The sequence below is a fragment of the Streptomyces luteireticuli genome (genome assembly GCF_041519305.1).
Lineage (GTDB): Bacteria > Actinomycetota > Actinomycetes > Streptomycetales > Streptomycetaceae > Streptomyces > Streptomyces luteireticuli.
On sequence record NZ_CP167927.1, the window covers coordinates 2,516,854 to 3,416,948 of the forward strand.

The window sequence follows — 900,095 nt, forward strand, 5'->3', positions numbered from 1 at the left end:
CCTCCACAAGGCCGACCTGATCATCGTCGCCGGGCAGAACCCCGGCACCAACCACCCGCGCATGCTCAACGCCCTGGAGCAGGCCAAGCGCGGCGGCACGAAGATCATCTCGGTGAACCCGCTGCCCGAGGCCGGCCTGGAGCGGTTCAAGAACCCGCAGACGCCCCGCGGCGTGGCCGGCGGCGGCGTCGCCCTCACCGACCTCTTCCTCCAGATCCGGCTCGGCGGCGACCACGCCCTCTTCCGGATGCTCAACAAGCTGATCCTGGAGACCGAGGGCGCCACCGACACCGCCTTCATCGACGAACACACCCACGGCTTCGAGGAGTTCGCCGCCCTCGCCCGCACCGCCGACTGGGACGAGACCCTGCGCGCCACCGGCCTGACCCGCGCCGAGATCGAGCAGGCCCTGGAGATGGTGCTCGCCTCCCGGCGCACGGTGGTGTGCTGGGCCATGGGCCTCACCCAGCACAAGCACGCCGTCGTCACCATCAAGGAAGTCGTCAACTTCCTCCTGCTGCGCGGCGACATCGGCCGTCCCGGTGCCGGAGTCTGCCCCGTCCGCGGCCACAGCAACGTCCAGGGCGACCGCACCATGGGCATCTTCGAGCGCCCCGCGCCCGCCTTCCTGGACGCCCTGGAGAAGGAGTTCGGCTTCGCGCCGCCCCGCCACCACGGCCTCGACGTCGTCCGCGCCATCCGGGCCCTGCGCGACGGCGGGGCCAAGGTCTTCTTCGCCATGGGCGGCAACTTCGTCTCCGCCACACCCGACACGGACGTCACCGAGGCCGCCGTCCGCCGCGCCCGGCTCACCGTCCACGTCTCCACCAAGCTCAACCGCTCCCATGTCATCACCGGGGCACGGGCCCTGATCCTGCCCACCCTCGGCCGCACCGAGCGCGACCGGCAGCGCGGAGGCGACCAGTTCGTCACCGTCGAGGACTCGATGGGCATGGTCCACGCCTCGCGCGGCCGCCTGGCACCGGCGAGCGAACACCTGCTCTCCGAGCCCGCCATCGTCTGCCGGATGGCCCGCCGCGTCCTGGGCGACGGAAGCAGCACCCCCTGGGAGGAGTTCGAGGCCGACTACGCCACCGTCCGCGACCGCATCGCCAACGTCATCCCCGGTTTCGAGGACTTCAACGCCCGCGTCGCCAAGCCCGGCGGCTTCACCCTGCCCCACGCGCCACGCGACTCCCGCAGCTTCCCCACCGCCACCGGAAAGGCCAACTTCACCGCCTCCCCCGTGGAGTTCCCCGAGATCCCCGCCGGCCGCCTGCTCCTGCAGACCCTTCGCTCCCACGACCAGTACAACACCACCATCTACGGCCTCGACGACCGCTACCGCGGCATCAAGAACGGCCGTCGGGTCGTCATGATCCACCCCGACGACGCCCGCGAACTCCGGCTCGCCGACGGCGCCTACGCCGATCTGGTCAGCGAGTGGACCGACGGCACCGAGCGCCGCGCCCCCGGCTTCCGCGTCGTCCACTACCCCACCGCTCGCGGCTGCGCCGCCGCCTATTACCCCGAGACCAACGTCCTGATCCCGCTCGACCACACCGCCGACGCCAGCAACACCCCCGCCAGCAAGTCCGTCGTCGTCCGGCTGGAGGCGGCGACCTCCAACACGACGGATCCCGACGCGCCGGATCCCGACGCGGCGGCCCCCGGCGCGACACCCGGCGGAGCCGCCTGATAACAAACGTTCACGACAGACCATCGAGCACCACGAGCACCAGGGGAGCCGAGCCGCCATGGGCGAGCAGACCAGCACCGTCTTCACACCGGAGATCATCGACGCCTGGGCCGGCAGCGGCCTCGACCTCCCCACCCTCTTCTCGGCGGGACAACTCGGCGCGCGCATGGGCGTCCAGGTCCTCCAGGCCTCGCCCGAGCGCGTCGTCGGCACCCTGCCCGTCGAGGGCAACACCCAGCCGTACGGGCTGTTGCACGGGGGTGCGTCGGCCGTGCTCGCCGAGACCCTCGGCTCGGTGGGTGCCATGCTGCACGGCGGCCCCACCCGTATCGCCGTGGGCGTGGACCTCAACTGCACCCACCACCGCGGCGCCCGCTCCGGCCTCGTCACCGGCGTGGCCACCCCCGCGCACCGTGGGCGCACCAGTGCCACCTACGAGATCGTCATCACCGACGAGCAGGACAGGCGCGTCTGCACCGCCCGCCTCACCTGCGCCATCCGCGACACCGAGGGTCCCGTCTCCTGACAACTCCCGCCTCTTGCGGAGGAGTTGACTTTTCCCGCACACCGGCCGCGGCGCCCCCGCGGCCGGTGACGACGTTCCCGCCGACCACGGAAAGCGGAACGTGATCTGCGTCATAACAAGAGAGTCACAGCATCGGCCCCACCTCTGCCCCGGCACGTCGCACAGCCTTAGAGTCACGGCCATTCACCACCCCGCCGGGCGGTTCGCACCATCTCCGCACCTTTCCTCGTTGCCCGGCGAGCGACACGGCACCTCAGCGAAGCCGCCGCGCCAGGGAAAGGATTCACCGTGCGACACCGCTCCCTGCTCCTCCTCACCTCCGCAGTCACGGCCGGGGCCCTCGGCCTGAGCGCCTGCGGATCCCGCGACGACAAAGGAAGTGACAACGGCGACCAGGGCGGCAAGAAGGCCACCGTGGTCATCGGCCTGGACGCCCCGCTGACCGGCGACCTCTCCGCCCTCGGTCAGGGCATCAAGAACTCCGCCCACCTCGCCATCACCAACGCCAACAAGAACAACGAAGTACCCGGCGTCACCTTCCAGTTCACCCCGCTCGACGACCAGGCCCAGCCCACCTCCGGCCAGCAGAACGCCACCAAGATCGCCGGCGACAAGAAGGCCGTCGCCATCATCGGCCCCCTCAACTCCAGCGTCGCCCAGTCCATGCAGCAGGTGGCCCAGTCCAGCACCATCGCCCTCATCTCCCCCGCCAACACCACCCCCGACCTCACCCAGGGCAAGGACTGGAAACAGGACGACCGCAAGCGCCAGTTCACCACCTACTTCCGCACCTCGACCACCGACGAGGTCCAGGGCGCCTTCGGCGGCAAATACGCCCACGACCAGATCAAGGCCAAGACCGCCTACGTCATCGACGACCAGAAGACCTACGGCGTAGGCCTCGCCGCCTCCTTCTCCGCCAAGTTCACCTCCCTCGGCGGAAAGATCGTCGGCACCGAACACGTCAACCCCGAGGACCGCGACTTCAAGGCCATCGTCTCCAAGGCCAAGAGCGCCCATCCCGACCTGGTCTTCTACGGCGGCGAATACCCCGCCTCCGCGCCCCTGAGCCAGCAGCTCAAGGAGAGCGGCGTCACGGTCCCGCTCATGGGCGGCGACGGCATGTACAGCGGCGACTACATCACCCTCAACAAGAAGTCGGCCGGCGACTACGCCACCTCCGTCGGCAAACCCGTCGAACAGCTCGACTCCGCCAAGAAGTTCATCGCCGACTACAAGGCCGCCGGCTACAAGGACCGCTACGAGGCCTACGGCGGCTCCACCTACGACGCCACCTGGTCCGTCATCCAGGCCGTCAAGGCCGTCGTCGCCGACAACGGCGGCAAACTCCCCGACGACGCCCGCGCCAAGGTCGTCCAGGCCCTCAACAAGGTCTCCTTCGCCGGTGTCACCGGAAACGTCTCCTTCGACAAGTACGGCGACACCACCAACACGATGATCACCGCCTATCAGGTGGAGGGCACCACCTGGAAGGCCCGCTACAGCGCCGAATACAAGCGCTGACGCACCGGCAGAACCGGTTCGCCACGCCCTCGGCGCGGGCCCCGGCCCGCGCCGACCGCCCGCACCCCTTCCCACCCACGGAGGCCCGGCGGTGCACGAACTGCCGCAGCAGCTGGCCAACGGACTCATCCTCGGCGCGATGTACGGACTCATCGCGATCGGCTACACGATGGTCTACGGCATCGTCCAGCTCATCAACTTCGCCCACGGCGAGATCTTCATGGTCGGCGGCTTCGGCGCCCTGACCGCCTACCTCGCCCTCCCTGACGGCACCGCCCTCGCCCTCGCCCTCCCTCTCATGATCCTCGGCGGGATCCTCGCCTCCGTCGCCGTCGCCGTCGCCGCCGAACGCTTCGCCTACCGTCCGCTGCGCGGCGCACCCCGCCTCGCCCCCCTCATCACCGCCATCGGCCTGTCCATCGCCCTCCAGCAGGCCATCTGGAAGTGGTACCCCGACGCCAAGAAGGCCCGCGTCTTCCCCCAGTTCAAGGGCGAATCCCTGCACATCCTCGGCGCCACCGTCCAGCGCGGCGAGATCTTCCTGCTCGTCGCCGCACCCCTGTGCATGCTCGCCCTCGGCCTCTTCGTCGCCAAGACCCGCACCGGCCGCGGCATGCAGGCCACCGCCCAGGACCCCGACACCGCCAAGCTCATGGGCGTCAACACCGACCGCATCATCGTCATCGCCTTCGCCATCGGCGCCGCCTTCGCCGCCGTCGCCGCCGTCGCCCACGGTCTCAAGTACGGACAGGTGGACTTCCGGATGGGCTTCATCACCGGCCTCAAGGCCTTCACCGCCGCCGTCCTCGGCGGCATCGGCAACATCTACGGCGCCATGCTCGGCGGCGTCGTCCTCGGCGTCGCCGAAGCGCTCGCCACCGGCTACATCGAGGAGATCCCCGGCATGTCCCAGTTCGGCGGCGGCTCCTGGAAGGACGTCTGGGCCTTCGTCCTGCTCATCCTCGTCCTGCTGCTGCGGCCCCAGGGGCTGCTCGGCGAACGCGTCGCGGACCGGGCGTGACGGCCATGGACCACAGCCGCGCCCCGCTCGTCCCCCTGCCCGCCGGCCCCGCCCGGCTGATCACCGCCGTCGGCGCCGTCCTCACCCTCGTCTCCACCTTCCTCGCCTGGACCTGGACCACCGCCTTCCCCGGCAACCTCACCGTCACCGGCTACCCCGGCGGCCTCCAGAACATCACCCTCGCCGGCGCCGCCCTCACCCTCCTCCATGCCCTCGCCGGATACCGCCTCCGCGGGCTGCGCTGGCTCGCCCCCGCGGGCACCACCGCCCCCACCCTCCTCCTCGCCCTCGGCACCCTCGCCGCCACCTGGTACACCCTCGGCGCCATCACCCAGCAACTCGGCGGCCTCGTCAACCTCGAACCCGGCGGCTGGATCGCCGGAGCCGCCGTCCTCCTCACCCTCCTCGGCGCCCTCGCCCTGCCCGCCGATCGCCCCCTCTCCCCGGACTCGCCCACCGGCCCCTGGCACCGCTTCCGCCACAGCCTCACCACCGGCCGTCCGCGCCCCGCCGCGCCCCTGCCCTCCTGGGCCGAAATCCTCATCGTCGCCGCCGCGTTCGCCCTCGGCCTCCTCCTCTTCACCTACGGCGTCGACGCCGAATACGGCGAACTCTTCGTCGGCTACCTGCTCCTGGCCATCGCCGGACTCGCCGCCCTCTCCCGCTCCGGACTCACCGCGCGCCTCAGCACCCTCACCGCACGGCACCGCAACATCACCCTCACCGCCGCCTTCGTGGCAGCCGCCTGCTTCCCCCTCACCCTCACCAACGACACCTACACCAACCTCGCCACCAGCATCCTGATCTTCGCCACCGTCGCCCTCGGTCTCAACGTCGTCGTCGGCCTCGCCGGCCTCCTCGACCTCGGCTACGTCGCCTTCCTCGGCGTCGGCGCCTACGCCGCCGCCCTCGTCTCCGGCTCCCCCGAATCCGCCGCCGGCGTCCACTTCCCCTTCTGGGCCGCCGTCCTCACCGGCATCGGCGCCTCACTCGTCTTCGGCGTCCTCATCGGCGCCCCCACCCTCCGCCTGCGCGGCGACTACCTCGCCATCGTCACCCTCGGCTTCGGCGAGATCTTCCGCATCACCATGCTCAACCTCAACGGCAAGACCGGACCCGACATCACCAACGGCTCCATGGGCATCCCCAACATCCCCGACCTCGAAATCGGCGGATTCCGCTTCGGCGACTCCCATGACGTCCTCGGCTTCACCATCGGGCGATTCGGCAACTACTACCTCCTGATGCTCCTTGCCACCATCGCCGTCGTCCTCGTCTTCCGCCGCGCCGCCGACTCCCGCATCGGCCGCGCCTGGGTCGCCATCCGCGAGGACGAGACCGCCGCCACCGCCATGGGCATCAACGCCTTCCGCCTCAAACTCCTCGCCTTCGCCCTCGGCGCCGCCCTCGCCGGACTCGCCGGCACCGTCCAGTCCCACGTCATCACCACCGCCACACCCGACCAGTACCAGTTCGCCGGCACCGTCCCGCCCAACTCCGCCTTCCTGCTCGCCGCCGTCATCCTCGGCGGCATGGGCACCATCACCGGCCCCGTCGTCGGTGCCGCCCTCCTCTACCTCATCCCGAACAAAATGGACTTCATGCAGGACTACCAACTCCTGCTCTTCGGCGTCGCCCTCATCCTCCTGATGCGCTTCCGCCCCGAGGGCCTCGTCGCCGACCGCCGCAAACAACTCGAATTCCACGACGCCCCGCTGGAGGGAGCGTGACCACCGTGGCCGCCACCCCACCCCTCCTCACCGCCACCGGCGTCACCATGCGCTTCGGCGGACTCACCGCCGTACGCTCCTGCGACCTCACCGTCCACGAACGCCAGATCGTCGGCCTCATCGGCCCCAACGGGGCCGGAAAAACCACCCTCTTCAACTGCCTCACCGGCCTCTACACCCCCACCGAAGGCACCGTCACCTACCGCGGCACCCGACTCCCCGCCAAACCCCACCTCGTCACCCAGGCCGGCATCGCCCGCACCTTCCAGAACATCCGCCTCTTCCCCAGCATGACCGTCCTGGAAAACGTCCTCGTCGGCCGCCACACCCGCACCAAGGAAGGCCTCTTCTCCGCCCTCCTCCGCGGCCCCGGCTTCCGCCGCGCCGAAACCGCCTCCACCCAACGCGCCCACGAACTCCTCGACTTCACCGGCCTCCACGGCAAAGCCGACCACCTCGCCCGCAACCTCCCCTACGGCGAACAACGCAAACTCGAAATCGCCCGCGCCCTCGCCAGCGACCCCGGTCTCCTCCTCCTCGACGAACCCACCGCCGGCATGAACCCCCAGGAGACCCGCGCCACCGAACGCCTCGTCCTCGCCATCCGCGACCAAGGCGTCGCCGTCCTCGTCATCGAGCACGACATGCGCTTCATCTTCAACCTCTGCGACCACGTCGCCGTTCTCGTCCAGGGCGAAAAACTCGTCGAAGGCGACCCCCGGACCGTCCAGAGCGACGAACGCGTCATCGCCGCCTACCTCGGCACCCCCTACGAGGGCGCCCCCGGACAGGCCGAAGCCTCAGAAGTCGAAGCCGCGGAAGCCGAAGCTGCGGAAGCCGAAGCCGCCGAGGAGAACGAATCCCTATGACCCCCGCTCCCCTCCTCGAAGTCACCGACCTCCACGTCGCCTACGGCAAGATCGAAGCCGTCAAAGGCATCACCTTCACCGTCCGCACCGGTGAGATCGTCACCCTCATCGGCACCAACGGCGCAGGCAAAACCACCACCCTGCGCACCCTCTCCGGACTCCTCCGCCCCACCGCCGGCACCATCCGCTTCGACGGCCGGCCCCTCGCCGGCGTCCCCGCCCACCGGATCGTCGCCCACGGCCTCGCCCACTCCCCCGAAGGCCGCCACATCTTCCCCCGCCTCACCATCACCGAGAACCTCCAGCTCGGCGCCTTCCTCCGCAAGGACACCGACGGCATCGCCCACGACATCCGCCACGCCTACGAGCTCTTCCCCATCCTCGGCGAACGCGCCCGCCAACCCGCCGGCACCCTCTCCGGCGGCGAACAGCAGATGCTCGCCATGGCCCGCGCCCTGATGTCCCGTCCCAAACTCCTCATGCTCGACGAACCCTCCATGGGCCTCTCGCCGATCATGATGCAGAAGATCATGGCCACCATCCGCGAACTCAAGGCCGCCGGCACCACCATCCTCCTCGTCGAACAGAACGCCCAGGCCGCCCTCACCCTCGCCGACCACGGCCACGTCATGGAAACCGGACGCATCGCCCTCTCCGGCACCGGCCCCGAACTCCTCGGCAACACATCCGTCCGCAAGGCCTACCTCGGCGAGGACTGAACGCGGGGACCGAACGCGAGGACCTGGCGCAGGGGCCGAACACGAAAAGGGCCCGCATCCGAAGTCCGGACACGGGCCCCTGCCAACGCCTGTCGCCTACTGCTGCTGCTCCTTGGCCGCCTTCTTCTCCTTGGCGTCCTCGATCACAGCCTCGGCCACCTGCTGCATCGACATCCGGCGGTCCATCGACGTCTTCTGGATCCAGCGGAACGCGGCGGGCTCCGTCAGCCCGTACTGCGTCTGCAGAACGCTCTTCGCCCGGTCGACGAGCTTCCGCGTCTCCAGCCGCTGGGCGAGGTCCGCGACCTCCTGCTCCAACGCCTTCAGCTCCGTGAAGCGGGAGACGGCCATCTCGATCGCCGGCACGACGTCGCTCTTGCTGAACGGCTTGACCAGGTACGCCATCGCCCCGGCGTCCCGGGCCCGCTCGACGAGCTCGCGCTGCGAGAAGGCGGTGAGCATCAGCACGGGCGCGATCGACTCGGCGGCGATCCGCTCCGCGGCGGAGATCCCGTCCAGGACCGGCATCTTCACATCCAGAATCACCAGATCCGGCCGGTGCTCCCGCGCCAGCGCGACGGCCGTCTCCCCGTCCCCGGCCTCGCCCACGACGGAGTAGCCCTCCTCCTCGAGCATCTCCTTGAGGTCGAGACGGATCAGGGCCTCGTCCTCGGCGATCACGACGCGCGTGGTGTGCGGAGGGGTGTGCTGCGGCTCGTCGTCGACGGGCGGCTGGGGCTCGGCGGCGCTCACGGGTCTCCTCGGTCCAGGCAGGCGGTGCTATAGCAGCCTACCTAGCGGCGGAGCACGGCATGTACACGGTATGGTGTCTGACAGCAACCGGCCCGGTTGGTGGAACTGGTCAGACACGCGAGTCTCAAACACTCGTGCCCTAGCGGGCATGTGGGTTCGAATCCCACACCGGGCACCTCTAGCGCAAAACGGACGCTCACCTTCGCGTGGATTCCGCGAATCTTCACCGCTTGAGCACGCCCAGCCACCCAGAGTGCTGCGCATGCAGATGCACGGCACAGAAGTGCGCAAGCGAGCGATCGACCTGATCCGCTCCGGAGCCTCGAACGCCGAAACCGCCCGCAGGCTGGGCGTCCCCATCGGCACGGTCGGCTACTGGCTGCACATGGACCGATCCAAACGCGGGGAATGCCCTGGGCGTCACGACCCGAAGTGCCCGCGGTGCGATGGTCGGGAGCTGGACGAGGCCGCCTACTCATACCTGCTCGGCCTGTATCTGGGCGACGGCCACATCATCCAGTACTCACAGCACCGCGTGCCAAGCCTCATGATCACCTGTGGTGACGTCTGGCCCGGACTGATGGATGCGTGCGAGGACGCCATGCACGCGGTTTTCCCCGACAACTCCGTCTGCCGCGTCAAACGAACCGGTTGCCAGAACGTGAAGATCTACTCGAAGCACCTCTGGTGCATGTTCCCCCAGCACGGGCCGGGAAAGAAACACGAACGCAAGATCGCCCTGAAGCCCTGGCAACAACGAATCGTGGACGCACACCCCTGGGAGTTCATACGCGGACTTGTCCACTCCGACGGCTGCCGAATCACCAATTGGGCGGCCAGAGTTGTGGCAGGAGAACGCAAGCGCTACGAGTACACGCGCTACCTCTTCACCAACAAGTCCGACGACATCAGGCAGTTGTACACCGACACCCTCGACAAGGTCGGTGTCGACTGGAAAATGACCCGCCGCGGCACCGACCCCTTCAACATCTCCGTCGCCCGCCGCGACTCCGTGGCCCTCATGGATCTCATCATCGGCCCGAAGTACTAGTCCACGCCGATGTGATGCACCCGCACCAGATTCGTCGTCCCCGGCGTCCCCGGGGGCGAACCCGCCGTGATGATGACCATGTCGCCCTTCCGGCAGCGCCCGATCCGCAGCAGATACTCGTCCACCTGCCGGACCATCTCGTCCGTCGTCTGCACCATCGGCCCCAGGAACGTCTCCACACCCCAGGTAAGGTTGAGTTGGGACCGCGTCGCCGGCTCGGGGGTGAAGGCGAGGAGCGGGATCGGTGAGCGGTACCGCGACAACCTCCGTACCGTGTCACCGGATTGAGTGAAGGCCACCAGGAACTTCGCCCCGAGGAAGTCACCCATCTCGGCCGCCGCGCGGGCGACCGCGCCGCCCTGGGTGCGGGGCTTGCTGCGCTCGGTCAGCGGCGGAAGGCCCTTCGCCAGGACGTCCTCCTCGGCGGCGATGACGATGCGGCCCATGGTCCGGACCGTCTCGACGGGGTACTTCCCCACGCTGGTCTCGCCGGAGAGCATCACCGCGTCCGTGCCGTCGATGACGGCATTGGCGACGTCGGAGGCCTCGGCCCGGGTCGGCCGCGACGCGTCGATCATGGAGTCGAGCATCTGCGTCGCGACGATGACCGGCTTCGCATTACGCTTCGCCAGCTTGATCGCCCGCTTCTGCACGATCGGGACCGTTTCCAGCGGCATTTCGACGCCCAGGTCGCCACGGGCGACCATGAGTCCGTCGAAGGCGGCCACGATGCCGTCGAGGTTCTCGACGGCCTGCGGCTTCTCGACCTTGGCGATGACGGGGAGGCGGCGGCCCTCCTCGTCCATGACGCGGTGGACGTCGTCGATATCCCGCGCGCTGCGGACGAAGGAGAGGGCGACGATGTCGGCGCCGGTCCTGATGGCCCAGCGCAGGTCCTCGACGTCCTTCTCGGAGAGGGCGGGGACGGAGACGGCGACGCCGGGGAGGTTGAGGCCCTTGTGGTCGGAGACCATGCCGCCCTCCAGGACGACGGTCCGTACGCGCGGGCCGTCGACCTCGGTGACCTCCAGGGTGACGCGGCCGTCGTCGACGAGGATGCGCTCGCCCCGGGTGACGTCGGCGGCGAGGCCGTCGTAGGTGGTGCCGCAGCAGGTGCGGTCGCCGGGCACGTCCTCCACGGTGATCGTGAAGCGGTCGCCGCGTTCAAGGAGTACGGGCCCCTCCTCGAACCGGCCGAGGCGGATCTTCGGGCCTTGAAGGTCCGCGAGGACGCCCACGTTGCGGCCGGTTTCCTCGGCAGCCTTCCTGACCCGCCCGTACCGCGCCTCGTGATCCGCGTACGTGCCGTGGCTCAGGTTGAAGCGGGCGACGTCCATGCCGGCTTCGACGAGTGCCTTGATCTGCTCGTACGAGTCGGTGGCGGGCCCCAGGGTGCAGACGATTTTCGCTCGGCGCATGCCACGACCTTATGACCTACCCACGGGTAGAGAATTGGGCCGCCGCAACTCCCCAACGTCCGTTGGGTAAAAGCTTGTTGACAAGTAGTGAAACGTGCGCGGGGGTGCTCCGATGAGCGGTGGAGCACCCCTCGCGCGGGGGTGTCAGAGCACCGGCGGGGTCATCGTCAACCGTGCATTGACCTGGGCGTAGACGGTCTGGCGCTGGGGTTCGAGGTCGAGGGCGGCGGGCGCGGCGCCGCCGTAGCCGGCGGAGCGCATGGCGCCGACGGGGCGGGGCACGGGGCCGCCGGCGACGGCGTGTTCGGCTCCGGTGTCGGCGAGTTCGACGAGGGCGACGAGCCGGGAGCCGAGTGCCTCGGCGTACTCGCGGGCGCGCTGGACGGCGTCGTGGACGGCCTGGCGGCGGGCTTCGCGGTGGGCGGGCGAGTCGGTGCGGAGGTCCCACCAGGGTCCGTCGAGGCGGGTGAGGTCGAGGTCGGCGAGGCGGGTGGTGAGTTCGCCGAGGACGGTGAAGTCGCCGAGGGTGGCGGTGAGGTGGACGTGTCCGCGGTAGGCGCGGATGCGTTCGTGGCGTCCTTTGTCGTTGAGCTGGGGGGTGATGGTGACGGCGCCGGTCTCGATTTTCTCGACGGCGTCGCCATGGGTTTTGAGGAGATCGATGATGTGGTTGTTGCGGCGGGTGAGGTCGTCGAGGGTCTTGTGACGGTCGGTTCCCCGGGCGCTGACGGTGATACCGAGTCGGGCGATTTCGGGGTCGACTTCGAGGTGGGCCTCGCCGCGGACGGCGACGCGGGGGATGTCGGGCGTTCCGTAGGGCAACGGCTCGGGTGCGGTCATGGGGCAAGCGTCCCAGTCGTCGTTGGCTCTGGGGACCGGCGGGAGTCATCGGATCGCAACCTTGGGAGGGTGGTGAGGGGGTGGCCGGGGAGGTCAGAATCTACGCGCGTTGTACCGGAGGGTGACGTGGGTCGTCGCCCTCCGGTGTCGTGTTCGGATGTGTGGGCACCGTGGGGTGTCCGGCCAGAGATGGTCCAAGGATGGTCCAAGGGATGGGGAGTTCGATGCCGATCGACCGCAGGGGTTTTCTGGGCCGCACGGCCGCCACGGGTGCCGGGGTGGCTCTGACGGGGGCGGTGGGGGCCGTGCCCGCGGTGGCGTCCTCGCCGGAGCGGTCCGGTCAGGGGCACGGTCACGGCCGGACGAAGCGGTACTCGTTCACCGTGATGGGCACCACGGACCTGCACGGGAACGTCTTCAACTGGGACTACTTCACGGACGCGGAGTTCGACGACAAGGCGCACAACGACGTGGGCCTGGCGAAGATCTCCACGCTGGTGCGCCGGGTCCGCGCGGAGAAGGGGCGGCGGAACACCCTGCTGATCGACGCGGGTGACACCATCCAGGGCACGCAGTTGGCGTACTACTACGCGCGGGTGGAGCCGATCACAAAGGCGCACGGGCCGGTGCACCCGATGGCGCTGGCGATGAACGCGATGGGCTACGACGCGGCGGCGCTGGGGAATCACGAGTTCAATTACGGGATTCCGGTGCTGCGGAAGTTCGAGCGGCAGTGCGACTTCCCGTTGCTGGGCGCGAATGCGCTGGATGCGAAGACGATGCGGCCGGCGTTCCAGCCCTACGTCATCAAGCGGATGCGGACGCCGCACGGGCGGGACGTGCGGGTGGCGGTGCTGGGGTTGACGAATCCGGGGATCGCGATCTGGGACAAGGCGAATGTGCAGGGGAAGATGGTCTTCCCGGGGCTGGAGGAGCAGGCGGCGAAGTGGGTGCCGCGGCTGCGGTCGATGGGTGCGGACGTGGTGCTCGTCTCGGCGCACTCGGGCATGAGCGGGACGTCGTCGTACGGGGATGCGCTGCCGTATGTGGAGAACGCGGCGGCGTTGGTGGCGGAGCGGGTGCCGGGGATCGACGCGATTCTGGTGGGGCACGCGCATGTGGAGGTTCCCGAGTACCGGGTGGTGAACAAGGAGACGGGCCGGCCGGTGGTGCTGTCGGAGCCGCTCAAGTGGGGGCAGCGGCTCACGCTGTTCGACTTCGATCTGGTGTGGGAGCGGGGCGGCTGGCGTGTGGAGTCGGTGGCGTCGAAGGTGCTGAACTCCAACGAGGCGGAGGAGGATCCCGCGGTCACACGTCTGGTGCGGGGTCAGCACAAGAAGGTGGTGGCGTACGTCAATCAGCGGATCGGGACGTCCACGGCGGCGATGAGCGCCGCGGAGGCTCCGTTCAAGGACACGCCGGTCATCGACTTCATCAACCATGTGCAGGCGGAGACGGTGCGGGCGGCGTTGAAGGGCACGGCGTACGCCTCGCTGCCGGTGCTGTCGCAGGCGTCGTGCTTCTCGCGGACGGCGGCGGTGCCGGCGGGCGAGGTGTCGGTCCGGCAGGTGGCGGGGCTGTATCCGTTCGAGAACACCTTGGAGGCACGGCTGCTGACCGGTGCGCAGCTGCGGGAGTATCTGGAGTTCTCGGCCCGGTATTACGTGCGGACGCCGGCGGGTGGGCCGGTGGATCCGGCGAAGCTGACCAATGCCGAGAACATTCCGGACTACAACTATGACGCGGTGAGCGGTCTCTCCTATGAGATCGATGTGGCGAAGGCGCCGGGTGCGCGGATCGGGAAGCTGCTGTTCGACGGGAAGCCGCTGGAGGATTCCGCGCAGTTCGTGCTGGCGGTGAACAACTACCGGGCGAGCGGGGGCGGCAACTTCCCGCACGTGGCCAAGGCCAGGCAGGTATGGGCGAATTCGGAGGAGATCCGCAACACGATCATAGGCTGGGTGAGGGCGCAGAAGGTGATCGATGTGGCGCGGTTCTCGTCAGTGGACTGGAAGTTGACGCGGGATGGTGCGCCGGTTTTTTGAGTCGGTGACCGGGGCGGGTGTGCGGGGCCGTGACGTGGGTCGCGGCTCCAGCCCGAACGTGGTGAAGGCGGTGCGTTCGGGGAGGGGGTAGTGGGTGGTGCCGGTGATGGCGTTGAGGATGGTGGCGCTGCGCCAGGCGGCGAGGCCCAGGTCGGAGCTGCCGATGCCGTGGGTGTGGGTCTCGGCGTTCTGGACGTGGATGGAGCCCTTGACGAGGGGGTCGAGGACGAGGCGGTGGTGGCCGTCGACGCGGGCGCGGCCGGCGGAGTCGCGGCGGATGTAGGGGTCGAGGGCGGCGAGGAGCCGGTCGACGCGGCGTTCGCGGTAGCCGGTGGCGAGGACGACGGCGTCGGTGGTGAGGCGGGAGCGGGTGCCCTGCTCGGGGTGTTCGAGGTGGAGCTCGACACGGGTGGTGCCGACGCGCCCTGCGGTGCGGACGAAGACGCCGGGGGTGAGGGTGGTGTCGGGCCAGCCGCCGTGGAGGCTGCGGCGGTAGAGCTCGTCGTGGATGGCGGTGAGGGTGGCGGGGTCGATGCCGCCGTGGAGCTGCCACTGCTGGGGCAGGGCCTGGTCGCGGACGGGTTCGGGGAGGGTGTGGAAGTACTGGCTGTAGTCGGGGGTGAAGTGCTCCAGGCCGAGGCGGCTGTTCTCGGCGGGGGCGAAGGCGGGGGTGCGGGCGAGCCAGTGGAGGCGTTCGCGTCCGGCGGGGCGGTTGCGGAGGAGGTCGAGGAAGATCTCGGCGCCGGACTGGCCCGCGCCGACGACGGTGACGTGGTCGGCGGCGAGCAGCTCGGCGCGGTGGTCGAGGTAGTCGGCGGAGTGGTGGACGGGGACGCCGTGGGCTTCGGCGAGGGGGCGCAGGGGCTCGGGGACGTCGGGGGTGGTGCCGATGCCGAGGACGACGTTGCGGGCGTAGGTGCGGCCGAGGGCTTCGGCCTCGCCGTCGGGGTCGAGCTGGGTGTAGTCGATCTCGAAGAGGACGCGTTCGGGGTTCCAGCGGACGGCGTCGATGTGGTGGCCGAAGTGGAGTCCGGTGAGGTGTTCGCTGGCCCAGCGGCAGTAGGCGTCGTATTCGGCGCGCTGGATGTGGGTGCGCCCGGCGAAGTAGAAGGGGTAGAGGCGTTCGCGGGTCTTGAGGTAGTTCAGGAAGCTCCAGGGGCTGGTGGGGTCGGCGAGGCTGACGAGGTCGGCGAGGAAGGGAACCTGGATGCGGGTGCCGTCGATGAGCAGTCCGGGGTGCCAGCGGAAGGTGTGATTCTCGTCATAGAAGGCGGCCCTGAGGTCCGGGACGGGGTGGGCGAGGGCGGCGAGCGAGAGGTTGAAGGGGCCGATTCCGATGCCCGCGAGATCCAGGGGCGCGTCGGGAGTGTGGTCGGGGGACGGGGGGTTGGTCATGCGGGAGTGCGGCCTTCCCGTGGTCGGCGGTGGGCTCGGCCTCAAATTCCGGCCGTGCCCCTTCTGTTGAGCGGCCCAGGGCCTTGGTCGGGCGGCTCAAGGCCGGTTCAAGCTACCGGCTGTACCCGATCGGTGACGCCTTGTGGGGGATGTTTCCCTCGATGGTGGTACTGCCCAGGTTCACGGGCGAGGACGGGTGCGACGGGGGGCGCACGGTGCCGCGGCGGGGTGCGGGGCGCGGCGCGGGAGCGGCTTCGACTACCCTGCACCCCATGGCCATGATGAACCTCGCTATCGACATCGGACCGCTCAAGCCCGATCTCGCCCCGCTCGTCCTGGGGCTGGTGCTCTTCTTCCTCGTCTTCGCGGTGATCGCGAAGGGGATCCTGCCCCGGATCAACAAGGTCCTCGCCGAGCGCGAGCAGGCCACCGAGGGGCGCTTCGGCGAGGCCGAGGAGACGCGTTCCGAGGCGGAGCGGGTCCACGCCGAGTACCAGGAGCTGCTCGCGGAGGCCCGGCACGAGGCCGCGCGGCTGCGCCAGGAGGCGGTGGAGCAGGGCAACGCGATCATCGCCGAGCTGCGGGCCGAGGGCCAGCGCCAGCGCGACGAGATCGTCTCGGCCGGTCACGCCATGATCGACGCGGAGCGCGCGGTGGCCGAGGCCCAGCTGCGCGAGCAGGTCGGCGTGCTGGCCACGGAGCTGGCGGGCAAGATCGTCGGCGAGTCGGTCGAGGACTACGCACAGCAGAGCGGCATCGTGGACCGCTTCCTCGAGGAGCTCCGCACGGCGCAGCCGGCGGACGCCGTCGAGGACAAGCGCGGCTGACGACCGGCAGCGTTTTTCGGGCCTGGCGCCCGCACCCCGTCCGGGGTGCGGGCGCCTTTGTCATGTGCCTCGTTCCGCCTCCGACCTGCGGCGTCCCGGTTCCGGGACGCCGTTGTCAGTGGGCGGGTGTTTACTCTCCGTAGCGGATCGCCAGAGCCCGGCGGAGGTCGTCGAGCCGGTCCGTGAGCTGACGGCGCAGTGCGGGGGTGGGCTCGGTGCCCGCCAGGCAGCGCTCGCCGAGGCGCAGGGTCTCGTGGTCCACGAGGGGGCGGGGGAAGCCGTGGTTGCCCGCGGAGTTGGCGAGGGCGGTGCCGCGCCGGGCGGCGAGCGCCGTGACGGCCGGGTAGTAGCGGTCGCGGTAGGGGAGGACGAGGTCGCGCTGTTCGGACTGCCAGAAGCCCTGGGCGGTGGCGGTCCACAGGTAGGCGGAGAGGGCGTCGTCCTCGTACAGGGCCCGCCAGGCGGTCTCCTTGGCGGCGGCGTCCGGGAGGGCGGCGCGGCAGCGTGCGGCGCCCTCCTGTCCGGTGGCGCTGGGGTCGGCGGCGAGCGCGGCGTCGATGTCCGCGGGCGCGGTGGCGCCGAGGACGGCGAGGCGGGCCAGGATCCGCCAGCGCAGTCCGGGGTCGAGGGCGGGGCCGCCGGGGACGGTGCCGGCGCGGAGCCAGTCGTGCAGGGGCGCGGGGTCGGTGGTGCTGTCGATGAGGGTGCGCACGGCGGTGAGGCGCGGTCCGGGGGCGGTGCCGTCCTCGGTGCGGCGCAGGAGGTCGTGGCAGGTTGCGCGGAGGGTGGCGAGGGCGGCGTCGCGCTCCTCGGCGGGGAGGTAGAGGTCGGCGATCTGGGTCCGGGCGAAGGTGAGGACGCCCTGGACGACGGCGTTGTCCCGTTCGTGCGGGAGGTGGGCGCGGGTGGTCTCCAGGTGGGCGGCGGGGGCGAGTTCGCCGTCGCGGACCATGTCGCGGACGGCGTTCCAGACCACGGCGCGGGAGAGCGGGTCGGGGATGCCGGAGAGGGCGCGGACCGCCGTGTCGCGGGAGGCGGGGTCGAGACGGATCTTGGCGTAGGTGAGGTCGCCGTCGTTGAGGAGGACGAGGGCGGGGCGCGGTCCGGGGCCGGTGAGCGGTTCGCCGGGGATCTCGGCGGTGGGGCGGTCGCGGAGGACGAGCCGGTGGGGTGCGGCGGGGTCGGGGTCGTAGAGGCCGACGGCGAGGCGGTGGGGGCGGGAGCCCTCCTGGTCGACGGTCAGCCGCCAGCGGCCGTCCGCGGTGGTCCCGGCGCGGGGGGTGAGGGTGTCGACGCCGGTGGTGCGCAGCCAGTGGTCGGCCCAGGCGCGGACGTCACGGCCGGAGGCGCGGGCGAGGGAGTCGATGAAGTCGTCGAGGTCGGCGTTGCCGAAGCGGTGCCGGGCGAAGTGGTCGTTGATGCCGGCGAGGAAGTCCTTCTCGCCGAGCCAGGCGACGAGTTGGCGCAGGGCGCTGGCGCCCTTGGCGTAGGAGATGCCGTCGAAGTTGAGCAGGGCGGTGCCGGTGTCGCGGACGGCGCCGGGTGCGGGGGCCACGGGGTGGGTGGTGACGCGCTGGTCGGCCTCGTAGCCCCATGCCTTGCGGCCGATGCCGAATTCGGTCCAGGAGTCCTCGAAGCGGGTGGCGTCGGTGAGGACTTGGTATCCCATGTATTCGGCGAAGGACTCGTTGAGCCAGATGTCGTCCCACCACCGGAGGGTGACGAGGTTGCCGAACCACATATGGGCCATTTCGTGGGCCATGGTGAGGGCTCGGTTGTGGCGTTCGGTGTCGGTGGCGGCGGAGCGGAAGACCAACTCGTCGCGAAAGGTGACCAGTCCGGGGTTCTCCATGGCGCCGAAGTTGAATTCGGGGACGAATGCCTGGTCGTAGGAGTCGAAGGGGTAGGGCTCGTCGAAGATTTCGTGGAAGCGGTCGAAGCAGCGGCGGGTGATGTCGAAGAGGTCGTCCGCGTCGGTGTCCAGGTGGGGCGCGAGGGAGCGCCGGCAGTGCAGGGCGAAGGGCAGTCCGGCGTGTTCGGTGCGCACGGTGTGCCAGGGGCCGGCGGCGAAGGCGACGAAGTAGGTGCTCAGGGGCGGCGTCACGGGCAGGTGCCAGCGGCCCTCGGCAGGCGGTCCGACGGGGGTGGCGACGGTGTTGCCGAGTACGGTCCAGCCGGGGGGCGCGGTGACGGTCGCGGTGAACTCGGCCTTGAGGTCGGGCTGGTCGAAGGCGGCGAAGACCCGCTGGACGTCGTCCAGGAAGAGCTGGGTGTAGAGGTATGTCTCGCCGTCGGCCGGGTCGGTGAAGCGGTGCATGCCCTCGCCGGTGCGGGAGTAGGCCATGTCGGCCTCGACGCGCAGTTCGTGCTCGCCGGGGGTGAGCGCGGGGAGGGGGAGCCGGTTGTCGTCGAGGGCGGTGACGTCGAGCGGGTGCCCGTCGAGGGCGGCGGCCAGCAGGGTCCGGGGGCGGACCTCGGCGAAGGTGCCGCCCGGCTCGCGGGCGGTGAAGCGGATGACGGTGGTGGAGCGGAAGTGTTCCTCGCCGCGGGTGAGGTCGAGGTCGATCGTGTAGCGGTGGACGTCGAGGAGGGCGGCTCTGGCCTGCGCTTCGGCGTGGGTGAGGACGGGCATGGGTGCATGCTGCCGCACCGTGGGTGCGGCATGGCAAGGGGGTTTGCCCCCGGCCCGTCCTTCCGCCTCTCCCGGAGGGTGCCCCCATCCCGGGACCGGTCCCGCTCCGGGGGAGCCCCCCTACGCCCGGGCGATCGTCTCGTGGTGCCGGATCACCTCGGCGATGATGAAGTTCAGGAACTTCTCCGCGAACGCGGGGTCGAGCTTCGCGTTCTCCGCCAGATCCCGCAGCCGCGCGATCTGCCGTGCCTCGCGCGAGGGGTCCGCGGGCGGCATCTTGTGCTCGGCCTTGAGGTGGCCGACCTGCTGGGTGCACTTGAAGCGCTCGGCGAGCATGTGGATCACGGCGGCGTCGATGTTGTCGATGCTGTCGCGCAGCCGGGAGAGCTCGGCGAGCGCCTCGGGCTCGGGGTTGGTGCTGTCGTTCATGGTGTCCGAGCCTATGCGCAAGCGGCCTCCCCCGCAGACGGGGCGGCCGTGGGCGGGGCGGGCGCGGCCGTGGCGGGCCCGGAGGCACCGGTGACGGCGGCGGCCGCGATGGGCGACGATGTCCGCGGCCGCGCCGCGCGGGCGCGCGCCGGGAGGGCGGGTGGGGTCCGTGCCGCAGTTCACCGCCGACGACGACGGGTTCCGGATGGACGGCCGCCGGGTGCGGCTGCTGTCGGGCGCCCTGCACTACTTCCGGGTGCACGAGGGCCTTTGGGCGCACCGCCTGGGCATGCTGCGCGCGATGGGGCTCAACTGCGTGGAGACCTATGTGCCGTGGAACCGGCACGAGCCCGACGAGGGCGGGGTGCGCGGCCTGGCCGAGCTGGGCCGGTTCCTGGACGCGGCGGCCGCGGCGGGGCTGTACGCGATCGTGCGGCCGGGGCCGTACATCTGCGCGGAGTGGGAGAACGGGGGCCTGCCGCACTGGCTGACGGGCCGGCTGGGCCGCCGGGTGCGCACCCGCGACCCGGAGTTCCTGCGGGCCGCGGACGGCTGGCTGGGTGCCGTGGCGGACGAGGTGGCGGCCCGGCAGGCGGACCGCGGCGGCCCGGTGGTCCTGGTCCAGGTGGAGAACGAGTACGGCTCGTACGGCTCCGACCGCGCCTATCTGCGACACCTGGTGCAGCGGCTGCGCGCATCGGGGGTGACCGTCCCGCTGGTGACCTCCGACGGGCCGGAGGACCACATGCTGACGGGCGGGACGGTCCCGGGGACGATCGCGACGGTGAACTTCGGCTCGGACGCGCGCGGGGCGTTCGCCGCGCTGCGCCGCCACCGGCCGCGCGGGCCGCTGATGTGCATGGAGCTGTGGTGCGGCTGGTTCTCGCACTGGGGCGGCGAGGCGGCCGCGCGGGACGCGGGCGAGGCGGCGGGGGTGCTGCGCGAGGTCCTGGAGTGCGGGGCCTCGGTGAACGTCTACATGGCGCACGGCGGGACGAGCTTCGGCGGCTGGTCGGGCGCCAACCGGGCCGGCGAGGAGCACGCCGGGGCGCTCCGGCCGACGGTGACCTCGTACGACTACGACGCGCCGATCGACGAATACGGGCGGCCCACGGCCAAGTTCCACGCCTTCCGCGACGTGCTGGCCGGCTATGCGGCCGGTCCGCCGCCCCCGCTGCCGCCCGCTCCCCCGGCCCTGGGCGCCCCGGTGCGGGTGCGCCTCGACCGGTGGGCGCCGCTGGGCGAGGTGGTGGACGTGCTGGGCGGGGCGGAGGCGGAGGGGCCGGTGCCGCCCTCGTTCGAGGAGCTCGGGGTGGACCGGGGCGTGGTCCGCTACCGCTTCGCCCTGCCGGGCCCGCGCGGGCCGCGCCCGTTGCGGGTGCGGGGGCTGCGCGACCGGGCGGTGGCGTATGTGGACGGGGTGCGCGCGGCCGTGCTGGATGCCGAGGAGGGGCTCGTCGGCGAGGTGGCGGGCCCGGGGGAGGTGGAGTTGTGGGTGGAGTCGCTGGGCCGGGTCAACTACGGTCCGCGGCTGGGCGAGACGAAGGGGCTCACGGGCGGGCTCACGCACGGCGGCGCGTATGTGCACGGGGTCCGGGCGCGCGGTCTGCGGCTGGCGGCGCTGGAGGGGGACGGTGCGCTCGCGGCGGTGCCCTGGCGGGCCCCTGTCGGGAACGGGCCGGGCCTGTACCGCGGTTCCTTCCGGGTGCCGGAGCCGGGCGACGCGGCTCTTGAACTGCCGGGCTGGGAAAGGGGGTTCGTCTGGATCAACGGTTTCTGTCCGGGGCGTTACTGGTCGGCCGGACCGCAGGACACGCTGTACGTCCCCGGGCCGGTGCTGCACGAGGGGCGGAACGAGCTGGTGGTACTGGAGTTGGAGCGGGCGGGCGAGCCATTGGCGCGACTGGACGGGAACGTCCGCTGAGGGGCGTCCCCCGGGTCCGTGTCCCGCTGGTCACCGGCCGATGACGGTGACCGACGGACGGAACCCCGTTGGGAGGGTTGTTCCCTAGATCGTGCGACGTGAAGCCGTCCGGATGGAACCAAACGGGGGAGGTTCTCCCCAGGGTCTCCACGTTCCGTGCACCTCCCCCGTCCCCGGCTTCCGGCGTCGGCCCCCGCGCGTACCGGCGGCCCGCGCGTACCGACGTCCCGGGCGGCGGCCCCCCGTCCGCGGATCCGCCCGCCGGAACGTTGAATTGATAAATTCCATGCCGCGATAGAGAATTCCTTCGACCGGGCCGCGACCGGCGCTCCGCCCAAAGCCCTACTCCGGTCCTTTCGTTCGAGGGAACTCCCCCTATTTCGCCCTAGGTCGGACGGCCGGGGGAATTCGGTCTCCCGCCCCCTGCGCCTACTCGCACATTTCCCGTACGGTCTTCTTCCGACGGCGCGGAGCACAGAATTCCGAATGTTGCGGCAGGCAGACCCCGCAGCCCCTCGCGCAGCCCTCATGCAGCTCCTCGCCCGCCCTGTCATCACCCTTGCCTTTCCCAGGAGTTATCCGATGCGTGTCCCCCGCGTACTGACAGCCGCCCTGGTGCTGCTCGCATTCGTCACCCCGCTGGCCACGGACATGTATCTGCCCGCGTTCCCGCAGATGACGGACGACCTGCACACCGACGCCTCAGGGATCCAGCTGACGCTGACCTCCTTCCTGGTGGGCATGGGCCTGGGCCAGCTGATCCTGGGCCCGCTGTCGGACCGCTTCGGCCGCCGCGTCCCCCTGCTCGTCGGCGGGACCGTCTGTGTGGCGGCCACGGCGCTGTGCGCCCTGGCCCCGTCGCTCGGCTGGCTGGTCGTGCTGCGGTTCGTCCAGGGCTTCAGCGGTGCGGCCGGCGTCGTGATCGGGCGGGCCGTCATCTCCGACGTCGCCGAGGGCGAGACCGCCGCCCGGATGTTCGGCATCCTGATGACCCTGATGGGCATCGCGCCGATCGTCGCCCCCGTCGCGGGCGGCGCCGTCGTCGCCGGCACCGGCTGGCACGGCGTCTTCTGGGTGCTCGCCGCCTCCTCGCTGCTCGCCCTGCTGGGCGCCGTGTTCGCCGTCCCCGAGAGCCTGCCCGCCGCCGAGCGCCACAAGGGCGGTCTGGCCACCACTCTGAAGACGGCCCGCGAGGTCCTCGGCGACCGGCCGTACCTCGGCTACACCCTCACCTTCGGCTTCGCCCTCGCGGTGCTGTTCTGCTACGTCGGCGGAGCGTCCTTCCTCCTGCAGAACATCCTGGGCCTGGGCCTCGGGGAGACGTCCGCCGCCTTCGCCTCGGTCGGCATCGTCTCCACCGTGGCCAGCACGGTCATCACCAAGCTCGTCGGCCGCTTCCGCCCCGAGGCGATGCTGCGCACCGGCGTGACCGTGATGCTGCTGTCCTCCGCGGCCCTGTGCGCGGCCGCCGTGACGGACATGCTCGGCCTCCCCCTCGCGCTCGGCCTGCTCTACGTGGTCTTCGTCGCCATCTGCCTGGTGACCATCAACGCCGCCCCGCTCGCGCTCGGCCGCGTTCCCCGGGCCGCCGGCACCGGGTCCGCGGTGCTCGGCACCCTGCAGAGCGTGCTGAGCGCCGTGGCCGCGCCCCTGGTCGGCGTGGGCGGCGAGGACACGGCCGTCCCGATGTTCGTCTGCATGACCGTCTTCGCCGCCCTCTCCGTCGGCACGCTGCGCCTGGCCCGGGGAGGCGCAGCGCCCCGCGAGGCCACCGCCTGAGGGCGGCCCGGCCCCAACGCACCCCGGTCCCGACGCACCCCGGCCCCAACACACCTCGCCCCTAAGGCCGTTCGACCGGGAAGACCGCCGTCACCAGCCACCCGCCCTCCGGCGCCGGACCCGCCCGCAGCCGTCCGCCCATGGCCTTGGCCCGTTCCGCGAGGCCGACCAGGCCGAAGCCGCCGCCGCGGGCCTGGTCGGCGAGGCCGGCGGGGCGGCGGCCGTCGTCGGCGATGCGCAGTTCGACGCCCTCGGGGACACCGCGGACGCCGATGCGCACGGCGGTGGCGTCGGCGGCGTGCTTGCGGATGTTGGTCAACGCCTCGCGGACGACGCGGTGGACGGCGGCGGCGACGTCGCCGGGCAGCCAGGTCTCCATGCCCTGCTCGATGTAGAGGGCGACGGGCGGGCCGTTGCGGGCGAAGTCCTCGGTGAGGGCGCGGACCTCGGGCAGGCCCGCGACCGGTTCCGTCTCCGGCTCGGCGCCCTCGCGCAGCACGCCGACCAGGCGGCGCATGGCGCCGAGCGCCTCCCCCGCGGCGCTCTCGATGCGCGCGAACGCCCGGCCGGCCGCCTCGCCCTCCAGGGAGGTGAAGCGCGCGGCCTGGGCCTGCACGGCGATGCCGGTGATGTGGTGGGCGACGAGGTCGTGCAGCTCGCGGGCGAGTTCGAGGCGTTCGGCGGTGCGGACCGCGGCCATGTCCCGCACCCGCTGCACCCCCTGCCCGCGCAGCAGCAGCGAGTAGCCGCCCACGACGGCGGTCAGCAGGCCGAACACGACGGTGAACCGCCCCGGTCTGAGGTCGCGCATCGGCGCGGCGACGGCGGCCAGGGCGAGGGCCGGTCCGAGGACGGCGGCGACCCGGGCGGTGGACCGCTGGACGACGCCCGTCAGCAGGACGAGCAGGGCGACGTCCTCCCCCATGCCCCAGACGAGGCCGGGGTGCCGTCCGGCCATCAGGACGGCGGAGGTGGTCCCGGAGACGGCGACGGCGACGCACGCCCGCGCCTCCAGCGGGATCCAGCCGTAGGGCACGGCGCACAGGCAGACCACGACGCCCGAGGCGAGCACGATGGCGTGCGGCGGGCTGGGCTGCCGGGCCAGGACGAACCCCTCGAAGCCGACCAGCGCGAGCAGGGCGACCGCGAACGCGGCCTTGCCGGCGACGGCACGGCGGGGATGCCGGAGGCTCCACCCTGCGCGTCTGCTCACGAGGCGCCCCGTCCGCTCACGAACCGCTCGTGGCCAGTCCGCTCTCCCAGGCCCAGGCGGCGATCTCGACGCGGTTGCGGGCGTCGAGCTTCATCTGCACGTTGGCCAGGTGGGTCTTGACCGTGGACAGGGAGACGAACAGTTCGTCGGCGATCTCGGCGTTGGTGGCGCCGCGCGCCAGACAGCGCACGACGTCCGCCTCGCGCTCGGTGAGCGGTTCCGAGGGGGCCCTGACGGCGGGGGCCCCGCCGCCGACGGCCGGGGCCAGGTCGCGCAGCAGCCGGACGGTGATGGCGGGCGAGATCAGGGAGTCGCCGACGGCGGCGGCGTGCACGGCCTCGACGAGCATGGCGGGGCTGGCGTCCTTCAGGAGGAACCCGGAGGCGCCGTTGCGCAGCGCCGAGTGGACGTACTCGTCCAGGTCGAAGGTGGTGACGATGACGATCCGGGGGCGGCCGGCGCGCTCCGGCTCGGCGGCGGTGAGGGCGGACAGCCGGCGGGTGACCTCCAGGCCGTCGAGCTTGGGCATGCGGATGTCCAGGAGCAGGACGTCGGGCCGGTGCTCCTCGACGGCGGCCAGCGCGGCCTCGCCGTCCACGACGTCGGCGACGACGTCGATGTCGGGCTGGCTCTCCAGGATCATCCGGAAGCCGGTGCGGACCATCTCCTGGTCGTCCGCGATGACCACGGTGATCGCCATGTCATCCCCTCCGCGGGGTGGCCGGTACGGGTGCGTCGATACGGTCCGGCTCCATGTCACCGGGGGCGCCCCGGTGCCGCAACAGCAGGGCGCGGGCGAGGACCCGGGCGGGAGCGCTAGCCGTCCGCCCGCCCGGCGGCACGGCGCCGCCCGAGGAGCCGTACGCCGTACGCGCCGCCGCCGACGGCCAGCAGGGCGGCGGCGCCCGCGACGAGCGGCTTGCCCACCTCGTGGTGGCCCTTGACCGTCTGCCCGGCCTGGACCATGCGCCGTACGGGGTTGCTCGCCGCCTCGCGGTGCCTGACGGGCTGCTTGGCGGGGTGCTTCGCGGACCGCGCCGGAGCGGCCGGCCGCGACACGCCGCCGCGGTGCTCCCCGTGGGTGACGGACGGCTGCTGACGGACGGTCTTCGCCGGACGGTCCGGTGCCGTGACACCGGCCGGGTGGTCCTGGGGGAGGTGCGGCACGGCGGAGCGGTGGAGGGGGGTGACGGGCACCTCGTGGACGCGCTCCTGGACGCGCTCGTGGCGGATGCCGGGCCGGTGGCCGCCCGGGTGGTCCCGGTGTCCGCCCTCCGCGGCGAAGGCGCCGGTCACCGGCGCGAGCACCACGCCCGCTGCGGCGAGGAGGGTGACGGCGGCGGTGCGGGTCCTGGCGGGCACGTCGGGTGCCTTTCTGTCGGTCGTCCGGTGGTGCGGCGCGATGCTGCTGTTCCTGGGCCCGCGGCCTCAGGGCGTCCTCGCCGCCGGGGCCGCCGCGGCCCTGTGCATCACGTTACGGGTCTTCCCGCCGCGCACACTTCGACTGTCCGACCATTGCTCCCTCCGCCGAAAGGATGACGGCGGCCCGTCCGCGTCCTACCGCGGTCGCGCGGACGGGCCGCCACCCGGCGGGGCTGCCGGAAGCCCCGCCGGGGATCCGGTGCGGCACCGGACGGCGATCGGCCGGTGGCCGGCCGGTGGTTCAGCGGGCGGTCATCCGCCCAGGCCCGCGGCGCCCGCCGCGATGTCCTTGGCGAAGGTGCTCACCTTGGTGTAGACGCCGGGGTAGCCGGGCCGGGCGCAGCCCGTGCCCCAGCTGACGATGCCCACCTGGATCCAGGAACCGGAGTCGTCCTTGCGGAACATCGGCCCGCCGGAGTCGCCCTGGCAGGTGTCCACCCCGCCGGTGTCGAGCTTGCCGGCGCATATCTCCTCGGCGGGTATGGTGCCGCCGCCGTACGCCGAGTTGCAGGTGGCGTCGTCCACGTAGGGCACGTCGGCCTTGAGGAGGTAGCGCTGCTGCGCCCCGCCCTCCTTGTCGGCGCCCCAGCCCGCGACGGTGAAGGTGCCGGAGTTGTAGGCGGTGGTGTCGGCGATGGTGAGGGTGGGCTGGTTCACCGGCTCGGCGAGCTTGATCAGCGCCCAGTCCTTGCCGGAGCCGTTGTAGCCGGGGGCCTGGAGGACCTGGGTGGAGTTGACCTTGACCGCCTGGGAGGACTCCAGGTCGACGACGCCGGCGGTGGCGGTGATCGAGGTGTTGGGGCCGCTGCCGTTCACGCAGTGCGCGGCGGTGAGGACGATCTGCCGGGTGTAGAGGGCTCCGCCGCAGCCCATGGAGAGCCGGACCATCCAGGGGAACTCGCCCTGCTGGGCGCGGACGCCGCCGACCACGAAGGGGCCGGGTTCTTTCGCCGGGGCGGCCTGGGCGCCGCCGGGCTGGAGGCTGAAGGCCGCGAGTGCCACCGCGCCGACCGCGAGGCATCTCTTCAGAGCCGTGGTGTGGGTGCGCAAGGGACGTCCTTTCGTGGGAGGTTGCACACTTTCGCCAGGCTCATGACAAGCATTCCGATGGCTGAGCCCGGGTGGGTGCGGTGCGAGTATCGGAGCGCGCGGTTCCCTCGGCAAGGACGGTTCCGGCCAGTGCGTACGGACCGTTCGGTCGGGAGCGCCGGGCCCGTAGAGTGGGGAGGGACCGAAACGGGGCGGTGGTGGCCGGTGGGCACGGACGTCGAGATCGTGCACGGGTTCCCGCACCTGGCGACGGTGCGCTCCGCGGTCACCGCGCTGTACCGGCGGCTCTCCGCCGACGGCGTGCGCGACTTCGCCCTGAGCGTCCCGCCGTCGGACGTCGCGTTCTCCGACGACGAGGACCCCTATCTCGGTGTGCAGCGCGTCGCCGGGGCGATCGTGCGGCACCTGCGGCTGCCGGACGCGCGGATGATCGTCAGCTTCCATGGGATGCGGCACGCGGGCAGCGTCGAACTCGCCGCCGGGCCCGAGTACTTCGTCGAGCTCAACACGCGCTTCAAGGAGCACCGCCGGGACATCGGGGCGGCCCTCGCCCACGAGGTCACCCATGTCTTCCTGCACCGGCTGGGGCTCGCCTTCACCGGCACCCGCGACAACGAGATCCTCACCGACACGGTGGCCGCGTACCTCGGGGCGGGGTGGCTGCTGCTCGACGCGTACCGGGAGGACGCGCTCACCACGCAGAAGCTCGGCTATCTCACGCCGGAGGAGTTCGGCTACGTCCTCGCCCTGCGGGCCCGGGTGTTCGGGGAGGACCCCGCGGTGTGGTTCACCAGCCCGCAGGCGTACGACGCGTACACCGCCGGGGCGGAGCGGGTGCGGCGGGACTCCCGGCGGGCGCCGCTGGCGGGGGCGGGACGGACAGTGCGGCACCGGTATGCGCGGGACCGGCGGGCGGGGGTGTCGTCCCTGCCGGACGAATACGCCTTCGAGGGCGATCCGTTGCGGGTCAGCTTTCCCTGTCCGACGTGCTGGCAGCGGATCCGGGTGGGGGTCCGGGGGCGGGTCACGGTGCGGTGTGGGGTGTGCGGGGGTGTCGCGGAGTGCGACACGTAGGGGGTTTGCCCCTGGCCCTCCCCCAGAGGGGGCACCCCCATTTCACCGTTTCTTTGCGCTCCGCGCGGGTGTCCTCAAACGCCGGACGGGCTGAATAGCCCGCCCGCCTCAGCGGCCACCCCCTCCCCACCACTTCCGCAACACCCTCTCCGCCGGCTTCCCGTGCGGCGTGTACGCCAGTTTCCGCGGCGTCTCCCCCGCCCCCGGCCAGTCGTCCCACATCCACCAGCACACGCCCGCCCACCACGCCTTGCCCTCGAACGCGGCCAGCAACGCCTCGTAGCCCGCGGCCTGTTCCGCGTCGCCGTTCGCCTTGCTGACGGTCCAGGAGTACGGGGCGGTCGTCGTGCCGCGCTGGCTGGTGTACCCCGCCTCCGTGAAGAGGATCCGGCGGTGCGACTTCGCGGAGAACGCCGCCAGTTCCTCCACCACCGGCTGCCACGCCTGGCGCAGCGCCGCCGCGTCCGCGGTGGGCCGGTCGCCGAGCGGCCAGTAGGCGTCGATCCCGACGAGGTCGAGCTTCTGCCAGAAGGCGACGTGCCGGTACTCGTCGTAGTTGGCGGCGTAGGTCAACGGCCCTTTGTAGCGCGCCCGGACGGCGGAGACGACGTCCTCCCAGTGGTCCCCGTCCCCGGACGTCCCGGCCAGCTCCGTGCCGACCGCGAACTGCTCCGCCCCGGTGTCGTCGGCGAGCCCGGCGTAGTGGGTGATGAAGCGCCGGTAGGCCGCGAACCAGGCGTCGGCGTCGTCGGGGCGGATCCCGGCCCGGTCGCCGCCCTTCACCAGGTCGACATGCGGCTTGATCATGGTCTTGAGCCCGGCGTCATGGGCGAGCCGGACGATGTGCCGCAGGCTCGCGTCGCTCGCGGTCTCGTCCGTGGGGCGGAACTCCCCGTCGGTGACGCGGTCCTGGTACCAGGTGGGGGTGAAGGTCACCCAGCGGGCCCCGGTGGCGGCGATCTGCCGCAGATACGTTCCGGCCTCGGGGCTGTCGTAGTCGCCCTTGTTCCAGGAGGGGAGGGTGATGCCCTTCAGGCCCTTCATGCCCTTCAACGGGTCCTCCTTCCCCCCGTCCGGCCGCTTGGAGGCGCCGCGGCTCGCGGTGACGCCGGGGGACTCCCGGGGCTCCGAGGAGTCCGTGCCCGAGCAGCCCGCGAGGAAGAGGGCGGCCGCGGCCACCAGCGCGACGACGGCCGCCCCCTTCTTCGCGCTCACTGGTTCAGGTCCGCCGGTGCGACGAACGTGTACCCGAGGGCGCGGATGCCGTCCACCGTCTGCTGGAGCGCCGCCGTGCCGTAGTACGGGTGGTAGAAGAAGCTGGCCACCCCGTCACGGACGGCCAGGTTGGCCTTGGCCGCGGCGATCAGGTCGGCCGGGAGCCGGGCCGGGTGGTTGTTGTAGGGCTGCGGTTCGTAGTTGCCGAGGTCCTCCGGCAGAACCGTGGTCCCGTAGACGTCCTTGACCGCGTACGGGAAGAACTGGCCGATGTATCGGCCGGCGTCCACGGGGGCGCCGCTCAGCGTGCCTGCGAAGTACAAGGATCGCTCCAGCCGGGCGGAGAAGTTCTGTCCGAGGACACGGTAGTCGGTGGCCGAGGCCGCGTAGTGCGGTGTGGTCCACAGCGTCGGCTTCGGCAGCCCCGCCGCGGTGAACCCGGCGAGCGCGGAGGTGATCCGCGACTGCGCCCACACGGCCGAGTCCTCGGCGGGCGGCCCGTCGTAGACGACGTTGTTGGAAGCGTCCACGTGTGCCCGGAAGAACTCGAAGTCGTCGCCGGTCACCCCGGAGTACGGGTTGTTCACATTGCTGTACTGATGGGTGAAGCCGTGGTCCATCAGCACCGCTCCGTGCGCCAGCATGTACTGGAGGGCGGAGACGACTTGGGGCGCCTGGGCGAGTGTGACGGTCTCCGGAACACCGTTGTTGTAGGTGCCCTTGGGGTCCGTGTAGACGGGGATGACGTTGATCCCGTACGGGATCTTCTGCCCGTAGAGGTAGTCGGCCGCCTGCCGCAGGTCGTTCGGGCTGGACTTGGGGCTGATGTCCTCCAGCCGTACGAACGCCCGGTGCCGCTCGGCGGTGGCCGGCGCGAGGCCGTCGAAGAGCAGGTCCTCGAAGACGATCACGCGGTCCTGCTCGGAGACATAGGCGAAGGGCACCTCACCGACGTAGGTGAGATTGCCCGAGCGGATCGCCCAGGGGCTGGTGGCACCGGAGTTGGCGTCCGTGGCCTGGGCGAGCTGGGTCACCAGCGGATAGCCCGGCCCGCTCACCAGGGCCGGGTGCAGCACGCCGCCGTCGTATCCGGCGGGGATCGTGCGGGTCAGCTGCTGCCCCTTGTAGGAGACCCGGGTGATGTTGCCGACCGAACCGCCGGGCGCGAAGTAGGAGTTGGTCGGGTCCCAGCCGTAGTGCTGTTTGAAGGCGTCCACGCCCACGGCGTTGGCCATGCCCCAGATGTTGTCCCCGATCCAGGTCACCGGGTGGGCGGTGGCCAGGGCGTCCTGGTAGAAGGCCGCGGGCACGGCGTCCGGGACGCTCCCGCCGTAGTAGGTCGAGCCGATGTAGACCGTCGACGTGTACTGGTCGACCATCCCGGCGGTGTACGACGAGACGGGCTTGGCGGTCACGGTCCCGAAGTGCCCGGCGAGGTTGGCGACGGCCATCGCGTAGAGCTCGCCGAGGTAGCCGTACGGGCCCGTGGTGTCGTAGAGGACGAGCGCGGTGGACGAGGCCGTCGCCGCCTGCGGCCGGGCGACCGCGGGCACGGCGCTCCCGGCGCCCCGGCGGACGGCCGCCGGCTTCGCCGCGGCGCTCCCCTGCGCGGCGGCGCTCCCCTGCGGCGCCACGCGCCGGATGACGAGCTTGTGCTCGCTGCGGAGCCTGTCGTTGGACAGCCGGGCCGCCTCCCACGCCTTGAGGTCCCGGGTGCCGACGCCGGAGAGGGCCGTGGGCCCGGTGCCCTGCAGGGCGTGGGCCACATGTCCCTTGTCCCCGGGGGCCCCGGCCGCTCCCGCGCCCTCCTGGGAAAGCGCGAATCCGCCCACCAGGGCGGCGACTATCGAAAGCGCGACCGAGGCCCGGGTCATTGCTCGTCTCCGCCTGGAATGGCGCGCACGCATATGCGTTCCCCCCTGCTTCCTTCACTTGTGGAGCCTGCGGGATTCCCGCGGCTTCCCCCCGGAATCCGCCGGCACCGGCCCGCTTCAGGCCCGATAGTTGGCTGATTCTGATTGGGGTGGACGAGCGCTGTCAATACGCTCCGGGGAGCCGCCCGGAGCGCATTCCGAGCACGCTTTCGACTCCCCAATTGGTGCGGACCAGAGACCTCATGCGCCACAAACCCGCAATGAGCAGGCAGAACTACCGGCGGGTCACCAGAATTTACTTATCAGATTCAACAACTTCCCCGATGTACAGCTGAACGGACCGGCTGGTCTGGTACGTTCCCACCGCACGCCTCGAAGGAGGCGAAAAATGGGGGGAACCCATGTACGGAAAACCCGCTCTGGGCACCGTCGTGCCACTCGCCGGGTTGACGGCCGCCCCGCAGGTCGCCCCGGGAATGCCTTTCGCCGAGGATCTCCAGGAAGCGGCCGGCGCCGGATTCGTGCTCTACTGCGCGGTCGCCGCGGCACTGATCTCGCTCAAATTCTGGTACCGCATACGGAATTGGAGCGGCCGGTCGTGAACGACATCTCCACGTCCCTGATCTGGTCCAGCATCGCCATCATCGTGATGGCCGGCTGCTACAACACCGGCCTGTTCCTCATCTCCCGGCGCGGATTCCGCCGCACCAGAGGCCCCCGGGACCAGCGCTTCTACGTCTTCCTCCTCGCCTGCCTCAACGAGGAGAAGGTGCTCGCCGAGAGCCTGGCCCGCATCACGGCCCTGCCCGCCCGCAACACCCTGGCACTGGTCATCGACGACGCCTCCGAGGACCGCACCGCCGAGATCGCCGAGGCCGCCTGCCACGCGGCGCCCGGCAAGGTCCGCCTCCTGCGCCGCCACCTGCCCAACGCCCGCAAGGGCAAGGGCGCGGCGCTCAACGCCGGTATCAAACACCTGCGTTCGTCCGGTCTGCTCGACGGGCGCGACCCGCGCGACGTCATCGTCTGCGTCGTGGACGCCGACGGACGGCTCGATCCGCACTGCGTCCAGGCGGTCGACCCGTACTTCGACAACCCGCGCACCGGCGGCACCCAGATCGGGGTGCGCATGTACAACCGCCGGCAGGGACTGCTCGCCCGGCTCCAGGACATGGAGTTCGTCATCTACGGCGACATCTTCCAGAGCGCCCGGCGCACCATCGGCAGCGTCGGGATGGGCGGCAACGGCCAGTTCATGCGGCTGGCCGCGCTCGACACCCTGATGGGTCCGGACGGCTCCGGCCCCTGGAGCGACTCCCTGACCGAGGACCTCGACCTCGGCGTCCGCCTCATCGCCGGCGGCTGGACCAACCAGCACTGCACCTCGGCCGCCGTCTCCCAGCAGGCCGTGCTCGACGTACGGCGGCTGGTGCGCCAGCGCTCGCGCTGGTTCCAGGGCCACCTCCAGTCGGCGAGCCTGGTCCCGCTGATCGTCCGCGAGGTCCCCACCCGGCCCGCGCTGGACCTGCTCTACCACCTCTCCAGCCCGGTGCTCATCCTGCTCACCTCACTGCTGCCGCTGTCCTTCCTGGTCGCGGTCGGCGGCACGATCGTCGGCTCGTTCGAGGCCGGCTACCCCCTGGTCTCCCCGATGTGGGTGATCGGCCCGTACGTCCTGTCCTTCACCGCCGCCTACGTCTACGGCTGGGTCTACTCCCGGCGCGAACAGGGCCTCGGACTGGCCCGTGCGGTCCTGCTGTCGCACGTCTTCATCTTCTACGGCTACATCTGGTTCGCCGCCGGGTGGTGGGGGCTGTGGCGGATGCTGACCGGCAAGCAGACCTGGCTCAAGACCGCGCGCACATAAGGCCCTTCGTCCCGCAAGGCATTGCGCTCCGCAAGACACTGCGCTCCACAAGACACTGCGCTCCGCAGACCCTCCGCTTCCGCAAGGCACCCCATGACGCCCCAGGGAGAACCATGTCCTCGAACCTGATCGACGCACCGGTGCGGGCGATGCTCGTCCTCGGCACCCGCCCCGAAGCGATCAAGCTCGCGCCCGTGGCCCGCGCCATGGCCGCGTCCCCGCTCTTCGAGCCGGTCGTCGTCACCACCGGCCAGCACCGCGAGATGCTCCACCAGATGCTGGACCTGCTCCAGGTGCGCGAGCGCACCGAGCTCGACGTCATGCGCGAGCGCCAGGAGCTGTCCACCCTCACCGCCCGCCTCGTCGACGGCCTCGGCGAGATCATCCGGGCGCAGCGCCCCGACCTCGTGATCGTCCAGGGGGACACCACCACCGCGCTGACCGGCGCACTGGCCGCCTTCTACGAGCACGTCCCCGTCGCCCACGTCGAGGCGGGGCTGCGCACCGGCGTCCTGGACAACCCGTTCCCCGAGGAGCTCAACCGCCGGCTCATCGGCCGGGTGGCGCGCTGGCACTTCGCCCCGACGCCGCGCGCGGCCGCGCACCTGGTGGCCGAGGGCGTCGCCGCCTCGGAGGTCTTCACCACCGGCAACACCGTCATCGACAACCTCCTGTGGGTCCTCGACCGAGGCACCGGCCGCAGCCACTTCGGCTCCACCGCCCTGCGGCGCGTGCTGCTGACCCTGCACCGCCGGGAGAACCAGGGCGACACCATGCGTGGCATGGGCCGGGCCATACGGCGGCTGGCCGACCGGGGCGACGTGGAGATCCTGCTGCCCCTGCACAAGAGCCCGGCGGTGCGCGACGCGCTGCTGCCCGAGCTGACCGGCCATCCGCGCGTCCGCGTCGTCGAACCCCTCGGCTACCTGGACTTCTCGGCCACCCTCGCCGCCTGCGACCTGGTGCTCACCGACTCCGGCGGCATCCAGGAGGAGGCGCCGAGCCTCGGCAAGCCCGCCCTGGTGCTGCGGACCACCACCGAACGGCCGGAGGCGGTGGAGGCGGGCGCCGCACGGCTGGTGGGCACGATGCCCGACGTCATCCTGGCCGCCGTCGAACGCCTCCTCGACGACCCCGCGGAGTACGAGCGGATGGCCGGCGCCGGAAACCCGTTCGGCGACGGCAACGCGACCGAACGCATCATCGCCCAGCTCGCGGAGGACTTCGGCGCGGACGCGGACGCGCCCCCCGTGGAGGCCCGTCTCCCCGAAGGCCCGGGGTCATACTCGACGACATGACGAGAGTCCACCGGCTCCTCCTCGCCCTCGCCCTCATCGGCCTCGGGTTCGGGGCGTACGCGCTGTGGAGCGAGGAGAACGCGCCGGAGGGGCCGTGGACCGAGGGTTCGGTCCACGGCCCGTGGCGCACCGTCTTCACCGGCCACGGCACGGTCGCCGGCCACGACGACGTCCTGACCCTCTCCCCCGCCGCGGCCACGCGCCCCGACGAGACCCACGCCGCCCTGGTCGTCTCCACGGCGGCCTACGCGAACGTGGACTACGCCGCCCGCATGCGCACCGTCTCCCAGCTGCGCACCCCGGCCCCCAACCCCTGGGAAGTGCCCTGGCTCCTGTGGGCCTACTCCGACCCGGAGCACTTCTACTACCTCACCCTCAAGCCGAACGGCTGGGAGCTGGGCAAGCGGGATCCCGCCTACCCCGGCGGCCAGCGCTTCCTGGCCACGGGCCAGGGCTCGTTCCCCGTCGGCCGGACGTCCGCCGTCCGCATCGCCCAGCGCGGCGCGCGCATGGAGGTCGCCGTGGACGGCCGCGGCCTGGTCGCCTACCAGGACCAGGAACGCCCTTACGGGCGGGGGAACGTGGGGATGTACACGGAGGATGCGCGGGTGGAGTTCAGTGAGGTCTCGGTGCGGGCGGTTGGCGGGTGAGGGGTTTTGCCCCTGGCCCGCCCTTTCACCGTTTCTTTGCGCTCCGCGCGGGTGTCCTCAAGCGCCGGACGGGCTGAAATTCAGCCCGTCTGGGGGTTGCCCCCTCCGGGGAGCTTGAGGACTTCGCCCGAAGGGCGAATGGGGGCCCGGGGGTCTCCCCCGGAAGAAACGGTGAAAGGGCGGGCCAGGGGCAACAACCCCCCGACGTCACCCCAGATGCACCTCCAACGCCGCCCGCACCCCCGACTCCACCGCCCCCTCGATCCACGACGGCTTCACCGACGTGTGGTCGCCCGCGAACCGCAGCGGGCCCTCCGCCGCCCGGATCGACGGGAGCAGCTCCGTGTGCTGCCCGGGCAGCAGCACCGACGCCTCGCCGTACGCGTACGGGTCCCGCAGCCAGCTCTGGGTGCGTCCCGCGCCCGTGTAGAAGACCTCCACCCGCTGCCCGTACACCTGTTGAAGGCCGCGCAGGGCGTACGGATACCGCGCGTCGTCCTCGTGCGAGTCCCAGCGCGACGCGTCGTCGGCCCAGCTGTAGGAGGCGAGGACGACGCCGCCCTTGCTGCCGGGCACGGGGTGCGAGGGGTTGATCATGAAGCGGTTGGAGTTGTCGGAGACGGAGCCGCCGCCCACGATGCGCGCCGCCTCCGGCGCGTCGCGCCCGGCCCAGCGGTTGGCCGCGTAGTGGGCGCGCTGGGCGGGGGTGATGCGGCCGCGCGGGACGGAGGGGTGCGCGCCGAGGAGGCTGCCGTCGTCCGGCGCCTTGCCCTTGCGGTACTGCTCGTACAGTCCGGGGCGGATCCCGTCGAGCTCCCGCTTCCACTCCTCCTCCCCGAACTCCCACCAGCGGCGGCCGAATTCGAGGAGCACCTTGGTCGCGCTGTCGTAGTGCAGCTCGGTGACGGCCCGCCGCTTGCCGTAGGACATCAGCGGGGCGACCTGCACCTGGCGCAGGCCGGAGAACGGCACGGTGACGACGGCGAGGTCGGCGGTGAACTGTTCCCGCACCACCTTCCCGCCGCGGCCCTCGGAGACGGTGTCGACCCAGACGTGCGGGCCGTCGGCGCGGACGTGCCCGGTCTCGCCGGTCCGGTCCGGGTGCCAGTACTCGATGTGCGTCACCCGCCGGTCGAGGCGCAGGACGTCCTCGACCTTCTTCAGCAGCGCGTCCGGGAGCGTCGCCGTGCCGCCGACGAGCTCCCAGAACTCCGTGTCCGGGCTGATCAGGGACTGGCTGATGAAGCTGTGGACGAAGGAGAGGGGCAGCCGTGAGGTCAGGTTCTCCAGGGTCCCGACGAGGTCGAGCGTCCGCTCGTCGAAACCGGCCTCCTCGGTCAGGAAGCGGTACATCGACCAGTCGCCGTACTTCCGGATCACCCGGGCCCAGCCCCGCACCCGTTCGGGCATCGGCTTGTCGGTCCTCTTGCCGTCCGGGCCCGCGGTGCTGAACTCGTCGCGCACCGGATCCAGGGCGCGGCGCAGGATCGTCGACGACGGTACGTCGAGGTAGGCGTCGGGCACACCGAACGAGCGGTTGATCTTCCGCGGGGACCTGGCGTACTCGGAGCGGCGCACCCGGATGCCGTTGACATACAGCCAGGCGTTGTTGACGGGTTTGCCCTGGCCATCGACGTCCACCAGATAGAAGGGGCGTTTTTTGAGGCCGAGTTGGCCGATGAGGCCCATCACCAGCGGGTGGCTGCCGGGGATCCGCATGGCGCCGGCCTCCGCGTACTGCCGGGCGTCGGCGAACGGCTGCTCCGCCCGCTCGTGCCCGCCGGTGCGGAAGGTCTTGATGCGTCCGCCGACGCGGTTGCCGTTGGCCTCCAGCAGGGTGACGCGGTGCCCGGCGCGCTTGAGGAGCCAGGCGGCGACGAGGCCGCTCGGGCCGGCGCCGATCACGAGGACCTTCTTGGCTCCTCTGGCGCCGCCGCGCGGCAGGCCGTCGTCGAGGATCTTCCGGTAGGCGGGGGCCAGCGGCCGGTCCTTGTCGTCCACGAGGAGCAGCGCGCGGGCGACCTCCAGGCAGGTGTCCCAGTCGGCGGTGGACTTCGGCGTCCGGTCCGGCGCCGCAGGCAGGGCGGCCGCCGGGGCCGCCCCCACCGGGCCGAGGACGGTGGCCGCCGTGGCGGCGGTCGTGAACTGTCTGCGGGAGAAGCGGGATTGGCCCTGCGAGGTGCGGGATGCGTCCATGCCTCCTGGATAGGGCGCGGTGGCGTCCGTACGACGATCGGGCCACGGAACGCCACCTGAACGTGGGAGCGCTCCGGCGCGGAACGCGATCCTGCGCGCCCCCGGCGCCGCACCCGCCGGGGGTACGCCGAAGGTTTGCGCGGCAACTCACCCTTGATCGCGCCCTGTTGACGTACAGATCTCGCAAGGGGTCAATGGCGAATCCGTGATCGCGAGAGAGGATGAACATATCGCCGTCCGTCACGTCAGCGGTTTTTCGTACGCAAGACTTCCTCTTGCCAGAGCTTTTGCCCTGGCTCCCCCCAACCCATGGAGAGAGCTATGAGCAGCATGCGCAACGCCGCCGCCCTGACCGTGATGGCCGCCGCCGCCATCGGCGCCGGCGCGACCGCCGCCGACGCCAGCCAGGCCCACGGCGATGCCGCCAACTCCCCGGGCGTGGTCGCCGGGAACGTCGTCCAGGTCGCGCCCCGCGTCGCCCCGAACGTCGGCGGCAACGCGATCTCGGTGGTCGGCATCGGCAACCTCTCGCACGGCAACACCCTGGTCAACAAGTAATCACCAAGGAAACTGCCCTGGTTCCAGCCGCCAAGGGCAGGGCCGCGTGTCCCCCTCTCCCCGGGGGGCCACGCGGCCCGTGGATCACCAGGTGTGGGCCACGTCCACGATCAGCTTGTCCCCCGAGTGCTGCACCCGGAACGGCAGCTTGGCGCGGACGCCGACGGCCACCTGGGTCTGTCCCTCGAAGCTGGCTCCGAACCTGGTGTCCCTGAAGGTCCGGTAGCCGGTGACGTCCACGCCGGGAAGCGGCCTGCCCGCCTTCCCGGCGTACGTCGCGCGGCCCGTCGACGGGTCGTAGCTCGGGGCCGAGACATAGATCTGGAGGATCGCGCCGCCGGTCACCGGTATCTCGTCACCGGAGCCGTCCTGGTGGAACGCGTCCACATACCCCACGTGGTAGCCGAGCCGGCTCGGCGTGCCGCCCAGGTCGAACACGACGCGGTCGTAGCACTCGTGCGCACCGGTCCGGATGTCCTTGAGCGGCTTGTGCTCCGCTCCCGGGTCCGACTTGGTGGTGCTGCCCCAGCCCGAGGCGCAGGCCTCGGCCGCGGCCGGGACCGGGGCGGCCACCGCCGTGGCCGTCCCCGCGCCCGTCAGCACCATCAGTACCGCCGCCGCCGTCGTCAACCGTCGCATGTCGTTCCTTCCGCAACGCACTTACAGGTACGTGCGGTGGGACGGCCGGGTCCGCGAAGGAGTTGTACGGTACGGAGAAACCTGGCGTGATCACACCGCCAGCGCCCGGTCCGTCGGCCGGATCGGTGCGGGCAGCGTGCTCGCACCGGTCAGGAAGCGGTCCACGGAGCGGGCCGCCGAGCGGCCCTCGGCGATGGCCCAGACGATGAGCGACTGGCCGCGGCCCGCGTCGCCCGCGACGAAGACGCCCGGGACGTTCGTCGCGAAGTCCGCGTCCCGTGCGACGTTGCCCCGCGCGTCCAGCTCCAGGCCGAGCTGCTCGACCAGGCCGTTCTCCCGGTCGGTGCCGGTGAAGCCCATGGCCAGGGTGACCAGTTGGGCCGGGATGCGGCGCTCCGTGCCCGGCTTCTGCTCCAGCTTCCCGTCCTTGAACTCCACTTCCACCAGGTGCAGCCACTGCACGTTGCCGTCCTCGTCGCCCTCGAAGCGGGTCGTGGAGACGGAGTAGACGCGCTCGCCGCCCTCCTCGTGGGCCGAGGTGACCTTGTAGAGGAGCGGGAAGGTCGGCCAGGGCTGGCCCGCCGGGCGGGAGTCGGACGGCCTCGGCATGATCTCCAGCTGGGTGACGGACAGGGCGCCCTGCCGGTGCGCCGTGCCGACGCAGTCGGCGCCGGTGTCGCCGCCGCCGATGACGACGACGTGCTTGCCCTCGGCCGTGATCGTGGGCGCGACGTAGTCGCCCTCCTGCACCTTGTTGGCGACGGGCAGGTACTCCATGGCGAAGTGGACGCCCTTCAGCTCCCGCCCGGGGACCGGGAGATCGCGGGAGGTGGTGGCACCGGCGGCGATGACCACCGCGTCGTACCGCCGGCGCAGCTTCGCCCCGTCGATGTCGCGGCCGATCTCCACCTCGGTGCGGAACTTGGTGCCCTCCGCCCGCATCTGCTCGATGCGCCGGTTGATGTGCCGCTTCTCCATCTTGAACTCGGGGATGCCGTACCGCAGCAGGCCGCCGATGCGGTCGGCCCGCTCGTACACCGCGACGGTGTGACCGGCCCGGGTCAGCTGCTGGGCGGCGGCGAGGCCGGCCGGGCCGGAGCCGATGACGGCGACGGTGCGGCCGGAGAGCCGCTCGGGCGGCTGCGGGGTGACGTCCCCGGCCGCCCACGCCTTGTCGATGATGCCGACCTCGACGTTCTTGATGGTGACCGGCTGCTGGTTGATGCCCAGCACGCACGCCGACTCGCAGGGCGCCGGGCACAGCCGCCCGGTGAACTCGGGGAAGTTGTTGGTCGCGTGCAGCCGCTCGCTCGCCGCCCGCCAGTCGCCCCGGTACGCGTAGTCGTTCCACTCGGGGATGAGGTTCCCCAGCGGGCAGCCGTTGTGGCAGAAGGGGATGCCGCAGTCCATGCAGCGTCCGGCCTGCTTGCCGAGGATGGGCAGCAGCGCGCCGGGGACGGCCACCTCGTTCCAGTCGCGGACGCGCTCGGCGGCCGGGCGGGAGGGGGCGACCTCGCGGTCGGTGGTCAGAAAGCCCTTCGGGTCAGCCATGGGTCGCCGCCTCCATCATCTTCTCGTGGGTCTCGGTCTCGGAGAGACCGGCTCGCTCGGCGGCGTCCTTGGCGGCGAGCACTGCCTTGTACGTGGCGGGGACGACCTTGCGGAAGCGGTCCGCGGCCGCGTCCCAGTCGGCGAGGAGGGCCGCCGCGACGGTGGAGGCGGTCTCCTCGTGGTGGCGGCGCACCACGCCGTGCAGCCACCGCCGGTCGGCGTCGTCCAACGGCTCGACGGCTCCGGCCAGTTCCCGGTTGACGTTCCGCTCGTCCAGGTCGACGACGTAGGCGACGCCGCCGGACATGCCGGCCGCGAAGTTGCGCCCGGTCGGGCCGAGGACGACGGCACGGCCGCCGGTCATGTACTCGCAGCCGTGGTCGCCCGCGCCCTCGCAGACCACGGTGGCCCCGGAGTTGCGGACGCAGAACCGCTCGCCGACGCTGCCGCGCAGGAACATCTCGCCGCCGGTGGCACCGTAGGCGAGGGTGTTGCCGGCGATGGTGGAGTACTCGGCGAGGTGGTCGGCGGCCCGGTCGGGGCGGACGACGATCCGCCCGCCGGACAGGCCCTTGCCGACGTAGTCGTTGGCGTCGCCCTCCAGGCGCAGGGTGACGCCGCGGGGCAGGAAGGCGCCGAAGGACTGGCCCGCGGAGCCGGTGAAGGTGATGTCGACGGTGTCGTCCGGCAGCCCGGCGCCGCCGAACTTCCGGGTCACCTCGTGGCCGAGCATCGTGCCGACGGTCCGGTTGATGTTGCGGATCGGCACCTGGGCGCGGACGGGCTGGGGCTCCTCGGCGCCGACGGTGTCGAGGGCGTCGGCGGCCAGCTTGATCAGCTGGTTGTCGAGCGCCTTGGCCAGGCCGTGGTCCTGGGCGACGACCTGGTGGCGGACGGCGCCGTCGGGCAGCTCGGGAACGTGGAACAGCGGCGTCAGATCCAGGCCCTGGGCCTTCCAGTGCCCCACGGCCCGCTCGACGTCCAGGAGTTCGGCCCGGCCGACGGCCTCCTCAAGGGTACGGAAACCCAGCTCGGCCAGCAGCTCACGGACCTCCTGAGCGATGAACTCGAAGAAGTTCACCACGAATTCGGCCTTGCCGGCGAACCGCTCGCGCAGCACCGGGTTCTGGGTGGCGATGCCCACCGGGCAGGTGTCCAGGTGGCAGACGCGCATCATGACGCAGCCGGAGACGACGAGCGGCGCGGTCGCGAAGCCGAACTCCTCGGCGCCGAGCAGGGCGGCGATCAGCACGTCGCGGCCGGTCTTGAGCTGGCCGTCGGCCTGGACGACGATGCGGTCGCGCAACCCGTTGAGCAGCAGCGTCTGCTGGGTCTCGGCCAGGCCCAGCTCCCAGGGCCCGCCCGCGTGCTTGAGCGACGTGAGCGGCGAGGCGCCCGTACCCCCGTCGTGCCCGGAGATCAGCACGACGTCCGCGTGCGCCTTGGACACCCCGGCCGCGACCGTCCCGACGCCGACCTCCGACACCAGCTTCACATGGATGCGGGCGGCCGGGTTGGCGTTCTTGAGGTCGTGGATCAGCTGCGCCAGATCCTCGATGGAGTAGATGTCGTGGTGCGGCGGCGGGGAGATGAGCCCCACGCCGGGCGTCGAGTGCCGGGTCTTGGCGACCCATGGGTAGACCTTGTGGCCGGGCAGCTGGCCGCCCTCGCCGGGCTTGGCGCCCTGGGCCATCTTGATCTGGATGTCGTCGGCGTTGACGAGGTACTCGCTGGTGACGCCGAAGCGTCCGGACGCCACCTGCTTGATGCCGGAGCGGCGCGCCGGGTCGTAGAGCCGCTCCGGATCCTCGCCGCCCTCACCGGTGTTGGACTTGCCGCCCAGCCGGTTCATGGCGATGGCGAGGGTCTCGTGGGCCTCGCGGGAGATGGAGCCGTACGACATGGCGCCGGTGGAGAACCGCTTGACGATCTCGGCGACCGGCTCGACCTCGTCCAGCGGGACGGGCTCGCGGTCACCGGCGAAGGAGAACAGGCCTCGCAGCGTCATCAGCCGCTCGGACTGCTCGTTCACGCGCCGGGTGTACTGCTGGAAGATGTCGTAGCGCCGCTCGCGGGTGGCGTGCTGGAGCCGGAAGACGGTCTCGGGGTCGAACAGGTGCGGCTCGCCCTCGCGGCGCCACTGGTACTCGCCGCCGATCTCCAGCCTGCGGTGAGTGGCGGGGATGCCGGTGGCCGGGTACGCCTTGGCGTGCCGGGCGGCGACCTCCCGCGCGACGACCTCCAGGCCGATGCCGCCGATCTTGGTGGTGGTGCCGTGGAAGTAGGTGTCCACGAAGGAGGCGTCGAGGCCGACGGCCTCGAAGACCTGGGCTCCGCGGTAGGAGGCGACGGTGGAGATGCCCATCTTGGACATCACCTTGAGCACGCCCTTGCCGAGCGCCTTGATGAGGTTGCGGATCGCCTGCTCGGGCTCGATGCCCGGCAGGAACGTCCCGGCGCGGACGAGGTCCTCGACGGACTCCATCGCCAGATACGGGTTGACGGCCGCGGCTCCGTAGCCGATGAGCAGCGCGACGTGGTGCACCTCGCGGACGTCGCCGGCCTCGACCAGCAGGCCCACCCGGGTGCGCTGCTTGGTGCGGATGAGGTGGTGGTGGATGGCCGAGGTGAGCAACAGCGAGGGGACCGGGGCGTGTTCGGCGTCCGAGTGCCGGTCGGAGAGGACGATCAGCCGGGCGCCGTCCGCTATCGCCGCGTCGGCCTCGGCGCACATCGCGTCCAGCCGGGCGGCCAGCGCGGCGCCGCCGCCGGAGACCCGGTAGAGGCCGGAGAGCGTGACGGCCTTGAGGCCGGGCAGATCGCCGTCGGCGTTGATGTGGATGAGCTTGGCCAGCTCGTCGTTGTCGATGACGGGGAAGGGCAGGGTGACGCTGCGGCAGGACGCCGCCGTCGGCTCCAGCAGATTGCCCTGCGGGCCGAGCGAGGAGACCAGGGAGGTGACCAGCTCCTCCCGGATGGCGTCCAGCGGCGGATTGGTGACCTGCGCGAAGAGCTGGGTGAAGTAGTCGAAGAGCAGCCGGGGCCGCTCCGAGAGCGCGGCGATCGGCGAGTCCGTGCCCATCGAACCGATCGGCTCCGCACCGGACTTGGCCATCGGCGCGAGGACGACGCGCAGCTCCTCCTCGGTGTAGCCGAAGGTCTGCTGGCGGCGGGTGACCGAGGCATGGGTGTGCACGATGTGCTCGCGCTCGGGCAGGTCCTCCAGGTCGATGAGCCCGGCCTCCAGCCACTCCCGGTAGGGCTGTTCGGCGGCGAGGGACGCCTTGATCTCGTCGTCCTCGACGATGCGGTGCCCGGCGGTGTCGACCAGGAACATCTTCCCCGGCTGGAGGCGGCCCTTGCGGACGACCTTCGCCGGGTCGATGTCGAGGACGCCGACCTCGGAGGAGAGGACGACCAGTCCGTCGTCGGTCACCCAGTACCGGCCGGGACGCAGGCCGTTGCGGTCGAGAACGGCGCCGACGAGGGTGCCGTCGGTGAAGGTGACACAGGCGGGGCCGTCCCAGGGCTCCATCAGCGTGGAGTGGTACTGGTAGAAGGCGCGCCGCGCCGGGTCCATGGAGGCGTGGTTCTCCCAGGCCTCGGGGATCATCATCAGCACGCTGTGCGGCAGCGAACGCCCGCCCAGGTGCAGCAGCTCCAGCACCTCGTCGAAGGAGGCGGAGTCGGACGCGTCCGGGGTGCAGACCGGGAAGGTCCGCTCCAGCGGCGCGTCGCCGAACAGCCCGCTGGCGAGCTGCGACTCCCGCGCCCGCATCCAGTTGCGGTTGCCGCCCACGGTGTTGATCTCGCCGTTGTGCGCCACGAAGCGGTACGGGTGGGCGAGCGGCCAGCTCGGGAAGGTGTTGGTGGAGAAGCGGGAGTGGACCAGGGCGATGGCCGTGGCGAAGCGGCGGTCGGAGAGGTCCGGGAAGAAGGGCTCCAACTGGCCGGTGGTCAGCATGCCCTTGTAGACGAGGGTGCGCGCGGACAGCGACGGGAAGTAGACCCCGGCCTCGCGCTCGGCACGCTTGCGCAGCACGAACGCCTTGCGGTCGAGCGCGATCCCCGTGCTCTTCCCGTCCGCGACGAACAACTGCCGGAACTCCGGCATCGTGGCCCGCGCCGAGCTGCCCAGCAGCTCGGGGGCGACGGGGACGGCACGCCAGCCGAGGACGGTGAGCCCCTCCTCGGCCGCGATCGTCTCGACCCGGGGAACATCGTCCCCCGATCCGAGGAACGCGATACCGACCGCATACGCGCCCGGCTCCGGCAGCTCGAAGTCCACGACCTCGCGCAGGAACGCGTCCGGGACCTGGACGAGGATGCCCGCGCCGTCCCCCGAGTCCGGCTCCGAGCCGGTGGCGCCGCGGTGCTCCAGGTTGCGCAGGACAGTGAGCGCCCGGTCCACCAGGGCATGGCTCGCCTCGCCGGTGAGGGTCGCGACGAAGCCGACGCCACAGGCGTCGTGCTCGTGGCGAGGGTCGTACATCCCCTGCGGGGCGGGGTGGGATGCAGAACGCATCGGCGCTCCCGTCGTCGTCTGGCATTCATGTGCGATGCATGCGTACCGAGGGACGACGTTGGCCCTCCGCGAAATTTCGTGCAGGTTACACACCAGCTCCCGCTATGCGGAAGACATGTCCCAATATGTGGACGTTTGGTGGATTCACCCTGCCGAACAGGCTGCGCGGGCGGCACTGCCCGCGGGTTTGTTAGGTGTGCCCTGTTGGCGGAGGGTTGAAACAGGGCCGAAACCTGCACGTTATGCGGTGCCCCGCAAAAGCATCACCCGACAGCGGTGCCGAAGGCAAGACCCAGCAGATAAGTCACCCCGGCCGCGGCCCCGCCGAGCAGCAGCTGACGCAGCCCGCTGAACCACCACGACCGGGCCGTCACCCGCGCCACGACGGCACCGCAGGCGAAGAGCCCCAGCAGGGCCAGCAGCACGGCCGGCCAGAGCGCGGTGGCACCGAGGAGGAAGGGCAGCAGGGGCAGCAGGGCGCCCAGCGCGAAGGAACCGAACGAGGCGAGGGCGGCGGTCATCGGCGACGGCAGGTCGGAGGGGTCTATGCCCAGCTCCTCGCGGGCGTGGATCTCCAGCGCCTGCTCCGGGTCGCGGGACAGCTGCCGGGCGACCTCCCGCGCGAGGGCGGGCTCCACCCCGCGCGAGACATAGAGCTCGGCCAGCTCCTCCTGCTCGTCCACCGGGTGCCGGCGCAGCTCGCGGCGCTCCACGTCCAGCTCGGCGAGGACGAGTTCGCGCTGCGAGGCGACGGAGGTGTACTCGCCGACGGCCATCGAGAACGCGCCCGCCGCGAGGCCGGCGAGCCCGGTGATCACCATCGTCCGGGAGGACACATCACCACCGGCGACACCGGTGAGGAGAGCGAGGTTGGAGACCAGACCGTCCATCGCCCCGAAGACGGCGGGACGGAGCCAGCCGCCGTTGACGTCGCGGTGCGTGTGGTTGTCGCGGTGGGCGCTGTGTGTGGCCGCGACGTTGTCGAGGACAGCCATGGTTTTTGCGTGCTCCTTCGGGCGTGTTCGGCACGGGGCGCCGATGGGTTCGAAGGTACGCACGATTGCGGTGATCCGCTAGCAAGGAAGGCCGAACTTACCTCACTGACCAGGGGTTTTGCCCCGGCCCCGCCCTTTCACCGTTTCCTGCGCTCCCGCGCGGGGCAACGCGGCTGCGCCGCGTTCGTCCTCAAACGCCGGACGGGCTGATTTCCGCGCCCGGGCGCGAAATTCAGCCCGTCCGGCGTTTGAGGACTTCGCCCGAAGGGCGAACGGGGGCCCGGGGGTCTCCCCGGAAGAAACGGTGAAAGGGCGGGCCAGGGGCAAACAACCCCCCGGCTACTTAGCCGCCTTCGGCTCCGCCCCACCGGAGGACGCGCCGTCCCCGACGGCAGCGTCCTCGGAAGCCCCCGGCTCCACAACCGCCTCCCGCCCAGGCACCTTCCGCGAAGAAATCACGATGTACGCCACCGCCGCCACGAACACCAGAATCGACGTCCATCCATTGAGCCGCAGACCCAGCACATGATGCGCCTCGTCCACCCGCAGGTACTCCGTCCAGAAGCGCCCCACCGTGTACGCCGCCACATACAGCGCGAACGCCCGCCCGTGCCCCAGCTTGAACCGGCGGTCCGCCCAGATCACCAGGGCCGCGACGCCCAGGCACCACAGCGACTCGTACAGGAACGTGGGGTGGTACGTACCCGCCACCCGCCCGATCGCGGGATCGGCATCGATCTTCAGTGCCCACGGCACGTCCGTCCGCTTGCCGTAGAGCTCCTGGTTGAACCAGTTGCCCCAGCGGCCGATCGCCTGCGCGATCGCGAGTCCGGGGGCCACCGCGTCGGCCCAGGCCGGCAGCGGGATGCCCCGGCGGCGGCAGCCGATCCACGCGCCGACCGCGCCCAGCGCGACCGCACCCCAGATACCGAGGCCGCCCTCCCAGATCTTGAAGGAGTCGACCCAGTTCCGGCCCTCGCCGAAGTACAGCTCGTAGTCGGTGATCACGTGGTAGAGCCGGCCGCCGACGAGGCCGAAGGGCACGGCCCAGACGGCGATGTCGGCGACGGTCCCGGCCCGGCCGCCGCGCGCGATCCAGCGTCGGTTGCCGAGCCAGACGGCGACGAAGACGCCGATGATGATGCAGAACGCGTAGCCGCGCAGCGGGATCGGGCCCAGGTGAAGGACACCGGTCGACGGGCTGGGGATGTATGCGAGATTCATGGCACCACCGACGCTACCCTGCCGGGCTGTGTACGCGACAACCCACCTGTACAACGGCTGCGTAACGGGGGTAACGAGGAGCCTCAGTGCTCCTTTCCCGCCGCGACCGTCATCTCCCGCAGCTTCGCCGAGGTCAGCGGGTGGGCGGGATCACCGTAGATGCTCTTGCCGTTGAGCAGGACGGTCGGTGTGGCCTTCAGCTTGAGCTTGCGGAACGCCTCGTGGGACTGCTGGACCCAGCTGTCGTGCGTGCCGTCGTCCACGCACTTCTGGAAGCCGGGGGTGTTGAGCCCGGGCACCTGGCCGGCCAGTTCGTACAGGCGGGAGGTGGCCGCGAAGGCGTCGTTCGTCTCGGGCGGCTGGTTCTTGTAGAGCACGTCGTGGTACGCGGAGAACTTGCCCGCGTCCTGCGCGCAGGCGGCCGCGTTGGCCGCGGTGAGGGAGCCCTTGCCGCCCAGGTTCTTGTCGATGAGCGTGACGATGTGGTACTCGGTGCGCAGCTTGCCCTCGTCCTCGAGGTCGTGGATCGTCTCGCGGTAGGCGTTCTCGAACAGGGCGCACGCCGGGCAGCGGAAGTCCTCGTAGACCGTGAGGGTCGCCCTGGCGGCCGGCTTGCCGACCGGGATGGTCGAGCCGCCCTTGCCGAGGGCGCCCTGGGGCGGCACCGCCGGGCCGGCGGCCGTCTCCTTCTTCCCCCCGGAGTTCGCGACCAGCGCCGCGACGCCCGCGCCGGCGCCCAGCACCGCGAGCACCACCACGCCCGCGATCATGCCCCGCCTGCGTCTGTCCTTGGCCTCGTCCTTGAGGCGCTGTTCCTGCAGCCGCTCGCGGGCGGTGCGCTTCCCGTCGCTGTTCTTCTGGCTCACGTCCCCGTACAACGAACCGGGGGTGCGGCCCAGCGCACCCCCGGTCACAGGTTCCTTCGAACGGGTTACCCGCTAACCCCGCCGCACTCCCGCCGCGAGGTCCCCGGCGAGGGCGCGCACGGCCGCGAGACCGGACTCGGGGTCGGGCGCGTCCAGCAGCCGCTTGACGAAGGCGGAGCCGACGATGACACCGTCGGCGAAGCCGGCGACCTCGGCCGCCTGCACCGCGTCCGAGACGCCCAGGCCCACGCAGACCGGCAGTTCGGTGACCGCGCGGGTGCGGCGCACCAGGTCCTGGGCCTCGCGGCCGACGGACTCCCGGGTGCCGGTGACGCCCATGAGCGAGGCGGCGTAGACGAAGCCGGAGCCGGCCGCCGTGATCTTCGCGAGCCGCTCGTCGCGGCTGCTGGGGGCGACGACGAAGACCGTGGCCAGGCCGTGCTGTTCGGCGGCCTTGCGCCAGGCGTCGGACTCCTCGACCGGCAGGTCGGGCAGGATGCAGCCCGCTCCCCCGGCCGCGGCGAGGTCGGCGGCGAACCGCTCGGCGCCGTAGTGGTCGACCGGATTCCAGTAGGTCATGCAGAGGATCGGCGCGCCGGTGGCCCGGTGCACCTCGCCGACCGTGCGGATCACGTCGGCGATCCGGATCCCGCCGCGCAGGGCGATGTCGTCGGCGGTCTGGATGACGGGACCGTCGAGGACGGGGTCGCTGTGCGGCAGGCCCACCTCGACGATGTCGCAGCCGCCCTCGATCATGGCGGTCATGGCCCGGACGCCGCCGTCCACGGTGGGGAAGCCGGCCGGGAGGTAGCCGACGAGCGCGGCGCGGTTCTCCGTCCGGGCCTTGGCCAGGACGTCGTTCAACAGCCCGATGTTGCCGCTCACTTGGCGTCCCCCTCGTCCTTGGTGGAGTCGTAGAGCCCGAAGTAGCGGGCCGCCGTGTCCATGTCCTTGTCGCCGCGTCCGGAGAGGTTGACCAACAGCAGCCCGTCCGGGCCCAGTTCGCGGCCGACCTCCAGCGCCCCGGCGAGCGCGTGGGCGCTCTCGATGGCGGGGATGATGCCCTCGGTGCGGGAGAGCAGGCGCAGCGCCTGCATGGCCGCGTCGTCGGTGACGGCCCGGTATTCGGCCCGTCCGGTGTCCTTGAGGTACGAGTGCTCGGGGCCGATGCCGGGGTAGTCCAGTCCCGCCGAGATCGAGTAGGGCTCGGTGATCTGCCCGTCCTCGTCCTGGAGGACGTAGGAGCGGGAGCCGTGCAGGATGCCGGGGGTCCCGGCGGTGAGGGTGGCCGCGTGCTCGCCGGTGGCGACGCCGTGCCCGCCGGGCTCGCAGCCGATGAGGCGGACGCCGGTGTCGGGGAGGAAGGCGTGGAAGAGGCCGATAGCGTTGGAGCCGCCGCCGACGCAGGCCAGCGCGGCGTCCGGGAGGCGGCCGGCGCGCTGGAGGATCTGCCGGCGGGCCTCGACGCCGATGACCCGGTGGAAGTCGCGGACCAGCGCCGGGAAGGGGTGCGGTCCGGCGACGGTGCCGAAGAGGTAGTGGGTGCGGTCGACGTTGGCGACCCAGTCGCGGAACGCCTCGTTGATGGCGTCCTTCAGCGTGCGGCTGCCGGACTTCACGGCGATGACCTCGGCGCCGAGCATCCGCATCCGGGCGACGTTGAGCGCCTGGCGCTCGGTGTCGACCTCGCCCATGTAGATGGTGCAGTCGAGGCCGAAGAGGGCGCAGGCGGTGGCGGTGGCGACGCCGTGCTGGCCGGCGCCGGTCTCCGCGATGACGCGGGTCTTGCCCATCCGCTTGGTGAGGAGGGCCTGGCCCAGCACGTTGTTGATCTTGTGCGAGCCGGTGTGGTTGAGGTCCTCGCGCTTGAGGAACACCCGGGCGCCGCCTGCGTGTTCGGCGAAGCGCGGCACCTCGGTGAGGGCGCTGGGGCGCCCGGTGTAATTGACCATGAGGTCGTCGAGCTCGGCGGCGAAGGACGGGTCGGCCTTGGCCTTCTCGTACTCGGCGGCGACCTCGTCGACGGCGGCGACCAGCGCCTCGGGGATGAACTTGCCGCCGAAGGCGCCGAAATAGCCGTTGGCGGTGGGGACTTGGCCCTCGGGGTCGGGCAGGAAGAACTCGGAAGACACGGGTGTCACTCCTGTGAAAGGACAGCGAACAGTGGCCTGGGTTACGGCTGTGCCGTCCCGCGCCATCGCATCCCGTTGATCTGCCCGGGCTCGCACCCGATGTGGTACCGCACCCTGCGGCCCCGGACCCGCCGCGCGGGGGCGCGGCAGCCGCGCGGGCGGCAGCCGCGGCGCAGCCGCGCGTACGCGTCGCCGGCGGCCGGTCCGGCCGCCGGCCCTGCCGCGGGCACCACGGCGGACGCCGGGCGGTGACCCGGCTCCGTGCGGCGGACGCGGCGGTGGCTCATGGCGGGCTTCAGCCCCGCCCGTGCCGCAGCGCCGGGTGGGCCCCGGCGGCGACCAGGTCGGCCACGGCGCCCTTGGGATCGCGCCCGGTCACCAGGGACTCGCCGACCAGGACCGCGTCGGCCCCGTCGTTGGCGTAGGCGATCAGGTCGTGCGGCCCGCGGACGCCGGACTCGGCGATCTTGACGATGCCGTCGGGGATCTCCGGGGCGACCCGGGCGAAGGTGCCCCGGTCCACCTCCAGGGTCTTGAGGTTGCGCGCGTTGACGCCGATGATCCGGGCCCCAGCGGCGACCGCCCGCTCGACCTCCTCCTCGTCGTGCACCTCGACCAGCGGGGTCAGCCCGATGGACTCGGCGCGCTCGATCAGGGAGACCAGCGCCTCCTGCTCCAGCGCGGCGACGATCAGCAGGGCGAGGTCGGCGCCGTAGGCCCGGGCCTCCCACAGCTGGTAGGCCGTGACGATGAAGTCCTTGCGGAGGATGGGGATGTCGACCCGGGCCCGGACGGCCTCCAGGTCGGCGAGCGAGCCGCCGAAGCGCCGCTGCTCGGTCAGCACACTGATGACGGACGCGCCGCCCGCCTCGTAGTCGGCGGCGAGCCCGGCGGGGTCGGCGATGGCGGCCAGCGCGCCCTTGGACGGGCTGGAGCGCTTGACCTCGCAGATGACCGAGACGTTCTCACCGCGCAGGGCGGCGGCGCCGTCCTTCGCCTGTGGCGCCTTCGCCGCGCGCTCCTTGAGCTCGTCGAGGCTCACCCGCGCCTGCCGCTCCGCGAGGTCGGCACGGACTCCGTCGATGATCTCGTCGAGCACACTCACGCGAGCGGCCCCCTTCCGGGCTCGGATGATCCTCGCTGATGCGGTTCGTACTCACCCCACCAGCACACTGTGATGGTACTTGGCCTTGGGCTGAGCCCGCGCATCCGGTTGACGGAGGTCCCGCCCGAGGCGGAGCGAAAAGGACCTAAGGGGCCAGGAACGCCCCGCAGGGCAGGTTGCGCACCACCGTGAAGGCCAGCACCAGGGCCGCGACGGCCCACCGGCGCCGGGTCAGCATCCCGACGGGCATCCCGCCGCCGTGGCGCGCCGCGCGGACGCACCACACGGCCCAGAGCGGGAGGAAGGCGGCATATCCGGCGACGGCCAGGGCGTTGGCGCGCAGGGCGCCGGCCGGATCGCCGTGCAGCAGCGCGTGCAGCCCGCGCAGCCCGCCGCAGCCGGGGCAGAACACCCCGGTCCAGCGCAGCAGGGGGCAGCCGGGGTAGTGGCCGGGCTCGTGCGGGTCCACGGCCGCGACCAGGGCGGCGGCCGCGGCGAGCAGCGCGGCGACGCCCAGCGGGGCGGCGAGCCGGCGGACGGGGGCGGGGACGGCTTCCCTCACACCGCGAGTCCGGGCCACATCTCGAGTCCGGGCCACATCTCGAGTCTGGGCCGGAACGCGCGACGGCGCAGCCCCGGAGGCTCGTACGGACGACCGTACGGGCGGCGGGGCCGCGCCGTATGCGAGGGCGGGAGGGGGCGGCTCAGCCCTTGGTCTCCGCGCGCGGGGGACGCGAGCCCATGCCCATCAGGCTCATGGCGCCGCCGACGACGGCCCCGAGGAGGCAGAGGCCGACGCCGACCCAGAAGCCGGCCGGCTTGGCCATCACGCAGAACACGCTGGCGACGCAGAAGCCGACGAAGGCGATGGCGACGCCGGTCCAGGCGGCCGGGGTCTTCCCGTGGTGGGCCCGGGGGATGATGTCGTTGTGGGCGCTGGCCGACATGATGTGACTCCTCGTTGGTATGGGGCTCGCGTGACCCTCGCGGTCATTGTCCCTGACGGCCCGTGACCCGCTCGACGTGGGGTGGCCGTGTCCCGGCCGCGGCTCCCGACCGCGCGGACGGCCGGATGCTCAGCGGGGCGTCGCCTCGCCGGTGGGGTCCTCGCCCCGGTCGAACGCCTTCCACAGCTCCTCGGGGCGCTCCGGGTCGGCCGGCTTGCGGGTGCGGCGCGGGCGCGGGGTGCCGTCGCGCTCGTAGCGGCCGGACATCGCGGGCCAGTGCCGGCCGTGGCGCAGCGCGAGCAGCCCGGCGAGCAGGATCAGCACGCCACCGGCCAGCGTCACCCACGGCCAGGAGCTGTGGGTGACGTGCTCGACAGCGGTGCTCGCCAGCCCGGTGGAGCGGGACGCCCTCTCCTCCAGGGCCGCGGTGTCGTCGCGGTTCAGGAGGCACAGGACGGCGGTGCCCGCGCCGCACAGGGCCAGCAGGGCGGCGACGAGCATCCGGGCGACGCCGCGCACCGCGAAGACGGCGACGAGCGCCGCGAGGGCGACGATGGCCAGCGCGCCGGGCACGCCGCTGATGTCCTGGCCGGTGACGTGCTCGACGGTGGCGTTCTGCGCGCCCTCGGCGCTGCCGGTGAGCCAGGTGCGCCCGCCCGCGAGCAGGACGAGCGCGGAACCGGCGGCGGTGAGGACCAGCGCGGCGCCGACGCTGCGCCGGGCACTGCGGCCGGGGCGCGTCTCGTCGGGCTGCGGACGGGGGTGGGGTACGGCTGCGCTCACCCCTCCACTATCCCCTGCCGCCGAGGGGGTCGCGCAGCCGGGGTCACGCCGGTGCCCCCGGCCGGGTGAGCCGCTCCGCGGCGTGCACGGCGCGCAGCACGGCGGCGGCCTTGTTGCGGCACTCGGTGTCCTCGGCGACCGGGTCGGAGTCGGCGACGACGCCCGCGCCGGCCTGGACGTGGGCGGTGCCGTCGCGCAGCACGGCGGTGCGGATCGCGATGGCGGTGTCGGAGTCCCCGGCGAAGTCCAGATAGCCGACGCAGCCGCCGTACAGGCCGCGGCGGGCGGGTTCGAGCTCCTCGATGATCTGCATGGCGCGGGGTTTGGGGGCGCCGGAGAGGGTGCCCGCCGGGAAGCAGGCGGTGAGGACGTCGAAGGCGGTGCGGCTGGGGGCGAGGCGGCCGGTGACGGTGGAGACGATGTGCATGACGTGGCTGTAGCGCTCGATCGACATGAAGTCGACGACCTCGACGCTGCCGGGCTCGCAGACCCGGCCGAGGTCGTTGCGGCCGAGGTCGACGAGCATCAGGTGCTCGGCGCGCTCCTTGGGGTCGGCGAGCAGCTCCTCCGCGAGCGCCGCGTCGGCCTGCGGGGTGGCGCCGCGCGGCCGGGTGCCCGCGATGGGGTGCACCATGGCCCGGCCGTCCTCGACCTTGACCAGGGCCTCCGGGCTGGAGCCGACCACGTCGAACCCGTCGAAGCGGAGCAGGTACATGTACGGGCTGGGGTTGGTGGCCCGCAGGGTCCGGTAGACGTCCAGCGCCGAGGCCGTGCAGGGGGTCTCGAACCGCTGGGAGGGCACCACCTGGAACGCCTCGCCGGCCCGGATGCGCTCCTTGATGTCCTCGACGGCGGCCATATAGCCGGGGCCGCCCCAGCGGCGGGTGTACTCCGGGAGTTCGGCGGAGGGCAGCGGCGCGGGGTGGGAGGGCACGGAGCGGTGCAGGTCCGCGGTCATGGCGTCGAGGCGGCGGACGGCGTCCGCGTACGCCTCGTCGACACCGGTCTCCAGGTCGTTGTGGTTGATCGCGTTGGCGATCAGCAGGACGGTGCCGTCCCGGTGGTCGAGGACGGCCAGGTCCGAGGTGAGCAGCATGGTGAGCTCGGGCAGGCCGAGGTCGTCCCGCTCGCCCGGATGCTCGCCGATCTTCTCCAGCCGGCGCACCACCTCGTAGCCGAGGTAGCCGACCATGCCGCCGGTGAAGGGCGGCAGCCCGGCGTCCTCCATGAGGTCGCGCGGGGTGTGCAGCGCCTCGACGGTGGCGCGCAGCGCCTCCAGCGGGTCGCCGGCGGTGGGGACGCCGACGGGCGGGGTGCCCAGCCAGTGGGCGGCGCCGTCGCGGACGGTGAGGGCGGCGGCACTGCGGACGCCGACGAAGGAGTAACGGGACCAGGTGCAGCCGTTCTCGGCGGACTCCAGCAGGAAGGTGCCGGGCCGTTCGGCGGCGAGCTTGCGGTAGAGACCGACGGGGGTGTCCCCGTCGGCGAGGAAGCGGCGGGTGACGGGGATGACCCGGCGGTCCTTGGCCAGGGCGCGGAAGGTGGCGGCGTCGGGCACGACGTCGGTGGTGGCAGCCATGGCAGCGGAGCCTACTGGCCCAGGGGCAGCTCTCCTGCGTCGAAACAGGTACGCGTGCCCGTGTGACAGGCGGGGCCGACCTGGTCCACCTTGATGAGGAGGGTGTCCGCATCGCAGTCGAGGGCCACCGATTTCACGTGCTGGACGTGGCCGGACGTGTCGCCCTTGACCCAGTACTCCTGGCGGCTGCGGCTCCAGTACGTGCAGCGGCCGGTGGTGAGGGTGCGGTGCAGCGCCTCGTCGTCCATCCACCCGACCATCAGCACCTCGCCGGTGTCGTACTGCTGGGCGACGGCGGGCACCAGGCCGTGGGCGTCGCGCTTGAGGCGGGCGGCGATGGCGGGGTCGAGCGACGAGCGGGGCGTGGGGGAGGGGGTCGTGCCGGTCATGGGTTCATTGTGCCGCCCCGGCCGCGCCCTCCCCGAAGGGGGCAGGAACCGGCCAGGTACCGGTCGCACGGATGTCGGAGGGATGCGGCATGCTTCCGTCATGACCTCACCGCCTCCTCCGCCGCCGTCGAACCCGCCGCAACCGCCGGGCGGTGGCGGCGGCTTCGGCCCTCCGCAGGGATTCGGTCCGCCGCCGGGACAGCCGCCGGGCCCGATGCCGCCGGCGTACGGGCAGGGCTTCGGCGGGCCCGCCGGCCCCGGCAATCCCGGCGGGCCCTACGGTCCGTACGGGCAGATGCCCGCCCCGCCGCCCCCGCCGCCGCCCTCCGGGGGCGGGGCGAAGATCGCCGCGATCGTCGTGGGCGCGGTGCTGGTGGTCGGCCTGGTCGTCGGCGGCCTCGTGCTGGCCTTCAAGGACGGCAAGGGCGACGCCTCGGCCAAGTCCTCCCCGTCCCCGAGCACCCCGGCGAGCTCCGGCCCGTCGTCCCTGCCGTCCGCGCCGCCGACGGTGCCCACGCTGCCGCCGCTGCCGAAGATCCCGCTGCCCTCGGGCCCGTCCGCCTCGGCGTCCTCGCCGGTCGTGGTGCCCATGGTCGTCATCAAGCCGGGCGAGTGCTTCGACCACCCGGCGATGACCCCGTCGGTCACCCGGGTCGAGAAGAAGTCCTGCGGCGACAGCCACGACGGCGAGGCGATAACCAACCGGACGCTGGACAGCGGGCTGGTCACCGAGTCGGCGATCCGGGACAACGCCCAGCGGCTGTGCAAGCCGGACGCCGAGCGGCGGCTGAGGTCCATCAACGACGGCCGGCTGTACTACTACTTCGCGCTCTACCCCAACGAGCGGACGTATCTGCTCACCAGTGAGCGCCGGGTGACCTGCTGGATCGCCCGCAGCGACAAGCCGGGCGGCGCCAAGCTGACCGAGCCGCTGCCGGAGTGAGCGGGCGCGGCGGCGTGGCACGGCGACGGGGGCAACCGTAGGCTGACGCCATGTCAACCCATGCACAGCGCGAACGCCTGCTCCTCGCCGATCTGTTGGAGACCGCGGGCCCCAACGCCCCCACGCTCTGCCAGGGGTGGACCGCCCGCGATCTCGCGGCCCACGTCGTGGTGCGCGAGCGCCGTTCGGACGCGGCCGCGGGCGCCCTCATCAAGCCACTGGCCGCCCGTCTGGAGCGGGTGCAGGCCGAGTTCGCCGCCAAGCCGTACGAGGAACTGATCCAGCTCATCCGGACCGGGCCGCCGCGGACGTCGCCGTTCGCCCTCAAGCAGATCGACGAGGCGGCGAACACGGTGGAGTTCTTCGTCCACACCGAGGACGTGCGCCGGGCGCAGCCGGACTGGACGCCGAGGGAGATCGACCCCGTCTTCGCGGACGCGCTGTGGTCCCGCCTGGAGAAGATCGCCCGGATGCTGGGGCGCAAGGCGCCGGTGGGAATGGTGCTGCGGCGGCCGGACGGGCGGACGGTGGTGGGGAACCGGTCGGTCCCGGTGGTGACGGTCACCGGTGACCCGGCGGAGCTGCTGCTGTTCGCGTCCGGGCGGCAGGACGCGGCACGGGTTCGCCTGGAGGGCGATGAGGCGGCCCAGACGAAGCTGCTGGCTGCGCGCCTGGGGATTTAGACCCCACCCCGCCGGACGGGCTGATTTCCGCGCCCGGGCGCGAAATCCAGCCCGTCCGGCGTTTGAGGACTTCGCCCGAAGGGCGAATGGGGTCCGGGGTCTCCCCGGAAGAAACGGTGAAAGGGCGGGCCGGGGGCAAAACTCACCGCACCGGATGCCCCGCCTCCCGCAGCGCCCCCTTCACCTGCGGAATCCGCAGATCCCCGAAGTGGAAGACGGACGCCGCCAGAACCGCATCCGCCCCGGCCGCAACCGCCGGCGCGAAGTCGGCCAGCTTCCCGGCCCCCCCGGAAGCGATCACCGGCACGGTGACATGCCGCCGCACCGCCGCGATCATCTCCGTGTCGTACCCGTCCTTCGTCCCGTCCGCGTCCATCGAGTTGAGCAGGATCTCCCCCGCGCCCAGCTCCGCCGCCCGGTGCGCCCACTCGACCGCGTCGAGGCCCGTGCCCCGCCGCCCGCCGTGCGTGGTCACCTCGAACGAACCGGACGGCGTACGGCGCGCGTCGACCGACAGCACCAGCACCTGCCGCCCGAACCGCTCCGCGATCTCCCGCACCAGATCGGGTCGTTCGATCGCCGCCGTGTTGACGCCGACCTTGTCGGCACCGGCACGCAGCAGCTTGTCGACGTCATCCGCCGTGCGGACACCCCCGCCCACCGTCAGCGGGATGAAGACCTGCTCGGCGGTCCGCCGCACCACGTCGTACGTGGTCTCGCGGTTGCCGGAGGAGGCCGTGATGTCGAGGAAGGTGAGCTCGTCGGCGCCCTCCTGACCATAGATCCGGGCCATTTCCACCGGATCGCCCGCGTCGCGCAGGTTCTGGAAGTTGACGCCCTTGACGACCCGGCCGTTGTCCACGTCCAGGCAGGGGATGACTCTGACCGCGAGGGTCACGCGGATTCTCCTCCGAGATCTTCGGAAGCCCCGACAGCTCGGAAAGCTTCCACTTCTACTTCGACCAGCCAGCGCGAGTCGGCGAACCCCGAGACGACGACCAGGGTGGCCACGGGCCGCACCGCGTCGAAGAGTTCCTTGTGCGCCCGCCCGACCGCGTCCACGTCCCGGGCGTGGGTGATGTACATCCGGGTGCGGACGACCGCCTCCGGCCCGAGGCCGAAGCGCTTCAGCGCGTCCAGCGCGTTGCCGAAGGCGGCCTTCGTCTGCTCGTAGGGGTCCCCTTCGCCCTGCAGGACGCCGCGCACCACGGGTGTCGTCCCGGCGACGAGGACCCGGTCCCCCGCCGCCACGGCCCGTGCGAAACCGATCGTCTCCTCCCAGGAGCTGTCGCTCTGCACACGGCGCGGGGCGGCGGGGTTCGTGGTCATCGGGACACAGCCTCCAGGGCCTCTTCCAAGGTGAACGCCTTGGCGTAGAGGGCCTTTCCGACGATCGCGCCTTCGACGCCCTCCGGTACCAGAGTGGCGATCGCCCGCAGATCATCAAGGGAGGAGACGCCGCCGGAGGCGACGACCGGCCGGTCGGTGACGGCGCAGACGTTCTTCAGCAGTTCCAGGTTGGGGCCCTGGAGGGTGCCGTCCTTGGCGATGTCGGTGACGACGTAGCGGGCGCAGCCCTCGGCGTCGAGGCGGGCCAGCGTCTCGTAGAGGTCGCCGCCGTCGCGGGTCCAGCCGCGGCCGCGGAGCGTGGTGCCGCGGACATCGAGGCCGACGGCGACCTTGTCGCCGTGCTCGGCGATGACGCGGGCGACCCACTCGGGGGTCTCCAGGGCGGCGGTGCCCAGGTTGACCCGGGTGCAGCCGGTGGCGAGGGCGGCGGCCAGGGAGGCGTCGTCGCGGATGCCGCCGGAGAGTTCGACCTTGATGTCCATGGCGCGGACGACCTCGGCGATCTGCGCCCGGTTGTCCCCGGTGCCGAAGGCGGCGTCCAGGTCGACCAGGTGCAGCCACTCGGCGCCGGCCTGCTGCCACGCCCGCGCGGCGGCCAGCGGGTCGCCGTACGAGGTCTCGGAGCCGGACTCGCCGTGGACGAGGCGGACGGCCTGGCCGTCGCGGACGTCGACGGCGGGGAGGAGTTCAAGCTGGGGCATCAGAGCGTCTCGATCCAGTTGGTCAGCAGCTGGGCTCCGGCGTCGCCGGACTTCTCGGGGTGGAACTGGGTGGCCCACAGCGGCCCGTTCTCGACCGCGGCCACGAACGGCTCGCCGTGCTCGGCCCAGGTGACCTTGGGGGCGCGGATGGCCGCGTTGGTGACTTCGAGGTTCCACGCGCGGACGGCGTAGGAGTGGACGAAGTAGTAGCGGGCGTCCGCGTCCAGCCCGGCGAAGAGCTGCGAGCCCTCGGCGGGCGCGACGGTGTTCCAGCCCATGTGCGGGACGACGGGGGCCTTGAGGGGCTCGACCGCGCCGGGCCACTGGTCGAGGCCCTCGGTCTCGATGCCGTGCTCGATGCCGCGCTCGAAGAGGATCTGCATGCCGACGCAGATGCCCATCACCGGGCGCCCGCCGGACAGCCGCCGGCCGACGACCCAGTCGCCGCGGGCCGCGCGCAGCCCCTGCATGCAGGCGGCGAACGCGCCGACGCCGGGGACGAGCAGCCCGTCGGCGTTCATGGCGGCGTCGAAGTCGCCGGTGATCTCGACGTCCGCGCCGACGTGGGCGAGGGCCCGCTCGGCGGACCGGACGTTGCCGAACCCGTAGTCGAAGACGACGACCTTCTTGGGACTGCTGCTCATGACCACAGCCCCTCGATCCGGAGGATGCCCGCGGTCAGGCACATGGCGGCCCCGATGCCGAGCAGCACGATGACGCTCTTGCCCATGCCCTGCTTGACGAAGGAGATGACGCCGCCGATCAGGAACAGCCCGACGATGATCAGCGCGGCGGAGAGGCCGGTCACAGTGCACCCTTCGTGGACGGGAGGATTCCGGCCGCGCGCGGGTCGCGCTCGGACGCGTAACGCAGCGCCCGGGCCAGGGCCTTGAACTGGCACTCCACGATGTGGTGCGCGTTGCGCCCGTACGGCACGTGGACGTGCAGCGCGATCTGCGCCTGCGCGACGAAGGACTCCAGGATGTGCCGGGTCATCGTCGTGTCGTAGGTGCCGATCATCGGCGCGATGTTCTCGGGCTCGGTGTGCACCAGGTACGGGCGGCCGGAGAGGTCCACCGTCACCTGGGCCAGCGACTCGTCCAGCGGGACCGTGCAGTTGCCGAAGCGGTAGATCCCCACCTTGTCGCCGAGCGCCTGCTTGAAGGCGGCGCCCAGCGCGAGGGCGGTGTCCTCGATGGTGTGGTGGGTGTCGATGTGCAGGTCGCCGTCGGTCTTGACGGTCAGGTCGAACAGGCCGTGGCGGCCGAGCTGGTCGAGCATGTGGTCGTAGAAGCCGACGCCCGTCGACACATCGACCTGCCCGGTCCCGTCGAGGTCTATCTCGACCAGGACGGACGTCTCCTTGGTGGTCCGCTCGATGCGACCCACGCGGTGGTTCATCGGTTCTCCTTCATGACGGTGCGCACCGCGTCGAGGAACGCGTCGTTCTCCTCGCGGGTGCCGGCGGTGACCCGCAGCCGGCCCGGTACGCCGTTGTCGCGCACCAGGACGCCCCGGTCGAGGATCGCCTGCCAGGCGGCGTGGGCGTCCTCGAAGACCCCGAACTGCACGAAGTTGGCGTCGGATTCGGTCACTTCGCAGCCCATGGCGCGCAGCTCGGTGACGATGCGGTCGCGTTCGGCCTTGAGCTGCTCGACGTAGCCGAGCAGCGTGTCCGTGTGCTCCAGGGCCGCCAGCGCGGTGGCCTGGGTGACGGACGAGAGGTGGTAGGGCAGCCGGACGAGCTGCACGGCGTCCACCACCGCCGGGTCGGCGGCGAGGTAGCCCAGGCGCAGTCCGGCCGCGCCGAACGCCTTGGACATGGTGCGGGAGACGACCAGGTTCGGCCGTCCCGCCAGCAGCGGCAGCAGCGAGGGCCGGTGGCTGAACTCGCCGTACGCCTCGTCCACGATCACCATGGACGGGCCCGCCGCCTGCGCGGCCTCGTACAGCCGCAGCACGGTCTCCGCGTCGACGGCGGTGCCCGTGGGGTTGTTGGGCGAGCAGACGAAGACCACGTTGGGCCGCCGCTCGGCGATGACCCCGGTCGCCGCCTCGACGTCGATCGTGAAGTCGTCCCGGCGCGGCCCGGAGATCCAGCCGGTGCCGGTGCCGCGCGAGATCAGCGCGTGCATCGAGTACGAGGGCTCGAAGCCGAGGGCCGTGCGGCCGGGACCGCCGAAGGTCTGCAGCAGCTGCTGGAGGACCTCGTTGGAGCCGTTGGCCGCCCAGACGTTCTCGCGCGTGACCGCGTGACCGCCGGTGCGGGTGAGGTAGGCGGCGAGCTGTGTGCGCAGCTCGACCGCGTCCCGGTCGGGGTAGCGGTTCAGGTGCCGGGCGGCCTCGGCGACGCGCTCGGCGATACGGGCGACCAGCGCGTCCGGCAGCGGGTGCGGGTTCTCGTTGGTGTTCAGGCGGACGGGGACGTCCAACTGCGGTGCGCCGTAAGGGGACTTGCCGCGCAGTTCGTCCCGGATGGGGAGGTCGTCGATCCTGGTCACTTGCTCTGCCCCGGAACCTTCCATCCGAACCTCGCCTTGAGCGCCGCGCCGTGCGCCGGCAGGTCCTCCGCCTCCGCCAGCGTCACCACGTGGTGGGTGACCTCGGCGAGCGCGTCGCGGCTGTAGTCCACGACGTGGATGCCGCGCAGGAAGGACTGCACGGACAGGCCCGAGGAGTGGCAGGCGCAGCCGCCGGTGGGCAGGACGTGGTTGGAGCCGGCGCAGTAGTCGCCGAGGGAGACCGGCGCGTACGGGCCGACGAAGACCGCGCCCGCGTTGCGCACCCGGGCGGCGACGGCGGAGGCGTCCGCGGTCTGGATCTCCAGGTGCTCGGCGGCGTAGGCGTCCACGACGGCGAGACCCGCGTCGAGGTCGTCGACCAGCACGATCGCCGACTGCCGGCCCGCGAGCGCCGGGAGGATCCGCTCCTCGGCGTGCTTGGCCGCGGGGGCCTGGACCTTGAGCTCCTCCTCGACGGCGGCGGCCAGCGCCTCGGAGGGGGTGACGAGGACGGCCGCGGCCAGCGGGTCGTGCTCGGCCTGGCTGATCAGGTCGGCGGCGACATGCGCGGGGTCGGCGGTGTCGTCGGCGAGGACCGCGATCTCGGTGGGACCGGCCTCGGCGTCGATGCCGATGCGGCCCTTGAGCAGCCGCTTGGCGGCGGCGACCCAGATGTTGCCGGGGCCGGTGACCAGCTGGGCGGGGCGGCACTCCTCGGTGCCGTAGGCGAACATGGCGATCGCCTGGGCGCCGCCGGCCGCGTACACCTCGTCCACGCCGAGCAGGGCGCAGGCGGCGAGGATCGTCGGGTGCGGCAGACCTCCGAAGTCGGCCTGCGGCGGGGAGGAGACGGCCAGCGAGGAGACGCCCGCCTCCTGTGCGGGCACCACGTTCATGACCACGGACGACGGGTAGACGGCCCGGCCGCCCGGGACGTAGAGGCCGACGCGCTCGACGGGCACCCAGCGCTCGGTGACGGTACCGCCGGGGACGACGGTGACGGTGGTGTCGGTGCGGCGCTGCTCGCGGTGGACGAGGCGGGCGCGGCGGATGGACTCCTCCAGGGCGGCCCGGACCGCCGGGTCCAGCTCCGCCAGGGCGCGCTCGATCGCCTCGGGCGCGACGCGCACCCGCTCGATCGTCACGCCGTCGAACTTCTCCGCGTAGTCGATCAACGCCGCCGTGCCACGATGATGCACGTCCTCGCAGATGGGCCGCACCTTCTCCAGGGCGGCCTCGACGTCGAGTTCGGCTCGGGGCAGCAGGTCGCGGTCGAAGGTGCCGTCGGTGACGGCGCCGCCGCGCAGATCGATTCGGGAGATCACGCGACCAATTGTCTCAGACCCGTCCCGTCACACCGCTCTCCGTACCACCCTCTGATACGCCGCCTCTGATACGCCGCCCGGGCCGCTTGACGGAGTCGCGACAAAGTTCACGGCACCCTCGGTGTTCAAGCGGTGACCCACGGGGAATCGGGCCAGTACACACCGAGGTGCGGATGCCTGAACCCGTCAGGGAGGGAACCGTGACCGAGAGCGATGTCGGCGGACCCCCGCCCGGGCTCGGCCTCACCGACGCCGAGCAGGGCATGTGGCGGGCCTTCCGCACCGGCACCACCCACGACCTGCGCACCGACCGTCCCGAGCAGAACGACCCCAACGGCCCGCACACCTGGGGCCCGGAACGCAGCGTGCGCGCCCGGGTCATCGCCCTGCTCCTGCTCGACGGCCCCCCGCCGCTCCCCGGCCGGGTGGCCGCCCTCAAGCTCAACGGCGTACAGATCACCGGCCTGCTGGACCTGTCCGGCGGCACCGTCACCCCCTACGTCGAGATGCAGAACTGCCGCTTCGAGCAGCAGCTGCTGCTCCCGGAAAGCCGCTTCACCACACTGCGCCTGGTCGGCTGCGCCATCCCGCGGCTGGAGGCGGCCCGCCTGCACACCGAGGGCGACCTGCACCTGCCGCGCTGCGTGGTACGGCGCGGCATCCGGCTGACCGACGCGCGGATCGGCACCGACCTGCTGCTCAACCAGGCCGTCGTGCGCCGCGACCGGCGCGGGGTGGCCATCGCCGCCGACGGCCTCTCGGTCGGCCAGGACCTCCAGGCCGAGCTGACCCGCGCCTACGGGGAGCTGAGCATGCGCGGCGCGACCATAGGGGTCTCGCTCAGCCTGCGCGGCTCCACCCTGAGCAACCCCTTCGGCCGGCGGGCGCTCAACGCCCCGCAGCTCACCGTGGAACGCACCCTCTACCTCACGCCCGCCGCCGACTCCGGCCCCCTCCCGGCCGGCGCCACTCCCCCGTACGGCATCTCCGCCACCACCCCTCAACGCGGCACCCGCATGCGGCGCTTCACCTGCGAGGGCGGGATGCGGCTGGACGACGGCCGGTTCGGCGACGCGGTGGACCTCAGCGGCGCCCGGCTGGTGATGACCGGCGACCAGGAACTCTCGCTGCGCCGCGTCCAGACGCCCGAGCTGCGCTTCCTCGGGGAGCGGCCGGAGAGCGGACGGGTGGTCCTCTCCGGCGCCAAGGTCGTCAACCTGGTCGACCGCTGGGAGAGCTGGCCGGGACCCGGCGCCCTGGGGATGGCGGGCTTCTCCTACGAGACGCTGATACCGCTCGGCCGCTTCCCGCTCTCCAGACGCCTGGAGTGGGTGGCCGCGGCCACCCCCGAGTACGCCCCCGAGCCGTACGAGTGCCTGGCCGCGGCCCTGCGCGACAGCGGCGAGGACACCGACGCCCGCGCGGTGCTGCTGGCCAAGCAGCGCCGCCGCCGCGAGACGCTCCCGCTCGCCGGCAAGGCGTGGGGCTACCTCCAGGACTGGACCGTCGCCTATGGCTACCGCCCCGGCCGGGCCGCGTTATGGATGGTGATGCTGTGGGCGCTGGGCACCGCCTACTTCTCCCAGCACCCGATGCCCCGGATGAAACCGGAGGAGGGGCCCACCTGGAACGCCGCCCTCTACACGCTCGACCTGCTGCTCCCGGTGGTCGACCTGGGGCAGAGCAGGGCCTGGCGGAGCAGCGGGACCGGGCAGTGGCTGGCCGGCGCGCTCGTCCTGATCGGCTGGATGCTGGCCACGACCGTCACGGCGGGCGTGTCCCGGCTGCTGCGGCGCCAGTGAGGGCCGGGCGCGCACGCGGTTAGGCTTACCGGCTGTGACCTCCGCGCGCCTTCCGATCTTCCCGCTGAACTCGGTGCTGTTCCCGGGCCTCGTCCTCCCCCTGAACGTCTTCGAGCAGCGGTACCGCGCGATGATGCGCCACCTCGACGAACTGCCCGAGGACGAACCGCGCCGCTTCGGCGTCGTGGCCATCCGCGACGGGCTGGAGGTGGCGCACAGCGCCCCCGGGCTGCCCGCGGAGACCCGGCCGGAGCCCGGCCCCGCCACCGGCTTCGGGTCCGACCCGATCGCGGCGTTCCACACGGTGGGCTGCGTGGCCGAGGCCGCGACCATCCGCGGGCGCGAGGACGGCACGTACGAGGTGCTGGCGACCGGCACCACCCGCTTCCGGCTGCTGTCCGTCGACGCCTCCGGCCCCTATCTGACCGGCGAGGTGGAGGACCTGCCCGAGCGGCCCGGCGAGGGCCCGGGCGCGCTCGCCTCCGGCGTCCTGCGGGCCTTCCGCACCTACCAGAAGCGGCTGGCCGGGGCGACCGAACGCTCCCTGGCCGGCCGGCCGGACCTCCCCGACGAGCCGTCCGTCCTCTCCTACCTGGTCGCGGCCGCCGCCATGCTCGACGTCCCGGCCCGGCAACGGCTGCTGGAGGCGCCGGACACGGCCACCCGGCTCGCGACCGAACTGGAACTGCTGCGCGCCGAGGCGGCGTTGATCGCCAAGCTCCCGTCCGTACCGGCGGCGGACCTCACCCGGCGGCCCACGAGCCCCAACTGACCGAAGGCGGAAGCCCCTTGGGAAAGAAGTCCGGCAAGTCCGGTCCTGGCGCCACCCCGGCGATCGTGACCCTGGAGAAGGCGGGCGTCCCCTTCTCCGTCCACGCCTACGAGCACGACCCCGCCGCCCCGTCCTACGGCGAGGAAGCGGCCGAGGCCCTGGGCGTGGACCCTTCGCGCGTCTTCAAGACCCTGGTGGCCGAGGTCGACGGCGCCCTGACGGTGGCCGTCGTCCCCGTCGCCGGCACGCTGGACCTCAAGGCGCTGGCGGCGGCGGTGGGCGGCAAGCGGGCGGTCATGGCGGACCCGACGGCCGCGGAGCGGACGACGGGGTACGTACGCGGCGGCATCTCCCCTCTCGGCCAGCGCAAGCGCCTCCCGACGGCCCTGGACGACTCGGCCCTCGCCCACCCCACGATCTGCGTCTCGGCGGGCCGCCGGGGCCTGGAGGTGGAACTGGCACCGGGGGATCTGGCGGAGCTGACGGGGGCGGTGGTGGGGCCGATCGGGCGGGGGTGATGTTTCGCCCCGGTCCCGCCCTTTCACCGTTTCTTCCGGGGCTCCGCCCCGGACCCCGTATCGCGGCTCCGCCGCTCGTCCTCAAACGCCGGACGGGCTGAAATGGCGCGCCACCCCAGCCCGTCCGGCGTTTGAGGACTGGGGGTGCCCCCTCTGGGGGAGCCCGCAGGGCGCTTCGGGGGGCCAGGGAGCGAAGCCCCCGGTGGGGCGCAGGGGCGAAGCCCCGCCCACCCGCGCGCGGCAGCGCGCACGCGGGTTGCGAAGGGGCGCAGCCCCTGCGGAAACGGCGAAAGGGCGGGACAGGGGCAAACACACCCCCTCGACAACCCACCCCACCCGCGCTACGACACCCCCATGTCCAAACGAACCCGCAAGCGCAAATGGAGGCTCCGCAAGAACCGCGCCAACCACGGCCGCAGGCCGGCCTGACCCCCCGCGAGCGAGCGGGAGGTCACACCCCGGATCCGGGCCCCGGGACGACAACCTCGTCGCGGGGCCCGAACAGCGCCGTCACCCCCAGATGCACCGCCATCGCCGCCATCGGGAACGCCAGCAGCATCCCCTTCGCCCCCAGCCGCAGCGGCGCGTCGAAGACGACGCCCTTGCCGACCGCCCGCGCGTGCGCGACCACGTCCGACGTGGGCCCCAGCCACATCCCCAGCCGCCAGGCGACCAGCGACCCGAGCAGCGCGCCCACCGCGAGCCCGGTGACCACGCCCACTCCGCCCGCGCGGCGCAGCAGGAAGACGAGCGCGGCGGCCACCACCCCGAAGGCCAGGCCGAGCAGCGCGAACGTGCCGTCGGCACCGATCGCCTGCTCCCCCTCCGAGTTCCGCAGGAAGACCGCCTTGCCGTCCGAGATCAGCGGGATCCGGGGGGCCAGCCACACCCACAGGAATCCCATCAGCACCCCGGACACCGTCGTGACCGCCGCGACGACCGCGGCGGCCGGCAGCTCGGCCCGCAGCGCCTGGGAGAGGGTGGGCGCGGGCGGGAGGTCCTGCGGGGGGACGGGGACGGGCCGGTCGTGCGGGGAGGGCGTCAGCGGTGCGGTCACCCCGCCATCGTGCCAGGTCGCACCCGTGGGACGTCCACCGCGGCGCGTCACGCGCCTCACCGCACCGCGGCCCGGCGGTAGGCCCAGGTGGCGACGGCCAGCGACACCACGCCGACGGCCGCGCAGACGCCGAGGTCCGCGGCCGTCAGCAGCCAGTCGGGCCGCGCGTCGAAGGACCGGGCGAGCGCCTCGACCCCATAGGTCGAGGGCAGCAGATCACGCGCCCACACCACCGGCACGGGCAGGTGCGCGGCGGGCAGCACACCGAGCAGCAGTGCGGCCGACATGCCCAACTGGCCGCAGAGCGTGGCCAGTTCGGGCCGCGGCGCGAGCAGCCCGAGCGCGGCGCCGAGCCCGGACAGCGCGGCACCGGCCAGCGGGATCACCGCGGCCAGCACCCATAGGTGGGCGAGCGGCAGCTTGAACAGCACGCTGCCGACAACGGCCGTGACGACCGTTCCGGGCACGGTGAACGAGGCGTACGCCGCCGCCGCGCCCAGCACCACCGCCGCGGGCGGCACGGGCAGCGTCGCGTAGTGGTCGAGGCCGCCGCTGGCGCGCAGCTGCCCGAAGTACTGGGCCAGCAGGTTCAGCGCGACGAACGCGACGACCAGCACGCTGGACCCGGCCACCACGGCCCGCGCCTCGTCGCCCCCGTCCACCACGCCGCGCATCAGGACCATGATCCCGACGGACTGGAAGGTGGCGACGAACAGCAGCGGGATCCGCGCCACCCGGGCGCGGGACAGCTGCGCGCGGTAGACGGCCGACAGCGCGGGCAGCAGCCGGGCGCGCGGCGCGAGCGGGGCGGCGGCCCCGCCGTGCGGGGCCCGCGCCCGGACCACGCCCTGCGCCCGGACCACGCCCTGCGCCCGGACCTTCCCGGGCACCGCCTCGGATACAGCACTCACGCGGCACAACTCCCGTTCGATTCCAGGTGTCTCACCCCTTCACCAGGCCCTTCGCACGGCCGCCCAGCGCCAGGTAGACGTCCTCCAGGCTGGGTGTGGCGAGGGTGAAGTCGTCGAGCGCGGCGAAGGCCGGGCCACCGGTCACGGCCGCGACGGCGGCCCGCGCCCCGGCGGGGTCGAGCCGCAGCGACCAGCGGCGGCCGGTCTCGGTGGCCGCGGTGCGCAGGGCGGCCACCTCGGGGACGTCGAGCGGCGGCGCGTCACGCCAGACGAGCTCGACCCGCACCTCGTCGGCGACGAGCTCCTTGAGCCCGGCGGGAGTGTCGCAGGCGATGATCCGGCCGCTCTCCAGGACGGCGACCCGGTCGAGGACGGTCTCGGCCTCGATGACGTTGTGGGTGACGAGCAGCACCGTCGTCCCGCGCTCGGCGCGGCGCCGGTCCACGGCGGCCCACACGGCGCGACGGGCGACCGGGTCCATGCCGGTGGTCGGCTCGTCGAGGACGAGCACGGGGCGCTCGCCGACGAGGGCGGCGGCGAAGCAGGCCAGCCGGCGCTGGCCGCCGGAGAGCTTCTTCAGCGGCCGGCCGGCGATCGGGGCGAGACCCAGCTCGTCGAGGACGGCGTCCCGTTCGGCGCGGGCCGCGCGCAGCGTCAGCCCGCGCAGCCGCCCGGTGGTCTCGGCGGCGAGGGCCACGGTCAGCTCGTCGAGCGCACCGGACTCCTGGCCGAGATAGCCGACGAGGCGGGCGGCGCGGTCGGGGTGGCGTACGAGGTCGTGGCCGAGGAGGTCGACGGTCCCGGCGTCGGGCCGCAGCAGCCCGGTGAGCTGCCGCACGAGCGTGGTCTTCCCCGCCCCGTTGGGCCCGAGCAGCCCGAAGATCTCGCCGCGGCGGACGTCGAGGTCGACACCGTCGCTGGCGCGGACCGCGTCGGCACCGCGGGTGGGGGGGTAGGTCTTGACGAGCCCTCGCACCGTGCACACGGTGTCGTCCTGTTCCGCCTGTCTCGCGCCCGTCTCCACGAGCTATGAGGGTACGCGCAGGGACGCCGTCGGCTCGCGCCGGGGTGGGGCGGGTTTTTGTTGTGCCCCCGCCCCGCCCTTTCACCGTTTCCCAGGGAGACCCCGGACCCCCATCCGACCTCCGGTCGGAAGTCCTCAAGCTCCCCGGAGGGGGCAACCCCCGGACAGGCTGAACAGCCCGTCCGGCGTTTGAGGACGAGCGGCGGAGCCGCGACAAACGGGGGCCAGGGGCAGAGCCCCGGAAGCATGGGGCGCAGGGGGCGCAGCCCCCGCCGGGGAGCAGGGGCGCAGCCCCGGGGAAACGGCGAAAGGGCGGGCCAGGGGCACATCTCAATCCCCCGCCGGCGACGCATGCTCCGCCGCCGTCCGCGCGTCGATCTCCCGCCAGAACCCGGCCCGGATCGCATACCGGTCCCGCTCGTCGATCTGGTCGTCCTTGTGCGCGAGCAGCCCGAACCGTGCCGCGTACCGCAGCAGTTCCCCGTCGATCCGGTGCGGGATCCGCGGATACTCGGTCGACAGGTGCTGAAGCTGCGCGGAGTCCGTGATCCGCTCCGTCCACCGCCGGGCGAAGACCTGTCCGACCTCGAAGGGGTCACCGCCCACGGTGGTGATGTCCTCCTCCCGGTCGGCCCACCGCTGCTCGGCGCTGGTGAGCTGGGCGAGCGTCGGCAGCGCGGCGGCCTCCGGGGTCTCGCCGAGCCCGTTGGGGCCCGCGGCCCGGTCGACCAGCCCCTTGTCGGAGGACCAGCGCAGCGTCGCGTTGGGGGTCCCGACCGCCGGTGCGGGGACGGCCGCGGCGGGCCCGCCGGGCCCCTTGCCGAGGACCGCGAGGTCCTTGGGCGTGGGCACGGCCCGCGCCCCGGCCCCGTCGGACCGTTCACCGGCGGAGGCCGGCCGCGTCCCGTTGTGCGCGGGCTCCCCCGCCTCCGCCGGGGCCGGGGCGGCGGACCGCTCCGAGCCGGAGGTCTCCGGCAGCGGCGCGGACAGGATCGCGGCGATCTCGGGCTCGGGCGCCGGCGGCGGGGCGCAGGGCCCGGTGAGCTCCCGGGCCCGGACGGCCCGGGTGATCCAGGTGCGGTCCAGGACCCGTCGTTCGTCCGCCTCGGCGACGAGGTCCTCGGACTGGTTGTAGTCGCCGTCCGCGGCCTGGACGGCCCACAGATGGACGGCGACGCCGTGCTCCTTCGCGGACATCAGACCGGGCAGCAGGTCACCGTCGCCCGTCACCAGCACGATGTCCGAACAGGCCCGGTTCCGGGCGAGTTCGGTGAGTTCGGCGTGCATCGCCGCGTCCACGCCCTTCTGCGCCCAGCGGCCGTCGGCGCGGGTGAGGGCGCCGAGCCTGACGGTGACGCGGGGCATGACGCGGAGCCTGCGGTGCTCGGGCTGGGGTACCCGGTCGGGGGCGCCGTCGAACCAGTAGATGCGCAGCAGGGGCCGCTGGGTGTCGCCCTCGGCGCGCTCGCGCAGACCCTGGATGAGGGTCGTGTGGTCGACGGTGATGCGCGACCGGGCCGGTTCCCCGGCCAGCAGGCTCGCGGCGGCGCCCAGCAGATACCCGGCGTCCACCAGGACGACGCAGCGGTCCACGGTGCACCTTCTTCCGTATGTCCAGCTTGTCCAGATGTGCGGTCGCCCCCGGCACGACACCCGGCACGACAGCGCCCGGGATGTCACTGACTTTCCCAGGAGTCTGCCCGACCGCACGGGGGTTATCAGTCCGAACTGGATCATCGGCGTGGCGGATACGGGGTGAGACCGAGAAGCACCCCCATCACCCTTGGATATGCACCGAAATGCACGTTTCTTCAGACCGTGCAAGGGTGTGGAACGGGGAACACCCAGGGGGCATCCTTCACTGGAGGCACACCAGTCATGGCCAAGAACAAGAAGCAGGACCGGAGTCAGCAGAAGAGCAGCCCCGCGGAGCGCGGACAGCAGCAGGCACAGCAATCGGCCATGGAGGCCCAGGCGAAGAGCCAGGCGACCCCGTCCGACGTCGCACGGAAGCACCGCGAGAAGCGCTTCGGCCACAACTGACGATCACCACCGGCCGGCGCCCACAACTGACCGGCGCCCGGAAGCGCGTGAGGGCGCGCCCGCCACAAGCGGGCGCGCCCTCGGGCACGTACGGGGTGCTCAGCCCGCCAGACAGGACGGCCCGAGCAGCTGCTTCAGATCGCCGAAGAGCGCCGGGTCCGGGGTGACCCGGTGCCGGTCCAGGCGGAGCACCGTCGTCTTCCGCGGCCCCTGGAGCTTGATCCGCACCTCGGTGGAGCCCCGGTGGTGGGTGAGCACCTGCCCGAGCCGCTCCACCATCGGCGGGGTGACCTTGACCGTCGGGATGGTGATGACGACGGGCGCGTTGCTGCCCGCGTTGGACAGGTCGGGGACCATCAGCTCCATGGCGACCAGCCGCGGGATGTCCTCGCGCTTGTCGAGCCGGCCCTTGACGAAGACGACGGCGTCCTCGACGAGCTGGGTGGAGACCAGCTGGTAGGTGGCCGGGAAAAACATGCAGTCGATGGAGCCGGCCAGGTCCTCCACGGTGGCGATGGCCCAGGCGTTGCCCTGCTTGGTCATCTTGCGCTGGAGGCCGGAGATGATGCCGCCGATGGTGACGATCGCACCGTCGGAGTAGTCGCCGCCGGTGAGCTGGCTGATCCCGGCGTCGGCCTTGTCGTTGAGGACGTGCTCGATGCCGAAGAGCGGGTGGTCGGAGACGTAGAGGCCGAGCATCTCCCGCTCCTGGGCGAGCAGATACGACTTCTCCCACTCGATGTCGGAGAACTCCACGTCCAGCCCGAAGCCGGGCTCGTCGCTGTCCTCCTCGCCCATCCCGCCGAAGAGGTCGAACTGCCCCTCGGCCTCCTTGCGCTTGACCGCCACCACGTTGTCGATCATCGGCTCGTAGTGCGCGGTGAGGCCCTTGCGCGTGTGGCCCATCTCGTCGAACGCACCGGCCTTGATCAGCGATTCGACGGTGCGCTTGTTGCAGACGACCGCCTCGACCTTGTCGAGGAAGTCGGGGAAGGAGGTGTACTTCCCCTTGGACTTGCGGCACTTGATGATCGAGTCGACGACGTTCTGGCCGACGTTGCGGACGGCCGTCAGGCCGAAGAGGATCACGTCGTCGCCCTGCGCGGCGAAGTTCGACTCGGACTCGTTGACGTTCGGCGGGAGCACCTTGATGCCCATGCGCCGGCACTCGTTGAGGTACGTCGCCGACTTGTCCTTGTCGTCCTTGACGGAGGTCAGCAGAGCGGCCATGTACTCGGCCGGGTGGTTGGCCTTGAGGTAGGCGGTCCAGTAGGAGACGAGTCCGTACGCGGCGGAGTGCGCCTTGTTGAACGCGTAGCCGGCGAAGGGGACCAGCACGTCCCAGAGGGCCTGGATGGCCTCGTCGGTGTAGCCGTTCTTCCGGGCACCGGCCTGGAAGATGGTGAAGTTCTTCGCCAGCTCCTCGGGCTTCTTCTTGCCCATCACACGGCGGAGGATGTCGGCCTCGCCGAGCGAGTAACCCGCGATGATCTGGGCGGCCTTCTGGACCTGCTCCTGATAGACGATCAGGCCGTAGGTGACGGCCAGGACCTCCTCGAGGGGCTTCTCCAGCTCCGGGTGGATCGGGGTGATCTCCTGCTGGCCGTTCTTGCGCAGCGCGTAGTTGGTGTGCGAGTTCATGCCCATCGGGCCCGGCCGGTACAGGGCGGACACGGCGGAGATGTCTTCGAAGTTGTCGGGCTTCATCAGCCGCAGCAGGGACCGCATGGGCCCGCCGTCGAACTGGAAGACGCCGAGGGTGTCACCGCGCTGGAGCAGTTCGAAGGTCGTGGGGTCGTCGAGCGGGAGGGCCAGGAGGTCGATGTCGATCCCCTTGTTGGCCTTCACCATCTTGACGGCGTCGTCCATGATCGTGAGGTTGCGCAGGCCGAGGAAGTCCATCTTCAGCAGGCCGAGCGACTCACAGCTCGGATAGTCCCACTGCGTGATGGTCACGCCGTCGGAGTGCCTGACCCAGACCGGGACATGGTCGGTGATCGTCTCGCTGGACATGATCACGCCGGCCGCGTGCACACCCATCTGCCGGACCAGGCCCTCGACGCCCATGGCGGTGTCGATGACCTTCTTCACGTCCGGCTCGTTCTCGTACATCCCGCGCACCTCGCCCGCCTCGCTGTAGCGCGGGTGGTTGGGGTCGGTGATGCCGGAGAGCGGGATGCCCTTGCCGAGGACGTCGGCGGGCATCGCCTTGGTGATGCGGTCGCCCATGGCGTACGGATAGCCGAGGACGCGTGCGGAGTCCTTGATGGCGTTCTTGGCCTTGATGGTGCCGTACGTGCCGATCATGGCGACCTTGTCGGCGCCGTACTTCTCGGTGACGTACCGGATCACCTCGGCGCGCCGGCGCTCGTCGAAGTCGATGTCGACATCGGGCATCGAGATGCGCTCGGGGTTGAGGAACCGCTCGAAGATCAGGCCGTGCGGGATGGGGTCGAGGTCGGTGATGCCCATCGCGTAGGCGACGATCGAACCGGCCGCGGAGCCTCGCCCGGGGCCGACGGCGATGCCCTGCTTCTTGGCCCACATGATGAAGTCGGCGACCACGAGGAAGTAGCCCGGGAAGCCCATCGAGATGATGGTGTCCATCTCGTACTCGACCTGCTTCATGCGGTCCTCGGGGATGCCGCCCGGGAAGCGGCGGTGCATGCCCCGCATGGTCTCCTCGCGGAACCAGGTGACCTCGGTGTAGCCCTCGGGGATGTCGAACTTGGGCATCAGGTTCCGGAACTGGAACATGCCCTCGGTGTCGATCTGGTCGGCGACCAGCTGGGTGTTGGCGCAGCCCTCCTGCCAGGCGTCCGAGGAGTCGATGGCGTACATCTCCTCCGTGGACTTCAGGTAGTAGCCCGAGCCGTCGAAGCGGAAGCGGTCCGGGTCGGAGAGGTTCTTGCCGGTCTGGATGCACAGCAGGGCGTCGTGGGCGGCCGCCTCGTGCGCGTAGGTGTAGTGCGAGTCGTTGGTGACCAGGGGCGGGATGCCGAGCTTCTTGCCGATCTCCAGCAGTCCGTCGCGGACCCGGCGCTCGATCTCGATGCCGTGGTCCATCAGCTCCAGGAAGTAGCGGTCCTTGCCGAAGATGTCCTGGTACTCGGAGGCCGACTTCAGGGCCTCGTCGAACTGGCCGAGGCGCAGCCTGGTCTGCAGCTCGCCGGAGGGGCAGCCGGTGGAGGCGATCAGCCCCTCGGACCACTGGCTGATGGTCTCCTTGTCCATCCGGGGCCACTTGGTCAGCCAGCCCTCGGCGTAGGCGTCCGAGGACAGCCGGAAGAGGTTGTGCAGACCGGTGACGTTGGCCGCCCAGATCGTCTTGTGGGTGTAACCACCCGAACCGGAGACGTCGTCCCGCTTCTGGTGCGGCTGGCCCCACTGGATGCGCCGCTTGTTGCGCCGCGACTCGGGCGCCACGTACGCCTCGATGCCGATGATCGGCGTGATCTCGGCCTTCTTGGCCTGATGGAAGAAGTCGTACGCGCCGTGCAGGTTGCCGTGGTCGGACATGGCGATGTGTGTCATCCCCATCTCCTTGCAGGCGCTGAACATGTCCTTGAGCCGCGCGGCACCGTCCAGCAGGGAGTACTGCGTGTGGACGTGCAGGTGCGTGAAGGGCGGCTTGCTCACGGTGGACGACCTCCGGCGGGGCGGTTCGGGGACAGGGGGCGGCACGGCAGTCTTGAAGGTTACCGGCCTGCGGCGGGCGGTACGGCGGGCCCACTGGACGCGGACGGCACGAGGGATATCCCGAACGGGCATTCGACGACGTCGATGGCGAATCTCTCTTTAGCCGCCACTTACCTCAGAACGTGCCAGACTCGCATGCATGGACATATCAGCGGCACGGCCGAGGGCGCTCCGCGCGGCCCTCTTCACGGCGCTGTGCCTGCTGCTGTCCACCGCCTCCCATGTGCTGCTGTCCGGACGGCAGCTTCCCGTGCCCGTCGTCGGCGCGGCCGGTGCCGGGGTCTTCGCCCTGGCCTGGGCCCTGGCCGGCCGGGCCCCCGGCGCGTACCGCTACGGACCGGTCGCCGCCCTCCTCGTCCCGCTGGAGCTCGCCCTCGGCGCGGCCTTCGGCGCCGGCCAGGACACCTGCTACGACGCGGACGGGCACCCGCTGCCCGGCGCGCTCGGCGCGATCTGCGGCGGCAGCGGCGTCGGCACCCCGCTCGCCCGTCTGGCGGGCCCCGGCTGCGCCCCCTGGCTGCTGCTCGCCGGCCATGTCGCCATCGGCCTGCTGGCCGCCGGCTGGCTCGCCCGGGGCGAGCGGGCCCTGGTCCGGCTGCTGCTCGCGGCCGCGGCGGCCGCCTTCCGGCCGCTGCGCGCCGTCCGCGCCACCGTGCCCGCCCCCGCCCCGCGCGGCCGGGCCGTCCTCCCCGTCCGCCTCCCGGCGGCCCCGTCCGGGCCCTTGCTGCTCCACTCCGTCGTCAGACGCGGGCCGCCCGCCCCGCCCGTCCCCGCCTGACCCCACGACCTCACCACACGGAGCAGTACCACCATGAGCAAGCGCAACACCTGGGAGAACAAGCAGTCCGCCCGCGAGCGGCTGAAGGCCGAGCGCGAGCGCCAGGCCAAGAAGGACAAGACCAAGCGCCAGCTGATCGTCGGCGGCTCGCTCGTCGGCGTCCTGGCCGTCGCGGCCGGCATAGCCGTCGCCGTGACCCAGATGGGCGGCGGCAGCGGCAGCAACTCGGAGTGGTCGGCCGCCGCCAAGAAGACCCTCGTCAAGCCGGCCAACACCTCCGGCGAGAACGGCACCGAGATCGTCATCGGCGACAAGAACGCCAAGCACACCCTGGAGGTCTACCAGGACATGCGGTGCCCGATCTGCTCGGTCTTCGAGCAGAACGTCGGCCCGACGATCGACAAGGACGTCAAGGACGGCACGTTCAAGGTCTCGTACCACATCGGCGCCTTCCTCGACCGGAACCTCGGCGGCACCGGAGCCAAGAACGCCCTCAGCGCCGTGGGCGCCGCGCTCAACGTCAGCCCGGAGGCGTTCACCGAGTACAACAAGGCGCTCTACGCCAAGGAGAACCACCCCGAGGAGACCAAGGACGACTTCGCGAAGGACGACACCCTGCTGAAGATCGCCCAGCAGGTCCCGGCCCTCAAGGGCAACAAGGACTTCGAGAAGAACGTCAAGGACGGCACCTTCGACAAGTGGGCCCTGACGGTGTCCGACGCGTTCGACAAGAACAAGGACATCACCGGCACCCCCACCATCAAGCTGGACGGCAAGAAGCTGACCGCCGAGGGGAGCCAGAACCCCCCGATGACGGCCGACCAGTTCACCGCAGCGGTAAAGGCGCAGATCAAGTAGGCATCTGAGCCGTTCCCGGCCGGGCTCCCGCCCTCCCCGGATGATGCCGAATCTTGACACGACAATCACGGCGTGTCGTGGCACACTTCCCGGTTATGAGGGGGACGGGAGTTCGGTTGCGGGCGCTGCGCGCCGGGCTGTTCACCGCACTGTGCGTGACCCTGTCCGCCGCCTCCCACGTCCTGCTCACCCGGCTGCCGCTGCCGGTGTCCACCGTCGCCGTGCTGTCGGCCGCGTTCTTCACGGTCGCCTACGCGATGGCCGGCCGTGAGCGGGGCTTCTGGCACATATCCGCGCTGCTGGTCCCGCTGGAGCTGGCCGCGGACACCGTCTTCACCACCGGCCAGCACGCCTGTTACGGCGCGGCGGGCGGCCCGGTCGCCGGCCCGCTGCGCTCCATGGGCATCGACCTCGTCTGCCGTGGCGGCGAGGTCGGCACCCCTCTGGCCCGTATGGCCGCGGGCCGGGACACCGCGGGGACGCTGGACTCGGCGCTCCCCTGGCTGCTGCTCGCCGGCCATGTCGCCGTCGGCCTGCTGGCCGCCGCCTGGCTGCGCCGCGGCGAGGTGGCCCTGGCCCGGCTGCTGCGGGCGGTGGCCTCCTTCGCGTTCCGCCCGCTGCTGCTGGTGGCCGCCGCGCTCGGCGCGGCCCTGCGGCCCGGCGGGGCGATCGTGCGCCCCGCGCGCGACACCCTTCCCGCGCCCGCGCTCCCCCTGCTCGTGCACTCCGTCGTACGGCGGGGTCCTCCCCAGGCCCGCACCGCCTGAGCGAGAGGTCCCCGCACCATCCGTACGACCACCAGGAGAACACCATGAGCAACCGGAACAACCCCCAGAACAAGCAGGCCGCGCGCGAGCGGCTGCGCGCCGAGCGCGAGCGCCAGGCCAAGAAGGACAAGACCAAGCGCCAGCTGATGGTCGCCGGCTCCCTCGTCGTCGTCCTCGCCGTCGCGGGCGGCGTCGCCTACGCGGTGACGCAGATGAACAAGTCCGAGGACGGCCAGTGGAAGACCGCCGCGACCAAGACGCTCGTCAAACCGGCCAACACCTCGGGCGAGAACGGCACCGAGGTCGTCATCGGCGACAAGAACGCCAAGGAGACGCTCACGGTCTACGAGGACCCGCGCTGCCCGATCTGCTCCATCTTCGAGCAGAACTCGGGGAAGAAGCTCCGTGAGGACGTCAAGAACGGCCGCTACAAGGTCCGTTACATCCTGGCGAACTTCATCGACGACTCCCCCGCCAAGGGCACGGGCTCGAAGAACGCCGTCAGCGCGCTGGGCGCCGCGCTCAACGTCAGCCCGGAGGCGTTCGCGGACTACAAGGAAGCGCTGTACTCCAAGGGCAACCACCCCGACGAGACCGACGACGCCTACGCCGACGACAAGAAGCTCCTCGACATCGCCCAGCAGGTGCCCTCGCTCAAGGGCAACAAGGACTTCGAGAAGAACCTCAAGGACCACACCTTCGACCGCTGGGCGCTGGAGCTCGGCAAGCTCATGGGCAAGGACGGGGTGAAGGGCACCCCGGCCCTCGTCCACAACAAGAAGCAGCTGACCGCGCCGGGCACGGACAACCCCCCGATCATGGCCGACCAGTTCACCGCCACGATCGACGCGGAATTCGGCAAGAAGAAGTAACCGGGCGTCAGGGGAACGGCCCCGGGCGGCCGTTCCCCTGCCTTCCCCACCCACCCCGCATTACCCGGGCATTACCAAAGCGTTAAGGTAATCGCCCGTGAATCTCCCCATATCCCGCCGCACTCTCGTCACGTCCGCAGCAGCGACCGCCGCGCTGCTGGGCGTGTCCCCGGCCCGCGCGGCCGGCGGTGACCGGCCCGCGTTCCTCCACGGCGTCGCCTCCGGCGACCCGTTGCCCGACGGCGTCCTGCTGTGGACGCGCGTCACTCCCGTCCCCGACGCCACACCCGGCTCGGGCCGGGGCCCGGACACCGAGGTCACCTGGGAGGTGGCCGAGGACGCCGCCTTCGGCCGGATCGTCGCCACCGGAACCGTCACCGCGACCGCCGCCGCCGACCACACCGTCAAGGCCGACGTCCGCGGACTGCGCCCGGCCACCGGCTACTTCTACCGCTTCACGGCCGGCGGCACCGCCTCCCCCGCCGCCCGGACGCGCACCGCCCCCGCCCCCGACGCGGCGCCGGACGGCCTGCGCTTCGGCGTGGTCTCCTGCGCCAACTGGGAGTCGGGGCACTTCTCCGCCTACCGTCACCTCGCCGCCCGGCGCGACCTGGACGCCGTACTGCACCTGGGCGACTACATCTACGAGTACAAGTCCGGCGAGTACCCCGCCGCCAAATACGTCGTACGGAAGCACGAGCCCGAGCACGAGATCGTCACCCTCGCCGACTACCGCGTCCGGCACGGCCGTTACAAGACCGACCCCGACCTCCAGGCGCTGCACCACGCACTGCCGATGGTCGCCATCTGGGACGACCACGAGTTCGCCGACAACGCCTGGACGGGCGGGGCCACCAACCACACACCCGGGGCCGAGGGCGACTGGAAGACCCGCATGGCCGCCGCCAAGCAGGCCTACTTCGAGTGGATGCCCGTACGGCCGTCCGTCGCCGGCACCACCTACCGCCGGCTGCGCTTCGGCCGCCTCGCCGACCTGCACCTGCTGGACCTGCGATCCTTCCGCTCGCAGCAGGCCAAGCCCGGCAGCGGCACGGTGGACGACGCCTCCCGCACCCTGACCGGACGGGCCCAACTCGACTGGCTGAAGGAGGGGTTGGCCGCCTCCGACACGACCTGGCGGCTCGTCGGCAACCCCGTGATGATGTCCCCCGTCGCCTTCGGCGCCATGCCGGCCCATCTGCTGCGCCCCCTCGCCAAGCTGCTGGGCCTGCCCGCGGAGGGCATCACCGTCAACACCGACCAGTGGGACGGCTACACGCACGACCGGCACGAGCTGCTGGAGCACCTCACCGGCCGGGGCATCCGCAACACGGTCTTCCTGACCGGGGACATCCACATGGCCTGGGCCAACGACGTACCGGCGAAGGCCGCGACGTACCCCCTGCTCTCCCGCTCCGTCGCCACGGAGTTCGTCGTCACCTCCGTGACCGCCGACAACCTCGACGACACGCTGCACGTCCTGCCGCACACGGTCTCCCTCCCGGCGGTCGCCGCCGTCAAGGCCGCGAACCGGCACGTGAAGTGGGTCGACATGGACTCGCACGGGTACGGCGTGCTGGACGTGACGGCGGAACGGGCGCAGATGGACTACTACGTCCTCGCGGACAAGCGGGACCCCAAGTCCGGTGCGTCCTGGACACGTTCGTACCGGACGCGGTCCGGGACGCAGCGGGTGGAGCGGGTGAAGTCGCCAGTGCGATGAGCTTCCCTCAAGCGCCGGACGAGTTGACTGTTTGCGCCCGGGCGCGCAATCCAGCCCGTCCGGCGCTTGAGGACGAGCGGCGAAGCCGCGACAACGGGGTCCGGGGCGGAGCCCCGAAGCAGGGGCGCAGGGGGCGCAGCCCCCGCCCACCGCGCGGCAGCGCGGTGTGGGGCCCCGGGGCTCCGCCCCGGAAGAAACGGTGAAAGGGCGGGCCAGGGGCAAATCTCCCCCCAGAGCAACCCCCGCGCGCCTCAGCCCCCGGAAACCTCCTCCAAAAACCCCAGCGCCACCCGCCAGGCCCGCTCCGCCGCCGCCTCGTCGAAGTCCGGAAGCTCCGGATCCGTGAACAGATGCCCGGCACCGCCATACCGATGCACCTCCACCTCCGCCCCCGCCCGCCCCATCCGCAAATACCACGCATTGAGCCAGTCATGCGGCTCGAACGGATCCGGATCCGCGACATGCAGCTGCACCGGCAGCTCGTCCACCGCCGCGTCCTCCGCCAGGTCCGACGTCCCGTGGAAGAGCAGCAGGCCCCGCGCCCGCTCGTCCCCCAGCGCCAGGTTCTGCGCGATCGACCCGCCCAGCGAGAACCCGGCGTACACCAGCCCCCGCTCGGACAGCGGCGCCACCGCACCGATCGCCCGGCGGAGCAGCTCCTCCCGGCCGATCTCCTCCTTGATCGCCATCCCGTCCTCGACGGTCTCCGCCGTACGCCCCTCGTAGAGGTCGGGGACATGCACCTCGTAGCCGGCGCCACGCAGCCGCTCGGCCGCCGCATGGACGGCCGGCCGCAGGCCGTAGGCCGAATGGAACAGAACAATCGGGGGAGGAGACGGCACCGGAGTCACTGAGGAGTCACTTCCTTGCAGATGTGGCCACACGCCGGATCGGATCGCGTGGCCTCCATCGTGCCAGCTACGGTCGAAGGGGGCGCGCCCCGGCCTGTCCGGCGGAAGGCCGGCAGAAGGCCGGAAGGAGGCCGAGGCCCATGGCGGAGGACATACTGCGCCCCCTCGCGGTCGTCGTCGGCGCCGTACTCGTCACCCTGTTCGTCGGCCGGGTCGCCGACCGTACGGTGCGCACGATCGCCGAACACCACCCCGAGGCCCCGCTGTGGCGCCTGCTGCGCCGCTGCCGGACGCCCCTGCGCCTGGTGCTGTGCACGGCGCTGCTGCGCACCGGCCTCGGATCCGCCGGGCTCGCCGGCGAGTACCAGGAGCCGGCCGGCCGGCTGCTGAACCTCGTCCTCGTCGGCGCCTGCGCCTGGCTCGCGGCCCGCGTGGCCACCGCCGTCGTCGAGGCGGGGTACGCGCGCTACGCCGCCGGCGAACGCGACCCCGCCCGGACGCGCCGGGTGCGGACGCAGGTCACGCTGATCCGCAGAATCGTCACGGCGGTGATCTGCGTCGTCGCCCTGGCGGCGATGCTGCTGACGATCCCGGGCATGCGCGCCGCCGGCACGTCCGTCCTGGCCTCGGCCGGGCTGATCGGCGTCGTGGCCGGGGTGGCCGCCCAGTCCACCCTCGCCAACGTCTTCGCCGGACTGCAGATCGCCTTCGGCGACATGGTGCGCATCGGCGACACGGTCGTCGTGGGCGGCGAGTGGGGCACCGTCGAGGAGATCACGCTCACCTACCTCGTGGTGACCACCTGGGACGAACGCCGGATCACCATGCCGGTCTCGTACTTCACCGGCCGGCCCTTCGAGAACTGGTCGCGCGGCAACCCCCGGATGACGGGCACGGTCTTCCTCCACCTGGACCACTCCGCCCCGCTCGACCTGATGCGCGAGCGGCTGCACCAGATCGTGAAGGACGCCCCGGAGTGGGACGGCCGGGCCTGGAGCCTGGTCGTCACGGACACCACACCGTCCACGCTCCTGGTACGGGCCCTGGTGACGGCCCGGGACGCCGACGACATCTGGACCCTGCGCTGCCTGGTGCGCGAGCGGCTCGTGGAGTGGCTGCGCCGCGAGCACCCGTACGCGCTGCCGCGGATCAACACCGCGGCCGCGCCGGGTGCACAGGACGCGCCGGACCGCCGGCAGACCCCGCCGGCCTCGGACGACATCGGCCCGGGACCGGGCCCGGCGTGAGGCGCGGTCACATCCCCCGCAGCGACTTCACGTCCAGGTGCCGCAGCACCCGGTCCACCACCTCCGGATCCATCCACGGCTCGCTGCGCGCGTCGAGCACCGCGTGCCGCGCCGCCGAGAGCAGATCGGCCTGGATGCGCTGGATGGTGTGCAGCCGATGGACGCGCTGGGCGTGCGCCTCGCGCCGCTCGTCGTCGACCATCTCGGGGCTGATGCGGGCGCCGATGTCGTAGGCCCGCCGGTGCAGCATCTCCCTCAGGTCCTCGGAGAGCTCCTCCTCCTGCTCGATCTCCAGCAGCCGGTGCCGGGCCGCCTTGGCGGCGCGGACGGCCAGCTGCCGCTCCAGCTCCCGGGTCCAGTCGGAGTCGGAGCGCACCCCGAGCAGTGCGACCAGCCGCGGCAGCGTCAGTCCCTGGACGACGAGCGTGGCGATGATGACGGCGAAGGCGATGAAGAGGATCTCGCCCCGGGCCGGGAAGGGCGACTTGTCGTCCTTGGTCAGCGGGATGGCCAGGGCGAGCGCCACGGAGGCCACGCCGCGCATCCCGGACCACCACATCACGAGGGTCTCCCGCCAGTTCGTCAGGACCTCCTCGTCGATGTCGCCGCCCTTGTGCAGCCGCTTGGCCAGCCAGGCCGCGGGCAGCAGCCACAGCAGCCGCACGCCGACCACCACGGCGACGACGATGCCGCCGATGCCGAGCATCTCGGCCCAGCGGCCCGAGACGGTGGCGACGGCATTGTGCAGTTCGAGGCCGACGAGGCCGAAGGCGACGCCGGTGACGAGGGTGTCGACGATCTCCCAGAAGGTGTGTCCGGCCAGCCGTCCCAGGACGTCGTCGGCGTCGCTCGCGAACTCGGCGAGGTAGAGCGCGGTGGTCAGCACCGCGAGCACCCCGGAGCCCTTGAACGACTCGGCGAGGGCGTAGGAGACGAACGGCACCAGCAGGGTGAGCCCGATCTGGAGCGTCGCGTCGCCGAGGATGTCCATCAGCCGCTTGGCGACCCAGCCGAGCAGCAGACCGACGGCGACGGCCACGACGGCGGAGATCACGAACTCGACGACCGCCCTCGGCAGCGAGAAGCTGCCGCTGACGGCCGCCGCGATGGCCACGTGGTAGAGCACGATGGCGGTGACGTCGTTGAAGAGCCCCTCGCCCTCCAGGATGGAGACCAGCCGGCGCGGCAGCCCCAGCGAGCCCGCGACGGCCGTCGCGGCGACGGGGTCGGGCGGGGCGACGAGCGCGCCCAGCGCCACGGCCGCGGCGAGCGAGATCCCCGGCACGATCATGTTGGCGACGGCGGCGACCGCGGCGGTGGTGACGAAGACGAGCGCCACCGCCAGCAGGAAGATCGGCCGCCGGTTGGCCGCGAACTGCCGCCAGGAGGTGCGCTGGGCGGAGGCGTAGAGCAGCGGCGGCAGCACCAGCGGAAGGATGAACTCCGGCGGGATGTCCACATTGGGCACGAACGGCAGCAGGGCGAGGACGATCCCGCCCAGCGTCATCAGCACCGGCGGCGGGAGCCCCAGCCGGTCCCCCAGCGGCACCGTGACGAGTGCCCCGAGCAGCAGGACGAACAGCAGGGCCAGCTGGTCCACGAGTGCCCTCCGCGCCGCCTGGGGAACAGTCGTTCACCTCAGCGTGCCATGGAACGGGCGCTACAGCTTCTTGGTCATCGCCCGGTGCGGGATCCCGCTGCCCTCGTCGAACTCCGGCCCGTACGCCGCGTACCCCAGCCGCTCGTAGAAGCCCAGCGCGTGCGTCTGGGCCTCCAGGTAGACCCGCTCCAGCCCGCGCCGCCGCGCCTCGTCCTCGACGGACCGGACCAGGGCGGCGCCCACCCCCGTGCCCCGCGCGGCGCGCACCGTGGCCAGCCGTCCGAGGACGGCCGTGACGTCGTCGTCCACCCCGGCCCGGGCGTACTTGCGGCGCGCGGGCGCGCCGTACAGGAAGCGGACGGTGCCGAGCGGCCCGTCCTCCCCGCCGGCCAGCAGGTGGACGGCCTCGGCGTCGTAGGCGTCCATCTCCTCGGCCTCGGGGATCTCCTGCTCGACGACGAACACCTCACGCCGCACCGCGAAACAGTCCGCGAGGCCCTCCGGCCCGACGACCCGGATCACCGGGTCGCTCACGAGCTCTCCGCGCGCACCGTCTCCAGCGCGTGCCGCAGGTCCTCGGGGTACTCGCTCTCGAACTCCACCCAGCGGCCGTCCGAGGGGTGCTCGAAGCCGAGCCGCACGGCGTGCAGCCACTGGCGGGTCAGCCGCAGCCGCTTGGCCAGCGTCGGGTCGGCGCCGTACGTCAGGTCGCCGACGCACGGATGCCGGTGCGCGGACATGTGCACCCGGATCTGGTGCGTACGCCCGGTCTCCAGCTTGATGTCGAGGAGGCTGGCGGCCCGGAACGCCTCGACGAGGTCGTAGTGCGTGACGGACGCCTTGCCGTCGGCGATGACGGCCCACTTGTAGTCGTGGTTGGGGTGACGCCCGATGGGCGCGTCGATCGTCCCGCTCATCGGGTCCGGGTGGCCCTGGACGAGCGCGTGGTAGCGCTTGTCGGTGATCCGCTCGCGGAACTGGTGCTTCAGGTGGGAGTAGGCCCGCTCGGACTTGGCGACGACCATCAGGCCGGAGGTGCCGACGTCCAGCCGGTGCACGATGCCCTGGCGCTCGGCGGCGCCCGAGGTGGAGATCCGGTAGCCGGCGGCGGCCAGACCGCCGATCACGGTGGGACCGGTCCAGCCGGGGCTCGGATGCGCCGCCACCCCGACCGGCTTGACGATGACGACGATGTCCTCGTCGTCGTGGACGATCTCCATGCCCTCCACGGGCTCGGCCACGACCTGCACCGCCGCGGGCGGCGCCGGCATCTCGACCTCCAGCCAGGCCCCGCCGGTCACCCGGTCGGACTTCCCGGCCTCGGCCCCGTCGAGCTGGACCTTGCCCGCGGCCGCGAGCTCGGCCGCCTTGGTCCGGGAAAACCCGAACATACGGGCGATGGCGGCGTCGACGCGCTCGCCCTCCAGACCGTCGGGTACGGGCAGGGCGCGGATCTCGGGAATCGTGCTCACCCGTCGAGTATGCCGGACGGGTGACGACGGCCCGTAATCACGGTGATCAGTCCCGGTGGACCGAGCCGTCCGGGTCGAGGCCCCGGAAGGAGAGGATCACGATGAGGAAGCCGCCGCAGACGATCGCCGAGTCGGCGAGATTGAAGACCGGGAAGTGCCCGACGGCGATGAAGTCCACCACGCCGCCCTCGAAGCCGCCGGGCGCCCGGAAGAGCCGGTCGGTGAGGTTGCCCAGCGCGCCGCCCAGCAGCATGCCCAGGGCGATGGCCCACGGCAGGCTGTAGAGCTTGCGGGCGATGCGGGCGATCACCACGATCACCGCGGAGGCGATGACCGTGAAGATGATGGTCATCCCCTCGCCGATGCCGAAGGCGGCCCCGCGGTTGCGGATCACGTTGAACTGCAGCCAGCTGCCGATCAGCTCGACCGGGTCGTGGTGCTCCAGCCTGGCCACCACCGCCAGCTTGCTCGTCAGATCGATGAGGTAGGCGCAGACCGCGACGGTGAACAGCACGCCGATCCGGCGCCCGCCCCGGGGGCCGGGTGCGGCCGGCCCGCCGGTCTCCTCGACGTCCCCCGGCGCACCGGTGGACCTTCCGGTCTGCTCCGCCTCTGTCACGTGAGTCCTTCGCTCCTGCCCGTCGCCCGCGCACTGCTGTTTCCAGTGGGGCCCGGGTGCACTGCCCGACCGATGACGAGGGTACGGCACGCCACCCCTCCCGGGGTCAGCGACGTTCCTGCCGCTGCTTGCACTCGACACACAGCGTCGCCCGGGGAAACGCCTGCATACGGGCCTTGCCGATGGGCCGGCCGCAGCTCTCGCAGAGCCCGTACGTGCCCGTGTCCAGCCGGCCGAGCGCACGCTCGGTCTGGTCCAGCATCTCGCGGGCGTTGGCGGCGAGCGCCAGCTCGTGCTCCCGGGCGATGTTCTTCGTCCCGGTGTCCGCCTGATCGTCCCCCGCGCCGTCGCCCGAGTCCCGCATCAGCCCGCTGACCGCCTCCTCGGCGGTGTGGATCTCGCCGGTCAGCCGGCTCACCTCGCCCTCCAGGACGGCGCGGGCCTCGGCGACCTCGGCGGCCGTCCACGGCTCCTCCCCCGGCCGTACCGCCAGCCCGCCCTTCCCCCGCGCCGCGGGCACCTTGGCGAGCACGTCCTCGGCCTTCTCAGCAGCCACGGTTCCGACTCCCGTCTCCTCGGGGACCCCCGCCGCCCCGGCCCTGGATCCCGGGGCGGCAGCCTTCCTGACCGGCGCGGCCTTTCCGACCGGCGCAGCCTTCTTGGCCGCCGCCTTCTTCGCCGGAGCGGCAGCCGTGGCGGTCTTCGCCGCCGTCTTCCCGGCGGTCTTCTTCACGGTCTTCTTCGCGGTCTTCTTCACCGCAGCCGGCTTCTCGGCCGCAGCCTTCCCCGCACCGGCTCTCTTCACGGCAGCACCACCGGAAGCGGCGGCCTTCTTGGCCGGAGCAGCCGCCTTCGCGGCGGCCTTCTTCACAACGCTCTTCTTCGCGGCGGTCTTCTTCGCGGCAGTCGTCACCGCCGCCTTCTTCACCGCCGCCTTCTTCTGGGGTTTCTGGGCCTTCTTCGCACCCGCATCCGCGACCTTCTTGGTCACGGCCTTCTTCCCCGCGGCGGCCGCGGCCGCGCACACCTTCACCCCACTCCGCCCCACCGCCCCACCGGCCACGACGCCCGTCGAGGATTCCTGCGCCATGACCGCGACCCCTTCACATTTTATGATCTTGCGCGCGAATCGTGCGGGAACGATAAATCGCCCCAGGGCACGCGGCAACGGGGCACGCCGGTCCCCACCCTTGTGCCCCGCTCCCGGCCCCATAACCGAAAGGGCGCACCAGGACGTCAACCGGAGCCGATATCCGGTCGGCCGACCCGGGCCACGCCCCGTACACTGGGCGGAGCGAAAGGCGTGGAAGGGACGAGTAACGCCGTACGCAGCCATCAGCGACCCGGGGACGGTGCGAGCCCGGGGGTGTGCGCGGCGCGAAGATCAGCCCGGAGCCGCCGGAGGAACGCCCTGCCCCCAGGGTCAGTAGAACCGGCATCGCGACCCCAATGAGGGGGCCGGGGGCCGTACGGCCCGTGGCCAAGGAGGGTGGTACCGCGGGAGCGAGCAACGCGCCTCTCGTCCCTCCGACGGACAGCGCACAACCGTCCCGCCGGAGGAAGCCGATGACGCAGTACCGCCAGGTACCCGCTCAGGTCGACCTGCCCGCCCTGGAGCACGCCGTGCTCGAGTTCTGGCGCGAGCAGAAGATCTTCGCCCGTACCCTCGAACAGTCCGAGGGACGCCCCGAGTGGGTGTTCTACGAGGGCCCGCCCACGGCGAACGGCATGCCCGGCGCGCACCACATCGAGGCCCGCGTCTTCAAGGACGTCTTCCCGCGCTTCCGCACCATGCAGGGCTACCACGTGGGCCGCAAGGCCGGCTGGGACTGTCACGGCCTGCCGGTCGAGCTGGCCGTCGAGAAGGAGCTCGGCTTCTCCGGCAAGCAGGACATCGAGGCGTACGGCATCGCCGAGTTCAACGCCAAGTGCCGCGAGTCCGTGACCCGGCACACCGACGCGTTCACCGAGCTCACCACCCGCATGGGCTACTGGGTGGACCTGGACGACGCGTACCGCACCATGGACCCGGACTACGTCCAGTCCGTCTGGTGGTCGCTGAAGGAGATCTTCAGCAAGGGCCTCCTCGTCCAGGACCACCGCGTGGCCCCCTGGTGCCCCCGCTGCGGCACCGGCCTCTCGGACCACGAGCTGGCGCAGGGCTACGAGACGGTCGTGGACCCGTCCGTCTTCGTCCGCTTCCCGCTGACCTCCGGCCCGCTCGCCGGCGAGGCGTCCCTCCTCGTCTGGACGACGACGCCCTGGACCCTCGTCTCCAACACCGCCGCCGCGGCCCACCCCGACGTCACCTACGTCGTCGCCACCGACGGCACCGAGAAGCTGGTCGTCGCCGAGCCGCTGCTGGAGAAGGCCCTCGGCGAGGGCTGGACGGCCACGGGCCAGTCCTTCACCGGCCGCGAGATGGAACGCTGGGCGTACCAGCGCCCGTTCGCCCTGGTCGACCTCGAGGACGCCAACTACGTCGTCAACGCCGAGTACGTGACGACCGAGGACGGCACCGGCATCGTCCACCAGGCCCCGGCCTTCGGTGAGGACGACCTCCGCACCTGCCGCGCGTACGGCCTCCCGGTCGTCAACCCGGTCCGCGCCGACGGCACCTTCGAGGAGCAACTCCCCCTCGTCGGCGGCCAGTTCTTCAAGAAGGCCGACGAGGCGCTCACCGCCGACCTCGACGCCCGCGGCCTGCTGTTCAAGCACGTCGCGTACGAGCACAGCTACCCGCACTGCTGGCGCTGCCACACCGCGCTGCTCTACTACGCGCAGCCCTCCTGGTACATCCGCACCACGGCCATCAAGGACCGGCTGCTCCAGGAGAACGAGAAGACCAACTGGTTCCCGGACTCCGTCAAGCACGGCCGCTTCGGCGACTGGCTCAACAACAACATCGACTGGGCCCTCTCCCGCAACCGTTACTGGGGCACCCCGCTCCCCATCTGGCGCTGCGAGCAGAACCACCTCACCTGCGTCGGCTCCCTCGCCGAACTCTCCGAGCTCACCGGCACCGACCAGAGCAGCCTCGACCCGCACCGCCCGTACATCGACGACGTCACCTTCCCCTGCCCGACCTGCCAGGAGACGGCGACCCGCGTCCCCGAGGTCATCGACGCCTGGTACGACTCGGGTTCCATGCCGTTCGCGCAGTGGGGCTACCCGTACAAGAACAAGGAGCTCTTCGAGAAGCGCTACCCGGCGCAGTTCATCTCGGAGGCCATCGACCAGACCCGCGGCTGGTTCTACACCCTGATGGCCGTCGGCACCCTCGTCTTCGACAAGTCGTCGTACGAGAACGTCGTCTGCCTCGGCCACATCCTCGCCGAGGACGGCCGGAAGATGTCCAAGCACCTGGGCAACATCCTCCAGCCGATCCCGCTGATGGACCAGCACGGCGCCGACGCCGTCCGCTGGTTCATGGCCGCCGGCGGCTCCCCGTGGGCCGCGCGCCGCGTCGGCCACGGCACGATCCAGGAGGTGGTGAGGAAGACCCTCCTGACCTACTGGAACACCGTCGCCTTCCAGGCCCTCTACGCCCGCACCGCAGGCTGGTCCCCCTCGGCCGCCGACCCGTCCCCGGCCGACCGCCCCCTGCTGGACCGCTGGCTGCTGGGCGAACTCAACACCCTCACCGACCAGGTCACCCAGGCCATGGAGGCCTACGACACCCAGCGCGCCGGCAAGCTGCTGTCCGCGTTCGTCGACGACCTGTCCAACTGGTACGTCCGCCGCTCGCGCCGCCGCTTCTGGCAGGGCGACGCGGCCGCGCTGCGCACGCTGCACGAGGTCGTCGAGACGGTCACCCGCCTGATGGCCCCGCTCGTCCCCTTCATCACCGAGCGGGTCTGGCAGGACCTGATCGCCCCGGTCACCCCGGACGCCCCGGAATCGGTCCACCTCTCCACCTGGCCGACCGCCGACACGTCCCTCATCGACCCGGACCTGTCGCGCCAGATGACCCTGGTCCGCCGCCTTGTCGAGCTGGGCCGCGCCACCCGCGCCGAGTCCGGCGTGAAGACGCGTCAGCCGCTCTCCCGCGCCCTGGTCGCCGCGACCGGCTTCGAGTCCCTCTCCGCCGAACTGCGCACCCAGATCACCGAGGAGCTCAATGTCTCCTCCCTCGCCTCCCTCTCCGAGGTGGGCGGCTCCCTGGTCGACACCACCGCCAAGGCCAACTTCCGTGCCCTGGGCAAGCGTTTCGGCAAGGGCGTCCAGGCCGTGGCCAAGGCGGTCGCCGCAGCGGACGCGGCGTCCCTCTCCCTCGCCCTGCGCGAAGGCAACGCCTCGGTCGTCGTGGACGGCGAACAGGTCCCCCTCTCCCCCGACGAGGTCATCATCACCGAAACCCCCCGCGAGGGCTGGTCGGTGGCCTCCGACTCGGGTGCGACCGTCGCCCTCGACCTGGAGATCACCCCGGAACTGCGCCGCGCCGGCCTGGCCCGCGACGCGATCCGCCTCATCCAGGAGGCCCGCAAGAACAGTGGCCTCGACGTCGCCGACCGCATCGCCCTGCGCTGGCAGTCCACCGACGAGGAGGTCCGCACGGCCCTGGCCGACCACTCCTCCCTCATCGCGGACGAGGTCCTGGCGACGGACTTCGCGACGGGCGAGGCGGACGAGACGTTCGGCGCGCCGTTCGAGGACGAGCCCCTGTCCCTGACGTTCCGCCTCCGCAAGGCGTAACCCCTCAAGCGCCGGACGGGCTGAATATCAGCCCGTCCGGCGCTTGAGGACACCCGCGCGGAGCGCAAAGAAACGGTGAAAGGGCGGGCCAGGGGCAAACTCCCCCCACAGCAACCACCGTTGCCCCCGCACACACAAACGGGCCGGGCCCCTGGGAAACTCCCAGGGGCCCGGCCCGTAATTGCCCGACGACAAGCGCCCTAGAGGGCGCAGCCCGTCAGTTGTCGTCCTCGTCGATCAGGAACCCACGCATCGGCGAGGGAGCCTGCATCGGCTGCGGCCCCTGCGGCCGCACTGGCGCCATCGGCTGCGTCATCGCGGGCGACATCTGCTGCTGCCCGCCGTACGACGGGTTGCCCGACTGACCCGGACCGCCGCCCATGGACGAGTTGCCGCCCATGCTGCTGTGACCGCCCATGCCCGCACCGGCCGATGCCATGGACCCGCTCATCGAGGGGGCCGGCGGCAGCGACGGCGCGCCGGTGGCGCGCGGCGGGGCCAGCGAGTCGTCCGCCTGGTTCTCCAGCTGACGCAGCTGGCTCTCCAGGTAGGACTTCAGCCGCGTACGGTACTCGCGCTCGAAGCCGCGCAGGTCCTCGACCTTGCGCTCCAGCGTGGCGCGCGCGGACTCCAGCGAGCCCATCGCCACGCGGTGCTTCTCCTGCGCGTCCCGCTCCAGGGCGTCGGCCTTGGCGCGGGCGTCCCGCTCCAGACCCTCGGCACGGCTACGGGCCTCGCCGACGATCTTGTTGGCCTCGGAGCGGGCCTCCGCGATCGCCTGATCGGCCGTCTGCTGTGCGAGCGAGAGCACGCGGGCCGCGCTGTCGCCGCCCGGGCCCTGACCCGGCTGGGGCAGCTGGGGACCGGGGCCGCCCATCGGACCGCCCTGGCCCATCGGACCGGGACCGCCCTGACCCATGGGGCCGGGACCACCCTGACCCATCGGAACAGGACCGCCCATGGGGCCGCCCTGGCCCATCGGGCCGGGACCACCCTGACCCATCGGACCGCCCATCGGGCCACCCTGGCCCATGGGGTTCTGACCCATGGGACCCGCACCGTGCGGGCCCTGGGGACCGTGGCCGTGTCCGCCCGGCCCGGCCGGCAGCTGCGGGGCACCGCCCGGCAACTGCGGCGGGCCGCCCATCTGCTGCTGGTTCGGCGGCACCGGCTGCGGGCCGGATATGGCGGCGGGCACGGGAGCCCCGGGACCGGTCCGCTGGTCCTGCGGCTCCGGCTTGCGCATCCCCTGCTGCTGGTTCTGCGCCGCGGCACGGGTCGCCGCCGCCAGCTTGGCGCGCAGGTCCTCGTTCTCCCGGAGCAGGCGGGTCAGTTCGGCCTCGACCTCGTCGAGAAAGGCGTCGACCTCGTCCTCGTCATAGCCTTCTCGGAGACGGACGGTCGTGAACTGCTTGTTCCGCACGTCCTCGGGGCTCAGCGGCATCTCTTCTTCACCTCAACGTAGTCGTCGGCAATCGGCAAGACCGTATCGTTCACAGCCGCGTTCACAGCCGCTCCACGACGGTGATCAGGATGTAGACGATGATCATCAGTACGAAGAAGGACAGGTCGAGCGCCACGCCCCCGAGACGCAGCGGCGGGATGAACCGCCGCAGAAGCTTGAGTGGCGGATCGGTGACAGTGTAGGTGGCCTCAAGGACGACCACCATCGCCTTACCGGGTTGCCACGAGCGGGCGAACTGGAAGACGTAATCCATCACCAACCGGAAGATGAGCACGATCAGGAAGACGTACAGCGCGATGTAGACCACCTGCCGTGCGATGTCCATCCCGCGCTTCCCTCTCCCCTCACCGTGTCCGGTCCATTTGACCGTCACTCACCGGCATTGCCTGATTGTGCGTCTCTAGCTCTGGTTGAAGAACCCGCCCTCTGCGATACGGGCCTTGTCCTCCGCCGTGACATCGACGTTAGCAGGAGACAGCAGGAACACCTTCTGCGTCACCCGTTCGATGCTGCCGTGCAGACCGAAGACGAGACCGGCGGCGAAGTCGACAAGTCGCTTCGCATCGGTGTCGTCCATCTCGGTCAGATTCATGATCACCGGGGTGCCCTCGCGGAAGTGTTCCCCGATGGTACGGGCCTCGTTGTAGGTCCGGGGGTGCAATGTCGTGATGCGGTAGGGCTCCCGCTCGGACACAACTTTGGGCATGATCACCGGTGCGTTCTTCTCCAGGGAGTGGCGTTCGGGTGTGATGGACGACACGGGGGCGATTCGGGCGGGTCGTCCCGTTTCCGCTGTCAGCGGAGCGGGTTCGCGCTGCGCCGGGGGCTGGGCGACTCGAACCGGTTCGTCCGGTTGCGTCTGTTGGGCCTGGTGCTGCTGCCGGCGCCGGTCGGGCTCCGGCTCGGGCTCGAACTCGTCATCGGGGTCGAATCCCCGGCCGTCGTACCCATCGTCCTCCACGAGGCCGAGGTAGACCGCCATCTTGCGCATCGCGCCGGCCATTCTCTGCGTCCTCCGCTCTGTGGTGGATCGGCTCCTCTAACGGCGCTGGATCCACTTGGTCTGCCCGACTTCTGACGGGAATGACCATATTTTGTGCTGTGGTCCGACTCTTGGCGACGTTACCCGAGCCGTGGTCGGCTTCCGAGTACCGCTGTGCCGACGCGTACATGTGTCGCACCCGCCGCCACCGCGTCCTCCAGATCAGCGCTCATTCCTGCGGACACCATGTTCGCAGCAGGATGGGCCGCGCGCAGGTCCGTTGCGATTTCCCGCAGCCGCTCGAACGCCGCCCGCGGCCGCCCCGCGTACGGCCCGGCCAGCGGAGCCACCGTCATCAGCCCCGCCGGGCGCAGTCCCTGGGCCCCGGCGATCGCGTCCGCCAGGGCCGCGACCCCGTCGGGAGCGACCCCGCCCCGCCCTCCGGCCTCTCCCGTCTCCGCGTCCAGCGCGACCTGAATCAGGCAGTCCAGTTCTCTGCCCTGACGCACCGCCGCCGCGGAAAGTGCCGTGACCAATCGAACCCGGTCAATTGAGTGCACAACGTCGGCATAATTGACCACGGACTTTACTTTGTTGGTCTGCAATTGACCGACGAAGTGCCAGGTAAGGGGCAGGTCCGAGCATTCCGCAGCTTTTGGCGCCGCGTCCTGGTCGCGATTCTCCGCGACATGACGGACGCCCAGCTCGGCCAGGAGGCGGACATCACTTGCGGGATGCGTCTTGGTGACCACGATGAGGGTCACCTCTTCACGCTTTCGGCCCACCGCCGCACATGCTGCGGCGATACGTTCCTCCACCCGGGCGAGATTCTGGGCCAATTGGGTCCTGCGGTCCGTCATCGCCCGGACTCCCCTTCGAGCCATACATAGCTGGCGAGCCGTCCCGTGACGCGCTCGCGCCGGTACGAGAAGTGGTCCGCCGATTCCAGCGTGCACCTGTCCGATTGGGTGACGGCGCTGACGCCCATTCGGCCGAGCTGGGCCCGGACCCCGGCGGCCACATCCACCGCGGGGGTGCCGCCACGGGTGGTGGCCCATGCCTCCGGGACCACCGCGGCGACGTCGGCCCGCATTGTCTCCGGCACCTCGTAGCATCCGCCGCAGACCGAGGGGCCGAGGTGGGCGACGATCCGGGCGGGGTCGGCGCCGAGTCCGGTCATCGCCTCGACGACCGCCGGCACCGCACCGGCGACCAGTCCCGGCCGTCCGGCGTGGGCCGCACCCGCGATCCCGGCGACCGGGTCGGCGAGCAGGACCGGGGTGCAGTCGGCGGTGAGCACCGCGAGGGCCAGCCCCCGGCGGTCCGTCACCACCGCGTCCACGGACGGGACCGGCTCGCCGGAGCGCCACGGCCCGTCCACCACGGCCACGTCCTTGCCGTGCACCTGGTTCATCCAGACGACCATGGCCGGGTCGAGGCCGAGCGAGCGCGCGACCCGCTCCCGGTTGGTCCGGACCGCCGCGGGGTCGTCGCCGACCGCGCCGCCCAGGTTGAGCTCCGCATACGGAGCGGCGCTCACCCCGCCCCACCGGTCGGTGGAGGCGAAGTGCGCGCCGCTCACGTGTGCCACATCGGGCCGGCCCCTGGTGTGCGGGGCGGAATTTCCTATCACCGGGGTCACTTCGGACCGCGTCACTTCAAGCCGCGTCATTTCAAGAAGTCGGGAACGTCCAGTTCCTCGGCGGTCGAGTCCTGGTACGGACGGGCCGGCGGGACCTGGGGGGAGGCCGCCGGGGGCGGCGGGACCTCGGCGACCGGCACCGGGTCCGGAACCGGCTCCTCGGTGCGGGGGGTCACATTGCCCAGACCGCCGAAGGCCGGGCGGGCCGGCTCGGCCGGCGGGGCCTGCCGGCCGGCGGCCGAGGGCGCCGGGGCGCTGCTCTCCTCGCGGCCGTAGGACGAACCGAGCACCTTGTCCCGGTTCTTGGCCGGCGGCTGGCCGCCGTCGAAGCCGGCCGCGATGACGGTGACCCGGACCTCGTCGCCCAGGGCGTCGTCGATGACGGCACCGAAGATGATGTTGGCCTCGGGGTGGGCGGCCTCGCTCACCAGCTGGGCGGCCTCGTTGATCTCGAAGAGACCGAGGTCGCTGCCGCCGGAGATGGAGAGCAGCACACCGCGGGCGCCGTCGATGGACGCCTCCAGCAGCGGCGAGGAGATCGCCATCTCGGCCGCGGCCACCGCACGGTCGTCGCCGCGCGCCGAGCCGATGCCCATGAGGGCGGAACCGGCCTCGGACATCACGGACTTGACGTCGGCGAAGTCGAGGTTGATGAGACCCGGGGTGGTGATGAGGTCGGTGATGCCCTGGACACCCGACAGCAGCACCTGGTCCGCGGACTTGAACGCGTCGAGCACGCTCACCTGGCGGTCCGAGATGGACAGCAGCCGGTCGTTGGGGATGACGATGAGGGTGTCGACCTCGTCGCGCAGGCTGGCGATGCCGTCCTCGGCCTGGTTCGCGCGGCGGCGGCCCTCGAAGGTGAACGGCCGGGTGACCACACCGATCGTCAGGGCGCCCAGCGAGCGCGCGATGTTGGCCACGACGGGTGCGCCGCCGGTGCCGGTGCCACCGCCCTCGCCCGCGGTGACGAAGACCATGTCGGCCCCCTTGAGGACCTCCTCGATCTCCTCGCGGTGGTCCTCGGCGGCCTTGCGGCCGACGTCCGGGTTCGCGCCCGCGCCGAGGCCACGGGTGAGCTCCCGGCCGACGTCGAGCTTGACGTCGGCGTCGCTCATCAGCAGGGCCTGTGCATCGGTGTTGATCGCGATGAACTCGACGCCCTTGAGACCGACCTCGATCATCCGGTTGATGGCGTTGACGCCACCGCCGCCGATGCCGACGACCTTGATGACTGCGAGGTAGTTCTGCGGTGCTGCCACGTCGAAGGCCTCTCGCCTCGAGTTACGTATGCCTGGAGGACGGTTCGCAATGCCAACCCGAACCCTAACGTTGAAGTTTAGGGTTACCCGTGCCACTGTTCCCTGGGTTCCCGGGACAGGACACTAAGTCGACAAGTGGTGCGTGTTCAACGAACACGCCGAACCTCCCGTTTTTCTTTTCACCCTATGTGATCACCCATAGGCGTAGCCAACCAGGGTGCTGCCCGGCCCCACGGTGCGTCAACTCCCCGACGCCGCGGGGGAGCCCGGGGCGCTGACGTCGAAGCGCTTCGCACCGCCCGCCGCCTTCATCAGGGCAGTCAGCGTACGGGCCTTGGCGTCGCCCCGCTCGCCGCTGCCCCAGACCACGGTCCGACCCCCCGTCAACTCCACGGTGATGGAGTCGTACGAGCGTACGCGGATGACGAGGGTGTCCCGGCGCACGTCCGCGGGCAGGGCCGCCGAGGCGCGCACGCCCTCGCGCTCCAGGCGCGCGCGGCCGAAGTGGCGGACGCCCGGCGAGTCCTCCGGAGCCTCCATCACCAGCCGCGGCACCTTGGCGGGAGCGCGGTCGACTGTGGCGAACCGCACGCCCATACCGTCGATTTCGATGAACTTCCCGCCCTTTTCGAGGATCGCCCTCGGCTGACGTTCGGTCACTTCCAGCCGGATTCCGCGCGGCCAGGAGCGGCCGACGTCGACCGACTCGATCCGGGGCAGCCGCTTGCGCAGCCGGTCCGCGATGGCGTCGGTGTCCACGGACACCAGCGGCTCGCCGAGCGGCACGGCGGCGGCCTCGCGCACCTCCCCGGCCGTCAGTACCTCGGTGCCTGCGACCTCGACATGGGTGGCGCGCAGCCAGCTGGAGCCGTACAGGGCCCAGACCACGCCCGTGCCGAGGAGCACGGCCGCGACCGCCGCCAGGATCAGCCGGGTGCGCCGCGAGAACCCCGCGAACAGGCCGGTGCGGCCCGCACGGGACCGCGCGGCGCCCGCCCGGCCCCTGGGCCGGGCGGGCTTCTTCTGGGGGCCCTTGGGGGGCCGGGAGGAGCCGGCCGACGACTTCGGCCCCGGCTTACGGTTCCGTTCGCCGCCGCGCCGGGCGGTCGTCGGTCCGGCCACGCTGCTCAGCCTCCCTGCCTGCGGGCCGTCAGCCCGCCCTGCGTGCGGCGATCGCCTCGTACACCATGCCGACCAGCAGCTCGTCGGCGTCCCGGCGGCCGAACTCGGCGGCGGCGCGGGACATGTCGTACAGCCGGTGCGGGTCGGTGAGCACCGGGAGCACGTTGTGGTGGATCCACTCGGGGCTCAGCTCGGCGTCGTCGACCAGCAGTCCGCCGCCGGCCTTGACCACCGGCTGGGCGTTGAGCCGCTGTTCGCCGTTGCCGATGGGCAACGGGACGTAGGCGGCCGGGAGCCCGACGGCGGACAGTTCGGCGACGGTCATCGCGCCCGCGCGGCAGAGCATCATGTCGGCCGCGGCGTACGCGAGGTCCATGCGGTCCACATACGATACCGGGATGTAAGGCGGCATTCCGGGCATGTTGTCCGCGTGCGGCAGGTCGTTCTTCGGACCGACCGCGTGCAGGATCTGGACGCCGGAGCGCTGCAGCGAGGGGGCGACGGCCTGGACGACCTCGTTCAGCCGGCGGGCGCCCTGCGAACCGCCGGAGACCAGCAGCGTCGGCAGGTTGGGGTCCAGACCGAAGGCCATCCGCGCCTCGTGGCGCAGGGCCACCCGGTCCAGGGTGGCGATGGTGCGGCGCAGCGGGATGCCCACGTAGCGGGCGTTGCGCAGCTTGCTGTCGGGGGTGGACACGGCCACCGCGGCGGCGTAGCGCGAGCCGATCTTGTTGGCCAGGCCCGGGCGGGCGTTGGCCTCGTGGACGATGATCGGCACCCCGAGCCGCTTGGCGGCCAGGTAGCCGGGCAGCGCCACATAGCCGCCGAAGCCGACGACGCAGTCCGCCTTGGTGCGCTCCAGGATCTGCTCGGCCGCCTTGATGGTGCCGCGCAGCCGGCCGGGGACGGTGATCAGCTCCGGGGTGGGCTTGCGGGGCAGCGGTACGGCGGGAATGAGGCCGAGCTCATAGCCCCGCTCGGGCACGAGCCGGGTCTCCAGCCCGCGCTCCGTGCCGAGCGCCGTGATCCCCACGGTCGGGTCCTGCCTGCGCAGGGCGTCCGCGAGGGCGAGCGCGGGCTCGATGTGGCCGGCGGTCCCCCCGCCGGCGAGTACGACATGCACCGAAATTCACCGCTCTCCGGACGGCCGCTTCTTGACGCGCCGTCTCATCGTCTTCCATCTCACCCCAGGCTGCCGCATGGCCAGTGCCGCCCGCGCACCGGGCTCGTCGCGCGCGAAGGCGATGAGCAGACCGATGGCGAACATGGTCGGCAGCAGGGCGGACCCTCCGTAGGAGAACAGCGGCAGCGGTACTCCGGCGATCGGCAGCAGGCCGAGCACCGCACCGATGTTGACCACGGCCTGGGCCGTGATCCAGGTGGTCACCGCTCCCGCGGCGTACCTCACGAAGGGGTCCTCCGTGCGTCCGGCCACGCGGATACCCGCATAGCCTAGAGCCGCGAACAGGGCGAGAACCGACAGCGTCCCCGCCAGACCCAGCTCCTCACCGGTGATCGCGAAGATGAAGTCGGTGTGGGGCTCGGGCAGTTCGCCCCATTTTTCGACGCTCGCACCGAGTCCGGCGCCGAACCAGCCGCCGTTGGCCAGGGCGTAGATTCCGTGCACGGCCTGCCAGCACTGGTCGTTGGTGCCCGGGTCGGTGGCGCCGATGCAGGCCAGCCGGGACATGCGGTTGGCGCTGGTCTTGATGAACAGGAAGGCGAGCGCCGCCGTGACGCCGATCACTCCGGAGAACAGCCGGGTGGGGGCGCCGGCCACCCACAGCAGGCCGAGCAGGACGGCGGTGAGGACGACGGTGGTGCCCATGTCGCCGCCGATCATGATCAAGCCGAGCAGGACGAAGGTGACCGGGACCAGCGGCACCAGCAGGTGCTTCCACTGGGTGAGCAGCTTCTTGGACTGCTTGCGGGCCAGCAGGTCGGCGCCCCAGAGCACCACGGCGAGCTTGGCGAACTCGCTGGGCTGGGCCTGGAAGGGGCCGCCGAGGGAGATCCAGTTGGTGTTGCCGTTGATGGTCTCGCCGATGCCCGGGACCTGGACCAGGACGAGCAGGAAGGCCGTTCCGGCGAGCAGTGGATAGGCCAGCGCCCGCAGCAGTTTGACGGGGGTGCGGGCGGCCACCAGCAGCAGGACCGCGCCGATGGCGGCGGCCAGCAGCTGCTTGCGGAAGAAGTAGGTGGGGGCCAGCCCGCTCTGCAGCGCCTTGATCTGGGAGGCCGAGTAGACCATCACCAGACCCAGCACGAGGATCAGCAGCGAGCCGCCGAGGATGAGGTAGTAGGCCGTCAGCGGGCGGTCCCAGGCGCGTCTGGCGCGGATGTGCAGGGTGCGCAGCCCGCCCAGGACGGTGCCGCGCTGCGGGCCGCCGCGGCCGCCCCCGGAGGCGCCGCCGCGGGCGGCCGGGGGCCGGGAGGGGCGGACGGACCGGGAGCCCGCGGAGGGCCCGCGCAGGGCCGTCCACGGGCCGGACGGCCCCGGCCGTGGTGCGACGTGCTCGTGCATCCGGTCCCCTCCGCTGCTCCCGCGCCGTCCGGCCCGCGGCGGGCGCCGGGCGGCTACTCCTTGGTGGTGCGGCCGGAGGCCAGCTCCCGGACCGCGGCGGCGAACGCCTCGCCCCGCTCGCCGTAGTTGGTGAACATGTCCATCGACGCGCAGGCCGGGGCCATCAGGACGGTGTCGCCCTCGCCGGCGAGCCGGGCCGCCTCGCGGACGGCCTCGGCCATCGCCCCAGTGTCGGTCCGGTCGAGGTCCACCACCGGGACATCCGGGGCGTGTCGCGCCAGCGCCTCCTTGATCAGCGCGCGGTCCGCCCCGATCAGGACGGCGCCGCGCAGCCGCTTCGCGGACCGGGTGACGAGCTCGTCGAAGGTGGCTCCCTTGGCGAGGCCGCCCGCGATCCACACGATCGACTCGTAGGAGGCCAGCGACGCCTCGGCGGCGTGCGTGTTGGTGGCCTTGGAGTCGTCCACGTAGGCCACGCCCGCCACGTCGGCGACGTGGGCGATGCGGTGGGCGTCCGGCCGGAAGGCGCGCAGTCCGTCGCGGACGGCCTTCGGCTCCACGCCGAAGGCGCGGGCGAGGGCCGCGGCCGCCAGGGCGTTGGCGATGTTGTGCGGCGCGGGCGGGCGGATGTCGGAGACCTCGGCCAGCTCCTGGGCGTTGCGCTGCCGGTCGGCGACGAAGGCCCGGTCCACGAGGATGCCGTCCACCACGCCGAGCTCGGAGAGGCCGGGGGCGCCGAGGGTGAAGCCGATGGCGCGGCAGCCCTCCTCGACGTCGGCGTCGCGGACCAGCTGCTCGGTGCGCACGTCCGCGGTGTTGTAGACGCAGGCGACCTGGTTGCCCTCGTAGACGCGGCCCTTGTCGGCCGCGTAGGCGGCCATGGAGCCGTGCCAGTCGAGGTGGTCCGGGGCCAGGTTGAGCACGGCCGCGGAGTGGGCGCGCACGGAGGGCGCCCAGTGCAGCTGGTAGCTGGAGAGCTCGACGGCGAGGACGTCGTAGGGCTCCTGGGAGAGCACCACGTCGACGATCGGTGTGCCGATGTTGCCGACGGCGGCGGTGCGCAGCCCGGCGGCCTCCAGGATCGAGGCGAGCATCTGGACCGTCGTGGTCTTGCCGTTGGTGCCGGTGACCGCGAGCCAGGGCGGGGCGCCCTCGCCGCGGATCCGCCAGGCGATCTCGACGTCGCCGACGACCTCCACGCCCGCCGCGGCGGCGGCCGCGAAGAGCGGGCTGTCGGGGCGCCAGCCGGGCGAGGTGACGACGAGGTCGGTGCCCTCGGGGAGGGTCTCGGCGTCACCGAGGCGGACGGCGATGTCGTCGCCGATCCCGGCCGCGCGCTCGCGCAGGGCCACGCTGTCACCGCCGTCGACGACGGTGACGCGGGCGCCGAGGCCGGCCAGGGCGCGGGCGGCGCTGACGCCGCTCACGCCGAGGCCGGCGACGGTGATGTGCTTGCCGTTGAACTCCGAGGTGGTCACTTGATGGCCAGCCATCCCGCGTAGAAGATTCCGAGGCCGACGGCCACGCACAGGCCCTGGATGATCCAGAACCGGACCACCACAAGGACTTCGCTCCACCCCTTGAGTTCGAAGTGGTGCTGGAGCGGGGCCATCCGGAAGACCCGCTTCCCGGTCATGCGGAAGGAGCCGACCTGGATCACCACGGACATGGTGATGAGGACGAACAGGCCGCCGAGCAGGGCGATCAGCAGCTCGGTGCGGGAGCAGATGGCCAGACCCGCGAGCGCGCCGCCCAGGGCGAGCGAACCGGTGTCACCCATGAAGATCTTGGCGGGCGAGGTGTTCCACCACAGGAAGCCGAAGCACGAGCCCATCAGCGCCGAGGCGACGACGGCCAGGTCGAGCGGATCGCGCACCTCGTAACAGGCGGCGCCGGAGGTCAGCGGGTTGCCGCACCACTGGCCGTGCTGCCAGGTGCCGATGAAGACGTACGCGCCGAAGACCATCACCGAGGCGCCGGTGGCCAGGCCGTCGAGGCCGTCGGTGAGGTTCACGCCGTTCGACATCGCGAGGATCATGAACAGCGCCCAGACCACGAAGATCACCGGGCCGAGCGTCCAGCCGAAGTCCTGGGTGAACGACAGCCGGGTCGAGGCCGGCGTCTGCCCGCGGACGTCCGCGAACTGCAGCGCGAGCACCGCGAAGGCGATGCCGACGATCAGCTGGCCGGCCATCTTCGCCTTGGCGCGCAGACCGAGGCTCCGCTGCTTGACGATCTTGATGTAGTCGTCGAGGAAGCCCACCAGGCCCATGCCGGCCGTCAGGAACAGCACCAGCAGACCGGAGGTCGTCGGGTTGCTGCTGGTGATGACCTTGGTCAGCGCATAGGCGACGAGCGTGGCCAGGATGAAGGCGATGCCACCCATGGTGGGCGTGCCCTTCTTCCCGGCGTGGCCGCGCGGGCCGTCGTCGCGGATGAACTGGCCGTAGCCCTTGCGGGCCAGGAACTTGATCAGCAGCGGGGTGCCGATGAGGGTCAGGAAGAGACCGATGACACCCGCGACAAGGATCTGGTTCATCAGCCGGTGACCTCGCCCTCAGCGGCGAGCAGCTGCTCGGCCACCCGCTCCAGGCCCACCGACCTGGACCCCTTCACCAGTACGACGTCCCCCGGGCGCAGCTCGCTGCGCAACAGGTCGACCGCCGCCCGCACGTCGGACACGTGCACCGACTCCTCACCCCACGAACCCTCGTTGTAGGCACCCATGCACAGCCAGGCCGCTTCCCTGTCCCCGACTGCCACGAGCTTGCTGACGTTGAGCCGGACGGCGAGCCGTCCGACCGCGTCGTGCTCGGCGAGCGACTCCTCGCCCAGCTCGGCCATCTGTCCGAGCACCGCCCACGTGCGGCCCCCCCGCGCCTTGGCGGCGTCGCCCATGGCGGCCAGCGCGCGGAGCGCGGCTCGCATGGACTCGGGGTTCGCGTTGTAGGCGTCGTTGACGATCGTCACGCCGTCCGCGCGCTCGGTGACCTCCATCCGCCAGCGGGAGAGCTGGCCCGCCCCGGAGAGCGCCGAGGCGATCTCCTGCACGGGCATGCCCAGCTCATGGGCGACGGCGGCGGCGGCGAGCGCGTTCGACACGTGGTGCTCACCGTACAGCCGCATCGTCACGTCGGCGCACCCGGTGGGGGTGTGCAGCGTGAAGGAGGGCTGCCCGGCCGCGGTCAGCCGGACGTCCGCGGCGCGCACGTCGGCGTCGGCGGCCTCGCCGAACAGCACGACGCGGGCCTTGGTGCGGTCGGCCATGGCGCGCACCAGCGGGTCGTCGGCGTTGAGGACGGCGACGCCGCCCTCCGCGGCCGCCGGCAGGGCCTCGACGAGCTCGCCCTTGGCAACGGCGATCTGCTCCCGGCCGCCGAACTCCCCGATGTGCGCGGTGCCGACGTTGAGCACGAGGCCGATGCGCGGCGGGGTGAGCTCCGCGAGGTAGCGGATGTGCCCGACACCGCGGGCGCCCATCTCCAGGACGAGGTGGCGGGTGTCCTCGCCGGCGCGCAGCGCGGTCAGCGGGAGGCCGATCTCGTTGTTGAGGTTCCCGGCCGGGCAGACGGTCGGGCCGAGCCGCTCCAGCAGCTGGCCGATCAGGTCCTTGGTGCTGGTCTTGCCCGCCGAGCCGGTCAGCCCGACGACGGTGGCGCCCAGGCGCTCGGTGACGGCGCGGGCCAGCGCGCCGAGCGCGGCGACGACATCCGGGACGACGACGGCGGGTACGCCGACGGGGCGGGTGGCCAGTACGGCCACCGCACCGGCGGCGATGGCACGGTCGGCGTAGTCGTGCCCGTCGACATGCTCGCCGGCGAAGGCCGCGAACAGCCCGCCGGGGACCACCTCACGGGAGTCGATGACGACGGGGCCGGTGACCCGGGCGTCCGGGTCCGGTATGTCGTGCTGCTGCCCGCCGACGACGGCGGCGATCTCGGCGAGGGACAGAGGGATCACCGGTGGTCACCCCCGGCCGTTCGGGAGTGCTTCCGGGGGGAGGGTTCTGCGCGCATGGCGGTCTGTCATCCCTGGTCGTTCCGGTGCGTGGCCGCCTGGGTGCGCTCGATGGCCTCGCGCAGGACCAGACGGTCGTCGAAGGGGCGTACCACCCCGGCGATGTCCTGGCCCTGCTCGTGGCCCTTGCCCAGGACGAGGACGGTGTCGCCGGGTTCGGCACGGACTACGGCGGCCGCGATGGCCTGGGCGCGGTCCTCCATCAGCAGGACGGCGCCGCGCTCGCCCGCGGGCACCTCGGCGGCGCCCGTGAGCATGCTGGCGAGGATCGCGAGCGGATCCTCGGAGCGGGGGTTGTCGGAGGTCAGGACGGCGGTGTCGGCAAGGCGGGCCAGCGCGGCGCCCATCGGGGCGCGCTTGGTGGTGTCCCGGTCGCCGCCGCAGCCGAGGACGGCGTGGATGCGGCCCGGGGTGACCTTGCGCAGGGCGCGGAGAACCGATTCGACGGCGTCCGTCTTGTGGGCGTAGTCCACGACGGCCAGATAGGGCTGCCCGGCGTCGACCCGCTCCAGCCGGCCGGGGACGCCGGCCACGGCGGCGACGCCGTCGGCGGCGGCCTGCGGCTCGGTCCCGGCGGCGACCAGGGCGACGACGGCGGCCAGCGCGTTGGCCACGTTGAAGGGCCCGGCCAGCGGCGAACGGGCGGACACCCGGACCCCGTCGGGGCCCTCGACGGTGAACGAGGAGTCGAACGGGCCGGTGACGACGTCCACGGCGCGCCAGTCGGCCTCGGGGCGGCCCTCGGCGGAGAAGGTGACCACCGGCACCTCGGAGTCGCCGACGAGCCGGCGGCCGTACGCGTCGTCGAGGTTGACCACGCCGAGCCGGCTGCGCTCCTTGGTGAAGAGCTCGGCCTTGGCCCGGTAGTAGTCCTCCATGCCGGAGTGGAACTCCATGTGCTCCGGGCTGAGGTTGTTGAAGACCGCGACGTCGAAGACGCAGCCGTCGACCCGGCCCAGCACCAGCGCGTGGCTGGAGACCTCCATGGCGACCGAGCGGACGCCCCGCTCGCGCATGACGGCGAAGAGGGCCTGGAGGTCGGTGGCCTCGGGGGTGGTGCGCTCGGACTTGATCCGCTCGTCGCCGATGCGGGACTCGACGGTGCCGATCAGGCCCGTCAGCCCGCCGGCGGCGCGCAGCCCTCCCTCCCGTCGCCCACCACCGCCCTTGGTGGACTGCGCTGCGCGCAGGCCCCCCTCAATGAGATACGCGGTGGTGGTCTTCCCGGAGGTGCCGGTGATGCCGATCTGCAGCAGCTCCCGGCCGGGCTCCCCGTAGACCGTCGCCGCGAGGGCGCCCATCCGGGCCCGCGGGTCGTCCACGACGAGGACCGGGAGGCCGGTGGCGGCGGCGCGCTCGGCGCCCGCCGGGTCGGTCAGCACGGCGGCGGCGCCGAGACCGGCCGCCTGGGCGGCGAAGTCGGCGCCGTGGAAGCGGGCGCCGGGCAGGGCGGCGTAGAGGTCGCCGGGGCGGACGGCGCGCGAGTCATGGGTGATGCCGGAGACGGCGGCGTCCGAAGCGCCCTCGGGGACCCGGATGCCCAGCTGACCGACGAGGTCCGCGAGGGGCACGGGCCGGACCCGGGTGGGACGGGGCGCTCCCGGAGCGGTCGCTTCCGGGGGCGTGGCTGGGGACTGATCAGCGTGGGGCACGGCGGTGAGCGTACCGGGCGCACCCGGCCCGTCGCGAAGCGAGGGGCACGCGGGGGCCCGGTTCCCGGGGTGGACAGTGCCGTGCGTCACAGTCCCACGGCCCGGCGGCGTCGCACGGGGGCTCACCTAATATTCCACGGGCAGCCGGGGCGGCGGGCTGCCCGAGGGCGGCACCTGGAGGGTCTTCAGCGCGAAGGACATGACCTGCTGGAAGACCGGTCCGCAGATCTGGCCGCCGAAGTAGCTGCCCCGGGTGGGGTTCTGGATGGCGCAGTAGACCGTGATCCTCGGCTGGTCGGCGGGGGCGAAGCCGGCGAAGGACGCGGTGTAGCCGTGGTAGCGGCCGGTGGCCGGATCCACCCGGTTGGACGTGCCGGTCTTGCCCGCCACCCGGTAGCCGGGGATCTTCGCCTTGGTGCCGGTGCCGTCCCGGTCGTCGACCACGGATTCGAGCATCGTGGACAGCTGCTTGGCGGTCTTCTCGCTGATCACCCGGGTGCGCGGCGGGGTGGCCGCGGGGGTGAACCGCCCGTCGGGCCCCTTGCTGCCGCGCACCAGCGTCGGCCGCACCCGCTCGCCGCCGCCCGCGATGGTGGAGTAGACGGACGCCGCCTGCAGGGCGTTGAGGGACAGGCCCTGGCCGAACGGGATGGTGTACGCCTGCGACTGCTCCCACTTCTGCCACGGGGCGAGGATGCCGGGCGTCTCCCCGGGGAAGCCCAGCCCGGTGGGCTTCCCCATGCCGAACTTGCTCAGGTACGAGTGGAGGACCTGGTTGGCCTGCTCCCTCGTCTTCCCGAGCTGCTCGCTGGCGAGGATGGTGCCGATGTTGCTGGACTTGGCGAGCACCCCGTTGAGGGTCAGGTGCCAGATCCCGTGGTCGATGTCGTCGGCGAACGAACGGTCGGCGCGCGGCAGCCGGTTGGGGACCTCGACATGGGTGTCCGGGGTGGCCGCGCCCTCCTCCAGGACGGCGGCCATGGTCATCACCTTGCTGACGCTGCCGGGCTCGTAGGCGTCCTGGACGGCCGCGTTGCCCATGGCCGCGCGGTCGGCGTGGGCGAGGTCGTTGGGGTTGTAGCCGGGGGCGTTGGCCATGGCCAGGATCTCGCCGGTGCGGGAGTCCTGGACGACGACGTAGCCGCGGTCGGCCGCCGAGGCGCGCACCTGCTCGGCCACCGCGTTCTGGGCGGCCCACTGGATGTCCCGGTCGATGGTCAGCTCGACGTCCGAACCGGGCACCGCCGCCTGCTCCTTGAGGTCGCCGGTGGGCACCTGGCGGCCGCCGGACTGGGCGTAGACGCGCTTGCCGTCCTTGCCCGCGAGCTCGGTGTTCAGCTGGGCCTCCAGCCCGCCGCCGCCCCGGCCGTCGGCGTTGACGAAGCCCAGCATCCCGGCGGCCAGATCCCCGTTGGGGTACACACGCCTGCTGTGGGCCTCGCGGTTGAGGCCGGTGAGCAGGTTGACCCCGCCGCGCCCCTTGGGCGTGCGGGCCGCCTCCTTCTTCTTCAGCTCCCGGATCCGGTTCCACACCTGCGGGGTCTGCTGGCGGGCCAGCACCACGTACTTGGACCTCGGGTTGGCGGTGAGCTTCTCCTCGATGCCGTCCGCGCTCTCGCCGAGGACCGGGGCGAGCAGGGCGGCCGCCCTGCGCGGGGCGTCGGGGATCTTGATCCGCTCGGGGGTGAGCAGGTCGGGCGCGGCGGTGATGTCGTAGGCGTCGACGGTGGTGGCCAGGTCCACCCCGTTGCGGTCGGTGATGGTGCCGCGCTCGGCGGCCAGGGTGACGGGGATGTAGCGGTTGACGTTGGCCCGGGCCGCGTATGCGCTCGCGTCGACGGCCTGCACCTGGAGCAGCCGCATGGTGAACGCCAGCATGACCAGCGTGAGCGCGAACCCGATCAGGCGCAGCCGGGGTTTGGGACTGCCCAGGCGCAGGGGCTGCGCCGCGACGGCGGAGCGCGGCCGGGTGCCGGTCCGGGCCGCGGGACGGGCGGGCCCGGGAACCGGGCGGCGGGGCTGCCTGGGCGCCGTCACTTCGTCACCTGCCTGGGGATCCGGGGACGGTGGGGGTCTGCGGCGGGGTACCGGCCGGGCCGGCGGGCCGTGGGGGCTGCGGGTACGGCGGGAGCGCCGGGGTCTGCCCGTTCGCCGCGGGGCCGCTCGGCCGCTGGGGCTGGACTGCGGGCGGGTTCTGCCCGTTCGGCGCCGTGGCGGCGGGCAGTTGGTACGGCTGGTACGCCGGGTCCGGCACGGGGGGCGCGGCCGGCGGACGGGGTCCTCCCGGCACTCCCTGTACGCCCGGGGCGTTCGGTGCAGCGGCCCGGTCCGGGACGACGGCCGGATTCGGCGGCGTTCCGGGCGGGGTTCCCCCGGGACGCACGGCCCCCGGGACGTACGCCGCGGGGTCCGTCTCCGGCGTGCCGCCGGCCGGCGGGGCCGGGGCCGGGACGCCGTGGACCGTGCCGTCCGGGCCGAGGAAGGCGGGGCTGCCGCCGGGGACCAGGCCCAGCTCGCGGGCGCGCCGCTCCAGCGCGTCGGGGGCGGCGAGCTGGTCCACCTCCTGCTGGAGCGCCTGCTGTTCGTCGGTCAGCTCGGTGGTCTTGCGCTGGAGCTTGGTGAGCTCGAACGACCCTTGGTTGAGCGAGGAGTTGAGCAGCAGCAGGGCGATGAGGCCGGAGCCGAGGAGGAAGACGACCAGCAGGACGAAGGGGGTCCGCCGCATTCCGGCGGGCCCCAGGGGCAGCAGCCGGCCGAGGAGCGCGCCCCGGCCGCGGGCGGCGGCCGGTGTCACGGCGCGTCCCCGACGTCCTCGCGGATGCGCTCCGCGCCCCTCAGCCGCGCCGGGGCGGCCCGCCGGTTCTCGGCGATCTCCTCCTCGGTGGGCAGCTCGGCGCCGCGGGTGAGCAGCTTGAGGCGCGGCTGGTAGCGCTCGGGGACGACCGGCAGCCCGGGCGGGGCGGTGCTGGCGGCCCCGGCGGCGAAGACGCCCTTGACGATGCGGTCCTCCAGCGACTGGTAGGACAGCACCGCGATCCGGCCGCCCACCGCGAGCGCGGCGACGGCCGCCGGAATGGCTGCCTCCACACTGGCCAGTTCGGCGTTGACCTCGATGCGCAGCGCCTGGAAGGTGCGCTTGGCGGGGTTGCCGCCGGTGCGCTTGGCGGCCTGCGGGAGCGCGTCGCGGATGAGCTCGACGAGCCGGGCGCTGTTCGAGAAGGGCTCCTTCTCGCGCTCCCGGACGACGGCCGAGACGATCCGCTTGGCCTGCTTCTCCTCGCCGTACGCGCGCAGGATCCGCACCAGTTCGCCCGGCGGGTAGGTGTTGAGGACCTCGGCGGCGCTGATGCCCGTCGTCTGGTCCATGCGCATGTCCAGCGGCGCGTCCTGCGCGTAGGCGAAGCCGCGGTCCGCCTCGTCGAGCTGCATGGAGGAGACGCCGAGGTCGAAGAGGACGCCCTGCACCTTGGGGATGCCCAGGCGCTCCAGCACCTCGGGGAGCTCGTGGTAGACGGCCTGCACCAGGGTGGCGCGCTCGCCGAAGGGGGCGAGCCGCTCGCCGGCCAGCTTCAGGGCGGTGGGGTCCCGGTCGAGGGCGACGAGCCGCACTCCGGGGAAGGTCTTCAGCAGCGCCTCGCTGTGCCCGCCGGCGCCCAGGGTGCAGTCGACGACGACGGCGCCGGGCCCGGTGAGAGCGGGAGCGAGCATGTCCAGGCATCGCTGGAGCATGACGGGGACGTGTCGCGCGTTGCCGGCCATGGGCCCTTCTGGGAGTGGGGTACGGCGCGTCGCGCACGCACCGCCGGGTCCCCGCCCGCTCGAAGGGGATGCGGCACGCGGGGCGGCCGGGAGCGGGAGGAGGCCGAGAGGTACGGGAACGTCGCGCACGTGCGGGTTCTTCGAGTCAACGGATCCAAGGGGAGCGTCTCGCCTCCCACTTCGCGCCACTTTAGTCCACTCGTCCCTTCGGTCAATCAACTGGCCAGCGCGTCCCCCGGCGGACCGCCGGCCCCCTTCATTCGCACAGATATACGAAGATCACCCCTGTGGCTTACCTCACAGAAGCCCGGGTCGGGCAGGATTGCCCCTCCCTCGGGCGGGCCGACGGGCCCGTGGCCGACTACCGTCATGCGTATGTCGATATCCGCGACCCCGCCCCCCAGCCGGAACCCCGCGCCCGGCAGCAGCCGGCCGACGGTCACCGACCGCCTCGTCGAGGCCAACGCGGAGTACGCCGCCGCGTTCACCGATCCGGGCATGGACGCCCGGCCCGTCCTGAAGGTCGCGGTCGTCGCCTGCATGGACGCCCGTCTGGACCTGCACGCCGCGCTGGGCCTGGAGCTCGGCGACTGCCACACCATCCGCAACGCCGGCGGTGTGGTCACCGACGACATCATCCGCTCCCTCACCATCAGCCAGCGCGCCCTGGGCACGCGTTCGGTGGTGCTCATCCACCACACCGGCTGCGGCCTGCTCGACCTCACCGAGGACTTCCGGCACGACATCGAGGCCGAGGTCGGCCAGCGTCCCGCGTGGGCGGTCGAGGCGTTCAAGGACCTCGACCAGGACGTGCGCCAGTCCATGCAGCGCGTCCGCACCTCGCCGTTCCTGCCGTACACCGACGACGTGCGCGGCTTCGTCTTCGACGTGACCACGGGACGGCTGCGGGAGATCGATCCCCAGCGATAGCCGGCTGTGCCGGAACACGTCTGCACACAACACAGCCGCCTGCTGCCGCGTCCGCGGGAGCGGGCGGCCGCGACGGGCCGAGGAGGGCCGGGGTGACCACCTTTGACGAGCGGACGGGGCTCGGCGAACTGACCAGTACGGCGGAGCGGATCCGCGCCTCGGTGGAGGGCGTGATCGAGGGCAAGCCGGAGGTCGTGCGACTGGCGCTGACCGTGCTGCTCGCCGAGGGCCATCTGCTGATCGAGGACGTCCCGGGCGTGGGCAAGACCATGCTCGCCAAGGCGCTGGCCCGGTCCGTGGACTGCTCGGTGCGGCGCATCCAGTTCACCCCCGACCTGCTGCCCTCGGACGTCACCGGGGTGAGCGTCTTCGACCAGCGGGAGCGGGAGTTCGAGTTCAAGCCGGGCGCGATCTTCGCCCAGATCGTCATCGGCGACGAGATCAACCGCGCCTCCCCCAAGACCCAGTCGGCCCTGCTGGAGTCGATGGAGGAGCGGCAGGTCACCGTCGACGGGCACACCCATCCGCTGCCCTCCCCCTTCATGGTGGTGGCCACCCAGAACCCGGTCGAGATGGAGGGCACCTACCCGCTCCCGGAGGCACAGCGCGACCGGTTCATGGCCCGCGTCTCGATGGGCTACCCGAGCCCCGAGGCCGAGCTGCGGATGCTGGACGTGCACGGCGCCGCCTCGCCGCTCGACGACCTCCAGCCCGCCGCGCACGCGCACGACGTCGTCAAGCTCGTCGAGGCCGTCCGCGAGGTGCACGTGGCGGAGCCGGTGCGGCGGTACGCGGTGGAGGTGGTCTCCGCCACCCGCGGCCACCCCGAACTCGGCCTCGGCGCCTCGCCCCGGGCCACCCTGCACCTGCTGCGCGCGGCGAAGGCGGCCGCGGCGCTGGCGGGGCGGGAGTACGCGCTCCCCGACGACGTCCAGTCGCTGGCCGTGCCGGTCCTGGCGCACCGGCTGCTGCCCACCGCGCAGGCCCGGCTGAACCGGCGCACCGCCGAGCAGGTCGTCGGCGACATCCTGCGCCACGTCCCGGTGCCCGATCCCCGGGCACGGCGGCCGTGACGCCGGGGCCGCCGCAGGACGGGACCCCGGCCGGGGAGGAGCCGGGGGGCCGTCGCGGACTGCGGGCGACGTTCGGCGGGCTGACCACGCGCGGGCGGTCGTTCCTGGCGGCCGGGGCCGCCGCCGTCGGCTGCTCGTACGTCCTCGGCCAGGAGGACCTGCTCCGGGTCGGCCTGCTGCTGGCCGCGCTGCCGGTGGCCTGCGTCCTGGTGCTGCACCGCACGCGCCACCGGGTCACCGGCAGCCGCCGGCTGGCCCCGGAGCGGGTGTCCGTGGGCGAGGAGGCCCGGGTGCACCTGGCCGTCGAGAGCGTCTCCCGGCTGCCCACCGGTCCACTGCTGCTCCAGGACCGGGTCCCCTACGACCTGGGCCCGTGGCCCCGCTTCGTCCTGGACCGGCTGGAGCCGGGCGCACGGCGCGCGGTCTCCTACCGGGTCCGTGCCGAACTGCGCGGCCGGTATCCGCTGGGGCCGCTCCAGCTGCGGCTGACCGACCCGTTCGGCATGTGCGAGATCGACCGGGGCTTCAGCGTCCGGCAGACGCTGACGGTGGTGCCGCACTGCGCGCCGCTGCCGCCGGTGGCGCTGGGCGGCGAGGCGGCCGGCCACGGCGAGGGCCGGCACCGCGCCGTCGCGCTGGCCGGTGCGGACGACATCATTCCGCGCGGTTACCGGCACGGCGACGACCTGCGCCGGGTGCACTGGCGGGCGACCGCGCGCCACGGCGAGCTGATGGTCCGCCGCGAGGAACAGCCCCAACGGGCGCACGCGACGGTCCTGTTGGACACCCGTGGCATCGCGTACGCGGGCGCCGGACCGGGGTCGGCCTTCGAGTGGGCCGTGTCGGGGGCCGCCTCGGCCGCCGTCCATCTGCTCCAACGCGGCTTCTCCGTAAGGCTGCTGACCGACACCGGGGCCTCGGTCCCCGGCACCGACGGCCTCGCCGGCACCGGGCACGATCCCCTCGACGCGGCCGCGCCGCTGCTGGACGCCCTCGCCCTGATCGACCACTCGGAGGCGGAGGACCTGTCCGGCGCGCACGAGGCCCTGCGGGACGGGCGGACCGGGCTGCTGGTGGCCTTCCTCGGCGAACTGGCCGGGGAACAGGCCGCGTCGGCCGCCCGGCTGCGCGGACGCGGCGGCACGGCCCTCGCCTTCGTCCTCGACCCGGAGGTCTGGACGGGCGCGGCGGCCGGGTACGACGGCGGCGCGCGCCCCCTGCGGCTGCTGCGCGAGGCGGGCTGGACCGTGCTCCCGGTGGCTCCCGGCGACGCCCTGCCCGACCTGTGGCGGCTGGCCGGGATGGGTGGGGCCAAAGAAGACGACGGCATGGTGACGGGGGGACGGGCGTGAACGGAGCGACACGGCTGGCCGTCTGTGCCGTCCTGGCGACGGCCGGGGCCGCCAGCGCCCTGGTACCGCTGGTGGACGGCGCGTCCTGGCTGGCCGACGCCGTCCTGCTGCTGGCCGTCCAGAGCGCCGTCGGCGCGCTCGCCCGCCGGGTGCCCCTGCCGCGCACCGCGACGGTGGCGCTCCAGGCGCTCGCGACCCTGCTGCTGCTCACCGTGGTCTTCGTCCGCGACCGCGCGGTCGCCGGGCTGCTGCCCGGCCCGGACGCCTTCCGGCAGTTCGCGGAGCTGCTGCGGCAGGGCGGCGACGACATCGGGCGGTACGCGATCCCGGCCCCGGCGACCCCGGGCATCGAACTGATGCTGGTGGGCGGCGTCCTGGCGGTCGGACTGGCGGTGGACGCGCTGGCCGTCACCTTCCGGCACGCGGCGCCCGCCGGGATGCCGCTGCTGGCCCTCTACTCGGTCGGCGCGGGACTGACCCGGGACGCCACGGACTGGCTGTGGTTCCTGGCCGCCGCCGCGGGCTATCTGCTGCTGCTCCTCGCCGAGGGCCGGGAGCGGCTGACGCGCTGGGGCCGGGTCTTCGGCGAAGGGTCCGGCGCCTCCGCCCCCGCCCGCACCGGCCGCCGGATCGGCGTCCTCGCGCTGGGCACCGCCCTGGCCGTCCCCCTCGTGCTGCCCGCGATCGACGGCGGGCTGCTGTCCCCGCGCGGCCGGGGCGGCGACGGGCACGGCGAGGGCGGGACGATCTCCGCGGTCAACCCGGTGGTCTCCCTGCGGGACAGCCTCAACCAGCCCGAGAACCGCGAGGTGCTGCGCTACCGCACCTCGCTGGAGGCCCCGCGGGACCAGTACCTGCGCATCGTCGCGCTCGACCACTTCGACGGGCGGACCTGGCGGCCCTCCGAGCGGCAGATCACCGACCTCCCGGAGCGGCTGCCCGCCCCGGCCGGGCTCTCCCCCGAGGTGCGGACGCTCCGCGTGACCACCTCCGTGGCGGCCTCCGACACCTACGCGCAGACCTATCTGCCGCTCCCGTTCCCCGCGGACTCGGTCCGCGCCGACGGCCGGTGGCGCTACGAACCGGAGGGCCGGTCCCTGATCGGCGACCACGGACAGACCACCCGCGGCCTGCGCTACCAGGTCACAAGCCTGCTGCCGCAGCCGACGGCCGAGCAGCTCGCCCGGGCCCCCGAGCCGCCCGAGCGGATGCGCGGCGAGTACACCCAGGTGCCCGCCACGCTGCCCGAGGTGGTGGCACGGCGGGCCCGCGAGGTGACGGCGGGGGCCGGCAACGCGTACGAGCGGGCGGTGAAGCTCCAGGACTGGTTCGCGGTGAGCGGCGGCTTCCAGTACGACACCGGGGTGAGGTCGGGCGACGGCGACGACGCCATCGCCTCCTTCCTGGAGGCCAAGCGGGGCTTCTGCGTCCACTTCTCCTTCTCGATGGCCGCGATGGCCCGCACGCTGGGCATCCCCGCGCGGGTCGCGGTGGGCTTCACGGCCGGCAGCCCGCAGGGCGACGGGACGATGTCGGTGGGCAGCAAGGACGCGCACGCCTGGCCGGAGCTGTACTTCGAGGGGGCGGGCTGGACGCGCTTCGAGCCGACGCCGAGCCGGGGGGCGCCGCCGGAATACACGGTCACCCGCGATCCGTCCCGCGCCGGGGCGGGCGACCCGGGCGCCCCGGGGCCGGACCGCTCGCCGGGCACGCTGCCGGCGCCCTCCCGGGGCGGCACGGGCCCGACGCCGGGCGGGGCGGAGGCCGGGAGCGTCTCCCTCGACGGCTCGTCGTCCACCGGTTCCGCCCCCGTGGTGTGGGCCGCCGCGGCGGGCGCCCTGCTGCTCGTCCTGTTCCTCGCGGTGCCGGTGTGGCGCGTGGGGATCCGGGCCCGGCGGCTGGGCGAGGGCTCACCGGAAGAGCGCACGCTGGCCGCGTGGCGGGAGCTGACGGATTCGGCGTGGGACTACGGGATCGCGCCGGACCGGTCGCGGACGCCGCGGGGCTCCGTGGAGCGGATCGTTTCGGCCGGTGCGCTGGACGCCGCTGCGGCGGCGGCCGCGGGGCGGGTGGCGACGGCGGTGGAGGGCGCGTTGTACGCGCCGCGGCCGGTGCCTCCCGGTGATCTCGCCGGGGATGTCGCGCTGGTGCGGGCCGGTTTGCGCACTTCCGCGGGGCGGGTCGCCCGGGTGCGGGCGGTGCTCGCGCCGCCGTCGGCACGGCAGTTGGTCGCGCGGCTGCGGCGCCGTGGTTAGCGGGATTTGCCCCTGTCCCGCCCTTTCACCGTTTCTTGCGCGCTGCCGCGCGGGGCAACGCGGCTGCGCCGCGTTAGTCCTCAAACGCCGGACGGGCTGAAAATTCAGCCCGTCCGGCGCTTGAGGACACCCGCGCGGAGCGCAAGGAAACGGTGAAAGGGCGGGACAGGGGCAAACCAAAAAACGCCGAACGCCGGACGCCCGCACCTTCGGTGCGAACGCCCGGCGTTCAAAAGAAAAGCTAGCGCCCCTGCTCGTCGCGCCGCCGCTGCCACCGCTCCTCGATGCGGTTCATCATCGACCGCCGCTGCCGCGCAGAACCGCGCCGCCCGGGGGCACCCATCGCCCCCCGCGGAGAACCGTTCCGCGGCGCCTTGCGCCAGCCCGTGACCACGAGCACCGCGCAGCCGAGCATGACGAGGAACCCCACCACGCTGATCCAGATCCACTGGGCGACCATTCCGGCCATGAGGAGCGCGATGCCCACCAGAAAGCCCGCGATCGCCTGGTAGACCCGTCGCCGGGTGTACGTGCGCAGGCCGCTGCCCTCGAGCGCTGTGGCGAACTTGGGATCTTCGGCGTACAGCGCTCGCTCCATCTGCTCGAGCATGCGCTGCTCGTGCTCCGAGAGCGGCACGGAGTCCTCCTACTCGTCGGTCGCGGGGGTGCGACCGGGTGCGACCCTTTCAGGATAGGCAGGGAATCGCCCCCGTGAAACCCGCCCCTCTGCGCCAATTCGCCCACCGGCCCCAGGGGCGGCGACGGTGACGTCGGAACGTACATTCCCTGCCCGCCGACCCGTCATGCCGGACGGTGTCCCCCGATCATACGGGGCGAACGGCCTGATCGGGCGGGCTGTGCAGGCTGTGCGGGCTCGGCCGGGGTCAGCTCCGCGCGGCCAGCACGTGCAGCTGGGTGGCCACGGCGTGGAAGGCCGGCAGGGCGGCCGCGGCGGCCTCCAGCTCGAGGAGGGCGTCGCGGGCGCCCGGCTGGGCGTCGACGAGGACCCCGGGCACCAGGTCGGCGAAGACGCGGACGCCGTGCACCGCCGTGACGTCCAGCCCGGCCCCGGCGACCAGCTCCGAGAGCTGCTCGGCCGTGAAGCGCCGCGGGACCGGGTCGCCGGCGCCCCAGTGGCCGTCGGGGCCGGTCAGGGCCTGCCGGGCCTCGGCGAAGTGACCGGCGAGGGCACGGGCGAGCACCGCTCCGCCGAGGCCGGCGGCGAGCAGGCTGAGCACGCCGGACGGGCGGAGCGCCGCGGCGACGTTGCGCAGCCCGCCGGCCGGGTCCTCCAGGTACTCCAGGACGCCGTGGCACAGGACGGCGTCGTAGCTCTCGCGCCCGACGACCTCGAAGAGGTCCTGGGTGTCGCCCTGGACGCCGCGCACCCGGTCGGCCACCCCGGCCTCGGCGGCCCGGCGCTCCAGCGCGAAGAGGGCGTTGGGGCTGGGGTCGACCACGGTGACGCGGTGTCCGAGGCGGGCGGCCTCGACGGCGAACTTGCCGCTGCCGCCGCCGGCGTCGAGGACTTCCAGCTCCGCACCCCGGCGGTCGAGGGCGTCCCGGAGGGCCTCCCAGACCACGGCGGTACGCAGGGACGCGCGGGGGGTCTCCCCACCCAGGGAAGGCTCGGACACGGCGGGTGGCTCCTCGGCGGCGGCGACGGTACGACGGACTCCGGCCCAGCCTAGTGGGCACCGGTGCTACGGATGATCCCGGGCGGATCCCTCACCCGCGCAGGGGGACACGGTGCGTACAGGGAGAATCACTGCATGGACAGCAGCAGTACGCGCCGCAGGAACACCCGGCGGAAGCTCTTCGAGGCCGCGGTCACCCTCATCGCCGAACAGGGCTTCTCCTCCACCACGGTGGACGAGATCGCCGAACGCGCCGGGGTGGCGAAGGGCACCGTCTACTACAACTTCGCGAGCAAGACGGTGCTCTTCGAGGAGCTGCTGCGGGACGGCGTCGAGCTGCTGACCGTCTCCCTGCAACGGGCCGCGGACGACACGGCCGCGCGCGGCGGCGGCCGGGTGGACGCGCTGGACGCGATGGTCCGCGCCGGACTGGAGTTCATCGCCCGCCACCCGGCCCTGGCGCAGCTGTACGCAGCCGAGCTGTGGCGCACCAACCGGGCCTGGCAGCCGACGCTGACGCGGGTGCGGCAGAAGGCCGTCGCCGTGATCGAGTCGGTGCTGCGCCAGGCCGTCGCGGAGGACGAGCTGAGCCCGGAGGTCGACGTTCCGCTGACGGCGTCGGCGGCGTTCGGCATGGTGCTGGTGGCCGCACTGGACTGGCAGGCGTTCCAGCCGGAGCGGTCGGTCGACGACGTGCACGCGGCGCTGTCCCGGCTGCTGCGGAGCGGGGTCGGCCAGGGCGTCCGCTGAGGCCCCGGCCTCGTCGGGGCGCGGCCCGGATCCGCCGCCCCGTGCCGGCGGTTCCGGGCCGCGCTCCCTCCACGGGCCCACTCTTCCGTCCGCGGGGCCCGCGTCCCATCCGCCGCGCTACTCATCCCGTCTGAGTATCTGCGCTCGTTACGATCTTCTCCGTGTCCGTACTTCCGATGGTGTTCACGAGCGGCTGGGCGAGCGGGATCAACGCCTATGCCGTGGTCCTGCTGCTCGGCCTGTGCGGCCGGGCGGGCGTCGGCGGGGAGGTGCCCGAGCCGCTCCAGCGGCCCGAGGTGCTGATCGCGGCGGCCGTGCTGTTCCTCTGCGAGGCCGTCGCCGACAAGATCCCCTACGTCGACACCGTCTGGGACGCGGTGCACACCCTGATCCGCCCGGCCTGCGGCGCGATGATCGGCTCGATGCTGGCCGGGCAGAGCGGCGGCGACCTGTCGGAGGTCGCGTGCGGGGCGCTCGGCGGGACGACGGCGCTGGTGATGCATCTGGTGAAGATGAGCACGCGGATGGCGGTCAACAGCTCTCCGGAGCCGTTCAGCAACCTCGTGCTGAGCGTCGTGGAGGACCTGGGGGTCGCGGCGCTGGTGGTGTTCGCGCTGTTCCACCCGGTGGTGGCGGCGTGCATCGCCGGCGGCCTGCTCGTCCTGGGCATCGGGACCGTGGTTCTCCTGTGGCGCAAGGTGCGCGCGTTCCTCCGCCGGAGGCGTGAACGGCGCCTGGCGGCGGCCCGATAGAGTCCTGTCACATGGCAAGAATTGCGGTGATCGGCGCCGGCATGGCCGCCATGGCGGCCTCCGCCCGGCTCGCGATCGCGGGCCACAAGGTGACGGTGTACGAACGCGGGACGACCCACGGCGGCGCGCTCGGCCGCGTCGAGCGCGACGGCTTCGCCTTCGACACCGGTCCCCAGCTCCTGCACCTCCCCGCCGTCTACCGCGACCTGTTCTACAAGACGGGCAAGGAGTCCCTGGAGCAGAGCGTCGCCATGACCCAGGTGGACCCGGCGAGCGCCCATGTCTTCGCCGACGGCACCGCCGTCGCCCTGCCCAACGCCTCGCGGGCCGGCGTCGTCCGGGCCCTGGACACGGCCGTCGGCCCGGGTGCGGGAGAGCGCTGGAGCGATCTGATCAACCGGGGCCGCGAGGTCTGGGACGCCACGCGCCGCCCGCTCCTGGAGGAGCCGCTGGCCACCGGAGCGGCCCGGGAGGCGCTGGGCCACGACCCGTACCCGGCCGTCCGCCGGCGCGGGCTCTTCCGCCGTTCCGCCCCGCCCACCCTGGCGTCCGTGGCGGAACGGGAGTTGAAGGACCCCCGGCTGACCGCCCTGCTGGAGAGCCACGCCCTGGCGTACGGCCTCGACCCGCGCACCGCCCCGGCGAGCGCGACCGTCCTGCCGTACATGGAGCAGACCTTCGGCAGCTGGTATGTGGCCGGCGGCATGCGGGCCCTCGCCGACGCGCTGCACCGGCGCTGCACGGCCCGCCGGGTGGAGTTCCGCTTCGGCGCGGAGGTCGCCGAGGTCCTGGAGAAGGACGGCCGGGCCGCCGGGCTGCAGCTGGCCGACGGCACGGCCGTCGAGGCGGACCTGGTGGTCGCCGGGGTCTCCCCCGGCCGGCTGGCCGCGCTCGCCCCGGGGACGGCGGAGACCTCCCCCGTCCCGCCCGGCCGCTGCACCGTCCTCCTCGCCCTGCGCGGCGCGCGCCCCGAGGGCACGGCGCACCGCACGGTGGTCCACGCCCCGGACCGCGCCGCGGAGTTGACCGGGATCTTCGCCCCGTCCGGCGCCGCGGCGTATGTGCCGACGGTGACCGTGCTGCGCCCCGACGACCCGGCGGTCCGCCCCGACGCGGAGCACGAGGCGGTCACCCTCACGGCGACGGTCGCCCCGCAGGGGACGGTCGACTGGCGGGACGGGGCCGGGGAGTTCGCGGACCGGATGACGGCCGCCGCCGAGGCGGCCGTGCCGGGACTGCGCGAGCGGACGCTGTGGCGCGAGGTGTTGACCCCCGCGGACACCGAGGCGGCCACCGGCGCCGAGGGCGGCGGTGTCCCGGCCCCGGTCCTGGCCGGTGCGGACGGCGCGTACCTGCGCCCCGCCAACACCACCGGAATGCCCGGCTTCTACCGGGTGGGCGGCTTTGCCCACCCGGGCGGCGGGCTCGCCCACGCCGGGATGTCCGGAGCGCTGGTCGCCGGACTCGTCGTCGAGGGCGCGGACTTCCGCGGCTCGCAGTGAGCCGGCGCCGCGGCCGTCAGTAGCGGTACTGCTGCTCCTCGTGCCCCTGCTGCTGCGGCGGGTACGGAGGCTGCTGCTGGTCGGTGTGGCGCTGCTGCGGCACCCAGACGCCGCCGGGCGGGGTGTCCGTGTCGTACTGCCCGTACTGCCCCGCGCTCGTCGCCCAGGCGTCCGTGCCGTACGGCTGCTGCTGCCCGTATCCGTAAGGGGCGCCGGCCGACGGGTGGTTGCCGATGTAGGGGTCGGAGTACGCCGCGTACTGGCCCTGTTGCCCGTAGTCGAACTGACCCGAGTCGAACTGACCCGCGTAGGGGGACGCGGCGGTCGCGTCCTGCACGGGGACGTCCGCCGGGGCGCCGTAGGCGTCGTACGTGCCGCCGAAGACGGTGGTCTCCTCGGCCGCCAGGGCGTCGTCGTGGCGGCCGGGCTGCTGCGGGACGGCCGGCATCATGGCCGTCGCCGCGTTCGGGTCCGGGACGGCCGGGGGCCGCGGGGCGGGCGGCTCCGCCTTCGCGGCCGGGGCCTCCGGCGCGCTCCGGCCGGGCTTGCCGCGCCGCCGCCCGGAACGGGCGGGAGCCTCGTCACGCTCCTTGCGGTCCCCGCGGCGGAGCGCCCACCCGGCGGAGAAGCCCCGCCGGAAGGACACCGTCACATACACCTGCCCGACCGCGAACGCGACCGCGCCCACCGCGATGACCACGACGGACGGGACGAGCACGCCCGCCACCACGCCGAGGAAGCCGGTGAAGGCCAGCAGCCGCCAGCGCAGCCTGGCCTTGTACTGGAAGAGCACCTCGCCCAGCAGCCAGAGCCCGACGACGCCGAACGCCAGATAGAGGACCGTCCAGCCCATGAGTCGCCCCTCTCGTCCGGCCGCCGTGCCCGGCCGGCCGTCAGGGCCGCTGGTGCAGCCCCAGGTTCTCGTAGATTTCCAGGGTGGCCGTGGAGTGGTTCAGGGTAATGAAGTGCAACCCGGGAATCTCCTCGGCCATCAACCGGGCACACAGCTCCGTCGCGTACTCGATCCCGATCGAGCGTACAGCCGCCGGATCGTCCGCCACCGCCCGGATCCGCTCCTCCAGCTCCGTGGGGAAGTCCGCGTTGCTGAGCTGTGCGAAGCGTTCGATCTGGCGGACGTTGGTGACGGGCATGATCTCGGGGATGATCGGGGTGTCGCAGCCGGCCGCCACGACCCGGTCGCGCAGCCGCAGATAGTCCTCGGCGTGGAAGAACATCTGGGTGATCGCGAAGTCGGCGCCCGCCTTGCACTTGTTCACGAAGTGCTTGACGTCGGTGTCCCAGTCGGTGGAGCGCGGGTGCATCTCCGGGAACGCGGCGACGCCGACGCAGAAGTCGCCCGACTCCTTGATGAGCCGGACCAGTTCGACCGCGTGGTCCATGCCGTCCGGGTGGCGCACCCACTCGCCCATCGGGTCCCCGGGCGGGTCGCCGCGCAGGGCGAGCATGTTGCGGATGCCGACGTCCGCGTACTGTCCGATGACGTTGCGGAGTTCGGCCAGCGAGTGGTTGACGGCCGTGAGGTGGGCGACGGGGGTGAGGGTGGTGTCGGTCGCGATGCGCTCCGTCGCGCGCACCGTCCCCTCGCGGGACGAGCCGCCGGCGCCGTAGGTGACCGAGACGAAGGTGGGGGCCACGGCTTCGATGCGCCGGATGGCGTTCCACAGCGTCCGCTCCCCCTTCTCGGTCTTCGGGGCCGCGAACTCGAAGGAGTACGAACGCTCGCCGGAAGCGAGCAGGTCACGCACGGTACGGGCGTGATCCGTCCTGGTGGAGGCAGTGCCAAGGGCCATACCGGCCAAGTTAACCCGGCACGCGACGATCATGGCGGGCGCGGCCGGGTTCTGTCCGTTTCCTTACGCTGGCTGGCCGGTGCCGGTCAGTGAAGATCAACAGGCGTGGCGCGGGCGCGGATTCGCGCGGCGAGCCGGGCCGCCGCGGCGCCCGGGTCCGCCGCCTCCGTGATCGCCCGGACGACGACCACCCGGCGGGCACCGGCGTCCAGCACCTCGTCGAGGTTGGTCTCGTCGATGCCCCCGATCGCGAACCAGGGCTTCTCCTGCGGCAGTCGGGCCGCGTGGCGCACCAGGGAGAGGCCGGGGGCGGTGCGGCCCGGCTTGGTGGGGGTGGGCCAACAGGGGCCCGTGCAGAAGTAGTCCACGCCGGGCTCGGCGAGGGCGGCGTCGGCCTCGGCCTCGGCGTGCGTGGAACGCCCGACGATCACGTCGTCGCCGAGGATGGCGCGGGCCGCGGGGACGGGCAGGTCGCCCTGCCCCAGGTGCAGCACGTCCGAGCCGATGGCGTGCGCGACGTCGGCACGGTCGTTGACCGCGAGGAGCCGGCCGTGCCGGCGGGCCGCCTCGGCCATCACGGCGAGGTGCTCCAGCTCCTCGCCCGCCTCCATGCCCTTGTCACGGAGCTGGACGATGTCGACACCGGCGGCGAGGACCGCGTCCAGGAACTCCGGCAGGTCGCCCTGGCGCCTGCGCGCGTCGGTGCACAGGTAGAGCCGGGCGTCGGCGAGGCGGTCGCGAGTGGCGGACATATGTGGGGTTCCCCCTGGGCTGGTCCGGCGGTGTACGGGCGGAGGTGTGCCGCCGCCCGTACACCGCCTGCCATCCGCCGGGGACGGGGTCAGACGGCGAGCGCCTGGGCGCGGCGCTTCACCTCCGTCCCGCGATTCTCGCGCAGGGCCTGCACCGGGGTGCCCGGCAGGGTCGGGTCCGGAGTGAACAGCCACTCCAGCATTTCCTCGTCGCTGAAGCCATCGTCCTTCAGGAGCGTCAGGGTCCCTGCCAGGCCCTTGACGATCCTGTCCTCGCCGATGAACTCGGCGGGCACGTGGAGCGCTCGGTTCTCACCGCGGCGCACCGCGATCAGCTGGCCTTCCTTGACCAGCTGCCGCACGCGCGTCACCTCGACGCCGAACCTTTCGGCGATGTCGGGGAGGGTGAGCCAGGCGGGTACGAGAGCTTCAATCTTTGCGTCAATCTCGGTCACGGGGACAAGCCTGCCATCCGGGACTGACAGCCGGTAGCCGGGTTGACCCGGGCGAGCCGTCCGGCTGCCCTGGCGGGGCCCCTGGAGCGCCCTGTGGGCGCTGTCCTCAGGCGCCGGATGGGCTGGGTGTGTGCCCCGGTCCCGCCCTTTCACCGTTTCTTCCGGGGAGACCCCGGACCCCGTCCGCCCTCCGGGCGGAGTCCTCAAACGCCGGACGGGCTGGTTTGTGCGCCCGGGCGCGAATTTCAGCCCGTCCGGCGCTTGAGGACGAGCGGCGGAGCCGCGACAAACGGGGGCCAGGGGCGGAGCCCCGGAAGCAGGGGCGCAGCCCCCGCCCCACCGCGCGGCAGCGCGGTGCCGGGCCGAGGGGGCGGAGCCCCCGGAAGAAACGGTGAAAGGGCGGGCCAGGGGCAAACCCTCACACCACAGCCGCCTTCAGCGGCACCCCCGCATCCCCCACCCTCCCCCGATCCAGCACAGCCCCCCGCTCGATCAGCTTCCGCCCCTGCGCAAGATCCCGCGGCCGCCCCACCGCCAGCAACGCCACCAGCACACCACCCCGCAACCAGCACACCGTCCACGCCGCACCCGCCGGATCGCCGCGCCACACCAGCTCGTCATCGTCCGCATGGTGACCCGCGTACTGCACGAAACGGCCGAACTGCTCGGACCAGAAGTAAGGCACGGGGTCGTAGACGCCCTCGTCCGTCTCCGTCCCGGCGCCGACGATGTTCGCGGCCACCGCCTTCGGCCCCTGGAGCGCGTTGTCCCAGTGGTGGACGAGGAGCCGCTCCCCGTAGCGGGCGGACGGGAAGGAGGCGCAGTCGCCGACCGCGTAGACGTCGGGCAGGGACGTCCGCAGCCGGTCGTCCGTGGCGACGGAGCGGTCGGGCGCGAGTTCGATCCCCGAGCCGGCCAGCCAGCCGGTCGCCGGGCGGGCGCCGACGCCGACGACGATCGCGTCGGCGGACAGCCGCGTCCCGTCCTCCAGCACGACCGCGCCCTCCTCCAGCGCCGCCACCCGCGCCCCGGTGAGCAGCCGGGCGCCGGCGTCGGCGTACCAGCCGGTCATGTGCGCGGCGACCTCCGCGGGGACGGCGCCGGCCAGCGGGCGGTCCGCGGCCTCGACGACGGTCACCTCGCAGCCCGCCTCCCGTGCCGCGGTGGCGAGTTCCGCGCCGATCCAGCCGGCCCCGACGGCGACGATCCCGCGCTGTTCGACCAGCAGCGGGCGCAGCCGCTGCGCGTCGTCCAGGGTGCGCAGCAGATGGACGCCGGGCACGTCCTCGCTGCCGGGCAGCCGGACCGGCTCCGCGCCGGTGGCGACGACGAGCACGTCGTAGTCCACCGGGCCGCGCGCGGTGTCCAGTTGGTGGTCGGCGGCCCGCAGCCCGGTGGCCTCGACGCCGAGTTCGACCTCGACGCCGAGGGAGGCGAAGTCGACCTCGAAGGCGGAACCCTCCGCCTTGCCGAGCAGGACGGCCTTGGACAGCGGCGGCCGGTCGTACGGCTGGTGGGGCTCGGCGCCCAGCAGCCGGATGCGGCCGGCCCAGCCCTGTTCGCGCAGGGCGACGGCGGTCTGCACCCCGGCCATGCCGGCGCCGACGATAACGACGTTCATCTGGTGGTCATGGTCACTCACCCGATCACTGTGGCATCCCCGCTCCGTGGAAAGCGAGGGACTCCTCGTTCCACGATCACCCACCGTCTTCCGGCCGGTCGACGGCCCGTACTAGGGTGGCCGGTGCACAAGCACTCGCGGGAGCCCGGACGGACCGGGCTGAGAGGGAGGCTGGACGGCCTCCGACCGTACGAACCTGATCCGGGTCATGCCGGCGAAGGGAGGGGCTCGAACGCCCATGCATGTTTCTGCCCGAAGCAGTACGTACGACGTCCTGGTGATCGGCGGCGGTGTCATCGGCCTGGTCACGGCCTGGCGGGCGGCCCGACGCGGGCTGTCCGTCGCGGTCGCCGACCCGGCGCCCGGCGGCGGCGCCGCGCGGGTCGCGGCCGGGATGCTGGCCCCCGTCACCGAACTGCACCACGGCGAGCAGGAGCTGCTCGCCCTCAACCTGGCCTCGGCGCGCCGCTATCCGGCGTTCACCGCCGAGCTGGAGGAGGCCGCCGGCCGGGAGACCGGCTACCGCGCCTGCGGCACGCTGGCCGTCGCCTTCGACGCGGACGACCGGGCGCACCTGCGCGAGCTGCACCTGCTCCAGCAGCGCTGCGGCCTGGAAACGCAGTGGCTGACGGGACGTGAGTGCCGCCGTCTGGAGCCGATGCTGGCGCCCGGCGTCCAGGGCGGGCTGCGGGTGGACGGCGACCACCAGACCGACCCCCGGCGGCTGACCGGGGCGCTGCTGACGGCCTGTGAGCGGGCCGGGGCGGCCTTCCACCGCGCCGAGGCCGTACGGATCGTCCGGAACGGCGACCGGGTCACCGGGGCGGAGCTCTCCGACGGCGGCCGGGTGACGGCGGGCCAGACGGTGCTCGCCGCCGGGAGCTTCAGCGGCCGGCTGGCCGGGCTGCCGGAGGAGGTGCTGCCCCCGGTCCGGCCGGTCAAGGGCCAGATACTGCGGCTGCGCGTCCCGGCGGCGTACCGCCCGTTCCTCTCCCGCACCGTGCGGGCGGTGGTGCGCGGCGGGCAGGTCTACCTGGTGCCGCGCGAGAACGGCGAACTGGTCGTCGGCGCGACCACCGAGGAGCTCGGCTGGGACACCACCGTGACCGCGGGCGGGGTCTACGAGCTGCTGCGCGACGCGCACGAGCTGGTGCCCGGGATCACCGAGCTGCCGCTCGTCGAGACCACGGCCGGGCTGCGCCCCGGCTCCCCGGACAACGCGCCGCTGCTCGGCCCGACCGCCCTGCCCGGCCTGCACACCGCCACCGGCCACCACCGCAACGGCGTCCTGCTGGCGCCGCTGACCGGGGACGTCATGGCCGAGGTGCTGACCGGCGGGCGGCCGCCCGCCGAGGCCCTTCCCTTCTCCCCCCTGCGCTTCTCTCCGTCCCTCCAGGAGCAGTCCACATGACCGGCACCATGAGCCTCACCCTGTCCGTCACCGTCAACGGGGAGCAGCGTGCCGTCGCGCGCGGCACCACCCTGGACGCGCTGGTGGCCGGGTTCACCGACGCGCGCGGCGGAGTGGCCGCCGCCGTCAACGAGCACGTCGTCCCGCGCGGCCGGTGGACCGCCACCGAGCTCGGCGAGGGCGACCGCGTCGAGATCCTCACCGCCGTGCAGGGGGGCTGACGATGGCCGACGACATCCTCACCATCGCCGGGACCCCGTTCACCTCCCGGCTGATCATGGGCACGGGCGGGGCGCCCAGCCTGGACGTGCTGGAGCGGGCCCTGCTGGCCTCCGGCACCGAGCTGACCACGGTCGCGATGCGCCGCCTCGACCCCGCGGTGCGCGGCTCCGTGCTCTCCGTGCTGGAGCGGCACGGGATCCGGGTGCTGCCCAACACCGCCGGCTGCTACACCGCGGGCGAGGCCGTGCTCACCGCGCGGCTGGCCCGGGAGGCGCTGGGCACCGACTGGGTCAAGCTGGAGGTGATCGCCGACGAGCGCACCCTGCTGCCCGACCCGATAGAGCTGCTGGACGCGGCCGAGATCCTGGTGGACGACGGCTTCACGGTGCTCCCCTACACCAACGACGACCCGGTGCTGGCCCGCCGCCTGGAGGACACGGGCTGCGCCGCGATCATGCCCCTGGGCTCGCCCATCGGCTCCGGCCTGGGCATCCGCAACCCGCACAACTTCCAGCTCATCACGGAACGGGCCGGCGTCCCGGTGATCCTGGACGCGGGCGCCGGCACCGCCTCGGACGCGGCGCAGGCGATGGAGCTGGGCTGTTCGGCGGTGATGCTGGCCTCGGCGGTGACCCGGGCCCAGGAGCCGGTGCTGATGGCGGAGGCGATGCGGCACGCGGTGGAGGCGGGCCGGCTGGCCCACCGCGCGGGCCGCATCCCCCGCCGGCACTTCGCGGAGGCGTCGTCGCCGGTGTCCGGGCTGGCGGCCCTGGACCCGGAGCGCCCGGCGTTCAGCGCCCGCTGAGTTCCCGCAAAGACGGTGACAGCCCCGTACGGACGTACGGACGTACGGGGCGTCCTGGATGGCTCGTAGACTCGTTGACCGTGGATACGACCCTGCCGGACCCCCTCGTCGACCGGCTGCTCGACGGCCGCTACCGCATCGAGGCGCGGGTGGCCGCCGGCGGCATGGCCACGGTCTACCGCGCCCTGGACACCCGGCTGGACCGGGTGCTCGCCGTCAAGGTGATGCACCCCGCGCTCGCCGCGGACACGGCCTTCGTCGAGCGCTTCATCCGCGAGGCCAAGTCCGCCGCCCGCCTCGACCACCCCAATGTGGTGGGCGTCTACGACCAGGGCACCGACGGCGCGTACGTCTACCTCGCGATGGAGTACATCGCCGGCTGCACCCTGCGGGACGTGCTGCGCGAGCGGGGCGCCCTCCAGCCGCGGGCGGCGCTGGACATCATGGAGCCGGTGCTGGCCGCGCTGGGCGCCGCCCATCGCGCGGGTCTGGTGCACCGCGACATGAAGCCGGAGAATGTGCTGATCGGGGACGACGGCCGGGTCAAGGTCGCCGACTTCGGGCTGGTGCGGACGGTGGGCACCAACAGCGCGACCAACACCGGGTCGATCCTCGGCACCGTCTCCTACCTCGCCCCCGAGCAGATCGAGCACGGCACCGCCGACACCCGCACGGACGTCTACGCCTGCGGCGTCGTCCTCTACGAGATGCTCACCGGCACCAAGCCGCACAGCGGCGCCAGCCCCGCCCAGGTGCTCTACCAGCACCTGCACCGGGACGTGCCGTCGCCCTCCGAGGAGGTCCCGGGCCTGGCGCCCGAGCTCGACGACCTGGTGACGACCACCACGGCACGCGACCCGGGGCTGCGTCCGGACGACGCGGTGGGCATGCTGGGCCTGGTCCGCGCCGCCCGCAACGCGCTGACGCACGAACAGCTGGACGCCCGCCCGCCGCTGGCCGCCGCCGCCCGGGAGGAGGCCGCCGGTTCGGAGGACCGCACCAGCGTCCTGCCGCGCCCGGCCGCCGGGCAGCAGCCGGTACCCGCCCAGGCGACGGACCCGGTCGCCCCGTCCGACCTCACCGCCCGCTTCGAACACCCCCCGGTGCCCCCGGCCCCGCCCGCGTCCTCCGTGCGCTCCCGGCTCACCGCCGCCCTGCGCGGCCGCCCGCGGCGCGTGGCGCTGATCGTCGCCGCGGTGCTGCTGGCGCTGCTGGCCGGCACCGGCGTCTGGTACGTCAACTCCGGCCAGTTCACCTCCGTCCCCGCCGTGCTGGACCTGACGCAGGACAAGGCGGAGGAGAAGCTGGACGCGGCCGGCCTCGGCGTCCGGACGAAGCAGGCGTACAGCGACACCGTCGAGCGCGGCCATGTGATCGCCACCGACCCCCGGCCGGGCGAGCGCATCCGCAACACGGGCAGGGTGACGCTCACCGTCTCCCGCGGCCCCGAGCGGGCCGAGGTGCCCAATGTGGTGGGCATGCGGCTCGACGACGCGAAGAAGAAGATCGCCGAGGAGGGGCTGACGGTCGGCGACGTCGGCGCCCAGTTCAGCGACGAGACCCCGCAGGGTTCCGTCCTCGCGACCGACCCGCGGGCGGGCGAGGAGCGCCGGCCCGACACACCCGTGTCCCTGGTCGTCAGCAAGGGCGCTCCGCAGGAGGTGCCGGACGTCAGCGGTCTGTCGGTCGCGGACGCGACGGCGGCCCTGCGCGACGAGGGCTTCCAGATCAAGGTCTCGGACGCCCAGGTCTTCTCCCCGCGGGAGAAGGGCTCCGTCGCCGAGCAGTCCCCGGCGGCGGGTGCCAAGGCGGCCAAGGGCGACACGATCGCCGTCACCCTGTCCAAGGGCAAGGAGATGATCACCGTCCCGGATGTCACCGGGAAGAGTGAGTCCGAGGCCCGGAAGGCGTTGACGGACGCGGGGTTCCAGGTCCGGGTGGACAAGCCGTTCCTCTTCCCCCGGGACTCCGTGGAGAGCCAGTCGGTGCGGGCCGGCGACAAGGCGGCCCGGGGCGACACGATCACGATCAAGATGAAGGGTGCCTTCTGATGACGGCCGGGCGCGACCGGAATCCCGTGGGCGGGCACATCCCCGTGGCCGGCGGCCTGGCGCGGACCGGGCTGCCGTACGCGCGGTCGATCGGCGCCGAGGCCGTGCAGGTCTTCGTCGCCAATCCGCGGGGCTGGGCGACGCCGCCGGGGAATCCCGCGCAGGACGAGGAGTTCCGCGCGAGCGGCCTCCCCTCGTACGTCCACGCGCCGTACCTCATCAACTTCGGCTCGGACAACGGCGGAACGGTCGACCGGTCGGTCGTCTCCCTGCGGCACTCGCTCCGCCGGGGACGGGCGATCGGCGCCCGCGGCGTGGTCGTCCACACCGGCTCGGCCACCGGCGGCCGGGCGCGCGACACGGCCCTCGCCCAGGTCCACGAGCGGCTGCTGCCGCTCCTCGACGAGCTCACGCACGACGACGATCCGCGGCTGCTGCTGGAGCCGACGGCCGGGCAGGGCGCGTCCCTGTGCTCCTGGATCGCGGACCTCGGCCCCTACTTCGAAGCGCTGTCGGACCACCCGAAACTGGGCGTCTGCCTGGACACATGCCACCTCTTCGCGGCCGGCCACGACCTGTCCGCCCCCGGCGGGATGAAGCTGGCACTGGACGAACTGGTGTCGGTGGTCGGCCCCGGGCGTCTGGGCCTCATCCACGCGAACGACTCGAAGGACGTGGTGGGTGCGCACAAGGACCGCCACGAGAACATCGGCTCCGGCCATATCGGGGCGGAGCCGTTCGCCGGTCTCTTCACCCATCCGGAGACGGCGGGCGTCCCGCTGACGATCGAGACACCGGGCGGTGTGGAGGGCCACGCGACGGACGTGTCCCGCCTGAAGTCCCTGCGGGACGACTGATTTTCCCCTCTCCCCGGCCCTGATCCTCCCGGGGAGAGACCCCCTACAACTCCGGCCCGTCCCCCGGCTCCTCCTGGTACGAGTAGCGCTGCTCCCGCCAAGGATCCCCGAGGTTGTGGTAGCCCCGCTCCTCCCAGAAGCCCCGCCGGTCCGCCCTCATATACTCAACTCCCCGCACCCACTTGGGCCCCTTCCACGCATACAGATGCGGGACCACGAGCCGCACGGGGAACCCGTGCTCCGCGGTGAGGAGTTCGCCGTCCTTGTGCGTCGCGAAGATCGAGCGCTCCGAAGAGAAGTCGGACAGCCGGAGGTTGGAGCTGTAGCCGTACTCGGCCCAGACCATCACATGGGTGACGTCCGGCGCGGGCGGCGCGAGTTCGAGGATCGTCCGGGTGGCGACGCCGCCCCACTCCGCGCCCAGGACGCTGTACTTGGTGACGCAGTGCAGATCCGCGACGACCGTCGTGTACGGCAGGGCGGAGAACTCGTCGTGCGTCCAGCAGTGCTTGTCGCCGTCGGCGATCGCGCCGAAGACCCGGAACTCCCAGCGTTCCGGTCGGAACTTCGGCACCGGCCCATAGTGGGTGACCGGCCAGCCGCGCTGGAGACGCTGCCCCGGAGGCAGCTGGAGATGTTCCCCTTTGCGGCTTTCCGACTGACCCATACCTCCATGGTGTCAGACCTGGTGGGGTGGTGATGACCGGGGGTTCCCCCGGCTTCCCCCGCTATCCGCCCACTTTCCGGACAACTACCACTAAGTGTGCACTTACTGGACGGTTTCCGGGGCCGGTGCAAGGATGCGCGCTACCTGCCACCCACCTCAGGAAGGAGCCCGCTCGATGCAGGGCGACCCGGAGATCATCGAATTCCTCAACGAACAGCTCACGGGCGAGCTGACCGCCATCAACCAGTACTTCCTGCACGCGAAAGTGCAGGAGCACCACGGCTGGACGAAGATCGCACAGCACACCCGCGCCGAGTCCTTCGACGAGATGCGGCACGCGGAGACCCTCACGGACCGGATCATCTTCCTGGAGGGGCTGCCCAACTACCAGCGCCTCTTCCACCTCCGCATCGGCCAGACGATCACCGAGATGTTCCAGGCCGACCGGCAGGTGGAGGTGGAGGCGATCGACCGCCTCCGGCGCGGGGTGGAGGTCATGCGGGCCAAGGGCGACATCACCTCGGCGAACATCTTCGAGTCCATCCTCGCGGACGAGGAGGACCACATCGACTACCTCGACACCCAGCTCGAACTCATCGAGAAGCTGGGCGAGCCGCTCTACCTGGCGCAGTTCATCGAGCAGGAGAACGGCGGGGCCGACTAGGGGGTGTCCGACGGGTCGGTGCGGGCCCTGCGGCGTCCGGTGCTGGGGGCACCTCCCAGCGTTAGCTGGGGGAGGATCGCAAGGCGGAGCATCACCCGCGTACTGGGCGTACTCGGGTGATGCGACAACGCGGCGAGGTGCCGTACCGGGCGCCGCAGGGCCTGTGCCGACCCATCGGACACCCCCTGGCTACGCGGCGCGCGCCGTGCCGTCCTCGGCGAGCGACGGCCGCGGCAGCGTCGCCACCTCGGCGCTCAGCACCCCAGGCTCGCCCCGGTCCGCCAGCTCCCGGCGGGGGCAGGTGCCCCGCCCGAGCAGCGACTGGATCCGGCGCACACAGCTGCCGCAGTCCGTGCCGGCCTTACTGGCCGAGGCGATCTGGCGCGGGGTGCACCGGCCCTGCTCCGCGTGCTCACGCACCTGCTGCTCCGTGATGCCGAAGCACGAGCAGACGTACACGCGGTCACCGCCTCGCCGGGTCAGGGATCGAATCGATCGGAAATCGATCGGAATAAGATCAATTAGGAAGGTAACCCTTACCTTACCTGCCCGGGTCCGCCCCGCACAACGCCGAGGGGCGCGGATCACCGATCCGCGCCCCTCGGCCGTGCTCTCCGGGCCGGGACTACTGGTCCCGGTACATCTCCGCCACCAGGAACGCCAGGTCCAGCGACTGGCTGCGGTTGAGCCGGGGGTCGCACGCCGTCTCGTAGCGCTGGTGCAGATCGTCGACGAAGATCTCGTCGCCGCCGCCCACGCACTCCGTGACGTCGTCGCCGGTCAGCTCGACGTGGATGCCGCCCGGGTGGGTGCCGAGCGCCTTGTGGACCTCGAAGAAGCCCTTGACCTCGTCGAGCACGTCGTCGAAGCGTCGGGTCTTGTGGCCCGAGGCCGCCTCGAAGGTGTTGCCGTGCATCGGGTCGGAGACCCAGACCACCTGGGCACCGGACGCCGTGACCTTCTCCACCAGGGTGGGCAGCTTGTCGCGGATCTTGTCCGCGCCCATCCGGGTGATGAAGGTCAGCCGACCCGGCTCGCGCTCCGGGTCGAGGCGCTCGATGAGGGTGAGCGCCTCCTCGGGCGTGGTCGTCGGGCCGAGCTTGACGCCGATCGGGTTGCGGATCTTGGACGCGAACTCGATGTGCGCCCCGTCCAGCTGCCGGGTGCGCTCACCGATCCACACCATGTGGCCGGACACGTCGTAGAGATGGCCCGTACGGGAGTCCACCCGGGTCAGCGCCGATTCGTAGTCCAGAACCAGCGCCTCGTGGGAGGCGTAGAACTCCACCGTCTTGAATTCCTCCGGGTCCACCCCGCAGGCGTTCATGAAGTTCATCGCCCGGTCGATCTCGCGGGCCAGCTGCTCGTAGCGCTGGCCGGAGGGCGAGGAGCGGACGAAGTCCTGGTTCCAGGCGTGGACCTGGCGCAGGTCGGCGTAGCCGCCCGTGGTGAAGGCGCGGACCAGGTTCAGCGTGGAGGCCGACGCCTGGTACATCCGCTTCAGCCGCTGCGGGTCCGGGGTGCGGGCCTCGGGGGTGAAGGCGAAGCCGTTCACCGAGTCGCCGCGGTAGGTCGGCAGGGTCACGCCGTCGCGGGTCTCGGTGGGCTTCGAACGCGGCTTGCTGTACTGACCGGCGATCCGGCCGACCTTGACCACCGGCACCGAGCCGGCGTAGGTCAGCACGGCGCCCATCTGCAGCAGCGTCTTGAGCTTGTTGCGGATCTGGTCGGCGCCGACCGCGTCGAACGCCTCGGCGCAGTCACCGCCCTGGAGCAGGAACGCCTCGCCGCGCGCGACGGCTCCCAGACGCTGGCGCAGCTGGTCGCACTCACCGGCGAAGACGAGAGGCGGATAGGACTCGAGCTCGGCGATCACATCGCGCAGAGCCTGGGCATCCGGGTACTCGGGCTGCTGCGCCGCGGGCAGGGAGCGCCAGGTGTTTCCACCGGCGTGGATTTCAGCGTTCACGGTCACGCTTCCACATTACGTGGTCACCGACCGGGTCCGGCCTGCGGACCGGACTGTGAGACGGAAGCTGAGACACCGGCGCCGCCGTCCGGTACAGTGCGCGGCATGTACGTGCTCTCCAACCGCACCTGGTGGTGGACCGCTTCCGCGGCGGCCCACTGATCGCGTACATCCCGATCAACCGCGAAGGCCGCCCGAGGGGCGGCCTTCGGCGTATCTGCCCGGGCCGTTCCTCCCCCACCGGAAGGAACCCCCGTGCCCGACACCGCCGCCCTCCTCGCGCGGCTGGCCGCTCCCGGCCACCCGCCGTTCGCCCTGCTCCACCGCCGCGCCCCCGGCCGGCCCGACGACGTCGTCGAGCTGCTCACCGGCCCGGTGACCGAGGCCGCCGCCCTCGCGGACATCCCCCTCCCCGAGGGCCCGCCCGCGCCCGGCGGGCCGGTGCCCGACGCACTGGCCCTCGTCCCCTTCCGGCAGCTGCGCGAGCGCGGCTTCGACGTCCGCGACGACGGGACGCCGCTGCTCGTCCTGCACCCCGAGGAGGCGTACGACCTCCCGCTCGCCGAGGTCCTCGGCGCGCTCCCCGCGCACGACGTCCGGGTCGAGGGCGGGGCCTTCGCCACCGGCGACGAGGAGTACGCCCGGGTCGTCGAACGGGTCCTGCGGGACGAGATCGGCACCGGGGAGGGCGCCAACTTCGTGATCCGCCGCACCTTCGAGGGCGAGGTGCACGGGTTCGGGCCGGCGGACGCGCTCGCCCTCTTCCGCCGGCTGCTGGCCGGCGAGCGCGGCGCCTACTGGACGTACGTCGTGCACACCGGCGACCGGACCCTGGTGGGCGCCAGCCCCGAGGTCCACGTACGGATGTCCGGCGGCTCGGTGGTGATGAACCCCATCAGCGGCACCTACCGCTACCCGGACGGCGGGCCCACGCCCGAGGACCTGCTGGACTTCCTCCACGACCGCAAGGAGGTCGAGGAGCTGTCCATGGTCGTGGACGAGGAGCTCAAGATGATGTGCACGGTCGGCGACCGGGGCGGCGTCGTCGTCGGGCCGCGGCTGCGCGAGATGGCCCACCTCGCGCACACCGAGTACGAGCTGCGCGGGCGCTCCTCGCTGGACGTGCGCGAGGTGCTGAGGGAGACGATGTTCGCGGCCACGGTCACCGGGTCGCCCCTGGAGAACGCCTGCCGGGTCATCGGGCGGCACGAGCCGGACGGGCGCGGCTACTACGCGGGGGCGCTCGCGCTGATCGGGCGGGACGCGGGCGGGGCCCGGACGCTCGACTCGCCGATCCTCATCCGCACCGCGGACATCGACCGGCGCGGACGGCTGCGGGTCTCGGTCGGCGCCACCCTGGTGCGCGGCTCCGACCCGCACGGCGAGGTCGCGGAGACGCATGCGAAGGCGGCGGGCGTGCTGACGGCGCTCGGCGTCCGGCCCCCGGCCGGGCGCATCGCCGCCGTGCCGGCGGCGCGGCTGGCCGACGACCCCCGGGTGCGGGCCGCCCTCGACGCGCGGCGGGCGGACCTGGCGCCGTTCTGGCTGCGGATGCAGGAGGTCCCCGCCGCGGGGGCCGGGCACGCGCTGGTGATCGACGCGGAGGACACCTTCACCGCGATGCTCGCGCACCTGCTGCGCGCCTCCGGCCTGACGGTGACCGTCCGCCGCTACGACGAGCCCGGGCTGCGGGAGTCGGCGCTCGCGCACGAGGGCCCGGTCGTCCTCGGCCCCGGCCCGGGGAACCCGTCCGACGCCGCCGACCCCAGGATGCGGCTGCTGCGCGCCCTGACCGCCGGCCTGCTGGCCGGGCACCGGCACGGGGTGCTGGGCGTGTGCCTGGGGCACGAACTGATCGCGGCGGAGCTGGGGCTGGAGATCGTACGGAAGGCGGTGCCGTTCCAGGGGGCGCAGGAGCGGATCGACTTCTTCGGCCGGGCCGAGACGGTGGGGTTCTACAACACGTTCACGGCGCGGTGCGATGCGGCTGCGGCCGGGGAGCTGGCGATGCACGGGATCGAGGTGAGCCGTGATCCCGGGAGCGGGGATGTGCATGCGTTGCGCGGGGCGACGTTCGCGGGTGTGCAGTTCCATCCGGAGTCGGTGTTGACGGTGAACGGGGTGCGGATCGTGGGCGAGTTGCTGTCCGCGGTGGCGGTGGGATAGCCCCTGGCCCGCCCTTTCACCGTTTCCCGGGGAGACCCCGGACCCCATTCGCCCTTCGGGCGAAGTCCTCAAACTCCCCGGAGGGGGCAACCCCCGGACGGGCTGATATTCAGCCCGTCCGGCGCTTGAGGACGAACGCGGCGCAGCCGCGTTGCCCCGCGGGAGCGCAATGGGGGTACCCCCTCTGGGGGAGGTGAAAGGGCGGGGCGGGGAACAAACAGCCCGGCGCTCAGCCGAAGAACACCTTCACCTCCTCATACCGCTCCAGCGGCACCGTCTTCAGCCGGGCCGTCGCCTCCGCCAGAGGCACCCGCACCACATCCGTCCCCCGCAACGCGACCATCACCCCGTAATCCCCGTCCCGCACCGCATCGATCGCGTGCAGACCGAACCGCGTCGCCAGCCACCGGTCGAACGCACTCGGCGTCCCGCCCCGCTGCACATGCCCCAGCACCGTCGTCCGCGCCTCCTTCCCCGTCCTGCGCTCGATCTCCTTCGCGAGCCACTCCCCGACCCCGGAGAGGCGGACGTGGCCGAAGGAGTCGAGGGCCGCGGCGGCGTCCTTGAGCACCAGGTCCCCGTCCTGCGGCATCGCCCCCTCCGCCACCACCACGATCGGCGCGTAGCTGGCGCGGAAGCGGGACGTGACCCAGCCGCACACCTCGTCGAGGTCGAAGCGCTGCTCGGGAATGAGGATGACGTTGGCGCCCCCGGCCAGTCCGGAGTGGAGGGCGATCCAGCCCGCATGGCGGCCCATGACCTCGACGACCAGCACCCGCATGTGCGACTCGGCCGTGGTGTGCAGCCGGTCGATCGCCTCGGTCGCGATGCCGACGGCGGTGTCGAAGCCGAAGGTGTAGTCCGTGGCCGAGAGGTCGTTGTCGATGGTCTTGGGGACGCCGACGCAGGGGATGCCGTACTGCTCCCAGAGCCGGGCGGCGACGCCGAGCGTGTCCTCGCCGCCGATGGCGATCAGCGCGTCCACCTCGCTCCTGCCGAGGTTCTCCCGGATCCTGCGGACCCCGTCCCGCTCCTTGAAGGGGTTGGTCCGCGAGGATCCGAGCATGGTGCCGCCCCGGGGCAGGATGCCCCGGACCGCCGGGATGCCGAGCGGGACGGCGGCGCCGGTGAGCAGCCCGCGCCAGCCGTCCTTGAAGCCGGTGAACTCGTAGTGGTACTGCTGCACGCCCTTGCGGACGGCGGCGCGGATGACCGCGTTGAGCCCGGGGCAGTCACCGCCGCCGGTCAGCACTCCGACCCGCATGACAGACACCTTCCCTCCCTCGCGACGGCCGCCCGGCGGCCCCGCGGTGCGGGCTCAGGCGTCGTCGAGACCTCGCTCTATCGCGTAGCGGACGAGCTCCACCCGGTTGTGCAGCTGGAGCTTGCCCAAGGTGTTCTGCACATGGTTCTGCACCGTCCGGTGGGAAATAACCAGGCGTTCGGCGATCTGCTTGTACGAGAGTCCCTTGGCGACGAGGCGCAGCACCTCGGTCTCGCGGTCGGTGAGCCGCGGGGCGTCGGGGGTGTCGGGGGCCGGTGGCGCGGGCTCGGCGGCGAGGCGGCGGTACTCGCCGAGGACGAGTCCGGCCAGGCCGGGGGTGAAGACGGGGTCGCCGGCCGCAGTGCTGCGGACGGCGGCCAGCAGCTCCTCCGTACTGGCCGACTTGACCAGGTAGCCGGTCGCGCCGGACTTCACCGCCTCCAGGACGTCGGCGTGCTCGCCGCTGGCGGAGAGGACGAGGACGCGCAGGGCGGGATCGGCGGCGACGAGTTCCCGGCAGACCTCGACGCCGGGCAGCCCGGGCAGGTTGAGGTCCAGGACCAGGACGTCGGGGGCGGCGGCCCGGGCGCGGCGGACGGCCTGCGGCCCGTCGCCGGCCGTGGCCACCACCTCGTACCCGGCGGCGGCCAGGTCGCGGGCGACGGCGTCGCGCCACATCGGGTGGTCGTCGACCACCATCACCTTGAGTCCGGTCACTTGGTCCCCCGTGGTACTCGCAGTTCGACTTCCGTGCCCTGTCCCGGCACGGACACCAGCTCGGCGCGGCCGCCCAGGTCCCGCAGCCGGCCGCGGATGGAGAGGGCGACGCCCATCCGGCCCTCGCGCTCGGCGTCCGCGAGGCGGCCCTCGGGGATGCCGGGGCCGTCGTCCCGCACCGTGACGATCACCTCGTCCGGTTCGTCCTCCAGCAGGATCCAGGCCTTGGCGTCCTCGCCCGCGTGCTGCGCCACGTTGTCGAGGGCGGCGCCGACGGCGGCGGCCAGCTCCGCGGCGGCCGCGGCCTCCAGCAGCACGGGCGTGCCGGGCGCGGCGAACGAGACGGCCGCCCCGGCGTACGGGCCGAGGAGCGCCCGCAGGTCGCAGGGGCCCCGGGGCGCGGCGGGCGCGGGGACGGGGACCGGGACCGGGCCGGCGTCCGGCAGGGGTTCCGCCGGGCCCCGCCGGGGCAGCAGGCCGCCCGCGACCAGGGTGCGCAGCGCGATCTCCTGCTCCCCGGCCATCCGGCCCAGTTCGGCGGCCTCGCCGCCGAGCGCGGTGCCCCGGCGCTGGACCATGGCCAGCACCTGGAGGACGCTGTCGTGGATGTCGCGGGCCAGCCGCTCCCGCTCCCGGGTGGCCGCCTCGATCCGCAGGGCCTGGGCGAGGGTGCGCTCGCTGACCCGGGCGACCTCGACGATGTAGCCGATGGCGATGCTGGCGACCCAGACGAGCAGGACGTCGTGGAGGGTGTCCCGGGGCAGGCCCTCGCGCTCGACGGCGTTGGCCAGGGCCACCAGGGTGGCGGCGAGGGCGGCCCACCGCCAGCCGCCCTTGATCGCGCAGCCGAGGACGGCGCCGGCCGTCCAGATGGACGGGAGGGTGGCCGCCCCGTCCTCGATGCGGAAGCCGGAGTCCAGCACACCGGTGAGGAGGATGCCGCTCAGCGCGATGGTGAGATCGACGACGAGGAAGCGGCGGGTACAGCGTTCGGCGGAGGTGACGCGGTTCCAGGTGAGCAGCGTCCACAGGGTGAGTACGCCCATGTAGAGCGCGGCGCCGAGCGGATGGTCGTAGTCGCGGTAGTTGGGGATGAACAGGGCGAGCGCGTAGCAGAGCGTCACGAGCCGGTAGCCGGTCAGCGCGCGCCACAGCGGCAGCTCCACCGACATCCGTACGCGACGCGGGCGCCCGGTGCGCTCGGCCGTCATCCCCCCACCTCTCACACTCCCCGCCCGGGGAGCGCGCCTACTCCTCGCCCTTGCCGCTCTTGTCGCCCTTGTTCCAGAAGTGCTTCTTCTCGGGCTCCAGGCCGGCGGCCTTGGCGGCCTTCTCGGCCTCCCGCTCCTCCTCGGCCTGCTTCTTGGCCGCCTCGGCGATCTGCCGCTTGGCGGCCGTGGCGTAGATGTCCACGTACTCCTGGCCGGAGAGCTTCATGATCTCGTACATGACCTCGTCGGTCACCGAGCGCAGGATGAAGCGGTCGCCGTCCATGCCGTGGTAGCGGCTGAAGTCCAGCGGCTTGCCGATGCGGATGCCGGGCCGGATCATCTTCGGCACGACCTTCCCCGGCGGCTGGACCTTCTCCGTGTCGATCATCGCCACGGGGAGCACGGGGGCACCGGTGGCCAGCGCCACCCGGGCCAGACCGCCCGGCTTGCCGCGGTAGAGGCGGCCGTCCGGGGAGCGGGTGCCCTCCGGGTAGATGCCGAAGAGCTCACCGCGCTCCAGCACCTCGATGCCGCTCTTGATCGCCGCCTCGCCGGCGCCGCGGGCTCCCGAGCGGTCCACCGGGAGCTGGCCCACGCCCTTGAAGAACGCTGCCGTCAGCTTTCCCTTGACACCCGGAGAGGTGAAGTATTCCTGCTTCGCGATGAAGGTGATCTTGCGATCGAGCACCGCGGGAAGGAAGAAGGAGTCCGAGAACGAGAGGTGGTTGCTCGCCAGGATCGCGGGCCCCTCGGCGGGCACGTTCTCCAGGCCCTCCACCCACGGCCGGAAGGCAAGCTTCAGCGACCCGCCGATGGACAGCTTCATAGCGCCGTAGAACAACCGAGAACCTCCTGTGTGTGACGAGGAGACCTTAACCTGCCTACCCGCCGTGCGGCGCTCCGCGTAGGCTGAGGCACAGACCCTGTCCTTCCGCGGCCGCCGCACGTCGTGCCCGTCGTTGCCCGTCGTGCCCGCGGTCCCGCTCCACGATCGGAGATCCCGGTGCCGCTCCTCCCCGGCGCCGAGCCGTTCCGCCACGAAGGCGGAGAGGTCGGCGTCCTCGTCTGCCACGGCTTCACCGGTTCCCCGCAGTCCGTACGGCCCTGGGCCGACGATCTCGCCGCCCGCGGGTTCACGGTGTCGCTGCCCCTGCTGCCCGGCCACGGCACCCGCTGGCAGGACATGCAGATCACCGGCTGGCAGGACTGGTACGCCGAGGTGGACCGCGAACTGTGGGGACTGCGGGAGCGCTGCGACCGGGTCTTCGTCTGCGGGCTCTCCATGGGCGGGGCGCTGGCCCTGCGGCTCGCGGCCCGGCACGGGGACGCTGTCTCGGGCGTCGCCGTCGTCAACCCGGCCAACAAGGTGCACGGGCTGGCCGCCAAGGCGCTGCCGGTGCTCCGGCACCTCATTCCCACGACCGCCGGGATCGCCAGCGACATCGCCAAGCCCGGGGCGGAGGAGGCCGGTTACGACCGGGTGCCGCTGCACGCGGCGCACTCCTTCCGGCGCTTCCTCCAGCTCGTGGACCGCGAACTGCCCCAGGTGACCCAGCCGTTGCTGCTGATGCACAGCCCCGAGGACCATGTGGTGCCGCCCGCCGACTCCGCGCGCATCCTGGCCCGGGTCTCCTCCCGGGACGTCACCGAGCGGCTGCTGGAGCGCAGTTACCACGTGGCCACGCTCGACCACGACGCCCCGGCGATCTTCGAGGACACCTACGCGTTCATCTCCCGGCTCGCCGCGCAGCGGACGGCTCCCCGTGGCTGAGCGCGACGCCGACCACGACCGCGACCCCCTCGACGAGGACGCCGCTTGGGCGGAGCTGGTCGCCGCGTACGGGGAGCAGCCCGACCCCGAGAAGGGGCGCTGGCCGGCGACCGGCAGCGAGGAGGAGCCCCCTCCGGCCGCCGCCCCCGCGGTGGAGACCCCCACGGCGGAGGCCCCCAAACCGCCCGACCGCCCCGGCAGTTTCATCGTCTACGCGCCCGGGGTCGGCCCCCGCGACTGGTCCGCCGCGCCGCCGTCCCCGGACGCGGAGGACGACGATGACGAGGGCCACTTCGTCCCTCCGGAGCCGCCGCCGCTCCCGACCGGTGACGTCACGTCGCGCTTCGCCTGGCTGGCGGTGCTGGGCGGCCCCTTGCTGCTGCTGGTGATGGTCCTGCTCCAGCAGGAACTGACCTGGTGGATCACGACGCTGGGCATCGGCGGCTTCCTCGGCGGCTTCGCGACGCTGGTCCTGCGGATGCGGGACGGGGACGACGGGGACGAGGACGATCCGGGGCGCGGGGCGGTGGTGTGAGGGGTTTTGCCCCCGGCCCGCCCTTTCACCGTTTCTTCCGGGGAGACCCCGGACCCCATTCGCCCTTCGGGCGAAGTCCTCAAGCGCCGGACGGGCTGATATTCAGCCCGTCCGGCGTTTGAGGACGAACGCGGCGCAGCCGCGTTGCCCCGCGCGGGAGCGCAAGAAACGGTGAAAGGGCGGGCCGGGGGCAAAACCCCTCACCCACCCACCGGCACCCGCAGCGCCGCCAGCACGGGAAGGTGGTCCGTGGCCGCCCTCAAGTCGGTCTCGGACACCCCGGGCAACCCCATCGGCACCCCGCACCCCAGCACTTCCACCCCCCGCGTCGCAAAGACCGCATCGATCCGCTGCAACGGATCCCCCAGCCGCGTCGTATGCTCCCGCCCCCACGGCTTCACGGCCCAGCCGTCCTGCAACGCACCCGCCAGCAGCCCGAACGTCCGCCCGTCCGGCCGGTCGTTGAGGTCCCCGGCGACGACGCCGTGCGATACGCCGAGCGAAGCCAGCGCGTCCAGCACCAACCGTCCCTGGGCGTACCGCTCCTCGTCGCGGATGCTCAGATGGCAGCTGACGACACCCAGACGCACGGCCGGGCCGAAGCGGAGGACGGCCGTCGCCAGCCCGCGCTGGTGCAGTCCCGGCGTCCGGGGCAGCAACAGGGCCTCGGCACGCTCCACATGGGGGCGCAGCGTGGAGAGGATCATCGGGCCGGACGCCGTCGCCCCGCCCGTCACATACACCAGCCCGGCCGCCCGCGCGAGGCGCGCCACCGCCTTGCGCCAGCGGAAGAAGCGGGGGGCCTCCTGCACACAGACGACGTCGGGGGCGCAGGCCCGGATGACCCGGGCCAGCGCCCCCACATCGTCCCGCAGGGAACGGACGTTGTAACTCAGCACCCGCACGACGGCGGTGCCGTCGGCCTCGCTCCCCGAGGCCGGCAGATCAGGCAGCACGTCACCCATGCCACCATCATGATCCGGTTCAGCCCTGGCGCGCCAGGTCGGCCGCGCCGACGAGCCCCGCCTTGCCGCCGAGCTGCGCGGCGAGCACCTGCGCGTGCGGGCGCCACTGCCCGCCGACCAGCCAGCGGCGGAAGGACTTGCGGATCGGGTCGAGGACGAGGTCGCCCTCGTCGGAGAGCCCGCCGCCGACGATGAACGCCGACGGGTCGAACAGCGAGGCGAGGTCGGCGAGTCCGGAGCCGACCCAGCGGGCCAGCTCGCGGAAGGAGTCGATCGCCACCGGGTCGCCCTGCCTGGCGGCCTCGCTGATGTGCTTGCCCTCGATGCCCTCGGGGGTGCCGTCGCCCAGGCCCAGGAGGATCTCGGCGTTGCCCGGAGTGGCCTGGGCGCGCTGCTTGGCGTAGCGGACCAGGGCGCGGCCGGAGGCGTACTGCTCCCAGCAGCCCTGGCTGCCGCAGCCGCACAGCAGGCCGTCCGGCACGGTGCGGATGTGCCCGAACTCGGCGGCCACACCGAAGCGGCCGCGGCGCAGCTTGTTGCCGATGATGATGCCGCCGCCCAGGCCGGTGCCCAGGGTGATGCAGATGACGTCGTCGTGGCCCTGGCCGGCGCCGAAGCGGTACTCGCCCCAGGCGGCGGCGTTGGCGTCGTTCTCGACGACGACGGGCAGGCCGACGCGCTGCTCGACCTTGTCCTTGAGCGCCTCGTGGCGCCAGTTGATGTTCGGGGCGAAGAGGACCGTGGCCCGCTTGTCGTCCACGTAACCGGCGGCGCCGATGCCGACCGCCTCGACGTCGTGGTCGGCGCTGACGGTCCGCACCGCGTCGGCGATGGCGTCGATGACCCCTTCGGGCGTGTTCGGGGTCGGCACCTTGCACGTCGCGAGGATCGAACCCTCTTCGTCGACCACGCCGGCCGCGATCTTCGTGCCGCCGATGTCCACGCCGATGGTGAGTCCCATGTATCCCTCAGTTTTTCGCTCGAACCCCGCCGCGACCAACCGTACCGGAGGTGAGGGAGCTCCCCGGCCGGGCCTCAGTCGAGGTCGATGCGCTCGGTGCCGCCCGGGGCGTCCCCGCCGTCGCCGTCGTCCCGCCCGTCCCGGCCGCCGGACCCGCCCCGGACGTCCTCCGCGGCGCGGCGGGTCCACCGCTCCTCCTGTCCGCGCACCGCCGCGCGGTAGGCCGCGAGCAGTTCGGAGCCGGCGGAGGCGAGGTGGTCGAAGACCTCGGGGTTGCGCTCGACGACCGGCTCGACGACGGCCTTCGCGGCGTCGACGATCTGCTGCACGGCGCCCTGCGCCGCGGACACGGCCGGCGGCAGCTGGAGGCCGGACACCTTGTCGGTGACGGCGTCGATCAGCTTGCGCAGCTCCTCCGCGGCCGTGCCGGGGGCCGTGCTCCCGTCGCCCCGCCCGTACTGCTCGCGCCTGCGCTCGCGTTCCGCGGCGAGGTCCTCGGCGCAGGCCGCCTGCCATGCGTCGGGCTCGGATTCCCCGTGCGGGGCGGGGCGCTCGGTGGCATCGTTCACGGCGGACTCCAGAAGCGGGGCTTTCCCTGGGCTTTCCTCCGACGTTACCCGAACGAGGCAACGCCGTTCAGGGCGTCCGGGGCCACAGCCGGGGGTCGGGCACGAAGCGTACGCACAGCGCTCCGTCCCGCAGTCCGGCGCCGGCGACGGTGCAGCGGCGCAGCGCGGACGGCAGCGGCAGGACGCGCCGGAACGGTCCGACGGCGACGATGAGTTCGTCACCGCGACGCACCAGGCCGAGCCCGTCGCGCTCGGCCCCGGGCAGCGGCAGCCGCCAGACCAGCAGATTGTCGGTGGCGAGATGGTCCTCGACGGTGCGGGCGGGCCGCGGCGGGGCGTCGCCGGGCTTGCCGAGTCCGCCCCGCTCCGCGAGGTCGGCGAGGTCGGCGGTGCCGCGCGGGGCCCGGCCGAGGTGCGGCAGGCCGAGGACGGCGATGCCGTCGGCCGCGTACTCCTCGCGGAGCGCCTCGTGCGCGGCGCCCTGCTCGGCGGCGAGGCCGGCGAGCCAGGGGTCGGTGCCCCCGGGGAGCAGCCGGTTGGATATGAGGGCGTCGATGCGGACGTCCTGGAGGGCGAGTCCCGCGCGCACCGGCCGCAGCGCGTCCCCGGCCCAGGGGCCGGGCTCGGTGACCAGCCGGACGGTGGTGGAGTCCGCGTCGATCACGTCCTGGACGGCGGCCAGTTCGTCGTCCCAGCGCGCGGCGAGTTCGTAGAGCCGCTGGGCGGGCATGGGCACCCCGGCCAGCTGGGCGAGGACCGGGCGCAGGGCGCGGGCGGCCTGCCGCTCCGGGGGCAGCAGCCGGCGCAGGTAGCGGCGCAGCTGCTCGGGGAGGGCGAGCAGCCGGACGGTGTCGTGGGACGGGGGCATGTCGACGACGAGCAGGTCCCAGGAGGCGTCCTCGCGGTGCGCGGCGCGCAGGGCGGCGAGCAGCGCGAGGGGTTCGGCGCCGGGGAGCTCGGTGAGCTCCTCGGGGTCGAGGGGGGCGGCGCCCAGCAGGTCGAAGAGGGCGGCGCCGCGGTCCTGGAGGTCGCCCGCGAGGGCGGTGAAGTGCTCGTCGGCGGCGACCCGGGCGGCCCACAGCCCGGGGGCCGCCTCGACGGGCGTCCCCCACGGCCGGCGGGCGTCCGCGCCGGTGCGCGGCAGCGGGACGCCGAGCACGGCCTCCGGTACGGGGCCGCGCTCCCCGGTCAGCAGCAGGACGCGGTGTCCGGCGCGGGCCGCCGCGAGGGCGGTGGCCGCCGCGGCGGTGGTGCGGCCCGCGCCGCCGGGACCGGTGACGAGGACCGTGCGCAAGGAGGGCCTTTCCGGCAGGGTTGAACGGGGGTCAGGAGGCGACGAGGGTCTCGACGCGCTCCTTGAGCCCGGCGAGGGCGCGGTCGATGATGACCTTCTCCGCCTTGCGCTTGATCATCCCCAGCATCGGGATCTTCACATCGACGGTGAGGGAGTAGGTGACCTCGGTCCGGCGGCCGCCGTCCAGCGGGGCGAGGCTGTAGGAGCCGTCGAGCTGGCGCAGCATCTGCGACTTGACCAGCGACCAGGAGACCGTGAGCTCGTCGGGCCAGCTGTAGCCCAGCGTGTGGTCGTCCTTGATGGCGCCCGCGTCCAGCACCAGGCGGACCTTGGCCGCGCGGCCCTGCTCGTCCTTCTCCAGCACCTCGGCCTGCTTGACCTCCCCCGTCCACTCCGGATAGCGGTCGAAGTCGGCGATCACCGCCATGACCTCGGCGGGGGTCGCCTCGATCGTGATGCTCGAGCTGGTGTGTTCCGCCATCGCTGGGGCTCCTCCGTGCCGGCCGCCGCCTGTGTCGTGACTCGCCTGGGTCGTGCTGTCTGCTGCTGGGTCGTGCTGTCCGCTGCGTTCGCGCTGCGGTGTTCGCGCTGTCTGCCGGTGAAGGCTACCTCTCGCGGCGCGTCACCACTCCAGCGCCCATGGCGTACCGGTGGAGGCGAAGTGCCCGACGTTGACGCATTCGGTCACGCCGATGCGCATCCTTCGCGCCAGTGGCTGGTGGACGTGGCCGAAGAGCGCGTACTTGGGGCGGGTGGCCAGGATGGTCTCCAGCAGGGCCGAACTGCCGCGCTCGAAGCGGCGGGCGACCGTGTCGTAGCAGAGTTCCGGCACGTCGGGCGGGATGTGGGAGCACAGGACGTCCACCTCGCCGAGGGCGGCGAGCCGGGCGGCGTAGACCTCGTCGTCGATCTCGTAGGGGGTGCGCATGGGCGTCCGCAGGCCACCTCCGACAAAGCCGAAGATCCACCCCCCGATCTCGGCCCGCTCGCCATCGAGGACCGTCGTGCCCGGACGGGCGTACTCGGGCCACAGCGGGGGCACGTCGACATTGCCGTAGGTGGCGTAGGTCGGGGTGGGGAAGGCGGCGAAGAGTTCGGCGTACTGCTTGCGGACGGCCTTCTCGATCTCGGCGTCCTTGTCGAGGCCCGCCCACAGGGCGCGGGTCATCTCCCGGGCCTCGTCGAAGCGGCGGGCGGTGCGCAGCTCGACGAGGCGGCCGGCCGCCTCCGCCCCGAACAGCTCGGGGAAGATGCCGCGCGAGTGGTCGGCGTAGTCGAGGAAGAGGACGAGGTCCCCCAGACAGACCAGGGCGTCCGCGCCGTCCCCGGCCCGGGCCAGGTCCCGGACATTGCCGTGTACGTCGCTGATCACGTTGACCCGCATGCCTCTCATGGTTCAGCACCCTAGGCCGCCCGGTATGACCTTCGGAAGGGCTGCGACCTGCGGTTACTTCCCGGTCACCCGGAGGAGGGGCTAGGGTGCCGAGAGCGGTTCCGCGGCATGTGACGCACAGAACATCTGGGCGTGACCCTCTATTCGAAAGCTGTACTGGTGGGTAACGTCCGGGCCGTTCTCCTTCACCCTGCCTGAAACACCCTTCACCTGCCTGAAATACATGGACCGCAGCCGACGCAGCGCCCCTCGACGACGCGGCGGCGCCGGCGCCCGACGAGGAGCAGCAGTCTTGCGCGAGTTCAGCCTTCCGGCCCTCTATGAGGTCCCCGCGGACGGAAACCTGACGGATCTCATCCGCCGGAACGCTTCGCTCCACCCAGAGGTCGTCGTCATAGGACGCAAGACCGCGGGCGGCTGGCAGGACGTCACGGCGGTGGAGTTCCTCGCCGAGGTCCGCGCCGCGGCCAAGGGCCTGATGGCCTCGGGCGTCAAGCCCGGCGACCGGATCGGCCTGCTGTCGCGCACCCGCTACGAGTGGGCCCTGCTGGACTTCGCCATCTGGACCGCCGGCGCGGTCACCGTGCCGGTCTACGAGACCAGCTCCCCCGAGCAGATCGAGTGGATCCTCGGCGACTCCGGCGCCGTGGCCTGCCTGGTGGAGACCGGGGCGCACGAGGAGTCGGTGGCGTCGGTGCGGGAGCACCTGCCGGAGCTGAAGCATGTCTGGCAGATCGAGGACGGCGCGCTGGACTCCCTCCGTACCGCCGGCGAGGCCGTCACCGACGAGGAGGCCGACGAGCGCAGCTCGCTGGCCGACGCGGACTCGCCCGCGACGATCGTCTACACCTCCGGCACCACCGGCCGCCCCAAGGGCTGTGTGCTCACCCACCGCAGCTTCTTCGCCGAGTGCGGCAACGCGGTCGAGCGCCTCAAACCCCTGTTCAACACCGGCGATTCCTCCGTCCTCCTCTTCCTGCCCGCGGCCCATGTCTTCGGGCGGCTGGTGGAGATCGCCGCGCTCCTGGCCCCCATCCGGCTGGGCATGGTCAGCGACATCCGCAACCTCACCGACGACCTGGCCGGCTTCCGCCCGACGCTGATCCTGGGCGTGCCGCGGGTCTTCGAGAAGGTCTACAACGGGGCGCGGGCCAAGGCCCAGGCGGACGGCAAGGGCAAGATCTTCGACAAGGCCGCGGACACGGCCATCGCCTACAGCCGGGCGCTGGACACGGAATCGGGCCCCTCCTTCGGCCTGAAGCTCAAGCACAAGGTCTTCGACCGGCTCGTCTACGGCAAGCTGCGCGCCGTCCTCGGCGGGCGCGCCACCCACGCCATCTCCGGCGGCGCGCCGCTGGGCGAGCGGCTGGGCCACTTCTACCGGGGCATCGGCTTCACCGTCCTGGAGGGCTACGGCCTCACCGAGTCCTGCGCCGCGACCGCCTTCAACCCCTGGGACCGGCCCAAGATCGGCACCGTCGGCCAGCCGCTGCCCGGCTCCGTGATCCGGATCGCGGACGACGGCGAGGTGCTGCTGCACGGCGAGCACCTGTTCACCGGCTACTGGAACAACGAGAAGGCCACCGCCGAGGCGCTCGCCGACGGCTGGTTCCACACGGGCGACCTGGGCACCCTCGACGAGGACGGCTTCCTGCGGATCACCGGCCGGAAGAAGGAGATCCTCGTGACCGCGGGCGGCAAGAACGTCGCCCCCGCGGTCATCGAGGACCGCATCCGCGCCCACGCGATCGTCGCCGAGTGCATGGTCGTCGGCGACGGCCGCCCCTTCGTGGGCGCGCTCGTCACCCTCGACGAGGACTTCCTGCCGCGCTGGCTGGAGTCCCACGGCAAGCGGGCCGGCCTGACGGCCGCGGACCTGGTGGACGACGCGGATCTGCTGGCGGAGGTCCAGAAGGCGGTGGACGACGGGAACGCGGCCGTCTCCAAGGCGGAGTCGGTGCGGAAGTTCCGGGTCCTGGCGGCGCAGTTCACGGAGGAGTCCGGGCATGTGACGCCGTCGCTGAAGCTCAAGCGGAATGTTGTCGCGAAGGACTTCGCGCAGGAGATCGAGGCGATCTATCACGGGTGAGGGTTTGTTGCCCCGGTCCCGCCCTTTCACCGTTTCTTTGCGCTCCGCGCGGGTGTCCTCAAGCGCCGGACGGGCTGATTCAGCCCGTCCGGCGCTTGAGGACTAATGCGGCGCAGCCGCGTTGCCCCGCGCGGAGCGCGCGAGAAACGGTGAAAGGGCGGGCCAGGGGCAACTCCCCCTACAGCAACCCCTCCAACCGCCCCGCCAGCAGATCCCACCGCCACCGCTCCTCCACCCACTCCCGCCCCCGCGCCCCCATGCGCGCCCGCAGCCCGGGGTCGAGGAGCAGCTCGACGAGACGATCGGCGCAGGCGGACGCCGAACCGCCGCGCACGACAAACCCCGTCCCCCCCTCCAGCACCGCATCCGGCGCCCCGCCGGAATCCCCCGCCACCACCGGCAACCCCGTCGCCGACGCCTCCAGATAGACGATCCCCAGCCCCTCCACGTCCAGCCCGCCCCGCCGCGTCCGGCACGGCATCGCGAAGACGTCGCCCGCACCGTAGTGAGCGGGCAGTTCCTCCCACTCCACGGGACCGGTGAAGCGCACGGCGTCCGCGACGCCCGTCTCCGCCGCCAGCCGTCGCAGATCGGCCGCGTACGGCCCGCCCCCGACGATCAGCAGCACCGCGTCCGGCACCCGCGCCAGCACCGCCGGCATGGCCCGGATCAGCGTGTCCTGTCCCTTGCGCGGGACGAGCCGGGAGACGCAGACGACCACCGGCCGGTCCGTCAGTCCCAGCCGGGCCCGCACCGCGTCCCCTCCCGACCCGGGGTGGAAGGTCTTCTCGTCGACGCCGGGCGGCAGTTGGACCATGCGCGACGCCGCGTCACCCGTGAGGGCGGTCGCGATGCGGGACCGCGTGTACTCCCCCAGATAGGTGATGACATCGGTCCCTTCCCCGATGCGGCGCAGCAACTGCCGCGCCCCCGGCAGCTGCGCCCAGCCCGCCTCGTGGCCGTGCGTCGTGGCGACGATCCGCCGTGCCCCGGCCGCCCGGAGCGCCGGGGCCATCAGCCCCAGCGGGGCCGCGGCCCCGAACCAGACGGAGGAGCAGCCGTGTTCGCGCAGCAGCCCCACCGCCCGCCGGGTCACCCGCGGCGTGGGCAGCAGCATCGTGGTGCGGTCGCGCACGACGCGGAACGGCTGCTCGGCGTCGAAGCGGGCGGTGGCCGCCCGGCCCTCCGGACTCCGCTTCCAGGTGGAGGCGTAGACGACGACCCGCTCCGGGTCCAGGCGCAGCGCCATGTTGTGCAGGAAGGCCTGGATGCCGCCCGGGCGGGGCGGGAAGTCATTGGTGACGATCAGGGTCTTGTGCATCGCCGCCGACAGTACCCTCCGCCTGCGGACGGCGATCGGGCGGCAACCGCGCCCGTCCCCGCCACGTCACCGCGTACCGGCCCGGCTGCCAGGCATCATGCCTTCCAGTGACGGTGCACGTACGGCGAGCAGCCCCCGACCGGACGAGGTGGACGATGCGGAATCCGATCGCACGGAATCCGATCACACAGAACCCGATCACGGCGTGGGCCGTCACCCGCGCCTTCCTCCTGCTGTGCGTCTTCCGCGTGCTGCCCATGCCGGGCTCCGACGTCTCCGTCGACATCAAGGTGATCTACCAGGGCTGGTACGGCGTCCTGAGCACCGGTGTCTTCCCCTACGACGACGTGACCTGGCAGTACCCGCCCGCCGCCGCCCTCGCCGTGCTCGCCCCCGGCCTGCTGCCCTTCCTGAACTACGCGGCCGCGTTCTTCCTGGTGTGCTTCGCGGCGGACGCCGCGGTCCTCGCGCTGCTGCTGTACGCGGTCCGGGACGGGCGGCGCAGCCGGCGCGGGGTGTGGGTGTGGGTGGCCGGGGTGCCGCTGCTCGGGCCGATCGTCTACGCCCGTTACGACGTGATGGTGACGGCCGTCGCGGTCGCCGCGCTGCTGGCCCTGGGCAGCCGCCCGCGCGCGGCCGGGGCGCTCGCCGGTCTCGGCACGCTGCTGAAGGTCTGGCCCATGCTGCTGCTCATCGGGGTGGAGCGCGGCCCGCGCACCCGGTCCGCGTGGAGCTCGGCCCTGGTCACAACGGTGGTGGTGGCGATGCTGTTCGCCGCGGCGATGCCCGGGGCGCTGGCCTTCCTGACCTTCCAGCGCGACCGGGGCACGGAGGTGGAGTCCCTGGGGTCGCTGGTCTTCCACCTCGGCCGGCACTTCGGCTGGCACGGGCGGGCGCGGCTGCACTACGGCTCGGTGGAGTTCCTCGGCCGCCATGTGCACGCGGTCAGCGCGGTGGCGCTGGGGCTGAGCCTGCTGGCCTTCGGCTGGCTGCTGCTGTGGCGGCTGAAGGCGCGGACGTTCACGCCGTGCACACCGTCCGACGCGGCGTTCACGGCGGTGCTGCTGTTCACCACGACGAGCCGGGTGATCAGCCCGCAGTACGTGGTGTGGCTGATCGGGCTGGCGGCCGTGTGCGCGACGGCCCGGGCGTCCCGGCAGGCGGGCCTGCCGGTGGCGCTGGTGCTCCTGGTGGCGCCCCTGACGCAGCTGGAGTTCCCGATCTGGTTCTCGCACGTGGTCGCCAGCGACACGCTGGGGGTGGTAACGCTGACGCTGCGCAATGCGCTGCTGGTGGCGGCGACGGTGGTGGCGTGCCGGCGGCTCTGGCGGGCGACGGTCCCGGCCGGTACGGCCCGTCCGGCGCTCGATGACGGCGCGCGCAGCGTGCTGCTGCGGAAACGGTGAGCGGAAGCGGCTACCCCCGCAGCACCTCCCCCACGTACGCCCGCCACCGCTCCGTGAAGTCCCCCACGCCCACCCCGAGCACATCCTTCACCCCCTGCTCCACGCCCGTCTTCCCCACCGCCCGGTAGAAGGCGACCAGCTTCCCCTCCCCCCACTGCTCCGCCACCATCCGGCACGCCAGCCAGCCCCCCTCGTACGCCTGGGCCAGCCGCCCCGGCTCCCCCGTGAAGCCGAAGTCCGCGTCCGTGGGCAGCGCCCGGGGCGCCCCCGAGGAGGCGACGGACCGGGCGAGCTCCGGGGCGATCTGACGCGGCGTACGCCCGACGCCCCGGTACGCGACCCAGTCCGCGAACCCCTCCGAGAGCCACATCGGCGTGGCCGACGACGTGCTGTCCCGCGTCGCGACGTGCGTGGCCTCGTGCGTGAGCACGGTCCGCCGGCCGAAGTCCCCGAGCGCCCCGTACGCCTCGGGGTTGACGACGATCCGTGCGGGCGTCCCGGAGCCGTCCCCGGTGGTGACGGCCGCGATGCCCCGGTAGTCGGAGGCCGGCGCCCCGAGCAGGGCGCCCATCCGCTCCAGCGAGGCGGGCAGTTCCACCACGACCCGGCCGAAGGAGCCGTCCTTCCAGGCCGAGTCCACCACCGGCACCGCCGCGTCCGTGAGCGCGGCCACGGACCGCAGCAGCTCCGTCTGCTGGCCCGCCCCCAGGACGAGGCCGTGGGCGCCCCGCACCACCGTGACCCGGCCCTGCTCCCACAGCTGCCGGTCGCCCGACGCGGTGTCGTCGCCGGCCACGTACCACTCCCCGGCACGCCGCACCGCGGTCAGCCGCACGGGCACGGCGACCGCGGCCGCGTCGTACCCGGCGAGGCGGTAGCGGAGTTCGGCCTCGACGGCCACCCGGTGGCCGGACCCGGCGGCGGGGGCGAAGCCGTCGAGGCGCGCCACCCGGTAGTCCCAGGAGGCGAACGGGACGTCGGCGAGGTTCTCGTAGACCTGCCGCCGCCGGTCGCGGTAGGCGGTCGCCTCCGGGTCCACGGCGCCGAGGTAGGCCCGCTCGTCGTGCCCGCGGAGCGCCGTGGCCCAGCGGTCCAGCAGCCGTTGCACGGCGACTGTCTCGACCCGGCCGCCGTCGGGGGCGACGGTCCGGCAGCCGGCCAGCGCCTGGGACACGATCAGCAGGGCGGCCAGGCAGCACACCGCCCGGCGCCCGTTCCCCCGCATGCGGCCGTCCATGGCCCGCATCGTACGAGCCGGCCGGCCGGCCCCCGGTGATCAGGGCCGGTCAGGGCCGGGTGATGGAGGAGATCGGCATCATGTTGGCGGGGTCGTAGCGCACCCGCGCCCCGGGGTACGGGGCGTGCACGACCTGCCCGTTGCCCACGTACATGCCGACGTGGCTGGCGTCGTCCCGGTAGATGACCAGGTCCCCGGGCCGGGCCTCGGAGAGCGACACATGCCGGCCCGCGTTGCGCTGCTGCTGCGAGGTGCGCGGCAGGCCCACCCCGGCCCGCCCGTAGGCCCACTGCATCAGACCGGAGCAGTCGAAGGAGGACGGGCCGGTCGCCCCCCAGGCGTAGGGCGTGCCGACCGCCGAGCGGGCGGCCAGCGCGGCGGCCGCGCCGCGCGAGGACGAGGCCCCGGTGGCCTCCACGGCACGGGCGGCGGCGCCCGGGAGCGAGCCGGTGAGCCGGGAGAGCGGCGGCAGGGAGCCGGACCGCTCCGCCCCGCCGCCGGAGCGCGAGGCGCGGGCGTACTCCTCGCGCGCGTCGTCCGGCAGGGAGTTGAGCAGCCGGCGCGCCGCGGCGAGCTTGCCCTCGACCTCGCGCTTGTGCCGCTCGACGGCCCGGCGGCTCGCCTCCAGCTCGGCGAGGGTGCGGCCGGCCTCCAGCCGCTCCTGGTTCAGGGCCCGCTGGGCGGCCAGCAGGGCGTGCAGCTGCCCGGCCTGACGGCCCGTGACGCGGTCGAGGACGGAGGCCCGGTCGAGGTAGCGCTCGGGGTCGGAGGAGAGGAGCAGCCGCAGGGCCGGGTCCACCGCGCCGGCCCGGTACTGGGCGGAGGCGACCATACCGAGGGCGGTGCGCATCACATTGACCCTCTCCTGGCCGCGCGCCACCCGGTCGGCGGCCTGTTCCACCTTGCGCCGCAGGGCACCGGCCCGTTCGTCGGCGGCGTTGAACCTCTCGGTGGCCCGCTCGGCCTGCTCGTAGAGCCGGTCGATCTGCTCCTTGACCGTCCCGGTGGCGTCACCGACGGGCCCGGGACGGGCGCCGGCGGGCGCTGCCGAGAGGGCGGCCGCCGCGGTGGCCACGGCGGCGGACAGGACGGTGACCCGGACGGTCCGGTTGCGACCGGGGTGCGCGGGCCGGCGATGGGACGCCACGTGCTGCCGTACTCCCTTCACTGCGCGGGCCCCTGCCGTCCAGGCGAGTAACGAGTAAAGGGGAGGGCACCGCGCGGCAGACAGTAGCGGCGCGTTCACCCCCGGTTCAAAGACCTCGCGCGGGCGCCGGGTCCAGGTACGCCGGACGCCCCGCCCAAGACGCAGGTCATGGGCGGGGCGTCAAGTCGACCCGGGGACGCTCCGATTCGCCCGAACGGGCGGATGGGAGCGGACGGTGTGGTCGTCAGCCGATGCGCACGCCGAACTGGAACGGCATGTTGCTCATGGCCTCGTAGCGGACCACGGTGCCGGTGCGCGGGGCGTGCAGGACCTGGCCGTTGCCGGCGTAGAGGCCCACGTGGTGCTGGTCGCCGTAGAAGATCACCAGGTCGCCGGGCTGGAGCTGGCTCTGGTCGTAGATGCGGGTGCCGTCGTTGGCCTGGTCCTGCGAGGTGCGGTCCAGGGTCACGCCCGCCTGTGCGTACGCCCAGGAGGTCAGGCCGGAGCAGTCGAAGGAGCTCGGGCCGGTCGCGCCCCACACATACGGCGAACCGATCTTGGACGCGGCCGCGTTGAGCGCGGCGCCGGCGCGGCCGGAGGCCGGGACGTGCTTGCCGGTGGAGGGCGAGGAACTGTCGTCCCCGCTCTTGGAGTTGCCGTCCTGCGAAGAGCTGTCCTTGGACTGCTCCTTGGCCTTGGACGCGGACTTGGCGGCCTCGGCCTTCTCCTGCGCCTCCAGCTCCGCGCGCTCCTTCTCGGTGAGCTGGTTGAGGACGTCGCGGGCCTCGGCCAGCTTGCCCTGCACCGCGGACTTCTGCTCGGCGAGCGCCTTACGGGTGGACTCCAGGTCGGCGAGCTTGCCGGCGGCCTCCTCGCGCTGCTGCTTGAGGGCGCGCTGCTTGACGGATATCTGCTTGAGGGTCTCCGCCTGCTTGGCGCTGACCTGGTTGAGGGTGGACGCCTTCTCCAGGTAGCTCGCCGGGTCGGAGGAGAGCAGCAGTTGGAGCGAGGGGTCCACGGAGCCGGAGCGGTACTGGGCGGTGGCCACCGAACCGAGGCCGTCGCGCAGCTTGTTGAGGTCCTCCTGGCCGCGGGCGACGCGGTCCTGGAGCTCGCCGACCTCCTTCTCCAGCTTCGACTGCTTCTGCTTGGCCCCGTTGAACTTCTCGGTGGCCTGCTCGGCCTCCTCGTAGAACTTGTCGACCTTCTCCTTGGCCTCGCTCTTGGTCGGCTTGGCGCCGGGGTCGGCGTGGGCCGCCTGGGCGGAGAGGGCGACGGCAGCGGCGGCGGTCGCGGTGAGGACGGTCACCCGAGTACGGCCCGGCTGCTTGGGACGACGGTGGGACGCCACGAAGTCGAGCTCCATTCTTCCTCGGCCGCCCTCCACGAGAAGGGCTCGGCGGGACCTTCACCGTCACCCCGAATGGATGATCACTGGGCGAAGGTTCGAGGCTCGACCTTAGTGACCCTCATATGATCGGTTCAAATCCCCCTGCGAAAATTCTCCCCCGTCCGTCCATCCTTTACCGGGGGAAACGCAAGCTGTAACGGGCCTCTGACGCTCCGATACGTATCAGGTCCGCTCCGGCACGTATCAGGTCCGCGCCAGCCTCTTCAGCAACAGGGCCGATGCCACCGGCCGCGCCCCCGCCTTGGCGACCCCGTCGGCCACCTCGCGGTCCGTGGAGACCACCACCACCGGGCGGCCCGGCGGTTCCGCCCGCACCAGCTGGCGGATCAGCTCGTCCGCGGTGACGCCCGGTTTGCTGAACAGCACCCGCACCCCGCGCGGCGGCGCCAGCAGCACCGGCGCGGCCAGCTCCGCTCCGTCGAAGACGCACGTCATCTCGGCACCGGTCTGCGCGGCCAGCATCGCCAGCCCGCCCAGCAGCCGCAGCCGCTGCTTGTCCAACGGCATCGTCGGATAGCCGGTCTTGGTGACGTTGTAGCCGTCCACCACCAGGTGCGCCTGCGGCAGCGCCAGCAGTTGGTCGAGCAGCGCCGGGTCGGTCTCCGACAGGGCGCGCGCCGCGATGTCCTTGGGCGTCATCTGCCCCGGCTGCACGGCGTCCACCAGGTCCGCGGGGTGCACCGAGGCGGGCGGCAGGGCCAGTTCGCGGCGCAGCCCCTGGGCGGCGTCCAGCACCGTGTCCAGCAGCAGCCGCAGCCGCATGTCCTCCACGCTGCGCCCCTCGCGCACCGCCCGGCGGCTCGCCTCCAGCGCCGCCTCGGCCTCCGTGAGCCGGGCCTTGGCCCGCCGCGTCTCGCCCAGCGCCGCCGCCAGTTCGGCCGCGGACGCCTGGCGCAGCGCCTCCAGTTCGCCCTGGAGCTTGCGCAGCGCGGCCTCGCCGCGGCGCACGTCGCTCTGCGCGCTGCGCAGCTTGCGCTGGAGGGACTCGCCCTCCTTCCGCGCCGCGTCCAGCTCCGCGCGGGAGCGCTCGGCCTCCGCGCGCGCCTCGCCGCGCGCCTGCGCCAGCTCCTCGCGCAGCTTGCCCAGTTCGCGCTGGATCTCCTCGCCGGCCCGCTCGGCGCTGGCCCGCTGGGCCTCCTCGCCGGCCGCGGTCACCAGCTTGACCCAGCCCGGCGGGCGCAGCACGAAGGCCATCGCCGCCACGTCCTCCGGGTCGGCGGCGGCCGGCGGCGCTCCCGACTCCAGGGCCCGGGCCAGCTCCGAACCGCCCTCGCGCAGCCGGGCGGAGATCCGCTGCCGGAAGGCGGCGTCGCTCTCGACGGCGGCGGCCATCGCATTGCCCGCGAACCGGGCCCGACGTACCGGGGTGAAACGGGCGTACTGCCGCAGCTGCGGCGGGAGTTCGGTGAGGGTCAGCCCGCCGAAGGCCTCGGCCACCAGGCCGATGACCCGGCGCCGGATCCCCTCGGGCAACGGGCGGTCGAGCACCTCGTTGACGTCCTCGGCCCGGCCGTCCTCACCGGCCGTCCCCTCGTCGTCCGTGTGCTCCACCACCGCTGCGTCGCTCCGTTCCTCAGCCGCTCGTATCCGGCCTGTCCACCAAGGCGATCCGGTCCTCCGCGTTGCACCAGCGGCAACGCACGGACTCGATCGTCTCACTGACCACGTCCCGCTCCTCCACGGTGGGTTCTCCGGCCAGATCGAGGTGGACATATTCCACGGCCTTGACCGTGCGCGTCACATCGAACCGGGTGAGGTTTCCGCACAGGGTGCAGCGCCACCGGGTCGCGGCGGTCGGCCGGGGAACGCTCATGGTTGTCGTCCGTCCTACGCAGGTGTGGCCTTCGTCGTAACCCTACGGCCTGCCGGTCCCCCGACGGGGTGGCACCGGTACGCGCCGGACCGCCCGGCGGGGCACTCCATACGACTTGTCCCGGTACGCCATGATCTGGACATGATCGTAAGGCAAGCGCGACGGGACCCGGCCGCCCGCCGGCCCTGGGTCACCCGCACCCTCATCGCCGTCTGCTGCGCGGTCTTCCTCCTCGGCCCGGCCTCGGGCCTCGACCCCGCGTACGGCACCGGCGGCGGCCTGTTCGCCGCGCAGACCGCCTACTTCGAGCGCTGGGGCGTGGTCCCGGACGAGCTGTGGCACTCCCCGTCCGCGGTACTGCTCGCCCCACTGACGGCGCTGTTCGTGCACGGCAACTGGCTGCACCTGCTCGGCAACATGCTCTTCCTCCACGTCTTCGGGGCGATGGCCGAGGAACGGCTGGGCCGCCCGTCCTTCGCCCTGTGCTATCTGTCCACCGGCTACCTGGCCCTGCTCGGCTACGCGGCCGTGCACCCGCACTCCGGCCAGGCGCTCGTGGGCGCGTCCGGGGCCGTCTCCGGGGTGCTCGGCGCGTTCCTCCATCTCTTCCCGCGGGCGAGGGTCACCAGCCTCTTCCCGTTCCTCTTCTTCCTGCCGCTGCGCTTCCCCGCCTGGGCGGTGCTGCTGTTCTGGTTCGCCCTCCAATGGCCGGGCGCCGGCGCCCCGGACGACCGGCCCGGGGTGGCCTATCTGGCCCACGTCCTGGGCTTCGCCCTCGGCTTCGGCTTCGCATGGGTGAGCGGACGGCGTCCGGTTAGAGTGAAGGCCGACGCCGGGTCCACCGAAGGAGACAGAACGACGTGATCACCTCGATCGTGCTCATCAAGACGGATGTGGACCGCATCCCCGAGATCGCCGAGCGGATCGCGGCCCTGGAGGGCGTCAGCGAGGTCTTCTCCGTCACCGGCGCCTACGACCTGATCGCGATGGTGCGGGTGGCCCGCCACGACGACCTGGCGGACGTCATCCCGGGCCGGATCAGCAAGATCCCCGGCGTCGCCTCCACCGAGACCCACATCGCCTTCCGCACCTACTCCCAGCACGATCTGGAAGCGGCCTTCGCGATCGGCCTCGACAGCTAGACCCCCCGGGCCACCGGCCCCTCCGGCACGCAACGCCCGCCCTCCGTGCGGTAGCTCCACCGCGCACCGTCCCGCACCAGCTCCCCGGCCGCCCGTACGAAGCGGTCGATGTGCTCCTCCGGCGTCCCCACCCCGAAGCTCACCCGGATCGCGCTCGCCGCCGGCGCCTCGCCCGGCGCCCCGCACTCGCCCGCGGCACCACCGTTCTCCACCAGCAGCGCCCGCAGCAGCGGATGCGCGCAGAAGAGGCCGTCGCGGACCCCGATCCCGTACTCGGCGGACAGCGCCGCCGCGAAGTGCGAGCTGTTCCAGCCGTCCACGACGAAGGACACCACGCCCACCCGGGGCGCGTCGTCGCCGAACAGCGAGATCACCCTGATCCCCGGCACCCCGGCGAGACCCGCGCGCAGCCGTCCCAGCAGCACCCGCTCCCGCTCGGCCAGCCGCTCGAACCCGGCGGCGGTCAGCGCCCGGCAGGCGGAGGCGATGGCGTAGGCGCCGATCACGTTCGGCGAACCGGCCTCGTGCCGGGCCACGGTGTCGTGCCACTCGACCACCGGCTCGCCCGCCGCACCGCGCGCCACACTGCGGGTGGCACCGCCGCCGGCCAGGTACGGCTCGGCCCTGCGCAGCCAGTCCGCGCGCCCGGCCAGCACCCCGGCGCCGAACGGCGCGTACAGCTTGTGCCCGGAGAAGGCCACCCAGTCCACGTCCAACTCCGCGACGTCCACGGCCTGATGCGGCACCAGTTGCGCGGCATCGAGCACGATCCGCGCCCCGTGCGCATGCGCGGCCGCCGCCAACTCCCTGACGGGCCACAGCTCGCCCGTCACGTTCGACGCGCCCGTCACACAGACCAGGGCCGGGCCATGGGGTTCGCGCGCGGCGAGGGCGCGCTCCAGGGCGTCGACCGCCTGCTCCGGCGTACGGGGCGCGTCCAGCCAGGTCACCGCGGTGTCCGCGCGCCGCCCCCAGGGCAGCAGCGCGGCGTGGTGCTCGCTCTCGAACGCGAACACCCGTGTCCCGGGCGGGAGGGCGGCGGCGAGGAGGTTGAGCGAATCCGTCGTCGAGCGGGTGAAGACCACGTCGTCGCCCGGGCGGCAGCCGAGGAACTCCGCGACGGTGGCCCGGCTGTTCTCGAACAGGTCGGTGGACAGCTGCGAGAGGTGCCCCGCGCCGCGGTGCACGCTGCCGTAGTACGGCGCGTAGGCGGCGACGTCGTCCCACACCCGCTGCAGGGCGGGGGCGCTGGCCGCGTAGTCGAGGGCGGCGTAAGGGACTTCACCGCCGGTGACGAGGGGGACGCGGACCTCGTGGCCGAGGACGGGGAGAGGGGCATCGACGGTGACGGTTGCGGGCATGACGAACTCCCGTGGGACGCAAGCGAATTCGGGTGAAAGGCGAAGGGGTGCTCGGAGAAGGGGCCCTGGGCCCTAGCGCATTCGCTGCATCACGGAAGGATCTCCCTCGACGACCAGGATCCCTGGTAGGAGGGATCCGCGCTTGCCGCAGACCTCATTGCCTGCGACCCGGTCATCACCCGGGGCACCCCGCCACGGACGGAGGGTTGCCGGACAGCGGGCCGGGGCCGTGTCGCTGTCACTCGTGACCTGGAGGTGAGTATGGCACAGCGGGTCGTTGCGCCGGAAGGGATTTCCCCGCCCCGCCCTTTCACCGTTTCCCCCGGGGGCTCCGCCCCCTCGGCCCGGCACCGCGCCGCCGCGCGATGGGGCGGGGCTCCGCCCCCGCGCCCCGGCGGGGGCTGCGCCCCCTGCACCCCTGCTCCCGGGGCTCCGCCCCTGGCCCCCGTTTGTCGCGGCTCCGCCGCTCGTCCTCAAACGCCGGACGGGCTGAAGTGTGCGCCCCCGCCTGAAACCTCACGCCGGAAATCCTCACGCGGGAAATCCGGCCCGGGCGCACACTTCAGCCCGTCCGGCGCTTGAGGACTCCGCCCGAAGGGCGGACGGGGTCCGGGGTCTCCCCGGAAGAAACGGTGAAAGGGCGGGACCGGGGCAAACACCCAGCCCACCCGGCGCTTCGGGGGTCCAGGGGGCGAAGCCCCCAGGATGGGGCGCAGGGGCGAAGCCCCGCCCACCCGCGCGAAGCGCGGGCCCGGCCCCCGCGCGCGCCAGCGCGCGAGCGGGGTGGCGCAGGGGCGGCAGCCCCCTGCGGGAAACGGCGAAAGGGCGGGCCAGGGGCAAACAACCCCCGCACAAACGCTACGCGTTACTCGCCCCCACCCACCGCTCCAGAACCCCCCGCGCCGCCCCCGAATCGATCGACTCCGCCGCCCTCTCCATCGCCGCCCCGATCTGCGACGGCAGCGGCGCCGCCGAAGGCGCCAACGCCACCAGCGCCGCCGCCGAGTTGAGCAGCACCGCGTCCCGTACCGGCCCCCGCTCCCCGGCCAGCAGCCGCCGTGCGACGTCCGCGTTGTACGACGCGTCCGCACCCCGCAGCGCGTCCACCGGAACGATCTCGATCCCCACGTCCCGCGGGTCGAACGCCTCCTCGCGCACGGCACCGTCCCGCACGATCCACACCCGTGACGTGGCGGTCGTCGTCAGCTCGTCCATCCCGTCGTCGCCCCGGAAGACCAGCGCCGACGAGCCCCGGTCGGCGAGCACTCCGGCCAGGATGGGCGCCATCCGGGCGTCGGCGACGCCGGTGGCCTGGGCCCGGACCCGGGCGGGGTTGGTCAGCGGGCCGAGGACGTTGAACGTCGTCCGCACCCCCATCTCCCGCCGCGCCGCGGCCACATGCCGCAGCGCGGGGTGGAACTTGACCGCGAAGCAGAAGGTGATGCCCGCCTCGCGAGCCACCTCGACCACCCGCGCCGGGGACAGGTCAAGGTTGACGCCGAGCTTCTCCAGGACGTCGGACGCCCCGCTCGCGGAGGAGGCCGCCCGGTTGCCGTGCTTGACGACCTTCACCCCGGTGCCGGCCACCACGATCGAGGACATCGTGGAGATGTTCACCGTCTTGGCGCCGTCGCCGCCGGTGCCCACGATGTCCACGCTGGGGCCGGGCACCTCGATGAGGTTGGCGTGCCGGTACATCGCCCGGACCAGCCCGGAGATCTCGGCGACCGTCTCGCCCTTGGCCCGCAGGGCCACGGCGAAGGCGGCGATCTGGGCGTCGGTCGCCGCGCCGCGCATGATCTGGTCCATGGCCCAGGCGGTGTCGTCCGCGCTCAGGTCCCGCCCGCCGAGCAGTGCCTCCAGGACACCCGGCCAGGAGAGGGACACCGCACCGTCGCCGCCTGTCTGGGTCGCAACGTTCATGGGTCCACGCTCCTGGTGGTCGTCCGGCTCTCGGCTCCAGCCTAACCAGGTCCGGGAACGGCGAAGAGCCCCGTCCAGGGCCTGGACGGGGCTCTTCGCTGTGGCGATCAGTCAGCGGCGGTCAGGGATCAGTGGTGGCCGTGGCCGCTCGTGATCTCCTGGTACTCCTCGGCCGAGGCCTTGGGGACGTACCGGTCCTCGCCGTAGTAGCTCTTCGAGAGCCGGACCCGCAGCTTCTCCGTGGCCTTGGCCTTGCGGACGACACCGTTCTTGTCGACCTGGGGCTCCAGGGCCAGCGGCTTCGGGTGCTCGTGCGCGGTCAGCGTGTGCATCTGCTCCTGCGTCAGCGGCTCGTGGACCTCGACGAACTCACCGTGCGGCAGGCGCTTGATGATGCCGGACTCGCGGCCGTGCAGCACCTTGTCCTTGTCGCGGCGCTGGAGACCCATGCAGATCCGGCGCGTGGCGATGAAGGCCAGGACCGGGCCGACGAAGATGCCGATCCGGACGAACCAGGTCACGGCGTTGACCGACAGGTGGAAGTGGGTGGCCCACAGGTCGTTGCCACCGGCCACCAGGGCGATGCCGTACATCGTCAGCCACGCCACGCCGAAGGCGGTGCGCGTCGGGGCGTTGCGCGGGCGGTCCAGGATGTGGTGCTCGCGCTTGTCCCCGGTCACCCACGACTCGATGAAGGGGTAGACCGCCATGGAGGTCAGCACCGCGCCGAAGACCAGCAGCGGGATGAAGACGCCCAGGACGAGCGTGTGGCCCGCGAAGCTGATCTCCCAGCCCGGCATGGCCCGGAAGAGACCCTCGGACATGCCCAGGTACCAGTCCGGCTGGGCGTTGGTCGAGACCTGGTCCGGCCGGTACGGGCCGAGCTCCCAGACGGGGTTGATCGTCGCGATCGCGGACATCGCCGCGATGACACCGAAGACCAGGAAGAAGAAGCCTCCCGCCTTGGCCATGTAGACCGGCATCAGCGGCATGCCGACGACGTTCTTGTTGGTCCGGCCCGGGCCCGCGAACTGCGTGTGCTTGTGGTAGAAGACCAGGATCAGGTGGCCGACCACCAGGCCGAGCATGATGCCCGGCAGCAGCAGGATGTGGATCGAGTAGAACCGGCTCACGAAGTCCGTGCCCGGGAACTCCCCGCCGAACAGGTAGAACGAGATGTACGTACCGATCAGCGGGATGGACATCACCAGACCGTCGGCGATGCGGACACCGGTGCCCGAGAGCAGGTCGTCCGGCAGCGAGTAACCGGTGAAGCCGGTGAAGGTGCCGAGGACCAGCAGCAGGAAGCCGAACAGCCAGTTGATCTCGCGCGGCTTGCGGAACGCGCCCGTGAAGAAGACGCGCATCATGTGCACCATCATGCCCGCGATGAACACGAGGGCCGCCCAGTGGTGGATCTGCCGGATCAGCAGACCACCGCGCACGTCGAAGCTGATGTCCAGCGTCGACTTGAACGCCTCCGACATCCGCACGCCCTGCATCGGGACGTACGAGCCGTGGTAGACGACCTCGTTCATGCTCGGGTGGAAGAACAGCGTCAGATACACACCCGTGAGGATGATGATGATGAAGCTGTAGAGGCAGACCTCACCCAGCATGAAGGACCAGTGGTCCGGGAAGATCTTCCGCATGCCGCCCTTGGCCAGGGTGTAGATCCCCAGCCGACCGTCGGCCCAGTCGGCGACCCGCTCGCCCGCGGGTGCCTTGCGACCCTGCGCGTCCGCGCGGGCCGTCGTCGTCTCTGCAGTACTCATCCGCGCTCCCAGAAGGCAGGACCGACGGGCTCGGCGAAGTCGCCCATCGCCTCAAGGTAGCCCTTGTCATTGACCTTGATCCGCAGCTGCGGAAGGGCGTGGCCGGCCGGGCCGAACACCACGCGGCCGCCGTCCGAGAGGTCGAACGTCGACTGGTGGCAGGGGCACAGCACGTGGTGGGTCTGCTGCTCGTACAGGTTGATCGGGCAACCCACGTGCGTGCAGATCTTGGAGAAGGCGACGATGCCGTCGACCGACCAGTCGAGTTCCTTCTTGTCCTTGATGTTCTCCGGGCGGAGCCGGACGAGCATCAGGGCAGCCTTGGCGATCTCGTTCTGGAAGTCGTGGTCCTCCTCCTTCATGCCCTCGGGCATGGCGAAGGTGAGGGAGCCGACCTGGATGTCCTCGGGACGCAGCGGCTGGTTGGTGTTCTGGTTGATCAGCATCTTGCCCTTGGCCCAAGCCGTCTTGCGGAGCTTGGTGCCCGGGGCCTTGCTGAGCCCGCCCAGCAGGAACACGCCCGAGAGCGGCAGCAGCGAGAGCGCGCCGAACATCGAGTTGCGGATCAGCTTGCGACGGCCGAAGGCCGACTCGGCGGCGCCCTCGTGGAAGTCCGCGATGACCTTGGCCCGGACCTCCGGGGTCGCCTCGATGGCGTGCCGCTCGTCGATGTGCTCGACGTCGGACATCAGGGTGCGGGCCCAGTGGACCGCGCCCGCGCCGATCAGGAACAGCGCCACGCCCAGGGTCATGCCCAGGGTGAAGTTCATGGCGCTGATGTGGCCGATCGGGAACACGTAGATGTTCTTGTCGACCGGGATGGCCAGGTAGGCGGCGATGAAGCCGACCGTGGCCAGCATCGACAGCGCGAACATGAACGCCACGGCGCGCTCGGAGCGCTTGGCGGCCCGCTCGTCGATGTCCTGGATGCGGTGCTCGTGCGGGGGCAGGCCCGGGTCGGCGAACGGGTCGCCCGCGACCGCTACGGCGCCCTCGTGCGCTTCGCCCTGCTTGCTCGGCAGGGTCTCTTCTGGAATGTCTTGGCTACTCATGACTTCTTGGCCTTTGCGGTCCGGGCGGCGACCCAGATGGCGACGGCGATCAGCGCGCCCAGGCCGAAGACCCACGCGAACAGACCCTCGGAGACCGGGCCGAAACCGCCCAGTCCGAGGCCGCCCGGGCTCTCCGACTTGCTGGAGTTGACCTCGTCGAGGTACGCGACAATGTCCTTCTTGTTCTTCTGCGACAGAACGGTGTCGGGGAAGGACGGCATGTTCTGCGGGCCGGTCTGCATGGCCTCGTAGACGTGCTTCGGATCGACACCCTCGAGGTTCGGCGCGAACTTGCCGTTCGAGAGCGCACCGCCCTTGCCGGTGAAGTTGTGGCACTGCGAGCAGTTCAGCCGGAACAGCTCACCGCCCTTGGCGACGTCCGCGCCCTCCGGGCTGTACTGGTCCTTCGTCGGGGCCGCGGGGCCCGCGCCGAGGGAGGAGATGTACGCGGCCAGCTGGTCGATCTGGGCCTGCGTGTAGACCGGCTTCTTGCGGGGCGCCTGGGCGCCCTGCTGCTGCATCGGCATACGGCCGGTGGCGACCTGGAAGTCGACCGCCGCCGCGCCCACGCCGACCAGGCTCGGCCCGTCGGAGGTGCCCTGAGCGCCGGTGCCGTGACAGCTGGCACAGCCCACGGCGTAGAGCTTCTTGCCCTCCTCGATGGCGAGGGACTGCGCGGAGTCATCGGCCTTGGCCGACTCCGCCGGCGCGAACGCGGCGTACAGCCCCCCGGTGACCGCCAGCGCGAAGAGTAGGACGACGACCGCCGCCAGCGGATGGCGTCGTCGTGCGGAGAGCTTTTTCACGGATTACCCCGGTGTCAGGATCTTCTGCGTCGATGCGGACTGGTTGGTCCGGTGCGGGACAGGACCGATTACTTGATCAAGTAGATCGTGGCGAAGAGCCCGATCCAGACCACGTCGACGAAGTGCCAGTAGTAGGACACGACGATGGCCGCCGTCGCCTGGTGGTGAGTGAACCTCTTGGCCGCGTATGTCCGGCCCATCACCAGCAGGAAGGCGATCAGGCCACCCGTCACGTGCAGACCGTGGAAACCGGTCGTCAGGTAGAAGGCGGAGCCGTACGCGTCCGAGGAGAGCGAGAGCCCCTCCTCCTTGACCAGGTCGGTGTACTCGAAGATCTGGCCACCGATGAAGAAGGCGCCCATCACAAACGTGATCGCGAACCAGGTGCGCAGCTTCTTCACGTCACCGCGCTCGGCGGCGAAGACGCCGAGCTGGCAGGTGAGCGAGGAGAGCACGAGCACCGTGGTGTTCGACGCCGAGAACGGGATGTTCAGCGCCGATGCCTGATCCTTCCAATGCTCGGCACCGGTCACCGATCGGAGGGTGAAGTACATCGCGAAGAGGGCCGCGAAGAACATCAGCTCGGAACTCAGCCAGATGATGGTTCCGACGCTGGTGAGGTTCGGTCGGTTGACCGAGGGGTGCGCGTGCCCGGTATCTACTGCTGTTGCTGTCGCCACGACCGACATTATGTCGGTCGCTTATCTCGCGCTCACTCCGGGGGGTGCCGTTCGGTGTGTCAAGGGCGTATGCCCTGCTCCTCCGGCACGGTGAAGGCGTCGCCCGAACCGGTGATGACGCCCCGTCGGAGCGAACGGGGACCTCCGGACCCTCCTCCGGGCGGCCCGCCGGGCAGTAGCATCCGCGCAACCGGTCCTTTGGGTGAACTGGAGGAAACGCATGCAGCCTACGGCCACCGTGCTGGTCTACAGCGACGACGCGAACACCCGTGAACAGGTGCGGCTGGCGGGCGGGCGGCGCCCGGCGCCGGACGTGCCACCGGTGGAGTACGTGGAGTGCGCGACCCTTCCGGCGCTGCTGCGGATCCTCGGCGAACGGCGGATCGACGTGTGCGTCCTGGACGGCGAGACGGCTCCCGCGGGCGGCATGGGCGTCTGCCGGCAGCTCAAGGACGAGGTCTTCCAGTGCCCTCCGGTACTGCTGCTGATGGGCCGCCCGCAGGACGCCTGGCTGGCCACCTGGAGCCGGGCCGACGCGGCCGTCACGCACCCGGTGGACCCGGTGGCCTTCGCCGCCTCCCTGGCCGGGCTGGTGCGCGAGCGGGTGCCCGCCGCCTCCTGAGCCCGCTCAGGCCATCCGCGGCCGCAGCCGGGCCGTGTCGGCGGCGGTGGTGCCCTCCCGCTTCCCGGCGGCGAGGGCGCTGCCCTGGCGCCACTCCTCCCAGGGCATGTTCCAGTCGCCGAAGCCGTTGTCGAACGGCGTCATGGTGGCGCCCGCGCTGCCCACCACCTTGACGATGTCCCCGACCCGCACGGTGTCGAAGAACCACTTGGCGTTCTCGGTGGACATCCCGGTGCAGCCGTGGCTGACGTTCTCCATCCCCTGCGAGCCCACGGACCAGGGCGCGGCGTGCACATACTCCCCGCTCCAGGTGACCCGGGTGGCCCAGTGGACCGGCAGGTCGTAGGAGTCGGCGGTGCCCTCCGCGATGCCGATCGTCTCGCCGCGCATCCGTACGAAGGCTTCCTGTCCGAGGACCACCTTGACCCCGTTGCGGGTGTCGTAGCCGGGCTTGCCGGTGGTGACGGGGATGGAGCGGATCTCCTGGCCGTTCTTCAGGACGCTCATGTAGTGCCCGGCGGCGTCGGTGACGGCCTCCACCCGGTCCCCGGTGGTCAGACGCACCGGCCGGGACGGCCCGCCGTACATGCCGCCGCCGACCTTGATGCCGTCGAGCGAGGCGTGGACGTCGATCGTGGCGTGCGGCGGCCAGTACTCCTGCGGACGGTAGTGCAGGACCCGGTTGTTCACCCAGTGCCAGGCGCCCTGGACGGCGGGGACCGAGTCGACGTGCAGGGTCCGCTCGACGACGGCGCGGGCGGCGGGGGTCTGCACGGGGGTGCTCAGCTCGGCGGTGACGGGCTGTCCGACGCCGTAGGTGCCGCTCTTGGGCCCGAACGCGACGGTCAGCAGCCGGGTGGCCGGGCCGGTGTCGAAACCGATCGTACGGCGGCCCTGGGCACCGTTGTCGTCCTCGGTGCTCACCCGCACCGTGTAGTGCGCCCCGGCCGCCAGCGAGCCGGTGCTGCGCCAGCCGCTGCCGTCGGGGAGCAGTTCGCCGGCCACGTACCGCCCGGCCGCGTCCGTGGCGACGACGTCGGTGACCCGGTCGTCGCCGGTGGCCTCCACCTCCAGGGGCAGGGCGGGATCGGCCTTCTGGCCGTCCTCGGCGCCCTTCAGCCGGATGTCGGTGGCCTCGTAGGGCGCCTCGGCCAGCGGGTTGGCGGAGCTGCACGCGGAGCCCCCCAGCGCCAGCGGGACCAGCAGCAGCACGCCGCCGAGCACCCTGCGGCGTCGTGGAGTCGGACTCATGCCTCCCACCGTAGGAAGGTTCGCGCGCCACGGCCCGTGGGGCGCCTGCGAACGGGTGGTGCGGGTACGCGAACGACCGGGCCCCGCACACCGGATGGTGTGCGGGGCCCGGTCGTGGACGGGGAACCCTACTGGTTCTGGTTCTCGCCGCGGTAGAACTCGAACACCCAGCCGAAGAGGCCGATGAGGAGCAGCGGGGCCGAGAAGAACATCAGCCACCAGCCGACCGCGACGGACAGGAAGGCGAAGGCGCCACCGACGGCGAGGGACAGCGGCTGCCAGCTGTGCGGGGCGAAGAAGCCCAGCTCACCGGCGTCGTCCGCGACGTCCGCCTCCTTGTTGTCCTGCGCGCCGGCGTCCACCCGGCGCGCGGTGAACGCCAGGTAGTAGCCGACCATGATGCACAGGCCGAAGGAGAGGAACAGCGTGGTGGTGCCGACCGGCTCCTTGGACCACACGCCATAGACGATGGCCATGGCGAGGATGAAGACGGAGAGCCAGATGAACATCCGGCCTTGGATCTTCACTTGCCGGCCTCCTTGCCACCCGCGAGGGCCTTGTCCTTGTCAGCGAGATTGTGCTCGAGCTCGAGCGCGGCAATCTCGGGGTGGTGCAGGTCGAACGCCGGGGATTCCGAGCGGATGCGCGGCAGCGTGAGGAAGTTGTGCCGCGGCGGCGGGCAGGAGGTGGCCCACTCCAGCGAACGGCCGTAGCCCCAGGGGTCGTCGACCTCGACCTTCTTGCCGTACTTCGCCGTCTTCCAGACGTTGTACATGAACGGCAGTATCGACAGACCGAGCAGGAACGAGCTGATCGTCGAGATGGTGTTCAGCGTCGTCCAGCCGTCGGCCGCCAGGTAGTCGGCGTAACGGCGCGGCATGCCCTCGGCACCCAGCCAGTGCTGGACGAGGAACGTGCCGTGGAAGCCGATGAACAGCGTCCAGAAGGTGATCTTGCCGAGGCGCTCGTCCAGCATCTTGCCCGTGAACTTCGGCCACCAGAAGTGGAAGCCGGAGAACATCGCGAAGACCACGGTGCCGAAGATGACGTAGTGGAAGTGCGCGACGACGAAGTACGAGTCGGAGACGTGGAAGTCCATCGGGGGCGAGGCCAGGATGACGCCGGTCAGACCACCGAAGGTGAAGGTGATCAGGAAGCCGACGGCCCACAGCATCGGGGTCTCGAAGGACAGCGAGCCCTTCCACATGGTGCCGATCCAGTTGAAGAACTTCACACCGGTCGGGACCGCGATCAGGAAGGTCATGAAGGAGAAGAACGGCAGCAGTACGCCGCCGGTCACGTACATGTGGTGCGCCCACACCGTCACCGAGAGACCGGCGATGGAGATGGTCGCCGCGATCAGACCCCAGTAACCGAACATCGGCTTGCGGGAGAAGACCGGGATGACCTCGGAGATGATGCCGAAGAACGGCAGGGCGATGATGTACACCTCGGGGTGGCCGAAGAACCAGAAGAGGTGCTGCCACAGCAGCGCGCCGCCGTTGGCCGCGTCGAAGATGTGGGCCCCGAACTTACGGTCCGCCTCCAGGGCGAACAGCGCGGCGGCCAGCACCGGGAAGGCCAGCAGGACCAGCACACCGGTCAGCAGGACGTTCCAGGTGAAGATCGGCATCCGGAACATCGTCATGCCGGGGGCGCGCATGCAGATGATGGTCGTGATGAAGTTGACCGAGCCGAGGATCGTGCCGAAGCCGGAGAAGGCCAGACCCAGGATCCACAGGTCGGCGCCGAGGCCCGGCGAGTGGCTGGCGTCGGTCAGCGGCGAGTAGGCGAACCAGCCGAAGTCGGCGGCGCCCTGCGGGGTGAGGAAGCCACCGACCGCCATCAGCGAGCCGAACAGGTACAGCCAGTAGGCGAACATGTTCAGCCGCGGGAACGCCACGTCAGGCGCACCGATCTGCAGCGGCATGATCCAGTTCGCGAAACCGGCGAACAGCGGCGTCGCGAACATCAGCAGCATCACCGTGCCGTGCATGGTGAAGGCCTGGTTGAACTGCTCGTTCGACATGATCTGCGTGCCGGGACGGGCCAGCTCGGCGCGCATCAGCAGCGCCATCAGACCGCCGATGCAGAAGAACGCGAACGACGTGATCAGGTACATCGACCCGATCGTCTTGTGGTCCGTGGTGGTCAGCCACTTGACCACCTGGTTGCCTGGCGCCTTGGTGCGAACAGGCGGTGCTGCCGTGGCAGATGCGGCGGCACCCTGGGGTTCGTTGAGGATGCTCACTTGTTCTTGGTCTCCGCGTTCTTCGCGTGATCCGTCTGCGCGATGCCGGCCGGGATGTAGCCGGTCTGGCCCTTCTCGGCCAGCTCCTTGAGGTGCTTCTGGTAGCGCTCAGGAGAAACGACCTTGACGTTGAAGAGCATCCGCGAGTGGTCCTGCCCGCAGAGCTCGGCGCACTTGCCCCGGAAGGTGCCCTCCCGGTTGGGCGTCACCGTGAAGCTGTTGGTGTGGCCCGGGATGACGTCCTGCTTCATCAGGAACGGCACCACCCAGAAGGAGTGGATGACGTCGCGGGAGGTCAGCACGAACTCGACCGTCTCGCCCTTGGGCAGCCACAGCGTGGGACCGGGCATGCCGTTCTGCGGGTTCCGCGTGCCGGGGATGCCGACGTCGTAGACGCCCGCCGCGTTCGCCGGGGCCTTCTTCAGGAACCGGTCCGGGACGGCCTCGAGCTCGCCGACCTGGCGGAGTTCCTTGCCCGGCTTCTGGCCCTGGGCCGTCTCCAGGTAGTTGAAGCCCCAGCTCCACTGGAAGCCCACCACGTTCACGACGTGCTTGGGCTTGTCCGGGTTGGTCAGGAGCTTGTTCTCATCGCGGGCCGTGAAGTAGAAGAGCACCGACACGATGAGGATCGGGACCACGGTGTACAGCGTCTCCAGGGGGACGTTGTAGCGGGTCTGGGTGGGAACCTCGATCTTCGTCCGGCTGCGCCGGTGGAAGATGACGCTCCAGAGAATAAGCCCCCACACCAGGACGCCGACCGCGAGGGCGGCGGCCCACGAGCCCTGCCACAGGGAGAGGATCCGCGGCGCCTCCTCCGTGACGGGAGTGGGCATTCCGAGGCGGGGAAAGTCCTTCGATGTGCAACCGGTGGCGGTCGCCAGAACAGCGCCCGCGGCCAGCGCCTGCAGCAGCTTCCGCCGCACCGGGCGCCGCGACGAGCGGTCGGAGCCGTTGGGACTCACGTAGCGCCTTCCCGAGAGTCTCGCCCGCGCGGCCGGCTGCGGCCGTCTCGGTCGGTCGCCGGCCCGCTGCGGGCAGGGTTTGGATGTTTATGCGGACCAAACCCTACTGGACGCTATTTGGGGTCGCGCGGGGAGGGTGCCCAACGCGCCGGGCGGCTCCCCCAAGAGTCCCCGAAAGACTCCACGGGGACGTGACGGGGGGATCCCCGGCGGGAACTGGGGGCCCGTCAGGGCCCGGGCCGCGTGCCCCGGAAGCCCGCGCTAGGTTCGGTCACGTGCCCTACTTCGACGCCGCCTCCGCCGCTCCCCTGCACCCCGTCGCCCGGCAGGCCCTGCTCGCCGCCCTCGACGAGGGCTGGGCCGATCCCGCCCGCCTCTACCGGGAGGGCCGCCGGGCCCGGCTGCTGCTGGACGCGGCGCGCGAGGCCGCCGCCGCGGAGGTGGGCTGCCGCCCGGACGAGCTGGTGTTCACCCCTTCGGGTACCCGCGCCCTGCACGACGGCATCGCCGGCGCCCTCACCGGGCGCCGCCGGACCGGCCGCCATCTGGTGGTGTCCGCCGTCGAGCACTCCGCCGTCCTGCACGCGGGCGAGGCGCTGGAGGCGGACGGGGGGTCCGTCACCCGGGTGGCGGTGGACCGCACCGGCCGGGTGGCCGCCGGGGAGTACGCGGCCGCGCTGCGCCCGGACACCGCACTGGCCGCGCTGCAGTCGGCCAACCACGAGGTGGGCACCGAGCAGCCGGTGGCGGAGGTGGCCGGGGCCTGCCGGGCGGCCGGGGTGCCGCTGCTGGTGGACGCGGCCCAGTCGCTCGGCTGGGGCCCGGTGCCCGGGGGCTGGTCGCTGCTGACCGCCAGTGCGCACAAGTGGGGCGGGCCGCCCGGGGTGGGGCTGCTGGCGGTGCGCAAGGGCGTGCGGTTCGCGGCCCGCGGGCCGGTGGACGAGCGGGAGTCCGGCCGGGCGCCGGGCTTCCCCGATCTGCCCGCGGTCGTCGCGGCGGCGGCCTCGCTGCGGGCCGTGCGCGCGGAGGCCGCGGCGGAGGCGGCCCGGCTGCGCGAGCTGGTGGACCGGGTGCGGGCGCGGGTGCCGGAGCTCGTCCCGGACGTGGAGGTGGTCGGCGACCCGGTGCGGCGGCTGCCGCATCTGGTCACGTTCTCCTGTCTGTATGTCGACGGCGAGGCATTGCTGCACGCGCTGGACCGGGAGGGGTTTTCGGTCTCCTCCGGTTCGTCGTGCACCTCCAGCACGCTGGAGCCGAGCCATGTGCTGCGGGCGATGGGCGTGTTGTCGGAGGGGAACGTACGGGTGTCGCTGCCGTGGGGGACGGGGGAGGCGGATGTCGCGCGGTTCCTCGATGTGCTGCCGCGGGTGGTCGCGGAGGTGCGCGGGCATCTCGGGGCGCCTTCGGAGGCGCGTCCCGTCGTGACGGGTGACGAGCTCGTCGTCGACGCGCTGGGGAAGCGGTGTCCGATCCCGGTGATCGAGCTGGCGAAGGTGTTCGGGGACGTCCCGGTGGGGGGCCTGGTGACGGTGCTCTCCGACGACGAGGCGGCCCGTCTCGACATTCCCGCGTGGTGCGGGATGCGGGGGCAGGAGTATGTGGGGGAGCGTCCGGTGGAGGGCGGGGTGGCGTATACGGTGCGGCGCCGTTCGTAGCTCCTCCGCCGCCGGACGGGCCGGCCGGACGGGCTGGACAGCCCGTCCGGCGCTCCGGGATCCGTCAGACCAGCAGGTGCCGGTGGATGTCGGCCGCCGCCTCGTGGCCGTACGCCTTCGTGAAGCGCTCCATGAAGTGGCCGCGGCGGAGCTCGTACTCCTGGGTGCCCAGGGTCTCGATGACGAGCGTGGCCAGCATGCAGCCGAGCTGGGCCGCGCGCTCCAGCGGGAGCTCCCAGGTCAGGCCCGCGAGGAAGCCCGCGCGGAACGCGTCGCCGACGCCCGTCGGGTCGACCTTCGCCTGCTCCTCCGCGACGCCGACCTCGATGGCCGGCTCGCCCACCCGCTCGATGCGCACGCCGCGCGAGCCGAGGGTGGTGACACGGGTGCCGACCTTGGCGAGGATCTCGTCCTCGGTCCAGCCGGTCTTGGACTCGATGAGGGCCTTCTCGTACTCGTTGGTGAACAGGTACGCGGCGCCCTCGACGAGCTGGCGGATGTCGTCGCCCTCCATGCGGGCCAGCTGCTGGGAGGGGTCGGCGGCGAACGGGATGCCCCGCGTCCGGCACTCCTCCGTGTGGCGCAGCATCGCCTCGGGGTCGTCGGCGCCGATGAGGACCAGGTCCAGACCGCCGACGCGCTCGGCGACCGGCTGGAGCTCGATGAGGCGGGCCTCGCTCATGGCGCCGGTGTAGAAGGACGCGATCTGGTTGTGGTCGGTGTCCGTGGTGCACACGAAACGGGCGGTGTGCAGGACCTCGGAGATGTGCACCGACTCGGTGTCGACGCCGTGCCGGTCGAGCCAGGCGCGGTAGTCGGCGAAGTCCTCGCCGGCGGCGCCGACGAGGACCGGGCGCAGGCCCAGGACACCCATGCCGAAGCAGATGTTGGGGGCGACGCCGCCGCGGCGGACGTCGAGGTCGTCGACGAGGAAGGAAAGGGAGACCGTGTGCAGCTGGTCCGCCACGAGCTGGTCGGCGAAGCGGCCGGGGAACGTCATCAGGTGATCGGTGGCGATGGAACCAGTGACAGCGATACGCACGGCGGATCTGCTCCTTGCGGGGCGGAGAAGTGGGTGGAGGTCGTACCGGAGAGGCCATCCCAAGCTACCCGTTCCAGCCCCGGGCACCAGCAAGGATCTCGCCACGACTGGCCGAATCTACCTGATAGTAGGGCTTTCTCGGTCGCGCCCCCGGTGAGTACGGTGCGCCTATGCGGACCCATGTGAAGCACGTCACCCAGGCACCCGCCGAGCCGGACGGGCTCGCCGCGCTGCGCCGGGACTGCGCGGGGATGCTGCGGCACTGGAAGGTGCCCGCGAAGAGCGAGGAAGAAGTCGCCGGGAGCACCCCGGGGCCACGCGGGGTGTCCGTCCCCGAACGGGCGGCGCGGCTGCTCGACGGGATGTCGGACTACGGCGACTGACGCCCGCCGCACCCGCGCGGCGGACCGGTGGAACCGCCCGCTCCTGCGCTCCGTCCCACCGGCGCCCCCTTTCCCACGGGGGCGCCGACAGGACGCCGGCACGAGCGCAGTGAAGGAGCGATGTGGTGGGCACCGAGGACGGCACCTCCGGGAAGCGGCGGCGGAAGTACTCGCCTCCGGTGGTCGCGTCGGTCGCGGCGGCCGTGCTGCTGGCCGGGGGCGGCGGCGCGTACTGGGCCGTCGCGGCGGGCGGCGGTGACGACGACGGCGCCCCCGCGCCGGCCGCGGCACGGGGCACTCCCCCGCCGCTGGCGCTGGACGCGCCGGGCCCGGGCGGCGGCCCGGCGCCGGGCATCGCGGTGGGCGAGCCGGATCCCAACGGCACCCGCTACCGGGCCGCGGGCACCCTTCCGGACGGGCCGCGCAGCAGCCCGGTGTACCTCACCGGCGGCGAGGTGACGCGGGACGAAGTGGCGCGGCTGGCCGGGGCGTTGGGCGTCAAGGGCGAGCCGCGGCTCGCGGACGGCCTGTGGACGGCGGGCGCCACGGCACAGCCGACGGTGCAGGTGGCGCTGAAGGGGCCGGGCAACTGGTCGTACTCCCGCTACGGGATCGCGGGCGCGAAACCGTGCGTGCACCCGGGGAAGGACACCCCGGGCGAGGGCGCGCCGCCGTGCCCGTCCCACCGCGACCGCCCCGGCGGCTCGGATCCGGCGGCGTCGCGGCCGGTGTCGGAGGAGCGGGCGAAGGCGGCCGCGCTGCCGGTGCTCAAGGCGCTCGGGCAGCAGGACGCGAAGCTCGACGCGGGGCGGGTCTTCGGCGCCGTCCGCTCCGTGACCGCGGACCCGGTCGTGGGCTCGCTGTCCACGTACGGCTGGCAGACCGCGCTCCAGGTCGGCGCGGACGGCCGAGTGGCCGGGGGCAGCGGGCAGTTGCGGCTGCCGGCGAAGGGGCACGACTACCCGGTGGTGAGCGCCGCCCGGGCGCTGGAGGAGCTGAACCGGGCGGGCGGCCCGGCCAAACCCCTGCTCGGGGGCTGTGCGACACCGGTGCCGCTGGGGGCGGACGACGCGGCGCCGCCCTGCCCGGCCGCCCCGCCGCCGCGGGAGCCGGTGGTGATACGCGGGGCGACGTTCGCGCTGTCCGCGCAGTCGGTGGCCGGGAGGCCGGCGCTGGTGCCGTCGTGGCTGTTCGCCGCCGATGTGGGCGGGGGGACGACGGTGACGGTCGCCCAGCCGGCCGTGGACCCGAAGTACCTGGTGAAACAGGCGAGTTCGGCGGGGGCGAAGCCGTCGCCGACGTCGCCGATGCGGGTGACCTCGTACCGCGCCGACGGCAGGCAGCTCACCCTGCACTTCTGGGGCGGGATGTGCAGCGACTACGCGGCGTCGGCGGAGCAGTCGGCGGCGGCGGTGACGGTCAGGGTCACCGGGACCGAGAAGGAGCCCGGCCGGCCCTGTGTGCTGGCGGCGCGGGAGTTCGACCGGAACGTCCCGCTGGAGAAGCCGCTCGACGGACGGAAGGTCGTGGACATGGTCACCGGGGCGACCGTGCCCAGGAGCTGACCGCACGACGGAAGGCGGGTGCCCCCGGTGGGGGCACCCGCCTTCCGCGGGGCGTCAGTTGAAGGAGTCGCCGCAGGCGCAGGAGCCGGTGGCGTTGGGGTTGTCGATGGTGAAGCCCTGCTTCTCGATGGTGTCGACGAAGTCGATCGAGGCACCGCCCAGGTACGGGGCGCTCATGCGGTCGGTGACGACCTTGACGCCGCCGAAGTCCTTCACGACGTCGCCGTCGAGCGAGCGCTCGTCGAAGAAGAGCTGGTAGCGCAGACCGGAGCAGCCGCCGGGCTGGACGGCGACGCGCAGCGCGAGGTCGTCACGGCCTTCCTGCTCCAGCAGGCTCTTGACCTTCGCGGCCGCGGCATCGGACAGGAGGATGCCGTCGCTCACCGTGGTCTTCTCGTCCTGAACGGACATCTGCTTCACTCCCGGGTTTCGTGCGGACTGCTTGCCCTCGGCTGAACCGACGGAGCCCGGGATTCATTCCGGGTCCGGCCGTTGATTTCCGCCTTTCATGCTCGCACACATCGCGTGAGGACGGACCTCCGGCGAATGCGTCACATCGACGCAATGGGCATCGTCAAGCTGACGCGAAGCGGTTATGATAGATAACGTCAAATTGACGATTAAGTCGGCAGAACAGAAAGGGTGCGTGTCGTGACCACCGCCCAGCCCTTGGAATTCCAGGCCCCCACCCCGTCGCCCCTCGCCCTCCTGCTGCTCGGCCGCGAGTCCGACCCCCGCAGCGAGCGCGGCGTGGAGTGCCCCGGCGACCTGCCGGCACCGTCCGACCCGGACCTGGTGGAGCGGGCCCGTGCCGCCAAGGCCAAGCTCGGTGACAAGGTCTTCGTCCTCGGGCACCACTACCAGCGCGACGAGGTCATCGAGTTCGCGGACGTCACCGGCGACTCCTTCAAGCTCGCCCGGGACGCGGCGGCCCGGCCCGACGCGCAGTACATCGTCTTCTGCGGTGTGCACTTCATGGCGGAGTCCGCCGACATCCTCACCTCCGACGACCAGCAGGTCGTCCTGCCGGACCTGGCCGCCGGCTGCTCCATGGCCGACATGGCCACCGCCGAGCAGGTCGCCGAGTGCTGGGACGTGCTCACCGAGGCGGGCGTCGCGGACGTCACCGTGCCCGTCTCGTACATGAACTCCTCCGCCGACATCAAGGCGTTCACCGGCAAGCACGGCGGCACCATCTGCACCTCCTCCAACGCGGAGCGGGCGCTCGACTGGGCCTTCGAGCAGGGCGAGAAGGTCCTCTTCCTGCCCGACCAGCACCTGGGCCGCAACACCGCGGTGCGCGACCTGGGCCTGTCCCTCGACGACTGCGTCCTCTACAACCCGCACAAGCCGGGCGGCGGCCTCACCACGGAGCAGCTGCGCGCGGCGAAGATGATCCTGTGGCGCGGGCACTGCTCCGTGCACGGCCGCTTCTCGCTGGAGTCGGTGCGGGAGGTGCGCGAGCGCATACCGGGCGTCAATGTGCTGGTGCACCCCGAGTGCCGGCACGAGGTCGTGGCGGCGGCGGACTACGTGGGCTCCACGGAGTACATCATCAAGACCCTGGAGGCCGCCCCGGCCGGGTCGAAGTGGGCCATCGGGACCGAGCTCAACCTGGTGCGACGGCTGGCGAATCGTTTCGCGGCGGAGGGGAAGGAGATCGTCTTCCTCGACCGGACGGTGTGCTTCTGCTCGACCATGAACCGGATCGATCTGCCGCATCTGGTCTGGGCGTTGGAGTCGCTGGCGGAGGGGAAGGTCGTCAACCGGATCGAGGTGGATCCGGAGGTGGCGGCGTTCTCGAAGCTGGCGCTGGAGCGGATGCTGGCGCTGCCGTAGGGGTTTGCTCCCCGCCCCGCCCTTTCACCGTTTCCGCAGCAGCACGCTGCGCGCGCTGTCCTCAAGCGCCGGACGGGCTGAAATTCGGCCCGTCCGGCGCTCAATCCGCCCGTGGACGCGGCCGCACCAGCCCCGACTCGTACGCGAGCATCACCAACTGCGCGCGATCCCGCGCGCCCAGCTTCGCCATCGCCCGGTTCACATGCGTCTTCACCGTCAGCGGGCTGACCGCCAGCCGTTCGCCGATCTCGTCGTTCGACAGGCCGCCCGCGACGTGCACGAGCACCTCCCGCTCGCGGGCGGTCAGGGCGTCCAGGGAGGGCGAGGGGTCGGCCGGGACCGCGCCGCCCGAGGCCAGGAACGTCGCGATCAGTCCCTTCGTCGCCGCCGGCGACAGCAGCGCCTCCCCCGCCGCCGCGATCCGGATCGCCGCGAGGAGCTCCTCCGGCTCGGCGCCCTTGCCGAGGAAGCCGGACGCACCGGCCCGGAGCGACTGCACCACGTACTCGTCGACCTCGAAGGTCGTCAGCATCACCACCCGTACCCCGGCCAACTGGGGATCCGAGCAGATCTCCCGGGTCGCGGCGAGGCCGTCCATGCCGGGCATGCGGATGTCCATGAGCACCACGTCGGGGCGTTCGGCGCGGGCCAGCCGCACCGCTTCCGCGCCGTCGGCCGCCTCCCCCACCACCCGCATCCCCGGCTCGGAGTCGACCAGCACGCGGAAGGCACTGCGCAACAGCGCCTGGTCGTCGGCGAGGACGACGGTCAGTGTCATGGGGGTCAGGGTAGGGGCAGCCCGACCCGGACGCGGAAGCCGGGCGCGTCCGTCCGCCGCCCCGTCTCGATCGCGCCGCCGAGGGCCGCGACCCGCTCCCGCATGCCCACCAGCCCATGCCCGCCGCCCGGGGAACTCTCCCCCGCCGAGCCGTCGCCGTCGTCGAGGACGGTCAGCACCAGCCCGTCGGGCGCGCGCAGGACCGCCACCTCGGCGCGGGCCCCGGGCCCGGCGTGCTTGCGGACGTTGGTGAGCGCCTCCTGGACCACCCGGTAGGCGGTGAGGTCGACGGCCGCGGGCAGCGGGCCGACGACCTCGGCCACCCGGCCGGCACCGGTGCCCGCGCCGGCCGGCCCCGCGAGGGCGACGTCCACCGGCAGCCCGGCCCGGGCGAAGCCGTCCACCAGCCCGCCGAGCGCCGCGAGGCCGGGCGCCGGCTGGGTGGGCGCCTCGGGATCGCCGTACTGGCGCAACAGGCCGACGGTGGCGCGGAGTTCGCCCAGCGCCGAGCGGCTCGCCTCGCGGACGTGCGCCAGCGCCTCCTTGGCCTGGTCCGGACGGCTGTCCATGACGTGTGAGGCCACCCCGGCCTGGACGTTGACGAGCGCGATGTGGTGGGCGACGACGTCGTGCAGCTCCCGGGCGATGCGCATCCGCTCCTCGGCGACCCGGCGGCGGGCCTCGTCCTCGCGGGAGCGCTCGGCGCGCAGGGCGCGTTCCTCGATCGCGGTGACATAGGCGCGCCGGCTGCGGACCGCGTCGCCCGCCGCCGCGGCCATGCCCATCCAGGCGAAGAGCCCCAGGTTCTCCTCGGTGTACCAGGGCGGCGGGCCGGCCAGCATCACCGCGCCGGTGAGGGCGGTGACGGCCACGGCCGCGATGCGCCAGGCGGTGGAGCGCTCCGTGCGGGCGGCGACGGTGTACAGCGCGACCACGGCCGAGGTGGCGATCTGGGTGCGCGGGGCGCCGTCCCCGCTGGTCGCCGCGCCGGCGACGGAGAGCGCGGAGGTGACGGCCAGCACCAGGCGGGGCGAGCGGCGGCGGGCCACCAGGGCGGTGGCGGCGAGGAGGGCCAGCAGGACGTAGCCGGGGGCGAGCGGGCCGCGGCCGGCGTCCCGTCCCAGCAGGGCGCCGACCAGCATGGTGGCGAACACGCCCGCGGCCAGCAGGACGTCCGCGGCGGCCGGGTGGGCGCGCAGCCAGCGCTGCGGACGGGTGAGCCCGGAGACGGCGAGGGTGGTCATCGCATCCATCGGTCGTCGGACGTCCGCGCGCCCCGTCCCGGACGGCGGGCGGGGCGCGGCGGGACGGGTGTCAGCCGGGGATGAGGCCGTCGTCGCTGAGCATCTGCCGGACCTCTTCCAGAGTCGCCTCCGGCGCGGGCAGGATCAGCTCCGAGGGTTCCAGGGCGTCGTCGGGCAGCGGGCTGCCGAGCCGCCGGACCGCTTCGAGAAGGGCGCCCAGGGTGCGGCGGAAGCCGTCCTCGTCGCCGCTCTCCATCTCGTCGAGGAGCTCGTCGTCCAGCTTGTTGAGCTCGGTGAAGTGGCTGTCGGCCAGCTTCCACTGGCCTTCCCCCATGATGCGGACGATCATGACGCCTCCACCCGTTCCGTCAGCGCTTGTTGAAGTCCGGCCGGTCCTGCGGCTGCTGTGCCGCCTGCTGCTGGCCGCCCTCGATGGCGGGCTTGGCCGCGCCGCCGCCGGAGAGCTCGGCCTTCATCCGCTGGAGCTCCAGCTCGACGTCGTTGCCGCCGGAGAGGCGCTCCAGCTCGGCGGTGATGTCGTCCTTCGCCATGCCCGTCGGGTCGTCGAGCGCGCCCGAGGCGAGCAGCTCGTCGATCGCGCCGGCCCGGGCCTGGAGCTGGGCCGTCTTGTCCTCGGCACGCTGGATGGCCATGCCGACGTCGCCCATCTCCTCGGAGATGCCGGAGAACGCCTCGCCGATCCGGGTCTGGGCCTGGGCGGCGGTGTAGGTGGCCTTGATGGTCTCCTTCTTGGTGCGGAAGGCGTCGACCTTGGCCTGGAGGCGCTGGGAGGCGAGCGTGAGCTTCTCCTCCTCGCCCTGGAGGGTCTGGTGCTGCGTCTCCAGATCGCTGACCTGCTGCTGGAGGGCGGCGCGGCGGGTGAGCGCCTCGCGCGCCAGGTCCTCGCGGCCCAGCGCCAGCGCCTTGCGGCCCTGCTCCTCCAGCTTCGAGGACTGCCCCTGGAGCTGGCTGAGCTGGAGCTCCAGGCGCTTGCGGGAGGTGGCGACGTCGGCCACGCCCCGGCGCACCTTCTGCAGCAGCTCGACCTGCTTCTGGTACGAGTAGTCGAGGGTCTCGCGCGGATCCTCGGCCCGGTCCAGGGCCTTGTTGGCCTTCGCGCGGAAAATCATCCCCATACGCTTCATGACACCGCTCATGGGCCTCGCGCGCCCCCTTCTGACCGACTTGCTCGGGCTTCGGCTCCATCACATCCAACAGAACCCACAGTACGGGGCCCGTCCCCATTACCGCACTGTCCGGGCGCCGATGCGCTCCTCCTCCAGGACGATCAGGGGGCCGTGCTCCTCCGGCCGGAGGAGTAGACGGTCCCCCCGGGGGCGGCGGGGGACGCGGGGTGACGGCGGGCCCGCGAGGGGCCGTCACCGCATCGTTCCCCGAACCGCTGGGGCCCACCCCCCGGAACCCCGTACCCTTGGGTTCCGTGTTCCGAAGCCGTTCCAAGGAAGAGCAGTCCGCGAAGGCCACCGCCAAGGTGACCGCGGACGAGCCGCAGCCCCGTCACCCCGAGGCCCCCAAGGGCCGTCCCACGCCCAAGCGCAGCGAGGCCTCCTCGCAGCGCCGCAGCCTGGCCAGTACCTCCGCCGCCGGCAAGGGCAAGGACGCGTCCAAGCGCGCCCGCGAGGCCCGCCGGGCCGACCTCGCGCGCCAGCGCGAGGCGCTCGCCAACGGCGACGAGCGGTTCCTGCCGGTCCGCGACAAGGGCCCGGTGCGCCGTTTCGTACGCGACTTCGTGGACGCGCGGTACTCGTTCGCCGAGTTCTTCCTGCCGCTCGCGGTGGTCATCCTCGTCCTGAGCATGATCAACCGAGGGGTGTTCCAGCAGTACGTGCTGCTGCTGTGGATGGTCGTCATCCTGCTGATCGTCGTCAACTCGGTGTTTACGGCCGTCTCCCTGCGGAAGGCGCTCAAGCAGCGCTTCCCCGGCGAGAACACCCGTGGCGCCATCCCCTACGCGCTGATGCGCACCCTCCAGATGCGCCGGCTGCGGCTGCCCAAGCCGAAGGTCAAGCGCGGGGAGAAGCCCTGAGCGAGTCCGCGTGGGGCCCTTCCGGGTTCGACGGTTTACGGAACACGGTCCGCCACGAGCTCGTCGGCCGGCAGCTCGACGAGCAGATAGGCATCCGCTTCCCGGTCGGGCGGCGGCTGCGCGTCCTGGACGTGGGCCTCGCCCACGGCACCCAGGCCCTGCGGCTGGCCCGCGCCGGGCACGAGGTGACCGCGCTGGAGGCGGACGCCTCGACGGTCGCGGCGGTCCGCACGGCGCTGGCCGCCGAGCCGGCCGGCATCCGCGAACGGGTCCGGCTGATCGAGGGCGACGGGCGGGACACGGGGGTGCACTTCACCCCGGGCGCCTTCGACATCGTGCTGTGCCACGGCGTGCTGATGCACGTCGAGGAACCGGATCCGCTGGTGGCCGGCCTGGCCCGGGTGCTCGCGCCCGGCGGCCTGCTCTCGCTGGTCGTCCGCAACGCGGACGCGCTGGCGCTGCGGCCGGGGCTGGCCGGTGACTGGGACGCGGCGCTGGCCGCCTTCGACTCCCCGCACTCCGTCGACCCGTCGTCCGGTGCGCGGGTGCGCGCCGACCGGCGGGAGGCGCTGACGGCGACGCTGGCGGGGATCGGGGCACCGCTGCGGGCGTGGTACGGGGTGCGGGTCTTCACGGACCGGCCGGGGCCGGGCGTCCGGGACGCCGCCGCCCTGGACGCCACCCTGGACGCCGTCCTCGCGGCGGAGGAGCGTGCGGGGCGGACGGATCCGTACCGGGCGGTGGCGGGGCTGCTGCACCTGTGCGGGGTGCGGGGCGGGTGAATCGCCCGCCCCGGCCGGGCGGTCAGCCCGCGTCCGCCGCCTCGTGCAGGCTCATCGGCGCCGCGTAGATCTCCGTGGTGTCCTCGAAGAGGCGGACCTGGTCCACGCCTCCGTCGAGCAGCGCGCGCCACTCCTCCCCGATCCAGGACTCCGCGTCCCCCTGCGTCGTGAACTCCTCCGGCTCCACCGGCGGAGCCGTCTCCGTGCCGTCGGCCTTCTCGAACCGCCACACCCACGCCATGTACGACTCCTCAGGGCTCTCGTTCGCCGTTGTGCGCTGACCCGTCGCAGCCTAGGGGGCACGGCCCGGGCGAGAAAGGGTGATCCCGGCGCGCCCGCGGTCCGCGGACGCGAGACGATCGGGGCGTGGAACTGACACTGCTCGGCACCGGAGCCCCCGACGGGCTGCCGCGCCCCGGCTGCCCCTGCGCCGCCTGCGCCACCGCCGTGGGCGAGGACGCACGGGCCGCGACCGCCCTGCTCGTCGACGGCGCGCTGCTGTTCGACCTCACCCCCGGTCCGGCGTTCGCCGCCGCCCGCGCGGGCCGGTCGATCACCGGGGTGCGGCAGGTGCTGCTCTCCCATCCGCACGACGGCCCCGCCGTCGAGTTCCCGGCCGGACTGCCGGCGCCGGGGCGGGTGCCGGACGGCCGCGAGCTGTCGGTGATCAGCGGGCACCGGGTGCGGGCGGTGGCCCTGGACGCGCCCGGCACGGGCTACGAGGTGACGGGGCCGGACGGCGACCGGCTGCTCTACCTGCCCCCGGGCGGCGCCCCGGCCGGTCTCTCCGGCGCCCCCTCCCCGTACGACGTCGTCCTGCTGGACGTCGTGGGCCGGCCCGACGCGCTCGCCCGGCTGCGCGGGACGGGCGCGGTGACGGCGACGACGGACGTGCTCGCCGTCCACCTGGACCACGACGTGCCGCCCGGCCGCGAACTGCACCGCCGGCTGGCCGCGGCCGGGGCGCGCGCGGTGCCGGACGGCACCTCGGTGACGGTCGGCGACTACCACGCGGTGCCGGACGTGCCGCGGCGCACGCTGGTGCTCGGCGGGGCCCGCTCGGGCAAGTCCGTGGAGGCGGAGCGGCGGCTGGAGTCCTTCCCGGACGTCCTCTACGTCGCGACGGGCGGCACGCGGGAGGGGGACCGGGACTGGGCGTCCCGCATAGCGCTCCACCGCGAACGCCGCCCCACGTCCTGGCGCACGGCCGAGACCTGCGACCTCGTCCCCCTGCTGACGGCCGACGGCCCGCCCCTGCTGATCGACTGCCTGGCGCTGTGGCTCACCGACGCGATGGACTCCGTCGGGGCGTGGGACGACGAGCGGTGGGCGAACGGGGGCGCGGCGGCGCTCGCGGAACGGACGGCGGCGCTCGTCGCGGCCGTCCGTTCCGCTCGGCGCACGGTGGTGGCGGTGAGCAACGAGGTCGGCTCCGGGGTCGTGCCGGCGACGGCGTCGGGGCGGCGGTTCCGGGACGAGTTGGGGCGGTTGAACGCGGGGGTGGGTGGGGAGTGCGAGGAGGTTGTGATGGTGGTGGCGGGGCAGGTGGTGCGGTTGCGGGGGTAGTGCGGGGGTTTGCCCCTGGCCCGCCCTTTCACCGTTTCCCGCAGGGGCTGCGCCCCTGCGGCACCCCGCCCGCGCTGCCGCGCGGGTGGGCGGGGCTTCGCCCCTGCGCCCCACCGGGGGCTGCGCCCCCTGGACCCCGCTCGGGTTGCGCCCGCCGGGCTCCCGCTTGGGGCTGCGCCCGCTGGGCCCTGACCGGGGCTTGCGCCCCTGGCCCCCGAAGCGCCCTCCGGGCGCTGTCCTCAAGCGCCGGACGGGCTGGTTGCCCCTCCCCGCCCTTTCGCCGTTTCCCGGGGAGACCCCGGACCCCGTCCGCCCTCCGGGCGGAGTCCTCAAGCGCCGGACGGGCTGGGATGGCGCGCCGATCCAGCCCGTCCGGCGTTTGAGGACGAGCGGCGAAGCCGCGACAACGGGGGCCAGGGGCGAAGCCCCGGAAGCAGGGGCGCAGGGGGCGCAGCCCCCGCCGGGGAGCAGGGGCGCAGCCCCGCCCACCGCGGCGAGCCGCGGTACCGGGCCGAGGGGGCGGAGCCCCCGGAAGAAACGGTGAAAGGGCGGGCCAGGGGCAACCCCCCATCACCCACCCCCCACAGGGGTAGTGTGTCGCGGATGAGCGGTCTGAATCTTGATGACTTCGCCACGCTGATCGAGCGCCCCGACGCCGGCGTGCGCCGTGACGCCGAGGAGCGGCGCGAGCGGCTCGGGCCGCGCCCGGGAGCGTTCGGCCGCCTGGACGAGATCGGGGAGTGGCTCGCCGCCGCGCAGGGCGGCGTACCGGTGAAGCCCATCCAGCGACCGAGGGCGATCCTCTTCGCCGGCGACCACGGCGTCGCCTCCCTCGGCGTCTCCGCCGGCCCGGCCGACGGCGCGTACGAGCTGGTGCGCGCCGCGCTGGAGGGCGAGAGCCCCGCGGCGGTCCTCGCCCGGCGGGCGGGCGCCGGTCTGCGGGTCGTCGACATGGCCGTGGACTGCGATCCGGAGCTGCTGCCCGAGGAGGTCACCCGGCACCGGGTGCGCCGCGGTTCCGGCCGGATCGACGTCGAGGACGCGCTGACCGCGGAGGAGGCGGAGCGGGCCTTCCGGGCCGGGATGGCGGTCGCGGACGAGGAGGCGGACTCCGGCACGGACCTCGTCGTGCTCGGCGATCTGAGCGTCGGCGGGACGACCGCCGCCGGCACGCTGATCGGCGCGCTGTGCGGGACGGACGCCTCGGTCGTCACCGGCCGCGGCGGCTTCGGCATCGACGACCTGGCCTGGATGCGCAAGTGCGCCGCGATCCGCGACGCCCTGCGCCGGGCCCGGCCCGCGCTCGGCGACCAGCTGGAGCTGCTGGCCGCGTCCGGCGGCGCGGACCTGACCGCGATCACCGGCTTCCTGCTGCAGAGCGCGGTGCGCCGCACGCCCGTGATCCTGGACGGCGTGGTCTCCGCGGCCTGCGCCCTGGTCGCGCAGCGCGTCGCCTTCCGGGCCCCGGACTGGTGGCTCGCCGGTCAGAGCACAGGCGACCCGGCCCAGGCGAAGGCACTCGACCGGATCGCGCTCAACCCTCTGCTCGATCACGGCGTCACACTGGGCGAGGGAACGGGGGCGCTGCTCGCCCTGCCACTGGTGCAGGCGGCCGCGGCCCTGGCGGCGGAGCTCCCCGAGCGCCCCTGAGGTCACCGGCAGCAGGGTCCGGAGGCAGCCCCGTGCGCATCCCCAGACGATTCACTCTTCATGGGAACCGGGAGAACTCCGCTTGACTCCGGACGACGAGGCGCGCAGCGGCCCCTGGCCGCGGCGCGCCGCAGCTTTCGCGGTGTGGTACGTGCGCGCCGTCGCCTTCATCAATCTGCTCAGCGCGGTGTGGGTGTCCTTCGGGGCGAGCATCCGCCGGCACGCCGTGGACGACTACTTCACGCCGTACCTGCTGGAGGCGAGTTTCACCTCGGCGGTGGTGTCGCTGTTCCTGGCCGTGACGCTGCGCCGCCGCAAGCGGGCCGCCTGGATCCTCAACCTGGTCCTGGCCGGGGGGCTCCTGCTGCTGCTCTCCCTGCTGATGGGCTATCCGGAGTTCCGGGCGCACGGCCAGAACTGGTTCTCCGTGGTGCTCACGGCGCTGTTCGTGACGGCCCTGCTGGTGGGCCGCCGCGAGTTCTACGCGATCGGCGACCGCTCCAACCCCAAGCTGGCCGCCGCCGTCGCCGCCGTCGGCCTGCTGGTCTCCTCGCTGATCGCCGCGCTGCTGGTGACGCTCACCAACCAGGCGCACCCGTCGACGTTCTGGGAGCGCTGGCGCTACGGGGTGCGGCGGCTGGTCTTCCTGGTGGGCAACGACAGCCACTTCCCGGGCATCGACACCCCGGACTGGGTCAACGTCGTCATCAACGTGATGAGCACGGTGCTGCTGGTCCTGGTGGTGCTGGCCGCGTTCCGCTCCCGCCGCGCCACCGACCCGCTGACCGCCGAGGACGAGTCCCGGCTGCGCGCCCTGCTGGACCGCTTCGGCGACCGCGACTCGCTGGGCTACTTCGCGCTGCGCCGCGAGAAGAGCGTCGTATGGTCCCCGTCCGGCAAGGCCGCCGTCACCTACCGGGTGGTCGGCGGGGTCTCGCTGGCCTCGGGCGACCCGATCGGCGACGTCGAGGCCTGGCCCGGCGCCATCGAGCCCTGGCTGGCCGAGGCCCGCGCGCACGGCTGGATCCCCGCGGTGATGGGCGCGAGCGAGGAGGGCGGCACCGTCTACGCCCGGCACGGCCTGGACGCCCTCGAACTGGGCGACGAGGCCATCGTGGACACCGCCGAGTTCACCCTGGAGGGCCGTGCGATGCGCACCGTCCGCCAGGCCTACAACCGGGTGAAGCGCGCGGGGTACACGGTGCGGATCCGGCGCCACGAGGACATCCCCGAGGAGGAGATGGCCGAGCTGCTGCGGCGCGCCGACGACTGGCGGGACGGGGCGACCGAGCGCGGCTTCTCCATGGCGCTGGGCCGCCTCGGCGACCCGGACGACGGGCGCTGCGTGATGCTGGAGTGCCATGACGGCGAGGGCGAGCTGCGCGCCGTGCTGAGCTTCGTCCCGTGGGGTCCCAAGGGTCTGTCCCTGGACCTGATGCGCCGGGACCGGGACTCCGAGAACGGCCTGATGGAGTTCATGGTCATCGAGCTGCTCCAGCGGGCGAAGGAGCTGCGCGTCGCCACGGTCTCGCTGAACTTCGCGATGTTCCGCTCGGTCTTCGAGCGCGGCTCGCGGCTGGGTGCCGGTCCGGTGCTGCGGGCCTGGCGCTCGCTGCTGAGCTTCTTCTCCCGCTGGTGGCAGATCGAGTCGCTCTACCGTGCAAATGCGAAGTACCGGCCGATCTGGGAGCCTCGTTTCATGCTGTTCGAGAAGAGCAGTGACCTGCTGCGGATCGGCATCGCGAGCGCCCGCGCCGAGGGCTTCCTGGAGGCGCCCGGGCTGCCCAAGTGGCTGAACCGCAAGCACCTGGAGAGCAGACGATGAACCGCGCGGCGCTGCGACGCGCCGCGCGCACCGAGTGGGGCCCGCTCGCCGGGACCGTGCGGGACGCGATCGTCCGCGACCGGCTCCGTGCGATTCCGCTGACGCTGACGGCGGTCGTCCTCACGGCGGCCTTCCAGGTCGTGCAGAACCAGTCCTGGGGCTACCGCCCCGTCCAGCTGGTCGGCTCGGTACGGGCCGAACTGCCCTGGTGGCTCGCCCTGCTGCGGACCCCGCTGTCGCTCTTCGTCCCCGCCCTGGACCTGCCGGTGTGGGGCGCCCTGGCCCAGGTCCTGCTGGTCTTCGGCATCGCCGAGATCTGCCTGGGCCGGTGGCGGCTGCTGGCCGTGGCCTACCTCGCCACGCTCGCCGGGACGATGTACGCGCGCCTGGCCATCGCCCTGGGGCCCGGGGTGCTGGGGCTGCCGCCCGAGGCGGCCAAGGTGATCGACACCGGCCCGTCCGCGGCCGTCGTGGGGCTCGCGGTGTATGTGTGCTGGCGCTACCGCGCCTGGTGCACCTGTGCCGCGGTGGTCCTGGGGATGGTGGCCGAGGTGCTCGTCAAGCCCAATCTGGCGGGCAAGGAGCACATCGCCGCGGTGCTGGCGATGCTGGTGCTCAGCGTGTCGGAGGAGGCGTTCCGGCGGCGCGGGAAGCCGCGCGACGACCGGTTCCGCAGCGGCGGTCAGCGGTCGGGGGCGCCCGCCACCAGGTCGTGAAGGCGGTTGCGCACCGCGTTCCAGCGGGCGTCGTGCCGGTAGGCGCGCACCCGGGCGCGGCGGCGGGCCCGCGGCCGGTTCCGGTAGAAGCGCCGGGCCCAGGGCGAGCCCGGCCGCGCCAGCCGGATCGCGCCGATCAGCGCGACCAGCGGCACCACCGCGCCGATCAGGGCGATCCGCGGCTTCCCCTTCGCCAGGGCGAACAGCGCGATGAGGAAGTTGAGCAGGGTGTTGGTCACCACGACGCTGCGGTTCTGCAGTTCGTCCGGGGTCAGCTCGTTCACGCCGAACGGGGAGAAGCCCGCGAGGACCAGCCCGACCAGGGCGGCCGTCAGCACCACGATCTCGGCGCTCTTGCGGCCCTGCTCGGTCCAGTAGACGTCGTCGAGGTGGAGGATCAGCGCGAACTCGTCCAGCACCAGCCCCGCCCCCGTACCGAAGAGCACCGCGGCGACCACCGCGCCCACGCCGTGCCGGCCCGCCGCGACCGCGCCGAACCCGCCGACCACCATCAGCACGACGCCCGGCACCACATGGTGGACGTGCAGACCGCCGGGGCGGATGTTGCGGAAGGGGCCCTTGCCGGCCCGGATCAGCCGGGTGATGACCCGGGTGACCAGGAAGGTCAGCACGAACGCGGCCAGCGCCAGCAGCAGGGGCAGCTTGCCCGGCTCGACGATGTTGCGGTCAAGCCAGTGTTCCATCGGACTCCGCGCTCCCGAACTCCCGCCCGTGACGGGCTTGCTGACCACTCCTGCAGGCTCCCAAAGCGGCGGGATAGGCTCCCTGCGCCATGACCGACGCCCCCTCCCCCGCCACGCCCGCCGACGCCCTCCGGTTCGCCTTCGGCACCCTGACCGTACTGCCCGTGCGCCTGACGCGCTGGGACCGGGCCGCCGCCCGCGGCGGGATGCTCGCCGCCCCGCTCGCCGGGCTGACCGTCGGCGCCGCGGCCGGGGCGGCGGGCTGGCTGCTCCTGCTGCTCGGCGCGAGCCCCCTGTTCGCCGCCGTGGCCGCCGCCGCGCTGCCCGCCGTGCTCACCCGGGGGCTCCACCTCGACGGGCTCGCCGACGTCGCCGACGGCCTGGGCAGCGGGAAGCCCGCCGAGGACGCGCTGCGGATCATGAAGCGCTCGGATATCGGCCCGTTCGGTGTCGTCACCCTGGTGTTCGTCCTGCTCGGCCAGGTGGCCGTGCTCGCCGGCCAGTACGCCGCCGGCGGCGCCCGCGGCTTCCTCGCCGCCCTGGTCGCCGGCCTCGCCGCCCGCTGCGCCCTGACCCTCGCCGCCCGCAGGGGAGTTCCGGCCGCCCGCCCCGAGGGCCTCGGGGCCGCCGTGGCCGGTGCCGTGCCCGTGCGCGCCGCCGTCGCCGTCCTCGCCGTCGCGGTCTGCGCGGCCGCCGCGGCCGGGGCGGCGTACGGCCCGTACGGAGCGGTCCGTACCGCCGCCGCCGTCCTCGCCGCCCTCGGCGCCGCCGAACTGCTGCTGCGCCACTGCCGCCGCCGCTTCGGCGGGGTCACCGGGGACGTCTTCGGCGCGCTCGCCGAAACCGCCGCGACCAGCGCGCTGACCGTGCTGGCCCTGGGCTGACACGACCGCTCGGGGATAGGCTCCTGCCAGCCCCCGAGGCCCGAAACCGGCGGCGAGGTCCCGGCGCATACGATGCGCGGAGTGCGGCCGGCCCGGTCCCGCTGCGCTCTCACCGAGGAACATCGCAGGAAATCGACGGAAGTAGGGACACCCACCACCGTGACTGCTCTCACTCTCAGCACTTCCAGTGCGGCGACGCTGCGTGCGGACGCCCTCGTCGTCGGCGTCGCCAAGGGCCCCAAGGGCCCCGTCGTCGCGCCCGGCGCCGACGCCGTGGACCAGGCTTTCGACGGAAAGCTGGCCGCCGTACTGGAGACCCTCGGCGCCACCGGCGACGAGGGCGAAGTGACCAAGCTCCCGGCACCGGCCGGCATCAAGGCCCCCGTCGTGGTGGCGGTCGGCCTCGGCGGGGTGCCCGCCAAGGGCGACGGCTACGAGGGTGAGGCGCTGCGCCGCGCCGCGGGCTCCGCGGCCCGGGCGCTGTCCGGCACGAAGAAGGCCGCCTTCGCCCTGCCCGTGACGGGCGCGGAGGACGCCGCGGCGATCGGCGAGGGCGTGCTGCTCGGCGCGTACGCCTACACCGCGTACCGCACCGACGGCAACGGCAAGGCCGCCAAGGGCGGCAAGAGCGAGCCGCTGGCCGAGGCCGCGATCCTGGGCGCCAAGCCCCGCGACAAGGCCTTCAAGGCCGCCGCCGAGCGCGCCGCCACCGTCGCCGCCGAGGTCAACCGGGCCCGCGACCTGATCAACATGCCCTCCAACGACCTCTACCCGGCGTCCTTCGCCGCCCTCGCCCAGGAGGCCGCCAAGGAGTTCGGCCTCAAGGTCGAGGTGCTGGACGAGAAGGCGCTGCTCAAGGGCGGCTACGGCGGTCTGATGGGCGTCGGCCAGGGCTCCGCCAACCTGCCGCGGCTGGTCCGCCTCGCCTACACCCACCCCAAGGCCGAGAAGACCCTCGCCCTGGTCGGCAAGGGCATCACCTACGACTCGGGCGGCATCTCGCTCAAGCCGGCCGGCCACAACGAGACCATGAAGTGCGACATGAGCGGCGCCGCCGCCGTGTTCGCCGCCGTGGTGGCCGCGGCCCGCCTCGGCCTGAAGGTCAACGTCACGGGCTGGCTGGCCCTCGCGGAGAACATGCCCTCCGGCACCGCCACCCGTCCGGGCGATGTGCTGAAGATGTACAGCGGCAAGACCGTCGAGGTCCTCAACACCGACGCCGAGGGCCGGCTGGTGCTGGCCGACGCGCTGACCCGCGCCTCGGAGGAGGAGCCCGACGCGATCGTGGACGTGGCCACCCTCACCGGCGCCATGGTGCTCGCCCTGGGCGACCGCACCTTCGGCGTCATGGCCAACGACGACGCGTTCCGCACCGCGCTGTACGAGATCGCCGAGGAGGCCGGCGAGCAGGCCTGGCCCATGCCGATGCCCGCCGAGCTGCGCAAGACCATGGACTCGCCGGTCGCGGACCTCGCCAACATGGGCGTCCGCAACGGCGGCGGCCTGATCGCGGGGCTCTTCCTGCAGGAGTTCGTGGGCGAGGGCATCACCTGGGCCCACCTGGACATCGCGGGCCCGGCGTTCCACGAGAGCGCGCCGTTCGGCTACACCCCGAAGGGGGGCACGGGCTCGGCCGTCCGCACCCTGGTGCGGCTGGCCGAGCGCACGGCCGAGGGCGACCTGGGCTAGGGGTTTTCTCCCCGCCCCGCCCTTTCGCCGTATCCCGGGGCGGGGCCCCGGACCCCGGACCGCCCTCCGGGCGGTGGCGGGGCTTCGCCCCTGCACCCCACCGGGGGCTTCGCCCCCTGGCCCCCTGAAGCGCCCTCCGGGCGCTGTCCTCAAACGCCGGACGGGCTGAATTTCAGCCCGTCCGGCGTTTGAGGACAATGCGGCGCAGCCGCATTGCGGGGCCGAGGGGCGGAGCCCCGGGAGAAACGGAGAAAGGGCGGGACCGGGGCAAATCCACCCCACCTCACCCACCCCGTTCGCTCTCGACGAACGCCATTGCGGGAACCGCCAACAGCCTCCCGATACGCGCGAGTAACCCGCGAAGGTGACGCATCAGTCGTCCCCCAGCCCCGGCCCGGCGTCCCGCCCCCCGTCAACAAGTGCGAAGATGTTGTCTCGGCAGGACAGGGCCCCCGTAATCACAGGGCCGAAGCAACAAGCGGCCGAACGACAGCCGCCGCCCGGTCACCGACGACCGGCAACGGCGTACCCATGCATGGAGGACGTGACGTGGCGAACGACGCCAGCACCGTTTTCGACCTAGTGATCCTCGGAGGCGGTAGCGGTGGTTACGCCGCTGCCCTGCGGGGTGCCCAGCTGGGTCTCGACGTCGCTCTGATCGAGAAGGACAAGCTGGGCGGCACCTGCCTGCACCGCGGCTGCATCCCCACCAAGGCGCTGCTGCACGCCGGCGAGGTCGCCGACCAGGCGCGCGAGAGCGCCCAGTTCGGTGTCAAGGCCACCTTCGAGGGCATCGACATCGCGGGCGTCCACAAGTACAAGGACGATGTGATCTCGGGCCTGTACAAGGGCCTGCAGGGCCTGGTCGCCTCCCGCAAGGTCACCTACATCACCGGTGAGGGCCGTCTGTCCTCCCCCACCTCCGTCGACGTCAACGGCCAGCGCATCACCGGCCGCCACGTCCTGCTGGCGACCGGCTCCGTGCCGAAGTCGCTGCCGGGCCTGACCATCGACGGCGACCGCGTCATCTCCTCGGACCACGCGCTGGTCCTGGACCGCGTGCCGAAGTCCGCGATCGTGCTGGGCGGCGGCGTCATCGGCGTCGAGTTCGCCTCCGCGTGGAAGTCCTTCGGCGTCGACATCACCATCGTCGAGGCGCTCCCCCACCTCGTCCCGGTCGAGGACGAGAACAGCTCCAAGCTGCTGGAGCGCGCCTTCCGCAAGCGCGGCATCAACTTCTCCCTGGGCTCCCGCTTCTCCGGCGTGGAGTACACCGCGGACGGCGTGAAGGTCTCGCTGGAGAACGGCAAGACCTTCGAGGCCGAGCTGCTGCTCGTCGCCGTCGGCCGCGGCCCGGTCTCCCAGGGCCTGGGCTACGAGGAGGCCGGGGTCGCCATGGACCGCGGCTACGTCCTGGTGGACGAGTACATGCGCACCAACGTCGAGACCATCTCGGCCGTCGGTGACCTGGTCCCCACCCTCCAGCTCGCGCACGTCGGCTTCGCGGAGGGCATCCTGGTGGCGGAGCGGCTGGCCGGGCTCAAGCCCGTGCCGGTCGACTACGACGGCGTGCCGCGCGTCACGTACTGCCACCCGGAGGTCGCCTCCGTCGGCATCACCGAGGCGAAGGCCAAGGAGCTGTACGGCGCCGACAAGGTCGTCAGCCTGAAGTACAACCTCGCGGGCAACGGCAAGAGCAAGATCCTCAAGACCGCGGGCGAGATCAAGCTCGTCCAGGTCAAGGACGGTGCCGTCGTCGGCGTCCACATGGTCGGCGACCGCATGGGCGAGCAGGTCGGCGAAGCCCAGCTGATCTACAACTGGGAGGCGCTGCCCGCCGAGGTCGCGCAGCTGATCCACGCGCACCCGACGCAGAACGAGGCCCTCGGCGAGGCCCACCTGGCCCTGGCCGGCAAGCCGCTGCACTCGCACGACTGAGTCCCGAGCGCACCACCATCCGCACTACTCGTAAGGAGCAACCGCACCATGGCGGTTTCCGTAACCCTGCCGGCGCTCGGCGAGAGCGTGTCCGAGGGCACCGTCACCCGCTGGCTCAAGGCCGAAGGTGAGCGAGTGGAGGCCGACGAGCCGCTGCTCGAGGTCTCCACCGACAAGGTCGACACCGAGATCCCCGCCCCCGCGTCCGGCATCCTCGCCTCCATCAAGGTGGCCGAGGACGAGACGGTCGAGGTCGGCTCGGAGCTGGCGATCATCGACGACGGCACCGGTGCCCCCGCTGCCGCCCCGGCTCCGGCGGCCGCTGCCGCCGAGGCCGCCCCCGCCGCCCCGGCCCCCGTGGCCGAGGCCCCGGCCGCCCCGGCGCCCGTCGCCGAGGCCCCCTCCGCCGCTCCGGCCGCCGCTGCCGGCGCCACCGGCACCGACGTCGTCCTGCCCGCGCTGGGCGAGTCGGTCACCGAGGGCACCGTCACCCGCTGGCTGAAGGAGGTCGGTGAGGAGGTCGCCGAGGACGAGCCGCTGCTCGAGGTCTCGACCGACAAGGTCGACACCGAGATCCCGGCCCCGACCGCGGGCGTCCTGCTGGAGATCCTCGTCGGCGAGGACGAGGTCGCCGAGGTCGGCGCCAAGCTGGCCGTGATCGGTGCCGCCGGTGCCGCTCCGGCCGCCGCCGCTGCCCCGGCCGCTCCGGCCCCGGCCGCTGCCCCCGCGCCTGCCCCGGCTCCGGCCCCGGCCGCTGCCCCCGCGCCTGCCCCGGCTCCGGTCGCCGCCGCCCCGGCTCCGGCCGCTCCGGCTCCGGCCGCCCCGGCCCCGGCCCCGGCCGCGCCGAAGGCTCCGGTCGCCGCCCCGGTCACCCCGACCGCCCCGGCGACCGACGGCGCCTACGTCACCCCGCTGGTGCGCAAGCTGGCCGCCGAGTCCGGCGTCAACCTGTCCACGGTCGCGGGCACCGGTGTCGGTGGCCGCATCCGCAAGCAGGACGTCCTGGCCGCCGCCGAGGCCGCCAAGGCCGCCGCCGCTGCCCCGGCCGCTCCGGCCGCCGCCGCTGCGCCGAAGGCCGCCGCCCCGGCCCTGGCGGTCTCCCCGCTGCGCGGTCAGACCGTCAAGATGCCGCGCATGCGCAAGGTCATCGCCGACAACATGATGAAGGCGCTGCACGGCCAGGCCCAGCTCAGCTCCGTGATCGAGGTGGACATCACCAAGATCATGAAGATGCGCGGCAAGGCCAAGGACGCGTTCGCCGCCCGTGAGGGCGTCAAGCTGTCCCCGATGCCGTTCTTCGTCAAGGCCGCCGTCCAGGCGCTGAAGGCCCACCCGGTCATCAACGCCCGGATCAACGAGGACGAGGGCACCATCACCTACTTCGACTCCGAGAACGTCGGCATCGCCGTCGACTCGGAGAAGGGCCTGATGACCCCGGTCATCAAGGGTGCGGGTGACCTCAACATCGCGGGCATCGCCAAGAAGACGGCGGAGCTGGCGGGCAAGGTCCGCACGGGCAAGATCAGCCCGGACGAGATGTCCGGCGCGACCTTCACGATCAGCAACACCGGCTCGCGCGGTGCGCTGTTCGACACGGTCATCGTGCCCCCGAACCAGGTCGCGATCCTCGGCATCGGCGCCACCGTCAAGCGCCCGGTGGTCATCGAGACCGAGGAGGGCACCACCATCGGCGTCCGCGACATGACGTACGTGACGCTCTCCTACGACCACCGCCTGGTGGACGGTGCCGACGCGGCCCGTTACCTGACGGCGGTCAAGGGGATCCTGGAGGCCGCCGAGTTCGAGACCGAGATCGGTCTCTGACCGGCTCCCCTCCGCAGGGGCTCTTCCGGGGCGCGGCCCCGGTTCGTATCCGTACGAACCGGGGCCGCGCCCTTTGTGCCGTCCGCACACCGGTGCGCACCCCGCGTACCGGGATAATGGCTGCGATCCACCCGGCCGCCGAGGAGCGCCCCCATGTCACCACCCGTCGTCCACTCGCTGCGCGAACAGATCCGCGAGCACATCCTGGAGGGGATCGTCGGCGGTCGCTGGCAGCCGGGAGAGCGAATCGTGGAACGGCGGATCGCCTCGGAGCTGCTGGTCAGCCAGACGCCGGTGCGCGAGGCGCTGCGGGAGCTGGAGTCCCTGCGGCTGATCGAGTCGGCGCCCAACAAGGGCGTCCGGGTCCGCGAGCTGTCCGCCGCCGACCTCAAGGAGAGCTATCCGGTGCGGGCCGGCCTGGAGCAGGTCGCCGCCGAACTGGCCGCAGACGCCCTGGCCGAGGACGCCTCGGCGCTCGACCGGGAGGTGGCCCCGCTCTACGAGGCGGACCGGCTCGGCGACCGCGAGGCCCAGGTGCGGCACACCGTCGCCTTCCACCGCGAGATCGTCCTGGCCTCGGGGAACTCCGTCCTGCTGCACACCTGGGAGTCGCTGGGCATCGAGGTGTGGACCACGCTGTCCATCCGCTGGCTCAGCCCCGAGCCCCGGTCGCACGCGGAGGACCACGCGGAGCTCGTCGCCGCCTTCCGCCGCCGCGATCCGCGCATCGGGGAGCTGCTGCGCACCCACGTCCTGGGCTGCGCGCCACAACTGCCCGACTGATGCCAGTTGATCGATCATCGATCAGGGCGTATCGTCTCCGCGGAGCCGCGCCGCGCCGCCCTGTCCTGTGTCGCGGAGCGGCTCAGGGGTGACGACAGGTCCCGTACGTCGCCGTGCCCTGGCTGGGCGCACGGGTTCCTGTCGTCGGCCCCTGCCATGCTGGACGCATGCGTGCGGCCCGACTGATCAAGCTGGTGCTGATGCTCCAGTCCCGTCCCCTGATGACGGGCGCCGAGCTGGCGCGGCAGCTGGAGGTCTCCGAGCGCACCGTCGCCCGGGACGTCCTCGCCCTCTCCGAGGCGGGCGTCCCCGTCTACGCCGACCGCGGCCGCTCCGGCGGGTACCGTCTCGTCGGCGGCTACCGCACCCGGCTCACGGGTCTCCACCGCACCGAGGCCGAAGTCCTCTTCCTCTCCGGCGTCCCCTCCGCCCTGCGCGAGATGGGTCTCGCCGACGCGGCGTCCGCGGCCCGGCTCAAGGTCTCCGCGGCCCTCCTCCCCGAACTGCGGGACGCGCCCTCCAGCGCGTCCCAGCGCTTCCACCTCGACGCGCCCGGCTGGTGGCAGCCGGCCGATCCCCCGCCGCTGCTGCCCGCCGTCGCGGACGCGGTCTGGGACGACCGCCGGCTGACCGCCCGCTACCGGCGGCGCGACGGGACGGAGGTGGAGCGGAGTCTGGAGCCGTACGGTCTCGTGCTGAAGGCGGGCGTCTGGTACGCGATCGCGCGTGCGGGCGAGCAGTTCCGCTCCTACCGGGTGGACCGCTTCACGGCGGTGAGCGTGGCGGAGGAGCGTTTCCGCCGGGACGAGTCCTTCGACCTCCCCTCCTTCTGGGAGGAGCACGCGGCGGTGTTCGCGCGCTCGCTGCTGCGGGAGCGGGTGGTCCTGCGGCTGACGGCCGACGGCGTGCGGCGTCTGCCGCACGTGGTGGAGCGCCGCTCCGGCGAGGAGGCGGTGTCGGCCGCCTCCCCGCCGGACGAGGACGGCCGCGTCACGGTGACGCTGGCCGTCGAGGGGCTCGACGTGGCGTACGAGCAGCTGCTGGCGCTGGGGCCGGAGGCGGAGGTGCTGGAGCCGTCGGCCCTGCGGGAGCGGTTCGCGGGGGCGGCGGAGCGGACGGCCCGCCTGTACGGGCGCGACGGCCTATGAGGGCCGGCCCCCTCACCGATACGCGTCCGCCGACGCCTCTCTCCCCCCGAACACCACCTCCTCGAAGTACCGGAAGCAATCCGGCTGCGAACCGTCCGCATCCCTCACCCCGTACGCCTTCGCCAGCTCCCCGCTCGACACCGACCGCCCGTTCCACCGCCCCCGCTCCGGGTCGCCCGCCAGCGCCGCCACCGCCCGCCCGATGAAGGCGGGCGACTCCGCCACCGCGAAGTGCGGCTCCTTCGCGACCGCCTCCCGCCAGTTCTCCTCCGTCACCCCGAAGTGGTCGAGCATCTCCTCGGACCGCAGGAACCCCGGGGTGACGCAGACCGCCGTCCCCCCGTACCCCCGCAGTTCCTCGGCCAGCCCGGAGGCCATCCGGAACGGGCCATACTTCGCCACGTCGAGCACCAGGTGCTCCCGGTAGTGCGCCCGGCTGAACTCCTCCGTCCCGTCCGTGATCTCCACGACCAGGCCCCCGGGCCGCCGGATGAGCAGCGGCAGGGCGCAGTGGCTGGTGATGAGGTGCGCGTCGATCGACAACCGGAGCATCCGCAGCACCCGGTCGATGTCCAGCTCCCAGAGCTTCTTGCCGAACTCCAGCAGGTGGTCACCGCCCCAGACGTCGTTGACCAGCACGTCCAGCCGCCCCCGCTCCCGTCCGATCCGCTCGACGAGCGCCCTGACCTCGGAGGTCACCAGATGGTCGGTCGGCACGGCGATGCCCTCGCCGCCCGCCGCCGTCACCAGCTCCGCGGTCTCCTCGATCGTCTCGGCCCGGCCGACCTCGCTCCGCCGCGTCCGTGTCGTGCGCCCCGTCGCGTAGACGGTCGCCCCGGCGCGTCCCAGTTCCACTGCCATGGCCCGTCCCGCGCCCCGCGTCGCCCCTGCCACCAGCGCGACCTTGCCGTCCAGTGGTGCGTTCACAGCGTCCTCCCTGTTCTCTGCGGTACGGGAGGACCCTCGCAGCAATACCCGACACCTTCTGTCGGGTATTTCGGAGCGGCCGCTTCCGGCCCCCTCCGCGTGCGCCCCCGGAGGCCAGGGCGGATGCTGTTGCCGTGATGGACGAGACGGAGTTCTGGGAGATCGTCGACGAGACCCGGGCCGCCGCCGGCGGTGACGTCGAGGACCAGGCCGATCTGCTGGTCGAGCGGCTGATGCGGCTCGACCCGGACCGCGTGCTGGACTTCGCCCGGCACTTCGAGGTCCGTTACAACCGCGCCTACCTCTGGGACCTGTGGGGCGCGGCGTCCGTCATCCTCGGCGGCGCGAGCGACGACGCGTTCGACTACTTCCGCTGCTGGCTGATCGGCCAGGGCCGGGAGGTCTTCGAGGGCGCCCTGCACGACCCGGACCGGCTCGCCACGCTGCTCGACGACTTCGACGAGGAGGTGGACGGGGACGGCGAGGACCTGGGCTTCGCGGCGGACGAGGCGTACGAGCAGCTCACCGGCGCCCGGATGCCCGACCTGGCCCTGCCGCCGGCCCCGGCGGAGCCGCAGGGCACCTCGTTCGACCCGGAGGACGACGCCGTCCTGGAGGACCGTTTCCCCGCCCTGTGGGAGCGTTTCAGATCCTGACCCGGTCCTGACCTGCGAAGTGACAGGGTGACCCCATGCGCATCGCCATCACCGGCTCGTCCGGACTCATCGGCTCCGCCCTCGTCCGCTCCCTGGAGGCGGACGGCCACCGGGTGACACGGCTCGTCCGCCGCGCGCCCCGGAGCGCGGACGAGGTCCGGTGGGACCCCATGACCGGCCGGCTGGACCCGGGCGCGCTGGCCGGCTGCACGGCCGTCGTGCACCTGGCGGGCGCCGGCATCGGCGACCACCGCTGGACGGCCGCGTACCGCCGGGAGATCCGCGACAGCCGGGTGCTGGGCACCACGGCGGTGGCACAGGCGGTCGCGGCGCTGGACGCCCCGCCCTCCGTCCTGGTCAGCGCCAGCGCCATCGGCGTCTACGGCGACGGCGGGTCCGGGACCCTCGACGAGGACTCCCCGCCCGGCGAGGGCTTCCTCGCCGACGTCTGCCGGGAGTGGGAGGCCGCCACCGCCCCGGCCGCCGAAGCCGGCGTACGCACCGTGCTGGCGCGCACCGGGCTGGTCGTGAGCCGGCACGGAGGCGCCTGGAAGCGCCTCTTCCCGCTCTTCAAGCTGGGGCTGGGCGGCCCGCTGGGCAACGGCCGCCAGTACTGGAGCTTCATCGCCCTGCGGGACCACGTCGCCGCCCTGCGTCATGCGCTGGCCACACAGACACTCACGGGCCCCGTCAATCTCACCGCGCCCCTCCCCGTCACCAACCGCGAAGTCGCCCGGGTCATGGGGCGCGTGCTGCACCGTCCGGCGCTGCTGCCCGCACCGGCCCCGGCGCTCCGGCTCGCGCTGGGCGGCATGGCCGCGGAGGTGCTGGCCAGCCAACGGGTGCTGCCCGGACGGCTGTTGGGTTCCGGTTTCGAGTTCGCGCACCCCGACATCGAGAGCGCCGTTCGCGCGGCACTCGCCGACGAGGACCACGCTTCGACCCGATGATTACGGGGGCACGGCACCCCGATCGTGCGACCGCCGTGCGACCGTGCTCTTCCCGTGCGCGACTGTTATTGACCGGATTTCTCTCTACGGTCGAGGCGAACTCGCGCATCGTCGCAGCCCGTTGGGGGCATCACGCCCCCGAGCGAGCGGACCGACCCCGGGAGGGCACGTGGCCAGCAGCGCACGCCACACCGCACAGCACGCGGACGTCGTCATCGTCGGAGCCGGCCTCGCCGGTCTCTCCGCGGCACATCAGCTCACCAACGCCGGTGTCACCGTCACCGTGCTGGAAGCCGCTCCGCATCCGGGCGGGCGCATGACCACGGACCTGTTCGACGGCTTCCGTCTGGACCGCTCCGGGCAGTTGCTCAACACCGCGTTCCCCGATCTGCGCCGCACTCCCGGCCTCGGCGCGCTCGTCCTGCGCCCCTTCGTCCCCGGCGTCGTCGTCCACGCCGAGGGCCGCAACCACCGCATCGGCGAAACCCGGGGCGCCAAGCGGGCGTTGACCACCGCCCGGGCCCTGGCCAGCGCCGCCCGCACCTCCCGCACCACCGGCCTCGACCAGGCCCGCCTCGGCGCGGCGCTGACCCGGTTCGCGGCGCTGCCCGTCGAGCGGGTGCTCGCCCGCCCCGACCGTCCCACCGCCACCACCCTCGCCACCCGCGGGCTGCCGACGCGCACGGTCGAGGGCCTGCTGCGCCCGCTGCTGGCCTCCCTGCTGTCCGACCCGGACCTCACCACGTCCAGCCGCTGCGCCGACCTCGTCCTGCGCGGCTTCGCCCGCGGACGGCTCTGTCTGCCGGCCGGCGGCGCGGCCGCGGTCCCCGACCTGCTGGCGGCGATGCTGCCGCCCGGCACCGTACGCACCGGGGTCCGGGCCACGTCCGCCGGCATCACCTCCGTCACCACCGCCGGGCACGGCGAGATCAGCTGCCGCTCGGTGATCGTGGCCACCGGCGCCCGGGCCGCCGCGGAGCTGCTCCCCGGCCTGCGCCTGCCCGGGTTCCACCCCGTCACGGTGCTGCACCACACCACCCACGAGCCGCCGCCCGGCGACGCGGCCCTGGTGATCACCGGCGGCCGGGGCGGACCCCTCGCGCACACGGCGGTGACGAGCGGGGTGGACCCCGACCGGGCCCCCGCCGGCTGCACCCTGATCACCTCCACCGTGCTCGGCGCCGCCGCGGCCGCGCCGGTCGCCGAACTCGACCGGGCGGCCCGGGTCCAGCTGGCCCGGCTGCACGGCATGTCACCGGACGGCTTCGAGCTGCTGGCGGCCCATCACGACCCGGACGCCGTCCCGGCGATGCCCTCCCCGCACGACATGCGGCGCCCGGTGCGGCTGCTGTCGGGGCTGTACGTCTGCGGCGACCACCGCGACACGAGCACCGTCCAGGGCGCCCTCTTCTCGGGCCGCCGGGCGGCCCACGCCCTCCTCCGCGACCTGGGCATCCGCCCGGGGTACGGGGTGGAGGCGCTGCGGGCGGCGTAGGACGCCCCCGGGCGCCGGACCGGGTCGCAGTACGGCTCGCGCGCCCGCCCACCGTCAGGGTCCCGCCCCTGGGATGAGCCCCGGGGGCCAGGGCCCGCCCACAAGACGGCCCCGGACCGGGAACTCCCGGTCCGGGGCCGTCCGTTCGCGCCGACGAGGTCCGGCGTGCGGCCGGGGGCCGGCCGCCCGCCCTCAGAGCGCGGCGACCTTCTCCCGGTACGCCCGGACCGCCGCCGCGTCGCGGTACGGCTCCAGCCGGCGCTCGAACTCGCGCACATACTCCACGGCGCGCACCGAGCGCATCTCGCCCGCCGCCTGTGCCGCCTCCGCGCCCAGCTGGCACGCCTGCTCCAGCTCGCCGAGCCCGAGCCGGGCGCAGGCCAGCACCACGCGGCAGAACAGCCTGCTGCGCGCATACCCGGCCGGGCGCAGCTGGAGGGACCGCTCGGCGTGCTGGGCGGCGGCCCGCCACTGCTGGAGGTCGCGGTGGCAGTGGGCGAACTCGTCGGCCAGCTCCGCCTCGTCGAAGAAGCGGATCCAGTACGGCACGTCGTCCGTCGGCCGGGCCGTCTCCAGCGCCCGCTCGGCGCGGGCGAGCGACGCGGAGCAGGCCCGCACCTCGCCGAGCACCCCGTGCCCGCGCGCCTCGATGGCGTGCAGCAGGGCCTGGACGACCGGCGCGGCTCCGGAGCCGACGCCCTGCTGGGCCACCCGCGCGAGCTGCACCGCCTCGCGCCCGTGCCCCAGGTAGACCGCCTGACGGCTCATCGTCACCAGCACATAGCTGCCGTAGGCCCGGTCGCCCGCGGCCTGCGCCAGGCGGAGCGCCTGGACGTAGTACCGCTGGGCGAGGCCGTGCGCGGCGATGTCGTACGACGTCCACCCGGCGAGCCGGGTGAGGTCGGCGGCGGCGCCGAACAGCCGCCGCCCGGTGGCCTCGCCGTAGGTGCCGCGGAGCATCGGCTCGGCCTCGTGCTCCAGGTACCGGACGAGGGCCTGGCGGGCGTGGCCGCCGCCGTACGCGTGGTCCAGCGTGCGGAAGAGCTCGCCGACCGACCGCAGGGCCGCGATGTCGCCCATCGAGACCCGGCCGCCGGGCGCCCGCTCGGCCCGCTGGCGGGGCACGGCGGGACGCGGCCGGTCGGGCGGGCGGGGGCCGCCCTCCCCGCCGGCCGTGCCCGGCGCGGAACCGGCGGGCGGGGCCGTGCTGCGGGCCACCCGGTCGTCGGCCCGGCCGATCAGCCAGTCCCGGCTGGGGACCACCAGGCCCGCGGGGGTGAACGCGATCTTCCGCAGTTCGGTGTGGCTGCCGGAGTCCTTGCGCCACAACCCGCTGACGATGTCAATGGCCTCGGCCGGCGACGCGGCGAATTCCAGCCCCGCGTAGACCGGGGCGCAGGCGTCCAGTCCGAGGTCCTGTGCGGACAGCCGGCGGCCCAGCCGCCGGGTGAAGACCTCGGCGATCAGCGCCGGCGTGGTGCCGCGCGGCTGCTGGCCACGCAGCCAGCGGGTGACCGAGGTCTTGTCGTAGCGCAGGTCGAGGCCGTGCTCCAGCCCTAATTGATCGACGCGACGTGCGAGCCCCGCGTTGGAGAAGCCGGCCTCCGCGATGAGCGCGGCGAGCTGGCGGTTGGGAATGCGCTGTGGGGGTCGTTCCGTCATCAACCTGCCCGGTCTCCCTGATCGCCATTCTGGGAACGGCGTGAATTTAGCGGTCCCAGCCGCCCCGAACGCCACCTTCGCCCCGCATTCATCCGATCGTGTGAGGACAGATCAGAGACAGATCAAATAGGCACGGAAAAGCGCCCAGAGTCGATCTTGTCCGGGGCTCGTCCGCAGCCGTTTCGGAGGCCGCCGTACAGTGGCTGGGGCACCGGGTGCGACAGGACGTATCAGCCCAGGTGCCGCAAAGCGTTCGAAGAGGACTGGAAGAGGAGCTGCCGTGAGTGAGCTGCGCTTTGTCCGGCTGGGCTTCGGGGCGGACGCCGTCGAGTACCAGGAGGCGTGGCAGGAGCAGCGCCGGGTGCACGCGGCCCGCTTCGCGGACGAGATTCCGGACACCTGCCTGATGCTGGAGCACCCGGCGGTCTACACCGCGGGACGGCGCACGGAGGACAGCGAGCGCCCCCTGGACGGGACGCCCGTCATCGATGTGGACCGCGGGGGCAAGATCACCTGGCACGGCCCCGGCCAGCTCGTCGGCTACCCGATCCTCAAGCTCCCGCGCCCGGTGGACGTCATCGCGCACGTCCGCCGCCTGGAGGAGGCGCTGATCCGCGCCTGCGCCGAGTTCGGCCTGGAGACGACGCGGGTGGAGGGGCGCAGCGGCGTCTGGGTCCTCGGCGACGACCGGCAGCGGCCCGACACCGGCGGCCTGACCCTGGACCTGGCCCCCGCCCGCCCGGCGGACGAGGAGTTCGACCCGCGGCTCAGCGGCCCCGAGTACGCCCCCTCCAACGCCGGCCAGCGCGGCGAGGACCGCAAGCTCGCGGCCATCGGCATCCGGATCGCCAAGGGCGTCAGCATGCACGGCTTCTCGTTCAACTGTGACCCCGACAACACCTGGTTCGACCGGATCGTCCCCTGCGGCATCCGGGACGCCGGGGTGACCTCGCTCTCCAACGAGCTGGGCCGCCGGGTGACCGTCGAGGAGGCGTTGCCCGTGGTCGAAAAGCACCTCCTTGAGGTGCTGGAATCGGCCGAGCCCCTCCCCCGGGCCGTCTGAGCCCCGGCCGCCGCCCCCGGCCCGGGAATGCCACCGCGATCTCAGCGGTTGCCCGGGCGGAAGAACGTAAGAACGAACGGGCGTACCCTGGTGTCCGCCGAAGAATCGAAGCCAAAGGGAGCCGGAGTGTCCGCTGTCGCACCCGAGGGACGCAAGATGCTGCGTCTTGAGGTCCGGAACGCCCAGACCCCCATCGAGCGCAAGCCCGAGTGGATCAAGACCCGGGCGAAAATGGGCCCCGAGTACACCGAGCTCCAGGGTCTGGTGAAGCGCGAGGGCCTGCACACGGTGTGCCAGGAGGCGGGCTGCCCCAACATCTTCGAGTGCTGGGAGGACCGCGAGGCGACGTTCCTCATCGGCGGCGACCAGTGCACCCGGCGCTGCGACTTCTGCCAGATCGACACCGGCAAGCCGCAGGCCCTGGACCGCGACGAGCCGCGCCGCGTGGCCGAATCCGTGCAGACGATGGAGCTGAAGTACGCCACCATCACCGGCGTCGCCCGCGACGACCTGGAGGACGGCGGCGCCTGGCTCTACGCCGAGACCGTGCGCCAGATCCACGGCCTGATGCCGGACACCGGCGTCGAGCTGCTGATCCCCGACTTCAACGCCAAGCCGGACCAGCTGGCCGAGGTCTTCTCCTCCCGCCCCGAGGTCCTGGCGCACAACGTCGAGACCGTCCCCCGGATCTTCAAGCGCATCCGCCCCGGCTTCCGCTACGAGCGCTCGCTGGAGGTCATCACCAAGGCCCGCGAGGCGGGTCTGGTGACCAAGTCCAACCTGATCCTGGGCATGGGCGAGGAGCGGGAAGAGGTCAGCCAGGCGCTGCGCGACCTGTACGAGGCGGGCTGCGAGCTCATCACGATCACCCAGTACCTGCGCCCGTCGCCGCGTCACCACCCGGTGGAGCGCTGGGTCAAGCCGCAGGAGTTCGTCGAGCTGCAGCAGGAGGCCGAGGAGATCGGCTACGCGGGCGTCATGTCCGGCCCGCTGGTCCGCTCCTCGTACCGGGCCGGACGGCTGTACCGCCAGGCGATCGAGAAGCGCGGCGAAGCTGCAGCGTAGGTCGGGGGTCCGCCCGAGGCACGAGGGCGGGCACCCGGCCGCAGCGGAAGCGCCGCCGAGCTCGACCGGCAAAGGGGCGAAGCGCGGCGAAGCGGCCGCCTGATTCTCTGCGACCTCGTTGACGCGGGTCTGCTCTCCCCGGCCGGGGAGAGCAGACCCGCGTCAACGTTTCATAGGTTTTGACCAACCGGTCACGTATCGGTAACACCTTTCTGTGACGATACATGTACGCACAGCTGTACGCTCCCCGAACGCCGGCACCCCTCTCACCCCCCTCCCCCGCTCTGAGAGGACACAACATGCAGGCTGCGCCGCCCGCCCCCGCGACGACCGCTCGCGCCTTCTCCGCCCTCCCCTCCACCCTCGCCGTCCGCCCGCCCTCGCTCACCGGCGCGCTGCGGGCCCTGGAGGGGCTGCTGCTGCGCGGCGGGCAGCGCACCGCACGGCGCAACGCCTGGTCCGCGGTCCTGGAGGATCGCCGCCGGGCCCGGGCGCGGCGGGAGGCCCAGAGCCTCCTGGAGGCCGCGGCGGCCCCGGGCCCTCAGGCCACGTAAACTTCGCCATATGGCGAGGAAGGAAACATCCGAGAACCCCGGGCGACTGAAGCAGATCGCCCTGACCTACAGGATGACCAAGAAGGTCGATTCGAAGGTCGGTCTTGTCGTCGCGGCTGTGGGCATTGTCACCTTCGGTGTCCTTCTCGCCATCGGCTTCTGGATCGACCACCCGGTCTACCTGGGCATCCTGGGCTTCCTGCTGGCCTTCCTCGCGATGGCGATCGTCTTCGGACGCCGTGCCGAGCGCGCTGCCTTCGGGCAGATGGAAGGACAGCCGGGCGCCGCCGCCGCGGTCCTGGACAACATCGGACGCGGCTGGACCACCACGCCCGCGGTGGCGATGAACCGCAGCCAGGACGTGGTGCACCGGGCCGTGGGCAAGGCCGGCATCGTGCTCGTGGCCGAGGGCAACCCCAACCGGGTCAAGGGCCTGCTGGCCGCCGAGAAGAAGCGGATGGCGCGCATCGTCGCGGACGTTCCGGTCCACGACGTGATCGTGGGTGACGGCGAGGGCCAGGTGCCGCTGAAGAAGGTGCGCACCACCCTGCTGAAGCTGCCGCGCGTGCTGCCGGGCGCCCAGGTGACGGTCGTCAACGACCGCCTGCGGGCGCTCGGGGACCTCATGTCCAACATGCCGATCCCGAAGGGTCCCATGCCCAAGGGCATGCGGATGCCGAAGGGCCGCTGAGACCAAGGGAACGAGCGAGGGGCGGGACCGTTTCGACGGCCCCGCCCCTCGCTCGTTCCCGCACGCTCACATCCGGACCTGGACGGCCTTCGCCAGCCGGTCGTGCAGCCCCCGGGTGTCCCGGTCCCAGACCATCGCGGGGACGACCAGCGCCAGCAGCACGCTGCGCAGCACCGCCCGCGGGAAGGTCAGCCGCCCGCCGTTCTCGCCCACCACGCGCAGCCTCAGCAGCCGCTTGCCCGGTGTGCATCCGATCGTCCCCACCGTGAGCACGCTGAGCACCAGGAAGACGACGATCGCCCAGTTGCCTGCCCGGTGCGCGTTGCCCTGCGCGATGAGCCCGTTCGCGACGAGCAGGCACAGGGCCCAGTCGATGAAGATCGCTCCGAACCGCCGGCCGAGCGGGGCGACGGAGCCCGGCCCGGCCTCCGGCAGGCCGAGGCGCTCGCCCCGGTAACCAAAGTCGACACCCATGTCCTCCGCGGCCGCACGGGGGCCGGAGAGCCACGAGCCGATTGCTTGCCTCTTGTCCACCCGTCCACGGTACTGGGGTCGCATACGTTTCCCCCCGGCCGGGTGGTCCGTGGCACGACCGGACGGCTCCGCCGTCGTCGGCTTCCGGCCGCGCGTTCCGATCACGTTTCGGCCGCGACCCGGTTAACCTCGGCGAAACAAACGGGTCATGCCCGGGAAATCCGGTCTCTCTAGGGTCGGCCGCAGCACCACCGAAGCAATCCCCGACCGCTGGCGGCCGGGCTAGGAGGGTTGGATGTTCCAGAACGGCGACGACGCCAAGAAGTTCATCAAGGACGAGGACGTCAAGTTCGTCGATGTCCGTTTCTGCGACCTGCCGGGCGTGATGCAGCACTTCACGATCCCTGCGGAGGCGTTCGACCCGGCCGAGGAGCTGGCCTTCGACGGCTCGTCCATCCGCGGCTTCCAGGCCATCCACGAGTCCGACATGGCGCTCCGCGCGGACCTCTCCACCGCCCGCGTCGACCCCTTCCGCCGCGACAAGACCCTCAACATCAACTTCTTCATCCACGACCCGATCACCGGCGAGCAGTACAGCCGTGACCCGCGGAACGTGGCGAAGAAGGCCGAGGCGTACCTCGCCTCCACGGGCATCGCCGACACCGCGTACTTCGGCCCCGAGGCCGAGTTCTACATCTTCGACAACGTCCGTTTCGAGACGTCGGCGAACCAGTCCTTCTACCACATCGACTCCGAGGCCGGCGCCTGGAACACCGGCTCCGAGGTCAACAACCGCGGCTACAAGGTCCGTTACAAGGGCGGCTACTTCCCGGCCCCGCCGGTCGACCACTTCGCCGACCTGCGCGCGGAGATCTCCCTGGAGCTGGACAAGGCCGGCCTCAAGGTCGAGCGCCAGCACCACGAGGTGGGCACCGCCGGCCAGGCCGAGATCAACTACAAGTTCAACACGCTGCTCGCCGCCGCCGACGACCTGATGCTCTTCAAGTACATCGTGAAGAACGTCGCCTGGCGCAACGAGAAGACGGCCACCTTCATGCCGAAGCCGATCTTCGGCGACAACGGCTCGGGCATGCACGTCCACCAGTCCCTCTGGAACGGTGGCGAGCCGCTCTTCTACGACGAGCAGGGCTACGCGGGCCTCTCGGACATCGCCCGCTACTACATCGGCGGCATCCTCAAGCACGCCCCCTCGCTGCTCGCCTTCACCAACCCGACGGTGAACTCCTACCACCGCCTGGTCCCCGGCTTCGAGGCCCCGGTCAACATGGTCTACTCGCAGCGCAACCGCTCCGCCGCGATGCGCATCCCGATCACGGGCTCCAACCCGAAGGCCAAGCGCGTCGAGTTCCGCGCCCCGGACCCGTCCTCGAACCCCTACCTCGCCTTCTCGGCCCTCCTCCTGGCCGGCCTCGACGGCGTCAAGAACAAGATCGAGCCCGCCGAGCCGATCGACAAGGACCTCTACGAGCTCGCCCCCGACGAGCACGCGAACGTCCCCCAGGTCCCGACCTCCCTCCCGGCCGTCCTCGACGCCCTGGAGCAGGACAACGAGTACCTCCAGGCCGGCGGCGTCTTCACGTCCGACCTGATCGAGACGTGGATCGACTACAAGCGCACGAACGAGATCGCGCCGATGCAGCTGCGGCCGCACCCGCACGAGTTCGAGCTGTACTTCGACATCTAAGCCGTACTCATCTAAGCCGTACTCATCTAAGCCGTACTCCGCACGGAACCCGGGTCCCGTCACCGCCCATGGGGCGGCGGCGGGACCCGCTGTCGTCCGTCGGCCGTCAGCCGATCGACACCCCGTACGCCGCCAGCGGATCGGTCACCGGCTGGAAGAAGGCGGTGCCACCGGTGGTGCAGTCGCCGCTGCCGCCCACGGTCAGCCCCAGCGCCGTATCGCCGTCGAAGAGCGGACCGCCGCTGTCCCCGGGTCCGGCGCAGAGAGCGGCCTCGATCAGGCCGGTGACCGTGCCCTCCGGGTACTGGACGGCCACGTTCACCGCGGTGACCGTCCCCCCGTGCACTCCGCTGCCGCTGCCGCTGCTCCGCACCGCCTCTCCCACACGGGCCTCCGCCGCCCGGGAGACGGTCTGTGCCGTTCCGTCGTAGAGGTCGATCTCGCTCGGGTGCTCGATGCCCGGGTTGTACTTCACGATCGCGTAGTCCCCGCCGGGGAAAGTGCTCCCTGCCACCACCCCGATCGCTCGTCCACCGCCGTCGTACACCGTGGTGCCGACGGCGCCCACGCAGTGCCCGGAGGTCAGGAAGTACGGGGTGCCGTCGCCGGCGACCACGTTGAAACCCAGTGAGCAGCCTCTGCCCACGGCCTCGCCACCTCGCGCATACGGTCTGAACCGCCCTTTCGTACGCCGCACTTCCACCTTGTCGCCGAATGCCCGGGCCGCCGTGACGATCTCCCCGTACCGGGCGCGGCCGACCGTACGGTCCGCGGTCACCACCACCTTCCCGGCCCCACGATCCACCGCCCACGACGTGCCCGGCGCCCCGGCCGTCTCCCTCAGTACGTCGCGGACCGCCTCGAGCCGGACGTACGAGGCGGCCGCCGACGGCCGGGCCGGGGCCCCGGCCGCACCGGGCGGAGCGAGAACCGCCACCAGCCCGGCGACCACGACGGCCGCCGTCCGCATGATCGAACGCCGCTTGTCCACCTTGCCTCCCATGGGTGTAGGGGCGAGAGGGGTCGCCGGCCGGGCCGCCTGGAACGTCAGCGCACGAAGTCGAGCACCAACGGCCCGGCGACGGCCCGGAATTCGTCGAAGTACGCATGCCGCGCGCCCGGGATCATGTGCAGCCGCGCCCCCGGGATGCGGTCCGCCAGCAGAGGCGCGTTCTCCGCCGGGTTGAAGACGTCGTCCGTGCCGTGCAGGACCAGGGTGGGGGCCGTGATGCCGGGCAGGGCGTCCCACGCGTCGTGTTCCCGGCTCGCGGCGAGGTGCCGGCCGCGGGCGCGGGCGGACATGTGCGGGTCGCCGAGGGTGTGGTGGGGGCCGGGGTGGGCGGCGAGCCAGGACGGGGTGTACATCAGGCCGAGGAGGGCGCGGCGGGCCTCGTCGGGGTCGGGGGTCGCCAGGGAGCGGAGGACGGCAGGGTCGGGGGCGACGGCGTGGCGACCGCCGGGGGTGGTGCACCCGAGGACCAGACGGCGGACGCGGTCCGGCCGGCCGGCCGCCACCCACTGGGCCACCCGGCCGCCCATGGACGTGCCGTAGACATCCGCGCGGTCGATGCCGAGGGCGTCGAGAACGGCGATCACGTCGTCCGCGAACTGGCGTGTCGAGTACGGGGATTCGGGGGCGTCGCTGGCGCCCGTTCCCCGGTAGTCGAGGGTGAGGGTGCTGCGGCCGGCCTCGTGGAAGTCCTCGCGGACGCCGTCCCACCAGTGGTGGTCGTTGGCCTGCCCGGCGAGGAGGACGAGCGGGGGGCCGTCGCCGCGGAGTTGGTGGGCGATGCGGGCCCCGTCCGGGGCTTTGGCGTACGGCATGGTGGGGATTCTTCCTCCCCTAACGCCGGAAGGCCAGCACCGTGTTGTGCCCGCCGAAGCCGAAGGCGTGACTGACGGCCGCGTCCACGCGCTGCGCGCGGGCGGACCGCCCTCGAACAGTGCGAGAGTCGGGAACCGACAGTCACGACAGCCCACCACGGACCAAGCGCAGTTGCCGGGCCAGCATGTCCCAGCCACCGTTCATGAGCGTCCATAGAGCAGTCACTTCCCGGCTGAAGGACCAGATGCCGTCTTCCGGAGTGCGGCAGACGGTCACGCCGATGCCCAGGGCCCGGAAGGGTCTCTCGTCCAAGTACGTCATACCGCCGGTGCCGCACAGGTAGGTGCGGGCCGAGACGGCAGCGGCGAGATCGGCGAGCCGCTGTGAGCGATCCCGCCGGGCCGGCAGGTCGCTGCTGTGGACAACACGGCCCGACCAGCCCACTGACCGGAGAAGCGCCACGGTCGACAGCTCGGCGACAGCCGCGGTTCGATCGGTGGCGGAGAACAGGTCCAGGACCGGTGCCAGGTTCTCCTGGAGAACGGACCAATGGGGGCTCGCCCCGTAGTACTGCCGGAGTGTACGGAGAGTCCGATCACGAGACCGCACGGGGTCAACAAGCACCGCTTCCCGGATGGTTGTGCTTCGCCCGCCGGGCAAGTGGGTGGGAAGACTGAGCCAGCGCCGCCGCATGGGGTCGTCCATGGCTGCCAAGCGCGCTCGGTGCTGATAATCGCGACGAGCGAACTGGACATCGTCGAGGACGATCCAGCAGTCCGCCGCGAACAGCTTCGCCAAAGTGGTCAGCCGAGGAAGGAAGTTCGGCTGGTGGATGGCGCACAGTCCGACCGGCGGGTGGTCATGCCCTGAGAAGCCGACTGTCGAAGCCATCCTCGATGAGGGATTCGTAGGCGACACGTACGTCCTCCGGAACATCCTGTTCAATGGCGAAGTCGAGCTTCGGGTACTCGATCACCCGTTGGAGATCGCCGACGAGCTGGTGGACGACGAGTTGCTCGTCACCGATGGTCTTGAGGTAGTCGTCGAACTCCAGTGGCGCCGAGGCGCAGATGACATCGACCTCGGGCCAGACCTTTCGGGCGGTGGCGTAGGCACGTCGCTCCATATACGGCATGGATACCAGGAGTACGGTCCTCACATCCGTCCCGGCATCAGCCAGGACAGCGCGGGAGAAAGCGATGTTCTGGCCTGTGTTCCTCGCCTTGGGTTCCAGCAGCACTGCTTCGGCGGGGACGCCGAGAGCGAGCGCGTGCTCGCGGAAATGAACAGCCTCCCCCTCGGGGAATCGCTCGGGCGTGGTGGGATTGGGACCGCCGGAGAAAACCAGGGTCGAGAAGAGTCCGGCCCGGTAAAGCCGGGCGCAGTGGGCCGGGACACCGAGGTCGTGGCTGCCCAGTCCGATGGCGACGTCGCAAGGGCGCAGAGCGTGGTCCATCCGGTGGTAGTCCCAGATCAGCCTCGCCCGTCGGCACTGGTCGTCGGTAATGGCCCGCTGCATGTCCGTCGTCACCGGCATCTCTCCCTGGTCACCGCCGCCCTGGGACCGTCTGCCCCGGCGGTCGTGGTCCGGATGCCCTCGATGCTGCTCAGCTGGTGCCGCATGCCGTACTGTGCGGCCAGCTTCGCAGCCCGGTCGAGAGCGTGGAGCCCATCATCCCGGGTGACCGGGTCGGAGAGCAGGATGTGTCCGTGGGCCGTGTCCAGGCGGACCCGCTGCATCGGTGAGTCGGCACAGCCCGTGCGCCGGGCGATGGCGATGAAGTGCAGGGCTTTGGTCAGATCGCCGGCACCCCGGTGGGCGAGGGCGAGCTTCTGGTGGGCGACGGACCAGTCGTCGGGCTCGCCGAGCTCCTCGAAGTCGCGGGACGCGGCGAGCATGACGCGCGCGGCGTAGTCATGGTTGCCGTCCTTGCTCAGCGCCGTCCCCACCCACAGTCGGGCCCGCGCACGGTCACGGCGGCCAAGCCGGTCGTCAACGGCGAGTTGTTCATAGTGGCGAGCGGCCGTGTCCAGGCGACCGGACATCTCCGTGACCACGGCGAGAGAGAGGTCGAGCTGGGCCACCCGGCGTGGAATATCGAGCTGAGCGAAGATCGAGCGTGCTCCGGCATACGCGTGCTGCGCCGACAGTGGCCCTACCACCACACCTTGGTCGCGCTTGAGGTCACCGAGGAGAGCGGTGGAGCGGGCGAGGAGGTACATGCCCTTGTCGTCCAGCTCCGTCGGGCGGAAGCGGTTCAGCCAGCGTCCCAGCAGATGATCGGCGAAAGCGAAACCCTGGCGGCTCAAGGCGACGACGATCCGGTCCAGGTCGTCGGTCCAGGACTCGTATTCCCAAGTCCGGGGACAAGTCCGGGGACCCGCCGTGGTCACCCTGCGGCCCGGGGCCGGACGAGGGCCTCGGGCTTCCGACAGGAACGTCTCGAACCGCAGATGCACCGCCGCGTCCGCCCGCACAAGCGCGGTGTCCAGGATCGCCTGCGTGTCCACCCGGGGCTCGACCTCGGTGAGGAACTTGTCCCAGTTCGAGACGGTGCGGACGGCGACTCCGAGATGCTCGGCGAAGGCACGCACGCTCATCCGCAACGCGAGGCGCAGGGCCCGGGCCTCCAGGCCGGTCCAATGGTGCACAGTCGCCACGCGCCACTCCTTCCCGATGGGCCTCATGCAAGCACGGAACGCGCATGCGAGGGGACAGAAGTGCAACGCAAGTGCAACACCCCTTCATTTCCATGACGTTCACGCCGGAGGAGGCTTTCGGACCAAGGACGCGGCGCTGTTGTTGAGCGCCAACATCTGTTCTCCGAAACTTCTGGATGGACACGAGCGTGGAACCCATTTCCGAACACCGTCGGGTCAACGGACCAGTCGTGGTCTTCACCGAACATTTCCCCATGGCGGACCCGGCAACTTTCACCGGGCTCATGGGCGCACCGGCGCTGCCCGACGTCTACGGCGTCGCAGGGAAAGGGCGATGAACGTTCTTCCCGGCCGCCTCGTCAAGGACCTGCGCACGGGCCGCGTCGGAGTCGTCCAGCTCGACCAGGGCAAGTCCGTGCTCATGACCTGCCCCGGAACAGCCCTGCCCCCGTGGTCGTGTCCCAAAGAGCTTCTGACGCTCGCTTCTCCGGATGACCGGGCTGCCTTGCGGCTGAATCCGCACGGGAGCCGCCAGTGACTGCTCAGCGCCATGATCACGCGGAAAGGACGCCCGCCCAGTGACCGGATCGCCCACGCCCCCTGCCGCCCGCCCCGACCTCAACCACGCCTGGCGGTACGTCACCACCACCCCGCGCGCCTCCGGCCTCGCTGCCGCACCCCAGACGGACTGCCACCGCTGCCGGGCGCAGTACGCGGCCATCCGCGACGCCCGCCGACGCGGCGACACCCGCGCCGAAGAGCAGCACGCCACCGAGCTCACCACCCACTGGAGCGCCGGCCATCGGGCCGTCCAGTAACCGTCACGGGTGCACGGCAGACCACGGCGTGCGCTCAGGAGAGTTCGCCGGCGAGCGGATCCCGGGGCTCCGGAGAGCGTCGGAAGGCCAGCACCGTGTTGTGCCCGCCGAAGCCGAAGGCATGGCTGACGGCCGCGTCCACGCGCTGCTCGCGGGCGGCCTTCGTCACCAGGTCCAGGGGCGGGAGGTCGGGGTCGGTCGCGTCCATGTTGGCCGTGGGGGGAATGAGTTGGTGCTGGAGGGTCAGGACCGTGAGGGCCGCTTCGACGGCTCCGGCGGCGGCGAAGGAGTGGCCCAGGGCGCCCTTGGCCGAGGTGACGGCGGGGGCGTGGGGGAAGACGCGGGCGATCAGCAGGGCTTCGACGGCGTCTCCCCGGCGGGTGGCGGTGCCGTGGGCGTTGACGTGGTCGATGTCGTCGGGGGTCAGGCCGGCTTCGGTCAGGGCGGTGGTCAACGCCGCTTCGGCGACGCGGTGTTCGGGGTGCGGGGCGGTGGCGTGGAGGGCGTCGTTGGTGGAGGCGCAGCCCGCCAGGGTCGCGCGGGGCCCGGCGCCCCGGCGCAGGGCGTCGGCCGTGCGCTCCAGGACGAGTACGGCCGCGCCCTCGCCGAGGACGAAGCCGTCGCGGCCGGCGTCGAAGGGGCGCGAGGCCGCGGCCGGTTCGCCGCGGCGGCGGGAGAGGGCGCCCATGCGGTGGAAGGCGGAGGAGAGCAGGGGGGTGGTGGCGGAGTCGGTGCCGCCGACAACAGCCACGTCGCAGGCGCCGGAGGCGAGCAGGTCCCGGCCCAGGGCGATCGCATGGGCGCCGGAGGCGCAGGCGGAGGAGACGCCCAGGCTGGGGCCCCGGGCGCCCAGGGCCAGGGAGACCTCGGCGGCGGGCGTGTTGAAGAGCACCTTCGGGACGAGGGTGGGCGGGACCGCGTCCGGGCCCTCCCGGAGCATGTCCCGGTGGGCCTCCTCGCCCGAGCGGCGGCCGCTCCAGCAGGTGCCGACGATCACGGCCACCCGGGTGCCGTCCCAGGTCCCGGGGTCCAGGCCCGCGTCGCGTACGGCCTCGTGGGCGGCGACGACGGCGAGTTGGGCGCAGCGGTCCGTCCGCCAGAGGGCGCGGTCGCCGAGGTGCGCCTCGGGGCGGAAGTCCGGTACGCGGCAGGAGAAGTCGACGGGCAGACCGGCGAGGGCCGGGTCGGGCGCGGCCGTGCCGACGCCGTCCAGCACGCCCCGCCAGGTGGCCTCGGTGCCGGTTCCGGCGGGGGTCAGCATGCCGAGGCCGGTGACGGAGACGGCGGCGGCAGCGCGGTTCATGGGCGGCCGGCCTTCGCATCGGCCAGGGCGAGGAGTTCGCCGAACGTGCTCCAGGGGGTGATCTCGTCCTCGCCGATCTTGATGTCCAGGTCCCGGCCGACCGTGTAGATCAGCTCGACGACGTCCAGTGACTCCAGGCCGAGGGAGGACAGCGTCCGTTCCGGGTCGAGTGCTTCGGGGAGCACGTCGAACTTGCCGGTCAGGGCGGCCGTCACGGTCTCCCGTGCGGAGGCCGTCGAGGTCATGGGGTTCCTCCTGTTGTGCTCGGACGAGAAGCGAAGATGTGGTCGCCGGTCCTCGCCACGCCGTGCAGCACGTCCCGCAGGCCGTCCGCGAAGCCGGCGACCGAGGCCTCCGCGGTCTCCGTCTCGGGGTGGCGCGCGGTCAGCCGCAGGCCCTCGTGGCCGCGGTGGACCCAGATGTTCACCTTGCTGCCGCGGGTCCTCGACCGGACCAGGACCCGGGCGTTCCACTCGGGCCACTGCCGCGCCCCCGGGATCACCCGTGTGTCGATGAAGGACACGAACGGGAACACGTCGGGCATGCGGCGCTCCCAGTCCTCGGCGAGGCCGAGGAGTTCGGCGATCCGCACGATCGGTACGCGGCCGGTCCGCAGGGCCGTCCTCAGGGACCGGTGCGCGACCGGCACCAGTTCGCGGAAGCCGGCCGCCGCACCCAGGCCGATCTCGACCGGGGCGAGCCCGATGTACCACCCCATCGACCGCAGCAGCTCCGGCCGGGAGCGGGTGTGCACCGGCACCACCGTGCGGTAGACGGGCTCGCCCGTGAACCGGTGGGAGACGATCGCGGCGGCCGCGAGCAGCCCGGCGAAGAACCCGCCGCACGCATCGTGGCAGACCTCCTCGACCGCCTCGGCCCCGGGAGCGTCCAGCAGTTGGACGTCCAGCTTGCCGTGGGGCAGCAGTTCGCCGCCCGTGGGACCGGGGTCGAGCGGGAAGCGGAACACCCGGTCGCCGCCCGCCGCGAGGAAGCGCCGCCAGCGCCCGACGGCCGGATCACCGGCGCCGGTCCGCTGGGCCTCGGCCCGCTCGGCCAGACCGAAGTCACCGTAACTGCCGACCGGTTGGAGGGCGGACGGCCGTCCCCCGGCGCGGGCGGCGGCGTACAGCTGCTGCCACTCGGCGACGGCCGCCATGACGGAGTAGCCGTCGGCGTGCGCATGGTCCATCGCCACGAACACCGAGGTGGAGTCGGCCCGTTCGACGGTCTCCACGACATGGCTGGGCCTGCGGAACGCCCCGGCCGCCGCGTCGATGCGGGCCTGGAGCCGGCCCGGGATGTCGTCCCCGGCGGAGAGCTCCGCCACCACCGTGTCCCGCACGGACACCCCGGCGGGGGCGACCGTGAAGCGCTCCACCCCGGCGTCCGTCACGCGGAACGCGCTGCGCAGCGTCTCATGGCGTACGACCCAGGTCCGCAGCGTCTCGCGGAACGCCCCGGCGTCCAGCGGGCCGGGGAGCTCGAAGCCGAACCCGATCCACGGCGGGACGTCCTGCCCCCGCCCGGCGAGCCGGGAGACGGTCCTCAGGTGCCACTCCTGGTTGTACGAAGGAGGCACGGCTCCCCCGGTCCGCCGCGCCGCCTCGTCGAAGGGGGCCTCGTCCAGCCGCCATTCCCTCAGCAGTCCGGGTTCCACTCGGCACTCGGACAGCGTGGCGATCAGCATCCGTACTCCCCGGCCGGGTACGCGTCACGCCCACCCGGCCTCCTTGCCCGTCACATCATCGGTCTCCCTGCCGCGCCGGGGTCCGCTCCAAGGACGAGCGGGGGACTTTGCGCCCGGATCGGTGAGTTCACCGGGGAGCAATGGCGTGGCCGAATTCCCTGCGGAGGGGGAACGAGCGGGACCCGCCGTAGGTTCTGTTCCGACAGTTCCGACGGCGGGTCCTGGTGGTTCTGGTGGTCAGATGCGGTCGGCGGCGATGAGGAGGTAGTGGAAGCTGCCTTCGCGGTAGGCGGTGAGGAAGGGGTCTTCGACGCCGGTGGCGAGGGTGGATTGTGCGCGGAGTTCCCAGTAGGGGAGGGCGGTGGGGGTGAGGTCGACGACGTTCATGGGGACGAGGCCGTTGGCGGCCATGGCCTTGAAGTAGGCGCTGCGGGGGTGGATGTTGCAGGTGTAGTGCTCGTCGATACGGCTCACGGCCTTGGAGCGGCCGCCGGTGACGTCGTTGGAGCAGCCGGTGATGACGACGTAGCGGCCGCCGAAGGCGAGCTGGCGGGCGTGTTCGGCGAAGAGTTCGTCGAGGTCGACGTACATGGTCGACTCGTTGTTCCAGATGCCCTGGAACGCTCCGGTGGGCAGGCCGGTGTCGAGCATGTTGGCGAAGTGGTAGCGGACCCGGTCGTCCACGCCGCGCTTGCGGGCCTGGGCGTTGGCGAAGTCGACCTGCTGCTGGGAGATGGAGACCCCGTCGACGCGGCAGCCGAACCGGGCGTTGGCCATGATGCTGGAGCCGCCGCGTCCGCACCCGGCGTCCAGGAGGCGCTGGTCGGGGGTGACGGGGCCGAGGTGGTCGAGGAGGACATCGGCCTGGGCGGACTCCAGACGGTGGAGTTCCTCGATGATCCGCGCGTCCCGTGTCGCCTCGTCACCGTTCAGCACGGACGGGTCGTAGTCACCCAGCCCGTAGTGGTGGTGGTAGAGACCGTCGACATCACCCAGCCGCAGATTGACCGGGTCCTTCTCATTGTTCCAGTACTCGGCCACCGACTTCTGGTACGCAGTACGCAGAACAGGGGCGGTGCGGGGGGCGGGAACGGAGGTGGTGACGGTGGTCATGACTGTTGCTCCTCGAAACGTAGTTCAGGCGGTCTTGCGGTAGGGACGGCCGCCGTGCCGCTCACGGCCACGCGCGACCGTCGCTCTCACGCCGTCCGCGCGACCTGGACGTTCTCCAGGACGCCGAGTGCGTCGGGCACCAGGACGGCCGCCGAGAAGTAGGTGCTGACGAGGTAGGAGATGACGGCCTGGTCGTTGATGCCCATGAAACGGACGTTGAGACCGGGCTCGTACTCGTCCGGGATCCCCGTCTGCCGCAGACCGACCACGCCCTCGTCGTCGACACCGAGACGCATCGCGAGGATCGAGGTGGTGCCCTCGTCCGAGACCTGGAGCTTGCCGCACGCGAAGATCGGCACGCCCCGCCAGGAGAGCCCGCGGTGGCCGTTGTACTCGGTCTCGCCGATGTGGATCCCACGCTTGTTGCACTCGCGGCCGAAGGCGGCGATGGCCTTCGGGTGGGCGTAGATCGCGTTGGTCGAGCGCCGCATGCTCAGCAGCTCGTCCAGGTCGTCCGGGGTGGGCGCACCGGAGTGGGTGGAGATCCGCTGGCCGTGGTCGGCGTTGTGCAGCAGCCCGAACTCGCGGTTGTTGACCAGCTCGTTCTCCTGGCGCTCGCGCAACGCCTCGATGGTCAGCCGGAGCTGCTGCTCCACCTGGTTCATCGGGTCGTTGTAGAGATCCGCGACCCGGCTGTGCACGCGCAGCACCGTCTGCGCGACATTCAGCTGGTACTCCCGCGGCGAGAGGTCGTAGTCCACGAAGGTGCCCGGCAGTACGGGCTCGCCCGAGTGGCCGGAGGTTAGCGCGATGTCGGCCTCGCCGCGCCGGTTCTGCGGCAGGTCACCCTCGGCCTCGCGCCGCGCCACATGCGCCCGCAGCGGCTCGTGCTGCCCGGCGATCTCCTCGTACGCCCGGCGGGGCAGGGCGAGCAGGATGACGGAGGTGACGGTCCGGGCGGTGAAATCCCACTCGCCCGGTTCCTCCGCGACCACCTGACCACCGAGGAACCCGCCGTCGGCGACCTGGCCCAGCCGGGTCTCCTCGCCGTACGGGCCGGTGCCGATCCGCTCCACCTTGCCGTGGACGATCAGGTAGACGTGGTCGGCGGGCCGGCCCGCCTCCGCGATCACCTGGCCGGGTTCCACCTCGCGCTGCTCGAAGCGCCCGGCGAGCGCGCCGAGCACGTCGGGGTCCTCGAAGCCGTGCAGGAGCGGCAGTTCGCCCAGCTCGGCGGGGATGACACGGACGGTGGCGCCCTCCTGGACGAAGGTCACCCGGCCGTCCCCGACCGTGTACGTCAGACGTCGGTTGACCCGGTACGTACCACCGCTCACCTCCGCCCAGGGCAGGGTCCGCAGCAGCTTGCGCGAGCTGATGCCCTGCATCTGGGGAACGGTCTTGGTGGTCGTCGCCAGATTCCGTGCGGCGGCGATTCCAAGGCTCAACTGGGCCTGTCCTGCGGACTGTTCGGGCTGCTCAGGCGTCGCTGCGGTCATTCCGGGTCCTTTCCGGGAGGGCGTCGGCGGATACGCAGGGCACCATGGCTGCGGCGTACGGAGGCCCGGCCCCTGATGAGCGGCTGTACGGGACGTTCGGTGCGCAAGTGAAGCAGTGCGTAACGATGTTGGTCGAGAGCGGTGACGGGGCCAGGTGACACATTCCCGCCATTCGTACAAGTCCTTTTGGCCGTAGACCACTTACTCCTCATGCGCATCAGCCGCCCGAGGCGTTTGCGCCGCGGAGACGCATCGATCACCTCCGGCCGACGGGCCGGTGAATAAAATCGAACTGCGCCTTCTCCCCACCGGCGCGATCAATCAAAGGTTGGCGTGAAAGTCGCCTCGCGGCAGGCCGGGAGCGCCGGCCGCGGCCCGTCGGCAACCGCGGCGGACGACGGGGCCGACGCGTCCGGGCCGGGACACATTCCGAGGTCCGGCGCTGCCCTCTTCCGCGAAGAGCGCCTTTATCAGACTCACCTCGGCCCCGCGACACCCCACCACGCATTATCAGCCACCTCGACGACGGGCCACGAAGCCCCGGAACCTCCGCAGCACCCCGTCTTCCCGCCACCCAAATACCGCTCTTTTCTCACCAAAACGGGATTATTTCCACCTCTCGACCGGCCTCCGGCCCCTGCCTTCTCACGACGCAAAGACGATGGGTCTCCCCGCCTCATTTCGACCAACATCAACTGACGCTGCTTCACTTGCGCGTCCGGAGCCGGTGATCGGCTTCCACACACACCGAACAGCGCACGCCGGACGGACCAGACGGAGAGGACCGGGATGACCACCGCAGAGCAGCCGGAGGAGTCGGCGGCGGGACGGGCCCAGCTCAGTCTGGGCATCGCCGCCGCGCGGAACCTGGCGACGACCACCAAGAGCGTCCCGCAGATGCAGGGCATCAGCTCGCGGTGGCTGCTGCGGACGCTGCCCTGGGTGGAGGTCAAGGGCGGCACCTACCGGGTCAACCGGCGCCTGTCGTACACGGTCGGGGACGGCCGGGTGACCTTCGTCCAGGAGGGCGCCACCGTCCGTGTCATCCCCGCCGAGCTGGGCGAACTGCCGCTCCTGCACGGCTTCGAGGACGACGCGGCGCTGCGCGCGCTGGCCGGGCGCTTCGAGCAGCGGGAGTTCGCGCCGGGGCAGGTGATCGCCGAGCAGGGCCGGACCGTCGACCGCGTCCACCTGATCGTCCGCGGCAGGATCGAGAAGGCCGGCAGCGGGCAGTACGGCACCGAGACCCGGCGCGGGGTGCTCGCCGACGGCGCGTTCCTCGGTGGCGAGGTGCTGGCCGACGAGCCGGGCGCATGGAAGTTCACGGCGCGGGCGCTCACGGCGTGCACCATGCTCACCCTGACCCGGGACGCGTACGAGGAGATCGCGGCGCGGAGCGAGCAGCTGCGGGCCCACGTCCGGCGGCGCCTCGCGGAGAAGGACCTGCCGCGCAACAGGAAGGGCGAGGCCGAGATCGCCCTCGCCTCCGGCCACTCCGGCGAGCCCGTCATCCCCGGCACCTTCGTGGACTACGACCTCTCGCCGCGCGAGTACGAACTGAGCGTCGCGCAGACGGTGCTGCGCGTGCACAGCCGGGTTGCGGATCTCTACAACGACCCCATGGACCAGGTGGAGCAGCAGCTCCGGCTGACCATCGAGGCGTTGCGCGAGCGCCAGGAGAACGAGCTGGTCAACAACCGCGAGTTCGGCCTGCTGCACAACGCCGACCACAGCCAGCGGATCTCCACCCATTCCGGGCCGCCCACCCCGGACGACCTGGACGAGCTGCTGGCCATGCGGCGCAGCACCAAGGCGTTCTACGCCCACCCGAAGGCCATCGCCGCCCTCGGCCGCGAGTGCAACAAGCGGGGCCTGTCCCTCGGCAGCGCCGAGATCGACGGGCATTCGACGCTCGCCTGGCGGGGGGTGCCCATCCTGTCCTGCGGCAAGATCCCGGTCACCGAGGCGGGCACCTCCTCGATCCTCGCGATGCGGCTGGGCGAGGACGACGAGGGCGTGGTCGGTCTGCGGCAGACGGGGATCCCGGACGAGTACGAGCCCGGTCTCAACGTCCGTTTCATGGGCATCAACGACCAGGCCGTCATCTCCTACCTCGTCAGCACCTACTTCTCGGCGGCCGTCCTCGTGCCCGACGCACTCGGCGTCCTGGAGAACGTCGAGGTCTTCCACACGCCCTCCTGACACCCCGAGGAGACAGACCGGTGTCATTGCTGTCGCGCATGACCGCGCCCACGGCCGGGCACGATGTGGCACGGCTCGTGGCGGCGCTGCTCACCCGGCATCCGGACCACCGAGCCGCTCCCGCCGTCCCCGGCGGTCCCGCCACCCCTGCCGTTCCCGCCCTTCCCGCCGTCCCCGCCGTCCCCGCCGTCCTCAGGGGGCCGACGGGCCTGGGCACGTCCGCCGCCCGCATCGCCCCGCGGCGCGAGCCGTCCCCCGACGCCGTCCCGGAGCTGTACTGTCCGCCCGCGCTCCGGGACGACCCGGCGCTCGGCCGCGAGGTCAACGACCGGCTGGTGGACTGGGCCGACGAGACCGGCATCTACGAGGGCCGGCTCGACCGCGTCCGGGCCGCCGACTTCGGGCGGCTGATGATGCTGGCCCACCCGGACGGCGACGACCCCGACCGGCTCCTCGCGGCCGCCAAGTGCGCGCTGGCCGAGTGGGCCACCGACGACTACTACTGCGACGACGGGGCGGGCCCCGAACTGCTGGGCTCGCACCTGGGCCCGGCGTACGCGGCGGTCGACCCGGCCCACCTCCCCGTCCGCTACGCGGCCGCGTGGCAGCGGGAGATGCGCGAGGACCCGGTCCGCGTCGCCCTGCGCACCGCGCTGGAGCACCTGTCCCGGTATGCCGAGCCGTCCCAACTGGCGCGGCTGCGGCACGAGGTCGCCGTGCTCTTCGTCGGGTACGGACAGGAGGGCTCCTGGCGCTCCCGGGGATACATGCCCACCGTCCCCGAGTACCTGGCGCACCGCCAGACGAACAGCTTCCTGCCCTGCATCGCGCTGGCCGACGTGGTGGGCGGCTACGCGCTCACCGCGGCCGAGTACGGCGATCCGCGGGTGCGCCGCGCCGTCACCATGGCGGCCACCGCTGCCACGCTCGTCAACGACCTCTACTCCATGACCAAGGAACACGACGCCTCGGGCGTGGAGTTCAACCTGCCCACCGTGATCGCCGAGCGGGAGCGCTGCTCACCGCGCGAGGGGATCGAGCGGAGCGTGGAGATCCACGACGAGCTGGTGCGCACTTATGAGGCGGAGGCCGCGGCCCTCGCCCTCACCGGCTCGCCCCAACTGGGCCGGTTCCTCGCGGGGGTGTGGGCCTGGCTCGGCGGCAACCGCGCATGGCACAGCGGCAGCCCCCGCTACAACTCCGCTTGAACCAAAGCTCGCACCAAAGCTTGCACCAACGTTTTTTATAGGAGCACGACCATGACCCCTGTTCTGCGTACTGCGTACCAGAAGTCGGTGGCCGAGTACTGGAACAATGAGAAGGACCCGGTCAATCTGCGGCTGGGTGATGTCGACGGTCTCTACCACCACCACTACGGGCTGGGTGACTACGACCCGTCCGTGCTGAACGGTGACGAGGCGACACGGGACGCGCGGATCATCGAGGAACTCCACCGTCTGGAGTCCGCCCAGGCCGATGTCCTCCTCGACCACCTCGGCCCCGTCACCCCCGACCAGCGCCTCCTGGACGCCGGGTGCGGACGCGGCGGCTCCAGCATCATGGCCAACGCCCGGTTCGGCTGCCGCGTCGACGGGGTCTCCATCTCCCAGCAGCAGGTCGACTTCGCCAACGCCCAGGCCCGCAAGCGCGGCGTGGACGACCGGGTCCGCTACCACTTCGCCAACATGCTCGACACCGGCCTGCCCACCGGAGCGTTCCAGGGCATCTGGAACAACGAGTCGACCATGTACGTCGACCTCGACGAACTCTTCGCCGAACACGCCCGCCAGCTCGCCTTCGGCGGCCGCTACGTCGTCATCACCGGCTGCTCCAACGACGTCACCGGCGGCCGCTCCAAGGCCGTGAGCCGTATCGACGAGCACTACACCTGCAACATCCACCCCCGCAGCGCCTACTTCAAGGCCATGGCCGCCAACGGCCTCGTCCCCATGAACGTCGTCGACCTCACCCCCACCGCCCTCCCCTACTGGGAACTCCGCGCACAATCCACCCTCGCCACCGGCGTCGAAGACCCCTTCCTCACCGCCTACCGCGAAGGCAGCTTCCACTACCTCCTCATCGCCGCCGACCGCATCTGACCAACCGAACCACCAACGTCCAGTGACCGCAGCCGGTCGGTGTCCGCCAGGATGTCGACGGTCGTGATCCGTCCGTCCGTGACGGTGAACGCCATGACGGACACCGGCCGGCCGTTGGCGACGACGACCACACCGGCCGTGCCGTTGACGAGGGCGGGCCGGGCGAACGGGATGAGCCGGGCGAAGGTGAGGGCCCGCGAGGCCACCGTGCGGGCGCCGTTGAGAACGGTGGTGAAGCGGGAGCCCGCTCCGGCGTCGGCGCGGAGGACGACATCGGGGTCCAGGACGGCGACGAGGGCGTCGAAGTCACCGTCGTGGGCGGCCGCGAAGAAGGCGTCGACGGCTTCGCGCTGCCGCGTCAGGTCGGGGTCCGGGGCGGGAGCCCCGTCCCGGACGCGGCGGCGGGCCCGGCTGGCGAGCTGGCGCGTCGCGGCCGGGGTCCTGTCGATCAGCGGGGCTATCTCCTCGAAGGGCACGGCGAACAGGTCGTGCAGGACGAACGCGACGCGCTCGGCCGGGGACATGGTCTCCAGGACGACGAGCATCGCCAGGCCCACGGAGTCGGCCAGGAGGGCCTGTTGCTCCGGGTCGACGCCGGACGCCGGGCCGATCAGCGGGTCCGGGACATGGATCTCCCGGGCCTCCAGCGGTTCTTCCCGCCGGGTCTCGCGCGAGCGCAGCACGTTGAGGCACACCCGGGCCACCACCGTCGTCAGCCAGCCGCCGAGGTTCTCCACGCCGTCGGCGCCGGTGCGCTCCAGCCGCAGCCAGGTCTCCTGGACGGCGTCCTCCGCCTCGGCCACCGAGCCGAGCATCCGGTAGGCCACCGCCCTCAGCCGGGGCCGCTCCTCCTCGAACCGCTCGACGGCCGTAACTTGTTCGCGCACGGTGTCACATTCCTTCATTGCCGCGGGTCATGTCAGCAGAGGCCGATCGAGAACGGCCCGTGACGAACCCTAGGAGAAGCGATGTCGACAACCATCCTGGTCACCGGCGGTACGGGCACCCTGGGCCGGCATGTCGTCCCGCTCCTGCGCGCGGCCGGCCGCGAGGTGCGGGTGCTCAGCCGGCGCGGGGGCGCGGCCGCGGACGGCGTCGAGTACGTCGCCTGCGACCTGTTGGGGGGCGAGGGGATCGACGCGGCACTGGCCGGTGTGGACACCGTCCTGCACCTCGCGGGCGGGCCCAAGGGCGACGACGTCGCGACCCGCAACCTGGTGGCGGCCGCGGCGCGGGCGGGCGTGGCGCACCTGGTCTACATCTCGGTCATCGGCGCCGACCGGATCCCGCTGGGCTACTTCCGGGCCAAGTGGAACGCGGAGCGGGCCGTCGAGGAGTCGGGCGTGCCATGGACGACGCTGCGGGCGGCCCAGTTCCACGACCTGGCGCTGACCGTGGCCGGGAAGATGGCCGGACTGCCTCTCGTCCCGGCGCCGGGCGGGCTGCGGTGGCAGCCGGTGGACGCCCGGGACGTGGCGGCGCGGCTGGTGGAACTGGCCCTGGGCGAGCCGGCCGGCCGGGTCCGCGACCTGGCCGGGCCGACGCTGTACGGGCTGCACGAGCTGGCCCTGGACCACCGGCGGGCGAGCGGCAGGCGGAGCCGTCCGACGCTTCCGGTGCGGATGCCGGGCAAGGTCGGCCGGGCGTACCGTGCGGGCGCGAACCTGTCGTTGGACGACGTGGACACGGGCGGGCGGACGTGGGAGGCGTTCCTGGCGGAGCGGGTGGGCGGCGCCCGGTGAGGGGTGCGCCCCGGCCGCGCCCGGCCGCACCGGCGGGAGGCGGCCCTCAGGCCGTCGGCTCCTTCGCCGCGGGAGTCGGCTTCGCCCGGACGTGCATCCGCTCCCCCTGCCGGCCGAAGAGGCTGAGGAGTTCGACCGGGCCCTCTCCCGTGCTGCCGAACCAGTGCGGGAGGCGGGTGTCGAACTCGGCGGCCTCGCCCGGGCCGAGGACGATGTCGTGGTCGGCGAGGATCAGCCGGGCCTTGCCGGCGAGGACGAAGAACCACTCGTAGCCCTCGTGGGTGCACAGCTCGGGCGTGCTCAGCGCGGGCGGGATGATCACCTTGAAGGTCTGGAGGGGGCCGGGCTGGCGGGTGAGCGGGATGACCGTCTTGCCCGCGACGTGCTTGGAGGTCAGGCGGATGCGGGGGTCGCCGACCTCGGGGGCGCCGACCAGTTCGTCGAGGGGCACCTGGTGCGCCTGGGAGATCGGGAGCAGAAGTTCCAGGCTGGGCCGGCGCTGGCCGGACTCCAGGCGGGAGAGGGTGCTCTTGGAGATCCCGGTGGCCTCGGAGAGCGTCGAGAGCGTCACACCGCGCTGTATGCGCAGCCGCTTGAGACGGGGGCCGACCTCGGTCAGGGCGCGGGTGATGGCGTCGGAGATCTCCATGGCGCCATTGCACACCCCGTGTTCCCAAAACAGCAACAAAAATTGCCACCCCTGGGTGACGGTCGCAGGCTGACCTGCGGAGGTGATCGCAGTGAGCGACACGAGCAAGGACATCTACGACGTCGTGGTGATCGGCGGCGGCGCCGCGGGGCTGAACACCGCGCTGCTGCTGGGCCGCTCCCGCCGCAAGGTGGCCGTGGTCGACGGCGGCAAGCCGCGCAACGCCCCGGCCGAGCAGATGATGGGCTTCCTCTCCCGGGACGGGATGTCCCCCGCGGCCCTGCTGGAGGTGGGCCGCAAGGAGGTCGCCGGCTACGGCGTGGACCTGATCGACGCCCAGGTGGAGAGCGTCGAGAAGGGATTCGTCGTCCAGCTGGCCGGCGGCGCGGCGCTCAGGGCCCGGCACGTCGTCGTGGCCACCGGGCTGCGCGACGAGCTGCCGGAGATCCCGGGCGTGCGCGAGCGCTGGGGCAAGGACCTGCTGCACTGCCCGTACTGCCACGGCTACGAGGTGCGCGACCAGGCGTTCGGCGTGCTCGGCACCCACCCCAACGCGGTCAACCACGCCCTGCTGCTGCGCCAGTGGTCCGACGACGTGGTCTTCTTCCCGCACACCATGGAGATCACCGACGAGGACCGCGAGAAGCTCGCCGCGCGCCGCATCCGGATAGCCGAGGGCGAGGTCAAGTGGCTGGTCGTGGAGGACGACCGGCTGCGCGGCGTGGAGCTCTCCGAGGGCCGTGTGGTGCCCCGCGAGGCCGTCTTCGTCTTCCCGCGCATGGTGCCCAACGACGCCCTGCTGGACGGGCTGGGCTGCGACAAGGACGCCATGGGCTTCGTGACCACCGACGGCGTCGGCCGCACCAGCGTGCCCGGCCTGTGGGCGGTGGGCAACGTCGCCGACCCGCGCGCCCAGGTCGTCACCGCCGCGGGCCAGGGCTCCGCCGCCGGTTTCGCCCTCAACCACGACCTCCTCGCCGACGACATCGCCCGCGACCTGGAGGACTACCGCAACCCGGCCGAGCCGATCGTCCGCTAGCGCGTCCGCACCACCGCACCGACCACTGCACCACCTCCCCCGTACAACCCCCGTACAAGGAGAACGACCGATGGCCAAGCCCGTGGACGCCCTCACCGAGGACGCCTTCCCCACCCGCGTCCTTGAGGCCACCACGCCCGTCCTCATCCAGTTCTGGGCGCCCTGGTGCGCGCCCTGCCGGATGATGACCCCCATCATCGAGAAGCTCGCCGAGGAGCAGACGGGCCAGCTGGACGTCGTCAAGGTCAACGTCGACGACGAGCCCTCGCTCGCGATCCAGCACGGCGTCTCCTCGATCCCCGCGTTCATCGTCTACGCCGACGGCGAGCGCAAGGAGCAGTGGGTGGGTGCCTCCCCCAAGCCCGTCCTCGAACGGACCCTCGCCGCCTACCTCCGCTGATCCCCACCCGCCCCGCCCGGAACAGGAACAGCCATGAACCCTCACCACCCCGGGGACGTCGCCCACGACGCCCCGGCCGCCCAGCTGGAGCGCGAGGCCGAACTGCACGTGTCCTCCCTGGAGGAGACGGTGGAGTGGCTGCGGGGCCTGGTCTGCGCCGGGGACGGCGTGGACGAGGCGGTCGGCCGCGTCCTGGACGTCGGCTGCGGTCCGGGGGTGGGCACCTGTCTGCTCGCCCGGGCCTTCCCGCGGGCCGAGGTCGTGGCCGTGGACCGGGACCCCGCCGTGCTGGAGCGGGTCCGGCCGCGCGCCGCGCGCCGGCACCTGGCGAGCCGGGTGACCGTCCGGCAGGCCGAGCTGCCCGGCGGGTTCGAGGAGCTCGGCACGGCGGACGTGATCTGGGCGGGCCATGTCGTCCACCACCTGGGCGACCAGCAGGCGGCGCTGGACGCCCTCGCCTCCCGGCTGCGCCGCGGCGGGCTGCTGGCCGTCGCCGAGCGCGGGCTGCCCCCGCGCTTCCTGCCCCGCGACATCGGCATGGGCCGCCCGGGCCTGCAGGCCCGGCTGGAGGCCGCCGACGAGGACTGGTTCACCGCCATGCGCGGCGAACTGCCCGGCGCGTCCGCCACCGTCGAGGACTGGCCCGCGATGCTCGCGCGGGCCGGGCTCATCCCGACCGGGACCCGGACGTTCCTCACGGACCTGCCCACGCCGCTGGGCCTGCCGGCCCGTGAGCACCTGCACGGCTATCTGACGCGGCTGCGCGACCGGGCCGGCGACCGGCTGGACGCCGAGGACCGCGCGGTGCTGGAGCGTCTGGTGGACGGCGACGCCTGCACGGGCATCCTGTGGCGCCCGGACGCCTTCTATCTGAGCGCCACCACCGTCCACACCGCACGAGCCTGTTCCCGGGACTGACCGTCCCCCCGTCCGGCCAGTACCGGGAACACCGAGGGGCCCGGCACGCGATGAGCGTGCCGGGCCCTTTCACCTGTGTCGCACAAAGGCTCAGTCGGAGCCGGGGGCGGCCTCGCCCCAGCCCCAGAGCTTGATGGTGGTGCGGCTGCCGAGTTCGGCGTCCTTCTGCGAGTTGGCCATCGCACGCCGCGAGCCGAACTCGATGTAGGCGTTGAACGCGGAGCGGAACTCCGCGTCCTGGGGCAGCCCGACCTCGTCGGCGGCCTGCCGCATCAGATCGACCCAGCGGTTGCGCTGCTCCGGCTTGATCTGCCGGCCGATGTGCCGGGAGAGCATGCGCGGGTAACCGCCGTGCTCGTCCGTGTACTTGGCCGGGCCGCCGAAGACCTCGCCGAGGAACGTGGCCACGTGCTGCGGGTGGTCGTCGGCCATCCGCGCGAAGAGCGGGGCGAGGATCTCGTCCTTGCGCACCTTCGCGTAGAACGCCTCGGTGAGCTTCTCCAGGACCTCGGCGCCCCCCATCCACTCGTACATGGTCGGAACGGAGTCCGCCATCGTGCACCTCCTGAGTTCAAGTGTCGCGTCGGTCAGCCGAGTTCGAGGGTGGTGGTCGCGTACGCCTGGCCGGCGCGGCTCCAGGGGACCTCTCCGGTGTACATCCGCACGGTGCGGAAGCGTTCGGTGAGGCCCCGGGACCTGACCAGGTCGCCGCCCGCCTTCTGCGGCTCGGGCATGTCGAGGGAGACCCCCGCCCCCGGGCCGAGGTCCGCGGTGAGGGTGTCGAGGAGCGCCTCGGCGTCCTCGGGGGTGTCGGCGAAGAGCGGGCCGATCCGGTGGCCCTCCTGGGCCGGGCGGATCACCCCGTATCCGGTGACCGCGCCGTTGCGCACCCGCGCGTGGCCCACGTGCCCGGGGGCCGTCAGCCAGCGGCGGACGAAGTCGCCGCGGTCGGCGGGGCACCAGTCGCGGTCGTAGGCGGCGACCGCGTCCAGGTGGCCGGGCCCGATCCGTACGGTGCCCTCGGCCGGGCGTCCCGGCCGGGTGAGGACGCCGCCGTAGCGGACGGTGTCCCAGACGGCCCGGAAGCCGTGCTTCTCGTAGTTGGAGCGCTGGGGCAGCGCGGCGTCCAGGCCGATGACCCGGTTCCCCGCGTGGGGGAAGGCCGCCTCCCAGGTGGCCAGGCCCAGGCCCTGCCCGCGCAGGTCGGGATGGACCAGGTAGTGGCCCATGAAGGCGTAGGTGTCGGAGTAGTTGACGACCGAGATCGCCGCGACCGGGGTCGTGCCGAGGCGGGCGAGGAAGAAGCCGGCCGGGTCGGTGGCGTGGAAGCACGCCACGTCGCCGAGGCCGACGTTCCATCCTTCTCCGTTGGCCCACTCCTCCACGTGCCGCCATTCCTCCAGCGTGGCGACCGAGACGGTGAGCCCGTCGGTTCCCGCGCTCAGGGATTCGCCGGGGTGGTTCATGCGGGGGGTACGTCCCTTCCGTTGCTGATCACGTACCGAAGGAGCGCTCACAGCCCGAGCGAGCGGCCGATCAGTTCCTTCATGATTTCGGTGGTGCCGCCGTAGATCGTCTGCACCCGGCTGTTGGCCCACTCGCGGGAGATCGGGCTCTCCTTCAAGTAGCCGTAGCCGCCGTACAGTTGCAGACAGCGGTTGGCGACCTCGACCTGGAGCTCGGTGGTCCACCACTTGGCCTTGGCCGCGTCGGCCACCGTCAGGCGCCCGGCGTTGAGCTCGGTGATGCAGTGGTTGAGGAAGACCCGGGCGAGGGTGACCTCGGTGTCCATGGTGGCGAGCTGGAAGCGGTTGTGCTGGAAGCTCCCGATGGCCTGCCCGAACGCCTGCCGCCCGCGGGCGTACTCCAGGGTGTCGGCCAGCATCTTCTCGGCCGCGGCGACCGCCACCGTGGCGATGCTGAGCCGCTCGCGCGGGAGACCGGCCATCAAGTAGGCCATCCCCACGTTCTCCTTGCCGATCAGGTTGGAGGCCGGCACCCGGCAGTCGTCGAAGAACAGCTCGCAGGTGTCGCTGGCCGTCCAGCCCAGCTTCTCCATGCGCCGGCCGCGGGTGAAGCCGGGGGTGTCCCGCTCGACGACGATCAGGCTGATGCCCTGGCCGCCGCGCTGCGGCGCGGTCTTGGCCGCCACGACGATCACGTCGGCGTTCTCGCCGTTGGTGATGAAGGTCTTCTGCCCGTTGAGGACGTAGAAGTCCCCGTCGCGCACCGCGGTGGTGCGGATGTCGGCCACGTTGGACCCGGCGTCCGGCTCGCTCATCGCGATGGCCGCGATCAGCTCGCCGGCGCACAGCCCGGGCAGCCAGCGCTTCTTCTGCTCGGGCGTGGTCCGGCCGGACAGATAGGTGGCGATGACGTCGTTGTGGGCGACGAAGCCGGGCGCGGTGACCCGGGCCCGGATCAACTCCTCGGAGAACACGGCCGGGTAGCGGAAGTCGGTCTCCCCGCCCCCGCCGTACTCGGTGGGCACGCCCACGCCCAGCAGCCCCGCGGCCCCGGCCTTCGTCCACAGCTCACGGCTGACGATGCCGTCCCGCTCCCACTGGTCGTGGTACGGGATGGCCTCGCGGGCCAGGAACGTGCGGCACAGCTGCCGGAAGTCCTCGTGCTGCGCCTCGTACACGGTGGTCTGCATGTCTAGCGCTCCCCTTCGCCGATGACGCCGATGTCGCCGATACCGGCGATGTCCCCGCCCACGATCGCCATGACCGCCGCCGGGTCCTGCACGGCGGCGAAGTGGCCGCCGTCGATCTCCACCCGGCGGGCGTCGGCCGTGCTGTGCCCGCCCCACTGCCACATCTGCGCGGGCGTCACATAGGCGTCGTCCCGCGCCGCGATCAGCGTGAGGGGGAAGCCGACGCACAGCCCCCCGGCCTCTGCCGGGAACTGCCGCCGCACGACGTAGTCCTCGCGCATCAGCCGCACCAGGAAGGCGCTCATCGCACCGTTCGACAGCAGCTCGGGCGCCGTCCCGCCGTCCCCGGCGATCTTCTCCAGCAACTGCCCGTCGCTGAGCGCGTCCGTGTCGTCGGGCTTCTGCAGCCCCGGCGGGAGCGCCGCCGAGAGGAAGGCGCGCACCGGCGCCTCCCCCAGGGCCCGCTCCGCCGCGGCGGCCACCGCCAGGCTCAGCGTCGCGCCGAAGCTGTGCCCGAAGGTGGCCCAGCGCGCGCCCGGGTCGGTGGCCCGGGCACGGCGCAGGTCGTCGGCCACGAACGCGGCGGTGGACGCGACGAGTTCGCGGAAGTCGTCGGTCCGGGTCTCCCGCCTGCGGGTCCCGCGGCCCGGCTGGTCCACGGGGACGACCGTCAGCCGGTCGTTCTCCAGGGCCTTCCAGGGCCGGTACGCCACCGAGGTGGCGCCGGCGTGCGGGAAGCAGTAGAGCCGAGTGCTCATTACTTGGTGCTCCCGGAGATCCGCTCGGCCAGCATGATGGTGGTCATGTTGGTCGGCACGCTGGGCATCGACGGGAAGACGGACGCGTCGACGACCCGCAGGTTCTCCGTGCCGTGCACCCGGCCCTCCTGGTCCACGACCGCCATCGGGTCGCTCGCCGGGCCCATCCGGGACGAACCGGCGGCGTGCCAGCCGGGGTTCATGATGTTCCGGACCCCGCTGCGCAGGATGCGGTCGTTGGCCACCATCGTGTCGGTCCAGAACTGGGTCTCCTCGAAGCGGTCGGCGAGCGCCGGGCTCCGCAGGATGCTCCAGGCCTTGCGGACGCCGTGGCAGAGCCGGTCGACGTCCTCCTCGACGGTGCCCAGGCCGAGTTCGATGACGGGCTTGGCGTACGGGTCGGCGTCCTCCAGGAAGACCCGGCCGCGCGAGGCGGGGCGGAGCAGCATCACCGAGACGCCCACCACCAGGGGCCAGTCCAGCCGGTTCTCGAAGCCCGGCACCGTCGAGCTCTCGACGTTGTTGAGCAGGCCGACCTGGATGTCCGTGTCGTCGTCGAAGCCGCTGGACATGCGGGCCGCGACGGTCCGCCAGGGCAGACCGGCCGTGCAGACGCCCGGCTTGGGCTTGGACCAGATGACGACGGAGGGGTGGTCGACGAGGTTCTCGCCGACGCCCGGCAGGTCCACGACGGGCGCGACGCCCAGGGACTCGGTCAGTCCGGCGGCGGCGACGCCGGAGCGCATCAGGACGACGGGGGTGCCGATCGCGCCCGCGCTGAGGATCACATTGCCGGCGTGGACGGCCGACAGCCCGTTGTCGTCGAGGATTTCGACGCCGACGGCGCGGTTGCCCTCGAAGAGGACCCGGGTGACCTTGGTGCCAGTGCGGATCTCCAGGTTGGGCAGGTGGCGGGCGGTGGAGAGATAGGTGGTGGCGGTGTCCATCCGCTCGCCGTCCACGGCGTTGCTGGGGATGACGCCGATGCCGGTCTCCCGGCCGCCGTTGAGGTCGTCCAGCTCGGGCAGGCCGAGCCGGACGCACTCGTCCCAGAACGCCGTGTCGATCTCGTGCAGGTGCTCGCGCTCGACCCGGCGGATGGGCACCGGGCCGCTGTCGCCGTGGAGTTCGGCGGGCATGCCGGGGTCGGTCTCGATCTCCCGGTAGTACGGGAGGACGTGCTCCCACGACCACTCGGGGTTGCCGAGGCGCACCCACTCCTCGAAGTCGCGGGGCAGGCCGCGCAGGGCGATGGCGCCGTTGACGGCCGAGCCGCCGCCCATGACCTTGCCCAGCTGGTAGGGGAAGCGTCCCCACAGGGCCCGCGGGATCCTGGCCGCGGCGGCCTCGGCGACCCGGGCGCGGCCCTCGGGGCCGGCGGCCACCAGGTCCTCCAGGCGGCTGCTGCCGCGGAGGTTGGCGAGGTAGTCCCAGTTGTAGTCGCGCAGGATGAGCCGGCTGGCGTCCGCGAGCGGGTGGCTCTTCTCCCGGGGGGACGGCTGGTCGCCGCCGGCCTCCAGGAGGAGCACCCGCCGGTCGCCGTCGGCGGCGAGCCGGGTGGCGGTGACCGTGCCGGCGGAGCCGCCGCCGACGATCACGTAGTCCCAGGTGGCGTCGGTCATGCCCCGGCCTCCTTGAGAGAGACGATGATCTCGGCGAAGTCGGCGATGGTCGAGTTCATGAACAGGCCCTCGATGATCTCCTGTTCGGCGGAGGCATCGATGCCGAACTCGGTGCGGAGGTGGCCGATGATGCCGACGGCGTGCAGCGAGTCGCCGCCGACGTCGAAGAACCCGTCCTCGATGCCGAAGTCGCCGTGGCCCAGCTGCTCGGCCCATACGGTGAGGAGCCGCTCCTCGATGTCGTTGCGCGGCGAGACGCGGCCGTCCGCGCCCTCCGACTCCTGCCACGGCGAGGGCAGGGCTCCCTGGTCGACCTTGCCGTTGGGGGTCAACGGGACGGCGTCGAGGGGGATGTAGTGGGTGGGCACCATATAGCTGGGCAGCGCCCCCGCCAGGGTCTCGCGCAGCACGGCCGCGTCGATCCGCGCCCCGTCCGTGCCGTCGGCTCCGCCCGTCACGAGGTACGCGGCGAGCTGGCGCTGGCCGGTGCGCGGGTGGGCCGGGGCGGTCACCAGGGCCTGGCGGACGCCCTCCTGGCGCAGCAGGGTGGCTTCGATCTCGCCGAGTTCGACCCGGTAGCCGTTGATCTTCACCTGGAAGTCGGTGCGGCCGAGGATCTCGATGTCGCCGCCGGGCCGGTAGCGGCCCAGGTCGCCGGTGCGGTAGAGCCGTTCGCCGGTGGCGGGGTGGGTGATGAATCGTTCCGCCGTGCGGACCGGGTCGGCCCAGTAGCCCTGGGCGACGCCCGTGCCGCCGATGTAGAGCTCTCCGGTGACCCCGGCCGGGCAGGGTTCCAGCCACTCGTTGAGGACGTGGAAGGTCTGGTTGGCCAGCGGCTTGCCGTAGGGGATGCTCGACCAGTCGGCCGAGACCTCGCCGATCGGGTAGTGGATCGACCAGATCGAGCCCTCGGTGGCGCCGCCGAGGCTGATCGCCTTGAGGTTCGGGAGGTGCTCGCGGAGCCGGCCGGGCAGGTCCAGCGGGATCCAGTCGCCGCTGAGCAGGGCGAGCCGCAGGCTCGCACCGGTGCCGGGGGCGGCCTCGGTCAGCGTCTCGACCCACATGCGCATGGGCGCGGGCACGCTGTCCCAGATGGTGACCCCGTACCGGTCGATGAGCTCGGTCCAGTGCGCGGGGTCGTTGGCCCGCTTGGGCTCGGGGACGACGATCGCGCCGCCCGCGCCGAGGACGCCGAAGATGTCGTACACCGACAGGTCGAAGCCGGTGGGGGCCAGCGCCAGCACACGGTCCGAACCGGTCACGCCGAAGCGGCGGTTGATGTCCTGGACGGTGTTGGAGGCGTTCCGGTGGGAGATCATCACGCCCTTGGGCTCACCGGTGGAGCCGGAGGTGAAGATCACATAGGCGAGGTCGTCCACGCCCTGCACTCCGGTGACCGGCTCGGCCCCGTAGCCGCGGGTCTCCGGGTCGTCGGCGGTGACGACCTCCAGCCCGTCCGGCCACGCCAGCGTCCCGCGCAGCCCGGCCTCCGTGACGACGGCCTTCGCCTTGCACTGGCCCAGCAGCTTCAGCCGCCGCTGCTCGGGCAGTTCGGGGTCGATGGCGACATAGGCGGCGCCCGCGTGCTGGACGCCCAGCAGGGCGGAGATCTGGCCGGGGCCCGGCCGCATCGAGACCGCGATCATCGTGTTGGGCTCGGCGCCGCAGACGTCGCGCAGCCGCCGGGCGAGGCGGTGCGCGCCCTCGGTCAGCTCGCGGTAGGTGGTCTCGGTGCCGTCGGCGGTGATGACGGCCACCGCGTCGGGGCTGCGCCGGGCGGCCTCGCCGACGAGCTCGTGCAGCAGGGCCGGCGGGATGTCCTGGGCGGTGGCGTTGGCGCGTTCGCGCTCGGCGAGGTGCGCGGCCGGCAGCGGGACGACGCCGCCGGTGGCCGACCACACGGTCTCGTCCTCCACCAGCCGGTCGAGCAGCGTGGTGTAGGCGTCGAACATGGCGTCCAGCGCGCCCTCGGGGAACAGGCCGTCCACGGCGTTCCAGTTGAGGACGAGCTCGCCGTTCTCCTCGGTGACCTGGTTCTCCAGCCAGACCTGGGGGGTCTGGCTGATGCCGTACGCCACGTCGCCGAACAGCCGCAGGGCGTCGGCGGTCGCCGCGTCGCCGTCCGCGCCCAGCATGCTGGAGAAGACGACGGGCATCGAGACGTTGCGCCCGTCGCCCTGGCGGCGGGTGAGCTCGCGCAGGACGCGGATGCCGCCGAACGCCGAGTGGGCCAGATCCGCGAGGAGTTGGCGCTGCACACCGGCGGCGCGCTCGGCGAAGGTCTCCTCGGCGGTGCCGCCGACGGTGAGCAGGCCGGGCGAGAGGAAGTCGCCGACGATCTTCTGCGCCTGCGGGTGCAGCGGCAGCCGGTGCAGCTGGGTGAGGGTGAGCGTGAACTCCTGCCGCTTGGACCAGGTGCGCAGCACCTCCGCATAGGCGGCCAGCAGCAGGTTGTTGGGGGTCAGGCCGTGGCGGTGGGCCGCGTCCGACAGCGCGGCCCACCGCTCGGGCGCGAGGGCCGCGCGGCGCCGGGTGAACGCGGGCCGGCCCAGGCGCTCGGGGGCCGTGCCGATGGGCAGGTCGGGGCCGGGGGACAGCTCGTCCACGCGGGAGAGCCAGTAGTCGGCGGACCGCTTGCCGAGGGGCTCGGACTCCAGCGCCTGCTCGGCCAGGACGTAGTCCCTGAAGGTGAGTTCGAGCGGCTCGGGCGACCAGGAGGGGTCGTCGTAGAAGCGGCGCCACTCGTCGAGGACGACGAACAGGCTGCGGACGTCGACGAAGAGGAGGTCCATGCTCAGGTGCAGCCGGACGCGGTCCTCGTCGAGGAGCGAGGCGCGGATGTCGAACGGCGGCCACTCCTCGGTGGGCAGCACCTGGTCGGCGAGCTCGGCGCGGACGCGGTCGAGGGCCTCGGCCTGCTCGGCGGCGTCTCTGCCGCGGAGGTCCTCGGCGGCTATCCCGTACGGCGGGACCTGCTCCAGCACCCGCTGCTTTCCGCCGGGTTGGACCACCGCGCGGAGCATGTCGTGCCGGTCGACGACCTTCTGGAGAGCCGCCGAGAGGCGGGGCACGTCCAGGCCGGTGCCGTCGAACTCGAAGTAGTAGTGGCTGGACACCCCGCCGAGTTCGAGGCCCTTGGTGCGGCCGACGAGGTAGGCGTGCTGGATGTCGGTCAGCGGGAACGGGTCGTTGCGCAGGCCCGGTTCGGGCTCGGCGGCCGGGAGGTTCGCCGGGTGCGGCCTGCCTCGCAGAAGGGCGGCCAGCTGGTCGTGGTGCTCGGCGACGGCCGCGCGGAGCTCCGGCGTCAGGGCGTCGTCCGGGGCCTCGATGTCGAGGCGATCGCCGTTCGGGCGAAGGGTGACACGACGATTCCGTAACTCGACAAGAAGGTCTTCCATCAAAGGTCCCCGTGCCTCTCTAGTGCTTCGCAATGCGTGGTGGTTCACGTGACGTGCGTCGCAGGTCGGTCCCGGTGAAGGGCGGGTGCATGGATGCTCGGGCGGCTGCCCATGGAACGGCGCGCCGGGCGGAGAACGGCCCCCTGCGCCTTTGTCAAGCTCCCGCGGTGAACCAACCTGTGGGTCGGGCGAGATCACTTCATGTGTTCGTATCGTAGTTGCAACAAACCGCATTGACAAGATCACGCAGCGGGTTCGCCATGGCCAAAAAGGTGCCCCCAAGCCACCTTTTCAGTTGCCCCAAGTTTTGTTTATGGAGGGGCAGTTGGCGTGTGATCGACATGGCCGTCGAGGTGTTTCGGGAGCAGGTCCGGCGGGGTAGGTGCGCAACGGCGGAGGCGTCCGGCACCCGCTGTACGCGAGTGCCGGACGCCTCAACTGAAAGGCCCGGACAAAAGGTTGAACCGGATCCTGGCACCGTGCATCATTGCAGTTATGTTAAATGCGACTGACGTACCGTCAGGCGGTCCGCGCGTCCTCGTCGGCGCCACCGGATCCGTGGCCGTGACCGCGTTGCCCTCCTACCTCGACGCACTCCGCGCCCGGCTCGGCGGCACCTACACCGTGCTGATGTCCCACACCGCGACCTCGTTCATCCCCCCGGACACCGTGCGGCTCTCGGCCGAGCGCGTCGTCCACGGCGAGGCCCCGTCGGACTGGCCGACGGACAAGCCCTCCCGGCTCGTCGCCGACCACGACATCCTGGTCGTCCTGCCGGCCACCGCGAACATCCTCTCCGCCGCCGCCACGGGCGCGGCCCCCAATCGCATCGCGACGGTCATCCTCTCCTCGAATTTCCCGGTCGTCTTCTTCCCCTCCATGGGCGGGCCCATGTGGGACAAGGCGGCAACGCAGCGGAATGTGGCGCAGATCCGCGAGGACGGCCACCACATTCCCGAGCCGGACTGGCACGATTCCTTCGACATTCACTCGGGCCTGACCACGCATCATCCGACGATGCCGTCGCCCGAGAAAGTCGCGGAAATCGTCGCCGAATTGCTGGAGAAGGCGCGGACCGCGTAGCCGGATTTCATTCCGTCGTCAGAACCAGCTTTCCGGCGGTACGCCCGGTCTCCCCCGCCGCGTGCGCCCGCGCCGCGTCGGCGAGCGGAAAGGTGCCCGCGATCTCCGCGCGCAGTTCTCCGTCCGCGACGAGCCGGGCGACCGCGGCCATTCCCGCGTGGTCGGACTCGACGATCATCACCTCCGCGCGGACGCCGAACGGTCCGGCCTGTTCGGCCAGTTCACGTCGGCCGTACGGCTGGAGGGAGACCAGGGTGCCGCCGCGGCGCAGCGTGCGCAGGGAGCGTTCGCGGTAGTCGCCGCCGATGGTGTCGAGGACGACGTCCACGTCACGGACCGCCGTCGCGAAGTCCGTCGTGCGGTAGTCGATCGCGAGGTCGGCGCCGAGCCGGTGGAGGAACGCGTGCCGGGCGGCGCTCGCCGTGCCGATCACATGCGCCCCGCGCGCCTTGGCGATCTGCACGGCCAGATGGCCGACCCCACCGGCAGCGGCGTGGATCAACACCCGCTGCCCGGGGGCGAGTCGGGCCACGTCCACCAGGGCCTGCCAGGCGGTCAGGGCGGCGAGCGGCAGGGCGCCCGCCTGCACATGGCCGATGCCGTCCGGCTTGCGGACGAACGCCCGGGCGGGGCCGACGGCGTACTCGGCGTGCGCGCCCGCCCCGTACGGGTGCGGCAGCATCCCGAAGACCTCGTCGCCCGGCCGGTGCACGGTGACGCCGGGCCCCGTCTCCTCGACGACGCCGGAGACGTCCCAGCCCAGGACGAACGGCGGTTCGCCGAGGAAGGCGGGGCCCGCCCGGTGCTTCCAGTCGGTGGGGTTGAGACCGGCCGCGCGCACCCGGACCAGTACCTGGCCGGGGCCGGGCACGGGGACGGGCAGCCGGACCTCCTTGAGCACCTCCGGCCCGCCGAAGGCGTCCTGGCCGATCGCGCGCATCGTCCTGCCCCCGGATCCGTTCACGTTCACAGACCCAGGGGGGCCGAGCCCACGAGCCCGCCGTCGACGACCAGGTCCTGACCGGAGACGTACGCCGCGTCGTCCGAGGCGAGGAACGCCACCGCCGCGGCCACCTCCTCCGAGCTGCCCAGCCTGCCCAGCGGGATCTGGGCGGCGACGACCGCCTCCGTGGCGGGATCCGGGTTGACCTCCCGGTACATCGGGGTGTCGATATAGCCGGGGCTGACGGAGTTGACGCGGATGCGGCGGGGGGCCAGTTCGGTGCCCAGGGTGCGCGCCAGGTTGTGCACGGCGGCCTTGCTCGCCGCGTAGACGGACGCGGTCGCCAGTCCGCGGTGCAGCGTCCACGAGGCGTTGAGGACGACGGACCCGCCGTCGCGCAGTAGGGGCAGGGCCTTCTGGACGGTGTGGAAGACGCCCTTGAAGTTGACGGCGAGGATGCGGTCGACGTCCTCCTCGGTGAGCTCGGCGCCCGGCTTGAAGATCCCGACGCCGGCGTTGGCGAAGACGGTGTCCAGGCCGCCGCGCCAGTCCGCCACCCGCCGCATCAGCGCGTCGAGTTCGGCGGGGACGGCGGCGTCGGCACGGACGGTGAGGACCCGCTCCCCGCCCAGTTCCTTCGCGGCCGCCGCGAGCCGCGTCTCGTCCCGGCCGGTGATGGCCACGTGTGCGCCCTCGTCGAGGAGGCGGCGGGCGGTGGCGAGGCCCATGCCGCTGGTGCCGCCGGTGATCAGGGCTGTCTTGTCGGTGAATCGCTCCATGCCCATGATCTTCGGCCTGTCGTGGGCCCGTTGGCAGTGCGTGCTTAACCTGGGTCTGTCACCACCACTTTCAGCGGGTCGTGTACCCGCCGTTGATGAAGAGCGTCTGCCCGTTGAGCCACCAGCCGTCCGTCAGCAGGAACTTGACGTACGGGGCGATGTCCTCGATCTTCGTCAGCTCACCGTTCATCGCGGACGACTTGTGGTACGCGACGGAGTCGTCGGTCTCGGCCGGATAGAAGAACGGGGTGTCCATCGGCCCGGGGGCGATGTTGTTGACCGAGATCCGGCGGCCGAAGAGCTCCTTGGACAGGGCCCGGGTGAAGTGCTCGACGGGGGCCTTGCTGCCGGCGTAGACGGAATACAGACCCGTGTAGGCGGCGAGCAGCGAGGTGACGATGGTGACGATCTTCCCGCCGTCCTCCAGCCGCTTGGCGGCCTCGCGCATCATGAAGTACGCCGCCTTGGTGTTGACGGCGAACATCTTGTCGAACTCCTCCTCCGAGGTCTCGGTCATCGGCTTCTTGATGACCATGCCCGCGGTGTTCACCATGCAGTCGACCCTGCCGAACTCCCGTACCGCGGTGTCGAAGAGCTTCTCCACCTCGGCCGGCTTCGTCAGGTCGCCCTGGTGCGTGACCGCCTCGCCGCCCGCCTTCCGGACGTCGGCGGCGGTCTGCTCGGCCTTGTCCCGGGAGGAGTCGCTGTTGTAGTGGACGACGACCTTGGCCCCGTCCGCCGCGACCTCCTTGGCGATCAGACTGCCGAGGTTCTTCGACGCGCCCCCGATGACGACGACCTTGCCCTTGAGCGTATGCGTCTGCGCGGCCATGGCGGTGCCTCCAGAGACATGAGGGGATGCGCCTCTCCCACGCTAGGGGGCTCCCGCGCCCCCCGCATGCGCAGCGCCCGGGACCTCGCCCTGGGCGATCTCGATCCGCTGGTGGAGGCTGACCGCACCGGCTCCGGCGGCGGCCAGGGACAGACCCGCGCAGAGGGCGAGCAGGGCTCCGAGCAGCGGCGCAAGGCGGTGCGGGCGATGCGGCGGGCCGAGCAGGGCCGCGACGCGCTGCGGCACCGGGCCGGAGGTGGCGCCCGCGGCGCCGGCCGGCCGGGCGCTGTGCGCCGCGCTCGCGGCAAGGGCGGCACGGCCGATGGCCCGGGCGGTCAGCCGCCGGTCGCCGGTGGTGGCGGCGGCCGCCTCGTCGGCGGTGCGCTCGACGGCCAGCCGGACGGCGGGGCGCACGGCGCGCAGGCCCGGGTGGCAGTGGGCGGCGAGCTCGGCGACGAGGAGGTGGAGGTGGTGGCGCCCGGCGAGGTGGGCGCGCTCGTGGGCGAAGAGCGCCTCGCGCTCGGCGGGGGCGAGGCTGCGGAGCATCCCGGTGGTGACCACGATCCGGCCCGGCCGCCCGGGCAGCGCGTAGGCGTCCGGGCCGGGGCTGTCGATCACGCAGAGGTCGCCGACCGTCGGCCGGGCGGCCGCCCTGCGCCGGGCCGAGCGCAGCCCGCCGGCCTGGCGCAGCGCGGAGCGGACCAGTTTCCAGGCGCAGACGGCGAGCGCCCCGGCGGCCGGCGCGGCCAGCGGCAGCACCACGGGATTCGCGTTCAGCGGGTGGACGAGCTCCTCCAGCGCGGCGAAGAGCGGCAGGCGCAGCAGCCCGGCGAGGACGAGCGTGCCGAGGGCGGCCAGCGAGGAGCAGGCCAGCGCGAGGACGGTGAGGGTCAGCGCCCACAGGGCGGCGCCGGGGGCCAGGCGTGCGACGGCGTGCCGCGCCAGCAGGGGCAGGGCGCAGGGCGCCAGCAGCGGGACCAGCAGCAGACCGGTCACTGGTCACCGGCGTCGAGGAGTTCGCGCAGCAGGCGTTCGTCGTCCGCGCTGAGCTGGTCCACGAAGCGGGCCAGGACGGTTCCCCGGTCGCTGTCCCGCTCCAGTTCGCGGTGCATGCGGCGGGCGGTCAGACCCTGGGCGTCCTGGGCGTCCCGGACGGGGAAGTAGGCGTAGCCGCGGCCGGACCGTTCGCGCCCGACGAGGCCCTTCTCGTGCAGGCGGGACAGGATCGTGGCCACCGTGGTGCGGGCCGGCTCCGGATCCAGGGCGCGCCGCACCCGCTCGGGGGTCATCGCCTCCCCGGCGGCCCACAGCGCGGCCATGACGCCGGCCTCCAGCTCGCCCGCCGGCCGTCGGCCGTCCTGCTTGCCGATCACGGAACCTCCATCCCCCTGCGGTCGTCTACAGTGCCGTAGACCGTCTACACGATTGTAGTCGGCCATTGCGGGCGGCCTGAACGTGGACGCCCGCCCACCCCATGATGAAGGGACCGCTCACGTGACCGCCCCTCTCACCGTCCTCGCCTACGACGGTTCCGGCATCGACGGCTCCGTCTACACGGGCGTGGTCGGCCTGGCCCGCCGTTCCCCGGGCTGGCTGGACTCCCTCGTCACCGCGTGGTCGGCGTACGGGCTGGCGCTGTTCGCCGTCCTGATGGCGGTGGCGTGGTGGCGCGCCCGCGCCCGGGGCCCACGCGCTGCGGTACCGGCGCTGGCCGCCCCGCTGATCGTCGTCGCGGCCTTCGCCCTCGACGACCTGCTGAAGGCGGTGGTGCGCGAGGACCGCCCCTGCCGGACCCTGCACACCGTCACCCTGGAGGCCTGCCCGGCCCCCGGCGACTGGTCCTTCCCCAGCAACCACGCGACGCTGGCCGCCGCCGCGGCGGTCGCCGTCTGGTTCGTCTCCCGGCGGCTGGGCCTCCTCACGGCGGTCGCGGCCCTGGCGATGGCCGCGTCCCGGGTGTGGGTGGGCGTCCACTATCCGCACGACGTGGCCGCCGGTGTCGCGGTCGGCGCCCTGACCGCGGCCGTCCTCGCCGTACTGGTGCGCCGCTGCTCCGACGCGGTGGCGCGCCGACTGACGGCGACGCGGCTGCGGCCCCTGCTGACGTCCTCGTGAACTCCCGTGGCGCCGCACCCCTGTTGGCCCTGGCCGGGCCGCCCCGTGCCGCGGCTACAGCAGGTGCGGCGGCGGGACCACCAGAACGACGAAGATCGCCCGCGGTCGACGGCCCGGCAGAGCCTGCGTCTCGAACCACCCGCCACAGGGCAGATCATGTCGGCGAGCGGTACCGGTACCCATCTCCTCGCCCAGGGTGTTCGGGTCGACGCCCATGTTGGCGAGCTTGACGATCTCGTCGGCTATCGCCTTGACCTCGTCCCTGACGATCTTCGGATAGCTCAGCTCGTCCTCGGCGTGGAAAGCGCTGTCCCAGACCCAGTAGTCCTCATCGCTCACCGAGCGACCCCGGACCCGGCCCCGATGGCGGGAACACCCGCCTCGGCCGCCGCTGCGGCCCGGATCGAGCTGATCTCCACGGCGATGCGCCGCGCCTCTCCCGCGTCGCTGACCAGCTCGGCCCGCGCTTGCAGCTCACGCAGGCGTGCCGCATTCTCCGGGTGCCGCTCGACCGCCACCTCGATGGCCCACCGCTCGACGAACCGGCGCAGCGGATCGGAGCTGGTCTGCTCGCGTGCGCGGTCCGTCGAGCGCGCGCGGTCCGCATCGAAGGCGGCGAGGCGCCCCGGGGCGACCTGCGCCAGCGCCGCACGGAGCGCTTCCGGGGTCGCGGACGGCTGCGGGACGGCAGTGTGCCGGTGTAGGGGCTGTGCACTCACGGTGCCTCCCTCCTCAGGGGTGTCGGTTCGACCGTATCGCGTCGGCAGGGAGCGGGTCCTCGTCCTGCTCGATCTGTTGACGGCCTCGCGCGGCAGCGGGAACGCGCACGGCGGGCTCGCCTCCCACCACACCATGCCCATCCGATGACGCGCCTGTTCGCGTTCCATGACCAAACGATGAGAGCGCCCTTTTTCCGGCTTCTTCTCCGTTTCTCCATGTTTCGCTCTGGGAGCAGACAGGACCGGAACGAGAGGAGCGGCCGACGTGAAGGCATGGATTCCGCGAGGAACACGGCGGTGGGCGCGGCCCCTCGGAGCGACGGCCGCGGCCGGGGTCGCGATGGCGGCGCTGACCGGCACGGTCGTGTTCGCCGGCGGCGGGGCCGCGGGCGGGGGCAAGAGCGGCGGCACCACGGTCACCGACCCGTCCCTCCCGGCCCCCCGGGTGGACATGCGCATAGTCCGCGAGTCGGACCGGGACGGCAAGGCCGTCAACCTCACCCTCGACGACGGCCCCGACCCCACCTGGACCCCCAAGGCCCTGGAGATACTGGCCCGTTACGGCGCCAAGGCCACGTTCTGCATGACCGGCCCCAACGCCCGCGCCCACCCGGACCTGGTGAAGAAGGTCGTCGCCGCGGGACACCGGCTCTGCGACCACTCCATGAGCCACGACACCGCCATGGACAAGAAGCCCGTGGGCTACCAGAAGAAGGAGATCCTGGACGCGCAGAAGATGATCGAGGAGGCCGCGGGGGGCGAGCGGGTGCGCTACTACCGGGCGCCCGGCGGCGCGTTCACCCCGCAGAGCCGCCAGCTGGCCGCCGCGCACGGCATGGTGAACCTGGGCTGGAACGTGGACCCCGGGGACTACGAGCGGCCGGGGACCGACGCCATCGTCGCCAAGGTGAAGCGGCAGCTGCGCAACGGGCCGACGATCCTCCTCCACGACGGCGGCGGGGACCGCGCGCAGAGCATGGAGGCGCTGGAGCGGCTGCTGCCGTGGCTGAAGGAGCAGGGGTACGCGTTCGGGTTCCCGAAGATCCCCCAGGCGTAGGTACGGTCTGACGGGCCGCGGGTGTCGAGAGGCTTCCGCTGCGCTCGGCGGGGATCAGAGGCCGCGTTCGATCATGTCGATGACGTGTTGGCCGGCGTCGTGGGCCTGGGTGGGATGGAGGCCGCGCAGGGGGCCGTCGATGAGAAGGACGGCGAAGCCGTGGACGGCGGACCAGGCGAGGAACTCGGCGCCGGGGCGCCGGTCCTCGGGCAGCAAGCCGGTCTCGACCAGGCCGTCGAGGGCGGCGCCGAGGAGCTCGAAGGGGGTCCTGCCGGTGAGGCCCGCCGCATCGTCGTCCGCAGCGTGCGCCATGTCGCCGGGGACGTGGAAGGCCACGCGGAACAACCCGGGCTCCTCCTGCGCGAAGCGCAGATAGCCGGTGCCGACCGCGCGGAAGCGGGCCCGGGCGGCGGCCGCCGGGTCCTCGGTCGGCGGCAGCGCGGCCTGCTCGGCCTCCATGGTGCGGGCGACCTCGGCCATGGCGGCCTGCGAGACGGCGTGCAGCAGCGCGCCCCGGTCGGCGAAGTGCCGGTAGGCGGCGTTGGGGGCTACCCCGGCCTGCCGCGTGGCCGCGCGCAGCACGATGGCCTCGGGGCCGCCCTGGCGGGCGAGTGCGAGACCGGCTTCTATCAGCGCGTTGCGGAGGTCGCCATGACGGTAGGTGTCCCGCTTCGGCTTACCGGTCCTCTTCTCGCTGCCGCCCCTGTCCGCGTTCCTGCTGTCGTTCCCGGTCGCCGGCACGGCCACCCGCCTCCAATGTGGACAGCATCCACTTATTCCGTCTAGGCTCCTGTTCGAGCAGTCGGGGGGCGCGGATCACCATGCCGCCCGTATGTGAACATCGTACACAAGTGGCAGTCGCCGGCCGTTCGGCCGCTTCTTCTTCAGGGGGCCCGCTCCGCATGGGAAAGATCACGCACTTTGTGCACCAGTCGCTGGACGGCTTCATCGAGGGACCGAACGGGGAGTTCGACTGGCCCCGCATGGACGGCGAACTGTCCGCCCACTCGCAGGCCCTCACCGGCAGCGCCGACGTCTTCCTGTACGGCCGCAAGGTGTGGGACATGATGTCCGGCTTCTGGCCCCGCGCCGAGGAGTTCTCCACCCACGAGCACGACCTCGCCTTCGCGCCGGTCTGGCGCAAGGCGCCCAAGGTCGTCGTCTCATCGACGCTGACCGAGGCCGACTGGAACACCCGCGTCATCAACACCGACGTCATCGAGGAGCTCACCGCCCTCAAGGACAGCGGCGCGCACCTGCTGCTGTTCGGCGGCTCCACGCTGGCAGGCTTCCTCACCGAGCACCGACTGATCGACGAATACCAGATCTTCGTTCACCCCGTCGTGCTCGGCGGCGGCAAGCGCGTCTTCACGACTCCCACGCAGCGGTTCGACCTCACCCTGGCCGAGACCAGGACCTTCGACTCCCAAGTGGTCCTCCTCCGTCACGAACGGGCCGACTAGAGCGTGTCCGACGAGTCTCTCCGCGGTCAGCAGTCGGAGATCACGGTGGGTGCGCCGCGGCAGCCCGAATGAGCGAAGCGCACACCGGCCGCACCCTCACCCACCCGGACCCGAGATACCGAGGAACCCCAAGATGCGCACCCTGATAAGCACCGCGTTCATCTCGCTCGACGGCGTCGTGGAGGCACCGGGCGGCGAGCCCGGATACCGCAACTCCGGATGGACCTTCAAACACACCGAGTTCCTGCCCGAGGCGTTCGACATCAAGGGCCGCGAGCAGCAGGAAGCCACCGCGGTACTGATGGGCCGCACCAGCTACGAAGCGTTCAGCCCGGTGTGGCCGGACATGGCGGACTTCGCCGACTACAAGGTGATGCCGAAGTACGTCGTCTCCACCACTCTCACCGAGGACGACCTGGTCTCCGACTGGGGCGAGACCACGATCCTGCGCTCACTCGACGAGGTCGCCGCGCTGAAGGAGACCGAGGGCGGCCCGATCATCGTCCACGGCAGCGCCTCCCTCAACCAAGCCCTCTCGGACGCCGGCCTGATCGACCGCTACCACCTCCTCGTCTTCCCGCTCCTCCTCGGCGCCGGCAAGCGACTGTTCAGCGCCACGGACAAGGACACCCAGAAGCTGAAGCTCGTCGAGCACGCGGCCTACGCCAACGGCCTGCAGAAGAACGTCTTCGACGTCGTCCGCTGACAAACCTCCCGCACCCGCAGCACGCACACGGACAGAAGGACAGCACTCCGACATGACCGCCGCCGTGAAAGGCCCTGCCAGCTACTTCCCGTCGATCGAGGAGAAGTACGGCCGCCAGATCCCGGAGTGGAAAGACCTCATCCGCTCCTCCCCCCTGACCAAGCACATGGAGCTCGTCGCCTGGCTGAAGACGGAACACGGCCTGGGACACGGCCACGCCAACGCCCTGGTCGCCCATACCCTCGCCAAGGACACCGGCAGGTGAACCCCTCCCCCGAGAGCCCTTGAGCAGGGTCGCAGCGGTCAGGGACGGAGCGCGATCCGTGCACAAGCGGTCCGGCCGGGTCCACGGGCGGCCATGCGCCCCGGCCGTCACCGACCCATCGGACAGAGCCCGAACCGTACGACGGGTACCGGACCCTGTACGGACCGTCCGCTCCCCTCTCACCTGATGGACAGTCAGACATCGCCGCCCTCGCCCGGTATAGGAGTTCATCCCGCACCGCCAAAATGATCTTGAACTCGACAACTCCACAGGGAGACCCATGCCGCCGACAACGACGTCCACGGCACGCGGAGCCGTCGCGCTGACCGCGCTCCTCGCCACCCTGGCCCTGCCCTCGCCCGCCCGGGCGGCCACCCCTGCCCTCGACGTGCTCACCTACAACACGTTCCTCATGAGCACCAATCTCTACCCCAACTGGGGCCAGGAGCACCGCGCCCGGGCGATCACCGGCGCCGGATTCTTCCGGGGCCACGACGCCGTCGTCCTCACCGAGGCCTTCGACAACTCCGCCTCCGCGACCCTGAAGTCGCGGGCCGCCGGCCGCTACCCGCACCAGACGCCCGTCGTCGGACGCGGCCGGGACGGCTGGGACGCCACCGGCGGGAGCTACTCCGCCTCCACCCCGGAGGACGGCGGGGTGACCGTCCTCAGCAAGTGGCCCATCGTCCGCAAGGAACAGTTCGTCTTCAAGGAGGCGTGCGGCTCCGACAAGTGGTCCAACAAGGGCTTCGCCTACGCCGTCCTCGACGTCCGCGGCGCCCGGGTCCACCTCGTGGGCACGCACACCCAGTCCACCGACAGCGGCTGCGGCGCCGGTGAGGCGGTGGCGCTCCGCGCCCGCCAGTTCCGGCAGATCGACGCCTTCCTCAAGGAGAAGAAGATCCCGGCGGACGAGCAGGTCCTGCTCGCGGGCGACCTGAACGTGGACGCGCGCGGGCCGGAGTACGCGTCCATGCTCGCCAACTCCGGCTTCACCGGCGCCGATTCGCGCGCCGGACACCCGCGCTCCTTCGACACGAAGCAGAACTCCATCGCGGCGTACCGCTACCCCGACGACTCCAGCGAGGACCTCGACTACGTCCTCCACCGGGCGGGCCACGCGCGGCCCGCCTCCTGGCGGAACACGGTCGTGAAGGAGACGTCCGCACCGTGGACGGTCTCCAGCTGGTTCCGGACGTACACGTACACCGATCTCTCCGACCACTATCCGGTGGTCGGCGGCGGCGGATCGCGTTCCTGACGGCGGCCGCCCGCGCACGCGGATCAGCGTGCGCGGGCGGTCATGGTGCCGGTGCTCACGGCGGCGACGAATGCCGTCCAGGCGGGGGCGCTGGCCGCTATGGCCGGGCCGTCGGGAGCCTTGCTGTCCCTTATCGGGACGACGCCGGAGAATTGGTCGGCCACTTCGACGCAGGTGTCGTGGGCCGTACTGTACGAGCTCTTGCGCCACTCAACCGAGGTCGGGCGAAAGCGGACGGCGCTCATGAGTATCGCTCCCCAAGTACCTTCTCGATCAACTTCATTGAATCATCGGGGGACATGGCGCTCCGCCGGAGCCGCTCGTACAACGACAGGTACTGGGCAACGGCATCCCTGCGGGTGATGTACGTACCTTCGAAAGCCCCGCTCCGGTAGACGATGTCCTTACCGCTGGGGAGCTTCGAAATCGTCAGCATCCCGATGTCGGTCAGGAGCCCGCATCCCACGAAAGGAACGACCTGAATGCTGATATGCGGCTTGGCCGCCATGTCCGCCAGGTCCCGCAGCTGGCCGCGCATGACCTCGGCTCCGCCGACAACCCAGTGCAGGGCTGCTTCCTTGAGAACCCCGTAGAACTTCGGAGCACCGGGACGGTCCAGCAACGCCCGTCGCGCGGTGCGGTGCTGCATCTTCTGCTCGAGATCACCCCCGTAATGCTCCATGCTCTGCGCGAGGATCGCCCTTGCATACCCTTCGGACTGCAGAAGCGCGGGAATGACGTCGGTGAGGTGCCGGATCTCGACCGCCCTGTTCTCGATCTGGGCCAGCTTCTGAATCCATTTGGCATCAGGGTTGTCGTTAACCCTGTCCCACTCGCCCAGGAGCGCTCCGCCCGCGCCCAGAACGTCGTCCAGCGCTTCCGCCTGCCGCTTGGACGGAAGGCTCTGGCCCGCCTCGAACTGCGCGATCCTGGCGTGGGAGAGGAACACTTTCCTGCCCAGCTTCGCCTGCGACCAGCCGCGCCGCAGGCGATGCTCGCGCAATGCCGCCCCGTACCGCGCGACAAGCGATTGCGACGGGTCAAGTGGCTTTGCCACAGGCACAGTTGTTCGCCCCCATTCAAGTCTCCCGGGTCTTGAACCCGGAACCCTGGCCACCGTACTGCCGCGCCACCATCCTCGACACCGTGACGTACAGACCAGGCACGTTCGTCGTCGACGTGCGCCAGAACCGGCTCGCCCAAGTGATCAGTACCACCGACGACACCGCCCGGCTCCGTGAACCGGAGCCCGGTACCGGAACAGGCGACGCCCCCGAGTGGGAGGCCCACGCCTCCGCCCTCCGGCTGGCGACCCGCGACGAGCGCGCCGCGGCCGGGCTCGCCCCGTACCAGTCCGGCTGCGCCGAGTGCGTCGCGCTGGACAGCGCGCGGCGCGCGGCCGCCGGCGACCGGGCGACGGCGGGGCGCGCCACCGCCGCCGCGTACACGCACTGGATCACGGCGCACACCGGCCGCTGGGGAGGGAAGTGATGCACCGGGCCGTGGGGCGCCTCGTGCACCACTGCCCGCACCCTTCCGGCTGGGAGGCCGCGGGCGAGGGCGAGGAGGTCTGCGCGGAGTGCGGGACGCGCCGGTTCCACGGCTACGGCGCGCTCCGGCCGCCGGGGCTGCCGGAGGCGGTGGCCCCGCACCCGCCCCCGCACCCGCCCTCGCCCCCGCACACCCCGCCCCGGGGGGCTGCTGCCCGCCCACCCGCCATGCTTCAATAGGGCCATGGGCAGCCACCAGAACACCGTGACGGGTCGCAACGACCTTGAGCCTTTCTGGCCGTCCCGCCAGCATCACGACTTCGACCGAGTGTGTTGTCGCGCGTGTAGTCCCGCGCAGGCCCCTCTCTTCAGCTGACCCCTTACGTCGAAGTCAGCAGCCGGTACCGCTACCGGCCAACGGCCCGCGCAACCGCACGTCCTTTTCGGCGTTCCTCCGCGCGAAAGAGCTGAGCTCCCCATGACGAACCCCGTCCACACGCTGTCCCCGTCCGTCGCCGGTATCCCCGCCCAGCGCCAGCGGCTGCGAGCCGTCGCCCCGGACGAGGTGCCCCCGGTCGCCGACCTGCTGCACCCCGGGGCCACCTGGCTGCCCGCTCCGCAGCACTCCCTGCCGACCCTGCCCGGCCAGCCGCCGATGGTCGGCTACCTGGTCCTTGTACCGGCCGAGCAGCCGGCCCCGGACGGCGCGGGGCCCGCGCTGCACGGGGACGCGCTGGTGAGCATCGACCCCGAGCAGCGCACGGCCCGGGTCGCCGGGCGGCTGCTGGACCTGACGTACTTGGAGTTCGAACTGCTGGCGCATCTCGTGGCGCACCCGCACCGGGTGCACACCCGCGACCAGTTGGTGACCACCGTGTGGGGCTACGGTCACGTGGGCGACGGTCGGACCGTCGACGTCCATGTCGCCCGGCTGCGCCGCAAGATGGGCGCGGAGCACCGCAGGTCGATCGTGACCGTGCGCCGGGTCGGCTACAAGTACGCGCCCCCGGCCGGCGTCTGACCCCGCCGCCCGCGGTGGTGGTGTACCTACGTACACCCCCACCCCTCGGGCCACACCCCGTGACCTGGCCGGAAACAGCCGGGAGACTGAGGGGGAGGCCCGGGGGAACCGCTCCCGGGACGGAGCCCGGGAGAGCGCGCACGATGAAGATCCGCACAGCACTGCAGGCCGCCGCGAGGTCGCTGTGGCTCGCGCTCTCGGGTGCGATCTCCTCCATCGTCCTGTTCACCCTCGCGATCGTCTCGATCTGCCTCATCCCGGTGGGCATCGGCCTCTTCACCGCGCCCCACGCCCTCAAGGCCGTCCGGCGGTACGCCAACCAGCGCCGGCTGCACGCCATGGAGTGGTCCGGGGTCTCCATCCCCGTCCCCTACCGGACGCTGCCCCGGCGCGGCGGCTTCATCGGGCAGGTCGAGCTCTGCCAGGCGCTGCTGAAGGACAGGGCGACCTGGCGCGACGTGGAGTGGCTGCTGGTGGACGCGACCGCGGGCTTCGCGCTGGCCATGCTGGCGCCCGTGCTCTTCCTGTACTTCCCGTGGGGCATCGTGCTGGCCTGCGGCGTCTGGAAGCCGATCGTGGACGCCGGTGGCAACGAGTGGTTCGCGTTCATCCACATCACCGGCCAGACCAGCGCCAACCTCGCGGCCGGTCTGGGCGCGGTCTTCGCCCTCATCGGCGTCTTCGCCGCCCCGGCCCTGCTGCGCGCCCACTTCAACCTCGCCCGGCAGCTGCTGCACCCCGACCACGAGCGCGAGCTCGAACTGCGCGTCCAGCACCTGACGGAGACCCGGCACGACGCGGTGGACAGCTCCGCCGCCGAGCTGCGGCGCATCGAGCGGGACCTGCACGACGGCGCCCAGGCCCGGCTCGTCGCCATGGGCATGAGCCTGGGCACCATCGAGGCGCTGATCGAGAAGGACCCGGCGCAGGCCAAGCGGCTGCTGGCCGCCGCCCGCGCCGACTCCGCCGAGGCGCTGACCGAACTGCGGGACCTGGTGCGCGGCATCCACCCGCCGGTCCTCGCCGAGCGCGGCCTGGGCGACGCGGTGCGGGCGCTGGCGCTGCGCCTGCCACTGCCGGTCGAGGTGACGGTGGACCTGCCGGGCCGGGCCTCCGAACCCGTCGAGTCCGCGGCCTACTTCGCGGTCAGCGAGGTGCTCACCAACGCCGTCAAGCACGCGGAGGCGAGCCGGATCCGGGTGGACCTGTACCACGCGGACGGGATGCTGCGCGCGGCCGTCACCGACGACGGGCGCGGCGGCGCGGACACCTCGCGGGGCACGGGGCTGCTGGGCGTCGAGCGGCGGCTGGGCGCCTTCGACGGGGTGCTGGCGGTCAGCAGCCCGGCGGGCGGGCCGACGCTCGTCACGATCGAGATCCCGTGCGCCCTGGCCGCATCCGCCGCCGGATGAGACAGTCGGCGCATGGCCGACATTTCCCCTCTGGTCCCCCTCCTCGGGCTGGAACCGCACCCCGAGGGCGGGTGGTACCGCGAGACGTGGCGGACGTCCCGCAGCGCGACCCCGGACGGCTATCCGGGGCCGCGGGCGTTCGCGACCGGCATCCACTTCCTGCTGCATCCCGGTGAGCGCTCCCGCTGGCACCGGGTGCGCTCCGACGAGCTGTGGCTGTGGCACCGCGGCGGCCGGCTGCGGCTGCGCCTGGGCGGCAGCGGCAACGCGCCCGACGGGGCGGGGGCCCGGGAGGTCGTCCTCGGCCCGGGCGTCGAGGACGGCGACCGGCCTCAGCTGCTGGTCCCCGGCGGCGCCTGGCAGGACGCCGAACCCCTGGACGGCGAGCCGGTGTTGGTGAGCTGCGTGGTGGCCCCGGGCTTCGACTTCGCGGACTTCACCATGACCTGAGGCGGCGCGGCCCCGACGGCACAGGGACAATGGGGACACCGGGCCCGTGGGGGGCGCGGCCTTCCTCACCCTGGAGTCCTCAAGTTGCGTGTCGTGCTCGCCGAAGACCTGTTCCTGCTGCGCGACGGGCTGGTCCGGCTGCTGGAGGCCTATGGCTTCGAGGTCGTCGCGGCCGTGGAGAGCGGTCCCGAGCTGAGCCGGGCGCTGGCCGAGCTGAAGCCCGACGTCGCGGTGGTGGACGTCCGGCTGCCGCCGTCCTTCACCGACGAGGGCCTGCAGTGCGCCCTGGCGGCGCGGCGGGCCACGCCGGGGCTGCCCGTGCTGGTGCTCTCCCAGCATGTGGAGCAGCTCTACGCGCAGGAGCTGCTGGCCGACGGCAGCGGCGGCGTCGGCTATCTGCTCAAGGACCGGGTCTTCGACGCCGAGCAGTTCGTCGACGCCGTCCGGCGGGTGGCGGGCGGCGGTACGGCGATGGACCCGCAGGTCATCTCGCAGTTGCTGTCCCGGCGCTCGCAGGACGCGCCGATGGCCCGGCTCACCCCGCGGGAGCGGGAGGTCATCGAGCTGATGGCGGAGGGGCGTTCCAACGCGGCCATCGCGGACCGGCTCGTCGTCACCGAACGGGCCGTCGCCAAGCACACCTCCAACATCTTCGCCAAGCTGGGCCTCGCGCCCTCCGACGACGACAACCGCCGGGTCCTGGCCGTGCTCGCCTACCTCGACCGCGGCTGACACCACGCACAAAAGGGGCTGGCGCGGCCCCAACGGGCGTCCGATGATGGGCGGATGACGATCACCGCGCTCCCGGTCCGCCTCGCCCCGGCCTACGTCGGCACCGTCCAGCTCGGCGCCCTCGCGGCACGGCGGCTGCTGAACCCCGCCCGCCGCGCCCGGCTCCTGCGCCGCTGCTCGACCAACGTGGACAACCTGTCCGCCGGGCGCTGGGACACCCTCGTCACCAGCGCCCTGGTCGTCGAGGCGCCGATGGACCTGGGGTACGCGCTGCTGCTGCTCGCCGTCCTCGGGTACACGGAGTACGCCTACGGCGCGTGGTGGGCGGCGGGCGCCTTCGCCTGGGGGCACGTGGGCGCCTCGCTCCTCGTCTACGGAGGTCTGCGCGCCGTGCGGGCCGGGCAGCGGACCCGGTCCGCGACCGACGTCGGCACCAGTTACGGCCGCAACGCCGTCCTGGGGTTCCTCGCCGCCTCCCTGCCGGCCGGCCGATGGCGGACGGTGGCCTGTTCGGCGCTGCTGGCGCTGGCCGTCCGCCCGTTGGCGACCCGCCGGCCCGACTTCACCGACGCGGGGCACCTGACGGCCCTGCTCCTCGGCCTGGGCCTGGGCGCGGGCCGTGAACGGACCCTCGCCCTCCGGTGACATCGCGGCCTCGGCTACCGTTCTCCACAATAAAAGTGGAAAGCGGAAAAACCCGAGAGAACGCCCAGGGCCAGGGAGAAGCGCGCATGCCGCAGTTCGACGCCTCGACCATCATCAATCTCCGCGACCTCGGCGGCGTCGCGCTGGCCGGCAACTCCGCCGTGCGTCCGGGGCTGCTGCTGCGCTCCGGCCCCCTCGACCGGCACGACCCCGCGGCGGACCCGGCCGTCGCCGCGCTCGGCATCCGCACGGTGGTGGACCTGCGCGGCGAGCACGAGCGCCGCGAGCGCCCGGACCGGCTGCCGAAGGGGGCCCGGCTGATCGTCGCGGACGTGATGGCCGACGGCGCGGCGCCGGGCGGCGAGCCCGTACCCGCGAGCCTCGACTCCATCCTCGGCAGCCCGGCCGTGGCCGAGCAGCGCCTCGGCGGCGGCAAGGCGGAGAAGCTGATGGCCGACTCCTACCGGGCGTTCGTCACCTCCGACGCCGCCTGCCGCGCCTACGGACGGCTGCTGACCACCCTGGCCGAGCCCGACTGCGGCCCCCTGCTCTTCCACTGCACCGCCGGCAAGGACCGCACCGGCTGGGCCGCCACCGTCCTGTTGCTGCTGCTCGGCGCGGACGAGGCGACCGCCGAGGCGGAGTACCTCGCGGTGGCCCCCGCCGTACGGGCCGCCTTCGCCCCGGTCGTCGACCGCTTCACCGCCGCCGGCGGCGACCCCGCCCTCCCCGAAGCCCTCTTCGGCGTGCGCCCGGCCTATCTGGCGGCCGCCCTGGAGGAGCTCCGGCGGACGCACGGGTCCGTGGAGGGGTACGTCCGCGTGGGACTGGGCGTGCCGGATGCCGCGGTGAACCGGATCAGGGACCGTTACGTGGCGTAGCGAAGGGTACGTGGCGTAGCGAAGGGCCTGGCGACAGGGGCCGGCGACAGGGCCCGGCGACGCTCCTCCGGCGCCCCTCCGAGCGGATCCGAGCGGAGGTGACCATCGCACCATTCACTCGTTCTACGGACGTGGAGCAGCAAGCAACAGCCCCCCGTCCGCGCGCCGCCCTCGATGCCGCCGTCGGCCCCGCCCTCGACATCGACCGGGCCGAGGCCGCGCTCATCGAGCACTACCCCCGCCTCGTCCGCCTCGGCTACCTGGTGCTCCCCCCGGCCCTCGGCCGCCACCGCCGCGTCCTGGCCGCGCACGCCCTCGTCCAGCGCGCCCTGCCGCGCACCCGGCCGGAGGCCGGGGAGCCCGCCCCGGCCGGCGACCCCGGCTACGCCTACGTCCGTCTCCGCGTGCTGCGCGCCGCCCTCGACGCGGCCCGGCCGCGCGGCCGCTTCGCCCTGCCGCGGGCGGGCCAACTGCCGCCGCTCCTGCCGCAGGTGTGGGGCCTGCGGCTGTTCCCCCGCTCCGGCGGCGCCGACGAACTCGCCCTGGACCAGGCCCTCGGCCGGCTCTCCGCCCCCGCCCGGGCCGCCTTCGTGCTGCGCGCCCTGGAGCTGGGCGCCGACCGGGAGGTGCGGGCGCTCCTGGAGGCCGCCGGGGTCGAGGACCCGGGCGCGGCCGTCGCCGAGGCGACGGCGCTCCGCGTCCCGCCCGGCTCCCGGGAGGGCACCCTGCTCAAGTCCGTGGAGTTCGACCCCTGTTCGCTCCAGGCCCGGCCCACGGACCTGATGCACCGCCGCCGCCATCTGCGCGCGGCCGCGATCGGCGTCGCCGCGGCCGCCGTGTGCGGGGCGCTGCTGCTGTCGTTCACCGGCGGGAACCCGGACGGGGCCGCCGCCCCGCCCTACGCGCGCAACGCCGCGGCCGAACAGGCCCTGGACCCGGGCCTGTTGACCCGCGCCGAGCCCGGCGTCTGGAGGAGCGCCGACCGCCCCGGCTTCGCGTCCTGGCCCGCACGCGGCTCCCGGACCGACGACGAGGCGCTGCTCCGCCGGGCCCTGGCCGTCTGGGCCCGCCCGGGCGACGGGGTGCAGGTGACCGCCACCCCCGGCACCCCCTCCGGCCCCGCCGCCGGTCCCGCCCAGCTCCTCTACGCGGGCGACGTCGACTCCGCCGCGGTCGTCCTCCTCTACGACGGCCTGCGCGTCGTCCGCTACGCCGAGGCGCGGTCCGGCGACGGCACGGGGGCGGCCGCGCTGGACTTCGCCCGGGCCGACGCGGCCGACACCGACACGGCCGCCGCCGTCGTCGTCGGCCGCACCGACGGCAACGTCCGCTATCTGACCGCCCCTTGGGTGACCTCGGCCGCCGCCCGCGACCTGCTCGCACCGGGGCAGGCCGCGCGCCCGCTGCACCGGAACGCCGACGGGCTGACCGACCCCGTGGCCGGGCCCGCGGCGACGGGCGACTGCCGCGCCTGGCCCGCCCTGCAGCTGGGGCCGCGCCTGGTGACGGACCTGGGCGAGCTGGTCCCGGCCCGGCTGACCACCGGCGCCCCGGGCGCCACCGCCGCCTCCCCCGCCCCCTGGTCCCACACCGCCTGCCAGCTCCAGCCCCTGCGCTCCCAGGGCGTGCGCTCCGTCCACCTCTGGCACTTCGCCCACCAGCAACTCCCGGGCGGGGCCGGGGCGGCCGACTGGTACTGCACCCGCGCCGAGACCTGGCGCGGCACCGGCAGCCGCGCCGTCGCCCAGTTCCAGGCCCCCGGCGCCCGCCCCGCGGACCGGGCCGCGGTCGTCGGCCGCGCCGGCGACTCCCCCGCCTGCGGCCCCCGTTCCCCGCACGCCCTGGCGGGCGGCCTGTGGCGCTCCCCGGGCGGGACCTGGTACGCGCTGGCGGCGGGCAGCGAGGACGTGACGTCGCTCGCGGCCACCGGCGGCGTCCACGGCACCGAGCCCGGCCCGACGGCCTTCTGGCCCGCGTCGGCGGACGCCCGGGCGGAGTTGAGCGGACGGCTGCGGGACGGGGGGAAGGTGGCGCCGCTGCGGTGACCCTTCCGCGGCGAGCCGCTGCGGTGAGCTTTCGCCCGCCCACGGGCGACCGCTTAGGATGCCCGCATGACCACCGCGACCCGTAGCCGCCGCCGCATGGACGTGGCGCGGCGACGCGAGCAACTCATCGCCGTGGCCCTCGACCTGTTCAGCCGGCGCCCGCCCGAGCATGTCTCGCTCGACGACATCGCGGCCGCCGCCGGGATCTCCCGTCCGCTCGTCTACCACTACTTCGCGGGCAAGCAGAGCCTCTACGAGGCCGTACTGCACCGCGCCGCCGAGGACTTGGCGGGACTGTTCGCGGAGCCCCGCCAAGGCCCGCCCGGGGAGCGGCTGTTGGGCGTCGTCAGGCGCTTCTTCGACGTCGCGGAAGAGCCGGGCGCGGGATACGCCGTCCTGCTGCGCGAGAGCACCGACCTGACCGGCCGGGTACGCGAGGCCGCCTACGCGCACCTGCTCGACCAGTTGGCCGTCGGAGAGCCCGGTCCCCGTCTGGAAGTAGCCCTGCGGTCATGGGTCTCCCTGACGGAGACGACGGCCCGGCTGTGGCAGGAGGGCCAAGGGCCCGGCATTCCGCGTGCGGAGCTGGAGTCGCAGCTCGTGCACGCCTTCGTGGGACTGACGGCGGCGAGCGCGGCGCATGACGCCGGCATGGCCGCCGTGCTGCGGCGCATTCTGGAGAACGAGCCGGAGGACGGCCCCTTCGTGGGCGCGGTCAGCGCGGTGAGCACGCTCGTGACCCTGTGACCGCCCCTGTGACCGACCCTGCGGCGAGCAGGGCCAGCGCCGTGTCCGGGGCGACGGTCGCCGTGAACCGGCCGTCGGGGCCGACGCGCACCCACCGTCCACCCTGTACGTCGCAATGGTCGCCGGCCGGCAGTGAGGTGGTGAACTCCCTGACCAGGGGGGTCCGTCCATGATTGAGGACGACGTGGCCCCGGTCGCCGCGGCCGAAGGCCACGGCGTCGTGGCCGTCGTCCCACCAATGGGTGACGGGCGCGTCGCGTACGGCGTTCCGGAAGGCGACCATGCGGGCGATCTCGGGCCACCGGTGCTGGCAGGTCCAGCCGTCCTGCCAACAGGCCCGTACCGTCCCGCCGTCGGGCGGTCCCGCATCACGGTCGTCGAAGTCGTAGCCGGAGTGGACATCCGGTGAGCCGTACGGCCAGGCGAGCAGGAAGACGTTGGCCAGCGTGTAGGCGGCACCGGACCTGCGGCTGAGGGTGCTGCCGTCCCGCTCGGTGTCCCAGTTGTCGACGAAGACGGAGGCCCGGCGGCCGGGCAGGTAGCCCCGCCCCTCGCCGAAGTCCCGCAGTTCCGGGAGGTGTCCGGGCTCCAGGGCGCGCCGCAGATCGCGGGCGTAGCGGAATTCCTGGACGTCGCCGGTGTCCAGGTACTCCTCGGGGCGGACCGCCTCGTCCGCGCCGAAGATGACCTCCTGCTTCCAGTAGGACCTGGGGCGGGTGGTCCGCGCCTTGACCGCCGCGAGGTCGGCGCTCGCAATGTGCTTCGCGCCGTCGATGCGGAAGCCGTCGGCCCCCAGGGCGAGCAGGTCGTCGAGGTAGCGGGCCAGCCGCTCACGAACGTAGGGGCTGCCGGTGTCCAGGTCGGCCAGGCCGAGGAGTTCGCAGTTCTGGACGTCGTCGCGGTTGCGGTAGTCCGCGATCGGACGGCGGCAGCGATGGAAGTCGGCATCGCGGTAGGTGCCCGGGTAGTCGTACTTGGCGTACGCCGAGCCGCCGGTGCCGGTGCCCGACCCGGCAGTCATGTGGTTGATCACGGCGTCCACGACGACCTTGACCCCCGCCCGGTGGCAGGCGGAGGTCATCCGGGCGAAGGCCGCGCGGTTGCCGAGCCGTCCGGCGATCCGGTAGCCGACGGGCTGGTAGGAGGTCCACCACTGCGGGCCCGCGATGTGCTCCTGGGGCGGCGAGACCTGGACGTAGCCGTAGCCGGCGGGGCCGAGGGCGGTGGCGCACTCCCGGGCCACGGAGTCGTAGCGCCACTGGAACAGCACGGCGGTGACGTCCCGTTGACCCGGTGGAGCGGCCGTCGCCCGTGGGGACGACCACAGAAGGCAACCCACCAGCAGCAACAGAACCGCCGACAGCGCACGGCGTGCGGCTCCGGACACGTCACCACCCCCACACGGCCCTTGCGGACATCGGGCACCGGCGCAGTGCCCGAGACCGTACGTGCCGCTGCTGTGACGGTCAACCCCGGTCGGGGCGCGCCTCTCACATCGCTTGCCGACTCCCCGAAGCCCCCGGGCGCACCGGGGACTTCGGCTCACCCTGAGGCACCGGCAATTCCTTGCAACCTCTTTCGCAAGAGATTGCAGCCTGTTAACTTCCTCCTCAGCCCAGGGCCGCCCCGCCTCCCGGACCGGCCCTCGTGACGAGGAGATCCCTGTGCGAAGAGGCACATCGCGAAGAGGCATATCGATCGCCGCCGCCCTCGGCGTGCTGGCGCTCACCGCGACCGCCTGCGGCAACGGCGGCGGAAGCGACGGCGGCAGCGGCGAGAAGGCCGCCAAGGACCCGGGCAGTGTCAGCGGCACCGTCACCTGGTGGGACACCTCCGACGCCACCAACGAGGCCCCGGCCTTCCGGAAGCTGGTGAAGGAGTTCGAGGCCAAGTACCCGAAGATCAAGGTCGATTACGTCAACGTCCCCTTCGACCAGGCGCAGCAGAAGTTCAAGACCGCCGCGGCCGCCGGCCGGGGCGCACCCGACGTGCTGCGGGCGGACGTCGGCTGGACCCCCGGCTTCGCCCAGCTCGGGTACCTCAAGGACCTCACCGGGACACCGGCCCTCGACCGGCCGGAGGACTTCCTCCAGGGGCCGCTCAAGAGCGCCGCGTACGAGGGGAAGACATACGGGGTTCCGCAGGTGACGGACACGCTCGGGCTGCTCTACAACAAGGAGCTCCTGCGGAAGGCCGGGGTCGGCAGGCCGCCGGCGAACTGGGGGGAAGTGAAGGATGCGGCGCGGAAGATCAAGGAGAGGACCGGGGCGGGCGGCGTCGGGCTGAGCCCGGACAGCTACTACTCCCTCCCCTTCCTCTACGGCGAGAAGAGCGACATGCTCGACGTGCCGGGGAAGCGGATCACCATTGCCGACGACGCCTCGCGCAAGGGGATCGAGACCGCCGTCGACCTGGTCAGGTCCGGCGCGGCACCGAAGCCGGCCGGCACGGACGGCTACAACGCGCTGAAGACCGACTTCAAGAGCGGGAAGCTCGCGATGCTGCTCGACGGCCCCTGGGCGACCAAGGAGCTGTTCGGCGGGGACGCGTTCAAGCAGCGGGAGAACCTGGGCATCGCCCCGGTCCCGGCCGGTTCCACCGGGGTCGCGGGGGCCCCGGTGGGCGGCCACGACCTCGTCGTCTACGCGGGCTCGAAGAACTTCGACGCCTCGTACCTCTTCACCCGGTTCATGACGGACACCGAGCGGCAGCAGGAGGTGTCCACGGCGGTCGGGCTGCTGCCGACGCGAACGTCCGCCTATACGAAGGAGGTTCTGGCCGATCCGGTGCGCAAGTCCTTCCACGACGCGCTGGCCACCGCCCATCCGCGCCCGCCGATCCCGCAGGGCGGCGACCTGTTCACGGTCTGGCTCCAGCACTACACGAGGATCCTGACGCTGAAGGAGGAGCCGCAGGCGGGGCTGGACGCCACCGCGAAGGAGTGGAAGTCCGCGCTCCTCAAGGACTACGCGGTCGCGTCATGAGCGTCATGACGAGGCTCCGGCGCTCCCTCACCACCCACTGGTACGCGTGGGCGATGGTGTTGCCCGTGGTCGTCGTCCTGGGCGTCCTCGTCGGCTACCCGCTGGGCAAGGGCATCTACCTGTCGTTCACCGACGCGAACGAGGCCAACACGGCCCGGACGATCGGCGTCAACCACATTCCCTCGACGTACGGGTTCGTGGGACTCGACAACTACTGGCGGGTGCTGTCGGGACAGGAGGGCAACTTCTACGGCCGGCTGGGCTGGACGGTGGTGTGGACGGCGTCGTGCGTCGTCCTGCACTACGCACTCGGCCTGGGGCTGGCGCTGCTGCTCAACCGGCCGATGCGGCTGCGCGGGCTCTACCGCGTGCTGCTGGTCCTGCCGTGGGCGGTGCCCGCGTTCGTCGCCACGTTCTCGTGGCGGCTGATGTTCAACGAGAAGTACGGGGTGCTCAACGCGGTCCTCGACCGGCTGGGCGTGGGCGCCGTGGACTGGCTCGGCGACAGCACCCTCCAGAAGGCGGCGGCCGTCGCCGTCAACGTGTGGATGGGCGTGCCGTTCATGATGGTGGCCCTCCTCGGCGGGCTCCAGGCCATCCCGGCGGAGCTGCACGAGGCCGCCGAGATGGACGGCGCCTCGCCCTGGCAGCGGTTCCGGCACGTGACGCTGCCGGGCCTGCGGGCCGTGAGCGGGACGGTGGTCCTGCTGGGCACCATCTGGACGTTCAACATGTTCCAGGTCATCTACCTGTTGATCGGGCAGGGCGCGAGCTCGGAGAGCGAGATCCTGGTGACGTACGCCTACCGGCTGGCCTTCCAGGGCATCCGCGACTACGCGGGCTCGGCGACGTACGGGATCCTGATCCTGTCGCTGCTGCTGGTGTTCGCGACCTTCTACCGGCGGACGCTGGCGCGGCAGGAGGTGGCGGCGCGGTGAAGGCCCGTACGCGGGGCGTCCGTTCGCGGGGGGCATCTGCGGCGCTGCACGCCACTCTCGTCGTGGCGTCCCTGGTGTCGTTGTTCCCCGTCCTCTTCGTCGTCCTCGTCTCGCTGCACGGGCGGGACGGCTGGCAGGAGCCGACGCGGATCGGGGGCCTCGGCCTCTCCAACTACCGCTACATCCTGGGCGATACCGCGTTCCTGACGTGGTTCGGCAATTCGCTCGTCGTCGCGCTGGGGGCGACCCTGCTGGGCGTCCTCGTCGCGGCCAGCGCGGGGTACGCCGTCTCGCGCCTGCGCTTCCCCGGCCACCGGCCGCTGATGTGGACCTTCCTGGTCGCGCAGATGTTCCCGATGGCGGTGCTGATCGTGCCGCTGTACACGATCCTCGGGCAGTTGGGCCTGCTGGACTCGTACGCGGGGCTGATCCTCACGTACTGCTCGGTGTCCGTGCCGTTCTGCGCGTGGATGCTCAAGGGGTACTTCGACACGATACCGGCGGAGATCGACGAGGCCGGGCGGGTGGACGGGCTGACGCCGTTCGGGACGTTCTGGCGGCTGGTGCTGCCGCTGGCGCGGCCGGGGCTGGCGGTGACGGGGTTCTACTCGTTCATCACGGCGTGGGGCGAAGTGGCGTTCGCCAGTCAGTTCATGAGCAGTGAGGAGCACTACACGTTGGCGGTCGGGTTGCAGACGTTTGTGGGGCAGCAGAAGGCGGAGTGGGGATTGATGACGGCTGCGGCCGTCCTCATCACCGTCCCGGCCGGGGTGGTGTTCTTCCTGGCGCAGCGCCATCTGATATCCGGCCTGACGGCCGGGGGGACGAAGGGGTAGCCCTGGCGCGGCCGCGCTCCGCGCGGGGTTTTCGCCCCCGCCCCGCCCTTTCACCTCCCCCAGAGGGGGTGCCCCCATCCCGGGGCTCCGCCCCTCGGCCCCACAACGCGGCTGCGCCGCGTTCGTCCTCAAACGCCGGACGGGCTGAAAAATCAGCCCGTCCGGCGTTTGAGGACACCCGCGCGGAGCGCGCAAGAAACGGTGAAAGGGCGGGCCAGGGGCACAACTCCCCACCAACCACCCGCACCCACCCAACCACCTACACCAAGGACCCCCATGACCCAGAACACCACCCCCGTCACCACACAGGCAGCCCCCTCCACCCCGTCCGGCCAGGACAGTTGGTGGCGCCACGCCGTCATCTACCAGATCTACGTCCGCTCCTTCGCCGACAGCGACGGCGACGGCATCGGCGACCTCCGCGGCGCCCGCGAACGTCTGCCGTACCTCGCGGAGCTGGGCGTCGACGCCGTCTGGCTCACGCCGTTCTACGCCTCGCCGCAGGCGGACGGCGGATACGACGTCGCCGACTACCGCGCCGTCGACCCGCTGTTCGGCGATCTCCAGGACGCCGACGACCTCGTCCGGGAGGCGCACCGCCTCGGTCTGCGGGTCATCGTCGACATCGTGCCGAACCACACGTCCGACCGGCACGCCTGGTTCCGCGAGGCGCTCGGCGACCGCCCCGGCGGCGCGGCCCGCGCCCGCTACCACTTCCGCCCCGGCCGCGGGGCGCACGGCGAACTGCCGCCCAACGACTGGGAGTCGGTCTTCGGCGGACCGGCCTGGACGAGGACGGACGGCGGCGACGGCGAGTGGTACCTCCACCTCTTCGCCCCGGAGCAGCCGGACCTGAACTGGGAGAACCCCGAGGTCGCCGCCGAGTTCGCGTCCATTCTCCGGTTCTGGCTGGACCTCGGCGTGGACGGCTTCCGCGTCGATGTCGCGCACGGCATGGTCAAGGCCCCCGGGCTGCCCGACATCGGGCGAAAGGAACAGGCCAAACTCATCGGCGCCCAGGTGCTGCCGTTCTTCGACCAGGACGGCGTGCACGCGATCCACCGCTCGTGGCGGCGGCTGCTGGACTCCTACGACGGCGAGCGGATCGGCGTGGCCGAGGCGTGGGCGCCGACCGCCGAGCGGCTCGCCCTGTACGTGCGCCCGGACGAGCTGCACCAGGCGTTCAACTTCCACTTCCTGACGTGCCCCTGGGACGCGGCGGAGATGCGCGAGGTCATCGACGCGTCGCTGGAGTCCACCGGCTCGGTGGGCGCACCGGCCACCTGGGTGCTGTCCAACCACGACGTCGTACGGCACACCACCCGTTACGGCGGCGGGGAGCGGGGCGGCCGCCGGGCCAGGGCGGCGGCGCTGCTGATGCTGGCGCTGCCGGGCTCGGCCTACGTCTACCAGGGCGAGGAGCTGGGGCTGCCGGAGGTCGTGGACCTGCCGGACGCGGTGCGCCAGGACCCGGCGTTCTTCCGGGGGGACGGCCAGGACGGCACCCGGGACGGCTGCCGGGTGCCGATCCCGTGGGAGGGCGCCGAGGCGCCGTACGGCTTCGGCCCGGCCGGCAGCTGGCTGCCGCAGCCCGCGGAGTGGGGCGCGCTGTCGGTGGCGGCGCAGTCCGGCGACCCGCGCTCGACGCTGGAGCTCTACCGCTCCGCGCTCGCCCTGCGGCGGCGGCTGCCGGGGCTGGGCGACGGCCCGATGTCCTGGCGGACGGACGTGCCGGAGGGCGTGCTCGCCTTCTCCCGGCCGGGGTTCGTGTGCACCCTCAACACCCTCGGCGAGGAAGTGGAACTGCCTGTTCCAGGGCGGCCGGTACTCGCCACCGCCCCGCTGGAGTTCACCGGCGGCACCGTCCGGCTGCCCGCCGAGACCTGCGTCTGGTGGGAACTCCGATGACGGGACCGGTACAGTCACCTCCCGTGACCGCACGGCTGGCCGACATCGCAGCCCAGGCGGGTGTCAGCGAAGCAACCGTCAGCCGCGTCCTCAACGGGAAGCCGGGGGTGGCCGCGTCCACCCGCCAGTTGGTGCTGGCCGCGCTCGATGTGCTCGGCTACGAACGGCCGGTGCGGCTGCGGCAGCGCAGCGCGGGCCTGGTGGGCCTGATCACCCCCGAGCTGGAGAACCCCATATTCCCCGCCTTCGCCCAGGTGATAGGGCAGGCGCTGACCCGCCAGGGCTACACCCCCGTCCTGGCCACCCAGACCCCCGGCGGCTCCACCGAGGACGAGCTCACCGAGATGCTCGTGGAGCGCGGCGTCGCCGGCATCATCTTCGTCTCCGGCCTGCACGCGGACACCTCCGCCGACATGCAGCGCTACGAGCGGCTGCGCGCCCAGGGCGTCCCGTTCGTGCTCGTCAACGGCTTCTCGTCGAAGGTGCGGGCCCCCTTCGTCTCCCCCGACGACCGGGCCGCGATGCACCTCGCCGTCACCCATTTGGCGGAGCTGGGCCACCGCGGGATCGGCCTGGCCCTGGGCCCCCGGCGGTACGTGCCCGTCCAGCGGAAGATCGAGGGCTTCCTGCGGGCCATGAAGGACCAGCTCGGCGTGGGGGCGGACGACGCACAGGAGTTGATCGAGCACTCCCTGTTCACCCTGGAGGGTGGCGAGGCGGCGGCCGCCGCGCTCCTGGAACGGGGCTGTACGGCCGTGGTGTGCGCCAGCGACATGATGGCCCTGGGAGCGATCCGGGCGGCCCGCAGGGCCGGTCTGGAGGTCCCCCGGGACGTCTCCGTCGTCGGCTTCGACGACTCCCCGCTCATAGCGTTCACGGATCCGCCGCTGACCACGGTCCGCCAGCCCGTGCGCCCCATGGGGCAGGCGGCGGTGCGCGCGCTGCTGGAGGAGATCGGCGGGACCCCGCCGCCGCACAGCGAGTTCGTCTTCCTGCCGGAGCTGGTGGTGCGGGGTTCCACCGGTGCGGCGGTCGCGGCGAACCAGGCCGAAAGCCGCCAAGACCCACCCCAGGGATGATCTGCGCTCCTCCGGTCTCTGGCACACTGTGGGCCTATGGGTGAAGCGACAGCAAGGACCCTGGAAGGCCGTACGGCCGCCCCGCCGCCCAACGGGGAAGGCGCGGACAGGCCGCCCGCGGACCGTCGCCCGTCGGACCGCCGCCCTCCGCTGCGCGGACGGCGCTCCCCCCGCAGGCCCCGGCTCTGGTTCGAAGTGCTGCTCATCGCGGTCAGCTACTGGCTCTACTCCCTGGTGCGCAACGCCGTTCCCGAGCAGAAGGAACAGGCGCTGCGCAACGCGGACTGGATCTGGAGCGCGGAACGGACCCTGCACATCGCCGTCGAGGACACGGTCAACCGGGCCGTCGATTCGGTGACCTGGCTCGTCGTGGGGATGAACTACTACTACGCCACGCTCCACTTCGTCCTGACGATCGGGGTGCTGGTGTGGCTGTACCGCCGCCACCCCGGGCGGTACGCCGCCGCCCGCCTCGCCCTCTTCGCCACGACGGGTGTGGCCCTGCTCGGTTACTACCTGTTCCCGCTCGCGCCGCCGCGGTTGATGCCGGGCGGCGACTTCGTCGACACGGTCGTCGTCCACCACACGTGGGGGTCGATGGCGTCCGGCAACCTCGCCGACGTCTCCAACCAGTACGCCGCGATGCCGTCGATGCACATCGGGTGGTCGGTGTGGTGCGGCGTCATCATCGCGGTGATCGCGGGGCGGAGGTGGGTGAAGGTGCTGGGGGCGCTGTATCCCGTCGCGACGCTCGTCGTCATCGTGTCGACGGCGAACCACTTCTGGCTGGATGCGGTGGGGGGGGTGTTGTGCCTGGGGTTCGGGTTTGCGCTGTCGTATGTGTGGTACGGCGCGTTCCCGTACCGGCTGGCGAGGGAGGTACCGGCCGTCGGCCGGTAGGGGTTTTTCTCCCCGCCCCGCCCTTTCACCGTTTCTCGCCGCGCTCCGCGCGGGTGTCCTCAAGCGCCGGACGGGCTATTCAGCCCGTCCGGCGCTTGAGGACTGGGGGTGCCCCCTCTGGGGGAGCGCGCAGCGCGTTGCTGCGGAAACGGTGAAAGGGCGGGGCGGGGAGAAAAACCCCTACGCCCCATAGAACCGCTCCTCCACCACCGTCCGCGCCCTCCGCGTAGCCCTCCGGTAGTCGTCCAGCATGTCCCCGACATGACCGGGCCCGTACCCCAGATACCGCCCCACCGCCGCCAACTCCCGCGCGTCGCCGGGGAACGAATCCCCCGACCTCCCCCGCACCAGCATCACCGCGTTGCGCACGCTCGTCGCCAGCACCCACGCCTCGTCCAGGATGCGCGCCTCCTCCGCCGGCAGCAGGCCCGCCGTGCGCGCCGCGGCCAGCGCCTCGCGGGTGCGCGTCGTGCGCAGGCCGGGCTCGGCCCAGCCGTGCCGCAGTTGCAGCAGCTGGACCGTCCACTCCACGTCGGACAGGCCGCCGCGCCCGAGCTTGGTGTGGAGCGTGCGGTCCGCGCCGCGCGGCAGGCGTTCCGTCTCCATGCGGGCCTTCAGGCGGCGGATCTCGCGGACGGCGTCCTCGCCGAGGCCCTCGGGCGGGTACCGCAGCGGGTCGATGAGGTCGACGAAGCGGCGGCCCAGTTCCTCGTCGCCGGCCACCGGCTCGGCGCGCAGCAGCGCCTGGCTCTCCCAGACGAGCGACCAACGGCGGTAGTACGCCGCGTAGGAGCCGAGGGTGCGCACCAGCGGGCCGGACCTGCCCTCCGGGCGCAGGTCGGCGTCGATGGGCAACGGCGGGTCGGCGGTGGGCAGTTGCAGGAGGCGGCGCATCTCGTTGGCGACGGCGAAGGCGGCCTTGGCGGCCTCCTCCTCGCCGACGCCCTCGCGCGGCTCGTGCACGAACAGGACGTCGGCGTCGGATCCGTAACCCTGTTCGTGGCCGCCGAAGCGGCCCATGCCGATGACGGCGAAGCGGGTGGGCAGGGTGTCGCCCCACTGCGCGCGCACGGCGGCGCGCAGGGCGCCGGCGACGGCCGCGGCGTTGAGATCGGAGACGGCCTTGCCGACGATGTCGCAGCGGCTGCCGTGGTCGCTGCCGGCGGTCTCGGCGAAGCCGCGCGAGCCGGTGCCGTGTTCGCCGTTGACGTGCGCCTCGGCGCCCGAACCGGCGCGCCCGTAGGCGCCGATGATGTCCGCGGCGGCGGTGCGGAACAGCTCGCGGCGCCGCACCCCGCGCACCGCGACGATCGCGGCCTCCGCGTCCTCGGCGCGGCCGACGGCGGCGAGCGTCTCCTGCTCCAGGGCCTCGCGGTCGCGCGGGCGCAGCCCTTCGGGGGCGCCGAGGATGGCGACGGCCTCGGGGGCGCGCAGCAGCAGGTCGGGGGCGAGGCGGCCGGCGGAGAGGACCCGGGCGAGGTTCTCGGCGGCGGCGCCCTCGTCGCGCAGCAGCCGCAGATACCAGGGGGTTTTGCCCAACGCGTCGGAGACCTTGTGGAAGTTGAGCAGTCCGGCGTCGGGGTCGGCGGAATCGGCGAACCAGCCCAGCAGCACGGGCAGCAGCGTACGCTGAATCGCCGCCTTCCGGGTCACTCCCGAGGCAAGGGCCTCCAGATGGCGCAGTGCGGCGGCCGGGTCCGCGTAGCCGAGGGCTTCCAGGCGCTGTCCGGCGGCCTTGGGGCTGAGCCGGATCTCGCCGGGTTCGAGTTGTGCGACGGCGTCCAGCAGCGGCCGGTAGAAGAGCTTTTCGTGCAGCCGGCGCACTTCGCGGGCGTGCCGCCGCCATTCGCGGTCGAGTTCGGCGACCGGCTCCGTGCGGCTGGGCCAATTGAACTGCTTGGCCAGCGACCGGCCGAGGCGGCGCAGTCCGGCCTCGTCCTCGGGCACGAGGTGGGTGCGGCGCAGCCGGTGGAGCTGGATGCGGTGCTCCATGGCGCGCAGGAAGCGGTAGGCGGCGTCGAGGGCGGCGGCGTCGGCCCGCCCAACGTAGCCGCCGGCGGCGAGCGCGGCGAGCGCCTCCAGGGTGCTGCCGCTGCGCAGCGTCGCGTCGCTGCGGCCGTGCACCAGTTGGAGGAGCTGGACGGCGAACTCGACGTCGCGCAGGCCGCCGGGGCCGAGCTTGAGTTCGCGGTCGACGCGGTCGGCGGGGATGGAGGCGATGACGCGGCGGCGCATCTGCTGGACGTCGGGGACGAAGTTGTCGCGCTCGGCGGCCTGCCACACGAGCGGGGAGACGGCGTCGACGTACCGCCGCCCGAGCCCCGGGTCGCCGGCCACCGGCCGGGCCTTGAGGAGGGCCTGGAACTCCCAGGTCTTGGCCCAGCGCTGGTAGTAGGCGAGGTGGCTGCTCAACGTCCGTACCAGCGGCCCGTTGCGGCCCTCGGGGCGGAGATTGGCGTCGACGGGCCAGATGGTGCCCTCGGGGGTGACGTCGGAGCAGACCCGCATCATCCGGGAGGCGAGTCTCGTCGCGGCCTGGAGGGCGGGGCCCTCGGCGGCGGTGCCCCGCGCCTCCGCGACGAAGATGACGTCCACGTCCGAGACGTAATTGAGCTCGTGGCCACCGCACTTGCCCATCCCGATCACGGCGAGCCGGCAGGCGGCGGCGTCGTCCGGGTGCTCGTCCGCCGCGATCTCCAGTGCCGCCCGCAGCGTGGCCGTCGCCAGGTCGGCGAGCTCGGCGGCGGTCTGGGCGACGTCGGCGGTGCCGGTGACGTCCCGGGCGGCGATGGTGAGCAGACAGCGGCGGTAGGCGGCGCGCAGGGCGTTGGAGGGGGCGAGGCCCTGCTCCCGTCCGGCCGCGGCGCCCTCGGCCAGGGCCCGTTCGAAGACGGCGGTGTCCGGGTGGAGGTCGCCGGTGTCGAAGGCGTCGAGCGCGTGCCAGTCGCCGGGGTGGCGGGCGAGGTGGTCGCCGAGCGCCTCGGAGGCGCCGAGCACCCCCAGCAGCCGGTCGCGCAGCGGCTTGGCGGCGGCGAGGGTGTCCAGCAGCGTCCGCGCCCCGGCGTCGCCGAGCGCCTCGACGAGCCGGACCAGCCCCTGCAGCGCCAGATCGGGATCGGCGGTGGCCCCGAGCCCGTCGAGCAGGACGGGATCGTCCCGCACCGCCGCCAGCCCGTCCGCCTCCAACAGCCTTCCGGCGGCCGCGGGATCGGTGAACCCGTGCCGCACCAGCCGGCTGAAGGTGCTGCTCCTGCGCCCCGGCACCATCGCCCCGCCGCCTCCGGTCCGACCATGTTCGATCAAGTTCCCGACGGCCAGCCTAGCCGCCGGGCACCGCCGGGAGGGTCACAGCACCGGCAGCATCTTGCGCAGTTCGAAGGCCGTGACCTCGCTGCGGTACTCCTCCCACTCCTGCTTCTTGTTACGCAGGAAGAAGTCGAAGACGTGCTCGCCGAGGGTCTCGGCGACCAGTTCGCTGCGCTCCATCAGCTCGATGGCCTCGCCGAGGTTCTGCGGGAGGGGGGCGATGCCCATCGCGCGGCGCTCGGCGTCGGAGAGGGCCCAGACGTCGTCGTCGGCGCCGGGGGGGAGTTCGTAGCCCTCCTCGATGCCCTTGAGGCCGGCGGCGAGGAGGACGGCGTAGGTCAGATACGGGTTGGCGCCGGAGTCGATGGAGCGGACCTCGACGCGGGTGGAGCCGGTCTTGCCGGGCTTGTACATGGGGACGCGGATGAGGGCGGAGCGGTTGTTGTGGCCCCAGCAGATGTACGCGGGGGCCTCGCCGCCGGAGCCGGCGGTGCGGCCCGAGCCGCCCCAGATGCGCTTGTAGGAGTTGACCCACTGGTTGGTGACGGCGGAGATCTCGCCGGCGTGCCGCAGCAGTCCGGCGATGAAGGACTTGCCGACCTTGGAGAGCTGGTACTCGGCGCCCGACTCGTGGAACGCGTTGCGGTCGCCCTCGAAGAGGGAGAGGTGGGTGTGCATCCCGGAGCCGGGGTACTCGGAGAACGGCTTCGGCATGAAGGTGGCCTGCACGCCCTGCTCCAGCGCGACCTGCTTCATGATCAGCCGGAAGGTCATGACGTTGTCCGCGGTGGAGAGCGCGTCGGCGTAGCGCAGGTCGATCTCCTGCTGGCCGGGCGCGCCCTCGTGGTGGCTGAACTCGACCGAGATGCCCATGGATTCGAGCATGGTGATCGCCTGGCGGCGGAAGTCCAGGCCGACGCCGGTCGGGGTGTGGTCGAAGTAGCCGGAGGAGTCGGCGGGCACCGGGCGGGTGCCGTCCACCGGCTTGTCCTTGAGGAGGAAGAACTCGATCTCGGGGTGGGTGTAGAAGGTGAAGCCGAGGTCCGAGGTCTTGGCCAGAATGCGCTTGAGGACGTAGCGCGGGTCGGCGTACGAGGGCGAGCCGTCCGGCATCAGGATGTCGCAGAACATCCGGGCGGTGCCGGGGGCCTCGGCGCGCCAGGGCAGGATCTGGAAGGTCCCCGGGTCCGGCTTGGCGATCATGTCGGATTCGTACACCCGGGCGAATCCCTCGATCGCGGACCCGTCGAAGCCGATCCCCTCGTCGAAGGCCTGCTCGAGCTCGGCCGGAGCGACGGCGACCGACTTCAGATAGCCGAGCACGTCCGTGAACCACAGCCGCACGAAGCGGATGTCGCGCTCCTCGAGGGTACGGAGCACGAACTCCTGCTGCTTATCCATAGCTACCTATCCTCGCTGGTCAGGCCGTCCGTCCCCGGCCGCGGGGCAGGCCGGGGGCACATCAGCATCCCACCACACGATTTCGGACGCATTGCGCACGGGCGTCCGGACGCGTACGTCGCCGTGGGCGTCCGCCGTCCCCGCCCCCATCCTGGCCCCGCAGCCTCCATTGTGGAACACGCCTCCGGCGGCCGCAGGGCCCGGGCTAGCCCGCGGACGCCCCGGCGGACGCCCCGACGAGCCGCTCCGCGCCCTCCGTCTCCGCGAGGATCGCGGCCAGCCCCGTACGGCTCTCCTGGAGCCCGGCGATCTTCTCGTCCATCCCCCGCAGCTGGTCCCTGAGCCGGTCGCCCACGCAGGGATGGACGAACAGGCCGTCGCCCTCGACGCACGGCAGCACCTCGCGGATCACCCGCGTCGGCAGCCCCGCGTCCAGCAGCCCGCGGATGCGGCCGACGACCAGCGGGGCGTCTGCCGCGTAGGAGCGGTGACCGCCGGGGGTCCGCTCCGAGGCGAGCAGCCCCTGCTCCTCGTAGTAGCGCAGCAGCCGGACGCTCACGCCCGTGCGCCCGGCCAGCTCCCCGATCCTCAACGTGATCCCCCTCACAACCGCTTGAAGCTCACACCCGTGTGAGCTCCTAGCGTGGCCGCCATGGACGACGACAACGCACTTCTTGAAAGCAAGACTACTTTCGCCCTCGGCGGCGACCTGACGGTCCGCCGCATCGGCTACGGCTCGATGCGGCTCACCGGCGCCCCGGAGGACCGGCGCGGCCTCACCGGCACCATCTGGCGCACCGCCCGCGACCGGAGCGAACTGACCGCCCTGCTGCGCCGCGCGGTCGAACTCGGCGTCGACCTCTTCGACACGGCGGACGCCTATGCGCTCGGCGGCGGCGAGGAGTTGCTCGCCGAGGCGCTCCACCCGTACGAGGGGACGGTCACCGTCGCCACCAAGGCGGGCGTGGTCCGCCCCTCCCCCACCGAGTGGATCACCCACGGACACCCGGCCTACCTGCGCCAGCAGGCCGAACTCAGCCTGCGCCGGCTGCGCGTGGAGCGCCTGGACCTGCTCCAGCTGCACCGCGTGGACCCCGCGTACCCGCTGGCCGACCAGGTCGGCGCCCTCAAGCAGCTCCAGGAGGAGGGCAAGGTCCGTCACATCGGACTTTCCGAGGTCACGGTCGAGCAGATCGAGGAGGCGTCCCGCATCGCCCCGATCAGCAGCGTGCAGAACCTCTACAACCTGAGCAACCGCGCGAGCGAGGCGGTCGTGGACCACACGGCCGCGCACGGCATCGCGTTCCTGCCGTACTTCCCGGTGTCACTGGACGACGCCCACGCCGGACCGCTCGCCGCCGTGGCGGAGGAGACCGGCGCGGCCCCGTCCCAGGTGGCGCTGGCCTGGCTGCTCCACCGCTCCCCCACTGTGATCCCCATCCCGGGCACAGCCTCGGCCGGGCACCTCGCGGAGAACGCGGCGGCCCTGGAAGTCCGGCTCACGGACGCACAGTTCACGGCCCTGTCCGGGCTCACGACGCCCGGGGCGGCGGCGTGAGCAATGCGTTCAACCTCCGCGTCATCGAGGAGTTCCGCGCCAACCGGGGCGTGGTGGGCGGGGAGTTCGCGGGGACGGACCTGCTCCTGCTCACCACCGTGGGCGCCCGCAGCGGCGCACCCCGCACCACGCCCCTGGTGTACCTCCGCCACGGCGACCGCGGCCTGGCCGTCTTCGCCCTCAACGGCGGCGACCCCGCCGCGCCCGCCTGGTACCACAACCTCCGCGCGCACCCGGACCGGCTCACCGCCGAGGTGGGCGGCGGGACGTACCGGGTGCGGGCCGAGGAGGTCGCCGACGGGGAGGAGTACGAGGAGCTGTGGCGCCGGCAGATCGCGGTGGAGCCGGAGTTCGCGGCCTTCCGCGCCCGGGCGGGGCGCCGGGTCCCGGTGCTCCTGCTGCGTCAGGAGGCGTCCGATGCTCCCGATGCCTCCGCCGCCAACCCGGCGGCCAGTGCGGGCAGCAGGCCCATGGTGTGGGCCACGCGCATCCCGTCCATGTAGTCCCGTACCTGGGTGATCAGGCCGTCGCGCACCCGGATCACCATGAGGCCGGGGAAGGAGAACTCCTGGCCGGTGGGGGCGAGGGTCCCGTGGACGACGTGCTCGACGGTCAGCACATGGTCGCCGGTGCCATCGGCGGCCACGTGGACGGAGACCTCCTCCACCCGGTCCGGCCGGGCCGGGCTGGGGCCCCAGATCGCCCGGCAGCCCTCGCGGACCGCCTCGCGGCCCTCGAAGCGCTCGGGCATCCCGGGGAAGAAGAACGGGTACTCGTGCACGCCGTCGGGCGCGTACAGCTCGGCCAGGTCGTCGGCGGACTTGGCGAGGATCGCCTGGTTGTAGCGGTCGAGTATCGCGCGGGGGCCGGTCTCGGTCATACGGGCAACTCCTTCGTCGGCGAGTATGTCAAGTCTCTTTCGGGCCAATCGGCTTGGCGATCGATGATCACACTCTACGGAGGGAGGCGGGCCCTGACCAGGGAAAAGCCCCCGGGCCCCGGTTGACCCTCCCCCGACGTCAGGCTCCAGGGTGGACCCGACGAAAGGCAGCGCCCCCATGACGTACACCGCCGTGACGTACACCGTCGGACAGGTCTCCGGCTTCGCCGGCATCACCGTGCGCACCCTCCACCACTACGACCGCACCGGCCTCCTCACCCCCAGCGAGCGCAGCCCCGCCGGCTACCGCCTCTACAGCGAGGCCGACCTCGCCCGGCTCCAGCAGATCCTCTTCTACCGGGAGCTGGAGTTCTCCCTGGAGGAGATCCAGGTGATCCTGGAGGACCCGCAGGCCACCGCGGTCGACCAGCTGCGCGCCCGGCACAAGCGGCTCGGCGAGCAGATCGCCAAGCTGCAGCGGCTGGTCGAGGTCGCCGAACGCGCCATGGAGGTGCAGGAGACCGGCGTCGCCCTCACCCCGCACGAACGCTTCGACGTGTTCGGCGAGATCACCTTCGACCTCAGCTACGCCACCGAGGCGGCGGTCAAGTGGCACGACAGCGAGGGCCACCGGCAGGCCCTCGCCAGCGCCGCCGCGCACGGCAAGGAGGACTGGCGGCGGATCATGGCGGAGGCGGCGGAGTGGCGCGCCCGGGTGCTGGCCGCCTTCGAGGCGCGGCAACCCGCCGACGGCGAACGCGCCATGGACCTGGCCGAGGAGCACCGCGCCCACCTCGCCCGCTGGTTCACCCCGTGCCCGCCCGCCATGCACCTGCGCATCGCCGACGACTTCGCCGCCGATCCGAGGGCGTTCGCCCTGCTGGTCCCGCCGTCGGAGCAGCGGCCGGGCCTGGCGGAGTGGCTGCGGACGGCGGTCCGCGCGAACGCGGAGCGGACAGGGGAAGAAGGCCGATGAAGATACTGATCGCCGCCGCCGGTTCGCGCGGCGACGTCGCCCCCTACACCGGCCTCGGCGCCCGGCTGGCCGCCGCCGGCCACGAGGTCGCCCTCGCCACGGGAGAGGTCTTCGCCCCGCTCGTCCGGGAGGCCGGCCTGGAGTTCCGTCCCCTGCCGGCCGATCCGCGCGGCGCCGGACCCGCCGGCACCAAGCGCGAACTGATGGCCACCGCGGCCGCGTTCATGCGGCGGCTGGCCACCGGCATGAAGGGCGCGGCGGCGGACGGCACCGAGCTGATGCTCCTCTCCACCACCACGGCCCCGCTGGGCTGGCAGCTCGCCGAGGCCACCGGCGTCCCGGCCATCGGCGCCTACCTCGTGCCCACCGAGCCCACCGGCGCCTTCCCGCCCGTCGTCGGCGGCACCCGCTCACTGGGCCGCTTCGGCAACCGGGCCGTGGGACGGCTGTCGTTGCGCATCACCGACCGGCTCTTCGCCGATGCCGTACGGGACTTGCGGGCGGACCTCGGACTGCCGCAGGTCCCGCCCGGGGCGGTCCGCCGCCGGCAGGAGGCGGCGAACCGGCCGATCCTGTACGGGTTCAGCGAGGTCCTCGTCCCGCGCCCGGCCGACTGGCGCGAGGGCCTGACCGTCACCGGCAACTGGTGGCCGTACCACGACGACGACTTCCCGCTGCCGTCCGACGTCGAGGACTTCCTCGCCGCCGGGCCGCCGCCCGTCCTCGTCGGCTTCGGCAGCATGCCCGCGGACGACGCGGAGCGGCTGAGCGAGCTCGCGGTGGCGGCGCTGCGGCGCGCGGGCGTGCGCGGCATCCTGCAGAGCGGTCGCGCGGGCCTGGCCGCCTCCGGCGCCGATGTCCTGACCGTTGGCGACCTCCCGCACGCGGTGCTCTTCCCGCGGCTGGCCGCGGTGGTGCACCACGCGGGCGCCGGTACGGCGGCGGCGACGCTGCGCGCGGGCGTGCCCTCGGTCCCGGTCCCGGTCATGGCCGACCAGCCCTTCTGGGCCGCCCGGCTGACCGCGCTGGGCGCCGCGCCGCGCCCCGTCCCCTTCGCCGCCCTGACCGCGGAGCGGCTGGGGGGACGCGATCAAGTGCGTCGTGACCGGGCCCGTGACCGGACCGTCGTACGCGGATGCGGCGCGGGCTGCGGCTCGTCTGATGGCGGGGGAGGATGGGGCGGGGCGGGTGGTGGAGGCGGTCGAGGGGCTGGCCTGGGGGTAGGTTGCGGGGGATTTTGCCCCGGTCCCGCCCTTTCACCGTTTCTTCCGGGGCAAGCCCCGGGGCCCGCACCGCGGCTTCGCCGCGGTGAGCGGGGCTCCGCCCCTGCTCCCCGGCGGGGGCTGCGCCCCCTGCACCCCTGCTCCCGGGGCTCCGCCCCTGGCCCCGTTACCTTTTTCGTGGCCCCGCAACGGGGTTCCCGGCCTCTGGTCCCGGCATGACTTGCAGCCCCTGTCGATCATGATCGAAAAGGTGGTGTCACCGGGTACCGGAGGCATTGGCAGACCGCTGATTAGGGGCACGAGCGCCGATCCTGTTCCGGGTGAGGCAGTCTCTTCGTAACGTGGATGCCGGCACGCTGATGCCGCAGGTGAGGCCGGGGAGGGCGCGACCGCTGTGGAGAGTGCACGTGATCGACACGGGTGACATCGACGTCTACCTGGGCCTGGACGTGGGCAAGGGCGAGCACCATGCCACCGCCCTGACTCCGGTGGGCAAGCGGGTCTTCGACAAGCGGCTGCCCAACACCGAGCCGAAACTGCGTGAGGTGTTCGCCAAGCTCCAGGCCAAGCACGGCACTGTGCTGGTGGTGGTCGACCAGCCGGCTTCGATCGGAGCTCTGCCGCTGGCGGTGGCCCGTGACATGGGCTGCAGCGTCGCCTACTTGCCCGGCCTGACGATGCGACGGATCGCCGATCTGTACGCCGGTGAGGCCAAGACCGATGCCCGGGACGCGGCGATCATCGCCGATGCCGCGCGGACGATGCCGCACACGCTGCGAAACCTGGCGCCGTCCGACGAGACCATTGCCGAGCTGGAGATGATCGTCGGCTTCGACGACGACCTGGCTACCGAGTCCACGCGGATCAAGAACCGTCTGCGTGGCCTGCTCACCCAGATCCACCCGTCGTTGGAGCGGGTCCTCGGTCCCAGGCTGGATCATCCCGCCGTCCTGACACTCCTCGAACGTCACGGATCCCCGGCCCAGTTGAGGAAAGCCGGGCGACGCCGACTGGTGACCCTGCTCAGACCCAAGGCCCCGCGGCTGGCCGAGCGCCTGGTCGAGGACGTCTTCGACGCCCTCGACGAGCAGAGCGTCGTCGTGCCCGGCACCGACGCAGCCTCGCTGATCGTCCCCAGCCTCGCCGGCTCACTCACCTCCGTGCTCGACCAGCGCAAACTCCTCGCCGCCCGCATCGAGGAACTGCTGGAGGCCCACCCTCTTTCCCCGGTCCTGACCTCCATGCCCGGCATCGGGGTCAGGACCGGAGCCCGCATCCTCATCGACGTCGGCGACGCCAGCGCTTTCCCCACGGCCGGCCACCTGGCCGCCTACGCCGGACTGGCACCCGTGACCAGGAGCTCCGGCTCCTCCATACGCGGCGAGCATCCCTCCCGACGAGGCAACAAACAGCTCAAACGAGCCTTCTACCTCGCTGCGTTCGCATCGCTGTCCCAGCCCGAATCACGCACCTACTACGACAAGAAGCGACGGCAGGGAAAGCACCACGTCGCCGCCCTCGTCTGCCTCGCCCGGCGGCGCATCGACGTGCTCTTCGCCATGCTCCGCGACGGCACCTTCTACGCGCCCCCTACCGCCATCGCCGCTTGACGAAAACCATAGGGGCACCTTTTCGGGGCTCCGCCCCGGACCCCGTTTGTCGCGGCTCCGCCGCTCGTCCTCAAACGCCGGACGGGCTGGATTTCGCGCCCGGGCCGGAATCCAAAGCCCGGACGCGCGCTTCAGCCCGGACGCACGCTTCAGCCCAGGCGCGCACTTCAACCCGGGCGGGCACTTCAGCCGGGGTGCGCACTTCAACCCGGGCGGGCACTTCAGCCTGGGCGCACACTTCAGCCCGTCCGGCGCTTGAGGACTCCGCCCGAAGGGCGGACGGGGCCCGGGGTCTCCCCGGAAGAAACGGTGAAAGGGCGGGACAGGGGCACACACCCAGCCCGTCCGGCGCTTGAGGACAGCGCCCGCAGAGCGCTTCAAGGGGGCCAGGGGGCGCAGCCCCCGGTGGGGCGCAGGGGCGAAGCCCCGCCCACCGCGCGAAGCGCGGGCCCCCTGCCCCGCGCGCGGCAGCGCGCACGCAGGGTCCCGCAGGGGCGGCAGCCCCCGCGAAAACGGATTAGGGCGGGGCGGGGAGCAAACCCCTACGCCTGCACCACCCGCGAAGGCGACCCCGCCAACACCACCTCCGCCACCACCCCCGGCCGGTCATACATCACCAAATGCCCCGCCGGCGCCACCGCCTCAAAGCGCGCATCGAGCAACTCCGCCAGAGCACGCTGGCGTTGGAGCCGCCGCCGCTCCAGCCAGGAGCCGCTGCCGGTCGCCGCCGCGAGCACCGTGACGGGGACGGGCGGCAGGGGGCGGGACGAGCGGAGGGACTCGACCTCCGCGGCCACGTCCCAGTAGCGCGCGTTCTCCATCAGCAGGGCCCGGGCGACGCGGCCCGTGCCGTAGGTGCGGCGCACGAGGTCGTCGGGGACGGGGTCCGCGCCCCGGACCGAGGACGCGCGGACGGTCAGCCGCCGCAGCGTGGGGCCGAGCGCGCGCGGCAGGCCGGCGGCCGCGTAGGCCCGGCCGCGGGCCCGGGCGACGGCGGTGCGCAGGGCGGGCGCGGGCGCGGGGCGGGCGTTCTCCTCGACGCTGGCGTCGACGAGGACGAGCCCGGCGGTGCGCTCGGGGTGCAGCCGGGCGAACGCCTCCGCGTGGAACCCGGCCAGCGAGTGGCCGACGACCGTCGCGGGCCCGCCGAGGCCGAGCGCGTCGAGGACGCCCGCGATCCGCGCCGCCTCCGCGGCGGCGGTGGGCGGCTCGGCGGCGGGCGCGCTGAAGCCGAGCCCGGGCCGGTCGAAGCGGACGACCGTGCGGTACGGCGCGAGCAGCGGCACGACGGGCTCCCAGTCGAACCAGCCCATCCCGAGTCCGGGGCTCAGGACGCACACCGGCCCGGAGCCCTCGCACAGCACGTGCAACGGCACGCCACCGACGCGGAGCATCCGGCCCGGCGGTCGCTGTCCCGGCAGACGGAGCCCCGGCGGACGTTGTACGGCAGTCATGCGACCGACCGTACCCGGACGGACGGTTCAGCCGGAGTGCCGTTCCTGATCCGCACAGTCCGGAGCGGCCCAGTGCGGCTTGCGGAACTTCAGGAAGGCCAGCGGCGCGAGGAAGCCGAGCGTGAACAGCCCGCCGCCGACGATCAGCAGATAGCGCCACAGCGGCTGCCCGCCGAACTGCTCCGGCGGCACGAAGCCGATGCACATCGCCGCCAGCGAGGCCGTGAAGCCGACGCCCACGACGGCGCGCAGCGCCGGGACCCGGAAGCCGCCCTCCACCTCCGGCCGCAGCTTCCGCAGCCGCACCGCGGCGGCGAACATCAGCAGGTAGACCACCAGATAGATCTGCGTGGTGACGACGGAGAAGATCCAGTACGCGCTGGAGACGTCCGGCAGGAAGGCGTAGGCCAGCGCGATCAGCGTGGTGAGGACGCCCTGCGCGACCATGATGTTCCGCGGTACGCCGTTCTTGTTGAGCTTCTGCAGGACGGGCGGCAGATAGCCCTCCTGCCGGGCGACCATCAGCAGCCCGCGGGACGGACCGGCCAGCCAGGCGAGCATGCCGCCGAGCGCGGCGGTGACGAGCATGACGCCGACGACCTTGGTCAGCCAGCCCACGTGGAAGTGGTCGAAGAAGCCCTGGAAGGCCTGCATCACCCCGGCCGTGAGGCTCAGGTCCTCGCCCGGCATGACCCAGCTGATGGCCAGCGCGGGCAGGATGAAGATCAGCAGGACGAGCCCGGTGGCCAGGAAGACCGAGCGCGGGAACTGCCGTCCGGGCTCGCGCAGCGACGAGACGTGGACGCCGTTCATCTCCATGCCCGCGTAGGACAGGAAGTTGCCGACGATCAGCACGAGGCTGGCCGGGCCGGTCCACGGCGGCAGGACGTGGCCCGCGTCCATGGGCGCGGCGGAGGGGTTGCCCTGGGCAAGGAAGACCAGGCCGAGGACGACGAGCACGGCGCCGGGGATCAGCGTGCCGATCACCAGGCCCAGCCCGGCGAGCCCGGCCACCGCCTTGGTGCCGCGCGCGGAGATCAGCACGCCCGCCCAGTAGACGACGACGATCACCAGGGCGACGTAGAGCCCGTTGTCCGCGAGCCGGGGGTCGATGACATACGCGAACGTGCTCGCCACGTACGCCAGCAGGCTCGGGTAGTACGCGATGGTCATCGCGAACTGGCACCACACGGCGAGGAAGCCGAGCGGCTTGGACAGCCCCTCGCTGACCCACCGGTAGATCCCGCCGGGCCGGCCGGAGGCGAGTTCGGCGGAGACCAGGGCGGTCGGCAGGAGGAAGACGACCGCGGGGAGGAGGTAGAGGAAGACCGCGGCCAGGCCGTAGAGGGCCATGGACGGGGCGGGCCGCAGGTTCGCCACGGAGGCGGTGGTCATCAGGGCGAGCGCCGCCCAGGAGATGAACTGCTGCCGGGGTACGGCCTGTTGGGCGGCCGGAGTGGCCGGGGCGGCTTCCGAGGGGCGCGTGGCGGTGGGACGTTCGTCCCCGGTCTGTTCCGTGAGGGTCATGAGGGGGGAGAGCGTCCTTCGGGGCCAAGCAGTCGATCGGTACGCCCCATCATCGGGCAACGGCCCCCCGGTGCGCACATCCGCCGACCGGGGCCCGGGTGATGCGGATACCCCGAGGGGGTAAGGTGCGACGGAGGGACGGGAGGGCTACGGGAGGCTCGTGATGCGCGGACGGGGGAAGGCGGACGGCACGTGGTGCGGCCGTCTGCTGCTGTTCGCGGCGCTGCTGCTGGGCATCGTGACGATGCACACACTGGGGCACCCGACGGGCCATGACGCGCCGACGTCACCGGGTCACCCGGCTCACTCGGCTCACTCGGCTCGCTCGGTGCAGGCGCAGGCACACCCCGGAACGCCCGACGGCGACCGGGCCGCTCCCCCGCCCCACCACCGCCCCGGCCTGGACCCCATGTCCGTCTGCCTCGCCGTGCTCGGCGCGGGCTGGACGGTCGTCCTGCTGCTGGCCCTGCGGTTCCTGCGGCGCCCGGCCGGGGCCGCCGTCGCCGCCGCCGTGCGCGCCCGGTTCGCGCACGCGCTGTGGCCCATTCCCCCGCCGCCGCGGCACAAGGCCCTCGCCCGGTTGTCGGTGCTGCGCGTGTAGGAGCGCCCCCGCGCTCGTACCCGTACTCCACCGACACCACAGAGGTGCACCCACCCATGCGCACAACCACGCGCCGCGCCGTGCTCGGCGCCGGCCTCGCCACGGCCGCCGGCGGCCTGCTCACCGCCTGCTCGGACTCGTCCCCCTCTCCTTCTTCCTCCTCGCCCACGGCCTCGTACATCGAGCCGGACGGCAAGGAGGTCGCCGCGGCCGAGACCCGGCGGCGCGCCACCGGCCCCGTCCGCGAGGTGAGGCTGACCGCCGCCCGCACCGAGCTGGACCTCGGCGGCCGCAAGGTCACCACCTGGTCGTACGGCGACGCCCTGCCCGGCAAGGAGGTCCGCGTCACCGCGGGCGACACCCTCGCGCTCCGCCTCGCCAACCACCTGCCGCAGGCGACGTCCCTGCACTGGCACGGCCTCGCGCTCCGCAACGACATGGACGGCGTCCCGGGCGTCACCCAGCGGCCGATAGCCCCGGGCGCGGCCTTCGACTACCGCTTCGCGGTCACCCACCCCGGCACGTACTGGTTCCACCCGCACTCGGGCGTGCAGCAGGACCGCGGCCTGTACGCGCCGCTGATCGTCGAGGACCCGAAGGAGCCGCTGAAGTACGACAAGGAGTGGGTCGTCGTCCTGGACGACTGGGTGGACGGGGTGGAGGGCAGCACGCCGGACGCGGTGATGGCGGAGCTGGCCAAGGGGATGTCCCACGACATGGGCGGCATGCACCACATGTCGATGACGTCCGCGTCCTCCCCGTCCTCCGACGGCCCTTCGCGGATGCTGATGGGCGCCACCAGCCCCGTCCTCGGCGGGGACGCGGGCGACGTCGCCTACCCGTACTACCTGGTCAACGGCCGCACCCCCGACGCGCCGGAGACCTTCACGGCCAAGCCCGGCGACCGGATCCGCATCCGGTTCGTCAACGCGGGCGGCGACACGGCGTTCCGCGTGGCGCTGGGCGGTCACCGCATGACCGTCACGCACACCGACGGCTTCCCCGTGCGCCACATGGAGACGGACTCGCTGCTGCTGGGCATGGGCGAGCGGTACGACGTGCTGGTCACCGCCGGGGACGGCGTCTTCCCGCTCACCGCGCTCGCAGAGGGCAAGAAGCGGACGGCACTGGCACTGCTGCGCACCGGCGGCGGCTCCGCGCCGGACGCGGACGTCCGCCCGAAGGAACTGGAGGCCGCCCCGCTCACCGCGGACCGCCTGCGGGCGGACGGGGCGGTGGCGCTGCCGTCGCGACGCCCGGACCGGACGCTCACGTTCGAGCTGACCGGCTCGATGACGAAGTACGACTGGGCGATCAACGGGCGCCGGTACGCGTCGTCCGACCGGTATCCGGTGAGGGCGGGCGAACGGGTCCGCCTCGCGTTCGTCAACCGGACGGGGATGTGGCATCCGATGCACCTGCACGGCCACACGTTCGCCCTGCCGGGCGGGGGGCCGCGGAAGGACACGACGATCGTGCTGCCGGGGAGGCGGGTGGAGGTCGACTTCGATGCGGACAATCCGGGGGTGTGGATGCTCCACTGTCACAACGTGTATCACGCGGAGAGCGGGATGATGACGTTGGTCGGGTACCGGGGGTAGGGCTGCTGCCGGGGGGATTTGCCCCTGGCCCGCCCTTTCACCGTTTCCCGTAGGGGCTGCGCCCCTGCGGCACCCCACCGGGGGCTCCGCCCCCTGGACCCCTGAAGCGCCCTCCGGGCGCTGTCCTCAAGCGCCGGACAGGCTGAAATAGCCCGTCCGGCGCTTGAGGACGAGCGGCGGAGCCGCGACAACGGGGGCCAGGGGCGGAGCCCCGGAAGCAGGGGCGCAGGGGGCGCAGCCCCCGCTCCACCCCGGCGAAGCCGCGGTACCGGGCCCGGGGCTCCGCCCCGGAAGAAACGGTGAAATGGGGGTGCCCCCTCTGGGGGAGGGACCGGGGCAAGCTCCCCCCGACGCACCCCCATCGCGTCAAGGAGACGATTAAACTGACCCCGTGGCCCACCTACGTCTCGCCCTCAACCAGATCGACTCCACCGTCGGCGACATCACCGGGAACGCCGACGCGATCCTCCGCTGGACCCACCGCTCCGCCGAGCAGGGCGCCCACCTCGCCGTCTTCCCCGAGATGGTGCTCACCGGCTACCCCGTCGAGGACCTGGCCCTGCGCCGTTCCTTCGTCGAGGCCAGCAGGGCCGCCCTGCATGCGCTCGCGGCGCGCCTCCAGGAGGAGGGGCTCGGCGAACTGCCCGTCGTCGTCGGGTACTTGGACCGGTCCGAGCAGGCCGAGCCCCGGCTCGGGCGCCCGGCAGGGGCGCCGCTGAACGCCGCCGCCGTCCTGCACCGCGGCACGGTGGCGCTGACGTTCGCCAAGCACCACCTCCCGAACTACGGCGTCTTCGACGAGTTCCGGTACTTCGTGCCGGGCGACACGATGCCCGTGATCCGGGTGCGCGGCGTGGACGTGGCCCTCGCCATCTGCGAGGACCTGTGGCAGGAGGGCGGCCGGGTCCCCGCCGCCCGTTCCGCCGGCGCGGGGCTGCTGGTGTCGGTCAACGCCTCGCCGTACGAGCGGGAGAAGGACGACACCCGTCTGGAGCTGGTGCGCAAGCGCGCCCAGGAGGCCGGCTGCGCCACCGCGTACGTGGCCATGACCGGCGGCCAGGACGAGCTCGTCTTCGACGGCGACTCGATCGTCGTCGACCGCGACGGCCGGGTGATCGCCCGGGCCCCGCAGTTCGAGGAGCGCTGCCTCGTCCTCGACCTGGAGCTGCCGGCGGCCCCCGCCGAGGCGCCCTCCGGCACCGTGGACGACGGCCTGCGCATCGACCACGTCATGCTCTCCGCCGACCCGGTCACGGCCCCGGCCCGGGAGCCCGCCCTCCCGGGCACCGTCGCCGACCACCTCGACGACGACGCGGAGGTCTACCGGGCGCTGGTGACGGGGCTGCGCGCCTACGTCGCCAAGAACGGCTTCCGCAGCGTCCTGATCGGGCTGTCCGGGGGCATCGACTCGGCGCTCGTCGCCGCGATCGCCTGCGACGCGGTGGGCGCGGAGAACGTGTACGGCGTGGCCATGCCGTCCCGTTACTCCTCCGAGCACTCGATCGCCGACGCCGAGGAACTCGCCCGCCGCACCGGGCTGAACTTCCGCATCCGGCCCATCGCCCCGATGTTCGACGCCTATATGAACGCGCTCGGACTGACCGGCCTGGCGGAGGAGAACCTCCAGTCGCGGCTGCGCGGCACGATGCTGATGGCACTCTCCAACCAGGAGGGCCACATCGTCCTCGCCCCGGGCAACAAGTCCGAGCTGGCGTGCGGCTATTCGACCCTCTACGGCGACTCGGTCGGCGCGTACGGCCCGATCAAGGACGTCTACAAGACGGCCATCTTCCGCCTCGCGAAGTGGCGCAACCGCGCCGCGCAGGAGCAGGGCGGGACGGCGCCCATCCCCGAGAACTCCATCACCAAGCCGCCGAGCGCCGAGCTGCGCCCGGGCCAGGTGGACACGGACTCCCTCCCGGACTACGACGTCCTCGACCGGATCCTGGAGCTCTACGTGGACCGCGACCGCGGCCGCGCGGAGATCGTGGCGGAGGGCTTCGACCCGGAGCTGGTGGCCCGGGTGCTGCGCCTGGTGGACACGGCCGAGTACAAGCGCCGCCAGTACCCGCCGGGGACGAAGATCTCGGCGAAGGGCTTCGGCAAGGACCGCCGCCTGCCGATCACGAACCGGTGGCGGGAGCAGGCCTGAGCCGTCAGGGCGGCGGGACCGGCCCTTCGGGGACGGTGCCGGGAGGCGGCATCCACAGCGCCCCGCCGGGCAGGTCCTGGCGCGCGCCGAGGAAATAGTCCACGCCGTCCCGGAGCCCGGCACCGAGGGCCCGGGCCAGCTGTTCCCGCGCCTCGCCGGTGACGGGGTACTCGCCGTCGCGCAGCCATGCGTCACCGTCCGCGAGGAGGTGCCGGACCCGCACCACCTGCTCCCGGGGAACGGGAACGACGTCGCACAGCATGTCGTCGGCACCGTAGCCGCTCAGCGTCCACACGAGGTTGCGGCCGTCGGCGAAGGGGTAGTCGGCGTCCATCGGTGCAGGCTACCCGCCCCGCACCACCAACCCGTCCAGCAGCCTGGCCGTCGCCTCCGCCACCGCCCCGACCGCCTCGTCGAAGACGGCCCGGTTGTGCGCGGCGGGCACGCGGAACCCCGACACCTTGCGGACGTACTGGAGCGCGGCCGCCCGGATATCGTCCTCGGCTACCGTCTCGGTGACCGGCGGCCTCAACGTCTTGATACTGCGGCACATGCCCCCAGTGTGCGCCGACCCGGCGCGCCCGGGGTCAGAGCTTGACCCGCGCCGCCACCGGCAGGTGGTCGCTGCCGGTGTCCGGCAGGGTCCACGCCGCCACGGGGTCCATCCCCCGCACCATGATCTGGTCGATCCGCGCCATCGGGAAGCTCGCCGGCCAGCTGAAGCCGAAGCCGTCCCCCGCCGCTCCCTGTGCCGAGCGCAGCTGCGAGGTGACGGGCGCCAACGACCGGTCGTTCATCGTCCCGTTGAGGTCGCCGAGCAGGACGACCTTCTTCAACTGCTCCGCGGCGATGGCCCGTCCCAGCGCGGCCGCGCTGTTGTCCCGCTGTCCGGCCGTGAAGCCGGCGTTGAACTTGACGCGCACCGACGGCAGATGGGCGACGTACACGCCCACCGGGCCCTGCGGCGTGCCGACCGTGGCGCGCAGGGCGCGCGTCCAGCCCATCTTGATGTCGACAGGATGCGCGTCCGTGATCGGGTACTTGCTCCAGATGCCGACCGTGCCCTGCACGGAGTGGTAGGGGTACGAGGCGGCCATCCCCCGCTCGTACACCGGCACGGCCTCCGGCTTGAGCTCCTCCAGGGCCACCACGTCCGCCCCGGCCGCGGCGACGGAGCGGGCGGTGGCGGCGGGGTCGGGGTTCTCGGCGTTGACGTTGTGGCTGATGACGGTGAAGTTGCCGCCCGAGCCCGACTTGTCGGTCAGCAGCCCGCCGAAGAGGTTGAGCCAGGCGACCGCCGGCAGCAGCACGGCGATCAGCGCGGTCGCCGAGCGGCGCCAGAGGGCGAGGGCGAGCAGGACGGGAACGAGGAGCCCGAACCAGGGGAGGAAGGTTTCCGCGAGGCTGCCGAGGTTGCCGACCCGGTTGGGGATCTGGCCGTGCAGCAGCATCAGCAGGCCCAGCACGGCCGCGAGGATCGCGATCAGCAGTCCGCGCCGCCAGATCCCGGGGCCCCGCCACCGGTCCGCGAGGCGCCGGACCCCGGAGCCGGTCCGCTCCGGACCCGCTCCTCCGTGGCCCGTCTCCTGCACGTGCGCCTGCGGCATCCGTCGTCCTCACTCAGTCACTCGGTCTCGCTGCGGTCCCCCGACCCGACCATAGGTGATCAAGCGCGAGCCGTGATCATCACGGGCGGGGGCTTCCGTTCGGGAAGGAGGACGGCGCCCCGGCCCGGACGGGTTCCTCGGTCCGGGCCGGGGCGGCCTGCTGTGACACAACGGGCACAATCAGGGCACCGGACGAACACCTTGCGAAGGCCGGACACCTTGCGGACGAGCACCCTGCAGGACGGTGTCGACGATCCGCTCGGCCAGCCCCTCGGGCAGTTCCTTCCACTCGTGGAGCACGACCCGGGCCAGCATCGGGCCGACGAACAGATCGATGAGCAGCTCCGGGTCGGCGTCGCCGCGGATCTCCCCGGTGGACACTCCCCGTCGCAGCACCGCGAGGAACGCCTCGCGCCGGGCGGAGACGACGGTCTCGTGGTACTCCTTCCAGACCCTGGGCCGGGCCTGCACCTCGGCGACGACCGTGCGCATCACGGCGGAGGAGCGCTTGGCCAGGCCGCGCCGGCGCAGGAACTCCAGCAGCGCGACGAGGTCGTCGCGGACCGAGGTGCCGGGGAGCTCGGGGCTGCGCTCGTCCAGGGAGCGCAGCACGTCCAGCATGAGCGCCTCCTTGCCGGCCCAGCGCCGGTAGACGGTGGCCTTGCCGACGCCGGCCTCACGCGCGATGCGCTCCATCGACAGCTCGCTGACGGTGACGCCCTCCTCCAGCAGCCGCAGGACGCTCTCGATCACGGCGGTGCCGGCGGCGGCGCTGCGCGGGCGGCCGCGCGACGGGACCGGGGAGGCCGGGGGGCTCGTGGTGCTCATGCGTCGGCCCCCTCCTGCTGCCGCTGGGCCGCCCGTCCCGCGCCGGTCCCGCCGGCCGCGGCGCCCTTGCCGGGCAGGAAGATCCCGACGACGAGCGCGCCGAGCGCGGCGACGGCCGTGGCGCCCAGGGCGGTGACGTGCATGGCGTGCAGGAAGGCGTCGTTGGCGGGTCCGACGAGGGCCTTCCCGGCCGGGCCGAGCTTCTCGGCCACGGCGAGGGTGCCCTCGATGGACTCGCCGGCCGCGTGCCGGGCGGAGTCGGGCAGGCCGGGGACGGCGTCGAGCCGGGCGGCGATGCCGTCGCGGTAGGTCGTGGAGAGCAGCGAGCCGAGGACGGCGACGCCGAGCGCCCCGCCGACCTGGCGGAAGGTGTTGTTCACCGCCGAGCCGGAGCCCGCCTTCTCACGGGGCAGGGTCTGCATGATCGAGACCGTGGCGGGCGGCATGACGTGTGCCATCGCGGTGCCCTGGACGAAGAAGATCACCTCCAGCACCCAGATCGGGGTGTCCGCGTCCAGCAGCAGGAACCCGGCCATGGACAGGGCCACCAGCAGCATGCCGGTGCAGCACACCGCGCGGGCGCCGAACCGGGCCACGACGAGGCGGGCGCGCGGGGCGAAGAACATCTGCGCGGCGGCGAGCGGGAGCATCAGCAGACCGCTCTGCAGCGGGGAGTAGCCGCGCACGCTCTGGGTGTAGAAGACGCTGAAGAAGCTGACGCCCAGCAGCGCGAAGAAGACCAGCGAGATGGAGGAGACAGCCGCCGAGAACTGCGGCTTGCGGAAGTAGCGCACGTCCAGGGCCGGGTGCTCGGTGCGCCGCTCGTGGAGGACGAACGCGGCGATGACGGCCAGGCCGCCGCCGACCGTGCCGTAGACCTCAGGGTCGGAGAAGTCGGCGAGCTGGCCGCCCTTGATGATGCCGTACACCAGCAGCACCAGGCCGACGACCGACAGCAGCACGCCGACCGGGTCGAGCCGGCCGGGCCGGGGGTCCTTGGAGTCGGGGACGAGCGCCACCATGGCTATCAGGCCGCAGATGACGATCGGGACGTTGACGAGGAAGACCGAGCCCCACCAGAAGTGGTCGATCAGGATGCCGCCGGTGATCGGGCCGATGGCGATGGCCAGGCCGACCGCGCCCGCCCAGATGCCGACGGCCTTGGGCTGCTCGTCGCGCTCGAAGACGTTCATGATGATCGCCAGGGTCGCGGGCATCACGAACGCGCCGCCGAAGCCCATCACCGCGCGGAAGGCGATCAGTTCGCCGGGGGAGCCCGCCAGGGCCGAGAGCACCGAGCCGATGCCGAACACGGTCATGCCGAACAGCAGGACCTTCTTGCGCCCGAGCCGGTCGCCGAGGAGGCCGGCGGTGAAGAGGATGCCGGCGAAGACCAGGGTGTAGGAGTTGATCGCCCACTCCAGCTGGCTCTGGGTGGCGCCCAGGCCGGTCGGGGCGGGTGAGGCGATGGTCTTCATCGCCACGTTGAGGATCGAGTTGTCGAGGACGACGACGAGCAGGCTGAACAGCAGCACGGTGAGGATGACCCACCGCTTCCGGTGCACCGCCTCGGGGACCTGGCGCGCCGGTATCGCACCGGCAGGGATTGTCATACCCATACGGTAAGCCGCTTTCGATACGGCCCCGTTCCGTATTGAAAACTCTTTACGAAGCGATACCGATCCCACCCCAGGGCATCACCCCCCGTGACTTCCTCCCGGGAGATCGCCGTGTCAGCATGGAGACGATCCGGGGACGCCGTCAGGGCGCCTCGAGACGACAACATCACAGGAGTCATTGCCATGACGCATGCCGTGAAGACCCCCGACAGCAGCAAGGCGCTGTACGGCGGGACGAGCTCCCGGCGCATCACCGTCCGCGACATCGCCGCCGCGAAGGCGCGCGGCGAGAAGTGGCCCATGCTGACCGCCTACGACGCGATGACCGCCTCCGTCTTCGACGAGGCCGGCATCCCCGTCCTGCTGGTCGGCGACTCCATGGGCAACTGCCACCTCGGCTACGAGTCCACCGTTCCCGTCACCCTGGACGAGATCGCCGTCCTCGCCTCGGCCGTCGTCCGGGGCACCAAGCGCGCCCTGGTCGTCGGCGACCTGCCCTTCGGCTCGTACCAGGAGGGCCCGGTGCAGGCGCTGCGCAGCGCGACGCGGCTGGTCAAGGAGGCGGGTGTCCAGGCCGTCAAGCTGGAGGGCGGTGAGCGGTCCGCCCACCAGATCGAGATGCTGGTGCAGGCCGGCATCCCGGTCATGGCCCACGTGGGCCTGACCCCCCAGTCCGTCAACGCCTACGGCGGCTACCCCGTCCAGGGCCGCGGCGAGGAGGCGGCCGCGCAGCTCCTGCGCGACGCGAAGGCCGCGCAGGACGCCGGCGCCTTCTCCGTCGTCCTCGAACTCGTCCCCGCCGAGCTCGCGGCCGAGGTCACCCGCAGCCTGCACATCCCGACCGTCGGCATCGGCGCGGGCGCGGAGTGCGACGCGCAGGTGCTGGTGTGGACGGACATGGCGGGCATGACGAGTGGGCGGATGCCGCGCTTCGTGAAGCAGTACGCGCGGATGCGGGATGTCTTGGGCGACGCGGCACGGGAGTTCGCGGAGGAGGTTGTCGGCGGGGTTTATCCGGCGCCGGAGCACGCGTTCCACTAGCCGGTGGGGGCGCCCCCCCAGTCCTCAAGCGCCGGACAGGCTGAATTGTGCGCCCGGGCGCGAAAAACCAGCCCGTCCGGCGCTTGAGGACGAGCGGCGAAGCCGCGACAAACGGGGTCCGGGGCGGAGCCCCGGAAGAAACGGTGAAATGGGGGTGCCCCCTCTGGGGGAGGGACCGGGGCAAAACCCCCACACCCCCACCCCGTCGGCCCCCTGTCGGTACGCCGTCGGCCCGACATCGGAGCGATGTCAGTGCCCCCTGCCACGCTGACCGGCATGAAGCGAACCGACACCCCCGACGGCGGCGGAACCGCCGTCCAGGTCCGCGGCCTGGTCAAGCACTACGGCGAGACCAAGGCCCTGGACGGCGTCGACCTGGACGTCCGCGAGGGCACCGTCCTCGGCGTCCTGGGCCCGAACGGCGCGGGCAAGACCACCCTGGTCAGAATCCTCTCCACGCTGATCCGCCCGGACGCCGGCACGGCCCGCGTCGCCGGCTACGACGTCCTCGCCCAGCCCCGCCAGCTGCGCCGCACCATAGGCCTCACCGGCCAGTACGCCTCGGTCGACGAGAAGCTCTCCGGCTTCGAGAACCTGTACATGATCGGCCGCCTCCTCGACCTCTCCCGCAAGGACGCCCGCCGCCGCGCCGACGACCTCCTGGAGCGCTTCTCGCTCACCGAGGCCGCCAAGCGCCCCGCCGGGCAGTACTCGGGCGGCATGCGCCGCCGCCTCGACCTGGCCGCGTCCATGATCGGCCGGCCCGCCGTGCTCTACCTGGACGAGCCGACCACCGGCCTCGACCCGCGCACGCGCAACGAGGTCTGGACCGAGGTGCAGGGCATGGTGCGCGAGGGCGCGACCGTCCTGCTCACCACGCAGTACATGGAGGAGGCCGAGCAGCTCGCGAGCGAGCTGACGGTCATCGACCGCGGACGGGTGATCGCGGGCGGCCGGATCGACGAGCTGAAGGCGAAGGTCGGCGGCCGCACGCTCCAGATACGCCCGGCCGACCGCGCCGAACTGCCGCGCATCGTCGGGGCCGTGGCCCAGGCCGGGCTCGACGGGGTCGCCGGCGCCACCGCCGACACGGCCGAGGGCGTGGTCAACGTCCCGATCGTCAGCGACCAGCAACTGACCTCCGTCATCGGCCTGATGGGCGAGCGCGGCATCGCCCTCGCCGGCATCAACACCCATCTGCCCAGTCTCGACGAGGTGTTCCTGGCCATCACCGGTCAGAAGGCCTCCGTCAACAGCTCCAGCGACTCCCTCGAACTCCAGGAGGTCTCCGCATGAGCGCGGCGACGATCACCGCGCCGGTGAAGGCGCCCGCCGGGGACACCCGGATCCCCCTCCGCTCCCATCTGCGCCACATCGGCGCACTGACCCGCCGCAACCTGCTGGCGATCAGGCAGGACCCGGAGTCGATGTTCGACGCCGTGCTCATGCCGATCATCTTCACCCTGATGTTCGTGTACGTCTTCGGCGGCGCGATGTTCGGCAAGGGCCACCAGGAGGAGTACGTCAACTACCTGGTGCCCGGCCTGCTCGCCATGACGGGCCTCAACATCGCCATGGCCGTCGGCACCGGCATCAACGAGGACTTCCGCAAGGGCGTCATGGACCGCTTCCGGACCATGCCGATCGCCCGGTCGTCCGTCCTCATAGCGAAGATCGTCAGCGAGCTGTTCCGGCTGATGGTCGCGGTGGCCATCCAGCTCGGCATGGGCTTCGCCCTGGGACTGGAGATCAAGACCTCCGTCCTGCATCTGTTCGCCGCCATCGGGCTCAGCATCGTCTTCGGCGCCTCGCTGATGTGGATCTTCATCCTGCTGGGGCTCACCATGAAGACCGCGCAGGCCGTCCAGGGAGTGGCCATGCTCGTGATCATGCCGCTGCAGTTCGGCAGCTCCATCTTCGCGCCGACCCGGTCGATGCCCGGCTGGCTGGAGTCGTTCGCCAATTACAACCCGCTGGCCAACCTCGCGGACGCCTCCCGCGGCCTGATCCAGGGCGGTCCGGTGGCCCACTCCGCGTGGCTGACCCTGGCCTGGGCCGTGGGCATCACGGTCGTCACGGCACCGCTGGCCGTCGCCCGCTTCCGCAACAAGACGTGACGGGAAGCCCCGTGGGCGCTCACACGAGGGCGGCGGCCTCCTCCAGCGTGAGGCGGCCGCCTTCGGCGTATGTGCGCTCGTATGCCTCGTCGCCGAGCGCCGCGCGGAGGTTCGCCTCCGTGCGCCCGCGGGTGTCCCGCTCGGTGGTCCCCTCGTACAGCCCGGCGGGCCGCAGCGCGACGGCCGCTCCGAGCAGCCGGGCGCCCGTCGACGCGTGCTCCTCGCCGGGCAGTTCGGAGTGCGCGTAGGCGCCGTACAGCAGATGCATCACGGGCAGGTGGGAGGCGACGAGCAGGGCGAACGGGTCGTCCTTCACACCGAGCGAGCGGCGGACGAGGGGGAGGGCGGCGGCGGGGTTCCCGTCGAGGATCTCGATCCAGCCGTACAGCCCGTCCATCAGGGACAGGAAGAGCTTGATGGAGCGGTTCTTGAACTCCTCCATCAGACCGTCCAGGACCTCCCGCGCCTCGGCGGTCCGCCCGCGGCGGGCGAGCCGTACGCCCAGCGAGATCCGGATGAAGAACGTGGTGTCGGCGCTCGCGCCCTCGGCCTCCTCCAGCGCCTCGCGCAGCATCCGCTCACCCTCGGCGTCGTCCGCCCGTCCCGCCTCCGTGAGCACATCGGCGAGGCGGGCCCGCAGCATCGGCACCTGTGCGTTGGCGCCCAGGTCGCGGGCGTTGTCGATGGCCTCCCGGTAGTCGCGCTCGGCCTCGGCGAGGGCGCCGCGCCGCTCGTGGCTCTCGGCCCGGCCGGACAGCGCCTCGGCCACGCCCCAGTTGTCCCCGAGCCGCCGGAAGATCTCCAGGGACTCGTGCGCGTCCGACAGCCCCTGGTCGGCGCGGCCCGGCCGGTCGTTCAGCAGCTTGGCCCGCTGCTGGAGGTGGAAGGCGAGCTCCCACTCGTGGCCGGCCTCGCGGCAGCGCTCGACCAGGTCGTCGATGGACTCCCACAGGCCGTCGAAGTCGAAGGTGAGCAGCCGGGCGTAGAACCACATGACCCCCGGGTAGCGGAGGTTCTGCGGGCGGCCCGGGCGGTAGGCGACGACGACGTTGCGCAAGGTGCGCTGCATTTCGGGGGAGTTGAGGAGGCGCATGTCGGTGTCGTGGTTCACCAGCCACACCAGGCGCGCCTGCCGCCGGGCCTCGATCAGCAGCTCCGGACCCATCGGCGGCGGGGCGTCGATGCACCGCTCGGTCAACGGCGGCGCCGGCCGGACGGGTTCGGCGAACGGGTCGGGGCCCATGCCGACGGCGACGTCGGTCCAGGTCGCCGCGTCCGCGCGATGGTCGCGCAGCTGCCAGAACCAGCCGAGGGAGAGCACCATGCACAGCGTCTCCTGCTCGTCCCGCGCGGCCACCGCCCGGCGCAGGGCCGTGCGCAGGTTGTCGTGCTCGCGCTCCAGGACGTCCAGCAGCCTCCGCTGGCCGGGGCCGCGCAGCAACGGCTCGGCGGTGCGGGCGAGTTCACGGTAGTGGACGAGGTGCCGGCGCTCGACGGCGGTCCGCTCCCCCGCCTCGTCCAGCCGCTCCCCGGCGTACTCGCCGACGGTCTCCAGCAGCCGGTAGCGCATCTCGCCGTCGTCGGCGGGCGCGGCGACGACCAGGGACTTGTCGACGAGCGAACCGACGAGGGCGGGCACGTCCGGCCCGTGGACCTCCGTCCCGTCGGCGCACACCGCCTCGGCGGCGGCGAGGTCGCAGCCGCCGGCGAAGACGGACAGCCGCCGCAGGACGGCATGTTCGGGCGCGTCGAGCAGGTCCCAGGACCAGTCCACGACCGCCCGCAGGGTCTGCTGGCGGGGCAGGACCGTGCGGCTGCCCGAGGTGAGCAGGCGGAAGCGGTCGTCGAGGCGGTCCGCGAGACCGCGGGGGGTGAGCATCCGCAGCCGGGCGGCGGCGAGTTCGATTGCCAGCGGCAGGCCGTCGAGGCGGCGGCAGATCTCGGCGCAGGCCTCCGGGTCGTCCTCGGTCCGGAAGCCGGGCCGCGCGGCCGCGCCGCGGTCGGCGAGCAGCCGCAGCGCGACCGGGGTCGGCAGCGGCTCCACGGGCCGCAGCGACTCGCCCGGCACGGCGAGGGGTTCGCGGCTGGTGGCGAGCACGGTCACGCCCGGGCAGTGGGCGAGGAGCGCCTCGGCGACGCGGGCGGCGGCGTCGATGAGGTGCTCGCAGTTGTCGAGGACGAGCAGCATGCGGCGGGGCGCGCACAGTTCGGCGAGCCGGGCCAGGGGGTCGGCGGCCGCGCCGTCGGCCGCGGCCCGCAGGCCCTCCGCGGCGGCGCTGCCGCGGACGACGGTCTCGCGGGCGCCGAGGGCGGTGAGGACCGTCTCGGCGACGATGCCCGGGTCGTCCCCGTCGTCGACGGGGGCGAGCTCGGCGAGCCAGACGCCGTCCGGCCAGTCCTCGCGGGTACGGGCCGCGGCCTCGGCGGCCTCCTGCGAGAGGCGGGTCTTGCCGGCGCCGCCGGGGCCGAGGAGGGTCACGAGGCGGTGGTGGGCCAGGTCCTCGCCGATGCGGCGGAGGTCCTCGTCGCGGCCGACGAAGGAGGTGGCGCGGGCGCGGAGGTTGCCGCGGGGGCGGGTGGGTGTGCCCCGGTCCCGCCCTTTCACCGTTTCTTCCGGGGCTCCGCCCCGGGCCCGCAACGCGGCTGCGCCGCGTTCGTCCTCGGACGCCGGCCGAGCTGATCTGGGCGCCGCCAGCAGCTCCCCGTGCAACTCCCGCAACTCCGGCCCCGGATTCGCCCCCAGCCGCTCCGCCAGGTCCCGGCGGATCTCCTCGTACGCCGCCAGCGCCTCCGCCGGGCGGCCCGCCGCGCGCAGCGCGCGCAGGCGGAGGGCCTGGAGGGGCTCGTCCAGGGGGTGCTCGGCGCAGAGGCCGTCCAGGTCCGGGAGGACGGCGGGGGCGTCGCCCAGGGCGACCGCCGCGGACAGGCGGGCGCGGCGCGCAGCGAGGCGGCGGGCCGACAGGCGCGTCGCATAGGCCTCGTGGCCGGGGAGGTCGGCGAGGGCCGGGCCGCGCCACAGGGCCAGGGCGTCGTCCAGCAGGGCCGCCGCCTTCGCGGGGTCGCCGTCGGCGAGGGCCCGCTCGCCCTCCCCGGCGAGCCGCTCGAAGCGGTTCAGGTCGACGTCGTCCGGCTCGGCGCGCAGCCGGTAGCCGCCGGGCACGGACTCGACGGCCGCCGCGCCGAGCGCCCGCCGGAGCCGGCCGACGAGCGCCTGGAGGGCGCCCGCCGCGTCCGCGGGCGGTTCGCCGTCCCAGACGGCGTCGATCAGCGCCCCCGCGGTGTGCCCGCGCCCGGGGCTCAGGGCGAGCGCGGCCAGCAGGGCGCGCAGCCGCGCCCCGCCGGGGGTGGCGGGGGTGCCGTCGTCGGAGTGGGCCTGGGTGGTGCCGAGGATGCCGTAACGCACCGGGTCATTGTCCCCGCTCGTCCACGGAACGCGTTACGACTTTCCGACCGCGACCAAGTACCGTCGGCCGGTACCGACAACCGAAACGACACCGACCGACACCGGGAGCACATCGCCATGACATCCGGCGCGACTCACGCCGAACGCCGCGTGAGCCCCGTCTTCCTCGCCCTCGTCGCCGTCATGGCGGTCTCCATCTGGGCGGTGTGGACCGATTACGCGGCGAGCCCCGGCTTCGCCGTGTTCCTGTTCGTCGTCTCCAGCTGGGTCGTCTCGCTCTGCCTCCACGAGTACGCGCACGCGCGCACCGCGCTGCACGGCGGGGACATCACGGTCGGGGCCAAGGGCTACCTCACCCTCAATCCGCTGAAGTACACGCACGCCGTGCTGAGCGTCGTCCTCCCCGTGATCTTCGTGATCATGGGCGGGATCGGCCTGCCCGGCGGCGCGGTCTTCATCGAGCGGCACCGCATTCAGGGCCGGTGGAAGCACAGTCTGATCTCGGCCGCCGGCCCGCTCGCGAACGTCGTGTTCGCGGTGGTGTGCACCGCCCCGTTCTGGCTGGGGGCGCTCGACGGGGTGCCGGACAACTTCCGTTACGCGCTGGCCTTCCTGGCCCTGCTCCAGGTGTCGGCGGCGATCCTCAACCTGCTGCCGGTCCCGGGCATGGACGGCTACGGGATCATCGAGCCGTGGCTGTCGCTCTCGGTGCGGCGCCAGGTGGAGCCGTTCGCTCCGTTCGGCCTGCTGGCGGTCTTCGGGTTCCTGTGGATCCCGGAGGTCAACCACGCGTTCTTCGACCTGGTCTACGGGGTGCTGGACGCGCTGGGCGTGAAGGACTGGGACGCCTACTGGGGACGCGAGCTGTTCCGCTTCTGGAACGCGCCCGAACACGTCCCGTCGCCGGCGGAGATGTCCCAGTGGACCCTCATCCGCTGATGCCCGTCATTCGGTGATGCCCGCGGCCCGGTCGTTCTTCTGCTTGCGGATGTAGTACCAGGCCATGTTGGAGGCGACGCCCATCAGCAGCAGCCACACGACGCCGAGGAAGCTGCCGTGCACGAAGGACACCACGGCGGCCGCGGCGGCGAGGACGCAGACGGCGATGGCGTAGAGGGCGAGGCGGGGCATGGGGGCGGCTCCTGTCCGGGAAGCGGGGACGCGGACGCGTACGTGACGTTCCCGGATATTGTCCCCCATGCCTCCCGGCACTCGGACGGGGCTCTCGGACGTCCTCGGACCGGACGTCCTCAGACGTCGGTGACGCGCAGCCCCGCGTGCGCCTTGTAACGCCGGTTCGTCGAGATCAGATTGGCGACCAGCGACTCCACCTGGTGCGCGTTGCGCAGCCGGCCGGCGAAGACCCCGCGCATCCCGGGGATGCGGGCGGCCAGCGCCTGGACGAGGTCCGTGTCGGCCCGCTTCTCGCCGAGCACCATCACATCGGTGTCGATCTCCTCGACCTCCGGGTCGGAGAGCAGCACCGCGGACAGGTGGTGGAAGGCGGCCGTCACCCGCGACTCCGGCAGCAGCGCGGCGGCCTGCTGGGCGGCGCTCCCCTCCTCCGGCTTGAGCGCATAGGCGCCCTGCTTGTCGAAGCCGAGCGGGTTGACGCAGTCGACGACGAGCTTCCCGGTGAGCTCCTCGCGCAGCGCCTCCAGCGTCGCGCCGTGGCCCTCCCACGGAACGGCGACGATGACGATGTCGCTGCGCCGTGCGCACTCGGCGTTGTCGGCGCCCTCGACGCCCAGGCCCAGTTCGGCCGCGGCGGTCCGCGCGCGCTCGGCCGCGCGGGAGCCGATGATCACTTGCTGGCCCGCCCTGGCCAGCCGGTAGGCGAGGCCGCGGCCCTGGTCGCCGGTGCCGCCGAGCACACCGACCACCAGGCCGGAAACGTCGGGAAGGTCCCAAGGGTCCTTTGCGGGGGCCTTTGTTGTTCCCGTACCGGGGCCGGTGGATTCTGTGGAAGCTGTCATGACGGCGATACTGTCACGCGCCCCCGCGACACCCGCCACAACCCTTTGTGACACCCGCCGCACCCCGCACGCCGGTCACGCTCCCGCACACCCGTCGCGAACGGGTGAGACCGCCCCGGACGACGCTTCCGGCCCCGCCCGTCGCGGCAGGATCCGGCCATGGACGCTATAGAGGTCACGCTGCTGCGCGAAGTCCTCGCCGGGACCGAGTGGTTGCGGGAGACGCGCCGGTTCGCCGGGGCGCTGCGCCGCTCGGCCGTGACGCACGGCGGAGGGCTGCTGCTCGTGGGGACGGACGCGTACGAGCCGTGGCACCTGGCGGCGCACCTGGACGAGGAGGCGGCCCGGTGCGGGCTGCCGGAGCTGCGCCCCACCCTCGTCCGCCACCGGGTGCCGCCCGGCGCCCCGGACCGTCTGGCGGCCGGGCTCGACCGGTTGTCGGCGGCCGCGCGCGAGGGCACGCTGCTGGTGGTGGCGCCGCAGGGCGGGCCGCCGCCCGGGGACGGCCTGTTGGAGCGGGTGGCCGACGTCCGCCGCGGCGGGGCGACGGTCCTGGCCCTGGAGGGCGCGGGCACCGGTCCGCGGCTGGCCCCGCTCGCCCACGAGGTGCTGTCCCTGCCGTCCGCCGCGGAGCCGGACCTGGACGCGGTCCAGCATCTGATCAGCGCCGCCGCCGGGGAGGAAGCCCCGCGCGGGCAGCGCTTCCTCGACCGGCTCTCCCGCCTCGCGGAGCAGCTTCTGGCGCCGCCGCCGCACCGCTGGTGACCGGTCCCGCATCGTTCCTTAGGAAAATTGGTTTGCTCCCGACCATTCGGACACGGACCATGGTCCCCCGTGACCGAGCAAGACCATCCCCCCTCGCATCCCCCGGCGCCCCCCGCGCCGTCCCGTCTGCGTGCCCTCCTCCCGGACCTGACCCCCTGGCGTTCCTCCGCCGACTTCCGCCGGATGTGGCTGGCGGGCCTCGTCACGGTCTTCGGCAGCTTCCTGACCTTCGTCGCCCTGCCCGTGCAGCTCAAGGAGCTCACCGGCTCGGCCCTCGCCGTGGGCGCGATCGGTGCCGTCGAGCTCGTCCCGCTGATCGTCTTCGGCCTCTACGGCGGCGCCCTCGCCGACGCGATGGACCGCCGCAAGCTGATCCTGTGGACCGAGGCCGGCCTCGGCGTCCTCAGCGGCATGCTGCTGCTCAACACGGTGCTGCCGCACCCGATGATCTGGCCGCTGTATGTCGTCGCCGCCGTCGTCAGCGCGCTCACCGGCCTCCAGCGCCCGGCCCTCCAGGCGATTCTGCCGCGCATCGTCGCGCACGACCAGCTGCCCGCCGCCACCGCGCTCAACAGCATGCGCTGGCAGGTCGGCGCCATCGCCGGCCCCTCCGTGGCCGGCATGGTCATCGCCTTCGGCGGCCTCACCTGGGCCTACGCCCTGGACGTCGTCTCCTACGCGATCTCCGTCCTGCTCACCGTGGGCCTGGCCGCCTCCCCTCCCGCGCACGACGCCGAGAAGCCCTCGCTGCGCGGCATCCTGGAGGGCGCGCGCTACGCCTGGAGCCGCAAGGAGCTGCTCGGCACCTACGCGGTCGACCTGGCGGCGATGTTCTTCGCCTTCCCCAACGCGATCTTCCCCTTCCTCGCGGACGATCTCGGCGCGCCCTGGGCGCTGGGCCTGATGTACGCGGCCTCCGCGATCGGCTCGCTCCTGGTGAGCGCGACCAGCGGCTGGGTCTCCCGGGTCCACCGGCACGGCCGGATGGTCGTCGGGGCCGCGCTCGGCTGGGGCGCGGCGATGGCCCTGGCGGGCTGGATGGGCAACATCTGGCTGGTGCTGGTGATGCTGGCGCTGGCCGGGGCGTGCGACACGGTGAGCGGCCTGTTCCGCTCGGCGATGTGGGACCAGACCATCCCCGACGCCCTGCGCGGCCGCCTCGCCGGCATCGAGGTGCTCTCCTACACGGTGGGCCCGCAGCTGGGCCAGGTCCGGGCGGGCGGCATGGCCTCGCTGACGAACGTCCGCGCCTCGATCTGGGCGGGCGGCCTGGCGTGCGTGGCGTCGGTGGGCCTGCTGGCCGTGGCCCTGCCGAAGCTTCTCGCCTACGACCAGCGGACGGACGAGAACGCGGTGCGGATGCGGCGGCTGCGCGCGGGCGAGTCGGCGGAGGTGACGGAGGCGGCGTAGTCGCCTCCGGGGGTTACTCCCCGCCCCGCCCTTTCACCGTTTCCGCAGCAGCACGCTGCGCGCTCCCCCAGAGGGGGCACCCCCAGTCCTCAATCGCCGGACGGGCTCATTGAGCCCGTCCGGCGATTGAGGACAATGCGGCGAAGCCGCATTGCGGGGCCGAGGGGGCGCAGCCCCCGGAAGAAACGGTGAAAGGGCGGGCCAGGGGCAAAATCACTCGTCATCCCGCCACCGCGGATCCTCCCGCCACGCCTCGTCCCGCTCCCGCGCCGTCTCCATCGCCCGGGCCGCCTCCTCACGGGTCGCATACGGCCCCATCCGGTCCGCCGCCCGGCACTGCGGCCCCTCCTCCACCACCCGGTGCTCCAGGCAGTAGTACCACTCACCCGGCTTCCCGGCCGTGCGCCTCTTGAACAGTGCCATCAGGACCTCCTCGCCTCCGCGGCTCTCGTCCGCGCTCTCGTCCGCGCTCTCGCCCACATGGTCCCCGACCGGCCGTGACTACACTCGCTGACATGTCTGGCCAGTCGCTTCTCGTCCCGGGGACACTCTCCCCCACCCGCCCCGTCCCCGCCTCCATCCGGCGGCCCGAGTACGTGGGCAAGGACGCCCCCACCCCGTACACCGGCCCCGAGGTCCAGGACGCCGAAACGATCGAGCGCATGCGGACCGCGGGCCGCATCGCCGCGCAGGCGATGGAGGAGGCGGCCAAGCTCATCGCCCCCGGCGTGACGACGGACGAGCTCGACCGGGTCGCGCACGAGTTCATGTGCGACCACGGGGCCTACCCCTCCACCCTCGGCTACCGCGGCTTCCCCAAGTCGCTCTGCGCGTCGGTCAACGAGGTCATCTGCCACGGCATTCCGGACTCGACCGTGCTGCGCGACGGCGACATCGTCAACCTCGACGTGACCGCCTACATCGGCGGTGTGCACGGCGACAACAACGCCACCTACCTCTGCGGCGACGTGGACGAGGAGTCGCGTCTCCTCGTCGAGCGCACCCGGGAGGCCCTCAACCGCGCGATCAAGGCGGTCAAGCCCGGCCGCCGGATCAACATCATCGGCCGTGTCATCGAGTCGTACGCGAAGCGCTTCGGCTACGGCGTGGTCCGGGACTTCACCGGCCACGGCATCAACTCGTCCTTCCACTCGGGCCTGATCGTCCCGCACTACGACAGCCCCCACCACGACACCCTCATCCAGCCCGGCATGACGTTCACGATCGAGCCGATGCTGACGCTGGGGACGTACGAGTACGACATGTGGGAGGACGGCTGGACGGTCGTCACCAAGGACAGGAAGCGGACCGCACAGTTCGAGCACACACTGGTGGTGACCGACTCGGGGGCGGAGATCCTGACCCTGCCGTAGGGGGGACGCCGGGAGGGGCCGGGCGGTAGGGTTTTTACCGACAGAACGTCGGGAACCATTTGACTTAGGTAAACCTAAGTAGTTAGGTAAGCCTAACCGATCGAGCACTGGTGCACCCATCGCCCGCGCCCTCTCCCCTCGTCACCGGAGGTCCGCCTTGGACTCGCCCGCCACGACGCCGTTCTCCACGCTCATCCGCACCGCGTCGCACGAGCAGCACACAGAGGCCGAGAACTCGTCGTTCATGAGCAATATGCTCGGCGGCCGGCTCGCCGTCGCCGCCTACCGGCGGTACACCGAGCAGCTCTGGTTCGTCTACCAGGCCCTGGAGGCCGCCGCCCCCGCTCTCCTCGACGACCCGGTGGCCGGCCCGTTCATAAGGCCCGAACTCGCCCGCACCGCCCAGCTGGAGCGCGACCTCGTCCACCTCGGCGGCACCTCCTGGCGCGACGCCCTCACCCCTCTCCCCTCCACCACGGCGTACGCCGCCCGCATCGAGGAGTGCGCCCGCACCTGGCCCGCCGGCTACGTCGCCCACCACTACACCCGCTACCTCGGCGACCTCTCCGGCGGCCAGATCATCCGCGGCACCGCCGAGAAGACCTGGGGCTTCGCCCGCAAGGGGGACGGCGTCCGCTTCTACGTCTTCGAGGGCATCACCAACCCCGCCGCCTTCAAGCGCGAATACCGCGCCCTGCTGGACGAACTCCCGCTGGACGACCTGGAGAAGCAGCAGGTGATCGGCGAGTGCAAGCGCGCCTTCGCGCTGAACACCGCCGTCTTCAAGGAGTTGGCGGACGAGTTCCCGCTGAGCGCGTAGCGGACGCGCCGTCCGCCGGTCCGGATTCCGACGCTTGCGCGCTCCCACGGCAGGACAGACATCCCCCCTGTCCCGTCCGCATCCCGCGCAAGCCGAGGAGAGTCCGGTGGCCCATCCCTTACGCCTGATCGGCGACAAGGTCGTCGTCCGCGAGTTCCACCCCGACGATGTCGAGGACATGCAGCGCGTGTTCGGCGACGACCGGGTCACCGCATGGCTGTCCTTCGACAGCCGCGACCTCGACGAGACACGGGTCAGGATCGAGAAGGCCATCGAGAACGCCCGGGCCGTCCCGCGCACCGAGTTCTATCTGGCGGTGACGACCCTCGACGACGAGGCGCACCCCATCGGCTTCGTCCGCCTCGTCCGCTCCGGCTCCCGGGGCGAGGAGATCGGCTGCGCCATCGCCGCCGACGAATGGGGCCGCGGCTACGGCGACGACGCCCACCGCGTGCTCCTCGACTTCGCCTTCGGCGAGCTGGAGCTGGAGCGGGTCGCCGGCTGGATCCCCCTGGCCAACACGAAGAGGATGAAAGCCCTTGACGAGAACGGCGCGTTGGGGAGGCTGGGCTTCGTCCCGGACCGCGTCGCGCCCCGGTACGTCTTCATCAACGGCACCTGGTGGGACTGCATGCTCAACTCCGTTACCGCGGAGGAATGGCGCCGCCGCAGCCGCTAGACGACCGATTCCAGGGGGATTCGGCAGCGTACCGGCACAGGATCGGCCGCGCTGTCGGACCTGCCCGCTAGCCTGGCGCCATGCTCTTGATAAGCCACGCAGCGCCGGCCGCCCCGGAGTTCGCCGTCCCACGAGTGCCCGACTCCCCGCCGAACAGCCTTCGACTGCGGGCAACCGAGCCCGGGGACGGACCGGCCGAGGTGAGGACCCGATGAACACCGCATTCCACGCCCTGCATCACGCGGACCGGCCCCTGCTGCTGCCCAACGCCTGGGACTTCGCGTCGGCCGCGGCGCTGGCCGCCGCCGGGTTCGCCGCCATCGGCACGACCAGCCTCGGCGTGGCCTCGGCCAACGGCCTGCCCGACGCCGCGGGGTTGGCCCGCGACGAGACCGTCGCGCTGGCGAGAAGGCTGGTCCGGTTGCCGTGCCCGGTCACCGTCGACATCGAGGCGGGCTTCAGCACCGACCCGGGAGAAGTGGCCGACCTGGTATCCGAGCTGGCCGGCCTCGGGGTCGCCGGGATCAACATGGAGGACGCGCGGGGTGACCGACTGGCCGACCCCACGACGCAGGTGGCGTTGATCCGCGCGGTGAAACACCGTGCGCCCGAAATCTTCCTCAACGCCCGGGCGGACACCTACTGGCTGGGAGTCGACGCCACGGTGCCCGCGACTCTGGACCGCGCGCGACGGTACGTGGACGCGGGGGCCGACGGGATCTTCGTGCCGGGCCTGGCCGAGGAGAAGGACATCGCCGCCGTGACCGCCACCCTGCCGGTGCCGGTCAACGTTCTGCACCTGCCCGCTCTCGGCCTCGACCGGCTGGCGGATCTGGGCGTACGGCGGGTCAGCACCGGCTCCCTGCTCTTCCGCGCAGCCCTGCACGCCGCCGTCACCACGGCCCTCACGATCAGGGAGGACGAGCCGCTGCCCGCCGGTATCCCCGGCTACGCGGAGGTCGACGCGCTCAGCCGCCAGGTCGATTCCGTCTAGTCGACTCCGTCTAGTAGAGCACTTCGCCCATCGGGGAGCTGTCGCCGACGATATAGGCGCGGATCGACGCCAGGTACGCGTCGCGGCGAACCCTGCCGTCGCCATCGGTGTCGAGCGCGTCGAACGCGGCGGCGGCGTTCTCCGCCGAGTTGTTCAGCGCGGTGCGCAGCATCGTGAACTCGGCCTTGTCCAGGGCTCCGTCACCGTCGGCGTCGACGAGGTCGAACAACGAACCGAGCGCGAACCGGCAGACGTTGTCGAACTTGTCGGCGCCCACCCAGGCGTCGTACTCGTCGAACGTCAGCTTGTCGTCACCGTTGGCGTCCATCGCTCCCCAGGCCTTCAGCCCCTCCGTGCGGGCCGCGACGACGAGCGGGTCGTCCTCCGTGCGCCCCGCGGCCGACACGGCCCGGTCGATCCGGGAGAGGTAGTCGTGGCGCGTGATGACCTTGTCCCCGTCCGCGTCCATCATGGCGAAGACGCGCGCTCGGGCGACGGTGGCGGCGGCGGTCGTGGTCTCGGTCGTGGGGCTCACTCGGATCTCCTCCTGGGCGGGGACTCGTCCGGCGCTTCCTACCCGGCGCGTTCCGGTTTCCCCACACCCCGTCCCCCGGGGGAGAGACGCACGGGACGGCGCGCCGGACGGCCATGCGCCGTCTGTGCACCCCGAGGCGCCTGATCAGCAGACGCACCTCTGGGTAGCCAAGTGCTCATAAATCCGGAGAACTTGCGGGAGGGCACGTGGTGAGCAGGAACGGTATGGCAGTGACGTTGGGGGCCCTGGTGCTCATGGTGTCGTCGTTGGCATGGGCCCCGGCCGGCCACGCCGGGACGCCGGGCGAATACGAGGCGATCACCTGCACCGGCAACTCACACAGCCACTACGACCCACCGCTCACCCTCCAACCCCAACAGACCCACAACCACGCGCACGTGCGCTACACCTGCACCACCGCCCCCGGCCACACCGTCCCGGCCACCGGCTCCTTCGACTCGACCTCGCCGACGGCGTCCTGTCTCTCGCTGACCGACACGCGCGGCGTCGAGATCGTCCACTACGCCGACGGCACCCGGTCAGTGATCGTCATCGACGGCGCGACCACCGTCCGTGTCACCGGTGTCCTGGAATCCCTCCAGTCGGGCCGGGTCGTCGAAGGCCGCGGCAAGGACCACTTCGTCCGCCGGACCGTGTCCGCCCTCCCCAGCCAACTGCCCACGGACTGCCTCACCTCCGGCCTTCGGAGCACGGAGAGCGCGGTGCAGCTGGAGATCCTGCCGTAGCGCCGCGCCGCGGGCGCTAGCCCGCGAGCCGTTCCGCGGCCCGTTCGCCCCGCCGTCCGACCGGCTCGACCCCATAGGCCTCGCCGAGGCCGGTCGGCGGCATGCCGTGGTAGATCGTCTCGTACGAACCCGCCGGCACGATGTACGTCTCGTGCCAGATGCCGACGCTCCCCGCGCCGCTCCGCGCGCGGCGGTTGAAGGCCGCCCAGGCGGGGCGGTGCTGCCGGTCGGGGGCCACGGCGTAGGCGAGGAGCTTCTCGCGCGACTCCCAGTACTGGACGATCGTGATGCGACGGGGCCCGCTCATGTACCCCCGCTGTCCCAGCAGCCCGCCGCCCTCCTCGCGCGCAAGCTCCTTGAGCATGCGCGGCATGGCTGTGAAGACGGGCAGCCAATGGCGCACCGACCGCCACCGGTTGACCCGCATCCCGATGAGGAAGACCACCACCTCCCCCTCGGCCGCCGCCGTGACCCGCTCCGCTGTCGGTGCCGTGCTCATGCCTGCCCCCGTCGCCCTCATTGGATAGCGTCGCTATCCATGCTTGGATAGTGCCAGTATCCGAAGGAGGGTGCAAGAGGATGCGACTGGCCGAACTGAGCGGGCGCAGCGGGGTGTCCACCGCGACGATCAAGTACTACCTGCGGGAAGGGCTGCTCCAGCCCGGCCGGCGCGTCACCGCCACCCAGGCCGAGTACGGCGAGGAACACCTGCGCCGGCTGCGCCTGGTGCGGGCGCTGATCCAGATCGGCAAGGTGCCGGTGGCCGTCGCGCGGGAGGTGATCGCCGCCGCCGAGGACACGTCGCTCTCCCACCACACGCGGCTCGGCGCGGCCACCCGGGCGCTGCCGCACGACCCGGGGACCGCCGAGGACGACGAGGCGACCGGGACGGCGCGCCGCTCGGTGGCCGCGCTCCTGGAGCAACTGGGCTGGCACGACATGCACGACGAGCCCTCCCCCGCCCTCGGCACGCTCGTCGCCTCCGTCGCCGCGCTCGTCCGCCTCGGCTACCCCTGCGACACCGCGCACCTGCTGCCGTACGGCCGCCTCGCCGCCGAACTCGCCGTCGCCGACCTGGACACGGTGGAGGAACAGCCCACGGCGGACGGGCAGATCGAGGCGGCCGTCGCGCTGACCGTGCTGTACGAACCGGTGCTGCTCAGCCTGCGCAGGCTGGCCCACATCCAGGAATCGGCCCGGCGGTCCGGGGAGCGCTGAGTCCTGTCCGGCCGGGCGACGCCCGCCCCGGCGTCGCACTCAGACGCGCTGGAAGCGCCACTTCTGCGCGTCGGTGTCGTTCCAGGTGTACTGCTGGACGTTGGCCCGCTTCTCCTTCGAACCGCCCTCGACGTCCAGCATCCTGCCGCTGCGGACGCAGCCCAGCGCGTACACGTCGTTGCCCAGCGGGGTGATCCACCAGCGCTGGTTGGTGCCGTCGTTGCGGTCCCACTGCTGGACGTTGGCCGTGTCGTCCAGGGATGCGCCGGCCACGTCCAGCGCCTTGCCGCTCGCCTTGCTGACGATCTCGTACTCGCCAGTGACGTTCCAGACGGCGTTCCTGGAGGAGTAGTCACGGCGGACCGCGGTCACGGTCCACTGCTGGTTGGGGCCGCCGTGCCGGTCCCACTGGCCGACGTTCGCCCCGTTCTCGCTCTCCTTGCCCAGGACGTCCAGGGCCATCCCGCTGCCGACGTTGGTCAGGACGTACGTCCCCTCGGCGAACGGCAGCCTGATGACCTGCGCCGCGTCCGAGCCGAGCGCGAAGACCCGCACCGAGGCGGCGCGGTCGCCGAGCACGGGGCCCAGCTTGTTCCGGGACTCCCCGATGATGGACCCGAGGCCGTCGATCTCCCGAGTATCCCTGTCCGCCAGCGACTTGAGCTCTTCCCGCGGGCCCACCTGGGCCGCGAACCCCTTGAAGTCCGCCTCGACATGGAGGGCGATGCTCTGCTCGGTCCGGTTCACGGCCGACCGGATCCGGCCGTCGAAGCCGAACGCCCTGACATCGCCCAGCGACTGGTCCGATATCAGTACGCGGCCGCTCTCCTCGGAGTTGAACTCCTCGTGCTCGTACAGCGCGTACCAGCCCTTCGGGCAGATCTGCGTACCACTGCCCTCGACCATGCGGACCGTCATCTGCGGCGTTCTCCCCATCCCCGGCGGGCGCGCGCCACTCGCGCGCCCCCTGGCCGCGACCCTAGGCGGACCGGCCCCCGCGCCAACAGACGATCAATCGGCCATCCTTCGCACCCGGCCGCCGACCTCCACCCTCCCGTCCGGCAGCGGACGGGTGCGGATGCGGGACGCGGCGCCCTGGCGGATGTCCAGCGGGCGGGCCAGTTCGGCGGTCAGGGTCAGCGCCGCCGCGCCCGTCGCCTCGTCCTCCGCGATCCCGTCCCCGCGGCGCGGGAACCCGCGGGCGCGGACGCGGCCCGCCTCCTCGTCCTCCCACGCCCAGGCGTAGAGCCAGCCCTCGCCCGGCGGCGGGGCGGGCAGCGCGTCCACCTCGGCGACGGAGCCGTAGCGTTGGGTCCGGCGGCCGGAACCGGCCCATTCCGGGCGGGCCGTGATCCGGACGTCCTCTCCGTCCCGGTGCACGGGCACCTCCCCGGCCGGGGGACGGAGGACGTCCGCACCCAGCAGCCACGCCGTGCCGATCAGGGGGTGCCCGGCGAACGGCATCCGGACGCTCGGCGTCCAGATGTCGACCACACCGCGGGCCGCGTCGTCCACGAACACGGTCTCGCTGAAGCCGAGTTGCGCGGCGAGGGCCCGGCGCTGTCCGTCCCCGGGGACGGACGCGCCGTCCCGTACGACGCCGAGCGGGTTGCCGCCGCGTCCGTCCTCTCCGACGAAGACCCGTACCACTTCGACCATCGCGCCGTTCCCCCTGTGCTGTGCGCCTGTTCAGGCCGCCGACCATAGCGCGGCGTCTCTCAGCCCCCAACGGCTGATGTGCCACTTCGTGCGCGAGATCACGATCGCGGCGGCGCGGTCCGCGCGGCGGGCGTCGGCCGGGGGCGGAGTCACCGCCGGCGCCGGGCCCGGCGGGCGCAGCGCCCCGTAGTCCGTGAAGCGGCGCGTCCCGCAGTCGCGGCAGCGCTCCACGCCGTTCGCTTTGTCCCAACCGGACGCGTGGCGGCAGTCGTTGGCGAACATCAGCCGATTCCCTTCTTCTTGTTCTTGGCCTCTGCCACGAGGGCCAGTTTCTGGAGGTGTCCCCGGAGTTCGCGCGCCGACTGGGCGAGGCTGCGGGCGTATCCGAACGCGGACCGGAGTCCGTCGCCCGGGCCGACGCGCTCCACCCGGTGCAGCGCCTCGTCCACCGCCTTCTCGGCGGCGACGCGGCGCGGGTCGTCCCGCGGGAGCAGCTCCGCCGCACCGGCCCGGACGGCTCCGGAGGCCGTCAGGATGTAGCGGCGGAGGAGCACCGTCGCGGACGAGACCTTGCCCATGGGCGGCATGATGTGGGCGGGGGCGCCCAGGAGGGAATCGGCGAGGGCGACGATGTCGGCGTCGCACGCCGCTTCGGCGCGGCGTCCTCCGTGGGTCATCCCGGTACCGGGCCATACGGGCATGGGGGTTGGTCTCCTTGGGTGGGGTCACTCGGCCGAGTCGCCGATGAATGCGCCGATGTGCCAATGTGTGGGGCCCGAGAGGGCGGGCATCACGACATGGGGAATCGAACGCAGCGTCGAGGGACGGGAGTTGGCGATCCGGTTCCGGGAACCAGTATCGGGCGGCGCGCCTATGCTCGGCCACATCTGCGGTTTGACTCTTGAAGAGTCCAGTGAGGGATACACCTATGCCCGGTCCGAAGAGCCCCCGATCCGAGAAGCGGTTCGTCGATCCGCTCGGCGCCCTGATCCGCGAGTTGCGCCTGCGGCGGGGATGGACGCAGGCCGAGCTCGGCCGGGCAGTCGGCCTCTCGAACAGCGCGATTTCGAAGTTCGAGAACGGGCAGAAGGTGCCGCCGCGCGACATCGTGTTGAGGCTGGACGCAGCGCTCAGAGCCGCAGGGCGATTGATCGACGAGGCCGATCGCTTGGGGGGACGAGCCAAGAAGTACTCCAGCTACGAAGCCAGGGCATTGACATTCCGCCACCTCACGGAGTTCGTCCCAGCTCTTCTGCAGACTGAGGAGTTCATCAGGGAATCGCTGCGTCGCGGTATGAAGTTCTACGGCGGAGACCTCGAAGAGAATGTGCGATACCGACTGGCCAGGGCTTCACTGATGGATCATCCCGATGCTCCCCAATTCTCCGCCGTCATCGGGGAGAGCGCCCTCCACACACGGGTCGGCAACTCCCACATCATGCACGATCAGCTGTCCAGGCTGATCAGCGCAAGCATGAGGCCGAACGTCCAGATCAGAATTACCCCGTTCGACGGGGACGGGTTGCTCGCGAGGAACGCGAACCTCACGATCATGACGTTGCCCGGTGAGCAGACCATCGTGTATCGGGGTGACCCGATCCAGTCCACCTATGTGACGAAGCCGGACGGTGTGACCGCGTATATCGCCCTGTACGACCACCTCTTCTGCGACGCCCTATCCGAAGAGGCATCGATCGCATTGATTCGCAAAGTGATTGAGGAGAAATACGGTGAGCACCGAACGGACTGACCTAGCCCTCGCCGCATGGCGCAAGAGCACCTACAGCAACGCTGAGGACGAGGACTGCGTCGAGATCACCGACCAGTTCCCCGGCGAAGTCCCCATACGGGACAGCAAATCCCCCGACGGCCCAGCCATAGTCGTCAGAAGCGCCCCTTGGGCCGCCTTCGTCAACGCCCTCGCCACCGCGGCGATCCCGTCCGGCTGAAGCCGCGCCCGGGGGCGGCCACCCTGAGCGGTTTACGTGACACGCGCTCCGCCGCCCGCCCGCTTCGTCGTTGTGCGGACGAAAAGCAGCCGGCTGGGTGGGAGGTGGCGGGGGGCCGTCGCTCGGCGTCCGGTCCGTCGGGGCGGGGGTCCGCCGACGGATCGCATCCAGTGGAAGGTTCCAGCAGGAAACCTCCCCCTTGGGTGACTACAAGCCGCCCCTCGCCGCTTACGGACGGGCGGACGGCAGAGCAGCCGCCACGTAAACCGCCCACCGATGCCGCCCGACAGGCGACCAGTCCCCCTACTGCCGCACCAGGCAGAACGGATGCCCCGCCGGATCCGCGAAGACGCTCCAACCCCGCCCGTCGGGGCCACCGTCCAGCGCCGTCGCCCCCGCGGCCAGCACGGACTCCCGCGCCCGTTCCAAGTCCGCGACCCCGAAGTCGAGATGGAACTGCTGGGGCCGGGCGGGGTCCGGCCACTGCGGCGGCCGGTAGTCCTCGGCCCGTTGGAAGGCGAGCACGAGACCGGCCGCCGTGTGCAGCGTCGCCCAGTCCTCGTCGAGCGTCCACCGGGCGTCCTGCCGGTTCACGGTTCCGCCCAGCACCGAGCGGTAGAACTCGGCCAGCCGCATCGGGTCCGGACAATCCAGCACCACACACTGCAGGTCAGCGATCACCCGCACACCCTACGCCCGGCCTGTCCCGGTCCATCTCCCCAGCGCCGTCAGCGCTATTCGGCCGCACGCCGCCTGCGCCGCACGACGGAACCGGACGCGGGATACCCGGCGCGATCCGAACCGGTGCCGCTTGCCCTTACGCATGGATTCCCCCCGAAATCTCCTCCTCCTACGAGGAGATCATGCCATCCGTGGCGACGGACGGCCCCGCACCGCCGTGAACAGCGGTACGGGGCCGTCGTCGAGCGGTTCCCGGAGCGGCGGCCGTCAGCGCCCCGTCGCCGCGGACTTGCGCCGCGCGCCCCACACCGCCGCGCCGCCCGCGAGGACGAGCGCGGCCGCGCTGCCGGCCAGCGGGCCGGTCGGGGTGTCGGCGCCGGTGTGGGCGAGGGTGTCCTCCGTGCCGGTCACTCCGCCCTTGGCGGCGCCGGTGGTGGAGTCGCCGGTGCCGGTCGTACCGGTGCCGTCCGTGCTGGTGGAGGACGAGCCGGTCGGGTCAGAGGCGGACGAACCGTCGCCGAACGCCGGGAGCTTGACGTCCTTGTCGGTGCTGACGACGGCGCTCACCGGGTCGAGGGCGGCACCCTCCTTGTAGAAGCCGCTGAACGCCTTCGCACCGTCCGCGGTGAGCGTGGCCGCCGCGGCGTTGATGGTGACGAGCCCGCCCTTCGGCTTGAGGGAGTCGGCGGTCAGCTTCAGCTTCGCCACGGTGACGCCGTTGGCGTTGTAGTACGTGCCGCCCTTGCCGCGCTGGTTGGAGGAGACGTCGGCGATCAGCTCCCCGCCGCTCCCGCTGCCCTTGATGCGGAGGTTGGTGAGCTTGAGGTCGAGCTTGTCCTTGCCCTCGTTCTCGTGGCCGATGAACTGGAGAGTGCCATTGAAGGCCGCGTCCAGGGAGGGGGCGGTGGAGTCGAACTTGCCGTGACCCTTGGTGAAGTTGTAGCTGTCGCCCGCCTTCTCGGTGCCGCCGGTGGGGAGGATCCGGCCGTTGGCGATCGACCCGGTGACGTACTTCCGGAACGACTCCTTCACACCCCAGGTGAGCCGCCCGTCCGCGATGTCCCCCGATGTGGCGGCGGTGTTCAGCTCGCCGGACTTCGGCGCGGTGCCGTCCGCCTGCTGCGGTGCGCCCTCCGACGGCTTCGGGTCAGGGTTGCGCGGCAGCAGGCTCTCGTCCGTGGCCGCCTCGGGCTTCCCGGGCACGGAGGCCGGCTTCGGGGCGGTCACAGTGGACTTCGGCTTCGGCTGGGGCTTCGGCTGGGGAGCCGGTATCGCCTTGCCCTGCTTCACCGAGAGGGTGGCCGGGTCGAGGCCGTCGCCCGCCTTGTAGAACGAACTGCCGTGGTACGCGAACGCCTTCGCGCCGTCGGCCGTCAGCTTCGCCGGGATCTTCGGGAAGGTCATGGCCCCGCCCGTGCCACGGCCCGGCGTGACCTTGGAGAGGTCGAGGGAGGCGACGGTGACGTCGTTGCGGGTCTTGCCGTACGAGGTGACGTCGGCCGTGATGCGGCCGGTCTTGCCCTTGGTGACCAGCTTGAGGTCCGCGAACTTGAGGTCCAGCTCCCAGCCGCCGCCCTTCTTCGCGTGGCCGAGGAAGCGCACGCTGCCCTTGAAGGTGGTGGAGACGGCGTGCTGGGACAGGTCGTAGGTGCCCTTGCCGCCGGAGAAGGTGAACGCGCCGTTGCCCTTCGCCTGCTTGGCGCCGTCGGCGACCTGAACCTTGCCGCCGCTGATCGGGCCCGTGACGTAGTTGCGGAAGGACTCCTTCACGCCCCAGGTCAGCGTGCCGTCCTTGAGCTCGAACTTGGCCGGCGGCTTGGCCGCGGCGGCCGGGTCCTCGCCGGTGCCCGCCACCGCGTGGGCGGGCAGGGTGAGTACGGTGGCGCCGAGCGCAGCCGCCGTGGCGACTGCCGCGGCGAGCGCCAGCGGCCTGTGGGATACGGCCATGGTGTCGGTTCTCCTTCGAAGGAAGAGTTCAGCCGGTGCTGAACGGTAGTCAGGCGAAAGGGCGTGCGGGAAGGGGAGGTCCGGTCGGTCACGTGGAGCGCTTGCGGCGCAGGCGTACGACGGCGTAACCGGCGAGGGCCAGCAGGACCGCGCCGCCGGTGACGGCGGCGACGACGGTGGTCGGGGAGACGCCGCTGTCCTCGGAGGACGAGGAGGACGAAGAGGGCTCGGAGGACGGCCCGTGCCCCACGTCCGGCAGCGGCGGCAGCGCCGCCCCCGCGGCCAGCGGGACCGCGAGCGAGACCGGATCCATCGCCGCGCCCTCCGGGTAGAGGCCGCCGAACGCCTTGGCGCCCTGCGCGGTCAGCCTCGCCGGGGCCTCGGCGACGGACGCGAGCCCGCCCTTCTGCCGCAGTCCGGAGGCGTCGAAGGTGACGAGCGGTACGGCCTTCTCCCGCGCGGATCCGGCCCGGTCCACGTCCGCGGAGAGCGTGCCCTTGTGATCCTTCACCTCGACCTCGACGCCGCTCAGCGTCAGGTCGAGGTCCTTGCCGGTGAAGCGGAGGGTTCCGGCGAAGGAGGCGTCGAGCGCGGCGCCGCCGTCCTCGTAGCGGCCCTTGCCGTCGGCGAAGCGGAAGAGCGCGCCGCCCTCGCGGGCGCCGTCGGTCACCTTCCAGGAGCCGTGGGCGATGGAGCCGGTGACGTACTCGCGGAAGGTGCGCCGTACGCCCCAGTCGACGGCGGCGCCGGTGAACTCGCCCTGCTTCCGGGGCTCTCCGGAGGCCGTCGGCGCCTTCGACTCGTGGCGGGCAGTGCCCGTGACGATGTCGGCGGACAGGTTCACCGGGTCCAGCTGCGTACCGGCCGTGTAGTAGCCGGCGAACGCCTCCGCGCCCTCGGTGGTCAGCTTCGCCGGAACTCCGGCGAGGTTGACGGCCGTTCCGCCGCCGCGCAGGTCGACACCGGTGAGGTCGAGTGCGGCGAGCGGTACGCGTTCGCGGGCGGTGACCTTGCCCGTCCCCTTCGCCTTGCTGGTCATGTCGGCGAGGAGGGTGCCGTTCGCGCCCTCGATCCGGACGACGGGGTTGGCGATCGTCAGGTCGAGTTGGGACGAGCCGTCGGGCTTCCTGTGCCCGGTGAAGTGCACGCCGCCGGAGAAGCCGGCCTCGAAGGCGCCGGTGTCCGGCTCGTACGTGCCCTTCGCGGAGTGGAAGCGGAACTGATTGCTCCCGACCGTCGCGGCTCCGCCCCGGAGCTCCCAACTGCCCTGGGCGATCGGCCCGGTGACATAGCTCTGGAACGAGGACTTGACGGCCCAGTCCAGCCGGCCGCCGGACACCTCGCGGCTCTCCGTCGCCACCGCCGTGGTGGCCGGTAGCAGTGCAGCACAGAGCGCCGCGAGGACCGCGAGGGTTACGACGATGGGCGCACGGGCACATCTGTACGGCGACGGTGAGGGCGACGACGACATCGGAGACCTTTCCCGCGGGGCGGTCCGGAACCGGAAGCATCCCGGCGTGGCGACTTAGGTAAGGCTAACCTAAGCTATAGCCCGCAGTCCGTACACCCGTCCCCCGAGGAAAGGCAGGATCGTGCAGCAACGGCAGGCGCTGGACGCGCCGTTGGCCCCGTCACGCCACTCACGCCCCGCCGGTGCCCTCGCGGCCCTGCCGACCCCGGCCGTGGCCCTTGCAGTGCTCATGGCGCTCATGCTGCTGCTCACGGGCTGCGGGAAGGACGGTGGGAAGGATGGCGGCACATCCGCCGGACCGTCGTCCGCCGGGCCGTCGCAGACCGTGGCCGACCGGGTCGAACCCCTGGCGGGCACACCGCCGAAGCCCCAACTCCCGGTCACTGTGCGGTCCGCCGACGGGAGGGACGTGACCGTGCGCTCCGCGGACCGGATCGTCCCGCTCTCCGGGTCCGTCTCCGAGATCGTCTTCTCGCTCGGGCTCGGCGACCGGGTCGTGGCCCGGGACATCTCCGCCACCTTCGAGCAGGCGAGGAAACTGCCGGTCGTCACACGGGCGCACGACGTGTCGGCGGAGAGCGTCCTCTCGCTGAAGCCGGGCGTTGTCCTCGCCGACACCAGGACCGGGCCGGGCGAGGCGCTCGACCAGATCCGTGCCGCCGGGATCCCCGTCGTCCTGCTGGACCTCCCCGCCCAACTCTCCGACGTCGGGCCGCACATCGAGCGCATCGCGGCGGCGCTGGGCGTACGGGACGCGGGCGCGGCGCTGCGCAAGCGGACGGACGAGCGGGTCGGGAAGGCCCGGCAGGGCATTCCCCGCCAGGAGGGGAGGAAGCCCCGCGTCGCCTTCCTCTACATGCGCGGCTCGGCGTCGGTCTATCTGCTCGGCGGGGCCGGATCCGGTGCGTCGTCGCTCATCGAGGCGGCGGGCGGGGTGGACGCCGGCAAGGAGTCGGGGCTGACGAAGGACTTCACGCCCATCACGAGCGAGGCGCTCGCCAAGGCCGCGCCCGACGTCATCCTGGTGATGTCCAAGGGGCTGGAGTCGGTGGGCGGGATCGACGGGCTGTTGAAGATCCCGGGCGTCGCCGAGACGCCGGCCGGGATGGACCGCCGGGTGGCCTCCGTCGACGACGGGGTGCTGCTGAACTACGGGCCGCGGACGGACGCCGTGCTGCGGTCGCTGGTCGCACAGATCCACAAGGGTGACGCATGAGCGGCGCGGCGGCGGTGGAGCGGCGGCGGTCCCGCGCCGTCCGTACCGTGCCCGCCCTCCTCAGCGGCGGCATGACCGCCGCCCTCGTCCTCGCCTGTCTCGCGTCAGCGGGCATCGGCGCCTACGACATTCCGCTCGGTGACGTGGTGGGCTCGCTGCTCCACCGGGCCGGGCTGGGCGGGACGGAGCTGGACCGGGTCGGCGAGAGCGTGCTGTGGAACGTACGGCTGCCGCGGGTGGTGCTGGCGCTGCTCGTCGGTTCGTCGCTGGGGTGCGCGGGCGCGTTGATGCAGGGCGTCTTCGGCAATCCGCTGGCCGAACCGGCCGTCATCGGGGTCTCGATGGGCTCGGCGGTGGGCGCGGTCGCGTCCATCGCGCTGGGGCTGAGCTTCTTCGGCAACTGGACGATCACGACGTGTGCGTTCGCGAGCGGTCTGGTGACGGTGCTGGTGGTGTACGCGCTGTCGCGGTCCGGGGGGCGGGCGGAGGTGGTGACGCTGTTGCTGACGGGCATCGCGATGAACGCGCTGACGGGTGCGCTGATCGGGCTGGGCGTCTTCCTCGCCGACAACGCGCAGGTGTCGCAGATCGCGTTCTGGCAGCTGGGGTCGCTGGCACAGGCGACGTGGCCGAAGGTGCTGGCCGTGCTGCCGTGTGCGGTGGCGGGGCTTTCGGTCGCGCCGCTGTACGCGCGGAAGCTGGACCTCCTGGCGCTGGGCGAGCGCCCCGCGCGCCATCTCGGCGTGGATGTGGAGCGGTTGCGGCTGGTGCTGGTGCTGGTGGTCGCGCTGCTGACGGCGGCGGCGGTGGCGGTGGCGGGGGTGGTGTCGTTCGTGGGGCTGCTGGTGCCGCATCTGCTGCGGATGGCGGCCGGGCCGGGGCATCGGTTCCTGATTCCGGGGAGTGCGGTGGGTGGGGCGCTGGTGTTGGTGTCGGCGGATCTGGCGGCGCGGACGGCTGTGCAGCCGGCGGAGTTGCCGCTGGGGGTGCTGACGGCGTTGGTGGGGAGCCCGTTCTTCTTTGTGCTGTTGCGGAGGGGGCGGCGGGGGCGTGGGGGGTGGAATTGATCCCACGGAGGCGTCCCGCTTCGCGGGGAGTTGTGCCCCTCCCCGCCCTTTCACCGTTTCTTCCGGGGCAAGCCCCGGGACCCGACACCGCGCTCCGCGCGGTGGGCGGGGCTCCGCCCCTGCGCCCCACCGGGGGCTCCGCCCCCTGGACCCCCGTATCGCGGCTCCGCCGCTCGTCCTCAAGCGCCGGACGGGCTGAAATGGCGCGCCGATTCAGCCCGTCCGGCGTTTGAGGACGAACGCGGCGCAGCCGCGTTGCCCCCCGCGCGGCAGCGCGCAAGAAACGGTGAAAGGGCGGGTCCGGGGCACAACTCCCCACCCACCAACCCCCAGGAGACAACACATGCTCAGGCGACGCACCCGTCACCACCCCACCCCCGCACCCCCTCCCCCCGGCACCCCCCTCACCGAAGCCCGCGCCCTCCGCGTCGCCCTCGGAGGACGGCCCGTCCTCGACGGAGTCGACATCCGCATCGCCGCCGGCGAAGTCGTCGCCCTCGTCGGGCCCAACGGCGCCGGCAAGTCCACCCTCCTCGCCGCCCTCGCACGCGACCTCCCCGCCACCGCCGGGGAGGTCGCGATCGGCGGGCGGCCCGCCAGGAGCTGGACCGCGGGGGAACTCGCCCTGCGCCGGGCCGTCCTGCCGCAGAACGCCGAGCTGTCGTTCCCGTTCACGGTCGAGGAGGTCGTGCGGATGGGGCGCGCCCCCTGGGCCGGGACCGAGAAGGAGGAGGAAGACGACGACGTCGTCGACGAGGCGATGCGGCTGACCGAAGTGGCCGGATTTGCACCCCGCCCCTTCTCCGCCCTCTCCGGCGGCGAACGCGCCCGCGTCGCCCTCGCCCGCGTCCTCGCGCAGCGCACCCCGCTCCTCATGCTGGACGAGCCGACGGCCGCGCTCGACCTGCGGCATCAGGAACTCGTCCTGCGCATCTGCCGCGAGCGCGCCGCCGCCGGCACCGCCGTCGTGGTCGTGCTGCACGACCTCGGACTCGCGGGCGCGTACGCGGACCGCATCGCCGTGCTGCACGAAGGGCGCATCGCGGCCGACGGACCGCCTTCCCGGGTCCTCGAAGCGGAATTGATCAGTCACGTCTACGGCCAGGACGTTGAAGTGATCAAGCACCCGACCACCGGTGAACTCCTGGTGATCCCGGTACGGGATGGTCAAAACTTTGCCTCGTGAGAGCAGAATCACGCACCTTCATGGGAACAGGGAAGGCAAGGCTCAGATAAGTTAGGTCGGCCTAATTCGACAGTGCGTTTCGGCCACCGGCTTCGACCGGCCCACCCGCACCGCCGGAATCCGATTCTCCGAGCAAGCCTGGAGCCCGTATGCGAGCCCTCCGCTCCTCCGCCGTCACCGTCGTCGCCGCGGCGGCAGCGCTGGCCACCGTGTCCGGTTGTGCCGAGAAGTCCGACGCCAAGGATTCCGACGCGATACGCGTGACCGCGTCCGACGACAAGTGCGAGGTTTCGAAGACCTCGTTCCCGGCCGGACACGTCAAGATCAATGTGGAGAACAAGGGCTCCAAGATCACCGAGGTCTACGTCTACGCGGCCGACGACCGGATCGTCACCGAGCGGGAGAACATAGGCCCCGGCACCAAGACGGAGATCACCGCCACGATCAAAAAGGCGGGTTCGTACGAAATTGCCTGCAAGCCCGGCATGAAGGGCGACGGAATCCGGCAGAAGATCACCGTCACCGGCGGCGACGGCGCGGAGAAGAAGAGCGACCCGGCCCTCGACAAGGCGGTCGCCGAGTACCGCAAGTACGTCCAGCAGCAGGCCGACGAGACCCTCCCGGCGGCGCAGAAGTTCGCCGACGCGGTCAAGAAGGGCGACCTGGACGAGGCGAAGAAGAACTACGCCCCCTCCCGCACCGGCTGGGAGCGCACCGAGCCGGTCGCCGAGTCCTTCGGTGACATCGACCCGAAGGTCGATGTCCGCGAGGACGGCCTGGAGAAGGGCCAGAAGTGGACCGGCTGGCACAAGCTGGAGAAGTCCCTCTGGGACGACAAGAAGATCACGGATGAGGACAAGGGCCTCGCCGACCAGCTGATCAAGGACCTTGAGGACTGGAAGAAGCGGGTCGGCACCGCCGAGATCACCCCCACCAGCATGGCCAACGGCGCCAAGGAACTCCTCGACGAGGTCTACCGGAACAAGATCACCGGTGAGGAGGAGCGCTACAGCCACACCGACCTGGACGACTTCGAGGCCAACGTCGAGGGCGCCGAGAAGGCGTACGAGCTCCTCAAGCCGGTCGCCTCGAAGCACGACGCCCCGCTGGTGGCCGAGTTGGACAAGCAGTTCGCGTCCGTGAAGAAGGCGCTCGACGCCTACCGCGAGGGCGACGGCTTCAAGTCGTACGACTCCGTCGGCAAGGACGACCGCAAGAAGCTCTCCGACGTGGTCAACGCGCTCTCCGAGCCGCTGTCCAAGCTCGCCGCCGCCGTCGCGAAGTAACGACCAGCAGCGAAGTAATCGTCGGAAGCGACCGGGGGATTTCCCAAATGACTGAGATAACCGAAGAGAACAAGACCGTTCAGCGGCCCTCGCGCCGCACCCTGCTGGGCTGGGGCGGTGCCGGGCTCGCGCTCGGCGCCGCCGTGGCGGGCGGCACGGCCGCCGCGCTCAACGGCGGTGGCGGCAAGGACGCCGAGCCGGCCGCGTCGGCCGGTGACGCCGAGCAGTTCTACGGCGCCCACCAGGCCGGCATCGCCACGCCCGTCCAGGACCGGCTGCACTTCGCCGCGTTCGACGTCACGACGTCGGACCGCAAGCAGCTGATCGCCCTCCTCAAGGAGTGGAGCGCGGCCGCCGCGGCGATGACCGCCGGCCACGAGGTCGGCGAGGGCGCGATCAGCGACAACGAGGAGCTGCCGCCGGACGACACCGGCGAGGCCCTCGGCCTCAAGCCGTCCCGGCTGACGCTGACCTTCGGCATCGGCCCCGGCCTCTTCGAGAAGGACGGCAAGGACCGCTTCGGCCTCAAGTCCCGCCGCCCCGAGGCCCTGATCGACCTGCCCGCCTTCAAGGGCGACAACCTCGACCCGGCCCGCAGCGGCGGCGACCTGTGCGTCCAGGCGTGCGCGGACGACCCCCAGGTCGCGGTGCACGCGATCCGCAACCTGGCGCGCATCGGCATGGGCCGGGTCGCCATCCGCTGGTCGCAGCTGGGCTTCGGCAAGACGTCCTCGACGACGCCGGACGCCATGACCCCGCGCAACATGCTGGGCTTCAAGGACGGCACCCGCAACATCGCGGGCACCGAGACGGACCGGCTCGACAAGCACGTGTGGGTGAGCAAGAAGGACGGCCCCGACTGGATGGTCGGCGGCTCGTACCTCGTCGCCCGCCGCATCCGGATGCACATCGAGACCTGGGACCGCACCTCGCTCAAGGAGCAGGAGGACGTCTTCGGCCGCACCAAGGCCGAGGGCGCCCCGCAGGGCAAGCGGCGCGAGCGCGACGAGCCCAACCTCAAGGCGATGAAGGACGACGCGCACGTACGCCTCGCCCACCCGGACAGCAACAGCGGCGCGACGATCCTGCGCCGCGGCTACTCCTTCACGGACGGCACGGACGGCCTGGGGCGGCTCGACGCGGGCCTGTTCTTCATCGCGTACCAGCGCGACGTCCGCGACGGCTTCGTCCCGGTGCAGACGCGGCTGTCCCGCTCGGACGCGCTCAACGAGTACATCCAGCACGTGGGTTCGGCCGTCTTCGCCGTCCCGCCGGGCGTCCGGGACAAGGACGACTGGTGGGGCAAGGCCCTGTTCGCCTGACAGCCCCGTCCGCCTGACATCCCCCTGAACCGAGGAGAAGCCGCGTGTTCGGCAACTATCTGATCGGCCTGCGCGAGGGGCTGGAGGCCAGCCTGGTCGTCTGCATCCTCGTCGCCTACCTCGTCAAGAGCGAGCGGCGGGACGCGCTGCGCCCCGTCTGGCTCGGCATCTCCGCCGCCGTCCTGCTGGCCATGACCTTCGGCGCGGTGCTCCAGTACGGCTCGCAGACCATGACGTTCGAGGCGCAGGAGATGCTGGGCGGTTCGCTGTCCATCGTCGCCGTCGGCCTGGTGACATGGATGGTCTTCTGGATGCGGCGCACCGCGCGGCACCTGAAGAAGGAGCTGCACGGCAAGCTGGACGCGGCGCTCGCGATGGGCACCGGCGCGCTGGTGCTCACCGCGTTCCTGGCCGTGGGCCGGGAGGGGCTGGAGACCGCCCTGTTCATCTGGACCGCGGTGCAGGCCACGAACGACGGTGTACGGCCGCTGGTCGGCGCCCTGTTGGGGCTGCTGACCGCGGTCGTGCTGGGCTGGCTCTTCTACCGCGGCGCCCTGAAGATCAACCTGGCGAAGTTCTTCACCTGGACCGGCGGCATGCTGATCGTGGTCGCGGCGGGCGTGCTCGCGTACGGCGTCCACGACCTCCAGGAGGCGGACGTCATCCCGGGCCTGGGCAGCAAGGCGTTCGACATCAGCGAGCAGATCCCGGCCGACAGCTGGTACGGCACGCTGCTCAAGGGCGTCTTCAACTTCCAGCCGGACCCGACGTGGTTGCAGGTCGCGGTGTGGGCGCTGTACCTGGTCCCCACCCTCCTGTTCTTCTTCGGTCCCGGGCGGGCGGGTAAGGTTGCGCCGTCCCGAGCACCCCAGGAGGCCAAGGCCGATGCGACCGTTCCGGCTGCGGACCGTGTTGACGCTGCCGCTTCTTCTGCCGCTCCTTCTGCTGGCAACGGCGGGGTGCGTGACGGTGCACGGCGAACGGGCGAACATCCCGTCGGTGAGCAGGGCTGAGGCCGGCAAGGTCCTCGCCCGCTTCACGGCGGGCTACACCGAGGCGTACCGACGTCTCGACCCGGCGGTCCTCGACCGGGTCGAGACGGGCGCGCTCGCGGAGATCGGCCGCGGGGACCTCGCGGAACAGCGGGCCCGGCTGCCGAAGGGACGTTCCGGCAACCCCGGTTACCCCGCGCTGGAGCTCGACGACGCGCGGTTCACGATCCCCAAGGCCGTGGGGTGGCCGAAGTTCTTCCTGGCGGACACACGGAGCAACCGGGACGGGAACCGGTGGCTGGTGGTGTTCGCGCGGACGGGGGCGCACGACCCCTGGAAGGCGGCGTATCTGACGCTGCACGCGCCGGGCTCCGTACCGGAGTTCCGGACGGACAAGGACGGCTGGGCGGCCCCGGCCGACGGCGGCCTCGTCCTGGCGCCGGACGCGGTGAGCCGCGCGTACACGGACTATCTGCGGACGGGTGCGGGCGATGTCTTCGCCCCCTCGGGCGCAACGTCGCAGACCCGGGCGGACCGCGCGCGACTGGCCCGGACACCGTCGTTCCGGACGGACTGGATCGACACGGCGGAGGGCGCGCCCGGCTTCCCGCCGGTGGCCTTCCGGACGGCGGACGGCGGCGCGGTGGTGTTCTTCGCGGCGCACCACCGGGAGAAGCGGACGATGGCGCGGGGGGTGCGGCCCGGGGTGACGGATCCGCGCACGAAGGCGCTGCTGTCGGGGAACGGGAACCTGCGGACCGCGATCACGTATACGCGGGTGTCGGAGTCGGCGGTGCGGGTGCCCGCTCGGGCGGGCGTCGGCGGGTCCTCCGGGGGGCGGGTGTCGTTCCTCAACCGGATCGAGGCGTTGGTGGGGGCGCGGGGGGAGTGAGTGGGGGGTTGCCCCGGTCCCGCCCTTTCACCGTTTCTTCCGGGGGAGACCCCCGGACCCCCATTCGCCCTTCGGGCGAAGTCCTCAAGCGCCGGACGGGCTGAAATGGCGCGCCGATTCAGCCCGTCCAGCGCTTGAGGACGAGCGGCGGAGCCGCGACAACGGGGGTCCAGGGGGCGGAGCCCCCGGTGGGGTGCAGGGGCGAAGCCCCGCTCACCGCGCGGAGCGCGGTGTCGGGCCCCGGGGCTTGCCCCGGAAGAAACGGTGAAAGGGCGGGGCAGGGGCTCTCAACGCCCCAGCGGCCACGCCGCGTGGTGCTCATGGTCCGGACGCTCGCCCGCGTACTGGGCGCACGCATCCGTCAGCGTCTCCAGCAGCGTCAGCGGATCCGGAAGCGGCCGCTCGGGGCCCAGTTGCCAAGCCACGAACGCGTCGTCCCCCGGCAACCGCGACGGCGGAAGCAGAACGTAGCTGCCCCGGCAGTGCCACCGCAGCCCCGGATGCTCGTCCAGCGTCTCCGGATGGCAGTCCAGTTCGCAGGGCCACCACTCGTCCTCGTCGTCGGGAGTGCCCCGCGTGGCGGTGAAGAAGAGCATGCGGTCGGGGGCGACGGTGGCCACGGGGCCGACCTCGACGCCGGCGGACGTCAGCCGGTCCAGGGCGGCCCGCCCGGCCTCGACGGGGACGTCGAGCACGTCATGGGCCATCCCGGTGGCGGTGACGAAGTTCGCCTCCGGCTGGGCGCGCAGCCACTTCGTGACCTTCTCGGCGTCGGTCGTGGCGAGCGTCTGCCAGGCGAAGGAGACCGGGTGGCGGCCCGGCGTGGGACAGCCGATGCGTTCGCAGGAACAGCCGTAGCCGGAGGGGTGCGCGGCCGGGGCGACGGGGAATCCCGCGGCGGCCGCGGCCAGGAGCAGTTCCTCGCGGGCGGCCCCGGTGGCCGCCCCCGCAGCCGCATCGCCGCCCGACCCGCTTCTGGGGCGGCGCAGCCACTGGGAGAACCGGCTCTTGCGTTCCATCTATCCCCTCACTTCGACCGCGGTCTCCGGTCAATGCTGCCACCATCCTGCGCCCGGCGTGACCGCCGGGCGCATCCGGGGGTGTGACGCCCGGCTCACCGGGGGGTGATGCCGCGCAGCACGAGGTCGACGACCGCGTCGGCGTAGTCGTGCGTCAGCGGGAGGGTGCGGAGCATCCAGCGGTGGGCGAGCGGGCCGACGATCAGTTCCAGGGCAATGCGCGGGTCGGCGTCCGGGTCGGCCTGCCCGGCCTCCTGGGCGGCGCGGATCCGCCGGACGTAGAGCTGGAGCTGGGGCTCCAGGACGCGCTCGGTGAACTGGGCGCACAGCTCCGGGTTGACGACGCTCTCGGCGGCGAGGGCCCGCGAAGGGGCGTCGTAGCGGGGGCTGTTGAGCTCGTCGACGGTGGCGCGGACGACCGTCTTGAGGTCGGCCGCCAGGTCCCCGGTGTCGGGGAGCCCGGCCTCGCCCTCGGCGGCCTCCTCGCCGAGGGCGATGAAGGCGTCGAGCAGGACGGCGGCCTTGGAGGGCCACCAGCGGTAGATGGTCTGCTTGCCGACCCCGGCGCGGGCGGCGATGGCTTCGATGGTGAGCCGCTGGTAGCCGGACTCCCCGGTGAGTTCGAGGGCGGCGTCCAGGATCGCGCGGCGGGAGCGCTCGCTGCGGCGGGTGTGGTCGGGCTGCGCCTTGGGGGACTTGTTGGCCATGGGCAGCAGGGTAACCCCGGCCGAGGCGAGACGGTTCGTCTCATTAACCGTTGACAAGACGAACCGTCTCGTGTCGTAATGGGGCCTCACGACGAGACGAGGCGTCTCGCCGAAGGCGAAAGGAGACCCCTATGACCCGGGGAAACGGCCATCTGCTCGGCATCGGCGGCACCCGCAGCAACCTCTCCCGCGCCGCGCTCCGGGGCGGCGGCAAAGGCGACCCGGCGGGCGGCCGGGGCACCGACCCCCTCGCGCAGAAGCGCGCACTGCTGCGCGCCCTGCGGGAGGGCCGGAGCGGGTCACGGTAAACCACCCGTACGGTGCATGCGCGAAAGCCGCTCCGCGTGGACGATTTGGGCACGTACGCTCGGCGCGTACGTGCCCAACACCACCGTGAGGAGCGCGACTTGCGTACCGCAGCACCACGCACGGCGAGATCCCGCCGCTTCCTGATGTGCCCTCCGACCCACTTCAAGGTCACCTACTCGATCAACCCCTGGATGGACCCGGCCAAGCCCGTCGATCTGCCGCTCGCCCTCACGCAGTGGGAAGACCTCCGCGACCGCTACCGCGCCCTCGGCCACAGCGTCGAGGAGCTCGAACCCCGCCCGGATCTGCCCGACATGGTCTTCGCGGCCAACGGCGCGACCGTCGTCCAGGGGCGGGTGCTGGGCGCCCGCTTCGCCCACCCGCAGCGCGCCGCCGAGGCGGACGTGCACCGGGAGTGGTTCCGCTCCCACGGGTACGACGAGGTGCGCGAGCCCGAGCACATCAACGAGGGCGAGGGCGACTTCGCCGTCACCGACTCCTGGCTGCTGGCCGGCCGGGGCTTCCGCAGCAGCCCCCTCTCGCACCCCGAGGCCCAGGAGTACTTCGGCCGCCCGGTCATCGGCCTCGACCTCGTCGACCCCCGCTACTACCACCTCGACACGGCACTGTGCGTCCTCGACGGGGACGAGGTCATGTACTACCCCGGCGCCTTCTCCCCCGGCAGCCGGGCCGTGCTGGAACGGCTCTTCCCCGACGCGCTCGTCGCGAGCGAGGAGGACGCGGCGGCGCTGGGCCTCAACGCGGTCAGTGACGGCCGCCATGTGCTGCTGCCGCAGGCGGCGGTGGGGCTGTTCGCGCCGCTGCGGGAGCGGGGGTTCGAGCCGATCGGGATGGATCTGGGGGAGTTGTTGAAGGGGGGTGGGAGTGTGAAGTGCTGCACGCAGGAGTTGCGGTGAGGGGTTTGTCCCCCACGCAGGGGCTGCGCCCCTGCGGCACCCCGCGTGCGCGCAGCCGCGCGCGGGGCCCGCGCTTCGCGCGGAGGTGTTTGCCCCTGCCCCGCCCTTTCACCGTTTCTTCCGGGGAGACCCCGGACCCCGTCCGCCCTCCGGGCGGAGTCCTCAAGCGCCGGACGGGCTGGATTTCGCGCCCGGGCGCGCACTTCAGCCCGTCCGGCGTTTGAGGACGAGCGGCGAAGCCGCGACAACGGGGGCCAGGGGCGAAGCCCCGGTCAGGGGTGCAGGGGGCGCAGCCCCCGCCCCACCGCGGCGAAGCCGCGGTGGGGGCCCCGGGGCTTGCCCCGGAAGAAACGGTGAAAGGGCGGGCCAGGGGCAAACCAACCCCCCCTACACCCCCACCGGCGGCCACTCCTCCCCCCAGTCCACATCCCGCGCCGCCCGATACAACCCCCCATGCCGCTTCGTCACCGTCTCCCGCCGCAACCCCTCCCCCTCCGTGCACAGCTCCAACAGGACCTGGCCCTTACGGATCTGGGGGCGGCGGACGACGCGGGCGGGGGCGTCCCCCGGCACGTCGCCCCCCGGCACGTCGTCGGCCCGCACCGCCGCCACGTACGAGAACTTCTCGTCCTCGTACGCCAGCGACCCGCCCTTGACCTGCCGGTGCAGCGACGACCGGCTGACCCGGGCCGAGAAGTGGCACCAGTCCGTGCCCTGCACGATCGGGCAGGCCGCACTGTGCGGGCACGGCGCGACGACCGTGAAACCGGCCTCGATCAGCCTCTCCCGGGCCTCGATGATCCGCAGGTACCCCTCGGGCGTGCCCGGTTCGACGATCAGCGCGCCCCGGGCGCGGGCCGCCTGCGCGACGACCGCCGCGCGGTCGGCGGCGGTCAACTCGCCCAGTACATAGGAGACCGTGACCAGATCCGTGCCCTCGGGGATCGACAGGCCGGCGCCGATCGCCTGCCGCTGCCAGCGGGCGGCGCGCAGGGCCGGGGACGCGGCGGAGCGGGCCAGTTCGCCGCCGAGGGCGAGGGCGGGCTCCGCCCAGTCGAGGACGGTGGTCAAGCGCTCGGCGGACGGCCAGGCGGCGGCGACCGCCCAGGTCGCGGCGCCGGTGCCGCCGCCGATGTCCACATGCGTGGCGGGCGTCCACCCGGGGAGCCGGACGCGGAAGGCGGCGAGCGCGGAGCGCACCGCCTCGAAGGTGGCGGGCATGCGGTAGGCGGCGTACGCGGCCACGTCGGACCGGTCGCGCAGCACCGGCGCGTCGGTGGGGGTGCGCCCCCGGTAGTTGGCGATCAGCCGCTCGACGGCCTGGGCCGCCTGCTTGGGCGGCAGGCCGTCGAGCAGTCCGGCGAGCGCGGCGCGGAGGTTCTCGCCGGTCGGCGGGGGGTTCTCGGGGGCGTGCATTGGGTGGATTTTACGGGGCGGGCTCCGCCGCCGCGTCCGCCCGCCGCCCCGGCCGGCACATCAGCACGAAGCACAGCACCGCCGCCACCGCGCAGCCCAGCTGGACGACGGCCATCGGCACGGCCGTGTGCTCGCCGGCGATCCCGACGAGCGGCGAGGCGACCGCACCCAGCAGATAGGTGGACGTGCCCAGCAGCGCCGACGCGGAACCGGCCGCGTCGCGGGAGCGCATCAGGGCCTGGGCGTTGGTGTTGGGCATGGCCAGGCCCATGGCCGACATCAGGACGAAGAGGCCGGTCGCGACCGGCACCAGCCCGGGCTCGCCCAGCACGCCGGAGGTCAGCACCACCAGCACCACCGCGGCGACGGTGATCACCGCGAGGCCCCAGCCGAGGGCCTTGTCGAGGCTGAAGCGGCCGATCAGGACCTTGCCGTTGATCTGGCCGACGATCACCAGGCCGATGGAGTTCAGGCCGAACAGCAGGCTGAAGGTCTGCGGCGAGGCCCCGTAGATGTCCTGGATGACGAAGGGCGAGGCCGATATGTAGGCGAACAGCGCGGCGAACGCGAAGCCGCCGGAGAGCATGTAGCCGGTGAAGACCCGGTCCGCGAGCAGACCGCGCATCGCGCCCAGCGCCTCCCCCAGGCCGCCGTCCTTGCGGCGCTCGGGCGGCAGCGTCTCGTGCAGGCAGAACCGGACGAGGAGCGCGAGGACGGCGCCGATCACGGTGAGCACGACGAAGATTCCCCGCCAGTCGGTCATCCGCAGCAACTGGCCGCCGACGAGCGGGGCGACGACGGGGGCCACTCCGGAGATCAGCATCAGCGTGGAGAAGAAGCGGGCCATCGCCACACCGTCGTAGAGGTCGCGCACGACGGCCCGGGCGATGACGATGCCGGCCGCCCCGGCCAGGCCCTGGACCAGCCGGAAGACGATGAGCAGCCCGGTGGTGGGGGCCAGCGCGCACAGCGCGGTGGCGACGATGTAGACGAGCATGCCGACGAGCAGCGGACGGCGGCGTCCCCACTTGTCGCTCATCGGGCCCACCACGAGCTGCCCCAGCGCCATGCCCATGAGGCAGGCGGTGAGGGTGAGCTGGACGGTGGCGGCGGGACTTCCCAGCGAGTCCGTCACCTCGGGCAGCGCCGGGAGGTACATGTCCATCGACAGCGGCGCCATCGCGGTCAGGCCGCCGAGGGTGAGGGTGAGGAACAGGGCCGCGCGGCGGGCGGCGCCGCCGTGCGCGGAGGGGGGCGCGGACGGCGAGGGGGACGGTGATGTGGACGGGGTCGGGGCGGTCGTGGGGGACGACTCCTTCATGCATCGCTCCATGGTTAGTACAACTATCTACCAATGGTGGCATGCGCCGGACGGTGCTCCCGGCCGATGGGCGCACATGGCCGGATTCCTGCGCCCCCGCATGCGCCTCGTACGCCTCCCCGAATGGCCGATTCCAGGAGTAGCGTCCGGTCACGCCCACGCCCGGGGCACATGCCGGGACCACATCGAGGGGACGGCCATGCACCCAGGGGAACCGCCTGGTCCACCGATACCGCCCGGCACCCGGTTCTGGCCGCACATGCGGTTGTGGTGGGCGACCGCCGGTCTCGCCGGGGTCCTCGGCGTGGTGCTGCCCCTGATGCTCAAGTCGCCGGACCCGCCGCCGCCGACCCCTCCCCCGCCCTCGCCCACCCTCGCCGGACCGACGACTTCCGGCCCCTCGACGTCACCGCCCCCCGCGCCCCCGACGACGCGTCCGCCGACGGGTCCGCCGCCGACGAGCCCGAGGCCCTCGCCCCCGCGCGCTTCGGGCAGCGTCGTCAGCGTGCTCTCCCAGGGACAGCCGAGCCCGGGCTTCACCCAGGTCCAGGTGAACGTGACGCTCACCGGCCTCAAGGGCCGTACCGCTTACATCAGATGGCACACGTACAACGACGTCACAAGGCAGACCATCAGCGCCGACGGCATCGTCCGCTCCCCGGCCCTGGGCTGGGACGTCACCAACTGGCATCCGCTGATCACCGTCGCCAATCCCGCCGTCCACTGGCAGGTCCAGGTGACGGCCTACGGACCCGACGACGTCCAGCTCGCGACCAATCACTCCAACTTCACGTTCCCGTCCTGACCCCTGCCCCTCCTGTTGTCCGCCGTTGTCCGGCCATCTGGAAATCCGTTCGAACCGACTGCAACCGCTGTCGCCCTTTTCACGTGTTCCTCAATGAAGCCCCACAACGGGCTCACAAGGGAGGAATACGTAATGAACCGCGCATACCGCCTCGCCATATCCGGTGCCCTGACGGCCGGCCTCATCGCCGGCGGCGCCGCCGGCGCCTTTGCCGCAACCCCGGCCCCCGCCAAGGCCGTTGCCACCCAGAAGGCCGCTGCCAAGCCCGCGCCCAAGCCCGCCCTCACCGCCCAGGCGAGCACCAAGACCGTCAAGGCGTGGCAGGAGTTCCGCGTGACCGGCAAGGCCACCGGCATCAAGCCGGGCACCACGGTCGCCCTCCAGCAGCAGAAGGGCACCAAGTGGACGACCCTCCCGGCGAAGGTCACCGTCAACAAGAACGCCACGTACTCGATGCGCGTGAAGCTCGGCATCAAGGGCAAGAACAACCTCCGCGTGGCGGGCGGCGGCGCGGTGTCCGCACCGTTCACCGTCACCGTGCGCTGAACCGGGCCCCTCGCCCCCAACGGGCCCCGAAGGGCTCCGCCTTCGGGGCCCGTCCGGGCGGCAGGGAGGGGCCGGTGGTGTGGCCTCCGGCCGGCCGCCACACCCCTGTCACCCACCTACCCGCACCACCACCGCCCCCACCCGCCCCTCCTCCACCCGCCGGTGCGCCTCCGCCATCGACTCCAGCCCCTCGAAGACCCGGTCGACCACCGGGGACAGCGCCCCCGACCGCAGGCCCGCGTCGACGAACGCCACCGCCCGCCGCAACCGCGCCACGTCCCGCACCACGTCCCCCGGCCCGAACTCCTCGACGTGGAGCGGCCATCCGGCGGACCGCGGCTCGGACGGACCGTGGACGACGAGCGTCCCGCCCCGTCCCACCGCCCCCGCCAGTCTCGCCAGCCCGGGCCCGCCCTCCGTGTCGAACACCAGCCGCGCCCCCCGCCCGCCCGTCAACTCCCGTACCCGCTCGACGAGATCGCCCTCGTCCATGGCGATCGCCTGAGCCGCCCCGGCCCGCAGCAGCCGCTCCTTCTGCGCCCCCGACGGCGTTACCGCGATCGGGACCGCCCCGGCCAGCCGGGCCACCTGGACGGCCGCGACCCCCGTTCCCCCGGGGGCGGCCGTGATCAACACCGGGTCACCGGGCAGCAGTTGCCGGACCCCGCCCAGCGCCCCGTACGCCGTGAGGTACGGCAGCCACGCCGCCGCACCCGTGACCGCGTCCACCCCGCCCGGTCTGCGGAACACCGCCCCCGCCGGGACGTTGACATACTCCGCGTGCACCCCGCGCACCGGGAAGTCCCCGCCCACCAGGACGTTCACCGCGTCCCCCACGGCGAACCCCGTCACGTCCGCCCCCAGCGCCGCGACCACGCCCGCCGCCTCCGCGCCGATCCGGGACCCGGGCGGCACGGCCGGGCCGGGCGGCCGTCCGGCCCGGAAGCGGACGTCGGCCCGGCCCAGCCCCAGCGCCTCCGCCCGCACCTGGACCTCACCCGGCCCCGGCCCGCCGACCTCCAGCTCCGCCAGCCGCAGCACCTCCGGCGCGCCGGTCTCGTCGAACAGCACGGTCCTGGCCCTCATCCCCGCCCCCTGGCTCGGCCGTCATCTGACTGACCCGCACACTTGTCCGTGCGTCGGCCGGGTGTCAACGGGCGGATTCCGGCGCTCCGTTCGCCGTCCCGTCCGGCGCTCCGTCCGGTGCTCCGTCCGGAACGGCAGCCTTCCGCTTCGTGATCACCAGGCCCAGCAGGGCCGTGGCCACCCCGCCCGCCGCGAGAATCCACCAGGCGGGCCGCACCGCCGAGGCGAAAGCGGCCGCATCGGTCAACGGGGCGCCGTGCAGCCCGGCGTTGAGGACCGCGCCGAGGACGGCGACGCCCATCGCGAAGGCCGAACGGCCGAAGGTCGTGATCATTCCGGAGGCGAGCCCGGCCCGGTCCGGCGGCAGGCCCGAGACGCCCGCGCTGATGAACAGCGGGGTCGACAGGCCGACGCCGAGCCCGAAGAGGACGTACTCCACGGCGATCAGGACCCGCGAGGAGTCACCGGTGAACAGCGCGACCAGCGCCCCGCTCGCCGCGAGCGCGATCCCCGCCCCGACCAGCAACGGCCGCCTGCCGTACCGCTGGGCCAGCCGGCCCGCGTACACCGAGGACACCGCGAGGGCACCCGCGGGCAGCAGCATCCACAGGCCCGCCTCCGCGGCGGACATCCGCAGCGGCTTCTGCAGGTAGATCGCGGTGAGGAAGAAGAACCCCCCGAACGTCCCGAAGACGGCCGTCGCGGCGGCGATCGCCCCGCCGAACCGCGGGTCGCGGAAGAACCCCAGCTCGATCAGCGGTTCCGTGCGACGGCGCTCGTAGCCGAGCAGCGCGGCGCACGACGCGGCGGCGACGGCGAAGCAGGCGACCACGACGGGCGCCGTCCAGCCCGCCCGCGGCGCCTCGATCACCCCGTAGGCCAGCGGTCCCAGCAGGGCGACGACCAGCAGCTGCGCCACCGGGTCCGGGCGGCGCGGCCGTTCGGCCCTCGACTCCGGGACGGAGCGCAGCGCGATCAGGGACGAGACGATCCCGAAGGGGATGTTCAGCCAGAACACCGCCCGCCAGCTCACCGCGTCCACGAGTATCCCGCCGACCACCGGCCCGACGGCCAGCCCGAGGCCGTAGGCCGCCAGCCACAGGCCCATGGCCCGGACGCGTTCGCGCTCCGCGGGGAAGGCGTTGGCGACGATCGCCATGGAGACGGGACCCAGCCCCGCCGCCCCGATGCCCTGAAGGATCCGGAACCCGATCAGCACGGGCAGCGACGGCGCGAGCGCGCACAGCACCGAGGCGGCCGTGAAGACCGCGATGCCGGCCAGCAGCACCTTCCTCCGCCCGATCCGGTCGCCCGTCGATCCGGCGTAGAGCATCAGCGTGGCCATCGCCAGACTGTAGGAGGCGACGGCCCACTGCATCCCGGAGACCGAGGCGGCCAGCTCGTGCTCCATGGCGGGCAGGGCGACGTTCAGCGCGGTGACATCGATGCCGATCATGGCGATGGCGGCCGAGCAGACCGCCAGGACGAGACGGCGCCGGTGGGTGGTGAGCGCGGGCACGGCGGTGTCCTTTCCTGCGGGGGGTCTTCTCCTTCGACCCTCCGCCCGCGCGGACCCGGCCGCAATCGGACGCCCGGAGGACCGCCGGGACGTCCCCTATCCCCCGATCGAAGGACCCGATCCCGACCCGGTGCCGGCCCTCACTCCCGGAGCACCAGCCTCCCCGGCCGCGACACCGTCAGCCCGAACCGGTCGGCGTGGACCGGCCGTCGGCCCGCCGGCGCCGCCGCGGGGTCCGGCACGCGGAGCTCGTACTCCTCGACCAGGAGGCGGTATTCGGACGGCGGGAGCAGCTGCGGAACCGGGGGGACCAGGTCGCCGGACCAGGTGAAGGACCGGGCCGTGGGCACACAGGTGAGTTCGAGGACGGTGCCGGTGCCGGTCCAGTCGAGGTCGCCGCCGCCCGCCGCCCGGCGTTCGACCGTGGCGAGGACCCGGCGGCTCGCGGCCACCGCGGTGCGGCCCGCGCCGGGGACGTCGGAGGGGACCGGGCCGCCCAGTTCGAGACGGATCGCGCCGGCCGCCGTCATCGTGGCCGTGATCGTGCGGTCGGGGAGGAGCCGGAGGAAACCGGTGGTGGTGACCTCGGAGAGGTGGAGGGGGTCGAGGGAGTACGGCCGGTGGCGGGCCAGGGCCAGGCGGACGTACGGGAAGCGGGCCGGATCCGGGAGGAGCAGGCCGATGTCGCAGGCCCACAGGCGGAGTCCGGGGTCGAAGGACGGGGCGGAGAACGGGGCGAAGGCGGCGATCGCGGCGGAGGCCGGGGCGCCGTCCACCGGTTCGGCGAGGAGCACGGACGCGGTGCGCACCGCGTCCGGGAAGTTCGCGGGAGTCAGCGGGGGCGGGGGCGTCCCGTCCGTCCGGACCGGGTCCGCGGCACAGCGGGTGGCCAGGTCGTCGGGGAGGCCGGGGCCCAGGACGACGGCGAGGAGTGCACCGTCGCCGGAGCCGTCGCCGGATCCGTCACCGCAAGGGGGCCGGGGGCGGCGGAGGTGGACGCGGAAGCCGGACTGCCGGCGGGTGCGGGTGACCCGGTGCCGGGCACGGTCGACGGCGGTCTCCCGGCGGACGACGGGTACGAGGTGGCTGACGTCGGGCGGTTCGGGACGGCGGGAGCCGGGGAGGCGCCAGGCGCCGCAGCCGGCCAGCAGCAGGCCGGCGAACGCGACGTTCAGCTCCAGCAGACCGGTGCCGCGCGGTACGCGGATCGGCGCCGGAGTGCCCATGCCCCGCCCCCTCGCCTCGTCCTCCCCCTGGATACCGCCGGGAGAGGCCGCGGGTGTAGGCCCGAACAGGTGATACCGGACGGCGGGACTGCACCTAGGACACGTTCCGGCCCGTCGGACACGCCCTACAGCTCCGTCACCACCACGTCCAGCGCCCACGGCCGCCCGGCCCTCTCCGGAGCGCCGCCCTCGACCACATACCCCAAGTCCCGCAGGGCATCGGCCAGTTCGGCCGGGGAGGCGGGGTCCGCGCCGGCGGTCAGCAGGTCGCGCACCATGCGGCCCTTGGTCGCCTTGTTGAAGTGGCTGACGACGGACCGCTTCTCGACGCCGTCCACGGTCCGCGACTGGAGCACCCGCACGGTCGCCGTCCGCTCCGCGAGCTCGCCCTTCGGCTTCCACGCCGCCGCGTAGGCCGCCGAGCGGAGGTCCAGGACGAGCCCGTCGCCCGCCGCCCCGGGCATCGCCTCCGCCATCGGCCCGCGCCAGAAGGCGCCCAGCGCACCGGCGCCGGGCAGCTTGACCCCCATCGAACAGCGGTAGGAGGGGATGGCGTCGTCCACGCGCACCGCGCCCCACAGGCCGGAGAGGACCAGCAGCGACCGCCCGGCCGCGCGGCGGGCCGCCGGGGTCAGGGTCGCCAGGCCGAGCGCGTCGTAGAGGACGCCGGTGTAGACCTCCCCGGCGGGGCGGGTGCCCGCCGTCCGCAGGCCCGCGTTCTTGGAGACCTCGCCGCGCAGCCCCGGGCTCAGGCCCAGCACCCCGGCGGCCTTCTCCTCGTCGCCCGAGCACAGCTCCACCAGCTCCGTGAGCACCGTCTCCCGCGCGGCCGCGAGCCCCGGCAGGGCGAGCCGGGCGACGTCGACCGGCTCCCCCGTCCCTCCGGTGGCCTTCCCCTCGGACGGCGGCAACAGCACGAGCACGGTCGTTCTCCTCATCTGGACGAATCATCTGGACGAACCTGGATCCGATCGGCGGGACCGGGTCCGGCCGCCCCGGCGAGCCTAACGCCGTACGCCACGCCCACCGCGCCACGCCCGGCGACCGCCCCTACGCTCGATGGCATGCCCCGCCGCGACATACGGGTGACGGAGGACGAGGAACGCGCGCCCCTGCGCAAGGCGCTGCGCGAGCTGCGCGAACGGACGCACGCACCCTCCGCGTTCCCGACGGCGGCCCAGGCGGAGGCCGAGCGCGCCGCCCGGCGCAGACCGCGGCTTCCGGCGTACGACGCGACGGGGCTGCCGCTGTTCACCCTCGACCCGCCCGGGGTGCGGGAACTGGGCCGGGCCCTGCACCTGACCCGCCGCCCCGGCGGCGGCTACCGCGTCCACTACGCCGTGGCCGACATCGCCGCCTTCGTCACCCCCGGCGGCGCCCTGGACGCCGAGGCGCACCGGCGGGCGGTGACCGTCCACTACCCCGACGCACGCGCCCCCCTCCTCCCCCTCGTGCTGTGCGAGGACGCGGCGAGCCTGCTGCCGGACCACGACCGGCCGGCGCTGCTGTGGGAGCTCGACCTCGCCGCCGACGGCTCCGTCGTCCGCGCCGACCTGCGCCGCGCGCTGGTGCGCAGCCACGCCCGGCTGGACCACGCGGGCGCCCAGCGGGCGATCGACACCGGCACGGCGGAGGAGCCGCTGGTGCTGCTGAGGGAGGCCGGGCTGCTGCGGCGGGAGTTGGAGCGCGCCCTGGGCGGGGTGTCGCTGAACGCGCCCGTCCAGGAGGTCGTCCGGCGCGACGACCGCTACCTGCTGGAGTACCGCACACCGCCGCCGACGCAGGAGTGGAGCGCCCGGCTCGCCCTGATGACGGGGACGGCCGCGGCCGGGCTGATGCTCGCGTCGGGCACCGGCGTCCTGCGCACGCTCCCCTCCCTCCCCGGGGACGGCCCGCTCGCCACGCTGCGCCACACGGCCCGCGCCCTCGGGGTGAACTGGCCGGACACCCTGCCGTACCCGGCGATGCTGCGGGCCCTGGCCCCCTCCCACCCGCAGCACGCGGCCTTCCTCCAGCGCTGCACCGGCCTCCTCCACCGGGCCGGCTACACGGTCTTCGACCGCGAGCGCCCCACCCGGCGCCCCCGCCCCGCCGACCCCGTCCACGCCGCCGTCGCCGCCCCGTACGCCCACTGCACCGCGCCCCTGCGCCGCCTCGCGGACCGCTACGCCCTGGAGCTGTGCCTGGCCGCGGCGTCCGGGGCCGAGGCCCCGGAGTGGGTGCGGTCCGCCCTGGACGGCCTCCCCGGCGAGATGGCCGCCGGGGCCGCCCGCGCCGAGGAGGCGGAACGGGGGTGCGCGGCCCTGGTCGAGGCGGCCGTACTGCGCGACCGCATCGGCGAGATCTTCGACGCCCATGTCGTCGACGTCGTCCCCTCCCGCCCCACCGCCGGCACGGTCCACCTCCGCGACCCCGCCGTCCGCGGCCACATCGAGGGCGACGGCGACGGCCCCCCGCTCCCGCTGGGCCACCGCATGCGCGTCCGGCTGATCGAGGCGGCCCCGGGCCGCGCCGAGATCTGGTTCGCCCCGGCGTGAAACGCCTGCTGGAGGGCCCGGTACCATGGTCCTTACGGCGGACGAGCCGGCCGGGCGGCCGCGTGGGATCTTCGGATCCCCCGAGGAACGTCCGGGCTCCACACGGCAGGGTGGTGGGTAACGCCCACCCGGGGTGACCCGCGGGACAGTGCCACAGAAAACAGACCGCCGGGAGCTCTTCGGAGCGCTCGGTAAGGGTGAAACGGTGGTGTAAGAGACCACCAGTGCCCAGGGTGACCTGGGCAGCTAGGTAAACCCCACCCGGAGCAAGGTCAAGAGGAGCCGTTCACGGCTCTGCGCGGACGTTCGAGGGCTGCCCGCCCGAGTCCGCGGGTAGACCGCACGAGCCCGCCGGCAACGGCGGGCCTAGATGGATGGCCGCCTCCCCGCGGCCCGCAAGGGCCCGGGAGACAGAACCCGGCGTATAGGTCGACTCGTCCGCCGGCCATCTAGAGCAAGGCCCTCTGACCAGCGAAATCGCAGGTCAGAGGGCCTTTCACTCCCCACTGCGGCTGTAGTCGACTGCTCACCCTTCGCGTCTGGTGCGGCCTATTTCTGGGTGCTGTGTGGCGATTGTGTGGCGGTGAGAAGGCGGAAGCTGAGCGAGCACGCTTCCCTTTGTAGCGCTTCCTGCTTTACGCGCCGTTCCCGCGCATCCATGCGCCCCAGGGGCGATCCTGCACAGCGCTGAGCCCTGCACCTCAGCGGCCATCCGAGTAAGGGGATCGCTAGAGCCCAGGTCAGCGCCTATCAGGTGCCCATGCGGTACATGCCGCGCTGTCGGCGACTTTGCCTCACGGTGAGTCATTGTCGCAGGTCAGAGGCCCTATCAACCCGTTTACGGACCCGTTGGACGTGGCACCATGGCGTGGACGCCTCGCCAGAGCGGCGCCGTAGATAACCGGGCTACCGGCTTCGTAGACAGGGGTACACGTGCGTCCAGACGACCGAATCACCGTCAGCTTCCAGCTCCGCGACCTCATTGCAGGGGCTGGCAGCGCCAGCCTCTTCGTTGAGCTCATGGTCGGGCAACAGGTCGCGCCAATGCCGGCAGCCATTATCACCACCCTCGCATTCGCACTGTTCCAGCAGCACAAGCGTTAGCACCGCGACCCCGCCCCCTGGCGGGAGGCGATCTGCCAGACCTCATCCCTGTCCCCTCTGCGCAGAGGGGACAGCCGGGGTCCGGCGACGGTGCGCGATGGTCCTCGAACGCCTGCTCCGTGGGGCCGACTCCGGCCGGTCCCCGGATTGCAGGGCGGTGAGGATGCGAGCCCTGTGCTGAGGAGGCACTCCTCGAAGGGCAATCCAGACGGTGGCCGCACGGGCGGCGTGGGCGGCCATGACAACAACCCCATGAGTCAGGATGGCGATCATGACGGGTTCGGATGGGACGTTCACCGGGCCCTCCAGGCTCCTACGCTTCGAGTCCAGAAGACCGCGGCAGACCCTTGCCCGGACAGACGAGTGGTGGATTGCCGGTACTTGCCGGACAAGCAAGATGGTCGCTGGCTACCCTCAGCCCAGAGATCACCAGGGGGGAGGGGCCGATGGACATCAAGTCATTCGCCGAGTACCTGATCGCTCTGCGCGCCAACGCAGGCAAGCCGCCATACCGAGAGCTGGAAAAACGCACCCAATACAGCGACTCCACGATCAGTGCAGCCTTCCAAGGACGCGCTCTTCCCACCTGGCCCGTCACGGAGGCGATTGTCCGGGCGCTTGGCGCAGACGTAGAGGAGGCGCGCAAGCGGTGGGCTGCCGCCGGAGGCGGTTCGACGAGTGCAGTGCCGCTTCCGGACTGGGTAGTTCGAATCCCGTCGCACGTGCCCAAGTTGGTCACTGGCCTGGGGATGGTCCAGGCCGTGCAGCTGGCTGTGACAGAGCCATACGCTGCGATCGATGACGGGTGGGAGGTCGTTCGACTGTCAGGGGTCCAACTAGCTGGCGTCCTCTACAAGGATCTGCCCGGCCATTGGACCTCGAACATCGTGGCTAGTTTTCGCCGCGCTGAGGATGACGGCCGCTTGCCGAACGGGGTAAGCACCCTGGCCGCGTGCTTGCAATCCCTTCAGGTGAGCATGCGCATCCCGCCCTACCCGGCGATCACGCCCGAAGCTGCTGTTCAGTACGTAGTGCTGGCCTACCGCCTTGCTCACCTCGTGAACGTGACCCTCTACGGACCATCTGACGACCCTCCGATCGGCGTGTCTCCGCAAGTGCCACCTCCGCCGTTCCCTTCCTTCCCAGCAGGGGGGCCAGCCCCGTTCGAGCGATGACGCGTTTTGCGGGCGCCCGCTGGCCAGCGGCCTAGCCAGAAGGCAGCGGTGGAGGACTGTTTCCCGCCCAGGGTGGAGCCGTCGTGCGGCAGCAGCTCGGTGGGAGCCAGGTAGCCGTCACCCGGCTCCAAACGGATGCGTAGGCATTGCAGTGGCCGACCCTGGGTGACGTATCGCCGCACGTCGTCCGTGTGCGGATAGTGGTGTTCCGGGTCGGGGTGCACAAGCCGGTAGATCTCTTCGATGTCCCGGTCACCGAGGAGGAAGTATCGGGTTCCGGGGCCGAGGTTCAAGCAGAGCCTTCGGCGGCCGTCACCGCGCGCCCCGTACGGGAGGCGGTCCCAGTTATCGACGTGCAGGCCGAGCCGGCGCCCGGTGGCAGGGTCTTCGGTGGTGGTGCGCGCGTCCCCGGGGTTCGTCACGCAGCCGAGGAATTCGGCGGGCCAGCAGTCGGTGAACGGATAGAGGCCGGCGGCGTCTGCCTGGACGGCCAGCGCCTCTTCCACGCGGCTGTCCGGTAGAGGCTGGTGCACCAGCTCGATCAGTTCGGCGTCGGGGGTGCCGGGTTTGGCCTGGAGCCATTGAGCCTCACGCGGAGTCAGGGGCCGCCAGTCATCGACCGGCACAACGGCCCCCTCGTCGTAGTCGGCCTCGCCGTGACTCAGCCGTACGGACCCGATCTCGCACCGCTCCCGGAGGCTTCCGCCCTGGTCGAACACCAAGCTCACTGGCATAGCTGTCCCTTCTCGTCCGAGGTGGAGGGTCAGTCGTCGAGATCTTCGCCGTAGGTGACTTCCAGCTCGGTCGCCAATGCTTCGGCGAGCTGGGCGACCTGGGCGCGGTCGATGAGGATCTTCTTGAGGGCGACGGCGCCCCGCACGGTGGTCAGGTCGTTGCCGCGGAGATCGCAGTCTCGGTACTTGCCGCCTTCGAACTCGGCAAGCCGCAGGTCGCAGGCTTCGAAGACGACCGAGCTGAAGTCGGAGGCCCTGATCGTCGTCTCCCGCAAGGTGCACTTCGAGAAGATCACCGGGCCGCTGGCACGGACACGGTCGAGCGTGGCGTAGTCGAACTTGCAGTTCTCGAAGAGGACGTTCTCCAGGGCCACTTCTTCGAACAAGGCACCCATGAGCTTGCAGTTGCTGAAGGTGACGCGGGAGAGCTTGCTGTCCGACCACTTCAGCGAGGACAGGTCGCAGTCCGAGAACTGCACCGAGTCGGCCCGCACCTCGTGGAGCTTGGCGCGCTGGGTTTGCACACGCTGAATGCGACCGTCCAGGAGATGCGTGTCGGCGAGATCCAGCTCACGAAGGTCTTGGTCGGCGTACTGGAACTCCGTCACTCTGCCCCGGCCGCCTTCGAGCGACGTGACGTTCGACAGGTACAGGCCCGGCTCGTCCAGAGCAGGGAGGGTCACGCTCACGCGGCGTACCTTGCGGGGGTCCATGCGCTGTCCTTCACGGTGTCAGCCGGTGGCACGCCCGCGTCCGCGCAGGCGTGCCACCGGGAGGAGCGGTCTACTTCTTCTTGTTCTGTTTGTCCCAGTTATCCCAGGTCGGGCGGTTATCGAAGGTCACCGGGGGCTCCTTCGACCAGTTGTCCCAGGTGGGGCGGTTGTCGAACTTGGCGTGGATCGGCTCTTCCTGCGGCCGACCGAGCGCGGTGACCAGTTCGCGCACCACAGGTGCATCGGTAGTCGCTAGCTGCTCCAGTAAGGTCATGCGGATTTCTCCTTCTTCGCGGTGGTGGACAGGGCCATGACCAGGGCTTGCCGGGAGACGCGGCAGTAGTTCGTTTCGGTGGTGTCCAGGCTGCCGTTCTCGAAGTAGCGGTTGCCGGCCTGGGCCCCACGGCAGAAGTCGAAGAACTCGCACTCGGCCCGGCAGCGCTCCAAGCCGGTCAGGAAGTCGCGGACGTAGCGCAGGCGGGGCGCGTTCCTCAGCATCTGCCCGATCGTGCGTTCCCTTACGTTCCCGGCCAGGAAGTTGCCGTACACGGCGTCCGTGGTGTCCGCCAGTTCCGGCGATAACAACACGACGTCGCCGTTCCAGGTCACGGTGGGGATGGGGTCGAGGAGGCGGTTGTCCCAGTCGTTCTTGTGCCCGCTCCGGGCGAGGACGAGGTACTCGGAGATCCTTTCCAGTTCGCGGACCGACAGGCCGTCGTGTGTGCGCGTCCAGGCCAGGACCCGGCTCCAGAATTCCTCGGCCTGGTCGCGGCTGGGCGGTCGGCGCTCAGTGTTGACGCCCTCGGTCTCCTCGATGTTGAAGCCCACCGAGCGGCAGCCGAGAGTGGCGAGGAAGCCCAGCAGCTCTTCCGGGTGGTCGATGCTCTCCCGCCCCACCACCGTGATGACCGAGAACCTGATGCCGCGCTCGCGTAGGACAGCGACGCCCTGCATGGTCCGCTCGAAGGCAGGCCGGCCGCGGCGATCTATCCGCTGAGTGTTCAAGGCGGCCGGGCCGTCGATGCTCACCCCGATGCGGAACTCGTGCTCCTCCAGCAGATCGCACCAAGCGCCTGTGATCAAGGTGGCGTTGGTCTGAACGTAGTGCTGGAGACGGCCGTCCCGGCGCAGGGGTTCGAAGGGGGTGAGCAGAGCGGAGAACTTCTCCCTGCTCAGGGCCAGGGGCTCCCCGCCGTGCCAGACCAGGCCCAGCGGCTGACCGCTGTCGGCGAGGCCGACCAGGGACTCCGCCACGGCTACGGCGGTCTCGGGAAGCATGTCGTTCTTCACGCCCCGATCCCGCAGGTAGCAATAGGTGCAGTCCAGATTGCAGAAGCTCGTCGGCTGGATCACAACCGTCTGTGGTCTGGCCGTGAACCACTGGTCGTACCGGCTCTGTAACGCAGCACTGCAATGTTGATCCATGGAACCCTCCTCCTCATCTTGGGACGAGCGGGTGGGTGCTGGTCCTGCCCCTCCGAGGGGGGAAGCCGGGAGGGGCAGGAGTCTCTAGGGCTTGCCGAGCGTCGCCGTGCCGCGCGCTGGCTCCAGCGGGGGCCAGTTCGGCGGCCTGTCGGCTTCGGCCCGCTGGTGCTCCGCGGCGAGGGTGCTGGCGAGGACGGCGCCCGGGGGTGTGCCGACGACGATCGCGTGCCCGAAGGTCTGCCAGAAGTGGAGGTGGCCGGTGTCGCGGGTGTGGTGGAAGATCCACCTCTCGGCTTCCGCCTGGCCGTCCTTGATGATGAAACGTGCGCCACAGCCCTCTTCCGTGCAGAAGGCGGCGTACTCGGCGGCCGTGTTCGGGTCCTGGATCGTCGTCCAGTCCTCGAACCAGAGATGGCGGCTCATGATCTCCCCCTCCACCGAGCGGACGACTCCACACGGGAGAGGCGACGGACGGCCGTGGTGGTCGGGGTCTCGATCCTCCGACAGACACGCACGACGGTGTTCGGCTTCAACGCCACAGGCCCATGATCAGCGAAGTGTAAGAACCGGACTCGCGTCTCCTGGGCTGCTCTCATGTCCTTCACCGGACGCCACTCACCATCGATGCGGTAGAGATCGCCGACTCGAACCTGAGACGGTCCGATGATCCACATCCTCATGCCTTCGGGCGGCATGGCTTCCCGGGGAGTCTCACTCACCGCGGAGTCGGCTTCTGGCTCGTGGCCGGCTCCAGCTCCTGAACCCGAGCTCGAACCCACCGGGCGAAGGAGTACGCGTCCGACGAGCACAGAGTGATGTGGACGAAACCCTCTCCGTTGATCACCCCGCCAGTCGTCACGTCCCCGAGCACCCTCATCTCTTTGAGGGCTTCCTGAACCTCGGGTACGGCGTTCTTGGCGATGGTGCGAGCCGACTCCTCTCGGGTCGGCGCCTGCTGCTGAGTCGCAGTTCCCATCACTCATCCCCTTGATGTGACTGTCTGCTTACGACTAGTCAACGCCGGTCCACGCATACGAACTTGCACAGAAGTTGCACAGTGGAGGTGCGGGGAGGCGCAGATTGTTGGGAACATGGAAGCGACCCACCGCACCGAAGGGGATCTCATGGCCCATGAAGAGCGAACACCTGGTCCGGGCAGGAACGTTGCCGTCCTCCGCAAGGAGCACGGCTTGAGCCAAGTGCAGCTGGCTCGCCGTTCCGGTGTGTCGCTGTCGATGCTCAGCAAGATCGAGATCGGTGATCGGGCCCTGACGCAAGGGATGGCCGCTGCCATCGCGGCCGGGATGGGCATCACTCTCGATGAGGTCCTGGGCAAGGCTCCGGTGACCAGCGAGGACAACCTGAAGGCCCTGCGGGCGGCGATGCGTCGATTCGACCTTGCCGGGGAACCTCCGCGCTCCCTGATGGAGCTGGAGACAGACCTTACGAAGCTGACCGACCACCGCTTCAACACTGACCTTAACGACGTCCTCGAACTGCTTCCGGGCGTCTTGAGCCGCGCCCAGAACCACGCCCACGACACACAGACACCCGATGCCTGGGCAACGGTGGCTGACGTGTACAGCACCGTGTACTGGGTCGCGGCCCGGCACAGGTGGCTCGACCTGTGCGAGCTGGCTTCCCTCAAGCAGATGCTTGCCGCCGAACGGGCCACGCCGCTGGTTGGGATCGTGGCAGCCAGGGACAATGCGGGAATGTTCCTCAACAACGGCGACTTCGCGGGCGGCTTGGGGGTGATCGAGCAAGCCATCTCGAAGGCAGAGTCAACGCTCACCGGAGAGGATCGAGCATTCGGCTTGGGAGTCCTCCACCTCCGCGGCCTGACCCTGGCAGGCCGGCTGCGGGACAAGACGGCAGCAGACCAGCACATCGCGAAGGCGGAACAGTACGCCGCCGAGTTCTCCGCCGACATCATCAAGCATGAGATGCACTTCGGCCCACAGAACACAGCCGTCCACATCATCTCGACGTCCGGTGATCTTCGGAGGCACAGTAAGGCCCTTCAGGTCTCCCAAGAACTTCAGCGGCAGGACATCAAGCTCCCCGCGACACGGGTCGGTCCGATGCACCTGGACACTTCGCGGGCCCGGTTGGCCCTCGGCGACCGGGATGGCGCCCTGGACTCCCTTGAGCAGGCGTGGGAGGTGGCTCCGCAGCTCGCGAAGGTCCATCCAACATCCCAGGAGCTTTTCCGAGTCATGGTGTCGATGCACAAGCGGAGCAACCCGCGGCTCAACAAGATCGCGAAGAGGGTCAAGATCTCGATCTGACCACCGGCTATCACCCACCGGTCCCCTTCGCTGAGCGCTACGAAGGGGACCGGAAGCAGGTCGAATTACGCCTCGAAGTCAGCGTATCCGTCTACGTACTCGTGTCCGTTCAGGTGGGCGGCCAGCTTGCCGACTCCACGCTCGCACCGATATCGGACTGCCCGGTCGGTCACCCCTTGGAGCCCGCCAGCCTCCTCATCGGAAACGTCGGCCCCGTACCGGAGGACGAGGGCCTGACGCTCACCGATCGAGAGCGGAGCCGTCGCCCAGCCCTGCCGGATATCGGCGAGGTGGGCGAACAGCGCGCTGGCGGCCTTTGGGTCGGCAGTGCCCTTGGGCATATCCGCGTCCGGGGCCTGCAAGTTCCTTATGCCGTAGGCGGCTTCTTGGTCCCAGACGGCAGGGAGAAGATGCTCGACGAGGCGCCGGTCGTACATCACAGGCCGCTCGCTTCCGCCTGGCGCTGGACGGCCTCGTACGAGACGTGGCCGGACCGACGCTTCACTTCGGTCAGCCAGCGGTCCCGGAGTCGCTGCGACAGCCAGCGGTGAAGGAGGCCGGCTCCGCTCTCGGCCAGGAGCCCGTGAACGTACCCGGCCCGCTGGGCGGCGATGATGACGGCCTCCTGGTAGGCGTCCTCGTACTCCACGGTGGTGCCGTAGTCCCGGGCGATGCTGCGGGCGACCGCTCGGGCAACGCTCTCCACGCGGGGATCGTCGAGGACCGACCAGTCCGCAGGCTCGACGGCCAACGAGGAACCGAGATCGGAGAGTTGGAGGGTCATCGGACCGTCTCCTTCACCGGAACTTCGCCGCCCTTTGTGACCATGACCATCAGGCCGGGGGCGCCTCGGCTTCCGGTACGGTGCCGCCACCAGGTGGACTCGGATTCCATCGCAGGGACCTGCACGAAGGTCCGGCTCCCGTCCGTGTCGATGTGCTCGTGGTGCAGGTGGCCGGCCAGCAGGAGGTCCGCGGTGTGCATGGCCGAGGTCTTGTCGAACGCCTGCCCTCGCCACCACTCGAAGTGGCGTCCGGCCCTCCACTGATGGCCGTGAGCGTGCGCGACGACGGTTCCCGAGCAGTCGACAACCACGGTCAGTTCGTCGGTGTCCGGGACGTACACCTCGACGTGCGCGTACGCGTCGCCCGCCAGGGCCAGGGCTTCCCCGACCGAGACCAGGGCGTCGGTGTCGTGGCTGTCGTCGTAGCGAGTTACGCCCTTGCCGGACGGGCGGACTGCCTCCCCGTGGTTGCCCGGGACTGCGACGACGGTCAGCCGGGAAGCGAGTGGGGCGAACTGCATGACGGCGTAGGCCATCAGGCGCCGGGTCAGCCGTATCTGCTCCGTCAAGGTGAGCTGCGTCCGCCACGTGTTCGCGCCGCCCTGGGAGACGAACCCCTCGCAGTGGTCACCCAGCCAGGCAATGTGAACGTGGTCGATGGTGAAGCGCTGCCGGTATGCGCTGAGGAGGGTCACCGCGCGGTCGATGCACTGCATGGTTCGCCGGACCGTGCCTTCGGGCCCATCACCGTCGATCTTGCCGATCTGCATGTCGCCCAGGGCGACCACGTACGTCCACTCGCCCGCAGCGTCTTGCGTGACCCGAGCGACCGGGGTGTGCCGGTCGAATACCTCCAACACCTCGTCAATGCTCGGGCGTTCGACCGACTGACCCTTGCGGCGGCTGAAGCTGAAGCGGGCGCTGACGCCGGGTTCACCGCTGGCCATGGTCCACTCGCTCGACCGGAAGGCCGTGACCTCCCACTCGGCGGGATCGAGATGATGGGCACGGAGAACTTCGGCCGCGGAGGAATCGGCGTCCATCTGGGCGGGGCCCCGGACGGTGACTTCCGCGCCGTCCCCGTTGACCTCGATCCGACGGGTGAAGTCGGTCTCGTCGGGTGTGCGGTTCGGGAGGGAGGGGCCCACGGGGGTGGAGAGGAGGTCGTCGAGGAGGGAGTCGGTCACGCAGGCTCGCTTGCTTCCCGGCGCAGTCGTCGCCGATAGGTGCGGATGGTGGAGGCGGACACGCGGTGTCCGTACCGGCTGAGGATCCAGACGAGTTCTTCGGCCGGCGTCTCGCCGAGGAGGTGTCGCTCGAACGCGGCGCGCTCGTGGTCGTCGAGGGCGTCGCTGATGGCCTGGAGTCGTGTGCCGAGGCGGCCCGGCAAGGATTCGCTCACGGGGCCGCCTGGTCGATCTGCTCGGCGGCGGCCACGGCCAGTGCAGCGACTTCGATCAGGCCCGCCCGTGCCACTGTGGGGTCTGCGGCGCCGATCGCACGGTTCAGGGTGGCTAGAAGCTCGGCGTCCCACCCCGCCCGGTCGATGAGTGCACGAGCGGTGGCGATCTCTGCCCAGCGGTCAGCCTCGCGGTTGTAGTGCAGGCGGGCTCGCTCGGGGCGGAGTCCGCCGCCGAGGGGCCGCGGTTCGTCGCCCAGCGCCTTGCGTTCGATCTTGACGTCCGCCAGGACGGCCGTCGTCGGGTTGGCCTTGCGCGGTGACGGTTTCGTGGTGGCGGTCTCGGTCACTTCGACTTCTCCTCGTCGATCAGGTCGTAGAGGGACTGTGCGCCCCCGTGCAGGTAGGTCTCGGTCACGTCGCCGACGCGCAGGCGGACGCCCTTGGCCGAACGCAGGGCCCGACAGACCCGGTTGTTGAACTTCGCGCCCGCACCGTCGGGGTCAGCCCAGACCCACACGCGGGAGAACCCGGCGAGCATCCGGTGGTGCCGGGCGAAGAACATCTCCGCCCCCGGGGCGGCGACCGCGTGCCAGCCGATCTTGCGGAGGATCGCCCGGTCGAGCTCGCCCTCGGTCAGGTGGATCTCGTCCCCTGCGGCATGGATCGAGTCCACGCCGTACATCCGGGGCGAGTCCTCGGGGAGGGTGGCGTACTTGCCGTGCCCGTGGTCGCGGTGGTCGTGCTCCTGGAGGCAGCGGAAGCGGATGGTCAGAGGCTGCTGACGGTGATCGAGGTAGGGGATGGCGAGCATCCCCCGGTAGCGCTCGTGACCGGGGAAGGGATCAGTGACGACGCCAAGCCGGGACGTAGCCACCTCGGCCGGCCCCAGGCCGCGATCGGCCAGATACCGCGCGGCGTCCTCCGTAAGCGCTGCCTGATAGGCGGCTGTTGCCTCCTCCAGCGTCTCGCGTTGCGAAGGCGACAGAGGCCGCAAGGGCTCGCGCTCCGACAAAGTCTGTACCTTCCTTCTCCATGATCAGCGTGTAGCTGTCCCCGCCCCGCCCGCAGGAGTGGCACTTCCACACCTGACGGTCCGTGTTGTACGAGAGGCTGGGGGTGTTGTCCTCGTGCAGAGGACAGCGGGCCATACCCATGGCCCGGTGGGAGTCGACATCGACCCCGTAGTGGTCGAGTACGGCCTCCAGGGTCGGCTTCGGCTGTTCGGGGCGTTCGCCGTCGATGCGGAGGAGTCTCATCCGACCCTTCGCCCCTTGAAGGTGTCGGAGCCCGCGTCGAAGCCGAGCTCGGCCAGGCTCTGAGGCGCTGCGTCCTCGGCCAGGAGTCCGCTCAACTCGCGGGAGATGCGGAGGTGTTCCTCCAGCTCTTCGAGCAGCATCACCGTTCGGCCTCCAGTCCGAAGAAGCGCTCGACGGTGGTCAGGACGTAGGCCCGGCGCCAGCTCGCTCCCCGGCGGCGCACGATGACCACCGAGTCGACGGAGGCGCGGTCGAGTCCGCGGTGGCGGGCGAAGTTCTCCCGCTCGGCGTCGGCCTCGGCGACGAACTGTGCTGGTTCGAGACGGGCGTTCTTCGCCTCGATGACGAGGAACCGTCCGGTGTTCAGGCGGACAACGAGGTCACCCTCGTCGTTCTTGCCGGTCAGGCGGAGCCGTTCCACGTCCATGCCGACGCCTCGTAGCGCGTCCCGGAGTTCGGCCTCCCAGTCGGCACCGCGCCGTTTATTCCTGCGGGTGCGCGCCGCAACATCCATCAAAGTCTCGCATTCCTCTCTGCTAAGCGGCCTTGTTCAGCGCGTCGAGCGGTGACCAGGCGGTGTTCTGGGGTGAGAGCTTGGAGAACCGGGTGACCTCCGGGTGGCACCGCATGCTCGCGAACCGCTTCGCTGTCGGATCACAGGGGCCCATACGTTGTTTGATCACGGCGACCCGGTATTCGTGCGAGGTCGGGTCCAGCGCCACGGAGAGGCTCAGCTCCGGCTTTTCGCTCAGGCCGCCCTTGACCTGGTCCCGGGACGGCGGCGCCCACGGGTCCGACTTCGCTTCCCATGTCTTATCGCTCGCGTGGTGCAGGACGATCACGGTCGCGCCGGTCGCGCGGGCCAACTCGGTAAGGCCGCTCATGACGGCCATCTGCTCGGTGTAGTCGCTCCCGGCGTTCTCGAAGTCCATGAGGTTGTCGAAGACGATCACCTGCGGGTAGTCGTTCCACAGCTCGATCCATGCCTCCAGCTCCTCGTCCACGGCCCGCCAAGTGATCGGCGAGCCGAACGAGAAGGTGATGTTCAGGTGGGACACCGCGGCGAGGTACTCCTCGCGGTGCTGGCCACCGGCCGCCATGCCGGCCTCGACCATCTCGGTCGTGTCGCCGCTCATCATCGACGCGAGACGGCTGCTCGCGGTGAAGGCCGACATGTCGGCGGAGAAGTACAACGTCGGCAACGCCATCTGCGCCGCCCAGTACAGAGCGAAGCCGCTCTTCTGCGTGCCCGACCGGCCTGCGATCATCACGACTTCGCCGTGCCGGGGGCGGCACCCGAGGCTGTAGAGGGACTCGAACGCCTCCACGCGGGGCAGCTCGCGGCCAGATTCGGAGTGAAGGGCCAGGGACCGGCCTGGGGTGAGCAAGTCGCAGTTCCAATCGATGATGGGAGGGAGGCGGCGCGCTGGCCGCCCCCTGGTTCGTCCGGTGCGTTAGTCGAAGGACGGGGCCGGCGTTGTCGACGGGGCCGAGGCGTCGCGCTGCGCGGCGTAGGCGATCACCTGGTTGCGGATGCTGATGTCGGTGATCTGCCGCCAGACCCAGGCGGGATGAGCCCCCGGCTTCTTCGCGGGAACCTGCGTGACGGTCACCAGAACCGCATTGCCGACGACCGTCTCCAGGTCGCGGGCGAGGACCGTCTGCTCGATCCGCTGGCCCCGGGCGACTTCGGGAGTGAGGTTCTTGAGCTGGTCGGGGGTCTTGAACACGGTCACGTCGGCGACGGCCGAGTCCTTGGGGCCGTTGGGGGTGGGGCGCCGCCGGTCGTAGCCGGTCACCTCCAAGAGGATCGCGACCGCGTCCTTGGCCTCCAGCGGCTTGAACCAGCCGCCGGACGCGCTCGGGATGTCCATGAGGTTCAGCGTCACTACTTGTCTCCACTCTTTCGGTGAACGGGGTACGGGGGGTGTTGAGGGCGGTCGGGGATCTTGGTTCGGCTCGCGGCGAGGACGACGGCCAGGGCGGTGCCGAGGAGTCGACGGCCCATCAGGCGGCCAGAGCCCGGCCGCGGGCCTTCCAAGCGTCCAGCGCGGCCGGATCGCCGAAGGCGGCCTGATGGGCTGCCCAGAGCTCATGCAATTCCCGGACCGAGCTGCACTCTGCGATCCGGTCGAGCAGGCCGGCCGGTCCGTCGGCTGAGGCTGCGGGCAGTGCGGTGGGCTGTGCCACAACGTGGGCGTCCAGTCCTCGGGCGATGCAGGTGGCGCCCTGGGCGAGCGCGGTCGCCTCCACAACGAGCTCTCCCAGCGTCACGCCAGTCAAGGTCTCGCGATCGAGCCCAAAGAAGGCCGCGATGCCCTGGAAGACCTCGCGCTGACTGCCCTGGAAGGTCGCCTCGGAGTCGTGATGTCGCTTGCCGTACACGATGGTTACGGATATGCGGCTGTCGCTGGCCACGGGAGTCTCCTTCTTGAAATCCGGGCGTGCGCCGCCCTTCACTTGCTAAGGTTACGCAATCATTTGTGTTGAATCAACCTCAAACCTCCTCAAGGCTCCCTTACTTCCCCTCATGCGCCGTACCTCCCCGGCGAGCTGTGCTGCGGCCCAGCCCAGGCGAAGGTCTGCCCAGTACGCCGCGCATTCCCCGGATCCCGCAGGCAGGTGGAGGATGATCCCCCACTCCTGCGACACCTTCGGCAGCGGCGTGTACGCCTTCGCCGCTGCCGTGGCCGTCACGTCGGCCTTCCTCCAGGACCTCATCGCGCGCTCGTCGGTGACGTCCACGTGGAACTGCGTGTGGTCGTAGAGTTCGCCCCGCGAGTACACGGCGAGCTGGGCGCTCATCTTCAGCGCGCTGTACTGGACGGAGCCGCCGGTCTTCAAGTCCCCGATGAACAAGCCGTCGACGTGTCGTCCGTCCGGGCCGGGCCCGCTGTAGGACAGCAGGCGGTCGAGAGTGCCTCCGACGGCCAGCTCGTCCACCACGACGAACTGCTCGATCCCTCGGACGCGGAAGGCCCTCACGGTCTCCCGGTACGCGGCCATGTCGGCGAGATCGCTGGGCGAGGTGCTGGCCGGGAGGTCCACGCCCTGGTCGACGAGTTCGGACAGTGCGTGCAGGTGCGTCCCTTTCTCCCGGCGGTCGTGAGCCCCGGCGACGACCATGGCCCGGTCGGCGAGCCTGCCGAGCGCGGCCTTCCCGTCCGCGCTCGTCTCGTCGAGGTCTCGCGATCGATCCGCGAGCGCCGGGTCGCGGGACACTCCGACCATGACCATCCGTCTGCTCCAGGCGGCCAGCGCGGACTTGTCCTCTATCGCGTCGATGTGGGTGGTGGCCCTGGTCAAGGCCCTGGGCCGGCCGCCCGCCTTGGGGACAACCAGGGGGCGCCCCCGTCCGTCGCGGGGGATGCCCGAGAACACGGGCAGATCTACCAAGCGCAGCATGTCTTCTGGTCAGTCCTCATCGATGGGTTTCAAGTGGAGGCGGACCGATCCGTCCTCCAGGAAATGAGGCTCAAGCTCTTCGTCGTCGAGCAGGGCAAGGCCCTGGTTCTTCGCCATGGCGAGGGCCCGTTGCATGTCGCGCGTTTTATATCCGGGAGGTGCGGTGACATGAAAGTCGAAAGCCTCCCAGTCGGCGACGAACGTAATGGTGTCTTGCTCGGCGTCGGCGGTCGCACATCTCGACCGCCTCTTGGTGCCTGCGCCAAGCGTCATCTACTGCCCGCCTTCCCCTTGCTGATCCTGGATCACCATATGTACGCATGAGGTTTGCGTCAATAAATCGTCGGCAAGCATCAAAGGCTCGGCTATTTTTGGGGCCAAAGAAGGCCCTTATTTCACAGGGTGAAAAGCGAAACAAGATCGTTTTTCATCAGGCGAAAAATGGTCCGGGGCGGGGTGCTGGGCGGCCTAGAGTGCTGGGGTTGCTGTACGCGAGAGATGGAATGACATGCGCGCGATCTTGGTGGAAGAGCCCGGCCAGGAAGATCTCAATGTAGTTGAGATGCCTGACCCAGAACCCAGAGAGGGTCACGAACTCGTAACCGTTCTCCGGGCGGGTGTCACCTATGCAGACATTCGCATGCGGGAGAACACCTACGTCGCGCCCGTGACGTACCCCCACGTCCCCGGCAGGGATCTGGTGGGCGTCACCCAGGAGGGCCGTCGGGTTGTGGCACTCACCGAATCCGGCGCGTACGCGGAAAAGGCCCTGGTGAACCGCGGGCTGTGCTGGGAGATACCGGACGACATCACCGATGATCAAGCGATTGCTCTCGCGCTCCCCGGCCTGAGCGCGTGGCACATCCTGCACACCACGCTGGACATCAAGGACGGCGAGACGGTGCTGATACCGGGCGCCGTCAGCGCCTTCGGAAGCCTCGCCATCCAGCTCGCCAAGCGGGCCGGGGCCAACGTCGTGGCCATGACCCTTGGCGAGAGCAGGGCGGAGCTCGCCCGCACTCTCGGCGCCGATGCCGTGGTGGACCTCAACAATGCGGCAGTCGCATCCGACACCGTGATCCATTTCGACGACCTGCCGGGCAGCCCCGCAGACCGCGTGACCGGCCGGCATATCGACCCCCGGCTCCTCGCCGACCTCGTCCTCGACGCCGCCGGAGGCCCCGTTGACGCCGCCATGGACGCCCGGGGCGGCGACTACTTCACCGCCACCTTGACGGCTTTGGCTCCCCGGGGGCGTATGGCTGTGTTCGGCTGCCACGCCGGAAGAAGGTCGGAGGTGTCACAGGAAGCGCTCATCTTCGGCTCCAAGACCGTCTCCGGCTTCTGGCTTCCTGATCACTACGACAACCTTTACGCCCTGCGCAACACGATGAACGCGCTTTTCGCGGCTACCGCAATGGGCGTGATCAAGCCGCTGATAGGTCACCGTTACTCCCTGAAGCAGGCTGGTACTGCTCAGACGGTGCATGGCTGCGGAGCCACCGCGTGTACGCCCGACGGAAAAATCATGATCGATATGAGGCCCGTGTCTGAGTGGGCGTAAACGATCAACCTTCCGGCATAGTATCCTCTGCTGACACTTTGCCTCTCCTTTGCGAGGCTTTGAATGTCTTGAACGAGGAATCAACCGCATGACCAAGGGCACGAGCCACGGGCAACGCGTCTTCCGGGTTCAGGCGGCTTTCGTTGCACTGGGCGGAGACATCCTCGGTCCGACAGAGATAGCCGAGTCAACGGGACTCGACACAGCGACCGTCTACCGGGTACTCCAGGCCGGGCTTTATGACGAGACCTTCGAGCAGGTGAGCCGCGGGCAGTACCGGCTGGGGGCAGGCTCGGCCCGCCTGGGCATGCGCATCATGGCCCGGACCCCGGACCCTGAAGCCGCGCACGCAGTCCTGGAAGACCTGCATAACGCGACGGCCGGACTCGTCGGCTACTACACCGCCGTGGGATCTCGGAAATTGTGCGTGGATTTCGAGATCGGCGACTGTGACCTCGACCAGTTCGCTTTCAACCCGGCCGAGCTGATCGCAGTCAACCGCTGCCTGCGGGTGGGCGCCTCCGGTCGGGCGATCCTGGCCCACCAGTCGCCCGCCATCCTGGAGAAGGTGCTTGCGGAGCGCGTTCCCGACGGGGCCGGCTCTGGTGTGATCCGTGACAGGTCTCGGCTTCTCAGGTCCCTCGACGAGGTGCGCGTCGCAGGCTATGCGGTGGCCCACCAAGAGGCCATCGACGGCTGGGACTCGATTGCCGCCCCGGTGATGTGGGGGCGCTCCATCCAGGGCTCGGTGGGGGTCATGCTGCCGTCGGACCCCGCCTCAGACCTGGACCACCTGGCTGCCGCGACGGTGAAGGCCGCGGCGCGCATGACGAGCCTGCTCTCGGCGAAGTAGTCACAGAAAAACGAGCCGCCCCCTCGACAGGGTCAGCGGCTCGTCTTGCAGGGAGGATCAGGCGCTCACGGCTTCTTCGGTGCGCGGATGATGTCGGTGTCGCCCTCTTCGCGCGGGATACAGAAGAATCCCTCTTCGGTGTCGGGATCGTAGTAGACGACAGCGTTGTTCTCGTCAATCCATGTGCGCCACGACGTGTGGCGCTTCTGGTCCTCGTCACGGAGCTCGTAGCCCTGGCGCTTGCGGGCCTCCAGGCGGAGCATCGCCAGGTCATAGCGGAACTGGTGCTCTTCCTTGACCTTCCAGGGAATCAGCTCAGGGTCCCGGGCGATACGCGGTTTCAAACCCCGGCGAGAACGAAAAGAAGCCCACATGGACTGGCTCGTCTCGATGTTGTACTTCCGCTGGTATTCGGCGACGATCCAGTTGTAGGTCTTGCCTTCTTCGATCCACCGGATGACTTCCTGCACATCTTGGATCTTGGATTTGGCAGGCAATGTCGTCCCCTTCGGCGGCTACCACCCACAGCGGTCGCTCTTCCGTCACGCCGCAGACAACCCTTAGACTGACATGCGAGACTTTGACTCGTCAATTGCGAACGGTGCGTGCGAGACCTTGCAGATCACGGTATGCGACGTGTGCAAGCGCGTCGGCGTCGAAGCCCGCCGCTACACCATCACCGAAGGGGAGCGGTCGGGCCCGACGGACCGCTGCGCCGAACATGCCGCTGCGTTCGAAGAAGTCCTCGAAACGGGTGACCGCCAGGGCGCTGCCCCGGTAAGCCGCACTCCCGTCGCCGAGCCGGCCGGGGGGCCCGCGACCGCTGGGCAGGAGCCGCAGCCGAAGGTGCCAGTGCGCAGGCGCCGCGGAGCGGCACTGACGAGCATCACGGCGATCGAAGCGAAGAAGCGGACAAAGAAGTAGAAACGCGAAAAAGACCCCGCAGACCTTGAGGTCGGCGGGGTCTTTGCTTAGCGCTCTTCGGCCGGAGCGACGACTCCGAGCGCCGTGAGGATCTGCACGATCACGGCGATCTCCGGGGTGTCCGCGAGGGCGATGGACGCGATGCTGACCACTACGCCCAGCCCAGCGAAGACGGCGCCCGCACGGGAGCGGTACCGCACGGGCAGCGCCTCCAGGAGAGCCTTCGGCACGGCGCCGGTGGCGCGGAGTCTCATCTTGGTCATCGGCGACCGGCCTCCTTCTGGAGCTCGACCCAGCCGCGCTCACCGATCTCGGTGTCCCGGGAGACACCGGTCGTCTTCAGCTCCGGGTTCGCGTCGTGGAAGCGGGCGACGGCGTTCTGCGTGTTCACGCCGTAGTAGTCGGTGGTCGCGCCGGTGATCGGCCCGTAGCCCGCCGCGATCAGCAACCGCTGAAGCTCGCGCACCTGCGGGTGGCGAGCACCCGGCTCGACCGCCGGGTCCAGCGCGACGATGCCCTTGTCACCGCCGCCACCGCCGGGTGCGGGCATACCGGCCTTCACCCAGGTGTACAGGCGGCCACCGGGGCACTCGGTGGCGAAGCCGTCCTTGTGGCCTCGCTTGGCCAGGGTCCGGCCGGTCTTCCGGCACGCCTCGTCGTAGAGGGCGCGCGCCGCGCGCAGGGCTGCGTTCGAGGGCGTCTGGTCGCCGCCGACGGCGATCTGTACCCCGATGCCCGAGCGGTTGTGGTTCGGGCAGTGGGCACCCTGGAGGTTCCAGCCCCGGCCCTCGTAGACGGCCCCGGCCTGGTCAACAACGAAGTTGTAGCCGATGCCGGCCCAGTCGTTGGCACGGTGCTCGCGGTCGATGGCCTGCGGGACCGCGTTGCCGGTCCGGTTGACGGGGGTACCGCCGTCGTAGTGGATGAAGAACTCGGTGCGTTCGGACAGGCTGACGGCGTTCGGGGAGCCGTTCCACGGCTCGGCGCCCCAAGCGCTGCGGGAGATGATGTTGACGCTCAGAGTGTGCCTCCAGGCATAGCGACGCCCCCGGCGCCGAGCAGCGTCGAGGGCGGGGAAAGCCGCCGGTCCGCCGTAATCGGCGGCCGGCGGTGGTCAGTTGGGGTGGTGCAGGTGCGCGTCGAGTCGCTTCGCGACGGCGAGGCGCTCCGTCCGTTCGTGGGTGAGGTCCGTGCGCAGGGCGGCGATGTCCCGGCTGTGCTGGGCCTGGCCGTCGAGGACGCGGTCGAGTCCCCGGATGACGCGGTCCAGGTCGTCTCTCAGGTTGGTGCTGTGATCGTTGGAGACCTGCTCACGCGCCTCTTGCGCATGGTCGCGAACCTCGGCCAGCGCGGCGCCCTGGCGTCGTACGAGCTCGACGATCACACCGACGAGGGCCGCTGTGACGGCCCCGCCTGCCGAGACCAGGGCCACTTGTATTGAGGAATCAGGCACGGGACGTCTCCTCGACGAGGGCCTCCAGGCGCTCGATTCGCGTGGCCTGGTCCTGCACGACCGGCAGGAGCGCGACCCCCAGCAGGTCGTAGCGCAGGGCGTCGATACGGCCCTCCTCGTCGTACGTGACGATCTCGGGCAGCGTCTCCGCGACTTCCTCGGCGATCAGGCCGAACTCGTCCCGGCGAGCCTCCGGTTTCTCCTCGGTCGGCTTGCGGTCGTAGATCCGGGGGCGCAGTGCCAGGACGGCCGCCGGGTCCACGGTGATGTCGCGGACGTTCTCCTTGTAGCGGATTGAGCTGGTGTTGCGGCAGAAGGTGCCGTCCCCCTCGACCCAGACGGCATACCAAGTTCCGCTGCCCGACGCGGAGTTATGGTGGGGCTTCTTACTGCCGTTGGCCCACGCGATCGTGTCTCCGGCCTCCAGGTATCCAGAGTGGGAGTGGGACGAGGGCGGGAACGTGGACGGGCGGCCCGAGATCGACGACCACGAGTGCGCATGGGAGGACGGCGGATACGTGCCCGGAGTATCGGTGATGTCGGCCCACTTGTGCTTGTGGGCCGCTGGGGGAAGCGACGTCGGCGTGCCGGTGATGTCGGTCCACTTGTGCGAGTGCGGGGACGGCGAGAACGCGTTCGGCTTGCCGGTCAGGCTGGACCAGGACACCGAGGCGACCAGCGGGGTCCACGCCGCGCCGTCCCAGAACTCCCACGTGCTCGTGTCGCGGTTGAAGCCGATCTTGCCCAGGCGCGGCGACGCAGGCCGGGTCGATGTGCCCCAGGTGCCGACCGAGTGCCCTACGAAGGGCCGACTGGCCGTCACGGCTGCCGACGTGATCGCGGTGACGTTAGCCTCCACGGTGACGGTGGCGAGAGGCAGTTCGTACACCCCGGTGTCCGTCTGGGTGAGGGCGGGGACACCGCCCCCCGCAGCGCCCTGCAGGACGGCGAGTGTGATGCTGTTCACAGCTGGATCGAGGCGGAGGACCGCGCGGTCGTAGCGGGTGGCCGTGCCGGCCGCAGCGATCGGCAACGTCTCCACTGCGGTGGACAGCACCGCATGACCGCGCACAACGCCGAAGCCCGGCTGCACCCGGACCGACATGCCCGTACCGTCTGCGCTGATCTCAAACGCGTTGGAGGATGCGGAGGCGGCGACACCGGAGTCAGTGAACTCCCGGAAGAGCCGCGAAAAGTCGCTCTCGGTGACGGACTGGCCGTCGAAGGGGTAGGACGTGATCGCCACTGAGGGGCGGCTCCTTTCAGAGGGTGCGGTCCTCGGCGACGCGCAGGGTGGGGAGGATCGACTCCAGGTCGCGCGGCAGGGCGGCTCGGACCGCTGCAACAGCGGACTGGAGGATCGCCTCGCGCTCTTGTGGGGTCAGGTCGGGGTGTGCCGCGAAGGGCTCGCTGATCTGGATCTCCACCACGTGGGAAATCTTCTGGATCTCTCCCACGCGGTGGACCGGGATGCTGGCGGAGATCGTTTTCATGCCAGGCCGACCCAGAAGCGGTTGGCGCCGTTGATCATCGCGGCGATGGAGATGGACGACGGAGGGCTGGCAGGCCCGAAAGCGTAGTGGCCGAACCGTCGGATCCCGTTGAGGCCAAAGAAGTTGGGCGGGGACCCGGCCGACGACTCGGCGGCCAGGAGCATCGGGCCGTCCCCCGTCGTCGTGTTGTACTGCATCCGCCAGGCGATGTAATAGACACCGGCGGCCAGCGTGACGGGAGTTGTGAGAGGTGACGTGATGGCTGCACCGCCTCCGTTGTGGACCTCGACGGGCTCGTAGGCTGCGGTGGACATGTCCCCGGTGGCGCCTACGCGTTGGCCATCGGCATCGAAGATGGCTGCCCACGAGCCGGAGGTCAGGCCGCCCGCGTATCCGGTTGCGTGCCAGACGATCCGGCTGACCTGTGCTGGTTGGCGAAGTCGTACGGCCGTCACGCGGATGGGACCCGATCCGGGGTAGAGCCCGACGGAGTGCGTCAGCGCCGGGTCGAAGGCCCAGGCGTGAAGGCCGTGGTCCTCGGGCTGCCATTCGTTCGGCACGGCGCCGGGCGGACCGGCAGGTCCTGGTGGGCCGGTGGCCCCTTGCGGTCCGCTGGGCCCCGTTGCTCCGGTGTCCCCCTTGGACCCTGTCGGGCCGGAGGGACCGGTCGGACCGGTGTCACCCCGGGGGCCCTGCGGCCCCGTGGGTCCGGCTGGTCCTGCGAGGCCGGCCTCGCCTCTCGTACCCGGTGGCCCGGTGTCGCCCTTGGGGCCCTGGGCTCCGGGTGCCCCGGTGGGGCCGACGACTCCCTTGTCCTGCGGGGCAGGCCAGACGCTCAGACTCATCAGATCACCTCCACGCCGCTGATATGGGTATGGGCCTGTGCGCCTGTGCCCTGCACATCGATCGTGTCTCCCGCGGCGAGGACTTGGCGGACGTCGAGGGTGAGGACACCGCCCGGTGCGATGCCGACGCCGGACAGCAGGGGCACGCCCCCGATGTGGACGGTGACGCTGGCGGCCGTGCTCGACGACGGGTTGGTGGCCACGATGTTGGTGATGATCGCGACGCCCGAGTTCGGCACGGTGTAGGCGGTGGTCGGGGCGGTCGGCAGGGCCGCCCGGAAGAAGACCTTCGGCGTAGCCACTACCACGCTCCCATGAGGTTCATGACGGGGTTGGCCCCGCCTCCTTCTGCCGTTCGTTCCAGAGCGGAGAGACGGCGTTCGGCGGTCTGCGAACGGCGGGCGGAGGCGGCCCGAGGGTCGAATCCCACTGGGTCGCCGAGCAGGGCTCCGATCCGGAACCCCTGGTCGTCTGCCGTGATCAGCATCCCGGTGACGGGGGCCACCAGCTCTTGGCCGCCCGCGAGGACGCACACCCGGTCGCCGAGGCCCCAGTCGACGCCGATCTCCATTGCCGCGGAGTCTTCGCACGGGATGGCCTGCACGGCGACCTTGGTGAACCCCTGGTCGACCAGGACCTCGTGTCCGGCCTGCTTCAGCTCGTCGGGGTTGTTCGTGTTCCGCTGATCGACGAACCTCTCGATCCGGCGGCCCCAGTCGCCCTCGCTCTCCACGGAGGCCGGGTTGTCGACCGGGACGAAATTCCGCGCTTCCTGCTCTCCTTGACCTGCGACGATGACGCGGGTCGCGCCCGGCGCGGCGACGGAGACGCGTTGCCCGGCGAGGGTGCCGGCCCGTACGTCAAGCCGGATCTCCCGGGTACGGTCAGCGACTCGGACCGTCTCGAAGACGAGGTTCGAGCCCCTCTGGACAATGCGGAAGCCCAGGTCCGCGGTCGTCGCGATGCCGGTCAGCAGCTCTCCCAGCACCGGGAAGCGCGCGGACTTGGTGATCACCGGCCCTCTGCCGCCGTCCGGGCCCATGACCAGCCCGGCGCGGCGCCGCAAGGCGGGAGCGCCGGGGCCGCAGTTGGCATCGACGTACTGGTGCATCACCGATTCGGCGGGCCCCTTGCGTTCGTCGTGGCTGAGGCGCTGGCTGGTGACGTCCGCGTTGCTCGGCTCGGGCCAGGCGAGCATGTCGAGAAGGATCACCGAGTCCGAGACGCCCTCGAAGGTGATGCTCCCGAGGCGGTCCTCCGGAGTGGCCGCGTACTCGGCCTGGGTGACCGGCCCGGACAGGAGCACGTCTCCAGGGCCGGTGATGACCAGTCCTGCACCGGGCTTGCGTAGCTCGTCGGCGAGGGGATGCTCGCTGGGGAGCTGCAACTTCCAGGTGCCAACGTTGTTGAACTTGTCCTCCAGCTCCAGTGACAGGTCCTCGGGACGGATCAGCCCCACTCGGGTCAGGTTCCGGTCCCGCACTTCGACGGTGAGATCCGTGAGTTTCAGTCAGATCACCATCCAGCGGCGCGGACGCCAGGAGCAGACCACGGTGGAGGCCGCGGTGGTGTCGAGGAGTCGGACGGTCGCGGTGGAGATGCCGGGCGGCACGGTCCAGAACCGGGGTGCCGGGGCGAGCGAGGCGTAGCGGTTCGTCCCCTTGCCGTCCGTCACGGTGCCGTTGCGTGTGTCCACGACGAGCTTCTCCGTGGGCGACAGGGAGCCGGTCCAGCGCAGTGTCTCGCCCGTCGGGGACCGAACGATCAGGTCCCGGCCCGGTCCGTGCACCTCCCACGTGGGGTAGGCCGGGACGTCGCCGTGGTTGTCGAGCTGGATCTCGCCGATGGCCTGGCTGGCGGCGAGCGGCATCGACATCAGTGCCGACAGGAAGGGGGCTGCCCCGGGATCGCCCCCGACCCGCTGAGTGGAAACGGTGCTGGCCGTGAAGTAGGGGTCGGGGGCGCGGAAAGTCAGGACGGTCTGGACGTCGGTGGTGCTGGTGAACTCGATCTCGCCGCCCCCGGTCCGATACACGGGGGTGGACCAGCGGACCCCATCCTCGGCCACCAGGACGAGCGAGCACTCCTGCGCGACGGCCCGTGCGAGGCGCGAGATCAGCGACGTCAGGTGTGCCCGGTCGCGGCCCACGATGTCGAGGGGCAGGTCGAGGTCACGGGACAGCACACGCTGTCCCCGGAACCGGCTGCCGTCTCCTGCGCCCTCCAGCCACTGCGGGGACACGGACGGCAGGCCGAAGCCGGTCGCACCGGCCGTGGCCTGGAACCCGGTCCCCTGAGTTGCCACCTCGTTGAGGTCGAGCGAATCCCGCTCGGTCTCCAGCAGAAGCGCAGTCATGCACTCACCACCCCACCATTCGTGCGCGATGGGCCGCTGTGAACAGCTCCTCGTGAGAGGAGATCGAACCGCCCTGCGCTGCGTAGTAGTTGAGGACCCGGGTCACCCCGCCGCCTCCGGCAGGGCCGAGGCCGCGGGTCACGGCCGCCGAGGCTGACTGCGCCGCCTTGCCGTAGTCGGCGGGGGCCGGGCGCGAGGTGATGGCGTCGACCGCCTTGGCCACTCGACCGGACTCGGTCTCGATGCCCAGAGCGAAGCCTCTGCCGACGAACGAGCCGAGCCGAGCGAACACCCGCGAGGGAGACCTGATCTGGAGGCTCTTCTTGATCGCGTCCACCATGGACGTGGCGATCTTCAGCATCTGCGTCTCGATCGCCTTCTGCCGGGCCTCCAGGCCCTTGACGATGCCGTCGGCTACCGCGAGGCCACTCGCGTACATGGAGTCGGCGGCCGTACGCCCGGCCTGTTTGGCGTACTTCGCCAACTCGGCCTGGAGTTTGTTGATCTGGTCGATGCCGCCCTTACCGGCTGCCGCGATCGACTCCGCCGCCGCGAGTCCGGCCTCCGGGCCGGCACTGGCGATCTGGTCGATCGCCGTCTGGGACAGCCCCTTGGACTTCAGCACCGCGAGTGCCTTGGCGAATCGTTTCGCTTGATCGACGGCCTGCTTGAGGTTGGTGACGATGCCGCCGATGGAGCTGTCCTTCGGCTTGGTCACGTCGCCCGTGTCGATGATCCGGTCGGCCACCTGGCTCGCATAGTCGCGGGCCTGTTCGCGCATCCGGTCCAGCTTGTTGCGGGCCGCGTCCAGCCGCTTCGCCCCGGCGTCCCACGCGGCAGCCAGCTTCAGCAGCTGTGTGCGGTCCCGGTTGACCCGGTCCCTGAGCGCTCGGGACGCGTTCTTCGGGATCGTCGCCGTCAGGTCGGTGAGGGACTTCTTGACGGTGTTGTATTCGGACTCAAGGCCCCGGACGAGGCCCTTGATGATCAACCGGCCCGCGTCGTACAGGAGGATGCCGTCCTTCTTCGGCGGCCCCTTCCAGTCCTTGATCTTGTTCGTCAGGCCGGTGAGCGTGTCCTTGACCGAGCCGATCATGCTCTTGATGCCGTTGATCAGGCCGCTGATCAGCTTCTTGCCCGCGTCGACGAGGGTGCTGCCGATACTGCTCAGGGCGGCACGGGCCTTGCCGGGCAGTTCCCGGACGAAGTTCACGGTGCTTGCGACGCCGCTCTTCGCGGCGTCCTTGATGCCGTCCCAGGCCCGCGAGCAGATGGACTTGATGCCGGACCATGCGGCATCCCACAGACTTCTGAGGCCGCTCATGGCGGAACTGCCGAGCGACTTCAGCCAGTTGAGGAAGGAGGACCAGGAGCTCTTGATGAGGTCCCAGATGACGACGCCCGCCATCCGGATGCCGCCCCAGGCCGTCTTCCACAGTGCGGCGACCGCCTTGAGGATCTTGCCGGCCGTCCCGAGGATGCCGACGGTGAGGAAGACCTTGAGGGCGCCGACAATGACGTCCCAAATGCCCTTCAGGAAGCTCCAGATGCCGTTCCACAGGTCGACGAAGCCTTGCCGGAATGTGGACCAGTTGCCGGTGAAGATCCCCTCAAAGAGGCCCCAAAAGATCTCGAAGACGCCTTGCACCGCAGTCCAGACGCCCCGGAAGATCTCGACGAACCCGGTGAGGACCTGGGCCACTCCGTTGATCGCGCCGACCAGGGAATCGGCAAGGATCCGGACGATGAGCTCGATGACCGGCACCAGGACCGGCATCAGGACCTGGATGACCTGGAGAAGGACCTGAAGGAGCGGCTGTATCGCCGCGAACAGCCGCGTGACGGCATCGGCGAGGGGCGGCAGGACCGCCTCGACGATGGACTGGAGCATCGGGAGCAGCGGCGTGATGACCGCTGTCATGATCTGCATCAGCAGCGTCATCACGGGCGTGAGCGCCGTGAGGAGCTGCGCAACGGTCTGCGCGATGACCGGGAGGATCGGGGCCAGCGCGGAGACCAGCTGCTCGACCAGGGGGGCTACGGCGGTCGCGATCTGCGTGATCAGACCGGAGACGACAGGCAGGATCGCCGACAGTGCATCGAAGGCCGCGGCGAGCATCTCGCCGACGACCGGCACGAGTTGCGCGACGATCGGGGCGAGCTGCTCGATCGCCCCGGTCAGTGCGCCGCCAAGGAGCTGGATAAGCGGGATGATCGTCGGAGCCAGCGCCGTGAACGCCTCGCTGAGCGGGACCAGAGCGGCAGCCACCAGCGGGCCGAGCATCGCAGCGAAGGCCCCGATGATCTGCATGAGCTCGCCGAACGCCTGGCCTACCGGCGCCATTGCAGGGGCGAGGGCCTGAACAGCGGTCTGAATGCCGCTGAACATGGCCTGTACACCTGAGCTGACGGCAGGCTGGGACAGCGCGCTGGCGATGGCCTCGACGGCCGTGCCGATGATTGTGCCGACCTGCGGGAGAACCGTTTCCGCGAGCTGGCCGAGCTCGCTGAACAGGCCCTTCACCGCAGGGCCCGAGATGTCGGCGATCTGGCTCATGGCCGCGTGCGCGGCCATGAAGACGCCGGTCAGACCGTCCTGGAACCCCGGTGAATCCACCGTGTTGTGGATGCGCTCCAGGGTGTCGGCCATCATGCCGAGTGAGGAGCCGCCAGCGGCTTCGGCGGCGCGGGAGATGCCCGCGAAGATGCCGCCCAAATTACTCAGGACCCGGCCGAGGTCCTGCAAGTTCGTGATGCCCTCGTCGATCCAGCCCTTGAGGCGGCCGTCCGCCTCCGTGGCGCTCAGGAAGTCGGAGAAGCGCGTCGAGATGTCGACGAACCACTGGGCGAGCTGCGGGAGATACGAGGTGCCGACCTTGCCGAGGACGGCGATGATGTTTGCGAACGCGCCCGTGCCCGTCGTCGCGACGGTGATCGATGACGAGAGGTCGGTGAACATCTGGTTCAGGGCCGGATCGAGCGCGCCCTGAAGCGAGGTGGCGAGGCCGCCGAAGAATCCGCCGAGCTGGGTCGCGGTCTGGGCGACCCCGGCCGTGAACTCCGGTAGGAGTTCGTCGACCATCGTCTTGATGGGCGCCGCGGCCTTGGCCCAGAAGTTGTCGCTGATGGTGTCCTGGAGGCTGCTGAGCGCCGCCTTCGCCTCCGGGACGATCTTGTTGAAGTCTTTGAGGGCGGCAACGGTGGTGCCCAAACCGACCGCCATGCCGCCGAGCAGGCCCGGCAGCAGAAGGCCGGCCGCGCCGATCTTCGCCAGCGAGGCGGACAGGGCGGCCAGGTTGGAAGCCGCGGACAGGCCCCAGCCGGCCAGACCGGCGATAGCCAGGGAGAGGCTGCCGATGATCGGGACCGACTTGTCGAGGTTCTTGAGGGTGTTGCTGAGGCGCTCGAACATCCTGTCCAACACGCGAGCGCCAGAAAGAGCAGCCAGTGCAGTGCTGATCTTGGCAACGGCGGTGTTGTCCAGCTTCGGGATGATCGGCACCGTACGCGGACGCGTCAGCACCTGGAGCCGTGCTGAGATCCTGGCGCCCGCGCCGTTGGGGATGTCCAACTCGATCTTCACCTTGAGAGGCGAGACGTCGTCGGCCCAGTCCTTCAACTTCCGCTTTGCCCGGTCAGCGGACTCCCGGTCGAGCTCCAGCTCGACCTTCCCCGTGGCCTTCAGGTCGTCGGCCTTGAAGTCGATCTTCTGGTTGTTCGCCCGATGCTGGAGCTCGCGGACGGCGTTGCGGACGGCCGTTGCCATGCCGTCCGAGCTGATGGTCGTGTAGAAGCGGACCTTCCGCGCGTCCATCTGCTTGTTCCGGCGGTTGATCTTCCGGAGTTCCTCGACGAACTCGCGCGACGCTCCGGACATGTCGATCGTCGTCGACACCTTGAGCTTGTCGAGCTGCTGCTCGATGCGTTCAAGTTGCCGCTCCGCCGTCCTGCGGAACTCCCGGGTGTCGGGGGTGACCTTGACGGAGACGCGGCCGATGATCTGGCCCGCTGACAGGGGGGTTACCTCCGCTGGAAGTGCTGATAGAGGTCGGCCACGCTCACCCGGGCGGGCCGCTGGCCGGCCTGTGCCTTCTTCGGCTTGGCCTCGGGGCGCGGGAACGGGGGGATCGCCGGTGGCTTGCCCTTCCACTGGCCGGTGGCCCGCGTATTGGCGTTGATCGCGTCGTAGAGGTCGGCGGCCAGGTGTCGGTCCTGGCCCCACCCCATGTGCTGTCGGCCGCCGGACGCGAGGGCGACGGTCAAGGAGGTGTCGGGCAGCCTCTGCACCAGCAGGAGGACGAGCGCGGGCGAGGGCCCGCGGCCTGCGATCACGTCGGCGAGGTCAACGCCGTAGCAGTACCGCAGGTCCGCGTACAGGCCCTCGCCGTAGTCATCGATCAGGCGGCAGAGGCCGAGGCTTCCCCCACCTGGGTCCCCGCGCCGTACCGCTCGAAGATCTCGGCGAGCACGGCAAGATCGGTTCCCACCGCGTTCAGAAGCTGGTCGGCCGCCTCGGAGTTCTCCGCGACGAGACGAATCGCCTCCGACAGCAGCTCCTCCTGGTCCGCGTCGTCGGCACCGAGCCGGTCCTGAAGAGCGGACAGCGCGTCGCGCTTGGCCCGGGTGAGGCGGAGCGGGTTGAGCAGACGCACGACGTCATCGCCGACGGCGATGTCCGTGCTGCCGTACCGGGCGTCGGCAGCGGCGCGGATGTCGTCAAGGGTGTACGAAGCCAAGGGGGGTGACCTCCAAGTGGTCGGAGAAGAAAGGGGAGAACCAGGAAGCGGGATCAGGGAGCCTTGCCGGCCGCCCAGGCCGTGCCGTCCCAATGCGCAGTCGTGCTGTCACCGAGCACGATGTGCTGGCCCGTGCTCCACTTCGCCGTGGGCGTGGCGATCAGCGGGGTGAGCGCGGCCAGGCTGGACGGGGCAGCGGATCCCGCCGGGGTGAAGGCGCCAGGGGTGCCTGCGCTCGCACCGGTCGCGACGGTGCTGCCGAGCGGTGTCACCGCGTACGTCCAGGTGTTGGTGCCGTAGACCATGGGCTTGATGCCGAGCGGCAGGCCGGCCAGCGACTCCGTGTCGGCGATCGTCAGGTCGTCCGCCCGGTAGATCTCGGCGCGCGGCGCGTAGAAGGCGAAATGGGACTCGCCGTCAACGAAGACGGCGAGGAATGCCGACTGCGTGGGCTGCGGGTCCACGGGAACACCCACTGAACCGTCGGGCAACACCGGTGCGTTGGCGCCGAAGTACAGCTTGAGCGCTGCCACGTCGAACTGGTTCAACGTGACGGCCATGGTCTCGGACCTTGCCGAGTACCGGGTGCGCAGGGTCTTGTTCTGGAGGGTGCCGATCGTGGTGGCCTCGCCGCCGTCGGAGGAGATTCCGAAGACGTCCTCCAGGCTGGTGTGGCCGATGTTCGTCCACGGCGAGGTGGGGACCAGCAGGTCTTCGGGCATGGCGGTGCCGACCGGGGCAGTCAGGAAGGTACCGGCACCGACGACGAGGGTGGAATTGTCGTTGAGCGCCAAAGGGGCGCGACTCCTTACTGGGGGGATGCGGGGAGGGAGAAGGGCCGTTGCCGCGGCTTGCGGATCCGGATGTCGTAGATCGCCTCGTACCGCCAGATGCCGCTGGGCAGGTCCGCGTACTGGACGGGGCCGGAGCTCGTTGCCCAGTCGCTCGCCCGGCGGGGCGCGCTGTTCATGTCCACGCGGGTCAGGTGTCCGAGGCCGGGTACTACCTCGTTCCTCAGCCACGTGTCCCGGAGGACGACCCGCACGGCTTCCGCGAGGATCGCGGCGTCCTGATCGCCGTTGGGGTCCGGGGCGAACGCGTTGATCACGACGCGTGCCGCGTCGGTGAAGCGTGTGTCACCGCTCCATTGGCCGAAGGTCGGGTCCCGGCGGATCAGCACCAGGGGGAAGCGCTCGTGCTGGTCGATGAGGGACTTCACGCGGATTCCGGGAAGACCCTTGCGGAGCACGGCGAGGAGGAGGTCCTCGACGGGGGAGAGTTCGGCCAGGGCCTTGATGTGGTCGGGAACGCCGGCCATCAGTCCAGCTTCACCTTGCCCTTGCGCTTCTTGGGCAGATGCGCCGCAGTCGCGAGGACATAGAGGCCGTCCATCGCGGGGACCGTGACCTCGAACTCCCCTCCCTGGCGGGACGTGCGGGTCACCGTGTACTCCTGGCGGCCGTACTCGATGCTCAAGGCCGCCTTCTGGCCCCGCTCGTCCGACAGCACCACGTACCTGTCGACCCGGCCCTCTTCGACCTCGATCCGGGAGTGCCCCTCCGCGCGGTGCTGGACGAGGATCTCCTCCGCCCGGACCGCGATCTCGAAGGTCCGCGCGGTCAGCTCCGCCTGAACGCCGTCCTCCAGGGCGAGCATCTTCGCGAGCTTCCGCCCGCCGACACTGCGGTAGACGGTGGCCATCAGGGACGCTCCCTGATGTCGATGGACCAGTGGCGGGTGCGGCGGGTCCCGTGGTGGTAGGAGGGCGGGGAAACGACGTCCCACTGCCGGCCGTTGTACTCGACGCGCGACCAGAGGGAGACGCCTTCGAGGTGGGCGTCCACGATCATCCTCACGACGTTGATCTGCTGTTGGCCGGGGACCTCTGCGCGGGCACTGCGCTGGGGGATGAACGCGGCCTTCACCTCGACCGGGTCCCCCGGGTCGGGCAGCGTGACGGTGTTGCCCCGGTTGTCGACGACGTTCACGGTCCGCCAGACGCGGGCCAGTTGCCCGCGCCTGCGCTGCACGCTCACCAGGGCCCACGATCGTCGGAGAACAGCGGAAACTGATCGCCGCCCGGATAGCCGACGGGGACGGTGCCGGTCACCTCCGGCCGGACCTTAGAGCCCCAGGCCATGACGTCGGCACTGGCCAGGGTGGGCTTCCGGCCTCCGAGCTCGGTGAGGAGCCGGATCTCCTCGCGGGTGTAGTAGACGGTGCCCGCGTCCCGGCCGTGCGCCTCGGACCAGGCCAGGGTCTCGTCCCCGGCCCGGCTCTGCGTGTAGCCGTTGGGGTTGCGCATATACCGGCTCGTGGCCTTGAGCACGAGAGTCTTCACCAGGCGTGGCGCTGTGTCTTCGGGCCAGTCCCGGCCGTAGGAGGCGGCCAGCTCGGAGGCGTCCTCCAGGGCACTGGCCGCGATCCGCAGCTCGTGATCGTCGAGGGGCCAGTCCAGCCGAGCCCTCAACTCCTCTACCGTGGCGTATAGCAATTTACCTCCGCCAGCTGAAAATCCGACTGCGTCGCACCAAGGCAGGCTTTAGCCTTGCCTCATGCGTCGTCAGCAACTTGAGAGCTTGACCCTCCAGATCGTTGATCGCGTTCTACGCGGGTGCAGCAACGAAGACTCCTTTATCGAACTCAAGTCCGAGTGGCCTGATGTAGGTAAAGCTCGACAGCTCGCCGGGCATGCCAATAGTGCAAATGGGGAAGAAATAGTATGGATCATTGGGGTGGATGAGAAAAACCGCTGCCTGACGACGCCCGCTCGCCAGGACCCAGCTAAGTGGTGGTCTCAGGTGAGTAGTCGATTCGACGACAATGTCGCCCCCGAAATGATGGACCTGGTTGTTCCGGTAAGGCCCGGAATGTCGGTCACGGCTTTGGCTTTCAAGACCGATCGGGCACCGTATGTTGTCTCCGTGTCTAACGGCGGGACCACTGAGCGGGATGTCCCCATTCGCTCTGGTACGCGCACTCGTAGTGCAACTCGGCATGAACTGTTGAGATTTCTCGTCCCCGCCGCAACCGTCCCTGAATGCACTGCGGCCAGTTGCAGGATCCAGTTTGTCACGCTGAGAGGCAAAGATGATTGCTTCCTGTTTGGGTCCTGTGAGGTTTTGTTCGAGCTGTCGCCGAATCAGTCAGCATTCATCCCAGGATTCGGGATGGGGGCGATTCTTGAGATCTTCGACCAAGATGGCACGGCTGCCGATAGGGCCCCTCTCAAGGTTAAGCAGCCGGATCCCTATTCTCGTGAGACGGACACTACTGGTGTCGCCTGGAGTGGAGATGGCCTCCGTCTTCAAGGTCCAGCGGCTGTGAGCTTTACCCTTCGGGAAGCCGGTAGAGATGCTACAACGTGGATAGACGAGTGGATAGGCGAACGGGAGTCACTCGGGTCTGCGGAGCTAACGCTTACGCTCAAAGTGGCTGGAGCGCTGCGGAGAACTCAATTGCACTTTCCGCTGGAGCTTCATTGGAGTGCCAATATGTCTCGTCGCGGGTGGGATCTGACCGCAACCTATCGAAAGTCTTGAAAATGGGTCTTACGTGGTGATCCTGAGGAACTACAGGAGGTCTGGGGGTAAAAGGCCGAGTAGTTACAGTACGTGCTCGGGCTGGTGCTTCTGCGCTGGGCAGGGGGACACGTCCTCTGCCCAGCTGTAAGCAGGTCAGGAGTTGGCGGGGTCAGTCTCGGCCTTCATGCCGGACGGCGTCCACACCTTGGCGTCGGAGACCCCGGTGATCTTCGCGAGCTCGGATGCCGCCTCAGGGTAGTCGCTGCGGCCGTCGAGCGTGAGCCTGATTCCGCGGACGAAGTGCTCCCCGGAGGAGATGATCTCCTTCTCGTTCTTCTCGTCCCAGCCGACGAGAACGTCCGTCACGCTGCGGAAGCCGTTGTAGACGTTGACGACCGAGCGGTCCTGGAGATAGAGCGAGTCGTAGTCCCGGATCCAGCGAAGCGCCAGACCCTCAAAGGACGTTGTGGCGCCGTACGGGACGGACTGCGGTACGGCCGGGGCACCGGACAGGAAGATGAAGCCGGAGCTGGCGAAGGCATACGCGGAGTCCGAGGGGATCGTCTGGTCGACGACGATACGGAAACCGTATCGCTCGCCGATCGTCGCGGTCCGCAGGACGGAATCGGCAATGGAATCACCGACGTTGCTGGCGAGGTTCAGCTTGTCGTCGGCGAGAAGTGCCGACTCGAAGTCGGAACCGACCAGCAGATAGCGCGACTCGTCCGGCGCGTGGAACGCATTCAGCACACGACGGGCCTCGATCAGTGCACCGCGAAGGTTCTGCGCGGCCTTGCCGATGGTGACGTTGTACTGCTGGCTCGTGAGCGTCTTCACCGCGCGCCGCTGGAGACCGCGCCCTACGGCCCTGACCTGCGGACGAAGCAGTCTCGACCACTCCGTGATGTCGAAGTGGTTCTGCTCGTCCGTCAGCTTGACGGCGCTGTAGGAGTTGCCGCCGAAGGAGACGGCGATCTTGCGTTCGGCGTATTCGTCGAACTGGATGGGCGTCGAACGGTCGTTGCGCCACGCGTAGTCATGGAAGGGAAGAATTCCTTCCACACGCATACTGATGGTGTCGTTGTCGGCGCCCTTGAACTGGTCAATGCCGTGCCGCTGGAAAAGGGAGGGAACCAGGAGTTCCTGCTCCAGCATGCCGATCGCGGTGTTGACCAGCTTCTGAGGCTTTACAACCTGGTGCTGTGGAGTAGGCAAAGGGGAATGTGCTCCGGGGTAAAAATTCCCCGGACGCGGCCGGGGGAAGGTTCTTCGGGGTTACATGCCGGTCGGCGTCAGAGACGGATCGAGGTCCCGGTGCTCACGTCGTAGTAGGCGACTTGGCGGTCACGTCTCGCGGCTTTCCGCGCCGAGGCGGAATCCGGGTAGTGCCGCGAGAGATCGAGATAGACCCACGGGCCGTCGACCCATGCGCCGAAATAGAGGCGCTGGCTGTGCACGACGTCCGCGTAACGGGCCTGGTAGGCCCGGAGGTCGGCCTCGGTGAAATGTGCTGCGGGAAGGGTGAGTTCGGATCCGTGGACGGAGACCATGAAGCCTGCGGTCGGAGGGGGCCGTCCTGGTGCCCAGGTGGCGCCGCCCGCGTCGAGGATCTCCGGGGGGCCGGGGCAGGTCAGAGGCGCTTGCTCCTCCGGGCCAGGACGCGCGGGTCCATCTCGCCGTCGTCCTCGTCAGCGGGGTTCAGACCTCCGCCGAGGGACTGCGGTGTCGGTGGCGCGAGGAGGGCCTGAAGCGTCTTCGCGTCGGCCTCCAGTTCTTCAACGGTCGAACCGCGCAGCCGGGCGGACAGCGCCTCGGGCAGCTCGAACCGGCGGGCCACCTGGGAGACCACGAGGGAATGCTCCAGCTCGGCGTTCTGCGCCTTGACCTCGGCGAGCGCGGCCTCGAACTCCTCCGGACTCTTGGCCTCGGTCAGCCGCGTCTCAGCGTCACGCAGGCGTGTGCGGTACGACGCAGCCTCAGCACGAGCCTTCGACAACTCCTTACGGGCCCAGTGGGGGAGTTCACCCTCCGGGGATGCCTGCGGCGCCTCTTCGCGCGGTTCGTCGGCGGGCTTGGTCTCGTCGGTCGGGTCAGTGTTCTTCTCGGACAGGGTTACGCCTCCTGGGCTGTGGCCGTGGACTGCCGCGCCTCCTGGGCTGCGGCCTTGTGCGCTTCGCGCTGCTTGTGGCGGATGAAGCGCCGCCAGGCGCTGACAGCGGACTTGCCGCTCAGGCCCTTGGTGACCTGGGGCCACAGGGCCTCGTACTCGCGGGACAGGGCGGTCAACTCGGAGCCCTGGTACTGCTGCATGGAGAAGACCGGGGCCGCGTAGCAGTGACAGTGGTCGTGGTAGCGGTCGCCGTCCGCGAACGTGGCGGACTCGCGGGACTTGTAGACCGGGCCGCGGCTGATGAGCATGGCGCACCAGCCACACGGAGTGCCGGACCGAGAGAGCCGTACGTACCCCAGAGCCCGGCGGTCCCGCCGCATGTGGTTCCAGGTGGTCGACCGGCCGCCGTTCATGGCGACCCGGGATGCGGCCCCGGCCTGCTGGGCGCCCGCCTGACGGTGGGCGTCCTCGCGCTGCCGGTCGACGACCTCGGCGGCCTGCTGGCGGTCGATCTTGTTCAGGCGCTGGTCGAGGTTGCGGCGGCCGAGCGCGTCGAGGACCGTGCGGAGTTCCTCCTCGGCCTCCCGCTCGATCCGTTCCTCGTCCTCGCGGAGCCCTTCGAGCTCCTCGACGAGGATCTTCTCCCAGTCCTCCGCGTCGTCGTCGAGCCCGTGGTGTTCCTCGGGGTGCGGCGCCTCCTGGGCGTCGCCCTCGTCGGGACGGGGTTCGTCGGCGTCGCTGTCCGGCGGGGCTTCCGGCCGGCCTGTGGAAGACGACCGAGCCGAGTCCGCGGTGGGCGGCTCGTACGTACCGGCCAGTGCGGCGAACTCCCTCCGGAGATCGCCGAGCGTGATGTGGGACGGCTCGGGGTGGTACGGGTCGGCCACCGTCGTGCCGGTCTGGAGCGCGCGGGCCAGCCGGTAGTAGGCCCTGGCGAGATCACGCCCCATGCGCCTGCGGCTCATCACCAGCGTGATCGCCCTGCGGAGCCATCCCGACGCAGTGGCCGCGCGCTGGGCGGGCGGGACCTCCGACCACAGCGCGAGGGCCTCGGCCGTGGCCTCTGCTCCGATCTGGCTGAACGCGACGTGGAACGCCTGCGCAGCGCGATCAGCGTCGGCCTGGCGAGCTGTCCCCGTCATGCCGCCACCGCCGTCGAGGGGCTGGCCGGCTCAGGGGTCGCCCGCTGCAAGGCGGTGGCCAACTGACCGATGGAATCGTCCTCTTCGGCCTTCTGCTCCCAGTCCTCCAGCTCGGTCTGAGTCACGCCGGGCACGCGAGCCCACAACCCGCGGGCCGGGATGTCGAGTTGGGTGCGGAGCTTGCCCAGGGCATCGGCGGACTGGGCCAGGCTGCGGGACTCCATGTCGCGCCAGATGACCTCGCCCTGGTGGTCGTCCGCCGAGGAGGCGTGACCGGACAGCTCCGCCGCCAGCCGGAAGACCCTCTCCCAGCTTTCACCGAAACTGGTCCTGAATTCCAATATCTTGCGGTTCAGGGCGGTTTCCGCTGCAAGGAGGGCCTCCGCCGAGAGGTTGGCGATCTGCCCCAGCATGAAGTGCGGCGGGGTCTGGCTGACGGCGGCGAGCTGCCGGGTCGACATCTCCACCGACTCGATGAACCCCTGCAACGGGGTCTCGTCCAGAGACCCGAAGCGGACATCTGGATCTTCTGCGAACAGAAAACGTCGGTTGTTGTGGTTGATTCGCAATGGGACTGGATTGCCCAGTTCGTCGAGAACCGGCTCGCCGGTCTCCGGGTCGCGCTGGATCGGCGGACCCATGCCGGAGACCGTTCTGACCTTCGTGCTGCCGTAGGACTGCGCGAGCAGGAGATCAAACACCGTTTGATTGATGCGGTCCTGGAGGCGGATCATCGGCTCGACCACGCCGAGGGTGCGCCCTTCCAGGTCCACGCTCGCGGCGAACCTGGTCACGGGGCATGCGCTGGCGCCGTGCCGCCGTGCGTCGGAGACGACGACGCTCTTCGGATCGTCCAGCGACAGGAACCGGACCGTGTACTCGGCGCGCGCGTCCCACAGCCGGGCCCGGCCGGCACTGTCCGCCGACGGCCAGGTGGTGACCGACAGGGCGGCGTGCGGCGTGTCGTCGTTGGCCGCGTCCTCGAAGAGCGCGCTCGTCCGCAGCGCGGACAGGCCCTTCGTGCGGACGTGCCCTGTACGGGACTTCTCGGTGACGGTGAAGGAGTGCCCATAGCTGAGGGCACCCCGGTACACCGCGGCCTGCCGGGCGTCGAGCCGCGAGCGCTGCCAGTGCGACCACTCGGCCGTGGCGCTCTCGGTGGCGGGAAGGCCGCCGTCCGCGCCGCCGGGGCGGAACCCGTCGACGTAGAGGGCCTGGGCCGGAGCATCGACCAGCAGGGGTAGCCAGTTGGAGACCGAACGGCCTGCCAGCAGCCGGTACTCGTCGTCCGCCTGCGGCGGCATATAGGGGTCGTCGTGCTTGCCGTGGAGGTAGTCGTCGATCCGCTTCAACCGGCCGCCGTCCCGGGACAGGATGGCGAGGAGCTGCCGCGCGAGCGCGGTGGGCGACGGGGAGTCTGCCGAACTCAAACTTGCTAAGGTCTCGCAATCGGGTCAGAGGAAAAAGCCCCGGCCGGTGCGCTGGCGGACCTTCTTGCCGCGGGCCCGCAGGTCGACGAGGGCCTCGTGCGCGAGCATCAGCGCGGCGTAGATGTCCACCTTCCGGGGCGACTCGCGGCTCTCCTTGCCGAAGCTGATGCCGTGGTTGTTCGTGCGACGGCGCGCGTTGAGCACGTGGCGGCGCAGGGCGCGGTCGCCGTCGTGGACGAGCTTGCGGTCGAAGATCGACCGCATCAGCCGCTCGTGCGCGAGGGTCGACGACTTCAGCGACGCCCTCATGTCCCAGCCGATCGCGTCCCGGCCGTGCGGCGACCGCACCGCCAGGCCCTCGCCGTAGGCGTCGGACCACTCGGAGATGTACGACTCCCACAGCGCAACGTCCGCGTACATAGCGCGGACGTTGAAGTTCCGGAAGGCGTCGTGGACCGCGCTGTCGACCTCGACCCGAGGGACCTGCCAGCCGTCACCGCGCGGGCCGTCCGGCTTCTCCCACAGGCCCAGCACGCACGCGTACATATCGCTGACGCGCAGAGCGCACAAGGCTGTGCTGTCGTCCTTCAGGCCGCCATCGAAGCCCAGGACGATCTCGTCGCCAGGCTGCAAGGTCTTGGTGTCATCCCGCAGGACGTCCCACTCGGCTGGTCCATAGATCGCATCCTCTTCGGCGACGATCTGGTTCAGCCACATGCGGCGGCTGCGCGAGGGAGCGATCGTCGTGTCCAGGATGGACTGGAGGATCGTCTCCACCCTCAACCAGGTCGCGTCACCACGGATCTTCGGCAGGACGATGCGGATCGCCTCAGGCGTCAGGGGAGTTGCAGGGTGCGCCTCGATCGAGTCGTACAGGAAGCCCACGTCAGCCGCCCGGCCTTCGAGGATCTTCTCGTACGCCTCGCGCATTCGCTCGGCCACGGAATCTTCACTGGGAAGGTAGGCGTTCGTGATCGCCAGATACCGCGAGTCCTTCTTTGTCGCGTTACCGTCGATCGTCTCGTACATGCGGTCGCCGTTGTTACCGGTCACCCAGTGGTGCGTCTCGTTGAGCACTGTGAACGTGACTCGGCCGCCTTCCAGCGCGCGGAAGGAGCTGGTGACTGCTTCGAGCCTTTGCCGGCCGCCGTTCGCACGGATCAGCTCGGCCCCGGCCTTGATGCCGTATGTCTGGATGAGTTTGTCGCTCATGAGGCTCGGCATCAGCGTCATCGTGTTGCGGGTCTGGTCGCGACTGACGGCCGCGACCTGTACCCATGCCTGGGGGTGAGCGACGCCGACCGGCTGCTCGTCCGGTCCCCAGTGCGCGAAGCGGCTAGGGCCGACGAACTCGACGAGCGAGATCACCGCCAAGAGCGGGTCCTTGCCCCAGCCCTTGAGCCTCTGCAACACGCCCTTGCGGTAGATGAAACGGCCGCTCGCGTCAACCGCGTACCACCACAAGACGATGCGGAGCTGCTCGCGTGTGAAGCGCCAGGGCCCGCCACTCTCGGCGTTGAGGAACTCGGCACACCAGCCGGATATCTGCCAGCCGAGCGTGTGCTCGGGAAGCTTCCAGGAGCCGTCCTGCTCGCGCGCCCAGGTGGGGCCGAGGAGCGACGGTTCTAGGCCCTCGATCTCTTCAAGCGAGAGGGTAATGAAGTCCACCTCCCCCGGTTCTCAAGACAGGAGACGCCGAGGCCCGGTACTCTCAAATCGACCTGTAAAGCTGTGTAGTTGCCGCCTGAGATCGGGGGCGGGCCTGCAACGAGAGGGTTGTCTTCCGGAGAAGGGGTCCCGGGAGGCCCTCCTGGTGGCTCGCACCCCTCTCTTGAAAGGCGCTATATGGAACTAGCGGGTTGGGTGACTGTCGCCGTGGCCTCGGTTGCGGGAGGTGTTGCCGCTATTGGGCACCTCTTTGACCAGGTACCGGCGCTGTCACAGAAGATGATCACGGTAATTCGCTCTGTTCGCGCGGTGCGCGATGAAGTGAAGCGGGGCGGCACCAAGTGATCGCTGCCGCACCAGGCCGACCCCTACCGCCTGGTGCGGCCACGATCTTCAGTCCAGTCCAAGATCCCGCTTATAGTCCGCGATGGCGAGTACAGCCGCGGACTGCTCTTCCGCCTCGGGCTCGTGCAGCTCGATGCGCACCCGGCGCCGGTCGCCCTCGGCGACGAGGAGTCGCTCGAAGGCCGAATAGATGGTCTGGAGCATCTGGCCCGACCTTTTGGTGGATCGCTTGTAGTGCGAGAGGTCGTCACAGAGGCTGAACGCGAAGGCCCAGTCCGACTGTTGATAGAAATCGGACTGACCGGACGTCTCCAGGGAATCCCAGAGCCGCCGGGCAATCGGATGCCAATCTCCATCGGGGTCAGGGACGGTGACGTCGCGGGCGACGCCCTTCGTCACCGGCTGGACCTCGCGGCCTTTGCGTTCACGGGGGCGGGCGAGATCCGCCTCGCGGGCAGGCACGGGGCCGGGCACTCGCCCACCTCCTCGAAGTCAGGGGCCCCGAGGCCGAGAGAGGACCTCGGGGCCGGCGCGGCTCGACGAGCAACGGCTCGGAGCTCTGCGCGGTCACCGCAGACCGGGATGCGTCTCGGTCCGGCGGAACTTGGCGTCGTGACGGCGGCGAGCGGCTGCCCTTGCCCTCCCGCCCTCGCGGGAGGACTTGACCCGGTGATGCCACCCGCAGAGCGACGTCAGGTTGGCCTCTCGGTGGTCGTCACCGGGTCGTACGTGGTCCACGTCGGTGGCCGGCTCGGCACACCGCACGCCGTGTTGGTCTCTGGCTGTGCACTGGCGGCCGTCCCGGCGCAGGACACGGAGCCTGATCTGCAGCCAGTTCGACGGCAGGCGGAGGCGCCGGTCAGACGTAGTCCACGACATGAGCCTCCTACGCCAACCGCAACGGCGAAGGAGCTTCATCACGTGGCCCCCTACCGGGGGCCCAGGGGGCGATGAACGTAGTCCTTCAAGCCTTCTACCTATATGTACGGAGCGAGGGCCGGAATCCGGAAAGCAGGCTTGAGTGATGCCCGTCACCTCCGCGGGCGGGCTGAGGGGAGGTGATCAAGGTGGACACGAAGTCAAAGTATCGCGTAAGTTGCGCAACGCAGTGCAAACAAGTGACCCCGGCAGCGTTGGAGCGCTCCGGGGTCCGTCACCTAGTGTGATGCGCCAGAAATCAGAGGCGTAAGTGGCTAGGGTTTTCTCATGTCACCAGGGCCTCGTGCTGTTGAAATTGTGTTGTCCGCTGAGGAGTTCACGGAGCTGACGCGGTGGGCCGACGGGGCGGCAGGGGCGCGTCTGGCGGAACGGGCGCGGATTGTCCTGGCCTGCGCCGAGGGGCTGCCGACCGTGCGTGTGGCGGCGAAGCTCGGCGTGACGGCGGACACGGTCCGCAAGTGGCGAACACGGTTCGCTGAGCGGCGGATGGATGCTCTGACGGACGCGCCGCGGCCGGGCCGGCGCAAGGCGGGACTGGTCCTGACCGACGAGGAGCATGTCCAGCTGACGCGCTGGGCGAGGCGGGCGAAGACCGCGCAGTACCTCGCTCTGCGCGCGAAGATCGTGCTGCGGTGCGCGGAAGGCGGGACGAACAAGCAGGTCGCCGCCGAGCTGGGCATTGCCCATGCGACGGTGAACCGCTGGCGGTCCCGCTTCATCGCCCGCCGTCTGGACGGACTGGCGGACGAGCCGCGCGTGGGCCGTCCGCCGTCGATCCTGCTGGACCAGGTCGAGGACGTCCTCGTGGCGACGCTGGAGTCCACGCCCGGCCGGGACACGCACTGGTCGCGGGCCTCCATGGCGAAGCACTCGGGCCTGTCGAAGTCGACGGTCGGGCGGATCTGGAAGCGGTTCGATCTCAAGCCACACTTGCAGGACACCTTCAAGCTCTCCACCGACCCGCAGTTCGTCGCCAAGGTCGTCGACGTCGTCGGCCTGTACCACCACCCGCCCGAGAAGGCGGTAGTGCTGTGCGTGGACGAGAAGAGCCAGATCCAGGCTCTGGACCGTTCCCAGCCGGTCCTGCCGATGATGCCGGGGATGCCCGAGCGGCGTACCCACGACTACTTCCGGCACGGCATCACCAGCCTGTTCGCCGCCTTCAACATCGCCGACGGCACCGTCATATCGGAACTCCACCGCCGTCACCGGGCCATCGAGTTCAAGAAGTTCCTGGTCACGATCGACAAGGCAGTGCCGCGCGAACTCGATGTGCACCTGGTATGCGACAACTACGCCACCCACAACACCCCCGAGATCAGGACGTGGCTGGGCCGGCATCCCCGCTTCCACGTGCACTTCACCCCCACCGGTTCCTCCTGGCTCAACCAAGTGGAGCGGTGGTTCGGCCTGCTGACCGACAAACTCATCCGCCGCGGTGTCCACCGCTCTGTGAAGGCCCTGGAAGACGACATCAGGGCATGGATCGAGACGTGGAACGAGAACCCACGGCCCTTCACCTGGACCAAGACCGCCGACGAGATCCTCAACTCGCTCGCGGACTACCTCGCGAAGATCGCCCCGCCCGACACCAAGACTCCCTAGCCACTTACGCCTCTGATTTCTGGCGCATCACACTAGAGGAGCTGTCTCTAGATGCGAGTGCATCGTAACCGGCACGACCGTGCCTTCGTTGTCGTGCCCAACGCCGCAGCCCGGCACAGCCAGCTCTCCCTGGCCGCCGTCGGTCTCCTCGTGCGTCTCCTGTCCATGCCGGACGGCGCCAAGGCCACCATCGACAGCGTGACCGAGCAGGTAGAGGAAGGCCGGCGCGCCGTCTCCAAGGCGTTCGCAGCCCTGGAAACCGCGGGCTATCTGCGCCGCGAGCGCGCCCAGGACCCGGAGACCGGCCTGTGGGGCACCCAGACCCACATCTCCGATCTGCCGATGGACCGGATCCCGACGGTCGGTGCCCCGAAGGATCGGACCGTCGGTGCTCTTCCCCAGAGGGAAAAGAACCAGGAGAAGAACCTCCTCCGCCCCGAGCCTGTCTCTGGCGCCGATGGCGAGACCTTGACTCAGGCGGTCGAGGAGGAGGGGGAGATCCCCCAGGACAAGCAGAGCCAAGGCGCCTCCGACAAGACCGCAGTCGGCCGCGCCGCCGCGTGCCTGGGCAAGCTCGGCTCGACCGACCGGCGCCTCGGCCTCGGTACCGCCGATGTGCTCCGCCTCGCCCCCCTCGCCGCCGAATGGCTCACCGACGGCCACAGCGAGCTCAAGCTCCTCACCGTCCTGACCGCCCGCCTCCCCGAACAGGTCGACGCCCCGGCCGCCCTGATCTCCTACCGCCTGAAGAACCACCGCCCCAGCAAGCCGAAGCCCAAGCCGGCCCCGGCGCCGCGGTTCTTCTGCCAGGACTGCGCAGCCCCCTTCCCCGCCGGAGTCGCCGCCACGACCTGCAAGCAGTGCGCCTCGGCCACCGCGGAGCCGAGCTCCGCCGGAGAGCCCGCTCCGGTCAGCCCCGAGGCCGCCGAGCTGCTGGCCGCCATCAGGCAACGCCGCGCCACCGACACCTTCACGCACGGTGCCAAGTCGCGCTTTCGCGCCGCCGCCTGACCTGCCAGCGCTCGAACTCGGAGAAGCACCATGTCCAACCTGCAAATGCCCTGGTACGGGCGCCTCATGCTGACCGCTGGCAGCCCGTTCGTCCTCGTCGCTGTCCTCGTCATGTCCGTACCGGGCGAAGTCCGCATGGCAGAGATCGCCGGATGGCACGGCTGGGTCACCTGGCTCATGCCGGCCGGAGTCTCCGCCTACGCCGCGTGCGCCGCCGTCATCGCGGAACAACGCCGCCGCCTGAAGCTCCCCGGAGTCATCACTGCCACGATCGGCGCCGCAGCAGCTCTTGCCCTGGCACTGTCGATGCAGGTCGTGTCACACCTGATAGACCAGGGCTACGTGGCACCATCCGCCATCCTCGTGGCAACGGTCTCCGCCGTCCCGCCACTGGTCGTGGCGCACATGCTGCATATGGCAGCCATGCCTGCGGCCCAGATCACTGCCACCGAACAGATGCGACAGCTCGAAGAGATGGCCGTTGACCTGGCGGGCGAGCTGGCAGAGGCCCTCGACCTGGCAGGCCGACAGCTCGTGTCCATGAGCCACGGCATCGTCAACGAATATGGGCAGTTGGCGGGCGCCGCCGAGGAGTTGGCAACGGAGACCGGTGAGGGACTCGATGAGCGTGACGAGGAGCTGGCAGAGCCGAAGGCCCGGCGGCAGGGTGGCGCCAAGAAGGCCGTCCCCCTCGACGTTGTCAAGGAGACCGTCGCCGCCATGAAGGCCGAAGGTGCCAAGGTCACGGGCCAGACACTGGCAAAGCGCCTCGGCTGTTCAGTCCGCTCCGGGTACCGATACGTCAGTCAGGCCCAAGTGGCCTAGCAGCGAGGGATCTTTGGGCTGTCAGATGTCGTGACCGGACTGAAGTAGCGGCGTGGAACCCAGAGGTTGTAATTGGCGAGCCTCAGCCAGTCGTTTCCACTCGGGTCCTTGGCAAAGCATGAGAACTCGTAGCTGTTCGCCCCAAATAGTCGAACGCTGCTGAGTACCAAGGAAGGCCCGCCTGGTCGCCCTGCCGGACGGAGGCCCTGTGTTTCCTCCCCTTGAAGGAAGAGGGTGTACGTCTTTGGTGCGTTGGTAGCTGGGTCGAAACACATGTGGTACGCGTATGCGCCAACCGATATAAGCACAGAGAGCGTCATCCCGGCTGCGAGTAGGCGGGCCCTCGTCGCGTCACTGTCGGCGACGAGAGCCTTCTCTGCGATGACAACCAGAACCGCCACTGCGAGGCCGAGTAGGACCGCGACAGGGAGAGGGATGTCTGCGGCCCCACGGACGATGCCCGCTCCTGTGCCGATCAGTCCGAGACCAATGACCGCTGTATCGCGGCGGACTGGCGAAGAAAGAAAGCGCCTACCTGCTTCGACGACGCGATTCCAGATCGAGGTAGGAGACTGGCCTGGGGGAGGATCGCCCCCTGCAGTGCTCTGGTTTCCATTCACACTAGTTGCCACTTCCGCCTCCACGGCTTGTTTAGGGAACCCTGGTGTACCAGTCAGGGGAACGGAGGCGGGAATGATAACGTCATCTCGGTCAGCTCTAGGCAGGTTTGACGAAGTGCGGGCCAGTGCAGGCAGTCGCTCGTCAACTTTCATGGAAGATGTTGACTCGCGCGGGTGATGTGATGGCAAGTGACTGCCACCCCCAGCGCTACTAGTGCTTTAATCGGCCCCCGTGATGTCTGTGGCTACGGGTTGGTACGACTCTGGTTTCTGGAAGATCGCTGTGCCGGCGGCGTGCTCGCTTGCTTCAGCCGCTATTGGAGTGTGGGGCGGACGGCGCTTGGCGTATCCGAAGCGGCGCTTGATCTATTGCCGACGCAAGAACATCTCACTCCTGAATGCTTCCGACCAAGCAGCGAACGCGCTCAACGTAACGCATGGCGGTATTGCACTCCAGCGCCCCCGCATTGTAGAGGTCGAACTCAAGAACGTGGGCCGTCAGGACATCGCCGCAACAGCCTTTCATGACTCGGACCCGGTCACATTCGACCTAGGGGCGATGGCTGTCGCAGTCCTTGACGCGCAATCGTATCCACAGACAACTACGGCCCCGAAAGTGAATACCTCTGGCCAAGTGCTTGAGGTGCTTCCATGCCGCTTGGCGCGCAAGCAAGTTGTCGTCTACTCCGTCCTTGTGGATGGCCCACTAGCCGAACTCGGCTGCCGATCCTCGTTGATCGATATTGATGTAATCGAGGAAGCTGCGGTCGATGAGGAAGCCCGACACGCTCGCAGTGCGCGGCTGCTGCGAGTAAAGCTGGTGGCTGCTTTCGTGATATTCGCGTTCTCCTTCTCGGCGATCTACATTCAAGCCATCACGAGCAGCAATGAGAAGATCCTTGATCGGGAAAGCGTTATCAGGCAACTTGAGGACTGTCGACGACTTGAGAAGGAAAAACCAGGCATCGATTTCGGCTCCACCTGCCCCCCTATTCGGTACAGACGGTGACGCTTGCTCTGCGGCTACAAACCCTGGAACCGTGGCAACTTTCGAGCGGCTAAGACATGGCGGTCGGCTTCGCGTCGTACCGGGGGTCACCCCCCACACCCCCTAAGAGGAACCGCGCGCGTACGTCGCGCACCGACGCACACCCCCCGCACCCCCCAAGGCGGACAGACCGCGATTGCGAGACTTGCGCAAGGTCGCCGACCCGTGCCAAGATCGACCCCGTCGCCGAGACCGGCCAGCCGCAAGGCAGGCGGGACAAGACGACAGGCGGGAAGCGAGAGCGGACCGCCAGCCAGTCGAAGCGAACGCGAGACTTGCGCAAGACGGAGCCGATCAACTACGGTCGGAGCCACGCCGAACCGGACAGTCGAGACCGGGCCGCATGAAGCGGCGCCGCCAACTGTCCGCCAGGCGCCGCAAGTTCGAGCGAATGCGAGACCTTGGCGAAACGGTGAAGATCCGCTAGGGTCGGAACCGCCGCAAGGCAGACAAGCCGAGCGAACATGACCATCACGCCAGCATCCGAGCATCGGGTGCCCCACCTCGGGGGAGACCGGGGGCCGCCCCGCGAAGCGAGCTGTCGCAGGAAGATCGGCAAGGCCAGCGCGAGAAGCGAAGGCCGACGTGCTGCGAGCGCTCCGAGTGCGCTGAACTCGGGCCCGGCCATTCGGTATCGGCCGGGGGCAGCCGGACCAGGGCCACCCTGAGAGGGGTGGTACAGAAAGGCACTGCCCGATCCTTGAGAACTGAACAGTGCGAATGGTGCGGCGCCACCCTCGAATGCCCATATGGGGCGGGGTGGTTGGCTGCACCGGATCGAAGAGAAGCGACGGCGCAAATGCCGCCCGACACATTGCCTAGATCGAACGTGTTGCACCCGCCGGACCCTCGGGTCCGGTGGGGTGCTGCGACTCAAGCGAGCCCGTCTCGCTTGGGTGGCAGCACCCCATCAAGAGGTGGGGTGCACGAGCTGGCCGGCCTTGGGCCGAGCCTTGTCGAAAAGAGGACACATGTCTACGTTCAAGTCTGTTCACGTCAGCCTCGCGAAGAAGGCGGACGCGGCGTCTGGGCTGCCTCTCTTGGAGATGGTGCGCAATCTGGAGTCACGTCTCTTCGAGGTGGCCCGCGAGAAGGACCAATTGGCCCGCCATGCCCGGAGCCTCGAAGCGGCCATCCACTCGAAGTGCGCGGCGATCGACGGCCTGTTGGCTCAGCGAGACCTCCTGTCCAATGAACTGGGGCAGCTGAAAGGTGCCGTGCGCGACTGCATGCAGGAGGTGTTCGAAGACGGTGACATCGACCGTGATGCGGCGGACAGGATGCTGGAGAAGCTCGATCTCCGTCCGCTCGGTCACACGTACCGGACCGAGGTGACGTTCGGGGTGACCCTGGAGGGCCTCCGCCGGGAGGACGGCGAGCCGATTCACCGCAGCGATCTGCGCGAGTTGCTGGAGGCTCATGTGCGGGGGAAGGGCGTGGAGTTCGACTCCATGGAGTTCGACATCCAGGTAGATGACCACGACCTGAACGTGGTCTCTTTCTAGCCCCGATTGCGAGACCTTAGCTAAATGGCAGTGAGCGTCAAAGCTGCTGCCGACGTGGCGAAACACCCGGCTGCTGCACGCCAGCAGTCGGCCGGGTGTCGTGCCCGGAGTGGTGTCCGGGACCTGACGATGCCAGCCGCATTGATGCAGATAGGAGACACATGTCTGCCGCACAGAAGGTGCAGCTCGACGAGCTGGCCGACTACGTGGCCCCTCCGTTCGTCGGCCCGTGCACGGTCAGGGTGACCGTCTGGCACGGCGGAAGGACGTACACGGAAAACCCGTGGATCCGGGGAGGTTGGGAGACCTCTCCCGAGCTGCTCGCCGAGTTCGAAATGCGCAAGGTCGTGCGCTCCGTCGAGACGAACATCCGCCTTCGCCGACAGCCCGAGGTCCGTCATCCGATCTCGCTCGCCGTGTGGGGCGAGGACGGCGGGGCTGCCTCGTACCTCCGGGCCGTGCCGTCGGAGTTCGGCTCCTGCTACGTCTGGGAGCACAACGGGACGCGAGTCCTGGAATCCACCCAGCCCCGCAACCGGAGCGTGGGCGCATGACCGTGAGCGTCGTCGCGCCCAGCGAGGCCGCGTACTGCCTCTTCCTGATCGTCGGTAAGGGCGACCGCGTATCGGGGACAGAGACGGACTATGTCTGGCTCTACCTGACGGATGAGCCTGCCCATATCGGGGATTTCGTTCCAGCGGGTTGGTATCTGCTGGCGGACGAATCCACGTGGTTGGAGGGGCGCAATGTCTGAGTCCATCGTCCTCCCGAAGATGAGCCGACTTCCGAAGCGCCCATACCGATGGGACGACGCTCGCTCATCATCGCTAGCAGTGTGCGCTGAACAAGCCAAACCGGTACTTGCCCGGGACATCAAGGGCGCGTACTTGGTAATCGGCTACGCCACAGAGCCGTCGTCCCGACGACCCGATCCCTGGCGTGTTGGTCGCGTGCTGATCAGAACCAATAAGCCCGACTCGGGAACTCAGATCAAAGTCTTCTTCCCCGGCGAGTGCGTTATATGGGAAGGCGATCCGTCCACGCCTATCGCGGTGTACCGCGCATGACCGCCCGACCTTCCCTCTCTGAACTGCCGTCCCTCCCGAACCCCTCTGTGGGAGGGACGGCTCCCGAACGCGAACGGACGTCACATGCGAATTCCCTTCATCGGTGCTGCCCTTGAACGCCGCAGGGCCCGCCGAGAACTGATCAGATGCGCCCACCACGACTACTTCCGTCTTCTCTCCGAGAACGAGGGCCTTCGCGAAGAGCTGGCCGCCACCCGCAAGACCGCCCTTGAAGTCGCCGACCGTGCCACGGAGATCCAGGTCTACACGCTGGAGGTCGAGTCGGCCGCCAAGGACCTGGCCAATGCCTTGGGCGCCGTCGGGTCATCGAATGACCTGGCGGCCTCCCTGACCTGCCCAGAAGTGGATGCCCTTGCCAGGCTGCTGGCTGCCGTGGGCAGGCCCGATCTCGCGCTGAAGTGGCTGGAGGATCACGCCAACACCCAGGACGAGGAAGAGGACGGGCATGTCCACGGCCTCGACGACGAGGGCAAGCGCGTCGACCTGACCGCCTACCTCACGAACCTGACTGCATAACCCTGCTTGGCGAAACGCACACCCCTGCCCTCGGCCGGCGTGTGCGTCGTGAGGGAGTGGTGTCCCTCGCCTGACGATGCCAGCCGTCATCGCAATGGAAGTGAGTCACATGGATTCCCAGACCTTCGCGCTCAACTGCACGAAGCTGGTGGAGGTGTATGGCCGAGAGATCGACCGTGCACTTCGAATAGATGCGGAAAAGCACGAGAACCTTGTTATCAAAATGCGCAAGGTGCGCCGGGAGTTGGAGACCTGTCACGGTCCGCGCGTACATGGGTTGATCCAGTCTGCTTCCGAAGTCGCCACAGAACTGCGCAACGCCCGGCAGTGGCTCAAGGAAGGCAGAGCAACGAACAGCGGAGATATGCCGATCTGGTTCGTTGTCGTTTGCGCCGAGCCCGTAGTGAAGGCGCTCATCCGGCAGCGCAACCGGGATGAATTCAGCCTGGCAAACCTTCACGGGGAGCTCGCCGAGAGCTCTGGATACGCCCGTGAATACCTGATCTCCTGCGCCAAGTTCGCCCGGCATCAGATCGAATCCCTCGACGATGCCATGCATTGGCTGAAGTCCCTCCAGGAGACCAGCGTTGAGCGCCCTTCCGGGGCCGCGTGACGCTCGGCGAAACCCCTTCGGGGGTCGGGGCGGGGTGGTGCCCGTCCCCTGACGATGCCAGCCAGCATCAAGAACGGAATCAGGTGCACATGAACAGCGACGAGCAGTCCAAGATGCTCGCGAAGGTCCGCGCCATCCTGGCCAAGGCGGAAGACCCTGCCGCTTCCCCGCTGGAGGCTGAGGCGTACTTCGGGAAGGCCGCCAGCTTGATGGCGAAGTACGGCATCGAGCGCGCCATGCTCGCCGAGACGAAGCCGGAAACTGACAAGCTCACGAGCCGCATCGTGATCGTGAAGGGCTCGTACCTCCTCGACCGGACGGCCCTCCTCACGTCGATAACCCATGCCCTGGGCGGCAAGACCGTCCGGTGGCGGGCCTACGACTGGACGTCGGACAAGTACGTCCAGCAGGTCAAGCTCTACGGCTACGAGTCCATGCTCGACCGCGCGGAAATGTTGTACACCTCGCTCCTGCTCCAGGCGTTCAACGGGATGAAGCAGGCCAAGCCCGCGTGGGGTGAGTCCACCGCCTCGTTTCGCAAGTCCTGGCTCAGCGGCTTCCGCGTCGCTGTGGCCAACCGACTGACCGAGGCGGACCAGGCAGCTGTGGAGGAGGCCAATCGCGAGATCGGGCGTCGCCCCGCCGAACTCGTCCTCGCCACCCGCGAGAAGAAGGTCGAGGCCCTCTTCAAGGCGGAAAACCCGAAGACCCGCTCCGCCCCCAAGCGCCGACTGACCGGCACGGGCTGGTCTGAGGGCAACAAGGCGGGCAAGGCGGCCGACCTGGGCGGGGCACAGGTGGGCTCCGGCCGGCGTACGGCTCTGGCCGGGTGATCGCGTGATCAGCGAAGACTGGGCGGGCGAACGGGCCGTCATCAAGGCGGACATGCTCCACGCCGTGACGCTCGACTTCCGCGCGTACGTGGCCTACCTAGGCGCCTACGGAGCCAAGCTCCGCGCCCTGGCCGCCGGGCACCCGCACCCCGACGAGGCGTTCCACGCCTTCCGGGCCTACGCCGACAAGGCGCTGTCGAACGCCTACGGCTCCGGCGCCTGACCATCCCCTTTCTCTCTTCGGGCCGCCCTGCCGTCGGGCGGGGCGGCCCCCCTGCTCCGAAGGCATGACTCACATGCGTACCTACCACCCGCGCAACGTCCTGCGGCACTTCGCCGGACGCTCCGACATACCTGATCACGCCACGTCGATGGCCGACGCAAGGATCGCGCTCTGTATCGCCTCCGGGGTGGCCCTGGAGGACATCGATCCGGCCTCCGGCTACGACCGCTCCCGCCATTCGTACGACCGAGTGCGGTCCTCGTGGATCGACAGCATGAGGCAGCACGGCATCAGCCCGTACTACGACGTCCCGCGGATGGAAAAGGTGTACACCCGCTGGGCCGAGAAGCGACCGGAGTTCACCGCCGGGGACGACTGGCTCACGGCCGGCCGCGAAGCCCACGCGGAGTTCGTCAAGGGGCACGGGCATCCGTGTCGCGTCTCCGACTGCGTGGTCCATGCCCTGACCGACTACGAGGCACAGCTCGTCGACGAACTCCTCGAACTGCTCGGCATCGAGGGCACCAGCCGATGAACGACCGCAACACCGAGCCCTGCGTCGAGTGCGGGATCACCCCCGAGCTCCTGGACGAGGACCTGACGTGCGGCCCTTGCCGCATCCGTATCTACCGAGGAGCCGCAGCATGAAGTCCACCTTGGTGACCGTCTACTTCGAGGTTGAAGAGATCGCCACGTGCGCCGTCGAAGCAGAGGTGGAAGTGCCCGCCGACATCGCCGATGACGACGATGCACTCCAGGCGTGGTTGGAGGACAACGAACGCTCCTGGGTGGACCAGATCGACCCGATGTCTCAGGAAGTCTCCGAACGAACCGTGCTCGACGTGTACGGCACGGACGTCTGAGCACGGCCGACTGCTGAGGAGCCCGCCCCCTGGCCGGAGAGGGCCAAGGGGCGGGCGGACAAGACGGACCCCGGTGGTGAGCCGGAGCCGGGGCGGGACGAATCCCGCCCCCTGACGATGCCAGCCAGCATCAATCACCGGAAGGATACCCATGACCTGCATGACCAGCCCCGCCGGTGCTCTCGTCCGCGCGGACAAACAGCACCTCATGGCCGCCTACGACCGCGCCGCCACGCGCAGCAACACGGCCTGGCGCCTCTACTGCGAAGCCGAGGAGAACATGGCGCTCGTCGTGCTGCCTCTCATCGTGCAGGCCGTCCGTCGGGAACACCCCGATGCCGACGCGCTGGAGTTGCAGGAGGACCAGGACGACAACCGGCTCTACCCGGTAGCGGTCCACCTCTCCGATGGCACCACCGTAGACACGGACTGCTCCGACCCGACCGACGGGTGGGCGGGCCGCCTGCACACCGACTACAGCCGCGTGTGGCTCGGTCGCATGCACCGCATGCGGAACACCTCCACGGGTGTCGTCAGCTACGTCCTCGCTGTCGGCGGATTCCGCTCCGAGTGCTGCTGATGTCCACTGCCCTCCTCGAACGAAACGTCGCGGATGACCACCCCGTCGGCGACATCGAACTCGGCTCGATGTCCGCTGCGGAGCTCGAAGCGCTCGCCGCCCCCTGGCCCGTGCGCTGGCTCTTCCCGCCAGGCCCCGACGATGCCGACCGCGTCGTCTACCTCTTCAGCGGGCCTGGCGGCCTGGAGGTCGGCATCCGCGATGTACTCGGATGCGATCTCGATGTCATCGGCGTCGAAATCGACAAGGACGCCTCTGCGACAGCTACCGCGGCGGGCTTCCAGCGGATCGTCGCCGACGTCCGCAGCCTCGACCCGAACCACCGCGCGTTGCGGTGGACCCGTGGCCTGGTCGTCACGGCCCCATGCCAGCCCTGGACACCGGCGGGCAAGCGTGCCGGCCTCAACCCCCGCAACCAAGAGCTGTTCCTCGACATGCTCACCTGCGCGTGGGAGGCCACCGTCGGCGTCTGGGAGGAAGACTTCTGCGCCGAGGACTGCACCAGCGACTGCCCTGACTGCCCGTATGGCTGGTCCGGCCCCATCTACGGCATCGACGAAGTCCGGGCCATGGCCAAGGACTTGACCGACGAGCGGATTGGGCTCCTTGCCGAAGTCGTGATCTGGGGCCTCGCGCTGTCCGTGGCGTCGGACGGATTCTCGTGGGTCGCCATGGAACAGTCCTCGGCGCTCCCTGAAGTCGTCACCGAGGGCATACGTGCCGAGTTCCGGTGCGCCGACTGGCTGTCCGTGGACTTCCAGGTCCTCGACTCCGTGAACTACGGGCTCGCCAGCCGCCGGAAGCGCTCCTTCATGCTCGCGGCCCGAAACCGGTACCTCAACTGGGCGATGACGAAGCCCAAGACCGAAATCCCCAGCAGGACGGCCGCGCAGGCGCTCGGCTGGCCCGAAGGGATCCGGGTCAACACCCGGGGCGTGCGAAAGACGGCCGGAGGGAACTGCTGGTCGGCGGACCGGCCAGCCACCGCGATCACCTCGAAGATCCGAGGCTGGTACTGGGAGACGGCCCCGGACCGCCGCTTCTCCCTCGACGAGGCCGGTTTGCTGGTCGGCTTCGCGCCCGGCTACCCGTGGACCGGAACGCGATCCAGTTGCACCCGACAGATCGGCGACGTCGTGGCCCCGCCCATGGGAGCCCCGCTGATCGGCACGCTGCTCAACCAGCCGTGGGAAGAACAGCTCCGCGACTACCTGACCAAGATCTACGAGGAGACCAGAATGACCACCGAGACCGCCGTCGAAGTGGACACCGGATACGGGACCGTGGCTGTACGCCGCGTGGCGAGCGACGGCGTACCCGAGAACGAACGGGCCTGGACCGCCTCGTACGAGGTCACCGGATCACGCATCAAGGGACTCGTCCACATCAAACCGCAGCTGAGGAGAGGCGACGACTTCGAACTCCTGCCCACGCAGGTTGAGGTGACCATGAGCTCGGGCCGGTACTCCCGGACGCGAGGCGCCACGTTCTCCGTCAACGGGGTTGAGCTCGACGAGACATGGCTGTCCCGGATCAGCGAGCCGAGCGACGCCGACCGGTTCACTTTCTGGCGGCAGAACGACAGCCGCAACTTCCGCCGGACGGAGCTGTCCAGCGCCGGAAGTGCGCGAGCTCGCGCCGGACTCCGAGCGATCCTCCAGGTCCACTTCGCCGATGACCTGCTCGTGCACGAGCACACGGTCGCACTCGCCAAGGCCCGCAACCGCAGCCGCACCGCGGAGACGCTCCGCGAGCTGGAGCAGCGGATCGCTGAGGCCGAAGAGTTGGAGGCCGTGATCGAGGGGCTCCGTCACCGGCTCGGCGTCCTCGGCGACCTGGACGAGATGGCCGCCGCCCTCCGGCCGGCCACCCCGGAGGACCCGCGCACCGGAACAGTCAAGATCGGCCCCCGTGTGCCCGCCTCTCAGCTGGCGCAGGCGGCGTAACCGCACCTAGCAGAAACGGAAGTCACCATGACGCACATCATCGGCCTGGCGGGCGCCGCCCGCTCCGGGAAGGACACGGCCGCCCTGGCGCTGGTCGAGACAGGATGGCAGCGCAAGGCGTTCGCCGACGCCGTCCGGGAGTTCCTGTACGGGATGAACCCCTGGTTGCCCGAGGACCCCATCGACGGCTCGTACCTCCTCGCAGAGGAGGTGGACCGGTACGGGTGGGAGCAGGTGAAGAAGGACCACCCGGTGGTCCGGGAGTACCTCCAGCGCTGCGGCACAGAAGCCGGCCGCCGGGTGCTCGGTGAGGACGTCTGGGTCAACGCCCTCGTCCGGGACTACGAGACCTGGGACCAGCCGACCGTCATCACCGACGTACGGTTCCCCAACGAGGCCGAGGCGATCAAGCAGCGCGGCGGCCTGGTGGTGCAGATCGTCAGGCCGGGCCAAGCGCTCATCGACCGGTCCGACCACATCAGCGAGAACGCCCTCGCCGACTGGGAGTTCGACGCGACGATCCTCAACACCTCCGTGGAGGGCCTGCGGGCGAGCATCAAGGCCCTCACCGAGCCCCGAATGCGATAGTTGCGCACACTCCAATAATTGCGTAACTTTGACTTTGGAAAGGGAGAACCTCTTGAGCACCACCACGGACATGTCGGCCGAGAACCTCGTCGCCGAACTGCGCCGCATCGTCGACGACATCGAGAACCTCTACAAGAAGCAGGCCGCCGAGCTCGCCGAACGGTGGGGCGAGGACGGAGACGTCCCCGTCAAGGAGCTCCCCGACTACGACCAACTGCTCGACAGCCAGGTCGGCGAGGACTCCGGCAAGCTCAGCGAGGTTCATCGCCGCCTCGCCAAGCTGATCGAGCCCCCGGCGGCAACGTGAGGATCACTCCCCGCCGGGAGGAGATCGACGCCGTGAAGGCGATCTTGGAGGACCCCACCTTCGAGAGCGCCGACCAGATGGCCAAGGCCGTCATCAAGGAGGTCGCCGAGATCCTCCAGATGCGCGACTGGGTGGCCCTCGTCCACACCTGGGCGGACGGCCACCGCGGCCTCAACTTCGCACCGTTCGGGAACAGCGCGGAGGCCGAAGCCTTCGCCAAACGCATGGCCTTCGGCGGCACCGGACGCCTCGTCCGGCTCCACAGCCCCGGCGTGTTGCTCGCCAACACCACCGGCAAGAAGGGCTGGAAGGGCTACTGCCTGCACCCCGAGTGCGGCCACGCCCCCTTCACCCACTCCGCTGCCACGGCAGCACGAGGCGCCTGCCAGATACCCACCTGCCCGTGCAACGGGTTCCAGAAATAGCCCAGGAGAAACCATGTCGATCAAGGCTCTCGACTTCAGGACCTGCGAGTGCGGCGCCAAGCGCGCGTACGAAGACCACAGGGCAGCCGAAAGAGCCCTCGGCCGGGTCCAGGCCAAAAGGCACCGGGCTGGCGACCGCCGGGGCACCCGACGCGGCCTCGCCTGCGAGAACCGCATCTACCGGTGCGAGTTCGGCATGCATCACCTGACGTCGCAGAGCCGCGCCGACTACTCCGGGGCCGCCGCTTGAAGCTCCTCACCCTCGACGAAGTAGCTGCCCACCTCGACAAGCCGAGGAGCTGGGTCTACGGCAACTGGCGACGCGCCGAAATTCCCTTCCGTCGCATCGGAAACCAGCTCCGATGCCGTCCTACCGATCTCGAAAAGTGGATCGACCGGCAGATGCCCTGAACCTGCCGGGATCCCCCATTGACCTGTAACCGAGGAACGGAGCCACATGGCAGTCAGCAAGCGCTGCAAGTGCGCCTGTCTGTGTGCTGTGAAGTGCAGACACAAGAATCCATCGAAGTGCCCCTGCCGGGGACGATGCGAATGCGAGCGGGTCGGCTGCACTCACGGCTGGACCGCCCGGGTTCGGGACGCCAACGGCGATCCCGCCGATATGACCTTCGACAAGAAGGCCGATGCCGAGGCGTACGAGGACAAGGTCAAAGGCGCCAAAGCCAAAGGCCAGGTAGTACGGCCTCGCCACCTGAAGACCACGTATAAGCAGTGGTCGGACGAGTGGCTGAAGATGAAGCGTAAGAAGAGCACACAGGACTCGTACCAGCGGAACACCCGGAATCACATAGTCCCGTACTTCGGCGGTACGCTCCTGCACCGAATAGAACCGATGGACGTTCAGCGGTGGATCTGGGCCTTGGAGGTCAAGGGTCTGGCACCCCGGACGGTCCACCTCATCTATAAGACATTCAGGGCATGCATCAATCGCGCGGTCAAGAAGCGCATCTTGGCCGTCTCGCCCTGCGTCGACGTCGAACTCCCCGAGGTCCAGCGGCGGCGGGTCGTGCCCGCCACCCTGGAGCAGGTTCTCGGCCTGTACGAGAACCTGCCCGAGCACTACCGCGCGATCGTCTTCGTAGGAGCTCTGAGCGGGCTCCGGCTCGGCGAGGCGCTGGGCCTCTGTCGGGACGCGATCGACTTCGACGGTGGGTTCCTGACCGTCAAGCGTCAGGTGATCTTGGAGGACTACCGGGCCGTACTGGTGGACTACACCAAGACGGCGGCGAGCTTCGGCCGCGAGACGCCGTTCCCGGACCTCGCGAAGGCCGTGACCCTCCGGCATATCAGGGAGCACGTCCCCGCGGGGAGGAACCTCCTGTTCGTCTCCTCAAGAGGCAACGTCATACGTCGTTCGGTGTTCTACAAAGCGTGGAACAAAGCCCGGAAGGCGGTCGGGCTGCCCGACGACTTCCGGTTCCACGATCTGAGACACACCTTCGTCTCGACGGCCCTCAAGGAGGGCGCCCCTCTCTCCGAGGTCAGTCTCTGGGTCGGCCACGCGAGCCAGGAGGAGACGGAGGGGACCTACAAGCACCAGGTGGCCGGCTCGGCTTCCGAGGGCCGCCGATTCCTCGACAACGTCTTCTCGATCACGAAAACGCACTTCGTTCCGCCGCCTCCCGTCGTCGAGGTCGAGGGCGACCAGGAGGACTACAAGGTGGCGGCGTGAGTGGCGATCCCCCGCCCGTGTGGCGATTGCGTGGCGATCAAGCCCCTTGTGTCGAAGAAACCGCAGGTCAGTGCCCATGAGTGCACTGTTCCCGGCGTACAGGCCGACTCGTCCGCCGGCCTACCGGCACGGAGCCCCTCGAACTGGCGGAACGCCAGGTCGGTGGGGCTTTTGTGCAAGCCGCGGCACCCTACTTGCCGGAGCTCCCGCCGTCCGCGGGCCCGCCCGGAAACGGCGTGATGAGACCTTTGTCGAGGAGCACATCCACCGCACTCCCGTGGCCTGCCGCGTAAAGCGCCGAGGGGATCTGGGCCTGTTGGGCCCGCACTTCGGACTTGACGGCCTCGCCGGTGGCCTCGCCCGTGCTCTTGCCGAAGTAGAAGCCGATGATCGTGGTCAGCAGCGGGGACACGAAGGCGAGCAGGGCCAGGACGCGGGTGTTCGGATCGTAGGCACCCCTGGCCTGAGGGGGCAGAGAACCCTTCGGGCCGACCGGCCCGGGTGGAGCGGTGGGGGCCGGATCCGCGAGGCGGGGCGGGGACTCGGCGGTCCGCACCCCGAAGTAGACGAGGGCGCCGAAGAGGACGACGAGCGCCACGACCAGGCCCCACCTCGTGAGGGTTGGGAGGGCGCTTCGCAAGGAGTCCATGTCACCGCCGGGGGGAGAGCGCTGCACCTCACCGGCATTCCACAGCACAGTGCGGGCCTCTGCCCGAGGTGATGGGCCGATCGCGTGACCGGGGACCGCGGCTGCGGTCTCTCTCAGGCGTCGCCCTGTTCGGCCCGGCCGAGGAGCAGCAGGCTGCGTCGGAGGTCCTCCACGGCCGTCTTCGGGTCCGGCACCGCGCCGGCACGCTGCAGCCGTTCCCGCGCCCGGTGCATCTGCTCCAGCTCCTGCTTGACGGCGGCGAGCTCGCGGCGGGCGTCGTTCAGCTGGTCCAGCGCCTCCACGAGCCGTCGGCGGGCGTCGAGCAGCTGGTCCTGAAGTTCGGCCGATTCCACGGCGGTGTAGTGGTTGTTGGTGATGTGCACCGAGCCGTTGAAGGTCGCGTTCTGGATGTCGAACCTCCGGCTGCCGTCAAGGGCCTCCGCTTCCATGGCGGTCGGGCTCCCCTCCCCGTCCTCGGCGCTTCCTCCGGCGGTGGTCGTGGACGTCCGTCGCGCCTCGCCCCAGAGGCGCCGGGCGTGGGCCAGGGCCAGCGTGCGGCCCGGTGCGTCCGCCGTCGTGAGGTCTGCGACCGCTTCCACGAAGGCCCAGTCGTTCTCCAGCCCCGCGCCCGACAGCCTGCGGGCGATCGTCGACCGGCTGGGCACCTGGCCGGTGGGGAAGTATTCGGGGACGAGCCGGGCGTAGAGACCGTTGAGGGACATGCCGGCCGCGTCCAGCCAGTCGCGAAGCAGCCGTGCCAGGTCGTTCGTCGCGGTCGAGTCGCCCTGTAAGGCCCCCCAGGGGCGGCCACGGCGCCCCGCGCGCTGCGTCTCGACCATGCCCCCTCCGATTCCATGAGACAAAGACCAATGTCTCACGTTCGATACCCCGGTCCCGCCGATGTCCAACACCATCTCAGGACGGAAGAACTTTTGATGACGTGGGCGGTCGGCAGGCATAGCGTGGGTTTCTACGACACGAACCCGCCCCCAGGGGTCAACTGATGGGCGGGCCGCCGTGCTTGTGTCACCGCTCAGGGGGATCGTCACCGAGATCGACGTCGATCCCCTTGAAGCGGATGTACCACTTCAGGAGTTCGCGTGTCCCTCTGATCGCCAGCCTTCCCCCGGGGGAGGCCAGCCACCTGTCGGCGCCCTCGTAGGCCGCACGCAGGTGCTTTCCCACATCGCGGATCCTGGACCTGCGTATGCCGCCGGGTGGCGACGCCCGCTCGTCCAATCAACCCTCCCTGGTGGTGCGTTCGGCCCCGTCAGAGGCCGCGGGCCCCGGAGTGGAACCCGGCCGAGTGGGGAGGGGTTCTGCTGTCGAAAGCGTAGCGACTCGTCTCTCAATTGTCTCGTGGACAAAGGGAGTTGGGGTGGTTGTTGCTACGTTTGACTCCTGGGGCCTGTGCTTCGCGAGTCGGCGGTGGCCCGGCATACCCCGTTGCAGGATGCGCAACAGCCGTTGCCCGCTCCGCTCTCCCCCGGCACCATGCCCCCGTGACCGACATCCTCGACCTCGCCCCCGTCCTCCCCGTCGTCGTGCTGCACGACGCCGCCGACGCCGTGCCGTTGACGCGGGCGCTGGTCGCGGGAGGGCTGCGGGCGGTGGAGATCACGCTGCGGACGCACGGGGCGCTGGAGGCGATCGCCGAGGTGGCGGCCGAGGTGCCGGAGGCGGTGGTGGGGGCCGGGACGGTGCTGCGGCCCGCGCAGGTCGAGGCGGCGATCGGGGCCGGGGCGGGGTTCCTGGTGAGCCCGGGGTGGACGGTGCGGCTGCTGGACGCGATGCGCGCGTCCGGGGTGCCGTTCCTGCCCGGGGTCTCGACCGCCTCGGAGGTGATGACGCTGCTGGAACTGGGCGTGCGGGAGATGAAGTTCTTCCCGGCCGAGGCGGCCGGCGGGGCCGCGTACCTCCGGTCCCTCGCCGCGCCGCTGCCCACGGCCCGGTTCTGCCCCACCGGGGGGATAGGCGAGGAGTCCGCGCGGACGTATCTGGCGCTGCCCAATGTCGGCTGCGTCGGCGGCACCTGGATGCTGCCGCCGGACGCGGTGCGCGGCCGCGACTGGGCGCGGGTGGAGCGACTGGCCCGGGCCGCGTCCCGGCTGCGTCAACACGGCGGTGACACAGGTGATCCGGGCGGTGCATGAGGTCAACACGGCAGTGACGCCTGGGTGATCACCGGCGCCCGGCGGCGATAACCTGCCCCCGCCATGAACGAATTCGCTGACGAGGCACGTTCACGTGTCGCACATCTGCTCCGGATGGCCAACACCACGGACGAACAGGTGCGGGCACGGCTCATCGAGTACGCCGACGCCACCCCGGAACCGCCGATCATGGACCGGGCCGGGATCGTCACCACGGGGTGCCCCCGCTGCCGCGGCACGGCGTGGAGACGCCAGGACACCGAGGGTCCCGTCTGGGTGTGCGGATCGTGCGGTCACGTGGAGGGCGTGACGGTGGAGTGCCCGCACTGCGCGGTCGCGATGGAGCCGCCGCCGCCCGGCGCCCCGGACCTCTGGAGCTGCCCCGGCTGCCCGCGGACGGCGGCCACCGGCGAGAGCGCGCAGGACATCGAGGAGCGGGAGCGCCGGCGGCTGCGGGCGGGCGCGGGCTGTCTGCTGGGCAGGACGGTCGTCGGGACGGCGGTGATGGGCCGGCGGACGGACTGACGCCGGCCCGTCACCGCGTCAGCGCAGGTGCGACGTGTCGTTCAGCAGCCGCAGCGACGCGTTGCCGTCCGCGTAGTACGCCACCGCCGACAGCGAGGCGGCCGACAGCTCCATGCGGAACAGCGCCTCGGGCGGGGCTCCCAGGGCCAGCCGGACCAGGGTCTTGATCGGCGTCACATGGGTCACCAGCAGCACCGTGCGTCCCGCATAGCGGGCGAGGAGCTTGTCGCGGGAGAGGGCGACGCGCCGGGCGACGGCCGCGAAGCTCTCGCCGCCGCCGGTGGGGGCGGCCTTGGTGGAGCCGAGCCAGGCGTCGAGGTCGTCCGGGTACCGCTCGCGGACCTCGGCGAAGGTCAGCCCCTCCCAGGCGCCGAAGTCGGCCTCGCGCAGCCCCTCGTCGACGCGCACCTCGACGCCGAGCCGGGCGGCGACGGCCTCGGCCGTCTCGCGGCAGCGGCGCAGCGGGGAGCTGACGACGGCCTGGATGGTGCCGCGCGCGGCGAGCGCGGCGGCGACGGCGTCGGCCTGGCGGCGGCCGGCGGGCGAGAGCTCGGGGTCGGAACCGCCGCTGCCGGAGAAGCGCTTCTGCGGGGTGAGCGCGGTCTCGCCGTGGCGCAGCAGGACGAAGGTGGTGGGCGTGCCGAGGTCGGCGGGGGCGGCCCAGCCGACGGGGGCGGCCTTGGGCTCGGCGAGCGGTTCCTCGACGGGGGCCGGGACGGCGGCGAGGTCCGCGGAGGACTGCGAGGGCTCCCAGCGCTTGCCCTGCTTGCCGAGGTCCATGGCCTCGTTGGCGAGCCGGTCGGCGTGCTTGTTCTTCTCGCGGGGGATCCACCGGTAGGCGACCCGCCCGGCGGGGAAGACCCGCTTGGCCTCGGCGGCCAGCGGCTTCATGTCCGGGTGCTTGATCTTCCAGCGGCCGGACATCTGCTCGACGACGAGCTTGGAGTCCATGCGGACCTGGATCTCGGCGTCCGGGTCGATGGCCAGGGCGGCCTGGAGCCCGGCGATGAGCCCGCGGTACTCGGCGACGTTGTTGGTCGCGGTGCCGATGTACTCGGCGGCCTCGGCGAGAGTCTCGCCGGTGGCCGCGTCGAGGACGACGGCGCCGTAGCCGGCGGGGCCCGGGTTGCCCCGGGAGCCTCCGTCGGCCTCGACGACGAAGCGGTTGGGCATCGGGCCTACAGCCCCGATTCGGGCGTACGGACCAGGATGCGGCTGCAGTTCTCGCAGCGGACGACGGTGTCGGCGGCGGCCGCGCGCACCTCGTTGAGCTCGGTGATGTCGAGCTCCAGGCGGCAGCCCTCGCAGCGGCGCTGGTAGAGGCGGGCCGCGCCGACGCCGCCCTGCTTCTCGCGCAGCCTGTCGTAGAGCTTGAGCAGGTCGGCCGGGACGGAGCGGGCGACGAGCTCGCGCTCCTTGGTGACGGTGGCGGCCTCGGCGTCGATCTCCGCGAGGGCGGCGTCGCGGCGGGCGACGGCGGCGTCGACCTTGGCCCGGACGGCCTCGACGCGGCCGGTCAGCTCGGTGACGCGCTCGGCGGCGGACTCGCGGCGCTCCATGATCTCCAGGACCACGTCCTCCAGGTCGCCCTGGCGCTTGGCGAGGGAGGCGACCTCGTGCTGGAGGTTCTCCAGGTCCTTCGGGCTCATGCCGGCGCCGGAGTCCAGACGCTGTTGGTCGCGGGCGGCGCGCTGGCGGACCTGGTCGACGTCCTGCTCGGCCTTGGTCTGCTCACGGGAGGTGTCGCTCTCCTCGGTCTGCGCGGCGACGAGGAGGTCGCGGTGCTGGGCGAAGTCGCCCTCGAGGGACTGGATCTCGGCGTGCTCGGGCAGGCTCTTCCGCTTGTGGGCGAGCTGGCCGAGGCGGGTGTCGAGGGCCTGCAGATCGAGGAGGCGGATCTGGTCGGCGGGCGCGGCGTTCAGTTGGGGGCTCCTAGGAGTGGTGATCGGTGACGGGGGCGGCCGCGTGGGCGGTCCAGGGGTCGGTGACGAGGCGCGAGACGTGCGTGCGCAGGCCCCAGCCGTGCCGGTCGGAGATCTCGTCGAGCTGGGCGGCGGCCTGCTCGCACCAGGGCCACTCGGTGGCCCAGTGGGCCGCGTCGACCAGGGCGAGCGGGCTCCGCAGCCGGGCCTCGGAGGCGGGGTGGTGGCGCAGGTCGGCGGTGACGTAGGCGTCCACGCCCGCGGCCCGCACCTGGTCGAAGAGGGAGTCGCCGGAACCGCCGCAGACGGCGACGGTGCGGACGACCTGCTGCGGGTCGCCGGCGACGCGGATGCCCTGGGCGGTGGCGGGCAGCCGCTTGGCGCACAGCTCGCCGAACTCGGCGAGGGTCAGCGGGGTGACCGGCTCGCAGATGCGGCCGAGCCCGCGGCGGCCCGTCGGGTCGGTGGCGTCGGGCACCAGGGGGCCGATGACGCGCAGGTCCAGGGCGCCGGCGAGGGCGTCGGAGACACCGGGGTCGGCGCGGTCGGCGTTGGTGTGCGCGACGTGCAGCGCGATGTCGTTCTTGATCAGGGTGTGCACGGAACGGCCCTTGAAGGTGCCGGCCGAGACCGTCGTGGTGCCGCGCAGGTAGAGCGGGTGGTGGGCGACGACCAGGTCGGCGCCGAGCTCCACGGCCTCGTCGACGACCGCCTGGACGGGGTCGACGGCGAACAGGACCCGGGTGACGGAGGCGTCGGGGTCGCCGCAGACCGTGCCGACGGCGTCCCACTGCTCGGCCCGCTCCGGGGGCCACAGGGCGTCGAGGGCGGCGATGACTTCAGACAGTACGGGCACGGGGAAAGGCTACCTGCCTTCCCGTGCCCGTACGCCGCCGCTCGGAGAGCCCTACTTCTTGACCAGGCTGTACTACTTCTTCACAAGAAAGGCCCGGAGGTCGTCGAGGACGCTGTTCGCGGCCGTGACGCCCAGGCCCAGGTACCAGGTCTCGTCCTTGACGTTCTCGGCCCGGCCCTCCTTGACGGCCTTGAGGTTCTTCCACAGCGGGTTGTCCTCGGCCGCGGCGCGCTTGGTCTTGTCCGGGTTCCCGTAGACGCCGGTGAAGATCCAGTCGGCGTCGGCCTGGTCGATCTTCTCCGGGCCGATCTGCACGGCGAGGTCGTCCGCCTGCTGGTTCTTCGGGCGCGGCAGGCCGACGTCCTTGAGGACGGTGCCGATGAACGACTTCTGCGCGTACAGGCGGGTGAACTGCGGCATGTAGCGCAGCATCGTGATGGTCGGCTTCTTGTCGCCGAGGTCCTCGCCCAGCTTCTTCGCCTTGGCCTCGTAGTCCGCGAGGTTCTTCTTCGCCTTTGCGGTCTCGTCGAGGGCGGCGGCGTTGAGGAGGTAGTTCTCCTTCCAGGTGAAGCCGGGGCGGACGGAGAAGACGGTGGGGGCGATCTTCGACAGGTTCTTGTAGTGCTTCTCCGCGCGGAGCTTGCTGCCGAGGATCAGGTCGGGGTGGAGGTTGTTGATGGCCTCCAGGTTGAGCCCGTTGATGGTGCCGACGCTCTTGGGGTCGCCGGCGTCCTTCTTGAGGTAGCCGGGGATCTCGGCGTCGCCCTCGGAGGGGGCGTAGCCGACGGGCTTGATGCCGAGGGAGACGACGTTGTCGAGCTCGCCGACGTCGAGGACGACGACGCGCTTCGGCTTGGTCTTGATCTCGGTCTTGCCGAGGGCGTGGGTGACGGTCCGCGGGAACTGGCCCGGGGCCGCGTCCGTACCCATGTTCTTGGTCTGTTCGCCCGCCTTGCCGAAGTCCTTGCCGCCCTGGGCGACGGACTTGGAGCCCGCGCCGCCGTCCTTGCCCTTGTCGGAGGTCTCCGCGTCGCAGGCCGTCATGGCCAGGGCGGCGGAGAGCGCGAGGGCCGCGGCGGCCGTGCCGCGGCGGCGGAGCGATCGGCGCGATCGGCGGAGTGACATGGGCGTTCTCCCTCGGCGATGGGGACGGTGCGAGGGGCCGCACCGCCTACTTAGGTTCGCCTTACCCTAAACCACTTAGGGCCGCCTTACCCCAAAGGGGGCGGAATGTACCAAGCACACCCGCCACCCCGCCCTCCGGTGAATCGGAGAACCTCCACCCGTACGCGTGAACCAACCTCACTCGCAGGGTGCGGTTTAGCGCCCTAAAACTACGTTCTGTGCCGGAGGTGACGTTTCTCATGACGGTCTGTGCCCCCCAGAGCACCCCCGAGACCACTCCCCGACGTGCGCCGATGGACTCACGCCGGCCGTCCTTCACGATCACGGCCGACGGTTCGTACGCGGCCTGGCTGGCGCTCAGCCGCGCCACCGGCGGCTGGTTCCCCGAGCGCTGGACCCTCGGCGGCCCCGAGCCGTACGCGGTCCCGCTGCCGGGCAGCCAGCCCGAGGAGCCCGACAGCGAGGTGCTCCCGCTCGCCGACGGAAGGGTGCTCATCCGACGCCGCGTCGCCGAACGGTACGCGCTGTCGCTGCTCTACCCGACCGGGCCGGGCACGGGCGAGCTGCCGCTCGGCGCGATCGAGTGCCCCTACCTGTCGCTGCTCCCGCCCGCCCCCGACGGCGCCTCGGCCTACGCACTGGTGCACGGCGACCGCACGACCACGCTGTGGCGCGTGCACGGCACCACCGCCGGGCCCGAACTGCTCGCCCGGGTCAACGGCCGCTGCTCCGGCGGCGCCTGGCTGGACCGCGAGGGCCGGCTGCTCGCCCTCGACCGGGAGCTGGAGGGCATCACCAAGACCGTCGTCGTGGACCTGGGGCGGTGCGGCGAGACCAGCCCGCTGCTCCAGATCACCGACCGCAGCAACGACCGCCTCGTCCTCGCCGACCCGGACAGCGGCCTGCTCCTCGTCCGCTCCGACGCCCCCGGCCAGGAGCGCCTCGGCTGGGGCGTGCTGGGCTCCTCGCGCCCGGTGCGCTTCCCCGAGTGCCTGCGCCAGCAGGGCGCGGCGGTGACGCCGTTCGCCGCGCAGCCCGGGCAGACGCTGTCGCCCGAGGGGTGCGCGGTGGCCTTCCGGGTGGACCGCGAGTCGGGGACGTCGGTGGGCGTGTGGCGGCCCGCCGAGCGGCAGTTGCGGCAGTTCCCGGGTCCGCAGGGCTGGGTCGCCGGGGCCGGGCTGTGGACGGCCTGCGGGGAGCTGCGGCTGCCGTACGCGACGCCGCACGTCTCCTGCGGACTGGCCCGGGTGCGGATGCCCGACCCGGAGGAGGAGCAGGAGCCGGAGCCCCTGCCGGTGACGCCCCGGCCGGTGCCTCTGCAACAGGCGCCGCACGCCCGCCCTTCCCGTATGACGTAAGGACGGTGGAGCAAGGACAGGGCCCCGGTCCCGCCCCGGACCGGGGTGGCCCCCGCGATCAAGGTCCCGTTAGACTTCGGCGCGGGGGTTTTGCGCAGCTGTGTCCTGTGAACGGTCCTGCGCGGAGCGTGTGTTGACGGACACCCGGGCGTACCGCCCAGGCGTGTTGACAAACACCGCGGCCCCCGCGCGCACAGCACGCAATCCCCATCCCACGGAGTGACTCCCCACATGTCCGAAGCCCGAACCGACACGACCGAGGCGCGCCCCCTGGAGGCGTCCGCCCGGGCCGCAGCCGCCGGGGCCGGCAGGCACCGCGGTCCGGCGTCGTCCGACGAATCGCACACCACCACCCAGGGCAAGCACCGCCGCGTCGAGGCGAGCTGACGCAGCCTCCTCGGGCGCGGCCCTCTCAGGCGTGTTCGACGACGGTGTCGTCGAGCACGCCTGTGTCGTTCCGCTCGACGGCCGTCACCGCCACCCGGATCCGGCCCGGCCCCGGCTCGTCCCGCCACATCCGCACGCGCAGCGTCTCGCCGGGGAAGACCACGCCGGAGAAGCGCGTGGAGTACGAGCGCACCCGCGCGGGGTCCCCGTCCAGCAGCGTGTCGACGACGGCCTTGAGCGCCATGCCGTAGGTGCACAGCCCGTGCAGGATCGGCCGGTCGAAACCGGCCCGGGCGGCGAACGCCGGGTCGGCGTGCAGCGGGTTCCAGTCGCCGGACAGCCGGTAGAGCAGCGCCTGTTCCTCGCGGACGGGCCGCTCGACGATCACATCCGGCGCGCGGCCGGGCGGCGCCGGACGCTCGCCGCCGCCTCCGCGCTCGCCCCCGAACCCGCCCTCCCCGCGCACGAAGAGCCTCGACTCCCCGCTCCACAACGGCCCCTCGGCGTCGGCGACATCGGTGCGCAGCACGATCACGGCCGCCTTGCCCTTGTCGAGGACGGCGGCGATGCGGGACGTCTGGGCGGCCCCCTCCCCGCGGACCGGGATCGGCCGGTGCAGGGTGAGCGACTGCCCGCCGTGCAGGACGGCCGAGAGGTCGATGTCGATGCCGGGCGTGACCGGCCAGTCCGCCGCGATCATGCCGCCGCCGGCGACGGTGGCGAAGCTCGGCAGGACGCGGAGCCGGTCCTCCAGCACATAGCGGAGCTCGGCCGGGTCCGTGGCCGGGACGCCCGCGCCGACGCCCAGGTGGTAGAGGAGGACGTCCTTGTGGTCCCAGGAGAGCGGGACGGTCCGCGGCTCGGCGGCCAGGGCCTTGGCTGCGTCGATGGGCATGGAGCCCTGTATAACCGCTCCCGCGCGGCGCGGGAAGAACAGCGGAGGACAAATGTCACAGCAACTGGTGGACTTTTGCGTCTGCCCAGGTCAGGGCGGTGTTCCTTAGAGTTCGCAGCATGAGGAGCACCGCTGACGAGATCGAGCGGATGAAGCTGCCCCGCAAAGAGGCCTTCGTCCCGTGGCTGTTCGCCATCACCGGCGACACCGTCCACATGCTCCGGGGCGACATGCCCCTGCCCTGGCTCGCCGGCCTGGGCGAGCTGGCCTTCGCCGCGCTCTACGTCACGGCCGTCTTCACCGCCCTCGACGAGCGCCGACGGCGCACCCGCGTGCCGCTCGCGGCACTGGCCGGGCTCGTCGTCGTCACCTTCGCGCTCAACATCGGCTACCTCGACCACTGGCAGATGTGCTTCCCGCTGCTGTCCATCGCCACCGGCATCGTGCTGCGCGACCGCGGCCGGGCGATGGGCGCCGCGCTCGGCACGCTCGGCCTCACCTCCGGATCCCTATGGCTCCTGCGGCCCGAGGACGCCAGCACCGGCAGCGTCGTCGCCGTCGCCTGGGGCACCGCGCTGGGCGGGCTGGTCGCCGCGGCCGTCCTCAACCTCCACGAGGCGGTCACCAGGCTGCGCGACACCCGCGAGCAGCTCGCCCACGCCGCCGTCGAGCGCGAGCGGCTCCGCTTCTCGCGCGACCTGCACGACCTGCTCGGCCACACCCTGTCCGTGATCGTGGTCAAGGCGGAGGCGGTACGCCGCCTCGGCCCCAAGAACCTGGAGGCCGCGCTCGGCCAGGCCGCCGACATCGAGGCGGTCGGCCGCCAGGCGCTCACCGAGATCCGCGAGGCGGTCACCGGCTACCGCGAGGGCAGCCTCACCACCGAGCTGGACAACGCCCGTTCGCTGCTGGACGCCTCCGGCATCACCGCCGAGATCCGCCAGTCCGGCCCGCCACTGCCGCCGCAGACCGGCGCCCTGCTCGGCTGGGTCGTCCGTGAGGGCGTCACCAACGTCGTACGGCACAGCGGGGCTTCGCGCTGCGAGATCGAGGTGCGCGGCGAACCGGACCGCGTCCACCTGGAGATCGCCGACAACGGGCGCGGCGTAGGCTCGCCCGGTGGGAGCGGAAACGGAAACGGGGACGGGAACGGGCTGAAGGGGCTGACGGAACGCCTCGCCGCCGCCGGCGGATCCCTGACCTCCGGCCCCGACGGACGACGGGGGTTCCGGCTAGTGGCGGAACTCCCCGTGGACAACGAGGAGGAACGAGCCGCGTGATCAGGACACTGCTGGCCGAGGACCAGGGGATGATGCGGGGCGCGCTCGCCCTCCTGCTCGGCCTGGAGGACGACATCGAGGTCGTCGCCCAGGTCGGCGACGGGGACGCGATCGTCCCCACGGCGCTGGACGTCCGCCCCGACATCGCCCTCCTCGACATCGAACTCCCCGGCCGCAGCGGCCTGGACGCGGCGGCCGAACTGCGCACCGCGCTCCCCTCCTGCCGCGTCCTGATCCTGACCACCTTCGGCCGCCCCGGCTATCTGCGCCGCGCGATGGAGGCGGGCGCGTCCGGCTTCCTCGTCAAGGACGGCCCCGTCGAGGACCTCGCCGCGGCCATCCGCCGGGTGCTGGCCGGCGAACGCGTCATCGACCCGGCGCTCGCCGCCGCCGCCCTGAGCGCGGGCCCGAACCCGCTGACCCAGCGGGAACGGGACGTCCTGACGGCGGCGGTGGACGGGGCGACGGTGACCGACATCGCGGCGCGGGTGCATCTGTCCCCCGCGACGGTGCGCAATTACCTCTCGGCCGCGATCGGCAAGACGGGGACGCGCAATCGCATGGAGGCGGTGCGGGCGGCGCGCCAGAACGGCTGGCTGTGAGGGGATTTGGCCCCGGCCCCTCCCCCGGAGGGGCCAAGATCCCTCCGCCCCGGCCCCCATGGCAGCATGACCCCATGTCCCCGAGCCCCACCACCCTCGCCGCCTTCGAAGAAGCCAAGGGCTTCATGCCCCTGGACGAGGGCCTCGCCCTGCACCGTGCGGCGGAAACCGCGGCCGCCCTCGGCCTCCCGCTCCTCGAAGTCGGCACCTACTGCGGCCGTTCCACGCTCCTCCTCGCCGACGTGGCCCGTGCCGCCGGGACGACCGTCGTCACCGTCGACCACCACCGGGGCAGCGAGGAGCAGCAGCCCGGCTGGGAGTACCACGACACCTCCCTCGTCGACCCCGAGGTCGGGCGGATGGACACCCTGCCGACGTTCCGGCGCACGCTGCACAGAGCCGGGCTTGAGGAGCACGTCGTCGCGGTCGTGGGGCGCTCCCCGCAGATCGCCGCCCTGTGGCGGACGCCGCTGGGGCTGGTGTTCATCGACGGCGGGCACACCGACGAGCACGCGACCGCCGACTACGAGGGCTGGGCCCCGCACCTCGCCCCCGGCGGGCTGCTCGTCATCCACGACGTGTTCCCGGACCCGGCGGACGGCGGGCAGGCCCCGTACCGCATCTACCGGCGTGCCCTGGAATCGGGCGAGTTCAGCGAGGTCTCCGTCACGCGTTCCCTGCGCGTACTGCGCCGGGGCGAGGCGCGGCGCTAGCATCGCCCGGGTGTCTTACGGCAGTCATTCCCGCCCCCGCGTCCTGGCGGCGGCGCTCGTCACGCTGACGGCGCTGGCCGCCCTCACCGGCTGCGACGACAAGGACGTCGCCGGCCCGGCCGCCGAGGGCAGGGCGACCAGGCCGCCGCAGACGTCCGCCCCCACGGCGACGCGCGCACCGTCACCGTCCGCCCCGATGAAGCCGTCCGCCCCGGCGAAACCTTCCGTCCAGGCGAAACAGCAACAACCACCTGCACCCGACGGGTCCCTGCGCGGCAAAACCGTCGTCATCGACCCCGGGCACAACATCCGCAACCAGGACCACTCCACCGAGATCAACCGTTCCGTGGACATCGGTACGGGCCGCAAGGAGTGCGACACCACCGGTACCTCCACCAACTCCGGTTACGCGGAGGCCGAGTTCAGCCTGGACGTCGCCCACCGCATCCGGGACATCCTCACGGCGCAGGGCGCCACGGTCACCCTCACCCACGACGGCGACCGGCCCTACGGGCCCTGTGTGGACGAGCGGGCCGCGATCGGCAATCAAGCCCACGCCGACGCCGCCCTGTCGGTGCACGCGGACGGCGCGGCCGAGGGGCAGCGCGGCTTCCATGTGATCCTGCCCGCGAAGGTCAAGGGCGGGCGCGCGGACACCGCGCCGATCGTCGGCCCGTCCAAGGAGCTCGGCGAGCGCGTCGCCGGGAACTTCGTCCAGTCGACCGGGAGCGCTCCGTCCAACTACATCGGCCACGGCACCGGACTGGACGTCCGCGGCGACCTCGGCGGCCTCAACCTCTCCACCGTTCCCAAGGTGTTCGTCGAGTGCGGCAACATGCGCGACGCACAGGACGCCGCCCACCTCACCGACCCCGCATGGCGCGACAAGGCGGCGCAGGGGATCGCCCGGGGCATCGCCGACTTCGTCCGGGGCAGGTGACTCCGAATAACGCCAGGCCACGGGCGTGTCACGAGGACGAAACGATGAGGCGCCCGGGACGGAGGGACGATAGGTTCCCCCGTACCATGGGGGGCCGCGTTCGTCCGACGCCCCTCCACGTCTCGTGACAGCGAACGAAAACGACGGCACTGACAAAGGATTTCAGGTGAACATCCGCTCCCTCACTAGAGGCGACGGCGTGGTGATCGGAGCAGCGGTGTTGCTGTTCATCGCCTCGTTCCTCGACTATTACTCCGTCGACTGCAGCGGGCCGCTCTGCGACAGGTTGGACATGCCCAACCTCTGGTCGGGCAAGGTTTTCCCGGCACTGCCGTCGATCGTGCTCGCGGGTCTGATCGCCGCAGCCCTGATCGTCGCCTCCCGCTTCCAGCCCGAGGGCCGCAAGGCGCTCGGGCTCACGCTGGAGCAGTGGGGCACCGCCCTCGCGGTCTTCGCGACCTGGACCGTGCTGTGGACGATGTTCGACGGCCCTGTGGAGCACGGCAACGACAAGATCGGCGTCGGCATCGGCCGCATCCTCGCCTTCATCGCCACCCTGCTGATCGCCGCGACCGCCCTGTTCGCCGCGCGCATCCCGGCGCTGAAGGCCCCGCTGATGGGCGCCCCGCGCCCGCAGGTCCCGCAGCCCTACGGCACCGGTGCCCACCCGGGCTACGGCTACCCGGGCCCGGGCGGCCCCGGCGCCTCGTACGGCGGCCAGCCGGGACAGCCGGGCCAGGGCCAGCCCTACGGCGGCGCCCCGCAGCCCGACCCGGCGGCCGGCGCCCCGGCGCCGACGCCTTCCCCGGCCCAGGCCCAGGCCCCCGCTCCGGCCCCGGCGGCCGACTTCGCCCCCTTCTGGTTCGCGGTCCCGGTCAGCCGGCCGCTGTTCCCGGAGGACGGCTCCCCGACGCCGATCGCCGAGCTGGCGCCCGGCACCTGGTACCTCGCGGTGGACCAGCGCGGTCAGGCGCTCGTCGCCCAGACCCAGGACGGCCGCCGCGGCGTCCTCCAGGACACCTCGGGCATCCAGCGCGGCTGATGTCCGTGACCGAAAGGCCCGCCGGGGACTTCCCCGGCGGGCCTTTTCGCGCGCCCGTCAGCGGTGGTCCGGCTTGTCCGCCTTGAACAGCCAGGTGTCGAAGAGATCCCCGAGGTCCTTGCCCGACTTCCGCTCGCACAGCTTGATGAAGTCGTCGGTCCCCGCGTTCCCGTACCGGTGGTTCCGCGTCCAGGCCTTCAGGATGTCGAAGAAGACGGGATCGCCCACCGTCTCGCGCACCTTGTGCAGCACCATCGCGCCCCGCCCGTACACCGGGCGCCCGGATATCGTCTCGGCCGTCGGATAGGCGGGCGGGAAGGCCCAGATGTCGTTGCCCTCAGCGTCCTTCGACTCCGGATCCTTGCCGTCGTAGTAGTCGTCGAAGGTCTGCTTCTCGCTGCGGCCCTTCTCCTGCTGGGCCTCCCACATCCACTCCGTGTACTGCGCGAAGCCCTCGTTGAGCCACATGTCACGCCAGTTGCGTGGGGTGACGGAGTTGCCGAACCACTGGTGCGCCAGTTCATGGACGATGATCCGGTCGGTCTCGGGCTCGGGGAAGTACGGCTTGGTCTGGGTCTCCAGCGCGTAGTGGATGTACGGGTTGTCGTCGATGATGCCGCCGAACGACGAGAAGGGGTACGGGCCGAAGCGCTCGCGCGCCCAGGTCATCGCCTTGGGCAGCAGCTCCTTCATATGCCGGGCCGCGTCCTCATGCTTGGGCGCGTACGCGATGTAGGCGGGCACCCCGGCCGCGTCCGTCTCGGCCGTCTTGAAGTCGCCGACGGCGACGGTCGCCAGATAGCTGGCCATCGGTTCGCCGCTGTGCCAGGTGAAGACCGTCCAGTCGTCGCCGTCCTCGTCCTCGACCTGCTCCTTCTTCTTCAACTCGCCGTTGGCCACGGCGGTGTAGCCGTCCGGGACGGAGACGGTGAAGTCGTAGGACGCCTTGTCCGACGGGTGGTGGTTGCCGGGGAACCAGGCCATGGAGCCCTCGGGTTCGCCGAGTCCGACGGCCCCGTGGTCCGTCTCGATCCAGCCCTCCTTGGCGCCGTCGGGGTCCCGCATGGTCTTCGGCTTCCCCGAGTAGACGATCTCCGCCTTGAACGTCGCGCCCGTGCTCACCGGCTGCTCGGGAACCACCTTCAGCTTGTTCCCCTTGCGGGAGGTCTTCGCCGTCTTCCCGCCGACCTTGGCGTCCGTCACCTTCATCCCCGTGAAGTCGAAGGTGAAGGAGGACAGCTCCTCGGTGGCGCGGGCGGTGATGACGGCGGTGCCGTCCAGGTCGTTGCCCTCGGGCTCGTAGTCGAGCTCCAGGCCGTAATGCAGCACCTGATAGCCGCTGTTGCCAAGAGACGTGAAGACCGGGTCGCCCGCACCCGACCCGCCGGCGTGCGGGCCGGACTCCCCGCCGCCCGAGCAGCCGGCGAGGAGCGCGAGCGCGACGAGCGGCACGGCACGGCGCAGCAGGCGGCTGCGCACGGTGGACACGGATGCGGACTCGGTCTTCGCCATGAGAGACATGCTCCCATCGGCCACTGACAATCAGCAGGGCGCCGGCGCGTCAGCCCTTCTGCAACTCGCTCGCGGAGGGCTCCTTGTCGGTGACGGGGGCGCCGGCGCTCTTCCCCGCGTCCTTGACCTGGCCGATCACCTTGTCCACGGAGTTGACGTCGTTGTCGTTCGCCTCGCCCTTGCGGAGCTTGGTGCCCAGGCTCTTGAGGGAGTCGATCCCGGCGGTGACGGGGACGAGGGCCTTGGCGAGGGTCGGGTCCCCCTGGGCGTTCTTCGTCGCGGCCTTGAGCCGGTTGTAGGTGAACGCGCCTGCCAGGCCCGCCTTGACGAGGGCACCGGTGCGGCCGTCCGCGCCCTTCTTGAAGGAACCCGCGCGGTACGGCTTGACGATCCACTTGTAGGCGGCACCGGCCGCGAGGCCCGCGTTGGCGACGAAGCGGGTCTTGGCGAACTTCTGCTTCTCGGCCGAACTGGTCGGAGTGGCCTCGGCCTTCTCCTTCTTGCTGCCGCCGCCGCAGGCCGAGCCGGTCAGCAACAGGCCGCACACCAGCGGCAGGACGATGATGGTGCGGCGGACGCGGGCACGTTCGGACACGCTGGCCTCCACGGCGGGCGGACACGGTACCCGGCCAGCGTGACCGGCCCCGCGCCGGGCCGCATCCGGACGGCACCGTTCGGGGGAACGCCCCGGCGCGGGACCGTCAAAAACGGGCCACGGGCGGAAACGCGCCACGGGCGGTCAGGGGCAGCAGTCCGGTTCCAGCCCCCTCGGCAGCCTCTCGCCGCCGAAGACCGCGGCGGTCGCCTCGTCGCCGCCGAGCGCGGCCACGGCCAGCAGCAGGGAACCGGCCGTCCAGGTGGTGCGCTCCTCGGGCCAGATCGCGTCGTCCTCGAAGACGTAGCCCGTCCAGTACATGCCGTCGTCCGCGCGCAGGCGCTGGATCCAGCGCAGGATCTCCACCGCGCGGTCCGACTGGCCCACCGCCCAGAGGGCGAGGGCCAGTTCGCAGCTCTCGCCGCCGGTCACCCAGGGGTTGGGCACCACGCAGCGGACCCCGAGGCCCGGGACGACGAAGCGGTCCCAGTCCTCCTTCAGGCGCGCCGCGGCCTCCTCGCCGGTGAGGGCGCCGCCGAGGACCGGGTAGTACCAGTCCATCGAGTAGCGGCTCTTGTCGAGGAAGCGCTCGGGGTGGCGGCGTATCGCGTGCGCCAGCAGCCCGGCCGCGAGCTCCCAGTCGGGCTGGGGCTCCTCGCGGTGCTCGGCGATCGCCAGGGCGCAGCGCAGCGCCTGGTGGATGGAGGACGAGCCGGTGAGGAGCGCGTCGGTGACGTCGGTGCCGTCCGCCTCCCGCTTCCAGCCGATCTGCCCGCCGGGCTGCTGGAGTTGGAGGACGAACTCGACGGCCGCGTAGACGACGGGCCACATGCGGTCGAGGAAGGCGTCGTCGCCGGTGGAGAGGTAGTGGTGCCAGACGCCGACGGCGACGTAGGCGGTGAAGTTGGTCTCGCGGGCGCGGTCGGTGGGGGCGGTGTGGTCGCCGTCGGCGTAGGCCGCGTACCAGGAGCCGTCGGGGTTCTGGTGCTCGGCGAGCCAGCGGTAGGCGGCCCCGGCGCGCCCGTGCTCGCCGGCGGTGTCCAGGGCCATGGCGGCCTCGACGTGGTCCCAGGGGTCGAGGTGGTGGCCGCGGAACCACGGTATGGCCCCGTCCTCGCGCTGCCCGGCGGCGATGCCGGCGACGGTGGCGACGGTCTGCTCGGCGGTGAGGACGCCCGGGAGCGCGAGGCGCTCGATGCGCCGTTCCGACGTGGTCACGCGCGGTCCGCGGCGGGCTCGTGCGGCTTGGTGGCGTAGGCGACGAAGCTCTTGCCGATGACCGGGTTGAGGACCTGTTCGGCGATCCTCGTCGCCGCCGGCTTCTTCATGATGTCCCAGACCAGCAGCTTGTGGTAGGCGCGGACCGGCAGCGCCTTGTCGTTGTCCACGCCGAACGCGCACTTGAGCCACCAGTAGGGGCTGTGCAGTCCGTGCGCGTGGTGGGTGCCGTACGGCTTGAGCCCGGCCTCCTCCATCTTGCGCAGCAGTTCGTCCGCCTTGTAGATGCGGATGTGCCCGCCCTCGACCTCGTGGTAGGCGTCGCTGAGCGTCCAGCAGACCTTCTCCGGGCCGTAGCGGGGCACGGTCACGGCGATCCGGCCGCCGGGCTTCAACACCCGGACCATTTCGGCGAGTACACCCTTGTCGTCCGGTATGTGCTCCATGACCTCGGAGATGATGACGACGTCGAAGCTGTCGTCGGGGAAGGGCAGGGCCAGCGCGTCGCCCTCCATGGCGGTGGCGGTGGCGCCCGCGGGGGCCTCCCCGGCCTCCTTCATCGCGGCGAACCACTTGGCGACCTCGCGGATCTCCTCGCCGTTGCGGTCGAGGGCGACCACCTGTGCGCCGCGCCGGTAGCACTCGAAGGCGTGCCGGCCCGCGCCGCAGCCCAGGTCGAGGACGCGGTCGCCGGGGGCGAGCGGGAAGCGGGAGAAATCGACGGTCAGCACGGCGGAGGTCTGCTTTCGTCCGGCGGAGTGGGTGGGTGGCGGCGGTGCTAGGAGCGGACCGGCAGCGGACCGGCGCCCGCCCGGGCCAGGGCCCTCGCCCGCGCGGCGCGTTCGATCGAGGCGCGGTAGTGCTCGGCGGTGCCGATCGCCGCCTGCCGCCAGGTGAAGCGGGCGAGCACCCGCTCGCGGCCCGCCGCGCCGAGCCGGCGGCGCAGTTCCTCGTCCGCGAAGAGCCGCTTGAGCGCGCCGGCGAGGGCGTCCGCGTCGCCGGGCGGCACGGCCAGGCAGGTCTCGCCGTCGGGCCCGGAGACCTCGGGGATGGCCCCGCCGGTGGTGGCCACCAGCGGGGTGCCGGTGGCCATGGCCTCGGCGGCGGGCAGCGAGAAGCCCTCGTAGAGGGAGGGGACGCAGGCGATCTGGGCGCTGCGGACCAGGTCCACCAGCTCGGCGTCGGTGATGCCCTTGACGAACTCCACGGCGCCGTCGAGCCCGTACTGCTCGATGGCCCGGGCGACCGGCCCGTCGTCCGCCCGCTTGCCGACGACGACCAGGTGCGCGCCGGGGACCTCGGTACGGACCTTGGCGAGCGCCTCGACGAGGTGCACCAGGCCCTTGAGGGGAACGTCGGCGCTGGAGGTGGTGACGATCCGGCCGGGGACGACCGGGACGGACGGGTCGGGCGAGAAGAGGTCGGTGTCGGCGCCTATCGGCACCACGTGGACGCGGTCCGGGCGCACCGCGAGGTGGTCGACGATCTCCTGGCGCGAGGAGCCGGAGACGGTGAGGATCCGCGGCAGCCGGCGGGCCACCTTCTCCTGCATGCGCGTAAAGGCGTACCAGCGCCGGACGGACATCCTCCGCTTGCGGTCGTCCCCCGCGGCCTCCAGCTCCAGGCGCCGGTCCACGGTGACGGGGTGGTGGACGGTGGTGACCAGCGGGGCGCCCAGGTCGGCGAGGAGGCCGTAGCCCAGCGTCTGGTTGTCGTGCACCACGTCGAAGTCGCCGCGGCGGGCGGCGAGATGGCGCCGGGCGCGCAGCGAGAAGGTCAGCGGCTCGGGGAAGCCGCCGGTCCACATCGTGGCGACCTCCAGCGCGTCGACCCAGTCGCGGTACTCGTCGCGCTTCGGGGTGCGGAACGGGTCGGGCTGCCGGTAGAGGTCGAGGCTGGGCAGCTCGGTAAACGTAGCCCCACCATCCAGCACGGGATAGGGCTGGGCACCGATGACCTCGACGCGGTGGCCCAGCCGGGCCAGCTCGCGGGACAGGTGGCGGACGTAGACGCCCTGGCCGCCGCAGAACGGGTTGCCCTTGTAGGACAGCAGCGCGATGCGCAGCGGCCCGTCCGGCGCGGAGGCCGTCGCGGTGCGCGGACCCGGCCCGGCTGCCTGGGCGGTCTCAGCGGTCACTCGCGGCCCCCAATTCGTCCTGCTGGTTCGGCGGGAGCGTAACCGCTCCGGAATCTCTAGAACAAGTTCCACCACCCTCCCATCGCCGGAAATGGAGGGAAAGCACGACAAGTCACAAGGACCCCGGCATGCGGCGCGCGAAAGGGTCGCACAAGGGTGATGAGGCTGTGATGCGCGCCGACGCGTCCACCGGGCGCCGCGCGGGAAGGGATTCACGCCGACCTGACGTACCTGACGTAAACGACGACCTGGAGACGGGCATGAGCCTGCCGCTTCATCTGTCAGTCAAGCTCGGGAAGCACCTGATCCAGCAGAAGCTGCGGCGGCGGGAGAAGTTCCCGCTGCTGGTCGAGGTGGAGACGCTCTTCGCCTGCAACCTCAAGTGCGCCGGCTGCGGCAAGATCCAACACCCGGCGGGGACGCTCAAGCAGCGGATGCCCGTCCAGCAGGCGCTCGGCGCGGTCGAGGAGTGCGGGGCGCCGATGGTGGCGCTGTCCGGCGGGGAACCGCTCATGCACCCCCAGATGCATGTGATCGTCCGGGAGTTGCTGGCCCGGAAGAAGTTCGTGCTGCTCTGCACCAACGCGGTGCTGCTGCCCAAGCACCTCCACAAGTTCCGCCCCCACCGGAACTTCGTGTGGATGGTGCACATCGACGGGCTCAAGGAGCGGCACGACGAATCGGTCAGCAAGGACGGCGTCTTCGACCAGGCCGTGGAGGCCATCCGGCTGGCCAAGTCCAAGGGCTTCCAGGTCTATACGAACAGCACCTTCTTCAACACGGACACCCCGCAGGACATCATCGACGTCCTCGACTTCCTCAACGACGAGCTCAAGGTGGACCGGATGCAGATCTCGCCCGGTTACGCCTACGAGAAGGCGCCCGACCAGGACCGCTTCCTGGGCGTCCAGCAGACCCGCGAGACGTTCCGCAAGGCGTTCGCGGGCGGCAACCGGCGGAAATGGCGCTTCAACCACTCCGCCCTCTTCCTCGACTTCCTGGAGGGCAAGCGGGACTTCGCCTGCACGCCGTGGGGCATCCCGCTCTACAACCTCAAGGGCTGGCAGCGCCCCTGCTACCTGATGGAGGACGGGTACGCGAGCACGTACCAGGAACTGCTGGACACCACCGAGTGGGAGAAGTACGGCCGGGGCAAGGACCCGCGCTGCGACAACTGCATGGCGCACTGCGGGTACGAGCCGAGCGCGGTGCTGGCGACGGTGGGCTCCCTGCGGGAGAGCATCCGGGCGGCGACGTCCATGTGAGGCCGCCGCGAAGGCGGTTAACCTGAAACACGTTCCAGTGGCTTGCAGTGATTCGCATCACTGGCGCACGCCTGTCATGATGCCTGCCCGTCGACCGCCGCCGCCTGCAGAGGAACGCACCGAAGTGGGACAGAAGACCGCAGCCCCGAGACCCGCCCTCTGCCCTCCGCCCACCACGGAGCGCCAGGAGGCGCGGCGGCGCGGCATCCTGTCCGCCACGACGCGGCTGGCGAGCCGGGGCGGGTTCGACGCGGTGCAGATGCGGGCGGTGGCGGAGTCGTCGAACGTCGCGCTCGGCACGCTGTACCGCTACTTCCCCTCCAAGATCCATCTGCTGGTCGCGACCATGCAGGACCAGCTGGAGCAGCTCCACGACACCCTGCGCAAGCGCCCGCCGACGGAGGCGGACCCGTCGGCGCGCGTCGCGGGCACGCTGATGCGGGCCTTCCGCGCGATGCAGCGGGAACCGCATCTGGCCGACGCGATGGTGCGCGCGCTGACCTTCGCGGACCGCTCGGTCAGCGCGGAGGTCGACGCGGTGTCGCGGCTGACGACGACGATCATCCTCGATGCGATGGGGCTGGGTGGGCCGCCGACGGCTGAGCAGTTGTCGGTGGTGCGGGTGATTGAGCACACGTGGCACTCGGTGCTGATCACGTGGTTGTCGGGGAGGGCGTCGATTGCGCAGGTGCGGGTGGATATCGAGACGGTGTGCGGCCTGATTCGGCCGTGAGGGTTTGCTCCCCGCCCCGCCCTAAACCGTTTTCGCGGGGGCGGAGCCCCGCTCACCGCGGCGAAGCCGCGGTGCGGGCCCCGGGGCTTGCCCCGGAAGAAACGGTGAAATGGGGGTGCCCCCTCTGGGGGAGGGACCGGGGCACCCCTCCCCCCTCACCGACTAAAGTGGCAGAACCCCGCAAGAGCACCGCAAGAAGCACCGAGAGGCAACCCCCACCCCATGGCCCCCTCCCTCGACGCCCGCCGCCGCACCCGCGCGACCCGCGCTGCCGCGACCCGCGCCGCCGCGGCCCTCGCCGGCGCCGCCGTCCTGAGCACGGCCGTGATCCCCGCAGCGGCAGCCGACGGCGGCACCTCCGCCCCGGCGGCCCCAGGTCTCTACGGGTCCACCGACCCCAAGTTCGACGGGGTCTTCCGCCAGTCCCTCGCCTTCCTCGCCCAGCACGCCACCGGCGTCACCCCCGCCCCCAAGGCGGTCGACTGGCTGGCGGGCCAGCAGTGCAAGGACGGCGGCTTCCCCGGCTTCCGCGCCGACACCGGCAAGGCCTGCGACCCGGCGAAGGACGAGTTCCCCGACCAGACGGCCGCGGCCGTCCAGGCGCTGGCCGCGGTCGGCGGGCGCGGCGCCCAGGTCACCAAGGGCCTCGACTGGCTCAAGTCGCACCAGAACGAGGACGGCGGCTGGGGCATGAACCCCGGTGCCGCCAGCAACGCCAACTCCACCGCCGCCGCGATCGGCGCGTTCGCCGCCGCCGGGCAGGACCCGGCGAAGGTCGAGTCGAAGGGCGGCAGGACGCCCTTCGACTCCCTCCTCACCTTCCAGCTCGGCTGCGACGCCGCCGAGGCCGACCGCGGCGCCTTCGCCTGGCAGGCCCAGAACGGCAAGCTGAACGCCGACAACTTCGCCTCCGTCTCCGCCACGACCGCCGCCCTCGGCAAGGGCTACCTGGTCGACCCGGCGGACGCGAAGGAGAACAAGGACGTCCAGCCGCTGAACTGCCCCGGCGGCAAGCCCAAGGACGCCCCCGCCGCCGCCCGCGCCTCCGCCGCGTACCTGGCGAAGAAGCTCGCCGGCTCCGGCAACCACCTGGAGGCGTCCATGCCCGGCGCCCCCAAGGGCCCGGACTACGGCGTGACGGCCGACGCCGTCACCGCCCTCGCCGCCGGCGGCCACCGCGACGCCGCCGGCAAGGCGCTGGACTGGCTGTCCTCCAAGGACAGCAAGACCGCCGCCTGGGCCAAGGGCGACAACGGCAAGGGCGACCCCGGCCGCCTGGCCAAGCTCGTCCTCGCGGCCCGCGCGGCCGGCGCGGACCCGCGCGACTTCGGCGGCACCGACCTCGTCGAGGCCCTCAACGCGACCGGCCCCAAGCCCGCGGCCGTCGAGAAGGCCACGGAGGACGAGGAGAAGAAGGACGACAAGGGCTCGTTCGGCGGCTGGTGGTTCGCGGCCGTCGCCTTCGTCGCCGCCGTCGGCGTCGGCTTCCTCTTCAGCAACCGCAAGAAGAAGCAGTGACCCGGGCGCGGGCGACCGCGGTCCTCCTGCTCACCGGCCTGCTGGCGGTCCTGTTCGCCGCCGCGCCCGCGCAGGCCGCCGGCTACCGCTACTGGTCGTTCTGGCAGGGCGGCGGCGGCAAGGGATGGACCTACGCCACCCAGGGCCCGTCCCTCGCCCGCCCCGGCGACGGCGAGACCGTCGGCTTCCGCTTCGCGGTCAGCAAGGACTCCGCCGACGCCGCGAAGCCGCGCACGGCCCCGGACTTCGCGGCCGTGTGCGCCCGCACCCCCGCCGAGGAGGGCCGCAAGCGCGTGGCCGTCGTCCTCGACTTCGGCACCCCCGCCGACGCCCCCGGCGGCGAGCACCCGCCCGCCGCCCGCACGGCCTGCGCCCAACTGCCCGGCGACGCGAGCGCCGGTGACGCGCTGGCCGCCGTCGCAAAGCCGCTGCGCTACAACTCCTCCGCGCTGCTCTGCGCCATCGCGGGCTACCCGGAGTCCGGCTGCGGCGAGCAGGTGGACGCACAGGAGCACAGCGAGAAGGACAGCGACGGAGGCGGCCCCTCCGCCGGCCTGATCGGCGGCATCGCCGCCGTGGTCGTCCTCGGTGGCGCCGCCGCCTGGCAGGCCCGCCGCCGGCGCGCCCGGTGACCGGGGCGCTGCACGCCGGCGCCTGGTGGATATGGGCGCTCGGCCTGGCCGCCGCCGCCTCGCGGACCACCAACCCGCTGCTGCTCGCCCTGCTCGTGGCCGTCGCCGGCTATGTCGTCGCGGCCCGCCGCACGGCCACCGGCCCCCGGTCCCGCTCGTACGCCGCCTTCCTCAAGCTGGGCCTGGCCGTCATCGCGATGCGGCTGGTCTTCGCCGTCCTCCTCGGCTCCCCGATCCCCGGCACGCACACCCTGTTCACGCTCCCCGAAGTGCCGCTCCCGCACTGGGCGCAGGGGGTGCGGCTCGGCGGCCGCGTCACCGCCGAGGGCGTCGTCTTCGCGCTCTACGACGCGTTCAAGCTGGCCGCCCTGCTCGCCTGCGTCGGCGCCGCGAACGCCCTCGCCAGTCCCGCCCGGCTGCTCAAGTCCCTTCCCGGCGCGCTCTACGAGGCGGGCGTCGCCGTCGTCGTCGCCATGACCTTCGCCCCCAACCTCGTCGCGGACGTCCAACGGGTGCGCGCCGCACGCCGGTTGCGCGGCCGCCCCGACCGCGGATTCCGCGGCCTGCTCCAGGTCGGGCTGCCCGTGCTGGAGGGCGCGCTGGAGCGTTCCGTGGCGCTCGCGGCCGCGATGGACGCCCGCGGCTACGGCCGTACGGCCGAGGTCCCGCCCGCCGTGCGCCGCACCACGTCCGTCCTCACCCTCGGCGGGCTGCTCGGCGTCTGCGCCGGTACGTACGGACTGCTCGCCGACCAGGGAGCGGGCTACGGCACCCCCCTGCTGGCCGCCGGGCTCCTCGCCGCGCTGGCCGGGCTGCGCCTGGGCGGGCGCCGTTCGGCCCGTACCCGCTACCGCCCGGACCGGTGGGACGCGCGCGCCTGGCTGGTCTCCGGGTCGGGCGCGGCGGTGGCGGCCCTGATGATCTGGGCGGGTACGCACGCGCCCGGGGCGCTGCACCCGCCCGCCGTCCCGCTGACCGCGCCCGAACTGCCGCTGTGGCCCGCGGCGTCGGTGCTGCTCGGCCTGGTCCCGGCGCTGCTGCCGGGGACGGGCGCGCCGTCCCCCTCCGTACCGGAACAGCGCACCGCCCCGCTGCCGTCATCGCCGACATCGCCGACATCGCGAAGGAGCCGCACTCCGTGATCCGCTTCGAGCAGGTGTCGGTGACGTACGACGGCGCCGGCGCCCCGGCGCTCCAGGGCGTCGACCTCACCGTCCCCGAGGGCGAGTTGTGCCTCCTCGTCGGCCCGTCCGGGGCCGGCAAGTCCACGCTCCTGGGCGCGGTGAGCGGCCTCGTCCCGCACTTCACCGGCGGCACGCTGAGCGGCCGGGTCACCGTCGCGGGCCGCGACACCCGCACCCACCGCCCGCGCGAACTCGCCGACGTCGTCGGCACGGTGGGCCAGGACCCGCTCGCCCACTTCGTCACCGACACCGTCGAGGACGAACTCGCCTACGGCATGGAGTCCTTGGGCCTGCCCGCCGACACCATGCGCCGCCGCGTCGAGGAGACCCTGGACCTGCTGGGCCTCGCCGAGCTGCGCGACCGCCCGATCGCCACCCTCTCCGGCGGCCAGCAGCAGCGCGTGGCCATCGGCTCCGTCCTCACCACGCACCCCCGCGTGCTCGTCCTCGACGAGCCGACGTCCGCGCTGGACCCGGCCGCCGCGGAGGAGGTGCTGGCGGTGCTCCAGCGGCTCGTCCACGACCTGGGCACCACCGTGCTGCTCGCCGAGCACCGGCTGGAGCGGGTCGTGCAGTACGCGGACCAGGTCGTCCTGCTCCCCGGCCGCGGCGAGGCCCCGGTCGCCGGCGCCCCGGCCGAGGTCATGGCCCACTCCCCCGTCCACCCGCCCGTCGTGGCCCTGGGCCGGCTCGCGGGCTGGTCGCCGCTGCCGCTGTCGGTGCGCGACGCGCGCCGTGCGGCGGCGCCGCTGCGGGAACGGCTGGCGGACGCGGCCCCGCCCGCCACCGCGGCTCCCGTGGAGAGGGCCGCCCCCGCCCGCCCCTCCCGCGGCTTCCTCCGCCGTCGCCGCGCTCCGGAAGACCCCGCCCTCGCCGCCGAGGTGACGGACCTGACCGTCCGGCACGACCGCGTCGACGCCCTGCGCGCCGTCTCCCTCACCGTGCGCCCCGGCGAGACCATCGCCCTCATGGGCCGCAACGGCGCGGGCAAGTCCACGCTCCTGCGCACCCTGGTCGGCCTCCACGAGCCGGTGCGCGGCACCGTACGGACCGGCGGCGCGACCCCGCACCGCACCGGCCCGCGCGAACTGCTGCGCCACGTCGGCCTCGTCCCGCAGGACCCGCGCGACCTGCTCTACGCCGACACCGTCGCCGCGGAGTGCACGGCCGCCGACGCCGACGCGTCCGCGGCCCCCGGCACCTGCCGCGCCCTCGTCTCCTCCCTCCTCCCCGGCATCCCGGACACGACCCACCCCCGCGACCTCTCCGAGGGCCAGCGCCTGGCCCTCGCCCTGGCGGTCGTCCTGACCGCCCGCCCGCCGCTCCTCCTCCTCGACGAGCCGACCCGCGGCCTCGACTACGCGGCCAAGGCCCGCCTGGTGGAGGCCCTGCGCGGGCTGGCCGCCGAGGGCCACGCGATCGTCCTGGCCACGCACGACGTGGAACTCGCGGCCGAACTCGCGCACCGCGTCGTCGTCCTGGCCGAGGGCGAGACGGTGGCCGACGGCCCGACGCCCGACGTCGTCGTCTCCTCCCCCGCCTTCGCCCCCCAGGTCGCGAAGATCCTCGCCCCTCTCCCCTGGCTCACCGTCCCCCAGGTCCGCGAGGCGCTGTCATGACGGCCCGGGCCATCCGCCTGGGCCCCCGCTCCGTCGCGGCCCTCGCCCTCATCACCCTCATCGGCGTCGCCGCCTTCGGCTGGCCCCTCCTCGCCGGCTCCGCCTCCGGCCTGGCCCACTCCCAGGACGCGCCCTGGCTCTTCGCGGCGCTGCTCCCCCTGCTCCTCGCCGTCGTCGTCGCCACCATCGCCGACACCGGCCTGGGCGCCAAGGCCGTCGCCATGCTCGGCGTCCTCGCGGCGGCGGGCGCGGCGCTGCGCCCCCTGGGCGCGGGGACGGCCGGCATCGAGCCCATGTTCTTCCTCATGGTCCTCTCCGGCCGCGTCCTCGGCCCCGGCTTCGGCTTCGTCCTCGGCTCCCTCTCCATGTTCGCCTCGGCGCTGCTGACCGGCGGCGTCGGGCCCTGGATGCCCTTCCAGATGCTGGCGATGGGCTGGGTGTCGATGGGCGCGGGCCTGCTGCCGGAACGACTGCGCGGCCGCGCGGAGTTGGCCGTGCTCGCGCTCTACGGCGCGGTGGCCTCCTTCTGCTACGGCACGATCATGAACCTCCAGGGCTGGCCCTACATCGGCTCCCTGGCCTCCGGCATCTCCTTCGTCCCCGGCGATCCCCTGTCGGAGAACTTGACCCGTTTCGCCGCGTACTGCCTGGCGACGAGCCTGGGTTGGGACCTCCCGCGCGCGGCGGTCACCTCGGTGGCGACCCTGCTCCTGGGCCCGGCGGTCCTCAAGGCCCTGCGCCGGGCGACGCGGAGGGCGGCGTTCGAGGCGCCGGTGGAATTCAAGGACGCGGACACGGCGTGAGCGCGCCCCGCTCTGTTTCCGGTCACGGCCCGGGCCCGGTCCGGCGTTCCCTGCGGTGGATGTACGGCACGGTGCTCCGCGGCACCGTCTTCTCGCTCGTCCTCGCGCTGCTCCTGCTGGTGGGCTATCTGCGCGTCATGAACCGGGTCGGCGGCGGCCCCCTCTCCTCCGGCTGCCCGAAGCCCTCCGCGGGCGTCTCCCCGACCAGCCTGCACGGCGAGTTCACCGGCCCCGACGGGATGCGGATCACCCTCGCCTACCCGGAGCGGACCTTCCGCGTGAAGAACTGGCCGCTCAAGGACTCGGCCCCGGACTACCGCGACTCCCGGCGCCTCGACGGCTCCGGAACCTGGTCCGCCGACCGGCCCTCCGCCCCGTCCGGCACGACGCTCACCCTCCGCTTCCGCGACGCCCCCGCCGGGGACCCCGTCAAGGACCTCGGCATCGGCGGCGACAACGGCGCCCCCGTCCTCTTCGAGGACCATGACCCCGATGTCTGCCCGTCGTTGGTGTTCCAGCGCGCGGGCGGGGGCGGCTGAGCGGGCGGCCGGGCTACGGGGGCGGTCATGCCCCCGGACGTCTGCGCGTCGTACGTGCTTCGTACGGGTGAGGCCGGCCGAGCGTCCCTCCAATATGTCGCTGACGACATATACAGTGCCGAGCGTGAACCGTCTGTACGCGATCGAGATCGAACCCGAGGTCCGGGACTGGGACGAAGGCCCATGAGGACGCCGAGATTCAACGGGCGAAGTTCGCACAGAAGACGTGCATGGCCGAACACGGCCCCGCACACGAGGAGTTCATCCGCACCATCGGGAGAGGAGAGATCTGAATGTCCCACAGCCGATGGAAGACCATCCGCGACCGCAAGATCAGCGAGGGCTTCAGCGAACCCGCCGAGGTCGCCGAAGCCCGGTACGAGATCGGGCTCTCCATGGCCCTCGCCAAGGCCGTCCACGACCGCCGCACGGCACTCGGACTGACCCAGGCCGAGCTCGCCGAACTCGCCGGGCTCACCCAGGCGAAAATCTCCCGCATCGAGGGGTCCGACACCGTACCCACCCTGCCCTTGCTGGCCAAACTCGCCCGCGCGCTGGATGCTTCACTCGACATCTCCTTGGACGAGGACAGCACCCGCGTGGCCTTCACCGCGCATCACAGCGACGCGGCCTGAGCTGCGCGGGCCTCCCTTCGCCCCGAGCAAGGGGGCGAAGGCCGGGCGGCGGAGCCGCCCCGTCCCCGTACCAGCGGACGTCGGTCCGCTCTCCGCCGGGCCCGGGACGTCGCGCCACAGCGCGGCGTACGCGGTGAAGCGGCGCGTGCCGCAGTGACGGCAGGTCGCGACGCCGGCGGCCACCGTCCAGGCGATGGTGGCGTGTACGCACGTCTCCATCATCGTCAGTGCATCCACCGCTGGTGCCGGCCCATGGCGACGATCCACCCCTGCGCGGCGGTGCGGTTCCCTGCGCGGGTGGCGGCGTGGAAGGCGTCCTTGATGCGGCGGCATTCCGTGCAGGGGACGGGGACGGGCGGGGGCAGCTCGGATGGCGGAGGCGCCGACGCGGGCATGGGGGTACCTCTTCGGGTGGGCAATTACTGGATGTATCAACAGAGTTGCGGACCGCGAGTACGCTCCGGAAGAGGGGAGCCCATAACTCCGCGCGAGTTATAAAACGGAAGGTGCGCTGCTGCCCATGGCTGCCGAGACGGACTCACCGGACCCCACGTCGTCGCTCCTGGCCTTCTTCGGCTCCGAGCTGCGACGGGTGCGCACGGAGGCGCGCAAGTCGCAGGGCGAGACGGCGAAGTTGGCGCATACGACGCAGGCGATGATCTCGTATGTGGAGGCGGCGAAGCGGGTGCCGTCGGAGGACCTTGCGAGGGATCTCGACCTCGCGTTCGGGACGGGTGGGCACTTCGGGCGGTTGTACCCGCTGGTGGTGAAGTTCGTCTACCCCGACTGGTTCGTGCCCTACATCGAGTTCGAGCGCGAGGCCACATCGATCCGGGTGTTCGACAGCCAGGTCATCTGCGGCCTTCTCCAGACGGAGGAGTACGCCAGGGCAATCCTCGCCAACGGACGGCCGGACCGTCTGGAGGACTTGGTCGCCGCCCGGATGACACGGCAGGACCTGTTCGTCCGGGACGCCCCACCCCGGACATGGTTCATCATGGACGAGTACGCCCTGACCCGTTCGTTCATCGAACCGGGGGCACGAAAGCGGCAGCTTGAGCACTTGCTGAAGGCGGGCGAGCACCCCCGTACAGTGATCCAGGTCGTTCCCCACGACGCTCCGGTCCATCCAGGCCTAGAGGGCCCGTTCTCACTCCTCGGCTTCGAAGCAGGGGCGGACGTCTTGCACGTCGACGGCTTCTCACAAGGGCGAACCGCCCTGGACCCGTCCGAAGTTTCCAACGCCGTCTACGCCTACGATCTGATCAGGGCCACAGCCCTGTCTCCGCAGGCCACCGCAAACCTGATTCGCTCCCACCTGAAGGAACTCGGCCCATGACCCGCGCAAACCAACTGCCCGTCAAGTGGCGGAAGAACAGCCACAGCGGCCCCGATGGTGGCGCCTGCATCGAGTTAGGCGATCTCATACCCACAGAGTGGGCCAAGTCCAGCTACAGCAGCAGCAACGGCGGCCAGTGCCTCGAATGGGCCCCGGCCCAAGCCCCCACCGGCACCATCCCCATAAGGGACAGCAAACACCCCACCGGCCCCGCCCTCCTCATCCCCACCCCCGCCTGGCAGGCCTTCCTGCGCACGCTGGCCCCAGCAAGTCACTGACAACTCGCACCGGCAGGATGTACCGGTGGCGAACAAGGTGAACATCAGCGACGAAGACCGCCGGCTTCTCGCACTCTGGTCCGCGGACTGCGTCGAGCGCGCGCTGCCGCTCTTCGAGGCGAAGGCCCCCTCCGACACCCGCCCCCGCGAGGCGATCGAGGGCATCCGGACCTTCGTCCGCGAAGGGAAGCGGACAGGACAACTGCGCTCCCTCGCCTGGGCGGCCCAGACAGCCGCGCGCGAAGTCGGCGACCCGGCCGCCACCGCCGCCGCCCGCGCCGCGTGCTACGCGGGGGCGACCCCGTACATCCACCCCTTGGCCACCCCGCACCAGTCGAAGCACGCACTCGCCCCCGCGGTCTACACAGCACGCGCCCACGAGCTCGCGGCGGGCGACGACACCGGAGTCGGCGACGACGAACTCCGGTGGGCAATCGAGCACGCCCCACCGGCCGTTGGCGAACTCCTGCGGCGGATGCCGCCCCGCGTCCCCGGCCGCAGCCGCCTCGACACGCTCTACCACCAACTCGACGAGGCCCTTCGCCGCTGATCAGCCCATAAGGCCCCCAGGGCGCCTCCGGCGCGGGAGTGCAGCCCTTGAGCGCTGTTCGGCGAGAGCGCGCTTCGGCGCAGAGGAACCCGGTTGCTTTCACGGCGTGTCCATCCCGGCACCGAAGCTGCTTCACAGAAAGCAAGCAGCAGGAACGGGGGATCTGATGCGTTCGACGTACCGCACCGCACGCACCGCGCTGGCGGGCACCGTCATGATGGCGGCCACCGCAGCAGTGCTCGCGGTCTCGCCCTCCGCAGCCGCCCAGGACTTCGGGCCCGACACGTGTCTTCAGGGCTACGTGTGGCGCGAGGCCCGGCCCAGCGACCACGTGTGCGTCACGGGGGCGACCCGCGACCGGGCGCGCTACGACAACAGCCAGGCCGTCAAGCGACGCGACCCGGGTCACGGGGGCTACGGCCCGTACGCCTGCCGCGAGGGCTACGTATGGCGGGAGGCGTTCAAGGGCGACATGACCTGCGTGGAGCCGTCGACCCGCGCCGAGGCCCGGCGGGACAACCAGCTCGCCGACTCCCGCAAGGTGTCCGCGCGGCTCTGGGCGACCAGCCGGACCCCGGGCCCGCGGTGCAACGGCGACACCTGCACGACGACCAACGATCACCCGCGCATCCAGCTCCACGGCGACCACTACAACTACGGCAAGGTGAACGTCTCCATCTGGCGCAACTCCGACACGCGTCACGCCTTCTGGTCCAGCAGCGTCACCGCCCACGCCCAGCAGGGCCGCGCCGGCGGCGCCTTCGACATCGACACCAAGGTCGTCGACTGCTCCCGGAAGGGCAGCCGGCCCAACGGCTACGCCCAGGCCTACGACGTCGTCTCGGGCCGCTGGTCGGCCCGCGTTCCCGTCACCGTCGGCTGCTACGTGCTCTGAGCCGCCGAGCGCACGACGCAACGGGGTGTCCGGAGTTTCCGGGCACCCCGTACGACATGCGCGCCGGACCGTTGTCCAACTGCCCAACCAGGCAAGGCAATCACTGTCCGCACGAACCCTTGTCACTGGTCCGTACCGGACTTACTCTCGGGTACACCTTTCTGGGACGGCATGTACGCACGATGCGCGTTCGGCGCGTTGATCCCTTGATGCGGCGAACGCCCTCCTCGTCCCCTGCACCGGCAACGTTGTCAGACCGCTCACCAGCACATACGGAGGGGAACGGCACCATGAAGGACGCTCAGGGCAGACAGGTGACGGGACGGGTCAGGTGGCGGAAGTTCGCCGTGCTGGCCGTCCCGGGATTCGCGGTCACCGCCGCGCTGGCCGTGGCGCTCGCACAGGGAGCGCTGGCCGCGTCGTTCGCGGTGTCGGGGCAGGAGTTCAAGGTCAAGGCGGGGAGCATGCACGGCGAGGGCTTCGCGCAGTATGGCACCCTCGACTACAACATGCGGGACGGCAAGGACCACCCCTTCCCGGCAGTCGCGACCGCCATCCACAAGGCCACGATCCACAAACTCTGCCAGTCCGTGGTGACGGACTTCCCGGGGCTCGGCACCTTCTCGCTGAACGTCTCGGCAGGCGAGGATCCCAATCACCCGGTGATGGCGGAGGACTTGGTCCTCGACCTCACCAACCTGACCGGCGACGCCAACTTCTCCAACATCGAGATCGGACGGGACGCCTCCACCCTGGACAAGGGCCCCAAGAAGGCCAAGGGGATGCAGGACTTCTTCGGCCAGCAGGCGGACGTCATCGACATCAACGACGCCAATCAGGTCGCCTGGTCCGTCAGCGCCGCCAAGTTCAAGCTCTCCGGCCTTAGTCTGAGCCTCAACAAGGGCAAGCACGAGTGCTTCCAGTGACGTCCGGCGCCGACACGCGCCGACGGCACCCCTGGCTCGCATGGCGGATGTGGCGCAAGGGCCGCCCGTTCTGGGGTGGCCTGTTCACCACCCTCGCCGGAGTCGAGATCTCGCTCATTCCGCTGGGGCCGCTGAAAGTGATGCTGCTCCAGGGCGTCACGGGAATCCTGTCGATCCTCATGGGGCTGGTGCTGATCCTGATGGGGCTCAGCGCGTGGTTCGCCCCCAACTACCGTGGATTCGCCGGCATCGTGGCCGTGCTGTGCGCGGCCGCCGCGCTGGTGATGTCCAACCTCGGCGGGTTCCTGATCGGCACGGTCCTGGGCGTCATCGGCGGCAGCATGGTCTTCGCGTGGCAGCCGCATCCGGCTCCCGAGGACGACGAACCCCCTCCGCGCGTCTCGCTGCTCAAGGTCCGGCGCACTTCTCCCCTCCCACCCAAGGAGCCGCAATGACCGCAGCGCACAGATTCCGCTCGCGCACCCTGCTCGCCTCCGGTGCCGCCCTGGCCGTCGCCCTCGGCCTGGCAGGTACCGGAACCGCCACCGCCCGGACCGCGGACGACGCCGCGTCCACCACCGTCACCCCGGCGGGGCACTCCTTCGCGGCCACGCTCAACGGAACGGCGACCTTCACGGCCGGCTCCCTCGTGGTGACCTGCTCGACGTCCAGCTCCGCGCCCGACGCGAGCAGCGGGCACAACCGGATACCCGCGGCCCCCGGCAACGTCAACCCGTCCGGTCCGGTCGTCAGCGACCTCAACGCCCCCACGTACTCCAACTGCGATGTAAACCTGCCCGGCGTCCAGGTGACCATCCAGACCTCGGGCACCTGGAACGTCTCCATGCAGAACGGGAGCCCGATCACCGCCACCCTGACCATCCCCACCGGCGGCTTCGTCCTCAAGAGCACGGGTCTGGCCACCTGTACGGTGACGGCGGCGCCGACCGGCCCCGCGAGCTTCGGCACCGCGTTCACCAACGGTGACAGCAGCGGCCCTTCGAAGCTCACCGTCACCGACGCCGCGGTACCCGTGAAGGTGGAGGGCGGATTCGGCTGCCCGACGGCCGCCCAGACATCCACCTTCAACACCGTCTACGACATCACCGACACCACTGACCCCTCGTCCCAGATCACCGTCGGCAGCTGACGGAAAACGCAGAAGGCGCGGCCCGGCCGGTGCACGTTCACCGGCCGGGCCGCGCCCGCGCTCCGCGTCAGAAGCGGGTGTCGTCCGCCACCGGCACATTCGCCGGAGCCGGAGCCGGAACCGCCGAACGCTTCGTACGCAGCGACGGCTTGACCGCCGTCTTCGCCGGGCCGGTCGCGCCGCAGAACGCGGGCTCCAGCGCGTTCATCAATCCCTGCGTCACCGCACCGTTGTTGGAGGCGTTCGCGAAGACGACGACCGTCCGCTTCCCGTCGCGCGTCGCGAACGACTGCGTCTGGTAGCCCTGGACGATGCCGCCGTGGCCGTAGACCTTGGCGCAGGAGAGGGAGACCTCGCGCAGGCCCAGACCGTAGGCGATCTTGGCGGTGGGGGTCGGCAGGACGGCCGTCATCTGGCGCAGCGACGTGTCGGAGACCAGCCGGCCGCCGAGGAGGGCGCCGACGAAGCGGTCCATGTCGGCGGCGGAGGAGATGACGGCGCCGGCGCTCCAGACCCAGGAGCCGTTGGACTCGGTCGAGTCGAGCAGCGGCTTGGAGCGGTCGTCGTTGGTCAGGTAGCCGGTGATGTGCGGACCGGCGATGGTCTTGTCGGGGACGACGAACGAGGTCCGGGTCAGGCCCAGGGGCTCGATGACCTCCGTGCGCAGGACGTCGGCGTAGGAGCGGCCGGTGAGGTGCTCGACCGCCATGCCGAGGAGCACGTAGTCGGTGTTGGAGTAGGTGTAGCGGGTGCCCGGGGTGTACTGCACGCCGTGCTTGACGGAGAGCGCGACCATGTCGGCCGGTGTGTAGACCGTGTTGCGGATGCGCTTCTCGAACGCGGCCGTGGTCTCCTCGCCGGACTGCTCCAGCAGGTCGTTGGTGTGGTCGTAGATGCCCGCGCGGTGCTGCATCACCTGCCGGACGGTCATCGTCCAGTTCTCCGGGAGGGTCCCGGCCGGGAGGTAGTCGCGCATCGGCCTGTCGAGGTCGATGCGGCCCTGCTCGGCGAGGCGCATGACCAGGACGGCGGTGAACATCTTGGTGTTGCTGCCCACGCGGAAGCGCCAGTCGGCGTTCATGGGGGTGCCGTCGAGGTTCGCCTTGCCGACGGCGACCGACTGGGGAGCGCCCTCGCCGTCCCGGATCACCGCGAAGGCGCCCGGCGCGCCCGCGCCCACGGTGCGTTCCAGCGCGGTACGGACCCCTGCCGCGTCCGGCACCGGCGCCCCGGCGACGGGTGCTGCCGTCGCACCCGTGATCCCCGTAACGGCCAGCACCACACTGCTCACGGCCACTGTCGCGGCCCGTACAACCCCTGCCCCAGTTCTCATGATCATGATCGTATAGCTGTTCCGACACCCCGTCGGCCAGGCCGTCGGGCCCACGCCGACCGCGGCCCCACCGGCGCCGGCGGCCTTCGGAGGTTCACACGCGGATGTCGCCGATCACCGGAATCGGCCCCAGGGTGGTCGAACGCCCCTTGCGCGGGGGCGGCTTCGGTGCAGCCGTGCCGCAGAACGCCGGCTCCAGCGTGCTCAACAGCCCCCGCAGCACCGCCCCGTTGTTGGACGCGTTGGCGAAGGAGACCACCGTCCGCCGGCCGTCGCGCGTCGCGAAGACCTCCGACTGGTAGCCCTGGACGACGCCGCTGTGGCCGTAGACCTTGCCGCAGGAGAGGGCGATCTCGCGGATGCCGAGCCCGTAGGCGACCCGCGGCGTGGAGGTGGGCAGCACGCTCGTCATCTGACGCAGTGACGCGGCGGAGAGCAGGCGGCCGCCGAGCAGGGCGCCGAGGAAGCGGTCCATGTCGGCGGCGGAGGAGATGACGGCACCGGCGCTCCAGATCCAGGAGGCGGTCTGCTCCGTGGCGTTGAGAGGCGGCCTGGAGTGGTTGTCGTTCGTCAGGTAGCCGGTGATGTGCGGGCCGGCGATGGTGCGGGTGGGGACGACGAAGGAGGTGCCGGTCAGCCGCAGCGGCCGGAGGATCTGCTCGCGCAGCACGTCCGCGTACGGCCGGTGCGTGACGTGCTCGATCGCCATGCCGAGCAGGACGTAGTCGGTGTTGGAGTACGCGTAGCGGGTCCCGGGCGGGTACTGGACGCCGTGCTTGACGGAGAGGGCGGCCAACTGGCCTGGCCGGTAGACGGTGTTGCGGACGCGCTTCTCGAACGCGCTCGTGGTCTCCTCGCCGGGCCCGCCCAGCAGGTCGTAGGTGTGGTCGTAGATGCCGGCGCGGTGCTGCATCACCTGCCGGACGGTCATCGTCCAGCCCTTCGGGAGGGTGCCGGGCGGGAGGTAGTCGCGCATCGGACGGTCGAGTTTGATGCGGTTCCGCTCCGCCAGGCGCAGCACGAGGGCGGCGGTGAACATCTTGGTGTTGCTGCCCGCGCGGAAGCGCCAGGAGGCGTTCATGGGTGCGCCGTTGAGGTCGGCCTTGCCGATGGTGGCCGTGCGGGCGGCGGTGGTGGCACCGCCGTCCCGGATCACGGCGAAGGCACCGGGCGCCCCCGCGCCGACGGTGCGCCCGAGCGCCGTACGGACGGCCGCCATGTCCGGCGCGGGCATCCGGGCCCCGGAGGCCCGATGGTTTCCACCCGCCGTCGCGTCGGCCGCTCCCGCGGCCATCAGCACCACACTGCTCAGGGCCGCCGCCGCGGCCCGTACAACCCCGGTTCTCATGGCGGGGATCGTATCCGCGAACCGGCGCGCCGTCGGTGCGGCGGCGCGCGCCCTGCCGGATGCCGCCGGTGGGGGTGTCTCATCGAACCGACATCGCAGTGGCACCGCCATCCGATACCGCCGTCCGACACCACCGTCCGGCATCACTGTCCGACATCACCGTCATGGCCGGGAGGGCCCGTTGAAGCGTCGTGGCTTCCACCGCAATCTGCTCACCCTCGCAGCGGCCGCCGCGGCGGGGCCGCTCCTCGGCCCGGCACCGGCCCGCGCGGCGGCGCGGCGCGCGGTCTGCCGCCGCACCGTCACGGAGTACGCGCTGCCGCCCGCCGCCGAGACCCACGAGATCGTCAAGCTGCCCGGGAAGCCGGTGGTCCTGGTCTCGCAGATGTCCGACAGCCGGCTGGTGAAGCTCCGTCTCGATCCGGACACCGAGGAGGTCGTCGGGGTCGGGAGCGCCGCGCTGGGCCCGTCCGACGCCATGCTGCACGGCCTGGCCGTCTCCCGGCGCCACCCCGGCCGGGTCTGGGCCACCCACGAGGGCGGCAACCGGCTGCTGCTCGTCGATCCCCGGCCGGACGACCTGGACGCGCCGCCCCGTGTGGAACGCGCCATCGACGTCCCCGGCGGCGGCAAGGGGCCGCATTACGTGGGCGAGTTCGACGACGAGCTGTGGGTCACCCTCAAGGGCAGCGACCAGGTACTCGCGATCGATCACTCCGAGCCGTCCCGGTTCAGGCTGTTCCCGGCGGAGCCGCACCCGATCTTCATCGCCCGGCACCCCGTCGGCGGTGACTTCTACGTCAGCCAGGACCAGTCGAGTTCACTGCTGCGGATCGACCCCGGAACGGGGCGGGCCCGGCAGATCCCCGTCCCCGCCGACCGCGGCAGCACCCCCGTCGGGCTCGTCGCGGGCGCGGGCGCGGTCTGGGTCGTGCTGCTCGGTACGGCGGAGTCCGGCACGGGGACGTTCGGACGGATCGACGAGCGGGGCCGGTTCACCTGGTTCCGGCTGAAGGATCCGGCGGCGCGCTCGGCGGGCCTGCTGCATCTCGCGTTCGATCCGCCGCACGGGCTCTGGCTGCTGGGCTCGTCGATCGTCTCGTCGAGGGCCTCGGACCAGATCGTCCGGGTCGAGTTCGACTCCTCGTACTCGACCGTCCTCGACGAGCAGGTCGCCGCGCTGCCGACCCAGCTGTGCAAGGCGCACCGGATCCTGGCCCTGCCGGGCGGCGGCGTCCTGGCCACGGAGCTGACGAGCGCGACCGTGGCCCGGCTGGCCGCCGGGCCCATGTGCTGAGCGGGCTCAGACCCGCGCCGACCGCGGCCCCACCGGTTCCAGCGCGTCCGGTTCGCTGCGCGCCCCCGGGATCCTCGCGAGCGCCTGGCGGCCGGGGCCGGTCAGGGCGTACTGGACGGCGAAGCCGCAGGCGACGACGAGGGCGCCGCCGACCGCGTCGAGGACGTAGTGGTTGGCGGTCCCGACGATCACCAGGAAGGTGAGGGTCGGGTAGAGCATGCCGAGCGCCTTCGTCCACAGCTTCGGCGCGACGACCGCGATCACGACGCCGCACCACAGCGACCAGCCGATGTGCAGCGAGGGCATCGCGGCGTACTGGTTGGACAGTTCGGTCAGCGCCCCGAAGTCGGGGTGGGAGAGGTCCTGCGGGCCGTTGGCCGTGTCGATGAAACCGCGGCCGGGCATCAGGCGCGGCGGGGCGAGCGGGTAGGCCCAGAAGCCGACGAGCGCCAGGACGGTGGCGATGGCCAGGGCCGTGCGCGCCCAGCGGTAGGTGGCCGGGCGGCGCACGTAGAGGAAGCCGAGCACGGTCAGCGGCACCAGGAAGTGGAAGGTGCCGTAGTAGTAGTTCATGCCGTCGGTGAGCCAGCCGATGCCCGCCACGAAGTGGTTGAAGGCGTGCTCGAAGTCGACGTGCAGGAACTCCTCGGCGCCGAGGATCTGCCGGCCGTGGGCCTCGGCGACGCTCCGCTCGTCGGGGGCGCTGCCGCGGATGTACGAGTAGACGAAGTAGCCCACTCGTATCAGCATCAACTCCAGTAGCAGGTTCGGTCGGTTGAGCGGGCGCTTCCAGAAGCCCGCGAGCGGGATCCAGGAGAAGCGGCCGGGCTGCGGTTCGGCGAACGGGGTGGGGACCGGCCGGTCCCAGACCGCCGAGTCGCGGGTGAGGAAGGGGACGGCGCAGGCGGCGGCGAGCGCGGCGAGCAGCGGGGCGTTGGCGCCGACGGGGGCGAGGACGGGGTTGTCCGGGACGAGGATCCTGCTGGGCAGCGTCATGACGAGCACGACGAGCACCGGCCACACCAGCCGGTCCGCGCGGCGGCGGCCGACCCGGCCGACGAGGGCGAGCAGGACCCACAGCTGCTGGTGCTGGAAGGCGGTGGGCGAGACGGCGACGGTGACGCAGCCGGTGATCGCGGCGGCGAGCAGCGGCTGTCCGTCGCGGGCGTAGTGCACGGCGCGGCGCAGGCCGAGGACGACGACGGCGGCCGCGAGCAGCGCGTAGAGCGCGATCTCGACGGGGCCGTGCAGGCCGGTGCGGAGCAGGAGGCCGTGCAGGGACTGGTTGGCGAGGCCGTCCGGCCGGTCGCCGAGGCCGGCGCCGGCGAGGTGGTGGATCCAGTACGTCCACGAGTCGTCCGGCGCCGCGGCCCAGGCGAGCGCGGTGGCGGCGGCGAAGGCCGCCCCGGTGACGGCGGCCGCGCGGCGGCGGCCGGTGAGCCAGAGCAGGGGGACGAAGAGCAGGACGGCGGGCCGGAGGGCGGCCGCGAGGCCGACGAGGACGCCGGCGGCACGGCCGGAGCCCTCCGCGAGCGGGGGCAGACAGCAGGCCAGCAGGACGAGGAGGACGGGCAGGATGCTGGTCTGGCCCAGGGTGAAGGTGTTGCGGACGGGCAGCGAGAGCACGGTGAGGCTCAATGCGACGGGCGCGGCGAGCAGGGCGGTGCGCCGGGAGAGCGGCCCGGGCAGGGCGCGGGCGGCGACGAGCGCGAGGGCGACGACGAGCAGCAGGGTGCCGATCGTCCAGCCGATGCCGAGGCTGTGCTCGGCGGCGCGGGTCAGCGGTCTGAGGACGAGACCGCCGAAGGGGGTACCGGTGAACTGGCTGTTGTCGTAGAAGGAGCCCCGGGTGCGCAGCACCCCGTGGTCCCCTATCCAGGCGGCGAGTTCGGTGAAGCGGCGGTCGGGCGGGCGGCGCAGTACGGCGGCGGCCTGACGGAGGGCCAGCACGCCGGCGACCAGCCAGAGGGCGCCCAGCGCCAGGACGGTCCGCGTGCCGGGCCTCGGCGGAGTTCCCAGCCCGCCGCGTTGTGCATTCACCACGCTCTGCCGCTCCTCCAGTCGCCTGGCCCGGCTCCCGGTCACCCTCGTCGGGCCTTGTGAGACCTTACTGAGTCCTGGTGGTCACCCGCAGGACGCTCCCAGGTCACGTACAACCTTCCATATATGGCCTGAATGTGTTGCTTTCGGGCGGGAGATGCACGGCCGGGGCGGGGTGACCGGGTGCACGGCGGTCGACGCCCGTGCCACGCACGGATCTATACCAGGTGCCGGCGCCCGGAACGGGCAGCCCCGCGCGGTGGAACCGGGCGCCCGTGCGGCGGGCTCTGAGGAAGTGGGGAACCCACGGCTCCCCGCGGACGGAGCAGAGGGGAGACCCCGACCGTGACCAGGCTCCCCCACGCGGTGCTGCTGCTGGCCGTCCTGGGCACGGCCGCCGCCCCCGTCGACGACGCGCCGCCCGCCCTGCCGCTCGTACCCGCCGGGGTCCACACCGTCCGGCCCGGCGACCGCCTGACCGTGACGGCGCGCGACGGCGAGGCGGGCAACGGCGACGTCGTCCTCTCCGACGCGTTCACCGCGCGCGCCACCCTGCGGATGCGGGCCCCGCTGCTGACCGCGACGGTCACCGTCGCGTGCGACGCCGCCCCCGGCGACCATCGGGTCGAGACGAACCTGCCGCCGGCCCGGGGCGCCGCCGCGCACCCCGCCCTCCGCACGACGCTCCGCGTCCGGGACGCGGACACGGAGGCCCGGCGCGAGTGCCGCGACCGGCAGCGGGACCACCCGGCGCCCGCGGACCCGCCCGAGGAGCGCTGGCCGGCGCGCACCACCTGGCCGCAGAGCCCATGGGACGTCCGCACCTTCGCCCCCGGCAGCCGCGTCAGACTCACCGACAACCAGGACGAGGGCGCGGACGACGGTGCGGTGAGCATGGTCTCCCCCGCGTTCGAGCTGCCCGCCCCCGCCCGCGACCGGGGCCGGGCCGTGAAGGTCGCGACCGCCACGATCTCCTGCGGCGCGAGGCCCGGGGTCTACCCCGTCTACCGCGAGGGCCCCGTAGCCACCGGCTCCACGAAGGAGGTGTGGGCCCGCTACCGGGTGGCGGAGGCGGCCGCGGGCAGCACGACGTGCCGGACGCCGGCCCCCGGGGGCCGGCGGGAACACTCCGCCCTCCCCTGGGCGGTGGGCGGCGGCGCGCTGGCCGTCGCCCTGCTGGGGGCGAGCGGGGCGCTGGCGCGGGTACGGGCGCGGCGGAAGCGCTGAGCGGAGCGCCGATTCGCCCCGTACGGGGCTGCTCTCTTCGGGGGCTTGAGGACGGACGCCGCGGCCGCCGGGGGCGGAGCCTCGGGAGCACAGTGCCCCGGGCTCCGCCCGGCCGGAGGGCGGGGCGGAGCCCCCGTGGGGGCGCCGAGAGGCGAAGCCCCGTACTCAGCACGGGGGTCCAGGGGGCGAAGCCCCGGACCGCAGCACGGGGGCCAGGGGGCGGAGCCCCCGGTGGGGTGCAGGGGCGAAGCCCCGCCACCCGCGCGGCAGCGCGGGCGCGGGGTCGCGCAGGGGCGCAGCCCCTGCGGTGGGGGCACCCCCTCTGGGGGAGGCGAAAGGGCGGGGCAGGGGCAAAACCCCTCGCGCCCCCACCCCCGCCGAGTTAGAGCGCCACCTCGCCGAGATCCACGACGACGACCTCGACCCGCCCCGCGGCGTCCTCCTCGTCGCCCGCCGCGGGGGCGAACCGGCGGGCTGTGCCGGGCTGCGGCGGCTGGACGGCGGCAGGGCCGAGGTGACGCGGATGTACGTACGCCCCGCGCACCGCGGCCGCGGCGTGGCGCCCGCCCTGCTGACCGCCCTGGAGGAGACGGCCCGCACCTGGGATGCCACACACATCGTGCTGGAGACGCGGCGGGACCTGACGGAGGCGCGGGCGCTGTACGCGCGGCACGGCTACACCGCCGTACCGGCGTACGTCCACGGCCCGCACGCCGAGGTGTGGCTGGGCAAGGAACTCGGCACACCGTGACGGGGCCGTCAGAAACGGTGGTCCGACCGCCCCCCGTCATGCGGCTGCTCCGCGTCCGAACCGCTCAGCTCCGCGCACAACTCGCGGACGAGCGCGTCGAGATCGGCGGGCCGGTCCGGGGTCCACCAGTCGCCGAGCAGCTCGGCGAGCGACTCCTCGCGGGCCTTCAGCAGCAGACCGGCCTGCCGGCTCCCCTCCGCCGTGGGGGAGACCTGGACGCCGGCCCGGGCGACCAGCCCCCGGGACTCCAACTGCCGTACCGCGTCGGTGAGGACGTGCAGCGGGATGTCCACCTTCTCGGCGAGCAGCGGCGGTTCGACGTGCCCGTGGCGCTCGGCGCGCATCAGCATCCAGCTCGCGGCGGGGTGCAGATCGAGCCCGGCCCGCGCGGTGATGTGCTCGTAGACCTGTTTGCGGCCCTCGCGGCTGCCGAGCAGGGACAGCGCGCGGGCCACCTCGTCGCGCGAGGAGCGCTGGACGGGGTTGCTGCAGACGACCTCGCTGGCGTCGGGCGCGGTGACGCTGCCGCGCAGCGGTTCCTCCCGGAGCCACCAGGCGAGGAGGAAGGCGAGGATCCCGGCGGGGACGGCGTAGAGGAAGACGTCGGTGATGGAGTCGGAGTACGCGACGAGGACGCCGCCGCGGACGGACGGCGGCAGCCGGTCCAGGGCGCGCGGGTCGGCCGTCAGACTGGCGGGCGTCACACCGGGCGGGAGGGTGGAGCCGGCCAGCGCGTCCCGGACCCGCGGCCCGAGCTGGTTGCTGAAGATCGTGCCGAAGACGGAGACGCCGAAGGAGGCGCCGATGGAACGGAAGAAGGTGGCGCCGGAGGTGGCGACGCCGAGGTTCTCGTAGGAGACGGAGTTCTGCACCACGAGCACGAGCACCTGCATGACGAGTCCGAGCCCGAAGCCGAAGACGAAGAAGCAGAGGCTCATCACGGTGGTGCTGGTGGCCGGCTCCAACTGGTGCAGGAGCAGCAGCCCGACGACCATCACGGCGGTGCCGGAGATGGGGAAGGCACGGTAGTGGCCGGTGCGGCTGACGATCTGGCCCGAGGCGGTGGAGGCGATCAGCATGCCGGCGACCATGGGCAGCATATGGACGCCGGACAGCGTCGGCGTGACGCCCTTCACGACCTGGAGGAAGGTCGGCAGATAGGTCATCGAGCCGAACATCGCGAAGCCCACGACGAAGCCGATCACCGAGCAGAGCGTGAAGGTCCGGTTGCGGAACAGGCCCAGCGGCAGCACCGGTTCGGCCGCGCGCCGCTCGACGAGGACGAACGGTACGAGCAGCAGCGCGCCGAGCACCCCGAGCCCGATGATCTGCCAGGACGACCAGGGGTAGCTGACCCCGCCGAGCGAGGTCATCAGCACCAGGCAGGTCGCCACGCAGGCGATCAGGAAGGTGCCGAGGTAGTCGATGCGGTGCGGGGTGCGGCGGACGGGGATGTGCAGGACGGCGGCGATGACGGCGAGCGCCACGACGCCGATGGGCAGGTTGATGTAGAAGACCCAGCGCCAGCTGAGGTTGTCCACGAACAGCCCGCCGAGCAGCGGTCCGAGCACGCTCGCCCCGCCGAACACCGCGCCGAACAGGCCCTGGTAGCGCCCGCGGTCGCGGGGCGGGACGATGTCGCCGACGATCGCCATGGACAGGGCCATCAGCCCGCCGCCGCCCAGGCCCTGGAAGGCCCGGAAGCCGATCAGTTCGGGCATGTTGCGGGACATGCCGCACAGCGCGGAGCCGACGAGGAAGATGCCGATGGCGGCCTGGAAGAGCTTCTTCCGCCCGTACTGGTCGCCGAGTTTGCCCCACAGCGGGGTGGCCGCGGTGGAGGCGAGCATATAGGCGGTGACCACCCAGGACAGGTGCTCCAGCCCGCCGAGGTCGCTGACGATGGTCGGCAGCGCGGTGGAGACGATCGTCTGGTCGAGCGCCGCCAGCAGCATGCCCAGCAGCAGCGCGCCGATCGCGAGCCGGACCGTCCGGGTGGACCGTCCCTCGCCGGGAGCGGGTGCGGCGGCCGCCACCGCGGCACCCGGGGACTCCTGCGCCATGGCACCGCCTCCTGGGGACTCGGGTCGGTTCCTCCGGATCCTTCGACATCCTTCGACGGGGATCCTTCGGGCCGGTTGCGGCGCGTCGTTCCCATGGTCGTCCGAACGGGCCTCCTCGGCCCGCCGGACTGGTCCATCACGGGGTGTCCGATGCCCCGCCCGCTGCCCCGGTCACCCCCTGTGACCTGGGGCGTTGGCGCAAAAGCACTACTTTTTTGTATGTTCGGGAAACAAAGTGGCTCCGCCCGCACTCCCTGACCGGTGGGCGGAGCCGCTTGTTCTACTTCTTGATGCCGTTCCCCTGCTCCATACCGTTCCCCTGCTTCAGGAACGCCACCTCCGGGAAGTCGGCCGACGGCCCGTCCAGCAGCGGCCCCGCCGCCCCGGTCAGCTGCCGGTCGAAGAAGGCCGCGACATAGGCCCTGGTCAACGCGTTGGCCCGGGCGCTCTTGACGGTGCCGAACCCACCCTCGTAGGCGTCCGGCGGCAGCCCCTCCGGCAGGCCGAAGGCGTCCGCGAGCCACTGGTTGTCGGTGAACGTCATATGGCCGCCCTTGCCGACGTCCAGCCACCGCTTCCAGCCGGTGAGGTTCTTCCAGGCGGGGCTCCAGGTGTCCCGCTCGCCGCCCAGCTCCCCGGCGCGGGCCGCGCCCAGCAGCATGACCGGCTTCTTGATGCCGCCGGCGGGCTGCTCGGTGAAGAAGTCGCCGTCCATGTCGGCGGCGGCGGCCACCCGCGCGTCCTGGCCCGCCACCTCGACGGCGCTCGCCCCGCCGATCGAGTGCCCGGCGACGCCGATGCGGGACGTGTCGGCCTTCAGACCGGCCACCAGGCCGTCGCCGGTGGTGATCCGGTCGAGCAGGAAGCGGATGTCCTTGGCCCGGTTGCGGACGACCGCCCCGTTGTCGACGTCCTCCCTGACGCACAGCTCGCACTTCTCGACGCGGCCGCCCGGGAACTCCACGGCGGCCTCGTAGGTGTGGTCGAGGGCGGCCACGACATAGCCGCGGCTGGCAAGGTCCTCGGCCAGCCCGGTGAGCGAGGAACGGCTCTGGCCGAGCCCCGGCGAGAGGACGACGACCGGCCGCGCCCTCCCCTGCGCGGGGGCGGCGTCCACGACGGCGTGGGTGCGCACGGTGCTCAACTTGTCGTTGCCGTACAGCTCTTGGGACAGCGCGGCGGAGACGTACGGCGCCTTGGCGCCGGAGGCGGAACGGGCCGGGTACCAGACGGAGACCATCAGCTCCCGGGGCCCGGCGGACGGCTTCCAAGGATCGGTCCGTGCGGAGTCCACCAGGCGCAGGACCTTCTCGCCGACGGGCAGTTTGCCGGAGGGGGCGGGGACCTCGGCGGCCGCGGCCTTCGCGGGTCCGGCGGGCTTCGGGGCGGCGACGGCGGCCGCCTGGGGCGCCACGAGGGCGGCGGTCAGCAGAGCGGCGGCGACGCCGCTCACACGTACGGAATTCTTCATGATCGCCACGCTAGGAAGCGGACGGGCGGGCGGCATCGGCCACCGGGAGGAGCGGACCCGCGGCGCGGGCCGTACCGCGCGGGGGTGCCTCCCCGCCGACCGGCGGGGTTACCTGACGGTACGTCACCCCGCGCATGCCCTCTCCCGAGAGGACGACCGGACGGCCGCCGCCGTTCCACCGCGCGGCGGAGGGGACCGGCCCCCGCGGAGGAGGCCCCGCCCCCGCCCCGACGGACAGCATGGACGCATGACGACTCCCCCGCCCGAGCCCTGGGCGCGCCGCGCCGCACACCTGGCCGTCCTCTCCGTACTGCCCTCCGGGCTGTGGCGGACGGCGCTGGCGTTCGGGGTGCCCCTCGGATACGACGAGCGGACCCTGCACGACAAGTTCGGCCTGCCGGGCGCGGGGGCCACGGCGTTCCTCCTGTCCCTCACCGCCCTGATCGAGTTGCTCGCGTTCCTCACGCTCGGGCTGGTGCGCCCGTGGGGCGAGAGGGTGCCGCAGTGGATCCCGGTGCTGGGCGGGCGGGCGGTGAACCCGCGGCTCGTCGTGGCGGTGGCCTGCACAGGTGCCGTGCTCCTGACCCTGGTCCTCACCGTGACGGCCGGAACGCAGGTCGCCCTGCAGGTCGGGGACGGGGCGCTGCGCGGAGGCTGGCTCTGGCTGCTGTTCGCCTGCTACGCGCCGCTGGCCGCGTGGGGACCGCTGCTGGCCGCGGTCACGGTCTCGTACCACCGCAGGCACCGGCCCGTCCGGCGTTTGTCCGTCCCGGAGCCGACTTTGTATCGTGTATGAACAAAACCGGCCCCGTCACCGCAGGAGTGCACCATGCGCAGGTCAGAGACCATGAGCGCGATCAAGGCCGTCCTTCTCGACATGGACGGCACCATCGTCAACTCCGACGCGGTCGTCGAGCGCTGCTGGCGCCGCTGGGCCGAGGAGCACGGCCTGGACGCCGACGAGGCCCTCAAGGTGGTGCACGGCCGCCAGGGCTGGGCCACCATGGCCCACCTGCTGCCGGACCGCCCCATGGAGCTCAACCACGAGGACAACCGCCGCATGCTGGAGGCCGAGACGGCCGACACCGACGGCGTCGTCCCCATCGGCGGCGCCCCCGCCTTCATGGCCTCCCTCGCCGGCGTCCCGCACGCCCTGGTCACCTCCGCGGACCGCGCCCTGGCCACGGCCCGCATGGGCGCGGCCGCCCTCCCGATGCCGGCCGTCCGCGTCACGGCCGAGTCCGTCAGCGCCAGCAAGCCGGACCCGGAGGGCTTCCTCAAGGGCGCCGCGGAGCTGGGCTTCGCCCCGTCCGAGTGCGTCGTCCTGGAGGACTCCGAGGCGGGCGTCGCGGCGGGCCGCGCCGCGGGCATGCGCGTCGTGGGCGTGGGCCCGCGCGCGGCGGCCCTCGCCCCGGACGCGCATGTCATGGACCTCACGCAGGTCCGGGTCGAGCGGATGCCGGACGGCACGGTCACCCTGCACTTCACGGAGGCGTGAGGCCCCCGACGGCGAAGGGCGAAGGGCCTTCACCCGGACCACCGGGTGAAGGCCCTTCTGCTACATGCGTGCGGACCGGCCCCCGTACGAACTCACCCCGGGCGACAGGACCTTGCCGCGACACGGCGGCGGCTAGGGTCCGCGCCATGAACACCACCGCCTGGCTGCTGACCGCCGCCGCCTACGGTTGCGTGGGCATGGCCTTCATGCACGCCGTACAGCTCACCCCCCGGCACGCCGTCGAAGGCGGCGCCTTCGACGACCTCCGCGCCCTCCACGGCGAAAGGGCCGTCGCCCTTCTCATCGCCGTCGCATGGGTACCGCTGTTCGCGGTCTGGCCGCTGGTGCTCGGCGCGGGCGCGCCCTGGCACTTCTGGTGGCACCGCCTGTCGCAGCACCCCACATGGGACTGCACCGAGCCCGACGACACCTACCACCGCGAGGACGACCCGAGGTGCAACCGCGCCCCGTTCTCCTGGCTGATCCCGCCCCGGAGCCGCTGACCCCCGGCCGTCCTCACCCCGCCGCCGCCTCGTACAGGCTGAACCCCGCCAGCACCAGCATCACCAGCGCCGCCACCTTGGTGATCAGCGCCAGGGGGACGTAGCGCAGCAGCGTGCGGCCGCCCACGATGCCCAGGCCGGCCACGGCCCACAGGCCCAGGACGGCGCCGACGCCGACGGAGAGCGGATCGTCGTAGCGGGCGGCGAGGTTGGCGGTCATGATCTGGGTGAGGTCGCCGAACTCGGCGACGAGGATCAGCATGAAGCCCGCGCCGGAGACCTTCCAGAAGGACTGGTCGGCGGGTGCCTTGATCTCCTCGTCGTCATCGTCCTTCTTGAACAGCAGCAGGGCCGCGCCCGCCAGGAAGGCCACCCCGACGATCGCCTGGAGCAGGCGCTGCGGCAGCAGCGTGAGGAGGCTGCCGGCGGCGATGGCGAGGGCGACGTGGACGGCGAAGGCGGCGGCGACCCCGGCGAAGACGTAGGACGCCCGGTAGCGGGTGCCGAGCATCAGGGACGCCAGCGCGGTCTTGTCCGGCAGCTCGGCCAGGAAGATCACGCCGAAGACCAGGGCGGTCACGGTGAGGCTGATCAAGGGATTCCCCTTCGGTGGGGCTGCCGCACCGAAGAGCCTGCCGGGTCCGGATCAGGGGTCGCTTCGGCACGGCAGCGTCGTGGACACTGCGGCCGAAGGTCTCGCTGGCCGGCACCGTGACGGTGCGGCCTCCGGGCGCCGGCCGGGCGCGAGGCCCAGCAGTATGTCGACGGTCCGGCGAAGAGCTACTCCCCTTCTGCTCCCCTCAGGGTACGGGACACGTGCCGGGGCGCCGACCGGGCGGCGACCGCCCTCCTTCCGTCGCACTCTGGAACCAGGGGCCCCGGGCGCCACTCCTCACCCCGCCGCCCGGGTCACCGAACGGTCTCGAAGGGGGAGATCAGGGGGAGATAAAGAACTTGAACTTGCAAGTATTGTGAGGGATACCTAACCTTTGGACCTCTCGTCGTATCCGTCCCCCGACACGAGGAGCTCCACCATGGCCCCCACCCCCACCAGATCCACCTCCAAATCGGCCCCGGCCGTCCACGGCTCCGCACCGCTCGCGGAGCGCCTGGACGCGGCCCGGCCCTACGTCCTGTCCCTCTTCCGGATCGTGGTCGGCCTGCTGTTCGCCTGCCACGGCATCGCCTCGCTCTTCGGAGTCCTGGGCGGCGCGGCCGGGACGAACGGCGGCACGATCGAGGCCGGCACCTGGCCCGGCTGGTACGCGGCCGTGATCCAGATGGTCGCCGGCCTCCTGGTCATGGTCGGCGCCGGCACCCGCGGCGCGGCCCTGATCGCCTCCGGCTCGATGGCGTACGCGTACTTCGAGACGCACCAGAAGCTGGCCCTGTGGCCGATCCAGAACGGCGGCGAGGCCGCGGCGATGTTCGCCTGGGCCTTCCTGCTGCTGGTCTTCACGGGCCCCGGCCCGATCGCCCTGAGCCGGCTGTACTCGCGCGGCCGGTGACCTGAGCGGGCGGGGCTCCGGCCCCGCCCCGACGGTCCGTCACGGACCGCCCCCGAGCGTGTGACACACATCTCGTCCGAGCGGTGATGCGCCCTACATCACGTGCCCCATTCACATACCCCAGGAGCCCCACGCGTACTGTGTACGGTTGTGAAGGCCGCTCCTGCCGCTCCCCTGCGACATCGCGGCGGGGGACCGTACCAGGAGATCGGACGTGCTGGATCAATTGGGGGCGTTGGCCGACACGCCATGGATATACGTCATCGTCGGGCTGTCCGTCCTGCTGGACGTCTTCCTGCCGGTACTGCCGAGCGGGGTCCTGGTGATCACCGCCGCCACCGCCGCGGCGGGCTCGGCCGTCAGTGCCCACACCGGCACCGCCTTCCCGCAGATGCTCGCCCTGGTGGCCTGCGCCGCGACCGCCTCGGTCGTCGGTGACCTGGTCGCCTACCGGCTCGCCTGGCGCGGCGGCGACCGCTTCGACCGCGCCATCGCCCGCTCCCGCCGTCTCACCACGGCCCAGGAGCGGCTCGGCACCGCGCTGCTGCGCGGCGGCGGCGCGCTCGTCGTCGTCGCCCGGTTCGCACCGGCCGGCCGCTCGGTGGTCAGCCTGGGCGCCGGGGTCATGCACCGCCGGGTGCGGGAGTTCCTGCCCTGGTCCGCGCTGGCCGGCCTGACCTGGGCCGTCTACAGCGTCTGCCTGGGCTACTTCGGCGGCAAATGGCTCGGCGCCACCTGGATCGGCACGGCCGTCTCCGTCCTCGCGCTCTTCCTCGCGGGGGCGGGCGCGGCCTTCCTCGTCCGCAGACCGCACCGGATGGAAGCCGAAGCGAGCTAGGGCGTGTCCGGTGGGTCGGCACAGGCCCTGGCACACACTCACCAACAGAACGCCGGACGGGCCGGGAAGCCCGTCCGGCGTTCTGCTGTCTGCCGTCCGTCGCCGGTCAGTAGACCTTGACCGTCGCGCCCTGCTTGGCGAACGGGCTCAGCCCGTTGCTCCACAGCGAGTTCACCCGGCTGCGCTCGTTCGTGTTCGGGTAGCGGTTGGTGCAGGACGGGCCGGGGCCGCCGCCCGACATCAGCTCGCTGCACGGACCGGAGTAGTGGTCCGGCAGGCCGAGCACGTGACCGGTCTCGTGGGCCGTGACGCGCACCGAGTCGTACTGCTGGTTCTGCTGGTAGTCGAGGAAGATGTACCCCCGGCCGTGGCCGTCGGTGCTCGCGTACGAACCGCGCGAGTCGTCGCCCTCGTAGTACTGGAAGTCCGCGTTCCCGCCCTCCTGGAGGCGGACGTTACGGACGGAGCTGTTCCATATCTGTGCGCTCTGGGCTATCTGGCTCGCGAAGCTCGGTGCCTGGCTGGCGTCGTACGTCACGGTGACGGCCTTCAGCCCCGGCGACTTGGCCAGCTTGGCCTTCGCGGACTTCATCACCGCGTCGAAGAACGCCTTGTTGTTGGCCTCCTCCTGGGCCGAGCCGACGTAGGAGGATCTGACGTTCTGCTGCTGCCCGGAGGCCGCCGCGGGCGTGGCCGCCGTCGCCGGAACGGCCGTCGCCGCGGTCGCCAGACCGAGGCCGAGCGCGGCCGTCGCGGCCAGCAGGGAACGCTTCATGGAGTGAGTCATGTGGGGGACTCCATCTCGTGCGGAGCGCCCGGGGGCCGTGCGGGTGGGACGCGCGGCCGGGGGACGCACCGATGGGTTTCGGTTTCCGCAGAGTGTCTGCCGATGCGTCACCGGTGCGGATGATGCCATCCCGCTATAGCCCCCGGGCATCCCCCTCCACGGGGCGCCCATCGGCCCCTGCCCCATGGGTACTTCGCACATCTGCCCGAGATGTGCCTGGTGTGGCCCACGGGGCGCGGATATGCTCGCGACCGTGGAGCTTGAGGTCAGGCACCTCCGAGCGCTTTGCGCCATCGCCGACACCGGCAGCGTACGGAAGGCCGCGTTACAGCTGGGCATGACCCAGCCCTCCCTCACCACGCAGCTCAGGCGCATCGAAGGAGCCGTCGGGGGAACGCTGTTCATCCGGGGGCAGACGGGCAGCCGCCCGACGCCGCTGGGTCATTCCGTGCTGTCCCGGGCCAGACCCATCGTGGCCGAAATGACCGCCCTGGTCCTGGCCGCGCGCGACGCGGCCTGCGGCGTCGGGGGGTTGTGCCTGCGGCTGGGCAGCGTGGGCGGCCGCGTCGTGTCCGGCTGGCTGCGGCGCGTCCACGACCGGCTGCCCGCCACCGAGACCACGATCCACATAGAGGTCTCCTCGGCCGCCCTGCTCCAGCTGCTCGTCTCCAAACAGCTCGACGCCGTCCTGATCCACGAGCCGGCCGGCTTCCCGCTGCGCCTCCCCCCGGAGATGGAGCGCCGCGTCCTGGCCCCCCGCGAGCCCCGGTTCGTCGCCCTGTCCGCGGATCACCCCGCCGCCGCGCACCCGGTGGTGGCGCTCGCCGAACTCGGCGACGACGCCTGGATCGTGGACCCGGCGGCCGGCCACGAGTGCGCCGCGCTCCGCCGCGCCTTCACCACCGCCGGCCTCGACCCCCGCCTGCTGCACGTCCGCGACAGCGCCACCGCCGCCGACCTGGTCGCTTCCGGCGAGGCCGTTCGCGCCTGCGAACCCACCACCGAGCCCACGGACGCCACCGTCGTCCGCCCGCTGCTCGGCGACCCCCTGACCGCCCAGCTGTCCCTCGTGACACGGCCCGGCGCACTCCCGATCACCGAAACCGACGCGCTCTACGCGGACTTGGCCGACGCCTACACCGAACTCGCCAACGGCAGCACGGCGTACCGGGCGTGGCTGGCCGGCGCCGGGGACGACTGGTCCGGGTCACCCACGGGCGTCCCGTGCGAACACCAGGACATCTCCGCCTGACTCGTCCGGGTGACACGGCGGTTGAACGGGGCAGGCCGGGGCAATTCCCTCCGTCCAGGGGCTTTTTGCCCTCAGGGCGAACGGGGACATCCCATGACCACACGGCCCGTATCCATCGTGGGCTTCGCCTTCCAGCCCGACCAGTTGACGATCGTCTTCGGCGACGAGGTCGTCTGGACCAACAACGGGAACACCACCCACACGGTGACGGCGGACGACGACACCTTCGACTCGGGCGACATCGCCCCGCGCGGGACGTTCTCCCTCACCTTCGACAAGGGCAGGGGGACGGTCACGTACCACTGCTCGATCCATCCCGATATGAAGGGGGCAATCACGATCACCTGACGCGCTGGCCCGGCGCTCCGGGCCGTCCAGTCCTTGTCCGGGCGGCGGCCGATTGCGCACCGGCCGTCGCCCGCGGCGGCATGCTGCAGTCACCGGTACAACAGCTCACCGGCCCGCTCCAGCACCCCCTCGTTCGTGAACGCCATCCGCCCCACATACACCCCCTCCGAGCCGTACGCCGGCTCCTTGAGCACCGCGGTCTTCAGCACGTCCACCGACCACGGCTCCCCGCTGACCACCAGCCCTCCCGCGGGCGGCATGACGCTCATGCTCCACCCCGCGCACAGCAGCCATCTGCCGTACGTGTCCGCCTCGTTGGCGCCACCGCCCGGGCAGTGGCGCCCCGCGACCTCCCACAACGAGCCTTCCGCCGCCGGTGCGCCCGGCACCGCGACGGAGGCCACCACCGCCATCGACTCGTGCTTGGCATACACCAGCACGCACCGCCCGTCCGGCCACTGCGCCGTGAACCGCCCCATGATCACGCGGTCCGCCCCGGTGATGCGCTTGGCCATGCTCCCGTCCCTCCCCTGCCGACCCCTGTGGTGGACCAACAGCCCTGGGGCGCAAGGGGTCACGGGTGTCCCGTGATACCGGCGGGGTGGTGCCAGGTACACCCCGCGCACGGGCTCCAGGCCCATGGGCCGGGCCGCCGCCCGCTGGTTGGCTGGACCCACTGGAACCAGCAGCCGGAACGGCGGGGGAGAGATGAAGACCATGCGGACGATCCGTTGGACGAGCGCGGCGGTGGTCACCGGGGCCCTGGTGGCGGGCCTCGCCACCTCGGCGAGCGCCGCCCCGCGCGCCTCCTCGCTGGACGCGGACGTACGGGCCGTACGGGCGGCGGGCGGGGACGTCCGCGTCCTCGCCTCGACGGACACCGCCGGACACGGCACGCACCGGGCCCGCGCGGGCGGCGGCTCCCGCCCCACCCCCTGGGACGCCCAGTTCCGCGCCGCGAGCACGACCAAGACGTTCACCGCGGTGGTCGTGCTCCAACTCGCCGCCGAACACAAGCTGTCCCTCGACGACACCGTCGAGAAGTGGCTGCCCGGCCTCGTCTCCGGCAACGGCAACGACGGTTCGCGCATCACCGTCCGCGACCTGCTGCAGCAGACCAGCGGCCTCTACGACTACGTCGACGACCCCGCGCTCCGGGCCGCCACCACCGGGGACTTCGAGAAGATCCGCCATGACGCGACCCCCGCCCGGGACTGGGTGGCCGTCGCCCTGCGCCACCGCCCGCTCTTCACCCCGGCCCCCTCCCGCCCCCGCTGGGCGTACTCCAACACCAACTACCTTCTCGCCGGGATGATCGCCGAGAAGGCGTCCGGCGACGACTGGCGCACCCTCGTCGAGCACCGCGTCATCGCCCCGCTGGGCCTGCGCCACACCTACATCCCCGGCACCAACCCGTACCTCCCCGGCCCGCACGCCCGCGTCACCCTGCGCGCTCCCGGCGGCGCGGTCGTCGACGTCACGGAGCACAGCCTCCAGCACACCGCCGACTCCGGCGTGGTGTCGACCACGTCCGACCTCACCGCCTTCTTCCGCGCCCTCCTCGGCGGCAGGCTCCTGCCGCCCGCCCAACTGGCCGAGATGAAGCGGACGGTGGCGCGCACCGGCGCCGACGACGACCTCGCGCAGTGGCCGGACGGCGGATACGGCCTCGGGGTGCGCCGGACACCGCTCTCCTGCGGCGGCGGCTACTGGCACCACGAGGGCGACGGCTTCGGCACGTACACCCGCACCGGCGTGACGGAGGACGGCCGCCGCGCCGTCGCCGTCTCGGTCACCAGCGCGGGCGACCGCCCGGACCTGGTCCGTCTCAACAGGGCGACCCGCGCCCTGGTCGACCACGCGCTGTGCGCGAAGAACCCGTAACCGCCGACTCGGTTGCCCCTCAGATAAGTTGATCACGTCTGTTGATCAGCGAAGAGGGGAACCACCGTGTTACGTCTCAGATCATGGATCGCTCGCGGGCCGCTGGCCCTCGCGCTGGCCGGAGCCCTGGCCGTCACCGCCACCGGGCCGTCGCGGGCGGACGCCGGTGAGGCGGCCTGGACCGGGAGTTGGGAAGGGGCAGCCGCCTCCGGAGGGCCCTCCTTCACCGACCGGACCGTCCGTATGGTGGTGCACACCACGGCCGGCGGGCAGCAGGTCCGGCTGCGGCTGACCAACCGCTACGGCCAACGGCCGCTCGCCATCGGCGCGGTGGACGTCGCCGTGCGGGAGTCCGGCGCCCGTGCGGTGCCGGGCACCCACCGCACGGTCACCTTCGGCCGGAAGGGGAAGGCGACCGTTCCGGCCGGGGCCGAACTCGTCAGCGACCCCGTGCCGTTCCGGGCCGAGGCGGAGCAGGACCTGCTGGTGAGCGTCTACTTGCCGAAGGACACCGGCCCGTCCACGTACCACCTCGTGGCGAGCGAAGCCGCCTACTCCTCCACGGAGGGCGACCACACCGGGGAGAACGGGGCCGCCAACTACACTACGGAGACCGCGTCCTGGTACTTCCTCGACGCCGTGGACGTCCTCGACACCCGCACCAGGGGCACGCTGGTCGCCTTCGGCGACTCCATCACCGACGGCTACAGCTCCACCCCCGGCACCAACACCCGCTGGCCCAACGTCCTGGCCCACCGCCTGTCCGCGCTCCCGGGCGGGCCGCGCTACGGCGTGGTGAACGCCGGCATCAGCGGAAACCGCGTCCTCTCCGACGCCCTGGCCGGCCACCCGGAGACGGGCGACAGCGCACTGCGCCGGTTCGCCCACGACGCCCTGGCCGAGCCACGGGTCCGGGCCGTCGTCCTGCTGGAGGGCGCCAACGACATCGGCCTCAGCGACCGGCCCCTGCCGGCCCAGGAACTGATCAACGGCTACAAGACCCTGATCGCGCAGGCGCACCGGGCGAACGTGCGCATATACGGCGGCACGATCCTCCCCTTCCGGGGGTCGTTCTACGGCACCCCGGCCAACGAGGCCGTCCGCCAGGAGGTGAACCGCTGGATCCTCACCGGCGGCGCCTTCGACGACACGATCGACTTCGCCTCGGCCGTCGCCGACCCGGCCGACCCACAGCGGCTGCGCGCCGCCTACGACAGCGGCGATCACGTCCACCCCAACTCGGCGGGGTACGAGGCGATGGGGGACGCGGTTCCGCTGGCGGCGTTCAGCTGAGGTGAGCGGTGAAGGCGGCCCAGGCGGGGGCGGGGAAGGTGAGGACGGTGTCGTCGGGGGTCTTGGAGTCCCGGACGGGGACTATGCCGGGTATGTCATCGGCGACTTCGACGCAGTCTTCCATTCCGCCTCCGTCCCCGCCGCCGCTGTGGCTGCTCTTGCGCCACCGGTTGTGTTCCGCGCTCACGTGCGTACTCCTCTGCCACTGTTTCGATCAAGGACAGTGACGCCTCCGGCGACAACGCGGCGGCCGCGGCGAGGTTGAAGCCTCGCACGTACCTGGCGACCTGGTCCGGTACGTCGTGCAAGCAGCCCGTCATGGAGCCCTCCGTATAGACCACCGGTGGGGCATCGTCGAACTCCATGATCTTGACCATCCCGGACAGGGCCGGCGCTCCGGCACTGTAGGGATGCACCTGAATGACGACGCGCCGCTCTCGCGCCATCGCCGCCAGGCGCCTCAGTTGCTCATGCATTACAACTGCTCCACCGATGGGCCGCCGGAGCACGCCTTCGTCAATGATTACCCACAGCTGGGGCCGTGTTGGACGGTCAAGGATGCCTTGCCGCTCCATCCGGGAGGCTGTCCACGACGTGAGGTCGTCTTCCGGCGTCAAGGGGAAGCTTCCCAGAACGACCGCCCGAGTGTAAGCCTCCGTCTGCAGGATCCCGGGCACGTACATGGGGGCGTAGTGCTGGATGGCGGTGGCCAAACCTTCGAGCAGCCGCGCGTCCTTGAAGTAGTCCGTTTCCACCGACCCGTCGATGAGCTCCTTGCACATCCGCTCGAAGAAGTCGTCCGTCCCCAGCACCCCGTCGATCCGCACCGCGATCTCCAGCTGCGGCTTGCGCCAGGCGGACTCGAACTGCCCGATGTACGACCCGGAGCAGAACACCCGCCGCCCCAGCTCGCACTGGGTGAGTCCGGCGGCCTCCCGCCTCCGCTTCAGCTCCGACCCGAAGAACTCCCAGCCGAACTTCGACTGCCCGAAGGTGCCTTTGGCCATGACTCAACTCCCCTGCTCGCCATCCGCTTCGCGCGAGCGTAGGACGAGCCCGTCGAGCCGCATCGGCACACGCAACAAGAGCAACCCGAACGTGCGCCTACGCCGGCGGCTGCGGGCCTCGCCACACCGCGTACAGCCCCGAGACGGCGACGGCGATCGTCGCCAGCGAATCCGGCGCCACGCCGCACAGGACGAGCACCGTACCGGCGATGAGTACGGCGAGGAAGGCGACGAGATCCCAAGTTCGCCCGTTGCGCTGCGGCATTGCGAAGCTCCTGTCATGGTTGGCGGTGCACCCAGGCTGGCGGAGGGCCGGGGTGCTGCGGCAGGTGCAGCGGTGCTGCCGGATGTCCGGCAGCGAGCGGGGGGCGGCGATGAGCGAACTGCAGCCGATGGACGAGGGTCTGCCACCCGATGTGGCCGCGCTCGCAAGGGCGTTGCGCGATCTGTTCGTCGGCCTGCGCGTATCCACCCGACGCTACGCGGCCCGCCGCGCGTACGACTCGTCCACCGTCTCCCGCTACCTCGGCGGACGCCGGCTGCCGCCGTGGGAGTTCGTCCTCAACCTCCTCCATGACGTCGGCGAGGTGCGGGGTTCCGTACCGACCGCCGGGACGGTCGACATGCTTCGCGCACTGCACACCGCGGCGCTGGAGTCGGGCAGCAGCCCCGCCCACAGGGTGCAGCTCCTGGAACGCGAACTGGCCGAGGCCGACCGGGAGGCGCGACGCGCGGCCACCCGGGAGCGCTGGCTGGAGGACACCCTCCAGGACCGCGAACACCGCATCCGCGACCTGGAGATGCGCAACCACGAGCTGGAAGCGGGACCGGCAGCGGCGGACGAGAACGCCCGGCTGCGCGAGGAGATCGGCGGGCTGAAGGAGGAGCTGGCGCGCGTACGGGCCCTGCATCAGGAGGCGGAGGAACGCTGCGAGCAGTTGGAGCGCCTGCTGGCCGAGAACGAGGAGGAGGTCCCGCTGCCGGAGGTGCTGCCCGCCGCCTTCCGCCCCGAGGCGGACGTCCACAACAACGTGGTGTCCGCCCCCGGCGCACCGCCCTTGAATACGGTGTATCAGTTCGGACATGTCAACGGCAGTGTCACCATGGTCACGGACACCTGGCAGGTGGACGAGGAGTACGTGGCGTCGGTGAGCATCCGGCTCTACGACGCGCAGGGGAAGCACGAGTGCAACGGCCTGCTCCTCGACGCCGGAACGATCATTACGGCAGGTCCACCCCAGGATGGATTCCGGCTGGGCCGACGGCTCCGCGTAGTGGGCGCCGGCACCGACGAGTGGACGTTGCCGGTCGAGCGGATCGAGGCGCACGGGTTCCCACCCCTCGAAGTCCTGCGCTTGACCGAGCCTGTTGCCGTCCCCGACCGGTCACTGTTCTTGGAACAGCGCCCAACTCCCGGAAGTCAACTTCTCGTCAGCGCGCACGCGGTGCAGGGGCGGTATTCGTGCCTCCTCGACGTCAAGGGCCGTAGCGGAGACCTGCTGCGGGTGTCCGGTGAATTCGTCGACGGGTTGGTCGGGGCCCCGGCGTTCTCCAGCGCGGGCGCCCTGACGGGCCTGATCATGGATTACAGCCTGGTCGAGGACCGGGGGCTGCTCCTCCCCGTCGCAGCCCTGCGCACCCTGACCTCGGTCACACTGCCCGACTAGCGGCCCGTAGCCGACGGGAACCCGGCCTCCGCTCAGTCCCGAAGCGCGAGCGCCGCCCCCAGCCCCAGCAGCGCGACCCCGGACACCCCGGATATGGCCCGCCGTACGCGCCTGCGGCGCAGCACCGCCTGTATGCGGCCGAGCACCGTGACCACCACGGCGTACCAGACCAGCGCCAGCCCCCAGAACAGACCTGCCAGGAGCGCATGCTGGGCGAGGGTCGGCATGCCGGGAAGGGCGAACTGGGGGAACAGCGACAGATAGAACGCGGCCACCTTGGGGTTGAGCAGATTGCTCACCAGGCCCTGGCGGAACGCCTGGGAGGAGGAGGCAGCCGTGGCGGGCTCGGGCGCTGTCGGGGCCGCGTCGTCGTGCCGGGCACGGACGAGGTCGATCAGAGCCCGGCCGCCGAGATGCACCAGATACACCGCACCGGCTATGCGCAGGGCGGAGTACAGGAGTTGCGACCCGGTCAGCAGCGCCGTCAGACCCGCGACCGCCGCCGCAGCAAGGATCGCGTTTCCGAGCATGATGCCGGCGGCCGTCGCCGCCGCACCCCGCCGCCCGGACCGCGCCGCATTGCGCAGCAGCAGGACGAGGTCCGGGCCGGGGACGACGATGATGGCGAGCGAGGCGGCGACGAAGCCGAGCAGTTGGGCGGTCATGCACCCTCATCCTGCCACCCGTTCAGGGGATTTGACGTGCCCGGTCGACGACGGCCCGCTCCAGGATCGCGGTGGCATGAACCAGGGTGCCCGCCTCGCCCCACTCGTCGGTCCTGGTGAGATAAGTCCGTTGGCCGAGGTACGTCAGGGTTTTCTTGTCGAAGACCCACTCGGTGCGCTGGCCGAGTTGGCGGTCCTCGCGGGCGATGGCAACGCCGTGGCGGCCGTCGGCGTCGGCGGCGTCCTTCATCGTCACCACGCCCGGGATCTTCGCGGCGGCCTTGTAGAGAGCGGCCTCGGTCTTGGGGGGCATGACACCGGCCCAGAGCAGGGTGCCGATCGTGTCGAAGACGGTCTGGTCGAAGTCCACGCCCTTGATGGGGCGGGTCTCCTTGCGGAGACGCTGGTAGAGGGCGTCGGGGTCGGTCGGCAGGGAGGCCAACCACTTATAGGTGGGCCGGTCGATGCCCGCCGGGTCCTTGTCCGCGCTGGAGATGTTCACGAACTTCCCGTTCTCACGGAAGACCCCGACATCGTGCGACGGGCTCGGATCCTGCGAGGTCCAGTCCTCCCGCTGCTTGAGACCTCCCACCTTGACGGGTTTCAGGTGGGCCTTCTCGGTGATCAGGCTGCGCACATAGACGTACTGGTCGTCCCGCACCGGCTTGGTGCCCGACTTCAGGGCGACGCCCGCGAGCCGGTCCAGCAGCAACGAGGCCCCGCGCTCGGTGCCGGTCCCGGCCAACGGGACCCGCTGCGCAGGAGGTTCGTCGTGCCCGCCGCCCGTCAAGGTGGTGACCACGAGGATGCCGGCCACGGCGGCGGCCGCGAGGGGCACCGCGAAGGCGGGACGGGCGAGCCGACGCACGAACGCCGGGGACCGACGGTCGGCGTCGATGGCGTGCAGCAGCCGCTCCTTGTGGTGGCGGTGGCGGTGCGGCGGCAGGTCGCGCTCGGCGGGGGCGGGCAGCAGCTCGGCCAGGTCCTGGTGTTCGGGAGTCTTCATCGGGCGTCCTCCTGGACGGCCAGGGCCGTCAGGGCGGCCGCGTTCTCTGCGGGCACGCGACCGGCCCGCGCGCGCCCGGCGTCCGCGCCGAGCTGCTCGTCGGTCAGCCGGCGGAGCCGGGTGCGGGCGCGGGACAGCCGGGAGCGGACCGTGCCGACGGGTACGCCGAGGGCCTGCCCGGCCTGGGCGTAGTCCAGGCCGCCCCAGACGCACAGGGCCAGCACTTCCCGCTCCGGACGGCGCAGCGCCGTCAACGCACGGCGGACGGCGTCCAGTTCGCGCCCGCCGTCGATGCGGGACGCCGATTCGTCCGCGAAGTCCCGTACCGTGTCGGCCGTCGGCGCCGGCCGGCGGGCCAGGAAGGCCAGCTTGCGGCGCAGGCCCCGGTTGACGTTGCGCGCCTTGTTGGTGGCGATGCCCAGCAGCCAGGGCCGCAGGGAGTCGCCCTCCGGCTCCACCTTCGCGCGGGTGCGCCAGGCCTCCAGGAAGGTGTCGGACATCACCTCCTCCGCCGCCGACCAGTCGCCCGTGAGCCGGTAGGCGTGGTTGTAGACCGTTCGCGCGTGCTCCTCGTAGAGCTCGGCGAACGCCTCGCGGTCACCCGCCCGTATGCGGTCGCGCATGCACGCCCCTCGATCCGTTTCCGTTCATGCCCTCTACCTCTCCGCGGACGGGAGGCGGTTCCGGTGACCCGCGTCACATCCGACTCGGGTGCCTACGGGAGGGGTTTCGGAATCCACGGCTCGGGGACCAGGTACGGCGCCCGCCGCCACGCACGCACGGCGAAGGCCGCCATCGGCGCGGCGAACAGCGCCCAGAGCGCCGGTCCCGCCCAGAGCCCGAGGTCGAACGCCGTGGCGAGCACGGCGGCGGCGATCCCGGCGAGGCCCAGGCCGAGGGCGAGCCGGACGAGGTAGCGCATGCGCCGGGTCGGCTCGTGCCGGTCGGCCCCCTGCCGCAGCCGCCAACCGCACACCGCGGTCAGGACCAGCCCCGCACTGCCGACGCCGATGGCGGCGGCCAGGTTCGCGCCGGGAGGATTGACGGGACGCGCCCAGGTCTCCTGCTTCGTCCCCTTGGCGGCGATCTCCTGGACGGCGCCGCGCCAGACGGTGCCGGTCACCCGGTCGCCATCGTGCAGCCTGCTCAGCAGCGGGCCGTCACCGGCGAACCCGACCCGCCGGACCGCGCCTGCGGAGTCGGTCAGGGTCGCCTCGTGCTGCTTCTTCCCCAGACGGACGTCGGAAACGGTGAACTCCCGCTCCCGGACGCAGTCTTCCGTCCGGGACGTCTGCGCACAGGCGGGCGCGGACCGGTACGCGCGCTCGTCGGCGATCTCGTCCGGCACCCAGAAACACGCCATCCACACGGAGGCGGCCACGCCGGCGACACCTGCGAGGAGGTAGAGGATCGCCGTCGCGGAGTTGGTCAAGGGGTGCCGGCCGTCCATATCGGAAATCCTCGCACAACCGTGCGCAATGCCCTCTAGGGCCGATACCCGAACGCCACCAGCCGCAGCCGGTCCCCGTCCCGGACCCATCGCGAGACGGAGGCGTTCGGCACGGGCCACGAAGCGGCGGGAGGCCGCTCCCCGGAGAGCACATACCGCAGAGCGACGATCACGGCATCATGCGCGACGACCAACACCCGCCGCGCCGCCCCGAGTTCGCCCAACGCCTCCCGGACGCGGTCCGCGACGTCGGACAACGACTCCCCGCCGGGCAGCCGGTGCCCCCACTCCCCCAGCCGGGCCGCCTCCTCCGGCGCCCGCTCGCGCAGGGCGATCTCATTGAGCCCGGAGAGCTCCCCCATGTCCCGGTCGCGCAGTCGCCCGTCGACGCGGGGCTGCGGCAGGGGCGCGTACCGCGCCATCTCCTCCCAGGTCTGCCGGGCCCGCAGATACGGCGAGACGGCCCCGGCGTCCGGGGGATCCCCGCCCGCCAGCCACCGGCCCGCCCGCGCGGCCTGCCCCCACCCGGCCTCCGACAGGGGCACATCCGCGTCCCCGCCGGGCGGCAGCACGACCGGCACCCCGTCCCGCCGCCCCCGCTCGAAGAGCACATTGGCCGTGCTCTCCCCGTGCCGGACGGCGGTCAACCGCTCAACCGAGACCCAGCTCACCTTGCCCCCGCCCCCGTCCGCCACGGATCCTGGTGCACATGATCGACAGCTCCACCGTCCGCCTCTTCACCTACGGCACCCTGCGGCAGCCGGAGGTCCAGCGCTCCCTCTTCGGCCGCGAGGTGCCCGGCACGCCCGAGGAGCTGCCCGGCTATCTGCTGGACACGGTGGAGATCACCGATCCCCACGTCATCGCCCTCAGCGGCTCGGCCCACCACCCCATTCTGCGACCCACCGGCGACCCCGCGGACCGCGTCCGGGGCACCGCCCTGCAGATCACCGAGGCCGACCTGGCGGCCGCCGACGCCTACGAGGTCGACGACTACGCCCGCACCCTCGCCCCCCTCGCCTCCGGCACCCAGGCCTGGGTCTACGCCCCGGCCGGCGCCTGACCCCTCCCCCAGCAGCGGGCCGTCCGCCCGGCTATCACCCACTCCGCCCGCAGCCGCTCGTACTCCCGCCGCTCCGCGGCGGTGAGCGCACGTCCCCTGCGCTCGGACAGGAACGCCCGAATGGCGCGGTTGATCTCCTCCGCGCAGAGCTGCGGGCGCTGCTGACGTACACGAACCAGGGACATGAGCTCAGGCTACGGCCACCCACTGACAACGGCGCCGGGTTCGCGCCCAAGTTAAGAAGATGCTCATCAAACCCTCATCAACCGGGCGCGGAGCATGACTTCCGCCTCACAAACCGTTTGCGTCCCACACGCCCGTCCCGCTTCGATCGCACCCATGCGGAACGCCGAGGACCCTGTGCCCGATGTGGCCGACGCCGAGATCCTGGCGCACCGGAAGATCCACGCCATAGCGATCCTGCGCGACCACCTCGGCTGCTCCCTGCACGAAGCAGTCGACGCCTTCAGTGCCCGGTACGAGGAACTGCACCGCAAGCACCCGGCGGACTTCGCCGCACACCCGGAAGACATCCGCACATGACCGGCGGACACCAATCCCCGCACAAGCAAGGGCACTTCGCCGACAGCACGATCACCGCCCACCACAACAGCGACCGGCCGCGTCCATGACATCCCGTCCATACATTCCCGAGACGGCGCCCGGACCGGGCCCTACGCCCGGATGGGGCCGGACGAAGGACTCCACGGCGTTGCGCAGACCCTCTCCGGGCCACCGCGCCGAGGATCGGATCGTATGAACGACGACTCCCGAGTGTCATCCCATGGGGAGAACCTGCCATGAACCCAGGCCGGAATCCATCCCGCCGGCGCGTGCTGCGAGGAGTGGGCGCGCTGGGCACCGGCAGCGCGCTGGCCGGTCTCGCCGGCGCCGCGATCCAAGCGACCGACGAGGACGCCGCCGGGGCCACTCCCCGGCAGGACGACGGCCCGCTCCTGCGTGACCTGCCACAGGTCTCCAGCCGGGCGGGACGTCTCGACCACACCCTCGCCATGGCCACCACCAGCACCGTCGTCGGCGGCCGCCGGCTCCGGCTGGACACCTACAACAACGGGCTGCCCGGCGAGGTGCTGCGCATCCGCCCGGGCGACCGGGTCCGGATCCTCCTGCGCAACCAGATGGTCCCCACCGGCCTGCTCCCCTCCTGCGACGAGCGGGACAAGGACCGGAACCACTCCGACTGCCTGCCCCGGGCCCAGGGCCTCCCGGACGTCGACGAACTCCGCAAGGAGACCTTCGCCACCAACATCCATGTGCACGGCCTCCAGGTGTCCCCGGGCGGCCGCTCGGACAACATGGACATCCGCGTCGACCCCGGCAACAGCTTCCAGTACGTCTACGACGTCCCGAAGGACCAGCCCGCGGGCCTGCACTGGTACCACCCGCACCACCACGGCTCCACCACCCACCAGGCGTGGTCCGGGCTGAGCGGGCCCCTCATCGTCGAGGGCGACATCGACCGCGTCCCCGAGATCGCCGCGATGCGCGAACGGACCGTCGTCGTCAGCTCGTTGCGGGTGGACGCCAACGGCGAGAACCCCACCGACTTCATGCTGCCGGCCGGTGACGACGAGGGCTACGACGCACTCCCCGGCGTCAAGGCCGAACGGCTCTACCCGCTCAACGGCCAACTCCGCCCCGTCGCCCGCATCCAGCCGGGCGAGACGCAGCGGTGGCGCGTCCTCAACGCCGTTCCGCACCGCGAAATCTGGCTGCGCATCGAGGGCCACACCCTGCACTGGATCGGCGCGGACGGCATCCCCTTCGACCGCACCCGCCCCGTACCGGCCATCATGCTGGCCCCGGGCAACCGCGCCGAGTTCGTCGTACGCGGCGGCAAACCCGGCCGCTACCGCATCGAGGCGGCCGCCTACCACCCGGGCGGCAGCCGCGCCGACCGGCCCGCCCTCCGGCTCGGCACCCTGGAGGTCACCGGCCGCCAGGCGACGGGCCGCATCCCGGACCGCCTCGTGGCACCCCGCCGGATGCCCGACCTGCCCGTCGCCCGCCACCGCACGATCACCGTCGCCCGCGACAACTCCGGCCACCACGGCCCCGGTCCGCGCTTCCTCATCAACGGCCGGCTCTTCGACATGAACCGCATCGACGTCGAGGCCGAGGCCGGGACGGTCGAGGAGTGGCGGTTCGTCAACGAGGACGGCTACCAGCACCCGATGCACATCCATATCAACCCGTTCCAGATCGTCGGCGCAAAGGGCGTCCCCCGCGGGGACACCTCCTGGTACACCGACCCCGGCATCTGGTGGGACACCCACCGCCTCCCCCCGCACGGCGAACTCACCGTACGCACCTACTTCCGCCCCGACGCCCCCGGCAAAACCGTCTTCCACTGCCACGTCCTCCCCCACGAGGACCACGGCACGATGGCCAACCTCCTGATCAGACCGCCGTGCCGGTCCTGCCACGGGGAGAACGGCTGAACGAAAACCACGGGTACGGCGAAGGCCCGGGAGCGATCGCTCCCGGGCCTTTCCGATGGGGTGGGCACAGACGGATTTGAACCGCCGACATCCGCTTTGTAAGGGATATGAGATCGTTTGGCGAGCGGGGCTGCTGACCTCCGTGGATGCGCCATCGGTCGCCCATAAGCCCATGTGACCTGCTGCTATTCGATGACGGTCCAGTCCCGGCAGTGCCAACCGGTACCGATCTCTCTCGGACGCTCCGTCCCCGCCCTGTCCCCACCGAGAACCTGTGTCCCCGCCTTGTCCCCACCGAGGCGGAACGGTCCCTGAGTGGACCCGACTGTGGGGGATCACGGGAGGCAGCATGCACGCTCCAAAGCGAGGGCACTGCTTAGCGTTTGAAACGGACAGCCTCACGACCGCTGCCGGCATCAGGCAGCATGGGCTCCAGCCCAACTGGGAGTCTAAGCGGGGAGAACCTTTTCCGGGTCGGATATCGCAATCGCCATCTCCTGTGCGAGTCCGCGTGGCTACGCTCGACCGCTATGAGGATGAGCGGTTCGCAGGTCCAGGTTGGCGCAGTTCAGGCAGCATGGGACCAGGCAAGCGTCCTGCGCTCGCCAGACAACCAACAGGCATGGCCCGCCCTGGCCGAGCGCATCGCGGCGGCCACGGCCCTCTACGGCATGGGCGAACTCCTCCGGGGAACGGTGCTGTTGATCTGTGGCGCGCTGGAGCAGATCCGTGTCGGCCGTCCCGGCGACGAGCAGTTCACCGAGAAGTTCACCAAGACCCTGATGGACAAGATCGGTCGGTGGGCCGAGTTCGTGGAGGAGACCGACCTACCGATGGTGCGCCAGGTCGTGAGGGTCACTTTCGAGGGACACGACCCGGTGGCCTGGCGAGACCAGGCCGGGCCGGTCCCCGACAGCGAACCGCGAGCGATGACGTGCGCACTCGCGCTCATCGCCGACTTCGTGGACCTGGTCGACGGACCGGGAGCATGCGAGCGCGCCTTGCTGACTGGGATCGGCAGCGCCCTCGACTGAGTCGGCCGTCCCGTCGGCTAAGCAGTGTGCCGCACGGTACCCGGCAGTGCCAGAGCATCCGGGCGCTGCTCCGGGGCACACGGCATGCTCGTGCCCCCGGGGTGGCGCTCTCCCGGGGGCACAGGTGTTACAGGTTCAGCTTGTGCCGGGCTCGTTTGACTCCGTGGCCGTCTCTCCATGGGTCAGAGCGCGGAGCTTGAGGAGCTGGGGAGGAACGTTGGTGAACACGCAGCGGTTTCCCCGCTCGACCTGCCATCCGGCATCGCGGAGTGTGTCGGCGATGGCGCGTAGCTCGGCGCGGTGGGGTTCGCGATGCGGGCCTACGCAAGATCCAGCTTGGGCCCAGTAAACGGCGACGCGTCCTTCTCCGCGGGGGGTTACGAAGACGCCTTGCACCGTTGCGTCCATCCCGTCGAGTCCGGAGATGTCGGTGTCCTCGGTGCAGTTGGCGAGTTGGAGGGTGGCGAGGACTTTCAGGGTGGCTCGCACGTCTGGATGGTTTGCGTGGTGGGGCAAGCTGCCTCTGGAGGTGCCGGCGTGGCGGATGACCTCGCCGACTAGCGGAGCCTGCGGGGTGGGAGTGATGAACCCTTCCTCGTGGGCGTTGGCTGTCGGGTCTTCCTTCTGGAGGGCCGCGAGGATCTCTTTGCCGGTCTGTGTGAGGTTGCTGTTGACCGGGTGGATGATCTGTCTGCTGATGAGCGCTCGTTCGGTTGTTGCGCTACAGATGACGACTCGATCGTTGTTGCCGGTTCGGATCGCTTCGATCATTCGCTTGCTGAGTCGGTGGCTTTTGATCATTCGCTCGGCTTCGCTTGCCTTCATTGCTGCTCCCTCTGGGGTGAACGGGTTATGCGCTGCGAGAAGGTCCGATTTGGAGGATTTTGCCGAGCCATAGCTCTTTGCAGGACCGGTGGAGTTGGTGAAGGTCGCCCAGGTGGTTGAGGTGGAGGGATTCGGCGATGAGGGTGTGGAGGTTTTCTTCGGCGAGTTGGGCGACGGCCCAGTGGAGGACCAGGCCGCGACCGGGCCGGTAAGTGGCCCATCGGGTGGTTGCTCGGGAGGATGCTCGTAGCGTGGGGCACTGTCGGATGCCGAGTTGCACGTTTTGTCTGCCGGTTGAATCGAGCCATTCTTGTGCCTGGTTGGCGTACCAGGCGATCAGTTCTCGGCGCGCCTTCACTGGGTTGCGAGCCAGGGTGTTGGAGATGCGGAGGCGGGGGCCGTCGTCGCTGGCGTGGTGCTGGACGGTCGGCTCGGGGTGCGGGCCGGGCGGTGCGAGGTGGAGGAGGTACGTCGTACCGAGGAGGAGGAACGTCTCCCCGTTGACGAGCTCTTTGACAGGGTGATTGGCGCGGTCGTAGGTGCGCTGAGCGATCTGTCGGTAGATCCATTCGCGGCGCCGTTTGACTAGGTCGATGGCGGTGGCGTTGCTGGTTCCGTGGGGGGCGTGCACGACGATGGCGCCTGCTGAGGTGACTGAGAGGGCGCGGGTTCGTCGGTTGCCGGTGCGGAGGGTGACAGCCATGTCGCCGACCTGGATGGTGCGTTCGATGGTTGGGGTGTGGGCGATCACAGGGGCCTCCTGCGCTTGTGGCCGGCTTGGCGCGCTGCGCTGCAGGGCTGTTGTGAGGTAGATGGGTTCTTGGTCTTGATGGGTCGCAGGATCAGGGTCGAGCTGCACAAGTGGACCACTGTTCGTCTCCACACAGGTCGAGAGGAGGGGGCGGCGCGGTCGAGCCGCCCCCTCACGGGTTCAGGGGTTCTTGGGCTTAGGCGGTCGTGCAGTGGCGGTCTTGGCCGGCTTCCGGGTCGTTTCCCGCGTCGGTCGATCAGCGGGCTTGGCAGACGATTTCCGGGTGGGCCGCTGAGGCTTGCCGTCTTCGACTGTCGCCGGGCCGGGAGTTGCCGACTGGTCGTTGCTCGTCGGCCTCGGCCGTGCGTCGGCCTTCGTCCGCGACGGGTTGCCGCTCTTCTTCCCGGTAGCGGCTGCTACGCCCACGGAGTCGGCCGGCGCGTGCGCCGCGGTTTCGTCATCCTGGTGTTCTTGAGCCTCGGGTGCTGGGTTGGTGGGCTCGTCCGGGTCGTTCACAGTCTGCTGAGGCTTTTGTGGCTCGGTGGTGGGATGGTTGCCGTAGGCGTGCAGGACGCGGCGCTTGCCGTCGAAGACGGGGAGGACGTGGGCGCGGATCGCCATGGTGGTGGTCCGGGCTGGCTGTTCGGTGGTGAATGTGGCGCCGGCGTTGTAGCGGACGCCTCCGGCGGCTGCGACCCTGTTGTACTCCTCCTGGTCCTGCGGGGTCGCGTCGGGAGCGAGGGGACGCGGAGGTACGGGCTGTGCCCAGGTTTGCACCGCCCGCTTGTTCCACAGGAGGCGGAGGCCGATGGTCCGGCCGTCGACGTGGGTCAGGAAGGCCGAGGTGCTGTCGCTGGTGATGGACTCGGGCTCGACGGTCCATCCGTCGCCGATGCCGCGGGCGACTTCCGCAATGTACGCGTCGAAGTCGGCGGCCCAGACTTGCCGCGCCTTCTCTGGATCTTTGGCCATGTTTGGGTGTCCTTAGGTGAGTTGGTGCCGAATGGTTGTGGCGCGAGGGCGGGTGGGTGGACCTCGAGCCGGGCCCGTGCATTCACTGGGCGGGTTCCAGGGGTTCACCTGTGATCGCTTCGACCAGTGCCGAGACGATGATTTCGGCCGCAGGTGGTGTGACCGCGTTGCCGTACATCCGGACTTTGTCTCGCTTTGAACCACGGACAATGTATGTATCCGGGAATGCCATCACTCGGCCGATCTCAGCTGGTTGGAGCATGCGGAATCGCACGTCGCCCAGGTCGATTTCCTGCCGCAGCTGGGCGAGTGACCATCGGTCGCGGGTTGTGATGGTGCCGATGGGTTCGTCGGCGGTCCGGGCTGAGCCGTTGCTGTAGTACGGGATCAGCAAGCGTGTCTCGGAGACGAGCCCGTGGTGTGTGCCGCTCGCGGTGACGGTACCGACGGGGCGGTCCACGGGGTAGGCCGCCGTCTTCGAGCCGCCTCCGCGGAGATTGATGTGGAACGGGGGGACAGTGGCGAGTGCCGTCTCGGCGCGGGCGGTCTGGGTCCGCATGGGTTGTTCGACGGTCGAGGCCACCTTCCCTTCACGGCCTTCGGCCGGCACCAGGAGGGGCGGGACGACCAAGGCGTCGTTCTCCCTGGTGGTCCTGGTAGGCATGGGCTGACTCAGGGGGGATGGCTCAGTCCGCCAGGTGCCGCCGGCCGGTGTCGTGAAGGGGGCACGCGCGAACTTCACGATTCCCCGCACGATGCGTTCCATGGTGGCTTCGGCGAGCGGCTCTGCCCGGTCGGCGATCCGCTGGCCCTGAATCGACCAGTCGATGGCCGCAGAGGCGGGTGTGACCTCAGGCTCGACGATCGAGCCTTTGCACGCCTTGGAGGGGCATCGGTACCAGTACTGTCCGTTGTGGCCGTAGGACCCCATGTCGAGGTTTGGCCTCTTGAAGACCTGGACGGCCGATACGACCTTGTCGCACACCGGGCAATATGCGCGGGGCCTTAGCCATTTATCCCAGTCGGGGGCGGGCAGGTCCGATCGCCAGTAGGCCACGTACAAACGATTCCTTGACTGCGGTGCGCGCCCGCTTCTCCCTTTGGCGTGCATCGAGTTGAGCGCGATCACGCGGGTGCGGTAGAGGCCGTCGCAACTCACTTCGCGGAGCCAGCGGGGCCATTGATCCCATAGGCGGCACTCTTGAACGTTCTCCACTACTCCGCAGAGCACTGGTTTTCCACGGCGGATCATCGCCTGGAGGTATCGCGGGATCTCCTCCATGAGCGCTCTGGCCCGCCTGGTCTTCGGGTCGGGCGTTTCCTCCCAGAAGAGGCTCCCTTGTGTGGTGCGGTCGAAGTCTCGGCGAACGCCGCGCGCCGAGCTCCACGGTGGACAGCTGGGGCTCGCCCAGAAGATGTCCGCTCGGGGAAACTTCGTGATGTCGGTGCGCGCCGCGTCCCCGATGTAGTGGTCGGCTCTGGGGAAGTTTTCAGCGTGGCATTCCACGGCTTGACGGTCATGGTTGGCGGCGAAGATGAGCTCGGTGCCGGGCACGGCCTCGACTCCCTCGCTGCTGCCGCCGACACCGGCGAACTCATCGAATACGGTGTACATGCAGCTCCTCTCTCATCTGTGTGCGGGATGTCCTGGTAGTTGCCGTGGACGCTGCGCAGGCCGCTATCTCGGAGGGCCTTCCTTCAGGCGGGTAGGTTGCTGAAAACGGCCTGCGCAGGTGATCGCTGTGGCTACTTAGCCCCTGCTAGGGGGCTTGGCAGGATGCTTCGTTCACGCGGCCAGGTGGAGTCGCAGTAGTCGTTCGGCCCTGCGGATGGCAGCGATCATGTTCGCCTGCCCGACGACTTGGTTGCGGTGCTCGATGATGGATTGCCGTTCCCGGAGCGCTGATTCGAGTCCCCAGTCACTGGTGAGTGAGTTGCCTTGCGCAATGACCACTTTGGGCCCGAGGTCCCAGACGATGGCGTTTACTGCGGTGCATGCGGCTGCGATGGGGTCGATGTCGATGCCGAACCAGTTGCAGTCGTGGGGGTTTAGCCCTAGGTCGCGGATCCGCTGCACGGCCGCCCGGAACATCCCCCCGGACCCGACGCAGGGATCGACGATCCATCCATCCGTCGGCAACGAATCGGCAGAGGGGTAGGTCATCTGCGCCATCAGGTCTGTGACCTCGGGTGGCGTGTGGAACTCGCGGTGCCCTTGCGGCTGGACTTTGACCGGAGCTCCATGATGAGGGGGCCGAGGACGTCGGTCTCTGCTCTGTCGTAGGGGTCGGACCGTCCTGTGATGGCGGTCAGGCCACCCTCCAGAGCGGTTGCTGTGACGGCCTGGACAGCGTGCAGACGTTGCGTGTCGTGCTCCTCGTCGTCCAGCCACCGGTGCAGGGGGAGTGCCCGTGTGATGAGGTCAGGGCGGGCAATCCATTGCATCGCCCAAACTTCCTGGTAAAGCTTGGGAAGTTCATGCCTTTTGCGCTGGAGCACCCATTGGGCAAGGGCTAGTTCATCCTCTACTGGCTCTTTGAAGAGCATCAGCGAGGCGACGACGCCGATGGGGATCTCGATGCTGCTGCCGCCGAAGTTGCGATGCCAGGTGGAAGCAATGTTCGTCGCAAGGTCGTGGATTCGGCGTTTACTGTTTTCCAGTAGGCGTCTGGGCGCACCGGCGGATCGAGTGGGCATTCCCTTCGGAGGCTGGCCTCGCCGGGGGGCGCTGGCCTGCTCCGCTGCTCGTGCTGCTTTTTCTGCCTGGCGTGCGGTCAGCTTGGTCTCTAGCTCGCCGAAGAGGTCGAATTGCACCATCACTGTGTCTCCGCTTCGTTGTCGCTCGTCGGCGGCGGGACGACTGGTCCGGCGCGGAGTGCTTCTGTGGCCAGCGCTGCATGGGCCAGGTGCTTCTGGATCTGCCGGTGTGCATCCTCGATCTGTCGGGTGAGGCCCCTGGTGCATTCCTCTGCGTGGCGTCGGACGCTGGCGGCGTGGTGGTACAGGAGTCCGCGGCGCAGGGAGGATGTCCACGCTTGGCCGAGGAAGTGCGCGGCCAGCGCCGTGGTGATGGATGTGGCAGTGTGGGCGATGTCGGGTTCGACATTCACGCGCATGCCGTTGCGCAGGGTCTGTGCCGCTGAACCACGGTGGGTTTGGATTTCGTCAGGGGTGATGAAGCCGTATCCGACGAGGGTGACTTCGTTGATGACCGGGGCCTCTCGCTGGGGTCCCCATTCAGGTTCCCCGAGCCCGCAGGAGAGGAACAGGTCGTCTACCGCCGGCGGTTCGGGTGCGACGGTGTGGTGCCAGGTGAAGGTGAAGGCTCCGATTCCGTCGACCCTGTAAGTTGCTTCTCCAGTAGTGAAGTTGGGGGTTACTGTGACCCGCAAGGGTGTCCCCTCGTGGGTGGTAATGATGGTCTGCATGGTCTCTTTCCGTCGTGAAGGCACGGGAATGCGGGGGCCGACCGCTCGCACTGGCGCGGCCCCCTCCCGGGACGTAGCGGGTTTATTGCTGGTGTGCGACGTGCCAGGTGTTGACCCAGTCGCCGACGGTTTCCGCGAGGGGCGTCAGCGACATGTCGCCGGGCGGCTCGCCTTCAGGGGTGGTGGTGTCGTAGAGGACCTGGCTGTGGCCGTACTGGTCGTCGATGTAGGTGGCGGTCCATCCGCCGAGTTCCGTCCGGTCGGGGTGGTGGGGCAAGGAGCGGCGGCCGGTGACGGTGACGTACTGGTCCTCGGCGAGGTGGACGACGACTGCGAGTCTGTTGGCGCAGTTGTCCATGTCCACGTCGGTGACGTGGGCTTCGAGGGCTGCGATGACGTCGGCGTAGAGGGTGAGTGCGCGGTGCATTTCGGTGCGTGTGCCGAAGCCGGAGATGCTGTAGGGATATACGGGGTGGCCGAGTTCGGCGCTGCGCGCCTGAGGTGGCATGGGAGTCTCTTTCCAGTGGGTGTGTGGAGTTCCGTTACGGGGCCGTCTCGCACACGGCGTCCGCAGGTGTGTGACCGGGCGGGTCAGTTCTCGGCGTTGCCGAGGGGGCCGCGGGTGAGTTGTTCGGCGATGTAGTGGGGCACCCGGGGGAGCTGGATGCCTCGCACGCTCACGGTCTCCTCGGCGCCGAAGTCGACTTCCACCACATCGCTGTCTGGGGATGTGGTGACGATGAAGCCGTAGAGCTGTCGTTCGGGGTGTCGGACCCAGTCGCCTTTCTTGAGGGGCGCCAGGTGAGACGGGCACAGGCCGGGGTCGCGCAGGGTCAGGTGTGAGGCGGACGGCCGCCAGCAGACGGTGTTGTCCACGGCCTGTTCGCACCCGCGGGTGACGTGGCCGTAGCCGTCGCAGCGCAGCAGCGCGAGCTGGGCGTAGGGGTGCTTGGACCTGACGACGGCGTAGGTGGTGTACCCCTCCGGGGGTTGGTCGACGTGGGAGACGTACTCGACGGTCAGGCCGATCATGAGGGGCCAGGTGCTCAAGGCAGTGGTGGCGATCGCTTGAGCGTGCTGGGCAGGTACGTGGATCATCCTTCCTCCTCCGGCTGGTGCTTCTGGGGCGGTGTGGAGGGGGCCGGTTTGAGGGCCATGCGGACCCGGTTGAAGACCCGTCCGTGGGTGGGGGCCGTGCGGTAGAGGGAGGAGCCGGGCACGAAGGCCAGTTGGACAGCGAGGTTTACGATCTGCCGCTGGGTGCTGTCCGGGAACAAGGCGCTCTCCGGCCTTCCGTCGCTGTCCTGCCTGATGACGGTGAAGGGGGTGTCTCCGCCGTGGACAGCGATCAGGTGGGCGCTGTGCGAGGTGAGGTTCAGCATGAGCCCTTGGGCTTCTGGGTAGTGCTCCCGGACGAGGGTGGACATGCGGGTCTCGCGGTCCGCCGGCGGGAAGTCGAGGACGCACGGGTTCGTGTCGTCGTGGGGACGCGTAGCGGTCCAGGCCACGGAGAAGAGGTCAAAGGCTTGGTACAGGACGCCGTCGAGCTCTGCGGCGTTCAGTTCTACGAGGTCCAGGTCCTGGCGGTTGATGAGCTGGCGTTCGCGACCGTCGCGGGTCACTGTCCAGATGCCTCGTAGCAGTTGCCCGTCCGCGACGGGAGGGTCGAACGTCAGATGCGTGGCTTGGGGTACTGCGGTCACGATCGTGGCGGTGAGGTCGTCCAGCAGGGCGATCTCGTAGACCTTTCGGGCGTGCTCAAAGGCGGCGAGGGCTTCGACGCGTCGGCGGCGGTTCTGCTTCAGCCGACGGACAGGTGAGGTCTTGGATGTCATGAGGTTTCCTTGGGGGTGTGGGGTGTGAGCAGTTGGACGACCACGGCCGTGGCGTTGTCCGGGCCGCGATCACCGGCCTTGTGGGCGAGGTGCGCGGCGACTTGGCGCGGGTCGCCGTCGTAGAGCAGGGAGAGGCCGATGGCGGTGTCGCAGAGCGTGCTGCTTACGCCGTCGCTGCACAGCAGCAGGGACTGGATCCCGGTGCGCGGCACACTTCGTGTGGCAATTCGGGGTGTTCCTTGGGGCGTTGATGGGTCTGTGAGCCGGTGGATGCTGCCGGCCTGGGTCACGGCGTAGGCCCAGCAGCATCCGGACCAGGCGATGCGGAGGAGGGGGTGGCGGCCGTCGATGACGGCCGTGACGATTGCTGGTTGGGTCTGGGGCAGGCTGCCCTTCGCGGGGTGTTGGAGATCGGCGCACCGGTCGTGGGCTGCGGCGCAGGCTTGGTCGGGGCTGTAGGTCAGGGCGGCAGTGGCGGCGGTGTGCGCGCCGAGCTGGGCCGTGAGCGCTGCGCCGGGGTGGTCAACGAGGGCGTCGGCGACGCTCACGGCGAGTCGGGGGGCCAAGGGGTCCTGGATGACGGCGTAGGCGTCGACGAGGTGTTTTCGGTTTCCATAGTTCTGGGCGATGCCGATGACGGGCTGGTGCACGGGGTTTGCCTCCTTTGTGGGACGGGAGCCGCCGGCCTGGCTTGAGGGTGAGATGCCGGGCCGACGGCTCGGTCAGCCGGGCTCGGAGCGTTCAAGTGCCGAGCCGGGAGCCGCTCTTGGTTTCGAAGGCGTTGCACGCAGTGTGGTTTCCTGCTTGCTGGTGCTCGGTGGCCCACTGGCCGCATCTGGCGCAGGTCGGGCGCGTGATGTGTGGCTTGGGGTGCGCCAGTCGGATGTGTGGCACCGCACCGTCGCTGATGGCCACGACTTGGGTGAGCGGTTCGATGCTGGCGGCTCCGCCGTGCCGGAGAGCGACGACGACCGCCGCTCGCACGAAGGCCCCTGACTGGTCGGAGTGCGCGTAGCCGTTGGGGCCGTTGGTTTCGAGGTGGTAGGCGGGGCTGGTGATGTCGGAGAGGCCGAGCGGGACGGCCGTGCATTCCGCAGGGCGTTCGTCGTCGAGGGGGGTGAGGTCGAGGGCGTCGGCGTGGTCGATGAGGAGGCGGCCCAGGTGGAGGCTCTTGATCCGTCTCCCGGCCTCGAAGGCTCTGACTTCGAAGAGGGCGGGGTGTTCGGCCTTCCACTGGTCCGCTGTCAGAGGCGTGCCGTGGACCTTGGCGCAGACCGCGCGCTCCACATGGATCTCGTGGCGCAGCAAGGCGATGGCCGCGTCCACGTGTTCGGCGGAGATGCCGTGCCAGTTGGCCTCGGAGTAGAGATCTGCTTCGCGCTGTGATCGGGTGGGCATGGCTTCCTTGGGTGGTGAGGTCCGGCCCCTGGGGCAGGGGCCGGGACCGGTTGTTAGCGGACGCGGGGCTGGTCGTAGAGGTTGTTGAGGCGTGCGGAGAGCCGCTTGCCGAGGGTCCGGGGCACGGAGGCGATGCCGTGTCGGGTGCTGATGTGCTCCAGGCGCCAGAAGCGGTGTCCCTGGGCGAGGGCGAAGGTCCACTCGTCGTCGTGGTCCAGGCCGCGCAGGACGAGTCGGCGGTGGCGGTCCGTGAGGTCGGAGCGGAGGATGTGGCGGGTGCCGCCTTGGGCTTCGTGGACTATGCGGGCGATCAGGCTGGTGGTGGTCACGTGAAGGACTCCTCGCACTCTGAGAAGCTGGTATTACGGAACAGGCAGGCTTTTGTCTGAACACATGTCGCGCCCAAATGAGAGCGCGGGGCCGATCAGAAGGGGGCGCCGGCCTTCGCGGTGAGGGCCGCTCCGACCAGGGCGCCGCTCGCCTGGGGGCCGAGCCACCACCAGATGTGGCGCTTGGTGACGGACACCCCCGTGCACTCGGCGAACGCGGAAGCGAACGCCTGAGCGAGTTCAGTGGCGAAGCGGTAGACCTCATCGCAGCGCTCTGCCGTCACATCGCCTTCGGGACGGAGGGCGACGTTGACCACTTCCCAGACGTTCACGTTCGGACAATGCGCGGCCGCATGAGCGCTCCCCGAGGGGGTGTCGATCTTGACGGTGATGGCGGCGCCGACGAGGGCCGCGCTGCCCTCGGGGCCGAGCCAGGACAGAACGCCCTGCCGGTCGACAGGCGAGCCCGTGCACTCAGAGGCGGCGCGGGAGAGCGCCCGGGTGAGCTCGCGTGTGAGGCGCATGGCCGCACTGCACCGCTCTCCGGCGGCCCGGCCCTCAAGGCGGAAGGCGTCGTTGGCTACCTGCCTAACGGTCCTGAATGAGTGATTCACGAGCAACTCCTTGCCATCGATTGAGGGTGGGGCATTTCGTGCTGATATAAATATATCAAGCACGCGATCTTGCGTCAAGTTTTATATATCATGGGTGCGTGCGCTGCGGGCGGCTTCGCGCGCAGCCTCCCTCTGGCCATCGAGGGCCCCGCTTTCCCACTGCTGACGAGCCTTGCTCCCCCGGTCCCGCAGCTCCTGCAGCAGCACAGCGGTGTCCTGCCGCCCTCGGTCCACGGAGGAGGGCCGCGTGGCGCCGGCCCTCATCGCCCGCGGGTTGGTCCCACACGCACGGCACGACGCCGCCTTCTTCTCCGGATGCGCGGCACAGCCTCCCGTCGATGCCTCACGTGACGACGGGGGTTGGGGGTCTTCTACCTGGTGATTCCCTGACGGTTCATGCGCGGCCAATTTGGCCGGTACGTCGTGTTGTTCTGGCTGGTGGCCAGCCTGGCCTGCGGCCATATTGGCCGTCGGCTCCGCCCGGGGCCTTTTCCGGTGCTTGGGCGCCGGCCGAGGAGGGGTATCACCCCCGCTCCCCCGGTCGGGCCCTGCCGCCGGGTCGTCGGCCGAGTCGCGGTTCTTGAGGATCCAGTACCGGTCGCTGGTCCGGCGTCCCACTTTGAACCGCGGTTTCCTGGTGAGGAATCCCTGTTCCTCCAGCCACTCCAAGTGGCGTCTCACGGTGCGCTCGCCCTGGCTGGTCTTACGGGCCAGCAGCTTCTGTCCTGGGTAGCAGGACCAGGCTTCGTCGGCGTGATCGCACAGCGCCAGCAGGACCAGCTTGGCGCCTGGCTTCTCGATGTCCTGCCGGAATGCCCAGGCCATGGCCTCAATGCTCACCTGGCTGCCCTCCACGACGCCCGCCACCGCGTGACGATGCGCTGCTCCAGGCCGAGCCGTTCGGCGGTTACCCGGATGCTGGCCCCGAGGCGTGTCAGGACCAGCGCGGCTCGCCGCTGCTCCTCCGGCGTCAGCCTCGGTAGCGGCAATTCTCCGGCGACCGCCCGTTCCACGGCGACCAGGTCGATGCCGCCGTCGCAGGTGTCGGTGCTGTCCAGGCAGAAGTAGACGCGGCTCGACATCATCCGGGCCTTGGCCGGACTCCAGGTCTCGGTCACTGCTCGCTCCGTGTGCCCGGGACGTCGTCGGCGTCACCACTCCACGGGAGATGCAGGCTCTCGTCGTCGGGCGACAAAGCAGTGGGACCGTCGGACGGTTCGGCTGTCGTGGGGCTCTCGCACAGGCGGTGGGCGAGCTGCTGCATGGTGGCTTCTACGGCTTTCAGGGCCTCCGTGGCGATGCTGCCTGCGACATCGTCGTGGATCATGCGGGGCCAGCACTCAGCCACCCGGAGGCGGATGGCCTCACGGTACGGCGCCAGGTCTACTGGTTCAGGGGCAGGGGTGGTCACGCTCTTCCTTCCGATCGCGCTGGGGCCGTCCAGGTCTCCGGAACGGTGATGGGATCTGCCGGCGGTGCTGCTGCACGGGCTCGAGGTGGTCGCCCCCCGGGGCCGGCGACGAGGCGGGCGGAGTGCGGAAAGTCGCCGGGGCCTGCGGGTGGCAGGCCCCGGCTGTCGGGTCCGCTGCTCAGAGGTCCGCCGTTGCCTTCGTGATGGAAATCTGTCGCGCCGTACGGCCGCCCGGGACCGTGGGGACGGACAGCCCGAGGTTCTGGAGAATCTTCGTCATCGCCTCGACGTCCGGCTGGGGCAGTTTCGGGGTGCCCCCGGACCACGACAGTTGGTAGTCGCCATACGCGCCCGGTTCGGCGGAATCCAGGACCTTGCGCGCCTTGGCCATGCGCCGTCGGAACGGGGCAGCCATAGCTGATGCCTCGGCGTAATCCGCGACGGCGGACACCAGGGAGTCGTGATCGTCCGCCAGGATGACCTGGGGCGGTTCCCCATCGGGGCGTTCATCCAGACGCCAACACCGCGACTTGAACGGGCAGTTGTCGCAGATCACGCTGAGGCCAGGGCCGTCCAGGTCACGGGGGAGATCATCCGGCTGGCGACTGGCCAGCACTTCACCGGCCCATGCCAGTGCCCTGTCGGTGATCGCTTCGTCGTACGGCTGCTGATGGACGACGACCTGGCCGTACTCGCGGCCGACGTAGCGCAGCCTCACCACGTCCACAGGCAGGGGAACGCCGGTGGGCAAGTGCGGGTGGGAGTGGAGGCTGCCGGTGCGCAAGAGGTACGCGTAGAGGTGCACCTGGAACAAGTGCGGGTCACCGGGCCCCTGTCGCTCCAGCCGCCGCAGGGCATGAGCGGAGCTCGTCTTGACGTCCTCCACCACCCCGACAGGACACGCGTAGGGCGAAGGCCGACGCAGCGTTGCCGCCAGCGACTCCGGCGGCCAGTACGCGTCCACGTGCCCGAGAAGGACGTCGTTGGTGACCTCCAGCTCCGTGTAGGCGCCGTAGGCGGATTCCAGGATGGGAAGGATGCCCTCGTGGAGCCAGGTTCCCAGGATCGCGGCGCGCGCGGAGTCGTCCAGGTCGGTGGGCCAGGTGCCGTGGTACTCGTAGCCGGCCCGGCGTCGGCACAGGCCGATGGAGGAAGGGCCGAGCAGTCGTTGACGTGATCGGGGACGCATGCGGTCAGCGCGGTGAGCTGCTGCCCAGAGGTCCGGCACGTCGATCGCGGCGTCGGCCGCGTTGGTGACACTCATGAGATCTCGCACTCTCATTCTGCTGGGCGAAGGCTCCCCTCCCCCAGCGGCCGGGTCTACTCGCGGGGATCCGAGGAGGAATCGGCCTGGGTGGCAGGCGGCTTGCGGGGTGTCCGCTTGGCCGCCGTCCGCTTCCTGGTGCCGCTCTTGGCTGCCGTTCGGCCGCCTCTGGCCGCCGTGCGGGGCGCGGCCTGTTTGCGGGACGGCGCCGTTGACTCCGGGGCGGCTTCGCGCGCCTCCTCAGCGGACACTGTGGAGCCAGAGGTCAAATCCTCCTCCAGGCAGACCAGTTGCGGTACATCGGCATCCTGGAAGGCGACGTTGAACCGCTTGACGCAGGCGTCCGTGACGTCCGCGAAGCTGACGCCCTTCTGCTCGGCGAGGGCGCGTACACGACGCCGAGCCTCGTCCAGCTCGGCCGCTGGGTCCGGCGGCGCGTCGCCCTGAGTTGCCGAGGCTTCCGTGGGCTGCTCCGCCGAATGCGATTCCTGCTCACGGCGCAGAGCACCGGCCGCTTCGTCGACGCGCTCGCGCTCTTCCCGCCGGTCCTGGCTCTGCATCTCCTCGGCGATGCGGATCCCGGACAAGTCTGCTGGGCATGCCATGCGCAGCGCCGCAGCCTCTGCCACCTTGCGGATCTGGTTGGCAGGCATGCGGGCCCACATGGGGTCGAGTTCTAGCCGGTCCAGCTCATAGGAGTAGACGAAGGGGGCGTACTCACGCCAGTGGGCCACCCCGGGGTACCGGGACGCTCCGCGCCAGACCACGACTCGGCAGGCCGCGGGGGGCTCCTCCTTGAGCCAGACCGCATGTTCGCGCCCGTCGACGTCGTACCAGACGGGGTCCTCGTAGGTCAGGTCCTCCCCTGCGCGGGTGACGGCCCGTCGGGCCGTGAGGCGATACCCGGCGATGCCCGTCTGCACGGTCCACCGCGTCTCCCCCTTCTCGCGTCGGCGGATCATGTAGATCTGCTGGGCGAAGGGGTCGAGTTGCGTCAGCTGGCATTGGTGAAAGAACACCTTCATCTGCGCCGAGGTGACGGTCTGTAGATGCGGATACATGATCTGGAGCACTCTGACCTGCTCATCGGTAAAGCCCGTCTGGTCTTCGCCGATTGCGAGCTCGCTCGCTGCTTCGGTCACTCCACCTCCCCTTTCTTGTGGGTGTCACCGGACATTCATCCGCCTCGACACATGTGAGAGGGATGAATCGATGCCATAAATCTATTTCACAACAGACGTGACGTCAAGTGTTTTTTATCGCACGGAGCGCAGCCGCCGGACCTCGATCAGGTCCGCCCATTCCGGATGAAGCTCCCTCAAGATCCGCGCGTAGTGACTCGTGAAGCTGTTGTCGAGCCGGAAAGGCCGCTCGCCAGCCTCGGCCAGACCATCCCAACGCAACTGCTCGAAAAGCGCCTTCACACCGATGCGCCCCCGCCCAGACGCCACCCACTCGGCCGCCAGCCCCTCCAGGGCATCGAGGACCCACGGATGGTCGGAATGGAAGGCATCGAAGCGCACCCTCGACGACCTCAGCGAGGGACGGCGTCTGCGCGCACGAGACGGCCCCTCCTCCCCCTCGAAGCCGAAGGGCAACTCAGGCTGTCGATACATATCCCACACCCCCACATGTCCACGCATTGCCTCAACACATGTGCGCCACCTTAGAGGGTGCGGCCCGCGAACGACACACAGCCCCGCCCTCCTCGCCGGGCGGTGGAGGCAGTGGCAGGTGAGCTCACCGCGGGCGGGAGTCCGTCCTGCCGCCAGCCTTGAACGACAGGACGGGGCCGGTGGCCGCAACGGCGGCGACCGCGCCCGCTACCGGCGCTTCGGCCGGACCGTAACGGCGTGCCCGGCCTCGAACAGCTCTCGGACGAAGTCCGAAACCTCGGCGACAGCATCGTCGGTCACCGAGACCGGAGCGGAGAAGGACTTCGCCTCCGGAAGCGGCGCCAGAGGCTTCTGCTTCCCCTGGGCCGGCTCCGCCTTCTTTCGCCCTCGCGGCTTGATCGGCTCGCGCTCGCCGGCCTTAATCCGCTTCACAGCGTCCGGCAAGATTTCACGTCCCCGCTCCTCGGCGTCTGCCAGCACCGTGTCCAGGAGCCACAGCGGCGATCCGGAGACCAGTGCATCCTCGGTAGCGAGGGACTTGCGCACCCGCCACTGGTAGACGTCCATGTACCCCTTGCCGACCAGCCATGCCACCTCGTGGAGCCCGATGACGTCGGGCATGTCTGCCGGACTGTCGGCAACGAAGCCACCACGAATGCCCTGCTTGTACTGCTTGAGCTGGGCCGGCAGGACGTCCCGTTCGCCCTTCTTGGCGATACCCAGAACGGTAGGCAGGAGCCAGTACGGATTGCCGGAGATGGTCACGTCAGGCTGCGGCAGTAGTTCACGCGTCTTCCACAGCTGGCTCGTCTGCCTCTCGACGCCGTAGAGCTTCGAGATTTCCCCGTGCCCCAACAGGTAGGGAAATCGCCTCTCGGTCATCACTGCCTCCACCCGCGCCGATAAAACTCACTTGATGAATCAAGTGTAGTCGGTGCCTTCCGGAGGCCGACCATCGCTTTCTTTGATCGGCGCTCGGGTTGCGCCCGACGGCAGGCTCCCGATGCTGGGGCCCTGCTGAGGGTGTGGCTGTGCGCCCTTGAGCGCTCCCAGCTACCCAAGCCCGCGCTTGATCGCCTTCTTGGCCTTCTTCTCCGCTCGGACAGCCTCAAAGCATCCCGGGCAGAACGGTAGAATCTACCGGGACATCGCGTGTCGATCACCGGCTGGGTGAGGCATGGAGGTGTCGGGAGATGCCTTCGGAGGCATTCCTTGTCAGTTGAGTTGAACCACACGATCGTCCACGCCTGGGACAACCGGGAGTCCGCCCAGTTCTTCGCGGACCTGCTGGGCCTTGAGATCACCGCGGAGTGGGGCCCGTTCATCGCGGTCGGCCTGAGCAACGGCGTCACGCTGGACTTCGCCACGATCCCCGCGGACCACATCGCCATGCAGCACTACGCCTTCCTGGTCTCCGAGGAGGAGTTCGACGCGGCGTACGCGCGGATCAGCGAACGCGGCATCGAGCACTACGCCGACCCGCACCGGCAACAGCCCGGGGCGATCAACCACAACGACGGTGGCCGCGGGGTGTACTTCATGGACCCGGCGGGCCATGCCATGGAGCTGATCACCGTGCCGTACGGAGGCTGGACCTTGTAAGCACATGCGCCGCGCGCCGCACCCCAACCCGGGGTGCGGCCCTCAACCGCTCCTTGTGCCAGATGCGTTTGCGGCCGGCGCCCTGCGATTACCTGAGCCGCCGCCAGGCGGGGAGCTTGCCCTCCGTGGTTGACACCCGAACGCCGGCAGAGGACCAAGCCATCACCGGCACCAAAGAAAAACGGTGTCTTACGCCTTACCCTCGCCGCTACAGGGCCCGTGTATGCTGCTGCCCTCTTTCCACTCTGTGGAGCAGCGCCCCGGGATCTGACTCGCACTCTGCCCGGGGCTCTGTCACGTGCACCTTCCAGGTCTCAACGCCCCACCGTTTGCCAGAGCGTGATGACACAGGCGACGACTCCGGTGAGCGCGGCCAGGCTCGCCAGCGGCCACCTGCCGCGTTCGAGGGCATCCAACCTTGCCTCATGATCAGCCATTTGACGGTCCGTCTGGTCGCTGCGCTGGACGAGGAGAGCCAAAGCCCCGTCCACACGGGCGAACCCCGCTTCCATCGTGCCGCGCAGGCGCTCCAGTTCCAGCGCGACGGCGGTGGGTGGCGTCGGCAGCGGTTCACTCATGGGGTTCTCGCTCCGCAGAGATCCCGGTGCGCAGCCACCGGGGAAGCAGAGCCTGGACTGAGGGGAGTGCCATGACGCGGGCGAGACCACCCGCCACAGCCAGCGCTCCGGCGACCCACGGCAGACTGGACGGGATACCGGAGGCGTCGACGATGGCGGGAAGGGTCACCGCGATCGCGATGGTGGTCTGGAGGACGGTGCGCAGGGTGTGCTTGGCGGCCTCGGACATGGGCGCAGCCTTTCAGGAGGGGTGCGGGACCTTGAGGGCGTCCCAGGACGTCTTGCCGGGCCAACCGTCGGCATCAGAACCGCTGAAACCCAGTTTCCGTTGCCACTTGGCGTACGACTGCCGGTCGGCGTCGGTCCAGCGGGGACCCGGGCCGTCGGCGTACGCGGAGCAGCCCTCGGCAACGAGTCGACGGCCCATCGCCGTGACGACGGGAGACGAGGGAGAGTCCTTGAAATATGCGGCGCCAGGGAACGGCTCGTACGCGGTCGGCTGTGGCGCCGGCCGAGGTACAGGTGCGCCACCACCGGCAGCCCAGGCGCGCATCGCGTCCCGGGAGGGGAAGTCGGCGATGTTGGTGTCGACCGGGTCGTCGGTGAACTGGTGGATCAGCCAGTCGGCTTCGATCTTCGGCGCGCCGGCGTCCACGTAGTCGGCGATCCACAGCCCGTCCCCGGCGTAGGAGGTGGAGTCGCGGTTCCGCCAGAAGTCGCGGTTGCAGTAGAGGATCACCTTGTGGCCCGGGCGCAGGGCTTTGACCTTGCGGATGAAGGCGTCCTTCTCCGTGCCGGAGGCGGTGCCGGATCCGGTGGTCTCCCAGTCCACGGCGAGGATGTCGCCCTCGGCGGAGTCGCAGCGCTCGACGAAGAACTGCGCCTGGGCGTCGAGGTTGCCGGGGTGCAGGAAGTGGTAGAAGCCGACGACGAGTCCGGCGCGGCGGGCCCGGGCGGCCTGGTCCTCCATGCGCGGGTTGACGTAGGAACGGCCCTCGGTGGCCTTGATGAAGACGAAGTCGAGGCCGTCGGTGGAGTAGGCGGACGACTGGTAGGACGAGATGTCGATGCCGCGGATGGTGCTCATAGCTGTTCCTTCGGTGATGTAGGGGGTCAGGAGGTGGGGACCCTGAGCGCGTCCCAGGACGCCTTGCCGGGCCAGCCGTCGGCATCGGAGCCGCTGAATCCCAACTTGCGCTGCCACTTGGCGTACGACTGCCGATCGGCGTCGGTCCAGCGGGGTCCCGGGCCGTCCAAGTACGCCGAGCAGCCCTCCTCCACAAGGCGACGGCCCATCGCAGCGATGACGGCGGATCGTGGGGCTGCGCGGAAGAATTCGGATCCCGGGAAGGGCTCGTTGCAGGGCGAAGGACCACTGCCAAGACGCTTGGCGATCCGTTTCCTCATGCCGTCCATGCCGAAGCCGACCGGGTCTATCTTCTCGATCGACCACTCCTTGTGGCCGATGACCGAGCCCGAACCCCAGCCGTGCGCACGGCAGACGGCGGCCGAGACGCGCTCGATGGCCTCCAGCTGGGCGGCCGGCCAGGGGTCCTTGCCATCGCCCTCGTTGATGCACTCGAAGCCGTAGAAGCGGACGTTGCCGTCGGTGTTCTGCACCGTCGCGCGGGGGAGGGCCGATTCCTGGATCACGGCGTCGAGCACGGCGGCGTCGCCCTTGCCGGCGTGGTTGGTGCGGCCGTTGCCGACGAGGTGGACGGTGCCCTCCTTGTCGATCACGCCGTGGCAGAGCGGGCCGGGCAGCTCCTCGTCGCCGTCGTAGCAGTAGTCGACGGTGTCGCGGGTGCCGCTGGAGGCGGTGTGGTGGATGACCACGCCGTTCACCGGGCCCCAGGCGCCCTTGTGGTTGCGGTTGTGGTTGCGCCAGTCGCCGACCTCGACGACGGTCACGCCCTCGGCGCGGAGAGCGGCGATGAACTGGTCGGCGGACAAGGGATCGGACACGGCGGTGCCTTCGCCCCCGCGCCTCTTGTTGGCATGTGCCGCGCGGCCAGCCACCGCGGGTCCCTCAACGATCACCGGTATCCGCACAGGACTGAGGGTCGCCCAGCGCCCGTCCATCCTATGAGTAGTTGGATGCTCCCGCGCAATGACTAACGTCGCTACGTGAGGCATAGCTGCTGGCGGGCCGCCAGCGGCCCCAGGGCAGCCGTGAGTCCATCGTCGACCTCATCCCCCGTGCCCGCTACTGACCCGATATCACCACTCCTCGACGTGCTCGCACCCCTGTTTCGGGATCGCGGTCCTCAGGTATCACGGTTGCCGTCGGCCGGATGTGGGGTGTGCTGTCCGAAGTGTCACCCATCGCTACTCAAGGTCCGGACCTCGATTTAGGCGGCTGAGCAGAGCACGGCAAGGGCACGTTCCTGGCCATGCGGTTACTTTCGGTCGCCTTCCCATCTCTTTCCGTATTCAACCTTGTCAAGCGGTAAGCTTCCGGCCCGAGTTGATCAGGTCGCGCAACTCCATTGACGAAATAGCGGGTTGCCCGGCCGCCGAAAGCGCCGGCACGCACGTCCGGGGTGAGAGTTCCGGGTCTGTTGGCCTGATTGCTCGCGTAAACAGAGGGCTTCAAGTGGCCTGTACTGAAGTGCAGCGCTTGGATCGATTGCACCCACCACCTAGTTTCTTGATCGCTAACGCAGGCCGGGCCGCGCCTTCTGCCGGCCCAGGTCGTCGTCTCGATTCTTGGAGTGGCTTGTGCGCACGGTTCGTAGATCTGCTCTCAGCAGCGTGATGTCCGCCGCGTCTCTCGCGGCCGCCATAGCCCTGGTGGGTTCGGCAACGCCGGCCTTCGCCGACGGCACCCCCAACGACACCGCGCGGGCTGTCTCCGTCGTGGAGAAGGCGAGCGGAACCAGCGACGTTGCCTCCTCCACTTCGTCCGCGGGAGCGGCGGCTCAGGCCACCACCAGCACCGAAGCGGGCCGCATCACCGTCACCGCCCCCGCGTCTTCCGCCGGACAGGTGAAGGCGGCCGCAGCGGACGGGACCTCCCTGGGCCTGCAGTTGGAGAACGCCAAGAGCGTTACCGGCGTCAAGGCCGGTGCCGGCACCGTGGTTTACTCCGGCGTCGCCCGGTCCACCGACCTCGCTGTTCAGCCCACCACCGACGGCGGCGCCCGCACCCTGGTCACCCTCAAGGACTCGGCAGCTTCCACCGACCAGCGCTTCGCCCTCAACCTCCCCGAGGGCGCCCTGGTCATCCCCGACGCCGACGGCGGATACCACCTCTCCCGCACCACCCAGGGCGGCCAGAGCGTCATGGTCGGCGCCATCGAGGCTCCCTGGGCCAAGGACGCGAACGGCAAACCCGTCGCCACCAGCTACAAGCTCGAGGGCAACACACTCACCCAGCACATCGAGACCAACAAGAACACGGCCTTCCCCGTCGTGGCCGACCCCAAGATCACCTGGGGCAACGTCACCGGCACCGCATACTTCACCAAGTCCGAGACGAAGAACATCAGCATCTACGGAGCGACCGCAGCCATATCCACGACCATGCTGCCGCCGCCCCTGAACGCGCTGTACGCGATCAACGCCTCACTGGTCACCGCCAAGGCCAGCGAAGCACGCTCCGACGGCTACTGCCTGAAGGTCAAGTTCGCCGCCGGCATCTTCATCCCGGGCGTCTACAGCAACGGCTGCGACTAACACAGCCCGCACCTCTGCCATCATGGCGGAGAGCGCAGCAGCAGAAGGGGTGTTTCCTGTGAACTGGTGGTTATGGACGGGCGTTGCAGTGTTCTGCACAGCGACACTGGGCCTGGACGCGTATCTCACGCACCGAGGAGTGCGCAGCCGCTTGGCCCGCCTGGAGGCATTCACAGACGCCTTGGCGCTGCTGCCCGGGGTCATCGCCGTCGTGCTGATCCAGATGTTGACGGACGGATCCGACGCGCAGGTGCTACCGACTTGGGCTTCGGCCTGCTTCTGGGGAATGGGTGTCACCCAGGCCGTCCATCTCGGGCGGCTTGAGCGCACAGCTCGTCACCGCACCACCGGCGGCTGACGTACTCGCCTGGGGAACTGGGGTCTGCGTGAACTCGCTAGCTCCTCCCAGCCCATCACGGCACAAACAGCGATGGGCCGCACAGCTTCCTGTGCGGCCCATCGCCGCACCCGCAGCCTCTGGACTGGCAGAGCGGGAGACCATCTTCAGCGCAGTGGGCAACGGCCTTTTGAGGGGCGGCACCGTTGCGCGTCAGGCCGTTTCGTGAGCGCCCTCCCAGTCCTACTTCAGATAGCTGACGCGGAGTTGAGGGGCATTGTCTTGGCCGACACCATGCGCAACGCCATAGTACGTGGGTGAGGTGCTGTTGGGGTCGAGCGCGATCCCGCGAAACCGACTCGGATCGAAGATCTGAGTGACATTGACCCATTTCCCTTGATTACGCGCCCAGTCAACAGCCATCGAGGAGCTATCGGCGGAGAATACGCCGGGCCTGGACCCGTGCCCATGCGGCTTGATGACGGCGCGTCCTCCAGAGTTATTGAACCAGTGGTCAAAGTACAGATACACCTCCACGGAGATGATCTTTGCGCCGGATACATCTGAGGCGACCCCTGCCGGGAAACCGATCAGGGATGATTGAATTCCATTCGCAGAGCTGTAGTACCCCTGTAGACATTTGTTACCGAAGTACCCGTTGTACGCACCGCGGTTGCTGTAGGAGCCGGACCAGGTGCAGGAGTACGTCTTCACGTACCGGCGCGGCGGAGGTTTCTGTGTGCCACCTCCCCCTGTGTTGAATTGCCCCGTATCGGGTGTGAGTGGTCCTACGTCCTCGACGTACATCGCTGCCGGGTAGGCGGGGCCTCCAACCAGACTGGCTGTCGCGCCGCTTGGCGTGTTCTTCGTCAGGAACGTACTCAGAAGGCGATGGGTGCCCTCTGAGAAATTGCTGACGTACTCCAGGCGAACACGCTGCCATGCCGACTGGATCAGAGGGTAGACGGCGCTCTGAATCTGGGGCGATCTGATGTCCGGGGCGTCTTCGCCGCTATCGCGGATGCGTAGCTGGATCTCTCCTCCGGCTGCTGAGGGTATGGCGTGGGCGTCGAGGACGACGCGGTACATGCGGGTCGGATCGGCGGTGAAGGCCAGCTCGACGTACCCCACCTCGCTGTTGCCTCCGGCGATTGAGCTGGTCTGGTGGTTGATGGCGACCAGTCCTTGTGGCAGCCACGCGATGTGCGTCTCCAGGGTGTCGCCGCGCCAGATGAGTCCGTCCGCCACACTCAGGTTCTGGAAGCCTGCCGCCCCTTCCTGGGAAATACTGGCTACTGCGACGCCGTCTGTGGACAGGGTCAGGAAGTTCGGGGTTCCGGTGGTCAAGGACACGGCAACTTCCCCGTCTGCACCGTAGAGTCGGACGCCGTCGGGGCTGACCTCTCCGCGGGCGCCTCCTGTGGCCGAGGACAGGACGACCCGGCACTCGGCATTGTCGATCCAAGCGGTGCCGGAGCTGCCCGTTGCCTCGATCCGGACGGAGGCTCTCGCGCATCCCGACGGCGCCTGAACCGTGTTGGAGATGCGGTGCCACAGGCCGTCTTTGAGTGCTGAGGCGGTGGAGACCTGTCCGTCTCCGAGGCGGTTTCCGTTCGCGTCGTACCACCGTAGGGAAATCGCGGGGCTGTTGCCTGTCCAGTCCGGGGAGCACCGGTAGTCGGCAGCGAGCCAGAATCGGTCTCCTGGGGTGCAGGGAAAGGCATCGAAGCTGATCCCGTTGACGGACCCCGCGGTGATGCGCAGGCAGTTCGCCGAGGCGTTGCCGCCGGGCTCCACCACGATGGCGGTGCTGCCGGCGTCAGCGAGCAGCCGTCGCACGTATCCCGTCTCGAAGGACGGGTCGGGGAGGAGGTTGCCGGTCGTGCCGAGTGCGAGCTGGTCAGCGCCGATACTTCCGGCCTTGATATGCGTGGAGGTGATCGATCCGGCGGGGAGCTTGTCGGCCAGCGGCGCTGGGACCGCCGACGCGGTCTCCGAGGGAGTCGAGGCCGCCCCGGAGGTGTTGCGTGCGATGAGGCGTACCCACATCTGCCGGTCGCAGGGGATGGAGACGGTGCCTCCACGTGGTGACTCGATCGTGCTGAACAAGGTGGCGGGGGAGGGCTCGAAGCCGGCGACGGGCGAGACGTGTACCTCGGTGCGTGCGAAGTCCAGCCGCAGGATGCTTCCGCCGTTCCAGGTGCCGTCCCAGGTCACGACGATGGAGCCCAGAGCCGGTTCGACCTGCGGGGCAGAGGGACGGTCGGGAGCCCGCCCATTGACGATGTTGACGGCGGAGGAACCGTCGGTTTGCTGGCCGATCACGGCGCGCAGCGAGCCGTGCCCGTCGTAGACCTCGACGGCTCCGTCCTCGATGGAGGAGTACGAGAGCCTGCTGGCCCTGGAGAGGGCGGTGAGGCGCTGCTCCAGGGCGACGATGCGGGCGGCCAGGTGGTCGAGGGGGTTGGGCACAGGTCGTCACGCTCCGTGGGTGAACGCGTCAGGGCGTGCCAGGGTGAGGGTGGCGCGTTCGGGGTTCTCGCCCTGCGGCGGGGTGAACTTGATGGCGGTGATGCGGCACCAGCTGTCGACCTCGGTCCATTCGTCGTGCAGGCGCACCTGGACGTCGTCGCCGATCTGGTAGGACCCGAGCCGGGCGCTGGGGTGATCGATGACGCTGAGCTCGTGGACCTCTCCCATGATCTGCCGAGCGATCCGCTCGGCGCGCGTGCGCGCGGCCAGGCGGTCAACGGCTCTCTCGGCGTGGGCTTCCAGGACGTGCTCCAGTCGGAGGCGGCCGTCGCGGGTGGCGTCGACGGTGCGGCGCCGGCTCCTCCCCTCCCCCGCGCCGAGCCCGATGACGACCTGGGCGTACTCGTCGGCGTCGTAGACCACGGGCACGGTGGAGGCGACGTTGACGCCCGAGGTGAAGCTGATGTCGTGGCGTCGTGTCCCGAGGCAGGGGATCCCGAGGCGGATCCGTCGTGCGGGTAGCCCACTGGACCAGGAGACGGTCTCGGTCCACTCGGGTGCGCCGTCCACGGCGGTGGCGTCGTCGATGGCGCTGCGGAGCGTGGGTGCTTCCCACCAGTCGGTCCGGTACGGCTCGGCGGGGGTGCCGATCGTCGCCTTGCTGGTGGCGGAGTCGACGGTGACGCCGAGGCCGGTGTCCGGGAGGGACTGTGCGTACGCCCAGGTGTCGCGGATCAGTTGGCAGGGGTCGGCGCGCACCCAGGGGCCGCGGCCGCCGAGGTTGCCGTCCACGTCGTGCCGGCGGGACAGGTAGGAGGTGAACCCGGAGGCTTCGATGGGGTATTCGGCGCCGGACGGTTCGGCGCGCCAGATGATGCCGCCCCACAGCAGGGTGCCGTCGCGCTCCACGTAGATGAGGGTGGTGCCGGGGTCTACGTGGGTGCGCAGCAGGTGGCGGAACCGGGGCTTGAGCGTCGCCTTCAGCGAGCCGGGTCCGTTGAGTTCCGGGCCGAACTCGACCTCGGACAGGGGCAGGTCCCAGGTGAGGATGTCGCCGGTCAGTGCGTGCTGGGTGATGTAGCGGTAGGCGGGCATCAGACGGGCCCCTCGGTGAATTCCACGTCGCAGATGAGGCTGGTGCTGCCGTCTACGCCGAGGTTGCCGGATTCGCTCCGGGAGAGGAGCGTCATGATGCGCAGGGGCTGGGTGGTGCCGCGCATGAGGGGTGGCACGGTGAGGCTGTCGGCGAGGACGACGGTGCTGCGCCGCACGTTCCGTCCTTGGTCGTCGTCGATGTCGGTGTCCTGGCCTGCCACCATGTCGCCGAAGAAGTGCTGCATGGACCCGAAGACGTCACCGGTGTCCATGCGTAGGCCGGCGACGGTGGATACGGCCTTCATTTCGGTGGCCCATGCCGGGACCTCGATTCGCCAGTTGGCCGCCTCCGGCCACGGGCGCCATTTCGAGTCCTTCGTGGTCAGTCGCGATAGCGACCCCGGGAACGCGGTGTACAGCATGCGTGTGCGGCGTGGGTTGGCGATCCGGCGCAGGTCGCGGATCATCGCTGTGGTGATGACGGCTGTCTGGGCCGGGATGTCCAGCCGCGCGAGGGGGATGGCGGTCATCCCTGGCGGTACGTCGCGCGTCGTCGACGAGCAGTTGGGCACCACGTGGAAGTAGCCGATGTCCTGTGTGGCGGGGTCCAGTGTGCCTTCGTACTCGGGGTCTTCGACGCGGAGGACGACCAAATCCGAGCGGGCTGTGGCGCCGGTCGGAGCGATCGGCACGGTGGCGTCGCCGACGTTGTACTGGGTGTATGCCCCCTGCCATGGTGCTGCGCCCCGGATGACGGCGGAGCCGTCGCCGATCCGTACCCCTGCCCCGGGGGTGGCCAGTTGGGTGACCTTGAGGTCGTTTCCTTCTGTGATCCCTGCGTTGCCGCGTGCGAGGTCCCGGATCATCATGCGCATGGCCCGGGCTGGATGGGTGCCGCCGTGGACCATCATCGGTGGCTGGATCAACGTCACGGGTGCACGTCCTTTACAGGGCCGCCCAGGCTGACTGCCATGTCACCTGGAGGCGGCTGGTGTTGGTGTAGTCGGAGGCGGTCCACCGGATCTCGGACCGGCCCGGCGGCAGGCTGAACAGGTCGAGTCGGGAGGAGCTGTGGAGGTCGGGGGCTGCGTTGCCGGCCCCGTTGCGCAGTACCCAGCGCGTGCCCGGGCGCGTGGAGATGTCCAGGGTCTCGGTGGGCCCCAGGCTGGTGGACAGGGTGAGGGTGCGGCCGGTATCACCAATGGTGATCTTGGGGTTGGAGACGGGGCCGGTGATGCGGAGCGCCGGACAGGCGGGCCGGTTTCCGTCGTTCGTTGCCCAGCCGGGTCGGTCGGCTGGGGTGGCGATGCCCGTCGTCATGGGTGCCACGAGGGGAGCGCGGAAGCCGCCCTTGTCGCCGGAGATGTCCAACGGCAGCGTGATGCTGCGGGTGGTGTCGTCGTGGAATGTGGGGTCGAGCGCGACGAACTGGATGTCCAGGGGGATCCAGCCGCTCAGGACGTGGGAGGTGCTGGTGGCTTCCACACGGCGCAGCCGTCCGTACAAGCGGCGGGTTTCCCGGCCCGGCCAGCGGATGCGCAGCACTGCGGTCTCGCCGGGTGTGGTGCGTACGGCCGGGGTGTCCACGGCTTGTTCCAGTTGGGCCAGGAGGTCCAGTGCGGCCGCGGGGCGTCCGGGGGTGCGGATGCCGGCCTCGATGCGGAGGGTTCGCGGCCCGTACCGGTCGGTCCCGGGGAAGGCGCCGTCGCCGGCAGGGTCCTCTACGTCCTGCGTGCGCATCTCCGGCGATCCGATGCCGTCGATGTTGGACACCAGGATGTCGGTGTCCGCGCCCATGAGTACGTCCCCGACCTCCAGCTGCCAGTCCTGGAGCTCCCGCATCACGGTCTCCCGCCGCGGCGGGCGTTGCGTAGCCGGCGCATGACCTCGGCTCCGATCTGCTCGGGGGTGGCGGAGCTGTCGGTGACGGTGACGGGCATGGTGCCGATCAGCGGCGACGGCTCCCGGATGACGACGACCTTGACCGGCCCGTCGGGGCGGGCGGCCACCGTCCGGACCGGCATGGCGGAGCCGGCGGGAGCGACCTGGAGGCCGAATCGGGTCGCGACGTCGGCGAGCACGGACGTCGCCCGCGCTCGCCGCGCGGACGCGAGGGGGATGAACGCCTCGCCCTGTGTGCTCGGCTCGGCGAAGCGGATCAGGCCGCCGCGGGTGGGCGGGTAGATGCCGGGCTTCCAGATCCCGCCGTTCTCGTAGGACAGGCCGCGCTGGGCCCGGGACAGGTCGGCGAGGAACGGGTCGGCCGTGCGGCCGAGGCCCGTGATCCTGCTGCGGCCGAGGCCGGCGACCTCGATGATCCGGTCTTCCTCGAGTCCGGTCTTCTCCGACACCTTGTGGATGCCGGCCGCGGTGTCCTTGATCGCGGCGATGATGGTCAGCAGGTCGGTCAGGGCGTCGCCGGGGAGAGTCTTCTTCGATGCCTTGGCCGCGTCGTTGGCCTGCTGGGCCTTCTTCTTGTTCTTCACGGCCTCGGCGGCCAGGGCCTCGGCGTCCTTGCCGCCCTGTGCCGCGAGCATGGCCGCGAGGTCGCCGTATCCCATGGCGGCCAGCCGGGTGAGGTTGCGCTCGAAGGTGCTCTGGTTGCGCGTGGCCTTCGTGAGCTGGCTGGTGAAGTCGCCCAGGGTGGCGCGCGCCGACGCCGCCAGCTTCTCCAGCTCTCTGCTCATGCTGCGCACGTACTTCGTCGACCCGGAGGCCATCCGGCGGGTGAGCTTGATGCCGTCTTCGCCCATGTCGGCCAGGGCGTCGGCCACGTCTTGGCCGGCGCGGCGGGCCACCGTCGTCAAGTCCTTGTGCCACTGGATCGAGGCCCTCGACGCCGCTCTCAGCTTCTTCATGAACTGGTCGAGGTCGAAGTTGCCCTTGCTGTCCTTGGCTTCGCCGGCGAGGCCGGACAGCGTGTAGAGGGTGGGCGGGCTGTAGCTCCAGTTCGACAGGCCGCCGTCGGCGAACCACTCGATCCTCCGGCCGCCGAGGCGGCGGACGGTCTCCTCGGCGATCAGTTTCGACCGGGCTCGTTTGCTGGGGGCCAGAGGGATGTAGCTCTCGCCCCCGCTCTCTCGCTCCGCCCATACGCGGATGTCGCCGGCGGGAGCGATCTGCGCTACGTGGTCTTCGCGGGGCGTGCCGCTCGCGTTCCGGATACCGCCTTGGGCGTAGTAGTCGACGACGCCGCCGTCGACCCAGTGGCCCATGCCGGCGATGTGTGCGGATCCATCCGAGTTGAGGCCGTCGTAGCTGTAGTGGACACCGACGGTGATGTCTTTGCCGTACAGGCTGTTGATCGCGGACTGGATGGTGCTGACGGCGGCCGTGGGCCCGCCGGTGGGCACGGTGACCGTGACGTCTTTCGAGCCGGGTACCGCGCTGATGGTGAACCCGAGCTGCTCCAGGGCGGAGCGCGCAGCCTCTGTCGGTGCCGACACATGGACGGTCTTGGCCCCCGGGGTGCTCTGGAGTTCGGCCTGGACCTCCTGGAGGCTGGCGATCGTCGCCTGGGTCTGGGCGCTGACTTTGACGTTCTTCCCGCTGGGCACCGCCCCGAGCTGTTCGATCAGCCGTTGCAGGGCGCTCTGGGCGCCACGAGTCGGTGCGGTGATCCGGATCTGCCGGGTGCCCGGGAGCGTCTCCACCGTGAAGCCGAGGCTCTTGAGGTCCTTCTGGGCCTTCTCGGTCAGCGAGTCGACCCGGATGGTACGTGCGCCCTTGAGCCGGTCGAACTCCGCGCTCACCGCCAGGAGGTCGGCCAAGGTGCTGTCCATCCCCTTGGTCTCCAGTAGCAGGGAAACCTTGGTCGGCATCAGCCCGAGGCTGTCCGCGACTCCTTCGGCTTGTTTCTTGGTCAGTCCGTACCCTTGTGCCGCACTGACGGCCGCGTCTCGTGCCTTCTCCATTTCTCGGCTCGCCGCGCCGAGGGCCTCCGGCAATGGCTTGTTGTTCTGTTGCGCCAGCGAGTAGGCGGAGACCGATGCTTGGGCTGCTGCATCACTGAGTGCCGTCAACTGGGTTTACAACGCCTGGCCGTTGCGTGTGGTGGTGTTGAGCGCACCGCTGCTGTTCAGCAGGGCTGAGCCGTATCCTTCAGCTCTGTTGACGCCGGTCTTCAGTCCTTCGTTGACGTCGAGGACCGCCGCGTTCACGCGTGCCTCTGCCGCCTGGAGTGACATCTGCCCGCCAGAGAGGATGTCCAGGGCGCCTTTGAGGGCTCGGGTCCGCTGGTCAGCATCGGCTGTCTTGTCCGCCAGGGCACCGACCGCTGTCTTCAGACGGTCGTAGGCGCTGGCTCCGCTTCCTGTGCCGGCGCTGGCATCGGCGAGGCGTTTGGCGTTGCGGATGGACTCCGCCATTTCGCCTTTGACTTCGCCGATAGCATCGGCGGCCATCTTCGCTTTCAGGCCGACGTCGTTGTATGCCATTCCTCCGCCGACCATGACACGATTGGATTCTGCGGTCCTGTCCAGGCCCTGTTGGAGTCTCTCCAGTGCATTGCCTTGGTCAAGATAGGCATCTGTGAGCTGCCGCATCGGAACGCCAGCAGCTTCCACGAGATCGACCAGCTTCTTCTTGCCATCGCGGACCCGGGTGTCGATGAGTGTTTGGGCTGCGGCCGCGCGTACGGCATCGGTTGTCGCCCCACCCGACTCCCGCAAGGCTGAGGTCAGGGAGGAGATGCGCTGTTGATGCTCCGCGGCGGCTTGTGCCGCTTGCTGCTGGCGGGTTGCGAGCATGCCCAGGCCGAGGGTGGCCACCGACAGGGCGGCCCCCCAGGGGCCGCCCAGGGCGCCAACCAAGCCCTTCATCGCTCCGCCCAGCCCGACGCCGGCCGCACGTGCCATTCCGGAGAGGGTTCCGGTGAAGGATGAGGCGGCGCCCTGGGTGCTACGGAACGCGGCAGACATCTGACCGACGATCGGGATACGGGCTTGCAGGACGGCGAAAGCGGCTCCCATTCGGCTGATGGAAGCCCCGGAGGCGGCGGCCAGTGATTGCTGAACTTGCATCTGCTGGTTCAACGACCGCCAGGAACCGGCAACATGCCCGCTGACGGTGGACGCAAGATTGGACAGGGCTGGACCGACCCGCCGAGTGAGGAGCATGGCAGCGACGGCTGCTTGGACCGGTCCGGGCAGTGACGCGAAGGCACGGACGAGTGCACCGACGGCTCGACCGGCAGGGACCAGGACGGCTGATAGACCACCGACTGCGGAGAGCGCCAGGTTGGCAACGGTCACCAGGATGTTCAGGGAGGTTGCGGCGCCACCGGAGTTGCTGCCGAGGGCGCCAAGTTCCTTGAGCACGGCTCCGGCTCCGCGCGCGGCGTTGCGCAGGACGGTGTCCAGCGTCCGTGCCGCGTTGAGCAAGAGGTTGAGTCCTGACGCCGCAGTGCGTTCGCCCATGTCCTTGAGCGGCTTGACCAGACGTTCGGCGTCCTTGGCGAGATCGCCGAGTCCCAGACGGGTTTTGGCCTTCAGCTCGGGGCCGAAGAGTGTGGCGACGTTGCGCCCGTAGGCGAGCGCTGATGTGAGGTGGGGCGTGATGGAGGACAGGCCGCGGGTGGCCAGCCTGGTCACATACTCAAGCCCAGGAGCCATGCCCTGGTAGAGCTCAAGTCCCGTCTGCCGTGCCTGGGTCTTGAGCTGCACCATCGCGCCAGCCAGGCCCTTGCCGCGTGCGGCGGTGATCTCGGCTGCGGCACCGTTTTCCCGTACTGCTGTGGACAGGGCGTCGAAGGACTGGACTCCTTGGTGGGCCATGGCGATGGCACCGCTCATGGCGGGCTTGCCGAAGGCCATCTTGACGGCTTCGGTGAATGCCTGAGGACTCAGTTTGTGCTGCGCCTTGGAGAGGCCCTCGATGACTGTTCGCAGGCCGAGGAATTTCCCTTCAGCGTTCCAGGCTTCGATGCCGAGGGTCGCGAGTCCATCTCGCATCTGAGCTGTGGGTGCTGCCAAGTTGGCCAACATGCCGCGCAGGCTGGTCCCGGCGGTCGACCCGAGGATTCCCGCCTTGCCGAGCATGCCGACGGCGGAGGCAGCGTCCTCCATGCTGATGCCTAGTCCAGCCGCCACCGGACCGGCATACTTCATGGCATAGTAAATGTCCGTGATTCCGCCGCTGGCGTTGTTTGCTGTGGCAGCCAGCGTGTCGGCGGCCCGGGATGCCTGATCGGCACCCAGGCCAAATTGGTCCATGATGTCCCCCAAATACTTGGCGGACTCGGCAGCGTTGACTCCGGCGGCTGAAGAAAGCTCCAGTGCGGCCCGGACAGCCTCGATCGACTGGTCCGTTCGAAAACCGGCCTTGGCCAGCTCGACCATGGCCGTGGCAGCGTCGGTCGCGGACGTGCCCGGCAGGTTCAGGTCCGCGCCGAGCCGGTTCGCCATCCAGGCGGCCCGCTGCATCTGTGCAGCACTGGCCCCGGTGACCGACTGGAAGATCGCCATCTCCCGCTGGTAGGCGTTGCCTTCTTCGACGACGCCGTGGAGTCCCTGGGCGAGGGCGCCGCCGGAGAGCAGGAGGGCCAGGGAGGCACCGTGCCGTTTCGCGGTCTCCAGCGCCCGTCCGAACACGCCGAGCGAGCGTGCGCCGTCGTCGCCTACCCGGCCCAACTGGCCACGGACGGCGGAGGAACGGGATGCGAGCGCGTCGAGCCGTGCGGCGGCCTGGGCTGCCCGAGCGGCAACGGAGTCCAGTTGACCGGCCGCGCGGGACGCTGCGGAACGCAGGTCGGCCAGCCCGCGGTCGGCCTGCTGCACGTGCTGCGCCAGGGAGCGTGCAGCATTCGACGCGGCGGAGAAGCCGTTGATGAGGGACCCGGCTTCAGCACGTAGTTGTACGAGCAGGCTGTAGGTGGTCATGGGTGCTTCACCCGTCGTCCTGGTGCAGGGTGAGGTAGGCGTCCCTCGGCAGGAGGGTGATCTTCACTCCGTAGCCGGCGCTGCCGTCGGGAACGCGGCTCTGCTCCTGGGCGATCACCTCGCATCCGGGGCACCGGATCGTGTCGGCTATGTAGGCGTGGCGGTGGCCGCCCTGGGCCGGGTCCCAGTCCGAGGCGCGCGTACGGCAGTCCGAGCACAGGGTGCGCTGCCATTGCTGCCACTCCAGGGCTTTCGCGCGGTCCAGCTCAGTCCATCGCCCGTCTCCGCCGAGGAATTGGGAGTGAGGGATGCCCCATGTCGCGCACAGGTCGAGCTCGTTGCGCAGCTGCTGGTCAGCGCTCAGTCTTTTCCCAGGTCGATCCGTCCGTCCTGTTGCACGGTCCAGGCCGCGTCCCACAGGGCGTTGGCGTCCGCCGCTGTCCACAGCTCCAGCAGTTCTCGGGCGTCGTCCTCGCTCATGCCGTCGGCGGATGAGGCGCTGATCAGGGCGGCGGGGAAGGTGACCGGGTTGAAGGCGGCGCCGTCCTGCGCCTCCGTCGGAGGATGGGCGCTGATCAGCTCTTCCATCACGGGCCGGGGCAGGGCTCGGAAGGTCAGGACAACGGAGCGCCCGTGGAATTCGGCGCGGGCGGACTCCAGGTCCTCTTCGGCCTGGGCAGCGGCCTCCCCAAGTTCTGCAATCCCCGGGCTGCTGTCGGCCAGCTGTCGCGCACGGCGTGCTTCGTCGCGGGCGCGCTCGTATCCGGAGCGCGCGCCCTGGTCGTCGCAGATCCGCACGGTTCGCTCGGGGAGTGTTCGGGCCCGCAGCTTCGCCATGGTGGCTGACCAGTGTGCGTCGCTGTCGACGACCGCGGCGGGCGGTGACGGCTTCGCCGTCTTCTTGGAGACGGACATCAGGTGCCGCTCCCGGCCCGCGCCGGCACCGGCGCATCGAGGGCAGGCGGGGAGATGACGGTCATGTCGACCTTGAACTTGGCGGCTTCGTTTCCCGCGTTGTACAGCGCCGTCCGGCTCGCCACCTGGGCAGGGAATACGTCCATGGACTTCGAGCCCGGGTTGTCGCCCTTGCGCAGGAACACCACATAGCCGAAGGCGCCTTTGGAGAGCAGACCCTCTACGGTCTCGGACTGCTCGTCCTCGTAGAAAGTGATGGCCGACTTGTCAGCCTTGTCGATTCCTGGAATTGACGACGAGAACGTGGAGGCCATGTCCGGCGTCTCGATCGAGTCATTGGTCAGCGACCATCCATCGACATCTGCAACGGTGTCGGTCAGATCGAATGCGTTGGGCGCAGTGAGCTCCGCGCGGGTAGGGACATGGCTCGGTGCGGCGATGGCCTTGAGCCAGAGAATCTTCGTGATGCCACGGCGCATGAACCGTTGCTGCTGGGCCACGAGGCTGCTCCCACATCCGGGGCAGCGGCCGACGCGCAAGGGCCCTGCCCCTATTAGGTAAGGGGCTGCGCCGGGCACAGGAGCCGGGCGTCCGCGTGGGCCTCCGCGGTGAGGGTGCTCAGACCGGGGTCACCGTCAGGGTGAACCGCTGTATGTAGGTAACGATATCCCCCGCCGTACCGTCAACTTGACTTCCTTCAGTGCTCAACTCGCGGTCGATCACCTTCATGCCGGGCACGCTCAGGCTGTTGGCCCAGCCCGTGTGCGACCGGCCGAACAGCGCCTCGCGGACGCGGTCCGCGAGCCACAGGGCCTGATCGACACGCTGGCCCACCGAAGTGACCTGGTAGAGCCATGACGCATCAGCCGCCCAGTCCGAGAGGGAGGGCCCCGAGAAGGACCCGGTGAGACTGTCGAGGACGGCGTACGGCGGTTGGGCCGGCTGGCCCGACGAGTCCCGCGGCAGTACACCCATCCCGCAGGGACGACCCGTTGCTTCTCCGACCAAGGCGGCCACCGCGCGGGTGAGGGGAAGCCGCGGAAGCGTCATGGGAGCACTCCCTTGGCCAGTGCCTCGATGTACCCGGGGTGCGTCTCGCGCCAGGCAGGCTCGATATGCGGGTACGGCGGCTGGCGGTAGTGCCGACCGAGGGCGTCCACGCCAACGAATCCGTATTCAAGTCGCGCCTGTTGAGGGGCTCCGCTGGAAACGGTGCCGGCGACGGAGCCACCGGAGATGGACATCGTCACGTCCCACGACGCTCTGTACTGGCCGGTGATGACGTTGGGGCCGGGCCTGCCGGAGGCGTGCTGCTGGATCCGGGCGCGCAGCAACATCGCATGGTGACGCGTGATGGCCCGCGTACGCGCTCTGACCGCCGGGCCCAATCGAGCGAGTGCTGCGGCCAGTTGAACGGGGTCCCGGAATGCGGCGGCATCGGGGTGCGCATTGGGGTGATCGTTCTCGGCCATCACGTCTCCTGGAGTCTGACGATTCGGACGATCGCGAAGCTACTCACCGCTGTGCCCGCGACCCGGAAGGTGCGTCCGAGCAGGAGCGGATCGCGAGGCCCTGCCGACCGTAGAGAACCGGTGATCACCAGCTGATCGTCCCGGTGGAGAGCCGGCGCGTCGACAGGGATCAGCGCCTGGTAGGTGGTCGTAATCGGCCGGACGGCAATGTGGGCGCCATCGATCGGATCGGAGACAGCCGGGGATCCCGCTGTGACGGCCCCACGGCCGGACCACACGGTGACCGAGGTAGAGGGCCGGAGGGCCCCGGTGCGGTCGTCCAGAACATCGTCGCTCCGGCCTGCTGGGTCCCGGGTAACAAGGATTTGGTCGTCCAGGATGCTCTCCACGACCCGCCGGATGCCGTCGAGGTCAAGCCCGGCCACGAGCCCACTCCACCAGTTGCCGCATCACCGCAGCGGTGCCACCACCAGGGACCGATTCCAAGTCCGGGCGAGCCAAGGCCACTCGCTCAACCTCTACTGGATCCAAGGCTTCAAGAAACTGCGCTGCCGCTGGACCGGGATCGGGTGGCACCCCAATCTGGACCTTGGCAGGCAGATCAACCTCAGCGGGCCATACCTGCGTTGGCCCGAGGTGAAGAACAACCCTCGGCGGAGTCAAGGGGTCGACTCTAATATCGGCCGCCAGTACAGATCGGCTGACATCGACACCATCCACCGTGATCTTGTACTGGTCTCCGTCAAAGCGGAGTTCAAAGCGCGAGGTCATCGGCGGAGCCTATACACCCCCGACATCAGCAGCAGTGAGAAGCCGCTATCTTTCCGGATGTGATCGCTGAGTTTCCGCTGGTCAGGAATGGGGGCGGTGTCGCCGAGGGAGGGATGGGGCGAGTCATTCGCTCTCGGTGATGCGGAGGTAGCCGGTGGCGTTGGTGATGGGGTTGCTGGAGGAACGGGAAGCCGCCGCCCGGGTGCGGGTGGAGGACCTTCAGGCGGAGGAGGACCGGATCCTGGCCGAACTCGGTGCGGTCGAGGTGGTGTTGGTACGCCGGGTGATCGCGCGGACGGAACTGGCCGAGGCCCTGGCCGCTCCAGCCGCGGCAGCGGATGCGCCGGTCGACGTTCCGCGACTGGCCGAGGCCGGGACGACCATGGCGGCTCAGGCGGCCCCGGTCGCGGGCTCGGCCGTGCCGCGATGGTGGCAGGGGGCGTCCTCGGAGGTGCTCTCGGTGGACTACCGGCGGCTCATCGAGCTGGTGGAGGCCGAGGCGGTCGGCGGTGAAGGGGTGCCGGCGAAGGAGCTCGCGGCGTGCCTGACGGGACTTCACTTCAGCATTAGAACACTGAAGTTGCTTGCCCGCCGCCTTGCTACCTCAGCGCGAAATTGATGCCTGAAGTAGGCTGCACGCAGACGACCAAGACGGCAAATTATCTTGAACCTGCCTCAGGTCCAGACTTGAATAGTCGGGCGGCGCTTCACCAAGCCCTTCCGATTCGAGTACATAAAACTCCGCCAGGTCGCCCACCAGTGAGAGGTGCGCCTCCGGGAATAATCCAAATTTCACATGAAAAGATTCACCCAATTGGCCAGGAATGCTGGACATGACCGTCAGCGCTGCGAGAGGAGTCAGCCTTGTTGGCGAGTTCCAGTCGAACGAACGTAGACCTCGGACCACAAGCAGTGCAGAATTCCCCACATAGAAATGCAAGGAGGTGCGCAATTCGAAGATAACGGCCGCCGTGGAGGTCAAGTAGCATACTCGGGAGTCGAGCAGCTGCGCCTCTTGCAGTGCGTCTTCTTCTCGCAGGGGATCCAATTCAGTCGAGTCGAGAACGGCCGAATACAGCCCACCCTGGACGAGATCGTTCATCGAGATCACGGGATTGGGATATGGGCGTAGGGGTGACTGTTGCCGATCGTCTGCCCAGTTAAAGGGTGGACTCTCTGATTTGTTGCATTCATGTACACCACATAACCTTTCGGGTACTGATGGCCGCCGGGGGTAGTGACAGGATCCATCACTCGAACTTGCACCACCCGAGGATCGAGGCCCTTGGTTCCGGCCGGAATATCGTAAGCCCATCCCTTGCCACTGTCAGTCAGTGTACCAACAGCCCCCTTAGGCAGTGGTAATACCTCTCCAGCAGGCCCAGGCACCGAATCGAGCGAGCATATGCCGTTGTGGACGAGTATCGGCGTCTTCCCCGCAAATGCATAATATGTATGGACGCTCTCGACTGTGATGTTATAGGTGCGTGTGTGCTGACTGTATGCTCGATTGGCCTGAACTCGGGCGGAACTTCTGTCCTTGCTCAGGAGGTCTGTTCCTGGTTTCAGTTCACCGGCTTCGACCCAGCGGTGTTCTCCCGGGCTCCAGAACGGATGTTCGTAGGTGGCGGAGAGTTTTTCAGAACCGCTGGGGGTTGTGATCGTTAGTTCGTTAAAGTGCTTGTCGTCTTCGGTGGCGATCAGGCCGGTGACGGCATGAGGTTCCGTTTTTCCGGTGGTCGGGTCTGTTGCGAGGACTTCATCTCCTTTCCTGACGTCCTCGATTTTCTTCGTAGACTGATCACCCATGAGTATTCTGGTGCCGACCGGGAAGCACTTGCAGTCCAGTAGCCTGTGCGACCTGCCCGCCTCCTTTTCGACGTCCTTTTTAAGTACCTTCTTCCCACCCTTGATGAGATACTTCCCACCTTTTGCTAGCTTCCCCGACGGTAAGATCGAGGCACAGTTGATTATTTTGTGGTCGAGGAAGCAGTCAGCGGCATCGTTCGTGCCGCCGAGATCGCCAAGGAATTTCCAGACGCCTGTCAGGCAGCGTGTGTCGTACCACGCGCAGTCTTTCTTTTCGTCTTCGTCTGCCTGTTCCTCGATGTTCTGGGCGGTCAGGATCTCCAGGATTTGTTGTGAGGCGGCGTTTTGGGCGGCGCTAATTTCTTCCTGGAGTCGCAGTTGGGCTTCGAGTGCACGTTTTTCTTTCTCTTGCAGTACGTAGACGCGGGCCTTGGTCTCGGCGGCAGCGAGCTTGGCGGCGTTGGCGTCTTGATGGGCTTGCTCGGCGGAGGCTCGTGCGTTGACGGCGGCTGCGGAGGCGGAGTCGGCGGAGTCGCGTGCCCATGCTGCGGATGCTTCAGCATGGGATGCGGCGGTTTCTGCGGCTTCGGCGTCGTGTAGGGCTGCTGTTGCTGCTTCGGTGGCTGCCTTTGCGGACTTGGCAGCTTGTGCTGCTGATGTTGCGGCTTGCTGGGCGTAGTGGTGGGCCTGGCTGGCGTAGTCATCGGCTTCACCAGCCGATGCCTTGGCTTGTTTGGCTGCCTCGGCGGCTTCCGTCGCGGCCTTGTTGGCATTGGCCGCGACGGCGGCGGCCTGCGAGGCGTCTCTTTGGGCTGTGGCTGCTGCTGCGGCGGCGCCAGCGATGAGCTGCTGGACAGCTGCTGTGTGGGTGGCAGTGAGGTGGTCCAGTCGGGCTGTGGCGTACTGGCCGGTCTGGATGAACTGGTGCAGGAGCTGGGGCGGGCTTTCGAGCGCGACCTTGGCGGCGGCTTTGGTCTCGGGTCCGCCGCTGTCGAGGAGTTGGGCGGCGCGTGTGCGTTCGTCGGCTTCCCGGGCGGTGTACTGAGTGGCGTTGAGGAACTCGCGGAGCTTTCCGGTGGACCCGTCCATCAGTGCGAGGTGGGCGGCGTTCTTGACTCCTGTGCCGGCACCGTCGGAGATCTGGGTGACGCGAAGGCGGTAGTCGGCGAGCGCGGCTTCGTGCTGGCCAGTGCGCAGGAACTGGGATATCTGCTGTGCGTCGCCCTTGAGGGCGTTCTCGGCGGCTTTCCGGACTGCTTCCAGGCGGCTGTCGATGGCGAGGCGCCGGACGTCTTGGCGTTCGTCTTCCTGTGCGGCTTCCTTCCAGCCGGTGCGGACGTAGTCAAGGACAGTGTCGTCGGTGCCGGCGAGCGCGAGTTTGGCAGCAGACTGGCTCCAGGGGCCGCTGGACTTCATCGCCTGGACGGCGATCTTGCGTCCTTTGGCCGCTGCTTCCTTGGCGTCGGCGCCGGGTTTGGCTGCTTCGGCGATGAGGCGGACGACTTCGTCGTTGAGGTCTTTGCGTTCTTTGGCAGCTCGGGCTGCTTCTGCCTTGCGGTGCTCGTCGGCGTCTCTGAAGGCTCGGGCTTGCTCGATCCTGGCGGCTGTGCGGGCTTTGAGTTCCTCGTCCTCGACCTTGCGTGCGACAGCCTGGACGTTACGTGCGGTGGCGACGGCGTCCTTCGCGACGGTAGCGGCCTCTTGGGCGGCTTTGGCGTGCTCGGTGGACTGTTTGGCCGCGGTGGCCGCCTCACCGGCATGCTTGGCCGCTTCCTCTGCGGCTCTCCCGGCGTTGCGGGCATGCCGGGCGGCTGAGCCCGCGGCCTTCGCGGCCTCGTCCGCTGCAGTGGCCGCTTCGTCGGCCAGGGCTCGGGACTGCCCGGCCGCGCGGGCCGACTCGGACGCGTGGCTGCGAGCCGTTGTTGCCCACTGCCGTGCTCGGCCGGCTTCCGCGCTGGCCTCGCCAGCAAGGCCGCCAGCTTCATCCGCTGCGTTCGCCGCTTCGTTGGCGTTGGCGCTGGCGCTGGCCGCCGCACCGGCAGCATCCCGAGCAGCTCGGGCAGCGACCCCTACCTGCTGGGCCGCGGCCTGGGATTTCTCGGCCGCGTCCGCGGCGGCCCGGGCGTCCTCCGCTGCCTTGCGCGCGGCGGCAGCGCCGTTGGCATCCGTGGCCGCATTCGCCGCTGCATTGCGCGCCCGTGACGCGGCATCGGCCGCACCGGCTGCGGCAGCGGCAGCATTGGCAGCGGCATTCGCAGCCATACGCGCCGCGTAGTTGGCCGCCTTCGCCGCATCGATGGCCTCCTGTGCAGCCTCGGCAGCCCCCTGGGCCGCGTTCGCAGCCCGGCCTGCGGCTCCTGCGGCCCGGGCTGCGTCCTTACCGGCTGCCCTGGTCTCCTCCGCGGCTTTCTTGGCTTCCTTTTTGGCCAGCTCCGACGCGGCCACCGCTTGGTCGGAGGCTTTCTTGGCCGCGTTGGTCTGGCTCCTGGCGACCTGGCCGGCCTCCACCGCCTTCTCGGCCAACTCTCCGACTGTGGCTCGTTCCTGGTCGCGGGAACGCGCGATGTCCTGGCCGACATCGAGGAATTCACGGATGTCCTGCGGAGAACCTTGCAGCGCGACCTTGGCGGCTTCCTTGGTAGCGGGGCCCCCGGCGCTCATGATCTGCACAAGGCGAAGCCGCTCGTCGGCTTGGCGGGCCGTGTACTGGGTGTCCTCGAGGAAGTTGCTGACGTCCTGTGGCGAGCCCTTGAGTGCACTCTGGCCGGCTTCCATGACAGCGGGGCCGGCACCGTCCAAAGCCTGAGCAACCTGGATTCGCTGATCTGCCTCGAACGGACCTTTCCAACCACTGGCCAAGAACATTGCCAGATCTGTAGAAGATCCTTTGGCTAGCACGTCCTGGGCAGCGGCGCGCACATTCGGGCCGCCCAGGGCGTAGACCCGAAGCGTACTCAATCGGTCGTCGCCGAGCCGGGCAAGGGATTTCTCGCTGTCGAGGAAGCGCCGTACGTCTTTATCAGAACCTATGAGAGCTGCTTCGGCGCCAGCCCTGATGCTGGGTCCGCCGGTAGTCCATAGATCCACAACGACGCCGCGCTCAGTCATCAGTAACAGGTCGGCGATCTCGGTATCAACCAGTGTTGGTGTTTCCTCAGCCTCAGCGGGTTGCATGCTGAGGGATCCAATCAGAAGTATCAGAGACAGCAGGAACAGGCGAAGCGAGCGGACGCGGGTTGCCCATTTTCCTGCTGCTCTAGCCAGACCGCGGCGCGCGTCGATCTGCAGAGCATCCGAGCCGTCAACTCGTCTCCCACTTGGACTATTCAACTCGAAATCCCCCCTGAAGGGATATAGCAGGATGGGCTTTGTTGAATACAGGTGGCCTTGGAGCATACTCGGTCGTCGGCAGGAAAACGGAGGGGCAGAGTTATGCGGAACGGGTAGGTCCGGCCGATTTCGGCCGTGCGCAAGGTGTCCGAAAATTGACTGTAGGCAACGGATCGAAACCGACCGGCGGGATGTCGCTGAAGACCCGTCATCCCGTCCGGAATCAACCTCTCAATGTGAAGCGAGAGATGATAAGTTTCCACTCCGACTTGCCTCTATATAGTCGCTATGTGCGTTTTGACAGTCTCGGGAACCAGGAAAGGAAGTCCTGTGACGTTGCGAGCGCGTAGGCAGCGGGCTGCTGGTGTTGTTGCAGGTGTTGCCCTCTTGGCAGGTGCTCTTGCTCCCAGTTCCGCCGTCATGGCGGCTTCGGGACCTGCGGGGGACGCCGGTCCCCCCTTCGCCGTGGAGACGTTTGAGTACCCGAACGCGGCGAAGATCCTGAAAGAGCGGGGCATCACGCTTCACAAGGGTGACGGGCACATCCTCCTGGCCGACTGCGGCCTCACCCAGGACATCGTTGTGCTCTCCACGAGGATCGACGAGCCCAACCCCGACAGGGGCAGGTACTGCTTCAAGGTCACCGGGACGGGCAGGAGCGGCTACCTCTCCTTGGAGATCCCCAAGGTGATCAGCATCTCGACCGGGGACTACCTGGTCCGGGCCAACGTCACCGCTGATGGCAGGACCACCACCGTCGATGTGCCCAGGAACGAAACGAAGCCCGTTGGCCAGGGAACCAACCCTCCGGGCAGCCCTGCCGTTCTCGTCGATCTCCGCGTCACCGGCTGACCGCAGGCGGAAAAAGACCAACCCTGCACAGACCGACTCTGCTCGACCGCATCAATCCGTCGAGCCTTACCCCTTTGCAAGGGAGTGAACATTGTCTGGCATACGACCACGCAGTGCATGGGCGGCAGGGACTCTCGTGTGCACCATCATGGTCGGCCTGGTGACCGGCACTCCTAGCAACGCCGTTGTAGGCGACGCGGTGAAGGACGGCTCCTACGCATTCACGGCGAAACTCGACATCGGTGGTCAGCGCAGCTGCAGCGCGGCGCTGGTGGAGCCACAGTGGCTGATCACGGCAGCCAGCTGCTTCGCCGACAACCCATCCCAGAGCCTTGAGGTGCCTGCCGGCGCGCCGAAGCTCAAAACCACCGCCATCATCGGTCGCACCGACCTCACACGGGATAGCGGTGCGGTGGCGGATGTCGTGGAACTCGTCCCGCGGACGGACCGCGACTTGGTGATGGCCAGACTCGACAGACCCGTCAGCGGCATCTCCCTCGCCACTCCTGCCACCAGCGCCCCGCTGCCGGGTCAGGAAGTACGGGTTACCGGATATGGACGCACCAAGAGCGAGTGGGTGCCCGACCGTCTACACTCAGGCTCCTTCACTGTGGGATCAGTCCAAAGCACCCACATCGGGCTGGCCAGCAAGTCGCCGGAGGCAGCGGTCTGCCAGGGCGACACGGGTGGCCCTGCTTTCCGTGATGTCGGAGGCCGCGTTGAGCTTGTTGGCGTCAACAGCATGTCCTGGCAAGGAGGTTGCTTAGGAGCGGACGAGTCCGAAACCCGCAAGGATGCAGTTGACACCCGTGTTGATGACATTGCTGGCTGGGCTCAGGCTGTCTCCTCCCGAACCCTCCTGTCCCGGGCAAATTGGAAGAACGCAACCCAGATGGCCTCTGGCTACTTCACCAGCCCGCCCGGCACGAAACGCCGGATGGATCTGTTCGTCGTCTGGAACGACGCGTCTGCCAGCATCTTCCAGGGGGCCGATCACGACGACCCCCGCTACCCCTACTCCGCCGAGCACAAGGTCGCTCCCGCCGGCAGCTACTGGAAGTACGCCCGCGCTGTCGCCGGCGGCAGCTTCACCGGCAGCGGTACCGACGGCCTCACAGTCCGCTGGGACAACGGAAAGCTCTCCACCTACACCCACATCGACCTGAACGGCTTCCACGACGAGAAAGTCCTCGGCGCGGACGGTAGCTACTGGAAGAATGCCCGGCTGATCGCGGTCGGCCGCTACTCAGACAACGCACTGCGCGACGACATGTTTGTCCTGTGGGACGACGGCCAGTACTCGCTCTACTTCGACCTCGGCAACGGAATCGGTAAACGGAGCCACTTGGAAAGAGGCTGGACAGCCGCAGCGCAGGTCAGCTCCGGCGAGTTCGGCGGAGGCAAGACCGCCGGCCTGCTCATCCGCTGGAATGATGGTTCGGCCACGGTCTTGTCCGGTCTGGACGCGACCGGCTACCACGGCAGGACGAGCATCCGGCCTCCGGGGTCCGCCTGGGGATATGTCCGGAACCTCACTGTGGGCTCCTTCTCTGGTGACGTCAGCCGACCCGGCGACGTTCTCATCCGCTGGTCCAGCGGCGCCCTTAGCTACTACCCCGACGTCACGCCCCAGGGCACAACGCACGGCGAAGTCCAGCTCGTCGACTGACCACACCGTGACGTCCAATGGCACGCCATACGCCCCAGCAGCCGGAACCCCCTCTGAGGACAGAGGCGAGCCCTCATGGACGGCCTCGTTTGAGGCCAATCAGGCTGACTCGTTCCGGCCATTACCGAGCGTTCACGGGATGGCGCGCGCCCGGACGCGCCATGGTGGGAGTTCGCCGAAGGCACGATCGAAGGAGGCTCCGATGGGTGATCATCGCAAGCCCGACGAGGACCTGAGCAAGGGCAAGCCGCCGCCGGGCAACAGCGACGGACGGGTTCCTCCACCACCGCCCCCCTCTGGGACGCGCAGGAAGTAGAGGTCTCGTGCTCCAGTCTGAGGAACGGTGCGCCCGCCTGGCGGCCGCGATGGAGGAATCCGGGGCCTGGCCTGCAGACTCGCCATGGATCCGGGACGCCTTCACAGCCCGTCCCCGGCACCTTTTCGCTCCCGACCGGCTGTGGCACTGGGACGGCCACGCCTACGTCCCCATCGATCGGGAGGCCGACCCACAGAGGTGGGCGTCCGAGGTCTACGCGGGACCGGATGACCCGGCCATCACCCAGATCACTGGCGGCCTGCCGAGCTCCAGCCTGTCCTGCCCAGCGATCGTCGCGGACATGCTCGACTCCCTCATCCTGGAGCCCGGTCACCGGGTCCTCGAACTCGGTACCGGCCAGGGGTACAACGCCGCTCTGCTGGGCTGGCGGACCGGCCCCGGCCGGGTCACCACCGTGGAGGTGGACCCCGCCCTTGCCGCCGCCGCGCAGAACCGACTGGAGGCCCTGGGCGCGGGGGTGACGGTGCAGACCGGCGACGGCGCGGCCGGCTGGCCCGACGGGGCGCCGTACGACCGGGTGGTGTCCACCTACGCGGTCGAGTCCGTGCCGTGGGCGTGGATCGAGCAGACCTGCCCAGGCGGACGGATCGTCACCCCCTGGGGCCGGCTCGGGCACGTCGCACTTACCGTCGCCGACGACGGCAAGTCAGCGACCGGGTGGATGCAGGGCTTGGCCGCGTTCATGCCCAGCCGAACCACCCTCGCCGACGCTCGCCGGAGCTGGCAGCAAGTCCGCGGTGACCGTGCCCCGGACGACGAACGCGCCGTCGCCGTCGCCCCGGAGCGGCTGATCGACGGCAACGCGCTCTTCGTCCTGCGCGTCTGCCTCCCCGACGTCGAGGTCTTCGCCCGCACCGGCGACGACGGAGCCATCACCGGATTCCTCCACGACGGCCATTCCTCCTGGGCCATCCTCACCGCAACCGGGGACGGCGCAGTCCTTGCTCGTCAGGGAGGCCCGCGCCGCCTGGCCGACGAAGCGGAGCACATCCTCGTCGGCTGGAGGCGACAAGGCGAACCATCGCTGTACGACTTCGGCATGACCGTCCTGCCTGACCGGCAGTTCACCTGGCACAAGGACCCTGATACCGGCCCATACTGGCTGCCCGTCACCGGATGACGGGCAATCCGCCCTTCCCTACGTCGGTGGGGCCATGACCCGCGCCGTGACATTCGACAGCGCCGTGGACATGGAGACCCTCCTCTCTAAAATGGTCGGGTCCGGACAAAGTGGTGCCTCCCCACTGCGGTTGGGGAGGCACTACACCCAGGAGTCAGCCGATGGTCAGCCGAGGTCGCCGCCTTGGAGGGCCGACACGAACGAGCACCAGGCACCGGGTTCGACCAGGAGCGCGGGGCCGCTTGTGGTCTTCGAATCCCGGATGCCTACTCGGTGGACTAGGTGGACCGACTGAACGCAGGCGTTGCCGCCTCCACTGTGCGATGAGGTTGTCCAATCGGCGTCCGGTGCCAGGTGGGTGGATGGGGTGACGTGAGTATCAGGCATTGGTCTCTTTGATCTCTCGGGATAGTTGTTGCAGGAATCGTGGAGTGTCCTCCGGCGCCATCGCTGATGCCTGGAGAGCGGTGAACTTGCGTGCGAAGCGTCCGACTTCTCGCGGCTTGTCGGACATGGATACGGCACCCCACGCGTTGTCGACCTGTACGGTCGACGGAAGGCCCTCCAGCAAGTCCAGGATGGTGAAGTCGGCCCAGAACCGGAAACCGAACCGCATCGTGGGCCTGACCTGGACCGTGATGTGCTCCAACTGTGCCAGCTTGATGATCGCGTCGTACTGTTCGAGCATCACGTCCTGATCACCCAGGCAGTTACGGAGAGCTGCTTCCTCCAGAATCACCCAGAGGCTGGCGGGGCTGTCGTCCCTCGTGATCAGCTCCTGCCGCTGCATCCGCAGGGCTACGCCCTGCTCGACGAACTCGCTGGTCTGCTCGTCCGGTCCCTTGATTGTCTCGAAGACGGCCCGCGCATAGCGCTCCGTCTGGACCAGACCCAGGACGAGCGACGGGTGGAAGCCCCGGATGGACCGGGCCAGGGATTCGATACCGACGTACTGCCGCATGGACGGAGGCGTAGTCGAGTACCCCCAATCCTGACTGCCCGACTCGCGGTTGGCTCTCAGCAGGGTCTCGACGTAGGTGTCCTCTACCACTCCGTAGCGCCGGAGGAGGTTGCGCAGGTGCGAGGTCTGCTTGAACGGGACCTCGCCCTTCTCGACACGTTGGAGGTGGGATTCGCTGAACCCTAGCCCCTTCGATGCTTCGGCCAGAGACATCGACCCTGCTGCCTTGCGTAGCCCCCGGAGCTCGATACCGAGCTTGATCCGGCGGGCAGTTACACCGATCCGCGCTCCCACCCTTGCCACCTTCCGTCATCGTGTGCTCGCGGGGGAGTGTTGCACTCCGCGGTAGCACCGCGCAGCCCCCTGCGCCCGTCTCTTGCACGTCTGTTGTCAGTTCACGCGCCACTGTTGTCGGCGTGCGCACTCCTGACCTTGTTGTTCACGCTGCTGTTCCTGCGTGGCATGTGCCACTTCGTGATCTTCTGGGGATTCTGAGGGAACTCGCTTGAATCCAATTGTGGGACCCAGCAGGGTAGTTGTGCACGCAGCAGTCGGAAACCTTACGACTGGGCCGTGTTCCCCCGGCTGACCGCTGTCTAGCATCCGACAGCGGTCAGCCCTCCTCCCCAAGCTCCACGCCTCGGAGGCGAGACCCATGACCCTGGATCCGGCGACGACCGCGTCGCTTCCCCGTCGGGCACCCCGCGCCAGCCTCTCCGCGCCGTCGCGGACCCTGCCCGGTGTGCCGCTCCGGCCGGGCCGTCGGGACCCCGCGGCCTCGCCGCGCAGCGTGTTGGCCGACGCCTTCAGGCGCGGCGCGGCCGCCGGACAGCGTCCGCCGACCGCCTAGAGCCGCCGTGCCATGTAGGGAGCACCCCCTGCGTCCTGCGTGGCACGGCTGGTCGGTTTCTTCCCCTGCGGGCGGTTGCTGTTGCGGTACGGGGGTCCGTACCTCCGACCGCGACGGCAGGAGGAGGAAGCTCCCTCTCGGCGTCACCGGCTCAACTGCCGGTGGAAGAGGGAGTACATGCCGACCGAAGGGGGTGCCGACGGCGATAGAGGATCGTCGTCGGCACCTCTCACCAGCTGGTTGTAGCGCGGCGTCTTCGGGCCGAGTCCGCGTCCGCAACCACTCACGTCCCGGCTGCTCCGTCCGGGACGAGCCGCCCCTCCACTGGAGAGGCGGCGTCCCCCGGTTGGGGGCGCGGACGCCCGACCGCGCCCCCAACACAGACCGTCGGGCCGTCAGAGAGCTCCCGCTGCACAACCGTGCTGGGAACCTCCGGCGGTCCGGCGGTCACCGTCTCCCCGTCCGTTTGTCGAAGTCGAAGGGCACCCTTCCCGTGGGTCTTCCAAGATTTTCGTAGTTGGTGATCGCCGGGCTCGCTGGAGTGTCAGTTGAGCAGGATGCGGTGGCGGAGGAGCGGGAAGCCGGCCCGGCCGTAGGTCTGGCGCTTGAGGAGTTTGATCTTGTGGTTGACGCCCTCGGTGCGCCCGTTGTGGAAGGGCAGGGTGAGGCCGGCGTCGACGGCGGCGCGGTCACGTTCCAGGCCGGTGGCGTAGGCATGGAGGAAGGGCAGGTCGGCTGCGCGGACGCGGGTGATCCAGCCGGTCAGGGCCTCGTCGTTGCCTGCGCGTGGGGCGAGGAGGGCGGCGAAGCCGGTCACGGCGGCGGCGAGCTGGGTCATCTGCGGGCAGGCGCCGGCGAGCTGGTCACGCAACACCTGCTGGTCTTCGCGCAGGTGGGCGGGGTCGGTGAGCAGGTAGCGGGCGGCCCGGCGTGGGGAGAGGGCGGAGTGGTCGGCCTCGACGCGGCCCTGGGTGATGTAGCGGACCAGGAGGTTGGCGCTGCCGGTGTAGCCCTGTTCGCGGATCTCGTGCAGGAGGTGGGTGACGGGCACCGCGGGATCCTCGGCGCGGCGCCGTCGCAGGTGGTCGCGGTAGGGGTCGACCAGGGTGGGCCGGTAGTTCGGGGCGCGGACCATGCGCTCGGGCTCGGCGTGGCGGGCGTAGCGTTTGACGGTGTTCAGGGCCAGGTCCAGGCGGCGGGAGCATTCCAGCAGGCCGACGCCGGCGTCCAGGAGCTGGTGGATCTGCTGCCAGCGCTCGCGGGTGCTGGCAGCGCGCTTGCCCTCGTGCAGCGGCGGGCCGATCTTGGCCCAGCAGGAGCTGTGCGCGGCGACCTCCTTGGCTGCCGCCTCGGCCAGTCCGTGCCACAGGTGCCAGCGGTCCAGCACGTGCACGATGGCGGGGTCGGCGGCGGTGACGGCCTGGGCGAAGGTGCCGGCTCCGTCCCGGCACACCACCGAGGTGCCGGGGTGGGCCGTGAGCCAGGCGGTCACCGTCTCGGTCCTGCGGTCGGGCAGGACCTCGACACGCCTGCCGGTCTCGGCGTCGATCAGGATCGTCGCGTAGCGGTGCCCTCGGCACAGCGCGAACTCGTCGATGCCCAGCACCTGCGGCATGGTCACGGCGGGCAACGGGATGCGCAGCAGACAGTTCAGCACGCTCGCCCAGGCCACCGCGTAGTGCAGCACGGCGAGGAGCCGGGCCCCGGCCGAGCCCGCCAGCGCCACCCCGACCGCCTCCACCACCCGCTGCAGGGCCGAGGTCCGCCGCTGGTAGCGCACGGTCAGCCCGTCCACCTGCTCGGCGAACGTCTTCCTGGAACAGTCCGGGTTCTCGCAGTACAAGCGGCGTACCGACAAGTCGATCACGACGGGGCGTCCGCCCACCGCCTCGTCCGCGACATGCCGCACATACCGGGAGTGCTCCCAGTCCGACGCCTGCCCGCACCCCGGACAAGCCACCGGGACACCGGCACGCGTCCGCGCCGTGATCCGTACCAGATCCCCGCCGGCCTCAACCGTCTCGACCTGCACCGCGGCCAGCTGCGGCAGCAGGTCCTCCAGCTCGATGGCACACGCGGACAGCTTGCCACCATCAACACCCCAGCACCACAGACCAGTTCACACGATCACCAGCTACGAAAATCTTGGAAGACCCCTTCCCGTGACATCCCCGGTCGCCGACATTTCCTCGGTTCTGGAAGACGAAGTCCCATACATCACCGCGTGGTCGGGCGAGCCGTCTCTCCCGGCGCATCTCGTCCTCGCTCCCGGCGGCGGGATCGCCCTGCGCTGGGAAAACGACGACGACCGGGACGGCTTCGGGGTCCTGTGGGCCGGGTGCGCGGCGGGCCCCGAGCGGGGGACGCCGGAGTACGGCCGTGTGCATCCCCGACGTCAGCGCGAGTGCATGGTCGGGCTGCTGTGCCAGGTCTGTGGGCGGCCGGCCGACATGAGCGAGCGGGGCTGGCTGTGGCTGCTGGACACCACAGGGCTCGACGAGCCGTTCCCCGCCGAAGGGAGCCGGACCACCAATCCGCCGGTGTGCCGCGATTGTGCCGCCAAGGCCGCCCTGCGGTGCCCGGTACTGCGCCGAGGGCATGTGCTGGTGCGGGTCCGGCGGCCAATGGTGATGGGGGTGCACGGGCAGGTCTACCGGGCCTCCGGGCTCGGGTGCGCGACCGACCGGTGCGTCGTCCCCGTCGGCGAGAAGGAGTTCGTCTCCTACTGGGACGGACGGTGGGCCTGGACGCTGGCCGGTCAGGTCTACGCCCACCTGCACGGCATCACCCCGGTGCCGGCCGCCGAGCTCACGGTCGCGGCGGAGGCATCATGAAGACCTCGCTGGCTGTCAATGCGGTAACCGGGTCCCGGAGTTGCGACTGCACGGGCTGGGAGCACCCGCTCAGCGAGGCGTGCGCGCTCTTCTCCCCGGCCTGGTTCGGCGACCGCTTGGCCGTGCTGCCGATGGGCCTGGCCTTCTCTGCGGTGCGCGTTCCGGAACGCCAGGCTCGTGTCCTGCTGGCGCGGCTGAAGGGCGGATCTCTGGGGCCGGTCGTGGCGCACAGCGATCAGACGTACTGGATCGTCCATCCCGCGGCCCGTGCCTGGTCGTGGCCGAAGTCGGCCCGCTTCTGCGGGCGGGGAACCTTCGTGACAGTTCCAGCCCCGCAGGACACCAGCACCGATCCCGGGGTCGTGCGCTGGCTGCGCAGCCCCCGGGAGAGCAACGACACCGTGTTCACTCCGCACACCGTGTTGCTGACCGAGCTGGAGCGCCTCGCCCCCGAGTCCCCTGAACGCCAGGGAGTTGTGTGTCCGGTGAACAACTGGGTGGGAGGGATGCGGTGAGCAAGGTGATCGTCCCCTACATCACGCTGCGCGAAGGCGAGGAGCGTGATCTGTCCGAGCTGGCGTACTGGTCGGACGGCAGCGGGCTCGGCTATACGAACGAGAGGCCACAGGACCGTGACCACCGGGGCGTGCTGTGGACCAGGAACCGGCAGCCGACGCCTGTGGATGCACCGGCGGGCGCCCCGCAGTGGTCGGAGGTCCACCCGGCCCGTCAGCGGGCGATGATGATGACCTTGCGCTGCCAGGTATGCGCGGCGCCGGCTCGAACGCGCGCCGGGTCCATCTTCCTGACCGGCCTGCGCCCGAACGACCGGCCCTTCGGGGAGGGCGACTTCACGACGCAGCCGCCTGTCTGCCCTCGGCACGCATTCGTCTCAGCGAAGCGTTGCCCCCACCTGTACGAGCACGAGCTTCAGGTGTTTCTTGTGCAGCGCCCCCGCCTCTACGGCGTCCGCGTGACCCGGCTCATGCCGGCCCCGAGCGGTGTGCTGAAGCCGGCACCCGGCGACTACGACGAAGCGGCGGACGCCCCGGTGCCGTACGGGGATCCCGGCCTGCCCTGGATGCTCGCCACCCAACTCGCCCGCCAGCTCCGTGAGGTCACCACGGTGCCGCTCCGCGAGATCCGAGCCCTGCTCTGACCACGCCCGGCACCCCGCTGCACCTACCTCGACGTCGGGCAAGGAGAGCCACCCGGTGGCGACGCGCCCACCTCATCGGCACACAGCACCCGATCCCCTGGAGACGAACGGAAGGAACCCTGTCCCGTGAACACGCCGGAGCCGAAGAACTGGATCAGTCTGGGCCTGCTGCTCGGCGGTCACTCGGAGCGGCCCACCCTGCCGCCCGCCCCTGGTCCGGAACCGCAGAAGCCGCTCGCCCCGGCCGACCGTGCGACGGACGAGTACAAGCTCATGCGCGATGCCGGATACCAGCCGACCGAGCCCTACCCCGGTAAGCCGGGACTGCCCTGGCCCTGCATATGCACGCACTGCCGGAAGCCGCGGCGCCCCAAGCTGCGCGACGTCGAGAACGGCCAGCGATGCAAGCACAACGGACTGGGCGGAACCTCCAAGCCCGGCTAGCGGCCGGAAAGCGCACCCCAGCAACAGCCCAGGAAGGACCGACCGCTGTGTACGCGGACACCGGCCACCGCCTCACGCACTGCCCGGCGCACCAGGTGGACCGGGTCGTCGCGGCCCATCGTGTCCTGCGGCCGGGAGAGGGGACGGCCGAGCTCGGCAACGGCCGCCCCTTGTGGGTCCCCACCCCGCAGCCGCGCACCCCTGCCCAGCGGTAGTCCCCGTCCGCCTGGCCAGAACGCAGGAACCCCCTGATGACGAGGAGTTCAGATGGACAACACCACGCCGACCGACCAAGCCGCCTCCGGCGGCCCCGATATCGGCGATGTTCAGCGTCGGCTGATGGTCGACGCCCTGGCCCTGGGCGGTGGTCTCTCGTCGGACGCCGAGGCCGCGCTGCGCGCGGTGCCCCGACACGCCTTCGCCCCGGGGGCGAGTCTGGAGGCGGTGTATCACCTGTTGGACCCGGTGGTCGTCAAGCGGAACCGGTACGGCTCCGTGGTGAGTTCGATGCCGGCGATGCAGACCCACGCGGCGATGTTGGACCAGGCTGCGGTCAAGGACGGCATGGCGGTGTGGGAGGTCGGCTCCGGCGGGTGCAACGCCGCCCTGATCCGGGAATTGGCCGGTGCGGACGGCCGGGTGGTGACCTCCGACATCGACTGCGAGATCACCGAGCGGGCCGCCCGCCTGCTGTCCGACACCGGGTACCACGATGTCCGGGTGGTCTGCGCCGATGCCGCCGACCCGTTGCCCGGGAACGAGGGCCTGTTCGACCGGATCATCGTCACGGCCGCCGCCTGGGACCTCCCCACCACATGGTCCACGCACCTGGCCGAGGGCGGACGGCTCGTCGTACCGCTGACGATGCGGGGCCTGACCCGCTCGGTCGCCTTCGACCTGGTCGACGATCACCTGGAGAGCGTCTCCATGCAGCCCTGCCGCCTCGAGCCCATGCGCGGTGCGGCCGCGCACCAGCCGGAACTGCTCCTCCTGCACAACACCGTCTGCCTCTGGTTCGACGATGGTCTCCCCGCGGCCCCGGAGCTCACGGACAGCGTGGTGGAGAGCGAGCGGACGGAGGTCTGGACGGGGGTGCCGGCCGAGTGGCGGGATCCTGCGGACACCCTCCCCCTCTACCTCGCCAGCGTGCTCGACGGATTCTGCCGCCTGGAGCTGACCGAGGAACACGACCTCGCGACGATCGCCCCAGCTCTCCCGTCGGACGTGACCGCGGTGACCGGCGCGGGCTCCCTCGCCTACCTCACCACACGCTCCGCCCCCGGCCTGCTGGGCGCCGAGTTCGGGGTACACGCCGTGGGCCCGGAGCGCCAGATACTCGCCGAGACGGTCGCCGGGCACGTGCGCGACTGGCACCGCCGCCAGCGCGGAGGACCCGGCCCGCACATCCGCGTCTACCCGGCCGGCACACCCGACGAGCAACTCCCCGCCGACGGGCGGGTCATCGACAAAATCCACTGCCGCATCGTGCTGACCTGGCCCACGAAGACGGCCACCAGCTCGATGCCGGAGTGGTGATTCAGCCGTGGACCGCACCCGTACGGACCGCGAACCCAGCGAGCCCCGGCAGGTTGACCGGAGCGTTCATCAAGTCCGAGGTCAGCAATCGCACGGACGGCCGCCGCGCCTCTTCGGGGGCCTGCTGCTCGATCGCCCGGAGCGCCGCGTAGGTGCGTTCGTGGTCACCAAGGCGGTGCCACATGCGGGCCGTGTCCGTGAAGAGGCGGGCGCGCCGTTCGGCGGCCGGGAACGCCCCGGGGCGGATCCGGCGGACTACAGCGACGCCCTCGTCGGTGCCGAGCGTGTTGAAGATGCTCAGCCGGAAGCCGTCGCACTGTGCGGGTGTAGCCAGCGCGGTCACCTTCTCCAGGCCCGGGCTGTGAGTGATCCGTCGGCCGATCTCCTCGGCTTCGCCCACCATGTCCAGGGCCGCGGTGCGGTCGCCGTAGTGCGCTGCGGTGAATCCGCAAGTGAGGAGCATCGCGGCGCGGACGGCCTGGGCCTGCGCGGTGGGGTCGTCGGCGAGGTCGCGGCTGGTGCTGGTGAGCAGGTCGACGGCCTGGCGGTGGCGGCCAGCGTGCCGCCGGGCCACGGCCAGCACCCGGGCCGCCTCCCCCAGTGGAGCGGGCTCGGCCGAGGCGCGGGCGGCGGCCATGGCCCGGTCCGCGGCGACCCACGACTCCTGGAAGCGCAGTTTGATCGCCAGCTCGCCCGCCAGGCTGTAGGCGCCCGCCGCCAGGGCGCAGGCACGTTCGTGCTGGTGGCCGTTCAGGGCGTGCCGGGTCGCGTCCGCAGTCGCCAGAAGATTCGGCAGCCCGGCCGCGAGGTGGGCGTAGCGGCTCTGCCGGAAGTCCTCTCGCGACCGGCGGAGCGCCCCGGCAAGCTGCCCGAGCGGCACGGGCTCCACGGCGGGAGGCTGGAACAGCGCCTCTTCGAGCAACGCGTGCGAGTCGAGCGACGGCCCTCGTCCTTGAGCGGCGGCCGGGGCGCCGACGGCCACCGCCGTGCCGATCCCGACTACTCCGGTGAAAAAGTGCCTGCGCCGCACCGCGACCTCCTGCTGGTCCTCGACGTGCCCTGTGGTCAACGTAGCGGCCACCACCATCACGGCGCCGGGGCTTTCCCCACCCTGCGTCCTGCCTCGCTCCGGCGGGTGAGCGGCGCTGATCAGCTCATCCGGAGGGATGCCGAGCACATGGCCGATCTGGGCCAAGGTCTTCCCCGAGGGCACCAGCTCGCCCTTCTCCACCCGGCACACCCAACTGGCCGTGTACCCGAGGGCGGCGCCGAGCTCGGCCTGCGTCATGCGGGGATGGCGCGCGTTGCGGCGGGTGCGCATCAGCACCCCGAGGCCGCCTGCGCAGTCGGTGCGGTGCGTGGTCGCGACGGTCATCGCGTCTCCTCGTCCCGAGAGCCCGTCCACGGTATCGGCGTCCGACCGCGCGCGTCAGGGCGCCCGCACAGAACTTGCGGATGCCGCAAGGAAGTTGAGCGTTCGTCCCCAGGCGCTGTCAGCAGGCAGACGCGCCGTCGACTCTTGCACTGCCCCGCCTGGAAATTCGGCATGTCCGTCCAGAAGGAAGGTCGATCGTGTCTATTCGCCGTATCGCCATCGTGACCGGTGGCCAGTCGGGCGAGCGTGACCGCTCGCTGCTCTCCGGAGAGGCTGTCCGGGCCTCGCTCACCCGCCAGGACGTGGCGCACGTGGTGCTCGACGCCGCCGACGCCGATTTCGCCGACTGGGTACGCGGCTTCGACGTGGCGTTCCTGGCCATCGCCGGTCAGTGGGCCGAGGACGGGAAGCTCCAAGGCGCCCTGGACACCCTCGGCGTCCCCTACACCGGATCCGGAGTCCTGGCCTCAGCCCTGGGCATGCACAAGCCGACGGCCAAGAGCGTCGTCAAGGCCGCCGGGGTCAACACCCTTGAACACGTGGTGCTCCGGGCCGACGACGACCCTGACGTGGCAGTGAAAGAGTCCGCCACGAACCTCGGGTGGCCTGTGATCCTCAAACCCTGCTCCGAGGGCGGCTCGATCGGCATGAAAGTGCTGCGCGACGCGGCAGAGCTGACCTGCGCCCTCGGCGAAGCGCAGACCGGCGGCGGGGAGTGGATGGTGGAACCCTTCGTCGAAGGAACCGCGGTGACCTGCGGGATCCTGGACCACGACGGCGTCCCGTCCGCGCTCCCACCGCTGGAGACGCTGCCCACCACCGCCGAGTTCTACGACTACGCCGCCAAGCGCGACCCGAACGGACACCGCTACCGGTGCCCCGCCGAACTCCCGGAGCCCACCGTCGCGGCCATCCAGGAAGCCGCCCTGGCTGCGCACCGGGCGCTCGGATGCCACGGCTACTCCCGCTCCGACTTCCTCGTCACCCCGAGCGGCGAGCTGTTCTGGCTGGAGGTGAACACCCTGCCGGGGCTGTCCGCCCACGGGAACCTCGCGACCATGGCGAACGCGGCGGGGATCAGCTACGACGCGCTGATCGCGGCCATCCTGGGCACCGCCCGCCACGACGGGTACCGGGCATGAGCACCGATGGGCTGCCGCTGGATGCAGCGGACGTGTACGAGGCGCAGCACCGTCTGCGGAACGTGTGCATCACCACCCCTGTCTTATCCCATCCCGCGCTCGACGAGGTGGCCGGGCGGCCGGTGGTGGTCAAGGTGGAGGCGTTGCAGCGGACCGGGGCGTTCAAGTTCCGGGGCGCCTACAACGCGCTCGCCGCCCTCGATGCCGGAACCCGGCAGCGGGGCGTGGTCGGCGCGTCGTCCGGCAATCATGCGCAGGCTCTCGCGCTCGCGGGTCAGCTCCTGGGCGTCCCGGTGACCGTGGTGGTCCCCCACGACGCGCCACGCGGCAAGACCACCAGCGCCCAGGCTCTGGGGGCACGCCTTGTCACCTACCACCGGACGCGCGATGACCGGGACGCGCTGACCGCCGGCCTTGCCGCCGAGCACGGCTATACCGTCGTGCCGTCGGCGAACTCCCCGCAGGTGATGGCCGGCGCGGGCACCGTCGCTCTGGAACTTCTCCACCAGGCGCCGGAGCTCACCGCGATTCTCGTCCCCGTCGGGGGCGGCGGCCTGGCGGCCGGTACCACCGTGGCGGCCAAGCACCTCAACCCCAGGATCCGGGTCATCGGTGTCGAACCGGACACCGCGGCGGACATGGCCGCCTCTCTGCGGTCGGGGACGCTGGCCGAGTTGCCGGGCGTTCCGGACACCATCGCCGACGGACTGCGGCACACCCGGCCCGCCCCGCTGCCCTGGGAGATCAATCGGGTGATGCTCGACGACGTGATGACGGTGACGGACGACCAGATCGTGGAAGCGATGGCCTTGGCGTTCGAGCACTTGAAGGTGGTCGCGGAGCCGTCCGGCGCGGTCGCACTCGCCGCCGTCGAACACCTCGATCTTCCGCCCGGACCTGTCGGAGTGGTCATCTCCGGCGGCGGCGTCGGCATAGGTTCGTTCCACCGGTTCATGACCGGACCGGTGGAAGGAGCCAGCAGCCCGTGCCTGAGCACAACCCCCGCCGTTACCCCATTCCCATCGTCACGCAGTACGCCACACCCGAACTGATCAGCGCCATGGCGTACGACGGCCTGCCACCGGACGAGGACTCCCGGTGGCAGGAGTCCGGGGCGCCGGACCAGCAGACCTACCTCCGCTGGTGCGGGCGCTGGTGCGGCATGGCCTGCCTGCGCATGGCCCTGCTGGCCCGAGACGGCGACGCCCCCCACCTGTTCGACCTCCTCCAAGGCGCCCTGAAGTACCGCTGCTACGAGGAGCGGCCGGATGGCAGCGTCGGCGGCATGTTCTACCGGCCCTTCTGCGAGTTCACCGCGGACACCTACAACCTGCACAGCGAGGTCATCACCGACCTGACGTCGAGCCGGCTCGCAGCGGAGACGGCCGCCGGCAGGCTGGTGATCGCCTCCGTGCACAAGGAGATCCGCCGGCCCGACCGCGATGCACCCGGCCGCGGCGGTCACCTCGTCCTCGTCACCGGCCACCACGACGGCACCGTGGCCTTCCGCAACCCCTCCGGCCACGTACCCGAGGCCGTGACCGCCCAACTCCCGGCCGACACTTTCGACCGGTTCGCCGCCCACCGAGGCATCTCCCTGCACATCTGACCACGCCAACCGATGGGAATAACCGCCATGACCTCGCCCCGCTTGATCGCGGTCCTCGGAGAGATGAGAGAACTGGGCGACCAAGCAGTAGACGGTCACCGCAAGGTGGGCCGTGAAGCCGCCGAGCAGGGCATCGACGTGGTGGTGGCCGTCGGCGGCGCCCTGGCCAAACAACTCGCCCTGGCCGCCGGAGACGCAGGTGTACCCAAAGTGGCCATCTGCCCAGACAACCCCACCGCAACGGCCTTCGTCATGTCGATCCTGCGCCCCGGCGACCGCGTACTGGTCAAAGGAGCCAACAGCGACATGCGATGGCAGATCGCCCAGGGCCTTGCCGGACAGGAGATCACAGGCCACCAGCATTAACCCCGGCTGCTTGCGGAAAGGGGAGCCCTCCATGCGCAGCCGCACGCCAGGCCAGCCAGTGCTGCTCAGCGCCGCTCTCTTCGGACCGGCCTCGGGCCCCGTGTCACCTTGAGGGCTACCTGCTCCTGCGTCGCTGTAGAGGTACCGGGAGGCTTCCCCGTGCGCCGGCCTCTGCACTCGCTGCTGCCGCCAAGTCAGCGATCTGTCGTTCCAAGGCCCGTACGTTCTCCGCTGTGCTGACGGTGGCCACGCCCTGGACCGTGACGGTGAGCGGGTCAGCGACGAGAGCGGACTTCCGCTCCCGCAGTACCTCCAGGGCCACGGCGGTGAGGTCGCCAAGTCTCGCGTACCGCTGGTCGAGATCCGCTCGGTCGACCGTGCCCAACTGGGAGCGGAGATAGGCGAAGTCGGACTCGCTCAGGCCCATGCCGCCTCCGGCGCCGGGGTTCCCCGTCACTCGGCTGTCCCGTCGTCACCCTCGTCTTCACTGGGGGGAGGTAGTTCTCCCGCGCGTAGGGTCGGCCCGGGCTCTGGCTGGTCGTCGGGCTCCCACGCCCCTGGGTTGGTGATCTGTGCGGCGATCTCGTCCGTCACCTCGGTTCCCGGCTGAAGAATCAGCGCCTCGCCCGTCGTCGGGTGGGCGAGGAAGACACACCGCGCCAGACGCCGCCCCTGCTCCGGCATCACAGCACCTTGGCCGTGATGTGGATGTCCGGTACGTACAGGACTGGCATCGCCACCGCGGAGCCCTTGGTCCACACCTGGACCGGGTCGTCCTGGTAGCCGGTGGTGACCACGATGCCAGGGGCGTCCTGGCGGGTGATCGCCGGGTTGGTACCGCGGGAGAGGACCAGGCTCTCGGCCGTCACCCCGTACTGCGTCTCGCCCCAGGACGGCGGGTCCGGCGGAAGCAGGATCCACAGGTCCTCGGGCAGAACGCGACGGTAGACGTCGTCCACCGGGACCTGGACGTCGTAGACCGTGATCGGGGGCAGGCTGTAGCGGGCGCGGACCACGTCGACCTCGTGCGGTGCGAGGACGGCGGTGGGGGTGTTGGAGCCGTTCACGCTGCCGTAGTAGGCGGCCCGGTAGGCGGAGTTGGAGGCGAGGGTGGCGCGGGCCTTGAAGGAGGTGACGACGCGGGCCGGCATCGGGGCGCCGATCGAGCGCAGGTACTCGATCCATCGCAGTTCGTCAGCGAGCGGGTCGCTCGTGGCGTCGCTCCACGGCTTGGGTGCCACCGGCATGTTGGCGGCCGGCACGCCGAAGTCAGCTTCGAGGTTGAGGCCGTTCTCGGCGTCCAGCCGGAACTTTCCCGTGGCCAGGATGCCGCCGGCGGCGAGCTCCAGCCGATTCTGGATCGATTCGACGTGCCGCTCCACGTCGTCGTAGAGGGACTCGATGAAATCCGTCGAGTCGGCACCTCTGGCGGTGTCCATCAGGATCTGTTCCAGCTCGCTGACGATCAGCTTCTGGCCCACCGGGGGCAGGAGGCCCTCGGTGATCACGCGCTCGGCCTGGCGGCGGGCGATCGCAGTCGTCGCGTCGTAGGCCCTAAACTTCGCCGCGTTCACCCGCCTCTTGCTGCTGCGGATACGGAACTTCACGCTGTTGATGCGGCGTTCGGGCATGACCGTGCGGGTCAGTTCATAGTCGTCCGGGGTGATCAAGGTGCGTGCGAACGCATTGATGTCGGCTGCGTCGATCTCGCGCAGCAGGGTGTCCAGCATGTCGGGTGGGCTCCTTTTAGACGAAGGTGATCTGCGCGCTCGCCTTGGTGATCGCCGTCGGATCGAGGCCGCCCGGCACGAGCGCGGCAGTGACCGCGCCGTGCCACAGCAAGGCGCCGCCGACCGACTTCGAGCCGGGCGCGAAGTACGTCTCGGTGAGCAGCACGCCCGCGAACACGGCCCGGCCGTCGGTGGCTGCGGCAGCCCACGGTCCGTAGAGGCCGGTGGCCGTGATGCGCCCGAGGGGCACTCCCGAGAGGAACCGGTGGCGAGGTTGGAGGGGCGTGCCGGGTACCCAGTGCGTTCCCTGGGTGAAGGTGGTCGCATCGAGGGTGATACTCAAGGGACTGTCCAGGCCGTGCTGGGATGCCAGCCAGGGCCGGTCGGCGGTGACGGACTCGGTGGTCCTGAGAGGTTGAAGGTCCATGTCGGTACTCCGAAGAATGGGCTTGCTACAGGGATTCATCAGGCAGGGACGGCGTGCCATTGGCGGTGATTTCCCACAGTGTGCGGGCTATCTGATCGTTCCCTCGATTGCCTCGGGGGCGGCTGGGGGTGTCCCAGCCAGTTCGTGCAGGCCGGTCAGCAACGCAACGCCATCCGACCGCCCTCAAGCTGGCGCCGCTCTCCCCCTCCTGGGTGTAGGTGATGGCTCGCCGATACCCACTGGCCTTGGCGGTGCGCCAAGCCGCTCCGTAGAGTGCGGAACAGACGTTGCGGCTGCCGTCGGCCGCAAGTCGGGTGACCTCGACAGTGACGCCATCGTCGTAGGCTCGGGCGACGGGACGGCCGACGATGGCAACGCCGACAAGCCGCCCGCCGACTTCGGCTCCTAGCGAGAACTTGTGGCCCTGCGGACGCTTGTGGTGTCGGTGAACGCGGTCGACAAATGCACACGCGTCGCGGAAGGCCATCGGAACGATGGTGATCGTCATCTGAGTGGCACCAATCTCCTGGGATGGCACGACTAGGGAGGGCGACGGTGTCGTCGTCCGCGAAGGGGGCGCGGTCCCTGCTCAAGCTGTGGCTGGCTCTCAGGCGTCCTTGATGTGGCCGCGTCGGCGGGCCATGTCGAGCCCGAAGGCTCCCGGCCGCGCAGGGGAGCCGCTGCCGCTGGTGCGGGTCGGCGGTCCGCCGGACGGGCTGCCGGAGGGCGGCGGGGAAGCCTGCTGCTGGGCGAAGAGCTGCGGTCGCCGACGGACGAGTTCCTCTACCGCGGAGGTGAGTGCCTCCTCCTCGACGTCGTCGCCAGCGATCCGGTCCAGCAGGATGGCGGCGTCCTCCAGGTCCTCGCCCGTGGCGCCGTGGCCGGCGAGGAGACCGCGACGGACAGCGGCGCGCTCGCGCGCGATAGCAGCGGCCTCAAGCTCGGCCACCTGCGCCTCGCGGCGGGCGAGGTCCTGTTCCCGGCGCTCGACCTCGCTCAACCGGGCCTGCTCTTCGGCCCGCTGGTGCTCCTGGGCGTCCCGCTGCTCCTGGATGAAGACGGCGAGCGCCTTGGGGGACTCGAAGTTGAGCTGGGTGAGCAGGTCACGTACGCCTGCTCGCCTGCCCTGGTCCTTTTCTCGGGTGAACAGGCGTGACAGCTCGTGCTGCGAGATGGACACGTTGTCCGGTGCGGTGTCCGTCGAGTCGCCCGTGGCTGGCTCGGTGCCGGAGGCGAGATCTTCGGATCCTCCCCGGACCGGGGCAGGGTGGGTGGACATGGGCGTGCTCCTCGCCCAAGCGCCCCCGCGCCGGCGCAGTCTAACCAGCGGCCCCAGCGATGTCGCCGCCGTCCTTCGTCATCTTCGTCGGCGGGCGGTTGCCGTCAGCCGTGGAGGGTGAGTCACTGTCGCCACGGGGGTGTGATGTCTCGGTCTCTGGCGCCCCCCAGTTGGGTACGCCGACGGCGGGTGCTGGCCGGACGTTCCGGTCCCGGATACGGGCTACTTCCGCCGCTGCATCCTCAATCGGCATACCCGCGTCGATGAGCATCCTGACCGCGGTTTCCACCGAGAGGACGCCGCCCTGGACTCCGGTCACGACCAGGGTCAGGACGCTGGACTGGTCCGTGGGCAAGTACGGGCCGAAGGCCACCCGGGCCGGCGGCTGCGGGCCAGGAGGCAGCACGCCACCGAGCTGATAGAGACGAAGCACCATCTTCAACAACAAGCCGTACTTCGGTTCCCGGGCCAGCCGCATCGATCGGACCATGGCGTCCAAGGGGCCGAAGCTCAGCTGCAACGCGTATCCGGATGGCACCTGGGATGGGCTCTCCGTCCCCAGCACACTGCCGGGCAGTCGGCTGGCCACAGACAACCGGTCCCGCAACGCCTCGACGTAGGCTCGGAGTTCGGCGAGCTGAGCGGACGTATCGACGGTGCTCAGATGCCCCTGCTCGCCCAGCGGCCACACCATCCCCGGTTCGACCCGGACCGGCGCCGGCTGCCCGGTCGCCCGGTCCACCGGTAGCCGGGCTCCGGACAACCCGATGATTGGCGACCCCGTGGTCGCCGACGCGCGCTGCGCATCGGTATCAGCCGCACCGAGATCGTCGAGCAACTGCGCCAGGGACATCAGGCTCGACCGGCCGAAGTGCTCAGCCCCAGCCACGGTGTTGGGCATATGCACGAGGGGAAGGAAGTCGATCTCCAAGTCCAGCCGGTCGAGCACGGCGCCATCCGCGTTCGTCCTGATCCGAGCGCGGCTCAAGGACAGCCCGTCAATGTCCGCTCCGCCGTTCACCTGGTCGAGATCCCACTCGGCGTCGGTCAGGTAGCAGGTCGTGGAACTCGGGGTGCTCGACCACGGGTAGATGCGGGTAGTACCGCTCGGATCGATCGGCCCCAGTTCGTAAGTGACCCGGCGCAGCACGCCCTTACGTCCGGTCGCCGGATCGCCGGCCACTTCCCACGCCAAGTGCACACGGTCCGGGAACTGGTCGGCGTCGATGGCTCCGTCCGGCAGCACCGGGAAGTAGAAGCCGGCGTCGATGCTGCTGAGGACCGGTCGGTTCTTGGCCCGGGACCACGCCAGGAGGTAGACCGCGTCTCCCAGCAGCACAGCCGAACGTTCCGCGTGCTGGAGTCTCATCCACAGGTGCTCGGCCGTCGCCCAGTCGCGCAGGAGCCGTTCCGTCCTGTGCGTGGGGCGTTGGCCGGAACGGTCGTCGCCGTCGTCGTGGTCGAGGACCACAATCTTCTGCGTCTCTCCGAGCAGGTGCGCCAGGGTCTGGTCGACGATCACCGTGGGATCGCCGTACTCGCGGCGATCATCTCCCTCCCTGTCCAAGAGCGCTGCGGCCTGGTTGTTCTCGTACGCAGCAAGCACGGTGTACGCCGCCAGTCGGCGCCGGTCTGTCTCCGGCACCCACGTAGCGGACACGGCTCCCGGCAGGGCACGCGCTCCTTCACGGAAAGCCGGCTTGAAGGACAGCGCCCCCCACGTATCGATGACCAACTGCTGCAAACGTCGCATCGGACCCCGCTCTCAAGTTCACCAGTGGGAGGCGCGGAGCCTAAACTGCAGCTGCGGATCGGGGCATAGTGGCCGCTGGGCCCGAAGGTACGGGTCCGTCAGGTGCGGATTTTCGGTTGGTTGGTCCGAGGGCGCCCTTGCTCACGTGTCCGGATGACGGATGCGAACGCCGGCCTCTGTCCCGCCAGTTCCAGGTCCATTGGCCGGGTCCGGCGGGACATAGTCCTCTGTCCTTTCGTGCCTACTGGTGGAGGGATGCAGCGAGTAGTTGTGGCGGCTGGGCCAGGTCGATGCTTGGGTGAGCGATTCCGTCCAGAGGAGCGAGGAGACGCGCGGCCCACCCTTCGGCAGCCTGGACGATCTGCGCAGGTGCGTCGGCCCGGATCGGCAGGACTGTCAACAGGGCCCACGTTTTGCGGCGGGCAGCGCCCTTACCAGAGTGGCGGTAATGCTCGGCGAGGCGGTCGCCCACCGCGCTGGGCCCATGTCGGCAGACGCTGCCGACGTACCGACAGTAGCCCCGTGTGTCCCAGGCAGCGTAGACAGCGCTGGGCGCTGTAATGCCGCGCCGAACTGCTTCCGTACTGGCCCGGCACGCCAGGGTAGGTCTAAGGGTCCCGTCTTCGGACAGGGCTTCGGCGTCAAGCAGCGGTACCAATATTCGGATCACAGGGGTAAGCCGCCTGGCGGCCATCCCGGGAAGCCGCAGTGACAGGCTCATGCCTCGTCCTCGTCCCCGTCGTCATCCAGATCCAACACCTCGGACCGCTTCGGGCCATAGGTCAACAGGATCTCGTCGACCGCCCTCGACTGGTCCCGCAGCATCTGCACCCCTTCAGGACTGCCGAATACCACCGGTCCGCGTGCCTTGGAAAGCTTGGCCAGTGTTGTCGCGGCCTTGCGCGCGCCAGTGACTCCCCGCTCCAGTCGGCGGCGCTGGCGCACATCCTCCGAGATGCTGTCGTCGTCTTCGCTGCTAGCGCCGTCGGAGCTCTTGCGGTTCCGGGCGATGGCGGCCTCGGCCTCCACAGGGTCCGCCGCATATACCAGGTCCCACTCGTAGTCAATGGTCACCTGGGCGCCGGCTCTGTCGATGACGGGATCGCCGTCCCGCACCAGCGTCCCGTCGACCTCGTGCTCCACGGTGTGGAACTGCTTGGGCAGCACGCCAGGGTGAGCAGCGACGTGCGCCTGCGCGATGGAGTGCAGCATGCGCAGCCCGCCCGCCTTGGAGGCCAGCAGGGTCAGCAGCTTGACTGGGGTAGCGCGAAACGGCGCGGAGCGGGGATCACGCGTGGTGCTTTCCTTGGAACCGCGGTCGCGGGTGATGTACCCGTCGAGGATCGCGGCGGTGCCGCCCAGCACGGTCAGCTCGGCCACGGCTGCCTCGTCACGCTCCAGCGCCCTTTCCAAAAGTACGTCGAGCAGATCCTGCGGGTTGTGTCCTTTAGTCAACTGCCACGGCTTCTTCCACACCGTGTCGGTTATCGTCCCGCCGTTGCCGAACGCCCTAAGCGCCGGGTCGATTCGCTCCAGGCTGCGGTAGTCCGACAGTGCCATGGGGGCCATGTGCTCGCTGATGCGCATCCGGTCGGCCTTGCCCATGCCGAACTCCTGCTTGATGAGCTGGTTCATGGCCTGCGCTCGCGCCCCGGCCAGCACGGTGTGCTGGTGCAGGGCCGCCGACCACAGACGGTGGGGCGGCACCTTGAGGAGATCGTGCATCTCCTCCGGCCCCACCGCGCCCATCAGCACCCGGTAGACATCCTCGTCAATCAGCCCGGTTCGGTTGGCCTGCCGGTAAACGCGCTGCATGGCCTGCGTGTCCTGGGCGTTGTCGGCCCACGGGGTGACGTGCACATGAAGGTTGGCTACAAGGTCGTCACGGGCGGCCACCAGGTCGGGCAGCGGCGAACCGTTCTCTGCCCGCGCCCCGACCACCACTGTGGCCGGGAAGGTGAGAGTGTGTCCCTCCCGCCGGGTTGCCTCGGTAAGCGTCACCTCAGCCAGTCCTCGGCGCACCCGGGCGGCCCGTTCGGACACCTTCCCTCGGGCCGAGCGCTGGTCGGCCGGACGACGCGCTTTGTGAAGGTCGGGGCCGATCACCGCCGCAACGCACGCCTTCGCTGCCGCTTCGATGTCGCCACCGGTGCGGGCCAACCACATGCTCATCAGCCGACTATTACCGTCCCCGGAGACCAGGTAGGTCTCCTCCGTACCCTCGTCGTACACGACGCGCAGCACGAACAGGGTGAGCGGTTCCTTCACCCCCTGCTGCAGCACGCTCTCGGTGTAGTCGTTCTTCCCTCCCTCGGCCTCGTACGTCTGGCGCATGCTCTCGGCCACCAGCACGGACAGCGCCTTGCGGTCCTTCAACCGGAGTACGAACGCGCCCAGCGGCTGCTGCGTCGCCCCGTCGACCAACGTCTCGTAAGTGACCGCCGGAGTCTTCGCCGGCTCCACGTCCATAGCGGTGCGCACCTTGTGCCCCCACCGCTGATTCACGATGTCCGGCAATACATCCACATCGAGGTAGCGCTGGTGCGGCGGAATCACATCCAAGGTGCCACCCACAACCGGCTTGGGCATGAGCAAACTGACGACACCGGCCTCACCGTGGTCCTGCACCTGAAGCAGCATCTGAAGGACCGACGGATTTACTGCACCCGCGGTCACGGCGTTGGCGGCCTCCTCGTCCAGACGGTTCCACGGGTGTTGCAGCAGCGCCTTCCGCGTCGGACGCAGCTGAGTGACTGGTACCGGGTCGGGGGTGGGTTCCGGACGCCGCGCCAACGGGGGAAGGTTGTCGTTCTCGACACGGTCAAAGACAGTCACGTTCTTACCCTTCAGGGACCACGCGCTGCGGACTGAAGCCGCTGTCCCGGCACGGTGCCAGGGACTCCACCGCGCGCCGTCACGAAGGAGGCGAGCGCCGTCACGTTCCCTCACCGACTCTGTGTCCGGGACGGCACGTGCCGACCGGTGTTCCACGACAACCAGGCGAGTTGCTGGTCCGCCAGGCATAAACCCGGACTCCCGTCAGCGACGGGGGCCAGCCACCCTTCACGCCGCTGGTCCAACCCAGCAGCGTGCGGCTCTCGTATAACCGGAGCGGAGCGCGACCGACACAGGGTCACCCGGTGTCGGCGGCCTACAGAATAGACAGCTAACACCCCAGACTTGACCGGTTGTCGGAAAATCAGGCCACAGCCGAGCGGCGGCCGTGTTTCGCCAGCCCATCAGCCCAGCCCAGCGCGACCCCCGGGTCCTCGCGTGGTCGGCAGGCCAGGGCCGTGATCACCGTCGCCCGTGCAGGCGGCTATCGGAAGCTCTAACCGGCGCTGCGGGAGCATTGGGATCAAGGAACAGGTCAGTGAGCGCCCACACAAGGGCGTCGAGGAGGTCAGGGGACTGTTCCTCCGTGTCGGGCGCGCCCACGTAGGTGGTCATCTGGTCCTCCAGCTGGGCGAAGGTGCGGGGGGACCCGGCATGGGTGACGCGGGCCTGCTCGTACAGCATGGCCACCGGCGCGGCGCGGGCCCGTTTACTGCGGGTGGCGTGCACGATCCGCCAGGCCACCGTGGGGTCGACCTCGGTCAGGAGGGCGGGCATGTACTCGCCGCCGTTGTTCGCCTCGATGACGACGCAGTCCGCCTGGTGCTCGTGGTAGAGCGCGGCGGCTCGGCGCATGGCGGCTGTCGGTGTGTAGCGGTCCTGTTCGGCATGCAGCACGTACCCGCGGGGTCGGCCGTCGCCGTAGAGCGTCTGGATCGGATGTGAACGTCCCGCCACGGTGAAGGCGGTCATGTCGGCCTGGTCGCCGCGGGTTACCGCTGGGTCGATCGCGATCACGAGGCGGTCGAGGGGCGGCACGTCGTGCCGGGGCATGCGGAATCCCTCGACTTCGAACATGTGCCCCTGCCACAGGGCGCCTTCGACGTCTTCCAGGAGGATGCCGTCGAGTTCCTGCCGGCCGAGGCGGGTGCCGCCGTACTCGTTGTCCAGCTCGACGAGGGCGGCGCCGGAGAGGTTGGCGCGGTTGTCCTCGGTGCGGCCGGTGGTCAGCACGACGCCTCCCGGCTCGGTCGTACGGCTGGTGCCGGCTCTGCCGCGCTGGACGAGCCGCTTGATGTGCGGCAGTGGCTTGGGGGTCGTGGAGATCACGACCTGGGGTGCGGTTGCCTCGCGCAGGCAGAAGAACAGCTGGTCGAACACGTCCTGCGCGGTTCGTCGGTTCCAGGCCGCGTACTCGTCCAACCATCCCTTGTCGAAGGCGAACCCTCGTAGGTTGTCCGGGGTTTCGGCGCCGAAGCCGTAGATGCTGGACCCGTTCTTCAGGTGGAGTGCGGTCAGGCCACTGCCGCGGCTGTAGCGGCGGATGTCCTCCGGCGGGATCACAGCCAGCAGGCCACTCGTACGGGACTCGAAGCAGATCTCCTGGGTGAGGGTGGCGTTCTTGGCCACCACGGCGATCATGGTGCCCGGTTCGGCGGCCCATTCGGCGACGGCCTGTGCAGCCGTGCGGGTCTTGCCCCAGCCGCGGCCGGTCAGCAGTATCCACGTGGTCCAGTCCCCGTCCGGGATGCGCTGCGCGGCACGTGCGTGGTGGTGGAGCCATCCGTCGTGCGGCAGGCCGTCACAGTCGGGCACATCGCAGGCCCAACGGCGGGCGGCGCGCTCGTCGGCGTCGATGAGCGCGCCGATCTCGGCGTGGAGCTGGGCATCGGAGAGCAGGGCCGGGTCGGGCAGCCGGCCGTGCCGCGTCATGAGGCCGTCTCGCTGTCGGTGAGGCGGGTTTCGAGTTCGCGGCGCAGTTGCTCCATGCGGGCCCGGCGTTCCTCGTCCGTCAGCTGTGCGACGTCCGGGGCGTCGACCGCCGCGCCCGATGCTGTGGCGGTGGCCTCGATCTGGTCGATGCTGTATGCCTGCCGCTCGATGCGGATGGTGGCCTCCAGCCACCGGATCACGTCGGACGGGCTGAGCCGGTCGGGATCCAGGTGCTGGAGTCTGGCGACCAGTTTCGCCTGGGCGGCGGAGGCGAGACGGGCGTGGCGCCGGGCGATATCGCGTGCCGCCTGGTGCCGTTCGGCGCGCCAGAGGCGGTCTTGTTCGCGGTCGTACGCCTCGGCGCGCAGTACCCACTGGTGGGACGTCGACCATCGCTCCAGGACGCTGCGCGCCTTGTTGAGGTTGGCGGCTACCTTGCTGATGCTGCGGGACAGGCCGAGGTCGCGGTAGCAGGCGAACGCCTCCCAGGCAGCGGCCGATTCACCGGTCTGCCGCTCCCAGGCATCGGCCTGTGAGTCCACCTGCCTGTCCTCTCCGTGCTGCCGCGCCTCTCCTGTCCAAGCCCTGCCGGGAGTTGGTGCCCGATCAGGCTCCGGCTGCTGCTGTGCTGTGCAACGCGGGGTCGTACAGCCCCAGGTGCTCCAAGAGGTCCTGGCAGTCCACCGTGGCCGGCCTGTCCTGGGCGTTCAGTGCGCGGGAGGCGATGTGAAGGGCGGCGCGTCGTCGTACGTCGTGCGACAGCGGTGTGATCGACAGGGTGTTCTGCCACCCCGCGTTGTCCTTGCCGAGGTTCATTTCCTACTCCCCTTCGTCGTCGGCGGTGACGTCGTCGGGTTCCAGCGCGCCTTCAAGGAGGCGTACCAGCTTCAGGGCCTGGGCGAAGGGCTGTCCTGCCAGGTGTTCGGTGATCTCTACGGCCAGGCGTGCCGCGGCTCGGTGCACGGTCGTCAGGTGATCGATTTCCGCATGCAGCGCGTCCACCGTCTCCTGCGTGACCGGCGACGAAGAAGGGGTCGGGGGGCGAGTGCTCATCAGGGGTTCCTCCGGAAGTCGGGCGGGAGCACGGCACGTTGCCGCGTCGGCCCCAGGACATGCAGGACGGTCTGTAGATCGCTGGGTCTCCAGACGGCCACCTCCAGGCCGCTGTCGGCGAGGTGAGTGAGCCACAGGCGCTGTGCGGGGCGCAGCCGGCCTTGCTGGCTTTTGAACTCGACGAACAGCGTGCGCCGCTGTTTTACGTGGCCAAGGACTTCGTCGGGCCAACCGGCGTCCGAGCGGCGCGAGTCGGCGGTGTGGTACATCAGATCCCACCCGTAGGTCAGTGCGATCTGCCGTACCTGGCGCCGCCATTCCTCTTCGCCGACGGCTCTGTGCCTCACGTGCCGATCGGCTGCCTGGGCGGGAAGGTTCTCATTGAGGTCCACGGTGCCGTCTCGCTCAGCGACAAGCCGGAGGTAGCGCTCCTGGTCCTCGATGTGCACTGCCGCCCTCACTTGTCCTCCTCCTCGTCCGGCACGGGGCTGGGGACGAGCAGGTGGCCGCCGCCGGTGAGCGAGTCGAGGCCGATGCGTACGCGGTGTCCTACGCGTCCGTTGGGCTGGGTGGTGGTCAGGACCGTGGCGTACGCGTAGGGGGCGTGGACAGCGCCGATGTGCAACGTGCGCCCGTCCATGCGGCTGTCGACGTGTGCCCAGGTCTGTCCTGCGGCGGGCGGGAGCGTGATGTGCTGCGTCATGCCGCACCTGCCAGGTAGTCGGCGGCCCACAGTTCCAGGGCCCGCCAGCGCTGGTCGGGCGGGATCTCGTTCTTACGGGCCATCCGGTCGATGGCCTGCTGCACGATCGCCGCCGCGTCCGCCGGCATGGTGCGGGTCGCGAGGACCGTCTCGATCGGAGCGTTGCCCCGCCGGGTCGCGGCTTCCTGCTCCGGGTCGTACCAGCCTTCGGTCAGGTCCCCCAGGTGCCGCTCGACCAGGTGCAGGACGATGGAGAGCGCGGCGGCGATGTTGCCGACGTTGTGCGCGGACTTGGTGGTGTCCAGGGCGTCCAGCATGCCGGTGTACTGGTCCATGCGGGCCAGCCATCGGGCGTCGGCGGAGGCGGCCTTGCGCGCCGATTCCAGCGCGTCCTCCGCTGCCTTCTTCTCGTCGGGGAGGAAGGTGATCGCGACGGTGGCGAAGTCCAGGGCCGCTTCGGTGAGGCCGGCGACCGACACGTCTTCGAGGAGCTCCAGCGTCTTGTCATCCAGGCCGGAGTACAGGCGCATGGACACGTCTTCCAGTTCCTCGTAGAGGGCCTTGAGGGTGGCCGGGTCGTCCTCGCCGGTGACCGCGTTGTGGGACAGCTGGAGCGCGATCTGTCGCTGCCGCGGCAACGGGTCGTCGATCTCCATCCAGTGGATCCGCTCCAGGCCCACCTCGAGCGATGCCTTCACCCGGTGGTTGCCGGACAGCACGATGCGCCGGCCGGACTCCGCGTCGTTCCACACCAGCGGTGTGGAGGTCAGGTGTCCGTCGGCGCGGATGTTGGACACGAGCCGCTGGAAGGTCTCGTGCCGCATGAACCGCGCGTTGACGTCCAGCAACGTCAGATCGCGGGGGTCGCCTTCGACGATGCGGGGCTTGTTCAGCTGGCTCACTGGGCCGGGTCCTCCTCGGGGCCGTCGAGTCTTTCGGTTTGTCCGTGCCGGCGGCGCCATTCGGCGAAGCCGTCGGCGAGCGACCAGCGGCCCAACTCGCTGCCGTAGTCGAGCTGGTAGCGGTAGGCCGGATCGGTCGAGTCCTTCCGCGAACGGAGGGACAGCAGCCCGCGGTACTTCATCGACACGGGCCGCTCGGTGAAAGCTGTGGTGGTCATGTGCGTCAAGCGGCCATTCATGGTCCGCTGCGCCAGGAACTGGGCCTCGGTGCTCAGCGCGGCGTACAGGACGAGCTTCGCCAGCCGCGGGTAGGAGGTCGGAGCCACCGGGAAGTCGCTGAGCAAGTAGACGCTGTGCGGGTCGTACTTCGGCGAGGAGAACGCGAACGCGCCCACGAGCGCGTCGTCGACGAGCACGGCCAGCGCCATCGTCGGGGTGCCCGGCCGGATGCGGTGCGACATGTACTGCGAGCGCACCGTCGCGAACTGCCCCATGGTCAGCGGCGCGATCCTCAGGCGCTCGCCGAGGCGCCGGCCCGGTGCCAGGCGGGGCGATGTCACCGGCTCCAGGCGCTGCGCCGGCCGCACGATCCGGGAGCGCGGCACGGAGGAATAGACGTTGATCGGTACACCCCTGTTGGCCGTCTGCACCTGTCCGCGCAGGTAGGGCGTCAGTTCCTCCACGTCGAAGTGGAGCCCCAGGATGAAGTGCCGTCGGCTGGTGACCCGGTCGATCAGGGTGGCTTTCGCTGTGTCGTCCAGCGTGGGGTAGGTCGGCTCGGGCCAGGCGAAGTGCTGGTCGAGCGCGGCGAATTGCTGCTCGTAGTCGCCGGCGAAGAAGGGCGGGAAGGTGATGACGGGTGCGTCCTCGGGCACCTGGGTGGCGAGCCACTCGTTGACGTCCATGGCCTGGTAGGAGCCGAGCCGCAGCGGCAGCGTTTCGATCTTGGCGACGGTCTGGGCGTGGAGCCGCTCGAACTGGTCGCGGTAGGCGCGGAGCATGCGTCCGTAGTACGGGTGCTGTTCGCGGCCCACCCACTGGAGCCAACGGGACCCGAGCATGATGACGGCGAGCGTTCCTGCCCGGCCGTCCATGTACGGCTCCAGCCAGGCGAGTTCCTCGGCCGACTCGTCGCGGAGGCTGATGGGCAGGGTGCCGCCGGCGAGGTACCAGCCGATCGCGGAGGAGTACAGCTGGACATCGCAGCTGTGGAGGGTGAGGCCGCTGTGGGCCAGGACCCGCTCGATGGTGAAGTTCCCTGAGCATCCGACGTAGACGTCGGTCGCTTGCCCCGGCCAGGTGCCGGCGTGCTCGTGGATGATCGCTCGCAGGTCAGTGGGGATCGATCCGTGAAACATGGTGGTCTGCCCTTCGCGGGGCCGACCACGCGGGGCGGCCGATCTGTGGTGCGTCCTGCGGATGGTGCGCTGTGCAGGATCCGGGCCGGGGGCGGCAGGGGAGTTGAGCCTGCCGGTGCCGGACCGCCGGGGAACCAGAGGCGCGGGGGACGCCTGGAGGTCAGGTTCCTTGGCTGGTTGGCTCCACACCACGTACCCGTGTGGACGGATCCCGAGCGCCGGGCCCGATTCGAACGGGCTTCTCCCTGCTGGTTGGCAAGGCGTACTGCCTGATGTACCACCGGCGCGCATCGAGCGACTGAAGATGATCACCCGAAGACGCCTCGAACAGTATCAGACCATTGTCCGTCTCAACACATGTGGCGCCCGCAGTGATGCGGGCGCCACATGCACAACTCAGGCGCCGCTACCCGGATTCACCAGGCAGCGCCTCACCTTCGGCGAGCTCCAGGAGATCGAGAGTCCCGTACGGGCACCCCTGTGCGACCGCCGGCCGCCTCGACCTGGGGCTCGTCGGACCCGGCGTGAACAACTCGATCTGCCCCGGCGGCGTCGACCTGGGGTCCGGCCCCTTCTCGAAGTCCTCGGGGCGCATTTCCTCCCACCGCCGAGGCCGGGCAGCCCGCTCCGGACTCACAGCAACTCTCCCTGCTCGTAGGACGGGCACACCGCACCGAGTTCCCGCACGCCCACCCCCGTACGCTCCTCCCACCACTGGGCGAACATCCTGCGGTGGCACCACTGCCCCTGCTGCCCCAGGTCCTCGAAGCAGAGCAGGACCAGGCGCGGGTCTTGCCCCTGGCCGGAGATCTCCTCGAACCGTCGGGCGAAGAAGCCCACTCCGAGGCGATCCAGCTGCGCCCGGTAGGCAGCCGCGAACTCACCTTGAGGTCGACCGAAGTATTCGCGAGTGGGTGCCGCCTCCGCGATCTGGTGGGTCAAGGTGTAGGGCAGCTTGTGCCGTGGCGCGCCGAGCGTGATGCGGACCGGTACGCCCGAGCCGGGGCGAAACGATGCGTACCGGTGGGTGAACAGACTGAACATGGCACTCCTTTGGGGAGATCCATCCCGTGATGGATACGGCCTGTTGATTAAATTCTATCATCATCACCAATGACGCTTCAAGTGTTTTATACTTGCGTCCTCGCGGCAGCGCCTCCCTCCCGCACCGCGACCCTGCGGACCAGGCTCCCCCACCATCGCCCCACCCTCACCCTCACTCCCGGCCGCAGAAACGCGCCGGGCCCCGCGCGCGCTGCACGCGGGGCCCGGACTCATAACGTCGCTCGCTAGGCCGCCAGTTCAGCGGCCTCGGCCACGGCCTCCTCCGCCAAGGCTTCCAGTTCCTCAAGCGCCTCTTCCGTCGGCCCCTCGTCAGCCTCAGCCTCCGCCGTGGCGCCGGGCACCGCCTCTTCCGGATCGGCAGACCGGGACGCAGTGGCGGACGACTCGTCGATGGCGTCCTCCTCCTCGTCGACCACGAGGTCGGGGCGCACCGCCAGCGTCCGGGCGCTGCTGATCGACTTGGCCTTGCGCAGCTTCTTCCGCAGCTCGGTGACCGACCTGTGGATACGGTCGAGCGCGTCGACGTGCCGCGCGACTTCGCCTTCGAAGAGCACTGCCAGGTCCGTGGGGGTCTGCTTCGCCAGTTCGTCGAGCTGACCGGCGACGAGTTCCATCTGCTCCACACGGGAGCGTGCCTTCTTGCGCTCCTTGGTCTGCGTCTCCTTCTCGGCCTGCGTCAGTTCCTTCTCGGAGAAGAAGCCCTGCTGCTGCTCCGCCGCCTTGAGCGCCTGGGCGAAACCGCTGGCCTCCGTCTCGGTGGTGAAGTCGCCCTTCATGTACTGGGTGACGGCGACCTTCTGGTTGGCCGGTGTCAGGCGCGAGACGTGCCAGGCGAAGTCGGGCTTCATGATGCCTTGGTCCACCAGCTTCGCGGCCTCGGTGGTGAGTTCGAGGAGGTCCATGCGCCAGCCTACGTAATCCGTGGTCTTGCCGAACATCTGGGCGATCCGCTCAACGGCGAGTCCGTAGCCGATCAGGTCGGAGTACGCCTGGGCCTCTTCGAGGATCGTCATGTCCGCTCTGCCGAGGTTTTCCGAGGCGCTGCGCAGGAAGGTCTGCATGTCGTCCAGCTCGACGATCTTTGCTTCGATCGCCTTCTGGCCGCGGATGAGGCGCATGGCGCGCCACCGGCGCTCCCCCATGACGAGCTGGTAGCGGCCGCCGACCTCGCGGACCACAACGGGCTGCTGCTGTCCCATCGCCGCGATCTGGGCCTGGAGTTCGTTGAGCTTGGCGATGTCGAACCGGCGCCGGGGCTGGTCCGGGTTGCGGTCGATGAGGCCCAGAGGGATGAGCATGGTCTGGCCGGCCACCTCGATGACGCTCATGATCCGTTGTCTCCTCGCACTCTGAGGTTTCCCAGATGGGTTTCTGAGAGGTTGTGACAACATTTTATGTTCAGTTGATCTTGACCGTCAAGTGTTTTATATCGTCAGGATGTGCGCTGAGCGTGCCCCCCGAGTCACAGACCCCGGCGGCCCGTCAAGCCGCCGGGGCTGTCACCGCCATCACATAGATCAAAGTTGACTGGCGTCCGCCTCAACACATGTCGACGGCACGCCACAGCCGTCGACGTCGACGTCGGCCCCTCCCATCACCAGCAGACGCGCCAGGGCGAGCGACTCCTCTTCGCCCGACACCGGCATGCCGTCCGCACCATCGGATCCACACTGCTCCGCCTCCACCAGGGCCCTCACCGCCGCCTTCGAGATGTGCACCATGCCGTCTCTGACTCCTCGACCCGCCCTGCGGGCGTGTTCGCCCCGCCGCCCCAACGCCTACACGCCGCGACAGCACGTGACCGTCCGTCACTTGGCGGGACATTGCCATGCCTTGGCTTCTTAACGCAAGGGTCATATCCCTTCCCGCCCTGCGAGAAACCCTGACCTTTACCTGCGCTCAGCCGAAGCAGGCTCTCGTTTCTCGCGACGCGAGAAAGCACCGGGGAATGCACACCTACCGGCTCCGACAAGGTGCTCATGGCCTACCCTTTCGCGGTACGGTCCGATCCGCATATGAGGGGGGTTAGATGCGCGCTATCACCATGCGCGAGTTCGGCGGGCCAGAGGTCCTGGAACCAGCGGAGGTTGATGAACCGTCGTCACGTGAAGGCCACATCGTGGTGGAGGTAACCCACGCCGGTGTCAACTGGGCCGATCTGCACGTCCGGGAGAACAGCTACCTGGCACCGGTGCGTCTGCCGTACGTGCCCGGCAACGAGATCGCCGGCATCACGGCAGACGGGCGACGCGTGACCGCCCTCATCAGCGGTGGCGGCTACGCGGAGCGGGCGCTTGCCCCCGAGGGGGCCATCTGGGAGATCCCCGACGACATCACCGACGAGCAGGCCCTGGCCCTGACTCTCCAGGGCAACACGGCGTGGCACGCGATCTTCACCTGCACCCAGCTGATGCCGGGCGAGACCATCGTCATCCCCGCCGCAGCGGGGGGAGTTGGCGTCCTGGCCGTTCAGCTCGCCAAGCTGGCCGGCGCCAGGGTGGTGGCCATGGCCAGCTCAGAGTCCTCCAGGGCCCTGGCGCTGGAGATGGGTGCCGACGCCGTCGTCGACTCCTCCGTCACTGAGCAGTTGAGCCGCCGCATCCGGCAGGCAGCCGACGGTCCGGTGCACGCGGCTCTGGAGATGACCGGAGGCCCCACCCTTGTCGAGACGATGAACGCGCTCGCGCCTCGGGGCCGGATGGTCGTGTACGGCTACGCCTCCGGGAAGGTCACCGACATCCCCACGCAGGCGATGCTGCAACGTTCGATCAACGTGAGCGGTATGTGGTTGCCGCGCCTCTTCAGCAACGGCTCCACCCTGGCCGTGTCCATGAAAGCCCTGTACGCGGCCGTCCGGTCCGGTGATCTCAAGACCGTCAGCGGCGGGACATACCCCCTTGATGAGGCCCGAAAGGCCCATGAGGCACTCGAAAATCGCAGCCACGTGGGCAAGCTGTGCCTAACAATCGGCCAGTAAGATCACGGGCACGACACCGGGGGGATCTGGAGGCCGGCATATCGGCCCACGGGGACGCCGCTCAGGCGGCATTGGCCAGGAGGGGAACCACGTTGAGTATCGCTGAGGGCCCAGGAACATCTGCGGGCAGCAGTCACGCGGAACGCGTTTTCCGTGTGACGCGCGCATTTGCCGAACTCGGCGGCCAAGCCCACGGCCCCGGCGAAATAGCCCAAGCCACCGGCTTGGATGACTCAGTGGTGCACCGAATTCTCCAAAGCGGTGTCTATCAGGGGTACTTCATCCGCGTACGGCGTGGCCTCTACCAACTGGGCACAGACGCAGCCCAGTTGGGATTCCAGGCGCTGGCCCACGACGACCTCTCGGGCGACACGGTGCGCCAAGCCCTCCAGGAGCTTCGCAACGCCACTGACGGTGGCCTGGCTTTCCTATACATGAAGGCCCCCTTCCGTGGCGCCCAGCGGCAATGCATAGATATGGCCGTGGGGAGTTCGGACCTCGTGGAGCTCGGGATGACACCCCGGGACGTACTGTCCGTCACACGCAGCCTGCGCACGGGAGCATCCGGCCGCACCATCCTGGCCTACCTCCCCGACAACATCCAGCAGCTCGTCCTGGCCGAAGACGTCCCCGATGAGGCCGGACCCAACGCGTACAGGGACAACGACGCGCTTCTCGCGTCCCTGAAGGAGATCCGTGATCGCGGCTACGCCCTCGGGAACCAGGAGTGCATGGCCGGCTGGTCCTCCGTCGCCGCACCCATTCTGTGGCGCGACACGATCATGGGAGCCGTGCTGCTGCTCAAACCCGTCACCGTCATGCCGCAGGCCCCCGAGTCCTACATCGAGGCCACGAAGACGGCTGCCGCTCGGCTGAGCCGGCTCAGCGAGAGCGGCTGGCCTGCTACAGACGGGTAACGGGGTCACCAGTAGCGGATAGAGAATCGGTCCTCGTCGAACCTGCGGCTCCCCCGCACGGTCGCGGGGCCGACCTCTACCTCCTTGACGACCAACCGCAGGAGCGCCTTCTTCTGCTCCTCCCCTGCGTTCTCGTTCCACCAGTCGACGATGCTGTCCAGGGTGAGCTCTGGGAGATCGTCCAGGAAGCGCCCCGCCCTGACGTCGGCAAGAGCGGTCGCGCGCTGCTCGGCAGCTGCAGCCTTCGCCGCCTGGAACTGTGCGAGGTTCATCCCCCGGGCGCCATAGACGCGAGCCAGCTCGGCTTGGTGGAGCTTCAACTCTTCGACCAGGCGCTTGCCTTCCTTGGCCTTCTGCGCAACCAAGTCGCGCATCTCGGCGAGGCGCTTGAGGCTGCTCGGCCGGGCCAGGCGCGCCAGCGCCCGTTCGGCGGTGTACTTGTCCAGCGGGTCCGCGGAGATGCGGATCTTGCCGCAGCCAGCCGTCTCACACACGTAACCATGTCCACGGTTCGACGTGGCACGCGAAACGAGAGGGTTCTTGCACAGGGCACACGTACCCGTACCGCCGGAGAGGTAGTACACATGCTGCGGAGCACCGGCAGGGCTGCCACCCCCCGCGCCCTGGTTTCCCCGGGCGGACCGCTCCCTGGCGCTGAAGTAGGCGTCCAACTGCATGAACTTGGCCGGGCTGATCAGCTCCTCGGCCGGCCCGGGAACCAGCTCACCGTTGGCGTTCCGGCGCAGGCCGGCGATAGCCGGGTTCCGCAGACGCCTCCGCAGGGTCGTAGGAGACCAAGGGCTCCCATAGGGGGTCGGCCCTTTCTCCTCGGTGATCCATTGAGAGGTCTCCGAAAGGGTGTGCTCCCCAGAGAGCAGGCGATCAGCCGCTTTGTCGAGGCCATCCCCCTCGTCAGGGATACGAGTGATCCCATCGGTTTCGTGGCCGTACGCCCTCATATCTAACTCCAGCCCGACCTTCGTACACGCTATGTTCGAGCCGAGCACTGTCTGCCCGACATCTCACCCTGCCGTGGACCCCCATCCACGCAGCAAGGACTCCGCCGAACCGTAGCGGACACGCTTCCGCGCGTCTACGCGGCCCCATGGGACTCACCCGCTCCACTCAGCGCGATCACCTTGCCGGGCCAACCTATACCCAGACAGACGCTCATCAGTCCGATCGGAAAGCGCCAGGAGCCTCCACTCCTGGCGCCCTTGACCTACGCCCCGCCGAACCCGAGAGCCTGTTGAAGCTCGGCGGTGTACACCCTGCGGATCCCCTTGCCGAAGCGGTGCACCGGGACAGGGAAGTCGCCCGCCGCGATCAGCTCATAGGTGAGATTCCTGCCAAACCCGAACGCCCTGCCGGCAGTGAGCACATCGACCGACACGGGCAAGGACATCAGCTCATCACGCGTCACGGACAACACCCCCAAACCAGCACATCTCGCAGGTGGCCGGATCTTGTTCAAAACGCCGCATTAGCTCTCCCGTATCGCCCCCGCGCCTCCCGGACAGCCTTCGGAAAGTTTATGGTCACCCCGTGACGCCGGACAAGGTCGTAGTTGGATCGACGAACGTCTGATACAACACATGTCATCCCCGGATGAGGCACGAAAGCGCCCGAGTCGTCCGGAACTCACCCGCCGCACCACCGTTGTCCACGGGCAACACAGTCGACCTTGCGATGTCCGCCTCAACACATGTTGCAGATTCTGGAGGAACGCATGTTCAAGGGATCGGTGTACAAACGCTGCTCATGCCGACAGCCGGCTCTGGCCGATGACGGCAGCCCACTACTCGACAAGCACGGAAAGCCCAAGCTCACCGACATCGGCTCCAGCTGCCCCGACCTCGAGAAGCGCGCCCACGGTAGCTGGTACTACTACGTCCACCTGCCCGACGGCCCTGGCGGCCATCGTCGCCGCCCCCGCAAGGGGGGCTTCCTCACCAAGACAGCCGCCGAGAGCGCAGCCCAGAACCTCTGGGACCTCGCTCACGGAGGCGTCGATGTGTCGTCGCAGGAGACTGTGGAGCAGTTCCTCCGGCGCTGGCTCGCCAAGAGAGTCGACATCAAGAGGTCCACTAGGAAGGGCTACGAAGACCACATCGAGAGGGTCTTCATCCCCGCCCTGGGGCATCTGAAAGTGCGCGAGCTGACCCCGCGGCATCTCCAGGAGATGTTCGAGGACATCTGGCGGACCAACACGAGGCACGAGGCGAACCGGGAGGCTGCCAAGAACGCCGAGGCCGCTTGCCATGAAGCGCACTTGGCCTGGAAGCAGGCGGCGAAGCCTCGCTCGCCCGAGCTGCGGCAGCGATGGGACGAAGCCAAGGCCGCACTGGGGAAGGCCCGCCAGCAGCCCCGGCACATCACGGGCCCCGGAGCGCAGCTGAAGATGAAGAACGAGCTGAGCGCGGCCCTGGAATACGCCGTCGAGGTCGAGAAGCTACTCAAGGAGAACCCGGCCATCCACCTCAAGCTCCCCAAGTACAGGCCGCCGAAGCCCATGGTGTGGACTGATGAACGAGTGGCCCGCTGGCGGAAGACCGGCAAGAAGCCGAACCCGGTGATGGTCTGGACACCCGAACAAACCGGGGCGTTTCTGGATGGGGTTGCCGAGCATCGCTTGTACCCCATGTGGCACCTCATGATCTTCCGCGCGCCGCGCCGCGGAGAAGCATGTGGACTGCCCTGGTCAGAGACAGACCTCCAGGCCAGCACCGTCCATCTCACGGAGCAACTCGTCTCGTTCTCCTACGAGGTATGGGAGGACACGCCGAAGAGCGACAGCGGAGAACGCACCATCCTCCTGGACAGTCAGACCGTGCTCCTCCTGGAACTATGGCGAACTCGCCAGCTGTTCGAGCGCAAAGCCTGGCAGCAGAAGCACGAAGAGAACCCGAAGAAGTACGGGCCGTACGTCGACTCCGGATACGTCTTCACATGGGAGGACGGACGTCCTTACCACCCCGAGTACCTCAGCCAGGTCTTCGGCCGTCTAGTCCACCAACTCGGCCTTCCTCCCATCCGGCTGCACGACCTCCGCCACTGCGCGGCAACGCTGTCCCTGGCCGCCGGCGTCCACATGAAGGTCATCCAGAGGCTGCTGGGGCACTCCTCCTACCAGCTCACAGCCGACACCTACACCAGCGTCCTCCCCCAGCTCGAACAGGCCGCTGCCGACGCCCCCGTGAGCCTTGTGCCGCGGCAAGTACGACCGGTCGCGGCAGTGGAAGCAAACGACCCCGACACCACCGACGGGCCCGAGCAGCCCAGCTCATCAGAGGCCGCGTAGACCACTCCCGTAGCGAGTTGCAGGCGGGAAGGCCCTGACCGTTCACCGCACAAATCACCAAAAGCGCCCGCAAGTTGCGGGATGCAATGCCAGGCTCAGTGCCCCGGTATCGCCTGACCGGGACAAGCGCCCAACCGAGTAAACGACCTAGCCCTGCCCGGCCGCCCGTCCGGCGGCCGGCCTGACGAAAGGGTCCCCATGCCCGACACCGCGATCAGCGTCGGCCAGATCTATCTGGCCTGTCCGGTCAGCGACGGCAGCCGCCGCATCCGCATTGAGAGCTACGCCCCAGGCGACGCCCGCGCCGAGGTAGTCGACGCCGACAGCGGCAAGCGGCCGCGCCAGATCCTCGTCACACAGCTCCACTCCAGCCCGCTCACCGAGTACGGCCGTCCCCGGCGCAACGGCTACGCCATCGACACCGGGCCGACGACCTGGCGGATCAAGCGCTCCTTCAGCCGCGCCTTCCCGTGGGAATGGGCGTGCACCGCCACCGTCACCACCGGGCCGCAGACTCGACAGTGCTCCGCCAACGGACTGGGCCGGACCCCACAGGACGTGCGGCACGGCGCCGAGCAGCACACTCGGGCCACCCACCCGGAGCTCGTCAAAGACGGTGCCGACCAGTGACCAGCCATACCATCCAGACCGGCCAGGTCTACCGCTCCGCCAGCAGCGGACCGCCCATCCGCATCACCAACTACGCACCCGGTGCAGCGAAGGCCGAAGTGGTCAACCACGCGACCGACGAGCCGCTGGAGGCCGTCCCCGTACGCCAGCTACACGACAGCCCACTCACCGACACGGGCCGACGCCGCCGTGCAGGCTTCATCCTGGACACCTACGCCACCCGAGTAGCCGTCGAAGCACGAGCCTTGATGCCCCCTGCTCCGACCGTCGTGCTGCGTACCGCCGCCGAGCGGCTCCGCGCCCTCGCCGTAGCAGCCTCCACCAACACCGCTAACAGGCCGACGGCATCCTGGGCAGTGCGCTACCACCGCGACGCAGTCACCAGGGAAGAACTGCGTGACCACGACTGCTACCTCGAGGCCGTCGACAACACCACACCCGACGGACGCGGCCGGGAACCGCTACTTCGAGGCGGCTCCAACCGTCTACACGGCCGCGGTGTCTGGCCGCACATGAATCCACAGCACGCCGAGTACATCGCCGCCATGGACCCCATGGTCGGCCTCGCGCTCGCCGACCTCCTCGACGACCTCGCCACCGACCGCGACGGAACCGTCCACCCCACCGCGGCCGCGCTCGCCGTCGCCCGGTATCTCCTTGGAGGAGACCGATGACGGAACCGCCCAGCACCCATCCCGCCTACCCTCGGCTCGTCGGGCTCCCATCCGGGCGCTACCAGCATGCCGCCCACGGCGAGAGCCTGATCGCCATGACGCCGTGCGCCAAAACTGCCGCCATCGTGGGCGACGGCGCGGCGCTCCCCTTCTGCCCGGACTGCGCCACGGCCCTCGCCAGCATCTGCGACGCAAACTCCCCGCACAACCGACACCGGCGCCACCCCTACCCCGACCAAGGGATCTGCCCTGGTATCCCCGAGCACGCCCGGCACGCGGTCGAGCAGCCGGCACCGTGACGGAGGACGTCACGGTCACCATCGCGGCCGCCGTCGGCCAACTAGTCTCCCTACTCCTGCCGCCCACCGACCGCGTCGACGAGGGCGCGCCGTGACCGGCCCGTCGTCCACCCCCGGGGCGCACCACTTCGATCAGCCGGAGGGTCGGGTGGCAGTGCAACCGCTCTGCCGAAGATGCCCAACTGGCGCTACCCAGAGGATCATCGAATCATGACCGGCAGTCCTGACACCGATCGCTGCATCGCTGGCGAAACCGAGCTCGTTGACATCATCCGCCAGCACGCGGAGCTCTCTGGGCACGCCTACAAGACCCCAGGCCACTGGGCTTACCCAACTCCTTTTCACCTCCTGCTGGCCCTGGCACGGCGGTTCACTGCCGTCCCGAGCCCCCATGACTTGGTCGGCATGCCTGACCGGCTCTGCTACAGCAACGCCGCCAACTACGCCCTGGCGCACCGTGGTCAAGGACTGGTGTACGCCGAGGGATTCGCCCTGACCCATGCCGGGCTCGACTTCCACCTCCCGCATGCCTGGTGCGTGCGCCCGGACGGAACAGTCCTTGATCCCACATGGGACGACGCCCCCGGACGGGCCTATGTCGGCGTCCCAGTTGCCGACCCTCTGATGTGGCCCGTGGATGGCGGCGGCCTGTTCGCTGACTTCGGGCGAACCCTGCCACTTTTGCGCGACGGATTCCCCGAAGCCGCGATCGCCAACGTCGGCCGCCCTCTCCCTCTAACCGGCCTCCCGAGCTTGCCCTGATCCATCGGGCGCTACGGAGCGCTGGATCTGCTGGACCGTCCACCGCAAGATCGATCGCACCAAGGGACATGCTCAACGCTCCGTCCCCGGCCTGTCCCCATACAGCGGCAAAGGGCCCTCCAATCAGTTGATTGGAGGGCCCTTTGTGCTGGTGGGCGCAGACGGGATCGAACCGCCGACATCCGCTTTGTAAGAGCGGCGCTCTACCGCTGAGCTATGCACCCGCACGAGCTACGCGCCCGCAACGAAACGACAGCCTACATGCCCCCGCCCGACGCCTGGCAAACCCGGGACCGGAGGGTGCCCGGGGGTTATCCCCACCCCCGTTCCGGCGGCGGGCAGGATCGTCGGGGAAGGGGGTGGTTCCTAGGGTGGGGAGGTCGTGATCCATCGCCTGACCTGGGAGTCCGCATGCCTCGCCGTGATCGTGCCGTACGTCTGACGTTGCTCGTCGGGGGGATCGCGGTCATCGGGGCGGCGCTGGCGGGGTGCGGGCAGCCGGATCTGGACGAGGCCGAGCCGGAGACGCGGACGTTCGCGCTCGGAGGGCGGACGCTGACCGTGGACAACGACAACTCGCAGCTCGAGCTGGTGCCGGGGAGCGGGAAGGGCGTGCGGGTCACGCGGTGGTTCGACGGATGGTCGGTGGGCGGGTCCACGCGGACGTCGTGGGAGATGCACGGGGGCACGCTCCGGCTCCGGCAGGAGTGCGGCGGGATCAGCAAGCACTGCGAGTCGAAGCACCGGATCGAGGTGCCGGCGGGCGTCACGGTGATCGTCGAGGACCGGAACGGCGGGGTCACGTCCCGGGGGATCAAGGGCGACCTGAAGTTCCGCTCGAGGAACGGGACGATCGAGGTGCACGGGGCCGACGGGCGGCTGGATCTCAGGACCGAGAACGGTGACATCCGGGCCGTCGACGGGATCGACTCGCGTCGGGTGTCCGTGCGGTCCGACAGCGGGGACATCACCGTGGCTCCCCGGCGGACGCCGGACGCGGTGCGCGGCGAGAGCGTCAACGGGAACGTCACGGTCACGGTGCCGGACGGTGCGGCGTACCGGGTGGATGCGAAGAGCGTCAACGGCTCGGTGAAGGTGGACGCGGAGCGGGACGACTCCTCCGCGCACACGGTGCGGGCCCGCAGCGAGAACGGGGACGTGCGCGTGCGCGCGGGCGGCTGACCGGCCCGCGTGGGCGCCCGTGGCGGGTGGGAGAATGGCTCCCTGGCCTGGGCGACCAACAGGAGAGGGCAGGGCGCACGTGACGGTTACCCCCTTCGCGCAGTCCGTACGAGCGCAGTCCGTACGAGCGGTCCGGGAGACCGTCGCGCTGGTGCTGCTGCCACTGCCGCTGCTGGCCGCGGCGGCCGCCGCCGCACCGGCCGCGTTCGCCGGCGGGGGCACCCGCCGCTGGGGACGGGGCCGTGCCGAGGGCCAGCGGGCCGAGGCGCAGGCGGCCAAGGACGCCGCGGCCGCCGCCTTCTACGAGCTGGACACCGCCCAGCGCGACCTGCGGATCTCCATCGAGACGATCACCGCCGTGGACTCCTCGCCGGCCGCGCGCCGGGCCGCGGAGCAGTTCGCCGCGTTCGGGGCCCGGATAGACGAGGTGTCGGGCGCGTACATCACCGCCGTGGACGCCCACGACCTGGACCGGGACGACCTGGACGCCGCCTCGGCCGGACGGGCCCGCGCGGATCTGACCCGGGCGAAGGACGAGCTGGTCGGGGCGAAGGCGGATCTGGAGCGGTTCGGGCAGGGGCTCGGGCCGCTGCTGGCGGCGGCCGAGCGGGAGCTGACGAAGCTCGCCCCCGCCGTGGAACGCGCCCGGCAGGGCCTGCTGGCCGCGAGCGGGGCGCTGGACGCGGCCCGTTCCACCGGGCTGCGGGCCGACGGCCTGGCGGCCCGGCTCGCCGCCCTCGGCCCGGAGCTGACCCGGCTCAACGAGGGCGCGGGGCAGCACGGCGTCCCGCAGACCATCGAGCGGGCCGAGCGGACGCTGCGCGAGGCGGAGGCGATCCGCGCCGAGGCGGAGCAACTGCCGCGGCGGGCGGCCGAGATCGACAAGCGGCTCGTCTCGCTGCGGACCCGCGCCCAGGCGATCACCACCCGGGCCGGGGCGGTCGCCCCCGTCCTCAGCGAGCTGCGCCGCCGCTACAGCGCGGCGTGCTGGCAGGACCTCCAGCAGGTGCCGGAGCAGGCGCGGCAGGCGGTCGGGCAGGCGGAGGCCAAGCTGCGCGAGGCGGGGCAGGCGCGCGACGAGCAGCGCTGGCCGGACGCGACGGCGCTGCTGTCGACGGTGCGGGCGCTGCTGACGGCGACCGACGAGTCGGTGTCGGCGGCCGGCGACCGGCTGCGGCGGCTGGACGAGGTGTCGGCGGACCGGCAGCGGGAGATCGAGCGGACGCGGTTCGCGATCCGGGACGCCCAGCGGCTGGCGATGGCCGGGCGGAGCACTCCGGACCCGCGGCACGCGGGCCCGCTGGACGAGGCGGTGGCCCGGCTGGACCGCGCGGTGGCGGCCCTCACCGGCCGGCACCCGGACTGGTGGGCGTTCCTGACCGAGACGGAGGCGGTGCGGCGCTCGGTCGCGGACGTCGTGGGCCGGATCCGGGAGGAGCGCGGCGGCCGGGGGTGACTGACTAGGCTGGCCGCATGCCTCGTTACGAATACCGCTGCCGCGCCTGCGGCGGCACCTTTGAGCTGAACCGTCCGATGGCGCAGTCGTCCGACCCGGCCGTCTGCCCCGAAGGGCACGCGGACACCGTGAAGTTGCTGTCGACCGTCGCTGTGACGGGCGTCTCCGCCGCAGCACCCGCCGCGCCCCGTGACGGCGGAGGCGGCGGGTGCTGCGGGGGCGGCTGCTGCGGCTGATCAGGAGAGCTTGCGGGGCTGATCAGGAAAGCTTGCGGGCCAGTGTCAGACCGTCGGCGACGTTCAGCATGACCGATTCCATGCGCTTGTCCGCCGCGGCGTGGTCATTGAACCGCCGGACACCCGCACCCGATCCGGTGACGCCGGGATCGATCACCGTGCCCTGGAAGAGGGTGTTGTCGACGACGAGCAGACCGCCCGCCCGCAGCCGGGGGACGATCTCCTCCCAGTAGTTGACGTAGTTCTCCTTGTCCGCGTCGAGGAAGACGAGGTCGAAGTGCGGCTCGGCGGGCAGGGCCCGCAGGGATGCCAGGCCGTCGCCGATGCGCAGGTCGATGCGGTCGGCGACGCCCGCCTCGGCCCAGGCGCGGCGGGCATGGGCGGTCCACTCCTCGGAGACGTCGAGGGCGATCAGGCTGCCGTCGGCGGGCAGGGCCTGGGCCATGGCCAGGGAGGAGAGCCCGGTGAAGGTGCCGATCTCCAGGATCCGGCGGGCGCCGGTGAGGCGGACGAGGAAGGCGAGCAACGGGGCCTGTTCCTCGGCGACCTGGAGGTGGGCGTTCTCGGGGAGCAGGGAGCGGGTGGTGTCGACCAGCTTCCGCAGGACGGGGTCGAGCGGCGGGTTGTGGTCGAGGAGGTACTGGTAGAGCTCGGGGCTGAGCGCGATGCTCTTCTTCACGGTCACGGGGGCTCCTCGGCGGGTGGGAAGTACGGGTCGGTGGTACGGAATTCACTGATCCGCGGACGACGATATGAACCCGAGTCCGGTCACGAAAGCCTTCGGTCAGACGTTACGGACCGTGCCCGCCTCCGCCCGGTCGTCGACGAGGGCGTCCGCGAAGGCCCGTACGATCTCCTCCCCCGCCGCCACCCCCACCGTCTCCAGCGCCGTGAGATGCGGCGCGCTCCAGCCGCTGTCGGCGAGTTCACCGTGGCCGGGCCGCCAGCCGAGGTCGGCGGCCAGCAGCAGATCGGCGTCGAGCAGCGAGTCGCCGGCGGCGAGGACGCGGCCGGCGCCGGTGCGGCGGGCGACCTCGGTGACGGCGGCGCCCTTGGTGACCGGGCGGGGCACGGCGTAGATCTTGCGGCCCTGGAGGGAGACGCTCCAGCCGCGTTCCCCGGCCCAGGCGGCCAGTTCGTCCGCCCAGGCCGCGGGGAGCCGCTCCCGGTCGACGACGAGGTAGGCGAAGAGGCCGTCCGCGGTACGGGACTTGAGGAGCCAGGCGGGGTCGGCGGTACGGGCGATGTGCGCGCGGACCTCGTCCATCGGCGCGCAGCCGTCCGCCACGGCCCGGCGCACCCGTGCCCGCCAGGCGGTGTCGGGCACGCCGTCGACGAGGATCTCGCCGCCGTTGGCGCAGACCGCGTACCGGGGCGGCGGCCCGGGCAGCCGGACGCGGCCGTACTGGGCGAGGGTGCGGGTGGTGGCGGGGACGAACGCGCCGGTGCGGGCGAGTCCGGCGAGGAGTTCCGCGGCGGTCTCGGTCAGGTACGACAGCGGTCTGCCCTCGTACACCTCGACGCACAGCAGCCGGGGCGCGGCCGCGTCCGGCCCGGCGAGGCGGAGGGCGGCGGACGAGTAGATCAGTGTGCGGTCGAGGTCGCTGGCGATCAGGGTGTTCACGAGGTGACGACCGCCTTCCCGTCGGCGCCGGTGGCGCCCCTGGTGTACCGGGGGTGGACGAGGCCGACGCAGCTGTACGGCAGCCCGTCCACCTCCTCCACGGGGACGCCGCGCTGGGCGGCGAGCAGGCGCACATGGTCGAGGGCTGTGCCCGCCCCGCGCGCGGCCAGGATCTTCCAGGGGACGCGGCGCAGCAGCACCCGGGTGGTCTCGCCGACGCCGGGCTTGACGAGGTTGGCGTCGTGGATGCCGTACTCCTCGCTGATCCGCTCGACGGCGGCCCAGCCCTGCCAGGTGGGGGTGCGGTCGGCGGCGGCGAGTTCCTTGGCGTCGTGGGCGACGTCCTCGGCGACGGCGTCGAAGCGGGCCGCGACGGCGTCGAGGAAGGCGCGGGAGACGTCCGAACCGGCCAGCTCCCGGTAGTACTTGGCGCCGTGGAAGTCGTCCGGGCCGACCAGGTCGGCGCGCAGGACGGTGCGCGATATCAGGCCGGAGACGGTGGAGTTGAGGCAGGCGGAGGGGATGAGGAAGTCGTCGCGCGTGCCGTAGGTGGTCACGCAGGAGCCGGGGTCGGCGAGGACGGCGAGCCGCGGGTCGAAGTCCGTTCCGGAAAGGGCCGCTTCGAGCTCGCGGGTGATGGCGCCCTTGCCCGTCCAGCCGTCGACGAAGACGACGTCGCGGGGGTCGTGGCGGTCGGCGAGCCAGCGCAGGGCGGCGGTGTCGATGCCCCGGCCGCGGACGATGGAGACGGCGTAGTGCGGCAGGTCCAGGCCGTGCGCGTGCCGGGCCCAGCGGCGCATCAGCACGCCGACGGGGGTGCCGGCGCGGGCCAGCGAGACCAGCACCGGGCGGGGGGACCGCTCGGCGAGCACGGTCTCGGTGACGACGCCGACGGCGCGGGCGATGCGGTCCGCGGAGGCGTCGAGCGCGGCGCGGTAGAGCTCCTGGTAGCGCTCGCTGGGCTGGTACTCGACGGGTAGCGACTCGGCGTAGTGCGCGCCGCCGCTCTGGATCGCCTCCTCGCGCTCCTCGATGGGCGCCTCCAGGGTGACGCCGGAGAGGTCCTGGAGCAGCCAGCCCACGTCCTCGGGTGCGTAGGACGAGAAGGCGGGGCCGCGCAGGGGTTCGCGCGGGGCCCGGTGCGCGGGGATCACGACGAGCAGCACCTTTCCGGTGTGTGCGGACAGCCGGTCCAACAGGCCGCCGGGGGCGTGCAGTTCGGGGGTGTCGGCGGTGGAGTCGACGACGGCGACGACGGTGTCGAAGCCCCCGCCCGCCACGTTGTAGGCGTAGCGGTCGCCCGGGCCGTCGGCGGGGGCGTCGTGGGCGGGGAAGCGGAGGCGGGTGCGGATGGCGTACCCCGGGTCGTCCACGGGCAGGACGGGCGAGCGGGTGGTGGTCGAGAAGCGCACGTCCTCCCCGAGGGCCTCCAGGGCCCCGGCGAGGCGCAGGGGCGCGTACATCAGCTCCTCGTTGCCGAGAACGAGGACGCGGCCGCCGCCGTCGCCGTCGCCGTCCAGGTGACCGGCGATCTCCCGTGCCATGCGCGGCAGTTCGGCCTCCAGGCGGCGGCGGTGCGCGGGGGTGAAGCCGTGCCGCCCGCCGTCGGGGAGGCCGGCGGGCCAGCGGAGGCCGACGCGGGTGGCGCCGGAGCCGGATCCCGCGGGACCGGGTTCGTCCGGGCGCGACCAGCGCTCCACCAGCTCGCAGCCGCGCTCCAGGACGTCCTCGGGGAGGGTCACCGTCCCCGAGGCGAGGGTGATCAGGTCCACGCGCGCGCCCAGTTCCGCCGCGAAGGCGTCGAGCAGCGCCCGGTCGTCGGGCGAGCGCATGTCGACGAGGGCGACGATCACATACCGGTCGCGGGGGTAGCGGCGGTGGAGCACGGCGATCGTATTCATGATCGTCCGGCCGGTGGAGAACTCGTCGTCGACGAGGACCAGCGGGCCGTCCGTCGACAGCAGCGCCGGGTCCTCCGGGAGCAGCAGGTGGGACGTCGCGTGGCTGTGCTCCTCCTCGAAGCCGCCGACCGGCGCGACACCCGGCACCGGGCGCCGGGTGGAGTGCAGATACGGCGCGAGCGCCAGGCCGTCCGCGACCGAGTGGCCGAGGCCGGTGGCGGTCTCGGCGTACCCGAGGACGACCGCCCGGGCCGCGTCCGCGTCGCCGAGGAGCGCGCGGACGCGACGGCCGAGCCCGGCCCCCGCGTCGTACACGGCCGACGGCCGCTGCGGCACGTGCTTGCCGAGGACGTTGGAGACGAGGAGGTGCGCGCGGCGCGGGTTGCGCCGCAGCGCGAGGCCCAGCAGCCCGGGGAGGGCGGCGTCGCCCTCCAGCCGCACCCCGAGGCGGTCCGCCACCCAGGAGCCCGACCAGATGGATTCGGCGGTCACAGGATCGCTCCCCGTACGCTCGCGCCCAGCAGTTCCACGAAACCGACGTCCTCTCTTGCCACGCCGAACACCTCGGCCCTCAGCAGGGTCCTTTCTGCCCAGGCGCGGTGCGGCTTCACCTCGTTCATCTTGTTGGTGTACGAGGAGCGCAGCACCCCGCCACCGCCGTCGTCGACCGAGCGCAGGATGTCCCGCGCGTCGCTGAACTCCTCGTGGCTGACGACCGACAGGGCGTGCACCGGCGCCACATGCGTGGGGTGGATGCAGGTCTTGCCCAGCAGGCCGTTGGCACGGTCGAGTTCGATCTCGCGCAGCAGCCCGTCCATGTCGTGCTCGATCAGCGCGGAGCGCAGCGCCTCCGCGGGTCCGGCGAACGGGCTGCGGCGCAGCTGGGGTTTGAACATCCGCTGGTGCTGGCGGAAGTACTCCCACACGGGCCCGGTGACGGTGAACCCGCTGCCGTCCGCGCGGCCGAGGACGTTGACGACGTCGGCGATCACGGAGGCGACGAGCCGGACGTCGTACGCGGTCATGTCGGGCGCGCGGCGCAGCCCGTAGGCGGAGCAGAAGTCGGTGACGCCGAGCCGCAGGGCGAGGACGCGCTCGCGGTGCTTGTCCGTGGCGCGGGCGATCCCGGCCAGGGTCCCGGCGCGGGTCTCCAGGTGGAGGAGCTCGGGGGATTCGAGGACGGGCATGGCGAACAGCCGCTGCCCGTGGGCGGCTTCGGCCTCGGCGACGGCCTCCAGGAAGGGCAGTCCGCGGTCCTCGGTGAACTTGGGCAGGACGAAGCCGGAGAGCAGCCGGCGGGCGGGGCCGAGGCGGTGCGTCAGGTCGGTGATCTGCTCGGGCTCGCGGACGCGGACGAAGAGCAGGGGCGTGTGCGGCGCGGCGGCCCGCTCCAGCTCCGCGAACTGCCGGACGAGGTTCTCCTCGGCGGCGGGAACGTCGGCGTCGCCGATCGAGTCCTCCAGGCACAGGACCATGGACACGACACCCTGGTCGGCCTGTTTGACGACGTCCCGGGCGAGGGTGGGGCGGGTGGCGGGGCAGTAGAGCGTGGCGCCGAGGGCGGCGGCGAGGACGCGGGCCGGGGAGCCGGCGTCGAACTCGGCCGGCTCCTGGTGGAACAGTCCATTCCGCACCTCGGGCGCGAGGTGTCCAAAATGCCGCATTTTTCTCCCCGTTGCTCCCCGTGACGTTCCCGCCGCGTCCCCGTCCCGCACGGCGTACCACCGCCCGGTCCGGCCGTCCGCCGTCCTGCGTGGCCGATTATCGTACGCTCGGCGGTGGGTCAAGAGTTCCCCAAACCGCCGTCGCGTCGGCCCGCGTTGTCCGGGGCCCGTGCGGGAGGGCAGGATTGCGGGCATGACGCACGCGATGCTGAAGGGATCGAACATCCCGCTGGAGGCCCCCGCCGTTCGGGCCGTGCTGCGCTGGACCCCCGGTCCGGGCGTCCCCGATGTGGACGCCTCCGCCCTCCTGCTGGGCGACGACGGCCGCGTGCGCTCCGACGAGGACTTCGTCTTCTACAACCAGCCCCGCCACCCGTCCGGCCTGGTGCGCCACCTGCCCAAGAAACGGCTGACGGAGGGGCTGACCGACTCCATCGAGACCGACCTGGCGGCGCTGGACGGCTCGGTGCGCCGCGTGGTCCTCGCCGCCTCGGCGGACGGCGGCCCGTTCGGCCTGGTCGAGGACCTGTGCGTGCTGCTGTACGACACGGCGGCGCCCGGGGGCGAGGCGGTGGCCCGCTTCGACGTCCGGCCGGAGACGGGGGACGAGACGGCGATGATCTGCGGTGAGCTCTACCGGCGCGGGGAGGGCTGGAAGTTCCGGGCGCTGGGGCAGGGGTATGCGTCGGGGCTGGTGGGGCTGGCGACGGAGTTCGGGATCTCGGTGGAGGACGATTCGGCGGAGGCGCCTGCGTCTGTGCCTGAGCCCGAGCCGGCGTCTGAGCCGGCCCCCGCGGCTGCCGCTGCCGCTGCTGCCGCCGCCGAGCCGATACAGCCCATACCGGCCGGTGGCTATCCGCCGCCGCCCTCCGTTCCGCCGGTGATTCCCGCGCCGCAGCCCGCGTACGGGTATCCGCAGTATCCGACCGGGCAGCCGTCGTACGGGTATCCGCCGCAGGGGGCGGTGCCGGTGCCGGATCCGGGCTTCCGACTGCCGCCGCAGGGGCCGCAGTTCCTACCGGCGGCTGCTCGGTAGGGGTTTTGCCCCCGGCCCGCCCTTTCACCGTTTCTTGCGCGCTCCGCGCGGGGGCAACGCGGCTGCGCCGCTCGTCCTCAAGCGCCGGACGGGCTGGATTCCGCGCCCGGGCCGGAATCCAAAGCCCGGCGCACACTCCAGCCCAGGCGCACACTTCAGCCTGGGCGCGCACTTCGGCCCGGGCGCGCACTTCAGCCCTTCCGGCGCTTGAGGACTCCGCCCGAAGGGCGGACAGGGTCCGGGGTCTCCCCGGAAGAAACGGTGAAAGGGCGGGACAGGGGCACACACCCAGCCCGTCCGGCGCTTGAGGACAGCGCCCGCAGGGCGCTTCAGGGGGCCAGGGGGCGAAGCCCCCGGTGGGGCGCAGGGGCGAAGCCCCGCCACCCGCGCGAAGCGCGGGCACGGGTCCGGGGCTTGCCCCGGGGAAACGGTGAAAGGGCGGGGCCGGGGCAACTCACCGCGGCGAAGCCGCGAAAACGACCCTCACACCTTGCTGCTCTTGTACCCCCGCCCCCACTGCAACCCCCACCCGTACAACCGGTCCAGCTCCGACTGGAACCCGTACACGTACCGCATCTCCCTCCGCACGACAATCTCCTTCTTGTCGTTCTCGATCAGCAGCACGGCGCACGACCGCGCCTCCGGCGCCCGCTCGTGGAGCGCGACTTCGAGCCGGGGGCCGTTGCCGGGATACAGCGTCACCGTGGCCTGCGTACGGTCGAACGCCGGGGTCCCGTCATAGATGTAGACGAAGACCAGCAGGCGCTTGATCTCATCCCGGTGGTCCATGTTGATGTAGAGCGTCTCCCCCGTCCCGGACCCGAAGCGGTCGTCACCGCTCAACTGCACATACGGCGGGGCGTTGATGCTGCCCAGTATGTTGCCGAGCGGCTGGACTACGCCCTTCGACCCATCCCACAGCTCATACATGCAGGCGAGGTCGAGGTCCACGGTGACCATGGCCGTCCCCTGCGCCTGTACGACCTCCGGCGTGAACTTCCGGAACGGGTGCCGTACGGACCCGCGCCCGGGTCCCCGTCCGTCGAAGTCCGAGGTCCTCATCTGCCAGGACAGGTTGACCCGCATGTTCCCGCTGACCGCGCCGTTCTTGGTCAGCGAGTAGACCGGGCGCCGTTTGGTCAGCTCGACCGCGCCGCTCCCGCCGTGCGGGGCGTCGAACTGCCAGGCGGCCCCGCGCCCCCAGTTGCCGAACAGCTTGTCCCGTACCGTCATGACGGCCCCCACCCTCGTGACCCTCGTGGTCCGGTCTCCCCTCCGGAAACCGGTGAGCGGGGCGGCGGCGAGCTGAAACTCACCACCGCCCCGCTCAGAGGGTTCCCGCGCACGTGCCGGGGTCACACCCGGGCCGGACCGGGTCTCACACGCCGGACGCGACCTCCTGACGGTCCCCGCTGCCGGCGCCCGCCTCCGTCTCCTTGCGGTTGCGCCGCACCGACGACCAGAAGGCCAGACCGATCAGGACCACGCCGATGAGACCCGTGATCACCTCATTGATCTCGTACTTGATCGTGGCGAGCAGGATCACGGCGAGCGCGCCGATCGCGTAGTGCGCACCGTGCTCGAGGTAGACGTAGTCGTCCAGGGTCCCCTTGCGGACGAGGAAGACCGTCAGCGAGCGGATGTACATCGCGCCGATGCCCAGGCCCAGCGCCATCACGAAGATGTCGTTGGTGATCGCGAAGGCGCCGATGACACCGTCGAAGGAGAAGGAGGCGTCGATGACCTCCAGGTAGAGGAACATGAAGAACGCGGCCTTGCCGGCCAGCCCGACGGCCGCGGAGGCGCCGGACTTCTTCTCGACGGCGGACCCGTCCTCGTCCTCCTCCTCGTCCTCCAGGCGCTCCTCGAAGAACGCCGAGATGCCGCCGACGACCAGATAGGTCACGAGTCCGCCGACCCCGGCCAGCAGGACCGTGGACGCCTTGTCCACCGTGCCGGAACCCCCGTGCACCGGCACGCCCGTGGCGACCGTGGTGGCGGCGACGATCAGCACCACCAGCGCGACGATCACCGACAGGCTCTCGATCCGGCCGAGCCGGGCGAACGGCCGCTCCAGCCAGCTGAGCCACTTGATGTCGCGGTCCTCGAAGATGAAGTCGAGGAAGATCATGAGCAGGAACATCCCGCCGAACGCGGCGATGGCCGGGTGGGCGCTGGTGACCAGCTGCTCATAGCGGTCGTGGTGGTTGATCGCGACGTCGATCGCGTCGATGGGCCCGAGTTTGGCGGTGATGGCCACGATGACGACCGGGAAGACCAGCCGCATGCCGAAGACGGCGATGAGGATGCCCAGCGTCAGGAACATCCGCTGCCAGAACGGGTTCATCTTCCGCAGGATCCCCGCGTTGATGACCGCGTTGTCGAAGGACAGCGAGATCTCCAGGACGGACAGGATCGCGACGAGCGCCAGCCCCTTCCACCCCCAGAGCACGCCGGCCGCGGCAAGACCGGCCGCCGTTATGGCGAACGACCAGCCAAAGGTTTTCAGGAGCACTGGCTACCCAATCCTTCGTTGTTCGGGTTCTCCCCGCCGCGCGGGCAGGGTTTTGCGAAACGTTGACCCCGAAGTCTAGATGCCCTGCCAGGCAACCGGGATGGGCGTATCCGCATCCGGCCCGCGTCACGCGGTCGCACTCCCCGCGATCCGCACGCGGTGCTACGAGACGTTGACGCCGAAGTCCAGGGCGATCCCGCGCAGCCCCGACGCGTAACCCTGGCCCACCGCGCGGAACTTCCACTCGCCGCCGTACCGGTAGACCTCGCCGAAGATCATGGCCGTCTCACTGGAGGCGTCCTCGCTCAGGTCGTAGCGGGCCAGTTCGGCCCCGTCGGCCTGATTGACCACACGGATATAGGCGTTGCGCACCTGGCCGAAGTTCTGGCCCCGGACGTCGGCCTCGTGGATGGAGACGGGGAAGACGATCTTGTCGCAGGCGGCCGGGACCTTGGTGAGGTCGACCAGGACCGTCTCGTCGTCGCCGTCGCCCTCGCCGGTGAGGTTGTCACCGGTGTGCTCGACCGAACCCTCGGGGCTCTTGAGGTTGTTGTAGAAGACGAAGTACTCGTCCCCCAGCACCCGGCCCGCGGCGCACAGCAGCGCGCTCGCGTCCAGGTCGTAATCCGCACCGGTGGTGGTACGGGCGTCCCAGCCGAGACCGACGACGATCGCGGTCAGGTTCGGGGCCGCCTTGGTCAGCGAGACGTTGCCGCCCTTGGCGAGCGTGACACCCATGATCTTGTTCCTCCCCGAGTTGAACGATGCGCGTCACCGTGCGCGTCCGGCGCCGCACCCCCGGAATTCCGGGGGTGCGGCGCCGGACGGTGGCACTGGCGGCTCAGACGTTGACGCCGAAGTCCTGCGCGATGCCGCGCAGGCCCGAGGCGTAACCCTGGCCGATGGCACGGAACTTCCACTCCGCGCCGTTGCGGTAGAGCTCGCCGAAGACCATCGCGGTCTCGGTCGAGGCGTCCTCGCTCAGGTCGTAGCGGGCCAGCTCCGTGTTGTCGGCCTGGTTGACCACGCGGATGTACGCGTTGCGCACCTGGCCGAAGCTCTGCTGACGGGTCTCGGCGTCGTAGATCGACACCGGGAACACGATCTTGTGCACATCCGCCGGGACGCCTGCCAGGTTGACCTTGATGACCTCGTCGTCGCCCTCGCCGTCACCGGTGAGGTTGTCACCGGTGTGCTCGACCGAACCGTCGGGGCTCTTCAGGTTGTTGAAGAAGACGAAGTGCTGGTCGGAGACGACCTTGCCCTGCTCGTTGGTCAGCAGCGCGCTCGCGTCCAGGTCGAAGTCCGTACCGGTGGTGGTACGGGCGTCCCAGCCGAGACCGACGATGACCGCGGTCAGGTTCGGGGCCGCCTTGGTCAGCGAGACGTTGCCGCCCTTGCTGAGACTGACTCCCACGAGTCCTCCATTGGTTCGAGGGGCCGGGCCCTTGGGCCCACGCCCCCGGTTGTGCGATGGCAACCGGTCAACGTCTGGATCCTAGTGACCGGTTCCCACCGATTGCAGGGTCTTGCGCACAGCGAAGGGCCGGAGCGTCAGAGCTTGGCCAGCTCGGCCGCGTACTCGTTCAGGTCACGCGCGTCCGGCAGGCCGTTGACGATCGTCCAACGGACCACGCCCTCCTTGTCGATGACGAAGGTGCCGCGCAGCGCGCAGCCCTTCTCCTCGTCGAAGACGCCGTAGGCGCGGCTGACCTCGCCGTGCGGCCAGAAGTCGGAGAGCAGCGGGTAGTCGAGCTTCTCCTGCTCGGCGAAGACGCGGAGGGAGAACGGCGAGTCGTTGGAGACCGCGAGCAGCTGCACATCGTCGTTGACGAAGGTCGGCAGGTTGTCGCGCAGGGCGCACAGCTCGCCGGTGCACACGCCGGTGAAGGCGAAGGGGTAGAAGAGCAGGACGACGTTCTTCTCGCCGCGGAAGTCGGAGAGCCGGACGGTCTCGCCGTGCTGGTTCTTGAGCGCGAAGTCGGGGGCCTTGGTACCGGCGTCGATCGCCATGGAGCGCATCCCTCTCTGCTGCGGGCGCCGGCCGCGGGCCGGGCTCGGGTGGACGGCCAGTCTGTCACTGCCCCGGATCCGGAACGCACCGCGTCCCCCACAGCCGTGCTGTGGGGGGCGCGGGGACGCTCGTCGCGCACTGTCCGGCGGCCGGGGAACTCCCCGGCGCCCGGCCGCCTAGCGCTTGGACTTGGGCGCGCTCAGACGCGTGCCGCTCCAGTCCTTGGCCACGCTGATGCTCTTGGTCTGGGAGAGACCGGCGGTCTGCGACGCGTCCTGGATGTCGCTGGGCTCGATGTAGCCGTCACGGCCGGTCTTGGGCGTCAGCAGCCAGATGTCGCCGCCCTCGTCGAGCAGACCGATGGCATCCACCAGCGCGTCCGTGAGGTCTCCGTCCTCATCCCGGAACCACAGCAGGACGACGTCGGCCACGTCGTCGTAATCCTCGTCGACGAGGTCCTGGCCGATGAGGGACTCAATACCTTCACGGAGATCATGGTCGACGTCTTCGTCGTAGCCGATCTCCTGGACCACCTGTCCGGGCTCGAAACCCAGCCGTGCGGCGGGGTTGGTCCGCTCCTCCGCGTGGTCCGCGGTCGCGCTCACTGAGTGCCTCCTGTCATCTTTCGAGAAATGCTCTTGTGCCCCCCGTATACGCGAGGCATGGGGCGTAGTCCACACGTGACGGACGGATCGCGCAAGTACCCGCTCAGCGATCCCTCCCAAACGTTGACGTCTCATGGCAACTCCCACCATGAGGCAGCAGCCGCAAGTGATTCACACCACAGCGTTGTGCCAGGTTTGTGAAGTTACTCCCTGGGATTACGGCATCCGGGGCCGAACGGCCGTACGCGGGGGACCCCCATAGGGGGCGTAAGGTTGCGATTTGGCCGTCCACCCACGGCCGACCCCGAACACTTCATCTCGTGAGTGGTGGTTACTGCCCAGTAGAGATGACGTTTCCGTCGCCGCGGTCCACGATGGGAGCCGGCGCGGCATAACCAGACACTGCATGTGACCGCGTGCACAGCATCGAGAAGCATTCGATGCGACATCGATCGCGTGCAGAGCACGACACGACCGAACAGCGAAGGAACAGCGTGGCTTCCGGATCCGATCGCAACCCGATCATCATTGGCGGTCTTCCCAGCCAGGTCCCGGACTTCGATCCCGAAGAGACCCAGGAATGGCTCGACTCGCTCGACGCGGCCGTCGATGAGCGAGGCCGGGAACGTGCCCGCTATCTCATGCTTCGTCTGATCGAGCGCGCACGCGAGAAGCGCGTGGCCGTGCCCGAGATGCGCAGCACGGACTACGTCAACACCATCGCGACCAAGGACGAGCCGTTCTTCCCCGGCAACGAGGAGATCGAGCGCAAGGTCCTCAACGCGACCCGGTGGAACGCCGCCGTGATGGTGTCCCGCGCCCAGCGCCCGGGCATCGGCGTCGGCGGTCACATCGCCACCTTCGCGTCCTCCGCCTCGCTGTACGACGTGGGCTTCAACCACTTCTTCCGCGGCAAGGACGAGGGCGACGGCGGCGACCAGATCTTCTTCCAGGGCCACGCCTCCCCCGGCGTCTACGCCCGCGCCTTCCTGCTGGACCGACTGTCCGAGCAGCAGCTCGACGCGTTCCGCCAGGAGAAGTCGAAGGCCCCCTACGGCCTGTCGTCGTACCCCCACCCGCGTCTGATGCCGGACTTCTGGGAGTTCCCGACCGTCTCCATGGGCCTCGGCCCTCTCGGCGCGATCTACCAGGCCCGGATGAACCGCTACATGGAGGCCCGCGGCATCGCCGACACCTCCAAGTCGCACGTCTGGGCGTACCTGGGCGACGGCGAGATGGACGAGCCCGAGTCGCTCGGCCAGCTGTCCCTGGCCGCCCGTGAGGGCCTGGACAACCTGACCTTCGTCGTCAACTGCAACCTGCAGCGCCTCGACGGCCCGGTGCGCGGCAACGGCAAGATCATGCAGGAGCTGGAGTCGCAGTTCCGCGGCGCCGGCTGGAACGTCATCAAGCTGGTGTGGGACCGCTCCTGGGACCCGCTGCTGGCCCAGGACCGCGACGGCGTCCTGGTCAACAAGCTCAACAGCACGCCGGACGGCCAGTTCCAGACGTACGCCACCGAGACCGGCGCGTACATCCGCGAGCACTTCTTCGGCGACGACCAGCGCCTGCGCAAGATGGTCGAGGGCATGACCGACGACCAGATCCTGCACCTGGGCCGCGGCGGTCACGACCACAAGAAGATCTACGCGGCGTACGCGGCGGCCAAGGCCCACAAGGGCCAGCCGACCGTGATCCTCGCGCAGACGGTCAAGGGCTGGACGCTCGGCCCGAACTTCGAGGGCCGCAACGCGACCCACCAGATGAAGAAGCTGACGGTCGAGGACCTCAAGCGCTTCCGCGACCGTCTGCACATCCCGATCGCGGACAAGGAGCTGGAGTCCGGCCTCCCGCCGTACTACCACCCGGGCAAGGACTCGGAAGAGATCCAGTACATGCACGACCGCCGCAAGGCGCTCGGCGGGTACGTCCCCTCCCGTGTGGACCGCTCCAAGCCGCTCGTCCTGCCGGGCGACAAGGCCTACGCCCCCACCAAGAAGGGCTCCGGCCAGCAGTCGATCGCCACCACCATGGCGTTCGTCCGCCTGCTCAAGGACCTCATGCGGGACAAGGAGATCGGCAAGCGCTTCGTGCCGATCGCGCCCGACGAGTACCGCACCTTCGGCATGGACTCGCTGTTCCCCTCGGCGAAGATCTACAACCCGCTGGGCCAGCAGTACGAGGCCGTGGACCGCGAGCTGCTCCTCGCGTACAAGGAGTCCCCGACCGGCCAGATGCTGCACGACGGCATCTCCGAGGCGGGCTGCACCGCCTCGCTGATCGCCGCCGGCTCCGCCTACGCCACGCACGGCGAGCCGCTGATCCCGATCTACGTCTTCTACTCGATGTTCGGGTTCCAGCGCACCGGCGACCAGTTCTGGCAGATGGCCGACCAGCTGGCGCGCGGCTTCGTCCTGGGCGCGACCGCCGGTCGTACGACCCTGACCGGTGAGGGCCTCCAGCACGCGGACGGCCACTCGCACCTGCTGGCCTCGACCAACCCGGCCGTCGTCGCGTACGACCCGGCGTTCGGCTACGAGATCGCGCACATCGTCCAGGACGGTCTGCGGAGGATGTACGGCGAGAACGCCGAGGACATCTTCTACTACATGACCGTCTACAACGAGCCGATCCAGCACCCGGCCGAGCCGGAGAACGTGGACGCCGAGGGCATCCTGAAGGGTCTGTACCGCTTCAAGCAGGGCGAGAAGGGCGCGATCCCGGCGCAGATCCTCGCCTCGGGTGTGGCGGTGCCGTGGGCGATCGAGGCCCAGAAGATCCTCGCCGAGGAGTGGAACGTCAAGGCGGACGTCTGGTCGGCGACCTCCTGGAACGAGCTGCGCAACGACGCCATCAAGGCGGAGGAGCACAACCTCCTGCACCCGGAGGAGGAGCAGCTCGTCCCGTACGTGACGCAGAAGCTCGCCGGCGCCGAGGGCCCGAAGGTGGCCGTGTCCGACTGGATGCGTGCCGTCCCGGACCAGATCGCGCGCTGGGTGCCGGGCACCTACCAGTCGCTGGGCGCGGACGGCTTCGGCTTCGCCGACACCCGTGGTGCGGCCCGTCGCTTCTTCCACATCGACGCGCAGTCGATCGTCCTCGGCGTGCTCACCGAGCTCGCCAAGGAGGGCAAGATCGACCGCTCGGCCCTGAAGCAGGCGATCGACCGCTACCAGCTCCTGGACGTCGCGGCCGCCGACCCGGGCGCCGCGGGCGGCGACGCGTAGTCGCTGGGCGCTCAGCCTGAACAGTGACGAACGCCCGGACCCTTGGGGGTCCGGGCGTTCGTCATAGCTTGTGGGCGGTCGTTCCGCTGGGGCGGAACGGGTGGGCACAAGCGGCCCGCAGCCGGACGACGGCCTCCGCTCACACGTGCGCGACCCCGTGACCCGCACCCGCGTTCTCACCGGGCTTGGTGAAGAGCGCAAGCACCGCCGCAACCACGGCAACGCACCCCGCGATGACGAACGACGTACTCATCCCGGACACGAACGTGTCATGCGCAACGTCCGTGATCTTCGCGGCGTACTCCGGAGGAGTCCCCTCCGGCACCGGCGCCACGCCGACCTCGACGGCCGAGGAAGCCGCCCCCTTCTGCGCACCGCTCAGCGGCGGCAGCCCCGCCCCCGCCCACTTGTCCGGCAGGACGCTCCCGACCCGGGACGCCATGACGGCCCCGAGCACCGCCGTCCCCAACGTGCCGCCCACCTGCATGGCCCCCTGCTGCAGACCGCCCGCCAGCCCCGCGTGCTCCAGCGGCGCGTTGCCGACGATGACCTCGGTCGCGCCGACCACGACCGGCGCCAGGCCGATACCGAAGACGGCGAACAGCACCGACATCAGCGGCGTCCCGGAGTCCACCTCCAGGGTGGACATGCCGAAGCAGGCGCCCGCGGTGAGGACCATCCCGACGAAGATCGGGACGCGCGGTCCGACGCGGGTGATCAGCGCCCCCGCGGCCGGCGAGGCGAAGATCATCATGCCGGTGAGCGGCAACAGGTGCAGCCCCGCGTCGACGGGCGACATCCCGTGCACGTTCTGCAGGTAGAACGTGACGTAGAAGAGGCCTCCCATGAAGGAGAAGGCCATCAGGATCATCAGGGCGGTGCCCGCGGAGAGCGGCACGGAGCGGAAGAGCCGCAGCGGGAGCAGCGGTTCGCGGCTCCTGGTCTGCCAGAGGGCGAAGGCGACGAACGCGAGGAGCGAGACGCCCAGGAAGAGCAGGGTCCGGGCGTCCCCCCAGTGCCAGACGGGCGCCTTGATCAGCGCCCAGACGAGGCAGAACATCGCGCCCGAGAGCAGCACGATGCCGAGCAGGTCGAAGGAGCGGGGCGCGTTCTCGGCGCGGTGGTCCCTCAGCACGAGCAGGCCGAGCACCAGCGCGACCGCGCCGACCGGCACGTTGATGAAGAAGACGGACTGCCAGTTGACGTGCTCGACCAGCAGGCCGCCGATGATCGGCCCGCCCGCGGCCGAGCCGCCGATGACACCGCCCCACAGGCCGATCGCCATGTTGAGCTTCTCGGCCGGGAACGTGGCCCGCAGCAGGCCCAGCGCGGCGGGCATCAGCATCGCCCCGCTCAGGCCCTGGAGCACCCGGAGGGCGACGACCATCGACACGGTGCCGGAGAGGGCGATCACTCCGGAGGACGCGGCGAAGCCGGTGATACCGATAAGGAAGATCAGGCGGTGGCCGAAGCGGTCACCCAGCTTGCCCGCGGTGATCAGGGCGACGGCGAGGGCGAGGAGATAGGCATTGGTGATCCATTGGACGTCGGCGAGCGAGGCTCCCAGGCCCTTTTGGATGACGGGGTTGGCGATGAAGACGATCGTGCCGTCGAGCGCGACCATCATCACGCCTATCGCGACGGTCAGCAGGGTCGGCCAGGGGCGGCCCCGCAGTCCGCTCGGGGGTCCGAGGTCCGGTGGTGTTGCACCTGCGACAGCGGTCTGAGGCGTCATGGACCGAGGTTATGGCAGACGCCGACAATTGCCCAAGAGCTTCATGAGTCGTCATCTGACAACTTGCCCGGCGACTATTCTGACCAGCGCAAACAGCGAGAAGAGGCAGGGGCCCATGCAGGCGATCGACGGTGTGACGGAGCGCGAGGCGCTTCCGGGACTGCGGGAGCGCAAGAAGCAGCGGACGCGCAACGCCCTCACCAGGTGCGCGCTGGACCTCTTCGCCCGGCAGGGCTACGACGGCACCACCGTCGACCAGATCGCCGAGGCCGCGGACGTCTCGCAGCGCACCTTCTTCCGCTACTTCGCCAACAAGGAGGAAGTCGCCCTCGCCCTCCAGGAGATGGAGGAGGAGGTCGCCTTCGCCTCCCTCGCGGACCGCCCGCCGCACGAGCCGCCGCTCACCGCGCTGTGCAACGCCGCCATGTCCTCCGCGCGGTCCATCGGCCCGGCCATCGAGGCCGTCGTCCCGCTCGGGCTCTATCTGAGCACCCAGCGGATGATCGAGTCGACGCCGCAGCTGCTGGCCGCCCGGCTGCGCCGGCTCGCCGTCCTGGAGGAGCGGTTCGCGGCGGAGATCGCCCGCCGCGAGGGGCTCGATCCGGCCACCGACCCCCGCCCCCGGGTGCTGGTGGCCGCGTGCAGCGGGGTGATGCGGGCGGCGTCCCGGGTCTGGGGCGAGGACGAGGAGGGCGACCTCGACGGCCTGCTGCGGCTGATCACCGCCTACCTGGAGCAGATCGGCCCGGCGCTGGCGGAGGGCTGGCGGGCGGCCCCCCGCTGACCGGACCACCGGCCGCGCCCCCGGCTGGAATCGTCGCCGGAATCGCCGGCCAAACCGACGTGAGCCGACGCACATATGTCCAGCATCACCCCCTGTCAAACGTGATACGCATCACTGACTTGGCGGACGCGCTCCGGTTTCTCCTAGGGTGGTCCGCGGTGACTTCCTTCCCGGAGCTCGGCTCCCCCTCCTCCCTGCCTTGGACGAACGCGGCCACGGTATGGCGGGCCCTGCTCGCGCTGGCCGTGGTCTTCGTGATGCTCGCCACGACCGGCTGGACGGCCGTGCACGACCGCGGGGCGGACGCCGATCCCCGGCAGGCGGCGCTCTCCGCCTGGCAGCACGGCCGCAGCGGCGGCCGTCCGCTGCCCTCCCCGTACGCCGGGCCCGGCACCCTGGCCCGCTTCTTCGCCGCGCTCTCCCCGGGCGAGCGGCTGCGCCTCGCCGACCGCTACCCCCTGGTCGTCGGCAACCTCAACGGCGCACCCGTGGACCTGCGTTACCGCGCCAACCGCACCGCGCTCACCCGCGCCCGCGCGGTCGAGGAGCGCCGCACCCACGACGGCGGCCTCACCCCCGCCGGCCGCTACGAGGCCGGCCGGCGCATGCACCGCTTCGACTCGCTGCTCTCCGGCGACCGGCAGATCCTCGCCTTCGACCCCGGCGGGGCCGGACGGGTCGCCGAGGTCTTCGGCGACCTCGACCGCGCCGACCGGGTCTCCGTCGTGGTGCCCGGTGTCGATACGAACGTCCTCACCTTCGAGAAGAGCGGCCGGCCGTACACGGCCCCCGTCGGAATGGCCGACTCCCTCTACGCCGCCGAGCGCACCGCCCGCCCCGGCGCCCGTACCGCGGTCATCGCCTGGGCCGACTACACCACCCCCGCCGGCGTCGGCATGGACGCGGCCACGGGCAAGCTGGCCGCCGAAGGGGCGCTGCGGCTGCGCTCGCTGGTGCGCGGCCTACCCGGCGGCTCGTCCGTCGCCCTGTTCTGCCACAGCTACGGCTCGGTGGTGTGCGGCGTCGCCGCCCGCGACCTCGACGCCCGGGTCACCGACATCGCCGTCGCCGGCAGCCCCGGCATGCGCGCCCGGCACGTCTCCGAGCTGCACACCAGCGCCCGGGTCTGGGCCATGCGCGACAGCGACGACTGGATCCAGGACGTGCCGCACCTGGAGGTCGGCGGCCTCGGCCACGGCGCCGACCCGGTCTCCGCGGGCTTCGGGGCCCGGCTGCTGTCCGCCGCCGGGGCCGAGGGGCACACCGGCTACTTCGAGCCCGGCACCACGAGCCTGGCCAACTTCGCCGGGATCGGCGCCGGAGCCCTCGGCGGAATCCGATGTGCCGCTTCCGCCCCCGACTGCACCGGCTGACGGAGCCCCCGCCCGCCGACGTGACGCGCGTAGTTCCGCATCGCGGCCGGAAGGGGGACGACCGGGCGGGCGCCGCTTACGATGAGCCGCATGGGTGATGTGCTGGCCGGTTTCCACACCGTCTGGGAGTTCGACACCGACTCCGTGCTCATCCGCTTCGAACGGGGGATCCGCACACCGAAGCTGCTCCAGGCGCTCGGCGAGCGGCGCATCCCCCACGAGGCGCTGGCGGCCGTCGAGCGGGTGCCCGGCAGACGCGGCACGGTGGCGCTGCGCGCCGTGCCCAGACCGGGCGTGGACCCGCTGATGGAGGCCGCCGGGGACCAGCTGCGGGAGACCTCCGACCCCTACCGGCTGGAGCTGCCCGCCGAGCGCGAGCCGCTCGCCGCGTACTGGGCCGACGAGATACGCGCCGCGCTCGGCCCGTCGGCCCACGAGCCGTCCGAGCGCCATCTCGTCGCCGCGCCGACGCCTCCGTCGTCCTTCAAGGCGTACGACGGGAAGGCGTCCTTCGACGGCCGGACCGTCTCCTTCCGCTGGTCCCGGACCGGTGCCTCCACGGCCAAGTGGAAGGCCGGTGACCAGCACTTCGCGATCGAGGAACTGACCGGTGCGCAATGGCGCTCCCCCGATGCGCCCGGGGGCCACCTGCGGCTGCTGCGCCGGGGCGCCGATCCCCTCCCCCCGCCCGCCGACCAGGATCCGGCGGCCGTCGTCTTCGGCCGGGGATACGGCCTGCTGCACGAGTCGCTGCCGTTCGCGGCGGCGGTGCTGGCGGCGGTGCGGCGCGCCTCGCCGGCGGCGGCGGTCGCCTCCCCGGCCGCCGCCCGCCCCGATCCGGGGGCGGTCGCGGAGCGGATCCGGCACCTCGGCGCGTTGCACTCGGCGGGGCTGCTGACGGATGCGGAGTTCACGGCGAAGAAGGCGGAGCTGCTGGCGGAGCTGTGAGGGGGTTTGCCCCGGTCCCGCCCTTTCACCGTTTCTTCGCGCTCCGCGCGGGTGTCCTCAAGCTCCCCGGAGGGGGCAACCCCCAGACGGGCTGGTTTTCCGCGCCCGGGCGCGAATCCAGCCCGTCCGGCGCTTGAGGACGAACGCGACGCAGCCGCGTTGCCCCGCGCAGGAGCGCAGGAAACGGTGAAAGGGCGGGACCGGGGCAAACTCCCCCCAACCCGATACCCCGGTATGACGCCCCCGCCGACCCCGCCCCCGTACCCTGAACCCGCTATGCCGCCACCCCCGTCCCGCACCCTCCCCGCCGCCCTCCGCGACCTCTTCACCCCGGCCGGACCGCCCGTCCCCCTCCTCGGGCAGGCCGAGCGGCCCTTCGTCCGCAGGCTGCCCTATCTGGTCGCCCTCGCCCTCGTCGCGCTCTTCCTCCCCGTCACGGCGACGATCCTTCCCACCCAGTACGGGGTGCAGAGCGATCTGGCCCTCGTGCTCGCCGTCGCGCAGAGCGCGCCGCTGCTGATCGCCGTGCGCAGGCCGCTGCTCGCCTGGGCGATCGCGTTCCCGGCGGACGTGGTGGGCGCGTTGGTCATGTCGTCGGACTTCGGCGGGCCGGCCGCCAACGTCTGGCCCTGGCCCGCCCCGCAGATCATCGGTCTGCTGGTGCTGATGCTGCTGGTGGGTCTGCGGGAGCGCCCGCGCACCCTGGCCGCGGTCTGGGTGCTGGTCTCCGCGGCCGGCTGGGCCCTCACCTCCGCCCAGCCGGGCCGCAGCAACGGCAGCTGGCTCGTCGTCGTCATCCTCGGCGGCCTGCTGATGGCGCTGGGCGGCGCCCTGCGGCGCAGCAGCACCGACCGGCGGGCGCTCGCCGAGCAGGAGACGATCAGCGAGGCCGAACGCGCCCGCCGCACGCTGCTGGAGGAGCGCACCCGGATCGCCCGCGAGCTGCACGACGTCGTCGCCCACCACATGTCGGTGATCACCGTGCAGGCGGACAGCGCCCCGTACCGCATCCCCGACCTGCCGCCCGCCGCGGCCGAGGAGTTCGGCACCATCGCCGCCACCGCGCGCGAGTCGCTCGCCGAGATGCGCCGGCTGCTGGGCGTGCTGCGCAGCGAGGACGCCGGGGAGGGCGGCGGGGAGAAGGCCCCGCAGCCCGGGGTGGGCCGGATCGGGCAGCTGGTGGAGGCGACCGTACGGGCCGGCCAGCCGGTGGAGCTGACGCTGGGTCAGGAGCTCCCGTCCGCCCCGCTCCCGCAGGCCGTGGACCTGTCCGCGTACCGCATCGTCCAGGAGGCCCTGGCCAACGTCGTCCGGCACGCGCCGGGCGCGCTCGCCCGGGTGTCGGTGACCGCGGACGACGAGGGCCTGACCGTCCTGGTCGTCAACGACCCGGCGGACGGGCCGCACACGCCCCTGGAGACCTCCGGGACGGGCCACGGTCTCGTCGGGATGCGCGAGCGGGTCCGTCTCGTCGGCGGCACCCTGGACACCGGCCCGCTGCCCGGCGGAGGCTTCCGGGTGGCGGCCCGACTCCCGTTCGTACCGACCCACTTGGAGAACCCGGCCGCATGACCATCAAGGTGCTCATCGTCGACGACCAGGCGATGGTGCGGGCGGGCTTCGCCGCGCTCCTCGCCGCGCAGCCCGACATCGACGTCGTCGGGGACGCCCCCGACGGGGCGCGCGGCGTGGAGGCCGGCCGCCGCCTCCACCCGGACGTGGTCCTCATGGACGTCCGCATGCCCGAGATGGACGGACTGGAGGCGGCCCGCCGCCTGTTGGACCCGCCCCGCGGCGTCGTCCACCGCCCGAAGGTCCTGATGCTGACCACCTTCGACGTGGACGACTACGTCTACGAGGCGCTGCGCGCCGGCGCGTCCGGGTTCCTGCTCAAGGACGCCCCGCCGGCCGATCTGATCTCCGCGGTGCGGGTGGTCGCCGCCGGCGAGGCGCTCCTCGCGCCGTCCGTCACCCGCCGTCTGATCGCGGACTTCGCCCAGCAGCGGCCGGCCCCTCGCAAGGACCGGTCGCTGCGTCTGAAGGGCCTCACCCCGCGCGAGACCGAGGTGCTGGAGCTGATCGCCCGCGGCCTGTCCAACCAGGAGATCGCCGCGTCCCTGGTGCTCGCCGAACAGACCGTCAAGACGCACATCGGACGGGTGCTGGCGAAGCTGGGGCTGCGCGACCGGGCCCAAGTGGTGATCTTCGCCTACGAGTCGGGGCTGGTGAAGCCGGGCGAGGCCTGAAGGGCGCACAGCTCGCCATAGCGGTCGATCTTGTAGTCGAGGACGTCGAGCGTGCTCTGCAGCTCGGCGATGCGGCGCCGGACGTCCTCGCGGTGCGTGCTGAGCAGCCGCAGGCGGTCGACGACGGTGTGGTCGCCCTCGCGCACCATCTCCGCGTAACGGACCATGTCCGCCACCGGCATGCCCGTCAGCCGCAGCTTGCCGACGAGGTCCAGCCAGTCCAGGTCCCGGTCGGTGTAGCGGCGCTGGCCGGTGTGGGAGCGGTCGACGTGGGGCATCAGTCCGATCCGCTCGTACCAGCGCAGGGTGTGCGCGGACAGCCCCGCGTAGTCGGCCACCTCGCCGATCGTGTAGCGCTCCCGGCCTCCCGGCCGGGCGGCCGGTACCGGCGCGCTGTCGATCACGGTCATGCGGTTCCCCCTAAATGTCCCCGTGGGCCTCGTGCTCGTGCCCCTGTGACAGCGTCAACGCTAGTGAGTTGGAGTGCACTCCAGGCAAGCGGATACTTGACGGAATCTTTGAAGCCGCGGGGAAGCCGCGGGGCCGGGATAGGCTCCTCGCCATGGAGAGCCTGCGGAAGATCGATGACTGGCCCGTGCCGACCGCCGCCGCGGCGGTCGTGCGGGCGGACGGCACGCTCGCGGGGGCCCGCGGGCCGACCGGGCACCGCTTCCGGCTGGCCTCCGTCACCAAACCGCTCGCCGCGTACGCGGCGCTGATCGCCGTCGAGGAGGGCGCGGTCGAGCTCGACGAGCCGGCCGGGCCGCCCGGTTCGACGGTCCGTCACCTCCTCGCCCACACCTCGGGTCTGGCCTTCGAGGAGGACCGGACGATGGCCGAGCCGGGCACCCGGCGGCTCTACTCCAACTCCGGCTTCGACGCGCTCGGCGACCACATCGCCAAGGCCACCGACATCCCCTTCGCCGAGTATCTGCGGCAGGCCGTGCTCGAACCGCTCGGCATGACCGCCACCCACCTGGCGGGCTCGCCCGCGAAGGACGGCGTCTCGACCGTCGACGACCTCGTCCGCTTCGCCGCCGAACTCCAGGCGCCGCGGCTGCTGTCGCGCCAGACGCTGGACGAGGCGACGCGGGTCGTCTTCCCCGGGGTGGGCGGCGTCCTGCCCGGGTACGGGCACCACCGCCCCAACGACTGGGGCCTGGGCTTCGAGATCCGCGACGCCAAGTCGCCGCACTGGACGGGGACGAAGAGCTCGCCCCGGACGTTCGGGCACTTCGGCCAGTCCGGCACGTTCCTGTGGGTGGACCCGGAGGCGGGGGCGGCCTGCGTGGCCCTGGCGGACCGGGACTTCGGGGCGTGGTCGGTGGAGGCGTGGCCGCTGCTGACGGATGCGGTCCTGGCGGAGCTGTAGGGGTTGTTGCCCCTGGCCCGCCCTTTCACCGTTTCTTCCGGGGGAGACCCCCGGACCCCCATTCGCCCTTCGGGCGAAGTCCTCAAGCGCCGGACGGGCTGATTTCAGCCCGTCCGGCGCTTGAGGACACCCGCGCGGAGCGCAAAGAAACGGTGAAAGGGCGGGACCGGGGCAAACCTCCCCCCCACCTCAGGGAAAACGCGCCTCCGCCCGCATCTCCCACAGCAACAGCTCCGCGCCCTCGTCCAGCGCCACCGCGTCGAGCGACATCGCGTCCTGGACCCGCGCCGAGTCCCCCTCGGCAAGAGTCCACCCCGCCAAGCGCAGCGCCCCCCCGCACCACGTGCACGTACAACCACTGCGCCCCCGGCAGCGCACACCGCTCCCCCGCCCCCGGCCGCCGCACATGCAGCACCGCCCCCGCCCGCGGCAGCGCGCACACCTCCCCGTCGGGGACGGAGCGCGAAACCCCGTACGCCGGAGACCCCCCGGCCTCCAGCGGCGTCAGCCACATCTGGACGAACCGCAGCGGCCCCGCACCCCCGTTGCGCTCGACGTGCCGCACGCCCTCCCCGGCGCTCAGCCACTGCACATCTCCGGGACGCACCGCCTCCACATGCCCGGCCGAGTCCTCGTGGACGAGCTCGCCCTCCACCACCCACGTGACGATCTCCACATCCCGGTGGGGGTGCTCGGCGAATCCGGCGCCGGGGGCCAGTAGCTCCTCGTTGCACGCGGACAGGGGCCCGAACCGCACGTTGTCGGGGTCGTAGAAGCCCGAGAACGAGAACGCGTGCCGGGTCGAGATGCCCGCCTCCGCGTCCCCTCCGAGGAACCGCTCCGCCGCCCGCCGCACCTGAATCCGCGCCTCGATCACCGGGCTACGGTAGCCCGGCCGCCCCGCACCGCACCCGAATAGGGCAGGCTTGTCCCCGTGCCTGAATCCGCTGCTCACCCCCCGCACCCGCACAGCGCCACCCTCCGCAACCTCGAGAAGTCATCGGGAACGCTGGCCGCGGCCGCCATCGCCAGGATGGACGCGCAGCTACCGTGGTACAGGGCGATGCCGCCGGAGAACCGGTCCTGGATCGGGCTGGTGGCCCAGGCCGGCATCGCGGCCTTCACCGAGTGGTTCCGGCACCCGGAGACCCCCCAGGCGATCAGCACCGACGTCTTCGGCACCGCTCCCCGCGAGCTGACCAGGGCGATCACCCTGCGCCAGACCGTGGAGATGGTGCGCACCACCATCGAGGTGATGGAGTCGGCCATCGACGAGGTGGCCGCGCCCGGCGACGAGTCGGCGCTGCGCGAGGCGCTGCTCGTCTACGCCCGGGAGATCGCCTTCGCCACCGCACAGGTGTACGCACAGGCCGCCGAGGCGCGCGGCGCCTGGGACGCCCGGCTGGAGTCCCTGGTGGTCAACGCGGTGCTGTCGGGCGAGGCGGACGAGGGCGCGCTGTCCCGGGCCGCCGCACTCGGCTGGAATTCGCCCGCGAACGTCTGCGTGGTGCTGGGCACCGCCCCCAACGGCGACAGCGAGCTGACCGTCGAGGCCATCCGGCGCGCCTCGCGGCATGCCAAGCTCCAGGTGCTGACCGGGGTGCTCGGCGACCGCCTGGTGGTGATCGCGGGCGGCAGCGACAACCCGCTGCAGACCGCCAAGGCCCTGATCGGCCCGTTCGCCAGGGGCCCCGTGGTGGCCGGCCCGGTCGTCCCCGACCTCCTCGCCGCGACCCGGTCCGCGCAGTCCGCGGCCGCCGGTCTCAAGGCGTGCGCCGCCTGGCCGGATGCCCCCCGTCCGGTGCTGGCCGACGACCTGCTGCCGGAGCGCGCGATGGCCGGTGACCCGGTGGCGCGCGAGCAGTTGGTGGAGGAGATCTACAGACCGCTGGAGGAGGCGGGCTCGGCGCTGCTGGAGACGCTCAGCGTCTATCTGGAGCAGGCCAGCTCCCTGGAGGGCGCCGCGCGGATGCTCTTCGTCCACCCAAACACCGTGCGGTACCGGCTCCGACGTGTGACGGACGTCACCGGATGGTCACCCTCCGATGTGCGCTCGGCCTTCACCCTCCGCATCGCGCTGATCCTGGGGCGTCTGGCCGACGCCGAGTGACCGCCGTAGGCTTTTGTCGAACGTAAACAATTCCCCTGACGGTTCTTCGTCCCTGTCCCCACGGGTGGGCGGAGCCGTCCACGAGAGAGAGTGTGAGGGTGCTCGTACTCGTCGCTCCCGGCCAGGGCGCTCAGACGCCCGGCTTCCTGACCCCCTGGCTCGACCTCCCCGGTGTTGAAGACCGACTGCGGGAGTGGTCGGCCGCCATCGACCTGGACCTGGTCCACTACGGCACGAACGCCGACGCGGACGAGATCCGCGACACCGCCGTCGCCCAGCCGCTGCTGGTCGCCGCGGCGCTGCTCTCCGCGCGGCAGCTCTTCCCCACGGGCGACGACGTGTCGCGCCTGGTCGGTGCCACCGCCGGGCACAGCGTCGGTGAGCTGGCGGCCGCCGCGCTGTCCGGTGTGCTGACCGAGGAGGAGGCCCTCCTGCTCGTCCGCAAGCGCGGTCTGGCCATGGCGGAGGCCGCGCAGGTCACCGAGACCGGTATGTCCGCCCTGCTCGGCGGCGAGGCCGAGGTCGTCCTGCCGCACCTGGAGAAGCTCGGCCTGACCCCGGCGAACGTCAACGGCGCCGGCCAGATCGTGGCCGCCGGAACGATGGAGCAGCTGGCGGCGCTCGCCGAGGACAAGCCCGAGGGCACCCGCCGCGTCGTCCCCCTCAAGGTCGCGGGGGCGTTCCACACCGAGCACATGGCCCCGGCCGTCTCGGTCCTGGAGTCCGCCGCGGCGGAGCTGGGCCCGGCCGACCCGCACACCCGCTATGTCTCCAACCGCGACGGCGCGGTCGTCGGCACCGGCGCCGACGTCGTGACGCGCCTCGTCGGCCAGGTGGCCAACCCGGTCCGCTGGGACCTGTGCATGGACACCTTCAAGGAGCTGGGCGTCACCGCGATCCTCGAGGTGCTGCCCGGCGGCACCCTGACCGGCATCGCCAAGCGCGCCCTGCCCGGTGTGAAGACGCTGGCCCTCAAGACGCCGGCCGACCTGGACGCCGCCCGGGAGCTCATCGCCGAGCACGCCCACGCCGAGTCCTCGGCCGCATAAGGAGCCCTGGATCATGACTTCGAAGATCAAGCCCGCCAAGGGCGCGCCCTACGCCCGGATCATGGGCGTGGGCGGCTACCGCCCGACGCGGGTGGTGCCGAACGAGGAGATCCTCAAGCGCATCGACTCGTCCGACGAGTGGATCCGCTCGCGCTCCGGCATCGCCACCCGGCACTGGGCCGGCCCGGAGGAGACCGTGGCCACCATGTCGGTGGAGGCCGCGGGCAAGGCCATCGCGGACGCCGGCATCACCCCCGAGCAGATCGGGGCCGTGCTGGTCTCGACGGTCTCGCACTTCAAGCAGACCCCGGCCATCGCGACCGAGATCGCGCACCGGATCGGCGCCGGCAAGCCGGCCGCCTTCGACATCTCCGCCGGCTGCGCGGGCTTCGGCTACGGCCTGACCCTCGCCAAGGGCCTGGTGACCGATGGCTCGGCCGAGTACGTGCTGGTCATCGGCGTGGAGCGGCTGTCGGACCTGACGGATCTGGACGACCGTTCCACCGCGTTCCTGTTCGGCGACGGCGCCGGCGCCGTGGTGGTCGGCCCGTCCAAGGAGCCGGCCATGGGCCCGACCGTCTGGGGCTCCGAGGGCGACAAGTCGGACACCATCCGGCAGACCCTGCCGTGGGACGTGTACCGCGAGTCCACCGAGGACGTGCGTTTTCCGGCCATCACCCAGGAGGGCCAGGCGGTCTTCCGCTGGGCCGTCTTCGAGATGGCCAAGGTCGCCCAGCACGCGCTGGACGAGGCCGGGATCACCGCCGAGGAACTGGATGTCTTCATCCCGCACCAGGCGAACATGCGGATCATCGACTCGATGGTCAAGACGCTGAAGCTGCCGGAGAATGTGGTGGTGGCCCGCGACGTGGAGACCACCGGCAACACCTCCGCCGCCTCCATCCCGCTGGCGATGGAGCGACTTCTGGCCACCGGGGCGGCGAAGAGCGGGGACACCGCGCTGCTCATCGGCTTCGGGGCGGGTCTCGTGTTCGCCGCGACGGTCGTTACCCTCCCCTAGGCGAGATCCGCACGGACCGGCACCGGCCGACCACGGCGCGGAATCCCGCCGACAGCAGTTCCCTCAGCAGTTTTACCCGTATCACCGCACAATTAAGGAGCGCCGCAATGGCCGCCACGCAGGAAGAGATCCTCAAGGGCCTCGCCGAGATCGTCAACGAGATCGCCGGCATCCCGGTCGAGGACGTCCAGCTGGACAAGTCCTTCACCGACGACCTGGACGTCGACTCCCTGTCCATGGTCGAGGTCGTCGTCGCCGCCGAGGAGCGCTTCGACGTCAAGATCCCGGACGAGGACGTCAAGAACCTGAAGACGGTCGGCGACGCCGCGTCCTACATCCTCAAGCACCAGGGCTGATCCTGCGTTCGTCGCCACCCCGGCGGGTGGCGGTTCCAGCACTTCTACACGTGGAGACAATTCCTGTGAACTCGACCAATCGCACCGTGGTCGTCACCGGTATCGGCGCAACCACACCGCTGGGTGGCGACAGCGCATCAACCTGGGAAGGGCTGCTCGCCGGACGCTCCGGCGTGAAGGCCCTGGAGGACGAGCGCTTCGCCGACCTCCCGGTCCGCATCGCCGCCCCGGCGGCGGTCGACCCGGCCGACGTCCTGCCCCGCCCGCTCTGCCGCAAGCTGGACCGCTCGGCGCAGCTCGCGCTGATCGCGGCCCGCGAGGCCTGGGCCGACGCCGGCTACACCGGCAAGGCCGGCGAGGACGGCGCCATCGCCCCCGAGCGCCTGGGCACCGTCATCGCCTCCGGCATCGGCGGCGTGCAGACCCTGCTCGACCAGTACGACGTGCTCAAGGAGAAGGGCGCCCGCCGCGTCTCCCCGCACACCGTGCCGATGCTGATGCCCAACAGCCCGTCCGCCAACGTCGGCCTGGAGGTCAACGCCCAGGCGGGCGTGCACACCCCGGTCAGCGCCTGCGCGTCCGGCGCCGAGGCCATCGGCTACGCCGTGGAGATGATCCGCACCGGCCGTGCCGACGTGGTCGTCGCCGGCGGCACCGAGGCGGCCATCCACCCGCTGCCCGTCGCGGCCTTCGCCAGCATGATGGCGATGTCCAAGAACAACGACGAGCCGGAGAAGGCCTCCCGCCCCTACGACAAGGGCCGTGACGGCTTCGTCCTCGGCGAGGGCGCCGGCGTCGTGATCCTGGAGTCGGCCGAGCACGCCGCGCGGCGCGGCGCCCGCGTCTACTGCGAGGTGCTGGGCCAGGGCCTGTCCGCGGACAGCCACCACATCGCCCAGCCCGAGCCGACCGGCCGCGGCATCGCGGCGGCGCTGCAGTCCCTGCTGGACTCCAGCGACCTGAAGCCGTCGGAGGTCGTGCACCTCAACGCGCACGCCACCTCGACCCCGCAGGGCGACCTCGCGGAGATCAAGGCGCTGCGCAAGGTCCTCGGCGACGACCTCGACCACGTCGCGGTCTCCGCCACCAAGTCGATGACCGGCCATCTGCTGGGCGGCGCGGGCGGCATCGAGACGGTCGCCACCGTCCTCGCGCTGTACCACCGCATGGCCCCGCCGACCATCAACGTCGACGAGCTCGACGACGGGATCGACGCGGACATCGTGCGCGGCGAGCCGCGTCCGCTCCCCGAGGGCACCATCGCGGCGATCAACAACTCGTTCGGCTTCGGCGGGCACAACGTGGTGCTCGCGCTGCGGACGGTCTGACGCACGCCGCGTCGTACACATACGAGGGCCCGCCCCGGTCGCTGACGACCGGGGCGGGCCCTCGGCGCGTTCTCACTCCCCGGAGCCGTCCCCGAAGCTGGCGAAGTACGAGGCCGCCATGTCCTCGTCCCCGTGCCCCTGGGCCACGGCCCGCCGGAACCGCTCGGCGCCCGCGGCCGCGACGTCCAGCCGCACCCCGGCCCGCTCCCCCGCGGCCACGATCAGCCGGGCGTCCTTCTCGGCCGTGGCGGTGGCGAAGCTGGGCGGGGTGAGGGCGCCGTTCAGCAGGAGGCCCGCCTTGGCGCGCAGGTAGCCCATGTCGAGCGGGCCGCCGGCCACCGCGTCGAGGAAGGCGGACGCGTCCACGCCGAGCCCCTCGGCGAGCGCCAGCGCCTCCGCGGTGCCGTGGGTGACGGCCAGCACCCAGCTGTTGAGCACCAGCTTGAGCCGGGAGGCGGCGCCCTCCTCCGCCAGCCGCACCGTCCGCGAGCCGACGGCGTCGAAGACGGGCGCGAGCGCGGACCGGGCGGCGTCGGGTCCGGCGGCCAGAACGGTCAGTTCGCCCGCCTCCGCCGGGGCCTTGGTGCCGAGCACCGGGGCGTCCACGAAGGCGATCTTCCACTCGGCGGCGAGGGCCGCGAAGTCGTCGAGCGCGTCGAGGCCGGCGGTGGTCGACTGCGCCCAGACGGCGCCGGGCCTCAGCCCCGGGGCGGCACGGCGCATCACATCGAGGACGGCCGACGCGTCGTGAAGCATCGTCAGCACGACGTCCGCGTCCCGGACGGCCTCGGCCGGCTCGTCCACGACGCGGACGCCGTCGGCGGCGAGCGGCTCGGCCTTGGCACGGCTGCGGTTCCAGGCCGTGACGGCCAGCCCGGCCCGGGCGAGGTTACGGGCCATGGCGGCGCCCATGATGCCGGTGCCGAGGACGGCGACGGAGGTGGGGGTGGGGGAGGTCATGGCATGAACGGTAGGGCTTGGAGCGGACTCGAGGGCAAGGTTCGGCCCGTTCGGGGGGCGCTCCCTCCGGGGCTCACACCACCTCGTGCAACCACCGCACCGGCGCGCCCTCCCCCGCGTGCCGGAACGGCTCCAGCTCGTCGTCCCACGGCTTCCCCAGCAGCCGCGCCACCTCCCCCGCCAGGTCCGCCTCCCCCCGCTGCGCCCGCCCCAGCGCCGCCCGCAGCCGGTCCTCGGGGATCAGGATGTCCCCGTGGATCCCGGTCACCGCCTGGAAGATCCCCAGGTCCGGTGTGGAGCTGTAGCGCTCGCCCTCCGCCGCCGCGCACGGCTCCGCGGTCACCTCGAAGCGCAGCAGGTGCCAGCCGCGCAGCGCGGACGCGAGCCGGGAGGCGGTGCCGGGCCGGCCCTGCCAGGAGAACTCCGACCGCCAGGTGCCGGGTGCCACGGGCTGCCTGATCCAGTCGAGCGTGACGCGCCCGCCGAGTACGTCCGCGACGGCCCATTCGACGTGCGGGCACAGCGCGCGCGGCGCGGAGTGCACATAGAGAACGCCACGTGTCGTCACCGGGACCTCCAGTGCGGTTCGAGGGTCGCCTTCCCGAGCGGCCCCAGCGGCCTCGCACACGTAACGGTCCTGCCCCAATGGCCACTCCCGCACCAGCTCGCGAGGTAACCAACAGTAAACACCATTGGGAGCAATTCTCCTGAAAAGGGACAGGATGTGACGTCGGGTGATCCGGTGGGGCCGAGGAGCGGACATGACCGGGAACGGCTCGGTCACTCCGGGAAAAAGCTATCGTGCGCTGAGGTCACCGCGGTGACGTACCGTCGGTCCAGGACATATATCACCCGGCCGGAGGGGGAAGGACGATGCGCAGCAGCACGGGCCGCCGCCCGGCCCGGGCGGCCCTCGCGGCCGCGGTGGCGCTCACCACGGCGCTCCTCGCCGGCGGCTGTGACGGCGGCTCCGGGGAGGCCGCCACCACCCCCGAGGCGAAGAAGCCCGCGGGCCCCGTCTGGAACACCCGCCCCACCTCGATGGCCTCGCTCGGCGACTCCATCACCCGCGGTTTCGACGCCTGTTCCCTCCTGGAGGACTGCCCCCAGGTCTCCTGGGCGACCGGCACCGAGGTGGACAGCCTGGCGGCCCGCCTCCTGCCGTCCCCGGCCGCACAGAGCTGGAACCACGCGCGGACCGGCGCCCGGATGGCCGACCTGCCCGGCCAGATGCGTGCGGCCGTCGCCCACCGCCCGCAGCTGGTGACGGTGCTGCTGGGGGCGAACGACGCCTGCCGTGCCGACGCCGACCGGATGACGCCCGTGGCCGACTACCGCGCGGACTTCGAGAAGTCCCTGGCCGAGCTGCGCCGGGCGCTGCCCCGGACGCAGGTGTACGTGGCGAGCGTGCCCGATCTCAAACGCCTGTGGTCCGAGGGGAGCAGGAGCGCCCTGGGCAAGCAGGTGTGGAAGCTGGGGATCTGCCCGTCGATGCTGAAGGACGCGGACGCGCAGGATGCCGCCGCGCAGGAGCGGCGGGACCGGGTGGACCGCCGGGTCAAGGAGTACAACGCCGTCCTGGAGGACGTCTGCCGCCGCGACCGGCTGTGCCGCTACGACGGCGGCTCGGTGCACGGCTACGCCTTCACGGGCGAGTCCCTGAGCCACTGGGACTGGTTCCACCCCAGCCGCAAGGGCCAGCAGGAGCTGGCCGAGCTGGCGTACCGGCGGATCACGGCGGCCCCGCCGGCGGCGTGAGCGGGACGGGGACGGGCGGCAGCCGGTGAACCCGCCCCCGCGCCAAGCCCGTTCAGGCCGTCACTCGGTGCTGTCCCGGTGCGCGTGCAGCCCCACGGCCAGGATGCCCTCCCAGTCCGTCAGCTCCTCGACGAGCGGATGGGCGGACGCCCGGCCCTCCAGCCCCAGCACGACCTCGGCCTCCTTCACCTTGCCCGACTCGCGGGTCTCGGAGTGGATGTGCACGTCGGTCACGCGGAAGCCGCTGCCGGTGCACAGTTCCAGCACCCGGCCCAGCAGCCCTCTGCGCGTCCGGTAGGAGAGCCGCAGCTCGACCTGGGTGACGGCGTGGCGCGTCACCAGCCGCCGGGTGACCAGCGGGAAGCCGCGCACCACGAGGAAGTGCACCAGCGTCGCCCCCGCACCGAGCAGCGGCAGCCCGCCGCCGCACGCCATGCCGACGGCGCAGGTCAGCCAGATCGTCGCCGCGGTGGTCAGCCCGCGGACCGCGTCGCGGCGGACGAAGATGAGGCCGCCGCCGATGAATCCGATGCCCGAGACGATCTGTGCGGCGACCCGGGAGACGTCCACGGACGCGCCGGGGACGCCGACGAGCGACCCGAACCCGTGGATCGAGACCTCCATGAACAGCGCGCTCCCCACCCCGACCAGCGTGTGGGTGCGCAGTCCGGCGCTCTTCTGCTGGAGCTCCCGCTCCAGTCCGATGAGCAGCGACAGCAGCAGGGCCAGGCCCAGTTCGGCGAACTGCCGGACGCCCTGGCCGGCGGCCGTGCCGAACAGCGGCGGGGCCGCCCATGGCGAACCACTGATGACAGCCTGGTGAACTCCCGTGAACTCGGCTATATCCATCCGGCCATTGTGGCGCGAAATCGCCGGTACGGAAGGGGTGTTGGCGACCTCCTACCGTCTGCCCCCTCCCATTGGTTTCATATGGCCTCATGGGAATCACCGCGCACACATCGCCCGCCCGGAGCGCCGCTCTTCTCGCCGCGCTCCTGACCGTTTCCGCCCTCGCCGTCCCCGCCGCGGCGGACGCGCCCCCGTCCGCCGCCACCCGGGAGGAGCGCCGCCTCGACGCGGCCGCGCCGCAGGAGATCCTGCGGCGCGGCGGATTCGACGGGGAGGCCGCGGAGTTCGCCGCCGCGTTGGCGCGCACCCGCACCCCGGGACAGGCCGAGCGGCTGACGGACACCACCGGGCGGCGGCTGTGGCGGCGCGCGGTGGACCGGGCCCAGGGCCGGGGGACGGTCCGCGGCGACCTGCCGCGCGACGACGACCGCCCGCTGTACTGGGCCCGGGTGGGCCTGACGAGGACGCTGCACGAGTGGAAGCCCTCGTTCGCCCTCTCCGCCCAGCGGCGCTCGGCCCTGCTCGGCTCGCTGGAACGCACCTCCCGCGGCCAGGACTCCGTCGACTTCCCCGCCGGCCGGGGCGTCAAGCGCGTCCTGGTGACCGGCTTCGACCCCTTCCAGCTCGACGACGACATACGGCGCTCCAACCCGTCCGGCGCGTCGGCGCTCGCCCTGGACGGCACCACCGTCGACACGCCCTCGGGCCCGGCCCGCGTCGAGGCCGTCGTCTTCCCCGTGCGCTGGGACGACTTCGCCCGCGGCACGGTCGAGCGGACGCTGCTGCCGCACTTCCGGCCGGGGCCGCGGCGCGTGGACCTCTTCACCACGGTCAGCCAGGGCCGCCCGGGACGCTTCGACGTCGAGCGGACCAACGGGGCGTGGCGCGGCTCCGGTACGGACAACGAGGGCCTGCGGCGCGGCCCGGCGCCCGTCCCCATTCCGCGCGGCGTCCCCACGGTGCATCCGCAGCCCCAATGGACCCGCACCACGCTCCCGTACGCCGCCCTCACCTCGGCCACGACCGGCCCGTACCCGGTCCACGACAACACCTCCGTCACCGAGATCCCCGCCGGTTCCACCGTGCCCGTCGAGCGCCCGGACGGCCCGACGCCCGGTTCGGCGGCGCGCGCGGGCGGCGGGGGCGACTACCTCTCCAACGAGATCGCCTACCGGGCCACCCTGCTGCGCGACGCGATCGGTCTGTCCGTCCCCGGCGGCCATCTGCACACGCCCGTCCTGCGGTTCGCCGACGACAACGGCCCGGCCCAGGGCCGCGTCACCGACCCGGAGTTCGAGCGCAACCGGCAGACGATCGTGGCTCAGGTGAAGTCGCTGCTCGGGGTGGCCGCGGGCACCGTGCACCGGCCATGATGAGCTCATGATCATCGCAAGTGCGCAGTTCACGCCCCGGCCGTGCGAGGTCGCGGCCAACGTCGGGGCCATGGCCGCCCTCATATCCGAGGCGGCCGCCGCCGGCGCGTCCGTGGTCGTCTTCCCCGAACTGGCCGTCACCGGCTATGAGTTGGCCGCCGTCAACGCCGACCCGGCCCTGCTCCTGGACCCCGGCGCCCCGGAACTGGCCCCGCTGCGCGAGGCGTGCCGGGCCGCCGGGATCGCGGCGGTGGTCAACTGCGCGGGGCGCACGGCGCAGGGACCGACGATCAGCTCGTACGCGTACGGCCCGGACGGCACCCTCCTCACCCGCTACGACAAGGTCCATGTGACGGAGACGGAGCAGGCGGCGGGCTTCGTCTGCGGCACGGAGGACGGCCGCTTCACCCTGGACGGCGTCCGCTTCGCGCTGGCCATCTGCTACGACACCGCGTTCCCCGACGTCGCCGCCCGCGCCGCGGCGGACGGCTGCGCGGTGCTCCTGGCGAGCGCGCTGCACGACACGGAGGACGGTCCGCGCAAGCTGGCCACCCTCTACCCGGCCATGGCCCGGGACAACGGGCTGTGCGTCGCGCTCGCCAACCACGTGGGCGCGTCCGGTCCGTTCACGGCGTGCGGGCTCAGTGCCGTGTGGGGACCGGACGGCCGCGTGCTGGCCGAACGGGCGGACGCCGGGCCGGTGTTGGCGGAGGTGCCGGCGCTCAGCCGTCGAGGCTGACGATCATCTTGCCGGTGTTGGCACCGCTCAGCAGCCCGAGGAAGGCGTCCACGGCACTCTCCACGCCGTGGACGACGGTCTCGTCCCGCTTGAGCTCGCCGGAGCGGATCCAGCCGCCGACCTCCTCGACGAACTGCGGGCGCAGGTCCTCGTGGTCCACCACGAGCATCCCCTGCAGGCGCAGCCGCTTGCCGATCGCCAGGGCGAGGTTGTTCGGCCCCGGCACCGGCTCCACCGCGTTGTACTGCGCGATCGCCCCGCACAGCGTGGCCCGGCCGTGCACCCGCAGCGCCCCGATGGCCGCCTCCAGGTGCTCGCCGCCGACGTTGTCGAAGTAGACGTCGATGCCGTCCGGGGCCACCCGGGCGAGCTGCTCCGCGACGGACCCGTCCTTCTTGTAGTTGAAGGCCGCGTCGAAGCCGTACTCCTCCACGAGCCGGCGCACCTTCTCGTCCGACCCGGCGCTGCCGACGACCAGCGAGGCCCCCTTGAGCCGGGCGATCTGCCCGACCATGCTGCCCACCGCCCCGGCGGCGCCGGAGACGAAGACGGCGTCGCCGGGCTTGAAGGAGGCGACGTCCAGCAGGCCCGCGTAGGCGGTCATCCCGGGCATGCCGAGCGCGCCGAGGTAGGCGGAGAGCGGCGCGGCCCCCGCGTCCACCCGGAACGCCTTCGCGCCGTCGAGCACGGCGTACTCGCGCCAGCCCAGGTCGTGCAGGACGTGGTCGCCCACGGCGAGGCCCTCGGCCCGGGAGGCGACGACCTCGCCCACGGCGCCTCCGGCCATCGGCCGGTCGAGCGCGTACGGCGGCACATACGACTTGCGGTCGCTCATCCGCCCGCGCATGTACGGGTCCACCGACAGGTGGAGGTTGCGGACGACGATCTGTCCTTCACCGGGCTCGGCGACGGGCTCCTCGCGGAGCGCGAAGTCCTCGGGCCTCGGCTCGCCGACCGGGCGGGAGACGAGGTGCCAGGCACGGGCGGTGGCGGGTACGGACATCGGTGTGGACCTCCTATTGCTTCACTACCTGAAACAATAGTTGACCTATATATTTTATGTTGTCAAGCAACTGGGTAGGCTGATGCCATGGCACCGTCGTCGACACCCCCGCCCTCCCCCACCCCCGACCCGCTGACCCTGGAGGTCGTGGACCTCATCGGGACGGTCGTGGTGCGCTACCACGAGGAGTACGACGAGGCGGCCGCCCGGCACTCCCTCACCGGCGCCCAGGCCCGCGTCCTCGCCCTGCTGGCCCGCGAGCCGCTGCCGATGCGGCGGATCGCGGAGCGGCTCAAGTGCGAGCCGTCGAACGTGACCGGCATCGTCGACCGCCTCGCCGCCCGCGACCTGGTCGAACGCCGCCCCGCCCCGGACGACCGCCGCGTCAAGCTCGCCGCGGTCACCCCCGCCGGCCGCGAGACGGCGGAACGCCTGCGCGAGGGCCTCGACTTCGCCCGCGAACCGCTGAGCCATCTGTCCCCGCAGGAGCGGACGACACTGCGGGACCTGCTGCGGCGGATGCTGGGGGACGAGCAGTGAAAACCCTGGACGAGCAGTGAAAACCCTCCGCTCACCCGCCCCGTCCGCCACCATGACCCCATGACCACCCCCAGCTCCCCCGCCCCCTTCACCCCCCTCGACCTCCAGCTCGTCCTCCTCCGCCGCATGGCCGACCACCAGCCCGGGCTCGTCGAGGACGCCCTCCGCCAACTCGGCGTGAACCGGGCCGAGATGCGCGAGGCCAACCGCCGCTGGCAGGCCGTGCTCCACTCCCCCCGTCGGCAGGGCGCCGGCCCCCGCTACCGCTCCCTCCTCGGCCCGCCCGAGGACATCGCCGAACGCCGCGTCGGCGACCTCACCGCCCGGGCGGCGACCTGGCCCGTCCCCCTCTGGCCGGACCTCCGCTTCGAGGTCCTCACCGCCCCCGGCGGCGCCGTCTGGAACGAATGGCTCGTCCGCGCCCCCGGCGCCCCCTCCCCCGCCCCGCGCACCGTCGAGGAACTGACCCCCTGGTCCTGCACCGTGGACGAGACCGCCCGCGCCTTCGCCCCCGCCCGCCCCATGGAGGGCACCGCCCCCACCCGCTGGCAGCTCGCCTTCACGGCCCCGGACGCGTCGGGACGGCGGGAGGAGCACGTGGCGGAGTTCACCTGGGGGCTCTTCCAGCGGCTCATACGGTGACCACGCCCCGCGCGTCTCATCCTTTCGGCTGATACGACGGCCCCAAGCCTGGCCGTTTACCCGAGGCGGCCGGGCGCGGCGCCTCCGTAGCGTGGGCCCGTACTTTGCCCCCGGACCGGAGCGGTTCCATGTCCCGCACACGCCACGTCGTCCTGGCCCTCGCCGGCCTGGTCTGTCTGGCGCTGCCCCTCGCCCTGCTGGCCGGCGGGTGCTTCGGACGCGTCGGCGGGGTCGACGACAAGGCCATCGGCACCCCCGCGTCGGCCGACGAGCCGCAGCGGGTGCGCATCCCCTCGCTCGGTGTGGACAGCCCGCTGATCAGGGTCAACGCGTTGGACAAGGACCGCGGCGTCAAGGGCCCGCCGCCGGAGAAGGGCATGACCGCGGGCTGGTACGCCGGCGGCGTCCTCCCCGGCGAGCGCGGTGCGGCGGTGATCATCGGGCACCGGGACGACCGGGACGGCCGGGCGGCGGTCTTCCGGGAGCTGCACACGGTGGGCGAGGGCACGGTGATCGACGTCGAGCGGGGCGACGGCCGGGTGCTGCACTTCGTCGTCACCCGCACCGAGACCGTCGGGAAGAGCGTGCCCGTCGCCCGGAAGGAGCAGCCGGCGCCGCAGGAGCGGAAGCTGCTCCTGGTCACATGCGCGGGCGCGCCGGACGGCGGCGGGAAGCCGGTGGAGAACCTCGTCGTGCACGCCATGCTGCGACCATGAGGGCGTGACGCCCCGGGAGACCTCGCGGGCCCTGCTCGCCACGCTGCTGGCACTCACCCTCGCGGCCGGGGTCGTCGACGCGGTGAGCTTCCTCGGGCTGGGTCACGTCTTCACCGCGAACATGACCGGCAACGTCGTCTTCCTGGGCTTCTCGGCGGCGGGCGCGCCCGGGTTCTCGGTGCCCGCCTCGGGGCTGGCGGTGGGCGGCTTCCTGGTGGGGGCGCTGCTCGGCGGGCGGTTCGGGGTGGTGATGGAGGGGCGGCCGAGACGGCTGTGGATCGGCGGGGCACTGACCGCCGAGGCGCTGCTCGTCGGCACGGCGGCCGTGGTGACGGCGACCGGCCCGGGAGGGGAGGGCCGGCGCTTCACCACGATCGCCGTGCTGGCGCTGGCCATGGGGATACGGGTCGCGACCGTCCGGCGGCTCGCCGTGCCGGACATGATGACGGTCATCCTGACCCGGACCCTGACCGGGATCGCCGCGGACTCCCGGATGGCCGGGGGTACCGACCCCTACCTCGGGCGGCGGGTGGGATCGGTGCTGGCCATGACGCTCGGGGCGGCCGCCGGGGCGTGGCTGGTGCGGCGCCATGGACCGGTGTGGCCGCTGGCCCTCGCGGCGGGCGGCGTCGCGCTGCTCGCCGCGGGGACCCTGCTCGCCCCGGCGACGGGCGTCAGGCGAGCTCGGCGCTGAGGGTGATGGTCGTCCCGGTGAGCGCCTGGCTGACCGGGCAGTTCTTCTTGGCGTCCTCGGCCGCGGCGGCGAAGCCCTCCTCGTCCAGGCCGGGCACCTCGCCCCGGACCCAGAGGTGGATGCCGGTGATGCCCTCGCCCGGCTGGAAGGTGACGTCGGCCTTGGTCTCCAGACGGGTGGGCGGGGTGCCCGCACCGGTCAGGCCGTGCGACAGCGCCATGCTGAAGCAGCTGGAGTGGGCGGCGGCGATCAGCTCCTCGGGGCTGGTCTTCCCGTTGGCCTGCTCGGCGCGGGACGGCCAGGAGACCGGCTGGGAGCCGATGCCGGACGAGTCGAAGGTGACGGTGCCGCTGCCGGTGAGCAGCTCGCCCTCCCAGACGGTGTGCGCGGTACGGGTCGTGGCCACGGGATCCTCCGTAAGTTGTCGGGTGGCCCGGAAGGGCCGGGACGATCATACGGAGACGGCGGTCCCCGCGCGTCCGTGCTGCCCCGGGACCACCGGGCTCCCGGCCGCGTTCCAGGCCACCAGCGCCGGGCGTCCGTGCTCGGTGCCGATGCGGCCGACCGATCCGGTGTCCAGCCGGAACAGCGCCCCGGCCGCGGGCGGCAGGCCGAGTCTGCGGGCCGTCAGCACCCGCAGGAAGTGGGCGTGTCCGACGAGCACGACGTCCCCGCCGTCCTCGTCCGCCAGCCACGGGCCGATCCGGGCCAGCACCCGGTCGGCGCGCGCCCCGGCCTCCTCCGGCGACTCCCCGGGGTGCCCGGCGGGGCCGGGGACGACCCCGTCGTCGAAGAGGAACCAGTCCGGCCGGGTGCGGTGGATCTCGGCGGTGGTGACGCCCTCGTAGCCGCCGTAGTCCCACTCGACGAGGCCGGGTTCGACGCCGGCGTCGCGCAGCCCCGCCAGCTCGGCGGTGCGCCGCGCCCGGGCCAGCGGGCTCACCAGGACGCGGCCGACCGGGCGCGCGGCGAGCAACGGCCGCAGGACGGCCGCCTGGTGCTCGCCGCGCGCGGTCAGCGGCTTGTCGGTCCAGCTGGTGTGCCTGCCGTTACGGCTCCACTCGGTCTCGCCGTGCCGGACGAGGAGCAGCTCAGCCATTGACGGGGCCGGAGCCCTCCCCGGCCTTCGCCTGGGCCTCGGCCACCGAGGCCCGGACCTCGTCCATGTCGAGGGCGCGGGCCTGCCGGATGACGTCCTCCAGGGCGGCCTCGGGGAGGGCGCCGGGCTGGGCGTACACCGCGATGTTGTCGCGCACGATCATCAGGGTCGGCACCGAGCTGATCTCGAAGGCGGCCGAGAGCTCGGCCTGGGAGTCGGTCTCGACCTTGGTGAAGACCAGGTCCTCGTGCTTGGCGGCCACGCGGTCGTAGACGGGTGCGAACCGCTTGCACGGACCGCACCACGTGGCCCAGAAGTTGATGAGGACGAAATCGGCGCCGGAGACGACGTCGTCGAAGTTGTCCTTGGTGAGCTCCACGGTGCTGCTCATGCGCGCCTACCCGCTTCCGGTGGTGGTCGTGTGTGGCTCGGTCGATGTGGCTCAGGACGGGTAACCGGGCCGCGCCGCACCGTATTCCTCGGCCGCCGTACGGCCCCGCATGGCCCCGTATGGCCTACAGCCACTTCCGCGGACAAGCGGTGTGACCGTGGTTACATCATCGGCGGAGGTGCTCTTATATGACCGGTGACAGAGCGCAGAACGGTGCCGGAACCCCCGGCCTTCCGCCGCGCACGACGACTTCCCGGCGTCTGGTGCTGGCCACCGCCGCCCTCGCGCCGCTGCTGGCCGGCACCGGCACCGCATGGGCCCACGACGACGGCTGCCGCCGCACCACGGACCCGTGCCACGGGCGGCGGGGCCTGATCCATCCGGTGAACACCCGGGAGACCGACTGGCAGGGCGTCATCGACGTACTCCAGCACCGGGGGCGGATGGGCGGCGAGCAGGTCTACCGGATGGGGTTCCTCCGGCACGACCTGCGGGTGAAGTCCTACGGGCACTCCCTCATCCCGAGCCTGGGGGTCGGGTCGTTCATCTCCTTCGTCCGCTACGAGGACGGCCGGACGATGCTGATGGGCGACATGGCGGTCACCGAGGACGAGATGCAGCATGTGATCGATGTCCTCGACGAGCACGGGCTCGGGCAGACGGCCATCCACAAGCACCTGCTCTCCCACGAACCGGCCGTGTGGTGGATGCACGTCCACGGGCTCCACCACGACGAGCTGGTCCTCGCCCGGGGCCTGCGCAAGGCGCTGGACGTCACCGGGACCCCGCCCGCGACCGGCCTCCCGGAGTCGGCCGACGTCGACCTGGACACCTCCAGCATCGACGAGGCGCTGGGCACCAAGGGCGGCACCGAGGGCGAGATCTACAAGGTCACCTTCGCCCGCCGGGAGACGATCGTCGACCACGACCGCGTCCTGCCCCGGATGACGGGCGCGACGACGGCGATCTCCTTCCAGCCCACCGGCGGGGGCCGGGCGATCGTCAACGGGGACTTCGTGATCACGGGGGAGGAGATGCAGCACGTCATCCGCGCCCTGCGGCAGGGCGGGATCGACATCGTCTCGATCCACAGCCACATGCTGTTCGAGGAACCGCGGCTGTTCTTCCTGCACTTCTGGGGCGTCGACGACGGCGTGCGGCTGGCCCGGGGACTGCGGGCGGCGGTGGACTGCACCAACGTCTCGCCGGCGGGTTCGTCCGAGTAGCCACCGCACCGGGGAAGTTGCAGCTCGGATCGTTTCTGCACCTGAACCGCGAAGTGGGGCGGGTGGGACTCGAACCCACGACCGACGGATTATGAGTCCCAGAGTGATCGTCCGGGTGGGTGAGCCGTAGTCCGGCGTGCGTACATTCGCGCAGGTCAGCGAGGGCGCGACGTCCGGGTAGGACGGGCCCATCCGGGCCCGTCCAGGGGCGTCCGTGCACGGCGCGCTCACGCATGGCTCACGCTGGTCGTGGGTGCTGACCTGGCCGAATAGAGCAGAGACCAGCACGACGGGGCGGGGTAGAAGCTTCCTCGCCCCGTCGTCTCTTACCGACGGCCCGTCCTCTCATGCTCGGCCAGCTCCTCTGGGGTGCCGACAAAGGCTGGACCACAGCCAGCCGGCAGCCGCTCGACGACCATCGCGACGGCCTCCCTGGCAGTGGCAGCCACGCCGACCTTCTCCGTTCGCGATGGCCCCGCAACGTAGTACCGCCCTGCGTGCTGCCGCCCTGCCGCCAACGGCCCGATGTACGGAACGTCCCATGTCCACCGCTTCTCGGTACACCGGCTGAAGTGCAGCTCCCACATCCCGACCCACGGGTAGAGCTGTCGCAACCGGGGCTCGGCACAGGCGGCAGCCACCAGTTCCTCGCTTACATAGTCCGCGCCGAGCAGTTCCTGCCAGGCCGCTTCCACAACGTCCGCACCCCCGCTGTCCGTCTCCACAGCCCGGCGCGTACCTACCTCAGGCATGCGGCTCTACGGTCTTGAGCATCTGCAAGGCGATACGGATCTCCTCCACGGCACTTGCCCGGTCGTCGTCCAGCTCATGGAAATGCATCGTCATGTTCCGGATCTCCCTGACCCGGTCCATGCGCTCGGCGAAGCTTTCCTGGGGGAACTGCCAGCCCGTGGCCGCCCATACGTCGTCACGGCGCAGAAGCTTTACGTAGTCGATGAAGTTCAAGCCCGTCGAGGCGAGCTTTTGGATCCTTGTCGGATCGCCTGACTGGCCGTACTCCCCATGCGTCTCCTTGATCCGGCGCAGCGCAGAGGACAGGGCCCGGCGCAGCCGGCGCTCCAGCTCCTCCAGCAATGCGTAGGGACGCAGCTCCTGTTCGAAGCGGTGAGCCAGGTCATGGCCAGTGACTATGCCCGACAGAGTCCCGTCCAGGTTGACGACGAACACGCACCCGTAGTCGGCAACGTCTGCCAGGCAATCGACCATCGGCTCGTCGGTCCGGACCGACCGGACCTTCAGTACTGCGGCATCTTGAACCAGTGCGTTCGGCGGACGGTTCGTCGCACCGATCTCCCGCCACGTTATGGAGCCCCGGAGATGACCGTCGTCATCAAGGACAGGTAGCTGGTCGTAGGAGTATTCCGACATGAGCTCGACAGCCCGGGTGAGTGGATCGGACAGCCGTACCGACCGCAGCTCGCTGCGGGCCGACGGCAGCCGACCCACGGTGATCATCACCGGAGCCGTGTCGGGAGATTCGTCCTCGTCGCTCTCGTCTTCGTAGCCGAGCGGTGTTTCCTCATCGAGGATGTCGAGGACTTCCGGTCCTGGATCATCAGGCTCGACGGTCTCCAGTTCCAGGGTGCCGGTTTCTTGTCCTCGTGTCTTCCTCTCGATCTCTGGGGCTTGGCCAATGGGGATGACACGGATTGTGCGGTCGACCGGGACCTCCGTGAACGGCGGAACCGTCGACAACCCGAACTCGGCCAGGTCCCGTCGGATGGACCTGATGGTCTTGGTCCGACGGCTCACGGCACCCCAGATGCTCAGGAAGTCGCGCACCGTGAGCTCGATCGGACCGCCCGACGCCTCGGCAACCTTGTCGGCCAGCTCTGCGGCCCCTTCCAGCAGTCGCAAGTCCTCAGGGGCCTCTGGATTGCCCGGGTCCGGGTGGCCTTCGGCCAGTGCAGTGAGCCTGGACACCGCATCGAATCTGCGCAGCTCGCTCACCGTGAGGAGAGAGCCGAGCGTGGCGCGCAGATCCGCGCGAACCTGGGACCGCGGGATGTCCGTGCGCATCCACTGCACCGTGCGGACATGCCGCAGTCCGGGCGCCTCGTCGGCGCGGTACTCGTAGCCCCCGGTGACGCGTCCAATGGCGAGATTCCCATCCGTCAATGGAAGGACGATGACGTCGCCGGGCGTGAGGACGGACCGGAAGCGCCAGAGCTGGCCGAGCCAGTTGCCGAGCACTCGCGGGCTCTCTCCGGGGTACGCCTTGCCGATCTCCGCCTTGAGCTCATCCCAGGACGAGCAGCCTGTGATGTCCCCGAGTTCCGGCCACCCTGCAATGGTGAGACCGGACGAGAGGGAGGCTTCCTCCCGCTCGCCATCGGCTCCTGCACGAACCATCCAGGCTCTCACCACGGCATCCCCCAGAACGAGTCAACGTCACGACCACGTGATTATCGGTGATCCCTACATCGGCGTGGTACTGCGTTTCAGAGCCCGTAAGGGCTGCTACGGGGACGTGGCCTGCTCGTCCAGCTGCCTCCACCAGGCCCAGCCTCGCGAACGAGCTCTACCGGCCTGGGCGGATCAGGTGGAGGAAGCGATCTTGGCTGACACTCTCCGTTTTCACGATCAGCGGGCTCGCGCGGCGCTCCAGGGCGGAGAATAAGGCGCTGGCAGCCGGAAGGACTCAACCACTCGGCCTCCTGGTCTAACGTGACATTCGCGCCCCAGCGCACGGTCCCACCCATCCACGACGAGAGAGAAGCGACGCACAGTGGCCACATCGGTGCACGACGTCCTCCGCATGATCCGCAACGTTTCCGGCACGAACCGTGACCTCGGCACGCGCTTCGAGCAACTCATGGTCGAGTACCTGCGGACCGACCCGCAGTGGAACCAGCAGTTCAGCCGGGTCTGGATGTGGACCGACTGGCCGGGAGCCGATGGCGACAAGCGAGACGTGGGCATCGACCTTGTGGCACAGGATCGCGAGACTGGTGGGCTGTGCGCGATCCAGTGCAAGTTCTATGAGCCGCATCACACTATCCAGAAGGCCGACATCGACTCGTTCTTCACGGCCTCCGGCAAGGGCGGCTTCTCCCGCCGCATGATCATCTCAACGACGGAGAAGTGGGGCCCCCTCGCCGAGGCCGCTCTGGACGGCCAGCAGGTCCCGGTGACCCGTGTCGGTCTTGCCGAGATCAACGAGAGCCCCATCGACTGGGCGTCCATCGTCTGGCCAGAGCCCGGCGAGGACTTCGAGCTCCGCCTCAAGCACAAAAAGGCCCTGCGGCCGCACCAGCGCGAAGCGATCGACGCTGTCTTCGACGGTTTCCAGAAGCATGATCGCGGCAAGCTGATCATGGCGTGCGGTACGGGCAAGACCTTCACCGGGCTGAAGATCGTGGAACGGCTTCAGCAGGAGCGGGCCGAACGAGGCGCGGGCGAGCACACTCGCGTCCTGTTCCTGGTGCCTTCCATCGCACTCCTCTCGCAGACGCTGCGCGAGTGGACCGCCGAGGTCCAGGTCCCGATGAACAGCTTCGCTGTCTGCTCCGACACCAAGGTCAGCAAGCAGGCCGCGGCCAGCGACCTGCAGGACATGTCCACGCATGACCTGGCCTTCCCTGCCACCACCAGCCCTGCCAAGCTCATCGAGCAGGTGGCCAGCGTCGAGGCCGGCCCCGGGCTGACCGTGGTCTTCTCCACCTACCAGTCGATCGCGACGGTCGCGCAGACTCAGCAGGCCGGCCTTGGGGAGTTCGACCTGATCCTGTGCGACGAGGCGCACCGTACAACCGGTGTCTCCCTTACGCCACAGGATGAGTCGAACTTCGTCAAGGTCCACAACAACGACTACATCAAGGCCGCCCGGCGCCTCTACATGACGGCAACCCCGCGGATCTTCAGTGACGACACCAAAACCGATGCCAAGCAGCACGATGCGGCCCTGGTCTCGATGGACAACGAGACGCTGTTCGGTCCGGAGTTCCACCGCCTCGGCTTCGGCAAGGCCGTAGAGCAGGGACTGCTCACGGACTACAAGGTGCTGATCCTCACCGTCGACGAAGAGTACGCCGCCGCGTCGTTGCAGCAGCAGCTCGCTGACCAGAACAGCGAACTGTCGACCCTCGACGACGCCGTGAAGATCATCGGCTGCTGGAACGGTCTGGCCAAGCGCACTGGAGCCTTCGCCGACGGCAGCAGCTTCAAGGAAGGTGAGGCGCCCATGAAGCGCGCCGTGGCCTTCGCCAAAAACATCGCCGACTCGAAGAAGATCGCAGATCTGTTCGCCGAGGTCGTCGACGCCTACGACGGTACCGACGACAACATCCTGAACTGCGACATACGGCACGTCGACGGCACCTACAACACCCTGCGCCGCAACGAGCTACTGGATTGGCTCAAGCAGGACCCGGGCGAGAACAGGGCGCGCATCCTCTCCAACGCCCGCTGCCTGTCCGAAGGCGTCGACGTCCCCGACCTTGATGCAGTCCTCTTCCTGCACCCGCGCAACTCCGTCGTGGACGTCGTCCAGTCCGTCGGCCGCGTCATGCGCAAGGCCGATGGAAAGCAGTACGGCTACATCATCCTGCCCATCGGCATTCCCGCCGGCGTGCCGCCGGAGAAGGCCCTCGCGGACAACCAGCGTTTCAAGACTGTCTGGCAGGTCCTCAACGCGCTCCGGGCCCACGACGACCGCTTCAACGCGACCGTCAACCAGCTGGAGCTGAACAAGAAGCGCCCCGACAACATCATGGTCGGCCATGCCGGCCCGGAGACCGAGTCCATCGGTGACGGCAGTCCCCAGGGCGAGGCTGCCGCTGCCCGCTGGGTACAGAGCGCCTTCGACATCGAGGACTGGCGCGAAGCTATCTACGCCCGGATCGTCACCAAGTGTGGCGAGCGCCAGTACTGGGAGGACTGGGCCAAAGACATCGCCCAGATTGCCGAGAAACACGTCGCCCGCATCAAGGCCGCCCTCCAACTCCCGGATAAGAAGGCGGCGTTCGCCACGTTCATCGAGGAACTACGTGCGAGCATAAACCCAGGCGTCATGGAAGCGGACGCCATCGATATGCTCGCCCAGCACCTCGTCACCAAGCCGGTCTTCGACGCGCTGTTCAAGGACTACGCGTTCTCCGAGCACAACCCGGTCTCCCTGGCCATGCAGCGCATGCTGGAAACCCTGGAAGACCAGGCCATCGGGGAGGAGGCCAAAACCCTCGACGCCTTCTACGAGTCCGTACGGGTGAGAGCTGACGGCATCGATAATCATGAGGGCCGCCAGCGCGTCATCACCGAGCTGTACGAGAAGTTCTTCAAGACGGCTCTGCCTAGGACTGCCGACGCTCTAGGTATCGTCTACACCCCTGTCGAGGTGGTCGACTTCATCCTGCGCGCCACCGACCAGGCCCTGGGCAAGTACTTCGGCGCTTCTCTGTCGGATGACGGTGTCCACATCATTGACCCCTTCACTGGTACCGGCACCTTCATCGTGCGGCTCTTGCAGTCTGGACTCATCAAGCCCGAGGACCTCCTGCGCAAGTACGTCAGCGAACTCCATGCCAACGAGATCGTGCTCCTTGCTTACTACATTGCCGCAGTCAACATCGAGGCTGCCTTCCACGACCAGCACGAAGGTGACGAGTACGTCCCGTTCGAGGGCATCGTCCTTACCGATACCTTCCAGCTTGCTGAGTGCAGCACGGAGAGACTGTTCGGTGTCCTCGAGGGCAACAGTGAGAGGGCCAGAAGACAGCAGGAGCAGGACATCCGCGTCGTCATCGGAAATCCTCCTTACTCGGTCGGTCAAGAAAGCCAAAACGACGACAATCAGAACCAGGCATACCCTGCACTAGACAGCAGGATCGAATCTACGTATGCGGCACTGTCAACAGCAAAGACGAAGAAGTCGCTTTACGACTCGTATATCCGAGCCATCCGATGGGCCTCGGATCGCATCACGAATCAGGGGATCGTCTGCTTCGTCTCCAATGGTGGATATATCGACGGAAACAGCGCGGATGGACTTCGTAAGTCGCTGGTTGAAGATTTCGATGCGATCTATTGCTACAACCTCCGAGGAAATCAGCGGAGCTCCGACTGGGAAAAGGAAGGAGGTAAGATCTTCGGTTCTGGAAGCCAGAACACCGTGGCAATCCTCATCCTCGTAAAACTCCCTGCATCGGAAATCGACGAGAGGTCCTGCAACCTTTACTACCGGGACATCGGCGACTACCTAGATCGATCCCAAAAGCTCGCCATCCTATCCAGGCAAGACCTAAAGAACGTGGAATGGCAGAGCGTAACCCCGAGCAGCGAAGGGGACTGGATCAATCATCGCGATGAAAGATTCTCCACATTCATGCCCCTGGGAGAAAAAACGGAGAAGGGAGTGCAGCGCGGCACCGTTCTGTTCAATACTTTCTCCCAAGGGGTGCTGACCAGTCGTGATGCCTGGGCGTACAGCTACTCAGAAGACAAGCTCGCCCAGAAAATGCAAACAACCATCGAGTTCTACAACACCCAAGTTGACGAATTCAGAAACGACTGCACTAAGAATGGGATCTCCAAGCCAACCCCCAAGGATGCAGAGAGGTTCATCGACCGCAACCAGAAGAGGATCAGCTGGTCTTCGAGCCTGATCCCGAAGGTGGCAAGAGGAAAGAGTGTCGCCTTCTCTGCCAGCAAGGCAGTGGAGGCAACATATCGGCCTTTCTGTAAGCAGTTCCTCTATTTTGATAGCGACTTCAACCACAGGGTATCCAGGATGATGGACGCCTTCCCATCCCCAGAGGTTGACAATTTTGGGTTCTATGTACCAGGGCTTGGCATTGAGAAACCATTCTCGGTGTGCGCAACAAACCGAATCCCAGACTTGGCATTCTGGGGATCTGGTAACGGCCAGTTCTTCCCGCGCTACACCTACCGCGAGCTCGGCAAGGGCGACGACCTATTTGCTGCAGCTGAGGAAAACGGGTACGAACAGCTCGACAACATCACAGACGCTGCGCTCTGCGACTTCCAAGAAACCTACGCTGACGAGACGATCACCAAAGACGACGTCTTCTACTACGTCTACGGGCTGCTCCACTCCATCGCATACCGCAAGCAGTTCGTCGCCGACCTGAAGAAATCCCTGCCCCGCATCCCCAAAGTCCTGGACTTCCACGGCTTCGCCGATGCAGGCCGTGATCTCGCCGACCTGCATCTCAACTACGAGTCCGCAGAGCCGTACAACGGGATCGTCGAGAAGGTCACCGGCCCCGAAGACACGCCCCCGTCTGAGCTGTACCGCGTATCGGCCAAGATGAAGTTCCCATCGCGCAAGGGCGAGAAGGACAGGACAACCGTCATCTACAACAGCCGCGTCACCCTCTCCAACATCCCGGAGGAGGCATACCGCTACCAGCTCGGAGCCCGCTCCGCGATCGAGTGGATCATCGACCGGTACTACGTGACCACTGACAAGCCGAGTGGCATCGTGAAGGACCCCAACGACTGGTCAGATGACCCGCGCTACATCATCGACCTTCTCAAGCGGGTCGTGACCGTGAGCGTGGAGACTATGAAGATCGTGGATGCCCTACCTGCGTTGGACATCCTGGAGTAGCCAACACATCGACTGTGGCGGGGGCTCAGAATTGGCCCCGCCACAGCTCCCATTTCCGCTGTCAGTGTCACAGCAGCACGCCGGTCGTCGGCCGAGGCCGAACGGAGAGCGCGGTCACCCGAATGTCAAGAGCGGTACGTCGTACAGATCAGGGTTGCGCAAACGCGTCATGGTGGGCGCAGCGACTTCGACGATCAGGAGCTCGCTGAGGAACTGAACCTTGGCTCTGAGGAGATGACTCGTACGCCCGTCAGCCGACTGCGTCTTGAGTCCAGCGGAGACGTGGATGTGCGGCAGGATGGCGCCGCTCTCCGGATCGTGGGCCAGAGTGCCGGCCCCGAACGCCTCCACGTTGGTGACGTACGTCTTTGACCAGACCGGCGCGTCCGGGTTCTCCAGCTTCTCGCAGGCCCCTACGATCTCGGCCTCCGCAAAGGCGCCAATGAACGAGGGGATGTACCCCTGGCGCACACCGTGCTCACGGCAGAAGGCGGAGAGGGCGTCGAAGAAGTCTTCGCCATGGTCGAAGGTGACGCCGAAGGTCCGTCCGATGGTCAGTTCGTGGGCGCGCATACGCCTTCCCTTCTGAGATGCCTGGGGAGTCAGTTGGCGAACGTCGTGAAGGTCGCTGCGATCGCGTCGCGCCCTGTTCCCTGGGCGATCAGTTGGTGGAGAAGGAGCCTGGCCTGGTAGGGGCTGAGTGAGCCCGCCGGGATGAGGCCGCGCTTGATGAGGTCCGATTCCGACCCCGCGAAGCCGTACGTGCGGGTCAGTACTGGACCATTGCCGATCCGTGAAGCCAGGACTACGGGAATACGCGCGGCGAGCTGTTCCAGCGTGTCCACGAGCTGTTGCGGTACATGCCCCACCCCGAAGGCAGCGACGACCAGGCCGTCGCATGCATCGGCCCACCGACCGAGCAGGGCTCCGTCGTCTCCCAGGCTGACGGTGTACAGGCCGATCCTGGCTCCTTGTGCCAACGGCCTCATGGGGGCGGGCCGATCTGGCAGCCTGCCGACGAGGTGAACGCGGTCTTCCGCGATGCTGCCGAGCGGGCCGCCGCCCGGTGACGTGAATGCGGCGGGACTGGTGGTGTGGGACTTGCGGACGTGCCGTGCTGCGTGGACCTCATCGCCCATGACGATGAGACAGCCGGTTCCCCGCAGCTTCCGATCGGCCGCGGCGACTACAGCTGCGTACAGGTTCCCGGGGCCGTCCGATCCTGCCATGGTGGGGTTGCGCATCGCGCCCGTGACGATGACCGGAGCCTCGTGCGCGTGGCAGAGGTCGAGGAAGAAGGCGGTCTCCTCGATCGTATCGGTCCCTTGTGTGACTACAACGCCGTCGACCTCGCCCCCTTCGAGCATTGCGTTGATCGCTTCGCTGAGCGCGGCGAGGTTGTCGAGGGTGAGCGAGGCTCCCGGTACACGGCAGAAGTCGTGCACCCGCAGATCGATGCCCAGTGCGTCGAGGCCGGGGACGGTTGCGAGGAGATCGTGGGCAGACAGGGCTGGTACCACGCCGCCGGTGGCGGGATCGGTCGTCATCGCGATCGTTCCTCCGAGGGAGTAGATCGCGACTGTTCTCGCTGCCCCTGCCACCGTGCCAGCCTCTTCCCTATCATCCGAGTGATCACGTGTCGGGAGATCGTTCCGTGCAGGCTATCGACTCCTCGCCTTGATGACACGGCCAGTTGACCGGAATTCGGCCGCGACGAAGGAGCAGGCGACGTCGAGAGCGGCGAGGCTGAGGTGGCGGCTGCGCGGTCTCGCCAACCGCCGAGTTCCTCCGGCAGCGAACTGTCGACAACGGCGGGTGAGCCACCCGCTGTCGAGGCCGAGGTACTCAGCCGTCGCCACGAGACGTTCACCCGGGCTTCCGGCTGCGGTGACCGAATGCGCCTGTGCATGCCGGGTGATGTCCGTGAACGTGCGCAGTGTTTGTCGGCCCGACGTCAGCTTGGTCTGCGCAACCGTCTCCGTCCGCACCCACGTAGCGATCGCAGCCTTGCGGCCGGGCACCAGCACAAATCCATCCGTCCGCTGTAGATCACTCTCGTCGACCAACCACGTCGTGACCCCGTAGGCCTCCATCAGAGCCAAGGTGAGGAAGAGCAAGATCCGCTCGTACGCGGGCGAGGTGTCGACCGCCCAGCGCGGTACGCAGAAGGCACGGCCCACCCCACTGTGTGCTCGAACGGGAGCCGTCTCCCGGAGGTACCTGTGCTTGTGCCTGAAGAACAACCAGGTGGCCGCTTCTTCTCCCCGCTGCTCGCGCGTCCAGAAGAGTGGGTCGTCAGCAAGCTCGTCACGTTGGTCGAGGATGAACTGGGCGCACGCCTGCGACCCGAGGAACATCTGAGCCCCGCCGGTCAGCCCGTTCACCTTGGCCAAGCTCTTGCCGTTGCGCAGCAGGTCTTGTGGGGACAACTCCAGGCACTTGTGCAGGTCTGCGTCGTCTCCGAGCAGCGATGCGTCGAATCCGGTGACCGCCCAGAGCACTCCGTAGGTGAAGTCATCGAGCTCGTAGGCCACGGGGATGGTGAGGGCGCGGCCCTGGGGCGCTGCTTCACTGGCGTCCACTACGAAGTGCCGTTCGTGACCGTCGACAGCGTGGGCAGCAGCGATCAAGGCTCGGAGTGGCATCCGAGCCCACTCTTCGATGCCTCGGTTGAGCGTCACGGCGACCATGTCGTTGCTGAGCCCGGAAGCCGGCTCCGTCAGCACCGGCAGAGCCGATGGAGGCAGAAGCTGCCCAGCGGGTAGGAGGAGCTGTCCCGGCCCGGCTGGGAGACGAATCCGCCCGTCGACGGGGTGTGCCGGCGCGAGGGAATCCCGGTTGTGCGGGAGCAACCCGATGAGTTCAGGCGGTACTCCCAGAGCCTCGCCCCACTGCTTGACCTGACGACGGTCGCGGATCTTTTTCCGCCCGCGCTCCAGACGGCTCACCTCGGCCTGGTCAATGTTGACCAGCCGGGCGACGGCTGCTTGCGATAACCCGGTGTGCTGGCGGAGCAGCCGCACGACGGTGCCGAAGTCCCAGCCTTCGGCGGCCTTCCGCACGGTCGGATTGGTCCAGAACGCGGGGTCAAGCCTCCCGATCGGTTCTCGCTGACAAGGCAGGCACCGTGTAAGGGAGTTGGAACGACTCAGTGGCGTACCGCACTGTACGCACCGGCGACGGTCAGTGGTCACCATGGACCGCATTCTTGTGCCTGCCGGAGCGATGCGAACGAAGGTTGGCCTGATCGCTCATAAATGCTCATCACCGGCCAGGGTGTGCAGTGCCATTGTCGACAGCCGTCCGGCGAAGCGGCCAGTGCGCTGGCCTTCATGCGGGTTGAAGAGACCACTCTCGGCCCCCGTAGAGCACAGCGTCGTCAAGTTGGCCGTCCCCACCGCCAGGCCCACCAAGACACCAGAGGAGGCCAGTCATGCCGCAGTCGCGACGGGAGAAGAAGGATCACTTGATCTACGCCGACGTCGTCGATTCCAAGAGCAAGGCGGGAGTGTGGATGGGCGAGCGTGCCTCGTTCCAGCAGAAGCAGTCCCAGATCCTGGAGGCGATCAAGGACGAGATGAACTGGGTCGAGCTCAAGGGCGCGATCATGGTCGTGAGCACCGAGCCGGCCGGCATCACGCTGATGGCGCCGAACCCGACGCTGCCGGGTGTGATCGTCCTCGCCGACGGCGGTTCGCCTGCGGCGTCGGCCAAGCTCCAGGCCGCCGGCGAGGAGGCCGTGCGGAGGGTCATGGCGCAGCTGGGGATAGCCGAGGAAGCGGCCTGATTCCAGTGGCCCAGCCCCGCCTTCTGTGGGGGAAGTACTTCCAGTACGACCGGGACGGGGAGTCTGTTCTCCTCGATCCTGTGGCACTGGAGAGTGTCTACCTCGACCCCGGTGAGGTCCGTGACCTCACCGGGGTTCCCCCGACCGCGACCCACAAAGCTCTCGAAGAGCTCGGCTTCGTCCCGGACGGCCCCGTTGCCGACCGTCGCGAAGCACTCCACAACCGCCTCGTCGCCCTCGACCTGGACCCGACGCCGCGCCGCATCAGCGGGCTCCGGGTGGCGCTCACCGACCGCTGCAACATGGCCTGCACGTACTGCTTCGTCGACACCAACTCCGGAAAGCCGGACATGACCGAGGCCGAACTGGCCGAAGGGCTCTGCTACCTGTTCGAGCAGAACAGCGGGCAGGAGGAAGTCTCGATCCAGTGGTTCGGTGGTGAGCCGACCATCCGCTTCGACCTGATGCAGTACGGGGACGAGCTCGCCGATCACCTTGCCCGTCAGCACGGCATCGGCAGGGTCCGTCGAACCGTGGTAACCAATGGCGCCCGCCTGACCGAGGCGGCTCTGGAACACTTCGTCCGCTACGAGTACGGCGTCGGTGTCTCCATCGACGGCCCACCGGACATCAACTCGGCCAACCGCCTCCTTCTCGGAGGGCAACCTGCCGACGACCGCATTCGCCGCAACGTCCATCGTCTACTTGCGGCGGGCAACCTCCATGTGGGCTGCAACCTGACCCCCACGGCGGCCAACATTGGCCGCCTCGCCGAGACCGTGGCCTGGATCATCGACGACCTCGGACTGAAGTTCATCTACGTCAACACCCCCATCCCCGCAGGCGGACGATGGCGCGTGAACGGCCGCGATCTGGCTCATGAGTTGCACGAAGCGCGGATGACGGCCCTGGGGCGCGGCGGGATGCTCTTCTCGGTCCTGGACCGGGCCTTCCAGGCCCTCGACACACGCCGGCCGATGCTGTTCGACCACATGCAAGGGGACCGCAGTCTCAACGCTGCGCTTCTCTCCGGCAACAGGATCAGCCTGTGCGACATCAATTTCGAGGAACCGTCGTTCCTCTACGGACTCGACGAACTACGCGCAGATCCCGGGCTGTTGGCCAGGGCCGCGAAGGCAGTGGCCCCAATACCCGCTTGCGGCGATTGCCCCGCGCTGGCGATCTGCGGCGGCCCGTCCCGCAACGAGCAAGCCCTCGTCGGCGGCGATTCCCCGGACCCGGAGATGTGCGCCTTCTACACCAGCACCGTGGAGATCGCGGTCTGGGACAACACGGGGGTGCAATGAGCCTCGAGACCACTGCCTCCGTGGAGGCACCCGAGTCCCCGCTCCGATTCCGGTCCGCGCTGATCAGCACCGCAGGCCACTGCGCGGTGGCCTGCGGCTTCTGCTTCCGTGCCGACCGCGCCCACGGCTTCCTCGACGTGGCCACCTATGCCCGAGCCCTGTCGCGGTTGAGGGAAATCGGCGTCGAGGGAGTCTGCCTCACCGGTGGTGAACCGATCCACCACCCGGAACTGCGGACCCTCGTGCGCCTGGCCCACCAGTTCGGCATGCCCGTCTCGGTGGTCACCTCCGCCCGGACGCAGGAGGAAGTGAGCCGCCTCCGCGAGATCGGCCACTTGCTGGAGACGATGACCGTGTCCGCTGACTCGCACGGCGCGATGCGGCTCGGGCGTACCAAGCGGTCGGCGGGATCAGCAGCAACGACTCTGCGGTCGGTCCCGGCATCGGTCAAGGTCCTGCACCTCACCTACTGGAAGCTCTCGGGCGAAGAGTGCCAAGAACTCCTCCAGTTGGTGGAGGGCATGGACGTCGAGGTTCAGCTCAGCCCCGTCACCCTGGACCCCGCCGGCCGACGCCACGGCGGCATCTCCCTGCACGACTACGTGGCACAGCAACGCGAGGACGCCGAGCTGCTGCGCCGCTACTTCGTGCTGTCGCCGGACTTTCAGGAGCACTTGACCACTCTGCGGACCATGCAGCTCTACCCGGAACGGCGCCGCAGGTGCCTCTCCTCGGCCCTGTATGTGTCGGCCAAGGGCGAGGTACGTCGCTGCCCATACGGCAAGGCCGGCATCAGCATTCACGCTCCCCGTGCAGCCATCAAGGCGTTCCTCGGAAGCCGGGCCGAGGAACGGGTCACGCCGGACTGCGCCGCCATCTGCCGACCCTCCAAATGACACACGAGGTCCGCATGCGTCCCCATGTCACGACAGCCATGGAGTTCACCAACCGATGGCGAACCCCACCCAACTTCCGCATCACTAGCCCCTTGGTCCCCTTCGAGTTCCGATTGCCGTCGGCCATCGATGTCCTTGAGCGCCTGCGGGATGACGATGCGGTGCGCTTCACGGTCCTCGGCGAGGACGACTGGACCGTGAGGATGGAACGCACCGAGAGGTTCCGCACCGCGCCGTTGAGCGAGATCGTCGCCTGGCCCTTCCGGCTGGTGCATTTCGATCTCGCCCGCTTCTACAACGACCTGCTGGCGGGCTTCCAGGAGCAGGTCATGATCCCGTGGCGCACGTTCCTGGCCTCGGAAGGATTCACCTGGCAACGGTGCGCGCCGATCCTCTTCATCTCCACCCGCGGCGCCGCCTCGACCTACCACAACGACAACTCGCATGGCCTGGTCTGGCAGGTCGAAGGTGTGAAGACCTTCCACAGCTACCTCGCCCCGGACCAGATCTTGCCGGCGGAGGCGGCGGTCATCGGGGAGACCACCGCGGAGGAGCCCCCCGAGCACGATCCTGCCGACCGGCAATCTGTCCGCATGGAGCCCGGCGATCAACTGTGGAGCCATGCATTGACGCCCCACTGGGTCACCACGGAGTCTCCGCTCGCCCTGAGCATCACGCTCGCCCACGGCGGCTTGTGTCACCAGGGGAACTACTCCGAGCGCGAGCTTGCCCTGCGCGCGTACTGGGACGACAACCCCGCCGAGGCGTGGCTGCATGATCTCCGGAACACCCGCTACTGACCATGGGAGGTGCCGTCGTCCACGCATGGTGGCCGGCGGCACCTCCCTCTCGCGGCTACGGGGTGAGGCGGTTCGGGCCGCGGAAGAGGAACGTGGCCTCCCGGATGGAGTCAAGGCCGAGCATCACCATCAGCACCCGGCCGAGCCCCATACCCAGGCCACCGTGCGGCGGGCAGCCGAAGCGGAAGGCGTTGAGGTAGTCCTGCATGTGCTCGGTGCTCGTGTCCTTCTCGGCGGCCTGCTTGAGCAGGACGTCATGCCGGTGCTCGCGCTGGGCGCCGGTGGTGACCTCCAGCCCCCTCCACAGCAGGTCGAAGGAGAGCGTGACGTCCGGCTGGTCGGCGGGGCGCATGTGGTAGAAGGGCCTGATGCTCACCGGATAGTGCGTGACGAACACGAACTCGTGGCCCGTCTCCTCCTTGATGTGCGCAGCGATGCCCCGCTCGCCCTCCGGGTCGAGGTCCTCCTTCACCCCTTCGCGGTCCCACCCCTTGGCGCGGAGGATCTCCTGGGCCTCGGCCATGGTGATCCGCGGGAACGGCACCTCGGGTACGGCCACCTCGATCCCAAAGTGCTCCCGGATGGCCTCACCGTGCTTCTCGGCGACCTGGGCGATGGCGTGGGCGAGCATCCGCTCCTCGAAGGCCATCACGTCCTCGACGTCGTCGATCCATGCGAGCTCCACGTCGACGCCGGTGAACTCGGTGGCGTGACGGGAGGTGAAGGACGGCTCAGCGCGGAAGACCGGGCCGATCTCGAAGACCTTGTCGATGCCGGCGGCGATCGCCATCTGCTTGTAGAACTGCGGCGACTGGGCCAGGTAGGCGTCCTGGCCGAAGTAGCCGAGCTTGAAGACCTCGGCCCCGGACTCCGAGGCGGTCTCCATGAGCTTGGGGGTGTGCATCTCGGTGCACCCCTGGGCATAGGCGTAGTCGCGCATACCCTGCTCAAGGGTGGTCTGCACGGCGAAGAGCAGCTGGGCGGCGGGGCGCTTGCGAACGTCGAGGAAGCGCCAGTCCAGCCGCTGCTCCAGGGCCGTGTGCTCGTCGATGGGGAGCGGGGTCTCGGCGCGGTTCAGCACCTCAACCGTTTCAGGGACGAGCTCCAGGCCGCCGAGCTTGACGACGGGGTTGTCGACGACGCGGCCAGTGATGCGGACGGCGGACTCGGGGGTGAGCTGTTCGAGCTGGGCTTCCAGTTCACCGCCGTCGCGCTGGTGGGTCACCTGGGTCATGCCGGTGTGGTCACGGACGACGACGAACTGCATCTTGCGCTGGAGGCGGAGGGTGTTCACCCAGCCGCAGATCGAGATGGACTGGCCGAGGTGTTCGCGCAGGTCAGCGACGAGTACACGGCCGGTGTGGTGGATCATCACAGTCCTCCAAAGGACTTCGTCATGATCCCTTGGGAGTGCGGGCGAGAAGGGCAACTCGCGGTGCCACCGCACTTTCACCGCCGCTCAACGGCGACGGCCTCATTCCGGCCCGGTCACGGGGGCCAGCCGGCGGGGCATTGGGCCGAATGGCCGTTCCTCCCCGCGCTCGGGAGGGTCTTCACCCCGGGGCGCAAGGCTGCCTTCCCAGCTACCGGCAGCTCTCTCGGCTCGCGTGATCCCGCGGCTACTCGTCTCCGTCGACGCGTTGCCCAGGAGCATACGAGCGCACGGCCGACAGCGGCAACGGACTTCGCCGATCCCCTGACGCAGAGATGTCCTACGAGAGGTGAGCACGCGATGACCGGCTCGCACGAGTTCCACCCGGTTTACCACCCGGCCGGGTTCGACGACGCGCTGCGCGTGGCGGTCGAGGAGGTGAGGACCGGGCGGTGGGTCGCAATGCGGGACCTGCTCGCCCGTACGGGCACCGACTGGGCGCTGCGGACGACGCGCACGCAGGTCCTGGGCGTGGTGGCGGCCGGGACGACCACGGTCGAGGCCTGGTCGGAGGAGGAGCGGGACAACCTCGATGCGCGGGTGATGTGGGCCCGCGTGCTGGTTCAGCGGGCACGGCGCGCTCACCGAAAGCGTTACGTCGGCGCCCACGATCTTGAGATCGTGGCGCGTCAGGCGTGCTTGATCGCCGCTGAGGCCGGGCCGGCGGATCCGGTGCCGTGGGTGTGCTTGCTCGCCCTGGCCCAGCTCGATGAACATCAGCAGCGGGCCGAGCACCGGGTGAAGCCGTGGGAGCACATGCTGCCGCCGGGTCCGTGGGGCCTCCTCCGGCAGGTCTGGGATCGCGACCAATACCCCCGTGAGGCGTTCCACCACATGTTCGAGTTCCTCAACAGCTGCACGACGGGCGCCGCGGCCTTGGCATCAGCGGTCGACTTCGGACGATGGGTTGCCTCGTGGGCCCCCTTCGGATCGGCACTGCTCGCGCTCCCCCTGTACGCCTACACCGAGTCCTACCGCCAACAGCTCGACGCAGTGCGCCGCAGGGGGCGGGAGGACCCGCTCCTCCGTCGGCAGTGGGCCGAAGACCCCGCTCGCGGCGACGCTCTCAAGGCATACCATCACTGGTTTGCCGTGACCACGGACGCGGATCCGCTGAGACGATCGGTAGCGGACCTGTCTCACCTGGCCTTCTCTCTGTGGGCCGCTCACCAATACGTCGAGGCCGCACCGGTATTCGAGACTCTGGGGCCCCACGCGGCCTTGCAGCCGTGGGTCCACGTCACTGACGATCCCCACCGTCCGGAGTTGGCCGAGGCCGCCTTCGTACGCGCGCGGAGTCAATGCCTGTCCGCGGCGGGAACGTCGATCTGACCATTTGCCATGGGCGCAACCAACAGCGTGGTCGTTGCGCCTTCTCGCTCACCTTGGGGAGGTCTTTCGTGTCCATCCACAGCCGCCGGCTCCGTCCGATCGACCGGCCGCCGCAGGAGATGCGCGACGATGAACTGCTGCGCACGCTCGGGTACAAGCCAGTGCTCACCAGGCGCATGGGCCCATTCGGCAACTTCGCCATCAGCTTCTCCGTGATCTCCGTCCTGTCCGGCTGCATGACGCTGTACGGCTTCGGGCTGAACACCGGCGGCCCCGCCGTGATGATGTGGGGCTGGATCGCCGTCGGCGTGATGGTCATGTTCGTCGGCGCGGGCCTCGCCGAGGTCACCAGCGCCTACCCGACCTCCGGCGCGCTGTACTACATGGCCGACCAGCTCGGTTCGAAGAAGTGGGGCTGGTACACAGGCTGGTTGAACCTGCTCGGCCTGCTCGGGGCCATCGCCGGCATCGACTACGGGGCGGCCCTCTTCGCGGGTGCATTCGCCAACCTCCAGTGGGACTTCGAGCCCACGCCCAGCAAGACCATGCTCATCTACCTGTGCATCCTGCTGCTGCACGGACTACTCAACCTCTTCGGCGTGCGGCTGGTGAGCGTCCTCAACTCCATCAGCGTCTGGTGGCACTTGATCGGCGTTGCCGTCATCGTCGGCGTGTTGTGGGCCGTGCCGTCACACCATCAGTCGGCCTCGTTCGTCTTCGGGAAGTTCGTCAACGACACTGGCTGGAACCCGCACTGGTACGTGGTCCTCATCGGTCTGCTGCTCGCCCAGTACACCTTCAGCGGCTACGACGCCTCTGCCCACCTGTCGGAGGAGACCACCGGCGCCCAGATCAATGCCGCCCGCGGCATCGTCCGCGCCATCGCCTGGTCCTGGCTCGCCGGCGGCATCCTCCTCGCCGGCCTCACCTTCGCCATCCAGAACTACACGGGTGCCCAGAACACAGACACTGGCGTGCCGCCCGCGCAGATCTTCCTCGACGCCTTGGGGGTCGGCGGCGCGAAGGCGCTTCTGCTCATCGTGATCGTGGCGCAGTTGTTCTGCGGCAACGCCGAAGTCGCTGCCTGCTCCCGCATGGTCTTCGCGTTCTCGCGGGACGGCGCTCTGCCGGGGTCGCAGTGGTGGCGGCAGGTCTCCGACCGCACCCGCACACCGGTGCGCGCCGTGTGGCTGTCTGTCGTCGTCGCGGGGGTGCTCGCGGCGCCGTCTCTGTACAGCCCCACCGCCTACGGAGCGGTCACAGCCATCAACGTCATCGGCATCACCCCTGCCTACGCCATCCCGATCTACCTACGGCTTCGCAACCGACGAGGCTTCCGTCCCGGACCGTGGACCCTGGGCAGCTGGGGACCGCGGGTCGGATGGATCGCTGTGCTCTGGGTGGCGTTCGTGACCGTGCTCTTCCTGCTGCCCCAGACCTATCCGGTGACGGCCGAGACTTTCAACTACGCCCCTGTCGCCCTGGCCGCCGTCCTACTGCTGGCCACCGTCTGGTGGCAGGTCGCCGGCCGACGCTCCTACGAGACCCCCACCTACGGCAACGTTCGCGAGACCGTCGAACTCGAGGAAGAGATCGTCTGACGGCCACGACCGCACGGCCACGTCCAGGGTGGGCGTGTAGCGGGCAACCGCCACACGCCTACAACGACCATTGACAGACGTCAGGGCAGTCGCCAGCAGCTGAGCGGTCCGTCGTGCACCGAAGACGGGTTTTCAGGCGTCGGTGCACCAGGCGTCGGTCTACCGGTCGCCGGTGGACCAGGGATGATTACTAAGATCCTCACCAACAACCCCCTACCCCCATCCCGGTGGTCTCAACGGGTGCCGCTGGAGAGTCCGTCCAGCAGCCGGTCTGGGCCCCGTTACGAGATCATGGGGTGTAGGCGCGGGGCTCTGGAGCCTGTTCATGGGCCGCCCCAACCGTGCCACCCGGGCCGCCATCGCCCAGCGCCGCATCGACGCTATCGACCTCAAGGTCTCAGGCGTCGACTGGCTGACCATCGGACGGAAGCTCGCTGCTGACCCGTTCATCAACTTCGACGGCGTCGCCTACCCGCAGGGGTACGGCATCGACAAGTACCGGAGGGGGCTGGAGCCCCCGAGCAACAAGCGGCTGATCGAGCTGGCGTGCAGGGACGTCTCCAAGGCGCTCATCGAGCGAGCTGCCGCGCTGGACGAGCGCACCGATGGCCTACGACGGCTGATGTTGGAGCGCCTGGAGCGGTTGTTCTTCCCCATGTACCGGCAGGCTGTGCGCTCCGGCGACCACCAGGCAACGGATCGGGCGGTGCGCATCATCGAGCGCGAGTGCCGCCTTCTGGGCCTGGACCAGCCCGTTCGCACGGAGTTGTCCGGTCCCGGTGGCGGGGCGGTACAGGTGGGGCCAGAGAGCTGGGAGGAGCTGAAGTGTCTGATCAGCTTGGCCGACGGTCTGCCCGTCGAGAGCGTCGGCGCCTGATGGGTCATCGCGTCGTCCACTGACAACGGGCAAACGCTCAAGCAGGGCGCGTACGCCTCCCTGAGCGCACAGCCCAAAACAGTCACAGAGGAAACTGCCAACGCGACATCGGAAACCTTCATCCTGGCAGCGAAGTGGCCACCGCCCCCTCCTCGCTGCAGCTCTCGATAGCCGGGACGATGAGCCGCTGGGCAGCCAGTGCTTCTCTGCGCCGGACACGGAACTGGCGATAAGGGGCGAGCTGGCGTTGTACGTGTGGAGGTATCGGACTGCCCATGGCGGCGATGCGGGCCGCGGTCTCCGACGACCGCCTGTGGCTGCTCAGCTGACGTTGCCCGGCTGGAGCGACCTCGCCGGCGACAACCGCTGCACGAGTGGCTCGCAGCTCGGCCTGGTAAGCGTGGACGTCGTCGGGGTCAGCAGCAGGTGCCGGGTCAACGTGGCGGTTCATGAGCTCGGCCCGGTGTGGAGCCCACGCGGCGAGGATGTCAGCGGGTTCGATCGGCCGGAACTGTGCGCTCCGGTCGCCGCCGTGTTGCTCGTAGTAGCGACGGACTGCATGGCACGCATCCCATTTGACGGCGCTGGCCTCCGCGGGAACGTGGACGAGAGCGTCGGTCCATGAACGGATGGTCTCGGCAGCTTGTTCCTCGGTGGCCATGGCGCGCCGTACGCGGCTGTCCACCGTGGCGCAGAGGTTCAGCAGGGCGGCAACGTGCTGACGGTCCACTATGCGGTTCCTTCCCGCTCCAGCAGAGCGAGCCCTGCGGCGAGGTTGTCGGTATGGGTGGTCTGGACGGCTCGTTCGCGGAGTGGGACGACGCTCGATCCGTGGGGCGTGACCGCCGGTGCCCAGTCGAGGTCGCTCCAGACGGCGAGCCAGTAGCTTGCGGGCTTCGGTGCGCCGCCAGAGGTTCTTCGCCAGGCGGCAAGCTCGACGAGGGCTTCGACGCTGTGGCGCCTGAGGAGCTGCACGAGGTCGTGCTGTTGGTGGGGGCTGAGGTTCCAGCGCACCATGACTCCAACGGCGTCCAGCGCGGCGGCAAGTGGTTGTAGCTGCTCGGGCATTGATGGGGCGCTCGCGCGCGGCTGCTGCTGTTCCTCTTGGTGTTTTGGTTCTCTCTGGTTCTGGGGTCCGGATTTCATACCCCTACCGGTCCGGATTCTGTACCCCTCCGGTCCGGATTCTGGACCCCTGGGGGTCTCGTTTTCGGACCGGTCCGGATTCTTTACCGGTCCAGATTCCGAACCCCCGAAGCCCGGTTTGCCAGGTGTCTTTCGTATGTGCCCGACAGCTCCGGGGAGTTGGTAGACGGTCGCCCCCAGCGGTCCACGGGTGTTCTCGATGACAGCCAGCTCGCCTGATGCGAGTAGCTTGTCCACGGATGTCACCACCGACGACCGGGAAGCGTTGGTGTGCTTGATGAGCATGGTCGTGCCGGCGTAGGCAGTGCACCTCGGCCCGGTGGCCTTGTCGGCTATCGCCAGGAGCACCAGACGGCTGGTTCCTTTGGCAGTGGAGCGTGTCCACACCCAGTCCATTGCGTCGAGGCTCATGGTACGACCTCACCAGGCTGCTGGGGCTGGATAGGCTTCTTCATCTGAGGTCTCCTGTGCGGCGGCGTGAGCCGACCTTGGCCAGTTACGCCCCGCGCTGCTGCAAGTGTCATGCAGGGGCGGTCAACTGACCGCGGTCTGATCGAGCACAGCTACGCCAGGGGCGGGCTCAGTATCTGAGTCGGGCGTTACACCGAGGATTTCCAGTAGTTCGGCGCTCACCACTCGGTACGCTCTCCCAAGGCGAAGGGCTCGTACAGGAAGTTCTCCCCTCTTGGCCAACACGTAGGTGGTGCTCCGCTTCAGCCCCAGAGCGCGGCCTGCAGTTTCCAGGTCGATCACCGGCGGCAGGGCCCGCAGCTCGGCTCGACTCAGAGTCGTGGGGCTCACCATTCCGCCTCACCAGCAGCTTGAGCGTGGGCAAGTGTGTCAAGCACCCGTGCGTAGCGCAGTGCGGGTTCCCCTCGCGGTACGCGCTTGCCCTGCTCCCACCTCCATACCGTGGAAGCATCCACACCGCACACCTTGGCCAGCTCGGAGAGGGAGAGGTGTGCGCTCAATCGGGTCTGCCGAGCCTGCCCCGAGAATGCAGAGGCGCGTACACGCGAGAGGCTGTTGATTTCTGTTCGGTTCACGTTTTCGAACCCTAGCCCATGCATCGCCACCGAGAGACGTGACCAAAACGAGCCTCGGGAAAATCAGGTCACGAGCGGGACCCAGCCGGAAACGTGAGGAAGCATCGGGAAAATCTGGCACTGGAAATGTGACCATGGACACGAGCCTGCCATAGAAGTGCCTCTCTCATGCCAATTCATCGCCTATGATCAAGGCATGAAAAAGCTCTTCTCGGTGATCCCGAGATCGCCCCATCAGTCACTCCAAGTTGCGCGACACCAAATGTCCGGGCTCGACGATCAGTGCAGCAAACTGCAAGGACCCTCCACGGGGGATCTCGGGATACCCGCCGACGTTAAGTCAATTAATACCGCTCCGGAGGCATCTCGTTTGAGAGGGCTATCGAGCTGTACACAGCTGGGCGCAGGAATACCCGAAATGGTCTTGTTCCCAAAATGACACCTGCACCCTCGAATGACTCCTGCCGTTACTGCGGCATATAAAACAATCCATGTCCGCTGGCCTCACTCCAAGAAGAGACCGGCGGCGAGGCCGCGCAGAACAACTCCAATCCTGCTCCAGGAGGTCACAAATGAAAGGGTCCACGTACCGGCGCTGCCACTGCCGGGACAAAGAGACCGGGAAACCCCTCGGCAGTAAATGCTCGAAGCTCAAGAGCAAGCGGCATGGCACGTACTCCCTGCGCCAGGAGCTGCCGCCCCGCGAAGACGGTCAGCGTCGCTCCTTCGCCCGAGGTGGCTACGCCACCAAGCAGGAAGCCGTAGACGATCTCGATCACGTCCGCGCGCTCCTCGCCCTGCCGGAGTCCGACGACCTTGAAGGGCGTAGACGCATAGCCGACCTGCTTGAGCAGGTCGCCGCGGAGAAGGCCCCGCTCCCGGACAAAGAGGAGACCCGCCGACGGTTCGTCACGGGCCAGAAGCTGACCTCGCGTCTGACGGTCGGCGAGTGGCTGGACATGTGGCTCGCCGCAAAGAAGACTCGCAGGACGACGACCAAGGGCTACGAGTCACACATACGCGTCCACCTCAAGCCGCGCATCGGGCACCACCGGCTCGATCGCCTCAACATCAACCACCTGGTGGAGATGTTCGACGGGATCGCCGACGACAACGAGGTCATCGAGGCCGAGAACCAGGCCCGGCGGGAACAGGCCGCCCGCTGTAAGTGGAGCAAGCGCAGCAGGCCGCCGGCCGAGGAGCGGGCGCGGCTTGCCGGAGAACGGGCCAGGCTGGCCGATATGAAGCCGTTTCGCAAGGTCACTGGACCGGCGACGCGGCAGAGCATCCGGCGGACGCTACGGGCCGCTCTGAACGCCGCCATCACCCAACAGCTCATCACCTTCAACCCGGCCACTCACGTTGAGCTGGAGCCGGGCAAAAGGCCGAAGGCGTTGCTGTGGACCGACGAGCGGGTGCGGCGGTGGCGCGAGACGGGCATCAAGCCGAGCGCGGTCATGGTGTGGACACCGGCGCAGCTCGGCGTCTTCCTGGACGCCACCGAGGGCGACCGGCTGTACGCCTTCTTCCATTTGATCGCGTTTCGGGGTCTGCGCCGGGGCGAGGGTGTCGGCCAGGACTGGACGGACGTCGACCTCGACGCCGGACTCCTCACTCCCGCCAAGGCGATCGTGGTCGACAACTGGGAGCTGTACGAGTCGGCGCCCAAGACGGACGGCAGCGCGGGCACGATCGCGCTCGACAGCGGCACTGTGGCGGTTCTGCGAGCACACCGGGCCCGTCAGAGCAAGGAGCGCCTGAAGTGGGGGAAGGGGTGGCAGGACACCGGAAAGGTCTTCACACAGGAGGACGGTTCCTGGCTGCACCCGGAGACCGTCTCCAACGCCTTCCGCCGCATCTGCGCCACGACCGACCTGCCGCCCATCAGTCTGCGGGATCTACGTCACGTGGCAGCGACGCTCACGCATGCCGGCGGCGGTGACCTTCACACGATCAAGGAGACGTTGCGGCACTCCACGATCACGCTGACCTCGGACACGTACACCAGCCTCCTGCCCGAGATCGACCGCGAGGTGGCCGAGAAGGCCGCCAGTCTCGTTCCCCGCGCCCGCCAGGTCGTATCCTCCGGCACCGTCGCTCACGCATCGCTCACGCGACCGGCCCCAGACAGCACGAAGCCCCGGCCGGTCGAGACCAGTCAGGGCACCGTATGAGCAGGTCAGAACGTTTCTGCACAGCTGCCGCGAAGTGGGGCGGGTGGGACTCGAACCCACGACCGACGGATTATGAGTCCGCTGCTCTAACCGGCTGAGCTACCGCCCCGTTCACGGCGCGTCGCGCACATCTGTGCGCGCCGTCTGCCGCAGCATAGCCGCTCATACGATCTGCTGCCCCGGTGGGGGCACATCGTGTGACCAGCCTGACCTTGAGGACTTCGGCCATGGCGGGATCGGTTCCCGCCCGGCGTTAATCCGGGCATGAAAAAAGGACCCCCGATGGGGGGTCCTTCTCCGGATGGCTCCTCCGACTGGACTCGAACCAGTAACCTGCCGGTTAACAGCCGGCTGCTCTGCCAATTGAGCTACAGAGGATCGCGCTCCCCCGACTGGACTCGAACCAGTAACCTGCCGGTTAACAGCCGGCTGCTCTGCCAATTGAGCTACAGGGGATTGTCGCGTTGCCCCGAACGCATCTTCGTCCGGTCTCCCGGGCGGCGTGCGCTCGCTGCGAGACATACATTAGCGCAAGCAGGGGGGTGCTCCGCCAATCGGTATCCCGGGAGTGATCTCGGGCGACGCCGGGCAGGCGGTGGGACGGGCCCGGCAGGGCCCGTGGTCGCGCGGGATTCAGGGGATCCGAGGGAAGGACGGTGCGGGATGCGCTACCGGCTGACGTTCATCGCTGGTGCCGCCGTCGGGTATGTGCTCGGCGCGCGGGCCGGCCGCGAGCGGTACGAGGCACTGCGCAAGGGGGCGCAGCGGATCGCGCAGAACCCGGTGGTGCGCAACACCGCCGAGGCGGCCGCGGTGAACGGCCGGTCGCTGGCGGCCCGCGCGTTCGACAAGGTCGGCAACCGGGTCCCCGCCTCGGTGGCGGACCGGGTGCGCTCGCTGCGCGAACAGCGCGGGGGCGACGAGGACGAGTGGGGCACCAGCAACACCTGACCCGCACCTTTGGCATCATCCTCCGCATGGGGATAGTCGCCGGGCTGGACAGTTCCAGCGAGAGCACGCGGATCGTCGTCTGCGACGCGGACACGGGAGCCGTACTCCGCCAGGGGTATGCGCCGCATCCGCCGTCGGCCGCCGAGGGCGACCCCCAGGGATGGCTGATCTCCCTGGGCGAGGCCGCCGCGGGCGGGCTGCTGGAGGGCGTGCAGGCCATCGGCGTCTCGGCGCAGCAGCACGGGCTGCTGACGCTGGACGCGGGCGGCGTGCTCGTCCGTCCCGCGCTGCTGGGCAACGACAGGAGGGCGCAGGCCTCGGCCGCGGACCTCACGGAGGCGCTGGGCGGCCGGGCCGCCTGGGCGCAGGCCGTGGGCACGGTGCCGCAGGCCTCGCTGGCGGTGGCGAAGCTGCGCTGGCTGGCGCGGAACGAGCCCGAGTCGGCGACCCGCACCGCGATGCTGCTCCAGCCGCACGAGTGGCTGGTGTGGCAGTTGCTGGGCCGCCCGGTGCGGCGCACCACGGACCGCGGCGCCGCGTCCGCCACCGGCTACTGGTCGGCGGCCACCGGCGGCTGGCGGCCCGACCTCGTCGAACTGGCCCTGGGTCACCAGGCCGCGCTGCCGGACGTGCTGGCGCCCGCGGAGCCGGCCGGGCACACCCCCGAGGGGCTGCTCATCTCCGCCGGGACCGGCGAGACGATGGCGGCCGCCTTCGGGCTGGGCGTGGGCCCCGGGGACGCGGTGGTCTCACTGGGCGCCTCCGGTTCGGTCTTCGCCGTGCACCACCAGGCGCTGGCGGACCCCCAGGGCACCATCACCTCGTTCGCCGACGCGACCGGCATGCACCTGCCCGTCGTCCACACACAGAACGCGGTGCGGGTGCTGCGCGGCACGGCCGAGCTGCTGGGCACGGACCTGGCGGGCCTGTCGGAGCTGGCGCTGCGCTCCTCCTGGGGCGCGTACGGGATGGTGCTGCTGCCCTATCTGGAGGGCGAGCGGACCCCGCACCTGCCGCACACCGCCGGGACGCTGACCGGGCTGCGGCGCGAGAGCATGAAGCCGGAGCACCTGGCGCGGGCCGCGTTCGAGGGCATGCTGTGCGGGCTCACCGACGCGCTGGACGTGCTGCGCGGGCGCGGCGTCGTGGTGCGGCGGGTGTTCCTGCTGGGCGCGGCGGCGGAGCTGCCCGCCGTGCAGGCGCTGGCGCCGGCGCTGTTCGGCACCCAGGTCGTCGTCCCGCAGCCGGCGGACTGGGCGGCGCTGGGCGCGGCCCGGCAGGCCGCCTGGTCGCTGGGGGTGCAGCACGGCGTGCTCTCCCCGCAGGAGCCGCCGCACTGGCCGTACGGTGCCGGGCAGGTGTACGAGCCGGGCGAGGAGCTGCCGGCCGGCCAGGCCGTGCGGCAGCAGTACGGGACCGTGCGCGAGCAGACCCACCCCGGGGCGTTCGGGCAGTAGCGGCAACTAGTCCAGATAGCCCCGCAGTTGGTCGGCGAAGGCGTGGTCGCGGAGCTTGTTGAGGGTCTTGGACTCGATCTGGCGGATCCGCTCCCGCGTGACGCCGAATATCCGGCCGATCTCCTCCAGCGTCCGCGGCCGCCCGTCCACCAGCCCGTAGCGCAGCTGCACGACCTTGCGCTCGCGCTCGCCGAGGGTGGAGAGGACCGCCTCCAGGTGTTCGCGCAGCAGCAGGAAGGCGGCGGACTCGACGGGCGAGGCGGCGTCGCCGTCCTCGATGAGGTCGCCGAGCGCGACGTCGTCCTCCTCGCCGACGGGCGCGTGCAGGGAGACCGGCTCCTGGGCGAGCCGCAGCACCTCGCTGACCCGCTCCTCGGAGAGGTCGAGGTAGGCGGCGACCTCCTCGGCGGTGGGCTCGCTGCCGCGCTCCTGGAGCATGCGGCGCTGGACGCGGACGACGCGGTTGATCAGCTCGACGACGTGCACCGGCACCCGGATGGTGCGGGCCTGGTCGGCCAGCGCGCGGGACATGGCCTGGCGGATCCACCAGGTCGCGTAGGTGGAGAACTTGTAGCCGCGGGCGTAGTCGAACTTCTCGACCGCCCTGATCAGGCCCAGGTTGCCCTCCTGGACGAGGTCGAGCATGGTCAGCCCGCGGCCGATGTAGCGCTTGGCGACGGAGACCACGAGGCGCAGATTGGCCTCGATGAGGCGGCGCTTGGCCATCCGGCCGAGCACCACCAGTTGGTCGAGGTCGAGGGCGAGGGCGGTGTCGAGCCCGGGGTGGGTGGAGAGCTTCTCCTCGGCGAACAGCCCGGCCTCCACCCGCCGGGCCAGCTCGACCTCCTCGGCCGCCGAGAGCAGCGGGATGCGGCCGATCTCGCGGAGGTACTGCCGGAAGAGGTCCGAGGACGGGCCGCCGGTGTCGGGGCGCCGCTCGCGCTCCGGGGGCGGCGGGACGTCGAGGACCTCGGACGGGGGCGGTCCGGGCTGCCTCGGCACGGCCGGTGCCGGGCGGGCAGGGGCCGGGGCGATGGTGGGGGTCCGGGTCTGCACGGGGGCGACCTCCAGGGTGATCGCTGCGTGGGCAGAGGACTCGGCGCGGCGGCTGCCGAGCGGTTCACGGGGGTTCCCGGTCCGTGCTCCGTGCCATTTCTCCGGAGGACTCAGGCACCGCCCACCAGTGTGGGGCACGACGAGGTCCCGCCACGAGGGGCGTGCGGCCACTTTCTGTGGTCGGCCCGTGGGCCCCGGGTGACGGACGGACGGCGGTGGGGCGGGCTGACGTCAGAGAGCCGCGGCGCCGCGGTCCTGGAGCGACTTCCCGTACTGCTGGAGCACCCACAACTCGTTCTGCACGGCGGCCAGATGGTCCGGCGAGGAGGTGGCGCCGAGGCGGACCAGGCTGCCCTGGACCTCCTTGACCCGCCGCTCGACGGCCCGCAGCCGGACCTGGACCAGCTGCGTCCCGGCGTAGACCTCGTCGACCGTACGGGCGTGGACGGGCTCGACGGCCAGCTCGGTGACCATCGAGCGGACCGTGTCGTCGGGGGCGGCGTCGCGCACCCGGGCCAGATACTCCCCGTCGGCGTTCGCGACGCCGCCGGCCTGCTCGATGGCGCGGCGGACGACGGCGTAGGGGGCGGCGGTGAACTCGTCCTCCCCGTAGGCGTCGAAGGCCGGGGCGACCAGCTCGGGGTGCTGGAGGGCGAGCTTGAGCAGCTCGCGCTCGGTGCGGTGGGCGGGGCTGCGCAGATTGAGCGCGGGCCCGCGGGGGGCGGGCGGGCGGGGGGCCTCCGCCACGGCGGTCCGCGGCGCCGCGGACCGCTGCCGGCCGTCGCCGCGGTCGGCCCGCTCGCGGGCCCAGCGGGCGAGCTGGCCGACCCGCATGACGACGAACTGGGTGTCGAGGATGCCCAGCAGGCCGGCGAGGCGCACCGCGTACTGGTGGCGGATGGAGCTGTCCTTGATGCCGGCGACGATGGGGGCGGCCTCCTCCAGGGCGGCCGCCTGGCCCTCGGGGGTGTCCACCTCGTGGCGGGCGACGACGGAGCGGATCGCGAACTCGAAGAGCGGGGTGCTCTCCTCGATCAGCGCGCGCACCGCGTCGTCGCCGCGGTCCAGGCGCAGCTCGCAGGGGTCCATGCCGCCGGGGCTGACGGCGATGTTGGTGTGGGCGGCGAACTTCTGGTCGTCCTCGAAGGCGCGCAGGGCGGCGCGCTGGCCGGCCGCGTCGCCGTCGAAGGTGAAGATCACCTTGGCCCGGGAGTTGTCCATCAGCAGCCGGCGGAGGATCTTGATGTGCTCGCCGGCGAAGGCGGTGCCGCAGGTGGCGATGGCGGTGGTGACGCCGGCCAGGTGGCAGGCCATCACATCGGTGTAGCCCTCGACGACGACGGCCCGGTTGCCCTTGGCGATGTCCTTCTTCGCCAGGTCGATGCCGTACAGCACATGCGACTTGCGGTAGAGGGGGGTCTCGGGGGTGTTGAGGTACTTCGGGCCGTTGTCGTCGTCGCGCAGCTTGCGGGCGCCGAAGCCGACGACGTCGCCGGTGATGTCGCGGATGGGCCACATCAGGCGGCCGCGGAAGCGGTCGATGGGGCCGCGGCGGCCGTCCTGGGAGAGGCCGGAGAGGATCAGCTCCTTGTCGCTGAAGCCGCGGCCGCGCAGGAAGCGGGTGAGGTGGTCCCAGCCCGCCGGGCTGTAGCCGACGCCGAAGTGCGCGGCGGCGGACTGGTCGAAGCCGCGGCCGGCGAGGAACGCCCGCGCGATCTCGGCCTCGGCGCCGCCGAGCTGCTCGGCGTAGAACTGAGCGGCGATCTTGTGCGCCTCGACCAGGCGGGTGCGCTCGCCCTGCTGGCGGCCCGGGGTGTAGCCGCCCTCCTCGTAGCGCAGGGTGATGCCGGCCTGGGCGGCGAGCCGCTCGATGGTCTCGGCGAAGGAGAGGTGGTCGACCTTCATGACGAAGTCGACGGTGTCCCCGCCCTCCTGGCAGCCGAAGCAGTGGTACAGCCCCTTGGCGGGGCTGACGTGGAAGGACGGGGACTTCTCGTCGTGGAAGGGGCACAGGCCCTTGAGGTTGCCGCCGCCGGCGTTGCGCAGCTGGAGGTACTCGGACACGACGGCGTCGATCGGGACGGCGTCCCGGACCGCCTTCACATCGTCATCGTTGATCCTGCCTGCCACGCGTGAAGTCTACTGGCGGCCGCCGGCACGCCCGTCCCGCGGGCTCACGGGAGCAGCGACTCCAGCGGGACCCCGGGGTCGGCCAGCGCCTCGGCGCCGGGTGTCGCACCGGAGCGGATGAGCTGCTGGACGGTCTTGGTGACATCCCACACGTTCACGTTCATCCCCGCCAGGACGCGGCCCTCGCGCAGCCAGAAGGCGATGAACTCCCGCTTGCCGACGTCGCCCCGGCACACCACCTGGTCGTAGGTGCCGGGCGGGGCGTAGCCCGAGTACTCCATGCCCAGGTCGTACTGGTCGGAGAAGAAGTACGGGACGCGGTCGTAGGCGACCTCCTGGCCCAGCATGGCGCGGGCGGCGGCCGGGCCCTCGTGGAGGGCGTTGGCCCAGTGCTCGACCCGCAGGCGGAGACCCATCCAGGGGTGCTCGGCGGCCGCGACGTCGCCGGCCGCGTAGATGTCGGGGTCGGAGGTGCGCAGCGAGGCGTCGACGGCGACGCCCCCGCCGTCCTCGCGGTCGACCAGGGCGAGGCCGGCGGCCTCGGCGAGCGCGGTGCGCGGGGCGGCGCCGATGGCGGCGAGGACGGCGTGGGCGGGGTGCTCCTCGCCGTCGTCGGTGCGCACGGCCAGCACCATGCCGTCCTGGCCGGTGATCTCGGTGAGCCGGGCGCCGAAGTGGAAGCGGACGCCGTGCTCGCCGTGCAGATCGGTGAAGAGCTGGCCGAGCTCGGGGCCGAGGACGGGGTGCAGCGGGGTGGGCTCGGGCTCGACGACGGTCACCTCGGCGCCGTAGCCGCGGGCGGCGGCGGCCACTTCGAGGCCGATCCAGCCGGCGCCGGCGATGACGAGGTGGCCGTTGTCGCGGCCGAGGGAGGCGAGGACGCCGCGCAGCCGCTCGGCGTGCGCGAGGCGGCGCAGGTGGTGGACGCCGGCCAGGCCGGTGCCGGGGATGTCCAGCCGGCGCGGCTCGGAGCCGGTGGCCAGCAGCAGCCGGTCGTAGCGGACGACGGTGCCGTCGCCCAGGCGCACGGTGCGGGCGGCGCGGTCGAGGTGGACGGCGGGCTGGCCGAGGTGCAGCTCGATGTCGGACCGGGCGTACCAGGCGGGCTCGTGCACGAAGACGCTGTCGCGCTCGTCCTTGCCGATCAGGTACCCCTTGGAGAGCGGTGGACGCTCGTAGGGGTGGTCGCGCTCGTCGCAGATGAGGATCACCCGGCCGGTGAACCCCTCCGCCCGGAGCGTCTCGGCGGCCTTCGCCCCGGCGAGCCCGCCTCCGACGATGACGAACGTCTGGTTCGCATCCACCACTTGCTGCCTCCTCGCTGCCGCGCGGTGGGCCCCTGCGGGCGCCGCGCCTACGTTGTGCGTCCCCGGTGTCGTGCGCGTCCCCGGCCGGTCGCCGGAGAACGGCCAGTGCGAGCGTGCCGTACCCGGCGGGCCGCCGGAAGAGGGACTGCCCTCAACTGCCCGCACGGATGCCCCCGCAAGGTGCTCCTCAGTCCGCGCGCCCCGGCTCGGACGCGGTGAGCCGGGCGTGCAGGGAGCGCGCGGAGGCGTCGGTGAGGGCGGCGATCTGGTCGATCACCGCCCGCAGCCGGCCCGCGTCGTCGGCCGCCGCGGTGAACAGGGCGCGGAACTGGGGGTCCAGGCCGTCGGGCGCGCGGGCCACGAGGCGGTCCGCGAGCTCGGCGATGACCACGCGCTGCTCGGCGCGGAGTTTCTCCTGGTCCTCGCGCTGGATGACGTACCGGTCGGCGACGGCCTTGAGCACGGCGCACTCCAGCCGGGTCTCCCGGGGGACGACGAGCTCGGCGCCGTACCGGGTCAGCCGGCCCGGGCCGTACGCGGCGCGGGTCGCGGTCTCCGCCGCCAGGCAGAAACGGCCGATGAGCTGGCTGGTGGCGTCCTTGAGCCGGGCCTGGGCGACGGCCGACCCGTCGAAGCCGTGCGGCCACCACTCCTGGCCGAGCAGCCGGTCGAGCGCCCCCGCCAGCTCCGCCTCGTCCGCCCCCGGGGCGTGCCGGCCGGCGGCGACGGCGAAGATCTCGCGGCGCTCGGGGGCGGAGTGCAGCACCCCGGGGTCGAGGTGGCCGGCGTGCAGGCCGTCCTCGACGTCGTGCACCGAATAGGCCACGTCGTCGGACCAGTCCATGACCTGGGCCTCGAAGCTCCTGCGCTGCCCGGGGGCGCCCTGCCGGTACCAGGCGAAGACGGGCAGGTCGTCCGGGTAGACGCCGAACTTGCGGGAGTCCGGGTCGGCGGGGCGGCCGCCGCGCGGCCAGGGGTACTTGGTGGCGGCGTCGAGCGCGGCGCGGGTGAGGTTGAGGCCGACGCTGGCCGGCTCCCCCGTCTCCGGGTCGTCCGGGTCCGGGACGAAGCGCTTGGGCTCCAGACGGGTGAGCAGCCGCAGGGACTGGGCGTTGCCCTCGAAGCCGCCGCAGGGGCCCGCCACTTCGTCGAGCGCCTGCTCGCCGTTGTGCCCGAAGGGCGGGTGGCCGAGGTCGTGCGCGAGGCAGGCCGTCTCCACCAGGTCCGGGTCGCAGCCGAGGGCGGCGCCGAGCTCGCGGCCGACCTGGGCGCACTCGAGCGAGTGCGTCAGCCGGGTGCGGGGGGTGGCGTCCCAGGCGCCGCCGCTCCCGCTGCCGCCGGGGGCGACGACCTGCGTCTTGCCCGCGAGACGGCGGAGCGCGGCGGAGTGCAGGACGCGGGCCCGGTCGCGCTGGAAGGCGGTGCGGCCCGGGCGCTTGTCGGGCTCGGGCGCCCAGCGTGCCAGGTCCGGCTCGGCATAACCGGCGGTGACGGGCTTCTCGTTCATGCCTCCGACGGTAGCCGCAGGGTCGGACAGTGGCATGGGCCGTCCGGCCTGTGGATGGGTTTTGCCCGGCGGCGGGGTGCTGGTCAGCGCTTGGGCTCGCGGTTGTTTATGGCGTCCAGGTAGAGCTTGAAGATCTCGTCGTCGTTCAGGGGGCTGTACGACAGCTGCGCCGATCTGTCCCCGTCCGGGCCGCCGCCGTTGAGCCCGCCCAGGACGCCGACCAGGTCGCCGGTCCGGGTCTTCTCGTTGAAGTGGGTCAGCCACGGGCTGCCGGAGGTGCCCGAGAAGAAGCCGTCGCAGCGCATCTTCAGCTGGTTGTGGTTCTCCAGACGGCTCGTCATCGCCGTGCAGCGGATCGCCTCGTCGGCCGGGTCGTCGTCGGCGCTCGGGTAGCCGATGACGGTCACGCGGTTGACGTATCCGGGGGTGCGGACCAGCCGGTTCGCGCCCGTGACCTGTTCGATCCGGCGCCCCTTGGCGTCGGGTCTGACGGTGGCGAAGGCGAAGTCGAGGTCCGAGCCCTCGCCGGTGTCGGTGCGTCTGGGGTCGGTGAAGACGCGGTCCACCGTCCAGACCCCGTACGGCTGTTCCTTCGCGCCCTGCTGGTAGTCCGGCACGAACGCCGCGTCGTCGCCGATCGAGCAGTGCCCGGCGGTGACGAGGAGGTTGCCCTTGGGGCTGTGCACCACGCTCGCCGTGCAGTGGTGGCTCTTCATGTCGTCGCCGGTGTAGAAGAGGACGCCCACCGAGGGCACTCCGCCGAAGTGCTTCGCGCTGCCGGTGATGCGCTGGGCCGCGCTGCGGGAGTCGGCGTCCGCGTCGTCCTCGGAGGCCTCGTCCGCGGTGCGCGTGGGTCCCCAGAAGCGCTGGGCCTGTTCGCTGGACCAGCTGCGGTCCTTCCCGTGACCGCCGGCCCGGGGGACGGCAGCCGCCAGGACGACGACATACAGCCCGGCCAGCGCGGCCCGGCCCCATCGGGCCCGGCTCCACCGGGAGAAACGCACAGGCACCCCCACCACTCAGGAAGGTCGTTGACAGGCTAACCGCAACGCCGGGACCCGGCGCCCGGCCGGACCGTTTTCCGTACCGTCCCGAAGACAGACGATCCGGCGTATGACCAGCGTACGAATGATCGTCAACCGTTCTCCACATTTGCCTCCCGCGGACGGCGCAGGTCAGCCCCGATCACACGGATGGCGCCCGCCCGTAGCCCTGTTCGACAGGTCCCCTAGGCTGAGGGCGCTGGGCGTGATCACACGTGACCGCAGAGGACGGAGCACACAGTGAACGGCTGGACCCCCGACGAGATCCCCGCGCAGCACGGCCGCACCGCGGTGGTCACCGGAGCCAACAGCGGACTGGGCTTCGTCACGGCCCGGGAACTCGCCCGGCGCGGCGCCCGCGTGGTGCTGGCCTGCCGGGACGAGACGCGCGGCCGGGCGGCCGAGGACCTGCTCAGACATGAGGTGCCGGAGGCCGACGTCCGCCTCGCCCCGCTGGATCTGGCCGACCTGAAGTCCATACGGGCCTTCGCGGACGCGCTGCCGGAGGAGCGGCTGGACCTCCTCGTGAACAACGCCGGGGTGATGGCGCTGCCGCGGCGGCGCACGGTCGACGGCTTCGAGATGCAGTTCGGCACCAACCACCTGGGGCACTTCGCCCTGACCGGGCTGCTGCTGCCGCGGCTGCGGGCGGCCGGGGACGGGGCGCGGGTGGTCACCGTCTCCAGCGGGCTGCACCTGCTGGGCACGGTCGATCCGCGCGACGTGCAGATGGACGGCGGCTACCGGCGCTGGATCGCCTACGGCCGCTCGAAGAGCGCCAACCTGCTCTTCGTCCACGAGCTGGCGCGGCGGCTGGCGGCGGCCGGCTCCCCGCTGGTCGCGGCCGCCGCGCACCCGGGGTACGCGGCGACGAACCTGCAGACGGCGGGCGTGCGCATGGAGGACCGCCGCTGGGCGGAGCAGCTGGTCCGGGGCGCGAACCGGGTGGTCGCGCAGAGCGCGGAGGCCGGGGCGCTGCCGATCCTGCGGGCGGCGACGGCGCCGGACGTCCGGCAGGACGACTTCTTCGGGCCGCGGGTGCTGATGTGGCGCGGGGCGCCGGTGCGGTCGCCCCGTGCGCCGTGGACGCGGGACGACCGGGCGAGCGCGGGGCTGTGGGCGATGTCGGAGCGGCTGACGGGGGTTTCGTACGGGTGGCCGCCGCGGGTGTGAGGGCGCGCCCGGACGGGGCGGCGCTCATTCCGGACTCATGCCGGGCTCATTCCGGGCTCATTCCAGGCCCGACGCCCGGAACACCGCCCGTGCCCCCTCCCCGTCCACCTGCTCCCCCACCGCCTCCAGCACCGCCGCCCCCTCCCGCAACAGCCCCCGCTCGCGCGCCCGCCGTGCCCCGGCGTCGAGTTGGTGCCACAGCAGGGGATTAGCACGCAGCACCCGCGGATCCAGCTCGACCCGGTTGCCGCCGACGTCGCGCAGGACGAGCCGGGGCGCGACCCCGTCCGCCCGCAGCACGCGCGTCAGCAGGTCCGTACGGACGCGCCGCTCGCGGAGCAGGCCGCGGGTGGCGAGCCAGCCGTCCCCCGCGGTGATCCGGGCGGGGCGCAGCACCACGACGAGCGCGGCGGCGATGGCCGTCCAGCAGCCGGCGCGCGGCCAGTCGAGGCTGCCGCGCGCCAGGTCGGCGACGGCCAGCACTCCGCCGAGCGCGGCGCCCCAGCACCACGCGGCCCGGGCCTCGCGGCGCCAGCCGCCGTCCCGGGCGAGCACCCCGGGGTGCGGCCGGCGCGCGGCCGTCCCGCGGGTGCGTGCACGTGCCCGCTCCGTCAATCGCCGTCCCATGTCCGTGACGCTAGAACCGCCCGTTCAACGCCTCGCCGGGCCTTGACGGCACGCTGACACCGAACGGGGCGAACCTGACGCGCTGCTGACGCTCTCTTGACGCCGATCGACCAGCGCTAAGAAAGCGCGAAGAAAGCATCAGAAAGCGCCAAGAGAACGCCAACGGGGGTCACGGCCCGGTCGGCACGGAAGCACGCTGAGCGTCCCACGCCACGAAGGCGCGGATCACGGAGTACGGCGTCACGGAGGTACGACCGAACATGTCCATGCTGGCCCATGCGGACGAACGCCCCGGCGGGACGGGCGAGGAACCGCCCGATACCACGGCCGGGAAGCCCGCCGGAGAGGACCGGCACCGGCTCACCGCCGTCCAGGGCCTGGCCGCCCTGTCGCTCGACGCGATGGCCTCCGTGGCCTACGGCCCCGAGGCGATCGTCCTGGTGCTGGCCGCGGCCGGCGCGCACGGCCTGGGCTTCACCCTCCCGGTGACCCTCGCCATCGCCGCCCTGCTCGCGGTGCTCGTCCTCTCCTACCGGCAGGTCATCTCGGCCTTCCCCGACGGCGGCGGCTCCTACGCCGTCGCCAAGCGCCACCTCGGGCGGCGCGCCAGCCTGGTCACCGCGGCGTCCCTGGTCCTGGACTACGTGCTGAACGTCGCCGTCTCGGTCACCGCCGGCGTCGCCGCCCTGACCTCCGCCTTCCCCTCCCTCTACGCCGACCGGCTGTGGATCTGCCTGGCCGTGCTCGTCCTGGTGACCGGGATCAACCTGCGCGGCATCGCCGAATCCGCCAAGGCGTTCATGATTCCGACGGCCGTCTTCGTCGGCTCGATCCTGGCCGTGATCGCCGCCGGCCTCTTCCGTGACGCACCCGCCAGCACCGAGGCCGCCGCCGGGCACGCCTCCGCGATGAGCGACAACGCGACCGCCGTCGGCGCCCTGCTGCTGCTCAAGGCGTTCGCCGCCGGCTGCTCCGCCCTCACCGGCGTCGAGGCCGTGGCCAACGCCGTCCCCGCCTTCCGCGCCCCGCGCGCCCGCCGCGCCCAGCGCACCGAGGTCGCGCTCGGCGCCCTGCTCGGCGTGATGCTGATCGGCCTGTCCGTCCTGATCGGCCGCTTCCACCTCCAGCCGGTCGAGGGCGTCACCGTCCTCGCCCAGCTCGCGGACGCCTCACTCGGCCACAACTGGGCGTTCTACGTCGTGCAGTTCGCCACCGTGATCCTGCTCGCGCTCGCCGCGAACACCTCCTTCGGCGGTCTGCCCGTCCTGATGGGCCTGCTCGCCCGCGACAACTACCTGCCGCACGTCTTCGGCCTCAAGGCCGACCGCCAGGTCCACCGGCACGGTGTGCTCGCCCTCGCCGCCGTCTCCGCGCTGCTGCTCGTCTTCTCCGGCGGCGACGTCAACACCCTGGTGCCGCTCTTCGCCATCGGCGTCTTCGTCGGCTTCACCATCTGCCAGGTCGGCATGGTCCGCCACTGGCGGCACGAGCGGTCCGCCGGCTGGACCGGCAAGGCCCTGCTCAACGGCTTCGGCGCGCTGCTCACCGGGGTCTCGGCCGTCGTCGTCACGGCCACCAAGTTCGAGGAGGGCGCCTGGCTGATCGTGGTGGCGCTGCCCCTGATGGTGCTGGTCTTCGAGGCCGTCCACCGCACCTACGGGCGGATCGGCGACCGGCTGGGGCTGGGCCGGGTGCCCGAGACGCCGCGCCGCTGCCACTCCGTGGTCGTCGTCCCCGTCTCCTCCCTCTCCCGCCTCACCAGCAAGGCCCTCACCGCGGCCGTCTCGCTCGGCGACGAGGTCGTCGCGGTGACGGTCGCCCAGCCGGACGCCGAGGGGCGCCGCGCGGCGGAGTCGCTGCGCCGCGACTGGGAGCTGTGGAAGCCGGGCGTCGACCTGGTCGAACTCCCCGCGCCCTCCCGGGCGCTGGGCCGCCCCATCGTGGAGTACGTCCGCGAGTTGGCCGGCCAGCACCCCGACAACCGCGTCACCGTCCTCATCCCCGAGGTGGAGCCCGCCCACGTCTGGCAGCGGCTGCTGCAGAACCAGCGCGGGGCCGTGGTCGCGCACGCGGTGCGGCGGGACACGGACGCGGTGATCTGCCGGCTGCGCTTCCGCATCGAGTCCGAGCCTGCTTGACCGGGTCAAGGCGTATTGACCGGGTCAAGGCGTACGGCGGCGCAACCGTCCCCGCACCCCCTTGATCACCTCCACCCTGCCGGTCCGGACGCTCAGCACGCCCCGGTCCGGCAGGGGCTTGGTGTACCAGGGCAGCCCCAGCCGCTGCCAGCGCGCGACCGCCAACTCCGGCTGCTCCGGCACCGGGACGGCCCATTCGCGGCCCCCGGCGGCCAGCCGCAGGACGAGGCGCCACTCCCCCGCGGCGGTGCAGGGGAACGGCGTACGGAACGACCCGTCGGGGCCCGTCCCGACGGGGACGTCCACGACCTGCCCGTCCGCCGCGGTGGCCCGCAGGACCAGGGAACCGGCGGGGTGGTCGGCGAGGGCGCACCGGCCGGTGACGGCCAGCGTCGCCGGGCCCGCCTGCGGATCCCAGGCGACGCCGTCCACCCGCAGCCGGTCCTGCACGGGGTGGCGGAGCTCGCCGACATCCAGGGCGAGGCCGCCGGGGCCGGTCAGCGTGGCGACGGTGCCGTCGGCGGCGACGACGGAGACGACGGCGTCCGGACCGCCGTCGAGCCGGGCCTCCCTCCCGATCCCCTGTGCCGTGACGGCGATGTGCACGTCCCACACGCCCTCGGGGACGCCGGCGAGGGGCACCCGCCCGGCGAACCCGCCACGCCCCATGTCCTCCGCCGGGAACCGGAGTTCGGTCCCGGTGACGTGCCCGCGCAGCACCAGCTCCGCGCTGCCGCCGGGTATGCGGTGCACCCCGGCCTCGACGGCCAGCGAGAGCCCGGCCCCGTCGAGCTCCACCGCCGTGAGCCGGTGACGCACGCCGAGTTCGGCGGTGACGTCGTAACAGGCGTCCGGAATACGGAGAGTGGAGTCCCGGAAGTAGGGGTACTGCGCGTAGGCGCGACCGTCCTCGACGAGGACCTCGGGCTCGGTCTGCCCGTCGAGCTCGCGGCGTACGAGGGTCAGCAGTTCGTCGAGGTGCCGGTGCACGACGAGATGGCGGCGGAGCCGGTCGAGGGCGGCACCGCCGTCGGTGTCGTACGCGCCGGCGATCGCACCGAGCTCGTCCAGCGCGGCGGCCTGGGCGGCGCGGCGCGGTTCGCGCCACAACGCGGTGGTGGCGGCGCGGAGTTCGACGGCGACGAGGTGGCGCACCAGGGTGTCGCGGGTGTCGCCCGGGTCGGTCCCGGCGATGACCAGCTCGGTCAGCCTTCGCAGGCGGGGCGGGCCGGGGGTGGTGGGGATTGTCTCGATCTGGTCGGGGGTGAGGGGGAGTTGTGGTACGGGGTTGTGGGGGGTGGGGTGGGCGTCGTGGACGGTGAGGTCGTGGTTCACGTCCGGGCCGGGCATGGGTTCAGGTTAGTACGGACGTTCCCCGACCCGCCCTTTCACCGTTTCCGCAGGGGCTGCCGCCCCTGCGGGACCCCGCCGGCGCGCGTGCCGCGCGTGGGGCCGAGCCCGCGCTGCGCGCGGGTGGGCGGGGCTTCGCCCCTGCGCCCCACCGGGGGCTTCGCCCCCTGGCCCCCGAAGCGCCCTGCGGGCGCTGTCCTCAAACGCCGGACGGGCTGAAGTGCGCGCCCAGGCCGAAGCGCGCGCCCGGGCTTTGGATTTCGGCCCGGGCGCGAAACCCAGCCCGTCTGGGGGTTGCCCCCTCCGGGGAGCTTGAGGACGAGCGGCGAAGCCGCGACAACGGGGTCCGGGGCAGAGCCCCGAAAGGGGGCCAGGGGCGAAGCCCCGGAAGCAGGGGCGCAGGGGCGCAGCCCCGCCCCACCGCGCGGCAGCGCGGTGCCGGGCCGAGGGGGCGGAGCCCCCGGAAGAAACGGTGAAAGGGCGGGCCAGGGGCAAACCCCCCACCCCACTACATCGGCGCCGCCGTCGACCTCCGCCTCCGCCCCCCCGACACCGGCACCTCGTGCCCACCCCGCAACAACGCCGCCCCCAACGGCGTCAACGTATGAAGCACCGCACTCCCATGCCGCAGCGTCAACACCAGCCCCGCCTCCCGCAACACCCCCGCATGCTGGCTGGCGGACGCCGCCGACACCCCCACCCGCCGGGCGAGTTCACTCGTCGTGCAGCCGCCGCCGATCGAGCCGAGCACCGCGGACCGCGTGTGGCCGACGAGCTTGCCCAGGGAGCGCGGGGCGGTCGCGACCGGCGGCGTGGACTCGGAGGCGTGCCGGGCCGGGTAGACCAGCACCGGGGACAGGTCGGGGTTCTGCAGGGCCACGGGGTTGCCGCGGCAGAAGAAGGAGGGGACGAGCAGCAGGCCGCGGCCGTTCAGGTACAGGTCCCGGTCGACGGGGTAGTCCGCCTCCAGGACCGGCGCCCGCCACCGCATCGTCGGCGGCAGGGAGGACAGCAGCGCGTCCGCGCCCCCGTCGAGCAGGGCCCGCCCCCGCACCGCCCGGTCCGCCTCGATCTGCGCCTGGATGTGCGCCCAGTAGGGCGCGATGGCCGCCTCGTGGTACGCGTGCAGGGCGCTGATCAGCTTGCCGAACGCCCGCGCGTCCCCCTCGGCCAGCGATCGTATCCAAGCGGGCAGCGTCCGCACCGTGGAGAGCCGGCCGAGCTCCTCGTGGACCCGCTCGGCGGGAGTGGCACGCAGCGCCTGCACGCCCGACTCGAGTCCGAGGGCGCCTTCAGGAGGTGTCAGGAAGTCGGGGAAATACCCCCGGGGAGGAACCAGGGGCGCCAGGAGCCGAGTTTCACTATTCAACCGAGCGCGGGTTTCGGTGCGCCAATCGCCGTAGATCGACTCGCCTTGTTTGTCCCGCAGCCGGTGCAGACTCAATACGGTTTCCCAGAGCACGTCCGGGTCTCCGGCCAGGCGCAACCGGGCCAGATCGAGTCCCGTGAAATGGACACGCAGCACCAAACCCCCACATGAGACATCCGCCGTCACCCCCCGCCCACTGAGTATGCACACCGATACGTGCTGTTACCACGGCCTTTTGGCCACAGTTGAAACGACTCGCGGCGAACACCCCTGAAGCGAAATCCTATTCACGCACTCGGGGCCGCCCCGGCTCGTTCCCGTGGGGGGTGGCGAGCGAAAAAGCGGCCGCTGAGTATGCGAGTTGCCGCCCGAGCCGATGCGGGCGGCAACAACTCCCGGTGGGGGAGTAAAGAGGGGCGGCGCTCCCGCACGGGCGCCGCCCCTCCGCCATGCGGAGGGCCGGACCGGGTGTCCCCGGGGTGCCCGGAACGTTACGCGCAGGTTACCCGTGCGACGTTCCGTGGGCGGGCGTTCCGCAGGGCAGGGGCGCCCCGTGCCCCATGACGCGCACGACCACATGACGCGCAAGGCCATATGACGCGCACGGCCATGGAAGGGTCGGCACGGGACGGCCGCCCGGACCCGGACGACGGCCGCACCCCGCGCCGGGAAACCCGGGCGGGGTGTCCGCTGCCGCCGGCCGGGAGCCGGTGTGCGGGGTCAGCGGGTGTCGCTGCTCCCCTTGCCCAGCGCGGCGGCGCGCCCCGCCTCCAGCCGCGCCACGGGGATGCGGAACGGGGAGCAGGAGACGTAGTCCAGGCCCACCTCGTGGAAGAAGTGCACCGAGTCCGGGTCGCCGCCGTGCTCGCCGCAGACGCCGAGCTTGAGGTCCGGGCGGGTGGCCCGGCCGGCCTCGGCGGCCGCGCGGACGAGCGAGCCGACGCCGTCCCGGTCGATCGTCTCGAACGGGCTGACGCCGAAGATCCCCTTCTCCAGGTAGGCGGTGAAGAAGCTGGCCTCCACGTCGTCCCGGGAGAAGCCCCACACGGTCTGGGTGAGGTCGTTGGTGCCGAAGGAGAAGAACTCCGCGGCCTCGGCGATCTGGGCGGCGGTCAGGGCGGCGCGCGGCAGCTCGATCATCGTGCCCAGCGTCAGCCTGAGGTCCGTGCCCGTGGCGGCCTCGACCTCGGCGATGACGCGCTCGGCCTCCTCGCGGACGATCTCCAGCTCCTGGACCGTGCCCACCAGCGGGATCATGATCTCGGCGCGCGGGTCGCCCTTGGCGTTCCGCCGCTCGGCCGCGGCCTCGGCGATCGCCCGGACCTGCATGGCGAACAGACCGGGGATGACGAGCCCGAGGCGGACGCCGCGCAGACCCAGCATCGGGTTCTGCTCGTGCAGCTTGTGCACGGCCTGGAGCAGACGCAGGTCGTTCTCGTGCGGCTCGTGGCGGGCCTCGGCGAGGGCGACGCGCACCGAGAGGTCGGTGATGTCGGGCAGGAACTCGTGCAGCGGCGGGTCGAGCAGCCGGACGGTGACCGGGAGCCCGTCCATGGCCTCGAAGAGCTCGACGAAGTCGGCCTTCTGGAGCGGCATCAGGGTGTCGAGGGCCTGCTGGCGCTCGTCGTCGGTGTGCGCCAGGATGAGCCGCTCGACCATCTCGCGCCGCTCGCCGAGGAACATGTGCTCGGTGCGGCACAGGCCGATGCCCTGGGCGCCGAACCGGCGGGCGCGCGACGCGTCCTCGGCGTTGTCGGCGTTGGCCCGCACCCGCAGCCGGCGCATGCGGTCCGCGTAGGCCATCATCCGGTGCACGGCCTGGACGAGCCCGTCGGCGTCGTCGGCGCCCGCGTGCATCCGGCCCTCGAAGTACTCGACGACCGGGGACGGGACGACCGGGACCTCGCCGCGGTAGACCTTGCCGGAGGAGCCGTCGATGGAGACGACGTCGCCCTCCTCGATCACCACGCCGCCCGGGGCGGTCAACCGCCGCCGCTTGGTGTCGACTTCGAGCTCCTCGGCGCCGCAGACGCAGGTCTTGCCCATGCCGCGGGCGACGACGGCCGCGTGCGAGGTCTTGCCGCCGCGCGAGGTCAGGATGCCCTCGGCGGCGATCATGCCGTTGAGGTCGTCGGGGTTGGTCTCGCGGCGGATCAGGATGACCTTCTCGCCCGAACGCGACCACTTGACGGCGGTGTACGAGTCGAAGACCGCCTTGCCCACGGCCGCGCCCGGCGAGGCGGCGATGCCCCGGCCCAGCAGATCGGTCTTCGCCTTCTCGTCGAAGCGCGGGAACATCAGCTGCGCCAGCTGGTTGCCGGTGACGCGCGACAGCGCCTCGGCCTCGGTGATCAGGCCTTGGTCCACCAGCTGCGTGGCGATGCGGAACGCGGCGCCGGCGGTGCGCTTGCCGACGCGGGTCTGGAGCATCCACAACTTGCCGCGCTCGATGGTGAATTCGATGTCGCACAGGTCGCGGTAGTGCGTCTCCAGCGTCTCCATGATCTGCATCAGCTGGTCGTAGGACGCCTTGTCGAGCTGCTCCAGCTCGGCGAGCTGCATGGTGTTGCGGATGCCCGCGACGACATCCTCGCCCTGCGCGTTCTGCAGGTAGTCGCCGTAGACGCCCTGGTGGCCGCTGGCCGGGTCACGGGTGAAGGCGACGCCGGTGCCGGAGTCGGGGCCGAGGTTGCCGAAGACCATGGAGCAGATGTTGACGGCCGTGCCCAGGTCGCCGGGGATGCGCTCCTGGCGGCGGTAGAGCTTGGCGCGCTCGCCGTTCCACGAGTCGAAGACCGCCCTTATGGCCAGGTCCATCTGCTCGCGGGGGTCCTGCGGGAAGTCCCGGCCGGTCTCCTTGGCGACGATGTCCTTGAACTCCCCGACCAGCGTGCGCAGATCGGCCGCGTCGAGCTCGACGTCGGTGGCGACCCCCTTGGCCCGCTTGGCCTCCTCCAGCGCCTCCTCGAAGAGCTCGCCGTCGACGCCCAGCACCGTCTTGCCGAACATCTGGATGAGGCGGCGGTAGGAGTCCCAGGCGAACCGCTCGTCCCCGGCCTGCGTGGCCAGACCGGCCACCGAGTCGTCGGAGAGGCCGATATTGAGGACGGTGTCCATCATGCCCGGCATGGAGAACTTGGCGCCCGAGCGGACCGAGACCAGCAGCGGGTCGTCGGCCTGGCCGAGCTTCTTGCCCATCCGGGCCTCCAGCGCGTCGAGGTGCGCGGTGACCTCGTCACGCAGTGCCGGGGGCTCCTGGCCGCCGGCCAGGTAGACCTTGCACGCCTCGGTCGTGATGGTGAACCCGGGCGGGACGGGAAGCCCCAGGTTGGTCATCTCGGCGAGGTTGGCACCCTTTCCGCCGAGCAGGTCCTTGAGGTCCTTGTTGCCCTCGGTGAAGTCGTAGACGAACTTCTGGCGATCTTCGGATACCGGCACGGGACTCGACTCCTTCGTTGGGGCCTCCCGGACGACGGTGGGGAGGGCTGCCCTGACGGCGGGGAGCGTACCCAGATCGAAGGCGTCTGAGGAGGTCTGCTCCACCGACTTGAGGCCACGACCGCCCCTCTGCCAATAGATCGAAAGTTTCTACCCCGTCGAGGTTTACGGTGAGAACCGTTCACATCTTGAACGTGATCTCACGGAAAACATCCGAGGCATCACAGGGTGTCGAGGAATCCCACCCTCCGCCATCATCTTGTGAAGCATTACCGGGTGGCACCCAGTGCCACCCTTTGGAAGGTACACACCCCCGCCGAACGCTCATCTGAGCGTGACCCCTATCAGAGGTGGCGAGAATCACGCGAACGGCGGATCTCGCAAAGTACACTTTTCGGGTGAACGAGAACCTGCCTCCCTGCCCCGCGTGCTCCGGCGCCTACACCTACGAAATGGGCGCCCTGCTCGTCTGTCCCGAGTGCGGACACGAGTGGTCCCCCGCGTCCGGCGCACCCGCCGGTGAGTCCTCCGACGAGGGCGGGGTGATCAAGGATGCGGTCGGCAATGTCCTCGCCGACGGCGACACCGTGACGGTGGTCAAGTCCCTGAAGGTCAAGGGCCACCCGACCGGCATCAAGGCGGGCACCAAGGTGCGCAACATCCGTCTGGTGGACGCCGTGGACGGCCATGACATCGACTGCAAGGTCGACGGCTTCGGCGCCATGAAGCTCAAGTCGAGCGTCGTCAAGAAGGTCTGACGCGCTCAAGGACCATTAACGGCCCGGGACTTGACGTCCCGGGCCGTTCGCCGTCCACCGGCGGTTCAGCCGCCCGAGGTGTCCAGCTCCGCCTCGGCGCCCACGACCGCGCGGTCGTAGGGGTCGTCCAGCCAGCCGTCCGGCAGGACCACCCGGTTGCGGCCCGAGGTGCGGCCGCGCGGGCCGTCCGCGCCCGCCGGCCAGGGCTGGTCCAGCTCCAGCCCGTCCAGCAGCTCCGCCAGCTCGGCCAGCGAGGAGGTGACCGCCAGCCGCTTGCGCAGCTCCGAGCCGATCGAGAAGCCCTTGGTGTACCAGGCGACGTGCTTGCGGAAGTCGATGACGCCGCGCTCCTCGCTCTCCAGCCACTCGCCGAGCAGCTCCGCGTGGCGCAGCATCACCTTCGCCACGTCGCGCAGGGCCGGGGTGGCCGCCGCGCGCGGCCCGTCCTCGTCGAAGGCGGCGACCAGGTCGCCGAACAGCCAGGGCCGGCCCAGGCAGCCGCGGCCCACCACGACGCCGTCGCAGCCGGTCTCGCGCATCATCCGCACGGCGTCGTCGGCCGACCAGATGTCGCCGTTCCCGAGCACCGGGATCTCCGGGACGGTCTCCTTGAGCCGGGCGATGGACTCCCAGTCGGCGGTCCCGCCGTAGTGCTGCGCGGCGGTGCGGCCGTGCAGGGCGATCGCGGTGACGCCCTCCTCGACGGCGATCCGGCCGGCGTCGAGGTAGGTGATGTGGCCGTCGTCGATGCCCTTGCGCATCTTCATCGTCACGGGCAGCGAACCGGCGTTGCCGACGGCCTCGCGCAGGATGGAGCGCAGCAGGTTGCGCTTGTACGGGAGGGCCGAGCCGCCGCCCTTGCGGGTGACCTTGGGGACGGGGCAGCCGAAGTTGAGGTCGATGTGGTCGGCGAGGTCCTCGTCCACGATCATGCGGACGGCGCGGCCGACGTAGTGCGGGTCGACGCCGTAGAGCTGGATCGAGCGCGGCTTCTCGGTGCCGTCGAAGTGGATCAGCCGCATGGTCTTGGCGTCCCGCTCGACCAGCGCCCGGGTGGTGATCATCTCGCTGACGAAGAGCCCCTTGCCCCCCGAGAACTCACGGCACAGGGTGCGGAAGGGCGCGTTCGTGATCCCGGCCATCGGGGCCAGGACCACCGGCGGCTGCACCGTGTGCGGGCCGATCTGGAGCTGCGTCATGGAGATTCCTCGCTGGTGGGTCTGCGACCGTCCATTGTCCCCCATCCGAGCGGTCGGCCGCCGCGGCCCGCGTCACGCCGGGGACGGGTACGAGGACGGGGACGGGGCCAGCGCCCTCAGCCGCTCGTGGGTCTCGTCGTCGACCGGGGTGAAGGTGAGCAGCCGGGTGCCGGGGCGGGGGCCGGTCCAGAGGTTGTTGAAGGTGAGCCGGAGGGTTCCGAGGCGGGGGTGGTGGAAGGTGCGTGGCCGGTTGGCGGCGGCGGGCGGGACGACCTCGTGCCGCGCCCACTGCTCACGGAACTCGGGCGAGGCGTCCTGGAGCCGCTTGAGCAGGCACTTCCAGGCCGGTTCGGCGAGATGCTCGGCCATGGCGGCACGGAACTTGGCGGCCATGGACTCCTTGGCGTCCTGCCAGTCCCGGGGGTCGCCGTAGCGGACCAGGCCGGTGTAGTGGATCCACAGGCAGTTGCGGTCCTCCGGGCGCAGCGCCGTGAGGTCGCAGATCAGCTCCTGGTACGCGGAGTTCCAGGCGAGGATGTCGTAGCGGGCGTTCTGGACGCAGGCGGGGAAGGGCTCCAGCTGTTCCAGCAGCAGGCGCAGCTCGGGCGGGACGCCGGCGGGCTCGGTGCCCGGCAGCGGGTCGGCGGTGCCGGCCAGCGCGAAGAGGTGGGAGCGCTCCGCGCGGTCGAGGAACAGGGCGCGCGCGACGGAGTCGAGGACCTGGGCGGAGACCTGGATGGGCCGGGCCTGTTCGAGCCACGTGTACCAGGTGACGCCGACGGAGGCGAGCTGGGCGACCTCCTCGCGGCGCAGCCCGGGGGTGCGCCGGCGGGGCCCGCGGACGAGCCCGGCCTGTTCGGGCGTGATGCGCTCGCGGCGACTGCGCAGGAAGGCGGCGAGCTCGCCGCGGCGCACGGCGTCGTCGGTGGCCGTGGCGGCGGGGCGCTCGGGGGCCATGGTCGTCATGTCTCCAGGGTGCGGGACGGGCGAGCCTGTTACCAGGTACTTCCTGTACCAGGATAAGAGCACTCTGGTACCCGGCTGAGCGCTCCGGCACCGTAGACGGCGTGAGCGAAACCCGAATACCCGCCCCCGTCGCCTCGTCCCCCGCCCGCCCCTCCCCCGTGCTCGGCCCCGCGGGCCTCTTCACCGTGCTGGTCGGCTCCGCGCTGCCGATGGTGGACTTCTTCATCGTCAACGTCGCCCTGCCGACCATCGACCACGATCTGCACGCCGGTCCCGCGCTGCTGGAGATGGTCGTCGGCGGCTACGGCGTGGCCTACGCCGTGCTGCTCGTCCTCGGCGGCCGGCTCGGCGACATGATCGGCCGGCGCCGGCTCTTCGTCTGGGGCACGGCCGCCTTCGGTCTGACCTCCGTGGCCTGCGGCCTGGCGCCGGACGCCTGGACGCTGGTCGCGGCGCGGGTCGCGCAGGGCGCCGCGTCCGCGCTGATGCTGCCGCAGGTGCTGGCGACGATCCAGGCGACGACCGAGGGGGCGCGGCGCGGCCGGGCGATGAGCCTGTACAGCGCCACGACGGGCGTGGCCAGCGCGTTCGGCCAGGTCCTCGGTGGCGTCCTGCTGGCGGCCGACGTCTGGGGCACGGGCTGGCGCTCGATCTTCCTCGTCAACGCACCCGTCACCCTGCTCGCGCTGCTCCTCGCCCGCTTCGTCCCCGAGACCCGCTCCGAGCACCCGCAGCGGGTGGACGGCCCGGGCACGGTGCTGCTGTCGCTGACGCTGATCGCTCTGCTGGTGCCGCTGTCCGAGGGCCGGTCGGCGGGGTGGCCGCTGTGGGCGTGGGTGCTGCTGGCGGTGTTCCCGTTCGCGGCGGTCGCTTTCGGACGGACCGAGGCGCGCGCCGAACGGGCCGGGCGGACCCCGCTGGTGCCGCCGTCGCTGCTGCGGATCCACTCGGTGCGCAGCGGGCTGGCGGTGCTGGTGTCGTTCGGTCTGGGCTGGGGCGGCTTCATGTTCATCATCGCGGTGGTGTTCCAGGAGGGGCTGCGGCTGGGGCCGCTGGACGCCGGGCTGGCGATGATCCCGCTGTCCGTCGCGTTCTTCACCGGCTCGCTGGTCGGGCCCCGGCTGGGTGCGCGGTACGGGCGGCGGGCGGTGACCGCGGGGGCGCTGCTCCAGGCGGCCGGGATCGCCGGGCTGGCGCTGACCTTCCACTGGGGCTGGAACTCGCTGGGCCCCTGGGGCACGGCGCCGGCGCTGGTCCTCCTGGGCCTGGGCCAGGGGCTGCTGCTGCCGCTGACGCTGCGGATCGTGCTGAGCGAGGTGCCGGTGGCGCAGGCGGGCGTCGGGGGCGGGGTGATGGTCACCACCCAGCAGTCCTTCATGGCGCTGGGGGTGGCGGTGCTGGGCTCGCTGTTCCTGTCGCTGTCGGCGTCCCTGGGGATGCGGGACGCGCTGATGGTGACGCTCGGGGTGCATCTGGTGACTGTGGCGGCGAACGTGGTGCTGAGCATGCGCCTGCCGCGGGCGCTGCGCTGAGGGCACGAGACCGGGGGATGGAATGACAGATATTGAAATCTGTCATTCCATGCGCCACTCTCGATGGCGTACCCCGTCGAACCCCGCCCCCAAGGAGTTCCCGTGCTGAACCGCACTCTCGGCACCACCGGCCCCCAGGTCTCCGCCCTCGGCCTCGGCTGCATGGGCATGTCCGCCCTCTACGGCGACGCCGACCGGGCCGAGTCGATCGCCACGATCCACGCCGCCCTCGACGCGGGCGTCACCCTGCTCGACACCGGCGACTTCTACGCCATGGGCCACAACGAGCTGCTGATCGGCGAGGCGCTGCGCACCGCTCCGGCCGCCCACCGCGAAAAGGCGCTCACCAGCGTCAAGTTCGGCGCCCTGCGCGACCCCGACGGCGGCTGGTCCGGCTACGACGGCCGCCCCGCCGCGGTGAAGAACTTCGCCGCCTACTCGCTCCAGCGCCTGGGCGTCGACCACATCGACGTCTACCGCATCGCCCGCCTCGACCCCGACGTCCCCGTCGAGGAGACGATCGGCGCCATCGCCGAGCTCGTCCGGGCCGGCCACGTCCGCCACATCGGCCTCTCCGAGGTGGGCGCGGACACCCTGCGCCGGGCCGCCGCGGTCGCCCCGATCTCCGACCTCCAGATCGAGTACTCCCTCGTCTCGCGCGGCATCGAGGCCGACATCCTGCCCACGGCCCGTGAACTGGGCATCGGCGTCACGGCGTACGGCGTCCTGTCCCGCGGCCTGATCAGCGGCCACTTCGCCCGCGACCGGCAGCTGGCCGCGAACGACTTCCGCGGCATGAGCCCGCGCTTCCAGGGCGAGAACCTCCAGCGCAACCTCGACCTGGTCGACGCGCTGCGCAAGGTCGCCGAGGAGCGGGGCGCGACCGTCGCGCAGACGGCCATCGCCTGGGTCCTCACTCAGGGCGACGACATCGTCCCCCTCGTCGGCGCCCGCACCCGCGAGCGCCTCACGGAGTCCCTCGGCGCCCTGGACGTCACGCTGACCGCCGAGGACCTGGCCGCCATCGAGGCCGCGGTCCCGGCCGGCGCGGCGGCGGGCGACCGCTACCCGGCCGGGCAGATGGCGCACCTGGACAGCGAGCGCTGACCCGGCGGCCGCGGCCGTGCCCGGCGGCGCGGCCGGGTACGGTCGTCCGACAGGCCCGACCCGGGCCCGACCGAAAGGACCCGCACCCCGATGCCGCCCGAGCCCCTGACCCCGGAACGCATCCTCGAAGCCACCGAGGACGTCCTGCGCCGCTTCGGCCCGGCCAAGGCGACCGTCGTCGACGTCGCCCGCGCCCTCGGCGTCAGCCACGGCAGCGTCTACCGCCACTTCGGCAGCAAGGCCGCCCTGCGCGAGGCGGTCACCGACCGCTGGCTCGACCAGTCGCACACCGAACTGTCCGCCGTCGCGGACTCCGAGGGCCCGGCGGCCCCCCGCCTCCGCGCCTGGCTCACCGCCCTCTTCGCCGCGAAGCGCCGCAAGGCGGGCGACGACCCGGAGCTGTTCGCGACGTACATGGTCCTGGCCGGCGAGAACAGCGGCACGGTGGAGCGGCACATCGCGACGATGATCGGCCAGATCGCCGGCATCGTCGAAAGCGGCGTCCGCCGGGGCGAGTTCGCGCCCGTGGCCGACCCGTCCGCGACGGCCCGCGCGGTCTGGGACGCGACGAACCGCTTCCACGACCCGGCGTACGCGGCGGAGTGGGGGCAGGAGGGGATCGAGGCGGCGTTCGGGACGGTGTGCGACCTGGTGCTGCGGGGGCTGTCGACGTCCCCCTGACGGAACCTTGACACTTCCGCCACTGTGACATCGGCCAAATCCCTGGACCCATGCCGCAGCAGCTTCCTAGGCTGACCCCCTGTCCAAATTCAGCTGCTCGGCAGGAGTGTTGTCCCTTGACCTCCCCCACCCTCGACGACGGCCTCGTCGTCCTCGCCCCCGCGCGACCCAGACCCGCCGACGGCTGGCAGCGCACCGAGGACGCCGTCGAGTTCGAGACCTGGCACACGGCCCAAGGGACCGTCTGCAGCCTGGCGTTCACCTCCTCCGAGCGGCTCGCCGCCTGCCTCGGCCCCGACCAGCCGTGGGTGGCGCTGCCGCTCGGCCCCCTGCGCCATCTGCTCGGCGAGGCGGGTGTCTCCGACATCGTGGTCGACCCGCCCTCCGCGCCGCCCCGCGAGGAAGGGGAGGCCACGCATGGCTGACAAGCTCAAGGCCACCGTGGAGCACATCGACGACGCGGGCCGCGGCTTCCACCGCGAGGCCCTGCACCTGGGCGAGTTCAAGCACCTGGCCTCCCCGCCGACCCCCGGCGTCGGCGACGCCGCGCTGAGCGGAGCCCTGTCCCAGCTCAGCGACGCGTTCGGCATCGCGCACGAGCTGCTGACCAAACTCGTGGACACCCACGGGAGCAACCTCCGCGCCGCGGCGACCGATTACCACGACCAGGACATCGACACCGACAAGGTGTTCAAGGACCTGATGGGCAGGGCGGCGAAGTGATCGACGACGACATCGCCGGTCTGAAGAAGGTCGCCACCGACTACACCTCGGCCACCGAGAAGTACGACACCTCGTCCAAGGTCCTCAACAAGAAGGTCGACGGCGTCGTCCACGAGGCGGGTTGGAGCGGCGAGGGCGCCACGGCCTTCCAGACGGTGTGGGCCCACGACGGCACGGTCGGCGCCGCCATGTCGGAGGCCATGTCGCAGGTCTCGGACGTCATCGGCGTCCTCACCGAGGAACTGGACGCCGCCAAGCGCGACTTGGGCGACGCCCAGGACAAGGCCCGCGCGGCGGGCCTCACCCTGGACAGCCAGGGCGGGGCCACGGGCAAGGCCGACCAGCAGACGGCGCTGGACGCGTGGCAGAGCGGGCGGGACGCGGCGCTGAAGAGGGCGCAGGACGCGCGGGAGCTGGCGACGGGGAGCCTCAACTCCGTCCTCGACCAAATGCTGGGCAAGGGCGACCCGAACCAGCTCAACGGCGCGGACGTCTGCACCCTCTCCGAGGTGATGCGGGGCCTTTACACCACTCCTGCCGCGCTCACCCAGGAGAGCGCGAAGAAGCTGGAAGCGCTCAAACAAGAGGTCAAGGACCTCAAACGCGGTCACAACAAGCTCCCCAAGGGCAGCGACGCGTGGAACGAGCGTCTGCAGGAGCGCCGCGCGGCCCGTGCCGAGCTCAGTAAGCAGCGCCTTCGGACCGCTTCCGTCGAGGGATGGGAGAGCAGGACCAAGGGCAGCGGCCCCGCGCGGACCACCATCGGCGAGATCGCGGAGGACTACCGCGTCAGGGGTGCCGGACCGCTGAACAAGCTGGGGGCAGCCAGTACGGCGCTCACCGGAGCCATGGTCGGCCTCCAGATGTACGACGACCACAGGACGCGAGGCTGGTCGTACCAGGAGGCGTTCGCGCGGGACGCGACCCCGGCGGCGGCGGGAATGGCGGCGGGTGCCTGGGCCGAGGGAGCGATCATCGGCGCCTCGGCTTCCAACCCCATGATCGCCGTGGGTGTGGTGGGCGGTGTCGCCCTCGGCTACGGCGTGGGAACCTTCGGCTACGAACTCACCCATAACGCCCACTGGGGCAGCAACATTCACAAGTACGGCGTCGTCAGCGGTATCGGGCACAGCCTCGCCGACGCCGGGACGGCATGGGTGGACAACGACCTGGTGGCGATGAGGGACAAGACGGTGGAAACCGCGAAGCATGTGGGCAGCGGTATCAAGAACGGCGCCAAGAAAGTCTGGCATGGCATCTTCGGCTAGCAAGCGACGTACCGGGAACCCATCGACCGTGCGCGGGACATCAGGCGCGGCGGTGCGGTTCGGTGGCGTCCTGCTCGTCCTGGCCGGGTTGGTGCTCGGCGTGTTCGGAGCCGGCATCTCAAGTCACGCGTCGGGAGCACTCGGAACGCGCGGAACCTTCACGGTCGAGCAGTGCGAGCACCTGTCGACGACGCAGCGCGGCGGCGGGCGCGGCGCGGACAGCGTCCACTGCTCGGGCACCTTCCGCCCCTCGGGCAGCGGTGAGGCGAGAAAAGGCCTCGACATCGACCGTGACTACGAGACGGGCCGGAGCGTCACCGCTTCCTGTGACTTCCTCGGTGTGTGCTACAAGATCGACCGCGTGAACGCGTGCGGCTGGTTCGCCGGTCTCCTGGCCGCACTGTTGCTGATGTGCCTGGGCGGGCCAGGGATCATCCACGGTGCCGCATGGCGGACGGAGCGGTACAAGCGGAGCCGGACGATCCAACGACGGCTGGCCAGGGGGCTCTTCTGGTCGGCCCTCGGCTTCTTCCTGGTGTACGTGGTGCTGCGCGTCGCCCTATGAACACCCCACGTCCAGCAGCCGGTCCAGCGGTTCGCCGTTACCTCCGAGGGCGGGCATGACCAAAAAGAAACGTCCCCGCAGACACCAGCGGCCGCCCCTGCTCCCCCACTCCGTACCCGGGATCGGCACCACCTGGGTGGCCCGGGGCCTGCCCTACTGGTGGCGCAGGTGCAGACTGGCCCTGTTCTGGCTGTTCTTGACGGCCTTGACCGGCGTCATGGCGGCTGGCTTCCTCTGGGGCATGGCCGAGGAGAGCACGCTCGTCCTGGCCATCGCCCTCGTCCTGTACACCCCGGCATGCGCCGGTGCGGTGTGCGTGGCGGTCAACGGCATCCGGGAGGCCGACGGGAAGGACGCGTTCTGGGAACCGAAGAGCCGAGCGTTGAAGACGACCGCGATCGCGCTGGGCAGCGTCGCGGCCGTGGCGCTGGCCCTCCTCGGCGCCTTCGAAGTCGCCATCGCGCTCCCCCTCTTCTGTTTCGCCTTCCCCAACCTCCTCCGCAGCCTGGCCCGCCACTCCCCCGGTGAGCGCGAAGCGCGCCGCTACTGGGCGGGTCCCGACTGAACAGCGCTCCCCCCTACACCCCCAGGAACCGCAACACCGCCAGCACCCGCCGATGATCCCCCTCCGCCTTCGGCAGATCCAGCTTCGCCAGGATGTTGTTGATGTGCTTCGCCACCGCGCTCTCGCTCACCACCAGCCGCTCCGCGATCCCCGCGTTCGACCGGCCGCCCGCCATCAGCTCCAGCACCTCGCGCTCCCGCGGCGTCAGCCGGTCCAGCGGGTCGCTGTGGCGGCGCAGCAGCAGCTGCGAGACGACCTGCGGGTCCAGGGCCGTGCCGCCGGCCGCCACCCGCCGCAGTACGTCCACGAACTCCTCGACGTCCGCGACGCGTTGCTTGAGCAGATAGCCGACGCCCCGTGTGTCCCCGGTCAGCAGGTCCGCCGCGTACCGTTCCTCCACGTACTGCGACAGCAGCAGCACCGCCGTGTCCGGCCACTGCGCGCGGACGACGAGCGCGGCGCGGACGCCCTCGTCGGTGAAGCCCGGCGGCATGCGGACGTCGGACACCACGATCCCGGGGCGGTGCTCCTCCACCGCCGCGAGCAGCGCCTCCGCGTCGCCCACCTCCGCGACCACCTCGAATCCCGCCATTTCGAGGACCTTCACCAGGCCCACCCTCAGCAGGACGGAATCCTCGGCGATCACGGCGCGCACGGCAGCTCCACAGTCACAACGGTCGGGCCCCCGACGGGGCTGCTGATCGAGAACGTGCCGTCGACCGACGCGACCCGCTTGGCCAGGCCCGCCAGGCCCGTACCGCCGGCCGCGTCCGCCCCGCCCACGCCGTCGTCGGAGACGACGACCAGCAGTATCCCCCCGAAGCGTTCGACGGTGACCTCCGCCCCCGACGCCTGCGCGTGCTTGACGACGTTGGCGAGCGCCTCGGAGACGACGAAGTAGGCGACGGCCTCGATCGCGGGCGCGGGCCGCGAGGTGAGGTCCACGCGGACGTGCACGGGCAGCGGGGCGCGCTCGGCGAGGCCGGAGAGGGCCGCGTCCAGCCCCCGGTCCTCCAGGACGGCCGGGTGCAGCCCGCGCACCAGGTCGCTCAGCTCCTGGATCGCGGCCTTCGCCTCGCGGTGCGCCTCGTCGATGACGCGCCGCGCGTCCTCCGGCAGATCGGTCATCGTCGCCTTGGCCAGGCCCAGGTTGACCGCCAGCGACACCAGCCGCTGCTGCGCGCCGTCGTGCAGGTCCCGCTCGATGCGCCGCCGTTCGGCGTCCGCCGCGTCGACGACGCCGGCCCGGCTCTCGGTGACCTCCGCCACCCGCCGCGCCAACTGCTCGGCGCGGCTGGGGCCGAGGCGGGGCAGCGCGGCGCCGAGGTCGAGCCGGGCCAGGGCCTTCGTCAGCCACGCGGCCCCGTACAGGCCCGCGACACCGGCCGCCGCGAAGTACGCCGCCTGCGTCGTGTAGCCGAACTGCGCCAGCCGGACCTCGGGGGGCAGCGCCCAGATCCACACGTACACCGACGCGGCGACCGCCGACGCGGCCCAGAGGAGCAGCGTCAGCGCGCCCGCCAGCGCGATCAGCGGTCCGACGACCAGGTGGTACATCACCTGCCGCCAGAACCACTCCGAACTCACCAGCGCGGTGAGGCTCACCGGCCGGGCCCGGTGCGGAATCGCCACGTCCAGCCAGCGCCGGAAGCGCACCCGCTGGACGGCCGTCAGCACCGGCGCCGCCGCGGCCAGCGCGGCGAGCGGCAGGAGGACGGCGGCGAGGACACTCAGCACCTCGGTGGGCCCGCCGGGCAGCCAGGGCACCGCGATCAGGAGGAGGGTGGCGAGCTGGAGCAGGATCCCGGAAGTCAGGAAGCCGAGCGGCCGGTGCAGACCGGCGAAGGGGCGAAGCAGGAACATGCGGAGAACGGTAGTTTCCGCGGCGCGTGCCGGACCATGCCGCTGCCGCCCGAGTCGGGGGTATAGCCAGTGCCACCCCGGGACGGACCCCAGTGCCAGTGATTTCCCCTCCTCCGCGGGCCATCGTGGAACCGTCCCTTCCACCGGTCCCGAGGAGCCTCCCGATGCGCGCCCTGGAACTTCCGTGCCCCGAGGCCCCCGCCCCGAAGCCGCTCGCCGAGGTCATCCCCCTGTTCCCGGCAGGACTCCCGGCAGAACTCCCGGCGGCACCCCGCCCCTCGCACCGCCGTCACCTCCTGCCCGGCTGCGCCCTGACCGCCGCCGGACTCGCCCTCCTCCCCTGGCTGTTGTTCCTGGCGACGGTGTGGCGGGAGGCGGCGGTCTGGATCGGCCTGGACGCGCTGGAGGCCCTCGCCCTGATCACCACGGGCGTCCTCACCCTGCGCCGGGACACCCGCCGCGTCCCCGCCGCCGCGGCGACGGCGGCCCTGCTGGTGCTGGACGCCTGGTTCGACGCGATGACGGCGGCACCGGGGGCGGACCTCGTCCGGGCACTGATCACGGCGGGGGCACTGGAACTGCCGCTGGCGGCGGTGTGCACGGCGCTGGCCGTCCGTACACCTCGCTAGCCCCAGAGGAGTCAGACCCGCCCCGCGGTCATCGCACAGCCCGCTTCACCCCGTCTCCGCCTCCGGCGCCCGCGCGGTCACCACCCGCACAGGCGGATACACCAGGGCACTGCGCCCGGAGCGCCTGACGTCGACGAGGCCCGCGCGCCGCGCCTCGGCCTCGTACTCCTCGGTCCTGGCGATATCCACGATCAACAGCCGCCCGGAGGGCCGCAGTACACGGGCCGCCTCCCGGATCACCCGGGCGCGCCGCTCCGCCTCCGGGAGGTTGTGGATGGCGAGGGAGGCGGTCACCAGGTCGAAGGGCCGGTCGGGGAAGGGGAGTTCGGCCATGTCGCCGTCGACCAGCGTGAGCCGGTCCGTCACGCCCAGGGCCCGCGCGTTGCGCAGACAGGAGGCGCGGTTGCTCCCCCACTGATCCTGGGTCCGCCAGACGTCGATGCCGGTGCCCCTGCCCTCGGGGAGCCGGCCGAGGGCGCCCAGCAGCATCAGACCACTGCCGCAGCCGAGGTCCAGGACGCTCTCGTCCCCGCGGAGCCCCAGGCCGTCCAGCAGCCGGTCCCGCAGCCTGATCTTCCCGGAGAACGAGGAGGCGGCCATGGCGGCCGCGGTGAATCCCCCGAGGGCCAGGGGCAGGGCGCCCGCCCACGCCAGGGGGGCGTTCCGGACCGCGACCCCTCGTGCGACACACGCCGCGCCGACGGCGGCGACGGCGCCCGACGCCGCGACGACGGGCGGTGCGTCGAGTCCGTAGTCCGGCCGCTGCGGGGTCGCGCCTTGTCCGTCCACGTGCCCTCCCGTCGTCCACTTCGCGTCAACTCACCGCGCTCGAACGGCGATTGACACCGGAGACCCCACACCCTACCCGACGGCCGAGGACGCGGACTCAGCCCGCCCGCCGCGCGATCAGCGCCTCCAGGCCGTCGAGGATCCGCTCCAGACCGAAGGCCAACGCCTGGTCCCGGGCGTGGGGTTCGGCCGCCGAGGCCATCGCGGACAGCACGGACGGATAGCCGTCGCCGTGCTCCCGGAGCACCTCGCCGAGCGCCGCCACGATCTGGGCCTCCGGCCCCTCCGCCCCGGCCGCCCGCGCCTGGACGGCGATGCCGCGGACATGTCCGGCCAACAGGGCTACCGCGTCGAGACGTTCGGCGCCCGTGAGCCCCGTGCCGTCCAGGGCGGTGAGGGCCCGTTCCATCCAGGCCAGCTCGTTCGGGCCCATCAGACGGGGGCCGACCATCGCCTCCAGCAGCCAGGGGTGGCGCGCGAGGACCTCGGCGAGGGCGTGGGACCAGACGGTCAGACGGGCGCGCCAGTCGCCGGCCGGGGGCTCCGCCGGAGCAGGGAGCGCCGCCTCCACCATCAGCGCGACCAGTTCCGCCCGTCCCGGGACGTAGCGGTACAGCGACATCTTCGTCTTGCCGAGCCGCTCCGCGACCCGCTGCATGGACAGCGCCGGGAGGCCCTCCGCATCCGCGACCGCCACGCCCGCGCGGGCGATCCCGTCGAGACTGAGGGCCGGCTTGGGGCCCCGTCTGGGCTGTGGGTGAGGACCCCACAGCAACCGCATCAGCTCGCCCGCCACAGATCCTCCCCTTGCCGGGCCCAGAAACTGCGTCTACCGTACACAACAAGAAACAGCGTCCACGGGACGCAATTAATGGGGAGCGGATCGATGGGGAGTGGATTCATGGGCAAGAAGGTCCTGATCTCGGGCGCGAGCATCGCCGGTCCCGCGCTGGCGTACTGGCTCGGCCGCCACGGCTTCGACGTGACCGTCGTCGAACTGGCCCCGCGCCTGCGGGAAGGCGGACAGGCCGTCGACTTCCGCGGCACCACGCACCTGACGGTGCTGGAGCGCATGGGCGTGCTCGACGACCTCAGGCGGATCCGGACCGGCGGAAGCCCCATGACCTTCGTCGACGAGCGGGGCAGGACCCGGCTGCACCTGCCCGCCGACTTCGCCGGCGGCGACATCGAGGTGCTGCGCGGCGACCTCGCCCGCGTCCTGTACGAACACAGCCTGCCGTACGCCGACTACGTCTTCGGCGACTCCGTCACCGAGCTGCGGCAGGACGCCGACGCCGTACGCGTCCGCTTCCGCAGCGGCCGGACCGACACCTTCGACCTCGTCGTCGGCGCGGACGGACTGCACTCCAACGTCCGCCGCCTCGCCTTCGGCCCCGAGGAGCGGTACGTCCGCCACCTCGGCCACTACGCCGCCGTCTGGAGCCTGCCCAACTACCCCGGGATCGGCCTCGACGAGGGATCCGTGGGCGTCAACACGCCCGGCCGCTTCGCCTCCGTCGGCACCGACCACCGGAACCCGGACACCGCCCGCGCCTTCTTCGTCTTCGCCGCCGACCGCCTGGCCTACGACCGCCACGACCCGGAGCAGCAGAAGGCGATCGTCACCGAAGCCTTCGCCGGAGTCGGCTGGGACGTGCCCCGCCTCCTCGCCACCCTCGACGACGCGGACGACCTCTACTTCGACTCCATCAGCCGCGCCGACGTCCCCTCCTGGGCCGACGGCCGCGTCGCCCTCGTCGGCGACGCCGCCTGCGGCGCCACCATCGGCGGCATGGGCACCGGTACGGGCATCGTCGCCGCGTACGTCCTCGCCGGCGAACTCGCGGCGGCGAACGGCGACCACACCACCGCCTTCGCCCGCTACGAACGCCTCCTGCGCCCTTACGCCCAGGGCTGCCAGAAGGGCGCCGCGGGCACATTCCTCGCCCCCGGCCGACTCGGCCTCCCCCTCCGCAACCGGCTGCTCAGCCGCCCCCGGATCCTCAACTGGATGCTGGAGCAGGGCAAGAAGGCGACCAGCCTCGAACTGCCCGACTACCGGCTGCCGGAGGCCGCCGCGGCCGACGGAGCGTTCCGGGAGATGTACGCGTGACCACGCAGCTCGCCTCGCGGCCGCGCGAGTGGCCGTCCATGCTCCCCATCGCCGACGACGACCAGGTCCCCTGCCGGCGCCGCGATCTCCCGCATCCCCGCGTGGCCGGCCTCGACGGCCATGAAGACGGCGCGTCGGCCGATCTCCTCGGCCTCGGCGGCGAGTTGGGCCTCGACGGGCGAGGCGAGGGCGACGAGGACGCCTCCGGGACGGGGCGTGCGCAGGGAGCGCGGGCCGTGCCGATCACGTACACCCCGCGCGCCTCGGCGATCCGGACGGCGAGGTGACCGGCCCCGCCGGGCCGGTGGCCGGCCCGGCAGCGGCCAGACCGCGCCCGGCGGCTGCCGGAGACCACCGACCTGCCGGTGGAACGGGCCGCCGCCCGGGCCGGGTCCGGCACGGCGACCTCCTTCCGCCGGCACCTGACGGCGGACAGCGGGGTGTCCCCGACGGCCTGTCGCCGTACGTTCGCGGCGGCGGCCGTCAGTACCCGATCGTGAAGCGCCGCTGCACGAAACGCGGCAGCTCGGCCTCGTCGATCAGGGCTACCGCGGCGTCCTCCGCCGAGACGCGGCTGCGGCCCTCCGCGTCGCGGACCGCCTGGTCGCCGCCGATGCGGAAGCGGCCGGTGCGCTCGCCGGGGGCGATCTCCTCGGCGGGGCTGAAGTACGTCCAGAGGCGGTTCGAGGTGCGGTAGACGTCCAGGCCGTCGCGGGCGCCGCGCGCGGCCGCGGCGTAGGCGCGGGGCAGCCCGAGGGCGTCGAGGGTCGCGTGTACGCGCTCCTCCGCGTCGGCGAGCACCAGCCCGGGCTCGATCTCCAGGCTGCCCGCACCGCCGATCACGATGAGGCGGGTCCGCGGGTGGCTCTCCAGCGCCTTCAGCAGGGCGCGGGCCGCGGTGGAGTGGACCGAGGGATCGGCGATCGAGCGCCGGACGGTGTCCTCGAAGTCCCGTGCGGCGTTGCCGGGTTGGTAGGCGCTGATCAGGACGTCCAGGCCGGGCAGGACGGCGGCGACGCTCGCCGCGTCGAGGACGTCGACGCTCGCCCAGGTGACGTTCTCCCGCGTTTCGTCGGCCCGCGGCCGCGACGCGTCACGGCTGAACGCCCTGATGTGGTGGCCCCGTTCGAGCGCCTCGGTGACGATGCGGCTGCCGATGGTCCCCGCGGCCCCGATGACTCCGATGTGCATGGCTCTCCCCTGTGCATGCGGATATGACGACGCAAGAGATCCTCACGCCGTGCGAAAACTATACGGCGTGAAGTTTCTGCACAGCTACCCATTACGGTGACGCTGTAGAGTTACGGGGTGGCAGGTACAGCGAGCAGGGGACGGCGCGAGCGCCTCCGGGCCGAGACGACGGCCGAAATCAAGGACGTGGCGCTGGAGTTGATGGCCTCGGGCGGGCCGGGCGCGATCACACTGCGGGCCATCGCCCGCGAGATGGGCATGACGGCCAACGCGATCTACGGCTATTTCGCGACCCGCGACGACCTGGTCACGGCGCTCGTCAACGACGTGTACGGCGAGCTGGCCGACGCGCTGGACACCGCCGGGGCGAAGGCCCCCGCCAACGACCCGGCGGCCCGGATCCGGTCCTGGGCCGGCACCTTCCGGGCCTGGGCCCTGGACAACCCCGAGGGCTTCCGCCTGATCTACGGCGACCCCGTCCCCGGCTACGAGGCCCCCACCGGAGGCGCCGCCCCGGAGGCCGCACGCCGGGCCTGCCTGAGCGTCACGGCCCTGGCGGCCGCCGCCTGGCCGCACGCCGAACGCCTGCACAAGGGCAGCGAGTTCACCTGGTCGGACTTCGACCCCGACCTCGTCGAAAAGATCCGCCCGGCCTTCCCCGACCTCCCGCCCGCCGCCGTCGCCCTGGCCCTGCGCCTCTGGGCCCGCCTGCACGGCCTGGTGTCCCTGGAGGTCTACGGCCACCTGCACACCCAGACGACCGACCCGGACAAGCTCTTCCGGGAGGAAGTGGCGCAGCTGGTGCGGTCGTTGGGCATCCCGCCGCTGAGCTGACGCAACCACCGGCGCACCCCCAGGCCACCCGAGCGGGTGATACACCCCGTTTCCGGCCGACTGTCAGCGAGGGTCACTACGGTGTGTACCGCCATGCTCACTCGGCCAAGGAGGCGCATCATGGCAGTCATGGTGGACATTCCGCGCGAGGCGCTCCAGCCGATAGACGACGAAGAGCCGAGCTTCGAGAAGTTGTGCCGCGACCTGGAGCGGGCCAACGACACCCTGCCCGACGGCTACCGGGCGGAAATCATCGGGGGGAAGATCGTCATGTCGCCGTGGCCCAAGGGCCGCTACAACCGGATCCTCGATGCCCTTCAGGACCAGCTGATGCCCCACACGCCGGAAGGTCATCGCGCCCGGACGACACCAAACCTCTTCGTGTTCCCCCCCGCCGGAGAGGGGCTACGGTCCGGATCTCCACGTCGCGGACACCGCCGTCACCGACGCCGTCGAAGGGATCCTCCTGCCGGGCTCCGCCCTGTCCCTCGTCGCCGAGCAGACATCGGCCTCGACACGGCTCGTCGACCTCACCGACAAAGCGGACGTCTACGGCAGGGGCGGAGTGCCGGTGCACGTCCTGATCGACATGACGCAGGGCATCGTCACCGTGCACTCGGAGCCGACCCCCGACAACGGCTACCGGGCGAAGACCTGGGTCAAGTTCGGCGAGAAGATCCGCATCCCCGCGCCCTTCGACTTCGAGCTCGACACCGCCGGCTGGCAGGTCTGAGAAAGCCCGGAGGCCCGGGTCCCTCGGGGGACCCGGGCCTCCGGAAGAGGTCGAAAAACCTCAGCAGCCGATCAGGCGCCCCGCCAGGTAGCCCTCGATCTGGTCGAGCGACACCCGCTCCTGCTTCATCGTGTCGCGCTCGCGCACGGTGACCGCGTTGTCGTCGAGCGTGTCGAAGTCCACCGTGACGCAGAACGGCGTGCCGATCTCGTCCTGGCGGCGGTAGCGGCGGCCGATGGCGCCGGCGTCGTCGAAGTCGATGTTCCAGTGCTTGCGCAGGTCCGCCGCGAGGCCCTTGGCCTTGGGGGAGAGCTGCGGGTTGCGGGACAGCGGCAGGACGGCGACCTTGACCGGGGCCAGGCGCGGGTCGAGGCGCATGACGGTGCGCTTCTCCATGACGCCCTTGGCGTTGGGGGCCTCGTCCTCGTTGTACGCGTCGAGCATGAACGCGAGCATGGCGCGGTTCAGACCGGCCGCGGGCTCGATGACGTACGGGAACCAGCGCTCGCCGGCCTCCTGGTCGAAGAACGACAGGTCCTGGCCGGACGCGGCGGAGTGCGCCTTGAGGTCGTAGTCGGTGCGGTTGGCGACGCCCTCCAGCTCCGAGTACTCGGTGCCGCCGAAGTTGAAGCGGTACTCGATGTCAACGGTGCGCTTGGAGTAGTGGGAGAGCTTCTCCGCGGCGTGCTCGTACCACCGCATGTTCTCCTCGCGCATGCCGAGGCCGGTGTACCAGTTCCAGCGCTGCTCCATCCAGTACTCGTGCCACTGCTCGTCCTCGCCCGGCTTGACGAAGAACTCCATCTCCATCTGCTCGAACTCGCGGGTGCGGAAGATGAAGTTGCCCGGCGTGATCTCGTTCCGGAAGGACTTGCCGGTCTGGGCGATGCCGAACGGCGGCTTGCGGCGCGAGGTCTGCTGGACCTGGGCGAAGTTGGTGAAGATGCCCTGCGCGGTCTCGGGGCGCAGGTAGGACACCGCACCGCTGTCCTGGGTCGGGCCGAGGTGCGTGGAGAGCAGGCCGGAGAACTGCTTGGGCTCGGTGAAGCCGCCCTTGTTGCCGCAGTGCGGGCAGTTGAGGTCGGCGAGGCCGTTCTCGGGGAGCTTGCCGTGCTTGGCCTCGTACGCCTCCTCCAGGTGGTCGGCGCGGAAGCGCTTGTGGCAGGAGGTGCACTCGGTGAGCGGGTCGGTGAAGGTGGCGACGTGACCGGACGCCTCCCAGACCTCACGGGCCAGGATCACCGACGAGTCGAGGCCGACCACGTCGTCGCGCGAGGTGACCATGGAGCGCCACCACTGGCGCTTGATGTTCTCCTTGAGCTCGACGCCCAGCGGCCCGTAGTCCCAGGCGGCACGCTGGCCGCCATAGATCTCACTGCACGGGTAGACGAAGCCACGGCGCTTGCTCAGGCTGACGATGGTGTCGATCTTGTCGGCGGCCACGGTGCTCTCTTCATTGCGACGACGGACAGCGAATGCTTCAGGTTACCGGCGCGACACCCCCCCTCATCAAATCGGTGCCGGTCCTTGGCCGGGACCGCTCCCTCCCGCTCCCCTCCCCACCCCCCTTGTTGACAATCGTTTCCACTTTTGTTGAAAATGGATGTCATGAACGTCAGCTGTCCCCGCCCCGACTCCCGAGCCCCCCGAATATCCCGGAAGATCCGGAAGGCCCGAATAACCGCCGTCGCCGCCCTCGCGGCCGCCCTCGGTCTGGTCTCGCTCTCGGCCTGCTCGTCGGACGAGGACGCGGGTCACAAGGACGGCCAGATCGACGTGATCGCGTCGTTCTACCCGATGGAGTTCCTCGCCCAGCAGATCGGCGGGAACCACGTCCATGTCACCGGCCTCACCAAGCCGGGACAGGAACCGCACGACCTGGAGCTCCGGCCCAAGCAGGTCGCCGCCCTGGAGAAGGCCGACGCGGTCGTCTACCTCAAGGGCCTCCAGCCCGCCGTGGACACGGCGGTCGAGCAGTCCGGCGCGAAGCACGTCGTCGACGCGGCCTCCCTCACCTCCGTGGAGAAGCACGGCAACGAGGTTGACGGCCATCACCACAGCACCGGCGACAACCACTCCGGCGAGGAAGAGGGCCACGACCACGGCGACGAGAACGGCGCCGACCCGCACATCTGGCTCGACCCCGTGAAGTACGCCGAGGTCGCCAAGGGCGTCGCCAAGACCCTCGCCGAGGCGGACCCGGCCCATCGGGCGGACTATGAGAAGAACGCCGCCGCGCTGACGAAGAGGCTCGGCGACCTCGACAAGAAGTTCGCGGACGGGCTGCGGAACCGCGCCTCGGACACCTTCATCACCACCCACGCCGCCTTCGGCTACCTCTCCGAGCGCTACGGCCTCACCGAGGAGTCCATCAGCGGCATCGACCCGGAGTCCGAGCCCAGCGCCGCCCGGATCAAGAACCTGCACAAGCTGGCGAAGGACCACCACGTCAGCACGGTGTTCTTCGAGACGATCGCCAGCCCCGCCACCGCGAAGACCCTCGCCGGCGACCTGGGGCTGAAGACCGACGTCCTCGACCCGCTGGAGGGCATCACCGACGAGTCCAAGGGCCACGACTACTTCGAGGTCATGGAGTCCAACCTCGCGGCCCTGCAGAAAGCGCTCGGCACCAAGTGACGGAGGAGTCAGTGATGGAGCAGCCCGTCATATCCCTGCGCGGAGCCACGGCGACACTCGGCTCGCGGCCCGTCCTGCGCGGCGTCGACCTCACGGTCGGCCGCGGCGAGGTCGTCGCCCTGCTGGGCGCCAACGGCTCCGGAAAGTCCACGGCGGTCCGGGCGATCGTCGGCCAGGTCCCGCTCACCGGCGGCGAGCTGGAGCTGTTCGGCACCCCGAAGCGCAGGTTCCGCGACTGGGCGCGCATCGGATACGTCCCCCAGCGCACCACCGCCGCGGCCGGCGTCCCCGCCACCGTGCGCGAGGTCGTCGCCGCCGGGCGGCTGGCCCGCACCAAGCTGGGACCGCCCCGCAAGGCGGACCGCGAGGCCGTGGTGGCGGCGCTGGAGCTGGTCGGCATGGCCGACCGGCTCAAGGACTCGGTCAACGCGCTCTCCGGCGGCCAGCACCAGCGGGTGCTGATCGCCCGCGCGCTCGCCGTGCAGCCGGAGCTGCTGATCATGGACGAGCCGATGGCCGGCGTGGACCTCGCCAGCCAGGAGGTCCTGGCGAACGCCCTGCGCGCGGAGGTCGCCCGGGGCGCCACCGTGCTCCTCGTCCTCCACGAACTGGGCCCGCTGGAGCCCCTCATCGACCGGGCGGTCGTGCTCCGCGACGGCTGCGTCGTCCACGACGGCCCGCCGCCGAAGGCCGTGGGCCAGCACGCGCTCCCGGGCCACGACCACGTACACCCGCACGCCGGACCGGCGGCGGAACCGACTCGGACAGGGCTGCTGAGCTGATGGACATCCTCGACGCCGCATTCATGCAGCGGGCGCTGCTCGCCGCGCTCCTCGTGGGCATCACCGCCCCCGCGATCGGCATCTACCTCGTCCAGCGCCACCAGTCGCTGATGGGCGACGGCATCGGCCATGTCGCCCTCACCGGCGTGGGCCTGGGCTTCCTGCTCAACACCAGCCCGGTGTGGGCGGCGGCGGTCGTCTGCGTGGCCGGTGCGGTGGTCATGGAGCTGACCCGCTTCTACGGCAAGGCCCGCGGCGACATCGCCCTCGCCATGCTCTTCTACGGCGGCATGGCCGGTGGCGTGATGCTGATCAACCTGTCGAACGGCGGCTCCAACGCCAACCTGGTCACCTACCTCTTCGGCTCGCTGACCACGGTCTCCCAGCAGGATCTCGTCACCATCTGCATACTCGCCGCATTCGTGATCCTGGCCACACTGGGCCTGCGACGACAGCTTTTCGCCATCTGCCAGGACGAGGAGTTCGCCCGCGTCACCGGGCTTCCGGTGCGGCTGCTCAACCTCCTGGTGGCGATCACCGCCGCGCTGACCGTCACCGTCGCCATGCGCGTCGTCGGCCTGCTGCTGGTGAGTGCCCTGATGGTGATCCCGGTCGCCGCCTCGCAGCAGATCGCCCGCAGCTTCGCCACGACGCTGGCCCTGTCGGTGGGCATCGGCGTGCTGGTGACCCTTTCGGGCACCACCACCTCGTACTACGTGGACGTCCCGCCCGGCGCCACCATCGTGCTGCTCGCCATCGGCGTGTTCGTCGTCCTGACCGCGATCGCCGCGCCCTTGGCCAAATCCCGCGCACGCAAGGTCGCGGACGAGGAGCGCTGCACCCTGGAGGAACAGGGCGGAGCGACCGCCCCCGACGACGTACGGGTCTGAGGGGGGGGCGGGGAAACCCCTGGTCGAAGGGCGAGTAAGGGTACCCAAACCTGCAATTCGGGAACCGTCCTGATCCTGTGGATCACGACACCCTGACCGCCCTCCGGGCCTGGCACAATTGGCCGGACACGCCGAAAAACCCGTGCGTCGGGTGTTCAGCCGAGTTTGTAGGAGGCAACTGTGGCGACCGCCGGTCCCCCGGTACGCGGCCGTTCCACCAAGCAGCGGGCCGCCGTGGCGGCAGCGCTCGACGAGGTGGACGAGTTCCGCAGCGCGCAGGAACTCCACGACATGCTCAAGCACCGCGGCGCCTCCGTCGGGCTGACCACGGTCTACCGCACCCTCCAGTCCCTCGCCGACGCGGGCGAGGTCGACGTGCTGCGCACCAGCGAGGGCGAGGCCGTCTACCGGCGCTGCTCCAGCGGGCACCACCACCACCTGGTGTGCCGGATGTGCGGCAAGGCCGTCGAGGTCGAGGGCCCGGCCGTCGAGACATGGGCGGACTCCATCGCCCGCGAGCACGGCTTCGTGGACATCGCCCACACCGTCGAGATCTTCGGCACCTGCGGGGACTGCGCCCGGAACCTCTGAGGGCCGGACGCAGTCCCGGGTGCTCAACCCTGCTGTTCCGGCACCGCGTTGGGGATCGCCCCGCCGAAGCGGCGGTCCCGCTGCGCGTACTCCAGGCAGGCCCGCCACAGGTCGCGGCGGTCGAAGTCCGGCCACAGCACGTCCTGGAAGACCATCTCCGCGTACGCGCTCTGCCAGATCAGGTAGTTGGAGGTGCGCTGCTCGCCGGAGGGGCGCAGGAAGAGGTCCACGTCCGGCATGTCCGGGTAGTAGAGGTACTTCGCCAGCGTCTTCTCGTTGACCTTCGACGGGTCGAGCCGGCCCGCCTTCACATCCTCCGCGAGCGCCTGCGCCGCGTCGGCGATCTCGGCGCGGCCGCCGTAGTTCATGCAGAAGTACAGCGTGAGGCGGTCGTTGCCCTTGGTCTGCTCCTGGGCGATCTGGAGCTCCTTGGCGACCGACCGCCACAGCTTGGGCATGCGGCCCACCCAGCGGACGCGGATGCCGAGTTCGTCGAGCTGGTCGCGCGTCTTGCGGATGAAGTCGCGGTTGAAGTTCATCAGGAAGCGCACCTCGTCCGGGGAGCGCTTCCAGTTCTCGGTGGAGAAGGCGTACAGGGAGATGCTCCCGACGCCCATCTCGATGGCGCCCTGGAGCACGTCCAGCACGCGCTCGGCGCCGACCTTGTGCCCCTCGGTGCGCGGCAGACCGCGGTCCTTGGCCCAGCGGCCGTTGCCGTCCATGACGATGGCGATGTGCCCCGGCACCAGCTCACCGGGGATCTTGGGCGGACGCGCCCCGGAGGGGTGCGGCTCAGGGGTGCGGTAATCGCGTCGGGGGCGGCCCAGAAGCCCGCGTCGTGCCATGACTGCCACTACTCCTCGTACCTCATTACTTCTCGGCTACTTCTCGACGTAGCGGAGCGAGCGCAGGCCCCGCTCCAGATGCCAGTGCAGATAGGCGGCGACGAGGCCGCTGCCCTCCCTGACGTGCCGCGCCTCGCACGCGTCCGCGGTGGCCCAGTCCCCGGTCAGCAGCGCGCCGAGGAGCCCGATCGCCTCCGAGGAGGGTACGACGCTTCCGGGCACCCGGCAGTCACCGCAGACGACGCCGCCGGCCGCGGTGGAGAAGAACCGGTTCGGCCCCGGCATCCCGCAGCGGGCGCAGGCGTCGAAGCTCGGCGCGTAGCCGTTGACGGCGAGGGAGCGCAGCAGGAACGCGTCGAGGATCAGATGCGGGGCGTGCTCCCCCGCCGCGAGGGTGCGCAGCCCGCCGACGAGCAGCAGGTACTGCTGCACGGCGGGCTCGCCCTCATGGTCGGTGAACCGCTCGGCGGTCTCCAGCATGGCCGTGCCGGCGGTGTAGCGGGCGTAGTCGGTGACGATGCCGCTGCCGTACGCGGCAATGGTCTCGCTCTGGGTGCACAGCGGCAGGCTCCGGCCGACGAGTTCGCCGCCGCGCGCGAAGAACTGCACGTCCACATGCGAGAACGGCTCCAGGCGGGCGCCGAACTTGGACTTGGTGCGGCGGACTCCGCGGGCCACGGCCCTGACGCGGCCATGGGTACGGGTGAGGAGGGTGATGATCCTGTCCGCTTCGCCCAGCTTCTGGGTGCGCAGCACGATGCCGTCGTCGCGGAAGAGGGTCATGGAGTCATTCTCCCGCACGGCGCGGGGGCGTCGTGCCGGGGGTTTTGCCCCTGGCACGAAATCCAGCCCGTCCGGCGTTTGAGGACGAACGCGGCGCAGCCGCGTTGCCCCGCGCGGCAGCGCGCGAGAAACGGTGAAAGGGCGGGGCGGGGAGAAAACCCCCTACGACGGCGTCGTCCGCGCCGCCGTCAGCAGACGATCCGTGTCCTCCGGGCAGATCATCAGCGCCCGCCCCACCGTCGCCAGAACCTCCCGCTCCGCCGGCCGGTAGGGCCCGTCCGCCAGGGCGATCCGCGCCCCCTGGAGCAGGATCGACTCCCGCCCGGCGGGCGCGAGGTGCGGGGCCAGCGGCTCCAGCGCCTCGTGCAGCTCGATCGCCAGCGCCGTCCCGCACGGATCGAACCCGTCCCGCCCGGCCACCGCCGGCGCCGGGTATCTGCCCGGCAGCCGTCCCGTGTCCGCGGCCAGCGCCTCGATCAGCGTGACGAGCTGCTCCTCGCTGCAGTCCGCGAAGCCCGCGGCCCGCACCGCCCCGACCGCCGCCCGGCGGACCGTGGGCGCCTCGGTGCCGCCCGCCGCGAGGACGGCCAGCGCCACCGTGTGCACCGCGTCGCGCAGCATCGCGGAGAACCGCGTCGTCGTCGGGTGGTCGAGGACGTCCGTCGCGTACCGCTCGCCGCACGCCGTGCACTCCACGACCGGGCCCACCGGCCCGCGCGGCAGCAGCGGGACGCCCAGCACGACGAGGCGCCGGCGGCCTGTGCGGCGATGGTAGTTGCGGTCCCCGCCGCAGCCGGGACAGAAGAACTCGCCGTCCCCGACGGTGCGCCACACGGTACGTACGCCCAGCACACACCGGTCGGGGCTGTGTCGGCCTTGCGCGTGCTTCACGGCGCACACCTCCATAACGCCACGGCCTCGTCGCCGCGTTGACGTGATGTTAGCCACATCGATGATGTGGCGTCAGTACCTCGTGCGCGGTCTTCGGATGCCCGTCGGCCCCGCGCGCCACCGGCCCCACCGGATACGGTGGTTTCGGCGGCGCGCACTTGACGACGGAGGGGACGGTGCCCGTCAGCAGGCGTCAAGAGCCGTCAACAGGGCGCCCGTCAGGGGCGGTACGCCCGGTTCACCGCCGACACGACCGCCTTGATCGAGGCGCGCGTGGTGTTGGCGTCGATGCCGATGCCCCACAGCACCCGGCCGTCGATCACGCACTCGATGTACGAGGCGGCCTGGGCGCTGGCCCCCTCGCTCATGGTGTGCTCGGTGTAGTCCAGCAGGCGGGCGTCGATACCGGTCGCCCCGAGCGCGTCGAAGAAGGCGGAGATCGGACCGTTGCCGGTACCGGTGAGCACCGTCTCCACGCCGTCCACGACGGCCTCGACGGTCAGCGCGTCGGTGCCGTCGTTCGCCGTCGAGGTGTGGGCGGCGCGCAGCTCGATGCGGCCCCACGGGTTGTCGTCCGTGGGCAGGTACTCGTCGCGGAAGACCGACCAGATCTCCTGCGGGGTGACCTCGCCGCCCTCCGCGTCCGTCCGGGCCTGGATGGTCCTGGAGAACTCGATCTGCATCCGGCGCGGCAGGTCCAGCTTGTGGTCGTGCTTGAGGACGTAGGCGATGCCGCCCTTGCCCGACTGGGAGTTGACGCGGATGACGGCCTCGTACGAGCGGCCGACGTCCTTGGGGTCGATGGGCAGGTACGGCACCGCCCACTCGATGTCGTCCACGGTCTTCCCCGCCGCCGCGGCCGTGGACTCCATCGCCTCGAAGCCCTTCTTGATGGCGTCCTGGTGGGAGCCGGAGAAGGCGGTGTAGACCAGGTCGCCCGCGTAGGGGTGGCGCGGGTGGACCTCCATCTGGTTGCAGTACTCGGCGGTGCGGCGGATCTCGTCGATCTGCGAGAAGTCGATCTCGGGGTCCACGCCCTGGGAGAAGAGGTTCATGCCCAGGGTCACCAGGTCGACGTTGCCGGTGCGCTCGCCCTGGCCGAACAGACAGCCCTCGACGCGGTCCGCCCCGGCCATCACGGCCAGTTCGGCGGCGGCCACCGCGGTGCCGCGGTCGTTGTGCGGGTGCGCGGAGAGGCAGACGAACTCCCGGCGGGAGAGGTTGCGCGACATCCACTCGAAGCGGTCGGCGTGCGTGGACGGGGTCGAACGCTCCACCGTGGCGGGCAGGTTGAGGATGATCTCGCGGCCCGCCTCCGGCTGCCAGACGTCCATCACGCCCTCGCAGACCTCCAGGGCGAAGTCCAGCTCGGTGTCGGTGAAGATCTCGGGGCTGTACTGGTAGCCGAACACGGTGTCGTCACCGAGGATCTTGTCCGCGTACTCCATCACCAGCCGCGTGCCGTCGACCGCGATCTGCTTCACCTGCTCGCGCGAGCCGCGGAAGACGACCCGGCGGAAGACCGGCGCGGTGGCGTTGTAGAGGTGCACGGTGGCGCGGTGCGCCCCGCGCAGGGACTCCACGGTCCGCTCGATCAGCTCCTCGCGCGCCTGCGTCAGCACGGAGATCGTCACATCCTCCGGGATCGCGCCCTCCTCGATGATCGAGCGGACGAACGCGAAGTCGGTGGCGCCGGAGGACGGGAAGCCGACCTCGATCTCCTTGTAGCCCAGGCGCACCAGCAGGTCGAACATCTCCCGCTTGCGGGCCGGCGACATGGGGTCGATCAGCGCCTGGTTGCCGTCGCGCAGGTCGGTGGAGAGCCAGCGGGGGGCCTTGGTGATGCGGCGGTCCGGCCAGGTGCGGTCGGGCAGGTCCACCGCCTCGTAGCGGCCGTACTTGTGGACCGGCATTCCCGACGGCCGCTGGGTGACGGTGGCGGCGGTCAGGGGCGTGGGACGGCCGACGGGGGCGGAGGGGTCGGTGGTCACGGGCATCTGCGCGGAGCTCCTCGGTACGGGCTCGGAAGGAGGGCGACCGACACGGTGGCGGCTGGACCGCAGCACCGGACCCCGCGGGGAGGGCGTCGGCCTACGACTGCGAACCCTCGCCGCGGCAGCTAAGAAGAAGCAGCCCGTAGCGCATGATGTGCAGCACACTAACCGAGGGCCGGCGGATCGCCGAGGGGCGTTTCAGCATGCGGGACGCCCGAGGTCAGCGGGCATCTTCGGGCGCCTACCAGCGCGGAACGGAATCCGCCGGTCAAAGCCGTCCAAACACTCGATTTCATTAATCATGGCACCAGGGAGTGACACGCGCATGACCCGGTGCCACATTCGGGCCATGAATGACGACCCCACCGGGACGGCGCACCGTCCCTTCTGCACGATCATTCCTCCCCACATCCTCGACCGGCTCGCCCAGTCCGAGGACCCTCTCCACCACGAGCCGGCCCGCCGCACCCTCGAACACGACGGCGCCCTGCGCACCCGCCGCCGGGTCACGGCCGCGCGCGGGGTGGCGGCCCCCGCCGGCACCCCGTCCGACAGGCCGCAGCGCACGATCTACGACGCCCACCACGGCACCCAGCTGCCGGGCACCAAGGTGCACGGCGAGGGCGACCCGCCCTCCAAGGACGCCACCGTCAACCGGGCCAACGCCGGCCTGGGCGCCACCTTCGAGCTCTACCTCAAGGTCTACGGACGGCACTCCATCGACGACGCGGGCCTGCCGCTGAACGCCTCGGTCCACTACGGCACGGGCTACGACAACGCCTTCTGGGACGGCGAGCAGATGGTCTTCGGAGACGGGGACGGCACGGTCTTCCTCGACTTCACCATCCCCATCGACGTCATCGGCCACGAGCTCACCCACGGCGTCACGCAGCACACCGCCAACCTGGAGTACTACGGGCAGTCCGGCGCGCTCAACGAGTCCGTGTCGGACGTCTTCGGCTCGCTGATCAAGCAGTACGCGCTCGGCCAGACCACGGACCAGGCGGACTGGCTGATCGGCGCGGGCCTGCTCGGCCCGACCATCCACGGCGCGGCGCTGCGCTCGATGAAGGCGCCCGGCACCGCCTACGACGACCCGCAGCTGGGCAAGGACCCGCAGCCGGCCACCATGGACGACTATGTGCGCACCCCGCGCGACAACGGCGGCGTGCACATCAACTCCGGCATCCCCAACCGCGCCTTCTACCTGGCGGCCACCGCCCTCGGCGGCCACGCCTGGGAGCGCGCCGGGCTGATCTGGTACACCACGCTGACCGGCGGCGAGCTCGCCTCCGACGCCGACTTCGCCGCCTTCGCCCGGCAGACGGCGGCCTCCGCACGGAGCCTGTACGGGGAGGGCGACGCGGTCCAGGCGGTCCTCAAGGCGTGGTCCCAGGTGGGCGTCCCCGCCTCGTAGGCGGGCGGCCGGGGGACGAGAATGGCGCCATGCGGATCGTCATCACGCGGACCGGCGGCTTCGCCGGCATCGAGCGCAGGGTCGAACTGGACACGGCCGGACGGCCGGACGCCACACACCTGGAGGCCCTCGCCCACCGGGCCCTGGCCCCCGGCCGCGACGCCCCCGCCCGGGGCGTCCCCGACGGCTTCCACTACGAGATCACGGTCGACAACCGCAAGGTGCACCTGGCGGACCCGCACCTCACGGAGGACCAGCGGGAGCTGATCCGCTTGGTGCTGCGCGAAGGGGCGTGAGGGGGCTTTCTCCCCGCCCCGCCCTTTCACCGTTTCTTCCGGGGCTGCGCCCCTCGGCCCGCAATGCGGCGCGGAGCGCGGCGAGAAACGGTGAAAGGGCGGGTCCGGGGCACAAACCCCCCGCTCAGAAGCCCAGCTTCCGCAGCTGCTTCGGGTCCCGCTGCCAGTCCTTGGCGACCTTCACATGAAGGTCGAGGTACACCGGCGTGCCCAGCAGCGCCTCGATGTGCTTGCGGGACTTCATGCCGACCTCCTTCAGGCGCGCGCCCTTGGGGCCGATGATGATCCCCTTCTGGCTGGGGCGCTCGATGTAGAGGTTGGCGTGGATGTCGAGGAGCGGCTTGTCCGCGGGGCGGTCCTCGCGGGGCAGCATCTCCTCGACGACGACGGCGATCGAGTGCGGCAGCTCGTCACGGACGCCCTCCAGCGCGGCCTCGCGGATCAGCTCGGCGACCATCACCTGCTCGGGCTCGTCCGTGAGGTCGCCCTCGGGGTAGAGCGGGGGGCTCTCCGGGAGCAGGGGGACGAGCAGGTCGGCCACCAGGGAGACCTGCTGGCCGCCGGTCGCGGAGACCGGGACGATCTCGGCCCACTCGATGCCGAGCTCCGCGCCCAGCTGCTGGACGGCCAGCAGCTGCCCGGCCAGGGTCTTGGAGTCGACCAGGTCCGTCTTGGTGACGATGGCCACCTTCGGGGTCTTCTTGATCCCGGCGAGCTCGGCGGCGATGAAGCGGTCACCGGGACCGATCTTCTGGTCGGCGGGCAGGCAGAAGCCGATCACGTCGACCTCGGCCCAGGTGGTGCGCACCACGTCGTTGAGCCGCTCGCCCAGCAGGGTGCGCGGCTTGTGCAGACCGGGGGTGTCGACCAGCACCAGCTGGGCGTCCGGGCGGTGCACGATGCCGCGCACGGTGTGCCGGGTGGTCTGCGGGCGGTTCGACGTGATCGCGACCTTCGTCCCCACCAGTGCGTTGGTCAGGGTCGACTTGCCCGCGTTGGGGCGGCCGACGAAGCACGCGAAGCCCGCGCGGTGGGGCGTCTGGGAAGGGGAGGAAGCTCTGTCCATGAGCAATATTCTCCCTGATCGCCCGCCCGGCGCCGACCAGAGGCCGCCCGGCGCCCGCCCGCGGCCGGTCAGCCCGCGCTGACGACCTCCGAGGGAGTGCCGTCCGGGCCCGCCAGCAGCACCGGCGTCGCCGGGCCGCCCAGGTCCCGTACGGCCGCGCGGTCGGCGTCCGGGACGGCGGACGCCTCGGTGACCACGGCCGCCGCCTCCAGCGACTTCGCCCCGCTGGCCACCGCCATGGCCACGGCCGTGGCGAGGGCGCTCAGCCGCAGGGAGTCGAGGGCGACGGTCCCGGCGACGTACGTCCGGCCGGTCTCGTCCCGGACGGCCGCCCCCTCCGGGACGCCGTTGCGGGCCCGGGTGGCGCGGGCGAGCGTGATGAGCTTGCGGTCCTCGGGGTCGAGCGCGCTGATGTCCGTCATGGGCCGAGGATAAGCGGGCGCACGGATCAGCCCTCCGACGGGATCAGCTCGCCGACGGGACCGCGTACATCCCGCGCCGCCCCTCGGGCGAGTTCAGCCACTCCACGCGCTCGGCGGTCCCCGTCCCCGGCACGGGGTTGTGCAGGAGGATCGTCAGGTCCGGCCGGGCCGGGACCCGCAGCGGGCTGATCTCGAAGTACAGCGTGCCGGCCAGCGGATGCTCGAACTCCTTCATCAGCAGCCCGGCCGGCTCCACGTCGTTGCGGGCCCACAGCTCGGCGAACTCCGGGCTCTCCTCGGCGAGTTCCTCGATGATGGCCTCGAACCCCTCGTCGCCCGGACGCTCCGAGGAGGCCGCACGGTACTGGGCGACCACGTTCCGGGCGTTCTCCTCCCAGTTCGCGGTGCGCGAGCGGTAGACGGGGTCGGTGAAGAAGGAGATCAGGCAGTTCTGCCGGATCTCCGGGCGGAAGCCCATCACCAGGGCGGCGGACTCGTTGTACGCCACGGTGTTCCAGTACGGGTCCATGACGTGCGCCGGATTGGGCAGCCAGCCGTCGAGCAGCCGGAGCAGGCCGTCGCACATGTACTCCGGGTCGTCGACCGCGGTGTCGGGCAGCGGCGGGTTGAGCCCGGCCAGGACGTACAGGTGGCGCCGCTCGGTGCCGGACAGCCGGAGCACCCGGGCGACGGCGTCCAGCACCTGCGGGGAGACGGTGATCTCGCGCCCCTGCTCCAGCCACTGGTACCAGGACGCGCCGACCCCCGCGAGCACGGCCACCTCCTCGCGGCGCAGCCCCGGCGTGCGGCGGCGGGCGCCGCCGTCCGGCAGCCCGGCCTGGGCCGGGCTGACCCTGGCCCGCCGGCTCATCAGGAAGTCGCGCAGCTCGGAACGGCGGTGCCCCCCGGCACCGGCCGCGCGTGCCGTCGCTGTCGTCGCTGTCGTCGCGCTCGTCAACGGTTTCCCCCTCGTACCTGGTGGTGCGACCACCACCATAAGCGCCGACTCCCTACGGGTATTCCGGCCGACGGAGGGTGGCCGCATGGCGATCGACACGTCCCCCTCCCCCGCTCGCTCCTCCGCTCCGCCCACGGCGGACGCGGGGATGACCACCCGCGCGAAACTGACCCTGCTGGTGCTGTGCGCCGCCCAGTTCATCGTCGCGCTCGACTTCTCCATCCTCAACGTGGCCCTGCCCGTCCTGGGCGACGACCTCGGCATGGGCCAGGCCGACCTCCAGTGGGCCGTCACCGCCTTCGCCCTGCCCTCCGGCGGCTTCCTGCTGCTCTCCGGCCGCCTCGGCGACCTGCACGGCAGGCGGCGGCTCTTCCTCGCCGGACTCGCCCTCTTCACGGTGGCCTCGGTGCTGGCCACGCTCGCCTGGAACCCGGCGGTCTTCCTGGCCGGACGGGCCCTGCAGGGACTCGGCGCGGCCGCCGTCGTACCGGCCGGCATGGCCCTGCTCACCACGACGTTCCCCGAAGGGCCGCAGCGCGAGCGGGCGTTGGGGATCAGCAGCACCCTGCTCTCGCTCGGCTTCACCGTCGGCATGCTCCTCGGCGGCGTCATGACCGACGGACTCGGCTGGCGCTCGACCATGGGCCTCCTCTCGGTCGCCGGCGTCGGCGTCCTCCTGGTCGCGCCCGGCCTGCTGGCCGAATCCCGGAACCCCGACCGGCCGCGCCTGGACCTCCCCGGCGCCGCCACCGTCACCGGCGGCCTGCTCGCCCTCATCTACGCCCTGTCCACCGCCGCCCAGCGCGGCTTCGGCGGCGCGGACGTCCTCGTCACCCTGATCGCCGGGCCCGTGCTGCTCGTCGCGTTCGTCCTCGTCGAGTCGCGGGCCGCCGAGCCGCTGGTGTCGCTGCCGATGCTGCGCCGGAGGACGGTCGCCTTCGGCAATCTGGCCGGGCTGGTCACGTTCTCGATGATGAGCACGGTCGTCTTCCTGCTCACGCTCTACCTCCAGGAGGTGCTGGGGCTCTCGGCCTTCCGCACCGGGCTGATCTTCGGCGTGGAGGGCGTGTTCGCGGTGGCCGCCGGCATGACGGCGTCCCGGGTCATCGCCCGCTTCGGCACCCGGACGACCCTGGTGGGCGGGCTGCTGGTCCAGGCCGTCTTCACGGCGCTGCTGCTCCTGGTGGGCGGCACGTCGGGCGCGTGGCTGGCGCTGGTGGGCACTTCCCTCGCGGTCGTCGGACACCTGTGGGCGATCGTGGCCTACGGGGTCACCGCCACCTCGGGGGTCCCGAACAGCGAACAGGGCCTGGCCACCGGCCTGGTGACCAGCTCCCAGCAGATCGGCCTCACCGTCGGCATCCCGCTGCTGAGCGCGGTCGCCTCGGCCCGGACCGCCGCCCTGAGCTCGGACGGCGCGGGCTTCGGCGCGGCGACGCTGGGCGGGATCAAGCTGGGGCTGGGCGTGGACGCGGCGGTCGTCGCGGCGGTCGCGGTGCTCGTGGCGGTGGGGCTGCGGCGCACCCGCCCCGCGAACGGCGGCTGAGCCCCCGTCCGTCCCTACGAACGGCCGTCGAGCGACGCGATCTTCCCGGCGGTGCCGGTGCCCGGGACCGGGTTGTGCACCACGATCGTCAGGTCCGGCCGGGAGGGGATCCGCAGCGGGCTGCTCTCGAACACCAGCCTGCCGACGAGCGGATGCTCCAGCTCGTTGACGAGCTGCCCCTCCGGGCGGACGTCGCCGCCCTCCCACAGCCGGGCGAACTCCTCGCTGGCCGCGGACACTTCGCCCACCAGGGCGGCGAGCTCCGCGGCCCGCGAGGCGTCCGGCTGTTCGGTGCACGAGGCGCGGAACTGGGCGACGACGCGGCGGGCGTTCTCCTCCCGCGCGGGCGAGGGCGGCCGGTAGACGGGGTCGGTGAAGTAGTGCCGCAGCCAGTTGTGCGGGCGGCCGTCGGGGGCGTCCTCGCCCCCTTCGCCCAGGCCCAGGACGAGGGCCGCGGAGGCGTTGTGGGCGACGGTGTTCCAGTACGCGTCCATGATGTGCGCGGGATTCGGCAGCCACGCGTCGATCAGTCGCTGCAGCCCCGGGCAGAGGCTGTCCGGCGACTGGCCGGACTCCGGCAGCGGAGGGTTGAGCCCGGCCAGGACATACAGATGGCGCCGCTCGACGGGGGTCAGCCGGAGCACCCGGGCCACACCGTCCAGCACCTGCGGGGAGACGGTGATCGCGCGCCCCTGCTCCAGCCACCGGTACCAGGTCGTGCCCACACCCGCGAGGACCGCGACCTCCTCCCGGCGCAGCCCCGGCGTGCGCCGCGGGCCGCCGGCGGGCAGTCCGGCCTCGGCCGGGTCCACGCCCGCCCGGCGGCTCATCAGGAAACGGCGCAGCTCATGGCGGCGGGGCGGCGGCGTTCGCACGGTGGTCATGACTCTCCTGACGGGTACTGCGGCTACCCCCATCAACACGCTCTCCCCACACCTATTCCGGGGACCGGAGGGTGGAGCCATGCCCGTCGACGCCCCGCCCCGCCCCGTCCTCCCCGCCCTCCCCGGCCGTGCCCGGCTGACCCTGCTGGTGCTGTGCGCCGCCCAGTTCGTCGTCACGCTGGACTTCTCCATCCTCAACGTGGCGCTGCCCGCGCTGGGTTCCGACCTCGGCCTGGGCCGGACCGACCTCCAGTGGGCCGTCACCGCCTTCGCCCTGCCCTCCGGCGGCCTCCTGCTCCTCTTCGGCCGGCTCGCCGACCGGTACGGGCGGCGCCGGCTCTTCCTCCTCGGCCTCGGCGTCTTCACCGCCGCCTCGGTACTGGTCACGCTCGCCCCGGACGCCGCGTCCTTCCTCACCGGGCGCGCCCTGCAGGGGGTGGGCGCGGCCCTGATCGTGCCGACCGGGATGGCCCTGCTCACCACGGCCTTCCCCGAAGGTCCGCTGCGCGAGCGGGCGTTGGGCATCAGCGGCACGCTGCTCTCGCTCGGGTACACCACGGGGATGGTCCTCGGCGGCGTCATGACGGACGGGCTCGGCTGGCGCTCGACGATGGGACTGCTGGCGGCGGCGGGGCTGGGGGTGCTCCTGCTCGCGTCCGCCGTGCCGACGGCGCCCCAGGCTCCCGGCCGGGCCCGGCTGGACGTCCCCGGCGCCGTCACCGTCACCGGCGGTCTCCTCGCCCTCGTCTACGCCCTGTCCACCGCCGCCGAACGCGGCTTCGGCCGGGCGGACGTGGTGGTGGCGCTGGCCGCCGGGCTCGTCCTGCTCACCGTCTTCGCCGTCGTCGAATCCCGGGTCGCCGAGCCCCTGGTGCCCCTGCCGCTGCTGCGCCGGAGGACGGTGGCATGGGGAAACCTCGGCGGGCTGGCCACGGTGTCGACGATGACCGCGCTGATCTTCCTGCTCACCCTCTACCTCCAGGACGTGCTGGGCCTGTCGGCCTTCCGCACCGGGATGCTCTTCGGCGTGCAGGGGCTCTTCGCGGCGCTCGGCGGGATGACGGCGTCCCGCGTCGTCGCCCGCTTCGGCGCCCGCCGTGTGCTGGCCGGCTCCCTGCTGCTGCAGGCCGCGGCGACGGCACCGCTGGCCTGGCTGGACACCGGCCCCACCGCCGCGTGGGCCGCGCTGGCCGGGGCGTCGGTGGGGGTCGTGGGCAACCTGTGGGCGGTGGTGGCGTACGGCGTGACGGCCACGTCGGGCGTACCGGACGCCGAGCAGGGTCTGGCCACGGGCCTGGTGACCGGCGCGCAGCAGCTGGGGACGACGGTGGGGATCCCGGTGCTGAGCGCGGTGGGGGCGGGGTGGGGGCTGCGGGGGGCGATGGGGGCGGATGCGGCAGCGGTGGCCCTGGCCGGGGTGGGGGTGGCGCTGGGGCTTCTGCGGGGTGTCCGCGGAGGGGATTGAGCCCGGGGCTCAATCCCCCCGCGCGGCGCCCAAGCCGCCCCGCACCTGCTCCTCCAACCGCTCCAGACTCCCCCTCAACGCCTCCTCGACCACCCCGTCCACCGGCCGGTGCGACCCCGGCCCGAACGACAGATGAACCGTCACCTCGCTGCTCCCGCCGTCCCCCGCCGCCACCTGGAGCCACCCCGCGTACCGCCGGTCCTCGCTCGTCCCCCACACCAGCCGGCGCCGGTCCTTCTCCACCCTCACCAGGGCTTCCGCGTCGTCGCCCGTGCGGTCCTCGTGGACGGTGACCACCGGCCCCGGCGGGTGGTCGGCGTGGACGTGGAGCTCCCCGGGGAGCCAGCGCTCCAGCCGCTCCAGGTCACAGGCCTGCTCGAAAACCGCCTCCGGACGGGCGGCGATGGTACGGGTGTGCTCGAAGTCGCTCATGGGGCGGTGGGTAACCCCCCACCGCCCCACCCATGCGCACGACCCGGAAACGGGTCAGGAAATTCCGCCGCCCGGCCGCCCGGCCGGGGTCCCGGAGGCCCCCCGCACCGGCTCCACCAGCACCGTCACGATGCGGTTCCGCCGCCCCGCCGGGGCCTCGGCCGTCAGCCGCAGCGCCGTCAGCGCCGGATCCGAGCCGCGCTCGGCCAGCGGGACGTCCGCCGTCGCACCGGCGATCGGCACCCGGCCCAGGGACTTCGCCAGCAGCCCGCCGACGGTCTCCACGTCCTCGTCGTCGAGATCCTCCAGCCCGTACAGCTCGCCGAGGTCCCCGAGGTCGAGCCGGGCGGTGACCCGGAAGCGGCCCCCGCCGAGCTCCTCCACGGGCGGCAGCTCGCGGTCGTACTCGTCGGTGATCTCGCCGACGATCTCCTCCAGGATGTCCTCGATGGTCACGATCCCGGCCGTGCCGCCGTACTCGTCGATGACGACCGCGCAGTGGCTGCGCTGCTGCTGCATCTCGCGCAGCAGGTCACCGGCGTTCTTGGTGTCGGGCACGAAGACCGCGGCCCGCATCACCGTGGAGACCGGCTCGGACTCGGCCTCGCGGTTGATGTGCGTCCGGCGGACCAGGTCCTTGAGGTAGACCACGCCGACGACGTCGTCCTCGTTCTCCCCGGTCACCGGGATCCGGGAGAAGCCGGAGCGCAGCGCCAGCGTCAGCGCCTGCCGGATGGTCTTGCCGCGCTCGATGACGACGAGATCGGTCCGCGGCACCATCACCTCGCGCACCAGCGTGTCGCCGAGCTCGAAGACGGAGTGCACCATGCGGCGCTCCTCGTCCTCGATCAGCGACTCCTTCTCCGCCAGGTCCACCATCGCCCGCAGCTCCGCCTCGGAGGCGAAGGGGCCCATGCGGAAACCGCGGCCCGGGGTGAGGGCGTTGCCGATGAGGATCAGCAGCCGGGGCACCGGCCCCATGATCCGCGCGAGCGGCAGCAGGACGTACGCGGCGGCGGTCGCGGTGCCCAGCGGGTGCTGGCGCCCGATGGTGCGCGGGGAGACCCCGACGGCCACGTACGAGACGAGGACCATCACCGCGACGGCGACGGCCAGCGCCTCCCACGTCGCGTCGAACGAGCGCAGGCAGACATACGTCACCAGCACCCCGGCCGCCATCTCGCAGGCGACGCGCACCAGCAGCGCCACATTGAGATAGCGGGTCGGGTCCGCCGCGACGGCCATCAGCTTCGCGCTGCCGCGCCGCCCCAGCCGCACGGCCTCCTCGGCGCGGAACCGCGTCGTCCGGGACAGCCCCGCCTCCGCGCAGGCCGCGAGCCAGGCGACGACGAGCAGGAGGACCGCCGCGGCGATCAGTCGGCCGGTCACGTGATCGTGGGAGCCGGGGAGGCCCCTTCGATCCCGCGCTCGGCGCGCCAGCCGTCGATGATCGCCGCCTGGAGGCCGAACATCTCGGCCTTCTCGTCGGGTTCCTCGTGGTCGTAACCGAGGAGGTGCAGGACGCCGTGGACGGTCAGGAGCTGGAGCTCCTCGTCCATGGAGTGCCCGGTGGGGGCCGCCTCGCCCTGCTTCTTCGCGACCTCCGGGCAGAGCACGATGTCACCGAGGAGCCCCTGCGGGGGCTCGTCGTCGCCCTTCGCCGGCGGGCGCAGCTCGTCCATCGGGAAGGACATCACGTCGGTCGGGCCGGGCAGGTCCATCCACTGGATGTGCAGCTGCTCCATGGCCTCCTCGTCGACGACGATGACCGACAGCTCGGAGAGCGGGTGGATGCGCATCCGGGCCAGCGCGTAGCGGGCGACGTCGAGGATCGCCTGCTCGTCGACCTCCGTGCCGGATTCGTTGTTGACGTCGATCGACATCGTGCTCAGTGACTACTTTCCTTCGCGGCTGTCGTACTTCTCGTACGCGTCCACGATACGGCCGACCAATTTGTGCCGGACCACGTCGTTGCTGGTGAGACGGGCGAAGTGGACGTCCTCGACGCCCTCCAGGATCTGCTGCACCTGCCGCAGGCCGCTCTTGGTGCCGCCGGGCAGGTCGATCTGGGTGATGTCGCCCGTGATCACGATCTTGGAGTCGAAGCCGAGCCGGGTGAGGAACATCTTCATCTGCTCGGGGCTGGTGTTCTGCGCCTCGTCGAGAATGATGAAGGCGTCGTTGAGGGTGCGGCCCCGCATATACGCCAGTGGCGCCACCTCGATCGTCCCCGCCGCCATCAGCCGCGGGATCGAGTCCGGGTCGAGCATGTCGTGCAACGCGTCGTACAGCGGCCGCAGATACGGGTCGATCTTCTCGTACAGCGTGCCGGGCAGGAAGCCCAGCCGCTCGCCCGCCTCGACCGCGGGCCGGGTCAGGATGATCCGGTTGACCTGCTTGGACTGCAGGGCCTGGACCGCCTTGGCCATGGCCAGATAGGTCTTGCCGGTGCCGGCGGGGCCGATGCCGAAGACGACCGTGTGCTTGTCGATGGCGTCGACGTAGCGCTTCTGGTTGAGCGTCTTGGGACGGATGGTGCGGCCGCGGTTGGAGAGGATGTTCTGGGTGAGCACCTCCGCCGGCGTCTCGCCCTGCCCCTCCTCGTCGCGCAGCATGGCGATCGAGCGTTCCACCGCGTCCTCCGTCATCGGCGCACCGGTGCGGAGCACCAGCATCATCTCGTCGAACAGGCGCTGGACGAGGGCGACTTCCGCCCGGTCCCCCGTCGCGCTGACCTCGTTGCCCCGGACGTGGATGTCCGTGGCCGGGAATGCCTTCTCGATCACGCGCAGGAGGCTGTCCCCGGAACCCAGGACCGTCACCATCGGGTGCTTCGCCGGGACCGTGAAGCGGGCCTGTGCCTCCCCGGCTTCCCGCCGGGCCGCCTGCTGCGCGCGTGTGGTTGTCTGAGTCATGGGCCGGCACTGGGGCCTGCTCATCCCTCTTTCCGTGTACGTGTGTCCGGCGGCCCGGTTCCGGCCGCCCCGTAGTGCCCAGGGTACGCCGGTGCCGGGACGGGCCCGGGGGGATTTCCGCGGTCGTCAGACGCCCCGGAAGCCCAGCGTGGGCTGGGCCCGGCGGAGCGGCCAGGGCCGGGTGGCGCCGGGCAGCAGCCCGTCGAGGAAGGCGTAGCGGCGCAGGGTGTCCCGGGACTGGTCGTCGTACGAGCGGACGTGCTGCCACCAGGCGGCGATCTCCGCCCAGCCCGGCGCGGAGAGCGAACCGCCGAACTCCTGGACCGACAGGGCCGAGGTGAGGCAGGCGAAGGCCAGCCGGTCGGCCAGCGGCCAGCCGGCCAGGGTGCCGGTGACGAAGCCGGCGACGAAGACGTCCCCGGCGCCGGTGGGGTCGAGCGCCTCGACGACGATGGCCGGCACCTCGGCGGTCTCCCCGGTCCGCCCGTCGGCGGCGTACGCGCCCTTCTCCCCCATGGTCACCACGGCCAGCGGCACCCGGTCCGCGAGCGCGCGGGCGGCGGCCCGCGGACACGCGGTGCGGGTGTAGCGCATGGCCTCCTCGGCGTTGGGCAGGAAGGCCTCGCAGTGCTCCAGGTCGGCCAGGTCGGCCGGGTCCCAGCGGCCGGTGTCGTCCCAGCCGACGTCGGCGAAGACCCGGCTGCCGGCCCGTGCCGCGTCGCCGATCCACTCCTCCCGCCTGCCGGGTTCGAGCAGGACGACGGCCGCCTCGGCGTGCACCGGGGAGGCGGGCACGGGCGTCTCCGGCGGCGGCGCCTCGTGCCCGTGCGAGATCATCGTCCGCTCGCCCTCGTACGCCATGGAGACCGTCACCGGGGAGTGCCAGCCGGGCACGGTGCGCGACTGGCCCAGGTCGATGCCCTCGCCTCTGGAGAGCGCCTCCCAGCAGTACTCGCCGTACATGTCGTCGCCGAACGCGGCGGCGAGCGCGGTGCGCAGGCCCAGCCGGGCCAGCGCGGTGGCCATGTTGGCGATGCCGCCGGGGCTCGAACCCATCCCGCGCGCCCAGGACTCGGTGCCGCGCACGGGGGCCGAGTCCAGGCCGGTGAAGATGATGTCGAGGAAGACGGTGCCGGTGAGGTAGACGTCGAACTCCGGTCCGCCCGCGGCACGCAGACCGGCGAGGGGGTCGAGGACCGGGGCGCCCGCGGCGCGGTCGGTGGGAATCGTCATCTCGTCGCTACTCCTCTCGGGGGTGCGGTTCGGACAGTGTGCCCGAAGCTGCGGTACGTTCCGGCCATGAGGCTGACGATTCTCGGCGGTGGCGGTTTCCGGGTGCCTTTGGTGCACCGGGCCCTTCTCGACGACGCGCGGCGCGATGCGCCGGGCCGCGTCACCGAACTGGTGCTGTTCGACACGGACTCGATGCGCGCCAGAGTGATCAAATCGGTACTGACGGCGCAGGCGGACGGGGTGCCCGGCGCACCCTCCGTACGCCTCTCGGACGATCTCGACGAGGCGCTGCGGGGCGCCGACTTCGTCTTCTCCGCCATCCGTGTGGGCGGTACGGCGGGGCGCGTGCGTGACGAGCGCATCGCTTTGGACGAGGGGGTGTTGGGGCAGGAGACCGTCGGCGCCGGCGGCGTCCTGTACGGCCTGCGCACCCTTCCCGTGGCCATGGACATCGCGCGCCGGGTGGTGGAGAACGCCCCGGACGCGTGGGTCATCAACTTCACCAATCCGGCGGGGATGGTGACCGAGGCGATGGCCTCGGTGCTGGGCGAGCGGGTGATCGGCATCTGCGACTCGCCCGTCGGTCTGGTCAAGCGGGCCGCGCAGGCGGCGGGGGCCGATCCGGACCGGGTCGCCTACGACTACGTGGGGCTCAACCACCTCGGCTGGCTGCGGTCGTTGACGCTGGACGGACGGGAGCTGCTGCCCGGGCTCCTGGACAACGGCGAGGCGCTGGCGTCGTTCGAGGAGGGCAAACTCTTCGGCGCGGCCTGGCTCCAGGCGCTGGGCGCCCTGCCCAACGAATACCTCCACTACTACTACTTCCGCCGCGAAACCCTGGACGCCGTAAGGGAGTCGGCGCACACCCGGGGCGAGTTCCTCGACCGGCAGCAGGGCGACTTCTTCGACCGGGCGGCGGCCGTGTCCTCCCCCGACCAGGCCTACGAGCTGTGGCGGCGCGCCCGGCTGGAGCGCGAGGAGACCTATGGGGCCGACAGCCGCGCGGCGAGCGGCGGCTGGCAGCGCGACTCCTGCGATCTGGAGGGCGGCGGCTACGAGCGGGTGGCGCTCGCGCTGATGCGGGGCGTGGCCGGGGACGAGCGGTCCCGGCTGATCCTCAACGTCCGCAACGAGGGCACCGTGCCGGAGATCGACCGCGAGGCGGTCATCGAGACCGTCTGCGAGGTGAGCGCCAAGGGCGCGAGACCGCTGCCCTGCGCTCCGCTGCGGGAGGACCAGCTCGGGCTGATGCTCCAGGTCAAGGCGGTGGAGCGGGGGGTGATCGACGCGGCGGCGGGCCGGGATCCGCGGGCCGCGCTGCGCGCGCTGGCGCTCCACCCGCTGGTGGACTCCCCGGCGGTGGCGGCCCGGATCCTGGAGCGGGCGGGGGTGTGACCGTCTGATGGTGGCGTGACCAGGCTGACATTGACCGGGTGCGGCGCGAGGACCTAGCTTCGCGCTGCACCTTTTATGTCCTTCGCAGGAGTCACACGTGCCACTCTCGTCCAAGCGCGCCCGCATCGCCGCCGTCACCGCCGCCATAGCCGTCGGGGCCGGTCTCTACACGGCGGGCGCGGCCACCGCAGACCGCTCGGTCCCCCGGACGGACAAGGAGATCCCCAACCTCGCCCTCGTCCAGGAGAAGATCAAGGCGTACTACGGCGACACCGTGGACAAGGACGGCGAGCACTGGGCGTCGGCCGACAGCAACTACGCCAAGCAGGTCGCCGGCATCGAGAAGCGGGCCAAGGCGCACCTGAGGGACGTCCTCGACTCCCCCGCGAAGGGCGGCAAGAAGCCCGCCATCGTCCTCGACCTGGACGACACCACCCTGCTCACCTACAACTATGAGCTGAAGCAGGGCTTCCACTTCACCCCGGAGTCGCAGGACGCGTACCTCAAGTCCACCGACACCAAGCCGGTCTTCGGGATGCCCAAGCTGGTCAACTGGGCCCAGGCGCACGGCATCGAGGTCTTCTATGTGACCGGCCGCGACGAGCACCAGCGCGACTGGAGCGTCCGCAACCTGAAGAACGTGGGCTACAAGCCGGTCGCCGACCAGGCCCACTTCTACCTGAAGAACAAGAAGACCCCGCCGGCGTATCTGCCCTGCGGTGCGACGTGCACCACCACCGAGTACAAGTCGGGCACCCGCAAGCACATCGAGGACCAGGGCTACCGCATCGTCGCCAACTTCGGCGACCAGTGGAGCGACCTGAACGGCGGCCACTCCGGCCGCGCGTTCAAGCTGCCGAACCCGATGTACTACCTGCCCTGATCCCTCTTCGGGACGGGGACGCGCATCAGGTCCCGGGCGACGGTGAGCTCACCCTCGTAACCCGCCGCCCGGGCCTGCCGCTCGAAGACCGACGCGTCGTGGTACCGCTGCGAGAAGTGCGTCAGCACCAGATGCCGCACTCCCGCCTCGCGCGCCACACGCGCCGCCTGTCCCGCCGTCAGATGCCCGTGCTCCTTTGCGAGCGCCTCGTCCTCGTCCGTGAACGTCGACTCGATGACGAGCATGTCGCAGCCCTCGGCGAGGGCGTGCACGCCGTCGCACAGCCGGGTGTCCATCACGAAGGCGAACCGCTGCCCGTGCCGGACCTCGCTGACGTCCTCCAGCGACACCCCGCCGAGCGAGCCCTCCCGCTGGATCCGCCCGACATCGGGCCCGCCGATCCCGTGCTCCGCCAGCATCGTAGGCAGCATCCGCCGCCCGTCGGGCTCGACGAGCCGGTAGCCGTAGGACTCGACGGGATGCGAGAGCCGCCGCGCCTCCAGCGTGTACCCGGGCGTGGCCGCCAGCCGCTTGGCGACCCCCGACACCGGCTCCTCGACCAGCTCCACCGTCTCCCGGTACGCGGTCGCATACCGCAGCCGGTCGAAGAACCGCCGCCCGCTGGCCGGGTAATGAGCCGTGACCGGGTGCGGCACCCGGTCGAGATTGATCCGCTGGATCACCCCCGCAAGGCCCAGCGAGTGATCCCCATGGAAATGGGTCACACAGATCCGGTTCAGATCGTGCGCGGCGACCCCGGCCCGCAGCATCTGCCGCTGCGTGCCCTCCCCCGGGTCGAACATGATCCCCTCACCGTCCCACAGCAGGACGTACCCGTTGTGGTTGCGGTGGCGGGTCGGGACCTGGCTGGCGGTCCCCAGCACGACGAATTCGCGTACGGACATCGGTCGCGCCCTACCCGGGCGGCCAGTTGAACCCACGCCCGCCCAGCAGGTGCGCGTGCGCGTGGAAGACGGTCTGCCCGGCGCCGGCCCCGGTGTTGAAGACGATCCGGTACCCCGACCCCGTCACGTCCTCCTTCTCGGCGACCTCGCCCGCCACCCGCAGTATGTCCGCGGCCACCTCCGGCGCACCGGCCGCGAGCGACGCCGCGTCCGGGAAGTGCACCTTCGGGATCACCAGGACGTGCGTGGGCGCCTGGGGGTTGATGTCACGGAACGCGACGGCGGTCTCGGTCTCCCGCACGATCGTCGCCGGCACCTCCCCCGCCACGATCTTGCAGAACAGGCAGTCGGCCTGCGGTTCTCCCGCCACCGGTGCGCTCCTTCCGGGTCGTCGGCTCGTACGGACCGGATGTTACCGGTCGGTGCCGACAGGACCGCTTCCGGCCACGGTCAGCCCATGAGCGCGGCCGCGGTCGCCCTCACGAACGCCTCCGGATTGTCCAGCATGATGTTGTGCCCGCAGTCCGGGACCGCGACGACGTCCACCCCGGACGCGACGAGCCCGTCGGCGCCGCACAGCGGCCCGTCCGCCTCCGGCAGCAGGAAGGTCCGCGGAATGCCGAGCCCCAACAGCAGCTCACGCACGGTGGGAACGGTGCCCTCGACCAGGTTGACCGCGCTGCGGTGCACCGCCTCCCGCCCGGCCAGCCGCATCGTGGCCCACCAGTGCGCACCGACCCGGTCGCGCACCTCCCGCCAGCCGCCCGCGAGGAACTCCTCCTCCGGATAGGCGGCGATACCGCTACTGCCGCCGGCACCGGAACGGGGCGCCATCGGATCGAGATTGGCGTCGACGAGCACCAGCCGCGAGACGAGCCGCGGGTGCCGCGCGGCCAGGACGACGGCGACGGAGCCCCCCATGCTGTGCGCGACCACCTCCGCCCCTTCGACCCCCGCAGCCACCAACGCCCCGGCCACCGCGTCCGCGTGCCCCTCCAGCGTGTACGCGAACCCCTCCGGCCGGTCACTGATCCCGTGCCCCAGCAGATCCATCAACAACGACCGGTGCCCGGCCAGCAACGGATGAGCCACAACTCCCGCGAAATAAGGGGCCGATGACGCCCCCAGCCCATGCAGATACACCCGCACCGGCCCCCGCCCGGGCAACTCGGCCCACCGGATCCGGTCACCCGCATCGGTCACGACGGCGCTGCGCATGTTCCGTACTCCCCCGCACTCAAGATCGACTCAAGGCGACGAGGGTAACGTGCAGGTCATGGCACGGCCCCACGCTCTTGGCCGTGTTCGACATAGAGTTCGACCGCGCCGCTCAGCCCCTTCAGGGCATGCGCTGCCCGACGGCGGGTACGGGGCAGGAGCAATTCCAGAGCTTCGGTGCGCTCGAAGAACGAGCAGGCCGCCCGGTAGACGAGGCACCAGGCACAGGCCATTGGGGATGCAGAGGCCAACGCGGGATACCGGCCGCGGTGTCACCCCGTACCGGCCCCCGGCACCCCGACTGACACAAAACTCACCACAGGCCCGTCGTCGGTGTCATCCACCCGAACCTCGAATTCCCTGTCGGGGTAGGCAGACGACAACGCAGCCCGCCACGCCCGTCCGACCGTTTCGGCAATCTCCTCCAAAGCATCATCGTCCTCGCGCGTCTCATCGGCATCGATGATGTCAGCAACCACCAGCCTGTTGAGCGTGGCCTCGACCCGGCGGACATCACCGTCGAGATGGCGGTACCAAGCATCGAAACCAGCCGGTTCATACACCCGATCCCAGAGAACACATCCACGCTCAAGGACAAAGCGCGGCCACAGCACCCGGCAGAAGGCGAGCCAGTGGCCAACGGTGCAGTTCCGGGTGAGGAAGTCGACATAGTCCACTCCTTCCGGGTAGTCCGCGGCCCAAGCCTTGATCTCCGAATACTGGTCAGGATTCACGGTGTCGCTCCTTGCTTCGGCAACTCGTCCGGCCTGGCAGGCCTCGGCATCTTCTTCCACGTGACGAACTCGTCGCCCGTCTTGGGGTTCACATGTCGTTCCGTTTCCAGAACATGCGGAGCCGGCACACCGCCATGCGGTTTGGAATTCGGGTCCACATCCACACGCTTCACCGGCAAACCATCCGGACCGTACTCAGCATAGGCCGTCACCGTGCCGTCCTCCTTGCGGCGGACAAGGATTTCGTTCGGCTGCGCCGACTTCGGGAAACGACCGCTGTGAGGCGTTGCTTGGGAAAGATCGATACAGTTGAGACCCAGCGGGTCGAGCCAACTCGTCGGATTCTTCGTGTAGGAGTAGTGGTTCGGAGACGGCTCCAGGCCAAGTGGGTCGGGCGAGATGTACGAGCCGACCTGGGGGTCGTAATAGCGGAAGTAGTTGTAGCTGAGCCCTGTCTCCGTGTCCTGGTACTGCCCCGGGAACCCCAGCGGGCAATCGACTGCAGACTCCACGGGCGAAGGAAGTCGGGTCCCCCACAGTGTGTTCCGACACTGCCACACCACGTCCCCGGCGGACGACACCAGTTCCGTCGGGGTGCCGACCGGGTCGACGACGACCCCGTAGAAGCGCGCGCAGTGATCTTCCTCGACGCTCGGGGCGAACCTCGAAGCCAGGCTCACTTCCTCACTCGGTCTCCGCGCCCGGTGTTCGGTCTGAGCGATCGGACGATGCGTATCCGCTGTGTATTCCCAGGTGGTTACCTTCCCACCCGGCGTGCTCCTTTCAGCTAGACGGACGCCGTCCCAAGAAAACCGAATCTCCTCAGCGACCGAACCGCTGCCGGAGAAAAGCCTTTTGGATATTCTGCGGCCGAGTGCGTCATAGGCGTAGCCCCAGCGCTCCCCTTCCGGATTCATAGCTTCCGTCAAGCGGTCCTGAGCATCCCATCGGTAAGTCCACATACGGGACTGGCCGTTGAGCATACGGTGCAGCTTTCGAACGAGCCGTCCTTGCGCGTCGTGCTCGTAGTGTGTCCGTCCCGCCCGGCGGAGCAACGTGCCGTCGAAGTCACGAGTGCCCGGTGATTCATGGCCAGGAGCAGCGGCATGCGTCAGGTTACCCGCGGCGTCGTAGGCGTATGTCTCCGTCCAGCCGTAGGCGCTGACGGCGGTGACACGGCCCGTCGAGGTCAGGGAGAAGCTCCGTGTCCCCAGGGCGAGTTCGCGGATCTCGGTGACGTAGCCGTCCGGACGGTAGGCATAGGTCCGATGCTGGAGGAGGCGATCGGCCTCAAGGCGGGTTCCCTGCCGTACAAGGGTCTGGGAGCTGAGGCGGTCCGTCCCGTCCCAGGTCTGGGTGAGGGTGGCCGCATCGCCGAATCGGCGCTGTGTCTCCCGTCCTGCGGCGTCGTAGGCGAAGGAGAGACTGCCCGCATCTGTGCGGAGCTCCGTGGGCTGTCCCACCGCGTCGTACGTCCAGGTGGAGGTCAGTCCGGACGGCGTTGTGCGCTGGAGGCGGCGGCCTGTCGCGTCGTAGGCGTACCTCATCGTGCGGCCATTGACCGTCTCGGACAGGGGGCGTCCCAACGCATCCCGCTCATACGAGACTTCGGCGTCCGCGTTGACCGCACGGGTCAGGCGGCCCAGCGCGTCGTAGGCGAAGGTCGTGACGTCGCCTTCGTCCGTGCGCTGCTCGACGGCCCGGCCCGAGGCGTCGCGGATGAAATGGAGCGTCTCCCCCGCCCCGTTCGTACGGGAGGCGAGGTCTCCCGCCGCATCGTGCGAGTACGTCAGCGTGCGGCCGTTGAAGTCGGTCTCGGAGGCGAGGCGGCCCGCTTCGTCGTAGACATAGGTCCATGTCAGGCCCTGCGGATTGGTGACGCCCGTCAGCCTCAGCTGGGTGTCGTACGCGAAGGAGTACGTCGTTCCGTCGGGATCGGTGCGCGACGCGGGGAGGTCGAAGTGAGTGGACGTGTACCGCGTCGTGTGGCCGGCCTGATCCGTGTGGGAGAGGAGGTTGCCCTCGCCGTCCCAGGTCCAGGTCTCGGACGTGCCGTCCGGGTGCTCGCGGCGGGTCGGCCTGCCCTCGGTCGTCCAGGACGTGCGTGTGATGCGGCCCAGCGGGTCGGTCACCTCGGCGAGGCGGCCGAAGATGTCCCGGCGGGCCTTCGTTTCGCGTCCGAGCGGGTCGGTGATCGAGAGGGGGAGGCCGGCGGTGTTGCACGAGATGTGGCTGGTGTGACCGAGGGCATCCGTGACGGCCGTCAGGCGGCCCGAGGCGTCGTACGCGTAGTGGGTCTCGGCCCCGGCCGGGTCGGTGGTGGTGAGGAGGTTGCCCAGGTCGTCGTACGCGTGCCGCCACACGGCGCCGTCCGGCTCCGTGACCCGGACCGGTTGGCCCAGGGTGTTGTACTCGGCCGTCCTCACCGTGTCGTCCGGATGCGAGATCCGCACCAGGTTGCCCGGCTCGTCGTAGGTGTAGCGCGTCGTGCGGCCCAGCGGGTCGGTGGTCGCCAGGCGCTTGTCGCCCCTTGCGTTCCACTCCGTCAGAGTGGTGTTGCCCAGGGGGTCGGTTTCCTCGGTCACCTGGCTGTTGGCGTCGTGCCGGTAGGTGCTCCGGCGGCCGAGCGAGTCCACGAGCGTCGTCGTGCGGCTCTCGTCGTCGTAGGCGAGGGTGCCGGAGAGGAAGCCGTCGCTGCCCTCCGTCCGTACGACGCGGCCGTGCGCGTCGTAGACGTAGCGGTATTCGCTGCCGTTGCGGTCGGTCCAGGACGTGATGCGGTGCTCGGCGTCGTAGGTGAACCGGAGGGGTTCGCCACTGGAGTTGACGACCTCGGTGAGGTCGCCCGCGTCGTCGTAGCCGTAGCGGACCAGTGTCGTACCGCCGGCGGCGGTGCGCGGCGATCCGTACGCCGAAGGGGGCTCGTCCAGCAGACGCAGTGCCGTGACACGCGGACCCTCGGTGTCGACGGCGAGGTAGTAGCCGCCGGAGTGCCGGATCGCGGTCGGTGTGCCGTTCAGTGTGCGGTGGATGTCGATGCGCAGGCCGTTCCGGTCCTGCACGCTGTCCAGCGGGAGCTGCACCGAGCCGGGGACGTCCGTGGGCAGGGGGCGGGCGAAGCTTCGCTCCCACCCCGTCGAGGGGTCCGTGACGGTCATGACGCCGTCGGGGGTACCGTCCCAGGCCAGCGGCCAGCGCGGGCCCTTGAGCGGCAGGACGGGTTCGCCCGGCTTCGGCACCGGGTAGCAGAGCCGCATGCCGTCGGCCGACATGAACACCGCGCCTTCGGCGTCGAGTTCCATCCGCTCGTCCAGCGTGGACGCCCAGGTGGGGCCGAACCAGCAGCCCATCCGGTACGAGGACAGATGGGTGCGCTCGAAGACGAGGGGGAGCGCTCCGGGGAGCGTCACATCCGTCTGCGGGAGCAGCATCGCCCCGGTCACGACGTCGATCGGGTCCTGCACACATTTGAGGTCCTCGGTGAGGCGGCCTGCGGCAGGCATCTCGATCAGATTCGGGCGGGCTCCGCCCTTCAGCAGCCATTGCATGCTGCCCGGTTGAACGCCCAGCCTGAAGAGCTCCGTCGTGCCACCCAGCGCTCCGCCGAAGAACATCCCTTCATCGGCCGCCTGGGCCACCTCGCCGAGGCTCCAGCTCTTCTGCTGACCCAGGGCGATCTTCACCGGCTGGGCCACCGCGCCGTCGATGGTCATCGCCGCGATGCCGCCGAAGACGGCATTGGTCAGCATCCCTGCGGCGATGGAGGCCACTGCGGCCTCGACCTCGACGCCGAGCCCGGCGGCCATTCCGATGATCCCGGCGGCGACTTCGTCCGAGACACCCGCGGTGACAACGGTGAGCAGCACGCCGCCCGCGATGGCGACCGCGTCGATGCCGATCTGTGTCCACAGCTTTTCGATCGCCTTGTCGACCACATCGGCGAACTTGTCCAGGGCCTTGGCCATGTTGCAGGCGGCCTTGGCTATGTCACTCAGCCATCCCCCGTCGCCGCCCTGGGCGTAACGCCCCCAGAATCCCTGGAAGGCATCGATGGCCTTACCCGTGTTGTGGTGGATGAGAGAGTTGGCCGCCTTGTCCGTGTCGGCCCGGACTTCCTCGACCGTGTCGGCGAACTTCCGCCAGGCATCGGCCGCATGGCGCAGGGTCCCGGAATTGGCGTCCGGCCACCACATGCCCATCTTGAGGAGCAGCGCCTTCGCCTCGTCCTCGATGCTCACCGGTCGCCCTTGGTGAATATCCCGGCGATGGCCTTGTCGTTGTCGACGTGCCCGTCGGCCATGTCGACCATCGCCTCATGGATACTCACCAGGCCGAGAACGAGGATGCCGGTGGCCCGCTCGATCTCCTTCTGGTCCGGGACGTACTTGGCGGCGAAGTCCTTGCCCGGTTTGTCGTCGCCCCATGGCTTGCCCAGACCGTCCAGCGTATTGACGAGCGTGGTCAGCGCGTCGCTGAGCTTCTTGCCCTGCCGGTGAAAGACGGGGGCGACGGCCTTGATGTCGGCCGTCTTGATGTCGAGAACCTTGTCGCTGTCGCTGATGACGGGCCTCCCCTGACCGCTTCAGTCACGCAACGGTCAAGGTTAGGCACTGCACGGTCACGACACACCCGCACTCCGCAATCTCCCAGTAAAGACTGGGGATTCAGCTCCACCGCCCCGTCCGCCCCAGCAGCAGCGCCGTCGCCGCCGTGCCCGCCGTGGAGGTACGCAGGACCGTCGGGCCCAGCCGGTAGGGGGCGGCCCCCGCCGCCTCGAAAGCGGTCAACTCCTCGGGGGAGACGCCGCCTTCGGGGCCGACGACCAGGACGATGTCGCCCGTCGGGGGGAGGTCCGCGGTGGCCAGGGGGGTGCTGCCCTCCTCGTGGAGGACGGCGGCGAAGGAGGCGGTGGAGAGCAGGGTGCAGACCTGCTTCGTCGTCATCAGGTCGGAGACCTCGGGGAAGCGCAGGCGGCGGGACTGCTTGCCCGCCTCGCGGGCCGTGGAGCGCCACTTGGCCAGGGACTTCAGGCCGCGGTCGCCCTTCCACTGGGTGACGCAACGGGACGCCGCCCAGGGGACGATCGCGTCGACGCCGGTCTCCGTCATCGTCTCGACGGCGAGTTCGCCGCGGTCGCCCTTGGGGAGGGCCTGGACGACGGTGATGCGCGGCTGCGGCACCGGCTCCGAACGGACGGAGGTGACGGCGACCTCCAGATGGTCCTTGCCGGAGACCGCGGCGACCGTGCCGTGGGCGCCCATGCCGGCGCCGTCGGTCAGGACGATGTCCTCACCGACCCGCAGCCGGCGGACGGACACCGCGTGGCGGCCCTCCGGGCCGTCCAGGGCGAAGACCGTGCCGGGGAAGACGCCGGTGAGGGAGTCCTCCTCGACCAGGAAGACCGGCGCTGTCATGACGTACGTCCTCTCGGAGTCAGCTGGTGAACGACGCGCGTGCCGCGTCGAGTTCGGTGGTCAGCAGCCCGACGAGCTCCGCCGCCGGGAGGCCGCGGGCCAGCCGGTGGCCCTGGCCCGCCCACAGGTTGAGCGCCTGCGGGTCGCCCGCCGCCGCGGCGGCCCTGCGCAGACCGGCCGTCAGGTAGTGGACCTGGGGGTAGGCGGCGGGGGCATACGGGCCGTGTTCGCGGATGAACCGGTTCACCAGGCCGCGGGCCGGGCGGCCGGAGAAGGCGCGGGTCAGTTCGGTGCCGGTGAAGAGCGGGTCCGTCAGGGCCCGTTTGTGCAGCTCGCTCGCCCCGGACTCCGGGCAGGCCAGGAACGCCGTGCCGAGCTGCGCCGCACAGGCGCCGGCCGCGAGGACGGCGGCTATCTGCGCGCCGCGCATCAGACCGCCCGCGGCGATCAGCGGCAGGGGAACGGTCTCGCGGATCTCGGTGAGCAGGGCGAGCAGCCCGGCCCCCGCGCCCGTGCCGTCCGCCTGCGGGTCGTCGTGGTGGGTGCCCTGGTGGCCGCCCGCCTCGACGCCCTGGACGCAGAGCGCGTCCGCCCCCGCCTCCTGCGCGGCCAGCGCCTCCGCGGCCGACGTCACCGTCACCACGGTCACCGTGCCCACCCGGGCGAGCGCCTCGAGGTCCGCGGCGGACGGACAGCCGAAGGTGAACGAGACGACGGGGACGGGGTCGTCGAGGAGGATCGCGAGCTTGGCCTCGTAGGCGTCGTCGGCGGGCCGGTCCCAGTCGCCGAGCGGGGTGTCGTACCAGGCGGCCTCGCCCGCGAGTTGCTCGGCGTAGACCGCGACGGCCGCGGGGTCCGCGAGGGGCGGCTGCGGCAGGAAGAGGTTCACCCCGAAGGGACGGGACGTCCGCGCGCGGAGCTGCTTGACCTCCTCGTACATCGCGGCCGGCGTCTTGTACCCGGCGGCGAGGAAGCCGAGGCCGCCGGCGTCGGAGACCGCGGCGGCGAGCGACGGGCGGGAGGCGCCGCCGGCCATGGGGGCCTGGACGACGGGGTGGCGGAACAGCCCGGTGAGCGGGCCGGCCGTGCGGTGCTCACCACTGGGTTCATTGGCCATGACCACATCGTGTCACGTGGGTGCGGGGGCGCCGAATCGGTGGTGCGCCCGGATCGCGAAACGCCGGATGGGCCGGTCTTTCGCGCCGTGCGGCGCGAAAGACCGGCCCATCCGGGCACAACCGCGGGCTACCGCCCGTTGAACGCATCCTTCAAGCGCGAGAACAGCCCCTGCTGCCCCGGCTTGAACTCGCCCATCGGGCGCTCCTCGTTGCGGATCTTCGCCAGCTGGCGGAGCAGCTCCTCCTGCTGCGCGTCCAGCTTGCCCGGCGTCGTCACCTCGACATGGACGATCAGATCGCCGCGGCCGCCGCCGCGCAGATGCGTGACGCCGCGCTGGTGCAGCGGGATCGACTGGCCGGACTGGGTACCGGGCCGGATGTCGATCTCCTCCAGGCCGTCCAGGGTCTCCAGCGGCACCTTGGTGCCCAGCGCCGCCGCGGTCATCGGGATGGTGACCGTGCAGTGCAGGTCGTCGCCGCGGCGCTGGAAGACGGGGTGCGGCGTCTCCTGGATCTCGACGTAGAGATCGCCGGCGGGGCCGCCGCCGGGGCCGACCTCGCCCTCGCCCGCGAGCTGGATGCGGGTGCCCTGGTCGACACCGGCCGGGATCTTGACCGTCAGGGTCCGGCGGGAGCGGACGCGGCCGTCGCCGGCGCACTCCGGGCAGGGGGTCGGCACGACCGTGCCGAAGCCCTGGCACTGCGGACAGGGCCGGGAGGTCATGACCTGGCCCAGGAAGGAACGGGTGACCTGGGAGACCTCGCCGCGGCCGCGGCACATGTCACAGGTCTGGGCGGAGGTGCCGGGGGCCGCGCCCTCGCCGCTGCACGTGGTGCAGACGACGGCGGTGTCGACCTGGATCTCCTTGGTCGTGCCGAACGTCGCCTCGTTCAGGTCGACTTCGAGCCGGATCATGGCGTCCTGGCCGCGGCGGGTGCGCGAGCGCGGTCCGCGCTGCGACGCCTGGCCGAAGAACGCGTCCATGATGTCGGAGAAGTTGCCGAAGCCCGCGCCGAAGCCGCCGGCGCCCGCGCCGCCGCCCGAGGCGGACAGCGGGTCGCCGCCGAGGTCGTAGACCTGCTTCTTCTGCGGGTCCGAGAGCACCTCGTAGGCGGCGTTGATCTCCTTGAACCGCTCCTGGGTCTTGGGATCCGGATTGACGTCCGGGTGCAGCTCGCGGGCGAGGCGGCGGAAGGCCTTCTTGATCTCGTCCTGCGAGGCGTCGCGCCGTACGCCCAGGACCGCGTAGTAGTCCGTGGCCACTTACGACTCCGCCAGGATCTGTCCGACGTAACGTGCCACTGCGCGTACCGCTCCCATCGTTCCGGGGTAATCCATGCGGGTCGGTCCGACCACGCCGAGTTTGGCGACGGCCTCGTCGCCCGAACCGTAGCCGACGGCGACGACGGATGTGGAGTTCAGCCCCTCATGGGCGATCTCATGACCGATGCGCACGGTCATGCCCGAGTCCGTCGCCTCGCCGAGCAGCTTGAGCAGGACGACCTGTTCCTCCAACGCCTCCAGCACGGGCCGGATCGTCAGCGGGAAGTCATGCCCGAAACGGGTGAGATTGGCGGTACCGCCGATCACCAGCCGCTCCTCGGTGTCCTCCACCAGCGTCTCCAGGAGAACGGCCAGCACCGTAGAAACGGTTCCCCGGTCGTCCTGCTCGAAGGCCTCGGGGAGGTCCTGCACCAGCTGCGGCACATCCGTGAACCGCCGCCCCACGACCCGGCTGTTGAGCCGGGCCCGCAGGTCCGCCAGCGCGGTCTCGCCGACCGGCGCCGGACAGTCCACCAGCCGCTGCTCGACCCGCCCGGTGTCCGTGATCAGCACCAGCATCACCCGCGCCGGGGCGAGCGGCAGCAGCTCCACGTGCCGGACGGTGGACCGGGTCAGCGACGGGTACTGGACCACCGCCACCTGACGGGTCAGCTGCGCCAGCAGCCGCACCGTACGGGCGACGACGTCGTCGAGATCGACGGCGCCGTCCAGGAAGTTCTGGATCGCGCGGCGCTCCGCGGAGGACAGGGGCTTGACGCCCGCCAGCCGGTCCACGAAGAGACGGTAGCCCTTGTCGGTGGGGATGCGGCCGGCGCTGGTGTGGGGCTGGGCGATGAAGCCCTCCTCCTCCAGCACGGCCATGTCGTTGCGCACGGTCGCCGGGGACACGCCGAGGTGGTGGCGCTCGGTCAGGGCCTTGGAGCCCACCGGCTCCTCGGTGCCCACATAGTCCTGGACGATGGCGCGCAGGACCTTGAGCCTGCGTTCGCTCAGCATCGCGCGCACCTCCAGTCCAGCGGGCCGGCCGTCTCATGGGTCCTCCCGGGCTCCTACCCGGGTCGTGTGCCTGGCACTCAAAGGTCACGAGTGCCAAACCCCACACGTCAGTGTACGGCCGGTCCCCACGCCCCCGGCAAGGGCAGTGGCTCCGCCCACCCTCCCGTGCTCTTCGCCACACCGGGTACGGGGACGGGCCACCGTACCGCGCCGGCCGTAGCTTTCCGTCATGGAAATCCACGAAATCGGCGAGGGCGGAATCGACGAGCAGCACACGGGGGCGCACTGGGAACGGCTCGCGCCGGGGGTGGCACGCCGCCGGCTGCCCGGCTGGGACGCGACGACGGGAGCGGTCGCCGGGACGACGGGCGCCCTGGTCGTGGACACGGGCTCCGGCTTCGGCGAGGGGGAGGAGATCCGGCGCGGGGTCATGGAGCTCTTCGGGCTGCCCGTGACGCACGTCGCGCTCACGCACGCCCACTTCGACCACGTCCTGGGCACGGCCGCGTTCCCCGGCGCGACGGTGTACGGGACCTTCGGCGACCGTGACGAGCTGTTCCGGGACGCGGTGGCGTACGGCGTGCCGGCCGGGGCGGCCCGGGACGCGGCGGAGCGGCCGGTGCCGCCGGTGCATCCGGCCGGCGGCGGGCTGGAGATCGACCTGGGCGGCGGGCGGCGCGTACGCCTCGTCGGCCTGGGTGCGGCCCACAGCCCGGACGATCTCGTGGTGTTCGTCCCCGGCGAAGTCCCCGGCGAACGGGCCGTCGTCTTCTGCGGCGACCTGGTCGAGGAGTCGGGCGAGCCGCAGGCCGGGCCGGACGCCTCCCCGGAGCGCTGGCCGGCCGCACTGGACCGGCTGCTGGAACTCGGCGGCGAGGACGCGCTGTACGTGCCCGGACACGGGGCGGCGGTGGATGCCCGTTTTGTCCGTGAGCAACGCAACGCGCTGGCACGGCGGTTCGGCGTGTCGTGACGCCGGGGGCCGGGATTTCCCTATCGTCGGCGGGTGCGCAGCAGCCGACAGTACAACCCCGACCTGACCCCGCCATGGAAGCGGAGCGTCCCCGTCCCCGAGGTGCCGGCGGAGGCGGACCTCGTGGTCGAGGAGGTGACCACCGGCTTCTGCGGGGCGGTGGTCCGGTGTGAGAAGACCGCGCAGGGGCCGACGGTGACGCTGGAGGACCGCTTCGGGAAGCACCGTGTCTTCCCCATGGAGCCACGGGGCTTCCTGCTGGAGGGGCGCGTCGTCACCCTCGTCCGGCCTTCCTCATCCGTTCCGCAGAGCCCGGCCCGTACGGCGTCCGGCTCGATCGCCGTGCCCGGCGCGCGGGCGCGGGTGGCGCGGGCCGGGCGCATCTACGTCGAGGGACGGCACGACGCGGAGCTGGTGGAACGGGTGTGGGGCGACGACCTGCGCATCGAGGGCGTGGTCGTCGAGTACCTGGAGGGGGTCGACGACCTGCCGTCGATCGTCCGCTCCTTCGGCCCCGGGCCGGACGCGCGGCTGGGGGTGCTGGTGGACCACCTGGTGCCGGGCTCGAAGGAGTCGCGGATCGCGGCGGAGGTGACGGGCGAGCATGTGCTCGTCGTCGGGCATCCGTACGTGGACGTGTGGGAGGCGGTGAAGCCGGCGTCGGTGGGGATCCCGGCCTGGCCGTCCGTGCCACGGGGGGAGGACTGGAAGACGGGGGTGTGCCGGGGGCTGGGATGGCCGTCGAACACGGGGGCCGCCTGGCAGCGGATCCTGTCGAGTGTGCGCTCGTACAAGGATCTTGAGCCGGAGCTGCTCGGGCGGGTCGAGGAGCTGATCGACTTTGTGACGGTGGGGAGTTAGCGGGGGGTACCGGGCAGGGTCTTGAAGCCGGACGTGTCCAGGGTCATGCCCAGCATGTCCAGAGCCACGGGATCACCGAACTTGCTGGTCCGCGTAGCCGCATAGTCGGCTACTTCGCCTGCGCCCACGGGTTCCGTGAGCAGCGTGCACCTGGCGGCGAAAGGATCCACGATCAAGTAAGCCGGGACCTGCCCCGCGGCGTAGACCGAGCGCTTGGTGTGGTAGTCCCGCAGAGCGCTGGTCTTCGAAACCACCTCCACCAACAAGGTGGCGGCCCCGGCGGGGACGAGCCGCCCAGGCCCTTCGAACGCCCCTCGCTCGATCACCAGCAGGTCCGGCTGGGGCTCGCTGTCCTCTCCGGGAATGGCGATGTCCTGGGTCGTCATCCGGTGCCACCGGGCAGCGGGGATCTGATCCCGAATGAGCTCCACGATGTCGTTGTGGACCCAGTCGGGCCCCGCCATCATCACGATTTCCCCCCGCAGAAGCTCGATCTTGTATCGCTCGAACACCTCGGGGTGCTCATCGATGAGAGCGATCATTCGTTCATCCACAGCGGTCATCTCCGTGGTCCTCCACATCTGCCGCTTGTAGTGAACGGCAGCCTATGAAGCGAGGGTAGGCGGGCACCAAGCCCTTGGGCATCAGTTCACCCGAACAGGTAATCAGTCCACCAGGTCCCGCACCACCGCATCAGCCAGAAGCCGACCCCGCAGAGTCAGGACCGCGCGGCCATCCGCATACGGCCCGGCCTCCAGCAGCCCGTCTGCCAAGGCCTTCTCCGCAGCGCGGAGGCCCGCCGGCTTCAGCAGTGCCAGCGGACACCCCTCCACCAGCCGCAGCTCCAGCAGGATCCGCTCCACCCGGCGGTCCTCCGCCGCGAGGATCTCGCGGCCCGCGCCCGGGGAGCGGCCCTCGCTCAGGGCCTGCGCGTACGCGCCGGGGTGCTTGACGTTCCACCAGCGGACGCCGCCGACGTGGGAGTGGGCGCCGGGGCCCGCGCCCCACCAGTCGGCGCCGCGCCAGTAGAGCTCGTTGTGGCGGCAGCGGCCCGCCTCGGTCGTGGCCCAGTTGGAGACCTCGTACCAGTGGAAGCCGGCCGCGGAGAGCGCCTCCTCGGCGATCAGGTAGCGGTCGGCGTGGACGTCGTCGTCGGTCATCGGGACCTCGCCGCGGCGGATGCGGCGCGCCAGCTGCGTGCCCTCCTCGACGATCAGCGCGTACGCGGAGACGTGGTCGGGGCCGGCGCCGATCACCGCGTCGAGGGACGCCCGCCAGTCGTCGTCGGACTCCCCCGGCGTGCCGTAGATCAGATCCAGGTTGACGTGGTCGAACCCGGCCGCGCGGGCCTCGGCCACGCACGCCTCGGGGCGGCCGGGGGTGTGTGTGCGGTCGAGGATCTTCAGGACGTGCTGCCGGGCGCTCTGCATCCCGAAGGAGACCCGGTTGAAGCCGGCCTCGCGGAGCTCCGCGAGGTAGCGGGGGTCGACGGACTCCGGGTTGGCCTCGGTGGTGACCTCCGCGCCGGGTGCGAGCCCGAATTCGTCGCGGATCGCAGCGAGCATGCGGCCCAGGTCGGCGGCGGGCAGCAGCGTCGGGGTGCCGCCGCCGACGAAGACCGTCTCGACGGGGCGCGGGTCGTCGCCGAGCGCCTTGCGCGCGCGGCGGATCTCCTCGGCGACGGTGTCGGCGTAGTTGTCCCGCGAGGCCAGCGCCCCGCCGGAGCCGCGCAGCTCACTGGCGGTGTAGGTGTTGAAGTCGCAGTACCCGCAGCGGGTGGCGCAGTAGGGAACGTGCAGGTAGAAGCCGAGCGGGCGCTGCCCGGAACCCTCGAGGGCGTGCGGGGGCAGCGCCCCGTCCTCGGGCATGGGCTCACCATCGGGCAGTACGGAAGGCATGAGCCCATTGTCCGCTACGCGGAGGGCTGGGGCGTGCCCGATGGGTCGGTGCGGGCTCTGCGGCGTCCTCCGGTGTGGTGCATCGCAAGGCGGAGCATCACCCGCGTACTGGGTGTACTCGGGTGATGCGACAACGCGGCGAGGTGCCGTGCAGGGCGTCGCAGGGCCTGTGCCGACCCATCGGGCACGCCCTAGCGTTCCCGGGCGCCCTCGTACATCTCCTCGATCAGGTCCTTGTAGGCGCGCTCGACGGCGGGCCGCTTGAGCTTGAGGCTCGGGGTGAGCTCGCCGTGCTCCACGTCCAGGTCCCTCGGCAGCAGCCGGAACTTCTTGATCGTCTGCCAGCGCTGGAGGCCGTCGTTGAGCCGCCGCACATACCCGTCGATCAGCTCGGTGGTCTGCGGGGCGGCGACCACCTCGGCGTACGTCCGGCCACCGAGGCCGTGGTCGGCGGCCCACCGGAGGATCGAGGGCTCGTCCAGGGCGATGAGGGCGCTGCAGTAGTTGCGGTCGGCGCCATGCACCAGGATGTTCGAGACGAAGGGGCAGATGCCCTTGAACCGGCCCTCGACCTCCGCGGGCGCGACGTACTTCCCGCCCGAGGTCTTGATCAGGTCCTTCTTGCGGTCGGTGATGCGCAGGAAGCCGTCGGGCGACAGTTCGCCGATGTCGCCGGTGTGGAACCAGCCGTCGGGTTCGAGGACCTCGGCCGTGCGCTCGGGCTGGCCGTGGTAGCCGCTCATGACGCCGGGGCTGCGCAGCAGCACCTCGCCGTCGTCCGCGATGCGGACCTCGGTACCGGGCACCGGCTTGCCGACGGTGCCGGTGCGGTACGCCTCGCCGGGGTTGACGAAGCTGGCGGCGCTGGTCTCGGTGAGGCCGTAGCCCTCCAGGATGTGGATGCCCGCGCCGGAGAAGAAGAAGCCGATGTCGGGGGCGAGGCCCGAGGCCCCGGAGATGCAGGCGCGCAGCCGCCCGCCGAACGCCTCGCGGATCTTGGCGTAGACGAGCACGTCCGCGGCGCGGTGCCGGACGGCGAGCCCGAAGGGGACCGAACGGCTGCCGGTGCGGCGGAAGTTGTCCTGGGAGACCTTGGCGTACTCGCGGGCCGTGTCGGCGGCCCAGCGGAAGATCCTGTACTTGAGCCCGCCGGCCTCGCGGGCCTTGGCGGCGACACCGTTGTAGACCTTCTCGAAGACCCGGGGGACGGCGGCCATATAGGTGGGCCGCACGACCGGCAGATTTTCTATGATCTTGTCCTGGCGGCCGTCCACCGCGGTGACGTGGCCCAGCGCGATGTGCCCGGCGGTCAGCACCTTCCCGAAGACGTGCGCGAGCGGCAGCCAGAGGTACTGGACGTCGTCGGGGCGGGCCAGTCCGGTGGCCTCGATGGCGCGGGCCATGTACGACCAGGCGTCGTGCTGGAGGCAGACGCCCTTGGGGCGTCCGGTGGTGCCGGAGGTGTAGATGAGGGTGGCGAGTTGGTCGGCGCGCAGGTCGGCGACGCGCTCCCGGATCACCTCCGGGGTTTTCTCCAGCCGTGCGGCGCCGCGCCGTTCGAGCTCGGCGAGGGAGATCACCCAGCCGTCCGGGTCGCCCTCGGCGGCGACGGCGTCGGCCTCGTCGATCACCACCACGTGGGCGAGGAGCGGGAGTTCGGCCCGCTGCTCGCGCGCCTTGGCCACCTGGGTGGCGTTCTCGGCGATCAGGATCCGGCTCTCGGAGTCGGAGAGCATGTACGCCGACTCCTCGGCGTTGGTGCTGGGGTAGATGGGGGTGGTGGCGGCGCCGGCGCAGACGATGCCGAGGTCCGCGAGTATCCACTCCAGCCGGGTGCCGGCGGCGAGCGCGACCCGCTGCTGCGGGTCGATGCCCAGGTCGACCAGGCCGGCGGCGATGGCGAAGACCCGCTCGGCGGCCTCCCGCCAGGTCATGGACGCCCAGGCGGAGGGGCCGCGGCCGCCGGGGGCGGGGACGGGGTAGCGGTACGCCTCGGCGTCGGGGGTCGCCTCGACGCGCTCGAGGAAGAGCGTCGCCACGGAGGGCGGCCGGTTTTCGATCAGGGACTGTGCGTCGGTCACGGCATCCTCCGGGGCCCGCCTCGTTGCTGGGTGACTCGTGAGTAACCTTCGAGCAGTGATCAGAGTAGAGGCCAGGTGGCCCTCATGTAAGAGGACAGGGGCGCCGCACCCTCCGCAGGACGCGGAGATGCCCGCCCCCGGGCGGGGACGGGCATCTCTCGAACGGCACCTGACCAGCGGTTACTTCTTCTTCTCGCCGCCGCTGTCGTCCGTGGACAGCACCGCGATGAAGGCCTCCTGGGGCACCTCCACGTTGCCGACCATCTTCATGCGCTTCTTGCCCTCCTTCTGCTTCTCCAGCAGCTTCCGCTTACGGGAGATGTCACCGCCGTAGCACTTGGCGAGGACGTCCTTGCGGATGGCGCGGACGGTCTCGCGGGCGATGACGCGGGAGCCGATGGCGGCCTGGATGGGCACCTCGAAGTTCTGCCGCGGGATGAGCTCGCGCAGCTTGGCGACGAGCCGGACGCCGTACGCGTACGCCTTGTCCTTGTGCGTGATCGCGGAGAACGCGTCGACCTTGTCGCCGTGCAGCAGGATGTCGACCTTGACCAGGTCGGAGATCTGCTCGCCGGTGGGCTCGTAGTCCAGCGACGCGTAACCGCGGGTCTTCGACTTGAGCTGGTCGAAGAAGTCGAAGACGACCTCGGCGAGCGGCAGCGTGTAGCGGATCTCGACGCGGTCCTCGGAGAGGTAGTCCATGCCCATCAGGACGCCGCGGCGGGTCTGGCAGAGCTCCATGATCGCGCCGATGAACTCGCTGGGCGCCAGGATCGTGGCCCGGACGACCGGCTCGTGCACCTCGTCGATCTTGCCGGTGGGGAACTCGCTGGGGTTGGTGACCTCGTGCTCGGCACCGTCCTCCATGAGGACGCGGTAGACCACGTTCGGCGCGGTGGCGATCAGGTCGAGGCCGAACTCGCGCTCCAGGCGCTCGCGGATGACCTCCAGGTGCAGCAGGCCCAGGAAGCCGACGCGGAAGCCGAAGCCGAGGGCGGCCGAGGTCTCCGGCTCGTAGACCAGCGCGGCGTCGTTGAGCTGGAGCTTGTCGAGGGCCTCGCGGAGCTCCGGGTAGTCCGAGCCGTCCAGCGGGTACAGGCCCGAGAACACCATCGGCTTCGGGTCCTTGTAGCCGCCGAGCGCGTCGGTGGCACCGCCCTGGAACTGGGTGATCGTGTCGCCCACCTTGGACTGGCGGACGTCCTTCACACCGGTGATCAGGTAGCCCACCTCGCCGACGGACAGGCCGTCGGCCGGGAGCATCTCGGGCGAGTTGGTGCCGATCTCCAGCAGCTCGTGGGCCGCGCCGGTGGACATCATCCGGATCCGCTCGCGCTTCTTGAGCGTGCCGTCGACGACCTTGACGTACGTCACGACGCCCCGGTAGGCGTCGTAGACCGAGTCGAAGATCATCGCGCGGGCGGGGGCGTCCTTGACGCCGACCGGGGCCGGGACGTCGCGGACGACGCGGTCGAGCAGCTCGGGGACGCCGACGCCGGTCTTGGCGGAGACCTTGAGGACGTCGGACGGGTCGCAGCCGACGAGGTTCGCCAGCTCGGCGGCGAACTTCTCGGGCTGGGCGGCCGGCAGGTCGATCTTGTTGAGGACCGGGATGATCGTGAGGTCGTTCTCCATCGCCAGGTAGAGGTTGGCGAGGGTCTGGGCCTCGATGCCCTGGGCGGCGTCCACCAGGAGGATGCAGCCCTCGCACGCGGCGAGGGAGCGGGAGACCTCATAGGTGAAGTCGACGTGCCCCGGGGTGTCGATCATGTTGAGGATGTGGGTCGTCTTCGACTCGTCCTCGGAGGGCGCCCAGGGGAGGCGGACCGCCTGCGACTTGATCGTGATGCCGCGCTCGCGCTCGATGTCCATCCGGTCGAGGTACTGCGCACGCATCTGCCGCGAGTCGACCACGCCGGTCAGCTGGAGCATCCGGTCGGCGAGCGTCGACTTGCCGTGGTCGATGTGCGCGATGATGCAGAAGTTGCGGATCAGAGCCGGGTCGGTACGGCTCGGCTCGGGCACGTTGGTAGGGGTCGCGGGCACGCAGGATCCATTCGGTGACTTCGGCGTTTGCACGCCAGCCTCGGCGGGAGTCGGGTACCCGTCCCGGGTACCCGTCGGGTATCCGACCCCTCCATCGTCCCATGAGCGGGCGCCGCCGTCCGGTTTGGGAGGGTGCGGATCCTGCTGGTAGCCTGGACCACTGTGCTTCGCGACCCTCTCATGCGCGGGGCACGCTTTTGACATCCAACGAACCTGAAAAGGCTCTTTTCGTGGCGAACATCAAGTCCCAGATCAAGCGCATCAAGACCAACGAGAAGGCGCGCCTGCGCAACAAGGCCGTCAAGTCCTCGGTCAAGACCGCCGTCCGCGCCGCCCGTGAGGCCATCGCCGGCGGTGACGTCGCGAAGGCCACCGCCGCCGTCGCGCTGGCCGGCAAGAAGCTCGACAAGGCCGCCAGCAAGGGTGTTCTGCACAAGAACGCCGCCGCCAACAAGAAGTCGGCGCTGGCCAAGCAGGCTGCTTCCCTCCAGGGCTGAAGCCGCTCCGGGGCGTGAGCCCCGGTTCCCGCCGGGACGGATACAGCGGACCCTCTCAACCGCTCCGGACCGGCACCCGCCGCACACGGTCGTTCGCCACGCGGGTGCGGCACCTTGAGCCCTGCGGCTCGCAATCTTTCTTCGAAGGCCCCGGGCCTGCCCTTTCCCCAAGGGCGGGTGCGGGGCCTTTGGGGTTTGTGGGGGTTTTTGCCCCCGGCCCGCCCTTTCACCGTTTCTTCCGGGGAGACCCCGGACCCCATTCGCCCTTCGGGCGAAGTCCTCAAGCGCCGGACGGGCTGAATAGCCCGTCCGGCGCTTGAGGACTAACGCGGCGCAGCCGCGTTGCCCCGCGCGGAGCGCGGCGAGAAACGGTGAAAGGGCGGGACCGGGGCAAAACCCCTCACCCCCGAGCCCGCGCGGCCCGAGCGACCGCCACCACCGCCTTCTCCAAGGCGTACTCCGGATCGTCCCCGCCGCCCTTCACCCCCGCGTCCGCCTCCGCCACGGCACGCAGCGCCGTCGCCACGCCGTCCGCCGTCCAGCCGCGCATCTGCTGCCGCACCCGGTCGATCTTCCACGGCGGCATGCCGAGGTCGCGGGCCAGGTCGCCGGGGCGGGCACCGCGCGGGGCGGAGGCCAGCTTGCCGATCGAGCGGACGCCCTGGGCGAGCGCGCTGGTGATCAGGACGGGGGCGACGCCGGTGGCCATCGCCCAGCGGAGCGCCTCCAGGGCCTCGGCGGCCCGGCCCTCCACGGCACGGTCGGCGACGGTGAAGCTCGACGCCTCGGCCCGGCCCGTGTAGTAGCGGCCGACGACGGACTCGTCGATCACGCCCTCGACGTCGGCCACCAGCTGCGCACAGGCGCTCGCCAGCTCGCGCAGGTCGCTGCCGATGGCGTCCACCAGGGTCTGGCACGCCTCCGGCGTCGCGGAGCGGCCGGCGGTGCGGAACTCGCCCCGGACGAACGCCAGCCGGTCCGCCGGCTTGGTCATCTTCGGGCAGGCGACCTCCCGGGCACCGGCCTTGCGGGCCGCGTCCAGCAGGCCCTTGCCCTTGGCTCCGCCGGCGTGCAGCAGCACGAGGGTGATCTCCTCGGCGGGCGCCCCGAGGTACCCCTTGACGTCCTTGACCGTGTCCGCCGAGAGGTCCTGCGCGTTGCGCACGATCACGACCTTGCGCTCGGCGAAGAGCGACGGGCTGGTCAGCTCGGCGAGGGTGCCGGGCTGAAGGGCGTCGGGGGTGAGGTCCCGGACGTCGGTGTCCGCGTCGGCCGCGCGGGCCGCCACCACCACCTCCTGCACGGCGCGGTCGAGGAGGAGGTCCTCCTGGCCCACGGCGAGGGTCACGGGGGCGAGAACGTCGTCATTTGCAGTCTTCCTGGCCATCGCGTCCAGCATCCCACGCGGCACCGACACCCCCCTCCACCGTGGTCCGGACCTTGTCGCACAATGTGCGGGTGAGCAGCGCTTCCTCTCCCTCCGACGCCGTGTATCCGGCCCACCGCCGCCATCTGCTGGTGCTTCCCGACCGGGACGCCGCCGAGGAGGCGGCCGAGCTGGCCGGTGAGCGTTTCGACCTGGACGAGGATCCGCAGATCGTCCGCGAGGCCCTGGCCGGGGAGGACGACGCGGAGGACGCCCAGTGGCTGGTGGTCCTGGAGGACCCCGACGGCGCGCTGGACACGGCGGCCCTGCGCGAACTGGCCGAGGAGTACGACGGCTGGGTCGAGAGGGAATGACCGCCCCTTGCCCCGTCCTCGGGCCGCCCAGGACGGCGGTGGCCGCCGCGGTGACGGCGACCGGCCCGTCGGTGTCGGTGCGCAGCACCGCCGCACCCCCCGAGCGCAGCGCGGCGAGCGTGCGCGGGGCCGGGTGCCCGTAGGGGTTTCCGGCGCCCGCCGACACGACGGCGAGCCGGGGAGCCAGCCGGCCCGTCAGCTCCGGATCCTGGTGGGCGGAGCCGTGGTGGGCGACCTTGAGGACGTCCACCGGGGGCAGCTCGGGGTGGGCGGCCAGGAGGGCGTGCTGGGCGGGCGGTTCGAGGTCGCCGAGCAGGAGCAGGGTCAGACCGGCAGTACGCACCAGGAGGGTGACGCTGGCGTCGTTGGGCCCGGTCTCCGCCTCGGGGACGGTCCCCGGGGCCGGGGGCCAGAGCACCTCCCAGGAGAGGGCGCCGAGATGCCGGTGCTCGCCGGGGGTGACGGTGACCACAGGGACGTGGGCGCGGCCGGCCTCATGCCGGACGAACGCGGCCTGTTCCGCGGGCTCTTGGAGCAGGGTGCCCTCGATCGCCCCGACCGGCCTGCCGCGCAGCACGCCGGGCAGCCCGTCCACATGGTCCGCGTGGTAGTGCGTCAGCACCAGCAGCGGCACCGTCTCCACACCGAGGGCGCGCAGACAGCGGTCGACGGCCCCGGGCTCGGGGCCCGCGTCCACGACGAGGGCCGCGCCGCCGCCCGCGGCCAGCGCCAGTGCGTCTCCCTGGCCCACGTCGCAGGCGGCGAACCGCCAGTCGGGCGGGGGCCAGCCGGTGACCGCCCGGTCCAGCGGGGCCGGGCGCAGGACCGCCAGGGCCAGCAGCAGCGCACAGGCCGCGCACGCCCAGCGGCCGGGGCGTCCGTGCCGCAGCAGGAGCCGGGCGACGAGCACCGCGACGGCCGTGGCCACGGCCATCAGCAGCGCTCCCGGCCAGCCGTCGGGCCAGCCCAGCTCGGCACCCGGAAGGGCCGCGCCGGTGCGGGCCACCCCGGCCGTCCAGGCGGCGGGCCAGCCGGCGAGCCAGGCCAGGGCGTGGGCGACGGGCGGGGCGAGCGGGGCGGTCAGCAGGGCCGCGAAGCCGAGGACCGTGGCCGGGGCCACCGCGAGCTCCGCGAGCAGGTTGCAGGGGACGGCGACCAGGCTCACCCGCGACGACAGCACGACGATCACCGGCGCGCACACGGCCTGTGCGGCGGCGGCCGCCGCGAGCGCCTCGGCGGCCCTAGGCGGGACGCCGCGCCGCCGCAGGGACTCCGCCCAGCGCGGCCCGATCGTCAGCAGTGCTCCGGTGGCCAGTACCGAGAGCAGGAAGCCGTAACTGCGCGCCAGCCACGGGTCGTTGAGCACCAGCGCCAGGACCGCGGCCGCGAGGGCGGGCAGCAGGGTGCGGCGGCGTCCCGTACCGAGCGCCAGCAGGGTCACCAGGCCGCAGGCGGCCGCCCGCAGGACGCTCGGCTCGGGGCGGCAGACCACGACGAACCCCAGCACCAGCACGCCGCCCACGACGGCCGTCCACCGCAGCGGGACGCCCAGCCGGGCGGCCAGGCCGCGCCGCTCGGCCCGCGCGGCGAGGTGGGACGGACCGATCAACAGGGCCAGCAGAATGGTCAGGTTGCTGCCGGACACGGCCAGCAGGTGCGTGAGGCCCGTGGCGCGGAAGGCGTCGTCGAGGTCGGGCGGGATGCGTGAGGTGTCGCCGACGACCAGCCCCGGGAGCAGGGCCCGGGCGTCCGGCGCGAGCCCGTCGGTGGCCGTGCGCAGTCCCGCCCGCAGCCGGGCCGCCGCGCGTTGGAGGGCCGTCGGCGGCCCGGTGACGCGGGGCGGCCCGTGGTCGCCGACGCGGAGGACGGCCGCGATCCGGTCCCCGTCGCGGGAGGGCGGGGCGAGGCGGCCCGGGACCCTGAGCCGGGTGGAGGGCAGCAGCCCGCCCCAGCCGGGCGGGGCGACGATCAGGACGGGGGTGCGGACGGCCGTGGCCCCGCCCGGGGCGGTGGTCACGCGGGTCGCCTCCGCCTCGACCGTGACCGCCGGGGCGGTCCGGGCCGCGCCGCGCACCCGCGGACGGACCGGCCGGGGGTCCCCGGTGACGGTCACGTCGAGCGTGGCCGGTGCGTAGTGCCGCGCGAGCCCGGGCACGGGCCCGCGTCGTGTGTCGGCCGCCCGCAGCGCCCCGGCGGCCGCACCGGCCGCACCGCACAGCAGGACGGCGGCGAGGGCCACCGCCGCGAGGGCCGCGGGCCGGCGTCGCACGGCCCCGGCCACCAGCCCGCCGGCCGACAGCAGCGCCGCCGCGCAGCACACCGCGACCGTGCCGCCGTCCGCGGTCAGCGCCACCGCGGCCCCGGCCCAGGCGGCGAGCGCGGGGACCACCAGGCGCAGGTCCGCCGGGCGGACCGGGGCGGGCGACTCGCCGTTCACGGCTGGACCAGGGCGCTCAGGTCCGCGAAGCGGCGGGCGCCGATGCCACCGACCTTGCGGAGCTCCTCCACCGAGCGGAAACCGCCGTGTTCCGTGCGGTAGTCGACGATGCGCCGGGCCAGGGCCGGGCCCACGCCCGGCAGCGCGTCGAGCTGTTCCGCCGTCGCCGAGTTGAGGCCGACCGGGGCCGGACCGGCGCCGGCCGGTCCGCCGCCCGGCCTCGGGGGCCCGCCGGCCGGACTCGCCCCCGGAGCAGGCGCGTTGGGCGGGGCGCCGACCACGATCTGCTCGCCGTCGGTGAGGACGCGCGCACGGTTGAGGCCCGTCATGTCGACGCCGGGGCCCGGCCCGCCGGCCGCGTCCAGGGCGTCGACGACCCGTGATCCAGGGGGCAGTCGCTGGATGCCCGGGCGGCGCACCTTGCCGGAGACGTCGACCACCACGCCCCGGGCCGACGGAGCGAGGGGGACGGGAGGCGCGGGGGCCCGGCCGCGTTCCCGGGGCATCGCCGCGGCCACCGGCTCCTCCCGGGCGGGTGCCCGGACGGTCTGGGGCCGTCCCGTCCAGAAGTGGTACGCGGCGAAGACGCCCGCGGCGGCCAGCACGACCACCAGCGCGGCGAGGGTCCTCGGCTCCAGGCCGCAGCGCACCTGGGCCCAGAGCACCAGCCGGCGGACCCCGCGCGGCGGGTCCGCGCCCCGGGGCGGGTCACCGGCGGACCGCCGCCCGGCGGCCGGACCGGCGCGTCCGGCCGCCGCCACGGGTCCGGTGGCGGCGGCGGTCGCGGTGATGCGAGCGTCCCGCGCCCGCCGCACGGGACGGCGGCCCGGTGGACGATCCCGCGCGGGGGCGTCGCCGGGGGCACCGGCAGGCACCCGGTCAGGCGCTCCGCGCGCCCCCTCCCCCATCAACAGCGCGGCCCGTTCAGCAGCGGCGGCAACGGACTCGGCCGACGGCATGCTCATCGATGTGCTCGTCGGTGTGCTCGTCGATGTGTTCCTCATGGGGCGTGACGCTAGGCGGTCCCGCCCGGCCCCGCCGATCAAGGTCAATTGCCGTGGAAAACCCTGGCGTTGTGGATAACTCCATCACCCACAGGAGGGGCCTCCCCTACCGCGGCGACACCACCACACCCAGCAGCCCCGGCCCCGTATGCGCCCCGATGACCGCCCCGACCTCGCTCACATGCAGCTCCCCCAGCCCCGGCAGCCGCTCCCGCAGCCGCTCCGCGAGCTGGGCCGCGCGCTCGGGGGCGGCCAGGTGGTGCACCGCGACGTCGACGGACACGGCTCCGGCCCGCTCGACGGCGACCTCCTCCAGGCGGGCGATGGCCTTGGACGCCGTGCGCACCTTCTCGCGCAGCTCGATGCGGCCGCCCTCCAGCTGGAGCAGCGGCTTGACGGCCAGCGCCGAGCCCAGCAGGGCCTGCGCGGCCCCGATGCGGCCGCCCCGGCGCAGATAGTCGAGCGTGTCGACGTAGAAGAACGCGGCGGTGCCCTGGGCCCGCTTCTCCGCGGCGGCCACCACCTCGTCGAGGGTGCCGCCCGCCTCCGCCGCCTCGGCGGCGGCCACGGCGCAGAAGCCCAGCGCCATCGCGACCATCCCGGTGTCCACCACGCGGACCGGGACCGGCGCCTCGCGCGCCGCGAGCACGGCCGCGTCGTAGGTGCCGGAGAACTCGGCGGACAGGTGCAGGGAGACGATCGCCCCGGCCCCGGCCTCGGCCGCCGCGCGGTAGGCGCCCGCGAAGACTTCGGGGGCGGGCCGGGAGGTGGTCACCGGCCAGCGCTTCTGGAGCGCCTGGGCGACCGACCGGGCCGAGATCTCGGTGCCCTCCTCAAGTGCCACGTCGCCCAGGACCACCGTGAGCGGTACGGCCGTGATGCCGTGCCGTTCCATCGTCTGCGGCGGCAGATAGGCCGTGGAATCGGTGACGATGGCGACATGGCGGGACATGCCCCGGAGGTTACCCGTCCCGCGTCCGGCCGGGCGGCCCGGCCCCGAAGATGATCGTTTCAGACCGAGGACGGCCGCGGAAGAGGGACCGCGGAGGGACTGTGCCCGAAGTGGTCAAGTCACGTTCTTCTTCTGCCACTTGTCCCGGAGCCGGCCGGTCTCCCAGGGGCGGTCGCCCTCCTGCCACGGCTGCTGCCGCCCCGCTATCGAGGGCCGCTCCGCACCGGGCGCCGGGGGCGGGGCGGACGATGCCGAGGACGGAGCGGACGACGCCGGGGACGGAGCCGACGGCCCCTCCTCGTCCACCGGCGTCCAGTGCCGCAGCGCCCCCGCCTCCATCCGGATCTGCTCGTCCAGGTCGGCCAGGTCGTCGTCCGAGAACCGCCGCGCGCGGTCCTGCGCCGCCCACCTCAGGGAGTCCGCCGAGTGCCGGATGCGCTCGGTGCGCTCCCGCAGGGCGGGCAGGCTCTCCCGCACCCGCTCGGCGCTCGGCTCGGTCTCCAGCCGCCGCAGCTCCTCGTCCAGCTCCCGGCCGTGCGCGCTCAGCCGCTGGAAGAGGGCCAGGGACTCGGAGAGCGACGGGTCCTCCCGGACGCCCAGCCGCAGCGCGTCCTGGGTGGCCCGCATGGTCGTGCGCAGGGACAGCCGCAGCTGGGCGACCTCGCCCCCGGCGCCCGGCGCGGTGTACTGCCGGGCCTTGAGCCGGGTGTCCTCGACCGTGCGCCGGGCCTGGTCGACCGTGCGGTCCACCCCGCGCTTGACGGCCTTCACGGCCTTGACCGTGGCGACCACCCCGAGGGCGACGAGCACCGCGAAGATCAGGGCGATGATCACGGCCGCGGCTTCCATGGGCGCTCCTCGGCGGAAATCGAGTCGGCGGGATTCGGGGCAACTGCATTCAGCAACTCATGACGCACCTCTCCACCGTAAACGGCACGGGCAGGCCGCGGGTTCCGAAGAACCCCCAACCTGCCCGCAGCCGACCCGTAGGGGAAGCCCCAAAACCGGGAACCCCAGAACCGGGAACCCTTACGCCGGAACGATGTTCACCAGCTTCGGCGCCCGCACGATGACCTTGCGGATGCCCGCGCCGCCCAGCGCCGCGACCACCGCCGGGTCGGCCAGCGCCACCTTCTCCAGCTCCTCGTCGGAGATGGACGGCGGCACCTCCAGCCGCGCCTTGACCTTGCCCTTGATCTGGACGACGCAGACGACGGCCTCGTCGACCAGGTGGGCCGGGTCGGCCACCGGGAAGTCCCGGTGCACGACCGACTCGGAGTGGCCCAGGCGGTGCCACAGCTCCTCGGCGACGTGCGGGGCCAGCGGCGCGACCAGCAGCACCAGCCGCTCGGCGACCGCGCGCGGCACCTCGGCCAGCTTGGTGACGTGGTTGTTGAGCTCCGTCACCTTGGCGATGGCGGTGTTGAAGCGCAGGTTGGCCATGTCCTGGCCGACGCCGTCGATGGTCTTGTGCAGGATCCGCAGCGTCGCCGCGTCGGGCTCGGCGTCGACGACGGTGACCTCACCGGTGTTCTCGTCCACCACGTTGCGCCACAGGCGCTGCAGCAGCCGGTACTGGCCGACGACGGCGCGGGTGTCCCAGGGGCGGGAGACGTCCAGCGGGCCCATGGCCATCTCGTACAGACGCAGCGTGTCGGCGCCGTACTCGGAGCAGATCTCGTCCGGAGTGACCGCGTTCTTCAGGGACTTGCCCATCTTGCCGAGCAGCCGGGAGACCTTCTCGCCGTTGTAGTAGAAGGCGCCGTCGCGCTCCTCGACCTCGGCGGCCGGCACGGCGATGCCGCGGGCGTCGCGGTAGACGTACGCCTGGATCATGCCCTGGTTGAAGAGCTTGTGGAACGGCTCGGCCGAGGAGATGTGCCCCAGGTCGAAGAGGACCTTGGACCAGAAGCGCGCGTACAGCAGGTGCAGCACGGCGTGCTCGGCGCCGCCGACGTAGAGGTCGACGCCGCCGTGCGGCTTGTCCTCGCGCGGGCCCATCCAGTAGCGCTCGGCCTCGGCGGAGACCAGCCGCTCGTCGTTGTGCGGGTCCAGGTAGCGCAGCTCGTACCAGCACGAACCGGCCCAGTTGGGCATGGTGTTGGTCTCGCGGCGGTAGGACTTCACACCGTCGCCGAGGTCCAGCTCGACGTTGACCCAGTCCTCGTTGCGGGAGAGCGGGGTCTCCGGCTCGGTGTCGGCGTCGTCCGCGTCGAAGGTGCGCGGGGCGTAGTCCTCGACCTCGGGCAGCTCCAGCGGGAGCATCGACTCGGGCAGCGCGTGCGCGACGCCGTCCTCGTCGTAGACGATCGGGAAGGGCTCGCCCCAGTAGCGCTGACGGCTGAACAGCCAGTCGCGCAGACGGAAGTTGACGGTGCCCTCGCCGATGCCCTTCTCGGTCAGCCAGGCGGCCATGCGGGTCTTGGCCTCGGGGACGACCAGGCCGTCCAGGGAGACCTCCGGGCCGGCCGAGTTGATGATCTCGGCCTCGTAGGAGTCGAAGGAGTCGGCCCAGACGGACGGGTCGATGCCGCGGTCGTCGGAGGGCTGCACGACGCAGCGCATCGGCAGGCCGAAGGCGCGGGCGAAGGCGAAGTCGCGGCTGTCGTGGGCGGGGACGGCCATGATGGCGCCGGTGCCGTAGCCCATCAGCACGTAGTCCGCGACGAAGACCGGCAGCTTCTCGCCGCTGACCGGGTTGACCGCGTACGCGCCGGTGAAGACGCCGGTCTTCTCCTTGGCGTCGGCCTGCCGCTCGACGTCGGACTTGGCGGCGGCCTCCTTGCGGTAGGCGGCGACGGCCTCGGCCGGGGTGGCCCGCCCGCCGGTCCAGCCCTCGGGGGTGCCCTCGGGCCAGGCGGCCGGGACGATCGGGCCGGCACCGTCACCGGTGACCAGCGGGTGCTCGGGCGCCAGGACGAGATAGGTGGCACCGAAGAGGGTGTCGTGGCGGGTGGTGAAGACGGTGGCCTTGGCGTCCGGGCGGCCGTCGATCGCGAAGTCGACGTGGGCGCCCTCGCTGCGGCCGATCCAGTTGCGCTGCTGGAGCTTGATGGCCTCGGGCCAGTCCAGCGCGTCCAGGTCGTCCAGCAGGCGGTCGCCGTAGGCGGTGATCCGCATGTTCCACTGGCGCAGCTTGGACTTGAAGACCGGGAAGTTGCCGCGCTCGGAGCGGCCGTCGGCGGTGACCTCCTCGTTGGCCAGCACGGTGCCCAGGCCGGGGCACCAGTTGACCGGCGCCTCGGAGGCGTAGGCCAGCCGGTACTCGCCCAGCACGGCGTCGCGCTCGACGGCGCTCAGCGCATCCCAGGGGCGGCCGTCGGGGGTCGTGCGCTCACCACGGGCGAACTGCTCCACCAGCTCGGCGATCGGCCGGGCCTTCTTCGCCTCCGGGTCGAACCAGGAGTTGAAGATCTGGAGGAAGATCCACTGGGTCCACTTGTAGTACTCGGGGTCGATCGTGGCGAACGAACGCCGCTTGTCGTGCCCCAGGCCCAGGCGGCGCAGCTGCGCCTTCATGTTCTCCATGTTGGCCTCGGTGGACACCCGGGGGTGGGTGCCGGTCTGCACCGCGTACTGCTCGGCGGGCAGGCCGAAGGCGTCGAAGCCGAGGGTGTGCAGGACGTTGTGGCCGGTCATGCGGTGGTAGCGCGCGGTCACGTCGGTGGCGATGTAGCCCAGCGGGTGGCCGACGTGCAGCCCGGCGCCCGAGGGGTACGGGAACATGTCCATGATGAACTTGCGGGGGCGCGCCACCACCTCGGGGTCGCCGCCCAGCTCGCCGTCCGGGTTGGGCGCCTCGTAGGTGCCCTCGGCGTCCCAGACGTCCTGCCAGCGTGCCTCGATGTCGGCGGCCAGCGCGGCCGTGTAGCGGTGCGGGGCAGCCACCTCGGCGCCGGTAGTGGTCTCGCTCATCGTCCTCAAAGCTCCATCGATCGTCGTCTCTGCCTGCGGAAAGCGCGCTCCGGGCGTTCCGGTGGACCGAGGCCCCGGAAACGAAAAAGCCCCTCGCACAGGAGGGGACGCCGCGCCGATTCCGACCGGAGGCCACCGGTCGGGACTGATCAGCGCGGCTCGCTAAGCAGGAGGCGTACGGCACGCATGGGCCCAGATTACCGCAGGGGTGCCGGGGCCCGCACCGAGGTACGGGCCCCGGCGGCGCCTGAGCGCTCCGCTGGAAGTCCGGTACATCTACATCGTCCGCCGGTACGTCGTGGCTGGTCGCGCCCACGCGGCGGAGCCGCACTTCGCAACAGCCCCGCGCCCCTTTGAGGGCGCGGGGAACCTCAGCGGACTTCACCGGACCCGTCAGTGAGCGACGCCCGGTGGGTGCCGCTCAGTGACGGGGCCGCGGGACGTACGAGGAGACGTAGCCGTCGGCCGGGGAGCCGACGCCGGTCACGTCGTCGTAGCCGACGGTCGCCGAGAGCGAGCTGTCGGAGCCCAGGCTGCGCAGCGAGACGGTGGTGCCGCCCTTGGCGTCGACGCCGTTGACGAAGTCGACGCGGACGTTGCCGATGCCCTGGTTCTTCCCGAGCGGGTGGTCGGTGACGTCGTGGTACGCGGCGGTGCCGTACCGGTCGTAGATGCCCGGGTTGGCGAAGCCGATCGGCACGCCGTGGCGGGCCTGCTGAGCCAGCGCCTGGACGCCGGCGATCACGGGCGCGGCGAGCGAGGTGCCGCCGATGCGGTACTCGCCGTACTTCACGGACTTGTCCGGGAAGGTCTCGGTCTGGCCGACGAGGAAGCCGGTGGTGGAGTCGGCGACGGCCGCGATGTCGGGTCCGACACGCATCGGCTTGGCGGAGCCGTTCGCCCTGGCGAGCGCGTCCGGGACGACACCGCGCTGGTAGAAGGGCTGCTCGAAGAGCTTGCTGGTGCCGCCGCCGGCGCCGCCGGTGAAGTCGCCGGGGAAGCCGTCCCAGCCGTGGCCGTCCTTGGACAGCTTGGCGGTGTGGGTGCCCCAGCCGGTCTCCCAGAGGTACTTCCCGCCCTTGCCGACGGCGAGCGAGGTGCCGCCGACGGAGGTGACCCAGGGCGAGTTGGCGGGGGTGTCGACCTGCTTCTCGGCGTGCTTGCGGGCGTTGTCGCCGTCGTCGCCCGAGGAGAAGTAGAAGCCGATGCCCTCGACGGCGCCGGTCTGGAAGACCTGGTCGTAGGCGGCGGCGACGTCCGGGGTCTCGTGGCTCTCGACGTCGCTCCAGGAGTTGGAGACGATGTCGGCCAGCCGGTTGTCGACGATCTTGTGCAGGGAGTCGATCAGGTCGTCGTCCTGGCAGGAGGCGCCGGCCACGTAGAGGAGGTTCGCCTCGGGGGCCACGGCGTGCACGGCCTCGACGTCGAGGGTCTCCTCGCCGTACCAGCCTGCCGCGTCGCACTCGTTCGGCGCGGTGTGCGTCCAGTTCGCGGGCAGCACCTGGGAGAACTGGCCCTTGCGGTACGGGCGGTCGCCGTTGCGCTTCGCGTACTGCTCGATGTCGCCCACGATCGTCGGCGAGGCGTACGCGTCGGTGATCGCCACCGTGACGCCCTTGCCCGTGAAGTTCTTCGCCCCGTAGGCGGCGCGCAGCTGCTTACCGGTGTAGCCCTTGATCGCATAGGGGGCGTGGCCGCCGTAGGCCGCCGGCAGGCTCTTGTCGACGTTCGAGCCGTAGTACGTGGAGAACGGGCCGGAGTTGGCGAAGGCGGCGCTCGGGCCGGGCAGTTCCTCGTCGCGGTGGGCCCGGCGCGGGGCGTCGTTGAGGCCGACGACGGTCAGGACGTCGCCTGCGACCGAGGCGGGGACGGAGGCCGTACTGGACGGCGCGTGATACGTCCGGCCGTCCTTGACGTAGTCGTGCAGCCGGGTGCCGAAGGCCTTTCCGGCGGCCGCGGCGTCACCGGTCACCGTGACGTAGTGGCGGTTGGTTCCGGTCACCTTCAGGCCCGAGGACTTCAGCCATGCGGTGACCTCGGCTATCTGGCCACCGGTCGGGCCGAAACGATCCTGCGCTTCCTTGACCGTCAAGTACCGGGCGTACGAGGGCGACTTGGGGTCGGAGACGGCCCGCGCGTAGGCGGCGAGCCCCTTGGCGTCCCGGCCGGCGAGGTAGACGCGGGCGGTGACGGCCTTCGACTCCGGGGTGCTGCCCCGGTCCGCGCGGGCGGTGGCCCACGCGGGCCTGGTCCCGGCCAGCGACTGGCGGCCGTGCGGCCCGTCTGCGGCGTCGGCGGCGGGTGCGCCGAGCGTCAGCGCCCCGGCCACCAGGGGCAGTGCGGCCGCCAGGGAAAGGCCCGCGCGTGCTCCGGCGCGGCGTGATCTCCGTGATCTCAATGGAACCCCCTGCGATGCGAGTGGTCGCGTGCGGTGTGCGCGGGGCGCACACGGAAGGTCACTCTTTCGGCGAACCGTTCATACAGGGGGCATGTGTTCGCCAATTGGCGGCCAAGGAACGGTCATGGACATGCAATCGCCCCCGCGATGAACGCGGGGGCGCGATACGCACGCGAAAGGGCCGCCCTCGCGGACGGCCCTTCCAACTCCTGTGGAGCTAAGGAGAATTGAACTCCTGACCTCCTGCATGCCATGCAGGCGCTCTACCAACTGAGCTATAGCCCCTTGTTCTCTTGTCCCGCCCGGGCCCCGATCCGTTTCCGGCGGGTCTCCCTGGCGACACCCAGAACTTTACACGGATCCCGACGGGAGCCCAAATCGATTGACGGGCCACCCCCCTTAGCCCGATTTGCCCCCTTATAGGGGCATCTCAACGAGGGTGTCCCGACGGGGGCGTCTCACGCCGTCGCGAACGAGTAGAACCGCTTCAGCGCGCAGTGCTCGTCGAGCAGCCGCCCGTAGATCGGCTCGCCCTCCAGCTCGCGGTAGGTCTCGATGGGGTCGCCTTTTATGATCAGCGCCCGGGCGCACTCGACGCACCAGTACTGGTAGTCGGCGTTGACCGGATCCATGTCGCGGACGATGGGCGTCCCGCCGCCGCACCAGTCGCACTTCCGGCTGTGTGCACCCATTCATTCAGCTCCAGCTGTGGCCGCAGGCCGTGCAGACGTACGTGACACCGCCGTTGTCGCCGAGCACCTGGGCCACGTGAGCGGATCCACAAGCCGGGCACTGGAGGGCGGTCGCTCCGGGAAGGCCGCGGGTCGCCGCGGGAAGGCACACCGGCATGTCTCTTTCCCTCCCCTTCACCCCGTCCGCGCCCGGCCGTCCGATTCTGCCACGGGACGGGTGTCCGGGTCAGTGCCCCCGGTACATGAGGAACGCCCTCGTCCGGGCCGGGACGGCGCTCTCCGGCGCCAACGCCCCGGGAAACGGCACCCGTTCGGGAAAAGCAGTGATCCCGCCCCTCCGGTCGGGAGGGACGGGATCATCCGTACTGTGGAGCTAAGGAGAATTGAACTCCTGACCTCCTGCATGCCATGCAGGCGCTCTACCAACTGAGCTATAGCCCCGCTGTTCCCGGATTCTCCCGGAGGTTTCCCTCCGCGTTCCCCGCGAACAAGAAGAACTTTAGCCTGTGACCTGCCCGAATGGGAAATCGGCCCGGAGGCCGCCCCCAAGGGCCTCAGTCGTCGTCGCCGAGGACCGGCTCCGGCAGGGTGCCGGCGTTGTGCTCCAGCAGGCGCCAGCCGCGCGCGCCCTCGCCCAGGACGGACCAGCAGCAGTTGCTGAGCCCGCCCAGGGACTCCCAGGAGCGGGACTCCAGACCGAGCAGCCGCCCGATCGTGGTGCGGATGGTGCCGCCGTGGCTGACCACGACGAGGGTGCCGCCGTCCGGCAGCTTCTCGGCGTGCGCGAGGACCACGGGCGCGGCCCGGTCGGCCACCTCGGTCTCCAGCTCGCCGCCGCCGCGCCGCACGGGCTCGCCGCGCTTCCACGCCGCGTACTGCTCGCCGTAGCGCTCGATGATCTCGTCGTGCGTCAGGCCCTGCCAGGCCCCGGCGTACGTCTCGCGCAGGGCGGCGTCGCCCGCGACCGTCAGGCCGGTGAGCGCGGACAGCTCGGCGGCCGTGGCGGCGGCCCGCTTGAGGTCGGAGGCCACGATGGCGTCGGGCCTCATGGCCGCGAGCAGCCGGGCGGACCGGCGGGCCTGGGCCAGACCGGTGCCGGTCAGCTCGATGTCCGTGCTGCCCTGGAAGCGGCGCTCCACGTTCCAGGCCGTCTGGCCGTGCCGCCACAGCACGATCCGGCGGCCCCGGCCGCCCGCGCCGCCGTTCAGCTCAGGTCTCCGTCCAGGCTCTCCCGGGCCTCCAGGGCACGGGCGTGCTCCTCGGCCTTGCCGCGGGTGGCCACGGCGTCCTCGGGCAGGGAGATCTCGGGGCAGTCCTTCCACAGGCGCTCCAGCGCGTAGAAGACGCGCTCCTCGCTGTGCTGGACGTGCACGACGATGTCCACGTAGTCGAGGAGCACCCAGCGGGCGTCGCGGTCGCCCTCGCGGCGGACCGGCTTGGCGCCGAGGTCCTTCAGCAGCCGCTCCTCGATCTCGTCGACGATCGACTTGACCTGGCGGTCGTTGGGGGCCGAGGCCAGCAGGAAGGCGTCGGTGATCGACAGCACGTCGCTGACGTCGTACGCGATGATGTCGTGCGCGAGCTTGTCGGCGGCCGCCTGGGCGGCGGCCTGGATGAGCTCGATGGAGCGGTCCGTGGCGGTCACAAGCCATGCTTTCGGTAGGGGGTCCGTACCCGTCAAGGGTCTCACGACCGGCCACCGGACCTCCCGGGAGTTTCCGGGCCCCGCGCGGACCCCTGCGCGGACCCCGCGCGGGGCCCGGCGGTCTCACCCCTTGTAGTCCTTGCCCAGCACCACCGTGACATCGGCGTTCGCCGCCACGTCGGAGCCGCCGCCCTTGCGGACCGCTCCGGCGGGCAGCCCCAGGGTCTTGGCGACCTCCTTCGCGTCCGCCGCCCGCTTGTCGTCCGCGTAGAGGACGGCGGAGCGCCCGGCGGCCGGCGCCGTGCCGGCGTCGAGGAAGGTGTAGCCGCCGTTGACCAGCGCGACCCGCGCGGCCCCGGCGCCCGCGCCGCCGCCGGTGGCGTTGCGCACGCCGACCCGGGGCGTCGCGTCGGTGCCGGCGTTGCTGACCGCGCCGCCGAGCACCTCCTTGACCACGCCGTCCGCCTCCTGTCCGCCCAGCGTCCCGTCCTGCCGCACGGGCAGCAGCGCGGTGCGGTACGCCCCGTCCCTGGCCCGGGTCGCGAGCTGGGCCAGGGAGGCCCCGAGCTGCTGGACGGAGAGCGAGGGGTCGGGGATCTGGGCGAGCGCCTCGACGGTGGTGGTGGCCGCCCTGGCGTCGCCGGACAGCTTCTTCAGGACGCCCTGCAGGACCTGGCCGAACCGGGCGAGCTGCTTGTCCGGCTCCTCGCCGGGCCCCCGGTAGGTGGCGTAGGCGACGGCGGTCTGGCCGTTGAGCGCCTGCCCGCCGCCCCGGCGCACCAGCGGATCGTCCCCTGCCTTGGCCCCGGGAACGTCGGTGTCGGCGTCGACGGAGATGCCGCCGACGAGCTGGACCAGGTTCTCCAGATAGGGCGTGTCGAGCCGCCAGCTGCCCTTGATCTGCGAGCCGAGCAGGGTGTTCAGGGCGTCGCGGGTGGCACCGGTGCCGGCGTCCTGGACGGACTTGCCGAGCGTCGTGGACCCGCCGCCGTCCTTGGTGACGGCGAGGGAGTTGGGCAGCAGGACGGCCGTGGCCCTCTTCGTCGTCGCGTTGTCCACCAGCAGCGCGGTCGAGCTGCCGCCGCCCTTGGTCTGCCGCAGATGGACGACGATCACGTCGCGCTTCTGGCCGACGGCCCGCGGGCCGCCCTTGTCGTCCCCGCCCGCGAGCAGCAGCCAGCCGACCACCGCGCCCACGACCAGGACGAGCGCCACCACGAGGGCCACGACGCGGTTGCGGCCCTTGCGCTTGCGCTCGTCGCGGCGCTCGGTGCGGCTCTCGGTGAACTTGAGCCAGTCGATGACGTCCTCGGAGTCCTCGTCCGGCGCCTCGACGAAGGAGAACTGCTCGGTGCGGTAGTCCGGGGCGGCGTCGGCGTCCGGGGCGCGCCGCGGCTCGGGAACGGCGGCCGCGGGCCGCGGCGCCTCCGCGGGCTCGGCGGGCTCGGCCTGCTGCGGGGCCCACTCCTGCTGTGCGGTCTGCTGGGGGGCCGCCTGCTGCGGGGCGGCGTACGGGTCGTGCCCGTATGCGTGCTGGACGGCGAGGGGCTGACCGTAGGCGTCGTACACCCGCTGCGGATCGTCCGGGTGGTACACCGGCCGGCCGTAGGCGTCGTAGCCGTACACCTGTGGTTGCTGTGCGTACGGGTCGTGCGCGTACGGGTCCTGGCGGTCGTTCAACGGTGCCCCTCGGTGCCACTGGAGCCGGGTGTCGCCCGGATGTCAGCCGTCGTGACGGTACAGCCTGCGCTTGGCGATGTAGCGCACGACACCGTCGGGCACCAGGTACCAGACGGGCTCGCCGTCGGCCACGCGCGTCCGGCAGTCGGACGAGGAGATGGCGAGCGCCGGGACCTCGACGAACGAGACCCGGTCGTCGGGCAGGCCGGGGTTGGCCAGTATGTGCCCGGGCCGGGTGACGCCGATGAAGTGGGCGAGGGAGAACAGCTCTTCCGCGTTGTGCCAGGTCAGGATCTGGGCCAGGGCGTCGGCGCCGGTGATGAAGAACAGGTCCGCGTCGTCGTTGAGGGCGCGCAGGTCCCGCAGCGTGTCGACGGTGTACGTCGGCCCCCCGCGGTCGATGTCGATCCGGCTGACCGAGAACTGCGGGTTGGAGGCCGTGGCGATGACCGTCATCAGGTACCGGTCCTCGGCGGGCGAGACGGCCTTGTGGCTCTTCTGCCAGGGCTCGCCGGTCGGGACGAAGACCACCTCGTCCAGGTGGAACTGCGACGCGACCTCACTGGCGGCGACCAGGTGGCCGTGGTGGACGGGGTCGAACGTCCCGCCCATGACGCCGAGCCGCCGCTTCGCGGGCTCTGTCTGCTCTCCCATGCGTGCAGACCCTACTGGGCCGGGCTGGGCGCCGGCCCGTCGGGAGGTCCGCTCAGCGGTCGCGGTTGAAGCGGGTGGTGGCCCAGAGCAGGAGCAGCAGGATGACGAAGGCGGCGCCGCCGGTCACATAGGGGCTGAGGCTCTCGTGGTTGCCACCGTGCTCGCCCTCGGAAGCGAGCGTGACCAGGGCCGAGTGGGCTGAGGTGAGGGACATCGTCGGCAGGACCTCTCCGGAGGCGATGGGTTGGAGACTTCTGCCACATCGTATGCGGGCGCGGTGCGCGCCCTCACGCCGACTCCGGGGTCGGCGCGGACCGGCTAGTCCTGGTTGTCCTTGCGGTAGCCGCGCAGCAGCAGGTAGGCGGTGACCGGGATGCCGATCAGGGCGAGGAGGACGACGGTGCGCAGGATCGGACCCGGGCCGTCCTTGGAGGCCAGGACGGCCTGGGTGACGGTGGGGGAGGCTGCGAGGTGGGTGAGACCCTGGAGTGCGGACATGCCTCCACGGTAGCGATGTCGGCGCCGGCGCCTAGGGTGGGGTTCGTCGGCCGGGGGACAGGCAGGGCGAAGCCCAGTTGAGGGGGTCTCGATGAGTGACAGCCACACGCCGAACGGGTCCGGTGCCGGACCGGGTGCCGGGGAGAGCGTCCCCGCCCGCGAGAGGAAGCGGTTCCCGGACATCTCGTCCCGGGCGTACGAGCATCCCGCGGACCGCTCCGCGCTGGTCGCCCTGCGCAAGCTGAGCGGTTTCGACACGGTCTTCAAGGCCCTGAGCGGCCTGCTGCCGGAGCGCAGCCTGCGGCTGCTGTTCCTCTCCGACTCGGTGCGGGTGGGCCCGCAGCAGTTCGCCCACCTGCACACGATGCTGCTGGACGCCTGCTATGTGCTGGACCTGCCGAAGGTCCCCCCGATGTACGTCACGCAGGACCCCGTGCCGAACGCGATGTGCGTCGGGCTGGACGAGCCGGTCATCGTGCTGACGACGGGCCTGGTCGAGCTGCTGGACGAGGAGGAGATGCGGGCGGTCGTGGGCCACGAGGTGGGCCACGCGCTGTCGGGCCACTCGGTCTACCGCACGATCCTGCTGTTCCTGACGAACGTCGCGCTGAAGGTGGCCTGGATCCCGCTGGGCGGGATGGCGGTGACGGCGATAGTGACGGCGCTGCGCGAGTGGTTCCGCAAGTCGGAGCTGTCGGCCGACCGGGCGGGCCTGCTGGCCGGGCAGGACCTCCAGGCGTCGATGCGCGGCCTGATGAAGCTCGCGGGCGGCAACCACCTCCACGAGATGAACGTGGACGCCTTCCTGGCCCAGGCCGAGGAGTACGAGGCGGGCGGCGACCTGCGGGACTCCGTGCTGAAGATCCTCAACCTGCTGCCGCGCAGCCATCCGTTCGCCACCGTGCGGGCCGCGGAGCTCAAGCGCTGGGCGGAGAGCCGCGACTTCCAGCGGATCATGGACGGTCACTACCCGCGCCGCTCGGAGGACCGGGACGCCTCGGTGTCCGACTCGTTCCGCCAGTCGGCGACCCATTACGCCGAGTCGGTGCGCTCCAGCAAGGACCCGCTGATGGGCCTGGTCCGGGACATCGCGGGCGGGGCGAACGACCTGGGCAGCAAGCTGCGGGACACCTTCACCGGGCGCAGCGGCGGCGGGCGGCCGAAGGAGGACGGGCCGGAGGAGAGCGGCCCGAAGGAGGACCGGCCGAAGGAGGGCTAGCGGGACGGCTCGGGCCCCGGGGCCAGGACGCCGCACAGGGCGGTGGGCTGGCGGCCCGTCGCGTACGGGTCGGTGACGGGCTGGTGGCTGTTGTCCGCGGTCCGGCCGGCCGGCAGCGGCTGCAGATAGGCCGCGTCGTCGGCCCCGCAGGACTCCGGTCCGGCCTCCACCGTGCTCTGCAGGACCTGGACGTGGTGGTCCTGGAGATCGTCCCGGTCGAAGCGGAAGCGCACGGCCCGGCGGACGGTGAACAGCGAGGAGTCGTCGGCCGCGGCCCCGGGCGGACGGACGGCGTAGACGAAGGTGTGGTCGGCGGAGACCTCCAGCACGGCGGGCGAGACCTCGGTGACGGAGAACGCCCCCTCGGCCCGGACGGGCGTGTCGTCGAGGGCGGTCCGGGCCGGGTCGAAGCGCACCAGCCAGCCGGTGGCGGCGTGCTGTCCGTCGGCGGCGGGGCGCTCCAGGCTGTGGTCGTACTGGTCGAGCTGGTCGGGCGAGAGCAGCAGGCGTACGGCCCGGTCGTCCCGGCCGGTGATCACGGACCGGTCGACGGCGGACTTCACGGTGTACTCCTTCGCCGTGGCGAGGGCGGTCATCACCAGCGCCTCGGAGAAGTTCTGGGTGCGCCGCACGGCGGGCAGGACGATCGCGTCCGGGCCCTGGCGGAACTGCGCGGCCCGGCTGTGCGCGAGCAGCCGCTCCGCGCTCCCGCCCGGGACGGCGCCCCGGGGCGCGAGCGGCACGACGGCCGTCCGCAGCGGCTCGGCCGACGGCGGGCGGGGCTCCTTGTACGGATGGCGGAGCCCCATGTAGACGGCCGTGCCGAAGGCGAGGGCGATCAGCAGCACCAGGAGCAGGAGCTGCCGCGAGGCGCCGAGCCGGGCCCAGACGTGCCGGGTGCGGACGGCGGGGGCGTGGTCGTCCATGCGCTCGCGGGCCGAGAACTCCTGGAGGCGCGCAGCGCGGACGAACGATTCGTCGAAGACGACCGACCGGTACTCTTCGTCACCGCTTCCCGGGGCACCCTCGGGCTGGCCCTCAGGCGGGTCTCCAGGCCCTTCCATACCTCAAGGGTAGGTCGGCGGGGCCCTCGGTAAACGCGCTGGTACGCGACAACTTGCGGTGAGTTCGCCGCCGCGCGCCCCGTTCCGCGCCCGGGGGATCGCCACCGCCCGGAGCTGCGGCGATCACGGAGGGTCACAAGGCGCGGGGGGATCAGCCGCGGCGCGGTACGGCAGAGACCACCGGGGCCCGGGAGTCGGCGGGGAGGCCGGGCCGGACGGAGGGCGGCAGCGCCTCCCGGACCGGGGCCGGGGTGTCCACCCCGGTCGTGGCGGGCGGCGGGGCCGGCTCGCGGCGGTCCCCGGAGGAGGCCCCCCGGTAGACGGCCGCGAAGGCGAAGGCGACCACGCCGACGCCCATCAGCACGCACAGCACCCAGGCCACCGGCCGCTGCCAGCGGGGCCGCCCCCGGTAGGGCCGCCGCAGGGTGCCGTACCTGCCGTACGGCCCGTACGCGTCGTCCGGGTCGAGGTCCTCGGTGAGCGTGCACCAGGGCTCGCCCCCGCCCGCGCGGGGGCCGGCGCGGACGCCCCCGTACCCGTCGTCGTCGGCGGGGCCGCCGCCCGAGCGGGCCCGCGCGGCGCGCATCCGCTCGGCCGCGCTGGGCTCGTGCACGGCGGCGGACCGCACGAACTCCTCGTCGAAGACCACGGAGGCGAACTCGTCGTCTCCGTGGCGGTGGCTGTCGGGCTCCTCGCCGTCCGGGAACGGCCTGCCCCCCACGTCGTCCGGCACCCGTCCAGCGTAGCCCCGAAGCGCCCAATCCGTGCGGGCGGTACGGGAATTGCCCCACCGCCCTCCCCGCCGCCCCGCGCGGCGCTAGCCGCGGATGTGGCCGTCGCCGGTGACGACGTACTTGGTGGAGGTGAGTTCCGGCAGGCCCATGGGGCCGCGCGCGTGCAGCTTCTGGGTGGAGATGCCGATCTCGGCGCCGAACCCGAACTGGCTGCCGTCGGTGAACCGCGTCGAGGCGTTGACGGCCACCGTCGTGGAGTCGACCAGCTGGGTGAAACGGCGGGCCGCCTGCTGCGAGCCGGTGACGATCGCCTCCGTGTGCCCGGACGACCAGCGGCGGATGTGCCGGACGGCCTCGTCCAGCGAGTCCACCACGGCGGCGGCGATGTCGTAGGAGAGGTACTCGGTCCCCCAGTCCTCCTCCGTCGCCGGGACGACGGTCGCCCTGCCGCCCCCGGCCGCCGCCAGCACCCGCTCGTCGCCGTGGACCGTCACCCCGGCCTCGGCCAGGGCGTCCAGCGCGAGCGGCAGGAAGCGGTCCGCGACGTCGCGGTGCACCAGCAGGGTCTCGGCCGCGTTGCAGACGCTGACGCGCTGCGCCTTGGAGTTGACGAGAATGCGCACGGCGGTGTCGAGGTCGGCGGCGGCGTCCACGTACACATGGCAGTTGCCCGTGCCGGTCTCGATCACCGGGACCGTGGACTCCTCGACGACGGTGCGGATCAGCGAGGCACCGCCGCGCGGGATCAGCACGTCCACCAGGCCGCGGGCGCGCATCAGTTCGCGCACGGACTCCCGGCTCTCGCCCGGCACCAGCTGCACGGCGTCCGCCGGCAGCCCCGCCCCCTCGACCGCGTCGCGCACCACGCGCACCAGGGCGGTGTTGGAGGCGTACGCGGAGGAGGAGCCGCGCAGCAGAACGGCGTTGCCGGACTTCAGACAGAGCGCGGCGGCGTCCACCGTCACGTTGGGCCGGGCCTCGTAGACGATCCCGACGACGCCGAGCGGGACCCGCACCTGGCGCAGGTCGATGCCGTTGGGCAGCGTCGAGCCGCGCACCACCTCGCCGACCGGGTCGGGCAGGCCGACCACGTTGCGCACGTCGGCGGCGATGGCCCGCACCCGCTCCGGCGTCAGCGTCAGCCGGTCGACGATGCCCTCGGCCGTGCCCGCGGCCCGGGCCTTCGCCACGTCCTCGGCGTTGGCCGCGACGATCTCCTCGGTACGGGCGTCCAGCGCGTCCGCGATGGCGAGCAGCGCCGCGTCCTTGGCCGAGCGCGGCAGTGGCGCCAGGGCGGCCGCGGCCTCGCGGGCGCGGACCGCGGCGCGGAGCACGGGGGACTCGGGAAGGAGGGAGGTGGGGGTATCGCTGCTCATGGTGATGCAGCTTAGTTCCCGTTCTCAGAACGGGTGGACCCCCACCGGCGTCGCCGGGAGCGGGCCGTGGCCCTCCGCCACCCGGTGGTGGTACGTCTCCCGGTCGATGACCTCCAGCCCCACGATCTCCCACGGCGGCAGCCGTGCCGTCGAACGGTGCTCGCCCCACAGCCGCAGCGCGACCGCGGCCGCGTCGTGCAGGTCGCGCGCCTCCTCCCAGTAGCGGATCTCGGCGTGGTCCTCGGCGTAACGGCTGGTCAGCAGGAAGGGATGGTCGTGGGCGAGCTGCTCCAGCGCGCGCCGCACCTCGCCCAGCGGCGCCGCGGCGCCGCTGACGCTGAGCGTGATGTGCCACAGCCGGGAATCCGTGCCCTCCGCCCCGGCGTCCTCCCCCGTGGTGCCGCATGCCCCGACGCTCGTCAGGGCCGGGGCCCCTGGGCGCCCTCGTCTCACCGGCGGCCTCCTGGTGTCGTGCGATGTCGTGCCGTGTGCTGGTCCTCGCACTTAAAAGTTGAGCAGCCCGCGGAGGGGCGCGGGGCGGTTTTCCGGAAAGGTCCCGGGGAAAGGTTGGACTTACCGTCGTGGCCTGGACACGGGGACGCCCCGGAGGGTCGTGTTCAGCCCGTCCGGGGGACGGCGGAGGGGCGGGACCGGGGCACCCTCACAGGACGACCAGGTCGTCCCGGTGCACGACCTCCCGCTCGTAGCCGGGCCCCAACTCCCGCGCCAGATCCCGCGTCGACCGCCCCAGCAGCTGCGGAATCTCCCCCGCGTCGTACGAGACGAGCCCGCGCGCCACGGCCCGCCCCCCGGCGTCCCGCAGTTCGACCGGGTCGCCCGCGCTGAATTCGCCCTCGACGGCGGCGATGCCCGCCGGCAGCAGCGAGCCGGTGCCCCGCACCACGGCGTGCACGGCGCCGTCGTCCAGGGTCAGCGCCCCGCGCGGGGTCGAGGCGTGCGCGAGCCAGAGCAGCCGGTCGGCGGAGCGGCGGCCGGTGCGGTGGAAGAGGGTGCCGGTGGGGCGGCCCAGCAGCGCGTCGGCGGCGCGGCTGGCGGAGGTCAGGACGACGGGGATGCCCGCGGCGGCCGCGATGCGGGCGGCCTCCACCTTGGTCACCATGCCGCCGGTGCCCACGCCGGCCTTGCCCGCGCTGCCGATGGAGACGCCCTCCAGGTCCGCCGGGCCGGTGACCTCGGCGATGCGGGAGGTGCCGGGGGTGCTGGGGTCGCCGTCGTAGAGGCCGTCCACGTCGGAGAGGAGGACGAGCAGGTCGGCGCGGACCAGATGGGCCACCAGGGCGGCCAGCCGGTCGTTGTCGCCGAAGCGGATCTCGTCCGTGGCCACCGTGTCGTTCTCGTTGACGACCGGGACCGCGCCCATGGCCAGCAGCTGGTCCAGGGTGCGACGGGCGTTGCGGTAGTGCGCGCGCCGGCTGGTGTCGTCCGTGGTCAGCAGCACCTGCCCGACGCGGCGCCCGTAGCGGGCGAAGGAGGCGGTGTACCGGGCGACCAGCAGGCCCTGGCCGACGCTGGCCGCGGCCTGCTGCCGTGCCAGGTCCTTCGGCCGGCGGTCGAGCCCCAGCGGTGCCAGGCCGGCGGCGATGGCGCCGGAGGAGACCAGGACGACCTCCCGGCCCCCGTCGGCCCCGAGCACCCGGGCCAGCACGTCGACCAGCGCGTCAACCCGGTCCGCGTCCAGTCCCCCGCCCGCGGTGGTGAGAGAGGACGAGCCCACCTTGACCACGATCCGGCGTGCGCCGGTGACCTCCGGGCGGAGCCCGTCCCGCTCGCCCGCCGTCCGGTTCGCCGCTTCGTCCGCCGTCCCTGCCCGCACTGTGTCCCGCACCTTCGCCCTCGCCTCGTGTCCCTGCCCTGACCGGCAAATCTACCGTCTGGCGATTGTGGTCGTTCGACCCTATTTTGTGAGGGTTGCCGTGACCGAAGATTGCTCCTGGCCCAGCGGGCGTCATACGGTCGGTTGCGTCCGTTGTCCCGACCGTTGTCCCATGACGTGTCCGCCGCGGTCCTTCCGACCCTCTCAGTCCTCCTGCCAGGAGCCAGCCCAAGTGCCTGCCGGAACAGTCCCCCGCCGAGCCGTTCAGGCCGCGGCGCTGCTCGCGATGCTGGTGTCGTTCGTACTCCAGCTCGTGGGCGCGCTCGCGCCGAACGCGCCGCTCTTGATCGCCACCTCGGCGGCGGGCCTCGCCCTCGACCTCTATCTGCAGCACCGCGACCCCGGTCTGCTCGCCCTGCTCGGCAAGGTCCGGTTCGACGTCATGGTGCGGCAGCTGCTGCGCGACATGGTGATCATGCTCGGGCTGCTGCGCCTGCACGGCGACGGCTCGCTGCGCGACTACGCGCCGGTCTTCGTCGGCGTCGTCCTCTTCTACGCGGCGCACCTGAGCTGCCAGGCCGTCGCCATCGTCGTCCGCCGCTCGCGCACGCTGCCCTTCGTCACGCGCAACATCGACACCACCGGGCTGCACCTGACCGCCGCGCCGCCGCGCCTGCTGGCCCGCCAGCACGGCCGCCGCCTGGTGCGCTTCGCGATCCCCGCCTCGGCCGGCCTGCTCTTCACCGTGGGCAGCGGCAAGCCCCTCGGCGGCATGATCGGCGTGGGCGTCGCCCTGCTGCTGGCCCTCGGCGGCACCCTCTACCTGACGACCTGGCTGCGCCCCGCCAAGCGGGTCGCCACCGAGGAGCAGGCCATAGAGTGGCTCGACCAGTGGCTGGCCTCGTACCGGCCCACCGTCGGCATGTACTTCTCCGGCGGCACCAGCTCCGCGTACCAGGCGAACATGTGGCTCTCCACCCTCGCCGAGCTCGACGGCAACCCGCTGATCGTGCTGCGCGAGCGCTTCATGGTGAAGAAGATCGACGCCACCGACGTCCCGATCATCTGCTTCCCCAAGGTCGTCCACCTGATGGCCCTGGAGAAGTCCACGCTGAAGCTGCTGCTGCACCCGGCGAACTCCGGCAAGACCTCGCAGGTCCTGCGCATGCCGTCGATCAAGCACGCCTTCATCAACCACGGCGAGAGCGACAAGCTCTCCAGCTGCAACCCCTACTCCAAGGCGTACGACGAGATCTGGGTCGCCGGCCCGGCCGCGCGCGAGCGCTACCAGCTCGCCGACATCGGCGTCGACGACCGCGACGTCGTCGAGGTCGGCCGCCCTCAGCTGGCCCCGATCCAGCCGTACACCGGCGCCCCCGCCCGGCCGTACACGACCGTCCTCTACGCCCCCACCTGGGAGGGCTGGGACGGCAACCCGGGCAACACCTCGGTCATCCTCGCCGGCGAGAACATCGTCCGCGAGCTGCTCGCCGACCCGGCCGTCCGGCTGCTGTACAAGCCGCACCCGATGACCGGCTCCGTCGAGCCGCGCGCGGGCGAGGCGAACCGGCGCATCAAGGAGATGATCCGCGAGGCGAACGCGCAGCGCGACGGCTACCGGCCCGGGCCAGAGGCCGCGGCCGAGGTCGAGCGCCTGACCGTCGAGCTCCAGGAGCTCACCGCGAAGAAGTTCCCGCCCAGCGTGGACGAGACCGAACGCATGCTGCTCCAGACCGCCCCCGAGCCGGGGCGCTCCGCGGCGGTGACCGCCACACTGACCGCCTGGGAGGCGGCCTACTGGTCCTCGCTGCCCGAGTGGGAGCACCAGATCGTCACCGGCCCGCGGCCCACGCTCTTCAGCTGCTTCAACCAGGCGGACGTGCTGATCAGCGACGTCTCCAGCGTGGTCTCGGACTACCTGATCAGCGAGAAGCCGTACGCGGTGGCCAACACGAGCGGGATGAGCGAGGAGGAGTTCCTCGCCACCTTCCCGACCGTCACGGCGGCGACCATCCTGGAGCCGGACGCGGCCTCGGTCCCGGCCCTGCTGGCGTCGGTGCGCGACCCGCGCCTGGACCGGCTGGCGAAGGCCCGCGCCGAACTGAAGGTCCAGCTGCTGGGCCCGTCGGACCCGCCGTCCCTGGTCCGCTTCAACCAAGCGGCCCTGGAGCTGGCCCACAAGGCGGACGAGCGCGCGGCCCGCGCCGCCGCACGCGCGGCGGCGTCGCCCGTGCCCGGGCAGCGGGAGGACGCGGACGCCCCCTCCACGGCCGACGGCGCGCCGACGGCGCCCGGGGAGCAGGGCGGCTGGTTCACGCCCGTACAGGGGCGCTGAGCGCGTCCCGCGCACGCATGGGGAAGGCCCCCGGGAGGATTCGTCCTCCCGGGGGCCTTCCCATAGGTGCGGGTGCGGGTGGCGGGCCGGGGCTTCCACCCCGGACCCGCCCCCCACGGCACCGGACTACGCGAAGGGGTCGAACCCCTCGTACTCCTGCTGCGCCTCGTCCCGCTCCGCCTGCTTGTCCCGGCGCCGCTGCGCCGCCGGGCGCGACTCCTCCAGGCGGTGGTCCTCGCCACGGCGGCCGAGCATCTCCGCACCGGCGGACATCGACGGCTCCCAGTCGAAGACGACCGCGTTGTCCTCGGGACCGATCGCGACGCCGTCGCCCGACCGGGCACCGGCCTTGAGGAGCTCGTCCTCGACGCCGAGCCGGTTGAGGCGGTCCGCCAGGTAGCCGACGGCCTCGTCGTTGTTGAAGTCCGTCTGGCGCACCCAGCGCTCCGGCTTCTCGCCGCGCACCCGGTACATGCCGTCGTCCTCCAGCGTGACCGTGAAGCCCGCGTCGTCCACGGCCTTCGGCCGGATGACGATCCGCGTCGCCTCCTGCTTGGGCTTCGCGGCACGCGCCTCGGCGACGATGCCGGCCAGGGCGAAGGACAGCTCCTTCAGGCCCTGCCGGGAGACCGCCGACACCTCGAAGACGCGCAGGCCGCGGGCCTCCAGGTCGGGGCGGATCATGTCGGCGAGGTCCTGGCCGTCGGGGATGTCGACCTTGTTGAGGACGACGATCCGCGGCCGGTTGTCCAGCCCGCCGTACTCCTTGAGCTCGGCCTCGATCACATCGAGGTCGCTCAGCGGGTCGCGCTCCGACTCCAGCGTCGCGGTGTCCAGCACGTGCACCAGCACCGAGCAGCGCTCGACGTGCCGCAGGAACTCCAGGCCCAGGCCCTTGCCCTGGCTGGCGCCCGGGATGAGCCCCGGAACGTCGGCGATGGTGTAGACGGTCGAACCGGCCGTCACCACACCGAGGTTGGGGACGAGCGTGGTGAACGGGTAGTCGGCGATCTTCGGCTTCGCGGCGGAGAGCACGGAGATCAGCGAGGACTTGCCGGCGCTCGGGTAGCCGACGAGGGCCACGTCCGCGACGGTCTTCAGCTCCAGGACGATCTCCTGGAGGTCGCCGGGCTCGCCGAGCAGCGCGAAACCGGGCGCCTTGCGGCGGGCCGAGGACAGCGCCGCGTTGCCGAGGCCGCCGCGGCCGCCCTGGGCGGCGACGAACGTGGTGCCCTCGCCGACCAGGTCGGCGAGGACGTTGCCGCGCCGGTCGAGGACCACGGTGCCGTCCGGGACGGGCAGGACGAGGTCCGTGCCGTCCTTGCCGGAGCGGTTGCCGCCCTCGCCGGGCTTGCCGTTGGTGGCCTTGCGGTGCGGGCTGTGGTGGTAGTCCAGAAGCGTGGTGACCGACTGGTCGACGACCAGGATCACATCGCCGCCGCGGCCGCCGTTGCCGCCGTCCGGACCGCCGAGCGGCTTGAACTTCTCACGGTGCACGGAGGCGCAGCCATGGCCTCCGTTACCCGCGGCGACGTGCAGTTCGACGCGGTCCACGAAGGTGGTCATAGCGGTCTGCCTCCAGATGCCTAAGGGGGTGTGTCTGTTGTAACGCAGCGAGGGCGGACCCGCTTCCCCACAGGGGAAGGGAGGTCCGCCCTCGCGCTGTACCGCTCTACGGGGCCTGGATCAGGTGATCAGGCGACCGGAACGATGTTGACGACCTTGCGGCCACGGTGGGTGCCGAACTGCACCGCACCGGCCTGCAGCGCGAACAGGGTGTCGTCGCCGCCGCGACCGACACCGGCGCCCGGGTGGAAGTGGGTGCCGCGCTGGCGGACCAGGATCTCACCGGCGTTGACGGTCTGACCGCCGAAGCGCTTCACGCCGAGCCGCTGAGCGTTGGAGTCGCGACCGTTCCGGGTGGACGATGCGCCCTTCTTGTGTGCCATCTCTCCTCAGTCCCTTACTTCGCAGCCGACGGGATGCCAGTGACCTTGATCGCCGTGTACTGCTGGCGGTGACCAATGCGCTTGCGGTAACCGGTCTTGTTCTTGTACTTCAGGATGTCGATCTTGGCACCCTTGTGGTGGTCCACGATCTCGGCCTGGACCTTGATGCCCGCCAGGACCCACGGGTCGCTGGTGACGGACTCGCCGTCGACGACGAGCAGCGTCGAGAGCTCGACCGCGTCGCCCACCTTGCCGTCGGAAATCTTGTCAACCTCGACGATGTCGCCGACAGCAACCTTGTGCTGACGACCGCCGCTACGCACGATTGCGTACACGCGGATCTCACTCTCTCGCTAGTAATGGACCTCTGATGCCAGCCGCTCGGACGGGCGGACCCGTGCTTCCGAGTGGACGAGCGGCCTCTCCCGGCCAGGCCGGAAGGGATGTGCTCAGGGGTGGGCGTACAGACGCCGACTGGCAAGGTTACGGGGCGCGGCGCAAGGGGTCAAACCGGGCCCTTGCCGGGGGCGTTCCGGGGTGTTCCGGGGGTGTTTGCCCCTGGCCCGCCCTTTCGCCGTTTCCCGCAGGGGGTGCGCCCCTGCGCCCCTGAAGCGCGCTGCGGGCTCCCCCAGTCCTCAGGCGCCGGATGGGCTGGGTGTGTGCCCCGGTCCCGCCCTTTCACCGTTTCTTCCGGGGAGACCCCGGACCCCATCCGCCCTCCGGGCGGAGTCCTCAAGCTCCCCGGAGGGGGCAACCCCCAGACGGGCTGAATTCAGCCCGTCCGGCGCTTGAGGACGAGCGGCGAAGCCGCGACAAACGGGGGCCAGGGGCGGAGCCCCGGGAGCAGGGGTGCAGGGGCGCAGCCCCCGCCCCACCGCGCGGCAGCGCGGTGCCGGGCCGAGGGGGCGGAGCCCCGGAAGAAACGGTGAAAGGGCGGGCCGGGGGCAAAACCACCCCCGACCCGCCCCACCCGGCGAACCGCCGGACTTACTCGTCCGCGCCCGCCCCCGACTCCGCAGCCGCCGCCGCAGCCTTCTTCGCCGCCGCAGACGTCGTCTTCTTCGCCGCCGTCTTCTTCGTGGCGGCCTTCTTCGCCGTCGTCGCCTTCTTGGCAGTCGTCGTCTTCTTCGCCGCCGCCTTCTTCGCGGTGGTCGTCTTCTTCGCCGCCGCCTTCTTGGTCGTGGCCTTCTTGGCGGCCGTCTTACGGGCCGTCTTCTTGGCCGGTGCGGCCTCCTCAGCCTCCTCCAGCACGACCTCGGGCTCCGGCTCCGACTCCGACTCCGGCGCCGCGACGACGACCACAGCCGCCTCCTCGGCACCCTCCGGCGACCCCGCCGGAGCGGACGCCTTGCGGGTCACCCGACGACGCGCCCGGACGGGCGCCGCCGGCGCCTCGGCCTCAGGAGCGGGCTCGGGAGCAGGCTCGGGCACGGCCTCGGCAACCGGCTCGGGAGCAGGGGCAGACGCAGGCGCAGGCTCGGCCACAGGCGCGACCGTCTCCACGACAACCTCCGCCGCCACCCGCTCCGCCGCCTTCGGCGCACCCGCCGGAGCCGACGCCTTGCGGGTCGCCCGGCGCCGCGTACGGCCGCCACGGCCGCCCGTCGCCGCCGCCTCCGCCTCGGCAGGGCTGGAGAACCACTCGTCCTCGCCCCCGCCGACGGACGGCACCAGCTCCGCCTCGGTCACCGGAGCGGGCTCCAGTTCCTCGGCCTGCTCGACAGCGGCCGGTTCGACAGCGGCCGGCTCCACGGCAGCCGACTCGGCCGCCGGCTCGACAGCCGCCTCGGCAGCCGCCTTGCCACCGCCCCGCTTCTTGCCGCGCTTGCCGCCGCCCCCGCCACCGCCGGCCACCGCCGGCTGGTCCATGTGGACGATCACGCCGCGGCCGTTGCAGTGCACGCACTGCTCGGAGAAGGACTCCAGCAGGCCCTGGCCCACCCGCTTGCGGGTCATCTGGACCAGACCCAGCGAGGTCACCTCGGCGACCTGGTGCTTCGTCCGGTCCCGGCCCAGGCACTCCAGCAGGCGCCGCAGCACCAGGTCCCGGTTGGACTCCAGCACCATGTCGATGAAGTCGATCACGATGATGCCGCCGAGGTCGCGCAGCCGCAGCTGGCGCACGATCTCCTCGGCCGCCTCCAGGTTGTTCCTGGTGACCGTCTCCTCCAGGTTGCCGCCCTGGCCGGTGAACTTCCCGGTGTTGACGTCGACGACGACCATCGCCTCGGTCCGGTCGATGACGAGCGAACCGCCGCTCGGCAGCCAGACCTTGCGGTCCAGCGCCTTCATCAGCTGCTCGTCGATCCGGTACGTGGCGAAGACGTCGACGTCCGACGTCCACTTCTGCAGCCGGTCCGCGAGGTCCGGCGCGACGTGCGAGACGTAGCCGTGGATGGTCTCCCACGCGTCGTCGCCCTGGACGACGACCTTGGAGAAGTCCTCGTTGAAGATGTCGCGCACCACGCGGACGGTCATGTCCGGCTCGCCGTAGAGCAGGCTCGGCGAGCTGGTGGAGATCATCTTGGACTTCTTCTGAATGTCCTCCCACTGCGCCTGGAGCCGCTCGACGTCACGGCGCAGCTCGTCCTCGCTCGCGCCCTCCGCGGCGGTACGGACGATCACGCCCGCGTCCTCGGGGACGATCTTCTTGAGGATCTGCTTCAGCCGCGCCCGCTCGGTGTCGGGCAGCTTGCGGCTGATGCCGGTCATCGAGCCCTCGGGCACGTACACCAGGTACCGGCCGGGCAGCGAGACCTGGCTGGTCAGCCGGGCACCCTTGTGCCCGATCGGGTCCTTGGTGACCTGGACGAGCACGGACTGGCCGGACTTCAGCGCGGTCTCGATGCGGCGCGGGCCGTTGCCCATGCCGAGCGCGTCGAAGTTGACCTCGCCGGCGTAGAGCACGGCGTTGCGGCCCTTGCCGATGTCGACGAACGCGGCCTCCATGGACGGCAGCACGTTCTGCACCTTGCCCAGGTACACATTGCCGACGTAGCTGGTCGCCTGCTCCTTGTTGACGAAGTGCTCGACGAGGACGTTGTCCTCCAGCACACCGATCTGCGTCCGGTCGCCGTTCTGACGGACGACCATCACTCGCTCGACGGCCTCGCGGCGCGCCAGGAACTCGGCCTCGGTGATGATCGGCACCCGGCGGCGGCCCTGCTCGCGGCCCTCGCGGCGGCGCTGCTTCTTCGCCTCCATGCGGGTCGAGCCCTTGATGGACTGGACCTCGTCGAAGCCCGTGCCGCCAGCGGTGCGCTCGCGCGGCTCGCGGACCTTGACGACGGTGCGCTCCGGCTCGTCGGTGCCCGGCTCGGCCTCCGGCTCGCCGGAACGGCGGCGACGACGGCGACGGCGACGGCTGCCGGCGGTGGACGCGCCGGACTCCTCCGCCTCCTCCTCCGCCTCTTCCGCCTCGGCGGACTCCTCGGCGGCCTCGGCCTGCTCGCCCTCCGGCTCCTCCTCGGCACCCTCGAACTCGGCCTCCGCGGCCTCGCCGCGGCGACGGCGACGGCCGCCCCGGCGGCGACGGCGCGACGGACGCTCGCCCTGCTCCTCGTCCTCGGCGGCGGCCTCGACGGCCTCCGGCTCCTCGGCCTCGGTCTCCTCGACCACCTCGGCGGTCACCACCGGCTCGGCCGCCTCGACGGCCTCGCCGCGACGGCGCCGACGACGGCGGCCGGCGGGCTGCTCGGTCTCCTCGACCTCGGCCTCGGCCACCGGAGCGGGCTCGACGGCGGCGTAGGCGGCCGCGGCGGACTCCGGCGTCTGGAACATCGGCTCGGTGAACACCGGGGCCTGGAAGACGGCCGTCGGCGGACGCACCGCACGGCGACGCGAACGCGCGGGAGCGGCCTCGGCGGGAGCGGCCTCGGCGGTCTCGACGGCCCGCCCGGCCTCCGCGCTCACGACGCGGCGACGCGTACGACGGCCGCGCGGCGCCTCCTCGGCCACGGGCTCCTCGGCGACGGCCCCGGCGACGACCGGCTCCTCGGCCGGACGGGCCACAGCGGCGTGGCCGGCGGCACGGGTGGCACGACGGCGGGTACGCGCCGGCTTCACCGGCTCCTCCACCGCCTCGATCGCCTCCTCGACCTCTTCGACCTCTTCGGCCTCCTCGGCCTCCTCGGCCTCGACGACCGGAGCGGGCTCGACGGCCTCGACCGGAGCACCGGCCGGCGCGGACGCCCGGCGGACCGCACGGCGACGCGGACGCGCGGGAGCGGCCTCGGCGGGCGCGACCTCGGCGGACGTCTCTTCGCCCGCCTCCGTCACTTCGGCTTCCTCGGCCACGGCCGCCGGAGCGGCCTCGACGGCCTCGACCGGAGCACCCGCGGGCGCGGACGCCCGACGGACCGCACGACGACGCGAACGCGCGGGGGCAGCGGGGGCCTGGGCCTCCTCCTCGACCGCCTCGACGGTCTCGGCCTCGGCAAGAGCGGGCTCGGCGACAGCGGCCTCGGCAGCCTTCGGCGCACCGGCCGGCGCGGACGCCCGGCGGCGCGGACGCTCCGGCGTGGCCGCGGCCTCGTCCACGACGGGCTCGGCCGCGACGGGCTCGGCCACCGGCTCCACCGGCTCGGCCTGCTCCACCGCCGTGACCGGCGAGGTGACCTTGCGGACCGCGCGACGGCGCGGGCGGGCCTCAGCGGCGGCGTCCTCGGCCGGCTCGGCCGCAGCCGCGGCCTCGGGAGCGCCCGGCGTACCGGCCCGGCGCACCGCGCGGCGGCGCGGGCGGGCGGGGGTGGCGGGGGCGGCCCCGTCGGCGTCCGGCGTCTCCCCGGCCGTCACGGCGGGGGCGTCCTGAGCGGGCCCGGCGGGCTCCTCGTCGAGGGCGGCGGGGGTCCCGGCGGGCGGGGCCACCGGCGGACCGGCCGGACGCGAGGCGGCCCGGCGGCGGCGCCGCGGGGGCAGCGTGTCGCCGGGACCGGTGTCTGCGTTGTCGTTCCCGGTGGCGCTGTGCGCGTTTCCGGGTTCCATGGGCTCAGTGGATTCGAGCATGCGGGCGTTTCTCCCGTCACGCTCCCGGGCGCCGCGCCGGATCCGGCCCGCCGGTCCGCGTGATGAGCGCGGTACCGCCGTCCGGGGCGCGGTCGCCGCACGGGAGCTGTCGTGTCACTCGCCGGGTCCGATGGGCGGCACCGGCGAAAGTCTCCTGGTCAGTGCGCTTGCCGGACTGGGGGCGTCCCCTCTGGAGGAGGGTGGCTCCCTGCTGCACCGGCCGCGCGGCGACGGCTGTCCTTAGGTTGCGCGACCCGGCGCCATCGCCGCGCCGGCGGTCGTTGATGAGACGGCCGTGGCAGCGTCGCGATCGGGCGCGAGCGGGTCGGTCACCGTACCGGTCCCAGCGTCGAGCAGCCCCTGCGCCAGCCTGGTCACCGCTGCGGGGACCGGCGGCGCCAGGTCGGCCGTGGCGCGGAGCCCGGACAGGACGTCGTCGGGTCGAACGGCAGGTGTCACATGCCGAACAACCAGCCGCAGTATCGCACAGGGTCCGTCACCGGGCCTATCGGCCGGAGCGGCCACCGCTTCGAGTCTGCACACGGCACCACGTGCGTCGAAGGTCCGCAGCCCGTTCTTGGTGCGGCGCTCGACCTCCACGGTCTCCGCCGCGAGGAACGCGGTCACGGCGCGCTCGGCGTCCGCGAGCTCCACGCCGTCGAGCCGCAGCTCCCAGACGGAGGCCTCCAGCCGCTCGGCGAACGAGGACGTACGGGCCTCGACCGCGTCGACGATGTCGAGCCCGGCGGGCAGCGACTCGTCGAGCAGCTCGCGCAGCCGCGCGGGATCGCGCACCTCGGCGAGCTGGATCTCCAGATACTCGGCCTCACTGCCCGTGCCGGTGGGTGCGGCATTGGCGTACGACACCTTGGGGTGCGGGGTGAAGCCGGCCGAGTACGCCATGGGCACCTCGGAGCGGCGCAGGGCCCGCTCGAAGGCGCGCTGGAAATCCCGGTGGCTGGTGAACCGGAGGCGGCCGCGCTTGGTGTAGCGCAGTCGGATGCGCTGCACCGCGGGTGCGGGCGGCGGGCCTTCGGGCTGTCGCTTACCCAGTGTCCTGATTCCTTCGTGAGTGCGGTCGTACTGCTACCTAGAGTACGTGCAATGAGGGCCCCGCCAACCCGGCGGGGCCCTCATTCGCACATATGAGCTACTCGGCCTACTTGACGACGCTCAGCGGAAGCAGCTTCTTGCCCGTCGGGCCGACCTGGATCTCGGTCTGCATCTGCGGGCACACGCCGCAGTCGAAGCACGGGGTCCAGCGGCAGTCCTCGACCTCGACCTCGTCGAGCGCGTCCTGCCAGTCCTCCCAGAGCCAGTCCTTGTCCAGACCGGAGTCCAGGTGGTCCCAGGGCAGGACCTCCTCGTACGTGCGCTCACGCGTCGTGTACCAGGCGACGTCCACGCCCTGCGGCGGCAGCGTCTCCTCGGCGCACTTCATCCACTGGTCGTAGCTGAAGTGCTCGCGCCAGCCGTCGAAGCGGCCGCCCGACTCGTACACCGCGCGGATCACCGCGCCGACGCGGCGGTCGCCGCGCGAGAGCAGGCCCTCGACGATGCCGGGCTTGCCGTCGTGGTAGCGGAAGCCGATCGACCGGCCGTACTTCTTGTCGCCGCGGATCTTGTCGCGCAGCTTCTCCAGCCGGGCGTCGGTCTCCTCGGCGGACAGCTGCGGCGCCCACTGGAACGGGGTGTGCGGCTTGGGCACGAACCCGCCGATGGACACCGTGCAGCGGATGTCGTTGGAGCCGGAGACCTCGCGGCCCTTGGCGATCACGTTGACCGCCATGTCGCCGATCTGGAGGACGTCCTCGTCGGTCTCGGTCGGCAGGCCGCACATGAAGTACAGCTTCACCTGACGCCAGCCGTTGCCGTACGCGGTGGCGACGGTCCGGATCAGGTCCTCCTCCGAGACCATCTTGTTGATGACCTTGCGCATGCGCTCGGAGCCGCCCTCGGGGGCGAAGGTCAGACCGGAACGGCGGCCGTTGCGGGTCAGCTCGTTCGCGAGGTCGACATTGAAGGCATCCACGCGGGTCGAGGGCAGCGAGAGGCCGATCTTGTCTTCCTCGTACCGGTCGGCGAGGCCCTTGGCGATGTCACCGATCTCGGTGTGGTCGGCGGAGGACAGCGACAGCAGGCCGACCTCCTCGAAGCCGGTCGCCTTCAGGCCCCGGTCCACCATCTCGCCGATGCCGGTGATACTGCGCTCGCGCACCGGCCGCGTGATCATGCCGGCCTGGCAGAAACGGCAACCACGCGTGCAGCCACGGAAGATCTCGACCGACATCCGCTCATGAACGGTCTCCGCCAGCGGGACCAGCGGCTGCTTGGGGTACGGCCACTCGTCGAGGTCCATGACCGTGTGCTTCGAGACGCGCCACGGCACGCCGGAGCGGTTGGGGACGACGCGGCCGATGCGGCCGTCCGCCAGGTACTCGACGTCGTAGAACCTCGGGACGTACACCCCGCCGGTCTTCGCCAGGCGGAACAGCACCTCGTCGCGCCCGCCCGGACGGCCCTCCGCCTTCCACGCCCGGATGATCTCGGTCATCTCCAGGACCGCCTGCTCACCGTCGCCGATCACGGCGCAGTCGATGAACTCGGCGATCGGCTCCGGGTTGAACGCGGCGTGCCCGCCGGCGAGGACGATCGGGTCGTCGACCGTGCGGTCCTTCGCCTCCAGCGGAATGCCCGCGAGGTCGAGCGCCGTGAGCATGTTGGTGTAGCCGAGCTCCGTGGAGAAGCTGAGGCCGAAGACGTCGAACGCCTTGACCGGCCGGTGGGCATCCACCGTGAACTGCGGCACGTTGTGCTCGCGCATCAGGGCCTCGAGGTCCGGCCAGACGCTGTACGTACGCTCGGCGAGGACGCCCTCGCGCTCGTTGAGGACCTCGTAGAGGATCATGACGCCCTGGTTGGGCAGACCGACCTCGTAGGCGTCCGGGTACATAAGGGCCCAGCGGACGTCGCAGCTCTCCCACGGCTTCACCGTGGAGTTGAGCTCACCACCGACGTACTGGATCGGCTTCTGCACGTGCGGGAGCAGGGCCTCGAGCTGCGGGAAGACCGATTCGGACATCTCGAACCTTCATGAGCGGGCAAGGGTGACTCTCAAGCGTAACCGCTTGGAGTCACCGCCCGGCACGGCAATCACAGCAACCCCGCACTGGCGGGGACCACCACAGAGCCCAGTGCACGTCGCACTCGTCCCATGGAACACCCCCGCGTCAGCGGGGAAACCGCGCACCGGGGAAACGAACGACCGCACCCATCGGTCACGCCCCTACCCCCTCCCCCCACACCCCCGGCAGCCCCCGCTCGTCCTCCCCCGCCCGCGCCTCCTCCCTCCCGTACAGCAGCCCGTAGGTGAACGTCGGCTCCCCCGCCCCCTCCGCCTGCGCGGCCAGCGTCCGCAGCGCGCCCCGTGCCAGGACGCTGTCCTGGTGGTCGCCCAGCACCGTCTGGACCGCCTTCATCCGCCGCGCGAGGCGCCGCGCGTCCTTGCCCAGGGCGGGGGCCGCCGCCTCCGCCGCGTAGCGGGCCCGCTTGGCCGCCTTGCGGGCGTCGTGCAGGGCTCTGTCCCGCTCCTGGCCCGGAGCCGTGGCCAGGGCGTGTTCCACGCGCACGGAGAGCCGTCCGCAGTCCCGCCGCACGGCCCGGGCCAGCACCTTCTCGGGGCGCCGGGCCGCGCCCGGCAGCAGCGGCGGATCGGCGACGAGCGCGTCGAGCGCGTCCAGCAGCGCGAGATAGCGCGGGCCGTCGAGCGTGGCCGTCAGCCGCCGCCGCGCCTCCGCACCGCTCCGCGCGGACCACACCCGCAGCCGCGCCCGCACCGGCCCGCGGACCAGGGCCCGCGGCAGTTCGTCGAGCCGCTCGCGCAGCCGCGCGACGAGGACCTCGCGGTCCCGGTCGATGCCCAACTCACCGGCCAGCCAGCGCAGTTCGACACCGATCGGATCGGTGACCCGGCGGTCGAGGACCTTGCCGTACGTACGGAAGGCGCTGCGCAGCCGCCGCGTGGCCACCCGCATCTGGTGGACCGCGTCCTCCGTGCCGCGCCGCGCCCCGGGGTCGAGGGCGACGACGGCCTCGACCTGCTCGCGCACATACGCGAGGACATGCCCGCCCGCGTCCCCGGGCAGCGGCACGGCCTCCGCCGGCGCCCCGGCGGAGCCCAGCGCCCGCGCCAGCTTGCTCCCGGACCGCGCGGGCCGCAGCCCGGCCTTGCGCAGCCGCGGTTCGAGCGCGTCGAACAGCGCGGGGTCGGTGCCCTCCGCCAGTTCGACCTCGATCTCCGCCCAGGAGACGTCCCCCGCCGTGACGGCGTCGACGGCGACCTCCGCCAGCACGGACCCGTCCCCGCCCACCAGTTCGCTGATCTCCCTCCGCGTCCCGATGCGGGCGACCGGCGCGAGCGGCGCCCCGCGGACGCGGGAGCGGACGAGCGAGGTCAGGGCGCGCGGCACCCGGGCGACGGTCAGCGGGGCCCGGACCTCGTCCCGCACCCCGGGCGCGACGGGCAGCTTGAGGTGCCATCCGGCGTCGGACCCGCCCGTGCGCCGGCGCAGGGTGATGCCTGCCGCGAGCAGCCGGCGGTCGGCGGTGTCGTAGTAGACGGCGTCCAGCTCGACGACGCCCCGGGCGCGGACCCCGGCCACGGGCGCGGCCCGGGTCAGGTCGGGGAGGCGGGCCGGGCCCGCTCCGTCCACGGCTTCGTATTTCCGCTCGATCTCTCGCACGGTGTCCGCCATGTCCCCGAATCTAATCGCGCGGCACCCGCCGCGACAGACGCCGGCCGGACGTCAAGGCGCGGCCAGCGGCCGCTGCACCTTGATCGACTGGAGCAGCCCGACCGCGATCCACGCCGCGAACATCGACGAGCCGCCGTACGACACGAACGGCAGCGGGAGTCCCGTGACGGGCATGATGCCGAGCGTCATGCCGATGTTCTCGAAGGACTGGAAGGCGAACCAGGCGATGATCCCGGCGGCCACGATCGTGCCGTAGAGGTCGGTCGCCTCCCGGGCGATGCGGCAGGCGCGCCAGAGGATGACGCCGATGAGCAGGATGATCGCGCCCGCGCCGACGAAGCCGAGCTCCTCGCCCGCCACGGTGAAGATGAAGTCCGTCTGCTGCTCGGGGACGAACCGGCCGGTGGTCTGGGAGCCCTGGAAGAGCCCGGATCCGGTGAGCCCGCCGGAGCCGATGGCGATGCGGGCCTGTTTGGTGTTGTAGCCGACGCCGGCCGGGTCGAAGGCGGGGTTGGCGAACGCGGCGAAGCGGTTGATCTGGTACTCGTCGAGTATCCCCAGCTGCCAGATGAGGACGCAGCCGAGCACGCCCGCGCCCATCAGCCCCGCCATCCAGCAGTGGGAGGCACCGGAGGCGAGCAGCACGGCGAGCACGATGACGACCAGGACCATGACGGAGCCGAGGTCCGGCATCAGCAGGATCACGGCGATCGGCAGCCCGGCGACGCCGAGCGCCTGGAGGACGGTGCGGTGGTCGGGGTACGGCCGGTCGCCCGCGTCCACGGCCTGGGCCAGCAGCATCGCCATGCCCAGCGTGATGGTGATCTTGGTGAACTCGGAGGGCTGGATGGAGAACCCGCCGCCGAGCTGGATCCAGGAGCGCGCCCCGTTGATCGTCGCGCCCAGCGGCGTCAGGACGGAGGCCGTGGCCAGCACGGACGCCACGTAGAGCATCGGGACCGCGCCGCGCAGCGCCCGGTGGCCGGCCCAGATCGCGCCGGCGGCCAGGGCGACGCCTATGCCGGTGTTGAGGATGTTGCGCAGCAGGAAGTAGTACGGGTCGCCGTGGGTGAGCTCCTTGCGGCCGCGGGTGGCGGAGTAGACGAGCAGGGTGCTGATCGCCGACAGGGCCAGCGCGGCCAGCAGCATCGTCCAGTCGAGGCGCCACAGGACCGAGTCGCGGTCGGTGAGGCGGTCCCAGGCGGAGCGCTGCGGGGCGAAGCGGCGGATGCGGAAGCCGTCGGCGCTCACTCGTCCCGTCCCTCTTCCTTCCTGGCCGGGGCGGCGGGCGGGTCGATCTTCTGCGCCACGATGGTGCCGTCCTTGTCGATCTTCGGCAGCCCGGCCTGGGGCTCGGGGAGCAGCGCCTTCTTGACGTCGATCCGGCCCTTGTCGTCCAGGCCGTAGAGCGCGTTGTAGATGTTGCGGACGGCGGGGCCGGAGGCACCGGAGCCGGTGCCGCCCTGGGAGATCGTCATGACGATCGTGAAGTCCTTGGTGTAGCTCGCGAACCAGGAGGTCGTCTGCTTGCCGGCGACCTCGGCGGTGCCGGTCTTGGCGTGCATGGGGATGTCCTTCTGCGGCCAGCCCCCGAACCGCCAGGCGGCGCTGCCCTGGGTGGCGACGCCGGCCAGCGCGGAGTCCAGCTGGTCGCGGGTCTTCGCGTCGAACGGCAGCTTCCCGTGGGCCTTGGGCTCGATCTCCTGGATCCGCTTGCCGTCGGCGCTGACGACCGCCTTGCCGATGGTCGGGTCGTGGAGGGTGCCGCCGTTGGCGATGGCCGCGTAGATGGTGGCCATCTGGATGGGGGTGACGAGGGTGTCGCCCTGGCCGATCGAGTAGTTGACGGAGTCACCGGCGCGCATCCGGGCGAACGACTCGCAGTTCTCCTTGGCGATCTGCGCGGCGTAGTCCCCCTTGTCGGCGGCCTCGCCCTGCTTGCACCAGGTCTCCTTGTTGGCCTCCCAGTACCGCTTCTTCCAGTCGCGGTCGGGGACGCGGCCGCGGACCTCGTTGGGGAGGTCGATGCCGGTGTTCTTGCCGAGGCCGAACTGATGGGCCGTCTTGTAGAACCAGTCCTTGGGGTGCTTGGGGTTGTTGCCGCCGTCCTTCTGCCACTGGCGGTACGCCAGGTCGTAGAAGACGGTGTCGCAGGAGACCTCCAGCGCCCGGCCGAGGTCGATGGGCCCGTAGCCCTTGGACTCGAAGTTCTTGAAGACCTGGTGGCCGATGCTGTACGAGCTGGAGCAGTTGTACTTGTCGGTGAAGGAGTAGCCGGCGTTCACCGACGCCGTCGCGGAGATGACCTTGAAGATGGAGCCGGGCGCGGCCTGGCCCTGGATGGCCCGGTTGAGCAGCGGGTAGTCGGAGTCCTTGCCGGTGAGGGCCTGGTAGTCCTTGGCGGAGATGCCGCCGACCCAGGCGTTGGGGTCGTAGGTGGGGTTGGAGGCCATGGCCACCACCCGGCCGGTCTTCGACTCCATGACGACGACGGCGCCCGCGTCGGCCTTGTAGTTGGTGCCGGTGTTGCGGTCGATCTCCTTGCGGGCGTCCTTCATCGCCCCGTCCAGCTCCCGTTCCGCTATGGCCTGCACCCGGGCGTCGATGCTGGTGACGACGTTGGAGCCGGGCTCGGCCTTGTCGCTCCTGGCCTTGCCGATGACCCGGCCGAGGTTGTCGACCTCGTAGCGGGTGACGCCGGCCCTGCCGCGCAGCTCGGTGTCGTACTGCCGCTCCAGCCCGTTGCGGCCGATCTCGTCGGAGCGCATCAGCGGGGTGCGGGAGTCCTTGGCCTTGGTGATCTCGTCGTCGGTGACGGGCGAGAGGTAGCCCAGCACCTGGGCGGTGTTGGAGCCGCCGGGGCCGGCGTAGCGGCGCACGGCCATGGGTTCGGCGGTGATGCCGGGGAAGTCCTCGGCGCGCTCGCGGATCTGGAGGGCCTGCTGGGTGGTGGCGCCGTCGGTGATGGGGATGGGCTGGTACGGCGAGCCGGCCCAGCAGGGCTTGGGCGTCTTGGCGTCGCACAGCCGGACCTTGGCGGCCACGTCCTCCGGCTTGAGGCCGAGCACCCCGGCGAGCCGGTCGAGGACGCGCTTGCCCTTGTCCTTCATCTTCATCAGGTCGGTGCGGTTGGCGGAGACCACGAGCCGCGTCTGGTTGTCCGCCAGCGGGATGCCGCGCGCGTCGAGGATCGAGCCGCGGGTGGCGGGGACGATGACCTGCTGGATGTGGTTGTTGGCGGCCTCGGCGGTGTACTCCTCGCCGTTGCGGATCTGCAGGTACCACAGCCGTCCGCCGAGGGTGAGCAGCAGCGAGACGACGAGGATCTGGAGGACGACGAGGCGGATGGTGACGCGTGAGGTGCGCCCCGTCTCGGGGATGTTGCTCACCGTACCCCCCGCTGGTTGTCGGGCCGGGGGACCGGGGGTTGTCCCCCGGGAAGTTGCAGCCTCACAGGCGCTTGCCGCCCTTCAGCCACCTGCCGTCCCTCGTCCCGCGCGAGAGCCCGCGCGAGAACAGCCCGCCGCGCTGGCCGCCCAGGGTCCTGCCGCGCCCGGCGCGCATGCTGACGGAGAGCCGGCCGTAGGCCCCGTCCCCGCCGGCCGCGACGGCGGCGGTGCCCTCGGCGGTGAGCGGGTCGTTCTCGCCGCGCCGGGCCAGGGCCATGATCAGCGGGACGGTGAAGGGTGCGAGGAGCAGGTCGTAGAGGGCGGCGGTGAGCAGCAGCCCGGTCAGGCCCACGTGCCGGGCGGCGGTGTCGCCGACGAGGGCGCCGACGCCCGCGTAGAGCAGGGTGGAGACGACGGCGGCGGCGAGCACGACGACCAGCGGCAGGGTGACGGACCGCAGCCGTCCGGTCTCCGGCTTGGCGAGGCCGACCAGGTAGCCGACGACGCAGAGCACCAGCGCGTAGCGCCCGGTGGCATGGTCGGCGGGCGGGGCGAGGTCGGCGAGGAGGCCGGCGCCGAAGCCGACGAGGGCGCCGCCGGTGTGCCCGTAGACCAGGCCGAGGGCGACGACGACGAGCAGCAGCAGGTCGGGGACCGCGCCGGGGAGGTGGAGCCGGGCGAAGACGCTCACCTGGAGGACCAGGGCCACCACCACGAGCGCGGACGAGAGCAGGATCCGGTTGAGGCGCATCGGCATGGGTCAGTCCCTGTTGGGGTTGGCGCTCGCGGACGGGGTGGCCGTGACGGTCACCGTGGGGGTGGGTTTGGGGGCCGCGGGCTTGGGCGGCAGCACGCTGTCGCGCGGGTCGGTCCGGGGCGGGACGACGACCACGCCGACCAGGTCGAGCTTGCTGAAGCCGACGAAGGGGCGCACCTGGAGGGTGCGGGTGAGCCGCCCGCCGGAGGGCTCGACGCGGACGACCTCGCCGACCGGGACGCCGGGGACGAAGGGCTTGTCGCGGCTGGAGCCGAAGGTGACGAGCCGGTCGCCGGAGCGGACGGCGGCCTTGCCGTTGAGGAGTTCGACGCGCAGGGTGCTGTCGCCCTGGCCGTTGGCGAAGCCGATCTCGCCGCTCTTCTCCAGGCGGGTGCCGACGGTGAACTTGGGGTCGCTGACGAGCAGCACGGTGGAGGTGGACGGGCCGACGGTGGTGACCCGGCCGACGAGGCCGTCGCCGTTGAGGACGGTCATGTCGCGCTGGACGCCGTCCCGGCTGCCGATGTCGATGGTGACCGTCCAGGAGAAGCCCTGGGCGGCTCCTATGGCGATGACCTGGGCGCCCTTGATGCCGTACTGGCCGCGGCCGGCGGTGCCCAGCATCCGGTCGAGCTCACGGACGCGGGCGCTCCTGCGGTCGTCGCTGCCGAGCCGCTGCTTGAGGGCGGTGTTCTCGCGCTCCAGGGCGGTGATCCGGTCGCTGCGGTCGCCGGAGTCCCGTACGGCGGCGACCGCGTCGGCGACCGGGTCGACGACGCCGGCGACGCCCTTCTCCACCGGTCCGAAGGCGGTGGCGGCGGCCCGCCGGGCACCGTCGAGCGGGGACTGGTCGCCGCCGCGGATGTCGACCGTGATCAACGCGAACGCGACGGCGATCAGCAGCGCCAGCAGCAGCCGGCTCTCTCGTGTGTCCCTCACGTGCGGCGGCATGCCCTTCTCGTCGGACCGGCCGGCTGCGGGCCCCTGGCCGGTGATCGGCAGCGTGGTGCCTGTATATCAGGCCGGGGCCCTACCGGCGGGGTTGGGCGTCCAGCACCTGCTGGAGCGCCTCGAACTCCTCCACGCACTTGCCGGAGCCCAGGGCCACCGAGTCCAGCGGGTCCTCGGCGATGTGGATCGGCATGCCGGTCTCGCGGCGCAGCCGCTCGTCGAGGCCGCGCAGCAGGGCGCCGCCGCCGGTGAGCACGATGCCGCGGTCCATGACGTCGCCGGAGAGCTCGGGCGGGCACTTGTCCAGGGTGGTCTTGACCGCGTCGACGATGGAGTTGACCGGCTCCTCGATGGCCTTGCGGACCTCGGCGGCCGAGATGACGACCGTCTTGGGCAGACCGCTGACCAGGTCGCGGCCGCGGATCTCGGTGTGCTCGTCCTGCTCCAGGTCGTACGCCGAGCCGATGGTGATCTTGATCTGCTCGGCGGTGCGCTCGCCCAGGAGGAGGCTGTACTCCTTCTTGATGTGCTGGATGATCGCGTTGTCCAGCTCATCGCCCGCGACGCGGATGGACTGCGCGGTGACGATGCCGCCCAGGGAGATCACCGCGACCTCGGTGGTGCCGCCGCCGATGTCGACGACCATGTTGCCGGTGGCCTCGTGGACCGGGAGCCCGGAGCCGATCGCGGCGGCCATCGGCTCCTCGATGATGTGCACCTGCCGGGCGCCGGCCTGGGTGGACGCCTCGATCACCGCGCGCCGCTCGACGCCGGTGATGCCGGAGGGCACGCAGACCACGACGCGCGGACGGGCCATCCAGCGGCGCTTGTGGATTTTGAGGATGAAGTAACGGAGCATCCGCTCCGTGATCTCGAAGTCCGCGATGACGCCGTCCTTGAGCGGACGCACCGCGACGATGTTGCCCGGCGTCCGCCCGATCATCTTCTTCGCCTCGGCGCCGACCGCGAGGATGCCACCGGTGTTCGTATTGATGGCGACGACGGACGGCTCGTTGAGGACGATCCCGCGGCCTCTGACGTACACCAGCGTGTTGGCGGTCCCGAGGTCGACAGCCATGTCACGGCCGATGAACGACATGTTGTTCCCCATGAGGATACGTCTGGCCTTCCCAGCTGGAGCGATTGCTTACTTGAGGTCGGCAGGTGGTGCGCTGCGGGGCGCGGAAGCTCTCATCGTAGTCTCGCCGGACAGAAAGCGACGCGACAGCTGCTCCGCCATTGTCGGCGGAACACAAGCTCGCCTCTGTAATGGTGACGTCGTGTCGGAGTGAGAGGTTCCCCCGATCGGGGCGCATATGTCAGAGGGCGACCGACAAAGAAATCGGTCGCCCCTGATCAGAATGCGTACCTACCTGACCCTCTATCAGACAAGGCCCGGAAAGAAAATCTTGATTTCACGCTCGGCGGACTCCTCCGAGTCCGACGCGTGGATGAGGTTCTCGCGCGTGATGGTGCCGAAGTCACCACGGATGGATCCCGGGGCGGCCGAAATCGGGTCGGTCGGGCCCGCCAGCGCCCGGATGCCCTCGACGACCCGCTCGCCCTCGACGACCATCGCGACGACCGGACCGGACGACATGAAGCCCATCAGCGGCTCGTAGAAGTCCCGGCCGACGTGCTCGGCGTAGTGCTGTTCGAGGACAGTGCGGTCCAGGGTGCGCAGCTCCAGCGCGCTGATCGTCCAGTTCGCCTTGCGCTCGATGCGGGCGATGACCTCGCCCACGAGCTTGCGCGCGACGGTGTCCGGCTTGAGGAGGACGAGGGTGCGCTGCTGGCTCATACTGCGGCTCCTTGCGGGTTCCTTGCGAATGATCAGGTGTGTGGGGCCAGAGGGTACAGGGGTGCGGGAGCGGACCCGCACCCGGTCCATGTCTTCGGTCCCGCACCGCCTCAGCCGTGCGCCGCCTCGGCCTCCGCGGCCGCGAAGCGCGCCTTGGCCTCGTCGATCTTCCGTCCGTAGTGCACCGACGCCCACCACAGACCGGCGAAGGCCGCCCCGAGGAAGAACATCGTCGGCACCACGAAACCGCTGGCGATCAGGCCGAGCTGGAACGCCCAGCCCAGCAGCACGCCACCGGGACGGGTGATCACGCCGCACAGCAGGACGCTGAGCACCATCGCGATGCCGCTGACCGTCCAGACGGTGCCGGTCGACAGGTCCGGCGACTTCATGGCCACCAGCCCGGCAAAGCCGATGATGAAGAATTCACCGATCAGAGTGCTCGCGCACAGCATGCGCATGTGTCAGCTCCTCCCCAGCAGCAGCCGGGCCTCGCCCACGGTGATGACCGAACCGGTCACCAGTACACCCGCCCCCGCGTACTCGCCCTCCTCCTCGGCGAGGGTGACGGCCGCCTCCAGGGCGTCGTCCAGGCGGGGTTCGACCTGCACCCGCTCCTCGCCGAAGACCTCGACGGCGAGCGCGGCGAGCGCGTCCACGTCCATGGCCCGGTCGCTTGAGTTGCGGGTGACGACGACCTCGGCGAAGACCGGTTCGAAGGCCTCCAGCATGCCGCGGACGTCCTTGCCCTCGCTGGCGCCCACCACGCCGACCAGCCGGCTGAAGCCGAAGGCCTCGCCGATCGAGCCGGCCGCGGCGCGGGCGCCCGCCGGGTTGTGCGCGGCGTCCAGCACCACGGTGGGGCTGCGGCGCACCACTTCGAGGCGGCCCGGCGAGCTCACTGTGGCGAACGCGCGCCGCACCACGTCGAGGTCGAGGGTGCGGGCGTGCTGGGCGCCGATGCCGAAGAAGGCCTCGACCGCGGCCAGCGCCACCGCCGCGTTGTGCGCCTGGTGCTCGCCGTGCAGCGGGAGGAAGACCTCGGGGTACTCGCCGCCGAGCCCGCGCAGGGTCAGCAGCTGGCCGCCGACGGCCACCTCGCGGGCGACGACGCCGAACTCCATGCCCTCGCGGGCGACCGTGGCGTCCACCTCGACCGCGCGCTTCAGCAGCGTCTGCGCGGCGTCCACCGGCTGCTGGGCCAGGACGACGGTGGCGCCCTGCTTGACGATCCCGGCCTTCTCCAGGGCGATCTCGCCGGGGGTCGAGCCGAGCCGGTCGGTGTGGTCGAGGGAGATCGGGGTCACCACGGCGACGTTGCCGTCCACGACGTTGGTCGCGTCCCAGGTGCCGCCCATGCCGACCTCGACCACCGCGACGTCCACCGGGGCGTCGGCGAAGGCCGCGAAGGCCATGCCGGTGATCACCTCGAAGAAGGAGAGGCGGTACTCCTCGCGCTCGTCGACCATGCGCACATACGGCTCGATGTCGCGGTACGTCTCGATGAAGCGCTCGGCGTCGATCGGCGCCCCGTCCAGGCTGATCCGCTCGGTGACGGACTGGACGTGCGGGCTGGTGTAGCGGCCGGTGCGCAGGTCGAAGGCGGCCAGCAGGGACTCGATCATGCGGGCCGTGCTGGTCTTGCCGTTGGTGCCGGTGATGTGGATGGAGGGGTACGCGCGCTCGGGGTGCCCCAGGATGTCGAGCAGGCCCTGGATGCGCACCAGCGACGGGTCGAGCTTGGTCTCGCCCCAGCGGCCGGCGAGCTCCGTCTCCACCTCGCGCAGGGCCCGGTCCACCTCGGGGTCGGCCGGGCGGGCGGGGACGGCGTCGCCCTGCGGCGGCCCGGACTGGGCGCGCAGGGTGCGGCTGCCGGCCTCGATCACGGCCAGGTCGGGGTCGCGGTCCGTTTCGGCTTCGACGATCTCCTCGAACCGGTCGGGGTTCTCGCTGTCGTCGTTCAGGGGGCGCTCGCTCACGCGCCCAGTCTACGGAGCCGGGGGGCCGGGCGAAGGGCCGGGGCGACAGTCCCGGACCATCACCAGGAGCGCTATGTTCCGCTTTGCCCTACCGTTTTAGTGGGCTTTGTCCATGGGAGCGGGTGAGAATCATGGGCTCCGAGGACCGGGTCTCCCGGGAAGCCCGGGAACAGGGCCTGCTCCAGTCGATCCTGGAGGCGCTGCCCGCCGGGGCGCTGCTGATGAGCCCCGACGACGAGATCCTGGCGGTCAACCGCGAGTTCGTCCGCATGTTCGACCTGGAGGGCCGGGCGGACCTCTCCCGCGGCGCCCCCGTCCGGCCCGTCGTCCCGCTCGTCCGCGCCTGGTTCACCACCGCCGGGCACACCGGACCCGGCCCCGGTGAGATCCTGGCCCGGCGGCCCGTCCACCGCGTCGCCGAGATCCCGCTCACCGACGGGCGCGTCATCCGCCGCCAGGTCGAGCCGCTGCACCACGACGGCGCCTACCTGGGCGCCCTCTGGTTCTTCGGCGACGTCACCGAGCGCAAGCGGCGCGAGCACGACCTGGAGCGGGACAACGTCGCGCTCACCGAGCTCGCCCGGCAGCGCAACGCCTTCACCGCCGCCGCCTCCCACGAGCTGCGCACCCCGCTGACCACCGTCATCAGCTTCGGCGAACTGCTCACCGACCCGGCGTTCGGCGCGCTCACCGCCGAGCAGCGCTCCTTCGTCGACGCCATCCGCCGCAACGGCGAGCGCATGCAGCGGGTCATCTCCGACCTGCTGTTCACCACCCGGATGCGGGCCGTCGGGCCCGAGCTGGAGATCGGTGACGTGGACGTGCCGGGCATGCTCCGCGACGCCGTCCTGGAGTCCCTGTGCACCGGGCCCGGCGCTCCGCCGCCCGTCTTCACCGTGCTGGACTGCACCCCGGGACCCCCGCTGCGCGGCGACCGGCACCGCCTCCGGCACGTCCTCGGAAACCTGCTGGAGAACGCCGCGAAGTTCACCCCGCCCGACGGACGGATCACCGTCGCGGCCCGGCCGCGCGGCGGCTGCTGGGAGATCACGGTGGCCGACACCGGCATCGGCATCCCCGAGAACGCCCGGGAGGAGATCTTCTCCGGCTTCGTCCGCGCCGCCAACGCCCGGACGGGCGGCTACCCCGGCACCGGCCTCGGCCTCTCCATCGCCCGCGAGCTCGTCGCACTGCACGGCGGCACGCTGACCGCCGGCGGCACGGAGGGGAAGGGCGCGTCCTTCCTGATCCGCCTGCCGGTCGAGGGACCGGCCGAGGTGCCGGGGGCCTCCCCATGACCCGGATCCTGGTCGTCGAGGACGACACCGACCTCGCCCTCGCGCTGCGCACCCTGCTCACCCGCGCCGGCTACGAGGTCGTCCACGCCGAGGACGGCCGCGAAGCGCTGCGGCTGCTCTTCGCCGAACGCCCCGCGCTGCTGATCCTCGACATCGGCCTGCCCGAGCTGGACGGCTGGGCGGTCCTGGAACGCACCCGGGACCTCAGCGACCTCCCCGTCCTCCTGCTCACCGCCCGGGGCGCCGAGACGGACCGGGTGCGCGGCCTGCGCTCGGGCGCCGACGACTACCTCCCCAAGCCCTTCGGCAACGACGAGCTCCTCGCCCGCGTCGAGGCCCTGCTGCGCCGCAGCGCCCCCGCCCGCTGGGCGGGCGACTCCTTCGACGACGGCCTGCGGCTGGTGCCGGAGCGCCGCTCGGCGGTCTGGCAGGGCCAGGAGGCGCGCCTCAGCGACATCGAGTACCGCCTGCTCCAGCTCCTCGTCCGCAACCGGGGCCGGGTGATCACGACCGACCAGCTCCTCGACCGGGTCTGGGACGACCGGGACGGGACGGGGAGGGAGCGGGTGAAGTTCGCGGTGCTGCGGTTGCGGCGGAAGTTGCGGCAGGCGGCGGGGGATGCCGCCGCGGATCCTCTGGAGGCCGTCCGCGGCCTCGGGTACCGCTACCGCGCGGATAGCGGTCCACGGGAGGTTTGAGCCCCTGACCCGCCCTTTCACCGTTTCCTCCGGGGAGACCCCGGACCCCATTCGCCCTTCGGGCGAAGTCCTCAAGCTCCCCGGAGGGGGCAACCCCCAGACGGGCTGATTTCAGCCCGTCCGGCGCTTGAGGACACCCGCGCGGAGCGCAAAGAAACGGTGAAAGGGCGGGACCGGGGCACAACCCCCTTCCACCGGGACCAAAGTCCCGGATCGCTTTCGCAACCGTCCGGCAACCGAACCCCATCCGGGTGAGCAACCCACGCCCCGCACTGTCAGGTGCTGACCCCGCACCCGAGACAGCCCGGAGGCCCCCGTGACCGCGCCCAAGAGCAACCGCATCGCCCTCGTCCTCGGCACCCGCCCCGAGCTCGTCAAGCTCACGGACCTCATCCGGCTCCTCGGCCCCACAGCCCATCTGATCCACACCGGCCAGCACTACGACGAGGAGCTGTCCGGCCGCTTCCTCACCGAGCTCGGTCTCCCGGAGCCCACCTACCTCACCGGCATCGGCGGCAAGCCCCGCGCCGTCCAGATCTCCGCGGCCCTCGCCCAGCTCGACGAGCTGTTCACCGCCGAGCCGCCGCTCGCCGTCGTCGTCCAGGGCGACACCAACGCCGCCCTGGCCGGCGCGCTCGCCGCCAACGCCCGGGGCATCCCGCTGCTGCACGTCGAGGCCGGGCTGCGCAGCCACGACCGCAACATGCCCGAGGAGCACAACCGCGTCCTCATCGACCGCATCGCCGACGTGCTGTGCGCCGCCACCGGGGACAACCGCGCCAACCTCCTCGCCGAGGGCGTGGCCGACGACCGCATCGAGATCACCGGCAACACCGTCGTCGAGGCCGTCCACAACCAGCTCCCCGGCGCCGACACCCGCGCGGCCCTCCTCCGGACGCACGGCCTGACCGCCGACGCGTACGTCCTGGCCACCGTGCACCGCCCGGAGAACACCGACTCCCCCGAGGCCCTGCGCGCCATCCTCACCGAGCTCGCCGCGCTCGCCACCGACGACCGCCCGGTCGTCCTGCCGCTGCACCCGCGCACCCGGGCCCGTATCGAGGCGGCCGGCCTCACCGGGCTGCTCGCCCCGCTGACCGTGACCGCTCCGCTGGGCTACTCCGAGTTCCTGGCCCTGGCCCGGCACGCGGCGCTGCTGGTCTCCGACTCCGGCGGCATCCAGGAGGAGTGCACTGTCCTCGGCCGCCCGCTGGTCGTCGTGCGCCGCTCGACGGAACGCCCGGAGGCCATGGCCGACTTCGCGGACCTGGTCCAGCCGGGCCCGGCAATCGGCGCGGCCGCCCGCCGCCGCCTCGCCGAGGGCCGCGCCGGACTGGACCGCCTCGCCGCCCTGCCCAGCCCGTTCGGCGACGGACTCGCCTCCGACCGCATCGCGGAGCTGCTCGCGCGGATCGCCGCGCCCGAACTCGCGACCGCTGCCTGAGCCCCTCCCCGCCCCGCCTCAGCCGCAGCCGAACGCCCCAAGGACTTCTCCCGCATGTTCTCCCATCCCCTCCTCCTCGCCTTCCCCTTCTTCCTCCTCGCCTGCTTCCTCCTCTACTGGGCCGGCGCCCGTCACGCCTACACCCGCCGCCCCGTCGCCGAGTTCGGCGACCCCGGCGCCTTCGACTGGCACTTCTTCGTCCCCTGCCGTGACGAGGAGGCCGTCGTCGCCACCACCGTCGGCCGGCTGCGCGCCGACCACCCGCGCGCCCACGTCTGGGTCATCGACGACGACAGCGACGACCGCACCGGCGAGATCGTCGCCGAACTCGCCGAGCGCGACCTGCGCGTCCATCTGGTGCGCCGCCACCGCCCGGAGGCCCGCCAGGGCAAGGGCGCCGCGCTCAACGCCGCGTACGACGAGCTGAACCAGTTCCTGTCCCGCGAGAGCGACCGCGAGAGCGTCGTGGTCTGCGTCATCGACGCCGACGGCCAGCTGGACCCCAACGCCCTGAACATCGTCAGCGGCCCGGCCGGCTTCGGCGACCCCGAGATCGGCGGCGTGCAGGTCAGCGTCCGGATGCGCAACACCGAGGACAGGCGTCCGCTGGGCGACCGCGGCCGCGTCCGCAACGCCTTCGCCCGGCTCCTCGTCCGCATGCAGGACATGGAGTTCTCCGTCTCCAACGCCGGCATGCAGCTGCTGCGCGCCCGCACCGGCTCCGTCGGCCTGGGCGGCAACGGCCAGTTCACCCGCCTCGCGTCCCTGGACCGAATAGCCGAGGCCGAGCGCCGTCCCTGGAAGCGCGGTGCGCTGCTGGAGGACTACGAGCTCGGTCTGCACATGATCCTCACCGGTGACCGCATCAACCACATCGCCGACACCTGGGTCTCCCAGGAGGGCCTGCCGCACGGCCGCCGCTTCCTGACCCAGCGCACCCGCTGGGCCCAGGGCAACCTCCAGTGCGTCCGCTACGCGCCGCGCATCGTCTCCTCGCGCCACTACGGCGGCAAGGGCATCCTGGAGACCCTCTACACCTTCCTCCAGCCCGTCGCCCACCTGGTCACCCTCGCGCTGTGCGCGATCATGTTCGTCCTCCTGGGCCTGACCGTCGCCGAGGACGGCGCTGGCGAGGCGTTCGGCGGCATGCTCGCCCTGTGGCCGCTGGTCCTGGGCCTGGCCGTGGTCTCCGTCCTGCCGTTCGTCCTGTGGGGCCCGGTCTACCGCCGGGACCGCGCCGAGGACCGCTCGCTGATCGTCGCCCTGCTGTGGGGGCTGGCGCTGTGGCTGTACGCGTACCACCTCTTCCCGGCGTCCGCCCGCGGCTTCGTCCGGATGCTGCGCGGCCGCAACGGCTGGGCCAAGACCCGCCGCAACGCGGAGGCCCTCGACGCGGGCCCGACCGCCATCGAGGCGTAAATCACAGCGACTTGACGCAACCTTCGCTCCCGTTCCACCCTCTCACCGCCGGTGACACGTGTGTGTGCACACGTGCAGTAGGTCGCAGTAGGTCATGGAACGGGAGCGTCATAGCGTCGTGCGGATACCGGTACTCAGCAGTCGAACTCACCTGCTGCTGCTCACTGCCTGGGCCGTGCTGTGGTTCCTGGTGGTGGAGCCCAGCGGCGGCTTCTCCTGGCACTACCTGCGCACCGGCGGGGAGCTGATCTACAACGGGTCGTCGGGCGACGGTGGGCTCAACCTCTACGCCCGCCACCCCGAACTCCAGATGGGCCCGATCAGCTTTCTGGTCGCGGGCCTGTTCAACCCCTTCCCGGCCGAGGTCGGCCAGGTGCTCGCCGAGGCGTTCATGTCGGCGCTCGGCCTGATCGTCCTGGTCCTGGCCGGACGCAGCGCCGCCCGGCACTTCCTGGGCACCGGCACCAACCACCAGCGGCTGCGGCGGCGGGTGCTGATCGCGGGCCTGGCCTTCATCCCCATGTGGATCGAGGTCTCCGTCCGCTTCGCGCACCTCGACGACGTCCTGGCCCTCTTCTTCACCGCCCTGGCCGTCCGCTACCTGACCCGCTGCAACGCGGCGGCGACGGGCATCTGCATGGCCCTGGCCCTCGACTCCAAGCCGACCGCCCTCGCCTTCCTCCCCCTGCTCCTCGCCCTCCCCAAGGAGCGCTGGCTGCGGGCGGGCCTGTGGTGCGCGGGGCTCGTCGCCGTCGCCTGGCTCCCGTTCTTCGTCATGGACGTGCACTCCTTCGCCGCCGCCAAGTTCACCATCCCCAACAGCCCCGCGTCGGCGCTGCGTTGGCTGGGCGGCAACACCCCCGAGACCCCCGACTGGGCCCGCCCCGCCCAGGCCGCGCTCGGCCTCGCCCTCGGCTCGATCGCGGTATGGCGCGGCCGCTGGGCGGCGGTGGTCCTGCTGGGCGCCAACGCCCGTATCCTCCTCGACCCCAGCGTCTACACGTACTACACGGCGTCCGTGCTCCTCGGGACATTGCTGTGGGACGTGTGCGGGCAGCGGCGGCTGGTACCGCTGTGGAGCTGGCTGGCGCTGGTGACGCTGTACGGCAGCGTCTTCGTCGTCCCGGACGACGCGACACGCGGCCTGATCCGTCTCGCCTTCGTCGCCGTGTCGACGGCGTACGTCCTGCTGGCCCCGGTCCGGGACCGCCGCGACCGCAACAGCCACCGGTCGGTGGACCGGGTGGAGGGGGAGCCGGTGGAGGGGCCGTGGGGGCCGATGTGGGATCCGGGGCGTACGCGCCCGTGGTCGCACTAGGGGGTTTGCTCCCCGCCCCGCCCTCATCCGTTTTCGCGGGGGCTGCGCCCCTGCGGGACCCCGCTGCGCGCTGCCGCGCGTGGGTGGGCGGGGCTTCGCCCCTGCGCCCCACCGGGGGCTCCGCCCCCTGGCCCCCTGAAGCGCCCTGCGGGCGCTGTCCTCAAACGCCGGACGGGCTGAATTTCAGCCCGTCCGGCGTTTGAGGACGAGCGGCGGAGCCGCGACAACGGGGTCCGGGGCGGAGCCCCGGAAGCAGGGGCGCAGGGGGCGCAGCCCCGCCCTACCGCGGCGAAGCCGCGGTACCGGGCCCGGGGCTCCGCCCCGGAAGAAACGGTGAAAGGGCGGGCCAGGGGCAAAACCCCCAACCCGCCCTCCCGCCCAAGGGCTACGCCCCCGGCAACGCCGCCAACTGCGCACCCAGCCGCTCAATATCCGCCTCGGCCTTCGCCAGCCGCCCGCGGATCTTCTCCACCGCCTGCTCGGCCGCCTTCGCCAGGAACGCCTCGTTCCCCAGCTTCGCCGTGCACTGCGCCTTGTCCTTCTCCGCCGCCGCCAGCGCCTTGGCGAGACGCTTCCGCTCGGCGTCGACGTCGATCGTGCCGGACAGGTCCAGCGCGACCGTAGCGCCCGCCACCGGCAGCGTCGCCGTAGCGGCGAAGTCCTCGCCTTCCGGCTGGAGGCGGAGCAGCTGACGGATCGCACCCTCGTGCGCGGCCAGCGACGTCCCGCTCAGGTCCAGCCGGGCCGGCACCCGCTGCCCGGGCTGCAGCCCCTGGTCGGCACGGAAGCGACGGACCTCCGTGATCACCTGCTGAAGGTTCGAGATCTCCGTCTCCGCCGCCGCGTCACGGAAGCCACTGTCCTTCGGCCACTCCGCGACGACCAGCGACTCCTTCCCCGTGAGCGTCGTCCACAGCGTCTCCGTCACGAACGGGACGACGGGGTGGAGCAGCTTCAGCGTGACGTCGAGGACCTCGCCGAGGACCCGCGCCGACACGGCCGCCTGCTCGCCGCCGCCCATGAACGTGGTCTTGGACAGCTCGACGTACCAGTCGAAGACCTCGTCCCACGCGAAGTGGTACAGCGCGTCCGACAGCTTGGAGAACTGGTAGTCCTCGTAGAACGCGTCGACCTCGGCGACGGTCGCGTTGAGCCGCGACAGGATCCATCTGTCCGTCGCCGACAGCTTCTCCGCCGCCGGCAGCTCACCCTCCACCGTCGCGCCGTTCATCAGCGCGAACCGCGTCGCGTTCCAGATCTTGTTGGCGAAGTTGCGGGACGCCTGGACCCAGTCCTCGCCGATCGGCACGTCCGTACCGGGGTTGGCACCCTTCGCGAGGGTGAAACGCACGGCGTCGGACCCGTACTTGTCCATCCAGTCCAGCGGATCGACCACGTTCCCGAAGGACTTGGACATCTTCTTGCCGCGCTCGTCACGCACCAGACCCGTCAGGGCGATGGTGTGGAACGGCGCCACGCCGTCCATCGCGTACAGACCGAACATCATCATCCGGGCGACCCAGAAGAAGATGATGTCGTGGCCGGTCAGCAGCACATCGGTCGCGTAGAACTTCTCCAGGTCCGGCGTCTTCTCCGGCCAGCCCAGCGTGGAGAACGGCCACAGACCCGACGAGAACCAGGTGTCGAGGACATCGCTGTCCTGGGTCCAGCCCTCACCACTCGGCGGCTGCTCGTCCGGTCCGACGCAGACGACCTCGCCGTCCGGGCCGTACCAGACCGGGATCCGGTGGCCCCACCACAGCTGGCGGGAGATGCACCAGTCGTGCATGTTGTCCACCCAGTCGAAGTAGCGCTTCGACATGTCCTCGGGGTGGATCTTCACCCGGCCGTCGCGGACGGCGTCACCGGCGGCCTGCGCCAGCGGACCGACCTTGACCCACCACTGCATCGACAGCCGCGGCTCGACGGTCGTCGAACACCGCGAGCAGTGGCCCACCGAGTGGACGTACGGACGCTTCTCCGCCACGATCCGACCCTGCTCGCGCAGCGCGCCGACGATCGCCGAACGCGCCTCGAAGCGGTCGAGGCCGAGGAACGGGCCGTGCACGGTGATGTTCCCGCGCTCGTCCATGACGGTCATCGACGGCAGACCGTGCCGCTGGCCGATGGCGAAGTCGTTGGGGTCGTGCGCCGGGGTCACCTTGACCGCACCCGTCCCGAACTCCGGGTCGACGTGCGTGTCGGCCACGACCGGGATCGACCGGTCGGTCAGCGGCAGCTTGATCTGCTTGCCGATGAGGTGGGCGTAGCGCTCGTCCTCCGGGTGGACGGCCACGGCCGTGTCACCCAGCATCGTCTCGGCCCGCGTCGTCGCGACGACCAGCGACTCGTCACCCTCTCCATAACGGATGGAGACCAGCTCGCCGTCGTCCTCCTGGTACTCCACCTCGATGTCGGAGATGGCCGTGAGGCAGCGGGGGCACCAGTTGATGATGCGCTCGGCGCGGTAGATCAGCTCGTCGTCGTAGAGCCGCTTGAAGATCGTCTGGACGGCCTTGGAGAGGCCCTCGTCCATGGTGAAGCGCTCGCGCGACCAGTCCACGCCGTCGCCGAGCCGGCGCATCTGGCCGAGGATCTTGCCGCCGTACTCCTCCTTCCACTGCCAGACGCGGTCGACGAACGCCTCGCGGCCGAGGTCGTGGCGGGACTTGCCCTCCTCGGCGAGCTGCTGCTCGACCTTGTTCTGGGTGGCGATGCCGGCGTGGTCCATACCGGGCAGCCACAGCGCCTCGTGCCCCTGCATGCGCTTGCGTCGCGTGAGGGCGTCCATCAGCGTGTGCTGGAAGGCGTGGCCCAGGTGGAGGGAGCCGGTGACGTTGGGCGGGGGGATGACGATCGTGTACGGCTTCTTGTCGCTCTGCGCGTCGGCCGTGAAATAGCCCCGCTCTACCCAGCGCTCGTACAGCGGCCCCTCTACTTCGGCCGGCGCGTACTGGGTCGGCAGTTCGGGGGTGCTGTTGTTTGGCTGCTGAGTGTTCTCGGTCACGGACCGGATTCTACGGGGCGGGGGCGGTGCGCCACGAACCCGTTTCCTCCGGGCGCACCCGGGGCCGGGCCCGGCCGGACCGTCGGGAAGGATGGCCGGAATGCCCCACAGGCCCCGTGTGGCGTAAATGATCACGAGAAACCCGGAAAGCCGCATATACCGATGAGCACGACCTCCCAGCCCGACACGACGACCGGCCCTCGCAAGAAGGGGAAGGTCATGGCCCTGGCCGCCGGAGCCCTGGCGGCGGCGGGAGCGCTCACGGGCGGCCTGCTCTGGTACCAGTCGTCCCGGGGCGGCGACGGCCCGAAGCCGTACACGGTGTCCCTCCCGGCCACAGTGCTCGACGGCTCCTTCAAGAAGGACGGCGACGAGGGCGGGACGGAGGACCTCACCAAGGACGCCACCAGCAAGAAGCTGGGCATCACCGACGCCAAGGGCGCCATGGGCCGCTACGCCAACGCCGACAAGCAGGAACTGAACGTCATGGGCGTCTACGGCCGGATCGACGACCCCCGCAAGACCCTCGACGCCATGCTCGCCATGGCCGACAAGGGAATGAACCAGCACGACTCCACCTTTCCCGGGATGAAGTCGGAAACACTCACCCCCTGGACGGAGTTCCGCCCCTCCGGCTTCGACGGCACCTCGATGCGCTGCACCGCGTCCAGGACCACGGGGAAGACCGGCCCCGCCTCGTTCGCCCACGAACTCGCCCAGTGCGTCTGGGTGGACGGCAGCGCGGTCGGGATCGTCCAGCACACGGTGACGAAGTACGAGGGCCTGCCCTCGTCGGCGCGCAACGAGCCGGGAGCCAAGGGCAAGGCGATGTCGGCGAAGGAGCTGTCGGAGGCGACGGCTAAGGTGCGGGGCGAAGTTCGTCAGGAAAAGTAGCGTCCGCGGCAGCGGGCGAACGGGGGGATGCACAGTGCGCTTCAGCACGCCGTACGGGCCGTACGTACCGGCACGCGCCGTCAACTGACGCCTGCCGCCCTCCCTTTCACCACTGTTCCGAAACCGTTGCGCGCCCGAGGTAAAGCCGGGATAAGCCATCGGCGAGGATGACGCGGAACGCCGCCCGTCCCCCCACACCGAGAGAGACACCATGAGTTACCCCCAGCCGGGTCCGTACGGCCAGCCGCCCCAGCAGCCGCAGGGCGGCGCCCCCAACCCCTACGCCCAGGGCGGCGCCCCGGGTGCCCCCGGCTACGGCTACCCCCCGCCCCCGGCCCAGCCCGGCCCGTACGGCGCTCCCCCGCAGGCCCCCTACGGCCAGCCCCCGCAGCCGAACCCGTACGGCCAGCAGCCCGGCATGCCCGGCCCGTACCCGCCGCCGGTCCCGCCGCAGAAGGGCGGCGCGGGCAAGACCGTCGCGATCGTGCTGGGCGCGCTGGTGCTGGTGGGCGCGATCGTGGGCGGCGCCGTGGTCTTCATGAAGAAGGACGGGGGTGGCGGTGGCGGCACCACGGTCGCCAGCGACGGCAAGAAGTACAAGCTGACGGCTCCGGAGACGGTGGCGGGCGAGTACACGAAGGCTTCCTCGGCCACCGGCCCGGGCCCGAACAACTCGAGCCTCAACGACATCAAGTCACATGTCACCAACCCGGAGACCCTCTCCGCCCAGTACCGGTCCGGTACGGGACTGACCGCCAAGTCGCTCTACCTCACCGGCGTTTACGGTGAGATCAAGGACCCCGAGGCAGTCGTGGACGCATGGTTCGCGGACGCCAAGGACGACGCGAAGAAGAAGGCGGATTCCGGCACCAGCACCGCCACCGTCGAGTTCGAGGGCGACCCCCAGAAGGTCACCCCTGAAGGGCTCGACAACGCCGTGATGAAGTGCCAGAAGATGAAGAGCACTCCGAAGACGGCCTCCCCCATGGGCCCGAAGTCCATGAACTTCACGGTCTGCATCTGGGGCGACCACAGCACCGTCGGCAACGTCGTCCCCATGGACTTGGCGTCGATGTCGAGCGGCGGTCAGGGCATGTCCATCGACGACGCTGCCGCCCTCGCCGCCAAGGTCCGCCACGACTCTCGCGTAGAGGTCAAGTAACCCAGTCGTGAACACCCATCAGCCGGGCCCGTACAACCCCTGACGCAGCACCTGCACCCATCGGGTGGGCCCGGCAAGAGAAAGGCAGCGCCAACGTCGACCGGCCCGCGAGGCTCACAACAAAGCCGCGCAACGAGAGCCGCGCCGAACTCAATGAAGTAGCCGCTGCTCCTCAACTCGGCCAATGCGGATGGCGGATGAGCATCGGATCATCGACCGGACGCTGAGGTAAGCTACCTCTAAAGTTGATCAAGGTCGCTCGCTCTCCAGTCGGGGCGATATCACGTGACCAGCAACGGAGAGGAACGCCTCGTGCGCAAGACCATACAGCGAGCAGCAATAATTGCTGGCACGGTACTGGCAGCCGGAACACTTCAGTTCGCCACAACCACCTCAGCACAGGCCAGCCCCGCCGGGTGCACGTCCTATCTTGCCGCCAAGGGCTACAAGGTGGGGCCGAAGGCCAAGGCCGCATGCAACCTTGCCAAGGGCGGAGGCATGATGGACCCGGCGGGAGACGCAGCCCGCATGGTTTGCTCATCACAGTTGGTCATTATCGGAGTCAAGAACAACGTGGCAACTGCTGCCTGCCAGAAATAATTCAGCAGCACCTTTCGCTCCGGCCAAGCAACCTGGCTACCTGCAATCACTCATCAGCCTGGCAACGAAGCACAGCAACAGGGTTTGTTCGAGAACGAGCGACCGGGCCCTTGCCCGTAGGGTGCTTGATCGGGGCACGGACGGTTCCGCCAGCGCCCCGGTAGCCGCTGTCCGCGGTGATCTTCACATCTGCCGCCGCGTTGACAATACCGTCGGTCCGGGCGCCGGTCAGGTCGTGCGTGAACCCGACGCGTGCCGCACCCAGACAGACCAACTCGCCTTCGGGAGTGGTCAGGCCCTGCACTTCACGCCGTGGTCCCGGTGCTTGCTGCTGTACAGCGGGCCCCGGTTCGCCTCGATGGCCAGTCCGGCGCAGCGCCAGGTCGGGATCAGGGTGTCGTCCACCAGCAGGCGGCGCTGCTCCTCCGAGACAGCCAGCGCCTGCTCCAGGGTCGGCGTGAGCTGAAGTCGCCGTGGCGGAGGCTGGGTTGTTTCAAGCAGGCCCTGCTGGTGCCAGCGCATCTACGGAAGAACGAGACGTTCGCGCAGGTCGGGGCTGGTTTCGGTGCCTCGGAGTCCACCACCTGGCGGTACGTCGACGAGACCCTCGGGATCCTCGCGGCCTTGGGCACCCGGTCTCCGCGAGGCGCTGGTGGGCCTGGGTGAGAGCGGCTTCGCCATCGTTGACGGGACACTGATCCCGACCGACCGGATCGCCGCGGACGAACCGTACTGTTGAGTCGGCACGGAGCGCAGTGCTGGTGTTGCCACCGGTCCGTTTCTCCGTGCCGCTCGCCGAACCCGGCGTGCGGCTCTCACCGCACCGGGCTCTCCACGGTCTCTGCCGTCAGGCGTGGTTGAGGGGCCAGGGGCTGGGGATCGTGTTGCCCCGGTAGCGGTAGCGGGTGACTGCGACCGAGACCATGGGGAACAGCTCGATCCCGTCCACCGACAGTGGTCTCCACCGGCCGTTGTGGTCGGTGAAGCGTCGGCGGAGGTCCTTCCACCTCCAGCGGTGCAGCACCCTCCACCAGCTGGCCACCCGTCGCCACACGAAGTGGTCCAGGGCCTTCAACGTGGTCTTGCATACTGCGTGCTTGAAGTAGCTGACCCAGCCGCGCATGATCTGGTTGAGCCTGATCAGTACGTCCCTGGGGACCTGCTGCGACGTCCTGTTCGTCAGGGCACGGATCTTGTCCCTCAGCTGCCGGACAGGCCGGTCGGCGATGAAGGTGTAGACGTACCACTGGTTCGAACCTCGCTTGCGGCGCCACTGGATACGGAACCCCAGGAAGTCGAACCCGTCCGACATGTGCACGACCTGGGTCTTGGCCGGTGAGAGCCGCAGCCCCAGAGGGAGCAGTGCGTCGGTGATTGCCTCGCGCAGTTGGACCGTGTCGTCGCGTCCGCCGTCGATCAGAACGACGAAATCGTCCGCGTAGCGGACGATGCGCCAGTTCGGTCGGCCGTACCGGCGGCGATGCGCCCGCCTGCCTCTGGTGGACATCGACCCGCCTGGCTTCCATGGCTCCATCAGGTGCTCGTCGAGCGCCGACAGGGCGATGTTCGCCAGCAGCGGGGAGAGGATGCCGCCTTGCGGGGTGCCGGTCAGGGTCTCCGCGCGGTCGCCGGCCTCGGTGAGGACGCCAGCCTTGAGGAACGCCTTGACCAGTCGCAACACGCGCTTGTCCTTGACTCGCTGCCGCACCCGGTCCATGAGGGCCGTGTGGTCGATGGAGTCAAAACACGCCTCGATATCCGCATCCAGCACCCATCTGTAGCCGTGGGTGCCGTAATAGTGGATCTCGGCGATGGCGTCGTGTGCTCTCCGCATCGGCCTGAAGCCGTAGGAGACCGGCTCGAAGTCGGCCTCGAAGATCGGCTCCAGCACCAGCTTGAGCGCCGCCTGGACCACCCGGTCGGAAATGGTTGGGATGCCGAGTTTGCGCAACTTCCCGCTCCCGCCGGGTTTCGGGATCTTGCGCTCCCGCACCGGCAGCGGGCGGAATTCACCCGTCTTGAGGGCATGGCGCAAGTCGTCCAGGTAGCCCGGGAGGCCGAGTTCCCGCTCGACGTTGACGGCTGTGAGACCGTCGACGCCCGGAGTTCGGGCCCCCTGGTTGCCCGCGACCCGTTCGAATGCGACAAGCAATGTCGCCGGGTCGCTCACGAGGTTGAACAGGTCGTCGAACCTGCAGCCGGGATCGGCCGCCGCCCAACGGTGAAGCTTGGCCTGCATCCCCGATACCCGCTGGCGGGGCCCTACTTGGGCTTCCAGCGGAGCACTGCTGTTCAGCAGCGCGTCTTTCGGCATTGCATCCTCCTTCCCTTCGCGATACCGCTGCCGCCCTTCCCCATGTGCCGGGCTCTCCCCGGCTCCGAGTACTACGGCGGCTCCGCCCCGTCCCGGACCGCTCGGCCGACGGTGGGCCCAGCCCCGAACCCGCGCCGGGCGCGCGATGTCAGGGCAGGACCGGGACGGTTCCCGTGTTCACTCGCTGTCGATTGACGAAGGAGGAGCCCGGCTATGCCCCCGCGGCCTCGCCACGGCTACCCCGCAGCACTTCACCGTGGCCTCCCCACACGACGGCAATAAGCCGTGCGACGAGTTCCCCACCGAGCAAGTAGTCGGCGGGGACGTACCGCATCCAGCCCAGATCCACCAGGTTCGAGCTGGCGTGCCTTAAGGAGGCGTAAACGCCGGTTCCTCGCGTACTCCTCTCCGTCTCGCTTGCCGGACCCGCACCATCTGGCAGTACCGACACGTCCCGGCTTCGTCGGGGCCGCTTGCCACCCTCCCCGGCACCTCCCGGCTCAGGCTGCCCCCAGCTTCAACCACCCTGCTGCGACAGGGCGATGGTGGTGGTCTTTCACCTCCACTCGAACAACGAGCACCTCACGGCGCACACAGCCAGAAGCACAAGAAACACGACACGAACATCCAGGTCGTCGCCCGCCCGGTGGCACACCGCTGTGGTTCTCCCGCACGCTGCCCACGCACACGCATGATCTGACCGCCACCTGGGCCCACGACATCGTCCAGGCCTGCCTCACCAGAGAAATCCTGGTCCTGGCCGACCGCGCATACCAGGGTGTCGGCGCCACCGCCCGCACCCCCTGCTACGGACACCGCGAACTCCCCGACCACCACCAGCGGTTCAACCGCGTCCATGCCCACCTCCGAGCGCCGGGCGAACACGCCTTCGCCCGGCTGAACTCCTGGCGCGTCCTCCGTCAGGCACGATGCTCCACCAACCTCATCAGCCGCATCGTCCAAGCCGTCCACACCCTCCTGACCTGCGAGCATTCAGGATGAAAGACGTTCGGTGTGTGCCTTGGCCGACCACAGCACGGCAGCCGTCATGACGCTCGCGGAGCCGGGGAACGCGATGAGCGGTAACACCGCCTCCTTCGGCCAGGTCGCGAAGCCTCCGCGAGAAGGGCCGCGTAGGGAGCAGGGAACAGCCCGCAGTCCGTCCCGATCGGATCCCAGTCATCACGCCCAGGCCCCGCTCCGTCACAGTCACCCATCACCTCTTCTGCCGCCCACCGAGCCGGACAACACTCTCAGCAACCACTGGCCAACACTTTGGTACCATCCCCAGGAAGTTGATCAAGGTTCTGTCCTACCCGCCTCGGGAGCTGACGGGACACTCAATGGGAGGACAACCGCTCCATGCGCAGGGTAACTCGACGAGCAATGGCAGTCGCAGGCATAGTGCTCGCTGCCGGCACTCTGCAACTCACGACAACCACTTCAGCTCAAGCAGCAGACGCTGACTCCCCCTACAAGTGCCGCACTATCCTTAAGTCCCGCGGCTACACAGTGGGCCCTAAGGTTTCCCGGGCCTGCCAAGAACTTCTAAAGGGTGACGACGCCAACGGCATCCCCGTAGGGTACCTAAGGTGCTTGGGGTCTCTGAAAGACCTTGGAGTCCGCCCGAAAGACGTCGTCGACGCTTGTAGCTATTGACAATCAGAACGGCCCACGTTTCGAACGTCAACACAACCGGCAAGAAAATAGAAACTGGGCTTCCCTGGTCGGACGCAACACAGCTGCAATCGTGATAGCTGAGAAATTGGGAGCACAACAAATACCGACTTGACTCCTGCTAAAACCTGTCTCGTAACTCGTGTGAGCTTCCCCCGAGATGCGGAGTCAGTTGACAGAGGGTCAGATGGGACTCATGAGAGGACCTTCGACCATGGCTGCCCCGAGAAGATATCCGCTGGAGTTGCGTGAGCGTGCGGTGCGGATGTACCGCACCTCCGACCCGAGGCCGCAGATCAAGAAACTGGCCGTCGACCTCGGCGTGCATCCGGAGGCCCTGCGCGGCTGGATCCGCCAGGCCGAGGCCGATGCCGGCGAGCGCGACGACCGGCTCACCACCGACGAGCGGGCCGAGCTCACGGCCCTGCGCAAGGAGAACGCCCAGCTCAAGCGGGCCAACGACGTGCTGCGGACGGCCTCGGCGTTTTTCGCGGCGCAACTCGACCCGACCCGGCCCAGGTGACGGCGCTCGTTGACGAGCATCCCCGCCTGGGGGTCGAGTGCGTACTCCGGGAGCTCCACATCCCTTCCGCCACTTACTACCGCTGGCGCCGCGCGGAGAAGGAGCCGTGCGAACGGCGCCGCCGGGACGTCGAGCTGACCGAGCAGATCCGCACGATCCACGCCGACTCCGGCGGGATCTACGGCTCGCCGCGGGTGCACGCCGTCCTCAAACGGGAGGGCGTCCGCGTGGGCCGCAAGCGGGTCGAACGGCTGATGCGCGAGGACGGTCTTGCGGGCGTGAGCCCACGCCGCAAGAGCGGCTTCACGCGCCGGGACCCGAAGGCCACCTTGGCCCCGGACCTGGTCAACCGGGACTTCACCGCACCCGCGCCGAACCGGCTGTGGGTCACCGACCTCACAATGGTTCCGACCGGCGAGGGGCCGCTGTGGCTCTCGGCGATCCGCGACGCGTTCTCCCGCCGGGTGGTCGCCTGGGAGACCTCCGCCCGCGCCGATGCGGACCTGGTGCTGACCACCCTCGAGTACGCCCTCTCGTCCCGCGAGGTCGAGCCGGGCAAGCTCATTCACCACGCCGATCACGGCTGTCAATACACGTCCATCAAGCTCACGACCCGGTTGGTGCGGGCGGGAATTGAGGCGTCCATGGGGTCCGTGGGGGACTCGTACGATAACGCCCTCGCGGAAAATCTGTGGATGCTGATCAAGACCGAGGGCCTGCGCGGCCGCACCTTCGCCACACGTGCCGAGGCGAACCTCGCGCTCTTCGAGTACATCGACGGTTTCTATAACCCCCGCCGCATCCAAGAACGGCTCGGCTACCTCAGCCCGATCGAGTTCGAGGAGAAGCACTACACCGACCAGGCGACGGCCGAACCAGCGAACCTGAACACCCATCAACCCGTCCCGACCTGCTGATCAGCAACTCTCACGCAGCGGGGGAACCTCACGTGGTCGGGTGCGGGGTTGAGCTGGTCGTGCAGGTCGTCACGGCTCAACGCCGCGAGCTCATAGAGGAGTTCACTGGGCTCCGCCCGCGTCAGTTCCAGCATCTGATGCGGGCTGTCCACCGCAACGGGGGTCGGGCTCTGGACCCGGACCGGCCGGGCCGCCCATGGGCACTGCCCCTGGAGGACCGGGTGCTGCTCGTGCCGATGTGCTGCCGCACGAACCTCACCATGCGCCAACTCGCCCCGCTCTTCGGGAACTCCCCCGCGGCCGTCGGCCGGATCATCGGCCGGCACGGGCCCCTGCTGGCCCTGGCCCCGGGCAAGCGCAAGCCCGGACGGCACCACGTCCTCATCGTGGACGGCACACTGGTGCCCACGAGGGACCGGACGGTATCGGCCTCATCGAAGAACTACCGTTACTCGGCGAACCTCCAAGTCCTGCATCAAGGCGAACACCCGGGTGGTACTGGCCGTCGGCCGGCCGCTGCCGGGCAACCTTAACGACTGCACCGCTTCCGCCGAGTCCGGGATCAAGGATGCCTGCGGCAACGCGACCGTCCTCGCAGACGGCGGCTACCAGGGCACCGGAGTCCTGATGCCCCACCGCCGCCAGGCTGGACAGGACCGGCTGCCCGACCGGAAGGAACAGCACAACATCTCCCACCGACGGATACGCGCCCGCGTCGAGCACACCTTCGCCCGCATGAAGAACTGGAAGATCCTGCGCGACTGCCGCCTGAAAGGCGACGGAGTCTGGTGGGCCACCAGCGGCGTCGCCCACATGCACAACCTCGCCCTCAGCCACTGATCTCAGCATCACAAGACAAGCTTTAGGGCGACCGGACGGCCAACCCGCAGTTGCCAACGAGACGGTCGGTCGACTGAGTCGGCTCGGATAACACGGCGGATCAGCTCGGAGCCTAACCAGCACTCGGGCATGCTTGGGAAGCCATACCCGAAGCCGACCAACGTCCCACCGATGTACGCCCTGACGAGAGTGAAACCCTCATGCCTCAGCTGGCCAGTGGCCTGATGGCGGAAGGACTCGATAGGTGAACCTCGCCCCGCAGCCGGCTACACCCGAGCCGCGCTATTCCGGATACGTGTCTGCGCAGATATCGATGAGCATGCCCAGCAACGACGAGATCTCCTACGGGTCGCAGAGCCGGATCACAGCTTGGGCTCCGGTCGTCCGAGTGCGCGGGCCGTACTCCTGCTTCGAGGGAACAAACAACGGTTCAACATTCCTTCGCCTTCGCCACCCAGGATCATGTGTCCGTCGCGCCTTTCAGGTGTAACAGGACCTCTGCGAGGGGCATGTCGAACCGGTCCTTGTCCGGCTCCCACCGCCGCATGACCGCGGCTGTAGCCTCGGCCAGATCCGTGGGGAGCTCCGCCGCACGCAGGGCCTCAGCGACTTCGCCCATTTCGGGTGCCCAGCGCCATGAGCGCGCGGCAACGCTGGGCAGGTAGTCCGGGTCGGACAGAATCTCCGAGGGCATCCTCGCGGCTTCGTTGAGCAGGAGGTCGGTCACCTGATGGGCGTCGGCCAGGGCGTAGGCCAGGGCGGCGAGGGTTCGGGCCGGTCTCTGGAAGGTGGCGAACGCCATCTTCAACGCCGAGGCCGCGCCGACGGTTTCACCTGCCGAATGCACTTCGACTGCGGTGCCCGCGAACAGCTTCCCTACCTGTTCGGCGGCCTCGGGGTCGCCAGCAAGGTAGAGCCGGGTCGTCCGTGGTCCGGGCGGTGGCGGACCGGTGATCGCCCCGTCGAGGACGTGAGCCGCCATGTCTGCCGCCATGCGCTGCACGCGTTGCGGACTGATCGCATTTGCCTCTACGTATAGTCCGGTGAAACCGCACTTATTCACCTTGCCCGCAACGTCCCCGGCAGCCGCCGGGGGACAGACCGAGACGGCAACAGGGCTAACGTCCAGCGCCTCGCCCAAGGCCGGAACAGATGTCAGGCCAGCGAACTTAGCCCGCTCGTACGTCCGTTGACTTCGTCCCTCCGGCACCCACAGAACCCGGTGCCCTGCGGCAACAGCTTGGGCACCCACAGCCGCGCCCATCGAGCCCGGGTGAAGCAGGGTGATGGTGGTCAAGAGGGTTCTCCTGACGGGAGCGCGCGGGAGCATGCCTGGCGGCGGGCGACAATGGCTTCATTCAGGCCCACGGCGATAGGTGAGTTCGCAGCAGGGTGCTGGCTGAGACGCCGGGTGAACTGACCAAGTCGCCTGTTCACGCTCTCGATCCCGCGACGCGCATGGGAGTCTAGGACCCAGTGCACTTGGTCGGCGGCTCCACCCAACTCCCCGCGAGCCAGCCGGGCAAGAGCAAGGTCTATGCGGGCCAGAGATTCCTCGCCCAGACGTCGTTCGTGACCCGGAAGCCGACTGAACCAGCTGACCGCCTCCTGTGCTCGCCGTTCCGCGTCCGCCAGATGCTGATCGCCACCCAGCCATAAGTGAGCGCTGCTGGCGCAGTAGAGCTGCTTCCCGAGCGGGAAAGCCATCATGCCGACCGTCACCTCGCCCTCGTCCGTCAGGCTCTCGCGCATGGCGTCGGCCTGGTGAAGGACCGCGAGCGCCTCGCCCGACCGGGCGAGCTGTCCCAGAGCCCGCGCCTTGATACTGGCCAACCGGATCTGTGGGGTTCCTTGTTCGGGTGTGAGGGCGAGTCCGGAATCGCTGAGGGCGACGGCGTCATTGGGGCGTCCGGCCCAGTAGGCGATGAGGGCTTGGAGCCCGCGCACCCATGCCCGCAATCCGTTGTGCCGGGCGAGTTCACCGCACAGGAAGGCCGTACGGGCCTGGGTCTCCGCCGCAGCGTACTGGCCCAGGTCGAACGAGGCATTCGCCAGGACACCGCAGAGCAGCCCGGCCGCCAGATACAGATCGGTCGTGTACTGGGGAGGCTGCCGCCCCTCGAGGAGTCGGAAGGTGCGGTCGCGCAAGTAGCGGATCTCATTGAACTGAGCTGTGACCGGACGATTCGGGTAGGTCCGCACTATGCGCTCGATGTCGGCGAACAACTGGTCCATGGTGTGCGGGCCGACGTTGGTGCCTTCTGCTACAGCAGCGAACCGGGCGGATTCATCGGCAGCCGCCATGATGTCGTCCCCAACGCGGTAGTCGAACGGAGGTGCTGTTCCGCTGTAATCCTTCCCTCTTTCGATCCGCCTACCCTCCATCGGCCCTCGTGCGAACAGCTGCTGCACGGTCCAGCCGGAGAACATCGCCTCCAGGACCCGGCGCACCTCCCTGGAGCGCGGCACACCCTTCATGCCACCGGACACCCATCGCCGGAAGGTCCGTTCATCAACGCAAGGGGTACGGCTCCGGATCCCCAGCCGCTGAGCCGTCTTCGCGTACCGGCACTTGAAATCCGGGTACGAGGACAGCCCCATCTGCCGGATGAGGACGACGAAGCGGAGCTGCTGCGGCTGGCCCATGTTCTTCCCCTGAACGAGTCCAATGGCTTCACGCTAAGCACCAACCGCCGTACCGCGCAGGGAAAACAGCCGCATACGGACCATCGGACCGCGACTGTGTCCGCATGTGCCGCATCTGACCACGTCATGCCACTCGCTATGACCGGAGACCTCCACGAAGCTACGGATCGATCACCCCATGCACACCCAACGTCACAGAACCGGATACGAGGGACGGCCCATGCACACTCCGGATACTCCGCCACCACTCATGACCCTCATGACCGGCGACACCCGGCCTCTCGACCTCGTCACCATCCGCGCCACCATCCGCCGCGCCCTCCAGGAACGCCCCGTCCGCCCGTCCTCGTACGAGATCGCCGAACTCACCCGCACGCTCCGCGCCCACTTGGAGGCCATGCTCACCGAAGCACAGCATCGGGCCGATCAGTTGGAGCCCGACACCACCGCCCGTCTCCGCTGGGAAGCCCTTATCGATCACGCCCTCGCCGACCTCGACTTCGGCGCCGGCGCCGAGCGCCCCGTACGGTGCGCAGCCCAGGCGTACCTCGATGTCCTCGCCCGGGACGCCCGCTTCCTCGCCGACTGCCTCGACGAATAGGCCGTGCGCAGGCAAGGGTCCCCAGGTAGCGTGGCGCCACAGCACAGCACCACCAGGAGCCACTCATGTCACGCAAGCCCCGCGTCCTCTACGTCACCGACCTCGCCTACGAGGCCAAGGGACGGCGGTACTGCGACGAGGACATCTTCCTCACCTCCCGGCTCCGCACCCACGGCTTCGACATCGCCCTCTGCCATCCCCTGAACGCCGCCGCGCTGATGGACGGCTTCGACCTCGTCGTCGTCCGCAACAGCGGGCCGGTGCTCAACTATCAGGCCGCGTACGACGCGTTCCGCGAGCAGGCGCTGCGGCGCGGGACGCGGGTCTACAACCAGCTGACCGGGCGGGCGGACATGGCGGGCAAGCAGTACCTGCTCGATCTGACCGCCGCCGGTTATCCGGTGATACCCACCGTCGACCGCGCCGAGGACCTCGACCGCCTCCCCGGCGTCGACGAGTACGTCGTGAAGCCGAAGCTCGGCGCGGACTCGATCGGGCTGGAATTCGTCCCACGGGAGCGACTGGGTGAACTCTCCTACGGGGACGTGCTCGTGCAGCCGCGCATCCACTTCCTGCACGAGGTGTCGTTCTACTTCGTCGACGACGCCTTCCAGTACGCGCTCCACGCACCCGACCCGGCCCGCCGCTGGGCGCTGGAGCCGTACGAGGCGACCGAGGAAGACCTGGTCTTCGCCCGCCGGTTCATCGCGTGGAACACCATCGGCCACGGCATCCAGCGCGTGGACGCCTGCCGTACGCCGGAAGGCGGGCTGCTCCTCGTCGAGCTGGAGGACCTGAATCCCTATCTGTCACTGGAGTTGCTGACTCCGGAGCAGAGGGACGCCTTCGCGGTGAGCATGGCCGCGGCGCTGCGGCGGGCCGTCGAGGCCGAATAGCAGAAAGGGCGCCCTCTTCGTCGAGGGCGCCCTTTTATGTCACCTACGCGCTCTTCTCGTGCCGCTCCCCCGGCCCCTCGCTGCCGCGCGAGCGCGGCACCAGGGTCGGGTTGACGTTGGACTGCACGACGTCCGCGGTGATGACGACGCGGGCGACGTCCTTGCGGGACGGCACCTCGTACATCACCGACATCAGGACTTCCTCCATGATGGCGCGCAGGCCGCGCGCCCCCGTGCCGCGCAGGATCGCCTGGTCGGCGATGGCCTCCAGCGCCGGACGGTCGAAGTCCAGCTCCACGCCGTCGAGTTCGAAGAGGCGCTGGTACTGCTTGACGAGCGCGTTGCGCGGCTCGACGAGGATCTGGAGCAGGGCCTCGCGGTCCAGGTTGTGAACGCTCGTAATCACCGGGAGGCGGCCGATGAACTCGGGGATCATGCCGAACTTGACCAGGTCCTCCGGCATGACCTCCTGGAACTGGTCGCTCGCCTCGATCTCCCGCTTGGAGCGGATCGTCGCGCCGAAGCCGATGCCCTTCGCGCCCGCCCGGGACTCGATGATCTTCTCCAGGCCGGAGAAGGCGCCACCGACGATGAAGAGGACGTTCGTGGTGTCGATCTGGATGAATTCCTGGTGCGGGTGCTTGCGGCCGCCCTGCGGGGGGACGGAGGCCGTCGTGCCCTCCAGGATCTTCAGCAGGGCCTGCTGGACACCCTCGCCGGAGACATCGCGGGTGATCGACGGGTTTTCGCTCTTTCGGGCGACCTTGTCGATCTCGTCGATGTAGATGATGCCGGTCTCGGCCTTCTTGACGTCGTAGTCGGCGGCCTGGATCAGCTTCAGCAGGATGTTCTCGACGTCCTCGCCGACGTAGCCGGCCTCCGTGAGCGCCGTCGCGTCCGCGATCGCGAACGGGACGTTGAGCATCCGGGCGAGCGTCTGCGCGAGCAGCGTCTTGCCGGAGCCCGTCGGGCCCAGCAGCAGGATGTTGGACTTGCCCAGCTCGATGCCGTCGTCCCGGTTGTGCGCGCCGGTGTCCCCGGCCTGGACGCGCTTGTAGTGGTTGTAGACGGCGACCGAGAGGGCCTTCTTGGCGGCCTCCTGGCCGACGACGTACCCCTCGAGGAACTCGTAGATCTCACGGGGCTTGGGGAGTTCGTCCCAGCGCACCTCGGAGGTCTCCGCGAGCTCTTCCTCGATGATCTCGTTGCAGAGGTCGATGCACTCGTCGCAGATGTACACACCAGGACCCGCGATGAGCTTCTTCACCTGCTTCTGGCTCTTGCCGCAGAACGAGCACTTGAGCAGGTCGCCGCCGTCACCGATGCGTGCCACGAGGTGCTTCCCCTTCGCCTGGGATCCGCCTTGCTCTGCGAACCCGAGTGCTTGCCTATCGACGGTACCTTGCCGGGCCCCCCGTGCGGGCCCCCCTCGCACCTACTCGGCCAAGGGGGGTACCGGCGGCACAGTGCCCGGGAGCCGGCCCTGAACCGGATCCCGGAGCGGTCCTCAGACCGCCACAGACGACTTGCGCGTCGAGACAATCTGGTCCACCAGACCGTACGCCAGCGCGTCCTCGGCAGTGAGGATCTTGTCGCGCTCGATGTCGTCGCGGATCTTCTCGATCGGCTGGGTGGAGTGCTTGGCCAGCATCTCCTCCAGCTGGGTGCGCATGCGCATGATCTCGTTCGCCGCGATCTCCAGGTCGGAGAGCTGCTCACGGCCCGTCTGGCTGGACGGCTGGTGGATCAGCACACGGGCGTTGGGCAGCGCCATGCGCTTGCCCGGGGTGCCGGCGGCCAGCAGGATCGCCGCGGCGGAGGCCGCCTGGCCCATGCAGACCGTCTGGATGTCCGGCTTCACGAACTGCATCGTGTCGTAGATCGCCGTGAGGGCGGTGAAGGAGCCGCCGGGCGAGTTGATGTAGATCGAGATGTCGCGGTCGGGGTCCATCGACTCCAGGCACAGCAGCTGCGCCATGACGTCGTTGGCGGAGGCGTCGTCGATCTGGACGCCCAGGAAGATCACGCGCTCCTCGAAGAGCTTCGCGTAGGGGTCGTACTCGCGCACGCCCTGGGAGGTGCGCTCCACGAAGCGCGGCACGACGTAACGGGCGTCCACCTGCGGGCCCGTGTAGAGGCCGCTGCCGGGGAAGTTGTTCATGCGGGTGTTCACCATCCTGATGGCGGTCGTTGGCTGGGAATCAGCTGTCAGCTGGGTTCGGCTGTCAGCGGGACTGCCGGGGCTCAGGCCCCGGTGCCGCCGCCGCCCGGAACGCCGGAGGCGTGCGTGATGATCTCGTCGATGATCCCGTACTCCTTCGCCTCCTCAGCGGTGAACCAGCGGTCACGGTCACCGTCACGGATGATCGTTTCCACGGACTGGCCGGTGTGGTGGGCGGTGATCTCCGCCATGCGCTTCTTGGTGCGGAGCAGCTGCTCGGCCTGGATCTTGATGTCCGAGGCCGTGCCGCCGAGGCCCGCGGAGCCCTGGTGCATGAGGATGTCGGTGTTGGGCAGCGCGAAGCGCTTGCCCGGGGTGCCGCCGGTCAGCAGGAACTGGCCCATCGAGGCCGCGAGGCCCATGCCGATGGTGACCACGTCGTTCGGGATGTACTGCATGGTGTCGTAGACCGCCATGCCGGCCGTCACCGAGCCGCCGGGGCTGTTGATGTAGAGGTAGATGTCCTTGTCCGGGTCCGCGGCCAGGAGGAGCATCTGGGCCGTGATCTTGTTGGCGATGTCGTCGTCGACCTGCTGGCCCAGGAAGATGATCCGCTCGTCGAGCAGCCGGCTGTAGACCTGGTCGCCGAGGCCGCCACCGATGGAGGGTCCGCCGGCGGCGGAAGGCATCAGATTCGTCACGTGATCCACCTGCTCGTCTCTGACGGCAACGGGCCGTCTCCGCGTCTTCACTGGGGCGGGGGTCCTCCGGGGCCGGTACGGTCCGGCTCGCTCAAAGTCTCCCCTGCCCTCGTATCTACGGACCCTAACGCGCTGGTCGGCGGGCGCCATCCCGCATGAGGAACTGTTCGCTCTGAGCGCAGGTCCCCTTGCGGCGCACGGGCGGATTGCCGCCGGAACGCGGCGCACGGCCGGCCGGGCGCCCCCCGGCAGCCCGGACCGGGGTGCGCGGACGGGCCCGGCCGCGGCCCCCCGCCGCGCGGGGCGGCGGGAGCGCGGACGGGCCCGTCCGTGAGGTGCGGTGAGGGCTTCGGCCCTTACTTGGCCTCGGTGCCCTCGGCGGCCTCGACGGCCTCCGTGGCGGCCTCGGTCTCGTCCTCGTCCTCCAGGCTGACGACCTCGCCGTTGGAGTCCTTGACCGTGGCGGCCTCGACGACGGTCGCGAGGGCCTTGCCGCGGGCGACCTCACCGACGAGCATCGGGACCTGGCCCTGCTCGACGACGGCCTGGGCGAACTGGTCGGGGCTCATGCCGGAGGTCTGGGCACGGCGCATCAGGTGCTCGGTGAGCTCGTCCTGGCCGACCGACAGCTTCTCCTTGTTGACGATCTCGTCCAGGACGAACTGGGTGCGGATGCCCTTCTCGGCCTGCTCCTTGAGCTCGGCGTCGAACTCCTCGGCGGACTTGCCCTGGATCTCCAGGTACTTCGCCAGGTCGAGGCCCATCTGGCCGAGCTGGTGGTGCTCCAGGTTGTGCTTGCGGGTGTTGATCTCGTCCTCGAGAAGCTTCTCGGGCATCGGGACCTCGACCAGCTTGAGGAGCTCCTCGAGCACCTTCTCCTGGGCCTGGGTGGCCTGGTCGAACTTCTTCATCCGGCCGAGGCGCTCACGGCTGTCCGCCTTGAGCTCGTCCAGGGTGTCGAACTCGCTCGCCAGCTGGGCGAACTCGTCGTCCAGGGCGGGCAGTTCACGGGCCTTGACGGCGGTGACGTCGACCTTGACCTCGGCCTCCTTGCCCTCGGCGGAGCCGCCCTTGAGCTCGGAGGTGAAGGTGGCGGTGCCGCCGACCTCGAGACCGGTGACGGCCTCGTCGATGCCGTCCAGCAGCTGGCCGGAGCCGATGGTGTAGTCGACACCCTCGGCGACGCCGTCCTCCAGGACCTCGCCGTCGACCTTGGCCTCGAGGTTCACGGTGACGATGTCGCCCTCGGCGGCGGCGCGCTCGACCGGGGAGGTCGTGGCGAAGCGCTCGCGGAGCTGCTCGACCGACTTCTCGACGTCCTCGTCGGTGACCTCGACGGCGTCGACGGTGACCTCGATGCCCGAGTAGTCCGGGATCTCGAGGACCGGGCGGATGTCCACCTCGGCGGTGAAGGCCAGCAGCTCGCCGTCCTTCAGCTCGGTGATGTCCACCTCGGGCTGGCCCAGGGGGTTGAGCTCACCCTCGTTCACGGCCTCGGTGTAGAACTTCGGGAGCGCGTCGTTGACGGCCTCCTCCAGCACCGCGCCGCGGCCGAACCGCTGGTCGATCACACGAGCAGGAATCTTGCCCTTGCGGAAGCCAGGGATGGAAACCTGCTGGTTGATCTTCTTGTACGCCGCGTCGAGGCTGGGCTTGAGCTCCTCGAAGGGCACCTCGACAGTGAGCCGAACCCGGGTCGGGTTCAGGGTCTCCACGGCGCTCTTCACGGTTCGGTCTCCTTGGGGCTGACTTCGGGTTTTCTGCTGAGCTCTCTGCTGAGGTCCAGCGGATCGCGCCCGGTAGAGAGACACAGACGCGCAGCTTGCATAGTAACCGCACGCGGGATGAGCCCCACAAGGTGATCTTGAATGGTCGGGGTGGCCGGATTCGAACCGACGACCTTCCGCTCCCAAAGCGGACGCGCTACCAAGCTGCGCCACACCCCGTCGGTGCGAGACGTAGGGTACATGCCCGCCGGAGTGCCGGCCGACCGTTTGACCGGGGGATGACCTCGGGGAACACGGTGTGGGACGGGAGGGACGACCGGGGTGTGCAACGAGGGCGGCCGACCCGCTACGATGCACGTCAGTGCCGCGTCCCCCAAGGGGTTCGAATCGGCACGCGCGGGCGTAGCTCAATGGTAGAGCCCCAGTCTTCCAAACTGGCTACGCGGGTTCGATTCCCGTCGCCCGCTCGCAGAGCGCCCCCGGCCCCGGCCGGGGGCGTTTTCCGTTCCGGAAACCCGATGCCGCTCTCAGAACTTGATGCCGTTGATCGTCTGGGCGATCGAGTTGAGGAAGCGGTGGATCGACGGCGCCATCCCCGTCGAGGCCAGGAAGAACCCGAAGAGCGCCGCGACGATGGCCGGACCGGCCTTGATGGCGCCCTGTCGGATCAGCACCACCAGGATGATCGCCAGAAGCAGCACCGCTGACACCGATATGGCCACAACTGATCACACCCTAGGTCGAAGACACCTGGCCCGGCCCCGGAGGCGCCGTCCCGCGGGCCCCCACTGCACCATCGTGCCATCAACTGGCCTTTCTGGCAGGTGCCGTGACGATTCATCGGATGAAGGTCCGGTCCTTCCGGCCATCGGTTTCCGGCCGCCGGACGATGGCCGGACGGTGGCCGAACGGACCGGAGCCCTTGCCACCGCTTTACCCGTCCCGGCTAAGGTGCGACGAATGCCCCCCACTGCCACGTCCCCGGCACGTTCCGTGGCCTCCGTCCCTCCCCAGCCGGGCCCGCCCGCCCCCAAGGCCCGCGACCCGTTCTTCGACAACGCCAAGTACCTGGCCATCGTCCTCGTGGTGCTCGGCCACGCGTGGGAGCCGCTCACCCACACCAGCCGGGCGGCGATGGCGCTCTATCTGACGGTGTACACCTTCCACATGCCGGCGTTCGTGCTGATCTCCGGCTACTTCTCGCGGGGCTTCGACCTGAGCCCGCCGAAGCTCAAGCGGCTGATCACCAGCGTCCTGGTGCCGTATCTGCTCTTCCAGCTCGCCTATGTCGAGTTCCAGCACCTCTTCGAGAAGGGCGCCGAGCCGGATCCGTTCACGCTGCTGGAGCCCTGGTATCTGAACTGGTTCCTGGCCGCGCTGTTCGTCTGGCGGCTGACCACGCCCATCTGGAAGATCATCCGCTGGCCCGTCCCGGTGGCCTTCGCCATCGCCGTGATGGCGGCCATGACCCGCGAGGTCGGGAGCGAGTTCGACCTGATGCGGGTCATGCAGTTCCTGCCGTTCTTCGTGATCGGACTCCGGCTGGAGGCACGCCACTTCGAGCTGCTGCGCCGCCGCTGGGTGCGGATCGCGGCGGTGCCGCTGTTCGTCTGCGCGGCGGCCGTCGCGTACGGGCTGGCGCCGCGGCTGGACAGCGGCTGGTTCTACCGCAACTCCAGCGTGCAGGGCCTGCACGAGCCGCTGTGGACGGCGCCCGTGATGGTGGCGGCCCTCTCCCTGTGCGCCGCCGCCCTGACGGTGGGCTTCCTGGCCTGGGTGCCGCGCCGCCGGACCTGGTTCACGGTCCTGGGCACGGGCACCATGTACGGCTTCCTGCTGCACGGCTTTGTGATCAAGCTCTCGCGCTGGCGCGAGTGGTACGACCTGTACTCCTGGATCCGCGGCCCGCTGGGCGAGGTCCTGGTCTCGGTCCTCGCCGTCGCGCTGATCACCGTGTTGTGCACCGCCCCGGTGCGGCGGGTGTTCCGCTGTGTCGTCGAGCCGCGGATGGACTGGGCCTTCCGCGGCTCACCGCCACCGGCCGCTACAGGTGCAGCAGGATCTGCGTCAGCAGCGCGATCCACCAGCCCAGCGGAAGCAGCAGAACGAGCGCGACCGGACGCCTGAGCAGCGGGGCGCCGGGATCCGGCTGTGCACCGTGCGTACCGGGAACCGGCGCCTGGAGCTTGTCGAGCTTCGCCCGCACCACCAGGTTCCAGATCAGCGTGAACGGCGTGAAGAAAATCAGCGAGAACGGACTCCACCAGCCCTGCCAGAAGGTCTTGGCGGTCATCTCGCGGCGCAGTGCGGTGCCGCAGGTGCGGCAGAACCGGCCTTCCTGCTTGAGGAATCGCATCAGGATGAGGAAGCCCTGATGGCCGCGGATGGTCACGTCCACCGCCGGGAATCCGCCGCATATCCGGCAGTTGTCCTGCGGGGGCATGCCGGGGTGCGGAGCGGCGGCGTATCCGGGCTGCGGGGCGGCGTATCCGGGCTGCTGCGGAGGGGCGCCGTACGAGCCGGGCTGCTGGGCGTACGGGTTGGGCTGCTGCGCGTAGGGCCCCGTCCCATAGGGCTGTTGTGGCTGCTGGGGCTGCTGGGGAGCGGTCGGAGTGGTCACAGGAATTTCCCCCGTCGTGCGGTCGAGCATGAGAAATGCCGGGTGGCGCACGGCAATACGGGCGCGCCCCGGCGGCCTTACAAAATAGACCGCGGCGGACGGCCGCGCCCACCCGGGCAGGGGGTTCCCGGAATTCCGTTCAGTCGCGCCGGTCGCGGCAGATGAGCAGCAGCGCGCGGTCGTCGTTGACGTCCTTGGCGACCGCCTCGATCAAATGCCAGGCGGCACCCGCGAATCCGGTGGTGACATAGCGGTCGGCTTCTCCGGTGAGCCGGTCCATGCCCTCGGTGAGTTCGCGTTCCGCGGTTTCCACGAGGCCGTCGGTGAAGAGCATCAGGACGTCGCCGGTGCTCAGCCGGCCCTTCACGGAGTGGAATTCGGCGCCGTCGTAGACACCGAGCAGCGGTCCCTCGGCGGCCTTTTCCTCCCAGCGTCCGGAGCCCGCGCTGAGATGGAGTCCGGGGACGTGGCCGGCGGAGAAGAGTTCGTAGTCGCCGCTGTCGAGGTCGAGGACGAGGTGGACGGAGGTGGCGAAGCCCTCGTCCCAGTCCTGGCGCAGGAGGTAGCCGTTGGCGGCGGGGAGGAAGGAGTCCGGGGGCAGCGAGCCCAGGAGTCCGCCGAAGGCGCCGGAGAGCAGCAGGGCGCGGGAGGCGGCGTCCATGCCCTTGCCGGAGACGTCGGTGAGGACGACCTCCAGGGTGCGGCCCGCGTTGGTGCGGGCGGCGACGACGAAGTCGCCGGAGAAGGACTGGCCGCCGGCCGGGCGCAGGGCCATCTCGCGGTGCCAGCCGCGCGGCAGTTTGGGCAGCTTGCTCTGGACGCGGATGCGTTCGCGCAGGTCGAAGAGCATGGTTCCGCCACGCCGCCAGGGCACGCCGACGCGGCTGCGGAACTGGGCGATGAGCAGCCCGAGGAAGCCGACGGCGGCGACGACCAGGATGGTGCCGGGGGTGACGCGGTCGGCGCCGTAGGCGTAGGGGTCGAGGACGGCGGACTCGACGATGAGGGCGGTGGCCGCGGCCGCGTAGAGGCCGAGGAGGCTGGCGGGGCGGAGCAGCAGGCCGCCGGCGACGATCGGCAGGACGAGGGCGGCGGGGGCGCACCACTCGGGCTGGGCGATGGTGCCGACGGCGAGGGCGGGGACGGACAGTAACAGGGCGGACAGGGCGAGCCGGTCGGAGCCGTCGCCGCGGAAGTAGTCGACCCCCGCCTTGCGCACGCTCGTGCGGACCCGGTGCAGTGCTTTGCGCATCCGGGCCGTCGGGGTCTCCGCACCGCCAGTCATTGCTTCGGGACCTTATCCACCCATTCGGCGGCGCGTCGATTCACGCCGCGCCGACACGGCTGCCCGCAGGGCACCTGGGGAGCAACCCTATGCGAAAGCCGTCCGCCTGATCGGATATACGCGAGGCCGCATGCCTGTACAGCGGCGGAATCGGACAGGCCGTGCCGTCGTTCGGCCATCGCGGGGACGAAAGGGACGGCCGGGGCGGCCTGCCACGCATAGGAGCCCGGGGCCGCGCATGGTGCACGGGCGGCGCGCCAACTGCCGTGCGCGCGCTGCCCGGTGCCGCCCCCGGCCGCCGGCCGCCCGTCCGGTGGTCAGTTCCGCTGGCACTCCGGGCACCAGAAGAGGTTGCGGGCGGCGAGGCCGGCGGTGCGGATCTCCGTGCCGCACAGGTGGCAGGGCGCTCCGGCGCGACGGTAGACGTACACCTCGCCGCCGTGGTCGTCCACGCGCGGCGGGCGGCCCATGGCCTCGGGGGTGTGCTCGGGGCGGACGGTGTCGATGCGGTTGTTGCGGACGCCCTCGCGCATGAGGCCGACCAGATCCGTCCAGATCGCGTCCCATTCGCGCCGGGTGAGGTCGCGGCCGGTGCGGTAGGGGTCGATGCCGTGCCGGAAGAGGACCTCGGCCCGGTAGACGTTGCCGACGCCGGAGATCACCTTCTGGTCCATCAGGAGGGCGGCGACGCTGGTCCTGCTGCGGGAGATCCGCCGCCACGCGGGCTCGGGGTCCTCCCCCGCGCGCAGCGGGTCGGGGCCGAGCCGGTCGTGTATCGCCTGCTTCTCGCCGTCGGTCAGCAGCGCGCAGGCGGTGGGGCCGCGCAGGTCGGCGTAGGCGTCCGTGGTCGCCAGACGCAGCCGGACGGTGTCGGTGGCCGGGGGCGCGGGGGCGGTGCCGAGGGTGTACTTGCCGAAGAGGCCGAGGTGGACATGGATCCAGCCGGTGGCCTCGAAGCCGAGGAAGAGGTGCTTGCCGTGGGCCTCGGCCTCCGCGAGCGGACGGCCGTCGACGAGGGCGGCGCCGTCCGAGAACTTCCCCTGGGGGCTCGTCGCCCGCACCGGGCGGCCCCCGAAGAGGGCGTGGTGGTCGGCGGCCAGGCGGTGGATCGTGTGCCCTTCGGGCATCGGCAGTCCTTGCGCGGGATATGGCTGCGGGCCCGCCGCGATGCGGCGGGCCCGGGGCGTCGGGTGGGGATCAGCCCTGCTGCGGGTGGTGGGCCGGGATCGCGGGGAGCTCGCCGGTGGTCTCGTAGCGGCTGAGCATCTCGATGCGGCGGGTGTGACGCTCCTCACCGGAGTACGGCGTCGCGAGGAAGATCTCGACGAACGTGGTCGCCTCGTCCTGCGTGTGCATCCGGGCGCCGACGGCGACCACGTTGGCGTTGTTGTGCTCGCGGCCGAGCTTGGCGGTCTGCTCGCTCCAGGCGAGGGCGGCACGGACGCCCTTCACCTTGTTCGCGGCGATCTGCTCGCCGTTGCCCGAGCCGCCGATGACGATGCCGAGGCTGCCCTCGTCCGCGGCCGTCCGCTCGGCGGCGCGCAGGCAGAACGGCGGGTAGTCGTCCTGGGCGTCGTAGATGTGGGGACCGCAGTCGACGGGCTCGTGTCCGTGGGCCTTGAGCCACTCGACGAGGTGGGTCTTGAGTTCGTAACCGGCATGGTCGGAGCCGAGGTACACGCGCATGCGTCCGAGTGTGGCACGTCCCGGGACCGCTCACAGCACCGGGCGACGGGGTCACCGGCTGTGACGGCAACGATATGGATTCGGGTCTTCCGAAATAAGCCTTGATGAAGTTCTAATGCGGGGACTCGTGACCCGAGTGCTCCGAGAACCAAAGGAACTGTCCATGAGCGCGATACCGCCGACCATGACAAAGGCGTCGACGTCCGGTGATCCCGCAGACGCCGCGGCGCCGGGTGGCAGCAGCGACGGCCTCAAGGCCGGGCTCAAGAACCGCCACCTCTCCATGATCGCCATCGGTGGCGTGATCGGCGCCGGCCTCTTCGTCGGCTCGGGTTCCGGCATCGCCGCGGCGGGCCCCGGGATCCTGGTCTCCTACGCCCTGGTGGGCGCGCTCGTCGTCCTCGTGATGCGGATGCTCGGCGAGATGGCCGCCGCCAACCCGACCTCGGGCTCCTTCTCCGCCTACGCGGACCGGGGGCTGGGCCGCTGGGCCGGCTTCACCATCGGCTGGCTCTACTGGTTCTTCTGGGTCGTCGTGCTGGCCGTCGAGGCGACGGCGGGCGCCGGCATCCTCAACGGCTGGGTCCCCGCGGTCCCCAAGTGGGCCTGGGCGCTGATCGTCATGGTGGTGCTCACCGCGACCAACCTGGCCTCGGTCAGCTCGTACGGCGAGTTCGAGTTCTGGTTCGCGGGCATCAAGGTCGTCGCCATCGCCGCGTTCGTGGCCATCGGCGCCCTCGCGGTCTTCGGCGTGCTGCCGGGCTCGGACAACGAGGCGGCCGGGCTGGCCCATCTCACCGACCACGGAGGGTTCCTGCCCCACGGCCCCGGGGCGATCCTCACCGGTGTCCTGATGGTCGTCTTCTCCTTCATGGGCAGCGAGATCGTCACCCTGGCCGCGGGCGAGTCGGAGAACCCGCAGCGCGCGGTCCGGCAGGCGACCAACAGCGTGATCTGGCGCATCGCGGTCTTCTACCTGGGCTCGATCTTCGTCGTGATCACCCTGCTGCCCTGGGACTCCAAGGCGATCCTCAAGGACGGCAGTTACGTCGCGGCGCTGAACTCGATCGGCATCCCGCACGCCGGCCAGATCATGAACGTCATCGTGCTGACCGCCGTCCTCTCCTGCCTCAACTCGGGCCTCTACACGGCCTCCCGCATGGCCTTCTCCCTCGGCCAGCGCGGTGACGCGCCCCGGGCCTTCGCCCGCGTCAACAAGCGCGGCGTCCCGCAGGCGGCGATCCTCGGCTCGGTCGTCTTCGGCTTCCTGTCGGTCTTCTTCAACTACATGTGGCCGGACACGGTCTTCAAGTTCCTGCTGAACGCGTCGGGCGCGGTCGCCCTGTTCGTCTGGCTGGTGATCTGCTTCACCCAGCTGAAGATGCGCGGCATCATCCTGCGCGAGGCCCCGGAGAAGCTGGTCGTACGGATGTGGCTGTTCCCGTACCTGACCTGGGCCACGATCGCCATGATCCTCTTCGTGCTCGGCTACATGGTCTACGACGGCGGCGACAACCGCGAGCAGGTGCTGCTGTCGGTGCTGGTGGCGGTGTTCGTGCTGGCGATCGGGGTGGTGCGGGAGCGGCGACGCAGGGCGGTGGCCGTGTCGAAGTAACGACGTCGGGCGAGCGCCCGGTTCGTGTCTCTGCTCGGAGGCACGAACCGGGCGTTCGCGCTTTTGCAGGCTCTTGGCGGACAAGCCCGGGGCCATGCCCGATGGATTCGATCAGTAACGGGCAATTGCGCGGTGACAACGGTCGTGCAGGACCTGGTGATCACGTATATGCATACGGTCGGCCGCACGGCGTCGGGGCACCGCTCTCCGGCACGGGGCAGACTGGGCAGTACCAGGGAAGGAGTGAGCATTGTCCGCGCAGCCCGTTCACTATGAGTACCCCTCTCCGGACGCGTACCGGCCCTACGGCCCTGAGCCGCAGGCCGAGTCCGAGCAGGCTGAGTCCGAGCAGGTCGAGCGGCGCGCTCAGCCGCGGCTCCAGGGAAGTCCTCGTGAGATCGCCGAACAGATCGAAAGCTGGAGCGACCTCCGGGTCGAGATCATCCGAGGAACCCTCTTGATGTCTCCCACGCCACGACGGCGCCACGCACAGACGGTGGACGACCTACGGGAGCTGCTGCGCCCGTGCCGTGCCGATGGTCTGCGCACCTACGAGAACGTCTCCATTCCCCTCCCCGACGACCCGGACGATTACAGCACTCCGGACCTGCTGGTCTGCCCGGTGGACATGATGGACTCGGACGACTGGCTGCTGGCCGGCGAGGACGTCGAACTCGCCATCGAGGTGACCTCTCCCTCCGAGCGCCCCGTCGGCATCGCCGACAAGATCACGTGGTACGCCGAGGCCCGCGTCCCCGTACTCCTCTACCTCTACCCCGCCACCGGCAAGTGGGCCCTCTACTCCCGCCCGACCGACGAGGGGTACCGCACGATCAGCCAGGGCAAGTACGGGGAGCCTGTCCCCCTCCCCGACCATCTGGGCGGAGACATGCCGACCAAGGACCTGCCTCGCTACGAACGCTGACGGCCGAGTCCGGGAAGAGGCCGAAAAGCCGGGAGCCCGCGCTCCGTAGGGCGCGGGCTCCCGTGCGGAAGGGCAGCAGACTCAGCCGCGCCGCTCCAGCCACTTCCGCGCCGCCGGCAGGGCGCCCATGGCCAGGGCCGCCTTGAGGGCGTCGCCGATGAGGTAGGGGGTCAGGCCCAGGGCGACCGCCTGGCCGAAGGGGACGTGCAGGGCCAGGGCCAGGTACGGGACGCCGACCGCGTAGATGATCGCGGAGCCCAGGGCCATCGTCCCGGCCGTGCGCAGCACCGAGCGGTCGCCGCCGCGGCGGGCCAGGGCGCCGACGACGGTGGCGGCCAGCAGCATGCCGAGGACGTAGCCGAAGGAGGGGAAGGCCGCGCCGGCCTTCGCCTCCGCGAACCAGGGCAGGCCCGCGATGCCGGCGACGGCGTACAGCGCGAGGGAGAGGAAACCGCGGCGGGCGCCGAGGGCCGTGCCGACGAGGAGGGCCGCGAAGGTCTGGCCGCTGACCGGCACCGGGGAGCCCGGGACCGGGACGGCCAGCTGGGCGGCGACGCCGGTGAGGGCCGCGCCGCCGACGACGAGGGCGGCGTCCCGGACGCGGGCGGACGAGGCAGGCAGGAGGTCGGCGAGGACCGTACCGGTCCGGGGGGCAGCAACTGCGGCGGTGGCCATCGGTACTCCGCTGGAAGAAGGGACAGTGATCAGGCGCGCATAAGAACACCGTGACGTTAGCCCAGCCCGCCCGAATCGGCATGGGCGCGCGTCACAAAGCCGTCCGGGGCCGCTTTGGCGGGTTTCACCGGTAGGTGATGCTCGTCACGGGATGGTCCGGGCAGCTTGGTTACGGCGAGCCGGTCGGGAGAATGGGGGGCAGGTTCGCGCGTGCACAGCGCGACCCCGCGCCGCACCGACCGAGAGTTACGAGCCCATGCACGACGCACCCTCCGCCGACGAGCCCCTCGCCGGCGCGAAAGAGCCGCTGTCCGCGGGGCTCAAGCAGCGGCACCTGACGATGCTCGGGCTGGGCGGGGTGATCGGCGCGGGCCTCTTCGTGGGCTCGGGGGCCGGGATCTCCGTCGCGGGTCCGGGGATCATCGTCTCGTACCTGATAGCGGGCGCCCTCGCCATGCTGGTGATGCGGATGCTGGGCGAGCTGTCGTCGGCGATGCCCGCCTCCGGCTCGTTCTCGGTGCACGCGGAGCGCGCACTGGGCCGCTGGGCCGGGTTCACGGTCGGCTGGCTCTACTGGTTCCTGCTGGTGATCGTGCTCGCCGTGGAGGCCACGGCCGCCGCACAGATCGCCCACGGCTGGGTGCCGGGGATGCCGCAGTGGGCCTGGGTCCTGGTGTTCATGGTGGTGTTCACCACCGCGAATCTCACCGCCGTGAAGAACTTCGGCGAATTCGAGTTCTGGTTCGCCGCGCTGAAGATCGGCGCCATTCTCCTCTTCCTCGGTCTGAGCCTGTTGGCGATCTTCGGGCTGCTGCCCGACACCGAGGCCGTGGGCATGAGCAATCTGACCGGCCAGGGCGGCTTCCTGCCCAACGGCTGGCACGGGGTGATCTCCGGCGTCCTCGCGGTCGCCTTCGCCTTCGGCGGCCTGGAAGTCGTCACCATCGCCGCCGCCGAGTCCGAGGACCCCGAGCGCGCGGTGGGCCGGGCGGTGCGCAGCGCCGTGTGGCGCATCCTCTTCTTCTACGTGGGGTCCATGCTGGTCATCGTGACCCTGTTGCCGTGGTCCTCGCTGAAGCCTGGGCAGAGCCCGTACGTGGCGGTCCTCGACCACATCGGGGTGCCGTCGGCCGGGCAGATCATGCAGATCGTGATCTTCGTGGCGCTGCTGTCGGCGCTCAACGCCAACCTCTACGGCTCGTCGCGGATGGTCTTCTCGCTGGCCGAGCGCGGCGAGGCGCCGCGGACGCTGCTGAAGGTCTCGCTCGGCGGGGTGCCGGTCCGTGCGGTGCTGGCCTCGGTCGCCTTCGGCTTCGCCTCGGTCGTCCTCAACCTCTACTGGCCGGATTCGATCTTCCGCTATCTGCTCAACTCGGTGGGCGCGGTCCTGCTCTTCGTCTGGGGCCTGGTCGCCGCCTCCCAGCTGCGGCTGCGGCGCCGGATCGAGCGGGAGATGCCGGAGCGGCTGACCCTGCGCATGTGGTGCTTCCCCTATCTGACCTGGGCCGCTCTGGCCGGTATGGCCGGGGTCCTGGTCCTGATGGTCATGGACGAGGGGGCCCGTCCGCAGCTGATGTGGTCGGCCGCCGCGACGGGCGCCGTGCTGGCGGTGGCGGGGCTGCGGGAGCTGCGGCTGCGCCGCACCGAGCGCTCCGGCCGATAGCGGACCGGCAGCAGACTTTTGATTCTGGCGATATTTCGGATGCGGAGAGTCATCGCCGCGTCTAAATATCGGACATCCGTGTGACAAGTGTTGTCCTGAGCGAACATCACCCCCACACTGAGGCAACTTTTCGCAGTTGTTTCAACAATCACCACTCCTTTCACTCACGGGGACAGACACGACCATGACTCGGATAGATGCGACCCCCGCGCCCGAGCGCGCGGTCGACGAAGCGCCGCCGGACTCCGGCACCGCCCTGTCGCACGGTCTCAAGCAGCGCCATCTGTCGATGATCGCCCTGGGCGGGGTCATCGGCGCCGGTCTCTTCGTCGGCTCGGGGGCGGGCATCGCCGCCGCCGGCCCGGGGATCGTGCTGGCCTATGCGGTGTCCGGGCTGCTCGTGATGCTCGTGATGCGGATGCTGGGCGAGATGGCCGCGGCCAACCCCGCGTCCGGCAGCTTCTCGGTCCACGCCGAGAAGGCCATCGGCCCCTGGGCGGGCTTCACCGCCGGCTGGGTCTTCTGGATCGAGCTCTGCGTGGCCATCGCGGTGGAGGCGCTCGGCGCGGCGGCGATCATGGTCAAGTGGTTCCCGGCCACGTCCTCGTGGATGTGGGTGCTGCTCTTCATGGTCATGTTCTGCGGGATGAACCTGGCGGCGGTCGGCAACTTCGGCGAGTTCGAGTTCTGGTTCGCCACCCTCAAGGTCGCCGCGATCGGCATCTTCCTCGTCCTGGGCGTCCTGGCCATCTGCGGCCTGCTGCCGGGCACCTCCGCCCCGGGCGCGTCCAACCTCACCGGGCAGGGCGGCTTCCTCCCCAACGGCACGGACGGCCTGGTCGCCGGCCTGCTGGCGTCGGTCTTCGCGTACGGCGGCCTGGAGACGGTGACGATCGCCGCCGCCGAGTCCGAGCACCCGGTCAAGGGCGTCGCCAGCGCGGTCCGTACGGCGATGTGGCGCATCGCCCTCTTCTACGTCGGCTCGATGCTGGTCGTGGTCACCCTGATCCCGTGGACCGACAAGTCGATCCTGACCGGTCCGTACGTGGCCGTCCTGGAGCACCTCGACATCCCCGCGGCCGGCCAGATCATGAACGTGATCGTGCTGATCGCCCTGCTCTCGGCCATGAACGCCAACATCTACGGCGCCTCCCGCATGGCCCACTCGCTCGTCGAGCGCGGCGAGGGCCCCCGTTTCCTGGGCAAGGTCACCCGTGGTGTGCCGCGCCGGACCGTCGTCGCGTCCTCCGCGTTCGGCTTCGTCGCCGTGCTGCTGAGCTACCGGTGGCCCGACACGGTCTTCAAGTGGCTGCTGTATATGACGGGCGCCGCGGTGCTGGTGGTGTGGGCGTTTATCGCCGTCACCCAGCTGATGATGCGCCACCGTCTGGAGCGCGAGCAGCCGGAGCGGCTGGTGGTCCGGATGTGGCTGTTCCCCTTCCTCACCGTCGTCGCCCTGCTGGGCATCCTGTGCACCCTCGGCCTGATGCTGCGCGAGAAGGACACCGCCGTCCAGCTGTACGCCACGGCCGGGCTCACCGCGGCCCTCGCCCTCGTCGGCTATGTGCGCCAGCGCGTCGCGGCGGCCCGCCGGAGCTGACGCACCACCAGTCCCCCTCCCGAGGCGGGGTCGGTCCTGATCGCCAGGACCGACCCCGCCTCGGTCTTTGGGACGAGACATGACCCATATGGCCCCTCCCCCGGCGACGCTCGGGCATTTGCTGATAGCGTCCACCTGCAAGTTAATTGCAATAAGCAGTCGGAGGGCTCGGCATGGCCATCTACACACTTCCTGAACTTCCGTACGACTACGCGGAGCTCCAGCCCGTGATCGACGCGAAGATCATCGAGCTGCACCACGACAAGCACCACGCGGCGTACGTCAAGGGTGCGAACGACACGCTGGAGCAGCTCGCCGAGGCCCGCGACAAGGACCAGTGGGGCTCGATCAACGGCCTGGAGAAGAACCTCGCGTTCCACCTCTCCGGCCACATCCTGCACAGCATCTACTGGCAGAACATGACCGGCGACGGCGGCGGCGAGCCGCTGGACAAGGACGGCGTGGGCGAGCTGGCCGACGCCATCGCGGAGTCCTTCGGCTCCTTCGCCAAGTTCAAGGCCCAGCTGTCCAAGGCCTCGGCCACCACCCAGGGTTCCGGCTGGGGCGTCCTCGCCTACGAGCCGATCAGCGGCAAGCTGATCGTCGAGCAGGTCTACGACCACCAGGGCAACGTCGGCCAGGGCTCGACCCCGATCCTGGTCTTCGACGCCTGGGAGCACGCCTTCTACCTTCAGTACAAGAACCAGAAGGTGGACTTCATCGAGGCCATGTGGCAGGTCGTCAACTGGCAGGACGTGGCGAAGCGTTACGCCGCCGCCAAGGAGCGCGGCAACGCGCTGCTGCTCAACCCCTGAGCCGCGGCACCGCAGTCGGCCTGCTCGTGATCGTCTTCTCACCCGTGTCACGCGGCAGGCACCCGGAGGGCCCCCGCGCGGTCGATTCGCGCGGGGGCCTTCCCCATGCTCCCACCAGTACGGCTCAGGCGTGCCCGAACGCCTCGCCCGTCACCGTGAACTCCCGGGCCAGGCCCGTCTCGTGGAGCCGGGCGAACGGAGCGAACGGAACGCCCAGTTCGGATCCGCCCCGGTCGAAGTTCCAGCCCTTGTGCAGGGCGAAGCGGTAGTCGACGGCCGCCGCGCCGTCGCCGTCCACCCGTACGGTGCCGGTCAGCCGGAACTCCACGCAGCGCAGCGCCAGCCACCAGTCGGCGCTGATCCGGTGGGTGATCACGACGTCGCGCCAGCCGCTGTCCGCGGGGTAGGCGGCCGGCGCCCGGGGGCCCGCGCGCCAGCGGTCGAGGGCCTCGGCCCGCCAGTGCGCCAGCTGTTCGTCCGCGGCCGCGCGGACGGCCGGGAGCGCGAGCAGCTCCTCGGCGTCGATCCGGACGGGCGTCCCGTCGGCCCGCAGATAGTGCCGCATCATGGCCGCCGCACGGCGCAGCCGGCACAGGGACCACAGCGGCGGCAGGGCGCGGCACACGGCGAGGGTGAGGAAGTCGTAGGGGCGTACGGGGAGCTCGGCGAAGGCGGCGTTGCCGCACGGCGGCTCGGCGTCGGCCCAGCCGCCGTCGCGGCCCAGGGGCCGGGAGAGGTCGGTCTGGCCCATGCCTCGGACCCTAGGCGAGGACCGCGGGGCGCGCCTGTCGGCTGCGGTCCTTCCGGGGGACGGAGCGCTCGCGGGGCGCGGGTGTCCGACTGCGGGCCGTCCGTGGCCGGTCGCGCCCACGCGGCGGAGCCGCACATCGAAACAGCCCCGCGCCCCTTTCGGGGCGCTGCCCCCGGACGTCAATGCGCGCCTGGACCGTCAGTCGAAGATCGGGTCCTGTGTGCGCGTGCGCTTGATCTCGAAGAAGCCGGGGGTCGACGCGACCAGCAGCGTCCCGTCCCACAGCCGGCCCGCCGCCTCGCCCTTGGGCGCCGGGGTGACCACCGGGCCGAAGAAGGCGACCTCGGCCTCGGTCCCGTTCTCGCCGGGGACGGCGATCACCGGAGTGCCCACCTCCTCGCCGACCTTGTCGATGCCCGCCTTGTGGGAGGCGCGTACCTCCGCGTCGTAGGTCTCGGAGTCCGCCGCGTCCGCCAGCGACTCCGGCAGGCCCGCCTCCTTCAGCGCGTCGACGATCGTGGCGCGCTCGCGCGGCAGGCCCTGGACGTGGAAGCGGGTGCCGAGCGCGGTGTAGAGGCGGCCGAGCACCTCCTCGCCGTGCTCGGTAGCGGCCGCGACGCACACCCGGACCGGGCCCCAGGCGTTCGCGATCTTCTCGCGGTACTCCTCCGGGAGCTCGTCCATCCGGGGCTCGTTGAGGACGGCCAGGCTCATCACATGCCAGCGCACCTCCACCGGGCGCACCTTCTGTACCTCCAGCATCCAGCGGGAGGTGATCCACGCCCAGGGGCAGATCGGGTCGAACCAGAAGTCGGCGGTGGTCTTCGCCTCGGCGGTCCTGCGTGTGGTGCTCATGCGGTTCTCCCGGGAGGAGTGTGGGGGCCAGGTGTTCACACTTTCAACAAAGACGCGCATGCCATGATTCCTGATGATCCGAGAGTCACCGACTTTTGACATCCCGAGGGAGCCCTGCCGTGCCCGGTGAGAACCTGACCCGTGAGGAGGCCCGGCAGCGGGCCGCGCTGCTGACCGTGGACGGCTACGAGGTGCACCTCGACGTGCGGTCCGCCACCGGCCCGGACACCGGTGACGGCCCCCGCACCTTCCGCTCCGTCTCCACGATCCGCTTCCGCTGCGCCGAGCCCGGCGCGTCGGGCTTCGCCGATCTCGTCGCCCCCTCGGTGACGGCCGTGACGCTCAACGGCCGCACCCTGGACCCGGCGGCCGTCTTCGACGGCGCCCGCATCGCCCTGGACGGCCTGGCCGCCGAGAACGAGCTGGTCGTGGACGCGCAGTGCGCCTACAGCCGCACGGGCGAGGGCCTGCACCGCTTCGTGGACCCCGAGGACGGCGAGGTCTACCTCTACACCCACTACGAGCCGGCCGACGCCCGCCGGGTGTTCGCGAACTTCGAGCAGCCGGACCTCAAGGCCCCCTACACCTTCTCGGTCACCGCCCCGGCCGCGTGGACCGTGATCAGCAACGGCGCGCAGGACGGCCCGGACGAGCCCGTGGACGAGGCGTCCTCGCTGCGCCGCTTCGTGGCGACGAAGCCCATCGGCACGTACATCACGGCCGTCGTCGCCGGCCCGTACCACGTCGTCCGCGACCACTACAGTCGCGAACTCCCGGACGGCACCGTCCTGGAGATCCCGCTGGGCGCGCTCTGCCGCAAGGGGCTGGCACGGTACTTCGACGCCGACGAGATCTTCACCGTCACCAAGCAGGGCCTGGACTTCTTCCACGAGCACTTCGACTTCCCGTACCCCTTCGGCAAGTACGACCAGGCCTTCGTGCCGGAGTACAACATCGGGGCGATGGAGAACCCGGGCTGTGTGACCTTCCGCGAGGAGTTCGTCTACCGCGGCAAGGTGACGCGCTCGGCGTACGAGCGCCGGGCCAATGTGATCCTGCACGAGATGGCGCACATGTGGTTCGGCGACCTGGTGACCATGGAGTGGTGGGACGACCTGTGGCTCAAGGAGTCGTTCGCCGACTTCATGGGCTCCTTCTCGCAGGTCGAGGCCACCCGCTACACCAACGCCTGGGTCACCTTCGCCAACCAGCGCAAGGCCTGGGCCTACCGGGCCGACCAGCTGCCCTCCACCCACCCGGTCACGGCGGACATCCACGACCTGGAGGACGCCAAGCTCAACTTCGACGGCATCACCTACGCCAAGGGCGCCTCCGTCCTCAAACAGCTCGTCGCCTACGCCGGGCGCGACGCCTTCCTGGAGGGCTCCCGCCGCTACTTCAAGCGCCACGCCTACGGCAACACGCGCCTGGCCGACCTGCTGTCCGTGCTGGAGGAGACCTCGGGCCGCGACATGGCCGCCTGGGCCCGCTCCTGGCTCCAGACCGCCGGGGTCAACTCCCTGACCCCGCAGATCACTTGTGACGCCCAGGACCGGATCACCGAGCTGGCCGTCCTCCAGGAGGCCCCCGCCGAGCACCCCGAACTGCGCCCGCACCGGGTGGCCGTCGGCCTCTACCGCCGCGAGGGCACCGAGCTGGTGCGCTACGCGCGCGCCGAGGTGGACGTCGCGGGCCCGCGCACCGTGGTCGACGGACTGGCCGGGGTGGAGCGGCCCGAGCTGGTCCTCGTCAACGACGACGACCTGACGTACTGCAAGATCCGCTTCGACGAGGGTTCGCTGGCCACCCTCCGCGCGCACCTCGGCGACCTGACGGACCCTTCCCCAAGCTCTTCGAGCAGGGGATACCCCTTGGCCCGGGCCCTGTGCTGGTCGGCCGTGTGGAACCTCACCCGCGACGGGCTGATGCCCGCCCGTGACTACCTGGACCTGGTGGAGCGCTTCGCCGGGGCCGAGAGCGACATCGGCGTCCTGCAGATGCTGCACAGCTGTGCGCGGGGCGCCCTCGTCCACTACGCGGCGCCGTCCTGGCGCGCGGAGGGCTCCGCCCGGCTCGCCCGCACGGCGCTCGCCGAGCTGCGGCTGGCCGAGCCGGGCAGCGGCCACCAGCTGGCCTGGGCCCGCTTCCTGGCCCAAGTGGCCGTCACCGAGGCCGACTTCCAGCTGCTGCGCGGGCTGCTGGACGGCACCGCGCGGATCGACGGCCTGGAGGTCGACCAGGAGCTGCGCTGGGCGCTGCTGGCCGCCCTCGCGGCGGGCGGCGCGGCCGACGGGGCCCTGATCGACGCCGAACTGGCCCGCGACGACACCGCCTCCGGCCGCCGCCACCAGGTCCGCTGCCTCGCCTCCCGCCCGGACGCCGAGGTCAAGGCCGCGGCGTGGAAGCGGGTCGTGGACTCCGACGTCCTCTCCAACGCCCTCACCGAGGCCACCGTCGCCGGCTTCGACCAGCCCGGGCAGCGGGAGCTGCTGAAGCCGTTCGCGGAGCCCTACTTCGCCTCCCTCGAACGCGTCTGGCGCGAGCGGTCGATCGAGATCGCCATGGCCGTCGTGCGCGGGCTGTTCCCGATCCTCCAGGACGACCGGCGCACGCTCGGCCTCACCGACGCCTGGCTCGCGGAGCACCCGGACGCGGCGCCGGCGCTGCGCCGCCTGGTGCGGGAGGCGCGCGACGATCTCGCGCGCGCCCTCCGCGCACAGGAGTGCGACGCGGCGGCCGCGTAACGCCCCTGCATTCCCAAGGAGTTGCCCGGACATCCCCACAGGGATGTCCGCACTCGACCACGGGTGCGTAACAGCGGTTAAGGAGTGGGTGCGGGACGGGAATGGGCGGGTCATGAACCACGAGACCCCCCTCTCCCCCCGCCCGCTCCACCACCTCTCCGACGTCCGCCACCGCGTCATGACCTCGCGCCGGCTGCGCGAACACGGCGTCCCCGCCTCCGAGATCGCCGCCCGCTGCCACCCCGGCGGCCCCTGGCAGCAGCTCCTGCCCGGCGTCTATCTGCTCCACACCGGCCCCGCCACCAGCGAGGAGCGTCTGCACGCCGCCCTGATGTACACCCGGGCCCGCGCCCAGGCCATCCCGGCCCAGGCGCCGCGCGGCGACGAGGCCCCCTACGGCGAGGCGATGATCACCGGCCTCGCGGCCCTGGCCCTGCACCGCTTCACCAGCGCTCCCCCGCTGCTGCGCCTGGAGCACATCGACGTCCTCGTCCCGCACACCCGGCGGCTGCGCGCCACGGGCTTCGTCCGCCCGGTCCGCACCCACTCCGTCCCCCGCCCGCGCCTGCTGACCGGCGTCCCGGTGGCCCCCGTCCCGCGCGCCGTCGCGGACGCGGTGGCCCACCTCACCGACCCGGACCGGATCCGCCGTCTGCTGACCGAGGCGGTCCGCTCCGGCCACTGCGAGGCGACCCGCCTGCACCGCGAACTCGCCCGCGCCCGGCTGCTGGACCGCGCGCCCGTCGCCGCCGTGCTGGACGCCCTCCTCGCCGAGGGCCGCGCCGCCGCCGAGGACCGCCTCTACGCCATGGTCGCCGCCGCCGCCCTGCCCGCCCCACTCTGGAACGTCGAACTCCTCCTCCCCGGCGGCCCGTCGCTGGGCACCGTCGACGCCTACTGGCCCGACCACGGCGTGGCCGTCGAGATCGACACCCGCCCCCGGCTCCGCCGCGACGACCCCGTCCACGACGAAGCCGCCCGCAGGCACGAGCACTTGGAGCAGCTGGGCCTGGCGGTGCTGGCCCCGACCCCGAGGCAGCTGAGGGAGTCCCCGGAGCAGTTGGCGGACGTGGTCCGGTCGACGCTGCTGGCGTCGGCGGAGCGGGCGCCGGGGGCCTATGTGGTGGTGCTGCCGCGGTGAGCGGCGGCCGCCCGCGTCAACCGGCGGCGGACGCGCCCTCGTTCCCGAACCGCGCCACCCCCGGCACGGCCAGGCACAACGGGGCGGAGGCCGCCACCAGCACGCCGCCCACCACCAGCGTGGCCGTCTGGCCCGCCAGCCCCACCGCCGGGCCCACCAGCGCGTACCCGACCGGGAGCAGCGCGTACGCGCTGAGCTGGTCCAGGGCGAAGACCTTGCCGAGCACCTCGTCGGGGAAGGACCGCTGCAACGCGGACACCCAGTAGATGAAGTAGAGCTCCACCACGAAGCCGCCCAGCAGGAAGCAGACGATCACCACGGGCAGCGGGAAGGGCCGGGCCAGACTCAGCGGCAGCAGGGCGTAGCCGGACAGGGCGAGCATGGACACGAGCCCGGGGGCCTTCGGACGCCAGCGGCCGGCCAGCACGATGGCGGGCAGCGCGCCGAACGCCAGGGTGGCCAGGACCGCGCCGTAGGCGAGGTCGCCGCCGAACTCCCGGCGCGCCACCACGGGCAGCAGGGTCAGCGCGGTCGCCGTACCGGCGAACAGCTGGAGGCAGACCGCCGCCATCACCGCCATCACCCAGGGCCGTCGGCGGACGGCCCGCAGTCCGGTGGCGGCCTCCGCGAGGACCGAGGTGCCGGACGCGACGGCCGGTCCGCCGTCCGGAACGCGCAGGACGGCGAGGGCGCCCAGCGCGAACACCGCGCCGGCGGCCAGGAGGGCGGAGCGCGCACCGATCGCGGAGACCACGGCGACTCCGGCCATCGTCCCGATCACGGCCGATCCGCGCTGCGCGGCGGAGACCAGCGCGTTGCCGCGTTCGAGCATCCGGCCGGGCAGCAGGCTGGGCACCAGGGAGCGGGAGGCCGGCCGCGAGAGCGCCTCCCCCGCACCGACCAGGGCGGTGACCAGCGGCAGGAGTCCCAGCGGCAGGCCCGGCAGCAGGAGCGCGGTGGTGAGCAGCAGGCCGGACCGGAAGCAGTCGGCGCCGATGAGGACGCGGGTGCGCCGCACCCGGTCGGCGATCACCCCGCCGGCGAGCAGGCAGACGACCAGGGAGACCGCCCGGCCGGCCAGGACGAGCCCGACGTCGCCCGCGCCGCCGCCGCGGTGCAGGATGTGCAGGCTGAGCGCCACCGGCATCATCTGGTCCCCGACGGCACCACTGGCCTGGCTCGCCCAGAGCCGCAGGAACTGCGGATGGTCACGGAGCCTCCCGCGGTCACCGCCCGGCGGGGAGTCCGTGCCGCCCCCCGCACGGACGGGGTCGCTCCGTTCCGGCGGAGCGGTGTCGTCGCTCATCGATCGCCTTCTCGTGTGCGGTCCGGGGTCACGCCCTGCCGGGCGGACCGGCGGGAGGCAGCAACAGGCCCATGTCGACCAGGGCCTTCGCCACGGCCCGCGCGCCGTCCTCGCCGAGCACGGCGGCGAGCCGGTCCGTGTCGAGGACCGGGTCGCGCCGCAGAGCCCGGAGGAACGGCTCGACGGCTGCCGGGAGTTGGGCCCTGCGGCTGCCCACCGACAGCATCAGTCCATCACGGGCCGGTGCGGTGTGGAAGTGCGCGCCGTCCCGGAGCCGGTGCCCGCCCGCCGCGGGACCGTCGCCGCTCGCGGGAAGGACCGGTACGGGCTCGGGCGTCTGCTCACGGAACGCGGCCTTGCGCACGGCCCACAGCAGGTCGCCGACCGGGACCTCGGCGGCCACGGCGGCGAGGCGTCCGGCCGCCTCGACCAGGATGGAGCGCGCCAGCCGGGGGTCCGCGTCCAGCGCGTCCGGGTCCACCGCGGCACGCAGCCAGTCGTCGTCGACCGCCTGGCGCACCAGCTCGGTGAGGAGGTCGTGGTGGGTCGTCCTGGTGATGGCGAGGGTCAGGTGGATGGAGAGCACCTCGCGCGCCATCGGGGAGTGCAGGGTGCCCCGGGGCAGGTAGAGGGTGTCGCCCGCCTCCAGCACCAGGTCGTCGAGGGGTTCGCTGGCGGACCGCAGTTCCTCGCGGCGCCGGTCGGGTATGTCGAACCAGGCGTGCGCCGGCAGCGGGTCGCGGATCGGCTGGCGGCGCAGGACCCAGCGCTTGTCGCCGTGGATCTGCAGGACGATGACGTCCTGGACGTCGAAGTGCAGGTCCACGCCCTGGGAACCGGGCGGCGTGACAAAGGCGTTGACCTTGACGGACTGGCCCAGTTCGGCGGCCAGCTCATGGGCGAAGCGCCGGATCGGGGCGTGGTAGCGGTGCAGCGACCGGACGATCAGCGTCTGCCCGGCGGCGAGGCCGGCCCGGAGGCCGTCGGTGCTCGGGAAGGGCGCGGCACCGGGTGTGTCGCCGGGCTCGGGTACGCACCCCTTGTCGACGGCGCGTTCGACCCCGTCGCGCACCAGCCGGAGCGAGGAGGTGCGCAGCCCGGAGGAGATCAGTTCCTCCAGGGCCTCGGGGGAGAACAGGTCGGCGAAGCCCTCCTTCAGCTCGGCCGCCCGGGTGTGCAGGTGGCTGCGGCCGAGGACCGAGGAGCGGAACTCCTCGGGGGACAGCGCGGTGCAGCGTTGCAGGGCCATGGTGTGTCTCCTGGCGGGTCTCGCGGCCTCAGACCGGCCGTGCGGGCGGCGGGAAGGCGAAGTCGGACGGGAGCAGGGGATCGGAGCCGTCGGGCACTCCGGCGGCCAGCAGGTACACCGCGAACTCCTCGTCGGGATCGACCCCCAGCAGCTCTTCGACCCGGCTGTCCACGAAGGCCACCGTCTGGAAGGGCCCGAGCCCCAGCGCGGTGGCGGTCAGCGCGAAGGTCTGGCCGTAGTGCCCGGCGTCGTACATCCACAGCCGGTAGGCACGCGGGTGGCGGTACTTCCAGGCGAGGCGGTTGGCCACGGCCGTGGTGAAGAGGGTGAAGGCGCCCTCGTACGAGGGTTCTTGGTGGTGCGTCAGTTCGGCCACGCGCTCGCGGGGCACGTCATCGTCCAGCAGCTCCAGGGCGTGCCGGGCGGCCGAGTAGTGGTAGAGGCCCGGCTCGACCCCGGTGACGTTGTGGACGACGGCGTACGCCTCGACCTCGTGCCGGGCGCCCGCCGACGCGCTCACCCGGCACTGGAGCACTCCGAAGGGCCCGCTGTGGACGAAGCGGTGCGGTGCGAAGCTGTGGAAGAGCAGCGTGCCGAACTGGTCCAGGGTGACCGGGTCCCCGGTGAACCGGCGATGGGTGCGGCGGGCGGCGAAGACGTCCTCCACCGAGGCGTTCAGCGGCAGCGGACGGCGCGGCAGCGGCACGACGGGGTGGTCCGGATACTCCTTGAAGGCGCCGGGCGCGCCGCCCCCGGCGACGATCTCCTCGACCGTCCCGGCCCGTTCCGGGGAATCGACGAGGTACTCGGCGTCGCGCGTCTCGACGTGGAAGCGCTGGGCCACGTCCCCCCACCGCTCCCAGAGCGGCGGACGGCCGCCGTCCCCCACGGGGACCAGCACCCCCAGGGCCAGCAGGGCCTGTACGGCCTTGCGCACCTCCGGCTCGTGCTCCGCGCCGAAGGCGACGGCGAGGTCGTCGGTCCCGATCCCGTCGCCGGCCTTCTCCACCAGGGCCGTGAGGTCGGCGGAGAGCCGGGCCCACTGCCGCCGCCCCGGGATGCCGACCTCGAGTCCGCCGGGGGACCAGCGGCAGATCAGGTGCTCACGGCGGCGGATCCTGTGCATCGGTTCCCTCCGTGCGGGCGGGGTTCGGGACCGGGCGGTGCCCCGGGAGCGGACACCGGCCCGGAAAGGCGTCGGCTGCGATGCACGGACAGGCATCGCAGCCGAACGCTTCCGTTCTCACGAACTCGCGCTACTGGTTGGGGTGGTTGAGCAGTACCTCGCCGTCCTCGATGATCACGATGTCGAGCGCCATGGATCTTCACCTCCGTCGACCTGCTCGCCGTCGCCGTCGATCGGTCCACCGACGGGATCCGGGCGGTCGGAGCGGCCGGAATCACCGGTTGTGGAACCGGATTCCGACAGGACCCCGTTCCCTTGCTCGAACGCTAGTACAGGGCTCTCCGGAGGATCCAAGGGGGCGAGGGCGAATGTCCTGAACCCGCCATGGCGTGACCGGCTCCGCTTTACGCCCGGCGCCCCCTGAGGACGGAACCAGCGGTTCAGCGCTGCAACAGCAGCTCCGTATTGCGGTCCTTCGCGTCCCCCACCAACGACCCGTCCTTCCCCGGCGCATTGAAGGCCAACTCCCGGTACAGAGAGGCCAGTCCGGTCTGCGACAGATCGTGATAGTCGGTCCGGTGCGGGGCCGCGGACTCGACGAGCGTCGTGTACAGGGACACCGTGCCGTCGCGGTTGTCGGTGATCTCGATGACGCGCGCCAGCTGCGGATAGTCGACATGGGAGGCCGTGGCGATCTCCCAGAACGTGCCGCGCGGGCGGATCCGGTTGCGGTGGCTGTGGCCGTTGATCCAGGCCAGGACGTTGCGGTGGCGCTGGAGCAGGGCGATGATCTCGTCGCCGCCGTGGCGCTTCTCGTCCGGCCGGTTCGGGTCGGGGGTGAAGTTGTCCATGCTCCAGCTCGGGTGGTGGCTGAAGACGAGGGCGTAGTCGTCCTTGTGGGCCTTCAGCGTCCGGTCCAGCCAGTCGAGTTGGGCCGTGCCCAGGGAGCCCTGGTAGTGGCCGCCGGGGTCGGTGGAGTCGAGGCTGATGCCGACGACGCGGTCCGAGACGCGGAAGCTGTAGTAGAGGCGGCCCGAGTCGAGGTTGTCCTTGGTGTAGCCGTGCCCGACGGGGCCGCGCCCGGTGAACCTGCGCTCCAGGTGCATCGCCACGTACTGACGCTGCGTCAGGGGGACGCGCCGCGGGTCCGGAGTGATGCTGCGCAGCTCCTTCTTGTGCTTGCGCAGCAGCTCCTCTATGCGCTTGCCCTTGGGGTCGACGCCGCGCCCCTCGCCGTCCATGAGCCACTTGGCCTCGTCGGCGGAGACGGTGTAGAGCTTCTTGCCGCCCACGGCGACGTCGTGGACGAACGAGCCGGCGGCCGGGTAACAGCCGCCCGACAGCAGGTCGTGGTTGCCGAAGGTGGAGTACCACGGGATGTTCAGGCCGGGGCTGTTGACGCGGCGCATGGCGGCGGCGAGGTAGCCGTCGATGCGCGGGTAACCGAGGGCCTTGTCCTGGTCGCGCAGGGAGCTGTCGGGGTGCCAGTAGAGCTTGAGGCCGCTGTTCTGGACGCCCTCGTAGCGGCGCGGGTCACCGGTGTTGGGGTCCATGCGGCCGCCGCTGAGGGCGGTGAGGAACCACTCGGCCTCGATCTTCGCGTTCTCGTCGCCGTTGTCGCCGGTGGTGATGACGAACTTCAGCGGACTGCCGGTGGCCGGGCCGCGGCGGAGCCGGTTGACGCGCTCGACGAGGGAGGCGACGCCGGGCAGGGTCAGCGCCTCGTGCGGCCGCCAGGCCCCCTCGCCGCCGGCGCGGAAGAACTCGTAGCGCAAGGGGTGCTGGACGTCGGTCAGATGGAGGTCGGTGAACTGCACGAACGAGGCGATCGTGGTACGGCGGCGGTCGCGGCCGTCCCGGGCCTCGGCGAGGTCGGTCCGCACGACGCGGGGCCAGCCGGGGCCGTCGCCGAGCCGCCGGTAGCCGCTGCCGCCGCGCGGGGTGGCGACGGATTCGAGCGTGGTGCCCGCGCCGCTCGGGGCCGCCTCGGCGGCATCGGCCTGCGGGGCGCCGGAGGGGACGGGGTCGCCCGTGCCGCCGGTCGTGGTGCCCGCGAAGGCGGGGACCGAGGGCCCCAGGGCCAGGCCGATTCCGGTCGTCGTGCCGACGGCGCCCGCGGCGGCCAGGAACCCACGGCGGTCGAGGTGCGTAGCTGCGGATCTTTCGGATCTGCTGGGCATGGGCGGTCTCCCCGAGTGCGAACGCGAAGGCGAACAGGCGTGCAGGCGGTCTGCGGCTGCTGTCACCGAGGATCGTTGGCAGCGCGAATGGCCTGGGCGTGAACAGGGCGGCAACGGTCGCCGCCGATCACCTCACATCGATCTTGGCTACTGCGAACCGACATGTATCACTCGTCCCCTAGAGCGTTGAGGCTCACTCAGCGTTCACCCGACAGGGAAGGCGACACAGGGAACGACACGGGGAACCCTATGGCCCCGCCGGCCCCCCTGTAGTCCATTTGCCTTACCCGTGTCCCACCCGGCTGAGCTGCGGGAAAGGCGCCCGGATCGGGGGCGGTCGGGCCACGACCGGTTCACGGCGTCCGTCCTGCTTCCTCCCGGTGCACGGGCTGGCGGGTTTACGCCATCTTTATTTTCCCGCCCTGGCAACTCTCCCCAAACGCCCGTCACTTCCATAAAAGTGATGCGTCATCCGGTTCCGATATCCGGACCTGCCACCGGCAGCCGTTACTTCAACGAGCCAGGGACCTCCATGACCACCCCTTCCCCCCGCGGCGGCGCGAGACGTGCCGGCCGAATAGCCGTCGCGGCCGCCGCGGCGGTCGCCCTCGCCGCCACGGGCGCCGCACCCGCCTTCGCCGACGGCCCGCAGCCCCCGTCGGACGGACCGGTGAAGCCCGTCAACCCCCAGAAGGACAAGCTCGGTTCGCACGGTGCGGACCTGCTCGCCAAGGCCAAGTCCAAGGGCGACCGCACCGTCACCATGATGATCGCCACCGCCCCGGGGCAGACCGGCCAGATCGCCGGCAAGCTCGACGGCATCAAGGGTGCCTCGGTCGGCAAGGAGTACGACAGGCTCGGCTACGTCCGCGCCACCGTCCCCACGGACAAGGCCGACGCCGCGATCGCCGAGGCGCAGCGGCTGTCCTCGGTGCACGGCATCGACCTCAAGCAGGAGATCAAGCTCCCGGACCCCACCCCGCGCGCCGACGCGGTGGCGGGCGCCAAGGGGCCGAAGAAGCGCTCCTACTCCGCGCCGGACAAGCGGACCCCGGCCAAGAACCCGTACCAGCCGGCCTTCGAGACCGGTGCCGTCGACTTCGTCGAGGACCACCCCGGGGCGGACGGCCGCGGCGTGACCATCGGCATCCTGGACTCCGGGGTGGACCTGGCCCACCCGGCGCTGCAGAAGACCTCCACCGGCGAGCGGAAGATCGTCGACTGGGTGACCTCGACGGACCCGCTGACGGACGACGACGGCACCTGGCTGCCGATGACCAAGGACGTCTCGGGCCCCTCCTTCTCCTTCAACGGCCGTACGTACAAGGCCCCCGCGGGGAACTACCGCGTCGCCCTCTTCCGCGAGAGCGCCACCGCCGGCGGCGACATGAAGGGCGACCTCAACCGGGACGGCGACACCACCGACTCCTGGGCGGTCCTCTACGACCCGGCCAAGGGCACGGTCCGCGTCGACCTGGACGACGACGGCGACTTCGGCAACGACGAGGAGATGAAGCCGTACAAGGACGGCTTCCAGGTCGGGTACTTCGGCAAGGACGACCCGAAGACCCCGATCGCCGAGCGCATCCCCTTCGTGGTGCAGGTCCGCAAGGACGTGCCGATGGACCCGGCCGGGCCCGACTGGAAGGGCAAGAAGGCCGACTTCGTCAACATCGGCGTCATCGAGTCCGAGCACGGCACGCACGTCGCGGGCATCACGGCGGCCAACGGGCTGTTCGGCGGGAAGATGAACGGCGCGGCGCCCGGCGCCAAGCTGGTCTCCTCGCGGGCCTGCACCTGGAGCGGCGGCTGCACCAACGTCGCGCTCACCGAGGGCATGATCGACCTCGTCGTCAACCACGGCGTCGACATCGTCAACATGTCGATCGGCGGCCTGCCGGCGCTCAACGACGGCAACAACGCCCGCTCCGAGCTCTACACCCGGCTCATCGACACCTATGGCGTGCAGCTGGTCATCTCGGCCGGCAACAGCGGCCCGGGCGCCAACACCATCGGCGACCCCGGCCTGGCCGACAAGGTCCTCAGCGTCGGCGCGTCCGTCTCCAAGGAGACCTGGGCCGCCAACTACGGGTCCGAGGTGAGGACCAAGTACGCGATGATGCCCTTCTCCTCCCGCGGCCCGCGCGAGGACGGCGGCTTCGCCCCGGTCATCACCGCCCCGGGCGCGTCCATCAACACCACGCCGACCTGGGAGCCGGGTGCCCCCGTCGCCGAGTCCGGCTACGACCTGCCGCCCGGCTACGGCATGCTCCAGGGCACCTCGATGGCCTCCCCGCAGGCCGCGGGCGCCTCGGCGCTGCTGATCTCGGCCGCCAAGCAGAAGCACATGAAGCTCACCCCGGCCGATCTGCGCACGGCGCTCACCAGCACCGCGAAGAAGATCAAGGGCTTCCAGGCGTACGAGCAGGGCTCCGGCCTGATCGACATCAACGACGCGTGGGACGCGCTGCGGCACGGCGCGACCGCCCATGACTACACGGTCAAGGCCCCGGTCTCCACGGCCCTTTCGGGCTCGCTGAAGACCCCCGGCTTCGGCACCGGCATCTACGACCGCGAGGGCGGCCTCAAGGCCGGCGAGTCGCGGACCTACGACGTCACCGTCACCCGTACCTCCGGCCCAGACAAGGCCCTGTGGCACGAGCTCAAGTGGCGCAACAACGACGGAACGTTCAAGCTGGCCGGCTCCGACGAGGTGAAGCTGCCGCTGAACAAGCCCGTCACCGTCAAGGTCGTCGCGAAGGCCAAGTCCGCCGGGATCCACAGCGCGATCCTCACCGTGGACGACGACCGCACCGAGGGCATCGACAAGCAGATCATGACCACCGTCGTGGTCGCCGACCCGCTGGCGAAGCCGTCGTACACGGTGAAGAAGTCCGGCACGGTCCAGCGCAACGCCACGACCTCGTACTTCGTGACCGTGCCCCAGGGCGCCAAGTCGCTGGAGGTCGCGATCGACGGGCTGGCCAAGGACAGCCAGACCCGCTTCATCGCCATCAACTCCTACGGTGTGCCCGTTGACCCCACCTCCACGGTCAACTGCTACCCGAACTACGCCAACCCCAAGAACACCTGCCGCCCGGACGTGCGCTCGTACGCGAACCCGCTGCCCGGCGTGTGGGAGATCGAGGTCGAGTCGCGCCGTACGTCGCCGCTGCTGGACAACCCGTACGCGGTGACCGCCACGGTGCTGGGCGCCTCCTTCGAGCCGGCGGTCGCCACCGTCGCCGAGGCGAAGGCCGGCGCCCCGGCCCCCGTCACCTGGAAGGCCACCAACGGCTACGCCCCCTTCGAGGGGAAGCTCCAGGGCGGCCGCCTCGGCTCGTCCAAGCTCGCCCGGCCGGAGATCGTCCAGGGCCAGAAGCAGACCTCCAAGGTCACCCTCGGTGCGGGCGTCACCCGCTTCGAGGCCGCGATCGGCGGCACGGCCGACCCCAAGGCCGACCTGGACCTGGTCGTCTACAAGGACGGCAAGCCGGTCGGCTCCTCCACCAGCGGCGGCTCGGACGAGCAGGTCGTGCTGGCGAACCCCGCCGCGGGCGAGTACACCGTCGAGGTCGTCGGCTACTCGGTCCCGTCCGGGAAGACCGCCTACGACTACCGCGACGTCTACTACGCGCCCTCGCTGGGCGAGGTCAAGGTGGCCGCGGGCCAGACGGTCAAGCTCGGCGCGGGCGAGTCCGCGCAGGTCAAGGCCGATGTGGTGGTCGCGGGTGCGGCCCCCGAGGGCCGGACGTTCGCCGGTGAGGTGCAGCTGGTGAACGGGCGCGGCACGGTGGCCGGGACGGGCTCCGTGAAGATCGAGAAGGTCGTCTCCTGACCTTCCGGTGAACGACAACGGGGCGGGCGCACCCACAGTGCGCCCGCCCCATCCCACCCCCCGGACAATCAATTGGACTTTTGCCCCCACTCACCCCACATGATGGGAACCGCGCCACCAGGACACCTCGTCCCCGGCGGTGACACATGTGCTGTACATGAGTAGGGAGTCCCCCTGTGAGAGTCGGAATCGTCGGAGCCACCGGTCAGGTCGGCACGGTCATGCGCAAGATCCTGGCCGAGCGCGCGTTCCCGGTCACGGAGCTGCGCCTGTTCGCCTCGGCGCGCTCCGCCGGGTCCACGCTTCCCTGGCAGGGCACGGAGATCACCGTCGAGGACGCCGCCACGGCGGACTATTCCGGTCTGGACATCGTGCTCTTCTCCGCCGGCGGCGCCACCTCCAGGGCGCTCGCGGAGAAGGTCGCCGCACAGGGCGCCGTCGTGATCGACAACTCCTCCGCCTGGCGGCGCGACCCCGAGGTCCCGCTGGTCGTCTCCGAGGTCAACCCGCACGCGGTGGCGAACCGCCCCAAGGGCATCATCGCCAACCCGAACTGCACCACGATGGCGGCCATGCCCGTCCTCAAGCCGCTCCACCGGGAGGCCGGGCTCACCGCCCTGGTCGCCACCACCTACCAGGCCGTCTCCGGCTCCGGCCTGGCCGGCGTGGCCGAGCTCGACGGGCAGGTGCGCGAGGTCGCGCCCAAGGCCACGGAGCTCACCCACGACGGCGGGGCCGTCGCGTTCCCCGAGCCCGGCGTCTACAAGCGCCCGATCGCCTTCAACGTGCTGCCGATGGCCGGCTCGATCGTGGACGACGGCAGCTTCGAGACGGACGAGGAGCAGAAGCTCCGCCACGAGTCCCGCAAGATCCTGGAGATCGACGGCCTCAAGGTCTCCGGCACCTGCGTCCGCGTCCCGGTCTTCACCGGCCACTCCCTCCAGCTCAACGCCCGCTTCGAGCGCCCGCTGAGCGTCGGGCGCGCCCAGGAGCTGCTGAAGGACGCCCCCGGCGTCGAGCTCTCGGAGATCCCCACCCCGCTCCAGGCCGCGGGCGGCGACGTCTCCTACGTCGGCCGCGTCCGCGCGGACGAGACCGTCGAGAACGGCCTCGCGCTCTTCGTCTCCGGCGACAACCTGCGCAAGGGCGCGGCCCTCAACGCGGTCCAGATCGCGGAGCTGGTCGCGGCGGAGCTGCGCGGCTGACGCACGCGGATTCCAGGGGCCGGGCCCGCCGCACATGCGCCCCGGCCCCTTCGCATACACGCAGGCGTCCGGCACCCGCGGCGTGGAAGGATGGCCGGGAACGTTTGATACGCGTGATGCGAAGGAGATGCCCAGGTGCCAGGCACGAATCTGACCCGCGAAGAGGCCGAGCGGCGGGCCCTGCTGCTCACCGTGGACTCGTACGAGATCGACCTCGACCTCTCCGGTGCCCAGGAGGGCGGGACGTTCCGCTCCGAGACCGTCGTGCGGTTCGACTCCGCCGAGGCGGGCGCGGAGACGTTCATCGACCTGGTGGCCCCGGCGGTCCACGAGGTCGTGCTCAACGGGGAGTCCCTCGACCCGGCCGTCGCCTTCGCCGACAGCCGGATCGCCCTGCCGGGCCTGCGCGGCGGCGTCAACGAGCTCCGCGTGGTCGCGGACTGCGCGTACACCAACACCGGTGAGGGACTGCACCGGTTCGTGGACCCGGTGGACGAACAGGCCTATCTCTACACCCAGTTCGAGGTGCCGGACGCACGCCGCGTCTTCGCCTCGTTCGAGCAGCCGGACCTGAAGGCGACGTTCCGGTTCACCGTGAAGGCCCCGGCGGGCTGGACGGTCATCTCCAATTCGCCCACCCCCGAGGCCCCTTCCGACAACGTCTGGCGCTTCGAGCCGACCCCGCGCATCTCCACGTACATCACCGCGCTGATCGCCGGCCCGTACCACGGCGTGCACAGCACGTACGAGAAGGACGGCCGCACGGTGCCGCTGGGCATCTACTGCCGTCCCTCGCTCGCCGAGTACCTCGACGCGGACGCGATCTTCGAGGTCACCCGGCAGGGCTTCGACTGGTTCCAGGAGAAGTTCGACTACGCCTACCCGTTCGCCAAGTACGACCAGCTCTTCGTGCCGGAGTTCAACGCCGGCGCCATGGAGAACGCGGGCGCGGTCACCATCCGCGACCAGTACGTCTTCCGCTCCAAGGTGACGGACGCGGCGTACGAGGTACGCGCCGAGACCATCCTCCACGAGCTGGCCCACATGTGGTTCGGCGACCTGGTGACGATGAAGTGGTGGAACGACCTGTGGCTGAACGAGTCGTTCGCCACCTACACCTCCATCGCCTGCCAGGCCGCGGCCCCCGGCTCGAAGTGGCCGCACTCCTGGACCACCTTCGCCAACTCCATGAAGACCTGGGCCTACCGGCAGGACCAACTGCCCTCGACCCACCCGATCATGGCGGAGATCCGCGACCTGGACGACGTCCTCGTCAACTTCGACGGCATCACCTACGCCAAGGGCGCCTCGGTGCTCAAGCAGCTCGTGGCGTACGTCGGCGAGGACAAGTTCTTCCAGGGCGTGCAGGCGTACTTCAAGTCCTTCGCCTATGCCAACACCCGGCTCTCCGACCTGCTCAGCGCGCTGGAGCTGATGAGCGGCCGCGACCTGAAGGCCTGGTCGAAGGCGTGGCTGGAGACGGCCGGCATCAATGTGCTGCGCCCGGAGATCACCACCGACGCCGACGGGACCGTCACCTCCTTCGCCGTCCGCCAGGAGGCCACCCCGCTGCCCGAGGGCGCCAAGGGTGAGCCGACGCTGCGGCCGCACCGCATCGCCATCGGCGCCTACGAGCTGAAGGACGGCAAGCTGGTCCGCACCGAGCGGATCGAGCTGGACGTCGACGGCGAGCTCACCGCCGTCCCGGAGCTCGTCGGCAAGCGCCGCCCGGCCGTCTTCCTGCTCAACGACGACGACCTGTCGTACGCCAAGGTCCGGCTCGACGAGGAGTCCCTGCGCGTCGTCACCGCGCACCTCGGCGACTTCACCGAGTCCCTGCCGCGCGCCCTGTGCTGGGCCTCCGCCTGGGACATGACGCGCGACGGCGAACTGGCCACCCGCGACTACCTGGAGCTGGTGCTCTCCGGCATCGGCAAGGAGTCGGACATCGGCGTCGTCCAGTCGCTCCAGCGCCAGGTCAAGCTCGCCCTCGACCTCTACGCGGCGCCCGACTGGCGCGAGACCGGCCTGGCCAAGTGGACCGAGGCCACGCTCGCCCACCTGCGGGCCGCCGAGCCGGGCAGCGACCACCAGCTCGCCTGGGCCCGGGCGTACGCCGCCACCGCCCGCACCGAGGAGCAGCTCACCCTGCTGGAGGGCCTGCTGCACGGCACCGAGCTGGTCACCGGCCTGGCCGTCGACACCGACCTGCGCTGGACGTTCCTGGAGCGGCTGGCCGCGACGGGCCGCGCCGGCGAGGAGGCGATCGCCAAGGAGCTGGAGCGCGACCGCACGTCCACCGGCGAGCAGCACGCCGCGTCGGCGCGGGCCGCGCGCCCGACGGCCGAGGCCAAGGCGGAGGCATGGGCGTCCGTCGTCGAGGCGGACAAGCTCACCAACGCGATGCAGGAGGCCGTCATCGGCGGCTTCCTCCAGACCGACCAGCGGGAGCTGCTGGCGCCGTACGCGGAGAAGTACTTCGCGGCGGTCAAGGGCGTCTGGGAGACCCGCAGCCACGAGGTCGCGCAGCAGGTCGCGATCGGGCTCTACCCGAGCCTGCTGGTCGCCCGGGAAACCCTGGACGCGACGGACGCGTGGCTGTCCTCGGCGGAGCCGAACGCGGCGCTGCGGCGCTTGGTCCTGGAGTCGCGGGCCGGTGTGGAGCGGGCGCTGCGCGCGCAGGCGGCGGACGCGGCTGCCGCCTGACGGCGGCCGGACGGTGGAGGGCAGCGCCTCCGGGCGCTGTCCTCAAACGCCGGACGGGCTGAAATTCAGCCCGTCCGGCGTTTGAGGACGAACGCGGCGCAGCCGCGTTGCCCCGCGCGGAGCGCAGTGAGAAACGGTGAAAGGGCGGGCCAGGGGCAAACAACCCCCGCACCCGCCCCCACCGCGCGGCAGCCGAGACTAGCGAGCAGCCTTCGCGTAATGCGTGTCGTGCGTGTGCGGGTTGTCCGACTTCCGCGACAGCACCATCGTCAGACCGGCGATGACCGCGAACAGCACGATCGGCGCCGCCACGTACAGCCCCAGCGTGTTGAGCACGCTCAGGCCCGGGCCCGGGTCGTCACCGTCGTCGCGGGTGAGCGCGAACGCGGGGGACGACATCAGCAGCATCAGCAGCGTGCCGCCGGACACGGCCCCGGCACGCATGGCGTTCATCTTCTTATTGCTCACGGGCTCAAAGTATCGGACCTCCGCGGGCGTCGCGCGCCCGGGGTCTCCCCCCGGCCGAGGACCGCGTCCATCAGGGCGTGCAGCCGGGGCGAGGCGGCCAGTTCCTCCAGGGAGAGCGGCCGCCCGGCGGCGTCCGCGACGGGCAGCCGCCAGTTCGGGTACTCGTCGCACGTGCCGGGCAGATTCTGCGGGCGGCGGTCGCCCACCGCGTCCGGGAGCCAGATCCCGATCATCCGGGCCGGGGTGCGCAGCAGGAAGCGGTGGACGGCCCGGACGGCCGCCTCCTCGTCGCCCGGCCCCTCCGGCAGCAGCCCCAGCCGCCCGAAGAGGGCCAGCCACTCGGCGACTGCCTTGGCGTCCTCGCGCTGCTCCACGGCGAGCGGCCGGGCCAGCAGACCCAGCCGGTGGCGCAGGGCGACGTGGTCGCCGGTGAGCCGGGCGGCGGTGCTCGGCAGGTCGTGCGTGGTCGCCGTGGCCACGCACGCCTCCCGCCAGCGCTCGGGCGCCAGCGGCTGCGCCCGGCGCCCGCCGCCCGCCCAGTCCCGTTCGAACCAGAGCACTGACGTGCCCAGCACCCCCCGCTCGGCCAGCGCCTCCCGCACCCCCGGCCCGACCGTGCCCAGGTCCTCGCCTATGACGACGGCGCCCGCCCGGTGCGCCTCGACGGCGAGGACACCGAGCATGGCCTCGGCGTCGTAGTGGACGTACGTCCCCTGCCCGGGCTCGCGGCCCTCGGGCACCCACCACAGCCGGAACAGCCCCATCACATGGTCGATCCGCAGCGCCCCCGCGTGCCGCAGCAGACCGCGCAGCAGCTCGCGGTAGGGCGCGTAACCGGTGGCCCGCAAGGCGTCCGGGCGCCAAGGGGGGAGGCCCCAGTCCTGCCCCCGGGAAGTGAACGCGTCGGGGGGCGCGCCCACGGACATCCCGGCGGCGAGCGCGTCCTGCTGCGCCCACGCGTCGGAGCCGTCGGGGTGGACGCCGACGGCCAGGTCGTGGACGAGGCCGACGCGCATCCCCGCGTCCCGGGCGGCGCGCTGGGCGGCGGCGAGCTGCCGGTCGGTGAGCCAGGCGAGCCAGCAGTGGAAGTCGACGCGGTCCAGCAGCTCGCCGCGGGCCCGGGCGGTGCGGGCGGAGCGGGGGTCCTTCAGGCCGCCGGGCCAGCGGTGCCAGTCGGGGCCGTGCACCTCGGCGAGGGCGCACCAGGTGGCGTGGTCGTCGAGGGCCTGGCCCTGCCCGGCGAGGAAGTCGCAGTAGGCGGCGCGGCGGCCGGGGCCGAGCGGGACGCGCCGCACCAGCTCCAGGGCGCGCAGCTTCAGCGCCCGGACGGCGTCGTGGTCGATGGGCTCGCCGCCGCGCAGCACGGCCTCGCGCAGCCCCGCCGCGCGGTCGAGCAGCCGCTGGACCTCCTCGCGGTCCTCCCCCACGAGGTAGCCGAACTCGGTGACCTCCTCGACGCGCAGGTGGACGGGGTCGGGGAAGCGGCGCGAGGACGGCCGGTACGGGGAGGGGTCGGCGGGCCGCCCGGGGGCGCCGGGGACGGCCGCGTGCAGCGGGTTGACCTGGACGAAGTCGGCGCCGAAGGACCGCCCCGACCAGGCGGCGAGCTCGGCCAGGTCGCCGAGGTCGCCCATGCCCCAGGAGCGGGCGGACAGCAGGGAGTAGAGCTGGACGAGGAAGCCGTGGCAGCGGGCGGGCGGCTGGGGCAGCAGCCGCGGGGCGACGACGAGCGGCGCGGCGGCGCTCCGCCCGTCGGGGGCCCGGGCGCGCAACAGGTGCGTGCCGACGGGCGGTTCGCCGTCCGGAGCCGGGCCGTCCGCGGTCTCGACGTGCAGCACGGTGCCCTCCGGCAGGCCCGGCACGTCCAGGGGGCCGCCCTCGCGCAGCACCACCGCGGGCGGCAGCAGGCGGTTGCCCTCGGCGCGGGCGTGGGCGTCGAGGGCGTCGCGGACGGCCCGCGGGGTGGAGGCGTCGACGCCGAGCGCGGCGAGGACGGCGACCACGGTGTCCTCGGGCACGGGGACGCTCTGCCCGGGCGCGGGCTCGTAGGAGGTGGCGACGCCGTGCAGGGCGGCGAGGTGCGCTCGGTCCATGCCTGCCTCCAGCGGCGGGAACGCGAGGGAACGGGCGATGACACCCACCGTCACCTTACTGACGGAACCGGCCCCCTGACGGGTCTTCGGTCCGGCCCGCCCCCGTCGTCCGCCCGGTACGCCGGGCAATACCGGCAGTTCGGTCACCTGCGTTGACACGCTCCGCCCCTGGTGATGGGCTCGTCGCTCACGTACGGGCAAGAGGCAAGAGGGGCGAGGAGAAGGCGGTGCGGTTCCAGGGCGACGACCCCTCAGACGACCCCTCGTACGGCGTTCCGGGCCGTCGGCCCGCGGGCCGGGCCGTCGGCACCGGGCGGTTCACCGGCCCGTTCGCCGTCCGCCCCCGCCGGGCCGGGGTGACCACCGTGCTGGCCGCCGCGCTGCTCGGCGGGCTGCTCGGCAACGCGCCCGGGGCGGCCGCGGCGCCCGGCGGTCCGGCGGCGGCCGCGGCCGGCGGCCCGGAGGCCGCCGACCCGACGGCCGACGGCGGCCTGCCGCCCGTGTGGCCGCGCCCGCAGCAGGCCCGCGCCCAGGGCACGTACGCCCCCGTCGGCGCCGAGGTCACGTTGATGGCCGAGCCGGGCACCGACCCGTACGCGCTGTCGGCGCTGGGCGAGATCCTGTACGGACTGGGCGCGCGCACCGTCGTGGACGCCTCGCCGGGCGGCACCCCGCCGCCGCGCGGACTGATCGTGTACGCGGGCGGCCGGGGCGCCGAGGAGGCGCTGCGCGCCTTCGGCGCGGCCGCCGCCGGCGACCTGCCCCCGGGCGGCTACCGGCTGGCGGCCGGGCAGCTGGCGGGCCGCCCCACGGTGGCGCTGTCCGGCGTCGGCGAGGACGGGCTCTTCCACGCGGCGCAGACGCTGCGGCAGCTGGCCGTGGCCAAGGACGGCGGGCGCGCCTTCGCGGGGGCGCTGATCCGCGACTGGCCGGTCACGGCCGTGCGCGGGATCACCGAGGGCTTCTACGGCACGCCGTGGTCGATGCCGCAGCGGCTGTCCCAGCTGGACTTCATGGGCCGCACCAAGCTCAACCGCTTCCTGTACGCGCCCGGCGACGACCCGTACCGCGGGGCCCGGTGGCGCGACCCGTACCCGGCCGACCGGCGCGAGGAGTTCCGCACGCTGGCCGCCCGGGCCCGCCGCAACCATGTGACGCTGGGCTGGGCGGTCGCGCCCGGGCAGGCGATGTGCTTCTCGTCCGCCTCCGACGTGCGCGCGCTGGAGCGCAAGGTGGACGCGATGTGGGCGCTGGGCGTGCGCGCCTTCCAGCTCCAGTTCCAGGACGTGAGCTACAGCGAGTGGCACTGCGGGGCGGACGCGGACGCGTTCGGCTCGGGCCCGGAGGCGGCGGCCGCGGCGCAGGCGAAGGTGGCCGGGGCACTCGCGAAGCACCTGGCCGCCAAGGGACGGGAGGCAGCCCCGCTGTCGCTGCTGCCCACCGAGTACTACCAGGACGGCCGGACGGCCTTCCGGCGGGCGCTGGCGAAGCGGCTGGACCCGCGCGTGGAGGTGGCGTGGACCGGCGTCGGCGTGGTGCCGCGGACCATCACGGGGGCCGAACTGGCCGACGCGCGGGCCGCGTTGGGGCATCCGCTGGTCACCATGGACAACTACCCGGTCAACGACTTCGCACAGGACCGGATCTTCCTCGGCCCGTACACCGGGCGGGAGCCGGCCGTCGCCGTCGGCTCCGCCGCCCTGCTGGCCAACGCCTCGGCGCAGCCCACCGCGTCCCGCGTCCCGCTGTTCACCACCGCCGACTACGCCTGGAATCCCCGGGGTTACCGCCCCGAGGAGTCCTGGAGGGCCGCCGTGGACGACCTCGCGGGCGACGACCCGCGCGCCCGCCGGGCGCTGTGGGCGCTGGCCGGCAACGACGCGTCGTCCGTGCTCGGCGGCGAGGAGTCGGCGTATCTGCGGCCGCTCATGGACGAGTTCTGGGCGGCGCTGTCCGGCACCGACGCCGCCCGGCTGAAGAAGGCGGCGGACGGGCTGCGGAGCGCCTTCCGCACCATGGCCGACGCCCCCGGCCGCCTGGAGAACGCCTTCGGGGCCGAGGTCCGCCCCTGGCTGGAGCAGCTCGCCCGGCACGGCGACGCCGGCGCCCGCGCCCTCGACATGCTCACCGCCCAGGCGAGCGGCGACGGCGCGGAGGCCTGGCGCGCGGAGCTGGACGTGCTGCGGCTGCGGGACCGGATCGCCGCCGAGAAGGTCACCGTCGGCGCCGGGGTCCTCACCCCGTTCCTCCAGCAGGCCCTGGCCCGGGCCAACGGCTGGCTGGGCGTGGACCGCCCGCTGCGCACGGCGGGCGCGGCCACCGACGGCGACCCGGCGACGTCCGTCCCGGCCCCCGGGGACGGCCCGCTGACCGTACGGCTGCGCGAGCCGCACCCGATGACCGCGGTCACCGTCCTGACCTCGGCCGCGCCCGGCGCGCGCGGCACCGTCTGGGCCCACACCGCGGACCGGGGCTGGCAGCGGCTCGGCGCGCTCTCGGACAGCGGCTGGACGCAGCTGCCCGGCAAGGGCGTCCGGGCGGACGCCCTGCGCCTGGTCTGGACGGGCACGGTCCGGCCGGCGGCCGTCCACGAGGTCGCCCCCTGGTTCGCCGACACCTCCTCGGCGGGCTTCGAGCTGACCCATGGCGAGGCGACCGCGGAGGCGGGCGGCGCCCCGGCGGTGGTCGAGGCCCGGATGATCAACCAGCAGCCGCGGACGGTCGACGAGAAGCTCACCGTCACCGCCCCCAAGGGCGTCACGGTCAAGGCTCCGGAGCGGCTCACCGCCGTCCGCGGCGGGGTGACGACGGCCCGCGTCGAGCTCTCCGTCCCCGCGGACGCCCCCCGTTCGTTCACCGCCACCGTCCGCCTGGGCGACCAGGAGCGCACGCTGACCGTCCGTTCCTACCCCTCCTCCGGCGGCCCGGACCTCGCCCGGGGCGGCCGTGCCCGCTCCTCCGGCGACGAGGCGTCCGATTTCCCGGCCTTCGCGGCGATCGACGGCGACGACACGACGCGCTGGTCCTCCCAGCCCACCGACGACGCCTGGTGGCAACTGGAACTCCCCCGCCCCGCCCGCCTCGGCCGTCTCGTCCTGCACTGGCAGGACGCCTACGCCGCCCGGTACCGCATCCAGGTCTCCCCCGACGGCCGCACCTGGCGCGACGCGGCGTCGGTGGACGACGGCAAGGGCGGCACGGAGACGCTGCGCTTCGACGCCCCGGGCACCCGGTTCGTCCGGATACAGGGCGAGAAGCGGGCCACGGAGTTCGGCTACTCCCTGTACGAGGTGGAGGCGTACGCGGTACAGGAGGGCGCAGGGCGGGAAGGCGCGGACAAGCGCTAGCCCGCGCGAGGGCTGCCCCGCTTCACCGCCTCCCGGCTCGGCCTGCGGTAGCCGCAGTTGCAGACCCAGTCGTCGTAGCGCGAGATCGTTCCGTCGTGCCCCATCTGGATCTCGCGCACCATGGTGCGGTCCATGCAGCGGGTGCACCGCACGCCCTCGCACATGGTGCGGGGGAACCTCTCCTGACCCGTCTTCTGGCTCATGCCCGCGATGATGCGCCCCAGCCGGACCGATGGCACCGGCAAGTGCGGCAGGCTCCCCCTATCTGTGTACGCGGGGCCGTATCCGTGTACGCGGGCATGCCGGGCCTTCGCCGTACGACCGTGTCCATTCGGACGTCCGTACGACGAAGGCCCGTCCTCTCAGGCGGAAATGCCGTCGATCCGGGCCATCGCGTCCTCCGCGCCGTATGCCTCCAGGTAAGGCAGCCAGCGCGGGTCCCTATGGCCCGTGCCGATGATGCGCCACGCCAGCCCGCTCGGCGGGGCCGGCTGGTGGCGCAGCCGCCAGCCCAGCTCCGCGACGTGCCGGTCGGCCTTGACGTGGTTGCAGCGGCGGCACGCGGCCACCACGTTGTCCCAGGCGTGCCGGCCACCCCGGCTGCGCGGCACGACGTGGTCGACGCTGGTTGCGACGCCACCGCAGTAGGCGCAGCGCCCGCCGTCACGGGCGAAGAGGGCGCGGCGGGTGAGGGGGACGGGGCCCCGAAAGGGGACCCGCACGAAGCGCTTCAGACGGACGACGCTGGGCGCGGGGATGGTGCAGCTGGCGCTGTGCAGGTAGGCGCCCGTGTCCTCGAGGCTGACGGCCTTCTCATTGAGGACGAGTATGAGCGCGCGGCGGAGCGGTACGACGCCGAGCGGCTCGTACGACGCGTTGAGGACCAGGACGTGCGGCACGGGTGCCTCCTTGTACGCCGGCGGCGCGTGGCTCGCGCCGGGACGATCTCCTGCAAGTGTCCCCTGGCCCGTGGCCGGTGCGCCACCATCCGCGGGTAACGGGTCACAGGTGTTTTGGACCACACCTCGGTCAACCCCGTGCAGGACCTGCCCCATCTCGAACACAACAACGGATCACCCGTTGTGCCCCGCTAGTGTGATGGGTCTGCCCGCTCCGCCGCCCGGTCCGGGCACATCCCATCACGAAGGGTTCCCTGCTGTGTTCTGGTCCGCTGCCCTAGCCGCCGCAGACTCGACTCCCCGTCCCGGGTCGCTCGACGAGGCCCAGCAGACGGCCGACCACGCCGCCGGCTGGATAGAGGAGAACTGGTCCACCTGGCTCAGCAACGGGCTGCGGATCATCCTCATCGTCGTCATCGCCGTCGTCCTGCGGTCCCTGATCCGCCGGGCGATCACCAAGCTCATCGCCCGGATGAACCGCACCGCACAGGCCATGGAGGGCGGCCTCGGCGGCCTCCTGGTCAACGCCGAGCGCCGCCGTCAGCGCTCCGAGGCCATCGGCTCCGTGCTGCGCAGCGTCACCTCGTTCCTGATCATGGGAACGGCGGCGCTGAGCGTGCTGTCCACCCTCAAGATCGACCTGGCGCCGCTGCTGGCGAGCGCCGGTGTGGCGGGCGTGGCGATCGGTTTCGGCGCCCGGAACCTCGTCACGGACTTCCTCTCCGGCGTCTTCATGATCCTGGAGGACCAGTACGGCGTGGGTGACGAGATCGACGCGGGCGTGGCCCAGGGCACGGTCGTCGAGGTCGGTCTGCGCGTGACCAAGCTGCGCGGGGCCAACGGCGCGATCTGGTACGTGCGCAACGGCGAGGTGAAGCGGATCGGGAACCTCAGCCAGGGCTGGGCCATGGCCGAGGTGGATGTCACCCTCCGCTACGACGAGGACCTGGACCGCGCCCGCGAGGTGATGGTGCGTGTGGGTGAGGAGATGTCCAAGAGCGCCCCGTGGGACGAGAAGCTGTGGGAGCCCGTCGAGGTCATGGGCCTGGACTCGGTCTCGCTGGACTCCGTCGTCGTCCGCGTCCAGGCCAAGTCGGCCCCCGGCGAGGCGGGCGCCGTCGCCCGCGAGCTGCGCTGGCGGATCAAGCGGGCCCTGGACGCGGCGGGCATCCGCATGGGTCCCCCGCCGGCCGCCGCCGACGAGGAGCCGGCCGCGGCCGACCCGGCGTCGGCCGTGGCGCCCCCGTCGGCGCTGGGCAACCCCACGTCGCCGCAGTCCCTGGCCACCGCGCCGATACCGCCGGGGGCGACGCTGGGCAAGTGAGGCGCCGGAGGAGTTCCCGGGCCAGGCAGGTCGGACGAAGTCCACTGCGGCTCGGCCGCGCCCCGAAGGGGCGCGGGGCTGTTGCGACGTGCGGCTCCGCCGCGTGGGCGCGACCGGCCACGACGGTGCCGCAGCCGATCGACGCTGCAACCGATCAACCACCCGTCGCGGCATTTCCAGCGGAGCGCTCAGGCGCCGACCCGGCCCAGGAACTCCTCCACGTTCGCCAGCATCCTGGCGACCCGCTCCTCCTCGGAGAGCGACTCCTTGTAGCGGGGCCCGGAGAACTCCGGCACCTTCTTCCCCCGCACGTACAGCGAACACGCCAGGTCCGCGCACATATAGGCGCCCACCGTGTTCCCCTCGCGCCCGGCCGGGCCCGTGCGCCGGGCCGCGAGCAGCGAGACCCCCGAGCCCGGGTGCCCGGTCAGGCACAGCGAGCAGATCGTGGTCTTGGTCTGGCTGCGCGGCCCGCCCTGCGGGACCCGCAGTGTGACGCCGAGCGCCCTGCCGTCCCGTACCGCCACGAGATAGCCGCGGTCCGGTGCGCCCGGATCGCGCCAGCCCAGGAAGTCGAGGTCGGCCCAGGGGAGTTCGGAGAGGCCCCGGGGCAGGCTGATCCTGCGCGCCTCGCCCTTCGAGCAGTTGATGAAAGAGGCTCGTATCTCGTCCTCATTCAGTGGTTCCATGGGGCGAGAAGCTAACAGTGTTCCTGAAGTGACGTCATGCGAATTTTGGGAGGGCTGGTCCCGTGAAACTCGCAGTGGTCGGCGGCGGCTCCACCTACACGCCCGAGCTCATCGACGGCTTCGCCCGTCTGCGCGGGACGCTCCCGCTGGACGAGCTGGTCCTGGTCGACCCGGACGGGGACCGGCTCGACCGGATCGGCCCGCTGGCCCGGCGGATCTTCGCCCGGCAGGGCCACCCCGGCCGGATCTCCTGGACCGGCGACCTCGACGCGGGCGCGGACGGCGCGGACGCGGTGCTGCTGCAACTGCGCGTGGGCGGCCAGGCGGCCCGCGCGCAGGACGAGACCTGGCCGCTGGAGTGCGGCTGCGTCGGCCAGGAGACCACCGGCGCGGGCGGCCTGGCGAAGGCGCTGCGCACGGTCCCGGTCGTGCTGGACATCGCGGAGCGGATCCGGCGGCGCAGCCCGCGCGCCTGGATCGTGGACTTCACCAACCCGGTCGGGATCGTCACCCGCGCCCTGCTGACGGCGGGCCACCGGGCCGTGGGCCTGTGCAACGTGGCCATCGGCTTCCAGCGGAAGTTCGCCGCGCTGCTCGGGGTCGCGCCGGAGGAGGTCTCCCTGGGACACGTGGGCCTCAACCACCTCACCTGGGAACGGGAGGTGCGCGTCGGCGGCGCGGACGTCCTGCCGGAGCTGCTGGCCGGGCACGGCGAGGCCGTCGCCGCCGATCTGCGCATGCCCCGCGCACTGCTGGACCGGCTGGGCGTCGTCCCCTCCTACTACCTGCGCTACTTCTACCAGCACGACGAGGTGGTGCGGGAGTTGCGGGAGAAGCCGTCCCGCGCCGCCGAAGTGGCCGCAATGGAGCACGAGTTGCTGGAGATGTACGCCGACCCGGCGCTGGACGGGAAGCCCGCCCTGCTGGCGAAGCGGGGCGGCGCGTACTACTCGGAGGCGGCCGTCGCGCTGACGGCGTCGCTGCTGGGCGGCACCGCGGGCGACGTCCAGGTCGTCAACGCCCTCAACCACGGCACGCTGCCGTTCCTGCCGGACGACGCGGTGATCGAGGTGCCGGCCGCGGTGGACACGGAGGGCGCCCGTCCGCTGCCCGTACGCCCGCTGGAACCGCTCTTCGCGGGACTGGTCGCGGCCGTCACGGCCTATGAACACCTGGCGCTGCGGGCCGCGTTGGAGGGCGGCCGCGACCGTGTCTTCGAGGCCCTGCTGGCCCACCCCCTCATCGGCCAGACCGAGCCCGCCGACCGGCTGACGGACGCGCTGATCGCCCACAACCGGGAGCACCTGCCGTGGGCCTGAGGCACGCGCTGGCGATCGACGCGGGCAACAGCAAGACGGACGTGGTGCTGGTGGACGCGGCCGGTGCCGTGCTCGGCTCGGCGCGCGGCGGCGGTTTCCGGCCGCAGACGACGGGCGTGCGGGAGGCGGTGGCCGGGCTGGCCCGCCTGGCCGCGGCGGCGAACCCGGACGGGCTGCCCGTCGAACACGTCCGGGCCTGCCTGGCCAACGCTGACCTGCCGGCCGAGGAGGAACGGCTGGCCGCGGAGCTCTCGGGATGGGGGCGGACGGTCACCGTCGCCAACGACACGTTCGCCCTGCTGCGGGCCGGGCTGCCGGACGGGGCGGAGCCCTGCGGGGTGGCGGTCGTCTGCGGCGCCGGCACCAACTGCGCGGGCCTGGCGCCCGGGGGCCGCGTCTACCGCCTGCCCTCCCTCGGGCAGTTGTCCGGCGACTGGGGCGGCGGGACCGGCCTCGGGCGGGAGGCCCTGTGGTGGGCGGCCCGCGCGGACGACGGCCGCGGCGAGCCGACCGCTCTGGCGTCGGCCCTCCCCGCCCACTTCGCCCTCCCCTCCATGCCGGCCCTGATCGAGGCCCTCCACCTGGGCACCGTCCCCCCGTCCCGCCGCCACGAACTGACCCCCGTCCTCTTCGCCGTGGCCGCCACCGGCGACCCCGTCGCCCGCTCCCTGGTCGCCCGCCAGGCGGAGGAGGTGGTGACGATGGCCCGAGTGGCGCTGGAACGGCTGGAGTTGACCGGCCGGACCGTGCGGGTGGTCCTGGGCGGCGGCGTGCTGGCGGCCCGCCATCCCCTGCTGCACGACGCGGTGCTCTCCGGCCTGGCACGGCAGGCACCGCGGGCGGAGCCGGTGGTGGTCACGGAACGGCCGGTGCTGGGGGCGGCGTTGCTGGCGCTGGACGGGATGGGGGTGGGGGCGGGGGCGTATGCGCGGCTGAGGGGATGGTTCTGAGTTTGACGCCGGACGGGCTATTCAGCCCGTCTGGGGGTTGCCCCCTCCGGGGAGCTTGAGGACTTCGCCCGAAGGGCGAATGGGGGACCGGGGGTCTCCCCCGGGGAAACGGTGAAAGGGCGGGCCAGGGGCAAACTCCCCCCTCCGACCCCCACACCCGGTGTGTTTGTCACCCCCTCCCGCCATACTGCTACCACCGACGACCAAGGGGGGGTCTCGTGCCACATCCGCAGCAGACAGCCGCGGCGCAGACGACCACGGCCGTGGGGCCGAGCCCGGGCACGGGCGCAAGCCCGGCCCCGGGCCCGGCCCCTGGGCAACCCGCCTGGCGCGAAGCCCTCACCCGCCTCCGCAGAGCCGCCACCACGGAGCCCGGCCGCCTCCGCACCCTCGGTGCCGCCCTCGCCGCGGCCCTCGTCCTCTTCGGCGCCGTCACCGCCTGGCAGGTGACCGACCGGGCCGCGGCCGCCGACGCCGTCGTGGACCGCAGCCAGCCGCTGAGCGCCGCCGCCGCGGACCTCTACCGTTCCCTGGCGGACGCGGACACCACCGCGGCCAGCGGCTTCCTGGCCGGCGGGAAGGAGCCCCGCGCGGTCCGCCGGCGCTACGAGAAGGACATCGCCAACGCCTCGGAGCTGCTGGTCAAGGCCGCGGCCAGCACCGGCGGCTCCCGCTCCGAGCGCGCGCAGATCGCCACGCTCAACGAGCAACTCCCGGTCTACACCGGCCTGGTGGAACAGGCCCGCGCCACCAACCGCCAGGGCCTGCCCCTCGGCGGCGCCTATCTCCGCTACGCCAGCGACCAGATGCAGAAGGACCTGCTGCCCGCCGCCCGGCGGCTCTACGAGGCCGAGACGGGCCGGCTCGACGCGGACTACGACAGCGCGGAGTCCTGGCCGTGGGCCGCGCTCGCGCTCGGCGTACTGACGCTCGGCGCCCTCGGCTGGGCCCAGCGCCGTACGTATCTGCGCACCAACCGGGTGTTCAACCACGGCCTGCTGGCGGCGACCGCAGCCTCCGGCGTGGTGCTGCTGTGGCTGGTGGTGGGCCACGGCGTCGCCCGGGCGGATCTGGGGAGTTCGTACGACCACGGCGCCCGGTCGCTCCAGGTGCTCAACACCGCCCGGATCAGCTCCCTCCAGGCCCGCGGCGCGGAGAACCTGACGCTCGTGGCGCGCGGCGCCGTCCTCACCCCCCAGGGCAAGGACGCCTACGAGGAGGGCTACCGGGCGAGCATGCGCGACCTGTTCGGCGACGGCACGGCGGAGCCCCGGCAGGGCAGCCTGCTGGCCCGCGCCCGGTCCCTGGCGGACGGCTCCGCCGGGCACGATCCGGTGGAGACGGCGATCGCCGGGGTGGAGCAGTGGCAGAAGCGGCACACCGGCGCCCGGGCGGCCGACGACGCGGGGGACTACGAGCGGGCCCTGCCGCAGGTGATCGGCCCGGAGCAGAGCACGGGCGAGGCGTTCGACCATGTGGACAAGGCCCTGCAGCAGGCGCTGGACCACGAGCAGGACGTCTTCCGCGGTGCGGCCGACGACGGGCGGGAGGCCCTGACCGGTCTGGCCGTGGGCGCCGCGGTGCTCGCGGTGCTGGGCGCGGCCGGGGCGGTGCTCGGCATCGGCCGCCGGCTGTCGGAGTACCGGTGACCAGGGGAGGCGGGGACATGCGAGGACGGAAGGCGACGGCCGGGGCGGTCAGGACGGCCGTCTGGACCACGGCGGCGGCGCTGGCCGCGTTCGCCCTGCCCGGGCCGGGGGCGGGGACGGCGACGGCGGCCCGGGGCGCTCCGTACGGCACCCCCCGGCCCGCCGCGGCCACCGCCCCGCCCGCCGAGTGCACCGACCCCGAGGCGAGCCTGCGCCCGTCCACCGCGGACGGCCCGGCCGTGCGCCGGATCAAGGAGCGCGGATGGCTGATCGCGGGCGTCGACCAGAACAGCTACCGCTGGGGCTACCGCGACCCGGCCACCGGCAGGCTCAACGGCTTCGACATCGACCTCGTCCGGGCGATCGCCAAGTCCCTCCTGGGCGACCCGAACAAAGTGGCCTTCCTGGCGATCCCCACCAATCAGCGCATTCCCGCACTGAAGTCGGGCAAGGTGGATATCGTCGCCCGTACGATGACCATCAACTGCACCCGGATCAAGGAAGTCGCCTTCTCCACCGCCTACTTCGAGGCGGGCCAGCAGCTGCTCGCCCCCAAGGGCTCGCCCGTCACCGGTTTCGACGACGGCAGCCTGACCGGGCGCACGGTCTGCGCGGCCTCCGGTTCCACGGCCGAGACGGAGCTGTCGAAGAAGGGCCGTTCGGTCCGGGTGACGACCGTCCCGAACCAACTGGACTGCCTGGTCCGCCTCCAGCTCGGCCAGGTCGATGCAGTGCTCACCGACAACGCCCTGGCCGCCGGACAGGCGGCCCAGGACCCGTCCGTGGGACTGGTCGGCAAACCGTTCACCACCGAGTACTACGGCGTGGCGATGAACCGGGGCTCCGAAGACCTGGTACGCCGGGTCAACGCGGTTCTGGACGACTACCGCAGGGGCGGCGCCGACAGCCCCTGGATGGTGTCCTACCGCACCTGGCTGGACCGGGCGAACCTCGGGATCACGGCGCCGCCGGAGCCCAAGTACCGGGACTGACAAGGCCTGCCGCACACTGAGGACAGGCACGGGAACGGGCGCCGGACCGGCACCGGAACCCGGCGGGGACACGGAGCGGGGGGACACGGAGCAGGGGGAGGGACACCGGCGGGACGCCCGCCCGCGGCACCGCGGCGGACGGCACACACTCAGCACGGCACCGTACGCACGGAGCGGCGCGCGCCGCGGACAGGAGAGGGGACCGATGGCGGTCGCGGGGCCCACCGGGCCGGTCTTGAGCCGCGAGGAGGTGGACCGCGCCCTGGCGAGGCTCGGCGCGGAGCACGAGGCTGTCGAATCCTCGCTGCTCGCCCTGCAGGACCACGCCGGCCGCAGACTGCTGGAGGGCGCCGAGCTCGACGGCGCCACCCGCGACCGGTGGGCGGTCGCCGAGCAGCTCATCAACCGGCTGTGGACGTACTTCGACGCCTACACCGACGCCCTCACCGCGGCCCGCGAGCTCCGCGCCCGCCGCCGCTGGCCCACCCAGGCCGAACTGGGCGAGCTCACCGACCTGCTGACCGGCGCCCGGGTCACCCTGCCCGGCGGCACCCCGTCCGCCACCGCCGCCTCCCCGGTCCCGACCGCCAGGCTCAGCGAGCAGCTGAGCCTGGCGGAGCTCGTCGACCGGATGAACGGCTGGTACGCCCAGGCGCTCGACGTCGTCGTCATCGCCGACGCCGTCTGGTCCGCGCTCCCGGCCCGGATCGACCTGCTCGCCGCCGAGCTCCGGCGCACCCTCTCCCTGGCCCACTCGGTCGGCGTGCGCCCCGGCGAACACCCCGCCGGCGACGACCTGGAGGACATCACCCGGGAGCTGGCCGCCCTGCGGGCCGCCGTCGTGGCGGACCCGGTCGCCTTCTGGACCGGCGCCTCGCCGAGCTCCGGCCCGGGCGGCGGCCGCCCCGACACCGAGCGCTACGACCGGGCCGCCCGCGCCCTGGAGGACGTCCGCCGCGAGATCGAGGCCGTGCTGACCGTCCGGCAGGACGCGGAGCAGCGGCTGATGCGGGTGCGCGACGTGCTCTCCCGGGCCGACCGCACGCTCACCGAGGCCCGCCAGGCCCGGGTCGAGGTGCTGTCGAAGATCGCCGCGTCCGAGGTGCCCGCCGTCTCCGGCCCGCCGACCGTGCTCTACGAGCAGCTCTCGGCCGCCGCCGAGCACCGCAGACGGGCCCGCTGGCACCGGCTCTCGCCGCTGCTGGAGGGGCTGGAGCAGCGCGCCGAGGAGGAGCTGGCGCGGGCCCGGGAGTCGCTGACGGCGGTCACCGCGCCGCTGGCCGTCCGGGCCGAACTGCGCGGCCGGCTGGACGCGTACCGGGCGAAGGCCGCCCGGCACGGCCTCGCGGAGGACCCCGTCCTGGGCGAGCGGTACGACGCGGCCCGCCGCAAGCTGTGGAGCGCGCCCTGCGACCTGCTGGCCGCGGAGCAGGCCGTGCTGCGCTACCAGCACGCCATGGCCGAGGCCCTTGCGCCGCCCGCGGGCGGAACCGGAAGCTTCGGCCAGGGTGTCATCGACCGCAGGGGGGATTCATGAGCGGCAACACCACCGGCACCACCGCGGGCATCACGGCCGGCGCCTGCCAGCGGCCCGGCTGCACGGGCGCGTACGAGGACGTGGGCGGCGGCGGGACGTACTGCGACACCTGCGGTCTCGCCCCGGTCGTCGCGCCCGACGGGTCGCTCTCGTCCCCGCCCACCGGCATCACCCACGGCGCCCCGCACAGCGCGCCCAGCTCCCGCACCTCGGCCCGCTCCTCGTCCTCGCGGAGGTCCGTCTCGGGCCGGCTCTCCCGGTCGACGGCCGGCGCGGGCGAGGGCGGCTCCCGCTCGGTGTCGGTGCGCAGCTCGCAGTCGAACACCGCCGCCTCCGGCCGCAACCGGCTCGGCGCGGGCCTGGTGAGCGTGCCGGGCGTGCCGCGCCCCGACCCGCGCTCGGCCGTGCTGGCGGATCCGGAGGTCCCCGAGCGCAAGCGGTTCTGCTCGCGGAGCGACTGCGGGGAGCCGGTGGGCCGTTCGCGCGGCGACCGCCCCGGCCGCACCGAGGGCTTCTGCACCAAGTGCGGCCATCCGTATTCGTTCGTCCCCAAGCTGCGCGCCGGTGACGTGGTGCACGGCCAGTACGAGGTGGCCGGCTGTCTGGCGCACGGCGGCCTGGGCTGGATCTATCTGGCGATAGACCGCGCCGTCTCCGACCGCTGGGTCGTCCTCAAGGGCCTGCTCGACACCGGCGACGAGGACGCGCTCGCGGTCGCCCTGTCCGAGCGGCGCTTCCTCGCCGAGATCGAGCACTCGAACATCGTCCGCATCTACAACTTCGTCGAGCATCTCGACCAGCGGACCGGCAGCCTCGACGGCTACATCGTCATGGAGTACGTCGGCGGCAAGTCCCTCAAGGACATCGCCAACGAGCGCCGGCTGTCCGACGGCCGGCGCGACCCGCTGCCGGTGGAACAGGCCTGCGCCTACGGCATCGAGGCGCTGGAGGCGCTCGGCCACCTGCACAGCCGCAACCTCCTGTACTGCGACTTCAAGGTGGACAACGCCATCCAGCAGCAGGACCAGCTCAAGCTGATCGACATGGGCGCGGTCCGGCGGGCGGACGACGAGGAGAGCGCCATCTACGGCACGGTGGGCTACCAGGCCCCCGAGGTCGCCGAGGTCGGCCCGTCGGTCGCCTCCGACCTCTACACCGTCGCCCGCACCCTGGCCGTGCTGACCTTCGACTTCCAGGGCTACACCAACGTCTTCGCGGACAGCCTGCCCGACCCGGACCACATCGAGGTCTTCCGCCGCTACGAGTCCTTCTACCGGCTCCTGGTGCGGGCCACCGACCCCGACCCGGCGCGCCGGTTCTCCTCCGCGGCCGAGATGGCGGAGCAGCTGACGGGGGTGCTGCGGGAGGTCGTCGCGCTCCAGACGGGAAAGCCCCGGCCGGCGCTGTCGCATCTGTTCGGCCCGGAGCCGCGGGTGGTGGACACCGTCCTGTTCGCCGAGCGGACCGAGGACCCGTCCGCGCTGGGCGGCCGGGCCCCGGGAGGCCGCCGGCGGGCGGCCCTGCCCGCGGCCCCCGCCTCCCCGGCGCCCTCCGTCGCCCCGCTCGACGTCCGGGCCGCCGCCTTCGCCCTGCCCGTCCCCGTGGCCGACCCGGCCGACCCGAACGCGGGCTTCCTCGCGGGCCTGCTCTCCTCCCAGCCCGCCGAGCTCGCCGCCGCGCTCCGGGCCGCGCCGGTCACCTCGCCGGAGCTGCGGCTGCGCCAGGTGCGCGCCCAGCTGGAGCTGGGCGAACTCGCCGACGCCGGGCGGGCGATGGCCGCCCTGGAGACCGAGCACCCCGACGACTGGCGGGTCATCTGGTACCGCGGGCTCCACTCGCTGGTCACCGGTGACCGGGAGACCGCGGCGGTCTCCTTCGACGCCGTCTACGACGCGTTCCCCGGCGAGCCCGCCCCCAAGCTGGCGCTGGGGGTGTGCGCGGAGGTGCTCGGCCAGCTGGACAACGCCGCCGAGTACTACCGCCTGGTGTGGGCCACCGACCCGAGCTTCGTCGGCGCCGCCTTCGGGCTGGCCCGGGTGCGGCTGGCCGCCGGGGACCGCGCGGGCGCGGTGGAGACGCTGGAGTCCGTGCCCGAGGCGTCCATCCACTTCACGGCGGCCCGCGTCGCGGCGGTCCGCGCCCGGCTGCGGCAGCGCTCCCCGCAGGAGCGGCTGTTCGACGACCTGAGCGCCGCCGCCGGCCAGGTGGAGCGGCTGGACGGCTTCGGCCTGGACCCGGTGCGCCGCGAGCGGCTCGCCACGGAGGTGCTGGGCACCGCGCTGGACTGGGTGCTCTCGGGCAGCACGGGCGCGCCACCGCCCGCGTCCGGCCCCGGGCTCACCCTGCTGGGCGGCGGGGTGGACGAACGGAGCCTGCGCTTCGGGCTGGAGCGCTCGTACCGTGTGCTCGCACGCCTCGCCCGCCGCGGTGAGGAACGGATCGAACTGGTGGAGCGGGCCAACCGTTTCCGCCCCAGGACATGGGTGTGATCGATGTCGCAACTGCCGCAAGCCGCCGAGCGGACGGCCTGTCCCGTCTGCCAGGAGCCGCTGGAGCCGGCCGACAACTACTGCGGCGGATGCGGCGTGGACCTCTCGGCGGCCCCCGCGCCCGGCCCGGCCGGTGACGCCCGGGCGCGGAGCGCCGTCCGGCTGCGCGAGGCGGAGGGGCGGCCCCCGGCGCCGCCCGGCGTGCCGGTGCAGACGGTCCACGGCACGGGCGGCGCGGCCGGTCGGCGCGCGTGTGCCGCCTGCCGGTCCGGCATGATCGACGACGACGGGTACTGCGAACACTGCGGGCATGCACAGCCGCGCGAACGGGATCACATGGAGCACGAGACGGCAGGCGTCGCCGCGGTCAGCGACCGCGGTCTGCGCCACCACCGCAACGAGGACGCCTACGCCGTGGCCACCACGGCCCTGCCGGACGGCGGCCCCGCCGTCCTCGCCGTCGTCTGCGACGGCGTGTCGTCCGCGGCGCGCTCGGACGAGGCGTCGGCCGCGGCCAGTTCGGGCGCCCTCACCGCCCTGGAGACCGCCCTCGCCGCCGGCACCCCGGCGCGCGAGGCCACCCACCGGGCGATCCTGGAGGCCGCCGAGCGCGTCAGCGCCCTGGCCGCGGGCGGCCACCGGCCCCGCGAGCACCAGCGCTACCAGCAGGAGAACGCCCCGGCCTGCACCATCGTCAGCGCGGTGATCACGGGCGAGCTGCTGACGATCGGCTGGGTCGGCGACAGCCGGGCCTACTGGGTGCCCGACGACCGCACCACCCAGCCGGCCCGGCTCACCGAGGACGACTCCTGGGCCGCCCAGATGGTGGCCGCCGGACTGCTGTCGGAGGCCGAGGCGTACGCGGACGAGCGCGCCCATGCCATCACCGGCTGGCTCGGCGCCGACGCCTACGAAGTGGAGCCGCACACCGCCGCGTTCCACCCGGACCGGCCCGGCGTCGTGATCGTCTGTACCGACGGCCTGTGGAACTACGCCGAGACGGCGGAGCAGATGGCCGCCGTCATCCCGGCCGACGCCCGCGACCGTCCCCTGGAGACCGCGCGCCATCTCGTCGGCTACGCCCTTGACGGCGGGGGCCACGACAACGTAACCGTTGCGGTACTGCCGTTCCCCGCCCGTACGGAAGGGGCGGGAACGGCCTGACGCCGGACGGCGTCACGGGGGGGGATCAGCGCGCCGGTGCCGGGGGGCATCGTGCGCGCCCGTCCGCCCTGCCACCACCCGGATCAGGTGAGTTGCGAAGGAGCGGAACGGATGTCCCAGTTCGCCAAGCCGGAGGCGCCCCGGTTCTCCGTCGACGTCTACCAGAACGAGTTCCTGCCCGAGGGCGGCCGCGAGGTCAACGCGATCGTCACGGTCACGTCCACCGGAGGCGGCACCTCCGGCGCGTCCGCCCCCGACACCGCCGTGGTGATCATGGTGGACTGCTCGGGCTCCATGGACTACCCGCCCACCAAGATGCGCAACGCCCGTCAGGCCACGGCCGCCGCCATCGACGTCCTGCGCGACGGCGTCTCCTTCGCGGTGGTGGCCGGCACCCACCAGGCCAAGGAGGTCTACCCCGGCGCCGGACGGCTCGCGGTGGCCGACGCCGCCACCCGCGCCCAGGCCAAGGAGGCGCTGCGCAGGATCGGTCCGGGCGGCGGCACGGCCATCGGCACCTGGCTGCGCCTGGCCGACCGGCTGCTGGCCACGACCGGCGCCTCCATACGCCATGGCGTCCTGCTCACCGACGGCCGCAACGAGCACGAGGAGCCGGACGCCCTCCGCGCCACCCTGGAGGCCTGCACGGGGCGGTTCACCTGTGACGCCCGGGGCGTGGGAACGGACTGGGAGGTGAAGGAGGTCACGGGCATCGCCTCGGCCCTGCTCGGCAGCGCCGACATCGTCGCCGATCCCGCCGGACTGGCCGCGGACTTCACCGGGATGATGGAGAACGCGATGGGCAAGGAGCTCGCCGACGTCTCCCTGCGGCTGTGGACCCCCCAGGGCGCCGAGGTGGCCTTCGTCAAACAGGTCGCCCCGAACGTCCGGGATCTGACGGACCGTCGTATCGAGGCCGGCCCGCGCGCGGCCGACTACCCCACCGGCTCCTGGGGCGACGAGTCCCGCGACTACCACGTCTGCGTCCGCGTCCCCGACGCCGGGGTGGGCCACGAGATGCTGGCGGCCCGCGCCTCGCTCGTCCGGCCCGCCCCCGGCGGACCGGCGCCGGAGGTCCTCGCCCAGGGCCTGGTCCGGGCGGTGTGGACGGACGATCTGGCGGCCTCGACCACCATCAACCCGCAGGTCGCCCACTACACCGGCCAGGCCGAGCTGGCCCAGGCCATCCAACAGGGCCTCGAACTGCGCAAGTCGGGCGATCTGGACGGAGCAACAGCCAAGCTGGGGAGGGCCGTTCAGCTCGCCAACCGCTCGGGGAACGAGGACACCGCCAAGCTGCTGGCGAAGGTGGTGGACGTGGTGGACGCGGTGAACGGTACTGTGCGGCTGAAGGCGAAGGTCTCCGCCGAGGCGGAGAAGACGCTCGAGACGCGGTCCACGAGGACGGTCCGGGTGAAGAAGTGACGGCGAAGAAGTAGCAGCAGTGCCACGCCAGTTGGACACGGCGCAAGAGGGGGAGACGACCGACCATGCCGACCTGCCCGAACGGCCACCAGTCGGTGGCCGACGACTGGTGCGAGGTGTGCGGGCACCGGATGTCCGGGACACCCGCGGCCACGGGGCCCGTGCCCCCGCCCCCGCCACCGTCCCCGCCCGTCTACCCCGGCCCCGCCGCGGAAGCGACCGTGCAGGCGGAGCTGTGCCCGCAGTGCCGGACGCCCCGCGAGGCCCAGGCCCCCTTCTGCGAGGAGTGCGCCTACAACTTCATGCTGCAGTCGCCCTCGCCGTATGTGGCGCCCCCGCAGCCCCAGGGCTTCGAGTCGGCCCCTCCCCCGCCGCCGCACCCCCAGCCCCCGCACACCTTTGAGTACCACGGGTCCCGGCCGTCCCGGATCAACCGCCCGGCCGAGCCACTCGCCCCGCAGCCCCCGGTCCCGGGCCCCGACGACGGCGACTGGATCCTGCCGCCGCCGAGCGCCCCGGCCGGCTGGATCGCCGTCATAGCCCCCGACCGCGACTACTTCCTCTCCATGATGAACCGCAGCGGCCCGGAGGCGGCGGGCCTGAACCTGCCCGCGTACTCGCCCGAGCAGCAGTGCCGGCTCACCGGCCCCCAGATCACCATCGGCCGCCGCCGGCACAGCACCGGGGAGTCCCCCGACATCGACCTCTCCCGGCCGCCGGAGGACCCGGGCGTCTCGCACCAGCACGCCGTGCTCGTCGAGCAGCCCGACGGCAGCTGGGCCGTGGTCGACCAGGACTCCACCAACGGCACCACGATCAACGCCTCCGAGGACCCGATCCAGCCCTACGTCCCCGTCCCGCTCCAGGACGGCGACCGGGTGCACGTCGGCGCCTGGACGACGATCACCGTCCGCCGGGGGTGAGTCCTACGCCCGGAGTCCTCCTCCGCCCATCTGCGACCATGGAGAGGTGAACGAGATCCCGCACGGCACGCTCCCGGAGCAGACCTTCTACGAGCAGGTCGGCGGCGAGGCGACCTTCCGGCGTCTGACCCGCCGCTTCTACGAGGGCGTGGCCGCGGACCCGCTGCTGCGGCCGATGTACCCGGAGGAGGACCTCGGCCCGGCCGAGGACCGCATGGCCACGTTCCTCATGCAGTACTGGGGCGGCCCCCGCACCTACAGCGAGAACCGCGGCCACCCCAGGCTGCGCATGCGCCACGCCCCCTTCACGGTGGACCGCGCCGCCCACGACGCGTGGCTGACACATATGCGCGCGGCGGTGGACGAGCTGGGCCTGTCCCCCGAGCACGAAGAGCAGCTGTGGAAGTACCTGACGTATGCGGCGGCGTCGATGATCAATACGCCGGAGTAGGTCAGCCCGTCCGGCGTTTGAGGACAACCGCGCGAAGCGCGGTTTCGGGGTCCGGGGCGGAGCCCCGGGGAAACGGTGAAAGGGCGGGGCAGGGGCAAAACCCCCTCGTCACGCAGGCGTGACGGACAACAGCCCCGCCGCCGTCCCACCTGTCCGCACCACGACGGACCCGTACGGCGTCCACAACCGCAGCCAACCCCCCGCAGCGAACAGCACCGGCGGCTCCGCCACCGAAGCAGCCCCCAGGAACCCGAGGGACTGCGCCGCGTGCACCGCCCGCAACGGCAGCCCCGTCTCCCCCAGCGTCCGCGACCAGATCTCCCGCCCGATGCGGTCCCGCTCGGCCCGCGTACGCCGCTGCTCCGGCAGCGCCTCGTCCCGCGAACGGAACTCCGCGACCGCCGCGCCGACGGCGCCCCGCGCCGCCGCCGCGTCCGGCATCCCGGCCACCCGCCGCCAGCCGCCGCGCGGCGGCAGCACACCCGTCCAGGGCGGGCCGGTGACACCCGGGGGCAGGTCGACGACGAGACCGCCCCCGGAGGACGTTCCCGCGTCGACCGCGTCCGCGAACTGCCCCGCCGACACGGTGACATCGGACACGCCCTCGTCCAGCAACCGGGCGGTCCGGATGGCGAGCACCTCGAAGGACGGCGGCCGGCCGAAGACGGCGAGCACGCCGCCGCCCGTCTGGAGCCGCACGACCGCGGCCCGGTCGTAGTGGATCAGCCGGGCGAGGAAGGCGGCCAGACCGGCCGCCTCCCCGGCGTCGGCGAACCTCAACTGCCGCCCGGGCAGAGGATCGGGAGCCGTCATGCGGCGACGGCCTCCTCGGAGTCCGGCGCCTCGTCCCGGTACTGCTCCAGCAGCACCTTCTCCTCCTCGGTGAGCCGCCGCGGCCGACCCGTCTCCAGATCGATCGGCACGACGACCGTGCTGGCCCGCACATACGTCGCGTCCGCGTCCTTGACCTCGTACGACACGGTCGCCGACGAGGCTCCGATCCTCGTCACCCAGGTCTCGATCGTCACCGGCTCGTACCGGTGCACCAGCGGACGCAGGTAGTCGATCTCGTGCCGGGCCACGACGGACCCGCCCTTGAAGGACGGGCTCCCGTCACCCGGCGCCAGCCGGAACATGAAGTCGATCCGCGCCTCTTCCAAGTAGCTCAGGAAGACGGCGTTGTTGACATGGCCGAAGGCGTCCATGTCCGACCAGCGCAGCGGGCAGGAGTAGATGTGGCGCGCCACGCTCAGCCCCGGGTGAGCTTCTTGTAGGTGGCGCGGTGCGGACGGGCCGCGTCCGGGCCGAGGCGCTCGATCTTGTTCTTCTCGTAGGACTCGAAGTTGCCCTCGAACCAGAACCACTTGGAGTCGCCCTCGTACGCCAGGATGTGCGTGGCGACCCGGTCGAGGAACCAGCGGTCGTGGGAGACGACCACGGCGGCACCCGGGAAGTCCAGCAGCGCGTTCTCCAGCGAGGAGAGGGTCTCGACGTCGAGGTCGTTGGTCGGCTCGTCGAGGAGCAGCAGGTTGCCGCCCTGCTTGAGGGTGAGCGCCAGGTTGAGGCGGTTGCGCTCGCCGCCGGAGAGCACACCGGCCGGCTTCTGCTGGTCCGGGCCCTTGAAGCCGAACGCCGAGACGTACGCCCGCGAGGGCATCTCGACCTGGCCGACGTTGATGTAGTCCAGCTCGTCCGAGACGACGGCCCACAGCGTCTTCTTGGGGTCGATGTTGGCGCGGCTCTGGTCGACGTAGGAGATCTTGACGGTCTCGCCGACCTTGATGCTGCCGGAGTCCGGCTTCTCCAGACCCTGGATCATCTTGAACAGGGTGGTCTTACCGGCACCGTTGGGGCCGATGACGCCCACGATGCCGTTGCGCGGCAGGGTGAACGACAGGTCGTCGATGAGGACCTTGTCGCCGAACGCCTTGGAGAGGTTCTCGACCTCGACGACGATCGAGCCCAGACGCGGGCCCGGCGGGATCTGGATCTCCTCGAAGTCCAGCTTCCGCATCTTGTCGGCCTCGGCGGCCATCTCCTCGTAACGGGCGAGGCGCGCCTTGGACTTGGCCTGGCGGCCCTTGGCGTTGGAGCGGACCCACTCCAGCTCTTCCTTGAGGCGCTTGGCGCGCTTGGCGTCCTTCTGCCCCTCGACCTTGAGACGGGCCTGCTTGCTCTCCAGGTAGGTGGAGTAGTTGCCCTCGTAGCCGATGGCGCGGCCGCGGTCGAGCTCCAGGATCCAGCCCGCGACGTTGTCGAGGAAGTACCGGTCGTGGGTGATCGCCACGACGGTGCCGGCGTACTGGGCCAGGTGCTGCTCCAGCCAGTTCACCGACTCGGCGTCGAGGTGGTTGGTGGGCTCGTCGAGGAGCAGCAGGTCGGGGGCCTCCAGCAGCAGCTTGCAGAGCGCCACGCGGCGCTTCTCGCCACCGGAGAGGTTGTTGACCGGCCAGTCGGCGGGCGGGCAGCCCAGCGCGTCCATGGCCTGCTCCAGCTGGGCGTCCAGGTCCCAGGCGTTGGCGTGGTCGAGCTCCTCCTGGAGCTTGCCCATCTCCTCGAGCAGGGCGTCCGAGTAGTCGGTCGCCATCAGCTCGGCGATCTCGTTGAACCGGTCGAGCTTGCCCTTGATCCCGGCGACGCCGTCCTGGACGTTCTCCAGGACGGTCTTGGACTCGTCGAGCTCCGGCTCCTGCATCAGGATGCCGACGCTGTAGCCGGGCGACAGGAAGGCGTCGCCGTTGGAGGGCTGCTCCAGACCGGCCATGATCTTGAGGACGGTGGACTTACCGGCGCCGTTCGGGCCGACCACACCGATCTTCGCGCCGGGCAGGAAGCTCAGCGTCACGTCATCGAGGATGACCTTGTCGCCGTGCGCCTTGCGCGTCTTGCGCATGGTGTAGATGTACTCAGCCAAGGGAAACCGTCCGGCAGTGGAGAAGGGCCAATGTGCGGCTCCGCCCGCGTGAGGGCAGACACATCCCATCTTGCCGTACCGGCGGCCCCGGACGAAAACGCGATTCCCCGCGGCGGGCGCCCGGCGCCCCGTTCCCGGGCCGCCCGCCGACGGGACTCACTCGTCCGTGGCCGCCGTCCTCTTCCGGCGGAGGAGGAAGACCGCCGTGCCGCCGACGACGACCAGCGCCGCCGCGACGCCCACGGTGGCCGGGGAGGCACCGCGGCTTCCGGTGACGGCGAGATCGCTGTCGGCGTCCGGCTCCGGCAGGCCGGACCGCCCCGGGGAACCGGAGCCGCCCGCCGGAGCGCTCCCCGGGGAGCCGGTGCCCGGGCCGGAGCCGGACGGGGACGGGCCGGCGCCACCGGTCGTGTCGCCCACGGCGGTGGCCGTGGTGACCTCCGGGGCGCCCGTCCGGCAGTCCAGGACGCCGGAGAAGGTCCTGGAGAAGCCCCCCGGCCCGGTGACCGTGATCCGGTAGGGCCGGTCCTCGGCGGCCTTCACCAGCACGGTCCGTGAGCGGCCCGGCCCCACCCGGTGCTTCCTGCCGTCGATCACCACGGCGTACGGCTTGTCGCCCCGGTTGCCCGCGGCGACCTCCAGGCCGCCCTCGGCGCACTTCTTCCGGGCGGACACCGCCGGGACGGCGCCCTTCCTCGCCCACTGGACGGTGGCGACCGCCGTCGCGGCGCTCCGGCTGGAACCGGCCAGGATCATCGTCTGGGTCCGGATCCGGTCCCCTATGAACGCCCGGCCCACGGGGACCTCGGTGTTGACCGCCGCCGTGAACGAGGCACCGCCGTCCGGGGTGCCGGCGGGGACGTCGAAGTAGAGCCGTCCGCCGTCGGTCGTGGTGGTGACGGGCCTGCCCGCCTTGTCGACGATCTTCACATTCCGGGGGCCGGCGTCACCGGAGGGGGTGACGGTGACGCCGTCCGCGTTGGTGCGGACGGTGACCGGGCCGATCCGGGTGCCGGGCCTGCCGGAGACGGCGAGGGGGCCGAGCGAGAGGGAGGCCGCGGGCTCCTTCAGGTCCTCGGCGTTGTCGTAGAGGTAGTCGGCAAGCTTCTCGGCCGCGGGGTCGTTCGCCTCGACCTTCGCGCCGTCCGAGTAGCGCCAGATGGCGACCTGGGTACCGGCGGCCGCGAGGTCCGCGTCGAGGGTGCCGGCCCCGGACTTCCGGGCCAGCGCGGCCAGGTCGTCGACCCGGGGGTAGGAGTTCTGGAGAATCCAGCGGATCTTCCCCGCCCGGGGGTTGTTCTGCAGGGACGACTCGCTCCAGCCGACCTCCTTGTACGCGGCGCCGTTGACGGTGCCGGTGTTGACGTCCACGCAGTAGGTCTGGAGGGTGCCGCCGCCGTCGACCTTCATCTCGAACAGGCCCGCCATCACATTCCCGGGTCTGCTGCCGCCCTTGACGTGCGCCCACGCCTTGGCCGTCATCTCGCCGCCGAGCGTCGCGGCGACGCCGCCCGCGTCCTGCGGCCCCTCCTCCACCACGGCGGCGCCGGCCGGGCCCACCGCACCGGCCACGGCCAGCGCCACCGCCAGGGCGACCGTCGCGAGGCATGCGGAACCGCGCCTCAACACAGAGCTCATGACTTTCCTTTCGGATGGGCGGCCGGCCGCGGAAGCACATCACAGGCCTCACCAGGCAACCCAAGAAGCAGCAGCCCCCGTTGCTACGAACGGGATCCTAGGGAGCGCGTACAACCCTCTGAACACACCGGCCTTCCGGACGGCCGATCCGAATCGGAATCGTTATCGGAATCAGGTGTTCAGCTCGGCATTATCGATAAATCCCCGAGGACAAAGCACCCATTTCGCAAGGCAGTTGCCCACCACCTGAAGACCCCTCAGCGCACGGCCCTTCAGCACACGGCGCCTCAGTGCGCGACCGCCCCGACCGCCCCGGCCGCCGCCTCCACGTCCGCCGCCGCCCGCGCCGCCACACCCGCCATCCGCACCGGCTCGACCGGTAGCGGCCGGGCCGGTGACACCCGGCGGAACACCGAGGTGCCCCGGGCGAGGTCATGACCGATGGAGAGCGCGTCGATGTCCGCCGACACCCAGCGTTTCCCGTCCCGGTCCTGCGAGGTGATCCTCAACTTCCCCCGGACGATGAGTGGTTCGCCGATCGTCACGGACGCGACCACATTGGAGGCCAGGGTCCGCCACGCCCACACCGAGTAGAAGCTCGTGTGCGCGTCCGTCCACTCCTCCCGCCCCCGGTCCCAGCGGCGCACCGTCGCCGCCAGCCGGAAGTGCGCGACCGCCGACCCGTTAGAGGTCTCCCTGAAGTCCGGCTGGGTCGCCACATTGCCCACGACCGTCACCAGCGTCTCGTTCATCGCATGCCTCCCCCGTCGACCGCCCGGCCGCTCCCCGCGACCGGGTCCTGGCCCCATGGTGCACACCCCGGCGGAATCCCGCTCACGCCTGTGGACGAGGCCCGAGTTGGGGACAACACCGTCACCCACAGGCGCCCCGGCCGCCCCCTCTCCAACCCCCCGTCACATCTCCCCGGCCGCCACCACGAACTGCGCCCGGACCTCCCGGTACCGCAACAGCTCGGCCGCCACCGGCTCCAGCACCCGCTCCCGCCCCAACGACGCGGCCGCACCCCGCAGCCTGCGCTCCGTCTCCAGCCCGTACGCCCGCGCCGGGCCCCGCGCCGCCATCCGGCAGCCCCACGCCAGGGCCGGCGCACCCGCTCCGCTCCCGGCCGCCACCACCCCCGGAATCCACCACTCCAGGTTCAGCGCCCCGGCCATCTCGGCCACCAGCCCCGCCGCCCCGAGCAGTTGCAGCACCACGAACGTCACCTGCAGCCCCAGGGCCACCACCCACCAGCGGGGCCGCACCAGCCGCGGCGCCTCCGCACCCCGCGTCCGCCCGGCCCCGGTGCGCCGCGCCCCGGTCCAACCGCCCGTGCGCCAGGCGCCCGTGCACCACGCACCCGCACCCCACACCCCCGTACGCCGCCCCACGGCCCGCCACCCGCCGCTCCGGGCCGCCCAGGCCCACATGCCCTCCGTGCGCCACCCGCCCGTGTCGCCCTCGCGGCGCGCGGCCGGGACGGGAGCCGCGGCCCCCGCCTCGTCCAGGGCCTCCGCCAGCCCCACCGCCCCGCGCACCGCCGCCTCGCGCACGGCCAGGGCCCATGGCCCCGGCAGCCCGGCGGACGCCTCGTGCACCAGCGTCCGCACGGCCTGTTCCACCAGCGGCCGCGACGCCGTCCGGCGCTGCTGCGGCGCCACGTCCTCGTCCTCCGCCCCCGGCACCCCCGTCCGGTCGCGCAGCCGCAGGTACAGCCGCCACGCCCGGCCCCACACCGTCCCGCAGGCCCGCTCGGCGGCCCGCAGCCAGGTCCGTTCGGCCCGCAGCCCGGAGGCGCGGGCACCGACCGCCTCCGCGAGCCGGTCCTCGAAGTCCAGCCGCGTCCCGTCGGTCAGCCCCGGCCGCCCGTCGGCCACATAGGCCGGGCGCAGCCGCCGCGACGCACCCTCCACATCGGCGGTCAGCCGCAGCTCGGCCGCGCACCGGCGGGCCGCGAACTGGCCGAGCGCCTCGCGCAGTTCACCGACCCCCTCGCCGGTGAGCGCCGACAGTGCCAGCACCGTCGCCCCCGGCTCCCCGTGCTCCCCGAGCGCCAGCCCGTCCTCGTCCAGCAGTCGGCGCAGATCGTCCAGCACCTGGTCCACGGCGTCCGCCGAGAGCCGGTCCAGCTGGTTGAGGACGACGAAGGTCACCTCCGCGTACCCGGCCAGCGGCCGCAGGTACTGCTCGTGGAGCACCGCGTCCGCGTACTTCTCCGGGTCCACCACCCAGATCACCGCGTCCACCAGCCCGAGCAGCCGGTCGACCTGCTCCCGGTGGCCGGCCGCGGCGGAGTCGTGGTCGGGCAGGTCGAGGAGGACGACGCCGGCGAGCTGCGGGTCGTAGGGGCGCGGCGGCTGCCGGCGCGAACGGGCCGGGACGCCGAGGCGGTCCAGCATCCCGTCGGCGCGGTCGGCGAAGGCGCAGGCCACGGGTGCCGCGGTGGTGGGCCGGCGGACCCCGGCCTCCGAGAGCTGGGCCCGGGCGAGCGCGTTGAACAGCGTGGACTTGCCGCTGCCCGTCGATCCGGCGATCGCCACCACCGTGAGGTCGAGCGACTGCCGCTGCCGCGCCGCGGCCTCCTCCAGCACCCGCCCCGCCTCGGCGAGCATCGCGCCGTCCAGCCGCGCCCGGGACAGGCCGACCAGCTCGCGCAGGGCGTCGAGCCGGGACAGGAGCGTGCCCCCGAGCGCGGTCGCGGTCCGCGGCTGCGCGGGCCGCGCGGCGGGCTCCTCCGGGTGGGCCTTCTCGTGCTCCTGGCGCGCGCGGCGCGCGATCAGCCCGTCGTCCCAGGAGCGTTCGGCGTCGTCGGGCGCGGGCGGCGGCTGTTGCCCGCAGCGGCTGTCGGCGGAGTGCACCGCGGTCACCTTTCCTTCTGGAGTACGGACAACACCGCGATGAGCTCGACCTGGTGATCCGGCGTCACATCGAGGGCTTCGAGGGGAGCGGTCCGGCGGTCCCGCTCCGCGTCCAGGACCCGTTCCATGCACGCGTCGAGGAGGAGGACGCCGCGGTCGCGCAGCCGCTGGGCGCTCTGCGCGCCCACGGTCTCGGCCAGGCCCTCCCCGGCGGCGAGGGCCCGCCGGCCGCCCAGCAGCGCCGCGGCGAGCAGGGCGGTGACCCGGTCCGTGTCGGCGGGGGCGCCGCGCTCGGCGGCCCGCGCCTCCTCCTCCACGATCTCCTCCAGGCAGCGCCGCCAGTGGCGCACGGCCACCCCGATCCGGGCCGCGGCGCCCTCCGCGTCGCGCGGGGCGAGCACCGTCCCCGCGGCGGGATCGTCCGCGTCGGCGGTGGCGATCTCCTCGTCCGCGGCGTCCACGGCGCAGCCCAGGAGGGCGGTGAAGGCGTTGGTCAGCGCGGTCAGCAGCTCCTCGGGCGTGCTGTCGCGCGGGTATCCGCGCCAGTGCGTCAGCGCGTCCCCGGCGAGCGCCTCGCCCGCGGCCGCGTCGCGCCGCACCCGTTCGGCGGCCCGGCCGTAGGCGTCCTCGGCCCGCTGGAGCAGCCGGACGGCGGCGGAGTGCTGGATGGCCGCCGCCCCGGCGAGCCCCGGCAGCCGGGTGCCGAGCGAGGCGAGGACGCCGTTGGCGGTACGGGCCCGGGCCACGGTCCGCGAGGCGGGGTCCTGGGCCCGCTGGATCAGCCAGGACCGCAGCCCCGCGACGGCCGTCACGGGCAGCAGCCCGCTGCCGCCGGCGACGGACTCGGGCAGCTCGGGGATGGTGAACCGGGGGACGTCCCCCAGCCCGGCCGCCTCCAGCAGCGCCCCGAACTGCCGGGCCACCTCCCCGGTGACCTGGTGCGGCACCCGGTCCACCACGGTGACGAGCGTGACGTCGTACTCCTTGGCCGCGCGCAGCAGGTGCCAGGGGACGGCGTCCGCGTAGCGGGTGGCGGTGGTGACCAGGACCCAGATGTCGGCGGCGCAGATCAGCTCGGCGGCGAGCTCGCGGTTGCGGGCCACGAGCGAGTCGATGTCGGGGGCGTCGAGCAGCGCCAGCCCGCGCGGCAGGCTGCGGTCGGTCTCGATCCGCAGCCCCGGCCGCCCGTCGTCCTCCTCCGGTACGGGCACCCCGCCCTGTGGTCCCTCGGGCTCCTGGGAATCCTGGGACGGCACCCAGACCCTGCGCAGCGCCGGCAGCACCCGGGGCCCGGCGAACCAGTGGTGGTCATCGGGGTGACAGACGAGAACCGGGGTGTGCGTGGTGGGCCGCAGCACCCCCGCCTCGGTGACCCGCCGCCCCACCAGCGAGTTCACCAGGGTGGACTTGCCCGCCCCGGTGGACCCCCCGACCACCGCCAGCAACGGCGCTTCGGGGGCGCAGAGCCGGGGCACCAAGTAGTCGTCGAGCTGCGCCAGCAGTTCGACCCGGTTGCGACGGGCGCGGGCGGCGCCGGGAAGGGGGAGGGGGAAGCGTGCGGCGTCGACGCGGTCACGCAGTGCGGACAGCGCGTCGAGCAGTCGGGGCCGTACGTCCAAGGTCGCCACGTGTGCAGAATGCCCAATTCTGATGTGTTTTTGAAGCGTATAGCCCCTGGCGCGCGAGGCGTGGCGAATGAGGCCCAGGGAGGTCCCGGCATAACGAGTACACAACACCCGTCGCGCGAGGCGTCAAAAACGGTGCACGATTCGCACCCGCCTGCGATTATCAGGACCGCTTCACCGAACCTCCACATCGTGTCACGGAGGTGAAGCAACCGGGACGAGGTACGCGGAGCCCTATCCTTGTCCCCGGCAAGGTCACGGCACCACCGAGCCCGGGGCTTCAGCCGTCCGCGACCGCCGCACGATCCGGCCCCCGTAGCTCAGTGGATAGAGCAGGCGCCTTCTAAGCGCTTGGCCGCAGGTTCGAGTCCTGCCGGGGGCGCTCCGTTTCTTTCACGCCTCTCCCCGCCAGGGAGGGGCGTTTTTGCTGGTCAACGCGATGCCCATCGGACCTTCCGCGGGCGCCGGACCGCCCCGCGGGAGTACGGGGAGGTCCGGCGCTGTCCGGCTGTCACCGGGGTTCTACGGGTGGCCACGGAGAAATAGCGGAGAAGTTCTCCGGGCTGGGGTCAGTCCTCAGGTAGCCCGATGAGGTCCTCCTGCGCCTCCATCCGGCGCTTGAGGTCCGGGAGCTGTCCCTCGATGCACTGGGCGTAGACGGACAGCAGGACGGCCACACTGTTGCCCGCCCAGTACGCCGCCTGTGCCGGCGGGATGCCGTCGTTGAGCCACTTCGTCAGACGGGTGTGCCGGATGTCGTAGATCCGCTTACCCATGGGGGACGCGTACTCGACCTCGGTCAGCTCCTCCTTTCTGACGCTCCGCCACGCTCTGCGCGTGACCGAGCCTGAGAGGATGCCTCCCTTCTCCCCCGGGAACAGCCGGTCGCCAGGCTTCAGCCCCTCCTCCCTGATGTACTCGCGCAGAATCCTCGTCAAGGGCGGCGGGCCAGGCACAACGCGCGTCTCCTCCTTGAGCTTCCCCCGAGATGCGGAGTCAGTTGACAGAGGGTCAGATGGGACTCATGAGAGGACCTTCGACCATGGCTGCCCCGAGAAGATATCCGCTGGAGTTGCGTGAGCGTGCGGTGCGGATGTACCGCACCTCCGACCCGAGGCCGCAGATCAAGAAACTGGCCGTCGACCTCGGCGTGCATCCGGAGGCCCTGCGCGGCTGGATCCGCCAGGCCGAGGCCGATGCCGGCGAGCGCGACGACCGGCTCACCACCGACGAGCGGGCCGAGCTCACGGCCCTGCGCAAGGAGAACGCCCAGCTCAAGCGGGCCAACGACGTGCTGCGGACGGCCTCGGCGTTTTTCGCGGCGCAACTCGACCCGACCCGGCCCAGGTGACGGCGCTCGTTGACGAGCATCCCCGCCTGGGGGTCGAGTGCGTACTCCGGGAGCTCCACATCCCTTCCGCCACTTACTACCGCTGGCGCCGCGCGGAGAAGGAGCCGTGCGAACGGCGCCGCCGGGACGTCGAGCTGACCGAGCAGATCCGCACGATCCACGCCGACTCCGGCGGGATCTACGGCTCGCCGCGGGTGCACGCCGTCCTCAAACGGGAGGGCGTCCGCGTGGGCCGCAAGCGGGTCGAACGGCTGATGCGCGAGGACGGTCTTGCGGGCGTGAGCCCACGCCGCAAGAGCGGCTTCACGCGCCGGGACCCGAAGGCCACCTTGGCCCCGGACCTGGTCAACCGGGACTTCACCGCACCCGCGCCGAACCGGCTGTGGGTCACCGACCTCACAATGGTTCCGACCGGCGAGGGGCCGCTGTGGCTCTCGGCGATCCGCGACGCGTTCTCCCGCCGGGTGGTCGCCTGGGAGACCTCCGCCCGCGCCGATGCGGACCTGGTGCTGACCACCCTCGAGTACGCCCTCTCGTCCCGCGAGGTCGAGCCGGGCAAGCTCATTCACCACGCCGATCACGGCTGTCAATACACGTCCATCAAGCTCACGACCCGGTTGGTGCGGGCGGGAATTGAGGCGTCCATGGGGTCCGTGGGGGACTCGTACGATAACGCCCTCGCGGAAAATCTGTGGATGCTGATCAAGACCGAGGGCCTGCGCGGCCGCACCTTCGCCACACGTGCCGAGGCGAACCTCGCGCTCTTCGAGTACATCGACGGTTTCTATAACCCCCGCCGCATCCAAGAACGGCTCGGCTACCTCAGCCCGATCGAGTTCGAGGAGAAGCACTACACCGACCAGGCGACGGCCGAACCAGCGAACCTGAACACCCATCAACCCGTCCCGACCTGCTGATCAGCAACTCTCACGCAGCGGGGGAACCTCACCTCGGCCCGCCCCTTCAGCCCGCGCTCCTCGTGGAGCTGGCCGTCATCGGTCCAGTTCTTCCCGACCTCCGGCTGCGCGGTGTGGAACAGCAGCTCCGACCACTGGTCCTCTGCATCCTCCGGCGGCAGGACCACGTCCTCCACGACCATCGCCACGGCTTCCTCCGGGCGCGGTCCGGAATAGAAGATCGTGGCGAAGTAGGCGTGCAGCTTCCGGCCTCCGCGGGGCCGACGACGGACACCGGCCAGCATGCGCGCCATCCGGGCCGGATGGATCAGAGATCGCCTGTCCACTGCGTTGGACGTCTTGGGCGTCGCGCCCCTCCCCTTCGGCAGCGGGTTCTCGCGCAGGATCCGGTGCTTGACCGCGTGCTGCATAGCCACGTTGAGTATCCGCCGGTTGCGCTTGACGGAACTGGCTGCGGCACGCCTGCCGTCAAGCCTCGTATCCACAGCGCGCAGGACCTCGTCAACCTTGACCGGGTCCTCCCACGCCGCCATGGTCAGCGAGTTCCGCTCCACCCACCTCAGGATGGTGGCCACCTCCGGCGGCGCCTCCCCCCGCCGCTTCGTATTGAACGCGTACTCCCTCAGCGCTGTGCGGACGTCGACGGGGCGAAAGGCCGCTGGCGACGTCCGCAGCAGCGCGATGGTCGTCGCCATGAGCGCCTTGGCCGTGTTCTTCCGGCTGTTGCCGGCGGTGCGGTGCCACTGGTAGTCCGCGAACTGAACTGCGAAGTCGTACCAGTTCGTCGTGCTCGCCTTCGATTGGTGCGAGACGGGCCTGCCGGTGGCGATGCTGAACGGCTCACCGCGGCGAGCGGCGCTCACCAACTCGGAGCGAAAAGCGTCCGCCTGGGCACGCGTACCCAGGGGTTCACGCCACTCCTGGCCGTCGAGCGTCCAGCGCACCGTGTACGTGGTGCCGCGCTTGCCTTTGTAGACGGCGGTCTTCCAGAACTTGACGTTGTACGTCGTGCCCATCAAGCGGCGTCCTCGTGGTCGTCGAGCCAGTGATCCAGAGCGCTACGGCGGACCCTCAGGTCGCCGTTCGGGAGCTTGATGCAACGGGGCGCCCGGTTCTTCCGGCGCCAGTCGTAGAAAGTGGAGCGCGAGATCTTCAGCTCCTCGCAGACCTCATCGAGGGTGAGCTTCTCTCGGTCCCTGGTGCTGCCGGACATCGAAGTGCCTCCTCGGCAGAGCGGGGCGGGCAAGAACGGGGCGTCGCCGAAGTTCCCCGCGGTGGTTCCGTGTTGGATCCGCATTGCTCTGAGTCGCGACTCATCGCGACTCAGAGCGGGCGGGAAGGCGCTTGAGTCGCGATGAGTCACGACTCAAGCTGATGTGGATCGGACGGCTTGAGGGTGATGCCGTTGTAGATCGCCACCTGCTGGCCGTACGCGTCGCGGGGCCGTGTGCGGTGGAGTTGGGGGATGACGGAGAGGAGGTTGCGGCCGAACATCTGCTTCGTACCGACCGCTCGGACGCCGTTGTCCTCAGCCCACTCCCGCCAGACCGCCCACAGGGTGTCCACGGGCACGCTGCACACCGGCCCGGTGGTGCAGCGTTCGCGGATGAACGCGGAGGTGGGGGAGGCGGTGTCCTGCATGGTGGTGACCGCTTCGCGACTGCACTCGGGCTCGGTGATCCGGCCCTTGGCCTCCAGGCGAGCGAGTCCGTCCAGGGCCCAGTTCAGGATCCCGGGCATCTCGGCGACGAGCCGGCCGAACAGGGTCGGGTCTTCCTTGCCCAGCCACGACACGGTCATCGTGAGCACGACGAACCGGCGGGCGATGACCCCGGAGGAGTCGCCGAAGTACGGCAGTTCGTTGGACAGGATCATCAGCCGCGTGGGGAGCTTGCCGGTCCACACTTCCCGGTACTTGCGGTCGATGTCGATCGTGTCCTCACCGGAGATGGTGAGCAGCCGCTCCACCACCTGGCTGTTGTCGTTGCCGGACAGCCGGGCGTCGGAGATGACCGCGAGCGGCTTGCCGATCAGTGTCGACAGCCCAAAGTTCGTGCCCATCCCGGCGAGAGTGGGGCCGGCGAGGTTCTCCTTGCCGACCAGTTCTTTGAGTACGCGGGCGATGGTGCCCTTGCCCGAACGGGACGGGCCGACCATGAGCAGGATCTTCTGCTGGTCGGTGCGACCCGACAGGACGTAGCCGAACCACTCCTGCACCGCCTCGATGGCGTCCGGGTCGTCGGGCCAGACCTGCCGCAGGAACCGGTCCCACGTTGGTGCGGTCGCGTCCGGGTCATAGGGGTAGGGCACGGAGACCAGGTTGAAGAACGCCGGACTGTGCGGCCGCAGCGCACGGTCCCGGATACGCAACAGCCCATTCGCGCACGCCACAACCGGCCCGTCGTCAGCCGCCGTCCCGTCGGCCCACGAAGGGGCGTCGGTGTCGGTGGGCAGCAGGGTGATGGCCGTGAGCGCGTCCAGCAGGTTGCTGATCTTCTGCTTGGTCGGCGCCCACTCCCGCGGCTCCGGCTCACCCTTCTTGTTCACGGCCCAGTAGATGACGTTCTCCAGACGCGTGTACATCGCCGCGCGCACCTGCACCTCGTCCAACTCCCGCCAGCAGGTGCCCGTCCAGCGCATCCACGATCCCCGCCACCGCCGACAAACCAGGTGTCCGGCCTCGGTCTGCCAGTCAGGGAGGAGCCGACGGGCGACGGCCAACGGGTTTGACGGGGCAGGGAGTTCCTCGGAAACCATGTCCTGTTCGGTCATGCCGCTGACCTCCCTTCGGCGGTGGCGTGGGGGCAGGTGGCGATGCGGACGCGGGCGGCCAGCTCGATGACGGCAGCCCGGCCGCGGGCGCGTTCGTGGTGCCCGCAGACACACAGCCAGTCCGCGACCGGCACGCCGGTCATGTGGACCTGAAAACCCGGCTGGATACCGGTGATGACGACCGCGTGAGGGTCAGGACGAAGAGCAGAAAGGACGCCCTTGCGGGCGGCGCCTTTCGGCTCGCCCATGGTTGGCCCAGGTGCGGCCGGTCCGGCGACGAACGGCCCGGTTGGGGTGAGGGGTTGACTCTTAGGAGGGGGCGGGTTGGTCATGCTGCCCGCCCCCGGTTCGGGTTGTGGGCGATGGACCAGTCCAGGCCCCGCGCGATGACGTCGTCGTAGTAGCGCTGGGGCTGGGTCGCGTTGGCCCCCGCCCCCCTACTAAGAGCCTCTTCGACCTCGTTCCGGGTGAGGTCGCCGGATGCCACGAGGCGTCCCAGGGCGCGGGCGGCCCGGAGCAGGGTGGCGTTGCGGGTACCGTCAGCCGCCGTGGCGACGTTGCGCTCTTCAGCACGCAGTGCTGCGGCGGCGTACCCGCCGCGGTTCCGCAGAGCGTCCGGCACGGCGTGGCCGGGCCGCGGAGGGGGAGTCAGGGCGTTGTGGAGCCAGTCCGGCAGTGGGGCGGGCTCGTGGTCGCCCAGGACCGTGTACGCGCCGTTGGGGGTGGTGCTGCCCGGGGCGACGACGTAGCCGCCCCAGGCCCGGGTGTCGATGCGCGGGCCGAGCTGTCCGACCGTGCATCCCAGCCGGGTGCCGGGTGGGGTGGTGAAGTACCAGTGCTCACCGCCGGACGGCGTGCGGACCTGTCGTGTCACGGGGCGGGTGCCGGCGCGCTCGCAGAGCGCCTGCCAGGAATCTGTCCCCGAAGGGGCCCTTTCAGTGTTTCCCGGTTTGGGCACATCCAGGTCGATGACGAGCAGCCCGGCCGGGCCGGTCGCGATCCCGACGTTCCAACGGCCCCGGGCCCAAGCGGCGTGGATGAGGGACGGGTCGGTGGTGGCGCGCTGCTCGGGCTTGAGGTGCCCGTCCGAGCACCGGCCGGTACGTGGGCAGCGCTGCTCGCTGTGCCCGGCAGGGGACTTGGCGCCGGGGCGCAGGGGGATGACGGGCCAGCCGCGCTCGGCCGCATCCAGCGCGGAGGCGAGCAGGGGCAGGCTCCCGAGGTCGGTGGCCAGGGGTTCGGTCATGCGGCGGCCCTGCCTTCCGGGGCAAGGAACTGGGCGCCAATCCACTGGGTGTAGGCGGGCGGGATGCATTCGCGGATGCCGTCGCGGTTCATCCAGGGCACGCCCATGACCTTCCGGGCGAGGGGGACGCCGGAGAAGTTGCCGATGAACTGCCCGTACGCACCCGGAGGGACGGGGCGGCCCATCTTGGCCTGCGGCACGGCATGTCCGGAGTGCGGGAGCTGCGGGAGGCCCAAAGCTCCGCCGGCTTCGAAGTAGCGGTGCCGGTAGGTCTCCAGCCCCAGCATGGGCCCGCACAGCATCACCGGGCGCCGGAGCTTGGGCACCGCGCCCCGCACGTTCTCCATCACCCAGGAGCGGCCGGTGGATTCCAGCGCCGCGCGAGTGGGGGCGATCAGGTCGGGATGGGTATTGCCGCGGATGCGCTGGCATTCGCTGTCATGCTGGCACGGCGGGGAGGCGTGGATGAAGTCGAACTCCGCGCCGTACTCGCGGATGAAGGCGACCGCGTCCGCCTGCACGAAGGTGAAGGGGTAACGGGGCTGCGGGGCGATGTCGACGCCCACGACGTCGAAGCCAGCAAGGTGGTAGCCCATGCTGGCGCCGCCCTGGCAGCAGAACGCGTCCAGCAGACGCGGCCGGGAGACGGCTCGCCGGACCGGGGTGGGATGGGTCATGCTGGTAGCTCTCCTGTTTCTGTCGAAGGGACGGAGAGCCGGAGCGGCCGCGGTCTTGTGGTGAGAGGCGGCCGCTCCGGGCGTTTTCAGGCGCTGGTGCGCTTGAGGGTGAAGAAGCGCCGGCCGTAGGTCTCGTGCTGGACCAGGTAGCCGGAGCGAGCCAGCGCATTGAGGTCGCGGCGGGCGGTGGAACGCTTGGGGCCCCACCCGGCGCCCCGGTACAAACGGTGGGCGCGCAGGGTCGTCCACTCGCCGGATATGTGCCGGATGACGTCGAGGAGTCGGAGCCGCCGGGCGTTCAGCGGCGGGGCGAGGGTGACGGGCATGGTGCTGGTTCTCCTGCTTCTGTCGAAGGGGCGGAGAGCCGGGGCGGTCGCGGCCGGGTGGTGAGAGACGGGCCGCCCCGGGCGAATTCAGGCGTCGGTCGTGCAGACGGCGCAGTCACAGTCCTCGGGATGCGGGCAGTCACACCCGCACGGGTGCAGGACGCCAATGCAGTCGCAGCGGCACATGCCCTCGCCGCACGGCTCTTCATCGGTGCTGATGTCGTAGCCGAGCGGGGCGAGTTCGCTGTGGGCGTGGTCCAGGAACTCGGTGAGGGTCTGCGTGATGAGTGCGGCAGAGGCGAGGCCGGAGCGGGCTTCGGCGATGTGGTCGTCCGGTGTGCCGTAGTCGGCGGTGACCGCGCCCGTCTTGGTGAGCGTGGCCAGGAAGTCGGAGATCTGGTCGAAGCTCTGCGGCAGGCGCTGGGTGAGGAGCTTGAGGGACGCGACGACCTCGTACGCGTCGCCGGGGTAGGTCAGTTCTGCCTTGGTGCGCTGGGTGGCGTGGTTGAAGTCCCGGATTGCTTCAGCGGCGCGGATGGCCAGGGTGTTCGGGTCGGTGTCCGGCATGGCGGCTTCCTCTCCGGTCAGAAGGGCGGTTCGTTGCTGTAGCCGTTGGGGGCCCACGGGTCATCGGCGGCGCGGCGTCGGCGCAGCCACCGGGGGCGGCGCGGCAGGGGCATGAGCAGCCAGCTGCGGGTGATGTTCCAGCAGGTGCACAGGTACCAGTCGGTGCCCGCGTACTCGCCGGTCCCGTGGTCGCCGTAGTCCTCCTCGAAGTCGCCGTTGCCGTTGCACTGTGGGCAGTTGGGGTGGGGGGTGTCGCTGAGGATCAGTGCCGGGCGGGGCCAGGTGGCGTGTTGGATGCGCAAGCGGAGCATGGTGGGGGCTCCTGTCAGGTGTGGAAGTGGTTGCGTTTGATGACGGCCTTGCGGATGTTGACGACCGTGTTGCCGCCGCGGCTCGAACTGCCGAGTACCTGCACGGCGATGAAGCCGCCGAAGATGACCGCGGCGAGGATGATGAGCTGGGTGATCAGCGTGGTCAGGGCGGCGATGAACGTGGTGAGCATCAGCAGTCCGCCGCACACCGCGGCGAAGCCGATACCCCCGAGCGCGATGTTCGCGGCGGCCCGTGAGACGGGCGGCTTTGTGGCGGCGGGTTCGGGCTTGGTGGGGGCGATGGCGTAGCCGGTGACCACCTGCCCGTCGGGCAGGACGATGGACTGCACGGTGGGGATGCGGCCCGGCTGCACGGGCACCATCGGTGCCGCGTGCGCGACGGGCGTGGGGTGGTGGACGGCGCCGGCCGTCTCGGGCGGGCGGTAGCGGGTGGGTTCGTTCACCGTGAATTCCCCTGTCAGGGTCGCAGGTTGGCGAGGGCCTGGATGAGCGCGGTGCACAGGTTGCGGATGGGTCCGTCGGCGCCGGTTCCGGCGGTGAAGAAGCCGAGCAGGAACAGGACGATGGCGGGGCCGATGCCTCCGGCCCTGGACCGGACGATGAAGACGGCGGCGATGCCGAGCAGGAGGATCGCGGAGAGGTTGACCGCCACGGGCCAGACCTCCTTTCGGTCAGCGGGCGGGGCAGGAGGCAAGCAGCAGGCCGAGGACGACGGCCACGAGCGCGAAGCGCAGGATCGCGGTCATGCGGTCGGCGTCTTCCGGGAGCCTGCGCCCGGCGTCTTGGCGGCGGCTGCGTCGGCGGCGCGGCCCGTGCGGTAGGTGCGGGCCCACAGGTTGTAGAGGTGGCGTCCGCGGCGTATGCGGATGCCGTGGCCGTCGCAGCGGCGGCAGTGCTTGCCGCGCTGGGGCTTGCCGCGCTTGGTGTGGGTGAGCTGGAAGCCGAGTCCGTCGCAGCGGCGGCAGGTCTTCCACGGCGAGACCGCACACACTCCGATGTAACCAAGCGTGAGCAGAATCAGGGTGGCGCTAGCGAGCAGGGGAAGGGGCATGAGGGCCTCTCAGGGCGGGTTTCGGGGTTTTCGCAGGTGGGCCGCTAGGTGCTAGCGGCCTGATCAGGGGCGTTGTGGGTTGCTAGCGAGGTTGCTAGGTCTAGCGACCTTGCTCGCTAGACCTAGCGGCCCTCGGGGGCTAGCTGTCGCCCCGCTTCTTGTTGCGCTGCGTAATCGCGTCGAGGATGTGCTGACGCTCGATGCCGCGCCGGTTGGCGCCCTTGCCGTTCTCCGTCTTGCCCCACACCTGGCCGGTGGTGATGCCGTAGGGCTTGAGCGCGGCGGCGAGCTGGTCGGCCTTGGCACGGCCCTCCAGCTGGGCCCACTGGCCGTAGACAGCCTCGTTGTACTCGGCGAGGCGGTCGACGACGGTCTCCGACCACACCTTGTCCTCGCTGCGGCCAAGCACGACGGCGACATCGTCGAGGACCGCGTCCGCGCCGCGGCTCGTGCTCTCCTCGCCCGCGGCGTCGCCGGTCAGCGTCCCCTCGGCCTCGCGCAGGGCGCGGGCCCGGGCCAGGATCGTCTCGGCGTCGCGGCCGGTGGCCAGGTAGGTCCGCACGATCCCGGAGTCATCCGACATGCCCTTGAGCAGGCCAACGCCCTTGTGGGACTTGAGCAACTTGGATGCGTCCAGCCCTTCCCCGTACGACCCGGCGCCGAGCACCACCTCAGAGACGTGGTACGAGCCGACCCGCAGGGAGAAACGGGCCTGGTGCTGGTCGCGCAGGACCGACGGGCAGGCGGTGTCATCAGGCTTCTGCGTGGAGTTCATCACCGAGACGCCGACCGCCGGCGCGACGCGGGCGAGGTAGACGAGCAGGTCGAGGATGGTCTTGCCGTGGGTGGGGTGCTGCAGGTACTCCTGCACCTCGTCCACCACCACGAGGGTGAGCGGCATGTTCAGCTTCTTGTCCCGGCTGATCTCCGGGGTGAGCTTGCCCTCCGGGCAGATGTGCAACGGCAGTTCGGACAGCCGGTGGTAGCGGTCCTCCACGTCCGCCTTCAGCTCCATCAGCGCGTCAACGAGGTGCATCACCGGGTCGAAGCCGTCGCGCGGGACGATGCCGAAACCGATCCGGTGGGCGACCTTGGTGAAGGAACGCCAGTCCGGCGACGCCTTCCCGTCGAACACAATCAGGCGCACGTACGGGTCCAGGGCGGCGGCGAGCGCGATGGTGCGGGCGGAGAACGTCTTGCCCTGCCGCGGCACCGCGCCGACCAGCAGGGACAGCCACAGCATGGTGGCCATGACCGGGTTGCCGCGCTCGTCGACGCCCCACGGGAACGGTTTCCAGAAGTCCACCCGCGTCGCGCCGAGCAGCGGCGACTTCCCGGACGGGACGGCGAGCGGGTCACGGTCGGCGATCCAGTACGAGACCCGGCGTCCGCTGGTCTCGTCCTTGTCCATGAACAGCTGGGTCGGGGCGATGTCCATGCCCGAGGCGAGCCGGGCATGAGCCTTGACCGAGTCCTCGAAGGTCTTGCCGTACGGGAGGTCGACGACCACGCGCCAGCCGTCGCCGTCCCGGCCGATCGGCCGCGGGAACGCGATCGTCTGGCTCTTGTCGGTCAGCTTCGCCACCTCGTGCGCGCGGATGACGATGTCCGAGGAGAGCTTGCGCTTGCGGAAGGTCACCTTCGCGCGGTCGATGAGCGGCCGGTCGGCCGGCGCACCCGCCAGGCCCAGCCCCGTGGTCAGCGTCGTGAGCGCGAGGGCAAGCACCCAGGTCGGGGCCATGACCCACAACAGCAGCGCGACCGTGAGACCGACCAAACTCGCCACGGACGCGATAACCGAGCGCATCCGCACCCGATTGTCCCGCTGGCGCGACAACTTCAGGTAGGTGCCCGCGTCCTCATCCAGCACGGACGCCAGGCGCAGGGCCCGGCCCTCGGCGTCGAAGACCCACCGCCCCACGGCCGAGGACCAGCGCCAGGCCCCGCGCGGCGAGTAGGCGAGCAGCTTGGGAGTGTAGACGCACGGCAGCCGCAAGGCGTGGTAGCCGAGCATCGTGGAGTAGTGCCGCACCGCCCACTTACGGACAGCTTTGCGCTGGTCAGGCAGCTTCACCCAGTCAGGGAGGACGGGCTGACGGGCCTTGTCCCGCGCCTCCATCCACTCGCTGATGGACGGCGGGTAGACCTCCCGCGGCGGGTCGACGTCCGCGCCCTCGGTCAGTCCTTCGGCCTCGGGGTCCTCGGGGTCGGGAAGTTCGGCCTCCCACTCGCCCGCCTTCACCTCCCCCGGGGGCGAGGCCGTCGCGGCCGCGGGGACGAACTTCGGCTCGGGGGCAGACGTCGGCTCGGGGTCCTTCTTGAGCGGGAAGGTCAGGACCGCAGCGGACTTTTCCTCTTCCGGCGCCTCGACGGGCGGACCGGACACGTTCATCTCGGTCATGCTGGGGGTGCTCCTTCGCGGAGTTGAAGGGCCCGGCCGACGCTTTGGTCGGCAGGCGGCCGGGCCCGCTGCTTCGAGGGCAGGTTCAGAGCTGGTTGGGCTCCAGCGAGAAGAAGGTGACGTTCGCGCCCTGCATGCTGGGCACGGAGCGGACGACGATGGCGAGGATCGCCAGGAACGCGTCATGCCGCGTCGAGCCGGGCGGCGGGGTGAAGGCACCGTGGGTGGTGTAGGTCTCCCGCCCCGGCTGCTCCAGGGTGATGATGAAGAAGTGACTGCCCGGCTGAACCGGAGCAGCGCCGGGCTTCGGGTGGTTCACGACAACTCCCTTGTGGTGAACGGGGTTCAGGCGGCGCGTTGTGCGGTGTCGGGGTAGGCGCAGGGTGTGCAGGTCCCCAGCGAGGCCGGGATGACGTATCCGGCGTCCCGGCGGCACTGCGGGCACCGGCGGCGGGCCGCGTTGGCCTTCGCCAACGCCGCCCACCTCGCGGCCGTCATGGGACGGACGGGCTTGGCGCAGTCGATGCGGTAGAGGTAGGCGACCAGCGGGCCACGCCCTCGGCGGCGCCGTTCGAGCTGGGCAACGACCGGCTGACCGCCGGGGCGCAGCCCGGCGGCGCGGAGCTGGCGGTAGGTGGCCAGCCCGTCGGGCGCCAGGCGCCAGGGGTAGGTGGGCAGGGCAGCCATCAGGTGGCCGCACCTTCGCGCTCACGCTCCTGCTCTCGCTCTTGCTGGCGTTCGTGTTCGGCGTGGATGCGGCCGTTGACCCAGCCGACGGACCAGCCGGTCCGGTCGGCGATCTGCCGCACGGACAGACCGGCCACCATGCCGTCCTGAACGGCGGCGACGGCCTCGGGCTCGGTGAGCTTGCGGGGCGCCGAGGCGGTGTTCACCGGCTTCGGCTTGGCCGCCCGGACGGTCTTCTCCTGCTGTTCACGGGCCGTGCGAGCGGCCTGTTCACGAACGGCCCGTGCACGTTCGCGCTCCTGCCGCTCGCGCTGTTCACGCTCGGCTGCGGCGAGGCGTTCACGCTCGGCGCGTTCCGCCTGTTCACGGCGCTGGCGTTCTTCGCGTTCCTGCTCTTCACGCCGCCGGCGGGCCTGTTCCTCCCGCTCGGCCTGACGCGCCCGCTCCTGCCGCTCCTCACGCTCGCGCTCCACCTTCGCGGCGTGCTCGCGCTCTTCGCGCAGCCGGGCCGTCTCGCGGTCGGCGCGTTCACGCTCCAGGTGCTCGGCGTGTTCACGCTCCTCCCGTGCTGCCCGTTCGCGGGCGGTGCGTTCGCGTTCACGCTCGTCGCGCTCGCGTTGTTCACGGGCGGCGGCTTCGCGCTGTTCCCGTTCGGCCTCGGCGAGGCGTTCACGCTCGATCCGTTCCAGGGCCGAGGCGATGGCCCGGCGGTAGGCGAGACTCGCCTCCGCGGTGACGATGAGCAGGGTCGGGGCGACCGCGTGAACGGCCACCCCGACGAGGTTGTGGTGGAGCGCGGAGTCGCCGATGTTCAGGGCCAGGGTCATGGTCCCGGTCAGCCACCGCAGGACGGACGGCCACCCGCCGGCCTGCCCGCCGAGGCGGGCCACCGTGGAGTCGAGCATGATGACGATCACCACGGCGGCATCGACGACCAGCGGCAGGATCGGCGCCGTCCAGCCCCAACCCTGGGCAGTGACCCCGTACACGAGCGGGGTCACGGTCAGGACGCTGAAGAGCACGGCACCGACGGTGATGGCCCAGGTTCCGGCCGAGAGCGTCTGCTCCACCGACTTCAACTGCCCCGGGGTCAACGTGGCCAGCTTCACCCGGCACCGTCCCAACCCGCCGTGCCCGGCCGGCCATAGCGGCGGCCGTTGACCGTCTCGTCCGCGGACTCCAGGTCCAGAGCATTCAGCCACGGGATGCCGATGCGCTTCGCCGCGTACATCTGTTCATCGGCGATCCGCATCAGCGTGGGCAGATCCGCGCCGTCCGCGGGGCTGTGGGCGACCGTTCCGATGGAGGCCTCGACGGTCAGCTTCTGCCCCTCGAACCGCACCGGCTGTTCCAGGGCCCAGGCAAGGTCCTTCGGCTGCTGGACGTGGTCCTGAAAGCTGTGCACGCAGGTGAAGGCGGCGAACTCATCCCCGCCCAGCCGTGCGGCCATGCCCTCGTGGGCGCGCGCCCATGCGGCCAGGCGCTCGCCGGAGGCGCGGATGACCGCGTCCCCGGCCGCATGTCCGTGGGTGTCGTTGACCTGCTTGAAGCGGACCAAGTCGATGACGTAGATCGCAGTCGGGTACTTGGCCAGCGTCCTGGCCGCCCGTTCGGTGAACGCGTCGCGGGTCGGCAGACCGGTCAACGGGTCCCGCCGCGCGGCCTCAACCCGGCGCCGCAGCCGCAGGCTGTGCACCGACCACCCCGCCGCGATCGGCAAGGCGGCCGCCACAGTCGTGAGGATCTCGCTCACCGCCCACCCCCCACGGCGTTGGCCAGACCGGTCAGACCGGCGATCTCGTCACCGGTCAGCAGGGTGCGGTCGTTCAGAGCGTTCGCGACGGCGGTGATCTCCCGCCACAGGTGGTACATCTTGCGGCGGGCCATCCCCCGCACCATCCCCCAGGACTTCCCGAACACCGGAACGTGCACGCGTCCGAGCGGGTAGCCGTGCCTGGCCAGGACGTCGATGGCCAGTTCGCGGTCGTGGTCGGCCCGGCACGCGGCCGCCCGCTCGGGCGTCCACAGCCCGTAGGCCAACAGGTAGTGTGCGCTGGCCAGTTCGCCGACCGCGCACTGCGCGGCGAACTGCCACGGCGAAGCGCCATCCACGCGAATGTCGGTCTTGCCGGTCGCCGCCCAACCGCCGTCGTCATCGGTGGCCCAGGCGATGACCTCGCTGGTCTTGACGTGTATCCCGTAGGCCAGGGCCAGCACCGCGTGGCCAGCCTCGTGGAAGGCGATGCTCAGCCGTGCCGCCTCGTAGCCCAGCGGCATGTTGAAGGTGGCGCGCGGCTTGCCGGTGTGGTCGGTCAGTTCCTCGGGGGCGGGGGCGGTGGTCCTCATGCCGCCTCACCCGCCTGCGCGGAACGCTCGGTGGTGCAGGCGGCGCGGAGGAACGGCACGGTGCGGGTGAGCGCGTCGGCGTACAGCGCGTCCCAGGCTGCGATCTCGTCGCCCGCCGCGCCCTGCTCGGACAAGTCGGCGATGATCGCGTGGGCCACGTCCAGCCGGGCGGCCCGCTCCTCGGCGGACTCCGGCCCCAGCGGGCCGCGGAACAGGTCGCGGTCGATGCCGGCGGGCAACTCCTGCATGCCGAGGGCCAGCTCGGCGAACTCGGCGGCGTTCAGCACCTCGTGGGTGCCGACGTACGTACGCATGGTCTCTCCTGAGTCGAAGGGACGGAGAAGCCGGGCCGGTCGCGGTGAAGTCGGTGAGAGGCGACCGCCCCGGAAGCGCGATGAGCGTCAGACGGTGGCGATGAGGAGCCCGGCGACCAGCAGCCACAGGTGATGCCAGCTCTGATCGAGCGCATAGGCGCCCGTACCGAGATGTGCGGCGGGCTTGCCCTCGGCCGTCACGGGGTGCGCCGGGTGAGCGGCGGTGCCGAGGCTGTAGAACTCGCCCTTGTCGCACAGCCGGGCGAGGCGCTGGAGGGTGGTGCGCCGGTCGGCCCAGTAGTGCGTCACGGCGTCCACGCCGAGCCCCAGGGCCAGGCCCAGGATCGTGACATGGAGGTGGAGGAGCGCGACGACGGGGGCGAGGACGGCCCCCTTCGTGAGGGTGAGGCCGAGCACGTGGCGGGCGCAGGCGAAGCGGCCGACCCAGCCGGGCAGGCCCTTCTCGGCGGACTGGCAGGAACTCTGCACCCAGTGGTCCCCGACGCTGTGCCCGACGTACAGGGCGATGAAGACGGCGGCGAATAAGGCGGCCATGATGGCGATACCTCTCGTGTCAGCGATGGTGTGGGAGGCCCGGGGCGGCCGGCGAGTTTGGCAACCAGGCGGCCGCCCCGGGGCGAAGTCGGCGGTTGCGCTGGGACCGGAGCATCGCCTCGAAGGCGCGCTGCGGGTCGCTGTAGCGGGTGTGGCTGGTGCCGTCCGAGCGGGTCGTCGTCTCGTTGCCGTCCCGGTCCGTGACCCTCGTCGTGGTCTCGCCGTTCTGCGTCACGACGGCCGTCGTCGCACCGTCCTCGTGCCGGGTGGAGAAGTTCTGACCGCCGTGGACGGTCCCGTGGTTGACGAACCCCCGGGTGAAGCTCTCGCTCATGGCCGTACCCCCTCGTGCGAAATGAGTGAAGGGAGAACCGGGACGGCCATGGTGAGAGGACGACCGTCCCGCAGAGCCAACTTCGGCTCCCCGCACCCCGCACGTACGGCGTGACGCCGGACGCGCGGAGGAGGCAACCGACCCCAGCGCAGGAAGCGCTGCGGCTACCGGTCGAACGCGGCGAGACCTCCGGATACAGGTCCGGCTCATCTCGCCCGGCGGTAGATGTCGTGAAGGGCTTCACCGGAAGGCCGTTGCCACGGCCGACCGGTCCCGAGCCTTGAATCGGGTGCGTCATCGTCGCTGCTCTGACGCCAGCAGGGCGGCGCGCACCAGGTGGCAGCCACAGGAGTTGACCTCCAGAAATGAAGGGATGATCCCCCGGACTGTTCTCCAGAGCTGATGCACAGGGCAGGACAGGTTCGCCTGCCACCAAGTGGCTCGCCAGCGGCCATCACCCGGGCCGTTGCGGGGACAGGGACTCACACCCCCGTCGAATCGCACGCTGTTGAGTTCTCAAAGAACGAGCGCTTCCGGCAAAGCTTGTAGCCCTCTGATCAGGGCTCCCGTCTCCACGGGACTCGCCGAAGTCACGAGTAGTTAGTGGATCAAAACCGCAGGTCACGCCCTTACAGGCGCCTCTCGACCCGTCCAGCATCACCTAGCATGCACTAGCTCAAGCTAGCTGGCAAGCCCTTGTTCGCCCCTCGCGCCCCGGCTTCGCAGATACGCTCGTTGTCATGAGCGGAGTGGTGGGAGACTCAAGATCGAAGCCCGCGAAGGTGGCGGACGCACTACGGGACGCCATCGACGCCGGCGAGTACCCCGAGGGCAAGCTTCCGACGGTGCGGGAGCTGGCAGCGCAGTTCGGGTATGCCTCGCAGACCATTCGGGACGGCTTGGCAATCCTGGTCTCGGAGGAACGCATCGCTTCCGCCGGGAACAGGGGGTACTTCGTTGCCGCGCCGGATTCCAAAGGAGGCCCGAGACGTAAGACCGGGCCGTCTGATGAAATCAAGGAAATGCGCCTCCAGATTCAGGAACTCACTGAACGGGTGGCCGCACTTGAAGCGCGCGCCGATTCGGGCGGTGCGTGAACTGAGGAACAGCATGCCGAGGCCAGACCCGTGAAATAAGTGACAGCTGGGGGGCATGCCCGGCCACCGGGGGACAGGCAGATGTCACCCAGGTGTCCCTTGACTGTCCCCCTGGTGGTTGCGTCACGCTCGCGTACGAGTCAAAGGAGGGCGAATGACCGATGACAGGCCTGCTTGGGCGCGACGCATCGCGGCTGAGCGACGGGCGCGCGGCTGGTCGCAGCTTGACTGCGTACGGGCCCTACGGGCCCACGCACCAACGGAACTTCCATCTGACGACAGCATGGTGCGGCAGTGGAAGCGCTGGGAAGCCGGTACGACGCCGGGCGACTTCTACAAACCCCTTATCGCGGCCGTGTTCGGGACAGTCACTCACGCCCTATTTCCATCTGAGGGCACACGGGATGGCGACAAGGAGATCCTGGCTGCCAGCGGGATGGAAACGCTGGAAATCGTGAGCAGACTCAATCGGTCAGACGTCGATACGGCGACCATGGATGCAGTCCGGATCACAGTGGATCGCCTGTGCTCGGAGTATCCCTACATGCCGAGCGCACAGCTCCTCATTGAGGGGCGCCAGTGGCTCCGACGACTGGCTGACCTCACCTCAAAAACCCTGACCCTGTCGCAGCACCGTGAGGTGCTGGCAATGGCGGGCTGGCTCGCGCTGCTCGTTGGCTGCGTCGAATACGACACGGGCGATAGGCACGCTGCCGAATCCACCAGGCAGGCGGCCATGTCCCTGGCCGTCGAGTCCGACCACCGGGAAGTACTCGGTTGGTCCCATGAGATGCGGGCTTGGTTCGCACTGACCTCAGGGGACTATCGGGGGGTGATAGTGGCGGCACAGGCCGGAGCCGAAGCAGCCGGCAAGCGTGGCGTGGCCGTCCAACTGGCCGCCCAGGAAGCCAAAGCGTGGGCGCGCATCAGGGATCGTCGAAAGATGGAAGTGGCCTTGGACCGTGGGCGGCAGCTCCTGGAGGGGATGCCCTACCCGGACAATATCGACCACCATTTCGTGGTGGATCCCGCAAAGTACGACTTCTACGCCATGGACTGCTACAGGCTGGCAGGAGAGGACAAGTTGGCGCGGACTCTGGCGGAGGAAGTACTCCGTGCAGGGACGGACTTCGACGGCACGGAGCGCCGCCCGATGCGTAACGCGGAGGCGCGGGTCACCCTCGGCGTGGCGGCTGCGCGAGCCGGAGAGCTGGAGGAGGCTCTCATCCTCGGGGAGCGCGCGTTGCAAGGAAATCGCCAGTCGGCGCCGTCCCTCCTCTTGGCCAGCCGCGAGCTGGCCGGAGTCGTCAAGCAGCGGTTCAGTCATGTGCCGGAAGCACAGGAGTACCTGACGCACTTGCAAGATCTGGGGCGGGTGACGCCCGGCTTCCTTCCCTCATAGAGACACAGAGGACTTGAGGCCTCTCCTTGAGCGGAGGCCTCTTACGTGTCGGAGTCGATATCCGGCGCCCCAGCCGCTACCTACCCGAGCATGTCGGACCGTGCTGGTAGATCTTTAGCATGACTCTTCCTGTCGCAATCGAACCGCACGTCGCCTTCACTGACCTGCGGACAGCCGACCTTGTGGTGGACGCGCTGTATGCCGGCGGAACGAACGGGAACTCAGGCGATGACCCCATTTCCAAGCTGATAGCGGGAGTTGGCAACCAGGGCGGCTTCCGCTACGCCGGTTCCCCAACGAAGCGGACAGTGCGGCTGGCTGTGCTCTACACCAGCGGTGGCGAGGTGGACTGGCCCGATCATCTCGACGTACAGACCGGCACGTTCACCTATTACGGCGACAACAAGACCCCGGGACGGAGCCTGCATGACACCCCGCGGTCCGGCAACGTCCTGCTGCGAGATGCCTTCGCAGCCTCTCACGGGACCCCTGTCGAACGCGGAGCAGGCGTGCCGCCGTTCTTCCTGTTCGAGAAGGCAGGCCCAACAGGACGGTCGGTGCGGTTCCGAGGGCTGCTCGCTCCGGGCGGCCCGACGATGACGTCTGACGACGAGCTGGCCGCGATCTGGCGCTCTACAGCAGGCCAGCGCTTCCAGAACTACCGGTCACGCTTCACCGTGCTCGACCACGACCGGATCCCCCGCTCCTGGATCGAGCACCTCCTCCAGGGCAGGGATCCGCTCGGAGACGGCTGCCCTGACGTGTGGCGGACATGGGCCCAGAGCCGGGTCTACCGGCCCTTGCTCGCCCCTTCCACCACTGCTATCCGCTCCAAAACAGACCAGCTACCCGACGACTCGGCCGGCCAGGCCATGCTGGATGAGATCCGAAGCTACTTCCGCGGGCGGGAACATGCCTTTGAAGCCTGCGCAGTAGCCGTCTGGCGACTGATCGCCCCGGCTACCGGGACGGTGGATGTGACGCGGCCAAGCCGTGACGGCGGACGGGATGCTGTGGGTTCATATGCCCTAGGACCGCCAGCGGCCCCGATCAGCATCGACTTTGCTTTGGAAGCCAAGTGTTACGGGCCCGACAACAGCGTCGGTGTCCGGGAAGTTTCACGGCTTATCTCCCGCATCCGACACCGCAACTTTGGGGTACTCGTCACCACTTCACACTTCAACCGACAGGTTCAAGACGAGGTGCACGAGGACGGACACCCGATCGCCCTCGTCTGCGGACGCGACATCACAGACGCGCTCCGGCAACACGGCAGAACGACGTCTGCGGCGGTGCGCGACTGGCTACAGCAGAGCTTTCCTCACACTCAATAGGGTCAGGTACAGGAGCATGAATCTTGCACTGTGCAAGATCCACCGAGTCAGCGATACTTGGTGCATGCCAGCGGAGACCAGCGACAACGATGAGTCGAGAGCACCAGACGGGACGCTGTGGTGGGAACTCTCCATCCAGCCCGGTACGAAGGCGAAGCGCTTCGGCCAGGAGCCGCGCCTCGCGGCCTGGTTGTGGTTCAACAAGCACGTGGGCGACACGTTCACGATGCGAGAGCTGCGTGCCGCCCTGGGGCCAGACATTGCCCAGGACGCTGAGCATTTGAACCGGCGCCTGCGTGAGCTCCGTAAGTGTGATTGGGGCATTCCCTCGCAGCGCAGCGATGGCACTCTGGCTCCCGACGAGTACCGGCTGCAGGAAAAAGGTGCGCAGATCTGGCTTGACGGCGAGCGGGCGAAGTACAAGAAATTCTCCCCAAGTGCCCGTATCCGTCGACTGGTCATGGATCAAGATGGATCGCGATGCAGGATCTGTGGACTAGGCGCGGATGACACGTACCCCGAAGACGGCGCGCGGGTCCGGCTCACCATTGGCCACCTCGTTCCACAGGAAAGGCTCAAGTCCAGAGGAGCCAGGGACGACCTCAACAACTGGCGTACTGAGTGCTCCCGCTGCAACGAGACCGTACGTGATGAAATACCGGACCCGGAGCAACTGGACGAAGTTCTGGCAGGGCTGAAGCGGCTCACCGGCAAGGAGGCGGGAGAGTTGCTCAACTGGATTCGTAAGGGCGAACGACCCCGTTCCAGAGTTGACCAGGCATACGACCGCGCACGCCAACTGTCTGAGCCGGACCGTGAAGCGGTGATCGATCACTTGGCCAAACGCGTCGGCGAAACCGGCTGACCAGCCTGCGCCTCCTCTGCTGGCGGTGCTGCACCAGATCAGTGCAGCACCGCCGACGGATGAGGGAGGAGGCGGCCTCTCACTGCGCATCCTCAGCGCAGTGAAAGACGCAACTCCTGGCAGGAAGCCTCCGCAAGAGACAGGGCTACAAGTAACCCCCGCTGAACGCAGGGGCACGGCGCGGATCTCTAGGGTCCAGGAATACGCCGGATTCCCCTGCGGACGCAAAGACGGACAGTCAGCTCGACGGCGTCCCAACCACGATGTCCTCTACCGGCGGCCGAGTGCCCTCGACGACGTGCTTCAGGCTCTCGATGATATTTCCTGCCTGGACGTTGAGACGCTCGGACTCGTTCGCCTCCCATGTCGGGCTCATATGGGCTGCAGCAGCATGGCTATGCGCCGCATCAACCAGCACCGCCAAGTCCTTCGTGAGATCCTCGATCTGCTTCAGCACAGAACGGACACCCGCCTTCTTCGTGTCGGCGAGCTCACGATCGCTGGGTGGCGGCGGCAGCGTTTGGAACAGCGGCCGCTGAGTCTGCCTGCCCGACGTCGGCGCTGATGCAGGCGCGGTGTACGGGGGTCTGGGCAGGCGTGTGCCCGTTCCCTTGGGGAACGCATCGTCGAACCATGCCTGGTCGGCGACCTTGCCGACGACATCGACGATTCCGAAAGCGTCGACACGCCGCAGAGCCCGCCCCTCCTCCATAGCCGCTGCCATCTCTCGCAGCAGTCCCACTGCCTGTGCCCTCCGGGCGTTCATGGCAGCAAGCACGTCCGTGATACCGCGCCGATCCCTGGCGGTGGGCCCAGACTCGCCGTCCGCGCTGCGGTTGGCTTGGGCGCCCATGGAGCCTCGATCGGCGTCGACGAGCTTGAATGCAGCCAGCCACTGCGGCGCCCGGTAGCGGACCAGCTCGGCAAACGCATCGTCCTCCTTATCCGCGACGGCCAGCAATTGCACGGCACTCTTGCCGCTGATAGCGATGCCAGCACGGGCGTTTGCGACCGGGACAGTGCTGTCATCCACGCGCGGGTTCCACGCCGTCGACCAGCTCACCGAGCACAACGCGGAGTACGCACGCAATCGCTCGACCGTGTGCTGCGAGTTCAGCTGCTCACCGTCGGGCTCGGCCATCGCCTTGCGTATCAGGCGACGGCGGCGGTCTCCTGCGGCCGGGAAGAACTGGGCAAGCAACAGCCTGCATCGCAGGTCTCGCTGCTCGCAAACCCCCACGTCGGGAGGACACTCGGGCAACCGCGTAACCGGTAGGTCTCCAGCGAGCACGTCGAACTCGGTTTTCTTGATGATCCCAGCAGCTCGGTACTCCGCCAGGACTCGGCGACCGATCGCACGCTCCTGATCATTTGCCGTGAAACCCAGGTTTGCGTGGATATGGTCGCGCCGGTTCCCGGCCTGCGCCGCTTGGTACAAAAGCTCAGGATTGGCACATCCAACAATGAGCCTGGCGTCGACGACGGCAACCTGGAGCGCGAGCCGCGCCGGGTCATCGTCTGAATCAGCATGCTCCAGCTCGGCATTCCGCTCAGCCGCCCACAGCTGAAGGGCGGCGGTCACGTCCGGTGCTGTGAGCAATGCCGCCTGGTCACTTTTCAGGATCTGATGACGGCTCTTCGTCCGGTTGTTGCCCTTGACTGTGGGCCAGGCCCAGAAATCGCCTTCAGGGGTGCGGTAGACCTGCGCGACCATCAGGCAGGGGACCGCCTGTCCATTCAGCAGGAGGTCTTCAGTGAGGTCGTAGCGTCGGCGACCGTCATCTTCAGCGAGAAGCTCCGCAGCGCGGCTGATCACCTCCACCACGCGCTTGGCACTCGCCATCGTGACGCTCAGCGCGGCTGCGGGCTTGTTGTCGAGGCCGCGCCAGACCTCGATCGGCGGGAGCATCCACTGAGCTGTGGCCGAGGCTGGGTTGGCCGGGGAGGTCCAGCAGGTGTTCTTGCGTTCGTTGCGCTCCCAGGTGCTGCCAGCGCAACCGAACAGCCGCACAGACAGCTCCAGGGCCCCCTCACCGTCGGGCTGCCGGCTCAGACGATCAGGGTGGATCCGTTCGCGGCCGTCCTGGGTGATGACCAGGCGATCGACCGGCTCGGCGATGTAGGCAAATGCGGCGGCCAACGCCTCGCGGGGCGCATCGATACCGTCGGTAGCCAGTGCGGCCTCGACTAAGCGAACGACATCCTCGGACTTGTGCGGGTTCGGGTACTCGGATAAGGACTCGCTGGTCACGATTTGTGAAACCCCTGACACTTAGAGCGAAAAGACGACGAGATGCTAACGCCCTGGCGGGACCGGGTGCGGGCTATCGCCTGAAGTCGCGCGCCCTCCTACGCCAACTGCACCGGGAACTGGGCGTGAAGCCTCCGCGCGGCTCATTCAGGCCCAACGAGACCGCTGCCGCCTCACAGGCTGCTCGGGCGCAGCGGATGGCGAGCCCGCCCCTCCGGTGGATACACGGTGGCATAGACAGCAAACGTCACCCCGACCATCCCTCCTCCGCAGGTCAGTCCCCCTGATCCCTTCGGGTGCGCCTTGCCGGCGTGAAAACATGGCTGCGGCGCCTGCCCGCCGATGCCGGTAGCTCGTTGGGACGTTGAGCCCGTAGGTCAGTCTGGTGCCGGGGCCGCAGAGGGGCCACGCACTGTTGCCATCGAGCACGCCGGTCAGATTCTCGCTCCCCCCGCGGCCCCCTGGGCAGGCGTCGGCCCGTACGGATCGATACCGGGGAGTGGCGCATGGCGGACACCGACGACAGCGGTGGCGTCGAGGAGATCGAGCAGGCCGAGGAGCTCGTGGCCCGTGTCGCGGCGATCGATATCGCCAAGGCGTCGGGCATGGTCTGTGTGCGGGTGCCGCATGAGGACAAGCCCGGCAAGCGCGTGCAGCGGGTCTTCAACACCGTCGCGACCAGCGGCGCGATCCTGGACCTGGCCGACCACCTGATCTGCCAGGGCGTCACCCGGGTGGTGATGGAGGCGACGTCGACCTATTGGAAGCCGTACTTCTTCCTGCTGGAGTCGCGTGGTCTGGAGTGCTGGCTGGTCAACGCCCGTGACGTCAAGAACGTCCCGGGCCGGCCCAAGACCGACCGCCTGGACGCGGTCTGGCTGGCCAAGCTCACCGAACGCGGCATGCTCCGGCCCTCGTTCGTGCCCCCGAAGCCGGTCCGTGAACTGCGCGATCTGACCCGGGCCCGGGCGGTCATGACGCACGAGCGCACCCGCCACAAGCAGCGCACCGAGAAACTCCTCGAGGACGCCCAGATCAAGCTGTCCACCGTGATCGCCGACATCTTCGGCGTCTCCGGACGCGCGATGCTGGAGGCACTGATCGCGGGCGAGCGCAGCCCCAAGGCCCTGGCGGACCTGGCCCACGGCACGATCAAGGCCAGCCACAGCACCCTGGCCGAGGCCCTGACCGGCCGGTTCGAAGAGCACCACGCATTCATGTGCCGGATGCTGCTGGACACCGTCGACCACCTCACCGTGCAGATCGACAAGCTCACCGCCCGGATCACCCTGCGTCTGACCGAACTGTCCACCACCGAGGACGACGAAGGCCCCGGACAGGGCACCCTGATGCCGATCACCGACACCGAGCGCCTCGACGAGATCCCCGGCGTCGGCCCCGGCACCGCGCAGGTCATCCTCGCCGAGATCGGCCTGGACATGTCGGTCTTCCCCACCGCCGGCCATCTCGTGTCCTGGGCGAAACTCTCCCCACGCACCCTGCAGTCCGGAAACAGGAACACCTCCGGCCCCACCGGCAGGGGCAACCCCTGGCTCCGCGGCGCCCTCGGCGAAGCAGCGATCTCCGCCGCACGGACCGACACTTTCCTCGGCGCCCGCTACCGCAGGATCACCAAACACCGTGGCCACATGAAAGCCCTGGTCGCCGTCGCCCGCTCCATCCTGGTGTCCGTCTGGCACCTCATGAACGACCCGACCGCCCGTTACCGAGACCTCGGCGCCGACTTCCACACCCGCAACCTCGACCCGGGCCGCAAAAGCCGAGACCTCGTCCGCCAGCTCAAGGCCCTCGGCCACGACGTCACCCTCACCCCGGCAGCCGCCTGACAACACTCGACGCTCTCAGCACACGCCACCGGGGGCTACTTCGCCATGCCCACCTGACCGCTGAGTTTTCCGGTCAGAGGGGCGATTGCCTCAAAGTCCCTATGTCTCTTCTAAGCGCTTGGCCGCAGGTTCGAGTCCTGCCGGGGGCGCTCCGTTTTTCTTGTACGCCTCTCCCCGGTCGGGAGAGGCGTTTTCGGTGGGACCTACCCCTGCAGCTTCAGATAGCGCAGGACCTCGTCGAAGAGCTTCTCGCCCTGGGTGCGGGCCTTGCCCTTCTCCGGCATCGTGACCTCCAGCAACCAGGCGCCGTTCTTGGCCTTGTTGACGATGACCCGGGTGTGGCTGAAGCCCTTGGGGTCGTTGGTGTCGGCGAAGGACTTGCGGTAGACGGTGGCGACGTCGGCGGTGTCGCGGCCCTCGAAGGGCTTGGCGTCCGAGACCGTCACCGCCGCGTTGTTGACGGCGGAGACCTCGCCCTTCTCGAAGCGGGTCTTCAGCTTGCGGGCCTCCTCGTGGGCCGAGCCGACGGTGACGCGCTTCTCCTTGTCCTCCTCCTTGCGGGTCAGGGAGATGGTGTAGACGCCGCCCGGGTCCTTGAAGGAGACGACCCGTCCGTCGGGGTCGATGCTCTTGGCGTAGTCCTCGGGGACGGTGATGGACGCCCGTACGATCTCGGGTTCGTCGCGGACCTTCCAGTGGAGCGGGGTCGCCGGGCCGTAGCCGAAGGGGTTGATCGCCACGACGGCCACCGCGGCGCCGACGACGACCAGGCCGGTGCCCAGGGTCCATTGGGCCTTGCGGTTGCGGTGGAGGATCGGGGGGATCCAGCGGTTGCCCGGAACGGGAGGTGCGGGACGCGGGGCCGGGAGCGCCAGGGACTCCAGGGACTCGCGGATCTCCGGGGCCGCCGGGCGGGCCGCGGGGTCCTTGCTGAGGAGGCGGGTCAGCAGGGCGGTGAACGCCTCGGGGCCGCGCGTCGGACGCGGGGGTTCCGCGGAGAGGATGGCCTGCATCGTCGCCTGGGCGTTGGTGCGGCGGAACGGGGACATGCCCTCGACGGCCGCGTAGAGGACGACGCCGAGGGACCAGAGGTCGGAGGCGGGGCCGGGGTGCTGGCCCAGCGCCCGTTCCGGAGCCACATACTCCGGGGAGCCGACGAAGCCGCCGGTCTCCGTCAGGCCCTGCTCGCCCTCGATGCGCGCGATGCCGAAGTCGGTGAGGACGACCCGGTCCTCGGCGCCGAGCAGGATGTTGTCCGGTTTGACGTCCCGGTGGAGCACGCCCGCCGCGTGCGCCGCGGTGAGCGCGCCCAGGACGGCCAGGCCGATCCGGGCCGCCTCGCGGGGGTCCAGGGTTCCGCCGTCGAGACGGTCGGCCAGCGACCGGCCGCGGACCAGCTCCATGACGATCCAGGGACGGCCGTCCTCGATCACCACGTCGTGGACGGCGACGACCGAGGGGTGGGCGACGCGGGCCGCCGCCCGGGCCTCCTGCCGCATGCGCTGGTGGACGTTGTGCCGCACGGACTCCGGCAGGTGGTCGGGGACGCGCGGCTCCTTGACGGCGACCTCGCGGTCGACGACCTCGTCGTGCGCCTTCCAGACCGTGCCCATCCCGCCGTGGCCCAGCCGGGAGACCAGCCGGTAGCGGCCGCCCACCCGGCGGCCGGCACCGGGCTCCGCGCCCGCGGCCCCGTCGCCGGCCGACGTCATGAACGACGCGTCCTGCGTCCCTCCGGACGGTCCGGCTCCGGCATAAGGATTCGGCCATTCCGCGGCCGGCGGCCGCAGGTCGTAGCTCGTGGGCTCCCCCGCCCGTCCCCCATCATTCGTCATGCCCCCATCATCGCTTGACGGGCCGACAGGAACCGTCAGGGGTTCCGCAGGAGCGTATCGGCGTATTAGCGTGGGAAACCGGGCGCGGGACACGGGCCTGAATTCTGCTCGGACCGGTACGAGTTGGATTCCGCGAGAAGCGCGAGAAGGACGAGAGACCGAAAAGGACCTGCGTCAGTGCCCCACGGAAGACTGCTCGCCGTCAGCGACCTGCACATCGCCTACGCCGAGAACCGCACGATCACCGAGCAACTGCGCCCCGGCTCGGACGACGACTGGCTGATCGTCGCCGGGGACGTCGCCGAGCAGTACGCCGACGTCGAGTGGGCCCTGCGGCTGCTCGCCGGCCGCTTCGCCAAGGTGATCTGGGCGCCCGGGAACCACGAGTTGTGGACCCCGCCCAAGGACCCCTGCGACCTGCGCGGCGAGAAGCGCTACCTGCGCCTGGTGGAGCTCTGCCGGGAGCTGGGCGTCGCCACGCCCGAGGACCCCTACCCCGTCTGGGAGGGCGAGGGCGGCCCGGTGGCCGTCGCCCCGCTGTTCGTCCTCTACGACTACTCGTTCCGGGTGCCGGGGGCGGACACCAAGGAGGAGTCCCTGCGGCGGGCCTACGAGTCCGGCGTGGTCTGCACCGACGAGCACTTCCTGCACCCCGACCCGTACCCCACCCGCGAGGACTGGTGCCGGGCCCGCGTCGAGTACACCGAGCGCCGTCTCGCCGAACTCGGCCCGGAGCTGCGGCCCGTCCTCATCAACCACTGGCCGCTGCTGCGCGACCCCACCCGGATCCTGCGCTACCCCGACTTCGCGCAGTGGTGCGGCACCACGCTCACCGCCGACTGGCACGTGCGCTTCCGCGCCGCGGCCGCCGTCTACGGCCATCTGCACATCCCCCGCGTCTCCTGGCACGACGGGGTGCGCTTCGAGGAGGTCTCGGTCGGCTATCCGCGCGAGTGGCGCAAGCGCCCGGCGCGCGAGCCGCTGCGCCAGATCCTCCCGCAGCCGGTGGACCGCCCCGGGGACGTGTGGTGATCAAGGAATGATCGAGGAATGATCGAGGAACTGCTGCCCTCCGGGGCCGTCGCCGAGGACACCTTCACCGACGCCACCGACAATCCCGCGAGCGTCCTCTTCCCCGAGGAGGCGGACCGCATCGCCCGCGCCGTGCCGCGCCGGCAGCGCGAGTACGCCACCGTGCGCGTGTGCGCGCGGAGGGCGCTGGGCCGGCTCGGGTACGCGCCCGTCCCGCTGCTCTCCAGCAAGCGGGGGGCACCGCAGTGGCCGGACGGAGTCGTCGGTTCCATGACGCACTGCCAGGGCTACCGGGCCGCCGTCGTGGCCCGCGCCGGCGACCTCGCGTCCGTCGGCATAGACGCCGAGCCCAACGGCCCGCTGCCGGACGGGGTGCTGGACACCATCGCCCTGCCCTCCGAGAAGGAGTGGATCGCCGCGCTGTCGGCCGCGCGGCCCGCCGTGCACTGGGACCGGCTGCTGTTCAGCGCCAAGGAGAGCGTGTTCAAGACCTGGTACCCGCTGACCGGTCTGGAGCTGGACTTCGACGAGGCGGAGCTGACCGTGGACCCGGTCGCGGGGACGTTCGCGGCCCGGCTCCTGGTGCCCGGCCCGGTCGTCGAGGGCCGCCGGCTGGACGGCTTCGCGGGCCGCTGGACCGTGGGGAACGGCCTGGTGGTGACGGCGATAGCGCTGCCGCTCGCGCCCGCGCCGGACGAGGAGCGCGGCGAGGAGGCGTACGCCCACAGCCCGTCGGGCGCCTGAAGCCGGGGCGGGTACGGGGGTGAAGACGGGGGCGGGCCGACGGGACGGAACGATTCACCGCGATCCGTGAGCGGTCCTCGTGAACGGTCCTCGTGAACGGTTCCGCAATCCGGCCACCCCCTCCTAAGCTGGACAACCGCACTGTGGTTCGAGCAGTTGACAAGCACGGGGGGTGCTGCGTGTCTCACCTTCGGACACGTGACGAGTTATCGGCCCGGCCTTTCCCACGGGGTGCCGTCGCGACGGAAGCGACGGCCCCGTGCGCGAAGGGCTTCGCCGCACAGGAGACGGCCGTGAACGGGGGGTTCACCGGCATCGATCCGGACGGCCCCGCCTTCCTCGCCTCGCTCGGCGGCCTCGTCGCCGGATCGGGGGCGGCGGTGGACGCGGTCCTGCCGGGACGGCCGGCCGAGGCGCGGCAGATGTGCACGGCGCTGCTGCGGCTCCTGCGCACGGACCGGATCGCCGAGTTGAGACTGCTGCGCACCACCGCGTCCCCGGCCGGCGGGACGGTGCAGGACCTGGCACCCGATCCCGACTGCGCCGCGCGGATCCGGGTGACCGACACCCCGATCCCCGAGGTCATCATCGTCAACGGCCGGGCGGCGCTGGTGCGTTGCGGTGTCGCCGGGGGGCGGCGGGCCTCGCTGGTGCACGCGCCCGATGTGGTCAGGACGCTCCAGGCGCTGTTCTCGGGGGTGTGGCGGACGGCCGCCCCCCTGGGCGGGCCCCTGCGCGACCCCGCCTTCGGGCTCTCCGAGGGCGCCCACCGCGTCCTGCGGCAGATGTGCACGGGCGACACGGACGCCGCCGCGGCCCGCGAACTGTCCATCTCCGTAAGGACCTACCGGCGGCACGCGGCCGAGATCCTCCGGGTCCTGGGCGTCACCTCGCGCTTCCAGGCCGGGGTGCGGGCCATGGAACTGGGGCTGTTGAAGAGCGGCGGTCCCGTCCGCTGACACAGCACCACTGTTGACGCAGCACTGCCGTTGACACAACACTGCGGGGCCGTCCGATGAGGACGGCCCCGCAGTGCTTCCGGCCGGAGAAGCGGACTGGCTACTTGCTGACGCAGACGTTTCCGCTCGCCGCGTTCAGCAGGCCGACGATGTCGATGGTGTTGCCGCAGAAGTTGATCGGGAGGTGGATCGGGACCTGGATCACGTTCCCGGAGACGACACCCGGGGAGCCGACGGCGGCCCCCTTCGCGGCGTCGTCAGCGAGAGCGGTGCCAGTGACGCCGGCAAGAGTGGCGCCCACGGTGGCGGTGAGGACGGCTGCCTTGGCGATTCGTGACATGGGGGGTGACACCTTTGTTCGGTCTGACAGGGTCGAACTCACGGCCGTAGGAGGCCGGAGCTCGGATCAACGTCCGTTGACCGCAAAGGTTTCGTCCGTGCGGCGGACGGGTGACGGAGTACGGTCACCGCGCCCGCGGCGGCACTCGCGTGCCGTCTGTACAGTCGCCGCGCCGCACCGCTACAAGGGACGGGGGACAACCGGTGTGGGAGGCAACGATGCGCAGGATCGCGATCGTCGGTGCGGGACAGGCGGGTCTGCACCTGGCGCTGGGACTCCTCCGGGCCGCGCCCGGGGCGTACGAGGTGCTGCTGGTCTCCGACCGCCGGCCGGAGGAGATCCGCGCCGGCCGGGTGCAGTCCACGCAGCAGATGTTCGGCCCGGCCCGCGCCCTGGAGCGGGCGGCCGGGCTGAACCTGTGGGACGGGGAGGTCCCCTGGATCGAGGGCATGCGGCTGACCACCGCCGACCCGCCGGGGGTGGCCGCCCGGACGATCGCCGCCGATCTGGAGGAGCCGGCCCAGTCGGTGGACCTGCGGGTGAAGACGGCGCGCTGGCTGGAGCTGTTCGAGGAGGAGGGCGGCCGGGCCGAGTACCGCGCGGTGACCGCGGACGACCTGCCGGCGCTGGCCGCGGCCCACGACCTCACGCTGGTGGCCTCCGGGCGCGGCGACCTCGGCGCGGTCTTCGGCCGCGACGAGCGGCACAGCCCCTTCACCGAGCCGCAGCGCGCCCTCGCCGTCGTCTATGTGCACGGTGTCGCGCCCCATCCGGAGTGGCCCGCGCACATGCGGATGACCGGCTGTCCCGGGGTGGGCGAGCTGATGGTCCTGCCCGGGCTGACGCTCTCCGGGCCCTGCACGATGCTGCTGTGGGAGGCCGTCCCGGGCGGCCCGTTCGACCGCTGGCGCGACCGGCCCGGACCGGCCGAGGCGCTGGAGCGCTCGCTGGAGCTGATGCGTGCCTGGTCGCCCTGGGAGTACGAACGGTGCGCGGCGGCCGTGCCGACGGACGAGGGGGCCGTGCTGACCGGGGCGTTCGCCCCCGTCGTACGCCACCCGGTCGCCGAGGTGGCCCCGGAGTCGTACGTCCTGGGCATGGCGGACGCGGTCGTCCTCAACGACCCGGTCACCGGGCAGGGCTCCAACAACGCGGCGCACTGCGCCGACCACTATCTGCGGGCCGTCCTCGACCGCGGCGACGAGCCGTTCGACCGGGCGTGGATGCACGCCGCGTTCGCCCCCTGGTGGGAGCGGGCCCGGCACACCGTGGCCTTCACCAACACCGTGCTGCGTCCGCTGCCGCCGCACGTCCGGGCCGTGCTGACCGCCGCCGCCGGCCGCCCGGACATCGCCCACCGCTACGTCAACGGCTTCCCCGACCCGGCCGGGTACCGGGACTGGCTGCTCGACGCCGACCGGGCGGAGGCCTACCTGGCCGCCCTGGGATAGCGTGGCCGGGTGAGCACGAGAACGTGGGGCGGTACCGGGCAGGGGCCCGTGGTCTGCGCCGTCTCCCTCGGCGGCGCGCTCGGCGCCGCGGCCCGTTACGGGGCGGGGCTGCTGTGGCCGACGGCCGACGGGGCCTTCCCGTGGACGACGTTCCTCGTCAATGTGACGGGCTGTGCGCTGATCGGCGTCCTGATGGCGACGATCGACGGGTACGGCGCCCCGCACCGGCTGGTCCGGCCGTTCCTCGGCACGGGGGTGCTGGGTGGCTACACGACGTTCTCCACCTACGCGGTCGACGTCCAGCGCTTCATGGCGGACGGGCGGACCGCGACCGGGCTGGCGTACCTCGTGGCCACGCCGCTCGCCGCGCTGGCGGCGGTGTGGGCGGCGGCGGGTGCGACGCGCCGGGTGATCGAGGGGCAGGTGCGATGACGGCACTCCGACTGACCGTGTTCGTCGGCGAGTCCGACATGGCGTCCCACGGCCGGCCTCTCTACACCGAGATCGTGCACCGGGCGCACCGGGCGGGGCTCGCGGGCGCGAGCGTCTTCCGCGGGATCGAGGGCTTCGGCGCGTCGTCGCGGGTCCATACGGCGCGGCTGCTGTCGCTGAGCGAGGAGTTGCCGGTGGCGGTGGTGATCGTGGACGCGGAGCCGCGCGTGCGGGGGTTCCTGCCCGTGCTGGACGAGCTCCTCGGCCCGGACGGGCGCGGTCTGGTGACCCTCGACGCGACCGAGGTCCACCGCGGGTGAACTGGCTTCTCGTCGTCGCCGGCGCGATGGCCGGCGCTCCCCTGCGCTATCTGACCGACCGGGCCGTACAGGCGCGTCATGACTCGGTGTTCCCGTGGGGGACGTTCACGGTGAATGTGGTGGGGTGCCTGGTGTTGGGGGTGGTGACGGGGGCGGCGCCGTCGGCCGTGCGGCTGGCGTTGGGGACGGGGTTCTGCGGGGCGTTGACGACGTATTCGACGTTCTCGTACGAGACGTTGCGGTTGGGGCGGGATGGTGCCCGCGGGTACGCGCTGATGAACGTCGCGGTCAGCGTGGTGGCGGGGGTTGCGGCGGCGTTCGGTGGCGTGTGGCTGGGCGCCAGGTTGCTCTAGCCTCAGACACCGGACGGGCTGGTCCCCAAGTGCTCCAGCAGCACATCCCACAACTCCCGCGCCGCCCGCGGCGGTGGCGCGTCCTTGCGGTGGGCCACCGCCACCGTGCGCCGCATCCGGTCGCCCTCGAACGGCGTCACCCTCAGCCCCGACCGCCCCGCCACCATCCCCGGCACCACCGCCACGCCCAGCCCCGCCCGTACGAAGCCCAGTACCGCGTCCATCTCGCCGCCCTCCACCGTGAACGTCGGCTCGAAGCCGGACGCGCGGCAGGCGGCGATCGTCATCTCGCGGAGGTCGTAGCCGCGGCGGAACATCACCAGGGGGAGCCGGCGGAGGTCCTCGACGCGCATGCGGTGCCGGCGGACCGGGGCCGGCACCGACGGCGACGAGACGACCACCAGGTCCTCCCTGAGCAGCTCCGTCGTCTCCAGCGCGGGCGCCCCGACGCCCAGCGGCGTGATGATCAGGGCCAGGTCCAGGCCCCCGGCCGCCAGGCTGCGCACCAGGTCCTGCGAGCCCCCCTCGTCGATGAGGAGCTCGATCCCGGGGAACCGGGCGTGGTACTCGCGCAGCACGTCCGGCACCAGGCTCGCGCACAGGCTCGGCGGCGCCCCCAGCCGCACCCGCCCCCGCCGCAGCTGGGCCACCTCCTGGACCTCGCGCCGCGCGGTGTCCGTGTCCGCGAGGATCCGCCGCGCCAGCGGCAGCAGCGCCTCCCCCGCGTCGGTCAGCGTGATGTTGCCGCGCGCCCGGTGGAAGAGGTCGGCGCCCAGCTCCCGTTCCAGGGCGCGGATCTGCTGGGACAGCGACGGCTGGGCGATGTGCAGCGCCTCGGCGGCACGGGTGAAGTGACGGAGTTCGGCGACCGTCGCGAAGTAGCGGAGCTGTTGGAGTTGCATCACCACCAGAGTAGATAGGAGATGCCTATGGAAACCAGCGATCCCATGTCTTGGACGCATCGAAGGTTGCCGACTTAGCGTCGGCGGCATGGCATTGGCGACCCGGGCGGAGCACTCCCCGTCCCTCATCGGATCCGTGTGGCACTCGACCGTCGGCAAGAAGGCGGTCATGGCGGCCACCGGCCTGATCATGCTGGCGTACCTGGTCGCCCACATGCTGGGCAACCTGAAGATCTTCTTCGGGGCCGGGGAGTTCAACCACTACGCGCACTGGCTCCGCACGATCGGCGGCCCGGTCCTGCACTACGAGTGGTTCCTGTGGATCGTGCGCGCCGGGCTCGGCGCGTCCGTCGTGCTGCACGGCGTCGCCGCGTACCAGCTCAGCCGCCGCGACCTGGCCGCGCGCCCCGCGAAGTACGAGCGCCGGCGGGCCCGCGCGAGCTATGCGACGCGCACCATGCGCTGGGGCGGGGTCATCCTCGGGCTGTTCATCGTCTGGCACATCCTCGACCTCACCACCCTCACCGTGAACCCCAACGCGCAGCAGGGGCACCCGTACGAGAACCTCGTCGCGTCCTTCGACCGCTGGTACGTCGACATCATCTACATCGTCGCGATGCTCGCCCTCGGCCTGCACATCCGGCACGGCTTCTGGAGCGCCGCCCAGACGCTGGGCGCCAACTCCCCGCGCCGCGACCGGGCGTTCAAGGCCACCGCCAACGGCCTCGCCGCGCTGCTGACCCTCGGCTTCGTCGCCGTCCCGATCGGCGTCATGACAGGAATCGTGAGCTGACCCATGTCCGACTACGCCCACTACCGGACCGGCGAACCCCTCGCCGACACCAAGGCCCCCGACGGCCCGATCGCCGAACGCTGGGACCGCCGCCGCTTCGAGGCGAAGCTCGTCAACCCCGCCAACCGCCGCAAGCACACCGTCATCGTGGTCGGCACGGGGCTGGCCGGCGGCTCGGCCGGGGCCACGCTCGCCGAACAGGGCTACCACGTCATCCAGTTCTGCTACCAGGACTCGCCGCGCCGCGCGCACTCCATCGCCGCGCAGGGCGGCATCAACGCCGCCAAGAACTACCGCAACGACGGCGACTCCATCCACCGGCTCTTCTACGACACCGTCAAGGGCGGCGACTTCCGCGCCCGCGAGTCCAACGTCCACCGCCTCGCCCAGATCTCCGTCGAGATCATCGACCAGTGCGTGGCCCAGGGCGTGCCGTTCGCCCGCGAGTACGGCGGGCTGCTGGACACCCGGTCGTTCGGCGGCGTGCAGGTCTCGCGGACGTTCTACGCCCGCGGCCAGACGGGGCAGCAGCTGCTGCTCGGCGCCTACCAGGCGCTGTCCCGGCAGATCGCGGCCGGCACCGTCGAGATGCATCCGCGCACCGAGATGCTCGACCTGGTCGTCGTCGACGGGCGGGCGCGCGGGATCGTCGCCCGCGACCTGATCACGGGCGCCGTCAGCACCTACTTCGCCGATGCCGTGGTGCTGGCGAGCGGCGGCTACGGCAACGTCTTCTACCTGTCGACGAACGCCAAGAACTCCAACGCCACGGCCGTCTGGCGGGCGCACCGGCGCGGCGCCCACTTCGCCAACCCGTGCTTCACCCAGATCCACCCCACCTGCATCCCGCGCTCCGGCGAGCACCAGTCGAAGCTGACGCTGATGAGCGAGTCGCTGCGCAACGACGGCCGCATCTGGGTGCCGAAGGCGAAGGGCGACACGCGCCCGGCGGCACAGATCCCGGAGGACGAGCGCGACTACTACCTGGAGCGGATCTATCCGTCCTTCGGCAACCTCGTCCCCCGCGACATCGCCTCGCGCGCCGCGAAGAACGTCTGCGACGAGGGGCGCGGCGTCGGCCCCGGCGGCCAGGGCGTCTACCTGGACTTCGCGGACGCGATCGGGCGGATGGGCCGGAAGGCCGTCGAGGCCAAGTACGGCAACCTCTTCGAGATGTACGAGAGGATCACCGCCGAGGACCCGTACGAGGTGCCGATGCGGATCTATCCGGCGATCCACTACACGATGGGCGGGCTGTGGGTCGACTACGACCTCCAGACCACCGTCCCGGGCCTGTTCGCCATCGGCGAGGCCAACTTCTCCGACCACGGGGCGAACCGGCTGGGCGCCTCGGCCCTGATGCAGGGCCTGGCCGACGGCTACTTCGTCCTCCCCTCGACGATCAACGACTACCTCGCCCGGCATCCGCACGACGAGGTCCCGGCCGACCACCCGGCGGTGACGTCCGCCGTCGCCGAGGTGACGGACCGGCTGGCGCGGCTGCTGGCCGTGGACGGCGACCGCACGCCCGACTCCTTCCACCGCGAGCTCGGCGAACTCCTGTGGGACGAGTGCGGGATGGCCCGTACGGACGCGGGGCTGCGCAAGGCGCTCGGGCGGATCCCCGAGCTCCGGGAGGAGTTCTGGCGCCGGATCAAGGTGCCGGGCACGGGCGAGGAGCTCAACCAGTCCCTGGAGAAGGCCAACCGTATCGTCGACTACCTCGAACTCGCCGAGCTGATGTGCCTCGACGCCCTGCACCGGACCGAGTCCTGCGGCGGCCACTTCCGCGAGGAGAGCCGGACGCCGGAGGGCGAGGCCGCGCGCAAGGACGAGGAGTTCTCCTACGCGGCGGCCTGGGAGTTCACGGGGACGGGCGCCGCTCCCGTCCTCCACAAGGAAGACCTGCACTTCGAGTACGTCCACCCCACACAGCGGAGTTACGCGTGAAGCTCACCCTGCGCATCTGGCGCCAGCGCGACGCGGACACGGCCGGCGCCATGACCGCCTACGAGGTCTCCGGCATCAGCGAGGACATGTCCTTCCTGGAGATGCTGGACCACCTCAACGAGGAGCTCATCCTCTCCGGCGACGAACCCGTCGCCTTCGACCACGACTGCCGCGAGGGCATCTGCGGCGCGTGCGGCATGGTCATCAACGGCCAGGCGCACGGGCCGGAGCGGACGACGACCTGCCAGCTGCACATGCGGCACTTCAGCGACGGCGACACCATCGACGTGGAGCCCTGGCGGGCGGCGGCCTTCCCGGTGGTGAAGGACCTGGTCGTGGACCGGTCGGCCTTCGACCGGATCATCGGGGCGGGCGGTTACGTCTCCGTCCCGACCGGGGCCGCCCCCGAGGCGCACGCGACGCCCGTCCCGAAGGACGCCGCCGACCTGGCCTTCGAGCACGCGGAGTGCATCGGGTGCGGCGCCTGCGTGGCCGCCTGCCCCAACGGGTCGGCGATGCTCTTCACTTCGGCGAAGGTCGTGCATCTGAACGTCCTGCCGCAGGGCGGTCCGGAGCGGGAGTCGCGGGTGCTGGGGATGGTCTCGGAGATGGACGAGCAGGGGTTCGGCGGGTGCACCAACACCGGTGAGTGCGCGACGGCCTGTCCCAAGGGGATCCCGCTGTCGGCGATAGGGATGCTCAACCGGGAGTACCTGCGGGCGTCGGTGAAGGGGGCGGGCAAGCGACGGTAGGCGCCGCTGCCGCCCTCCTTATGATGGGCGGCATGACCGCCGACCTTCCCGAACCCGCCCCCGCGACCCCCGCGTTCCGCGCCTCGCACGCCGAGCGCGACGCCGTCGTCGAGCGCCTCCAGGAGGCGGCCAACGAGGGCCGGATCGACTTCGCCGAGCTGGACGTCCGGGTGGAGCGGGCGCTGAGCGCCAAGGACCGGGCGGAGCTGGCGCAGCTCGTCGCCGACCTGCCGCCGGTCCCCGGCGCCGACCCGGGGGAGCCGGTCGTCCTCAAGGGCGGCATGTCCGGCGTCGTCCGCACCGGTGCCTGGACCGTCCCGGCGGCCATGACCGTGAACGCCGGAATGGGCGGCGCCGTCCTCGACTTCACCCGGGTCACCACCCGGCTCCCCCAGGTCGAGATCCGGGTGAAGGCCAAGATGGGCGGCGTCAAGATCCTCGTCCCGGAGGGCTGGGCCGTGGACACGGACCGGGTGGACCCCGACATGGGCGGCGTCAAGAACCGGACCACGGCGCCGGGCGAACGGCTCCCGGGCACCCCGCTGATACGGCTCACCGGCAGCGCCGGGATGGGCGGCGTGATCGCGCGCCACCCCAACGCGTGGGAGCTCCGCAAGCTCAAGCGCGCGCAGAAGCGCTAGGTCGTGTCCGATGGGTCGGTGCGGGCCCTGCGGCGTCTGGTGCGGTGGATCGCAAGGCGGAGCATCACCCGCGTACTGGGCGTACTCGGGTGATGCGACAACGCGGCGAGGTGCCGTGCCGGACGTCGCAGGGCCTGTGCCGACCCATCGGACACGACCTAGCAACGGCCCCTGTGGCGCGCGCCCTTGGCCGCCCCACCCGCTTGATCTAGATTCACGCGAGCAGATCAATAGGGGATGGGAGTACGCACATGCGTACAGCAGACAGAACCGAGTTGAGCCCCGCACGTCTCGCCGGCCTGACCGTCGCACCCTTCGCCGCCGGCCTGGCCGTCACCGTCGTCGCCTACTTCGTCCTGCGGGACGGGCTCCCCCGCCGCATGCCGACCCACTTCGGCACGGGCGGTGCGGACGACTACGGGTCCCCGGGACAGGCCATGGCCGGGAATCTGGTGGTGTATGCCGTCGAAGGGGTGCTCTTCCTGATCAAGTCCCTGACCGACGAGGAACAACGGGCCGTCCGGCCGACGCTGATCGCGGCGTGGGCGGTCTCCGTGACCACGACGTACTTCCTGTGCAGCCTGCTCGTCGCGGGCGACGCGGCCGTACCCGCCTACCAGTACATCGCCGCCCCGGCAGCCGGTGGCGCGGTCGCCTCCGTCGGCTGGTTCCTGTCGCGGGGGAAGGCGTGAGTGCCGTCTCGCTGCGCGAAGGGGACGCGCTCCGGCCGGAGTTGAAGAGCGGCGGCCGGTTCGTCGTCACCGTGGACGACGCCCGCACCGCCGCCGAACTCGTCCTCCACCACCTGCGGCGCCGCGCCCGGGGCCGCTGAGGGCCCCGGGCGCGGCGCCCGTTCGCGCGTCCGTCAGCCGGGCAGACGCCACAGCTGGCCGCCGCCGAAGCCGCGGTCGCAGTTGTAGGCGTGGAGGGTGTCGCCCTGGCCGTCGGCGGTCAGGCAACCCCCGTTGGGGTAGCCGTTCTCCATGTTGTAGACGGAACGGATCTTGTACCAGCCGTTGCCGTAGTCCTCGAAGCGCCACAGCTGGTTGGTGCCGCCGTGGTCCTTGACCAGGTGCAGGTTCCAGCCGTTGGGGACGACGTCCATCACCATGGCGCCCCGGTAGTCCGTCTCGATCTGCCAGCGGCCGTTGCCCTTGTCCCACAGGGCCCACTTCTGGGCCTGGTTGCCGTTGGGGCCCAAGGCCTTGATCCTGGTACCGGCGCTGGTGCTGGCTCCGTCCAGGTCGGCGGCGAGGCCCTTGTCCGAGATCAGGGACGTGACCCGGCCATGGGCGGGCTTGGTGCCGCTGCCGGCGTTGCGGGCGTCGGCCGCGTCGTGTGCCGACTTCTGGCTCCTGGTGGGGAACCAGTAGGTGTACTTGTCCGAACTGCTGCCCGCCGTGCCCGTGGAGTGGGTGTGGCCGTAGTGGCGCCAGTTCTGGTAGCCGTAGTTGCCCTCGTCGCTCCAGACCTGGCCGTCGGAGTCGAAGACGTAGACGTCGTAGGAGGCGCTCGCGTCCTTGCCCTGGTACTGGACGGTGCCGAAGCAGTTGGACTTCTGGAGGATGTTCTCCTTGAAGCCGCGACCGGCCCGGAAGATGCTGATGTTGTACTCACCCTTGGTGAGGTACTCCAGCTTCTTCTCCAGGCTCTCCACGAAGCCCGCCTGGTCGGCGCGCGCCTCGGCGCTCTTCCGGGACTCGTCGATGAGGGCCTTGACGAAGTTGGCCCCCGTGAAGATCCCGCCGATGAAGGCCCCGGCCTCGAGCCCGAGCCCGCCCTCGGAGCTCCTGGGGGTGATGGCCCCGGTCCTGACCACGGGCTTGCTCACCCCGCCGACGAATTGGCGGCATTCCACACCGCTGGTGACGTCGGCGGAGGCCGTGGTGGGCACGGCGACGCCGAGGGCGGCCGTGGCCGTGAGCGCCGTGACGGCGACCGTCAGCGCTCGGGTGACTCTGCGAAACATGGAGTTGGTTCGACTTCCTGGTGTGAAGGGCCCGGGCCGCGAGCCCGGAAAGCGATTCACAGGGAAGCTACGAAGTGTCGATATACAGCCGATCAACGCTCTATTTATCCCGAAGGGATGCGATCGGCCCGGCCTGCCCCGGCCTGCCCCGCCCTGAGCCGGACGGCCGGGGCGGGGCGGGGCCGCGGATCACGGCGTCAGGCAGTCCACGGGGACCTGTACAGAAACGGCGATGGGCGACTCGACAGGCCCCATGGCCTCTCCGGAGGCACAGGAGCGGTGGCCGTCCGGGCCCGGCGCCGCACCCGCCGGCGAGACGGCAAGGCCGAAGAAGGCGAGAATCCCCAGGAAGACGACGACGGGACGACGCATGAACACCCCCACGGTGACGCACAGTTGCGTTGCCGATGAGCCTCCCCGAGGGCGGGCAAGCCCAAGCGCTTTGTCACCCGTACGGGTTGCCGCGCCCGCGCCGCGGGAGGAGGGCCGGGGCGCGACAACTCCTCCCCGGGGCCCGGCATTTCAGCAACGGCCGACCAGGGCGTGTGCCGATCCATCGGACACGCCCCAAGAGGCGTACCGCCTCAGAGCCCCCGCTCCCGCACCCACTCCGCCAGCACCTTCGCGCAGCCGTCCACCGACTCCTGCCACGTCTGCCCGGCCCCGGCCCCCGCCTCGTCGCTCACGTGCTTGATCAGGCGGATCGGCACGTCCGCCCGCCGGGCGACCGTGACGAGCGCGTAGCCCTCCATGTCCACCAGCTGCGCGTGCTCCGCCAGCCGCGCCCGGGCCGTCTCGTCCGCGACGAAGAGGTCGCCCGTGGCCAGCGTCGGGCCGTCCGAGGCGCCGTCCACCACCAGGGCGTCGCCGTACGTCCGGCCGGTCAGCGCCTTCAGCACCGGGGTGTCGATGTCGTGCTGGATGACCTGCGCGATCTCGTGCGTCCCCATCCAGCCGGGCTCCAGCGCGCCCGCCGTCCCGAGGTTGAGGATCTCGGAGGGGCGGTCGCCCCGTGCCAGGACCGTCGCCAGCGAGGCCGCCGCGTTGACCTTGCCTATGCCGGTGAGCAGCACGGGGAGGTCCGTGTCGAGGTGGGCGGCCTCCTCCTGGACGGCCAGGACGAGCAGCGGGCGGTCAGGGGTGATCGTTCCGGTGAGACGCATGCGGTCCATCATCGCAGGGGGCGCGATCAGCCCTCGAACGGCTTGACCTCGGACGCGGACGGGGCGGTGATCTTCACAGGGGCGCCGAAATCCTTGAGGACCACGATGTTGTGGCCCTTCTGGCCGCCGGCACCCATCCACTGTTCCAGGCGGACGACACGACCGGCCCTGTTGACCCACAGATCGCAGTCGATCTGCTGCAAGCCCTTGGTCCGCATGTTGTTGTAGAGCTTCGGGTCCGCCTTGCGGGCCATGTCCTGGGTGAGGGTGCCCGAGAGCCGGTACGCGGCCTCGCCGCCCTGCTTCTCGACGCCCTTCCGGGCGGAAGGGCCGAGGTCGAGCATCATGCGGGTGTACTTGTCGAAGTCCTGGGCGCCGTCGTCGCCTCCGGCGGGCAGCTTCGTCCAGCGGCCGCCGGTGTCGAAGTTCACGATCCTGCCCCGGCCGTAGGTGCCTTCCGGCGTGGCGATCATCTCCATGTCGATGCCCAGCTCCACCGGGGCCGCCGGGGCCGAGCGCATCCGCATCGAGGCGGTCATCGGCGTGTTGAGGTTGGCCCGTCCGGAGATCGTGATCGTGTGCCTGGAGCCGACGTACGTCTTCGCGTCCATCTGCACGGAGTACGGCGCCGGGTCGGCCTTCCTGACGGCCTCCTCGACGTCGAACCCGTCGGCCGGGGCGGACGAGGACGGCGCGCCCTTCACCGCGTCCGCCACCTTCCCCGTCTTCGCGGAGCCGCATCCGCCGAGGGTGACGACGGCCGCCGTCGCGGCGACGGCGGCAGCGGTGACGACACCGGCACGTCGTATGCGGATGCGCAGGCGCATGAAGGCTTCTTCTCCTGGGACCACGATGAGGGGGACGCGACATCTTCCCCCGAAGCGCGTGTACGGCACAAAGTGATTTGCCGTCACGTAAATCCCTCAGTTCAGAAAGGTGTTGATCAACTCCAGCCACTCCCCCGGCCGCTCCGCGAACGGCAGGTGCCCGCTCTCCAGCCCGGCCCACTCCGCTCCCGGGATGCCGTCCGCCAGCTCCCGGTGGAGGCGGGGCGTCACGAGCGTGTCGTACGCCGTCGAGATCACGAGCGTGGGCACCCGGATCCCGGCCAGGTCGGCCGTCACGTCGACTCGTTCGGCCAGCTCCACATGGTCGTCCGTCCCGGGCGGAATCGTCGCCGCCGCCTGCTTCAGGGCCGCGTCGAGGGCGTCCTGCGGGACGGCGTCCAGGGCGGGCGCGCCCATCCCGATCAGGGAGACGTACGCGGCCAGCTTCGCGTGACCGTCGTCCTCGGCCAGCAGCTCGCGCCACAGCCGCGCCGCGAGGCGGAAGCGCGGGTTGGGGCGGGCGAAACCGGCGGTGAGGACGAGGGCGGTGACGCGCTCGGGGTGGCGGGCCGCGATGCGTACGGCGACGGCGGAGCCCAGGGAGTAGCCGCTGACGGCGAACGTGTCGACGCCCTCCTCGTCGGCGGCGGCCACGAGCCCGTCGGCCAGCCCGTCCAGGGTGAGCGGGACGTCGGAGCGCGGGGTGCGGCCCGTACCGGGGAAGTCGGGTCCGACGACGGTGCGGTGCGCGGCCAGGCCGTCCATGATCGGGCCGTAGTTGGCGTCGATGCCGCCGCCCGCGCCGTGGGCGAGCAGCAGGCCGGGGCCGGTGCCGCGGACGATGCGGCCGAAGGGGGAAGTGTTCTCTGGCGAGGTCATGACGGGACGCTAAAGCCTGACACCGGTGTCAGAGTCAACCCGCGCCCCGCGCCCGCACCGCGTCCCGCGCCACCGCCGTCAGCCACGCCTCCGCGTCGGCGATCAGCAGGAGATCGGCGGTGGAGCTGTCGGCGGTGGAGGTGCCGTCGGCGGCGCGGAGCGGGCCGGAGGCGCGGGCGGGGTTGGGGTCGGCGAGCGGGCCGGGCGCCCCGGGACGGGCCAGCGCCCGCGCCGAGCGGACGCACTCCCCTGCCACCCGCTCGGCGAGGGCGGCCAGTTCGGCGGCGGCCTCCGGCGGGGGCGGGCCGTGGCCGCCGCCCCGGTGGCGGCCGAGGAGCAGGGCACCGCCGGTGACGACGTCGTACCCGGCGAGCATGTACGCGCCCCACGGCGGGTCGGTGGAGCCGTGCTGCCGGGCGGCGCGTTCGCCGCTGTACTCCAGGTGCGTCGCCTGGGCGAGGAGCATGGCGCGGCGGGCCGGGAGCAGCACGTCGGAGCCGTCGTCGTGGACGGCGTGGCACAGCCGCCCGGCCACGGCCCGGCATCCGGCGGCGGAACGGAGGAGGAACTCTCCGACGTCGGCGCGGAGTTGTCCGTACGCGCCGCGCGGCCAGGCGAGCAGCCCGGCCGCCGCGCCGATGAGGCCGCCGACGACGACGTTGACGAAGCGGAGCGCGGGCAGGTCCCAGCCGGGGTAGGAGACCTGGCCGAAGAGGACCATGAAGGTCAGGGTCATGACCGCCTGGGTCCACATCGGTCCGGCGACGGCGCCGAAGCTGAAGCCGAGCAGGAAGACGACGGGCGTCAACACCGCATAGACGAGCGGGCGTTCGCCGACCGCCTCCAGCATGCCGACGGAGACCAGGGCGCCGAGCGCGGTCCCGGCGAAGGCGGGCAGCAGGGCGGCACGGGTGTCGGCGGCGGAGGTGCGCATCAGGCTGAGCGTGGCGAGCAGCACCCAGAAGCCGTGCGGCAGGCTCAGGGCGCCGGCGACGAGCCGGGCGCAGGCCAGGGCGGCGGCGATGCGCAGGGCGTTGCGCAGGAGGACGGAGCGCGGGGTGAGGTGGACGGACAGCCTGCGCCACCACCAGACGGCGGAGGGGACGGCGGCGTAGGCGAACGGGCCGAGGGACCGGCGCCCGTGGGGGTCGGGGCGGTCGCCGAGCGCGATGCGGGCGGCCTGCCGGACGACGAGCGCGCCTTCGGCGACGGCGCGGACGGCGGCGTCCTGGCGCAGCCGCTCGGGAGAGGGCGCGGCGGCGATACGGCGCGCCCGTTCCGCGTCGAACGCGGCTACAGCGTCGGCGAGTTCGCCGGATGCTCCGGTGACGGCCGGGGAGCCGGAGTGCAGGGCGTCGGCGGCGTGCCGGAGAGTCGCGGCGGAGAGCCGGAGCAGATGGGCGGCGTCGGCGTCGGGTGCGTGGACGTCGACGGCCACGCCGTCGAGCCGGGTGCGGACGTGGCCGACGGCCGCACGGGTGTGGTTGAGGCCGCGGTCGCGCAGGGAGACGGAGGCGGGGCGGGAATCGGGCGGGACGCGGGAGAGGACGGCGGCCTCCAGGGCACGGTCGGTCTCCAGCCCGGCCTCCCGGACGGCGGCCGGGTCGCCCTCGCTCCCCAGGAGGCGCGCGGCGGCGGAGCAGTAGACGGCCAGGGCGGCCGTCGCGTCGGCGAGGAAGGTGCGGTACGGGACGGGGAGCGGGTCGCGCCACAGCAGCAGGTCCACGGCGATCGTGAGCAGGAAGCCGATGGTGAGACCGGCCAGGCGGTCGCCCAACTGGCCCGGGACGTAGGGCGGGAAGCACGGCAGCACGTAGTACAGCTGGAGCGCGGCGGCCACGGCGGCCGGGCGGGGGCCGCCGGCGCTCAGGAAGGAGACGACGAAGCCGACGGCGAGCAGGCCGAGCGCGGCCGTCCAGTCGTGGGCGGCGAGCAGCGTGCCCGCGGTGACGGCGAGCAGGCCGGCGGGGAGGGTGAGGAGCAGGGTGCGGGCCCGCAGCAGGGGCGGGCCGGGCAGCTTGCAGAAGAGGACCAGGGGCAGGGCGCCGAAGACGGCGAACATCGCCATGGTCTGCCGGTGCAGGGCGTAGGTCAGGACATAGAAGGCCGGGCAGCCGGCCAGGACCACCCATACGGCGCGCCGCACCGCCGACGGCCCGTCGGGCTGCCGCAGCAGCCACGCGACGGGCCGGATCACGGGGCACCGGCGGGGCGGTGACGGCTCACACCGCCACCCTAAACACCCCTTTTGTCACCGCAACCCGGGGCGGCCGGCCGGCCTACGGGGGCCGGGCCCCGCGCAGGGCCGTCCGCTCAGCGCGCTCCGAAGACCTGCGTCCACCGCGGGCCGCCCGGGGCGTGGTTGACGCCGACGCCGATCTCCTTGAAGGAGCAGTTGAGGATGTTGGCGCGGTGGCCGGAGCTGTGCATCCAGCTGTCCATCACGGAGGCGGCGGACTGCTGCCCGTAGGCGATGTTCTCGCCGTACGTCATCCAGTGGTACCCGGCGGCCGTGATGCGGTCGCCCGGGCCCTTGCCGTCGGGGTTCGTGTGGTCGAAGAAGTCGCGTGCCGCCATGTCGTCGGAGTGGCCCTGGGCCGCCCGGTCGAGCTGTGCGTTGGAGGTGAGCGGCGAGCAACCCGCCTTGGCGCGCTCGGCGTTGACGAGGTCGGTGACCTGCTGCTCCAGCGAGCCGCCGGAGGCGGGGCGGGGGTCCGGCTTCGGGGTCGGCCGGGCGCTGCGCGCGGGCGACGGGGTGGGCGCGGCCGTGGCGGGGGTGGAGCTCGGGCGGTCCGGACCGGGGGTGGGCCTCGCGGAGGGGGCGTGGGTCCTCTCCCCCTTGTCCTTCTCCTTCTTCTTGCCCTTCTCCGCGTCCTTCGTGGGGGAAGCGGAGGGGGTGGCGCCGGGGGACGCGGACACGGTCGCCGTCCGGTCGTTCAGCGGCACCACCCGGCCCGCGTCGCTCGCAGCCTGGGTACGGGGCTCGGTCACGGCGGGGTCGTCGCCGAAGAGGTTCGAGCCGATCACGGCCGCGCCGGTGACAACGGCGAGGGCGGCGGCGCCGACGGCGACCCGCCTGCCCTTCGTGCCGCCCTTGGCGGGGCGGCGGCGGGACGCCCGGTGACCGCCGGTGCGGGCGGGCGCCGGTGCGGCGGACACGGACCCGGTGGCGGCCACGGACTGGGTGGCGGCCACGGACTCGGTGTGCAGCACCGTCGCGCCGCCCCACCAGTGCAGCAGCGCGCCCGTGACCGGGACGAGGCCGAGGCCGACGAGCAGCCCCTCGGCCGGGACGAGCGCCGACCAGGCGCCGCCGCAGGCCGCGCAGGTGCGCGCGTGGCGGGCGACGCGCTTGCGCCACAGGGCGGAGGGGACGCCGTCCCAGGGGGCGGCGAGGGCGGCCAGTTCGGGGCAGCGCGGGGTGGCGGCGAGGGCGCGGACGACGCCGCGGGCGGTGTCGAGCCGCTCCTTGATGCGCTGGACGCGGACGGCGGTGTGCTGCGGGGTGAGACCGAGCGCGGCGGCGACCTCGGCCCGGGTCAGCTCGCCGGCGGCCTCCAGCCACCACAGCGAGAGGACCTCGCGCTCCCCTTCGTCGAGCCAGCGGGTCGCCTCGGCGACCTCGCGGCGCTGGCCCTCCAGGCCGAGCCGGACGATGGTCACGGCCACGAAGTCGGACGACGGGTCGGGCACCTCGGCCGGCCGGTCGCCGTCCGGGGTCTCGGGGAGCTTCGCGCGCCAGTGCGCCCGTATCTGATTGGTGGTGATGGCGACCAGCCAGGAGCGGAAGCCGGCGGGGTCGCGGAGGTCGCCCAGGCCGTTGACGACGCGGAGCATCGTCTCCTGGACGACGTCGTCCACGTCCGCGTGGCCGCCCAGGGCCCGGCCGACGATGTTGTAGACGAGCGGCAGGCAGGCGGCGACGAGTTCGTCCTGCGCCGCCGTGTCCCCGGCCCGCGCCGCCTCGATCCTGGCGGCGTCGATCTCGGTCCTCACGCCTTACGCACCTCTTTCCGTTGGTTGCCGGCGTCGGTGGCCGACTCCTAGGAGATGGAGGGGCGGGGGGCCGGATAACAGAAATTCCGAAAACTTTTCGGGGAGCGTACGGGTCCGGGGACGATGGACCCAAGCGTTCCCATCGTCCGGAACCGGATCATCCGGAACGTAAGCTCGGACGCATGCCCTGGCTGAGCGCGCTCAAAGACACCGCCCGATCCGGGCTGACCGTGGAGCGGGCCAGGCTCGAACCCCTCGTCACCCTCCGCGCCGCCGGCGGCGTCGCCCTCGTCGTGGCGCTGCTCCTCGCCTTCGGCAGCCCGGCCCTCGCCGTCTCCTCCGCCTTCGGCGCGTTCGCCGCGGGGCTAGCGACGTTCCAGCAGAGCTGGCGGCCGCGTCCGGTGCTGGCGCTGGGGGTGGCCGCCGGGCTGGGGCTCAGCACCTTCCTCGGCTACCTCGCCGCGTACAGCCATGTCCTCTTCGTTCTCCTGCTGGCCGTCTGGACGCTGCTGGCGGGCATGGCGTGGGCGGTCGGCCCGGTCTCCGGCCTGGTCGCCACGCAGACCGTGGCGGTCATGCTGGTCACCGTCACCCTGCCCACCTCCGTCGCGGGCGCGGCCGAGCACGCCGCCCTGATCTCCGTCGGCGGCGTCGTCCAAGCGCTGCTCATCGTGCTGTTCCCGATCAGGCCCTGGGGGCGGCAGCGGGACGCGCTCGCCGACGCGCTGGCCGCGGAGGCCGACTACGCGCGCCGGCTGCGGCACGACCCGGTGGCCCGCTTCGATCCGCAGCCGCTGATGGAGGCACGCAGCGCCGCCGAGCTCACCCCGCGTCAGGCCCGCAACCGCCCCCGCGAACTCGCCGGCCCGCGCGGGCTCGCCGAGCGGCTGCGGCCGGTGCTGGCGGCGCTGGCCGACCCGGTGGTCGGGGCGCCCGCCGAGGGTCCGCAGCGCGACCGGGTCCGCGACCTGCTGGCCGCGGCGGCGAGCGTGCTGGACGCCGTCGCCCGCGCCATCCGCTGGGGCCGCCCGGTGCGGCTGCCGCCCGAGGCGCTGGCCGTGCTCCAGGTGCCCGAGGAGGGCCCGATGCTCGACGGCGCGGCGCGGCGCTCCGCGTACCGGCTGATCGCGCTGCTGGGCGACGTGGTCGAGGAGAGCGACGAGCCGGTGCGCACCGCCCGCCGCGCGGGCGAGCGCCGTCCCCTGCTGCGGCCGACGGTCCCCCGGCTCGTCCCGGTCGCCCTGCGGGCGGTCCGGCGCGAGGCCACCTGGTCGTCGCCCGTCGCCCGGCACGCCGTGCGGGTCGCGGTCGTGGCGTCCGCCGGCTATGTGCTGGGCGCCGCGCTGCCGCTGGGCCACGGCTACTGGGCGCCCATGGCCTCGGTGATGGTCATGCGGCCGGACTTCGCCCAGACCTATTCGCGCGGGGTCGCCCGGTTCGCCGGCACGGTCGTCGGTGTGCTCCTGGCGGCCGCGCTGGCCACGCTGCTCCACCCGGGGGTGTATGTGTCCGCGGCGCTGGCGGTGGCCTGCGTCGGGCTGCTGTATCTGCTGATGGGCACCGGTTACGTCGTGGCCTCCGCGTGCGTCGGCGCGTACGTCGTCTTCCTGCTCGGCATGGTCGGCGAGGGCTGGTCGCAGACCGTGCAGGCCAGGGTGGCGCTGACGCTGCTGGGCGGGCTGCTGGCGATGGCCGCGTACGCGGTGTTCCCGGTGTGGGAGACCCGTCGGCTGCGCGACCGTCTCGCCGACTGGCTGGCCGCCAACGGCGCGTACTGCCTCGCCGTCCTCGACGCCTACGCCCGCCCGGCCGACGTCCGCCCGCGCCGGGTGCGCGACACCCTGCTCGACTCCCGTGCGGCGCGCACCGCATGGGAGGAGACGGCCGAGCGCGCCCTCAAGGAGCCCGTGCGGCACCGGGGTCTCTCCCGTACCGCCGAGCGCGCGAGCGACGCGGCGCTGGCCACGATGGGCCGGGTGACGATGCTGATGGAGGCGCACATTCCGGACCGTGACGCCCAACCCTCCCCGTACGCCGGGAAGTTCGCCGACGCCCTGGGCGCCGCCCTGCCCGACGCGGTGGCCGCGGTGCGGGAGCGGCGGGCCCCGGACTGGACGGGCCCGCGCGCGGTGGTCGCCGACTGGTACGCGGCCGAGGGCGACCGGGGCGTGGCGGTGCGGGGCGCGGAGCTGCTGGTGGACGCGCTCGACGAGCTGGCCGCGGCGCTGTCGCCGGGACCGGGCGGGCGCAACCGGGCGGCGCGCCGGACCTGAAGGCCGGCCCTTTCGGCCGGATCCGAAGCCGGTCCTGAAGCCGGATCCGAAGCCGGACCTGAACTCGCACCTGAACTCCGGCCCCGTCAGCCGACGAACAGCCGGTCGAGATGCCGGTCCATCAGCTCCAGCGCCTCCTCGGGCGTGATCACCTCCAGCAGCGCGGAGCTGGTCAGCCCGTCCGTGAGCGCGATCAGCAGCATGGCCTCGGTGTCCGGGTCGAGCCCGGGCACCGTGTCGCCGGCCTCGGCGGCCTGCCGGAACTGGTCGGCGAGGAAGGCGCGCAGCGCAGGCTGGCCCTCCTGCGCGTGCCGGCGCAGCCGCTCGTCGCCCAGGGCCCGGATGAAGTAGGCGATGCCGACCAGGAGTCCGGTGCGGGACTCGTCGTCCAGCGGCAGCATCCCGGCGGCGCACTCGCGCAGGACCGTGCGGGGGGCGGGCTCCTCGGTCAGGGCGGTGATGCGGCGGCGGATGCGCTCCTCGCCCAGGGTGCTGATGTGCTCCAGGGCGAAGACGATCATCTCGTCCTTGCCGGCGAAGTAGTGCTGCAGCTGCCCGAGCGAGATGCCGGCCTCGGCGGCCACGTCCCGCAGGCTCGCGCCCTCCAGGCCGCGGGTGCTGGCGATGCGCCAGAGCGCGCCGGCGATCAGCCGGCGCCGTTCCTCGTGGTCCACGCGCTTGGGCACCGCGGGCGCCACCTCTCCATTTTCCAAGTCGAACGTATTGCCATACCCTACCGGGAGCAGGATTCAATACGATCGACTTGAAAAGAAGCGTGCGAAGAGAAACGGGGGCACCCACGCGATGACCGGCACCCAGATACGCCTGCGCCCACCGCGCCACCGCGTCGACCCCCGCGCCCGCCGCTGGTGGGCCGCCCAGGCGCTGCTCACCGTCACCGGACCACTGCTGCTCACGGCCACGGCCCTGCTGGTGCTGTCCGCGCTGTTCTTCCCCGGCGCCCTGCCGTGGCTCGCCCCGCTGGTGGCGGTGGTCCTGGTCGCTCCCGCGCTCTCCTACCAACTGGCCATGCCCGCCTGGCGCTACCGCGTCCACGCCTGGGAGGTCGGCGAGTCGGCCGTCTACACCGCGAGCGGCTGGTTCCTCCAGCGCCGCCGCATCGCACCGCTGTCGCGGGTGCAGACCGTGGACACGGAAATCGGCCCGCTCCAGCGGCGCTACGGGCTCGCCACCGTCACCGTCACCACCGCCTCCACGGCCGGTGCCGTGAAGATCGCCGGGCTGGCCGAGGAGGACGCGCGGGCCATGGCCGAACGCGTCGCCGAGGCGGCCCGCGCCGTACGGGAGGACGCCGCGTGAACAGCCCCCGGCACACGGGCGGTTGGCGCCGCACCGACCCCCGCACCCCGCTCGCCCACTGCGCCTGGCTCGGCGCCCCGCTCGGCTCGCTCGCGCTCACCGCGCTGGCCACCGGCGGGCACCCGGGCGCCAGGGCATGGATCACCCTCGCCGTACTCGGCGCCGTCTTCGCCGCCATCACCGGTGCGGGAGCGCTGAGTTGGCGCCTCACCCGCTACCGCGTCACCGCCGACGCGATCGAGCTGCGCACGGGCCTGTTCACCCGGCGGGTCCGCGCCGTCCCCCTGCACCGCGTCCGCAACGTCGACCTCACCGCGGGCCCCGTCCTGCGGCTCCTCGGCCTGGTCGTCCTGCGCGCCGGCACCGGCGGGCACGGCGGCGAACTGAAGCTGGAGGCGCTGGGCCGGTCCGCCGCGGAGCGGCTGCGCCGCGAACTCCTCGCCCGCGCCGGGTCGGTGGACGCGGCCGAGCCCGTCCTCTCCACCGCCGACCCGCGCCGGCTGCGCTACGCGCCGCTCACCTTCTGGGTGTTCGGCGGCGTCCTCGCGGCCGCGGGGGCGGTGTGGCGGGCGCTCGACGGGATGGGGATCGAGCCGTGGCGGATCGGCGTCGTGCGCCACGCCTTCGACGCGTTCGGCCGGAGCGCCTTGTGGCTGACGATTCCGGCGGGGCTGCTGATCGTCACGGCCCTCGGGGTCGTGGGCGCGGTCGCCCTCTACGCCGAGAACTGGTGGCGGTACCGGCTGGAATGGTCCGACGACGCGACCCTGCGCGTCCGGCACGGCCTCTTCACCACCCGCTCCGTCTCGATCGAACGGACCCGGCTGCGCGGCGTCGCCCTGCGCGAGCCGCTGCTGCTGCGGTACGGGGGCGGCGCGACGGTACGGGCCGTCGCCGGCGGCCTCGGCAACCGCGAGGAGAATCGCAAGCGCAGCGTGCTCCTGCCGCCCGCGCCGCGCTCGGAGGCGGTACGGGTGTGCACGGGAGTGCTGGGCGAGACGGTGGAGACGGGCGGGTTGCGGGCCCACCCTCCGGTGGCGCGCCGTCGTCGTGTCGTACGGCTGCTGGTCTGGGGAGTCGCACCGGTGGCCGTGACGCTGACGGTGCTCGGGGCGCTGCTGACACCGGTGTTGGTGTGGTGCGCGGTGGGGTGGGTGCTGGTCTCCGTGCCGGTGGCGTACGGGCTGGCGGGCGCGGCGTACCGGGCGCTCGGGCACGCGGTACGGGGTCGGTGGCTGGTGGTGCGGGCGGGTGCGCTGAGCGGCGAGACGACGGTGCTCGACCGGGCGTCGGTGCTGGCGTGGACCTTCACGGACACGCCGTTCTCCCGCCGGGCCGGAGTGGTGACCGCGACGGCGGCCGTCGCGGCCGGTGAAGAGGGCTACCGCATAAGGGACATGGCCGCCGGGGAGGCGGCCGGATTCGCGGAGGAGGTGACCCCGGGGATGCTGCGGGAGTTCATGACGGTCACGACACCCGGGTGATGCGCACGAAGCCGGGGGATCGCCTCCTGGAGATGGAGATCCCCCGGCCGTCGCCTACCTACCGATGACTGGGAAACCCCAGGTCCACTCCCCCGTCCTCCGGGTCCGGCCACCGCGTCGTCACGACCTTGCCGCGGGTGTAGAAGTGGACGCCGTCGTTCCCGTAGATGTGGTGGTCGCCGAAGAGCGAGTCCTTCCAGCCGCCGAAGGAGTGGTAGCCCACCGGCACCGGGATCGGCACGTTCACCCCCACCATCCCGGCCTGCACCTCCAGTTGGAACCGGCGGGCCGCGCCCCCGTCCCGAGTGAAGACGGCCGTCCCGTTGCCCCAGGGCGAGGCGTTGATGAGCGCCACGCCCTCCTCGTACGTCTCCGCGCGCAGCACGCACAGCACCGGGCCGAAGATCTCGTCACGGTAGGCGTCCGCGTCCACGGGGACCCTGTCCAGCAGGGACAGGCCGATCCAGTGCCCGTTCTCGTACCCCTCGACCGTGAAGCCGGTCCCGTCGAGGACGACCTCGGCGCCCTGCGCCGCGGCGCCCTGCACATACGAGGCGACCTTGTCGCGGTGGGCCGCGGTGATCAGCGGGCCCATCTCGGACGCCGGGTCGTCCCCCGGCCCGATCTTGATCTTCTCGGCCCGGTCCCGGATCCGGGCGACGAGCTCGTCCCCCGTGTCCCCCACCGCGACCACCGCCGACACGGCCATGCAGCGCTCGCCCGCGGACCCGTACGCCGCCGACACCGCCGCGTCGGCCGCCGCGTCCAGGTCCGCGTCGGGCAGGACCAGCATGTGGTTCTTGGCGCCGCCGAGCGCCTGGACGCGCTTGCCGTGGGCGGAGGCGGTGGCGTGGATGTACCGGGCGACGGGCGTCGAGCCGACGAAGGAGACGGCCGCGACGTCCGGATGCTCCAGCAGCCGGTCCACGGCCGCCTTGTCGCCGTGCACGACGTTGAGCACACCGTCCGGCAGCCCCGCCTCCGCGGCCAGCTCCGCGAGCAGGACCGCGGCGGAGGGGTCCTTCTCGCTCGGCTTGAGGACGAACGTGTTGCCGCACGCGATGGCCAGCGGGAACATCCACAGCGGAACCATCGCCGGGAAGTTGAACGGCGTGATGCCCGCCACGACGCCCAGCGGCTGCCGGATCGCCGCCACGTCCACCCGGCTGGAGACCTGGGTGGACAGCTCGCCCTTGAGCTTCTCCGTGATGCCGCAGGCGAGTTCGACGATCTCCAGCCCGCGCGCGACCTCGCCGAGCGCGTCGGCGTGCACCTTGCCGTGCTCGGCCGTGATCAGCCGGGCGATCTCCTCGCGGTGCGCGTCCAGCAGCGCGCGGTAGGCGAACAGGATGCCCGTGCGGGTGGCGAGCGAGGACGTCCCCCAGGTGGCGAACGCGTCCTTGGCCGCGGCGACGGCGGCGTCCACCTCGGCGGGCGAGGCCAGCGCCACCTGCGTGGTGACCTCGCCGGTCGCGGGGTCGGTGACCGGGCCGTACGCGCCGGAGGCGCCCTCGGCGGTGCGGCCGCCGATCCAGTGGTCGACGGTCTTCAACTTCGTCATCTTCGGCTCAGCGCCTCTCGCGTCGGGTCGGGGGTTGGAGATCGGGGATCGGGTGGAGGAAGGCGGCGGGCACATCCCACCACGTGGGGGCGGGGGGCGCGCCCGGCACACTGTCGGCCGTTGGGGCTGTTGCATGGACACTTCCCCCTCCCCGCCCTTTCACCGTTTCCGCAGGGGCTGCGCCCCTTCGCAACCCCGGTGGCGCGCGGGGCGCGGGCCCCCTGCCCCCCCCGAAGCGCCCTGCGGGCGCTGTCCTCAAACGCCGGACAGGCTGGATGGTTGCCCCTGCCCCGCCCTTTCACCGTTTCTTCCGGGGAGACCCCGGACCCCGTCCGCCCTCCGGGCGGAGTCCTCAAGCGCCGGACGGGCTGAATATCAGCCCGTCCGGCGCTTGAGGACGAGCGGCGGAGCCGCGACAAACGGGGTCCGGGGCGGAGCCCCGAAAAGGGGGCCAGGGGCGAAGCCCCGGAAGCAGGGGCGCAGGGGGCGCAGCCCCCGCCGGGGCGCAGGGGCGCAGCCCCGCCCACCGCGGCGAGCCGCGGTGGGCGGGCCGAGGGGGCGGAGCCCCCGGAAGAAACGGTGAAAGGGCGGGCCAGGGGCAAAACCCCCCACCCGAACACCACGTCTCCCCACCGTCACAACCGTCACCACCCCGTCCCCTCCCCGCAACAACCGCTCCACAGCCGTGCCCCACCGATCACCCCCCACCCCCCACCCCGCCAGGCTGGCTGATCACGAACGAACGGCAGCGCCGCGGTCCCCCCACCCGACGGATCCCCCTTCCGTTCCCGCGGCGCCGCGGAGAGGCGCGAGAGATGACAGACCGTCGACTCTGGTCCTACAGGGAGATCGCCGCACACATCGGAGTCCAGACCGACACCGTGCGCTCGTACCGCAAGCACGGCCTGATGCCGGCCCCCGATCTCACCGAGGACGGCAGACCGTACTGGTTCGCCGACACGATCCGGCTGTGGGTCGCCGCCCGGCCGGGCAACCGGGCCCGGCGCGGCGACCGGGGCAACTGACCGGCCGCGGAGCGTCCCGGGGACAATGTCGATGCAGTTGCCAAGCGGTTCGACATCCACCGAGGAGCACAGCATGACCCACGGCACGACGACCCTCACCACCGCCTACAAGGTGACGGGCATGACCTGCGGCCACTGCGAGGGCGCGGTCACCGAGGAGCTCTCCGCCCTCGACGGGGTCGCCTCGGTGACGGCGGAGGCCGCCACCGGGCTGGTCACCGTCGTCTCCGCCGGCCCGCTGGACGACGAGGCCGTCCGCGCGGCGGTGGACGAGGCCGGTTACGAGCTCGTCGGCCGCGCCTGACCACCCCTGGGCAAGGACCCTGTTTTCTTCAGGGTCCTTGCCTATTTATGTCCCCGTTTGCCGACGAAAACGAGAGACCTAGATCACAGCAATTCCGGGGTAACCATTCCGGGGGTGGATTGGTCTAACCAGGCAGTGCTGGATCGTCTTGGGGGACGGGCCGGCCACGCGTGGCCGGGGCACGTACCCGGGGAGCTTTGAGCGGCCCTCCCGTCCGTACGTTGTCCCGGCAGATCGCGTGCGGAGCACCGGGCGCCCGGTGCGCACAGACTCCCGGACGGATCCCGTGGGGGGAATCCGTTCCGGGACGAAAAGCGCCCCGCTCCGACCCGTGGGGGGATCGGAAGCGGGGCGCTTTTCATAGATGTCATGTACATCCGTCACATACATCCCGTGTCGGTGGCACTTGATTCGTTCTTCGTTTTCGCGTTTTCACCGACTTTGCCGGCACCTTTGCCGGGCAACGGAAGCGGCGCCCCGCCCCCGGACGGGGCGGAGCGCCGCAGCACGGACCCTGCGGGTCAGCGGTTCTCGACGGGCACGAAGTCGCGCTCGACGACACCGGTGTAGATCTGGCGCGGGCGGCCGATGCGGGAGCCCGGCTCCTTGATCATCTCGTGCCACTGGGCGATCCAGCCGGGGAGCCGGCCGAGCGCGAAGAGCACGGTGAACATCTCGGTGGGGAAGCCCATCGCCCGGTAGATCAGACCGGTGTAGAAGTCCACGTTGGGGTAGAGGTTGCGCGAGACGAAGTAGTCGTCGGAGAGCGCGTGGTCCTCCAGCTTGAGCGCGATGTCCAGCAGCTCGTCGGACTTGCCGAGCGCCGAGAGGACGTCGTGCGCCGCCGCCTTGATGATCTTCGCACGGGGGTCGAAGCTCTTGTAGACCCGGTGCCCGAAGCCCATCAGGCGGACGCCGTCCTCCTTGTTCTTCACCTTGCGGATGAAGGCGTCGACGTCGCCGCCGTCGCGCTGGATGCCCTCCAGCATCTCCAGGACGGACTGGTTGGCACCGCCGTGCAGCGGGCCCCACAGGGCGTTGATGCCCGCGGAGATCGAGGCGAACAGGTTGGCCTGCGAGGAGCCCACCAGGCGCACCGTCGAGGTCGAGCAGTTCTGCTCGTGGTCGGCGTGCAGGATCAGCAGCTTGTCCAGGGCGCTGACCACCACCGGGTCCAGCTCGTAGTCCGCGGCCGGCACCGAGAAGGTCATCCGCAGGAAGTTCTCGACGTAGCCGAGGTCGTTACGCGGGTAGACCACCGGGTGACCGACGGACTTCTTGTACGCGTAGGCCGCGATCGTGGGCAGCTTGGCGAGCAGCCGGATCGTGGAGAGGTCGCGCTGCTTGGCGTCGAACGGGTTGTGGCTGTCCTGGTAGAACGTGGACAGGGCGCTGACCACCGAGGACAGCATGGCCATCGGGTGGGCGTCGCGCGGGAAGCCGTCGTAGAACCGCTTGACGTCCTCGTGCAGCAGGGTGTGCCGGGTGATCTCGTCCTGGAAGCGGGCGAGCTCGTCGGCGGTGGGCAGCTCGCCGTTGATCAGCAGGAACGCGGTCTCGAGGAAGGAGCTGCGCTCGGCGAGCTGCTCGATCGGGTATCCGCGGTACCGCAGGATGCCCTGCTCGCCGTCCAGGTAGGTGATGGCGGACTTATAGGCGGCCGTGTTGCCGTAGCCCGAGTCCAGGGTCACCAGACCGGTCTGGGCACGCAGCTTCCCGATATCGAAGCCCTTGTCGCCGATGGTGCTGTCGACCACCGGGTAGGTGTACTCGCCGTCCCCGTAACGCACTACTACAGAGTTGTCGCTCACGTCATCCCTCACCGACGTTGTGCCTCTTCTTTGAGGTGCCCTGACTACCCCTACCTTCCCCCATTTGGACGTGGTACGTGCACTCGGGGTCGGCCATAGGGCCCATGGGCGGCACTGAGTGCCGTCCGGCTGGCCATCCTGCCCCCTTCGCCCCGATTGGTAAACCGGTCAGAGACGAACACCACCTCCAACAGCGAGCCGGTGATCGAGCGCGGTGCACCGTCGGCCCGCGCCGACGGTGCGCACCGCCTGCCCCAGAGCCCGCCGCGAGCCCACCAGCACCACGAGGCGCTTTGCCCGGGTTACGGCCGTATAGAGAAGATTGCGCTGGAGCATGGTCCACGCCCCGGTGGTCACCGGGATCACCACCGCCGGATACTCGCTGCCCTGCGACCGATGGATCGTCACCGCGTAGGCGTGGGCGAGCTCGTCGAGCTCGTCGAAGTCGTAGCCGACCTCCTCGTCCTCGTCGGTGCGCACGGTGAGGCGCTGCTCGACCTCGTCGAGGGCGGTGACGACGCCGACCGTGCCGTTGAAGACGCCGTTCTCCCCCTTTTCATAGTTGTTGCGGATCTGGGTGACCTTGTCCCCCACGCGGAAGACACGGCCGCCGAAGCGGCGCTCGGGCAGGTCGGGGCGGGCGGGCGTGATCGCCTGCTGGAGCAGGCCGTTGAGGGTGCCGGCGCCGGCCGGGCCGCGGTGCATCGGAGCGAGCACCTGGACGTCCCGGCGGGCGTCGAGGCCGAAGCGGGACGGGATCCGCCGGGCAGCCACGTCCACCGTGAGCCGGCCCGCCTCCTCGGTGTCCTCCTCGACGAAGAGAAAGAAATCGGACAGACCTGAAGTGATCGGAAATTCGCCGGAATTGATCCGGTGGGCATTGGTCACCACGCCCGACTGCTGCGCCTGCCGGAAGATGCGGGTGAGACGGACGGCGGGGACGGGGCTGCCGGGGGCGAGGAGGTCGCGCAGGACCTCGCCCGCGCCCACGGACGGCAGTTGGTCCACGTCCCCGACGAGCAGCAGATGGGCGCCGGGCGGGACGGCCTTGGCCAGCTTGTTGGCCAGGAGGAGGTCGAGCATGGACGCCTCGTCGACCACCACCAGGTCGGCGTCCAGCGGGCGGTCGCGGTCGTACGCCGCGTCGCCGCCGGGCTTGAGCTCCAGCAGGCGGTGGACGGTGGACGCCTCGGCGCCGGTCAGCTCCGCGAGCCGCTTGGCGGCCCGCCCGGTGGGCGCCGCGAGCACCACCTTGGCGCGCTTGGCGCGGGCCAGCTCGACCACCGAGCGCACGGTGAACGACTTGCCGCAGCCCGGGCCGCCGGTGAGCACCGCGACCCTGCTGGTCAGCGCCAGCCGGACCGCCTCCCGCTGCTCCGGGGCGAGGTCCGCGCCGGTGCGTCCGGCCAGCCAGCCGAGGGCCTTCTCCCAGTCCACGTCCGCGAAGGCCGACAGCCGGTCCTCCTCGCAGCGCAGAAGCCTCGACAGCTGGGCGGAGAGGGAGAGTTCGGCGCGGTGGAAGGGGACCAGATAGACGGCGGTGACCGGCTGTCCGTCCTCCGGGCCGGGGACGGTCTCGCGGACCACCCCCTCCTCGTCCGCGGCGAGTTCGGCCAGGCACTCGATCACCAGGCCCGTGTCCACCTGGAGGAGCTTGACCGCGTCCGCGATCAGCCGCTCCTCCGGGAGGAAGCAGTGGCCCTGGTCCGCCGACTGCGAAAGGGCGTACTGCAGACCGGCCTTGACGCGCTCGGGGCTGTCGTGCGGGATGCCGACGGACTGCGCGATCCGGTCCGCGGTGAGGAAACCGATGCCCCAGACGTCGGCCGCCAGGCGGTACGGCTCGCTCTTGACGACGGAGATGGAGGCGTCGCCGTACTTCTTGTAGATCCGGACGGCGATGGAGGTGGAGACCTCGACGGTCTGGAGGAAGAGCATCACCTCCTTGATCGCCTTCTGCTCCTCCCAGGCGGCGGCGATCTTCTTGGTGCGCTTGGGGCCGAGGCCCGGGACCTCGATCAGGCGCTGGGGCTCGGTCTCGATGACGTCGAGCGTCTCCAGCCCGAAGTGCGTGGTGATGCGGTCGGCGAAGACCGGGCCGATGCCCTTGACCAGGCCCGAGCCGAGGTAGCGGCGCATGCCCTGGACGGTGGCGGGGAGGACGGTGGTGTAGTTCTCCACCGTGAACTGCCTGCCGTACTGCGGGTGCGAGCCCCAACGGCCCTCCATCCGCAGCGACTCGCCGACCTGGGCGCCGAGCAGCGAACCCACGACCGTGAGGAGATCGCCGGCACCGCGGCCGGTGTCCACGCGGGCGACCGTGTAGCCGTTCTCCTCGTTGGCGTAGGTGATGCGCTCGAGCACCCCTTCGACCACCGCCAGTTGCACCATGGATCCGACGCTACAGCGGCCCACCGACAGTCCCGGGTCCCGGTGCAATGCTCCCGGTGCAATTCGAGGGGCCCGGTCCGACGACCGGGCCCCTCGCTTCCCCCCTCCGGCTCCCCCTGCTCCCCCCGGATGCCTCCCCCCGGGAAGCCGGATGCCACATACGACCCCTGACGGAGCCGTGGGGTTGCAGCCTGCGCGAAGCGTTGCCAATCCTTTACCCAAGGTGGTGGCCCGGGCGGGAAGCAGTGGGTGTGTGAAGCTGGCTTTCTCCACCCTCGGCGTCCCCGGTCTCCCGCTGCCGGACGTGATCCGGCTCGCCCGTTCCCACGGCTGGGACGGGGTCGAGCTGCGTGCCCATCCCGAGGAACCCCTGCACCCCGGCTCCTCCGCGGCCGAACGCGCGCTTGCCATGCGGACGTTCGCCTCCGCCGGGGTCTCCGTGCTCGGCGTGGCCGGGTACGCGCAGGTCGCGGCGGACGGCCCCGACGGGCCGGTGCTCGCGGAACTGTCCGCGCTGGTACGGCTCGCGGCGGATCTGGGGGCGCCGTATGTGCGGGTCTTCCCCGGGGGCGGCGCGCTGCCGGCCGACGAGGCGGACGCCATCGGGGCGCGCCGCCTCGGGGCCGTGGCCCCGCTCGCCGCCTCCCTGGGTGTGCGGGTCCTGCTGGAGACCCACGATTCGCACGCGCGGGGGCGGGATGTGATGCGGATCCTGGGGCTGGTGGGGCATCGCCATGTCGGTGCGCTGTGGGATGTGTTGCATACGTGGCGGGGCGGGGAGAGCCCTGCGGAGAGCGTCGCGGCGCTGCTGCCCCATCTGGGCTACGTCCAGGTCAAGGACGTCGCGCCGGAGGACCTGTTGACGCCGGTACCGCTGGGGGCGGGGGTGTTGCCGGTGGCGGAGTGCGTGGGGGTGTTGAGGGGGGTGGGGTATGGGGGGTGGGTGTGTTGGGAGTATGAACGGCGGTGGTTTGCGGGGGTGGAGGGGTTTGAGGGGGTTGGGGGGGCGGGGGTTGAGTATTTGCGAGGGTTGATTGCGGGTGGGGGTGGGGGTGGGTGAGTTGTGCCCCTGTCCCGCCCTTTCGCCGTTTCCCGGGGAGACCCCTGACCCCGTCCGCCCTCCGGGCGGAGTCCTCAAGCGCCGGACGGGCTGGAATGGCGCGCCGATCCAGCCCGTCCGGCGCTTGAGGACGAGCGGCGAAGCCGCGACAACGGGGGCCAGGGGCGGAGCCCCGGAAGCAGGGGCGCAGGGGGCGCAGCCCCCGCCCCACCGCGGCGAAGCCGCGGTGCCGGGCCGAGGGGGCGCAGCCCCGGAAGAAACGGTGAAAGGGCGGGCCAGGGGCAAACCCCCCACCCGAACACCCACCCTCACTCCACCCCCACCCGCACCGCCATCCCACCCAACACCACCCCCATCACCCACCGCTGCCCCCGCAACCACGACGGCCGCGCCCGCAAAAACGTCGACACCGCCCCGGCCGTCAGGGCGATCAGGGCGTTCACCGTCACCGCCACCACAATCTGCGTCAGCCCGATCACCAGGCTCTGCAGCGGCACCGACCCCCGCCCGGGGTCGACGAACTGCGGCAGGACGGAGACGTACAGCACCGCGATCTTCGGGTTGAGCAGATTGGTGACGAGGCCCATCGTGAAGAGCCGCCGCGGCGGATCCGCCGGCAGCGGACGCGGGTCGAACGCCGAGGTCCCGCCCGGCCGCAGCGCCTGCCAGGCCAGCCACGCCAGATACGCCGCGCCGGCCAGTTTCAGGCCCGTGTGGACGACGGGGACCATGGCGAAGAGCGCGGCGATGCCCGCGACCGCCGCCAGCAGATAGACGAGGAAACCCGCGGCGACGCCCAGCAGGGAGATCAGACCGGCCCGGCGGCCCTGGGTCACCGAACGGGACACCAGATACATCATGTTGGGCCCGGGGACGAGCACGAGCCCCAGAGCCACGAGCGCCATGCCCGCTATCGCATGCCAACTGACCACAGCCACGGGCTCCTTCGGTGGTGCATCTGCGTCTTGGGGGACGGGCGACCAGGATTACGTGTGTCGAACACGTAGCACCAGTTCACCCTTCTTCAGCGTGGGATTGAGCAGCGCTTCAACGAACGCCCCGCCGGCGAGGCGAGCCCGATGCCGCCCACCAGCAGCACCGCCGCGCACCACCGGAGCGTGCTCATCCCCTCCCCCAGCAGCAGCGCCGACGACGACATGCCGAAGACGGGCACCAGCAGGGAGAAGGGGGCCACCGCCGAGGCGTCGTAGGTGCGCAGCAGATGGCCCCAGGCGCCGAAGGCGAGCACCGTGCTGACCCAGGCGACGAACAGGACCGACCCCGCGCCGCTCCAGTCCGTCGCGGCCAGCGCGTCGGCGTCGGCCCCCGGGCCCTCGAAGACGAGCGAGAGCACCAGCAGCGGGAGCACCGGGACCGTGCTGACCCAGACGACGAACCGGAAGGCGTCCGGCGCGGCGGCCTTGCGGGTGAGGACGTTGGAGACGCCCCAGAAGGCGGCCGCGGCGACCACGAGGACGAAGCCGAGGACCGGGCCGGACGTCCCCTCGTCCACCGCCGCCACCCCGATGCCCGCCAGCGCGACGGCCATCCCCACCGCACGCATCCCCCTGACACGCTCACCGAGCGCGGCCGTCGCGAGGAGCGCGGTGAACACCGCCTGGATCTGGAGCACCAGCGAGGACAGTCCGGCGGGCATCCCGGCGTGCATGCCGATGAACAGCAGCCCGAACTTGCCCACCCCGAGCGCCATTCCGACGCCGATGATCCAGCGCCACTTCACCGGCGGCCGCCCGACGAAGAAGACGGCGGGCAGCGCGGACGCGAGGAAGCGCAGGGCACAGAAGAGCAACGGCGGGAAGCGGTCGAGGCCGACGTCGATGACGACGAAGTTCACGCCCCATACGGCGGCGACGAGTACGGCGAGCAGGGTGTGGCGGGGACGCATGCGAGCAGCATCACAAGAGGGAACCGTGTAACACCAGTTAATCTTTTTGCAGCATAGGATTGAGCAATGCTTCATCGATGGGGTGGGTGACGTGCTGGACCTTTCCCGGCTGCGGGCGCTGCACGCGGTCTCCGTGCACGGCTCGGTCAGCGCCGCGGCGCTCGCCCTCGGCTACACGCCCTCCGCGATATCCCAGGCGATCGCCAAGCTGGAGCGGGAGACCCGCACCACGCTGCTGGAGCGCCGCGGCCGGGGCGTGGTCCTCACCGACGCCGCCGTGCATCTCACCCGTACCGCCCGGGAGTTGCTCGTCCTCGTCGAACGGGCGGAGACGGAGCTGGAGGAGCGGCGCGGGCTGCCCACCGGCCGGCTGACCATCGGCGCGTTCCCCACCGCCGCCCGCGACCTGCTGCCCGGCGTCCTCGCCCGGCTCGCGCGCGAACACCCCACGGTCGACGCCCGGATGACCGAGGTGGATCCGCATCTGTCCGTGGGGCTCGTCGCGCAGGGCGCCATCGACCTCGCCGTCGCGCACGACTGGGACATCAGTCCGCTGCCGGCGCCGGACGGCATGGAGCGGGTCACCCTGGGAGAGGACAGATGCGATGTGATCGTCCCGGCCGGCCACCCGCTGGCCGAGCGGGACGCCCTCGTCCCCATGGACCTGCCGCACCAGCGGTGGATCTGCCAGCCGCCCGGCAGCATCTGCCACGACTGGCTCGTCCGGTCGCTGCGCGCCACCGGGCACGAGCCGGATCTCGTCCACCAGGTCGCCGAGTACCAGACCCAGCTCGCCCTGGTGGCCGCCGGGCTGGGCATCGCCCTCATCCCCCGGCTCGGCCGTGGGCCGCTCCCGTCCGGTGTGACGGCGGTACGGCTCGAACCGGTGCCTGTGCGGCGGCTGTACGCCTACTGGCGCGTCGGCGCGGCCCGGCGGCCCGCGATCACCGAGACCGTCCGGCTGCTGCGCGCCGCCGCCTCGGCCGGGTGAGCGGGGGCGGCCGAGCGGGGGCAGGAACCGCCCCCCGGCGTCCTCCGTCCAAGGGCCGTGCCGTCGGTGAGTCTCCGCTGTGCGGTGTCGGCTCCGTCGGATACCGCGTTGCCGGCCTCCCTCTCCGCCGCCTGCGGCCGACGGCATGCCGCCGTCCGGTGTGCCCCTTGAAGAGCACCGGCGGCGGCCCCGGCCCGTACGCACACGTCGGCGGCGGGACACCCTGGGGTGTACCCGCCGCCTGGAGTGAACGGTGCGGTGCCGCCTACGGGCGCAGGAACTGCCGCTCCGTCTTGACGCGGTCGAGCTTCGCGTCGAACGGGGCGAGCGGCTTGGCCGCCTTCTCGTCCTGCTGCACGGCCGCCGGCGCCACGCCCGCCCACTTCAGGACCTCGGCCGTGGCCTTGGCCCGCTCGTCGGCGACGAGCTGCGCGATGTTGGAACCGTGGTTGCCGCCCGGCGCGTAGAAGCGGAAGTCGTGCCGCTTCTCGGCGTTGCGCCCCAGCCGGAACGGCTCGCCGCTCCACGGGTCGTTCTGCCCGTAGACGAAGAGCATCCGCGTGCTGTCGTTGCGCACCCAGCGGTCCACGTCCGCCATCGAGCCCTCGTGCCACTTCATCGGGATGTCCCGGGGCACGTACGAGCGCGGCTGGTTGATGCCGGGGTACTTCAGCACGCCCTTCAGGTGCGGGTACTTGACCGTGGGAGCGCCCAACTCGGTGCCCGCCTGGTAGTAGTACGGGGTGAAGCGCTCCAGGCCCTGGTCGGTGTAGCCGTCGAAGCCGGAGATGTCGTCGATGAACTTGTAGAGCTCGTCCGTGGACGCCTTGGTGGCGGGCACGGAGGCGCAGTCGCTCTGCAGGTGGTACTGCCAGAACGACCAGACCAGGTCGAGGACGACGTTCTCGTACGCCTTGTCGGCGTCACCGACGACCTTGAACGTCTTGCCGTTCTCCTTGGCCCACTTCTCGTAGCGGGCGACGATCTCGCCGCGGCGGACGAGCGCCTCGCGCTGCACCGAGTTGAGCTGGGTGCGGCAGGCCTTGTCGCCGACGGTGGCGAAGAAGCGGTCGTACGCCGAGTCCTCGTCGTTGTTGACGTCGTTGGGCGCGACGTAGGCGACGGTGCCGTTCATGTCGTCCGGGTAGAAGCGGCGGAAGTAGGTGGCCGTCATGCCGCCCTTGCTGCCGCCCGTGGCCAGCCAGTTCTTGCTGTAGACGGGCTTGAGCGCCTGGTAGAGGCGGTGCTGGTCACTGGCCGCCTGCCAGATGTTCAGCTTCGACCAGTCGGCCGGCTGGGGGCGCGACGGGGTGAAGAACCGGTACTCCATCGACACCTGGTTGCCGTCGACGATCCGCGTGGGCTCGCTGCGGCTGGGGTTGGTGTTGACGTTGTAGCCCGAAGTGAAGAAAACGGTGGGGCGGTTGGTGTCCTTGTGGAGCAGGGTGAAGCGCTGCTCGAAGGTGCCCTTGTTGGGCTGCCGGTGGTCGACCGGCTGCCGGTACGTCATGACGAGGTAGCGGTAGCCCGCGTAGGGCTTCTCCTCGACGAGCCGCATCCCCGGGATCTTGAGGATGCGGTCCTTGATGTCGTTGTCGGTGGTGTCGGTGGTGTCCCTGCCGGAGGCGTACGCCGCCCCGGCCGTCGTGCCGCCGGCGCCGATCGCTCCTATGAGCACCACCAGCGCCAGCAGCCATCTGAGAGCCTTGCGCATACGCCCTCCCCTGGGTTCGCAAAGGTCGCCGCGAACCTACCGGGGGTTGCGGGGGATGCGCCAGACCCATCTTTTCCGCTCCGCGGGGGCAGTTGCCCCGCTCACCCCCGCGCCGGCTCCGCCGTCGCCACCGTCCCCTCCCCCGTGGACGCCTCTCCCGTGAACGTCCGCCACAGCTCCGCGTACCGGCCGCCCCGCTCCAGCAACTCCCCGTGCGTGCCGTCCTCCACGACCCGTCCCCGGTCCAGGACGACGACCCGGTCCGCCCTCGCGGCCGTCGTGAGGCGGTGGGCGACGACCAGCGTCGTCCGCCGCCCGGCCAGCCGGTCCGTCGCCTCGTTGACCAGCGCCTCGGTCGCCAGATCCAGCGCCGCCGTCGCCTCGTCCAGCAACAGCACGTCGGGGTCCACCAGCTCCGCCCGCGCCAGGGCGATCAACTGCCGCTGTCCGGCGGACAGGTTGCGGCCCCGCTCCGCGACGGGGTGCAGATAGCCCCCGTCGAGCGTCGCGACCATCTCGTGCGCGCCGACCGCCCGCGCCGCCGCCTCAACCTCCGCGTCGGAGGCGTCCGGCCGCCCGTAGGCGATGGCGTCGCGCACCGTCCCGGGGAAGATGTACGGCTCCTGCGGGACGACGCCGAGCCGGTGCCGGTAGCCGACCGGGTCGAGGTCGCGCAGGTCGTGGCCGTCCACCCGGACCGTCCCGGCCGTCGGGTCGTAGAAGCGCGCGACCATCTTCACCAGGGTCGACTTGCCCGCGCCCGTCTCGCCGACGAACGCGACGGTCTGGCCGGCGGGGACGGTCAGCCGGACGCCGGCCAGGGCCGCCTTCTTCTCGTCCCCGTAGTGGAAGTGCACGTCCTCGAAGGCGACTTCGCCCCGCAGCTCCCGCACCTCGCGCGGCTCGGCCGCCACCGGCGTCGACGTCGGCTCGCGCAGCAGCTCCCGGATCCGCCCGAGCGAGACGGTCGCCTGCTGGTAGCCGTCGAAGACCTGGGAGAGCTGCTGCACGGGGGCGAAGAACAGGTCGATGTAGAGCAGGTACGCCACCAGCGCGCCGGTGGTCAGCGTCCCGTCGTCCACCCGTCCCGCGCCGACGACCAGCACCGCCGCGGCCGCGACGGAGGACAGCAGCTGGACGAACGGGAAGTAGACCGAGATCAGCCACTGGCCGCGGACCCGCGCCCGCCGGTAGTCGTCGCTGCGCTCGGCGAACCGCCCCGCGCCCGCCTCCTCACGGCGGAACGCCTGCACGATCCGCAGTCCGGCCACGCTCTCCTGAAGATCGGCGTTGACGAGGCCGACCCGCTCGCGGGCGAGTTCGTACGCCTTGACGCTCTGCCGGCGGAAGAAGACCGTCCCGGCGACCAGCAGCGGCAGCGTCGCGAGGACGACGAGGGCCAGCTGGACGTCGATGACCAGCAGGGCCACGAGTATGCCGAAGAAGGTCAGGACGGAGACGACGGCGGTGACCAGGCCGGTCTGGAGGAACGAGGACAGCGCGTCCACGTCCGTCGTCATCCGCGTCATGATCTTGCCGGTCAACTCGCGCTCGTAGTAGTCGAGTCCGAGGCGCTGGAGCTGGGCGAAGATCTTCACGCGCAGGGCGTAGAGGACGCGTTCGCCGGTCCGGCCGGTCACCCGGGTCTCACCGGTCTGGGCGGCCCACTGGCCCAGGACGACGAGCAGGGCGAGGCCGGAGGCCGCCCAGACCGCGCCGAGCGCCGCCCGCTCGACGCCCTGGTCGATCCCGTGCCGGATCAGCACCGGCAGCAGCAGCCCGGCGACCGCGTCGAGGGCCACGAGCAGCAGGGCCAGCGCCAGCGGTGCCCCGAAGCCGCGCAGCAGCTGCCGCAGCCCGTACGACTCCTCGGGCCGGACGGCGCGCTCCTCGTCGACGTCGGGGGTGTCGGTGGCCGGCGGCAGGGCCTTGACCTTGGCGAGGAGCTCGGGGGTGGCCGGCATGCCGGGCAGTTCGTCCGCGTCCTCGTCCGCGCGGCGGACCCAGAGCGACGGGGTGACCCCGTCCACCGGGCGCGGGCGGCGGACCCGGGGGCCGGCCCCGGCCGCCGGCGCGGGGAGGACGGGCGGGGCAGGGGCGGCGGGGGCGGCGGGGGACCCCAGCTCGTCCGGGTCCGTCAGCAGCCGCCGGTAGACCGCGCAGCGCTCCTGGAGCTCCTCCGCCGTGCCGACGTCCACCAGGCGCCCGCCGTCGAGCACCGCGATGCGGTCGGCGAGCGCCAGCGTCGAGGCCCGGTGGGCGATCAGGAGCGTGGTGCGGCCGGCCATGACGCCGCGCAGCGCCTCATGGATCTCGTGCTCGACGCGGGCGTCGACCGCCGAGGTCGCGTCGTCGAGGAGGAGCAGCCGGGGGTCGGTGAGGATGGCCCGGGCGAGCGCGATGCGCTGGCGCTGGCCGCCGGAGAGGGTCAGCCCCTGCTCGCCGACCTTCGTCGCGTAGCCCTCGGGGAGCGCGGTGACGAAGCCGTCGGCCTGGGCGGCGCGGGCGGCGGCGCGGACCTGCTCGTCGGTCGCGTCGGGGACGCCGTAGGCGATGTTGTCGCGGATGCTGTCGGAGAACAGGAAGCTGTCCTCGGGCACGAGCCCGATCGCGGCCCGCAGCGAGGCATGGGTGAGGTCGCGCACGTCGTGGCCGCCGATGCGGACCGCGCCGGACGTCACGTCGTAGAAGCGCGGGAGCAGCAGCGACAGCGTCGACTTGCCGCTACCGGAGGCGCCGACGACCGCGACGGTCTCGCCGGGCTCGACGCGCAGCGAGAAGCCGTCGAGGACGGGCCGCTCGGGGTCGTAGCCGAAGGAGACGCCGTCGAACTCGACGGTGGCGGGGGCATCGGCGGGGAGCTCGTGGGCGTCGGGGCGCTCGTCGATCACCGGCTCGGTGTCGATGAGTTCGCAGACGCGCTCGACGCCGGCCCGGGCCTGCTGGCCGACCGTCAGGACCATGGTGAGCATCCGCACGGGCCCGACGAGCTGCGCGAGATAGGTGGAGAAGGCGACGAACGTGCCGAGGGTGATCTGCCCCCGGGTGGCCATCCAGCCGCCGAGGGCGAGCATCGCGACCTGGCCGAGCGCGGGGACGGCCTGGAGGGCGGGGGTGTAGCGGGCGTTGAGGCGCACGGTGCGCAGCCGCCCGGCGAAGAGCCGCCGGCCGGCCTCGCGGAGGCGGTCCGTCTCCTGGGCCTCCTGGCCGAAGCCCTTGACCACGCGGACGCCGGTGACCGCGCCGTCCACCACGCCGGCGACGGCGGCGGCCTGGCCCTGGGCGTACCAGGTGGCCGGGTGGAGCCGGACGCGGCTGCGGGAGGCGAGGAACCAGATCGCGGGGGCGACGGCGAGGGCCACGACGGTGAGCAGCGGGGAGAGGACCGCCATCACGATCAGCGAGATCAGGAACAGCAGGATGTTGCCGATCATCATCGGCAGCATGAACAGCAGCCCCTGGATCAGCTGGAGGTCGCTGGTGGCCCGGCCGACGACCTGGCCGGTGGAGAGCTCGTCCTGCCGCTTGCCGTCGAGGCGGGCGATGGACGCGTACATCTCGGTCCGCATGTCGTGCTGGACGTCGAGCGCGAGACGTCCGCCGTAGTAGCGGCGGACGTAGGTGAGGCCGTAGACGACGACCGCGGCGACGACCAGGAGAATGGCCCAGGGGGCGAGGGGGCGGTCGTGGGAGCCGATCACGTCGTCGATGATCAGCTTGGGTATGAGCGGGACGAGCGCCATGACGGCCATGCCCGCCAGCGAGGAGCCCAGCGCCAGGAGCACCGTGCCCCGGTACCTCCAGCAGTATCCGGCGAGCCGCCGGGCCCATCCCCGTCCTGCCTGTTCCTTCGCCACCCCGGTCCTCCCACCGCTCATGTGCTGTCGAGAGGACCGAACGCCGCGGAATGCGGATTTCATCCCACCGCAACACCGCTGCCGCCAGGGTGCTGCCGCCGAGGTGCTGCGGCCGGGGTGCTGCGGTGGGATGCTGCGGCCGGGGTGCTGCCGCCGGGATCAGCTCCCGGGCACGTATCAGATCCCGGGCACGTACTGGATCAGCAGATCGATGAGCTTGATCCCGGCGAACGGGGCGACGAGCCCGCCCACCCCGTACACACCGAGGTTGCGGCGGAGCAGCGCGTGCGCGGACGAGGGGGCGTAGCGGACGCCGCGCAGGGCGAGCGGGATCAGGGCGACGATGACGAGCGCGTTGAAGATGATCGCGGAGGCGATGGCGGTGGTCGGGCTGTGCAGGCCCATGACGTTGAGCTTCTCCAGGCCCTCGTAGCCGGCCACGCCGCCGAACATCGCGGGGACGATCGCGAAGTACTTGGCGACGTCGTTGCAGATGGAGAACGTGGTGAGGGCGCCGCGGGTGATCAGCAGCTGCTTGCCGACCTCGACGATCTCGATGAGCTTGGTGGGGTTGGAGTCCAGGTCCACCATGTTCCCGGCCTCCTTGGCGGCCGAAGTGCCGGTGTTCATCGCCACGCCCACGTCCGCCTGGGCCAGGGCGGGCGCGTCGTTCGTCCCGTCGCCGGTCATGGCGACGAGGTTGCCGCCCGCCTGTTCCTCCCGGATGCGGGCGAGCTTCTGCTCGGGGGTGGCCTCGGCCAGGTAGTCGTCCACCCCGGCCTCGGCGGCGATGGCCTTGGCGGTGAGCGGGTTGTCGCCGGTGACCATGACCGTCCGGATGCCCATGGCACGCAGCTCGGCGAAGCGCTGGGCGATGCCCGGCTTGACCATGTCCTTGAGGTGGACGGCGCCCAGCACCCGCGTGCCCTCGCGGTCCTCGACCGCGACGAGCAGCGGGGTGCCGCCGCCGGCCGCGATGGAGTCGGCGATCCAGCGGGCGTCGACGGGGATCTCGGCGCCGCGCTGCTCGGCCCAGCGGAGGACGGCGCCCGCCGCGCCCTTGCGGATGCGGCAGAAGTCGCCCTCGTAGGCGAAGTCGGCGCCGCTCATCCTGGTCTGCGCGGAGAACGGCACGAACCGACCGTGGACGAAGTCGGCGTCGCCGTGGTGGATCCCGTGCCGCTGCGCCAGGGCGACGATCGAGCGGCCCTCCGGCGTCCCGTCCGCCAGCGAGGCCAACTGGGCGGCATCCGCGAGCAGTTCACGGGTGACGCCCTTGACCGGGACGAAGGAGGCCGCCTGCCGGTTGCCCCAGGTGATGGTGCCGGTCTTGTCGAGGAGCAGGGTGTTGACGTCGCCGGCGGCCTCGACGGCGCGGCCGGAGAGGGCGATGACGTTGCGCTGGACGAGCCGGTCCATGCCGGCGATGCCGATCGCCGACAGCAGCGCGCCGATGGTGGTGGGGATCAGCGTGACCAGCAGCGCGACCAGGACGGTGATGGTCTGCTCGGCGCCCGCGTAACCGGCCATCGGCTGGAGGCTGACCACGGCCAGGATGAAGATGACCGTCAGCGAGGCCAGCAGGATGTTGAGGGCGAGCTCGTTGGGGGTCTTCTGCCGGGTGGTGCCCTCGACCAGGGAGATCATCCGGTCGAGGAAGGTGTGGCCGGGGCGCGAGGTGATCCGCACGACGATCCGGTCGGAGAGCACCGTCGTCCCGCCGGTGACACCGGAACGGTCGCCGCCGGCCTCGCGGATCACCGGCGCGGACTCGCCGGTGATCGCCGACTCGTCGACCGAGGCGACGCCCTCGACGACCTCGCCGTCGCCGGGCACGGTCCCGCCCGCCTCGACCACCACGAAGTCCTGCGGCCGCAGATCGGACGCGGGGACGCGCTGCTCCTCCCAGTCGTGCGGGGAGAACCCGACCTTCCATACCCGCAGCCGGCGCGCGACCGTCGTGCTCCGGGTGCGGCGCAGCGTCTCCGCCTGCGCCTTCCCGCGGCCCTCGGCGACGGCCTCGGCGAGGTTGGCGAAGACGACGGTGAGCCAGAGCCAGGCGCTGATCAGCCAGGCGAAGACGGACGGGGCGAGGAGGGCGGAGAGCGTGGTGAGGACGGAGCCGACCTCGACGACGAACATCACCGGGTTGCGGACCATCACCCGGGGATGCAGCTTGCGGACGGCGTCCGGGAAGGCGGTGAGCAGCTGCCGGGGCTCGACGGCCCCGGCGGCCACGCGGCGGTGCCGTCGCGCTCCTCGCTGCGGCCCGGGGGCCGGGAACGGCGGAGTCTCCTGCTCGGGGGCGGTCTGCAGCATCAGCGGGGTGGCCTTCGAGGCGTTCGGCGGGGTGATCGTTCACCGTCGGTGGTGAACGATCACCCAGCCAAGCCTCCCGGCACACGCCGTGCCGGTCCCCTGACGGGCCCTTGTCGCGGGACGGGCCCGGACTGACGCGGTCCTTACGCGGCGCGCCGGTCCATGCGCCGGTTCGCACGTCGGTTCACGCGTCGCTTTACGCGTTGCGCGCGTCCGCGATCTGGCGCGACATGATCGTCGTCAGCTCGTACGCCGTGTGGGAGGCGGCCACGGAGGTGATCTCCGCGTGGTCGTAGGCCGGGGCCACCTCGACCAGGTCGGCGGAGACCAGGTTGCAGGAGGACAGCCCGCGGATGATCTCCAGCAGCTCGCGGGAGGTCAGGCCGCCGGCCTCCGGGGTGCCGGTGCCGGGGGCGTGGGCCGGGTCCAGGACGTCGATGTCGATGGAGATGTACAGCGGGCGGTCGCCGATGCGCTGGCGCAGCTGGTCGGCGATCTCGTCGACGCCGCGGCGCATGACGTCGGCGGAGGTGACGATGCCGAAGCCCATCTTGGCGTCGTCGTCCAGGTCCTTCTTGCCGTACAGCGGGCCGCGGGTGCCCACGTGGGAGAGGGCGGAGGTGTCGAGGATGCCCTCCTCGACGGCCCGGCGGAAGGGGGTGCCGTGGGTGTACTCGGCGCCGAAGTAGGTGTCCCAGGTGTCCAGGTGGGCGTCGAAGTGGAGCAGGGCGACCGGGCCGTGCTTGCGGGCGACCGAGCGCAGCAGGGGCAGGGCGATGGTGTGGTCGCCGCCGAGGGTCATCAGACGGGCGCCGGTGTCCAGCAGATCGTCCGCGGCGGCCTGGATCGTCTCCACGGCCTCGTCGATGTTGAACGGGTTCGCGGCGATGTCACCGGCGTCCGCGACCTGGGCGAGGGCGAACGGCGACGCGTCCTGGGCCGGGTTGTACGGGCGCAGCAGGCGGGAGGCCTCGCGGATGGCGTTGCCGCCGAAGCGGGCGCCGGGGCGGTAGGAGACACCGGTGTCGAAGGGCACGCCGACGACGGCGACGTCGGCGGTGCCGACCTCGTCGAGCCGCGGAAGCCGGGCGAAGGTCGCGGGACCGGCGTAGCGCGGGATGCGGGACGAGTCGACGGGGCCGCGCGGGTCACGGGGGGCGTCGGTGGTCATGCGGGAGCCTCTCGTTCGCTGCCTGGACGGCTGCCTGGGACGTTTGGGGCGTACCCGAGGGTAGGCAGCGACCCGGGGCACGCACATATACGGAACTGTGAGTCCGCCCTCCTCTTATGGACACCACGTCCATCGCGCCCGGGCCCGGGGCACAATGACCGCATGCCGACGCCTGCGCCCGCCGTCCCCAGCCGAGCCCAGCTGATCGACCACCTCGTCCGCACCCGCATCGCGGGCGTCGTCGCGACGCCCCGGGACAACAGCCTCGACCACTACCGCAAGCTCGCGCACGGCGACCGGCTGCACTGGCTGGGCGTGGAACTGGGCGACCGCTGGCGGGACGAGCAGGACGTGCTGGCCGTACTGGCCGAGCGCTGCGGCGTCAGCGACGACCCCGGGCTGCGCACCGGCCCGGACACGATCGACCCGGAGCTGACGGTGGCCGCGCTGGAGCGGGCCGCCGGCTTCCTGCGCAAGGCGGCGGAGGCCGGACAGCGGGTGCTCCTGGCCACCGGCCACCCCGGCGGCCTGCTGGACGTGCACCGCATGACGGCCGCGGCGCTGCGGGCCGCGGGCTGCGAGGTCGTCTCCGTGCCCGGCGGGCTGCGCGCCGAGGAGGGCACCGTCCACCAGGTCGCGGGCGTGGCGGTGTACGAGCGCGGGGCCACGCTGTGGCACACGCACTCCCCCGGGCCCATGGCCGCCGTCCTCGACGCCCTGGACCGCGCGGGCCGCCCGCTGCCGGACCTGGTCGTCGCGGACCACGGCTGGGCGGGCTGCGCGGCCCAGCGCGGCATCGACACGGTCGGCTATGCGGACTGCAACGACCCGGCGCTGTTCCTGGCGGAGGCGGAGGGGTTGCTGCGGGTCGCCGTCCCGCTCGACGATCATGTCGTCGATCCGCGGTCGTACGAGCCGATGACGGCGTATCTGCTGGGTGCGGCGGGGCTGTTGGGAGCTTGAGGACTGGGGGTGCCCCCTCTGGGAACCCCCAGGGCGCTTCGAGGGCCAGGGGCACAGCCCCCATCAGGATCCGGGGCGCGCCCCGGTCAGGGGGCCAGAGGGCGAAGCCCCCGGTGGGGCGCAGGGGCGAAGCCCCGCCCACCCGCGCGAAGCGCGGTCCCGGGTCCGGGGGCTTGCCCCCGGGGAAACGGCGAAAGGGCGGGACAGGGGCAAAATCCCCTACACCCGGCGCCCGTTCCACCCCCGCACGCACAACCACGTCCCCCCGTACAGCACCGCCGCTTCCACCGCCCGCAACCCCAGCCCCGATATGAGCCGCTCCGACCCGGTCAGCTCCACAACACGCTGGTGCCAGAAGAACATCAGCACCACACCCAGGACGAGCACGACCGCCCCGCTCACCATCAGCAGAACCCGCGACACCTCAACACCCCTCCCCAACTCAGCTACAGGCAAAGAGCGTACAAGGGGCCACTGACAGTGACTCACCCCCGCGGATGCGGAACCCGCACCAGCCCCTCCTGAATCACCGACACCGCCAGGCTCCCCTCCACCGTGAAGATCCGCCCCCGCGCCAGCCCCCGCCCGCCCTGCGAGGTCGGGCTCTCCTGGTCGTAGAGCAGCCACTCGTCCGCCCGGAACGGCCGGTGGAACCACATCGCATGGTCCAGGCTCGCGCCCACCACGTCCCCCACGGCCCATCCGCCCCGCCCATGGGCCAGCAGCACGGAGTCGAGCAGCGTCATGTCGGAGACGTACGTGGCCAGGCAGACGTGCAGCAGCGGATCGTCCGCCAGCTTCCCGTTCGTACGGAACCACACCTGGGAGCGGGGCTCCCGCACCTCGCCCACGCTCCCGAACGGCGGCTCGTCCGCGTACCGCAGGTCGACCGCGGCCCGCGCCTCCAGCAGCTTGTCCAGGACGTCCGGCCCGCCGAACCGGTCCGCGTACCGGGGCAGCAGCTCGGCCGCGGTGGGCAGGGCGAGCGGATCCGGCGCGTCCGGCATCGGCTCCTGGTGCTCCAGCCCTTCCTCGTGGACCTGGAAGGACGCCGAGAGGTGGAAGATCGGCCGGCCGTGCTGGACGGCCACCACGCGCCGGGTGGTGAAGGAACGCCCGTCGCGGATCCGGTCCACGGTGTAGACGATGGGCCGGCCGGGATCGCCGGGCCGCAGGAAATAGGCGTGCAGGGAGTGCGGCGGACGGTCGTCCGGAACCGTGCGCCCGGCCGCGACCAGCGCCTGCGCGGCGACCTGGCCGCCGAAGACGCGCGGGATCACCGCGTCCCGGCTGGTGCCGCGGAAGATGTCCTCCTCGATCCGTTCGAGGTCGAGCAGGGCGAGGAGTTCCTCGAGCGGGGTCATGGGCTCGTTCACGTGCGTCGTACCGCTCCTCATCACCTGAAGCCCTCCGGCCGACCAAGCGCTTGCTCAGCGAAAGCTACCGGCCGGTCTCCGAGGCTGTCCAGATCCGTCCGGGCCGGAACAGGGCGCTCCGCCAAGGGCGTTGAGCCGCCCCGGACCCCGGACCGGACCCCGGCCCGCCCCGGTCGGCCCCGGCCCGCCCCGGTCAGCCCGACAGCGCCCCCAACGCCCCGTGCGCCAGCCGCCGCAGCAGCGCCGCGGTCGCCTCGCGGCCGGGCAGGGCACCCGGCCGGCCCAGGTGCGGGGTGGAGTTGAGCAGGCCGAAGACGGCGTGGACGGCGGCGCGGGTGGTGTCCTCCGTCGCCCCGGGGTGCAGCTTGCGCACCACCTCCACCCACAGCTCCACGTACTGCCGCTGGAGGGAGCGCACCAGCTTGCGGTCGCTGTCGCGCAGCTGCCCCAGCTCGCGGTCGTGGAGGGTGATCAACGCCCGGTCGTCCAGGGCGAAGTCGATGTGCCCGTCGATCAGCGAGCCGAGCACCTCGGCCGGTCCCCCGCCCGCCACCTCGGCCGCGGCCCGCCGCTCGCGGCCGCCCGCGAGGAGCCGGCCGCTGATACCGACGAGCAGCTCGGCGAGCATCGCGTCCTTCCCCGCGAAGTGCCGGTACAGGCCGGGCCCGCTGATGCCGACCGCCGCCCCTATCTCGTCGACCCCGACGCCGTGGAAGCCGCGCTCGGCGAAGAGCCGGGCGGCCTGCTTGAGGATCTGCTCCCGGCGTGTGGGAGCGGTGGCGGCCATGAGGGCCCGGGCCCGGGCCCTCTGATGGTCGGCGGTGCTGTCGTTCTCGGAGGTCACGGAGAAATTGTAGACAAGGGACGTTAGCGGGCGTTAACCTGAAGGGGATCTGTTAACGCTCATTAACCACGCCGGGACGGCGGGCACCCCGCAAACGGGCACGCCCGACCGGCGAGCGCCACAGCAAGAGCGCCACCAGCAAGTGAGACCGGGCAAGGGAGCTCGAAGTCCATGCAGCAGGCACCGGTGCTGACCAGCACCGCAGATCCGGCGTCCGACGCCTGGCGGGCCAACGAGGCCGCCCACCGCGAGCTCGTGGCGCGGCTGCGCGAGAAGCTCGCGGCCGCCCGGCTGGGCGGGGGCGAGCGCGCCCGCGCCCGGCACACCGCCCGCGGCAAGTTGCTGCCGCGCGACCGGGTGGACGCCCTGCTGGACCCGGGGTCGCCGTTCCTGGAGCTCGCCCCGCTGGCCGCCGACGGGATGTACGACGGGGCGGCCCCCGCCGCCGGGGTGATCGCCGGCATCGGCCGGGTCTCCGGCCGCGAGACGGTGATCGTCGCCAACGACGCCACGGTCAAGGGCGGCACGTACTACCCGATGACGGTCAAGAAGCATCTGCGCGCCCAGGAGATCGCCCTGGAGAACCGCCTCCCCTGCCTCTACCTGGTGGACTCCGGCGGCGCCTTCCTCCCCATGCAGGACGAGGTCTTCCCGGACCGCGAGCACTTCGGCCGGATCTTCTACAACCAGGCCCGGATGTCCGGCGCGGGCATCCCGCAGATCGCCGCCGTCCTCGGCTCGTGCACGGCCGGCGGCGCCTACGTCCCGGCGATGAGCGACGAGGCGGTCATCGTCCGCGGCCAGGGCACGATCTTCCTCGGCGGCCCGCCGCTGGTGAAGGCCGCCACGGGCGAGGTCGTCACCGCGGAGGAGCTGGGCGGCGGCGAGGTCCACTCCAAGGTCTCCGGCGTCACCGACCATCTCGCCGAGGACGACGCGCACGCCCTGCGCATCGTCCGCACGATCGTCTCCACCCTCGGCGACCGCGGCCCGCTGCCCTGGCGGGTGGAGCCGGCCGAGGAGCCCAAGGCCGACCCGGCGGGGCTCTACGGCGCGGTCCCGGCCGACTCCCGCACCCCCTACGATGTCCGCGAGGTCATCGCCCGCGTGGTGGACGGTTCCCGGTTCGCGGAGTTCAAGGCCGAGTTCGGGCAGACGCTGGTCACCGGCTTCGCCCGGATCCACGGCCACCCCGTCGGCATCGTCGCCAACAACGGCATCCTCTTCTCCGAATCCGCCCAGAAGGGCGCCCACTTCATCGAGCTGTGCGACCAGCGCGGCATCCCGCTGGTCTTCCTGCAGAACATCTCGGGCTTCATGGTCGGCCGGCAGTACGAGGCGGGCGGCATCGCCAAGCACGGCGCCAAGATGGTGACGGCGGTGGCCTGTACGCGCGTCCCCAAGCTGACCGTCGTCATCGGCGGCTCCTACGGCGCGGGCAACTACTCGATGTGCGGCCGGGCCTACTCCCCCCGCTTCCTGTGGATGTGGCCCAACGCCAAGATCTCCGTCATGGGCGGCGAGCAGGCCGCCTCGGTCCTCGCGACCGTCAAGCGCGACCAGTTGGAGGCGCGTGGCGAGGAGTGGGGAGCGGACGAGGAGGAGGTGTTCAAGGCGCCCGTCCGCGAGCAGTACGAGCGCCAGGGCAACGCCTACTACGCCACCGCCCGGCTGTGGGACGACGGCGTCATCGACCCCCTGGAGACCCGTCAGGTGCTCGCCCTCGCCCTGACCGCCTGCGCCAACGCCCCTCTGCCCGAACGCGACCCGGCCGCGCCCGGTTACGGCGTCTTCCGGATGTGACAGGAGACGTGACCATGTTCGAGAGTGTCCTGGTCGCCAACCGCGGCGAGATCGCCGTCCGGGTCATCCGCACCCTGCGCGAGCTCGGCGTCCGCTCGGTCGCCGTCTTCAGCGACGCGGACGCCGACGCCCGGCATGTGCGCGAGGCCGACACGGCCGTCCGCATCGGCCCGGCCTCCGCCGCCGAGAGCTATCTGTCCATGGAGCGGCTGCTGGACGCCGCCGCGCGCACCGGTGCGCAGGCCGTCCACCCCGGCTACGGCTTCCTCGCGGAGAACGCCGCGTTCGCCCGCGCCTGCGAGGCGGCCGGGCTGGTCTTCCTCGGCCCGCCCGCCGCCGCGATCGAGCTGATGGGCGACAAGATCCGGGCGAAGGAGACGGTGCGCGCCGCGGGCGTGCCCGTCGTCCCCGGCTCCTCGGGCAGCGGCCTGTCCGACGCCGAACTGACCGCCGCCGCGCGGGAGATCGGCATGCCCGTGCTGCTGAAGCCGTCCGCCGGCGGCGGCGGCAAGGGCATGCGCCTCGTGCGCGACGAGGCATTGCTCGGCGAGGAGATCGCCGCCGCCCGGCGCGAGGCGCGCGGCTCCTTCGGCGACGACACCCTCCTGGTGGAGCGCTGGATCGACCGCCCGCGCCACATCGAGATCCAGGTCCTCGCCGACGCCCGGGGGAATGTCGTCCACCTCGGCGAGCGCGAGTGCTCGCTCCAGCGCCGCCACCAGAAGATCGTCGAGGAGGCGCCGAGCGTCCTGCTGGACGAGGCCACCCGGGCCTCGATGGGCGCCGCCGCCGTCCAGGCGGCCCGCTCCTGCGGCTACACGGGCGCGGGCACGGTGGAGTTCATCGTCCCCGGCAACGACCCCTCGTCCTACTACTTCATGGAGATGAACACCCGCCTCCAGGTCGAGCACCCGGTCACCGAGCTGGTCACCGGCCTGGACCTGGTGGAGTGGCAGCTCCGGGTCGCCGCCGGCGAGCGGCTCCCCTTCGCCCAGGAGGACGTCACCCTCACCGGCCACGCGGTCGAGGCCCGGCTCTGCGCGGAGGTCCCGGCCCGGGGCTTCCTGCCCTCGGCGGGCACGGTGGTGGCCCTCCACGAGCCCGAGGGCCCCGGCGTCCGGGTGGATTCGGGCCTCACCGTGGGCACGGAGGTCGGGACGTCCTACGACCCGATGCTCGCCAAGGTCATCGCCCACGGCCCGGACCGCGCCACGGCGCTCCGCCGCCTGCGGGCGGCCCTGGCCTCGACGACGGTCCTCGGCCTGGAGACCAACACCGGCTTCCTGCGCCGCTTGTTGGCCCACCCGGCCGTCGTCTCCGGCGACCTGGACACGGGCCTGGTGGACCGGGACGGGGCCGCGCTGGCCGCGGAGTCCGTCCCGGACGAGGTCTATGCGGCGGCGGCACTGCGCCGCCATGCGGCGCTGTCCCCCTCCCCCACGGATGGCTGGACGGACCCGTTCTCGCTCCCGGCCGGCTGGCGCCTGGGTGGCGAACCGGCGTGGACGCAGCACCACTTGCGGGTGCCCGGCCACGACCCGGTGACGGTACGGGTACGGGGTCTGGCGACGGAGGCGCAGGTACTGCTGGACGGGCCTCAGGGCTCACCGGCTCCCGCCGACGACACCGCCCGGCCCACCCCGGGGCCCGGGGGCCTGCCCCCGGTCACGGGAAGGGGCGGGGTGGGGGAAATCCTGCACGGACACCCCGTGCGGGCCCGCCTCCTGCCCACCGCCCCCGGCCGTCTCACCCTCGAAGTCGCCGGGCGCACCCACACCTTCACCACCGACCCGGCAGGGACCTGGCTCGGCCGCGACGGCGACACCTGGCGCGTCACCGACCACGACCCCGTCACCGCCCGCTCCGCCGGAGCCGCCGCCCACGCGGGTGCGCTCACCGCGCCCATGCCCGGCACGGTCACCGTCGTGAAGGCCGCCGTCGGCGACGCCGTCACCGCCGGCCAGAGCCTCCTGGTCGTGGAGGCCATGAAGATGGAGCACGTCATCTCCGCGCCCCACGACGGCACGGTGACCGAGCTCGACGTCACCCCCGGCAGCACGGTCGCCATGGACCAGGTGCTCGCCGTGGTCGCCCCCGCACCCACGGACAGCGTGGAGGAGTCATGACCGCCGGCCTGCCCATGCCCGTACCTGACCCGGATCTGCCCCGCCGCGTCCGCATCCACGAGGTCGGCGCCCGCGACGGCCTGCAGAACGAGAAGGCCGTCGTCCCCACCGAGGTGAAGGCGGAGTTCATCCACCGCCTCGCCGCCGCCGGCCTGGACACCGTCGAGGCGACCAGCTTCGTCCACCCGGAGCGCGTGCCTCAACTCGCCGACGCGGACGAGCTGTTGCCCCTGATCGAGGACGTCGGCGTCCGGCTCCCCGTCCTCGTGCCCAACGAGCGCGGCCTGGACCGCGCCCTCGCCCTGGGCGCCCGGGAGATCGCCGTCTTCGGCAGCACCACCGAGTCGTTCGCCAAGGCCAACATCAACCGCACGGTCGACGAGTCGCTGACGATGTTCGAGCCGGTCGTGGCCCGGGCCAAGGACGCCGGCCTCCGGGTCCGCGGCTATCTGTCCATGTGCTTCGGCGACCCCTGGGAAGGGCCGGTGCCCATCGGCCAGGTCCTGGCCGTCGGCCGCCGCCTGCTCGACCTCGGCTGTGACGAGCTGAGCCTCGGCGACACCATCGGCGTCGCCACCCCGGGCCATGTCACCGCCCTGCTCCGGGCGTTCGAGGAAGCGGGCGTACCCGCCGGCCGCCTCGCCGTGCACTTCCACGACACCTACGGCCAGGCCCTGGCCAACACCCTCGCGGCCCTGCGGCACGGCGTGACCACCGTCGACGCCTCCGCCGGCGGCCTCGGGGGCTGCCCGTACGCGAAGAGCGCCACCGGAAACCTCGCCACGGAGGATCTCGTGTGGATGCTCGACGGCCTCGGCATCACCACCGGGGTAGATCTCGGCCGCCTCGCCGCCACAAGCGTGTGGATGGCCGGCCACCTGGGTCGGCCCAGTCCGTCCCGCACCGTTCGCGCCATCTCCCACCAGGAGTCCTGAGCCATGCCGCTGGACCACCGCCTCACCCCAGAACACGAGGAACTCCGCCGCACCGTCGAGGAGTTCGCCCACGACGTGGTCGCCCCCAAGATCGGGGAGTACTACGAGCACCATGAGTTCCCCTACGAGATCGTCCGCGAGATGGGCCGCATGGGCCTGTTCGGCCTGCCGTTCCCCGAGGAGTACGGCGGGATGGGCGGGGACTATCTGGCCCTCGGCCTCGCCCTGGAGGAGCTGGCCCGGGTCGACTCCTCGGTGGCGATCACCCTGGAGGCCGGGGTCTCCCTCGGCGCCATGCCCATCCACCGCTTCGGCACCGAGGAGCAGAAGCGCGAGTGGCTGCCGCGGCTGTGCTCCGGGGAGATCCTGGGCGCCTTCGGCCTGACCGAGCCTGAGTGCGGCTCGGACGCGGGCGGCACCCGCACCACCGCCCGCCTGGACGAGGCCACGGGCGAGTGGGTGATCAACGGCACCAAGTGCTTCATCACCAACTCGGGCACGGAGATCACGGGCCTGGTCACGGTCACCGCGGTCACCGGCCGCACCGAGGACGGCAAGCCGCTGATCTCCTCGATCATCGTCCCGTCGGGCACCCCCGGCTTCACGGTCGCACCCCCCTACTCCAAGGTCGGCTGGAACGCCTCGGACACCCGCGAGCTGTCCTTCTCCGACGTCCGCGTCCCCGCGGCCAATCTGCTGGGCGAACAGGGCCGCGGATACGCCCAGTTCCTGCGCATCCTCGACGAGGGCCGGATCGCCATCTCGGCCCTGGCCACCGGCCTCGCCCAGGGCTGTGTGGACGAGTCGCTGGCCTACGCGGGGACCCGGCGGGCCTTCGGCCGGCCGATCGGCTCCAACCAGGCCATCCAGTTCAAGATCGCCGACATGGAGATGCGGGCCCACACGGCGCGCCTCGCGTGGCGCGACGCGGCCTCGCGGCTGGTGCACGGCGAGCCCTTCAAGAAGGAGGCCGCGCTGGCCAAGCTCTACTCCTCCGAGATCGCGGTGGACAACGCCCGCGAGGCCACCCAGATCCACGGGGGCTACGGCTTCATGAACGAGTACCCGGTGGCCCGCATGTGGCGCGACGCCAAGATCCTGGAGATCGGGGAGGGCACCAGCGAGGTCCAGCGGATGCTGATCGCCCGGGAGTTGGGCCTGACAGGCTGAGGCCGTCCGGCGGGCCCGGCACCCGCCCGGCCCGCCGCGGCGCCGTACGGCCTGCACCGCCGCGGTGCCGTACGGCCTGCACCGCCGCGGTGCCGTACGGCCTGCGAGAATTCCCCCATGGCAGAGATCTTCCAGAAGGACGGCACCTGGACGTTCGACGGCACCGCGATAAGGATCGTCCCGGGCCGCGAGCGCGGGGTGCACCTGGTCCGCCAGACCCTGGGCGAACTGACCGTGCCCCTGCACGCCGTGGCCGGTGTCGCCTTCGAACCGGGCCGCAAGGGGGGCCGGCTCAGGCTGCGGCTGCGCGACGGCGCCGACCCGCTCTCCCAGGTGACCCGCGGCCGCATGCCGGACGCCGCCGATCCGTACCAGCTGCGGACCGAGCCGGACCGCTCCGGCGTCGCCGAGTACTTCGCGGAGGAGGTCCGCAACGCCCTGCTCCTGGAGCAGGTGCCGGACGGCCCCGCCGACCGCTATCTGCTGCCCGGCCCCGCCGTCCCGCTGGCCGTGGGCGCCGGGG

General features: G+C 71.3%; 863 protein-coding genes, 11 tRNA genes, 4 other RNA genes, 9 pseudogenes and 2 riboswitches (2 of these 889 only partly in view). Of the genes and pseudogenes, 380 read left to right on the top strand and 507 right to left on the bottom strand.

All coding sequences use genetic code 11. The features are described 5' to 3' along the window. The 7 genes from AB8735_RS10575 to AB8735_RS10605 all read left to right on the top strand — a co-directional run. A protein-coding gene (locus AB8735_RS10575) for an FdhF/YdeP family oxidoreductase (RefSeq protein ID WP_372406847.1) crosses the window boundary here: on the top strand, positions 1-1,699 show its 3' portion. Its footprint begins 650 nt before the window's first position; only the last 1,699 of its 2,349 coding nucleotides appear in the window; the start codon falls outside the window, past its left edge; it ends in the stop codon at positions 1,697-1,699. Between the two features lie 58 nt (positions 1,700-1,757). Continuing rightward, positions 1,758-2,225: a hotdog fold thioesterase gene (locus AB8735_RS10580; protein WP_344024665.1), complete on the top strand. Its 468-nt coding sequence runs from the start codon at positions 1,758-1,760 to the stop codon at positions 2,223-2,225. Positions 2,226-2,528: 303 nt separating this feature from the next. Continuing rightward, a complete protein-coding gene (locus tag AB8735_RS10585; protein WP_372411815.1) occupies positions 2,529-3,749 on the top strand; it encodes a branched-chain amino acid ABC transporter substrate-binding protein in 1,221 nt (406 codons plus the stop codon). Between the two features lie 91 nt (positions 3,750-3,840). Further along, a complete protein-coding gene (locus AB8735_RS10590) occupies positions 3,841-4,770 on the top strand; it encodes a branched-chain amino acid ABC transporter permease (protein WP_372406849.1) in 930 nt (309 codons plus the stop codon). 5 nt (positions 4,771-4,775) lie between these two features. After that, positions 4,776-6,500: a branched-chain amino acid ABC transporter permease gene (locus tag AB8735_RS10595; RefSeq protein ID WP_372411816.1), complete on the top strand. Its 1,725-nt coding sequence runs from the start codon at positions 4,776-4,778 to the stop codon at positions 6,498-6,500. Between the two features lie 47 nt (positions 6,501-6,547). Then, the gene (locus AB8735_RS10600) at positions 6,548-7,369 is read left to right on the top strand and encodes an ABC transporter ATP-binding protein (RefSeq protein WP_372411817.1); all 822 of its coding nucleotides are present in this window, start codon (positions 6,548-6,550) and stop codon (positions 7,367-7,369) included. After that, complete coding sequence (locus AB8735_RS10605; RefSeq protein WP_372406851.1) at positions 7,366-8,088, top strand: ABC transporter ATP-binding protein; 723 nt, start codon at positions 7,366-7,368, stop codon at positions 8,086-8,088. Before AB8735_RS10600 ends, AB8735_RS10605 begins: the two co-directional genes overlap by 4 nt. 96 nt (positions 8,089-8,184) lie before the next feature. Here the strand turns inward: AB8735_RS10605 and AB8735_RS10610 are convergent, their stop codons facing one another. After that, complete coding sequence (locus tag AB8735_RS10610; protein WP_344024658.1) at positions 8,185-8,841, bottom strand: response regulator; 657 nt, start codon at positions 8,839-8,841, stop codon at positions 8,185-8,187. A gap of 90 nt (positions 8,842-8,931) precedes the next feature. On the opposite strand from AB8735_RS10610, the gene AB8735_RS10615 reads away from it, so the two are divergent. Together AB8735_RS10615 and AB8735_RS10620 are read left to right on the top strand one after the other, a co-directional pair. Further along, positions 8,932-9,016, top strand: a tRNA-Leu gene (locus tag AB8735_RS10615). A gap of 87 nt (positions 9,017-9,103) precedes the next feature. Further along, on the top strand, positions 9,104-9,892 hold the full coding sequence (locus tag AB8735_RS10620) for a helix-turn-helix domain-containing protein (RefSeq protein WP_372406853.1): 789 nt from the start codon (positions 9,104-9,106) through the stop codon (positions 9,890-9,892). On the opposite strand, the gene pyk is transcribed toward AB8735_RS10620, so the two are convergent. Next, complete coding sequence (gene pyk, locus AB8735_RS10625; protein ID WP_344024654.1) at positions 9,889-11,310, bottom strand: pyruvate kinase; 1,422 nt, start codon at positions 11,308-11,310, stop codon at positions 9,889-9,891. The genes AB8735_RS10620 and pyk overlap by 4 nt on opposite strands. Before the next feature lie 144 nt (positions 11,311-11,454). Then, on the bottom strand, positions 11,455-12,150 hold the full coding sequence (locus AB8735_RS10630; protein WP_344024652.1) for an SIMPL domain-containing protein: 696 nt from the start codon (positions 12,148-12,150) through the stop codon (positions 11,455-11,457). 224 nt (positions 12,151-12,374) lie between these two features. Between AB8735_RS10630 and AB8735_RS10635 the strand changes: the two genes are divergently transcribed. Next, positions 12,375-14,195, top strand: a complete 1,821-nt coding sequence (locus tag AB8735_RS10635; RefSeq protein WP_372406854.1) for a bifunctional UDP-sugar hydrolase/5'-nucleotidase — start codon at positions 12,375-12,377, stop codon at positions 14,193-14,195. Here the strand turns inward: AB8735_RS10635 and AB8735_RS10640 are convergent. Then, complete coding sequence (locus AB8735_RS10640; RefSeq protein ID WP_344024650.1) at positions 14,151-15,590, bottom strand: SidA/IucD/PvdA family monooxygenase; 1,440 nt, start codon at positions 15,588-15,590, stop codon at positions 14,151-14,153. The two genes, AB8735_RS10635 and AB8735_RS10640, sit on opposite strands and share 45 nt — an antisense overlap. A 272-nt stretch (positions 15,591-15,862) precedes the next feature. Here AB8735_RS10640 and AB8735_RS10645 point away from each other — a divergent pair, with 272 nt between their 5' ends. Further along, complete coding sequence (locus AB8735_RS10645; RefSeq protein WP_344024648.1) at positions 15,863-16,417, top strand: F0F1 ATP synthase subunit B; 555 nt, start codon at positions 15,863-15,865, stop codon at positions 16,415-16,417. 130 nt (positions 16,418-16,547) lie between these two features. Here the strand turns inward: AB8735_RS10645 and pepN (AB8735_RS10650) are convergent, their stop codons facing one another. Together pepN (AB8735_RS10650) and AB8735_RS10655 are read right to left on the bottom strand one after the other, a co-directional pair. Next, positions 16,548-19,049: an aminopeptidase N gene (pepN, locus tag AB8735_RS10650; protein ID WP_372406855.1), complete on the bottom strand. Its 2,502-nt coding sequence runs from the start codon at positions 19,047-19,049 to the stop codon at positions 16,548-16,550. 120 nt (positions 19,050-19,169) lie between these two features. After that, a complete protein-coding gene (locus tag AB8735_RS10655) occupies positions 19,170-19,478 on the bottom strand; it encodes a chorismate mutase (RefSeq protein WP_344024644.1) in 309 nt (102 codons plus the stop codon). A gap of 169 nt (positions 19,479-19,647) precedes the next feature. Between AB8735_RS10655 and AB8735_RS10660 the strand changes: the two genes are divergently transcribed. Together AB8735_RS10660 and AB8735_RS10665 are read left to right on the top strand one after the other, a co-directional pair. After that, on the top strand, positions 19,648-21,402 hold the full coding sequence (locus AB8735_RS10660; RefSeq protein ID WP_372406856.1) for a beta-galactosidase: 1,755 nt from the start codon (positions 19,648-19,650) through the stop codon (positions 21,400-21,402). A gap of 582 nt (positions 21,403-21,984) precedes the next feature. After that, positions 21,985-23,181, top strand: coding sequence for a multidrug effflux MFS transporter (locus tag AB8735_RS10665; RefSeq protein WP_344024641.1), 1,197 nt, complete (start codon positions 21,985-21,987; stop codon positions 23,179-23,181). 61 nt (positions 23,182-23,242) lie between these two features. On the opposite strand, the gene AB8735_RS10670 is transcribed toward AB8735_RS10665, so the two are convergent. The 4 genes from AB8735_RS10670 to AB8735_RS10685 all read right to left on the bottom strand — a co-directional run bounded on the left by AB8735_RS10670 (position 23,243) and on the right by AB8735_RS10685 (position 26,866). Next, complete coding sequence (locus AB8735_RS10670; protein ID WP_344024640.1) at positions 23,243-24,394, bottom strand: histidine kinase; 1,152 nt, start codon at positions 24,392-24,394, stop codon at positions 23,243-23,245. Positions 24,395-24,410: 16 nt separating this feature from the next. Then, positions 24,411-25,094 (bottom strand): response regulator transcription factor, encoded by a 684-nt coding sequence (locus AB8735_RS10675; protein WP_344024638.1) that lies wholly within the window; start codon positions 25,092-25,094, stop codon positions 24,411-24,413. A gap of 116 nt (positions 25,095-25,210) precedes the next feature. Then, positions 25,211-25,756 carry a hypothetical protein gene (locus tag AB8735_RS10680; RefSeq protein WP_372406858.1) on the bottom strand — a complete coding sequence of 182 codons (546 nt, stop codon included), beginning with the start codon at positions 25,754-25,756 and terminating at the stop codon, positions 25,211-25,213. Positions 25,757-26,068: 312 nt separating this feature from the next. Continuing rightward, positions 26,069-26,866 (bottom strand): trypsin-like serine protease, encoded by a 798-nt coding sequence (locus AB8735_RS10685; RefSeq protein WP_372406859.1) that lies wholly within the window; start codon positions 26,864-26,866, stop codon positions 26,069-26,071. Between the two features lie 204 nt (positions 26,867-27,070). Between AB8735_RS10685 and AB8735_RS10690 the strand changes: the two genes are divergently transcribed. Next, complete coding sequence (locus AB8735_RS10690; protein WP_344024632.1) at positions 27,071-27,940, top strand: hypothetical protein; 870 nt, start codon at positions 27,071-27,073, stop codon at positions 27,938-27,940. Between the two features lie 108 nt (positions 27,941-28,048). Here the strand turns inward: AB8735_RS10690 and AB8735_RS10695 are convergent, their stop codons facing one another. Continuing rightward, positions 28,049-29,155: a hypothetical protein gene (locus AB8735_RS10695; protein ID WP_372406860.1), complete on the bottom strand. Its 1,107-nt coding sequence runs from the start codon at positions 29,153-29,155 to the stop codon at positions 28,049-28,051. After that, positions 29,152-31,029 (bottom strand): DUF2334 domain-containing protein, encoded by a 1,878-nt coding sequence (locus AB8735_RS10700; protein WP_372406861.1) that lies wholly within the window; start codon positions 31,027-31,029, stop codon positions 29,152-29,154. Before AB8735_RS10700 ends, AB8735_RS10695 begins: the two co-directional genes overlap by 4 nt. A gap of 401 nt (positions 31,030-31,430) precedes the next feature. On the opposite strand from AB8735_RS10700, the gene AB8735_RS10705 reads away from it, so the two are divergent. The 4 genes from AB8735_RS10705 to AB8735_RS10720 all read left to right on the top strand — a co-directional run bounded on the left by AB8735_RS10705 (position 31,431) and on the right by AB8735_RS10720 (position 34,844). Next, entirely contained in the window at positions 31,431-31,631 is a 201-nt protein-coding gene (locus AB8735_RS10705; protein WP_344024626.1) for a hypothetical protein, read from the top strand. Next, positions 31,628-32,896: a glycosyltransferase gene (locus tag AB8735_RS10710; protein WP_372406863.1), complete on the top strand. Its 1,269-nt coding sequence runs from the start codon at positions 31,628-31,630 to the stop codon at positions 32,894-32,896. Before AB8735_RS10705 ends, AB8735_RS10710 begins: the two co-directional genes overlap by 4 nt. 113 nt (positions 32,897-33,009) lie before the next feature. Next, the gene (wecB, locus tag AB8735_RS10715; protein WP_344024622.1) at positions 33,010-34,194 is read left to right on the top strand and encodes a non-hydrolyzing UDP-N-acetylglucosamine 2-epimerase; all 1,185 of its coding nucleotides are present in this window, start codon (positions 33,010-33,012) and stop codon (positions 34,192-34,194) included. Then, positions 34,191-34,844, top strand: a complete 654-nt coding sequence (locus tag AB8735_RS10720; RefSeq protein ID WP_344024620.1) for a calcium-binding protein — start codon at positions 34,191-34,193, stop codon at positions 34,842-34,844. The genes wecB (AB8735_RS10715) and AB8735_RS10720 overlap by 4 nt, the downstream gene beginning before the upstream one ends. 207 nt (positions 34,845-35,051) lie before the next feature. On the opposite strand, the gene AB8735_RS10725 is transcribed toward AB8735_RS10720, so the two are convergent. Next, positions 35,052-37,040: a flavin monoamine oxidase family protein gene (locus tag AB8735_RS10725; RefSeq protein ID WP_372406867.1), complete on the bottom strand. Its 1,989-nt coding sequence runs from the start codon at positions 37,038-37,040 to the stop codon at positions 35,052-35,054. A 321-nt stretch (positions 37,041-37,361) separates the two neighbouring features. On the opposite strand from AB8735_RS10725, the gene AB8735_RS10730 reads away from it, so the two are divergent. Continuing rightward, complete coding sequence (locus AB8735_RS10730) at positions 37,362-37,598, top strand: chaplin (RefSeq protein ID WP_344024309.1); 237 nt, start codon at positions 37,362-37,364, stop codon at positions 37,596-37,598. An 84-nt stretch (positions 37,599-37,682) separates the two neighbouring features. Here the strand turns inward: AB8735_RS10730 and AB8735_RS10735 are convergent, their stop codons facing one another. From AB8735_RS10735 to hisI, 15 genes are all read right to left on the bottom strand, one after another. Continuing rightward, a complete protein-coding gene (locus tag AB8735_RS10735; protein WP_344024312.1) occupies positions 37,683-38,237 on the bottom strand; it encodes a hypothetical protein in 555 nt (184 codons plus the stop codon). Between the two features lie 90 nt (positions 38,238-38,327). Further along, positions 38,328-39,788 carry a glutamate synthase subunit beta gene (locus AB8735_RS10740; RefSeq protein WP_372406870.1) on the bottom strand — a complete coding sequence of 487 codons (1,461 nt, stop codon included), beginning with the start codon at positions 39,786-39,788 and terminating at the stop codon, positions 38,328-38,330. Next, positions 39,781-44,313 carry a glutamate synthase large subunit gene (gene gltB, locus AB8735_RS10745; RefSeq protein ID WP_372406872.1) on the bottom strand — a complete coding sequence of 1,511 codons (4,533 nt, stop codon included), beginning with the start codon at positions 44,311-44,313 and terminating at the stop codon, positions 39,781-39,783. Before gltB ends, AB8735_RS10740 begins: the two co-directional genes overlap by 8 nt. Before the next feature lie 263 nt (positions 44,314-44,576). Then, entirely contained in the window at positions 44,577-45,308 is a 732-nt protein-coding gene (locus AB8735_RS10750) for a VIT1/CCC1 transporter family protein (RefSeq protein ID WP_344024319.1), read from the bottom strand. A gap of 339 nt (positions 45,309-45,647) precedes the next feature. Then, positions 45,648-46,532 carry a prolipoprotein diacylglyceryl transferase gene (lgt, locus tag AB8735_RS10755; protein ID WP_344024321.1) on the bottom strand — a complete coding sequence of 295 codons (885 nt, stop codon included), beginning with the start codon at positions 46,530-46,532 and terminating at the stop codon, positions 45,648-45,650. 83 nt (positions 46,533-46,615) lie between these two features. Beyond that, a complete protein-coding gene (locus tag AB8735_RS10760; protein WP_372411818.1) occupies positions 46,616-47,398 on the bottom strand; it encodes a DsbA family protein in 783 nt (260 codons plus the stop codon). Positions 47,399-47,470: 72 nt separating this feature from the next. Beyond that, on the bottom strand, positions 47,471-48,283 hold the full coding sequence (gene trpA, locus AB8735_RS10765) for a tryptophan synthase subunit alpha (RefSeq protein ID WP_344024323.1): 813 nt from the start codon (positions 48,281-48,283) through the stop codon (positions 47,471-47,473). Further along, entirely contained in the window at positions 48,280-49,530 is a 1,251-nt protein-coding gene (gene trpB / locus AB8735_RS10770; protein WP_344024325.1) for a tryptophan synthase subunit beta, read from the bottom strand. Before trpB ends, trpA begins: the two co-directional genes overlap by 4 nt. Before the next feature lie 41 nt (positions 49,531-49,571). After that, complete coding sequence (gene trpM / locus AB8735_RS10775) at positions 49,572-49,817, bottom strand: tryptophan biosynthesis modulator TrpM (RefSeq protein WP_344024327.1); 246 nt, start codon at positions 49,815-49,817, stop codon at positions 49,572-49,574. Between the two features lie 8 nt (positions 49,818-49,825). Continuing rightward, the gene (gene trpC / locus AB8735_RS10780; RefSeq protein WP_344024329.1) at positions 49,826-50,635 is read right to left on the bottom strand and encodes an indole-3-glycerol phosphate synthase TrpC; all 810 of its coding nucleotides are present in this window, start codon (positions 50,633-50,635) and stop codon (positions 49,826-49,828) included. Positions 50,636-50,780: 145 nt separating this feature from the next. After that, positions 50,781-51,197 carry a DUF2752 domain-containing protein gene (locus AB8735_RS10785; protein WP_372406876.1) on the bottom strand — a complete coding sequence of 139 codons (417 nt, stop codon included), beginning with the start codon at positions 51,195-51,197 and terminating at the stop codon, positions 50,781-50,783. Between the two features lie 142 nt (positions 51,198-51,339). Then, positions 51,340-51,582, bottom strand: a complete 243-nt coding sequence (locus tag AB8735_RS10790; RefSeq protein WP_372406877.1) for an HGxxPAAW family protein — start codon at positions 51,580-51,582, stop codon at positions 51,340-51,342. Between the two features lie 129 nt (positions 51,583-51,711). Continuing rightward, positions 51,712-52,365 (bottom strand): TIGR02234 family membrane protein, encoded by a 654-nt coding sequence (locus AB8735_RS10795; protein ID WP_372406879.1) that lies wholly within the window; start codon positions 52,363-52,365, stop codon positions 51,712-51,714. Positions 52,366-52,408: 43 nt separating this feature from the next. Further along, complete coding sequence (locus AB8735_RS10800; RefSeq protein WP_372406882.1) at positions 52,409-53,944, bottom strand: anthranilate synthase component I; 1,536 nt, start codon at positions 53,942-53,944, stop codon at positions 52,409-52,411. A gap of 11 nt (positions 53,945-53,955) precedes the next feature. After that, positions 53,956-54,333 (bottom strand): phosphoribosyl-AMP cyclohydrolase, encoded by a 378-nt coding sequence (gene hisI / locus AB8735_RS10805; protein WP_372406885.1) that lies wholly within the window; start codon positions 54,331-54,333, stop codon positions 53,956-53,958. A gap of 100 nt (positions 54,334-54,433) precedes the next feature. Here hisI and AB8735_RS10810 point away from each other — a divergent pair, with 100 nt between their 5' ends. Continuing rightward, positions 54,434-55,276, top strand: coding sequence for a hypothetical protein (locus AB8735_RS10810; RefSeq protein WP_372406887.1), 843 nt, complete (start codon positions 54,434-54,436; stop codon positions 55,274-55,276). A 50-nt stretch (positions 55,277-55,326) separates the two neighbouring features. Next, on the top strand, positions 55,327-55,959 hold the full coding sequence (locus AB8735_RS10815; protein WP_372406889.1) for a TIGR03085 family metal-binding protein: 633 nt from the start codon (positions 55,327-55,329) through the stop codon (positions 55,957-55,959). A gap of 142 nt (positions 55,960-56,101) precedes the next feature. On the opposite strand, the gene hisF is transcribed toward AB8735_RS10815, so the two are convergent. The 8 genes from hisF to hisD are packed head-to-tail and all read right to left on the bottom strand — an operon-like array spanning position 56,102 to position 61,836. Beyond that, positions 56,102-56,857 (bottom strand): imidazole glycerol phosphate synthase subunit HisF, encoded by a 756-nt coding sequence (gene hisF / locus AB8735_RS10820; protein ID WP_199893483.1) that lies wholly within the window; start codon positions 56,855-56,857, stop codon positions 56,102-56,104. Continuing rightward, the gene (locus AB8735_RS10825; protein ID WP_372406891.1) at positions 56,854-57,288 is read right to left on the bottom strand and encodes a RidA family protein; all 435 of its coding nucleotides are present in this window, start codon (positions 57,286-57,288) and stop codon (positions 56,854-56,856) included. Before AB8735_RS10825 ends, hisF begins: the two co-directional genes overlap by 4 nt. Further along, positions 57,285-58,010, bottom strand: a complete 726-nt coding sequence (gene priA, locus AB8735_RS10830) for a bifunctional 1-(5-phosphoribosyl)-5-((5-phosphoribosylamino)methylideneamino)imidazole-4-carboxamide isomerase/phosphoribosylanthranilate isomerase PriA (protein WP_344024347.1) — start codon at positions 58,008-58,010, stop codon at positions 57,285-57,287. Before priA ends, AB8735_RS10825 begins: the two co-directional genes overlap by 4 nt. Next, complete coding sequence (gene hisH, locus AB8735_RS10835; RefSeq protein ID WP_372406894.1) at positions 58,010-58,654, bottom strand: imidazole glycerol phosphate synthase subunit HisH; 645 nt, start codon at positions 58,652-58,654, stop codon at positions 58,010-58,012. Before hisH ends, priA begins: the two co-directional genes overlap by 1 nt. Continuing rightward, entirely contained in the window at positions 58,651-58,818 is a 168-nt protein-coding gene (locus AB8735_RS10840; RefSeq protein ID WP_344024351.1) for a hypothetical protein, read from the bottom strand. The genes hisH and AB8735_RS10840 overlap by 4 nt, the downstream gene beginning before the upstream one ends. Beyond that, positions 58,815-59,411, bottom strand: coding sequence for an imidazoleglycerol-phosphate dehydratase HisB (gene hisB / locus AB8735_RS10845; protein ID WP_344024353.1), 597 nt, complete (start codon positions 59,409-59,411; stop codon positions 58,815-58,817). Before hisB ends, AB8735_RS10840 begins: the two co-directional genes overlap by 4 nt. Then, positions 59,408-60,511: a histidinol-phosphate transaminase gene (locus AB8735_RS10850; RefSeq protein ID WP_344024355.1), complete on the bottom strand. Its 1,104-nt coding sequence runs from the start codon at positions 60,509-60,511 to the stop codon at positions 59,408-59,410. Before AB8735_RS10850 ends, hisB begins: the two co-directional genes overlap by 4 nt. Continuing rightward, positions 60,508-61,836, bottom strand: a complete 1,329-nt coding sequence (gene hisD, locus AB8735_RS10855; protein WP_372406897.1) for a histidinol dehydrogenase — start codon at positions 61,834-61,836, stop codon at positions 60,508-60,510. The genes AB8735_RS10850 and hisD overlap by 4 nt, the downstream gene beginning before the upstream one ends. A gap of 200 nt (positions 61,837-62,036) precedes the next feature. Here hisD and AB8735_RS10860 point away from each other — a divergent pair, with 200 nt between their 5' ends. From AB8735_RS10860 to ybaK, 3 genes are read left to right on the top strand one after another with little or no spacing between them, the layout of a single operon-like run. Continuing rightward, positions 62,037-63,638, top strand: a complete 1,602-nt coding sequence (locus AB8735_RS10860) for an oxidoreductase (protein ID WP_372406898.1) — start codon at positions 62,037-62,039, stop codon at positions 63,636-63,638. A gap of 34 nt (positions 63,639-63,672) precedes the next feature. Then, positions 63,673-64,410 (top strand): LON peptidase substrate-binding domain-containing protein, encoded by a 738-nt coding sequence (locus AB8735_RS10865; RefSeq protein ID WP_344024359.1) that lies wholly within the window; start codon positions 63,673-63,675, stop codon positions 64,408-64,410. Between the two features lie 17 nt (positions 64,411-64,427). Next, a complete protein-coding gene (gene ybaK, locus AB8735_RS10870) occupies positions 64,428-64,928 on the top strand; it encodes a Cys-tRNA(Pro) deacylase (RefSeq protein WP_344024361.1) in 501 nt (166 codons plus the stop codon). Positions 64,929-65,379: 451 nt separating this feature from the next. On the opposite strand, the gene AB8735_RS10875 is transcribed toward ybaK, so the two are convergent. The 4 genes from AB8735_RS10875 to AB8735_RS10890 all read right to left on the bottom strand — a co-directional run bounded on the left by AB8735_RS10875 (position 65,380) and on the right by AB8735_RS10890 (position 69,513). Further along, positions 65,380-65,985 (bottom strand): ABC transporter permease, encoded by a 606-nt coding sequence (locus AB8735_RS10875; RefSeq protein WP_372406900.1) that lies wholly within the window; start codon positions 65,983-65,985, stop codon positions 65,380-65,382. 56 nt (positions 65,986-66,041) lie between these two features. Next, on the bottom strand, positions 66,042-66,848 hold the full coding sequence (locus tag AB8735_RS10880; protein ID WP_372411819.1) for an ABC transporter permease: 807 nt from the start codon (positions 66,846-66,848) through the stop codon (positions 66,042-66,044). Between the two features lie 79 nt (positions 66,849-66,927). Further along, the gene (locus AB8735_RS10885; RefSeq protein WP_344024365.1) at positions 66,928-67,920 is read right to left on the bottom strand and encodes an ABC transporter ATP-binding protein; all 993 of its coding nucleotides are present in this window, start codon (positions 67,918-67,920) and stop codon (positions 66,928-66,930) included. Between the two features lie 330 nt (positions 67,921-68,250). Beyond that, positions 68,251-69,513 (bottom strand): NYN domain-containing protein, encoded by a 1,263-nt coding sequence (locus tag AB8735_RS10890; RefSeq protein WP_344024368.1) that lies wholly within the window; start codon positions 69,511-69,513, stop codon positions 68,251-68,253. Between the two features lie 285 nt (positions 69,514-69,798). Here AB8735_RS10890 and AB8735_RS10895 point away from each other — a divergent pair, with 285 nt between their 5' ends. Then, positions 69,799-69,963, top strand: a complete 165-nt coding sequence (locus tag AB8735_RS10895) for a hypothetical protein (RefSeq protein WP_344024370.1) — start codon at positions 69,799-69,801, stop codon at positions 69,961-69,963. A gap of 99 nt (positions 69,964-70,062) precedes the next feature. Here AB8735_RS10895 and dnaE read toward each other — a convergent pair whose 3' ends face one another. Continuing rightward, positions 70,063-73,602: a DNA polymerase III subunit alpha gene (dnaE, locus tag AB8735_RS10900; RefSeq protein WP_344024372.1), complete on the bottom strand. Its 3,540-nt coding sequence runs from the start codon at positions 73,600-73,602 to the stop codon at positions 70,063-70,065. Between the two features lie 199 nt (positions 73,603-73,801). Here dnaE and AB8735_RS10905 point away from each other — a divergent pair, with 199 nt between their 5' ends. The 5 genes from AB8735_RS10905 (at position 73,802) to AB8735_RS10925 (ending at position 78,660) form a co-directional block, all read left to right on the top strand. Beyond that, a complete protein-coding gene (locus AB8735_RS10905; protein ID WP_372406902.1) occupies positions 73,802-74,440 on the top strand; it encodes a hypothetical protein in 639 nt (212 codons plus the stop codon). Between the two features lie 33 nt (positions 74,441-74,473). Further along, the gene (locus tag AB8735_RS10910) at positions 74,474-75,298 is read left to right on the top strand and encodes a thioredoxin domain-containing protein (protein WP_344024376.1); all 825 of its coding nucleotides are present in this window, start codon (positions 74,474-74,476) and stop codon (positions 75,296-75,298) included. Positions 75,299-75,393: 95 nt separating this feature from the next. Then, the gene (locus AB8735_RS10915) at positions 75,394-76,065 is read left to right on the top strand and encodes a hypothetical protein (RefSeq protein ID WP_372406904.1); all 672 of its coding nucleotides are present in this window, start codon (positions 75,394-75,396) and stop codon (positions 76,063-76,065) included. Between the two features lie 44 nt (positions 76,066-76,109). Further along, positions 76,110-76,937 (top strand): thioredoxin domain-containing protein, encoded by an 828-nt coding sequence (locus AB8735_RS10920; RefSeq protein ID WP_372406906.1) that lies wholly within the window; start codon positions 76,110-76,112, stop codon positions 76,935-76,937. 97 nt (positions 76,938-77,034) lie between these two features. Continuing rightward, positions 77,035-78,660, top strand: a complete 1,626-nt coding sequence (locus AB8735_RS10925) for an alkaline phosphatase D family protein (RefSeq protein ID WP_344024382.1) — start codon at positions 77,035-77,037, stop codon at positions 78,658-78,660. 251 nt (positions 78,661-78,911) lie between these two features. Here AB8735_RS10925 and AB8735_RS10930 read toward each other — a convergent pair whose 3' ends face one another. Further along, positions 78,912-79,502, bottom strand: a complete 591-nt coding sequence (locus tag AB8735_RS10930) for a dienelactone hydrolase family protein (protein ID WP_372406908.1) — start codon at positions 79,500-79,502, stop codon at positions 78,912-78,914. Positions 79,503-79,651: 149 nt separating this feature from the next. On the opposite strand from AB8735_RS10930, the gene AB8735_RS10935 reads away from it, so the two are divergent. Next, the gene (locus AB8735_RS10935) at positions 79,652-80,758 is read left to right on the top strand and encodes a mechanosensitive ion channel family protein (protein WP_372406909.1); all 1,107 of its coding nucleotides are present in this window, start codon (positions 79,652-79,654) and stop codon (positions 80,756-80,758) included. Positions 80,759-80,765: 7 nt separating this feature from the next. On the opposite strand, the gene AB8735_RS10940 is transcribed toward AB8735_RS10935, so the two are convergent. The 5 genes from AB8735_RS10940 to AB8735_RS10960 form a co-directional block, all read right to left on the bottom strand. Continuing rightward, positions 80,766-82,358: a Na+/H+ antiporter gene (locus AB8735_RS10940; RefSeq protein ID WP_344024387.1), complete on the bottom strand. Its 1,593-nt coding sequence runs from the start codon at positions 82,356-82,358 to the stop codon at positions 80,766-80,768. A gap of 60 nt (positions 82,359-82,418) precedes the next feature. Beyond that, on the bottom strand, positions 82,419-82,892 hold the full coding sequence (locus tag AB8735_RS10945) for a GNAT family N-acetyltransferase (protein WP_372406912.1): 474 nt from the start codon (positions 82,890-82,892) through the stop codon (positions 82,419-82,421). Further along, on the bottom strand, positions 82,889-83,830 hold the full coding sequence (locus AB8735_RS10950) for an RluA family pseudouridine synthase (RefSeq protein WP_372406913.1): 942 nt from the start codon (positions 83,828-83,830) through the stop codon (positions 82,889-82,891). The genes AB8735_RS10945 and AB8735_RS10950 overlap by 4 nt, the downstream gene beginning before the upstream one ends. A gap of 46 nt (positions 83,831-83,876) precedes the next feature. Further along, positions 83,877-84,449, bottom strand: a complete 573-nt coding sequence (gene lspA, locus AB8735_RS10955) for a signal peptidase II (RefSeq protein WP_344024394.1) — start codon at positions 84,447-84,449, stop codon at positions 83,877-83,879. A gap of 106 nt (positions 84,450-84,555) precedes the next feature. Further along, on the bottom strand, positions 84,556-85,539 hold the full coding sequence (locus tag AB8735_RS10960; RefSeq protein WP_344024396.1) for a TraR/DksA family transcriptional regulator: 984 nt from the start codon (positions 85,537-85,539) through the stop codon (positions 84,556-84,558). 476 nt (positions 85,540-86,015) lie between these two features. On the opposite strand from AB8735_RS10960, the gene ileS reads away from it, so the two are divergent. Further along, the gene (gene ileS, locus AB8735_RS10965; protein WP_372406917.1) at positions 86,016-89,144 is read left to right on the top strand and encodes an isoleucine--tRNA ligase; all 3,129 of its coding nucleotides are present in this window, start codon (positions 86,016-86,018) and stop codon (positions 89,142-89,144) included. A 217-nt stretch (positions 89,145-89,361) separates the two neighbouring features. Here the strand turns inward: ileS and AB8735_RS10970 are convergent, their stop codons facing one another. From AB8735_RS10970 to rsmH, 16 genes are all read right to left on the bottom strand, one after another. Then, positions 89,362-90,588, bottom strand: a complete 1,227-nt coding sequence (locus AB8735_RS10970; RefSeq protein WP_344024400.1) for a DivIVA domain-containing protein — start codon at positions 90,586-90,588, stop codon at positions 89,362-89,364. Between the two features lie 61 nt (positions 90,589-90,649). Then, positions 90,650-90,934: a YggT family protein gene (locus tag AB8735_RS10975; protein WP_004955828.1), complete on the bottom strand. Its 285-nt coding sequence runs from the start codon at positions 90,932-90,934 to the stop codon at positions 90,650-90,652. Positions 90,935-91,009: 75 nt separating this feature from the next. Continuing rightward, positions 91,010-91,612: a cell division protein SepF gene (locus AB8735_RS10980; protein WP_199893455.1), complete on the bottom strand. Its 603-nt coding sequence runs from the start codon at positions 91,610-91,612 to the stop codon at positions 91,010-91,012. Between the two features lie 119 nt (positions 91,613-91,731). Continuing rightward, positions 91,732-92,451, bottom strand: coding sequence for a YggS family pyridoxal phosphate-dependent enzyme (locus AB8735_RS10985; protein WP_344024408.1), 720 nt, complete (start codon positions 92,449-92,451; stop codon positions 91,732-91,734). Then, entirely contained in the window at positions 92,448-93,182 is a 735-nt protein-coding gene (gene pgeF / locus AB8735_RS10990) for a peptidoglycan editing factor PgeF (protein ID WP_372406919.1), read from the bottom strand. The genes AB8735_RS10985 and pgeF overlap by 4 nt, the downstream gene beginning before the upstream one ends. A 77-nt stretch (positions 93,183-93,259) precedes the next feature. Then, a complete protein-coding gene (ftsZ, locus tag AB8735_RS10995; RefSeq protein WP_344024412.1) occupies positions 93,260-94,495 on the bottom strand; it encodes a cell division protein FtsZ in 1,236 nt (411 codons plus the stop codon). A 240-nt stretch (positions 94,496-94,735) separates the two neighbouring features. Next, a complete protein-coding gene (locus AB8735_RS11000; RefSeq protein WP_372406920.1) occupies positions 94,736-95,617 on the bottom strand; it encodes a cell division protein FtsQ/DivIB in 882 nt (293 codons plus the stop codon). 28 nt (positions 95,618-95,645) lie between these two features. Beyond that, on the bottom strand, positions 95,646-96,740 hold the full coding sequence (murG, locus tag AB8735_RS11005) for an undecaprenyldiphospho-muramoylpentapeptide beta-N-acetylglucosaminyltransferase (protein ID WP_344024414.1): 1,095 nt from the start codon (positions 96,738-96,740) through the stop codon (positions 95,646-95,648). A 6-nt stretch (positions 96,741-96,746) separates the two neighbouring features. After that, positions 96,747-98,141: a putative lipid II flippase FtsW gene (gene ftsW / locus AB8735_RS11010; RefSeq protein WP_344024416.1), complete on the bottom strand. Its 1,395-nt coding sequence runs from the start codon at positions 98,139-98,141 to the stop codon at positions 96,747-96,749. A gap of 53 nt (positions 98,142-98,194) precedes the next feature. Further along, positions 98,195-99,634: a UDP-N-acetylmuramoyl-L-alanine--D-glutamate ligase gene (gene murD / locus AB8735_RS11015; protein ID WP_372406921.1), complete on the bottom strand. Its 1,440-nt coding sequence runs from the start codon at positions 99,632-99,634 to the stop codon at positions 98,195-98,197. Further along, positions 99,616-100,680 (bottom strand): phospho-N-acetylmuramoyl-pentapeptide-transferase, encoded by a 1,065-nt coding sequence (mraY, locus tag AB8735_RS11020; RefSeq protein ID WP_344024419.1) that lies wholly within the window; start codon positions 100,678-100,680, stop codon positions 99,616-99,618. Before mraY ends, murD begins: the two co-directional genes overlap by 19 nt. Beyond that, positions 100,680-102,101 (bottom strand): UDP-N-acetylmuramoyl-tripeptide--D-alanyl-D-alanine ligase, encoded by a 1,422-nt coding sequence (murF, locus tag AB8735_RS11025; protein ID WP_372406925.1) that lies wholly within the window; start codon positions 102,099-102,101, stop codon positions 100,680-100,682. Before murF ends, mraY begins: the two co-directional genes overlap by 1 nt. Before the next feature lie 65 nt (positions 102,102-102,166). Beyond that, a complete protein-coding gene (locus AB8735_RS11030) occupies positions 102,167-103,900 on the bottom strand; it encodes a UDP-N-acetylmuramoyl-L-alanyl-D-glutamate--2,6-diaminopimelate ligase (protein WP_344024421.1) in 1,734 nt (577 codons plus the stop codon). Positions 103,901-103,936: 36 nt separating this feature from the next. After that, on the bottom strand, positions 103,937-105,847 hold the full coding sequence (locus AB8735_RS11035) for a penicillin-binding protein 2 (protein ID WP_344024423.1): 1,911 nt from the start codon (positions 105,845-105,847) through the stop codon (positions 103,937-103,939). 4 nt (positions 105,848-105,851) lie between these two features. Beyond that, on the bottom strand, positions 105,852-106,604 hold the full coding sequence (locus AB8735_RS11040) for a septum formation initiator family protein (protein WP_372406927.1): 753 nt from the start codon (positions 106,602-106,604) through the stop codon (positions 105,852-105,854). Then, the gene (gene rsmH, locus AB8735_RS11045; protein WP_344024425.1) at positions 106,601-107,569 is read right to left on the bottom strand and encodes a 16S rRNA (cytosine(1402)-N(4))-methyltransferase RsmH; all 969 of its coding nucleotides are present in this window, start codon (positions 107,567-107,569) and stop codon (positions 106,601-106,603) included. Before rsmH ends, AB8735_RS11040 begins: the two co-directional genes overlap by 4 nt. Before the next feature lie 375 nt (positions 107,570-107,944). On the opposite strand from rsmH, the gene AB8735_RS11050 reads away from it, so the two are divergent. The 4 genes from AB8735_RS11050 to AB8735_RS11065 all read left to right on the top strand — a co-directional run bounded on the left by AB8735_RS11050 (position 107,945) and on the right by AB8735_RS11065 (position 113,179). Next, entirely contained in the window at positions 107,945-108,499 is a 555-nt protein-coding gene (locus AB8735_RS11050) for a beta-class carbonic anhydrase (protein WP_372406930.1), read from the top strand. Between the two features lie 92 nt (positions 108,500-108,591). Beyond that, positions 108,592-109,572 carry an AAA family ATPase gene (locus tag AB8735_RS11055; RefSeq protein ID WP_372406932.1) on the top strand — a complete coding sequence of 327 codons (981 nt, stop codon included), beginning with the start codon at positions 108,592-108,594 and terminating at the stop codon, positions 109,570-109,572. Then, complete coding sequence (locus AB8735_RS11060; RefSeq protein ID WP_372406934.1) at positions 109,569-110,924, top strand: DUF58 domain-containing protein; 1,356 nt, start codon at positions 109,569-109,571, stop codon at positions 110,922-110,924. The genes AB8735_RS11055 and AB8735_RS11060 overlap by 4 nt, the downstream gene beginning before the upstream one ends. Beyond that, positions 110,921-113,179 (top strand): transglutaminaseTgpA domain-containing protein, encoded by a 2,259-nt coding sequence (locus tag AB8735_RS11065; RefSeq protein WP_372406935.1) that lies wholly within the window; start codon positions 110,921-110,923, stop codon positions 113,177-113,179. The genes AB8735_RS11060 and AB8735_RS11065 overlap by 4 nt, the downstream gene beginning before the upstream one ends. A 241-nt stretch (positions 113,180-113,420) precedes the next feature. Here the strand turns inward: AB8735_RS11065 and AB8735_RS11070 are convergent, their stop codons facing one another. Both AB8735_RS11070 and AB8735_RS11075 read right to left on the bottom strand, forming a co-directional pair. Next, positions 113,421-113,816 carry a DUF3040 domain-containing protein gene (locus AB8735_RS11070; protein WP_372406936.1) on the bottom strand — a complete coding sequence of 132 codons (396 nt, stop codon included), beginning with the start codon at positions 113,814-113,816 and terminating at the stop codon, positions 113,421-113,423. Positions 113,817-114,063: 247 nt separating this feature from the next. Further along, a complete protein-coding gene (locus tag AB8735_RS11075) occupies positions 114,064-114,816 on the bottom strand; it encodes a methyltransferase (RefSeq protein WP_344024439.1) in 753 nt (250 codons plus the stop codon). A gap of 135 nt (positions 114,817-114,951) precedes the next feature. On the opposite strand from AB8735_RS11075, the gene AB8735_RS11080 reads away from it, so the two are divergent. From AB8735_RS11080 to AB8735_RS11090, 3 genes are all read left to right on the top strand, one after another. Further along, a complete protein-coding gene (locus tag AB8735_RS11080) occupies positions 114,952-115,566 on the top strand; it encodes a helix-turn-helix domain-containing protein (protein ID WP_344024441.1) in 615 nt (204 codons plus the stop codon). Between the two features lie 161 nt (positions 115,567-115,727). Continuing rightward, positions 115,728-116,318, top strand: coding sequence for a DUF4126 domain-containing protein (locus AB8735_RS11085; protein WP_372406937.1), 591 nt, complete (start codon positions 115,728-115,730; stop codon positions 116,316-116,318). 11 nt (positions 116,319-116,329) lie between these two features. Next, complete coding sequence (locus AB8735_RS11090; protein ID WP_372406939.1) at positions 116,330-117,820, top strand: phytoene desaturase family protein; 1,491 nt, start codon at positions 116,330-116,332, stop codon at positions 117,818-117,820. A 16-nt stretch (positions 117,821-117,836) separates the two neighbouring features. Here the strand turns inward: AB8735_RS11090 and AB8735_RS11095 are convergent, their stop codons facing one another. From AB8735_RS11095 to AB8735_RS11115, 5 genes are all read right to left on the bottom strand, one after another. Further along, complete coding sequence (locus tag AB8735_RS11095; RefSeq protein WP_372406940.1) at positions 117,837-118,673, bottom strand: hypothetical protein; 837 nt, start codon at positions 118,671-118,673, stop codon at positions 117,837-117,839. A 40-nt stretch (positions 118,674-118,713) separates the two neighbouring features. After that, positions 118,714-119,631, bottom strand: a complete 918-nt coding sequence (gene metF, locus AB8735_RS11100; protein WP_344024449.1) for a methylenetetrahydrofolate reductase [NAD(P)H] — start codon at positions 119,629-119,631, stop codon at positions 118,714-118,716. 86 nt (positions 119,632-119,717) lie between these two features. Then, entirely contained in the window at positions 119,718-120,383 is a 666-nt protein-coding gene (gene thiE / locus AB8735_RS11105) for a thiamine phosphate synthase (RefSeq protein ID WP_372406943.1), read from the bottom strand. 89 nt (positions 120,384-120,472) lie between these two features. Beyond that, positions 120,473-120,838, bottom strand: coding sequence for an Rv2175c family DNA-binding protein (locus tag AB8735_RS11110; RefSeq protein WP_344024453.1), 366 nt, complete (start codon positions 120,836-120,838; stop codon positions 120,473-120,475). Between the two features lie 418 nt (positions 120,839-121,256). Next, positions 121,257-122,459 carry an NAD(P)/FAD-dependent oxidoreductase gene (locus tag AB8735_RS11115; RefSeq protein WP_372411820.1) on the bottom strand — a complete coding sequence of 401 codons (1,203 nt, stop codon included), beginning with the start codon at positions 122,457-122,459 and terminating at the stop codon, positions 121,257-121,259. Between the two features lie 127 nt (positions 122,460-122,586). After that, positions 122,587-122,699, top strand: a riboswitch (TPP riboswitch). On the opposite strand from AB8735_RS11115, the gene thiO reads away from it, so the two are divergent. From thiO to AB8735_RS11140, 5 genes are all read left to right on the top strand, one after another. Beyond that, a complete protein-coding gene (gene thiO / locus AB8735_RS11120; protein ID WP_372406946.1) occupies positions 122,698-123,870 on the top strand; it encodes a glycine oxidase ThiO in 1,173 nt (390 codons plus the stop codon). (Overlaps the previous riboswitch by 2 nt.) 8 nt (positions 123,871-123,878) lie before the next feature. Further along, positions 123,879-124,091 (top strand): sulfur carrier protein ThiS, encoded by a 213-nt coding sequence (gene thiS / locus AB8735_RS11125; protein ID WP_372411821.1) that lies wholly within the window; start codon positions 123,879-123,881, stop codon positions 124,089-124,091. Between the two features lie 2 nt (positions 124,092-124,093). Next, a complete protein-coding gene (locus AB8735_RS11130; RefSeq protein ID WP_372406948.1) occupies positions 124,094-124,897 on the top strand; it encodes a thiazole synthase in 804 nt (267 codons plus the stop codon). Positions 124,898-124,977: 80 nt separating this feature from the next. Beyond that, positions 124,978-126,948, top strand: coding sequence for a Stk1 family PASTA domain-containing Ser/Thr kinase (gene pknB / locus AB8735_RS11135; protein ID WP_372406950.1), 1,971 nt, complete (start codon positions 124,978-124,980; stop codon positions 126,946-126,948). After that, positions 126,948-127,805: a deoxyribonuclease IV gene (locus AB8735_RS11140; RefSeq protein WP_372406952.1), complete on the top strand. Its 858-nt coding sequence runs from the start codon at positions 126,948-126,950 to the stop codon at positions 127,803-127,805. Before pknB ends, AB8735_RS11140 begins: the two co-directional genes overlap by 1 nt. Positions 127,806-127,848: 43 nt before the next feature. Here the strand turns inward: AB8735_RS11140 and AB8735_RS11145 are convergent, their stop codons facing one another. Then, a complete protein-coding gene (locus AB8735_RS11145) occupies positions 127,849-128,472 on the bottom strand; it encodes a sulfite oxidase-like oxidoreductase (RefSeq protein ID WP_372406954.1) in 624 nt (207 codons plus the stop codon). Between the two features lie 175 nt (positions 128,473-128,647). Here AB8735_RS11145 and bfr point away from each other — a divergent pair, with 175 nt between their 5' ends. After that, complete coding sequence (bfr, locus tag AB8735_RS11150; protein ID WP_344024467.1) at positions 128,648-129,136, top strand: bacterioferritin; 489 nt, start codon at positions 128,648-128,650, stop codon at positions 129,134-129,136. 189 nt (positions 129,137-129,325) lie between these two features. Here bfr and AB8735_RS11155 read toward each other — a convergent pair whose 3' ends face one another. After that, the gene (locus tag AB8735_RS11155) at positions 129,326-129,595 is read right to left on the bottom strand and encodes a (2Fe-2S)-binding protein (protein ID WP_344024469.1); all 270 of its coding nucleotides are present in this window, start codon (positions 129,593-129,595) and stop codon (positions 129,326-129,328) included. Positions 129,596-129,761: 166 nt separating this feature from the next. Then, on the bottom strand, positions 129,762-131,111 hold the full coding sequence (locus AB8735_RS11160) for a class II 3-deoxy-7-phosphoheptulonate synthase (RefSeq protein ID WP_344024471.1): 1,350 nt from the start codon (positions 131,109-131,111) through the stop codon (positions 129,762-129,764). 249 nt (positions 131,112-131,360) lie between these two features. On the opposite strand from AB8735_RS11160, the gene AB8735_RS11165 reads away from it, so the two are divergent. Next, complete coding sequence (locus AB8735_RS11165) at positions 131,361-133,271, top strand: anthranilate synthase family protein (RefSeq protein ID WP_372406957.1); 1,911 nt, start codon at positions 131,361-131,363, stop codon at positions 133,269-133,271. A gap of 229 nt (positions 133,272-133,500) precedes the next feature. Here the strand turns inward: AB8735_RS11165 and AB8735_RS11170 are convergent, their stop codons facing one another. The 4 genes from AB8735_RS11170 to AB8735_RS11185 are packed head-to-tail and all read right to left on the bottom strand — an operon-like array spanning position 133,501 to position 137,289. Next, positions 133,501-134,535, bottom strand: coding sequence for a 6-phosphofructokinase (locus AB8735_RS11170; protein ID WP_344024475.1), 1,035 nt, complete (start codon positions 134,533-134,535; stop codon positions 133,501-133,503). Between the two features lie 54 nt (positions 134,536-134,589). Beyond that, positions 134,590-135,234 carry a response regulator transcription factor gene (locus AB8735_RS11175; protein ID WP_344024527.1) on the bottom strand — a complete coding sequence of 215 codons (645 nt, stop codon included), beginning with the start codon at positions 135,232-135,234 and terminating at the stop codon, positions 134,590-134,592. Positions 135,235-135,248: 14 nt separating this feature from the next. Continuing rightward, entirely contained in the window at positions 135,249-136,463 is a 1,215-nt protein-coding gene (macS, locus tag AB8735_RS11180; protein WP_372406959.1) for a MacS family sensor histidine kinase, read from the bottom strand. A gap of 37 nt (positions 136,464-136,500) precedes the next feature. Beyond that, a complete protein-coding gene (locus tag AB8735_RS11185) occupies positions 136,501-137,289 on the bottom strand; it encodes a lysophospholipid acyltransferase family protein (protein WP_372411822.1) in 789 nt (262 codons plus the stop codon). 177 nt (positions 137,290-137,466) lie between these two features. Between AB8735_RS11185 and AB8735_RS11190 the strand changes: the two genes are divergently transcribed. After that, entirely contained in the window at positions 137,467-138,234 is a 768-nt protein-coding gene (locus AB8735_RS11190) for an alpha/beta fold hydrolase (RefSeq protein WP_344024477.1), read from the top strand. Beyond that, positions 138,227-138,769: a hypothetical protein gene (locus AB8735_RS11195; RefSeq protein ID WP_344024479.1), complete on the top strand. Its 543-nt coding sequence runs from the start codon at positions 138,227-138,229 to the stop codon at positions 138,767-138,769. The genes AB8735_RS11190 and AB8735_RS11195 overlap by 8 nt, the downstream gene beginning before the upstream one ends. Positions 138,770-138,969: 200 nt before the next feature. Here the strand turns inward: AB8735_RS11195 and AB8735_RS11200 are convergent, their stop codons facing one another. The 6 genes from AB8735_RS11200 to AB8735_RS11225 all read right to left on the bottom strand — a co-directional run bounded on the left by AB8735_RS11200 (position 138,970) and on the right by AB8735_RS11225 (position 143,942). Beyond that, a complete protein-coding gene (locus tag AB8735_RS11200) occupies positions 138,970-139,734 on the bottom strand; it encodes an endonuclease/exonuclease/phosphatase family protein (RefSeq protein WP_372406960.1) in 765 nt (254 codons plus the stop codon). 19 nt (positions 139,735-139,753) lie between these two features. Further along, positions 139,754-140,695: an ROK family glucokinase gene (locus tag AB8735_RS11205; protein ID WP_344024483.1), complete on the bottom strand. Its 942-nt coding sequence runs from the start codon at positions 140,693-140,695 to the stop codon at positions 139,754-139,756. A 74-nt stretch (positions 140,696-140,769) separates the two neighbouring features. Beyond that, positions 140,770-141,264: a DUF5304 domain-containing protein gene (locus AB8735_RS11210; protein WP_372406962.1), complete on the bottom strand. Its 495-nt coding sequence runs from the start codon at positions 141,262-141,264 to the stop codon at positions 140,770-140,772. Positions 141,265-141,331: 67 nt separating this feature from the next. Beyond that, positions 141,332-142,558: an ArsA family ATPase gene (locus tag AB8735_RS11215; protein ID WP_372406964.1), complete on the bottom strand. Its 1,227-nt coding sequence runs from the start codon at positions 142,556-142,558 to the stop codon at positions 141,332-141,334. 31 nt (positions 142,559-142,589) lie between these two features. Further along, positions 142,590-143,039 (bottom strand): SRPBCC family protein, encoded by a 450-nt coding sequence (locus AB8735_RS11220; protein ID WP_344024489.1) that lies wholly within the window; start codon positions 143,037-143,039, stop codon positions 142,590-142,592. Between the two features lie 141 nt (positions 143,040-143,180). Further along, positions 143,181-143,942 carry a metallophosphoesterase gene (locus AB8735_RS11225; RefSeq protein ID WP_344024491.1) on the bottom strand — a complete coding sequence of 254 codons (762 nt, stop codon included), beginning with the start codon at positions 143,940-143,942 and terminating at the stop codon, positions 143,181-143,183. 301 nt (positions 143,943-144,243) lie between these two features. Here AB8735_RS11225 and AB8735_RS11230 point away from each other — a divergent pair, with 301 nt between their 5' ends. Beyond that, positions 144,244-146,040, top strand: coding sequence for a long-chain fatty acid--CoA ligase (locus AB8735_RS11230; RefSeq protein ID WP_372406966.1), 1,797 nt, complete (start codon positions 144,244-144,246; stop codon positions 146,038-146,040). A 178-nt stretch (positions 146,041-146,218) separates the two neighbouring features. Here the strand turns inward: AB8735_RS11230 and AB8735_RS11235 are convergent, their stop codons facing one another. Continuing rightward, positions 146,219-147,361: a glycosyltransferase family 4 protein gene (locus AB8735_RS11235; protein ID WP_344024495.1), complete on the bottom strand. Its 1,143-nt coding sequence runs from the start codon at positions 147,359-147,361 to the stop codon at positions 146,219-146,221. Positions 147,362-147,516: 155 nt separating this feature from the next. Between AB8735_RS11235 and AB8735_RS11240 the strand changes: the two genes are divergently transcribed. Then, complete coding sequence (locus AB8735_RS11240) at positions 147,517-148,767, top strand: glycosyltransferase 87 family protein (protein WP_344024497.1); 1,251 nt, start codon at positions 147,517-147,519, stop codon at positions 148,765-148,767. A 10-nt stretch (positions 148,768-148,777) separates the two neighbouring features. Here AB8735_RS11240 and AB8735_RS11245 read toward each other — a convergent pair whose 3' ends face one another. From AB8735_RS11245 to AB8735_RS11265, 5 genes are all read right to left on the bottom strand, one after another. Further along, positions 148,778-150,004 (bottom strand): hypothetical protein, encoded by a 1,227-nt coding sequence (locus AB8735_RS11245; RefSeq protein WP_372406967.1) that lies wholly within the window; start codon positions 150,002-150,004, stop codon positions 148,778-148,780. A 49-nt stretch (positions 150,005-150,053) separates the two neighbouring features. Further along, on the bottom strand, positions 150,054-151,151 hold the full coding sequence (locus tag AB8735_RS11250; protein ID WP_344024501.1) for an NlpC/P60 family protein: 1,098 nt from the start codon (positions 151,149-151,151) through the stop codon (positions 150,054-150,056). 244 nt (positions 151,152-151,395) lie between these two features. After that, positions 151,396-152,502 carry an NlpC/P60 family protein gene (locus AB8735_RS11255; protein ID WP_372411823.1) on the bottom strand — a complete coding sequence of 369 codons (1,107 nt, stop codon included), beginning with the start codon at positions 152,500-152,502 and terminating at the stop codon, positions 151,396-151,398. 243 nt (positions 152,503-152,745) lie between these two features. Continuing rightward, positions 152,746-154,116 carry an NYN domain-containing protein gene (locus tag AB8735_RS11260; protein WP_372406969.1) on the bottom strand — a complete coding sequence of 457 codons (1,371 nt, stop codon included), beginning with the start codon at positions 154,114-154,116 and terminating at the stop codon, positions 152,746-152,748. A gap of 19 nt (positions 154,117-154,135) precedes the next feature. After that, positions 154,136-154,375: a hypothetical protein gene (locus AB8735_RS11265; RefSeq protein WP_344024503.1), complete on the bottom strand. Its 240-nt coding sequence runs from the start codon at positions 154,373-154,375 to the stop codon at positions 154,136-154,138. Positions 154,376-154,516: 141 nt separating this feature from the next. On the opposite strand from AB8735_RS11265, the gene AB8735_RS11270 reads away from it, so the two are divergent. Both AB8735_RS11270 and AB8735_RS11275 read left to right on the top strand, forming a co-directional pair. Then, a complete protein-coding gene (locus AB8735_RS11270; protein WP_372406971.1) occupies positions 154,517-155,239 on the top strand; it encodes a rhomboid family intramembrane serine protease in 723 nt (240 codons plus the stop codon). Then, a complete protein-coding gene (locus tag AB8735_RS11275; RefSeq protein WP_049715502.1) occupies positions 155,236-155,517 on the top strand; it encodes an Lrp/AsnC family transcriptional regulator in 282 nt (93 codons plus the stop codon). Before AB8735_RS11270 ends, AB8735_RS11275 begins: the two co-directional genes overlap by 4 nt. Here the strand turns inward: AB8735_RS11275 and AB8735_RS11280 are convergent. The 6 genes from AB8735_RS11280 to AB8735_RS11305 form a co-directional block, all read right to left on the bottom strand. Further along, entirely contained in the window at positions 155,514-156,878 is a 1,365-nt protein-coding gene (locus AB8735_RS11280) for an aminotransferase class V-fold PLP-dependent enzyme (RefSeq protein WP_372406972.1), read from the bottom strand. The genes AB8735_RS11275 and AB8735_RS11280 overlap by 4 nt on opposite strands. Before the next feature lie 133 nt (positions 156,879-157,011). Continuing rightward, positions 157,012-157,128: riboswitch (SAM riboswitch) on the bottom strand. 608 nt (positions 157,129-157,736) lie between these two features. Further along, a complete protein-coding gene (gene trpD, locus AB8735_RS11285) occupies positions 157,737-158,801 on the bottom strand; it encodes an anthranilate phosphoribosyltransferase (RefSeq protein ID WP_344026201.1) in 1,065 nt (354 codons plus the stop codon). 128 nt (positions 158,802-158,929) lie between these two features. Beyond that, the gene (locus AB8735_RS11290; RefSeq protein WP_344026203.1) at positions 158,930-160,576 is read right to left on the bottom strand and encodes a ubiquinol-cytochrome c reductase cytochrome b subunit; all 1,647 of its coding nucleotides are present in this window, start codon (positions 160,574-160,576) and stop codon (positions 158,930-158,932) included. Then, positions 160,573-161,628, bottom strand: a complete 1,056-nt coding sequence (locus AB8735_RS11295) for a Rieske 2Fe-2S domain-containing protein (protein ID WP_344026205.1) — start codon at positions 161,626-161,628, stop codon at positions 160,573-160,575. The genes AB8735_RS11290 and AB8735_RS11295 overlap by 4 nt, the downstream gene beginning before the upstream one ends. Further along, positions 161,625-162,434, bottom strand: coding sequence for a c-type cytochrome (locus tag AB8735_RS11300; protein ID WP_344026207.1), 810 nt, complete (start codon positions 162,432-162,434; stop codon positions 161,625-161,627). Before AB8735_RS11300 ends, AB8735_RS11295 begins: the two co-directional genes overlap by 4 nt. Before the next feature lie 68 nt (positions 162,435-162,502). Then, positions 162,503-163,123 carry a heme-copper oxidase subunit III gene (locus tag AB8735_RS11305; RefSeq protein WP_344026209.1) on the bottom strand — a complete coding sequence of 207 codons (621 nt, stop codon included), beginning with the start codon at positions 163,121-163,123 and terminating at the stop codon, positions 162,503-162,505. Between the two features lie 211 nt (positions 163,124-163,334). Here AB8735_RS11305 and AB8735_RS11310 point away from each other — a divergent pair, with 211 nt between their 5' ends. Further along, entirely contained in the window at positions 163,335-163,736 is a 402-nt protein-coding gene (locus AB8735_RS11310) for a hypothetical protein (protein ID WP_344026211.1), read from the top strand. A 6-nt stretch (positions 163,737-163,742) separates the two neighbouring features. Here AB8735_RS11310 and AB8735_RS11315 read toward each other — a convergent pair whose 3' ends face one another. The 4 genes from AB8735_RS11315 to coxB all read right to left on the bottom strand — a co-directional run bounded on the left by AB8735_RS11315 (position 163,743) and on the right by coxB (position 168,200). Then, a complete protein-coding gene (locus AB8735_RS11315) occupies positions 163,743-164,987 on the bottom strand; it encodes an Ig-like domain-containing protein (protein WP_344026213.1) in 1,245 nt (414 codons plus the stop codon). A gap of 128 nt (positions 164,988-165,115) precedes the next feature. After that, a complete protein-coding gene (locus AB8735_RS11320) occupies positions 165,116-165,514 on the bottom strand; it encodes a cytochrome c oxidase subunit 4 (protein ID WP_344026215.1) in 399 nt (132 codons plus the stop codon). Beyond that, positions 165,511-167,238 (bottom strand): cytochrome c oxidase subunit I, encoded by a 1,728-nt coding sequence (ctaD, locus tag AB8735_RS11325; RefSeq protein WP_344026217.1) that lies wholly within the window; start codon positions 167,236-167,238, stop codon positions 165,511-165,513. Before ctaD ends, AB8735_RS11320 begins: the two co-directional genes overlap by 4 nt. Then, positions 167,235-168,200, bottom strand: a complete 966-nt coding sequence (gene coxB / locus AB8735_RS11330) for a cytochrome c oxidase subunit II (protein ID WP_344026219.1) — start codon at positions 168,198-168,200, stop codon at positions 167,235-167,237. The genes ctaD and coxB overlap by 4 nt, the downstream gene beginning before the upstream one ends. Positions 168,201-168,475: 275 nt before the next feature. On the opposite strand from coxB, the gene AB8735_RS11335 reads away from it, so the two are divergent. Beyond that, entirely contained in the window at positions 168,476-169,855 is a 1,380-nt protein-coding gene (locus AB8735_RS11335; protein WP_344026221.1) for an aminotransferase class V-fold PLP-dependent enzyme, read from the top strand. Between the two features lie 64 nt (positions 169,856-169,919). On the opposite strand, the gene AB8735_RS11340 is transcribed toward AB8735_RS11335, so the two are convergent. Further along, the gene (locus tag AB8735_RS11340; protein ID WP_344026223.1) at positions 169,920-170,897 is read right to left on the bottom strand and encodes a carbohydrate kinase family protein; all 978 of its coding nucleotides are present in this window, start codon (positions 170,895-170,897) and stop codon (positions 169,920-169,922) included. Between the two features lie 170 nt (positions 170,898-171,067). Here AB8735_RS11340 and AB8735_RS11345 point away from each other — a divergent pair, with 170 nt between their 5' ends. Then, positions 171,068-171,280, top strand: coding sequence for a hypothetical protein (locus tag AB8735_RS11345; RefSeq protein WP_344026225.1), 213 nt, complete (start codon positions 171,068-171,070; stop codon positions 171,278-171,280). Positions 171,281-171,405: 125 nt separating this feature from the next. After that, the gene (locus AB8735_RS11350; protein WP_372406975.1) at positions 171,406-172,845 is read left to right on the top strand and encodes a hypothetical protein; all 1,440 of its coding nucleotides are present in this window, start codon (positions 171,406-171,408) and stop codon (positions 172,843-172,845) included. 54 nt (positions 172,846-172,899) lie between these two features. Here the strand turns inward: AB8735_RS11350 and AB8735_RS11355 are convergent, their stop codons facing one another. Further along, complete coding sequence (locus tag AB8735_RS11355; protein WP_199890748.1) at positions 172,900-173,256, bottom strand: iron-sulfur cluster assembly accessory protein; 357 nt, start codon at positions 173,254-173,256, stop codon at positions 172,900-172,902. A gap of 240 nt (positions 173,257-173,496) precedes the next feature. Between AB8735_RS11355 and nadA the strand changes: the two genes are divergently transcribed. Further along, positions 173,497-174,684, top strand: coding sequence for a quinolinate synthase NadA (nadA, locus tag AB8735_RS11360; protein WP_344026229.1), 1,188 nt, complete (start codon positions 173,497-173,499; stop codon positions 174,682-174,684). 100 nt (positions 174,685-174,784) lie between these two features. Here the strand turns inward: nadA and AB8735_RS11365 are convergent, their stop codons facing one another. The 4 genes from AB8735_RS11365 to AB8735_RS11380 all read right to left on the bottom strand — a co-directional run bounded on the left by AB8735_RS11365 (position 174,785) and on the right by AB8735_RS11380 (position 177,863). Beyond that, positions 174,785-175,462, bottom strand: a complete 678-nt coding sequence (locus AB8735_RS11365) for a response regulator (RefSeq protein WP_372406977.1) — start codon at positions 175,460-175,462, stop codon at positions 174,785-174,787. A gap of 5 nt (positions 175,463-175,467) precedes the next feature. Continuing rightward, positions 175,468-176,706 carry a sensor histidine kinase gene (locus tag AB8735_RS11370; RefSeq protein WP_372406979.1) on the bottom strand — a complete coding sequence of 413 codons (1,239 nt, stop codon included), beginning with the start codon at positions 176,704-176,706 and terminating at the stop codon, positions 175,468-175,470. A gap of 70 nt (positions 176,707-176,776) precedes the next feature. After that, positions 176,777-177,055, bottom strand: a complete 279-nt coding sequence (locus AB8735_RS11375) for a hypothetical protein (protein ID WP_344026234.1) — start codon at positions 177,053-177,055, stop codon at positions 176,777-176,779. Between the two features lie 19 nt (positions 177,056-177,074). Beyond that, on the bottom strand, positions 177,075-177,863 hold the full coding sequence (locus AB8735_RS11380; protein WP_344026236.1) for a PspA/IM30 family protein: 789 nt from the start codon (positions 177,861-177,863) through the stop codon (positions 177,075-177,077). A gap of 284 nt (positions 177,864-178,147) precedes the next feature. Between AB8735_RS11380 and AB8735_RS11385 the strand changes: the two genes are divergently transcribed. Further along, positions 178,148-178,753 (top strand): DUF3043 domain-containing protein, encoded by a 606-nt coding sequence (locus AB8735_RS11385; protein WP_344026238.1) that lies wholly within the window; start codon positions 178,148-178,150, stop codon positions 178,751-178,753. A 116-nt stretch (positions 178,754-178,869) separates the two neighbouring features. Further along, positions 178,870-179,535, top strand: a complete 666-nt coding sequence (locus tag AB8735_RS11390; RefSeq protein WP_372411824.1) for a class I SAM-dependent methyltransferase — start codon at positions 178,870-178,872, stop codon at positions 179,533-179,535. A 22-nt stretch (positions 179,536-179,557) separates the two neighbouring features. Here AB8735_RS11390 and AB8735_RS11395 read toward each other — a convergent pair whose 3' ends face one another. Next, positions 179,558-179,776: a hypothetical protein gene (locus tag AB8735_RS11395; RefSeq protein WP_372406983.1), complete on the bottom strand. Its 219-nt coding sequence runs from the start codon at positions 179,774-179,776 to the stop codon at positions 179,558-179,560. Positions 179,777-179,901: 125 nt separating this feature from the next. Here AB8735_RS11395 and AB8735_RS11400 point away from each other — a divergent pair, with 125 nt between their 5' ends. From AB8735_RS11400 to AB8735_RS11415, 4 genes are all read left to right on the top strand, one after another. Next, positions 179,902-181,101 carry a bifunctional adenosylcobinamide kinase/adenosylcobinamide-phosphate guanylyltransferase gene (locus AB8735_RS11400; protein WP_372406984.1) on the top strand — a complete coding sequence of 400 codons (1,200 nt, stop codon included), beginning with the start codon at positions 179,902-179,904 and terminating at the stop codon, positions 181,099-181,101. Positions 181,102-181,704: 603 nt separating this feature from the next. Beyond that, positions 181,705-182,751 carry a nicotinate-nucleotide--dimethylbenzimidazole phosphoribosyltransferase gene (locus tag AB8735_RS11405; RefSeq protein WP_372406985.1) on the top strand — a complete coding sequence of 349 codons (1,047 nt, stop codon included), beginning with the start codon at positions 181,705-181,707 and terminating at the stop codon, positions 182,749-182,751. A gap of 82 nt (positions 182,752-182,833) precedes the next feature. Beyond that, positions 182,834-184,576, top strand: a complete 1,743-nt coding sequence (locus AB8735_RS11410; protein WP_372406986.1) for a phosphatidylglycerol lysyltransferase domain-containing protein — start codon at positions 182,834-182,836, stop codon at positions 184,574-184,576. Next, positions 184,573-185,292 carry a hypothetical protein gene (locus tag AB8735_RS11415; RefSeq protein WP_344026249.1) on the top strand — a complete coding sequence of 240 codons (720 nt, stop codon included), beginning with the start codon at positions 184,573-184,575 and terminating at the stop codon, positions 185,290-185,292. Before AB8735_RS11410 ends, AB8735_RS11415 begins: the two co-directional genes overlap by 4 nt. On the opposite strand, the gene AB8735_RS11420 is transcribed toward AB8735_RS11415, so the two are convergent. Then, complete coding sequence (locus AB8735_RS11420; RefSeq protein WP_344026251.1) at positions 185,259-185,996, bottom strand: hypothetical protein; 738 nt, start codon at positions 185,994-185,996, stop codon at positions 185,259-185,261. The two genes, AB8735_RS11415 and AB8735_RS11420, sit on opposite strands and share 34 nt — an antisense overlap. A gap of 89 nt (positions 185,997-186,085) precedes the next feature. On the opposite strand from AB8735_RS11420, the gene AB8735_RS11425 reads away from it, so the two are divergent. From AB8735_RS11425 to AB8735_RS11450, 6 genes are all read left to right on the top strand, one after another. Beyond that, entirely contained in the window at positions 186,086-186,880 is a 795-nt protein-coding gene (locus AB8735_RS11425; RefSeq protein ID WP_372406988.1) for an adenosylcobinamide-GDP ribazoletransferase, read from the top strand. A 159-nt stretch (positions 186,881-187,039) separates the two neighbouring features. Beyond that, positions 187,040-188,569 (top strand): leucyl aminopeptidase, encoded by a 1,530-nt coding sequence (locus AB8735_RS11430; protein WP_372406989.1) that lies wholly within the window; start codon positions 187,040-187,042, stop codon positions 188,567-188,569. Between the two features lie 549 nt (positions 188,570-189,118). Next, on the top strand, positions 189,119-190,507 hold the full coding sequence (lpdA, locus tag AB8735_RS11435) for a dihydrolipoyl dehydrogenase (RefSeq protein ID WP_344026259.1): 1,389 nt from the start codon (positions 189,119-189,121) through the stop codon (positions 190,505-190,507). Positions 190,508-190,555: 48 nt separating this feature from the next. Next, the gene (gene sucB / locus AB8735_RS11440) at positions 190,556-192,331 is read left to right on the top strand and encodes a 2-oxoglutarate dehydrogenase, E2 component, dihydrolipoamide succinyltransferase (RefSeq protein WP_372406990.1); all 1,776 of its coding nucleotides are present in this window, start codon (positions 190,556-190,558) and stop codon (positions 192,329-192,331) included. A gap of 153 nt (positions 192,332-192,484) precedes the next feature. Further along, a complete protein-coding gene (locus AB8735_RS11445) occupies positions 192,485-193,114 on the top strand; it encodes a GntR family transcriptional regulator (RefSeq protein WP_344021034.1) in 630 nt (209 codons plus the stop codon). Positions 193,115-193,281: 167 nt separating this feature from the next. After that, positions 193,282-194,262, top strand: coding sequence for a WYL domain-containing protein (locus AB8735_RS11450; protein WP_344021036.1), 981 nt, complete (start codon positions 193,282-193,284; stop codon positions 194,260-194,262). Positions 194,263-194,274: 12 nt separating this feature from the next. On the opposite strand, the gene AB8735_RS11455 is transcribed toward AB8735_RS11450, so the two are convergent. Then, positions 194,275-195,189, bottom strand: coding sequence for an SDR family oxidoreductase (locus tag AB8735_RS11455; RefSeq protein ID WP_372406991.1), 915 nt, complete (start codon positions 195,187-195,189; stop codon positions 194,275-194,277). A gap of 137 nt (positions 195,190-195,326) precedes the next feature. Between AB8735_RS11455 and AB8735_RS11460 the strand changes: the two genes are divergently transcribed. From AB8735_RS11460 to AB8735_RS11470, 3 genes are all read left to right on the top strand, one after another. After that, positions 195,327-195,845 (top strand): DUF4240 domain-containing protein, encoded by a 519-nt coding sequence (locus AB8735_RS11460; protein ID WP_344021117.1) that lies wholly within the window; start codon positions 195,327-195,329, stop codon positions 195,843-195,845. Between the two features lie 35 nt (positions 195,846-195,880). Next, entirely contained in the window at positions 195,881-196,795 is a 915-nt protein-coding gene (locus tag AB8735_RS11465) for a TIGR01777 family oxidoreductase (protein WP_372406994.1), read from the top strand. Between the two features lie 169 nt (positions 196,796-196,964). Beyond that, the gene (locus tag AB8735_RS11470) at positions 196,965-198,290 is read left to right on the top strand and encodes an NAD(P)/FAD-dependent oxidoreductase (protein WP_372406995.1); all 1,326 of its coding nucleotides are present in this window, start codon (positions 196,965-196,967) and stop codon (positions 198,288-198,290) included. Between the two features lie 192 nt (positions 198,291-198,482). On the opposite strand, the gene AB8735_RS11475 is transcribed toward AB8735_RS11470, so the two are convergent. Then, positions 198,483-199,952 (bottom strand): regulator, encoded by a 1,470-nt coding sequence (locus AB8735_RS11475; RefSeq protein ID WP_344021043.1) that lies wholly within the window; start codon positions 199,950-199,952, stop codon positions 198,483-198,485. Between the two features lie 280 nt (positions 199,953-200,232). Between AB8735_RS11475 and lipB the strand changes: the two genes are divergently transcribed. The 4 genes from lipB (at position 200,233) to AB8735_RS11495 (ending at position 203,325) form a co-directional block, all read left to right on the top strand. Then, a complete protein-coding gene (gene lipB / locus AB8735_RS11480) occupies positions 200,233-201,015 on the top strand; it encodes a lipoyl(octanoyl) transferase LipB (protein ID WP_344021045.1) in 783 nt (260 codons plus the stop codon). Between the two features lie 126 nt (positions 201,016-201,141). Beyond that, positions 201,142-202,080 (top strand): lipoyl synthase, encoded by a 939-nt coding sequence (lipA, locus tag AB8735_RS11485; protein WP_344021047.1) that lies wholly within the window; start codon positions 201,142-201,144, stop codon positions 202,078-202,080. Positions 202,081-202,379: 299 nt separating this feature from the next. Then, on the top strand, positions 202,380-202,634 hold the full coding sequence (locus AB8735_RS11490) for a hypothetical protein (RefSeq protein ID WP_344021049.1): 255 nt from the start codon (positions 202,380-202,382) through the stop codon (positions 202,632-202,634). A 10-nt stretch (positions 202,635-202,644) separates the two neighbouring features. Then, entirely contained in the window at positions 202,645-203,325 is a 681-nt protein-coding gene (locus AB8735_RS11495; RefSeq protein WP_344021051.1) for a DUF4191 domain-containing protein, read from the top strand. A gap of 66 nt (positions 203,326-203,391) precedes the next feature. On the opposite strand, the gene AB8735_RS11500 is transcribed toward AB8735_RS11495, so the two are convergent. Further along, positions 203,392-203,859 carry an RDD family protein gene (locus AB8735_RS11500; RefSeq protein ID WP_372406997.1) on the bottom strand — a complete coding sequence of 156 codons (468 nt, stop codon included), beginning with the start codon at positions 203,857-203,859 and terminating at the stop codon, positions 203,392-203,394. Between the two features lie 235 nt (positions 203,860-204,094). Here AB8735_RS11500 and glnA (AB8735_RS11505) point away from each other — a divergent pair, with 235 nt between their 5' ends. Next, entirely contained in the window at positions 204,095-205,504 is a 1,410-nt protein-coding gene (glnA, locus tag AB8735_RS11505) for a type I glutamate--ammonia ligase (RefSeq protein ID WP_344021055.1), read from the top strand. Positions 205,505-205,610: 106 nt separating this feature from the next. On the opposite strand, the gene AB8735_RS11510 is transcribed toward glnA (AB8735_RS11505), so the two are convergent. From AB8735_RS11510 to AB8735_RS11530, 5 genes are all read right to left on the bottom strand, one after another. Next, complete coding sequence (locus AB8735_RS11510) at positions 205,611-206,507, bottom strand: S1 family peptidase (protein ID WP_372407000.1); 897 nt, start codon at positions 206,505-206,507, stop codon at positions 205,611-205,613. 44 nt (positions 206,508-206,551) lie between these two features. Beyond that, complete coding sequence (locus tag AB8735_RS11515) at positions 206,552-207,328, bottom strand: alpha/beta fold hydrolase (RefSeq protein WP_372407002.1); 777 nt, start codon at positions 207,326-207,328, stop codon at positions 206,552-206,554. Between the two features lie 142 nt (positions 207,329-207,470). Then, positions 207,471-208,265 carry a WbqC family protein gene (locus tag AB8735_RS11520; RefSeq protein ID WP_372411825.1) on the bottom strand — a complete coding sequence of 265 codons (795 nt, stop codon included), beginning with the start codon at positions 208,263-208,265 and terminating at the stop codon, positions 207,471-207,473. Next, positions 208,189-208,866 carry a YdcF family protein gene (locus tag AB8735_RS11525; protein WP_344021062.1) on the bottom strand — a complete coding sequence of 226 codons (678 nt, stop codon included), beginning with the start codon at positions 208,864-208,866 and terminating at the stop codon, positions 208,189-208,191. The genes AB8735_RS11520 and AB8735_RS11525 overlap by 77 nt, the downstream gene beginning before the upstream one ends. Beyond that, the gene (locus AB8735_RS11530; protein ID WP_344021064.1) at positions 208,857-209,990 is read right to left on the bottom strand and encodes a hypothetical protein; all 1,134 of its coding nucleotides are present in this window, start codon (positions 209,988-209,990) and stop codon (positions 208,857-208,859) included. The genes AB8735_RS11525 and AB8735_RS11530 overlap by 10 nt, the downstream gene beginning before the upstream one ends. 334 nt (positions 209,991-210,324) lie before the next feature. Here AB8735_RS11530 and AB8735_RS11535 point away from each other — a divergent pair, with 334 nt between their 5' ends. Both AB8735_RS11535 and AB8735_RS11540 read left to right on the top strand, forming a co-directional pair. Next, complete coding sequence (locus tag AB8735_RS11535; RefSeq protein ID WP_372407003.1) at positions 210,325-210,528, top strand: hypothetical protein; 204 nt, start codon at positions 210,325-210,327, stop codon at positions 210,526-210,528. A 40-nt stretch (positions 210,529-210,568) separates the two neighbouring features. Continuing rightward, positions 210,569-210,808: a hypothetical protein gene (locus AB8735_RS11540; protein WP_372407005.1), complete on the top strand. Its 240-nt coding sequence runs from the start codon at positions 210,569-210,571 to the stop codon at positions 210,806-210,808. 34 nt (positions 210,809-210,842) lie between these two features. Here AB8735_RS11540 and AB8735_RS11545 read toward each other — a convergent pair whose 3' ends face one another. The 5 genes from AB8735_RS11545 to AB8735_RS11565 all read right to left on the bottom strand — a co-directional run bounded on the left by AB8735_RS11545 (position 210,843) and on the right by AB8735_RS11565 (position 216,410). Then, the gene (locus AB8735_RS11545; RefSeq protein ID WP_372407006.1) at positions 210,843-212,111 is read right to left on the bottom strand and encodes a beta-ketoacyl synthase; all 1,269 of its coding nucleotides are present in this window, start codon (positions 212,109-212,111) and stop codon (positions 210,843-210,845) included. Beyond that, a complete protein-coding gene (locus AB8735_RS11550; protein WP_372407008.1) occupies positions 212,108-212,356 on the bottom strand; it encodes an acyl carrier protein in 249 nt (82 codons plus the stop codon). The genes AB8735_RS11545 and AB8735_RS11550 overlap by 4 nt, the downstream gene beginning before the upstream one ends. Further along, the gene (locus AB8735_RS11555; RefSeq protein ID WP_372407011.1) at positions 212,353-213,798 is read right to left on the bottom strand and encodes a condensation domain-containing protein; all 1,446 of its coding nucleotides are present in this window, start codon (positions 213,796-213,798) and stop codon (positions 212,353-212,355) included. The genes AB8735_RS11550 and AB8735_RS11555 overlap by 4 nt, the downstream gene beginning before the upstream one ends. A 237-nt stretch (positions 213,799-214,035) precedes the next feature. After that, positions 214,036-214,911 (bottom strand): geranyl diphosphate 2-C-methyltransferase, encoded by an 876-nt coding sequence (locus AB8735_RS11560; protein ID WP_344021085.1) that lies wholly within the window; start codon positions 214,909-214,911, stop codon positions 214,036-214,038. Between the two features lie 86 nt (positions 214,912-214,997). Further along, positions 214,998-216,410, bottom strand: a complete 1,413-nt coding sequence (locus AB8735_RS11565; protein WP_372407013.1) for a family 2B encapsulin nanocompartment shell protein — start codon at positions 216,408-216,410, stop codon at positions 214,998-215,000. 789 nt (positions 216,411-217,199) lie between these two features. Between AB8735_RS11565 and AB8735_RS11570 the strand changes: the two genes are divergently transcribed. Genes AB8735_RS11570 through AB8735_RS11580 form a run of 3 tightly spaced genes read left to right on the top strand, consistent with a single transcriptional unit; the run spans position 217,200 to position 220,711 of the window. Continuing rightward, a complete protein-coding gene (locus AB8735_RS11570) occupies positions 217,200-218,612 on the top strand; it encodes a family 2B encapsulin nanocompartment shell protein (RefSeq protein WP_372407014.1) in 1,413 nt (470 codons plus the stop codon). A 20-nt stretch (positions 218,613-218,632) separates the two neighbouring features. Further along, the gene (locus tag AB8735_RS11575) at positions 218,633-219,820 is read left to right on the top strand and encodes a family 2 encapsulin nanocompartment cargo protein terpene cyclase (protein WP_372407016.1); all 1,188 of its coding nucleotides are present in this window, start codon (positions 218,633-218,635) and stop codon (positions 219,818-219,820) included. A 51-nt stretch (positions 219,821-219,871) separates the two neighbouring features. After that, positions 219,872-220,711: a geranyl diphosphate 2-C-methyltransferase gene (locus tag AB8735_RS11580; protein WP_344021077.1), complete on the top strand. Its 840-nt coding sequence runs from the start codon at positions 219,872-219,874 to the stop codon at positions 220,709-220,711. On the opposite strand, the gene AB8735_RS11585 is transcribed toward AB8735_RS11580, so the two are convergent. Beyond that, the gene (locus tag AB8735_RS11585) at positions 220,681-221,598 is read right to left on the bottom strand and encodes a sigma-70 family RNA polymerase sigma factor (protein WP_372407018.1); all 918 of its coding nucleotides are present in this window, start codon (positions 221,596-221,598) and stop codon (positions 220,681-220,683) included. The two genes, AB8735_RS11580 and AB8735_RS11585, sit on opposite strands and share 31 nt — an antisense overlap. An 81-nt stretch (positions 221,599-221,679) precedes the next feature. Between AB8735_RS11585 and AB8735_RS11590 the strand changes: the two genes are divergently transcribed. Next, positions 221,680-222,453, top strand: coding sequence for an SDR family oxidoreductase (locus tag AB8735_RS11590; RefSeq protein ID WP_372407020.1), 774 nt, complete (start codon positions 221,680-221,682; stop codon positions 222,451-222,453). A 46-nt stretch (positions 222,454-222,499) separates the two neighbouring features. On the opposite strand, the gene AB8735_RS11595 is transcribed toward AB8735_RS11590, so the two are convergent. After that, positions 222,500-223,102 (bottom strand): XRE family transcriptional regulator, encoded by a 603-nt coding sequence (locus AB8735_RS11595; RefSeq protein ID WP_344021091.1) that lies wholly within the window; start codon positions 223,100-223,102, stop codon positions 222,500-222,502. A 91-nt stretch (positions 223,103-223,193) separates the two neighbouring features. On the opposite strand from AB8735_RS11595, the gene AB8735_RS11600 reads away from it, so the two are divergent. From AB8735_RS11600 to AB8735_RS11610, 3 genes are all read left to right on the top strand, one after another. Then, a complete protein-coding gene (locus AB8735_RS11600; RefSeq protein WP_344021092.1) occupies positions 223,194-224,141 on the top strand; it encodes an NAD(P)/FAD-dependent oxidoreductase in 948 nt (315 codons plus the stop codon). A 70-nt stretch (positions 224,142-224,211) separates the two neighbouring features. Continuing rightward, positions 224,212-224,541 (top strand): thioredoxin, encoded by a 330-nt coding sequence (gene trxA, locus AB8735_RS11605; protein WP_372407022.1) that lies wholly within the window; start codon positions 224,212-224,214, stop codon positions 224,539-224,541. Positions 224,542-224,574: 33 nt separating this feature from the next. Next, complete coding sequence (locus AB8735_RS11610; RefSeq protein ID WP_344021095.1) at positions 224,575-225,459, top strand: methyltransferase; 885 nt, start codon at positions 224,575-224,577, stop codon at positions 225,457-225,459. Between the two features lie 90 nt (positions 225,460-225,549). On the opposite strand, the gene AB8735_RS11615 is transcribed toward AB8735_RS11610, so the two are convergent. Genes AB8735_RS11615 through AB8735_RS11640 form a run of 6 tightly spaced genes read right to left on the bottom strand, consistent with a single transcriptional unit; the run spans position 225,550 to position 233,893 of the window. Then, complete coding sequence (locus AB8735_RS11615; protein ID WP_372407024.1) at positions 225,550-226,014, bottom strand: group II truncated hemoglobin; 465 nt, start codon at positions 226,012-226,014, stop codon at positions 225,550-225,552. Positions 226,015-226,046: 32 nt separating this feature from the next. Beyond that, on the bottom strand, positions 226,047-226,925 hold the full coding sequence (locus tag AB8735_RS11620) for a GNAT family N-acetyltransferase (protein ID WP_344021099.1): 879 nt from the start codon (positions 226,923-226,925) through the stop codon (positions 226,047-226,049). Positions 226,926-226,972: 47 nt separating this feature from the next. Continuing rightward, positions 226,973-228,115, bottom strand: a complete 1,143-nt coding sequence (locus tag AB8735_RS11625) for an acyl-CoA dehydrogenase family protein (RefSeq protein ID WP_372407026.1) — start codon at positions 228,113-228,115, stop codon at positions 226,973-226,975. Positions 228,116-228,117: 2 nt separating this feature from the next. Next, a complete protein-coding gene (locus tag AB8735_RS11630) occupies positions 228,118-228,873 on the bottom strand; it encodes a thioesterase II family protein (protein ID WP_372407029.1) in 756 nt (251 codons plus the stop codon). Continuing rightward, entirely contained in the window at positions 228,873-230,495 is a 1,623-nt protein-coding gene (locus AB8735_RS11635) for a GMC family oxidoreductase (protein ID WP_372407031.1), read from the bottom strand. The genes AB8735_RS11630 and AB8735_RS11635 overlap by 1 nt, the downstream gene beginning before the upstream one ends. Then, complete coding sequence (locus AB8735_RS11640) at positions 230,492-233,893, bottom strand: amino acid adenylation domain-containing protein (protein WP_372407033.1); 3,402 nt, start codon at positions 233,891-233,893, stop codon at positions 230,492-230,494. Before AB8735_RS11640 ends, AB8735_RS11635 begins: the two co-directional genes overlap by 4 nt. A gap of 495 nt (positions 233,894-234,388) precedes the next feature. On the opposite strand from AB8735_RS11640, the gene AB8735_RS11645 reads away from it, so the two are divergent. Then, the gene (locus AB8735_RS11645; RefSeq protein WP_344021109.1) at positions 234,389-234,976 is read left to right on the top strand and encodes a flavoprotein; all 588 of its coding nucleotides are present in this window, start codon (positions 234,389-234,391) and stop codon (positions 234,974-234,976) included. A 7-nt stretch (positions 234,977-234,983) separates the two neighbouring features. Here the strand turns inward: AB8735_RS11645 and AB8735_RS11650 are convergent, their stop codons facing one another. From AB8735_RS11650 to AB8735_RS11670, 5 genes are all read right to left on the bottom strand, one after another. Then, positions 234,984-235,916: an NADP-dependent oxidoreductase gene (locus AB8735_RS11650; RefSeq protein WP_372407034.1), complete on the bottom strand. Its 933-nt coding sequence runs from the start codon at positions 235,914-235,916 to the stop codon at positions 234,984-234,986. A gap of 26 nt (positions 235,917-235,942) precedes the next feature. Further along, positions 235,943-236,698, bottom strand: a complete 756-nt coding sequence (locus AB8735_RS11655) for a glucose 1-dehydrogenase (protein WP_372407036.1) — start codon at positions 236,696-236,698, stop codon at positions 235,943-235,945. A 70-nt stretch (positions 236,699-236,768) separates the two neighbouring features. After that, the gene (locus tag AB8735_RS11660; RefSeq protein ID WP_372407037.1) at positions 236,769-237,530 is read right to left on the bottom strand and encodes an SDR family oxidoreductase; all 762 of its coding nucleotides are present in this window, start codon (positions 237,528-237,530) and stop codon (positions 236,769-236,771) included. 42 nt (positions 237,531-237,572) lie between these two features. After that, complete coding sequence (locus AB8735_RS11665; RefSeq protein ID WP_372407038.1) at positions 237,573-238,526, bottom strand: M56 family metallopeptidase; 954 nt, start codon at positions 238,524-238,526, stop codon at positions 237,573-237,575. Then, positions 238,523-238,903: a BlaI/MecI/CopY family transcriptional regulator gene (locus tag AB8735_RS11670; RefSeq protein ID WP_344031989.1), complete on the bottom strand. Its 381-nt coding sequence runs from the start codon at positions 238,901-238,903 to the stop codon at positions 238,523-238,525. Before AB8735_RS11670 ends, AB8735_RS11665 begins: the two co-directional genes overlap by 4 nt. 121 nt (positions 238,904-239,024) lie before the next feature. On the opposite strand from AB8735_RS11670, the gene AB8735_RS11675 reads away from it, so the two are divergent. Next, positions 239,025-239,645: a phosphatase PAP2 family protein gene (locus tag AB8735_RS11675; protein WP_372407039.1), complete on the top strand. Its 621-nt coding sequence runs from the start codon at positions 239,025-239,027 to the stop codon at positions 239,643-239,645. Positions 239,646-239,699: 54 nt separating this feature from the next. On the opposite strand, the gene AB8735_RS11680 is transcribed toward AB8735_RS11675, so the two are convergent. Beyond that, a complete protein-coding gene (locus tag AB8735_RS11680) occupies positions 239,700-239,984 on the bottom strand; it encodes a hypothetical protein (RefSeq protein WP_344031984.1) in 285 nt (94 codons plus the stop codon). Next, positions 239,981-240,364, bottom strand: coding sequence for a DUF6247 family protein (locus tag AB8735_RS11685; protein ID WP_344031982.1), 384 nt, complete (start codon positions 240,362-240,364; stop codon positions 239,981-239,983). The genes AB8735_RS11680 and AB8735_RS11685 overlap by 4 nt, the downstream gene beginning before the upstream one ends. Positions 240,365-240,629: 265 nt before the next feature. Here AB8735_RS11685 and AB8735_RS11690 point away from each other — a divergent pair, with 265 nt between their 5' ends. Next, a complete protein-coding gene (locus AB8735_RS11690; RefSeq protein WP_372407041.1) occupies positions 240,630-241,421 on the top strand; it encodes a polysaccharide deacetylase family protein in 792 nt (263 codons plus the stop codon). A gap of 54 nt (positions 241,422-241,475) precedes the next feature. On the opposite strand, the gene AB8735_RS11695 is transcribed toward AB8735_RS11690, so the two are convergent. Next, positions 241,476-242,162: a TetR/AcrR family transcriptional regulator gene (locus AB8735_RS11695; protein WP_372407042.1), complete on the bottom strand. Its 687-nt coding sequence runs from the start codon at positions 242,160-242,162 to the stop codon at positions 241,476-241,478. 161 nt (positions 242,163-242,323) lie between these two features. On the opposite strand from AB8735_RS11695, the gene AB8735_RS11700 reads away from it, so the two are divergent. The 4 genes from AB8735_RS11700 to sph all read left to right on the top strand — a co-directional run bounded on the left by AB8735_RS11700 (position 242,324) and on the right by sph (position 245,116). Next, positions 242,324-242,884: a dihydrofolate reductase family protein gene (locus tag AB8735_RS11700; RefSeq protein ID WP_372407043.1), complete on the top strand. Its 561-nt coding sequence runs from the start codon at positions 242,324-242,326 to the stop codon at positions 242,882-242,884. 133 nt (positions 242,885-243,017) lie between these two features. Continuing rightward, on the top strand, positions 243,018-243,590 hold the full coding sequence (locus tag AB8735_RS11705; RefSeq protein WP_372407044.1) for a dihydrofolate reductase family protein: 573 nt from the start codon (positions 243,018-243,020) through the stop codon (positions 243,588-243,590). Positions 243,591-243,642: 52 nt separating this feature from the next. Then, positions 243,643-243,855: a DUF4287 domain-containing protein gene (locus tag AB8735_RS11710; protein WP_372407045.1), complete on the top strand. Its 213-nt coding sequence runs from the start codon at positions 243,643-243,645 to the stop codon at positions 243,853-243,855. Positions 243,856-244,135: 280 nt separating this feature from the next. Then, positions 244,136-245,116 carry a sphingomyelin phosphodiesterase gene (gene sph, locus AB8735_RS11715; RefSeq protein ID WP_372407046.1) on the top strand — a complete coding sequence of 327 codons (981 nt, stop codon included), beginning with the start codon at positions 244,136-244,138 and terminating at the stop codon, positions 245,114-245,116. Positions 245,117-245,139: 23 nt separating this feature from the next. Here sph and AB8735_RS11720 read toward each other — a convergent pair whose 3' ends face one another. Together AB8735_RS11720 and AB8735_RS11725 are read right to left on the bottom strand one after the other, a co-directional pair. Then, positions 245,140-245,361 carry a DUF397 domain-containing protein gene (locus AB8735_RS11720; protein ID WP_372407047.1) on the bottom strand — a complete coding sequence of 74 codons (222 nt, stop codon included), beginning with the start codon at positions 245,359-245,361 and terminating at the stop codon, positions 245,140-245,142. Continuing rightward, positions 245,358-246,173, bottom strand: a complete 816-nt coding sequence (locus AB8735_RS11725; RefSeq protein WP_372407049.1) for a Scr1 family TA system antitoxin-like transcriptional regulator — start codon at positions 246,171-246,173, stop codon at positions 245,358-245,360. Before AB8735_RS11725 ends, AB8735_RS11720 begins: the two co-directional genes overlap by 4 nt. A gap of 89 nt (positions 246,174-246,262) precedes the next feature. Here AB8735_RS11725 and AB8735_RS11730 point away from each other — a divergent pair, with 89 nt between their 5' ends. The 10 genes from AB8735_RS11730 to AB8735_RS11775 all read left to right on the top strand — a co-directional run bounded on the left by AB8735_RS11730 (position 246,263) and on the right by AB8735_RS11775 (position 254,539). Further along, positions 246,263-246,607 (top strand): hypothetical protein, encoded by a 345-nt coding sequence (locus tag AB8735_RS11730; RefSeq protein ID WP_372407050.1) that lies wholly within the window; start codon positions 246,263-246,265, stop codon positions 246,605-246,607. Continuing rightward, positions 246,607-246,846, top strand: coding sequence for a DUF6255 family natural product biosynthesis protein (locus tag AB8735_RS11735; RefSeq protein ID WP_372407051.1), 240 nt, complete (start codon positions 246,607-246,609; stop codon positions 246,844-246,846). The genes AB8735_RS11730 and AB8735_RS11735 overlap by 1 nt, the downstream gene beginning before the upstream one ends. Before the next feature lie 238 nt (positions 246,847-247,084). Continuing rightward, entirely contained in the window at positions 247,085-247,627 is a 543-nt protein-coding gene (locus AB8735_RS11740; protein ID WP_344031967.1) for a winged helix-turn-helix domain-containing protein, read from the top strand. Positions 247,628-247,770: 143 nt separating this feature from the next. After that, positions 247,771-249,039 carry a sensor domain-containing protein gene (locus AB8735_RS11745; protein WP_344031966.1) on the top strand — a complete coding sequence of 423 codons (1,269 nt, stop codon included), beginning with the start codon at positions 247,771-247,773 and terminating at the stop codon, positions 249,037-249,039. 12 nt (positions 249,040-249,051) lie between these two features. Continuing rightward, positions 249,052-249,489, top strand: a complete 438-nt coding sequence (locus tag AB8735_RS11750) for a cupin domain-containing protein (protein WP_372407052.1) — start codon at positions 249,052-249,054, stop codon at positions 249,487-249,489. A gap of 84 nt (positions 249,490-249,573) precedes the next feature. Further along, positions 249,574-250,221, top strand: coding sequence for a response regulator transcription factor (locus AB8735_RS11755; RefSeq protein WP_344031960.1), 648 nt, complete (start codon positions 249,574-249,576; stop codon positions 250,219-250,221). A 54-nt stretch (positions 250,222-250,275) separates the two neighbouring features. After that, on the top strand, positions 250,276-250,866 hold the full coding sequence (locus AB8735_RS11760; RefSeq protein WP_344031959.1) for a rhomboid-like protein: 591 nt from the start codon (positions 250,276-250,278) through the stop codon (positions 250,864-250,866). A gap of 86 nt (positions 250,867-250,952) precedes the next feature. Next, complete coding sequence (locus tag AB8735_RS11765; RefSeq protein ID WP_372407053.1) at positions 250,953-251,747, top strand: tyrosine-protein phosphatase; 795 nt, start codon at positions 250,953-250,955, stop codon at positions 251,745-251,747. Between the two features lie 131 nt (positions 251,748-251,878). Further along, complete coding sequence (locus tag AB8735_RS11770; protein WP_372407054.1) at positions 251,879-253,792, top strand: hypothetical protein; 1,914 nt, start codon at positions 251,879-251,881, stop codon at positions 253,790-253,792. 66 nt (positions 253,793-253,858) lie between these two features. Then, positions 253,859-254,539 carry a TetR/AcrR family transcriptional regulator gene (locus tag AB8735_RS11775; protein ID WP_372407055.1) on the top strand — a complete coding sequence of 227 codons (681 nt, stop codon included), beginning with the start codon at positions 253,859-253,861 and terminating at the stop codon, positions 254,537-254,539. Here AB8735_RS11775 and AB8735_RS11780 read toward each other — a convergent pair. Then, positions 254,508-255,926 (bottom strand): alpha-amylase family protein, encoded by a 1,419-nt coding sequence (locus AB8735_RS11780; protein ID WP_372407056.1) that lies wholly within the window; start codon positions 255,924-255,926, stop codon positions 254,508-254,510. The two genes, AB8735_RS11775 and AB8735_RS11780, sit on opposite strands and share 32 nt — an antisense overlap. Positions 255,927-256,203: 277 nt before the next feature. Between AB8735_RS11780 and AB8735_RS11785 the strand changes: the two genes are divergently transcribed. From AB8735_RS11785 to AB8735_RS11810, 6 genes are all read left to right on the top strand, one after another. After that, the gene (locus AB8735_RS11785) at positions 256,204-257,523 is read left to right on the top strand and encodes an extracellular solute-binding protein (protein WP_372407057.1); all 1,320 of its coding nucleotides are present in this window, start codon (positions 256,204-256,206) and stop codon (positions 257,521-257,523) included. Continuing rightward, positions 257,520-258,461, top strand: coding sequence for a carbohydrate ABC transporter permease (locus AB8735_RS11790; RefSeq protein WP_372407058.1), 942 nt, complete (start codon positions 257,520-257,522; stop codon positions 258,459-258,461). Before AB8735_RS11785 ends, AB8735_RS11790 begins: the two co-directional genes overlap by 4 nt. Continuing rightward, positions 258,458-259,297 (top strand): sugar ABC transporter permease, encoded by an 840-nt coding sequence (locus AB8735_RS11795; RefSeq protein ID WP_372407059.1) that lies wholly within the window; start codon positions 258,458-258,460, stop codon positions 259,295-259,297. Before AB8735_RS11790 ends, AB8735_RS11795 begins: the two co-directional genes overlap by 4 nt. Before the next feature lie 276 nt (positions 259,298-259,573). Further along, a complete protein-coding gene (locus AB8735_RS11800) occupies positions 259,574-261,205 on the top strand; it encodes a glycoside hydrolase family 13 protein (protein ID WP_372407060.1) in 1,632 nt (543 codons plus the stop codon). Between the two features lie 23 nt (positions 261,206-261,228). Further along, a complete protein-coding gene (locus tag AB8735_RS11805; RefSeq protein WP_372407062.1) occupies positions 261,229-262,284 on the top strand; it encodes a LacI family DNA-binding transcriptional regulator in 1,056 nt (351 codons plus the stop codon). 36 nt (positions 262,285-262,320) lie between these two features. Then, entirely contained in the window at positions 262,321-263,184 is an 864-nt protein-coding gene (locus AB8735_RS11810) for a phosphatase PAP2 family protein (protein WP_344031944.1), read from the top strand. 180 nt (positions 263,185-263,364) lie between these two features. Here the strand turns inward: AB8735_RS11810 and AB8735_RS11815 are convergent, their stop codons facing one another. From AB8735_RS11815 to AB8735_RS11825, 3 genes are all read right to left on the bottom strand, one after another. Next, positions 263,365-266,451 (bottom strand): bifunctional [glutamine synthetase] adenylyltransferase/[glutamine synthetase]-adenylyl-L-tyrosine phosphorylase, encoded by a 3,087-nt coding sequence (locus tag AB8735_RS11815; protein WP_372411826.1) that lies wholly within the window; start codon positions 266,449-266,451, stop codon positions 263,365-263,367. 78 nt (positions 266,452-266,529) lie between these two features. Beyond that, positions 266,530-267,891 carry a type I glutamate--ammonia ligase gene (glnA, locus tag AB8735_RS11820; protein WP_344031606.1) on the bottom strand — a complete coding sequence of 454 codons (1,362 nt, stop codon included), beginning with the start codon at positions 267,889-267,891 and terminating at the stop codon, positions 266,530-266,532. 205 nt (positions 267,892-268,096) lie between these two features. Further along, positions 268,097-268,483 carry a MerR family transcriptional regulator gene (locus tag AB8735_RS11825; RefSeq protein WP_372407064.1) on the bottom strand — a complete coding sequence of 129 codons (387 nt, stop codon included), beginning with the start codon at positions 268,481-268,483 and terminating at the stop codon, positions 268,097-268,099. Positions 268,484-268,543: 60 nt separating this feature from the next. Here AB8735_RS11825 and AB8735_RS11830 point away from each other — a divergent pair, with 60 nt between their 5' ends. Together AB8735_RS11830 and AB8735_RS11835 are read left to right on the top strand one after the other, a co-directional pair. Further along, positions 268,544-269,449 carry an aldo/keto reductase gene (locus tag AB8735_RS11830; protein ID WP_372407066.1) on the top strand — a complete coding sequence of 302 codons (906 nt, stop codon included), beginning with the start codon at positions 268,544-268,546 and terminating at the stop codon, positions 269,447-269,449. After that, positions 269,446-269,952: a nitroreductase/quinone reductase family protein gene (locus tag AB8735_RS11835; RefSeq protein ID WP_372407067.1), complete on the top strand. Its 507-nt coding sequence runs from the start codon at positions 269,446-269,448 to the stop codon at positions 269,950-269,952. The genes AB8735_RS11830 and AB8735_RS11835 overlap by 4 nt, the downstream gene beginning before the upstream one ends. Here the strand turns inward: AB8735_RS11835 and AB8735_RS11840 are convergent. Then, on the bottom strand, positions 269,853-270,329 hold the full coding sequence (locus AB8735_RS11840) for a nuclear transport factor 2 family protein (protein WP_372407068.1): 477 nt from the start codon (positions 270,327-270,329) through the stop codon (positions 269,853-269,855). The genes AB8735_RS11835 and AB8735_RS11840 overlap by 100 nt on opposite strands. 193 nt (positions 270,330-270,522) lie before the next feature. On the opposite strand from AB8735_RS11840, the gene AB8735_RS11845 reads away from it, so the two are divergent. From AB8735_RS11845 to AB8735_RS11855, 3 genes and pseudogenes are all read left to right on the top strand, one after another. After that, positions 270,523-271,305, top strand: a complete 783-nt coding sequence (locus AB8735_RS11845; protein WP_372411827.1) for a MerR family transcriptional regulator — start codon at positions 270,523-270,525, stop codon at positions 271,303-271,305. Further along, positions 271,302-272,529: pseudogene (locus tag AB8735_RS11850) on the top strand (glycosyltransferase). Before AB8735_RS11845 ends, AB8735_RS11850 begins: the two are co-directional and overlap by 4 nt. A gap of 358 nt (positions 272,530-272,887) precedes the next feature. After that, a complete protein-coding gene (locus AB8735_RS11855; RefSeq protein WP_372411747.1) occupies positions 272,888-274,138 on the top strand; it encodes an IS110 family transposase in 1,251 nt (416 codons plus the stop codon). A gap of 542 nt (positions 274,139-274,680) precedes the next feature. Here the strand turns inward: AB8735_RS11855 and AB8735_RS11860 are convergent. Further along, complete coding sequence (locus AB8735_RS11860; RefSeq protein ID WP_344031627.1) at positions 274,681-275,532, bottom strand: alpha/beta hydrolase; 852 nt, start codon at positions 275,530-275,532, stop codon at positions 274,681-274,683. 87 nt (positions 275,533-275,619) lie between these two features. Continuing rightward, entirely contained in the window at positions 275,620-277,119 is a 1,500-nt protein-coding gene (locus AB8735_RS11865; RefSeq protein ID WP_344031617.1) for an APC family permease, read from the bottom strand. Between the two features lie 163 nt (positions 277,120-277,282). Here AB8735_RS11865 and AB8735_RS11870 point away from each other — a divergent pair, with 163 nt between their 5' ends. The 3 genes from AB8735_RS11870 to AB8735_RS11880 all read left to right on the top strand — a co-directional run bounded on the left by AB8735_RS11870 (position 277,283) and on the right by AB8735_RS11880 (position 281,473). Continuing rightward, entirely contained in the window at positions 277,283-277,720 is a 438-nt protein-coding gene (locus tag AB8735_RS11870; RefSeq protein ID WP_372407069.1) for a DUF6153 family protein, read from the top strand. 56 nt (positions 277,721-277,776) lie between these two features. Further along, positions 277,777-279,321: a multicopper oxidase family protein gene (locus AB8735_RS11875; RefSeq protein WP_372407071.1), complete on the top strand. Its 1,545-nt coding sequence runs from the start codon at positions 277,777-277,779 to the stop codon at positions 279,319-279,321. Between the two features lie 391 nt (positions 279,322-279,712). Next, on the top strand, positions 279,713-281,473 hold the full coding sequence (locus tag AB8735_RS11880; RefSeq protein WP_372407073.1) for an NAD+ synthase: 1,761 nt from the start codon (positions 279,713-279,715) through the stop codon (positions 281,471-281,473). 4 nt (positions 281,474-281,477) lie between these two features. Here the strand turns inward: AB8735_RS11880 and AB8735_RS11885 are convergent, their stop codons facing one another. The 5 genes from AB8735_RS11885 to AB8735_RS11905 all read right to left on the bottom strand — a co-directional run bounded on the left by AB8735_RS11885 (position 281,478) and on the right by AB8735_RS11905 (position 285,521). After that, positions 281,478-281,807 (bottom strand): hypothetical protein, encoded by a 330-nt coding sequence (locus AB8735_RS11885; RefSeq protein WP_372407074.1) that lies wholly within the window; start codon positions 281,805-281,807, stop codon positions 281,478-281,480. Between the two features lie 9 nt (positions 281,808-281,816). After that, complete coding sequence (locus AB8735_RS11890) at positions 281,817-282,026, bottom strand: DUF2277 domain-containing protein (protein ID WP_372407075.1); 210 nt, start codon at positions 282,024-282,026, stop codon at positions 281,817-281,819. 34 nt (positions 282,027-282,060) lie between these two features. Then, positions 282,061-283,080, bottom strand: a complete 1,020-nt coding sequence (locus tag AB8735_RS11895) for an endonuclease/exonuclease/phosphatase family protein (protein ID WP_344032152.1) — start codon at positions 283,078-283,080, stop codon at positions 282,061-282,063. A 180-nt stretch (positions 283,081-283,260) separates the two neighbouring features. Further along, positions 283,261-283,908 (bottom strand): TetR/AcrR family transcriptional regulator C-terminal ligand-binding domain-containing protein, encoded by a 648-nt coding sequence (locus tag AB8735_RS11900; RefSeq protein ID WP_344032150.1) that lies wholly within the window; start codon positions 283,906-283,908, stop codon positions 283,261-283,263. Next, positions 283,905-285,521, bottom strand: coding sequence for an MFS transporter (locus tag AB8735_RS11905; protein WP_372407078.1), 1,617 nt, complete (start codon positions 285,519-285,521; stop codon positions 283,905-283,907). Before AB8735_RS11905 ends, AB8735_RS11900 begins: the two co-directional genes overlap by 4 nt. 189 nt (positions 285,522-285,710) lie before the next feature. Between AB8735_RS11905 and panB the strand changes: the two genes are divergently transcribed. From panB to AB8735_RS11920, 3 genes are all read left to right on the top strand, one after another. Then, the gene (gene panB, locus AB8735_RS11910) at positions 285,711-286,568 is read left to right on the top strand and encodes a 3-methyl-2-oxobutanoate hydroxymethyltransferase (protein WP_372407079.1); all 858 of its coding nucleotides are present in this window, start codon (positions 285,711-285,713) and stop codon (positions 286,566-286,568) included. Between the two features lie 276 nt (positions 286,569-286,844). Further along, entirely contained in the window at positions 286,845-287,864 is a 1,020-nt protein-coding gene (locus AB8735_RS11915) for an ATP-binding cassette domain-containing protein (protein WP_372407081.1), read from the top strand. Further along, positions 287,861-288,685, top strand: a complete 825-nt coding sequence (locus AB8735_RS11920) for an ABC transporter permease (protein WP_372407083.1) — start codon at positions 287,861-287,863, stop codon at positions 288,683-288,685. Before AB8735_RS11915 ends, AB8735_RS11920 begins: the two co-directional genes overlap by 4 nt. 19 nt (positions 288,686-288,704) lie before the next feature. On the opposite strand, the gene AB8735_RS11925 is transcribed toward AB8735_RS11920, so the two are convergent. Next, positions 288,705-292,088 carry a BTAD domain-containing putative transcriptional regulator gene (locus tag AB8735_RS11925; RefSeq protein ID WP_372407086.1) on the bottom strand — a complete coding sequence of 1,128 codons (3,384 nt, stop codon included), beginning with the start codon at positions 292,086-292,088 and terminating at the stop codon, positions 288,705-288,707. 117 nt (positions 292,089-292,205) lie between these two features. On the opposite strand from AB8735_RS11925, the gene AB8735_RS11930 reads away from it, so the two are divergent. Beyond that, positions 292,206-293,027 carry a site-2 protease family protein gene (locus AB8735_RS11930; protein ID WP_344032136.1) on the top strand — a complete coding sequence of 274 codons (822 nt, stop codon included), beginning with the start codon at positions 292,206-292,208 and terminating at the stop codon, positions 293,025-293,027. A 6-nt stretch (positions 293,028-293,033) separates the two neighbouring features. Here AB8735_RS11930 and AB8735_RS11935 read toward each other — a convergent pair whose 3' ends face one another. Together AB8735_RS11935 and npdG are read right to left on the bottom strand one after the other, a co-directional pair. Beyond that, positions 293,034-293,219, bottom strand: a complete 186-nt coding sequence (locus AB8735_RS11935; RefSeq protein WP_344032134.1) for a hypothetical protein — start codon at positions 293,217-293,219, stop codon at positions 293,034-293,036. Positions 293,220-293,338: 119 nt separating this feature from the next. Then, positions 293,339-294,064 (bottom strand): NADPH-dependent F420 reductase, encoded by a 726-nt coding sequence (npdG, locus tag AB8735_RS11940; protein WP_372407089.1) that lies wholly within the window; start codon positions 294,062-294,064, stop codon positions 293,339-293,341. 159 nt (positions 294,065-294,223) lie between these two features. On the opposite strand from npdG, the gene AB8735_RS11945 reads away from it, so the two are divergent. After that, positions 294,224-294,829 (top strand): hypothetical protein, encoded by a 606-nt coding sequence (locus AB8735_RS11945; RefSeq protein WP_372407092.1) that lies wholly within the window; start codon positions 294,224-294,226, stop codon positions 294,827-294,829. 69 nt (positions 294,830-294,898) lie between these two features. Continuing rightward, positions 294,899-296,239 carry an MFS transporter gene (locus tag AB8735_RS11950; protein WP_344032128.1) on the top strand — a complete coding sequence of 447 codons (1,341 nt, stop codon included), beginning with the start codon at positions 294,899-294,901 and terminating at the stop codon, positions 296,237-296,239. Positions 296,240-296,452: 213 nt separating this feature from the next. Here the strand turns inward: AB8735_RS11950 and AB8735_RS11955 are convergent, their stop codons facing one another. Next, on the bottom strand, positions 296,453-296,662 hold the full coding sequence (locus tag AB8735_RS11955; RefSeq protein WP_372407095.1) for a hypothetical protein: 210 nt from the start codon (positions 296,660-296,662) through the stop codon (positions 296,453-296,455). Positions 296,663-296,754: 92 nt separating this feature from the next. Between AB8735_RS11955 and map the strand changes: the two genes are divergently transcribed. The 4 genes from map (at position 296,755) to AB8735_RS11975 (ending at position 300,105) form a co-directional block, all read left to right on the top strand. Further along, on the top strand, positions 296,755-297,612 hold the full coding sequence (gene map, locus AB8735_RS11960) for a type I methionyl aminopeptidase (protein ID WP_344032123.1): 858 nt from the start codon (positions 296,755-296,757) through the stop codon (positions 297,610-297,612). A gap of 157 nt (positions 297,613-297,769) precedes the next feature. Then, positions 297,770-298,432, top strand: a complete 663-nt coding sequence (locus tag AB8735_RS11965) for a heme oxygenase (biliverdin-producing) (RefSeq protein ID WP_372407097.1) — start codon at positions 297,770-297,772, stop codon at positions 298,430-298,432. 106 nt (positions 298,433-298,538) lie between these two features. Then, complete coding sequence (locus AB8735_RS11970; protein WP_372407100.1) at positions 298,539-299,111, top strand: GNAT family N-acetyltransferase; 573 nt, start codon at positions 298,539-298,541, stop codon at positions 299,109-299,111. Between the two features lie 211 nt (positions 299,112-299,322). After that, on the top strand, positions 299,323-300,105 hold the full coding sequence (locus tag AB8735_RS11975) for an isocitrate lyase/phosphoenolpyruvate mutase family protein (protein ID WP_344032116.1): 783 nt from the start codon (positions 299,323-299,325) through the stop codon (positions 300,103-300,105). Positions 300,106-300,115: 10 nt separating this feature from the next. Here AB8735_RS11975 and AB8735_RS11980 read toward each other — a convergent pair whose 3' ends face one another. Continuing rightward, on the bottom strand, positions 300,116-300,640 hold the full coding sequence (locus AB8735_RS11980) for an EF-hand domain-containing protein (RefSeq protein ID WP_372407102.1): 525 nt from the start codon (positions 300,638-300,640) through the stop codon (positions 300,116-300,118). Positions 300,641-300,864: 224 nt separating this feature from the next. Between AB8735_RS11980 and AB8735_RS11985 the strand changes: the two genes are divergently transcribed. Next, a complete protein-coding gene (locus tag AB8735_RS11985; protein ID WP_372407103.1) occupies positions 300,865-301,386 on the top strand; it encodes a hypothetical protein in 522 nt (173 codons plus the stop codon). A gap of 16 nt (positions 301,387-301,402) precedes the next feature. Here AB8735_RS11985 and AB8735_RS11990 read toward each other — a convergent pair whose 3' ends face one another. Then, positions 301,403-301,885 carry a DUF4188 domain-containing protein gene (locus AB8735_RS11990; protein ID WP_372407105.1) on the bottom strand — a complete coding sequence of 161 codons (483 nt, stop codon included), beginning with the start codon at positions 301,883-301,885 and terminating at the stop codon, positions 301,403-301,405. Between the two features lie 80 nt (positions 301,886-301,965). Between AB8735_RS11990 and AB8735_RS11995 the strand changes: the two genes are divergently transcribed. After that, positions 301,966-302,604, top strand: a complete 639-nt coding sequence (locus AB8735_RS11995) for a MerR family transcriptional regulator (protein ID WP_372407107.1) — start codon at positions 301,966-301,968, stop codon at positions 302,602-302,604. Between the two features lie 39 nt (positions 302,605-302,643). Here AB8735_RS11995 and AB8735_RS12000 read toward each other — a convergent pair whose 3' ends face one another. From AB8735_RS12000 to AB8735_RS12015, 4 genes are all read right to left on the bottom strand, one after another. Beyond that, complete coding sequence (locus AB8735_RS12000) at positions 302,644-303,522, bottom strand: RICIN domain-containing protein (RefSeq protein WP_372407109.1); 879 nt, start codon at positions 303,520-303,522, stop codon at positions 302,644-302,646. 93 nt (positions 303,523-303,615) lie between these two features. Beyond that, entirely contained in the window at positions 303,616-304,263 is a 648-nt protein-coding gene (locus AB8735_RS12005; protein WP_372407110.1) for a PhzF family phenazine biosynthesis protein, read from the bottom strand. A 30-nt stretch (positions 304,264-304,293) separates the two neighbouring features. Further along, the gene (locus AB8735_RS12010; RefSeq protein ID WP_372407112.1) at positions 304,294-304,545 is read right to left on the bottom strand and encodes a DUF6255 family natural product biosynthesis protein; all 252 of its coding nucleotides are present in this window, start codon (positions 304,543-304,545) and stop codon (positions 304,294-304,296) included. Next, the gene (locus AB8735_RS12015; protein ID WP_344032248.1) at positions 304,545-304,964 is read right to left on the bottom strand and encodes a DUF6415 family natural product biosynthesis protein; all 420 of its coding nucleotides are present in this window, start codon (positions 304,962-304,964) and stop codon (positions 304,545-304,547) included. The genes AB8735_RS12010 and AB8735_RS12015 overlap by 1 nt, the downstream gene beginning before the upstream one ends. Positions 304,965-305,191: 227 nt before the next feature. Between AB8735_RS12015 and AB8735_RS12020 the strand changes: the two genes are divergently transcribed. Together AB8735_RS12020 and AB8735_RS12025 are read left to right on the top strand one after the other, a co-directional pair. Next, positions 305,192-306,013: a helix-turn-helix transcriptional regulator gene (locus AB8735_RS12020; protein ID WP_344032245.1), complete on the top strand. Its 822-nt coding sequence runs from the start codon at positions 305,192-305,194 to the stop codon at positions 306,011-306,013. Then, positions 305,994-306,212 carry a DUF397 domain-containing protein gene (locus AB8735_RS12025; RefSeq protein WP_344032243.1) on the top strand — a complete coding sequence of 73 codons (219 nt, stop codon included), beginning with the start codon at positions 305,994-305,996 and terminating at the stop codon, positions 306,210-306,212. Before AB8735_RS12020 ends, AB8735_RS12025 begins: the two co-directional genes overlap by 20 nt. Positions 306,213-306,515: 303 nt before the next feature. On the opposite strand, the gene AB8735_RS12030 is transcribed toward AB8735_RS12025, so the two are convergent. From AB8735_RS12030 to AB8735_RS12040, 3 genes are all read right to left on the bottom strand, one after another. Continuing rightward, positions 306,516-306,893, bottom strand: a complete 378-nt coding sequence (locus tag AB8735_RS12030; RefSeq protein ID WP_372407115.1) for a VOC family protein — start codon at positions 306,891-306,893, stop codon at positions 306,516-306,518. A gap of 267 nt (positions 306,894-307,160) precedes the next feature. Beyond that, positions 307,161-308,840 (bottom strand): HtaA domain-containing protein, encoded by a 1,680-nt coding sequence (locus tag AB8735_RS12035; protein WP_372407117.1) that lies wholly within the window; start codon positions 308,838-308,840, stop codon positions 307,161-307,163. Between the two features lie 88 nt (positions 308,841-308,928). Then, entirely contained in the window at positions 308,929-310,200 is a 1,272-nt protein-coding gene (locus AB8735_RS12040; protein ID WP_372407119.1) for an HtaA domain-containing protein, read from the bottom strand. A gap of 340 nt (positions 310,201-310,540) precedes the next feature. Here AB8735_RS12040 and AB8735_RS12045 point away from each other — a divergent pair, with 340 nt between their 5' ends. The 7 genes from AB8735_RS12045 (at position 310,541) to AB8735_RS12075 (ending at position 318,272) form a co-directional block, all read left to right on the top strand. Then, positions 310,541-311,527, top strand: a complete 987-nt coding sequence (locus tag AB8735_RS12045; RefSeq protein ID WP_372411828.1) for a hemin ABC transporter substrate-binding protein — start codon at positions 310,541-310,543, stop codon at positions 311,525-311,527. Continuing rightward, complete coding sequence (locus AB8735_RS12050) at positions 311,524-312,594, top strand: FecCD family ABC transporter permease (protein ID WP_372407122.1); 1,071 nt, start codon at positions 311,524-311,526, stop codon at positions 312,592-312,594. Before AB8735_RS12045 ends, AB8735_RS12050 begins: the two co-directional genes overlap by 4 nt. A 343-nt stretch (positions 312,595-312,937) precedes the next feature. Further along, positions 312,938-313,780 (top strand): heme ABC transporter ATP-binding protein, encoded by an 843-nt coding sequence (locus AB8735_RS12055; RefSeq protein WP_372407124.1) that lies wholly within the window; start codon positions 312,938-312,940, stop codon positions 313,778-313,780. Between the two features lie 149 nt (positions 313,781-313,929). After that, complete coding sequence (efeO, locus tag AB8735_RS12060; RefSeq protein WP_344032231.1) at positions 313,930-315,066, top strand: iron uptake system protein EfeO; 1,137 nt, start codon at positions 313,930-313,932, stop codon at positions 315,064-315,066. A 47-nt stretch (positions 315,067-315,113) separates the two neighbouring features. Continuing rightward, positions 315,114-316,388, top strand: a complete 1,275-nt coding sequence (efeB, locus tag AB8735_RS12065) for an iron uptake transporter deferrochelatase/peroxidase subunit (RefSeq protein ID WP_344032229.1) — start codon at positions 315,114-315,116, stop codon at positions 316,386-316,388. Positions 316,389-316,432: 44 nt separating this feature from the next. Beyond that, complete coding sequence (gene efeU / locus AB8735_RS12070; protein ID WP_372407128.1) at positions 316,433-317,401, top strand: iron uptake transporter permease EfeU; 969 nt, start codon at positions 316,433-316,435, stop codon at positions 317,399-317,401. Beyond that, the gene (locus tag AB8735_RS12075; protein ID WP_372407129.1) at positions 317,388-318,272 is read left to right on the top strand and encodes a hypothetical protein; all 885 of its coding nucleotides are present in this window, start codon (positions 317,388-317,390) and stop codon (positions 318,270-318,272) included. The genes efeU and AB8735_RS12075 overlap by 14 nt, the downstream gene beginning before the upstream one ends. 287 nt (positions 318,273-318,559) lie before the next feature. Here the strand turns inward: AB8735_RS12075 and AB8735_RS12080 are convergent, their stop codons facing one another. Beyond that, positions 318,560-319,291, bottom strand: a complete 732-nt coding sequence (locus AB8735_RS12080) for a bifunctional DNA primase/polymerase (RefSeq protein ID WP_344032222.1) — start codon at positions 319,289-319,291, stop codon at positions 318,560-318,562. 95 nt (positions 319,292-319,386) lie between these two features. Next, entirely contained in the window at positions 319,387-319,998 is a 612-nt protein-coding gene (locus AB8735_RS12085) for a TetR/AcrR family transcriptional regulator (protein WP_344032220.1), read from the bottom strand. A 131-nt stretch (positions 319,999-320,129) separates the two neighbouring features. Between AB8735_RS12085 and AB8735_RS12090 the strand changes: the two genes are divergently transcribed. Together AB8735_RS12090 and ddaH are read left to right on the top strand one after the other, a co-directional pair. Beyond that, positions 320,130-320,306, top strand: a complete 177-nt coding sequence (locus tag AB8735_RS12090; RefSeq protein ID WP_372407132.1) for a DUF6243 family protein — start codon at positions 320,130-320,132, stop codon at positions 320,304-320,306. A gap of 99 nt (positions 320,307-320,405) precedes the next feature. Next, positions 320,406-321,224 (top strand): dimethylargininase, encoded by an 819-nt coding sequence (gene ddaH, locus AB8735_RS12095; protein ID WP_344032216.1) that lies wholly within the window; start codon positions 320,406-320,408, stop codon positions 321,222-321,224. A 387-nt stretch (positions 321,225-321,611) separates the two neighbouring features. On the opposite strand, the gene AB8735_RS12100 is transcribed toward ddaH, so the two are convergent. Further along, on the bottom strand, positions 321,612-322,640 hold the full coding sequence (locus AB8735_RS12100) for a small ribosomal subunit Rsm22 family protein (protein ID WP_372407134.1): 1,029 nt from the start codon (positions 322,638-322,640) through the stop codon (positions 321,612-321,614). A gap of 10 nt (positions 322,641-322,650) precedes the next feature. Next, a complete protein-coding gene (locus AB8735_RS12105; protein WP_344032606.1) occupies positions 322,651-323,961 on the bottom strand; it encodes a multidrug effflux MFS transporter in 1,311 nt (436 codons plus the stop codon). A 199-nt stretch (positions 323,962-324,160) separates the two neighbouring features. On the opposite strand from AB8735_RS12105, the gene AB8735_RS12110 reads away from it, so the two are divergent. Both AB8735_RS12110 and AB8735_RS12115 read left to right on the top strand, forming a co-directional pair. Beyond that, positions 324,161-324,766: a hypothetical protein gene (locus tag AB8735_RS12110; RefSeq protein ID WP_372407136.1), complete on the top strand. Its 606-nt coding sequence runs from the start codon at positions 324,161-324,163 to the stop codon at positions 324,764-324,766. Positions 324,767-324,898: 132 nt separating this feature from the next. Continuing rightward, positions 324,899-325,312, top strand: a complete 414-nt coding sequence (locus AB8735_RS12115) for a hypothetical protein (RefSeq protein ID WP_372407138.1) — start codon at positions 324,899-324,901, stop codon at positions 325,310-325,312. Between the two features lie 108 nt (positions 325,313-325,420). Here AB8735_RS12115 and AB8735_RS12120 read toward each other — a convergent pair whose 3' ends face one another. The 4 genes from AB8735_RS12120 to yaaA all read right to left on the bottom strand — a co-directional run bounded on the left by AB8735_RS12120 (position 325,421) and on the right by yaaA (position 330,066). After that, positions 325,421-326,398 (bottom strand): zinc-dependent alcohol dehydrogenase family protein, encoded by a 978-nt coding sequence (locus tag AB8735_RS12120; RefSeq protein ID WP_372407140.1) that lies wholly within the window; start codon positions 326,396-326,398, stop codon positions 325,421-325,423. 64 nt (positions 326,399-326,462) lie between these two features. After that, on the bottom strand, positions 326,463-327,917 hold the full coding sequence (locus tag AB8735_RS12125; RefSeq protein WP_372407143.1) for an MFS transporter: 1,455 nt from the start codon (positions 327,915-327,917) through the stop codon (positions 326,463-326,465). Positions 327,918-328,057: 140 nt separating this feature from the next. Continuing rightward, positions 328,058-329,143: a hypothetical protein gene (locus AB8735_RS12130; RefSeq protein WP_372407145.1), complete on the bottom strand. Its 1,086-nt coding sequence runs from the start codon at positions 329,141-329,143 to the stop codon at positions 328,058-328,060. A 125-nt stretch (positions 329,144-329,268) separates the two neighbouring features. Continuing rightward, positions 329,269-330,066 carry a peroxide stress protein YaaA gene (yaaA, locus tag AB8735_RS12135; protein WP_372411829.1) on the bottom strand — a complete coding sequence of 266 codons (798 nt, stop codon included), beginning with the start codon at positions 330,064-330,066 and terminating at the stop codon, positions 329,269-329,271. A gap of 141 nt (positions 330,067-330,207) precedes the next feature. Here yaaA and AB8735_RS12140 point away from each other — a divergent pair, with 141 nt between their 5' ends. From AB8735_RS12140 to AB8735_RS12155, 4 genes are all read left to right on the top strand, one after another. Next, entirely contained in the window at positions 330,208-331,680 is a 1,473-nt protein-coding gene (locus tag AB8735_RS12140) for an RNB domain-containing ribonuclease (RefSeq protein WP_372407147.1), read from the top strand. Between the two features lie 42 nt (positions 331,681-331,722). Then, positions 331,723-332,121: RNase P RNA component class A (gene rnpB / locus AB8735_RS12145), an RNA gene on the top strand. Positions 332,122-332,613: 492 nt separating this feature from the next. Beyond that, on the top strand, positions 332,614-332,784 hold the full coding sequence (locus AB8735_RS12150; RefSeq protein WP_372407149.1) for a hypothetical protein: 171 nt from the start codon (positions 332,614-332,616) through the stop codon (positions 332,782-332,784). 446 nt (positions 332,785-333,230) lie between these two features. Further along, entirely contained in the window at positions 333,231-333,959 is a 729-nt protein-coding gene (locus tag AB8735_RS12155; protein WP_372407151.1) for a helix-turn-helix domain-containing protein, read from the top strand. On the opposite strand, the gene AB8735_RS12160 is transcribed toward AB8735_RS12155, so the two are convergent. The 5 genes from AB8735_RS12160 to AB8735_RS12180 form a co-directional block, all read right to left on the bottom strand. After that, positions 333,857-334,681: a hypothetical protein gene (locus AB8735_RS12160; RefSeq protein ID WP_372407153.1), complete on the bottom strand. Its 825-nt coding sequence runs from the start codon at positions 334,679-334,681 to the stop codon at positions 333,857-333,859. The genes AB8735_RS12155 and AB8735_RS12160 overlap by 103 nt on opposite strands. A 41-nt stretch (positions 334,682-334,722) precedes the next feature. Beyond that, positions 334,723-335,406 (bottom strand): pentapeptide repeat-containing protein, encoded by a 684-nt coding sequence (locus AB8735_RS12165; RefSeq protein ID WP_372407155.1) that lies wholly within the window; start codon positions 335,404-335,406, stop codon positions 334,723-334,725. A 70-nt stretch (positions 335,407-335,476) separates the two neighbouring features. Continuing rightward, positions 335,477-335,680 (bottom strand): multiple cyclophane-containing RiPP AmcA, encoded by a 204-nt coding sequence (amcA, locus tag AB8735_RS12170; protein ID WP_372407157.1) that lies wholly within the window; start codon positions 335,678-335,680, stop codon positions 335,477-335,479. Then, positions 335,677-336,831: a cyclophane-forming radical SAM peptide maturase AmcB gene (amcB, locus tag AB8735_RS12175; RefSeq protein WP_372407159.1), complete on the bottom strand. Its 1,155-nt coding sequence runs from the start codon at positions 336,829-336,831 to the stop codon at positions 335,677-335,679. Before amcB ends, amcA begins: the two co-directional genes overlap by 4 nt. An 84-nt stretch (positions 336,832-336,915) precedes the next feature. After that, complete coding sequence (locus AB8735_RS12180; protein WP_372407162.1) at positions 336,916-337,254, bottom strand: hypothetical protein; 339 nt, start codon at positions 337,252-337,254, stop codon at positions 336,916-336,918. A gap of 668 nt (positions 337,255-337,922) precedes the next feature. Between AB8735_RS12180 and AB8735_RS12185 the strand changes: the two genes are divergently transcribed. Then, positions 337,923-339,122, top strand: a complete 1,200-nt coding sequence (locus tag AB8735_RS12185; protein WP_372407164.1) for a helix-turn-helix domain-containing protein — start codon at positions 337,923-337,925, stop codon at positions 339,120-339,122. Positions 339,123-339,187: 65 nt separating this feature from the next. Here the strand turns inward: AB8735_RS12185 and AB8735_RS12190 are convergent, their stop codons facing one another. From AB8735_RS12190 to AB8735_RS12255, 14 genes are all read right to left on the bottom strand, one after another. Further along, positions 339,188-339,559 (bottom strand): hypothetical protein, encoded by a 372-nt coding sequence (locus AB8735_RS12190; RefSeq protein ID WP_372411830.1) that lies wholly within the window; start codon positions 339,557-339,559, stop codon positions 339,188-339,190. After that, the gene (locus AB8735_RS12195; RefSeq protein ID WP_372407165.1) at positions 339,559-339,906 is read right to left on the bottom strand and encodes a hypothetical protein; all 348 of its coding nucleotides are present in this window, start codon (positions 339,904-339,906) and stop codon (positions 339,559-339,561) included. Before AB8735_RS12195 ends, AB8735_RS12190 begins: the two co-directional genes overlap by 1 nt. After that, a complete protein-coding gene (locus AB8735_RS12200) occupies positions 339,903-341,093 on the bottom strand; it encodes a hypothetical protein (RefSeq protein WP_372407167.1) in 1,191 nt (396 codons plus the stop codon). The genes AB8735_RS12195 and AB8735_RS12200 overlap by 4 nt, the downstream gene beginning before the upstream one ends. Then, positions 341,090-341,308: a hypothetical protein gene (locus tag AB8735_RS12205; protein ID WP_372407169.1), complete on the bottom strand. Its 219-nt coding sequence runs from the start codon at positions 341,306-341,308 to the stop codon at positions 341,090-341,092. The genes AB8735_RS12200 and AB8735_RS12205 overlap by 4 nt, the downstream gene beginning before the upstream one ends. After that, entirely contained in the window at positions 341,305-341,655 is a 351-nt protein-coding gene (locus tag AB8735_RS12210) for a hypothetical protein (protein ID WP_372407171.1), read from the bottom strand. The genes AB8735_RS12205 and AB8735_RS12210 overlap by 4 nt, the downstream gene beginning before the upstream one ends. Continuing rightward, positions 341,652-342,269 carry a toprim domain-containing protein gene (locus AB8735_RS12215; protein ID WP_372411831.1) on the bottom strand — a complete coding sequence of 206 codons (618 nt, stop codon included), beginning with the start codon at positions 342,267-342,269 and terminating at the stop codon, positions 341,652-341,654. Before AB8735_RS12215 ends, AB8735_RS12210 begins: the two co-directional genes overlap by 4 nt. After that, positions 342,151-342,564, bottom strand: a complete 414-nt coding sequence (locus AB8735_RS12220) for a CHC2 zinc finger domain-containing protein (protein WP_372407172.1) — start codon at positions 342,562-342,564, stop codon at positions 342,151-342,153. Before AB8735_RS12220 ends, AB8735_RS12215 begins: the two co-directional genes overlap by 119 nt. Beyond that, positions 342,561-342,707 carry a hypothetical protein gene (locus tag AB8735_RS12225; RefSeq protein WP_372407174.1) on the bottom strand — a complete coding sequence of 49 codons (147 nt, stop codon included), beginning with the start codon at positions 342,705-342,707 and terminating at the stop codon, positions 342,561-342,563. Before AB8735_RS12225 ends, AB8735_RS12220 begins: the two co-directional genes overlap by 4 nt. After that, complete coding sequence (locus tag AB8735_RS12230; RefSeq protein ID WP_372407176.1) at positions 342,704-343,078, bottom strand: hypothetical protein; 375 nt, start codon at positions 343,076-343,078, stop codon at positions 342,704-342,706. The genes AB8735_RS12225 and AB8735_RS12230 overlap by 4 nt, the downstream gene beginning before the upstream one ends. A gap of 22 nt (positions 343,079-343,100) precedes the next feature. Then, complete coding sequence (locus tag AB8735_RS12235) at positions 343,101-343,892, bottom strand: AAA family ATPase (RefSeq protein WP_372407177.1); 792 nt, start codon at positions 343,890-343,892, stop codon at positions 343,101-343,103. 126 nt (positions 343,893-344,018) lie between these two features. Further along, complete coding sequence (locus AB8735_RS12240; protein WP_372407179.1) at positions 344,019-344,438, bottom strand: hypothetical protein; 420 nt, start codon at positions 344,436-344,438, stop codon at positions 344,019-344,021. 133 nt (positions 344,439-344,571) lie between these two features. Then, positions 344,572-344,982 (bottom strand): hypothetical protein, encoded by a 411-nt coding sequence (locus AB8735_RS12245; protein WP_372407181.1) that lies wholly within the window; start codon positions 344,980-344,982, stop codon positions 344,572-344,574. Positions 344,983-345,033: 51 nt separating this feature from the next. Next, the gene (locus AB8735_RS12250; protein WP_372407182.1) at positions 345,034-345,969 is read right to left on the bottom strand and encodes a hypothetical protein; all 936 of its coding nucleotides are present in this window, start codon (positions 345,967-345,969) and stop codon (positions 345,034-345,036) included. Positions 345,970-345,978: 9 nt separating this feature from the next. After that, a complete protein-coding gene (locus tag AB8735_RS12255; protein WP_372407183.1) occupies positions 345,979-346,242 on the bottom strand; it encodes a hypothetical protein in 264 nt (87 codons plus the stop codon). A 235-nt stretch (positions 346,243-346,477) separates the two neighbouring features. On the opposite strand from AB8735_RS12255, the gene AB8735_RS12260 reads away from it, so the two are divergent. Next, a complete protein-coding gene (locus AB8735_RS12260; protein ID WP_372407185.1) occupies positions 346,478-347,533 on the top strand; it encodes a zinc-binding alcohol dehydrogenase family protein in 1,056 nt (351 codons plus the stop codon). Positions 347,534-347,621: 88 nt separating this feature from the next. Further along, positions 347,622-348,386, top strand: coding sequence for an IclR family transcriptional regulator C-terminal domain-containing protein (locus tag AB8735_RS12265; RefSeq protein ID WP_372407186.1), 765 nt, complete (start codon positions 347,622-347,624; stop codon positions 348,384-348,386). Between the two features lie 65 nt (positions 348,387-348,451). Here the strand turns inward: AB8735_RS12265 and AB8735_RS12270 are convergent, their stop codons facing one another. After that, on the bottom strand, positions 348,452-348,856 hold the full coding sequence (locus AB8735_RS12270; protein WP_372407188.1) for a hypothetical protein: 405 nt from the start codon (positions 348,854-348,856) through the stop codon (positions 348,452-348,454). A gap of 166 nt (positions 348,857-349,022) precedes the next feature. On the opposite strand from AB8735_RS12270, the gene AB8735_RS12275 reads away from it, so the two are divergent. Further along, complete coding sequence (locus AB8735_RS12275; protein WP_372407189.1) at positions 349,023-349,310, top strand: hypothetical protein; 288 nt, start codon at positions 349,023-349,025, stop codon at positions 349,308-349,310. A gap of 47 nt (positions 349,311-349,357) precedes the next feature. Here the strand turns inward: AB8735_RS12275 and AB8735_RS12280 are convergent, their stop codons facing one another. From AB8735_RS12280 to AB8735_RS12400, 25 genes and pseudogenes are all read right to left on the bottom strand, one after another. Next, positions 349,358-349,573, bottom strand: coding sequence for a hypothetical protein (locus AB8735_RS12280; protein WP_372407190.1), 216 nt, complete (start codon positions 349,571-349,573; stop codon positions 349,358-349,360). Next, positions 349,570-349,860, bottom strand: coding sequence for a peptidoglycan-binding protein (locus tag AB8735_RS12285; protein WP_372407192.1), 291 nt, complete (start codon positions 349,858-349,860; stop codon positions 349,570-349,572). Before AB8735_RS12285 ends, AB8735_RS12280 begins: the two co-directional genes overlap by 4 nt. Positions 349,861-349,902: 42 nt before the next feature. Next, positions 349,903-350,331: pseudogene (locus AB8735_RS12290) on the bottom strand (N-acetylmuramoyl-L-alanine amidase); the annotation flags it as partial. Between the two features lie 93 nt (positions 350,332-350,424). After that, entirely contained in the window at positions 350,425-350,763 is a 339-nt protein-coding gene (locus tag AB8735_RS12295) for a hypothetical protein (RefSeq protein WP_372407193.1), read from the bottom strand. After that, positions 350,756-352,009, bottom strand: coding sequence for a tail fiber domain-containing protein (locus AB8735_RS12300; RefSeq protein ID WP_372407195.1), 1,254 nt, complete (start codon positions 352,007-352,009; stop codon positions 350,756-350,758). The genes AB8735_RS12295 and AB8735_RS12300 overlap by 8 nt, the downstream gene beginning before the upstream one ends. Positions 352,010-352,025: 16 nt before the next feature. Continuing rightward, a complete protein-coding gene (locus tag AB8735_RS12305; protein WP_372407197.1) occupies positions 352,026-352,256 on the bottom strand; it encodes a hypothetical protein in 231 nt (76 codons plus the stop codon). Continuing rightward, complete coding sequence (locus AB8735_RS12310; protein ID WP_372407198.1) at positions 352,253-352,816, bottom strand: hypothetical protein; 564 nt, start codon at positions 352,814-352,816, stop codon at positions 352,253-352,255. The genes AB8735_RS12305 and AB8735_RS12310 overlap by 4 nt, the downstream gene beginning before the upstream one ends. Before the next feature lie 284 nt (positions 352,817-353,100). Further along, entirely contained in the window at positions 353,101-353,403 is a 303-nt protein-coding gene (locus tag AB8735_RS12315; protein WP_372407199.1) for a hypothetical protein, read from the bottom strand. Next, positions 353,403-354,560 (bottom strand): siphovirus ReqiPepy6 Gp37-like family protein, encoded by a 1,158-nt coding sequence (locus tag AB8735_RS12320; RefSeq protein ID WP_372407200.1) that lies wholly within the window; start codon positions 354,558-354,560, stop codon positions 353,403-353,405. The genes AB8735_RS12315 and AB8735_RS12320 overlap by 1 nt, the downstream gene beginning before the upstream one ends. Before the next feature lie 51 nt (positions 354,561-354,611). Then, positions 354,612-355,457, bottom strand: coding sequence for a phage tail family protein (locus AB8735_RS12325; protein WP_372407201.1), 846 nt, complete (start codon positions 355,455-355,457; stop codon positions 354,612-354,614). Positions 355,458-355,461: 4 nt separating this feature from the next. Then, positions 355,462-359,472 carry a hypothetical protein gene (locus tag AB8735_RS12330; protein ID WP_372411832.1) on the bottom strand — a complete coding sequence of 1,337 codons (4,011 nt, stop codon included), beginning with the start codon at positions 359,470-359,472 and terminating at the stop codon, positions 355,462-355,464. Between the two features lie 5 nt (positions 359,473-359,477). Continuing rightward, positions 359,478-359,789 carry a hypothetical protein gene (locus tag AB8735_RS12335; RefSeq protein WP_372407202.1) on the bottom strand — a complete coding sequence of 104 codons (312 nt, stop codon included), beginning with the start codon at positions 359,787-359,789 and terminating at the stop codon, positions 359,478-359,480. A 65-nt stretch (positions 359,790-359,854) separates the two neighbouring features. Further along, complete coding sequence (locus tag AB8735_RS12340) at positions 359,855-360,193, bottom strand: phage tail assembly protein (RefSeq protein ID WP_372407204.1); 339 nt, start codon at positions 360,191-360,193, stop codon at positions 359,855-359,857. A gap of 53 nt (positions 360,194-360,246) precedes the next feature. Continuing rightward, a complete protein-coding gene (locus tag AB8735_RS12345) occupies positions 360,247-360,987 on the bottom strand; it encodes a hypothetical protein (protein WP_372407206.1) in 741 nt (246 codons plus the stop codon). A gap of 14 nt (positions 360,988-361,001) precedes the next feature. After that, on the bottom strand, positions 361,002-361,511 hold the full coding sequence (locus AB8735_RS12350; RefSeq protein WP_372407207.1) for a hypothetical protein: 510 nt from the start codon (positions 361,509-361,511) through the stop codon (positions 361,002-361,004). Then, positions 361,511-361,894 (bottom strand): DUF5403 family protein, encoded by a 384-nt coding sequence (locus tag AB8735_RS12355; protein WP_372407208.1) that lies wholly within the window; start codon positions 361,892-361,894, stop codon positions 361,511-361,513. The genes AB8735_RS12350 and AB8735_RS12355 overlap by 1 nt, the downstream gene beginning before the upstream one ends. Further along, positions 361,894-362,229 carry a phage head-tail adapter protein gene (locus AB8735_RS12360; RefSeq protein ID WP_372407209.1) on the bottom strand — a complete coding sequence of 112 codons (336 nt, stop codon included), beginning with the start codon at positions 362,227-362,229 and terminating at the stop codon, positions 361,894-361,896. The genes AB8735_RS12355 and AB8735_RS12360 overlap by 1 nt, the downstream gene beginning before the upstream one ends. After that, positions 362,226-362,663: a hypothetical protein gene (locus AB8735_RS12365; protein WP_372407210.1), complete on the bottom strand. Its 438-nt coding sequence runs from the start codon at positions 362,661-362,663 to the stop codon at positions 362,226-362,228. Before AB8735_RS12365 ends, AB8735_RS12360 begins: the two co-directional genes overlap by 4 nt. Positions 362,664-363,870: 1,207 nt before the next feature. Then, a complete protein-coding gene (locus tag AB8735_RS12370) occupies positions 363,871-364,872 on the bottom strand; it encodes a hypothetical protein (protein ID WP_372407211.1) in 1,002 nt (333 codons plus the stop codon). A 137-nt stretch (positions 364,873-365,009) separates the two neighbouring features. Further along, positions 365,010-365,267, bottom strand: a complete 258-nt coding sequence (locus AB8735_RS12375; RefSeq protein ID WP_372407212.1) for a hypothetical protein — start codon at positions 365,265-365,267, stop codon at positions 365,010-365,012. Positions 365,268-365,347: 80 nt separating this feature from the next. Beyond that, complete coding sequence (locus AB8735_RS12380) at positions 365,348-365,713, bottom strand: hypothetical protein (RefSeq protein ID WP_372407214.1); 366 nt, start codon at positions 365,711-365,713, stop codon at positions 365,348-365,350. Positions 365,714-365,829: 116 nt separating this feature from the next. Continuing rightward, positions 365,830-366,969, bottom strand: a complete 1,140-nt coding sequence (locus AB8735_RS12385; RefSeq protein ID WP_372407215.1) for a hypothetical protein — start codon at positions 366,967-366,969, stop codon at positions 365,830-365,832. Then, positions 366,966-368,399 carry a phage portal protein gene (locus tag AB8735_RS12390; protein ID WP_372407217.1) on the bottom strand — a complete coding sequence of 478 codons (1,434 nt, stop codon included), beginning with the start codon at positions 368,397-368,399 and terminating at the stop codon, positions 366,966-366,968. The genes AB8735_RS12385 and AB8735_RS12390 overlap by 4 nt, the downstream gene beginning before the upstream one ends. A gap of 24 nt (positions 368,400-368,423) precedes the next feature. Further along, positions 368,424-370,067: a terminase gene (locus tag AB8735_RS12395; protein ID WP_372407218.1), complete on the bottom strand. Its 1,644-nt coding sequence runs from the start codon at positions 370,065-370,067 to the stop codon at positions 368,424-368,426. Between the two features lie 393 nt (positions 370,068-370,460). Then, the gene (locus AB8735_RS12400) at positions 370,461-370,886 is read right to left on the bottom strand and encodes a hypothetical protein (RefSeq protein ID WP_372407220.1); all 426 of its coding nucleotides are present in this window, start codon (positions 370,884-370,886) and stop codon (positions 370,461-370,463) included. 732 nt (positions 370,887-371,618) lie between these two features. Here AB8735_RS12400 and AB8735_RS12405 point away from each other — a divergent pair. From AB8735_RS12405 to AB8735_RS12520, 24 genes are all read left to right on the top strand, one after another. Beyond that, positions 371,619-372,956: an IS630 family transposase gene (locus AB8735_RS12405; protein WP_372406756.1), complete on the top strand. Its 1,338-nt coding sequence runs from the start codon at positions 371,619-371,621 to the stop codon at positions 372,954-372,956. A 51-nt stretch (positions 372,957-373,007) separates the two neighbouring features. After that, a complete protein-coding gene (locus tag AB8735_RS12410) occupies positions 373,008-373,967 on the top strand; it encodes a hypothetical protein (RefSeq protein WP_372407222.1) in 960 nt (319 codons plus the stop codon). Between the two features lie 30 nt (positions 373,968-373,997). After that, the gene (locus AB8735_RS12415; protein ID WP_372407223.1) at positions 373,998-374,792 is read left to right on the top strand and encodes a hypothetical protein; all 795 of its coding nucleotides are present in this window, start codon (positions 373,998-374,000) and stop codon (positions 374,790-374,792) included. Between the two features lie 852 nt (positions 374,793-375,644). Then, entirely contained in the window at positions 375,645-376,421 is a 777-nt protein-coding gene (locus tag AB8735_RS12420; RefSeq protein WP_372407224.1) for a hypothetical protein, read from the top strand. 1,010 nt (positions 376,422-377,431) lie between these two features. After that, entirely contained in the window at positions 377,432-377,965 is a 534-nt protein-coding gene (locus AB8735_RS12425) for a hypothetical protein (protein WP_372407225.1), read from the top strand. 55 nt (positions 377,966-378,020) lie between these two features. Further along, positions 378,021-378,107: hammerhead ribozyme type II (locus tag AB8735_RS12430), an RNA gene on the top strand. Between the two features lie 19 nt (positions 378,108-378,126). Continuing rightward, positions 378,127-378,519: a hypothetical protein gene (locus AB8735_RS12435; protein WP_372407226.1), complete on the top strand. Its 393-nt coding sequence runs from the start codon at positions 378,127-378,129 to the stop codon at positions 378,517-378,519. Continuing rightward, positions 378,516-378,719 carry a hypothetical protein gene (locus tag AB8735_RS12440; protein ID WP_372407227.1) on the top strand — a complete coding sequence of 68 codons (204 nt, stop codon included), beginning with the start codon at positions 378,516-378,518 and terminating at the stop codon, positions 378,717-378,719. The genes AB8735_RS12435 and AB8735_RS12440 overlap by 4 nt, the downstream gene beginning before the upstream one ends. A 397-nt stretch (positions 378,720-379,116) precedes the next feature. Beyond that, entirely contained in the window at positions 379,117-379,569 is a 453-nt protein-coding gene (locus AB8735_RS12445) for a hypothetical protein (RefSeq protein WP_372407228.1), read from the top strand. Between the two features lie 7 nt (positions 379,570-379,576). Then, positions 379,577-379,658, top strand: an RNA gene (locus AB8735_RS12450) — hammerhead ribozyme type II. A 20-nt stretch (positions 379,659-379,678) separates the two neighbouring features. Next, positions 379,679-380,182, top strand: a complete 504-nt coding sequence (locus AB8735_RS12455) for a hypothetical protein (protein ID WP_372407230.1) — start codon at positions 379,679-379,681, stop codon at positions 380,180-380,182. Between the two features lie 4 nt (positions 380,183-380,186). Next, positions 380,187-380,249: hammerhead ribozyme type II (locus AB8735_RS12460), an RNA gene on the top strand. 22 nt (positions 380,250-380,271) lie between these two features. After that, positions 380,272-381,015, top strand: coding sequence for a DUF2786 domain-containing protein (locus tag AB8735_RS12465; RefSeq protein ID WP_372407232.1), 744 nt, complete (start codon positions 380,272-380,274; stop codon positions 381,013-381,015). A gap of 4 nt (positions 381,016-381,019) precedes the next feature. After that, positions 381,020-381,238 carry a hypothetical protein gene (locus AB8735_RS12470; protein ID WP_372407234.1) on the top strand — a complete coding sequence of 73 codons (219 nt, stop codon included), beginning with the start codon at positions 381,020-381,022 and terminating at the stop codon, positions 381,236-381,238. Between the two features lie 73 nt (positions 381,239-381,311). Continuing rightward, a complete protein-coding gene (locus AB8735_RS12475) occupies positions 381,312-381,773 on the top strand; it encodes a hypothetical protein (protein WP_372407235.1) in 462 nt (153 codons plus the stop codon). 109 nt (positions 381,774-381,882) lie between these two features. Then, complete coding sequence (locus AB8735_RS12480; RefSeq protein WP_372407237.1) at positions 381,883-382,101, top strand: hypothetical protein; 219 nt, start codon at positions 381,883-381,885, stop codon at positions 382,099-382,101. A gap of 151 nt (positions 382,102-382,252) precedes the next feature. Then, positions 382,253-382,681 carry a hypothetical protein gene (locus AB8735_RS12485; protein WP_372407239.1) on the top strand — a complete coding sequence of 143 codons (429 nt, stop codon included), beginning with the start codon at positions 382,253-382,255 and terminating at the stop codon, positions 382,679-382,681. Continuing rightward, positions 382,681-384,627 carry a DNA cytosine methyltransferase gene (locus AB8735_RS12490; protein WP_372407240.1) on the top strand — a complete coding sequence of 649 codons (1,947 nt, stop codon included), beginning with the start codon at positions 382,681-382,683 and terminating at the stop codon, positions 384,625-384,627. The genes AB8735_RS12485 and AB8735_RS12490 overlap by 1 nt, the downstream gene beginning before the upstream one ends. A 27-nt stretch (positions 384,628-384,654) precedes the next feature. Continuing rightward, entirely contained in the window at positions 384,655-385,215 is a 561-nt protein-coding gene (locus tag AB8735_RS12495; RefSeq protein ID WP_372407242.1) for a hypothetical protein, read from the top strand. A gap of 52 nt (positions 385,216-385,267) precedes the next feature. Continuing rightward, complete coding sequence (locus tag AB8735_RS12500) at positions 385,268-385,522, top strand: hypothetical protein (protein WP_372407243.1); 255 nt, start codon at positions 385,268-385,270, stop codon at positions 385,520-385,522. Between the two features lie 32 nt (positions 385,523-385,554). After that, positions 385,555-385,947 carry a hypothetical protein gene (locus AB8735_RS12505; RefSeq protein WP_372407245.1) on the top strand — a complete coding sequence of 131 codons (393 nt, stop codon included), beginning with the start codon at positions 385,555-385,557 and terminating at the stop codon, positions 385,945-385,947. Between the two features lie 13 nt (positions 385,948-385,960). Next, positions 385,961-386,197 (top strand): hypothetical protein, encoded by a 237-nt coding sequence (locus tag AB8735_RS12510; RefSeq protein WP_372407246.1) that lies wholly within the window; start codon positions 385,961-385,963, stop codon positions 386,195-386,197. Then, complete coding sequence (locus AB8735_RS12515; protein ID WP_372407247.1) at positions 386,131-386,358, top strand: helix-turn-helix domain-containing protein; 228 nt, start codon at positions 386,131-386,133, stop codon at positions 386,356-386,358. Before AB8735_RS12510 ends, AB8735_RS12515 begins: the two co-directional genes overlap by 67 nt. Before the next feature lie 211 nt (positions 386,359-386,569). Beyond that, complete coding sequence (locus AB8735_RS12520; protein ID WP_372407249.1) at positions 386,570-387,640, top strand: tyrosine-type recombinase/integrase; 1,071 nt, start codon at positions 386,570-386,572, stop codon at positions 387,638-387,640. Between the two features lie 190 nt (positions 387,641-387,830). Here the strand turns inward: AB8735_RS12520 and AB8735_RS12525 are convergent, their stop codons facing one another. The 3 genes from AB8735_RS12525 to AB8735_RS12535 all read right to left on the bottom strand — a co-directional run bounded on the left by AB8735_RS12525 (position 387,831) and on the right by AB8735_RS12535 (position 389,474). Continuing rightward, a complete protein-coding gene (locus AB8735_RS12525) occupies positions 387,831-388,238 on the bottom strand; it encodes a hypothetical protein (protein ID WP_372407251.1) in 408 nt (135 codons plus the stop codon). Positions 388,239-388,402: 164 nt separating this feature from the next. After that, positions 388,403-389,128, bottom strand: coding sequence for a hypothetical protein (locus AB8735_RS12530; protein WP_372407252.1), 726 nt, complete (start codon positions 389,126-389,128; stop codon positions 388,403-388,405). A 187-nt stretch (positions 389,129-389,315) separates the two neighbouring features. Then, complete coding sequence (locus AB8735_RS12535) at positions 389,316-389,474, bottom strand: hypothetical protein (protein ID WP_344032568.1); 159 nt, start codon at positions 389,472-389,474, stop codon at positions 389,316-389,318. Between the two features lie 317 nt (positions 389,475-389,791). On the opposite strand from AB8735_RS12535, the gene eda reads away from it, so the two are divergent. After that, positions 389,792-390,442: a bifunctional 4-hydroxy-2-oxoglutarate aldolase/2-dehydro-3-deoxy-phosphogluconate aldolase gene (eda, locus tag AB8735_RS12540; RefSeq protein ID WP_344032566.1), complete on the top strand. Its 651-nt coding sequence runs from the start codon at positions 389,792-389,794 to the stop codon at positions 390,440-390,442. A 63-nt stretch (positions 390,443-390,505) separates the two neighbouring features. Then, entirely contained in the window at positions 390,506-390,967 is a 462-nt protein-coding gene (locus AB8735_RS12545) for a hypothetical protein (RefSeq protein ID WP_372407253.1), read from the top strand. Positions 390,968-390,985: 18 nt separating this feature from the next. Here the strand turns inward: AB8735_RS12545 and AB8735_RS12550 are convergent, their stop codons facing one another. The 4 genes from AB8735_RS12550 to AB8735_RS12565 all read right to left on the bottom strand — a co-directional run bounded on the left by AB8735_RS12550 (position 390,986) and on the right by AB8735_RS12565 (position 394,870). Further along, positions 390,986-392,140 carry a bifunctional RNase H/acid phosphatase gene (locus AB8735_RS12550; RefSeq protein ID WP_372407255.1) on the bottom strand — a complete coding sequence of 385 codons (1,155 nt, stop codon included), beginning with the start codon at positions 392,138-392,140 and terminating at the stop codon, positions 390,986-390,988. Between the two features lie 5 nt (positions 392,141-392,145). Next, complete coding sequence (locus tag AB8735_RS12555) at positions 392,146-392,889, bottom strand: C4-type zinc ribbon domain-containing protein (RefSeq protein ID WP_344032614.1); 744 nt, start codon at positions 392,887-392,889, stop codon at positions 392,146-392,148. A 10-nt stretch (positions 392,890-392,899) separates the two neighbouring features. Continuing rightward, on the bottom strand, positions 392,900-393,745 hold the full coding sequence (locus AB8735_RS12560; RefSeq protein WP_344032559.1) for a Nif3-like dinuclear metal center hexameric protein: 846 nt from the start codon (positions 393,743-393,745) through the stop codon (positions 392,900-392,902). A gap of 72 nt (positions 393,746-393,817) precedes the next feature. Further along, the gene (locus tag AB8735_RS12565; protein ID WP_344032557.1) at positions 393,818-394,870 is read right to left on the bottom strand and encodes an iron-siderophore ABC transporter substrate-binding protein; all 1,053 of its coding nucleotides are present in this window, start codon (positions 394,868-394,870) and stop codon (positions 393,818-393,820) included. Positions 394,871-395,163: 293 nt separating this feature from the next. Between AB8735_RS12565 and AB8735_RS12570 the strand changes: the two genes are divergently transcribed. Together AB8735_RS12570 and AB8735_RS12575 are read left to right on the top strand one after the other, a co-directional pair. After that, on the top strand, positions 395,164-396,228 hold the full coding sequence (locus AB8735_RS12570) for a hypothetical protein (protein ID WP_372407258.1): 1,065 nt from the start codon (positions 395,164-395,166) through the stop codon (positions 396,226-396,228). 231 nt (positions 396,229-396,459) lie between these two features. Then, complete coding sequence (locus AB8735_RS12575; RefSeq protein ID WP_344032553.1) at positions 396,460-396,615, top strand: hypothetical protein; 156 nt, start codon at positions 396,460-396,462, stop codon at positions 396,613-396,615. A gap of 25 nt (positions 396,616-396,640) precedes the next feature. Here the strand turns inward: AB8735_RS12575 and AB8735_RS12580 are convergent, their stop codons facing one another. Further along, positions 396,641-397,510 (bottom strand): MaoC/PaaZ C-terminal domain-containing protein, encoded by an 870-nt coding sequence (locus tag AB8735_RS12580; protein WP_372407259.1) that lies wholly within the window; start codon positions 397,508-397,510, stop codon positions 396,641-396,643. A gap of 119 nt (positions 397,511-397,629) precedes the next feature. Here AB8735_RS12580 and AB8735_RS12585 point away from each other — a divergent pair, with 119 nt between their 5' ends. From AB8735_RS12585 to AB8735_RS12605, 5 genes are all read left to right on the top strand, one after another. Further along, positions 397,630-398,790 (top strand): sensor histidine kinase, encoded by a 1,161-nt coding sequence (locus tag AB8735_RS12585; protein WP_372407260.1) that lies wholly within the window; start codon positions 397,630-397,632, stop codon positions 398,788-398,790. After that, on the top strand, positions 398,787-399,392 hold the full coding sequence (locus tag AB8735_RS12590) for a response regulator transcription factor (RefSeq protein WP_344032549.1): 606 nt from the start codon (positions 398,787-398,789) through the stop codon (positions 399,390-399,392). The genes AB8735_RS12585 and AB8735_RS12590 overlap by 4 nt, the downstream gene beginning before the upstream one ends. 74 nt (positions 399,393-399,466) lie before the next feature. Next, positions 399,467-400,105: a class I SAM-dependent methyltransferase gene (locus tag AB8735_RS12595; protein ID WP_372407261.1), complete on the top strand. Its 639-nt coding sequence runs from the start codon at positions 399,467-399,469 to the stop codon at positions 400,103-400,105. Between the two features lie 43 nt (positions 400,106-400,148). Beyond that, the gene (locus AB8735_RS12600) at positions 400,149-401,045 is read left to right on the top strand and encodes an N-acetylmuramoyl-L-alanine amidase (RefSeq protein WP_372411833.1); all 897 of its coding nucleotides are present in this window, start codon (positions 400,149-400,151) and stop codon (positions 401,043-401,045) included. A gap of 166 nt (positions 401,046-401,211) precedes the next feature. Then, a complete protein-coding gene (locus tag AB8735_RS12605) occupies positions 401,212-402,087 on the top strand; it encodes a DUF5336 domain-containing protein (protein ID WP_372407263.1) in 876 nt (291 codons plus the stop codon). 57 nt (positions 402,088-402,144) lie between these two features. Here the strand turns inward: AB8735_RS12605 and AB8735_RS12610 are convergent, their stop codons facing one another. The 5 genes from AB8735_RS12610 to AB8735_RS12630 all read right to left on the bottom strand — a co-directional run bounded on the left by AB8735_RS12610 (position 402,145) and on the right by AB8735_RS12630 (position 407,549). Continuing rightward, positions 402,145-403,599 (bottom strand): M1 family metallopeptidase, encoded by a 1,455-nt coding sequence (locus AB8735_RS12610; RefSeq protein ID WP_372407265.1) that lies wholly within the window; start codon positions 403,597-403,599, stop codon positions 402,145-402,147. 49 nt (positions 403,600-403,648) lie between these two features. Beyond that, positions 403,649-404,194 (bottom strand): hypothetical protein, encoded by a 546-nt coding sequence (locus tag AB8735_RS12615; protein ID WP_372407266.1) that lies wholly within the window; start codon positions 404,192-404,194, stop codon positions 403,649-403,651. A gap of 144 nt (positions 404,195-404,338) precedes the next feature. Beyond that, positions 404,339-405,412 carry a prenyltransferase gene (locus AB8735_RS12620; protein WP_344032532.1) on the bottom strand — a complete coding sequence of 358 codons (1,074 nt, stop codon included), beginning with the start codon at positions 405,410-405,412 and terminating at the stop codon, positions 404,339-404,341. Beyond that, positions 405,409-406,143 (bottom strand): class I SAM-dependent methyltransferase, encoded by a 735-nt coding sequence (locus AB8735_RS12625; protein WP_344032530.1) that lies wholly within the window; start codon positions 406,141-406,143, stop codon positions 405,409-405,411. The genes AB8735_RS12620 and AB8735_RS12625 overlap by 4 nt, the downstream gene beginning before the upstream one ends. Positions 406,144-406,190: 47 nt before the next feature. After that, entirely contained in the window at positions 406,191-407,549 is a 1,359-nt protein-coding gene (locus AB8735_RS12630; protein ID WP_372407267.1) for a glycosyltransferase family 4 protein, read from the bottom strand. Positions 407,550-407,809: 260 nt separating this feature from the next. On the opposite strand from AB8735_RS12630, the gene hpnH reads away from it, so the two are divergent. From hpnH to AB8735_RS12675, 9 genes are all read left to right on the top strand, one after another. After that, the gene (hpnH, locus tag AB8735_RS12635; RefSeq protein ID WP_344032527.1) at positions 407,810-408,814 is read left to right on the top strand and encodes an adenosyl-hopene transferase HpnH; all 1,005 of its coding nucleotides are present in this window, start codon (positions 407,810-407,812) and stop codon (positions 408,812-408,814) included. A gap of 124 nt (positions 408,815-408,938) precedes the next feature. Further along, positions 408,939-409,547, top strand: coding sequence for a TetR family transcriptional regulator (locus tag AB8735_RS12640; RefSeq protein ID WP_344032525.1), 609 nt, complete (start codon positions 408,939-408,941; stop codon positions 409,545-409,547). Positions 409,548-409,769: 222 nt separating this feature from the next. Beyond that, the gene (locus AB8735_RS12645) at positions 409,770-411,065 is read left to right on the top strand and encodes a prenyltransferase/squalene oxidase repeat-containing protein (protein WP_372407269.1); all 1,296 of its coding nucleotides are present in this window, start codon (positions 409,770-409,772) and stop codon (positions 411,063-411,065) included. After that, complete coding sequence (locus AB8735_RS12650) at positions 411,062-411,697, top strand: SCO2322 family protein (RefSeq protein ID WP_372407271.1); 636 nt, start codon at positions 411,062-411,064, stop codon at positions 411,695-411,697. Before AB8735_RS12645 ends, AB8735_RS12650 begins: the two co-directional genes overlap by 4 nt. After that, on the top strand, positions 411,667-412,839 hold the full coding sequence (locus AB8735_RS12655; protein ID WP_372411834.1) for an energy-coupling factor transporter transmembrane component T: 1,173 nt from the start codon (positions 411,667-411,669) through the stop codon (positions 412,837-412,839). The genes AB8735_RS12650 and AB8735_RS12655 overlap by 31 nt, the downstream gene beginning before the upstream one ends. Beyond that, positions 412,836-414,500, top strand: coding sequence for an ABC transporter ATP-binding protein (locus AB8735_RS12660; RefSeq protein WP_372407272.1), 1,665 nt, complete (start codon positions 412,836-412,838; stop codon positions 414,498-414,500). The genes AB8735_RS12655 and AB8735_RS12660 overlap by 4 nt, the downstream gene beginning before the upstream one ends. Then, positions 414,497-415,303 (top strand): ECF transporter S component, encoded by an 807-nt coding sequence (locus AB8735_RS12665; protein WP_372407273.1) that lies wholly within the window; start codon positions 414,497-414,499, stop codon positions 415,301-415,303. Before AB8735_RS12660 ends, AB8735_RS12665 begins: the two co-directional genes overlap by 4 nt. 59 nt (positions 415,304-415,362) lie before the next feature. Next, a complete protein-coding gene (locus AB8735_RS12670; RefSeq protein ID WP_372407275.1) occupies positions 415,363-415,842 on the top strand; it encodes a hypothetical protein in 480 nt (159 codons plus the stop codon). A 293-nt stretch (positions 415,843-416,135) separates the two neighbouring features. Then, positions 416,136-416,477 (top strand): helix-turn-helix domain-containing protein, encoded by a 342-nt coding sequence (locus AB8735_RS12675; RefSeq protein ID WP_372407278.1) that lies wholly within the window; start codon positions 416,136-416,138, stop codon positions 416,475-416,477. Here AB8735_RS12675 and AB8735_RS12680 read toward each other — a convergent pair. Both AB8735_RS12680 and AB8735_RS12685 read right to left on the bottom strand, forming a co-directional pair. Then, positions 416,406-416,699, bottom strand: a complete 294-nt coding sequence (locus AB8735_RS12680; protein ID WP_372407281.1) for a DUF6255 family natural product biosynthesis protein — start codon at positions 416,697-416,699, stop codon at positions 416,406-416,408. The genes AB8735_RS12675 and AB8735_RS12680 overlap by 72 nt on opposite strands. 2 nt (positions 416,700-416,701) lie before the next feature. Next, positions 416,702-416,872, bottom strand: a complete 171-nt coding sequence (locus AB8735_RS12685; RefSeq protein WP_344032512.1) for a hypothetical protein — start codon at positions 416,870-416,872, stop codon at positions 416,702-416,704. 125 nt (positions 416,873-416,997) lie between these two features. On the opposite strand from AB8735_RS12685, the gene AB8735_RS12690 reads away from it, so the two are divergent. From AB8735_RS12690 to AB8735_RS12720, 7 genes are all read left to right on the top strand, one after another. Then, a complete protein-coding gene (locus tag AB8735_RS12690; protein ID WP_372407284.1) occupies positions 416,998-417,816 on the top strand; it encodes a helix-turn-helix domain-containing protein in 819 nt (272 codons plus the stop codon). Next, entirely contained in the window at positions 417,813-418,094 is a 282-nt protein-coding gene (locus AB8735_RS12695; RefSeq protein WP_372407286.1) for a DUF397 domain-containing protein, read from the top strand. Before AB8735_RS12690 ends, AB8735_RS12695 begins: the two co-directional genes overlap by 4 nt. Before the next feature lie 25 nt (positions 418,095-418,119). Then, entirely contained in the window at positions 418,120-418,644 is a 525-nt protein-coding gene (locus tag AB8735_RS12700; protein WP_372407289.1) for a putative immunity protein, read from the top strand. A 166-nt stretch (positions 418,645-418,810) separates the two neighbouring features. Then, positions 418,811-419,539 (top strand): hypothetical protein, encoded by a 729-nt coding sequence (locus AB8735_RS12705; RefSeq protein WP_372407291.1) that lies wholly within the window; start codon positions 418,811-418,813, stop codon positions 419,537-419,539. Between the two features lie 290 nt (positions 419,540-419,829). Beyond that, the gene (locus AB8735_RS12710) at positions 419,830-420,465 is read left to right on the top strand and encodes a DUF6230 family protein (protein ID WP_372407293.1); all 636 of its coding nucleotides are present in this window, start codon (positions 419,830-419,832) and stop codon (positions 420,463-420,465) included. Beyond that, positions 420,453-420,920, top strand: coding sequence for a DUF6114 domain-containing protein (locus AB8735_RS12715; protein ID WP_372407296.1), 468 nt, complete (start codon positions 420,453-420,455; stop codon positions 420,918-420,920). The genes AB8735_RS12710 and AB8735_RS12715 overlap by 13 nt, the downstream gene beginning before the upstream one ends. Then, a complete protein-coding gene (locus tag AB8735_RS12720; protein WP_372407299.1) occupies positions 420,917-421,615 on the top strand; it encodes a hypothetical protein in 699 nt (232 codons plus the stop codon). The genes AB8735_RS12715 and AB8735_RS12720 overlap by 4 nt, the downstream gene beginning before the upstream one ends. A 67-nt stretch (positions 421,616-421,682) precedes the next feature. Here AB8735_RS12720 and AB8735_RS12725 read toward each other — a convergent pair whose 3' ends face one another. Together AB8735_RS12725 and AB8735_RS12730 are read right to left on the bottom strand one after the other, a co-directional pair. After that, positions 421,683-422,948 (bottom strand): serine hydrolase domain-containing protein, encoded by a 1,266-nt coding sequence (locus AB8735_RS12725; protein WP_372407302.1) that lies wholly within the window; start codon positions 422,946-422,948, stop codon positions 421,683-421,685. Positions 422,949-423,042: 94 nt separating this feature from the next. Further along, complete coding sequence (locus AB8735_RS12730) at positions 423,043-424,296, bottom strand: serine hydrolase domain-containing protein (RefSeq protein ID WP_372407304.1); 1,254 nt, start codon at positions 424,294-424,296, stop codon at positions 423,043-423,045. A 181-nt stretch (positions 424,297-424,477) separates the two neighbouring features. On the opposite strand from AB8735_RS12730, the gene AB8735_RS12735 reads away from it, so the two are divergent. Then, on the top strand, positions 424,478-425,593 hold the full coding sequence (locus tag AB8735_RS12735; protein WP_372407306.1) for a hypothetical protein: 1,116 nt from the start codon (positions 424,478-424,480) through the stop codon (positions 425,591-425,593). A 6-nt stretch (positions 425,594-425,599) separates the two neighbouring features. On the opposite strand, the gene AB8735_RS12740 is transcribed toward AB8735_RS12735, so the two are convergent. Then, on the bottom strand, positions 425,600-427,636 hold the full coding sequence (locus AB8735_RS12740; protein ID WP_372407309.1) for a bifunctional glycosyltransferase 87/phosphatase PAP2 family protein: 2,037 nt from the start codon (positions 427,634-427,636) through the stop codon (positions 425,600-425,602). A 342-nt stretch (positions 427,637-427,978) separates the two neighbouring features. Here AB8735_RS12740 and AB8735_RS12745 point away from each other — a divergent pair, with 342 nt between their 5' ends. Together AB8735_RS12745 and AB8735_RS12750 are read left to right on the top strand one after the other, a co-directional pair. Then, positions 427,979-428,860 carry a hypothetical protein gene (locus AB8735_RS12745; protein WP_372407310.1) on the top strand — a complete coding sequence of 294 codons (882 nt, stop codon included), beginning with the start codon at positions 427,979-427,981 and terminating at the stop codon, positions 428,858-428,860. Positions 428,861-429,167: 307 nt separating this feature from the next. Beyond that, on the top strand, positions 429,168-429,611 hold the full coding sequence (locus AB8735_RS12750) for a GNAT family N-acetyltransferase (RefSeq protein ID WP_372407312.1): 444 nt from the start codon (positions 429,168-429,170) through the stop codon (positions 429,609-429,611). Positions 429,612-429,619: 8 nt separating this feature from the next. Here the strand turns inward: AB8735_RS12750 and AB8735_RS12755 are convergent, their stop codons facing one another. Together AB8735_RS12755 and AB8735_RS12760 are read right to left on the bottom strand one after the other, a co-directional pair. After that, positions 429,620-431,674: a DHA2 family efflux MFS transporter permease subunit gene (locus AB8735_RS12755; RefSeq protein ID WP_372407314.1), complete on the bottom strand. Its 2,055-nt coding sequence runs from the start codon at positions 431,672-431,674 to the stop codon at positions 429,620-429,622. Positions 431,675-431,954: 280 nt separating this feature from the next. Then, positions 431,955-433,145: a dienelactone hydrolase family protein gene (locus tag AB8735_RS12760; RefSeq protein WP_344032484.1), complete on the bottom strand. Its 1,191-nt coding sequence runs from the start codon at positions 433,143-433,145 to the stop codon at positions 431,955-431,957. Between the two features lie 247 nt (positions 433,146-433,392). On the opposite strand from AB8735_RS12760, the gene AB8735_RS12765 reads away from it, so the two are divergent. The 3 genes from AB8735_RS12765 (at position 433,393) to AB8735_RS12775 (ending at position 435,146) form a co-directional block, all read left to right on the top strand. Further along, a complete protein-coding gene (locus AB8735_RS12765; protein WP_372407316.1) occupies positions 433,393-433,941 on the top strand; it encodes a hypothetical protein in 549 nt (182 codons plus the stop codon). A 33-nt stretch (positions 433,942-433,974) separates the two neighbouring features. Further along, positions 433,975-434,643, top strand: coding sequence for an HAD-IA family hydrolase (locus AB8735_RS12770; protein WP_344032480.1), 669 nt, complete (start codon positions 433,975-433,977; stop codon positions 434,641-434,643). Between the two features lie 146 nt (positions 434,644-434,789). Next, the gene (locus AB8735_RS12775; protein ID WP_344032477.1) at positions 434,790-435,146 is read left to right on the top strand and encodes a hypothetical protein; all 357 of its coding nucleotides are present in this window, start codon (positions 434,790-434,792) and stop codon (positions 435,144-435,146) included. A 13-nt stretch (positions 435,147-435,159) separates the two neighbouring features. On the opposite strand, the gene AB8735_RS12780 is transcribed toward AB8735_RS12775, so the two are convergent. Beyond that, positions 435,160-435,741 carry a TMEM165/GDT1 family protein gene (locus AB8735_RS12780; RefSeq protein WP_372407318.1) on the bottom strand — a complete coding sequence of 194 codons (582 nt, stop codon included), beginning with the start codon at positions 435,739-435,741 and terminating at the stop codon, positions 435,160-435,162. Positions 435,742-436,180: 439 nt separating this feature from the next. On the opposite strand from AB8735_RS12780, the gene AB8735_RS12785 reads away from it, so the two are divergent. After that, complete coding sequence (locus tag AB8735_RS12785) at positions 436,181-436,654, top strand: DoxX family protein (RefSeq protein WP_372407320.1); 474 nt, start codon at positions 436,181-436,183, stop codon at positions 436,652-436,654. Between the two features lie 214 nt (positions 436,655-436,868). Then, complete coding sequence (locus AB8735_RS12790; RefSeq protein ID WP_344032471.1) at positions 436,869-437,492, top strand: VTT domain-containing protein; 624 nt, start codon at positions 436,869-436,871, stop codon at positions 437,490-437,492. Positions 437,493-437,598: 106 nt separating this feature from the next. Here the strand turns inward: AB8735_RS12790 and snpA are convergent, their stop codons facing one another. Next, complete coding sequence (gene snpA, locus AB8735_RS12795) at positions 437,599-438,279, bottom strand: snapalysin (protein WP_344032470.1); 681 nt, start codon at positions 438,277-438,279, stop codon at positions 437,599-437,601. A gap of 241 nt (positions 438,280-438,520) precedes the next feature. Here snpA and AB8735_RS12800 point away from each other — a divergent pair, with 241 nt between their 5' ends. Both AB8735_RS12800 and AB8735_RS12805 read left to right on the top strand, forming a co-directional pair. Continuing rightward, entirely contained in the window at positions 438,521-439,531 is a 1,011-nt protein-coding gene (locus tag AB8735_RS12800) for a LysR family transcriptional regulator (protein WP_372407322.1), read from the top strand. A 93-nt stretch (positions 439,532-439,624) separates the two neighbouring features. Then, positions 439,625-439,879: a plastocyanin/azurin family copper-binding protein gene (locus tag AB8735_RS12805; protein ID WP_372407323.1), complete on the top strand. Its 255-nt coding sequence runs from the start codon at positions 439,625-439,627 to the stop codon at positions 439,877-439,879. 89 nt (positions 439,880-439,968) lie between these two features. Here AB8735_RS12805 and AB8735_RS12810 read toward each other — a convergent pair whose 3' ends face one another. After that, positions 439,969-440,394 carry a hypothetical protein gene (locus AB8735_RS12810; RefSeq protein WP_344032463.1) on the bottom strand — a complete coding sequence of 142 codons (426 nt, stop codon included), beginning with the start codon at positions 440,392-440,394 and terminating at the stop codon, positions 439,969-439,971. A gap of 202 nt (positions 440,395-440,596) precedes the next feature. Between AB8735_RS12810 and AB8735_RS12815 the strand changes: the two genes are divergently transcribed. Both AB8735_RS12815 and AB8735_RS12820 read left to right on the top strand, forming a co-directional pair. Next, on the top strand, positions 440,597-441,763 hold the full coding sequence (locus tag AB8735_RS12815; RefSeq protein WP_372407326.1) for a serine hydrolase domain-containing protein: 1,167 nt from the start codon (positions 440,597-440,599) through the stop codon (positions 441,761-441,763). 66 nt (positions 441,764-441,829) lie between these two features. Continuing rightward, a complete protein-coding gene (locus tag AB8735_RS12820; protein WP_372407328.1) occupies positions 441,830-443,056 on the top strand; it encodes an SGNH/GDSL hydrolase family protein in 1,227 nt (408 codons plus the stop codon). Here the strand turns inward: AB8735_RS12820 and AB8735_RS12825 are convergent. The 3 genes from AB8735_RS12825 to AB8735_RS12835 all read right to left on the bottom strand — a co-directional run bounded on the left by AB8735_RS12825 (position 443,049) and on the right by AB8735_RS12835 (position 444,328). Beyond that, positions 443,049-443,180, bottom strand: coding sequence for a DUF397 domain-containing protein (locus tag AB8735_RS12825; protein WP_372407329.1), 132 nt, complete (start codon positions 443,178-443,180; stop codon positions 443,049-443,051). The genes AB8735_RS12820 and AB8735_RS12825 overlap by 8 nt on opposite strands. Next, entirely contained in the window at positions 443,152-444,063 is a 912-nt protein-coding gene (locus AB8735_RS12830) for a helix-turn-helix domain-containing protein (RefSeq protein ID WP_372407331.1), read from the bottom strand. Before AB8735_RS12830 ends, AB8735_RS12825 begins: the two co-directional genes overlap by 29 nt. 97 nt (positions 444,064-444,160) lie before the next feature. Further along, positions 444,161-444,328, bottom strand: coding sequence for a hypothetical protein (locus AB8735_RS12835; protein WP_372407334.1), 168 nt, complete (start codon positions 444,326-444,328; stop codon positions 444,161-444,163). Between the two features lie 109 nt (positions 444,329-444,437). On the opposite strand from AB8735_RS12835, the gene AB8735_RS12840 reads away from it, so the two are divergent. Next, positions 444,438-445,730, top strand: coding sequence for a hypothetical protein (locus AB8735_RS12840; protein ID WP_372407335.1), 1,293 nt, complete (start codon positions 444,438-444,440; stop codon positions 445,728-445,730). A 32-nt stretch (positions 445,731-445,762) separates the two neighbouring features. Here AB8735_RS12840 and AB8735_RS12845 read toward each other — a convergent pair whose 3' ends face one another. The 5 genes from AB8735_RS12845 to AB8735_RS12865 form a co-directional block, all read right to left on the bottom strand. Beyond that, complete coding sequence (locus tag AB8735_RS12845) at positions 445,763-446,395, bottom strand: LysE family translocator (protein ID WP_372407336.1); 633 nt, start codon at positions 446,393-446,395, stop codon at positions 445,763-445,765. Between the two features lie 22 nt (positions 446,396-446,417). Further along, positions 446,418-447,401: a CU044_5270 family protein gene (locus AB8735_RS12850; RefSeq protein WP_372407339.1), complete on the bottom strand. Its 984-nt coding sequence runs from the start codon at positions 447,399-447,401 to the stop codon at positions 446,418-446,420. Continuing rightward, a complete protein-coding gene (locus tag AB8735_RS12855) occupies positions 447,398-448,024 on the bottom strand; it encodes an RNA polymerase sigma factor (RefSeq protein WP_372407340.1) in 627 nt (208 codons plus the stop codon). The genes AB8735_RS12850 and AB8735_RS12855 overlap by 4 nt, the downstream gene beginning before the upstream one ends. 92 nt (positions 448,025-448,116) lie before the next feature. Next, positions 448,117-448,851, bottom strand: a complete 735-nt coding sequence (locus AB8735_RS12860) for a hypothetical protein (RefSeq protein WP_372407342.1) — start codon at positions 448,849-448,851, stop codon at positions 448,117-448,119. Positions 448,852-448,886: 35 nt separating this feature from the next. Continuing rightward, positions 448,887-449,546 (bottom strand): histidine phosphatase family protein, encoded by a 660-nt coding sequence (locus AB8735_RS12865; protein ID WP_372407345.1) that lies wholly within the window; start codon positions 449,544-449,546, stop codon positions 448,887-448,889. Between the two features lie 14 nt (positions 449,547-449,560). Here AB8735_RS12865 and AB8735_RS12870 point away from each other — a divergent pair, with 14 nt between their 5' ends. Then, positions 449,561-449,914: a gamma-glutamylcyclotransferase family protein gene (locus tag AB8735_RS12870; protein WP_372407346.1), complete on the top strand. Its 354-nt coding sequence runs from the start codon at positions 449,561-449,563 to the stop codon at positions 449,912-449,914. Here the strand turns inward: AB8735_RS12870 and AB8735_RS12875 are convergent. After that, positions 449,893-450,099, bottom strand: coding sequence for a hypothetical protein (locus tag AB8735_RS12875; protein WP_344032441.1), 207 nt, complete (start codon positions 450,097-450,099; stop codon positions 449,893-449,895). The genes AB8735_RS12870 and AB8735_RS12875 overlap by 22 nt on opposite strands. A 154-nt stretch (positions 450,100-450,253) precedes the next feature. Here AB8735_RS12875 and AB8735_RS12880 point away from each other — a divergent pair, with 154 nt between their 5' ends. The 3 genes from AB8735_RS12880 (at position 450,254) to AB8735_RS12890 (ending at position 453,410) form a co-directional block, all read left to right on the top strand. Beyond that, a complete protein-coding gene (locus tag AB8735_RS12880) occupies positions 450,254-450,457 on the top strand; it encodes a hypothetical protein (RefSeq protein ID WP_372407349.1) in 204 nt (67 codons plus the stop codon). 290 nt (positions 450,458-450,747) lie between these two features. Then, positions 450,748-452,376, top strand: coding sequence for a multicopper oxidase family protein (locus AB8735_RS12885; RefSeq protein WP_372407350.1), 1,629 nt, complete (start codon positions 450,748-450,750; stop codon positions 452,374-452,376). Positions 452,377-452,912: 536 nt separating this feature from the next. Further along, positions 452,913-453,410 carry a hypothetical protein gene (locus AB8735_RS12890; RefSeq protein WP_372407352.1) on the top strand — a complete coding sequence of 166 codons (498 nt, stop codon included), beginning with the start codon at positions 452,913-452,915 and terminating at the stop codon, positions 453,408-453,410. Between the two features lie 135 nt (positions 453,411-453,545). Here AB8735_RS12890 and AB8735_RS12895 read toward each other — a convergent pair whose 3' ends face one another. From AB8735_RS12895 to AB8735_RS12995, 21 genes are all read right to left on the bottom strand, one after another. Then, a complete protein-coding gene (locus AB8735_RS12895; RefSeq protein ID WP_372407354.1) occupies positions 453,546-454,235 on the bottom strand; it encodes a hypothetical protein in 690 nt (229 codons plus the stop codon). Between the two features lie 25 nt (positions 454,236-454,260). Next, the gene (locus tag AB8735_RS12900) at positions 454,261-454,986 is read right to left on the bottom strand and encodes a YgjP-like metallopeptidase domain-containing protein (RefSeq protein WP_372407356.1); all 726 of its coding nucleotides are present in this window, start codon (positions 454,984-454,986) and stop codon (positions 454,261-454,263) included. A gap of 180 nt (positions 454,987-455,166) precedes the next feature. After that, on the bottom strand, positions 455,167-455,958 hold the full coding sequence (locus tag AB8735_RS12905; RefSeq protein WP_372407357.1) for a hypothetical protein: 792 nt from the start codon (positions 455,956-455,958) through the stop codon (positions 455,167-455,169). 82 nt (positions 455,959-456,040) lie between these two features. Then, entirely contained in the window at positions 456,041-457,573 is a 1,533-nt protein-coding gene (locus AB8735_RS12910) for a DNA cytosine methyltransferase (RefSeq protein WP_372407359.1), read from the bottom strand. A gap of 171 nt (positions 457,574-457,744) precedes the next feature. Beyond that, positions 457,745-458,131, bottom strand: a complete 387-nt coding sequence (locus AB8735_RS12915) for an N-6 DNA methylase (protein ID WP_372407360.1) — start codon at positions 458,129-458,131, stop codon at positions 457,745-457,747. Beyond that, positions 458,131-458,775, bottom strand: coding sequence for a hypothetical protein (locus tag AB8735_RS12920; protein WP_372407361.1), 645 nt, complete (start codon positions 458,773-458,775; stop codon positions 458,131-458,133). Before AB8735_RS12920 ends, AB8735_RS12915 begins: the two co-directional genes overlap by 1 nt. Continuing rightward, positions 458,775-459,386 (bottom strand): hypothetical protein, encoded by a 612-nt coding sequence (locus AB8735_RS12925; RefSeq protein WP_372407362.1) that lies wholly within the window; start codon positions 459,384-459,386, stop codon positions 458,775-458,777. Before AB8735_RS12925 ends, AB8735_RS12920 begins: the two co-directional genes overlap by 1 nt. Positions 459,387-459,468: 82 nt before the next feature. Next, entirely contained in the window at positions 459,469-459,894 is a 426-nt protein-coding gene (locus tag AB8735_RS12930; protein WP_372407363.1) for a hypothetical protein, read from the bottom strand. 83 nt (positions 459,895-459,977) lie between these two features. Further along, positions 459,978-460,484 (bottom strand): hypothetical protein, encoded by a 507-nt coding sequence (locus AB8735_RS12935; RefSeq protein WP_372407364.1) that lies wholly within the window; start codon positions 460,482-460,484, stop codon positions 459,978-459,980. Next, on the bottom strand, positions 460,481-461,221 hold the full coding sequence (locus AB8735_RS12940) for a hypothetical protein (protein WP_372407365.1): 741 nt from the start codon (positions 461,219-461,221) through the stop codon (positions 460,481-460,483). Before AB8735_RS12940 ends, AB8735_RS12935 begins: the two co-directional genes overlap by 4 nt. Continuing rightward, on the bottom strand, positions 461,218-461,871 hold the full coding sequence (locus AB8735_RS12945) for a hypothetical protein (RefSeq protein ID WP_372407366.1): 654 nt from the start codon (positions 461,869-461,871) through the stop codon (positions 461,218-461,220). Before AB8735_RS12945 ends, AB8735_RS12940 begins: the two co-directional genes overlap by 4 nt. Before the next feature lie 91 nt (positions 461,872-461,962). Further along, on the bottom strand, positions 461,963-462,619 hold the full coding sequence (locus AB8735_RS12950) for a hypothetical protein (RefSeq protein WP_372407368.1): 657 nt from the start codon (positions 462,617-462,619) through the stop codon (positions 461,963-461,965). Positions 462,620-462,672: 53 nt separating this feature from the next. Continuing rightward, complete coding sequence (locus AB8735_RS12955; protein ID WP_372407370.1) at positions 462,673-462,948, bottom strand: hypothetical protein; 276 nt, start codon at positions 462,946-462,948, stop codon at positions 462,673-462,675. Between the two features lie 95 nt (positions 462,949-463,043). Further along, positions 463,044-463,472, bottom strand: coding sequence for a hypothetical protein (locus AB8735_RS12960; RefSeq protein WP_372407373.1), 429 nt, complete (start codon positions 463,470-463,472; stop codon positions 463,044-463,046). 171 nt (positions 463,473-463,643) lie between these two features. Then, positions 463,644-464,387: a helix-turn-helix domain-containing protein gene (locus AB8735_RS12965; protein WP_372411835.1), complete on the bottom strand. Its 744-nt coding sequence runs from the start codon at positions 464,385-464,387 to the stop codon at positions 463,644-463,646. A gap of 11 nt (positions 464,388-464,398) precedes the next feature. After that, complete coding sequence (locus tag AB8735_RS12970) at positions 464,399-464,680, bottom strand: hypothetical protein (RefSeq protein WP_372407374.1); 282 nt, start codon at positions 464,678-464,680, stop codon at positions 464,399-464,401. After that, entirely contained in the window at positions 464,677-464,973 is a 297-nt protein-coding gene (locus AB8735_RS12975) for a hypothetical protein (RefSeq protein ID WP_372407377.1), read from the bottom strand. Before AB8735_RS12975 ends, AB8735_RS12970 begins: the two co-directional genes overlap by 4 nt. A 178-nt stretch (positions 464,974-465,151) precedes the next feature. Beyond that, the gene (locus tag AB8735_RS12980) at positions 465,152-466,237 is read right to left on the bottom strand and encodes a hypothetical protein (protein ID WP_372407378.1); all 1,086 of its coding nucleotides are present in this window, start codon (positions 466,235-466,237) and stop codon (positions 465,152-465,154) included. 56 nt (positions 466,238-466,293) lie between these two features. Beyond that, positions 466,294-467,379 carry a recombinase RecT gene (locus AB8735_RS12985; protein WP_372407381.1) on the bottom strand — a complete coding sequence of 362 codons (1,086 nt, stop codon included), beginning with the start codon at positions 467,377-467,379 and terminating at the stop codon, positions 466,294-466,296. Positions 467,380-467,493: 114 nt separating this feature from the next. Next, positions 467,494-467,760, bottom strand: a complete 267-nt coding sequence (locus AB8735_RS12990; RefSeq protein WP_372407383.1) for a hypothetical protein — start codon at positions 467,758-467,760, stop codon at positions 467,494-467,496. 300 nt (positions 467,761-468,060) lie between these two features. Beyond that, positions 468,061-468,735: a hypothetical protein gene (locus tag AB8735_RS12995; protein ID WP_372407385.1), complete on the bottom strand. Its 675-nt coding sequence runs from the start codon at positions 468,733-468,735 to the stop codon at positions 468,061-468,063. A gap of 330 nt (positions 468,736-469,065) precedes the next feature. On the opposite strand from AB8735_RS12995, the gene AB8735_RS13000 reads away from it, so the two are divergent. Continuing rightward, the gene (locus AB8735_RS13000; protein ID WP_372407386.1) at positions 469,066-469,455 is read left to right on the top strand and encodes a VOC family protein; all 390 of its coding nucleotides are present in this window, start codon (positions 469,066-469,068) and stop codon (positions 469,453-469,455) included. A 314-nt stretch (positions 469,456-469,769) separates the two neighbouring features. Here the strand turns inward: AB8735_RS13000 and AB8735_RS13005 are convergent, their stop codons facing one another. The 5 genes and pseudogenes from AB8735_RS13005 to AB8735_RS13025 all read right to left on the bottom strand — a co-directional run bounded on the left by AB8735_RS13005 (position 469,770) and on the right by AB8735_RS13025 (position 471,998). Then, on the bottom strand, positions 469,770-470,033 hold the full coding sequence (locus AB8735_RS13005; RefSeq protein ID WP_372407388.1) for a hypothetical protein: 264 nt from the start codon (positions 470,031-470,033) through the stop codon (positions 469,770-469,772). Next, complete coding sequence (locus AB8735_RS13010) at positions 470,026-470,262, bottom strand: hypothetical protein (RefSeq protein WP_372407390.1); 237 nt, start codon at positions 470,260-470,262, stop codon at positions 470,026-470,028. Before AB8735_RS13010 ends, AB8735_RS13005 begins: the two co-directional genes overlap by 8 nt. Positions 470,263-470,274: 12 nt before the next feature. Then, on the bottom strand, positions 470,275-470,586 hold the full coding sequence (locus AB8735_RS13015; protein ID WP_372411836.1) for a peptidoglycan-binding protein: 312 nt from the start codon (positions 470,584-470,586) through the stop codon (positions 470,275-470,277). After that, positions 470,572-471,120: pseudogene (locus AB8735_RS13020) on the bottom strand (glycoside hydrolase family 25 protein); the annotation flags it as partial. The pseudogene AB8735_RS13020 and the gene AB8735_RS13015, both read right to left, overlap by 15 nt. Before the next feature lie 26 nt (positions 471,121-471,146). Further along, positions 471,147-471,998, bottom strand: coding sequence for a peptidoglycan-binding protein (locus AB8735_RS13025; protein WP_372407391.1), 852 nt, complete (start codon positions 471,996-471,998; stop codon positions 471,147-471,149). Between the two features lie 792 nt (positions 471,999-472,790). Between AB8735_RS13025 and AB8735_RS13030 the strand changes: the two genes are divergently transcribed. Further along, positions 472,791-473,711, top strand: coding sequence for a hypothetical protein (locus tag AB8735_RS13030; protein WP_372407393.1), 921 nt, complete (start codon positions 472,791-472,793; stop codon positions 473,709-473,711). A 22-nt stretch (positions 473,712-473,733) separates the two neighbouring features. Then, complete coding sequence (locus tag AB8735_RS13035; protein ID WP_372407394.1) at positions 473,734-474,069, top strand: hypothetical protein; 336 nt, start codon at positions 473,734-473,736, stop codon at positions 474,067-474,069. 222 nt (positions 474,070-474,291) lie between these two features. Here AB8735_RS13035 and AB8735_RS13040 read toward each other — a convergent pair whose 3' ends face one another. The 11 genes from AB8735_RS13040 to AB8735_RS13090 form a co-directional block, all read right to left on the bottom strand. Then, positions 474,292-476,520, bottom strand: coding sequence for a hypothetical protein (locus tag AB8735_RS13040; RefSeq protein ID WP_372407395.1), 2,229 nt, complete (start codon positions 476,518-476,520; stop codon positions 474,292-474,294). A 6-nt stretch (positions 476,521-476,526) separates the two neighbouring features. Continuing rightward, positions 476,527-477,615: a hypothetical protein gene (locus tag AB8735_RS13045; RefSeq protein ID WP_372407397.1), complete on the bottom strand. Its 1,089-nt coding sequence runs from the start codon at positions 477,613-477,615 to the stop codon at positions 476,527-476,529. Further along, complete coding sequence (locus tag AB8735_RS13050) at positions 477,615-478,547, bottom strand: hypothetical protein (RefSeq protein ID WP_372407399.1); 933 nt, start codon at positions 478,545-478,547, stop codon at positions 477,615-477,617. The genes AB8735_RS13045 and AB8735_RS13050 overlap by 1 nt, the downstream gene beginning before the upstream one ends. A gap of 13 nt (positions 478,548-478,560) precedes the next feature. Next, positions 478,561-479,457 carry a hypothetical protein gene (locus AB8735_RS13055; RefSeq protein ID WP_372407401.1) on the bottom strand — a complete coding sequence of 299 codons (897 nt, stop codon included), beginning with the start codon at positions 479,455-479,457 and terminating at the stop codon, positions 478,561-478,563. Beyond that, entirely contained in the window at positions 479,457-481,436 is a 1,980-nt protein-coding gene (locus AB8735_RS13060) for a hypothetical protein (protein WP_372407402.1), read from the bottom strand. The genes AB8735_RS13055 and AB8735_RS13060 overlap by 1 nt, the downstream gene beginning before the upstream one ends. A 207-nt stretch (positions 481,437-481,643) precedes the next feature. Beyond that, a complete protein-coding gene (locus tag AB8735_RS13065; RefSeq protein WP_372407404.1) occupies positions 481,644-484,493 on the bottom strand; it encodes a phage tail tape measure protein in 2,850 nt (949 codons plus the stop codon). 360 nt (positions 484,494-484,853) lie between these two features. Then, positions 484,854-485,408 (bottom strand): hypothetical protein, encoded by a 555-nt coding sequence (locus AB8735_RS13070; RefSeq protein ID WP_372407405.1) that lies wholly within the window; start codon positions 485,406-485,408, stop codon positions 484,854-484,856. Continuing rightward, positions 485,408-485,908: a hypothetical protein gene (locus tag AB8735_RS13075; RefSeq protein WP_372407406.1), complete on the bottom strand. Its 501-nt coding sequence runs from the start codon at positions 485,906-485,908 to the stop codon at positions 485,408-485,410. The genes AB8735_RS13070 and AB8735_RS13075 overlap by 1 nt, the downstream gene beginning before the upstream one ends. A 118-nt stretch (positions 485,909-486,026) precedes the next feature. Then, positions 486,027-486,458, bottom strand: a complete 432-nt coding sequence (locus tag AB8735_RS13080) for a hypothetical protein (RefSeq protein ID WP_372407407.1) — start codon at positions 486,456-486,458, stop codon at positions 486,027-486,029. Beyond that, positions 486,455-486,880 carry a hypothetical protein gene (locus AB8735_RS13085; RefSeq protein WP_372407408.1) on the bottom strand — a complete coding sequence of 142 codons (426 nt, stop codon included), beginning with the start codon at positions 486,878-486,880 and terminating at the stop codon, positions 486,455-486,457. The genes AB8735_RS13080 and AB8735_RS13085 overlap by 4 nt, the downstream gene beginning before the upstream one ends. Beyond that, positions 486,880-487,305, bottom strand: coding sequence for a DUF6093 family protein (locus tag AB8735_RS13090; protein ID WP_372407409.1), 426 nt, complete (start codon positions 487,303-487,305; stop codon positions 486,880-486,882). Before AB8735_RS13090 ends, AB8735_RS13085 begins: the two co-directional genes overlap by 1 nt. Positions 487,306-487,805: 500 nt before the next feature. Between AB8735_RS13090 and AB8735_RS13095 the strand changes: the two genes are divergently transcribed. Beyond that, positions 487,806-488,270, top strand: a complete 465-nt coding sequence (locus AB8735_RS13095) for a hypothetical protein (RefSeq protein WP_372407410.1) — start codon at positions 487,806-487,808, stop codon at positions 488,268-488,270. Here AB8735_RS13095 and AB8735_RS13100 read toward each other — a convergent pair. Both AB8735_RS13100 and AB8735_RS13105 read right to left on the bottom strand, forming a co-directional pair. After that, a complete protein-coding gene (locus tag AB8735_RS13100) occupies positions 488,256-488,753 on the bottom strand; it encodes a hypothetical protein (protein WP_372407413.1) in 498 nt (165 codons plus the stop codon). The two genes, AB8735_RS13095 and AB8735_RS13100, sit on opposite strands and share 15 nt — an antisense overlap. 5 nt (positions 488,754-488,758) lie before the next feature. Then, the gene (locus AB8735_RS13105) at positions 488,759-492,634 is read right to left on the bottom strand and encodes a polymorphic toxin-type HINT domain-containing protein (RefSeq protein ID WP_372407414.1); all 3,876 of its coding nucleotides are present in this window, start codon (positions 492,632-492,634) and stop codon (positions 488,759-488,761) included. A gap of 621 nt (positions 492,635-493,255) precedes the next feature. Between AB8735_RS13105 and AB8735_RS13110 the strand changes: the two genes are divergently transcribed. From AB8735_RS13110 to AB8735_RS13120, 3 genes are all read left to right on the top strand, one after another. Then, a complete protein-coding gene (locus AB8735_RS13110) occupies positions 493,256-493,642 on the top strand; it encodes a hypothetical protein (RefSeq protein ID WP_372407415.1) in 387 nt (128 codons plus the stop codon). 136 nt (positions 493,643-493,778) lie between these two features. Beyond that, the gene (locus AB8735_RS13115) at positions 493,779-495,311 is read left to right on the top strand and encodes a trypsin-like serine protease (RefSeq protein ID WP_372407416.1); all 1,533 of its coding nucleotides are present in this window, start codon (positions 493,779-493,781) and stop codon (positions 495,309-495,311) included. A gap of 323 nt (positions 495,312-495,634) precedes the next feature. Next, on the top strand, positions 495,635-496,768 hold the full coding sequence (locus AB8735_RS13120) for a methyltransferase domain-containing protein (protein ID WP_372407419.1): 1,134 nt from the start codon (positions 495,635-495,637) through the stop codon (positions 496,766-496,768). 165 nt (positions 496,769-496,933) lie between these two features. On the opposite strand, the gene AB8735_RS13125 is transcribed toward AB8735_RS13120, so the two are convergent. The 3 genes from AB8735_RS13125 to AB8735_RS13135 all read right to left on the bottom strand — a co-directional run bounded on the left by AB8735_RS13125 (position 496,934) and on the right by AB8735_RS13135 (position 500,632). Beyond that, a complete protein-coding gene (locus AB8735_RS13125) occupies positions 496,934-497,155 on the bottom strand; it encodes a DUF397 domain-containing protein (RefSeq protein ID WP_372407420.1) in 222 nt (73 codons plus the stop codon). After that, positions 497,148-498,023 (bottom strand): helix-turn-helix domain-containing protein, encoded by an 876-nt coding sequence (locus AB8735_RS13130; protein WP_372407421.1) that lies wholly within the window; start codon positions 498,021-498,023, stop codon positions 497,148-497,150. Before AB8735_RS13130 ends, AB8735_RS13125 begins: the two co-directional genes overlap by 8 nt. 1,100 nt (positions 498,024-499,123) lie before the next feature. Next, positions 499,124-500,632: an ISL3 family transposase gene (locus tag AB8735_RS13135; protein WP_372411837.1), complete on the bottom strand. Its 1,509-nt coding sequence runs from the start codon at positions 500,630-500,632 to the stop codon at positions 499,124-499,126. 109 nt (positions 500,633-500,741) lie between these two features. On the opposite strand from AB8735_RS13135, the gene AB8735_RS13140 reads away from it, so the two are divergent. The 6 genes from AB8735_RS13140 to fxlM all read left to right on the top strand — a co-directional run bounded on the left by AB8735_RS13140 (position 500,742) and on the right by fxlM (position 504,552). Continuing rightward, the gene (locus AB8735_RS13140; RefSeq protein ID WP_372407423.1) at positions 500,742-501,413 is read left to right on the top strand and encodes a hypothetical protein; all 672 of its coding nucleotides are present in this window, start codon (positions 500,742-500,744) and stop codon (positions 501,411-501,413) included. Then, positions 501,410-501,928, top strand: coding sequence for a hypothetical protein (locus AB8735_RS13145; protein WP_372407425.1), 519 nt, complete (start codon positions 501,410-501,412; stop codon positions 501,926-501,928). Before AB8735_RS13140 ends, AB8735_RS13145 begins: the two co-directional genes overlap by 4 nt. Next, positions 501,925-502,572 carry a hypothetical protein gene (locus tag AB8735_RS13150; protein ID WP_372407426.1) on the top strand — a complete coding sequence of 216 codons (648 nt, stop codon included), beginning with the start codon at positions 501,925-501,927 and terminating at the stop codon, positions 502,570-502,572. Before AB8735_RS13145 ends, AB8735_RS13150 begins: the two co-directional genes overlap by 4 nt. A 126-nt stretch (positions 502,573-502,698) precedes the next feature. Beyond that, the gene (locus AB8735_RS13155; RefSeq protein WP_372407428.1) at positions 502,699-503,016 is read left to right on the top strand and encodes a hypothetical protein; all 318 of its coding nucleotides are present in this window, start codon (positions 502,699-502,701) and stop codon (positions 503,014-503,016) included. A gap of 47 nt (positions 503,017-503,063) precedes the next feature. After that, complete coding sequence (locus AB8735_RS13160; RefSeq protein ID WP_372407431.1) at positions 503,064-503,231, top strand: hypothetical protein; 168 nt, start codon at positions 503,064-503,066, stop codon at positions 503,229-503,231. A gap of 52 nt (positions 503,232-503,283) precedes the next feature. Next, positions 503,284-504,552 carry a methyltransferase, FxLD system gene (gene fxlM, locus AB8735_RS13165; protein ID WP_372407432.1) on the top strand — a complete coding sequence of 423 codons (1,269 nt, stop codon included), beginning with the start codon at positions 503,284-503,286 and terminating at the stop codon, positions 504,550-504,552. A 1-nt stretch (position 504,553) separates the two neighbouring features. On the opposite strand, the gene AB8735_RS13170 is transcribed toward fxlM, so the two are convergent. Continuing rightward, positions 504,554-505,927 (bottom strand): helix-turn-helix domain-containing protein, encoded by a 1,374-nt coding sequence (locus AB8735_RS13170; RefSeq protein ID WP_372407433.1) that lies wholly within the window; start codon positions 505,925-505,927, stop codon positions 504,554-504,556. Positions 505,928-506,124: 197 nt separating this feature from the next. Between AB8735_RS13170 and AB8735_RS13175 the strand changes: the two genes are divergently transcribed. From AB8735_RS13175 to AB8735_RS13190, 4 genes are read left to right on the top strand one after another with little or no spacing between them, the layout of a single operon-like run. Next, positions 506,125-507,069, top strand: a complete 945-nt coding sequence (locus tag AB8735_RS13175) for a D-alanine--D-alanine ligase (RefSeq protein ID WP_372407435.1) — start codon at positions 506,125-506,127, stop codon at positions 507,067-507,069. Then, positions 507,066-508,121, top strand: coding sequence for a threonine/serine dehydratase (locus tag AB8735_RS13180; protein ID WP_372407436.1), 1,056 nt, complete (start codon positions 507,066-507,068; stop codon positions 508,119-508,121). Before AB8735_RS13175 ends, AB8735_RS13180 begins: the two co-directional genes overlap by 4 nt. Next, on the top strand, positions 508,055-508,678 hold the full coding sequence (locus AB8735_RS13185) for a C39 family peptidase (protein WP_372407437.1): 624 nt from the start codon (positions 508,055-508,057) through the stop codon (positions 508,676-508,678). Before AB8735_RS13180 ends, AB8735_RS13185 begins: the two co-directional genes overlap by 67 nt. Before the next feature lie 27 nt (positions 508,679-508,705). Beyond that, on the top strand, positions 508,706-509,044 hold the full coding sequence (locus AB8735_RS13190; RefSeq protein ID WP_372407439.1) for a glutamate ligase domain-containing protein: 339 nt from the start codon (positions 508,706-508,708) through the stop codon (positions 509,042-509,044). A gap of 115 nt (positions 509,045-509,159) precedes the next feature. On the opposite strand, the gene AB8735_RS13195 is transcribed toward AB8735_RS13190, so the two are convergent. The 19 genes from AB8735_RS13195 to AB8735_RS13285 all read right to left on the bottom strand — a co-directional run bounded on the left by AB8735_RS13195 (position 509,160) and on the right by AB8735_RS13285 (position 525,802). Beyond that, positions 509,160-509,471 (bottom strand): hypothetical protein, encoded by a 312-nt coding sequence (locus tag AB8735_RS13195; protein ID WP_372407440.1) that lies wholly within the window; start codon positions 509,469-509,471, stop codon positions 509,160-509,162. A 256-nt stretch (positions 509,472-509,727) separates the two neighbouring features. Next, positions 509,728-510,774 (bottom strand): major capsid protein, encoded by a 1,047-nt coding sequence (locus AB8735_RS13200; protein ID WP_372407442.1) that lies wholly within the window; start codon positions 510,772-510,774, stop codon positions 509,728-509,730. Between the two features lie 16 nt (positions 510,775-510,790). Beyond that, positions 510,791-511,201: a head decoration protein gene (locus AB8735_RS13205; RefSeq protein WP_372407444.1), complete on the bottom strand. Its 411-nt coding sequence runs from the start codon at positions 511,199-511,201 to the stop codon at positions 510,791-510,793. Between the two features lie 25 nt (positions 511,202-511,226). Next, the gene (locus AB8735_RS13210; RefSeq protein ID WP_372407446.1) at positions 511,227-511,709 is read right to left on the bottom strand and encodes an XF1762 family protein; all 483 of its coding nucleotides are present in this window, start codon (positions 511,707-511,709) and stop codon (positions 511,227-511,229) included. A gap of 99 nt (positions 511,710-511,808) precedes the next feature. After that, a complete protein-coding gene (locus tag AB8735_RS13215; RefSeq protein ID WP_372407448.1) occupies positions 511,809-512,480 on the bottom strand; it encodes a hypothetical protein in 672 nt (223 codons plus the stop codon). 40 nt (positions 512,481-512,520) lie between these two features. Then, entirely contained in the window at positions 512,521-514,224 is a 1,704-nt protein-coding gene (locus tag AB8735_RS13220; protein WP_372407450.1) for a hypothetical protein, read from the bottom strand. A gap of 726 nt (positions 514,225-514,950) precedes the next feature. Further along, positions 514,951-517,068, bottom strand: a complete 2,118-nt coding sequence (locus AB8735_RS13225) for a hypothetical protein (protein WP_372407451.1) — start codon at positions 517,066-517,068, stop codon at positions 514,951-514,953. 462 nt (positions 517,069-517,530) lie between these two features. Further along, positions 517,531-519,000: a terminase large subunit domain-containing protein gene (locus AB8735_RS13230; RefSeq protein WP_372407453.1), complete on the bottom strand. Its 1,470-nt coding sequence runs from the start codon at positions 518,998-519,000 to the stop codon at positions 517,531-517,533. Beyond that, positions 518,997-519,542, bottom strand: a complete 546-nt coding sequence (locus AB8735_RS13235) for a hypothetical protein (RefSeq protein ID WP_372407454.1) — start codon at positions 519,540-519,542, stop codon at positions 518,997-518,999. Before AB8735_RS13235 ends, AB8735_RS13230 begins: the two co-directional genes overlap by 4 nt. A gap of 64 nt (positions 519,543-519,606) precedes the next feature. Next, a complete protein-coding gene (locus AB8735_RS13240) occupies positions 519,607-519,816 on the bottom strand; it encodes a hypothetical protein (protein ID WP_372407456.1) in 210 nt (69 codons plus the stop codon). A 3-nt stretch (positions 519,817-519,819) separates the two neighbouring features. Further along, positions 519,820-520,053, bottom strand: a complete 234-nt coding sequence (locus tag AB8735_RS13245; protein WP_372407457.1) for a hypothetical protein — start codon at positions 520,051-520,053, stop codon at positions 519,820-519,822. Continuing rightward, complete coding sequence (locus AB8735_RS13250; RefSeq protein ID WP_372407458.1) at positions 520,053-520,502, bottom strand: VRR-NUC domain-containing protein; 450 nt, start codon at positions 520,500-520,502, stop codon at positions 520,053-520,055. Before AB8735_RS13250 ends, AB8735_RS13245 begins: the two co-directional genes overlap by 1 nt. A gap of 8 nt (positions 520,503-520,510) precedes the next feature. Beyond that, entirely contained in the window at positions 520,511-520,756 is a 246-nt protein-coding gene (locus tag AB8735_RS13255) for a hypothetical protein (protein ID WP_372407459.1), read from the bottom strand. After that, entirely contained in the window at positions 520,753-521,658 is a 906-nt protein-coding gene (locus AB8735_RS13260) for a ParB N-terminal domain-containing protein (protein WP_372407460.1), read from the bottom strand. The genes AB8735_RS13255 and AB8735_RS13260 overlap by 4 nt, the downstream gene beginning before the upstream one ends. Beyond that, complete coding sequence (locus tag AB8735_RS13265; protein ID WP_372407462.1) at positions 521,655-523,016, bottom strand: hypothetical protein; 1,362 nt, start codon at positions 523,014-523,016, stop codon at positions 521,655-521,657. Before AB8735_RS13265 ends, AB8735_RS13260 begins: the two co-directional genes overlap by 4 nt. A 214-nt stretch (positions 523,017-523,230) precedes the next feature. After that, positions 523,231-523,303, bottom strand: a tRNA-OTHER gene (locus tag AB8735_RS13270). 346 nt (positions 523,304-523,649) lie between these two features. Continuing rightward, positions 523,650-524,060: a hypothetical protein gene (locus AB8735_RS13275; protein WP_372407464.1), complete on the bottom strand. Its 411-nt coding sequence runs from the start codon at positions 524,058-524,060 to the stop codon at positions 523,650-523,652. Positions 524,061-524,305: 245 nt separating this feature from the next. Next, positions 524,306-525,409 (bottom strand): ParB/RepB/Spo0J family partition protein, encoded by a 1,104-nt coding sequence (locus AB8735_RS13280; protein WP_372407465.1) that lies wholly within the window; start codon positions 525,407-525,409, stop codon positions 524,306-524,308. Between the two features lie 189 nt (positions 525,410-525,598). Further along, positions 525,599-525,802 carry a hypothetical protein gene (locus tag AB8735_RS13285; protein ID WP_372407466.1) on the bottom strand — a complete coding sequence of 68 codons (204 nt, stop codon included), beginning with the start codon at positions 525,800-525,802 and terminating at the stop codon, positions 525,599-525,601. Between the two features lie 308 nt (positions 525,803-526,110). Between AB8735_RS13285 and AB8735_RS13290 the strand changes: the two genes are divergently transcribed. Together AB8735_RS13290 and AB8735_RS13295 are read left to right on the top strand one after the other, a co-directional pair. Then, positions 526,111-527,058 carry a zinc-binding alcohol dehydrogenase family protein gene (locus AB8735_RS13290; RefSeq protein ID WP_372407469.1) on the top strand — a complete coding sequence of 316 codons (948 nt, stop codon included), beginning with the start codon at positions 526,111-526,113 and terminating at the stop codon, positions 527,056-527,058. A 92-nt stretch (positions 527,059-527,150) separates the two neighbouring features. After that, positions 527,151-527,975 carry an IclR family transcriptional regulator gene (locus AB8735_RS13295; RefSeq protein WP_372407470.1) on the top strand — a complete coding sequence of 275 codons (825 nt, stop codon included), beginning with the start codon at positions 527,151-527,153 and terminating at the stop codon, positions 527,973-527,975. 5 nt (positions 527,976-527,980) lie between these two features. Here AB8735_RS13295 and AB8735_RS13300 read toward each other — a convergent pair whose 3' ends face one another. The 3 genes and pseudogenes from AB8735_RS13300 to AB8735_RS13310 form a co-directional block, all read right to left on the bottom strand. Beyond that, complete coding sequence (locus AB8735_RS13300; RefSeq protein ID WP_372411965.1) at positions 527,981-528,469, bottom strand: hypothetical protein; 489 nt, start codon at positions 528,467-528,469, stop codon at positions 527,981-527,983. A 183-nt stretch (positions 528,470-528,652) separates the two neighbouring features. Next, positions 528,653-528,934: pseudogene (locus AB8735_RS13305) on the bottom strand (recombinase family protein); the annotation flags it as partial. Positions 528,935-529,197: 263 nt separating this feature from the next. After that, a complete protein-coding gene (locus AB8735_RS13310) occupies positions 529,198-529,398 on the bottom strand; it encodes a DNA-binding protein (RefSeq protein WP_372407473.1) in 201 nt (66 codons plus the stop codon). Positions 529,399-529,680: 282 nt separating this feature from the next. Here AB8735_RS13310 and AB8735_RS13315 point away from each other — a divergent pair, with 282 nt between their 5' ends. The 5 genes from AB8735_RS13315 (at position 529,681) to AB8735_RS13335 (ending at position 533,641) form a co-directional block, all read left to right on the top strand. Further along, on the top strand, positions 529,681-531,276 hold the full coding sequence (locus tag AB8735_RS13315) for a tyrosine-type recombinase/integrase (protein ID WP_372407475.1): 1,596 nt from the start codon (positions 529,681-529,683) through the stop codon (positions 531,274-531,276). Positions 531,277-531,474: 198 nt separating this feature from the next. Next, the gene (locus AB8735_RS13320; protein WP_372407476.1) at positions 531,475-531,906 is read left to right on the top strand and encodes a hypothetical protein; all 432 of its coding nucleotides are present in this window, start codon (positions 531,475-531,477) and stop codon (positions 531,904-531,906) included. Beyond that, positions 531,903-532,580: a hypothetical protein gene (locus tag AB8735_RS13325; RefSeq protein ID WP_372407477.1), complete on the top strand. Its 678-nt coding sequence runs from the start codon at positions 531,903-531,905 to the stop codon at positions 532,578-532,580. Before AB8735_RS13320 ends, AB8735_RS13325 begins: the two co-directional genes overlap by 4 nt. After that, complete coding sequence (locus tag AB8735_RS13330) at positions 532,577-532,879, top strand: hypothetical protein (RefSeq protein WP_372407479.1); 303 nt, start codon at positions 532,577-532,579, stop codon at positions 532,877-532,879. Before AB8735_RS13325 ends, AB8735_RS13330 begins: the two co-directional genes overlap by 4 nt. Before the next feature lie 210 nt (positions 532,880-533,089). Next, complete coding sequence (locus AB8735_RS13335; protein ID WP_372407481.1) at positions 533,090-533,641, top strand: hypothetical protein; 552 nt, start codon at positions 533,090-533,092, stop codon at positions 533,639-533,641. 149 nt (positions 533,642-533,790) lie between these two features. Here AB8735_RS13335 and AB8735_RS13340 read toward each other — a convergent pair. Continuing rightward, a tRNA-Val gene (locus tag AB8735_RS13340) sits at positions 533,791-533,865 on the bottom strand. A gap of 187 nt (positions 533,866-534,052) precedes the next feature. Here AB8735_RS13340 and AB8735_RS13345 point away from each other — a divergent pair. Genes AB8735_RS13345 through AB8735_RS13355 form a run of 3 tightly spaced genes read left to right on the top strand, consistent with a single transcriptional unit; the run spans position 534,053 to position 536,515 of the window. Beyond that, complete coding sequence (locus AB8735_RS13345; RefSeq protein WP_372407484.1) at positions 534,053-534,823, top strand: DUF4097 family beta strand repeat-containing protein; 771 nt, start codon at positions 534,053-534,055, stop codon at positions 534,821-534,823. A gap of 34 nt (positions 534,824-534,857) precedes the next feature. Further along, positions 534,858-536,279 (top strand): hypothetical protein, encoded by a 1,422-nt coding sequence (locus AB8735_RS13350; RefSeq protein ID WP_372407485.1) that lies wholly within the window; start codon positions 534,858-534,860, stop codon positions 536,277-536,279. Between the two features lie 17 nt (positions 536,280-536,296). After that, complete coding sequence (locus AB8735_RS13355) at positions 536,297-536,515, top strand: zinc ribbon domain-containing protein (RefSeq protein WP_344032418.1); 219 nt, start codon at positions 536,297-536,299, stop codon at positions 536,513-536,515. A 22-nt stretch (positions 536,516-536,537) separates the two neighbouring features. On the opposite strand, the gene AB8735_RS13360 is transcribed toward AB8735_RS13355, so the two are convergent. The 4 genes from AB8735_RS13360 to AB8735_RS13375 form a co-directional block, all read right to left on the bottom strand. Further along, positions 536,538-537,200, bottom strand: coding sequence for an O-methyltransferase (locus tag AB8735_RS13360; protein WP_372407487.1), 663 nt, complete (start codon positions 537,198-537,200; stop codon positions 536,538-536,540). Positions 537,201-537,299: 99 nt separating this feature from the next. Next, complete coding sequence (locus tag AB8735_RS13365; protein WP_372407488.1) at positions 537,300-538,139, bottom strand: HAD family hydrolase; 840 nt, start codon at positions 538,137-538,139, stop codon at positions 537,300-537,302. Beyond that, a complete protein-coding gene (locus AB8735_RS13370) occupies positions 538,136-540,532 on the bottom strand; it encodes a phosphoribosyltransferase (RefSeq protein ID WP_372407490.1) in 2,397 nt (798 codons plus the stop codon). The genes AB8735_RS13365 and AB8735_RS13370 overlap by 4 nt, the downstream gene beginning before the upstream one ends. Then, positions 540,529-541,704 (bottom strand): HpcH/HpaI aldolase/citrate lyase family protein, encoded by a 1,176-nt coding sequence (locus AB8735_RS13375; RefSeq protein WP_372407492.1) that lies wholly within the window; start codon positions 541,702-541,704, stop codon positions 540,529-540,531. Before AB8735_RS13375 ends, AB8735_RS13370 begins: the two co-directional genes overlap by 4 nt. A 193-nt stretch (positions 541,705-541,897) precedes the next feature. On the opposite strand from AB8735_RS13375, the gene AB8735_RS13380 reads away from it, so the two are divergent. Continuing rightward, positions 541,898-542,740, top strand: coding sequence for a TerD family protein (locus tag AB8735_RS13380; RefSeq protein WP_344032407.1), 843 nt, complete (start codon positions 541,898-541,900; stop codon positions 542,738-542,740). 483 nt (positions 542,741-543,223) lie between these two features. Here the strand turns inward: AB8735_RS13380 and AB8735_RS13385 are convergent, their stop codons facing one another. The 6 genes from AB8735_RS13385 to AB8735_RS13410 all read right to left on the bottom strand — a co-directional run bounded on the left by AB8735_RS13385 (position 543,224) and on the right by AB8735_RS13410 (position 547,874). Beyond that, positions 543,224-543,973 carry a Tellurium resistance gene (locus AB8735_RS13385; protein WP_372407494.1) on the bottom strand — a complete coding sequence of 250 codons (750 nt, stop codon included), beginning with the start codon at positions 543,971-543,973 and terminating at the stop codon, positions 543,224-543,226. 145 nt (positions 543,974-544,118) lie between these two features. Beyond that, positions 544,119-545,255, bottom strand: a complete 1,137-nt coding sequence (locus AB8735_RS13390) for a DUF475 domain-containing protein (protein ID WP_372407496.1) — start codon at positions 545,253-545,255, stop codon at positions 544,119-544,121. Between the two features lie 162 nt (positions 545,256-545,417). After that, positions 545,418-545,993: a TerD family protein gene (locus tag AB8735_RS13395; protein ID WP_372407498.1), complete on the bottom strand. Its 576-nt coding sequence runs from the start codon at positions 545,991-545,993 to the stop codon at positions 545,418-545,420. Between the two features lie 103 nt (positions 545,994-546,096). Continuing rightward, on the bottom strand, positions 546,097-546,672 hold the full coding sequence (locus AB8735_RS13400) for a TerD family protein (protein WP_344032400.1): 576 nt from the start codon (positions 546,670-546,672) through the stop codon (positions 546,097-546,099). Positions 546,673-546,809: 137 nt separating this feature from the next. Continuing rightward, entirely contained in the window at positions 546,810-547,268 is a 459-nt protein-coding gene (locus AB8735_RS13405; RefSeq protein ID WP_344032398.1) for a peroxiredoxin, read from the bottom strand. Between the two features lie 177 nt (positions 547,269-547,445). Next, a complete protein-coding gene (locus AB8735_RS13410; protein WP_344032397.1) occupies positions 547,446-547,874 on the bottom strand; it encodes a DUF3052 domain-containing protein in 429 nt (142 codons plus the stop codon). A gap of 494 nt (positions 547,875-548,368) precedes the next feature. Between AB8735_RS13410 and aceE the strand changes: the two genes are divergently transcribed. After that, complete coding sequence (gene aceE / locus AB8735_RS13415; protein WP_372407499.1) at positions 548,369-551,101, top strand: pyruvate dehydrogenase (acetyl-transferring), homodimeric type; 2,733 nt, start codon at positions 548,369-548,371, stop codon at positions 551,099-551,101. Positions 551,102-551,240: 139 nt separating this feature from the next. On the opposite strand, the gene AB8735_RS13420 is transcribed toward aceE, so the two are convergent. Next, positions 551,241-552,836, bottom strand: coding sequence for an MFS transporter (locus AB8735_RS13420; protein ID WP_372407500.1), 1,596 nt, complete (start codon positions 552,834-552,836; stop codon positions 551,241-551,243). Positions 552,837-552,951: 115 nt separating this feature from the next. On the opposite strand from AB8735_RS13420, the gene AB8735_RS13425 reads away from it, so the two are divergent. From AB8735_RS13425 to AB8735_RS13445, 5 genes are all read left to right on the top strand, one after another. Continuing rightward, positions 552,952-553,620: a TetR family transcriptional regulator gene (locus tag AB8735_RS13425; protein WP_344032393.1), complete on the top strand. Its 669-nt coding sequence runs from the start codon at positions 552,952-552,954 to the stop codon at positions 553,618-553,620. A gap of 158 nt (positions 553,621-553,778) precedes the next feature. After that, positions 553,779-554,993 (top strand): alpha/beta hydrolase, encoded by a 1,215-nt coding sequence (locus AB8735_RS13430; protein WP_372407501.1) that lies wholly within the window; start codon positions 553,779-553,781, stop codon positions 554,991-554,993. Between the two features lie 90 nt (positions 554,994-555,083). Beyond that, positions 555,084-555,941 (top strand): DUF4429 domain-containing protein, encoded by an 858-nt coding sequence (locus AB8735_RS13435; protein ID WP_372407502.1) that lies wholly within the window; start codon positions 555,084-555,086, stop codon positions 555,939-555,941. A gap of 234 nt (positions 555,942-556,175) precedes the next feature. Next, complete coding sequence (locus AB8735_RS13440) at positions 556,176-557,513, top strand: sensor histidine kinase (RefSeq protein WP_372407503.1); 1,338 nt, start codon at positions 556,176-556,178, stop codon at positions 557,511-557,513. After that, positions 557,510-558,187, top strand: coding sequence for a response regulator transcription factor (locus AB8735_RS13445; protein ID WP_344032385.1), 678 nt, complete (start codon positions 557,510-557,512; stop codon positions 558,185-558,187). The genes AB8735_RS13440 and AB8735_RS13445 overlap by 4 nt, the downstream gene beginning before the upstream one ends. On the opposite strand, the gene AB8735_RS13450 is transcribed toward AB8735_RS13445, so the two are convergent. Further along, on the bottom strand, positions 558,151-558,597 hold the full coding sequence (locus AB8735_RS13450; protein ID WP_344032383.1) for a MerR family transcriptional regulator: 447 nt from the start codon (positions 558,595-558,597) through the stop codon (positions 558,151-558,153). The genes AB8735_RS13445 and AB8735_RS13450 overlap by 37 nt on opposite strands. Before the next feature lie 152 nt (positions 558,598-558,749). Here AB8735_RS13450 and AB8735_RS13455 point away from each other — a divergent pair, with 152 nt between their 5' ends. Further along, the gene (locus tag AB8735_RS13455) at positions 558,750-559,559 is read left to right on the top strand and encodes a serine hydrolase domain-containing protein (protein ID WP_372407505.1); all 810 of its coding nucleotides are present in this window, start codon (positions 558,750-558,752) and stop codon (positions 559,557-559,559) included. Positions 559,560-559,748: 189 nt separating this feature from the next. Here the strand turns inward: AB8735_RS13455 and AB8735_RS13460 are convergent. Then, positions 559,749-560,433, bottom strand: a pseudogene (locus tag AB8735_RS13460) (pirin family protein). 60 nt (positions 560,434-560,493) lie between these two features. Here AB8735_RS13460 and AB8735_RS13465 point away from each other — a divergent pair. From AB8735_RS13465 to fabF, 5 genes are all read left to right on the top strand, one after another. Continuing rightward, the gene (locus AB8735_RS13465; protein WP_344018187.1) at positions 560,494-561,669 is read left to right on the top strand and encodes a helix-turn-helix domain-containing protein; all 1,176 of its coding nucleotides are present in this window, start codon (positions 560,494-560,496) and stop codon (positions 561,667-561,669) included. A 98-nt stretch (positions 561,670-561,767) separates the two neighbouring features. Continuing rightward, on the top strand, positions 561,768-562,718 hold the full coding sequence (locus AB8735_RS13470; RefSeq protein ID WP_372407506.1) for an ACP S-malonyltransferase: 951 nt from the start codon (positions 561,768-561,770) through the stop codon (positions 562,716-562,718). Between the two features lie 13 nt (positions 562,719-562,731). Continuing rightward, positions 562,732-563,739, top strand: a complete 1,008-nt coding sequence (locus tag AB8735_RS13475) for a ketoacyl-ACP synthase III (protein ID WP_344018192.1) — start codon at positions 562,732-562,734, stop codon at positions 563,737-563,739. A 107-nt stretch (positions 563,740-563,846) separates the two neighbouring features. Continuing rightward, positions 563,847-564,095: an acyl carrier protein gene (locus AB8735_RS13480; RefSeq protein WP_344018194.1), complete on the top strand. Its 249-nt coding sequence runs from the start codon at positions 563,847-563,849 to the stop codon at positions 564,093-564,095. A gap of 65 nt (positions 564,096-564,160) precedes the next feature. After that, the gene (gene fabF / locus AB8735_RS13485) at positions 564,161-565,423 is read left to right on the top strand and encodes a beta-ketoacyl-ACP synthase II (protein ID WP_372407509.1); all 1,263 of its coding nucleotides are present in this window, start codon (positions 564,161-564,163) and stop codon (positions 565,421-565,423) included. A 72-nt stretch (positions 565,424-565,495) separates the two neighbouring features. On the opposite strand, the gene AB8735_RS13490 is transcribed toward fabF, so the two are convergent. Further along, complete coding sequence (locus AB8735_RS13490) at positions 565,496-566,383, bottom strand: NAD(P)-dependent oxidoreductase (RefSeq protein WP_372407510.1); 888 nt, start codon at positions 566,381-566,383, stop codon at positions 565,496-565,498. Positions 566,384-566,456: 73 nt separating this feature from the next. Next, positions 566,457-566,951 carry a DUF3145 domain-containing protein gene (locus AB8735_RS13495; RefSeq protein ID WP_344018200.1) on the bottom strand — a complete coding sequence of 165 codons (495 nt, stop codon included), beginning with the start codon at positions 566,949-566,951 and terminating at the stop codon, positions 566,457-566,459. A gap of 305 nt (positions 566,952-567,256) precedes the next feature. Here AB8735_RS13495 and AB8735_RS13500 point away from each other — a divergent pair, with 305 nt between their 5' ends. Further along, complete coding sequence (locus AB8735_RS13500; protein ID WP_344018202.1) at positions 567,257-568,141, top strand: SGNH/GDSL hydrolase family protein; 885 nt, start codon at positions 567,257-567,259, stop codon at positions 568,139-568,141. Between the two features lie 60 nt (positions 568,142-568,201). Here AB8735_RS13500 and AB8735_RS13505 read toward each other — a convergent pair whose 3' ends face one another. Beyond that, positions 568,202-568,990: an MgtC/SapB family protein gene (locus AB8735_RS13505; RefSeq protein WP_344018205.1), complete on the bottom strand. Its 789-nt coding sequence runs from the start codon at positions 568,988-568,990 to the stop codon at positions 568,202-568,204. A gap of 89 nt (positions 568,991-569,079) precedes the next feature. Between AB8735_RS13505 and AB8735_RS13510 the strand changes: the two genes are divergently transcribed. Beyond that, positions 569,080-570,363 carry a pyroglutamyl peptidase gene (locus tag AB8735_RS13510; RefSeq protein WP_372407513.1) on the top strand — a complete coding sequence of 428 codons (1,284 nt, stop codon included), beginning with the start codon at positions 569,080-569,082 and terminating at the stop codon, positions 570,361-570,363. 7 nt (positions 570,364-570,370) lie between these two features. Further along, positions 570,371-571,102, top strand: coding sequence for a carbon-nitrogen hydrolase family protein (locus tag AB8735_RS13515; protein WP_372407514.1), 732 nt, complete (start codon positions 570,371-570,373; stop codon positions 571,100-571,102). On the opposite strand, the gene AB8735_RS13520 is transcribed toward AB8735_RS13515, so the two are convergent. After that, entirely contained in the window at positions 571,086-572,105 is a 1,020-nt protein-coding gene (locus tag AB8735_RS13520; protein WP_372407516.1) for an NADP-dependent oxidoreductase, read from the bottom strand. The two genes, AB8735_RS13515 and AB8735_RS13520, sit on opposite strands and share 17 nt — an antisense overlap. 87 nt (positions 572,106-572,192) lie before the next feature. Here AB8735_RS13520 and AB8735_RS13525 point away from each other — a divergent pair, with 87 nt between their 5' ends. The 4 genes from AB8735_RS13525 to AB8735_RS13540 all read left to right on the top strand — a co-directional run bounded on the left by AB8735_RS13525 (position 572,193) and on the right by AB8735_RS13540 (position 574,697). Continuing rightward, on the top strand, positions 572,193-572,645 hold the full coding sequence (locus AB8735_RS13525; protein WP_344018213.1) for a MarR family transcriptional regulator: 453 nt from the start codon (positions 572,193-572,195) through the stop codon (positions 572,643-572,645). Between the two features lie 60 nt (positions 572,646-572,705). Next, on the top strand, positions 572,706-573,287 hold the full coding sequence (locus AB8735_RS13530; protein WP_372407518.1) for a hypothetical protein: 582 nt from the start codon (positions 572,706-572,708) through the stop codon (positions 573,285-573,287). Positions 573,288-573,415: 128 nt separating this feature from the next. Continuing rightward, entirely contained in the window at positions 573,416-574,003 is a 588-nt protein-coding gene (locus AB8735_RS13535; RefSeq protein WP_372407519.1) for a class F sortase, read from the top strand. A gap of 4 nt (positions 574,004-574,007) precedes the next feature. Further along, on the top strand, positions 574,008-574,697 hold the full coding sequence (locus AB8735_RS13540; protein ID WP_372407522.1) for a YoaK family protein: 690 nt from the start codon (positions 574,008-574,010) through the stop codon (positions 574,695-574,697). On the opposite strand, the gene AB8735_RS13545 is transcribed toward AB8735_RS13540, so the two are convergent. From AB8735_RS13545 to AB8735_RS13555, 3 genes are read right to left on the bottom strand one after another with little or no spacing between them, the layout of a single operon-like run. Further along, the gene (locus AB8735_RS13545) at positions 574,678-575,103 is read right to left on the bottom strand and encodes an OsmC family protein (protein WP_344018222.1); all 426 of its coding nucleotides are present in this window, start codon (positions 575,101-575,103) and stop codon (positions 574,678-574,680) included. The genes AB8735_RS13540 and AB8735_RS13545 overlap by 20 nt on opposite strands. Positions 575,104-575,148: 45 nt before the next feature. Further along, the gene (locus AB8735_RS13550; RefSeq protein WP_372407524.1) at positions 575,149-575,796 is read right to left on the bottom strand and encodes a histidine phosphatase family protein; all 648 of its coding nucleotides are present in this window, start codon (positions 575,794-575,796) and stop codon (positions 575,149-575,151) included. Next, positions 575,789-576,187 (bottom strand): thioredoxin family protein, encoded by a 399-nt coding sequence (locus AB8735_RS13555; protein ID WP_344018228.1) that lies wholly within the window; start codon positions 576,185-576,187, stop codon positions 575,789-575,791. Before AB8735_RS13555 ends, AB8735_RS13550 begins: the two co-directional genes overlap by 8 nt. Positions 576,188-576,375: 188 nt before the next feature. On the opposite strand from AB8735_RS13555, the gene AB8735_RS13560 reads away from it, so the two are divergent. Further along, complete coding sequence (locus AB8735_RS13560) at positions 576,376-577,413, top strand: DUF1259 domain-containing protein (RefSeq protein ID WP_372407525.1); 1,038 nt, start codon at positions 576,376-576,378, stop codon at positions 577,411-577,413. Between the two features lie 326 nt (positions 577,414-577,739). On the opposite strand, the gene AB8735_RS13565 is transcribed toward AB8735_RS13560, so the two are convergent. After that, a complete protein-coding gene (locus AB8735_RS13565; RefSeq protein ID WP_372407526.1) occupies positions 577,740-578,138 on the bottom strand; it encodes a DUF6193 family natural product biosynthesis protein in 399 nt (132 codons plus the stop codon). 19 nt (positions 578,139-578,157) lie between these two features. Continuing rightward, positions 578,158-579,786 carry a CBS domain-containing protein gene (locus tag AB8735_RS13570; protein ID WP_372407528.1) on the bottom strand — a complete coding sequence of 543 codons (1,629 nt, stop codon included), beginning with the start codon at positions 579,784-579,786 and terminating at the stop codon, positions 578,158-578,160. Between the two features lie 406 nt (positions 579,787-580,192). Between AB8735_RS13570 and AB8735_RS13575 the strand changes: the two genes are divergently transcribed. Next, positions 580,193-585,004 (top strand): DEAD/DEAH box helicase, encoded by a 4,812-nt coding sequence (locus tag AB8735_RS13575; RefSeq protein WP_372407530.1) that lies wholly within the window; start codon positions 580,193-580,195, stop codon positions 585,002-585,004. Between the two features lie 114 nt (positions 585,005-585,118). On the opposite strand, the gene AB8735_RS13580 is transcribed toward AB8735_RS13575, so the two are convergent. The 3 genes from AB8735_RS13580 to AB8735_RS13590 are packed head-to-tail and all read right to left on the bottom strand — an operon-like array spanning position 585,119 to position 588,066. Beyond that, positions 585,119-585,577 carry a PPC domain-containing DNA-binding protein gene (locus AB8735_RS13580; protein WP_372407533.1) on the bottom strand — a complete coding sequence of 153 codons (459 nt, stop codon included), beginning with the start codon at positions 585,575-585,577 and terminating at the stop codon, positions 585,119-585,121. Positions 585,578-585,606: 29 nt separating this feature from the next. Beyond that, positions 585,607-586,605 (bottom strand): asparaginase, encoded by a 999-nt coding sequence (locus AB8735_RS13585; protein ID WP_372407534.1) that lies wholly within the window; start codon positions 586,603-586,605, stop codon positions 585,607-585,609. Positions 586,606-586,665: 60 nt separating this feature from the next. Further along, entirely contained in the window at positions 586,666-588,066 is a 1,401-nt protein-coding gene (locus AB8735_RS13590; RefSeq protein WP_372407535.1) for a helix-turn-helix domain-containing protein, read from the bottom strand. A gap of 371 nt (positions 588,067-588,437) precedes the next feature. On the opposite strand from AB8735_RS13590, the gene AB8735_RS13595 reads away from it, so the two are divergent. The 4 genes from AB8735_RS13595 to AB8735_RS13610 are packed head-to-tail and all read left to right on the top strand — an operon-like array spanning position 588,438 to position 591,794. Continuing rightward, positions 588,438-588,791: a hypothetical protein gene (locus AB8735_RS13595; protein WP_372407537.1), complete on the top strand. Its 354-nt coding sequence runs from the start codon at positions 588,438-588,440 to the stop codon at positions 588,789-588,791. A 5-nt stretch (positions 588,792-588,796) separates the two neighbouring features. After that, positions 588,797-590,098: a radical SAM protein gene (locus AB8735_RS13600; protein ID WP_372407540.1), complete on the top strand. Its 1,302-nt coding sequence runs from the start codon at positions 588,797-588,799 to the stop codon at positions 590,096-590,098. Further along, entirely contained in the window at positions 590,095-590,994 is a 900-nt protein-coding gene (locus AB8735_RS13605) for a radical SAM protein (protein ID WP_372407543.1), read from the top strand. The genes AB8735_RS13600 and AB8735_RS13605 overlap by 4 nt, the downstream gene beginning before the upstream one ends. A gap of 38 nt (positions 590,995-591,032) precedes the next feature. Next, entirely contained in the window at positions 591,033-591,794 is a 762-nt protein-coding gene (locus AB8735_RS13610; protein WP_372407544.1) for a hypothetical protein, read from the top strand. 55 nt (positions 591,795-591,849) lie between these two features. Here AB8735_RS13610 and aspS read toward each other — a convergent pair whose 3' ends face one another. Next, a complete protein-coding gene (gene aspS / locus AB8735_RS13615; protein WP_372407546.1) occupies positions 591,850-593,166 on the bottom strand; it encodes an aspartate--tRNA(Asn) ligase in 1,317 nt (438 codons plus the stop codon). A 360-nt stretch (positions 593,167-593,526) separates the two neighbouring features. Between aspS and AB8735_RS13620 the strand changes: the two genes are divergently transcribed. The 3 genes from AB8735_RS13620 to AB8735_RS13630 all read left to right on the top strand — a co-directional run bounded on the left by AB8735_RS13620 (position 593,527) and on the right by AB8735_RS13630 (position 597,036). Then, complete coding sequence (locus AB8735_RS13620) at positions 593,527-594,558, top strand: hypothetical protein (protein ID WP_372407549.1); 1,032 nt, start codon at positions 593,527-593,529, stop codon at positions 594,556-594,558. 119 nt (positions 594,559-594,677) lie between these two features. Continuing rightward, on the top strand, positions 594,678-596,159 hold the full coding sequence (locus AB8735_RS13625) for an amino acid permease (protein ID WP_372411838.1): 1,482 nt from the start codon (positions 594,678-594,680) through the stop codon (positions 596,157-596,159). Between the two features lie 325 nt (positions 596,160-596,484). Next, a complete protein-coding gene (locus tag AB8735_RS13630) occupies positions 596,485-597,036 on the top strand; it encodes a hypothetical protein (RefSeq protein WP_372407551.1) in 552 nt (183 codons plus the stop codon). A 118-nt stretch (positions 597,037-597,154) separates the two neighbouring features. Here the strand turns inward: AB8735_RS13630 and AB8735_RS13635 are convergent, their stop codons facing one another. From AB8735_RS13635 to AB8735_RS13650, 4 genes are all read right to left on the bottom strand, one after another. Further along, positions 597,155-597,766: a hypothetical protein gene (locus tag AB8735_RS13635; RefSeq protein ID WP_372407553.1), complete on the bottom strand. Its 612-nt coding sequence runs from the start codon at positions 597,764-597,766 to the stop codon at positions 597,155-597,157. Beyond that, positions 597,766-598,593: a hypothetical protein gene (locus tag AB8735_RS13640; protein WP_372407554.1), complete on the bottom strand. Its 828-nt coding sequence runs from the start codon at positions 598,591-598,593 to the stop codon at positions 597,766-597,768. Before AB8735_RS13640 ends, AB8735_RS13635 begins: the two co-directional genes overlap by 1 nt. Positions 598,594-598,716: 123 nt before the next feature. Next, positions 598,717-598,986, bottom strand: coding sequence for a helix-turn-helix transcriptional regulator (locus tag AB8735_RS13645; protein WP_372407555.1), 270 nt, complete (start codon positions 598,984-598,986; stop codon positions 598,717-598,719). Next, the gene (locus AB8735_RS13650) at positions 598,980-599,252 is read right to left on the bottom strand and encodes a helix-turn-helix domain-containing protein (RefSeq protein ID WP_372411839.1); all 273 of its coding nucleotides are present in this window, start codon (positions 599,250-599,252) and stop codon (positions 598,980-598,982) included. The genes AB8735_RS13645 and AB8735_RS13650 overlap by 7 nt, the downstream gene beginning before the upstream one ends. Positions 599,253-599,800: 548 nt before the next feature. On the opposite strand from AB8735_RS13650, the gene xerC reads away from it, so the two are divergent. Next, the gene (gene xerC, locus AB8735_RS13655) at positions 599,801-601,402 is read left to right on the top strand and encodes a tyrosine recombinase XerC (protein ID WP_372407557.1); all 1,602 of its coding nucleotides are present in this window, start codon (positions 599,801-599,803) and stop codon (positions 601,400-601,402) included. Positions 601,403-601,437: 35 nt separating this feature from the next. On the opposite strand, the gene AB8735_RS13660 is transcribed toward xerC, so the two are convergent. From AB8735_RS13660 to AB8735_RS13670, 3 genes are all read right to left on the bottom strand, one after another. Continuing rightward, positions 601,438-601,511: transfer RNA gene (locus tag AB8735_RS13660), tRNA-Ile, on the bottom strand. Positions 601,512-601,704: 193 nt separating this feature from the next. Beyond that, positions 601,705-601,780 (bottom strand) — tRNA-Asn (locus tag AB8735_RS13665). A gap of 5 nt (positions 601,781-601,785) precedes the next feature. Further along, positions 601,786-601,858: transfer RNA gene (locus AB8735_RS13670), tRNA-Asn, on the bottom strand. Positions 601,859-602,065: 207 nt separating this feature from the next. Here AB8735_RS13670 and AB8735_RS13675 point away from each other — a divergent pair. Both AB8735_RS13675 and AB8735_RS13680 read left to right on the top strand, forming a co-directional pair. Next, positions 602,066-602,353: a YtxH domain-containing protein gene (locus AB8735_RS13675; RefSeq protein WP_344018232.1), complete on the top strand. Its 288-nt coding sequence runs from the start codon at positions 602,066-602,068 to the stop codon at positions 602,351-602,353. 26 nt (positions 602,354-602,379) lie between these two features. Continuing rightward, the gene (locus tag AB8735_RS13680) at positions 602,380-603,810 is read left to right on the top strand and encodes an FGGY family carbohydrate kinase (protein ID WP_344018235.1); all 1,431 of its coding nucleotides are present in this window, start codon (positions 602,380-602,382) and stop codon (positions 603,808-603,810) included. Between the two features lie 6 nt (positions 603,811-603,816). Here the strand turns inward: AB8735_RS13680 and AB8735_RS13685 are convergent, their stop codons facing one another. From AB8735_RS13685 to AB8735_RS13705, 5 genes are all read right to left on the bottom strand, one after another. Continuing rightward, positions 603,817-604,887 carry an RNA polymerase sigma factor gene (locus AB8735_RS13685; protein ID WP_344018386.1) on the bottom strand — a complete coding sequence of 357 codons (1,071 nt, stop codon included), beginning with the start codon at positions 604,885-604,887 and terminating at the stop codon, positions 603,817-603,819. A 210-nt stretch (positions 604,888-605,097) separates the two neighbouring features. Next, positions 605,098-606,996, bottom strand: coding sequence for a DNA primase (dnaG, locus tag AB8735_RS13690; RefSeq protein WP_372407561.1), 1,899 nt, complete (start codon positions 606,994-606,996; stop codon positions 605,098-605,100). A gap of 44 nt (positions 606,997-607,040) precedes the next feature. Further along, on the bottom strand, positions 607,041-608,303 hold the full coding sequence (locus AB8735_RS13695) for an NAD(P)/FAD-dependent oxidoreductase (protein WP_372407564.1): 1,263 nt from the start codon (positions 608,301-608,303) through the stop codon (positions 607,041-607,043). Positions 608,304-608,490: 187 nt separating this feature from the next. Then, positions 608,491-609,810, bottom strand: coding sequence for a deoxyguanosinetriphosphate triphosphohydrolase (locus tag AB8735_RS13700; protein WP_372407566.1), 1,320 nt, complete (start codon positions 609,808-609,810; stop codon positions 608,491-608,493). 83 nt (positions 609,811-609,893) lie between these two features. Beyond that, on the bottom strand, positions 609,894-610,814 hold the full coding sequence (locus AB8735_RS13705) for a serine protease (RefSeq protein ID WP_372407568.1): 921 nt from the start codon (positions 610,812-610,814) through the stop codon (positions 609,894-609,896). Positions 610,815-611,093: 279 nt separating this feature from the next. Here AB8735_RS13705 and AB8735_RS13710 point away from each other — a divergent pair, with 279 nt between their 5' ends. Further along, positions 611,094-612,026, top strand: coding sequence for an oxidoreductase (locus tag AB8735_RS13710; protein WP_372407569.1), 933 nt, complete (start codon positions 611,094-611,096; stop codon positions 612,024-612,026). A gap of 57 nt (positions 612,027-612,083) precedes the next feature. Here the strand turns inward: AB8735_RS13710 and AB8735_RS13715 are convergent, their stop codons facing one another. Next, on the bottom strand, positions 612,084-612,653 hold the full coding sequence (locus tag AB8735_RS13715) for a hypothetical protein (RefSeq protein WP_344018248.1): 570 nt from the start codon (positions 612,651-612,653) through the stop codon (positions 612,084-612,086). Positions 612,654-612,913: 260 nt separating this feature from the next. Here AB8735_RS13715 and AB8735_RS13720 point away from each other — a divergent pair, with 260 nt between their 5' ends. Beyond that, positions 612,914-614,791, top strand: coding sequence for an APC family permease (locus AB8735_RS13720; RefSeq protein ID WP_372407571.1), 1,878 nt, complete (start codon positions 612,914-612,916; stop codon positions 614,789-614,791). 24 nt (positions 614,792-614,815) lie between these two features. Here the strand turns inward: AB8735_RS13720 and AB8735_RS13725 are convergent, their stop codons facing one another. The 3 genes from AB8735_RS13725 to ppdK form a co-directional block, all read right to left on the bottom strand. Next, positions 614,816-616,141, bottom strand: a complete 1,326-nt coding sequence (locus tag AB8735_RS13725) for a hypothetical protein (RefSeq protein WP_372407573.1) — start codon at positions 616,139-616,141, stop codon at positions 614,816-614,818. Between the two features lie 508 nt (positions 616,142-616,649). Beyond that, positions 616,650-617,666: a helix-turn-helix domain-containing protein gene (locus tag AB8735_RS13730; RefSeq protein WP_344018388.1), complete on the bottom strand. Its 1,017-nt coding sequence runs from the start codon at positions 617,664-617,666 to the stop codon at positions 616,650-616,652. A 564-nt stretch (positions 617,667-618,230) separates the two neighbouring features. Then, entirely contained in the window at positions 618,231-620,948 is a 2,718-nt protein-coding gene (gene ppdK / locus AB8735_RS13735) for a pyruvate, phosphate dikinase (RefSeq protein WP_344018254.1), read from the bottom strand. A gap of 398 nt (positions 620,949-621,346) precedes the next feature. On the opposite strand from ppdK, the gene AB8735_RS13740 reads away from it, so the two are divergent. Further along, positions 621,347-621,706, top strand: coding sequence for a zinc ribbon domain-containing protein YjdM (locus tag AB8735_RS13740; protein ID WP_344018256.1), 360 nt, complete (start codon positions 621,347-621,349; stop codon positions 621,704-621,706). A gap of 65 nt (positions 621,707-621,771) precedes the next feature. On the opposite strand, the gene dusB is transcribed toward AB8735_RS13740, so the two are convergent. Continuing rightward, a complete protein-coding gene (gene dusB / locus AB8735_RS13745) occupies positions 621,772-622,905 on the bottom strand; it encodes a tRNA dihydrouridine synthase DusB (RefSeq protein WP_372407576.1) in 1,134 nt (377 codons plus the stop codon). A gap of 72 nt (positions 622,906-622,977) precedes the next feature. Further along, positions 622,978-623,862 (bottom strand): helix-turn-helix transcriptional regulator, encoded by an 885-nt coding sequence (locus AB8735_RS13750; protein ID WP_372411840.1) that lies wholly within the window; start codon positions 623,860-623,862, stop codon positions 622,978-622,980. 110 nt (positions 623,863-623,972) lie between these two features. Here AB8735_RS13750 and AB8735_RS13755 point away from each other — a divergent pair, with 110 nt between their 5' ends. The 8 genes from AB8735_RS13755 (at position 623,973) to AB8735_RS13790 (ending at position 630,312) form a co-directional block, all read left to right on the top strand. Further along, positions 623,973-625,403 carry an MFS transporter gene (locus AB8735_RS13755; protein WP_372407577.1) on the top strand — a complete coding sequence of 477 codons (1,431 nt, stop codon included), beginning with the start codon at positions 623,973-623,975 and terminating at the stop codon, positions 625,401-625,403. 102 nt (positions 625,404-625,505) lie between these two features. After that, positions 625,506-626,510 carry an aldo/keto reductase gene (locus AB8735_RS13760; protein WP_372407578.1) on the top strand — a complete coding sequence of 335 codons (1,005 nt, stop codon included), beginning with the start codon at positions 625,506-625,508 and terminating at the stop codon, positions 626,508-626,510. 90 nt (positions 626,511-626,600) lie between these two features. Continuing rightward, complete coding sequence (locus tag AB8735_RS13765; protein ID WP_372407580.1) at positions 626,601-627,191, top strand: TetR family transcriptional regulator; 591 nt, start codon at positions 626,601-626,603, stop codon at positions 627,189-627,191. A gap of 116 nt (positions 627,192-627,307) precedes the next feature. Next, positions 627,308-627,616, top strand: a complete 309-nt coding sequence (locus AB8735_RS13770) for an SAV_915 family protein (protein WP_344018269.1) — start codon at positions 627,308-627,310, stop codon at positions 627,614-627,616. After that, positions 627,609-627,914: a DUF6317 family protein gene (locus AB8735_RS13775; protein WP_344018271.1), complete on the top strand. Its 306-nt coding sequence runs from the start codon at positions 627,609-627,611 to the stop codon at positions 627,912-627,914. Before AB8735_RS13770 ends, AB8735_RS13775 begins: the two co-directional genes overlap by 8 nt. Further along, positions 627,911-629,182 carry a hypothetical protein gene (locus AB8735_RS13780; RefSeq protein WP_372407584.1) on the top strand — a complete coding sequence of 424 codons (1,272 nt, stop codon included), beginning with the start codon at positions 627,911-627,913 and terminating at the stop codon, positions 629,180-629,182. Before AB8735_RS13775 ends, AB8735_RS13780 begins: the two co-directional genes overlap by 4 nt. Positions 629,183-629,210: 28 nt before the next feature. Further along, on the top strand, positions 629,211-629,747 hold the full coding sequence (locus AB8735_RS13785; protein ID WP_372407585.1) for a hypothetical protein: 537 nt from the start codon (positions 629,211-629,213) through the stop codon (positions 629,745-629,747). A 55-nt stretch (positions 629,748-629,802) separates the two neighbouring features. Beyond that, entirely contained in the window at positions 629,803-630,312 is a 510-nt protein-coding gene (locus tag AB8735_RS13790; RefSeq protein WP_372407587.1) for a hypothetical protein, read from the top strand. 13 nt (positions 630,313-630,325) lie between these two features. Here AB8735_RS13790 and AB8735_RS13795 read toward each other — a convergent pair whose 3' ends face one another. Both AB8735_RS13795 and AB8735_RS13800 read right to left on the bottom strand, forming a co-directional pair. After that, the gene (locus AB8735_RS13795; protein ID WP_372407589.1) at positions 630,326-630,967 is read right to left on the bottom strand and encodes a response regulator; all 642 of its coding nucleotides are present in this window, start codon (positions 630,965-630,967) and stop codon (positions 630,326-630,328) included. Then, entirely contained in the window at positions 630,955-632,175 is a 1,221-nt protein-coding gene (locus tag AB8735_RS13800) for a sensor histidine kinase (protein ID WP_372407590.1), read from the bottom strand. The genes AB8735_RS13795 and AB8735_RS13800 overlap by 13 nt, the downstream gene beginning before the upstream one ends. A 164-nt stretch (positions 632,176-632,339) precedes the next feature. Here AB8735_RS13800 and AB8735_RS13805 point away from each other — a divergent pair, with 164 nt between their 5' ends. Further along, the gene (locus tag AB8735_RS13805; RefSeq protein WP_372407591.1) at positions 632,340-632,804 is read left to right on the top strand and encodes a hypothetical protein; all 465 of its coding nucleotides are present in this window, start codon (positions 632,340-632,342) and stop codon (positions 632,802-632,804) included. A 45-nt stretch (positions 632,805-632,849) separates the two neighbouring features. Here AB8735_RS13805 and AB8735_RS13810 read toward each other — a convergent pair whose 3' ends face one another. After that, entirely contained in the window at positions 632,850-633,593 is a 744-nt protein-coding gene (locus tag AB8735_RS13810) for a class I SAM-dependent methyltransferase (protein WP_372407594.1), read from the bottom strand. 97 nt (positions 633,594-633,690) lie between these two features. After that, positions 633,691-634,389, bottom strand: coding sequence for a TetR/AcrR family transcriptional regulator (locus AB8735_RS13815; protein ID WP_372407596.1), 699 nt, complete (start codon positions 634,387-634,389; stop codon positions 633,691-633,693). Positions 634,390-634,494: 105 nt separating this feature from the next. Between AB8735_RS13815 and AB8735_RS13820 the strand changes: the two genes are divergently transcribed. Then, positions 634,495-635,706 (top strand): FAD-dependent monooxygenase, encoded by a 1,212-nt coding sequence (locus AB8735_RS13820; RefSeq protein WP_372407598.1) that lies wholly within the window; start codon positions 634,495-634,497, stop codon positions 635,704-635,706. Next, positions 635,703-635,993, top strand: a complete 291-nt coding sequence (locus AB8735_RS13825) for a hypothetical protein (RefSeq protein ID WP_372407599.1) — start codon at positions 635,703-635,705, stop codon at positions 635,991-635,993. Before AB8735_RS13820 ends, AB8735_RS13825 begins: the two co-directional genes overlap by 4 nt. A gap of 196 nt (positions 635,994-636,189) precedes the next feature. Here AB8735_RS13825 and AB8735_RS13830 read toward each other — a convergent pair whose 3' ends face one another. Then, positions 636,190-636,897, bottom strand: coding sequence for an NAD(P)H-binding protein (locus tag AB8735_RS13830; RefSeq protein ID WP_344018294.1), 708 nt, complete (start codon positions 636,895-636,897; stop codon positions 636,190-636,192). Positions 636,898-637,014: 117 nt separating this feature from the next. On the opposite strand from AB8735_RS13830, the gene AB8735_RS13835 reads away from it, so the two are divergent. After that, complete coding sequence (locus AB8735_RS13835) at positions 637,015-637,731, top strand: TetR/AcrR family transcriptional regulator (protein ID WP_372407601.1); 717 nt, start codon at positions 637,015-637,017, stop codon at positions 637,729-637,731. A gap of 352 nt (positions 637,732-638,083) precedes the next feature. Continuing rightward, positions 638,084-638,464, top strand: coding sequence for a Uma2 family endonuclease (locus AB8735_RS13840; protein ID WP_372411841.1), 381 nt, complete (start codon positions 638,084-638,086; stop codon positions 638,462-638,464). Between the two features lie 60 nt (positions 638,465-638,524). On the opposite strand, the gene AB8735_RS13845 is transcribed toward AB8735_RS13840, so the two are convergent. Continuing rightward, positions 638,525-639,907, bottom strand: coding sequence for a glycine--tRNA ligase (locus AB8735_RS13845; protein ID WP_344018300.1), 1,383 nt, complete (start codon positions 639,905-639,907; stop codon positions 638,525-638,527). 165 nt (positions 639,908-640,072) lie between these two features. On the opposite strand from AB8735_RS13845, the gene AB8735_RS13850 reads away from it, so the two are divergent. The 4 genes from AB8735_RS13850 to AB8735_RS13865 all read left to right on the top strand — a co-directional run bounded on the left by AB8735_RS13850 (position 640,073) and on the right by AB8735_RS13865 (position 643,364). Then, positions 640,073-641,101 (top strand): metal ABC transporter substrate-binding protein, encoded by a 1,029-nt coding sequence (locus AB8735_RS13850; RefSeq protein WP_344018302.1) that lies wholly within the window; start codon positions 640,073-640,075, stop codon positions 641,099-641,101. Positions 641,102-641,115: 14 nt separating this feature from the next. Next, positions 641,116-641,883 (top strand): metal ABC transporter ATP-binding protein, encoded by a 768-nt coding sequence (locus AB8735_RS13855; RefSeq protein ID WP_344018305.1) that lies wholly within the window; start codon positions 641,116-641,118, stop codon positions 641,881-641,883. Next, on the top strand, positions 641,883-642,773 hold the full coding sequence (locus tag AB8735_RS13860) for an iron chelate uptake ABC transporter family permease subunit (protein WP_344018307.1): 891 nt from the start codon (positions 641,883-641,885) through the stop codon (positions 642,771-642,773). Before AB8735_RS13855 ends, AB8735_RS13860 begins: the two co-directional genes overlap by 1 nt. A gap of 180 nt (positions 642,774-642,953) precedes the next feature. Then, positions 642,954-643,364 (top strand): Fur family transcriptional regulator, encoded by a 411-nt coding sequence (locus AB8735_RS13865; RefSeq protein ID WP_344018309.1) that lies wholly within the window; start codon positions 642,954-642,956, stop codon positions 643,362-643,364. 23 nt (positions 643,365-643,387) lie between these two features. On the opposite strand, the gene AB8735_RS13870 is transcribed toward AB8735_RS13865, so the two are convergent. From AB8735_RS13870 to leuA, 4 genes are all read right to left on the bottom strand, one after another. Then, the gene (locus AB8735_RS13870) at positions 643,388-644,209 is read right to left on the bottom strand and encodes an isoprenyl transferase (protein ID WP_344018311.1); all 822 of its coding nucleotides are present in this window, start codon (positions 644,207-644,209) and stop codon (positions 643,388-643,390) included. A 36-nt stretch (positions 644,210-644,245) separates the two neighbouring features. Next, a complete protein-coding gene (gene recO / locus AB8735_RS13875; RefSeq protein ID WP_372407604.1) occupies positions 644,246-644,992 on the bottom strand; it encodes a DNA repair protein RecO in 747 nt (248 codons plus the stop codon). Between the two features lie 162 nt (positions 644,993-645,154). After that, positions 645,155-645,883 (bottom strand): TerB family tellurite resistance protein, encoded by a 729-nt coding sequence (locus tag AB8735_RS13880; RefSeq protein ID WP_344018315.1) that lies wholly within the window; start codon positions 645,881-645,883, stop codon positions 645,155-645,157. A 218-nt stretch (positions 645,884-646,101) separates the two neighbouring features. After that, positions 646,102-647,880 (bottom strand): 2-isopropylmalate synthase, encoded by a 1,779-nt coding sequence (gene leuA / locus AB8735_RS13885; protein ID WP_372407605.1) that lies wholly within the window; start codon positions 647,878-647,880, stop codon positions 646,102-646,104. A gap of 346 nt (positions 647,881-648,226) precedes the next feature. On the opposite strand from leuA, the gene AB8735_RS13890 reads away from it, so the two are divergent. Then, on the top strand, positions 648,227-649,294 hold the full coding sequence (locus AB8735_RS13890; protein WP_372407608.1) for a M4 family metallopeptidase: 1,068 nt from the start codon (positions 648,227-648,229) through the stop codon (positions 649,292-649,294). 29 nt (positions 649,295-649,323) lie between these two features. After that, entirely contained in the window at positions 649,324-649,590 is a 267-nt protein-coding gene (locus AB8735_RS13895) for a protealysin inhibitor emfourin (RefSeq protein WP_372407609.1), read from the top strand. A 124-nt stretch (positions 649,591-649,714) separates the two neighbouring features. On the opposite strand, the gene era is transcribed toward AB8735_RS13895, so the two are convergent. From era to AB8735_RS13910, 3 genes are all read right to left on the bottom strand, one after another. Next, the gene (era, locus tag AB8735_RS13900; protein ID WP_344018325.1) at positions 649,715-650,656 is read right to left on the bottom strand and encodes a GTPase Era; all 942 of its coding nucleotides are present in this window, start codon (positions 650,654-650,656) and stop codon (positions 649,715-649,717) included. 68 nt (positions 650,657-650,724) lie between these two features. Further along, positions 650,725-651,078: a cytidine deaminase gene (locus tag AB8735_RS13905; protein ID WP_344018327.1), complete on the bottom strand. Its 354-nt coding sequence runs from the start codon at positions 651,076-651,078 to the stop codon at positions 650,725-650,727. A 43-nt stretch (positions 651,079-651,121) separates the two neighbouring features. Next, positions 651,122-652,036 (bottom strand): helix-turn-helix transcriptional regulator, encoded by a 915-nt coding sequence (locus AB8735_RS13910; RefSeq protein ID WP_372407613.1) that lies wholly within the window; start codon positions 652,034-652,036, stop codon positions 651,122-651,124. Between the two features lie 85 nt (positions 652,037-652,121). On the opposite strand from AB8735_RS13910, the gene AB8735_RS13915 reads away from it, so the two are divergent. Further along, complete coding sequence (locus AB8735_RS13915; protein WP_372407615.1) at positions 652,122-653,582, top strand: MFS transporter; 1,461 nt, start codon at positions 652,122-652,124, stop codon at positions 653,580-653,582. A gap of 14 nt (positions 653,583-653,596) precedes the next feature. On the opposite strand, the gene AB8735_RS13920 is transcribed toward AB8735_RS13915, so the two are convergent. Beyond that, positions 653,597-654,466 (bottom strand): helix-turn-helix transcriptional regulator, encoded by an 870-nt coding sequence (locus AB8735_RS13920; protein WP_344018329.1) that lies wholly within the window; start codon positions 654,464-654,466, stop codon positions 653,597-653,599. A 79-nt stretch (positions 654,467-654,545) separates the two neighbouring features. Here AB8735_RS13920 and AB8735_RS13925 point away from each other — a divergent pair, with 79 nt between their 5' ends. Then, a complete protein-coding gene (locus AB8735_RS13925) occupies positions 654,546-655,931 on the top strand; it encodes an MFS transporter (RefSeq protein WP_372407617.1) in 1,386 nt (461 codons plus the stop codon). Positions 655,932-655,940: 9 nt separating this feature from the next. Here the strand turns inward: AB8735_RS13925 and AB8735_RS13930 are convergent, their stop codons facing one another. The 5 genes from AB8735_RS13930 to AB8735_RS13950 all read right to left on the bottom strand — a co-directional run bounded on the left by AB8735_RS13930 (position 655,941) and on the right by AB8735_RS13950 (position 660,511). Next, positions 655,941-656,363: an SRPBCC family protein gene (locus AB8735_RS13930; RefSeq protein WP_344018334.1), complete on the bottom strand. Its 423-nt coding sequence runs from the start codon at positions 656,361-656,363 to the stop codon at positions 655,941-655,943. 54 nt (positions 656,364-656,417) lie between these two features. Next, positions 656,418-657,752, bottom strand: a complete 1,335-nt coding sequence (locus tag AB8735_RS13935) for a hemolysin family protein (protein ID WP_372407620.1) — start codon at positions 657,750-657,752, stop codon at positions 656,418-656,420. Beyond that, positions 657,749-658,246: an rRNA maturation RNase YbeY gene (ybeY, locus tag AB8735_RS13940; protein WP_372407621.1), complete on the bottom strand. Its 498-nt coding sequence runs from the start codon at positions 658,244-658,246 to the stop codon at positions 657,749-657,751. Before ybeY ends, AB8735_RS13935 begins: the two co-directional genes overlap by 4 nt. Positions 658,247-658,258: 12 nt before the next feature. Continuing rightward, positions 658,259-659,278 carry a PhoH family protein gene (locus AB8735_RS13945; protein ID WP_344018340.1) on the bottom strand — a complete coding sequence of 340 codons (1,020 nt, stop codon included), beginning with the start codon at positions 659,276-659,278 and terminating at the stop codon, positions 658,259-658,261. A 126-nt stretch (positions 659,279-659,404) separates the two neighbouring features. Beyond that, positions 659,405-660,511 carry a PfkB family carbohydrate kinase gene (locus tag AB8735_RS13950; protein WP_344018342.1) on the bottom strand — a complete coding sequence of 369 codons (1,107 nt, stop codon included), beginning with the start codon at positions 660,509-660,511 and terminating at the stop codon, positions 659,405-659,407. 66 nt (positions 660,512-660,577) lie between these two features. Between AB8735_RS13950 and AB8735_RS13955 the strand changes: the two genes are divergently transcribed. Further along, entirely contained in the window at positions 660,578-661,906 is a 1,329-nt protein-coding gene (locus tag AB8735_RS13955) for a 6-phospho-beta-glucosidase (protein ID WP_344018344.1), read from the top strand. A 97-nt stretch (positions 661,907-662,003) separates the two neighbouring features. Beyond that, the gene (locus AB8735_RS13960; RefSeq protein WP_344018346.1) at positions 662,004-662,789 is read left to right on the top strand and encodes an HAD family acid phosphatase; all 786 of its coding nucleotides are present in this window, start codon (positions 662,004-662,006) and stop codon (positions 662,787-662,789) included. Here the strand turns inward: AB8735_RS13960 and AB8735_RS13965 are convergent. The 10 genes from AB8735_RS13965 to hrcA all read right to left on the bottom strand — a co-directional run bounded on the left by AB8735_RS13965 (position 662,777) and on the right by hrcA (position 674,459). Next, on the bottom strand, positions 662,777-663,694 hold the full coding sequence (locus AB8735_RS13965) for a ribonuclease Z (protein WP_344018349.1): 918 nt from the start codon (positions 663,692-663,694) through the stop codon (positions 662,777-662,779). The genes AB8735_RS13960 and AB8735_RS13965 overlap by 13 nt on opposite strands. A gap of 10 nt (positions 663,695-663,704) precedes the next feature. Continuing rightward, on the bottom strand, positions 663,705-664,064 hold the full coding sequence (locus AB8735_RS13970) for a histidine triad nucleotide-binding protein (protein WP_344018351.1): 360 nt from the start codon (positions 664,062-664,064) through the stop codon (positions 663,705-663,707). An 80-nt stretch (positions 664,065-664,144) separates the two neighbouring features. Next, positions 664,145-664,912 carry an alpha/beta fold hydrolase gene (locus AB8735_RS13975; RefSeq protein ID WP_372407623.1) on the bottom strand — a complete coding sequence of 256 codons (768 nt, stop codon included), beginning with the start codon at positions 664,910-664,912 and terminating at the stop codon, positions 664,145-664,147. A gap of 272 nt (positions 664,913-665,184) precedes the next feature. After that, complete coding sequence (locus tag AB8735_RS13980) at positions 665,185-665,646, bottom strand: hypothetical protein (RefSeq protein ID WP_372407626.1); 462 nt, start codon at positions 665,644-665,646, stop codon at positions 665,185-665,187. Further along, positions 665,643-669,845, bottom strand: coding sequence for a DUF6531 domain-containing protein (locus AB8735_RS13985; protein ID WP_372411842.1), 4,203 nt, complete (start codon positions 669,843-669,845; stop codon positions 665,643-665,645). The genes AB8735_RS13980 and AB8735_RS13985 overlap by 4 nt, the downstream gene beginning before the upstream one ends. Positions 669,846-669,880: 35 nt before the next feature. Next, entirely contained in the window at positions 669,881-670,207 is a 327-nt protein-coding gene (locus tag AB8735_RS13990; RefSeq protein WP_344018394.1) for a hypothetical protein, read from the bottom strand. Between the two features lie 103 nt (positions 670,208-670,310). Next, the gene (locus tag AB8735_RS13995) at positions 670,311-671,060 is read right to left on the bottom strand and encodes a 16S rRNA (uracil(1498)-N(3))-methyltransferase (protein WP_372407628.1); all 750 of its coding nucleotides are present in this window, start codon (positions 671,058-671,060) and stop codon (positions 670,311-670,313) included. Positions 671,061-671,079: 19 nt separating this feature from the next. Continuing rightward, positions 671,080-672,177 carry a nitronate monooxygenase gene (locus AB8735_RS14000; RefSeq protein WP_372407631.1) on the bottom strand — a complete coding sequence of 366 codons (1,098 nt, stop codon included), beginning with the start codon at positions 672,175-672,177 and terminating at the stop codon, positions 671,080-671,082. Between the two features lie 128 nt (positions 672,178-672,305). Beyond that, positions 672,306-673,442: a molecular chaperone DnaJ gene (dnaJ, locus tag AB8735_RS14005; RefSeq protein WP_344018370.1), complete on the bottom strand. Its 1,137-nt coding sequence runs from the start codon at positions 673,440-673,442 to the stop codon at positions 672,306-672,308. Beyond that, positions 673,443-674,459: a heat-inducible transcriptional repressor HrcA gene (gene hrcA / locus AB8735_RS14010; protein WP_344018371.1), complete on the bottom strand. Its 1,017-nt coding sequence runs from the start codon at positions 674,457-674,459 to the stop codon at positions 673,443-673,445. It lies immediately after the preceding gene. Between the two features lie 229 nt (positions 674,460-674,688). Between hrcA and AB8735_RS14015 the strand changes: the two genes are divergently transcribed. Together AB8735_RS14015 and AB8735_RS14020 are read left to right on the top strand one after the other, a co-directional pair. Next, positions 674,689-675,432 carry an MBL fold metallo-hydrolase gene (locus tag AB8735_RS14015; RefSeq protein ID WP_372407635.1) on the top strand — a complete coding sequence of 248 codons (744 nt, stop codon included), beginning with the start codon at positions 674,689-674,691 and terminating at the stop codon, positions 675,430-675,432. Positions 675,433-675,465: 33 nt separating this feature from the next. Further along, entirely contained in the window at positions 675,466-676,293 is an 828-nt protein-coding gene (locus AB8735_RS14020; RefSeq protein ID WP_344018375.1) for a DUF3097 domain-containing protein, read from the top strand. Here the strand turns inward: AB8735_RS14020 and AB8735_RS14025 are convergent. The 4 genes from AB8735_RS14025 to lepA all read right to left on the bottom strand — a co-directional run bounded on the left by AB8735_RS14025 (position 676,290) and on the right by lepA (position 682,318). Then, positions 676,290-676,856, bottom strand: coding sequence for a Uma2 family endonuclease (locus AB8735_RS14025; RefSeq protein WP_344018377.1), 567 nt, complete (start codon positions 676,854-676,856; stop codon positions 676,290-676,292). The genes AB8735_RS14020 and AB8735_RS14025 overlap by 4 nt on opposite strands. A gap of 102 nt (positions 676,857-676,958) precedes the next feature. Continuing rightward, positions 676,959-678,191, bottom strand: a complete 1,233-nt coding sequence (gene hemW / locus AB8735_RS14030; RefSeq protein ID WP_344018378.1) for a radical SAM family heme chaperone HemW — start codon at positions 678,189-678,191, stop codon at positions 676,959-676,961. A 191-nt stretch (positions 678,192-678,382) separates the two neighbouring features. Continuing rightward, a complete protein-coding gene (locus AB8735_RS14035; protein ID WP_372407636.1) occupies positions 678,383-680,272 on the bottom strand; it encodes a long-chain fatty acid--CoA ligase in 1,890 nt (629 codons plus the stop codon). A 180-nt stretch (positions 680,273-680,452) separates the two neighbouring features. Beyond that, the gene (lepA, locus tag AB8735_RS14040; protein WP_344018381.1) at positions 680,453-682,318 is read right to left on the bottom strand and encodes a translation elongation factor 4; all 1,866 of its coding nucleotides are present in this window, start codon (positions 682,316-682,318) and stop codon (positions 680,453-680,455) included. Positions 682,319-682,548: 230 nt separating this feature from the next. Between lepA and rpsT the strand changes: the two genes are divergently transcribed. Further along, positions 682,549-682,815: a 30S ribosomal protein S20 gene (rpsT, locus tag AB8735_RS14045; RefSeq protein WP_344018382.1), complete on the top strand. Its 267-nt coding sequence runs from the start codon at positions 682,549-682,551 to the stop codon at positions 682,813-682,815. A gap of 400 nt (positions 682,816-683,215) precedes the next feature. Here rpsT and holA read toward each other — a convergent pair whose 3' ends face one another. Beyond that, positions 683,216-684,214, bottom strand: coding sequence for a DNA polymerase III subunit delta (gene holA / locus AB8735_RS14050; protein WP_372411843.1), 999 nt, complete (start codon positions 684,212-684,214; stop codon positions 683,216-683,218). 89 nt (positions 684,215-684,303) lie between these two features. On the opposite strand from holA, the gene AB8735_RS14055 reads away from it, so the two are divergent. Beyond that, positions 684,304-684,555, top strand: a complete 252-nt coding sequence (locus AB8735_RS14055) for a hypothetical protein (RefSeq protein WP_372411844.1) — start codon at positions 684,304-684,306, stop codon at positions 684,553-684,555. A 274-nt stretch (positions 684,556-684,829) separates the two neighbouring features. Here the strand turns inward: AB8735_RS14055 and AB8735_RS14060 are convergent. The 15 genes and pseudogenes from AB8735_RS14060 to AB8735_RS14130 form a co-directional block, all read right to left on the bottom strand. Next, positions 684,830-686,992: pseudogene (locus tag AB8735_RS14060) on the bottom strand (ComEC/Rec2 family competence protein); the annotation flags it as partial. Further along, positions 686,989-687,957: a helix-hairpin-helix domain-containing protein gene (locus AB8735_RS14065; RefSeq protein WP_372407637.1), complete on the bottom strand. Its 969-nt coding sequence runs from the start codon at positions 687,955-687,957 to the stop codon at positions 686,989-686,991. The gene AB8735_RS14065 and the pseudogene AB8735_RS14060, both read right to left, overlap by 4 nt. Before the next feature lie 145 nt (positions 687,958-688,102). Then, a complete protein-coding gene (locus AB8735_RS14070; protein WP_372407638.1) occupies positions 688,103-688,948 on the bottom strand; it encodes a DegV family protein in 846 nt (281 codons plus the stop codon). Between the two features lie 114 nt (positions 688,949-689,062). Beyond that, positions 689,063-689,797, bottom strand: coding sequence for a hypothetical protein (locus AB8735_RS14075; RefSeq protein ID WP_372407639.1), 735 nt, complete (start codon positions 689,795-689,797; stop codon positions 689,063-689,065). Positions 689,798-689,977: 180 nt separating this feature from the next. Beyond that, positions 689,978-692,863, bottom strand: a complete 2,886-nt coding sequence (locus AB8735_RS14080; protein WP_344031499.1) for a class I tRNA ligase family protein — start codon at positions 692,861-692,863, stop codon at positions 689,978-689,980. 421 nt (positions 692,864-693,284) lie between these two features. Next, complete coding sequence (locus AB8735_RS14085) at positions 693,285-695,261, bottom strand: protease pro-enzyme activation domain-containing protein (RefSeq protein WP_372407640.1); 1,977 nt, start codon at positions 695,259-695,261, stop codon at positions 693,285-693,287. A gap of 212 nt (positions 695,262-695,473) precedes the next feature. Next, positions 695,474-695,546: transfer RNA gene (locus AB8735_RS14090), tRNA-Ala, on the bottom strand. A gap of 173 nt (positions 695,547-695,719) precedes the next feature. Further along, complete coding sequence (locus tag AB8735_RS14095) at positions 695,720-695,953, bottom strand: hypothetical protein (protein WP_344031495.1); 234 nt, start codon at positions 695,951-695,953, stop codon at positions 695,720-695,722. Between the two features lie 368 nt (positions 695,954-696,321). Continuing rightward, a tRNA-Ala gene (locus tag AB8735_RS14100) sits at positions 696,322-696,394 on the bottom strand. A 113-nt stretch (positions 696,395-696,507) separates the two neighbouring features. Continuing rightward, complete coding sequence (locus tag AB8735_RS14105; RefSeq protein WP_344031513.1) at positions 696,508-697,161, bottom strand: histidine phosphatase family protein; 654 nt, start codon at positions 697,159-697,161, stop codon at positions 696,508-696,510. Beyond that, on the bottom strand, positions 697,158-697,598 hold the full coding sequence (gene rsfS / locus AB8735_RS14110) for a ribosome silencing factor (RefSeq protein ID WP_344031493.1): 441 nt from the start codon (positions 697,596-697,598) through the stop codon (positions 697,158-697,160). The genes AB8735_RS14105 and rsfS overlap by 4 nt, the downstream gene beginning before the upstream one ends. 123 nt (positions 697,599-697,721) lie before the next feature. Beyond that, entirely contained in the window at positions 697,722-699,278 is a 1,557-nt protein-coding gene (locus AB8735_RS14115; protein WP_372407641.1) for an LCP family protein, read from the bottom strand. 42 nt (positions 699,279-699,320) lie between these two features. Further along, the gene (gene nadD, locus AB8735_RS14120) at positions 699,321-699,932 is read right to left on the bottom strand and encodes a nicotinate-nucleotide adenylyltransferase (protein ID WP_344031489.1); all 612 of its coding nucleotides are present in this window, start codon (positions 699,930-699,932) and stop codon (positions 699,321-699,323) included. 52 nt (positions 699,933-699,984) lie between these two features. Beyond that, complete coding sequence (locus AB8735_RS14125; protein ID WP_344031487.1) at positions 699,985-700,146, bottom strand: hypothetical protein; 162 nt, start codon at positions 700,144-700,146, stop codon at positions 699,985-699,987. A gap of 104 nt (positions 700,147-700,250) precedes the next feature. Further along, entirely contained in the window at positions 700,251-700,430 is a 180-nt protein-coding gene (locus AB8735_RS14130) for a hypothetical protein (RefSeq protein WP_344031485.1), read from the bottom strand. Between the two features lie 91 nt (positions 700,431-700,521). On the opposite strand from AB8735_RS14130, the gene AB8735_RS14135 reads away from it, so the two are divergent. Then, the gene (locus tag AB8735_RS14135) at positions 700,522-701,649 is read left to right on the top strand and encodes a M48 family metallopeptidase (protein ID WP_372407642.1); all 1,128 of its coding nucleotides are present in this window, start codon (positions 700,522-700,524) and stop codon (positions 701,647-701,649) included. Here the strand turns inward: AB8735_RS14135 and AB8735_RS14140 are convergent. The 5 genes from AB8735_RS14140 to proB all read right to left on the bottom strand — a co-directional run bounded on the left by AB8735_RS14140 (position 701,646) and on the right by proB (position 706,570). Next, positions 701,646-702,713, bottom strand: a complete 1,068-nt coding sequence (locus AB8735_RS14140; RefSeq protein WP_372407644.1) for a hypothetical protein — start codon at positions 702,711-702,713, stop codon at positions 701,646-701,648. The genes AB8735_RS14135 and AB8735_RS14140 overlap by 4 nt on opposite strands. Before the next feature lie 151 nt (positions 702,714-702,864). Further along, positions 702,865-703,446 (bottom strand): hypothetical protein, encoded by a 582-nt coding sequence (locus AB8735_RS14145; protein WP_372407647.1) that lies wholly within the window; start codon positions 703,444-703,446, stop codon positions 702,865-702,867. Between the two features lie 84 nt (positions 703,447-703,530). After that, complete coding sequence (locus AB8735_RS14150) at positions 703,531-704,823, bottom strand: glutamate-5-semialdehyde dehydrogenase (RefSeq protein ID WP_344031478.1); 1,293 nt, start codon at positions 704,821-704,823, stop codon at positions 703,531-703,533. A 24-nt stretch (positions 704,824-704,847) separates the two neighbouring features. Then, positions 704,848-705,276, bottom strand: coding sequence for a hypothetical protein (locus AB8735_RS14155; RefSeq protein ID WP_344031476.1), 429 nt, complete (start codon positions 705,274-705,276; stop codon positions 704,848-704,850). A gap of 208 nt (positions 705,277-705,484) precedes the next feature. After that, positions 705,485-706,570, bottom strand: coding sequence for a glutamate 5-kinase (gene proB, locus AB8735_RS14160; RefSeq protein WP_344031511.1), 1,086 nt, complete (start codon positions 706,568-706,570; stop codon positions 705,485-705,487). A 373-nt stretch (positions 706,571-706,943) separates the two neighbouring features. On the opposite strand from proB, the gene AB8735_RS14165 reads away from it, so the two are divergent. After that, complete coding sequence (locus tag AB8735_RS14165) at positions 706,944-708,992, top strand: hypothetical protein (RefSeq protein ID WP_344031509.1); 2,049 nt, start codon at positions 706,944-706,946, stop codon at positions 708,990-708,992. Between the two features lie 126 nt (positions 708,993-709,118). On the opposite strand, the gene obgE is transcribed toward AB8735_RS14165, so the two are convergent. The 15 genes from obgE to AB8735_RS14240 form a co-directional block, all read right to left on the bottom strand. Further along, positions 709,119-710,558 (bottom strand): GTPase ObgE, encoded by a 1,440-nt coding sequence (obgE, locus tag AB8735_RS14170; RefSeq protein WP_344031474.1) that lies wholly within the window; start codon positions 710,556-710,558, stop codon positions 709,119-709,121. Between the two features lie 128 nt (positions 710,559-710,686). Continuing rightward, positions 710,687-710,941, bottom strand: a complete 255-nt coding sequence (gene rpmA / locus AB8735_RS14175) for a 50S ribosomal protein L27 (RefSeq protein ID WP_049715810.1) — start codon at positions 710,939-710,941, stop codon at positions 710,687-710,689. Between the two features lie 14 nt (positions 710,942-710,955). Next, positions 710,956-711,276 carry a 50S ribosomal protein L21 gene (gene rplU, locus AB8735_RS14180; protein WP_344031469.1) on the bottom strand — a complete coding sequence of 107 codons (321 nt, stop codon included), beginning with the start codon at positions 711,274-711,276 and terminating at the stop codon, positions 710,956-710,958. A gap of 652 nt (positions 711,277-711,928) precedes the next feature. After that, positions 711,929-715,945: a ribonuclease E/G gene (locus AB8735_RS14185; RefSeq protein ID WP_372407650.1), complete on the bottom strand. Its 4,017-nt coding sequence runs from the start codon at positions 715,943-715,945 to the stop codon at positions 711,929-711,931. Between the two features lie 240 nt (positions 715,946-716,185). Further along, positions 716,186-716,956, bottom strand: coding sequence for a TIGR03936 family radical SAM-associated protein (locus AB8735_RS14190; protein ID WP_344020878.1), 771 nt, complete (start codon positions 716,954-716,956; stop codon positions 716,186-716,188). Positions 716,957-717,104: 148 nt separating this feature from the next. Then, complete coding sequence (locus AB8735_RS14195; RefSeq protein WP_344020876.1) at positions 717,105-719,027, bottom strand: TIGR03960 family B12-binding radical SAM protein; 1,923 nt, start codon at positions 719,025-719,027, stop codon at positions 717,105-717,107. Between the two features lie 196 nt (positions 719,028-719,223). Next, positions 719,224-720,699 carry a CHAD domain-containing protein gene (locus AB8735_RS14200; protein WP_372407652.1) on the bottom strand — a complete coding sequence of 492 codons (1,476 nt, stop codon included), beginning with the start codon at positions 720,697-720,699 and terminating at the stop codon, positions 719,224-719,226. A 51-nt stretch (positions 720,700-720,750) separates the two neighbouring features. Further along, positions 720,751-721,950, bottom strand: a complete 1,200-nt coding sequence (gene rodA / locus AB8735_RS14205) for a rod shape-determining protein RodA (RefSeq protein ID WP_372407653.1) — start codon at positions 721,948-721,950, stop codon at positions 720,751-720,753. Further along, positions 721,947-724,088: a penicillin-binding protein 2 gene (gene mrdA, locus AB8735_RS14210; RefSeq protein WP_344020870.1), complete on the bottom strand. Its 2,142-nt coding sequence runs from the start codon at positions 724,086-724,088 to the stop codon at positions 721,947-721,949. Before mrdA ends, rodA begins: the two co-directional genes overlap by 4 nt. Before the next feature lie 61 nt (positions 724,089-724,149). After that, entirely contained in the window at positions 724,150-724,839 is a 690-nt protein-coding gene (gene mreD / locus AB8735_RS14215) for a rod shape-determining protein MreD (protein ID WP_344020888.1), read from the bottom strand. Between the two features lie 9 nt (positions 724,840-724,848). Then, positions 724,849-725,784 (bottom strand): rod shape-determining protein MreC, encoded by a 936-nt coding sequence (gene mreC, locus AB8735_RS14220; RefSeq protein WP_344020868.1) that lies wholly within the window; start codon positions 725,782-725,784, stop codon positions 724,849-724,851. 91 nt (positions 725,785-725,875) lie between these two features. Further along, complete coding sequence (locus AB8735_RS14225; protein WP_004950903.1) at positions 725,876-726,895, bottom strand: rod shape-determining protein; 1,020 nt, start codon at positions 726,893-726,895, stop codon at positions 725,876-725,878. A 285-nt stretch (positions 726,896-727,180) separates the two neighbouring features. Further along, positions 727,181-727,597 carry a nucleoside-diphosphate kinase gene (ndk, locus tag AB8735_RS14230; RefSeq protein ID WP_344020866.1) on the bottom strand — a complete coding sequence of 139 codons (417 nt, stop codon included), beginning with the start codon at positions 727,595-727,597 and terminating at the stop codon, positions 727,181-727,183. A gap of 110 nt (positions 727,598-727,707) precedes the next feature. Further along, a complete protein-coding gene (locus AB8735_RS14235; RefSeq protein WP_344020864.1) occupies positions 727,708-728,058 on the bottom strand; it encodes a DUF4233 domain-containing protein in 351 nt (116 codons plus the stop codon). Between the two features lie 3 nt (positions 728,059-728,061). Beyond that, positions 728,062-729,576, bottom strand: a complete 1,515-nt coding sequence (locus AB8735_RS14240) for a folylpolyglutamate synthase/dihydrofolate synthase family protein (RefSeq protein ID WP_372407656.1) — start codon at positions 729,574-729,576, stop codon at positions 728,062-728,064. A 131-nt stretch (positions 729,577-729,707) separates the two neighbouring features. Here AB8735_RS14240 and AB8735_RS14245 point away from each other — a divergent pair, with 131 nt between their 5' ends. The 5 genes from AB8735_RS14245 (at position 729,708) to AB8735_RS14265 (ending at position 735,753) form a co-directional block, all read left to right on the top strand. After that, positions 729,708-730,874 carry an ATP-binding protein gene (locus AB8735_RS14245; RefSeq protein ID WP_344020860.1) on the top strand — a complete coding sequence of 389 codons (1,167 nt, stop codon included), beginning with the start codon at positions 729,708-729,710 and terminating at the stop codon, positions 730,872-730,874. Further along, the gene (locus AB8735_RS14250) at positions 730,871-731,572 is read left to right on the top strand and encodes a response regulator transcription factor (RefSeq protein ID WP_372407659.1); all 702 of its coding nucleotides are present in this window, start codon (positions 730,871-730,873) and stop codon (positions 731,570-731,572) included. Before AB8735_RS14245 ends, AB8735_RS14250 begins: the two co-directional genes overlap by 4 nt. A gap of 316 nt (positions 731,573-731,888) precedes the next feature. Next, the gene (gene wecB / locus AB8735_RS14255; RefSeq protein WP_344020856.1) at positions 731,889-733,016 is read left to right on the top strand and encodes a non-hydrolyzing UDP-N-acetylglucosamine 2-epimerase; all 1,128 of its coding nucleotides are present in this window, start codon (positions 731,889-731,891) and stop codon (positions 733,014-733,016) included. A 54-nt stretch (positions 733,017-733,070) separates the two neighbouring features. Further along, positions 733,071-734,435 (top strand): glycosyltransferase, encoded by a 1,365-nt coding sequence (locus tag AB8735_RS14260; RefSeq protein ID WP_372407661.1) that lies wholly within the window; start codon positions 733,071-733,073, stop codon positions 734,433-734,435. 94 nt (positions 734,436-734,529) lie between these two features. Continuing rightward, on the top strand, positions 734,530-735,753 hold the full coding sequence (locus AB8735_RS14265; protein WP_372407663.1) for a hypothetical protein: 1,224 nt from the start codon (positions 734,530-734,532) through the stop codon (positions 735,751-735,753). 385 nt (positions 735,754-736,138) lie between these two features. Here the strand turns inward: AB8735_RS14265 and AB8735_RS14270 are convergent, their stop codons facing one another. Beyond that, positions 736,139-738,760: a valine--tRNA ligase gene (locus AB8735_RS14270; RefSeq protein ID WP_372407664.1), complete on the bottom strand. Its 2,622-nt coding sequence runs from the start codon at positions 738,758-738,760 to the stop codon at positions 736,139-736,141. Positions 738,761-738,922: 162 nt separating this feature from the next. Here AB8735_RS14270 and AB8735_RS14275 point away from each other — a divergent pair, with 162 nt between their 5' ends. The 3 genes from AB8735_RS14275 (at position 738,923) to AB8735_RS14285 (ending at position 741,416) form a co-directional block, all read left to right on the top strand. Beyond that, the gene (locus AB8735_RS14275; protein WP_372407667.1) at positions 738,923-739,654 is read left to right on the top strand and encodes a hypothetical protein; all 732 of its coding nucleotides are present in this window, start codon (positions 738,923-738,925) and stop codon (positions 739,652-739,654) included. A gap of 211 nt (positions 739,655-739,865) precedes the next feature. Continuing rightward, positions 739,866-740,816, top strand: a complete 951-nt coding sequence (locus AB8735_RS14280) for a hypothetical protein (RefSeq protein ID WP_372407668.1) — start codon at positions 739,866-739,868, stop codon at positions 740,814-740,816. A gap of 312 nt (positions 740,817-741,128) precedes the next feature. Continuing rightward, the gene (locus AB8735_RS14285; RefSeq protein ID WP_372407670.1) at positions 741,129-741,416 is read left to right on the top strand and encodes a hypothetical protein; all 288 of its coding nucleotides are present in this window, start codon (positions 741,129-741,131) and stop codon (positions 741,414-741,416) included. A 291-nt stretch (positions 741,417-741,707) separates the two neighbouring features. On the opposite strand, the gene AB8735_RS14290 is transcribed toward AB8735_RS14285, so the two are convergent. Then, complete coding sequence (locus AB8735_RS14290) at positions 741,708-741,938, bottom strand: hypothetical protein (protein ID WP_372411966.1); 231 nt, start codon at positions 741,936-741,938, stop codon at positions 741,708-741,710. Here AB8735_RS14290 and AB8735_RS14295 point away from each other — a divergent pair. Beyond that, a pseudogene (locus AB8735_RS14295) lies at positions 741,891-742,149 on the top strand (transposase family protein); the annotation flags it as partial. The gene AB8735_RS14290 and the pseudogene AB8735_RS14295 overlap by 48 nt on opposite strands. A gap of 114 nt (positions 742,150-742,263) precedes the next feature. Here AB8735_RS14295 and ltrA read toward each other — a convergent pair. Further along, complete coding sequence (gene ltrA / locus AB8735_RS14300; RefSeq protein WP_372407672.1) at positions 742,264-743,730, bottom strand: group II intron reverse transcriptase/maturase; 1,467 nt, start codon at positions 743,728-743,730, stop codon at positions 742,264-742,266. Between the two features lie 523 nt (positions 743,731-744,253). Between ltrA and AB8735_RS14305 the strand changes: the two are divergent. The 4 genes and pseudogenes from AB8735_RS14305 to AB8735_RS14320 form a co-directional block, all read left to right on the top strand. Beyond that, positions 744,254-744,732 (top strand): annotated as a pseudogene (locus tag AB8735_RS14305) (transposase family protein); the annotation flags it as partial. Between the two features lie 889 nt (positions 744,733-745,621). After that, entirely contained in the window at positions 745,622-745,930 is a 309-nt protein-coding gene (locus AB8735_RS14310; RefSeq protein WP_372404934.1) for a transposase, read from the top strand. Further along, a complete protein-coding gene (locus AB8735_RS14315) occupies positions 745,927-746,847 on the top strand; it encodes an IS3 family transposase (RefSeq protein ID WP_372404936.1) in 921 nt (306 codons plus the stop codon). Before AB8735_RS14310 ends, AB8735_RS14315 begins: the two co-directional genes overlap by 4 nt. A gap of 59 nt (positions 746,848-746,906) precedes the next feature. Further along, positions 746,907-747,687: pseudogene (locus AB8735_RS14320) on the top strand (transposase). Between the two features lie 460 nt (positions 747,688-748,147). Here AB8735_RS14320 and AB8735_RS14325 read toward each other — a convergent pair. Both AB8735_RS14325 and AB8735_RS14330 read right to left on the bottom strand, forming a co-directional pair. Further along, entirely contained in the window at positions 748,148-748,984 is an 837-nt protein-coding gene (locus AB8735_RS14325; protein ID WP_372407674.1) for a DUF1932 domain-containing protein, read from the bottom strand. Beyond that, on the bottom strand, positions 748,981-750,333 hold the full coding sequence (locus tag AB8735_RS14330) for a tetratricopeptide repeat protein (RefSeq protein WP_372407675.1): 1,353 nt from the start codon (positions 750,331-750,333) through the stop codon (positions 748,981-748,983). Before AB8735_RS14330 ends, AB8735_RS14325 begins: the two co-directional genes overlap by 4 nt. A gap of 250 nt (positions 750,334-750,583) precedes the next feature. Between AB8735_RS14330 and AB8735_RS14335 the strand changes: the two genes are divergently transcribed. Together AB8735_RS14335 and AB8735_RS14340 are read left to right on the top strand one after the other, a co-directional pair. Next, entirely contained in the window at positions 750,584-750,934 is a 351-nt protein-coding gene (locus tag AB8735_RS14335; RefSeq protein WP_372407677.1) for a DUF6415 family natural product biosynthesis protein, read from the top strand. A gap of 65 nt (positions 750,935-750,999) precedes the next feature. After that, on the top strand, positions 751,000-751,830 hold the full coding sequence (locus AB8735_RS14340; protein ID WP_372407679.1) for a hypothetical protein: 831 nt from the start codon (positions 751,000-751,002) through the stop codon (positions 751,828-751,830). A gap of 43 nt (positions 751,831-751,873) precedes the next feature. Here AB8735_RS14340 and clpX read toward each other — a convergent pair whose 3' ends face one another. From clpX to AB8735_RS14365, 5 genes are all read right to left on the bottom strand, one after another. Beyond that, positions 751,874-753,163, bottom strand: a complete 1,290-nt coding sequence (gene clpX / locus AB8735_RS14345; RefSeq protein ID WP_344024937.1) for an ATP-dependent Clp protease ATP-binding subunit ClpX — start codon at positions 753,161-753,163, stop codon at positions 751,874-751,876. Between the two features lie 174 nt (positions 753,164-753,337). Then, positions 753,338-754,006 carry an ATP-dependent Clp protease proteolytic subunit gene (locus tag AB8735_RS14350; RefSeq protein ID WP_049719474.1) on the bottom strand — a complete coding sequence of 223 codons (669 nt, stop codon included), beginning with the start codon at positions 754,004-754,006 and terminating at the stop codon, positions 753,338-753,340. A 68-nt stretch (positions 754,007-754,074) separates the two neighbouring features. After that, on the bottom strand, positions 754,075-754,680 hold the full coding sequence (locus AB8735_RS14355) for an ATP-dependent Clp protease proteolytic subunit (protein WP_344024961.1): 606 nt from the start codon (positions 754,678-754,680) through the stop codon (positions 754,075-754,077). Between the two features lie 368 nt (positions 754,681-755,048). Further along, the gene (gene tig, locus AB8735_RS14360) at positions 755,049-756,419 is read right to left on the bottom strand and encodes a trigger factor (protein WP_344024932.1); all 1,371 of its coding nucleotides are present in this window, start codon (positions 756,417-756,419) and stop codon (positions 755,049-755,051) included. 142 nt (positions 756,420-756,561) lie between these two features. Further along, positions 756,562-756,638, bottom strand: a tRNA-Pro gene (locus AB8735_RS14365). A 177-nt stretch (positions 756,639-756,815) separates the two neighbouring features. Between AB8735_RS14365 and AB8735_RS14370 the strand changes: the two genes are divergently transcribed. After that, positions 756,816-756,886, top strand: a tRNA-Gly gene (locus AB8735_RS14370). A 60-nt stretch (positions 756,887-756,946) separates the two neighbouring features. Here AB8735_RS14370 and AB8735_RS14375 read toward each other — a convergent pair. After that, on the bottom strand, positions 756,947-757,141 hold the full coding sequence (locus AB8735_RS14375) for a hypothetical protein (RefSeq protein WP_344024930.1): 195 nt from the start codon (positions 757,139-757,141) through the stop codon (positions 756,947-756,949). A 238-nt stretch (positions 757,142-757,379) separates the two neighbouring features. On the opposite strand from AB8735_RS14375, the gene AB8735_RS14380 reads away from it, so the two are divergent. After that, entirely contained in the window at positions 757,380-758,546 is a 1,167-nt protein-coding gene (locus AB8735_RS14380; RefSeq protein WP_344024928.1) for an acyltransferase family protein, read from the top strand. Here the strand turns inward: AB8735_RS14380 and AB8735_RS14385 are convergent. The 4 genes from AB8735_RS14385 to AB8735_RS14400 all read right to left on the bottom strand — a co-directional run bounded on the left by AB8735_RS14385 (position 758,464) and on the right by AB8735_RS14400 (position 762,010). After that, positions 758,464-759,039 carry a hypothetical protein gene (locus tag AB8735_RS14385; protein WP_372407683.1) on the bottom strand — a complete coding sequence of 192 codons (576 nt, stop codon included), beginning with the start codon at positions 759,037-759,039 and terminating at the stop codon, positions 758,464-758,466. The genes AB8735_RS14380 and AB8735_RS14385 overlap by 83 nt on opposite strands. Positions 759,040-759,178: 139 nt before the next feature. Beyond that, positions 759,179-760,324, bottom strand: coding sequence for a PP2C family protein-serine/threonine phosphatase (locus AB8735_RS14390; RefSeq protein WP_344024924.1), 1,146 nt, complete (start codon positions 760,322-760,324; stop codon positions 759,179-759,181). A 317-nt stretch (positions 760,325-760,641) separates the two neighbouring features. Then, positions 760,642-761,451, bottom strand: coding sequence for an Fpg/Nei family DNA glycosylase (locus AB8735_RS14395; protein WP_372407685.1), 810 nt, complete (start codon positions 761,449-761,451; stop codon positions 760,642-760,644). A 70-nt stretch (positions 761,452-761,521) separates the two neighbouring features. Then, positions 761,522-762,010, bottom strand: a complete 489-nt coding sequence (locus AB8735_RS14400; protein WP_344024920.1) for a ribose-5-phosphate isomerase — start codon at positions 762,008-762,010, stop codon at positions 761,522-761,524. Between the two features lie 184 nt (positions 762,011-762,194). Here AB8735_RS14400 and AB8735_RS14405 point away from each other — a divergent pair, with 184 nt between their 5' ends. Then, entirely contained in the window at positions 762,195-763,625 is a 1,431-nt protein-coding gene (locus AB8735_RS14405; protein ID WP_372411845.1) for an amino acid permease, read from the top strand. A gap of 250 nt (positions 763,626-763,875) precedes the next feature. Continuing rightward, positions 763,876-764,550 (top strand): Uma2 family endonuclease, encoded by a 675-nt coding sequence (locus AB8735_RS14410; RefSeq protein ID WP_344024917.1) that lies wholly within the window; start codon positions 763,876-763,878, stop codon positions 764,548-764,550. An 81-nt stretch (positions 764,551-764,631) separates the two neighbouring features. On the opposite strand, the gene AB8735_RS14415 is transcribed toward AB8735_RS14410, so the two are convergent. Further along, entirely contained in the window at positions 764,632-765,225 is a 594-nt protein-coding gene (locus tag AB8735_RS14415) for a biotin transporter BioY (RefSeq protein WP_344024915.1), read from the bottom strand. A 256-nt stretch (positions 765,226-765,481) separates the two neighbouring features. Here AB8735_RS14415 and AB8735_RS14420 point away from each other — a divergent pair, with 256 nt between their 5' ends. From AB8735_RS14420 to AB8735_RS14430, 3 genes are all read left to right on the top strand, one after another. Continuing rightward, positions 765,482-766,888 (top strand): amino acid permease, encoded by a 1,407-nt coding sequence (locus AB8735_RS14420; RefSeq protein ID WP_372407688.1) that lies wholly within the window; start codon positions 765,482-765,484, stop codon positions 766,886-766,888. 184 nt (positions 766,889-767,072) lie between these two features. Beyond that, positions 767,073-768,488: an amino acid permease gene (locus tag AB8735_RS14425; protein WP_372407690.1), complete on the top strand. Its 1,416-nt coding sequence runs from the start codon at positions 767,073-767,075 to the stop codon at positions 768,486-768,488. Between the two features lie 173 nt (positions 768,489-768,661). Further along, entirely contained in the window at positions 768,662-769,303 is a 642-nt protein-coding gene (locus AB8735_RS14430; RefSeq protein ID WP_344024906.1) for a superoxide dismutase, read from the top strand. A gap of 124 nt (positions 769,304-769,427) precedes the next feature. On the opposite strand, the gene AB8735_RS14435 is transcribed toward AB8735_RS14430, so the two are convergent. Together AB8735_RS14435 and AB8735_RS14440 are read right to left on the bottom strand one after the other, a co-directional pair. Continuing rightward, positions 769,428-770,054: a hypothetical protein gene (locus tag AB8735_RS14435; protein WP_372407692.1), complete on the bottom strand. Its 627-nt coding sequence runs from the start codon at positions 770,052-770,054 to the stop codon at positions 769,428-769,430. A 198-nt stretch (positions 770,055-770,252) separates the two neighbouring features. After that, a complete protein-coding gene (locus AB8735_RS14440; RefSeq protein ID WP_372407693.1) occupies positions 770,253-770,909 on the bottom strand; it encodes a DsbA family protein in 657 nt (218 codons plus the stop codon). A 119-nt stretch (positions 770,910-771,028) separates the two neighbouring features. On the opposite strand from AB8735_RS14440, the gene pepN (AB8735_RS14445) reads away from it, so the two are divergent. Together pepN (AB8735_RS14445) and AB8735_RS14450 are read left to right on the top strand one after the other, a co-directional pair. Next, complete coding sequence (gene pepN, locus AB8735_RS14445; RefSeq protein WP_372407694.1) at positions 771,029-773,653, top strand: aminopeptidase N; 2,625 nt, start codon at positions 771,029-771,031, stop codon at positions 773,651-773,653. Between the two features lie 112 nt (positions 773,654-773,765). After that, complete coding sequence (locus AB8735_RS14450; RefSeq protein ID WP_344024898.1) at positions 773,766-774,794, top strand: hypothetical protein; 1,029 nt, start codon at positions 773,766-773,768, stop codon at positions 774,792-774,794. Positions 774,795-774,810: 16 nt separating this feature from the next. On the opposite strand, the gene AB8735_RS14455 is transcribed toward AB8735_RS14450, so the two are convergent. From AB8735_RS14455 to AB8735_RS14470, 4 genes are all read right to left on the bottom strand, one after another. After that, a complete protein-coding gene (locus tag AB8735_RS14455; protein ID WP_372407695.1) occupies positions 774,811-776,100 on the bottom strand; it encodes an MFS transporter in 1,290 nt (429 codons plus the stop codon). Between the two features lie 28 nt (positions 776,101-776,128). Continuing rightward, positions 776,129-777,349 (bottom strand): JmjC domain-containing protein, encoded by a 1,221-nt coding sequence (locus AB8735_RS14460; RefSeq protein ID WP_372407697.1) that lies wholly within the window; start codon positions 777,347-777,349, stop codon positions 776,129-776,131. A 28-nt stretch (positions 777,350-777,377) separates the two neighbouring features. Further along, positions 777,378-778,475 carry a SagB/ThcOx family dehydrogenase gene (locus AB8735_RS14465; protein ID WP_372407701.1) on the bottom strand — a complete coding sequence of 366 codons (1,098 nt, stop codon included), beginning with the start codon at positions 778,473-778,475 and terminating at the stop codon, positions 777,378-777,380. Between the two features lie 440 nt (positions 778,476-778,915). Beyond that, positions 778,916-780,655, bottom strand: coding sequence for a TIGR03767 family metallophosphoesterase (locus AB8735_RS14470; protein ID WP_372407703.1), 1,740 nt, complete (start codon positions 780,653-780,655; stop codon positions 778,916-778,918). 532 nt (positions 780,656-781,187) lie between these two features. Here AB8735_RS14470 and AB8735_RS14475 point away from each other — a divergent pair. The 3 genes from AB8735_RS14475 (at position 781,188) to pepN (AB8735_RS14485) (ending at position 788,404) form a co-directional block, all read left to right on the top strand. After that, a complete protein-coding gene (locus tag AB8735_RS14475) occupies positions 781,188-784,493 on the top strand; it encodes a S8 family serine peptidase (RefSeq protein WP_372407704.1) in 3,306 nt (1,101 codons plus the stop codon). Between the two features lie 176 nt (positions 784,494-784,669). Further along, positions 784,670-785,698: an aspartate-semialdehyde dehydrogenase gene (locus AB8735_RS14480; RefSeq protein WP_344024885.1), complete on the top strand. Its 1,029-nt coding sequence runs from the start codon at positions 784,670-784,672 to the stop codon at positions 785,696-785,698. A 135-nt stretch (positions 785,699-785,833) separates the two neighbouring features. Then, on the top strand, positions 785,834-788,404 hold the full coding sequence (gene pepN, locus AB8735_RS14485) for an aminopeptidase N (RefSeq protein ID WP_372407705.1): 2,571 nt from the start codon (positions 785,834-785,836) through the stop codon (positions 788,402-788,404). A 198-nt stretch (positions 788,405-788,602) separates the two neighbouring features. Here the strand turns inward: pepN (AB8735_RS14485) and AB8735_RS14490 are convergent, their stop codons facing one another. Further along, positions 788,603-788,857, bottom strand: coding sequence for a hypothetical protein (locus tag AB8735_RS14490; RefSeq protein WP_372411846.1), 255 nt, complete (start codon positions 788,855-788,857; stop codon positions 788,603-788,605). A gap of 11 nt (positions 788,858-788,868) precedes the next feature. Next, on the bottom strand, positions 788,869-790,965 hold the full coding sequence (malQ, locus tag AB8735_RS14495; protein WP_372407707.1) for a 4-alpha-glucanotransferase: 2,097 nt from the start codon (positions 790,963-790,965) through the stop codon (positions 788,869-788,871). A gap of 356 nt (positions 790,966-791,321) precedes the next feature. On the opposite strand from malQ, the gene AB8735_RS14500 reads away from it, so the two are divergent. Then, on the top strand, positions 791,322-794,312 hold the full coding sequence (locus AB8735_RS14500) for a beta-N-acetylglucosaminidase domain-containing protein (RefSeq protein ID WP_372411847.1): 2,991 nt from the start codon (positions 791,322-791,324) through the stop codon (positions 794,310-794,312). Here AB8735_RS14500 and AB8735_RS14505 read toward each other — a convergent pair. Both AB8735_RS14505 and AB8735_RS14510 read right to left on the bottom strand, forming a co-directional pair. Next, a complete protein-coding gene (locus tag AB8735_RS14505; RefSeq protein WP_157868689.1) occupies positions 794,309-794,515 on the bottom strand; it encodes a hypothetical protein in 207 nt (68 codons plus the stop codon). The two genes, AB8735_RS14500 and AB8735_RS14505, sit on opposite strands and share 4 nt — an antisense overlap. A 159-nt stretch (positions 794,516-794,674) precedes the next feature. Continuing rightward, positions 794,675-795,211 (bottom strand): HNH endonuclease, encoded by a 537-nt coding sequence (locus AB8735_RS14510; RefSeq protein WP_344031351.1) that lies wholly within the window; start codon positions 795,209-795,211, stop codon positions 794,675-794,677. 259 nt (positions 795,212-795,470) lie between these two features. Between AB8735_RS14510 and AB8735_RS14515 the strand changes: the two genes are divergently transcribed. Next, entirely contained in the window at positions 795,471-796,535 is a 1,065-nt protein-coding gene (locus tag AB8735_RS14515) for a mechanosensitive ion channel family protein (protein WP_344031349.1), read from the top strand. Between the two features lie 188 nt (positions 796,536-796,723). Here AB8735_RS14515 and AB8735_RS14520 read toward each other — a convergent pair whose 3' ends face one another. Then, positions 796,724-797,224 (bottom strand): FBP domain-containing protein, encoded by a 501-nt coding sequence (locus tag AB8735_RS14520; RefSeq protein ID WP_344031347.1) that lies wholly within the window; start codon positions 797,222-797,224, stop codon positions 796,724-796,726. A 62-nt stretch (positions 797,225-797,286) separates the two neighbouring features. Here AB8735_RS14520 and AB8735_RS14525 point away from each other — a divergent pair, with 62 nt between their 5' ends. From AB8735_RS14525 to AB8735_RS14570, 10 genes are all read left to right on the top strand, one after another. Next, positions 797,287-798,543, top strand: coding sequence for a 6-phospho-beta-glucosidase (locus tag AB8735_RS14525; RefSeq protein ID WP_372407710.1), 1,257 nt, complete (start codon positions 797,287-797,289; stop codon positions 798,541-798,543). Next, positions 798,534-799,493, top strand: a complete 960-nt coding sequence (locus AB8735_RS14530) for an N-acetylglucosamine kinase (RefSeq protein WP_372407711.1) — start codon at positions 798,534-798,536, stop codon at positions 799,491-799,493. The genes AB8735_RS14525 and AB8735_RS14530 overlap by 10 nt, the downstream gene beginning before the upstream one ends. A gap of 218 nt (positions 799,494-799,711) precedes the next feature. After that, the gene (locus AB8735_RS14535; protein ID WP_372407712.1) at positions 799,712-801,142 is read left to right on the top strand and encodes a hypothetical protein; all 1,431 of its coding nucleotides are present in this window, start codon (positions 799,712-799,714) and stop codon (positions 801,140-801,142) included. A gap of 17 nt (positions 801,143-801,159) precedes the next feature. Continuing rightward, positions 801,160-802,134: a glutamate ABC transporter substrate-binding protein gene (locus AB8735_RS14540; RefSeq protein ID WP_372407713.1), complete on the top strand. Its 975-nt coding sequence runs from the start codon at positions 801,160-801,162 to the stop codon at positions 802,132-802,134. 205 nt (positions 802,135-802,339) lie between these two features. Then, complete coding sequence (locus tag AB8735_RS14545) at positions 802,340-803,671, top strand: hypothetical protein (protein ID WP_344031339.1); 1,332 nt, start codon at positions 802,340-802,342, stop codon at positions 803,669-803,671. Further along, positions 803,668-806,160 (top strand): tetratricopeptide repeat protein, encoded by a 2,493-nt coding sequence (locus AB8735_RS14550; protein WP_372407714.1) that lies wholly within the window; start codon positions 803,668-803,670, stop codon positions 806,158-806,160. The genes AB8735_RS14545 and AB8735_RS14550 overlap by 4 nt, the downstream gene beginning before the upstream one ends. 3 nt (positions 806,161-806,163) lie before the next feature. Continuing rightward, positions 806,164-807,324 (top strand): PP2C family serine/threonine-protein phosphatase, encoded by a 1,161-nt coding sequence (locus tag AB8735_RS14555; RefSeq protein WP_344031335.1) that lies wholly within the window; start codon positions 806,164-806,166, stop codon positions 807,322-807,324. 111 nt (positions 807,325-807,435) lie between these two features. Further along, entirely contained in the window at positions 807,436-808,749 is a 1,314-nt protein-coding gene (locus tag AB8735_RS14560) for a VWA domain-containing protein (RefSeq protein WP_372407715.1), read from the top strand. A 65-nt stretch (positions 808,750-808,814) separates the two neighbouring features. Continuing rightward, the gene (locus AB8735_RS14565) at positions 808,815-809,672 is read left to right on the top strand and encodes an FHA domain-containing protein (protein WP_344031332.1); all 858 of its coding nucleotides are present in this window, start codon (positions 808,815-808,817) and stop codon (positions 809,670-809,672) included. 46 nt (positions 809,673-809,718) lie between these two features. Further along, positions 809,719-810,123, top strand: a complete 405-nt coding sequence (locus AB8735_RS14570) for a globin (protein WP_344031330.1) — start codon at positions 809,719-809,721, stop codon at positions 810,121-810,123. Positions 810,124-810,231: 108 nt separating this feature from the next. On the opposite strand, the gene AB8735_RS14575 is transcribed toward AB8735_RS14570, so the two are convergent. The 7 genes from AB8735_RS14575 to AB8735_RS14605 all read right to left on the bottom strand — a co-directional run bounded on the left by AB8735_RS14575 (position 810,232) and on the right by AB8735_RS14605 (position 819,152). Then, entirely contained in the window at positions 810,232-810,936 is a 705-nt protein-coding gene (locus AB8735_RS14575; RefSeq protein WP_372407718.1) for a hypothetical protein, read from the bottom strand. Continuing rightward, positions 810,933-811,370, bottom strand: a complete 438-nt coding sequence (locus tag AB8735_RS14580; RefSeq protein WP_372407720.1) for an acyl-CoA thioesterase — start codon at positions 811,368-811,370, stop codon at positions 810,933-810,935. The genes AB8735_RS14575 and AB8735_RS14580 overlap by 4 nt, the downstream gene beginning before the upstream one ends. Positions 811,371-811,372: 2 nt before the next feature. After that, positions 811,373-813,037: an energy-dependent translational throttle protein EttA gene (gene ettA, locus AB8735_RS14585; RefSeq protein WP_344031324.1), complete on the bottom strand. Its 1,665-nt coding sequence runs from the start codon at positions 813,035-813,037 to the stop codon at positions 811,373-811,375. 156 nt (positions 813,038-813,193) lie between these two features. Then, a complete protein-coding gene (locus tag AB8735_RS14590) occupies positions 813,194-814,675 on the bottom strand; it encodes a Cys-Gln thioester bond-forming surface protein (RefSeq protein ID WP_372407722.1) in 1,482 nt (493 codons plus the stop codon). 287 nt (positions 814,676-814,962) lie between these two features. Continuing rightward, the gene (locus AB8735_RS14595) at positions 814,963-815,427 is read right to left on the bottom strand and encodes a single-stranded DNA-binding protein (RefSeq protein WP_372407723.1); all 465 of its coding nucleotides are present in this window, start codon (positions 815,425-815,427) and stop codon (positions 814,963-814,965) included. Positions 815,428-815,589: 162 nt separating this feature from the next. Beyond that, positions 815,590-817,542, bottom strand: a complete 1,953-nt coding sequence (locus AB8735_RS14600; RefSeq protein WP_372407725.1) for a GTPase — start codon at positions 817,540-817,542, stop codon at positions 815,590-815,592. After that, the gene (locus AB8735_RS14605) at positions 817,539-819,152 is read right to left on the bottom strand and encodes a dynamin family protein (RefSeq protein ID WP_344031358.1); all 1,614 of its coding nucleotides are present in this window, start codon (positions 819,150-819,152) and stop codon (positions 817,539-817,541) included. Before AB8735_RS14605 ends, AB8735_RS14600 begins: the two co-directional genes overlap by 4 nt. A 315-nt stretch (positions 819,153-819,467) precedes the next feature. Between AB8735_RS14605 and AB8735_RS14610 the strand changes: the two genes are divergently transcribed. Beyond that, a tRNA-Arg gene (locus tag AB8735_RS14610) sits at positions 819,468-819,540 on the top strand. A 187-nt stretch (positions 819,541-819,727) separates the two neighbouring features. Here AB8735_RS14610 and AB8735_RS14615 read toward each other — a convergent pair. Beyond that, positions 819,728-820,096, bottom strand: a complete 369-nt coding sequence (locus AB8735_RS14615) for a hypothetical protein (RefSeq protein ID WP_372407727.1) — start codon at positions 820,094-820,096, stop codon at positions 819,728-819,730. Between the two features lie 104 nt (positions 820,097-820,200). Between AB8735_RS14615 and AB8735_RS14620 the strand changes: the two genes are divergently transcribed. Together AB8735_RS14620 and AB8735_RS14625 are read left to right on the top strand one after the other, a co-directional pair. Next, complete coding sequence (locus AB8735_RS14620) at positions 820,201-820,509, top strand: transposase (protein WP_372404934.1); 309 nt, start codon at positions 820,201-820,203, stop codon at positions 820,507-820,509. Continuing rightward, positions 820,506-821,426 (top strand): IS3 family transposase, encoded by a 921-nt coding sequence (locus AB8735_RS14625; protein ID WP_372404936.1) that lies wholly within the window; start codon positions 820,506-820,508, stop codon positions 821,424-821,426. Before AB8735_RS14620 ends, AB8735_RS14625 begins: the two co-directional genes overlap by 4 nt. Here the strand turns inward: AB8735_RS14625 and AB8735_RS14630 are convergent. The 21 genes from AB8735_RS14630 to AB8735_RS14730 form a co-directional block, all read right to left on the bottom strand. Next, entirely contained in the window at positions 821,405-822,442 is a 1,038-nt protein-coding gene (locus AB8735_RS14630; protein ID WP_372407730.1) for a site-specific integrase, read from the bottom strand. The two genes, AB8735_RS14625 and AB8735_RS14630, sit on opposite strands and share 22 nt — an antisense overlap. Then, on the bottom strand, positions 822,442-822,639 hold the full coding sequence (locus tag AB8735_RS14635) for a helix-turn-helix transcriptional regulator (RefSeq protein ID WP_372407733.1): 198 nt from the start codon (positions 822,637-822,639) through the stop codon (positions 822,442-822,444). Before AB8735_RS14635 ends, AB8735_RS14630 begins: the two co-directional genes overlap by 1 nt. Before the next feature lie 146 nt (positions 822,640-822,785). Continuing rightward, positions 822,786-824,198: a phage/plasmid primase, P4 family gene (locus AB8735_RS14640; protein WP_372407736.1), complete on the bottom strand. Its 1,413-nt coding sequence runs from the start codon at positions 824,196-824,198 to the stop codon at positions 822,786-822,788. Next, positions 824,195-824,341: a hypothetical protein gene (locus AB8735_RS14645; protein ID WP_372407737.1), complete on the bottom strand. Its 147-nt coding sequence runs from the start codon at positions 824,339-824,341 to the stop codon at positions 824,195-824,197. Before AB8735_RS14645 ends, AB8735_RS14640 begins: the two co-directional genes overlap by 4 nt. 185 nt (positions 824,342-824,526) lie before the next feature. Continuing rightward, positions 824,527-825,444, bottom strand: a complete 918-nt coding sequence (locus AB8735_RS14650; protein ID WP_372407739.1) for a bifunctional DNA primase/polymerase — start codon at positions 825,442-825,444, stop codon at positions 824,527-824,529. Beyond that, the gene (locus tag AB8735_RS14655) at positions 825,441-826,121 is read right to left on the bottom strand and encodes an SAM-dependent methyltransferase (RefSeq protein WP_372407740.1); all 681 of its coding nucleotides are present in this window, start codon (positions 826,119-826,121) and stop codon (positions 825,441-825,443) included. The genes AB8735_RS14650 and AB8735_RS14655 overlap by 4 nt, the downstream gene beginning before the upstream one ends. Before the next feature lie 86 nt (positions 826,122-826,207). After that, positions 826,208-826,447: a hypothetical protein gene (locus AB8735_RS14660; RefSeq protein WP_372407741.1), complete on the bottom strand. Its 240-nt coding sequence runs from the start codon at positions 826,445-826,447 to the stop codon at positions 826,208-826,210. Positions 826,448-826,534: 87 nt separating this feature from the next. Then, the gene (locus tag AB8735_RS14665; protein ID WP_372407742.1) at positions 826,535-827,014 is read right to left on the bottom strand and encodes a hypothetical protein; all 480 of its coding nucleotides are present in this window, start codon (positions 827,012-827,014) and stop codon (positions 826,535-826,537) included. A 17-nt stretch (positions 827,015-827,031) separates the two neighbouring features. Next, a complete protein-coding gene (locus AB8735_RS14670) occupies positions 827,032-827,325 on the bottom strand; it encodes a hypothetical protein (RefSeq protein ID WP_372407744.1) in 294 nt (97 codons plus the stop codon). Between the two features lie 14 nt (positions 827,326-827,339). Beyond that, complete coding sequence (locus tag AB8735_RS14675) at positions 827,340-827,789, bottom strand: hypothetical protein (RefSeq protein ID WP_372407745.1); 450 nt, start codon at positions 827,787-827,789, stop codon at positions 827,340-827,342. Between the two features lie 14 nt (positions 827,790-827,803). After that, entirely contained in the window at positions 827,804-827,998 is a 195-nt protein-coding gene (locus AB8735_RS14680; protein ID WP_372407747.1) for a hypothetical protein, read from the bottom strand. Between the two features lie 90 nt (positions 827,999-828,088). Beyond that, positions 828,089-828,397 carry a hypothetical protein gene (locus tag AB8735_RS14685; RefSeq protein ID WP_372407749.1) on the bottom strand — a complete coding sequence of 103 codons (309 nt, stop codon included), beginning with the start codon at positions 828,395-828,397 and terminating at the stop codon, positions 828,089-828,091. Between the two features lie 139 nt (positions 828,398-828,536). Next, entirely contained in the window at positions 828,537-830,798 is a 2,262-nt protein-coding gene (locus AB8735_RS14690) for a cell division protein FtsK (RefSeq protein ID WP_372407750.1), read from the bottom strand. Positions 830,799-830,883: 85 nt separating this feature from the next. After that, a complete protein-coding gene (locus AB8735_RS14695) occupies positions 830,884-831,117 on the bottom strand; it encodes a hypothetical protein (RefSeq protein WP_372407752.1) in 234 nt (77 codons plus the stop codon). Between the two features lie 26 nt (positions 831,118-831,143). After that, positions 831,144-831,485, bottom strand: coding sequence for an RRQRL motif-containing zinc-binding protein (locus AB8735_RS14700; RefSeq protein WP_372407754.1), 342 nt, complete (start codon positions 831,483-831,485; stop codon positions 831,144-831,146). After that, the gene (locus AB8735_RS14705) at positions 831,485-832,594 is read right to left on the bottom strand and encodes a DUF2637 domain-containing protein (protein WP_372407755.1); all 1,110 of its coding nucleotides are present in this window, start codon (positions 832,592-832,594) and stop codon (positions 831,485-831,487) included. Before AB8735_RS14705 ends, AB8735_RS14700 begins: the two co-directional genes overlap by 1 nt. Beyond that, positions 832,591-833,238 (bottom strand): GGDEF domain-containing protein, encoded by a 648-nt coding sequence (locus tag AB8735_RS14710; protein WP_372407756.1) that lies wholly within the window; start codon positions 833,236-833,238, stop codon positions 832,591-832,593. The genes AB8735_RS14705 and AB8735_RS14710 overlap by 4 nt, the downstream gene beginning before the upstream one ends. Next, complete coding sequence (locus AB8735_RS14715) at positions 833,235-833,831, bottom strand: hypothetical protein (RefSeq protein ID WP_372407758.1); 597 nt, start codon at positions 833,829-833,831, stop codon at positions 833,235-833,237. Before AB8735_RS14715 ends, AB8735_RS14710 begins: the two co-directional genes overlap by 4 nt. After that, a complete protein-coding gene (locus AB8735_RS14720) occupies positions 833,828-834,145 on the bottom strand; it encodes a hypothetical protein (RefSeq protein ID WP_372407759.1) in 318 nt (105 codons plus the stop codon). Before AB8735_RS14720 ends, AB8735_RS14715 begins: the two co-directional genes overlap by 4 nt. An 87-nt stretch (positions 834,146-834,232) precedes the next feature. Further along, positions 834,233-834,703 carry a transcriptional regulator gene (locus AB8735_RS14725; protein ID WP_372411848.1) on the bottom strand — a complete coding sequence of 157 codons (471 nt, stop codon included), beginning with the start codon at positions 834,701-834,703 and terminating at the stop codon, positions 834,233-834,235. A 16-nt stretch (positions 834,704-834,719) separates the two neighbouring features. Next, positions 834,720-835,034: a hypothetical protein gene (locus AB8735_RS14730; RefSeq protein ID WP_372407761.1), complete on the bottom strand. Its 315-nt coding sequence runs from the start codon at positions 835,032-835,034 to the stop codon at positions 834,720-834,722. A 740-nt stretch (positions 835,035-835,774) separates the two neighbouring features. Here AB8735_RS14730 and AB8735_RS14735 point away from each other — a divergent pair. The 4 genes from AB8735_RS14735 (at position 835,775) to AB8735_RS14750 (ending at position 839,732) form a co-directional block, all read left to right on the top strand. After that, positions 835,775-836,131 carry a winged helix-turn-helix domain-containing protein gene (locus AB8735_RS14735; protein ID WP_372407764.1) on the top strand — a complete coding sequence of 119 codons (357 nt, stop codon included), beginning with the start codon at positions 835,775-835,777 and terminating at the stop codon, positions 836,129-836,131. A 154-nt stretch (positions 836,132-836,285) separates the two neighbouring features. Next, positions 836,286-837,533, top strand: a complete 1,248-nt coding sequence (locus AB8735_RS14740; protein WP_372407766.1) for an XRE family transcriptional regulator — start codon at positions 836,286-836,288, stop codon at positions 837,531-837,533. A 119-nt stretch (positions 837,534-837,652) separates the two neighbouring features. After that, a complete protein-coding gene (locus AB8735_RS14745) occupies positions 837,653-838,867 on the top strand; it encodes a restriction endonuclease (RefSeq protein ID WP_372407768.1) in 1,215 nt (404 codons plus the stop codon). A gap of 64 nt (positions 838,868-838,931) precedes the next feature. Continuing rightward, complete coding sequence (locus AB8735_RS14750; protein ID WP_372407769.1) at positions 838,932-839,732, top strand: HNH endonuclease; 801 nt, start codon at positions 838,932-838,934, stop codon at positions 839,730-839,732. Between the two features lie 238 nt (positions 839,733-839,970). Here AB8735_RS14750 and AB8735_RS14755 read toward each other — a convergent pair whose 3' ends face one another. Further along, positions 839,971-841,983, bottom strand: coding sequence for a hypothetical protein (locus AB8735_RS14755; RefSeq protein WP_372407772.1), 2,013 nt, complete (start codon positions 841,981-841,983; stop codon positions 839,971-839,973). A gap of 506 nt (positions 841,984-842,489) precedes the next feature. Between AB8735_RS14755 and AB8735_RS14760 the strand changes: the two genes are divergently transcribed. Then, on the top strand, positions 842,490-843,830 hold the full coding sequence (locus AB8735_RS14760; RefSeq protein ID WP_372406596.1) for an IS110 family transposase: 1,341 nt from the start codon (positions 842,490-842,492) through the stop codon (positions 843,828-843,830). 203 nt (positions 843,831-844,033) lie between these two features. On the opposite strand, the gene AB8735_RS14765 is transcribed toward AB8735_RS14760, so the two are convergent. After that, positions 844,034-845,665, bottom strand: coding sequence for a serine/threonine-protein kinase (locus tag AB8735_RS14765; RefSeq protein WP_372407773.1), 1,632 nt, complete (start codon positions 845,663-845,665; stop codon positions 844,034-844,036). 177 nt (positions 845,666-845,842) lie between these two features. On the opposite strand from AB8735_RS14765, the gene AB8735_RS14770 reads away from it, so the two are divergent. From AB8735_RS14770 to AB8735_RS14780, 3 genes are all read left to right on the top strand, one after another. After that, positions 845,843-846,697 (top strand): metallophosphoesterase, encoded by an 855-nt coding sequence (locus AB8735_RS14770; protein WP_372407774.1) that lies wholly within the window; start codon positions 845,843-845,845, stop codon positions 846,695-846,697. An 18-nt stretch (positions 846,698-846,715) separates the two neighbouring features. Beyond that, positions 846,716-847,441 (top strand): 4'-phosphopantetheinyl transferase, encoded by a 726-nt coding sequence (locus AB8735_RS14775; RefSeq protein ID WP_372407776.1) that lies wholly within the window; start codon positions 846,716-846,718, stop codon positions 847,439-847,441. Positions 847,442-847,734: 293 nt separating this feature from the next. Continuing rightward, positions 847,735-848,400, top strand: a complete 666-nt coding sequence (locus tag AB8735_RS14780) for a response regulator transcription factor (RefSeq protein WP_372407778.1) — start codon at positions 847,735-847,737, stop codon at positions 848,398-848,400. A gap of 100 nt (positions 848,401-848,500) precedes the next feature. Here the strand turns inward: AB8735_RS14780 and AB8735_RS14785 are convergent, their stop codons facing one another. Continuing rightward, positions 848,501-848,740 carry a chaplin gene (locus AB8735_RS14785; protein WP_372407779.1) on the bottom strand — a complete coding sequence of 80 codons (240 nt, stop codon included), beginning with the start codon at positions 848,738-848,740 and terminating at the stop codon, positions 848,501-848,503. Between the two features lie 218 nt (positions 848,741-848,958). Between AB8735_RS14785 and AB8735_RS14790 the strand changes: the two genes are divergently transcribed. The 4 genes from AB8735_RS14790 to crcB are packed head-to-tail and all read left to right on the top strand — an operon-like array spanning position 848,959 to position 851,296. After that, on the top strand, positions 848,959-850,191 hold the full coding sequence (locus AB8735_RS14790) for a styrene monooxygenase/indole monooxygenase family protein (RefSeq protein WP_344031214.1): 1,233 nt from the start codon (positions 848,959-848,961) through the stop codon (positions 850,189-850,191). Positions 850,192-850,200: 9 nt separating this feature from the next. Beyond that, positions 850,201-850,623, top strand: coding sequence for a CrcB family protein (locus AB8735_RS14795; RefSeq protein WP_372407782.1), 423 nt, complete (start codon positions 850,201-850,203; stop codon positions 850,621-850,623). Beyond that, positions 850,620-850,943 (top strand): DUF190 domain-containing protein, encoded by a 324-nt coding sequence (locus AB8735_RS14800; RefSeq protein ID WP_372407784.1) that lies wholly within the window; start codon positions 850,620-850,622, stop codon positions 850,941-850,943. Before AB8735_RS14795 ends, AB8735_RS14800 begins: the two co-directional genes overlap by 4 nt. Further along, positions 850,940-851,296 carry a fluoride efflux transporter CrcB gene (gene crcB / locus AB8735_RS14805; protein WP_372407787.1) on the top strand — a complete coding sequence of 119 codons (357 nt, stop codon included), beginning with the start codon at positions 850,940-850,942 and terminating at the stop codon, positions 851,294-851,296. The genes AB8735_RS14800 and crcB overlap by 4 nt, the downstream gene beginning before the upstream one ends. A gap of 2 nt (positions 851,297-851,298) precedes the next feature. On the opposite strand, the gene AB8735_RS14810 is transcribed toward crcB, so the two are convergent. Beyond that, entirely contained in the window at positions 851,299-852,198 is a 900-nt protein-coding gene (locus AB8735_RS14810) for a LysR substrate-binding domain-containing protein (protein ID WP_344031206.1), read from the bottom strand. A gap of 88 nt (positions 852,199-852,286) precedes the next feature. Between AB8735_RS14810 and AB8735_RS14815 the strand changes: the two genes are divergently transcribed. The 6 genes from AB8735_RS14815 to AB8735_RS14840 all read left to right on the top strand — a co-directional run bounded on the left by AB8735_RS14815 (position 852,287) and on the right by AB8735_RS14840 (position 857,166). Beyond that, a complete protein-coding gene (locus AB8735_RS14815; RefSeq protein ID WP_372407788.1) occupies positions 852,287-852,991 on the top strand; it encodes a succinate dehydrogenase cytochrome b subunit in 705 nt (234 codons plus the stop codon). A gap of 3 nt (positions 852,992-852,994) precedes the next feature. Further along, positions 852,995-854,941 (top strand): fumarate reductase/succinate dehydrogenase flavoprotein subunit, encoded by a 1,947-nt coding sequence (locus AB8735_RS14820; protein WP_372407789.1) that lies wholly within the window; start codon positions 852,995-852,997, stop codon positions 854,939-854,941. Beyond that, the gene (locus AB8735_RS14825; RefSeq protein ID WP_344031200.1) at positions 854,938-855,693 is read left to right on the top strand and encodes a succinate dehydrogenase/fumarate reductase iron-sulfur subunit; all 756 of its coding nucleotides are present in this window, start codon (positions 854,938-854,940) and stop codon (positions 855,691-855,693) included. The genes AB8735_RS14820 and AB8735_RS14825 overlap by 4 nt, the downstream gene beginning before the upstream one ends. A gap of 32 nt (positions 855,694-855,725) precedes the next feature. After that, positions 855,726-856,334, top strand: a complete 609-nt coding sequence (locus AB8735_RS14830) for a DUF1707 domain-containing protein (RefSeq protein ID WP_372407792.1) — start codon at positions 855,726-855,728, stop codon at positions 856,332-856,334. A 251-nt stretch (positions 856,335-856,585) separates the two neighbouring features. After that, on the top strand, positions 856,586-857,026 hold the full coding sequence (locus AB8735_RS14835; protein ID WP_372407793.1) for a hypothetical protein: 441 nt from the start codon (positions 856,586-856,588) through the stop codon (positions 857,024-857,026). Next, the gene (locus AB8735_RS14840) at positions 857,023-857,166 is read left to right on the top strand and encodes a hypothetical protein (RefSeq protein WP_372407795.1); all 144 of its coding nucleotides are present in this window, start codon (positions 857,023-857,025) and stop codon (positions 857,164-857,166) included. The genes AB8735_RS14835 and AB8735_RS14840 overlap by 4 nt, the downstream gene beginning before the upstream one ends. Positions 857,167-857,199: 33 nt before the next feature. On the opposite strand, the gene AB8735_RS14845 is transcribed toward AB8735_RS14840, so the two are convergent. The 7 genes from AB8735_RS14845 to AB8735_RS14875 form a co-directional block, all read right to left on the bottom strand. Further along, positions 857,200-858,303 carry an RICIN domain-containing protein gene (locus tag AB8735_RS14845; protein ID WP_372407797.1) on the bottom strand — a complete coding sequence of 368 codons (1,104 nt, stop codon included), beginning with the start codon at positions 858,301-858,303 and terminating at the stop codon, positions 857,200-857,202. A gap of 189 nt (positions 858,304-858,492) precedes the next feature. Next, positions 858,493-858,675 carry a hypothetical protein gene (locus AB8735_RS14850; protein WP_372407798.1) on the bottom strand — a complete coding sequence of 61 codons (183 nt, stop codon included), beginning with the start codon at positions 858,673-858,675 and terminating at the stop codon, positions 858,493-858,495. Between the two features lie 212 nt (positions 858,676-858,887). Continuing rightward, a complete protein-coding gene (locus tag AB8735_RS14855) occupies positions 858,888-859,466 on the bottom strand; it encodes a nucleosidase (RefSeq protein ID WP_344028338.1) in 579 nt (192 codons plus the stop codon). Between the two features lie 26 nt (positions 859,467-859,492). Further along, positions 859,493-860,293 (bottom strand): hypothetical protein, encoded by an 801-nt coding sequence (locus tag AB8735_RS14860; RefSeq protein WP_372407799.1) that lies wholly within the window; start codon positions 860,291-860,293, stop codon positions 859,493-859,495. Between the two features lie 96 nt (positions 860,294-860,389). Continuing rightward, complete coding sequence (locus AB8735_RS14865; RefSeq protein WP_372407801.1) at positions 860,390-861,172, bottom strand: alpha/beta fold hydrolase; 783 nt, start codon at positions 861,170-861,172, stop codon at positions 860,390-860,392. A 34-nt stretch (positions 861,173-861,206) separates the two neighbouring features. Then, positions 861,207-863,369, bottom strand: coding sequence for an FUSC family protein (locus AB8735_RS14870; protein WP_372407802.1), 2,163 nt, complete (start codon positions 863,367-863,369; stop codon positions 861,207-861,209). Positions 863,370-863,485: 116 nt separating this feature from the next. Further along, complete coding sequence (locus AB8735_RS14875) at positions 863,486-865,168, bottom strand: sigma-70 family RNA polymerase sigma factor (protein ID WP_372407803.1); 1,683 nt, start codon at positions 865,166-865,168, stop codon at positions 863,486-863,488. Between the two features lie 182 nt (positions 865,169-865,350). On the opposite strand from AB8735_RS14875, the gene AB8735_RS14880 reads away from it, so the two are divergent. Next, entirely contained in the window at positions 865,351-867,441 is a 2,091-nt protein-coding gene (locus AB8735_RS14880) for an FUSC family protein (protein ID WP_372407805.1), read from the top strand. A gap of 86 nt (positions 867,442-867,527) precedes the next feature. On the opposite strand, the gene AB8735_RS14885 is transcribed toward AB8735_RS14880, so the two are convergent. Next, positions 867,528-868,127, bottom strand: a complete 600-nt coding sequence (locus AB8735_RS14885) for a TetR family transcriptional regulator C-terminal domain-containing protein (RefSeq protein WP_344028356.1) — start codon at positions 868,125-868,127, stop codon at positions 867,528-867,530. A 118-nt stretch (positions 868,128-868,245) separates the two neighbouring features. On the opposite strand from AB8735_RS14885, the gene AB8735_RS14890 reads away from it, so the two are divergent. After that, the gene (locus AB8735_RS14890; protein WP_372407806.1) at positions 868,246-868,761 is read left to right on the top strand and encodes a PH domain-containing protein; all 516 of its coding nucleotides are present in this window, start codon (positions 868,246-868,248) and stop codon (positions 868,759-868,761) included. Next, positions 868,758-870,245: a PH domain-containing protein gene (locus AB8735_RS14895; protein WP_372407807.1), complete on the top strand. Its 1,488-nt coding sequence runs from the start codon at positions 868,758-868,760 to the stop codon at positions 870,243-870,245. Before AB8735_RS14890 ends, AB8735_RS14895 begins: the two co-directional genes overlap by 4 nt. Before the next feature lie 58 nt (positions 870,246-870,303). On the opposite strand, the gene mmsA is transcribed toward AB8735_RS14895, so the two are convergent. Beyond that, on the bottom strand, positions 870,304-871,806 hold the full coding sequence (gene mmsA, locus AB8735_RS14900) for a CoA-acylating methylmalonate-semialdehyde dehydrogenase (RefSeq protein ID WP_344028366.1): 1,503 nt from the start codon (positions 871,804-871,806) through the stop codon (positions 870,304-870,306). Positions 871,807-872,621: 815 nt separating this feature from the next. Here mmsA and AB8735_RS14905 point away from each other — a divergent pair. After that, positions 872,622-872,831, top strand: a complete 210-nt coding sequence (locus tag AB8735_RS14905; RefSeq protein ID WP_344030107.1) for a MerR family transcriptional regulator — start codon at positions 872,622-872,624, stop codon at positions 872,829-872,831. Positions 872,832-872,862: 31 nt separating this feature from the next. Next, complete coding sequence (locus AB8735_RS14910; RefSeq protein WP_372407808.1) at positions 872,863-873,135, top strand: heavy-metal-associated domain-containing protein; 273 nt, start codon at positions 872,863-872,865, stop codon at positions 873,133-873,135. 521 nt (positions 873,136-873,656) lie between these two features. Here the strand turns inward: AB8735_RS14910 and AB8735_RS14915 are convergent. Both AB8735_RS14915 and AB8735_RS14920 read right to left on the bottom strand, forming a co-directional pair. Then, complete coding sequence (locus tag AB8735_RS14915; protein WP_344030114.1) at positions 873,657-874,946, bottom strand: citrate synthase; 1,290 nt, start codon at positions 874,944-874,946, stop codon at positions 873,657-873,659. A 168-nt stretch (positions 874,947-875,114) separates the two neighbouring features. Further along, positions 875,115-877,337 carry an ATP-dependent RecD-like DNA helicase gene (locus tag AB8735_RS14920; RefSeq protein ID WP_344030117.1) on the bottom strand — a complete coding sequence of 741 codons (2,223 nt, stop codon included), beginning with the start codon at positions 877,335-877,337 and terminating at the stop codon, positions 875,115-875,117. A 253-nt stretch (positions 877,338-877,590) separates the two neighbouring features. Between AB8735_RS14920 and AB8735_RS14925 the strand changes: the two genes are divergently transcribed. Further along, complete coding sequence (locus tag AB8735_RS14925) at positions 877,591-878,397, top strand: sugar phosphate isomerase/epimerase family protein (RefSeq protein ID WP_372407809.1); 807 nt, start codon at positions 877,591-877,593, stop codon at positions 878,395-878,397. Positions 878,398-878,705: 308 nt separating this feature from the next. Here the strand turns inward: AB8735_RS14925 and AB8735_RS14930 are convergent, their stop codons facing one another. Both AB8735_RS14930 and AB8735_RS14935 read right to left on the bottom strand, forming a co-directional pair. Then, the gene (locus AB8735_RS14930) at positions 878,706-879,329 is read right to left on the bottom strand and encodes a LysE family translocator (RefSeq protein WP_372411849.1); all 624 of its coding nucleotides are present in this window, start codon (positions 879,327-879,329) and stop codon (positions 878,706-878,708) included. Between the two features lie 92 nt (positions 879,330-879,421). Further along, positions 879,422-880,303: an EamA family transporter gene (locus AB8735_RS14935; RefSeq protein WP_344030124.1), complete on the bottom strand. Its 882-nt coding sequence runs from the start codon at positions 880,301-880,303 to the stop codon at positions 879,422-879,424. A gap of 91 nt (positions 880,304-880,394) precedes the next feature. On the opposite strand from AB8735_RS14935, the gene AB8735_RS14940 reads away from it, so the two are divergent. Then, entirely contained in the window at positions 880,395-881,294 is a 900-nt protein-coding gene (locus AB8735_RS14940; protein WP_372407811.1) for a LysR family transcriptional regulator, read from the top strand. Positions 881,295-881,559: 265 nt separating this feature from the next. Here the strand turns inward: AB8735_RS14940 and AB8735_RS14945 are convergent, their stop codons facing one another. The 4 genes from AB8735_RS14945 to speB form a co-directional block, all read right to left on the bottom strand. After that, a complete protein-coding gene (locus AB8735_RS14945) occupies positions 881,560-883,008 on the bottom strand; it encodes a S28 family serine protease (RefSeq protein WP_344030129.1) in 1,449 nt (482 codons plus the stop codon). Positions 883,009-883,109: 101 nt separating this feature from the next. Further along, complete coding sequence (locus tag AB8735_RS14950; protein WP_372407812.1) at positions 883,110-886,865, bottom strand: ABC transporter ATP-binding protein; 3,756 nt, start codon at positions 886,863-886,865, stop codon at positions 883,110-883,112. 177 nt (positions 886,866-887,042) lie between these two features. Continuing rightward, a complete protein-coding gene (gene kdpB, locus AB8735_RS14955; protein ID WP_372407814.1) occupies positions 887,043-889,184 on the bottom strand; it encodes a potassium-transporting ATPase subunit KdpB in 2,142 nt (713 codons plus the stop codon). A 196-nt stretch (positions 889,185-889,380) separates the two neighbouring features. Next, positions 889,381-890,355: an agmatinase gene (gene speB / locus AB8735_RS14960; RefSeq protein WP_344030139.1), complete on the bottom strand. Its 975-nt coding sequence runs from the start codon at positions 890,353-890,355 to the stop codon at positions 889,381-889,383. Positions 890,356-890,517: 162 nt separating this feature from the next. Here speB and AB8735_RS14965 point away from each other — a divergent pair, with 162 nt between their 5' ends. Next, a complete protein-coding gene (locus AB8735_RS14965) occupies positions 890,518-891,318 on the top strand; it encodes a phosphatase (RefSeq protein ID WP_372407816.1) in 801 nt (266 codons plus the stop codon). Positions 891,319-891,537: 219 nt separating this feature from the next. Here AB8735_RS14965 and AB8735_RS14970 read toward each other — a convergent pair whose 3' ends face one another. The 3 genes from AB8735_RS14970 to AB8735_RS14980 form a co-directional block, all read right to left on the bottom strand. After that, positions 891,538-891,741 (bottom strand): hypothetical protein, encoded by a 204-nt coding sequence (locus AB8735_RS14970; protein WP_372407817.1) that lies wholly within the window; start codon positions 891,739-891,741, stop codon positions 891,538-891,540. A 62-nt stretch (positions 891,742-891,803) separates the two neighbouring features. Further along, a complete protein-coding gene (locus AB8735_RS14975) occupies positions 891,804-892,682 on the bottom strand; it encodes an acyl-CoA thioesterase (protein WP_372411850.1) in 879 nt (292 codons plus the stop codon). A gap of 205 nt (positions 892,683-892,887) precedes the next feature. Then, positions 892,888-893,481 carry a TetR/AcrR family transcriptional regulator gene (locus tag AB8735_RS14980; RefSeq protein ID WP_344030404.1) on the bottom strand — a complete coding sequence of 198 codons (594 nt, stop codon included), beginning with the start codon at positions 893,479-893,481 and terminating at the stop codon, positions 892,888-892,890. A 228-nt stretch (positions 893,482-893,709) separates the two neighbouring features. Between AB8735_RS14980 and AB8735_RS14985 the strand changes: the two genes are divergently transcribed. The 5 genes from AB8735_RS14985 to AB8735_RS15005 all read left to right on the top strand — a co-directional run. Continuing rightward, the gene (locus tag AB8735_RS14985; RefSeq protein ID WP_372407818.1) at positions 893,710-895,341 is read left to right on the top strand and encodes a carboxyl transferase domain-containing protein; all 1,632 of its coding nucleotides are present in this window, start codon (positions 893,710-893,712) and stop codon (positions 895,339-895,341) included. A 14-nt stretch (positions 895,342-895,355) separates the two neighbouring features. Continuing rightward, a complete protein-coding gene (locus AB8735_RS14990; RefSeq protein WP_344030156.1) occupies positions 895,356-897,467 on the top strand; it encodes a biotin carboxylase N-terminal domain-containing protein in 2,112 nt (703 codons plus the stop codon). Further along, positions 897,464-898,402 (top strand): hydroxymethylglutaryl-CoA lyase, encoded by a 939-nt coding sequence (locus AB8735_RS14995; RefSeq protein WP_372407819.1) that lies wholly within the window; start codon positions 897,464-897,466, stop codon positions 898,400-898,402. Before AB8735_RS14990 ends, AB8735_RS14995 begins: the two co-directional genes overlap by 4 nt. A gap of 9 nt (positions 898,403-898,411) precedes the next feature. Next, positions 898,412-899,572: an acyl-CoA dehydrogenase family protein gene (locus AB8735_RS15000; protein ID WP_344030407.1), complete on the top strand. Its 1,161-nt coding sequence runs from the start codon at positions 898,412-898,414 to the stop codon at positions 899,570-899,572. A 117-nt stretch (positions 899,573-899,689) separates the two neighbouring features. Further along, positions 899,690-900,095 carry the 5' end (the start) of a DUF4429 domain-containing protein gene (locus tag AB8735_RS15005; RefSeq protein WP_344030162.1) on the top strand. 500 nt of this gene lie beyond the right edge of the window, so 406 of the gene's 906 nt are visible here — the first part of the coding sequence; the start codon lies at positions 899,690-899,692; the stop codon falls past the right edge of the window.

What these genes read in the sequence shown, in the direction of transcription:
- AB8735_RS10970 (WP_344024400.1), bottom strand. Translation starts at nt 90,588, where the DNA reads ATGCCGCTGAGCCCCGAGGACGTGCGGAACAAGCAGTTCACGACCGTC.
- AB8735_RS11885 (WP_372407074.1), bottom strand. Translation starts at nt 281,807, where the DNA reads ATGGACGCCGACTACCCCTTCGCCGACGGCCGCAACCTCGTGTGGACG.
- AB8735_RS11375 (WP_344026234.1), bottom strand. Translation starts at nt 177,055, where the DNA reads ATGATCGTCCGCATCATGGGGGAAGGCCAGTGGAAGCTGGCCGACAGC.
- AB8735_RS13265 (WP_372407462.1), bottom strand. Translation starts at nt 523,016, where the DNA reads ATGTTTCACGGATCGATCCCCACTGACCTGCGAGCGATCATCCACGAG.
- AB8735_RS11580 (WP_344021077.1), top strand. Translation starts at nt 219,872, where the DNA reads ATGACCCCTGTTCTGCGTACTGCGTACCAGAAGTCGGTGGCCGAGTAC.
- AB8735_RS10640 (WP_344024650.1), bottom strand. Translation starts at nt 15,590, where the DNA reads ATGACCAACCCCCCGTCCCCCGACCACACTCCCGACGCGCCCCTGGAT.
- AB8735_RS10580 (WP_344024665.1), top strand. Translation starts at nt 1,758, where the DNA reads ATGGGCGAGCAGACCAGCACCGTCTTCACACCGGAGATCATCGACGCC.
- AB8735_RS10620 (WP_372406853.1), top strand. Translation starts at nt 9,104, where the DNA reads ATGCAGATGCACGGCACAGAAGTGCGCAAGCGAGCGATCGACCTGATC.
- AB8735_RS12760 (WP_344032484.1), bottom strand. Translation starts at nt 433,145, where the DNA reads ATGAAGAATTCCGTACGTGTGAGCGGCGTCGCCGCCGCTCTGCTGACC.
- AB8735_RS12830 (WP_372407331.1), bottom strand. Translation starts at nt 444,063, where the DNA reads ATGGCCAAAGGCACCTTCGGGCAGTCGAAGTTCGGCTGGGAGTTCTTC.
- AB8735_RS11225 (WP_344024491.1), bottom strand. Translation starts at nt 143,942, where the DNA reads ATGCGGGTCAACGTGATCAGCGACGTACACGGCAATGTCCGGGACCTG.
- AB8735_RS13425 (WP_344032393.1), top strand. Translation starts at nt 552,952, where the DNA reads ATGCAGGCGATCGACGGTGTGACGGAGCGCGAGGCGCTTCCGGGACTG.
- AB8735_RS11510 (WP_372407000.1), bottom strand. Translation starts at nt 206,507, where the DNA reads ATGGGAGGCAAGGTGGACAAGCGGCGTTCGATCATGCGGACGGCGGCC.
- AB8735_RS10790 (WP_372406877.1), bottom strand. Translation starts at nt 51,582, where the DNA reads ATGTCGGCCAGCGCCCACAACGACATCATCCCCCGGGCCCACCACGGG.
- AB8735_RS11245 (WP_372406967.1), bottom strand. Translation starts at nt 150,004, where the DNA reads ATGGACGGCCGCATGCGGGGGAACGGGCGCCGGGCGGTGTGCTGCCTG.
- AB8735_RS14745 (WP_372407768.1), top strand. Translation starts at nt 837,653, where the DNA reads ATGACTCTTCCTGTCGCAATCGAACCGCACGTCGCCTTCACTGACCTG.
- AB8735_RS11635 (WP_372407031.1), bottom strand. Translation starts at nt 230,495, where the DNA reads ATGACCGACGCCACCTGGGACTACGTGATCGTCGGCGGCGGCTCCGCC.
- AB8735_RS12305 (WP_372407197.1), bottom strand. Translation starts at nt 352,256, where the DNA reads ATGAAAACGATCTCCGCCAGCATCCCGGTCCACCGCGTGGGAGAGATC.
- AB8735_RS12435 (WP_372407226.1), top strand. Translation starts at nt 378,127, where the DNA reads ATGTCTGCCGCACAGAAGGTGCAGCTCGACGAGCTGGCCGACTACGTG.
- AB8735_RS10895 (WP_344024370.1), top strand. Translation starts at nt 69,799, where the DNA reads ATGGCCAAGAACAAGAAGCAGGACCGGAGTCAGCAGAAGAGCAGCCCC.
- AB8735_RS11650 (WP_372407034.1), bottom strand. Translation starts at nt 235,916, where the DNA reads ATGCGCGCGATCGGCCAGGACGCCTTCGGCGGGCCGGAGGTGCTCAAG.
- AB8735_RS13315 (WP_372407475.1), top strand. Translation starts at nt 529,681, where the DNA reads ATGTTGCAGATTCTGGAGGAACGCATGTTCAAGGGATCGGTGTACAAA.
- AB8735_RS11270 (WP_372406971.1), top strand. Translation starts at nt 154,517, where the DNA reads ATGATCGTAAGGCAAGCGCGACGGGACCCGGCCGCCCGCCGGCCCTGG.
- AB8735_RS12110 (WP_372407136.1), top strand. Translation starts at nt 324,161, where the DNA reads ATGCACCCAGGGGAACCGCCTGGTCCACCGATACCGCCCGGCACCCGG.
- AB8735_RS10920 (WP_372406906.1), top strand. Translation starts at nt 76,110, where the DNA reads ATGAGCAACCGGAACAACCCCCAGAACAAGCAGGCCGCGCGCGAGCGG.
- AB8735_RS11465 (WP_372406994.1), top strand. Translation starts at nt 195,881, where the DNA reads ATGCGCATCGCCATCACCGGCTCGTCCGGACTCATCGGCTCCGCCCTC.
- AB8735_RS14555 (WP_344031335.1), top strand. Translation starts at nt 806,164, where the DNA reads ATGTCGCAACTGCCGCAAGCCGCCGAGCGGACGGCCTGTCCCGTCTGC.
- AB8735_RS13375 (WP_372407492.1), bottom strand. Translation starts at nt 541,704, where the DNA reads ATGCGGCATTTTGGACACCTCGCGCCCGAGGTGCGGAATGGACTGTTC.
- AB8735_RS11220 (WP_344024489.1), bottom strand. Translation starts at nt 143,039, where the DNA reads ATGGCGGAACACACCAGCTCGAGCATCACGATCGAGGCGACCCCCGCC.
- AB8735_RS12185 (WP_372407164.1), top strand. Translation starts at nt 337,923, where the DNA reads ATGGAAGCGACCCACCGCACCGAAGGGGATCTCATGGCCCATGAAGAG.
- AB8735_RS12425 (WP_372407225.1), top strand. Translation starts at nt 377,432, where the DNA reads ATGTCTACGTTCAAGTCTGTTCACGTCAGCCTCGCGAAGAAGGCGGAC.
- AB8735_RS12875 (WP_344032441.1), bottom strand. Translation starts at nt 450,099, where the DNA reads ATGTCCCTGGTTCGTGTACGTCAGCAGCGCCCGCAGCTCTGCGCGGAG.
- AB8735_RS14420 (WP_372407688.1), top strand. Translation starts at nt 765,482, where the DNA reads ATGCACGACGCACCCTCCGCCGACGAGCCCCTCGCCGGCGCGAAAGAG.
- AB8735_RS12495 (WP_372407242.1), top strand. Translation starts at nt 384,655, where the DNA reads ATGACGCACATCATCGGCCTGGCGGGCGCCGCCCGCTCCGGGAAGGAC.
- AB8735_RS14425 (WP_372407690.1), top strand. Translation starts at nt 767,073, where the DNA reads ATGACTCGGATAGATGCGACCCCCGCGCCCGAGCGCGCGGTCGACGAA.
- AB8735_RS11625 (WP_372407026.1), bottom strand. Translation starts at nt 228,115, where the DNA reads ATGCAGACCACCGTGTACGAGGCGCAGCACGAGGACTTCCGGCAGCTG.
- AB8735_RS13850 (WP_344018302.1), top strand. Translation starts at nt 640,073, where the DNA reads ATGAACGTCAGCTGTCCCCGCCCCGACTCCCGAGCCCCCCGAATATCC.
- hpnH (WP_344032527.1), top strand. Translation starts at nt 407,810, where the DNA reads ATGAGCCTGCCGCTTCATCTGTCAGTCAAGCTCGGGAAGCACCTGATC.
- AB8735_RS13035 (WP_372407394.1), top strand. Translation starts at nt 473,734, where the DNA reads ATGGCGGAGAGCGCAGCAGCAGAAGGGGTGTTTCCTGTGAACTGGTGG.
- AB8735_RS11495 (WP_344021051.1), top strand. Translation starts at nt 202,645, where the DNA reads ATGGCGAGGAAGGAAACATCCGAGAACCCCGGGCGACTGAAGCAGATC.
- AB8735_RS13450 (WP_344032383.1), bottom strand. Translation starts at nt 558,597, where the DNA reads ATGACCGTGATCGACAGCGCGCCGGTACCGGCCGCCCGGCCGGGAGGC.
- AB8735_RS14640 (WP_372407736.1), bottom strand. Translation starts at nt 824,198, where the DNA reads ATGACCGAACAGGACATGGTTTCCGAGGAACTCCCTGCCCCGTCAAAC.
- glnA (WP_344031606.1), bottom strand. Translation starts at nt 267,891, where the DNA reads ATGGATAAGCAGCAGGAGTTCGTGCTCCGTACCCTCGAGGAGCGCGAC.
- AB8735_RS14830 (WP_372407792.1), top strand. Translation starts at nt 855,726, where the DNA reads ATGACCGCCGACCTTCCCGAACCCGCCCCCGCGACCCCCGCGTTCCGC.
- AB8735_RS12375 (WP_372407212.1), bottom strand. Translation starts at nt 365,267, where the DNA reads ATGGTCTCCGTCCACGGATCCGAACTCACCCTTCCCGCAGCACATTTC.
- AB8735_RS12855 (WP_372407340.1), bottom strand. Translation starts at nt 448,024, where the DNA reads ATGCGCGACCGCATACGGGCGGGTGACCGCGAGGCGTTCGCCGAGCTC.
- AB8735_RS13645 (WP_372407555.1), bottom strand. Translation starts at nt 598,986, where the DNA reads ATGGTGAGCCCCACGACTCTGAGTCGAGCCGAGCTGCGGGCCCTGCCG.
- AB8735_RS13575 (WP_372407530.1), top strand. Translation starts at nt 580,193, where the DNA reads ATGATCCGCAACGTTTCCGGCACGAACCGTGACCTCGGCACGCGCTTC.
- AB8735_RS11310 (WP_344026211.1), top strand. Translation starts at nt 163,335, where the DNA reads ATGCAGCCTACGGCCACCGTGCTGGTCTACAGCGACGACGCGAACACC.
- AB8735_RS14380 (WP_344024928.1), top strand. Translation starts at nt 757,380, where the DNA reads ATGCCCCCCACTGCCACGTCCCCGGCACGTTCCGTGGCCTCCGTCCCT.
- AB8735_RS14140 (WP_372407644.1), bottom strand. Translation starts at nt 702,713, where the DNA reads ATGGAAGGGCCTGGAGACCCGCCTGAGGGCCAGCCCGAGGGTGCCCCG.
- AB8735_RS14280 (WP_372407668.1), top strand. Translation starts at nt 739,866, where the DNA reads ATGAGTTACCCCCAGCCGGGTCCGTACGGCCAGCCGCCCCAGCAGCCG.
- AB8735_RS11590 (WP_372407020.1), top strand. Translation starts at nt 221,680, where the DNA reads ATGTCGACAACCATCCTGGTCACCGGCGGTACGGGCACCCTGGGCCGG.
- AB8735_RS12080 (WP_344032222.1), bottom strand. Translation starts at nt 319,291, where the DNA reads ATGGAACGCAAGAGCCGGTTCTCCCAGTGGCTGCGCCGCCCCAGAAGC.
- AB8735_RS14405 (WP_372411845.1), top strand. Translation starts at nt 762,195, where the DNA reads ATGACAAAGGCGTCGACGTCCGGTGATCCCGCAGACGCCGCGGCGCCG.
- AB8735_RS11620 (WP_344021099.1), bottom strand. Translation starts at nt 226,925, where the DNA reads ATGAACCACCCCGGCGAATCCCTGAGCGCGGGAACCGACGGGCTCACC.
- AB8735_RS10915 (WP_372406904.1), top strand. Translation starts at nt 75,394, where the DNA reads ATGAGGGGGACGGGAGTTCGGTTGCGGGCGCTGCGCGCCGGGCTGTTC.
- AB8735_RS11365 (WP_372406977.1), bottom strand. Translation starts at nt 175,462, where the DNA reads ATGACACTGACCGTCGTCCTCGCCGACGACCAGGCGCTGTTGCGCAGT.
- AB8735_RS13750 (WP_372411840.1), bottom strand. Translation starts at nt 623,862, where the DNA reads ATGGCCCCCGAGCGCCCCGCCGCCACGGCCACCGACGACGCCGTGCGC.
- hisB (WP_344024353.1), bottom strand. Translation starts at nt 59,411, where the DNA reads ATGAACCACCGCGTGGGTCGCATCGAGCGGACCACCAAGGAGACGTCC.
- AB8735_RS12195 (WP_372407165.1), bottom strand. Translation starts at nt 339,906, where the DNA reads ATGACCCTCCAACTCTCCGATCTCGGTTCCTCGTTGGCCGTCGAGCCT.
- AB8735_RS14355 (WP_344024961.1), bottom strand. Translation starts at nt 754,680, where the DNA reads ATGCCTTCCGCCGCCGGCGGACCCTCCATCGGTGGCGGCCTCGGCGAC.
- AB8735_RS12455 (WP_372407230.1), top strand. Translation starts at nt 379,679, where the DNA reads ATGGATTCCCAGACCTTCGCGCTCAACTGCACGAAGCTGGTGGAGGTG.
- AB8735_RS11520 (WP_372411825.1), bottom strand. Translation starts at nt 208,265, where the DNA reads ATGTTCCGGAGGACGTACGTGTCGCCTACGAATCCCTCATCGAGGATG.
- AB8735_RS12510 (WP_372407246.1), top strand. Translation starts at nt 385,961, where the DNA reads ATGTCGATCAAGGCTCTCGACTTCAGGACCTGCGAGTGCGGCGCCAAG.
- AB8735_RS11595 (WP_344021091.1), bottom strand. Translation starts at nt 223,102, where the DNA reads ATGGAGATCTCCGACGCCATCACCCGCGCCCTGACCGAGGTCGGCCCC.
- AB8735_RS11700 (WP_372407043.1), top strand. Translation starts at nt 242,324, where the DNA reads ATGGGAAAGATCACGCACTTTGTGCACCAGTCGCTGGACGGCTTCATC.
- sph (WP_372407046.1), top strand. Translation starts at nt 244,136, where the DNA reads ATGCCGCCGACAACGACGTCCACGGCACGCGGAGCCGTCGCGCTGACC.
- AB8735_RS14250 (WP_372407659.1), top strand. Translation starts at nt 730,871, where the DNA reads ATGACCCGGATCCTGGTCGTCGAGGACGACACCGACCTCGCCCTCGCG.
- AB8735_RS12020 (WP_344032245.1), top strand. Translation starts at nt 305,192, where the DNA reads ATGCCCGGTCCGAAGAGCCCCCGATCCGAGAAGCGGTTCGTCGATCCG.
- rsmH (WP_344024425.1), bottom strand. Translation starts at nt 107,569, where the DNA reads ATGGCCGGCAACGCGCGACACGTCCCCGTCATGCTCCAGCGATGCCTG.
- AB8735_RS12325 (WP_372407201.1), bottom strand. Translation starts at nt 355,457, where the DNA reads ATGACTGCGCTTCTGCTGGAGACCGAGCGGGATTCGCTCGACCTCAAC.
- AB8735_RS14700 (WP_372407754.1), bottom strand. Translation starts at nt 831,485, where the DNA reads ATGGCTGCCCTGCCCACCTACCCCTGGCGCCTGGCGCCCGACGGGCTG.
- AB8735_RS12905 (WP_372407357.1), bottom strand. Translation starts at nt 455,958, where the DNA reads ATGGCCAAAGATCCAGAGAAGGCGCGGCAAGTCTGGGCCGCCGACTTC.
- AB8735_RS14815 (WP_372407788.1), top strand. Translation starts at nt 852,287, where the DNA reads ATGGCATTGGCGACCCGGGCGGAGCACTCCCCGTCCCTCATCGGATCC.
- AB8735_RS10645 (WP_344024648.1), top strand. Translation starts at nt 15,863, where the DNA reads ATGGCCATGATGAACCTCGCTATCGACATCGGACCGCTCAAGCCCGAT.
- AB8735_RS13650 (WP_372411839.1), bottom strand. Translation starts at nt 599,252, where the DNA reads ATGCATGGGCTAGGGTTCGAAAACGTGAACCGAACAGAAATCAACAGC.
- AB8735_RS11570 (WP_372407014.1), top strand. Translation starts at nt 217,200, where the DNA reads ATGACCACCGCAGAGCAGCCGGAGGAGTCGGCGGCGGGACGGGCCCAG.
- AB8735_RS10800 (WP_372406882.1), bottom strand. Translation starts at nt 53,944, where the DNA reads ATGGCTGCCACCACCGACGTCGTGCCCGACGCCGCCACCTTCCGCGCC.
- rpmA (WP_049715810.1), bottom strand. Translation starts at nt 710,941, where the DNA reads ATGGCACACAAGAAGGGCGCATCGTCCACCCGGAACGGTCGCGACTCC.
- AB8735_RS12015 (WP_344032248.1), bottom strand. Translation starts at nt 304,964, where the DNA reads ATGCCCGTATGGCCCGGTACCGGGATGACCCACGGAGGACGCCGCGCC.
- AB8735_RS12230 (WP_372407176.1), bottom strand. Translation starts at nt 343,078, where the DNA reads ATGGATGTTGCGGCGCGCACCCGCAGGAATAAACGGCGCGGTGCCGAC.
- AB8735_RS13550 (WP_372407524.1), bottom strand. Translation starts at nt 575,796, where the DNA reads ATGGCTGAGCTGCTCCTCGTCCGGCACGGCGAGACCGAGTGGAGCCGT.
- AB8735_RS11765 (WP_372407053.1), top strand. Translation starts at nt 250,953, where the DNA reads ATGCCGCAGTTCGACGCCTCGACCATCATCAATCTCCGCGACCTCGGC.
- AB8735_RS12265 (WP_372407186.1), top strand. Translation starts at nt 347,622, where the DNA reads ATGACCAAGGGCACGAGCCACGGGCAACGCGTCTTCCGGGTTCAGGCG.
- AB8735_RS11450 (WP_344021036.1), top strand. Translation starts at nt 193,282, where the DNA reads ATGCGTGCGGCCCGACTGATCAAGCTGGTGCTGATGCTCCAGTCCCGT.
- AB8735_RS13195 (WP_372407440.1), bottom strand. Translation starts at nt 509,471, where the DNA reads ATGGGCCTGAGCGAGTCCGACTTCGCCTATCTCCGCTCCCAGTTGGGC.
- AB8735_RS12550 (WP_372407255.1), bottom strand. Translation starts at nt 392,140, where the DNA reads ATGCCCAACCGCTTCGTCGTCGAGGCCGACGGAGGCTCCCGGGGCAAC.
- AB8735_RS11975 (WP_344032116.1), top strand. Translation starts at nt 299,323, where the DNA reads ATGAACACCGCATTCCACGCCCTGCATCACGCGGACCGGCCCCTGCTG.
- AB8735_RS12595 (WP_372407261.1), top strand. Translation starts at nt 399,467, where the DNA reads ATGTCCCCGAGCCCCACCACCCTCGCCGCCTTCGAAGAAGCCAAGGGC.
- AB8735_RS10735 (WP_344024312.1), bottom strand. Translation starts at nt 38,237, where the DNA reads ATGCGACGGTTGACGACGGCGGCGGCGGTACTGATGGTGCTGACGGGC.
- AB8735_RS14450 (WP_344024898.1), top strand. Translation starts at nt 773,766, where the DNA reads ATGAACCACGAGACCCCCCTCTCCCCCCGCCCGCTCCACCACCTCTCC.
- AB8735_RS12035 (WP_372407117.1), bottom strand. Translation starts at nt 308,840, where the DNA reads ATGGCCGTATCCCACAGGCCGCTGGCGCTCGCCGCGGCAGTCGCCACG.
- AB8735_RS13275 (WP_372407464.1), bottom strand. Translation starts at nt 524,060, where the DNA reads ATGTTCAGTCTGTTCACCCACCGGTACGCATCGTTTCGCCCCGGCTCG.
- AB8735_RS13560 (WP_372407525.1), top strand. Translation starts at nt 576,376, where the DNA reads ATGACCGGTGACAGAGCGCAGAACGGTGCCGGAACCCCCGGCCTTCCG.
- AB8735_RS12115 (WP_372407138.1), top strand. Translation starts at nt 324,899, where the DNA reads ATGAACCGCGCATACCGCCTCGCCATATCCGGTGCCCTGACGGCCGGC.
- AB8735_RS10655 (WP_344024644.1), bottom strand. Translation starts at nt 19,478, where the DNA reads ATGAACGACAGCACCAACCCCGAGCCCGAGGCGCTCGCCGAGCTCTCC.
- AB8735_RS13525 (WP_344018213.1), top strand. Translation starts at nt 572,193, where the DNA reads ATGGCACCGTCGTCGACACCCCCGCCCTCCCCCACCCCCGACCCGCTG.
- AB8735_RS13805 (WP_372407591.1), top strand. Translation starts at nt 632,340, where the DNA reads ATGCGCGCCCTGGAACTTCCGTGCCCCGAGGCCCCCGCCCCGAAGCCG.
- AB8735_RS11900 (WP_344032150.1), bottom strand. Translation starts at nt 283,908, where the DNA reads ATGAGCACCACGAGCCCCCCGGCCTCCCCGGTCCCGTCGCGCGGCCGC.
- AB8735_RS13620 (WP_372407549.1), top strand. Translation starts at nt 593,527, where the DNA reads ATGACCGGCTCGCACGAGTTCCACCCGGTTTACCACCCGGCCGGGTTC.
- AB8735_RS14015 (WP_372407635.1), top strand. Translation starts at nt 674,689, where the DNA reads ATGGAAATCCACGAAATCGGCGAGGGCGGAATCGACGAGCAGCACACG.
- AB8735_RS13105 (WP_372407414.1), bottom strand. Translation starts at nt 492,634, where the DNA reads ATGCAACCCGCTGAGGCTGAGGAAACACCAACACTGGTTGATACCGAG.
- AB8735_RS14820 (WP_372407789.1), top strand. Translation starts at nt 852,995, where the DNA reads ATGTCCGACTACGCCCACTACCGGACCGGCGAACCCCTCGCCGACACC.
- AB8735_RS11535 (WP_372407003.1), top strand. Translation starts at nt 210,325, where the DNA reads ATGAACGTTCTTCCCGGCCGCCTCGTCAAGGACCTGCGCACGGGCCGC.
- AB8735_RS10810 (WP_372406887.1), top strand. Translation starts at nt 54,434, where the DNA reads ATGACCTCACCGCCTCCTCCGCCGCCGTCGAACCCGCCGCAACCGCCG.
- AB8735_RS14720 (WP_372407759.1), bottom strand. Translation starts at nt 834,145, where the DNA reads ATGCGTACGTACGTCGGCACCCACGAGGTGCTGAACGCCGCCGAGTTC.
- AB8735_RS14845 (WP_372407797.1), bottom strand. Translation starts at nt 858,303, where the DNA reads ATGTTTCGCAGAGTCACCCGAGCGCTGACGGTCGCCGTCACGGCGCTC.
- thiE (WP_372406943.1), bottom strand. Translation starts at nt 120,383, where the DNA reads ATGTCCGCCACTCGCGACCGCCTCGCCGACGCCCGGCTCTACCTGTGC.
- AB8735_RS12770 (WP_344032480.1), top strand. Translation starts at nt 433,975, where the DNA reads ATGCGCAGGTCAGAGACCATGAGCGCGATCAAGGCCGTCCTTCTCGAC.
- AB8735_RS12050 (WP_372407122.1), top strand. Translation starts at nt 311,524, where the DNA reads ATGAGCGGCGCGGCGGCGGTGGAGCGGCGGCGGTCCCGCGCCGTCCGT.
- AB8735_RS14735 (WP_372407764.1), top strand. Translation starts at nt 835,775, where the DNA reads ATGAGCGGAGTGGTGGGAGACTCAAGATCGAAGCCCGCGAAGGTGGCG.
- AB8735_RS14470 (WP_372407703.1), bottom strand. Translation starts at nt 780,655, where the DNA reads ATGCCCAGCAGATCCGAAAGATCCGCAGCTACGCACCTCGACCGCCGT.
- AB8735_RS14685 (WP_372407749.1), bottom strand. Translation starts at nt 828,397, where the DNA reads ATGCCCCTTCCCCTGCTCGCTAGCGCCACCCTGATTCTGCTCACGCTT.
- AB8735_RS14265 (WP_372407663.1), top strand. Translation starts at nt 734,530, where the DNA reads ATGGAACGGGAGCGTCATAGCGTCGTGCGGATACCGGTACTCAGCAGT.
- AB8735_RS11815 (WP_372411826.1), bottom strand. Translation starts at nt 266,451, where the DNA reads ATGGTGCCGGGGCGCAGGAGCAGCACCTTCAGCCGGCTGGTGCGGCAC.
- AB8735_RS12385 (WP_372407215.1), bottom strand. Translation starts at nt 366,969, where the DNA reads ATGACGGGGACAGCTCGCCAGGCCGACGCTGATCGCGCTGCGCAGGCG.
- AB8735_RS13065 (WP_372407404.1), bottom strand. Translation starts at nt 484,493, where the DNA reads ATGACCACCTACAGCCTGCTCGTACAACTACGTGCTGAAGCCGGGTCC.
- AB8735_RS13085 (WP_372407408.1), bottom strand. Translation starts at nt 486,880, where the DNA reads ATGGCCGAGAACGATCACCCCAATGCGCACCCCGATGCCGCCGCATTC.
- AB8735_RS11740 (WP_344031967.1), top strand. Translation starts at nt 247,085, where the DNA reads ATGACGAACCCCGTCCACACGCTGTCCCCGTCCGTCGCCGGTATCCCC.
- AB8735_RS13380 (WP_344032407.1), top strand. Translation starts at nt 541,898, where the DNA reads ATGACGCACGCGATGCTGAAGGGATCGAACATCCCGCTGGAGGCCCCC.
- speB (WP_344030139.1), bottom strand. Translation starts at nt 890,355, where the DNA reads ATGACCACCGACGCCCCCCGTGACCCGCGCGGCCCCGTCGACTCGTCC.
- mraY (WP_344024419.1), bottom strand. Translation starts at nt 100,680, where the DNA reads ATGAACCAGATCCTTGTCGCGGGTGTCATCGGTCTCTTCCTGACCCTC.
- AB8735_RS13170 (WP_372407433.1), bottom strand. Translation starts at nt 505,927, where the DNA reads ATGACCGTCGCGACCACGCACCGCACCGACTGCGCAGGCGGCCTCGGG.
- AB8735_RS13775 (WP_344018271.1), top strand. Translation starts at nt 627,609, where the DNA reads ATGGCTGACAAGCTCAAGGCCACCGTGGAGCACATCGACGACGCGGGC.
- AB8735_RS14920 (WP_344030117.1), bottom strand. Translation starts at nt 877,337, where the DNA reads ATGGTGCAACTGGCGGTGGTCGAAGGGGTGCTCGAGCGCATCACCTAC.
- AB8735_RS13700 (WP_372407566.1), bottom strand. Translation starts at nt 609,810, where the DNA reads ATGAACGAGAAGCCCGTCACCGCCGGTTATGCCGAGCCGGACCTGGCA.
- AB8735_RS11720 (WP_372407047.1), bottom strand. Translation starts at nt 245,361, where the DNA reads ATGAGCGCCGTCCGCTTTCGCCCGACCTCGGTTGAGTGGCGCAAGAGC.
- AB8735_RS14980 (WP_344030404.1), bottom strand. Translation starts at nt 893,481, where the DNA reads ATGGCCGCCACCGCTCCCACACGCCGGGAGCAGATCCTCAAGCAGGCC.
- AB8735_RS12155 (WP_372407151.1), top strand. Translation starts at nt 333,231, where the DNA reads ATGGACATCAAGTCATTCGCCGAGTACCTGATCGCTCTGCGCGCCAAC.
- AB8735_RS14910 (WP_372407808.1), top strand. Translation starts at nt 872,863, where the DNA reads ATGCAGTTGCCAAGCGGTTCGACATCCACCGAGGAGCACAGCATGACC.
- AB8735_RS13395 (WP_372407498.1), bottom strand. Translation starts at nt 545,993, where the DNA reads ATGGGTGTCACGCTCGCCAAGGGCGGCAACGTCTCGCTGACCAAGGCG.
- AB8735_RS12190 (WP_372411830.1), bottom strand. Translation starts at nt 339,559, where the DNA reads ATGTACGACCGGCGCCTCGTCGAGCATCTTCTCCCTGCCGTCTGGGAC.
- AB8735_RS12800 (WP_372407322.1), top strand. Translation starts at nt 438,521, where the DNA reads ATGCTCGCGACCGTGGAGCTTGAGGTCAGGCACCTCCGAGCGCTTTGC.
- AB8735_RS12915 (WP_372407360.1), bottom strand. Translation starts at nt 458,131, where the DNA reads ATGGCGCAGATGACCTACCCCTCTGCCGATTCGTTGCCGACGGATGGA.
- AB8735_RS13345 (WP_372407484.1), top strand. Translation starts at nt 534,053, where the DNA reads ATGCCTCGCCGTGATCGTGCCGTACGTCTGACGTTGCTCGTCGGGGGG.
- AB8735_RS13895 (WP_372407609.1), top strand. Translation starts at nt 649,324, where the DNA reads ATGCGGATCGTCATCACGCGGACCGGCGGCTTCGCCGGCATCGAGCGC.
- AB8735_RS14350 (WP_049719474.1), bottom strand. Translation starts at nt 754,006, where the DNA reads ATGGTGAACACCCGCATGAACAACTTCCCCGGCAGCGGCCTCTACACG.
- aspS (WP_372407546.1), bottom strand. Translation starts at nt 593,166, where the DNA reads ATGATCCACCACACCGGCCGTGTACTCGTCGCTGACCTGCGCGAACAC.
- AB8735_RS14575 (WP_372407718.1), bottom strand. Translation starts at nt 810,936, where the DNA reads ATGACGGCTCCCGATCCTCTGCCCGGGCGGCAGTTGAGGTTCGCCGAC.
- AB8735_RS12980 (WP_372407378.1), bottom strand. Translation starts at nt 466,237, where the DNA reads ATGAGTGTCACCAACGCGGCCGACGCCGCGATCGACGTGCCGGACCTC.
- AB8735_RS11945 (WP_372407092.1), top strand. Translation starts at nt 294,224, where the DNA reads ATGGACGCTATAGAGGTCACGCTGCTGCGCGAAGTCCTCGCCGGGACC.
- AB8735_RS12895 (WP_372407354.1), bottom strand. Translation starts at nt 454,235, where the DNA reads ATGAAGGCAAGCGAAGCCGAGCGAATGATCAAAAGCCACCGACTCAGC.
- amcB (WP_372407159.1), bottom strand. Translation starts at nt 336,831, where the DNA reads ATGGATCAACATTGCAGTGCTGCGTTACAGAGCCGGTACGACCAGTGG.
- AB8735_RS13145 (WP_372407425.1), top strand. Translation starts at nt 501,410, where the DNA reads ATGAAGACCTCGCTGGCTGTCAATGCGGTAACCGGGTCCCGGAGTTGC.
- AB8735_RS12685 (WP_344032512.1), bottom strand. Translation starts at nt 416,872, where the DNA reads ATGCCCGCGTCGGCGCCTCCGCCATCCGAGCTGCCCCCGCCCGTCCCC.
- AB8735_RS11930 (WP_344032136.1), top strand. Translation starts at nt 292,206, where the DNA reads ATGACATCCGGCGCGACTCACGCCGAACGCCGCGTGAGCCCCGTCTTC.
- AB8735_RS12285 (WP_372407192.1), bottom strand. Translation starts at nt 349,860, where the DNA reads ATGCCCGCACCCGGCGGTGGCGGCGGTGACAAGGGCATCGTCGCGCTG.
- AB8735_RS13240 (WP_372407456.1), bottom strand. Translation starts at nt 519,816, where the DNA reads ATGAACCTCGGCAAGGACAACGCGGGGTGGCAGAACACCCTGTCGATC.
- AB8735_RS10935 (WP_372406909.1), top strand. Translation starts at nt 79,652, where the DNA reads ATGGCGGAGGACATACTGCGCCCCCTCGCGGTCGTCGTCGGCGCCGTA.
- AB8735_RS13435 (WP_372407502.1), top strand. Translation starts at nt 555,084, where the DNA reads ATGGGTGATGTGCTGGCCGGTTTCCACACCGTCTGGGAGTTCGACACC.
- malQ (WP_372407707.1), bottom strand. Translation starts at nt 790,965, where the DNA reads ATGGACCGAGCGCACCTCGCCGCCCTGCACGGCGTCGCCACCTCCTAC.
- AB8735_RS10665 (WP_344024641.1), top strand. Translation starts at nt 21,985, where the DNA reads ATGCGTGTCCCCCGCGTACTGACAGCCGCCCTGGTGCTGCTCGCATTC.
- AB8735_RS13215 (WP_372407448.1), bottom strand. Translation starts at nt 512,480, where the DNA reads ATGTCCACCCACCCTGCCCCGGTCCGGGGAGGATCCGAAGATCTCGCC.
- AB8735_RS12695 (WP_372407286.1), top strand. Translation starts at nt 417,813, where the DNA reads ATGACCCGCGCAAACCAACTGCCCGTCAAGTGGCGGAAGAACAGCCAC.
- AB8735_RS13830 (WP_344018294.1), bottom strand. Translation starts at nt 636,897, where the DNA reads ATGCACATCGGAGTCATCGGGGCCGCGGGGACCATCGGCAGCCGCATC.
- AB8735_RS13930 (WP_344018334.1), bottom strand. Translation starts at nt 656,363, where the DNA reads ATGAGCGACTTCGAGCACACCCGTACCATCGCCGCCCGTCCGGAGGCG.
- AB8735_RS12910 (WP_372407359.1), bottom strand. Translation starts at nt 457,573, where the DNA reads ATGTACACCGTATTCGATGAGTTCGCCGGTGTCGGCGGCAGCAGCGAG.
- holA (WP_372411843.1), bottom strand. Translation starts at nt 684,214, where the DNA reads ATGCTGGACGCGATGGCCAGGAAGACTGCAAATGACGACGTTCTCGCC.
- AB8735_RS14835 (WP_372407793.1), top strand. Translation starts at nt 856,586, where the DNA reads ATGCGTACAGCAGACAGAACCGAGTTGAGCCCCGCACGTCTCGCCGGC.
- AB8735_RS14310 (WP_372404934.1), top strand. Translation starts at nt 745,622, where the DNA reads ATGGCTGCCCCGAGAAGATATCCGCTGGAGTTGCGTGAGCGTGCGGTG.
- AB8735_RS12440 (WP_372407227.1), top strand. Translation starts at nt 378,516, where the DNA reads ATGACCGTGAGCGTCGTCGCGCCCAGCGAGGCCGCGTACTGCCTCTTC.
- AB8735_RS12850 (WP_372407339.1), bottom strand. Translation starts at nt 447,401, where the DNA reads ATGAAGACTCCCGAACACCAGGACCTGGCCGAGCTGCTGCCCGCCCCC.
- AB8735_RS11860 (WP_344031627.1), bottom strand. Translation starts at nt 275,532, where the DNA reads ATGCTCCGCGTCGGTGGCGTGCCGTTGCACGTGCTGTGCGAGGGCTCC.
- AB8735_RS14135 (WP_372407642.1), top strand. Translation starts at nt 700,522, where the DNA reads ATGAGTGACAGCCACACGCCGAACGGGTCCGGTGCCGGACCGGGTGCC.
- AB8735_RS13605 (WP_372407543.1), top strand. Translation starts at nt 590,095, where the DNA reads ATGAGCCTCGAGACCACTGCCTCCGTGGAGGCACCCGAGTCCCCGCTC.
- AB8735_RS12775 (WP_344032477.1), top strand. Translation starts at nt 434,790, where the DNA reads ATGAACACCACCGCCTGGCTGCTGACCGCCGCCGCCTACGGTTGCGTG.
- AB8735_RS10705 (WP_344024626.1), top strand. Translation starts at nt 31,431, where the DNA reads ATGTACGGAAAACCCGCTCTGGGCACCGTCGTGCCACTCGCCGGGTTG.
- AB8735_RS13440 (WP_372407503.1), top strand. Translation starts at nt 556,176, where the DNA reads ATGACGCCCCCGCCGACCCCGCCCCCGTACCCTGAACCCGCTATGCCG.
- AB8735_RS13335 (WP_372407481.1), top strand. Translation starts at nt 533,090, where the DNA reads ATGACCGGCAGTCCTGACACCGATCGCTGCATCGCTGGCGAAACCGAG.
- AB8735_RS11185 (WP_372411822.1), bottom strand. Translation starts at nt 137,289, where the DNA reads ATGAAGCTGTCCATCGGCGGGTCGCTGAAGCTTGCCTTCCGGCCGTGG.
- AB8735_RS14185 (WP_372407650.1), bottom strand. Translation starts at nt 715,945, where the DNA reads ATGCTCGAATCCACTGAGCCCATGGAACCCGGAAACGCGCACAGCGCC.
- AB8735_RS14290 (WP_372411966.1), bottom strand. Translation starts at nt 741,938, where the DNA reads ATGCGCTGGCACCAGCAGGGCCTGCTTGAAACAACCCAGCCTCCGCCA.
- AB8735_RS14590 (WP_372407722.1), bottom strand. Translation starts at nt 814,675, where the DNA reads ATGAGCTCTGTGTTGAGGCGCGGTTCCGCATGCCTCGCGACGGTCGCC.
- AB8735_RS13070 (WP_372407405.1), bottom strand. Translation starts at nt 485,408, where the DNA reads ATGTCCGTCTCCAAGAAGACGGCGAAGCCGTCACCGCCCGCCGCGGTC.
- AB8735_RS12445 (WP_372407228.1), top strand. Translation starts at nt 379,117, where the DNA reads ATGCGAATTCCCTTCATCGGTGCTGCCCTTGAACGCCGCAGGGCCCGC.
- AB8735_RS14520 (WP_344031347.1), bottom strand. Translation starts at nt 797,224, where the DNA reads ATGGAACCACTGAATGAGGACGAGATACGAGCCTCTTTCATCAACTGC.
- AB8735_RS13570 (WP_372407528.1), bottom strand. Translation starts at nt 579,786, where the DNA reads ATGGTTCGTGCAGGAGCCGATGGCGAGCGGGAGGAAGCCTCCCTCTCG.
- AB8735_RS14435 (WP_372407692.1), bottom strand. Translation starts at nt 770,054, where the DNA reads ATGGGCCAGACCGACCTCTCCCGGCCCCTGGGCCGCGACGGCGGCTGG.
- AB8735_RS12960 (WP_372407373.1), bottom strand. Translation starts at nt 463,472, where the DNA reads ATGCGCCTCACACGCGAGCTCACCCGGGCGCTCTCCCGCGCCGCCTCT.
- AB8735_RS13280 (WP_372407465.1), bottom strand. Translation starts at nt 525,409, where the DNA reads ATGAGCGTCATCGAGGTGGCCGGCCAGACCATGCTCATCCCTCTGGGC.
- AB8735_RS12580 (WP_372407259.1), bottom strand. Translation starts at nt 397,510, where the DNA reads ATGCCCATCGACGCAGCCAAGGCCCTGGCCGCCGAGCCGCGGACCGTC.
- AB8735_RS12720 (WP_372407299.1), top strand. Translation starts at nt 420,917, where the DNA reads ATGACCGCAGCGCACAGATTCCGCTCGCGCACCCTGCTCGCCTCCGGT.
- AB8735_RS13955 (WP_344018344.1), top strand. Translation starts at nt 660,578, where the DNA reads ATGAGGCTGACGATTCTCGGCGGTGGCGGTTTCCGGGTGCCTTTGGTG.
- AB8735_RS11370 (WP_372406979.1), bottom strand. Translation starts at nt 176,706, where the DNA reads ATGACCACCCTCGCCGTCTCCGGGCTCACCCGTCCGCAGCGCTGGCTG.
- AB8735_RS12415 (WP_372407223.1), top strand. Translation starts at nt 373,998, where the DNA reads ATGTCCAACCTGCAAATGCCCTGGTACGGGCGCCTCATGCTGACCGCT.
- AB8735_RS11995 (WP_372407107.1), top strand. Translation starts at nt 301,966, where the DNA reads ATGCGACTGGCCGAACTGAGCGGGCGCAGCGGGGTGTCCACCGCGACG.
- AB8735_RS12105 (WP_344032606.1), bottom strand. Translation starts at nt 323,961, where the DNA reads ATGAAGGAGTCGTCCCCCACGACCGCCCCGACCCCGTCCACATCACCG.
- AB8735_RS10725 (WP_372406867.1), bottom strand. Translation starts at nt 37,040, where the DNA reads ATGGACGCATCCCGCACCTCGCAGGGCCAATCCCGCTTCTCCCGCAGA.
- AB8735_RS13245 (WP_372407457.1), bottom strand. Translation starts at nt 520,053, where the DNA reads ATGAGCACTCGCCCCCCGACCCCTTCTTCGTCGCCGGTCACGCAGGAG.
- AB8735_RS13925 (WP_372407617.1), top strand. Translation starts at nt 654,546, where the DNA reads ATGCCCGTCGACGCCCCGCCCCGCCCCGTCCTCCCCGCCCTCCCCGGC.
- amcA (WP_372407157.1), bottom strand. Translation starts at nt 335,680, where the DNA reads ATGACCTTACTGGAGCAGCTAGCGACTACCGATGCACCTGTGGTGCGC.
- AB8735_RS14785 (WP_372407779.1), bottom strand. Translation starts at nt 848,740, where the DNA reads ATGTCACGAATCGCCAAGGCAGCCGTCCTCACCGCCACCGTGGGCGCC.
- AB8735_RS11615 (WP_372407024.1), bottom strand. Translation starts at nt 226,014, where the DNA reads ATGGCGGACTCCGTTCCGACCATGTACGAGTGGATGGGGGGCGCCGAG.
- AB8735_RS13580 (WP_372407533.1), bottom strand. Translation starts at nt 585,577, where the DNA reads ATGCGCGCCCACGAACTGACCATCGGACGGACCTTCGGCGTCACCTTC.
- AB8735_RS12890 (WP_372407352.1), top strand. Translation starts at nt 452,913, where the DNA reads ATGAGCGGTTCGCAGGTCCAGGTTGGCGCAGTTCAGGCAGCATGGGAC.
- AB8735_RS11630 (WP_372407029.1), bottom strand. Translation starts at nt 228,873, where the DNA reads ATGAGCACTCGGCTCTACTGCTTCCCGCACGCCGGCGCCACCTCGGTG.
- AB8735_RS13530 (WP_372407518.1), top strand. Translation starts at nt 572,706, where the DNA reads ATGACCACCCCCAGCTCCCCCGCCCCCTTCACCCCCCTCGACCTCCAG.
- AB8735_RS13385 (WP_372407494.1), bottom strand. Translation starts at nt 543,973, where the DNA reads ATGACGGTACGGGACAAGCTGTTCGGCAACTGGGGGCGCGGGGCCGCC.
- glnA (WP_344021055.1), top strand. Translation starts at nt 204,095, where the DNA reads ATGTTCCAGAACGGCGACGACGCCAAGAAGTTCATCAAGGACGAGGAC.
- AB8735_RS14655 (WP_372407740.1), bottom strand. Translation starts at nt 826,121, where the DNA reads ATGACCCATCCCACCCCGGTCCGGCGAGCCGTCTCCCGGCCGCGTCTG.
- ftsW (WP_344024416.1), bottom strand. Translation starts at nt 98,141, where the DNA reads ATGCACGAGCACGTCGCACCACGGCCGGGGCCGTCCGGCCCGTGGACG.
- AB8735_RS11115 (WP_372411820.1), bottom strand. Translation starts at nt 122,459, where the DNA reads ATGAACGTCGTTATCGTCGGCGCCGGCATGGCCGGGGTGCAGACCGCC.
- AB8735_RS13610 (WP_372407544.1), top strand. Translation starts at nt 591,033, where the DNA reads ATGGAGTTCACCAACCGATGGCGAACCCCACCCAACTTCCGCATCACT.
- AB8735_RS14765 (WP_372407773.1), bottom strand. Translation starts at nt 845,665, where the DNA reads ATGACGAATGATGGGGGACGGGCGGGGGAGCCCACGAGCTACGACCTG.
- AB8735_RS13330 (WP_372407479.1), top strand. Translation starts at nt 532,577, where the DNA reads ATGACGGAACCGCCCAGCACCCATCCCGCCTACCCTCGGCTCGTCGGG.
- AB8735_RS12805 (WP_372407323.1), top strand. Translation starts at nt 439,625, where the DNA reads ATGACCACACGGCCCGTATCCATCGTGGGCTTCGCCTTCCAGCCCGAC.
- AB8735_RS11240 (WP_344024497.1), top strand. Translation starts at nt 147,517, where the DNA reads ATGCGGAATCCGATCGCACGGAATCCGATCACACAGAACCCGATCACG.
- AB8735_RS12085 (WP_344032220.1), bottom strand. Translation starts at nt 319,998, where the DNA reads ATGGCCAACAAGTCCCCCAAGGCGCAGCCCGACCACACCCGCCGCAGC.
- AB8735_RS13985 (WP_372411842.1), bottom strand. Translation starts at nt 669,845, where the DNA reads ATGGGCATGTGGTGGCCGGACGCCAATTCCGGGACCCTGCGCCATGCG.
- AB8735_RS10750 (WP_344024319.1), bottom strand. Translation starts at nt 45,308, where the DNA reads ATGGCTGTCCTCGACAACGTCGCGGCCACACACAGCGCCCACCGCGAC.
- AB8735_RS11705 (WP_372407044.1), top strand. Translation starts at nt 243,018, where the DNA reads ATGCGCACCCTGATAAGCACCGCGTTCATCTCGCTCGACGGCGTCGTG.
- AB8735_RS10960 (WP_344024396.1), bottom strand. Translation starts at nt 85,539, where the DNA reads ATGGCGCAGGAATCCTCGACGGGCGTCGTGGCCGGTGGGGCGGTGGGG.
- AB8735_RS10985 (WP_344024408.1), bottom strand. Translation starts at nt 92,451, where the DNA reads ATGACGGACCGCAGGACCCAATTGGCCCAGAATCTCGCCCGGGTGGAG.
- AB8735_RS10815 (WP_372406889.1), top strand. Translation starts at nt 55,327, where the DNA reads ATGTCAACCCATGCACAGCGCGAACGCCTGCTCCTCGCCGATCTGTTG.
- map (WP_344032123.1), top strand. Translation starts at nt 296,755, where the DNA reads ATGTCTGGCCAGTCGCTTCTCGTCCCGGGGACACTCTCCCCCACCCGC.
- AB8735_RS12670 (WP_372407275.1), top strand. Translation starts at nt 415,363, where the DNA reads ATGTACGGCACGGTGCTCCGCGGCACCGTCTTCTCGCTCGTCCTCGCG.
- AB8735_RS10910 (WP_344024376.1), top strand. Translation starts at nt 74,474, where the DNA reads ATGAGCAAGCGCAACACCTGGGAGAACAAGCAGTCCGCCCGCGAGCGG.
- AB8735_RS10825 (WP_372406891.1), bottom strand. Translation starts at nt 57,288, where the DNA reads ATGACCACGAACCCCGCCGCCCCGCGCCGTGTGCAGAGCGACAGCTCC.
- AB8735_RS12250 (WP_372407182.1), bottom strand. Translation starts at nt 345,969, where the DNA reads ATGCTGCGCTTGGTAGATCTGCCCGTGTTCTCGGGCATCCCCCGCGAC.
- AB8735_RS14890 (WP_372407806.1), top strand. Translation starts at nt 868,246, where the DNA reads ATGACCGGCACCCAGATACGCCTGCGCCCACCGCGCCACCGCGTCGAC.
- AB8735_RS13480 (WP_344018194.1), top strand. Translation starts at nt 563,847, where the DNA reads ATGGCCGCCACGCAGGAAGAGATCCTCAAGGGCCTCGCCGAGATCGTC.
- AB8735_RS12585 (WP_372407260.1), top strand. Translation starts at nt 397,630, where the DNA reads ATGAGGAGCACCGCTGACGAGATCGAGCGGATGAAGCTGCCCCGCAAA.
- lgt (WP_344024321.1), bottom strand. Translation starts at nt 46,532, where the DNA reads ATGAATCTCGCATACATCCCCAGCCCGTCGACCGGTGTCCTTCACCTG.
- AB8735_RS14630 (WP_372407730.1), bottom strand. Translation starts at nt 822,442, where the DNA reads ATGGGCACGACGTACAACGTCAAGTTCTGGAAGACCGCCGTCTACAAA.
- AB8735_RS12530 (WP_372407252.1), bottom strand. Translation starts at nt 389,128, where the DNA reads ATGGTCGAGACGCAGCGCGCGGGGCGCCGTGGCCGCCCCTGGGGGGCC.
- AB8735_RS13510 (WP_372407513.1), top strand. Translation starts at nt 569,080, where the DNA reads ATGGGAATCACCGCGCACACATCGCCCGCCCGGAGCGCCGCTCTTCTC.
- fxlM (WP_372407432.1), top strand. Translation starts at nt 503,284, where the DNA reads ATGGACAACACCACGCCGACCGACCAAGCCGCCTCCGGCGGCCCCGAT.
- AB8735_RS14440 (WP_372407693.1), bottom strand. Translation starts at nt 770,909, where the DNA reads ATGAGCACCACACGCAGGACCGCCGAGGCGAAGACCACCGCCGACTTC.
- AB8735_RS14850 (WP_372407798.1), bottom strand. Translation starts at nt 858,675, where the DNA reads ATGCGTCGTCCCGTCGTCGTCTTCCTGGGGATTCTCGCCTTCTTCGGC.
- AB8735_RS10630 (WP_344024652.1), bottom strand. Translation starts at nt 12,150, where the DNA reads ATGACCGCACCCGAGCCGTTGCCCTACGGAACGCCCGACATCCCCCGC.
- AB8735_RS11305 (WP_344026209.1), bottom strand. Translation starts at nt 163,123, where the DNA reads ATGTCGGTCGTGGCGACAGCAACAGCAGTAGATACCGGGCACGCGCAC.
- AB8735_RS11830 (WP_372407066.1), top strand. Translation starts at nt 268,544, where the DNA reads ATGGACGACGACAACGCACTTCTTGAAAGCAAGACTACTTTCGCCCTC.
- AB8735_RS12730 (WP_372407304.1), bottom strand. Translation starts at nt 424,296, where the DNA reads ATGAGAACCGGGGTTGTACGGGCCGCGGCGGCGGCCCTGAGCAGTGTG.
- snpA (WP_344032470.1), bottom strand. Translation starts at nt 438,279, where the DNA reads ATGACTCACTCCATGAAGCGTTCCCTGCTGGCCGCGACGGCCGCGCTC.
- AB8735_RS13905 (WP_344018327.1), bottom strand. Translation starts at nt 651,078, where the DNA reads ATGACGGACATCAGCGCGCTCGACCCCGAGGACCGCAAGCTCATCACG.
- AB8735_RS13405 (WP_344032398.1), bottom strand. Translation starts at nt 547,268, where the DNA reads ATGGCGATCGACGCCGGTACCAAGGCCCCCGACTTCGCGCTCAAGAAC.
- AB8735_RS14860 (WP_372407799.1), bottom strand. Translation starts at nt 860,293, where the DNA reads ATGCGCCTGCGCATCCGCATACGACGTGCCGGTGTCGTCACCGCTGCC.
- AB8735_RS13920 (WP_344018329.1), bottom strand. Translation starts at nt 654,466, where the DNA reads ATGACCACCGTGCGAACGCCGCCGCCCCGCCGCCATGAGCTGCGCCGT.
- ndk (WP_344020866.1), bottom strand. Translation starts at nt 727,597, where the DNA reads ATGAGCCAGCAGCGCACCCTCGTCCTCCTCAAGCCGGACACCGTCGCG.
- AB8735_RS11610 (WP_344021095.1), top strand. Translation starts at nt 224,575, where the DNA reads ATGAACCCTCACCACCCCGGGGACGTCGCCCACGACGCCCCGGCCGCC.
- AB8735_RS11265 (WP_344024503.1), bottom strand. Translation starts at nt 154,375, where the DNA reads ATGAGCGTTCCCCGGCCGACCGCCGCGACCCGGTGGCGCTGCACCCTG.
- pepN (WP_372406855.1), bottom strand. Translation starts at nt 19,049, where the DNA reads ATGCCCGTCCTCACCCACGCCGAAGCGCAGGCCAGAGCCGCCCTCCTC.
- AB8735_RS14690 (WP_372407750.1), bottom strand. Translation starts at nt 830,798, where the DNA reads ATGACCGAGATGAACGTGTCCGGTCCGCCCGTCGAGGCGCCGGAAGAG.
- AB8735_RS13625 (WP_372411838.1), top strand. Translation starts at nt 594,678, where the DNA reads ATGCGCGACGATGAACTGCTGCGCACGCTCGGGTACAAGCCAGTGCTC.
- AB8735_RS12370 (WP_372407211.1), bottom strand. Translation starts at nt 364,872, where the DNA reads ATGCTGGAGCAGGAACTCCTGGTTCCCTCCCTTTTCCAGCGGCACGGC.
- AB8735_RS14665 (WP_372407742.1), bottom strand. Translation starts at nt 827,014, where the DNA reads ATGCCGGACACCGACCCGAACACCCTGGCCATCCGCGCCGCTGAAGCA.
- AB8735_RS14715 (WP_372407758.1), bottom strand. Translation starts at nt 833,831, where the DNA reads ATGAGGACCACCGCCCCCGCCCCCGAGGAACTGACCGACCACACCGGC.
- AB8735_RS11735 (WP_372407051.1), top strand. Translation starts at nt 246,607, where the DNA reads ATGCACCGGGCCGTGGGGCGCCTCGTGCACCACTGCCCGCACCCTTCC.
- AB8735_RS14965 (WP_372407816.1), top strand. Translation starts at nt 890,518, where the DNA reads ATGCCGACGCCTGCGCCCGCCGTCCCCAGCCGAGCCCAGCTGATCGAC.
- AB8735_RS13180 (WP_372407436.1), top strand. Translation starts at nt 507,066, where the DNA reads ATGAGCACCGATGGGCTGCCGCTGGATGCAGCGGACGTGTACGAGGCG.
- AB8735_RS10605 (WP_372406851.1), top strand. Translation starts at nt 7,366, where the DNA reads ATGACCCCCGCTCCCCTCCTCGAAGTCACCGACCTCCACGTCGCCTAC.
- AB8735_RS14490 (WP_372411846.1), bottom strand. Translation starts at nt 788,857, where the DNA reads ATGAACGCCATGCGTGCCGGGGCCGTGTCCGGCGGCACGCTGCTGATG.
- AB8735_RS11905 (WP_372407078.1), bottom strand. Translation starts at nt 285,521, where the DNA reads ATGACAATCCCTGCCGGTGCGATACCGGCGCGCCAGGTCCCCGAGGCG.
- AB8735_RS13060 (WP_372407402.1), bottom strand. Translation starts at nt 481,436, where the DNA reads ATGCCGACCAAGGTTTCCCTGCTACTGGAGACCAAGGGGATGGACAGC.
- AB8735_RS11985 (WP_372407103.1), top strand. Translation starts at nt 300,865, where the DNA reads ATGGCAGTGACGTTGGGGGCCCTGGTGCTCATGGTGTCGTCGTTGGCA.
- AB8735_RS12920 (WP_372407361.1), bottom strand. Translation starts at nt 458,775, where the DNA reads ATGGTGCAATTCGACCTCTTCGGCGAGCTAGAGACCAAGCTGACCGCA.
- AB8735_RS10635 (WP_372406854.1), top strand. Translation starts at nt 12,375, where the DNA reads ATGCCGATCGACCGCAGGGGTTTTCTGGGCCGCACGGCCGCCACGGGT.
- AB8735_RS12690 (WP_372407284.1), top strand. Translation starts at nt 416,998, where the DNA reads ATGGCTGCCGAGACGGACTCACCGGACCCCACGTCGTCGCTCCTGGCC.
- AB8735_RS14505 (WP_157868689.1), bottom strand. Translation starts at nt 794,515, where the DNA reads ATGAGCCAGAAGACGGGTCAGGAGAGGTTCCCCCGCACCATGTGCGAG.
- AB8735_RS13045 (WP_372407397.1), bottom strand. Translation starts at nt 477,615, where the DNA reads ATGCCCGCCTACCGCTACATCACCCAGCACGCACTGACCGGCGACATC.
- AB8735_RS14475 (WP_372407704.1), top strand. Translation starts at nt 781,188, where the DNA reads ATGACCACCCCTTCCCCCCGCGGCGGCGCGAGACGTGCCGGCCGAATA.
- AB8735_RS14195 (WP_344020876.1), bottom strand. Translation starts at nt 719,027, where the DNA reads ATGTCCGAATCGGTCTTCCCGCAGCTCGAGGCCCTGCTCCCGCACGTG.
- AB8735_RS11445 (WP_344021034.1), top strand. Translation starts at nt 192,485, where the DNA reads ATGTCACCACCCGTCGTCCACTCGCTGCGCGAACAGATCCGCGAGCAC.
- AB8735_RS13820 (WP_372407598.1), top strand. Translation starts at nt 634,495, where the DNA reads ATGGGCAAGAAGGTCCTGATCTCGGGCGCGAGCATCGCCGGTCCCGCG.
- bfr (WP_344024467.1), top strand. Translation starts at nt 128,648, where the DNA reads ATGCAGGGCGACCCGGAGATCATCGAATTCCTCAACGAACAGCTCACG.
- AB8735_RS14395 (WP_372407685.1), bottom strand. Translation starts at nt 761,451, where the DNA reads ATGCCCGAAGGGCACACGATCCACCGCCTGGCCGCCGACCACCACGCC.
- AB8735_RS11170 (WP_344024475.1), bottom strand. Translation starts at nt 134,535, where the DNA reads ATGCGGGTCGGAGTGCTGACCGGCGGCGGTGACTGCCCCGGGCTCAAC.
- AB8735_RS10905 (WP_372406902.1), top strand. Translation starts at nt 73,802, where the DNA reads ATGGACATATCAGCGGCACGGCCGAGGGCGCTCCGCGCGGCCCTCTTC.
- hisH (WP_372406894.1), bottom strand. Translation starts at nt 58,654, where the DNA reads ATGAGCAGCAGTCCCAAGAAGGTCGTCGTCTTCGACTACGGGTTCGGC.
- kdpB (WP_372407814.1), bottom strand. Translation starts at nt 889,184, where the DNA reads ATGCTGCAGACCGCCCCCGAGCAGGAGACTCCGCCGTTCCCGGCCCCC.
- AB8735_RS14080 (WP_344031499.1), bottom strand. Translation starts at nt 692,863, where the DNA reads ATGAGCGAGACCACTACCGGCGCCGAGGTGGCTGCCCCGCACCGCTAC.
- pyk (WP_344024654.1), bottom strand. Translation starts at nt 11,310, where the DNA reads ATGCGCCGAGCGAAAATCGTCTGCACCCTGGGGCCCGCCACCGACTCG.
- mmsA (WP_344028366.1), bottom strand. Translation starts at nt 871,806, where the DNA reads ATGACGAAGTTGAAGACCGTCGACCACTGGATCGGCGGCCGCACCGCC.
- AB8735_RS14330 (WP_372407675.1), bottom strand. Translation starts at nt 750,333, where the DNA reads ATGGGCCAGCCGCAGCAGCTCCGCTTCGTCGTCCTCATCCGGCAGATG.
- AB8735_RS12785 (WP_372407320.1), top strand. Translation starts at nt 436,181, where the DNA reads ATGGCCCCCACCCCCACCAGATCCACCTCCAAATCGGCCCCGGCCGTC.
- AB8735_RS14125 (WP_344031487.1), bottom strand. Translation starts at nt 700,146, where the DNA reads ATGTCCCTCACCTCAGCCCACTCGGCCCTGGTCACGCTCGCTTCCGAG.
- AB8735_RS11175 (WP_344024527.1), bottom strand. Translation starts at nt 135,234, where the DNA reads ATGGTGGTCGACGACCACCCGATGTGGCGCGACGCCGTCGCCCGCGAC.
- AB8735_RS13965 (WP_344018349.1), bottom strand. Translation starts at nt 663,694, where the DNA reads ATGTCCGTACGCGAATTCGTCGTGCTGGGGACCGCCAGCCAGGTCCCG.
- AB8735_RS12835 (WP_372407334.1), bottom strand. Translation starts at nt 444,328, where the DNA reads ATGCCGCAGCGCAACGGGCGAACTTGGGATCTCGTCGCCTTCCTCGCC.
- AB8735_RS12860 (WP_372407342.1), bottom strand. Translation starts at nt 448,851, where the DNA reads ATGGACGGCCGGCACCCCTTGACCAACTCCGCGACGGCGATCCTCTAC.
- AB8735_RS12950 (WP_372407368.1), bottom strand. Translation starts at nt 462,619, where the DNA reads ATGCCCACCCGATCACAGCGCGAAGCAGATCTCTACTCCGAGGCCAAC.
- AB8735_RS11935 (WP_344032134.1), bottom strand. Translation starts at nt 293,219, where the DNA reads ATGCCCCGCCTCGCCCTCTACGCCATCGCCGTCTGCGTCCTCGCCGCC.
- AB8735_RS14565 (WP_344031332.1), top strand. Translation starts at nt 808,815, where the DNA reads ATGCCGACCTGCCCGAACGGCCACCAGTCGGTGGCCGACGACTGGTGC.
- AB8735_RS11565 (WP_372407013.1), bottom strand. Translation starts at nt 216,410, where the DNA reads ATGACCGCAGCGACGCCTGAGCAGCCCGAACAGTCCGCAGGACAGGCC.
- AB8735_RS11295 (WP_344026205.1), bottom strand. Translation starts at nt 161,628, where the DNA reads ATGAGTAGCCAAGACATTCCAGAAGAGACCCTGCCGAGCAAGCAGGGC.
- AB8735_RS12480 (WP_372407237.1), top strand. Translation starts at nt 381,883, where the DNA reads ATGAAGTCCACCTTGGTGACCGTCTACTTCGAGGTTGAAGAGATCGCC.
- AB8735_RS14975 (WP_372411850.1), bottom strand. Translation starts at nt 892,682, where the DNA reads ATGACCCCGCTCGAGGAACTCCTCGCCCTGCTCGACCTCGAACGGATC.
- AB8735_RS12410 (WP_372407222.1), top strand. Translation starts at nt 373,008, where the DNA reads ATGCGAGTGCATCGTAACCGGCACGACCGTGCCTTCGTTGTCGTGCCC.
- AB8735_RS12840 (WP_372407335.1), top strand. Translation starts at nt 444,438, where the DNA reads ATGAGCGAACTGCAGCCGATGGACGAGGGTCTGCCACCCGATGTGGCC.
- AB8735_RS13320 (WP_372407476.1), top strand. Translation starts at nt 531,475, where the DNA reads ATGCCCGACACCGCGATCAGCGTCGGCCAGATCTATCTGGCCTGTCCG.
- AB8735_RS11745 (WP_344031966.1), top strand. Translation starts at nt 247,771, where the DNA reads ATGAAGATCCGCACAGCACTGCAGGCCGCCGCGAGGTCGCTGTGGCTC.
- AB8735_RS11525 (WP_344021062.1), bottom strand. Translation starts at nt 208,866, where the DNA reads ATGCCGGTGACGACGGACATGCAGCGGGCCATTACCGACGACCAGTGC.
- AB8735_RS14335 (WP_372407677.1), top strand. Translation starts at nt 750,584, where the DNA reads ATGACCCTCATGACCGGCGACACCCGGCCTCTCGACCTCGTCACCATC.
- AB8735_RS13715 (WP_344018248.1), bottom strand. Translation starts at nt 612,653, where the DNA reads ATGGGACGGCGATTGACGGAGCGGGCACGTGCACGCACCCGCGGGACG.
- AB8735_RS14245 (WP_344020860.1), top strand. Translation starts at nt 729,708, where the DNA reads ATGGGCTCCGAGGACCGGGTCTCCCGGGAAGCCCGGGAACAGGGCCTG.
- AB8735_RS14390 (WP_344024924.1), bottom strand. Translation starts at nt 760,324, where the DNA reads ATGACTGGCGGTGCGGAGACCCCGACGGCCCGGATGCGCAAAGCACTG.
- trxA (WP_372407022.1), top strand. Translation starts at nt 224,212, where the DNA reads ATGGCCAAGCCCGTGGACGCCCTCACCGAGGACGCCTTCCCCACCCGC.
- AB8735_RS12100 (WP_372407134.1), bottom strand. Translation starts at nt 322,640, where the DNA reads ATGCACGCCCCCGAGAACCCCCCGCCGACCGGCGAGAACCTCCGCGCC.
- AB8735_RS12995 (WP_372407385.1), bottom strand. Translation starts at nt 468,735, where the DNA reads ATGACCGAGAGGCGATTTCCCTACCTGTTGGGGCACGGGGAAATCTCG.
- AB8735_RS12570 (WP_372407258.1), top strand. Translation starts at nt 395,164, where the DNA reads ATGGACTCACGCCGGCCGTCCTTCACGATCACGGCCGACGGTTCGTAC.
- AB8735_RS14415 (WP_344024915.1), bottom strand. Translation starts at nt 765,225, where the DNA reads ATGGCCACCGCCGCAGTTGCTGCCCCCCGGACCGGTACGGTCCTCGCC.
- AB8735_RS14430 (WP_344024906.1), top strand. Translation starts at nt 768,662, where the DNA reads ATGGCCATCTACACACTTCCTGAACTTCCGTACGACTACGCGGAGCTC.
- AB8735_RS11840 (WP_372407068.1), bottom strand. Translation starts at nt 270,329, where the DNA reads ATGACCGAGACCGGCCCCCGCGCGATACTCGACCGCTACAACCAGGCG.
- hisI (WP_372406885.1), bottom strand. Translation starts at nt 54,333, where the DNA reads ATGACCGGCACGACCCCCTCCCCCACGCCCCGCTCGTCGCTCGACCCC.
- AB8735_RS11415 (WP_344026249.1), top strand. Translation starts at nt 184,573, where the DNA reads ATGAACCGCGCGGCGCTGCGACGCGCCGCGCGCACCGAGTGGGGCCCG.
- AB8735_RS11645 (WP_344021109.1), top strand. Translation starts at nt 234,389, where the DNA reads ATGTTAAATGCGACTGACGTACCGTCAGGCGGTCCGCGCGTCCTCGTC.
- AB8735_RS13720 (WP_372407571.1), top strand. Translation starts at nt 612,914, where the DNA reads ATGTCCATGCTGGCCCATGCGGACGAACGCCCCGGCGGGACGGGCGAG.
- priA (WP_344024347.1), bottom strand. Translation starts at nt 58,010, where the DNA reads ATGCCCCAGCTTGAACTCCTCCCCGCCGTCGACGTCCGCGACGGCCAG.
- AB8735_RS12705 (WP_372407291.1), top strand. Translation starts at nt 418,811, where the DNA reads ATGCGTTCGACGTACCGCACCGCACGCACCGCGCTGGCGGGCACCGTC.
- AB8735_RS11050 (WP_372406930.1), top strand. Translation starts at nt 107,945, where the DNA reads ATGTCGATATCCGCGACCCCGCCCCCCAGCCGGAACCCCGCGCCCGGC.
- AB8735_RS11395 (WP_372406983.1), bottom strand. Translation starts at nt 179,776, where the DNA reads ATGGCGTGGGTGTGGCGGTTCGAGAAGGCCGACGGCACGGAGACGGCT.
- AB8735_RS14935 (WP_344030124.1), bottom strand. Translation starts at nt 880,303, where the DNA reads ATGCGTCCCCGCCACACCCTGCTCGCCGTACTCGTCGCCGCCGTATGG.
- AB8735_RS13230 (WP_372407453.1), bottom strand. Translation starts at nt 519,000, where the DNA reads ATGACGCGGCACGGCCGGCTGCCCGACCCGGCCCTGCTCTCCGATGCC.
- AB8735_RS14455 (WP_372407695.1), bottom strand. Translation starts at nt 776,100, where the DNA reads ATGAGCGACGACACCGCTCCGCCGGAACGGAGCGACCCCGTCCGTGCG.
- AB8735_RS14130 (WP_344031485.1), bottom strand. Translation starts at nt 700,430, where the DNA reads ATGTCCGCACTCCAGGGTCTCACCCACCTCGCAGCCTCCCCCACCGTC.
- AB8735_RS13890 (WP_372407608.1), top strand. Translation starts at nt 648,227, where the DNA reads ATGAATGACGACCCCACCGGGACGGCGCACCGTCCCTTCTGCACGATC.
- AB8735_RS10975 (WP_004955828.1), bottom strand. Translation starts at nt 90,934, where the DNA reads ATGGACATCGCACGGCAGGTGGTCTACATCGCGCTGTACGTCTTCCTG.
- AB8735_RS11640 (WP_372407033.1), bottom strand. Translation starts at nt 233,893, where the DNA reads ATGGAAGACCTTCTTGTCGAGTTACGGAATCGTCGTGTCACCCTTCGC.
- AB8735_RS13680 (WP_344018235.1), top strand. Translation starts at nt 602,380, where the DNA reads ATGGGGATAGTCGCCGGGCTGGACAGTTCCAGCGAGAGCACGCGGATC.
- AB8735_RS13015 (WP_372411836.1), bottom strand. Translation starts at nt 470,586, where the DNA reads ATGCGCGCCTGGGCTGCCGGTGGTGGCGCACCTGTACCTCGGCCGGCG.
- AB8735_RS12810 (WP_344032463.1), bottom strand. Translation starts at nt 440,394, where the DNA reads ATGGCCAAGCGCATCACCGGGGCGGACCGCGTGATCATGGGGCGGTTC.
- gltB (WP_372406872.1), bottom strand. Translation starts at nt 44,313, where the DNA reads ATGCGTTCTGCATCCCACCCCGCCCCGCAGGGGATGTACGACCCTCGC.
- AB8735_RS11345 (WP_344026225.1), top strand. Translation starts at nt 171,068, where the DNA reads ATGCGGACCCATGTGAAGCACGTCACCCAGGCACCCGCCGAGCCGGAC.
- AB8735_RS13595 (WP_372407537.1), top strand. Translation starts at nt 588,438, where the DNA reads ATGCCGCAGTCGCGACGGGAGAAGAAGGATCACTTGATCTACGCCGAC.
- AB8735_RS13350 (WP_372407485.1), top strand. Translation starts at nt 534,858, where the DNA reads ATGGCTCCCTGGCCTGGGCGACCAACAGGAGAGGGCAGGGCGCACGTG.
- AB8735_RS11280 (WP_372406972.1), bottom strand. Translation starts at nt 156,878, where the DNA reads ATGCCCGCAACCGTCACCGTCGATGCCCCTCTCCCCGTCCTCGGCCAC.
- AB8735_RS13640 (WP_372407554.1), bottom strand. Translation starts at nt 598,593, where the DNA reads ATGAGCCTCGACGCAATGGACTGGGTGTGGACACGCTCCACTGCCAAA.
- AB8735_RS14200 (WP_372407652.1), bottom strand. Translation starts at nt 720,699, where the DNA reads ATGGCGGACACCGTGCGAGAGATCGAGCGGAAATACGAAGCCGTGGAC.
- AB8735_RS11460 (WP_344021117.1), top strand. Translation starts at nt 195,327, where the DNA reads ATGGACGAGACGGAGTTCTGGGAGATCGTCGACGAGACCCGGGCCGCC.
- AB8735_RS11955 (WP_372407095.1), bottom strand. Translation starts at nt 296,662, where the DNA reads ATGGCACTGTTCAAGAGGCGCACGGCCGGGAAGCCGGGTGAGTGGTAC.
- AB8735_RS11380 (WP_344026236.1), bottom strand. Translation starts at nt 177,863, where the DNA reads ATGAGCGGTGTCATGAAGCGTATGGGGATGATTTTCCGCGCGAAGGCC.
- AB8735_RS14880 (WP_372407805.1), top strand. Translation starts at nt 865,351, where the DNA reads ATGCCCTGGCTGAGCGCGCTCAAAGACACCGCCCGATCCGGGCTGACC.
- AB8735_RS12255 (WP_372407183.1), bottom strand. Translation starts at nt 346,242, where the DNA reads ATGACGCTTGGCGCAGGCACCAAGAGGCGGTCGAGATGTGCGACCGCC.
- AB8735_RS12475 (WP_372407235.1), top strand. Translation starts at nt 381,312, where the DNA reads ATGCGTACCTACCACCCGCGCAACGTCCTGCGGCACTTCGCCGGACGC.
- AB8735_RS13915 (WP_372407615.1), top strand. Translation starts at nt 652,122, where the DNA reads ATGGCGATCGACACGTCCCCCTCCCCCGCTCGCTCCTCCGCTCCGCCC.
- AB8735_RS12680 (WP_372407281.1), bottom strand. Translation starts at nt 416,699, where the DNA reads ATGATGGAGACGTGCGTACACGCCACCATCGCCTGGACGGTGGCCGCC.
- AB8735_RS14000 (WP_372407631.1), bottom strand. Translation starts at nt 672,177, where the DNA reads ATGGCCAATGAACCCAGTGGTGAGCACCGCACGGCCGGCCCGCTCACC.
- AB8735_RS11555 (WP_372407011.1), bottom strand. Translation starts at nt 213,798, where the DNA reads ATGCTGATCGCCACGCTGTCCGAGTGCCGAGTGGAACCCGGACTGCTG.
- AB8735_RS12465 (WP_372407232.1), top strand. Translation starts at nt 380,272, where the DNA reads ATGAACAGCGACGAGCAGTCCAAGATGCTCGCGAAGGTCCGCGCCATC.
- wecB (WP_344024622.1), top strand. Translation starts at nt 33,010, where the DNA reads ATGTCCTCGAACCTGATCGACGCACCGGTGCGGGCGATGCTCGTCCTC.
- AB8735_RS12355 (WP_372407208.1), bottom strand. Translation starts at nt 361,894, where the DNA reads ATGGCCACCGTCTACCGCAGTGTCGGCGGGCGGAAGCTCGCGAAGATG.
- AB8735_RS14095 (WP_344031495.1), bottom strand. Translation starts at nt 695,953, where the DNA reads ATGGGTGCACACAGCCGGAAGTGCGACTGGTGCGGCGGCGGGACGCCC.
- era (WP_344018325.1), bottom strand. Translation starts at nt 650,656, where the DNA reads ATGGACAGAGCTTCCTCCCCTTCCCAGACGCCCCACCGCGCGGGCTTC.
- AB8735_RS13870 (WP_344018311.1), bottom strand. Translation starts at nt 644,209, where the DNA reads ATGGCACGACGCGGGCTTCTGGGCCGCCCCCGACGCGATTACCGCACC.
- AB8735_RS11810 (WP_344031944.1), top strand. Translation starts at nt 262,321, where the DNA reads ATGGGTGAAGCGACAGCAAGGACCCTGGAAGGCCGTACGGCCGCCCCG.
- AB8735_RS13205 (WP_372407444.1), bottom strand. Translation starts at nt 511,201, where the DNA reads ATGGACCTTCAACCTCTCAGGACCACCGAGTCCGTCACCGCCGACCGG.
- AB8735_RS12350 (WP_372407207.1), bottom strand. Translation starts at nt 361,511, where the DNA reads ATGGCCGGCGTTCCCGACCACATCAAGGCCCTGGCCGAACTCTCCCCC.
- AB8735_RS12490 (WP_372407240.1), top strand. Translation starts at nt 382,681, where the DNA reads ATGTCCACTGCCCTCCTCGAACGAAACGTCGCGGATGACCACCCCGTC.
- AB8735_RS10675 (WP_344024638.1), bottom strand. Translation starts at nt 25,094, where the DNA reads ATGGCGATCACCGTGGTCATCGCGGACGACCAGGAGATGGTCCGCACC.
- AB8735_RS11920 (WP_372407083.1), top strand. Translation starts at nt 287,861, where the DNA reads ATGAGCGCGGCGACGATCACCGCGCCGGTGAAGGCGCCCGCCGGGGAC.
- AB8735_RS14635 (WP_372407733.1), bottom strand. Translation starts at nt 822,639, where the DNA reads ATGTCCGGCAGCACCAGGGACCGAGAGAAGCTCACCCTCGATGAGGTC.
- ileS (WP_372406917.1), top strand. Translation starts at nt 86,016, where the DNA reads ATGACGCAGTACCGCCAGGTACCCGCTCAGGTCGACCTGCCCGCCCTG.
- AB8735_RS14150 (WP_344031478.1), bottom strand. Translation starts at nt 704,823, where the DNA reads ATGAGCAGCGATACCCCCACCTCCCTCCTTCCCGAGTCCCCCGTGCTC.
- AB8735_RS11290 (WP_344026203.1), bottom strand. Translation starts at nt 160,576, where the DNA reads ATGAGTACTGCAGAGACGACGACGGCCCGCGCGGACGCGCAGGGTCGC.
- AB8735_RS13080 (WP_372407407.1), bottom strand. Translation starts at nt 486,458, where the DNA reads ATGACGCTTCCGCGGCTTCCCCTCACCCGCGCGGTGGCCGCCTTGGTC.
- dusB (WP_372407576.1), bottom strand. Translation starts at nt 622,905, where the DNA reads ATGACGCAGCTCCAGATCGGCCCGCACACGGTGCAGCCGCCGGTGGTC.
- AB8735_RS11750 (WP_372407052.1), top strand. Translation starts at nt 249,052, where the DNA reads ATGGCCGACATTTCCCCTCTGGTCCCCCTCCTCGGGCTGGAACCGCAC.
- AB8735_RS11145 (WP_372406954.1), bottom strand. Translation starts at nt 128,472, where the DNA reads ATGGGTCAGTCGGAAAGCCGCAAAGGGGAACATCTCCAGCTGCCTCCG.
- AB8735_RS14550 (WP_372407714.1), top strand. Translation starts at nt 803,668, where the DNA reads ATGAGCGGCAACACCACCGGCACCACCGCGGGCATCACGGCCGGCGCC.
- AB8735_RS14465 (WP_372407701.1), bottom strand. Translation starts at nt 778,475, where the DNA reads ATGCACAGGATCCGCCGCCGTGAGCACCTGATCTGCCGCTGGTCCCCC.
- AB8735_RS10980 (WP_199893455.1), bottom strand. Translation starts at nt 91,612, where the DNA reads ATGGCCGGCGCGATGCGCAAGATGGCGGTCTACCTCGGCCTCGTGGAG.
- ltrA (WP_372407672.1), bottom strand. Translation starts at nt 743,730, where the DNA reads ATGCCGAAAGACGCGCTGCTGAACAGCAGTGCTCCGCTGGAAGCCCAA.
- AB8735_RS12545 (WP_372407253.1), top strand. Translation starts at nt 390,506, where the DNA reads ATGAACGAATTCGCTGACGAGGCACGTTCACGTGTCGCACATCTGCTC.
- efeB (WP_344032229.1), top strand. Translation starts at nt 315,114, where the DNA reads ATGACTGAGATAACCGAAGAGAACAAGACCGTTCAGCGGCCCTCGCGC.
- AB8735_RS11515 (WP_372407002.1), bottom strand. Translation starts at nt 207,328, where the DNA reads ATGCCGTACGCCAAAGCCCCGGACGGGGCCCGCATCGCCCACCAACTC.
- AB8735_RS11790 (WP_372407058.1), top strand. Translation starts at nt 257,520, where the DNA reads ATGAGCGTCATGACGAGGCTCCGGCGCTCCCTCACCACCCACTGGTAC.
- AB8735_RS13475 (WP_344018192.1), top strand. Translation starts at nt 562,732, where the DNA reads ATGACTTCGAAGATCAAGCCCGCCAAGGGCGCGCCCTACGCCCGGATC.
- AB8735_RS11355 (WP_199890748.1), bottom strand. Translation starts at nt 173,256, where the DNA reads ATGTCCGTTCAGGACGAGAAGACCACGGTGAGCGACGGCATCCTCCTG.
- AB8735_RS13505 (WP_344018205.1), bottom strand. Translation starts at nt 568,990, where the DNA reads ATGGATATAGCCGAGTTCACGGGAGTTCACCAGGCTGTCATCAGTGGT.
- AB8735_RS11855 (WP_372411747.1), top strand. Translation starts at nt 272,888, where the DNA reads ATGCCGCAGGTGAGGCCGGGGAGGGCGCGACCGCTGTGGAGAGTGCAC.
- AB8735_RS12665 (WP_372407273.1), top strand. Translation starts at nt 414,497, where the DNA reads ATGACGGCCCGGGCCATCCGCCTGGGCCCCCGCTCCGTCGCGGCCCTC.
- AB8735_RS13290 (WP_372407469.1), top strand. Translation starts at nt 526,111, where the DNA reads ATGCGCGCTATCACCATGCGCGAGTTCGGCGGGCCAGAGGTCCTGGAA.
- thiO (WP_372406946.1), top strand. Translation starts at nt 122,698, where the DNA reads ATGCATGTTTCTGCCCGAAGCAGTACGTACGACGTCCTGGTGATCGGC.
- AB8735_RS13285 (WP_372407466.1), bottom strand. Translation starts at nt 525,802, where the DNA reads ATGGTGCACATCTCGAAGGCGGCGGTGAGGGCCCTGGTGGAGGCGGAG.
- AB8735_RS11655 (WP_372407036.1), bottom strand. Translation starts at nt 236,698, where the DNA reads ATGGAGCGATTCACCGACAAGACAGCCCTGATCACCGGCGGCACCAGC.
- AB8735_RS11875 (WP_372407071.1), top strand. Translation starts at nt 277,777, where the DNA reads ATGCGCACAACCACGCGCCGCGCCGTGCTCGGCGCCGGCCTCGCCACG.
- AB8735_RS13030 (WP_372407393.1), top strand. Translation starts at nt 472,791, where the DNA reads ATGTCCGCCGCGTCTCTCGCGGCCGCCATAGCCCTGGTGGGTTCGGCA.
- murD (WP_372406921.1), bottom strand. Translation starts at nt 99,634, where the DNA reads ATGGCTGGCCATCAAGTGACCACCTCGGAGTTCAACGGCAAGCACATC.
- AB8735_RS11760 (WP_344031959.1), top strand. Translation starts at nt 250,276, where the DNA reads ATGACGATCACCGCGCTCCCGGTCCGCCTCGCCCCGGCCTACGTCGGC.
- AB8735_RS11095 (WP_372406940.1), bottom strand. Translation starts at nt 118,673, where the DNA reads ATGGGCTGGACGGTCCTCTATCTGGCGTTCGGCGTCGTCGGGCTCTGG.
- AB8735_RS12930 (WP_372407363.1), bottom strand. Translation starts at nt 459,894, where the DNA reads ATGCCACCTCAGGCGCGCAGCGCCGAACTCGGCCACCCCGTATATCCC.
- AB8735_RS12130 (WP_372407145.1), bottom strand. Translation starts at nt 329,143, where the DNA reads ATGGGCACTCCGGCGCCGATCCGCGTACCGCGCGGCACCGGTCTGCTG.
- hemW (WP_344018378.1), bottom strand. Translation starts at nt 678,191, where the DNA reads ATGCCTTCCGTACTGCCCGATGGTGAGCCCATGCCCGAGGACGGGGCG.
- AB8735_RS13200 (WP_372407442.1), bottom strand. Translation starts at nt 510,774, where the DNA reads ATGCTGGACACCCTGCTGCGCGAGATCGACGCAGCCGACATCAATGCG.
- AB8735_RS11130 (WP_372406948.1), top strand. Translation starts at nt 124,094, where the DNA reads ATGGCCGACGACATCCTCACCATCGCCGGGACCCCGTTCACCTCCCGG.
- AB8735_RS14855 (WP_344028338.1), bottom strand. Translation starts at nt 859,466, where the DNA reads ATGCGTCTCACCGGAACGATCACCCCTGACCGCCCGCTGCTCGTCCTG.
- AB8735_RS12405 (WP_372406756.1), top strand. Translation starts at nt 371,619, where the DNA reads ATGTCACCAGGGCCTCGTGCTGTTGAAATTGTGTTGTCCGCTGAGGAG.
- AB8735_RS11315 (WP_344026213.1), bottom strand. Translation starts at nt 164,987, where the DNA reads ATGAGTCCGACTCCACGACGCCGCAGGGTGCTCGGCGGCGTGCTGCTG.
- AB8735_RS11915 (WP_372407081.1), top strand. Translation starts at nt 286,845, where the DNA reads ATGAAGCGAACCGACACCCCCGACGGCGGCGGAACCGCCGTCCAGGTC.
- AB8735_RS12045 (WP_372411828.1), top strand. Translation starts at nt 310,541, where the DNA reads ATGGCGCTCATGCTGCTGCTCACGGGCTGCGGGAAGGACGGTGGGAAG.
- AB8735_RS12940 (WP_372407365.1), bottom strand. Translation starts at nt 461,221, where the DNA reads ATGACATCCAAGACCTCACCTGTCCGTCGGCTGAAGCAGAACCGCCGC.
- AB8735_RS10720 (WP_344024620.1), top strand. Translation starts at nt 34,191, where the DNA reads ATGACGAGAGTCCACCGGCTCCTCCTCGCCCTCGCCCTCATCGGCCTC.
- AB8735_RS14225 (WP_004950903.1), bottom strand. Translation starts at nt 726,895, where the DNA reads ATGTCGTTCATCGGCCGTGACATGGCTGTCGACCTCGGGACCGCCAAC.
- AB8735_RS14400 (WP_344024920.1), bottom strand. Translation starts at nt 762,010, where the DNA reads ATGCGCGTGTACCTCGGCTCCGACCATGCCGGTTACGAACTCAAGACC.
- AB8735_RS13950 (WP_344018342.1), bottom strand. Translation starts at nt 660,511, where the DNA reads ATGACGATTCCCACCGACCGCGCCGCGGGCGCCCCGGTCCTCGACCCC.
- AB8735_RS14800 (WP_372407784.1), top strand. Translation starts at nt 850,620, where the DNA reads ATGACGGCACTCCGACTGACCGTGTTCGTCGGCGAGTCCGACATGGCG.
- AB8735_RS11870 (WP_372407069.1), top strand. Translation starts at nt 277,283, where the DNA reads ATGCGCGGACGGGGGAAGGCGGACGGCACGTGGTGCGGCCGTCTGCTG.
- AB8735_RS11775 (WP_372407055.1), top strand. Translation starts at nt 253,859, where the DNA reads ATGACCACCGCGACCCGTAGCCGCCGCCGCATGGACGTGGCGCGGCGA.
- AB8735_RS11560 (WP_344021085.1), bottom strand. Translation starts at nt 214,911, where the DNA reads ATGACCACCGTCACCACCTCCGTTCCCGCCCCCCGCACCGCCCCTGTT.
- AB8735_RS11475 (WP_344021043.1), bottom strand. Translation starts at nt 199,952, where the DNA reads ATGACGGAACGACCCCCACAGCGCATTCCCAACCGCCAGCTCGCCGCG.
- AB8735_RS11990 (WP_372407105.1), bottom strand. Translation starts at nt 301,885, where the DNA reads ATGAGCACGGCACCGACAGCGGAGCGGGTCACGGCGGCGGCCGAGGGG.
- AB8735_RS11490 (WP_344021049.1), top strand. Translation starts at nt 202,380, where the DNA reads ATGCAGGCTGCGCCGCCCGCCCCCGCGACGACCGCTCGCGCCTTCTCC.
- trpM (WP_344024327.1), bottom strand. Translation starts at nt 49,817, where the DNA reads ATGAGCCACCGCCGCGTCCGCCGCACGGAGCCGGGTCACCGCCCGGCG.
- AB8735_RS11890 (WP_372407075.1), bottom strand. Translation starts at nt 282,026, where the DNA reads ATGTGCCGCAGTATCAAGACGTTGAGGCCGCCGGTCACCGAGACGGTA.
- AB8735_RS11425 (WP_372406988.1), top strand. Translation starts at nt 186,086, where the DNA reads ATGACCGACGCCCCCTCCCCCGCCACGCCCGCCGACGCCCTCCGGTTC.
- AB8735_RS14165 (WP_344031509.1), top strand. Translation starts at nt 706,944, where the DNA reads ATGCTGGTGTCGTTCGTACTCCAGCTCGTGGGCGCGCTCGCGCCGAAC.
- AB8735_RS11550 (WP_372407008.1), bottom strand. Translation starts at nt 212,356, where the DNA reads ATGACCTCGACGGCCTCCGCACGGGAGACCGTGACGGCCGCCCTGACC.
- AB8735_RS13995 (WP_372407628.1), bottom strand. Translation starts at nt 671,060, where the DNA reads ATGACAGCGCCGGTCTTCCTGGTCGAGGAGGACTCCCTCACCGGCGTC.
- AB8735_RS14260 (WP_372407661.1), top strand. Translation starts at nt 733,071, where the DNA reads ATGTTCTCCCATCCCCTCCTCCTCGCCTTCCCCTTCTTCCTCCTCGCC.
- AB8735_RS11800 (WP_372407060.1), top strand. Translation starts at nt 259,574, where the DNA reads ATGACCCAGAACACCACCCCCGTCACCACACAGGCAGCCCCCTCCACC.
- AB8735_RS14235 (WP_344020864.1), bottom strand. Translation starts at nt 728,058, where the DNA reads ATGCGCATGCTGTGCGCGAGCACTCTGATCGGTGAATTCTTCATCATC.
- thiS (WP_372411821.1), top strand. Translation starts at nt 123,879, where the DNA reads ATGAGCCTCACCCTGTCCGTCACCGTCAACGGGGAGCAGCGTGCCGTC.
- AB8735_RS12765 (WP_372407316.1), top strand. Translation starts at nt 433,393, where the DNA reads ATGACGACTCCCCCGCCCGAGCCCTGGGCGCGCCGCGCCGCACACCTG.
- AB8735_RS13630 (WP_372407551.1), top strand. Translation starts at nt 596,485, where the DNA reads ATGGGCCGCCCCAACCGTGCCACCCGGGCCGCCATCGCCCAGCGCCGC.
- AB8735_RS12965 (WP_372411835.1), bottom strand. Translation starts at nt 464,387, where the DNA reads ATGGCCTGGGCATTCCGGCAGGACATCGAGAAGCCAGGCGCCAAGCTG.
- AB8735_RS14275 (WP_372407667.1), top strand. Translation starts at nt 738,923, where the DNA reads ATGAGCACGACCTCCCAGCCCGACACGACGACCGGCCCTCGCAAGAAG.
- AB8735_RS12565 (WP_344032557.1), bottom strand. Translation starts at nt 394,870, where the DNA reads ATGTCACTCCGCCGATCGCGCCGATCGCTCCGCCGCCGCGGCACGGCC.
- AB8735_RS14810 (WP_344031206.1), bottom strand. Translation starts at nt 852,198, where the DNA reads ATGCAACTCCAACAGCTCCGCTACTTCGCGACGGTCGCCGAACTCCGT.
- AB8735_RS12120 (WP_372407140.1), bottom strand. Translation starts at nt 326,398, where the DNA reads ATGAGGGCCAGGACCGTGCTGTTCGACGAGACCGGCGCGCCGGAGGTG.
- AB8735_RS14650 (WP_372407739.1), bottom strand. Translation starts at nt 825,444, where the DNA reads ATGACCGAACCCCTGGCCACCGACCTCGGGAGCCTGCCCCTGCTCGCC.
- AB8735_RS11420 (WP_344026251.1), bottom strand. Translation starts at nt 185,996, where the DNA reads ATGGAACACTGGCTTGACCGCAACATCGTCGAGCCGGGCAAGCTGCCC.
- AB8735_RS13490 (WP_372407510.1), bottom strand. Translation starts at nt 566,383, where the DNA reads ATGACCTCCCCCACCCCCACCTCCGTCGCCGTCCTCGGCACCGGCATC.
- AB8735_RS13790 (WP_372407587.1), top strand. Translation starts at nt 629,803, where the DNA reads ATGACCAAAAAGAAACGTCCCCGCAGACACCAGCGGCCGCCCCTGCTC.
- AB8735_RS13125 (WP_372407420.1), bottom strand. Translation starts at nt 497,155, where the DNA reads ATGCCTGATACTCACGTCACCCCATCCACCCACCTGGCACCGGACGCC.
- AB8735_RS14645 (WP_372407737.1), bottom strand. Translation starts at nt 824,341, where the DNA reads ATGACCGGCGTGCCGGTCGCGGACTGGCTGTGTGTCTGCGGGCACCAC.
- AB8735_RS14560 (WP_372407715.1), top strand. Translation starts at nt 807,436, where the DNA reads ATGTCCCAGTTCGCCAAGCCGGAGGCGCCCCGGTTCTCCGTCGACGTC.
- AB8735_RS12815 (WP_372407326.1), top strand. Translation starts at nt 440,597, where the DNA reads ATGCGGACGATCCGTTGGACGAGCGCGGCGGTGGTCACCGGGGCCCTG.
- xerC (WP_372407557.1), top strand. Translation starts at nt 599,801, where the DNA reads ATGAAAGGGTCCACGTACCGGCGCTGCCACTGCCGGGACAAAGAGACC.
- AB8735_RS14775 (WP_372407776.1), top strand. Translation starts at nt 846,716, where the DNA reads ATGATCGAGGAACTGCTGCCCTCCGGGGCCGTCGCCGAGGACACCTTC.
- AB8735_RS13500 (WP_344018202.1), top strand. Translation starts at nt 567,257, where the DNA reads ATGCGCAGCAGCACGGGCCGCCGCCCGGCCCGGGCGGCCCTCGCGGCC.
- AB8735_RS12520 (WP_372407249.1), top strand. Translation starts at nt 386,570, where the DNA reads ATGACCTTCGACAAGAAGGCCGATGCCGAGGCGTACGAGGACAAGGTC.
- AB8735_RS12755 (WP_372407314.1), bottom strand. Translation starts at nt 431,674, where the DNA reads ATGGCGCAGGAGTCCCCGGGTGCCGCGGTGGCGGCCGCCGCACCCGCT.
- AB8735_RS12645 (WP_372407269.1), top strand. Translation starts at nt 409,770, where the DNA reads ATGGCCCCCTCCCTCGACGCCCGCCGCCGCACCCGCGCGACCCGCGCT.
- AB8735_RS12880 (WP_372407349.1), top strand. Translation starts at nt 450,254, where the DNA reads ATGCGGAACGCCGAGGACCCTGTGCCCGATGTGGCCGACGCCGAGATC.
- AB8735_RS13945 (WP_344018340.1), bottom strand. Translation starts at nt 659,278, where the DNA reads ATGACTCAGACAACCACACGCGCGCAGCAGGCGGCCCGGCGGGAAGCC.
- AB8735_RS13975 (WP_372407623.1), bottom strand. Translation starts at nt 664,912, where the DNA reads ATGCGCAGCGCCGTCGTGACCGATGCGGGTGACCGGATCCGGTGGGCC.
- AB8735_RS14545 (WP_344031339.1), top strand. Translation starts at nt 802,340, where the DNA reads ATGGCGGTCGCGGGGCCCACCGGGCCGGTCTTGAGCCGCGAGGAGGTG.
- AB8735_RS12825 (WP_372407329.1), bottom strand. Translation starts at nt 443,180, where the DNA reads ATGGAAGACTGCGTCGAAGTCGCCGATGACATACCCGGCATAGTCCCC.
- AB8735_RS13520 (WP_372407516.1), bottom strand. Translation starts at nt 572,105, where the DNA reads ATGTCCGTACCCGCCACCGCCCGTGCCTGGCACCTCGTCTCCCGCCCG.
- AB8735_RS14985 (WP_372407818.1), top strand. Translation starts at nt 893,710, where the DNA reads ATGCAGCAGGCACCGGTGCTGACCAGCACCGCAGATCCGGCGTCCGAC.
- AB8735_RS14995 (WP_372407819.1), top strand. Translation starts at nt 897,464, where the DNA reads ATGACCGCCGGCCTGCCCATGCCCGTACCTGACCCGGATCTGCCCCGC.
- AB8735_RS13800 (WP_372407590.1), bottom strand. Translation starts at nt 632,175, where the DNA reads ATGTTCCTGCTTCGCCCCTTCGCCGGTCTGCACCGGCCGCTCGGCTTC.
- AB8735_RS13555 (WP_344018228.1), bottom strand. Translation starts at nt 576,187, where the DNA reads ATGAGCAGCACCGTGGAGCTCACCAAGGACAACTTCGACGACGTCGTC.
- AB8735_RS14740 (WP_372407766.1), top strand. Translation starts at nt 836,286, where the DNA reads ATGACCGATGACAGGCCTGCTTGGGCGCGACGCATCGCGGCTGAGCGA.
- AB8735_RS14540 (WP_372407713.1), top strand. Translation starts at nt 801,160, where the DNA reads ATGCGAGGACGGAAGGCGACGGCCGGGGCGGTCAGGACGGCCGTCTGG.
- AB8735_RS14760 (WP_372406596.1), top strand. Translation starts at nt 842,490, where the DNA reads ATGGCGGACACCGACGACAGCGGTGGCGTCGAGGAGATCGAGCAGGCC.
- trpD (WP_344026201.1), bottom strand. Translation starts at nt 158,801, where the DNA reads ATGAACGTTGCGACCCAGACAGGCGGCGACGGTGCGGTGTCCCTCTCC.
- recO (WP_372407604.1), bottom strand. Translation starts at nt 644,992, where the DNA reads ATGACCCTCTTCCGCGACGACGGCATCGTGCTGCGCACCCAGAAGCTG.
- AB8735_RS14025 (WP_344018377.1), bottom strand. Translation starts at nt 676,856, where the DNA reads ATGACCGCTGTGGATGAACGAATGATCGCTCTCATCGATGAGCACCCC.
- AB8735_RS11200 (WP_372406960.1), bottom strand. Translation starts at nt 139,734, where the DNA reads ATGGGTGACGTGCTGCCTGATCTGCCGGCCTCGGGGAGCGAGGCCGAC.
- AB8735_RS11090 (WP_372406939.1), top strand. Translation starts at nt 116,330, where the DNA reads ATGGCAAGAATTGCGGTGATCGGCGCCGGCATGGCCGCCATGGCGGCC.
- AB8735_RS11205 (WP_344024483.1), bottom strand. Translation starts at nt 140,695, where the DNA reads ATGGGACTCACCATCGGCGTGGACATCGGCGGCACGAAGATCGCGGCC.
- AB8735_RS14460 (WP_372407697.1), bottom strand. Translation starts at nt 777,349, where the DNA reads ATGGCCCTGCAACGCTGCACCGCGCTGTCCCCCGAGGAGTTCCGCTCC.
- nadD (WP_344031489.1), bottom strand. Translation starts at nt 699,932, where the DNA reads ATGGGAGAGCAGACAGAGCCCGCGAAGCGGCGGCTCGGCGTCATGGGC.
- AB8735_RS13725 (WP_372407573.1), bottom strand. Translation starts at nt 616,141, where the DNA reads ATGCCCGGCCCGGACGTGAACCACGACCTCACCGTCCACGACGCCCAC.
- AB8735_RS11545 (WP_372407006.1), bottom strand. Translation starts at nt 212,111, where the DNA reads ATGAACCGCGCTGCCGCCGCCGTCTCCGTCACCGGCCTCGGCATGCTG.
- hrcA (WP_344018371.1), bottom strand. Translation starts at nt 674,459, where the DNA reads ATGCTGAGCGAACGCAGGCTCAAGGTCCTGCGCGCCATCGTCCAGGAC.
- AB8735_RS13855 (WP_344018305.1), top strand. Translation starts at nt 641,116, where the DNA reads ATGGAGCAGCCCGTCATATCCCTGCGCGGAGCCACGGCGACACTCGGC.
- AB8735_RS13210 (WP_372407446.1), bottom strand. Translation starts at nt 511,709, where the DNA reads ATGACGATCACCATCGTTCCGATGGCCTTCCGCGACGCGTGTGCATTT.
- AB8735_RS12010 (WP_372407112.1), bottom strand. Translation starts at nt 304,545, where the DNA reads ATGTTCGCCAACGACTGCCGCCACGCGTCCGGTTGGGACAAAGCGAAC.
- AB8735_RS12240 (WP_372407179.1), bottom strand. Translation starts at nt 344,438, where the DNA reads ATGGACATCCCGAGCGCGTCCGGCGGCTGGTTCAAGCCGCTGGAGGCC.
- AB8735_RS10600 (WP_372411817.1), top strand. Translation starts at nt 6,548, where the DNA reads ATGCGCTTCGGCGGACTCACCGCCGTACGCTCCTGCGACCTCACCGTC.
- AB8735_RS13535 (WP_372407519.1), top strand. Translation starts at nt 573,416, where the DNA reads ATGTCCCGCACACGCCACGTCGTCCTGGCCCTCGCCGGCCTGGTCTGT.
- AB8735_RS13675 (WP_344018232.1), top strand. Translation starts at nt 602,066, where the DNA reads ATGCGCTACCGGCTGACGTTCATCGCTGGTGCCGCCGTCGGGTATGTG.
- AB8735_RS13445 (WP_344032385.1), top strand. Translation starts at nt 557,510, where the DNA reads ATGACCATCAAGGTGCTCATCGTCGACGACCAGGCGATGGTGCGGGCG.
- AB8735_RS10700 (WP_372406861.1), bottom strand. Translation starts at nt 31,029, where the DNA reads ATGACCCGGGCCTCGGTCGCGCTTTCGATAGTCGCCGCCCTGGTGGGC.
- AB8735_RS11235 (WP_344024495.1), bottom strand. Translation starts at nt 147,361, where the DNA reads ATGCACAAGACCCTGATCGTCACCAATGACTTCCCGCCCCGCCCGGGC.
- AB8735_RS11865 (WP_344031617.1), bottom strand. Translation starts at nt 277,119, where the DNA reads ATGACCCTCACGGAACAGACCGGGGACGAACGTCCCACCGCCACGCGC.
- AB8735_RS12280 (WP_372407190.1), bottom strand. Translation starts at nt 349,573, where the DNA reads ATGACCAAGATGAGACTCCGCGCCACCGGCGCCGTGCCGAAGGCTCTC.
- AB8735_RS12675 (WP_372407278.1), top strand. Translation starts at nt 416,136, where the DNA reads ATGTCCCACAGCCGATGGAAGACCATCCGCGACCGCAAGATCAGCGAG.
- AB8735_RS14990 (WP_344030156.1), top strand. Translation starts at nt 895,356, where the DNA reads ATGTTCGAGAGTGTCCTGGTCGCCAACCGCGGCGAGATCGCCGTCCGG.
- AB8735_RS10730 (WP_344024309.1), top strand. Translation starts at nt 37,362, where the DNA reads ATGAGCAGCATGCGCAACGCCGCCGCCCTGACCGTGATGGCCGCCGCC.
- AB8735_RS14670 (WP_372407744.1), bottom strand. Translation starts at nt 827,325, where the DNA reads ATGCTCCGCTTGCGCATCCAACACGCCACCTGGCCCCGCCCGGCACTG.
- AB8735_RS11405 (WP_372406985.1), top strand. Translation starts at nt 181,705, where the DNA reads ATGAGCGGTCTGAATCTTGATGACTTCGCCACGCTGATCGAGCGCCCC.
- AB8735_RS14075 (WP_372407639.1), bottom strand. Translation starts at nt 689,797, where the DNA reads ATGGAAGCCGCGGCCGTGATCATCGCCCTGATCTTCGCGGTGCTCGTC.
- AB8735_RS13055 (WP_372407401.1), bottom strand. Translation starts at nt 479,457, where the DNA reads ATGCGGGAGCTCCAGGACTGGCAGCTGGAGGTCGGGGACGTACTCATG.
- AB8735_RS11660 (WP_372407037.1), bottom strand. Translation starts at nt 237,530, where the DNA reads ATGGCCGCGCAGACGCATACGCTCAAGGGCAAGGTCGTCGTCATCGGG.
- AB8735_RS11080 (WP_344024441.1), top strand. Translation starts at nt 114,952, where the DNA reads ATGGACAGCAGCAGTACGCGCCGCAGGAACACCCGGCGGAAGCTCTTC.
- AB8735_RS13190 (WP_372407439.1), top strand. Translation starts at nt 508,706, where the DNA reads ATGACCTCGCCCCGCTTGATCGCGGTCCTCGGAGAGATGAGAGAACTG.
- AB8735_RS12260 (WP_372407185.1), top strand. Translation starts at nt 346,478, where the DNA reads ATGCGCGCGATCTTGGTGGAAGAGCCCGGCCAGGAAGATCTCAATGTA.
- AB8735_RS12055 (WP_372407124.1), top strand. Translation starts at nt 312,938, where the DNA reads ATGCTCAGGCGACGCACCCGTCACCACCCCACCCCCGCACCCCCTCCC.
- AB8735_RS14620 (WP_372404934.1), top strand. Translation starts at nt 820,201, where the DNA reads ATGGCTGCCCCGAGAAGATATCCGCTGGAGTTGCGTGAGCGTGCGGTG.
- AB8735_RS13010 (WP_372407390.1), bottom strand. Translation starts at nt 470,262, where the DNA reads ATGTCCGAGGCCGCCAAGCACACCCTGCGCACCGTCCTCCAGACCACC.
- AB8735_RS11710 (WP_372407045.1), top strand. Translation starts at nt 243,643, where the DNA reads ATGACCGCCGCCGTGAAAGGCCCTGCCAGCTACTTCCCGTCGATCGAG.
- AB8735_RS14790 (WP_344031214.1), top strand. Translation starts at nt 848,959, where the DNA reads ATGCGCAGGATCGCGATCGTCGGTGCGGGACAGGCGGGTCTGCACCTG.
- AB8735_RS13515 (WP_372407514.1), top strand. Translation starts at nt 570,371, where the DNA reads ATGATCATCGCAAGTGCGCAGTTCACGCCCCGGCCGTGCGAGGTCGCG.
- AB8735_RS12575 (WP_344032553.1), top strand. Translation starts at nt 396,460, where the DNA reads ATGTCCGAAGCCCGAACCGACACGACCGAGGCGCGCCCCCTGGAGGCG.
- AB8735_RS10595 (WP_372411816.1), top strand. Translation starts at nt 4,776, where the DNA reads ATGGACCACAGCCGCGCCCCGCTCGTCCCCCTGCCCGCCGGCCCCGCC.
- AB8735_RS13355 (WP_344032418.1), top strand. Translation starts at nt 536,297, where the DNA reads ATGCCTCGTTACGAATACCGCTGCCGCGCCTGCGGCGGCACCTTTGAG.
- AB8735_RS13765 (WP_372407580.1), top strand. Translation starts at nt 626,601, where the DNA reads ATGCCGCCCGAGCCCCTGACCCCGGAACGCATCCTCGAAGCCACCGAG.
- AB8735_RS12610 (WP_372407265.1), bottom strand. Translation starts at nt 403,599, where the DNA reads ATGGCGAAGACCGAGTCCGCATCCGTGTCCACCGTGCGCAGCCGCCTG.
- AB8735_RS13005 (WP_372407388.1), bottom strand. Translation starts at nt 470,033, where the DNA reads ATGAGTGAACCGCTGCCGACGCCACCCACCGCCGTCGCGCTGGAACTG.
- AB8735_RS12845 (WP_372407336.1), bottom strand. Translation starts at nt 446,395, where the DNA reads ATGACCGCCCAACTGCTCGGCTTCGTCGCCGCCTCGCTCGCCATCATC.
- AB8735_RS12005 (WP_372407110.1), bottom strand. Translation starts at nt 304,263, where the DNA reads ATGGTCGAAGTGGTACGGGTCTTCGTCGGAGAGGACGGACGCGGCGGC.
- metF (WP_344024449.1), bottom strand. Translation starts at nt 119,631, where the DNA reads ATGGCCCTTGGCACTGCCTCCACCAGGACGGATCACGCCCGTACCGTG.
- AB8735_RS12140 (WP_372407147.1), top strand. Translation starts at nt 330,208, where the DNA reads ATGCCCCGCCGCGACATACGGGTGACGGAGGACGAGGAACGCGCGCCC.
- AB8735_RS14730 (WP_372407761.1), bottom strand. Translation starts at nt 835,034, where the DNA reads ATGAGCGAGAGCTTCACCCGGGGGTTCGTCAACCACGGGACCGTCCAC.
- AB8735_RS13100 (WP_372407413.1), bottom strand. Translation starts at nt 488,753, where the DNA reads ATGAACGATCTCGTCCAGGGTGGGCTGTATTCGGCCGTTCTCGACTCG.
- AB8735_RS12925 (WP_372407362.1), bottom strand. Translation starts at nt 459,386, where the DNA reads ATGCAGACCATCATTACCACCCACGAGGGGACACCCTTGCGGGTCACA.
- AB8735_RS11140 (WP_372406952.1), top strand. Translation starts at nt 126,948, where the DNA reads ATGACGGCCGGGCGCGACCGGAATCCCGTGGGCGGGCACATCCCCGTG.
- AB8735_RS14660 (WP_372407741.1), bottom strand. Translation starts at nt 826,447, where the DNA reads ATGCCCGTCACCCTCGCCCCGCCGCTGAACGCCCGGCGGCTCCGACTC.
- AB8735_RS12090 (WP_372407132.1), top strand. Translation starts at nt 320,130, where the DNA reads ATGACCCGGGGAAACGGCCATCTGCTCGGCATCGGCGGCACCCGCAGC.
- sucB (WP_372406990.1), top strand. Translation starts at nt 190,556, where the DNA reads ATGGCGGTTTCCGTAACCCTGCCGGCGCTCGGCGAGAGCGTGTCCGAG.
- AB8735_RS10740 (WP_372406870.1), bottom strand. Translation starts at nt 39,788, where the DNA reads ATGGCTGACCCGAAGGGCTTTCTGACCACCGACCGCGAGGTCGCCCCC.
- leuA (WP_372407605.1), bottom strand. Translation starts at nt 647,880, where the DNA reads ATGCCCGTGACCACCGACCCCTCCGCCCCCGTCGGCCGTCCCACGCCC.
- AB8735_RS13420 (WP_372407500.1), bottom strand. Translation starts at nt 552,836, where the DNA reads ATGACGCCTCAGACCGCTGTCGCAGGTGCAACACCACCGGACCTCGGA.
- AB8735_RS14340 (WP_372407679.1), top strand. Translation starts at nt 751,000, where the DNA reads ATGTCACGCAAGCCCCGCGTCCTCTACGTCACCGACCTCGCCTACGAG.
- macS (WP_372406959.1), bottom strand. Translation starts at nt 136,463, where the DNA reads ATGACGGCCGAGCGCACCGGGCGCCCGCGTCGCGTACGGATGTCGGTG.
- AB8735_RS12710 (WP_372407293.1), top strand. Translation starts at nt 419,830, where the DNA reads ATGAAGGACGCTCAGGGCAGACAGGTGACGGGACGGGTCAGGTGGCGG.
- AB8735_RS14750 (WP_372407769.1), top strand. Translation starts at nt 838,932, where the DNA reads ATGCCAGCGGAGACCAGCGACAACGATGAGTCGAGAGCACCAGACGGG.
- AB8735_RS14065 (WP_372407637.1), bottom strand. Translation starts at nt 687,957, where the DNA reads ATGAGCATGCCGTCGGCCGAGTCCGTTGCCGCCGCTGCTGAACGGGCC.
- AB8735_RS12165 (WP_372407155.1), bottom strand. Translation starts at nt 335,406, where the DNA reads ATGGACCCCCGCAAGGTACGCCGCGTGAGCGTGACCCTCCCTGCTCTG.
- AB8735_RS12935 (WP_372407364.1), bottom strand. Translation starts at nt 460,484, where the DNA reads ATGATCCACGTACCTGCCCAGCACGCTCAAGCGATCGCCACCACTGCC.
- AB8735_RS14865 (WP_372407801.1), bottom strand. Translation starts at nt 861,172, where the DNA reads ATGACCTCGCCAGAGAACACTTCCCCCTTCGGCCGCATCGTCCGCGGC.
- AB8735_RS11895 (WP_344032152.1), bottom strand. Translation starts at nt 283,080, where the DNA reads ATGCCGCAGGCGCACGTGCAGGAGACGGGCCACGGAGGAGCGGGTCCG.
- panB (WP_372407079.1), top strand. Translation starts at nt 285,711, where the DNA reads ATGACGCATGCCGTGAAGACCCCCGACAGCAGCAAGGCGCTGTACGGC.
- AB8735_RS14070 (WP_372407638.1), bottom strand. Translation starts at nt 688,948, where the DNA reads ATGTCCCGCCATGTCGCCATCGTCACCGATTCCACGGCCTATCTGCCG.
- AB8735_RS12870 (WP_372407346.1), top strand. Translation starts at nt 449,561, where the DNA reads ATGATCGACAGCTCCACCGTCCGCCTCTTCACCTACGGCACCCTGCGG.
- AB8735_RS12725 (WP_372407302.1), bottom strand. Translation starts at nt 422,948, where the DNA reads ATGAGAACTGGGGCAGGGGTTGTACGGGCCGCGACAGTGGCCGTGAGC.
- AB8735_RS12485 (WP_372407239.1), top strand. Translation starts at nt 382,253, where the DNA reads ATGACCTGCATGACCAGCCCCGCCGGTGCTCTCGTCCGCGCGGACAAA.
- obgE (WP_344031474.1), bottom strand. Translation starts at nt 710,558, where the DNA reads ATGACCACCTTCGTGGACCGCGTCGAACTGCACGTCGCCGCGGGTAAC.
- AB8735_RS13860 (WP_344018307.1), top strand. Translation starts at nt 641,883, where the DNA reads ATGGACATCCTCGACGCCGCATTCATGCAGCGGGCGCTGCTCGCCGCG.
- AB8735_RS14905 (WP_344030107.1), top strand. Translation starts at nt 872,622, where the DNA reads ATGACAGACCGTCGACTCTGGTCCTACAGGGAGATCGCCGCACACATC.
- mreD (WP_344020888.1), bottom strand. Translation starts at nt 724,839, where the DNA reads ATGCGCCTCAACCGGATCCTGCTCTCGTCCGCGCTCGTGGTGGTGGCC.
- AB8735_RS12000 (WP_372407109.1), bottom strand. Translation starts at nt 303,522, where the DNA reads ATGACGGTCCGCATGGTCGAGGGCAGTGGTACGCAGATCTGCCCGAAG.
- AB8735_RS12220 (WP_372407172.1), bottom strand. Translation starts at nt 342,564, where the DNA reads ATGAGACTCCTCCGCATCGACGGCGAACGCCCCGAACAGCCGAAGCCG.
- npdG (WP_372407089.1), bottom strand. Translation starts at nt 294,064, where the DNA reads ATGACAGCTTCCACAGAATCCACCGGCCCCGGTACGGGAACAACAAAG.
- AB8735_RS13455 (WP_372407505.1), top strand. Translation starts at nt 558,750, where the DNA reads ATGGAGAGCCTGCGGAAGATCGATGACTGGCCCGTGCCGACCGCCGCC.
- AB8735_RS14595 (WP_372407723.1), bottom strand. Translation starts at nt 815,427, where the DNA reads ATGAACGAGACGCTGGTGACGGTCGTGGGCAATGTGGCGACCCAGCCG.
- AB8735_RS14945 (WP_344030129.1), bottom strand. Translation starts at nt 883,008, where the DNA reads ATGCGCAAGGCTCTCAGATGGCTGCTGGCGCTGGTGGTGCTCATAGGA.
- efeO (WP_344032231.1), top strand. Translation starts at nt 313,930, where the DNA reads ATGCGAGCCCTCCGCTCCTCCGCCGTCACCGTCGTCGCCGCGGCGGCA.
- AB8735_RS12180 (WP_372407162.1), bottom strand. Translation starts at nt 337,254, where the DNA reads ATGAGCCGCCATCTCTGGTTCGAGGACTGGACGACGATCCAGGACCCG.
- ybeY (WP_372407621.1), bottom strand. Translation starts at nt 658,246, where the DNA reads ATGTCGATCGACGTCAACAACGAATCCGGCACGGAGGTCGACGAGCAG.
- AB8735_RS13255 (WP_372407459.1), bottom strand. Translation starts at nt 520,756, where the DNA reads ATGACGCAGCACATCACGCTCCCGCCCGCCGCAGGACAGACCTGGGCA.